This is a genomic window from Mesorhizobium sp. UC74_2, assembly GCF_042701485.1.
GTDB lineage: Bacteria > Pseudomonadota > Alphaproteobacteria > Rhizobiales > Rhizobiaceae > Mesorhizobium.
On the sequence record NZ_CP170562.1, the window covers coordinates 2,765,599 to 3,672,181 of the forward strand.

Here is a 906,583-nt window from a genome sequence, read left to right on the forward strand (position 1 = left end):
GCCTTTTCTGGCAGCTTCACCGAACCGCCGGCCTTCTCGATCTTCTCGATGGCGGCCTTGGAGGCGCCGGCCACGTCGAAGGAGAGCTTGGCCTTCAGTTCACCGTCCGAAAGAACGCGCACGCCGTCCTTGAGGCGGCGAATGACGCCGGCCTTGACGAGCGCCTCACCGGTCACGGTCTCCTTGGCGTCAAGCTTCTTGGCATCGATCGCCGTCTGGATACGGGCGAGCGACACAGTGGCGAAGCTCTTGGCGAAGATGTTGTTGAAGCCGCGCTTCGGCAGACGACGATAGAGTGGCATCTGGCCACCCTCGAAGCCGTTGATGGCAACGCCGGAACGGGCCTTCTGACCCTTCACGCCGCGGCCGGCAGTCTTGCCCGAGCCCGAGCCGATGCCGCGTCCGAGACGCTTGCGAGCCTTGGTCGCACCGTCCTTGTCACGCAGGTCGTTGAGTTTCATTTTTCTTCTCCTGCGGCTTACTTCTCGTCCACAACGCGGACGAGATGCTGGACGGCCGCAATCATGCCGCGCACGGAAGGCGTATCTTCCAGCGTGCTCTTGCGGTGCATCTTGTTGAGGCCGAGGCCGACCAGCGTCGCGCGCTGTTCCTTCGGCCGACGGATCGGCGAACCGATCTGCTCAACGGTGACAGTCTTGGTAGCTTTCTTGGCCATGTTGGTGGTCCCTCTAAGCTATCGACTATTCATCAGCCGCAACGGCATTGCCGCGGCGAGCCTGAAGGGTCGAATACTTGATGCCACGCGCAGCAGCCACATCCTTCGGATGCATCTGGCGCTTCAGGGCGTCGAAGGTCGCGCGAACCATGTTGTACGGGTTCGACGAGCCCATCGACTTCGCGACGACGTCGTGCATGCCGAGCGTCTCGAAGACAGCGCGCATCGGACCACCGGCGATGATACCGGTACCCTGCTTGGCGGTGCGCAGCAGAACGCGGCCAGCGCCCCAACGTCCCTCGACGTCGTGATGCAGCGTGCGGCCCGAGCGCAGCGGCACGAAGATCATTTCGCGCTTGGCCGATTCGGTCGCCTTGCGGATCGCCTCAGGCACTTCGCGAGCCTTGCCGTGGCCGAAGCCGACGCGGCCCTTCTGATCGCCGACGACGACGAGAGCGGCGAAGCCAAAGCGACGACCACCCTTCACCACCTTGGCGACGCGGTTGATGTGTACGAGCTTGTCGACGATGCCGTCGTCGCGCTCTTCGCGGTCACGGCCACGTTCGCGGCCGCCTTCCCTACGTTCCTGTGCCATATCCTAGTCCTTGTTCTTTTCCGGAAGCACGGGTTGCTGAAATGCCGGCGCCTCTTTTCGAGGTCGCCGGCGGCGAAAAACTTGTGCCTTCTGCACGATCCGTTCCGAAATGTCAGCCCCTTTTTCGAAGCCGGCTTTCGGAAAGGTTCAGGCTTAGAAGTTCAGGCCACCTTCACGGGCGGCTTCGGCCAGCGCCTTGACGCGGCCGTGATAGATGTAGGAGCCACGATCGAACACGACATCCTTGATGCCTGCCTTGACGGCGCGTTCGGCAACGAGCTTGCCAACGGCAGCTGCAGCAGCGGTGTCGGCGCCGGTCTTCTTGGCCGCCTTGAAATCCTTCTCGAGCGTCGAAGCGGCGGCGATGGTGTGGCCGCTGGCGTCGTCGATCACCTGCACATAGATGTTCTTCGAGGTACGGTGCACCGAAAGACGCGGGCGGCCGTTGGCGACTGCCTTGATCTGGCGACGGATACGCGCCGACCGGCGCTGCGTGGCTTCTTTGGTTGCCATGGTCGTAATTCCTGCCTTGTAAGACGGGGGTTGCCCTGTGCGGTAGGTTTTTCTCCTCCCGCGGCAACACCCCGTGGCGTTGCATTTCCTGGATTTGGCCCTGTCCGAACAATCGGTTCAGGGCCAAGCCTATTACTTCTTCTTGCCTTCCTTGCGGACGATCTTCTCGCCAGCATAACGCACGCCCTTGCCCTTGTAGGGTTCTGGGCCGCGATATTCGCGAATCTCGGCCGCAACCTGGCCGACCTGCTGCTTGTCGATGCCCGAAACGGTGATTTCGGTCGGCTTGCCTACAGTGATCGTGATGCCCTGCGGGGTCTCATAAACCACATCATGGGAAAAGCCGAGCGCCAGCTGCAGGTTCTTGCCCTGCATGGCAGCGCGATAACCAACGCCGGTGATCTCGAGCTTCTTTTCGAAGCCGTCCTTCACGCCGGTCAGGATGTTGACGATCTGGGTCCGCGACATACCCCACTTGGAGCGTGCGTCCTTCGACTGGTCGCGCGGCTCGACGGCGATGTGGCCTTCGTCCAGCTTGACCAGAACTTCGTCGTTGACCACGAACTTCAGTTCGCCCTTCGGTCCCTTGGCCGTCACGGTCTGGCCGTTGACGGTTGCGGTTACGCCGGCCGGTACCGAGACGGGCTTTTTACCAATACGAGACATTTTCTCTCGTCCTTCCTATCTCAACTCGCCGATCAGAAGATCTGGCAGAGGACTTCGCCGCCGACGTTCTGCTCGCGTGCTTCGTGATCGGCCATGACGCCTTTCGGGGTCGAAAGGATGGCGATGCCGAGGCCGTTGGCGACCTGCGGGATCGACTTTGCCGAAACGTAGACGCGGCGGCCCGGCTTCGAAACGCGGGAAATTTCGCGCACGACCGGATTGCCGTCGAAATACTTCAGTTCGATCTCGATTTCCGACTTGCCGTTGTCGAAGTCGGTCTGGCTGTAGTCGCGGATATAGCCTTCCGACTTCAGCACGTCGAGAACGCGGGCGCGCAGACGCGAGGCCGGAGTCGACACCGACGACTTCTTGCGGCCGTAGGCGTTGCGGATGCGGGTCAGCATATCGCCGAGAGGATCACTCAATGACATTTCTTGTCCTCCTTACCAGCTCGACTGACCAGGCCCGGGATCTGGCCGGTATTGCCGAGATCGCGAAGCGCGATACGCGAGACCTTGAGCTTGCGATAGAAGGCGCGCGGACGGCCCGTGACTTCGCAGCGGTTACGGATGCGGATCTTGGCCGAGTTGCGCGGCAGGGCCGAGAGCTTCAGCTGGGCGCGGAAACGCTCGTCCATCGGCTTGGACTGATCCATGACGATTTCCTTGAGGGCCTTACGCTTGGCAGCGTACTGGTCCACAAGCTTGCGGCGCCGGTTGTTCTTTTCGACTGAGCTGGTCTTTGCCATTTCAGATTTTTCCTTTGCTCGCTGCCGTTACTGGCGGAAGGGGAAGTTGAAAGCCTTGAGCAGTGCCCTGGCTTCGTCGTCCGTCTTCGCAGTCGTACAAACGATGATGTCCATGCCCCAGATCTGATCGACCTTGTCGTAGTTGATCTCCGGGAACACGATGTGCTCCTTGATGCCCATGGCGTAGTTGCCGCGGCCATCGAAGCTCTTCGGATTCAGGCCGCGGAAGTCGCGAACGCGCGGCAGCGCGATGTTGACCAGGCGGTCCAGGAATTCATACATGCGCTCCTTGCGGAGCGTCACCTTGGTGCCGATCGGCATGTTCTCGCGAACCTTGAAGCCGGCGATCGACTTGCGGGCGCGGGTGATGACCGGCTTCTGGCCGGCGATCATCGCAAGATCCTCGGCAGCGACCGAAGGCTTCTTGGAGTCGCCCGTGGCTTCGCCGACACCCATGTTCAGCACGATCTTGTCGATGCGTGGAATCTGCATCTCGTTGTCGTACTTGAACTGCTCCAGCAGCGCCTTCTTGATGGTCTCGTTGTAGACCTGCTTCAGGCGCGGCGTGTTCTGCGGGGTTTGTGCTGCCTTAGCCATTGATGACTTCTCCCGAGCGCTTGGCGACTCGTACCTTCTTGCCGTCCTTCTCAAGCTTGAAGCCGATACGGGTCGGCTTGCCATCCTTGGGATCGGCAACGGCGATGTTCGAAAGGTGGATCGGCGCTTCCTTGCGGATCAGACCGCCCTGCTGGGCCTGGGTCTGACGCTGGTGGCGAACCACGATGTTGATACCGCGAACAATCGCGGTGTCTTCCTTCGGCTGAACGGACAGAACTTCGCCGGAGCGGCCCTTGTCCTTGCCGGAAAGCACGACGACCTTGTCGCCTTTGCGGATCTTTTGCATTTCTCCGGCTCCTTACAGCACTTCAGGTGCGAGCGAGATGATCTTCATGTGGTTCTTCGCACGAAGTTCGCGCGGAACCGGCCCGAAGATACGGGTGCCCACCGGCTCTTTCTTGTTGTCGACGAGAACGGCTGCGTTCTTGTCGAAACGGATCACGCTGCCGTCCGGACGACGGATGTCCTTGGCCGTGCGAACCACGACCGCCTTCATCACATCACCCTTCTTCACGCGGCCGCGCGGAATGGCTTCCTTGATCGACACCACGATGATGTCGCCAACGGAGGCATACTTCCGCTTCGAGCCGCCCAGCACCTTGATGCACATGACACGACGAGCGCCGGAGTTGTCCGCGACGTCGAGGTTTGTTTGCATCTGAATCATGACTGGCCGCCTTCTTCTTCGCTATCGGGACGGGCTTAAGAGCCCCTCCCCGGTCTGTCCAAAATTCGTTTCGTTACGCCTGATCGGAACCGATCACGACCCAGCGCTTATCCTTGGAAATCGGAGCCGATTCCTCGATGGACACCTGGTCGCCCACCTTGTGGGTGTTGTTCTCGTCATGCGCCTTGTACTTCTTCGACATGCGCACGGTCTTCTTCATCACCGGGTGGGTGAAGCGACGCTCGACCTTGACGACGACCGTCTTCTCGTTCTTGTCGCTGACGACGGTGCCCTGCAGGATGCGCTTTGGCATGATTCTCGTCCTTATGCCTTCTTGGCCGCTGCTTTTTCAGCAGCGATGGTCTTGATGCGCGCGATGTCCTTGCGGACCTGCTTCACGCGCGCGGTCTTTTCGAGCTGGCCGGTGGCCTTCTGAAAGCGCAGGTTGAACTGCTCCTTCTTCAGATCGGCAAGATCAGCGTCGAGCTCGTCGACGGTCTTCATACGTACATCAGAGGCCTTCATCGCTTAGCCCTTCCTTATTCTGCAATGCGCTGCACGAAGCGCGTGCGAACCGAGAGCTTGGCCGCACCGAGGCGCAGGGCCTCGCGAGCGATCTCTTCCGACACACCGTCGATCTCGAACATGACGCGGCCCGGCTTGACGCGGCAAGCCCAGTAGTCGACCGCGCCCTTACCCTTACCCATGCGGACTTCGGTCGGCTTCGAGGTCACCGGAACGTCCGGGAACACACGGATCCAAACCCGGCCGGCACGCTTCATCTCGCGGGTGATCGCGCGGCGGGCCGCCTCGATCTCACGCGCGGTGACGCGGTTCGGCTCCAGCGCCTTCAGTCCGAAGCCGCCGAAATCCAGGTTGGTGCCACCCTTCGCGGTGCCGTGGATGCGGCCCTTGAACTGCTTACGGAACTTTGTGCGCTTTGGCTGCAGCATCGTTCTAACTCCAGATTCCTATGCTTATCAGGCGTTTTCGCGACGACGGCTGCGCTCGGAGCGCTCCCCGCCCTGCGAATGATCGCCTTCGGTAGCACGACGTTCCGAGGCCATCGGGTCGTGCTCGAGGATCTCGCCCTTGAACACCCACACCTTGACGCCGCAGATACCATAAGCGGTCTGGGCTTCGGCGGTGCCGTAGTCGACATCGGCGCGCAGCGTATGCAGCGGCACGCGGCCTTCACGGTACCATTCCATGCGGGCGATTTCGGCGCCGCCGAGACGGCCCGAGCAGTTGATGCGGATGCCTTCGGCACCGAGACGCATGGCCGACTGCACGGCGCGCTTCATGGCGCGACGGAATGCGATACGGCGCTCGAGCTGCTGGGCGATCGACTGAGCGATCAGCGTCGCGTCGGTCTCCGGCTTGCGCACTTCAACGATGTTGAGATGCGTTTCGGACTGCGTCATCTCGGTCAGCTTCTTGCGCAGCTTCTCGATGTCGGCGCCCTTCTTGCCGATGATCAGACCCGGACGAGCAGCGTGAATGGTCACGCGGCACTTCTTGTGCGGACGCTCGATGACGATCTTGGAGATCGCGGCCTGCTTGAGTTCCTTCTCAAGATATTCGCGGATCTTCAGGTCTTCATGCAGCAGCTTGCCGTACTCGCCGGTGTTTGCGTACCAGCGGGAGTTCCAGGTGCGGTTGATGCCGAGACGGAGACCGATCGGATTGATTTTCTGACCCATTATGCGGCCTCCCCTTTCTCTTCAACCTCACGCACGACGATCGTGAGGTGCGAAAACGGCTTTTCGATACGGCTGGCGCGACCGCGGCCACGAGCGTGGAAACGCTTCATGACGATCGACTTGCCGACATAGGCCTCAGCCACGATCAGCGCATCGACATCGAGGTCGTGGTTGTTTTCCGCGTTGGCGATCGCCGATTCCAGCGTCTTCTTCACGGTGTCCGAAATCCGCTTGCGCGAGAATTCCAGATCGTTGAGCGCAGCAGCGACCTTCTTGCCGCGGATCATCGCAGCAACGAGGTTCAGCTTCTGAGGGCTGATGCGGATCGTGCGCAGAACGGCACGAGCCTCGTTATCAGCAAGCCTGCGCGGAGCTTTGGCCTTGCCCATGATTACTTCCTCTTCGCTTTCTTATCCGCGCCGTGACCGTAATAGGTCCGGGTCGGAGCGAATTCACCGAACTTGTGACCGACCATGTCCTCGTTCACCGAGACCGGGACATGCTTCTGGCCGTTGTAGACACCGAAGGTGAGGCCGACGAACTGCGGCAGGATGGTGGAGCGGCGGCTCCACATCTTGATCACCTCACTACGACCACCTTCACGAACCTTGTCTGCCTTCTTCAGAAGGTAGCCGTCGACGAAGGGGCCTTTCCAAATCGAACGAGTCACTTGGCGTTACCTCTTCTTAGCTCTTGCGCTGATGGCGCGAGCGCACAATGAACTTATCGGTCGCCTTGTTGGACCGCGTCTTCTTACCCTTGGTGGGCTTACCCCACGGCGTGACCGGATGACGGCCACCCGAGGTGCGGCCTTCACCACCGCCGTGCGGGTGATCGACCGGGTTCATGGCGACACCGCGGTTGTGCGGGCGCTTGCCACGCCACACCGTACGACCAGCCTTGCCGTCGTTGATGTTGCCGTGGTCGGGGTTCGACACGGCACCGACAGTCGCAAAGCACGAGCCGTGCACGATGCGCTGCTCACCCGAATTCAGGCGAAGGATCGCCATCCCCTGGTCGCGACCGACGAGCTGGGCATAGGCACCAGCCGAACGGGCAACCTGGCCGCCCTTGCCGGGCTTCAGCTCGATGTTGTGCACGATGGTGCCCACCGGCATGGCCGACAGAGGCATCGCATTGCCCGGCTTCACGTCGACCGCTTCACCAGCCACAACCTTGTCACCGGCCTGCAGGCGCTGCGGGGCGATGATGTAGTTCAGCTCACCATCTTCATACTTGATGAGAGCGATGAAGGCGGTGCGGTTCGGGTCGTATTCCAGGCGCTCGACCGTGCCGACGACATCAAGCTTGCGACGCTTGAAGTCGATGATGCGGTAGGTGCGCTTGTGACCACCACCGATGAAGCGGGCCGTGATGCGACCATAGTTGTTGCGGCCGCCCGACTTGGTCAGGCCTTCGGTCAGGCCCTTGACAGGCTTGCCCTTGTGGAGGCCCGAGCGGTCGACGATGACCAGCTGGCGGGTGCTCGGCGTTATCGGGTTATATTTCTTCAGTGCCATTGTCGTTGTCCTCGCGGCCTAGCTCAGAGACCCGTCGCGACGTCGATCGACTGGCCATCGGCCAGCGTCACCACTGCTCGCTTGACGTCGCCCTGGCGGCCGATCGTGCCGCGGAAGCGCTTCACCTTGCCCTTGCGGAGCAGGGTATTCACAGCCGTCACCTTGACGCCGAACAGCGCCTCGACTGCGGCCTTGATCTCCGGCTTCGACGCCTTCTTGGCGACGTTGAAGACCACCTGGTTGTTCTCGGAGGCCATGGTCGACTTTTCAGTGATCGCCGGCGAGACGATCACGTCGTAATGACGAAGGTCGGTCATTTGAAGCGCTCCTCGAGAGCCTCGACGGCGGCCTTGGAAAGGACCAGCGTGCCGCGGCGCAGAATGTCGTAGACGTTGATGCCCTGAATAGGCAGCACGTCGATGTTCGGAATGTTGGCAGCAGCCCGCTTGAAGCCCTGGTCGAGCTCGGCACCGCCGATAAGCAAGGCGTTGGTCAGGCCGAGCGAAGCAAAGTTCTCCACCAGCGCCTTGGTCTTGGCTTCCGTCAGCTTCAGATCGTCGACGATGATAATCGACGAGCTTTTCACCTTGGCCGACAAAGCGTGCTTGAGGCCAAGCGCGCGGATCTTCTTCGGCAAGTCAAATTCATGGCTGCGAACGACAGGACCATGAGCCTTACCACCGCCGCGGAACTGCGGAGCGCGTGCCGAATGGTGGCGGGCGCGGCCCGTACCTTTCTGCTTGTACATCTTGGCACCGGTGCGCGCGATGTCGGCGCGACCCTTGGCCTGATGCGTGCCCTGCTGCTTCTTGGCAAGTTGCCAGCGAACGACGCGGGCGAGGATATCCTCGCGTGGCTCAAGGCCGAAGATCTCTTCCGAGAGCTTCACCTTGCCGGCATCCTTGCCGGCGAGAGTGGTGATCTTGAGGTCCATTATTCCGCTCCCTCGGTGGCCGGAGCCTGATTGTTGGCGGCGGCGCGGATCGCGGCCGGCTTCGGCGCGTTGGCAGGCAGCGCAACCTTGGCGGCGTCGCGAACCAGGATCCAGGCGCCCTTGGTGCCCGGAACCGCGCCACGAATGAGAATGAGGCCGCGATCGGCGTCGGTCGAAACGACCTCGACGTTCTGCGTGGTCACGCGGGTAGCACCCATGTGACCGGCCATCTTTTTACCCTTGAACACCTTGCCTGGGTCCTGGCGCTGACCGGTCGAGCCGTGCACGCGGTGCGACAGCGAGTTACCGTGGGTAGCGCGACCGCCACCGAAATGGTGACGCTTGATGACACCCTGGAAACCCTTACCGGTCGAAGTGCCGGTGACGTCGACCTTCTGGCCGGCGACGAAGTGGTCGACGGTCAATTCGGCACCGACGTCCAGCAGATTGTCCGGCGAAACGCGGAACTCGGCGACCTTGGCCTTCGGCTCCACGGAGGCGGCGGCGAAATGACCGCGCATGGCCTTCGACGTGTTCTTGACCTTGGCAAGCCCGACGCCGAGCTGAACAGCGGTGTAGCCGTTCTTTTCCTGCGTACGCTGTGCGACGACCTGGCAGCTCTCCATGCGGAGAACGGTAACGGGGACATGCTCGCCGGCATCATTGTAGATGCGGGTCATTCCCACCTTCTGTGCAATTACACCTGAACGCATCGGTTCATCTTCCTTCAGAGGAGCAGGTCGGGTCACCCCGCCGGCTCATGGTTCAGCTCTTAGAGCTTGATTTCGACGTCCACGCCGGCGGCCAGATCGAGCTTCATCAGCGCATCAACCGTCTGCGGGGTCGGGTCCACGATGTCGAGCAGGCGCTTGTGGGTGCGCATCTCGAACTGTTCGCGGCTCTTCTTGTCGACGTGCGGCGAACGGTTGACCGTGAACTTCTCGATGCGGGTCGGCAGCGGGATCGGGCCGCGGACGTTAGCGCCGGTGCGCTTGGCCGTGGAAACGATTTCCCGAGTCGAAGCATCGAGCACGCGGTGATCGAACGCTTTAAGTCGGATGCGGATATTCTGTCCGTTCATGCGTCTATTCCTTGTTCTGGCGCGGCGCGGGCGTATCCGCGCCCGCGACAGATCTCTTGTTCTTCTTACTCGACGATGGAAGCGACGATGCCGGCGCCGACGGTGCGGCCGCCTTCGCGGATAGCGAAGCGCAGCTTCTCTTCCATGGCGATCGGCACGATCAGCTCGACGTCAACGGTGATGTTGTCGCCAGGCATCACCATCTCGGTGCCGGCCGGCAGCGAGACGATGCCCGTCACGTCCGTCGTGCGGAAGTAGAACTGCGGACGGTAGTTCGTGAAGAACGGCGTATGACGGCCACCCTCTTCCTTCGTCAGGATGTAGGCTTCCGCCTTGAACTTCTTGTGCGGCTTCACCGTGCCCGGCTTGGCCAGAACCTGGCCGCGCTCGACGCCTTCACGGTCAACGCCACGCAGCAGCGCGCCGATGTTGTCGCCGGCCTGGCCCTGGTCCAGAAGCTTGCGGAACATCTCGACGCCCGTGCAGGTCGTCTTCGAGGTCGGACGGATGCCGACGATTTCCAGTTCCTCGCCGACCTTCACGATGCCGCGCTCGACGCGACCGGTCACAACCGTGCCACGACCCGAGATCGAGAACACGTCTTCGATCGGCATCAGGAACGGCTTGTCGATCGGACGCTCAGGCGTCGGGATGTAGGAGTCGACCGCTGCCATCAGCTCGCGGATCGCGTCTTCACCGATCTTCTTGTCCGAATCTTCAAGCGCAGCCAGAGCCGAACCCTTGATGATCGGAATGTCGTCGCCCGGGAACTCGTACTTCGACAGAAGCTCGCGAACTTCCAGCTCGACCAGCTCCAGAAGCTCGGCGTCGTCGACCTGGTCGACCTTGTTTAGGAACACGACGATCGCGGGAACGCCAACCTGGCGCGCAAGCAGGATGTGCTCGCGCGTCTGCGGCATCGGGCCGTCAGCGGCCGAGCAAACCAGGATCGCGCCGTCCATCTGGGCAGCACCGGTGATCATGTTCTTCACATAGTCGGCGTGGCCGGGGCAGTCGACGTGCGCATAGTGACGGTTCGGCGTCTCGTACTCGACGTGCGCCGTCGAGATCGTGATGCCGCGAGCCTTCTCTTCCGGCGCCGCATCGATCTGATCGTAAGGCTTGTATTCGCCAAAGTACTTCGTGATCGCTGCCGTCAGCGACGTCTTGCCATGGTCAACGTGACCAATCGTGCCAATGTTCACATGAGGCTTCGTACGCTCGAATTTACCTTTTGCCATGTGAGGTCTCCATTTCCTGCATGCCCGAAGGCGTTAAACCTGGTTACTGACGCAATTCCTCGGAATTACGCGTATTTCTTCTGGACTTCCTGAGCCACCGCGGTCGGAACCGGCTCGTAGTGGTCGAACTGCATCGTGTACTGGGCGCGGCCCTGCGACATCGAACGCAGCGAGTCGACGTACTTGAACATGTTGGCCAGCGGCACCATCGCGTTGACGACGACGGCGACACCACGGGTCTCCTGACCCTGGATCTGGCCACGGCGGCTGTTCAGGTCGCCGATGACGTTGCCGACGTAATCCTCAGGCGTAACGACCTCGACCTTCATGATCGGCTCGAGCAGCTGGACGCCGAGCTTCGGCGCAGCTTCCCTGAAGGCAGCACGAGAAGCGATTTCGAAGGCCAGGACCGACGAGTCGACGTCGTGGAAGGCGCCGTCGATGAGCGTCGCCTTGACGCCGATCATCGGGAAGCCAGCGAACGGACCGGACGACATGACCGAACCGATGCCCTTCTCGACACCCGGGATGTATTCCTTCGGAACCGAACCACCGACGATCTTGGACTCGAACACGTAGTCTTCGCCTTCCGGGTTCGGCTCGAACACCAGCTTGACGCGGGCGAACTGGCCGGTACCACCGGTCTGCTTCTTGTGGGTGTAGTCCTGCTCGTGGGTGCGGGTGATCGTCTCGCGATAGGCCACCTGCGGAGCACCGACATTTGCCTCGACCTTGAACTCGCGACGCATGCGGTCAACGATGATGTCCAGGTGAAGTTCGCCCATGCCGGCGATGATGGTCTGACCCGATTCCTCGTCGGTCTTGACGCGGAAGGACGGATCCTCGGCAGCCAGACGATGCAGCGCGAGGCCCATCTTTTCCTGGTCGCCCTTGGTCTTCGGCTCGATGGCGATCTGGATGACCGGATCCGGGAATTCCATGCGCTCCAGGATGACCGGATGCAGCGGATCGCACAGCGTGTCGCCGGTGGTCGTTTCCTTGAGGCCGGCCAGAGCGACGATGTCGCCGGCGAAAGCCTCTTCGATGTCGGCGCGCGAGTTGGCATGCATCTGCAGCATGCGGCCGATGCGCTCTTTCTTGCCCTTGACGGTGTTATCGAGCGACGCACCCTTGGTGAGCTTGCCCGAGTAGATGCGGGCGAAGGTGAGCGAACCGACAAACGGGTCGTTCATGATCTTGAAGGCGAGCATCGACAGCGGCTCATTGTCGTCCGCATGACGTTCGATCTCGGCATCGGTCTTGGCGTCAACGCCCTTGATGGCCGGAACGTCGATCGGCGACGGCAGGTATTCGACGACGGCGTCGAGCAGTGGCTGCACGCCCTTGTTCTTGAAAGCCGAACCGCAGAACATCGGGTAGAACTTGACCGCGATGGTACCCTTGCGGATCAGCTTGCGGATGGTGTCATTGTCGGGGAGATTGCCCTCGAGATAGGCGTTCATCGCGTCGTCATCCATCTCGACGGCAGCTTCGATGAGCTTCTCGCGGTATTCCTCGGCCTTTTCCTTCAGGTCGGCCGGGATCTCGACGACGTCCCAGGCAGCGCCCAGCGATTCATCGCGCCAGACCAGCGCATTCATCTCGACCAGGTCGACGACGCCCTTGAATTCACTCTCGGCGCCGATCGGCAGCTGCATGACGACGGCCTGCGCACCAAGGCGCGAGCCAATCATCTCGACCGAGCGGTAGAAATCAGCACCGATCTTGTCCATCTTGTTGCAGAAGATCATGCGCGGCACATGATACTTGTCGGCCTGGCGCCAGACGGTCTCGGTCTGCGGCTCTACACCGGCGTTGGCATCGAGCAGCGCGATGGCGCCGTCAAGCACGCGAAGCGAACGCTCGACTTCGATGGTGAAATCGACGTGGCCGGGGGTGTCGATGATGTTGAAGCGGCGCATCTTGCCGTCACGGCCCTGCCAGAAGGTCGTCGTCGCGGCGGACGTGATGGTGATGCCGCGCTCCTGCTCCTGCTCCATCCAGTCCATGGTCGCAGCGCCGTCGTGGACTTCGCCGATCTTGTGCGACTTGCCCGTGTAATACAGGACGCGCTCAGTCGTCGTCGTCTTGCCGGCGTCGATGTGCGCCATGATACCGAAATTACGGTAGTCTTCGATTTTATATTCGCGGGCCATGGAAGGTGCCTCTCAAGTCTCGTTCGCGCTTACCAGCGGTAGTGCGCGAAAGCGCGGTTGGCTTCCGCCATCTTGTGGGTGTCTTCACGCTTCTTCACAGCGGTGCCGCGGTTGTTCGCCGCGTCCATCAACTCGCCGGAAAGACGGTCGACCATGGTGGTCTCGTTGCGGTTGCGCGCAGCCGTGATCAGCCAGCGAATGGCGAGGGCCTGGCGACGCTCCGGACGAACATCAACCGGCACCTGGTAGGTAGCACCACCGACGCGACGCGAACGAACTTCGACGTGCGGGGCAACGTTGTCGAGCGCCTGATGGAAGACGCCGACCGGCTCCTGCTTGGTCTTGGACTGCACCTGGTCCAGCGCGCCATAGACGATCGTCTCGGCAATCGACTTCTTGCCGTCATACATAACGGCATTCATGAACTTGGTGATCACCAGATCGCCGAACTTCGGGTCCGGGTTGATCTCACGCTTATCTGCACTGTGACGACGGGACATAGCTCTTGTCTCTCAATCTCGCAGGCTTGGCGCACAATAAAAAAGCGCCGAAGCCGGAAAACCTTACTTCGGACGCTTGGCGCCGTACTTCGAACGGCGCTGCTTGCGGTTCTTGACGCCCTGGGTGTCGAGCACGCCACGGATCACGTGATAGCGCACACCCGGAAGATCCTTCACACGACCGCCACGGATCATGACAACCGAGTGCTCCTGAAGGTTATGGCCCTCACCCGGGATGTAGCCGATCACTTCGAAACCGTTGGTCAGGCGAATCTTGGCCACCTTGCGCAGAGCCGAATTCGGCTTCTTCGGCGTGGTGGTGTAGACGCGTGTGCAGACGCCCCGCTTCTGCGGGTTCTGCTGCATGGCAGGGACCTTGTTTCGCGTTGCCGGCACCTGGCGCGGCTTGCGGATCAGCTGGTTTACGGTAGGCATTAAACCTTCCTTCTAGTTCTAAATCTCGTGTCGCAAACCCATTACGGGCCGTTTCAAGCGGCTTTCCATACGCAAATTCGGGCCGAAACCGCGCGTTTGCGGTCTTGCCCGAACAAAAAGCAGAGGAAGCGTTGCCGCTTCATGCATGACGGAAATGTCGTTCGCTCGTAAAACGAACCCTGTTTGAGGCAAACTCCAAGGCGCGACGCCTCGGAAAAGCTGACCTCACATCGGTTCAGACGTCGCGGCTTCTACTCGCAACATCGCAAACCGTCAAGCCCGCAACCCCAGAAATTACGTTTGCGTCAGTGCTTGGCTGCCCTGCGCGCGACGCATGTAATATTCTTGCGTCTTTTTGCATATGCGAGGAAGAAAGTGACCGGCTTCCAACTGTCGCCTGGCATGGCTTCGTGCAAAAAGGGGCAAAATGCTCTTTTGGAGCCGCCAAAGGAAGGAATCAGTCTTTGCAGGATCCTCTCAACGATAATGACGAGCCCCGTCCGGTCATGATCATCACCGGCCGGGTCTGGAAGAAGAAAAACGGCAAGCCGGAAGGCGTCCATGTGATGCTGATGGCGCCCGATGATGATTCCGCCGTGCGCCGCGCCCTGGAATCACTCGCGGCCGAAGGTTATGCCGAAGCCGAGCTGGACCAGATCGGCGAGATGCAGGAAGAACCTGACGAGGAGCCGCATCTCTCAGCCTATCAGGGCGCGCTCGAAGGTGAGGTCTCGATCGTCACCTTCGACGAGCCGATCTAGCGGATAACGGTCGTGGCAGGGAAACAGGCCGGACGGACGGCCTCGCGGGATTGGGCGGATCGTGCCGTCGCGGCCATCGAGGCCGACCAGCATCGTTCCGCCGATACCCATCTATGGATGCTCGACGTGCCGGCCCTCCCCGGCATCGACCTTTATCTGAAAGACGAATCCACGCATCCGACCGGCAGCCTGAAGCATCGGCTGGCACGCTCGCTGTTTCTATATGCCCTGTGCAACGGCATGATTCGTGAAGGCACAGCGGTGGTCGAGGCGTCCTCAGGTTCCACCGCCGTTTCGGAAGCCTATTTCGCACGCATGATCGGCTCGCCCTTTTACGCCGTGATGCCGCGCTCGACCTCGCGTGAGAAGATAGCCGCCATCGAGCACTATGGCGGCAATTGTCATTTCATCGACGATGGCCGGCGCATATATTCCGAATCCGCGGAACTTGCCGAGCGGCTCGGCGGCTACTTCATGGACCAGTTCACCCATGCGGAACGCGCCACCGACTGGCGCGGCAACAACAACATCGCGGAATCCATCTTCCAGCAGATGCGCGCGGAACGCTTCCCGATCCCCTCCTGGGTGGTGATGGGCGCCGGTACCGGCGGTACCTCGGCGACCATCGGCCGCTACATCCGCTACAAACGCCACGCGACGAGGCTGTCGGTCGCCGACGTCGAACATTCCGCTTTCTTTGAGGGCTATGCGACTCGAGATGCGGGCTGCTCCTGCGAACGGCCCTCCCGTATCGAAGGCATCGGCCGGCCGCGGGTCGAGCCATCCTTCGTGCCTGGCGTCATAGATCACATGCTGCGCATACCCGACGGGGTGTCGATCGCAGCCAAGCGTGTGTTGTCGCGCCGGCTTGGGCGGCGTGTCGGTGGTTCGACCGGCACCAATTTCGCGGCTATGTGCTTTCACGCAGCACGCATGATCGCTGCCGGAGAAAGCGGTTCGGTGGTGACGCTGATCTGCGATTCCGGCGAGCGCTACGCCAACACCTACTATTCGGAGGAATGGTTGCGCGCGAACGCCATTGATCCCTCCCCTTTCGAGCCCGTGCTTGAGCGTTTCCTGGCCGGCGGGCCGTTCGAACTCAAACTTGAAGAAAGCTGGCGATGACTGCTACTCCCATCAACATAGCCATTGTCGGTGTGGGCAAGATCGCCCGCGACCAGCATCTCCCGGCACTTGCCCGGGACAGGGACTACAAGCTGCTTGGCGCGGCCAGCCCGCATGGAAAGGTGGATGGTGTCGCAAACTTTGCCGATATAGAAGCCCTGCTGGCGGGCGAGCCTGCGGTCGAAGCCGTGTCGCTTTGCATGCCCCCACAGTTTCGGCATGACGCGGCGCGCGCGGCGATCCTGGCCGGCAAACATGTTTTCCTCGAAAAGCCTCCCGGCGCGACGGTGAGCGAGGTCGAGCAGCTGAAGACCTTGGCGGCGGAAAGGGGCGTGACGTTGTTTGCGTCGTGGCATTCCCGCTATGCGCCTGCCGTGGAAGCCGCACGCACTTTTCTCGCATCGGCACGGATCAAGACGGCTGCCATCAACTGGAAGGAAGACGTGCGCCGCTGGCATCCGAACCAGGACTGGATCTGGCAGCCAGGCGGCTTCGGTGTGTTCGACCCCGGTATCAATGCCTTGTCGATTGCCACCCATATCCTGCCGCCGATGTTCATCACGGCTGCGACGCTCGATTTTCCGGAAAATCGCGATGCACCAATCGCAGCACAGGTAAGCTTCCGCACCGATGACGGCATTGCGGTGGCTGTCGATTTCGACTGGCGCCAGACCGGTCCGCAAAGCTGGGACATCCTGGCCGAAACGGACAAGGGTTCGATGGTGCTTTCCGCAGGCGGATCCAGGCTTGCCGTCGACGGCAAGGTAATCCAGGAAGGTCCGGACACTGAATATCCGACACTGTACCGTCGCTTCGCCGAACTGGTACGCGGTCAAAGATCCGATGTCGATCTCGCGCCGCTCCAGCACGTGGCGGACGCCTTCATGCTCGGCAAACGCAATGTCGTCGAGGCATTCTTCGACTGACATACCGGGTATGGGCAGCATAAAGAAACGGCAGGCCAAGGCCTGCCGTTTTCATTGCGTCATGTCGATCGACTAGTTGACCGGACCGGGCATGCCGCCCTCGCCCACAGTCGGAGCTTCCGGCTTGACGCCGGTTGCGCGGTTGATGAAAACGGTCACCACCCATAGCACCACACCGAGTGCCAGAAGCACGCCGGCGATCTTGTATTGATCGGGATTACGGCCGGTCCATGGGCCGGTCAGGAAACCACAGGCGATGGCGCCAATCACCGGCAGGATGGTCGGTGCGGTGAAATGGTCATGGTCGACCTTGTCCTTGCGCAGCACCAGCACCGCGATGTTGACGATGGTGAACACGCAAAGCAGCAGCAACGCCGTCGTACCACCAAGTTGCGGCACCGAGCCGACGAAGGTGATCAGGCCGAAGGCGAGTAGCGTGGTGAAAATTATGGCGATGTAAGGCGTCTTGCGGGTCGCATGAACCTTGCCAAGCACCGGCGGCAGAACATGCTCACGGCTCATTCCATAGACCAGGCGGCTGGCCATCAGCATGTTGATGAGCGCGGAGTTCGCCACCGCAAACATCGTGATGAAGGCGAATATCCAGATCGGGAAGCCCGGCGCTCCGGTAGACACCACCTTGAGCAGCGGCGCTTCACCTTCACCGAGTTCCGCCGGCTCAACGAGTGTGACCGCCGAAACCGAAACCAGAACATAGATCACGCCGGTGATCAGCAGGCCGGCGAGCAGGATCTTGGGGAAGATCTTGGTCGGCTCCTTGGTTTCCTCGGCCATGTTGACCGAATCCTCGAAACCGACCATGGCGAAGAAAGCGAGCGTCGTAGCGGCGATGACCGGCCAGAACGGGCTCACACCTTCGGGGGTATGGAACTCGGTGACTCTCGAGACATCGCCCTGCCCCATGCCTATTGCCCAGAGACCGATTGCGATGACGATGAGCAGGCCGGTGAGTTCGACACAGGTCAGAACCACATTCAGCTTCACGCTTTCGCCGACGCCGCGGAAGTTCACCGCTGCCACGATCGCCATGAAAGCAAGCCCGAGCAGGATGATCCCGGTGCCGCCTTCCAACCCGAGGCCGAAAGCAGAGGAGAAATTAACCGCGAAAGCGCGCGAAGCCGTCGAGGCCGACGTGATGCCGGAACACATCACCGCGAAAGCCACGATGAAAGTGACGAAGTGGATGCCGAAGGCCTTGTGCGTGTAGAGCGCGGCACCGGCTGCACGAGGATATTTGGTGACCAGCTCCAGATAGCTGAAAGCGGTGATGACGGCGACGATGAAGGCGACCGGGAACGGCAGCCACACCACGCCGCCGACCTGCTTGGCGACCTGCCCGGTCAGCGCATAGATGCCGGTACCCAGAATATCGCCGACAATAAACAGCAGCATCAGCCATGGCCCCATGACGCGATGAAGGCTGGGCTCCGCCGCATCCGTGTGGCCTGATTTCAAGGTTGCGTCGGTCATCGGTCCCTCCTCGCTGCGGCACCGCGACCATCAGGTCGGACAGGACACCGCATCCTCGTTTCGCGCATGACCCCGCCGACATTCCGGCGATGGATCAAACTTCGGACCCGCCCTTATCCCCGGGTCGAGTATGGAGCAGCGACAGGCGATGTCAAACTGTCGCACCCATCGTGCACAGGCCGCCAACGGCACGCATGTCTGCGGCCTGGTTCAAGCCTTTAGCTGGGGTGGGACCAGTTGGTTCAGGATCCGGCGTGGCGCGCTTCATGGTCAAGCAGCCAACGCTTGCGTTCCAATCCACCGCCGTAATTGGTGAGCGCCCCATCGGCGCCGACAAGGCGATGGCACGGCACGACGACCGATAGCGGATTGGAACCATTGGCATGACCAATGGCGCGCGCAGCATTCGGCCGGCCAAGCCTTTGGGCGAACGCGCCATAGGCAAGTGTCTCACCGGGGGCTATCTCACGCAGGGCCGTCCACATCTCGTTCTGAAAGGCGGTGCCGTCCAGTCTGACCGGCAAGGTACGAAGGAGATCGACCTCGCCATCGAAGTAGGTCGCGAAAGCCTGCCTTGAGCCGGCGGAAACAGTCCCTGCCCTCAGGCAATACCGACCAGATGCCAAACGATAGCGCAACCAGCGATCCATGCGATCATCGCAATCGGCAAACTCCACCATGAAGAGGGCATCGCTCTCGTCCTCGATCACGACCAACGGCCCGATCGGCGTCGCAACCGTTCCGGAGACCAACCCGATCTGCTCCTTGCCTTTGCGCGTCATCGTCCTGTGCACTCTCCACAACGTTGGCTCACCGCGGGCCGCGGCGAGCTTAGCCGCTTCATGCGCCGTTTCCTGTCAGGAGTATCGGCAACATCACAGAAAAGACGCGCAAGTTCAGCGCGCGTCATGGAAGATGATCCCGACGGTGTGGCGATGTCCTGAACGGATGCGACTGACACCGTGGCGCAGATTGACACGATAGTTGCCTTTCATGCCCCGTACCGGTCGATTGTGGACAGCGAAAGCGACGGCATCACCCTGGCGCAGCGGCACAACCTCGGCCCGGCTCTGCATGCGTGGCCGCTGCTCCGTCAGCACGAATTCGCCACCGGTGAAATCGCGGCCGGGTTCAGACAACAGCACCGCCACCTGGATCGGAAAGGCGAGATCGCCGTAAAGATCCTGGTGCAAGCAATTGAAGTCGCCTGCCTTGTATTGAAGCAGAAGCGGCGTCGGTCGCTGCTGACCGGAAGCGTGGCAAAGATCGAGATAGTCCTGGTGCATGGAAGGATAGCGCGTGGCCATGCCCATGCGCTCGCTCCATCGATTGGCGACCTCCGACAGATGCGGATAAAGCGCGGCACGCAATCCGCCAATCAGATCCGGCAACGGATATTTGAAATAGCGGTATTCGCCTTTGCCGAAACCGTGGCGCGCCATCACGACGTGACTGCGGAAATGCTCCTCATGCGGATAGAGCGCGGCAATATCCGTGCATTCCTGTGGGGACAGCAACTTGCCGATCACGGCGCAGCCATAAGCGTCGAGTTCGGCGCCAAGTGCCTCCCAATCATAAGCCGCGACGCGCTGCACGGCGGCTTGATCGACGGATCGATGGATATGGACACTGGCATTCATGGCGGCCTCCTTGGCGTAGCCCGTTCTCCAACTAAAGCTGGAACGGGTTTCTGTGGCCAAGGTAGAAGCCGCGAAAAGGCTCCGCATTCCGTTTCTTGCGTCGTTTCAGCAGTCCCCGCTTCGCAATGACTTCCCCAGACGGGCAACGATGGGATCGAAACTCCCGGCCTGGGCCTTGTCATATTCGAGGCGGAAATAGGCCACCGCGCCACCACATACAGGGATAGCGCGCTCGTAATACAGGCGACCGCCTTTCGATCCCGACCAGACCGCCCATCTGGATTTCAGACGTTGATAGTCGACCGACCAGCCATCGGACCGTTCCTGGTCGACGCGCCATTTCACGTCCCTGGAGAAGTCGTTCTCGCCTGGATAACTACCCCACACCGCAAGCTCGGCTCGGCCATCCGGCGATCTCGACGTGCCGCCATCGCCGTTTGCGGATTCTTCGATCTTTGAGAACCCGGGCGGCATGTCGATCCAGTAGTTGTAGCGTGCATTGCCGTAAGGTGCCCAACCGCCGGCAAAGGCCTGGCTTGTCGCAGCAAGGGTTGCGAAGACAGCGAATGTGGTGGGTTTCACGACGACCTCGGCTGTTTGATCGGTTCTGCAATCAATAAACAAGGGTGGAACCGGACGCCAACTGTCGATCGCCGACCGAAGCAAGCAACCAAAGAAAAAGGGGCCAATTGGCCCCTTTTTTGCATCGTTTGATGACCGCTTACTGTGCGGCGGTGACCATTTCGGTCAGCATCGGCTCGGCCACTTCGACGCCCGACGTCTTGCGACGCTCGTCGAGGATGAGCTCGTCGCGATGCGTCGCGATGCGACGGATCTGGCTCATCTGGCCACCGGTACCGGCCGGGATCAGACGGCCGACGATGACGTTTTCCTTCAGGCCCTGCAGCATGTCGGTCTTGCCGGCAACGGCAGCTTCCGTCAGCACGCGGGTCGTCTCCTGGAAGGAGGCGGCCGAGATGAAGGACGGCGTCTGCAGCGAGGCCTTGGTGATGCCGAGCAGCACCGGCTGGCCGGCCGCTGGCTTCTTGCCTTCCTCGATCAGGCGCTCGTTGATCTCGTCCAGTTCGATCACGTCGACATGGTCGCCCGGGATGTAGGTCGAGTCGCCCTGCTCGGTGATTTCCACCTTCTGCAGCATCTGACGAACGATCACTTCGATGTGCTTGTCGTTGATCGTCACGCCCTGCAACCGGTAGACTTCCTGGATTTCGTTCACGAGGTAGGAAGCCAGAGCCTCCACGCCCTTGATCGCCAGGATGTCGTGCGGTGCCGGATTGCCGTCGAGGATGTAGTCGCCCTTCTCGATGACGTCGCCGTCCTGAAGATGGAACGGCTTGCCCTTCGGGATCAGGTATTCGACCGGCTCCAGCGTCGAGTCATGCGGCTCGATGATGATGCGGCGCTTGTTCTTGTAGTCGCGGCCGAAGCGGACCGTACCATCGATCTCGGCGATGATGGCATGATCCTTCGGACGACGAGCTTCGAACAGTTCCGCCACGCGCGGCAGACCACCGGTGATGTCCTTGGTCTTGGCGCTTTCCATCGGGATACGGGCAAGCACGTCGCCCGGCTTGACCGAAGCACCCGGCTCGACCGAGAGGATCGCCTCGACCGAGAGCAGGAAGCGGGCATCGCCGCCCTTCGACAGCTTGCCGACCTTGCCCTTGGCATCCTGGACGACGATCGCCGGCTTGAGGTCCGAACCACGCGGCGTCGACCGCCAGTCGATGACCTCACGCTTGGTGATACCGGTCGACTCGTCGGCGGTTTCCTGAACGGAAATGCCGTCGACCAGGTCCTCGAACGCCACGCGACCCTCGATTTCGGTGAGGATCGGACGGGTGTACGGGTCCCACTCGGCGATACGCTGGCCGCGCTTCACCTTGTCGCCGTCGTCCACGTAGATACGCGAACCATAGGTGACGCGGTGCGTGGCACGCTCCTTGCCGGTTTCGTCGAGGATCAGGATCGCCATGTTGCGGCCCATCACCACGAGGTTGCCGTCGGAGTTGCGGACCACGCTGCGGTTGCGAACGGACACGGTGCCCTCGTACGACGCCTCGAGATAGGAGGAGTCGACCACCTGGGCGGTACCGCCCATGTGGAACGTACGCATGGTGAGCTGCGTGCCCGGTTCACCGATCGACTGCGCGGCGATGACGCCGACGGCCTCGCCCTGGTTGACCGGAGTACCACGCGCAAGATCGCGACCGTAGCAGACTGCGCAGACGCCGATGCGGACCTCACAGGTCAGCGCCGAACGGATGCGGACCGACTGTACGCCAGCCTTTTCGATCTGCTCGACATCGCGCTCGTCCATCATCGTACCGGCCTTGACCAGCAGATCGCCGGTGACCGGATGGTTGATGTCGTCGAGTGCGGTGCGGCCCAGCACGCGCTGGCCGATGGAAGCGACGATCTGGCCGGCATCGACGATCGGCTGCATGGTGAGGCCCTTGTCGGTGCCGCAATCCACGGAGTTGACGATGCAGTCCTGCGCCACGTCGACCAGACGGCGGGTCAGGTAACCCGAGTTCGCGGTCTTCAGAGCGGTATCGGCCAGACCCTTGCGGGCACCGTGCGTGGAGTTGAAGTACTCCAGAACGGTGAGGCCTTCCTTGAAGTTCGAGATGATCGGCGTCTCGATGATTTCACCCGACGGCTTGGCCATCAGGCCGCGCATGCCGGCGAGCTGGCGCATCTGGGTGGGCGAACCACGCGCACCCGAATGCGACATCATGTAGATCGAGTTCATCGGCTTCTGACGGCCGGTCGGATCGAACTCGACCGCCTTGATGCGGCCCATCATTTCGTCGGCGACCTTTTCCGAGCACTTGGCCCAGGCGTCGACGACCTTGTTGTACTTCTCGCCCTGAGTGATCAGACCGTCATTGTACTGCTGCTCGTATTCCTTGGCCAAAGCCTCGGTCTCGGCGACCAGCTTCTCCTTGGTGTCCGGGATCAGCATGTCGTCCTTGCCGAACGAAATGCCGGCGCGGCAGGCATGAGCAAAGCCGAGGGCCATGATGCGATCGCAGAAGATGACCGTCTCTTTCTGACCGCAGTGACGGTAGACGGTGTCGATCATCTTGGAGATGTTCTTCTTGGTCATCTCCTGGTTGGCGGTCTCGAACGGCACGTTGACGTTCTTCGGCAGCAGTTCGCCGAGGATCATGCGGCCGGGCGTGGTGTCGTAGATCTTCGACACGACGTTGCCTTCGGCATCAACGGTCCGGAAGCGGCCCTTGATCTTGGCGTGCAGGGTGACGGCCTTGGTCTCCAGTGCATGCTGCAGCTCGCCCATGTCGGCGAACGCCATGCCCTCTCCCGGCTCGTTCTGGTTGACGATCGAGAGATAATAGAGGCCCAGAACCATGTCCTGCGACGGCACGATGATCGGTGCGCCGGAAGCAGGGTGCAGGATGTTGTTGGTCGACATCATCAGCACGCGGGCTTCGAGCTGAGCTTCCAGCGACAGCGGCACGTGGACCGCCATCTGGTCACCGTCGAAGTCGGCGTTGAAGGCCGTGCAGACCAGCGGATGCAGCTGGATCGCCTTGCCTTCGATCAGGGTGGGCTCGAACGCCTGGATGCCGAGGCGGTGCAGCGTCGGTGCGCGGTTCAGCAACACCGGATGCTCGCGGATGACCTCGTCCAGGATATCCCAGACTTCCGGACGCTCCTTCTCGACCAGCTTCTTGGCCTGCTTGACGGTCGAGGAATAACCCTTGGCGTCGAGACGGGCGTAGATGAAGGGCTTGAACAGCTCGAGCGCCATCTTCTTCGGCAGGCCGCACTGATGCAGCTTCAGCTCCGGACCGGTCACGATGACCGAGCGGCCCGAATAGTCGACGCGCTTGCCGAGCAGGTTCTGGCGGAAGCGGCCCTGCTTGCCCTTGAGCATGTCGGACAGCGACTTCAACGGACGCTTGTTGGCGCCGGTGATGACGCGGCCACGACGGCCGTTGTCGAACAGGGCGTCGACGGCTTCCTGCAGCATGCGCTTTTCATTGCGCACGATGATGCCAGGCGCGCGCAGCTCGATGAGGCGCTTCAGACGGTTGTTACGGTTGATGACGCGACGATAGAGATCGTTCAGATCGGACGTCGCGAAACGGCCGCCGTCCAGCGGAACCAGCGGGCGCAGGTCCGGCGGGATGACGGGGACGACCTTCATGATCATCCATTCCGGACGATTGCCGGATTCCATGAAGTTCTCGACCACCTTCAGGCGTTTCAAGAGCTTCTTCTGCTTCAGCTCCGACGTCGTGGAAGCGAGTTCCGAACGCAGGTCGCCTGCGATCTTCTCCAGTTCCATGCCAGCGAGCAGGTCATGGATCGCCTCGGCGCCGATCATGGCGGTGAAGGAATCTTCGCCGTACTCGTCGACGGCCAGCATGTATTCCTCCTCGCTGAGAAGCTGATGCTCCTTCAGCGCGGTGAGGCCCGGCTCGGTAACGATGTAGTTTTCGAAGTAGAGGACGCGCTCGATATCCTTCAGCGTCATGTCGAGCAACGTGCCGATGCGCGACGGAAGCGACTTCAGGAACCAGATGTGAGCGACCGGAGCGGCGAGCTCGATGTGGCCCATGCGCTCGCGGCGAACGCGTGACAGCGTGACTTCGACGCCGCACTTTTCGCAGATGACGCCCTTGTACTTCATGCGCTTGTACTTGCCGCACAGGCATTCGTAGTCCTTGATCGGACCGAAGATGCGCGCGCAGAACAGGCCGTCACGCTCAGGCTTGAACGTGCGGTAGTTGATCGTCTCCGGCTTCTTGATCTCACCGAACGACCAGGACAGAATCTTGTCAGGCGACGCCAGCGAGATGCGAATGGAGTCGAACACCTGCGCGGGCGCCTGCGGATTGAAGAGATTCATGACCTCTTGGTTCATGCCATTCTCCTTTTCGGGGTCCTCGAAAACCCCTTTGCATGTGACTGCGAGCCACCGCTCGCGAAACCCGGCTTGAGCCGGAAAATCTCAGGCGGGCGTGGATACTTCCACGCCCGCTATATGCCGTGTTACTCGGCCGCGTCCGGCAGGCTCTGCGAACCGTTCTCGACCTTGGTGTTCTCGAGCTCGACGTTGAGGCCCAGCGAGCGCATTTCCTTGACGAGAACGTTGAAGCTCTCGGGAATGCCCGCTTCGAAGGTGTCGTCGCCACGGACGATCGCTTCGTAGACCTTGGTACGACCAGCCACGTCGTCCGACTTCACGGTCAGCATTTCCTGCAGCGTGTAGGCGGCGCCGTAGGCTTCAAGAGCCCAGACCTCCATTTCACCGAAGCGCTGACCGCCGAACTGCGCCTTGCCGCCCAGCGGCTGCTGGGTAACGAGCGAGTACGGGCCGATCGAACGGGCGTGGATCTTGTCGTCGACCAGGTGGTGAAGCTTGAGCATGTAGATGTAGCCCATGGTCACCTTGCGGTCGAACGGCTCACCCGTGCGGCCATCATACAACTGAGACTGGCCGGACGTGTGCAGGCCAGCCTGCTCCAGCATCTCGTTGATGTTGACCTCATGCGCACCGTCGAACACCGGGGTCGCGATGGAGACGCCGCGCTTCATCTGCTCGCCGAGGCGAACGATGGACTCGTCGTCATACTCGCGGACCGGCTCGTTGCGGTCGTTGGCCGGGATGATCTGCTCGATCGTCTGGCGCAGCGGCTTGATATCGCCACCGCCCTTATAGGCTTCGATCAGCTCGCCGATCTTCCTGCCCATGCCAGCACAGGCCCAGCCAAGATGCGTCTCCAGGATCTGGCCGACGTTCATGCGCGAAGGCACGCCCAGCGGATTGAGCACGATATCGGCATGCGTACCGTCCTCGAGGAACGGCATGTCCTCGACCGGAACGATGCGCGAGACCACGCCCTTGTTGCCGTGACGGCCGGCCATCTTGTCGCCCGGCTGCATCTTGCGCTTCACGGCCACGAAGACCTTGACCATCTTCATGACGCCCGGAGGCATCTCGTCGCCGCGCTGAACCTTCTCGACCTTGTCCATGAAGCGCTGCTCGAGCGCCTTCTTGGAGTCGTCGTACTGGCCGCGCAGGGCTTCCAGCTCGCTCTGGAGCTTTTCGTTCTCCACGGCGAACTGCCACCACTGCGAACGCGGATAGTCGTCCAGCGTTTCCCTGGCCAGGGTCGAGCCCTTCTTGAAGCCCTTCGGCCCGGCGATAGCCTCCTTGCCGATGAGCACATCGGACAGACGTGCGTAGACGTTGCGATCCAGGATCGCCTGTTCGTCGTCGCGGTCCTTGGCCAGACGCTCGATCTCCTCGCGCTCGATCGCCATCGCGCGTTCGTCCTTCTCCACGCCATGGCGGTTGAAGACGCGCACTTCGACGACGGTGCCGAAGGTTCCGGGCGGCATGCGCATGGAGGTGTCGCGGACGTCGGACGCCTTTTCACCGAAGATGGCGCGCAGAAGCTTCTCTTCCGGCGTCATCGGGCTCTCGCCCTTCGGGGTGATCTTGCCGACCAGGATGTCGCCCGGCTGCACTTCCGCACCGATGTAGACGATGCCGGCTTCGTCGAGGTTCTTCAGCGCTTCTTCCGAAACGTTCGGAATGTCGCGCGTGATTTCCTCAGGCCCGAGCTTCGTATCGCGCGCCATGACCTCGAACTCCTCGATGTGGATCGAGGTGAAGACGTCGTCGGCGACGATGCGTTCGGACAGGAGGATCGAGTCCTCGTAGTTGTAGCCGTTCCACGGCATGAACGCGACGAGTACGTTGCGGCCGAGCGCCAGATCGCCGAGATCGGTCGAAGGACCGTCAGCGATGATATCGCCCTTCTCGATGGGATCGCCCACCTTCACCAGCGGACGCTGGTTGATGCAGGTCGACTGGTTCGAGCGCTGGAACTTCATCAGCCGGTAGATGTCGACGCCGGACTTGCCCGGATCGAGATCTTCGGTGGCGCGGATAACGATACGGGTCGCGTCCACCTGATCGACGATGCCGGTGCGGCGAGCCGCGATGGCAGCCCCGGAGTCACGGGCCACGATCGGCTCCATGCCGGTACCGACGAACGGAGCCTCGGCGCGTACCAGCGGCACGGCCTGACGCTGCATGTTCGAGCCCATCAGCGCGCGGTTGGCGTCGTCGTTCTCGAGGAACGGGATGAGCGCGGCGGCAACCGACACCATCTGCTTCGGCGACACGTCCATCAGGTCGACGTTTTCGCGCGGCGCCATCATCACTTCGCCGGCGTTACGGCAAATGACGAATTCGTCGACGAAACGGCCTTCCTTGTCGAGTTCGGCGTTGGCCTGGGCGACGTAGTGCTTGGCCTCTTCCATGGCCGACAGATAGACGACCTCTTCGGTCAGCTTGCCTTCGACGATCTTGCGGTACGGGCTCTCGATGAAGCCGTACTTGTTGACGCGGGCAAAGGTGGCCAGCGAGTTGATCAGACCGATGTTCGGACCTTCCGGCGTTTCGATCGGGCAGATACGGCCGTAATGCGTCGGGTGCACGTCGCGGACTTCGAAGCCGGCGCGCTCGCGGGTCAGACCGCCAGGTCCAAGCGCCGAGAGACGACGCTTGTGCGTGATCTCGGAGAGCGGATTGGTCTGGTCCATGAACTGCGACAGCTGCGAAGAACCGAAGAATTCGCGCACGGCGGCAGCCGCGGGCTTGGCGTTGATCAGGTCCTGCGGCATGACCGTATCGATCTCGATCGAGGACATACGTTCCTTGATCGCGCGCTCCATGCGCAGCAGGCCGACGCGATACTGGTTCTCCATCAGTTCGCCGACCGAACGCACGCGACGGTTGCCGAGATTGTCGATGTCGTCGATCTCGCCCTTGCCATCGCGCAGTTCGACCAGCGTCTTGACGACGGCGAGGATGTCATCCTTGCGCAGCACGCGCACGGTGTCCTCGGCGTCGAGTTCCAGACGCATGTTCATCTTGACGCGGCCAACAGCCGACAGATCGTAGCGCTCGCTGTCGAAGAACAGCGAGTTGAACATCGCATCGGCGGTTTCAAGCGTCGGCGGCTCGCCCGGACGCATCACCCGGTAGATATCGAACAACGCATCCTGGCGGCTCTCATTCTTGTCGATGTTGAGCGTGTTGCGGATGTAGCCACCGACATTGATGTGGTCGATGTCGAGAATCTGAATCTCGGTCTCGCCCGTACCGAGCAGGACCTTGAGGGTCTTGTCGTCGATTTCGTCGCCGGCCTCGAGGAAGATCTCGCCAGTGGCATAGTTGACAATGTCTTCAGCCAGATAGCTGCCAAGCAGATCCTCATCGACCGCCTTGATCGCCTTCAGACCCTTCTCGGCCAGCTGGCGTGCCTGGCGGGCGGTGATCTTCTTGCCCTGCTCGACAACGATCTCGCCGGTGTCGGCGTCAACCAGATCGTTGACGGCCTTGAGGCCGCGGAAACGGTCGACGCTGAACGGGATGCGCCAATGGTCGCCGGTGCGCTTGTAGGTGATCTTGTTGTAGAACGTCGACAGGATCTCTTCGCTGTCCATGCCGAGCGCCATCAGCAGCGACGTCACCGGGATCTTGCGACGACGGTCGATACGGGCGTGCACGACGTCCTTCGAGTCGAACTCGATGTCGAGCCACGAACCGCGATAAGGGATGACGCGCGCGGCAAACAGAAGCTTGCCCGACGAGTGCGACTTGCCCTTGTCATGGTCGAAGAAGACGCCCGGCGAACGGTGCATCTGCGAGACGATGACGCGCTCGGTGCCGTTGACGATGAAGGTGCCGTTCATGGTCATGAGCGGCATGTCACCCATGTAGACGTCCTGCTCCTTGATGTCCTTGATGGACTTCGAGCCGGTATCCTCATCGATATCGAACACGATCAGGCGCAGCGTCACCTTGAGCGGCGCGGCATAGGTCAGGTCGCGCTGACGGCACTCGTCAACGTCGAACTTCGGCGCTTCGAACTCATACTTGACGAATTCCAGCATCGAAGAGCCGGAAAAGTCGGAAATCGGGAACACCGACTTGAAAACGGCCTGCAGCCCTTCGTCAGGACGGCCACCCTTCGGCTCGTCCACCATCAGGAACTGATCATAAGATGCCTTCTGAACCTCGATCAGGTTCGGCATCTCCGCAACTTCCGGGATCTTTCCGAAGAACTTGCGTACGCGTCTGCGGCCATTGAAAGTCTGCGTCTGGGCCATCGTCGCTCCTTGGCTAGCTCTTGGGGCAGGCATTCGCCTCGACCTGCCTTGCAATTCTCGACCGCCTCCGCATGGCGGTCCCCACGGGTACCCTTCGCCTTCCGGCGCCGGGCCAGAACGGTTGAAAACCCGTTTCCTGAAAGCCGCATTTCGGCCTTCAGGAAAGAGGTTTCCACAACGTCCTTCAGGACCGGTGGACGGCATGTGCCGTCCACCGAAACCCTGAATTACTTCAGTTCGACCTTGGCGCCGGCTGCTTCCAGCTGGGCCTTGATCTTCTCGGCGTCAGCCTTGTTGACGCCTTCCTTGACCGGCTTCGGAGCGGCCTCGACCAGGTCCTTGGCTTCCTTGAGGCCCAGGCCGGTGATGGCGCGCACTTCCTTGATGACTTCGATCTTCTTGTCGCCCGAGGCAGCAAGAATGACGTCGAACTCGGTCTTCTCCTCAGCCGGAGCAGCAGCAGCGGCACCACCGCCAGCAGCAGCAACAGCCACCGGAGCGGCAGCCGAAACGCCCCACTTCTCTTCCAGGAGCTTCGAGAGTTCAGCCGCCTCGAGGACGGTCAGGCTCGAGAGGTCGTCTACGATCTTTGCGAGATCAGCCATTTTGATATTCCTTTATAAGGTTCGAACGTGTTGTTGTGATGAGGAACGGCCTCACGCCGCCTCGTCCTTCCGGGCATAAGCGCCAATGACGCGCGCGACCGAAGCCGCCGGCGCATTGACAATCTGGGCGATCCGGGTTGCCGGGGTGGCGATCATGCCAACCAGCCTTGCGCGCAGCTCGTCGAGCGACGGCAGCGAGGCAAGCGCCTTCACACCGTCGGCATTGAGCGAGGTCGTACCCATTGCGCCGCCGAGAATGACCAGCTTGTCATTTCCCTTGGCGAAATCGGAGGCGACCTTCGGTGCCGCAATCGGATCATCCGAATAGGCGACCAGCGTCTGTCCCTTGAACAGATCGATGATGCTTTCGGATTCCGTGCCCTGAAGAGCGATCTTGGCGAGGCGGTTCTTCGCGACTTTGACGGTGCCGCCGGCCTGACGCATCTTCGTGCGAAGATCGTTCATTTGCGCGACGGTGATACCGGCATAGTGGGCCACGACCACTGAGCCGGCGCCCTTGAAGGCGTCGTTCAGGTCCGTGACGAGTTCGCGTTTTTCCGCTCTGTCCACTGCCTATCTCCAGTTGACCACTTTTCCCATTTGCGGGAACAGCGGTCGGGTTGCCTTTTGCCGGGCGGGCTATCCAGAAATCCAGATCTCCCGAACGGCGCTCGAGGATCCTGCCCCCTTTCGCCACACCTGACGGGTTTCCCCGGCGCGGTGCGCAGACAAAAGGCAAACACGGTTCGAACCTTCCATGGAGCCCAGGCTCCGGTGTCGGGTCCTACCCCGTCTCATGCAGGCCATTCCGATTAAGGTCCGCCCTTTCGGGACTAGGCCGCCTGCAATCTCGGACAGGATGCCGGATCTCTTTCGATTTCCGGCATCCGGCCCCCGCTTGCACGAGGGCCGGAATTCTTCAGGCAGGCCAGCGCTTCAGGCGCCAACCTGCCTTTCAATACTTCAGGCCACCGCCAGGGTGGCGACGTCCAGCTTCAAGCCGGGGCCCATCGTCGAGGTGACCGACACCTTCTTGACGTAGTTGCCCTTGGCGCCGGTCGGCTTGGCCTTGGTGACCGCATCGGCGAAAGCGCGGATGTTTTCTTCCAGCGCCTTGACGTCGAACGACACCTTGCCGATGCCAGCATGCACGATGCCTGCCTTCTCGACACGGAACTCGACCGCGCCGCCCTTCGATGCCTTGACGGCAGCGGCGACGTCAGCAGTGACAGTGCCTACCTTCGGGTTCGGCATCATGCCACGCGGGCCGAGCACCTTACCCAGACGACCGACCAGCGGCATCATGTCCGGCGTGGCGATGCAGCGATCGAAATCAATCGTGCCTTTCTGGACGATGTCGACCAGTTCCTCGGCACCAACGATGTCGGCACCAGCGGCCTTGGCTTCTTCAGCCTTGTCGCCACGCGCGAACACGGCGACGCGCACGTTCTTGCCCGTGCCGTTCGGCAGGTTGACCACGCCGCGAACCATCTGGTCGGCGTGACGCGGATCAACGCCGAGGTTCATGGCGATCTCGATGGTCTCGTCGAACTTCACCTTCGAGCGATCCTTGAGGATCTGCAGGGCCTCACCCAGGCCATAGGCCTTGTTCGGGTCGATGCCTTCGCGGGTCTTGGCTACACGCTTTGCAATCTTTGCCATCGTCTCAGCCCACCACTTCCAGGCCCATCGAACGGGCGGAGCCTTCGACCATGCGCATTGCTGCTTCCACGTCGTTGGCGTTCAGGTCCTTCATCTTCTTCTCGGCGATCTCGCGCACCTTGTCGCGGGCGATCGTGCCAGCCTTCACCTTACCCGGCTCCTTCGAGCCCGACTTCAGGTTGGCGGCCTTCTTCAGGAAGTAGCTCACCGGGGGGGTCTTCATGACGAAGGTGAACGACTTGTCCTGATAGTAGGTGATGACGACCGGAATGGGCGAACCCTTCTCCAGCTCCTGCGTCTGCGCGTTGAACGCCTTGCAGAATTCCATGATGTTGATGCCACGCTGACCAAGCGCCGGGCCGATCGGGGGCGACGGAGTCGCAGAACCCGCGGCAACCTGGAGCTTGAGCTGGCCCGCTATTTTCTTAGCCATACTCTTTCCTGCCTTCAGTCATGCCGGCTCCCGAACTTCAGGAAGACGCCGGCGGTTGCAGTCTGGTGGTTCGGTTCGTTCGGCCGGCTAAGCCGCCCTCACCTCCCACCGTTCATGGCAGCGCTGAGCGCGCCACCCTCTCGCCCTCCCGCAGGAGAACGAGAACCGATCAGCCCTTTTCGACCTGACCGAATTCGAGATCGACCGGCACAGCGCGCCCGAAGATCGAAACCTCCACCTTGAGGCGGGCACGCTCCTCGTCCACTTCCTGGACGAAACCATTGAACGAGGCGAAAGGCCCGTCCGAAACCCGCACCTGCTCGCCGATCTCGAAAGTGACCGACGGCTTCGGCCGCTCAACACCCTCCTGCACCTGATGCAGGATGCGCTCGGCTTCCTTTTCGGTGATGAACATCGGCTTGGCCGTATGCTTGTCCTCACCGAGGAAACCAGTAACGCGCGGCGTGTTCTTCACCAGCGAAATCACCGCGTCGTTCAGATCAGCCTTCATCAGCACGTAGCCGGGGAAGAACTTGCGCTCAGCATCGACCTTCTTGCCTCGACGAACCTCAACAACCTTTTCGGTCGGCACCACGATCTGCTCGATACGCTCCGACAGGCCCTTCTGCTTGGCCTTGTTTTCGATGTCCTCAGCGACCTTCTTTTCGAAGTTCGAATAAGCGTGAACGATGTACCACCGCGCAGTCATCTATCAATTATCCCCGTCGTGGTGGTCTTACTTGCCGATGCCGAGGATCATCTCGACCGCCAGACCCATGATCTGGTCGGCAGCAAAGAAGAAAATCATGGCAATCGCCGCGAAGGCCAGGACCATGACCGTCGAAATCATCGTTTCCCGCCTGGAAGGCCAGGTGACCTTGGCGGTCTCCGCCCTCACCTGCTGAAGGAAGACGAAAGGATTGGTTGTCTTCGACGCCATGTCCGCTCTGCTTTCAAGACCCGTTGACCGGATCTCCTGGATGATCCCGCCGGCCGGGACGTGCCGCAGAACCGAAGATCAAGCCGAATCAGCAAGCCTTCGATCCATGCAAATCAGACGCGCAAAGCTGGCTTCCCAGCTCCACGCGCCGCGTGTCTGTCGTGTCTACATAAAACCGATTCTTGTTCCACGCAAGTGGCAAGCTTCCGCTTTATGACCAAACGCCGCATCGGAACCATCCAGTCGTTCCGTCCCGGCTATGGGCGCCCTTATGCCCGAAAAATGCTCATATGGCAAGGCTTGCGGCCATTTCAAGGCCAGAGCTTTCAAGGAATTTGGGAAACTGGCAGGGGCAGCAGGGCTCGAACCCGCGACCTGCGGTTTTGGAGACCGCCGCTCTACCAACTGAGCTATACCCCTAACGTTGCGACGCATCATCTGCGCGGCAGGCGCTTCCTAGAAGCTTCCGTGCCGTCTGTAAAGAGCAGCTTTTGTGCAAATCACACAGCAAGCCGGCCCGATCATAAAAGCCTGCGAAACAGTCCCGGGTACTCCGTGACCATACCATGCTCGTCGAACGAGACCTCGCGGCGGAAGTCACTGTCCAGCGACTCATAGAGATAGAGTCGGCCCTCTTCCAGGCAGGTATAGCGCTGAGGGTCCGGAAAGACCTCAAGCGTCGGCGCATAGACGTAGGCAGTGCGGATCTCCGCGCTCGCACCCTTGGCGAGGCGAAGCCGCTTCACCGGAAGCGTGTTGGTGAACGGGCTGACCGACAGGTCCGGCTCCAATGCGCCGTCCAGCGCTGGCATCGACCGGCCGTTCATCGTCCAATGCCCGGCGCCGTCGGCTTCAAGCACCAAATCATCCTCGCGACCGACCAACGCGACTTCCACGCGACGGGTCAGCCAGTCTGTGTCGATCGCCATCCTGTAGCGCACTGCGAAGGGATGCGGATCTGAGGAGACGGCAACCGCATCCACCGACAATCCGTCGAGCCGGCGGTTCAACACCAGGTGCTGGGTGCCGCCGCCTTCCCATTCCTGCCACCGCGCAACGATTGTCGTATCCATCGGCCGACCTGTTCCCTGAATTCCGGCCAATTATGCCTCAGCCGGTTGGTGGTTTGTAGGGCCCGCCCGGCACGCCCCAGCCCCATTGCGGCATCGGCTCTTCCTCCGGATCGCAGGTCGCACCCAGATTGGAGTTCATCTTCGCCAGCCGCGAGCCCCATTCGATATAGGCGGCGAAGGCCGAACGGAACTCCGGATCGTCCGGCACGCCCACCTCATCCGCCGAATCCATCAGAAGACTGATCCAGCGGCGGCGCTGCTCCTCGGTCAGATGCTTGTCGAGATGATGCATCACCATCTCTCGATGTCCGCCATGCTTCTCGGAATAGGTCTTCGGTCCGCCGAAGACTTCGCCGATGAAGGCCGCTACGTGGGCGGGATGGTCCGGCGACATGTTCTGGAACACCGGCCCGACCACAGGGTCTTTCGCTACCTTGTCATAGAATGTCGAGGTCATCCGGATGAGCCGGTCGGCTCCGCCGGCCCAGTCGTAAAGCGTGGGTACATCCGCGGTCATGCCGTCGTTTCCCTTGCTGATATGAAGGGACGCAATGTCTCGAAACGCGGCACAGGATGCAAGCTGGCCGGACGGGCAGATTTGGCCCTCGGCCCCGCCCAAGCGCTTTCATCCTCGCAAAACAAAAAAGGCGGCCCGAGGACCGCCTTTTTCATTCGTTCAATCAAATCGCCGATTACTCGACGATGGAAGCGACGATGCCGGCGCCGACGGTGCGGCCGCCTTCGCGGATAGCGAAGCGCAGCTTCTCTTCCATGGCGATCGGCACGATCAGCTCGACGTCAACGGTGATGTTGTCGCCAGGCATCACCATCTCGGTGCCGGCCGGCAGCGAGACGATGCCCGTCACGTCCGTCGTGCGGAAGTAGAACTGCGGACGGTAGTTCGTGAAGAACGGCGTATGACGGCCACCCTCTTCCTTCGTCAGGATGTAGGCTTCCGCCTTGAACTTCTTGTGCGGCTTCACCGTGCCCGGCTTGGCCAGAACCTGGCCGCGCTCGACGCCTTCACGGTCAACGCCACGCAGCAGCGCGCCGATGTTGTCGCCGGCCTGGCCCTGGTCCAGAAGCTTGCGGAACATCTCGACGCCCGTGCAGGTCGTCTTCGAGGTCGGACGGATGCCGACGATTTCCAGTTCCTCGCCGACCTTCACGATGCCGCGCTCGACGCGACCGGTCACAACCGTGCCACGACCCGAGATCGAGAACACGTCTTCGATCGGCATCAGGAACGGCTTGTCGATCGGACGCTCAGGCGTCGGGATGTAGGAGTCGACCGCTGCCATCAGCTCGCGGATCGCGTCTTCACCGATCTTCTTGTCCGAATCTTCAAGCGCAGCCAGAGCCGAACCCTTGATGATCGGAATGTCGTCGCCCGGGAACTCGTACTTCGACAGAAGCTCGCGAACTTCCAGCTCGACCAGCTCCAGAAGCTCGGCGTCGTCGACCTGGTCGACCTTGTTTAGGAACACGACGATCGCGGGAACGCCAACCTGGCGCGCAAGCAGGATGTGCTCGCGCGTCTGCGGCATCGGGCCGTCAGCGGCCGAGCAAACCAGGATCGCGCCGTCCATCTGGGCAGCACCGGTGATCATGTTCTTCACATAGTCGGCGTGGCCGGGGCAGTCGACGTGCGCATAGTGACGGTTCGGCGTCTCGTACTCGACGTGCGCCGTCGAGATCGTGATGCCGCGAGCCTTCTCTTCCGGCGCCGCATCGATCTGATCGTAAGGCTTGTATTCGCCAAAGTACTTCGTGATCGCTGCCGTCAGCGACGTCTTGCCATGGTCAACGTGACCAATCGTGCCAATGTTCACATGAGGCTTCGTACGCTCGAATTTACCTTTTGCCATAGTCTCTTTCCTTGGACGGCCTGGACCTACGTTCAGTCGGATGCGCGGCGATTAGCGACAAAGGCCGCAAAACACAAGCCTCTTGTAGCTGGCGTCGAAACCGCACGCATCGACTGCGTGGGATCAGTGCAGTGGATTTGCCCGAATGTAGGAATTCAAACCTAGTTCACAAGAGGCCCCAACGACGTCGTCGTTCACGGTCGATCCACGATCTCGTGACGGCGCGCGATCATGTCGTGATTGGAAGCCGGCCAAGCACCTGCACATATCCATCATGCCCGCCGATGGTTGCTTCCAGAAACCAGGCACGGGTTTGAAATCAAGGAGTTTTCGTCCATGAACAAGATCGTTGTCACCGCAGCCGCGCTGCTGGTTGCCGCTTCCGGCAGTGCCTTCGCAGCCAACGGAACCTATGTGAAGAAGGCAAACCGCCACGTCGTCGAACAGGTCGATCATACACCCACGGCTTCGATTGCATCTCCGATTGCAACACCCCGTGTCTCGCCGACCGACCAGGATCCCTTCACCATGCCTGACCCCGGTTACGGCCAGGGTATCTGGGGTCAGTAAGCGCTTCCGAGATCGAACGCTCGATCAAGAAAGGGCCGCGCGACTTGTCGTCTGCGGCCCTTTCCAAGTTCTATTGGTTCGAAGCGCTAGGCGCGTCGACCGCTGATGGCGTGATAGCCCCACAGAACTACGACCGCACCGATCACGGCGACGATCAAGCTGTAGATATTGAGCCCGGTGACACCGGTAGCACCGAAGGCGCTGAAGATCACACCACCGACAATCGCTCCGACTATGCCGAGCACGATATCCATCAGGAAGCCCTGACCACTCTTATTAACGATTTTGCTGCCGATGAAGCCGGCGATGACACCGAGGATAATCCAGCTGATGATTCCCATTGCGCTGCTCCGTTTGCCCCCAGGCAAGCTGAGATTTCCATAGCGCGCGCCAAAGCTCAAGCTCGTCTTGAAATTGTCGTGGAGAGGGTCAATTGTCAGCGTGGGCCGGACTGAGTGGGCCAGGACTGTTCACAATGGAGATCCACGATGGGATTGTTCGACAACGCCGTTCCAGGCGGCAACATCACCAAACCCCTGATGATCGCGCTGGGCGCCCTGCTAGTGGGCAAAATGCTCGGCGGTGGCGGTTCGGCGCAGCAGCCTGCGCCTGAGCCCGCCGCGCCCGACAACACCGGCGCCGACGGAGGCCTGCTCGGCGGTCTTGGCGGCCTGCTCGACAAGCTGAAGGACGCCGGCCACGGTCAGGTTGCCGATTCCTGGGTTGGCACCGGCCAGAACCAGTCGATCGACGCCGGCACGCTCGGAAAAGCCCTTGGTCCGCAGGTGATCCGTGAGATCGCGGCTCGTACCGGACTCGACGAACAAGAGCTCCTGAAGCAACTGTCCAACGCTCTGCCGGGCGTTGTCGACAAGCTGACGCCGAACGGTCAGGTGCCCTCGCGCAACCAACTCGAATCGTTGTTCGGCAACTGAGTTTCGCACTTTTGCCAGATGAAGACGGGCGCTTCGGCGCCCGTTTTTCATTTGAATGACGGACCTGCGTACCGACTGCGACATTCCGGAGAGTCCTGCGCCGCCGCCGCAGCAAAGGAACTTAATCGATTCCATCACGCATCTGCACAATCGCGTCTCCATTTGTGACGGGGCCGACCATTTCCTTGCCCCTTTTGGCCAGCCAAAAAGGCGCCATCATCAAGGAGACGGACTTCCATGACCGACCTTCGTTTCAACAATCCCGTTTCGATCTTCATGGGCCTCGGCTTTCCGCGCGATGTCGAAAATGCGCTCGAAGCCTATGACGTGTTGCTTGAATGGAACGGCACCCGCGACGACGACCATGCCGCGGCAATCGCTTCCTGCCGCGACGCCATCGCCCGCGTGCAACCTGCAGCAAAGGCTCGCGACGCGTTCGAGCGCTTTGCCCACAACAAGGGTATCTTGACCGAAGAAGCACTCGACCGCGCCGCGCTCACGGTGGCGCAGGAATGGGGACGGCTCAGCGCCTAGCCTGCGTCGCTCATCAGCTTTCGAATCAACGCGCGAAACGCCGCCACTCTCCCAGGGCGGCGTTTTTCCTTGCGGCCAGCAGCGAGCAAAAACTCCAACAGCCTTTGTAACGCGTTGCCAGGCAACGTTATTTCTCGGATTGCACAATTTCGGAACGAACCGTCCACCTCCATCGTTTCGGCTGTGTATCTCGATCAGAGGAGTGTGGAATGGTCACTACATCCAAACAGACGCACGCCAACGGAACAGACATCCAGGCGGCCCTCGAAGGGCAACTCGCGGAATTGCGCCGCGAGGTCGCAAAGCTCAACAAATCGCTGGCCGCGCGCGGAGCTGAGGTCTTCGACGAGGCCATCGATCACGCCGATGATACCTACCGGACCGCCTCGGCAACCGCGGCAAGGGCCATGCGCCATCTGCGTAGCCAGGCACATTCCGTTTCGGAGACGGCGAGGGAGAACCCGCGCGCCACAACGGCGGTCGTCGCGGTGGTTGGCGCATTGGCTCTGCTCGCAGGGATGGCCCTGGCCAGGTCTCACAACGGCAGGGATGGCTACTGGTAGGTCCGATCCAGCGCTTTACCGGACCCCAGTCAACCGTATGAGGAAATTGTCATGGCTTCTTCCATGCTGATCAGCATCCTGATCACCTTCCTGGTGATTGTGCTCGTGCTCTATCTCGTGCAGCGGCTGCCGCTGGACGGCCGCATCAGGCAAATCGTGCAGATCATCGTGATTTTGATCGGCATCGTGTCGCTGCTCAAATATCTGGCGGTGTTCTAGCCGGCCAGCTCTGGCGTCTCCGCGCATGGAGGCGCCGCCATCGCAAACGGGATATCGGCCGCGCTTCGCGCGGCCTTTATTTTCTAGATGATGGAAGTGACTGGAGCGGGTGAAGGGAATCGAACCCTCGTATTCAGCTTGGAAGGCTGCTGCTCTACCATTGAGCTACACCCGCTTTGCGTCCGCATCCATAGAGGAGATGACGGCGATCCGGAAGCCCGTTCCACAAGAAATTTGGCCGACTGAACAAGGCAGCTGCCTTGCGGCCATTCGACCTTGTTCTCATGAAAAAGAAGTGGTGGGAGAAGTAGGACTCGAACCTACGAAGGCGTAGCCAGCGGATTTACAGTCCGCCCCCTTTGCCGCTCGGGACATTCTCCCTTAACCGTGACCTGTCCCTGTTGTGGGATCGGCCGGCCGGAAACCGGGTGCCTTATGGCGGTTGAGGTTCGGCCTGTCAACCACGGCCGGCAACCACCAGGATGATTTTCTTCATATGGAGCAGCAGCCGCTCCCAACCAACCTCCGCAAACCTGTCGCGGCTAAGATGAAAGGCGTAAAATGCAGCCCGCCCTGCGAAGCTTCAGGCGATTGCCAGGCCTGTTTCAATCCCGGAACAACGGCCCCGCCGGGATTCTGCAATCCCTCGAAAGAAAAGCCGACATACCGGTTTACTTTTGGACACAGCCGCGACATCTGCACTAAAATTGCGCTTGCACGATGCCGGAGCCACCTGATGAGCAACGACACCAAGAAGGGAACGCCGAAGGACAGCCACTACGCGCGGCTGCGGCGTGCGCACCGCGAAGAAAAGACCGGCGGCGGGCCTGCTTTCCGACCACGCCCGAAGGTCGCGCCAGGCGAAGGCCCGGCAAACGGGCTGGTGCGGCTCTATGGACTGCATACGGTGCGTGCGGCACTCGACAACCCCGGCCGTCGCATCCGCTCCATGCTGGTCACGCGCAACGCACTGGAGCGGCTCGAGATTTCAGACATCGCCACCCTGCCCTTCAAGGCTGAACTGGTCGAACCACGCGATATCGATAAGCTGACGGGATCAGACGCCGTGCACCAAGGTGTCCTGATCGAGGCCGAACCGCTGAAACCAAAACGGCTCGATGCGCTTGGCGACAGCAATCTGGTGCTCGTCCTCGACCAGGTCACCGATCCGCATAATGTCGGCGCCATCTTGCGTTCTGCCGTCGCCTTTGGTGCCGGCGCCCTGATCACCACCGCGCGTCACAGCCCACAGGAAAGCGGCGTGTTGGCAAAATCGGCGTCCGGCGCGCTGGAGCACATCGACCATATCGAGGTGAAGAACCTCGCCGAGGCGCTCGATGAACTGCATGAGGCGGGCTTCCAGACGATCGGCCTCGATTCGGCGGGGCCGGCAGAGCTTGAGAAAACCTTCTCTGGCGACAGGATTGCCCTGGTTCTGGGTGCCGAAGGCAAAGGTCTGCGTCAGAAGACGCGCGAGACAGTGACGGCATTGGCCAGGCTGGACATGCCGGGAGCCATCCGCTCGCTCAACGTTTCCAACGCTGCCGCAGTAGCGCTCTACGCGGTGCGACGATTCCTCGGCTGATCTGTATCGCCAAAAAGAATGCCCTCGCGTTGGGATCGAGGGCAAGGGCTTGCGCCTGAACGTGAAATCTCCGTCAAAGCGGAGAAACCGCCAAGGTGGGCGATGGTAGGTAGATCCACCTCGCCGCTGCACAAGGCCTCGACGAGGTGGATCTGGAGGCGGTCCGCCGCTCCCAGCCGAACCGCAATCGGGAACCCACTCCTCCAGAGCCGCCGGGCGTCATCTCCTCCTGGGCACGCAGTACCAGAAGACGCTTCAAAGGCAGGCCTCAAAAACGGTGCATCCCGAAGAATGCGCCCGGGGAGAGGTTCCCTGAAGATCAGGCCACAGGATGCCCGGCCATCAACTCCAGCGCCTTGACCACCCCGGAGTGATCATCCTTGGCGCCGCCATTGGCCGCGCAGGCGTTGAAGAGCTGCTGTGTGGTCGCGGTGTTGGGCAACGCAACACCCAGCGACCTGGCGCCTTCCAGTGCGAGATTCAGGTCTTTCTGGTGCAACTCGATGCGGAAACCCGGCGCGAAGGTGCGCTTGATCATGCGCTCGCCGTGAACTTCCAGGATGCGCGAATTGGCGAGGCCTCCCATCAGAGCCTGCCGCACCTTGGCTGGATCGGCACCCGCCTTGGAAGCAAACACCAGCGCCTCGGCGACCGCCTCGATGGTGAGTGCGACGATGATCTGGTTGGCCACCTTCGCCGTCTGGCCGGAGCCATTCGGGCCGACGAGGGTGATGTTCTTGCCGAGCTTGTCGAAGATCGGCCTGGCGCGATCAAACGAAGCCTCCTCGCCGCCGACCATGATGGCGAGCGAAGCCGCCTTTGCGCCAACCTCGCCGCCCGAAACCGGAGCGTCGAGATAATCCGCACCGGTCGCCTTGACCTTGGCGGCGAATTCCTTGGTGAAGATCGGCGAGATCGAGCTCATATCGATGACCAGCTTGCCGTTTGACAGGCCCTCGGCGACACCCTTGCCGCCGAACAGGACATCCTCGACCTGCGGAGTGTCCGGGACCATCAGGATAATGATGTCGGCCGCACGCGCCACCGCATCATTGCCGGTCACGACCTTGATGCCCTTGGCGGAAAGCTCCGGCGCGGGCTTTGCGAAATGGTCGGTTGTCACGACCTCATAGCCGGCGTCGAGCAGATGTCCCGCCATCGGCGTGCCCATGATGCCGAGGCCGATGAAACCGATCTTTTCCATTGTCATTGTCCTTTCGAAGTCAGTCGTCTTCCCGCCAGCCGGCTCGCGCCGCTGGAGGAGGCAGAAATTTTCCAGAGGATGCAGTCAGGCCGCAGCGCTGCCCTTGCCGTTCAGAGCGTGGAACCAGCCCAGCCCAGCCTCGGTGCCGGCCTTCGGCTTGTATTCAGCCCCGATCCAGCCCGCATAGCCGATGCGGTCGATATGCTCGTACAGGAACGGATAGTTGATCTCGCCCGTCCCCGGCTCGTTGCGTCCGGGATTGTCCGCCAGCTGGATATGCGCGATGCGGCCGAGATTGGCCTCGATGGTCCGGGCGAGATCCCCCTCCATGACCTGCATGTGATAGATGTCGTACTGCAGATAGAGGTTCTTCGAGCCGACCCGCTCGATGATATCGAGCGCCTGCCCGGTGTTGGTCAGGAAGAAGCCGGGAATGTCACGGGTGTTGATCGGCTCGATCAACAGCTTGATACCGGCCTGCTCCAGCTTCTCGGCGGCAAAGCCGAGGTTCTCGACAAAGACATTCTCGAGCGCCTGCTGCGACACGCCGGCCGGGGTGATACCAGCAAGACAGTTGACCTGGTCACAACCCAGCGCATGCGCATAGGTGATGGCCTTGGCAACACCCTGTCGAAACTCATGGATGCGGTCCGGCAGCACGGCGATACCGCGTTCGCCCTTGCCCCAGTCCCCGACCGGAAGGTTGAACAGGACCTGTGTCAGGCCGTTCTTCTTCAATCGGGCAGCGACCACCTCGGGAGTGTGGTCGTAGGGACCGATATATCGACCCCCTTGAAGCCGGCGCGGGCCGCCGCATCGAAGCGATCAAGAAACTCGTGCTCGTTGAAGAGCATCGAAAGATTGGCTGAAAACCGTGGCATAGCGGAACTTCCTTGGAAATTGAGTCAACGACTTCGGGAACAGATTCAGTCGAGCAGCACGATCGCCGTGGGAGCGTCTTCGTTCTTCTCGGCCAGTTCCTCGAATTCGGTGATGTTGTTGATCTCGGTGCCCATGGAGATGTTGGTGACACGCTCCAGGATGAATTCCAGAACGACCGGAACCTGATGCTCCTTCATCAGCCGTTCGGCCTCCTTGAAGGCACCGGCGAACTCTTCCGGTTTGCGAACCCGAACCGCCTTGCAGCCCATCGCCTCGGCGACGGCGACATGGTCGACACCATAACCTGCTTCAGGGTCATCCTTCCTGTTCTGGTTTTCGAAGGCAAGACTGACTTCGTAGTCCATCTGGAAGCCGCGCTGTGCCTGGCGGATGAGGCCGAGATAGGCGTTGTTCACGACGACGTGGATGTAGGGCAGCTTGTGCTGGGCACCGACCGCCAGTTCTTCGATCATGAACTGGAAATCATAGTCACCCGACAGCGCAACGATAAAAGCATCCGGACTGGCGGCGCGAACACCAAGCGCTGCCGGCAACGTCCAGCCGAGCGGGCCGGCCTGGCCGCAATTGATCCAGTTGCGCGGCTTGTAGACATGCAGGAACTGCGCACCGGCAATCTGGCTGAGGCCGATCGTGGTGACATAGGTGGTGTCGCGCGGGAATGCCTTGTTCATCTCTTCGTAGACACGCTGGGGCTTCAGCGGAACCTGCTCGAAATGGGTCTTGCGCTTCAGGGTCTTCTTGCGTTCCTGACAAGATTTGGCCCAACCGGACCAGTCGCGCAGCTTGCCGGCCGTCTTCCACTCGGTGGCGACGTCGAGCAGCGCCTTCAGCGCCGCACCAGCGTCGGAGACAAGGCCAAGATCCGGCGCGAAGACGCGGCCGATCTGGGTTGGTTCGATGTCGATGTGGATGAACTTCCTGCCCTTGGTGTAGACATCGACCGAACCGGTGTGGCGGTTGGCCCAGCGATTACCGATACCGAACACGAAGTCGGCTTCCAGCATGGTCGCGTTGCCGTAGCGGTGCGAAGTCTGCAGGCCGCACATGCCTGCCATCAGGGCGTGGTCGTCGGGGATGGTGCCCCAACCCATCAGGGTCGGAACAACCGGAACGCCGGTGATCTCGGCAAATTCGATGAGCAGGTCGGAAGCGTCGGCGTTGATGATGCCGCCACCGGCGACGATCAGCGGCCTCTCGGCCTGGTTCAGCATGGCCAGGGCTTTTTCCGCCTGGGCGCGGGTCAGCGCGGGTTTGGCCAGCGGCAGCGGCTCGTAGGCGTCGATGTCGAATTCAATTTCGGCGAGCTGAACGTCGATCGGCAGGTCGACCAGAACCGGGCCTGGGCGACCCGAGCGCATCAGATGGAAAGCCTTCTGCAACGTCATCGGAACCAGATAGGGCTCCATGACCGTCACCGCCCACTTGGCGACCGGACCAGCGATCGCGGCGATATCGACGGCCTGGAAATCTTCCTTGGTGAGACGGGCACGCGGCGCCTGGCCGGTGATGCACAGGATCGGAATAGAGTCGGCCGCCGCCGAATAAAGGCCGGTGATCATGTCGGTGCCAGCTGGACCGGAGGTGCCGATGCACAGGCCGATATTGCCAGCCTTGGCACGGGTATAGCCCTCCGCCATGTGGGAAGCTCCCTCGACATGGCGCGCCAGGACATGGCCAATGGTGCCGCGTGCCTTCAGTGCCGAATAGAACGGATTGATGGCAGCACCCGGCACCCCGAAGCCGCATTTGATCCCCTCTTTCTCGAGAACGAGAACCGCCGCATCGACTGCGCGCATCCTGGCCATATCTGAGCCCTCCAAAACGGTGATGTTCGAATGGTCCGACTCTGCCAGCGGCTCGCGTATTTTTCAATTTTTCCAAAATAATTTTTCATTATTGAAATTTATCCCTTTCATACTGATTTTAAAAAAGATTCCGTTTTCCAATCAAATCGCTATCGGCAATTCGAAAAAATTTTTTATTGATGATCGGCCAGTTTTGGCGACAATGCGGATATGGAACAAACCGAAAAACGCCAGCGCGGACGCCCACGCGCATTCAACGCCCCTGCAGACACCGCGCAGGTGCAATCGCTGGATCGCGCGCTGCGCATCCTTGCCATTGTCGCGGAAGGTAGCGGCCTGTCGCTCTCGGAGGTGGCCAACGCTTCCGGCATCGCCGCCTCGACCGCCTACCGCATGCTGACGACACTCGAAACACACGGCATGGTCGAGTTCGACAAAACCGATCAGCTCTGGTCGATCGGTGTGGAGACCTACCGCATGGGCGCCGCATTTCTGCGCAGGCGCAAGCTGGTCGACCGTGCCCGCATCGTCATGCAGGAGCTGATGGAAAAGACCGGCGAGACCGCCAATCTGGGTCTGGCCGAAGACGACTGCGTTGTGTTTGTCAGCCAGGTCGAGACACATCAGGCGATCCGTGCCTTCTTCCGGCCGGGTACGCGCAGCCCGTTTCATGCCTCCGGCATCGGCAAGGCCGTGCTGGCCTATCTCGACGGCGATCGTGTTGCCGCCATAAGCCGCAAGACCGGGCTCGAAGCTTTTACCGCGAAAACCTTGTCCACCCTGCCCGCATTGGCGCTCGATCTGAAGGATATTCGCGAAAGAGGCTGGTCCGTTGACGACGAGGAACGGAACCTTGGCATGCGCTGCGTTGCCGCCGCGATTTTCAACGAATTCGGAGAACCGATCGGTGGCGTTTCGGTATCGGGGCCGACGGCAAGGGTGACGCCCGAACGCCTGACGGAGATCGGGCCGCTGGTGCGGAATGCAGCAGTGGAGATCACCAAGATGATTGGTGGCAGCACCAAACGCTGAACGTTGCCATCAGCCCATTCCGGTGACGTGGCGCAGCCAGAACGCCAGCACGATGAAGCCGATGGCGAAACTGACGCCGGTCCAGTCGACATTGGCGCCTTTGAGGGCACGCAGCAGCTTCATCGCCAGAAGCCAGACGGCGAATACGATCAAACCGACGACGACGATTCGGATCATGGACAAACCCCATCAACGATACCCGCTAGCAGGCATCGCCATGGATATAAGGATGAAACTGGCCGATTTCATGCTCGACGCCCGGCCAGGGGAGCATTGCGGCATCCAAGTTGCCGACAATTGTCTTTACTGGCGCGGCAAATGTGCTAACCGGTGCGCCATGTTCCTCCAACCTGGCAACTGAAACCGGGATCGGAGGATCCGAAGTACCGATTGGCCACCAAGTTGCGGTGTCCTGGAGCCGGCGTAGCACAGCGGTAGTGCAGCGGTTTTGTAAACCGAAGGTCGGGAGTTCGATCCTCTCCGCCGGCACCATTCAATTCAGCCTGCAGTTGCAATGTCCTGCCCCGGGCTGGCACTTCTTCTCCGCCTTTCAGTTCCTGATCAACGCTTGCTCAGGCAAGGCATCAGCACGCCCGTGCATTTTGAAGACACGACCGGCTGGTTCATCTGGTCTGAGGCCCGGACCACGATGGAGAACATCACGGCGAACGAACCGAGCATCAGGAAAAGGATCATCAGGCGTGACATCGACAATGGGAAAGCTCTCGACTTGGCCCCCGCCCACCGATTGCTGCCCCAAGCATGGGCAAAGCAAATTTCAGAAAAATTAAGACGGATTTTAACCATGTTTGCGCAAGCAGACACGGTGCAATGATTCGTCCGTCGCGAATGGCAGTGATCTTGCCGTGCTTACCATGACGCCCTTTGCAGGTGCCGGTTGACCATGCTACGCCGCGCTGGTCGATGCCGAGGATCGCCCGCCGGGAGCCATGACGAATACCGTAAGCCGCCTCGCCTTTGTGTCCTCCGAAACCGCCGACGCCCGGGCCGCGCTGGAGCGGCTTAGTGCCCGCTATGGCCAGGTACCGGTCGATGAAGCCGATACGATCGTCGCCCTCGGTGGCGACGGTTTCCTGTTGCAGACGCTGCGTGACACGATGAGCAGCGGCAAGCGTGTCTACGGCATGAACCGGGGCACGATCGGCTTCCTGATGAACGAGTTCCGCGAAAAAGGCCTGACCGAACGCATCGCCAAGGCGGTACCGGAAACCATCCGGCCGCTGGAAATGTCGGCAACCAACGCCGAAGGCGAAACCGTCGAAGCGCTTGCCATCAACGAGGTGGCACTATGGCGCCAGTCCTACCAGACGGCCAAGATCCGCATTGCCGTCGACGACCATGTACGCCTCGAGGAATTGAGTTGCGACGGTGTCATGATCGCCACGCCGGCGGGTTCCACTGCCTACAACCTTTCCGCCCACGGCCCGATCCTGCCGCTCGATGCTCCCCTGCTGGCGCTCACCCCGGTGAGCCCGTTCAGGCCGCGCCGCTGGCGTGGCGCGCTGCTTTCCAACCGCGCAACGGTACGCTTCGACATACTGGAGGCAGAAAAGCGGCCGGTGAACGCCGCCGCCGACCACACCGAGGTGAAGGCTGTGACGTCGGTGACGGTGCGAGAATCCCTGACCGCGACTGCCACGGTGCTGTTCGATCCCAACCACTCCTGGGATGAGCGTATCCTGGCCGAACAGTTCCGATATTGAGCCTGCGCCCGGCTTGACGGAACCCTATCAGACACTACCTTAGGCAAAAGACCGCGTGATTGCCGGCTTTCAAGCCCGTTTGTGTTGACAAAACGTGGACTTGCGCCTATCGGCGTTCACGATATCGAAGACGCGAGGCGTCTGCCGCGACGGAAGCCGCCGCGCTCCCCATACAAGCCAAAGACAGCAAAACTTGTCCTCAGACACCCAGACCGCTCAAGAAGCGTTGCTTTTTTCCGACCTCGGCCTCTCGCCCAAGGTTCTTTCCGCCGTGACAGACGCCGGCTACACGCAGCCGACGCCGATCCAGGCCGGCGCGATCCCGCACGCTTTGCAAGGCAAGGACGTCCTGGGCATCGCCCAGACCGGAACCGGCAAGACCGCATCCTTCGTGCTGCCGATGTTGACGCGGCTGGAAAAGGGCCGCGCAAGGGCGCGCATGCCGCGCACGCTGATCCTGGAACCGACACGTGAATTGGCGGCCCAGGTCGAGGAGAATTTTGTCAAATACGGCAAGAACCATCGCCTCACCGTGGCGCTGCTCATCGGCGGTGTTTCCTTCGAGGACCAGGAAAAGAAGCTGGAACGCGGTGCCGACGTGCTCATCGCAACCCCTGGTCGCCTGCTCGATCACTTCGAACGTGGCAAACTGCTGCTGACCGGCGTCGAAATCCTCGTCATCGACGAGGCTGACCGCATGCTCGACATGGGCTTCATTCCCGACATCGAGCGCATCTGCAAACTCATCCCATTCACCCGGCAGACGCTGTTCTTCTCCGCGACCATGCCGCCCGAGATCACCAAGCTCACCGAGCAGTTCCTGCACGCCCCGGTGCGCATCGAGGTCGCCAAGGCTGCAACCACGGCTTCGACAGTGACGCAGCGCCTGGTCAAGGCCGGCTCGAAACCGTGGGACAAACGTGCCGTCCTGCGCGACCTGATCCACGCAGAGGAAGAAGGGCTGAAGAACGCCATCATCTTCTGCAACCGCAAGGTCGAAGTCTCGGAACTGTTCCGTTCGCTGCTGAAACATGACTTCAACGCCGGCGCACTGCATGGCGACATGGACCAGCGCGCGCGCATGACCATGTTGTCCAACTTCCGCGACGGCAAGCTGAAGTTGCTGGTGGCGTCGGACGTCGCCGCCCGCGGACTTGATATTCCGGACGTCAGCCACGTCTTCAACTACGACGTACCGATCCATGCCGAAGACTATGTCCACCGCATCGGCCGTACAGGCCGCGCGGGACGCTCCGGCAAGTCGTTCACCATCGCCACCAAGGGCGATACCAAATATGTCGACGCGATCGAGAAGCTGATCGGCAAACAGATCGAATGGTTCGACGGCGATCTTTCGACGCTGGTTGTCAGCGAGGACGCCGATGAGGCACCACGCCGCGGCCGCGGCGACAAGCGCCGTGGCGGTCGCAAGGATGGCGACGACCGGCGTAACAAGGGCAAGCGCGGCGACAGGCATGCCGCCAACGAAAATGGCGAGGCGATCCCGGCTCCGACTGAAGCGGCTGCACCTGCGGGTGACGACCGCAAGCAGCGCAAGGAGGCAATCCGCGCCGACAATGCCGATCGCAGGGACACCGACCGCAAGGATCAGCGCCCGCATCGCGAACAGCGCCACTCCCGTCACCACCGCGAGGAGGAAGACGATAAGACAATCGGCTTCGGTGATGACGTGCCCGCCTTCATGAAGATCGTCGCCAAGGTCTGAATGCAGTCGGGTGGATCTCGCCCGATGCCGGACTGAGTTTTCTACAAACACCCAAATAAAAACGGCCCCGAGCGGGGCCGTTTTCGTATCCGTAGAGGCCGAGCCTCAGGTAAGCGGAGAAAGTTGGATCTCGACGCGGCGGTTCTGCGCGCGGCCTTCGGCGGTGTTGTTGGGAGCAACCGGCCGGGTCTTGCCGAAGCCGGTGACCGCGAAGCGCCGCGAATCGACACCCTGCGACGACAGGTAGTTCGCCACCGAGAGCGCACGGCGCTGCGACAGGTCGAAATTGTGCTGGTCCGAACCGGTCGAGTCGGTGTGGCCGAACACGTCGACGGTAGTCTGATTGTACTTCTTCAGGACCAGTGCAACGGAGTTCAGCACCGAGTAGAAACTCGCCTTCACCGAGTCCTGGTCAGTGGCGAAAGTAATGTCGGATGGCATGTTGAGAACGATCTGGTTGCCAACGCGGGTAACGCTGACGCCGGTGCCCTGCAGCTGCTGACGCAGCGCATTTTCATTCTGGTCCATCACCGAACCGATGGCGCCGCCTGCCAGCGCACCGATGCCCGCACCGATCAGCGCATTGCGGCGATCGTTGCCACCTGCAAGCGTGCCAAGCGCCGCGCCAGCCAGACCGCCGAGAACGGCGCCGCCCGCGGTATTGGAAACCTTCTGCTCACCCGTGTAGGGATCGGTCGTGCAGGCACTGGCCAACACCGCCGTAGCCACCACGCTGAGCACAATTTTCTTCATGAGATATCCCTCTCCAAACTACGGCCGCGACTCGGCGCGCGGGCAAGTCCTTAGCCGCCCTTCTAGCACGAATTGCGGCAGAAACCGGAGCATGAAATGGCGGAGCGCGGGGTTTTTCCGCGTGCCCTCAGGATCATCGCGTCGAGCAAGGAAAACTCCAGTCGCGACTACCAGAGGTTCTTGCCGTCGATGATCACCACCTCGACTGTATCGAGGTCGAAATCGTCGAACAGGCGCGAGTTGATGCTGATCTTGGGATTGTCGAAATCCGGCTCGCCAGTCGACCAGTCCGGCGTCTCGGTGAAGGTGCCGCAGCCGCAAATCGCGCAGAAGCCGTGCTTGATGGTCTTGGAGCCCCAACGGTAGAAGCTCACATTTTCAGGACGACTGGTAAGCTTGAACTTGTCGGGCGTGTAGTAGGCCCAGAGCGAGCCACGCTTCGAACAGAAGGAGCAGGTGCACTGTGTCACCGTTTGCGGCGCCTCCGACACCTCGAACGTCGTGGCCCTGCAGTGACAGCTTCCCTTGATGATCATCGGCTCTCCTCGCTGTGCCATTGGATTAGCAACACAGCATAGAGAGAGCCTCCTGACAACTTAACGTCAGGAGGCCATCGAAACAGGGCGGATTTTCCTAGTCGATATCCGCGACAGGCTGCCCCACGCCGCCTTCGATGCGCTGCGACAGCGAGGCTTCCATGAAGTCGTCGAGGTCGCCGTCGAGCACGTCCGACGGGCTTGTCGACTCCACGCCGGTGCGCAGATCCTTCACCAGCTGATAGGGTTGCAGCACATAGGATCGGATCTGGTGGCCCCAGCCGATATCGGTCTTGGCGGCTTCCGTCGCGCTGGCAGCTGCTTCGCGCTTCTTCAGCTCTTCCTCGTAGAGGCGCGACCGAAGCATCTCCCATGCCTTGGCGCGGTTCTGGTGTTGTGAACGCCCGGCCTGGCAGGCGACCGCAATCCCGGTCGCGATATGCGTGATGCGTACGGCCGAGTCGGTGGTGTTGACGTGCTGGCCGCCGGCACCCGACGACCGGTAGGTGTCGATGCGCACGTCGGATTCGCTGACGTCGATCTGGATGTTGTCGTCGATCACCGGATAAACCCAGATCGATGAGAACGAGGTGTGGCGGCGCGCGTTGGAATCGTAGGGCGAGATGCGCACAAGACGGTGCACGCCCGATTCCGTCTTCAGCCAGCCATAGGCATTGTGGCCCTTGATGAGCACTGTCGCCGACTTGATGCCGGCTTCTTCGCCATCATGGACTTCCAGGACCTCGACCTTGAATTTGCGACGTTCGGCCCAGCGCGTGTACATGCGCAACAGCATGTTCGCCCAATCCTGGCTTTCGGTGCCGCCGGCACCGGCGTGGACTTCCAGATAGGTGTCGTTGCCGTCGGCTTCACCCGAGAGCATGGTCTCGATCTGGCGCGCGCGGACTTCGCCGGCCAGCGAGCGAATCGCCGTCTCGGCTTCCTGGACGACGCTTTCATCGCCCTCTTCCTCGCCGAGTTCGATCAGGCCGATATTGTCCTCGAGTGCCTGGGTGACGCCCTTGACCGTGCCGATGCCCTCCTCCAGACCCTGGCGCTCGCGCATCAGCTTCTGCGCTTCCTGCGGATCGTTCCACAGGCTGGCGTCCTCGGCACGGACGTTCAGGTATTCAAGCCGTTTTAGCGCTTGATCCCAGTCAAAGATGCCTCCTCAGCAGGGTTATCGCCTGCCTGATCTCGTCGACAATGTTCTGCGTTTCCGCGCGCATGATCTCTTTTCTTTTCCGGTTTGCGAAGTGACGACCGTCGCCACTCGGGGCCAGCTGAGATTCAAAGGACACCTGCCCGCCGTTGCCGGCTCAAGATGGCATGGATCCCAACAAGCAAGTCGGCGCGATACATAGGCATCCCCCCGTCGCCTGTAAAGGAAAATGGGCCGGCATAGAGCCGGCCCATCCAATAAGGATCGTCTCGTCAGTAGAGGCCGCCGCCACCCGACTGGATCGCTTGCGAAGCCTGCGGCGAAATCCCCGTGCCGGGACCATTCGAGCCGTCAGACCCCATGCCGATCACCCAGTAGCTGTCGGCAGGACCCGTGCCGGGCTTGAAGGCTTCCATGATCGTGTTGGGGTCGCCCTCGTTGGCACGCATGCCGGTCTTGCGGTTGATCGCGACCAAGGTCATGCCTTCCGGTACCTTGAATTCGATCTTCGGCTGACCAACAAGCGCTTCGCGCATCATGTCCTTGAAGATCGGCGCCGCGAGACCGCCACCCGTGATGCCCTTGCCGAGCGGCTTGGGCTGGTCATAACCAAGATAGAGACCGACCAGAAGATTCGGCGTGAAGCCGATGAACCAGGCGTCCTTCTCGTCGTTGGTCGTGCCGGTCTTGCCAGCCATCGGGTAGCCGAGTTCGGCAACGGTGGCACCGGTGCCGCGCTTGATCACGCCCTCCATCATGGAGGTGATCTGGTACGCCGTCATCGGGTCCAGCACCTGCTCGGAATTGTCGGTCAGTTCCGGCTCGGGCTGGTTTTTCCATTCGGTCGCGTTGCAGTTCTCGCAGGTACGCTCATCCTGACGGAACACCGTTTTGCCGTAACGATCCTGGATACGGTCGATGACCGACGGCTTGATCGATTTGCCGCCATTGGCCATGATCGCATAGGCCGAAACCATGCGCATGACCGTTGTTTCACCGGAACCCAACGCCATCGGCAGATATGGCGCCAGCTTGTCGTAGACGCCGAAACGCTCCGCGTACTCCGCAACCAGCTTCATGCCCATGTCATTGGCGAGGCGAACGGTCATCAGGTTACGCGAACGCTCGATGCCGTTGCGCAGCGTCGACGGACCGGCCGAGTTGCCGTCGTAATTCTTCGGCGTCCAGGTGGTGTTGCCAGACTGGATGGTGATCGGACCATCCATGATGACGGAGGCCGGCGTATAGCCATTGTCCAAGGCCGCCGCATAGACGATCGGCTTGAATGATGAGCCAGGCTGACGCATGGCCTGCGTGGCGCGGTTGAACTCGGAAGCGGCATAGGAGAAGCCGCCGACCATGGCAAGCACACGGCCGGTGTGCGGATCCATGGCGACGAGGCCGCCTTCGACCTGCGGCACCTGGCGCAGGAGATAATCGGAACCGCTGTCACCCTTCTTCTGAACGAAGATGACATCGCCGGCCTTCAGGACTTCCGTCGGGGATTTCGCCTTCAGCGTCTTGTCACCCTGCTTGTAGCGCATCGCCCAACTCATATCCTCGCGCGATACCGTGCCTTCGACCCGCTCCTTGACGAGGTCACCGGAAGCCTCGCGATCAGGCTGCAGGCCGATGGACAGACCCTCGCCGGAGCTGTCGAGCACGACGGCGAGCGTCCATTCCGGCACGTCGCTCAAAGACTTGACGGCGCCCAGCCCCGGCCCCCAGTCGCCTGACACGTCGATATGCGTGATCGGGCCACGATAGCCGCGCAACGTATCGAATTTCATCAGGCCGTTCTGCATCGCCTTGCGAGCGAACAGCTGCAACTTAGGATCAAGCGTGGTTCGGACGGAAAGACCGCCTTCATAGAGTGCATTCTCGCCATAGCGGGAGATGATCTGCCGGCGGACTTCCTCGGTGAAATACTCACCAGCGAATAGATAGGTGCCGTTGCGGCGCGGCTTGACGCCGAGCGGCTCGGCCTTGGCCTTGGCACCCTCCTCCTTGGTGACGTAACCGTTCTCGACCATCTGATCGATGACCCAGTTGCGGCGCTCGATGGCACGCTCGGTGTGCCGGAACGGGTGATAGTTGGACGGGCCACGCGGAAGTGCGGCGAGATAGGCGGCTTCCGCCACCGTCAACTCGTTCACCGACTTGTCGAAATAGGTCAGCGCTGCGCCCGCAACGCCATAAGCGTTCAGGCCGAAGAAGATCTCGTTGAGATAGAGTTCAAGGATACGGTCTTTGGAATAGGCCTGCTCGATGCGGAAGGCGAGGATCGCTTCCTTGATCTTGCGGTCCATCGTCTGGTCGGCGGTGAGCAGGAAGTTCTTCGCCACCTGCTGGGTGATCGTCGAGGCGCCGACCGGACGGCGCGAACCCCAGTTCTGCACGTTGACGATGATGGCGCGGCCAAGACCGGTGATGTCGATGCCTGGATGCGAATAGAAATTCTTGTCCTCGGCCGACAGGAAAGCGGCTTTGACGCGATCCGGCACGGCCTGGATCGGCAAGTACAGACGACGCTCACGGGCATACTCGGCCATCAGCGCACCATCGGAAGCGTGGATGCGGGTGGTGACAGGCGGCTCGTATTTGGCCAGGACCTCGTAGTCAGGCAGCTCCTTGGCCAGATTGCCGACATAGATCGCGACAACCGCGGCGGCCAGCAGAGCCAGCATCGTGCCGATGCCGAAAAAATAGCCGATAAGACGAATCATGCCCACTCCAGTCCGTGGCCCAGGATTTCCCTAGCGCATGGTCCCGGGAATCGAAATCGATTTCCCGGCGCTCCTGCGCCGCTTCATACGCTACGGCAATCCTTGCGTCCTGCCCTTGCATGAGACGCCATAAACGATACTGCCTGCCACGCAAGGCTCGGGAACCACCCGGCCGTTCGCCACCCATTGTCGCGGCGATGTGGGTAAATTGCGGCAATCGCAAATTTCCTGGCCAATCGGCCGGAATATTAACACCCGGTGTTGTCGAGGTGCAACGCTGCCAAAGGCTAACAGCGCCCTGCTCCCATTTCAGCAGGCTTATCCGCCCGCATTGACCCGCGACGCAGCAAAAGCCGACACCGCCTTGCTGATGCTGTCGGCCGCCTTGCCACGCCATTCCGGGTTGGTGAGTTGCGCCTCGTCCTTCGCGTTCGACAGATAGCCCAGTTCGACCAGAACCGACGGCACGTCCGGCGCCTTGAGCACGCGGAAGCCGGCGAAGCGGTGCGGGTTGTTGATCAGCCCGACACTGTTGCCGAGCTCGCCGACCAGCGTCTGGGCAAAACTCATCGAGAAGGAATGGGTCTCGCGGCGGATCAGATCGATCAGGATATCGGTGACTTCCTGACTGTCTTCCTTGATCTCCATGCCGGCGAACTGGTCGGACAGATTTTCCCGATCAGCCAGGGCCTGCGCTTCCGGATCGGAGGCCTTGTCCGAGACGGTGTAGACCGTGGCGCCACGGATGCCCTTCAGGCGAATGGTGTCGGCATGGATGGAGATGAACAGATTGGCGCCGCGCTGTCGGGCGATACGCACCCTGTCATCCAGGCGCAGGAAGGTGTCGTCCTCGCGGGTAAGCGAGATGTCATATTTGCCTTCCGCCAAAAGCCTGTCGCGCAGCTCCTTGGCGAAGGCCAAGGTGACATTTTTTTCGACCGTACCGTTCAATCCCTCGGCGCCACCATCGACGCCACCATGGCCGGGATCGATGACAATGGTGAATTTGTGGGAGGCTGCAGCAGGAACAGGCTTGGCGAGACGCTCTCGCTTGTCCGGAGAAACGGTCGAGGCCGTCGTCACCGCCTGGTCAGCGAGTGCCGCATCGAACTCGCGATCCGAAACGGCCGAGATGTCGACCGCCATGCGATAGCCGGAACCATCTTCGTTCTTGAGCACATCCAGCTTGTCGACGCGGAACGGCCCCTTGCTGATCAGGATCAGCCGCGAAGCCCCCGCCTCGATCTGGCCATAACGCACGCTCTTGATGAGCCCACGGGCTTTGAGATCCCTGGCGCTGAAAGCCAGCTTGGAGTTGGGAACATCGATGACCAGCCGGTGCGGACCGCGCAGCAGGAACCAGCGCGGATTTGGCTCGCGATCGAAATCGACGACGACGCGCATCTTGGTGGCGTCACCGGCCATCTTGTAGCCGGTCGCTGCGAGCGGAACCTCGGCGGCGCGCGCAATCGCCGGAAGGATCAGGCTCGCGAACACGACGAACAGAGCGCAGCATAGTACGCCGACCCAGCCGCCGAGCCTCTTGTTCGTGATTGCTTTCAGCCCCATCTCAATTCCAGTCGCCGCCGATTCATCGAACCAGCCCGGTTGTTCGGTCGAAGACGCGCTTAAGCGGTAAACTCGATTAACGATTGGTATCCAGAGAAGGTTAACCAAGCCTTTTCAAGAGCGATTTCGTTGAGGGAACAGCCCTTTGCCGGCATGGAAATCGGGGTTGCCTTCCTACGCGTCAAATCATAAAAGCGATGGTGGGTCACTGCAATCCAGGGACAACCTTTCCCCTCAGCTTTCTGCTGGGTTCAAGGTGAGAGGCAGGTCATCGCCAAAGCGGCGGGAATGCAGGTGATCGCGATGATTTTCGCAGGTGCTCGCCAGAGGCGGGGGGAAGTGCCTGCGGCAGGAAAACGGCAAGGGTTGCACCGCGCCGGCTCGACAGGAGCAAAACAAGCTGGTCCGGGTTTCCGGGCTTAGGTTCAAAAAGGTCCGTTCGGTTTTGACGGTTTCAGGTACTGCATTGGAAAGGTCCGCATTCAACCGCGCCAACATGGCTGCGGGCGGCACCGCCATGACCCTGAAGCGGCCCACTGCGGACGCACAAACATCCGGCACTCACGCGCAAACAGCATCACGGCAGCGGGCATCATCCCGTCGGTCGCGGCTGGCGGCTGCCGGGAGGAAACATAATAATGCCCAACAAGATGCTAATCGACGCCTCCCACCCGGAGGAAACACGCGTAGTCGTCGTTCGCGGTAACCGTATCGAAGAATTCGACTTCGAATCGCAGGACAAGAAGCAGCTCAAAGGAAACATCTACCTTGCCCGCGTCACGCGGGTTGAGCCGTCGTTGCAGGCGGCGTTCGTGGAATATGGCGGCAACCGCCATGGCTTCCTGGCTTTCAGCGAAATCCATCCTGATTACTACCAGATACCCGTTGCTGACCGTCAGGCGCTGTTGCGCGCCGAAGCGCAGGAGCATGAGGATGAAGACGAGGACGAAAACGGCGAGAATGGCGACGATCGCCAGGAGCGCAATCGCGGGCGGCGCGGCCGCCGTCGCGGACGCAATCGCGACCGCGGTGAGCGCAAGCGTGACGCCGCAGCCAGCGAAATCGATGAAACAGGCGATGAGGCAGTAGCGGCCGACGAAAGCGCCGATGATGTCGAAACCGTCGAGCCGAACGACAACGGCGATGCCGAAGAAGGCGCAAAAGGCGGCTCGATTGCTGCCAGTGTCGAAGTCGATGTGATTTCGGAAGAGGTCGCGCAGGAAAGCCGTGAAGAACAGCCTCACGCCTCTGAGGACGTTCACAGCGACGAAGTCGCACCTGCCGCCGATGCCGATCGTGGCACGCTGGAAGAAGTGGCCTCCTCTCATTCCGATGATCACGAGATCGAATCGGTTGGCGCCGAGGACGCGCTCGAGGAAATCCGCGATCGGCGCAGGCCGGTGCGCAAGCAGTACAAGATCCAGGAAGTCATCAAGCGTCGCCAGATCCTGCTGGTCCAGGTCGTCAAGGAAGAGCGCGGCAACAAGGGCGCCGCTCTGACCACCTACCTGTCGCTGGCTGGCCGTTATTCCGTCCTGATGCCAAACACTGCCCGCGGTGGCGGCATCTCGCGCAAGATCACCAACGCCCAGGACCGCAAGCGTCTCAAGGAAGTGGTGGCCGACCTCGAAGTTCCGCAGGGCATGGGTGTGATCCTGCGCACCGCCGGCGAAAGCCGAACCAAGGCCGAAATCAAGCGCGACTACGAATACCTCATGCGGTTGTGGGAGAACGTCCGCAACCTGACGCTCAAGTCCACCGCACCCGCGCTGGTCTATGAAGAAGGGTCGCTGATCAAGCGCTCGGTGCGCGATCTCTACAACAAGGAGATCGACGAGATCCTTGTCGCAGGCGAGGACGGTTATCGCGAGGCGAAGGACTTCATGCGCATGCTGATGCCCAGCCATGCCAAGATGGTCCAGCCCTATCGCGATACTTCGCCGATCTTCGCGCGCAACGGCATCGAGGCACAGCTCGACAAGATGCTGCAACCGCAGGTGACGCTGAAGAGCGGCGGCTACCTGATCATCAACCAGACCGAGGCGCTGGTTTCGATCGACGTGAACTCGGGCCGCTCGACGCGTGAGCACTCGATCGAAGACACTGCGCTGCAGACAAATCTGGAAGCCGCCGAAGAAGTGGCCCGCCAGTTGCGACTGCGCGATCTTGCCGGCCTGATCGTCATCGACTTCATCGACATGGAAGAGAACAGGAACAATCGGGCTGTCGAGAAGAAGCTGAAGGATTGCCTGAAGAACGATCGCGCCCGCATCCAGGTCGGCCGCATTTCGCATTTCGGCCTGATGGAGATGAGCCGTCAGCGTATTCGTGCCAGCGTGCTGGAATCGACCATGAAACCTTGCCCGCATTGCGGTGGCACCGGCCATGTTCGTTCCGATTCCTCCGTCGCGCTGCTTGTCGTGCGTGCCATCGAGGAATTCCTGCTCAAGGATTCGCGCAGCCACATCACCGTTCGCACCCCGGCAGCGACCGCGCTATACGTGCTCAACCACAAGCGCTCCACGCTGGTCGAACTGGAAACGCGCTTCGGCTTGACGATCACTGTCGAAGCTGACGAGACCGTCGGATCTCAGCACTATGCCATCGCGCGCGGTGCAATCGCCGAGAAGCCGGAAGGCTTCCTAGAGGCGAAGCCGCAGCCGATCCCGGTCGAACCCGAAGAGCCGGAAGACGAGATCATCGTCGAGGACGAGGACGAGACCGAAGAAGATCAGCCCCGCCAGGAACAGCAACAGGCACGCGAAGGCGACAGCCAGCGCGACCGCAAGCGTCGTCGGCGCAGGCGTCGTCGCGGCGGCCGCGATCGCGATCAGGCGGCCACGGAAGCAGGCGATGAAGGCGCGGCTGCTGACGACGAGGAAATCGGCGAAGAAAGTGATGCCGCCGCCGTTGAAGCCGTGGCGGAGGTCGAGGCGATCGTTGTCGCAGAAGAGAACGACGACGAACCGGCCAAGAAACGCCGGCGCGGCAAGCGCGGCGGCAAGCGCAGCCGCAAGGAAGATGGCGAGACTGGCGACGATGCGGCAGAGGCTGCTGCCACGGCCGACAGCGAAACCGTGACCGCCGAAGCCGTCGCCGAAGCTGTGGTGGTCGAGCCGGAACCCGCACCTGCCGTGGAGGAAGCTCCGGCCGAAAAGCCGAAAAAGCCGCGCCGTACAGCAAAGTCGAAGAAGGCCGAAGCCGCCGAGGCAGCAGCGGCGGAGGTCGCGACCGAACCGGCCGTCGACATCGTCGTCGAGACGGCTGCGTCTGAGGCCAAGGATGTTCCCGCCGGGAAAAAACCTCGCGCGTCGCGCCGCAAGACTGCTAGCGCGGAGACGCCGGCTGCACCTGTCGTTTCTTCCACGGTCGAAGCGGAAGCTGAAGAAGCAGTCGAAGAAAAGCCGAAGCGTGGCGGCTGGTGGCAGCGCAAGGGCTTCTTCTGAGTCGACTATCCGGCCTCGGCGGAGAAACCGTCAGAGCGTATAAGAAAGCGGCGGCACCAGGTGCCGCCGCTTTTTTCATCTTGGACGCGTTTAGTGATGGCGGATATGCCGTTCCGCCGAAACCTCACCTTCGCTGAACGCCTGTACGAACGGCATGAGCTGCCATACGGCCGAAAGGCCGATGATGACAGAAACCAGCCGGGCGAGCGGGGTTCCGGTGCCTCCGGACAGCATTCCGAGGACATCGTAGCCCGCAACGCCCATGACCAGCCAGTTCAGGCCGCCAATGATGATCAGGACGAGGGTGACAAGGTTCATGGCGCGCATCGGTGCCTCCATGAGTTGTTGCCTGACGCTAAAACGCACTCCGCCGCTGCGGGTTCCTGCAGTCGCGAAATCGTGATGGGCGTAAGACCACCCTGGCCTTGCCTATTTCAGCCAGTGCTCCAGTCGGGCCACGGCTTCCACCATCTCTTCATGGCTGCCTGCGTAGGAGAAGCGCATGTAGCGATGTCCCTGCAGCGGATCGAAATCCCGACCAGGCGTGGCGGCGACGTGGGCTTCGGCCAACATCTTGCCTGCAAATGTCATGCTGTCATTGGTGAGGCGCGAGACATCGCAGAAAGCGTAGAACGCGCCATCCATTGGCGCGGCAAGCACGAACCCCAGTTCGGGCAGGCGTTTCATCAGCAGTTCACGGTTCCAGGCATAACGCGCCTTCACCACTTCCAACTGCTCGGTCGCCCTAAAGGCCTCCATGGCAGCCACCTGCGAAAGCTCCGGCGCGGAGATGTAAAGGCTCTGCGCGATACGCTCGACCGGTCTCACCAGTTTTTCCGGCAACACCATCCAGCCGATACGCCAGCCGGTCATGCAGTAATATTTGGAGAAGGAGTTGATCACCGTGACGTCGTGGCCAAAGGCCAGCGCGGTGGTGTCGGGTGCGCCATAGGCCAGCCGATGGTAGATCTCATCGGAGATCACCGCGATGCCGAGCCGGTCCGCCGTTTCGACCAGCGCCTTCAACGCCTCGACAGGAATGACCGCACCGGTAGGATTGGCCGGACTGGCAAACAGCACGCCCTTCAAGGGCTTTTCGGCGTGCGCACTCACCAGATGTTCGGCGTGGAGATACGCTGCGCCTTCCAGCTCGATCTCAACCACCTCAATGCCGAGCGCTGCCATGATGTTGCGATAGGCCGGATAGCCGGGTGCAGCGATGGCAACACGATCGCCGGCGTCGAACATGGCTAGAAACGCCAGATTAAAGGCAGCAGAAGAGCCGGTCGTGACAGCGATCCGTTCCGGCGTGACCTCGATCTGGTAGTGGTCGCGATAGTGGTCGGCGATGGCACGACGCAAGCCGGCCAGGCCGAGTGCGTCGGTATAGCCGATGCGGCCGCTCTTCAAGGCGGCGGCGGCTGCCTCGCGCACGATGGCGGGGGCGGGATCGGATGGCTGGCCGACGGCCATGGAAATCACCGATACGCCTTCGGCCCTCAATTTGTTGGCACCAGCCAGAACATCCATGGCGTGGAACGGCTCGACGTCTCCGCGCCGTGACAATGAAACAACCATTCTTGGGCAAAACTCCTATTCAAGACGCCCCCGCCATCCGCGGCCGGCTGCCGGACCGTGCCGCACAAATGCCCGATTGATGGGGATCACAAGTTCAGCAAGTTTTCGCGCGCCGGCTTTTCATCGTCAACCGCCTCGTCTACCAGTGTATGCATCATGCTAAGCCTCTCACGTCCCGGAAAGACGATCACAAGGACCGTGCGCGCCCTGGCGACGTTGGCGCTTGGCGCGGCTATCGCCGTCTCCGGCACTGTAAATGCTTTTGCGCAGAACGTGCCGGTCGTGCGGGATGCCGAGATCGAGGCGCTGGTGCGCGATTACGCCAAGCCGATTTTCAAGGCGGCCGGCCTTTCCAATGCCGGCATCCAGATCGTTCTGGTCAATGATCCCAGTTTCAACGCCTTTGTTGCCGGGCGCCGCGTCTTCATCAACACAGGTACGTTGATGCAGGCCGAAACGCCAAACGAGGTAATCGGGGTGCTGGCACACGAAACCGGGCACATTGCCGGCGGCCACCAGCAACGGCTGCGTGAACAGCTCGAGCGTGCCAAGACGATGGCAATCGTCGCCGGCCTGCTTGGTGCCGGCGCGCTGGTGGCAGGCGCGGCCAGCAACAGCAAGGGCCTGGCAGGTGCCGGCATGGGACTCGCCACCGGCGGCACCGAATTGGCGCAGCGTTCGCTGCTTGCCTATCAGCGCGGCGAGGAAATGACGGCGGACCGATCCGCCATTACCTATCTCAACGCCACCGGCCAGTCTGGTGCAGGCATGTTGAAAACCTTCCAACGTTTCCAGAGCGCGCTATCGCTTTCGGGCGCGCGCGTTGATCCTTACCGCGTCAGCCACCCGATGCCGCAAGAGCGTATCTCGAACCTGCAGGAACTGGTGAGCAAGAGCCCTTACCTTGATGCCAAGGATCCCCCTGCCCTGCAGCAGCGCCACAACATGATGCGGGTCAAGATCGCCGCCTTCACGCAAGGCCAGGCGGCCACGTCGCGGCTGCTGCGCAAGAATCCCGATGCGGTTGCGGTGCAGTACGGTGAAGCGATTTCGAACTACCTGAACGGCAATCCAAGTTCCGCGCTGGCCAAGACTGATGCAATGATCAAGTCACAGCCCAAGAACGCCTACCTCCAGGAGTTGCGTGGCGACATCCTGATGAAAGCCAACAAGCCGAAGGAAGCGGCCTCCGCCTATGCCAAGGCTGTCAGCCTCGACCCGGCGAAATCGGGACTTCTTTCCGTATCCTATGGGCAGGCGTTGCTTGCCCAGGGCACACCGGAATCGTTGAAACAGGCCGTCACGCAGCTCTCCAACGGCCTCGAGCGTGACCGCGAGAACGCCGGCGGCTACCGTTTTCTGGCGCAGGCCTATGGCGAACTCGGCGATGTCGGCAAGGCCGAGCTGGCGACGGCCGAAGGTTACTATTACCAGGGCGCCACCAACGACGCCAAAATATTCGCCATGCGTGCGCAGAAGCTTTTGAAGCCGGGCGAACCGGCCTGGGTTCGTGCACAGGACATCATCGGTGCCAAGGCGCCAACCAAGAAATCGAACTGAAGACGGCACGGGCCGCAGGATATGACCCTGCTGCAGCGCCTGAAAGGCAAAGGAAGACGACCATGAACAAGGCCTATCTGCTCAGCACCGCCGGAGCGGCCATTGCCCTTGCCGCCTTTACCTTCGGCTTTACCGCCAGCGACACCCGCCCGGCATCCGCCGACACCAAGCTCGATCGCGCCCAGGTCGAGGAGATTGTCCGCAACTACCTCCTGAAAAACCCGGAAATCCTGCTTGAAGTGCAGGATGCGCTGGAGACCAAGCAGAAGGAGGAACAGAAGCTCGCTGCTTCCGGCGTCATCAAAGAAAACAAGGACGAGATCTTCAACGCCTCGTACGACACCGTCGTCGGCAATCCCAAGGGCAAGATCACGATCGTCGAGTTCTACGACTACAATTGCGGCTTCTGCAAACGCGCCATGGCCGACATGGCCGATCTCACCAAAGCCAACCCCGATCTTCGCTTCGTGCTGAAGGAGTTCCCGATCCTCGGACCGGATTCCCAGAAGGCCCATGTCGTCTCGCAGGCGTTCCAGAAGCTGATGCCGGAGAAGGCGGGTGAATTCCATCTCGAACTCCTCGGTGGCCAGACCCGCGCGACCGAAGAAACCGCCATCAAGATCGCACTGGAGCTCGGCGCCGACGAGGCAAAGCTGCGCGAGGCGATGAAGGATCCAGCCATCATGGAGCGCTTCGCCAAGACCTACGACCTTGCCAACAAGCTCGCCATCACGGGTACCCCCTCCTACGTCATCGGCAATGAGGTGGTGTTTGGCGCGCTCGGCGCGGATGTTCTGACCGAAAAGATCAAGGCCGCAAAGCCCACGCTTTGAGCTTCGCGGAATTGAACGCCCGGACTTGACCAGCTTAAGTCCGGTCAAACCGGCGTTGTGGACAGGCCAAGATCACACTTGCGCTCTTTTCGCCGCCGGTTATGCCCATTATAGAGGTCCGGCGCGCCGGCGATATTCGGCGCGAGGGTAAAGGTAGCCATTTTTGAAAACGGTTTTCGTCCTCAACGGTCCCAATCTCAACATGCTCGGCAAGCGCGAGCCATCGATCTATGGCGACCAGACGCTGGACGACATCGCCGCTGGCTGCGTGAAGGCAGGCAAGGACCTCGGGCTGACCGTCGATTTCCGCCAGTCGAACCATGAAGGCCATCTGGTCGACTGGATCCAGGAAGCAGGCGAAGCTGCTGCCGGGATCGTCATCAATGCCGGCGCATATACCCATACCTCCATCGCCATCCACGACGCCATCCGGGGTGTTGCCCCGCTGCCGGTGGTCGAAGTGCATCTTTCCAACATCCACGCGCGCGAGCCATTCAGGCATGTATCCCGGATCGCACCGCACGCCGTGGGAATGATCTGCGGCTTCGGGCCGCTTGGCTACACGCTGGCGCTGCAAGCGCTCGCCGCCCGCATCTGAAATGGGCGGACAACAAGAAGGGTCGGACATGACGACGAAAAAAACCGGTGTTGACCAGCAGCTGATCCGCGATCTCGCGGGTATCCTGAACGATACCAACCTCACTGAAATCGAAGTCGAGCTCGGCGATCTGAAGCTGCGCGTGTCGCGCCATGCGCCGACCGTGCACGCGGTGGCAGCGCCGGCTCCGGTCTTCGCCCAGGCTGCCGCGCCGCAGGCACCGACTGCTCCCGCCGCACCGAGCGCAGCCGAAGCTGCCAAGAACGCCGTGCCCTCACCGATGGTCGGCACCGCCTATCTTTCCCCCTCGCCCGATGCCAAGCAGTTTGTCGAAATCGGGCAGAAGGTGAAGGAAGGCCAGACGCTGCTGATCATCGAAGCCATGAAGACGATGAACCAGATTCCCTCGCCGCGCGCCGGCACGGTGACGGCGATACTGGTCGAGGACGCGCAGCCGGTAGAATACGGAATGCCGCTCGTCGTGATCGAATAAGGCACGGGGACGGACGGAATGTTCCAGAAGATCCTCATCGCCAATCGCGGCGAAATCGCGCTTCGGGTGCTGCGCGCCTGCAAGGAACTCGGCATCAAGACAGTCGTCGTGCACTCCACCGCCGACGCGGATGCCATGCATGTTCGCCTTGCGGACGAAAGCGTTTGCATCGGCCCGCCGCCTTCGCGCGACAGCTACCTCAACATCCACCAGATCGTTGCCGCCTGCGAAATCACCGGCGCCGATGCAGTGCATCCGGGCTACGGCTTCCTGTCGGAGAACGCCAAGTTCGCCGACATCCTCGCCGCCCACAACATCACTTTCATCGGTCCCTCGGGCGACCATATCCGCATCATGGGCGACAAGATCGAAGCCAAGCGCACCGCCAAGCGCCTCGGCATTCCGGTTGTTCCCGGCTCGGATGGCGCAGTCTCAGAAGAAAAGGAAGCCAAACGCGTTGCCGCGGAGATCGGCTATCCGGTCATCATCAAGGCCTCCGCAGGCGGCGGAGGCCGCGGCATGAAAGTGGCGCGCACCGAGGCAGACCTGGAAGTCGCGCTCGCCACCGCTCGTTCGGAAGCAGGCGCAGCCTTCGGCGACGATGCTGTCTACATCGAGAAATATCTCGAAAAGCCGCGCCACATCGAATTGCAGGTGTTCGGCGACGGCGCCGGCCAGGGCGTGCATTTCGGTGAGCGTGACTGTTCGCTGCAGCGTCGCCACCAGAAGGTATGGGAAGAGGCCAACTCTCCTGCCCTCAACGAGGAAGAGCGAGCCCGCATCGGCGGTATCTGCGCCAACGCTGTCGCCGATCTTGGCTATTCGGGCGCCGGCACCATCGAGTTTCTCTATGAAAACGGCGAATTCTATTTCATCGAGATGAACACCCGCCTGCAGGTGGAGCATCCGGTGACGGAAGCGATCACCGGCATCGATCTGGTGCATGAGCAGATCAGGGTTGCTTCGGGTGGCGGACTTTCGGTGCGGCAGGAAGATATCAAGTTCAACGGCCATGCCATTGAATGCCGCATCAATGCCGAGGACCCGCGCACCTTTACGCCGTCGCCAGGCACCATCACGCATTTCCACACGCCTGGTGGTCTCGGCATCCGCGTCGATTCCGGCGTCTATTCCGGCTACCGCATCCCGCCCTACTACGACAGCTTGATCGGCAAGCTGATCGTGCACGGCCGCAACCGTGTCGAGTGCATGATGCGCCTGCGCCGTGCGCTCGATGAATTCGTTGTCGATGGCATCAAGACTACGCTGCCGTTGTTCCGCGACCTCGTCGGTAACTCCGACATCGCCAATGGCGACTACGACATCCACTGGCTGGAAAAATATCTGGCCAAGACGGAGTGACAGACAATGCGTCCTTCGACGCTTGCCCCGAGGGACGCATCGTTGGATGCGGATGCATTCGAAATAAATCCGGCTCTATCTCTTTGTTTTGGCGCATGATCTTTATCCGAAAAGTCAGCAACTTTTCGAGATCATGCTCGAGCACAACGCTGAAATGACCCGCCCTTTCGCGCCCGGCTATCGCATCCCGACGGACCTGCTGCTCAAGGCCTATGCCTCGGGTGTCTTCCCGATGGCGGAGAGTGCCGATGATCCCGAAGTGTTCTGGGTGCGACCGGAAAAGCGCGGCATCATCCCGCTGGACGGCTTCCATATTCCGGAAGAGTCTTGCCAAGACGATCCGCCGGGCTCCTTTCGATATCCGCTTCGACCATGATATCGCAGCAACAATCGCCGGCTGCGCCGAACAGCGGGATGAGCGCCAGTCGACCTGGATCAACGCACCGATCCGTGAAGCCTATCTGCAACTCGCCCGGATGAGCCACTGCCACTCGGTCGAAGCCTGGCGCGACGATCACCTCGTCGGCGGGCTCTATGGCGTCTCGCTCGGCCGCGTCTTCTTTGGCGAAAGCATGTTTTCGCGGGAGACCGACGCCTCCAAGGTCTGCCTCGTCCATCTGGTCGAGCGGCTCAAGGAGCGCGGCTTTGCCCTGCTCGACACCCAGTTCACCACCGAACATCTGAAACGCTTCGGCGCCGTCGACGTACCGCGCGGCCGCTATGAAAAGATGCTCGCAGCAGCACTGAAAGGCGAAGCGGCATTCAGCCCAAGGGCAGATTGAGATCGCCAGCGGCCGGTCAGTTGGTGGGCTGCTTGCTGTTGACCTTGGCGGGTGCGCCACTGGACGACGGCTTGGCTGCAACAGGCGCGGGCACGTCGGACTTCTGTTTGCAGCCCTTCAGCCACACGTCGTAGACGGCGTGCTCGACAGCGTTGATGCCGGGGCTTTCGGCGAACATCCAGCCTGTGAAGATACGGCGGATCTTGCGGTCAAGCGTGATCTCGTCAACCTCGACGAAGGAATCCGTTTTCGGCGCCTCGGCGCCGGGGCGCGAATAACACACGCGCGGCGTCACCTGCAGCGCACCGAACTGCACCGTCTCGTCGATATAGACGTCGAAATTGATGATGCGGCCGGTGATCTTGTCGATGCCGGAAAATTCGGCGACCGGATTGGCAACGCGTTCAACCTTCACCTCGGGAGCCGGCTTGTTCTGGGCAGGCTGCTTCTGGCCAGGCTGTTCACCCTGAGCCGGTTGTTGAGGCGCTGGTTCCTGGGCCGGTTGCTCCTGGACAGGCTGTCCCTGGTTGGCGTCTGGCTGGATCTCGAACGGTATCTGGGCAGGCGTTTCACCGGCGGGCGGATCCCAGGGCATCTGCTGTGAATTCGCAACAAGCGGGCAAGCAACCACCAGCATTGTTGCCAAGGCGCCGGTCGAAAGGCGGCTGATAGATCTCATACGGACGACCCGTCTTTGGGCAGGTGATTCTCAACGCCCAAAGGTAGAGCGTTCCGGCGAAGCGAACCAGCTAAACGGCAAATGTGGCGAGAACCCGAACCGTGTCTAGTCAGGAACCCGGCGTCCAGGCATCATAGTCGCCGGTCACCTGTGGACGGTGCTGGCTGCCCAGGATCGAGCCCTTCGGCCGGTACGCGGCGGCGGTACCCGTCAGGTTGGGCTCGTGCGGCTTCTGCCATTCGCGCGGCTTGTATGTCTCGTTGACCGGAGCAACATCGACACGGTGGTGAATCCAGCCGTGCCAGCCGGGAGGAATGGCCGAGGCTTCCGACTTATCGGCATAGATCACCCAACGGCGGGTCTGCCCGTCGGAATTGATGCCACCCTCGTAGTAGATGTTGCCGAATTCGTCCTGACCAACTTTCTTGCCATGACGCCAGGTATGGAAACGCGTTCCCAGCGTCTGGCCGTTCCACCAGGTGAAAAACTGCGTCAGAAAGCCTGCCATGCTGGTCCTCGCGGGCGTTTGCCGTTGCCTGCTTATGGCGCCCTGTCGGGCGGAAGGCAAGGGTTAGATCGTCGGGACAATGTGGAGTTCCTGCACCCCTCATCCAGAAACGGGGAAAAATGCCCCTCCATTTCGCATTTGCTCAAATCCATCTCGCACTTGCAAAATAATTAGCCGCTCCGTATCCCTTGGGACGCTCGGACAACCGGGCTTTCGGACAGGTTCGGCCTGTCCGTCATGGGAGGAAAAAGATGGCTTCCGACGCGACTGCGGCTGCACCCCGCATCACGCCTGCAGAGTTGTCGGCCCGCAAGGGCGGCACGCCGATCGTCTGCCTGACCGCTTACACCTATCCCATTGCCCGCCTGCTTGACCCGCATGTCGATCTTTTGCTGGTCGGCGATAGCGTCGCCATGGTCCTGCATGGGCACAAGACAACACTCGGCGCGACCATGGAGATGATGATCCTGCATGGCCAGGCTGTGATGCGCGGCACGCGGCGCGCGTGCGTCGTGCTCGACATGCCGGCCGGCAGCTATGAAAGTTCGCCCGCCGTCGCCCTCGCCTCGGCCCAACGCCTGATCGATGAAACCGGCTGTGATGCCGTGAAGCTGGAGGGTGGGATCGACGTGGCGGAACAGATCGCCGCCATTACAGGCGCCGGCATTGCTGTCATGGGTCATATCGGACTGCAGCCGCAATCGGTCGAAAAGGACGGCGGCTATAAAATCAAGGGCGGCACCGATACCGCCATCGCCACACTCCTGGCTGATGCCAAAGCTGTCGAGCGCGCCGGAGCCTTCTCGATGGTGATCGAAGGCACGATGGAGCCTGTGGCGGCCGAGATCACGCGTCGGGCGGCGATCCCCACCATCGGCATAGGCGCCAGCGCTGCCTGCGACGGCCAGATCCTCGTCGTCGACGATGCGATCGGCCTGACCGTCGACCGCGTGCCGAAATTCGTCAAGGAATATGCCAACCTACGCGACACGGTGGCCAAAGCAGCCGTCTACTATGCCGAGGACGTGCGCGCGCACACCTTCCCGGGACCCGAACACGTCTTTCAACCGAAGGGCACGAAAGAATCATGAAACGCCCGCAAGTTGTTGAAACCGTTTCCAATCTGCGCACCGTCGTGCGGGAGTGGCGCCGCCAGGGCCTGAGCGTTGCCATGGTGCCGACCATGGGCGCCCTGCATGACGGACATGTTTCGCTGACGCGCATAGCACTCGAGCGCGCCGACCGATGCGTGGTGTCGATCTTCGTCAATCCGACGCAATTCGCACCGACCGAAGACCTCGACAAATATCCGCGCCAGCTGGCCGCCGACCTTGACCGACTGGCAGAAGCTGGCGTGCAGCTTGCCTTCACGCCGGCGGCGGCGGAAATGTACCCGCATGGCTTCGACGCCAAGGTGGTCATCGGTGGTCCGTCGAACGGACTGGAAACCGATTTTCGGCCAACCTTCTTCGAAGGCGTCGCCACGATCGTCGCCAAGCTTTTCCTGCAGACCCTGCCCGACTGCGCGATCTTCGGCGAAAAAGACTATCAGCAGCTCTGTGTGGTGAAAAAGCTCTGTCGCGATCTGGACATTCCCGTCGAGATCATCGGAGCACCGACGGTGCGGGACGGAGAAGGCCTCGCCATGTCCTCGCGCAATGCCTATCTCTCGCCTGCCGAACTCGCCGTGGCGCGACAGCTCAACAAGATCCTGCGCCGTGCCGCGCAGGCCTTGCAATCTGGGGCTGGCGAAGAGGAAACGCTGGAGAAAGCCCGCCGGCAAATCCTCGCCACTGGCTTCGCTGCCGTCGACTATGTCGAGGCGCGCGAGAGTGACACGCTTGCACCCTGGCGACGCGACCGCGACGGCCGCATCCTGGTGGCCGCGCGGCTCGGCGCTACGCGGTTGATCGACAATGTCGAGATTGTTGGGATCTAGAGGACTTATTCTCTCCGCGGGAAGCGGCTAACCCAGCCGTTTCTCGAACACCAGCGCCGGGATACCCGATCCGGCAGCACCACAATCGCTGCTCTGGCCAGCCTCGGTGAAACCATTGGCCTTGTAGAAGCGGATGGCCGGCGCATTGGCACCCTCCACCTCCAGCCGCAGTGTGTGGGCTTCGGGAAAGCTGTCTTCGATCTCCTCCAGCAGCATGCTGCCGATGCCTTTGTGCTGGAATGCCGGCAGCACATAAAGCTGGCGCAACTTCACCACCTTTGGATCGTCGGTCGCAGCTGCAAAGGCCACGCCGGCGATGGTCTCGCCATCGTCGGCGACCAGGAACTCGGAGTTTGGCTGCGTCAGGCGGGCCTTGAGCGAAGCTGGCGTGTGCCACTGGTTCGTGATCTCGTTCACCCGCTCCACGCCGTAAATGGCATCATAGGTGGCATGCCATGTCTCGGCGAGCAGCGCCTTTACCGCTTCAAGGTCACGCTCGCTCGCCGTACGCACGAACATGGCGGCTATTCCGTGATGCCGAGCTTGGCCTTGACGAGATCGTTGACCGCCTGCGGATTGGCCTTGCCGCCGGTCGCCTTCATGACCTGGCCGACGAACCAGCCGGCCATCGACGGCTTCGCCTTGGCCTGCTCGACCTTGTCCGGGTTGGCTGCGATCACCTCGTCCACCGCCTTTTCGATGGCACCGGTGTCGGTGACCTGCTTCATGCCGCGCGTCTCGACGAGCTCCTTCGGGTCACCGCCTTCGTTCCAGACGATCTCGAACAGGTCCTTGGCAATCTTGCCGGAGATGGTGCCTTCCTTGATCAGGTCAATGATGCCACCAAGCTGGGCAGGTGAAACCGGAGTCTCTTCAATGGCTTTGCCGGACTTGTTCAACGCACCCAGCAGGTCGTTGATGACCCAGTTCGCCACCGCCTTGCCGTCGCGCCCTGTCGTCACCTGCTCGAAATAATCGGCAATGGCCTTTTCCGAGACGAGGATCGAGGCGTCATAAGCGGACAGGCCGAGCTTCTCGACCAGACGCGTCTTCTTGTCGTCCGGCAACTCCGGCAGGTATCTGGCGAGTTCCTCGACATAGGCCTGGTCGAACTCCAGCGGCAGCAGGTCCGGATCGGGGAAATAGCGATAGTCATGCGCTTCCTCCTTGGAACGCATGGAGCGCGTCTCGCCCTTTACCGGGTCGAACAGGCGAGTTTCCTGGTCGATCTTGCCCCCGTCCTCCAGGATGGCGATCTGGCGGCGCGCCTCATACTCGATAGCCTGGCCGATAAAGCGGATCGAGTTCATGTTCTTGATTTCGCAACGGGTGCCGAAGCCTTCGCCCGGCCGGCGCACCGAAACGTTGACATCGGCGCGCAGGGAGCCCTCGTCCATGTTGCCGTCGCAGGTGCCGAGGTAGCGCACGATGGTGCGCAGCTTGGTGATGTAAGCCTTGGCCTCGTCTGATGAGCGAATGTCGGGCTTCGAGACAATCTCCATCAGCGCCACGCCGGAGCGGTTGAGATCGACATAGGACATGGTCGGATGCTGGTCGTGCATCGATTTGCCCGCGTCCTGCTCCAGGTGCAGGCGTTCGATGCCGACCTCGATGTCCTCGAACTCGCCTTTCTTATCCGGGCCGACCGAGACGATCACCGTGCCTTCGCCGACGATCGGCTGCTTGAACTGGGAGATCTGGTAGCCTTGCGGCAGATCCGGATAAAAATAGTTCTTCCGGTCGAAAACCGATTTGTGGTTGATCTGGGCGTTCAGGCCAAGCCCGGTGCGGATGGCCTGACGCACGCATTCCTCGTTGATCACGGGCAGCATACCGGGCATCGCCGCATCGACCAGCGAGACGTTGGCATTGGGGGCTGCACCGAAAGCAGCCGACGCACCGGAGAACAGCTTGGCCTCCGAGGTCACCTGCGCGTGGACCTCCATGCCGATGATAACTTCCCAGTCGCCGGTGGCGCCGGGAATCAATCGCTTGGGGTCGGACGTGCGGGTGTCGATGAGGGTCATGGAGGCCTGCATTCAGGAAGCGTGAAATCGTTGATTTGGGCTAGCGCAACCGGCGCCGCGAGGCAAGCCACCGCAAATGTCGCGCCCTCGTCTCCTTTTAGGAAAAACTTTGCGCGCCGTCATCTCGCAAGTGCGAAGACGAGGTTTGTTCTGCTCTGCAATGCGGAATCTTTAAGACGAAATTCCTGTCGCCACCCCTGAACAGGCAAAGCGGTCCTTTGAACTTGAAGCCGGCTTTGTGGACGATATGGGCAGGCTTCGCATTCCGCGCTGCCAACCCTTTCGCCTCCCAAGGCTATTTTTGACCGAGGACTGTTATGACCACCGCCTTTAGAAGCCCGATTACCCGCCGCGCCGGTCTTGCCGCATTGCTGGCTTCGGCCGTCGCGCTCGTCAGCCTTGCGGCTCCGTCGTCCGCCTATGCAGAGGACAAGAAATCCGTGAAGGTTGGCATCATTTCCGGCGAGGATGAAGACGTCTGGCGCGTCGTCACCGCTGAAGCCGCCAAGACGGGCCTGACCATCGAGACCGTGGTCTTCAACGACTACACCCAGCCCAACGAAGCGTTGGAACGCGGCGAGATCGACGCCAACGCGTTCCAGCACCAGCCTTATCTCGACAACCAGGTCAAGACACAGGGCTATCACATCGTGCCGGTCGGCTATACCGGCGTCTGGCCAATCGGCCTCTATTCGAAAAAGCATGCCAAGGTGGCCGACCTGAAAAAAGGCGCGGTCGTCGGCGTGCCGAACGATCCGTCGAACGAAGGCCGCGCGCTTCGCGTGCTGCAGAACGAAAAGCTCATCAAGCTGAAGGACGGTACAGGTATCCTGGCCACCACTGCCGACATCGCCGAGAATCCGAGCGGGATCGAGATCAAGGAACTCGACGCCGGCATCGTCGGCCGCTCGGTGGAAGACCTGGACGCAGCTGTCGTCAACACAGACTGGGCGCTGAAGAGTGGGCTGACACCGGAAAACCGCATCGCGCAGGAGCCGGTGGCCGATAATCCGTACCGCAATTTCATCGCCGTCAAGCAGGGCAATGAAAACGAGCCCTGGGTGAAGGCTTTGGTCGCAGCCTACCAGAACCCGACGGTGAAGGCAGAATTCGACCGCGTCTACAAGGGCACCGGCATCAGCGCCTATTAAGGCCGATGCAACCCTATCTGGAACGGCGAGCAGCTCGCGGCCTTTCGGCCAGCGGGCTGCTTGGTTTGGAGCCGTTCGATGCGCAGCCGCAAGAGGCTGCCGGGAAAGGACAACCCGTGAATCAGCACGTCTTGGCAGAGATCCCGCATTTGGCCGACACAATGGACGATGACATCGCCAGCCAGCCAGCCAGCCCGGCCCTTGCCCAGAGCGACGAGATTGTGCGCCTTGTCGATCTGAAGCGTCGCTTCGGAGAAACGCCGGCACTGGAGGGCGTGTCGCTGACCGTGCGCAAGGGTGAGATCCTCGGCATCATCGGCCGCAGCGGCGCGGGCAAATCAACATTGATCCGGTGCCTGAACGGACTGGAGCGGCCGGATTCCGGCGAAGTCCACATCGAAGGCCGAGAAATCAGCCGGCTTGGCGAGCATGAACTGCAGCCGCTGAGACGGCGCATCGGCATGATTTTCCAGCACTTCAACCTGCTGTCGGCCAAGACGGTCGAGGACAATGTCGCGCTGCCGCTCAAGATCGAGGGAAGACCCAAGGCCGAGCGCCGGGCGCGAGCGGCAGAACTGCTGGAACTGGTCGGCCTTTCCGCCAAGGCCAGGGCCTATCCGTCCTCGCTGTCCGGCGGCCAGAAACAGCGTGTCGGCATTGCCCGCGCGCTTGCCGCCGGACCGGCGCTGTTGTTGTCGGATGAAGCGACATCGGCACTCGACCCGGAAACGACGCGATCGATCCTGGCGCTGCTCAAGGATATCAATCAACGTTTCGGCCTCACCATCCTCCTGATCACCCACGAGATGGAAGTGATCCGCTCGATCGCCGACCGCGTCGCGGTGATCGATGCCGGACGTATCGTCGAAGAGGGTCCGGTCTGGTCGGTCTTCGCCGATCCGCAGTCCGAAATCACAAAAAGCCTGCTTGGCGGAATCCGCCCGCAGCTGCCAGTCGAGATCGCCGAAAAACTTTCATCCGTTCCTGGCAAGGAGGCGATCCTGCGCGTGGATGTCGCCGGTGATGCTGCCAGGCGTCCACTGCTTTCAGAACTGGCAGCAGCCGTTCCCGGCCGTTTTCGCCTGATTCATGGCGGCGTCGACCACGTCCAGGGCGAACCGGTCGGCAGCCTCTTCCTCGGCATAGCCACCAAAGACGGCCAGGTCGCCAAAACACTCGATTTCCTGATTGCCCGCAATGCCAGGGCCAAGGTGCTCGGTTATGTCTGAAATCATGCTCCAACTCCTGCTGCGGTCGCTTTGGGAGACCGTGCTGATGACGGCGGCGTCCGGCTTGATCTCGCTGGTCGCCGGCTTGCCGTTGGGGCTGGCGCTGATCGCCACCGAACGCGGCGGCATCGCGGAGAACCTTTGGGTGAACCGCATCCTTGCCGCCATCATCAACGGTTTTCGTTCAGTGCCCTTCATTATCCTGCTTGTTGCGTTGATCCCCGTGACGAGACTGATCGTTGGCACCTCGATCGGTACATGGGCAGCAATCGTACCGCTGTCGATTGCGGCGACGCCCTATTACGCCCGTATCGCCGAAGTCTCGTTGCGCGAAGTCGACCGCGGTCTCATCGAAGCGGCGCGCGCCATGGGCGGCAACCGCTGGACGATCATCCGCGAAGTGCTCGTGCCCGAAGCCCTGCCCGGCATCATCGCCGGCTTCACCGTGACACTGGTGACACTGGTCGGTGCGTCTGCCATGGCCGGCGCGATCGGAGCAGGCGGGCTCGGCGACCTTGCCATCCGCTACGGCTATCAGCGTTTCGAGACCACCGTGATGATCGCCGTGGTGGCGGTTCTGATCGTGCTCGTATGCGGCATACAGTGGCTGGGTGACCGGCTGGTTGCGCGGCTGGATCACCGAAGCTGATCCGGCTTCGATGCCAGAGCGGAATCCGCTGACGATGGGACGGTATTCTGCTCTACCGTTCTGCCTTGGCATGACGGACGGCGGATGCCTCCTTTCTCAGAAAAGTCTGCAACTTTTCAGAATTCTGCCCAGGCTGGCATTCCGTGACGGTTTCGCCTATACGGCGCTCATCCCATGGAGTGTGGATGTTTACTTCGTCTGAGTCCCGCTAGAGCCCCGACCTTCTGCTGAAGGCGGGGCGTGAGAACCTGAAACCCCGTGCCGCGTTCGCGTGGCTGCGGTTTTTTGTTTTGGCCATTTTGGCCAGGTTTTCCCGGGACCATTCCACAATGAACATTTCGCGCTTGGAACAGCGCATCCTGCACCTGCTCGCGCAGGGCGGACGCATTGAAATCGAAAAAGACGACAGCCAGAAGATCGAAGCCGTGTACTGCCTGACCCGCGATGGTTGGCGGTATCCGGATTTCGACATTTCGCTCTTCAAGAAACTGAAGCGAAGGAAGGCCGTCGCTTCCAACAATGGCGGCCCCTATCGCATCACGCGTGAAGGGCTGAGACTGGTACGTCCACAGCTCGACAACCGTTGAGCTGGCGACCTGTCCCAAAGAAAAGACCTCCCCATGTCGTCGCCGGCATGGGGAGGTCTTGATTCCCTCGTCGGGAAACAGTGATCACGCCGTGGCGATATAGGCTTTGATCTGCTCAGCCTCGCGCTCGACCGTTTCAATGCGCCGCTTGACCACGTCGCCGATCGAGATGATGCCATCGAGCAAGCCATCCTTTTCCACCGGCAGGTGGCGGAAGCGGCCATTGGTCATGATCTCCATGACCTCGTTGACCGTGTGGCTCGCGTTACAGATCTTGACCTTCGGCGTCATGACGGCGCGCACTTGAAGGTCGAGTGCGGCAGCGCCCTCCTTGGCGATGACACGCACCACGTCGCGCTCGGAGAGAATACCGACGATCTTGCGATCTCCGTTGGTGATGACCAGCGCACCAATCCGCCGATCGGCGAGCAATCCGACCGCTTCGGTCAGTGTCGCGTTGGGGCCAAGTGTGACCACAGCGTGGCCCTTCGCCTCAAGAATTGCCTTAACAGTCATGGCGTCCTCCTCTGCAACCATCCGTCAGCCCCAGGGCGAGCGGATATTGACGTCAAGCAGGGATATGGTGCGCCGTGACGGGCTGCATTTCAAGTATTCCGATCAGCGACCATAGACTTGCTTGCGATCGAAGAAACGCAGTCCGAGGAAGCCGGCAAGGAAGCCGCCGATATGAGCCTCCCATGCGATCTGGCTGTCTTGCCCCGGCACGAAGCCGACAACGCCGGTGACGATGTTGATGACCATCCACACAGCCAGGAAGCTCAGCGTGGCACGAGAACGGAACACCGCGCTGAAAGGCAGCAACGGTCCGGCGAACGCGCCTTTGCCGGATGAACGATCGACATGGAAGGCGAAACGGGCGGCTGCGCCCATCATACCGGAAATCGAACCGGACGCACCGATCAACGGAGCCTGCGTCTGCGGGTGAATGGCGAAAAAGAAGAACGCCGCTGCGACGCCGGTGACCGCGAAGAACAGCGCGAAACGCAAAACGCCGATGCGGTTTGCAAGCGGCGATCCGAATGCGGCAAGCCAGATCATGTTCACGATCAGATGTGCCCAGCCACCATGCAGGAAGGTGTAAGTGAACGGGCTCGAAAAGGCGTAAAAATCCAGATCGTACTGGCCGGAGTAACGAACCGGAATGAACGCGGCACGAATGAGCAGTTCAATGTCCTGCTGCGATGTCAGCACATAAAGACGCAACAAATGAACCGCGGCGCAGATCAGGATAATCGCGAGGACGATGACGGGCAGATTGAAGATCGGCTCGCGCGACGGAATCTCGTCGTCCGCCGGTGTCCCCGTCTCTCTCGCCTCGTTCATCGTATCATTCCCGGTTCCTGGCCCGTCCTGGTGAAGGTGCATGTAAGCCAAGGCACCGCATTACACAAACGGGGCGCATCGAAAACGAATCAAAGTTCGGAAAACAAGAAAAAAGCCGTCCAAGGTTTCCCTCGGACGGCTGGTCGAGCCCCCATGCTCCCCTGAAAGCCTTTGACTGGAATGCCGCCGCCCGAACCGGACCACGACGAAAACTGGAGTGATTTCAATCTTGCACGGACAAGTTTGATCAGCAATGTAAACCGCTCGTTAACCTTAATGACCCCGGCCGGTTAACAAATGCCATCCAGACTGGCACGCATCCTGCTCCGCGTCCCATGTAGGCCATCGGAAAACGCCCAGCTGTTCCCCGATGGCACATCTGATGGACGGATGGCGCGGAGCATATCGACTATGAACCTGAACGGATCGATCGCACTGTTCCAATATTGGAACCGGCTGCGCCGCGGCCGCCCGGCACCGCGGCGAACCGAGGTAGAGCCCGCCGATATCAAGACGCTGCTGGCCGACACCTTCATTCTTGAGAGGGATTCGCGTGGCGAAGCTGTCTTTCGGCTGGCCGGCACGAGGTTGTGTGCCACCTACGGCCGCGAACTGAAGGGTTTCTCCTTCCCCTCGTTGTGGCTTGAAAAGGACCAGCGGCTGGTGTCTCGCCTGATGCAGGGGGTATTCGAGCAGAATTCGGCAGTGCTGATCAGCTATGAAGGCAGGAGCCGTAGCGGCCACTCCTGTCGATTCGAACTTCTGGCGTTGCCACTCGATGGCGGTGCGGAGCACCCACGCTGCCTGGGCGTGGTCAGTACCGCCGAAAAACCGTTCTGGCTGGGTGCTGATCCAATCGCCGATGCGACGATCGAATCGGTTCGTGTCATCGAGCCGGACAAGGAAATGGCTGCCTTGACCAGCCGGACGGCTATCGTCGCTCCATCGCTGGCGCCGACGGAACTTGGATATGCCAAATCGACCGGCACTTACAGCGGCGCCAGGCGCGTGCGCCATTTGGTCGTGCTCGAAGGTGGGCGGGAAGACGAGTAAATGCTCTAAGCTGACGTTAACATTTTCAGCTTTTTTAACTTCTCATCATGTAGCGTTCCGCTGAAATTCCTCGCAACGGCGCAGGAATGCCAACGAGGTAACAAGCGGTGATGAGGTCAGCGGCGATCGACCAGGCGCCGGCGGCGGCTGAAAGGCGCAACTTTCAGCGCGTTCGCGTGAAGATTTATGGTCGTTTCATGCTCGAGGATCGCACCGAGCATCCTTGTCAAGTCATCGACATGTCGCCCGGCAACGTGGCCCTTCGCGCCGACCGCGTCGGCGATCCCGGCGAAAAGGTGATCGCTTATCTGGATCATATCGGCCGTATCGAAGGTGTGGTGACGCGACGCCTGCAGGACGGTTTTGCCATGACAGTGGTGGCCTCCGAGCGCAAACGCGACAAGCTGGCCGCGCAGCTCACCTGGCTCGCCAACAAGCATGAACTCGACCTGCCGGAAGACCGTCGCCATGAACGCGTCGCGCCACGCAATCCAATGAGCGTGCTGCAGCTTTCGGACGGACGGCAGTATCAGTGCCGTATCATCGATTTGTCTCTGTCGGGCGCAGCCATCGAAATCGACGTCAAGCCGGCCAAGGGCGTTCAGGTGGTGCTGGGCACCATGCGGGGACAGGTCGTGCGCCATTTCGAAGAAGGCATCGCTATCGAGTTCGCCGTCGTGCAGCGCCCGGAAACGCTCGATTCCGAATTCAACCGCCCGCGAACCTAGCCGCCTGCCCCAAGTCTGGTTGCGTGGGTTTGCAGCCGTGCTGTTGCAGCCCATGCCCGATCAGAAAATCGTCTCCAGCGGCTGCGGCATGGCGATCGCATAACCCTGCGCCTGGTCGATGCCCATGGCCTTGACCAGTTCGAGCGTCTTCTTATCCTCGACCTGCTCGGCAACCGTTATGGCGCCCAAGCGGTGACCAACGGCGTTGATCGATTCCACGATGGCACGGTCGAGGTCGTTTTCAGTGACTTGCCGGATGAAGCTGCCATCGATTTTCAGACCATTGACCGGAAACTGCCTCAGATAGCTGAACGAGCTCAGACCTGTACCGAAATCGTCCAGGATCACGCCGCAGCCAGCCGTGCGCGCCTTGGAAAGGAACAGTTTCGCCGCCGACAGATTGTTCATGACGGCGGTCTCGGTGATTTCGAAATGCAGCCGCCTCGGCGACAGGCCGGACCGGTCCAGTTCTTCCTGCAGGAATGGCCACAGGAATGGGTCGTTGAGTGAATTGGCCGACAAGTTGATGGCGAAAGACAGGTGTTCAGCCGACGCCAGGCGCTCGCCGAAGTCGCGGAATGTGGTGCGGATGACCCAGCGGTCGATATTGCCCATCAGGTCGTAGTGCTCGGATGCGGGAATAAAGGCCGATGGCTCGACGATGCCGCCATCGTCCCCAAGCATCCGGAGCAGGATCTCGTAATGCGAATAGCCGTTCGAGCGACCGCTGAGGTCGCACACCTTCTGGGCAAACAGCCGAAACCGGTTGGCCTCGATCGCGTTGCGGATGCCTGCGGCCACCTGAACCTGGCGATGATTGCGATGCGCTTCGCTGCCGGCACCGCCGTAGACCGACACCTGATTGCGGCCTGCAGTCTTGGCTGTGTAGCACGCAATATCTGCCTGGCTCATCAGTTCATCGATACGCAAGCCCTCGGGACCGATGACGGTCAGGCCGACGCTGGCCCCAATCCGGTATGTTCGCTCATCCCAGACGAATTCGAGCGCCGCTAGCTGACGCAGAAGCAGTTGCGCAAGCTTTTCACCGTCGGGCGTGTCGCATTCGTACAGCAGCAAGCCGAACTCGTCTCCTCCCAGACGGGCGACGATGTCGTCTTCGCGGCAGACCCGGCGCATCACATTGGCAACATCCCGCAGCAATGCATCACCGGCGGCATGACCGGCGGTGTCATTGACCAGCTTGAAGCGATCGAGATCGATGAAGCACATGACATGCTGCTGGCCGCGTGAACGAGCCTGCTCGCCGGCAATCCTCAGCTCCCGCTCAAAAGCGGCCCGATTGGGCAAGCCGGTCAGACTGTCATGACTAGCCGAATGTTCCAGTGCCTGCTGCAGCGTGCGGGCCTTGGTCACGTCCTGAAACACCAGTACGGCACCAATGATCTCGCCGGAAGCCGTGCGCACCGGAGCAGCTGAATCGCGGACGCTGCGACGCTCGCCGTCGCGCCCGATCAGTATCGCCGCGTCGCTGAGATAAAATGGTTGTAGCCGGGCGAGACAGGTTTCGACCGGGTCGGGGATCGGATCGCCGGTCTGCTCATCGACGATGCGGAAAACGTCGCGCAAAGGCATGCCCGCCGCCTCGCTCGCCAGCCAGCCGGTCATCTGTTCGGCGACCGGGTTCATGAAAGTGATGCGCGCTTGCGCGTCGGTTGAAATTACTGAGTCGCCGATCGAATGCAGCGTGATGCGCAGCCGTTCCTTTTCCTCGAACACAGCCTGAGCGAGGTCGATATGGTCGGTGATGTCCCAATTCATGCCGACGGCACGCAAAGGAGCGCCGCCTTCGTCCCGCGACAATTTGGCGAGCGACCGGATATGACGCATCGCGCCCGAATGTTGACGCCGGATGCGCACATCCATGGAGAAGATCGACGTTTCCTGAACCCCGAGTTCATAACGACGCAGTACCTCCGGCACGTCGTCGGGATGGATGAAGGTCAACCAGTGATCGAGGGTGCCGTCGAAATCATCCGGCGACAACTCGTACAGCTCGTACATGCGCTCGTCCCAGGTGAACTTCCCCGTCGCGAAATCGAGCTCGAAAATACCGGCCTCGGACGCCTCGACGGCAAGTTGCAGCCGCTGGTTCAAAGCCACGATCGCCTGCTCCGCTTCCTTGCGCGCAGTGATGTCGGTGTGAGTGCCGATACAGCGGAGTGGCTTGCCCGCCTCATCCCTTTCGATCACCTTGCCGCGGTCGTAGATCCAGCGCCACGTACCATCCTTGGCCAGCATGCGGTGCTCCAGGATAAAGTCGGCGGTTTCGCCACGGAGATGCCTTTCGATGATCTCCATGCAACGCGGCAAATCCTCCGGATGAACATGGTCCGACCAATCGCTGACCGCGTTCCCGATATCGTCTTCCTCATAGCCCAGCATGCTTTTCCAGCGAGGGGAGTAGAAAACGTGGCCTGTTTCGAGATTCCAGTCCCAGATGCCGTCGCCGGCGCCATCGACGGCGAATTGCCAGCGCATTTCGCTTCTGCGCAGTGCCGCTTCCGCAGCCTTGGCCTCAGTAATGTCGCGCGAAATGCCGACGATGCCGACGATCTCGCCCTTTTCGTCCAGCCGAGGTGCCTTGGTCGACGAATAGGTTCGCAGGACACCATCGACCAGCACGGTCTCCTCGACCGTGAATGGCTTCCCGCTCTCCATCACGTGCCTGTCGTGAACAACAACGGTGTCTGCCGTGGCCCTCGGAAAAACCTGGTGGTCAAAGCGGCCCAGAATATCGGCACTCGAGCGACCAGCCAGTTGCTCGACAGACTTATTGGTGAGCAGGTAACGCCCTTCGGCGTCCTTGGCGTAGATCAGGTCCGGCGTGCCGCGCATCACCGCCTCCAGGAGAGCCAGTGCATCGTGCAACTGCTTTGACCGCTCGATCTGCTCGGTGATGTCCCAGCAGACACCGACAAAACGCCGGACCCTGCCTTCCGGCCCGCGGATTGCCTTGGTTGCGACCCGGATATGATGAACCTCGCCAGAAGCGGGATGAACCACCCTGTATTCAATGGAAGTGAAGGCGTCACGCGATTCCGCAAAGTGCCGCGTGCGCTCGCGCACGCGCGCGATGTCTTCCGGATGAAGCAGCTTGAAGAAGCCTTCACGCGATCCGTCATAAGTTCCCGGTGTCACGCCATGCAGCGCGAAGGCGCGCGCGTCCCATTTGCGCATACCGGTCGAATAATCCATGTCGAAGGTGCCGATATGGCCGGCCTCGAGGGCGAGTTGCAGGCGGTCGGTGACGCTGGAAAGCTGGTCCAGCGTTTCGCTGAGTTCAGTCGCCCGCTCCACATCGCCGGTAATGTCCCAGCATGCGCCGATGCCCCGGCGCACCAAACCATCCGTGTCGCGCAGGAGACGAACCGAAACCCGGATATGGCGATAGGCGTCCGGTGCCCCCAGTTTGACGCGATAGTCCGTCTGGTAGCGCTCTTGCTCCGCCAAAGCAGCATTCCGAACCTGCTCAACCTTGATCACATCATCAGGGTGGAGCAGGCGATTGAATCCGTCGACGGTGCCATCAAAGGTCTTCTCGGTGACCCCATGCAATTCATGCGTGCGTGCGTCCCAGTGCCGGAAACCTGATGGAAAATCGACGTGGAAGATACCGATACCGCCGGTTTCCAACGCGATATCGAGGCGTTCGGAAGCATCTGCCAGCTGTTCTTCGATCTCCCTTTGATGCGAGATGTCGGTGATGGCCCCGACCAGCCGCAGGGATCGTCCCTCCGGCGTGCGCTTCACGACCTTGCCCCGCGCGCGGATCCAGACCCAGTGTCCGTCTTCGTGCAAAAGCCTGTAGGTTTCATCATGGGAGGCCCGGCGCCCGAGGACGACATCCCGGACCGACTCGCGGACACGGTCACGATCGTCCGGGTGGGTCCGTGCAAGCCACTCGGATTCGTCGACCTCAAGCTCTCCGGCCTCCTGGCCGACCATCGTTCTGATCTGGGGGGAAACCCACATGCGACGACCAAGAATGTCGGTGTCCCAGACCGCCTGATCCGCGCCTGAAAGCGCATGGCTCCAGCGCCATTCGTTTTCCACCGAACGCTGTTCGGCCTGCTTCTGGACCTCGATGTCGGTGATTTGAAGCACAAAGCAGAATGCGGTGTCGCCTGCGGTCTCTCCCAGAGGGGAGATGCTGATCAGTCCGTGGCGAAGACCGCCCCCAGCGCGCCTGTACCGGCACTCGGCATCTGCGATAGGCAGCAGCGGTTCGGCGAAGGGGCTGCGATCACCGACTTGAAAAACATCCGCCAGCGACAGTCCGATACAACTCTCCGGCTCCCGGTCGAGCAACGCACCAAAAGCCCGATTTGCAAAGAGACACTGCCCACCGTTGCCAAGCAACGCCATTGCGGTTGCGGCTCGGTCGATGATGCCACGCAGCAGACTGACATCATCGGGAAGAACCGGTGACTGGCGATGGCTCAACCTTTGCTTGGTGTCCTCGTCCATTTACCGACTCTTGGCTGCCCCTCTAACAACTTCAAGTGGCAAGACTTGTTCTGGCGGGTCAGGATTGCGCTTTTGTCTGTCGAAGGCAAGTCCCTCAGGGCCGCCACGTCATGCGCTTTTCGGCTACCATCCAACATCTGCGACATCACAACCGAGAGCAGCAAGCAGCAGAACCGACTTCAGCCATAGCTGTGGACCAGTGCCGAAAAGGCGGCCAGGATCCATGGTTAACGAATTGCAACAAAAATCGTAACTATTTTATACTTATTGTATTTGAAATAGTTTTCAAATCGTTCCGCCTTTTATTCAATATATACTTCGCCACTTTGCGTCAAATAAATCCGACCATGGCATTGTCATCTCAAACGGGGAGACGACGACATGGACGGATTTGGACGCAAGCTGCTGGTTGCAGTAGCTGTGCTGGTCAGCGCGGTGGGGACCGCGAAGGCCGGCGGCAACTATATGCCGACCGGCGCGCGCACAACGCAGCCCGTTGGTCACTATGAACTTTGCCAGCGGCTGCCTGACGAATGCACGCAGCGCACAGCAAAGGGCGCGCCGATCGAGCTGTCGCGCAAGCTGTGGGCGACGATGATCTCGGTCAACAACGATGTGAACACCAAGGTGAAGCCGGTCACCGATCTGGAAGCCTATGGCGTTGAGGAATACTGGGCCTATCCGGACAAGGGCTACGGCGATTGCGAGGATTATGCGCTTGAGAAGCGCCGGCAGCTGATCAGAGCCGGTGTCCCGGCGGGGGATCTGCTGATAACCGTGGCTCGCCAGCCAAACGGCGACGGCCACGCCGTCCTCACTGTCCGAACCTCGATGGGTGACTTCGTGCTCGACAACCTGCAGCCGAAGGTGCTGCTCTGGAGCCAGACTCCCTACACCTACCTCAAGCGCCAGTCCGAGACGAACTCCGGCGTCTGGGTAACGATCACCGATGGTCGCGCCGACGCGGTTGCCAGCGTCCGCTGACAGCGTGTCCAGGCCGGACAACTGGCCCCAATCGCCAAGGACATAACGGAAACCCGGTCGAGTCCCCACCCTCCCCGTCCCCGACGACCGGGTCAAGGAGCCGGCCCAGTCCCCGGGCCGGCTCCACCTTCTTGCAAGGTGGCGGCTCGACCGGCTGGCATTATTCCGAGGGGAGAACTTGCAGAGCCTTGTCTGGCCCGCGATCCTTTCATGCGGCGGTCAAGCCAGCCTTGAAGCGCCTGCCGTTGGCGACATAGTGCGCAGCCGAATTGCGCAGACCGGCGATCGTATCTTCGTCAAGGGTACGGACGACGCGCGCCGGCGAACCGACGACAAGCGAATTGTCGGGAAAAGCCTTGCCTTCGGTGACAAGCGCCCCCGCGCCGACCAGGCAGTTGCGACCTATCTTCGCACCATTCAGCACGATGGCACCCATGCCGATCAGGCTGTTGTCGCCGATGCTGCAGCCATGCAGCATGGCACGGTGGCCAATGGTGCAGCCGGTGCCGATGGTCAGCGGAAAGCCGATGTCGGTGTGCATCACCGTGTGTTCCTGCACATTGGTATCATCACCTATAAGGATCGGCTCGTTGTCGCCCCGAATGACGACGCCAAACCATATGCCGGCGTTGCGCCCAAGCGTGATGTCGCCGATCAATGTCGCGTCGGGTGCGATCCAGTTGCTGTCAGCGTCGACGAGGCGCGGCGCTTTTCCATCCAGAGCATAAATCGGCATCTTTCCCTCAAGGCTCGGAAAATTCAGGTCTCCCAGACAGTAGAGGACCGCCTGCGAGCGTGACAAGCACGGCTGGGCCTTTACCGTCCGTTTACCATAGTTCCTCACAGTCAGACTTGATCGTCAGCCTGCCGGAATCGCCTGTGTGCGGCGCAAGGAACAGGTCACAGCCTTCGGGATCGAGATGAGCAAATCCGCAACGGAAACGCCCGAATTCACGGTTGTCGACTCCAGCGTGATGGTGAAGGTGTTCTACGCTTTTGCCGTCGTGGCATTGCTGTCGGCGGGCATCAGCGCAGCCGGCAAGTGGCTTGGTCATTCCATCGCCATGGGCGGCTATTCCGACGATACGAAAATACGCGGGATCGTCATCGGCAACAATGTGCTGGCCGTGCCTGCCAATTTCATCCGTTTCGACAAGGCACGCCGCGATGGCAACACCGACCGGCTCGACGTTTATCTGCGCTATCCCAAAATGGATGGATACTCCGCCGCGGCACGGGACGATTTCAACAATGCGTCCGGCAAGCGCACCATCCTGTTTTTGACATTCGAGGAACAGGCGATGTCGCGCGACATGAGCGGCCGCTATGCACCAATCTATTCGTCGCTGATCGCACGGCCCGGCACGACTGGCCCTGCCGGCACCACGATTTACGATTTCACCGAAAAGTCCGGCTATCTGAACGAGAAACTGGTCGTGGCTGAGCGTCCTGGACAAGAGCCGTTCGTCGCGCGTTGTCTTGCCGGCCCAAGCGCAGAGCAATCGCTTGCTCCGTGCGAGCGTGATGTGCTCGTCGGCGAAAGGCTGAGCCTCACTTACCGGTTCCCGAGAGAATTCCTGGCCCAGTGGCCGGCGCTGGACGCAGCGGTCCTGGCCTTTGCGTCGGGCACCTTGAAGACAGGTGCAACGCTGAAGAAGTGACAGGCGCCGCCATTCAAAGACGTCGGAACATCCCTTTGCGGTTCTAGATGACCGCGCAGCAGGACGGCGCCTGCACGGTGTCAGCCGAGATCGATGTCGAGGATCGCCATCGAGAAATTGTAATCGCCCTCTTCCTCGTCCTTGTAGACGAGACCTAGGAACTCGTCGCCGATGTAGAGTTCGGCCGAATCTTCCTTGCGCGGGCGCGCCTTTACTTCGAGCTTCGGATTCTGGAAGACGCGCTTGAAATAGGCGTCCAGCTTTCTGATTTCGTCGGGTTTCAACGGCTTTCTCCGCTAGGAAATGGCTGCCCGGCACCATCCGGCGCTCACGGCGTTCCGCGCTTCTGGCACGGTAAGGATGGCGATGTAAAGGCAGATGCGCCTGTTGGTGACAGGCTCTGCCGCACAATGAAGCGGCTCAGCAATGTGCCTCTGAATTCGAGCGACCCATGACCTGGTTCAGATGTCGAACGACACCACATGCTCCATCGACTGAGACGGCAGCAACTGGTCCATCTGGCGAGACGGCTGGTCGCAGCCGGTTTCACCCACCACGCGTGCAGGCACGCCAGCAACCGTCTTGTTGTGCGGCACCGCCGAGAGCACGACGGAACCGGCCGCCACCTTGGAGCAATGACCGATCTCGATGTTGCCGAGGATCTTGGCGCCGGCGCCGATCAGCACACCGTGGCGAATCTTCGGGTGACGGTCGCCGCCGGCCTTGCCGGTGCCGCCAAGGGTGACGCCATGCAGGATCGAGACATTGTCCTCGATGACCGCCGTTTCACCGACGACAAAGCCGGTGGCATGGTCGAGGAAAATGCCCTTGCCGATACGGGCGGCCGGATTGATGTCGGTCTGGAACACGGACGACGATCTGCTCTGCAGATAGAGAGCGAAATCCCGGCGGCCATGGTTCCAAAGCCAGTGCGCCAGGCGGTGTGTCTGGATCGCATGGAAGCCCTTGAAGTAGAGAACCGGCATCAGATAGCGATCGCAGGCCGGGTCGCGGTCGAAATAGGCCTGGATGTCGGTGCGTACCACATCAGACCAGTCGGACTGATCGTCGAGCATAGCCTTGAACGTCTGGCGGATCAGGTCGGCACCAACATCCTGGTGGGCGAGCCGTTCGGCGAGACGATGGATCACGGCCTCTTCCAGCGTCTCCTGGTTCAGGATGGTGGCGTAGAGAAACGCCGCCAGCAGCGGATCGCGGTTGACCGCCTCGGTCGCCTCGTCGCGAATGGACCGCCAGATCGGGTCGACCGGCTGCAAAAGGCTGGAGCGGGCGATGCTGATGCTGTTCATGGACAGTCTCCGCTGGCGGCTTGTCTTATCCGGCCGGTCCTATAAGCCATATCATAGCACGGGTGAACTCAATTTTCCTTATCGCTCGTTCAAATGGTTTTGGCTGGCTGGAATTCAACCGGGCATGGAAAACGAACCCTTGATCATGAAGGTCACCGATAACGTGGCCTCGATCCTCATCAACCGGCCGCAGAAGAAGAACGCCATCACCTTCGCCATGTGGCAGGCCCTGTCCGCCAAGTTTGAAGCCTTGTCGACTGATCCGTCCGTGCGAGCCATCATACTGGGCGGCACGGGGGACCGATTTTTCAGCCGGCGCCGACATCGCCGAGTTCGACACGTTGCGCGGCGGCGAGAACGCACGCAGCTACGAAGCGGCCAATTCCGCGGCCTTCGCGTCCATTCGCAACGCTCGGATACCGGTAATCGCAGCGCTGAACGGCATATGCTTTGGTGGCGGCTTCGGTCTTGCCGCCGCGGCTGACCTGAGGCTCGCAACACCCGACACGCTGTTTGCAGTGCCTGCCGCCAAACTCGGGCTTGCGTATCCGCAGGACGCCATGTGCGATATCGTCGGCGCAGCGGGACCGCAGATGGCACGCTATCTCACCTTCACCGGCAATCGCATCGATGCGGAAACCGCACTCAAGGCTGGTTTCCTGCTCGAAATCGTCGCGCCCGGGGAACTCGAGCGGCGCGTCGCCGAGCTCGCAGCGACCATAGCTGCCAATGCCCCGCTTTCGGTGCGCGCCTCTAAGCTGGCAATCCATGCAGAATTGAGCGGCGATGCGACCGAGATCGAGCTTGCTCGTGCGGCTGGCGACAAAACCTTCACCAGCGCCGACTATGCCGAGGGCCGGGCTGCCTTCCAGGCACGCCGCAAAGCGGAGTTCACCGGCCAATGAGCACCTCCCTGATTGCGCCAGAATTGAAGGCGGAGCTGTCGACACTCTATGGTGCTGGAGATCGCCACTATCACGGCATGGCTCACATCGAGGCGTTGCTGGACCTGCTCGACGAATACCGATCCTCCTTTTCCGATCCCGAGGCAGTCGAAGCGGTGATCTGGTTCCACGATGCGATCTATGACAGCCGGGCCAAGGATAACGAGGCACGCAGCGCCGATCTCGCGCGCGCCAAACTGGCTGGCATCGCCAGTGCGGAAAGGCTCAACCGCATTGCCCTGACGATCGAGGCCACCGCCACGCATACGGTTCCACAGATCGAACCGGAGACGGCGAGGCGCGACGCGGCGCTTCTGCTCGACATGGACCTGTCGATCCTGGGCACAGCACCCGAAACATTCGACGCCTACGAGGCAGCGGTGCGGCGCGAATACACCTGGGTAGAGGAGCCGTTGTGGGTTATCGGGCGCGGCAACGTGTTGAGGACCTTTCTCGAGCGCGAGCACATTTACCACACCGAGATCTTCCGCAGCCGCTTCGAAAAGCAGGCGCGGGAAAACATCCGACGTTCGATCGAAGCGCTTGAAGCGCCATCAGGCAACTAGTCGGAAAAACTCTCCATCCGCCGTTCGCGAATGGCGAAACCGGCGCGCAGATAGACGGACAGCGCCTTAGGGTGATCGTTGGTGTCGGTACGCAACCACACGCGGCGCGGCTTCTCCGACCAGATTGCGCGTAACGAGCTGTCCAGCAGATAAGGCCCCAATCCCCTGCCCCGAAAGGCGATCGCCAAGCCGAAATGGGCCAGTTCGACAACCGGCTCGCCGACACCGTTGAATTCACAGAAGCCCGCAGCGACACCATCCACCCGCAGGACATTCAGCCATGTGGAGGGGCTCGCCAGCAGGATCGCCAATTGCTCCGCCGGCATGCGCAACCGCAGATCCCAATCCAGCGATGCACCGACCGCGCGATAAAGGTCCAGGTAGTCGGCGGGCGAAAGGGTTTCGCGCGCCAGGCGAGCCGAACCGTCCGGACTGCTCAATGCCGTGCCGGACGGCGATACGGTCATATCCAGATAGGTGACGAGAAGCTCGACCATTGCGAGTTCAGAGCGGATGTTGAGCGTAGAACTCCAGAACCCGCTTCTTGAAGGTGCGGTCTCCCACCGACAGCATGTGATCGCGTCCTTCGATGTGGAACGCAACGGCATTGGGCATCAATGCCGCCAGATCGTCGGCCGACCCGGCAATGTCATCGGTCGTTCCGACGGCCACCAGTGTCGGCTGCGCAATGCGCGAAACCTGGTCTTCGGAAAGCAGTTCACGCGAGGTGACGATGCATGCGGCAAGCGCCTGGCGGTCGCTCCTGCGTCTGGTCGGCAAAGCTGCGGAACATCCTGCCGCGAGCATGCGTGATCGCGGAGGCATCGGGCGCCATCAGCGCATCGGCGATCGGATCCCAGTCGCCAACGCCGTCGACCATACCGATGCCCAGGCCGCCCAGCACCAGCGTAGCAACCTTGTCAGGATCGGAGAGGGCCAGGAAGGCGGAAACACGCGCGCCCATGGAATATCCCATCACGTGAGCTCGCTCGATGCCGAGATGGTCGAGCAGTGCTGCCGCATCGGAAGCCATCTTGTCCGGCGTGTAGTCGGCGCCCTCATAACTCTTGGTGGAAGCACCATGCCCGCGATGATCGAAAGCGATGGCGCGATAGCCCGCCTCGTTCAGCGTCTTGAACCAGCCCGGCGCGACCCAGTTCACATAGTGGCTGGAGGCAAAACCGTGAATCATCAGCACGGGATCCCCGTTGCCCGTGGCAGGCTGGCGATCCAGAAAAGCGAGGTCGAAGCCGTCATGGCTGAAAAACTGCATTGCGTGAACCACCTTCAGTTGACGCCAGAGACAGCGTTGACGGCCGGATGCCTGACCAGATCGCCTTCCTTGATGTTTTCGCGCGTGGCGGTGCCTGCTTTCAACTCCAGCACGAAACGCACCGGCTCATTGGGCGCGATGACCGCTTCCGACTGCGGCTCCCCTTGCCGGATCGCCTTGATACGGCCGTCCTGTCCGATGAAAAGCAGATCGAGCGGCATCGGCGTGTTCTTCATCCAGAATCCGACACTCTCTGTCTGCGGAAACACAAACAGCATGCCGCGATCGTCCGGCATGGTCTGGCGGAACATCAGCCCCGCTTCGCGCTCACCATCATCGTCTGCAATCTCAATCTGGAATGGACGGTCGCCGTTGCCTGTGACGGCAACCAGCGGCGCCGGGTCGACAGGTAACATCATCGCCTGCCCCTCGGCTGCCTGTGTCCGGCCCACGACGAGCGATGCGACCACAAGGCCAGCCAGAGCCAAAAGACGCCAAGTTTGCCGTATCGAAAATCCAACCATCGTCGTTCCTGCTTCATTCACCGCACCGCCGCACCCTAGACGGCCCGCCGACCGGCGCAAGCGCCTTGCAGCGTTGTGTCCCGTTAAAACCTGACCGATGACAACGGCCACATCAGACAGCCTTTTAGAACTGGCACGCGCTCGCTCACGCGCGCAACCGCCCTCCACAAGGTTCGGGAGCACCTGTGAGTAGCAAGAACATTTCCATACGACATGGAAAGTGGCGGCGGCCTTCGCACTGGTGCTCGCATCCGACGACCATCGCTACACGACCAGTGCCTAGATGATGACCGATGATGGCAAGACAGCCCATGCCGGATAAGCAAAAGGCCGCGCGAAGGCGGCCTCGATCACGAAAAACCATGCGCTCAGTGAGCGACTGGGAGCGTCCCCATATCCGGGTGGATTTCCGCCGCCATCAGCCCCTTGTCGCCACGACCATAACGCACCAGGACGACCTGGCCGGGCCTGAGTTCCGTAACACCGTAGCGGCGAAGCGTTTCCATGTGCACGAAGATATCCTCGGTACCCTCGCCGCGGCTGAGGAAACCGAAACCCTTGGTGCGGTTGAACCACTTGACGAGCGCGCGTTCCAGCCCGCTTTCCGGCGTCACCGTGACGTGCGTGCGCTGCTCCTGCTGTTCGGCAGGATGGACCGCGGTCGAGGTGTCCATCGAGAGAACGCGAAATGCCTGCAGGCCGCGATCACCTTGCTTGACAAGGCAGACAACCCGAGCGCCTTCGAGCGCAGTCTGGAAACCATCACGCCGCAGACAGGTCACATGGAGCAGGATATCGCCGGAGACACCTTCGTCTGGAAGAATAAAGCCGTATCCCTTGGCAACGTCGAACCATTTGATCGCGCCGGAAATCTCCAGCAGATCCGCGGATTCGCCGATCTCGTCATGCCCAGCGGTATCGCCAAGAAGCGCATCCCGACTGGTCAGAGAGGCTTTTTCCCCCATCAGAATGCCCCCTTTCTCCGAAACTGCAGCCACTGATTCTTTACATGAGATTAACACTTCGGCTTCCGGGGTGTGCAAGACCTGACGTGCCTTTTTTCACCGGCTCATTCAGAGTTATATTCAGTCGAGCTCGCAAAGACTGTTTGCTGGCTGCCGTAACGTTGCTTTTCAGCGTTGCGGCATCCTGCGACCACCCCTATGGTGCGCGCGATCCCAAGCTTGGAGAGCAATATGCGCTATCTGCACACGATGGTCCGTGTGACCAATGTCGACGAATCCCTTGATTTCTACTGCAACAAGCTGGGCCTCAAGGAAGTCCGCCGCATCGAAAACGAACAGGGCCGCTTCACGCTGATCTTCCTGGCAGCTTCCGAGGATGAGAAAAGCGGCGTCGAAGCGCGCGCACCGCTGATCGAGCTGACCTACAACTGGGATCCCGAAGACTACAAGGGCGGGCGCAATTTCGGCCACCTCGCCTATGAGGTCGACGACATCTACGCCACCTGCCAGCACCTGCAGGATCGGGGCGTGACGATCAACCGCCCGCCGCGCGACGGCTATATGGCCTTCATCAAGTCGCCGGACGGCATATCGATCGAGCTCCTGCAGAAAGGTGCCGCCCGGGAGAAGGCAGAACCCTGGGCCTCGATGGCCAATACCGGAAACTGGTAACCTGCCGGGCGGCTACCAGCGCCTCACCATTTCAGCGGGAACGTCATGAAGAACCGGGCCCCGCTTTCATCAGCCAGCGTGACGCCAGCCAGACAGCCGAACGGAGAACTCCCATGTCGACCAGCAATGCCGACGTCACCACCGAACATGCCAGCCGCTATCTGCAACAGCTCTGCAAGCATTGGGCACATAAATTTCCGGTCACCTTCGATCCGAACCACGGTGAAATCGAGCTGACCATCGGTAAAACGGTGATGGATGCCGATGCGGCAGCGCTGCGCATCGCACTGACCGCGAGCGATACCAGCCAGTTGCAACAGCTCGAACGTGTCGTCGAAGACCACATCAAGCGCTTCGCCTTCCGCGAGGAACTGGTCTTCAACTGGGCAGCGGCCTAGGCGCCGATCAGCGCTGCCAGGGCGAGGACACTGCGCCAGTTGCGCATCGTGCCGGGCACTTTGAGCGTGCGCGGCAGGATTTCGGCGAATTTCGATTTGCCCAGACCATCGGGGGCATGCAGGTAGAGGACATCGCCTTTCACCTCGAAGCGCTCGGGCCCGGTGCATTTTTCAGCAAGCCTGGCGACCTCCTCTGGCGTCGGTTCACGTTCCAGGGCCATCGCATGCAGCCGGGTCGGGTCCTCCGCGATCTCGGGATAAGGATTATCGGCTACCAGTCGCGCAAACCAGGCCGCATCGCGCACCATGATGCGTGAATGAAATCCCCAGCGCTTCTCGAATGCATCCTGCAGCATGTTCGTCAGTGCGATGGCGTCGGTATGTGTCGAGCTGAACACCACGTTGCCGCTCTGCACGTAGCTTGCGACATCGGCTAAGCCGAGTTGTTCGAAGAAGTCACGCAACTCCGCCATCTTGACGATGCGGTTACCGCCGACATTGATGCCGGAAAACAGCGCAACGAATCCGTTCATATGATGAAACCTGCCAGCGTCTCGTTGTCGGTGATGTCCTGATACTGCACGCCGTGCGTGGCGAAATTCGCGGTCAGCAGATCGAAGTTGCGGCGGTCCTTGGTTTCGATGCCGATCAGCACCGACCCGAAATTGCGCGCCGATTTCTTCAGATACTCAAAGCGGGCGATGTCGTCGTCCGGGCCCAGCATCTCAAGGAAATCGCGCAGCGCGCCCGGCCGCTGCGGGAAGCGGATGATGAAGTACTTCTTCAATCCCTCGAAACGAAGAGCCCGTTCCTTGACATCAGGCAAGCGTTCGAAGTCGAAATTGCCACCCGACACGACGGCGACGATGGTCTTGCCCCTGATCTCCTTGCGCGGGAAATCCTTGAGCGCATCGATGGCGAGCGCGCCGGCGGGCTCCAGAACGACGCCTTCGACATTCAGCATCTCGATCATGGTGGCGCACAGCCGGTTCTCCGGCACCAGCCGCACGTCGTCCTTGGAATAGCCCTTCAGATGGCGGAACGGCTCGCGACCGATCTCGGCAACGGCAGCGCCGTCGACGAAGTTGTCGACCCTTGCGAGTTTCGCGCGCTTGTCGGAAGCGAGGCTTTCCCTGAGGCTCGGCGCACCGGCAGGTTCGCAGAAAACGAAACGCGGCGCCCTGCCCCCCTGGGTGAAATAGTGTGAGACGCCGGCAGAAAGCCCGCCGCCGCCGACCGGCAGCATGATGATGTCGGGCAGCCGTGCACCGGGCATCTGGTCGGCGATCTCATAAGCCACCGTCGCCTGGCCCTCGATGATGTCCTTGTGGTCGAACGGCGGCACCATATGCGCACCGCTCTGCTCGGTGAATTCAAAGGCGGCGCGATAGCATTCGTCGAAGAAGTCGCCGACCAGTCTGATCTCTACGAATTCGGCGCCGAACAGCCGTGTCTTGTCGATCTTCTGCTGGGGCGTCGTCACAGGCATGAAGACGACGCCCTTGCGGCCGAAATGCCGACAGACGAAAGCGAAACCCTGTGCATGGTTGCCTGCGGATGCACAGACGAAAAGCTCGGCTTCGTTGCCTTCCGCCAACGCCTTGCGGAAGAAATTGAAGGCGCCCCTGATCTTGTAGGAACGCACCGGCGTCAGATCCTCGCGCTTCAAAAGCACGCGCGCGCCGTATTTGCGCGACAGGTAGTCGTTCTCCTGCAGCGGCGTCTCTGGGAAGATCTGCCGCACCGCCGCGGCTGCGTTGGCGACCCGGTCGACAAAACTGGTCATGAGGCAAGCCCTTGTAGAAATTACAGCAATCGTTCCTGCCGCCATTTTGGCTTTGGCGCAACACCCGGGCCTCGACAGGAGCTTCGCAATGTGGTTTTCGCGGCCACCGACTTACTTTGGCCGCACTTCACTTGTCCGGAGACTGCTTTCAAAAGACAAGAACCGGCGGGAGTCGGATTTAGCAGGGCTGGACGTATCGTGCGTTTGAAAAGGTTGCTGATCGTTGCGATGACGCTTGTTGCCGCCGGCTGCGCCAGCCAGGGGCCGCAGGAAGTGCTGGGCAGTGCGATGGTAACGGCATCGGTTTCCGACATCGTCGGCAACCACGCAATCTTCATCACCACAACCCGCAAACGTTCCGACGATCCCAACCAGGGCTTCGACGGCGACCGTTCGTCGACGCTGAACTACGCACGCGTCAACGTCACCGTGCCGAAAGAACACCAGATCGGACAAATCGAACGCAAGAGTCGTGGCAATTCCGACGATCCATCGAAATATTTCATGGCCTCGCAGATGGTCGGATATGATACCGAGCCGAAATTTGAGGCGGCACTCAATGCCGACATCGCCGCCCGTGGCGGCCGTGCCATGGTGTTCGTGCACGGCTACAACACTTCGTTCGACAATGCCGTCTACAGGCTGACGCAAATCGTCAACGATTCCGGTTATCCCGGCACGCCGGTGCTGTTTTCCTGGGCATCCGGCGCCTCAACCACCGGCTATGTCTATGACCGCGAGAGCGCCAGTGTCGCCCGCGACCAGCTCGAAGTCACACTGCGCACACTGGCCAGGTCGGGCGCACGCCGCATCGACATCGTGGCGCACTCCATGGGCACATGGGTGACGATGGAAGCTCTGCGCCAGCTCGCCATCACCGGCGACCGCAACCTGAGCGGCAAGCTGGGCGATGTGGTGCTGGCGTCGCCGGATATCGACGTTGACGTGTTCAAGAGCCAGATGCGCCGCTACGGCAAGCCGGACAAGCCTTTCATCGTGCTTCTGTCAGACGACGATCGCGCGCTGCGCCTCTCTGGCATTCTCGCCGGCTCACGCCCCCGTCTCGGTGACTATAAGGAAGCAGCTGAACTTGCCGACTACGGCGTGACCGTTGTCGACCTGTCCTCCAAGTCGGGCACGGACTCGTTCAATCACAACAAGTTCGCGGATAACCCAGAGATGGTCAAACTGCTCGGTCAGCGACTGCGTGAAGACGACGGCTACGCCAATGACCGCACCGTCACGGACCGCATCAAACAGCTGGGCATGATGTAGGTCACGGCTCAAATAATCTGGACGGGGGCAGCTCCAGCCTCTATTCGAGATTGAAGGCGCCGTGTTCGGGCGCGAAGGCATCAGGATCGGCTTCATGCGCTGGAAGGCTTTGTTCGTCGTCGCCATCGCGCTCTCGGCCACTGGCTGCGCCGGCTCCAATTCGCACGACCTGCTCAACAAGACCGCGATCGAGGCGCCGGCTTCGGCGATTGCCGCCACCCATGACATCTATGTCGCCACCACGCGCGAGGCAGCGAAAACCGAACCGCGCCAGGTGTTTGCCAGCGAACGCTCGCTGCGTACGCAATATGCACGCATCGACGTTTCGGTGCCAAAGATCCATCAGGTAGGCCAGATCGAACGCGCCAGGGGGCGCGCGCAAAGTGACCCAGCCAAACACTTCACCGCAACCCGCGCCACCCTCTACGGCAACGCCAGGGAATTCGAGCAGGCCGTGGGCGCTGACATCGCCCGCAGCGACGGGCGCGTTCTGGTCTTCGTGCATGGCTACAACAACGGCTTCGACGACGGCGTCTATCGGCTGACCCAGATCGTCCAGGACACGAACTATCCGGGCACGCCGGTGCTGTTTTCCTGGGCATCGGCCGGCAAGACCACCGGCTACATCTACGACAAGGAAAGCGCCAACGCCGCCCGCGACGATCTTGAGGCGACGCTGCGGTTGCTGGCCAAGACCAAAGCAAAGAGCATCGACATCATCGCTCATTCCATGGGCAACTGGGTAGCGATGGAGGCCTTGCGGCAGCTGGCCATCACCGGAAACCGCGACCTTTCCGGCAAGCTCGGCTATGTCGTGCTCGCCTCCCCAGACATCGACGTCGATGTGTTCAAGAAACAGATGATACGCTACGGCAAACCCGACCGGCCCTTCACCGTGCTCCTGTCGGCGGACGACCGCGCCCTGCAGCTTTCGACTTTCATCTCCGGTGCCAAGCCGCGTGTCGGCGACTACGGCAATGCCTCCGATCTCGCGCAATACGGCGTCACGGTCGTCGACCTGACCAAGACTGAAAGTGGCGATCGGCTGAACCATGCGAAGTTCGCAGACAACCCGCTTCTGGTGCAGTTGCTCGGCAAGCAGTTGCGAACGCCGGCGGCGCTGGCCGAGGCTGAACCTGCCAGCAACCAACCGATCGAACAGCTCGGCACCGGTCTTGGCCAGGCGGTTGGATCCGTGGCCCAGATCGTCATCACCACGCCGTTCAAGGTGCTGACTGTGGTGACCGGCGGGCAGTAGCACAGACGGCAGCCAGAATTGATCTCGGGCTGCGGCTTCTTCCCCAAACGCCGTTGAGGCTTGCGGTTATGTCCATGAAACTTCATTTCCTCGATGCCCGCGGCGCGCTCGCGCAACATCACGACTGGCTTCGCAACTGCCTGACGGAAACACATGCCAAGGCGATCGCGTTGATGCCCATCCAACCTCTGGACGTCGTCGTACAGCCGGGAGGCTGGGTCATTCCCGAGAAGGGGCATATGGGGTATGCGCCAAGACCGGGCGTTATTTTCGTGACGGTCGACCCGGACAATCCGGCATTGCAAGCCAATGCGGAGGCATCACTCGAGCGGATGTTTGCTCACGAGCTTCATCACGCTGCCCGCTGGGACGGACCGGGTTATGGCTCTTCTCTGGGTGAAGCGCTGGTTTCGGAAGGACTTGCCGGACATTTCGCCCAGGAACTCTACGGGCAACCTCTGGAGCCTTGGGAATTGCTGCCCATGGATACCGTCCGGGCTCATGTCGGGTCGGCGCTGCAGGAATGGGACAAGACGGACTACGATCACGAGGCATGGTTCCTTGGCACCGACGGTAGACCAAGCTGGTCTGGCTATGCCTTGGGATTCCGGCTTGTTGAACGTTTCCTGTCTCAAAATCCGGACAGCAGGGCGTCGATGCTGGCCGAGGCGGAGGCACGGGATTTCCGTCTTTTTATCGGCCAGGTGTGAACACAGGCGGCACACTCAGGTCGCGATATCATTGATCGCAGGCAACGGCGCCGGCAGGCTGGTTTCGCCAAGCGACCTGCGCAGCTCGATCTCGAGATCCCGGCAGATCTGGGAAATGGGGACATCGTTGGCGCCGCCTTCGAACGGATTTGCACTGCTCTCGCCAACCAGGTCCAGCGACATGTAGACCCATCCGAGAAGCGCGCTGAACGGGATGGTCAGCCAGATCGCGACAGGACCGAGGAAGCCGCCCAGTTTGCCCATCTCGGCGAAGACGGGAACGATGCCGAAGGGCAGCAGGGTGCAGAAGATCACCATGAACATCGAACTGATGATCGCGTATTGCCGCGGGTACGGGTTGTTCTTGATGCGATCGCAACGCGCTTGCTGATCATGGAAGTCGCGTATCAGCTTGGTAAGCTCGGAATAGACCTGTGTCGGGACAGCGGTGCTTTTGAGCAATCCGTTAACCTGGACAGATTGCATCTCAAGAAGGGTTACGGCTGGCTGAGGCGTTTTCAGGACACGGTCGGCATCTTCAGCCAACAGCGCGCGCAATTCGTCGGCGACCGCGCTTTTATCTTCCTGGATATGATAGCGGCGCCGACGGAATTCGATGTTGGCGGCGCGCGCCAGCGACTCCCAGGGCATCGGCCGGCGCAAGGAGAACCGCAGTGCGGTCAGCCAGGCGAGGTGTCGATAAATGAGCTGCCTTGCGATTGCAGCGTCGGTGAAGTCCCTGCAGAAATTGGACCATAACCGGCTGCTTGCCGTGATCTGGGAAAACGCCTGCAAGGCCTCATTGCTGCGTGTGAACACCTGCGAATTCTTGAAGCCGGTCACGAGCGAAACGGTTGTGCCGAGCACGAGCACCACCGACCACGGCACGGAGAACCCGGCTGTACCGGGAAGGCGATAGAGTGCCACTGCCAGTGCGCTCACCGCGATCATGTAGATCACGCTGCGCCGCGACCAAAGCGCGAAATCCAGCAACCTGTAAGAACGGCCTACATACATGGGATGTCCTGAAATGCCTTTCGCTCACACGAACAGGTCGACCTTTTCGAAAGTCCTGACGTCGACCAGCCCGACATCCGAGATGCGCAGTTCCGGGATGACCACCAACGCCAGAAGTGAGTGCTGCATGTAGGCGTTGTTCAGCGAGCAGCCCATCTTGCGCATCGCCTCGGTCAGCTTCTCGGCCTTGGCAGCGACGATTTCGGCCCGCTCGTCGGACATCAGGCCGGCGATCGGCATTTCGACCAATGCCAGTTCCTTGCCCTTCGAATAAAGCACGACACCGCCACCGACTTCAGCGAGCCGGTTGGCAGCGAGCGCCATGTCCTGCTTGTTGGTGCCGACGACGATGATGTGGTGACTGTCATGCGCGACCGACGACGCCATCGCGCAGTCCTCGACGTAACCGAAGCCCGACACGAAGGCGTTGGTGACGCCGCCGGTGCCGCGATGGCGCTCGACCAGCGCGATCTGGCAGACATCGCCAGCCCGGTCTATGGCGACCAGGCCATCCTCGACGACCAGATCCGCCTCCAGTGCGCGGGTCGGCGCCTGGTTCTCGATGACACCGATGACACGAGCGCGCACCTTGTTAGCGCCCTGGGGGGCCTTGATGTCGAAATCTGTGGCGGCGAGGCGCTTGCCAAGCTTGACCGTATTCTTGGCGCTGGCGGGATAGTCATAGGGCGGGATATCGGCCTCGAGCCGGCCGTTCGCCGCCAGCCGAGTGCCGCGGCCATAGACCTCGTCCATGGTCATTTCGGCAAGGTTCGACACGATCAGGAAATCGGCAAGCCGTCCTGGTGCGATCGAGCCGATCTCGCGCTCCAGCCGAAAATGCTGGGCAGTGTTGATCGTTACCATCTGGATCGCAGTTACCGGCTTCAATCCCTGCTGGATGGCGTGTCTGACGACACGGTCCATGTGGCCGTCATTCACCAGCGTTCCAGAATGGCTATCGTCGGTGCACAGGATGAAATTGCGCGGATCGATCCCCTGCTCCGTCACCGCTTTGATCTGCTCGGCGATATCGTACCAGGCCGAACCAAGCCGCAGCATCGCTTTCATGCCCTGACGCACACGCGCAATCGCGTCCTCGGCGCGCGTGCCTTCATGGTCGTCTTCCGGCCCGCCGGCGACATAGCCGTGGAACGGCAGGCCAAGGTCCGGCGAAGCATAGTGGCCGCCCACCGTCTTGCCGGCCCTGACCGTGGCTGCGATCTCGCCTGACATGACCGGATTGTTGGCAGCGACGCCGGGAAAGTTCATGACTTCGCCGAGCCCGATGATGTTCTCCCAGGTCATTGCCTCGGCGACGTCCTCGACCGTGAGCACGGCACCGGCGTTCTCCAGCCCCGGCGCGGAAGGCACGCAGGATGGCATCTGCACATGCACGTTGATCGGCATGGCGAGCGCCTCGTCATGCATCAACCGCACGCCGGGCAGGCCAAGCACATTGGCGATCTCATGCGGATCGATGAACATGGACGTGGTGCCATGCGGAATGACCGCACGGCTGAACTCGGTAACGGTCACCATGCCGCTTTCGACATGCATGTGCGCGTCGCACAGGCCAGGCACCAGATAGCGCCCGCCCGCGTCGACCACCACAGTCTCCTGTCCGATGGCGTGGGAAGCGTCGGGCCCGCAGTAGGCGAAACGCCCCCCTACAACGGCAATGTCGGTTCCGGCGATGATCTCGCCAGAGTGGACATTGACCCAGCGACCGTTGCGCACCACGAGGTCGGCCGGCTTGCGCCCGGTGGCAACATCGACAAGCAGAGTTGCCACCTCGGTCCAGGGTTTGGGTCGGGGAAATCTTGCTGGAATCACGTTTCGCTTCCGTCGATCGCACTGAATTTCCCACTCTGGCAAAACTGCCGGCGGGAAACCAGTTCGATGATGACAAGCCAACGGCTCATTTTGACCTCGTTCGTCCGTTCACACGACGGAACGCCGAAAGGTCGCGTGAAACAGGGAGGCAGGAAATCATGCCAAAGGACTGAACCTAAAATCCAAATTCAGTTGCCTTGCCTTTCTCAAGTACCTTCAGGCGGTCGGCGATGCCCAGAGCCTTGAATGCGTGGGCGAGTTGCTCCTGCGTTTCGGTGAAATGCTCCCAGCCCTCATTGTGGATGGCGACAATGGTCGCCTTCTTGAAGGCTGCAGCCGCCTCGATCGCATCATTGGCGTCCATGGTGACATGGAAGGCACCGCGTGGCTTGGCGGAACCGGTGAACAGCACGGCAAGGCGCACATCAAAACGCTGTGCGACTTCCGCAACACCGCCGAACCAGACCGTGTCGCCGGAAATATAGATGCTCGGTCCCTTAGCGTCGCCTAAAGAGATGATGAAGCCGATGACATCGCCGCTGATCGGCTCGAAGCCATGCGGACCATGGCGGGCGGGAGCCGCCGTTATCACCAGGCGCTGGCCCTGCGGGGGCTGGATATCCACGCTCTGCCAGGGTTCAAGACCTTCAGCGCGTCCTCCCAGGCGTTCCGCTCCCACGGTCGTTGTCAGCACGCGGCCGGCCTTCGGCAGGAAGGCGCGACCGGCATGATCGAGATTGTCGAAATGCTGGTCGTGGCTGAGCAGAACGGCGTCGATGGGCGGCAGTTCATCCGGACCGAGAGCCGGACCTGTCAGCTTCACCAGGCGTACCCCGCCATCATAAGCCTGCGGCGTGTCGAAGGCCGGATCCGTCAGAAGATTGAGACCGCCTATGTTGATCAAGGCGGTCGGACCGCCGATCAGCGTTATGGTAATGTTTGCAGACAATTCATCAGGTCGGTTCGTCATGGCGCGCTCCATTTTCCTGGTATCCACAGAAGGTCGGATATCGGAATTGCCGATCGATCATCCAATGCCTTTGCGAGAACAGCGGATGTGCCGAAATGCGCCCGCAATCGCACCCGGTTTCCGTGGTCTGTCGGTCCGTTGTACAAGATGGCACGCCGGCTATACTGCCTGCGGGTCAACCGGCGATGCTGATGCTCAAGCTATCTTCCAACAGGCGCTGGTTCTGGATTGCGCTTCTGGTCGCACTCGCGGCAGCGCTCGCCGTCTACGGCAGCACCTTCGCGACACGTGCCTATCTCGACCAGGCGGCGTCGCGCGGCAAAACCACACTGCGGCTGGCGGTTGCTGCCTTGCAGGGACAGCTCAATCGCTTCGAACCGCTTCCGTCCCTGATCGCAGACAATGACGACATCAAGGAATTGCTGTCGGATCCCGGCAACCCGGAACTTCGTGCCCGGGGCGACCTCTATCTCAAGCAGATCAATGCGTTGCTGCAATCCTCCGATATCTATGTGATCGGTCCGGACGGCGAGACGATCGTTGCCAGCAATTTCGACCGCCCGATCAGCTTCGTCGGAGAGAATTTTTCCTATCGCCCCTATTTCCAGGAGGCGATCAAGGGCAAGCGCGGCCGCTTCTTCGCGCTCGGCACCACCTCGTTGAAACGCGGATACTATTTCTCGGCTCCCGTGCATGTCGGCGACACCATCCGTGGTGTCGTGGTGTTCAAGGTCGAGGTCGACGCCATAGAAGCGTCGTGGCTTGGCGGCGACGACGAGATCATCGTTACCGATCCCGAAGGCATCATCTTCATGGCGGAGCGGCCGGAGTGGCTCTACACCAGCCTGCTGCCGCTCACGCCGGAGCGGCTCGCCCGCACCGCCGCATCGCGGCGTTATGCAACCGCCTCCTTGCGCGAGCTGCCGGTCACACGCGGCAATTTTGAAAACCGCCTTTCGCTGATGACCGTCAATTTCGACAGGCAGCAGAGCGAGTATCTGGTGCTGTCCGAGGCCATGCCGGACGCCGGCTGGACGATCAACGTGCTCTTGGATACGAGTTCGGCGCGAACACAGGCTTTGACCACCGTTGCCGCCGCACTTCTGACGCTAGGCCTGGCTGCCCTTGCCGGCTTTGTCCTGCTACAGCGGCGCGCCCGGCTTGCCGAACGCATGGAAATGCAACGCTTTGCCCGCGAAGAGCTGGAGCGTCGCGTCGAGGAGCGCACGCACGACCTCGCGCTGGTGAACACGCGCCTGGAGACGGAAGTCGCCGAGCGACGCACCACGGAACAGCAACTGAGGCAAACACAGGCCGACCTTATCCAGGCCGGCAAACTGGCGGCGCTCGGGCAGATGTCGGCAGCCCTGTCGCATGAATTCAACCAGCCGCTGGCAGCCGTGAAAACCTATGCCGACAACGCCGCAGTCCTGATCGAGCGCAACCGCACCACCGAGGCTCGCGACAATGTTGCGCGTATCTCGATCCTTGCCGACCGCATGGCCTCGATCAGCCGTCATCTTCGCAATTTCGCCCGCAAGCCGAACGAAAAACTGGGCGCGGTCGATCTGGCGGACGTCGTGCGCGACACGCAGGAAATCGTCGCCTGGCGGCTCAAGGCAGCCGATGCGGCACTGCTTGTCGACCTCGGTCGGACGCCGCTGACGGTCAAGGCAGGATCGGTCCGGCTTCAGCAGGTGCTTGTCAACATCATCACGAATGCAGCCGACGCCGTTGAAGGGCTGCCGGACAGGCGCATCGAACTTCAGGCTCGCCGCAAGGCAGGCAGAGTGCTCGTGACGATCCGCGACCATGGCCCCGGCGTGGCCGATGCCATTGCGGAACGGATATTCGATCCGTTTTTCTCGACGAAAGGCGTTGGCAAGGGGCTGGGCCTCGGTCTTTCAATTTCCTACAACATCATCAAGGACTTCGGAGGAAGCCTTGCCGTATTGAATCATCCCGAGGGTGGTGCCCTGTTCACGATCGAGCTCGAAGCAATGCGCAACACGGTCCGTGAGGCAGCCGAATGAAGCCTCCTATCGTGCTGCTCGTCGACGACGAGGAGGAACCACGCCGGGCTGCAGCCCAATCGCTCGACCTTGCCGGACTTGCGCTGCAGGAATGCGCCTCGGCGGAGCGCGCGCTTGATTTCATCACACCAGGCTTCAGCGGTGTCGTGGTTTCCGACATCCGTATGCCCGGAATGGATGGAATGACGCTTCTTGCCCGCATACGCGAAATCGACGCGGACATTCCCGTCATCCTTGTGACCGGCCACGGCGACGTCCAGCTCGCCGTGCGTGCGATGCGCGAAGGCGCCTACGACTTCCTCGAAAAGCCGTATGTCGTGCAGCACCTGATCGAAATGGCCGGGCGCGCCATCGACCGGCGCAGCCTCGTGCTTGAAAATCGCCAGTTGCGCGCGGCAGCCGGCAAGAACGACGACCTGGAGACCCGCCTGCCCGGCCGCACCCAGGTGATGGTCGAGCTGCGCTACAAGCTGCGGGCCATCGCGGCCACCGATGCCGACATTTTGGTGATCGGCGATACCGGCACCGGCAAAGAGGTGGCGGCACGCGCGCTGCATGACATCAGCGGCCGCGCGACCAGGCCTTTCATCGCCATCAATTGTGCAGCCCTCCCTGCCACGCTGATCGAAAGCGAGCTGTTTGGCCACGAGGCGGGTGCTTTCCCGGGCGCATTGCGGCCTCGCTTCGGCAAGTTCGAGCATGCCAGGGGCGGTACCGTGCTCCTCGACGAGATCGGCTCGATGCCCCTCGACCTGCAGGCAAAGCTGCTGCGCGTCATACAGGACCGTGTCATCTACCGGCTTGGCTCCAACGAACCGATCCCGCTCGACGTGCGTTTCATCGCCACCAGCAAGGTCGATCTCGATGACGAAGTCGCTGCAGGACGCTTCCGCGCCGATCTGCTTTACCATCTCAACGTGGTGACATTGAGAATGCCGGCGCTTGTCGCCCGGCGCGAGGACATACCCCTGCTTTTCCTGCAGCTGGTGCGCGAAGCAGCCGGACGCTACCGTCGCGACGATGTCGATGTGGCACCGCATGTCATCGCAGACATCGCAGGCCGGGACTGGCCCGGCAATGTGCGGGAACTGAGGAACGCAGCGGACCGGTTCGTGCTGGGACTGAGCCCGCATGCGGGCTCACAGGCAACCGAAACCACCAATGGCGATCTGCGGCTGGCGGATCGCGTCGCGGAGTTTGAAAAGGACATCATCTCCGCGGCGCTTGTCGCGCATGGCGGCAGCCTCAAGCCGGTCTACGAACAGCTCGGAATCTCGCGCAAGACGCTCTACGAAAAGATGCAGCGCTATGGGCTCGACAAGAAGCAGCTTGGAGCGGCGGAGACCGCTGACTAAGCCCGATGTGTGGGAAACCACACACGCCCTGGCCGCAATGTTACGATTTCCACCCATTGCGGCGGTGTCGAAGCGTGAATGCCGAAGTTTCTTCTATGTCGGACATTGCCCAACGCGAAGAAGGCTCTTCCTATCGGCCATCCGTTCATGGTGCTGGACGAGACCTGCACTGGAACGATGATCTGGGAGGATTTCATGAAGAAGCTTATCGCCTCGCTGGCGACGGCTGCGACCTTTGCCATTCTGGCGAGCTCTGCCGTGGCGCAGACCTATCCCGACAAGACGATCACCGTCATCGTGCCATTTGCGGCAGGCGGACCAACCGACACGGTCACCCGTCTGGTCGCCGAGTCGATGTCCAAGGACCTCGGCCAGCAGTTGATCGTGGAAAATGTCGGCGGTGCCGGCGGCACGCTGGGCGCAGCCCGCGTCGCCGAAGCCGATCCGGATGGCTACACACTGCTGCTGCACCATATCGGCATGGCCACCAGCGCCACACTCTACCGCAAGCTCGCCTACGATACGCTGAATGCCTTCGACTATGTCGGCCTCGTCACCGAAGTGCCGATGACGATCGTCACGCGCAAGGATTTCGAGCCCGCCGACCTCAAGGGGCTCATCGACTACGTCAAGGCGAACAAGGACAAGGTGACGCTTGCCAATGCCGGCATCGGCGCTGCCTCGCATCTTTGCGGCATGATGTTCATGAACGCCATCCAGACGCAGTTCGTGACCGTGCCCTACAAGGGCACCGGTCCGGCAATGACCGACCTGCTCGGCGGCCAGGTCGACATCATGTGCGACCAGACCACCAACACGACCAAGCAGATCCAGGGCGGCACGATCAAGGCCTACGCCGTCACCTCGCCGGCCCGTCTCGACGTGCTGCCCAACATCCCGACCACCGAAGAAGCTGGCCTGCCAGGTTTCCAGGTCGGCATCTGGCACGGCCTCTACGCCCCGAAGGGCACGCCGCCGGAGGTGCTCGAAAAGCTGAGCAAATCGCTGCAGAAGGCGCTGAAGGATGAGAACGTCATCGCCCGCTTCGCAGAACTCGGCACCAAGCCTTCGCCCGAAGCTGACGCGACGCCGACAGCGCTCAAGGCCAAGCTCGAGAGCGAAGTCGCCCGCTGGAAGCCGGTGATCGAGGCTGCCGGCCAATACGCAGACTGACCCTTCCGAAGGCCGGACGAGCGTCCCTCGTCCGGCCTTCTACCTTGTCGCCGGCCTGGTCCTGATCGAGGATGCCCGGCGGCCGCATCTAGCGAAGTCTAGCGTCAGGCCTTGGAGGGAACCGTGAACAAGCTTTCCATCGATCCGACGAACGGCGCGTGCGGGGCGATCTTCGTCGCCGCCGGCCTGTTCTTCGGCTACCAGTCACTCGGCCAGGAGATCGGCACCGCCTTTCGCATGGGACCGGGTTACTTCCCGCTCGTCCTGTCAGGCATCCTGATCGTACTCGGCGCCATCATCGCCATCCAGGCAACCCGCGTCGCCGGCGAACCGATCGGCGCGATCGCATGGCGCGGCATGTTCTTCATCCTGCCCGCACCGATCTTCTTCGGGCTGACCGTACGCGGCCTGGGCTTCGTGCCGTCCCTGTTCATCACTGCGCTCATCGCAGCCTTTGCCTCGCAGCGAATGCGGCCCGGCACCGCGATCATCGTCGCGCTGGCGCTCACCATCTTCTCCACGATCGTGTTCAGCTATGCGCTCGGCCTGCCGTTCCAGCGGTTCGGCCCCTGGATCCCTTGGATAGGAGCCTGAGCCATGGAGCTTTTCGACAATCTTGCGCTCGGTTTCGTCACCGCCTCCACGCTGTGGAACCTGATCTTCTGCCTCATCGGCGTCCTGCTCGGTACATTGATCGGCGTGTTGCCCGGCATCGGCGCAACCGCCACCATTGCCATGCTTTTGCCGGTGACCTTCCAGATCGGCGATCCGGTTTCATCGCTGATCATGCTGGCGGGCATCTACTACGGCGCCCAGTATGGCGGCTCCACCACGGCCATCCTGATCAACATGCCGGGTGAATCCTCCTCGGCCGTCACGGCCATCGATGGCTACCAGATGGCGCGAAACGGCCGCGCGGGGGCAGCGCTTGCCACTGCCGCTCTCGGCTCTTTCTTCGCCGGCACGGTGGCCACCTTCCTTGTGGCGCTGTTTGCACCGCCGCTGACAAAAATCGCACTGCAGTTCGGTTCAGCCGAATATTTCTCGCTGATGGTCGTCGGACTGGTGTCTTCGATCGCGCTCGCCCATGGATCGGTGATCAAGGCGCTGGCCATGGTGGTGCTCGGCCTGCTGCTCGGCCTGGTTGGTTCCGACATTTTCGAGGGCACGCCCCGCTTCACGCTTGGCATCCGCGAATTCGCCGATGGGCTGAACTTTGTCGCGGTTGCGGTCGGCGTGTTCGGCGTCGCCGAAATCCTGCGCAACCTGGAAAACGAACATGACCGCTCGGTGATGATCCGCAAGGTGACCGGATTGATGCCGACACGCGAGGATTTCCGGCGCATGACAGCTCCCGTGCTGCGCGGCACCGGTCTCGGTTCGGTGTTGGGCATCCTGCCCGGCGGCGGCGCCATCCTCGCCTCCTTCGCCTCCTACACGCTGGAAAAGCGTGTCGCCAAGAACCCCGAGGAATTCGGCAAGGGCGCGATCGAAGGCGTGGCAGGCCCTGAATCGGCCAACAACGCCGCGGCCCAGACCTCGTTCATCCCGATGCTGACGCTGGGCATCCCCGCCAACCCTGTGATGGCGCTGATGATCGGCGCAATGATCATCCAGGGCATCGTGCCCGGACCCGACGTCGCCGCCGAACGGCCGGCGCTGTTTTGGGGGCTGATCGCCTCGATGTGGATCGGCAATCTGATGCTGATCGTGCTCAACCTGCCACTGATTGGGCTGTGGGTGAGACTGCTCACCGTACCCTACCAGGTGCTGTTCCCGGCGATCATGGCGTTCTCGGCGATCGGTGTCTATTCGGTGAAGTCGAGCGCCTGGGATCTCTACTCGGTCGCCTTCTTCGGCTTCCTCGGCTATGTGCTGGCCAAGCTGCGCTGCGAGCCGGCTCCCTTGCTGCTCGGTTTCGTGCTTGGGCCAATGCTTGAGGAAAACCTGCGCCGGGCCATGATCCTGTCGAGGGGCGATCCGTCGACCTTCGTCACCAGGCCGATCAGCGCCATGCTGCTTCTGGCCGCCGCCCTGGTCCTGGTGGTCGTCCTGCTGCCTTCGGTGCGCAAGAAGCGCGAGGAAGTGTTCGTCGAAGAAGACGCCTGAACCCAACGGCTCCAGGAAGGCATTCATCAACAGCGACGGCGATGCCGTCGCTGTTGACTTTTCTGGAGGTAAGGCAGTTGATCTCGCCTTCCCTTCCGGAGGATCGCCCGATGCCGCGTTTGTGGACTGCCCTGAGCGTTGTTGCCTTCCTGCTCCTTGCCGGCGTCGCCTCTGCAGAGGAGCGGTGGCAGACCCTGCCAGAGCCGGCGCCGATGCCCAAGGCCGATGAAAGCGGCTATGCGCCCGTCAACGGCATCCAGATGTACTATGCCGTCTATGGCAAAGGTGATCCGGTGCTGCTGATCCACGGCGGACTCGGCCACGCCGACATCTGGTCAAGCCAGGTGGCGGAACTGGCCAGGACGCACAAGGTGATCGTTGCCGACAGCCGCGGCCACGGCCGTTCGACCCGTACGGAGGAGCCGTTCGGCTACGATCTCATGGCATCGGACTACGTTGCCCTGCTCGACCATCTCAAGATTGGCAAGACCGCGTTGGTCGGCTGGAGCGACGGCGGCATCATCGGAATAGACCTCGCCATGAACCACCCCGACCGGCTGACGCGCGTGTTCGCGCAGGCTGCCAACGTCACCACGGATGGTGTCGACCCGGGTGTCCTGACCAACAAGACCTTCGCGGCCTATATCGAGCGCTCCGGCCGCGACTATAAGAAACTCTCCAAGACACCCGATCAGTACGACGCCTTCGTCGGCCAGATCAGCAAGATGTGGGAAACGCAGCCGAACTGGAACAAGGAACAGCTCGCCAGGATCACCACGCCGATCGCCATCGTTGCCGGCGACCACGACGAGGCGATCAAGCGCGAGCACACCGACGCCATGGCCAGGATGATCCCCGGCGCGACCGAAATAATCCTGCCCAATGCCAGCCACTTCGCGATGCTGCAGGCGCCGGACGAATACAACAAGGCTGTGCTCGACTTCATCGACGTCAAATAAGGCACAGCGCGGTCCCGTCTGGCACGGGACAGCGTCCTTCATCCGCCTCTCCAAATTTTGGCACCAGACGACAAAAAACGCGCTGAAAAGCCGTGAAACCGCTATTGAAATCGATTTCATTCCTGATACTGTCGCCGCTGTCGCACTCAGGGAGGATCAATAATGAAAAAAGCGATCGTATTGGCTTTGACGGCCACCACCGCGCTGGCCGTATCGGCGTTTTCCACCTACGCAGCAGATTTCAAGATCGGCCTTTCCAACGGCTGGGTCGGTTCCGAATGGCGCACCCAGATGATCGAGGAGGCACAGGCTGCCGCTGCCGCCTGGAAGGAAAAGGGCGTCAATGTCGAAGTCGTAGTGCAGAGCGCCAATGTCGACGTGCCCGGCCAGATCGCGCAGGTGCGCAATTTCATGAGCCAGGGCGTCAACGCCATCATCATCAACCCGAACAGCCCGACCGCGTTCGACCCGATCTTCAAGCAGGCCAAGGACGCCGGCATCATGGTGATCGCCACCGACGCGGAAGTGTCGTCCAAGGACGCCACTTATGTCGGCATCGACCAGAAGGCCTGGGGCGCTGCCGGCGCCAAATGGCTGGCCGAGACGCTGGGCGGCAAGGGCAATGTCGTCGCCATCAATGGTGTTGCCGGTCATCCGGCCAATGAGATGCGTGTTGCCGGCTACAAGGAAGTGTTCGGCCAGTATCCCGACATCAAGATCGTCAACGAAGTGAATGCCAACTGGGATCAGGCGCAGGGCCAGCAGGCCATGCAGAACCTGCTTGCCACCTATCCTGACATCACCGGCGTGTGGGTGCAGGACGGCATGGCCGCCGGCGCCTGGAAGTCGATCATCGACGCCAACAAGCAGTCTTCGATCGCCGCGACCGGCGAAATCCGCAAGGATTTCATCGACCTGTGGAAGAAGGACAAGCTGAATTCCGGTGCCTCGGTGAACCCGCCCGGCGTCATGGCCAGCGCCCTCAACGTCGCGGTTCTGATGCTGCAGGGCAAGGAACTGAAGGAGCCGGCAACGGCTGGCCAATACGGCAACGCCATGTACCTGCCGATTCCCTTCATCGACAACAAGAACCTCGACGACGCGGCGAAGGCGGTGGATGGCAAGCCCGGCTACTATTCCTTCACCAGCCAGCTTTCGGTCGAAGACGCTGAAAAGCTCTTCAAGTAACCGGCCTCGAACCTCCGCCCGGCAGCTTCTGCTCCGGGCGGACCCGGGACGATTTTTCAAGTAAGCTGATTATCCGGGGGCTACCAGGCCCAGCAGCCGAAGGAACGGCTTCGATGTCCGAACTCATCGTTCGCGGCGCGCGCAAGGCTTATGGCGCAACGGTTGCGCTGAGCCGAGGCGACCTGCATCTCAGACCTGGCGAAGTGCATGTGCTGATCGGCTCGAACGGGTCGGGCAAAAGCACGCTGTGCAAGATCGTCGCCGGCAGCGTGAAGCCGGATGCCGGCGAGGTGTTGCTGGACGGCAAGCCCGTCACCATTGATGGCCCTCGCGCGGCGCGGGCGCTCGGCATCGGCATCTTCTACCAGGAACTCAGCCTGGCTGCCCGCCGCACTGTGGCCGAAAACATCCTGCTGCCGGCAATGCCGGTAAAGGGTGGTATTTTCGTCGACCGCACTGAACTGGAAGAACGGACCGCCCGGATCATCGCCGAATTCAGGACGTCGCCGGCGAAGGCTTTGCCGCCGACGTGACCGTGGACAGGCTGCGCGCCGACCAGCGCCAGTTGGTCGAGATCATGAAAGCCCTCGCCAGCGAAGCGCCCATTCTCATTTTCGACGAGCCGACATCCGCACTCGATCGTGCCCAGGTCGATCGTTTCTTCGAGATTTTGCGTCGCCTGAAGCAGGAAGGCCGCGCCATGGTGTTCATCTCGCACCGCATGGATGAGATCTTCTCGATCGGCGACAGGGTCACCGTCATACGCGACGGCGCCACCGTGGCTTCCTCCGCGATTGCCGAAACGAACGCCGATCAAGTGATCCGCCAGATGGTGGGCGAACGGGAGGCACTATCGGCTGAAAGCAAGCCGCCAGTCCCGGTGGCCGCCGGCGAACCGATGCTGTCCGTTGCCAAGCTCAGCGGTACCGGCTTTCGCGACATTTCCTTCGCTGTCGGCAAGGGTGAGATTCTCGGTTTCGGCGGACTGCACGGCCAGGGTCAGTCTTCGGTTCTGCGCGCCATTTTCGGCGCCCTGGCCCACAATGCCGGAACGATCGAAGTCGGCGGCAGGGCTTGCGCCGCACGTACGCCGGCCGAAGCGATCCGCAATGGCATCGCTTATGTTTCCGGCGATCGCGGTCGCGACGGAACCCTGACCGGCCGGCCGATCCTGGAAAATGTCACCCCGATTCATTTCCTGCGCAACAGGCTGCATTTTGCCCGCCCCGGCGCGCTCACCGCACTGGCCGACGGACCGCTGAAGGCGCTGAAGACCAAATACCAGGATATCGGCCAGCCGGTGAACGCGCTGTCCGGCGGCAACCAGCAGAAGGTGGTGATCGCGCGCTGGCTGATCGATCGTCCTGCCATCCTGCTGCTCGACGACCCGACCAAGGGCATCGACCTGGCCGCGAAGTCCGACCTTTTCCAGCTCATCCGTGCCCTGGCCGCCGACGGCATGGGTATCGTGCTGTATTCGTCGGAGGACGCTGAACTGCTCGCCAATGCCGATCGTATCCTGGTCTTCAATTCAGGCGTGGTGACGCGCGAACTGCAGGGAGAAGACCGAACCCGCTACAACCTCTATCACGCCGCATATGAGGCTGCCTGATGAGCAACGCAGCCACCCAGACCAGTACCAGCGGCCTTGGTCGCCTGATCCGTCGCTATCCTTTCCTGCCTGCGCTGATCATCCTCATCCTGCTTCTGGCGCTCAACGGCATCTTCGAGCCGCGCAGCCTGAGCTTCCGCTCGATGACGGGGCTCATCTCGACCTACCTGGCGCTGATGATGCTGGCGGTGGCGCAGACTTATGTCGTCTTTTCCGGTGACATCGACCTGTCCGCCGGCAGCATAGTGTCACTGGTGAATGTCTCGGTGATCGTGCTGATGCAGAAATGGGGCGGCGACGGTTTCGCCGTCATCGCTGCCTGCCTGGCCGGCGCGCTGATCGGGCTGGCCTGCGGGCTGATCAACGGCATCGTCGTGGCCGGCTTGCGTCTACAGGCGATCGTTGCCACTTTCGCGACCTCCATCTTCTTCACCGGTCTTGCTCTCACCGTATTGCCGGTGGCCGGGACACCGGCGCCCGAAGCCTACTGGACCACCTATGGCGGCCGCTTCCTGGGTATCCCTTTCGTGTTTTATGCTGTCGCCGCAGTGGCGATCCTGCTCGCCGTCCTGATGCGCATGCGCTTGACCACGCAGATGCTGGCGGTCGGCGACGACCAGCAGGCGGCTTTCCAGAGCGGACTGCCGGTAACCGCTATCCGCATCAAGGGTTACGTTTTCTGCGGTCTGTTCGCGGCACTCGCCGCGCTCTGCATCACCGGCGACACGGCGAGCGGCGATCCGCTGGTCGGCGGCAAGATGACGCTTTATTCGGTCGCCGCCGTGGTTCTGGGCGGCTCGGCACTGGCCGGCGGGTTCGGCACGGTGACCGGGTCCTTGATCGGCGCCCTCATCATCGGCCTCATCAACGCGCTTGTCTTCTTCGTCGGCACGCCTTCGGAATGGCAGAATTTCGTGCAGGGGCTTGCCATCCTGCTAGCCCTGATGACCGGCATCCTTGTCAGCCGCGGAGCACGGGCATGAGCGCCGACGCCCTCCCCTCCAAGCCAATCGGGAACGCCGCTCTGGCCTTCCTGAAGAAACCGCTCGTGGTGGCACTGATCCTGATCGTGCTTCTGCTTGCCGTCGGCGAATGGCTGTCACCGGGCTTCGCCTCGCCGGGACAGATCCTGAGGCTGCTGATCGTTGCCGCCCTGCTCGGCATCGTCGCTGCTGGCCAGAACCTGGTCATCCTTGGTGGACGTGAAGGCATCGACCTTTCGGTCGGCGGCGTCGTCTCGCTGGCGGCGATCCTGGCCGGTAATGTCATGAACGGTGCCGATGGCGGCATCTTGCCGGCAATCCGTCTGCATCGTCGTCGGTGCACTGTTCGGCCTGATCAACGGTGTCGGCGTCACGCTGCTGCGCATTCCGCCGCTGGTGATGACGCTTGGAATGCTTGGTGTGCTGCAGGGCCTTCTGGTAGTGATCCGCAACGGCATTCCATCCGGCCGCGCAGCCCCGGGTCTCTCCGATTTCGTCGTCAAACCGTTCCTGCTCGGCCTGCCCGGCATCATCTGGCTGTGGCTGCTGATCGGGCTCGCCATGGCTTTCCTGCTGCGCCGCACCGTGTTCGGCTACCGCGTCTACGCCATCGGCTCCAACGAACAGGCAGCCTTCATGGCCGGCGTGCCAGTGAAGATGATCCGCGTCGCGTTGTTCATGCTCTCCGGAGTTTTCGCGGCCATCGCCGGCATGTGTCTGCTCGGCTATTCCGGCTCCTCCTTCGCCAATGTCGGCGAACAGTACATGCTGCCGTCGATCATCGCCGTGGTGTTGGGCGGCACACCGCTTTCCGGCGGCAAGGGCGGTTACACCGGAACGATGGCTGGCGCTGTACTGCTGGTCCTGCTCCAGAGCATCCTGACCACGGTCCATATCGACGAAGCCGGACGGCAGATGGTGTTCGGCGCGACGCTGGTGGCGCTGATGCTGTTCTATGGACGCGCCAAGGCGATGCGAGGCTGACCAGGATGGCCGGGCCTGCCAAGATCAAGGACATCGCCGCACGCGCCGGCGTTTCCCCCGCCACGGTCTCGCGCGCGCTTTCCGACACAGGCCTGGTGGCGGAACCGACCCTGTCGCGCATTCGTGAAGTGGCGCAGCTGCTGAATTACCGGCCCAATGTCAGCGCCCGCAACCTGCGCACCCAGAAATCCATGGCCGTCCTGATGGTGGTGCGCGATGTCGGCAACCCCTTCTACCTTGAGATCATGAAAGGCGTCGAGGCAACGGCACGCGCCGCCGGCTATTCGGTTTTGATGGGCAACACGGAAAACAACGCCGAACGTGAGGTCGAATATTTCGACATGCTGCGCGACGGCCATGCCGATGGCATGATCCTGATCACCGGCAAATTGCCCTGGTCGCCCGAGGAAAGCCGATCTCACCTGCAGGGCCTGCCGGTGGTGGTGGCGCTGGAGACGATCGAAGGCATGGGCCTGCCGCATGTGCAGATCGACAATGTCGGCGCCTCACGCATCGCGGTCGAACACCTGATCGGGCTCGGCCATCGCGCGATCGCGCATATTTGCGGCCCCATCCCCGAGATCATGGCTGTCCGCCGCCGTGAGGGATTTCGCGAGGCCATGCAGGCAGCAGGACTGGCGATAGCAGACGGCTACGAGCCCGTCGGCGACTATCTGCTGCATTCGGGCGAAACACTGTGCCGTGCGCTGTTCGAGCGGCCCGACCGGCCGACCGCGCTGTTTGTCGCCAACGACGAAATGGCCTTCGGTGCGATCAACGAGTTGCGCAGGCTGGGCCTCGACGTACCGGGCGATATTTCGGTGGTCGGTTTCGACGACCTGTTCCTCAGCCAAGCCTACTATCCACCACTGACAACCGTGCGCCAACCGCGCGCGGAGATCGGCCAGGAAGCAATGCGGCGCCTGCTGCGGGTGCTGGCCGGAGAAGAAATCGAGGCCGAGACGCTGGAGATGCCGACGATGCTGCAGATCCGCGGCTCGACTGCGCGGCCAAGATCAATCTGAAAGACAAAAAGCAGGAAGGACGACCATGGCACAGTTGCCGAAGGAGAGATTGCGCGTCGGGTTCGTGGGCACGGGCTTCATCGCCCAGTTCCATCTGAAGTCGCTGGTCGGCGTGCGCAACATCGACGTCGTCGGCGTCTACAGTCGCAGCAATGAAAAGCGCGAACACTTCGTCAAGCTGGCCGGGGAGCTCGGTCTCGGCACCTGCAAGAACCACGACAGCCTGGAAAGCCTGCTCGGCGATTCGACGCTCGACGCCGTATGGATTCTGTCGCCGAACTACACGCGCCTCGACGTCATGCGCACGCTGAACGCGGAGATCAAGGCCGGCCGATCCAGGGTGTTCGCGGTTGCCTGCGAAAAACCGCTGGCGCGTACCGTTGGCGAAGCGCGCGAAATGGTACGGCTGGCCGAAGATGCCGGGTTGAACCACGGCTATCTCGAGAACCAGGTGTTTGCGACGCCGGTCATCCGCGGCAAGGAAATCATCTGGCGCCGTGCCGCATCAACCACCGGCCGCCCCTATCTCGCCCGTGCTGCGGAGGAACATTCCGGGCCGCATGAAGCCTGGTTCTGGCAAGGCGACAAGCAGGGCGGCGGCGTGCTGTCGGACATGATGTGCCATAGCCTCGAGGTCGCGCGCCATCTGCTGACGGCACCGGGCGCGGCACGAGGTTCACTGAAGGTCAAATCGGTGAATGGCACAGTCGCCAACCTCAAATGGACCCGGCCGCAGTATGCCGACGAGCTTGCCCGTCGCTTCGGCTCGGGCGTCGACTACCGTAACCATCCCTCCGAGGATTTCGCGCGCGGCGTCGTGGCGCTGGAAGACGAAGCCGGCAACGAACTGATGATCGAAGCCACCACGTCCTGGGCCTATGTCGGCGCAGGCCTGCGCATACAGCTCGAACTGCTCGGCCCTGAATACGCGATGGAATTCAATTCGCTGGGCACCGGCCTCAAGATCTTCATGTCGCGTGCGGTGCAAGGCTCGGAAGGCGAGGATCTCGTCGAGAAACAGAATGCCGAGCAAGGCCTGATGCCCGTGCTGGAAGACGAAGCCGGCGTCTATGGCTATACCGACGAGAACCGCCACATGACCGAGTGTTTCCGCAAGGGTGAGACCCCACTGGAAACCTTCCACGACGGTCTAGCCGTCGTGGAAATGATGATGGGGCTCTACAAGTCAGCGGAAACAGGCGAGACGGTGCGTTTCCCGGCACCAGAACTCGAGCACTATGTGCCGCCGGTGGCGCGCCGTTAAACGGGGGAATCGTTGGCGGCGTTCGGAGTGGGAGCTATCCACCGGAGCTGTTCAAGAAATGTCAGCAGGCGTTCCACCGCCCGATTGGCGGCTTCCACGCGCTGCCATTGCCGATCGGCGATGGCGGTGTCGATGTAGCGGAACTCCACCGAACCGGACGGTAAGGGCGAGATGCGCAGGTATGGCCCGCTGTAAGGCCGCACATCGGATTGCTGAATGCACAGATCGTGCATGGAGGTCCATCCAAACAACGCAACCTTCAGCGGTCCTGCCGCAATAAGGCTGGCGATTTGCGCGATGCCAGACGTGGCCACCCCGAACGCACCATTCTCCAGGCTTCCCCATTCCCGGAATTTCTCGACGATATTGGCCCAAGGCTCGCTCATCACCGGAGTGTGTAGTGATGCCCTTTGACTGTCAAACCAGGCAAACAACATTTCCATGAGTTCGGAACGCCATTCGACTGTTGCCCAAAGAATGATGACGCTGTTCCTTTGTGACTAATCCCGTCAGCCAATCGACAAGCCCCGCGCGCCAAATTATCTATGAAACATGGGCGCTCCAAAAGAAGACACTCTCGCAGTCCGCATCTCCAGGACGCTGGCCGACCGTATCATCGCCGGCAAGATCGAGCCCGGCTCACGGCTCAGGCAGGATCATATCGCCGAGGAATTCGGTGCCAGCCACGTTCCCGTGCGCGAGGCCTTTCGCAGGCTCGAGGCACAAGGACTCGCCGTCAGCGAACCGCGTCGTGGCGTACGTGTCGCCAGCTTCGACCTCGCCGAAGTGAAGGAAGTGGCGGAAATGCGCGCAGCCCTTGAGGTGCTGGCGCTGCGCCATGCCGCGCCGCATCTGACGCCGGCCATTCTCGATGCTGCCGAAGAAGCCACCAAGGCCGGCGACAATTCGCGGGACGTGCGGTCCTGGGAGGAAGCGAACCGGCGCTTCCATCGCCTGATCCTGGAGCCTTGCGCCATGCCACGGCTGCTTTCCGCGATCGACGACCTGCACGCCGCCAGCGCCCGTTTTCTGTTCGCCGCCTGGCGGTCCGACTGGGAAGCGCGCACCGACCACGACCACCGCGCTATTCTATCGGCCCTGCGCAAGGGTCAGATCGAAGCGGCGTGCACCACGCTGGCAGGCCATGTCCAGTGGATCGGCCGCCGGCCCCAGAAGTCGGCCAGCGGTGGCATTCGCGACGCTTTCGCGATTGTCGGATAAAAATATCTATAATCCTGTTGCGACTCGTTTCCTTTTGTGGATTCTATGTAGATATAGATCATGAATTATCTATAATTTACGAAAGGAACATCATGAGCGAGACCCTCACGCTGCGCGGCGTCAAACCGCGAAAGGCGGTAAAAACTGCTGCGACCATCATCGCGGGCGTCGCCCTGATCACGCTCTGCGCCAAGCTGCGCATTCCATTCTGGCCGGTGCCGCTGACCCTGTACACGCTGGCGGTCATGGGGATTGCGATCGCCACCGGCCCTCGCATGGCGACAGCCACCTTCCTCGCCTTCCTGGCGGTTGGCGCCGCCGGACTGCCGGTTTTCTCGGGCTCGCCGGAACGCGGTATCGGCCTTGCCTACATGGTGGGCCCGACGGGCGGTTATCTGCTGGGCTATCTCCTCGCCAGCTGGCTGACCGGCTGGCTGGCTGAAGGCCGACAGATGTTCGGCCGCGTCATGGCGATGCTGGCCGGCCTTGCAGTCACTTATGCAGCCGGCCTGCCCTGGCTCGGCCTCTATATCCCCGGCAAGGACGTCATTGCCCTCGGCTTCACCCCGTTCATCCTCGGTGACCTCATCAACATCGCCATGGTCGCAGTCGGTTCGGCCATGATCCCGGCACGTCTGCTGGGAAAGGTCGGCCGATGAGTGCGTCCGTAACCGAGAAGGGCGATGTCCGCACCAACTGGACGCAGGCCGAAGCGGAAGCGATCTACGCCTTGCCCTTGCCCGACCTGCTCCATCGGGCGCAGAACGTTCATCGAAGCCGTTTCGACCCGACCGTGGTCGAAACGGCCAGCCTGCTCAGCGTCAAGACAGGTGGCTGCCCGGAGGACTGCGGATACTGCTCGCAGAGCGCGCACAACAAAACCGGCGTCAAGGCGACCAAGTTGATGGCAGTGGAGCGCGTCATGGAGGACGCAAAGCGTGCCAAGGCCGGCGGGGCGACACGATTCTGCATGGGAGCTGCCTGGCGCAGCCCCAAGGATCGCGACATGGACCGGGTCTGCGCCATGATCGAAGGCGTCAGGGCACTGGGCATGGAAACCTGCGTTACCCTCGGCATGCTGACGGGATCGCAGGTCGAACGGCTGAGGCAAGCTGGCCTGGACTACTACAACCACAACATCGACACCTCGCGGGAATATTATCCCGAAATCGCCACAACCCGCACCATTGACGATCGACTGGATACGCTGGCGCTGGTGCGTTCAGGTGGTATCAAGGTCTGCTCCGGCGGCATTGTCGGCATGGGCGAAACGATGACGGACCGCGTCGCCATGCTGGTCCTCCTGGCCACCCTGGAGAGGCACCCTGAAAGCGTTCCCATCAACATGTGGAACGAGATCAAGGGCACGCCGGTGATGGAAAAGGGCCAGCCGGTCGAGCCGATCGCCTTCGTGCGGCTGATCGCGCTCGCGCGCATTCTCATGCCTCAGAGCGTGGTCCGGCTTTCGGCCGGTCGCCATGCCATGAGCGACGAGTTGCAGGCGCTATGCTTCCTGGCCGGCGCCAACTCGATCTTCACCGGCGACGTGCTTCTGACCACCGGCAATCCGGAACGCAACAAGGATTTCGCGCTCCTGAAAAAGCTCGGCATGCGTGCTGCCGAAGCGCCTGTCCATGCAAGCGCCGGAGATCATCCGGGACAAAGCAGCAGATCCCACCCTCTGCCATCCCTGCCCTCGCTCGCGATTGTAGCGCCTTGAGCGCACGCATCGTCGTCACCGGCACCGATACCGATATCGGCAAGACGGTTTTCGCCGCAGGGCTGACCAGGCTGCTCGGTGCATCCTACTGGAAGCCGGTGCAGGCAGGGCTTCACGGCGAGACAGACAGCGAAACCGTAAAAAGGCTCGGCGACATCCCGCCGGGCCGCATATTGCCCGAGAGATGGCGGTTGAACACGCCGGCCTCTCCACATCACGCTGCGGCAGTCGACGGCGTCACCATCGTCCCCGAAGACCTGACCGTGCCGGCAATCCATGGACCACTGGTCATCGAAGGTGCCGGCGGCCTGCTGGTACCCTTGACGCAGACCACGACCTTCGCCGACGTCTTCGCGCGCTGGAAGTTGCCGGTAGTGCTGTGCGCCCGCACCCGGCTCGGCACCATCAACCACACACTTCTGTCGCTGGAAGCGCTGCGCGCTCGCAGTGTGCCCGTGCTGGGCGTCGCCTTTATCGGTGAAACAGAGCCCGAGACCGAAAGCATCATCGGCAAGCACGGCGGAGTCAGGATTCTCGGCCGCCTGCCTGTGCTCGCCTCACTGACCCCGGCGACATTGCAGCACGCTTTCATCAATGCCTTTCGGCTCGATGACTTTTTTTGACCGTTCGACATTACGAGGTCGGGTGAAGATGGGTACGGAACCACAGCCGTACTGGAACGTTTCTGTGCGTTCCCTGCCGAGGCCAGCGTTCGTATTTGGCCTCTTTCCATTTTCAGAAAGGCCTTCCGATGCACAATTTGCTGGCGTTCAAGCATGTCGTCGTCACTGCCGAAGTTGGCGACAAGCGCGAAATCTCCTCGCTTTGCGACATGATCGAATTCCTGACCGAGTGGGCCAAGACAGGCGAGAGCAAGACCTGGGAAATCGCGATGAAAGCCTGCAATGCAGCGCAATCGGGTGAGCTCGATCCACAGATCGCGCGCAACGCGTTCATTGCCTTTGCCCGCCGCTCCAAGATCCTTGTCCCCGAGGACACCAAATACATCACCGTGAAGCCAAGCGTCGCCGGGTTCGGCGGCTTTGCGATGTAGCAACGCAAGCGACGACCTCGCTTGCTGCATTCCCGACATCGACGTAAGAACAGAGGCAAGTGATTTGCCCACGTTCGACGGCAATGCTGGCCAGCAATGCTCGTTAAATTCGCCTTCGACCTTATTTGTCAGGGATGTGTAAGCGTCTCTCACTCAGGCATCTGGCTGCTGGCGGGGATAGCCGCCGCGCTGCTCTTGCAGTGGTTTTGCATCAGCCTCGTATTGAGCTTGTTTCGCTCTTTCCCAACGCGCGTTCGCAGGTTCCTGGCGAGACGTTGATCTTGCCGGCGCGGCTGGCTGCAGAGGCCAACGCGGCTGAGCTTGCCCAATCGCAAGGTCGAACAAGTTTACTCACGCGGCAAAACACAGGTTGACTACTCACTCCAAGTCATTGAAGTGACAGCCGCGCGGACGTGGCGGAACTGGTAGACGCAAGGGACTTAAAATCCCTCGATCCTCGATCGTACGGGTTCGATTCCCGTCGTCCGCACCATCTCGACAAACAGCTTTCAAAACAAATAGATGGACGAAATTGTAATTGCTGGCCGAGGCTATCGACCGGCCTTCAATCAGCAAGAACTCGCAAATTCCCGGGGCGGTTCACCCGGCAACCCTGATGCAGTTCCCGGGCAAAGCTTACCAATCCGTATGATCGCGGAGACGCGGCCGTAAGCTGGCAGGTCCATTCTGCCCCTCGACATCATTCGAACGCTCACGCAGGCGGCATCGAAGCAGTCGCCTGCGCCGCAACTTGTCGCGCATCTCAATGATATCAGCGTCAGGAAGCGCGAACTCCATGACAGCCCCCGATGACCCGCCATGCGCCGCGCTTCCACGCAGAAAACACTCGTTGCCCCGTCAGCAGTTGAACAGATGGATCCGTGCGGGGAAACGGGCACTCGTACGGCGGATATTCTGGCGGGAAATCTCCGCCATCAACGACGCACTCAGCGCAGAACCATTTTGTCGTGTCCTTCAGGCCTATCCTGAGATCCCGTTCAAACCGGTACGACCTTACCTCGTCAGCGGCCTCAACCCCGCCCAGCGCGCGGCTGCGGTTGTCGGACACTATGCGGCGGCGTTTCGCCTGCTGAAGACCGAGGCTTTTATCGAAAGCCACATCGCAGGCAAGCAGCTGCTGTCACTGCAAACCGCAGTGGGCGGCATCACGGTAGACCTCACGGGCCAACAGGGACTCTACCGCGAAGGCGAGTGGCGGCTTTTAGCGTCATGGGACGGGCGGGCAGTCATGGAGGTGGCACTCGCGATCGTCGACAGTCGTCTGCTTGGCCTTGGGGAAATGGGGCCAATCCTCTGGATTGGCGCGATCAAGACGGCGGCGGCTGGCGCACACGGGCTTGAGGATGCCAGGACCTTGACAAAAAGCCTGGCTGGCTTGCGCCCTAAAAGCCTTTTGCTGCTCGTGGCACAAAGCCTGGCTGGTGGCCTAAAGCTCTCAGGCGTTTTTGCCGCCTCCAACCGAGGTCATGTGTTTGCAACCGATCCCGGCCTGCGCCGTCGTGTCCTGGCGGATTATGACGGTTTCTGGATGGAATCCGGTGGCAGGCGGGTGGCCCCCACCATCTTCCAACTCCCGCCGACAAAGATCCGGCGCCCTCAGGATGAGTACAAACCCAACAAGCGAGCGCAGATCAGGCGACGACACCAACTTGAGATCGAGATCGAACGGAGTGTGCATGAAGCACTCCTGCCGTTGCTGCACCAACGGTAGCCGTTCGATCTTTTCGAGATGGTTCCCTTTCGCGAGCGACCTTGCTAGCCTGTCGCCATGAAAGCGATCGCCCCGAAGCCTCTGGCAAGCGCGTTTCTGCTCGGTCTGCCCTTGCTGGCGGGCTGCGGCTCGATGAGATCGGTCGATCCTGCACAATATGCATCGATGAACTGCACCGAACTCAATGTCGCGCTTGGCGAACTTGCGACGGGAGTGACCTCCACCGCACTCAGCCGCGCCAACATCTCGAATACCCGCATCCCATTCTGGCTGCCAGGCGGACGGAAAGCGGTTTCCGTGCTCAAGGACCGACGGACGGCGGATATTGAACGCCTGCAGGCACAAGAGGCAGCCATCGAGGCCAGCCGCAGGCAGCGTTGCCCGCGGGAACTTTGAGCATCAGCGCCTGCCTGCATCGCCTTCTAGGCGAACAGCCCCGGGTTGAGCTTCAGATGCTGCAGCAACAGGATGGTCTTGGCGTCGATGATGCGCCCATCGGAAATAGCAGCAATTGCTTCCTCGACCGGCATCTCGAGTACCTCGATATCCTCACCCTCCTCCGGCGCGCCTCCACCGTCGGAAATGCGATCCGCCGGCGAGTAGCGCCCAGCAAACAGCCATAAGCGTTCCGTCACGCTGCCCGGGCTCATAAAAGGCGTGAACACGAGCTTCACGCCGTCGAGCCGATAGCCCAGCTCTTCTTCCGCCTCCTTGCGGATGCAGGTTTCTGCGTCATCCTTGTCAAGCAGACCGGCACAGGCTTCGATCAGCGGCTCCTTGTGCCCGGTGACAAAGGCAGGCCAGCGAAATTGCCGCACCAGAAGCACCGTGCCGCGGTCGGGATCGAAAGGAAGTATGGCGGCGCCATCGCCGCGATCGTAGGTCTGGCGCACCTGCGTCTCCCAGACGCCGTCACGGCGGCGGTAGTCGAAGGTGGTCTTTTTCAGGATGGCCCAGTCGTCGGAAAGGATTTCCTGCGAACGGATGCGGATGCGGTCGTCCATGCTTGCCTCGTCTTGGGGGATGCGATGGGATAGCGTGCGACGGGCCAGACCGCAATGACATCCGGCCGCTGGGCCAACAGGCTGCATTGCAGACGATCTGGCGCGCGAGCCAGCTCTCGGCCTAGAGAGAAGACCGCATCAACCGGATCCACCATGACTGTCGCCCTCTTCCAGCCCATTTCGCTCGATGGCCTCGAATTGCCGAACCGCATCGCAGTGGCGCCGATGTGCCAGTATCGGCCGACGATGGCTCCGCCACCGACTGGCATCTCTACCACTGGATGAACCTCGCCCTGTCGGGCGCAGGCATGATCACGGTCGAAATGACCGATGTCGAGCGGCGCGGCCGCATCTCGCATGGCTGCCTCGGCCTGTATTCGGATCACAACGAAGCGGCGGCCAAGCGCACATTGGATGCTGCACGCCGTGTCGCACTGCCCGGTGCCAAGTTCGGCGTGCAGCTTGCCCACGCCGGGCGCAAGGCATCCTGCCAGCGCCCTTGGGAAGGCGGCGGCCCACTGAAGCCGGAACAGGATCCATGGCCGGTCGTCTCGGCTTCGGCTGTGGCTTACGACGCCGGCTGGCAGGTGCCTCATGAACTCAGCGACGAGGAGGTGCTTGGCGTGATCCAGCGCTTTGCCGACGCGGCAAGGCGCGCCGAACGTGCCGGTTTCGACTTCATCGAACTGCATGCGGCTCATGGCTACCTGATCTTCCAGTTCCTCTCGCCGCTTTCCAATCGGCGCACGGACCGCTGGGGCGGTTCCTTGGAAAACCGCATGCGTTTTGCGGTGGAGGTCGCCAAGGCTGTGAAAGCGGCAGCGCCAACGCTGATGCTGGGCGCCAGGCTGTCGGTAAAGGAATGGGTGGATGGCGGCTTCGACGTGCCGGATGCGATCGAAGTGGCAAAGGCGCTGAAGGCAGTTGGCCTGGCCTATCTGTGCTGCTCCAGCGGCGGCAACTCTCCGCTTCAGAAATTGCCCACCGGCGCCGGCTACCAGGTGCATCTCGGCGAGGCGGTGCGCAACGCGGTCGGCATCACCACGCGCACCGTCGGCCTCATCACCGATCCGGAGCACGCCAATGCCGTCGTCAAGGACGGCAAGGCCGATATCGTCGCCCTTGGGCGGGCTTTCCTGGCCGATCCGCGCTGGGGTTGGCGTGCAGCAGCGAGCCTCGGTGAAAAGATCCAGCCCGCGCCACAGCTTGCCCGTGCCGTCACCACAATGGAGCATTGGATCCGCGACGAGGATTGAAACTTGCCCTCCACTTGCCGGCTAAGGCCGCAAGAGGTTGAATTCCGTCTCGAAGTGCAGGAAAGTCTCGGTTGTTAAGAGCGCCGTCACCGGAGGCTTTCATGGCGAAGTTGACCTACACGATCGTCGAGCATGATGGAGGGTGGGCCTACAAGGTCGGCGACACCTATTCGGAAACCTTTCCGAGTCATTCAGATGCATTGCAGGCAGCCAGGATCGCTTCTTCCGAACAGCGGATTGCCGGCCAGACCGATGGTATCGAGTATGAAGATGCCAACGGGAAGTGGCACTCGGAACTCGCTGACGGACGTGACAGGCCGGAAACGGAAGTCCGGGACGACCCCGCGGCCTGACAACTGAGGACGCTCAGGCCGAAACGCTCCTGTCGAATGCGCGATTGGCAATACGACGGATGAACGTGGTCACCTGCTCTGGGTCTATGAACTGCGGCATGTGACCGAGGTTTTCCGCGATCTCCAGTTCCAACCCCTCGATCTTTTCCTTGACCGGCGTACCCTGCACTTCGAGCGAGATGATGGGGTCGACCCCACCGAACAACAATCCCGACGGCATCTTGATCTCGTTGTATCGCTCCGACAGGCGAGGCAGATCCATCTCGATCACCGCGAAATCGGTTGCGCTGGCATAGTAGTGGCTGGGGCGCAGCCCGATAAAGCCGCCATTCTCGGTCATGTAGTTTTTCGGCGGCGGATGCGGCGCGAAGATCAGGCCCATCGTCTTCATGCCATATTTCAGCCCTGCCGGCGCCGAGACGGTATGGGCCAGAATGAAACGCTTCAGCGGCGAGGAGACGAACAGCGCCTTGAACTCGGGCCTGAGATCGACCTCCTTGTGGGTGAGCGCCGCCAGGAGCACGAGGCCGGAGATCGCTTCCGGATGCTCGACGGCGATCGCCAACGCCACCGAACCGCCCAGCGAATGGCCGACGATCACAGGTTTTTCGAGGCCCAGTCTTTCCATGAAGGCGCAGACGATATCCGCCTGTTCCGGCAACCGGCCGGTCGAACCCCGTGCGCGTGTCGAATAACCGGAACCCGGGCGGTCGAGTGCGATCAGCCGATAGCCTGGCCCAAACACCTTGAACAGCGGGTGCGTGAAATGGTGCAGCTGCGCGCCGAGCCCATGCAGGAAAACGATGGGAGGCCCTTCACCGACGTCGACGTAGTGGATGCGGTTGCCTTTGATGTCGATGAACTTGCCGGCGGGTGGCATGGTGCGCTCGACCCAGGCGACGATGCGGCGTGTCCTGAAAACGAAATAGCCGACGACGGCAAGGCAGGCGACGACGATGGCGGCCAGAAGCCAAAGAAGCACGGTCAGCAACATCAGCGACCTCTAATCCAGAGCTCGTCGCATATCGAGGTTTCTGGATTGCCGCTGTCAAGACAAGCCGAGCCGCGTCAAACGGCAAAGCCCCCATGCACCGGGCAAAACTGTGGAAATCCGGGCTGGCGGCAGCCCGGATTTCCTGCTGGTCCGTAAAGCCCCGCCCAGGAACCAGACCACGCCGTGTCAAGTTAACAAACAGGGCGCGGCCTGGGCATACGGCAAATGACGTATTTCGAAGCGTGGCTCACAGATAAAATCGATGGGGCCGGCCATAAACAACAGTCGGCGTCACCGCCTGCGTGGCGCGGGCTATCGCGGGAAGCTCGAGCTGTATCCGTCGGGATAGTATCCGCCGTCGCCGCCATTGCCGTTGGGTGTCGCTTCGCCGGTGGCGGCGCGAAGGCTTTGCGAGACATCATCCAGGCGGGCCAGCAGCGCGCGCGAACCGTTGCCGCGCGCGGCCTCGCCGCGGATCTGCCGCGCCTCGGACCCCAGTTCACGCGCCTTCGATGCGTCGATGAGATTGAGCTGTTCGGCATCGCGGATGCCCTGCCCCACGCCCTCGGCCTGGTTGTAGATCGTGCGCGCCATGGCAGCGTCGGTGCTGGATGCTGCAACGGCGTGAGCCGACATACGGACGTGGCGATGCTCGGCGGCCAACGCGCCGCCGGCAATCGGAACCACGGCCGCAACCGAGGCCAGGAGAAGAAGCCTGGAAGAGAAAGAAGACATGGTTTGTTCCTCTGCGATTGGAACAAGCGACGTCCACTCCGCAGCCCGTTCCGCTGCTGGACCGTCTGGTTCCACCTGTCGCGATTTGTTTGCTCGCCGGAAGTTCCCGATCCGCGGAGGAGAAATGCGGCTTTGCGAAGGGCGTTCCAGCCTCACGGAAATATCATCGGCCGTGATGAAACCGAGAGTGCGATGCTTCCGGCTTCCGCGGAAAAAAGCGGGCGGCTCGCACGAGCCGCCCGCCTGCCAGATGCCAGCCGTGAGACGCTCAGCCGAGCAGCTTGGCAGTGATTTCGGCCACACGTTTCCCCTGGAAGCGCGCGCCTTCGAGTTCCTGTGCCGAGGGCTGGCGCGAACCATCGCCATCCGCGGTCGTCGTCATGCCGTAGGGGGCGCCACCGCGCACCACATCATTGCCCATCTGCCCCTGATAGGCGTAGGAAAGCGGCACGATGATCATGCCGTGATGTTGCATCACCACCTGCGCGTTGATCAGCGCCAGCTCCGCACCACCGTGCTGGGTAGCCGTCGAAACCATCACCGATCCAACCTTGTTGAGCAGCGCGCCCTTGACCCACAACGGGCCGGTCTGATCCAGGAAGTTTTTCATCTGGGCAGCCATCGCACCGTAGCGCGTGGCGGTTCCCAGGATAATGGCGTCGTAATTCTCCAGTTCGAGCGGATCGGCGATCGGCGCCTCCTGATCGAGCTTGTAATAGGCTGCCTTGGCGACAGCTTCCGGCACCAGTTCGGGCACCCGCTTGATGGTCACATCGGCACCAGCTTCCCGTGCACCTTCGGCAGCGGCCTTGGCCATCTGCTCCATATGTCCCCAGCTCGAATAATAAAGCACCAGTACCTTTGCCATGCATGCATCTCCAGACGATTGAACCAAGGGAACGCCGTCGTTCCGTAGCGCCGCAATCTAGTGCCCGGACCGTTCACCGGAAGCCGCCAAATCTGACACGCACTGTTCACCGTTTCAGGAGCATTGCCCGCGTCCGGCTGCCGCGCTATTCGACTGAGGCGATTTCGAAGAATTATTGCTGCTGCCGGTGGTGGCCAACCGTCCGTCAAACGCGATCTTCGGCCAAAATCGATGCAATAATTCTTCGAAATCGCCTGAGTTCAATCCGGAGTGCGCCATGCCAGACATTGTAACAGCCGCCATGATCATCATCGGCGACGAGATCCTGTCCGGGCGCACCAAGGATAAGAACATCGGCCACCTTGCCGACATGATGACGGCGATCGGGATCGACCTGAAGGAAGTCCGCGTCGTGCCGGACGACGAGGCCGAGATCGTCGCTGCCGTGAATGCGTTGCGGGCTCGCTACACCTATGTCTTCACCACCGGCGGCATCGGGCCGACGCATGACGATATCACCGCGGATTCCGTTGCCAAGGCATTTGGCGTTCCTTGTGAATATGACGCCAAGGCGCTCGCCTTGCTTGCCGACAGCTATGAGAAGCGCGGCATCGAGTTCAACGAGGCCCGCAAGCGCATGGCACGCATGCCGCGTGGCGCCGAGCACATCGACAATCCCGTTTCCGTCGCGCCAGGCTTCCGGATGGCCAACGTCCATGTCATGGCCGGAGTCCCGTCGATCTTCCAGGCGATGCTGGACAACGTCGTGCCGACGCTGAAGACCGGAACCAAGCTGCTCTCGGCCACGGTGCAGTGCCCCTATGGCGAAGGCCGGATCGGCGGTCCGCTCGGTGAAATCCAGAAGGCTCATCCCGACACCATCATCGGCTCCTATCCGAAATATGCTGACGGCACGTTCTGGACGGAACTGGTCGTGCGTGCCCGCTCGCCCGAGGTTCTGGAAACCGTGCGGGCCGAGGTCGAGGCCATGGTCGCGGAGCTCGCCAAGGAAGGCTGAGTTTGCTGGCCGAGCGGGAACCTGTCCTATATCCTTGACGTTGTGGTGATATCTGAGCCAGCACTGAACTATCCGGCGCGGACGTCGGCAGCGGTCAGAAAATGCAGGAGGGCTCCATGCCGTTCAAGACCATCGTCGCCATCGTACAGAGCGAACAGGATGCGGAGCGCGTGCTGGATGGCGCCATCGCGCTGGCCTCCCGCTTCCAGGCCCACGTCATTGGTGTCCATGCCGAAGCACTGCCGATGCCGTACACCTCGGCCACCGGCTTTCCGGACACCGAATTCATGCAGGTCTCGGCTGACCTCAACAAGGAACGCTCGGCGAAGCTGCGGACGGTCTTCCAGAAGAAACTGCAGCCTTCCGGCCTCTCCTTCGAGTGGCGGGCCGAAGAGACATTTTCAGGCGATAGCGCGCTCTCCAGCCTCGCCAGCGTGCGCGCCGCCGACATTGTGGTCGCAGCGCAGCGCGATGCCGACAGCGACACCAATGCCGATATCGGCTCACTCGTCTACGACGCAGGCCGACCTGTGCTCGTGGTACCGCATGCCGGGCCGATTGCCGCCAGTTTCCGCCATGTGATGCTGGCCTGGAACGGCAGCCGCGAGGCGGCTCGTGCGGCCTTTGACGCCCTGCCCTTCATGATCGAAGCCGAAAAGGTCGAGATCTTCGTGGTCGATCCCGGCGAGGACAGCGACGAGGAAGGGCTGGGCGGCGCCGGAATTGCCGCGGCGCTGACCCGCCACGGCGTGAAGGCCAGCGTGGCGACAAGGCAGGCAAAGGGCGGCACCATCGAGGACGCCGTACAGAACCGCCTGATCGAGACTGGAGCAGACCTTATCGTCATCGGAGCCTACAGCCATTCCTGGCTGCACCGGCTGCTCTATGGCGGCGTGACTAGAACCGTGCTGCGCTCCTCGCCGGTGACCGCCTTCCTGTCCAGGTGACGATCACCTTCCGGGGAATTGCCCCAAAAGACCTTGCGACCTGAAGGCCGTTTGAGTTCGAACGGAAGAACAAAGTCCGGGCTGGTGAAACACGCATCGGCGGCCATGCTCGCGTCATCGCCGTGGATATCGGGGCACGGGATGACCGCACCAACTCCAAGCCTCTTGCCAAAGACGCGGCTTTCCGGCTAATTCCGCCCGCATTCCTCAAATCCTGCGCGCGGCTGGCGCGCCTGCGGAGTGCGTGATGTCCCTTCCCGAAAAGGCCTTTCCAGTTTCCTGGGATCAGTTCCACCGCGATGCCCGTGCGCTCGCCTGGCGGCTGTCAGGCGTCAACGGGCAGTGGAAGGCGATCGTCTGCATCACCCGTGGCGGCCTGGTCCCCGCAGCGATCATCTCGCGCGAACTCGGCATCCGCATCATCGAGACCGTCTGCGTGGCTTCCTATCACGACTACACGTCACAGGGGCAATTGCAGGTGCTGAAGCAGGTCGATCCCTCGCTGCTCGCCGAAGAGGGAGCAGGCATCCTGATCATCGATGACCTGACCGACACCGGCAAGACCGCCGGTATCGTTCGCGCGATGATGCCGAAGGCGCATTTCGCTACCGTCTACGCCAAACCGAAAGGCCGCCCGCTGGTCGACACGTTCGTGACCGAAGTCAGCCAGGACACGTGGATCTACTTCCCCTGGGACATGGGCTTCACCTACCAGAAGCCGATCGCCGACGACCACGCCGGCTAGACGACGCAGGCAACTTTTCTGTTCCGCTGGTTCGGTTGTCACACCTCCGAATCACGACGGTTGCGTGCGCCAGGGCCACCTGTTTGAAGGGCCCCTCCGGGTGACTGCGTCGCTTCCTGAGCCCGGGAGTCACAGTTTTTTCCGCATTCCGGGCCCTTTCGTGGAACTTGTGTGCGTTTTTTACTTTTGTTTCGCAAAATAGCGCCCATATTTCGTGAGACGGCAAAGAAGTTTCGGTTTCTTGCGGTGACTTTCGAATGTTGAACGGACCTCTAGCGAACGCCAATCTGGCCGAAAGGGTAAGAAAACTTTTCGGCACGGTTCCGTTGCGCCTTCAGGTTGCTGCGCTGCCCTGGCGCCGGCACAACCGTTCCATCGAAGTGATGCTGATCACCAGCCGCGATACCGGTCGCTGGGTCCTGCCCAAGGGCTGGCCGGAAGCAAGAGAGCCTTTGTGCGAGGCCGCCGCGCGCGAAGCGGGCGAGGAAGCAGGTTTGACCGGCACCGTTTCCACGCTCGAAGTCGGCCGTTATTTCTACGCCAAGGCCCTGTCGACCGGGCAGCAGGTACCCTGCGAAGTGCTGGTTTTTCCGCTCAAGGTCGTTGATGTCGCCGCCAAGTGGAAGGAGAGGCATGAACGCGAGCGCAAATGGGTGACACCCGTCCAGGCCGCCCGCATGGTCAATGAGCCGGATCTTGGCCTGATCATCGCCCATTTTGGTGAGAACCCGAAACGCTTCGCGGCCTGAGGCGATTGCGCGAGATCAGGCGCCTTCGCCGAGTGGCGCCATGCGCTTCGCACTCTTGCCAGACCATTCGCGCAGCATCTTGAGTGCCGCCGCCTTCAGCGGCTTCCACTCCAGCTCGCCACCTTCGCGCAATTCGTCGTCCCATTGCTGGGACAGAACCACGTTCTCGAAACCGCTCTCCGAGTCATCCTCGTTCAACGGCCATTGCGTCTGCGTGGATCCAGGTACCAGGATGCCCCCCATCGGGGCGGGTGCATAGTCGCAGACCGACGGGTCGCAGCATTCATCGACCAGTGCGGCAAGCAATATAAGTGATGGCGCGACAAACAACCCGACGACCTCGCGATCGGCGGACTTGCGGACGAAATAGGCCTTCAACTGTCACCCCAGTTGCGTGACGGCTGTTCCCTCTCAGCCATATTCCCCCGCGCCTCTTTTACGCGTACGGGCCGAACAAGCAAGCCATTGCGCATAAAATCCTGACGCCAGCAATCATTTTGCCAGGGGCGCTTTCTCCCCATTATCCACATATGTGACACACAATATGTTGGGGTCACAAAATCTACAAAAACGAACCCTTGACGCTTAGGAGCGAGTCGACTTTTATAGGTCATGTGCTCGCGTTTCGGGCGCGACCGGAAAGTTTCGAGCCCGGTCTTTTTCCCAGGAATTTGTGCGTTTTCGCCCGTTTTCCGCCTTAACCACTAGGCCGGCGGAGGCGTGGCGTTTGTCGGGCGCGAAACACCGAAAAGGAGACTTTTACGGCTGGAATAAATGACCTGTTAACACTATATTTAGTGTTTGCAGCCAATCTCAGCCCTAGATAATGTGAAGAGCCCTCCAATGAGGGAATCGGAATTTTTCAGATCAAAAAGACCCGCGCGGGTCTGTCGGCAGGCTGAGCGAGGCTTCGCAGGAAGCGTAATACAGCGAGTCGACAACAGAGCGCGGTGATGAACGTCGGCTGTTGCGAGGCAGCTGGAAGACTGGGGCGTGCGCTTTTTGGAAAGGGACCGGGCAAACGCCCGCAAAAAGCGCTATATATAGATTAAGAAGGAACCACGACGATGCGCATCGAGCGGCGTTTCACCAAGCCAGGACAATCGGCCTATGCGGAGATCGAATTCCGCAAGGCGCTTTCCGAGATCAAGAATCCGGATGGTTCCGTGGTGTTCCGCCTCGACGGCATCGACGTGCCCGCGCAGTTCTCGCAGGTCGCCGCCGACATCCTGGCGCAGAAGTATTTCCGCAAGGCTGGCGTTCCGGCTCGCCTGAAGAAGGTCGAGGAAAACGACGTCCCCTCTTTCCTCTGGCGTTCTGTCGCCGACGAAGCCGAGCTGGCCAAACTGCCCGAGAATGAGCGCTACGGTTCCGAGCGCGACGCCCGTCAGGTTTTCGACCGCCTCGCCGGCACCTGGACATACTGGGGTTGGAAGGGTGGCTACTTCGCCTCGGAAGAAGACGCCGCCGCCTTCCGCGACGAACTCGCCTATATGCTGGCCACCCAGCGTGTCGCACCCAACTCGCCACAGTGGTTCAACACCGGCCTGCACTGGGCCTATGGCATCGACGGCCCCGGCCAGGGCCACTATTACGTCGACCCGTTCACCGGCAAGCTGACCAAGTCGAAGTCGGCCTACGAACATCCGCAGCCGCATGCCTGTTTCATCCAGTCGGTGGGTGACGACCTCGTCAACGAAGGCGGCATCATGGACCTGTGGGTGCGCGAGGCCCGCCTGTTCAAATACGGCTCCGGCACCGGCTCGAACTTCTCCTATCTGCGTGGCGAGGGCGAAAAGCTTTCGGGCGGCGGCAGATCGTCCGGCCTGATGAGCTTCCTCAAGATCGGCGACCGCGCTGCCGGCGCCATCAAGTCGGGCGGCACGACGCGTCGCGCCGCCAAGATGGTCATCGTCGATGCCGACCACCCGGACATCGAGGCCTTCATCGACTGGAAGGTGAAGGAAGAGCAGAAGGTGGCCTCGCTGGTCGCCGGCTCCAAGATCGTCAAGAAGCACCTCGACGCCATCATGAAGGCCTGCGTCAACTGCGAAGGCCAGGACGACGACTGCTTCGACCCCGCCATCAACACCGCGCTGAAGCGCGAGATCAAGGCCGCCAAGAAGAACGCCGTGCCGGAGAACTACATCCAGCGCGTCATCCAGTTTGCGCGCCAGGGCTACACCGCGCTCGACTTCAAGACCTACGACACCGACTGGGATTCGGAAGCCTACCTCACCGTCTCCGGCCAGAACTCCAACAATTCGGTCTCGCTGAAGGACGACTTCCTGCGTTCGGTTGAAGCCGATGGCGACTGGCACCTGACCGCCCGCAAGGACGGCAAGGTCCTGAAGACGCTGAAGGCACGCGACCTGTGGGAAAAGATCGGCTACGCCGCCTGGGCTTCGGCTGATCCGGGCCTGCACTTCAACACCACCATGAACGACTGGCACACCTGTGCGTCGGCCGGTGCCATCCGCGCGTCGAACCCGTGCTCGGAATACATGTTCCTCGACGACACGGCCTGCAATCTCGCCTCGATCAACCTGCTGCCCTATCGCCAGGCGAACGGCGATATCGACATCGCGGCCTACGAGCACACCGCTCGCCTGTGGACCATCGTGCTCGAAATCTCGGTGATGATGGCGCAGTTCCCGTCGAAGGAGATCGCCAAGCTCTCCTATGACTACCGCACGCTCGGCCTCGGCTACGCCAACATCGGCGGTCTGCTGATGACGTCCGGCATTCCGTATGACTCGGCGGAAGGCCGCGCCATCTGCGCCGCACTGACCGCGATCATGACCGGTGTCGCCTATGCCACCTCCGCAGAAATGGCAGCCGAGCTCGGCGCCTTCCCGGACTATGATCGCAACGCCGTCAACATGCTGCGTGTCATGCGCAATCATCGCCGCGCCGCCTATGGCGACAAGGACGGCTACGAGAAGCTGGCGGTCAACCCGGTTCCGCTCGTCCATGGCGACCTGACGCAGGCCGAACTCGGCCAGCACGCCAAGGCCGCCTGGGACCGCGCCATCGAGCTCGGCGAAGAGCATGGCTACCGCAACGCGCAGGCGACCGTCATCGCGCCGACCGGCACGATCGGCCTGGTGATGGATTGCGACACCACCGGCATCGAGCCCGATTTCGCGCTGGTGAAGTTCAAGAAGCTGGCCGGCGGCGGCTATTTCAAGATCATCAACTGCGCCGTGCCGGAAGCCCTGCGTACGCTCGGCTATTCGGAAAGCCAGATTGCCGAGATCGAGGCCTATGCCGTCGGTCATGGCAACCTCAACCAGGCACCAGGCGTCAATCCGTCGTCGCTGAAAGCCAAGGGTTTCACCGATGAAAAGATCGAAGCGCTGAACGCGGCTCTCAAGAGCGCCTTCGACATCAAGTTCGTCTTCAACCAGTGGACGCTCGGCGCCGACTGGGTGAAGGAGACCTTCGGCTTCACCGACGAACAGCTCGGCGACTTCTCCTTCGAGATGCTGCCGGCGCTGGGTTTCTCCAGGAAGGAGATCGAGGCCGCCAATGTCCATGTCTGCGGCGCGATGACGCTGGAAGGCGCGCCCTTCCTGAAGGTCGAGCACTATGCGGTGTTCGATTGCGCCAATCCTTGCGGCAAGATCGGCAAGCGCTACCTCTCGGTGGAAAGCCACATCCACATGATGGCGGCCGCCCAGCCGTTCATCTCGGGCGCCATCTCCAAGACCATCAACATGCCGAACGAAGCGACGGTCGAGGACGCCAAGAGCGCCTACATGCTGTCGTGGAAGCTGGCGCTGAAGGCCAATGCGCTTTACCGCGACGGCTCGAAGCTGTCGCAGCCGCTCAACGCGTCGCTCATTGCCGATGAGGATGAGGACGAAGACGATGCCATCGAGGCGCTGATCGCCGCGCCTGCCGCCGCCAAGGCCGTGCAGGTCACGGAAAAGATCGTCGAGCGCGTGGTGGAGCGCCTTTATCGCGACCGCGAGAAGCTGCCGAACCGCCGCAAGGGCTATACCCAGAAGGCGATCGTCGGCGGCCACAAGGTCTATCTGCGCACCGGCGAGTTCGACGACGGCCGCCTCGGCGAGATCTTCATCGACATGCACAAGGAAGGCGCTGCCTTCCGCGCCATGATGAACAACTTCGCCATCGCCATCTCGTTGGGTCTCCAGTACGGCGTGCCGCTGGACGAATATGTCGAGGCCTTCACCTTCACCAAGTTCGAGCCGGCCGGCATGGTCGTCGGCAACGACGCCATCAAGAACGCCACCTCGATCCTCGACTATGTGTTCCGCGAACTGGCCGTCTCCTACCTGTCGCGTCACGACCTCGCTCATGTCGACCAGTCGGACCTCGACAAGACCTCGCTCGGCAAGGGCATCACCGAAGGCAAGACGACGCCCTTCTCCAAGGGCCTGTATCGAGGCGCTTCGCCGGTGAAGCTGGTGTCGAACCTCGGAGCCGAGCCGAAAGGTTTTGGCGGCACTCAGGCACCGGCCCCTGCCCGCGCAACCCCGACGGCTTTCGCAGGCTCCAACGTGCTGGCACTGAAGCCGAATGCCGAGGACGCGCTCGCCTACAAGCGCGACTATGAGGAGCGTGCGAAGGAACTGGCCGAGGACATCGCCGACGAAGAGAGCTCGGAAGAAACGGCAACTTCGGCGCTGTTCACCGACGCTGCCGCACAGGAAGTCGCCGAGGCCAAGAAGCTCGCCGCCGACCGCCGCGCCAAGTCGCTGCTGCAGGGCTATACCGGCAACAGCTGCTCGGAGTGCCAGAACTTCACGATGGTTCGCAACGGTACCTGCGAGAAGTGCGACACCTGCGGCGCGACGAGCGGGTGCAGCTGATCCGGGGCCGAACAGGCTTCATGTAAATCCTACTCGACAACTTGCATCTCAGGCAATGCAAGAGACCCCGGCACGAAAGCGCCGGGGTCTCTTGATTCGCTGTCTTCAAAAATGAAAGGCAAGAGAATGCGCCGTTGGCATTGTTTCCCAGTCGTGTCAGCTTGAACTGACTGATGTCGGCAAGAGTATTGACAGTGCCCAGGATCACCTCGAAGTCGTCGAAACAGTTGCCGTCTCGTGTAACGATTGCGGCCTGCGGTGTATCCGCGCTGATGGCGGTTCTGTCGGCTTCGGGCGATAGCCTTGCGCAGGGAGCCGAGCCCGCAGCGAATTCGATTTCATGTTCAGAGGGCAAAAACAGTTTTGAGTTCACCTTCTCAGACAGGAAAAGCGCGACACTGAAACGGGTCGAAGGCGCCGAGATAGCCCTTTTCCCTGATCTGCAGGAAGCGAACTGGACTGCCCGCTTTGTCATCGAAGACGGGGCTCCGGGCTATCGCATTGCAAATGCGCGCGGCGCTGAGTTGTCCGTGCTCATACCTCCACCGCCATTGACCAAAACCATCGGCCGTCTGACGCTGGCCACTCCGGCTGGCGGGAAAGTCGACTTGCTCTGCGACCTGAGTACGCCGATGCCCTGGCATTGGTAATTGCGGCTCTGACCCGAACTTGGTCCCCGTCCTCGCAATCCCGCCAGGCTTGATCAGCCGCTCAAATTTGGCGGGCGCGTGACCACAACGGTTCACAGCCCTACGTCTGCTGTTCCAGGTTCACTTGGCGCTGGCGTCGACTCAAATCCTGGAGCATGGCAATTGGCTTGCGGTTTCAAGGAATGTGAAGCGATGCCCCGTCTCAACGAGTTGCCGGAATATGAGGCGCTTGCCGCCGCAGTATCCGAGGTGTTTTCACGACGCGTCGCCAGCCAGACCAGCCCCGGCATTCGCTTTGTGGTTTTCGACGCTTCCGGACCGATGTTCGAGGGCGGTTTTGGAACCGCCGGAGAGAGCGCAACCCCGCCCGCGCCACATAGTCGCTTCCGCGTGGCCTCCTGCACCAAGAGTTTTACGGCTGCGGCGGTCCTGCAACTACGCGACCGGGGGCTGCTGTCGCTTGACAATGCGGTGACGGACTACGTTCCCGACCTTGTCCCGACGCTGCCGGTCAACCAGCCGGAGGCACCGACGCTTCGGATGCTGCTGTCGATGGCTGGCGGCTTTCCGACCGACGATCCGTGGGCCGACCGGCAGGAATCGATCTCCAATGAGGAGTTCCGCTCGATCCTGCGGAATGGTGTCCGCCTCTCGACGGCACCGGGAACGCGCTATGAATATTCAAACCTGGGCTACGCCCTGCTTGGGCAGGTGATCGAGGTGGTCGGCGGCCAATCCTATCCCGCATTCGTGACCGAGAACCTGCTTAAACCCCTCGGCCTCGACGAGACGGGCTTCGACCCCGCCGCAGTCCCGGAGGGCTCGCTGACGACCGGATACCGCAAGGTCGGCGACGAATGGGTTGCGTTGCCGTTCAGTGGTCCCGGCGCCTTTTCTTCCATCGGCGGTGTCGTCACTACCCCCCGGGACCTGGCACGTTGGGCTGGTTGGCTGTGCTCGGCCTTCCATCCCGCGGGCGACGATGAATCCCCCCTCTCCAGTGCCAGTCGGCGCGAGATGCAGCGGATACAATGCCCGATCGCATTCGACGCGACAGACGAGTTGCGTCTCAAGGGCTATGGCTACGGCCTTGTGATCGAAGACCATCGAAGGTTTGGCCCGATCGTCTGCCACTCTGGCGGATATCCTGTTTTCAGCTCGCACATGCGGTGGAATCCGGCGACGCGTCTCGGCGTTGTCGTGGTCGAGAACGCAACCTATTCGGGCGCCTGGAATCCCGCTGCCGAAGCATTGGCCTTGCTGCTCGGTGCGGCCACCAGCATCGCTGCGGCCGAGCCACCGGTCCCCGCCGCGATCGATCGACTGGCCGATGGGCTTCGACGCCTGCTGGCACAAGGCTGGGACAACAGCACTGCAGATGCCATTTTCCTGGAGAACGTCGCTCTGGACCGCCCCTATCCGGAAAGGGCGCAGGAGCTCGCCTCGCTGCGGGAGAAGGCCGGTGCACTGGATATGACGGGCACAACCATCGTGGCCACGGATATCGGTGCCATCGAAGGCGGTTACGGCTGCTTCGAGCTGCACGTGCCGTGCAGCTCAGGCGAGGTTATTGCGGCGGTACAATGCGGCCCCGTCGAACCGATCCTAATCCAGACGGTGTCCTGGCGGATCCAGCAGACCACGGGCCCGGGTGGGGTCCAGTAGGACGGCAACGCCTGGAGCTACTGCAGAAGCTGATCGAGAATCGTTCCGATCTTGTCTTTTTTCGGCGTCTCCGGCGCGGGCGGCTGGCCCGTTTCAGGTTCTACCTCGCCCTGAACAGGCCCCTCGTTCGCTTGCGGTGTTCCATTGGAACCTTGATCGGGAGCTCCTTGATCAGGCTTCTGACCCGGCAAGACGCCGTTTATGATGTCGGTGAGCCCGGATTTGTCGCCCTTGCCTCCCTTGATCAGGTCGCCGATGAGGTCCCCGGCGCCCTTGCCGGTGCCGGCTTCTCCCGGAAGCAATTTGTCGAGGTTCAGCTTGCCGGTCGGCAATCCAAGGCGGTTCAGCATCTCCAATGCGCCTTTGGGATCCTGCAACAACTTGCGCAAATCCGGATAGATGCGTGGCGCGGAGAGCGAGCCGTCGACAATGACCGGCACGCCTATGCCCTTTGCCGCGATGTCGCCGCCTTGCCCGGAGAGCGAAGCCACCACCCGCGGATTGAGATTGATCTCGAGTGTCAGTTCCGCAAGATCGATCTTGCCGGAGCCGTCCATGCGCACAAGCGGGCCGAGCAGGCTGATATCCTGCGTCTGCGCAACACCGTTCTCGATGGCGAACGATGCGCCGAGTTCGGTGAATGTGGTCTTCTTGGTGTCATCCGACTTGAAGCCGCCGGCAAGCAGTCCGGCCAGATTGTTGTAGACCTCGGCGATGTTGATGCCGCGCAGCGCACCGTCGCTGAGCTTCAGCGCGGATTTGCCTTCAAGCGACCGTCTCAGCGTCTTTGTGGTTTTTCCGGTCCCCGAAACGGCGATGTTCGTGTCGAGCCGGCCCTCCAGCTTGTCGAACCCCGCCGCATCGTGAAGCAGCGGCGCGGCGGTCGCGCCACCGATCGCCAGGTCCAGCTTTATCGCAGGAACATCGCCGGAGCCGCTCGCGGACATTTTCGCGGCGATGGTCCCACCGTAGAACGGGCTTTCGGGCAGGCTCAGATCAGCATCTCCATTCGCGACGACGAGCGTGGTTTTCACCGGACCGGCAAATACCTTGCCGTAACCGATCCTGTCCGCCGCAACGTCGATCTGTGCGTCCAGCCCTTTGAGAAATGCAAGATCGATAGGCGCGTCGCTGGAGCCGGCCGAGCCTTGTTTTCCCGAGGCTGGGGTCTTTCCCCCTCCCGTGAGCGCCGCGAAATCCAGCGTCGCAAACTGGAGCGAGGTGCGGATGTTGAGCGGCGTGCCAAGTTTAACCGCACCATCGCCGGATGCCTTGACGCCGTTCAGGCCAATATTGGCGTTTGCGAACGACGCCCCTACGGGACCGGCGTCGACGGTGCCCTTGAAGTCGAAATCCTGCAAACCACCGGATGCGCCCTGCCCCAGCCACTGCAAGAGTTTGTCGAGCGATGGTGTCGAAGCAGAGACCTGCCCCTTGAACGTGCCGCCCGCACCCACCGTGCCGTTCGCACTGGCACGCAGAAGTTTCGACGCTATGGAGAGACTTACCGGTCCCGACGCCTCCGCAAGCGATGGGCTTGCGAGGAAATCGGCGGGGGCGGCCTGCGACTGGAAGGCGATCTCCTGGCCTTGCCAGGTCAGCTTTCCAGCAACATCGACGGGCTTGGCAATGTCCTGAATTTTCGCGTCGAGGCTCAGGCCGGTAATGTCGCCGTCTTTTTTGCCGGTGAGCGCAGCCAGAGGGACTTTGCCCTGGCGGATCCCTACCGTCCCCCGCAGGTTGAGGCTTTCGCGCATCTTGGCTGCGTTCAGTCCGCGAAAGGCGAAGGCGGTATCCAGCGTTATCTTTCCCGACAGCGGGGCCGACTGGCCCGCAAGCTTCGCCATCGCGCCGATATCCAGTCCGGAGCTGGTCAGCTTGCCCTGGAATGCCGGAGCGGGCTTGGTCACATCGGTTGAAACCGAAGCGGCAATACTGCCCGCGTCGAGGCCGAGATGCTGCAGGTCGGCTTCCAGATGCCCGTTGCGAAGGGTCGCCGCGAACTGGACATCGGAGGCAGCCAGCGCGCCGCTGACCAGTTGATCCACGGTGACACTGACATCGGCGTCGATATTCGCCAGCATCGTCAGGCTGGGTTCGCTGGCAGTGCCCGGCTCTGCCTTGCCGGTTCCAGAATTGGCCAGCGCACCGACATCGATGCGCTTTGCGGACAGATCTGCGAGGAAGCGGTGCGGCCTGCCGGGCTGGAACAGCGCGTCCAGTTGGAAGGACTGGTCGGCAAGGTCGAATTGTCCACCCTGGATCTGGTAGCCGCCGTCCGCATTCAGCCGGATCTCACCGCTTGCTTTCACCGATGCCAGAAGAGGAGACGGCGCAGGCTCGATCTTCGCTTCGAGCGCGACCTTGGCCGGCTGCCGCTGAAGGATCGGCCTGAGTGCCGAAAGCGTGCCATCCAGTTGCAGCCGCCGGCCATCCTGCGTCGCAGCCAGCGAGAAAACGGCTTCGCGATCGAGATCCGGTGCCTTCAGATCGACATCGATTGCACTGACGGTGCTCGCCGCCCCGTTTTCGCCGGCCGCGCTGAGGCTGCCATTTTCGATGGTGATGCGATTGACGGCCAGCCGCTCCAGCGTACCGACGAGAGCGGCGAAAGGATCGTTATCAGGCTGGCCAGACGGCGTTGGTTGTGCATCCGCGCCTTCGCCGGACGATGTGATGGTGATGGCCGGGTCGACGAGCGCAATGGACTGGATTTCAAGCTTTTTCGACCACAGCGACGAAAGCGTGATCGCGGTCGAAAACCCTGGTACTTTTGCAGAAAGATCGCCTGTCTGCGACGAGATGGTGATGTCCTTCGTCACCACGGCCAGGCTCGGCAGGAACGACAGCCGCACAGGGCCGTTCAGGCTGATGTCCATGCCGCTTGCCGACGACAGCTGCCGGCTCAACTCGGACCGCGCCCAGTCAGTCGAAATCAGGGCTGGGAGGACAAGAAGCAGTCCGACGATGGCCGCGACAACGGCAATCACTGCGGCAGCAGCTTTTTTCATATCGATCAGCCAGCATCACCGGAAGGAATCAGCGCTGATACAACCATACATCAGTGCACGCAGGATTTCACAACCGAGCTGCCCACGAGCATCGGACATCAGGCAAATCCAAGGCAATCTACAGCGGTTGCGCGATGAACCGCGCGCTGGCCTTTATCCGTCCACCTGGTTGAAGCTTCACCATGCCGTGGCTGATCGGGCCTTCCGGCAGATTGAAAGCGTCGACAGGATGGGAGACCGGTTCAAAGCAGAAGAAATCGGCATCACCGGACGGAGAATAAAGCACGTACCGATCCAACAACTCGCTTGCCTCGACCAGTACCGTCAGATCCCTGGATGGCCAGTCGATGCGCGCCTTGCCGTCCCAGCCATCGAACCAGTTGTTGACCCAGGATCGTGGCAGTTCACGGCTTCGGGTAAAATCCAGCTGCGAATGCTTCCAGACGGGCTCGACTGCTCGCGGCAGATGGTCGTCCTGCTCCAGCCAGACACGATCGGCGTGGGCGGTCAGCCTGGTGTCGTGATCGCGCACGAACCATGGATGAAAACCCAGACCGTAAGGCAGGACGAGTGCCGCCTTGTTGGTGACGGCGAGTTCCATGAGAAGCGTAGCGCCGTCCAGCCGGTAGGTCACCGAGGCGTCATAACGAAACGGGCCAGGCCCCGTCCCAGTGAGGGACAGCGTGACGGCGCTGTCGCTCGTTTCGACGACAGTCCATGCTGCCGAAAATGCGCTGCCATGGATGGGGTATCTTTCGGCCGGCATGTTCGGCTCAATGGGGTGAAATGCACCATCGAACGCAAAGCCACCACCCGAAACGCGTCCCGAGAACGGGACCAGCAGGATGTTCGACAGGCCGAAGGGATGTTCCGTTCCTGGATCGACCGATCGGAACACCGGCATCCAGGCGTTGCGATGCATCACGTCGAAGGACATAAGCCCCGCTCCCAGATCCGGCCGGATGGTGATCCGGGCGATCGTGCTGGACAGGCAAAGCGGCGCCATCACCAGCCGCCGTCGATATGAATGTTTTGTCCCGTGATCAGGTCAGAGGCCGGCGAAACAGGAACAGCACAAGCTCGGCGACATGCGCCGGTTCAATGCGTTCCTTCAGGCACTGATTTTCGAGGATCCAGTCATTGTATTCCTGCAGCCGGTCGGCAAAGACCCGCCGCTCGGCATCCGAAACGACAGCGCCCGGCGATACGGCATTGACGCGCACGCCATGCGGCCCAAGCTCCCGGGCGAGGGTCTTGGTGAGCCCAAGCATGGCGCCCTTGGAAGCGACATAAGGAACATAACCATCCCAGCGGCCATTCAGCGTCACCGAGCAGAAATTGACGATCTTGCCATAGCGCTTCTGCTTCATCGCGGGCGCTACCGCGCGCGCAAGCGCAAAGGCAGCGGCGGAATTCACCCGAAGCTGGTCTTCGTATTCCTCGAGCGAGAACGCCTCGAACGGCTTGTTGATGATCAGCGCTGCGTTGTTGATCAGGATATCGATGCCGCCACAGGCTGCAGCGAGCGTCTCGCCACGCGCCTGCGTCGCGGCAAGGTCGTTGAGGTCTTGCCCGACATAGGAAGCTTGAACGCGGCACTTCGCGCCGAGCTCCGCCGCAAATGCCTCGCCGCCTTCGGCATGCGGCCGATCGAGCAGAAGAAGGTTTGCCCCCGCTCCGCCGAGCACTTCCGCCTGGGCGCGCCCCAAGGTTCCGAGCGCCCCGGTCAGAAGCACGTTTTGTCCGCCAAGGATCGTCATCGGCTTTCTCACAACAGGTCGTGGACTTCGTCGATCGAGGTTTCAGCCGTCGGCCGGTCGAAAACGATCTCGCCGCGCGCCATCGCCACGATGCGGTCGCAGGACTGGAAGACGTGTTGCATGTTGTGCGAGATGAAGATGCCGGTCAGCCCCTGCGCCTTGAGGCCGCGCACAAAACCGATGACCTTGTTGGTTTCCTTGACCGAGAGATGATTGGTCGGCTCGTCGAGGATCAGCACCTTCGACCTGAAGTGCATGGCGCGGGCGATGGCAACGCCCTGGCGCTGGCCGCCCGACAATTCACCGACCAGGGCATCCGGCGAACGCAGGTGCAGGTCGACATCCGCGATCGCCTGCACGCTTTCCTCGCGCATGCGCTTCTGATCCATGAGGCCAAAACCGCCGAATGCCCACTTCAACGGCTCGCGACCGATGAAAAGGTTGCGCGCTATCGACATGGTCGGGACCATGGAGTTGTACTGGTAGATCGTCTCCAGCCCGTGATGCATGGCATCTTTCGGCGAGCGGAAACGAACCTCCTTGCCTTCGATCAGGATTTCACCCGCATCCTGGTAATGCACGCCGGACAGGATCTTGATGAGGGTCGACTTGCCGGCGCCATTGTCGCCCACCAGCCCGACCGTCTCGCCGGGGTGGATGATCAGCGAAACATTCTTGAGCGCATGGACGCCGCTGTACCATTTCTGGAGATTGCGGCACTCGATGATCGGCGTGGTCATTTGTGCGCCTCCACCTTGATCTTGCGGGATATCCTGGCCATCCAGGCATTGGCGATGACAGCGAACATGGTGAGCAGGCCGATCGCGAACTTGAACCAGTTGGCGTCAACGCGCGACAGGACCAGCCCGTTGTCGATCGTGCGGATAAGCAGCGTGCCGATGATGGCGCCAAACACCGTGCCGATGCCACCGGCGAGCGCCGTGCCGCCGATGACGGCTGCCGCCACGGCCTGCAGTTCCAGTCCCTCACCAATCGACGGCAGGGGCGAGCCGAGGCGCAATACCTGCAGCAGGCCGGCGAAGCCAGCCAGCATGGAGCACAGCATGAAGCAGATGATCTTCACGCGCTTGACCGGAATGCCCATGGAAGCGGCTGCCTCGTTGAAACCGCCGGTTGCACGGATCCAGTTGCCGAAATTGGTGAGCGACAACAGTGCTGTTGCCAGGGCTGCTATGACCACGAACCAGACAAAGGACATGCGCAGGATCGAACCCTGCCAGATGTAGTCGGTGAACAGCCAGGTCGGCAGATTGTCCGGCAGCAACGGCGGAAAACCGCCGGAGATGACAATGGTGAGCGAGCGGGCGATGAACAGCATGCCCAGTGTGGTGATGAAGCTCGGTATCGCAAACTGCAGCGTGATATAGCCGTTGATGAACCCGACCAGGGCACAGATCGCCAGCCCGATGAGCAAGGCGAGCGGAAACGGAACTCCGGCATTCAGCATCACCGCGATGCTCATCGGCATCAGCGCGAAAACCGACCCGACTGAAAGATCGAATTCGCCGCAGATCATCAGGATGGTGACGCCGATCGCCACCAGCGCCATTTCCGGCAGGAGCCCCATGACGCCGCGGATGTTCTCCACGGACAACAGGATGCCGTTCGACTTGATCTGGAAAACCACCAGCAGGACGACAAGCAGCGCGAGGCCGGCGAGTTCCGGCTTATCCAGATAGATTTTCAGAAACCGCTTCATGGGTTCACACTCGTTGCTCGGCGCCCCGAACCCGCAGGCCGGGACGCCCAGAGGACTGGAGGATCAGCGCAGGCCCTGCTTGGACATTTCCATGATCGCCGGAACATCCTTCGGCGTGACAATGCCCTGCCCGGTGTCGATATCGGCCGGTGTGAGGCCGGCGGTCTTGTGGAGGTAGGCCTGCATGACCGGCATGAAGCCCTGCATGTAGGGCTGCTGATCGACCTGAACCTGCACGTAGCCCGCCTGCATCTGCTGGAGGACTTCCGGTACCAGATCGAACCCGCCGAGGAGAACCTTGCCGGGTGCGATCCCGCGATCCTTGAGCACCTTGGCAACACTGGCTTCCCAGTAACCGGTATCGAAATAGGCCGTCGTGTTGGGATTGGCATTCAGATAGGCGCCGATGCGATCGGCGGTGAGCGCGAGATCGGTGGCGGAATCGATACGCGTGATGTTGATTTCGCGATCCTTGTGCTCGGCCTTGTATTCCTCCAGGAACTTGGTGACGCCGGCTGCGCGCTGTTCCGACGCAGGTCTGGCCGGGTGCGTTCACGCCGACCAGCAGGTTGAGCGGCCCCTCCTTCGGGAAATTCTCGGACTGTGCCTTGGCAAGCGCATAACCCGCCGCGACAAACCCCTGTCCGATAAAGGCCTTGCGGGCATTGCCCTTGGCGCCCTGGCTGTCGTCGACATTGACCGCCAGCACAAGAATACCTGCGTCGGTCGCTTCCTTGATCGCGTTGTCGTAGGCCTTGTCGTCGACGATGGCGACGAAGATCGCGTCCGGCTTGGATGCGATCGCCGCCTGCAGATTGGCCACCGCCTGTTCGACGGAACCTTCCTGCTGCGTCAGCACCAGTTGGCAGGTGGCGCCAACCTTGGTGCAGGCATCGTCATAACCCTTCTTCACCGACTGCCAGAAGGTGTTGGAGGCCGAAGAATGGCTGATGAAGATGGTGTTGAGGCCTTCAGCGCCAGCGGGCGACGCCATCAGCGAGAGACCGAGTGCGGTGGTGGCCAGGAATTGTTTGAGCATGTTTTCCTCCATTGCTGTTTCTTGTTGTTGTGAATGTCTTCGCGCTGCCTGCTGTTAGTCGCGGTCGAACAGTTCGGCACGACCGCTGGCGATTGCAGGCAACGAATTCAGGATTTCGCGCAGGTGCAGGCGCATTGCCTGTTCGGCGCCGTTCTGATCACCGCTGGCAATCGCCTCGACGATACGCTCATGCTGATCGATCAGCCGTGTCACGTGCATGTCGTCGACAGACAGAAACCGCACGCGGTCCATCTGCGCCTTGACGCCTTCGATGACATTCCAGGCATAGCTCTTGCCGGCGGACGCCGCGAGCGTGCGGTGAAAGAGTTCATCCAGGCGCAGGAAAGCAGCACGATCGCTGTGCAGGACACCCTTCTGCTGGGCAACCTGCCGGCGCAGCTCATCGATGGCGCCGGCGGTGCGGCTCTCGGCGACCATCCGCACGATATCGGCCTCGATTGCCTCGCGCACGAAACGCGCGTCCATCACCGCTGCGACCGATATCCTGGTCACGAACGTGCCCCGTTGCGGCAGGACCTGCACCAGCCCCTCCTCGGAGAGCTTGATGAAAGCCTCGCGCACCGGCTGGCGGCTGACAGAAAGGGATTTGGCGACTTCCGATTCGGAAAGACGCTCGCCGGGCAGGAGTTCGGCCTGGATGATCCGCCTTCGCAAGAGGCGATAGACCTGGGGGCCGACCGTCTCCCCAAGGGAAATACCGGCAGGCACTTCGGCGATCTGCATGGAGCCCTCCTCCCAAGGCAAAACAGTCTACCCTACTACCATACCAGTTAAGCGCATTTCTGCTCCCCGTTCAATTGGTCTTTGACGAACGGCGACAAACTGTGAATTTCCGATCGAGATCTCCGGCGAGGTCGACGCCATGACCCGGCCCCGGCGGGACGGTGATCATGCCGTCCTTGACGGTCGGCAACTGCGTGGTGAGATCGGCGTACCAGGTCTTGTAGTAGGCACGAACGCTTTCCTGGACGAGCGCGTTCGGTGCGTTGAGCGACAGGTGCGTCGAGGCCGAAAGCACGACGGGTCCGGTGCAATCATGCGGAGCTACCGGCAGATGCCAGGTTTCAGCCATCGTCGCGATCTTCTTCGCTTCGGATATCCCCCCGCACCAGGACAGGTCGAGCATCACGATCCCTGCGGACTCGGTTTCCAGAAGGTCACGAAATGCCCAACGTGTCGCCAGCGTCTCCGAGGCACAAAGCGGCGCCCGGCTGGCCGCCGCATAACGTTTCAGGCTGGAAAGCGAATCCATCTTGATCGGATCTTCGTGCCAGAAGGTGGCGTAGGGCTCGAGCGCCCGTGCGATCTGGATGGCAGGCGTCAATTGCCACATCGAATGGAACTCGACCATGATGTCGATCCTGTCGCCGACCCGCTTGCGGATCTTCTCGAACGGCTCGAGCGCCTTGCGGAGGTCGGGACCTGAAATGTACTGACCGGAAGTCTTCTCCGCGGCGATGTCGAACGGCCAGATCTTCATGGCGGTGATGCCATCGGACAGAAGATCCTCGGCCAGCTCGTCCGCGCGCTCCAGGAAGCCGTTCAGGTCGTCATAGTCCCGCCTCTGCCCGCCAATGCCGTAGTTGGCTGTCTGCTGCCCCTTGGCTTCGCGCATGTAGGTGTTGCCGGCACAGGTGTTGTAAGTGCGGATTTCGCGACGAGAGAACCCACCGAGCAGTTGAGCGATGGGCAGATTCGTTGCCTTGCCGAACAGGTCCCAGAGCGCAATGTCGATCGCCGAATTGCCGCGCGTTTCGACCCCGGTCGAACGAAAGCCAAGATAACCGTTCAGGTCCTTGGAAATCCTGTCGATTTCGAGCGGGTCGCGCCCAAGCAGCCTGGGCGCCGCCACCTCATGGATATAGGCCTCGACCGTTTCGGCCATGAAGAAGGTCTCGCCGAGACCGACGATGCCTTCATCCGTGTGGACACGCACCCAAAGAATGTTCGGGAACTCCGTGACCCGAACGGTTTCGAATTCGGTGATCTTCATCGATCAATACACTCCCGCTGCGAGCAGCGCCTTAACCGTCAGATCGAAATGCTCGACCATGGCGGCTTCTCCCTTGGCAGGATCGCCATTGGCGATGGCCTGGGCGATCGCCAGATGCGTGTCGACACTTTCCTGCCGCGTCTCGTTGCTGCCCCGGCTTGCCCATCCGATCGGCCAGGTGTGGCGGGTGACGACGTGGAAAGAACCGACGATCATCGAAAACATCGGATTCCTGGAGGCCATGCCGATCGCTTCGTGAAAGGCGATGTCGTGCTCCATGACCTTTTGCGGCTCGTGAAAATCACGCTGCATGGCCTCGGCAAGTTTCAAAATCTCGGCCGCCTCCCTGTCCGTGCGTCTCAGGGCTGCAAGCGCGACCGTGCGCCGTTCCACGGTTCGCCGGACGTCGAATATCTGCTGGATGGTGGCCTGATTGGTATGAACGGCATGATCGGTGATCATGGCCAGTACATCCGCTCTCGGTGCCGCCACACGGGCGCGCCGCCCGTTGCCGACGTCGATCAAGGTGAGCGCTGCAAGCGAACGATAAGCCTCGCGGACGATGGTGCGCGAGGTGCCCGTCAACTCGCAAAAGGCCCCCTCGCTCGGCAGTTCATCGCCGACCTGAAGGCCGTTGTCACGGATGTGGGCCTGAACCGCCGTCATCACGCGATCGACCAGCCCTTCACCACCCGGATGATCGGCCGGCTCCCTTGAAGTCAATGTCGTTTCCATCGCCGCAACCTATCATATAGGTACACATTGACCTTGCAATAGATCTGCTGATGCCTATTGTCAACGCGATTGTCGAAGCAGGAGGATGGATGCGAGCCGAACTTTTCTTCGATGCGCGCGATGTCGTCGGCGGTATCTTGACGATCCGGTAGCCGGCCGCCTGGTACAGCAACACAGGCTCGGCGCTGAAGCTTGCGAACATTCCGAAAATCGAACCTAATCGCCTAAACAGGAGCAAGTGACAGTGACAATCGCGCATGATGTCTTCGCAATCGGCACATTCGTCGGGCGGGTCTGGGACCCCTCGATCGCCGGCCCCAGCCTCGTCGCGATCCGCAACGGCAAGCTGATCGACATCACGTCAAAAGCCACACCAACCATGCGCGACCTGCTCGAACGCGAGGACGCCGCGGAATATGTCGCGCAAGCCGACGGCCCGGCACTGGCATCGCTGGCGGAGCTGCTTTCACAATCCGGCGGCGACCGGGATCCGCAGGCCTTGCATCTCCTGGCACCCAACGACCTTCAGGCGGTCAAGGCCTGCGGCGTAACCTTTGCGCGCTCGATGATCGAGCGTGTCATCGAGGAACGTGCCGCCGGCGACCCGGATCTGGCCATCAAGATCCGGGAAAAGGTCATTGCCATCGTTGGCGACAGCCTGCGCAACCTGAAGGCAGGCTCGGCCCAGGCAGCCAAGGTCAAGGAAGCGCTGATCGAAGATGGCGTCTGGTCGCAATATCTGGAGGTCGGGATCGGTCCTGACGCCGAGGTCTTCTCCAAGGCGCAGGTGCTTTCCTCGGTTGGCCACGGTGCGGATGTCGGGCTTCACCCAATCTCGAAGTGGAACAATCCCGAGCCGGAAATCGTGCTTGTCGTGAACTCGGCCGGCACGGTGAAAGGCGCGACGCTCGGCAATGATGTGAATCTGCGCGATGTCGAAGGGCGATCGGCATTGCTGCTCGGCAAAGCCAAGGACAACAACGCCTCCTGCGCGATCGGACCGTTCATCCGGCTGTTCGACGCGACCTATACGATCGATGACGTGCGCAATGCCGAACTGAGGCTGAAGGTGGTGGGCGAAGACGGCTTCGTGCTCGACGGCAGAAGCTCGATGAAGGAAATCAGCCGCGACCCGCTCGATCTCGTGTCGCAGACCATCGGCCGTCATCATCAGTATCCGGACGGCCTGGTGCTCTTCATGGGCACGCTGTTTGCCCCGACCGAGGATCGTGGGACGCCAGGGCAAGGTTTCACCCACAAGATCGGCGACGTCGTCACGATTGCCAATGACCAACTCGGCTCGCTGACGAACCGGGTCCGCCTCTCCACGGATTGCCCGCCCTGGGTTTTCGGGCCATCGCACCTGATGCGCAACCTGGCGGCACGACAGCTACTTTGAATGCAGCCGAGCTGTTGAGCAGCCTTTGGAGCGGGTCTCAGCGTCTGCGCAAGCCGTCCACGAAAACATCGACGAGACGCAGCGCGGTCGGCTGCCATTCCCCTGCCCCTTGCGAATAGAAGATGCCGACCAAGGTCCGCAGCAGGTCTCCCGGCGAAATGTCCGAACGCAGTTCGCCGGCGGCAACACCGCGTTCGAGCAGCATTGCGATAGCCGCGGTCAGCCGCTCGAAGGAGTAGGCCTTCAGCTCAGATGAGCCGTGCGCCACGAGCTGCAGCCCCTCGATCATGCCTTTCTTGGTGGCGACAAGACGGACATTGGCATGCAGCCACCTGCGTAGCGCTTCGACCGGCTCGGTGTCCGCGGTCAGTCGTTCGGCAAGGTCGGTCAACTGGTCGACTTCGTGCCGATAGACTGCCTCGAACAGGGCTTCCCGCGTCGGAAAATGCCGATAGAGCGTGCCGATGCCGACACCAGCCTGCCTTGCCACCGCTTCCAGGCTGGCTTGTGGCCCGCCGGCGCTGAAGATCTGCGTCGCAGTCTCAAGCAACAGCTGGCGATTGCGGATTGAGTCCGCACGTGGTTTTCGCCTTGCCTTTTCGCTCTTCAGTTCCATTTTCTCCAACGGGACATATTCCCCCTTGATAAACGGAGGCACCCTCCGTATATAGTAATGCAGATCGGAATAGTGCACAAAGGCAATTCCGGTCAGGGTCAACGGACCGTTTCGCACCAGATCTCTCCGCGCGCCCGCATCCTTCGCCGCTGGACAGCGGCTTTCCTATATCACGATCACTGAATGGAGTACCGCGATGTCACTCTCCATCAGCCTCACCATCAATGGTCAAGCACGCACGGTCGTGCTCGACGATATGCGTGTGACGCTGCTCGACCTTTTGCGTGAAAGGCTCGATCTGCCCGGCACCAAGAAAGGCTGCGACCGCGGCCAATGCGGAGCCTGCACCGTGCTCGTCGACGGACGGCGCATCAATTCGTGCCTGGCCTTGGCTGCAAGCCTCGACGGAGCCGAGGTCCTCACCATCGAAGGGCTCGCCGAGGGCGAAACGCTGCATCCGGTCCAGGCCGCCTTCATCGCGCATGACGGTTTTCAGTGCGGCTACTGCACGCCCGGCCAGATCATGAGTGCCGTCGGCCTCATCAAGGAGGGGCATGCACAGGGTGACCCCGAGCGCATCCGCGAATTGATGAGCGGCAACATCTGCCGCTGTGGCGCTTACCAGGGCATTACCGAGGCGATCCTGGAAGCCCAGAAAATGATGACCGAAGGCAAGCAGAGGGACGCGGCATGAATCGTTTCGACTACATACGTCCGGACAGCGTGCCGGAGGCAATCGCGGCCGCTGCCGTTGCCGGATCGACTTATCTCGCCGCCGGCACCAATCTGCTTGACCTGATGAAGGTCGGCATCATGCGGCCGGAGCGCGTCATCGACATTACGCGGCTGCCGGGCCTCGACCGCATCGAATGGCTGCCCGACGGAGGCGTGCGGATCGGTGCCATGGTCCGCAATTCCGATCTCGCTTATGACGCGCGTTTTGCGCGAGCCTTCCCGGCTGTGGCTGAAGCACTGCTTTCAGGTGCCTCCGCCCAGTTGCGCAATGCAGCGACCGTCGGCGGCAACCTGATGCAGCGCACGCGCTGCGCCTATTTCCACGATCTGGCAAGCGCCTGCAACCGGCGCATGGCCGGCTCGGGCTGCGATGCCCGCGACGGCGAGAACCGCCTGCACGCCGTGCTCGGCTGGAGCGAGCATTGCATCGCCACCCATCCATCCGATTTCTGCGTGCCGCTGGTGGCACTGGATGCCGTGGTCGAAGTCGAAGGACCGCACGGTGGCCGCGAGATTCCAGTGGACCTGCTGCATGTCCTGCCGGGTGCAACACCGGAACGTGCAACGGCCCTGGGACCGGGCGAACTCATCGTCGCTCTCAGATTGCCGGCGGAAGCAGCAGGTTTTTCCGCCAACGCCCGCTATCTGAAACTGCGAGAACGCACCTCCTATGCCTTCGCCGTGGTTTCTGCCGCGGCAGCATTGGAGCTCGAAGGCGGCCATATCCGCAGGGCGCGCATCGCACTTGGCGGTGTCGCCGCTAAGCCCTGGCGCGCCCGGGAGGCGGAAATGGCTTTGATCGGAGGGGCGGCCTCGAGGGAAGCCTTTGCAAAAGCTGCCGAACTGGCGCTGGCCGATGCGGCTCCCTCCGGCGACAACGCCTTCAAGATCGAACTGGCGCGCCGCATCGTTGCCCGCGCCCTGAGCCTTGCCCTGGAGGGTACGCCCGAGGTCATACCGGCGCTTCCGGCCTCGCCGTTCTCCACAACAGCTGGAGCAACCCATGTCGCTTGAGAACGTCTCCTCTCAGTCCCGCCGCCACGGGTCGAATGCCGGCCAGCCGCTGACGCGCCGCGATGGCGTGCTCAAGGTCACCGGCCGCGCGACCTACGCCGCCGATAACCACCCGGAGGGCATGCTCTATGCTGTCGCCGCCGTCAGCCGCATCGCACGCGGGCGCGTCACGGCGCTCGACGTTGCCACGGCCAAGGCGCATCCCGGCGTCGTCGAAGTCCTGACCCCGGCCAATCGGCCGCCGCTATCGCATGATCCAGACGAGAAGATGCCGCCGTTCGGCTTCCGCGTCGAGGTGCTGCAAAGTGATGAGGTGCGCTATGTCGGCCAGCCGATCGCACTTGTCATCGCCGATTCGCTGGAGGCGGCAACGGAAGGGGCTGCCCTGCTCGATCCGCGATACGACCTGGCCGAGGCCCGCACGAACCTCTCCAATGGCGAGCGGTTCGACGTCGACGCCGTGGGTATCGGCTCGCCGGCACGCACCGCCCATGGCGACATCGCGGCGGGTATGGCTGCCGCCGCTCACCTGACCGAGGCCGACTATGTGACGCCGGCGCAGTATCATAATGCGATGGAGCCGCACGCGGTGGTGGCTGAATGGGACGGCGATCGGGTAACGATCGACATGCCCAACCAGGCCATGGCGCTGAGTTGCGCCGCTTATGCCGCCTATTTCGGCATCCCGGCCGAGAATGTCCTGATCCGCTCGCCTTTTCTGGGCGGCGGCTTCGGCTCGAAGGCGATCCTCAACGGCCCGCAGATCGTGGCCATTCTTGCCTCTCGGATGCTTGATAGGCCTGTAAAACTGGTCCTCACCCGAGCACAGATGTACGGCCCGGTCGGGCATCGCGGCCACACCTGGCAGAAGCTGCGCATCGGCACCGACGGTGAAGGTCGCCTCACCGCCCTGCATCACCATGCGGTTGCGGCCACTTCCAGCTTCGACGAGTTTCTCGAGCCGTCGGCAAACGCCTCGCTGCCGCTCTATGAAAGCCCAGCCATCCTCGTCGAACATGAAGGTCTCAGGCTCGATACCGGCACGCCCGGGCCGATGCGCGCGCCCGGCGAAGCCTCCGGATCAGCGGCGCTCGAAGTTGCGATGGACGAGGCCGCTGTCGCCTGCGGCATGGATCCGCTGGACTTCAGGCTGGCCAACTACGCCGAAACCGAGCCCGGCACCGGACGGCCGTTCTCATCCAAGGCGCTGCGGGAATGCTATTTCGAAGGTGCAAAGCGCTTCGGCTGGGCCGGGCGGCCGCTTGCCCCTCGTCAGATGCGCGACGAGAACGGTTTTCTTGTCGGCTGGGGCATGGGCACGGCCGTTTTCCATTGCCCGCATTTCCCGGCTGAAGCCCGCGCCACCTTGCGCGCCGACGGCACGGCCCTGGTGGAGACATCCGGCGCCGACATGGGCCAGGGAGCCTGGACGGCACTTGTACAGATCGCGGCGGAAGCACTCGGCCTCGATCCTGATCAGGTCGAGTTCCACTCCGGGGTTTCGAGCCTGCCTGACGGGGGCATCGCCGGCGGTTCCGGGCATACGGCCAGTGCCGGCCTGGCCCTGAACAATGCAGGCGAGGATGCGATCGCCAGGCTGGCGGCATTCGCCACTGCCGATCCGGCATCGCCGCTTTTCGGCGCCGGCAACATCGGTGTCGTTGCGCGGTCAGGACGGCTCCATCGGCTGGACGATGAAGGCCGCAGCGAAAGTTATGTCGAGATTCTGGCCCGCGCCGGTCAGTCCGAAGTGATCGGCACAGCCAAGGCGGCGCGCGACCAGGAGGCTGCAGCGCGCCATGCGATGTTCTCCCACGGCGCCGTCTTTGCCGAGGTGAAGATCGATCCCGATCTCGGGCAGATCCGCGCAACGCGCCTGGTTGGCGCTTTCGCCGCCGGTCGCGTGATCAATCCCCGCCTCGTGCGCAGCCAATACTTCGGTGGCATGATCTGGGGAACATCCTTTGCACTGCACGAAGAGGCGATAACCGACCGCAGGACCGGCAGGATCATGAATGCCGACCTCGCCGAATATCACGTGCCGGTCAACGCCGATGTGCCCTCCCTGGATGCGATCCTGATTCCGGAGGATGACCCCTACGTCAATCCGCTCGGCATCAAGGGTGTCGGCGAGATCGGCATCACCGGGACTGTCGGAGCTATCGCCAACGCGGTGTGGCACGCGACAGGCGTGCGCGTGCGCCGTTTCCCGATCCGCATCGAAAATCTCATCGCCGGCCAGTCCTGACACGCGAATACGAAAGAACAATCAAACCACTGTCATCAAGCCTGCGACACGATTGATCCCAACCACCATTGGAACAGCAATGCAGCAGATCCTAGTCACCACACCGTTCGGCAAGCCGCCGTTGGCCTGCGCCGTCGAACCCGAAACGTTCCTGGCCGAAGCAGACAAACTTCACCGCACGATCGTCCGCCTCCTCCAGGCATCGCCTGCGGAAGCAAGTCTGACCTTGATGCGTCTCGACGCAATCCTCGCGAATGCCGTCGTGGAAACGCTTGGACGCTCACCAGGCTGGAAATAGCAGAGCCAGCCTGGTCGACAGCTGCGAACCCCGCCATTGGCGGGGTTTTTCATTAGATCCCGCTAAATTTTCCAGTGTTGTGTAAAGCCCTTCATAGATGACGTTTCGGCTCCTTCGCATTCTCCCCGCGCGGCCCGACGTGGACCCAGGTCCTCGCCCCAAACACCAAGTCAACGCGCGGACGCCGCCCGCGGAAGGAGGTTCCGATGAAGTTGAATGCCAAATTGCTCGCCATTATCGGCAAACGTATTCCCGCCATTTATGACGTCATCCCGCGAGGGCCGCAGGCCTCCCTGGCCTATGTCGCGCTCAACCCGCAGCCGCTGCCGCCAGGACATCTGGGAGCAGCCGTGGCGTCTGAGTTCATTCGGTCCGCCTGGTTGGCCGACAGGGCTGGCCTGGATATGAAGCAGGTTTTCGACGATCTGGACGACTGGTGTCCGACAAGACCGAAAAAGATCAAGCTTCCACCCTGGTGGCCGCCATTCCCGGAGCCGGAGCCGCATCCCGAATGGCTTGTCGATTTCCATTTCGGCTTTGCAGCCAGGGTAGCGGCGAGCGTTGCGGAAATTGGCGATACGTCGCTCGGCCAATCCCTCAACAGGGCGATCGACCGATCCCTGGCAGCAATCGAAACTGCAAAGATCTGACCATATCACGAACCAAGCGGATCAGTCGGTCGACTGATCCGCTTTCCGGTGAGCTAACTTCCCGCTTTTCAAGAAGACTCCTCACTCCAGGCCTCCCGGGTGATCGCATATTCGACATCGCCCTCTTCGGATCCGGGCAAGGGGTCCGGCCAGTCGAGATGGACCGTGCGGACGTGAACGAGCCCCGCTTTCTCCATCACCCGGCGCGAGCCGCTGTTCACGGACATGGTGTTGGCCACGATGCGGACAAAACCGAGCTGCGAAAACCCGGCATCGACAAGCGCCCTGGCACCCTCTGAACCATAGCCCTGGCCCAGGCCGCCCGCCGCAGGCGATAGCCTAGCTCGGCTGTGCCGTCACCATGATCGTACAGCGAGAACCAACCGACGAAGGCGCCGGTGGCCTTCGCCAACGCCACCCAGATGCCGGCTTCGCCACCGCGCGGCATCAGGAAATCAGCATCAGGGTCAACGCCATCCAGCGGGGTCGACCTGCCACCGTTCAGGAAACGCATTACCTCCGCGTCCTGCTCGAGCGCGAACAGATCATCCCTGTCACTTGCAGCGGATGGACGCAGCCTCAGCTGCGCCGTTTCGAGCATGATCGTCATGATCCGTGGCTAACATGGCGCGGCCCACCGCGCCATGGCGACAACTAAGCCGCTGCGAGCTTATCCTGCGTTCTGGTTTCGAAGTCGCTGGCATCGTGCCGTTCGCGCAACTGACCTGCCGGGTCGCCGGAAACACGGTTGACCATACGTCCCCGCTTCACCGCTGGCCGTGCGTGAAGCTGGTCGGCCCAACGCAGAAGATTCTTGTATTCATGCACGGAGAGGAATTCGCCGGCACCATAGTTCCAGCCTTTCACCATGCCGCCATACCAGGGCCAGATCGCCATGTCGGCGATGGTGTATTCGCTGCCCGCAACATATTCGTTCTCGGCCAGCCGCCGGTCGAGCACGTCGAGCTGGCGCTTGGTTTCCATGGCGTAGCGGTTGATCGCATATTCGATCTTTTCCGGCGCGTAGGCATAGAAATGACCGAAGCCGCCGCCGACAAACGGTGCCGATCCCATTTGCCAGAACAACCAGGACAGTGCCTCTGCCCGCGCCGGCTGTTCGGTCGGCAGGAAAGCGCCGAACTTTTCGGCCAGATAGACGAGGATGGAACCGGATTCGAAGACCCGGAGCGGCTCCTTGCCGCTGCGGTCGACAAGAGCCGGAATCTTCGAATTCGGATTGACGTCGACGAAACCGGAGCCGAACTGTTCGCCGTCGATCTTGATCAGCCAGGCATCGTATTCGGCGCCCTTGTGACCGGCAGCCAGCAATTCCTCCAGCATGATGGTCACCTTCACGCCGTTGGGTGTCCCCAGCGAATAGAGCTGAAGCGGATGCTTGCCGATGGGCAGTTCCTTGTCGTGCGTCGCTCCGGCGATCGGGCGGTTGGTGCTGGCAAAGGCGCCGCCGTTGGCCTTGTCCCAGGTCCAGACTTGCGGCGGCGTGTATGCGGATTGTTCTGACATTCTCGGCTCCCATCGGATCGGCAGATGGCTGGCCGGTGAACGGCCACCATCGCGGACCAATTACATAGGCGCCCGAGCCGACCTTTGACAGGCAGATTTTGTTCCAAAACCCAAGCGATCGTCGCAACGATTTTCCATGTTTGCCCGCGCCCGCAGCAGCAATGTTTCCGCTGGTCTCCTTTGGTATAGCTCCAGGCCGGCAGAACCGCCGCCCCTGATGTTTTCTTGATCTGGGATCGGCAAATCCCCAATCGAATTCTGATGCCGATGCGGCCTATCTGAAGTCTCCCAGATGGCCGGCGCAGCACGAGATTGCTGCTGATCGGCATAGATGCCGCGACCTTTGCCATGCTCAAACCCGTCTCCCAGTTCCGCTTGCTGACCAGAACGAACGCCATCCCAACCGAATACTTCATCCTCGCCAACCTGCAATCGGACGGGCCGGTAGTCGGACATCTTGCCGGCAAACCGATCCGCGAGGCCGTCATCGACCAGGATGGCCGACGTTACCGTTTCACCGGTGTCATGCCGCGCACACGGGGTGGGCGCTTCGCCGTGGAGAGCCTTGTTCCGGGCGAATGGATCGTGCAGCCCGGTCTGATCTACGCCCTGGACGAACCTGCAGCACGACGAGCCTGAAACTCGAATGCAGGAGACGGAAATCGCCGCGGTCCGCTCACGCTTATGTGCACGAACGAGACGGAACTTATGCAGCCTCTTCTGGTTTTTTCCGACAATCGTCGCCGCCTCGTCCCGAAGAAAAACCGGCGACGCGCGGGAGGCTGAGATGCGTGCTGCGCTGGTGTTCGGATTGCTCCTGACGACACTCTCGCCGGCATCCGCCAATATGGGCCTTGGGTTCGGCTGGGGTCCGACGAAGCAGTGCTTCGATCCCAACTCGCCGCCCATCACCGTCGCCGACGTCCCCCAAGGAACCGCGACGCTGCGCTTCAGGCTCACGGATCTCGATGCTGCCGATTTCAACCATGGCGGCGGCGATGTCAGCTTCAATGGCCAGGAAACGTTGCCCTATGGCGCGTTCACCTACAAGGGACCCTGCCCGCCTGATCCTTCTCGACCGCATCACTATCGCCTCTCCCTGCAGGCACTTGATGCCAGCGGTGCATTGCTGGGCAGCGCCAGGGCCGAAAGAAGCTTTCCCTGAACCCGATCCCAGGATGGGGGAACAATACCGCGCTGCCGCAGTTGAGAAACCGAACCGAAAGGAGAGGTCTCTTGATCGATGTGACGGCACTTGCCACCGACTATGATGAAACGCTTGCGGAAGAAGGCCTGGTCTCGGCGACAACATTGAGCGCGTTATGGAAGCTCAAGGACAATGGTCGCAGGCTCGTCCTGGTTTCTGGACGGCAGCTGCCCGACCTCCAGAGAGTTTTTCCGGACTTCGGCGTCTTCGACAGGGTCGTGGCCGAAAATGGAGCCGTCCTGTTCAATCCAACCACCGGCGATGAGAGGCTTTTGGCGGCCGCGCCTCCACCTGCCTTCGTTGACTCTTTGAGAAAACGCGGAGTCGATCCGCTGCTTGTCGGTCGATCCGTGATCGGCACGCTTGTCCCGAACGAGATGATTGTCCTCGACGAGATCCGGCGCCATGGCCTCGAACTCGAAATCATCTTCAACAAGGGCGCCGTGATGGTGCTGCCGACCGGCATCAACAAGGCAACAGGACTGATGGCGGCTCTGGACGATCTGGACATGCCGATCGACGGAGTGGTCGCGATCGGCGACGCCGAGAACGATCACGATCTTCTGCGCCGCGCAGGCTTTGGTGTCGCGGTGGCCAATGCGCTGCCGAGTTTGAAGAAAACGGCGGATCGGGTCACCCTGGCTCCCGCGGGTGATGGTGTCGTGGAGATCATCGACGACATCCTGCGCGGCGACATTGCGGTTGAAGGCACAGCACCATCGATGGTTCGGGAATAACTGCCTGACATCGGCCGTGCCAGACAGGCAGGCCGAATGTCCGCGAGCCCGATCCCGACATCTCCGCAAATGTCGGAACGATCCCGGCGCTGACGCATTTGGGTTTCATCACCGCGCCATAGGAGGACCGCCGGGCCATGAAAATTGCCCATGTCGCGCCGCTTTTTGAGTCCGTTCCCCCACAGCTCTACGGCGGCACCGAACGTATCATTTCATACCTCACCGAAGCCCTTGTCGAACTCGGCCACGAGGTCACCCTGTTTGCGGCGGGAGACGCAAACACATCAGCGACCCTGGTGGCCGGGCGTGAACGGGCACTTCGGCTCGATCCGCATCCTCTCAAGTCTGAGATCGCTGCCCATCTTTCCATGCTGCATGACGTCAAGGCACGAGCCGACGACTTCGACGTCATCCATTTCCACCTCAGCCATTTCCAGCACTTTCCGTTCTTCGACGATATGCCGGAGCGTACGGTGACGACACCGCATGGCCGGCTGGACTATGCAGACCTGGCGCCCGCCTATGCGCGGTTTCCAGAATTTCCGATGATCTCGATCTCCCAAAGCCAGAAAACCGGCCTGCCGGATGCCAACTGGCTTTCCACCATCCATCACGGCATTCCGCCCCAGCTCTACACGCTCGATGCGGAAGCCGGCGCGAACGGCACCTATCTGGCTTTCCTCGGCAGGCTCTCGCGGGACAAGCGGCCCGACCGAGCCATCGAAATCGCCCGCCGCACCGGGCTCAAGCTGAAGCTGGCCGCCAAGATAGGCGACGGCGATCGCGACTATTTCGCCGAGGTGATCGAACCACTGATCGACGGCGATCAGATCGAATATGTCGGCGAGATCCCCGAGCATGCCAAGAACGAATTTCTCGGCAACGCCGCTGGCCTGCTGTTTCCGATCGACTGGCCGGAGCCGTTCGGCCTTGCCGTCATCGAAGCAATGGCCTGCGGCACACCGGTCATGGCCTGGAGTTGCGGTGCGATGCCGGAGGTTGTCGACCATGGCGTCAGCGGCATTCTCGTAGAAACCCTGGAAGATGCCGTGACGACGATGCCAGGCCTGTTGTCGCTCGATCGGCGTCGCGTCCGTGCCACCTTCGAGGAGCGGTTTTCAGCTTCCCGCATGGCGCGGGACTACGTGAGCGCCTACCGGCAACTGGTTGGATCGCCGACGCAACTCGGAAAGCGTGTCTCCAGTAGAAACTCCAGTAGAAATCTCCCTGGAGCGATCCATTGAACACTGTACCGCTCGACGAGCACAAGCTCGATCCGGCCATCGCCCTCGCATCGCTTGACGAGGCTGCGCCAAGGGAACCGCATCGCCTGTTCGCCCTGAAACATGGCGACAGTTTTGCTGTCGCCGACGCCTATGGCGACATACGTGGTGTCGGCGACGGCTTCTTTCGCGACGACATGCGCATGTTGTCTGAATTCCGGCTCACCGTCGGCGGGCGCTCGACTTCCCTGCTTGGCGCTTCGCTCAGCCAGGACAACGTGCTCTTTTCGACCAACCTGACCAACCTGCCGATCAAGACCATGGACGGCAAGGAGATCCGGCAAGGCGCAATCCACGTCGAACGGGTGCGGCTGATCTGGGAAGACAGGCTCTACGAGCGCCTGACGCTTTCCAACTACGGCCAGGAGCAGTCCGGCATCCTGCTGTCACTCCGGTTTGCCGCCGACTTCCGCGATATGTTCGAAGTTCGGGGCACTGTCCGGCAGAAACGCGGCACCGCGCATCTCGCCGAGGCGGGGCAGAATTCCATCGTCCTGCGGTACCATGGGCTCGATGGTGTCGAGCGGGTTTCGGCGATCTCGTTCTCGCAGATGCCGGACCAGTTGATGCCGGATCAGGCCGATTTCTTCCTGACTATTGCCAAACGCGCCAGGCAGACGCTCTATGTCGAAGTCGGCAGCGATGTCGCGGCGCCGGAACGGAAGCGATTCCGGGCTGCAGCGGCGCGAGCCCGTTTTGCGATGCGCGCCAAACGCCGCCATGGTGCGACGGTTCACAGTTCCGGCCGGGTCTTCAACGACTGGATCAACCGGGCGCGTGCCGATGTCGCCCTGCTGACCACGGAACTGGAAACCGGCCCCTACCCTTACGCCGGCATTCCCCGGTTCTCGACCGCTTTCGGCCGCGACGGCGTGGTGTCGGCACTGCAGATGCTCTGGCTGAACCCGGGACTGGCGCGTGGCGTGCTGGCCTTCCTTGCGCAGCACCAGGCCACCGAGACATCGCCGTTCAGCGATGCCCAGCCCGGCAAGATCATGCATGAGACCCGCAAGGGCGAGATGGTGGCGCTCAGCGAGCTGCCCTTCGGCCGCTACTATGGCGGTGTCGACACGACACCACTCTACATCCTGCTCGCCTGCTCCTACGCCGACAGGACCGGGGACATGGATTTCATAGACCGGCTCTGGCCTTCGCTGAACGCCGCGGCCGAATGGATGATCGAAGCATCGAAGGAAACCGGTTTCGTGACCTATCAGCGGGCCGCAGCTTCAGGCCTTGCCAATCAGGGCTGGAAGGACAGCTACGATTCCGTCTTCCACGCCGACGGACGGATCCCGAAAGGTCCTATCGCCCTGGTTGAGGTGCAAGGCTACGTTTTTGCGGCGTTCCGCGGACTGGCAGCGCTTGCAGAGCGCCGCGATGAACCCGAGCAGGCCGCGGAATGGAACCGTCTGGCGGAAGCGCTCCGTGAGCGGGTTGAGGAGCGGTTCTGGATGGACGACCTCGACTATTACGCACTGGCGCTGGATGGCGATGGCGAGCCGTGCAGAGTGCGCACGTCCAACGCGGGACATCTGCTCTATGTCGGCCTGCCGAGCGCAAAACGAGCCGCGAAGGTGGCCGAGCAGCTGCTGTCGGCATCTTTCCATTCCGGCTGGGGCCTGCGGACGCTGGCCGATGATGCGGTGTTCTTCAATCCGATGTCCTACCACAACGGATCGATCTGGCCGCACGATACCGCCATTTGCACCGCCGGGCTTGCCCGTTATGGCACCCGCGAAGAGGTGGTGCGGCTCACAAGCGGCACCTTCGAGGCAGCGGTGCATTTCAACATGCGGCTGCCCGAGCTTTTCTGCGGTTTCACCCGCGCACCCGGCGAGGCACCGATCGCCTATCCGGTAGCCTGCCTGCCTCAAGCCTGGTCGGCCGGAGCGGCTTTCATGCTGATGCAGGCCTGCCTCGGTCTCCGCGTCGACGGATGGACGGGCTCCATCGAGGTGACCCGCCCTCGCCTGCCGATCGGTATCGACAATCTGACGGTCCGTCACATCCAGGTCGGAACCGTCGCCGTCGACCTGATGTTCCAGCGCGTCGGCGACCGCATCGGCGCTTTCCTCGCCGATCAGCATGAAGGGCTGGTGCCATTGATCGTACGCAGCTGAAAATCGGAACCATCGCGCCGGCGTCGCGTTGGACCCCATACCTGCAGCGCAGGCTATTCTTCTCGAAGCACAGGAGATGCAACCGACTGACCGGTCGGGAAGCGGAACCATTGATGACAACAAGCGATCTTGTGAACTCGCTTCCGGCTCTGTGGCTTGCAGTTCTGGCGACCTTTTGTCTGGCGGGAGTGGCCCTGGCAGCAGCACTGATACGATCCGGGAAATCCAGACCACCTCCCTTCGTTCCCGAGACGTCCCCGGATGCACCGCGGACATTGCTGCGCGAATTCGAGAAAAACGGCCATTCGGCGGACGCCGCCTTGGTCAAATGGTCACCCGAGACGCTGCGCAAGATTCTCAGCACGGAACTGCCCGACGCGCAGGTGATCGTCGTTTCCAACCGCGAGCCCTACATCCATAATATCAAGGACGACGAGGTCGAGCTTGTCGTGCCGGCAAGCGGGCTGGTCTCGGCGCTCGAGCCGATCACGCGGGCCTGTGCCGGCACCTGGATCGCATATGGCGGCGGGTCGGCGGATCGCCTTACCGTCGACGAACACGATCGTGTCGCCGTACCACCGGATGATCCCTCCTATATGCTTCGCCGCGTCTGGCTGAGCGAAGCCGAGCATGCGGGCTACTATCTGGGCTTTGCCAATGAAGGGCTCTGGCCGCTCTGCCACATCGCCTTCACCCGGCCGAATTTCCGGGCTTCGGACTGGGAGACGTACGAGAACGTCAACCGGAAATTCGCCGACGCTGTCGTTGCCGAGGCGCGGAACGAAAGGCCAATCGTGCTCGTCCAGGACTACCACTTCGCGCTGCTGCCGCGCATGCTGCGCGAGCAATTGCCTGAAGCGATCATCATCACCTTCTGGCACATTCCCTGGCCTAACTCGGAAGTCTTCAGCATCTGCCCGTGGCGCGAACGCATCCTGGACGGATTGCTGGGCAGCTCCATCATCGGCTTCCACACGCAGTTCCACTGCAACAACTTCATAGAGAGTGTCGATCGCTTCCTGGAGACGCGGATCGAGCGTGAAGACGCCGCGATTTCCTACCAGGGACAGACCAGCCTCGTTCACGCGTATCCGATTTCGATCGAATGGCCTCCGGCTGAGCTGGGCAAGGTGCCTCCCGTCGCGCGTTGCCGGGACAGTATCCGGACCCGGCTCGGTATCGCCGATGGTGTAAAACTATGCGTCGGCGTGGAGCGGCTCGACTACACCAAGGGCATCATCGACCGGTTCCGCGCGTTGGGCGAACTGTTCGACCGGCACCCCCAATGGATCGGCAAAGTGACGTTCCTGCAGATCGCGGCACCGAGCCGCGGCACGTTGCCGGATTATGAGAGGCTGCACCGCGAATGCGAACGCTGCGCGGAAGAGATCAACCAGCGCTATGGCCGCGACGGCTATACACCCGTGCTGTTCGTGGCCGAACACCATACGCGGCAGCAGGTCTACGAAATCTATCGCGCGGCCGATGTCTGCATGGTCACCAGTCTTCACGACGGCATGAACCTCGTCGCCAAGGAATTCGTCGCATCGCGCGATGACGAACAAGGCGTGCTGATCCTTTCGATGTTCGCGGGCGCGTCCAAGGAATTGCTCGAGGCGCTGATCGTCAACCCGTTCGATGCCGCCACGATGGGGGAAATGATACGGCAAGCATTGACGATGCCCCCTGACGAACAGCGTGATCGCATGCGCCGCATGCGCGAAATCGTGCGCGACAACAATGTCTATCGCTGGGCCGGCAGCATGCTTCTCGACGCGGCACGCCTGCGCAAACGGGCCGAGACCGAACTCGCGGCGACAAATTCCTCCATCGAAACCGGCAACGTCGTCAGCCTGCCGGAGCGATGGCGGGCAATGACATGACCATCGCCCCCTGTGATCAGGATCTGATGAGAGGAGCCCTACGATGTCAAACACAGCCGGCCTGTTCGAACAGATGATGCCCCGTTGGATACGACACCTCACCCGCGACAGGAGACAAAAAACATCGGCGCCCGAAGACGTCGATGCGCAATGGCGCGAGATGGCGGAGAACGATCTCTATGGCGCGAACACGCCCGACTACACGCATGTACCCAAGGAGAGCGCGCAAAGCGATCATCCGGTGAGCCGGAAGCCACGCCGATAACCGCCTTGGCCGGGCCGGCAGCCAATCAGCCGCGGGCCATGGCGGCGCAGGCTCCCTGCCTGCTGGATCGGACCGCGACAAGTGCCAGGACGATATAGAACAGGCTTGTGGCAGCAAAGGCCCAGCCATAACCGCGCACCACATCATCTTGCCTCGCGGCAACCGACATCAACACCGCCAGCCCGACAGTCGGCCCCAGTTCCATGGCGGTGTTCATGACGCCGCCGGCCAATCCCGCCTGGCGCAGTGGCACATTCGTCATCGAAAGCACCGCCGAGCCCGAAAACATCAGCGACATGCCGACAGCGACCAGGACGGTTCCGGGCATGACGCCGACGAGATAGCTCGCACCACCGGTGAGTCCGGCAAGAAGCCCGAGGCCGAGTGCAGCGATAATCAGGCCGCCGATGGTTGTCTGCGCAGCGCCAAAACGGCCGACCAGAGCCGGTGATAGATGGTTCGTTGCAATCAGCACGACGGCGAAAGGCAGGAACGCCAGCGTCGTCATCAGCGGTGACCAGCCGCGGACCTGCTGCAGGTAGAGCGACAGGATATATTCGATCGCGATCGACCCGACAGCAGCCAGCATCATGCCGAAGAGCCCGGTGATGCGGCAGGAATCGGCAAGGAAGGATGGCGGCAGCAAGGGATCGCGCATTTTTCCTTCGGCGACGAAAAACACGGTGAGCAGGATTGCCGAGGCGGTCAGCGGCACAAGAACCGGCGTGGAGGTCCAGGAATGGTCCCCGGTCATGATCAGACCGTAGCTGCCGAGAACGATGCCGCCCGTGGCCAGCAATGCTCCAAGCAGGTCAAGAGGTGGCCTTGCGACGGAATTTTCGTTGCTGTCCCGCGGCAGCAGCATGCTGGTGGTCATCAAGGCGATCAAAGCAACCAGGATGGGTACGGCAAACATCCAGCGCCATGAGACCCAGCTTGTGGCGATACCCGAAACGATGAAACCGAGAATGGCTCCAAGCACCGAAACACCACCCCATGTTGCCATGGCCCGACCGAAGTCCTTGGCGTCTGGAAACAGTCTGTGCAGCACGGACATTGCGGCGGGTGCGATCAAGGCGCCAGCGACGCCTTGGAGAAATCGCATTGCCGCAAGCACTTCATAACTCGGCGCTGCCGCAGCGATACCGGAAGCCGCGCCGAACACGAGCAGGCCAAGGACGAACATGCGCCTGCCGCCGTAGCGATCGGCCAGCCGGCCGCCGAACAGAAGCAAACCGCTGAACGGCAGCCCGTAGGCAACCTGAAGCAGCAGCACGTCCGTCGGCACCAACCCGAACTCGGCAGCTATTTTCGGCAGCGGCACCATGATCAGGGCGATGGTGAAGATCAGCGTGCTTTGCACGGTGGCGAGCATGACGAAGGCCAGGCGTTGCCGTTTTTTGATCAAGTCTGTCACGTTCTGATCCCTCCAATCGCGGACGCGCATGTCCGTTCGGCATGCGGGCCGAGGCGTTGTCTTTGTGATGATGCTGTAAGCGGACCGGCGGCCGTATCGGCTCAGCCGCTTTCGTAACCTTCGATGGCGAGGCCGGCGTCGAGCCAATCGGGAAAACCCAGTTCAAAACGGCGAGCGACCCAACCGCGCGCTTTGAGGATTGCCAGCGCATCGGCAGACAGCACGCAACGGATACCGCGGCAATAAGCAACGACAAGCTTCTCTCGCGGCAGTTCGGCCAGCCGATTTTCCAGTTCCTCGAGGGGGATGTTGATCGCCTGCGGCAAGTGCCCGGCGGCGAACTCGTCTTCCGGCCGGACATCGAGCAACACGATGGAATCTTCGCGCATGCGACGCAGCAACTCTTCGCGCGTTATGCTCTCCAGGAGGTTGGAGCGGCCGCTGCTGCCTTCGATCAGATCGCGGATCTGGACGCTGTTGTAGGCGGCGAGACTGCGCAAGGCGGCAAGCAAAGCCTCGATCGGACCATTGCCGAGGCGATAGAGCACGCGCTTGCCATCGCGGCGGGTCTGCACCAGGCCGGCCCGCTTCAAGCCCTGCAGATGCTGCGAGGCATTGGCGACGCCGAGGCCGGTCAGTTCGGTCAACTGCTCCACGGCTTTCTCGCCCTCCGCGATATGGTGCAGCAACACCAGCCGATGAGCATGGCCAAGAGTGCGGGCGATGTCCGCGGACAAGCCAAAGAGAGGATGGTGGGAGTCAGCATCTGTCATGACTTCGCTCTAACATCATTCAAACATTCAATCAATCTATTGAATGTTATTTTTCACCAAGGTATGACGGCGATCAATTCGACCACCGGGAATATCTGGAGTGGAACAATGAACGGCGATCTCATCCTACGGGCTGTGCTCATTGGCGTCGGAGCTACCACGGCAATGGACCTCTGGGCGCTTTTCCTGAGGCGCATGTTCGGAATTCCGTCCCTCGACTATGCCTGGGTCGGACGCTGGCTCCTGCATTTTCGGCATGGCCGCTTTGCACATGAGAACATCGCGAAAGCAGCCCCGATTTCCGGCGAAGCCATCCTCGGCTGGTGCGCGCACTATGCGATCGGCATTGCCTTTGCGGCACTTATGCTGGCGCTCGGCGGGGCCGGCTGGGCGCAACACCCCACCCCGCTGCTCGCGTTGACCGTCGGTCTCGTGACTGTCGTTTTTCCATTCTTTATCATGCAGCCAGCCTTTGGCTTTGGCATTGCCGCGTCTCGCACGCCCAAACCCGCCATCTCGCGCCAGCGCAGCTTGATCGCGCACTTCTCCTTCGGCGTCGGGCTCTATCTCTCAGCCCTGCTGCTCGCTTCGATTTCCGCCTAAACTGCATCGATTCCCCGCGGCGATCCGCTGGACAAAAGTCCCGCTCGGAGCAAAAGACGATGAGAATACTGGCGATCTGCGGCAGCCTGCGTGCGCGCTCCTCCAATCTCGCCGTGCTGCAGGCAGCGCAGATCCTCGCGCCACGGTCGCTTGAGATAACGCTCTTCGATGAACTGGAGGCACTGCCCTATTTCAATCCGGACCAGGATACAGACACTCCGCCTTCGTCCGTGTTGCGGTTGCGCGAGGCAATCGGCAGCGCCGATGGCCTGCTCATATGCAGCCCGGAGTATGCGCGCGGCATTGCCGGTGTCATGAAAAACGCGCTGGACTGGCTGGTCAGCAGCTTTGAATTTCCGGAGAAGCCCGTTGCCGTCATCAACGCGTCCCAACGATCAACGCATGCCGATGCGGCGCTGCGCCTGACATTGCAGACGATGTCGGCTCGTCTGATCGAGGATGCGTCGATCACCTTGCCCCTGCTGGGACGCAATCTCGACGCGGCAGGGATCGCTCAGGATCCGGAGCTTTCGTCGCAATTGCAAACTGCGCTCGAACATATGGAGCGCATCACCGGCGGCCTGACCGCAAAGCTGCAATCAGAATGACGCCGCGCGCAATCGTCCGTTGTCAGCTGGCGAGTTTTCGCTGATGCCCAGCCGCGCTTTCGAAATCGAAGAACTTCTGGATCGCGAGTGCCGACGCGCCGCGCAACCAGACATTGTTGTCCCAATCCACTTCCAGCGGCGGCGGCGCCCCGAAGGAATTCTCCTTCACCGCCCGGGCGAGAGGATCGATAAGCGCCCTGCCGAAACGCACCGCCTCGCCACCGACAACGACGACCTCAGGATCGACAAGGTCGATCATGCCGACCAGCCGCTCGCCGATTTCACGACCGATCTTGCCGAGATAGGCCAACGCTATCGGGTCGCCACTCTCGGCCGCCGCCTGCAAGTCGTCGCCTGACCCTCCGTCTCGCAACTCCTGCCATCCCCTTATGATCCCGGACTCCGAAAGGCGCCGGTTCCAGCTCAGTCGATCACTCGTCGCCCCGCCATCCCTGTCCGGGCGCACGAAGCCGATCTCACCCGCAGCGAAGCGCGCGCCCCGATGTATCTGGCCATTGAAGATCAAGGCAGCCCCAACGCCGGCGCTTATCACAAGCACCAGGGCGGACCCATGTGTGCGCCCATATCCAAACAATTGCTGGGCGATCGCGAAAGCATTGACGTCGTTTTCCACCCAGACCGGCACGCTGATACGCGCTGCGATCAACTCGGCAACGGGCACATTGCTCCAGCCGAAGTCATGGAATTCAAGGCAGATCCCACGATTGACATCGATAAGCCCCGGCATGGCAACTCCGATGCCGACAAGTTTTCGCGCATTGCCATTTTCCCTTTGCAAAACGGCCACCCCGCTTTCCACCGCGGCAGCAATCGCCTCGGGATCGTGGCTGGACAAGGGCACCCTGCATGTCCCGATCGGCCGTGTGGACAGATCCGTCAGCGTGCCTTCCACCCTGTCCGCCATGAGCTTGAACCCGATGGACCAATGCTGCTGATAGTCGATGCTGAGCGGGATGGGCTTGCGTCCGCCCGTGCTTTGCATGCCCTTTCCTTCGACCAGCATGCCTTCATTGATGAGTTCCGCCGTGACACCGGTAACTGCCGCAGGGCTGAGGCCGGTCATGGCCGCGATCTCGACGCGGCTGAGTCCACCTTCGCGGCGCAGGCAATTGAGAACCAGCCGCCTGTTCAACGCGCGAGTTGTGCTTTGATCGCCTTTGATCATGTTTAATTCAATAAATTAATGTCGCTGTGGCGCGCATATTGCGCCACAGTCCTACGCAGATCAAGCTCCCGCAAATTACGACCTTAGGATCAACTGTCCGAAGCTTGGCCGGCCAAGTGCGCCAGCGCTATTGCTAAGAATTTCCTCCTCTTATTTTGCAACCGAGCGAATCGGCAGTAGACGATTGACCTCTCAAAAACTTGGCCCCTTCTTCGTTTTGAACCGAAGAAAGGGGCCAATAGCTTTGCTGACAAATCGCCGATTCTATTTCTGAATGTCGGCTTTGGTCTTCGCAACCTCGTCGGCGCTCATCTCGCCGACCGTCTCGACCTTGCCATCCTTGACTTTCCACAATCGGAACGGGCCGGTGATGTCACCATACTGGTCGAAGGAAACCGGGCCGATAACGCCTTCGTATTTCACCGGCTTGCCTTCCTTGATCAGCGCAAGAGCCTTGGCGAATTCCTCCTTGCCGGCATGGATCGGCTCACCCTTGGCGGAGACCACTTCCGGGATCGCCGCCTTGATCGCCGCCGCGTCACCCTTACCGGCCTTGGCAATGGCCAGTGCCACGATCGCGCCGGCATCGTAGGAACGGTCCGCAGCCGGGGCATCCGGCTTGATGCCGCCGGAAAACGCCTCGTAGGCACCGTAGAAATAATCGGTCGACGCGGTCTTGCTCGTGCCGGACGAGGTGCCATAAGCATCGCTGAGATATTGTGCGCCGACCGCATCGATGAACTCGGCGGAATTCATGCCGTCATTGAGCAGGAATTTCTGGGCGCCGCCGCCGGAAATCCAGGCACGTGCGATCGTCGCGCCGTCGACTGGATAGCTGACCAGATAAAGCGCTTCCGGTTCACCAGCCATCGCCGCACTTGCTTCGGCGGAGTAACTCGCCTGTTTTTCGTTGTAAGGCGTGGTCGAGGTGATGGTGCCGCCGAGCTTCTTGTAGGCGTCGGCGAATTCCTTGACCATGTTGACGCCGAAGTCGTTGTTGACGTGGATGATGGCGAGCTTCTTCAGGCCGCTGTCGATTGCATATTTGGCAGCGGCGGTGCCTTGCAGCGCATCCGAGGTGATGGTGCGGAAGAAGACGCCGTTGGTCTTGCCATCCTTGCCAAGAGCAGTCAGCGTCGGCGACGAAGAGGCTGGCGACACCTGCACGATCCCAGCAGGAGCGGTCACCGAGGTCAGGATCGGAATCGACACCGATGAGATGATGCCGCCGATAATGACCGGCACCTTCTTGATGTTGACCAGTTGGGTCGCCTGATCGACGGCCACGTTGCCCTGGCTCTGGCTGTCGCGTGTGTCTGTGACGAGCTTGCAGCCACCGATGCCACCGGCCTCATTGAAGTCACGGAAGGCCATTTCCACGGATTTCGCGCCCGCCTGGCCATACTCGCCGGCAGGGCCGGTCAGTTCCATGACCAGCCCAACAGTGATGTCGCAATCCGCGGCCGAGACCGGCGCGGCTGACATGGCCAACGCCGCCAGCATCGTGGTGGCGAAAAGATGTTTCTTCATATCACTTCCCCTTTGTTATGGCCGAGCTCCCGACACGGCCTTGTTTGGTAGACTTGCGGGCCGCCCTGGCTCAGGCAACTCCCTTGTTGAGGTTGTATTTCATGATCGAGCCGTGACGGCCGTGGCGGTCACGCTCGAGCGTGTAGACGTCGCCCTCGATTTGCCGAGCTCGCGCCGACACGGCTTCGATCTGATCCTGGTCCTGGTCGGTCAGCCTGATGTCTGAAATGGCAAGGTTCGACGCCAGATGCGCGCGACTGCGCGCGCCGACGATAACGGCAGCAACCGAGGGCCGCGACAGCATCGCCGCGCTGGCGATGGTGGCAATGTCGACACCATGGCGGTCTGCCACGGCACGCAGCGTCCGCAACAATTCCTGGAACAGATCCCAGCCACCGAAATCGTCGATGATCAGTTTGTATTTGAGCAGCGACCGGTTCTCGTAGGGTTCGGCGGGTTCCGCCATGCCAAGCCAGCGGTCGCCGAGGAAACCACCGGCGACGGTGCCGTAGCACAAGAACGCGATGCCCGTTTCCGCGGCAAGGGCAGCCATGCGCTTGGCCGGCCGCGTATCGAGCAGCGAATATTGCACCTGCATCGAGGTCAGAGGCACCCCGGCCGCGATGATCGCCTCGACGTGATCGGTGTCGAAATTGGTGCCGCCGATCCGGTCGATCTTGCCGGCCTGCCGCAACTCGTTCAGCCAGCCCGCAGTCTCCAACCAGCGGGATGCCTCGTAGTCCCACCAATGGAACTGAACCAGGTGGAGCCGGTCGAGGTTGAGCCGCCGCAGAGATTGATCAATGACACTCTCGACATATGCCTTGGTGATGCGCGGCAGGACATCGAGATCGGGCACGAATTTGGTGTGCACCTTGATGCGATCGAGTGCCTGTTGGCCACGCTCATCCCGGTAACGCAGCCGGAAACGCCCGATCAGTTCCTCGACTCCGGTGTAGATGTCGGCACAGTCGAACGCGGTGATGCCAGCGTCGGCAAAGGCTATCATGTCGGCAACGGGATCGTCGCTCGACGCGGCGCCATGACCGCTGGCCATCTGCCAGCCGCCACGGATAACCCGCGAAATCTCATAGTCCGGCGCCAGACTGGCTCTCTGCATGCTCTTCGTCTCAATCATCGTTCAGAGGCACGGCCGTCGTTTCGGCATGGCGGAAGCGGCGCAAGCCGGTTCGGGTGATGCGGAAACGCGAGCTGCAATTTGGATCGGGACAAGCGACCTCGGCATCGGTTGTCATCCAGTCGTTCCTGTGCGTCGGCCGCTGCTTGGCTGGCAGGAGGGGCAGTAGCGCAGCCAGCGAATAGATCGAAAAGCCCTGCCCTTCCGGCAGATGCAGCATCTCGCCGCGCATTTCGAAATAATCGCCGACCCTGGCGCCGCAATAGATCGCCCCGCCTTCTGGCGCAGTCACCTCAACGCGCAGATCATAGAGATCGAAGGAATCATCGTCAGCCATGTCGCAGCTCCCGCGCGTCGGCCTCTTCGTCGTCGAGGCGGCCGCGGATCAGGTTGAACGACCGGGTGATGTCGTCGGTCAGCGACTTGACGGAGCCGGCAACGTCGCGGCGCTCGAGGGCTTCGATCAGCGCCCAGTGATGATGTGTAGCCGGGATGTCGCGGTTCTCGTCATGAATCTGGGCTGCGGTGCGGACATAAGGCCCCGACTGCAGCCAAAGGCTTTCGACGATCGGGATCAGCACCGCCGAACCGGCGGCCCGATAGATGTAGAAATGAAACGCGTGATTGAGCTCGGACGTCTTGTGCGCCTTGTCGTGATCGTTGCTGGCGAAAGCGGCCTCGCAGGCCGCAGTCAATCGCCTGAGCTCGATGAAGTCGGCAGCGGCCAAATTGGGCAAGGCCAGCGCCGTGATCTGCCCTTCGATGAGGCAGCGCGCGCGAGCCAGATCTTCCAATCGTTCCCGCGTGATCAACGGCACCCGCACGGAGCGGTTGGGGAGCGCCTCCAATGCCTGTTCGGAAACCAGACGCCCGAGCGCCTCGCGCACCGGCATGGTGCTGGTCTCGAGGATTTCGGCAAGGTCGACGATGCGCATCATCTCGCCTGCGTCGAACATGCCGTGGATCAGAGAGCGCCGCAGTTCGGCATAGACACGATCATGCAGCGTCTCGCGTACGACCGGCGAAAGTGCGCTGCGGCGGCTCATGCCGCAGATCCCCCGCGAAGGTTCAGGCAGATTTCACGGATTTCGCGATCAGACATTTCGTCCACCATTCGAAGCCCTCAAGCCATTGCTCATTTTCGTAGTTGCAATTTGCTCTGATGTAAAGTTTGATCAAACATCACAGATCAAAAAAATCGATCGGCCACAATGCAGCCTGTCGCAGATGCCCCTTCCGACATACCCCGCGGTCCGCTGGTCGAGGCGCGCGAACTGGTCAAGCAGTTTGGCGGCCTCCGCGCCGTCGACAGCATGTCTATCAGCCTGCATCGCGGCGAGATGGTCGGACTGATCGGGCCAAATGGCGCCGGCAAGACGACCCTCTTCAACCTCATCGCGGGCAGCCTCAAGCCGACATCCGGCTCGATCCGCATCGGCGGCGTCGAAGTCGCACAAGAGCGGTCGGAGCAGCGTATCGCACGCGGCATTGGACGCACGTTTCAGATTCCGCGTCCCTTCGCTGAAATGACAGTGCTGGAGAATGTCCTGACCGGCAGCCAGCGGCAGTCCGGCGAACGCATCTGGATGAACTTTCTCCAGCCGGGTCGTGTCGCAACCGAAGAGCGTCAGGCCGTCGACAAAGCCCGTGCGCTGCTGGACTTCGTCAAACTGTCCGGGCTGGAGGCTGAACCCGCGCGGGTTCTATCGGGCGGACAACGCAAGCTCCTGGAACTGGCACGCGTGCTGATGGCGGACCCCGAGACGATTCTGCTCGACGAACCGGCCGCCGGTGTCAATCCGACACTGCTCGAACTCATCATCGATCGCGTGCTCGAACTCAACGGCCAGGGCAGATCGATCCTGCTGATCGAGCACAACATGGATATGGTCGCCCGGCTATGCGGCCGTGTCGTCGTCATGGCTGCAGGAAAATTGCTGACGGAGGGAACGCCCGACGAAGTGTCGCGCAACCGCACCGTGATCGAAGCCTATCTCGGCGAGGTCACAGCATGACAGAGCCACCCTCCATCGCGCTGTCCACGCAAGCCCTCGTGGCAGGCTACGAGCCCGACCTGCCGATCGTGCGTGGCATCGACTTTTCGGTTCGCAGCGGCGAACTCGTCGTCGTTCTCGGCCCCAACGGCGCCGGTAAATCCACCTTCGTCAAGGCGATCGCCGGGCTGGTACCAATCCACTCAGGGATCACCCTGCTTGGTGATTTCGACATCACCGCCGTGCCGACGCATGAGAAGATCCGGCACGGGCTGGCCTTTGTGCCGCAGACCGAAAACATCTTCGCGACCATGTCGATCCAAGACAATCTCCTGCTGGCTGCAAATGTTCTGCCCAGGGAAAAGCGCGGCCGCCGCGTGGCGGACCTCTATGCGATGTTCCCCGATCTCGCGGCCCGTCCATCGCTGCGCGCCGGCCTGCTCTCGGGAGGCCAGCGCCAGATGCTGGCGGTGGCACGGGCGCTGATCGTCGAGCCGAGCGTTCTGATCCTGGACGAACCGTCGGCCGGCCTTTCCCCCAAGATCGTACAGGATGTCTTTTCACAGTTGAAAGCGATCAACGACACCGGCGTAACCATCATCCTGGTCGAGCAGAACGTGAAGGCGGCCCTCGTCATCGCCGATCGCGCGGCGATCCTCGTCGAAGGGCAGCTGCGCCATGAGGGACCGGCAGCGACACTCGCCGAGGACCCGATCGTCGCCGAGCTTTATCTCGGCGCCCGCCCCGCCGGAAAGGCGACCACGCCATGAACCCGCAATTGATCATGGATGGCCTGATCGCTGGCGCGATGATCGGGCTCGGCGCCATCGGCATCACGCTCACCTATTCGATCCTGCGCTTCGCCAATTTCGCGCATGGCGAAATGATCAGCTGGGGCGCGTATCTCACGCTCGCCGTGAGCAGCCTGCTCGGTTCACTGTCGGGAGCGCTGTTCAAGCCGATCGGGCCATTTTCCTTCGGCTGGTCGCTGCCGCTTGCCATACTTGCTGCCGTAGCGCTGACGGCGGCACTGGCGCTGCTGGTCGATGCCCTTTTGTTCGGTCCCTTGCGCCGACGCCGCAGCGCCATCATCATCATGGTGATGGCGAGCTTCGGGGCCTCGCTGGCTTTGCGCAGCCTGCTCGAATTCCTGTTCACCTCAAAACCCGTCTACTTTTCCAAGGCCCTGCAGATCGCGCTTCCGCTCGGCGGCGGCCTGCGCGCCACGCCCGACCAGCTCCTGTCGCTGGCCGTTGCCGCGCTTCTCGTCATGGTCGTTCACATACTGCTGACGCGCACGGCGATCGGTCGTTCCATGCGCGCCGTCAGCGAGAACCAGCAGCTTGCCGGCGTTGCCGGCATCGATGTCCGCAAGGTGATCCGCACCGTCTGGGTGCTGGGTGCCGGGCTTGCCTGCATTGCAGGCGTCATGGCTGGCCTTCTGGTACAGATCCGGCCCTATATGGGTTTCGACCTGTTGCTGCCGCTGTTTGCAGCCGCGATCCTCGGCGGCATCGGCAGTGTGCCCGGTGCGATGCTGGCAGGCCTGATCGTTGGTCTTGCCGAAGCGCTCGGCGTGCAGCTGATCGGCGCGGAATGGCGCGCAGCCGTCGCCTTCATGATCCTCGTCTTCGTCCTGTTGCTGCGTCCGCAAGGGCTGTTCGGGAGGGCCGAATGAGTGTGGAACTGATCGCCTATATCGCGTTCTTCCTGACCATGGCCCTGACTTATGCCGTCATGTGCCTGGGTCTCAACGTGCAGTGGGGGCAGACCGGCCTGTTCAACGTCGGCGTCGCCGGCTTCGTGGCCATCGGCGCCTACGTCTCCGCGCTGTTGACCACGCCCGATGCGCCGGACCGTTTTGGTGGCTTTGGCCTGCCAATACTGGTGGGCTGGCTGGGAGCGGCGTTTGCCACGGGCTTCGCCTCGTTTCTTGTCGGCTGGCTGACGATCAGGCTGCGCGCCGACTATCTCGCCATCGCCACCTTCGGCGTCGCGGTGACGGTGCAACTCGTCGCCCTTAACCTGCAAAGCATCACCGGCGGCCCCTTCGGCATCGGTTTCATTCCAAGGCCTTTTGCCAATTTGGCCGGCGATCCGCTGGCCTTCAGCCTGCTCAACCTCGGCGTGCTGGTTGTCGTGGTCGTCCTGCTCTACTTCGCGCTCGAACATTTGTTGCGCAGCCCGTGGGGACGCGTGCTGCGCGCCATCCGGGAAGACGAAACAGCAGCGCTGGCGCTGGGCAAGAACGCGACCGGCTTCCGCCTGCAGGCCTTCGCCATCGGCGGTGCCATCATGGGTCTGGCTGGAGCCACCCAGGCGCATTTCGTCGGCTTCATCGCGCCCGACAATTATGTCCCACTGCTTACCTTCCAGGTCTGGGCCATGCTGATCGTCGGCGGTTCCGGCAACAATCGCGGCGCCATCCTTGGGGCCATCGCGTCTGGGGCATCTGGGCGGCTTCAGCCGGCGCCATCGCCTCGCTGTTCCCCCCGGACCAGCAGGCTCGGGCGGCCGCACTGCGGATCGTGCTGATCGGCGTCGGCCTGTGCGCGATCCTGCTGCTGCGGCCCCGCGGCATCCTCGGCGAGGAACGCGTGGTTTCGCGCCATCTCGCCCGCCTGAAGCCGGGACGCCGGATGACATCCAACACCAGCCCTTCCGTTTCCGAGCGAGGCCCAAATGCCAACCACTCCTGAACGCACGACGTTGGCAGGGCTCGATATCAGCCGCTTGCTGTGCGGCCTGTGGCAGGTCGCGGACATCGAGAAAGGTGGCACGACTCTCGACCCCGAGCGAAGTGCCGATGACTTGCAGGCCTATGCCGCGGCCGGGTTCGACACGTTCGACATGGCCGACCATTACGGCAGCGCCGAAATCATCACGGGCCGACTGCTGGCGCGCTACCCCGAGGGCAAGCGACCACTGGCTTTCACCAAGTGGTGCCCGGAACCCGGCCCCATGACAGCCGATGTCGTACGAAAAGGCGTGCAGGAGCGGCTCGACCGGCTCGGCGTTGCAAAGGTCGACCTGCTGCAATTCCATTGGTGGAGCTTCGAGCATCCGGCATGGCTGGATGCGCTGCACGAAATGGCGCGGCTCAGGCAGGAAGGCCTGATCGGGGCGATCGGCGTCACCAACTTCGATGCCGCGCATCTGGGGCTGGCCCTTGCCGATGGCATCCCACTTGCCTCCAATCAGGTTTCCTTCTCCCTGGTAGACCGCCGTGCTGCCGGAGCGCTTTCCGAGCTCTGTATGCGCAGTGGGGTCAGGCTGTTCGCATACGGAACCCTGTGTGGCGGTTTTCTGTCGGACAAATGGCTGGGTGCACCGGAACCGGCGTCGATCACCGACTGGAGCCGTTCGAAATACAAGCGCTTCATCCACACTGCCGGCGGCTGGGAGGCCTTCCAGGGCGTGCTCGGAGCAGCAGGCGAAATCGCACGCAAGCACAAGGTCTCGATCTCCAACGTCGCGACACGCTGGGTGCTGGAACATCCGTCCGTCGCTGCAGCCATCATCGGCGCACGGCTCGGCGAAAGCGAACATCGCGACGACAATCTGAAAGTCTTCTCGTTCGCGCTCGATGAAGAGGATCTGGCTCGGCTTGAGGCGGCCTTTGCCGGCACACAGCCGATCCCTGGTGATTGCGGCGACGAATATCGCCGCCCACCCTTTCTGACCGCGTCGGGCGACCTCAGTCATCATCTCGACGCCCTGCCCTCGATCTATGTGGCAGCACCCGTTCCAGGACGGCCGGGTCGCTCACGCGTCTCGTCCGGCAGCGTCTGGGAACCCATCGCCGGCTTCAGCCGCGCCGTGCGGGTGAAGGATACGATCCGCGTTTCCGGCACGACCGCCACCCATGGCGCAGACCGTTGTGTCGCGCCCGGCGACGTCGGAGCGCAGACCACCTACATCCTCGACAAGATCCTGGCCTCGATCGCGGCACTCGGCGGCCGGGCAGAGGATGTCGTGCGCACGCGCATCTATCTTCGCGATGCTTCCTTGTGGGAGCCGGCATCGCGGGCGCACGGCCGCGTCTTCGGCGAAATCAAACCGGCGAACACCATGATCGCGGCCGGCGACCTTATCGGCGACTACGAGGTCGAGATCGAGGCAGAGGCAGTCGTCGACTGATCCGGGGCGGCTGCCCTTATTGCCTGGCTGGAGCGATTTCGCGCGGCGTCACGCCGAAACGGCGCCGGAACGCAGTCGCGAAATTGGCGGGGCTGGTATAGCCGGCGATATCACTGGCTCCTTGCACGGTCACGTCTCCAGCCTGCAGGGCGAGGAATGCGCGCTCCAGCCGGCGGTCGCGGATATATTCGAAAACGCTGGTCCCTTCTGCCTGCCGGAACAGTCGCTGCAGGCCACTGGCGCTGATACCGGCAGCCCGGGCAATCATTTCCACACTCAGCACGGCACCCGGCCGACTGTCGACGAGCTCCTTGGCCCGCTGCAGCCGGACGATGTCCTGGCGAGCGATGCCTGCACTCGACGAAAGCCTGCGCCCGGATTGCGTCACGGTGGCGAGCGTCTCGAGGATGATCTCGATGGCACGGCCCTCAAGATACAGCTTGTGCAATGCCGGCGAGAGTCCAGAAGGCGCCATCACCTGCTGAACGAGATCGATGACCCGCGGCGTCAATGTCCAGGCGTGATGCGCAAGATGATCCTTCAGGAAGCGGCTGGCCGGTCGGGCGTCTTGCATCTCTTCAAGCCCGTCGCGGTCGAACCACTCCGGCGTTGCCGAGACCACGAGATGACGCACATGCTGTCGACCGCGCGATGCTCGCCGGAAACTTTCGGAGTTGACGCTCATGATGGCACTGCCCCGCATGGCGCTTCGCGGATTTCCCTTGAACTCGAAATGGCGGTCGCCGATGTCTAGATCGACCTGGCCGTCGAGGAAGATGATGCACGACAAGCCTTCCTTGAGATGCGAGGTCACGGTGAACATCCGTTCCTCGACGACATCGCCGCCATGAAGAAAGAGGCCGCTGCGCAGCTCCTGATGCAGCAGCCTGCCTTCGATCAGCGTATCCTCCTCGGCAAGACGATCGTCGGGGCTGTCGAGAACGACCCCGTCCCTGGCCATGAAATCACGGACGCGCACCCGCTTGCCCTGCCCAGGCAGGTCGAGACTTCTGTCCGTTTGTGGCACCATCGACATCGCTTTCCGCTCGCATGCCAACCGCCGGCATCGCAAGGCTGAAGAATCATTCCCGCGCAAAGATGTCTGACCGTCCGGCAAAGGTCCCGGCGTTGTCACATATGCTTTGCTGCCCTATCCACTACTTTAACTTGACAAATGCAGTCAAATTTATTTGGGGCTTGGAATGGTTCGAATTGGCGTCACGGAATACCAGGCAGGCAGAGCATGGGGCGCCGTTCATGGCCGCCTGTTGCGCACCTCGACCCTGGCTTTCGGGGCGGTGTTGGCACTGCCGTTGTCTGCAGGCGCCCAGAATGCGAAGGAATCCACTCAGCTGGAAAAGATCACCCTCGAGGGCGAAAGCGCTCGTGGTCCCGACAAAGGCATTGTTGCCAAGCAAAGCACCAGCGCTTCGAAGACCAACACGCCGCTGAAGGAAACGCCGCAGGCCGTCAGCGTCGTCACGCGCGAGCAGATGAAGGCCCAGGGCGTCGACAGTGTCGCCGACGCGCTGCGCTACACGCCAGGCGTTCTCCCTGACCCGAACGGCTTCGACGTCCGCTACGACTGGCTCTATATTCGCGGGTTCAATGCCTATGGCACGACGTGGCTCGACGGGCTGGTGATGCCCGGTGATCCATCCGGCTATGCCACGCCCACCGTCCACCCCTATGCCCTCGAACGCGTTGAAGTCATCAAGGGGCCTGCCTCGGTCCTCTATGGACGCGCCGTGCCCGGCGGGCTGGTCAACCTCGTCAGCAAGCGTCCCCAGGAGACCGCACACCGCGAAGCGTCGATCAAGACAAGCGGCTTCGGAGGTATCGAGGGCGCTATCGATGTCACCGGCCCCCCTCACGCCGGATGGCGAATGGCTCTACCGCTTCACCGGCCTTGCCAAGAACATGCATACCCAGATCGACATGGAGCGCGATCGCAAGATCGTGCTGGCTCCAAGCCTGACCTGGAATCCTACCGCTGACACTTCGCTCACGCTCTATGGCTACTACCAGCGCGACCGCGACGTCTTCAGCCCGCGTTTCTATCCGGCTTCCGGCACATTGCTGCCCAATCCTGCCGGGCAAATTCCTCGCGACCTCTTCCTGGCCGACCCCAATGCCAACCAGTTCAACCGAGACTTCTTCGCCACTGGCTACGAGTTCTCGCATCGTTTCAGCGAGACCTGGACCTTACGCCAGAACCTTCGTTACGCCCGCGCCGAACAGGATATGTTCCTGGCCCTCGTCAACCCCGCCTTTGCCTACACAGGCGCTCCGTCCAGCCAGCTGAATCGGGTTTCCGGTGTAGCCGACGACAGCCTTTCCACCTTTGCGGTCGACAATCAGGCCGAGGCGGTGTTCGACACCGGTGCGCTCAACCACACCGTGCTGTTCGGCCTTGACTATGTGCACAGTGTCTCCGACACCAATTTCGGCAATACCGGGCCTGGTGTGAACGTGCCACCGCTCGACTTCCTCAATCCGATCTATGGGCGGATCATCCCGAATGCCCCGATCCAGCGCTCGGGCCTTCAGAAACAGGACCAGATCGGTTTCTACGCCCAGGACCAGATCCGCTATGACCGCTGGGTCGGCACGTTCGGATTGCGCTATGACCGATCCAAGGTCGAAAGCACGAACCGCATGCTGGCGAACGTGCAACCGGTCAAGACCGACGACGATCAGGTGACCTGGCGTGCCGGCCTCACCTACCTCTTCGACAACGGCCTGGCGCCCTATGCCAGCTACACCACATCGTTCCTGCCTACCCTGGGAACGGACAAGGCGAACAATCCCTTCCGTGCGCAGACCGCCCAGCAATTCGAGGTCGGCGTCAAATACGAACCTGTCGGCGCGCGCGGCATGATTGGCCTGTCGGTGTTCGACCTGACGCTCGAGAACGCGCTGACCCCCGACCCGAAAGACTCGCGCTTCTCCGTCCAGGCAGGCAAGCAACGTGTGCGCGGCGTCGAACTCGAAGGCAAGATGGAGCTCACGCCTGAACTCGACGTGTTGGCCGCCTATGCTTATTCGCATTCGGAAGTGCTCCGCTCGAACAGGCCGGTCGAACTCGGTCGCGAAATGCTCAGGCTGCCCGAGCACCAGGCCAGCCTGTGGGCGATCTATCGGCCGACCTATGTGCCCGGCCTCGCCCTCAGTGCGGGCGTGCGCGCCACCTCGTCCTACCAGACCGACAGTACCTACCTGGCGCAACTGCGTATCCCGGCCCGCACCCTTGTCGATATCGGCGCGGAATATGACTTCGGGGCAATCGACAAGACGTTCGAGGGCACCAAGCTGCAGGTCAATGTCAGCAATCTGTTCGACAAGAAGTATGTCTCGCACTGCCTGAACCTGACCGGCGGCAGCTGCAATTACGGTGCCGGACGGACGATCACCGCAGGCATCAACTACACATGGTGACGATGTCCGGCCGCCATATCCAGGGAACGCGCGCGGCCTTGGCGCCTATCCTGTCGCGCCCAGCGATCCTGGTGCTTGGCCTGGCCTTGCTGTTCGGCAGCCTCGGCTGGCGACCGGCCCATGCCGAGATCGTCCTGGTCGATGCGGCCGGACGTGAGGTGAGGTTGGAAAAACCGGCAACGCGGATCGTGACGAACGAGAGCCTGCTTCTGCTTTCTCTGGCGCTGATCGATGCCGACCCGGCCGCGAAAATCGTGGGATGGGCCGCTCCCAGACGCCTCGACAGCGGTATCCTGGCCGCTTTCCGCGAACGATTTCCTCAGGCCATGGACATTCCCGAGGTCGGCGGCGTACTGCCAACCAAGAGCTCCGCCGAAGCAATCCTCAGCGCACGTCCGGATATCTTCGTCGTCAGCATCTGGGATTCCGGCTGGAATGACATTGTCGAAATCCTGAAATCCGCCGGTGTCCCGACCATCTTCCTGGATAGTCCCAGGAACAGCACCCTCAGCCCTGCTGACGTAACCGCCTTCTCGATGACCTTGCTCGGCAAGGCGATCGGCCAGGATGGGAAGGCCGCTGAATATGCCGGGTTCGTCAAGGAGCACTACCGTCTGATCGAAGAACGGCTGAAGCGCGCGAAAGATCGGCCTAGCGTACTGATCGACGCCCACGCCGGAGCCGTCTGCTGCTCTTCGCCAGGCGCAGGCAACCGCATGACCGAAGCCGTCGAAATGGCTGGCGGACATAGCATCGGCGCCGATGTTCCCGGCTATGACGGGCAGCTCAGCGCCGAGTTTGTCCTCGGCGCGGACCCCAACATCTACATCGCGACCGGCGGCCCGCACCTTGCCGCACAGGGCGGGCTGGTGGTGGGAGGCGGGGTGAGCGCGCAATCGGCGCGGACCTCGCTGGAGAAGGCAGTCGGCCGCGACTTCCGCGGCGAACTGACGGCCGTGCGCGCGGGGCGCACCTACGCCGTGTCACACCAGCTCTCGATCTCGGCCCTGAGCTTTCTCGTCTTCGAATGCTTCGCCAAATGGCTGCATCCAGAGCTCTTCAGCGATCTCGATCCAGACCGCACCCTGGCAGAGATCAACAAACGCTTCATGGCCATACCGCTCGAAGGCACGTTCTGGATCGGTTTGAAGGAAGATGCCGCGGCAGCCCCGCAATAAGGTCTCCAACCGCAGCGTGTCGAAGGTACTTGAAGAGACCCTAGCTGAACGCAAGGCTTTGATCATGATGACATTTTCCGCCCAGACCCGTGTCGCGCTGTCCGATCCTGAAGCAATCATCGCACCGGTCTGCGAACACATGCTCGAACATGGCGGCATTGCACGCACGGAGGATGGCGTCCGTACCCTCGAATTCTCCGGTGCGCGTGCGCGATTCAGCCTGACCAATGACGGAACATTGGTGGACGTCGAGGCAGACAGCCTGGAGAGCCTCTATTTCGTGCGGGTTGCAGTTGCCTCGCATATCCTGGAATTCGCGGAGCCCGCCTCCCCCACCATCGTCTGGCACGGCGATGGCGATGACCTGGCGCGCCCGCCCAATTTCCAGATCCTGCGCATAACCGCTGTACAGGACATCACGCCGCATATGCGCCGCATCTCATTTCACGGCGACAACGTAGCCCGCTTCGCAGGAATGAGTGCGCTGCATCTCAATCTCCTTTGCCAGCATCCCGACCTCGCGGCACCGCAGTGGCCGACGGTCGGCAGCAACGGACTGGCCCAATGGGGCGATCCGGCAAGACGCCCGGCCTTTCGAAAATACACAGTGCGCTCGCTTGATGTCGCTGCAGGCAGGCTCGACATCGACTTCGTGCTCCATGCCGATGCCGGCCCCGGATCGGCGCTCGCCGAGACCGCACGGATCGGTGCCGAAATCGGTGTCATCGGCCCGGGCGGCGGCGGCCTTGTCGATGCCGACTGGTATCTCTTCGCGGGAGACGAGACTGCCCTGCCCGCCATTGCCCGTATGCTGGAATGCCTTCCCGCGCAAACGCGTGGCAAGGCATTCATCGAAGTCCCTGACAAGAGCGAAGTCCAGCAGCTCAAATTCCAGGCTGGGATCGAGGTGACCTGGCTTCATCGCAATGGTGCCGCCGCGGGCACGACATCACTGCTGATCGATGCAGTGCGAAGCACCATTCTTCCGGACGACGAATCGTCCGTCTACGTCTGGGCCGGCTGCGAATTCGCCACGTTCCGGCAGATTCGCAGCTATTGCCGCGGTGAGCTCGGGCTGAACAAGGAACAGCACCTGGTGGTGTCCTATTGGAATCGCGGCAACAACTCCGAGTGAACACGCGCTCTGCCGCGAACCATGCTTGCCAGGAATGACCGCTGCCATCATTCCTCGGGGAGAAAGGCAGGATTGTAGACGATTTCCCAGAGATGGTCGTCCGGGTCCTGGAAATAGCCGGCATAACCGCCCCAGAACGTCTTCTGCGCAGGTTTCACCAGCCTCGCTCCGGCAGCAATGGCTTTTTCCATCACGGCATCCACCTCCGCTTCGCTAGCCACATTGTGGCCAAGCGTCAGTTCGGTGGGGCTACGGCCGGTTTTCGCTATCCCTGCATCATGGGCAATGTCGTCTCGCGCAAAAAGCGCGAATTTCGACCCACCCTGCAGATCGAAGAAGACAACGGCGCCATGCTCGAATTCGGTACCGATGATTCCTTCCGTCGGCAGCCCCAGACCATCGCGGTAGAATTTGAGCGACGTCTCGAGATCATCGACGCCAAGTGTGATGACACTGATCCTCGGTTTCATGGTTCTGACCTTTCATAGTGGATTGTCTCATAGCCACCTCCGCTGCGGTGATGGCCTTGTACTATCTCTCTTCAAATGAACGGCATTGCTTGAACATTTCGGCCAATCTCGCTCTCCGACGCGGTCGGCGGGTTGAACCTCGCTGCTGGCGGGCGTACCTGTGGCGAACGAGACCGGCCGATGTGGAAAGGCCAGGGAGATCATCATGCAGGCGGTGCCCGCCCAGGCAACCGGCCACTATCAAGAGCGTCCGGTTGCGCCTTTCCTGCGCGACTGGTTCTCGACCGTCTGGGCTCACCAGATGCCGGAAGCCGAAGCTCCGCCTGTCATCGTGACACCTGACGGCACGATCGACCTGCAATGGATCGACGGGCGTTTCCGCATTGCCGGCCCCGACAGGGACCCGCAAACAGAGACCATACCGGCAGGCACCGCGGTGATCGGTTTCCGCTTCCAGCCGGCAGCGGCAGCGACCTGGCTGGGCGTTCCTGCCACTGAACTGCTTGGCGAGCGCCTGGCGATCGAGACCGTGCTCGGTCGAAAAGGCCGGCAGCTGGATGCAAACATCCGCCCCCAGAGCGATCTCGCCGAACTCATTGCTTCCATCGAGGAGAGTATTGCGAATGGTGCTCACGGCCATAGTGGCGACTACGCCATGCGAGCCGCGTTCCGCCTGATCGAAGCCGGTCCGCCCGAGGATGCGCCGCTCATCCCCTGGCTGGGGCGAGCACTGGCAATGAGTGATCGCACGCTGAGGCGCCGTTTCGACGACAGCTTCGGCTACGGCCCCAAAACGCTCGACCGGATCCTGCGCTATCAGCGCTTCCGACGCTTGTCGCAAAGCTCGCAGGCATCAACGGCGGTGTTGGCGGTGGAGGCCGGTTATGCGGATCAGGCGCATCTGGTGCGGGAAAGTCGACGCCTGACCGGCAGCACGCCGGGGCAACTCGAGCGCATCCTGACCGGCGCGAACGCCTGACTGCCGGCCACTCCTCAGCCTGTCACCCATGCATGCCCGATAACGATGGCCGCATAGCGCGCCGCCTTGCCGAACCCGACCAGCACGACGAAACGCGATAGGCTGACACGTGCCGCACCCGCAGCGACCGTCAGGGCGTCACCAATGACCGGCAGCCAGGCGAAAGGCAGCGTCCACAGGCCGTAGCGCCTGAACAGGCTACCGGCCTTCTCATAATATTCACGAGATACGGGAAACCAGCGACGGCCATGCAGCACTTCGACGCCGCGGCCGATCGCCCAGTTCACCACCGATCCCACCGTATTGCCGACCGTCGCCACGACGGCAAGAAGGACGGGGTCGCCACGACCGGCGGCAAGCAATCCCAGAAAAACCAGTTCGGACGATGCCGGCAGCAGAGTTGCGGCGAGAAACGCGCTGACGAACAACGCGCCATAGGATGCGAGTACCTCCATCAAACCCAATATGACCCGCCGCCCTTCATGCTCAGACTGTTACGTCGACAATGCCCATCATGCCAAGCTGTTCGTGCTCCAGGATGTGGCAATGATACATACGCAGCCCCGGCAGATCCTGCTTCAGCAGCAGCCTTACGGTTTCACCCTTTGCGACGTTGACCGTGTCTTTCCAAGCCCGATAGGCTGACGGGCTCACCTTGCCGTCGCGCTCGTGCTCAACCACCTGGAACTGGGTACCGTGGACGTGGAATGGATGGTCCATGTCAGCCTTGTTGATCACTTCCCACAGCTCGACTTCGCCAACCCTGGCGGTCACGTCGACGCGTTTCATGTCAAAGGCGACATCATTGATGAAAAAGCCCATTTCCATGCCGCTGGCGCCCATGCCCATCTTCTCGGTGAAGACGAAACGACGGTTGATTGTCGCATTGCCGAGGGCCGCAATGGCACGCAGTTTTTCGGGCAGCGGCGGCATCGGCTCGTCCGCTTCGCTGGCTACATTGACGGTCAGCAGCGTCAGCCCGGAATCGTCCGGCTTGCCCGGGCCCATCCAACCACGCTCATAGGCAAGCGTTTCGAGCTTAACTTCACCCGGCCTATCGAACGAAACCACCAGTTCGAGCCGTTCCGCCGGCGCCAGCAACACATCGCCGACCGCGACCGGAGCCTCCAGCAAACCACCGTCGGTGCCGATCACGGTCATAGTCGCCGCGCCGAAGAAGAGTTTCAGGAAGCGGGCGTTGGTGGCATTGAAGAGGCGGAAGCGGCGTTTGGCGCCAAGCGGCACGTCGAGGACCGGGTTTTTCTGGCCATTGACCAGGACATGATCGCCGACACGGCCGTTCATCAGATCCATCATCGAATTTTCCGGAATGGACCCATCAGCCGCAAGACGCAGGTCCGTGAAGACGAGAACCGTATCGCCATATGCCGCAGGCACCGGATCGGCCTTCGGCTTGACCAGGAAGATACCGGCAAGCCCCCGATAAACCTGTTCGGCCGTCCTGCCGTGCGGATGCGGATGAAACCAGTACGAAGCAGCACTCCCGGCTGGCAGATCGAATGCATAACGGCGGGTGGCACCAGCGACGACGGGATCCATCGGATTGCCATCCTGTTCTGCCGGCACCGGCATGCCATGCCAGTGGATTGTGCTGTCCTCGCCTGGAATATCATTGGTGAAATCGATCTCGATGCGATCGCCTTCGAAGGCCTCGATCAGCGGCCCTGGGCTCATGCCGTTGTAGGCAAGCACGGGCGTTTCGACGCCTTCGGCAAAACGGGCCGTCGCCGGCGCCGCCGCCAGCCTGGCGCGGAACAGACCGGCGTCGGTGCTCTCGTTGGCCAACCGAGGCAAGTCACGCAACGCTTCGCCCTCCTTCAGCATCAGCGACGCGGCGGGCTTGGCGGGATGGGCCGGCATGCCGTGGGCGGAATGATCCATGCCTGGCATTGCGTTCATGTCGTCCATCTTCATTTGCGCCAATGCCTGGCTGCCGGCAGCAAGTGTCGCAAGACCCGCCGTGAGAAAGGTGCGCCGATGCATGGGGAACTCCTGTTGCTCTGTTCTTGATCGTTGCGGTTCAATGCCCGCCATAACGCCTGGCGGTGGCGCGCTTTGGTTTGGGCGGAACTGCTTCATGGCCGCTCGATAGTTCTTCGATGATCGGACAATTCGGCCGCTCGTCGCCGTGGCACGTCTTGGCCAGATGCCGCAGCGTCTCCGCCATGGCGCGCAGCTCGCGCATCTTGCGCTCCAGCTCGACGACATGTGCCATCGCAAAACGCTTCACGTCGCTGCTGGCGCGCGAACGATCGCTCCACAGCGCGAGCAGGTTGGTCATCTGTTCGACAGAAAAGCCGAGATCGCGTGCCCGCCGGATGAAGCGCAGCATATGTATCTCATCCGCCGAATAGTCCCTGTAGCCGGCTTCGGTGCGTGCCGGACTGGCGATCAATCCGACCTGTTCGTAGTATCGGATCATCTTGGCCGATACGCCCGAAGCGCTGGACGCCTGCCCGATGTTCATTGGCCGCCCCTCGTCCAGCAAGGATGGGTGACGTTGCTTTGGTGGAAGAAAAAGGTCGGCACAATCATGGATTTCGCAACTCCCTTGCGGTTGTTGCAGCTGCAGATAAAGCTTCCAGTTACTGGAAGGTCAAGGCGCAACTTCTGAAATTTCGTCGGGGCGCGTGGGTCGCAAGTCGCGCATCACAAATCCCGCGCAGGAAGGCGCTTGACCTTCCCAGCATGGCAAGGCCCACAACCGGCTCATCAGCCACGAAAGGAGTGTTCCGATGCTGAACCTGAAAGTTCCGGAAATGACATGCGGCCATTGTGCCAGCACGGTCGAGAAGGCGGTGAAAGGTGTCGATCCAAAAGCCAAGGTGACAGTCGACCTCGGCGCATCAACCGTTTCGGTGGAAGGCGCTGCCGACGAAGACGCCGTGGCAGCCGCAATCCTGCAGGCCGGCTACGCCAATGAGAAGCTTGTCGTCAGCTGCTGTGGCAGCTGCCACTAGAGCGCTTCTGTTCCTGGAACTCCCGCAAAAATGCTCTTATGAAAAACGGCCCCGTGCTTTGACGGGGCCGTTAAATCTCCGACTCGCTGCCAACCGGGAAAGACGCTTCGTCGCGCCACTCGCGAATGGCTAGCCAGCAAATCTCATTCAGCTGCCCATCCATTGCGGCAGGCAGGCCTTGGCGATGATATGCGCCGGCGGAACCGACGGCTCGATGCCCGAACGCATTCGGGCCCTTTCCAGAAGCAGACGTACATGTTCCGGCCGCCAGCCGTCGCGCTCCATCACGAGCTGCACGATCTGGTCGCCCAAAAGCTCTTCCAGTGTCTCTCTGCGCTCACTCATGTCTCGCCTCTTCGAAGGCCACCCGCGATGCATAGATAGGGCGCCAAACATGGCAGACCAATGATGCTTCGTCGGCTATTTCGAGGAATTTAAAGAAAAAAATGCGGCAGCGTCCGCGATGTGTTTCACATTCGCTCGAGGCACGTCCAGCCGTGGTCTACGCTGGCGGCGGCGCGCCCTCGAACTGCGGCAAGCCGTCATCGATCACGAGCCAGCGCTGCTTTGAAGCGATGAAGATGTGCATGTCGGGAGAGAACACGGCCGGATCGTCGAGCGACCCCGAAGTCACGCCCATGACCCCCGCCTTGTCGCGACGCGAGAACATGGTCGTGCCGCAATGTGGACAGAAGCCGCGCCTGATCTCCGCAGAAGAGCTGACCATGGCCAGAGGCCCTTCGACAGTCACCGCATCGATGTGAAACAGAAGCCGTGCATTGAACGCCGCGCCGATCGCTTTCTGGCACAGGCGGCAATGGCAGACGCGCTGATTGATCGGTTCGCCTTCGGCCGAATAGCGCACAGCACCGCACAGGCAACCACCCTGGTATTTCATTGTCGTTCCGGCTTCTCGAGAAAGGAACGGCACGGTAGCCTGCCGCTCCATGCCGTCAAATGAAAAGCTGTGATGTGCCCTATTCGCGCGGTCGATCAAAGCGTTCTGGCCAAGGCCTCGAGCTGGTCCGCACAGATGCCCCACCCTTCGTGAAAACCCATCTGCTCATGCTGCTCGCGATCGGCGGCATTCCAGTGCCGGACGCGCGCAATGTAGCGGGTCTTGCCAGCGCCTTCGTCCTCGAAGGTCAACACGACGGTCATGAAAGGCTTCTGTGAAGGCTGCCAGTCGCCGATATAGGCATCGGTAAACACGAGCTTCCTACCGGGGACCACTTCCAGATATTGGCCCGCGTTCGGGAACTCGCTGCCGTCCGGGCCCGCCATCACCACCAGGGATGCGCCACCGGCGCGCAGATCCACTTCGGCACGCGGCGTTGTCCACGGTTTCGGGGCAAACCACCGCGTCATCAGCTTCGGGTTGGTCCAGCAGCGGTAGACGGCTTCGCGCGGCGCATCGATGATGCGGGCCAGAACCAGTTCGTTCTCCGACGATGGTGCAATGTCAAGTTTGGTAGCCATGGTCATTCTCTCCTAAATGGGTTGATTTCGATCTTCCCACCGAGGACGGACGGCCGGCCCCCAACCCGACATCGTTGCCGAAAAAATTGGCGAACAATCCGAAAACAGGATTCATTTCAGAAGCTTGCAAGCAAAAGCGTCAGTGCTTTCTCGCCTGCACCAGATACGCGTCGATCGCTTCCTCACCAAGCCACTTCGCCGCTTCCAGCCGATGCAAGCCCTCGACGAGCACATGGCGCTTGCCATCGTGTCTAACCTGGATCGGCATTTTCATGCCGTTCTCCAGAATGTCTTCGGCAAGATGGCGGACGGTTTCAGGGTGCAATGTCTTGCGTCGTGCCGTCGGCACATAGATGTCGTCGATCTTCACCCTGTGCACTCTCAGCATGGCGGCTCCCGCAAAACATCTCTCCGTCTTAGATAGTCGGTTTACACGCCAGCACCAAGCAGTTGCTGGCCCGATGCTTTCCATTTGACGCCCCGCGAGGCGATGGTCGAAATGGCGGCGACGCACGGGCCTGCCATGAATCGATCGCCTTCGACATTTCCAGACTTCGGGTTGACCCCGCAGCAGCGCCACGCCGCCGTGAGAAGCCATTACTATGAGAAACCGGGCATGGATGGCGTCCGCGGCGAGATCTGGGCCTATACCGATCACTTGTCCTATCGTCCGGGAGAGATCGTGCGGCTGCAGGTCAGTGCGACGGCGGCGCGCTTTTCAATCGAGATCGTTCGTGACGGCGGCATGGAAGTCGCGGTTTTCAATCAGGCTGACATCGACTGCCATTGGCAGGACACCCCTGAACACTGTTCGGTGGAAGGTTGCGGCTGGGAGACCTCCTACGAGTTTGCAGTCGGTATCGATTGGCCGTCCGGCGCCTACAGGATGACGCTAACGGCGCGAGGCCGTGACGAGCAGCCGATCCAGTATCGACATCTCTTCATTGTCGCACCGAAAGCAGGCAAAAGAAGCGGTCGGATTCTCCAGGTGGCGGCGACCGGAACCTGGCTGGCCTACAACACCTGGGGCGGCTCCAATCACTACGAAGGCATCACCGGACCGAACGGCAACCAGTATTCGCCGGTCGTGTCGATCGAGCGGCCGTGGTGCCGCGGTTTCGTCACGCTGCCGCCGGAGGCCCCGCGCGTGCCGCATGGCGTGTCCATGCCGCCGAAGACCGCGCCGCGCTATCCGCATATGGAATGGGCCTACGCCACCGGTCACTCAAAGAAGTATACGTCGTCCGGCTGGGCAAGCTATGACAGCCACTTCTTCCGTTTCGCGGAACGCAGCGGCTATGCGATAGACCTTGCCAGCCAGCACGATCTGCACTTCACCCCCGAGATCCTCGACGGCTACGATTGTGTCGTCTTCGTCGGGCACGACGAATACTGGACGTGGGAGATGCGCGACGCCGTCGACGCCTATGTTGAAGGAGGCGGTCACGCCGCGCGCTTCGCCGGCAATTTCATGTGGCAGACGCGGCTGGAGAACGAGGGCCGACGACAGGTCTGCTACAAATACCGCGCCCGCGCTGAAGACCCGGTCTACAACGGCGGCGACGTTCAGCGTGCCACCCATTCGTGGGAAGCTCCGGAAATCGGCAGGCCGGGGGCGGAAACATTCGGATTGAATGCCACACGCGGTCTTTATGCCGGCTGGGGCGGCTGCGCACCCCGTGGCGCGCGCGGCTTTCCGATCCATCGGCCCGAGCATTGGGCTTTCGCCGGAACCGGTCTCTACTACGGCGACCTGCTCGGCGCCGACAGTCATATCTTCGGTTATGAGGTGGATGGCCTGGAGCATGAAATCCGTGGCGGGCTGCCCTACCCGACCGCCGGCAGCGGCGCGCCAGCCGGCCTGGAGATCCTCGCCGTCGGCATGGCATCCCAGGTTGAAGAAAGCGCCGATATCGCACCGGAGGATCAGTTTCTCGGCGACGAAGACGGGCGCTTCAGTGCCGAAACCCTTTTTGGCGAGGCGAGCGACGCCAATCTCGACAAGGTCAAGCGCGCGAACGGCATGATCGTCTCCTTCCAGCGCGGCAAGGGCGAGGTCTTCCATGCCGGTAGTTGCGAGTGGGTGGCCGGACTGCTGCGCCAGGATGCCATGGTCGAGCGCGTGACGGCCAATGTGCTTGACCGTTTCCTCGGCGCGCGATCCTCATGACCGCGACACCCACAAGATCCTCCGCTGGAGCTTCCGTGACAAAACCCAACCTCTTCCATTTCACCCGACTGCCGCGCCCGACCGTGGATCGCGCGGCCGGCATCTATTTGTGGGACAGCCAAGGCCGCCGCTACATCGACGGCTCGAGCGGGGCGGTGAACGTCAATGTCGGTCATGGCAACCAGGCTGTGATCGACGCGATGAAGCGGCAGATGGATCGCGTCAGCTTCGCCTACACCATCCATTTCGAAAGCGAACCGGCACTCGCGCTGGGGCGTGAACTGGCGCAACGCCTGCCGACAGGGCTGGACCGCATCTACTTCGTTTCCGGCGGTTCCGAGGCAGTGGAAGCCAGCCTGAAGCTCGCGCGGCAATGGGCCGTCGCCACGCACCAGCCCGGGCGCTGGAAAATCATCGGACGCATGCCGTCCTATCACGGCATCACCATCGGTTCGCTTGGTGTCACCGGCGACGAAGTCCTGACACCTGCCTTCACGCCCATCGGCAGATCGATGCCGCTGGTGCCGGCGCCTTTCGTGCACCGGGACAAGGATAACCTGACGCTTGAGCAGCGTGGGCTGCGCTATGCCGACATGCTCGAGGACAAGATCATCGAAGAAGGCGCCGACAGCGTGCTCGCCTTCATCATGGAACCGATCGGTGGCGCGGCGACCGCTGCCCTGGTGCCGCCCGACAGCTACTTCGCCCGTATCCGTGAAATCTGCGACCGGCACGGCATCCTGCTCATCCACGACGAGGTGATGACCGGCATTGGCCGTACCGGTCGCTTCCTCGGCGGCGATCACTGGAGCTGCCGGCCGGATATTGTCGTGCTCTCCAAGGGGCTGTCGTCAGGCTATGCGCCGTTGGGTGCGATCGCAGCAACCGAAGCGATTGTCGGCCCGGTGCTTGCCATGGGCGGCTTCCTGCATGGCCATACCTATGGCGGCAATCCCGTCGCCACGGCTGCAGGTCTTGCCGTGCTTGGCGAGATCGACAGGCTTGATCTCACCAGGAACGCCGCCGCCATGGGCGAGGTCCTGGAAGGGGAACTGCAGGCCTTGACGAAGCGTTTCCCCTTCGTGGCCGACGTGCGCGGCAAAGGCCTGTTGCTCGGCGCCGAGCTTTATGCCGACGCGATCGCGAAAACACCGCTGCCGCGCGAGCACAATGCCAATATGCGACTCATCGACCTTGCCTTCGAACGCGGGCTGATCATCTATTCGCGCCGGGTGCGTGGTGGGCCGGAGAGCGACAATTTCATGGTCTGCCCGCCCCTGATCGTCACGCAAGAACAGATCGGCGAGATCGTCGATGTGCTGGGCGGCAGCCTGCAAGCCCTGGCCGATGAACTCGGCCTGCCGGTCAATTCCTGAGGATCGCCATGGCGTCGAACAAAGTCATCATCACCTGTGCCGTCACCGGTTCGGTGCATACACCGACCATGTCGCCGTACCTGCCAATCACGCCGGACCAGGTCGCTGCGGATGCCATTGCCGCGGCCGAGGCCGGCGCGTCGATCCTGCATCTGCATGCGCGCGATCCGAAAGATGGTCGTCCGACTGCGGATCCGGCCGTGTTCATGCAGTTCCTGCCCCGCATCAAGCAGGCGACCGAGGCAGTGGTGAACATCACCACCGGCGGCTCCTCGCTGATGAGTCTGGACGAACGCCTGGCGGCGCCTTTGCAGGCCGAGCCGGAAATGTGTTCGCTCAATATGGGATCGATGAATTTCGCCTTGTTCCCGATGCTCGACAAGCCACGTGACTGGCAGCACGAATGGGAACCGAAGCTGCTGGAGGCGACCCGGCATACCATTTTCAAGAACACTCTCGCCGACATGGAGACCATCCTCGACAAACTCGGCAAAGGATGCGGCACACGCTTCGAATTCGAATGCTACGATGTCGGCCACCTCTATTCGCTCGCCCATTTCAGGGACCGGGGGCTGGCGCAAGGTCCTCTCTTCATTCAGTTCGTGCTGGGCATTCTCGGTGGGATCGGTGCCGATCCTGAAAACCTCCTCCACATGAAGCGGATTGCCGACAAGCTGTTCGGCAGCGACTACAGGTTCTCCGTGCTCGCGGCCGGACGCCAGCAGATGCCGCTGATCTCGATGGCAGCCGCCATGGGCGGCAATGTCCGTGTCGGCCTCGAGGATAGTCTCTACGATGGCCGCGCGCTGGCAAAATCCAATGCCGATCAGGTCAGGCGCATCCGTGGAATACTCGAAGGCCTGTCGCTGGAAGTCGCAACGCCCGCCGAAGCGCGCCAGATGCTGGCGCTCAAGGGTGGTGACCGGGTGGCGTTCTGATGAGCAATATGAAACAAGCGACAGTTCACATCCGCCCTGCTCGTCCCGAGGATACCAACAATATCCATGCGGGCCTGCTGGGCATCGCCGAGACGGTCGGCGAACTGCACAAGGTGCGCTCGACGCCCGACGACATCCGCCGCGATGGTTTTGGCGACAGGCCGCATTTCCAGGTCCTGATCGCAGAAATCGATTCAGAATTCGCCGGCATGTGCCTGTATTTTCCTATCTATTCCACCTGGAGGGGACGGCCCGGCGCCTTTGTCCAGGATCTTTTTGTCGGCGAGGCTTTCCGCGGCAAGAAGGTTGGCGAGAAGCTGCTGCGACGTCTGGCGCGACAGGTCAATGACGACGGTGGTGTCTATCTGGAGCTCGCGGTCGATACCGGCAATTTCGGTGCCCAGCGCTTCTATGATCGCATCGGCATCACCCATCAGGACGACGACCAGGTCCACAGGATCATCGGCGATGCGTTCATCGCCTTTGCCACAGCCAAGGATTTCGGGGACGAGACGTGAGAGCTTTTTACGCCGACGAACAGAAACGTCATGATCCGAAGGCCTTTCTTTCCAGCGGCGCACCGCAGCCCAATCCGGAACAGCCGGAACGTGTCGAGCACCTGAGGACCGGCGCGATCGCCGCCGGATGCTCGGTCGAACGGCCGCGCGATCACGGGCTTGGACCGATAGCTGCCGTCCACACGCCGGAATATCTCGATTTCCTCGAGCACATTTTCGAGCGCTGGCAGCGCATCGAGGGGGCCTCCGCGGAAGTGATCCCGAACATCCACCCGCTCGCGCGCACCGGCTCCTATCCTGCCTCGGCTGTCGGTCAGGCTGGCTACCATATGGCCGACACCGCCTGCCCGATCTCAAAGGATACCTGGAACAGCGCGCTGTGGAGCGCCTGGAGTGCCGTGGATGCGGCTGAAGTGGTGCTTTCGGGCGAGCCCGCCGCCTACGCGCTTTGCCGACCGCCTGGCCACCACGCTTTCGCCGATGTGGCCGGAGGCTTCTGTTTCGTCAACAATTCGGCCGTGGCCGCACAGGTGCTGCGCAGGCAGGCGGCACGGGTGGCGATCCTCGATGTCGACCTGCATCATGGCAACGGCACGCAAGGGATCTTCTACGCCCGGCCCGACGTCCTGACAGTCTCGATCCACGCCGACCCGGTGCGCTTCTATCCATTCTTCTGGGGGCATGCCGATGAACGCGGCGAAGGTCCGGGCCTGGGCTACAACCTCAACCTGCCCCTGCCCCGCAAATCCCGCGACGAGGCTTTCCTCGAGGCACTTCAGGCTGCCTTCCGCCGAATCCGCAGCTTTGCGCCCGATGCCCTTGTCATCGCACTCGGTCTCGACGCTTTCGAAGGCGATCCCTTCGGCGGCCTGTCGGTCTCGACGCCTGGCTTCGCACGTATTGGCGAGGCGATCGCCAGGCTCGGCCTGCCGACGGTGATCGTGCAGGAGGGCGGCTATCTGTGCGATGCGCTCGGCGCCAACCTGACCAGCTTCCTCACCGGCTTCGGCAGCGGCCATCGGCGATAGCAGTCAGCGCTGCTGCCGCAGCATGGCGATGGTGCGTGTCACGCTGTCAACCGTCTCGCCGATTTCGGCTGCGGTGTTGTAGTGTGCGATGCCGATGCGCACGACGCCCTGGTCGGCAGGAATGCCAAGCTGGTGGACAATCTCCCAGGCGTAGTTGTGGCCCGACCACAGGAAGATGCCTTCGGCATTCATGGGTCTGACGATGCTTTCCGGCACGATCCCTTCGACCGTGAATGAAACGGTCGGAACCCGCTCATGCACGCGTGCCTTGTCGGTGATGCCGTGGATGGTCAGCCCATCGATCGTGGAAAGCCCGTCGATCAACTGCAGCGCGAGGGCATTTTCATAGGCTATGGATGCGCCGAATGCGGCCGCGACCTTCTCGCGCCGTGAGCCCCTCGAGCCGGTCTGTTCGCCCAGCCGCTCGAAATGATCGATCGTTGCGGTCAATCCCGCCATCAGCTCGATCTGCGGTGTGCCGAGCTCGAAGCGCTCGGGCAGATCATTGGAAGAGCACCGGCATTTGTAGGGCTTCAGCGCCTCGATGACCGTGCGCCTGCCCCACAGGATGCCCATATGCGGGCCGAAGAACTTGTAAGCCGAGCAGACGCAGGAAGTCGCAGCCGATTTCGCTGACATCGACAAGCCCATGCGGCGCGAACTGTACGGCATCGACATAGACAAGCGCGCCGGCGTCCCTGGCAATCCGGCTGAGCTCCCGCACCCGATTGATCGAACCGGTGAGATTGGAGGCGTAGTTCAATGCCACCAGCCGCGTGCGATCGTTGAGCAGTGCTGCCAAGGCGGCCGGTTCTACCTGCCAGCTTTCCTGATCGAAAGGCAGCCAGCGTACGACAAGGCCGCGGTCCTCAGCCAATTGCAGCCAGGGCGAGACATTGCCCTCATGATCCATGCGCGTGAGGATGATTTCGTCGCCCGGCGCGAAGTCTCGGCCAAGCGTGCGTGACAGGTGATAGGTCAGCGTCGTCATGTTGGCGCCGACGATGATCTCCTGTGCCGTTTCCGCGCCGAGGAAATCCGCCATCGCGGCGTGGGCATCATCCACCACCTTCTGTGCGGCCAGGGTCGTCTCGAAGAAACCACCGAGATTGGCATTGGTGCTGAGCAGGCATTGTGACACCGCATCAGCGACCGATTTCGGCACTTGTGTGCCGGCCGGATTGTCGAGATAGATGCGTCGGCGGCCGCTATCGGTCAGCGAAAGTGCCGGGAATGCAGCACGCACGGCTTCAATCGGAAAATCCATCCTGTCCTCGCTCAATCTGTCGGACCTTCATGCTGCATCCGAAAACATGCGACTAGAGCAATCCCAGCAAAAGTGTGCAGCGGTTTTACGTCTGGAATTGCGTATAAACAAAGAGGCACAATGTTTCCGTGCTTCCGCTAAGGCGGAAACGCTAGGGACAGGGATTGCCGACGCGCTGATGCACGGCATCGACGGCTTTCTGCATCTCTTCTGTCCAGGCCATATCGGCGCAGCCGAGCGCCGTCTCGAGCTGGGCGATGCTGGTTGCACCGATGATGCTCGACGTGACGAAGGGACGGCTGATCACATATGCGCCTGCAAAGAGCGCCGGCTCCATGCCGAACGAACGGGCCAGTTCATTGTACTCCAGCAGCACAGCGGCGGCGTTCGGTGTCTGGTAGCGTTGGCCGCGGTTGAACAGTTGCGAGCGTGAGCCTGCCGGAAGCGCACCATGGTCATATTTGCCGGTGAGATAGCCCTGCGCCAGCGGCGAGTAGGCCAACAACGAGACATCTTCGCGGGCGCAGACTTCGGCGAGGTTCACCTCGAAGGTGCGGTTGACGAGGTTGTAGGCATTCTGCAGCGAGACGACGCGAGGCCCCAAGCCGCTGTCGCTTTCGGCGAGGAAACGCATCGTGCCCCAGGAACTTTCGTTCGACAGGCCGAAATGACGGATCTTCCCGGCTTTCACGAGCTCGTCGAAGACGGCCAGCGTCTCGCCGATCGGGGTTTCCCCGCCGCCGGGAGAATCCGCGCGCGGCGACGTACCGCCAATCCGCGTGGGATTGGCACCCCACGGCACATCGCGATCCGGCCAGTGGATCTGGTAGAGGTCGACATGGTCGGTGCCGAGCCTGGCCAGCGATTTGTCGATGGCGTCGAAGATATCCGCGCGCACCAGCCTGGAGGTACGACCGCCGCGGAACCATTCGCTGGCCGTACGGCCAACCACCTTGGTGGCCAGAACGACCTTGTCGCGGTTGCCACGCGCCTTCATCCAGCTGCCGATGATCGTTTCGGTGCGCCCTTGCGTCTCCGCCTTGGGCGGGATCGGATAGAGTTCGGCCGTATCGATGAAGTTGACGCCATGCGCGAAGGCCAGGTCCAGCTGCGCGTGCCCTTCGGTTTCGGTGTTCTGCTGGCCCCAGGTCATGGAACCCAGGCAGATCCTTGAGACAAGAATATCTGTCCGGCCGAGACGGCTTTTCTGCATTTTTTCTCCGGAGAGGGTCTGCAGCCGCGAGTATGCGGCAATGCGTGGATGGGGGAAGCCCAGCATAGGCAGGCCCGACTTGCAGGCCAAGCCCTGCGAGGCTTCAGGAAAGGCGTGAGACGAAGCGCATTAACGGCGACGCGTGGCAGCCAGGGCTTTTTTCTTGGCGTCGTCGATCAGCATATTGGCCACCTGCATGCGGATCATGGCGCGTTGCCGCAGGTGCGGCGCGACGCGGTCCGGATGATTGGTGAAAGCGAAGTCGCGACGCAGGCGTGCGAGATCAGCGGCCGTCGCAATGCGGCCGAGCCCGAGTTCTGAAGCAATTGCCTCGGGATCGATCGGCGGGAGGACCTCCTCCGGCTTGGGATGTTCGTCTGCCAGCGCGACGCGTGCCTGGTCGAGCAGAGCCGAGAACTCGGCGGCCAGGTCAGCGCCGCTCTCACGATATTCGGCTGCCACTGCCTCGCCCGACACCTTGATACGGCCGGAATGCAGTTCATCGACGACGGAAAGATAGTCGAAGGGAATGGACGGCTTGGCGCCGACTTCGTCTGCTTCACTGGAAGCGACAAAGAGATCGTCGAGCAAGGAAGCGAAATCCTGCTTGGCTCCGGTAGCGATGTCAGCCTCCCAGCAATGCGCGCCCAACCGAACGTGCGCGGACGATACATCCGGCTCGTTAAAAATGCATGCCATCGGCGGCGGGATTTTTAGCGGCCGGCTCGCCGGGTCGAAGCCACAGCGAAGGCATCCCCGAGGTGCCGTGCGGCGGGCTGCGACATATTGTGCGGCGCAGCATAAAACCGGACACTGCGGCAATGCTGCACTGCAACAATGGTCATGAATCACCTATATGAAGGATGGGAGGACCAACCGGAGCCAAGAACCATGGGGTTCTTCACCGAGATGTTCGCCCGCCCGCGCCCGCAGGAGCAGGTGCGCTATCGCGCCTCGTTGGCGCTTATCTATGCAATGAGCCGCGCCGACCGTGCCGAAGCCGGCATCAAGCCGGCGGACTTTCCGCGCATCGCCCGAATCCCCGCGCTTCGCTGACCGTCGCCATCAATGGGAACAGCGACCCGACACTTCATACTCGCGATTGCCCCCCGCTGATGAAGGTGACCTTGCCCAGGGGTACCCCATTGTGGCGCAGGATGTCGTAAGCGGTGGTGACGTGGAAATAGAAGTTGGGCATGGCGAAATGCAGCAGATATTGCAGGCCAGGCATTGAAAGCTGCCGGCCACCCAGGCGAAGCTCGACCGTCTTTTCCTCGGAGCCCGCGATGTCCTGCGTCGTGAACGTCGCCAGATAATCCGTGGTGCGGCCGATGCGGGCGTGCAGGTCGTCGAAAGTCTGCTCGTCGTCCTCGAAGCGCGGCGCATCACGTCCGGCCAGCCTTGAGCTTGCGCCCTTGGCATGATCGGTTGCGATCTGCACCTGCCGGGTCAGCGGGTACATGTCTGGCGCCAGACGTGCAAAAAGAAGGACTTCCGGATCGATCTTGCGTTCGGCCGCGTTCTGTTCGGCGGCGTTCAATACGCCGGCCAATGCCTTCAGCCTGGCTTGGAACACCGCGACCGATGCATCATACATGGATATCGCCATGGCCATCTTCCCTTCTGCCCAGGCCAAGACGTAGCGCTTCCAGCGACGATTCTTCAAGTGTCGTCTGGCCGTCACGTGCCTGCCTCATTCAACATCGAAGCTGCTCGCGTCGAGTGGAGATTCTCCGATGAAAAGCGCTTTTTTCACAGCGACCGCAGCCATCGGCCTCGTCCTGTTCGGTCAGGTCGCAAGAGCCGCGGAGCCAACCTATCTTGACGACCGCAGCGACGCCGCCGCCGTTATCCGGTCGCTTTACAATGCGATCAACCGCCACGAATACGCGCGCGCCTGGGACTATTTCGGCGACACCAAACCGGCCAAGGATTTCGACGGTTTCGCCAAAGGTTACGAAGGTACCGAAACAGTCGAAGTGGTGACCGGCAACGCAGGCAGTGAGGGTGCTGCCGGCAGCATCTACTACACCATTCCGGTCGCCATCCGCGCCGTAGACAAGGCCGGCAACGGCAAGATCTTCGCAGGCTGCTACACATTGCGGCAGGTCAATGCAGAGATTCAGGCTCCGCCCTTCAGCCCGATCCGCATCGAGAAAGGCGACCTCAAGCCTTCCGACAAGGAGTTCGGCGAGGCGCTGCCGGAAAGTTGCGGCGACAGCCCGCCAATCCCGAAAAAGGATGCGGAGCTGGATCAGGCGAAACGAGCTTTTCTCGCGAGCTATGCCGAGGAGTGCGATCAGGAAGGGCCTGCTGGCCGCCAGATCGGCGATCCCACCATCTACAGCATCAGCTACAAGCCTTCGGACGATCAGCCGGACAGGACGGTGCGGCTGTTTCAGTTCTTCTGCTCGATGGCTGCCTACAATGAGAGTTCCATCTACTATTTCTCGGATGCAGAGCAGAGCGTGAACCAGCTACAGTTCGCGGTGCCGGAGCTCGACATCCGGTATGAAAACGGCAATACCGAAGGCAAGGTCGAGCATATCGGCGTCATCGGGTTCCGCACCGTCGACCGACTCATCAACTCCGGCTACGATGAAAACGCTCACACGCTCGTTTCTCACGACAAATGGCGCGGTGTCGGTGATGCCTCATCGAGCGGCACCTACCTGTTTCGCAACGGGGCGTTCGCCCTGGTCCAGTACGACGTCGACGCGAGCTACGACGGCGAGGTCAACCCGGAAACGGTGATCGACTACAACACCGCGCCCTGACCAACCATCGGTCCGGTCTATCTGGTGCGCGACAGCATCCAGTTCAGCGTCTCGCGCCAGTCGGTCATGCGGATCGGCGTGCCATGTGTACCGGTTTCGAAGCGCACGAAACGGGTCGGATAAGCCTTCGACCTGGCAAGGATCGAACGGAAGAAAGCTTCCTGGTTTTCAACGGGAAAGACCGGATCCTTGCTGCCCTGTCCAAAAAACACCGGCACACGACGCTTGAAAGCAGGGCTGGCGAAGAAACTCTCGTCCCACAGCGATCCAAGCAACAGCAGCCCGTCGATGCGATTGCCGGTGTCCGCGCGGCCCGCCAGCTTCCAGCACAGCGCTCCGCCCATCGAGCCGCAGGCGACGAAGATCTTCGCGCCGGGCGAACGCTCGGCGTAGTAGTCGATCAGCGCAGCCACCTGCCCCGCCCCCTTGTCTCCGAAGTCGGTGAAATCCGGCGACAGATAGAGGCCGCCATTGTTGGCCATCAGGTTCTTGAGACGATTGAAGTTGCCGCCGAAGGTGAAATCATCGACGCCCTGCTTACGGCTGCCGCCTTGCCCATGCAGGTAAAGCACGATGATGGCGGCCCGTTCTGTCTTGCCAACCGCGACGTGGCGCAGCGTGCCCATGTCGGTCTTCAGCGCCAGATCCTGCTGCACATTGCGCACATCGGTCGACGTGTATTGGGGATGTACGCGTCGTTCCGGCACCGCGTCGCGCTCATTGATATCGCGCATCTCGCGATAGTCGATCACACGATAGACGTCGCCCTTCTCCGCGGAAAGAATACCGGGATAGGCAAAGAGCTCATCCTTGAACGGCTTCAGCGTTTGCGCGTGCGCAAAAACCACCGTCGAAGCGGAAAACAGCATAACCGCCAGCGCAAGGCAAAGTCCCCTCGCAAGACCTGGCGTGAGAGAAGAGAAGACGGTCACGTTCATGCGAGAGGGTTGCGTTGCCGCAGGCCCTCTTGTCAATCCTGCAACACGCCGCCGGCCTCGGCGAGCGCCTCGCGCGTGTCGACGTCAACGAAGGCAGCGGCACCGATCTCGACATCGATGACGTCCAGTCCCTCCGCTTCAACCAGATGGCGCGCACCGGTGTCGCCCTCAAGATGACCGACGGCAGCGAACAGGGAACGCGGCAGGATCACGGGGTTGCCGCGGCGCCCGTCATGCGAGGCGCGGACCACCGAACGGCCACCGGAGGTGCGAAAGGCATCGATCAGCCGGTCGAGATCCACAGGCGATACGCCAGGCATGTCGCCGAGCATCACCAGTACGCCGGCGGCGTCATCGGCGAGCACGGCGACACCAGCCCTTAGCGAGGTCGACAGGCCTTCCCTGAAATGCACATTTTCGACAAAAGAGGCTTTGAGACCCGCGAGCGCATTTTTCACCCGCTCGGCCTGATGCCCAGTGACCACGATGACGCCGTTTGCCTTCGAGGCCAGGGCTCGTTCCGCACTCTGCCGCACCAGCGGCTTGCCGCCGAACAGCGCGAGCAGTTTGTTCGGCCCATCCATGCGGCTGGAGCGGCCGGCAGCCAGCAGCACAATCGGCACCTTCAGCGCCACCTCTTTCGCCTCGCCCTTGCCGGTGGCAAGTTCGCGCGGCTGCGGCCGGGTCGGGATCTCCATCAAGAGCCCACCAACACCCATGCCGGCGATGTCCTCGTTCGTCACCGGAATGCCGGTCATCAGTCGATCCAGCACCCAGTCGAAACCGTTCAGCTTCGGGCTGCGCGCACAGCCCGGCGCGCCGAGTACGGGTTTTCCATGCCGCTCGCCCAGCACGAAAAGATTGCCCGGGTCGACCGGCATACCGGAGCGGTGGACGATGCCGCCGGCGGCGCGGATCGCCGCCGGGATAACGTCCTCATTGGGATCACTCATCGCCGAAGCGCCGAATACCAGCACCATATCGCTGTCGTCCGACAGTTGCTCGATGGCGCGAGCGACATCCGGAGCAGCATGCGGCGTGCGAATCTCGCCGGAGATCGAACTGCCGGTTCGCTCCAGGCGTTCCTCCGTGACCTGAAGGGTCTTGTCCAGCACGCTGCTCTTGATCGAAGGAAGGACTGTCTGCACCACCCCCACCCTGAGGGGTGTGTAGGAATGCATGCGGAAGGCTTCTCGCCCGCGCCCCAGTTCCAGAGCACGCTCCAGCATACTTTCCGGGACGGCAAAGGGGATGATCTTGATCGTCGCCACCATCTGCCCCTCCAGCATCGGCGCGAAGGGCGGCATGGTGGCGATGGTAATGTCGGGATCGACCAGGTTGATGGCATCGATCAATTGCCTGTCGACCGTGAAGACCCCGGAGACGGCGGCATGAAGATTGACGCGGCCGGTGGCGGCAGGTTTCGCCTCGATGCCGGCGAAGGAAAGTCCTGAGGCCAGTCGTTCGGCCGCGGCATTTTCCTCGACGTCATCGGCAGCGAGGACCGCGACGATTACGTCGCGCAACCCGGCAGCCCGCATCGCGGCGATGTCTTCGGCGGAGAGCACGCGGGCCTTGCGCAAGCGCCTGTCACCGATCATCGTCGAATGCGCCAGGATGGCACCCTCGGCTTCCTCCAGCGGCACCGGACCGAATTTCACGCTGCTTCGCCCTTGCGCTGAAGGCCACGCGACCGGAAAGCGTCGATCACCTCGGCCAGGACCGCCACCGCGATTTCGGCCGGGCTCGCCGCCCCGATGTCGACGCCGATCGGCGAATGGATGCGTGCGATATCGTCTGCAGCCGCTCCCAAGGCCAAAAGGCGCTCTACACGTTTGGCGTGCGTCTTGCGGCTGCCGAGAGCACCGACATAGAAGCAGCGCGCATCGAGCGCGGCCTTCAATGCGAAATCGTCGATCTTGGGGTCATGTGTGACGGCGGCGAGCGCCGTGTAGCCATCAAGCGGCTGCCGCGCCAGAACATCCTGCGGCCACTCGGCATGCAGCGAAACGTCGGGAAAGCGATCCGGCGTGGCGAATGCAGTGCGCGGATCGATGATCTCGACCGGATAGCCGGCAATCCTGGCCATCGGCGCAAGCGCCTGGCTGATATGGACGGCGCCGATCACCACCAGACGCGGTTGCGGCAGATGGGCGTTGAGGAAGAAGGTGCGGCCCTCGGCCTCGACAGAGCCGGACAATCCGGTGCGGAAAGCCCTTTCGATGGCAGCGCCGAGTTCTCCCGCCACTGTATCGCCTTCGCGCACGACGCGGTCGCGCCCATCGCCAAGATCGGTCACCAGCACCGCCGCGCGGCGTGCGCGGCGCTCTGCGTTCAATGTCTTGAGGACATAGGGATCCATGATGCCCCGTTCCTATCCTAGCCGTTCGACATAGACCTTGATGCGGCCGCCGCAGGAAAGGCCAACCTGCCATGCCGTCTCATCCGCCACGCCGAATTCGAGCATCCTGGCCTTGCCGGAACTGATGACGTCCAGCGCCTCGGCCACCACGGCGCCCTCGACACAGCCTCCGGAAACCGAACCATGGAAACTGCCGTCCGCATCGATCACCAGTTGGCTGCCGGCCTGGCGCGGCGCCGAGCCCCAGGTTTCGACAACCGTGGCGATGGCGACATCCTTGCCGTTTTTCATCCAGTCTTCCGCGATGAGCAACGGATCGCGGGCCTCGTCGAGATAGGCGCTGTTCTGCATGGCCGTTCCTCCAGACATTGGCTAGGCCGCCCTTGCCGTGACAGCATCGAGCCAGCGGCGCGGATCATTCTCGCGCTTCGGACCACGCCCTAGCGACACGCAGAGATCGGCAAGCGCGTTCAGATTGTGTACGGGCCGGAATTCATCGACATGCGGCAGCATCGCCCGCACGCCGCGCGCGCGCGGCTCGAACCCGTCAAAGCGCAGCAACGGGTTCAGCCAGATCAGGCGCCGGCAGGATTTGTGCAGGCGCTCCATCTCGCTGGCGAGCCCGTCGACATGGTCGCGCTCCAGCCCGTCGGTGATCAGCAGCACAACCGCGCCCTGCCCCAGAACACGTCGCGACCACAGCCGATTGAATTCGGCAAGCGTCTCGCCAATGCGCGTGCCGCCCGACCAGTCCTTCACGACAGCAGAAGCATCGGCCAGGGCCTGGTCCGGATCGCGGTGCCGCATCTGGCGCGTCAGATTGGTGAGCCGCGTGCCGAACACGAAGGCATGCACGCGCCGGCGTTTCTCCGTCAGCACATGCAGGAAATGCAGGAAGATGCGCGTGTACTGGCTCATCGAGCCAGAAATATCGGCCAGCACCACCAGGGGCGGGTGGATCTCGCGCGGCGACCGGAATTTCGGCAGGATCAGCGCCCCGCCGGTGCGGGCCGATGCCCGCATCATGGAGCGCGGATCGATGCGTCGGCCGGACGCGTCGGCCTTGAAGCGCCGTGTCGTTACCATATCGAACGGCAAGCGCAGTTCCGAGATAGCCCGGCGGGCATCGGTCAGTTCCGCCGCGCTCATCTGGGCAAAATCCTTGCCGCGCAGCATTTCATTGCCGGAAACGGTGAAACGCGCGTCGATTTCGATATCCGGAATCTCGCGCGGCGGCGCCGCGTGCTGATGCCCTTCGAACATCGCATCGCTGACCCGGCTCTCGGCGGCGCGTGGCTTCTGCCGCTCGCGGTTCTCAAGCGCCACCGGCGAGAACATGGCAAGCAGTTTCTCGACAAGCTCGCGCGACTTCCAGAACAGGCGAAATGCCTCGTCGAAGGTGGCATGATCCTCGTGACGGGTGACAAGCACCGCATGCAGCGTCCAGTAGAAGTCGTCACGGCTGCCGATACCGGCCGTGAGCACCGCCTCGATCGCGTCCTTCACCGAGGCAGGCCCGACCCGCATGCCCGCCTTGCGCAGCGCGCGCGCGAAATAGACGATGTTGTCAGCGATCCGGCCTTCCGGTTGGCTGCCTGTCATCTCACCCTACTCCGCCGCCGAGGCAAGTTCCGCCTGGACTTCCTGGAGAATGCGCCGTCCTTCGCCCTGTTCGATGCGGGCAATGTCGTCCTGGTATTTCAAGAGGACACCGATCGTGTCCGAAACGGTTTCCGGGTCGAGCGCCACCTTGTCGAGCTCGGTCAACGCGCCAGCCCAATCTATGGTTTCCGCCACGCCAGGGGCCTTGAACAATTCGATCTGTCTCAGCTTCTGGATGAATGCGACGACCTCGGACGACAGGCGCCTGTTGGCACCCGGCACCTTGCGCCGGACAATCTCCAGCTCGCGTGCCGCATTCGGATAGTCGACCCAGTGATAAAGGCAGCGACGCTTCAGCGCGTCGTGGATTTCACGGGTGCGATTGGTGGTGATGATGACGATCGGAGGCTCTTCAGCCTTGATCGTTCCCAGTTCGGGCACCGTGACCTGGAAGTCGGACAGGATCTCGAGGAGGAAGGCTTCGAAAGCCTCGTCGGTACGGTCGAGTTCGTCGATCAGGAAGACAGGGGCGGCCCCTTCCTTGCCGGTCAGCGCATCGAGCACAGGGCGGCGGATCAGATATTTTTCCGAGAAGACATTGCGCTCCATGGTCGAGCGCTCGACCTTGCCCGCCGCCTCTTCCATGCGGATCTCGATCATCTGGGCGGCATAATTCCACTCATAGACCGCCGAGGAAACGTCGAGCCCCTCATAGCACTGAAGGCGGATCAGACGCCGGCCAAGCGCAGACGCCAGCACCTTGGCGATCTCGGTCTTGCCGACACCGGCTTCGCCTTCGAGGAACAGAGGCCGCTTCATGCGGAGCGACAGGAACAGCACCGTCGCCAGCGACCGGTCGGCCACATAGTCCGCGCCGGTCAGCAGATCGAGCGTCTCGTCGATCGTCGCCGGCACGGGGCACGGTTTCAGCTCGGTCATCCTGGCTCGTGAATGCCCGCGTCCTAGTCCTGCAGTATGCGGTAGCCGCGGTCGTGATAGATCAACGGCTTCAAATTATCGCCAATGCGCAGACCTGTCACCTTGCCAAAAAGCACACGGTGGGTGGCCAAGTCCTTGGTATCGAACAACTCACAGTCGAAAACAGCCAGCGCGTCGGACAGCGTCGGCGCGCCGGTCGACAACGTGTCCCATTGCCCGAGCGCGAAACGCTCATCGAGCGACAGGCCGGTGATGCCGGAAAAACCAACGGACAAGGGCTGATGGTGCGAAGACAACGTGTTCAGGGCAAAATTGCCGTTCTGGATAAACGCTTCGTTCTTGGGATTGACCCGATTGAGGCAGACCAGAACCATTGGCGGCGTGTCCGACACGGAACAGGCCGCAATGACGGTAGCACCACGTCTCCCCGCGACACCGTCAGTGGTGATCACGTGGACATGGCCGGCAAAATGGCTCATCGCGTCGCGATAGGCCTGCGGCTCGACATTATTCTTCATCAGCACGGGCGATTTTCCAGACACCAAACCCCTAGCGCTATATATGACCGCAACCTGCGCACGACAAGCGAAGTGGTTGATGCAGCCGCCGAAATTGCCTTGTTGCACCGAAAGCTGCCAGCCTTTAGGTCTGGACCGGCACCGGTTCGAAAACCGATGGGGGAGCAGTTTATCGGAATGCGACTGCCGAACGCACTCATAGGCCTGCTTGGCGGGCTGCTGCTGACCGGTGCCGCCGCCGCGGCGCCGCTCAACATCGGTGTCGCGGCGCCACTGTCGGGTCCGTCCGCGATCCTCGGCAGGCAGATCGAGTATGGCGCGCGGCTGGGCGCTGGATCCCGTGGCGCTGAGACCACCCTTGTCGATGACAAATGCAGCGCGGACGGAGGTGCTGCTGCTGCTGCCCAACTCGTATCGTCCAAGGTTGACGTTGTCGTCGGCTTCCTTTGCACCGACGCGATCGAGGCCGCGATGCCGATCCTGAAACAGGCCGGCATCCCGGTGATAACGCTCGGCGTGCGCAGTGAAGGCCTCACGGACAGGCGTGCCAGGACGGGCTGGCCGGTGTTCCGATTGGGTCCGCGCGGCGATGCCGAACGGGACGCCGCGGGCACGATCCTGTCGAAGCTGTGGCGCGATGTTTCGTTTGCCATCGTCGACGACGGCACCATTTACGGGCGCGAACTGGCGGAGGCGGTGCGGGTCGCGACCCAGCAGGCAGCGCTGAAACCGGTGTTCACCGACACATTCCGTCCCGAACTCGACAATCAGGTCGGCCTTGTCGGGCGGCTGCGCAAAGCCGGTGCAGACGCCGTCTTTGTCGGCGGCGACGGCCGCGATGTCGCCATCATGGCGCGCGACGCGGCCAAACAGGGCTCCGTAATGGCGTTTGCCGGCGGCGAGTCGTTGCGCGCGGCAGCAAGCGATGTGCCTTACGCGACAGGCACCTTGATGATCGCGATGCCGGAATGGGCGGATGTCGCGGACAAGAAGACGCTCGACCTGTTTTCTGCCGGCAAGGTCTTGCCCGAGGGCTACGCGCTGCCGGCCTTTGCCGCGGTCGAGATCGCCGATGCGGCCAGGAAAGCGTCCGAGGCAGACGGGAAGCCATTGGCAACCGTGCTGTCGGGCCGGACTTTCACGACTTCGATTGGCCCGATAACCTTCGACGCGAAAGGCGACCTGACCCGGAACCCCTATCGCGGCTTCCGCTTCGACGGCACGCGTTTCACGCCACTTGAGGAGCAGTGATGTTCCGTACCGGCCAACACAACCTGATCACCGATGTTGCCGGCCTGCGTGTCGGCAACGCCGGCGACGCGCGGCTGAAGTCGGGAACCACTGTTCTCGTTTGTGACGAGCCCGCGGTGGCTGGCGTGCAGGTACTGGGCGGTGCCCCTGGTACACGCGAGACCGACCTGCTCGAGCCGCACAATTCGGTCGAAACCATCAATGCACTGGTGCTTTCAGGCGGTTCCGCCTTTGGCCTCGACGCTGCCTCCGGCGTGCAGGCGGCACTGCGCGAACTGGGCGTCGGCTTCGAGGTCGCGGGCTTTCGCGTGCCGATCGTGCCGGCAGCCATCCTGTTCGACCTTCCCAACAATGGCGACAAGAACTGGGGCCGGTATCCGCCGTATCGTGAGTTCGGATACGAGGCGACACTTGCCGCTTCGACGGATTTCGAGATCGGCACCGCCGGTGCAGGCACCGGCGCCCTGTCTTCCGGCCTGAAGGGCGGCCTCGGCTCCGCTTCGACCGTATTGGACAACGGCATCACCATTGGCGCCCTCGTCGCCGCCAATCCAACCGGCTCGGTGACGGTCGGCCGCAGCCGCCATTTCTGGGCGGCCCCCTTCGAGATCGGTGCTGAATTCGGCGGCCTGGGCTATCCTTCCCCTCTCCCAGCCGACAGCCGGCAGGTCCGGTTGAAATTCCGCGACAATCCGGTCGGCGCCAACACCACCATCGCAATCATCGCCACCGACGCGGTGCTGACCAAGGCCGCCGCCAAACGGCTGGCGATCGCGGCGCATGACGGCTTCACGCGCGCCATCTGGCCGACCCATACCCCGGTGGACGGAGATCTCGTCTTCGGCCTCTCGACAGGCAGGACTGGTATCGTGCCCTCGCCGGTCGAAGCCATCGACCTTTATGCCGCGGCCGGCGCCACCATGGCGCGGGCGATCGCACGCGCGGTATTCAGCGCGACACCATCGGAAAGCGATCTTTTCCCAACGTGGTCTTCGCTGAAAGGCTGAGTGTACAGCGAGCACCTGCGGCGGGCATATTAGGCATACTAGAGAGAGTTCGAGAGGGCGAATGATGCAAATGCGGTTGGCAAAATTCGTATGCCTGGCAGGCGCGTTATGGCTGACGGCAAGCACTGCATGGGCCGGCGACGTTGCACAGCTGCAGGTCCTCGGCTTCAGCAAGGGCGGCGGTGTCTTCGCTTTCGAAGAATATGGCGTGCAGGATGGCTCCGGCTTTCCCTACGCCAATCGCTACTACATCGATACGGCGACGGACACATTCGTCAAAGGTACACCGGTGCGGGTACGGATCGATGATGAGAGCGCCACCCTGCAGGCAGCCCGCAACAAGGCGCGCGAACAGGGCGAGGCTATCGTCAAGCAGGCCGAACTCGACGCCAACCAAGGGTTTACGGCCGGCAGCAATCCTGTGACCGAACTTTCCGCCGACCCGCAGCGCATGGTCGTCAATCCGCGCCCCGTCTTTCCGGCCATCGACGAGCCGCTGGAGTTCAGGCTGAATGAGTTCGTGGCGAGCGGCGATGATGTCTGCGCCAGCCAGGGCGAGACAAAAGGGTTTCGCCTCCTGCGCATCGAGGCAACGCCCAATGGTGCGACGAAACTGCTGCATGAGGACAAATCCATCCCGAAGAGCCGTGGCTGCCCGGCCGGTTACGGGATCGGCGCAGTGCAGACTTATGGCGGCGACAGCCTGTCTGCATTTGCCGTTCTGATCTGGACACGCGGCTACGGCTTTGAAGGTCCGGATTACCGCTGGATCGCAGTGACCGGGCGGCTGTGATCGCGTCTGCCTCGCCAGCTCCGGTAAGTGGCGCGATGGCGACCCGGCTGCATCAGGCTTTGCCTGCGCTGCATACGACAATCGCCGGCACCCTCATCTGGGCCCTTTCGATGGGTGCCAGCGCCTACGTCAGACTGTTCCTGGCCGGCTGGCAGACGCCGGGAAGCATCGTGACGGTGGTAGTGGTGTTTGCCGCCGGAGGGGCTCTCGCCTTTCCGCTTGGTCTCTACGCGGCGCGGCTCGTTTCGCTTGGCCGGTCCGGCGAAGTGGCTTTCGCCGCCTTTCTAGCCTGTCTGATCGCCATGACGATCGCGGTCACCGGTGGACTCTACGCACTGCAGTACCGTAGCTACTATGCCGAGTGGCACGGTACACCGTTCAGCCTGCGCTGGTTCTTCCAGTTCGCCTTCACCAGTGCGGGCGCACTCTATCAGTTCGCGATGCTCGGCATTCGCTTCTATTTCCCGCTTGGATTCGTCGCGCTGCTTGCCGCTGCGCTGTGGTTTGTCCGCCAGCCGCGTTGAGCATTTTCTCGCGCTCTGTTAGGACGCGGCGTAAGTTTTCCCGAGACATCAGGACGGACCGATGATCCCACGCTACTCCCGGCCGGAAATGGTCGCCATCTGGTCACCGGAAACACGCTTCCGCATCTGGTTCGAAATCGAGGCGTATGCCTGCGACGCATTGGCCGAGCTGGGCGTCATTCCGAAAGAAGCGGCGAGGACCATCTGGGAAAAAGGCGGCGCCGCCAAGTTCGATGTCGACAAGATCGATGAGATCGAACGCGTCACCAAGCATGACGTCATCGCTTTCCTGACGCATCTTGCCGAATTCGTCGGTCCGGATTCGCGCTTCATCCACCAGGGTATGACCTCCTCCGACGTGCTCGACACCTGCCTCGCTGTGCAGCTCACCCGGGCCAGCGACATTCTGCTCGCCGACATCGACGCCTTGCTGGCGGCGCTGAAGCGACGCGCCTTCGAACACAAGGACACCGTCACCATCGGCCGCAGCCATGGCATCCATGCCGAGCCGACCACATTCGGCGTCAAGCTGGCGCAAGCCTATGCTGAATTCAGCCGTTGCCGCGAACGCCTCGTCCATGCGCGCGAAGATATCGCCACCTGTGCGATTTCCGGCGCTGTCGGCACTTTCGCCAACATCGAGCCTTATGTCGAAGAACATGTCGCCAAGAAGCTTGGCCTGAAGCCGGAGCCGGTGTCGACGCAGGTTATTCCGCGCGACCGTCATGCCATGTTCTTCGCGACGCTCGGTGTCATCGCCTCGTCGGTGGAACGGCTCGCGACCGAGATCCGCCACCTGCAGCGCACCGAAGTGCTGGAAGCGGAGGAGTACTTCTCGCCCGGCCAGAAGGGTTCGTCGGCGATGCCGCACAAGCGTAATCCCGTGCTGACCGAGAACCTCACCGGTCTCGCCCGGCTGGTGCGCGGCATGGCGCTGCCGGCGATGGAAAATGTGGCACTCTGGCACGAGCGCGACATCTCGCACTCTTCGGTCGAGCGCATGATCGGGCCGGATGCGACCATTACGCTCGACTTTGCCCTGGCGCGCCTTACCGGCGTTATCGACAAGCTGCTTGTCTATCCCGAAAACATGGACAGGAACCTCAACAAGTTCCGCGGCCTGGTCCACTCGCAGCGCGTGCTGCTGGCCCTGACGCAGGCCGGCGTTTCCCGCGAGGATGCCTACAGGCTCGTTCAGCGCAACGCCATGAAGGTCTGGGAACAGGGCGCTGATTTCCTTGAGGAACTGCTTGGCGACAAGGAAGTGACCGCAGCGCTCTCGGAAGCCGAGATCCGCGAGAAGTTCGATCTCGGCTACCATACCAAGCATGTCGACACGATCTTCAAGCGGGTGTTCGGATAAGCTCTCATGCGGCTGGCGGTCATTTCCGACATCCATGGCAATCTGCGCGCACTGGAGACGGTGCATCGCGAGATCAAGGCGGCAGCACCCGACCTGATCGTCAATCTGGGCGACTGCCTGTCGGGCCCGCTCTGGCCGGAAGAAACCGCGCAGTATCTTGCCGCGCACGGCTGGCCGACCGTGCGTGGCAATCATGATCGGGAGCTTGCCGAGACGCCGATCGCCGAGCTCGGCGAGTCCGACGCCTTCTCCCACCGGCATCTTTCCAGGGCCTCGAAGGAATGGATCGCGGCGTTGCCCGCCACGATGAGCCTGGAGCCGGAGATCTTCCTTTGCCACGGCAGCCCGTCGAGCGACGAGATCTTCCTGCTGGAGGAAGACGGCGGCAACCACTTCTTCCCGTCAACCGAGGGCGCGGTTCGGCGCAAGCTCGGCAACGTCACCGCGGGGCTCGTGCTGTGCGGCCACTCGCATACGCCCCGCGTCGTCCAGGTCTCCGAACGCCAGATCGTTCTCAATCCAGGCAGCGTTGGGGTGCAGGCGTTTCCTGGTCTTACCGTGACGGGCAGCCCGCACGCACGCTATGCGATCGCCACGCGCCAGGACGGCAGATGGTCGTTCGACCTGCGCGCCATAGGCTATGACTGGGCAGAGGCCGCCCACCGCGCGGAAGCCAGCGGTTTTGCTAATTGGGTGCACGGACTCTCGACAGGCTTTGCCGCCGACGCCATCGGCACCTGACGCGTTCAGGCAGCGAACGGGTCCATCAGGACGACCGTTCCATCCTTCGCCTTGTGCGCATTGATCAGCGGCACCAGCCGGCGGAAATGTTCGGTCCGGCAATGGGTGTCCAGCGCGGCGCGATCCGGCCATTTCTCGACGAAGACGAAATGCCCTGGATCCTTCTGGTCGACAAAAAGCTCATAGGAGATGCAAAGCGGCTCCTGCCGCGTCTTCTCGACAAGTTCAGCGTAGAGCGGTCTCACCGTGTCGATGGCTTCTGGCCTTATGAAGTCCTCGGCGATGACTTTGAGCATGAGCGTGCCTTCTTGCGAAATGCCAACAGCCGAGCCCGCTCGACGCGGACTCGGCTGCAGATATCTAGCATCGCTGAGAGCTCGACGGTGTCAGGATTGCTTCTGGATCACCAGATGGCTCGGCCAACGCCACTCAGCCGGGCTGTCCAGGCACCGCACGGATTTCGGTCCCCCAAGGATCGATATAGGTTGACGATGCCGAAGCCTGCGACGAGCGCATCTCGACCCATGACAGACCCGAACGGCCAGCGTCGCGCTTGCCAGCGCCCGCGCTCTGCCAGGTGTTGGCGCCGATATGGTGGTGATAGCCGCCAGACGACAGGAACACTGCCTGCGTACCGTATTTGGTGACCGTGTCGAAGCCGAATTCGGTATTCCACCAGGCCTCGGCCTGGTTTGGGTCGCCGACCCGCAGATGAACGTGGCCGACCACCGTGTTTTCCGGGGCGCCTTTCCAGCCGGCGTCACCGGCGGGCACGGAACCGATCACACCGGGGATATCCATGCGGACCGTCGCCATTTCGACGGTCGGGCCATTCCACTTCCAGGTGTCGCGCGGACGATCGGCGTAGATCTCGATGCCATTGCCTTCGGGATCGGTGAGATAAGCGGCTTCGGAGACCAGATGATCCGAAGCGCCCTCGACCGCGATCTTGTTTTCGATGGCGTGGTTGATCCAGCGACCGAGATCGGCACGGCTGGGCAGAAGAAAAGCCGTGTGGAACAGACCGGCGCTGCGCGGATCATCCGGCTTGGCAGCAGTGTCACGCTCCAGCACGAGAAGCGGGCGATTGGCCGCGCCGAGCGTAATCGTCTCGCCATCGCGGGCAAGTTCCTGCAGACCGACGACCGCGCCATAATACGCGGCAAGCTTGTCGGCGTCGCGAGCTTTCAAACCGACACGAGCAACGCTGACCGGTGTGGTGGCGGCAAAGGGTAAAGTGCTCATCCTGGTCTCCGAGCGGGTCGCACCCGTCATGGCTCCGAGAGCCAACGCACCGGTTGCACCCATCATTGTACGTCGCGTCAGTCGCAAAGTCCTATCTCCGAAGGCACGCGGCGGTGATTGTGTCACCCAGCAAATGGAAGATTTCCATCGTTCACACAAGACAGCAAAAATCGAACACGTCGTTCACATGACGACGACGATGCCACACCATTGCGCCCGGCGACGGCGCTCGCTACATCGGGGCCATGAAAGTCAAGGACGCCGACATCCTCATCGTACCCGGCTACACCAATTCGGGGCCTGACCACTGGCAGAGCCGCTGGGAGGCAAAACTGTCGACAGCACGCCGCGTCGAACAAGCCGAATGGTCAAAGCCCGTGCGCGAAGATTGGACGGCACGCGTCGCCGAAGCCGTCAACGAAGCGACCAAGCCGGTCGTGCTCGTCGCACATTCGCTCGGCGTGCCCACCGCCATCCAGGCACTGCCGCTGTGCAAGAAGCCGATTGTCGGCGGATTTTTCGTGGCGCCGCCGGATGTGGCCAATCCGAAGATCAAGCCGAAACACCTGATGACCTTCGGCCCCTACCCTCGCGACCCGCTGCCGTTCCCCTCGATGGTAGTTGCCAGCCGCAACGACCCGTTCTGTGATTTCGAAATCGCAGAAGACCTCGCCAATGCATGGGGCTCGCTGTTCATCGACGCCGGTGAAACCGGCCATCTCAATTCAGAATCCGGCCACGGGCCATGGCCGGAGGGTTCGATGACCTTCGCCCATTTCCTGTCACGATTGTAGTAAGCAGCGAGTAGCGAGTGGTGGTTTTGTCCACTCACCACTCACTGTCCAATCGACGCTTTCACGCTTGCCAGCAGCGTCTTGGCGCCCAGGCCGATCAATGCCTGTTCGGAGCCCATGGCAAGAAGCCTGTAGCCCATCTTGACCAGACGGCCGCCGAGGCTGGCATCCAGGACATAGATCGCCGCATGCTTGCCCGCCTTGCGGCTGCGCTCGGCGATCAGGGCGATCGTCTCCATCATGTCCTCGAGAGTCGAGTCCACGACAGCGCCATTGCTCCAGGCAATCGAGAAATCCGACGGTCCGACAAAAATACCGTCGATACCGGGCGTTTCGAGAATGCCGTCCAGTGCCGCGAGCGCCGCGCGTGTCTCGACCATGGCGAAAGCCAGGGTGCGCTGGTTGCTCTCTTTCAGCCAGTCGGCCTGTGTGCCTTTGCCGTAGCGCGGCAAGGCATAGGTCGGGCCCCAGGAGCGCTCGCCAAGCGGCGGATACTTCATGGCCGCGGCAAAAGCCCTGGCGTCGGCCACCGAATTGACCATCGGCGCGATAACCGCCTCGGCGCCGAAATCCAGCGCGCGGCTGGCCATGTCGAAACGGCCGACCGGAATGCGCACGAGCGCGGGCTTGCCGACAGACTGTATCGGCGCGATCGAGCGCAGGACACTGTCCTCATTGTGCCCGCCATGCTGCATGTCGAGCGTTACCGCGTCGAAGCCCTGCCTGGCGACGATCTCGACGGTCAACGCATCCGGCACGCCCGACCAGGCGGTGCACAGCGTTTCATCGGCTTCCAGACGAGCTTTCAGGGACATCGGCTACTTCCTCTCAAGATCCATTCCAGCAAAAGTGCGCAGCGGTTTGCATCCGGAATTGCTTAACACATAAAGCAGGAGCGTTTCCGCGAAAACGGAAACGCTCGAGTTGAATCCAGTTTCAGCCGGAAACGACGGAAAAGGCAAAGAAAAACCGCCCGGCGAAACCGGGCGGTCCATTGGTCCAGCCTTGCCGGCACTGGACGATCAGGTGTTCTTGATCTGCTCAATGGCCTGAGCCATGAGCTCGTCCATGGTGCGACGGATCTGATGATCCGACTGGTCGATATTGGCGGCATCGAAATCCTTGCGGATCTTGCGGAAGACATCATGGTCACCCGCTTCCTCGATGTCTGAAACCACGACTTCCTTGGCATAGGCGTCCGCGTCGGCGCCGGTCTTGCCCAGTTTCTCGGCCGCCCACAGGCCCAGCGCCTTGTTGCGACGCGCGTTCGCCTTGAAGCGCAGTTCCTCGTCAAAGACGAACTTGCGCTCGAAGCCCTCTTCGCGGTCCTTCATGCTGCTCATCGCAAATCCTCCGGTGGAACCGATTCGGTTGGTGGTCGATAGATGCCTGTCTGGTTTTCTCAAACCAAATGGCTGGCGCGCGGTCAATATGCGATCTTGTCTGGCGCCCGCTTGTTGCGTTGCGGCATTTCGGCCCGGAAACCGGTGATTCAACCGATTTGCCGATTGAGCGACGTCCACGATTGCGGTAGAGACCGCGATTGAGACCATAGACGCGCCAATGTGCCGCGAAAGAAAGGGACCGGTCGTTGTCACCTGCCCTTCCAACCAGAGAAAAAATCCGATGAAGTCACGCCGCCGCATTTATGAAGGCAAGGCCAAGATCCTTTATGAAGGACCGGAGCCCGGAACACTGATCCAGTTCTTCAAGGATGACGCAACCGCGTTCAACAAGAAGAAGCATGAAGTGGTCGACGGCAAGGGCGTGCTCAACAACCGCATTTCCGAGCACATCTTCAACCATCTGAACCGCATGGGTATCCCGACCCACTTCATCCGCCGGCTCAACATGCGCGAGCAGTTGATCAAGGAAGTCGAAATCATTCCGCTGGAAGTGGTGGTGCGCAACGTTGCCGCCGGCTCGCTGTCCAAGCGGCTCGGCATCGAGGAAGGCACCGTGCTGCCGCGCTCGATCATCGAGTTCTACTACAAGGCCGACGCGCTGGACGATCCGATGGTGTCGGAAGAACATATCACGGCCTTTGGCTGGGCAAGCCCGCAGGAAATCGACGACATCATGGCACTTGCCATCCGCGTCAACGACTTCCTCTCTGGCCTTTTCCTCGGCGTCGGCATCCAGCTTGTCGATTTCAAGATCGAATGCGGCCGCCTGTTCGAGGGCGACATGATGCGCATCGTCGTGGCCGACGAGATTTCGCCCGACTCCTGCCGCCTGTGGGATGTCGCCACCCAGGACAAGCTCGACAAGGACCGCTTCCGTCGCGACATGGGCGGGCTGGTTGAGGCCTACCAGGAAGTGGCGCGCCGCCTCGGCATCATGAACGAGAACGAGCCGCAGCGTCCGACCGGACCAGTCCTGGTCGCGTCGACCGGTCCAAAGGACACCAAGCACTGAGACGATTGCCGCGCCAACTTCCTTCAGAAGTCGGCGCATCTGGTTCCCGGAGGCAGCTTTCGCGGAGCCGATCAACGACCACAACGAGGATTGCATAGCGTGATTAAGGCCCGTGTCACCGTAACCCTGAAGAATGGCGTGCTAGACCCGCAGGGCAAGGCGATCGAACATGCGCTGGGCGGCCTCGGCTTCGACGGCGTTGGCCAGGTGCGCCAGGGCAAGGTGTTCGACATCGAACTCGATGGCACCGACAAGGCCAAGGCAGAGACCGCGCTCAAGGCGATGTGCGACAAGCTGCTGGCGAATACGGTGATCGAGAACTACGCGGTGGAGATCGCCTGAAGGGTGTCCAAGGACGTCCAGATATCGAAATTCATGAGCCTCGTTCTTCGGCATGCGCCCGAAGAGGCAGGCTTGACGCTGGACGCGAACGGCTGGACGGACTTCGATCGGCTCTGCGAGGTCCTTGAGGCGCGTTTCCACGCGCAGAAGCCGGATGTGGAACGGATCGTCGCAGAAAATCCGAAAAAACGGTTCGTGCTCGAGGGCAACCTCATCCGAGCCGCCCAGGGACATAGTGTCGAGATCGATCTTGGTCTTTCGCCTTCCACGCCGCCTGATACGCTTTATCACGGTACGAAAGCGGACTTTATGGGTTCGATCTCCGAACAAGGCTTGAAGAGCCAGTCGCGCCAGCATGTCCACCTGTCAAAGGACATCGCCACGGCAAAGGTGGTTGCTGCGCGCCGCAAGGGTCAGGATGCGATCCTGGCCGTTGATAGCGGCACAATGGCGAAAGATGGAATCTTGTTCTTTCTTTCCGAAAATGGTGTGTGGCTGACCAACCATGTTCCATCTCGATACCTCAAACAGCTGACCGAGCAGGAAGTGTCATGAAAACCGCCGTCGTCCTCCTCCCCGGCCTCAATCGCGACCGCGACATGATCGCGGCGCTGACCAAGATTTCGGGCACCGCGCCGGCTACCGTCTGGCAGACCGACACGGAAATCCCCGATGTCGACCTGATCGCCATTCCGGGCGGCTTCTCGTTCGGCGACTATCTGCGTTGCGGCGCGATCGCGGCACGCTCGCCGGTGATGCGGGCGGTGGCGGAGAAGGCTGCAAAAGGCGTGATGGTGGTGGGCGTCTGCAACGGCTTCCAGATCCTTGTCGAAGCCGGTCTTCTGCCGGGCGCGCTGATGCGCAATGCCTCGCTGAAATTCGTCTGCCGCGAAGTGAAGCTGCAGGTGACCAACGCCAATACGGCGTTTACCCGCGGCTACCAGCCGAACCAGATCATCCGTTGCCCGGTCGCGCATCATGACGGCAACTATTTCGCCGAAGCCGAGACGCTGGCCCGCATCGAGGGCGAAGGCCGCGTCGTGTTCCGTTATGCCGAAGGCACCAACCCGAACGGCTCGATCAATGACATCGCCGGCGTCATCAATGACAAGGGCAATGTGCTGGGCCTGATGCCGCATCCCGAAAACCTGATCGAGGCGGCACATGGCGGCGTTGATGGCCGCGCGCTTTTCGAAGGCGCGCTTGGCATCGCAGCCTGAACCATCTCTTCTTCCGACACCGACCAGATCTCATCTCGACTTGGGGCGAAACGATGAATGCAGCAAAGATGGCCGTCCGTTTCGGTTTCGTCGCCCTGGCGGGCCTCGCGCTGGTCGCCTGCCAGTCGAAATCCTACAATTCCGCGCCAAGCGGCGGCGGCAAGAGCGCATCGCTGCGCGCCATGGAGCAGGTGGCGATCGCCGCGCACAAATGCTGGATCGCGTCCAAGGATCCGGCTTTCAAATCCTACCAGATGGCCAATGAACTCAACAATTTCGGCGGAACGCCGCGCTTCCTGCTTGTGCCGGCCAAGCACTACGGCGGCAAGCCGCTTCTGGTGGTGCAGGCGCAGGGTGCCTCCAGCCGCGTCGAAGTGTTCGGCCCGCTGATGAGCGAGCCGCTCTCCGGTCGCATCGGCTCCGACATTGCTCGCTGGCAGACCGGCAACAGTGACTGCGGCGCCAAGGCTTAATCACCAGAGCGCACCACTCTTCCGGGTTCGACCGCCCCCAGGTTCCCGGCCGATCAGGACGACTTCATTTTCGCTCGCGTGCGTCTCGGCATGCCGAGTTCGGCAAGCTTTTCATCGTCGAGTTCCATCAGCCCCCGGCGGGTAAGCTGATGTTGCGGCAGCGCGCTCCAGCAACGTGTCAGCCTTTCGAACAACCTTGCAAGAGGCGACCGCGCCGGTTCGGTGGAGTGTATCGGCGCGGGATATCTCTTCTTCCGTTGCATCGAAATGCCCTTCAAGCGGACCGCATGCTCAATCGAAGAACGAGCGCATACCTTCGCGATAGGCGTCGGAGCGGGAAACCCCGATGTCCTTCAGCTGTTCGTCGGTCATTTCCAGCAGCGCCAGGCGGCTGCGGCGGCGCTCGAGCGCCCTGCCCAGCCAGGTTGGCGACGAAGTCATCATCATCGTCACACGGCGGCAAAATCCCGAGAAGCCAGACGGCTGCTCGATCTGGATGACCGAAGACGATTGTCTCCGATAAATTGTCTCTATTGCACTTGCCATAACAGCACCATTGTCACAATTACCGCGACAATCGCGGTGCAATGCATATGTATTGACTCTCAGATTGATACAATATACTAAATTGTCACCATGACAAATTGGCTCCCCGACCTGTCCTCCGGCACTGGCCCGCTCTATCAGCGCCTTGCCGATCGCATAGAAGCCGATATCGACCGTGGCGTGCTCGGTGCCGGCACCAAATTGCCTCCTCAGCGCGACCTCGCCTACGACATCGGCGCCACAGTCGGCACGATCGGTCGTGCCTATCAGTTGCTGCGCGAGCGCGGTCTTGTCAGCGGTGAGGTCGGTCGCGGCACCTATGTGCTCAAGCGACACTCCGACAACATGCAGCAAGGCGATGCAAATCCCCTGCCCGCGCATCCGGAAGGAATGCGCCTGACCGTGGCGCCGGCTGGCAAGCTGCGCCTCGACAGTACGGCAGCCCCCGACACCGGCCAGGGTGGTGCCATCACTGATCTCCTGGCGCAGATTACACGCGACCACGCCTATGAGATCGCCAGCTACACGCGTGATTTCCCACAGCGCTGGATGGATGCCGGCAGCCTGTGGCTTGCCCGCAACGGCTTTCGCCCTGCCCCTGACAGCATCGTGCCGACACTCGGCACGCATGCGGCGGTGATGGCCGCTATCGCTGCGCTGACCGCGCCTGGCGACTATATCGCTTTCGAGCATCTCACCTATTCACAAGTGTCGCGCAGCGCAGGACTTGTCGGGCGACGCATCGCGCTGGTCGGCTCCGACGCCGAGGGCATCGATCCCGAGGATTTCGAGCGCGTCTGCGCACAAAAGCATCCCAGGATGATGTTCCTGATGCCGACCGTGCAGAACCCCACGCTGGCAACGATCGACGTCGGCCGCCGCCGCGACATCGCGCTGATCGCACGCGAATACAATGTGCTGCTGGTCGAAGACGATCTCTATGGCGGCCTTACCGACGACAAGACACCGCTGCTTGCCGAATTCGCTCCCGAACGCACGATCGTCGCCAGCGGCCTGTCCAAATCCGTGTCGGCGGGGGTTCGTGGCGGTTGGCTGTCCTGCCCGCCTGCCTACCGGCACCGCATCCAGGTGGCACACAAGATGCTGACCGGCGGCATGCCCTTCCTGCTCGCCGAAGTCGGCTCGAGGCTGGTGCTTTCCGGCAAGGCGCATGAAATTCGCCGCAACAGCATTGCCGAAATCAATGCCCGCATCGCCATCGTGCGCGAAAAACTGGCTGGCTTCACTTTCCAGGCTCGCGACAATGTCCCCTTCGTCTGGCTGACTCTGCCCGACCCCTGGCTTTCCGGCACGTTCAAGAAGGCATCGTTCGAGAACGGCGTGCTGCTCGACGACGAGGACGAGTTCAAGGCCGGCCGATCGGAACAGGTCTTCCATGCCGTGCGGTTTGGCATCTCGGCGCCAGGACCGCGCGCCGATGTCGCGCGCGGCGTCGAGATCATCCGCCGGCTGCTTGAAGAAGGCCGCGCCGGTTACGATTCCTTCGGTTGAACTTCAATCCGTGATCGGTGCCGCATGTGCTTCTGCATTGCCGGCGGCTGCCAAGCGATCCAGCGTTGCAACCAGCCCCGCCGTATCAGGGCAGATATGCAACGACGTCATCCTGCCCCATGCCAGATGCACGGCGTGTATGCCGCGATTGCAGGTGCGCACGCCATCCGTGCCGCTGTTGGTTTCCAGCCAGGTGACTATGGCCAGTGTATTCCATGGCGGCCCGCTGACGGCGATCCGATCCAGCTCGAAATGCAGGTCCGGCAGCAACCTATAAAGGCGCTCATACCATTCCTTCGTCTTCGGCAAAGACGTGCGCACACCGGAAAGCGCGTGGCCGTCGCCGAGGAAACGATGCTCGAAACGCGCTGCGAAGCCTGCAAGAACAGGAGCGGCGTCACCCTTGCTCACACTGTCGAACAGGGAGCGGATTCTTGCGCGGACAATTGCATGGTACATGCCACTCTCCAAGTTCAATGATTGAACCTACCGGCTTGAGTTCAATCACGCAACCCACTAGCCTGGACAGATGAAGAAGGTAAGCTTTGGCGAAATGCGCTGTTCCCTGGCGCGATCCCTGGAGATCATCGGCGACTGGTGGTCGCCTCTCATCATCCGCGATGTCTATCTCGGCCTCGTGCGCTTTGACGACATCGCACTCAATCTCGGCATCTCGCGCAACCTGCTGACGCTGCGACTCCGGCATCTTGTCGAGGGCGGCGTGCTGAAACGCACGGCCTACCAGAAACGGCCTGTCCGTTTCGACTACCAACTCACCGAAGCCGGAGAAGAACTGGTTCCCGTCATCCTTGCCCTGACGGCCTGGGGTGATCGCTGGGCGCAACCACGGGAAGGGCAGCCGATCCGATTCCTGCACAAGGCCTGTGGCTGCACACTCATCCCGAAAATCGCCTGTTCTGCATGCGGTGAAGACGTGACGGCAGCTGATGTGAGCGCCGTGCCTGGCCCCGGCGGTGCCGCCCTGCACGGCACGATGGTGCTGGCAAAACGCCTCGCACAGGCAGCCAGGGCCTGATCACTGGCAAACTGCCTGTGGCATGCGGCCATTTTTCTGAAATCGGCAGTGTCGCAGCGCCGCCCGTTCGGCTATAGGGGCCGCAACACGCTCTCGGAGTTGCCCGCTGTACCATGACCATCTCCAACACCGTGAAGATCACGCCGGAACTGATTGCCTCTCACGGGCTGAAGCCTGACGAATACCAGCGCATCCTCGAACTGGTCGGGCGCGAACCGACCTTTACCGAGCTCGGTATCTTCTCGGCGATGTGGAACGAGCACTGCTCGTACAAATCCTCCAAGAAATGGCTGCGCACCTTGCCGACGAAGGGCCCTCGGGTCATTCAGGGCCCCGGCGAAAATGCCGGCGTGGTCGATATCGGCGACGGCGATGTCGTGGTCTTCAAGATGGAGAGCCACAACCACCCCTCCTTCATCGAGCCCTATCAGGGCGCGGCCACCGGTGTCGGCGGCATCCTGCGCGACGTCTTCACCATGGGTGCGCGGCCCGTCGCGGCGATGAATGCGCTGCGCTTCGGCGCGCCGGACCACCCCAAGACCCGTCACCTGGTGGCAGGCGTGGTCGCCGGTGTCGGCGGCTACGGCAATTCCTTCGGCGTACCGACTGTTGGCGGCGAGGTGAATTTCGACGCCCGCTACAACGGCAACATCCTGGTCAACGCGTTCGCTGCCGGCCTCGCCAAGGCCGACGGCATCTTCCTGTCGCAAGCCAAGGGCGTCGGCCTGCCGGTGGTCTATCTCGGCGCCAAGACCGGTCGTGACGGCGTCGGCGGCGCCACCATGGCTTCGGCCGAATTCGACGACAAGATCGATGAGAAGCGCCCGACCGTGCAGGTCGGCGATCCGTTCACCGAGAAGTGCCTGCTGGAAGCCTGCCTGGAGTTGATGGCATCCGGCGCTGTCATCGCCATCCAGGATATGGGTGCCGCCGGCCTCACCTGCTCGGCCGTAGAGATGGGAGCCAAGGGTGACCTCGGCATCGAACTCGAACTCGACAAGGTGCCAGTGCGCGAAGAGCGCATGAGCGCCTACGAAATGATGCTCTCCGAAAGCCAGGAGCGCATGCTGATGGTGCTGCGCCCCGAAAAAGAAGAGGAAGCCGAAGCGATCTTCCGCAAATGGGGTCTTGATTTCGCCATCGTCGGCAAGACCACCGACGACCTGCGCTTCCGCGTCCTGCACCAGGGCGAGGAAGTCGCCAACCTGCCGATCAAGGAACTGGGTGACCAGGCGCCGGAATATGACCGGCCCTGGGTTGAGCCGGCAAAGCGCGCACCGCTGGCGGCCAACGACATCCCGCAGGCAGATGTTGCCGACGCATTGTTGAAGATGCTCGGCGGCCCTGACCTCTCCTCTCGCCGCTGGGTGTGGGAGCAGTATGATACGCTGATCCAGGGCAATTCGCTGCAGATCCCGGGCGGTGATGCCGGCGTCGTGCGCGTCGACGGCCATGCCACCAAGGCACTCGCCTTCTCCTCCGATGTGACCCCGCGCTACTGCGAGGCCGATCCGTATGAGGGCGGCAAGCAGGCGGTGGCCGAATGCTGGCGCAACCTGACTGCGACCGGCTCCTTGCCGCTCGCTGCGACCGACAACCTCAATTTCGGCAATCCGGAGCGCCCCGAGATCATGGGGCAGTTCGCCAAGGCCGTCACCGGCATTGGCGATGCCTGCCGCGCGCTCGACTTCCCGATCGTGTCGGGCAATGTCTCGCTCTACAACGAAACCAACGGGCAAGGCATCCTGCCGACACCGACCATCGGCGGCGTCGGCCTGATCGATGACTGGTCGAAGATGGCCAAGGTCGGCTTCGCCGGCGAAGGCGAAGTCATCCTGCTCATCGGCGGCCCGGCCGGCTGGGGCAGCCATCTTGCCCAGTCGATCTACATGCGTGACATCCACAACCGCAGCGACGGCCCGCCGCCGCCGGTCGACCTCGCCCATGAGAAGAAGGTCGGCGATTTCGTGCGCAAGCTGATCCGCGCCGGCGCGGCAACCGCCGTGCATGACCTGTCGGATGGCGGCCTTGCCGTGGCGCTTGCCGAAATGGCGATGGCATCCGGCATCGGCGCGACGGTGCCCGGCCTGAGCGACGCCAACCCGATCCCCGTCTTCTTCGGCGAAGACCAGGGTCGCTATCTTGTCACGGTGAAATTCGCCGGCCAGTCGGAAGAGTTGCAGGCGCTGTGGAACGAGGCCAAGGCACTCGGCATCTTCGCGCCATGGATCGGCAACACCGGCGGCAGCGAATTGAAACTGGGCTCCGCGCGCGCCATATCAATCAAGGACTTGAAAGCGGCGCACGAATCCTGGTTTCCTCGCTTCATGGGGAACTGAAGAAGAAGGAACGTCCCATGGCTATGGACTCCCGCGACATCGAACGGCTGATCAAGGAAGGCATTCCGGACGCCAAGGTGACGATCCGCGATCTGGCAGGCGACGGCGATCATTACGCTGCCGAAGTCGTGGCCGAGAGCTTCCGCGGCAAGAACCGCGTGCAGCAGCACCAGATGGTCTACGACGCTCTGAAAGGCAACATGGGCGGCGTGCTGCATGCCCTTGCCCTGCAGACCAGCGTACCGGAGTGATGCGGGCCGTCTTCTTCGACGTTGACGGCGTTCTGATCCACAGCCTTTTCCACCCTGACCCGACGCGTCGCCGACGCTGGGATCAGCATCTCCTGGAGGATCTGGGAGTAGACAGGGAGGATATCGCCCCTCTCTTCGGACCGGAATTCAACGACGTGATCGAGGGCCGGGTCTCGCTCGTCAACAAGCTTGACGTGTTCCTGCCGACGATCGGCTTTCGCGGTTCCTCGCTCGATTTCCTGACCTATTGGCTGACACGCGACGTCAGCCTGAACCTGCCGCTCCTCGATCTCATCAAGAAGCTGCGCCGTTCCGGCGACACACGTCTGTTCGTCGCCACCAACCAGGAACACATCCGCGCCTTCCACCTGTGGAACGACGTCGGGCTGCGGCATTATTTCGACGAGATGTTCTACGCCGCACGCTTCGGCGTCGGCAAGAACAGCGACCGCTTCTATGAAAACGTCGAGCAGTTGATCGGACAGCAAGCCCAGCCCCCGCTTTTCTTCGACGATTCCGCCAAGGTTGTCGCGGCCGCGCAGCAGCATGGTTGGGAGGCTGTCCTCTATCACGATCTCGAGGATTTCACGTGTCATCCGTGGATCGCAGCACGGCTCAGCTGAACAAGCTGCCGGCAAGAGTGTGAACTACCGCGTCGTCACCGCCAGAATCGGTCCGGCGGGAAACGAGCCACCGACAACCGCGTCGGTTCCGCTGGAGAGCGTCGAGACCGCGCCGTCAAAAAACAGCGCATTGCGGCAGCCCAGCGCATCGCGAAACAACTTGGCGAAACCGCCAAGGCTGACTTCGCCGCGCGAGATCGCCAGCACCACCGTATCGGGATCGCGAACGCCGACACCGTTGCGGATGTAGCGCGACGTGCCATTCGGTTCGAAGCGTGGGTGCACGGCTCCGTCGATCACCAGCATCGGACCGGATTGCGTGGCATAGGTCACCGCAGGTCCGGCAGCCGCGAAGGCGCCGGTTTCCAGGACACCTGCCTTGCCATCGGTACCGATGTAGAAAACCCCGTTCGGCTTGAGAAAGAAATTGCCCTCCGCGTCTTCGCGGTTGAGCGGTGCTTCTTCGTGGGCATTCTCGACGAACAGGCCGACCGGCGACAGGTCCTTGTGGTACATGCCGGCATTCATGGCGAGCAACACCGGTGAACCGGCAGTGCGCATGGCTTCGGTGAATTTCGCTACGGAACCGTACGGTTTGGCTGCCGCATCCTGCCTGTGAAGCGATACCGCGTATCGGCGCAAGTCCACCTCGCACACGACATAAGCGACCGTTTCGAACGTGAAGTCACGGCAAGGTTCCGGCAACGCGCTCCCTGCCGGCAATTGTGCAGGCTGCGGCACCGGCGATGGAGGTTGCGGCGGCATCGGAGCTGATGGCGGGGGCGCCGATGTCGTGGACTGTTGAGGCCCAGCCTGTTGCGATCGCACGGCAAGCCATGTCACCAGACAGGCTCCAGCAAGCAACAGAACCAGCAAAACCAGCCACGTCCGGCGGGTCATCGGCGACCTGAAACTGCGTTCTGCTTGGCACAGCAACCGACTGTTGCTTGCGCCATTTCAGCATGGTGATCGGCAAACATCTTGTTTCAGCTCGCTGTCGGGGTTATCTCATGATGATGTTACAGGCCCGACTCCCGCGGGCGCAGAAGGATTTTGGCCCATGAGCGGAATCAACGACTACATCGACAGCGAAGTGAAGAGCAACGACGTCGTCCTGTTCATGAAGGGCACGCCGGGCTTCCCGCAGTGCGGCTTCTCGGGTCAGGTCGTGCAGATCCTCGACTATATCGGCGTGGACTACAAGGGCGTCAACGTATTGACTTCCAACGATCTTCGCCAGGGCATCAAGGATTATTCCAACTGGCCGACCATCCCGCAGCTTTATGTGAAGGGTGAGTTCGTGGGCGGTTGCGACATCATCCGCGAGATGTTCCAGGCCGGTGAATTGCAGGCCTTCCTCGACGAGAAGGGTATCAAGGTCAAAGGCGCCGCCTGACCTGATCCTTGCCAGGCAGCCCCCTGCCCGGCTGAACTAAAATCGTCCGTTTCAGGACATAAGGCCGATGCGCCCCGATAGCGCATCGGCATTTTGGCATTTGGGGGATCCTCATGGACACGCAAACCCAGCAAGACGCCCGACAACCGGCCTTCGCAATTCCGCGCTGGGAATTCATCTCCATCTGCGCCGCGCTGATGGCTCTGAACGCGCTTGCCATCGACATCATGCTGCCCGGGCTGCAGGAGATCGGTTCCAGCCTCGGCGTCGCCAACGAGAACCACCGGCAATATGTGATCTCCGCCTATTTCGGCGGACTAGCCGCCGCACTGATCTTCTATGGGCCGCTGTCGGACCGCTTCGGCCGCCGCAAGCCGCTGCTGGTCGGTCTCATCATCTATATCTGTGCCGCTGCCAGCGCGGTGTTCGCGCCGAGCTTCGAAACACTGCTGCTGCTGCGTTTCATCCAGGGCATCGGTGCCGCCTCGACGCGTGTCATCGCGGTCTCGATGGTGCGCGACCGTTTCGGCGGCCGCGCCATGGCCGAAGTCATGTCGTTGATCTTCATGGTCTTCATGGTGGTTCCGGTGGTGGCGCCATCGATCGGACAAGTCGTGATGATCTTTGCCAACTGGCACATGATCTTCATGGCGATGGCCCTGATCGCCACGGCAATCGCTCTGTGGACCTTCATCCGGATGCCCGAAACGCAGCATCCGGAAGACCGTCGGCAGATCGATCTCGGTTCCGTTGCACAGGGTTTCGGGATCGTGCTGTCGAACCGGCTGTCGCTCGGCTATACACTGGCTTCAACGTCCGTGTTCGCCGCGCTGTTCGGCTTCATCAACTCCGCACCGCAGATCTATCTCGACATCTACCATCTCGGTTACTGGTTTCCGGTGCTGTTCGCAGCGATCGCCGGCATGATGGCCGTATCCTCGTTCGTGAATTCGCGCCTTGTCATGCGGCTCGGCATGCGTCGCCTGTCGCACGGCGCGCTGATCGGCTTCACCATCGTCTCGACGATATGGTTCGTTCTGTCCCTGATCGGACCAATACCGCTGCCGCTGTTCGTGCTCATGTTCGCCCTGGCGATGTTCCAGTTCGGCTGGATCGGCTCCAACTTCAACGCCATCGCAATGGAACCGCTCGGCCATATCGCCGGCACGGCGGCATCGATCCGAGGGTTTCATCCAGACGCTGGGCGGCGGACTGATCGGCGCAGGCATCGGCCAGGCCTTCGACGGTACGGTGACACCGCTGGCCGCCGGCTTCTGCGGCGTGGGAATCCTGGGATTGGTCTTCGTGCTGATCGCTGAGCGGGGCAGGCTGTTTACAGCGCCTAATGCACCACACACGGTCAGTGCGGATATTTCCCACTAATAAAAAGCCGGCAGCAGGACCTGCCGGCTTTTACGAGAGCAATTCCTGCAAAAGAGCTGGAGTGTTTCCGCCAAAAGCGGAACCGTTCTAAGCCCAGAGTTCGCGCTTGATCTCGGCCCAGCTTGCCTTGTCCGGCGCCACGATCAGGCCACCCGCAACATGGGATGGCAGGTAGGCGCTGCCGTCGAACCGCGCGGCATAGCCACCAGCCTCCTGGTGTATCAGCACACCGGCCAGATGGTCCCATGGCATCATCACGTTCTGGACGATGAAATGCGCGTGCCCGCCGGCGAGCACGCGATACTCATGCGCCGAGCAGCGATAGCCGATGTAGGACAGGCATTTCGCCTGGTTCCTTGCAAGCAGCGAACGCTCGGGTTCATCGAAAGCCTGCCAGCCCAGCGCGCCGGTCATCAACGAGAACGGCACCGGTTCAGCCACAGCGACACGCTCTCTGCCCTGCCCGCTCACCATGTGGCTGCCTGCCCCGCGAACGCCGACCAGGGCATCCTTGCCGACCGGATCATAGATGATGCCGGCAACGGTCTCGCCGTCCTTGACCACGGCCAGGATCACGCCGAACACGGGTACGCCGGAAGCGAAGTTGTAGGTGCCGTCGACCGGATCGATGACAAAGGCCAGCTTGCTGCCGCCGAGCTTTGCCAGCAATGCCCTGTCGGCCTCGCAGGCTTCTTCACCGACAATCAGCGCATCCGGGTATTTTTCGGCCAGGGCCTGGGTGATCACCCGCTCCGCATTGATATCCGCCTGGGTGACGAGGTCGGCAGCCGATTTCTTCTGCTGCACGTCTCCTGCGCCAAGGCGGCGAAAGCGCGGCATGATCTCACGCTCCGCCGCGTCGGCCAGAACCCCGGTCAGCCATTCGATGTCGCGGTCGTCAAAGCGCATTTGTATTTCCGGAAGCAGGAGCCAAAGCAGCGAAATCGAACAGCTTGCGGTCAAGCAGATGCGAGGGCCGCACATTGGTCATGGCACGGATCATGGTGTCCTTGCGGCCGGGCATGCGTTTTTCGATATCGTCGAGCATCGCCTTCATGGCGTTGCGCTGCAGTCCTTCCTGGCTGCCGCAGAGGTCGCAAGGGATGATCGGAAAGGCCATCGCGTTGGCGAACTTCTCCAGATCCTCCTCGGCGCAATAGGCCAGCGGCCGCAGCACCATCATGTCGCCCTCGTCGTTGAGAAGCTTCGGCGGCATCGCAGCCAGGCGCCCACCGTGGAAGAGGTTCATGAAGAAGGTTTCGAGGATGTCCTCGCGGTGATGGCCCAGCACCAGCGCCGAACAGCCCTCCTCGCGCGCCACACGGTAGAGATGGCCGCGCCGCAGCCGCGAACAGAGCGAGCAGTAAGTCGAGTTCTCGGGCAGCTTGTCGGTGACGATCGAATAGGTGTCCTGGTACTCGATGCGGTGCGCGATACCGTTGGCCGTCAGGTAGTCCGGCAGGATGTGCTTGGGAAAGTTCGGCTGGCCCTGGTCGAGATTGCAGGCGATGAGGTCGACCGGCAGCAGACCGCGCCATTTCAGGTCGAGCAGAAGCGCCAGCAATCCGTAGGAATCCTTGCCGCCCGACAAGGCGACCAGCCAGCGTTCGCCCGGTTTCACCATGGCGAAATCATCCATGGCCTGGCGCGACAGCCTGAGCAGGCGCTTGCGCAGCTTGTTGAATTCGACCGACGACGGCACGTCGCGAAACAGTGGATGGCAACCACCATCGAGATCGGGGATCGGGTCTGCTGGTGCGTTCATGGCGTTGCGTTCCGCAGTTGATGCCGCGCCTTATAACGAGGCTCGCTTCACCAAACAAATGCCCGCAACAAAAAAGGCCGCCCGAAGGCGGCCTTTTGCATTCGAATTCGCGAACTGATTAGCGCGAATAATATTCGACGACCAGGTTCGGTTCCATCTGGACGGCGAACGGAACGTCCGCCAGGCCCGGAACGCGGGCAAAGGTCGCGACCATCTTGTTGTGGTCGGCTTCGATGTAGTCCGGCACGTCACGCTCGGCGAGGCCGACGGACTCCAGAACGATGACGAGCTGCTTCGACTTCTCGCGCACCTCGATGACATCGCCCGGCTTGCAGCGATAAGAACCGATGTTGGTGCGCTTGCCGTTCACATTGATGTGGCCGTGGTTCACGAACTGGCGTGCAGCGAAGATGGTCGGGACGAACTTGGCGCGATAGACGACGGCGTCCAGGCGCGACTCGAGCAGGCCGATCAGGTTCTCGGAGGTGTCGCCCTTGCGGCGGTTGGCCTCTTCATAGGTCTTGCGGAACTGCTTTTCCGAAACGTCACCATAGTGACCCTTCAGCTTCTGCTTGGCGCGCAGCTGCAGGCCGAAGTCGGAAAGCTTGCCCTTGCGGCGCTGGCCGTGCTGGCCGGGGCCGTATTCGCGCTTGTTGACCGGGGACTTCGGGCGGCCCCAGATGTTTTCACCAAGACGGCGATCGATCTTGTACTTAGCGGATTCGCGTTTGCTCATCGCATTCCCTTTCAAAACAACAGACCCGAACCACCACGGTCCGGGCGAAGGAAACGCGCCCTCCTCTGGCCTCCTTTTTCGAGACCTGACAGGGTTTTCCGCGCAAAGCGATGGAAAACCCACGGGACACGTCAGTTTGCGGGGCCAGAAAAGTGTACGCTGTTTTCCGTCCGGTCTCGCAGCCACGGAAAACCAAACACCGGACGCGTGGCCCGGTGCTTGGGCGGCTACCTAGTTGAAGAGTCCCGCCTTGTCAACGGCGGGACAGAACCGACGCCTTACAGCTATTGCTTCTTCTGAAGTCTGTCACCAATGCCGGACGCATAGTTCATGACGTGGAAGGTGTAGTTTTCCTCCACAGTGCCCTGGAACAGATGCGCCCACGGCCCGATGGCATAGATGCCAAGATCTTCGCCGCCATGCGTTTCGCTGGAGAGCGGCACCAGCGAGTGCTGCACGAAGTCCGGCTTCATTGTCTCCTCCGAGGTCAGCATGGGCCGCTCGGATGGTTTTTCCGCGCCCCCCGGCCCGTTGGCAAAGCCGATTGTGGTGTAGGTCTTCCCATCCTTGCCGTAGATCGGTTCATCATCGACACCGACCGAAATGCCAAGGATGGGATTGCCGCGCTTGGCATAGCCGGCGATCGTCAGTGTGTGGCTGTGGTCGCCGGTGACAACGATCAGCGTCTCGTCGAGGTCCACCTTGCGCAGGATCGCCTTGACCGCCTCGTTCATCGCCGCTGCATCCGAAAGCGTGCGATAGGCGTTGGATTCATGGCTGGCATGGTCGATGCGCCCGCCCTCGACCAGAAGCACATAGCCCTCCGGATTGCGCGACAGGATATCGATCGATTTCTCCGCCATTTCCGCCAGCGAAGGCTCGCCCGCCTTGTCGCCCGGACGGTCATGTTCGTATTGCATATGGGACGGCTCGAACAGGCCAAGCAGATGATCGGTCCTGGTGGGATCGATCGCCTTGAACTGCTCGGCATTCCACACGAAGGCACCTTTGTCGCCATAGCGGCTGAGCCAGGCCTGCGTCAGGTCCTTGCCGTCCTTGCGCTTGCCTTTCTTGTCGGCATATTCCGGATCGGCTGCCGTGGCCGGCAGGAAGCGATCACGGCCGCCGCCCATCGCCACCTCGAGACCGTTGCCGTAGCGCATGTCGACCAATTGCTGCGCGATGTCGGCACAGCCGGCGGATACCGCCTCGGCCGGCATGTCGGCATCCGATTCCCAATCGCGGTTGGCGATATGGGAGTAGGTGGCGCCCGGCGTGGCATGCGTAAGCCGCGCCGTGGTGATCGCTCCTGTCGACACGCCGAGCGTTTCGGCCATTTCCCACAAGGTTGTCACCGCCTTGGTTTTCTGGTCCTCGCAGGAATCCAGCCTGGCGGTGTGGTTGAGACCCATCAGGTCGTTGATGGTTTTCACGCCCGTCGTCATGGCAACCGCGCTCGGAGCGGAGTCGGTGATCTGGGCATCGGCAGAGTAGGTCTTGGAGGCCGCAAGATAAGGGAATGCCTCCCAGGCGAGCACGTTGGATTCGCCGTCGACCCCGCGCTGCTGCCCCTCGAAGATACGGGCTGCGGTAACGGTGGAGAAACCCATGCCGTCACCTACGACCAGGATGACGTTCTTGGCGCGGTTGGTGTTCTTCTGGCGCTTCAGTATCTGGTTGAGCGCGCCGTCGGCCTGTTTGTAGTAAGGGTCGTCGCCCTGCACCAGCCTGGCATCCTCGGCGCGAACGCCGGTCGCAGCCACGACGCCAGCCAGTACGAACAGGGCAGGTCGAGCAAAATCCTTCCAGTAGCGTTTCATTCCTTCCTCCGCAGAATGACCCCACCGCGAGGCAATGATTAGCCCGCTAATGAAATCTGGCAATGGCCATGAGGAGAAAGGAGCGATTTTCCCCAGCGCAAAGCAGGCATGTGTTGTCGATGTCCTGTGCGGGGAAGGTCTGCCCGGCTCAAGCGGCGGCGTCGAAAGCCGCCCGTGCGGAACGCAGAGTGTCACGGTTGCCGGCAGCCCAGGCGCCGAGCGCCGCAATCGGCACGGCAAGCGACTGGCCGAGTTCCGTCAGCGCATACTCCACTTCCGGTGGCGTCGTTGGCCGCACGGTACGGCTGACAAGGCCATCACGCTCCAGCGAACGCAATGTGACGGTCAGCATGCGCTGGGAGATGCCCTCGATCGCACGTTTCAGCGCATTGAAGCGCATCGATGCCGGCTGCAGGTTGAGGATGACGAGAATGCTCCAGGTGTCGCCGACGCGGTCGAGCACCTCGCGGATCGGGCAGTTGCCATCGGCGTCGGTGGCAAAACCCGGCGTGGTGTGCAGCAGCGGCACGCCCACTTCGTTCGTCCTGGCGTTCATGCAGTTCCTTCCATGTAACCTGGGCACGAAATCATGCGTTCTTTTCGGCGCCCTCGGTGACAGCTATCTAGTTACCCGTGATAACCTGATTACCATAAATATCCGTCTTTCCCGCTCAGGGGAAGGGATAAGACAAGGAGACCATCCATGAAGATCGCCCTTATCGGCGCCTCCGGTTTTGTCGGCAGCGCACTGCTCAAGGAAGCCACCCAGCGCGGGCACAGCGTCACCGCCATTGCCCGCAACCCCGAGAAGGTCGCGGCAGCCTCTGGCGTTACCGCCGTCAAGGGCGACGTCAACGACGTCAAGCAGCTCGCAGCATTGCTTGCCGGCCATGACGTCGTCATCTCCGCTTTCAATGGCGGCTGGGGCGACCCCGACATCTACAACAAGCATATCACCGGCTCGCGCGCCATCGCGGCCGCTGCCAAACAGGCCGGCGTGCGCCTGATCGTTGTAGGCGGCGCCGGCAGCCTGCTGGCGCCGGACGGCAGCCAGATCGTCGATTCGCCCAACTTCCCCGCCGCCTACAAGGATGGCGCTCGCGCTGCCCGTGATGCGCTTGCCGAACTGCGCAAGGATAGCGGCCTTGAGTGGTCGTTCGTGTCGCCGGCAGCCCACATCGCGCCGGGCGAACGCACCGGAAAGTTCCGCCTCGGCGGCGATGAGCCGGTGCTCGATGCCAAGGGCGAAAGCCATGTCTCGGTCGAGGACCTCGCCTACGCAGTCCTCGACGAGGCGGAAAAGCCGAAGCACACTGGCAAGCGTTTCACGCTCGGCTACTGACCACTGGAGCAATTCCGGGAAAACCGTGCAGCGGTTTTCCGTCTGGAGTTGTGTAATAACAGGGAGAGCGTTTTCACCGTTTAATGGAAATGGTGAAACGCTCGAATTGACCTGCCGGATGCGGCTAGTCCTCGGATTTCTTCTCCGGCAGGCCGTCGAGCTTGGTTTCTGCCAATTCTTCAAGCTCCTTCTCGGTCATCGACTGATACATCTGTTTCGACGCACCGATGAGCTCGCTCTTCTTGATCTCGCCGCGTTTGGCGGCGAGCGCCGCGCCCGCAGCGCGCTGCTGCGCTTTTGAGGTGGCCGGCATAGTCGCATCTCCTGTTTCCGCCTGATCGGGAAACGGCCTGCCGGGCCATGCGTTCCGGTAAATTCAGCTTGCGGTCAGACCAAAGCCCTGCATCAGGCGCCGCGTCGCGAAATTGGTCTTGCCCGAGGTGAAGACGGCGAAATCGGTGCCGTTGCTCGAAAGCTCGGCTGGTTCCATCGGCCTTCCATCCTGCAACAACGACAGCGCCCGTCGCGCAATCGCTTCGGCCGGGTCGATCCAGTCAACCGGCCACGGTGCGGTCTTGCGCATGCGGTTGACCAGGAAGGGATAATGGGTGCAGGCCAGCACGACGATGTCGGTGAAGCGGCCGTCCTGTTCGATGAAACAGGGGGAGATCTCGGCACGCACAGCCTCTTCGTCGACGAAACCGTCGCGCATGTAGATCTCGGCGAGGCCTGCCAGCGCGGTGGAGCCGACCAACCGCACATGACATTTCTGCGCCCATCTGCCGATAAGATCGCGCGTGTATTGCCGCTTCACTGTACCCGGCGTGGCCAGCACAGAAACAAGGCCTGAGCGCGTGCGTTCGGCCGCCGGCTTGATCGCGGGTACGGTACCGACGAAAAGATGGGCGGGAAAAGCCTCACGCAGCGCGTCGATGACCAGCGTCGAGGCGGTGTTGCAGGCGATGACTGAAATCGCCGGCTGGTAGCGTTCCAGCAATTGCCCGAACAGCGCCAGGAGATGCGCATTCAATGCCGGCTCCTCCCAATTGCCGTAGGGAAAAGCAGCATCGTCGGCGATGTAGATGAAGCGGCGGTCGGGCATCAGCACGCGCGCCTCGCGCAGCACAGTGAGCCCGCCGACACCGGAATCGAAGATCAGGATCGGCTGCTCGGTCATTTCGTGCCCTCAGTCGTTGTCCAGCCCCTTGCCGCCGACCGGCGGCAGCATGTCAGCGTCGTCGCCGTCCTCCGACGGGTGCGCTGCACGATCAGCCTTGGCCTTGCGCTCAGGATAGCCGGCGCCGCGCGGCTCCTTCGGGGAGAAATAGTCAAGCGACGCAACGACACCACGCAGCACCTTCAGCTCCGGCTCGGCGAAGCCGGCGCGGGTCAACACGGCGCGCAGATTGTCGACCATCTTGGGCTTCTTTGCGGCAGGCCGGAAATAACCGCGCGCCTCAAGCGCCGCTTCCAGATGTCCGAACAAGCCGTGCAGCTGTTCCTTGGTCGCCGGCAGCATTTCCGCGCTGGAGAAGTTGGTATCGGTCTCGTTCTCGAGGCCGGACTTCATCCATTCATAGGACATCAGAAGCACCGCCTGGGCGATGTTGAGCGAGGAGAAGGCAGGGTCGACCGGAAAAGTGACGATCTCGTCAGCAAGACCGACCTCGTCATTGTAGAGCCCGAAGCGCTCGCGCCCGAACAGGATGCCGGTCTTCAGGCCGTCACGCGTTCGGGCCCGCAGTGTCCTTCCCGCCTCCACCGGTCCGCGCACCGGCTTGAAGCCGTCGCGCTCGCGCGCCGTGGTGGCGAAGATGAAATTGAGGTCGGCGATGGCTGAAGGCAGATCGTCGTAAAGCTTGACCGCATCGATGACGTGATCGGCCCTGCTGGCGGCAGCGCGCGCCTTCTCGCTTGGCCAGCCGTCGCGCGGGTTGACCAGTCTCAGCTCGCTCAAGCCGAAATTCGCCATGGCGCGCGCGACCATGCCGATGTTTTCGCCAAGCTGCGGCTCGACAAGGATGATGGCGGGCCCGGCGGCCTGTTCAGGTGAATTCGTCATGACAAAACGCTCATTTGCGACACTGTCGCGACCCCTGCCATATTCGGCCGCGAAAATGAAGCTTTGGCTTTTTCGGCCTACGGTTCAGCGATGCTGCAGCGCCAGGCGTACCCCAAGCGCACAATAAATGCCGCCAACGACCTTGCCCTGCCATTTCAGGATCGTCGGATTGCGGCGCAGAAGGTTGCCGAGCGCGCCGGCGCCGAACGCGAAAACCAGCGTGCTCACCAGCCCCAACATGACAAAGATGACGCCGAGGCTCAGCAACTGGAAGGGAACCGGCCCGTTTTCCGGCCGCACGAACTGGGGAAGGAAGGCCAGAAAGAACAACGCCGTCTTGGGGTTGAGGACCTCGGCCAATATCGCCTGCCGGAAAGCCTTGCCGGCGCTGATCGGCAGTGTGTTCGCGGTCAGCTCCGTCGGTGCTTTTGCCAGGATCGAGCGGATGCCGAGATAGACGAGATAGCCGGCGCCAAGATATTTGACGATCGAAAACAGCATGGCCGAAGCGGCTATGATGGCGGAGATACCGACGATGGCCAGCACGGTGTGGATCATGTCGCCGGCAGCGATGCCGGCGCCGGTGGCAATACCGACTTTCGTTCCCGAGCTGGTCGAGCGCGCGACAGTGAGCAGTGTCGCCGGCCCCGGAATGAAGACAAAGCCGAACACGATCGCGACATAAGAAATCAGTGTGGCCAGATCAATCATGCGTGAGCTCCCGATCGACAGCTGCCGACAGCATCACCGTTTCGACCGAAAAGCAATGTTCTGCCGGCAGTGGGGCTTGTTCATTGGCGCGTATTTGATTGTCGCCGAGGATCAATCTCGCATTCTGAGCGTTTGCACCCCTAATCGTGCTTTGATATAGGGGCCGCATCTCTTGGCCGAGCCGTGCGCGAGGCCCTTCCCGACCAGCAGCGAGGCTTCTTTCCATGGCGAAGATCAAGGTGGCTAACCCCGTCGTCGAACTCGACGGCGACGAGATGACCCGCATCATCTGGCAGTTCATCAAGGACAAGCTGATCCACCCCTATCTCGACCTCAACCTCGACTATTACGACCTTGGCATCGAGCATCGCGACGCCACCAACGACCAGGTAACCATCGACGCCGCCAACGCCATCAACAAGTATGGCGTGGGCGTTAAGTGCGCGACCATCACGCCCGACGAAGCCCGCGTCGAAGAGTTCAAGCTCAAGAAGATGTGGAAGAGCCCGAACGGCACGATCCGCAACATCCTGGGCGGCGTCATCTTCCGTGAGCCGATCATCATGAAGAACGTGCCGCGCCTGGTGCCGGGCTGGACCAAGCCGATCATAGTCGGCCGTCATGCCTTCGGCGACCAGTACAAGGCGACCGACTTCAAGTTCCCCGGCAAGGGCAAGCTTTCGATCAAGTTCGTCGGCGATGACGGCCAGGTTATCGAGCACGACGTGTTCGATGCGCCCGGCGCCGGTGTGGCGATGGCCATGTACAATCTCGACGAATCGATCCGCGAATTCGCCCGCGCATCCCTGAACTACGGCCTGCTGCGCGGCTATCCGGTCTATCTCTCGACCAAGAACACCATCCTCAAGGCCTATGACGGCCGCTTCAAGGATATCTTCCAGGAAGTCTATGAGACCGAATTCGAGGCCGCCTTCAAGGAGAAGAAGATCTGGTACGAACACCGCCTGATCGACGACATGGTCGCCTCTTCGCTCAAGTGGTCCGGCGGTTATGTCTGGGCCTGCAAGAACTATGACGGCGACGTGCAGTCCGACACCGTTGCACAGGGCTTCGGCTCACTCGGCCTGATGACCTCGGTGCTGATGACGCCGGACGGCAAGACTGTGGAAGCGGAAGCCGCACACGGCACCGTCACCCGCCACTACCGCCAGCATCAGAAGGGCGAGGAGACCTCGACCAACTCGATCGCCTCGATCTTTGCCTGGACCCGCGGCCTGGCGCACCGCGCCAAGCTGGACGACAATGCCGAACTGAAGCGTTTCGCCGAGACGCTGGAGAGGGTCTGCATCCAGACCGTCGAGGGCGGCTACATGACCAAGGACCTGTCGCTGCTGATCGGTCCCGACCAGCCCTGGCTGTCGACCACCGGCTTCCTAGACAAGATCGACGAGAACCTGCAGAAGGCCATGGCCTGACCCTGGCAGGATGGAAACTGAAAAAGCCCCGGAGCGATCCGGGGCTTTTTTGTTGGGCCGCCCTTCCCCTGGAAAGGTATCGGCGTGTCACACCAGCGGCAGGTTGATGTCGGTCAGGAGCTCGGCCGGCGCCACATCACGCGGGTTGTTGAGATACTCTTCGAACATCACCGTGTCGCGCAGCTTGCGCCCCGACATCGGCAGCCATTCGCCATAGAGCCAGGTGTAGGCCTTGTGCATGTCCGCATAGGGTCCCTTGTGGCGCAGCACGGCATAGTCGCCGCCTTCGAGCGTGCGGCGCTCCAGCGGCGCCTGGGCAGGCTGCGCGGCATCCGTCTCGACGCAGGCATAGGAGCGCAGCTTGTCGACCGCCACGACGTCGGGATCGTCAAGATAGATGCCGATCATACGTTGCCCGGCTTGCCCCTGGCCGCGGGCATAAAGCGTCCCGAACAATTGTTCGAACGCCTTGCCGATGCCCATGTAGGAACCCTGGTGGGAAACGCCGACCACCTCGGTGGGCTTGAGCGTGCGGATGGAGATGTCAAACATGATGGAAGCCTTTCTCTGCTTGCTTTCAAAGAGTGTGTGGCTTCCCTCTTTCCGGTAGCGCGCCGGCGGCATTCCGTAGACCGCCTTGAAAATGCGGTTGAACGACTGGACGTTGGGATAGCCAGACCGTTTCGCAATTTCGCTGATGCCGAGATCCGTCTCCACGATGTCGCCGGCCGCCCGATGCAACCGCAGTCGCTTGACTGTCGCCGCCGCGGTTTCGCCGTAGATGGCGCGATAGATCCGATGCCAGTGATAGGGTGACAGGCAGGCGATTTCGGCCAGGCCATCCATGTCCAGCTCCTCGTCGAGGTGCTCATGGATGTGGTTCGAAACCCGTCTCAGACGCGTTTCGTAGACTGCCCATGCCGTTTCGCCATTCATGTCAGGCCTCATGCAAATCGATCGGCTGGAAACAACCATAGCCGCTTTTGACAAATCCTGCTGACTTGCAAGACGAAGAAACAAGCCGTTTCCCCGTGATATGCAGGCCGACAGGGAGAAACCTGATCATGAACCACAGACCAACGCTCTACGGTGCGGATTACAGCGTCTATGTGCGCATTGCGCGGCTGGCATTGCTGGAGAAACATGTCGATCATGAACTTGTGCCGGTCGACATCTTCGCCGCAGGCGGACCGCCCGGGTGGTATCGCGCGTTGCATCCCTTCTCCAGGATACCGGCGTTCGAACATGATGGGCTGAAACTCTTCGAGACAACGGCTATCGCCCGCTATGTCGACGAAGCCTTCGAGGGCCCTGCTCTGCAACCCGGGCAGCCTCGCGAACGCGCAGTGATGAACCAGATCGTCGGCATGCTCGATGCCTATGCCTACCGAACGCTCGTCTGGGACATCTATGTCGAGACCGTCTCCAAGCCGCGCGATGGTAATGCAGTGGACGAAACTGTCGTCTCAGCTGCGCTACCACGCGCCGAAACCTGCCTCGCCACCCTGGCCGGGCTGAAATTGCCGGGTCCGTGGCTGCTTGGCGGACAACTGACCTTGGCTGACCTGCATGCAGCCCCAATGTTCGGCTATTTCATGCAGGCCGAGATGTCGGCTGCGATGCTGGCCAGGTATCCTGCGCTGTCTGACTGGTGGCAATCGATGCAGGCGCGCGCGAGCTTTCTGGCCACCAGGCCGACCGGCTAACCGGGAATTCGAAAGAGTTTTTTGCTACCCCTTGCAAAACGGGAGACTGTTTTCTTGTCCTCGGCAATCAGGTGCCCCAAATAGGAGCTGCGGCTCTTCTTGCCGCGAGCGTCCTTCCACGTCCGCACGCAACCGCCTGGCGAGGACGCCTTCAATCACTGTCCTTTCAAGACATTTCCAGGAAAGAGACCCATGAGCCCGACAATCCGTTTCAACGACGGCAAGGCTATCCCGCAACTCGGCTTCGGCGTCTGGCAGGTGCCGAACGAAGGCGCCAATGCGGCTGTGACCGCTGCCATCGAGGCCGGCTACCGCTCGATCGACACCGCCGCCATCTATGGCAACGAAGAAGGTGTCGGCGATGCGCTTGCCGCTTCAAGCACTTCCGGCATCTTTCTCACCACCAAGCTCTGGAATTCCGAGCAGGGCTACGATTCGGCGCTCAGGGCCTTCGATACCAGCCTCGGGAAGCTGCGCCGCGACAAGATCGACCTCTATCTCATCCATTGGCCGGTGCCATCGCGCGATCGTTATGTCGACAGCTGGAAGGCCCTGATCAGGCTGCGCGAGGAAGGCCGCGTCGCCTCGATCGGCGTTTCCAATTTCCAGATCGCCCATCTCGAGCGGTTGAAGGCGGAAACCGGTGTCGTTCCGGCGATCAACCAGGTGGAACTGCACCCGCGCTTCCAGCAGAAGGAGCTGCGTGCCTACCACGCCAGGGAAGGCATCGTGACCGAGGCGTGGAGCCCGCTCGGCCAGGGCACGCTGCTGCATGATCCGGTGCTCGCCGCGCTGGCGAAGAAACACGGCAAGACCGCCGCCCAGGTGATCCTGCGCTGGCATCTCGACATCGGCAACGTCGTCATCCCCAAGTCGGTGACGCCATCGCGCATCGTCGAGAATTTCCAGCTGTTCGACTTCAAGCTGGCGCCGGAAGACATCGCCGAGATCGAGAAGCTCGACAGCGTCAAGGGCAAGATCGGGCCGGACCCCGATACATTCGCCATGGGATAGTCCAGAACGAGGGCGCGTTCCCCGGGAACGCGCCCTCGTTCCGGCTTCGACTTTTCTCGGTTGCCTTCAAAGCGGCGCAGCTTCGTCCAGATTTTGTCCCGGTTCAGCGCGTAACCTCGCGTCAAATTCGGGGGAATCATGCGCAAACGAACCGTCGCCCTGCTTGGGGCACTTGCCGCTGCCTGCGCCATATGGGCATTCAACAGCAGCCTGCTCGCCGGCAATTCAGAGCGACGACCGATGCTGATCGCGCATCGCGGGCTGGGCCAGACCTTCTCCCCTGTCGGCATCGGCAACGACACCTGTACGGCCGACCGCATCTATTCGCCGGAGCATCCCTATCTCGAAAACACCATCGAGGGTTTCCGGGCGGCGTTTGCAGCCGGCGCCGACATCGTTGAGCTCGACGTCCATCCGACCACCGATGGTGACTTCGCGGTGTTCCACGACTGGACGGTGGATTGCCGCACCGATGGCAAAGGGATAACGCGCGAAAAGAGCCTTAAGGAGCTGAAGGCGCTCGACATCGGTTATGGCTATACCGCCGATGGTGGCAAGACCTTCCCGTTCCGGGGCAAGGGCATCGGCCAGATGCCGAGCCTTGGCGAGGTGCTCAGCGCATTTCCGACCAAACGTTTGCTGATCAATATCAAGAGCGACGACATAGCCGAGGGCCGACTGCTGGCAAGGACGATCGGCGCGCTGCCATCGGAGCGGCAGAAGCTCATCATGGTCTATGGCGGCGGCAAGGCGATCGACGCCTACCGAGCCGCCCTGCCCGACGCCGTCGTGCTGGGGACCGACCGCGTCGTCCCCTGTCTGATGCGTTATGCCGCGCTCGGCTGGAGCGGTTATGTTCCAGAGGATTGCCGCAAGACGCTGTTCATGCTGCCGGCCAACTACGCACCCTTCGCCTGGGGTTTTCCAAACCGGCTGAGCGAGCGGCTGGACGCCAACGGCTCGACGCTGGTGATCCTGGGCGACAATGACGGTTCGAAACATTCGACCGGCGTCGACGACATCGCGACGTTCAGGAAACTGCCTGCCCGTTTCGACGGTGCGATCTGGACCAACCGCGTTGACCGCATCGGGCCTGCGGTGGCTGCCCCGGAATAGCCAATGCCGGGTATTGCACCCGGCACTGGAGGTTTGCTCAGACTGAAACCTGGCCCGACTGCTATGCAGCGAGCGCCGCCTTGACCGCGGCAATGGCATCGTTGGCCTTGGAGGCGTCGGGACCGCCAGCCTGCGCCATATCAGGCCGACCGCCACCGCCCTGACCGCCGAGCGCGGCGGATGCGACGCGCACCAGGTCGACGGCGCTGAAGCGACCGATCAGGTCGTCGGTGACCGCAACGACGACACTTGCTTTGCCCTCGGCCTCGCCGACCAGCACGACAACACCGGAACCCAGCGCCTTCTTGCCCTCGTCGGCGAGCGGCTTCAGGTCCTTCGGCGAGACACCGCTGACCGACTTGCCGAGGAAACCGACACCCGCCACGGTCTCGGTGGCGTTTTCGGCCGCGCCGGCGGAGCCGCCACCCATGGCGAGCTTCTTGCGCGCATCGGTCAGGTCACGCTCCAGTTTCTTGCGTTCGTCAAGCAGGGTTTCCACCCGTGCGAGCACATCGGCCGGGGAAATCTTCAACGTCGCCGCGACCGCCTTGAGGCGCCGGTCCTGTTCATCGAGATGACGGCGTGCCGCCTCGCCGGTCAGCGCCTCGATGCGACGAACACCCGCCGCCACCGGGCTGTCGGAAACGATGCGCACCAGGCCGATGTCGCCGGTCGCCTTTACATGCGTGCCGCCGCAAAGCTCGATGGAATATGGCCGGTTGGCCTTGTCGCCATGCAAGGCGGTGCCCATCGAGACGACACGGACCTCGTCACCATATTTCTCGCCGAACAGCGCCATCGCGCCTTCCGCACGGGCGTCATCCACCGACATCAGCCGGGTCGTGACCGGGCTGTTCTGGACAACGATCTCGTTGGCCATACGCTCGACCTCTTCCAGCTCTTCTGGTGAGATCGGCTTGTTGTGCGAGATGTCGAAGCGCAGCCGCTCCGGCGCAACCAACGAACCCTTCTGGGCGACGTGGGTGCCCAGCACTTCGCGCAGCGCCTCATGGATGAGGTGCGTCGCCGAGTGGTTGGAGCGCAGGCGCGTCCTGCGAGCATGGTCGACCTCGAGCTCGACGGCAGCGCCTGTCTTCAGCGAACCCCTGGTTACCTTGCCCTGATGAACAAAGAGGCCATCGGCCTTCTTCAGGGTGTCGGTGACGTCGATCCGGAAACCCTCGCCGGAGATCGTTCCGGTGTCGCCCATCTGGCCGCCGGACTCGCCGTAGAAAGGCGTCTGGTTGACGATGATCGCCACGCTGTCGCCTTCCTTGGCGTCGTCAACGACCTTGCCGTCGCGCAGGATCGCCGTGACGATGCCTTCTGCCTTCTCGGTCTCGTAGCCGAGGAACTCGGTCGCGCCTGTCTTGTCGCGCACGGAGAACCACACGGTCTCGGTGGCAGCTTCGCCGGAACCGGCCCAGCTGGCGCGCGCTTCCGCCTTCTGCCGTTCCATCGCGTCGGTGAAACCGGCAAGGTCGACCGAGATGCTGCGCTGGCGCAGGGCGTCCTGCGTCAGATCCAGCGGGAAACCGTAGGTATCGTAGAGCTTGAAGGCAGTCTCGCCGTCCAGCATGTCGCCGGCACCGAGCCTGTCAGTGGCATCAGCGAGCAGGCCGAGACCGCGCACCAGCGTCTTGCGGAAGCGGGTTTCCTCAAGCTTCAGCGTTTCTGTGAGCAGTGCTTCGCTGCGCACGAGCTCGGGATAGGCCTGCCCCATCTCGCGCACCAGCGCCGGCACCAGCTTCCACATCAAAGGCTCATTGGCGCCGAGCAGCTGCGCATGACGCATGGCACGGCGCATGATGCGGCGCAGCACATAGCCACGGCCCTCGTTGGAAGGCAGCACGCCATCGGCCACCAGGAAGGATGACGAGCGCAGGTGGTCGGCGATCACGCGGTAGGACGCGACATTCTCGGTGTTCGGGCCTTGTCCGAGCGCGGACGAAGCAGCGTCGATCAGGTGACGGAAAAGATCGGTTTCGAAAACGCTTTCCACCCCCTGCAGGATGGAGGCCATGCGCTCCAGGCCCATGCCCGTATCGATCGACGGGCGCGGCAGGTCGATGCGCTCCTCCTTGGTGACCTGCTCATACTGCATGAAGACCAGGTTCCAGAATTCGAGGAAGCGGTCGCCATCCTCTTCCGGGCTGCCGGGAGGGCCGCCCCAGATGTGCTCGCCGCGATCGATGAAGATCTCGGAACACGGCCCGCAGGGACCAGTGTCGCCCATGGCCCAGAAATTGTCCGAGGTCGCGATGCGGATGATGCGGTCATCCGAAAAGCCGGCGATCTTCTTCCAATAGCCGGCCGCCTCTTCGTCGGTGTGATAGACGGTGACGAGCAGCTTGTCCTTCTTCAGCCCGAAACCCTTGGTGATCAGGTTCCAGGCAAGTTCGATCGCGCGTTCCTTGAAATAATCGCCGAACGAGAAATTGCCGAGCATCTCGAAAAAGGTGAGATGGCGGGCGGTGTAGCCGACATTGTCGAGATCGTTGTGCTTGCCGCCGGCACGCACGCTCTTCTGCGCGGTTGCGGCGCGCGAATAGGGCCGCTTCTCCAGGCCGGTGAAAACGTTCTTGAACTGTACCATACCGGCGTTGGTGAACATCAGCGTCGGGTCGTTGCGCGGCACCAGCGGGCTGGAGGCGACGATCTCGTGGCCTTCCTTGCGGAAATAGTCGAGAAAGGTCGACCGGATATCGTTCACGCCACTCATCGAAACTGCCTTTATGGTGAAGCCCCCAGCCAAGGCCGGTGGAAAATGGAATAGGCCTTTTAGCGGCAGCCTTCCAGCCTGTCCAGAAACAGGCAAGACCCATGCGCGCAGACCCAAAGCCATCGCCAGAAACGCAAACCGCCGGCGCAAGGCCGGCGGTTAAACCATTGTCATCAGGCGCTGAACTGGCTCTCAGGGGAGAACCAACCGTTAGCCTTCTGCGGCGTCGTCGAGATCGTTGTCGCTGTCGCCGCCATTGTCGAGGAATTTCTCCGCGATCAGCCCGGCATTCTGTCTCAGCGCCTGCTCGACCTCGCGGGCAAGATCCGGATTGTCGCGCAGGAACTGCTTGGCGTTTTCACGTCCCTGGCCGAGACGCTGCGAATTGTAGGAGAACCAGGCTCCCGACTTCTCGACGATGCCGGCCTTGACACCGAGATCGATCAACTCGCCGGTCTTGGACACGCCTTCGCCATACATGATGTCGAATTCGATGACCTTGAAGGGTGGGGCCAGCTTGTTCTTGACCACCTTGACGCGGGTCTGGTTGCCGACGACCTCGTCCCGATCCTTGATCGAACCGATGCGGCGGATGTCGAGGCGCACCGAAGCGTAGAACTTCAGCGCGTTACCACCGGTGGTCGTCTCGGGCGAACCGAACATGACGCCGATCTTCATGCGGATCTGGTTGATGAAGATGACCATGGTGTTGGAACGCGAGATCGAGGCGGTGAGCTTGCGTAGCGCCTGGCTCATCAGGCGAGCCTGCAGGCCCGGCAACGCATCACCCATCTCGCCCTCGATTTCGGCGCGCGGAGTGAGCGCTGCGACCGAATCGACCACCAGAACGTCGATGGCGCCTGAGCGAACCAGCGTGTCGCAGATCTCCAGCGCCTGCTCGCCGGTGTCCGGCTGCGAGATCAGCAGGTTTTCGAGATCGACGCCCAGCTTGCGGGCATAGACCGGATCGAGCGCATGTTCGGCATCGACGAAGGCGCAGATGCCGCCCTTCTTCTGCGCTTCCGCCACCGTGTGCAGCGCCAGCGTGGTCTTGCCCGAGCTTTCCGGCCCGTAAATTTCAACGATACGGCCACGCGGCAAACCGCCGACGCCGAGCGCGATGTCGAGGCCCAGCGAGCCTGTCGGCACCGTCTCGATCTCGACCGCCTGCTCATTGGCACCGAGCCGCATGATCGAGCCCTTGCCGAATGCCCGTTCGATCTGCGACAGCGCAGCGTCGAGCGCTTTTGTTTTGTCCACCGAATTGTCCTCTACAAGCCTCAAGCTATTCTGAGCCATGATACATCACCCCTTGGTCGTCAATGAAGGCCGGACAGTCCGGGATCCCTTGTTATTATGTACCCTTTTTGTTCCGTTTTGGCAAGACACCGCAATACCTTGAAAAGTATGTTAAATTCCAATTTGTTCTTTTTTTGTTTTGCAGCAGGCGGCCGTGAGGCGTCCTCACGCGCGCAGATCACATTGGCGCGATGCGGCGGTCGCCGATTCGGCAAGGCCACAGCAACGAACCATAACGCGACCGCTAGCATCGCGGTGCGTGCATGAGCCCCATGCCGAAGCTTTTCGCCGCTGGTGGCGCGCATATCGACCGACGCGGTCAGGTGAGCGGCCCCTATGTGCCGGCGGCGTCCAATCCCGGAACGATGCGCGAGGACGTCGGCGGCGGCGTCTTCAATGCACTGCGCACAGTCGTGCGACGTGGTGTCTCCGCCGCACTGATGTCGGTGCGCGGCGGCGACACCGCGGGCGAGACGGTCGCGCGGACAATCACGCAGGCCGGCATCAAGGATCTCTCGGTCACCTTCCTTGACCGTGCCACGCCGAGTTACACGGCCATCCTCGACAGCGAGGGCGAGCTTATGGTCGGCTTTGCCGACATGGGGCTCTATGATCTGGCTTTCCCAAAGCAGATGCGCCGCGCCAACATTCGCGGCGCGGTTGAGGCATCGGATGCGGTGCTCTGCGATGCGAACCTGCCGACCGCGGCGCTCGAGCGTCTCATGGTGCTGGCCGCAGACCGACCAATTTTCGTCATCGCCATTTCACCGGCCAAGGTGGTGCGCCTCGCCTCGCTGTTCGAACGGCCGACGCTGGTGTTCATGAACCGTCGCGAGGCGGCAGCGCTGACCGGCCTTTCGCGCGAGGCGACCGAGAAAGATCTGGTAATGGGCCTGCGTGGCATTGGCATGCGCGGCGGCGTCGTGACGGCAGGAGACCGCCCTGCGCTCGGTTTTGACATGAACGGCGCCTTTGCAATCTCGCCGCCTCCGCCGAGGGCCGTGGTCGACGTGACCGGCGCAGGCGATGCGCTGGCGGGAGCCACCACCGCAGCGCTGCTGCGCGGGCTGCCGCTGCGCGTCGCCTTGCGCGAAGGTGTCGCAGCAGCAGGACTCGCTATCGAAAGCCCGCTCGCGGTACCCGAATTCACGCAGGCATCCTTTGCCGCAGCCCTGACCCTTGTGCCGGAAGCGCGGGAAGTGGCATGAGGACGGCAAATCCCATTCTTGAACGGCTGTTCGCGAACCGCGTGACGCCAACCGGAGACATCTCATGATCCTCGAAACCGCCCGCCCTTACATCGACATCCACGCTCCCGTCGCCGAGGCACTGAAAGCGGGCCGTCCGGTGGTGGCGCTGGAATCGACCATCATTACCCACGGCATGCCCTACCCCGACAATGGCGCGATGGCGGCCAATGTCGAAAAGATCATTTCGGATGAAGGCGCAGTGCCGGCAACGATCGCGGTCGTCAACGGCCGCATCAAGATCGGCCTGTCCGACGGCGAACGGGAATCGCTTGCCATGACCGGCGACGCCATGAAGCTGTCGCGCGCCGACTTCGCCTTCGCCGTCGCCGAAGGCCGCACGGGCGGCACGACCGTGGCCGCCACCATGATCGCCGCGCATATGGCCGGCATCAGGGTGTTTGCCACCGGCGGCATCGGCGGGGTGCACAAGGGCGCCGAAAAAAGCTTCGACATCTCGGCCGATCTCGACGAGCTGGCACGCACGCCGGTGATCGTGGTGTCGGCAGGCGCCAAGGCCATCCTCGACATCGAAAAGACGCTGGAAGTCCTGGAAACGCGCGGCGTGCCGGTGATCGGTCATGGCTGCGAGACGATGCCGGCCTTCTGGTCGCGGCAATCACCCTTCCGGGCGCCGCTGACGCTGGATGCACCCGAAAAGATCGCCAAACTGTTCAAGACCCGCCAGGCGCTTGGCATCGATGGCGGTGTGCTGGTGGCCAATCCGGTGCCGGTGACCGACGAGATCCCCGCGGCCGAGATGGCCGGCTATATCGAGGCCGCGCAGAAGGCGGCGAAAGCGCAGAACGTGACCGGCAAAGCCGTCACGCCGTTCCTGCTCGGCAAGATCCTGGAACTCACCAACGGCCGCAGCCTGAAGACCAACATCGCGCTGGTCGAAAACAACGCCCGAGTCGCGGCCAGGGTCGCCAAGGCCCTGTAGAAAAGGTCATCGGCTTCCGCGCCCCTGCTTCCCTCCGGCATGCAAGTGTGATGACGATGTCCTGGGCGGGCAGCGCAGGAATGAGGACAGAATGCCGATCAAGGGAAAATTGACCGTCGTGGCGTTGGGCGTCGCGACGCTGCTCGTGGGCGTGGCGAACAGCCAGGCAGCGACCAAATGCACGGCCTACGAGCAGCAGGTGGCCAGGCAGATCAAGGAAGGCAAGGCTTTCCTGAAGCAGGAAAGCTTCAGGAAGTGGATCGACGACGGCCTGCAGAGCAAAGCGCCCTACAACAAGAAACCCTACACCGCCTACAGCAAATGGTACGCCCGGTTCGACAAGCTGGGTTCGATGGGAGCGGAAACGGAAAACGTCAAATTCCTTGAAAACCACGGCTTTACGGCGTCAGCCGCTTATTCCGTGTTTCAAGGCTATGCCCTCAACGGCAAGCTGACATCCGATGTCGACATCGATTTCGAAAAGAAAATGAACGCCTTTTCCTGCGGCTGATTCCAGACGCTGGCTTGCGGTAATTTACTTTCCCAAACGCAGGCCAGCGTCGTAGGATTTCCTTGCCCAGGCAGCCATGTCGTCCGGATCGTCGGCGGCACCGTCCGGCAAGGTCCAATACGGCATCGCCACCTGCTTGCCATGACGCGAGCCGACATAGGTCCATTGCGTGCAGCCGGCCGCTGCGAATTCCTGGCCGAGTTCGGCATCGGCCTTCAGCAGCAGTTCGCCGCGCAGTTCGATGGCGACGATGACGCCGTCGAAATAGATGCCCTTGCCACCGAACAGACGGCGGATGCTGACCGGGCCCAGGCCAGCGAAAAGGTCGGTGATCGCGTCATTGTCCATGGCGAGATCATTGCATGGCGCCTGACCATCGTCACGATGAAACCAAAGCTCTGCTGACAGGTTTCGGCTCAGGACTGTACAATATTGTCCGGTCCAATCGAGGAGACCGCCATGCCCATGCTACTTCAAGGCTCCTGTCGTTGCGGTGCCGTCCGCTTCGAAGTCGAAAGCCACACACCGGCCCCCTACCAGCTCTGCTATTGCTCGATCTGCCGCAAGCAGCAGGGCGGCGGCGGATACGCGATCAACCTCGGGGCCACTTCGGCAACGCTGACGATAACAGGCGAGGAGAACCTCGGGGTCTATCGCGCAGAGATCCAGGACGACGAACGTCCTGTATGCGAGACCTCCACGGGCGAACGCAATTTCTGCAGGAACTGCGGTTCGGCACTGTGGCTCTACGATCCGACCTGGCCGGAACTCGTGCATCCATTCGCATCGGCCGTCGATACGGAGTTGCCTGAGCCGCCGGAGCGCACCCATCTGATGCTGAAATACAAGAGCGGCTGGGTCGAGCCCGACATCCGCGACGGCGACAAGGTCTTCGATCTCTATCCCGAGGAATCAATTGCCGACTGGCATCGAAGAACGGGAATGTGGGTGGAGTGAGATACCTGCGGTTGGGCAGCGAACCGAACGGCTCTCCCTGTACGCCGCCCGGGTACCGTCAGTCTTCGCTGGCGAAATCCTCCAGTGCCTGTCCTTTGAGGCGAAAGAACACCTTTTCTTCCTCTCGCGAGGCACCGGTTTCGTCGTAGAAAGCGAGCAGCCGGGCATTGCTCCTGTCCGCAGTCCAGTCGACGCGCGAAAGACCACGCGCCGCGGCAAGGCGGGCAAGCGCCCGCAAAAGCGACCTGCCAGCGCCGCTGCCGCGCATGGCTTCCAAGACGAACAGATCCTTGAGAAACAGCCCGCCCTTCAATCCTGGACCGGGATAGATGGTGGAGAAGGTGGCGAAACCGATCAGACGATCGGCTTCGGCGACGAGGATCTCGACGCCGGCCGGAAGGCTGGCGAGGTCCGCCAGGATGATCTCCCTCGCAGGGCACGAGACGCCATAGTGCTGTTGCATTGCCTCGAAGAGGACAGCAAGCTGCGTGTGGTCGGCAAGACAATGCGGCCGGACAGAGGTCACACCCGCCTCAGCCGCTTTCATTGAAGCGAAATCTCAGGCAGCGCTTTGGGCACGGGCCTCGGCCAGCGCCTTGAGGTCGGCAGGCTTCAGCTCCACCGATTCGCCGCAGCCGCAGGCCGAGGACTGGTTCGGGTTGCGGAAGGTGAAACCCGTGCGCAGCGTGGTGCGCTCGAAATCCATCTCGGTGCCGAACAGGAACAGCGCAGCTTCCGGCGCGACATAGACGTGTGCGCCCTCGCGCTCGACATGGTCATCCTTGGCGCTCGGCTCGGTCACCAGGTCGACCGTGTATTCCATGCCCGCGCAGCCGCCCTTCTTGATGCCGAGACGGATGCCCTGCGCGTTCTCGCGCGTGGCCATGATCTCGCGCACGCGCTCTGCGGCCTTGTCGGTCATTGAGATGACGGCGAAGCGTCCCATGTCATTCTCCAGTTTCACACGGGTTCAAGGCCCGCTGAACGAGGCCAGAGCGTTTCCGTTTTTCACGGAAACGCGGAAACACTCTGGCTTTGTTTCTACGCAATTCCGGACGGAAAACCGCTGTGCACTTTTCCTGGAATTGCTCTAGCTATAAGATGGTGAAGTTTTCGCAGGCGCGCAAGACGGCCCGCAAAAGTGCTGGAGCGTCCTTCGCGCGTGCGACAGACGCGCGGCCCTCTAGTACCACCCCACCGCAACCTGAGCCTCTTCCGACATACGGTCGGGTGTCCAGGGCGGATCGAACACCATCTTGACCTCGACGCCCGAAACGCCTTCCACGGTGCCGACGGCATTTTCCACCCAGCCCGGCATCTCGCCGGCCACCGGGCAGCCGGGCGCGGTCAATGTCATGTCGATCTTGACCGTGCGGTCGTCCTCGATGTCGATCTTGTAGACCAGACCGAGTTCGTAGATGTCGGCCGGGATTTCCGGATCGTAGACCGTCTTCAGCGCCGAAACGATGTCGTCGGTGATGCGCGCCAGTTCGTCTGCGGGAATTGCCGAAACGGGAGCGGTTTCGGCCGGCACCGCCTGGGGCGTCTCTGTTTCAGTGATCGCGGCGTCTTCCATGGCTCTTACCCGAAGAATTTCCGTGCTTTTTCCAGCGCATCGACAAGCGCGTCGACCTCGGCGTGCGTGTTGTACATGCCGAAGGATGCCCTGCATGTGGAGGTCACGCCGAAGCGTTTCAACAGTGGCTGCGCACAATGCGTGCCTGCGCGCACGGCTACACCCTGCCTGTCGATCACCATCGAGACGTCGTGGGCGTGAATGCCCTTGAGCTCGAAGGAGATGATGGCACCCTTGTCCGGTGCGTCACCGAAAATGCGCAGCGAATTGATGGAACGCAGCCGCTCATGCGCATAGGCCTTCAAATCGGCTTCGTGCGCGGCGATCCGCTCGCGACCGACCGATTCCATATATTCGAGCGCAGCACCGAGGCCGATCGCCTGCACGATCGGCGGCGTGCCGGCCTCGAAACGGTGCGGTGGATCATTGTAGGTGACGATATCCTCCGTCACCTCTTCGATCATCTCGCCGCCGCCCATGAAGGGCCGCATGGCCTCGAGCCGCTCCTTCTTGCCGTAGAGCACACCGATGCCGGATGGGCCGTAGACCTTGTGACCGGTGAAGACGAAGAAATCGCAGTCGAGATCCTGCACATCGATGGGCATGTGCACGGCGCTCTGGCTGCCGTCGACCAGGACCGGAATGCCGCGCTGATGCGCGATGCGGCAGATCTCCTTGATCGGCGTCACCGTGCCCAGTGCATTCGACATCTGGGTGATGGCGACAAGCCTGGTGCGATCGGTCAGCCGCTTTTCGAATTCCTCGATGTGGAACGCCCCCAAATCGTCCACCGGCACCCAGACCAGCCTGGCGCCCTGGCGCTCACGGATGAAATGCCACGGCACGATGTTGGAATGGTGCTCCATGATGGAGAGCACGATCTCGTCGCCTTCGCCGATGTTCGGCATGCCCCAGCCATATGCAACCGTGTTGATGGCGGCTGTGGTGTTGGAGGTGAAGACGATGTTGTCGGTGCTTGGCGCGTTCAGGAACCGCCGCACGGTTTCGCGCGCCTTTTCATAGGCATCGGTGGCGGCATTCGACAGGAAGTGCAGGCCGCGATGAACGTTGGCATATTCCTGCGAATAGGCGTGCTGGACGGCGTCCAGCACCGCCTGCGGCTTCTGCGCCGAAGCGCCGTTGTCGAGATAGACCAGCGGTTTGCCGTAGACTTCGCGCGACAGTATCGGGAAGTCGCGGCGGATCGCCTCGACATCGTAGGGAGCGGTGGTGTTCAGCACGTGATCCATTTCCTACCCAAAGTGAATGGTGAGTAGTCGTCAGTCAGCAGTGGGCATGAGTGGCAACTGCATCGTTCCCCACCACTCACTGCTCACTATTCGCTACTCACTACCCGTGCGTCGCGAACCATTCGTCGAGCTTGCCTTCCAGCGTCTCGACGATCTGCTCGTCTTCCAGTTCCTCGATCACTTCCGCGACAAAGGCCTTCACCAGCAGACCACGCGCGGTCTTTTCATCGATGCCGCGCGCCATCAGATAGAAGAGATGGCCGTGGTCGATCTCGGTGACAGTGGCGCCATGGCCGCACTGGACGTCGTCGGCGAAGATCTCCAGTTCCGGCTTGGTCGAGAACTCGCCATCATCCGACAACAGCAAGGTGTTGCAGGCCATCTTGGCGTCGGTCTTCTGCGCGTACTGATGCACATTGATGCGACCCTGGAAGACACCGCGCGCCTTGCCTGTGACGACGTTACGGATCACTTCCGTCGACGTGGTGTGCGGCACCGCATGGTCGAGCACCATGGTCACGTCGGTGTGGGTATCGCCGGCCAGGAGGTTGACGCCGCGCAGCTTGAAATCCGCGCCTTCGCCCTTGGTGGCCACCACGACTTCCTGGCGCACCAGCTTGCCGCCGGCATTCATGAAGAACAAGGTGAGCTTGGCGTCCTTGCCGATCCAGGCCTTGAACTGGGCGAGATGCGAAGCCGTTTCCGGCTGCTCCTGCACGATCAGCCAGGTCGCTTCCGCGCCCTCGTCCAGCGTCAGCTGGCTGACGGACGAGGTGAGAGCTGCGCCCTCACCGGTCTGGCGCTCGACAATGATCGCCTTGGCGCCCTTGCCGATACGAACCGGCAGTCGAACATGGCTCTGGCCGCCGGCCTGCACATTCTGCAGTTCGATCGGCTTTTCCAGTTCAATCTCATCGGCGATTTCAACGAACACGCCATCGGCAACGAAAGCGGTGTTCAGCGCTCCGATGACATCATCAGCACCATAAAGATCGAGCGCCGGCGCGAAGCTGCCGTCGGTCAGCTTGTCCGACAGGCGAGCGAACGAGACGCCTTCGACCGTCGGGAACTTGGACGCCAATGCGCCATTCAGCACCGAAACCACGGTCGAACCCTCGATGACCGGGGCAATCGCCTTGGCCTTTGCTGATGGATCGAAAGCCGGAACGGCCGGCAGCAAGGTGCGCAGGTTGGTGTAGTGCCAGCTCTCGACACGCTTCGTCGGCAGGCCAGATTTCAACGCCTCGATGGCATTGTCACGGCGAATCATGACCTCGCCATCGCCCGGCAGCAGCGACTGCCGCTCGCCGAAGGCGTCGATCAGCGCCGTCTCGGCCTGTGTCAGCTGTGGTTGAACATGTGCATTCATGACAGCTCCCTCACGCAGCCTCGCCGATCACACCGGCATAACCGTTGGCTTCGAGGTCGAGTGCCAGCGACTTGTCGCCCGACTTGATGACCTGGCCCTTGTAGAGCACGTGCACGCTGTCCGGCACGATATGATCGAGCAGGCGCTGGTAGTGGGTGATGACGATGATCGCACGATCGGGTGAGCGCAGCGCGTTCACACCGTCGGAGACGATCTTCAAGGCATCGATATCGAGACCGGAATCTGTCTCGTCGAGCACGCACAGCTTCGGCGCGAGCAGCTTCATCTGCAGGATCTCGGCACGCTTCTTCTCGCCGCCGGAGAAGCCGACATTGAGCGGGCGCTTCAGCATGGCGATGTCCATGTCGAGCGAGGCTGCGGCCTCCTTCACCAGCTTGAGGAATTCGGGCACCTTCAGCGGCTCCTCGCCACGCGCCTTGCGCTGCGCGTTCATGGCTACCTTCAGGAATTCCATGGTCGCGACGCCCGGTATCTCCATCGGATACTGGAACGCGAGGAAGATGCCGGCAGCGGCGCGCTCGGCCGGATCCATCTCCAGGATCGACTCGCCATTGTAGAGGATGTCGCCTTCGGTGACCTCGTAGTCCTCGCGACCGGCGAGAATGTAGGACAGCGTCGACTTGCCGGAGCCGTTCGGGCCCATGATGGCCGCGACTTCGCCCTTGTTCACCGTCAGGTTCAGGCCACGGATGATCTCGGTGCCGTCATCGGCGATGCGGGCATGCAGGTTCTTGATCTCAAGCATTTGTTCTTCCTGAATCTTTTTGAACGGTCAGCCGACCGAGCCTTCGAGCGAAATACCGATGAGTTTCTGCGCCTCGACGGCGAACTCCATCGGCAGCTCCTGGATGACATCCTTGACGAAGCCGTTGACGATCAGCGCGATGGCTTCCTCTTCCGGGATGCCGCGCTGCATGACGTAGAATTTCTGGTCCTCGGAAATCTTCGACGTCGTCGCCTCGTGCTCGAACTTGGCGGTCGAGTTCTTGGCTTCCATGTAAGGAACCGTGTGCGCGCCGCACTGGTCGCCGATCAGCAGCGAGTCGCAGTTGGTGAAGTTGCGCGCGTTGGTTGCCTTGCGGTGAGCCGAGACCTGGCCACGGTAGGTGTTCTGGCTGAAACCCGCAGCGATGCCTTTGGAGATGATCCGGCTGCGGGTGTTCTTGCCGAGATGGATCATCTTGGTACCGCTATCGATCTGCTGGTAGCCGTTCGACACCGCGATCGAATAGAAATTGCCCTGGCTCTCATCGCCACGCAGGATGCAGGATGGGTACTTCCAGGTGATCGCCGAACCGGTCTCGACCTGCGTCCACGAGATCTTAGAGCGATGGCCACGGCAGTCGCCGCGCTTGGTGACGAAGTTGTAGATGCCACCTTTGCCCTGCGCGTCGCCGGGATACCAGTTCTGCACGGTCGAATATTTGATCTCGGCATCGTCGAGAGCAACCAGCTCGACCACTGCGGCGTGAAGCTGGTTCTCGTCGCGCTGCGGCGCGGTACAGCCTTCCAGATAGGAAACGTAGGCTCCCTCTTCCGCAATGATCAGCGTGCGTTCGAACTGGCCGGTATTCTTCTCGTTGATGCGGAAATAGGTCGAGAGTTCCATCGGACAGCGGACACCCTTCGGTACGAAGACGAAGGAGCCGTCGGTGAAGACCGCCGAGTTCAGCGTGGCATAGAAATTGTCGGAGGTCGGCACGACCGAGCCGAGATATTTCTTCACCAGTTCCGGATGTTCGCGGATGGCTTCCGAGATCGAGCAGAAGATGACGCCGGCCTTGGCCAGCTCTTCCTTGAAGGTGGTGACGACGGAAACCGAGTCGAAGACGGCATCAACGGCGACGCGACCGGATTTGTAGACGTTATCGCTGGCATCTTCGTCCGACAGTCCGTCGACCGGCGCCGTTTCCTTCTGCACGCCGGCGAGAATTTCCTGTTCTTTCAGCGGAATGCCGAGCTTCTCGTAGACCTTGAGCAGTTCCGGATCGACCTCGTCCAACGACTTGGGACCGGACTGGTTCTTCGGTGCCGCGTAATAGTGGAGGTCCTGGAAGTCGATCTTGGGATACTCGACGCGCGCCCAGGTCGGCTCGTCCAGCGTCAACCAGCGGCGATACGCCTCCAGACGCCATTCCAGCATCCACTCCGGCTCGTTCTTCTTTTCGGAAATGAAACGGATAATGTCTTCCGAAAGGCCCTTGGGAGCCTTGTCGGTCTCGATCGTCGTTTCAAAGCCATATTTATATTGGTCGACGTCGATCTTTCGGACTCGATCGATCGTCTCCTGCACGGCAGGCATAAGCGTTCTCCATCCATGCCGAGGTCAAGGCCCGGCCGTTTTCAAACTATGGCACCGCCGGCCCTATGCGGGCCGTGCTTGGCGGCGTAAGTTCCATATAGTGCGCTCCGGCCAAGAAAACACCCGGCCAATCGGAACACACGGCTCTACCAGGCCGAAGCCTGAATTCTTTCCGCCTTTTTCAGGCGGCTCTTTCCCGCGCCGCGCGGCGGGCGACGATGCCAGCCAGCGCCTTGCGAAACCGTTCGACATCCTCGGCGGTCGTGGCAGCACCGATCGACACCCGCAGTGCCCCGCCCTCCTCGCCATGGCCCATCGCTTTCAGCACGTGGCTCGGGCCGACCTTGCCCGACGAACAGGCCGAGCCTGCCGACAGCGCGACACCAGCGAGATCGAAAGCAATCTGCGCCGTCTCGGCCTTGGTGGCTGGAATAGCGAAGAACGTCGTGTTGGCAAGGCGTTCGACGCGCTTTCCGAAAATTTCGGCGTCAGGCACCAATTCGATCACGATCGCCTCAATGGTGTCACGCCGCTGCCGGACAGCCTCGATATCGGCAAGTCCAGCCAGCGCTTCGCGCGCGGCCGCACCAAAACCGGCAATTGCGGCCAGGTTTTCCGTACCGCCGCGATGACCCCTCTCCTGGCCGCCGCCGGTAACCAAAGGCGCCGGCATCATCAAATCAGAGGCAGCAACGATCGCCCCTATGCCTTTGGGGCCGCCGAGCTTGTGGGAGGAGAGAATCAAATAGTCGGCGTAAGGCGCTGACATGTCGAGCGAAATGCGCCCTGCTGCCTGCACCGCGTCCACCACGAGGACACCGCCGGCCGCTTTCACGGCTGCGGCAATCTCGGCGATCGGCTGAATGACGCCGGTCTCATTGTTGGCTGCGTGGATGGCCACCAGAGGCAGGCCTTCGGTTTTGTCGTGGCCGGCAAGCGCCAGGTCGAAGGCTTCGAGGTCGAGAATGCCATCGGCTGTCACGCCGATGCGCACCACCTTCTCAGGCGCGAAACGGCCACCGTTCAGTACGCAAGGATGGTCAGCTGCGGAAACGTAGAGGCGCCCCATGCGCAGTGCCGCACGGCCCATGCGCCAATCGGGAGACAGCAAGGTTACAGCCGCTTCCGTGGCGCCTGAGGTGAAGAAGACATGATCCGGCTTGGCGGTGACCAATGCGGCCACATCGCGGCGAGCATCTTCGATCAGCCGCCGCGCCGCGCGGCCTTCGGCATGCACCGAGGAGGGATTTGCCGCATCCAACGCCGCGACCACAGCCGCGCGCGCCGCCGGAAGCAGCGGTGCACTGGCATTGTAGTCGAGATAGGCGCGATGCTCGGCCATTTACCCGGTATTTTCCCTTCAAAACCCGCTCTCGCAACGAGAAGCGTTATTTCCTTGAAATTCCAAGGCCAGCCGTCCTATTACGCGGCTTGCGGCAGCAATGGCAGAGCCTTACATCTCGGCCATGCAGTTTTGAACAGTTCTAAACTAGCTTCTAGGTAGGCGCTCGCCTTGCGTCAAGCTTGGATTAGGGCCGGAGTTGGAATTGTTCGGACGCCTTAGCAAAGTGTTGGAGTGCCCTTTGCGCGTCAAAGAGAACGCGCGGTGCTCTAGAGCGTACACCAGGAGTTGTTCATGCCAGAGGTCATTTTCGCCGGTCCGGCCGGTCGCCTTGAAGGTCGCTACCAGCCTTCCAAGGAAAAGAGCGCACCGATCGCCATCGTTCTGCATCCGCACCCGCAGTTCGGCGGCACGATGAACAACAAGATCGTCTACGACCTCTTCTATATGTTCCAGAAGCGTAACTTCACCACTCTGCGCTTCAATTTCCGCAGCATCGGCCGCAGTCAGGGCGAATTCGACCACGGCACCGGCGAACTTTCGGATGCCGCCGCGGCGCTCGACTGGGTGCAGTCGCTGCATCCCGATTCCAAGAGCTGCTGGGTGGCAGGCTATTCGTTCGGCGCCTGGATCGGCATGCAGCTGCTGATGCGTCGTCCGGAGATCGAAGGCTTCATCTCGGTGGCGCCACAGCCCAACACCTATGATTTCTCCTTCCTGGCGCCTTGCCCGTCGTCGGGCCTGATCATCCACGGCGACGCCGACAAGGTGGCGCCAGCCAAGGACGTTCAGGGGCTGGTCGACAAGCTGCATACCCAGAAGGGCATCACCATCACCCAGAAGACACTTCCGGGTGCAAACCACTTCTTCGCCAATGACGCCGAACTTCTGATCGAAGAATGCGCGGATTATCTTGATCGCCGTCTCGCCGGTGAACTGGCCGACCCACGCCCGAAACGACTGCGTTAGAACGCGCTCATGCCGGCCCGCCGGCAGCAGGACTACACATGAAGATAAGACCCTATGCCGAGCGCGATACTGTGCGCCTGGTCGACATCTGGCTTGCCGCGGTGCGCGCCACGCATCATTTCCTGACCGAGGACGACATCCGGTTTTTCGAGCCACGGCTGCGCGATCTGCACATACCGGCACTGGAGGTCTACGTGGTGGAAGGCGATGATGGCCAATTGCTGGGTTTCGCCGGGTTGGACGGCGCAAATCTGGAAATGCTGTTCATCGAACCCGATCATCATGGACACGGCATCGGCAAACAGCTGGTCGACCATGCTGTCGCGCTCAAGGGACGCCTGAAGGTGGACGTCAACGAACAGAATCCAGGCGCCCTGGCCTTTTACCTCAAATGCGGCTTCACGCAGGTCGGTCGTTCCGAACTGGACGGCTCCGGAAAGCCTTTTCCGCTGTTGCATCTCGCGCAATTGGGCTGAGACAGTCGTAAACCTCAACAGGTGTATTGCCTCAGGGCCGCGTTGATTTCAGGGTAGTCCTCGAGCAGAAGGATTTTACCCTTGTATCAGCCGCCGCATTTCAATGAGACGCGCCTCGAGGTCCTGCACGCACTGATCCGCGCGCATCCGCTGGGGTTGTTGATTTCCAGTGGCGTAGACGGGCCGGTCGCCGACCCGATCCCGTTCCTACTCGACGCAGGAACCGACAAGCACGGCGTGCTGAGAGCGCACCTGGCCAAGGCCAATCCACACTGGCGGCTGATTGCGGACAATCCATCAGCCAGGGTTCTGGTCGTCTTCCAGGGCAGCGATGCCTATGTCACGCCGTCCTGGTACGAAACCAAGCGTGAAACCGGCAAGGTGGTACCGACGTGGAACTATGCCACCGTGCAGGTGCGTGGAACGGCAAAAGTCGTAGCCGACAACGCGTGGCTTGCGCGGCAGATAAACGACCTCACCGGCAAGCAGGAAGACGGGCGCGAACATTCCTGGGCGGTTACCGATGCCCCGCCGGAATTCATCCAGGCTCAGATCAAGGGCATCATTGGCCTGGAAGTCACGATCGAAGACATCACCGGCAAATGGAAAGTCAGCCAGAACCGGCCTGTTGCCGACCGTGAAGGCGTGGCGAGCGGTCTCGACCATGAAACCTCGCCGCACTCGCCAAATATGGCGGCGCTGGTGCGCCGCTATGGCGGGCTCGACTGATCAGCCTGGTGCTAGGACGCAGGCTCGTTGTGGACGATTTGGCGCCCGGACGCTCCATCGCTTCCTGGCGTGCGCCAGAGGGTCCGTCTGGGGCGGGGCAGGCCGACCGGGTTTGAACGGAACAGGAAGCCCAGGCGAGCGCAGACGATCGCGGCCACCACCGCAAGGCCGAAGCCGAGGCCGAAGCCGACGATGGTATCGCTGGGATAATGGGCGCCAACGAAGATGCGCGTTGCGGCCAACCATAGACCAACGACCAGGAACCAGTATTTTCCGCGCGGAAACAAAAGCACCAGCACGGCCACGACCGATCCGATCGTCGTGGCATGCCCGGACGGAAAGGAAGCGAAGATGGCTTTCACCGTGACCGGATGAAACGAGAACGCTCCATACTCTTCGTAAAGCGCCGGGCGCGCGCGACCGAACAGGATCTTCAGGACGATGGTCAGCAATCCGGGCAAACCGACCGCCACAAGTACGAAAAGCGCAATGGAGGTGCGGTTGTAGGCGGCAACAAGCTGCTTGCGTCCCAGACGCGACCAGTCGATCTGGTTGGCCACCAACACCCATGCCGCAGCGGGCCAGAGGTACCACTCCCCCAACCCCAGTGGCGTGGACATTTCGGCCAGCGCGCCAAAAACCGGATGCCAGTCGCGCACTGAAGCTCGATCCAGATAGATGGCCGCCAGTCCTGCCAGAAGAACACAGCCTATCGTCCAGGACAGCCAGAATATCCGGTCATATTGAGCCGGGCGTTGGCGAAAACGGCGACCAATGACAGCAAAGGTGGTGACCATGTTCGTCCGGCTGCGCGCAAACATGCGCTGCAGCAGCGGCCGTGACGGCGCGCCAGCATCCTTCATACCCAAAGCCCCTTACCCCAGTTCCGCCAATCAGCGGCAGCAACACATCGGTAGAGTGACGCTATCATGACAGATCATCAAGGTCTGGCTAACGAACGGTCAAGGCTTGGCGACCCTGTAGAGGCCGAGTGCCAGTTTGTCGCCCGATGAATAATTGGTGCCGTCGATTTCCTTCAGGCGCGTTGCCGTCTTGCCTGAACTTGCCAGTGCGGATTGAAGTGCTGGCTCGTCGGCAACAGGAACCAGTGCGAGCGCGCAAGCCGGATCCACCGCCAGATGGGCGGCGGCCCCTTGCGTATCGGTCAGCTGGGTATTGGTGCCGGCCATAAAGATCAGGCTCGGCTCATGGTATCGAGACGATGCCAGAACCGAATTCTCGCAAGGCTTGTTTTCCTGGATCGCGGCGACGATGCGTGGTGTCAACCAGATCGGCGCCAGCGTCGGCACGATAAGACCGATCAGCACCGCATAGGTCGCGCCAGCAGCAGCAGCAGCGGCACCGATGCGATTCAACGAAAGCTGCGATTGGCGTGGGAATGCCAGATAACCTGCGGCGAGCGCAAAAATGGCCGCAGGAATGCTCCACGGATTGAACGTGCCGGTCAAATAAAGCGGCGCGCCAACTGCGATCGCCGCGATCCCAAGCGTGACGACGACAAGACCGAAGGCAGTCGCCCAATAGAGCCAGGTCTGCCAGCGTTTCAGGGCCGCCTGTTCCGGCGACGCAGTAAGCAGCCAGCCGACGAGCAGCGCAACAGCGGGGTAGGCCGGCAGTACGTAATGCGGCAGCTTGGTGGGCACCAGCTCGAGAAGGATCCAGAACGGTATGTACCACGCAAGGCAGAAGCGCAGCCGTGGGTCACTGCGCACATGATTGAGAGCTGCCAGCCCTGCTCCGAGCGCGATCAGGCTGAATGGCCACATGAACAGCGAATAGGTCAGCGAATAATAGCCCGGGGGCATGCCATGCGATTCCTGACCGTCGGCGACCTTGCCGACCAGATCCTTGCCGACGGCTTCCTGCCAGAATGCACCACCACTCTTCCAGGTGATGACCGCAAGCCAGGGCACGACGATAAGAGCCGTCAGCAGCAAGCCCCGTCCGGCCTTCAGCCGCGACAGCCAGCGTGCGTCGCGCTCGAAAGCGAGCAGGATCAGGATGGTGACAAGCGACAATGCTGGGGTGATCGGTCCCTTGATGAGGATACCGACCCCTTGCGCAACCCAGAACAGCCACGGCAGATATGAGGCCGAGGGCTCGTCGCGGCGTGCCGCAACATAGATCTGCGCCAATGTACCCTGCGCGAGCACACAACAGGCCAGGAGGAACGCATCGGTCTTGGCGATACGCCCCTCGAAGGCCGTGGCGAAGATGGCTGCGACCACCAGACCGGCGGCCAAGCCGGCATTTGCACCAAACAGAACAGTCGCCGTCCATGCCGTTGCAACCACCGCGATGGCGATGCCCAGGGCCGAAACGAGACGGTAGATCCAGATCGGAGCGCCGGCCCCCTCGCCGCTCAATCCCACTGCCGCTGACTGCAGCCAGTAGATGCCGATCGGTTTCTTGTAGCGCGAGGCCTCCTGGAAGCGGATGTCCATATAGTCCCCGCTCTCGGCCATCTGCTTGGTGGCTTGCACAAAACGCGCTTCATCGCGGTCCACCACCGGCAGACTGGCGAGCCCCGACGCAGAGAGCACGAGACTGAAGAGAAACAGAAACAGATATTTCCTGGTCATCTCCACGCGCCTGATCTCCTACCGAAAGATTGATCCGCCGCGGACAACTGTGCCATCCGAGGCGATCTCGAAGAATTATTGCCTCTGGCGGTCATGGCCGACCGTCGGTCGAGCGCGACTTTTGCTCCAAAATCGATGCGATAACTCTCCGAAATCGCCTAATCAGTCGACCTTGCTCATGGCAGCCTTGCGCTCATTGGCGATCAGCCAGAGATTGCGGATATAGATGAAGAGGCCCAGGCCCTGCCCCGCGATAAAGACCGGGTCACGGCGCTGTATTGCGTAGACCAGGAGCAGCCCGCCACCGCCGAGCGAAAAAAACCAGAAGGCAATCGGCACCACCGAACGCTTGGCCCGTTCGGAGGCAACCCATTGCACCACGAAGCGCATGGTGAAGAAGAACTGCGCGATGAAGCCGAGCAGCACCCAGCCATCGAACTGCTGCACGAAGACTTCATGCAGCCAGGTCACCAATTCCTGGAACACACTATCCATGCGTGATTTCCCTTGCCCTTGGCATACGCCGGCGCCGACGCCGCAGCCACCAGACTCCGAGCAGATCGGCGGCTCCCTGCAGCCCTCGATCGAAGATGCCGTAATTGGACTTGCCGTGGCGGCGCGAGCGGTCGACCACGTCGCGATGCACCACTCCGTAGCCTTCCTGGATAATGAGCGCCGGCACGAAACGGTGCGTGCCGTCGAAGAACGGAAGCTTGCGGAAGATCTCGGTACGCACGGCCTTCAGCCCGCACCCGGTGTCGCGGGTCTGGTCGTGCAGGATTGCGTTGCGCAACCAGTTGGCGAAACGTGAGGCAAGCTGCTTGGCCTTGCTGTCGCGCCGCTTCAGCCGCTGCCCCTGGGCTGCGCCGACCTCCGGACCAGCCTCGCGCAGTGCATCGACCAAGACCGGGATATATTGCGGATCGTTCTGGCCATCACCGTCGATGGTTGCGACGATATCGCCACGCGCCGCCCAGACGCCGGAACGCACGGCAAGGCTTTGACCGGACGACTTCTCATGGCGGATGTGGCGAACCGGAAACGGCTGCGCGGCATCCAGGGTGGCAAGCACCGCCGCAGTGTCGTCGGTAGAACCGTCGTCAACGACTATGACCTCGAAGTCGCGCCCACTCATGGCCGCAGCGATCTCGTCGATCAGCAGAGGCAGGTTAGCCGCCTCGTTGCGGCCTGGTATGACGATGGAGATCAAGGTGTCCGCCATGGCAATCAGATCGACCGAACAACTTCACGAATGTCGAGCGACGCGGTCGGCCCGACGCGTCTCTGGAATGGCGGCGCGTCCACCGGAACGCGGGCTTTCCTTACGCCAGAGGCCAGATCGTGGCAAGCATCCGGGATAGGGCAATCCCATTCACGGACGCGTGATCAGCCCGCCCGTCACAGCCTCGCTGCAGCCGGTCGTGGTTGGAAACGTCAACGGAAGACCGCGTTCCGCGCGCACGGCGAGGTAGGCCCAGGCCTCTGCTTCAGTGGAGTCACCATTGAAGCCGGCATCCTCGGCCAGGATCACCTGCGCACCGGCCTTCAGCGCACCGGTGCGCAGGTCGCCGACGATATGCGGGTTCTTGCGACCGCCACCGCATACGATCCACAGTCGCGGCGCTTCCGGCATATGGTCGGCGGATTTGAGGATGGCTTCAGCCGAAACGCTGGCTAGCGTGCGGGCACCATCGGCGAGTTCCAGACCTTCGACTTCATCAAGCGTGAAATCGTTGCGATCCAGGGACTTCGGACCGGATTTCGCGAAAAAGGGACTATCGAGATAACGCTCGACAACCGAGACGATCACGCCACCTTCGCTGGCGATCGCACCGCCGGCATCGAAAGGCACTCCGCCTTCGCGCGACACCCATTGATCGATCAGCGTATTGCCAGGCCCTGTATCGAAGGCGATGGGATCGCCGCTTTCCCCGACATAGGTGATGTTGGAAATACCGCCAATGTTGACGAACACGACCGGATAATCGTCCGCAAACGGCTGAGGCAGTGTTCTGGCTAGCGCGGCATGATAGGCGGGAACCAGTGGCGCTCCCTGACCGCCGTGCAGCATGTCGTTGGCGCGCATGTCATAGACCACTGGCAAACCGGTGCGTAGTGCCAGCAACGGCCCATCACCGAGCTGGACCGTCAGCCCCAGATGTGGCCGGTGCAGCACAGTCTGGCCGTGGAAGCCGATCAGATCGGGCTGTCCCCATTTCCCGGCTTCCCCAGCCAGAAACCGCGTCACGGCATCCGCATGCCTCTCCGTGATCTCCCTCTCGAGTTCGGCAAGTGTTCCCGGGCGCTCCTCGCGCTGGACGATCGCCTTGGCCTCCTCCAGCCCAGCCGCGATGCGCTGACGGAAGGCCGCCTCGTAAGGCACGAAGAAGGATGGACCGCGCTTGAGTGCATTTTCGCCGTCGCTACGCAGCATGGCGAGGTCGATGCCGTCCATCGAGGTACCGCTCATCAAGCCGATTGCGCAGAATTGAGGCATTCCCGACCTATATTCTTGTGATTCCAGGCTCGGCGATGCTAAAGGCCCGGAGCAGCGCACGCCAAGGGCTGCGCTGATTTCTCGTTGTTTCCGGAATCCAGTCATGCCCGCCTTCAAGTCCGACTTTCTGCGCGTTCTCGACGAACGTGGCTTCATCCATCAGATCTCCGACCCGGAAGGGCTCGACGCATTGGCCATGAAGGGCCCGATCTGCGGCTATGTCGGCTACGATGCTACGGCTACGTCGATCCATATCGGCAATCTGATCACTGTCACAATGCTCTACTGGCTGCAGGAGACGGGCCACAAGGCGATCACCCTGATGGGGGGTGGCACGTCGATGGTAGGCGACCCTTCCTTCCGCGACGAGCAGCGCAAGCTGCTGACCGTCGAGCAGATCGAGAGCAATATCGAGAGCATCAAGAAAGTCTACGGCAATATCCTGCGCTATGACGGCTCGAACCCGGCCATCATGGTCAACAACGCCGACTGGTTGCTGAAACTGAACTATGTCGAGTTCCTGCGTGACGTCGGCCGCCATTTCTCGGTCAACCGCATGCTGTCGTTCGACAGCGTGAAGCTCCGGCTGGACCGCGAGCAGTCGCTGTCGTTCCTTGAATTCAACTACATGATCATGCAGGGCTACGACTTCACCGAGCTCAGCCGGCGCCATGGTACGGTGCTGCAGATGGGCGGCTCCGATCAGTGGGGCAACATCATCAATGGCGTCGATCTGAGCCATCGCATGGGCGGCCCGCAGCTCTACGCACTGACCACGCCGCTGCTCACAAAATCCTCCGGCGAGAAGATGGGCAAGTCCGCCTCGGGGGCGGTCTGGCTGAATGGTGATCTCTTCAGCCCCTATGATTTCTGGCAGTATTTCCGCAACACGGAAGATGCCGATGTCGGTCGCTTCCTGAAGATCTTCACGCGCCTGCCGCTCAACGAGATTGCCAAGCTGGAAGCCCTGGGTGGTTCCGAGCTGAACGAAGCCAAGAAGATTCTCGCCACGGAAGTGACGGCAGTCGTGCATGGACGCGCTGCCGCACAAGAGGCTGCCGAGACCGCGCGCAAAACGTTCGAGGAAGGCGCGCTAGCCGACAATCTGCCGTCGATCGAGGTATCTGGCGCCGAGCTGGAGGCCGGGGTTGGTCTTCTCGCCCTGCTGGTGCGGGCCGGACTTGCCGCTTCCAACGGCGAAGCGCGCCGCCACGTCCAGGGCGGCGCGGTGCGGCTGAACGATGAAGCGATCACCGACGAACGGCGCTCTGTCACATCCCAGGATCTGAGTCCGGAAAAGGTTGCAAAGCTTTCACTCGGCAAGAAAAAACACATTCTGGTGCGGCCGGCCTAAGGCGATCGGCGTCACCGGAATTCGAAGATCGAGCGGAAGATGCCAGGCGCGATGACCGACAGCGGGTTGATCTGCAGGTCGGGTTTTTTGGCACTCCCCCTCAACCGGTAGGTCACCCCGATCAGGCCGCGGTCGCGTCCGTTGCCCAGCAGCGCGCCGACCAGCGGCAACTCGCCGAAGATGCGGTTGATGCCGTAGGCCGGCATGAAAGTGCCGGTCATGTCCATATTGTCGTTCTGGTCATAGAGTGTGCCCTGGAACGTGGTCCCGATCAGCGGACCACGCAGCACACCATTTGCCACCTTGAGAGAGCCATTTCCCTTGACGATCTCGGCATAACCTCGCTCGAACTGAACGCGTGAGGTATCGATATCGGCCTTCACGGCCTGGTTGAGCGAGCGCTTGTCGCCGGTCGGCGTCGTCGAGACGATCGACGCCAGCTTCGGCTCATTGACGATCTGGAAGTTACGGGCATCCACCGTGCCGCGCATAGGCCCATCCGCCGCGCCGGCCAGCGCCACGGCGATCGCGCCTCCTTCCATGTGCTTGTAGATGTCGAGGAAACGAAGCACCGCGCCCGCATCCGCTGACTTCATATCCAGCGTATGCCGGCCGCCAACGGTGTTGTTGGAAACGTCGATGGATGCGCCGGAGCGGGCCTGCGCCCTCACCGTCAGTCCGTTCACTTTTGATCCCGCGCCGCTGTAGTCGAGCATGAAATTCGACACGACTTCATCATTGAAACCTGTCAGCGCCTTCACATCGGCAGTTACCGAGATCGCGTCACCGCCTGCGCCCTTTGTGGCGCTGTCGGTGTCCGAGGTGAACTGCTTGAGAAGCGCGCGAGCATCGAGTGCGTCACCATTGATTTTGACGGCATAACCCTTGCCGGAGCGTTTGATCGAAACGGCGACGTCATCGCCGCGGTTGAGCTGCACATGAGACAAATTCGCGGAAACCAGGTCACCGTTCGACAGTTCGACCGCACCACGAGCCTCGAACGTCTTGCCATCGAGATCGAAATTGGTGAGCCGGGTAGTCGATCCGGTTTTCTCCATGGTGAAGGAGACTGTTGCCGGCACGCCAGGCCCCTTGCTCCACCCGGCCCAGGGAATACTCAGCTTGGCGCTGGTCAGGTCGGCAACGACGTCCTGATTGGCATTGTCGCTCTTGTCGAGCGCGATCTTCATCGTGCCTGAAAGCATGGCAGAGAGGCCTGGCATCAAACTCTGCCGAATCTTGTCATCGACCGTCAGCGTCACCTGACGGGAGCGTGGCGGCCCATCTGCTTCAAGCGGTTCAGCCAGCATGATCTCGGCGGGGATATCGTTGAGCAATGCGTGCGCCTTGACGATAGCGCTCTTGGGATCGACGACGATGCTGCCGTCGGCTCCGGTGACCATCTGGTCGTCGATCGGCTTGGAGATGGCGAGATCCTGGTAATCCAGCGATACCAGCCAACCGAGCTTGGACGTATCGATGCCTTTCTGCAGCGGAATATCCGCCCTGACGTTGCCGGTAACGGTTCCGGACAGCTCGTCCGGCTTCAAGCCGACGTGTCGCATGGCGTTGATAGGTTCATAAGAAGCCAGTTCGGCGATGGCATCGGCATTGCCCGCGACATCGATGTTCAGTGCGCCGATGACCGGCGGGATATTGGCATTCTTGACGCTGAGCGTGCCGTTGCTTGCTGCCACCAGACGGCCGCTCGGCATGTAGACCGTACCGCTGGACAGCGAGATGTCGACATCGTTGCCGTGGAATTCGACCACGCCATTGGCATCGCGGATGGGTGGAATCTGGCCAGCGGTATCGAAGCGTGATCCTTCAAGCTGAAAGCGGCCGAACACTTCGTTTCGGTCAAGCGGGACGCCGTTTCCTGCCCGTCCGGGCGCCACCTGATACTGCAAGCTGGCTTCCACGACCTTGCCGCCGAACAGGTTCTCCAGCACCCATTCGCGGGCCCCGTGCGCAGAGAACCAGGGCCAGAGCTGCTTGACATGCGAGACGGGCATGTCGTGAACGTTCAGAGCCATCGAGACACCCGGCGCCTTGCCGGCAACGAACTCCAGGGCTGCATTGCCCAGCACCTCGCCCGACGCCCCCGATCGGACCGCGATGGTCGGAACGACAAGTTTGCGGCTCACAGTCCGATAGTCGCCGGCGACGCGTCCGACGAAGTCGAGTGCTGGTTCCGACGAATCGATCGGCGCCAGCGTCGCCTTGTTGCTGACGAGGTCGAAACGATAGGACGGTTCATCGCCAGCAACACCCTGCGCCGGTTTAGGGCCAAGCGACCCTTCGATGTCGAAATCCGACCGGCCAACCCGCAGATCGAGGCCGTCGATGCCGATCTTGTTGGCACCCCTTAGCAGGGTCGCCTTCAGCTTCGCGTCGACCGGCAACATTCCACGTGCACCGAGATCCAGTACGGCACCGGCCAAGGAACCGGAGAGGCTGAGCCGCGGCTGCGCATCGCCCTCTCCCTCCGTTCCCTCCAGGTGCAACGTCACCGCTCCGACATTGCCGCCGGCCTGCCCGGTTGCCTTGGTGTCGACCTCGATCGGCTCCACCGTAATATCAGCCCTGAGAGCCGTTACCTTGCGCGCGGCAGGATCGCGACCCGCGGAAGCCTCCACTGCAAGCTTGCGGCCGTCGACATCGAGCTTGGAGGAAAATCGCAACGCAGCGGGACCGGATTGCGAAACGGTCGCGTCGGCAACTGTCACAAGCCGCACATCACCTGTTGGAGACAGAGCCACAGCAACATTATCGAGATCGATTGAACGGATCGAATCGAGCCGGATCGCGTCAAGCGACTGGTGGACCGCGCCGAAGACCGCATCGACGATCTTGTCGGGGTCAATCAGTCCGTCCGTGTTGCGCAGAGAAGCAGCCCAATCGCTGCTCCCCTGCGAGGGCATCGCATCGGCGAAGAGGCTCGCATCGGAAACCCTGGCGCTGGTGAGCTGCACCTCGCCCGACAGGAGCGGCAGCAGGCGCACGCCAAATCGCATAAGGCCGGCTTGCACCATTGGCTTGCCATCGCCGGCGGTCAGTTTCACATCGCGCACCTGCAGCGCCAGGAAACTCGCTTTGTCGAGTGTGATGCTGGCTGGCCCTACAGCAACGCGAATATCAACGCCGACCATCCCCTCGATGGCTTGCTCGGCGGCCTGCCGTAATCGTTCCGAGCCTATCCCACTGGCGCCGATGGCATAAACTCCGCCGACCGCCAACATAACCAGTACACCGACGCCGAACAAAACACGCGTCAGAAGACGCGCACCGCGGCGAAACCTGGCGCGCCCAAGCGGTGGCACGGCATTGGCAGAAGGCAGGGTGCGGAGATCAGCAATCTCGTCGCGCCTGAACCGGATCTTCTCGTGCCTCGGGAGTTCCTGATTCACCTGGTCTTCCGTCTTCAGCCCTCGTTGGCCGACGATTCCACGCCGACACTAGAGCGTTTCCTCCCCGAGCGGAAACGCTGAAACGCTCCAACTCGTTATCTTGCGTAATTCCGGATGCAAAACCGCGGCACGCTTTTGCTGGAATTGCCTATATCGAGCCAATCCAAAGCGCGAACGGCAAAAGCAGAATCGTGCTTTGCCTTCCGTCGCGCGCCGATTTATTGAGGATCACGCACGATGCCAGCCGAGGCTATCCCCTCACCGGCATCATAGGTTCGGCGCTTAGGCTCAAACAAAGGCGTGGTTATGGCCGATCTTGATGTGGGTGATGTTGCACCTGATTTCACTCTCCCAGCCGATGGCGGCGGCAGCCTTAAACTCTCTTCCTTTGTCGGCAAGCCGGTGGTTCTTTATTTCTATCCGGAGGACGACACCCCAAGCTGCACCAATGAGGCAATCAGCTTCTCGCAGCTCAAATCCGATTTCGAAAAGGCCGGCGCAGTGGTGATCGGACTCTCGCCCGACAGCGTAAGGAAGCACGACAAATTCAAGGCCAAGCATGCCCTGGATATCGCCCTCGCCTCCGACGAAGAGCGCAAGGTAATCGAAGCCTATCACCTGTGGGTGGAAAAGAAGATGTATGGACGCACCTATATGGGAGTGGAACGGGCCACTTTCCTGATCGGGCGCGACGGCCATATCGCCCGCGTCTGGCGCAAGGTACGGGTCAAGGGCCACGCAGAAGCGGTTCTCGAAGCGGTTCGAGCCTTGTAGTCAGACATCGGCTCGGATTTACGGACCTTAAAGCTGCGCGGATCGTGCAGGGCAAGCCTTTGTTAACCATAACAAGTGCCTAATGGGCATTGTTGGGGTAGCAAACGAAAGCCTGGTCCGGTGAACGCAAACGGTCAGTCGGCAGTGTTCGGCAGGCGCAAGGAGCCGCATACGGTCATCATCGCCCGTGGCGATGAAATCCGGCACTTCACGGTGCGTCCCTGGATGATTGCGTGTCTGGGTTCAGTCGTTGCCGCCGTCGTCGTCGGTTACCTGCTGGCCACATCCTATCTTGTTTTCCGCGACGACCTTATCGGCGCAACGACCGCTCGCCAGGCCCGCATGCAGCAGGCTTACGAGGACCGCATCTCCGCACTGCGTGCGCAGGTGGACCGGATCACCAGCCGGCAATTGCTCGACCAGCAATTGATGGAGACCAAGGTCGGTGAATTGCTGGCGCGTCAGACCCAGCTCAGCCAGCGTCATGGCCGGCTTGGCCCTATCCTCGAACGCGCAGAAACTCTCGAAGGGATCAGCCCGGAACTGCAAAATCCAACGCCGACCGCTCCGGCCGATCGAACCAAGCCTGAAGACCACGCTGCGCTCATCGGCAACAAAGCGATGCCGGAGCTTGCCGCGCTGGCCAGCATGGGCGGCAGTTCCGAGGCTCCGGCATTTTCACGCTGGTCAACTCGCGCCGACCTGCCTGTGGACGCGTCTTCCGCGGACCGCGCCGACAAGTTGTTTGGGGCCATCAATCAATCGCTGCAGGCGATAGAGACGGAGCAGTTGCAGCGCATAACCCGACTTGCCGATACAACCTATCAGAATGCGGACGCCATCAAGGATGCGCTGCAAGCAGCCGGACTGCCTGTGGACGCCGATTTCGGCAAGGATGAGACCGATGTCGGTGGCCCGCTTGTGCCGATTGATCGCGCGACATTGTTTGACACCAAGGTCAAGGAACTGGACGAAGCCCTCGACCAGCTCGACCATCTGCGCAAGGAAGCGAGGCGGTTGCCACTCGCCAATCCCGCCCCGGGACGCGCCGTGACCAGCCCGTTCGGCGTACGCACGGATCCCCTGCTGGGCACCGCGGCGCTGCATTCAGGCATGGACTTCCGTATTCCACTTGGTTCTCCCGCCCGGGCCACGGCACCCGGCGTAATCACCAAGGCAGGCTGGAACGGTGGCTATGGCCGCATGGTCGAAGTCGATCATGGTCAAGGCTACACAACCCGCTATGCCCATCTCAGCCGCGTCGATGTCGCCATCGGCCAGGCCGTCAAAGCCGGCGACGTCGTCGGCCAGACCGGCTCGTCGGGTCGCTCGACCGGTCCGCATCTGCACTATGAGGTCCGGCACGACGGTGATGCCATCGATCCGTTGCGCTTCCTGAGGATCGGCAAGAAAGTCGAGAAGTACCTGTAAGTACTCTCGGATGGCGCGAAGGCCGTCGTCAATTCTCGCGTTTCGAGATTCTCCAGATCAAGGCCACAACACCGGATAGCCGCGCAAAGCCGATCGGTCCTCAGGCAGGCCCGGGCGAGGCACCCGCGCGCCCTGCCCGTGCTCAGCCTTCCATTTCCTAAAGCCCGCAATTTCCTAAAGCCCGCATAGCGCGACTGCCGCCGCAAAAATTCCATATTGACGAATGCGCCATAAAATGGAACAAATATTCCATAAAGAGTTAATACGCTTCAAGCATTCCAATTAGTGCTCTGGAGGTCCGTCAAGTGAATTTCCATGCCGTCCCAGGAGGAACATCGGGCCGGCAGGTTTGGGAGCAGGAATCCGGATTGTCAGGTGCGACCGGACACCATCTGTGGAGGAGAACTGAAATGAAGAAGCTTTTGCTGGGCGCTATTGTTACAGCGCTTATGACTGGCACAGCCTTTGCCGGCGACATCGGTGTGTCGATGGCGAATTCGGATACATTCCTGACGGTGCTCCGGAAAGGCATCGAAAAAGCAGCATCCGACGCCAAGCAGCCGGTCCAGATCGAAATCGCCGACGACGATGTCAACAAGCAACTCAGCCAGGTGCAAAACTTCATCGCCGCCAAGGTAGATGCGGTCATCGTCAATCCCGTCGACACCTCGGCCACCGCGAGCATGACCAAGCTCGCCAACGACGCCGGAATCCCGATCGTCTACGTCAATCGCCAGCCAATCGACATGGACAAGCTGGGCAAAGGCGCGTTCGTTGGCTCGAACGAAGTCGATTCCGGCACGTTGGAGACAAAGGAGGTCTGCCGCCAGCTCAAGGAAGCCGGCAAGACGGAAGCCGGCATCCTGGTGATGCAGGGCGACCTGGCCAACCAGGCGGCGGTCATGCGCACCAAGGACGTGCATGACGTGATTGCAACTCCGGACTGCTCATTCATCAAGATCATCGACGAACAGACCGCCGGCTGGGATCCGGTCAAGGCTCAGGATCTGATGACCAACTGGATCGCGGCAGGTCACAAGCCGGATGCTGTCATTTCCAACAATGACAATATGGCCATCGGCGCCATCAACGCGATGAAGGCCGCGGGCTGGGACATGAAAACAGTGATCGTCGGCGGCGTCGACGCCACGCAGGAAGCGCTCGCCTACATGAAGGCCGGGGATCTTGATGTGACGGTCTTCCAGAATGCGGCAGCTCAGGGCGGCGGCGCAATCGAAACCGCAATGAAACTGGCGAAGGGTGAAGCCGTGCAGTCGCCGGTATGGGTGCCGTTCGAACTGGTGACCCCAGCCAACATGGATCAGTACATCTCGAAGAACTGACCGGGGCCAAGAGCGCGCCGCATGCGCGGCGCGTCTCTCCCTTCGATTTCATCAGCCGTGCATCTGAACCGGGTCTGGGAGGACTGATCGGCATGCAGAGCCCTTTGGCAGCCACAACGCACGACACCGGCATCGTCCCCATCGACGACTACATCCTCGAGGTTGAGGGTGTGCGTAAGGAATTTCCGGGGGTCCTTGCCCTCGACAATGTACAATTCCGCCTGCGTCGCGGCAGCGTTCATGCCCTAATGGGCGAAAATGGTGCTGGCAAGTCGACGCTGATGAAGATCATCGCCGGAATCTACACCCCCGACTCCGGTTCGTTCCGCTTTCACGACAAAGATATTCGCCTCAGGAGCCCGCTCGACGCCTTGGAAAAAGGCATTGCCATGATCCATCAGGAACTCAACCTGATGGCGCCGATGACGGTGGCCGAAAACATCTGGATCCGGCGCGAACCGACCAACCGTTTCGGTTTCATCGACCATGCGCGGATGCACGCCCAAACCGCTGCGCTGTTCAAGCGACTCAACATCGACCTCGATCCGGATGCCCAGGTCGGCACACTGAGCGTTGCCAATCGACAGATGGTCGAAATCGCTAAGGCGGTGTCCTATGAATCCGACGTGCTGATCATGGACGAACCGACGTCAGCCTTGACCGAACGCGAGGTCGAGCACCTTTTCAAGATCATCCGCAGCCTGCGCGAACAGGGCAAGGGCATCATCTACATCACGCACAAGATGAATGAGCTGTTCGAGATCGCGGACGAATTCTCGGTGTTCCGCGACGGCAGATACATCGCGACCAGAAAATCGACCGAGGTGACCCGCGACGACATCATCCGCATGATGGTCGGGCGCGAGATCACCCAGATGTTCCCGAAGGAAACGGTACCAATCGGAGAGGTGGTGCTTTCCGTGAAGGACCTCGCTCTGAACGGCATCTTCAAGGATGTCACCTTCGAGGTGCGCTCCGGTGAAATTCTGGGCATCGCAGGACTTGTCGGCTCGGGCCGTTCCAACATCGCCGAAACGATCTTCGGCGTTACGCCAGCCGATTCAGGCACGATCGAGCTGTTCGGCAAGACGATACGCGTCGACAACCCCGCCACCGCAATGCGTCATGGCATGGCCTTCCTCACGGAAGACCGCAAGGACACGGGCTGTTTCCTCCTGCTCGACATTCAGGAGAACACCCAAATCGCCGTGCTGCAGTCGGGCTATGTCAAGAATGGCTTCGTCGAGCAAAAGCGTCTTGCCAAGGATTCGATCGACATCAGCAACGCCCTGCGCGTCAAGACACCCGACATGTCGGAGCCGATCAACAACCTGTCCGGCGGCAATCAGCAGAAGGTTCTCATCGGACGCTGGTTGCTGACCAAGCCGAAGATCCTGATTCTCGACGAACCGACGCGGGGCATCGATGTCGGCGCCAAGGCGGAGATCCATCGCCTGATCTCCAAACTGGCGGGCGAAGGCGTCGCAGTGATCATGATCTCATCCGAAATGCCGGAGGTGCTCGGCATGAGCGACCGCATCATGGTGGTTCACGAAGGTCGGGTGACCGGATTTCTGGACCGCGAAGAAGCCAATCAAGTGAAAATCATGGAGCTGGCATCTCACTGAGATTTGCTGCCCCACCTTGGTGGAGACAAACATGACTACGAACGATGTTGCGGGCCCCACACGCATGATAGGGGCAAAGAAACGCCTCCCTCCGGAAGTTTCGATCCTCGCCGTTCTCATAGGGATCGCGCTCGTGTTCGAGATCCTGGGCTGGATTCTGGTTGGCGACAGCTTCCTGATGAACAAGCAGCGCCTCTCCATCATTATCCTGCAGGTGTCGGTCATCGGCATCATTGCAGTCGGTGTCACACAGGTCATCATCACCGGTGGTGTCGACCTGTCTTCCGGTTCGGTTGTCGGTCTCGTTGCCATGGTCGCGGCCAGTCTGGCGCAAACGTCAGTCAACCCACGCGCTGTCTATCCATCGCTGACCGACATCTCGCCAATCTTTGCCATTTTGGCCGGCCTTGCCGTCGGCCTGCTCGCAGGCTGGGTGAACGGCTTCATCATAGCAAAAACCAAGATACCGCCTTTCATCGCCACGCTCGGCATGATGGTGTCGGCACGCGGTCTCGCCAAATGGTACACGCAGGGCCAGCCTGTAGCCTTGCTATCGGATGAGTTCACCTGGTTCGGCAAGAGCTTCGATATCTTCGGCTTCCCACTGCCGCTGCCAGTGATCATCTTCCTGCTGGTTGCGGCGGTCTTCCATGTGGCGCTTGGCTACACGCGCTACGGCAAATTCACCTACGCGATCGGCGCCAATCCACAGGCAGCGCGCGTATCGGGAATCAATATCGGCAACCATCTGATCAAGGTCTATGCCATCGCCGGCCTGCTCTCAGGCCTAGCCGGTGTTGTCACGGCTGCGCGCGCCGCGTCCGGTCAGCCCAATATGGGTGTCGCCTACGAGCTCGATGCGATTGCTGCAGCAGTGATCGGCGGCACGTCCCTTTCCGGCGGCGTTGGACGAATATCCGGAACCCTGATCGGAACCATCATTCTGGGTGTGCTGACCTCGGGATTCACCTTCCTGAAAGTAGGCGCCTACTATCAGGAAATCATCAAGGGCATGATCATCGTAGCCGCCGTGATCATCGACCAGCAGCGTCAGAACCGCCGCAAGAAGGCCTGAGCCGTCTCCTCCCAGGACAGTCATCGCGCCGCACCGGGTCCGGTGCGGCGTTTTCAATTGCCGGGGCATAAGGGCGTCTGCATCGAACGCCGGCGGCTGAGGCTGCCGGTCAAATTCGGATCGTCGTCTTGAGGAATCTGGTGGGCGATGACGGGCTCGAACCGCCGACATCTTCGGTGTAAACGAAGCGCTCTACCAACTGAGCTAATCGCCCGCTCCGGCGCGGACCTTTAAGCAGTTAGCGAACGCTTCGCAAGACCAAATGACAAGATTGAAGGGATGTTAAGCTCGCGCTTTCGCGGCTTTCCAACGGCTTGTCAAAAAACCTTCGCATGAACTGCAATTAGCCGTGACGGGCCGCTTGACACCTGCCGGTGAACCCCTTATCCAGCCGCCAACGACGACACAGACACGTGTCGTCGGTGCGCGGGTGTAGCTCAGTCGGTTAGAGTGCCGGCCTGTCACGCCGGAGGTCGCGGGTTCGAGCCCCGTCACTCGCGCCATTCTAGTTTTCAGCAGAAAGCTGTTGTTTTTCAATCTTCATGCGGCTTTGCCTGCATGAAGATATGGTATGGTCGGTTGTGTCCCTGGCACTATTGTTCTTTCAGCAGGACAACGCCTCTGGCCAAGCCGATCGTCGACCGCGAAACAGCCCGGCAAAAAGTCGGCACGCTTATCAACACCTCCAAAATCTCTACAATTTAAAGACTGGCGTTGCCGCGCGCTGGCCAAGCTGGTGATTCTGCATATAAAGCGTGCTTCAACCGGAACGTCAGAACCGCAACATGGACCTGCCCATCTTCGCCATCAATCTCGACACCGAAGTCGACCGCTGGGAGGAACTGGCGGGCAATGCCAGTTCCGCGGGACTTTCCTTGCGCCGTGTATCGGCGATCGACGGCAGAGGTCTGCCGGTTGAGAATTGGGACGGCGTGGACCTGGCAACCGCCAGGGCACGGAGCGGGCGAGAGATCCTGCCGACTGAATATGCCTGCTACCAGAGCCATCTGACTGCGTTGCAGACATTCCTGGACGAAGGCAAGCCATACGGTTTGATCATCGAGGACGACGTCGCCTTCAACGAAGACACTCTGAGCCGGATCGAAGCGATTATCGCCGCCGTACCGAATTTCGACGCCATCAAGCTCACCACTCACAGAACCGGGCTGTTCATCCGAGCGGTTACAACCTCGCGAGGCGATGAGATCGGGCGGGCGCTCCATGGTCCGCAGGGCTCCGCAGCCGCCTATCTCGTATCGAGACAAGGCGCGCAGAAGCTGATCTCGAAACTCGCCACGATGACCCTGCCTTGGGATATCGCCCTGGAAAGGTTCTGGGATTCCGGCCTCGAAGTCTATTCGACCCGAAAGAACGTGTTGAGCTTCACATCGCGCAGCGCTGTTTCCAGCATCGCGGGGCCTTCCGGAAGCTACAAGGGCGCCAGATTCTCGTGGTGGAAACGGCTGGGAACGGCCTCCTTCCGCGCCAAGGATCAGTTTCGACGTTTGCATCACGTTTTTCTACGCCCGCCGCTGGACAGCGATGCGGCGGATTTCACAGCGCCCAGACAGCCTCTGCTGTGGCAGATGCTCGCAACACTTCTCGTGCTGGCTTTCGTCTCACCAGTCTGGCGGGAGGCTGACACCTATCGCTACGCCGGGGTTCTCCTTTTCCTGGTGGGCATCTTCCGCTGGCTGGGCAAGGATTTGTGGACATACGGCAAACCGTTGATCGGTGGGGTTGGCTATCTCTGTTTTGCCTGGACCTTCTATGTGTTCGCCCGCCTTGCAGCGGTCTATTTCACCACCGGCCAACTCGGCGCGTCTGAAGGCATCTACTTGTTTCCCGCTCTCTATGCGACGACGGGTTTCACACTGCTGGCCTATGTCAGGCGCCCGTCGATCGTGGCTGCATGTTTTATGGTTGCGAGCCTGGCCTTTCTTTCAGCGGGCACCGGCTACGAGGCGATACTTCAAGGCTTGAAACCCGAGACGGTGCTGTTCAACAATCCTATCCATGCGGCGATCGGCGCTGGTTTCATCTTCCTGTGTGCGCTGCAGTTTGCGATTTACACCACGCAGCGCAGCGATCTGGGAGCAGGAGGCAAGGTACTGTTCTGGCTGCTCTCGGCAGCCGTGCTGATTTTTGCCGTCGTCAACATCGTCGCACTGCGGTCGAAGGGCGTGTGGCTTGCTCTGACTGCAGCGCTGCTCCTGCTGGTTGTCTTGACCGTGCTGCGGGGAAGTCGGCGCTACGTCCTCGTGGGCATGGGCGCCCTGGTCCTGATCCTTGTTGGCCTTTTCTTCTCTTACGGCATCCTGTCATCGACTGCGGGCGACACGCTTGCCTTCGTCGGAAGGTCCATAACTGACGCGACCACGAACGGTGTAGGCAGCGCCCTCGAACACGCCATCAAGAGCGACCTGACGCCTGTATCGGCCAAGGAGCGCTTGATGTTGTGGTCCAACGCGCTTGAAATCTGGAAACATCATCCGATTTTCGGCGCCAGCTCAGCCTGGCTCACCGAATGGCAGAACAGGGCCTATCACACCCAGATCTACGATGTCTTCCACAACGGCTATCTTGAGATCGCCGTCCGTTACGGCATCGCCGGGCTGACGTTCTATGCGTTTCTCTTCATCTGGTCGGCAAGACAGGTGCAGCAAGCCGCACGGACGAAGCTCATCGAACCAATCGCATGGCATTGCTACATTTCAACGCTGATCTTCTTCGCCATCACACTGCTCAGCAACTCCAACAACCGATTGGCGATCGGCGAGGGTTACATGTGGTTCGCGGCAGCTTTCGGCTTCTATTGTTTCTACCTGCGCCAGCGCGCCAGGCAGATTCAACCACAGACATATTTCTAGTCCGGGTCGGGGGCTCCCCTCCCGGGCAGGCACCCAACAAAAAAGCCGGGCGCTAGGCCCGGCTTTTCGCAGTTCTGAACAAACAGCGCGCCTTAGTTGACGGCGTCCTTCAGGCCCTTGCCGGCGGTGAACTTCGGCACCGTGCGGGCCGGGATCTTCACTTCCGCGCCGGTCTGCGGGTTGCGGCCGGTCGAGGCAGCGCGCTTCGAAACCGAGAAATTGCCGAAGCCAACCAGACGGACATCGCCACCCTTCTTCAACTCGCCGGTGATAACGGCAAACACCGCATCCACCGCCGACTGCGCGTCACCCTTCGAGATCTTCGCGGCATCGGCGACAGCGGACACCAGTTCGTTCTTGTTCATCAAAATTCCCTTCCATGAGAACACCGGAACTTACGACTCATCCGGCAGGGATTGGACTTTAGAAAGAAGCGTTCCGACAACCAAGCCAAAAGACCGACAAAAGAACGAAAAAAGCCCGGAAAACCGGGCTTTTTCACGAAAAAGCCGGGCACAGGGCCCGGCTTTTCATTTGTGCATTGCACTCTTAGCCGACGCTCACTTAGCAACCCGAAAACCGAAATCGATTCTCGGCAAGCACAAAGCACGGCTCCAGAACCTCAGAGCAGCCTTCGCGCGCCCTAACGGACGCGCGAAGCTCTAGTGAGCAAGCGACTTTCCAGCGTCATCGACATCGGCGTTTGCCGGGGCGTTAACCGGCTCCACCCACTCGATCGGCTCAGGCATCCTGACCAGCGCGTGCCGTAGCACTTCGCCGACACGCGAGACCGGAATGATCTCCATCCCGTTCTTCACATTGTCCGGAATCTCCGCCAAGTCCTTGGCGTTGTCTTCCGGGATCAGCACCTTCTTGATGCCGCCACGCAGTGCTGCAAGCAGCTTCTCCTTGAGGCCGCCAATCGGCAGGATGCGACCACGAAGCGTGATCTCGCCGGTCATCGCCACATCAGCCCGGACCGGAATACCGGTCAGGATCGACACGATGGCGGTGGCCATGGCCGCACCGGCGGACGGACCGTCCTTCGGCGTGGCGCCTTCCGGCAGGTGCACGTGGATGTCACGCTTGTCGAACAGCGGCGGCTCGACACCGAAATCGAGCGCCCTGCTGCGGACGTAGGACGCCGCCGCCGAGATCGATTCCTTCATGACGTCGCGCAGGTTGCCGGTCACCGTCATCTTGCCCTTACCGGGCATCATGACGCCTTCCACGGTCAGCAACTCGCCACCGACTTCCGTCCAGGCCAGACCAGTAACGACACCGACCTGATCGTCGGACTCCGCACGGCCGAAACGATACCGCTCGACACCGAGATAGTCCGCCAGATTGGCAGCCGTGATCTTCACCGACTTCTTCTTGGTCTTGAGGATCTCGGTCACCGCCTTGCGGCCAAGCTTCATCAGCTCACGCTCGAGGCTGCGGACGCCGGCCTCGCGGGTGTAGGTCTGGATGACAGCACGGATGGCGTCCTCGGAAACCGAGAACTCCTTCGGCTGCAGCGCGTGGTCACGCACCACCTTGGGCAGCAGGTGCCGCTTGGCGATCTCGATCTTCTCGTCCTCGGTGTAGCCGGCGATACGAATGATCTCCATGCGATCCATCAAAGGCGCAGGGATGTTCAGCGTATTGGCCGTCGTCACGAACATCACGCTCGAGAGGTCGTATTCGACCTCCAGATAGTGATCCATGAACGTCGCGTTCTGTTCCGGATCGAGCACCTCGAGCAGCGCCGAAGACGGGTCACCACGGAAGTCCTGGCCCATCTTGTCGATCTCATCGAGCAGGAAGAGCGGGTTGGACTTCTTCGCTTTCTTCATCGACTGGATGACCTTGCCGGGCATCGAACCGATGTAGGTGCGGCGGTGACCGCGGATCTCGGCCTCGTCACGCACGCCGCCAAGCGCCATGCGGATGAATTCGCGACCGGTCGCCTTGGCGATCGACTTGCCGAGAGAGGTCTTGCCGACGCCGGGAGGGCCGACGAGGCACAGGATCGGCCCCTTCAGCTTCTTCTGGCGGCTCTGCACGGCGAGGTACTCGACAATGCGGTCCTTGACCTTGTCGAGGCCATAGTGATCGGTATCGAGCACGTCCTGCGCGAAGTTCAGGTCCTGCTTGACCTTGGAGTTTCTGCCCCACGGAATGGACAGGATCCAGTCGAGATAGTTGCGCACGACCGTGGCCTCGGCGGACATCGGCGACATGGTGCGCAGCTTCTTGAGCTCCGCCTCTGCCTTTTCCCTGGCCTCCTTGGTCAGCTTGGTCTTCTTGATGCGCGCCTCGATCTCGGCGGCCTCGTCGCGACCGTCCTCGCCTTCGCCCAGCTCCTTCTGGATCGCCTTCATCTGCTCGTTGAGGTAGTACTCGCGCTGTGTCTTCTCCATCTGGCGCTTGACGCGCGAGCGGATGCGCTTCTCCACCTGCAGGACGGAGATCTCGGCTTCCATGAAGCCCATCGCCTTCTCGAGACGCTCCTTGACGGAAAGCGTGGCGAGCATCTCCTGCTTCTCGGGGATCTTGATGGCGAGATGCGAGGCAACCGTGTCGGCGAGCTTGGAATAGTCGTCGATCTGGCTGGCCGCGCCGACCACCTCAGGAGAGATCTTCTTGTTCAGCTTGACGTAGTTCTCGAAGTCCGAAACCACGGAACGAGCCAGCGCCTCAACCTCGACCTCTTCTTCCTCGGGTTCGGCCAGAACACCGGCCTTGGCCTCATGATAGTCGGTGCGGTCGGTAAAGGTCACGATCTTGGCGCGTGCCACGCCCTCGACCAGCACCTTCACGGTGCCATCGGGAAGCTTCAGCAACTGCAACACATTGGCCAGCGTGCCGATGTCGTAGATCGCATCGGGCTCGGGATCGTCATCGGCGGCGTTCATCTGGGTGGCAAGCAGGATCTGCTTTTCCTGGCCCATCACTTCTTCGAGCGCCTTGATCGATTTCTCGCGCCCGACGAAGAGCGGAACGATCATGTGTGGGAACACCACGATGTCGCGAAGCGGAAGAACCGCAAAGGCGCCGTCACCGGTAGCCTTGGATATTTTGGCCATTGTCCAACCTTTCCTTCGCGATCGCCTTTGGCCAATCGCGAATCTCATATTAACGACCGCGGACCATTCCGCCTACCACCGATTGTGACGGGAGTTTTGCAGCACAGAATTCGGCCCGTGGCCTTCGCATGTTAAGTGGATAAGTCACCGGCAAAGATCAAGGTCCACCTTCACCTACCTTTAGTGCTAGGTAACCCGCCAGCAGAACCTTATCCGCGAAACGAAAACGGCGCCGAACGGCGCCGCTTCGATCTTGAAAAAGGACTTGTCAGGCGCTGACGTTGCCCTTCTTTTCCTTCTGCTCGGAATAGATGTAGAGCGGCCGGGCGTTGCCCGAAACGACTTCTTCCGAGATCACGACTTCGCGGACGCCTTCGAGCGCCGGCAGCTCGAACATGGTGTCGAGCAAAATGGCTTCCATGATCGAACGCAGGCCGCGAGCGCCGGTCTTGCGCTCGATGGCGCGCTTGGCGATCGCCGACAGCGCATTCTCATGGAAGGTGAGATCCACGCTCTCCATCTCGAACAGGCGCTGGTACTGCTTGACCAGCGCGTTCTTCGGCTCGGTCAGGATCTGGATCAGCGCAGGCTCATCGAGATCCTCGAGCGTCGCCAGAACCGGCAGACGACCGACGAATTCCGGGATCAGGCCGAACTTCAGCAGATCCTCGGGTTCGACCTGGCGGAACAGATCACCGGTGCGACGATCTTCCGGCGAGGCGACCGTCGCGCCGAAACCGATCGAGGTCTTGCGGCCACGGTCGGAGATGATCTTGTCCAGCCCGGCAAACGCACCACCGCAAATGAACAGGATGTTCGCGGTGTCGACCTGCAGGAACTCCTGCTGCGGATGCTTGCGGCCACCCTGCGGTGGCACAGAGGCAACCGTGCCTTCCATGATCTTCAGAAGCGCCTGCTGGACGCCCTCGCCCGACACGTCGCGGGTGATCGAAGGATTGTCCGACTTGCGGCTGATCTTGTCGATCTCGTCGATGTAGACGATGCCACGCTGCGCGCGCTCGACATTGTAATCAGCCGACTGCAGCAGCTTCAGGATGATGTTCTCGACATCCTCGCCGACATAGCCGGCTTCGGTCAGCGTCGTGGCGTCAGCCATGGTGAACGGCACGTCGATGATGCGGGCCAGGGTCTGGGCGAGCAACGTCTTGCCGCAGCCGGTCGGGCCGATCAGAAGGATGTTCGACTTCGCCAGCTCGACGTCGTTGTTCTTGCCGGCGTGCGCGAGGCGCTTGTAGTGGTTGTGGACGGCCACCGACAGCACGCGCTTGGCGTAAGGCTGACCAATGACATAGTCGTCCAGAACCTTCAGGATTTCCTGCGGTGTCGGCACGCCTTCGCGCGACTTCACCATCGAGGTCTTGTTCTCCTCGCGGATGATGTCCATGCACAATTCGACGCATTCATCGCAGATGAACACCGTCGGTCCGGCGATCAGCTTGCGCACCTCGTGCTGGCTCTTGCCACAGAAGGAGCAATACAGGGTGTTCTTGGAGTCACCGCCGCTGTTGCTGACCTTACTCATCGTCCCAGTCCTTTCATGGGCACCCGCCGATGGTTTGGCGTATGGCACACCTACATATCTATCGCGGGAATCCGCGCCGGCCAGTGGTCTGGCTCCTGCAACGCATTCCGTACGAAACACAAATCAGAAAACGTGGCAATGATTCCTGCAGCCCCACGGAAAGCTAAGCCGCCGAAAATCAACATAGCCTTAACGTAGGCAATCGTCGTCGTCGAGGAAACAGCCAATTGTGGCTGAAATGCCGCAAACCACACCAAAAGCGTGGTCTGCCGCCGACAACTGACAATTTTAGTCGGGCCGACTATCAGCTTGCGGTCGTTTCCGCCGGCTCGCGGCTCTCGATGACCTTGTCGATGAGACCGAAATCCCGTGCCTCGTCGGCAGTCATGAAATGGTCGCGGTCGAGCGTCTTTTCAATGGTCTCGTAATCCTTGCCGGTGTGCTTGACATAGACCTCGTTCAGACGACGCTTGAGCTTGATGATGTCCTGGGCGTGGCGTTCGATGTCGGAGGCCTGGCCCTGGAAGCCACCCGACGGCTGATGCACCATGATGCGGGCGTTCGGCGTGGCAAAGCGCATGTCCTTGTGGCCGGCGCAGAGCAGCAACGAGCCCATCGATGCGGCCTGGCCGATGCAGAGCGTCGAAACCGCCGGCTTGATGAACTGCATCGTGTCATAGATCGCCATGCCGGACGTCACCACGCCACCTGGCGAATTGATGTAGAGGTTGATTTCCTTCTTCGGGTTCTCGGCTTCCAGGAAAAGCAGCTGCGCGCAAACCAGCGTCGCCATGCCGTCCTCGACCGGGCCGGTGATGAAGATGATGCGTTCCTTGAGAAGACGCGAGAAGATATCATATGCCCGTTCGCCGCGATTGGTCTGTTCGACCACCATCGGAACGAGGTTCATGTAGGTTTCGATGGGGCTCTTCATAAATGGTCCCTTGCCTGGATGGGTTTCCGCGCCGAACGGGCGGAATCGATGCTGACGGTCGTTTCCGTAGATAGGATGCCGGCTCACCCTAGCGCAAGACCGTGCCGCCTAGCCATCCGGCCAGCGCATTTTATGGCCTTGCCGCCGTTAACGAATTTTAAAGAATTCACTTTCCCGCGCACTACCGTCCGTTAAAGTTGAAGCGAGCGGCGTCAGTTCGCGTAAAAAGGGGTGGCATATGTTGAAGAAGCAGCTTTCGCTGGCCGTGTCCGCGCTGATCATGCTCGGCACCGCCTCGGAAACAGTGGCCGGCGGCCGCGCGGTCGAATGTTACGAGCCGTACCGGACACGTCCGGTCTACGACACCATCTATGGCGAGGAGCAGGTCAGTCCCGGCTACAGCCGCGTGGTCAGGACGCCTCCGATCTATGGTACGCGCCAGCGTGCCGTGCTGATCCGACCGGAACGTGTCACCTATGAGGTGATCCCGGCGGTCGTCGATACGCGTTACCGCACCGTGCAGGTCTCGGATGGCGGCTATGGCTGGGAATGGCGCTGGATCAACGGCCGCCGTGTGCTGTGCAAGATCAAATACACGCCACGCTATGAGAGGGTGGCAGAAACCGTCGTGATCCAGCCGGAATCGCGCCGCCGCGTCGTCATCCCCGCGGAATATGGCTACGAAACCGAACAGGTGGTCGTGCAGCCGGGATCGGAGCGCGTGCTGGAGGTGCCGCCGACCTATCGACAGGTCGCCCGCCGCGTGATGGTCTCCGAAGGCCAGACCGGCTGGCGCCGCGTGCACATTCCGCGGCACTGCCAATACTGAGCAGACAACCTGCTGACAAAGCCGGGGCATTTGCTCCGGCTTTTTGCCGATACCGACTGGATGGCCACGCTCAAATCAGCCAACGGAACGCGCGACGCAAGAACGCCTGCCCGTCCCGCGTTATCGGGTCGCCATGAGCCATCAAAACCTTGTCCGCAGGCCAGGTCAGGACTTTCTCGATTGAGGCACGTGCGGCCCGCCTGTCCGTGAATGCGATCCGGAATTTGCGGGGCACGGACGCCTCGGCGCCGATCATCAGGTCAAGCCGCGCGACGACCGCTCGCCAGCCAGAGAACCAGCCGGGTTTGAATTGCTGGATCAGATCGCAGAAGAGAGCGGTACGGCTCGCCAGGTGGAAAAACACGACTTCGGTTGTGATGAGGTTTCCGCCCATGACGACCTGCTTCACATCCGTGTTCCAGGCCGGCTGGGCGATGCCGGCGAGGTCACCATCGAACGGGATATCAGGTCGTTTCTCGAGTAACCCTGGCGGGGCAAAGGTCTTCGCTTGTGGAAAAGCGCGCTGCCAGTCACGCAGGAACAGGTGATGCAGTGAATTGGGTGGGATGAGATAGCCCACCTCGCCCAACGCGCTGACCGCCGCTTGCAAGTCGGCTGTAAGGGCTACCGGCGACCAGATGAACAGTCGGTTTCCGGACAGACGAATGACAGCCATGTGCGTCGGATAGTGAAAACCGGCCGTGGCTGTTACGGTCCGGCCTTCGGCAAGCCAGATCTCAGGCCCGAACTGCGTCAGGATGGAAACCACGTCACCACCAATATTTACAGATGAGTAAATTTACACATATGTATAAAAATGCCAAGCTTGAAACGTACTGAGCGATCCAGAAATCTGATCCTCGACGCTGCCGATGAGGCGTTCCGGGAACTAGGGTTTGAAAACACCTCGGTCGAGGAAATCGCCGCGCACGCCGGATTGACCCGCAAGACCGTCTACAACCTGTTCCGCTCGAAGGAAGACATCGCCTTGAACCTCATCGCCCGCGTGGAAGCGAACGATGCCGGTTACCGTGAATTGATGGCGCGCAACATGAACGTCACAGAATTGCTGGAGCTGGTTCTGACGGACAGTGCGCGCTGGTGCATCGCCAACCCATCGCTGGCACGCCTGGCGCTTGCGCCTTCCATAAGACCGTCCCTGGAGCCGCCGTCCGAACGCCCGTCTTTTCAGGGGCTCGTCCGGGACATTCTTGCTCTTGGCCAGCAGCAGGGCCTCGTCCGCAACGACGAGGAAGCAAATTACATGGCGCTGGTGCTGCTTGGGATCTATGGCCAGGCGATGCTGAACTCCCTTGTGGGAAAAGCATTCGATCACAGTCAGGTACGTCGACTTATCCGCATCGTCGTCGAGGGCATTGGCGAGCGATCTTGGGTTTCCCGCTGAAAGAATGAACCAATCCAGGCGCGCCCGCCAGCTTTTGGTTGGGCGGCCGAGCCTCTATATGTGGCTGATGGAGACGGTGGATTTTTCATCACCAACCAAATGGGACGTGACCCGGCGAGTGGTTTTCGCCATCGTCGGGATTCTTATCGTTGGTACCGGGTTTTGGACGTATTCAGGCTACAGCCGTGTCATCAGAAAGGTTCAAGTCTCGGGCACGGTGATCTCGGTGGCCTCAGCCAGGTCAAGTAACCGATATTTCATTCGACTGGATGGCTCTCAAACCATCATCATACCGGGCCCACCCATCGTGCTTTATCCTAGTGGGTCCACAGTCGTGCTAGAGCGTCGTGTTCACGAAAACGGCTCTATCGACTACCAGTTTCCGCACCAATCAATCGATTGACGTCGGCGACTCCTCGCGTTAGTTCTCCGCCCGCAGTTGCCTGAATGGCGCTGCCGTAGGCGTTACCGTCATCCAACGCGCCTTTCGAGAAGGTCCCGGCTGGGAGATCTCGATCACGAAGGCGCAACGGTATGTCCATTTTTCCTGCTCAGCGGCTGTTGGCCCGCTCGACACATGCCTTGGCAAGAGCACTCTTGCCGGGATGCATGTTGTCCCGTCCTGCACAGCCTGGCCCCACCGTCCGCCTTTCCCGACAAGCACCTGAAAGGCAAACCCATGAAAATGACTGGAAACACCATCCTCATCACCGGCGGGACGAGCGGCATCGGTCGCGCGCTGGCCGAGGCTTTCCACGCCCGTGGCAACCGCGTCGTCGTCACAGGACGGCGACAGTCACTGCTCGATGAGATCACCGTGGGTCAGCCTGACCTCCACGGCTTGCTGCTGGATCTGGCCGATCCGGCCTCGCTCTCCCGCGCCACAGCCGACATCGGGCTGCATTTCCCCGAACTCAACGTGCTCGTTGCCAACGCCGGCATTTCGCGAGCGGAAGACATGACTTGCGACAATTGGGATACTTCCGACGCCGAGGCAATTGTCGAAACCAACATACTGGGCGTACTGCGTATCACAGCAGCCCTTCTGCCAACGCTGAAGAGACAGGCCGATGCGACAATCGTCGCCACCAGTTCGAACCTGGCCTTCGTGCCGCGCGCTGATTTTCCCGCCTATTGTGCAAGCAAGGCATTCCTGCATTCCTGGCTGCAATCGCTGCGGCACCAGCTTCGCAACATGCCCGTCGAAGTGCTCGAACTCGCGCCGCCCTATGTGCAGACGGAACTCACAAGTGTTGACCAGGCGTCCGATCCACGCGCGATGCCTGTCGATGCCTTTGTCGCGGAAGTCATGCAATTACTGGAGCAACAGGAGCATCCCGGAGGCGAGGTGCTGGTCGAACGGGATCAGGCCCGGCGTTGGGCCGAACGCGATGGCAGCTATGGGGCTATCTTCGCAGCGATGAACCCCGCTTGAGCAAGCGGATGATGTGAAGGCGAATTCCGTCTGCTTTCGATATCGGGCGACAGCTCAACAACAAGAAGCCGGGTGGTAGATCCGGCTTCTTGTTGTGCGGCAGTCAAACCTGTTCGGCTCGAAGCCAGCGCTTGACACCTTCGACATCACCGTCACCGACAGCACGGGCGACACGACGACCGACCGAGGCGCCAAATTTGTAACCGTGGCCCGAACAGGGCGAAACAATCAGGCACTTGCCCTTTTCGCGCGCCAGAAACTTCTCATCGGCGGTGAATGTGTAGGCACAGGTCACCACATCGGTCACCCGGTATTCGTCGATGCGGGCAATCGGTGGCGAGAACAGGTCGCGGATCCGCTCCCCCTCGCCTGGTACCGGTACGCGGTTCCAGTCGGCATCTGCGGCCGGCACCTTGTGCAGGCCCGAGCCGAGCTTCATCCCGGCCCCACGGGTCAGTGGGATCACGTAGCCGTCGGTCTTGCCGCCGATATCGAGGATGACAGGGGCAGCTTCCCAGGCAGAGCGCAGATCGACCGGCGGTTCGACATAGGCAAGCGCAGTGCGATAGGTCTTCAGCTCGTCGCCCAGTTCCGGAAACAGCTTCAGCACCCAGGCGCCCGCGGTAACCACCACGCGATCGGCCTGGAGGCTATCGCCATTGGCAAACGTCACTCGCCCAGCCGCGGCGTCGATTGCGGTTGCCCTGCAGTTTTCGCGCACGTCAGCGCCGTGCGCACGCAGCCATTTCGCCAGTCCCTCCGCGATCTTGCGGCAATGCAACGCGCCGCCATCCGGCGAAAAATACGCGTAGCGAAAGCTTCCAGCCTCCAGGAAAGGCCAGCGTTCAACCGCGGCCTCGGGCATCAGCAGCTCAATAGGCCACCCGCCCGCCTCCATGCCCTCGCGATATTCCTCCGCCTCATCGCCTGGTTCACGCGACACGCACAGGAAGCCGCGCTGATCGAGATGGTCCTCGCCAAGGTCACTCCACAATTCTTCCCAGGCGGCATAGGCCTCGCTGATCAATTGGCCATAACCGCTCCCCGCGCGATAGGCACGACGGATGATCCGATGATGGTCTCCCGAGGCAGCCAGGGGATTGGGAATCGGCCCCTGCTCCAGAATGGAGACGCTGTGTCCGGCCTTGATCAGCGACCATGCGGTGGAGAGGCCGGCGATACCGGCGCCGACGACGATGACGTTCATATTGGCAACAGCCCTCTGATGCGGGAAAGTCATATCAATTCACAACCCCGGGGCGTTTCTTGCAATACCGTCTTGTGCGCATCGACTGCTCCGAAGTCACCGACATGCATGCCCTTTTTGCCGACGCTTTCGGCTTCCCGGTTTTTTATGGCCGCAACTGGGACGCCTGGATCGACTGCATGTCGCATCTGGACGAACCGGATGCTGGCCTTTCGACCATCCATGTGGAAAAAGGCGGCATCGTTGTCATTCAGCTGGAGCAGGCTGAAGCGCTCAAGCGCAGCCGGCCGGATCTGCTCGCCGCATTGTGCGAAAGTGCGGCCTTCGTGAACTGGCGACGCATCGAGGCCGGCTCCGGCCCGATCCTGTGCCTTTCCTTCGCAAGCTGAGAGCGACTTATGCCGACCAAGCCAGCCTACCTCTCCTTCGACCCGGCGAGCCGGCATGTCAGCCTCGACCCGCACGAGCCTGCTTTCGTTCAGGATCCCTATGACGCCTATGCCTGGCTGCACGCCAACAGTCCGGCCTTCTTCTGGAAGGAATTCGGCTTCTGGTGCCTGGGCGGTTACGACACGGTCAACGGCTTGCTCCGCGACCGCCGCTTCGGTCGACAGAACCCGACCGGTATCCCGGACAGCCGCGGTCTCGACGCAGGATCGCAGCCATCTGGCCGCGTTCGACGCGATCGAAGCCAATTCCATGCTGGAGCTCGAGCCACCGGTGCACACCCGGCTGCGAACACTGGTCAACCGCGCCTTTGTCTCTCGCCAAGTGGAAAGGCTGCGCCCCCGCGTGGAAGCGCTCGCCAACGAACTGATCGATCGCTTCGAGCCAGGCAAACCCGTGGACCTGCTGCCTGCCTACGCGGCGCCACTGCCAATCACCATCATCGCCGAGATGCTCGGCGTCCCAGTCGAAATGGGGCCGCAGTTGCTCGACTGGTCCCACCAGATGGTGGCGATGTACATGCACGGCCGCACCCGCGAGACTGAGGATACGGCCAACCGCGCGGCACGCGAATTCGGCGATTTCCTGCGCGGCTATGTCGCCCAACGGCGCAAGCAGCCAGGCGATGACCTGCTGTCGCTGCTGATCTCCGCCCAGGAAGATGGACAGAAGCTCTCGGAAGACGAGCTGGTTTCCTCGACAATCCTGCTGCTCAATGCCGGTCATGAGGCAACGGTGCACCAGACCGGCAATGCGGTGCGCTCAGTGCTCGCGCAGGGCGGCGATCCGCGACGTTTCTTCACTTCGCCGGAGGCAACCGCCGCTACGGTCGAGGAATGCCTGCGCTACGACGCACCGCTGCACATGTTCACCCGCTACGCCTATCAGGAGATCGAGGTCGTACCGGGTGTGACCATAAAGCCGAACGAGCAACTCGGCCTCCTGCTTGGAATGGCCAACCGCGATCCCTCAGCCTTTGCGGAGGCAGATCTCTTCAACCCGCAGCGCACCGACCAGAAAAATGTCTCCTTCGGCGCCGGCATCCACTTCTGCATTGGAGCCCCATTGGCCAGGCTGGAATTGCAGGTGTCGCTGAAGACGCTGTTCGAGCGCCTGCCAACGCTGCATTTCGGCGTGGAACCACAATTTCGTGATACCTATCACTTTCACGGGCTGGAGAGGTTAGAGGTTGTAGCTTGAAGGATCAGCCGACACTGGATTTCTATGCACGCGAGGCCGAGGCCTACGCGACGCGCTACCGGGTATCGGAGGAGTTGGGACCTTTCCTTGCACTCGTTCCGGCCGGCGGCCGGATACTGGAACTCGGCTGCGGCGGAGGACAGGACAGCGAGGCAATGCTTGCTGCTGGATTCGACGCCATCCCAACCGACGGCTCGGCAGAGTTGGCCAGGGAGGCCGAAAAGCGGCTGGACCGACGGGTGGAGGTGCTGCTGTTCGAGGACATCGACTTCGTCAACGAATTCGACGGCATCTGGGCAAATGCTTGCCTCCTGCACGCGCCCAAGTCGTCACTGCCCACGATCTTCGAAAATATCCACAAGGCATTGCGATCCGGCGGCGTACTCTACGCGAGTTTCAAGACCGGAGGCGAGGAACGGATAGATCAGTTTGGCCGCTACTATAACTATCCTGACGAAGCGTACTTGCGGCAGGCGCTCGAGTTCGGGAACTGGTCGTCGGTCGAAATATCCCAGCGCGAAGGCTCCGGTTACTACAACCTTCCCGCCATCTGGCTGCATGTGCTGGCGATAAAAGCCTGATCATACGCACGGCAAATCCGAGCAATGGCGTTTTGCGAAATCCTCCGCCCCACAGGGTCGTTCCGTGCTAATCTAGGCTTTTCGCAGTTCACGTCTCGATGAGGGGGAGCGTGCACCATGCGGCAGGACAAATATCTGCTCGGCCGTGGCCCGGCCGAGGAAGCAAGGCTGAAACGGCAGATCGCCAATCTGGCGCCAGACTCCGATGTTCAATTCGAGCGCATCGGCATCAAGCCGGGCGAACGGGTCATCGACCTGGGTTGCGGGCCAGGCGGAGTGTTGCACTTGCTAGGCAAGCGCGTCGGCGTGACCGGCTCGGTGCTCGGCCTCGAGCGCAGCCCGCATTTCGTCGAAATGGCACGCCGTTTCGTCGCCGATCATGCGCTGCCGCAAGTCGAGGTGCGCGAGGGGGACGCCTACGATACCGGACTGGAACGCGGGTCTTTCGACGGTGCGCATATGCGGCTGGTCCTGGTCAATGTACCGGAGCCCCAGCGCATCGTGCGCGAGATGGTGGCACTGGTGCGACCTGGAGGCTGGATTGCGAGTTTCGAGGCCGATTTCGTCGCCCATTTCTGCGACCCGGCGCTGCCGGCCTGGAATCGTCTGCTCGATGCCTACATCGCCTACTCGGCGGCTCAAGGGATCGACCTTTTCATCGGCCGGCGCACGCATCGCCTGTTTCGTGAAGCTGGCATGATCGATGTCCATGTCGACGCGGTCTACCATGTCTACCCGCTCGGACATGATCGGCGGCCGATGCTCTATGAGTTCGTCAACAATGTGCGCGAAAAGATGATCGATCAGGGCTTCATCACGCGGGACGACCTCGAAACGGACATGGCCGCACTCGAAATCCACCTGGCGGATCCCGACGTTCTGGTGACCTCGCACACCTTCTTCAGGGTCTCGGGTCGGGTGCCAGGATAGGCATGCCGTCAGAGCTTGATGACGTATTCCTTGCGAGTCGTTTCAAGCACTTCCCAGCTTCCCCTGAAGCCGGGCCTGAGCACGAAACTGTCGCCAGATCGCACGGTGCGCGCCTCACCCCCCTCCTCCGCGATCACGGAGACACCCGAGAGGATGTGACAGAATTCCCATTCGTCGTAGACGATGCGCCATTTTCCCGGCGTCGATTCCCATATGCCGGCGTAGAGACCGCCATCGCGCTCCTCGGCATTCCAGGTGCGGAATTTCGGGTCGCCGGAAACCAGGCGGTCCGCAGCCGGCGCGCCATGCTCCGGCTCGATGCCGTCAATGGAAACGGTGAGGAATTTCGGCTGGCTCATGAAAAAGGCTCCGGTCTGATCCGGAGCCTTCTGTGCCATGCCGATCAGACTTTGGCGAGCGCCTGTTCGAGATCCGCGACGATATCGTTCACGTCCTCGATACCGACCGAGAGACGCACCGTGTCCGGACCTGCACCCGCCGCAACCTTCTGCTCGTCGGAAAGCTGGCGATGCGTGGTCGATGCCGGATGAATGACCAGCGACTTGGTGTCGCCGACATTGGCCAGATGCGAGAACAGTTCCAGCGCCTCGACGAACTTCACGCCGGCCTCGTAGCCCCCCTTGAGACCGAAGGTGAAGACAGCGCCCGCGCCCAGCGGCGAGTACTTCTTGTGCAACGCATTGTTCTTGTCCGTCGGCAGGCCGGGGTAGGACACCCAGGACACTTTCGGATGGTTGGCGAGCCATGCCGCCACGGTCGAAGCATTGTCGCAATGGCGCTGCATGCGCAGCGGCAGCGTTTCCAGACCGGTCAGGATGAGGAAGGCGTTGAAGGGCGAGATCGCCGGGCCGAAATCGCGCAGGCCGAGTACGCGGGTCGCGATGGCAAAGGCGAAATTGCCGAAGGTCTCGTGCAGCACCAGGCCGCCATATTCGGGTCGCGGTTCGGACAGCATCGGATATTTGCCGGATTTCGACCAATCGAAGGTGCCGCCGTCGACAATGACGCCACCAATCGAATTGCCATGGCCGCCGATGAACTTGGTCAGCGAATGCACGACGATATCAGCGCCGTGCTCGATCGGGCGCACCAGATAGGGCGTCGCCAGGGTGTTGTCGACGACCAGCGGAATGCCGTGCTTGCGGGCGATATCGCCCAGCTTTTCAATGTCGACGAACTCGCCGTTCGGATTGGCCAGGCTCTCGGCGAAGATGAACTTGGTGTTTTCGTCGATCTGCTTCTCGAAGGTCGACAAGTCGTTGGTGTCGCCCCAGCGCACTTCCCAGCCGAAGTTCTTGAAGGCATGGCCGAACTGGTTGATCGAACCGCCGTAGAGCCGACGCGCGGCGACGAAGTTCTCGCCGGATTTCAGCAGCGTGTGCGCTACCAGGAGCTGCGCGGCGTGACCGGACGCCACCGCAAGTGCTGCCGTGCCGCCCTCAAGCGCTGCTACGCGCTCTTCGAGCACCGCCTGTGTCGGGTTCATGATGCGTGTGTAGATGTTGCCGAACGCCTTCAGGCCGAACAGCGAGGCAGCGTGATCTGCGTCGTCGAAGACATAGGATGTGGTCTGGTAGATCGGCGTGGCGCGAGCGCCCGTGGCCGGATCGGGTTTGGCGCCGGCGTGAACCGCGAGCGTGTTGAAACCTGGTGCGCGCTGGCTCATCGAAAACCTCCTCAAATCGCCCCGAAAAAATCGCCGGGCATTCTTGGGCGAGCCGCGTAGCGAATGCAAAGAAGATTTTGCCCGGCGAGTGCTATTTTTCAGTGCTGCTGCCAGCGTTTTGGCAAAACCGCGGAAAATTGTTGCTGGCTACCTCTGGCGAACACCGAAACTCTGGAAACCCTGACGCATGATAGGCTTCTTGGAGGACAGCACCCCCGAATTGACGCCGTTCCAGCCGATCTCGCCGGAGAGGCGACCATATTCGATCTTTGGGCAGCGATTCATCACCACCTTGATGCCGGCGGCCTCCGCCTTCGCGGCCGCCTCGTCGTGACGCACGCCGAGCTGCATCCAGACCACTTTGGGCAAAGGATCGAGCGCCAGCACCTCGTCGACGATGCCTGGCACCGCGGCCGGCGCACGGAAAATGTCGACCATATCGATCGGCTGAGGGATATCCGCCAGCCTGGCATAGGTCATGCGCCCGAGGATTTCCCTGCCAGCATGGCCGGGATTGATTGGAAACACCGAAAATCCCTTGTCCAGCATGTATTTCAGCACGAACCAGCTCGGCCGCACGTCATTGGCGGAAGCACCGACGATGGCGATGGTCTTCACCGAATTGAGGATGCCGGCGATGTAGGCGTTGTCATAGGAGTCGTGGTTCATGCGGCATCCGGTGCGAAACGATAGTGATAGCTGTAGAGCGAGGTGTTGAAGCCCAAAGCCCGGTAAACCGCAAGGGCCGGATGGTTGTCAGCCACCACCTGCAGGCATGCCTTGTCGGCTCCGGCTCCGCGCGCCCAGTTCATCAGGGCGCCGACGGTCTGTTTGGCCAGTCCTTTGCCGCGATGGTCGGGGTGGGTGGCGACCGATTCCACCACAAGCATGCCGTGGCAGATCACACCGTAAGCGATCGAGGCGGTGCGGCCACCGGCCCGCGACGACGCAAAAGCCTTCGGCAGGTCGATCGAAGTCACCATATCGCGAAAGATCAGTGGATCCTTCGCCAGACGATCCCGCAGTTCGAACCAGTTCCCTGTTGGCTCGGTCGTCACCGTCGGCCCGTTGGCGCCGGATCCGGGCGGGGCCGCCAGCGAAGCCAGCAAGGTCAGCGTGCTTGCCTGCGTCGTGTAGCCACGCCGGTCGAGTTCCGACGAAATCTCGCGCGTGAAATCGGTGAGGCGGAAGACCGGCACCTGACCGAAACCACGATAGAAAGCTTCGACCCTATCGATGAGCGCGGCACCACAATGGCGCTCGCCCGCCAACGGATTGGCGGCGTTGGTCCTGCGGATGCCGCCGCCTGAACGGCGCAACAACCAGCCGTTGGCAACCTGCTCCACCGCTGCTGGCCAGGCCTGCCGGCAGGCCTCTTCGACGTGCCAGACGGTGTTGGGCCGGATGTCGAAAACGAGGCTTTGGCTCATTGGCGGGGAAATGCCGGGTGTTTCGGTGTGCGCGACATGGCCGAAAGCGGTGTCACTCGCCCTTCCATTCAGGCTGCCGCTTGCCGATGAAGGCGCCGATACCTTCCTCGGCGTCTCGCGCCAGCATGTTGTCGACCATCACACGCCCGGCATAGTCGTAAGCGTCCGAGAGCCCCATCTCTGCCTGCGCATAAAATGCTTCCTTGCCGGTGCGGATCGTCAAAGGCGATTTCGAAGCAATGGTTTGCGCGTATTTGGTCACGACCTGATTCAAGTACTCGCGTGGCACGATACGGTTGATCAGACCGAATTCCTTGGCGGTCGCAGCGTCGACGGTTTCGCCGGTCAACAGCATCTCCATCGCCTGCTTGCGCGAGACATTTCGCGACAGGGCCACCATCGGCGTCGAGCAGAACAGGCCTATGTTGACACCCGGAGTGCAGAATGTCGCCTCATGCGAGGCAATCGCCAGATCACAGCTGGCAACAAGTTGCAGGCCGGCGGCCGTCGCCAGCCCGTCGACCGCCGCAATCACCGGTTTCGGATGACGCACGATGGTCTGCATCAAGGCCGAGCAGGCGGCGAAGGTCTTCTCGAAGAAGGCCCTGCCGCGGTCCCCGTCGTTGCGATGCGCGGTAAGTTCCTTGAGATCGTGTCCAGCACAGAACACCTTGCCCGATGCCGCAAGCACGATGATCCGCACGGAACGGTCGTCGCGCAACCGGTCGAACTCCGCCTGCAAGGCTGCCATGACGGCCAGGGACAGCGCATTGGCTGGCGGGCTGACGAGCGTGATCCGTGCGATGCCATTGGCCTGTTCGACCAGTACCGGCCCGACGGGTTCGGACTTGATGGCGACGATTTCGGCCACGTCTTGATCTCCGCTGCTCGACGACCCCGCCGTCGGATTCGTTCAGTATGGAACAAAAGAACTAGCACGCTGCCGATTGAAGGAAAGGCTTTGAGCATGCTTTCTGAACTTTAGAGCGTTTCCGTTTTCTACGGAAACGCGGAAGCGCTCTAACTCCTTGTTCTTTCGCAATTCCGGACGGAAAACCGTTACACAGTTTCCCTGGAGTTGCCCTGGGATCATAACAGGCGTCGGGCAAAGACCGAAGCGCCACGACAATGAACGGACGATGCCATGCCGATGCAGGACGATCTCAGGCCGGTGCTGACCGCAGGCGAGGCAAACGCCCTCTTGAAATCCGTCTACCCGCAGCTCAACGACGATTATCTCGCCTATGAGGCCGTCGACATCTTCCCGGGCGGCTGCACGGTTCGTCTCAATGCCGACGAGCGGCACCTGCGTCCCGGTGGCACCGTGTCAGGCCCCTGCCTGTTCACGCTGGCCGATATCGGCGGGTATGTCTGCGTGCTTTCCCACGCCGGCCCGGATGCGCTGTCCGTCACCACCAATCTCAACATCAACTTCATGCGCAAGGCCGATGCTGGACCGGTTCTCGGCCACTGCCGCATCCTGAAACTGGGCCGGAGCCTCATGGTCTACGACATCGATATCGTCGCCGGAGCAACGGGCCACACCATCGCTCAGGCCACCGGCACCTATTCGATCCCACCGAAGCGCTGATCACGGTCAGTCGAGCACCGTCACGTCCAACCCGGCCAGGCTTTCGCGATTCGCCACAGCCTCGATGCCGGCAATGCGATCACCTTTCAGTGCGACGCGCAGGACAAGCAGCGTCCGGCCACCGGCCTCGACCACCACGCCGAGCGCACCGTCGAGCATGGCCGGTTTTGCCCCACGGGCGCGGCCGTTGAACGCATTGGCAACTGCCGTCGGCCCACGCAATTCGGCCTCGGAGCCCAATCGCATCGCGGCCTCATCGGCCCGGAACACGACCTCCGGATCCAGGATCGAGAGCAGCGCCTCGAAATTGCCGTCACGCGACGCGGCGATAAAGGCCTCGACGACCTTGCGCTGGCGGGCACGATCCGCTTCGGGCGAGACCGAGGTGCCCTGCACGCGCTGGCGGGCGCGGCTGGCCAGCTTGCGCGTTGCATCGGTCGTGCGCCCGACGATCGGGGCAATGTCATCGAACGGCAGGTCGAACATGTCGTGCAGGACGAAAGCGACCCGCTCGGCCGGCCCAAGCGTCTCCAGGACGATGAGCATGGCAAGACCAACTGAATCGGCCATGGCGAGCTGGTACTCGGGATCGTAGGAGGCTGTGCCGGCTTCGGACGGCAGATCGTGCTCCCCGTCACTGATCGGATCTTCACGACGCAGTTTGCGTGAGCGCAGCATGTCGAGGCAGATGCGCGCTGTCACCGTCCTCAGCCAGGCACCGAGGTTCTCGACGTCGCCAACGTCGGTCCGGTTCAGCCGCAGCCAAGTTTCCTGCACGGCGTCCTCGGCCTCGGTGCGGGAGCCGAGCATGCGGAAGGCAACGGCTCTCAGATGAGCGCGACTTGCCTCGAACTGGCCTGCCAGAAACTTTTTTTCGTCCATCGGTCACATTCCCTGTCTGCCGTGCGTCATGCCGATGACGAACGAAATCCGGCCGATGTGACCAACAGGGCGCGGAAATCGTCGTGAACCTCGATCTAACACGGAGATGAAAGCCATGCAGGCCCGAATGAAGAACCCCGTCTTTGTAATCCCCGAAGCCATGCAGGCGCTGATGGCGCTCAACAAGGCGACGGAAAAGAGCGGCCTTTCCGAGGTCACCACCAAACTCGTCCATCTGCGCGCCAGCCAGATCAATGGATGCAGCGTGTGCGTGGACATGCATGCGCAGGAGCTGAAGAAGGCGGGAGAGACCGACCGCCGTATCTTTGCGGTGGCGGCCTGGCGCGATACACCGTTCTTCAATGAGGCCGAGCGCGCGGCGCTTGCACTCACCGAGGCCGTGACGCGCATTGCCGACCGCTCCGACGCAGTGCCGGACGATGTCTGGAATGAAGCCGCCAAACATTACGACGAGAAGGCCATCTCCGGGCTGCTGTTGCAGATCGCCCAGATCAACGTGTGGAACCGGCTGAACGCCAGCGTGCGGCAGGTGGCTGGCGCCGCGTGGAATTGATTGAAAAACACGTCGAGGGCCGGGAGCAACCCGGCCTTCGACACGGTTTTTGCTATGCTGGCTGAGCCTGGAGCCGGCGAACGACGTCGCCAATCGATTCTTCGAGCGAGCGAGGTCTGTTTCCTGAAAGGGTCTCGACTGCGTCGGTCGTCGCAGCCACCCATCCCTCGGCGACGGGATGGAAGATTGCCGCCAGAAGTTCGGCATAGCCCTGAGACAGTCCGCCGGCCACCGTTTCGGCGATGAAGGTGCGGTCGTCTATCGAACTGTAGCGGATTGTCCGGCCGAGCGCCTCCGACAACAGCGCAGCTGCCTCGGCATAGCTGTACGCCCTGGAACCGGTCAGCGCGAACGCCTTGCCGTCATGGCGGCTCGTCACCAGCGCGCCGGCGGCAGCAGCGGCGATGTCACGGGCATCAATGAAACTTGTCTTCCCCTCACCCGCCGGCACGCGAATTTCACCGGCTTGCACGCCCCTCGCCCAATAAGTCGCGAAATTGTCGCTGAACCAGTTGGGGCGCAGGATCACGAAAGGCGTGCCGGAGCGTTCAAGCTGCAGTTCCAGTTGCCGGAACGGAATGGCATCGCTGGCGTCGACGCCGATCGCCGTCTGGAGAACCACCTTGATCTTGCGTGACGCTGCGGCCCTCACCACCGGCCCCAACAGGCCGAGCTGGTCGAGATAACCCGCCGGGGAAACGCCATAGATGCGATCGACGCCGTCCAGCGCCGGCTCAAGACTGTGCGGATCGGACAAGTCGAGCCGGACGGGTTCGGCACCGGCCGGCAGGCTCGGGGAGGCAGCACGACTTGCCGCCTTGACCTGCTCTCCCTTACGCAACAATTCGGCGACCAGCGGTGCTCCGACATTGCCTGTCGCCGCCAGAACCAGGATCTTTCCTTTGGACATATCAAACTCCTGACGCTTTCTTTTCGAAAGCGGGTTTCAAACAGAAGCTTGTTAGCCATGGGAAACGTAGATAAAAAGAAGGCACTGTCCGGTTACAAGGTGGTGCGTGCCGCACCCAAGTTACCGGCAGGTAATCGCCCCGACGGACAAGCAGCCATGCGCAACTATGACGTCTATGCCGAGAATTGCCCGACAAGGCTGCTGCTCGATCATATAGCGGACAAATGGACCGCGCTGGTCTTGTGGAAAATCTCGGACGGACCGGTGCGCTTCAACCAGTTGCGCCGCGACGTCGAAGGCATCTCGACAAAAGTGTTGTCGCAGACCCTGAAACGGCTCGGCCGCGACGGGCTGATCGCGCGCAAGGTCTTCGCCACCGTACCGGTTACGGTGGAATATTCGATCACCCCGCTGGGCAACACGCTCGCCGAGAAACTCTCGGCCATCACGGAGTGGGCCGAAGCCAACATCGAAGCGGTGATTGCAGCCCAGGAACGCTTCGATCGCGAGTGTGTCTGTGCAGACGGCCCCGAGGCTGCGAATGGCGAGAAACGCGGCCTTATTCAGGCGGCCGGAATGCGGTAAAATAATACCTCACTTTTAACATATTGTTTTTAAACGACTTTTTGAAAAACCATTGATTTTCGATCGCTTGACGACAGCAATGGCCTCTCCTATAAGCCGACGCAAAGCAGCGGCCCGCAAAGGCCGCCGTTTTGTTATTGGCAATGGGCGGATGCCGGCTGCCAATGAAAGCAACAAGAAACGCCTTCTTTTGAAGGTCCGAAACGAAAGCATGTAACCATGGCAACCTTTTCGCAGAAGCCTGCGGACGTGGTGAAGAAGTGGGTGCTGATCGACGCCGAGGGTCTCGTCGTCGGTCGTCTGGCATCGCTCGTCGCCAACATCCTGCGCGGCAAGAACAAGCCCACCTTCACGCCCCACGTCGACGACGGTGACAATGTCATCATCATCAACGCCGACAAGGTCGTTTTCACCGGCAAGAAGTACACCGACAAGGTTTACTACTGGCACACCGGTCACCCCGGCGGCATCAAGGAGCGCACTGCGCGCCAGCTGCTCGAAGGCCGCTTCCCGGAGCGTGTTGTCGAGAAGGCCGTTGAACGCATGATCCCGCGCGGCCCGCTTGGCCGTCGCCAGATGAAGAACCTCCGCGTCTATGCCGGCGCTGAGCATCCGCACACCGCCCAGCAGCCTGTGACGCTCGACGTCGGCGCGCTGAACGCCAAGAACAAGAGGGCTTGATAATGGCTGAGCTTTCCTCGCTCGCAGAACTCGGCTCGGTCGCGCAGACCGCGCAGCCGGCCGCTCCGGTCCACGTCCAGAAGCTCGACAAGTCGGGCCGCGCCTATGCCACCGGCAAGCGCAAGGACGCCATCGCCCGCGTCTGGGTGAAGCCCGGCTCCGGCAAGATCACTGTCAACGACAAGGAATTCGGCGCTTATTTCGCGCGTCCGGTCCTGCAGATGATCCTCAACCAGCCGATCATCGCGGCAAATCGCGCCGGCCAGTACGACATCGTCGCCACTGTTACCGGCGGTGGTCTCTCCGGCCAGGCCGGTGCCGTGCGCCACGGCATCTCCAAGGCGCTCACCTACTACGAGCCGGCGCTGCGCGCCGTTCTCAAGAAGGGCGGCTTCCTGACCCGCGACAGCCGTACCGTCGAGCGTAAGAAGTACGGCAAGGCCAAGGCCCGCCGCAGCTTCCAGTTCTCGAAGCGCTAAGCGTTTCACGGAATCGATCGAAAAGGCCGCCTTCGGGCGGCCTTTTTGCTTGCCTGAGGGCAGAAGTTGTCCCGCTGCCCTTGCAGGGTCAATTGATGCTGGCTGTTGTCGTCGGCACTTCAGGCCGCCTTTCACCATAGGGCACACGATAGCCCTTGGCCGCCAGCCACTCGATCGCAGCCCGTGGCTCGTCCGTCTGGATGATGGTGGCGCCGCGCTCGGCCCAGAAACCCCAGCTTTCGGCAGGCATGGCCGCCGCTACGGCCAGTTCATCGCCGCGCCCCCCGGCGAGGAACCCGCCAGGTTTGTTGAGGATGGCATAGGTGTTCGCCCACAGATGCCAGCCGCCACGCACGGCAGTTGCACGCATTCGGGTCGAGAACAGCGCACCACCGGTTTCGGTCAGCGTCTCGGCACCATTGCGCCAGTTGATCAATTCCATCGCATGGGAATTGAAGGTCCGGGCAACCTTCTCGACAAAAGCCGCATCGCGCACGGCATCGTCGGCAATGATCGGCATGAACTGGAAGCCCCTGCCCGCGGCCTTCAGAGCGGCCCCCACCTCGGTGATGCGTGCGTCGCTCCAGATGTTCTCCTTGACCACGACCTGTTCGGCCATGCCAAGCGCCCTAGCCTCGGCAATGATTCCGGGCAATGCGTCAGTGCCAAGCTTGTTGTCGACATTGACCAGGATGCGCCCGCGCGTGACAGCAAGCAATTCGGAGAGTGTCGAGACAGTTTCGTTCGTTTCGACGCGTCCCGCCTCGATGACCAGCCGGCAGCTTTTGAGCTCCAGAACGGAGCGTTCCGCAGCCTCGCCTTTGCAGGTCGTGGTACGGTCGAGCCAGCTGTCATGCATGATGATGAAGGTGCCGTCCTTCGAGCGACGTACATCGACCTCGATCATCTCGGCACCCGCCGAGATCGCATCCTCGATCGCAGCCAGCGAATTTTCTGCGAAGCGCGCCTTGCCGCCTTGCAGGCCGCCGGCGCGATGCGCGACGACCATGACATGGTCACGCCATTGGTTTGCATGCTGCAGGCGATCGAGCACGAGTGCAGCGCGATCCTGCCCCGCGGCAGATCCGAACGTCATCGTCAGCATGGCGGCCAGTGCCGCGCCGAGCCGTGCCATCCGCATAGAGAATCGCTCCGTGCCGGAAAAGGCGATTTGAAAATCGCCGGGATCGGCGCCGCTCATAGCGGCCCGGCATGACGACGGCGTGAACGAAGCCGGCTTGCAAGAGGAACGCTCAGGGCGTGAGAAGCCGCTCGCGACCACCGGGCTCCATCATTTTGAGCCTGGTTTCAGCCCCATCCGCATCAAGGATGACATAACTTTGGTCGTCACCGCCGACAAAGCTCAGTCCCGCACCCGTGAGAGAAGCGCCAATCTTTACCGCAGGCTGGCCGTCGGGTTGGATCAGCCGCAACAAGGTTGTTTCGGTAGCGCCCTCGGCTGGAGGCTGGATGGTGATGGTGGCACGCAGCCGCCCCTCCTTGTCGATAATCTCCAGTCCATTGCCTCGCAAGATACCTGGCTCGCTTAGGGCTCGTGCGGGCAACACCCGGTCCAGTCCCATCCCGAAAAGCAAGGCAAGATTGGTCACGGTCAGTGCTGTCAGAAGCGTTTCGCGTTTCATTGCAGTTCCTCCCGTCGCTATGGAGAAGACAAGCCCGCCAAGGGCCAGACCATGCTGCGTGAACGCTATCTGACGGGCGGGGCATCCCGCCAACAAAAAAACCCCGGCCTGAGCCGGGGTTTCAAGTGCTTCATGGCCCTCGAGTGGCGATTACTGGGCCGTCTTGGCCTTCTCCTGCTCTTCCTTGAGCTTCTTGGAGAAGTCCTGGTTGTTCTTGTTGACGAACTCCTGCAGCTTCTTCTGACGGTCTTCGATGTCAGACTGCTGCATGGCCGGGCCGTCGAAGGCGGTGCCGAAACCTGTCAGCGGAATCTTGATCGGGTTCGGCTGTGCCTGGAAATTGATCGAGGTCAGCGTGATCTGCTGGCCCTTCTTGAAGGAGGTGACGAGCTGGTCGGTCAGCGGCACCTCGGCAACGCAGCGATCCGGGAAGCAGATGACATAGTCGAGCTTCTGCGCCTTGTTGTTGTCGATCTGGAGCGCGATGCCGGGAGGAACCAGACGGCCGCTCGGTACGGTGACCTGGAACACCTTGCGGTTCACCTTGCCGCGCAGGTCAATCAGGCTGACGCCGGTGATCAACTGGCCGTTTCCGGCGGTCTGGATGTTCTGCACGTTGCAGATGTCGACGTCTTCCTGCTTGGTGCAGGCCTTGAACCAGCCCTGCGGGATCTGCTGCTGAGCGGAAGCAGCCGGAACGCCCGCACCCAGGATGCCGACGACGCCAGCGGCCATGAGCGAAAGACGATGAGCTTTGCTGTTCAGGCTCTTCATATGATGAACTTCCTCTACCTTGATCCCCGTAGCGGCCTTCAGACCTTGGCGTGCTACCTCTTGCCCAAATGAGGCAACAGAATGACTTCGCCCGGCGTGTTACACCGGCATTGTTCCCGAATCCAGCCCACCAGCGCATTTCCTGCCCAGTTTGGCCGTTCTGTTCTTTGCCAGCTTCGTCAGTCGGCTTGCGCCAGTTGCCCGACCATTTGTTGACTATGGCCACGGTACGGCCACAGCTCATGCTAGGTTGCGTCTCGAATCACACGTTCCGTTCGAGGATACGGCATGAGCCGCTCTTTTTACTGGCTGACCGCCGCGTTTCTCCTGATTGGCAGCGCTTCGACCCTGGCTGAGCCGAAATACGGCATCGCCATGCAGGGCGAGCCGGAACTGCCGGCCGGGTTCAGCCATTTCCGCTACGCCAATCCCGATGCGCCGAAGGGCGGAAACGTCACCTATTGCGTGGTCGGCTCGTTCGACAATCTCAATCCCTTCATCATCAAGAGCCTGCGCACCACCGCGCGCGGCATGATCGACACGATCTACGGCAACCTCGTCTTCGAGCCGCTGATGCAGCGCAACTACGACGAGCCGTTTGGCCTCTACGGCCTGCTTGCCGATAGCGTCGACATGGATCCGGAGCGCAAATGGATCGAGTTCCACATCGATCCCAAGGCCAGGTGGTCGGACGGGCAACCGGTGACGCCGGAAGATGTCCTGTTCACCTATGACGTCTTCACCGAAAAGGGTCGCCCCCCTTATTCCGATCGCATGAAGCGGGTGGAGAAGCTGGAAAAGACCGGCGAGCGCAGCGTGCGCTTCACCTTCAACGAGCTGTCGGACCGGGAATTTCCGCTGATCATCGCGATGACGCCGATTATCCCGAAACACGCCTTCGACAAGGAGACCTTCGACAGGACGACCCTGAAGCCGCTGATCGGTTCTGGCCCCTATACGGTCGACAAGGTTGCTCCGGGCCAGCGCATCATCTTCAAGCGCAATCCCGACTACTGGGCCAAGGATATCCCTTCCAAGCGTGGCTTCGACAATTACGACCGCATCACGATCGAATATTTCCTGAATTCGAACGCGCAGCTTGAAGCCTTCAAGAAGGGTATCTGCGCCGTCAACATGGAGACCGATCCGGTCAAGCGCGAGCGCGACATGGATTTCCCGGCCTTCAAGCGCGGCGAGGTGGTGGCGGAAACGTTCAAGAGCGGTATTCCGCCGGTGGTCACCGGCTTTCTTTTCAACACCCGCCTGCCGGAATTCGCCAATGTCGAAGTGCGCCGCGTGCTGGGCATGCTTTACGACTTCGAATGGGCCAACAAGAACCTGTTCAACAACCGCTACGCGCGCCTGAAGAGCTTCTGGCAGGATTCGGAGCTTTCGGCACTCGGCCATCCGGCCAGCGACAAGGAGAAGGCGCTTCTGGCACCGTATCCAGGCCGCGTGCCCGCCGACGTCATGGACGGCACCTGGCTGCCTCCCGTCACGGATGGCAGCGGCCAGGACCGCAAGGTCCTGAAGGCGGCCTTCGAGATCCTCAAGGGTCAAGGCTATCATATTGAAAACGGCCAGTTGCTCGACAAACAGGGCCAGCCCTTTACATTCGAAATCCTCACCTCGTCGCAGGATGAAGAACGGCTCGCATCGCTCTATCAGCGTACGCTGGCCAAGATCGGCATCACCGTTTCGATCCGTTCGCTCGATGGCGACCAGATCCAGTCGCGTAAGCAGCGTTACGATTTCGACGTTCTGATCGGCGCCAGCGGCTTCAACAATTCGCTCTCGCCCGGTATCGAGCAGCGAGGGCGCTGGGGATCGGAAGCGGCCAAGGTCGACGGCTCGTTCAATCTGGCCGGCGTTGCCGAACCGGCCGTGGATGCTGCAATCAACGCCATGCTCAACGCGCGCACCAAGGAAGATTTCGTTGCCGCGGTACGCGTGCTCGACAGGTTGCTCATCTCGGGCAACTATATGGTGCCGATGCAGTACAATCCCGACCAGTGGGTCGCATACTGGAGCTATCTGGAGCATCCCAAGGTAACGCCGCTGTTCGGCTACCAGTTGCCGGTATGGTGGCGCAAACCGGACTGAACCCCAGAGCGATTTTCTCCGCGCACCGCGGAAATGCTCTGACACTTTGTTTGTACGCGATTCCGGACAGAAACCGCTTCACTTCTCCTGGAATTGCCCTACCGCGAAAGGACGAAGCGATGAGCGAGACCCTGAGCATCGACGTGGTGTCGGATGTCGTCTGCCCCTGGTGCTTCCTCGGCGAGAAGCGGCTGCAGCATGCGATTGCAAGCCTGAAGGACGTAAGCGTCGAGGTGCGCTGGCGGCCATTCCAGCTCGACCCGAGCATTCCGCCGGAGGGCAAGGACCGCAAGGCCTATATGCAGGCCAAGTTCGGCGACGGTGACCGCTTGAAGCAGATCCACGCCAACCTGGCATCGCTGGGCGCAGTGGAAGGCATCTCCTTCGACTTCGACGCCATCAAGGTGGCTCCCAACACCTTGGACGCACATCGCGTCATCCGCTGGGCAGGGACTGCCGGTATTGCCGTCCAGAACAAGCTGGTCGATCGCTTGTTCAGCGCCTACTTCGAACGCGGGGGAAAACACCGGCGCCCCCCATGTGCTGATCGAGGCCGCGCGCGAGGCCGGCATGGATGTCTCCATCGTCGAGACCTTGCTGCCGACCGATGCGGATGTGGAAGCCGTGAAGGCCGAGATCGCGACCGCCGCACGCATGGGCATCACCGGCGTTCCATGCTTCCTGATCGAGGGGCGCTATGCGGTGATGGGCGCACAGGACACCGACACGCTCGCCGACGCCATCCGTCAGGTGGCCGAAGCCAAGGCGCGCGGAGAACTGGAAAAGGCGGTCTAGAGGACCTACACCGCCAGTTTCGCGAGCTGCGTCATCACCACGGCTGAACCTGCCAGCCGCTTTTCCGCCGTCGGCCAATCGCGGGTGAAGACCACGCTTTGATCCGGCCTGATCTTGGCCAGGGATCCCTGTTCGCCGATGAACTTGACCAGGGCCACGGGATTGGAGAATTCCTTTTTGCGGAACTGGATCACGACGCCCTTCGGACCTGCGTCGAGTTTCTCGACATTGGCCTTGCGGCACAATGCCTTGATGAAGACGATCTTCAGCAGGTGCTTCACTTCCTCCGGCAATGGACCGAAGCGGTCGATCAGTTCCGCACCGAAGGCATCGATCTCCTCGGTGGTCTCCAGATCACCGAGGCGTCGGTAAAGCGCCAGCCTGAGCTGCAGGTCCGGCACGTAGCCTTCGGGGATCATGACGGCGGTGCCGACGGTGATCTGCGGCGACCAGCCGGTGTCGGCAACCTCGCCGGAATCCTTCACCTCTGCGACAGCCTCTTCCAGCATCTGCTGGTAAAGTTCGAAGCCGACCTCCTTGATGTGGCCGGATTGCTCCTCGCCGAGCAGATTGCCGGCGCCGCGGATGTCGAGGTCATGGCTGGCGAGCTGGAAGCCTGCGCCCAGCGTGTCCAGCGACTGCAGCACCTTCAGACGCCGATCGGCGGTGTCGGTGAGTTTCTTGTTGGCCGGCAGCGAGAACAGCGCATAGGCACGCACCTTCGAGCGACCGACCCGGCCGCGCAGCTGATAGAGCTGGGCCAGGCCAAACATGTCGGCGCGATGCACGATCAGCGTATTGGCCGTCGGAATGTCGAGACCGGACTCCACGATCGTGGTGGAGAGCAGAACGTCGTACTGACCGTCATAGAAAGCATTCATGATGTCGTCGAGCTCGCCCGGCGGCATCTGGCCATGGGCAACTGCCACTTTGAGCTCGGGTACTTCTGCCTTCAGGAAATCGTGGATTTCCGACAGGTCCGAGATTCGCGGCACGACGTAGAATGAATGGCCGCCGCGATAACGCTCGCGCAGCAGCGTTTCACGGATGACCAGCGGATCAAACGGCGAGATGAAGGTGCGCACCGCCATGCGGTCGACCGGCGGCGTGGCGATCAGCGACAGTTCGCGCACACCGGTCAGCGCCAATTGCAGCGTGCGCGGAATCGGCGTCGCCGACAGTGTCAGCACGTGCACGTCGCTCTTCAGCTCCTTCAGGCGCTCCTTGTGCTTGACGCCGAAATGCTGCTCCTCATCGATGATCAGCAGGCCGAGGTTCTTGAAGGAGATGGAGGAACCCAGCAGCGCGTGGGTGCCGACGACGATATCGACCGTGCCATCGGCGATGCCTTTCTTGGTTTCAGCAAGTTCCTTGGCGCCGACCAGCCGCGATGCCTGGCGCACGCGGATCGGCAGACCTGAAAAGCGCTGCGAAAAGGTCTTGAAATGCTGGCGCGACAGCAGCGTCGTCGGCACCACCACGGCGACCTGGAAACCTTCCATGGCCGCGATGAAGGCGGCCCGCAGCGCCACTTCGGTCTTGCCGAAGCCGACGTCGCCGCAGATCAGGCGATCCATCGGCCGGCCGGCGGAAAGGTCCTCGGTCACTGCATCGATTGCCGACTGCTGGTCGTCGGTCTCTTCGTAAGGGAAGCGTGCGGCGAACTCGCCATAAAGCCCGTCGGCGGGCACCATGGCGGGCGCTGCACGCATCTGACGCTCGGCAGCGATGCGGATCAATTGGCCGGCCATGTCGAGCAGCCGGCGCTTCAGCCTGGCCTTGCGTGCCTGCCAGGCACCGCCGCCCAGCTTATCGAGCGTGGCTTCGGCCGAGTCCGATCCGTAGCGGGACAGCAGTTCGATGTTCTCGACCGGCAGGAACAGCCGGTCATCGCCGGCATAGCGGATTTCCAGGCAGTCGTGCGGTGCGCCGGCGGCCTCGATGGTTTTCAGGCCGACGAACCGGCCGATGCCATGATCGGCGTGAACGACGATGTCGCCATGCGACAGCGAAGCTGCCTCGGCGATGAAATCGGCAGCGCGCTTCTTGCGCTTGGAACGGCGCACCAGCCGGTCGCCCAGAATATCCTGTTCGGCCACGACGACCAGTGCGTCGGTCTCGAAGCCGGTTTCCAGAGGCAGGACCGCCAGACCCGCCTCGCCCGGCGCCAGCTTTTCAGCGTCGGCGAGCGACGCGACCTGCTTGATGTTGCCGAGGTGGTGTTCAGCCAGGATCTGGCCGAGACGATCGAGCGAACCTTCGGTCCAGCCGGCGACGATGACCCGGCGCCTGGCGGCACGCTCTTCGGCGATGTGTTTGACCGCCACGTCGAAGACGTTTGCATTCGGGTCGGCGCGTTCCTCGGCGAAAGAGCGACCGGCACGGGAACCGGCGTGGAAAACCTTGCGCCCCCCGGCGTCCGGTGCATCGAACGGCGTGAATTCGATCTGCTCGCGTTCTCCGGTTGCCGCCTTTACATCATCCGGCGCCAGATACATCAGCGCCGGCGCCACCGGCTTGTAGGGCACGGCATCCTTGAGCGCCGCATCCGCCTGTTTGCGCCGTGCCTCATAGTGGTCGAGGATGAGATCGTGCCGCTCGGTCAACGCCTCATGCGACAGGTGATCAAATACCACCGGCGCTTCCGGCAGGTAGTCGAAAACCGTTTCCAGCCGCTCGTAGAAGAACGGCAACCAGTGTTCCATGCCGGCGAAGCGACGCCCTTCGGAGACCGCAGCATAGAGGCCATCATCGCGCGACGGCGCACCGAAGGCCTCGATGTAGGAGCGGCGAAAGCGGCTGATGGTTTCCGGCGTCAGCGCCACCTCGCTCATCGCCTGCAGTGTCATCGCCTTGCGCTGGCCGGTCGTGCGCTGGCTGGCGACATCGAAACTGCGGATCGATTCCAGCGTGTCACCAAAGAAGTCGAGGCGCAGGCCTTCGCTCCAACCCGGGGCGTAGAGATCGAGGATGCCGCCACGCACGGCGAATTCACCGATATCGCGCACCGTCGGCACGCGCTCGAAGCCGGAATTCTCCAGCCGCGAAATCAGCTTGTTCATGTCGACCTGATTGCCGGGCCTGGCGTGGAACGTCTGGCCCTCCAGCAATTCGGCGGGCGGCATGCGCTGCAACAGAGCGTTGACGGTGGTCAGCACGATGGCCCGATGCGGCTTCCTGGCCAGAGCGATCATCGCCGCCAGCGCATCCAGCCGGCGCCCGGCGGCATCCGAACCCGGCGAAACACGGTCGTAAGGCAGGCAATCCCAGGCTGGGAGTTCCAGCACCGGCAGTCCGGGTGCGACAAAGGCAAGCGCCTCGACGATGGCAGGCAGACGCTGGCCGTCACGAGCGACGAACAGCAGAGGCCCGTCGGGTGCGATCTCGTTCGCCGCCTGAACCAGTGCAAAGGCTTCAAAGCCATCGGCGACACCGTCGACGATACAGGAGGCTGCGCGGCCCTTGGGCAGGCCGATTTTAGGTATCAGGCTCATGGTCGTTTCAGAATTCAAGCGTTTCGCGCGACGCCAGGATCTTGTGCAGGATCGGCAGATCGATGTCACCGGGAACCGGTTCGCCTCCGGTCAGCCAGGGCATCAGCACGGTGTCGGAAATTTCGAGGAGTTTTTCATATTGATGGATCTCGGCGGCGGTCAAGCTGGCGATCTCGCGCTCCGCGAAATTGCCAAGGATGAGATCCATCTCCTTCATGCCGCGATGCCAGGAACGGAACAGGAGCTTCTTGCGATGCGGGTCCAGTTCATTGTTCGCCAATCTTGCGTTCGATCGTGTCGTTGCGGTCATGGCGGCGGCATCCCTTACTTGCAGGGCGCATATAGCGTGGATAGGCGGCGGTGTCAGCCTGTTCCCCGACGAACGCAGCTCAGTCGACGGTCTCCTCGACTGTGATTGATCTCACAGTCACCTGCCCGGCTTCGTGATCAGATTTCCGGTGCACTCAAGCACCTGGTCACATGAGGGAGCATGATTATGGTCAAAGCAGTCACCAAAAGTCCCGTCAAGACCACTGCCGCCAGCCTGAAAAGCACCGATGTAAAGTTCGGCGACAGTTTTCTCAGCGATCCGTCGAAAGCCTTGAAAGCCAAGGGCCTGGTCATTTCAGACGCCGAGGCCACCCGGCTCTCCCGCGAAGTCGCCAAGCTGAGAACGCGCCCCGGCGGCGCGCTCACCGGCTCCGAGGCCGCGGAAACCGAAGTCACAGTATCCGTCGGCGTCAAATTCTGACGAAGACTGGGAGATCGACGGCGGTAAACCGCCGTCGATCCAGCATGCGTTCATCGTGCAGAGCCCTCCGCGCCATGCGTACCGACGCGGAGGGAGTTTCCCCGACAAAAACAGAGGTGCACCATGTTCGACGCAGACTACAGTACAGCCGACATCCTTGTGGTCGTACCGCCTTTCGCCAGCCCGGATCGACCGGCTCTCGGTCCGCACGTGATTGCGGCGCGCGCAGCGCAGGCCGGCTACGAAGCCCGAGTGCTTTATGCCAACCTCTCCTTCGCCAGCAGGATCGGCGTTCGCCGTTACCAGAAGCTCTGCGGAACACCGACCGGACTGCTGATCGGGGAACGGATTTTCGCGCGCGCCATGTTCGGAACCAAGGCGCATGGGCGCATGGAACCCGAAGTCGCACGCGCCATTGCCGCCGCGACCGCCCCATCAAGCGTCACGCTCGACTGGCTCCAGCAAACCGCCAGGCAATCGGCCGATGATTTCTCCGCCGCACTCGCAGCGATGCCCGCAACCATTATCGGTTTCAGCACCGTCTTCGAGCAAACCCTGGCTGCGCTATCCATCGCAAAACGAACCAAGAAAGCGGCACCGGGCAAGATCTTCCTGCTCGGCGGCGCCAATGTCGACGGCATCATGTCGGAAGGCATCCAGCCACTGGCCGGCTCGATCGATCACATCTTCTCGGGCGAAAGCGACGTCTCCTTCGTCGATTTCCTGACCAATCTGCGCGATCAAAAACCGGGTAATGGCAAGATCATCCGTGGCGAACCGCTCGAGGCCCTCGATGACTCGCCGATGCCCGACTACGATGATTATTTCGCGCAAATGGCGCAGACGGTAGGCTGCGACATTCACCCCGACGGACTGCGTCCGGAAGAAATCTGGCTGCCTTATGAAACAAGCCGCGGCTGCTGGTGGGGAGCCAAGCAGCATTGCACCTTCTGTGGTCTCAACGCCAACGGCATGCAGCATCGGCAGAAATCGGCGGAAAAAGCATTCACCGAACTCAATGACCTCGTTGCGCGACACAAGTCGACGAGGATCATGATGGTCGACAACATCATGCCGCACTCCTACTTCTCGACCCTGCTTCCGGAACTGGCCAAGGCCGAGAACAAGGTTGGCATCTTCTACGAACAGAAGGCCAATCTCTCCTTCCAGAAGATGAAGCTGCTGAAGTCGGCCGGGGTCGAGCGCATCCAGCCCGGCATCGAGTCACTCGCGACCTCGGTGCTGAAACTGATGCGCAAGGGGAGCACGCTGAAGATCAATCTCGACTGCCTGCGTTTCGCCAGGGCGCTCGGCATCGAAGCCGCCTGGAATCTGCTGACCGATTTTCCCGGCGACGAAGACATTGCCTATGAGGTCACGGCACGCCTGATCCCGCTGCTGCAGCACCTGCAGCCACCAGTCGGGGTCGGCCAGCTCAGCATCGAACGGTTCAGCCCGTATTTCGACAGGAAGGACGACTACAAGATCACCAACGTCCGGCCGATTCCGGCCTATGGTCTGGCGTTCCCGACGATCGAACGCGCCGACGACATCGCCTATCACTTCACTGGCGACTACGATTCCAGCCTTCGCCGCAGACCGGACCTGGCGCGCCGGCTGGGTGACGGTGTCGAGGCCTGGAAAGCGGCCTGGGCGCCGGACCGCGTCATGCCGGTCCTGTGCGTGCTCGACCTCTCACCCGGCCGTTACCTGCTGGCGGACACGCGTGCCTGCGCCGATGTGGATGCCGAAATCCTCAACGAAGCGACAATGTCGGCCTATCTTTCCGGTATCGGCAACCAAACGGTACTGCGACGCGGGCTCGATCGGGGCTACCTGCATGATGACTATGGGCTGCTGTTGCCACTGGCGACGGCAACCGAACATCTGCTCGAGAGGTTCGAGACACCCCGCAACCATGCAGCCGGCTTGGATCGGCACGCAGCTGGATCAGCGAGCACTCACTCCCTGAAAACCGCCAGCGCCTGACAACCGCAAATCTGAAGCGACAGGAACCGGCCGCATATGCCTTGCGCATGCGGCCGCTTCCGCGCTTATTGCAACGATGCGCCCTTCCCTGCTCGACCCGCTGTTCTCATCCATCACGACGCTGGCCGGGGTCGGATCAAAGGTGGCAACACTCATCGAGCGGGTTCTGCCGGTGGATCTCGGCGACCGGGAGGCGCGTGTCGGCGATCTTCTGTTCGTGCTGCCGAACTCGGTCATCGACCGCCGCAATCGGCCGGGCATAGCCAATGCGATCGAAGGTGCGATCGTCACGCTGGAGGTGCGGATCGATCGACACCAGCCACCACCACGCGGCAACCGGTCTGTGCCCTACCGGGTCTACGCGCATGATGACACCAGCGAGATCACGCTGACCTTCTTCCACGCCCATGCCAGCTATCTCGAAAAGGCAATGCCCGAGGGCGAGCTGGTCGTGGTGTCCGGCCGCATGGAGTGGTTCAACGGCCGGCCGAGCATGGTGCACCCCGACCATATCGCGCTGGCAAGCGATGCAGGCAACCTGCCGCTGGTCGAACCGGTGTATCCGCTCACGGCAGGGCTATCCTCGAAAGTGCTGCGGCGTGCCATTGGCCAGGCGCTGGAGCGTGTGCCAGCGCTTTCAGAGTGGCAGGACGCCGGATTCATGCGGCGTCATACCTTTCCATCATTCGCGGCAGCGCTTGGTCGGGTGCATAATCCGGAAAGCCCGATCGATGCCCAGCCGGAAAGTGCGGCCTGGCGCAGGATCGCCTATGACGAATTCCTGGCAGGCCAGCTGTCGCTGGCGCTGGTGCGCTCTCGAATCCGCAAGTTATCAGGCAGGCCGTTGAACGGTGACGGCCGCATCATCGAACGGCTGCGCACCGCCCTGCCCTATTCGCTGACGGATTCGCAGGAAGCAGCACTTGCCGAGATCCTCACCGATCTTGCAACGCCCGAACGCATGCTGCGCCTGCTGCAGGGCGATGTCGGCTCCGGCAAGACAGTAGTTGCATTGCTGGCCATGGCGCGGGCGGTCGAGGCGGGCGGGCAGGCAGCACTGATGGCGCCGACCGAAATCCTGGCGCGCCAGCATCTCGCCACCATCGCGCCGCTGGCCGAAAAAGCCGGGCTCACGACAGCCATCCTCACCGGCCGCGAAAAGGGGCGCGAACGCACCGAGACGCTGGCCAGGCTCGCCGACGGCTCGATCGACATCGTCGTCGGCACCCATGCCCTGTTCCAGGAGAGCGTGGCTTTCAACAACCTGGTCTTTGCGGTGATCGATGAACAGCACCGCTTCGGCGTGCATCAGCGGCTGGCCATCACCGCCAAGGGAGATGCCCCCGACATGCTGGTGATGACGGCGACGCCGATCCCGCGCACGTTGGTGCTGACCGCATTCGGCGACATGGACGTCTCCAAACTCACCGAAAAACCGGCGGGGCGGCAGCCGATCCGTACCGTGACCTTGCCGCTGGAGCGGCTGGAGGAACTGGTCAGCCGCATCCGCGATGCGGTTGCCGAAGGCCAGAAGATCTACTGGATATGCCCGCTGGTCGAGGAGTCCGAAGAGATCAGGCTGATGTCTGCGGAAGATCGTTTCGCTTCGCTGAAACCGGTGTTCGGCGATCGTCTCGGGCTCGTGCACGGCCGCATGAAAGGCGCCGAAAAAGACGAGGCCATGCGCGCCTTCAAGGAAGGCGAGACCCGCGTGCTGATCGCCACCACGGTCATTGAAGTGGGCGTCGACGTGCCGGACGCCACGATCATGGTGATCGAACATGCCGAGCGCTTCGGCCTGGCGCAATTGCATCAGCTGCGCGGTCGCGTCGGTCGCGGCTCTAAGCCGTCGAGCTGCGTGTTGCTCTACAAGGATCCCCTCGGTGAAACGGCAAAGCGCCGGCTCTCGGTGATGCGCGAGACCGAGGACGGCTTCGTCATCGCTGAAGAGGATCTGAAGCTGCGCGGCGAAGGCGAGCTTCTCGGCACCCGCCAATCAGGCACGCCTGGTTTCCAGGTGGCGCGCATCGATGTGCACGCCGACTTGCTGGAGGCAGCGCGCGACGATGCAAGACTGATCCTTTCGCGCGACCCTGAACTTCAGGACGACCGCGGCGAGGCGCTGAGGCTGCTGCTTTATTTGTTCGGGCGCGATGAGGCGGTGCGGCTCTTGCGGGCCGGTTGAGGCTAGAGCGTTTCCGTTCTTGCGGAAACGCGGAAACGCTCTAACTCCTTGTTTTTCTGCAATTCCGAACGGAAAACCGCTATGCACTTTTCCTGGAATTGCTCAAAGTACCGGCAGGCGGATTGCCGAGATCGATCAGTTGCCCATCCGGTCCCTTGACCTTTTTCCTCGGATCCGGCGCGACAAGACCGGCCGAGACGATCAGGCGGGCGCCCTCCTCGATGGTCATGTCGAGCATAACGATCTCGGACTTGCGCACATACATCAGGAAGCCGGTGGTCGGGTTCGGCGTACATGGCATGAACACGCCGATCAGAGGATCTCCGGCGACATCCAGCTTCTCGTTGATCTCGGTGTGCTTTTCGCCGGCGACGAAGACCAGCGACCAGACATCCTTGCGTGGATATTCGACCAGCCCGACCTGGCGGAACATTTCGCTCTTGTTTGAAAGAACGGTCTCGAAAATCTGCTTCAGGGAACCATAGATGCCGCGTACCAGCGGCATTCGTCCGAGCAGGCGTTCGCCGAAGGTGACGATGGCGCGGCCGACGATGTTGGCGGCAAGGAAACCGATCAGCGTGATCAGCACCAGCGCGACGATGAGCCCGAAAACAGGAACCGGAAACGGCAGGTAGGTGTCGGGATTGTAGCGCCCCGGAATGTAGGGTTTGACCCAGGAATCGACCCAGCCGACGAACGACCACGCAATATAGGCGGTGATCGCCAGCGGTGCGCAGACGACGAAGCCCGCGAGGAAATAGTTCCTCAGCCGGGTTATCGCTGATGTTCTGGGTGTATCCGACATTCCGTGCTTGGCCATGCTCTAAGATTGTGCGCTGCACCTATCTTAGAGCATCAACACGAATGGGCGACAATCACTATCGCGACAGGACCAACGCGACAGGCTGGCAGTTACTCCACCGTGACTGATTTGGCCAGGTTACGCGGCTGATCGACGTCGGTGCCCATGAACACCGCCGTGAAATAGGCCAGCATCTGGACCGGCAGCGCGTAGAGTATGGGCGCGATGATTTCCGGCACATCCGGCAGCACGATGGTGTCGATGGTCTTGACTGTCGACTTCTCGGCGCCCTTCTTGTCGGTGATCAGGATGATCTTGCCGCCACGCGCTGCAACCTCCTGCATGTTCGAAACGGTCTTCTCGAAGATGCGGTCGAACGGAGCGATGACGACGACCGGCATGTTTTCGTCGATCAGTGCGATCGGTCCATGCTTGAGCTCACCCGCTGCGTAGCCTTCCGCGTGGATGTAGGATAGTTCCTTGAGCTTCAGCGCGCCCTCGAGCGCCAGCGGGAAATTGGTGTCGCGGCCGAGATAAAGCACATCGCGGTGATGGGCGAGATCGCGCGAGACCTTCTCGATCTGCTCTTCCAGCTTGATGACCTGGCTGGCCAGACGCGGCGCCTCGGCGAGCTGCTTGACCAGCCTCGTCTCGTCATCTGGCGAGATGAAGCCACGAGCAACACCAGCGCGCACGGCCAGTGCCGCCATCACCGAAAGCTGACAGGTGAAAGCCTTGGTGGAAGCAACGCCGATCTCCGGCCCGGCCAGGATCGGCAGAACGATATCGGCTTCGCGCGCCATGGTCGATTCGCGCACATTGACGACGACGCCGATCGGCACGCCTTCCTTGCGGCAGTAGCGCAACGAGGCCAGCGTGTCGGCGGTCTCGCCGGACTGGGAAATGAAGAGCGCGGCGCTGTTCTTCGACAGCGGCATTTCGCGGTAGCGGAACTCCGAGGCGATATCGATATCAACCGGAAGCCTCGCCAGGCGCTCGAACCAGTATTTGCCGACGAGGCCGGCAAGATAAGCGGTGCCGCAGGCAGAGATCGCCAGGCGGTCGATCTTGGCGAAATCCCATGGCAGGTCCAGCGCCTTGGCCTTGCCATTGGTAAAATCGATGTAGTTGCCGAGCGTGTGGGAAATGACTTCCGGCTGCTCGTGGATTTCCTTGTGCATGAAGTGGCGATGGTTGCCCTTGTCGACCAGGAACGAGGTGCCGATCGACTGCTGGCGCTTGCGCTCGACCTTGTTGCCATCCATGTCGAAGATGGTGATTTCGTTGCGGCGCACCACCGCCCAGTCGCCATCTTCAAGGTAAGTGATGGAATTGGTGAACGGCGCCAGCGCGATGGCGTCCGAGCCGAGATACATCTCACCCTCGCCATGGCCGACCGCGAGCGGCGGGCCGTTGCGTGCACCGACGATGAGGTCGTCGTCGCCCTTGAACATGATGGCCAGTGCGAAAGCGCCTTCAAGGCGCTTCAGCGCGTTGTGAGCGGCCTCCACGGGCTTGGCGCCGCGCGCCATTTCGCGCGAGACCAGATGAGCGACGACTTCGGTGTCGGTCTGCGAGGAGAATTCATAGCCATCCGCCGAAAGCTCGGTGCGCAGCTCGGCAAAATTCTCGATGATGCCGTTGTGGACGATCGCCACGCCATTGGAGAAATGCGGATGTGCGTTGGTTTCATTGGGAACGCCGTGCGTCGCCCAGCGCGTGTGACCGATGCCGATGGTGCCATCGAGCGGCTCGGCCTGCAGCCGACGCTCCAGATTGACCAGCTTGCCCTCGGCGCGGCGTCGCGACAGTTCGCCATGTTCGATCGTGGCGACACCGGCTGAATCGTAGCCACGGTATTCGAGCCGCTTCAGCGCGTCGACGATCAGCGGTGCAACCGGCGAATGGCCGACAATTCCCACAATTCCGCACATAAAAAGTTGCCCCGATTCCTCTTGGCGATCACCCGGCCGCTGTTTAATTGACCGCTGTCGCCCACGACAATCACATTGCGTTTCGTCCAGTCTTTTGACTTAGAGCGTTTCCGGTTTTTCCGGAAACACTGAAACGCTCTAACTTTTTGCGCAATTCCGAATGGAAAACCGCCACGCACTTTTCCTGGAATTGCTCTAGACCTGCTCCGGTGCCTCGTATGACAAGCTCTTGGCGAAGTCCAGCCGCAACAACTTCCTATTTCTTGACAGCAGAAGCTCGGCGCTCGCGCAGTTCCTTGCCCTTGCCAGGCAAGGTTTTCTGGCGCGCGCGACCGAATGCCAAAGCATCTTCCGGAACATCTTCCGTAATCACACTGCCGGAAGCGATGTATGCGCCGTCGCCAAGCTTGATCGGCGCCACCAGCGACGAGTTCGAGCCAACAAAAGCGCCGGCCCCGATGTCGGTGAAGAACTTGGAATAGCCGTCATAATTGCAGGTGATGGTGCCCGCGCCGATGTTGGCACCGGCGCCGACGCGCGCGTCGCCGATATAGGTCAGATGGTTGACCTTGGCGCCGGCCTCGATCCGGGCGTTCTTGACCTCTACGAAGTTTCCGACCTTGGCCTTGGCCGCGAGATCGGAGCCTGGGCGTAGGCGCGCGTAGGGGCCGATGTCGGCATTGGCCGCAACGGTAGCACCTTCCAGGTGACTGAACGCGTGGATCTTCACGCCGCCGGCGATGGTCACGCCCGGACCAAAGAACACATTGGGCTCGACCACCGTATCCTGACCGATCTCAGTGTCATATGAGAAGTAGACCGTCTCCGGCGCGATCAGCGTAACGCCGGCAAGCATTGCCTCCTTGCGCCGGCGCTTCTGCCAGATGGCCTCCGCTTCGGCGAGCTCGGCGCGATTGTTGATGCCGAGCGCGTTCTCGTAGCCTGCCTCGGTTGCAACGACATCCAGCCCCTTGCCGTTGGCGATCTCGACGATATCGGTCAGGTAGTATTCACCCTTGGCGTTGGCATTGCCGACGCCGTCAAGCAGGTCGAGCGCGTGCTTGCCGGAGACAGCCATCATGCCGGCATTGCAAAAACCGATCTTGCGCTCCTCATCGGTGCAATCCTTTTCCTCGCGGATCGCGATCATTTTGCCTCCCTTTTCAAGCAGCCTGCCATAGCCGGCAGGGCTTGGCGGGCGGAAGCCGATGACCACCACGGCAGCTCCTTCGGCGAGCCTGGCCCGCGCCTCACCGAGAGCCCCGGCATCGATCAAGGGGGTGTCTCCAAACATGACGAGGACGTCATCATACCCCTTGGCGATGGCTTCGCGTGCAGCCAACACGGCATGCGCGGTGCCCAGGCGCTGTTCCTGGACGAAGGTGCCGGCCCGCGGCGCAAACTTTTCCGCTGCCTTGCGCATCTCCTCGGCGCCATGGCCGATCACCAGAGCGATGTCGGTGGCACCGGCGGTCTCCGCAGCCTTCACCACATGCGCCACCATCGGCAGGCCGGCAATCTGGTGCAGGACCTTGGGCAGCGCGCTTTTCATACGCGTGCCTTCGCCGGCGGCGAGGATGATGGACAGGCAGGTTCTGGATGTCATGAGCGGCTACCGATGCGGGAAAGACGAATGGCTTCTAGCATCGGCGCATTATGGTACCAATACGGTTAAATTTCGGGCTGCTATCCGAGACGCCCGAGTGCTGGAAAGTTTTCGAGCAGCCAGTAGGCCATCACCTGCACGCCACCGGTCAGGAAAAAGACGCCGGCAACAACCAGCAGCGCCCCGATTACCTTCTCGACCCTACCCAGATGAACACGGAACCTGCCCAGGAAGCGCATGAACGCCCCGGAAAACAGCGCGGCAATCAGGAACGGAATGCCTAGGCCGAGCGAATAGGCGGCGAGCAGCAACGCGCCTTCGCTCACGGTCTCGCGTCCACCCGCCAGCGTCAGGATCGGGCCGAGCACTGGGCCGATGCAAGGCGTCCAGCCAAAGGCGAAGGCAAGGCCCATGACATAGGCGGCGACCGCGCTGGCCGGCTTGCCCTGCGACTGGAAACGCGCTTCGCGCGACAGGAGCGGAATGCGCAGGACACCCAGGAAATTCAGGCCCATCAGAATAATGAGGGCGCCGGCGATCATCGCCAATGGCTCCTGGTAGACGCGCAGCAGCCGTCCGATCGTCGAAGCGCCGGCGCCCAATGCGATAAAGACGGTGGAGAAGCCAAGGACGAAGGCGACGGAGGCAGCGATCAACGCGCCGCGGGCTCCGGCCTTGGCCGCGACACCGGCATTGCCGCGGAAATCGTCAACGGAAACGCCGGCCATGTAACACAGGTAAGGCGGGACGAGCGGAAGCACGCATGGCGACAGGAAGGAGATGGCCCCTGCCCCGATCGCGCTGAGATAGCCGACATCCAACGCCATGTTTAATGCTCCGTCCGTTGCGCAGCAGGATATAGCCTCGCCAGGGCCAGGGCTCCAATCACCATTGTGTGGCAAGTCAGCGCAGAACGGTTTTGTCAGCGATGACGAAATCGTGAGGCAAGGAAACCGTGAGAAAGCGGATTGCAGATGCTCTCTGCCTGCCGGCACCTTTGGCATACCCCTCGGGTCGGGACTTCGAACTCGCAATGGACAACAGTTCCTGTTGCAGTTCTGTCCGTCGCAAGATCGCGGCCCCGAGTCGACAGGACCAAAGTCGCCATATTGACGGACTGTCCATGCGCACCTCGGGTAGCAGAAGATCGCCCTTCAAATACGTGAGTTACGCCCTGCTCGACATATGCAATTTGAGGCGACCTCTTGACCGGACCGAAAAGCACGGCCATGTGACGGGCGGATTTTTCAGCTTCCGGCGCTCCATTTTCTGGTTTGACGCCGCACGGGAACGCAGCCGCTCATGGACATCGTCGTCGTCGAGTCGCCGAACAAGGTTAAAAGCATCAACAAGTATCTTGGCCGGAACTACAAGGTTCTGGCCTCCTTTGGTCATGTCCGTGACCTGCCCGCCAAGGATGGTTCGGTGAAGCCCGACGAGGATTTCGCCATGTCCTGGGCAGTCGACACGGCTTCGGCCAAACGACTGACCGATATCGCCAAGGCTGTGAAAGAAGCCGACGGCCTGATCCTCGCAACCGATCCGGATCGCGAAGGAGAAGCCATTGCCTGGCACGTTCTGGAAGTCCTGAAGCAGAAGAAAGTGCTGAAGGACAAGCCGGTCAGGCGCGTCGCCTTCAACTCCATCACCAAACAGGCAGTGCTCGATGCGATCGCCAGCCCGCGTGAGATCGATCCGCCGCTGGTGGACGCCTATCTGGCGCGTCGTGCCCTGGACTATCTGGTCGGCTTCACGCTTTCACCGGTCTTGTGGCGCAAACTGCCGGGCGCCCGTTCTGCCGGACGCGTGCAGTCGGTGGCGCTGCGTTTCGTCTGCGATCGCGAGGCTGAAATCGAACGCTTCGTTCGCGAGGAATACTGGCAGATCGCCGCCATTCTCGGCACGCCGCGCAATGATAGCTTCGAAGCCAGGCTGACGGTCTATGAAGGCAAGAAGCTGCAGAAGCTCGACATTTCCTCGCAGGTCATGGCCGACGACATCAAGGCGATGCTGGAAGGCGCATCCTTCCGCGCGCTCTCGGTCGAAGCCAAGCCGACCAAACGCAATCCTGGACCGCCGTTCACCACCTCGACGCTGCAGCAGGCCGCCTCGTCACGCCTCGGCTTCTCGGCCCAGCGTACCATGCAGGTTGCCCAGCGGCTCTACGAAGGCATGGACATTGGCGGCGAGACGGCAGGCCTGATCACCTATATGCGTACCGACGGCGTCCAGATGGCGCCCGAGGCGATCTCGGGAGCTCGCGACACCATCGCCAAGGAATTCGGCGCCAGATATCTGCCCGAAAAGCCGCGTCACTACACGACCAAGGCCAAGAACGCGCAGGAAGCCCACGAAGCGATCCGCCCGACCGATTTCAACCGCACGCCGGCCGAGATGCGCAAGTATCTCGATGCCGACCAGGCGCGGCTCTACGAAATCATCTGGCAGCGGGCGATCGCCAGCCAGATGCAGCCGGCCGAGATCGAGCGCACCACGGTCGAGATCGAAGCACGCAATGGCGCGAAGGTCGCCGGCCTGCGCGCGGTGGGTTCCGTCACCCGCTTCGATGGCTTCATCGCAGCCTATACCGACCAGAAGGACGAGGATTCGGACGACGAGGAAAACCGGCGTCTGCCGGAAATCCGCGCCGAGGAGACGCTGAAGCGCGAACAGATCAGCGCCACGCAGCACACGACCGAGCCGCCGCCCCGCTACTCCGAAGCATCGTTCATCAAGAAGATGGAAGAGCTCGGCATCGGCCGTCCCTCGACCTATGTCGCGACGTTGAAGACGCTGGAAGACCGCGACTACATCAAGATCGAGAATCGCAAGCTGATGCCTCAGTCCAAGGGCCGGCTGGTTACCGCCTTCATGGAGGGCTTCTTCGAGCATTATGTGGAGTATGACTTCACCGCCTCGCTCGAGGAGAAACTCGACGAGATTTCCGACGGCAAGCTCGCCTGGAAGGACGTGCTGCGCGATTTCTGGAAGGATTTCTCCGGCGCTGTCGACGGCATCAAGGAATTGCGCGTCACCGACGTGCTCGACGCGCTCAACGAAGAACTGGCGCCGCTCGTCTTCCCCGAGCGCGAGGACGGCTCCAATCCGCGCATCTGCCCGAAATGCGGCAACGGCAACCTTTCGCTGAAGCTCGGCAAATTCGGTGCCTTCGTCGGTTGTTCGAACTATCCCGAATGCGGCTACACCCGCCAGCTCGATGGCCAGAACGGCAATGGCGATAATGGCGCGGTCGAAGACGGCACCAAGCTGCTCGGCAAGGATCCGTATACCGCTGAGGAAATCACGCTGCGCTCGGGGCGTTTCGGCCCCTACGTGCAGCGCGGCGAAGGCAAGGATGCCAAGCGCTCCAGCCTGCCCAAGGGCTGGACGGCAGCGACGATCGATCACGAGAAGGCGCTGGCCCTGCTGTCGCTGCCGCGCGATGTCGGCCAGCATCCGGAGACCGGCAAGATGATCTCGGCCGGCCTTGGCCGTTACGGCCCGTTCGTGCTGCATGATGGCACCTATGCCAACGTTGAAAGCATCGAGGACGTGTTCTCCATCGGCCTCAACCGCGCCGTATCGGTGCTCGCTGAAAAGCAGTCGAAGGGACCAGGCGGACGCAATGGCGGCACGCCGGCAGCGCTGAAGGATCTAGGCGAACACCCTGCTGGCGGCGGCAAGATCACGGTGCGTGACGGCCGCTACGGTGCCTATGTCAATTTCGGCAAGATCAACGCGACCCTGCCCAAGGGCAAGGACCCGCAGACAGTGACGGTGGACGAAGCCGTCGCGCTGATCGCCGAGAAGGAAGCCAAGGGCGGTGGCGGCAAGAAGCCGTTCCGCGGCAAGAAGAAGGGATAGGGCATTGGCGCGCAGGATCTCCGGACGAAGCCATGGCGATCCCCGCGCTGCCGATACCCGCCGGGGGACACGCGATCAGTATCGCCCCTCGCGTGACGAGATTCTGCGTTACATCGCGGAAAACCCAGATCGCTCCGGCAAGCGCGAAATCGCCAAGGCCTTTGCCTTGCGCGGCGACGATCGCGCCTGGCTGAAGGACCTGCTTCGCGACCTGCAGGATGAGGGCCTGCTGGAAAAGACGCGCAAGCGACATATTCGCCCCGGAGCGCTGCCTCATGTCGCCGTGCTCGACGTGATCGGACGTGACAGCGAAGGCGGTCTCGTCGGCCGGCCTGCGGAGCATCAGGGCAATGGCGAGCCGCCGGTGGTTTCGATCCGCGTCTCACGTAGCGGTCCCGTAGCCGGCATCGGCGACCGGGTTCTAGCCAAGACCTTCCCGACAGACGATCCGACCGGTCCTGCCTATACCGCGCGGATCATGAAGGTGTTCGAGAAACGCAAGGACGCCGTGCTTGGCGTCTTCCGGGTCATGAAGGACGGTACCTTCCGGGTCGAGCCGGTGGAGCGGCGGCAACCCGAACTCATCGTCGACCAGGAATTCCAGAACGGCGCCCGCAATGGCGACCTTGTCGAGGTCGAACCGTCGCGTGCCGGCCGCTACGGCCTGCCGCGGGCGAAAGTGCTGGCCGTCCTGGGTTCGCTGACCAGCGAAAAAGCGGTCTCGATGATCGCCATCCACGCGCACGACATCCCGCATATCTTCCCGCCCGACGTGCTGGCCGAGGCCGAGGCCTTGAAGCCGGTGACCTTGCAGGGACGCGAAGACTGGCGAGACTTGCCTCTGGTCACCATCGATCCGGCGGACGCCAAGGATCATGACGACGCGGTCTACGCGTTACCGGACACGGACGAAAACAATCCTGGCGGCGTGGTGGTGACGGTCGCCATCGCCGATGTCGCGACCTATGTACGGCCGAATTCGGCGCTCGATCGCGAAGCCCTGAAGCGCGGCAACTCCGTCTATTTCCCGGATCGCGTCGTGCCGATGCTGCCAGAGCGCATTTCGAACAATCTCTGTTCATTGCGCGAGGGCGAGGATCGCCCGGCTATCGCCACGCGCATGACCTTTTCGGCGGAAGGACGCAAGATCCGTCACAGCTTCCACCGCGTCATGATGAAGTCGGCTGCCAAGCTTGCCTATCCGCAAGCACAGGCTGCCATCGACGGAGCGCCCGACGACAAGACAGGCCCGCTCCTGGACAGCGTGCTGAAACCGCTATGGGATGCCTATGCGGTGCTGAAGCGTGGCCGCGATGCCCGCCAGCCGCTGGAACTCGACCTGCCGGAGCGCAAGATCCTGCTCAAGGAGGACGGCACGGTCGACCGCGTCATCGTCCCGGAGCGGCTGGATGCGCACAAACTGATCGAAGAGTTCATGATCCAGGCCAATGTCGCGGCTGCCGAAACGCTGGAAGCCAAGAAGCAGCCCCTGATCTACCGCATCCACGATGGCCCGACACTGGCCAAGCAGGAATCGCTGCGCGAATTCCTGCAGACGCTCGGCCTGTCGCTGGCGCGTGGCGCGCAGATGCGTCCGAGCCAGTTCAACGCGATCCTCGAACGCGTGCGCGGCGCCGACAACGAGGCACTCGTCAACGAGGTTGTGCTGCGCTCGCAGAGCCAGGCCGAATACAACCCCGACAACATCGGCCATTTCGGGCTGAATCTGCGCCGCTACGCGCATTTCACCTCACCGATCCGTCGTTATGCCGATCTGATCGTGCACCGCGGGCTGATCGCGGCGCTTGGCCTGGGGCCGGACGGCCTGACCCATGGCGAAGAAGAAAGGCTTGCCGAAACCGGAGCGTTGATCTCGGCGGCGGAACGCCGCGCCATGGCCGCGGAACGCGAAACCGTCGACCGCCTCATCGCAGCCTATCTGGCCGAGCGCGTCGACGAGCGCTTCGACGCCCGCATCTCCGGTGTCGCGAAGGCAGGACTTTTTGTCCAATTGCCACAATTTGGCGCAGATGGTTTTATCCCGGTGTCATCACTGGGTGACGATTACTATATATTTGATGAAACGGCGCGTTCGCTTTTCGGGGAACGCAGCGGCAAGGGATATCAGCTTGCGGACCGTGTTGAGGTCCGTCTTGTCGAAGTGGCGCCGCTGGCTGGCGCAATGCGCTTCGAAATGCTGAGCGCACCGAAACCACTGCCTGGCTCGAAACGGTCGTTTCACAAGGCAAAGGGCCGCGCCCGAGCCTCGCAATCGCGTTCTGGACCGCGCGGCAGGAGACGATGATGCAACAGCAGGTTTTCGGCGGCGAACAGCATTCCGGCAGGGCAACGCGCCCGCTGTGGACAGCGATGAAGCGTGGTTTCCTGTGCCGCTGCCCCAACTGCGGCGAAGGCAAGCTGTTCCGCGCTTACACCAAGACCTTCGACCATTGCGAGGCCTGTGGTGAGGAATTCCACCATCACCGCGCCGACGACCTGCCGGCCTATCTGGTGATCGTGATCGTCGGCCATGTCATCCTCGGCGGTTTCATGGGCGTCGAAGCGACCTCGACGCTGACCATGTGGCAGCACCTCGCGATCTGGGCGCCACTCACGATCATCATGTCGCTGGCGCTTTTGCAGCCGATCAAGGGCGCCGTGATCGGTCTGCAGTGGGCATACTACATGCATGGTTTCGGCGGTGAGGTCGATCACATCGAAGGTCATCCCGAGACCTGACCTTGCGGCTGGTGCAATGCACCGGCCCAGACCACCCCTTTAATTTGACATGAGTTTCCGCTAGGTCGGTCACATGCAAGGGATGACCAAGGCGGAAGTCGACAAGGCTGAGCGCAACGAATCCGCGCTCGGAGATGGGCCAAAACGTCCGCGCGACGCCGCGACGCTCATTCTGCTCGACCGTAAGGGCGACGACTTTCGCGTGCTCATGGGCCGGCGCCACGCGGCACACGCCTTCATGCCCGGTAAATTCGTCTTCCCCGGGGGCCGCACCGACCCTGCCGACAGCCGCGTTCCAGTTGCGACCGGCCTGCATCCCGAAGACGAAACCAAACTGACGGCTCGCGCCGGCCGCACCGGCCCCACCCGCGCCCGCGCCATTGCCTTGTCTGCGATCCGCGAAACCTATGAAGAGGCCGGACTGCTGATCGGCCGGAAGGGTTCCCTCGCCACAGGCAAGCGCGACTGGCAGGGGTTCGTCGAACATGGCGTGCAGCCTTCGCTGGAAGCCGTGCGCTTCATTGCCCGCGCAATCACCCCGCCCGGGCGCGTCCGCCGCTTCGATACCCGTTTTCTCGCGGCCTGGCGCGACGACGTCGCGGTTGCTTTGCCCAACGGCCCGACCAACGAGCTTGAAGAACTTGTCTGGCTGCCACTGGCCGAGGCAAGGAAAGCCGATATCCCGACGATTACGCGAACGATCCTGGACGAGCTGGAAAAGCGGCTCAGTGACGATCCGCTGCTGCGCCCCGGCGGGGCGGTGCCTTTCTATCGGATGCTCCACAACCGCTTCGTGCGCGACGTTCTCTAAGACAAAATCAGGTTGGCATGACGGACGAAACCATGGCGCAAGACGAGGAGCGCGTACATTGGCTGCCGATGATAGCAGCCATTTCCTCGATCAGCGTCGTGGGCATTGCCATCGGTCTCGGCATGCCGCTGCTAAGCGTCATCCTGGAATCACGTGGCCATTCAGCTTCGATGATCGGCCTGAACACGGCGGTCGCCGGTCTCGCGTCGATCGCTGGAGCACCCTTGGCGACGCCGATCGCCACCCGCCTCGGCGTCGCCTGGGCCATGCTGATCATGATCGCGGCAGGCGCGCTGGCCTTCGTCGGCTTCCATTTCGCGCCGTCGTTCTGGATGTGGTTTCCATTGCGTATCGTGCTTCACATCGCGCTGACGGTGCTTTTCATCCTGTCGGAATTCTGGATCAGCACGTCCGCCCCGCCAAAGCGCCGCGGGCTGGTACTCGGCATCTATGCCACAGTGCTTTCACTGGGTTTCGCCGCCGGGCCGTGGCTGTTTTCTCGCATCGGCAGTACTGGCTTCCTGCCTTTCGGCGTCATCATCGTGCTGGTCGCCGTGGCAGCCATCCCGGTTCTCGCCGCGCGCAAGGAAAGCCCGCCGATCCGGCCGGAGGGCGAAGAAACCAGCGGCTTCCTGCAATACATCTGGCTGGTTCCGACCGCCACGGCTGCCGTCCTGGTGTTCGGTGCGGTCGAGACCGGTGGCTTTGCGCTTTTTCCGATCTATGGCAACCGCATCGGCTATTCGGAGGCCGACGCGGCGCTGCTGCTTACCATGATCGGCCTCGGCAACGTGCTGTTGCAGATCCCCATCGGCATGGTGAGCGATCGTGTCGGTGACCGTCGCTACCTGCTACTGGCCTGCGCCGCCGTCGGATTGATCGGAACGCTGGTGATGCCCCACCTGGCCTCGAACTGGCACCTCATGGCAGGACTTCTTTTCGTATGGGGCGGTGTGGTGGCCGCGCTCTATACTGTTGGCCTCGCCCATCTCGGTTCGCAGCTTTCAGGCCACGAGCTGGCCTCGGCCAATGCCGCCTTCGTCCTCTGCTACGGCGTCGGCATGGTGCTCGGCCCGCAGGCCATCGGCCTCGGCATGGATGCCTTCGGGCCGTCCGGCTTCGGCGGTGCGCTGTCCCTGTTCTTCGGCGCCTACATCCTCCTGGCGGTCGGACGCCTTGTCCTCAAATCAGGCAGAGGCTGACGCATCTCAGGCCGCAAGCGGCCGCGCCTTCAGCCACAGGAACAACGGAATGCGATCCCAGTTGCGCATGGTAGCCCATTGCGGCCCGGTGTCAGGCTTCGGTTCCAGCAACGAGGTGATGGCGAGCCCGGCACCTTCCAGCGCCGCTACATAATTCTGCAACGGTTGCGACCAGCCGGCGAAACGCATGCGCAAGCCGTCGCGCTCCTCAGTGCCTTCAAAGCGCTCGCGGCCGAAATAGCTGCCGTCGACCACGAACGGTGCTTGCGGACGCTCGCGGTCGAAACGGCCGCGATCGGCAAAGGGATGCACGATCGAGACAAACAGCGTGCCGGACGGACGCAGAACACGCCGCATTTCCTTCACGGCGGCGGGCACATCGTCAAGATCCATCAAAACGTTGTAGGCCATGACGAAGTCGAAGCTGGCCGCTTCGAAAGGCAAAGCCGTGGCAGGCGCGACCTCATAGCGGTCTGCCGAATCGACCTCCCTGGCGGCGGCAACGAAAACTTCGACCGTATCCGTCGCGGTCACGCGATAGCCGCGTTCCTTGAGCAAGCGCGAAACCCTGCCCTCGCCGCAGCCGACCTCCAGCGCATCGCCGGTGCCTTTGCCAACAAATTCGGACAAGGCAGGCCGATAGGCCCAGAAGGCATCATGGCTGGGTGCGCGGGCCCACTCGATCCACTCGGAAGCGACATCGGACCAATGATCGTGGTCTCTCCGCGTGCCGGACATGGCGGGCTCCGTGTTTCGAAACGAAACGGGCCTGATGGCTCATTCACCGGGCTCGTACAATGTCCAACTCGGGCCCGTTCATGTTCCAGCCATCGAGCGATGCGCAATTCGGGAAGCGGCACTTCGTACTTGCGAGCCGACGGCGGTCTCTCAATCGCCGGGTTTCTTCTTGCCGGTCAGCAGGGCGTAGACCGCCATCGAGTGACCGTGACCGAGATCATAATCCGTCTTCAACCATTCGATGATCTGTCCGGCCTTGATGCCCGGCTTCAGCTTCCCGCCTTCCGAAAAGCCTCTGGCGTCGGCGAGGCGCATCAGATCGTCCGGTCCCTGGCCCGTCTTGTTCTTGATCGTATCGAGATAGGCCTGGAAAGACATGAAATTCTCCGGTTGTTGAGAGGCCGGAATATGAGGCGTTCGCCAGTCTGCCGCAACGCCCGCGATCCTAAAGCCGCCTAAATCGCGGCTCGGTGCGATTTCGGCGACGGATTGCCGCTGCATAGCCTGCCAGGGTTGTGTTCCTGCCAGATTGCTGTATAGACGCGCGCAATCTGCCGGTCCCAGCTGGGGGCTGAACGGAGGGCCGGAGGTTCTTCAGAGAACCGCCGTGTGGAGCGAAAACGCTTCCGCCTCCCGTGTCTCCGCTCTCGACCGTCTCGTCGTGCTCCTTTCTTCTCCGCGTCGCGGATAAAGAGAAGTTGCAGAGGCTTTAGCCGCCGGGAACCGGGAGAGAAACGAAGAAAGGCAAGACAAATGGCTCTTTACGAACATGTGTTCCTTGCCCGGCAGGATCTGTCGCAGCAGCAGGTCGATGAGCTCGTTGAACGTTTCAAGGGCGTCATCACCGCAGGCGGCGGCTCGGTTGGCCGGGTCGAGAACTGGGGACTGAAGTCCCTCACCTACCGGGTCAAGAAGAACCGGAAGGCTTACTACACGCTTATGGACCTGACCTGCCCACCGGCAGCGCTCAGCGAAATGGAACGCCAGATGGGTCTGTCGGAAGACGTCCTGCGCTTCCTGACCATCAAGGTCGAGAAGCACGAGGAAGGCGTTTCGGCAATGATGCAGAAGCGCGAAGAGCGCTCCGAGCGTGGCGGCTTCGGCGACCGTGACCGCGGTGACCGTGGTCCACGTTCGTTCGGCGACCGCGGCGATCGTGGTCCGCGCTCGTTCGGCGACCGTGACGGTGGCGATCGTGGCCCGCGTCCGCAGCGCAGCTTTGAAGGGGGTGCAGAATAATGGTCGACATCAACCAGATCCCGACCCGGCGCCCGTTCCATCGTCGCCGCAAGACCTGCCCGTTCTCCGGCGCCAATGCCCCGAAGATCGACTACAAGGACGTGCGTCTGCTGCAGCGCTACATTTCCGAGCGCGGCAAGATCGTGCCGTCGCGCATCACCGCCGTCAGCCAGAAGAAGCAGCGCGAACTCGCCCGAGGCGATCAAGCGCGCCCGCTTCCTCGGCCTGCTGCCCTACGTGGTCCGCTAAACAGCTTGCCCGCGGGCAGCAATGCCCGCGGGTTTTCTCCGGCAGTGATGGGCACAGCCGGTGATATCCAAATCCCAAGTTGGGCCTGGCCCTAACTGCCTCGACAGGCAGGACAGCGAAACCGGCGCCAAGGCGTCCTTCTCTTCCTGACTGTCTCCCGAACAGCGTCGATCGCGACGCAGATGGAGAAAACAATGGAAGTCATTCTTCTCGAACGTATTTCCCGCCTCGGCCAGATGGGTGACACCGTCAAGGTCAAGGACGGCTTCGCCCGCAACTTCCTGCTGCCGCAGGGCAAGGCGCTGCGCGCCAACGAAGCCAACAAGAAGAAGTTCGAAGGTCAGCGCGCCCAGTTGGAAGCCCGCAACCTCGAGCGCAAGTCCGAAGCCCAGCAGATCGCCGACAAGCTCGACGGCAAGAGCTTCATCATCGTGCGCTCGGCCGGCGAAACCGGTCAGCTCTATGGCTCGGTCTCGACCCGCGATATCGCCGATCTGCTGACCGCCGAAGGCTTCTCGGTTGCCCGCAACCAGGTCGAGCTGAACCACCCGATCAAGACCATCGGCCTGACCAATGTGGCGATCGCGCTGCATCCGGAAGTCGAAGTCACCGTGACGCTCAACATCGCCCGTTCGTCCGAAGAGGCCGAGCGTCAGTCCAAGGGCGAGACGCTCACCACTGCCGAAGCCATCTATGGCGACGACATCAACGAAAACGCCCGTCCGGACAGCTTCTTCGATCCGAACGCCGATTTCGAAGGCGAAGAAGAGAACGCCTGATCTTTTAGAGACCTGTCATAAAGCCAGTCTTGCTACTGGATCAAGAAACCGGGCCTGGCGCCGGTTTTTTTATGCCAACGGAACTTTTCGACGCTTCCGCCTTTTTTGAGGGATTGGACAGCACTGCTGTCACTATCGTTCTTTGAGGGCACGTCATGAATGTTTTTCTGGAACGCATTGCCGAACGCGTTGTTCGCAGAGGCAATCTGACCATCACCGGGCCAAATGGGGCGACCCGGACTTTCGGCGACGGCAGCGGCCCGAAAGTGCATATGGTGATCCATACGCGCCACGCGGAGCGCGCCATCACCCTGCACCCATCCCTGGCCATTCCCGAAGCCTTCATGGAAGAAGAACTCGACTTCGTTGAAGGCGACGTGCTCTCGTTCCTCCATCTCGTGTATCAAAACACTGGCATTTCCTGGATCGAGTCGACCTGGGGCAAGCTGGTCAACTCGGCGAGGCTGACCATCCGGCCGCTGCAGCAGCTCAACAATGCCCGCCAGTCGCGCCGGAACGTCGCGCACCACTACGACCTGTCGGGTGATCTCTACAAACTCTTCCTCGATACGGACATGCAGTATTCCTGCGCCTATTTCGAACGGCCGGACATGACGCTGGAGGAAGCGCAGCTTGCCAAGAAACGGCATATCGCCGCCAAGCTGAAAGTGCGGCCCGGCCAGACCGTGCTCGACATAGGTTCGGGCTGGGGCGGCCTCGGCCTCTACATCGCGGAGGCCTTTGAAGCCGATGTGCTGGGCGTCACGCTCTCCACCGAGCAGCATCAGGTTTCCACCGACCGTGCGCATGCCCAGGGCCTCGACCGGCACGTGCATTTCGAACTGCGGGATTATCGCGACCTGTCCGAGCGTTTCGACCGCATCGTGTCCGTCGGCATGTTCGAACATGTCGGTGTCAACCACTACAAGACCTTCTTCGACAAAAGCGCGAAACTGCTGAAGCCGGACGGCGTCATGCTGCTTCACACGATCGGTCGGACCGGGCCTGCCACCACCACCAATGCCTTCATCCGAAAGCATATTTTCCCCGGCGGCTATATCCCGGCGCTTTCGGAGATGATGCCGCATATCGAGCGCTCGGGCCTGGCGGTCACCGACGTCGAGATCCTGAGGCTGCACTATGCCGACACGCTGAAGCACTGGCGCGAGCGCTTCCTCGCCAACCGTGACAAGGTCAAGGCGATCTACGACGAGCGCTTCTGCCGCATGTGGGAGTTCTACCTGTCCGGTTCCGAAGCGTCCTTCCGCTGGCAGGATCTCGTCGTGTTCCAGATCCAGCTCACGCACAAGAACGACGTCCTGCCCATGACGCGCGACTATATCAGCAAGTGCGAAAAGGCCCTGGAAGTAAGGGATGCGCCGCAGAAGCCGCTGTTCGCAAAGCCGGCGCGGCGCCGCAAGGTCAAGGAATAGGGGCGAGATCCAGCCGGGCGTTTTGCCGGACTGGTCCATGGCCATCGAGATGGATTAAGAGAGGAGGATGAACATCCTCCTCTTTGTTGTCGCGGCTGTCGCCGAAATCGCCGGCTGTTTTTCATTCTGGGCCTGGTGGCGTCTGGAGAAATCACCGTTGTGGCTGCTGCCGGGCCTCGCCTCGTTGATTGCCTTCGCGTGGCTGCTGGCGCTGGCGCCGGTCGACGCCGCCGGACGCGCCTATGCGGCCTATGGCGGCATCTACATCGCCGCATCCCTGCTCTGGCTATGGCTCGCTGAAGGCGTTCGCCCCGATCGCTGGGATGTTGTCGGTGCCGCGATCTGCATGGCGGGAGCGTCGGTGATCCTGTTCGCACCGAGGAGCGTCTAGGCATGGAACTGCCCGCACCGCTGCGACAAGCCGTCGAGCAACTGCTGGACAACGTGCCGCTGGCAACCTTGAAGCAGGCTTCCCGGACGCTGTCCGACCGCTACCGTGCGGAAGTACGCGATGGGCGTCTGCATATGGGTGATGACGTTGCCGCCAAGGCCTATCTCGCCACCCGCCTGCCGGCCACCTATGCGGCTGTCCGCACCAGCCTCGAGGTGCTTGCACACACCTTGCCGGATTTTGCCCCCAGGACGATGCTCGACATCGGCGCTGGACCCGGCACAGTGTTGTGGGCAGCCGCCGACCAGTGGACTTCGATAGAATCGGCAACATTGCTGGAAGCCAGCAATGCCGCCCGCAAGGTGGGGCAAACGCTCGCGGCAGGCATCGATGTGCCGCAAGTGCACTGGCAGGCCGGCGACCTCACCATCGATCTGGCCGAGATGCCGGCCGCCGACCTCGTCACCATGGCCTATGTCATGGATGAAATCGCTCCGGCGTCACTGTCTCGGCTGATCGAACGCCTCTGGCAGTTGACCGCCGGCACGCTGCTCATCGTCGAACCGGGCACGCCCGCCGGCTGGCAGCGCATCCTGCATGCCAGAGCCCAGCTGATCGAGATCGGCGCTTCTGTCGCTGCGCCCTGCCCGCACCACGCGCCCTGCCCCCTGGCCGCGCCGGACTGGTGCCATTTTTCGCGACGTGTCGCCCGCTCCCGCCTGCACCGGCTGGCCAAGGATGCCGAAGTGCCCTGGGAGGACGAGAAGTTCATCTATCTCGCCGCATCCCGCACACCTCGGATCGCGCAGGAAGCCCGCGTGCTGGCGCCGCCGAGAGCCGGCTCGGGCAAGGTCGCACTCAAGCTGTGCCAGCCTGGCGGCATTGTATCGGAGCGGCTTTTCACGAAACGCGACGGCGACATCTTCAAGGCAGCGCGCCGGCTGGATTGGGGTGATACGCTCGACCTCGAATCTGCCTGACCGCGCCAATAGTTCTTGATCTGTTCCTGCTGCCCGGCTAGGCTTAATGCCCCACCGAGTCAATCGGATTCGGGGTGGTGGAATATCGTCCTGTGGACGATGAAGCCGTTCTGTGGATCACGGGCATGGTTGGCCTTTCAGGGCGTCTGGATGGACCGCAGCAACGATCCATCTGCTAACGACACACCAGGATAGGTTGGGGATATCATGGCAGAGGCAGCTCTCAAGTTCAGCGCGGCGGAAACGCCGCTTTACCGGGAAGCCCCCAACAACATCGAGGCCGAACAGGCTTTGCTCGGTGCCATGCTCGTCAACAATGACGCTTTCTACCGCGTCTCCGATTTTCTCAAATCCGCGCATTTCTATGAGCCGCTGCACCGCAAGATCTTCGAGGTCGCCGCGGAGCTGATCCGCATGGGCAAGAAGGCGGATCCGGTCACCATCAAGACCTTCCTGCCAGCCGACGACAAGGTCGGCGACATGACCGTGGCGCAATATCTCGCGAGGCTCGCCGCAGAGGCCGTCACCGTCATCAACGCTTCCGACTATGGCCGCGCCATCTATGACCTGGCCACCCGCCGCGCCCTGATTACGGTCGGCGAGGATATGGTCAACATCGCCTACGATGCGCCTGTCGACATGTCGCCTGCGGAGCAGATCGAAGACGCCGAGCGGCGCCTGTTCGAACTGGCCGAGACCGGCCGCTACGATGGCGGTTTCGAGGCTTTCACCGATGCGGTCAAAACCGCCGTCGACATGGCCAATGCCGCCTATATGCGCGACGGCCATTTGTCCGGTATCTCCACCGGTCTGCGCGACGTCGACCGCAAGCTCGGCGGCCTGCAACCCTCCGACCTGATCATCCTTGCCGGCCGCCCGGCCATGGGCAAGACATCGCTGGTCACCAACATCGCCTTCAACATCGCCGAAGCCTACCAGCCGGCCCAGCAGGCCGACGGATCGACAAAGGCCGCCAATGGCGGCGTGGTGGGTTTCTTCTCGCTGGAAATGTCGTCGGAACAGCTGGCGACCCGTATCATCTCGGAGCAGACCGAAATCTCGTCATCGAAAATCCGCCGCGGCGAGATCACCGAGTCGGATTTCGAGAAGCTGGTCGCCTGCGCGCAGACCATGCAGAAGATCCCGCTCTACATCGACGCCACCGGCGGCATCTCGATCGCCCAGCTTGCCGCGCGGGCGCGGCGCCTGAAACGCCAGCGCGGCCTGGAAGTCATCGTCATCGACTACGTGCAGCTGATGCAGGGCTCCGCCAAATCCTCGCAGAACCGCGTGCAGGAAATCACCGAGATCACCACCGGCCTCAAGGCACTGGCGAAAGAACTCAACGTTCCAATCATCGCGCTGTCGCAGCTGTCGCGTCAGGTCGAAAGCCGCGACGACAAGCGCCCGCAACTGTCCGACCTTCGCGAATCGGGTTCGATCGAGCAGGACGCCGACGTCGTGCTCTTCGTCTACCGCGACGAATACTACATGCAGAACAAGCAGCCAGAGGAAGGCACGCCGGAATACGAAGACTGGCGGATCAAGTTCGAGAAGGTGAAGGGCAAGGCCGAACTCATCATCGCCAAGCAGCGTCACGGCCCCACCGGCACGGTCGAGCTCGCATTCGAGGGCCAATACACCCGTTTCTCCGATCTCGCGGAAGAGCATCAGCTGCCCGAGCGGTTCGAACATTGATCTGCGCCCTGGCATCCCAGCACATGATCCTTGTCCGAAAAGGCCGCAACTTCCCGGACCGGGGCGACCAGGTTCATGGCTAAGTCCCGCGTACAGTTCATCTGCCAGAATTGCGGCACGGTGCATCAGCGCTGGGCAGGCAAGTGCGATGCCTGCGGCGAATGGAACACGCTGATCGAAGAAGGCACCGCCGGCGGCATCGGCTCGGGACCGGCGTCACTGAAGAGCGCCCGCAAGGGCCGCGCCGTCGCGCTGACGACACTTTCGGGCGATATCGAGGACGCGCCGCGCATTGCTTCCGGGATCGGTGAGCTGGATCGTGCCACCGGAGGCGGCTTCGTGCGCGGCTCGGCGCTGCTGGTCGGCGGCGACCCCGGCATCGGCAAATCGACATTGCTCACCCAGGCCGCAGCGGCACTCGCGCGCCAGGGCCATCGCATCGTCTATGTGTCCGGCGAAGAGGCCGTCGCGCAGATCCGGCTGCGCGCGCAGCGTCTGGGTGCCGCCTCGGCGCCAGTGGAACTCGCCGCCGAGACCAATGTCGAGGATATCCTGGCCACCATCGCCGACGGCAAGCGCCCGGATCTGGTCATCATCGATTCGATCCAGACCTTGTGGACCGACCTCGCCGATTCGGCCCCGGGAACGGTCACGCAGGTACGCGCGGCGGCCCGAGGCGATGATCCGCTATGCGAAATCCACAGGCGCTGCAGTGGTGCTCGTCGGACACGTGACCAAGGAAGGGCAGATCGCCGGACCACGTGTCGTCGAGCACATGGTCGACGCCGTTCTCTACTTCGAAGGCGAAGGCGGCCACCACTTCCGCATCCTGCGCACGGTGAAGAACCGCTTCGGCCCGACCGACGAGATCGGCGTGTTCGAAATGTCGGACAAAGGGTTGCGGGAAGTCGCCAACCCTTCCGAGCTTTTCCTCGGCGAACGGCACGCAAAGTCGCCCGGCGCCGCGGTTTTTGCCGGAATGGAAGGCACCCGGCCGGTGCTGGTCGAGATCCAGGCTCTCGTCGCGCCCTCTTCCCTCGGCACGCCCCGCCGGGCGGTGGTCGGCTGGGACGGGGCGCGGCTGTCGATGATCCTGGCCGTCCTGGAAGCACATTGCGGCGTGCGCTTCGGCCAGCACGACGTCTATCTGAATGTCGCCGGCGGCTATCGCATTTCGGAACCGGCCGCCGACCTCGCAGTGGCTGCGGCGCTGGTGTCATCGCTCACCGGTCTTGCCCTTCCGGCTGATTGCGTCTATTTCGGCGAAATCAGCCTTTCCGGCGCCGTGAGGCCGGTTGCGCATGCGCAACAGCGTCTCAAGGAGTCCGAGAAGCTGGGCTTCGGAAGCGCAGTCCTGCCCGTGGGCAGCGAGGAAATTGCCGGGGGTATAGGCGCCGGCGCTTTCCAGCCTACCGAGCTCGCCGATCTTGTGGCGCGCATCGCCGGCACCCGCCGCGGCCGCGCCATCGAGGACGAATAACAGGGCATATGGAGTAGGCGCAGGACATGCCGATTACGCTGCTAGACGGGATTCTCGCCGGCTTCACGCTTGTTTCTGCAATGCTTGCCATGGTGCGCGGCTTCTCTCGCGAGGTGCTGTCGATCGCCTCCTGGGCGGCAGCGGCGGTCGCCGCCTATCTGTTCTACAAGCCGGTCATTCCTTACGTTCAGCCCTATATCGACAATGAAAAGATCGCGATGGGCGCTGCCGCCGGCATCGTCTTCCTGATCGCGTTGATCGTCGTGTCGGTGATCACCATGAAAATCGCCGACTGGATCATCGATTCCCGGGTTGGCGCGCTCGACCGCACGCTGGGCTTCCTCTACGGCGCCGCGCGCGGCATTCTGGTCGTCGCTGTCGGGCTGATGTTCTTCAACTGGCTGGCGGGCGAGAAGGCACCAAACTGGGTGGCCGAATCGAAGTCGCGTCCGTTGCTGGAATCGATCGGCAAGTACATCGAAAGCGTGCTGCCGGAAGATCCAGAAAAAACGATCCTCAAGCAGCTCAACAAGAGCGGCGTGGTGCCCAATACCGGAACGCCGCCCGCAGGTACGCAGGCCCCGGCTCCCGAAGGGACAGTGCCTGAAAACAACGAGGCGCCGGCACCGGACGACGAAGCTCCGGCCGATCAGCCGCCCGCCGGCGGCAATGCGCCGGCTACAAACAACTGACGATCATGTGAAACGCCGCGAGAGCACGTTGCTTTCGCGGCGCCATGGCCTTATATCGCGGTTTTAGCGGACAAGAGGCTTCCGGCATGGCAGACGCAGACGACGTGCTTTGCGCCGAGGCAGATGACCACTTCCACGACGAATGTGGTGTCTTCGGTATTTTCGGCCGCCAGGATGCGGCCGCCATCACCACACTTGGACTTCATGCCTTGCAGCATCGCGGCCAGGAAGCAGCGGGCATCGTCTCCTACGACGGCAGCCAGTTCCATGTCGAAAGGCATGTCGGCCTGATCGGCGACACCTTCACCAAGCAGTCGGTGATCGACCGGCTGCAGGGCAACCGTGCCATTGGCCACACGCGCTATGCCACCACCGGCGGCGCCGGCTTGCGCAACGTGCAGCCTTTCTTCGCCGAGCTCTCCACCGGCGGTCTCGCCGTCGCCCATAACGGCAACATCACCAATGCACTGACCGTGCAGCGCACCCTGCAGAAGCAGGGCTCGATCTTCTCCTCGACGTCCGATACCGAGACGATCCTGCATCTGGTCGCCACCTCGAAGGAACGCGACATCAATTCGCGTTTCATCGAAGCCATCCGCCAGTTGGAAGGCGCTTTCTCGCTGGTCGCCCTGACCTCGAAGAAGCTGATCGGCGTGCGCGATCCGCTGGGCATCCGCCCGCTGGTGCTGGGCGATCTCGACGGTGCCTGGATCCTTGCCTCCGAAACCTGTGCCCTCGACATCATCGGCGCCCGCTTCGTGCGCGACATCAAGCCCGGCGAAATGGTCGTCATCACCACCAAGGGCATCGAAAGCCATTTCCCGTTCGAGCCACAAAAAACCCGCTTCTGCATCTTCGAATATGTCTATTTTGCCCGCCCGGACTTTTCGATAGAGGGCCGCAACGTCTATGATGTGCGAAAGCGCATCGGTGCGGAGCTGGCGCGCGAAAACCCCGTCGAAGCCGATATCGTCGTGCCGGTCCCGGATTCCGGAACACCTGCCGCGATCGGCTTCAGCCAAGAAGCCGGCATTCCGTTCGAACTCGGCATCATCCGCAACCACTATGTTGGCCGCACCTTCATTTCGCCGGGCGACTCGATCCGCCACATGGGCGTGAAGCTGAAGCACAACGCCAACCGTCGCATGATCGAAGGCAAGCGCGTGGTGCTGGTCGACGATTCGATCGTACGCGGCACCACATCGCAGAAGATCGTGCAGATGGTGCGCGACGCCGGCGCCAAGGAAGTGCATATGCGCATCGCCTCGCCGCCGACCCGCGCGTCCTGTTTCTACGGCGTCGACACGCCGGAGAAGTCGAAGCTGCTGGCTTCGCGGATGTCGGTGCAGGAAATGGCGGAGTTCATCCGTGTCGACACGCTCGGCTTCCTCACCATCGAGGGGCTTTATCGCGCCGTCGGCGAGGCCGGGCGCAATGAAGAGCAGCCGCAGTTCTGCGACGCCTGCTTCACCGGGCAATATCCGACGCGCCTGCTCGACCACGAAGGCGCCGACAACGTGCGCACGCTGTCGCTGCTGGCGAGCGGCGGACAGTAAGCCGATCACAACAGATGCCGCTCGGCGTCTTCTGGATCGACTTCGATGAGAAAGACTTCGAGCGCCTTCCAGCCTGGATGACTCTTGGGGTCGGAGTTACCGCTTCCGACGCAAGGGATGCTCTCGCTCTGCTGAAACTGCACTTTTTCGCCGAGGCAGAGATGCCAGTGTGTCGCGTCAGGCCCGTCGAGAGCGTAGAGGATCTCGAACAGAACCACGTTCGACCCAATGTCGGCAACTTCCTCCGACGCGGCATCTGGTACCCGGCCTTTGATGGCTGGTCATGACTGCGCGCTGGACTCCGTGGCCCGCCCGACCAGACTTCGTTTGATGGCGAGAACTTCGCCCGGGCCGTGAACCGCGGCGTAAAGCAGCCCCGCGAAGAAGGTGAAGTGGTCGACAAAGAAGCCAAACTCGGCCTGGTTCGCCTGCCAGCGCGACGGACCGTGGAACGAGACGGCCAGGAAGATCACATAGGCGGCCGCCAGCAAGGCGGCTTCCGAAAAGAAGGCGCCGCTTAGAAACGCCAGCACCAGCGCGACTTCAAAGATCGCCGCCAGCCAGGCCAGCAACAGCGGGACCGGAAAGCCGACCGCAGCGATGTAGGCGGCCGTGTTGGCCATTCCCGCAAACTTGAAGGTTGCGGCCATGGCGAAAACACCGGCGAAGATCAGTCTTGCGACGAGAATTGCGACAGTCCGGCCCATTTTGTCCTCCTCTGGAAGCCGAGTTCATTCCAAGGACGTCGGGAGGTCGCGTTTCCCGACATGGCCCCATGAAATGCTGCGACCATTCGTCGAACCGGCCATCGGCAAAGGCTCGCGGGGTTTCGTTTGCGCCAATTTCGTCCTATCTGATCGCGCTGACCGTTCTCGTCATATTGGATGACCGCATGACCGCTACTCCAGACCTCACCGGCCGCCTTGCGGTCGTCACCGGCGCTTCGCGCGGCATCGGCTACTTCATCGCCAAGCAGATGGCGGCCGCCGGCGCGCATGTCATCGCGGTTGCGCGTACCGTTGGCGGACTTGAAGAGCTGGATGACGAGATCAAGGCGGAACACGCCAGGACCGGCAAAGGCGAGGCGACGCTGGTGCCGCTTGACCTCGCCGACATGGCCGGCATCGACCGGCTGGGCGGCGCGATCCACGAACGTTGGGGCAAGCTCGATATCCTGGTCGCGAATGCGGGCGTGCTCGGCGTGATTGCTCCGATCGGCCATGTCGAAGCCAAGACCTTCGAGAAGGTGATCAACGTCAACGTCACCTCGACCTGGCGCCTGATCCGCTCGGTCGACCCGCTGCTCAGGCTTTCCGACGCGGGCCGGGCCATCCTGCTCTCCTCGGGAGCCGCTCACTCCGCACGCGCTTTCTGGGGGCCTTACGCCGCCTCCAAGGCCGCTCTTGAGGCAATGGGGCGGTCCTGGGCCGACGAGACCCGCAATTCGCCGCTGCGCGTCAACATGGTCGATCCCGGTGCCACCCGCACCGCCATGCGCGCGCAGGCGGTGCCGGGCGAAAACCCGGATACGTTGCCCCATCCTTCCGAAATTGCCGCGCGCATCGTGCCGCTTGCCGGCCAGTCGGTCACCGAGACCGGCATGATCTTTCAGGCCAAGCCCAATCGCTGGGTCTCGTACCAGATGCCGGCCTGAGACCTTCGGTACTCAAGCAGGTCTTGGTTGCGGGATGAATTCCTTCCCCGGTATCGTTGCCCATGGCAGGGGCATCCAACCGGGAGGAATTTCCATGCGCAAACTGCTTTTCTTGTCCATGACCGCGGCGATCATCCTTGCGGGATCCGCCTATGCTCAGGACAAAAGGATGAGTTTCTTCGTCACCAGCGTTGGTTCCGGCAAGGGCGCAGATCTTGGCGGACTGGCCGGCGCGGATGCCCATTGCGGCAAGCTGGCCGAAGCCGCTGGCGTGACCGGCAAGACCTGGCATGCCTACCTTTCCACCAAGGACACCGATGCACGCGACCGTATCGGCAAGGGCCCGTGGCTCAATGCCAAGGGCGACAGGATAGCGGATGATGTCGCGTCCCTGCACAGCGACAAGAACAATCTCACCAAGCAGACGGCGCTCAACGAAAGAGGCGAGGTCATCAATGGACGCGGCGACAAGCCGAACCGCCACGATATCCTGACCGGCTCGAACCCGGACGGCACCAAGGCCACCGACAAGACTTGCGGCGACTGGACACAGAGCGGGGCCGAGGGCGTCGCGCTCATGGGTCACTCCGATCGCACCGGGCTGGACGATTCGGCAGCGGCCAAATCCTGGAACTCGTCGCACGGCTCGCGTGGCGGCTGCAGTCAGGACGCATTGAAAGGCACCGGCGGCGACGGGCTGTTTTATTGTTTTGCGGCTGAGTGAGAAACCCGCGGCAACCGTCGGATCCAGGCCACACTTAAATCCAAGTTCGGTTGCTGTGTTCACTTTTGAAGGCAGCTGGCTCCGAAGGTTGATTCAGCTTTCGAAGCCGGATGTCATGCGCGTGCTTTCACGCGCCGCCAAGACTTGCTAGGTTCCGTCAACTCATTCATTCCCAATCCCAAAGTGAGGACTTCCCATGTCATCGACCGTTGCCCTGGTCTGGTATCTCGTCGTTGCCGGCCCGCAAGGCGGCATGGTTGTACTGCCCAGCACCTTCGACAATCGCGAGCAGTGTGCTGCAGCCATTACCGAATTCCAGAAGCAGCAGCCTGCGCCAACCGGCTGGACCGTCCAGTGCGTGCCGAGCGCCTCGCCTTATGCCGATATGGGCGACGACGAGCCCGGCGCCGAGCAGCAGCCGCAGCAACAGCAGCAACCGGCTCCCGCCCAGTAAGCTGGGGCACGTTGCGGCGCCAAGGCAATTCCAGGGAAAGTGTGAAACGGTTTTCCGTCCGGAATTGCGTAGACAAAAGCTGGAGCGTTTCCGTGAAAAATGGAAACACTCCAGAACTGCGCCAACGCAAGCATTTGTCTGGCTCAGCAGCGCTGAAGCAGCCTCTCGTGTAGCTTGGCAGCTACGGAGGGGCCTGGACCAATGACGGTCCTGGCTCGGCCGCGTATTCCGCAACCGAGCCCACAATGACAGACGTCGTTCTCTCCGATACGCGCGAAAAGGTGCTGGCTGGCATTCTATTGACCAGCCTGGCCTATCTGCTGTTTTCGCTGCAGGACGCCTCGATCAAACTGCTGGTGACGGCCGCCACGGTCTGGCAGATTCTGTTCATCCGCAGTGCCACGATCCTCGTTGGCTGTCTTGCAGCCGGCGGCGGGCAGCTGGTCATCGATTCGGCACGGTCGCCGATCCTCAAATCCATGCTCTTGCGGAGCTTCCTCATCCTCGCAGCATGGCTTTGCTACTACACGGCCGCGAAGGACCTGCAGCTCGCCGAGCTCACGACCATCTATTTCGCCGCGCCGATCATCGTGACGGCTCTGTCGATCGTGATCCTGAAGGAGAAAGTCCCGCTGCTGCGCTGGGTGGCCGTCCTGATGGGCTTCGGCGGCGTCTTCGTCGCCTGTGATCCCGCCAGCCTCGGCTTCTCGCTGCCCGTTCTGCTGGTATTGGCGGCGGCCGGCTTCTGGGGTCTTTCCATCGTGTTGCTCAGCAAGGTCGCAACACAGGAGCGCACCACTGTGCAGCTCGTGCTGAACAACGCATTCTTTCTGGTGATCGCCGGAATTCCTTTGCTGTGGAGCTGGCAGACACCAAGCTGGCAGGAATTTGCGCTGATGATCGCTGTCGGTGTCCTCGGTGGCCTTGGCCAGTATTTCCTGTTCGAGGGGATGAAGCGGGCACCGATCTCCATCATCGCCCCGTTCGAATACACAGCCTTGCTCTGGGCCTTCGCGCTTGGATTCCTGATCTGGGGCGACGTGCCGCGTGACGCCGTATTTGTCGGTGCGGCCATCATCGTGCTTGCCGGTCTTGTCGTCGTCGCCAGCGAACGTTTCCGCAAACCCGCGGCCTGAACAACCGATATTCCTGTCAGAAGGCTGTCAGGAGCCCGACGCTAGTATGATCGGCACCGGAGGGGCTGATGGAACAGGCGAATGAGGCTGAAAAGAACCGTGCACTCGGCATCCTGCTGGTGGCAGCATCGGCAATCGTCTTCGGCCTAAGCGGTGTGCTGACCAAATCGATCACCGCCGACGCGCTGACGGTGACCTGCTGGCGCGGATTTGTCGGCTTCCTGTTGATCGGAGCCTATGTGCGCTGGCGGCCGGGCCAGACTGGAAAGCGGCCTGACTTGCGGCTCGGCTGGCGTGGATGGCTTTTGGCCGTCGAAGGGGCTGCCGCCAGCATCGCCTTCATCGCGGCCTTCAAGTTCACCTATGTGGCCAATGTCGCGGTGATCTACGCGACAGCGCCATTCGTGACCGCCCTGCTCGCCTGGATACTGGTACGCGAACCGTTCCGGCTGCCAACGATGGCTGCGGCTCTGCTGTCGCTTTGCGGTGTCGCCGTCATGGTGCATTCCGGCCTCGGCACGGGCAATCTGTTCGGCGACGGGTTGGCGCTGCTGATGACGATCGGCAGCTCGCTCTACATGATCATGGTCCGTGGCTTCCGCGACACCCCCGTGGTCTGGGCGGGCGCCGTTTCGTCATTGCTGTTGTTCCTGTTTGGCCGGTTCGTCACGGATCCGCTGGCCATCAGCCGCCAGGATATCGTCCTGCTGGCGGTTTTCGGCACCTCTTTCGCGGTCGCCTCGGTGCTATGGACCGAAGGCAGCAGGCTGATCCCTGCTCCGGAGGCGGCGCTGCTCGGTGCAGCCGAGATTCCCGCCGCGGCGTTGTTCGCCTGGCTTTTCCTGTCCGAGATCCCTCCCTACGCCAGTCTGACAGGCGGAGCCGTGGTACTAGCCGCGGTCCTCGCACACGGCTGGCATGACTGGAGCTCCGCGCAGCGCCTGGCGCAGCTTTCCACAGCCAAAGCTGTAAAATAATTGCGCTGTCATGGAACCATCACAGGGCCCGCGCATTATTGTGCTGCGGGCCATGCTCTAGTCCCCCCAACCCCTCGGCCCGTCCCCCTCCAGCCGACCTCATGGTCGGCTTTTTCTTTGCACGAGCGCACTCTCCCGTTTCGCATTGACCTTGATGCCACTTTCGATAGGGTCTGCGCGGTGCGCCGGTAATCGGAGCGCGAAGCGTCCCACCGGACGCGCGACACCCTGAACTGCATTGGGAGTGACGCGGTATGATCCTGGCTGTTGCCCTGTTCGCAGCTGTCGCGGCTGTCTGGCTGCTCATCGCAATCATCGAAAAGGTCCGCCTTGGGCTGAGCTTCGCCCAGGCATTCCTCTACACACCGTTCAAGCTCGCTTACCGGATCACCGATCACAAACTCAGGGTCGCCCGCGACGCGGATGCCCCTGTGATCTACGCAATTGTCCATCAGTCGAAGCTCGATCCGGCGCTGATGTTGTCGCTTTTGCCGGAGAATACGCTCCACATTCTCGACGAGGCCTCTGCGCGCTCGTTCTGGCTTGAGCCTTGGCGCGAACTCGCCCGCACCATCGCCTTCAACGCTGAACATGTCTTTGTCAGTCGGCGGCTGGTGCGTGTCCTGAAAGGGCGAGGTCGCCTCGCGGTTTATTTCCCGGATGCTGTCGAACCGGACCTGAAATCGTTCAGGCTCTACCGCGCGGTGTCACGAATCGCCCTGCAGGCGGATGCCCGTATCGTACCGATCTTCGTCGGCGGCGCCCGCTGGCTTCCCAGTTCGCTGTCACCGGCAGAGCAAGCTCCGCGCACGCTGTTTCCCCAGCTCACGATCAGCGTGCTGCCACCGATGACGCTTGAGCAACTGGCTGCGCGAGATGGCGAGCCAGCACGAAATCGCGGCAATGCGCTGTTCGACTATGTCGCGGAGGCCCGCTTCGGTGCCACCGATCTCGGAAGCAGCCTCTTCCAGTCGGCCCGCGCTGCATCGGATCGCTTCGGCTCCTCTCATCCGATCATCGAAGACGTGGTGAGCGGAAAACTCAGCTACAGGGCACTCTTCGCAAGCGCGCGCGTCTTCGGCCAGCACATCGAGGCGCGTACGGCACCCGGCGAGGCAGTGGGCGTCATCCTGCCCAACGCCAACGCCATGGTGATCTCATTGCTTGGACTTTGGTCGTCCGGTCGCGTCGCCGCGATGATCAACTACACGGCGGGTCCCGCCAATGTAACCTCCGCCGTGCGCACAGCGGTGATCCGCACCGTGGTCTCGTCGCGCGCCTTTGTCGAAAAGGCATCCCTTGCCGATATTGTCACCGCCGCCGAAGACGGCGGCGCCAAATTCGTCTGGCTCGAGGACATTCGTGAGAGCACATCGAGCCTCGCAAAGCTGGCAGCAGCTGCCTTATGGCGTTGGCCGCTGCAGCCGCAGGACGCGCAGAAGCCTGCGGTGATCCTGTTCACCTCGGGCTCGGAGGGGCAGCCGAAGGCCGTTGTGCTTTCCAGTTCCAATCTCGTGGCCAATGCCATGCAGGCCGAGGCGCGTCTTTCGCTCTCACCCAAGGATACCCTGCTCAACGTGCTGCCGGCGTTTCACTCCTTCGGCCTGACATGCGGGGCTATCCTGCCGCTGCTGAGCGGGATGAAAGCGTTTCTCTATCCCTCCCCCCTCCACTACAAGATCATTCCAGAAATAGCGGGCAAGACGCGTCCTACCGCGATGATTGCCACCGACACCTTCCTGGCAAACTATGCACGCCAGGCCAGCGACAGTGATTTCGCCAGCCTGCGCTTCATCGTGGCGGGTGCCGAACCGGTGAAACCGGAGACACGCCGTACCTACCGAGACCGGTTTCAGGCCGATATCGTCGAAGGTTTTGGCCTGACGGAGGCCGCCCCGGTTGTCGCTGTCAACACCGCGATCCACAGCCGCGAAAGTACCGTCGGCAGGTTGTTGCCCGCCATTCGCATGCGGCTCGATGCCGTCGAAGGCATCAAGGATGGCGGCAGGTTATGGCTGGCCGGACCGAACATGATGATGGGCTACATGACCGCGGACCGGCCGGGAGAGTTGCAGCGGCTGGAGAACTGGCATGATACAGGCGACATCGTTTCGGTAGACCGGGACGGTTTCATCACCATCCGTGGCCGAGCCAAGCGTTTTGCCAAGATTGCCGGCGAGATGGTGTCCCTGGGCGCGGTCGAAATGCTGGTGCGATCGCTCTGGCCCGAAGACAATCACGCCGCTGTTGCGCTGCCCGACAAACGGCGGGGCGAACGTATCGTCCTGGTGACCACCGCCGATGATGCCGATCCGGAGGATCTGCGCGACTTCAGCAAGCAGCATGGCGCGGCTGAACTCATGGTGCCGCACGATATCGTCAAGGTCGATACGCTCCCGGTTCTGGGATCCGGCAAGACTGATTATGTCGCCGCGAAAAAGCTGGCGATGGAGCAACTGGGGCTGGCCGTCTGACGCTTCAGAACAATCTCCCCGGACGAGGCTTGCGGCTCAGCCTTCGCCTTCGATCCCCTTGTGGTCGACATCCGGCGGCAGGATCGCCTCGCCTTCCTTCTTGGCACGACGCGAATAGGCGCGCACGCTGAAGGGTAGGAAGATCAGATAGGCTGCCACCGATGCCGTCAGCGTGTGCCATGGGTAGCTGACCAGCAGCAGCACATAAAGCACGACGGCAAGGATCACCGGCAGCACGCGATCTCCGGGAATCTTGAGGCTCTTGCCGGAGTAGACCGGCAACCGGCTGACCAGCAGGAAAGCAATCAGCACGGTGAAGGCGACGCCCGCAAATGCGATCGGCCGTGTCGGCTGCATGCCGAGGAAAGCCAGGTAGAGTGGCAGCAGGACCAGAACGGCACCCGCCGGTGCCGGCACGCCAACGAAGTAGTCGGCTTGCCATGCCGGCCGATCCGTCTGCTCGTCGAGCACGTTGAAGCGCGCCAATCGCATGCCGCAGGCGATGGCGAACAGCAGCGCTGCGATCCAGCCGGGCGATCCCGCCCTGTCAAGCAGATAGGCGTAGAGGACCAGTGCGGGTGCGACGCCGAAATTGACGATGTCGGCCAGCGAATCCATCTGTGCGCCGAACTTCGACGTTGCTTTGAGCAGCCGGGCCAGGCGACCATCGATGCCGTCGAGGAATGCTGCAAGCAGCACCATCACCACCGCGGTCTCGAAACGGTTCTCGAAAGCAAAGCGAATACCGGAAAGGCCGGCACAGATCGCCAGAACGGTCACCAGGTTCGGAAGAACCATGCGCAGCGGAATTTCCGTGATGCGCGGCCCACCATGACCGTGCGCCTCGAATTTCTTGAAGGGAGCGCCCATCGCGCCGTCCCTACGAGATGCGCACAAGCGGCGCAGCCTGCGCACCGCCGAACTCGGCAATGATGGTTTCGCCGGCAACCGCGGTCTGGCCAACAGCGACGCGCAGAGCGGCGTTGGCAGGTAGGAAGACATCGACACGCGAGCCGAAACGGATCAGCCCGAAACGCTCGCCGACCGCCAGCGTGCCGCCGGCGTCAGCCCAGCAGACAATTCGCCGCGCCACCAGACCGGCGATCTGAACCGCAGCGACCGTGCCGTTCGGGCTTTCGATGACGAGACCGTTGCGCTCGTTCTCCTGGCTTGCCTTGTCGAGTTCGGCATTGAGGAATTTCCCAGGCCGATGCTCGATGCGCGTGACGCGACCGCGCACGGGAGCGCGGTTCACATGACAGGAGAACACATCCATGAATACCGAGACGCGTGTCATCTCGGTCGTGCCAAGGCCAAGCTCACGCGGAGGCACCGCCGGCCCTACCGCCGATACGACGCCGTCGGCCGGGCTGACGACCAGACGGTCATCGACCGGCGTCACCCGCTCCGGATCCCGGAAGAAATAGGCGCACCAGGCGGTGAGGATCAGGCCGATCCAGAACAGGGTCGACGAAAAATAGCCGAGCAGCAGCGTCGCCGCGGCAAAGCCCGCGATGAACGGATAGCCTTCGCGGTGGATCGGAACGAACGCGTTCTTGACCGTGTCGACAAGATTCATCGGGCTGGGGGCGGCTCCGTTTCGGATGCGCCTCTCTACCGGAAAGCGCCTGCCATCGCAACGCGCCAAAGCCGCGCGGGCAGCGGCCAAGGCGTAAACGCAGCTGCGAGCGCTGCGATATCCAGCAGCCCATCCGGCTAAGGGATTGAGATCCCTCTAATTTTCTTCGGCTTGCACAGCCGGGAATGGAACACCCGGCAAATAAACCGGAACGGGCCGAATCTCATAGACCGCGGTCGGATTGGCGCTGCGGAGGCTGCGAGCGGCCTCAACGGCTTCCTCGTGCGTCGCACAGTCGACGACATAGAAGCCGAGCAATTGCTCCTTGGTCTCGGCGAACGGTCCATCGATGACCATGCCGGCTCCCGGTCCACGCAAGGTGAAGGCTCCTTCGGTCGGCCCGAGCCTTGCGGCAGGGCCGAGCTTGCCCTCCGCAAGCAGTCTATCGCGGACAATGGCGAGATCCGCCATCACAGCAGCGTCCTCGTCAGGCGTCCAGGATTCGACCACGCCCGAGGCGTGGTAAGCGAGAATGGCGTAGAGCATCGGTTCCCCGGCTTTTGTTGCGGCGTACGTCCCTGCCCAAGACGTCCGTCAACCCGACCGTTGGTATAACGCAGAAGCGTGTTGCCTACGACACTTCTTCCGTGCGTCTGCGCACGACGACGCCGAGATCGTCCGTTTCGCGGGCGATGCGCAGGCGTTCTTCGGCTTCCGTCGCTTCGCGCTGGCGATCCCACATCGACGCGTAAAGGCCATTCTGCCGAAGCAGATCGCCATGCGTACCGCGTTCGGCAATCTGACCATCCTTCAGAACAATGATCTCGTCCGCGGAAATCACGGTCGACAGACGGTGGGCGATGACGATCGTGGTGCGGTCCTTTGACACCAGGTCGAGTGCCGCCTGGATTTCCTGCTCGGTATGGCTGTCCAGCGCGGACGTGGCCTCGTCGAGTATCAGGATCGGCGGTGCCTTGAGGATCGTTCTGGCGATGGCCACGCGCTGCTTCTCGCCACCCGAGAGCTTGAGGCCACGCTCGCCGACCATGGTGGCGTATCCCTCCGGCAGGCGCTCGATGAAGGGACCGATCTGGGCCAGCTCCGCCGCGCGGCGGACTTCATCCTCGCCGGCGCCCATGCGGCCGTAGCGGATGTTGTAGGCGACGGTGTCGTTGAAGAGCACGGTATCCTGCGGCACCATGCCTATGGCCGAACGCAGGCTTTCCTGCGTGACGTCGCGCACATCCTGTCCATCGATCAGCACCGCGCCAGACTGAACGTCGTAGAAGCGGAAGAGCAGCCGCGAGATGGTCGATTTTCCGGCGCCTGAGGGCCCGACGATGGCGACCGTCTTGCCGGCCGGGACCTCGAAGCTCACGCCCTTCAGGATCTTGCGGTTGGGATCATAGGAGAAATGCACATCGCGAAATTCGACATTCCCGCTGCCGATGGCGAGCGGCCTCGCACCCGGTTTGTCGACCACCTCCTGCTTCACGCCGAGCAGGTCGAACATGTGTTCGATGTCGGTCAGCCCCTGGCGGATCTCGCGATAGATGAAGCCGATGAAATTGAGCGGCACCGAGAGCTGGATGAGCATGGCGTTGATGAACACGAAGTCGCCGATGGTCTGCGTCTTGTTCATCACCTCATAGGCAGACATGCACATGACGACTGTCGTGCCGAGGCCGTAGATAACGCCCTGGCCGAAGTTCAGCCAGCCGAGCGACGTCCAGATGCGCGTGGCGGCGGTTTCATAACGCGCCATCGACCGGTCGAAGCGCTGGGCTTCCATCGCCTCATTGCCAAAGTATTTGACCGTCTCGAAATTGAGCAGCGAATCGATCGCCTTGGTGTTGGCGTCGGTATCGCTGTCGTTCATGTCGCGACGGATGCCGATGCGCCAGTCACTCGCCCTTACCGTGAACCAGACATAGAGCGCGACGGTGACGGCAACGACCGCGACGTATTTCCAGCCATAGGTAAAGCCGAAGATGCCGGCCGTAAGCGCGAACTCGAGCACCGTCGGCGCCGTGTTGAGCATGATGAAGCGCACGATGGTTTCGATGCCCTTCGTGCCGCGTTCGATGATGCGCGACAGGCCGCCGGTACGGCGTTCCAGATGGAAGCGCAACGACAGCTGATGCATATGTACGAAGGTCCGGAAGGCCAGCTGGCGCACCGCGTGCTGGCCGACTCGCGCAAACAGCGCGTCGCGCAGCTGATTGAAACCAAGCTGCACGAGCCGCAGGAAATTGTAGGCGATAACGAGCGCGATCGGCGCCAGCAGGATCTCCGGCAGTGGCGGATGATATTGCCCGGTGCCGGCAAGGGCGTCGGTCGCCCATTTGAAGAAATAGGGACCGGCCACCAGCACCAGCTTGGCAATCACCAGCAACAGCGTCGCCCAGGTGACGCGCCAGCGCAGGTCGGGCCGGTCGGCCGGATACATATAAGGCCACAGATTGCGCAGCGTCTGGAAAGTAGTGCCGGTATCGGCGGCGGAAACGGTCTTTTCAGCCACTGTTCTTGCCTTATGAAATCGATTCGGCCGTATGGCGGCAGGCATCAACCAGCGCGGCGACGGATGCGGAGACAACGGCGAGTGCCTTATGGTCAACCTCGTAGCGCGAACGCTGCCGGTCGGGCGTGAAGCGGACCAATCCTGCTTCGACGAGGATCTTCAGATGTTGTGAAACCGTCGATTGCGCCAGGTCGAGATGATCCACCACCTCGCCGCAACAACAGGAACGGCTGGCGGACAGGCACTTCAGGATCTCGATCCGCGCAGGATGAGACAGCGCCGCGAACTTTGCGGCGACTGCGCGCGTATCGACAGGGTGACCTGCGCCACAAAGTTCAAACGGAGAGTCCATGGTTCATCGTCGATAAACGATGAACCAATTTTGCGCAACCTGGCCAGATGGACGAAACGAATTCTATTCGGCGACCGTTGCCTGGTCGCCCAATGTCTTCATGTCGGCGGTTTCGCCTTCCTTCGACTTCTGCGGCACCTTGAACACCTGGCCTGGCCAGATCCGGTCCGGATTGCTGATCTGCTGCTGATTGGCCAGGTAGATCGTCGAGTAGCGGACGCCATGCCCGTAAACCCGACGCGAGATGCGCCACAGTGAATCGCCGCGGCGGATGATGACGGCGTGGTCGACCTGCTCGAGCTTCGGCGCGACAGTGGTCGGCGCCTTGTCTGCCGTGTCCTGCTGAGGTGTGGCCGGAACCGTTTCGGAAGCAGAGGGTGCAACCGCGGCGACAGCTTCGCCGGGCTCACGCTGGAATGGCACCGCCGCCCGGGCAATCACCTTGGCGCCATCAGCATCCAGAAGATCGACCCGAACGGTGTAGTCGCCGACCGGCAGGTCACGGGTCGCCTCGACGAGGAATTGTCCCTTTTCGGATGCCACCGCCTCGCCGAGCAGGATTTCGTTGGCATAAGCGCGAACCTTGCGCCCCGGATCGGCAGTCCCGGCGACAAAGATCTTGCCGCCGTCGATCTCGACAGCGCCGACCGAGACCTTCGGTGCTCCGGGCGCCGGCTGAGCTGCAGGTTCGGCAGACTGGGCCGCGGAAACCGCCGGCTGCGGCGTGGCAGCCTGTGCACCGGCGGGCGTGGAGGTCGCCTCCTGGGGACTGGTTTCGCCGCCGGCTTTCTCTTCAACCTTCGGCACCGAGAGCAAGGTTGCGGCCTTACCCGGCTCCTCGACCAGGGCCAGCACCTGACCGTTCGACTTCTCGGGTATCGCAACAACGGCAGTCTGCGTGGAGGGCACGACAGCATTGGATGGAGAGGTCGAACGCAGCTGCAACTGGTAGTTTCCAGGCTTCAGCGGATCGTTCAGGACGATTGCAAAGTCGCCATCCGGCCCGGCCGTCGTGGTCCCGAACACGGTCGCGCCCTGCACGACATCAACCTTTGCATTCGGCGCGGCCTTGCCGGCAACGACGAGGGAGCCGTCTCCTTCGGCACGCACCACGTCGAAGGTCGGCGCGACAGGGCCAGTCGCCGGCGCCGGTGCGGCGGGCTTTTCCGGCGTCGGTGTCACGGCGGCCTGCTGCTCAGCCGGCTGCGGTGACATCGTTGGCTGTTGCACCGCTGGCTGTTGCGTTGCTGGTGCGCTTGGCTGAACGGCGGCGAGCTGCGCCGGCGGAGTGGATTTCAGGTAGGGGTCGAGAGCTCCGGAGACATAGGCAACGCCAGCCACCGCCGCCGCGCCACCTCCTGCAAATAGCAATGCCCTGACAAGCGCTGTTGTCATATCCTGTTAGCCCCCTTAGCCACCTATCTTCGGTCTAGCCGCTTTTCGCAGAGCCGACAAGAAAAAGCCCGCCTTCAGACTTGACCGGGCCTGCAGACGGCATCACCAATCCAATCATGAACACGATTCGATCCGTCTGTGTTTATTGCGGCTCGTCACCTGGCCGCGATGGCATCTATCTTGAAGCCGGTCGCCAGCTCGGTCATTCCCTTGCCCGCTCAGGCCTGCGCCTGGTCTATGGTGGTGGCACCAAGGGTATCATGGGCGCGGTTGCCGAAGGCACCATGCGCTCGGGCGGCAAGGTCATGGGCATCATACCACGCTTCCTGATGAACAGGGAGGCGACGGAAAGCGCGCTCGACCGGCTGCATGAAGTGGTCGTCACCGAAAACATGCACCAGCGCAAGCACAGGATGTTCGAAGAATCCGATGCATTCGTGGCGTTGCCCGGTGGCATCGGCACGGTCGAGGAAATCGTCGAGATCATGACCTGGGCACAGCTCGGCCATCATCGCAAGCCGATCGTATTCGCCAACATAAAGGGTTTCTGGGACCCGATGCTGGCGTTGATAGACCATATGGCGGCTGAAGGATTCATCCACACCGCTCACAACGTGAAGCCCCTGGTGGTCGAGGATCCAGACAAGATCGTTGCGACGATTCTTGCCACAGGCGCTGCCGTCGACGCCCCGACAAGCGGCGTCTCCTCCGTCATCGACAAGATGTAGTACCGACGGCAGCGGGCCGCTTTTCTCTGAATCGCGGGACTAAATTTTCTGCACGATTTCGGGACGCAAACCCAAGCACCTTTGCTGGGATTGCCTAGCCGCGCCGGCTCGCGGCCAGCATCGACCACGTATAGATCGCCAGCGCAGCCCAGATCAGACCGAAAGCGATCGCTTTCGTCGTGTCGAACGGCTCACCAAAAACGAAGACGGCGATCAGGAACACGATGGTCGGCGCAATGTACTGCATGATGCCGATGGTCGAGAGGCGAAGCAGCTTGGCGCCGAAGGCAAAGAGCAGCAGCGGCACGGCGGTGACGATGCCGCTGCCCATGAAAAGCAGCGTATCCGTCGTATTGCCCGTTGCGAAATGCCCTTCCCCTTTCAACGCCAGCCAGACGATGTAGGCCAGCGATGGAATAGAGAGGAGCAGCACTTCCAGCAGGAAACCCTGGCTCGGGCCGATAGGAAGCGTCTTGCGAAAGAAGCCATAGGCCGCGAAGGAGAAAGCCAGGGCCAGCGAAACCCAGGGCAAGGTGCCGCTTTCGACCGTGAGCACGATCACCGCGACTGCCGCCAGCACGACAGCCACGATCTGCAGGCGATTCAGGCGCTCACCGAGCAGCAGCGCGCCGACCAGAACGTTGACGAGCGGATTGATGTAATACCCCAGTGCAGTTTCCACTGTGCGATCGACCGCGATCGCCCAGACGTAGATGCTCCAGTTGACGGTGATCAATGTCGCCGTCAGCGCTGCCATCGCCAACATGCGCGGCGAACGCAGCGCAACCTTGAAATCGGCGGTGCGGCCGAGCCAGATCAGCACGGCGGCCGCGATCGGCACCGACCAGATGATGCGATGGGCGATGACTTCGGCCAGCGGCAGATGGGCCACTGCCTTCATGTAGAAGGGCAGAAGCCCCCACAGGAGATAAGCGCCGAGGGCCAGGAGAAAGCCGCGACGCGCGCCGGAATCAGTTTCCATTGGTACAGTCTGGGTCGTCATGGCCCAAAGCTATGCGCCAGCGGCCGCACCAAGACCATCAACTAATTCTGATGCATCGTGGACTTTCGCTGATGGATTGCTTGAGGTCGCGGCGCCGTCCGGGCTCTATTCGGCTGCAACCAGCCCAGCCATCTCGCGGTTCTTCATCAGCTTGTAGATGATGGAATCCATCAGGGCCTGGAACGAGGCGTCGATGATGTTTTCCGACACGCCAACGGTCCACCAGCGGGCGCCGGTGGAATCGTGCGATTCGATCAACACACGAGTGATCGCCTCGGTGCCGCCATTGAGGATACGCACCTTGAAGTCGGCGAGTTCGAGGTCGACAATTTCGTTCTGGTATTTGCCAAGATCCTTGCGCAGCGCGAGATCGAGCGCATTGACCGGACCATGGCCTTCGGCCACCGACATCTTCTCCTCGTTGTCCACCATCACCTTCACGATGGCTTCCGAGACGGTTTTCAGCTGGCCATTCGCGTCGAACCTGCGTTCAACCATGCAGCGGAACGAGGTGACGGCGAAGAACTCCGGCAGGCCTGACAACATCTTGCGCGCCAGCAATTCAAAGGAAGCATCGGCCCCCTCATAGGCGTAGCCTTCGGCTTCGCGTTCCTTGACCACGGCAATGAGCGCGTCCAGCCGCGCATCATCCTTCGGCACGTCGATGCCGCGGCGCTTCAGCTCGGCGAGGAAATTGGCCTTGCCGCCCTGATCCGAGACCATGACGCGGCGACGGTTGCCGACAGCCTCCGGCGGTACATGTTCATAGGTCTGTGGCTCCTTGATCAGAGCCGACGCATGGATCCCTGCCTTGGTGGCGAAAGCAGAGGAACCGACATAGGGCGACTGCGCTTCCGGAGCGCGGTTCAGCAATTCGTCGAAAGCACGGGAAAGGCGCGAGATACCGGCCAGTTGCTCCGTTGAGATGCCGGTTTCGAAGCGATCCTTGTAGGCCGGCTTCAGCATCAGCGTGGGGATCAGCGTCACCAGATTGGCGTTGCCGCAACGCTCGCCGATACCATTCAACGTGCCCTGGATCTGCCGCACGCCGGCCTCGACGGCCGCGAGCGAATTGGCCACGGCCTGCCCGGTGTCGTCATGGGCATGGATGCCGAGATGGTCCCCCGGGATGCCAGCTGCGATCGCCTTTTCGACGATGGCACGGATCTCGGACGGCTGGGTGCCGCCGTTGGTATCGCACAGCACCACCCAGCGCGCGCCTGCCTCGTAGGCGGCTTTGGCGCAGGCCAGCGCATAGTCCGGATTGGCTTTGAAACCATCGAAGAAGTGCTCGCAATCGACCATGGCCTCCCTGCCGGCGGCTACCGCAGCGGCCACGGATGCGCCGATCGCCTCGAGGTTCTCCTCATTGCTGCAGCCCAGCGCGACGCGAACGTGGTAGTCCCAGCTCTTGGCAACGAAGCAGATGGCATCAGAGCGGGCCTGCACCAATGCGGCGAGACCTGGATCATTCGACGTTGAAACGCCGGCGCGCTTGGTCATGCCGAAGGCAACGAACGTCGAGCGCGTCGTACGTTTCTTGGTGAAGAACTCGGTATCGGTTGGATTGGCGCCGGGATAACCGCCCTCGACGTAATCCATGCCGAACTCGTCCAGCATGCCAGCGATCGCAATCTTGTCCTCAACCGAAAAGTCGATGCCCGGCGTCTGCTGGCCATCGCGCAACGTCGTGTCGAAAAGGTAGAGGCGGTCGCGTTGCATGATCATTTTCCGGCGTATCTGTCCGTTGCGCGGATCAGGCTGTCGAGGATACCTGGTTCGGAATAGGCGTGTCCGGCGCCTTCGATGAGGTGGAAGTCGGCCTTCGGCCAGGCCTTGTGCAGCAACCAGGCGTATTTCGCCGGGCACGGCATGTCGAAGCGGCCATGGATGATGGTGCCGGGGATATCCTTCAACCTGTAGGCATCCCGCAGAAGCTGCCCCTCCTCCAGCCAGCCGTTGTGAACGAAAAAGTGATTTTCGATGCGGGCGAAGGCGACCGCGTAGTCGTCCTGCGCGAACGGGTCGCTGGTCGACGGTTCCGGCAGGAGCGTGATGGTTTCGCCCTCCCAGATCGACCAGGCCTTGGCAGCTTCGATCTGCTTCTCGCGATCGCTGCCCACCAGCCGCTTGCGGTAGGCGGCCATCATGTCGCCGCGCTCATCCTGAGGGATCGGTGCCAGAAAACGCTCCCATTTATCGGGGAACATCTCCGAGACACCGAACTGATAATACCATTCGAGCTCGGCCCGGGTGAGCGTGTAGATGCCGCGTACCACCAGTTCACTGACGCGTTCAGGATGCGTTTCGGCATAGGCGAGCGACAGCGTCGAACCCCAGGACCCGCCGAAGACCAGCCACTTGTCGAAGCCGGCCATCTCGCGCAGCCGTTCGATGTCAGCAACCAGATGCCAGGTCGTATTGGCCTCCAGCGAAGCGTTGGGCGTGGATTTGCCACAGCCGCGTTGATCGAACAGGATCACATCGTAGAGCTTCGGATCGAACAAACGCCGATGGTTCGGCGAGATGGTGCCGCCTGGTCCGCCATGCAGGAAGACGGCGGGTTTGGCGCCCTTGGTGCCAATCCGTTCCCAATAGAGCTGGTGACCGTCGCCGACATCCAGCGTGCCGGTCTCGAACGGTTCGATCTCGGGATAAAGCGCACGCAGTCCCAGACTCACAGTTTCAGACCTTTCTCAGGCCAGTTTTCGGTTTCGCGGTCGGGATGCTGGAAGGAGATGATGTGCTCCTGCCGCGCGTAGTAGTCTGCGTTCTGGTGCACCGGTGCCTCGAAGATCTTCTCCACCCAGGGCAGCCGCGAGCCGTAATTGACCTGGTGCGCCGGTGCCAGATCGGAACGGTCATCGAAACTGCCGATGGAGATCTCCAGTGCATCCGGACTCTTATAGGTCATCGGCGTGCCGCAACGCTTGCAGAATCCGCGTGCGATGTTGATGGACGACTGGAAATAGCTCGGCTCCTCATGCACCCATTCGACGCCCGCCGACGGTACCGTGACGAAAGCGCCGAAGAACGAACCAAACTGCTTCTGGCACATACGGCAATGGCAGATGGATGGACGCCCCAGTTCACCGCTTATGCGGAAACGCACGGCCCCGCACTGGCAGCCGCCAGTTCTGATGTCGGTCATGATCTTTCCTCCGGGGGCCAGGTTTCTGTCTCATGGTCCGGGTGCTGGTGGTTCACCATCGAGGTGATGAACGGTACGGAAACCGGATCGTCTTCCGTTACCCCGCCGGGCAATGACGGGATCGCATCGACATAGGGCAACTTGGCCTCGATGCCCCACTGAATCGTCGGCGGAATTTCTTCCGGATGATCGAAGGCCGCGATGGCCAAAGCGATGCCGTCCGGCGCCTCGAAGGTGAGCGGCGTACCGCATTCCGGACAAAAACCGCGCTTGGCGAAGCTGGAGGACTGGAACAGCTTCGGTTCGGCGCGCGTCCATGTCAGCCTTGCGCCGGCGACGGAAACCAGCGGCTGGTAAAAATTGCCGCTCGCCTTCTGGCACATGCGGCAATGGCAGATCGAGGCTTCACCCAGCACGCCTTCGACACGAAAACGCACCGCGCCACATTGGCATCCACCGGCATAGGTGGGTTTGTTGTCGAGGCTCATCATGCCGGCCCATGGCAGACGGCTTCGATGTTGTTGCCGTCGGGGTCGAAAACAAACGCGGCATAATAGTGCTCGTGGTAGTGCGGGCGCAGCCCCGGAGCCCCATTATCCCTGCCGCCCGCAACGACTGCCGCCTTGTGGAAAGCATCGACATCGGCCCGGCTGCTGGCTGCGAAAGCATAGTGACGACCCGGCGCCGACGTCCTGGTCTCGTGAAGCCAGAATACCGGCCGGTCACGGCCGTAACCACCAACCTTGGCACCGCCCGTATATTGCTCGGGCACCATGTAGAGCAGTGAGGCGCCAAGTGGCGCCATCGCCTTGTCGTAGAACGTCTTCGCCGCCTCGAAATCGACGACGGAAATGCCGGTATGGTCGATCATCTCTTCACCTCCCAGGTCGTAACCCGCTCCCCTGTCGCCGGATCCTTGCCATCCTTCAGCTGGATCCCTTGTGCGAGCAATGCGTCACGGACGCGGTCCGCCTCGGCCCAGTTCTTGGCTGCAATGAAGGCGAGGCGCTCCGCTATGGTGTTCGAAACAGCCTGCTCGTCAATGACTGCGGTAGCAAGGCTGAAACCGAGGAATTGCAGCGCCGCCTTGAGGCTTGCCGCCGCGTCATTTCCTTCGGCAGCTTCCGTCGCAAGCTGCGTCAGAACCTGGAAAGACTGATAAGTGCCGAGATCGTCCGACAGTGCCTCGATGATGGCTTGCGGAACGTCGGCTGCCTCGCCGATAGCCAGGTCGGCACCGCGCTTCCATTTGCGCAGCGTGTTCTCGGCTTCCTCCAGCTTGCGGACCGAAAAATCGATCGGTTCGCGATAGTGCGTCATCAGCATGGCAAGGCGCAGCACCTCACCCGGCCATTTGCGGCCGCCGAATGTCTCCGTCTGCAGGAGTTCATTGATCGAGTAGAAATTGCCCAGGCTCTTGGACATCTTCTGCCCCTCGACCTGAAGGAAGCCGTTGTGCATCCACACATTGGCCATCACGTCGGTGCCGTGGGCGCAGCGCGACTGCGCGATCTCGTTCTCATGGTGCGGAAAGATCAGGTCCAGGCCGCCGCCGTGGATGTCGAAGACTTCGCCAAGATAAGCCGCACTCATGGCCGAGCACTCGATGTGCCAGCCGGGCCGTCCACGGCCCCACGGGCTTTGCCAGCCCGGCTCTTCCGCGGATGAAAGCTTCCACAGGACAAAATCGCCCGGGCTCTTCTTGTGCACGTCGACGGCGATGCGCGCGCCGGCCTGCTGTTCATCCAGGGGACGCTTGGAGAGCTCGCCATAGTCCGGCATCGACGCGGTATCGAACAACACCTCGCCTTCGGCCGCGTAAGCATGACCGCGATCGATCAGTTGGTGGATCAGGCCGATCATATCGGTCCTGCCGTCGGCGCGCGGTTCCACGAATTCGGTGGCACGCGGCTCGTAGGTCGGTTCAAGGCAGCCAAGCGTGGCGACGTCCTGGTGGAACTGGTCCGCCGTCTTCTCGGTTACCCGCCGGATTGCTTCGTTGAGCGACAGCTTTCCGGAGGCGATATCGTTGCCGAAATCACGCAGGGCGCGCGCGTTGATCTTGTCGTCAAGGTCGGTGATGTTTCGGACATAGGTGATGTGCTCGGCGCCATAAACATGGCGCAGCAGTCTGAACAGCACGTCGAAGACGATCACGGGGCGAGCATTGCCTATATGGGCGAAGTCGTAGACGGTCGGGCCGCAGACATACATGCGCACATTGTCGGGATCGATGGGGACAAAATCCTCCTTCGCCCTATTCAGCGTGTTGTAGAGGCGCAAACCCTTCGAACCCTCAGACATTCATCCCCTTCCCGGCCGACCCCGGCCGACGCGCATTTTCGCGCACAATTCAACCCAGCCTGCTGGCCGGGGCGTTGTCCACTCAGAGAGAAAGTTGAGGCGAAAACGTCCAGACCAGCGCGAGCGCTAGCCAATAATGCAGATGCCACAAATGGCGAAAGACGTTCTCATGGGCGGCTTTATCGCGCCCGCCCGTGTTGCCGTCAAGTCGCAACTTTCACCTGCAGGTCGCCCTGACAGGCGTAAACCATTTGAAGAAACTTTTTCTTAAGCATGTGCGTTCAGTGCTATAATATTCGTCGGCTCACGTGGAAAACGCCACGATTTGGTCGGAATCGACCATCATGTGCAGCGCCTTCCAGTGACCTTGACCTTGGGGAAGTCGAAATGCCACGCAGCAAACAGGAAGCCAGTCGAGCGAAACAACCGACACTCGCCAGCCAATACCGGGCAATCGGCCCGGCGGCGGTGGTGGCGGCGTTGCTCCACACGGCTAAGAAGAAGAAGCCCGCGCACAAGATCACTTCGCCACGCGCGGCCTGAACAAACGGTCTGTGGGCGCAGACCGCCGCTGACGAGCCGATGCTCGTTCAGCGCAAGAGACTAGAATAGCGACATCTGATCAGCATCGTCGCCAGCGGGTTTCTTGCGCGCTGGTTTGGCCGGTCCTGGATCGGCCACAAGGTCGTCGGGCGACGCAACGAACCTCTCCTGTATCTCCGGACCCGAATTGGCGACCTTGTTGACGAGGTCCGAGACCGGGATCGCCTCGAAGAACCCCTCCTCGACCGGGCGCAGAAGATCAGCCACAGCGCGCGGCTCCTGGCCCCGGCAATCCAGCCAGCGCGAAAAATTCTCGGGATGGATGACGACCGGCATGCGGTCGTGGATATGGGCGATGTCGGCATTGGCCGAGGTGGTCATGATGGCGCCCGTATCCATTTCGGAGCCACCGGGCTCGGCGTATGTCTCCATGAGCCCCGCAAAGGCGACGATACCGCCGTTTTTCGGGCGCACCCAATAGGCCTGCCCCTTCCTGCTGCCTGCCTGACGCCATTCATAAAAGCCGCTGGCCGGTACCAGGGCACGGCGATGACGCATGGCTGTTCGGAAAGAGGCTTTCTCAGTTGCGCTTTCGGATCGGGCATTGATGAGAAGGGGAAACTGACGCGTGTCCTTGACCCAGGTTGGAATCAGCCCCCAGCGAACCAGCATGGAGCTACGGTCGGAACGGTTCGAACCGGGTGCCTTCGGAGCGCCGGAAAGCACCATCGTGATGGGCTGCGTGGGTGCGATGTTGTAGCGCGCCGGAAAGGGCTCGATATCGTCCAGCCCCAGGAATGTCGTGGTCTGGTCAGGCGTGGCGGTCAGGGCAAAACGTCCGCACATGGCGCAATCTCTTCTCTGTCTGGCTTCAAAAGTGGTGGTGGAAGCGCGTGGCTGCAACCGCTAAAGCTCGATTTGGAAGCGCGATCCACAGCCATCGCGCCGTCCGGCGAACAATGGGAAGAGACAGCGAAATGACCCGCAGGCAAACCATACCGTCGGTTTCCGTGGCGGTCGTACGTGGAGACACAGTGCTTCTGGTGAAACGTGCCAAGCCGCCCTCCCGGGGTGTCTATGCCTTTCCAGGCGGCAAGGTAGAGACAAACGAGACCCTGGAAGCTGCGGCGAACCGGGAGCTTCTCGAGGAGACTGGCCTCGGCGCGGCCGATCTGCGTCTGTTGATCGAGATCTTCATCGACGGCTCCGCCGAGGGCCACCCGGTCGACTACCGCCTGACCGTATTCGGCGCCCGCTACATCGGCGGCGAAGCCAAAGCCGACGACGATGCCGAAACGGCGGCCTTCTACACGCTTGCCGAGATGGAAACGATGCCGTTGGCCGGTTCTGTCTTTTCGGTCGCCAGGGACTTGCTGCAGCCGGACAAAAAGCCGTTGGGCTAAGCCCGCGAACGCCTTGCGGCGGACAGATTGTTTGTTCACAAAGGCTTATGGTCCGCGCTTCTATGCTTTTCATGCTTGCCCTCGCCGTCCTCGTGGCCGCTCCGGCGCGCCCGGTGACGGCTGCCGAGGCGCCATTCGAGCCTGGGCTGATGCGGCTGGCCGAGGTTCTGGGATCACTGCATTTCCTGCGCAACCTTTGCGGCGAGAAGGGAGATCAGTGGCGCGGCGAGATGGAGAAGCTGCTGGAATCGGAAAACCCCGATCCCGAGCGGCGGGCGCGCTTCATCGCAGCCTTCAACAGAGGTTACCGCTCGTTCGGCAGCACTTACACGCAGTGCACATCTTCTGCCAGCGAGGCGATCAGCAGGTATTTGAAAGAGGGCGAGAAGCTCTCGCGCGACATCGCGTCGCGCTACGGCAATTAGCGAGCTGTTAACTTTTTCACCATTGTGGCAGCACAGCACCAAAGTCCTGTGGTAGGAACCTTAATGGGACATTAAAGGGACGGGTCAAGTTTGATCCTCATTTGAAGGATCGCCGCTTGAACAAGGGTGGTAGTTGCGTATGGGACACACAGCCAACGATATCGATGCCCTCGTCAGGGAAGAAAAGCGCCTGACTGCCGTCGAAAGCCATAGCGAAGCATGGGCGGAAGGGCTTTCTGCGGGTATCGAGCCAGATATCATCGCCGAGGCTGCACTGGAAACCGCATTTTGCGAGATGCTGCGCGCCAATGGTGAAACCGCAGCCCTTGCCCTGCTCGACAGGATGCGTGAAAAGGTAATTGCCGGGGCGTTCGAGCCCGACCAAGTGCGGCACTGAACCGACGCCCGGCGCCGACTGGCGGAATAGCCTTTCCGCCGCGCGGCGGCATACCGACCGGGTAGGACCCGGCAGCATGGAGAGGCGGCCGTTGAAATCTTCGTCCTTCGACAGACCCCGCGGCCTGGCGTTTGGCGCTGGTTTCCTCGCGCTGGCGCTCGCGACACCTTCCGCGCTGCTCACGACGGCCCGGCCCGCCATCGCTCTCAGCGAAATCAAGCACGATGACGTGCAGGTCCCCGGCAAGCGTCCGCAAATGGGACCAGAAGCCCCCAAACCCGGTACCGTTCCGCTGCCGGATCCGATCCAGACCGTTCCGCCGGCCCAGAAAACAACGCCACCGGGCCAGGACGAGCCCGAACAGGTCGAGCCTGCCAAACCAGGAGAAGGCAGCGGCAATCTCGCACGGCCGCAGATCGATCCCACCGCGTCGTTGCCACCTGTGCAATATGACCTTGCCAAACTGCCGGAACCGGTGCGGCGAATGCGCGACCTGATCATCGAAGCCTGCAAGAGCGGTGATATAGAGAAGCTCCGCCCATTGATCGGCATCGGCGATTCGCTGACACAGCTTTCGTTGACCGATATCGAAGGCGATCCTATCGCCTTCCTGAAGGGATTGTCGGGCGATACCGAGGGCCAGGAGATCCTGGCGATCCTGCAGGAAGTTCTGGACGCGGGTTACGTGCAGCTCGACCCAGGCACACCGCAGGAACTTTACGTATGGCCCTACTTCTTCGCCTACCCGCTGGCCAAGCTAGACGCCAAGCAGCGGGTGGAGCTCTTCAAGATCGTCACCGCCGGCGACTACGAAGACATGAAACAGTACGGCACTTACATCTTCTATCGGGTGGGCATCACGCCACAGGGCCGCTGGACCTTCTTCGTCGCAGGCGACTGACGCAGGGGCCATCTTGATAGGACAAGGGCTGCCTCGCTCACCCAAGGAAGGCTCTGGCGGACTCGATGTCCGCCAGAAAGGCTACTTAGTATCCGCGGCGGCGGTAGTAGCGTTCGTCGCAAGGCGCAGTGAATACCCGACCGTAGCGGTCCTGATAACGGCACATCTCGCGACCGCGGTCGCGCGGTTGCGGACCGCCTGAGGTTGCCAGAACCGCACCAAGCAGCGCACCGGCACCGGCACCGATCAGCGTGCTTTCCGTATTGCCGCCAATCGCCTGGCCGACCAGCGCGCCGCCAGCTGCGCCAAGGGCGGCGCCGCCGGTTGCCCTCTGCTGCTGTGCTGTCTGCGAGCAGGCGGCAATTCCGAGCGTCATCACCAGGGCGGCGGCAGTCGCAAATTTCATCAAATTCATCAGGACATTCTCCGTTGGGTCCTTACGGACGTCGGCGCGACCTTACCGATCCAACATGAACGCAGCCTGTCTAAATCCCGCCCCCTGCGACCAATCAACTTGCCTGCGGCGACGGTGGCAGTACGGTTCTAGCCGACAACAGCTTCCGAGAATTCGACTGCCCTGCCCTGCGATGGCGTGACGATCTCGCCCTCCCACATGACGCGGATGCCACGCACGATGGTGCCGACCGGCCAGCCTGTGACTTCCTTGCCGTCATACGGCGTCCAACCTGCCCGCGAGCCTGCCTGCGCATTGGTGATGGTCTCGCGCCGCTTCATGTCAACGACCGTGAAATCGGCGTCGTAACCGGCGGCGATGCGCCCCTTGCGCGCCATGCCGAAGATGCGGTTCGGACCATGGCTGGAAAGATCGACGAAGCGTTCGAGCGTGAGCCTCCCGGCATTGATGTGATCCAGCATGATCGGGACCAGAGTCTGCACGCCGGTCATACCGGAGGGTGAAGCCGGATAGGGTTTTGCTTTCTCGGCCAGCGTATGCGGGGCATGGTCGGAGCCAAGCACATCGACAATGCCCTGACTGATGCCATACCAGATGCCGTCGCGATGGCGCGGCGCACGCACCGGCGGGTTCATCTGCAGAAGCGTACCGAGGCGGCCATAGTCTTCGGAACTCATGGTCAGGTGATGCGGCGTCGCCTCGCAGGTGGCGACATCCTTGTGCTGTTGGAGAAAGGCGATCTCCTCGGCCGTCGAAATATGCAGCACATGGATGCGCGCGCGCGTCTGGCGCGCGATGCGCACCAGGCGCTCGGTGCATTGGAGTGCCGCGATCTCGTCGCGCCAAACCGGGTGCGAAGACGGGTCGTTCTCGACCCGCAGGCCAAGACGCTCGCGCAGGCGGAATTCATCCTCCGAGTGGAACGCCGCGCGACGACGAGTGTTGCGCAGGATCGAGGCCACGCCCTCGTCATCCTCCACCAGCAGGTCCCCGGTGGACGAACCCATGAACACCTTGATGCCGGCAGCGCCCGGGAGGCGCTCCAGTTCGGCCACATCCCCGGCATTGTCGCGCGTACCGCCGACCCAGAAAGCGAAGTCGCAGTGCATGCGCGCGGTGGCGCGCCCGATCTTGTCAGCGAGCGTCGCTTCGCTGGTCGTCAGTGGATTGGTGTTGGGCATCTCGAAGACGGCGGTGACGCCACCCAGCACCGCGGCGCGGGAGCCGGTTTCAAGATCTTCCTTATGCTCGAGGCCCGGTTCGCGAAAATGCACCTGGCTGTCGACGACGCCAGGCAGCACATGCAGGCCGCGACAATCTATGGTTTCTCCAGCGGAAGCGGAACCAAGATCGCCGATCGCGGCAATCCTGCCTCCGTTCACGCCAACGTCGCGCTGGCCAATGCCGTCATGATTGACGACGATGCCGCCCTTGAGGATGAGGTCGTAGGTCACTGCCATCCGCTCCGGCCCTTGTGTGGGAATTGCCTGCGGCTTACGTAATGGCTCTTCGAAATGCAAGATCAGGCCCATGCCGACAACTCTTCTCGCAGACCGCGCACTCGTCTCCGTCTCAGGCCCTGAGGCCGAGCACTTCCTGCAGAATATCCTGACCGTCGATCTCGATCCGCTAAGCCAAGACGAAGCCAGGCCAGGTGCACTGCTGGCGCCGCAAGGCAAGATCCTCTTCGATTTCCTGGTCTCCCGCACCGGCGAAAATGGCTTCCGATTGGAGTGCCGTGCCGACATCGCCGATGATTTCGTCAAGCGGCTGATGTTTTACCGGCTGCGCGCAAAGGTCGACATTTCCAAGCAGGAACAGGATGTTGTCGCCGTTTGGTGGCAGGCTGATTCAAATGCCTCGCAAAATGATTCCGCAGCCTCAACCAGTGAATCAAGCGCCGGCGTGCGCGACACCCGTTTCAACTCTCCGGTCCGGCGCTTCTACGAAGCGCCATTGCCTGCGGCGGAGGCTACGTTAGCCGAATGGGAGGCCTTCCGCCTTTCACAGGGCGTCGCCGAAAGCGGTCCCGACTACGCTCTGAACGACGCCTTCCCTCATGACGTCCTGCTCGACCAACTGGACGGCGTCGGCTTCAAGAAAGGCTGCTTCATCGGCCAGGAGGTTGTTTCGCGCATGCAGCATCGCGGCACTGCGCGCCGGCGCGTGCTGCTGGTGGAGGCCGCAAGCGCCTTGCCAGCCTCAGGAACAGAACTGACCGTCAACGGCCGCCCAGTCGGCACCCTGGGCTCGGTCTCAGGCACGCGCGGCCTGGCCATTGCGCGCATCGACCGCGTCAAGGCGGCGATGGATGCCGGCCAGGAAATCAGTGCCGAAGGTGTTGCCGTTTCGTTGGCCATCCCCAGCTGGGCGCGTTTCACATTCCCTGAAACCGCAAGTGCGGAGGACGCCTGATGGCGGACCGGGTCGGCGCGCCGCCGCGAGCCTGGCAGCGTATGCTGTCGGGACGCCGGCTCGATCTGCTCGACCCTTCCCCGCTCGACGTCGAGATTGGCGACATCGCCCATGGCCTTGCCCGCGTCGCGCGCTGGAACGGGCAGACCTCCGGCGATCATGCCTTTTCAGTGGCGCAGCACTCACTGCTGGTCGAAGAGATTTTCCGCGCCATCGAGCCATCGGCGTCACCCGCCGCGCAATTGACGGCTTTGCTGCACGATGCGCCGGAATATGTCATCGGCGACATGATCTCGCCGTTCAAGTCGGTCGTCGGTGGCGGTTACAGATCCTGCGAGGAGCGGCTGCAGCATGCCATCCACCTGCGCTACGGACTGCCTGCTTCCGCAAGCCAAAGCCTGAAAAGGGACATCAAGCGCGCAGACCAGATCGCTGCCTATTTCGAGGCGACGGTGCTGGCCGGTTTCGGACTGACGGAGGCGGCGGAATTTTTCGGCCGCCCACGCGGACTGTCCATAGATCAGTTCGACCTCACTCCCAAACCCGCCAAGCAGGTGGAAAAGGCGTTCATGGCTCGGTTCCACAAGATCGAAGCCGGTTTGCGCCAGAGCAACTCCAGGAAAAGCGTGTAACGGTTTTCCGTCCGGAATTGCGTAAGAACAGGGAGTTAAAGCGTTTCCGTGAAAAACGGAAACGCTCCAGGTCTACTCAGCCCTCGACGAAGCGCAGGCCAACCACGCCGACAATGATGAGCGCTATACAGCCAAGCCGGAGTGGCGTCGCCGGATCGCCGAACAGCACAATGCCGAGGGTCGCGATTCCAACCGCGCCGATGCCTGTCCAAACGGCATAAGCGGTACCAGCCGGCAGATGGCGCATGGCGAAAGTCAGCACGAAGACGCTTAGCAGTGCGAAAAAGATGCCGCCGACACTCGGCCAGAACCGCGTCCAGCCCTCGGCATATTTCAACGAAACACCCATCGCGATCTCGATGACACTCGCGACAAGAAGCAGCAGCCAAGCCATTCCGGCCCTCCTTTGATGTTCAGACGCAGACCCATGTGTGCTAGCGGGAACCAAAGAGCAATTACGCACCTTTTGGTGCCTATAGGTTTTTGATGGCCGCGCCAAATGTCTATGATTCTTCCTGTTCCGCGCGAGATGCGCTGGAACTGATCGCCTCGAAATGGGCGATGCTGATCCTGCCGGCCTTATCCGAAGGATCGATGCGCAACAGCGCGCTGCTGAGGAAGATCGGCGGCATCTCTCAGAAAATGCTGACGCAGACGCTGAAGGACCTGGAGCGCAATGGGCTGGTGATCAGGAAGGACATGCAGACCGTGCCACCGCATGTCGAATACAGATTGAGTGCCCTCGGCAGCTCACTCAGCGAAGCGCTGATCACGCTCGACCGCTGGGCGGAGCGCCATTCGGGCGATCTCGACGCCGCCCGCGAGCGCTTCGACGCCGACCGAAAGTCTCTTGACTAGCGCCCCTGGCGCTCCAGACGATCCAGGAACCACTGCGTCAGCCGCACCCAGACGTCATCTTTCTCGCCGGTGTCCTCGCAACCGTGGTCGAGGTTGGGATTATCGTTGACCTCGATGACGAAAACACCGTCCTTGGTTTCCTTCAAGTCGACGCCGTAGAGGCCATCGCCGATGCAGCGGGCCGCCTTGACGGCTGTCTGGACCGCATGTGCGGGAGCATCCTTGAGAGTGAAGGTCTTGAAGCCGCCCTCGTCCGGCTTGCCGGCGCGATCGTGGTTGACGATCTGCCAGTGCTGCTTGGCCATCAGATACTGCACCGCAAAGAGCGGCTCGCCGCCCAGCACGCCGATGCGCCAGTCATAGTCGGTCGGGATGAACTTCTGCGCAACGAGCAGGTCGGAATCCTCCAGCCACTCGGTCGCCAGTTTCTTCAGCTCGCCGAAATCCTTGCACTTCTTGACCCCGCGCGAGAAAGCGCTGTCGGGGATCTTGAGGACCAGCGGGAACCCAAGCGCGTCTGCAGCCACTTCCAGATCTGAGGGACCGGCGATCATCACGGTGGGCGGCACCGGCACGTCGTTGAAAGCCATCAACTCGTTCAGATAGACCTTGTTGGTGCAGCGGATCATCGACAGCGGGTCGTCGATCACCGGCATGCCTTCCTGCTGGGCACGGCGGGCAAAACGATAGGTGTGGTTGGAAATCGAGGTCGTCTCGCGGATGAACAGCGCGTCGTAGTTGGCAACCCTGGCCAGATCTTTTTTGGTGATCGGCTCAACCTCGACGCCCATCTTTTCGGCTATGCGCGCCCAATAACGCAGAGAAGAGATCGCCGAAGGCGGCAATTGCTCATGCGGATCGACCAACGTCGCGAACGTGTAGCGTGCCGGGATGCGCGCCTTGCTGTCTCGCCATTCGCGGCCGGTGTAGACATCGAGGCATTCGAGAAAGCGCTTCTCCTCCACCTCGGTCATCCGTGCCAGCGGATAGAACCCTATCTTGCGTATCGTCGCCCATTCGCCCGCGTCGGTTATCGCCACTTCCAGCGCCGGTGCACGGAACCAGTCGAACAGCAGTTTGGCAAAACGATCCCAAGCCTTGCCTGGACCGATACCGAAGAAGATGTGAACCTTGGCTGGGAAGACACCGCCGAGATCCTTGCGGCACTTGTTCAGCGCCAGTTCCAGTTCCGGCAGCGCGTGCTCGTAGAGCTTGCGCTCGGAGAGGTCGATCATCGTCTCGACGGTCGGAATGACCTTGTGGCCGCGCGAACTCGCCAGTAGCGACGAGTAATAACCGCGGCTCTGGTAGTCATAGCGGTTGGAAAGATTGATCACCTTCGGGCGTTGGCCGCGAAACAGACCAGGATGGGCCAGATAGTCGCGATTGGTGATGACTTTGTGCGGCGTTGCCACCTGGTCGAGATCGTTCTGCCTGCCTGTGAGGATGACCCAGGTCATTGTTTCGCGCGCGCTCCAAGAATGATGGCGGCACGCAGGCCGTCGCGGCCGAACTGCGCCATGGAAATGAAGATGTCGTACGGCACCGGAATGTTGGCGGCATCCACTTGCGTTTCTTCCCGCTCGTCCTCGACCCATGGATCGTGGATGAGGATATGGTCGCCATCGTCGCCAATGGCCAGAACCCAGTGCGGGACTTTCTTGCCGAACATCAGGAAGCCGCTGATCAGGACAACAACCAGCTTGCCAGTGGCGATCGCGGCGCGGATGTCTTCGATGGAAAAGGCATTGTAGCGCACCGGGATGCCATACTCCCTGGCACGACGCTGGAAATCGATCTGTGCGAGCTCCATGACACGGCGCTTCTCGACACTGCGCACCGACTGCAGGAACAGCGGTCCGTCGAACGAGACGAAAATCTCAGCCGAAAGTCCGTATTCATAAGCAGCCACCGCCAATCCGAATGGCTCGCAGCCGCCTGGGCCCGACATCATGAAAACAGTCGTTGCTTCCCGCCACAACCGCACTTCCATGACTGGGTCCGGCCTGAAGCCGGTATCGAAATGCGCCATGGTCATCATCAGGCAGCATGGACCGCACGTAAAATCACAGGTCTGCTCATAGAATGGCACGGAGGTAATGACCGGCACATGGCCCCGCAGCATCTTCTCGTAACGCAGTGCAGGTGCGCCATCCTCGTAGTAGTCGCTCTCGCGACCAATCTTGCGATAGCCGGATTGTTCATAGATGCGGATCGCGCGCGCGTTGTCCTCTCGTACTTCCAGGCGCAACATCATGCGATCGTGTTCGAAAGCAGTGTCCTCTGCCGCCTCCAGCAACAGGCGGCCAACGCCCCGCCCGCCGAAATCAGGGCCTGTGGCCAATGAATAGAGCCGCGCGACGCGGCTGCCCTTGCGAAACAGGATGATCGCATAACCTGCAATGTTGCCGCCGCTCTCAGCGATCAGGGTCTCAGCCGTTTCCCGCTCGATGAGCTGGCGGAAGGAACGGCGCGAAATGCGATCGGTTGCAAAGACGGCGTTTTCGATGGCGGCGAGAGCATCGACGTCGGAAGCGCGGGCCGTGCGGACTTCGGCAGGCATGAAGGCTTGAAAAACCTCGGTGCGTGGCAGGAAATGGGCCTATCGAAACATCGAACACGCCGACAGGAAAGCCGACGCATATTCAGCGTTTCGCGCTTCGATTTCGGCTGAATTGTGACAGATTCGACTTGCTTGCCAAGACGTCGAACAACTTCCGCCACCGGAGATATCGAGGGAGCGGGCTCTCCACGACAGTCGCAATCAGACTCTGACAGACCCTACGAAAAAAGACAGCACAGGGCTTTGCTGCCGGCCGGAGCCGTGCAACCAAGAGATATGGTCACTACCGAACGACAACAGTCCTTGCGCCCCTGGCCGAAATGGCTCGGATGGCTCGGCATTGCCTTCCTCGTTGCTGCCATCCCGGCAGCGTTGGCTGCAATGACGATACCGGCGAATGAATACAAAGCCTTGGGCGTGGATGCTGTGGATTGTGACGGACCGATCTCGGTCTATCTGTTTGCCGTCCCCACACTGTTGATCTACGGCGCCGGCGCGGTTGTGAACGGCCGCTATCTTCGCGACCGGCTTAACCTGGTCTTTGCGATCTTCTCTGCCCTGCTCTGCGTGCTGATAGCCGCCAATATCGCCAGTGCAGTCGGCGAACAGGTGCATGTCGAGCACGATCTCCAAGCCTGTCAATAGCCCGGACCGCCAGCCGTATCGCTCAGACCTTGCTTTCGGCGCCTTCGATCAACTGGCGATAGGCATTGCGGGCAACGGTGGCTAGCCGTTCCTGCGGCAGGACACCGACAACGGCACAACCATAACCCTTGTCGAGCCAGTAGACCGCAGTCGGACCATTCTTCTCGGCGTAGGTGCCCTTCGCATAGCTGCCGGATTCCGAAGTCACGAAAAGTGAGACGCGATTGCCCTCGGCATCTTCGTAGAGCAGCATCGCCGCCTTGCCCGAACCAGATGGCAGCAGCCGGCCACCGACCAGTTGGAACCCGTCGGCGGTGAGATCCGGGGTTATCAGTCGCAAGCCGATCCGCGCCGACAGCCAATTGCGCATATGCTCCCCGTCCGAGGCGGGTACCTCGACGGCATGACGCTTCTCGGCTGCATAGACGGTGTAGGCGGCAACCGCCTCCTCGGCGAATCTGTCGGCCGAAGGGTCTTCCACAGCGATGCCACGCGAACCGATGACGTAACCACCGGTGCCACCCGTTGCCAGCAGGACTGCAGCTGCGGCAGCCTGCCACCAGCGGGAGCGCAGTGGCGCCCGGGTGCCGGTATCGCCCGCAACCAACTTGGTGAAACGGGACGGAACCGGCTCGTCAAGGATAGCCGACAAGGCGCCGCGCAATGCATCGCGATCGGCACTGAACCGACTGCTCCTGGCCTTCATCTCCGGATTGCTCTCGAGCCATAGCTCGAAGGCGGTGCGTTCTTCATCGGGCAATTCGTCGTCGAGTGCCAGATGGATGTCCCGTTCCGTGAAATCACGCGCGGTCATTTCTCGACCACCTTCAGCGAGCGGCGGCGCGCGCGATCGTCGAGCAGCGCGCGCAGATCCTCACGGCCACGCGAAATCCGCGACATAAGCGTACCTGCAGGGATACCGAGAATGTTGGCGGCTTCCGCGTAGGAGAAACCTTCGATGGCAACGGTCACGATCGCCGCACGACGCTCGGGCGCAATCGCCTGCAGGGCATCGAGGATTTCCCGGGAGGCGATGTTTTCCACCTGGATCGATGGCACTGTCAGCGCCTCGTCGCCATCCAGTGGCAGCATCGCCATTTCGCCGCGGCGGCTCACCTTGCGCATCTGGTCGATGAAAAGGTGGTGCATGATCGTGAACAGCCATTTCCTCGGGCTTTCGCCGGTTTGCCAGTTGTCCAGCCTGGCCAAGGCACGCTCGAGACAGTCCTGGACAAGGTCGTCCGCGGAATCGCGATTGCGCAACAGCGCCCGCGCATAGCGGCGCAAGCGCGGAATCTCGCCAAGGATCGCGGCCTTCCTGTCGTCCATGGGTGGCTGTTCGCCAATCTTTCCCGTTGCCCTGGCGATTGAACGCGCCTTCGCCGGCTAGCGCAAGCGGCGCCAATGCCCGCTCTGTTGCCTTCAGGAACAGAACGAAGCCAGCGAAGGGATTATTCCCGGACCAATTGGCGGGCATCAAAAAATAAGCGCCGCCAGCTCGGGGAGCCAGCGACGCTGGAGAACCGGCTGATATCAGAACCGGTAGTTGAGACCCATCTTGACGGTGTGGCTCTTCAGATCATCCGAGCGTTTAGCGCCATTGCGCAACGTGTAGTCGACGTCACCATAGTTCACATAGTTGTATTCGACCTTGGCCGAGATGTTGCCGGCGAATGCCTGCTCGATACCACCGCCCAGCAGATAGCCGCCCTCCCACTTGCCACCTGAGGCAACGGTGCCGCCCGGCTTGACCTTGGTCATCGAATAGCCGGCCGTGCCGTAGACCAGTGTCCTGTCGAAGGAGACGCCTGCACGAACCTTGGCGGCACCGGTCCAGGTACGCTTCAGTTCGGCGCCGTCATCCAGCTTGTGCTTGGTTCCCTTGGAGTAGGTGCCGTCGAGTTCCGCACCGTAGACGAATGGGCCGCTCTGGAAGTTGGTGCCGACCTGGCCGCCGAACTGCCAGCCGCTCTTGCTCGAAAACGGGTTGGGAAAGCCCGAGGATGAGGTACCCAACTGGCCGCCGATATAGCTGCCCGACCAGTTGTAGGCGGGATCCGAATAGGTCTGGTCGGACACGAGATCGGCCGCTACGGCCGGCACGGCGAAAGGTGCAAGGCCAGCGAACATGACGAGAAACAGATTTCGCTTGGACATGGTTTTAGCTCCGAAAATGATTGAGCTGCGGAGCATTTAGCTCCGCAGCCCGTTGACGGGGCTGACGGCCGGTCGGCGACTGGGGAAGCAATCCGCCGGCTGGGCCCCGTGCACCAGCGCGCTGGTTGCATGGGGACAATGGCCGGCATGGATTACGCCAACATTGCGCAAAGTTTAGCGAAAACAAATATTTATGGGTAATATTTCAGTAAGATTCCTTAAGCATTCCTGAAAGCGGCTACCCTTGTCTGGGCGCCCGCGACAGCAGTCGCTGGTAGAACAATCCGATGCCGATGAGCACGGCACCCAGCCCGATGAAGGAAAGCGCCCGCAACACACCTTCCAGTTCCGACATGTCGAACAGGAAGACCTTCAGCACGGCTATCGCAATCAACGCCGCCGAAGCGACACGCAGCACATAGGAACCGAACCGGACACCAATCACGAGCAGCACGACGCCGAGCAGCAGCCACAGCGCGGAATAACTGTAGGTCTCGATCTGCTCCATGCCGCTCCATAGGCCGATGAACTCACCCTTGAAGAAGCGCCGCACCGACAGGGTTGCATAGGCGAAAGCCAACAGGGCTCCGATCAGGGCAAGCATGGCGGAATACCATTTCGGGCGCTTGCCGCGCGCGTAATATGCCACTGCCCCGGCAGCGGCAGCCGGCAACAGATAGGCGAGGAAAAGCAGATTGAAGACCGGAATCCTGCCCGTCGACTCGTCGGTGAAGAGCGGATTGAGGATGACAAAATGCTGGCCGACTATGGCGAGTGCCGAAACGACCCCGACGATCAGCGAACCATAACGCAGCACCGAACTCGGCGAGCGCATGTCGATGCTGATCAAAATGGCGCCTGCGCCGAGAGCTATCAGCGTATAGATCGACTGCTCGGCGAGTGAGACCCGCCCGTCGTCGATGACGCCACCATGCATGGCATGACGCACCAGCATCGCCACGCAAAGCAAGGCAAACAGCGCCGCCCCGGCTTCCATGGCAAGGCGTGGGCGGCCATTGGTGGTGCGCGCCAGCTGCCAGGCCGCAAAGCCGAAGCCGAGTGCGGGCACACCGTAACCTGCCAACAGCCAGTTGAAGACTGGTGTTCTGGACAGGAACTCGGCACCGACGATGGTCGGGTCGAAGGCTATGCGCGCAAGGACGGCGACAACGGAGCCGACCGAAAGCCAGCCAAGCACAGGATAGTCCCGCCAACGCGTGGCCAGGGCGGGCACGACGGCAGCCGCGCCCAACAGAACGGTGGTCAGGCCTGAGCCGAAAGCCATATGCAGCAACACGACGGTTGCGACCCCTGCACCGGCCAACGCGAAGGAAACAGCCAGACCGCCGATGAGCGGAGGTTGCTCGGCCCGCGCGATCCATTCGCCACCGGCAACCAGCACAGCGAGCAACAGCAAGGTAACTGCCGCGTAGACGAAATCCCGATCGATATCGCCGAACGTCACCCAAAGCGACAACACGATCACCAGGGGCACAGCCGCAGCACATGCAGCCCAGGAGGCCGACTGTGCAAGGCTTGTCCCGACATGTCGCCTGGCGCTCCACAGGCCCGTGCCCAAGAACAGCAAACCAAGCACGATGCCGATGCGGACCATCGCGGCATCTGCAACGACGGTCACTGGCGTGGTGTCAATGGCCGCGTAGCCTGAAAGGTCGATGGATGTCTCGGCCAACGGCGTGATTTTGAGATAGGCAAAGACGGTTGCCAGGGCGGAACCGTATAGAACAGGCAATGCCTGCGGCCGAAACGCCACGGTTCCGATCATCGCGGCGACGATCAGGGCTGCCGGCCAGGCACCACCAAGATCAGCGAAACGCGGCTCGGCAAACAACACCAGGCTTGCTGCCGCGACGAAGATCGCCGGAGCGATCGATGTCAGGTCGAAGCCCATCCGCGCCTCGGCCGGGCTGGTCTCTGAGCCCAACCAGACAAAGCCAAGAACCGCCAGCACAACGAGGTTGATGAAGACGAGGACACCGAATCCGGGCGTTGGCGCCTCGATCATATAGAGCACGACCCACAAACCGACGCCGGCAAAGGCTGCCGCCATCAGCAGCGACCAGCGACGGATGCGCGCGATGAAACCGGTCGCCGCGAGGACGATCGCCAGATACCCGAACAAGGCCCATGGATTGGGTGATTGAGAAGAGACCAGCATCGGCGTCGCCAGCGAGCCGAGCAGTCCGACGCCGGCGAGCGCCTGCCCGTGCACGAGCGCGGCGGCGATCGTCGCGATGCCGATCAACCCAAGCAGCACGAAAGCCGCCGTGGGACCGATGAAGCCGTAAATGCCATGTGCTGCATAAACGGTACCGAACAATGTGAAGGCGCCGGCCGCGGTGAGAATGGCCGGGATGAAGGCACCGGCCGCGCCCTCGACAGGCACCTTGAAGCCGGTGCGGCGGATGAATTCACCGCCGCCGGCCAGAACAAGGCCGAGGATTGCCGCCATGGCTATCCGCACACCCGGCCCGAAGATACCCGCCTCGATGCTGTAGCGGACGAGGAAGAGACCGCCCAAGGCCAGTGCTATACCACCGACCCATACCGCCCAGCGTGTGCCGAGCGCGGTTTCAATGTCCGGCTTCTTCTTCGGTTCTTGCGATTTCGCGGCACCGTCTTCGCCCCTCGGCTCGGACACGGCCTCCTCACCCTGAACCGGGCTTCCCCATGGGCCAGCCGCTGCAATTTCCTGCGTATCCTCCGGTTCGGAGGTCTGAGGAACATCGTCGGGCCCGCCCTCTAGCAAAGCCTCGCTTGAGCTCAGCGGCGATGGCTCGGTCGTGAGCGCCTCCGCGGGCCTAGAGGTCGATCCGGCTGCACCCGGAATGACCAGTTTGCGCACCTCGCCGAGCTCGCGTTCGATCCTGCCAAGCTGCGAGCGCTGTCGAGCCACGATAACCAGCAGAACGACAAAACCGACAATGCTGAAGACATCCACCGAGGCATCCCCCTGAAACCGCGTTCTACCGTCGCCCGAATCGCCTATCGGGCCGCCAGGTTGGCGACCGAAAAGATCGAGCAGGTTTCGGTACCGAAGGCCAGTAGCCTGCCTGCACTGTCCTTCAGGGTCGCTTCCGATACGGCCAGCGTGCGCCCCTTGTGCATGATCCTGCCCTCGCAAACCACCTCGCCGATGTTCGGCGTGATGGGTCGCATCAGGTTCACCTTGAATTCCGCCGTCGCATAGGCTTCGCCCTTGGCCAGCAATGTCTGCACCACACAGCCGAGCGCCGAATCGAGCACGGTCGCCGCCCAGCCGCCGTGCACCCCACCCATGGGATTGAGATGTTTTTCGTTGGGCATGCCGCGAAAGACGACGCGCCCCTCCTCTGCCTCGGTGAGGGCGAAACTCAGTTGATACGCCATGGGCGGCGCTGGATACCGACCGTCGATGACACGCTGCAGCAGCTCCAGTCCTGAATAAGCGAGCATGTCGGCATGCGGAATGGTGCCGACGCCCATCGGCGAAATCCGGCCGGGATAGAGTTCAACGGCACTCATGCGGCGGTGTCTCCCTTGGTCGAGCCGTGGGCAGCATGATGCTTGCGCAAGGCGGCAATGAAGCCGGAGCGGGCATCCGGCGGTTCGACGCCACGTGGCTCGTAGACATGACGGGTGAAAAAGAACGATGTCAGCCTGAAGGCTTGCTCCACCGCGAAAAGATCCGCGTTCAGCCCGGCGCCGCGCTGCAGGAACATAGGCAGCGCCAGCATCTTGTCGTGCCAGGGCGCTCCCGCTTCGCGCGACACCGCCCTGCCCGACTTCGGCGAGACATAGGCCAGGTTCTCCTTGGTCCCGGTAGCGGCACATTCGGAAAGGTCGAGACCGAAGCCGAGTTCGTCGAGGATCATGAGTTCAAACCGCGCAACCAACCCGCCGGCAACATCGGCATCCTCCAGATGGGCAATGATGAGGGCCAGAGTTTCGTAAAGCGCGTCATGTGGGTCGCGCTCAGGCAGAAGCCGGAGATTGGCGGCCAGCAATTGCAAGCCGTAGACGGCGACCGCACTGTCCATCAAGCGTGCCGCGTTCATTTCGATGGCTTCGGCCTGAAACGTTCCGAGATGCTCGTCGAGTCGGGCATGCCAGATCAGGTCGACCCGGTTGCCGGCCTGCAGCACCGGTTGCATCTTGCGTGCGCGGCCGCCGCGCACCAGGCCGAGATGCCGGCCATGCGCGCGCGTCATCACCTCGAGGATGGCGCTGGTTTCGCCATGCTTGCGGGTGCCGAGTATGATTCCCTCGTCGCGCCATTCCATGGCGGGAGATTTGACGCCTTCGGCTGGGAAATCAAGGAGCAGGCAGAGGGCTTCAAATCTCCCGCCAAAACAAACGGCCCGCGGCGAATGCCGCGGGCCGCAACAGATCGACTGGAGGTCGATTAGAAGTTGCGCTGGAAGCGGATGATGCCGCCGAAGCTGTTCTTCTTGTCAGCCTTGGTCCAGCTGCCGAGGTAGCCGGCCTTGCCGTAGCGGCCTTCGTTGACGAAGTCGACTTCAGGCGTGATCACGAAGCCAGGGACGATTTCGTAGGCAACGTTGGCAGCGATTGCGAGGCTGCGGTTGTCGTCATACGAAACCTGGGCATTGAACTTGGTCTTGGAGTCGAACTTGTAGGTACCGCCGCCCCAGACAGCCCAGTTGCCGCCCCAAGGCTTGTACTGGTTGCGGTCGATGTTGTCGTCCGAACCATAACCAGCCATCACGAAGAGGGTGAGGTCGCTGGTTGCGTTCACATCGAGGCGAACCTTGCCAGCCCATTCTTCGTAAGCGCTGTTGTAGGCGACGACGCCGGTGAGCGAACCCCAGTCGCCCTTGTACTTCAGGCCGCCGACCACGTGCGGAACGTAGCTGTCGATGGTGTTGCTGTCGACAGTCCAGGTGTCACCCACGCGCTTGACGCGGGAGTAGCTGCCCGAGCCCTGTTCCAGCGACACGATACCCGAGAAGCCATTGCCGGCATCGAAGGTGTAGCTGATCAGGTTGGTGTCCTTGCCGCCGTAGGGGATCAGCGTGTCCTGGATCACGTTACCGGCGTAGCCGATGAACGAATCGAACACCGTTTCGTCCTTACCGACGCGCAGGCCGCCGAGCTGGATCCAGGCGAAGTTCAGCGACACGTTCTTGTTCACAGCGTCGCCGTTGCTGTTGGTGTTGCCGAACTGGAAACGGGTCTCGGTGAAGGTCTTCAACGTGCCGTATTCGGTCTCCTGACCGGTCCAGGTGCGCAGAGCGAAACGGGCATTCTTTGCGTAGGTGTGGTTGCGGTCACCGTCCAGGCGATCGGTGGCGACGGAGCCATCGAACGAGCCGACGTCACCGAAGCCGGCGTCATAGCGGATGTAACCACCGACGCGCAGGCAGGTCTCGGTGCCCGGGATGTAGAAGTAGCCGGCGCCGTAGACGTCACAGATCTTGACGTATTCAGCGGGTTCCGGCTCGGCGACCACAACAGCGTCGGCGGCGCGCGCACCGGAAACTGCGAGCAGTGCCGCAGCCGAGCCGAGAAGGAGGCTCTTGATGTTCATTTTGACCTCTCCAGTCAATTTTCAAAAATATGTTTTCAGATTTCTGGCTGAAGGCCATTGCCACCAACCGCCACTCGAAAGGTGACGCCCGAGCGCCCCTTTCTGCCGGGACAATACCCATCGAGTTTTCACTTTCAACGAATATTGCACTGCACAACGGCAGGACAGGACATTCGCCCGCAGCTTGTTGTAAATTTACAACTAACATGTTGATATTTAAGGACTTTTGGCACATACGGCACATCGACAAAAATCTGTCATAAAAGACCGGTCATTCGCCGAATAATTTTGTGCCGGCTAAAGAAAATTGAGCACAAGGCAGACTTGCCAAAGGCAGTCAGGCGACCTCGGTCGGCGACCCCGCGAAGGCCTCGGCAGCGCGGATGACGTCGCCTGCGTGATCCTTGGCCAGAAGCGCGAGCGGAGCCTCGCCGCCGAACTCCAATGCCGGCCGGATAAGCCACGACCAGGCCGTTCTCGGATGGCCGATGAACCCAAGCACCTCACGAATCCCCGGCACCGGGCGGCCGTCGATGAACTGAGCGAGCGGGAAGACGTGTTTCCTGCCGCCGGTGCGCAGCGCAATCACCTCACCCCGCCGCTGCCAACGATGCAAAGTGGAGCGTGGGATGCGCAACGTTTCTTCCAGATAGGTGGAGCCCGCCACCTGCCCTGCCCACTCCTCGACCAGGACGGACGCCAGACCATTGCGCTGCGACGGAAGCTCCGAGGCAGATTCTGACAAGGGGCTTTCCAGCAAAGTGGCGCTCTCATGCACCGGTCCCCGGCCTTCCGATGCCTGGGCGACATCGACAAGGAGGAGTTTGACGATCTTGGCGGCAAGCTTCGATGGGTTCTTGAGCAGCCGGTCCAATGCCCGGCGCTGGCGCGGAGAGAGAGTGACGATTGCCGCCGCGATGCTGCCGCCGACAAATGCCGAGGCTGCAATGGTCTCCTCGTTGGACGGATCGACGCTGGCTCGCAACACGCGCTGAAGCTCAGCCACCGCAACACGCTCGAGCTCAGGCCGGGAAAGGCCGCCCGTGGTACCGGTAAGTCCATTCATGCGCATCGTTCCGCCGCTGCCCCGACGCAACGAACGCCACCGGGACGCGACGGCTATAGGTGTCGCATATGACAGTTACGCGACAAACGGACAGCCCGTTAGTGCGGGAAATCCAGCCCCATCTGGCGATAGCGCTCAGGGTCGTCGCCCCAATTTTCCCGAACTTTCACGAACAGGAAGAGATGGACCTTCTGCTCCAGGATTTCGCCGATCTCCTTGCGAGCGGACTCGCCGATTGCACGGATGGTCTCGCCCTTGTGGCCAAGCACGATCTTTTTCTGGCTGTCGCGCTCGATATAGATCACCTGTTCGATACGCACCGAGCCATCTTTCTTTTCCTCCCACTTCTCGGTTTCGACATGGGAGGCGTAAGGCAGTTCCTGATGCAGGCGCAGGTAAAGTTTTTCGCGCGTGATTTCAGCGGCGAGCTGGCGCATGGGCAGGTCGGATATCTGGTCTTCCGGGTAGTACCAGGGACCAACCGGTAAAGCCTCACCAAGATAATTGAGCAGGTCCTTGCAGCCGGAGCCTGTCAGAGCCGAAACCATAAAGGTGCGCTCAAAAGCAACGCGCTCGTTGATAGCCTTTGTCAACGTCAGCAGCGTCTCCGGTTTCACGCGGTCGACCTTGTTCAGGACCAGTATCTTCGGCTGGCGCACATCGGCCAGCTTGTCGAGAATGGCATCGGCGTCACCCTTGATGCCGCGTTCAGCGTCGATCAACACCAGAACCAGATCCGCGTCCTTGGCTCCACCCCAGGCGGTGGTAACCATCGCAGTGTCGAGTCGCCGCTTTGGCTTGAAGATGCCGGGCGTATCGACCAGCACGATCTGTGCACTTCCGTGGGTCGCAATGCCGCGCACGAGGGCGCGGGTTGTCTGCACTTTATGGGTCACGATCGACACTTTGGTACCGACCAACTGGTTGATCAGCGTCGACTTCCCGGCATTGGGCGCGCCGATCAGCGCGACAAAACCAGAGTGGGTTGTCCCTGCGCTCATGTCTGCCGTCATCGCACATTGTCTCCTTCGGCGGCCCATACTCCTTCACGGAGCAGAAGCGCCGTAGCTGCGGCCTGTTCCGCTTCACGTTTTGAGCGGCCGGTGCCCGTCGCCGTTTCCTTGGAGGCAACGCTCACTGTTACGGTGAAGAGCGGGTCATGATCGGGCCCTTCCCGGCTATCGATGCGATACTCCGGGGTTGCGGCTGCCGCCTGGTGCGCCCACTCCTGCAATTCGGTCTTTGGATCGCGTCTCGCTGCACCAACAGCTTTGGCGCGCGGCCTCCAATAGGAGTGGATAAAGCGCCTGGCTGCGTCGAGCCCATCGTCGAGATAGATGACGGCAATCAGCGATTCAAGCGCATCGGCGCGCAGGTTGACCCGCTTGCGTTCGGCGAGGTTGCGGACCTCGCTACCCGCCCGGATCAAATCGGCCAGTCCGATCTCATCGGCAATTTGCGCCAACGTTTCGGCGTTGACCAATGCATTCAGCCGCACCGACAGCTCGCCTTCGGGTGCGTCCGGAAAATCGGCCAGCAGCATATCCGCAACTGCAAGGCCGAGCACCCGGTCGCCCAGGAATTCAAAGCGCTCATAGTCGACCCCGGCATGGCTGCCGCGAGCACTGGCATGTGTCAGCGCACGCTGCAAACGTTTGGGATCGCGGAAACCATGACCGGTTCGACTTTCCAGGACGGCAGCCAATGCCTCGGGAGTTAAACGCTTGGGCGCCGTCATCTGTCAGTGAACGAAGGAAAAGAGGCGCGACGGACGCATCTCGGACGGCCACTTCCAGATTTCGAGCGGGCTGGCACCGCCGGCGATCGAGAAGAAGATGATGTTGGCGCGACCGACAAGATTGTCCGCAGGCACATACCCGACACTGAACCGGCTGTCGCTGGAGTTGTCGCGGTTGTCACCCATCATGAAATAATGGCCTTCCGGCACGACGAATTCGCGTGTGTCGTCGCCGATGCCGTTTGGCGTCAGGTCGAGCGTGTCGTAGCTCACCCCGTTCGGCAGCGTCTCGCGGTAGACGTCGACAGGCCCGTTCTTCTCGGTGATATCGGGATTGTCGATCTGGCCAACCTTGGTGCGCGGCACGCCGACGCCATTGATGAAGAGCTGGCCACCCTTCATCTGGATCTTGTCGCCCGGAAGGCCGACGACCCGCTTGATGTAGTCGACGGATGGATCCGGTGGGAACTTGAAGACGACCACGTCGCCGCGGTTCGGTTCCGAACCCCAGATGCGACCCGAGAACAGATCTGGTCCAAATGGCAGTGAATAGCGCGAATAGCCGTAGGCCCACTTGGTGACAAAGAGATAGTCGCCCTCCAGCAAAGTCGGCCGCATCGAACCGGAAGGAATTGAGAAGGGCTGGAAGAACAAGGTACGAATGACAAGCGCCAGAAGCAGAGCCTGCACGATAACGCTTACGGTTTCGCCAAGTCCGCCGCTTTTCTTTTCTGATTTGTCAGCCACGCTCATCTCATCCTCGCTAGAGCACCGCGCGCTTGTTCGAACGCACAGGGAACGCTCTAAAACTTTATCTACACATCCTTCTTGCCGAAAATCGATTCCGACTTTCGGGCTGATGCATTGTCCCGCCGTTCATATACGGGGTCACCGGCTGCCGGGCAACGCCGTTGTCTTGTCGGACAACGTCAATAACCCCTCCAGCCTCCATCACTGTGGCGCTTCTGCGACCGGCAGTGCCTCGATGATCACAAAGGCTTGAGCAAGCGGAAAATCATCGGTGATCGTGAGATGGATCACCGCGTGATGGCCGAAAGGCAGAAGCTTCCCGAGCTGGACTGCTGCGCCACCGGTCAAAACCATGGTCGGCTTGCCACTCGGCAGGTTGGCTACGCCCATGTCCCGCCAGTACACACCCTGCGCGATGCCGGTTCCCAAAGCCTTGGCACAGGCTTCCTTGGCGGCAAACCGCTTGGCGTAGGAGGCTGCGCGGGCTCGGCGGCCTTCCGACCGGGCCTCCTCGACATCGGTATAGACCCGCTTGACGAAACGTTCGCCATGTCGCTCAAGCGACTTCTCGATACGACGGATGTCGATCAGATCGGAACCGATACCGATGATCATCGTGTCGCCGAACCCAGGGCATCAGCGCCTGATACCCGATGATGCGTAGCCCTTTCGGCAAGCCGCCGGCGTCGACGCTCGCGAAACGCCGTCATCCCCCAACGCGTAAGCCCATAAGCGACAACGCCGGTGAGCAGACCAAGTGGAACTGCGCCGATAGTCATCGGCTTCAACACCGGTTCCCAAAGCTGCGACAGGCTCAAATGCTCCATCATGGCACCGAGATGCTCCGGCACCCCCTTGCGTGGCAGGTGCTGGTGCAAAATCAGCTTGCCGGTCTCCCAGGACGCACCCCACAGAAACGGCATGGTCAGCGGATTTCCGAGCGCGGTACCGATGGCGGCGGCGACCAGATTACCGGCGACCAGCCAGCATACGGCCGCAGCAACAACGAAATGCAGTCCAAGCGGGAAGAAAGACGCAAACACGCCCGCCGCCACCCCGGCGGCAACGGCATGCGGCGATGCCTCCAGCCGCACGATGCGCCTGGCATAATAGCGCAACGATCGCGACAACGAGCGGCGCGGCCATAACCACACCCGCAGGCGTTCACCAAGACTTTCCGCTTTTCTTCGCTTGAACAACATGTCGATCAGGCCAACCCCACACGGACCAATCAGAGCGTGCGACTGCCCGGCTTCACCGGCGGAATGGCGGCCAGCTCGGGGGGCAACTGATCGGCAGGATACGCCGGAACCTCATATTGCGCGAGTGCAATCAGCGGCACGCCGACGTCGGTCTTGCCGGCCGAACGATCGATGATGCAGGCGGCTGCCAGCACCTCGGCACCGAGATCGCGCAGGCATTCGATCGTCTCGCGGATGGACAGGCCGGTCGTGACGATGTCTTCCACGATGACGACGCGCGCGCCCTTCTCGATGTCGAACCGGCGCAGTCTGAACACGCCCTGCTCGCGCTCGACCCAGATCGCCGGCACGCCAAGATGACGCGACGTCTCGTAGGCAGGGATCAGACCACCTACGGCAGGACCGACGACATAGTTGATCGGTCCCCCTACCTCGGCGCGGATCTTGTCGGCCAGCGCCTTGCAGAGGCGTTCAGTCTTGTCCGCATGCATGAACACGCGCGCCTTCTGCAGGAAGGTCGGGCTGCGCAGGCCCGAGGTGAGGATGAAATGACCTTCGAGCACCGCGCCCGCCGAGCGAAAGATATCAAGCACTTCAGCCGTGTTCATGCCTTGCGGCTCCAATCATCCGTTGACACGCCGCGCATCGCTGACGCTCGAGTTTTCCTTGAGCTGCGACAGCAGCCGGTTCAAGTGCTTCAGATCCCAGACTTCCAGGTCGACCAGCATTTCGGTGAAGTCGGGCGCCGTGCGCACCATCGACAGCGTATGGATGTTGGCATCGTTTGACGCCACGACCTGCGCGATATCAGCAAGAGAACCCGGCGCATTGATGGCCGTCACCGAGATGCGCGCCGGAAACCGCTCCCGGTTGTTCTCGTCGATATCCCAGCGCACGTCGATCCAGCGCTCCGGCTGATCATCGAAGGCGGTCAGCGACGGCGACTGGATCGGATAGATGGTGATGCCGGAGCCTGGCTGGATGATGCCGACGATGCGATCTCCGGGAACCGCGCCTTCAGGCGCGAAGCGCACTGGCAGATCGCCGCGCACGCCGCGGATCGGCACCGCCGCATCGTCTCGCGGCTGTGTCTTGTCGCGGCGAGCGGCGCGCCCCGGCATCTGGAACAGCATGCCGGCAGCATTGCGGATGCGCGACCAGCCTTCTTCGCGCTGCTTCGGCGCGACTGTGACGCGCTCGTCCTTGTAGTCGGGAAACACGGCTTTCAAGACATCCGCCGAAGCGAGCTCACCACGCCCGACGGCGGCCAGAACGTCCTCGATATCCTTGCGTGCCAGCCGGTGCAGCACCGGTTTCAGGTTTTCCTTCGAGAAGGTTTTGCCACCACGCTCGAAGGCGCGTTCGAGGATACGCAGACCAAGCCCCGAATATTGCTTGCGGATGGCGTTCTTGGTGGCGCGGCGAATGGCAGCGCGTGCCTTCCCCGTGACCACGATCGATTCCCAGGCCGCGGGTGGCACCTGCGCCTTCGAGCGGATGATCTCGACCTCGTCGCCATTCTTCAGTTCGGTCATCAGCGGCATGACCCGGCCGTTGACCTTGGCACCGACGCAGGTGTCTCCGACATCGGTGTGGACGGCATAGGCGAAATCGATCGGCGTCGCGCCGCGCGGCAGCGCGATCAGCATGCCCTTCGGGGTGAAACAGAACACCTGGTCCTGGAACAGTTCCAGCTTGGTGTTCTCCAGGAAATCCTCCGGATTGTCGCCTTCGGCCAGCTGCTCGATAGTACGGCGCAGCCACGCATAGGCGTTGGTCTCCTTGGAGATGATGTGTGTGCCGTTGCTTTTGCCAGCGGCATCCTTGTAGATCGAATGGGCGGCTACGCCATATTCCGCGATCTTGTTCATTTCGCGCGTGCGGATCTGCAATTCGACACGCTGGCGCGAAGGACCGACAATGGTGGTGTGGATCGACCGGTAGTCGTTCTGCTTCGGCGTCGAGATGTAATCCTTGAAGCGTCCGGGCACCATTGACCATGTGGTATGGATCAGGCCAAGCGCGCGGTAGCAATCCTCGACCGTGTCCATCACGACGCGAAAGCCGAAGATGTCCGACAATTGTTCGAAGGACAGTGCCTTGGCTTCCATCTTGCGGAACACCGACCACGGCTTCTTCTGGCGGCTTTTGACGCTGGCCTTCATCGCATGCTTGTTGAACAAAGCTGAAAGCGCGTTCTCGATCTCGGTCAGCACGCCCTTGTTGCGTTCCGATATTTCGGCGAGCCGCGCGGTTACCGTGCGATAGGCCTCCGGATTGATATAGCGAAACGCGATCTCCTCGAGCTCCTCGCGCATGCCCTGCATGCCCATGCGTCCGGCCAGCGGCGCATAGATCTCCATCGTCTCCTCGGCGATGCGCAGACGCTTGTCCTCGCGCATGTGGTCGAGCGTGCGCATGTTGTGCAGGCGATCGGCGAGCTTGACCAGGAGAACGCGCACATCCTCGGAAATCGCCAGCAGAAGCTTGCGCAGGTTTTCGGCCTGCTCCGCCTTCTTGGAGACGAGGTCGAGCTTTTTCAGCTTGGTCAGGCCCTCGACCAGCTTGCCCATGTCGGGACCGAAGAGCTCATCGATCTCGGCACGCGTGGCGGTGGTGTCCTCGATCGTGTCATGCAAGAGGGCAACGGCAATGGTTGCCTCATCCAGATGCATATCTGTGAGGATGGCTGCGACTTCGAGCGGATGCGAAAAATAAGGATCGCCAGAAGCACGCTTCTGGTGGCCATGCTTCTGCATGGCATAGACATAGGCCTTGTTGAGCAGCGCCTCGTTGACGTCCGGCTTGTAGCGCTGGACGCGCTCGACAAGCTCATACTGACGCATCATGGGCGGATTCTCGCAACGCTGAAATGAATCATGCGCCGCTCGCCGAGCGACGCATGTCACAAATAGCCACGAAAACTATGGCGCGAAAGGGCTTAAGCCCCGCCGGCTATCAATAATCGTCGTTCTTTTCCGGAGCAACCAGGCCTTCGATACCGGCCAGCAGATCCTCTTCCGACATGCGGTCGAAAGTGATGTTCTCTTCCGGCTCGTCGGCGTCGGCCGCAACAGCGGTTCCGGTCTGATCGGTGATCGCCTCGGCTTCCGGTGCTTCCGGCTCGTCGACCTCGACATGTTTCTGGAGCGAATGGATCAGGTCTTCCTTCAGGTCGCCCGGCGAGAGCGTCTCGTCGGCGATCTCGCGCAGCGCCACGACCGGGTTCTTGTCGTTGTCGCGCGGCACGGTGATCATCGCACCCTGGCTGATCTGACGGGCGCGGTGACCGGCCAACAGCACCAGCTCGAAGCGGTTGTCGACCTTGTCGATGCAATCTTCAACGGTTACGCGGGCCATCCGATGCCCCTTTCATGCTCTTGATCTATTGGAAATCTGGCGGGCTCCATAGCCCGAACCGGCCTGGAATACAAGCGCGGCGCGCCTCAAGCACCCACCAGGTCTGTCTGCGATCACAATTTCTTGCTCAATCCCTGCCTACCCTTGGAATGCCATCATCCGGGCGTTATTTCCAAAAGAATAGGGGCTTGGCGGTTTTCTTAAGAAACCTTGCCAGACGTACTTATCGTATTGCCTATTTTCAAGAAGGATATTGCCATGTTCGACCCACGCGAAAAGATCGCTCTTTTCATCGACGGCGCCAATCTTTACGCCACGTCCCGTTCCCTGGGCTTCGACATTGACTACCGTAAACTTCTGGCCAGCTTCCAGAAGCGCGGCTATCTCCTGCGCGCATATTATTACACTGCGCTGGTCGAGGATCAGGAATACTCCTCAATCCGACCTCTGATCGATTGGCTCGACTATAACGGCTTCAAAGTTGTTACCAAGCCAGCCAAGGAATTCACCGACGCTGCAGGCCGCCGCAAGATCAAGGGCAACATGGACATAGAACTGACCGTGGATGCGCTGGAACTCGCCGATGTCGTCGACCACTATGTGCTGTTTTCCGGTGATGGAGATTTCCGCACCCTGGTGGAAGCCCTGCAGCGGCGTGGCCGCAAGGTCTCGATCGTTTCGACCATGGCTTCCCAGCCGCCAATGATCTCGGATGACCTGCGCCGGCAGGCCGACCATTTCATCGACCTGATGACCTTGAAGAACGAGGTTGGCCGTGATCCGACGGATCGTCCGGTCCGGCGTGCCGAACCAGCGGCCGCCCAGGATGATGACGACGACCAGTATTGATGATGGGGGCCGGCAGATGGTAGCACCGAGGCATGCTTGTCTCCGCCGAACCCGATCACGACTGTCCGCTTTGCCCACGCCTGCACGACTTCATTGCCGCTTGGCGTGAACGCGAACCTGACTGGTTCAACGGCCCCGTGCCGGCCTTCTTGCCCAAAGGCAGTGCACCGGACCGACGAGAAGACAGCGTACGTCTGCTGATCGTCGGCCTGGCACCTGGCCTGCGTGGTGCCAACCGGACCGGACGGCCTTTTACCGGCGATTATGCCGGTGACTTGCTCTATTCAACGCTGATTGCCCATGGATTTGCTCGCGGACGCTTCGAGGCACGGCCGGACGACAGCCTGGAGCTTGTCGACACAGCCGTCGTCAACGCAGTGCGTTGCGTGCCGCCGGAGAACAAGCCGACCGGCCCAGAGATCGCGACCTGCCGGACCTTCCTCGTCCCGACAATGGCGCGCTTTCCAAATCTGCGTGCCATTCTGACGCTGGGGGCGATTGCGCATCAATCGACCGTTCGAGCCCTTGGACTGCGCGTCGCGGCCTTCCCGTTCAAGCACGGCGGCAACTATGACACAGGCAAAATCCAGCTGTTCTCCAGCTATCATTGCTCCCGCTACAACACGAATACCGGCGTGCTCACGACGGAGATGTTCATGAAGGTCTTTTCAGACATCAGGGCAGCACTGGGTCCGGCATAAGCTGCACTGCCCAACAACGCGAGCAGTTTCTTCGGCAGACGTCTAGCCGCGCTCCTTGAGCAGCCTGCCCTTTTCGCGGGCCCAGTCGCGCTGCTTTTCCGTCTCGCGCTTGTCGTGTAACTTCTTGCCGCGCGCCAGACCGAGCAACAGCTTGGCCCTGCCCTTGTCGTTGAAATAGATCTTGAGCGGAACCAGAGTCATGCCGTCGCGCGCGACGCCCTGCCCCAACTTCGCGATCTCGCGCTTGTTGAGCAGCAACTTGCGCCGCCGCCGCGGCTCATGGTTGAAACGGTTGCCCTGCAGATATTCCGGAAGATAAGAGTTGATCAGCCAGATGCCGCCATCCTCCACCGAAGCGTAGGATTCCTGGATATTGGCCTGGCCCTGACGCAAAGACTTCACCTCGGTACCGGTCAGCACCAAGCCAGCCTCGACCGTGTCGAGCACCTCATAGGAAAAACGCGCCTTGCGGTTTTCCGCGGCGGTCTTGTTGTTGGGGTCGGCTTTCTTCACCTGGTTCATGGCATTCAATTTCAATCAACTGTCGGCGCGCCACGGCAGGCCCTGCCACCCGAGACGCGTCGGAAAAGAAGCCATCAAATGGCAATGCGGGTCGAATTCCGCAAGAGCAATTCCAGGAAAAGTGTGCAACGGTTTTCCGTCTGGAATTGCGAAAAAACAAAGAGTTAGAGCGTTCCCGCATTTCCGTGAAAAACGGAAACGCTCTAGACCCGTGACAGCCTAGTTCAAGAGACCCGCAAATTTCATCGCCGCGTCGATCTTGGCTGCAGTGCTCTCCTCAACCGTCATAAGCGGCGAGCGCACAGCATTCTCAACACGACCAAGCCGCGAAAGCGCATATTTGGCGCCCGAAACGCCTGGCTCGATGAAGATGGCCTTGTGCAGCGGCAGCAACCGATCCTGCAGTTCCAGCGCGCGCTCCTTGTCATTGGCAAGCGTAGCTTCCTGGAACTCGGAGCACAGGCGTGGCGCAACATTGGACGTGACCGAGATGCAGCCGACGCCACCATGCGCATTGAAACCGAGCGCCGTCGCATCCTCGCCCGAAAGCTGGATGAAGTCCTTGCCGCAGGTAGCGCGCTGTTCGGACACGCGCTCGATCTTGCCGGTGGCATCCTTCACGCCAACGATGTTTTTGAAATCATTGGCCAACTGCCCCATCGTCTCCGGCATCATGTCGATCACCGAGCGCGGCGGGATGTTATAGATGATGATCGGAAGCCTGGTGGCCTTCGCGACGGCAGCGAAATGCTGGTAGAGGCCGCGCTGGGTCGGCCGGTTGTAGTAGGGTGTCACCACCAGGGCAGCGTCGGCACCGGCCTGCTCGGCGAACTGCACCAGACCAACCGCTTCTTCGGTGTTGTTGGAGCCGGCGCCCGCCACCACCGGCACGCGGCCCTTGGCGACCTCGATGCAGGTCTTCACAACATGACGATGCTCTTCATGCGACAGCGTCGGAGATTCGCCCGTGGTGCCGACCGGAACCAGCCCGCGGGTTCCTTCTTCGATCTGCCAGGCAACAAGCGCGCGAAAGGCTTTCTCGTCGAAGCGCCCGCTCTTTTCGAACGGTGTCACGAGCGCAGTCAGCGAGCCTCTCAGCATGTCTTCAAACTCCACGGAACCCAACGGTTTCCAAGCTTCTTTTTCAGGGTATCGATCGAACCAGGCCGATCCTGAACGGCTCTAGCCCATCGAAAGGCCGGGCACCATAGTCTCGACACTGTTCTGGGGCAAGTAGAGCCGGCGCGGAAGACGGCAAAGGAAACGGAACCGATAACCTTTCTTTTATCGGCTTCGCGCAAGCGACTGCTGGGGTTTCAACAATCCCAACCTATGTGTAGCGCGTCGACACCTTGAACAGACCGGAATCATGACCGCCAGACGGCTCTATCGTTTTGCAATCCTTGGAGCGATCGTGGTGCTGGCGCCGGCGATCGCCATTGGCAGCGGCATCGAGAAGCGCCTGTCCGATGCGCTGCCGATGTTTCCCGTGCCGAACAAGCAGGATCTGCCGGCTTTCAATCCGATGCAGTTGAAGATCGGTCTCGACGCGCTTGCGGCCAAGGATTTTGACGGCGCGCGCGCAGCCCGCGACAAGCTTCCGGTTTCCTCGCTCGACCATCATATCCTTGCCTGGGCCATCGCGCTCTATGGCGGCGACAGGGTGCCATCGGGTGAAATCGCCGCGGCCTCCGAGTTGCTTCCCGGCTGGCCCGGCATGGCAACGCTGCGCAGGAACAGCGAGCGTGCCCTCGTCCGGGAAAATCCAGGCGCGGACATCGTCATCAAGGCTTTTGACGGCAGTCAGCCGCAAACGGCCGAGGGCATCATCGCGCTCTCCCGCGCCTATGTCGCCAAAGGTGACGTAAAGGCGGCGCAATCCGTGCTCTCCCCGTTCTGGCGCACAGAAAAACTGGAGGCCAAGGACGAGACGACGATCATCAACGAGTTCGGCCCAATCATTCCAACGGCGGACCATCGTTATCGCATGGAGCGCATGTTCTATGCAGACCGGGTTGGCTCGGCTCAGCGCGTCGCCATGCTGGCCGGCGCGAAGGAATTGGCCGATGCCTGGGCGGCCGCCTCGGAAGGTGACAAGAACACCCCGAAACTGCTGGCCGCGGTTCCGACGGAGCAACGCTCCGCAGGCTACCTGTTTGCCGAGGCGGAATATCTGCGCAAGCGCAAGAAATTCAACGACGCGGCGGCGTTGATCCTGAAGGCTCCCACCGACCGCGCCGCACTCGTCGACCCCGACGCATGGTGGGTCGAACGGCGCGTGCTTTCGCGCGAACTCGTCGACAAGGGCGACATGAAGACGGCCTACCGGATCGTCTCGACACATATGGCGGAAAGTCCGACCAATGCTGCCGACGCTGAGTTCCACGCCGGCTGGTATGCCCTGCGTGGCCTGAAAGATCCGGCTAAGGCGGCTGAGCATTTCTCCCGTATTGCCAATCTTGCCCAGGGCAACCTTTCGCTCTCGCGCGCCTACTACTGGCTTGGCCGGGCCGCTGAAGCCGGCGGCCCGGGCGATCCCAGGGAATATTTCATGAAAGCCGCGGCATTCGGCACGACCTTCTATGGCCAATTGGCCGGCGAGCGCGTTGGCAGCCGCACGCTCAACATTACCACCCCACAACCGAGCGACAGCGACCGGCAAAATTTTTCGAAACGGGAAGCGGTTTCCGCCATCGGCCGGCTGCAGGAAGCAGGTTATGAGCGCTACGCAAATACACTCTATGTCGATCTGGCCGGTCAGTTGACCAGCCCCGGCGAGGTGGCTTTGCTTGCCGAGATGGCCGGAAAACGAGGCAATCATTTCCTTGCGTTGAGAATCGGCAAGATCGCGGCGGCGAATGGTGTCAATGTCGGGGCATTGTCGCATCCGATCGGGGTCATTCCCGAAACCGCGAATATTTCCGGCTCCGGCAAGGCGCTTGCTTATGCCATTGCGCGTCAGGAAAGCGAGTTCAACATCAGTGCGGTTTCCCGCGTTGGCGCGCTCGGACTGCTGCAATTGATGCCCAGCACAGCCGAACAGCTCGCGAAAAAGGCCGGCATGGCATTTTCAGAAGCCAAGCTCACCACCGACCCTGGCTACAACGCGACGTTGGGTGCGGCCTTCCTCGGTCAACAGCTCGACCGCTACAACGGCTCCTATGTGCTGACCTTTGCGGGCTACAATGCCGGACCACGCCGGGCCGACCAGTGGATCAAGCGCTATGGCGATCCCCGCGGCAAGGACATCGACACGGTCGTCGATTGGATCGAACGGATCCCTTACGCCGAAACAAGAAGTTACATCCAGCGCGTGATGGAAAACTACGAAGTCTACAAGATGCGCATCTCGGGCGAATTCGATATCGTCGGCGATCTCGTCAACGGACGAAAATAGACGGCAAAAGCCCCGCTTCCTGTTCGCTGAAACGTCGTCCGATTTCATTCGGAGAAACCCGATTTGACGCCGCCCTTCCTCGCCTGTAGCCCTTGCAAGGTGGCACTGCGGGAAGGAGCCAGGCGTGACAGCAGGTTTTTCCGATTTTTTCTATTCTTCTGCGGATGGTCTGAAACTGCACGCCAGGATCTACGGCGAACAGAATCACGGCAGCCTGCCGGTCGTGTGCCTGCCAGGCCTGACCCGAAATGCGCGGGATTTCCATGAACTGGCGCTTTATCTGTCCAACGAAGCCAGAGCACAACGCAGGGTTGTTTCATTCGACTATCGTGGGCGCGGCCAATCCGCCTATGACACCGATGTCGCCAACTACACGGTGGGCGTCGAAGCCAACGACATTCTGGCGGGCCTCGATCAGTTGGCTATCAAGCAAGCCGCCTTCATCGGCACCTCGCGTGGCGGCCTGATCATCCACGTTCTGGGGATGTTGAGACCCACGATCCTGAAGGCGATCGTGCTCAACGATGTCGGACCGGCGCTCGAAATCGCTGGGCTGGCCCATATAAAATCCTATCTCGAGAAGGCGCGAAAACCCCAAAATCTGGCGGAAGCCGTCGAAGCTCAGAAGGCGGCTCACGGCCAGGACTTTCCTGCCCTGATCACTGCAGACTGGGAGCGCATGGTCGCCGCCGTCTATCGGGAGGAGGATGGCAAGCTCGTTCCGGACTTCGATCCAAAACTGGTCGAGACGCTGGCTGCCGTCGATCTGACCAAACCGCTGCCGTCCCTCTGGCCGCAGTTCGAGGCACTTGGCAAGGTGCCGATGTTGGCTGTCCGTGGCGCCAACTCAAGGTTGTTGTCGGAAGAAACTCTGCAGGAAATGGCGCGCCGCCACCCGAGGCTGCAGACCGTGACCGCGGCAGGCCAGGGTCATGCTCCCTTCCTGGAAAACGGCGAACTGCCTGGAACCATCGCCAATTTTATCGACGCCGCGGAACGGCAGCCGTGATCTTGTGAACGCGAACGAGCATCGAACTCGTTCAGGCGCGTTTCTTGTCCTCGGATTTGGCTGAAGTCGGGTTCTTCTTCGCCCGCGGCTTGCGCGGCTTGACTGCAACGCTCTCCAGAGGAGACAGGTTCGCGCCGTCGGCAGGCGCCGTGGGCCGGGTTTCAAGCACGACAACGCAGCTATCGAGATCATTGGTCGCGAGGTGCGCATAGCGCATCGTCATCTGCAAGGTCTGGTGACCGAGCCACATCTGCACGCGGCGAATGTCTATCCCCCCTTGACAAGCCGGGAGGCACAGGTGTGGCGCAGGATATGCGGCACCACCTGTTCGTCGGCGCCGAGACCAACTTCCGTCTTCGCCTCGTTCCAGATCTGGCGGAACTGCGGTTGGTTCAGCATGGCAAACGGACCTTTCGGCCGCCGGCCCTCACCTGAAAAAGCAACGACTTCCCGCGCACGCAGGGTCAACGGAATGGTGCGGCTGCGGCCCGACTTGGTAATCCAGAAGCTGACACGTGTCGGCTGCAGGTCGTTCCAGATCAGCCCGAGCGCCTCACCGAGACGACAACCGGTATCGACAAGGAAAATGGAAAGCCGGTAGGCGTCCTCGCTGCGGTTGCGAATGGCCGCGAACAATCGTGCTTCCTCGTCCTTTTCGAGGAAACGGATTCGCCCTGCCCGCTCCTTCTGGCGGCGGAACTCGGGCAAGCTGTGGATATCCCCCATTTTATGAGCCTTGCGCAGCAATTTGCTCAGCGCAGCCATCTTGCGATTGATGGTTGCGTTGCTGTTGCCACGTTGGCGCAAGGTACCGATCAGGGTATCCAAGGTGCCTTGGTCGAAAGCACTGAAGCGTTCGCCAAGCAGAATCTCGTCTATCTCGCCGATGAACGAACTGACATTGTATTTATGCCGTCCATCATCCCACAATATGTCGCGATATGCTGAGAACAGCTCACTGAGCCGATAGGATTTTACCTCTCGTATATTGCCGGTACTGTATTTTATCCGGACATTTTGAGACGTAAATGCAGCGAATCGATCGGAGAGCATGCTCTCCTGCAGCGCGTCTTGAGACATCTTTTTGCCACACCCCCTGTGGATGCGCAAAGGCTTATCCACAAGGAGACATCCTTTCAAGAGAGCAATTTGCGTAAATCTCATTCCGAAATGATCGGAATCCCTTCGAGACTACCGACAAACTTGCTTCCAGTTACCGTTCCACCCCCTGTTTCCGTCTTTGTTCCCAAGCCCAACGTCAAACAAAAGAACCCGGGCGCAGAACGCCCGGGTTCGATAGATGGCTAAAGAGACAGCATCTCTTAGAAGTCGCGCTGGAAGCGCAGGATGCCGCCGACGCCGTCGTCCTTGACCGAACGCCAGTTGCTGACAGCCTTGTTGTAGTAGTCAACTTCAGCCGTGATGGTGAAGCCCGGAACGAGCTGGTGTGCGATGTTGGCAGCCAGACCGAACGTCTTGCCTTCGTCATACGACGCCTGAACGTTGAACGAGGTCTTCTCGTTGAACTTGTAGGTGCCGCCGCCCCAGATGGCCCAGTTGCCATCCCAGAGCTTGTAGAAATTGCGCACGGTGTTGTCGTCGGAACCCCAGCCGCCCATGATGAACAGATCAATCTGGTCGGTTGCCTTCACATCCAAGCGAAGCTTGCCAGCCCACTCTTCAGCATTGCTCTCATAGGCAACGACGCCGGTGATCGAACCCCAGCCAGCCGTGTACTTCGCACCGCCAACAACGTGCGGAACGTAGCTGTCGATCGTGAAGTTACCAGAACCCTGCTCCAGCGAGACAATCGCCGAGAAGCCGTTGCCGGCGTCGAAGGTGTAGCTGATCAGGTTGGTGTCGAATTCGCCATAAGGAACGATCGTGTCGTCGATGACGTTGCCGGCATAACCGGAGAACGTGTCGAAAGCCGACTCGTCCTTACCGACGCGCAGGCCACCGAGCTGGATCCAGGCAAAGTTCAGCGAAACGCCCTTATTGCTGGCCACATTGTAGCCGCCGACGCTGCCGCTGTCGAAGTTGAAGCGGGTCTCGGTATAGGTCTTCAGGGTTCCGAGCTCGGTTTCCTGACCGGTCCAGGTCTTCAGCGCGAAACGGCCACGCTTGAAGTAAGTGTCGTTACGGTCGGTCGGGTTCAGGACGTCGATCACATCCCTGGTGCCTTCACGATCACCGAGACCGATGTCGTAACGGACATAGCCGCCGATGCGCAGGCAGGTCTCGGTGCCCGGGATGTAGAAGTAGCCAGCGCCGTAGACGTCGCAGATCTTGACGTATTCAGCGGGTTCCGGCTCGGCGACGACGACAGCGTCGGCGGCGCGCGCACCGGAAACTGCGAGCAGTGCCGCAGCCGAGCCGAGGAGAAGGCTCTTAATGTTCATTTTCTGACCTCCAGTCAGAATCGAACATAATCGCGGAAAGAAACGCGTCCGATTGACCTCAACAGTCTGTTATTGCTTGCTTTTTCGGAACGAAGCCGCCGGCTGGCCTCAGAGATCACGCGTTTCGCGATGCAAAGATAACCGCCACGAAATGCCTGCGCTGCTCGTTGAAAGCGGCTGAAAACATGGAAATTGAGGGGGCTGGCGGAGAGGATGGGATTCGAACCCACGAGACCCTTTTGAGGTCTACTCCCTTAGCAGGGGAGCGCCTTCGACCACTCGGCCACCTCTCCGTTGCGGCGCTGGATAAAGAAAAGGGCCGGCACAATCAATAAGCCAGCGCATATGACCCCATAAAAAAGACGATGGAGGAGAAAGAAGGCCGTGCTCTGGCCGCTGTTGTTCCGTGATTCTGCGCAAAACGGGCCAAAAGGCTGCCAAGCAAGGGGCAATTGGAACTGCATGGTTAACGAGAGCTTTCGACCACGGGCAAAATCGTGTCATTTGTGCAACAACGCTATCCGATAGCACCCAGGCATCGCTTTTGCCGGTACGTTCCTTGTTGAACCGGACAGCCCGATGGGTAATGTCGACATCGAAGAAGCGGCGCGCAGCGCATCTTTTTCAGCAAGGGGATGGGGCAGGGAACGCTGTCCTTCAGCAAAAAATACCCAGACCCGTTTTTAAACTTTTGACTGGAGGTCAGAAAATGAACATTAAGAGCCTTCTCCTCGGCTCGGCTGCGGCACTGCTCGCAGTTTCCGGTGCGCGCGCCGCCGACGCTGTCGTCGTCGCCGAGCCGGAACCCGCTGAATACGTCAAGATCTGCGACGTCTACGGCGCTGGCTACTTCTACATCCCGGGCACCGAGACCTGCCTGCGCGTCGGCGGCTACATCCGTTACGACATCGGCGTTGGTGACACCGGTTCCTTCGACGGTTCCCGCACCCGTGACCGTCTGAACGGTGACGAGCAGGACACCTATTGGAAGCGTGCCCGTTTCGCGCTCAAGACCTGGACCGGTCAGGAAACCGAATACGGTACCCTGAAGACCTACACCGAGACCCGCTTCAACTTCGGCAATGCACAGGGCCTGGGCTCGGATGGCGTCGCCAGCAGCGTTTCGCTGAACTACGCCTGGATCCAGCTTGGCGGTCTTCGCGTCGGTAAGGACGAGTCGGCTTTCAACACCTTCATCGGTTACGCCGGCAACGTCATTCAGGATACGCTGGTTCCTTACGGTGACTTCGACACCAACCTGATCAGCTACACCTTCGATGCCGGCAACGGCTTCTCGGCAATCGTCTCGCTCGAACAGGGCGCTGGCAGCTACAACACCCTCCTGAAGGACGCTGCTGGAAATTGGGTTCCGGGCGTTGTTTCCAACACGATCGACAGCTACGTGCCGAACGTCGTTGGTGGCGTGAAGTACACGGCTGGTTGGGGCGGCATCACCGGTGTCGTTGCTTACAACAGCAACTACGAAGAATGGGCTGGCAAGATCCGCTTGGATGTCAAGGCTACCGACCAGATCGACCTGTGGGTCATGGGCGGCTACGGCACCGACGACAATGCGTTCCGCAGCTACTACAAGCAGTGGGCTGGCAACTGGGCCGTCTGGGGCGGTGGCACCTACAAGTTCAACGAGAAGACCTCGTTCAACCTGCAGGCGTCGTATGACGAGTACAAGAACCTCGGCGTGGCTGCGAACATCGCTCACCAGCTGGTTCCGGGCTTCACCATCACGGCCGAAGTGGACTACCTCCACGCTGGCACCTTCGACAGCGCGAAGGATGGTGTTACGACCAACTGGACCGGTGCAGACAAGAAGAACAGCGTCGGCGGCCTTCTCCGCTTCCAGCGCGACTTCTAAGCCAAGTCTCTTTGACTTTGCAGAAACCCGGCGGGCAACCGCCGGGTTTTTCTTTTTTGACCTGGGCAGCGCTCACCCGGAGCAATCGCACAGCGTGCAGAAAACGAGGATGAAGTCGCCAGCCCTCAAAGCATCTGAATGCTTGCGCGGTCCTGCCTGCCAATGTAGCCAGAACCGGAACACAATCCGGGGCTTTCGATGCAAAAACTCCCACCGCTTTCGCCAATTGTCGCAGCACTGCCGGCTACGGTTCCGTTCGTCGGTCCCGAGGCGCAGGAGCGCGATCGCGGCAGGCCGTTCCGTGCACGTCTCGGTGCCAATGAAAGCAGCTTCGGCCCCTCTCCCCTTGTGGTCGAGCGCATGCAGGCCATCGCCGGTGACATGTGGATGTATTGCGACCCGGACAACCACGACCTCAGACAGGCTGCCGCGGCATATCTCGGTATCTCGGCCGACAACGTCGTGGTCGGCGAAGGCATAGATGGCCTGCTCGGCTTGCTCGCCCGCATGTATGTCGGGCCGAACGACCCCGTGGTGACCTCGCTCGGTGCCTATCCGACTTTCAATTTCCATGTCGCCGGCACCGGCGGACGGCTGGTGACGGCGCCTTATGAGAATGACCGTGAAAGCCTGGATGGCCTGCTTGCCGCCGTAAAACGCGAAAATGCGCCGCTGGTCTATCTCTCCAATCCCGACAATCCGATGGGGAGCTGGTGGGAAGCGGATGACATCAACCGGTTCCTGGAAGCCCTCCCGGAGACCACGATGCTGGTGCTGGACGAAGCCTATGGCGAGCTCGGACCAGCATCTGCCTTGCCGTCGGTCGACGTGACACGGCCGAATCTTATCCGCATGCGCACCTTCTCCAAGGCCTATGGGCTGGCGGGTATCCGGCTGGGTTACGCCTTTGGCGAGAAGCAGGTGATCAGCGACTTCGAGAAGATCCGCAACCACTATGGCGTGAGCCGCATGGCGCAGGAGGCCGGCGTCGTGGCGCTGGCCGACCAACCATGGCTGCGGGAAGTCGTTGCCAAGGTTGAGGCAGGACGCCAGCGAATCGCGACAATTGCTCGCGACAACGGGCTTGCTCCCCTTCCCTCAGCAACCAATTTTGTCACCGTCGACTGCGGCCGTGACGGCACCTTCGCGGGAAAGATCCTGCAATCGCTGTTGTCGCGCGACGTCTTCATCCGCAAACCGATGGCGGCAGGACTGGATCGTTGCATCCGCATCAGCGTCGGTCTCGATCACGAGCTCGACATACTGGCGGAAGAATTGCCAGGTGCCGTGGCCGCAGCCAGGGGCAACTGAGCAAACGAGCCGCGCGATCGGCAGATATCCGGATGGCTGTCTAGCGACGTCGAGCCTTCGGTGCCGTCACCCCGCTTGCCCGCAGTTGCCAGCGGGTGCCGTCGCTGCGGAAATCGGCGAGGCTGAGGGGTTCGACATCGATGAAGCGGAAGCCGGTGAGCGGCGCCTTCAAGACATGCAGGATGGCCGCCCGGATCACGGCGGGATGGGTGACAGCGATCGTATGGCCGGGTTCCGCTACCTGCTCGTCGAACAGACTGGCTGTACGAGTGGCAATACTCTTGAAATTCTCACCATCCGGTGGTGTCGCGCCGGGATCGACCAGCCAGGCACCCACGGTGTCCGGCTCGTCACGTTGAACATCCTCGAAAGCCCTGCCGGCCCAGGCGCCGAAATCCTGATCCCGCAACGCGGGCACCTCCGTCGCCTGCAGCCCCAGTGCTTCAGCCGTCTGAAGGGCACGAAGCGCAGGGCTTGTCCAGGTACGGGCTGCTGCATCCAGGTTTTCGCCCAGCGCGGAAATACCGGCAAGCGCCCTGCCTTCAAGCGGCTCGTCGGCAGGAAAAAAGCCGCGCCGACTGGCGTTGGTCAACCCGCAGCAGAGCATGGTGAGACGGACAAGCATGCGGAATCACGACCCTCGTACGCTTGGGAAGCTAGCACAGACCCAGACCAGCGCCGCAGGACGAATCCGGATCGACAAAACGGCACAAACATCGACGGATCGACGACCAGGCGCCGTTGAAATTTTCGTCGCCGAATCGCGATAGAATGCAACGTTGACGCAATCTCTCGGGCATAGTGCGCCTACAGCGACAGACAACGGACCGGAAAGACCGAATGCAGGCGTTTCGCTTCAACCGTGAAAGCGTGCCCTATAGGGCTTTGTCGGTCAGCCTCTGGCCGCTGATTTTTGCAGCAAGCATGACTGGCAGTCATTTCGCATTCGAAAGTGACCACCCCATTCTCTGGTTCAACGTCGTCTATCTGGCGACCATTGCCGTCATCGCCTTTTTCGAGCGCATCATGCCTTATGAGCGAAGCTGGCTCGAGCCCGATGGCGAGACCTTCAACAATGTCGCGCATACGCTGGTCACCAAAGGCCTGACACAGATCGCAGCAGCGGTGACGACCTCCTTTCCAATGCTCTTCGCAACAGTCGCGCAGCCCGCGCTGCAGCATTCCTATTCATTCTGGCCGAGCGAGGCACCGATGTTTGTGCAGGCGGTTCTCGGCCTGATCATCGCTGAGTTCGGGCTCTATTTCGCGCATCGTCTCAGCCACGAACGCCTGCTGCTTTGGCGCTTCCACGCCCTGCATCACAGCGTCGAGCGGCTCTGGGTGCTCAACACCGGGCGTTTCCACTTCGTCGATTCGCTGATCAAGATGCTGCTTGGCCAGCTACCGCTTTATCTGCTCGGCGCACCGCTGCCGGTGTTCCTGTGGCTCGGTGCGGCGTCTGTGTTCATCGGCCTTTTGACCCATTGCAACATCGATATGCGCACCGGCCTCCTCGACCGGATCTTCACCACGCCGTGTATCCATCGTTGGCATCATTCGCGCGACCTGCGCGAAGGCAACACCAACTATTGTGAAAACATCGTCATCTGGGATCAGGTGTTCGGCACCTATCACAATCCAGCACGCCCCTCCTCGACCGATATCGGCATCAGTGGCACGATCGACGGCAGTTTCCTTGGCCAGATCGTCCAGCCGTTCTCGAAGGCTGGCGTGCGACGCATCCTCGGCAAGCCACAACGGAAAGCAGGTCGGGATAAATCCGAACGCCAGGAAACCTGACAAGGTTCCGCACCTCCTTGCGTTGTCACCAGCTGCCCGAGGCGCCATCCACTGGGCCAATGACGTTTTCTTTCGCCCCTCCGCAAATTGAAACCTTCTGCACTTGAATTAATTGAACGTTCGTTTTATTCTTTTCTTCGCGGAGAGAGGATCATGGCCAGAACGACAGGTTCGGACGGCGAACGGACGGAAGCGGCGATCCGCGATGCGGCGCTGCTGCTGATCGCGCGTCATGGCTATGAGGCGGTTTCGATGCGGCAACTGGCTGCGGAAGTGGGTGTGCAGGCTGCCGCGCTTTATCGCTATTTCCCAACCAAGGAAGACCTGCTCTACACGCTGATGCAGGATCATATGGCTGGACTGCTGGCAGCGTGGCAAGCCGCTCGCCCCGAGACAGCCAGCCCGGTGGCGCGTCTCGCAGCCTATGTCGAAAACCATATTGCCTTCCACATTGAACGCCGGTCGTCGACACACGTCTCCAACATGGAATTGCGCAGCCTCGCACCGGAGCGGCTCACCCACATCCTGAAGCTGCGCACGACCTACGAGAAAGAACTGCGCGCAATCCTGCGCGACGGCGCTGAAGCTGGTGTCTTCGCTGTTGACGACGTTGGCCTCACCGCAATGGCGCTGATCCAGATGATGACTGGCGTCATCGTCTGGTACCGGCCCGGCGAACGCCTGTCGATCGGCGGTGTCACCGAAACTTATCTGGCCATGACCATGCGCCTTGTCGGCGCGCCACAGCCTGCTGGGGAGCAAAGGCATGTACACGAACACGCTTAATTTCGGGCTCGGCGAGGATATCGAAGCGCTGCGCGACCTGACACGCCGCTTCGCCCAGGACAAGATCGCCCCGCTGGCCGCGGAGATCGACACGAGCAACGAGTTTCCGCCGCATCTGTGGCCCGAGCTCGGCGCACTCGGGCTGCTCGGTATGACAGCCGATCCGGATTACGGCGGTTCGGGCATGGGCTATCTGGCGCATGTGGTGGCGATGGAGGAGATCAGCCGTGCTTCGGCCTCGGTCGGCCTTTCCTATGGCGCGCACTCCAATCTTTGCGTCAACCAGATCAACCGCTGGGCGACACCCGCGCAGAAGGAAAAGTATCTGCCCCAGCTCTGTTCGGGTGAGCATGTCGGCGCGCTCGCCATGTCGGAACCGGGCGCTGGTTCAGACGTGGTATCGCTGCGCCTGCGTGCCGAAAAGAAAAACGACCGCTATGTGCTGAACGGCACCAAGATGTGGATCACCAACGGTCCCGACGCCGAGACGATGGTGGTCTATGCAAAGACCGACCCGGAGCGGCATTCGCGCGGCATCACCGCCTTCATCATCGAGCGCAGTTTCAAAGGCTTTTCGGTAGCGCAGAAGCTCGACAAGCTCGGCATGCGCGGTTCCAACACTGGTGAACTGGTGTTCGAAGATGTCGAAGTCCCGTTCGAAAACGTGCTGCATGAAGAAGGACGCGGCGTCGAGGTGTTGATGTCCGGCCTCGACTATGAACGCACCGTGCTTGCTGGCGGTCCGCTTGGCATCATGGCTGCGTGCATGGACGTCGCCCTGCCCTATGTGCATGAGCGCAAGCAGTTCGGCCAGCCAATCGGCAGCTTCCAGCTCGTCCAGGGCAAGCTGGCGGATATGTATACGACGATGAATGCATGCCGCGCTTATGTCTACGCGGTGGCGGCCGCCTGCGACCGCAAGGAGACCACGCGCAAGGACGCCGCCGGCTGCATCTTGTTTGCCGCGGAGAAGGCGACCTTGATGGCACTGGATGCTATCCAGTTGCTCGGCGGCAATGGCTACATCAACGACTATTCGACCGGCAGGCTACTGCGCGACGCCAAGCTTTATGAAATTGGCGCCGGTACCAGCGAAATCCGCCGCTGGCTGATCGGTCGCGAAATGATGGCGGAAGCGATCTAAGGTGGGACCCGCACGACATCTGCGCCGCGCGGGACATCTTTCAATGCCGAGGCAGTAACAGATGCCATCTGTCAGCGCATGAGGAGGAAATATGCCGGTCATTCAGTCTTCCATCTCCACCTCCTCCGAGGGCTTCCGCGCCAATGCAGAGCGCATGCGCGCACTGGTCTCAGATATTTCGGACAAGGCTGCCGTGGTGCAGCGGGGCGGCTCCGAAGAAGCTCGTGCCCGCCATACCGCGCGCGGCAAGCTGTTGCCGCGTGATCGGTTGGCGCAATTGCTGGACACGGGCTCGCCCTTCCTTGAAATCGGCCAGTTCGCAGCCTGGGACATGTATGACGACGCGATTTCCGCCGCCGGCATGATTGCCGGCATCGGCCGTGTCGAAGGCCGTGAGGTCATGGTGGTGGTGAACGACGCCACCGTCAAAGGCGGCACCTACTATCCGCTGACGGTGAAGAAACATCTGCGTGCGCAGGAGATCGCCCGGCAAAACAGGCTGCCCTGCGTCTACCTGGTGGATTCCGGTGGCGCCAACCTGCCCAACCAGGATGAAGTCTTTCCCGACCGCGAGCATTTCGGCCGCATCTTTTACAACCAGGCCAATATGAGCGCCGCCGGCATTCCGCAGATCGCCTGCGTAATGGGTTCCTGTACGGCGGGTGGCGCTTACGTGCCAGCGATGGCGGATGAATCGATCATGGTGCGCAAGCAGGCCACCATTTTCCTCGGTGGCCCACCTCTGGTGAAGGCGGCGACCGGCGAGGACGTCAGTGCCGAAGAGCTCGGTGGGGCTGACTTGCATACACGCGAAAGCGGCGTCGCCGACCACTACGCCATGGACGACGAGCATGCGCTGGCCATCTGCCGCCGCATCGTGCGCAATCTCAACCGCAGGAAGGAGATCGGGCTCGACCTGCGGTCTCCTCTGGCGCCACTCCATGATCCACGCGAGATCCACGGCATCGTCCCCGCTGACCTGCGCCAGCCCTATGATGTGCGAGAGGTGATCGCGCGCATCGTCGACGGTTCGGAACTCGACGAATTCAAGCAGAACTACGGTACAACGCTGGTCACCGGCTTTGCCCACATCCACGGCATGCCAGTCGGCATCATCGCCAACAATGGCGTGCTGTTTTCCGAAAGTGCCGTGAAAGGCGCGCACTTCATCGAACTGTGTTGCCAGCGCAAGATCCCGCTGGTGTTCCTGCAGAACATTACCGGCTTCATGGTCGGCAAAAAGTACGAGGCCGGCGGCATCGCCAAGGACGGCGCCAAGCTGGTGACCGCGGTTGCAACCGCACAAGTACCGAAGGTGACGATGATCATCGGCGGCTCATTCGGCGCCGGCAATTATGGCATGTGTGGCCGCGCCTACTCGCCCCGCTTCCTGTGGATGTGGCCGAACGCACGTATTTCGGTGATGGGGGGCGAACAGGCGGCGATGGTGCTGGCGCTGGTGCGGCGGGAGAACATCGAGCGCAAGGGCGGCACATGGTCGGCGGCTGAAGAGGCAGAATTCAAGCGCCCGACATTGGAGAAATATGAACGCGAGGGCCACCCGCTCTATTCTTCCGCCCGCCTTTGGGATGACGGCATCATCGACCCGGCAAGGTCGCGCGAGGTGCTGGCGCTGTCGTTGTCGGCCGCACTGAATGCGCCGATCGAGGACACAAAGTTCGGCGTATTCAGGATGTGATGCCGTGGCTTTGTCTTGCACCTCATTGAGGCCCATCGGAATCGGCGGCTGGCTCAAAGAATTCAGTTGGCCGCCGGCAATAATCTCATCTACCCACTGCCATGTTCTGCTTTGGGCACATGGGGGTAAAATTGCGACGTCTTCGTTCTCTGAATATATCCATTCTCGCTGGCGTGATTCTTGCGGCGACTTCAAACATAGCAGGCGCGGAGCCTCTCGCAGGCAGTCAGGGCGACAAGCGTTTTCCCCCGACCTTGCCAAGCAGTCCGAAAGATCCTTGCACCAAGGCATGGAAGGCCTATGTGGCGGCGGGCGGTCACTCAGCCTATGCGATCACACCCTATGCGCGCGTGAGGGATATCTTCGTCATCTGCGGCAGTTCGCTGAACGCAAAAACGCAGGCCGCCGCGGAAGAAAAAGCAATGGCAAGCTGCACACGCACCCGCGACAGCTACAGAGGCAAGATCAACATAGGTGGCGTCTGCGAGATCGCCGCTTCGAAGTAGGCTGCGCCTATTCCAGCCGCAAGGCCGCTTTGCAAAGTCGATATGAGTATCGGCCGCACCGCGTGGGGTGGCCGGTACAGCCTTCTTCCGACACATTGTTTCCTCCGTTAGCCAACATCGGAGGATGACCATGCAATTCCATCGTGGCCGCCTGATCGACCATGTACACCTTCGGGCAGCTGACCTGGAGGTGACCAGGCGTTTCTATCGCGCCGTGCTTGCCGCCATCGGCCGCGTCGATTCCATTCATGAGGGCGACAGCTTCTTTTCCGCCGACGAATTGTGGATCGACGCCGCCAACGGGCCAACATCGCGGGTGCACCTCGCTTTCCAGGTCCCGGATCGCGAGACGGTAGCGAAATTTTACGAGGCAGGGCTTGCCGCTGGCGGCAAGGATAATGGCGGGCCAGGTGAGCGCAGTTATCATCCCGGCTACTACGCCGCCTTCCTGTTCGATCCCGACGGCAACAACATCGAGGCGGTCTTCCATGGCCCTTTCGAACGTTCCGCGCCTTCGGTCGTGATCACGCCGAAGTAGATGCGAGCAGAAGCAGAAATGCCCAGGACAGGTTTCGTCGAGACGGATTTCGCGAGGGGTAGCTTGGTGCAATCGCACGCCAACGCCTCGCGAAAGGAGTTCAATTCGTTGCTGGTGGAGTTCGCGAAGAGCGCTTGAGCCGTCTTTTCGCCGATGGAGGCCCCAATGTTCTCAAAGATCCTGATTGCCAACCGCGGTGAAATCGCGTGCCGCGTCATCCGCACGGCGCGCCGACTGGGCGTGACCACCGTGGCGGTCTATTCGGACGCGGATGCCACCTCGCTGCATGTCGCCATGGCCGACGAAGCCGTGCATATCGGTGCATCTCCTGTTGGCGAAAGCTACCTGAAGGGAGATCGCATCATCGCCGCGGCAAAACAGACAGGCGCCGAGGCCATCCATCCCGGCTACGGTTTCCTCTCGGAAAATCCCGACTTCGTGGATCAGGTCATCGCTGCCGGCCTGATCTTCATCGGTCCGTCAGCCGATTCCATCCGCGCCATGGGTCTCAAGGACGCCGCCAAGCGACTTATGGAAAAAGCCGGCGTGCCGGTGGTTCCCGGTTATCACGGCGAGGCGCAGGACATCGTACTGCTTGCAGGTAAGGCCCGCGAGATCGGTTATCCCGTGCTGATCAAGGCGCGTGCCGGCGGCGGCGGCAAGGGCATGCGTCGCGTCGACAACCCCGACGATTTTTCGGAGGCTCTTTCCGGTGCCCGCCGCGAGGCCAAGGCAGCCTTCGGTGACGACCGCGTGCTTGTTGAGAAATATGTCGACAAGCCGCGCCATATCGAAGTGCAGGTGTTCGGCGACAATTTTGGCAACGCTGTGCATCTTTACGAGCGCGACTGCTCCGCGCAGCGCCGCCACCAGAAGGTTATCGAGGAAGCCCCTGCTCCGGATATGACGCCCGCCCTGCGCAAGGCGATGACCGAGGCAGCGGTCAAAGCCGCCAGAGCAATCAAGTATTCTGGTGCCGGCACCATCGAATTCATCGTTGACGCGTCGCAAGGGCTCAAGGCCGATCGCTTCTGGTTCATGGAAATGAACACGCGCCTGCAGGTGGAGCATCCGGTCACCGAGATGATCACCGGCGTTGATCTGGTCGAGTGGCAGCTGCGTGTCGCCTCGGGCGAGAAACTGCCCAGGACGCAGGAGCAGATCACCCTTTCCGGCCACGCCTTCGAAGCGAGGCTCTATGCGGAGGATGCTGCAAGAGGCTTCCTGCCGGCGATCGGCACGCTGCACCATCTGCGTTTCCCCGAACAAGCATCGGCCGGTGCCACCATGCGCATCGAAACAGGCGTGCGTGAGGGGGATGCCGTCTCGCCGTATTACGATCCGATGATCGCCAAGCTTGTCGTGCATGGGAATGACCGTACGGCCGCACTTTCGGCGCTGGAAACCGCATTGGCGGCAACGGAAATCGCGGGCTCTGTCACCAATACGGCCTTTCTGGCGGCTCTGGCCGCAGACCCGGATTTTGCCGCGGGCGATGTGGACACCGGACTGATCGGCCGCAAGCAGGAAAAACTGACCACCATTCCCGCTCCAGGCGACGAGGTCATCGCCACGGCGGCACTCGCAGCCGCCGATGTTGCGGAAAATCGCGATCCGTCCAATCCGTGGTCATCGCTTGTCGGCTACGCCCATTTCCATGCGGGCGCTCGGAACATCGCACTCAAGGCAGGCGAAAGCACCATCAGCGCCCGGATCACCGCACGCACCGACGGCGGGTTCGACGTCGCCACCGACAATGGCATCCATTCGCTGCGTGCCGGTGGCGGCAAACGGTTGGCTCGCTGGCCGGAGCACGTCACCGTCTTCTCCGGCGCGACCGGTTACAATTTCGGCGTTCCGGACCCGCTCGCCAAGGCGGATGACGCGGGCACAGGCGCCGGCAATTTGCGCGCGCCGATGCCTGGGCTGGTCAAGGTGGTGCGCTCGGGACCGGGTGAAACCGTGGTCAAGGGACAGCCGCTGCTGATCCTGGAGGCCATGAAAATGGAGCATACGATCGCCGCCCCTCATGACGGCACCATCGCAGAGATCGCGGCCGAGGGTGCGCAGGTAACCGATGGCACCGTGCTCGTGAGGTTTGTCGAAACGGATGCCTGAGCGGCTGGTATCGCCCCTTTCAAAAAGAGAATGGCCGGGACAGGCCCGGCCATTCTCCGATGGAAATCGAGCCGACGAACTCAGTCCAGCTTGATCGGCGCGTACTTGCCGTCGTGCCACTGGTTGATGTCGAACTTCGGATCCTTGATGTCGCCCTTTTCGTCGAGGGTGATCTCACCAACGACCGTGCTGATGGGCTTGCCGTCCTTCAATGCCGCCGCCACCTTGGCCGGGTCTTCCGAACCGGCGCGTTCGATGCCTTGGGCAACCGCCTGGATGACACCATAAGAGAACAGCGTGAAGCCTTCCGGCGAGAAGCCACCGGCCTTGATCTTCTCAACAGCGTCCTTGGCCTCAGGCTTGGCCTGGGGATCGGACGGGAACACGAACATCGTGCCTTCGCCAGCCGGGCCGGCGATCTGCCAGAATTCGGGATTGGAAAGGCTATCCGGCATGATCAGCTGGAAATCGAAGTTCTGTTCCTTGGCCTGACGTTTGATCAAGCCACCTTCCGGATGATAGCCGCCGAAATAAACGACATCCGCCTTCAGTTCCTTGAGTTTGGTGACCAGCGCCGAATAGTCCTTCTCACCGGCGTTGATGCCTTCATAAGCGACTTCCTTCAGGCCACCTTCATTCATGGTCTTCTTGACCGCATCCGCAGCGCCCTGACCGTAGGCGCTCTTGTCGTGCAGCAGCACGACATTCTTGCCGGCATATTTCTTGGCGATCCAAGGACCGACGAAGTTGCCGCCGGCGTCGTCACGGATGTAGAGGCGCAGGATCGTCGGCCAGCCCTTCTTGAAGGCAGCTTCGGTCAATTCCGGATTGGACGAAGCCGGCGTGATCATGACAATGCCGTTCTCGGCATAGATAGCAGACGCCGGGATGGTGGAGCCGGAACAGGCGTGACCATCAACGAACTTGATGCCTGCAGCCGCGATGCGGTTGGCGACTGAAACGGCCTGCTTGGGATCGCAGGCATCGTCTTCGACGACGATCTTGATCTTCTTGCCACCGATGCCGCCCTTTTCGTTGATCGCCGCGGCAGCGGCATTGGCGCCCTGCTTGAACTGATCACCGATCGGAGCGAGCTGACCGGTCATCGGGCCGACCACCGCGATGGAAATATCTTCGGCGTATGCCGCCGAGGCGCTGAGCACCGTGGCAAACACGGCTGCGCCCAGGAACTTTGCTGATTTCAACTCGAACCCTCCCATTGCCTTGCGCAAGCCCTCCCGGCTGCGCTTGCGTGCAATGGGCGCAAAAATTTGCAGTTCGTCAAGCCCATCCGGGCTGCATTGCATGCGTCCGGTTAATGCAATGATCAATTCTTGTGATCGAAGTCAAAACTCGCTTCAGTCTTGTCGAAGCATCGGAAATCAGAATGGCCGGGACGAGCCCAGCCATTCTTCTGTTCAGCAGAAACCTGCCAAGGATCAATCCTGTTTGATCGGCGCATATTTGCCGTCATGCCACTGATTGATGTCGTATTTGGCGTTCTTGAGGTCGCCCTTCTCATCGAAGACAACCTCTCCCACGACGGTGCTGATCGGCTTGCCATCCTTCAGCGCTGCGGCAACCTTGGCCGGATCATCGCTGCCGGCGCGTTTGACGCCTTCGGCGATGGCCTGGATCGTTGCATAGGAGAACAGCGTGAAGCCTTCCGGAGCGAAACCCTTGCCCTTGATCTTCTCGATGGCTTCCTTGGCTTCCGGCCGCGCCTGTGGATCCGACGGGAACACGAACATCGTGCCCTCGCCGGCTGGGCCGGCGACCTGCCAGAATTCAGGGCTGGCGATGGAATCCGGCATGATGAGCTGGAACTTGAGACCCTGCTCGGCCGCCTGACGCATGATCAGCCCGCCTTCGGGGTGATAGCCGCCGAAGTAGACGACGTCAGCCTTGAGGTCCTTCAGCTTGGTGACGAGCGCCGAATAATCCTTCTCGCCGGCATTGATGCCTTCGTAAAGGACGTCCTTGAGACCGGCCTCGTTCATCGTCTTCTTCACGGCGTCGGCAACGCCCTGGCCGTATGCGCTCTTGTCGTGCAGAACAACAACATTCTTGCCGGCATATTTCCTGGCGATCCAGGGGCCGATAAAGGCGCCCTGTGCATCGTCACGGGTATAAAGACGCATGATGGTCGACCAGCCTTTCTTGGCCGCGTCGTCGGTCATCAACGGGTTCGAGGAGGCCGGGCTCATCATCAGCGCGCCGGCCTCGGCGTAGACAGCGGAAGCCGGAATGCTCGAACCCGAGCATGCATGGCCATCGATGAACTTGACGCCGTTGCCGACGATCCGGTTGGCCACCGAAACCGCCTGCTTGGGGTCGCACTGGTCATCTTCTATGTCCAGCTTGATCTGCCGTCCCCCCACGCCGCCAGCAGCGTTGATCGCCTCGGCGGCTGCCTGTGCGCCCTGCTTGAATTGATCGCCGATCGTGGCGAGCTGCCCCGTCATCGGTCCAACAACCGCGATGGAAATGTCGTTGGCATAAGCCACAGAGGTGCTCAACGCCGTCAGCAACAGCGCTGTGCCCAGGAATTTTGTTGTTTTCACTCTAACTCTCCCATTTTGCGCTCCCCTTTGTCGCGCACGATCGAGAATGGGTGAAAAAAACCGTCGTTCGTCAAGCCCGGCCGAACAAAGCGAAAACCGCGCCGGTCTTGTCACGACCGGTCGCGGTTTTCTCGCTATTCCCCCGAGCAGAGCCTGAGGAAGTCTTCCCTGTTGTCCGGTCGATCCGGCTAGCCGGTCGCCTTCCTTGGTATGCGCCGTTGGAGCGGCGTCACCATCCCTTTGGGATGGAAATCAGTGCGTGGTCATCCATTCGCGGGCATCGCGCAGCGCCTGTGCGATTTCGCCCTTGGACATTGCCGACGAGAGTTCCGAACGCCATTCGGCGGCCCGCAGCGAACCCTTGATGGCTGCGATGTTGAACCATTTGTGAGCGGCAATGACATCGGTCTCGCAATCGCGGCCGGTTGCATACATCACGCCAAGTTCGAAGAGAATGTCGGCCTGCGCGGTTGCGCCCATCGTGCCGACCCCAGCTTCAAGCATTTCGAAACGTGCCATTTGAAATCCCCTTGTCTGACCCTGTTGCTCCTGAAAGCCGCCGTCCGTTTCTTGGTGTGGACGTGCGCTCTTCCGATGCTTCACAGGATGCCGGGGACGCTTGAATCCGTCGTTAAATGGCTTGCTTAATTTGAGGAAAACAAAGCTAAAACAAGAAGTAAACGTGAGGAACCGTTAAGGATAGCAAGGGCGCGATTGCGGGGTTTCCATTCAAATTCGATGAAAATTCGCGACTGCGAAAACAAGGTTTCGCTAACCACGGCGAAGCTTCCATTTTGGTAAGAAATTGAAATCGCGCATTTCCAACGTCTTACGAAGGTCAAAGAAAAGCAGCTTTCCTTCCCCAGCGGCACGGCTTTTGTTTTACCGGGGACTGGATTAGCTTACCTGAGCGTAAGGGATGGAGAGGCTGGACCCGGCGTCCAGTTGAAGCGCAAAGGGAGGAACTCGATGTTTCGCAAAGTCAGCCTGGCACTTGCTGCCACATTGATCATGTCGGGTATGGCGCTCGCCGACCCGATCGAAGGCAACTGGAAGACCGCATCCGGCGCGACTGCCGCGATCTCGGGCGGCGGCTCGTTCTCGATCACGCTGAAGACCGGCAAGCACGCCGGCAAGACCATCGGATCATTCAAGGCTGCCGGCGACGGCAAATATTCCGGCACGATCACCGATCCGGACACCGACAAGACCTATAACGGCAAGGCTTCGCTGTCCGGCAGTTCGCTCAAGATGAGCGGTTGCGTGCTGGGCGGCCTGATCTGCAAGAGCCAGACCTGGACCAAGCTGTAACCGGACAGCCCATAGCGACATGACGGCAAGGCGTTTCCGCCACGCGGAGGCGCCTTTTCTTATGGTGCCGAAGAGACAAGCTCCCCCCTTTTCAGAACGGGAGGACAAGTCAGGACGTTTCAATTTCCCGTCAATCATTTTGAACCCTGGATGAACGGCAATCTCAGAAGAGGTTCAGCCACGTTGCGGCATTCTCTCCGACATTGAAGGAGAGACACCCAGATGTTCGCGCGCCGCTTCACAATCGTCTGCCTGCTGACGGCGCTGTTCGGCATGGGTTTTGCGATCCTCGTTGCAGAGAATGCACGGCTGGACCACGGCTGGAACCAGGCTGGCCTGCGATGCGGCACCACCTGCTCCAGTTCATTTTGATCGAGACGAAACGCCATGACCTCGTTAGCGCAAAACGCCATTACCCTGCTGAGGCTTCTGCCCCGTGCAACACTGATCCTGCTGTTGCTTGCAGCACCGGTTCTGGCAGTGCCGATGATGCGTGCCAATGCCGGTTCGACCATAGAAGCGCCAGCACCCAAGAAAACGGGACTTGGACTGGTCCTGCTGGTGAGTCTGCAGCGCGCCTGAATGCTGCAGCAGCATCTAAAAAAGCAAATAGCGAACCGTCCGAGGGACACCCCTCCCAACTGTCATTTTCCATCTCTATAATGGGTCATGGAAAAGCGAATCTACCCACAAGCGATTGAAACCGTGGTCATGCCGGAGCCCTACGCCCGGCAATCCTTTGACGATGCTGGCAAGGCCGTCGCGGCGCTGCGCGCGCTGTATGAACGCAACACCAAGTTCCTGCGCGATTCCTTCTCGGCGCTGGCTGCCGGCGGCGACAACGACAAACGCTACCGCGCCTTCTATCCCGAGGTGAGCGTCGTCACCAATTCCTTCACCCAGGTGGACTCGCGCCAGGCCTACGGTCACATGCCGACACCTGGCCAGTTCTCGACCACGATCACCCGGCCGGACCTGTTCCAAAGCTACCTGACCGAACAACTGCGGCTGATCATGCGCAACCATGGCGTTCCGGTCATCGTTTCGGAATCGGAGACGCCGATCCCCGTGCACTTCGCCTTCCTTGAAGGGACCTATGTCGACAGCGCAGCGGCCGAGCGCATCCGCCGGCCGATCCGCGACTTGTTCGATGTGCCGGATCTTGACGGCACCGACGACCAGATCGCCAACGGCACCTTCGAAGTGGCGCTGGGCGACCCACGACCGCTGGCCCCCTTCACCGCCCAGCGCATCGACTACTCCCTGCACCGGCTGACCCACTATACGGCGACAAGCCCGCAGCATTTCCAGAACTTCGTTCTGTTCACCAACTACCAGTTCTACATCGACGAGTTCTGCGCGATGGCGCGCGATCTGATGGCGAAAGGTGGTGAGGGCTATACCGAGTTTGTCGAGCCGGGCAACGTCGTGACGAAACCGGGCGCTACGATGCCAAGTGAAGGAATTGCACCGCCACGCCTGCCGCAGATGCCCGCCTATCATCTGAAGCGTGGCGATCATGGCGGTATCACCATGATCAATATCGGCGTCGGCCCTTCCAACGCCAAGACGATCACCGACCACGTCGCGGTGCTGCGCCCGCATGCCTGGCTCATGCTTGGTCATTGCGCCGGCCTGCGCAACACACAGGCCTTGGGGGACTACGTACTGGCGCATGCCTATGTGCGTGAAGACCACGTGCTGGACGATGACCTGCCGGTGTGGGTGCCGGTGCCGGCGCTGGCCGAGGTCCAGGTGGCGCTCGAAGAGGCTGTCGCCGAAGTGACAGGGCTTTCCGGTTACGATCTCAAGCGGGTGATGCGCACCGGCACGGTCGCCACCATCGACAACCGCAACTGGGAGCTGCGCGATCAGCGCGGCCCGGTGCAGCGGCTGTCGCAGTCACGCGCGATCGCGCTCGATATGGAATCGGCAACGATCGCAGCCAATGGTTTCCGCTTCCGTGTGCCTTACGGGACATTGCTGTGCGTTTCCGACAAGCCGTTGCACGGTGAGTTGAAACTGCCCGGCATGGCGACCGAGTTCTACAAGCGGCAGGTGTCGCAGCATCTCACCATTGGCATCCGTGCCATGCAGAAGCTGGCCGAAATGCCGATGGAGCGGCTGCACTCGCGCAAGCTGCGTTCGTTCTCCGAGACCGCATTCCAATAGAAACCGGCCCCCGTCGTCCTGCGACGTCAGTTGCCGTTCACCAGTTCGAGAATGAGCCGCTGGATGGCTCCGCCGGCGCCCATCTCGACACGATCGAAATCACGGCTCTGCTGGCGCTGCGTGACAGAGGCATCGGAAAGCGGTTTCTGGATTTCCTGGCGGATCTTCTGGCAACCGGGATCGTTGGGCACCGATACGCCGATGGTGGTCCGTTCGATCTGCGCCAGCATCGCCTTGATGTGGTCGCCATGCACCTTCTCGTGGCGACGAAGGCCGTCGATGAAGATATCCCAGCGCTTCTGTACTGCAGGCGGTAGCGGGTTTGCAGGCTTGGGCAGTGTGTAAGTGATGATCAGCGTTGGCGTTGCCGACTTCAATGTGCAGCCACCGTTTTCCGGGACGTAGTTTCGTCTCCAGGTGAGCTTAAAGAATGTGTGCGCGATGACGCGGCCACCGCTTCTTCCCACTTCCGGCCCATTCTGACCGATCGACGCGTAGAGTTCAGCGCCGGTGGTGCCGGTGACAGCGTAAGGTTTTTCCTGCTCGATGGTCTTGGCGATGGCGGAAGTTGCAGCCAGAAGCGCAGCCACACACGCCGAAAGGAGGCCAAGCCCGGTCTTCAAAGTCATGCTGTCCCTGCCATGATGCCATTTTCGTGCGCACCATAGATGCCGAACCGGCGGCGATCAAAACGGAATCGGAATTTTCCGCTGCTGGATCAGCGCTCGCGCACAAGCCTGGCGACCAGCGCCTCGACCCGACCGCCTTGACGGTGCTCACGCTGGTCGAAGGCGACCTGCTTGGCTTCAAATTCCTCGTAGATCGCATCGACACGCCGCTGCGCCTCACGCTGTGTCTTGATGCAGTGCGGATCATTGGCGACCGCAAGATCGGTGATGGCGCGTTCGCCAGCGGCAATTCCCTGCCTGGCGATGCGGCCGTGCGTCTGCTCATGTGCGCGTACGCCGGCGAAGAACCGCTGCCACCGCTTGCGCAAGGCAGATGACATCGGCGTCGTCACATTCGGGTACATATAGGTCATGTCCAGCGTCGCGCTGGCAGCCTTGACGTGGCAGACATCAGCCTTGGCCTTGAGATCGAAATTCCAGTCGACGGTGTAGGAGGTCTGGGCAATGGCCCGTGTCAGGAAGCCGTGCTTGGGACCGCTCTTGTCCATGGCGTCGATCAGCGCCTGGCCGCTTTCACCCGCGATATCATAGGTGCGTATATGGGTGATCACTTTCGAGCCGGCGGTCGCGACACCTGGCGCGCCTATCGCTGCCAGCAGAGCGAGACTGCAGAAAATAGACCGGCCCATCAGATATCCTCCCGCGCTCGCCCATTTTATCACTGTTGGGGTGCGAGCACAGGAGCATAAACGCTACCATACGGTCAAATTAAGGCCCTTAGGGTCCTTTTGGAGCCTTAGAGCAATTCCAGGAAAAGTGTGTAACGGTTTTCCGTCTGGAATTGCGAAAACAAAGAGTTAGAGCGTTTCCGTGAAAACCGGAAACGCTCCAGAGACCGCGGCTAGGCGGAAGACGCTCCAAAGCGTCGGCGATACGCACCGCATTTACCGGAATCGATCCCGAATTCCTGCCGATGCGCGGTCCCGAAACTACATGTTCTGGTAGACTGGCCCCTCGCCACCCTGCGGCGGCACCCAGTTGATATTCTGGTTCGGGTCCTTGATGTCGCAAGTCTTGCAGTGCACGCAATTCTGCGCGTTGATGACGAAACGCACATCCTTGGCCAACGGATCTGCCGCGGCGTTGCCGTCGGCGTCCACCCACTCGTAGACACCGGCCGGACAATAGCGCGTCGACGGACCGCCGAAGACATCGTGCTCCGAACTCACCTGCAGCGCGGCATCCTTGACCTGGAGATGGACCGGCTGATCCTCTTCATGGTTGGTGCCAGACAGGAAGACCGACGACAGGCGATCGAAGGTCAGCACGCCATCGGGCTTTGGATAGGCGATCCTCTGGTGCTTCGACGCGGGCTCAAGCGATGCAGCATCGGTCTTGCCGTGCTTCAGCGTGCCGAACGGCGAAAAACCGAACAGCGTGTTCAGCCACATGTCGAGCGCGCCAAGGCCAACACCCGCGAGTGTTCCGAAGCGCGACCACAATGGCTTGACGTTGCGTACCTTCTTCAGATCCCTGCCGATGTCGCTGTCGCGCCAGGCTTCTTCGTAGGAGACAAGTTCGTCATTGGCACGACCGGCGGCAATCGCCTCCACGGCATACTCTGCTGCCAGCATGCCGGACAGTACGGCATTGTGAGAGCCCTTGATGCGCGGCACGTTGACGAGGCCTGCGGCACAGCCCATCAGAACACCGCCGGGGAACGACATCTTCGGCACCGACTGGTAACCGCCCTCGGTGATGGCGCGGGCGCCATAGCCGAGACGCTTGGCGCCGGCAAAGGTCGGCGCGATGGCCGGGTGTGTCTTGAAGCGCTGGAATTCCTCGAAGGGCGACAGATACGGGTTCTTGTAGTTCAGGTGGACGACGAAGCCGACCGCCACCTGGTTGTCCTCGAGATGATAAAGGAAGGAACCGCCACCGGTCTTCATATCGAGCGGCCAGCCAAAGGAATGCTGGACAAGACCAGGCTTGTGGTTCTCCGGCTTGACCTGCCAGAGTTCCTTCAGGCCAATGCCAAATTTGGCCGGCTCGCGGCCAGCGTCGAGCTGATACCTGGCGATGAGCTGCTTGCTGAGTGAACCGCGCGCGCCCTCCCCGATCAGCACATATTTGCCCATCAGTGCCATGCCTGGCGCGAAGTTCGGCCCGTGCGTACCGTCCTTCTCCACCCCCATGTCGCCGGTGTAAACACCGGTGACCGCGCCTTCCTCATTGTAGAGAAGGCCGGCTGCGGCAAAACCCGGATAGATTTCCACGCCCAGAGCCTCGGCCTTGCCGGCCAGCCAGCGGCAGACATTGCCGAGCGAGACGATGAAGTTGCCGTGATTGTTCATCAGCGGCGGCATGAGAACGTTCGGCAGCCTGAAGGAACCTGCCGGCCCGAGCAGCAGGAAATGGTCCGCGGTAACCGGCGTCTTGAAGGGATGATCTCCCTCCTCGCGCCAGCCGGGCAGAAGGCGGTCGATGCCGATCGGGTCGACGACCGCGCCGGAGAGAATGTGTGCCCCCGCTTCGCCGCCCTTTTCCAGTACCACGACGGAAAGATCGGGATTGAGCTGCTTCAACCGGATCGCCGCGGCGAGGCCTGCCGGCCCGGCTCCGACGATCACCACGTCGAATTCCATGCTCTCGCGTTCGATCTCGCTCATAGGTCCCTCCGCACTGGCTTGCCGTTCCGGCATATTGCTGGCTCATGCGCTCCATAGCGCATCATTCCGCGACGCGAAACCGGCATGGAACGACGGCATCGCATTGACAACAGACGAAGCCGCCACGTTCTTCAGAATATTTTACGTTCACGTAAACGTCAATTACAGGATACACCTGAAAACGGACGCTTTTCGAGACACCCGTTATCGGTCATAGTCCTGTTCATGCGCATTCATGGGCCAGCCGGCTTAGCAACGTCGCGCCTCCGTTCCGCCTCGGGCCTGTTGTGGCCGGCGGCCATCCTCGGCTTTCTCCTGTTAGCCTCTCCGGGCCAGGCTCAAAAGAAACAAAAGGTTTGGGAAAGCGGAGCTTATTCCTTTTCCGACGAGCTCGGTGGTTTCCATATCAGGGGCGTCTCCGGCAAAGGCACGCGCGCGGACCCTATCGTCATTGACGAGGAATTCACTTCCGCAACACCGGTGACGCTGACGATCCGCACCATCAAGCCGATCCAGCCCTTCGACAGCACGGGCGATTATGCCAGCGGCATCATCTACATGCGCATCAATGCACTCAACAACAGCGGCCATGCCTGGGTGGAATTCCAGTTCGAACTGCAGGAGATTCTCGACCAGCCAAGCGTGTTCGGCGACGGCCTCTCCTTCGATCAGCGCAACAAGACACCCGAAAACATAGGATCGTCGAACTTTGCGACCTTCGACCGCAATTTCGAACCCTATGACCGGTTGCTGTTCACCAAGGGCAAGGTCGATCCGCTGGAAACAGCGGAATTCGAATTCCTGGTCACCGACTACACGCCGCGCTGGACCTTCTATCTGATGCAGGATCCGCGTATTCCATCGAGCTGATGGCTTGCTGCACGCTGAGCTTTCCGGAAAGCCCGCAATCAGCCATACTCATTGTATGTGCAGCACCGTCCCGACACGGTTTTCACCATGGCGTCCTTTCGCCACTCGCCAGTTGCCATTCCTTGCGACCCTTATCGGCTCCCTCGCCATGGCACCATCACCGAGCCAAGCCGTCGAACACAAGATATGGTCGTGCGGTCCCTATTCCGTCTCGGACGAACTTGGCGATTTCCGGATCACCGACGCTTCCGGCAAAGGGACACGCGACGACCCCATTGTGATCGAAGAAGAGCTGGATTCGCCAGCTCCAGTGACACTGACCGTTCGCACCACGCGACCGTTAGTGCCGTTTGATCCTTCCGGGGACTATGCGTCCGGGCAGCTTTACCTTCGCATCAGCGCACTCAACAACAGTGGCGAACCCTGGGTCGAGTTCGAATTCGAACTTCAATCCGCCCTCGGCCGTCTGAGCGACGATGCAGACGGTCTTTCTTTCGATCAGCGCAATGTGAGCCCCGAGAACATCCATTCCGCCGACTATGGCGAATTCCAACGGGAAATGCGTCCCTATGACCGGCTCGTGTTCAAGAAAGGCCACGCCGATCCGAAACATGTTGCGGAATTCGAATTCCGGTAACCGACTACACGCCGCACCTGGCCATCTATCTGGTGCAGGAGCCGCATGTTCCGTCGAGTTAGCCGGCCCATTTCGCCCGCTGCATGCTTCCTTGAAGAGATGAGATGGCAAGCGGATGGTGAGAAAACCGCAGGGGTTGAACCAACCCAAGGCGCCTTGTCTCAAGCTTGCAATTTTCCAGCCATCGGAAGATGGTGCGGCCATGAATGCCCTCTCATCCCAAAACCAACCGGAGCTGCACGAGCTGCTGGCCTTCTATCTGGACGCCGGTGTCGATGAAGCATTGACAGAGGAGCCGCTGGACCGCTTCGCCGAGATGGCACAGATCCGAAGTGCGGCTACTTCAGCTTCAGCTCCCGAACCATCCTCGGATCGACGCCCTCGAACCGGCGGTGCTTTCGCAGAAAGCAGCCCCGCCAATCCGGCTGCCGCCCAGCGCGGTCCAGTTACCGCTGCGGTGCCCGACGAGGCTCAGGTTCAGCTCGCGCGCCAGCTTGCGGGCAAGGCCTCCAACCTGGACGAATTGCGCGAGGCCATGGCTGGCTTCGATGGCTGCAACCTGAAGTTCACCGCCAAGAATCTCGTCTTCGCTGACGGCAATCCGGAAGCCGCGCTGATGCTGGTCGGCGAAGCGCCGGGTCGCGACGAGGATCTCGAAGGATTGCCTTTTGTCGGCCGCTCGGGCCGGCTCCTCGACCGGATGCTGACAGCGATCGGCCTGGACCGCAAATCCGCCTATATCGCCAACGTCATCCCATGGCGGCCACCGGGCAACCGCACGCCTACCCCGCACGAGACCGAAATCTGCCGGCCGTTCATCGAGCGGCAGATCGAACTGGTCAATCCGAAGGTCCTGGTCAATCTCGGCGGACCTTCGGCAAAAACCCTGCTCAACACCACCGAAGGTATTCTGAGATTGCGCGGCAACTGGCGCGCCCATACGACAGCCGGCGGCATTGCCATACCTGCAATGCCCACATTGCACCCCGCCTATCTGCTGCGCACGCCCGCGCATAAACGACTGGCCTGGCGCGATTTCGTCGAAGTGAAAATGAAACTGCGTTCCCTCTCATGAAAACAAAATCTGCCCGGGACGATCGTCAGCCGGGCAGAAACGTCCTTGTGTCGGAGGCTTTTCTCAAACAGCCAGGCGGCGCAGGCCGACATATTGCAGTTCGGCGAACAGAGCTACTGCGATCGCCTGGGCGCAGACGAAGGCAATGCCGAGCAGGTTCGGTGAGACGACACCGGAAACCAGCAAGCCGAAGCTGGCGACAACCCACAACACATTGATTGCGATGATCTCGACCAACATGGTGCGCGACACAGTCTGCCGGCGTGACACCGCGAGCACCATGAGCACGAACGGCACCAGCATAGCACCTGACCAGAACAGCAGGCTCTGAGGAATTTCCAGCAGAGGGCTAAGCATATGAGCGCCGCCGAGCAGGATGATGGCCGTGGCACCACTCGCCAGCGCATCGAGCAGCAGCACATTGCGGAGGAATGGGGAAACTGAAATCTGCATGATCTTTCTCCAGGCTCGTGATGCTGCGGACCGTCCGGCATCTGATGGACAGAGATTGTCAGGCCGGTTCAGCCACGGCGATTACGCGCCAGGTAATGGAAATGAATTTTCTCCGATCATAGATTTGCGGCTGTCCCGATACGCATCCTCGCCCGATGCGCGAAGGGCAGCCGATCTCTCGTTTCACCAGTCACCAGACAGGATTTTCATGAGCGCCCCCCAGATCTCTGCCGGTACCCTGCTCCGCGAATGGCGCACGCGCCGACGCATGAGCCAGCTCGATCTCGCCATGGAGGCCGAGATCTCACAGCGACATTTGAGCTTCGTGGAAAGTGGCCGTGCCATGCCATCGCGCGAGATGGTGCTGCGGCTCTCGGAACAGCTTTCGGTGCCGCTCAGGCAGCGCAATCAAATCCTTCTCGCCGCCGGTTTTGCGCCTTCCTTCGGCGAACGCTCGCTGAATGACCCCGACCTCGCTCCAGCGATGGAAGCCGTAAAGCTGGTGCTGAAAGGGCATGAGCCCTTTCCCGCGCTCGCCGTCGACCGGCACTGGAACCTCGTTGCCGCCAATGATGCCCTTGCGCCGATGCTTGCCGGCGTCAGCGACCCGTCACTGCTGCAGGCACCGGTCAATGTGTTGCGGCTCAGCCTGCATCCCAAGGGCGTTGCATCCAGCATCGCCAATCTCGCCGAATGGCGCGCGCATCTCCTGGAACGCCTGAAACAACAGGTCGAAGCCTCCGGCGATCCTGTCCTGGAAGCGCTCGAGGAAGAATTGCGGACCTATCCAGTCCACTCGAGCACGAGACCGGTGAAGCCGGAAAGCAATGCAATCGTTCATCCCTTGCGGATGCGGCTTGGTGACACCGTATTGTCCTTCATCAGCACGACCACGGTGTTCGGCACGCCGCTCGACGTCACGCTCTCCGAACTTGCGATCGAAACCTTCTTCCCCGCCGATGAAGAAACACGACAGGCTTTGACCCGCCTCGCGCTCGAACGGACGAAAACCGCAGGACAAGCCTGATCAGCCGGGTGGCTGCGAAGCCTTCCGCGCCGAGGCTCGCTCAAGGCCGAGCTGCCGTTCGCGCCAGATGATGAAAAGGCCAGCGGCAACCACGATCGCCCCTCCGACCAGCATGTGGAGCGTCGGCACGTCGCCAAAGGCGAGATAGCCGACGACGATGCTGAGCAGCATCGAGGTGTACTCGAACGGCGCCACGACCGAGGCTTCGGCATGGCGATAGGCGGAGGTCATCAGGATCTGCCCGAGCCCCCCGCAGAAACCGGCCAGGATCAGCAGCACGACCTGTCTGGTCGCCAGCGTCTGCCAGCCGAACGGAATGGTCAGCAGGGCAAGGATGCTCGCCGTCAGCGAGAACCACAGAACGATGGTTGCCGTGCGCTCGCTGTGCACCAGGCTTCGCACCAGAAGCATGGCAACCGCCGAGATCGCCGCTGCGATGAATGCGGCGATCACGCCCAGCACCTCCTGGTCGCCAAGGGCAGCGCCCGAGCGCAGCAGGGTGAGCGTCGGCCAGGAAATGATGACGACGCCGATGAGACCGACGATGACCGCACCCCAACGGTAGATGCGGATGGTCTCGCGCAGGAAGATGGCGCTGAACACCACGACCAGAAGCGGCTGCGCATAGTTCAGCGTGATCGCTTCCGGCAGCGGCAGGCGCGTCAACGCGAAGAAACCGAACCCCATGGCGCAAACCCCCACCACGCCGCGCGCGATGTGGTTGAGCGGACGCCTGGTGGAAAAGGCCGTGCGCAGTTCGCGCCGAAAACCGAGGAAGACCAGGATCGGGAAGATGGCGAAGAAGGAACGATAGAAAACGATCTGGCCGGCAGGCAACTCGCCGGCGGCCTTGATCAGCGACGACATCGCCACGAACACCGAAACCGAAAGAATCTTCAGCGTGATGCCGACCAGCGTATGCGGCTGGACGGAAGATGCATTTGACGTCACTGCATGCCGGCGTCCCGTATCGCCCCCCAGATGCGCGACGGTGTCGCCGGCATGTCGATATGTCTTATGCCGTAGGCGCGATGAAGCGCATCGGTCACAGCGTTCAGTGCCGCCGGCGTAGCGCCGATCGTCCCGGCCTCGCCCGCTCCCTTGATGCCGAGCGCGTTGGTGGTCGAAGGCACGTTGCGGGTCTCGAAATGGAAGAATGGCACGCTGTCTGCGCGCGGCATGGCATAGTCCATGAAGCTGGCCGACAGCAACTGGCCATCCTCACCATAGACCGTCTCCTCCACCAGTGCCTGGCCGATGCCCTGGACGACACCACCATGCACCTGGCCTGCGAGAAGCAGCGGGTTTACGGTCGCACCGAAGTCATCGACGATGGTGTAGCGCACGATCTCCGTGCTTCCCGTGTCGGGATCGATCTCGACTTCGCAGATATGCGTGCCGTTCGGATAGGTCGCCTCGTCCTGCACGAATTCGCCGAACCCCTTGAGGTCCTCCGGCTTTTTCGCCGCCCTGGCGATGGCTGCAAAATCCATCGCGCGATCGGTGCCGACGATCCGGGCGATGCCATCCTTGAGCTCGATGTCGGCGCTGGCAGCTTCCAGTTCGTCGGCTGCGATGCGCCTGATCTTTTCGGCCAGATCCTCACCTGCTCGCGCAGTGGAAACACCTCCGAGAGGAATGGAGCGCGAACCGCCGGTGCCGCCGCCAGCCTTCAATTCGTCGGTGTCGCCCTGACGAACACGAATCCGGTCGATGGACAGATCGAGCTTTTCGGCCAGCAGTTGCGCGTAGGCCGTGGCGTGGCCCTGGCCGTTGGTCTGGGTGCCGATCTTCAGCGTGATCGTGCCGTCGCCGTTCAATTCGACATGCGCCGGCTCGGAACCGGCGAAAGCACAGGCTTCGACATAGGTCGCCATGCCGATGCCGCGGATCTTCCCACGAGACGTCGCCTCCTCCAGCCGCGTGGAAAATTGAGTCCACTCAGCCTGTTGCATGGCCTGGTTCATGTGGCCTTCGAATTCGCCGGTATCGTAGAGGCGGCCGGTCTGTGTGCGGTAAGGCATCTGGTCCGGCCGGATGAAGTTCCGCCGCCGGATCTCGTCGGCGGTCAGGTCCATGTCGCGCGCGCAGGCGTCGACCAGCTTTTCGATCAGGAGCGCGGCTTCAGGACGGCCCGCGCCGCGATAGGCGTCGACGGGCGTGGTGTTGGTGTAGACAGCGGTAACCGAAACATCGAGCGCCTGGATGTCGTAGACGCCAGTGGACATCGAAACGCCGACGACCGGAATGAACGGTCCGTATTGCGAGATATAAGCACCCATGTTGGCGATCAGGCTCACGCGCAGGCCGAGAAAGCGCCCCTCCTGGTCCATCGCCATTTCTGCGCTGGTGACATTGTCGCGACCGTGTGCGTCGGTCAGGAAATGCTCGGTCCGGTCCCCGGTCCACTTCACGGGCCGTCCAAGCCGTCTGGCCGCTTCCAGGACCAGCAGGTGCTCCCGGTAAACGAATGTCTTGGGGCCGAACCCGCCGCCGACATCCGGGGTCACAACCCGCAGCTCATCCTTGCCTATACCCAGCACGCCGCTGACGATCTTCTGCATCGAATGCACGCCCTGCGAACCGGTGGTGAGCACGAAGCGTCCCTCCTGCTGCTTCCATTCGCCAATGGCGGCACGCGCCTCCATGTAGTTGCAGACCAGCCGGTTGTTGACGAAGTTGATGCGAGTGACCTTGGCTGCCTTCGCAAAGGCAGCGTCCGTCCTCGCCGTGTCTCCGATGTGATAGGCAAACGCACGGTTCGAACCGAGTTCCGGCCAGACCGGCGCTGTTTCCTCGTCGAGCGCCGTCGCCGTTACCGCGGCGGCATCCTGTGTGTCGAAATCGAGCTCGATCAACTCGGCTGCGTCCTGTGCCTGCTCGCGACTGTCAGCCACAACGAAAGCGATCGCGTCGCCGACATAACTTACCTCGTCCCGGCACAGGATCGGTATGTCACGCGTCGGTGCCCGGGAGCCGTCGGGCTGCGGCTGCATGACGCCGGATCGCAGGTCGCGGAGATGATCGAGATCGGCCCCGGTAAGAACCAGATGGACACCAGGCGCCGATCGCACTGCCTCTGTCGAGACGACCGAAAAAAGCGCCTTGGCGACCGGAGAGCGAACGACATAGCCGTGCAACACGCCGTCCGGACTGATGTCATCGGTGTAGCGTCCCTGTCCAAGGATGAAGGCATTGTCCTCGAGCCGACGGACCGAGGCGCCCATCCCGAATCTGGGTGTGACGACAGACATGACAACCTCGCGGGGATCGGAGAAGGCTGGGAAAGCCTTGGGGATGTACCGGCAGTTTTGTCGAGGGACGGTTTCGTGTAAAGAGCCGCAACCTCTTTTATCTTGTCCCAGCAAATGCCGGCTACGCCGAGTTCATCAGGAAAAATCGACGGATGCGCACAGATACCGGCCAGGTCTTCAGGCTCGAAGACTATCGCCCCAGCGACTACCTGATCCCCAGGACCGAGCTGAATTTCTCGCTTTCCAGGGAAGCGACCAGGATCATCGCGACCCTGACCGTCGAACCCCGGCAAGGTGTAGTGGCGGGAACCCCGCTGGTGCTGGATGGCGATGAATTGCGACTTGCCGGCGTTTCGATCGACGGCAAACCGCTTGGCGCGACCGAATATGCCGCGACAGCGGATCAGTTGACCATCCTGAAGCCGCCGGCAAAGCCGTTTCGGCTGACCATCGAAACGGATGTGAACCCGTCGACCAACAGCACCCTGATGGGCCTCTATCGTTCCAGCGGCGTCTATTGCACGCAATGCGAGGCCGAGGGGTTCCGCCGCATCACCTATTTCCTGGATCGGCCTGATATCCTGTCGGTTTACACCGTGCGCATCGAGGCCGATCGCAGCGAGGCGCCGCTGCTGCTGGCCAACGGCAATCCGGTCGAGCACGGGGATATCGGTGACGGAAAACACTTCGCGGTCTGGCATGATCCATTCCCGAAACCGAGCTACCTGTTTGCGCTTGTCGCCGGCAGCCTCGGCAAATTGGCTGACGAATTCACCACCCTGTCGGGGCGCAAGGTCGAGCTTGGCATCTATGTGGAGCACGGCAAGGAAGCGCTGGCCGGCTACGCCATGGACGCCCTCAAACGCTCCATGAAATGGGACGAGGAAAAGTTCGGCCGCGAATACGATCTCGATGTCTTCAACATCGTCGCCGTCTCCGATTTCAACATGGGCGCGATGGAGAACAAGGGGCTCAACATCTTCAACGACAAATATGTTCTGGCCGACGAACAGACTGCCACCGACGCCGACTTCGCCAACATCGAGGCGATCATCGCCCATGAATATTTTCACAATTGGACAGGCAACAGAATCACTTGTCGCGACTGGTTCCAGCTTTGCCTGAAGGAAGGGCTGACCGTTTATCGCGACCATGAATTCTCGGCGGACGAGCGCTCGCGCCCGGTCAAACGCATCGCCGAAGTGCGCACGCTGCGTGCCCACCAGTTCCCGGAAGACCAGGGCCCGCTTGCGCATCCGGTGCGCCCGCGACGCTACCGCGAGATCAACAATTTCTACACCGCAACTGTCTACGAGAAGGGCTCGGAAGTGGTGCGAATGATCCGCACCATCCTCGGCGCAGAAACCTTCCGTGCCGGCATGGACCTTTATTTCGAGCGCCATGACGGCGAGGCTGCCACCATCGACGATTTCCTCAAGGTGTTCGAGGACGTCTCGGGCCGCGACCTCTCGCAGTTCGCGCTGTGGTACCATCAGGCCGGCACGCCGCATGTAACCGTCAGTTCCGGCTACGATCAGGCGGCCCGCGTCTTCACGCTTGAGATCGAACAGTCGCTTGCCCCGACCCCATCGGAAAGCCGCAAGCGGCTGATGCACATACCACTGGCATTCGGCCTTGTCGGAGCCGACGGCAGCGACCTGCCCTACAGCGGCGTCGAGGGTGCAACAGTCGAGAACGGTGTCATCCACCTGCGCAAGCGCCATCAATCGGTGCGCTTCACCGGCATCACCGAACGGCCGGTGCTTTCGCTCAATCGCGGCTTCTCGGCACCGATTACGCTGTCGCTGGAACAGAAGGCGGAAGATCTGATCTTCCTGGCCGGCAACGACAGCGACGCCTTCTCGCGCTGGCAAGCCTTCAACACATTGCTTACCGATGCGCTGATCGCCGGCTTCCGCAATGTACTTGGCGGAAAGCAGCCGGAATTCGGCGAGCATCTTCAAGCGCTGGCCGGACGCATCGCTGCAGATGCGTCGCTGGAACCGGCATTCCGTGCCCTGGCGCTCAGCCTGCCGGGCGAAGCCGACATCGCACGCGAGATCGGCAAGGGGATCGACCCAGAGGCCATCCTTGCGGCGCGGCATGCATGCGCTCAGACGATTGCCGCAGCCAACCAGCACGGCTTCAGGCGTCTCTACGAGGAATTGCGCGACAGCGCCCCCTTCCTGCCCGACGCCGACGGCGCGGGCCGCCGCGCGTTGCGCAACGTGCTGCTCGACTACCTTACGCTGTTGCCGAGCGGTGCCGACCTCGCCGCTGACCACTTCGAGAAAGCCACCAATATGACCGACAGGGCTGCTGCCCTGACCGTTCTCGCTCACCGCCACACTGATTCCGCCCAAGCTGACAAAGCCTTGAAACAGTTCGAGAAACAGTATTCGGACGACGCACTGGTGATGGACAAGTGGTTCATTATCCAGGCAGGCGTACCGGGACAGCGTGCGCTGGAAACGGTAAAGGCATTGAGCGGGCACCCTGCCTTTTCGATCGCCAATCCCAACCGCGTGCGCGCATTGATCGGTACATTCGCAGGTGCCAACCAGACCGGGTTCCACCGCGCCGACGGGCAAGGCTATCGTTTCTTTGCCGACATCGTCCTGCAGGTCGAAAAGCGCAACCCTCAGGTCGCCGCGCGGCTTGCTACAGCCATGCGCTCATGGCGCTCCCTCGAACCCGTGCGGCAAGGCCATGCGCGCGAAGCCCTGGTCTCGATCCTCGGTCAGGAGAAGCTCTCGGCGGATCTCAAGGACATTGTCGAGCGCACATTGGCCTGATTGACGGCCAGAAACAGGGGCCGGCGCTCAAAACGCCGGCCGATTTACTGAATCTTCAATCTTTTTTCTCCTCACCCACTGGACAAGGCGAATCACGTTTGATTCTTTAATGACGATTCGGAAGTACGGTGTTGCCGGATCATCATCGGGGAAAATTTCGGGGAGAGCCATTCCATGGCCAAGGCGGACGCGTTGCGCGCGCCCGGACGGACAGCTTTTGAGTGGCGCAACCGTCCGCGCCGCAGCAATGCCTTGATCGGTAATGCGCGGCTGATCGCCGGCCCGGCCTACGGCAAGTTGTTGGCCGCTGAACCGGTCCTGCGGCGACTGATCCCTTCCCTGATCATCCTTTTCCTGATCGTCGTGGCCTGCCTCCGCTTCCTGTCGATGATGAGCTGGTATGACGACATCGAACGCAATGCCAAGACAATTCTCACGCTGTCTGCTGGTGAACTCGCCAAGGCGGGTGCCGCCGCACCTGCCGCCAGCCCACAGGAGCTGCTGGAAGATGCCGTACGGCAGGGTTCGCTCGGCGCCGATCACGTACTGGCCGTGACCGACAAGGACTTCACGGTGCTTGCGGTGTCGCCCAAGTCGACCCGTTGGCAAGGTCGTGCGCTCGACAGCGTCATCTCGGGCGGACAGCCGCTGTTCCTCTTCGGCGAGCGCGCCGGTGTGCTGGATGTGCGCATCGGTGAGACCGAGTGGTATGCCGCCGTCGACCTCAGGCCCGATGGCAAGGGTGCGGCAGCCGTCCTTGTTCCGCAGGACGCGGTCTTTGCGGAGTGGCGCAAGTCCGTCTCCCTGAACGTGACGCTGTTCGTGCTTACGGCCGGTGTGCTGCTGATCGTGCTCTATGCCTATTTCTGCCAGGTGACACGCGCCAAGAGCGCTGACCGCATCCTGGGAGATTCCCTGCAGCGCATAGACATGGCGCTGGTCAGGGGCCGCTGCGGTCTCTGGGACTGGGACATGGCTCGCGGCAAGATGTACTGGTCGCGCTCGATGTACGACATGCTCGGCTACGAGCCTTGCGAGACGATGCTGTCCTTCGGCGAAGTCGACGAGATCATCCATCCAGAAGACGGAAATCTGTTCGAGCTGGCCGAGCGCATCGTGGCACGCGAGATCGATCAGATCGACCAGGTCTTCCGTATGCGCCACGCCGACGGCCAGTGGGTGTGGATGCGCGCCAGGGCGCAGGTAATGGATCCGGATGCGCCGGAAATCCAGCTTATCGGCATCGCAGTCGACGTCACCGAACAGCGGCACCTCGCGCTTCGCTCCGAAGCCGCTGACCTGAGGCTGCGCACGGCGATCGAGAACATCAACGAATCCTTCGTGCTGTGGGATGCGTCGGAGCGGCTGGTGATGTGCAATTCCAAGTTCCAGCTCGACAACGGCCTGTCCGACCGCAGCGTCATGCCCGGCACGGCACGTGCGGAGATCGAAGAGCGCATGCTGGCCTTCGCAGCCGAACGCCGTCTGGCCAATGCAAACGGCCCCAATGGCGGCATCACCATCGAACGCCAGCTGGGCGACGGTCGCTGGCTGCAGGTGAACGAGTTGAAGACCCGCGACGGCGGCACCGTCTCGGTCGGTTCCGACATCACGCAGATCAAGCAGCATCAGGACAAGCTCATGGACAGTGAGCGGCGCCTGATGGCCACCATCCACGATCTCAGCCTCGCTCGCCGCGCCGAGGAAGAGCGCACGCGCGAACTGGTCGAGCTGAACCGCAAATACATCCGAGAGAAGGATCGCGCCGAAGCCGCCAACCAGGCAAAGTCGGAATTCCTCGCCAACATGTCGCACGAGCTGCGCACGCCGCTCAACGCGATCATCGGCTTCTCGGAATTGATGGAGCAGGCGCTGTTCGGTCCGCTGGGTTCGGAGCGCTACGAAGAATATGCCACCGATATCAATTCGTCCGGCAAATACCTGCTCGGCGTCATCAACGACATCCTCGACATGTCGAAGATCGAGGCCGGCCAATTCTCGATCGATCGGGAGCAGATCGATCTCGGGCCGCTGATCTCCGAAACGGTACGGGTGGTTTCACTCCAGGCCGCCCAGAAGGCAATTACCGTGGAGACGCGCATCGCCGACAGCCTGTCACTGGTTGCCGACCGGCGAGCGATCAAGCAGATCGTCATCAACCTGCTGTCCAACGCGGTGAAATTCACCGGCCAGGGTGGGCATATCGTGGTGAAGGCCCGCAACGCATCGGGCGCGCTCACACTCACCATCGAAGACAATGGCTGTGGCATTCCGAAGACAGCACTCGGCAAGCTCGGCCGGCCATTCGAGCAGGTGCAGAACCAGTTCTCGAAGAACCACACCGGTTCCGGCCTGGGACTCGCGATCTCGCGTTCGCTGGCCGAACTGCATGGCGGCGCGCTCAAGATCCGCTCGACGGAAGGCTCCGGCACCATCGTATCGGTACGCATCCCTGTCCGGAAGGCACCACAGCTGGTCAAGGCAGCGGCTTGAGGCATTCCCTCGCAACAAGTTGCGGGTATTACGATAAGATCTTCCGACAGGATGAAAACACCCGGCGGCGGTCGCCGCCGGGATGTCTCAGGGAAGCTTACTCGACTTCGCTCTGGCGATGGTCGCGACCGCCACGCTTCGGCAGCTCGCTCTTTTCGATCTTGCCGTCATTGTTCTTGTCGAACAGTGCGAACATCTTCTTCTGGTGTGCGGTGACGTCTTCCTGGGTCAGTACGCCCTCGCCCTTGCTGTCGTAACGTTCGACCATACGCTTCGCCATGCGTTCGAAACGCGCCTTCTCAAGCGCCGCGGCCAGCTGTTCGACCGTGACCTTGCCGCCATTGTCGGCGAGGATCTTCTTCAATTCCGGGTTCATCGCTTCCGAGAACTGATCGAAGGTGATGCCACCATCGGAATCCTTCAAGGCCTTCTGGAGGCGCCAGTGTGAGCCTTCGCGCATGTCGCCGCCCTTGTTCTGTTCGGCATGGGCGGCGGTTCCAACGAGGCCGGCAAGGGTCGCAAATGCGAAGGCAAGTTTCGTCGACTTTTTCATCGGTTTCTCCTGTTGCATCGTCACCCCCGATGCTTTGGAAACCGCTCCGAGGCGTCAGTTCCTCACGAGCGTTTCCCACGCAGCAAAAGGTCGAAGTCCTTCCTGACCTTTCGCGACGTCTCTTTGAGGTGCGCTTCCAGCACCGTGAAATCCGGCAGATCGGTTGCTGCCAAAAGGAGGTCGACCAGACCCGGCGGCACGTCATCGCGTTCGAACGTGCTGGTCAGGCACAGCCTGATCATCTGGGTAACCGACAAATACAGCGAATATGCGTCGCAAAGCGCGTGCCGGATCTCGGGATCGGCAAAGTTCGGCGCCAATCTCGCCAAAGTCTGCGCGGTGCCGGGTGTGCGGGCATCGCCTTCAAGCTGATCTGTGATGGTCGCCACCTGGGCGACAAATTCCAGGTCGATCAGACCGCCGGGAATGAGTTTGATGTCCCATAGATCGTGCGGCGGTTTCTCGTCCTCGATCAGCTTGCGCATCTCGACAGCCTCAGCCGCCACCTTGGCGCTGTCGCGCGGCTGCGCCAGGATGTTCTCCACCTCCCGTTCGATTTCTGCGCACAGAGCGGCATCACCGGCAACCGCCCTCGCCCGCGTCAGCGCCATCTGTTCCCAGGTCCAGGCTTCCTGCCGCTGATATTTGCGGAAGGCGTCGACATGCGTCGCCACAGGCCCCTTGTTGCCGGATGGCCGCAACCTCAGATCGAGCTCGTAGAGCACACCTTCGGCTGTAGGTGCCGAAACAGCAGCAATCAGGCGCTGCGTCAGGCGAGCGAAATAGTGCGATGGCGCCAGCGGCTTCTCGCCATCCGACTCCTCCGCCTGCTCGTCATGGTCATAAAGCAGGATAAGATCGACGTCCGAGCCCGCCGTCAGCTCGCGGCTGCCCAGCTTGCCCATCCCAAGAAGCGCGATCCTGCCTCCCGGGATGCGGCCGTGGCGTTGGGCAAACTCCTCCACCACCGCCTCCAGTGCCGCTCCGATGGTCAGGTCGGCGAGATCGGAAAAGGCACGGCCGGCGCGCGCCGCATCGATGGAACCGGCCAGAAGCCGTACACCGATGAGGAATTTCTGCTCGGCAGCGAAGATACGCAGGCGGTCGAGCACCTCTTCGTAGGCGCGGTCGCCGTCAATGAAGGCCGCCAGCCTCGCTGAAAGATAGGTGCGATCCGGCAGCTCGGTGAGCAGCGCAGGGTCGAGCAGGCCGTCGAACACATGCGGGCGGCGCGTGATGATTGCCGCCAGCCGCGGCGCGGCACCCATGATGGTCGCCATCAACCTGAGCAGCCCCGGATTGGACTGCAGCAGCGAAAACAGCTGGATGCCCGCCGGCAAGCCGGACAGGAACTCGTCGAAGCGCATCAGCGCCTCGTCAGCGCGGCGCGTCTTGCCGAATGCCTCCAGGAGTGCGGGCGTAAGTTCGGTCAGCCGCTCGCGTGCCTCCGCCGATCGCGTCACCTTGTAGCGGCCGAAATGCCAGGTGCGGATGACGCGGCAAATGTCGCTTGGCCGTTGGAAGCCCAGCCCGAGCAATGTCTGCAGGGTGTCGGGATCATCGACATCACCGGTGAAGACCAGATTGCCGACGCCGGCCGATAATTCGGGCGCGGCTTCGAACAACGCTGCATAGTGGCCTTCCACCTGCTGTAAGGCAGCGCGCAGCGTTGCCGAAAAAGTCCCGGCGTCCTTGCAGCCCAGCATGTGGGCGATGCGCTCCAGCCCCTCGTCGTCCTCCGGCAGCATGTGGGTCTGCTCGTCGGCCACCATCTGGATGGCGTGTTCGACGCGGCGCAGGAACCAGTATTGCTTGGTGAGAACGTCGCGTGCTTCGGGCGTGATCCAGCTGCGCTCTGCAAGTTGACCAAGCATCGGCACCGTCTCGCGCCCTCGCAATTCCGGAAACCGGCCACCCGCAATGAGCTGCTGGGTCTGTACGAAGAATTCGATCTCGCGGATACCGCCGCGGCCGAGCTTCACGTTGTGGCCTTTGACCGCAACCTCGCCATGCCCCTTGTGGGCGTGGATCTGGCGTTTGATCGAATGAACGTCGGCGATCGCCGCATAGTCCATGTATTTGCGCCAGACATAGGGCTGGAGTTCCTTGAGGAAGGCCTCGCCTGCAGCGATGTCGCCAGCCACGGGCCGTGCCTTGATCATCGCGGCGCGCTCCCAGTTCTGCCCCCTGCCCTCATAGTAGGTCAGCGCAGCCTCCACCGGGATCGCCAGCGGCGTCGAGCCGGGATCCGGCCGCAACCTGAGATCGGTGCGGAAGACATAACCATGTTCGGTGCGATCCTGGAGGATGCGAACCAGACGGCGGGTCAACCGGGAAAACAGCTCGGTGGCATCGAGCGGATCGATCACCGCCGGAGCCTCAGGTTCGAAGAACACGACGAGGTCGATGTCCGAGGAGAAGTTGAGCTCGTGGGCACCGAGCTTGCCCATGCCGAGCAGTATCCAGCCGGACTTCAGCGTCGGATTCTTAGGATCGACCAGCTTCAGCTTGCCCTGTTCGTGGGCGTCGCGCAGCAGAAAATCGACTGCCGCGCGGATCGCGGCGTCGGCCAGATCGGAAAGCCTGCGCACGGTCAGCGACGTCTCGGCAATCCCGGCCAAGTCATCGAGTGCGATCAGGAAATGCGCCTCGGCCTTGAGACGGCGCAACTCCATCATCAGGCTCTGCTCGGAAACGTTCTCCACGCGCGACGCGGTGCCTATCATCTCGGCCACCGCGGCAAGGCGCTGTTCGACCGTTTCGTCGAACAGCGCATCCAGTATCTGTGGACGGCGCCTCGCCACATCGCGCAGGAACGGAGAAAGATCGAAAACGGCAGCCAGGAAATCCTGTGCGTCTCCCGTGCCGGCCAGAAACGTCGCCAAACGCGGCAGTTCGTCTTCCTTGGCCGCCGCTGCTATGTCGGCAAGTTCCTCGCGTCCATGGCCGACATCGAGCGGCGCAAGTTTCAATTTCGGCTGCAGCCGAAATCCCACCTTCTTGCGCTCAGCCGCTGCACTTGCCGTCATCCGTTTCTCCCCGACGAACCTTCCCGCTCCGGGAAGCTCATGACGACGCATAGTCCAGGATCGGCAGGTTGCAGATCAAGGGTGCCCTTGTGGAATTTCATGATTGCCTTAGCAAGGCTAAGCCCAAGTCCCGATCCGGGTTGCGAGCGGCTCTTTTCCAGCCGCACGAATTCTTCGGTGACACGCGCACGGTCCGCGTCGTCCGGGATGCCCTGACCATTGTCGGCCACGGTGAGCCTGATCCCGCCCGCCACACGCTCGAGCGCAACCCGCACCATCGGGCTGGCCGTCGCGTCGACCGAATATTTGATGGCATTGTCGACGATGTTGGACAGCGCCTGCCCGACGAGTTCGCGGTTGCCATCGATCAGATATGGCCCGGTGACATTGGCTTCCAGGCCGACGCCCGCTTCCTCCGCCACCGGTTCATAGAGATCGACGACATCGCGGACGGTGGCGGCCAGGTCGACCTGCGTCACATTCTCGGACGAATAACCAGCCTCGAGACGAGAGATCATCAGGATGGCGTTGAAGGTCCTGATGAGCTGGTCGGACTCCGCGATCGAGCCTTCGAGGGCAGCCTTGTAGTCGGCCGCACTGTGCCTGCCCGACAGCACCGCCTCCGCGCGATTGCGCAGCCTGGTCAGCGGCGTCTTGAGATCGTGTGCGATGTTGTCGGAGACCTGTTTCAGGCCTTCGTTCAACGTGGCGATGCGCGCCAGCATGGCGTTGAGGTTTTCGGAAAGCCGGTCGAACTCATCGCCTGCTCCGCTGACGGGAAGCCGGCCGGTCAGGTCGCCGCCCATGATGCGGCGGCTAGCCTCCGACACGTTGTCGATGCGCTTGAGCGCGGTGCGACCGACCAGGAACCAGATCAGCAACGCGCCCAGTCCCATCATGCCGAGCGTCAGGGTGAGCGCCCGACGAACCACGCTGCGGAAACGCTCGGGCTCGCCGAGGTCACGGCCGACAAGCAGGATCATCTGGTTGGGAAGCCGCACGACAAGGGCAATGGCGTCATGGCCCTTGTTGCGGCGTATCTGGGCCGGCGCCTGCCCCGATGGCTTGCCGGTGTCGTTCGCGCCCTGCGCCTGCTCGCCGCCGCTTTCGCCATAGCGCTCGTAGGAAAACGGGATCTCCGTCCAGCCTTCACGGGCGATCACCCCCGGCTCGATGCTCTGGACGTTGCCGGCCAGCACCTCGCCGTTGGGATCGGCGATCATATAGAGATTGGCGCCGGGCGCGCGCGAGCGCCGCTCCATGGTGCGCACGAGAAACGGCAGGCCGCCCCGCTGGTAGGAACGGGCAAGATCGGCCACTTCCTCGTTGATGGTTTCCTGTGTCTGCGCCGTCAGCATACGCGCCGACAGCGAAGTCATGTAGAAGACCAGCAGGACCGCGCAGATCGCGAAAAGCAGAAGATACAGCGCGGAAAGGCGCGCTGCCGTCGTCTTCATGATGGCTGGCACGGTCAGGGCCATCGAGACCTAACCGCCGCTCTTCAGCATGTAGCCGGCACCGCGAATGGTGTGCAGGATCGGTTTTTCGAAGCCCTTTTCGATCTTGCCGCGCAGCCGCGACACGTGCACGTCGATGACATTGGTCTGGGGATCGAAATGATAGTCCCAGACGTTTTCAAGCAGCATCGTGCGCGTCACCACCTGGCCGGCATGACGCATCAGATATTCGAGCAGGCGGAACTCACGCGGCTGCAGGACAATCTCCTTGCCGGCGCGCTTGACCGAATGCGACAGCCTGTCGAGCTCGAGATCACCGCTCCTGTAGACCGTCTCGCTCTCCTTCACGCCGGCGCGGCGGTTCAAGACCTCGACACGCGCCAGCAGCTCTGAGAAGGCATAAGGCTTGGTCAGATAATCATCGCCGCCGGCGCGCAACCCGGTTACGCGATCATCCACTTCGCCAAGCGCCGATAGAATGAGTACCGGCGTGGTGTTTCCGCGCGAACGCAGTGCCGCGATGACGGAAAGCCCATCACGACGCGGCAGCATGCGGTCGACGACCATCACGTCATACTCGCCGCTGTCGGCCAGAGCGAAACCGGTCTCACCGTCGCCGGCGACATGGGCGGTATGGCCTGCCTCGGTGAAGGCCTTTTCCAGATAGTCGGCGGCTTCCCGATCGTCTTCGATGATCAGAATCTTCATGGAGCCGTTATACGCAATTTCCGAAGCCGTTGCGGCAGACATCTCTGGACATCCTGTGATTTTGCGGCAGCGGGACGAGGGCCCCGCTGCCGCTGAGGTCGGACACTACTGACTGACACGCCGACCATGCTTCCTTCGCGGCGATCCGGGGGTGCGACACCACCGTTCCGGAAGCAAAGTTTTCCGGTTGCTGAAACCATCCCCAGGACGGCCAACATCCGAAAGACACCGACAGGCGCGGAAAATCCGGCCCGCCTGGCTCAGTGCCCCCACTGCCCCGAGGCGTTTCCGGCATTTCCCTTGCCAGCGCGGCGATCGATCAGCCCTTGGCGACCGGCAGTGTCACGAAGCGGTTGGTGTCTTCGCGGCTGATCTGCACCAGTACCTGTTTGCGGCCAGCCTTCTGCGCATCCTTCATCGCATTGGAGATATCGGATGCCCCGGCGACCTCCTGGCTGTTGATCGCGGTGATGACGTCGCCTGCCTGGATGCCGCGATCGGCGGCGTCGCTGTCAGGATCGACGTCGGTCACGACCACGCCCTTGCCGTTGTCGGACTTGGTGACCGTCAAGCCAAGGTCAGCCAGGGAATTGGTGTCCGACGGCTGCGATGGCTTGCCGGCCGACGCCATCTTGTCGCCGCTCGGCAGCTTGCCAAGATCAACCTTGATGGTCTCAGCCTTGCCACCGCGCCAGACGGTGACATCCACCGACTTGCCGGGCTGGTAGGCGCCGATCAGGCGAGCCAGCTCCTTGGTGGTCGCGACATCCTTGCCGTCGACCTGGGTGATGACGTCACCGGCGACGATGCCGGCCTTCTTGGCAGGGCTATCGTCCTGGGCACCGGAAACCAGCGCGCCCTTTTCAGCCTTCAGGCCGAGCGATTCGGCGATATCGGCCGTGACCGGCTGGATTTCGACACCGAGCCAGCCGCGTTCGATCGTGCCGCCCTTCATCAGTACCTCCACGACCTGCTTGGCTGTGGAAGCCGGAATGTCGAAGGCAATGCCGACGCTGCCGCCCGAGGGCGAGAAGATCGCGGTGTTGATACCGACCACCTGGCCGCTCTGGTTGAAGGTCGGGCCACCGGAATTGCCGCGGTTCACCGGAGCGTCGATCTGGATGAAATCATCATATGGGCCGGCGCCGATGTCGCGGCCACGAGCCGAGACGATACCCGAGGTAACGGTGCCGCCGAGGCCGAACGGATTGCCGACGGCAACCACCCAGTCGCCGACGCGGACCTTGGAGTCGTCCGCGAACTCGACATAGGTGAACTTCTGGTCCTTGTTGTCGACCTTGAGCACGGCGAGATCGGTGCGCTGGTCGGTACCGACCAGCTTGGCTTCGAATTCCTTGCCGTCGGTCATGACAACGGTGAAGGCGGTACCGCCATCGACGACATGGTTGTTGGTGACGATGTAGCCGTCTTCGGAAATGAAGAAGCCTGAGCCCTGCGCAACCGGACGCGGCTCGCGATTGGGGTTTTCACGATGCTGGAAGCTGCGGCCACCCTGGCCGTTGGGACCGCGGAACTCCTTGAAGAAGCGCTTGAGCTGCGGATTGTCCTGAAAGAAATCGGGAGCATCGAAGGGCATGTTGCCGTCATCGGATGCCGGCTGAACCTTGGCCTTCACCTGCACCGAAACAACGGCCGGAGAGACCTTCTCGACGAGATCGGCGAAACCCGGAACCTGGGGAGCCTGAACATTGACGGCCTCGGCCATCACGGGGGCCGTGCCGGTCGTCACCGCACCGAAGCCGATGGCGCCGGCGATCGCCAGCGAAGCGGCTGCAGCGGCAAGGCGCGAACGGGTGCGGGAGGAAGTGGGGGTAGCAGTCATGAATCCGTTATCCTCTAGAACTGGACGCTCAAGCGGCATCCTTCGAGACAACAGATAGAGAAGCCGACATTACCGCTTCATTTCCGGTAGATGAAACTTTGGTAATGTTGGCGAAACCACGCTCAGTCGCGTTTCAGGATCGCATCGAGCCTGGCTTTTTCGTCCACGCTCAACCCGGCCATTTCCGGTGCCTTCGGCCGGCGTGCCGCTCGCATCATGAATGCCCCGCCGATCAGGAGCAGGAAAACAGGTGCGCCCCATAACAAGGCGGTGCGCCATTCGAAACGCGGCTTCAGAAGCACGAACTCGCCGTAGCGCGAGACGACGTAGTCGATGACCTGCGTGTCGCTGTCGCCGGCTTTCAGCCGATCGCGCACCAGGACGCGCAGGTCGCGCGCAAGATCAGCATCGGATTCGTCGATGGACTGGTTCTGGCAGACCATACAGCGCAAGCCGGCCGACAGTGAGCGCGCGCGCGCTTCCAGTGCCGGGTCGGACAACATCTCATCGGGTTTGACGGCAAAGGCGCTGCCTGAAGCCAGCAGCACCAACCCCAAGACCAGACCGGCGACAAAACCTCGCATCGTCACGACACGGTTGCCGCCGCTGCCGGCTTGCCCTTGCGCTTGGCTGGCGCACCGACCCGCAGGCGCCGGTCAGCCAGGGACACCGTACCACCCGCCATCATGACCAGACCACCCAGCCAAATCAGTGTCACCAGCGGCTTCCACCAGATGCGCGCGACGACCGAGCCGTCGGCGGACTCATCACCGAGTGCGATGTAAAGCTGGCTGAAGCCGATCGTCTTGATGCCGGCCTCGGTGGTCGGCATCTGGCGGGCCGGGTAGAAACGTTTGGACGAATTGATCGTGCCCGTCACCTGGCCGCCTGCATTGATCAATTCGAAGCGGGCACGATCCTCGTTGAAGTTCGGTCCCTTCATCGGCTGGATTCCGTCGAACCGCACAATCCGGCCGGCAACTTCGACCGTCTGCTGCGGCTTCATGGTCAGGATGTGCTCTTCACCGAAATTCAACGTGCCGACCATGCCGATCAGCGTGACGCCAAGGCCGGCATGGGCGAGCGCGGTTCCAAAGACCGAGCGCGGCAGGCCAACGAAGCGACGCAGCATGATCCGAGGCGCCACGGAACCGAAACCCGATTTCATCGCCAGGTCGGTGGCCGCCCCCAGGATCAGCCAGACGGCGAGGCCAGTGCCGAAGGCAGCGAGCACCGACCCGCCATCGATGAAGAACAGCACGACCAGCGCAGCCAGCAAGGCGGCCCCGAAAGCCGCCATCAACCGCTGCGCGGCGGCAAACATGTCGCCGCGCTTCCAGGCGAGCAGCGGGCCGAATGGCACCAGCAGCAGGAGCGGTACCATCAGCGGACCGAACGTCAGGTTGAAGAAGGGCTCGCCGACTGAAATCTTGTCTCCCGTCACTGCCTCCAGCGCGAGTGGATAGAGCGTACCGATCAGCACGGTTGCCGTCGCGGTGGTCAGGAACAGATTGTTCAGCACCAGCGCGCCTTCACGCGAAATCGGCTGGAACAGGCCACCCGCCGTCAGCGAGGATGCACGCAGCGCAAACAACGCCAGCGAACCGCCGATGAAAAAGAGCAGGATGCACAGAATGAAGACGCCGCGCGACGGGTCCGTGGCAAAGGCGTGAACTGACGTCAGCACCCCGGAGCGCACCAGGAAAGTGCCGAGCAGCGACAGCGAGAAGGTGAGAATGGCGAGCAGCAGTGTCCAGATCTTGAGAGCCGAGCGCTTTTCCATGACGATGGCGGAGTGCAGCAGTGCAGTCCCTGCCAGCCATGGCATGAAGGAGGCATTCTCGACCGGATCCCAGAACCAGAAGCCGCCCCAGCCGAGCTCATAGTAGGCCCAGTAGGAGCCCATCGCGATGCCGCCGGTAAGGAATATCCAGGCCACCAGCGTCCACGGCCGTACCCAGCGCGCCCAGGCGGCATCGATGCGGCCATCGATCAAGGCAGCGACAGAGAAGGAGAAGCAGATCGAGAAGCCGACATAACCGAGATAGAGCAGCGGTGGATGCACCGCCAATCCAAGATCCTGCAGGATCGGATTGAGGTCGCGTCCTTCGACCGGAGCCGGGATCAACCGGGTAAAAGGGTTGGATGTCGACAGGATGAACAGCAGGAACGCGACGCCGATCGAGCCCTGAACGGCCAGCACGTTTGCCTTGAGGCTGGCCGGCAGATTGGCGCCAAAGGCCGCAACCAGGGCACCGAAGAAAGCCAGGATCAGGACCCACAGAAGCATGGAGCCTTCGTGATTGCCCCAGGTCCCGGTGAGCTTGTAGATCATCGGCTGCAGCGAATGCGAATTTTCCCAGACGTTCACGACCGAAAAGTCGGAACCGGCATAGGCAACCATCAGCGCAGCGAGGGAAAGCGCCGTCAGCGCGAAACCGGTGATGGCGGTGGGCGCGGCCACTGCCATCATGCGTTCATTGCCGAGCCGGGCGCCGACCAGCGGCACGACGGTCTGGATCAACGCCAGCGCAAAAGCCAGAACCAGGGCGAAATGACCGATCTCAACCATGCCCGTTATTTAACCTGTGTTTCCTGCCACACGCCCTTGGCCTTCAACCCGTCGGCGACTTCCTTGGGCATGTAGCGTTCGTCGTGCTTGGCCAGCACGCTATCGGCAACGAAAACGCCATCGGAGCCAAATGAACCTTCGGTGATGACGCCCTGCTCCTCTCGAAAGAGGTCCGGCAGGATGCCTGTGTAGGTTACCTTCACGGCGTCGTGCGTGTCGGTCACGGCAAAGGACACGGTTGTCCCCTGGCCGCGCACGATCGTGCCCTTTTCCACCAGTCCGCCGAGCCGGATACGCTGGCCCGGCGCGACGTTGGCGGCAGCAAGATCGCCCGGCATGTAGAAGTAAGAGGCCTTCTGACCGAGGGCATAAAAAGTCAAGGCCGCCGCGATCGACAGGAAACCCAGCCCCGCCACGATCACCGACAGTCGTTTCTGCTTGCGCGTCATCGCCTACTCCGTTGCCGCGAGGCCGAGTTTACCGGCAAAGGCTGTGAATTGCTTGGCTTCCGGACTATCGGCGCCAAAAACCGCGACCCCGCGCCGCAGCGCAGCGCGGGCCTCGTCGGTCTTGCCCAGCACGACATACGAACGCATGAGGCGCATCCATCCTTCCGTGTCGCGCGGGTTCTGCTTGAGCTTTTCATCGAGGCTGGCCACCATCGTCTCGATCATGGCGCCGCGCTGCTCGTCCGACAGCGACGAAGCGGCGGCGACATCGCCTTCCGACGGGCCGCCTTGGGGCGGAACAGGATTGGTCTCCAGGCTCGCCAGCGCCTGTCCAACGGCCTTGCGCCATGGAGAATCCGCCGGCAGCGTCGTCTGCAGCTTCTGCAGCGTGGCGACCGCTTCCGGCTTGCGGCCCTCCTGCGAAAACGCCAGCGCCAGATAGAAGTTCGCCTTTGGGTCGTTCGGCTCGAGCTTCAACGCGGTCTCGAAGGCAGCTTGTGCGTCGGCCGAAACCACCCCGCCGGCGCCATTGACCATTGCCTCGCCCAGCCCTGTCTGGCGGGCGGCATTGCCTCCTTCGAGCCGGATCGCGTTGCGGTAGGCAGTGACGGCGTCGCCAAACCGGCCGATGCGCAGATAGATCGGGGCCAGAACATCCCAGCCACGGCCATCGGTGGGGTTCTTCACTAGATGCGCTTCGGCTCTCGCCACCAGTTCATCAACCGAACTCTCCGCCGGATTCTTCGCAAGGCGCTCCGCGAGAGGCTGGGAGGGCAAGTCCGGCGAGCCGAGACGGCCATAGATGCCCCAGCTCAAGAGAGGCACGGCCAGCACCGCGACGACGGACAGCAGACGGACGATTTTCGACCCGGAGCCGGAACCCTGTAGCGCAGTTTCATTGCCGCCCAGGCGCAGGATACGGCGACCGATTTCAGCACGGGCCTGCTCGGCCTCGGCCGGCTGGATCAGCCCACGCGACAGGTCACCGTCGAGTTCGCTGAGCTGGTCGCGATAGACTTCGAGATCGTGCGCATTTTGAGAATCCTGCCCCCTCCCCCCTCCGGCGAGAGGCAACAGTACGGCCAGGCTCGCGCCCAGCGTCAGCACCGCGGCTATGACCCAAAACAGCATGGCACTTCCAATAGCGGTCCGGCTTCGTCCTGCCAACACAAGCGTCCTGCGACGCTTTGACAGAATTGCGGCCAGGAGACTTTGATCGAGCGCAAATGCCCGGCTAAAGCCCTTGGAAAATCGTGGTAGCGGCGCTTAGAGCGTTTCCGTTTTTCACGGAAACGCGGAAACGCTCCAGCCTTTTGTTTTTACGCAATTCCGGACGGAAAACCGCTACACACTTTTCCTGGAATTGCTCTAGGTCAGCGGTGTCCAGCTGCCATCCGAGTTGCGGCAGGCTGTGCCACGCGCAATCTGGCCGGCGCCACCCGAATAAACCGTGTGGCGATACTGACGGCAATCCTGGGAACCGACACGGTATGGCTGCGCCGCGACGACCTCGCCATAACGGCTGGATTGATCGCTCTTCCAGGTCACTGTCTGGCCACTGGCAGTATACTCGAGCGCCTTGTATTCAGCCTCCAGCGCCTTGCGCTTTTCGGTCGTGGTCAGGTTCGCCCCGATATTGCCGCTGATAAGGCCACCGCCCATTTCCGAAAGCACAGTAGAGGCAATCGAGGAACCGTCAGAACCCGATTTCGGAGCGATATCAGGTCCGCTTCCATTCGACCCTGTCGTGCTGCAGCCGGCCAGCGCCAGCATTCCGGCAACGAGGCCCATGCGAATCGTCATGCTGTCAAAATTCCCCTCTTCGCCGCGCAATCGGCGGCGGTCGCGGCGATAATCCCGATATTGGGCTGAAATTGGGCCATGTGCCACCCCCATAACACGTTCTTCACTGGACGCTGCGCAGGCGCACGATCGCTTTCAGGCCTCCCATCGTCGAACGCTCGAGCGCGAGTGTGCCGCCATACTCCTTGATCAGGTCAGCAACTATAGCCAGTCCCAGCCCCGTCCCGGGCTTCGTCTCATCCAGCCGCTTCCCGCGCTGCAGCGCCTCTCGCGCCTTGTCCTCGGGGATCCCCGGACCATCATCCTCGATCAATATCTCGAACTGCTCGCTGCTTTCGCCGGCCGCGACCACCGGCCTGACCGTAACCTTTGCATTGCCGCGCGCCCATTTCATGGCGTTCTCGAGCAGGTTGCCCATCATCTCTTCAAGATCTTCGCGCTCTCCGGCAAAGATGATGGCCTCGACAGGCAGCGAAAGCGAAAGCGTCACCTTGGGGTTCAGCTTCTGCATCACGCGCACCATGCGTTCGGCCAACGGCGTGACCGGCGTGCGATACACCACGCTGTTGCGCTGGGCGGCGATGCGCGCCCGCTGCAGATAGTGCTCGACCTGCTTTTGCATCGACGCAGCCTGGTCGGTGATCAACTGGCCTTTCTGCCCGCCAAGCGCCCGTCCCTCGTTCAGGAGTACGGCAAGCGGCGTCTTCAGCGAATGCGCCAGGTTGCCGACCTGCGTGCGCGAGCGCTCGACGATGCGCTTGTTGTTCTCAATCAGCGCGTTGGTCTCGTTGGCCAAAGGCTCGATCTCCGCCGGGAAATGCCCATCCAGGCGCTGCGCCGTCCCCTCGCGCACCAGCGCCAGGGCCGCCCGGACCCTTCGCAAGGGCTGTAGACCAAGCAAAATGGCGATTGCGTTGATGGCGATCATGCCAGCGCCGAACAACGACAGGTAGGTAAGCAGCCGGCCCTGGAACGACCGGATTTCCTCTTCCAGCTCGCTCTTGTTGCCCATCACCCTGAAACGAGCGATGTGGTTCTTCGCGTCCAGCACGAATTCGCTTTCGAAGACCTGCAGTTCCTCGCCCCTCAGCCCTTTTGTCGAATAGCTGCGCTGGAAGCTGGAGTTGAACGGCACCTCGCCGATGCCCGGTGAAGGCAGCGTCTGCGCCATCATCGACGATGAACGCAAGTGGCCGCTGACACCTTCCGAGGCCGGTTCGACCGACCAATACCAGCCGGAAAAAGGTTCGGAGAAGCGCAGGTCGCCGAGATCCGGCGCACCGATCAACACGCCTTTGTCCGAGATGCCGACAGATCCGATCAGGTTGAAGAGATGCGCCGAGAGCAGGCTGTCGAAACCGCGTTCGCTGGCCTGACGGTAGAGCGTGGTGATCAGGGTGAAGATGACGACCAGCGTCAGCACCGCCCAGATCGACGAGAAGGCAACAACGCGAAAGGTCAGAGAACGCAGCCAGAAACGCAGCGGCGCCTTCGTCTTCGAGCGTTTGGTGGTGGCGAGCGGTTCCGCTTTACGCCTCCGGTTCACGCATGCGGTATCCCATGCCGCGCACGGTCTCGATCATGTCGACACCCATCTTCTTGCGCAGCCGGCCGACAAAAACTTCGATGGTGTTGGAATCGCGATCGAAATCCTGATCATACAAATGTTCGACCAGCTCGGTGCGAGACACCACCTCCCCCATGTGGTGCATGAGGTAGGCAAGCAGCCGGAACTCGTGCGACGTCAGCTTCAGCGGCACGCCGTCGACGTCGGCCTTGGACGCTTTGGTATCCAGGCGCAATGGGCCGCAGGTCAGCTCGGATGATGCATGGCCGGCAGCGCGGCGAATGAGCGCGCGCACGCGGGCCAGCACTTCTTCGATGTGGAAAGGCTTTGTCACATAGTCGTCGGCGCCGGCATCGATACCGGAAACCTTGTCGCTCCAACGATCGCGCGCCGTCAGCATCAGCACCGGCATCTTGCGGCCATCCCGGCGCCATCGCTCGACGACACTGATGCCGTCCATCTGCGGCAGGCCGATATCGAGCACGACCGCGTCATAGGGCTCGGTATCGCCGAGATAGTGACCTTCCTCGCCGTCATAGGCGCGGTCGACCACATAACCCGCGTCGACAAGCGAATCGGCGAGTTGCCGGTTCAGTTCCTTGTCGTCCTCGACCACCAGTACGCGCATTATGCCTCATGTCGTTCTGTTGTATTGTTCGGATATAGATCGATCCGGAACGCGGAAACCGGATCAGCCCGCCGGCACCACCATCTCGGCCCTGCGCGGGCGCTCTCCGTCCTTGCCCGGCACCAGCACGACAATCACGCACACCTCCTGTCCACCGCGGTTGGCGGACGAGGCCTTGGCGAGCGTACCACCGTTCTGGGCCGCGACTTCCTGGCCGATCGCGTAGCAGTCGGCCGCGACGGTCACAACCTGCCTGGTATAGGCGGGAGACGAGATCGGCATGGCACTCGCCGGAGCGGCGCCAATCAGCCCGCCGACGCAAAGCGCCAGCAAAAAAGACCGAAGAGTGGAGCGGATCCTGTTCATGGCGCCTTTATTAGCGCATCGGGGCTGAACACGAAATGAACACCGGCGACTGCGTCTCCCTACCACGTCCTTAATGGCAAACCGCGCGGACCTTAACCGATACGTTCGACGGCAGACAACCGTTCAGACGAAGCGATCCGATCATGGATGACAACCTCCCACTGCCAAGACGGGTAGAAACACCGGCGAGCAGACATTTTCAGCCCTTGCCCGCGTGGCTGCCGCGACTATGGTCGCCGATAATTCAAATCCAACCAGCAACACAGAGCATCATATGAAACTTGGCTTCGTCGGCACGGGCGCACTCACCGCAGCGATTGTCACAGGGCTCAAATCGGTGGCCGACAACTCGGTGTCGGTGCTTCTGTCGCCACGCAACGAAGAGATCGCTGCAAACCTCGCCTTGCGTTTTGAGGACGTGCAGGTGGCGAGCAACAATCAGGCCGTGCTCGACGGCAGCGACACGGTGATGCTGGCGGTGAGGCCACAGGTCGTACACGAGGTCATCCCATCGCTGCGATTCAGGGCGGACCATCACATCGTCAGCCTGATCGCGACGCTCTCGCTGGAGGAGATCGCTACGCTGGTTGCGCCAGCCCACAAGCTGACCAAGGCGCTGCCGATGCCGATGATCGCGTTGAGACAAGGCGCCACCATCATCTGCCCGCCCGACAAGGATATCGCTGCTCTCTTCGGTGGACTTGGCAAGGCTATCGAGGTGGAGAGCGCAAGCGAGTTCGACGCTCTCAGCGTCGTGACAGCGACTTATGCCAGCTTCTTCAAATATCTCGATACCGTTCACGTGTGGCTCAAGGCCCAAGGCGTCGATGACACCAAGGGGCGCGACTATATCGCCACCCTGTTCAAGGCGCTGGCCAATGCACCCGACGCTTCGCCTGCCAGCGGCTTCATGCATCTGTCGCAGGAATACGCGACACGCGGCGGCATCAACGAGCAGATCCTGCGCGAACTGACGGACGCCGGACTGTTCGACACTTTCACCCAAAGCCTGGGCGGCGTGCACAAACGCATCGTTGCTTCGCGGACATAGGCGCGGGGATCACCCGGAGTGGTCAAGTCCGGCCAGCCCCCAGGCAGGGGCTGGCCTTTCTGGTCGCCTTATTCACTTCGCCAACCGATTGTACTTCTTCAGGGCTTCCTGCAACCTGTCGTGCGGGATGGCAAAGGAGACATTGTCGTCGCGTCCCTTCATGGTCTCGGCCGCGACCATGGCGTTGATGATCGCCTCTTCCGTCGCATCCGCTGTAGCATGGAACAGCGGATTGATCTTGTCGTTGGAGACCATCTCCACCGTCGTGTTCTTCTCCTGATTGAAAGCCTCCGGATTGGCGGTCGAGAAGGTGATGAAGATGTCGCCGCTGCCATTGCCGCCATAACCACCCGTCTTGGCGATGCCGAGCGGCACGCGGCGGGCGAGCCGCTTCAGCTGATGCGGCAACAACGGCGCATCAGTCGCGACCACGACGATGATCGACCCCGCCTCCTCGCGTTTCCACGACACATCCGGCATCAGGTCGGTGATCTCCTTGCCGACCGGGGCACCGGCAATGGTGAGATCTGCTCGTGAACCGAAATTGCCCTGGACCAGAACGCCGACATTGTAGCCACCATCCTCGGCCGACAGTTTTCGCGAGGCCGTACCGGTGCCGCCCTTGAAGTTGAACAGGTTCATGCCCGTGCCGCCGCCGACATTGCCTTCCGCGATTGCACCGGATTTGGCCGTATCGAGCGCGGCGTAGACATGTTCCTTCTTCACATGCATGCCGTTGATGTCATTCAGGATGCCGTCCCAGGTCTCTGCTACCACCGGCAACCTCCAATAGAGATCGCGGAAATGCGGCCCGACGAGGTTGTTCTCTGCCTCCCAGGAGATGACAGAGTCGCGGACGACGCCGACACTGTGCGTGTTCGTGATCATGATCGGGCCCTCGAGGAAACCGCTTTCCTCGATCCATGTCGTCCCGGTCATCTCGCCATTGCCGTTCAGCGAATACCAGCCGGCGAAAGACGGCCCAAACGCCTTGCCACGCGGCAGGATTGCGGTGACGCCGGTGCGCACGGGTCCCTTTCCAACCGCAATCTTGCCTTCGCCTTCGATGATCGTCGAATACCCGACGGTGACGCCTGGCACATCGGTGATGGCGTTGTTTGGCCCGGGCGTCCCTTCGAACGGAATGCCGAGGTCGCGGGCACGCGGTTTATCGGCAGCCGACGCAGCAGCTGCACTCACAGCCAGAGCGATGCCGCACATCGCCCCGACCAGACTTCTGTTTGCACGTTCCATGGTGTCTCCTCCACTCTGATGAAAACGCGCTCAGTCCTCCTTTGATCTTTCGATCAACCAAGCGACAAATGCATATCGCCATCAGGAAATGGAAGCGGCAACCATCATTGACGCCACGTCAATGCAAAGGCGGGTTCTGGACCAAAGGCTGGAGCCAGCACGGCAGGCGGCCCCGGCCGCAGCTCGAACATTGCCGATGCCCAAAAAGGAATGGCCCGACCAGGGGCCGGGCCATTCCTCGGTGAGATATCACCTCGATAAAAAGAGCGAATGACTGGAGGTCAAGCCGGCACCCGCTAAAGGAGAAATGTTTAGAAATCGCGCTGGAAGCGGAGGATGCCGCCGACGCTGCTTTCCTTGTCCGCACCGGACCAGCTGCCACGGTAGTCGGCCTTGCCGAACTTGCCTTCATTGACATAGTCAACTTCGGCCGTGACGGTGAAGCCCGGAACCAGCTGATGCGCGACGTTGACGGCGACGCCAAGCGTCTCGCCTTCGTCATACGACACCTGGGCGTTCAAAGAGGTCTTCTCGTTGAACTTGTAGGTGCCGCCGCCCCAGACGGCCCAGTTGCCGCCCCATGGCTTGTAGAAGCTGCGGTAGATGTTGTCGTCCGTACCGTAGCCGCCCATGATGAACAGCGAGATCTGGTCGGTTGCGTTCACGTCCAGGCGAACCTTGCCGGCCCACTCTTCCCATGAGGAGTTGTAGGCAACGACGCCGGAGATACCACCCCAGCCCTGCGTGTACTTGGCGCCGACCACGACGTTTGGAACGTAGCTGTCGATGGTCTGGTCGTTGCCAGGAGCGAAGACCCAGTTGCCGGCACCGTCCTTCACATAGGTGTTGTAGCTGCCCGAGCCCTGTTCGAGCGACACGATCGCGGAGAAACCATTACCGCCGTCGAAGGTGTAGCTGATCAGGTTGGTATCGAACTCGCCGTAAGGAACCAGCGTATCCTGGATGACGTTGGCAGCGTAGCCCGAGAAGGTGTCGTAAGCCGACTCGTCCTTACCAACGCGAAGACCACCGAGCTGAATCCAGGCCCACTTGAGCTGGATGTCGCCCTTGTTGCCGGCTTCACCGCTGCCATCACGGTTGCCGAAGTTGAAACGGGTCTCGGTAAAGGTCTTCAACGTACCGTACTCGGTTTCCTGACCGGTCCAGGTGCGCAGGGCGAGACGGGCGTTCTTCTGCCAGGTGTCCTGCTCATCGCCATTGAGGCGATCACGGGTCTTGGCGCCGTCAAACGAGCCAAGATCGCCGAGGCCGGCATCGTAGCGGACATAACCGCCGATACGCAGGCAGGTCTCGGTGCCCGGGATGTAGAAATAGCCGGCGCCGTAGACGTCGCAGATCTTGACGTATTCTGCCGGTTCCGGCTCTGCGACGACGACGGCGTCGGCGGCGCGAGCGCCGGAAACGGCGATCATTGCCGCGGCCGAGCCGAGAAGAAGGGTGTGGATTTTCACTGATATCCCCTGTTCGTACTTTCGGATCGTCAAGTTCCCCCAGTCGCAAGCAAAATGCCGCCGGAAGTTCCCGATCCGAACGGACGGACTATGCATAATTTGTGGCATCGGCCTTGATAACAAAAATGTTACCGATCTGTAACATCAAAAATAATATATAAGTACCCATTTGGCTACCACCTGTCTTCAAATAACTGATTTCACATATGAATTTGATATTCACCAGAAATCTAATGTAATAGTCTTAATTTCCATACCGATTTTGGCGACGCGAATTTCGTTTCAATTGTGCAGTTGTCGCGTTGCAATAAAGACACAATTGGTCAGGCGACCATAGAACCAGGCGCCTTGGATTGCTTCTGATCGAAAATCTGCTGAGCATGATGGATCGCGTGGGCATTGCTTTCAGACCAATCGCGCAGCACGCCAAGGGGTAGTTTCAGGGAATTGCCCAGCGCCGTGAGGCTGTATTCGACACCGGGCGGTGTGGTGTCGACGAGGTGGCGATTGACAAGGCCGTTCCGTTCGAGTCGCCGCAGTGACTGCGTCAGCGTTTTCTGGCTGATGCCTTCCACCTGACGCTTGAGCGCATTGAAACGTGCCGCACCTCCGTCGAGGTAGATCCGCCGCAGCACGACGAGGGTCCATTTGTCGGAGAAAAGTTCGAACATCGTATCCCCGTCGACGGCCAAGCGGTCGGTGACGTGATCGTTCATAACTGTCTCCTGATTTGCTTCCCCCCAAATCGAAACTCGCGCAGTAACAGCCGTAGGCTGCTTTGGTTCCTTCACAATTTCGGATTTTTGCACCGCCCTTGCCGGCGCCCGCACGAACGCAGGATAATCAGAACCTGCGCAACCGCCTGCGGTTGCTAGCTTGGCGTGTGATGACACCCGGCTGCATGCAAGTTCCCGCCATAGGAAAACTGCACCAAACCAAAAGGGACCTCTGAGCCAAAGCCTGTACCAATGGCTCCGAGGAGTCCCCAGCCCTAGCTGTCACGTAACTGCGCCACCGTCACCAGCCGAGGGTCGCCACGCTGCAGGTCTACGCCGTAGAACGGCACACTATCCTGGCGATCCAGCAGGATCGGTGTTGTGGCTCGCCCAAGCAACAAGGCTTCGCAGGCCTCGCCAAATGATCGGCCGGCCAGATAGAGCCCTTCGGCTACGACATTGGTGCAGAAGACCCTGCCCTGCCCGTCGATGTAGATGGTTTCATAACCGAGGCCATCCTCGGCGATGCCAACGATGGTCAAGCCGAGCGCAGCTTCCAGTTCTTCGATCTGCTCGTCGACTTCGCCAATCGATCCAAACGACAATGCCATGCGGGCACAGGTCTCGCCGGTTCCGCTTTCTCCAACCACAAGGCCAGCGAATTCACGCAGGATAGCGATTGACGGATGCTCCTTTGGCACGATGACAGTGCCGTCTCTCCACCGGTCTGGCCGCCATCCAGCTGAGACGAAGAGCGGTTCGATAGAGGCAGGGATGGCGAAAGCAACCATGTCGAGACCATGCGACGAAAAGCACTGTGTTCGCAACAACCCTGCTTTGCGCGAGAAGCTGGATCATCCTTGCGGATGACAGGATTGCCACCCGTTGGCTGCTAGGCTGATCCGTATTTGCAGGGAGGACAAGCCATGCAGGCTGGCGAGGACAAGCCCGTGGTGATCGTCACCGGTGGCGGTAGCGGTATCGGCGCCGCCGTCGCCGAACGGCTCGCCAACTCCCATCGCGTCGTCATCTGTGGCCGCCGCAGGAATGCCCTCGATGCGATCGCTGCGCGTACCGGCGCGGATGCTGTCGCGCTGGATGTCACCGACCACGCTGCGGCACGTGAGATGGTGACACACACCGTGGAACGCCACGGGCGACTGGACGGCCTTGTCCTTAATGCGGGCATCATTCTCTCCGCTTCGATCGCCGAACTTCCCATCGCGGATTGGGATCGGCAGATCGCAGTCAACCTGACGGCGCCCTTCGTCATGACCCAGGCCCGCGCTGCCACATCTCCTGGCCAGTCGCGGTGCCGTGGTTGCGGTGAGCTCGGTGGGCGCAGTGCAAACCGGCCCAGGCATCTCGGCCTACTCGGCCGCCAAAGCTGGAATCAGTCAGTTCATCAGATGTCTCGCTTATGAATACGCGCGTCACGGCCTGCGCGCGAATGTCGTTGCACCGGGTTGGATTCGCAGCGAGATGGCGGATGAGGAAATGCGTGCGCTGCCGATCGGCAGCGATCTGGAGGCTGCCTACGCCAAGGTCAGCGAACATGTTCCCCAACGCCGAGCCGGTTCCTCGATGGAAGCGGCCGAGGTCATCGCCTTCCTGTTGTCGCCGGCGGCCTCCTTCGTCAACGGCGCGGTCTATGCCGTGGATGGCGGTTCGCTCGTTGCCAATTCCGGCATGACCTATGTCGATGGGCTGGACGCCGGATAACCGGCCTACCGCAACTGGACCAACCCGGCATCTGTCGCGCTGAACCCGCAAGCCGCGAAATAGAAATCCCGCAGATGCGGGTCGAAATCGACATGCAGCCACTCGCAGCGCGACGCCTTGGCATTGTCGACAGCGACCCGCACCAGTTGCGATGCATAGCCGCGGCGGCGGTGCGCTGAATGCACCATCGTATCGAGCAGGAAAGCATGCACGCCACCATCCCAGGCAACATTGACGAAGCCGATGAGATCGCTCCCGATCCGCAGGATCACCCAACCCAGGCTGAAACGGTTGACCTGAGACCACCAATCATCGTCAAACTGCGCATGTTCGAAGCATTCGGCATGCAATGCATTCAACTCGTCATTCTCGAAAGCGCCGCGCCATAGAAAGTGCGGCAGAGAGCGATCCGGCGTTGTATCCAGGCTTGCTGTCATCCATCCTTATCGCCAGCCACTGCCTTTGAGACAAGGTGTTCGCGAACCGGGCTGCTTGTGCCAACGGTTGCAGCGTTCAGTCGCCAGAAGATGGGTTTATCCTGGCATCGCGCTTCCGCGGCAGCGACCAACGACAAACCCGTAGCCTCAAGGAAGATCCGATGACGGAACACCGCATTGTCGCCGCCACTCCCGAGCCAAGGACCCGCGACAGCCTGATCCGCGATCTGCGGCATCTGGGTGTAAAAGCCGGCGAGACGTTGCTCGTCCATTGCGCCCTGAGCAAGCTGGGCTGGGTCTCAGGCGGTGCGGAAGCGGTTGTGCGCGCCTTGCTTGGCGCGATCACCGAGACCGGCACATTGGTGATGCCTGCACAATCGTCGCAGCTCAGCGACCCTGTGCACTGGCAGGCCCCGGCCGTTCCCGAAAACTGGATCGAGATCATTCGTGAAACCTTGCCGGCCTTTGATCCGCTCACCACGCCGACCCGTGATATGGGTGCTGTCGCAGAGTTGTTCCGCACCTGGCCGGGTGCGCGGCGAAGTCTGCACCCGACCTGCTCCTTCTCGGCCCTCGGCCCCTCAGCGGAGACGATCACCGAGCGGCAACTGCTGGCAGAGCCTTTCGGCAAGGATGGTCCTCTTGGATACCTCCATCGATCGTCTGCACGTATCCTGCTGCTCGGCGCAGAGTTCGACGCATGCACCGCTTTTCATCTGGCCGAACACATGGCCTGGCCATCCCTGCCGAGGATCGCGGAAGGGTCTCCCCTCATCGTGGACGGGCAACGCCGCTGGGTCAATTTCGACATTGCGACCGGAGATGCAGACCGGTTTCCGAAGATAGGAAAGGAATTGATACGCCAAGGCCTCGTCCAGACCGGAACGGTTGGCTCCGCAACCTGTCATCTGATGTCTATGCCGGAAGTCGTCGATGCCGCTGCCAGGATCATGGCTGCGCAGCAACCTCCTTCCGGATGATGCACACGTAAGAAACGGTACATGGAAAGGTCGTCGCGCGCGGATACGCCGCCGCCCTTTACCCTCCCTTCACCAATCGCGCATCCAATGGTGAAGCCCTTGCCAGTACCGCCGCAATCGACCAATAGTCGGCTCGGCAACCGAAATGGGGCCGCCTGCGTTCCTGATTGCGCGGCAAACGAGTATACTGACGCCACGGCGCAACCCATCGCAAGCGTGTAACCGGCCTCGATGAACATCCCCCAGGAACCGCGCAAGAAAAGAGGGCCGATCGCGGCCTGGTTCCTGTCGCTCGACGCCTGGCTGGATTCGAGCCTCTACAAGCTCCGCTATCGCGCCGGTGAATTCTGGGAATCGGCAACGATCTTCTTTCGCCGTTTCAAGGTCACCGGTTGGCGACGCTGGCTGATCGAAGGACTGTCAGAGGGATTTACGCTCGGTGCCGGCGCTTCCGTCGCTCTGCTGGCGCTCGCCCTGCCCGCCTTCCAGGAAACATCGGGCGACTGGCGGGCACAAGGCGACTTCGCCGTGACCTTCCTTGACCGCTACGGCAACGAGATCGGCCAGCGCGGTATCATCCAGCGCGATTCCGTGCCCGTCGACCAGATGCCGGATCATGTGATCAAGGCCGTTCTGTCCACCGAAGATCGCCGCTTCTTCGAACATTACGGCATCGATTTTCTCGGCCTTGCGCGGGCGCTGACGGAAAATGTGCGCGCCAATTCAGTGGTCCAGGGTGGCTCCTCCATCACTCAGCAATTGGCCAAGAACCTGTTCCTGACCAACGAACGCACACTGGAACGCAAGGTCAAGGAGGCTTTTCTTTCCCTGTGGCTGGAAGCCAACCTCTCCAAGAAGGAAATCCTGCAGCTTTACCTCGATCGTTCCTACATGGGCGGTGGCACTTTCGGCATCGAGGCGGCGGCCGATTTCTATTTCGGCAAGAGCGTGAAGGATCTGACGCTGGCCGAGGCAGCCATGCTGGCCGGCCTGTTCAAGGCACCGACCAAATATGCGCCGCACATCAACCTGCCTGCAGCGCGCGCCCGAGCCAATGTCGTGCTCAACAACATGGTCGACAGCGGCTTCATGTCGGAGGGCCAAGTCCTGCAGGCCAGGCTGCACCCAGCCAACGTTGTCGACCGTGGCGAACGCAAGAGCCCCGATTATTTCCTCGACTGGGCCTTCGACGAGGTCAAGAAGATCGCTCCCAAGGGCACGCACTCGCTGGTCGCGCATACGACGTTCGATGCCAACATCCAGGACGCGGCCGAAGAATCCGTCGAGTTCCACCTGCGTCAATACGGCAAGGAGTACCGCGTCACCGAGGGCGCGGTCGTCGTCATCGAGACCAACGGCTCCGTGCGCGCCATCGTTGGCGGGCGCGACTACGGCGCCAGCCAGTTCAACCGCGCCACAAAGGCGCTGCGCCAGACAGGATCGTCCTTCAAGCCTTATGTCTACGCAACTGCCATGGAACATGGCTTCACGCCGGATTCGGTCGTTTCAAGCGGCCCCGTGAGCTGGGGCAACTGGTCGCCGAAGAACTACAGCGGCGGTTTCGGCGGCAAGATCACGCTGCTCAACGCTTTTGTGAAGTCCATCAACACCGTGCCTGTCAGGCTCGCCAAGGACTCACTGTCGATCCCGCCGATCAAGAAGCTGGCTGAGGACATGGGCGTTGAATCGCCACTGGAATCGCACAAGACCATGGTGCTCGGCACCTCCGGCATGACTGTGATGGACCAGGCCACGGGTTATTCCGTCTTTGCCCAGAACGGCTATGTCGGTACCCGCCATGGCATTACACAGCTGGTCACCCATACCGGCGATGTCGTTTACGACTGGGCCAAGGATGCGCCCGCCCCTCGCCGTGTGCTGTCGGAGAAGGCGTTGCGCTCGATGAATGCGATGCTGACCCAGGTGCCCGTCATCGGCACGGCGCGGCGCGCGGCTCTGCCCAACATCGTTTCCGGCGGCAAGACCGGCACCACGCAGAGCTATCGTGACGCCTGGTATGTCGGCTTCACCGGCAACTACACGGCGGCTGTCTGGCTCGGCAACGACGATTTCAGGCCAACCAACAACATGACCGGTGGCTCGCTGCCGGCGATGATCTGGCAACGCATGATGGTCTACGCGCATCAGAACATCGACCTGAAGCCGATACCCGGTATCGACCAGCCCTTCGTCGACAAGACGGTGGCGGCAAAGGCCGAGGAGGCGCAGAAGAAGCAAGCCGCCGAAGAGGAAGCAAGGGTGGCGGCAGAACGTCCACCGGTGCTTTCCAGCCGCACCACGCAGACGCTGCGCACGCTCTCCAAAACCTTCGAGGACGCGGTTCAGCTGGCTCCACCCACCACTCCTGAAAAGCTCTCGGCACTGTGACGCCTGCACGATCTTCCCGGCTTGCCTGTCGTCCCCCCTGCCGCTATGCCGCGATGAACACCAGAGCGTTTCCGTTTTTCACGGAAACGCGGAAATGCTCCAACTTTTTGTCTATACGCAATTCCAGACGCAAAACCGCTAGGCACTTTTGCTGGAGTTGCTCCAGTCCTGACGAGCCTTCATGCTGAAGAACGCATTGCTGACGCTGCTGGCACTGACCATCGCCATAGGGCTAGGCGGCGGCAGCGTCTGGTATACGCTCGACGCCCAGAGCGGCGGCGGTGCCATCCGCATCGGACCCTGGACGGCTTTTCCCGACATCGGTACGCTGGATGCCGACCCTTATTCGCAGGCGCGTGTCGCGCGCCAGGGTGCACTGACACTGGGTCGCGCCGAAGGCTTGTCGTTTATCGCCGAGGCCGATTCCAGCGGCGAGGGATTGCGGCGCGAATGCAGCTACACGATCGCGGGCGGCTCGCCCACCGCGCGTTTCTGGACGCTGCATGTTGCGGATCTGGCGCTCGATCCGATCGCCTCGAGCAGACCACATCAGGCTGCCCTGCACTCTTACGAAATCCTGCGACAGGCCGATAACTCAGCCATCGTCACGGTGGCTCCGAACGCCGCCCCGGGCAACTGGCTGCCGGTCAGCGGCTCGGGTCCGTTGCGTTTCGTTTTGAATTTTTATGACACGCCGATTGCCGCTTCGACGGGGCTTTCCGACGTCAAGCTGCCCGCCATCGTCAGGGTTGGCTGCAATGGGTAAGCTTCTCCACGCCATCGTCATCGGCCTGATCGGCGCCGCGATCGTCCATATCGCGGTGCTGTTGCTGGTGCCTGAGTTTTCAGAGCGCGACGCCTGGTCGAACCTGTCGATGAAGGCGGATTTCTACACCATGACGCGGCTCGATGCCGCGCCGGGTAGCCCGGCCCCGATCAAGTCGATCGATCCGCTGTTTGCTGCGGCGGCCTGCCGTTTCGACCTGAGCGACGGCGTGGTACAGGTGACCGCACCCGGCTCGGTGCCATTCTGGTCGGTCTCGGTCTATGATCGTAATGGCCACAACATCTACAGTTTCAACGACCGCAGCGCGACCAGCGGACAGATGGACGCGGTTGTGCTGACACCGGCGCAGATGATCGAAATGCGCAAGGCGTTGCCGGAAGGCTTCGAAGGTTCGATTTTTGTCGAAGCCCCCATCGAAGAAGGCATCGTCGTGCTGCGCGCATTCGTGCCGGATGAAAGCTGGCGCCCGGCCGTGACCAAATTCCTCAGCCAGAGTTCCTGCGACCTGCAGCAATTCTGAACCGAACGGCCATCGTGTTCAGTGTCGCGGCTTGGGTGACGGGGTACCGTTCGTGCCAGCTTCGATGCCCGCGGCAACCGGCATTGCCTCCTGGGGTCGCTCGTAGCGGACCCCCGGGAAGATAATCACGGCCGCCGCCGTATCAACGCTGCGTGGAAGTCTGTTTGGTGCCGCGTTCCGCAGCGTAAAAGACAGAACCTGTCCCATGGTTCGCGCATTCCTCTCAGGTTGTACCCAGAGCACAAACGCAACGCCTCCTTCTGTGATTAGGCTCTCAGAGGGTTAACGTAGCGCTAACGGATCGTCGCTAATTTGAAGATTGTTCGCGCGTTTCGCGGCCGGCTCGGTTTCGGCGCAAGCGAGGGCGACTGGTGTGAATTGTACAGGCGTAACCCGTGTCTTCTTCCGATTTCCGGCAAATCGCTATGCGGACCGAAACGCGAAAGGCCGAACGGCTGTTTCGCGCAGCCATCTCAGCGTTCTGTTCATTGCCGCGTCCCTCTCGACGCGAGATCGCGCAACTGGAAGATCTTGCGCTGCCGCTGTTCGACGACGTCCCCGATGAAGCACTGCGCTTTGGCGCAGCCGCGCTGTCAGAAACCGAATATGCGCCGCGACAACTGGTGTTGCGTCTGGCCGAATGCAAGGTCGACGTCGCCGCACCTCTGCTGATCCGATCGGCGGTGCTCAGCGATGTCGATCTCATTGCCTTGATAGGTCGGCATGGGCTGCCGCACGCGCGGGCGATCGGCCGTCGCAAGGATCTCAATCCCGCCATCGCCCACCTGATCCGCGCGCTGGAAAGGCCCAAACTGGCCGTAGCTCAGCCTACCGAAGACGCCAGCCCCAAAGTCAATTATCGCGCTACCACAGAACCTGGCGAGGCCGCGGAAGGCGTCCGTCATCGGCTGCGCGCGATCATGGCGGAAACCCGCGGCACATCCGCGGCGCGCGACACGACGCCCTACTCGAAATTGCGCGAGACCGCGCTCAGTGGCAATCTGGCCTTTTTCCAGACCGCGCTGGCCGATGCGCTGCGGATCGACTTCGCCACAGCCCATTCCATCGTCACGGCCAACGACTACACACGGCTGCTCTCGGCACTGCGGGTGCTTGAGCTTGGCGAGGACCATGCTTTCCTGATCGCCGTCGCCGTCCTTCCGCAACAGTTCCCGCATCCCCAGGCGATCCGCCTGTTCCTGGACCGCTACCGGCTGCTGCCCCCAGAGGTCGCTCGCAACCAGCTCAGCCAATGGCAGCTCGAGGCAATGTCCCCCGGACTGCGCGATGCAAGGCAGACGACGGCAAACTCCGACAAACCCGTCGTTGCACAGCCGAAATTCGGCAAGGGTTTCAAGAAGTCCTGATCGCGATCAGTTCCTCGATCGGAACCGAGCCTGGCTCGACCTCGACCACCCAGATGTCGGGATCGAATTTTCGTTCCCGTTCCAATCTGGTGTTGATGGCATCTTCGTCCAGCGTCGTTTCGAGCCTGCCGAACAGCCGCTCGTCTGGTCTGGCTTCGTCGTAGCTGGTCTGAGGGGCTGGACCAAACAGCGTTACTTCGCCGAAGCGATCGCGCGTCAACACAAAGACGGCGCCGGCCTCGGTCGCACCACGCTGGATGACAGCCGCGAAGCCGCTCGACGAAAAGACCCGCCGCACCATAGCCGAGACCCAGAGATCGGTGGTTACGCGCATGCTCGGTCTCCGCATGGAAGGCCGCGGTGTATCTTGCTTGTCATGAATTGATTGCTGTAGCAGGGCGTACGCTGCTGTCCAGCGAGGAAAATCCTAGTTCGTCAGGCCGATCTCACGCATCTTCGCGTACACCGCCTCATCCGGCTCGCCGGTTTCGGGCAGGCCGAACAGCGACTGGAACTCGCGGATGGCAGCCTTCGTGCGCCCCCCGATGACCCCATCCGTCTTGATGTCATTGTTGCCAAAGGCGCGCAGGCCGGCCTGGATTTTCACGATCCGGGCGTCAAGCTTCTGCTGGCTGAGCACCGGGACTGAACCGGGTTGATTGCCAATGATCCCGGCCACGTCATCGCGCGGCGCGGGCTGAGGCACGACGGACGCAGTGGTGCCTGCGATGCCAAGCTGATCGAGCAGCGCCTCATCGATGTTACCGGAAACCGGCAAGCCCATTTTCTGTCGGTAGGCCTCAATCGCCTTGCGCGTCGCAGGCCCGGTCAGACCATCGACCGTGCCATCGTAATAGCCGATATCCTTCAAGACGCCCTGCACGCGCTGCACGATCGGGTCGCTTTTGGCGATGACTGCTACCGGAGAAGTCGTGCCCTGCGCCGCGGCCTGCGGCTCGGGGCGCTCGATGTTTATCGTGGTTTCCGGCTCCACTTGTGCCGGCACCGGGAAATGCTGATAGCCGCGGGTGGCAAAAAAGGCACCCGCGTGCAGGCCGGGCTGGTACCAGAGCGCGTTGGCCGAGACGTAGAACAGCGTCACCAGGAAAGCCGTCGAGCCACCCACCAGAACAGGATTGTTGGCGATCGCTTCACCCAGCGCCGCGGTCCCAGCCTGCAGCATGCCAGGGCGCTGCTTGGCTCGCGCGCCCTTCCTAGGCTGTTTTGCGGAGCGGGCCAAGGCCGGCCTCCTTTTCGTTCCGTGGCTGTGAAAGCGGCAGAACCGTCGGCTTGGCCGCACCACCCTTCGGCCCATCCACCGGCAGGCTGATCGTCACCTTGGTGCCCTCACCAGGCGCGCTTTCGATCGACATCGTGCCGTCATGCAGGCTGACCAATCCCTTGACCAGGGACAGCCCAAGCCCGGTACCTTCGAAGCGACGGGTATAGTCGTTCTGGATCTGCATGAACGGCTTGCCGAGATTGCAGAGGTCGGCCTCGGCGATGCCGATGCCGGTGTCACTCACCCAGAAATGCAGCCGCGAACCAAGGCGGCGGGCACCGATAGACACGGCACCGCCGTCCGGCGTGAACTTGATGGCATTAGAGGTCAGGTTGATCAGGATCTGCTGCACGGCGCGGCGGTCGGCATTGATCTCGCCGGCGTCGACCGGAATCTGCGTGGTCAGCGTGATATGCTTTGTCTCAGCCTGGATGCGCATCATGGATTGGCACATCTCGACGGCATCGACGAAACGGAAAGGCTCCGGCTGCGCTGAATATGCGCCCGATTCGATACGCGAGACGTCGAGGATCGAGGTGACCACAGCCAACAGATGCTGGCCGGAATCACGGACCAGCTCTACGTACTCCTTCTGGCGCGGATCCTTGAAGCCACCAAATATCTCGTTGAGCAGCATGTCGGAGAAGCCGATGATCGCGTTGAGCGGCGTGCGCAGCTCGTGGCTGACGGCAGCAAGGAAACGGCCCTTGGCGACATCGGCGCCTGAAGCGGATTCCCGCGCGACATCGAGTGTTTCCCGCAGGTCGACCGTCTCGTCATTGGCGCGCAGCAGCGCAACGAGGTCGTCGCCCCCGCGCATCAACTCAAGCAGGAATGGCCTGTGGTTGGCACCGAGATCGGTGGCGTCCCCCTTCGGCAAACGTATGCGCAACTCGACGCGACGCAGCGCTGCACCTTCGCGCATGTCAGCCAGCGCAGACAGGTAGGCAACGCGATCTGCCAGGTGGATCCGGTCGAACAGGCCGGTACCGGAAAGCAGCTCCGGTGCAAGCTTCAGCAGGAAGCGCGACTGGGAAGATGCGTCCGCCACGTCACCGTTCAGGCCTATGCGCAACACGACCGCATCGATGACATCCTCGAGGCGCGCCTGCTCCTGCGCCGGCGCGTCCGAAATCAGCGCCAGCCCACGCATGCGCGGTAGCAGGGTAAGCCCCCAGGCGACCGGGAACAGCCAATGCCAGGCGGCGGGTGCTTCCACGGGCAGCAGAGGCGTCAGCGCAAACTGGAGGATGACCGCCGCAGTGGCGGCGATGACACCTAGGCCCACCGAGCGGCGGCGGCCACCAACATAGAAAGCTTCCACCGGAAGAGCCAAGACCAGGGCCAGCAGCGGCGAGGCTAGCCCGCCTCCAGCCGCAATCAAACCAGCCAAACCAATGGATGCAACGCCGAGTGATGCGCCTGCAGTCGGCATGAGCCGACCCGTTGCAGCCACCAGTAACGCCAGGAACCAGGAGAGTCCGAAGATCGCAAAGATCGTGGCCACCGTCACGCCGGCACCCAGTCTTGCCGTGACCAGCACCACCGCCATGCTCGCAGCCAGGAATGGCGCCGCAAGCATAAGGCCGACGAAGCGACGCTGCATGCGGCGCGCCATTGGATCGATCACGGACGCGTGCACGAGACGCTCGCAGCCAGCGGCCACGGCGTCGGGCAAGTCAGCGTATCGGGTCGCAATCGAATTCAACGCAACGCACTCTCAACTGTCTGCTTCGCAGATCACTTTTGGTTGGTTTGAAACTCGCACCCAGCATTTAAGGAATGAATAAAACGAAGCCTGACAACGACACCTTGACGGCGAATATCGGCACCGAACCGCCCCGATGCCCGAGGCGATTACCGTCATGGTAAACGCAGGGTTAGCCGGGTCAGCTCGCGGCTTGGATGCCCGTTTTCACGCCGGCTACAAACCTGATGGAAAAAATCCATAAAAGACAAATAGTTAGATGGTTACTTCCAACCTAATGGAATCGCCATCAATTTAGCATTGCCTAAATCAAAAACCGTTCCTTACCCGGTCGTCTAAAATTTGAAGAAAATTCTCTGCTGGTCTGCAAGTCGTCCTTTGTGCGACTGTGCCAGGATCACTCTCAACAACGAGGCTGCGGCACAAGAATGCGCGGCCCGGTCACAACGAGAGAGGGTCATATCATGTTCTTCCTGCTCAGAGCCGCGTTCTGGTTCTCCCTGGTGCTGCTCGCGCTGCCTTTCGGCATCGGCTCCGGCGAACAAGGCCGTGAGAGCGTCAATCCAATCCAGGCACTGCTGGCCGCACGCGACGCCGTTGGCGACATCGCCGGTATGTGCGAACGCAAGCCTGATGTCTGCGAAACCGGCAAGGCTGCCATGCACACGATTGGCGTGCGTGCCCAGGAAACCGCCCGCATTGCCGCTGACATGCTCGATCAGCAGCCTGCCGAACAGGTCGCGCGACCGGCTGAAACCGTTCCTGCCACCGATCAGGCCACCATTACCGGCAGCGTCATCCCGACGCCGTCGGCCCGTCCAGACCCGAACAGCTGATCACCATCCGCCTCACATTCTGCGCCTTGATTTTCCCTTGCCGACCTCCGGCATCACCGCAGGCTGCCACCCTCTCGGCGCCTGCGGTTTTTCTTTTTCCGTGACTGTGTCGAGCGTCGTGACTATATCGCCTGCATGACCACAAAGATCGACGCCATCCGCGACGACTTCTCCCTGCTCGACGAGTGGGAGGATCGCTATCGCTACGTGATCGAGTTGGGCGAGTCGCTGGCTGAATTCCCGGAAAGTGCACGCGTACCCGCCAACAAGGTTCCGGGATGCGTCAGTCAGGTATGGTTGACGACCGAACGCAACGGCGACACGGATCCCGTCCTGACGTTCCAGGGCGATTCCGACGCGCACATCGTACGTGGACTGGTCGCAATCATGCTGGCGCTGTTTTCGGGCCGTCCCTCCAGCGAGATTCTCAAGACCGACGCGGAAGCCACACTCAAAACGCTGGGACTGGACGAACATCTTTCACCGCAGCGGGCTAATGGATTGCGCTCGATGGTCAAGCGCATCAAGCATGACGCCGAAGCGGCACTGACGCAGGCAGCCTGAGTTTTCCGCGGATCAGCAATCCGCAATCGCGGCCCTTGCAATGGCGATCGATACGAGTAAGCAATAAAAGAAAAACGGCGCCCGAAGGCGCCGCTCAACACTATACCTGAAGTATACTCGTCGAGATACGACAGGTGTGACTGCCGGATTCAGCGCCCCTTGCGCTTGCGACCCAAGCCCATCTTCTTTGCAAGCTGCGAGCGGGCAGCGGCATAATTCGGCGCCACCATCGGGTAGCTGGCATCAAGACCCCACTTCTCGCGATACTGATCCGGGGTGAGCCCATAGTGGGTCATCAAATGACGCTTGAGCGACTTGAACTTCTTACCGTCCTCAAGGCAGACGATGTATTCGTCATGAACCGAACGCTTCGGGTTGACGGCCGGCTTCTGCTTGTCAGCAGGCGGCTGTTCCACAGTTCCACCCACCCTGCCCAGGGCAGCGTGAACGTCCGCGATCAGATTAGGCAATTCACCGACAGGAACGGGATTGTTGCTGACATAGGCTGCAACGACGTCCGCGGTGAGTTCGATCAGCATATCGCTATTTCTAGGAGGCGTTTCCGCAATATCCATATCGTTCTGGTCCCAACGAGAGTTAAGTCTTGCCCATTCTTCAGAGGGCGTCGCACGATTCTCAACAGGGCGCGCCCATGAGTCGTGTCACGCAGCCTTAATGGACTTGATGGGCAAGTAAGTCAATTCAGTGACCGACTATATTAATACTAAACAAGAAAATATTCTTGGACGAATGGATATTTTTCGTACTATGTACACGTATCGAGCTCTCCCAGCGTCCTAATCAACGACACTCCTGCAGAATTTCTTGAAATATTTCGAAGGTGTCGACGGAAGGTTGTTCCAGCGGCGGCTGTTCACGACGCCAAACAGCTCTCCCCCATCCCCACGGAAGCCTCTTGAACGCAACGCGGCCAACGTGTTCAGTCAGGCCTAGGATTCTACAGCACGAGATATGGATGACCCGAAAAGCGATCTTCCCATCGGCCGAGGCGCCGCGGGCGAAAAAGCAATCCCAATCCGACACCCACCACGGCATCATCCGAACCGACGACTATGCCTGGCTGAGAGCGGACAACTGGCAGGAAGTCTTCAAGGATCCTGCGCTGCTTGATCCGGAGATTCGAGCCCATCTGGAGGCGGAGAACTCCTATCAGTCAGCGCTGATGGCGGACACGGCCGAGCTGCAGAAAGCGCTCTTTGCCGAGATGAAGGGACGTATCAAGGAAGATGATTCCTCCGTCCCGATGAAGGACGGGCCGTTTGCCTATGGCTCCTCCTTCAAGCTTGGCGGTGAGCAGCCGCGCTACTTCCGCATGCCCAGGGAAGGAGGCGAACAGCAGATCCTGCTCGACGGTGACCTTGAAGCCGAGGGCAAAGCCTATTTCCGTCTCGGCGGCGTCGATCACTCGTCGGACCACAACAAGCTGCTGTGGTCATTCGACGACAAGGGCTCGGAGTTCCACACCCTGCTGGTGCGCGACATTGCCACGGGCAGGGACCTGGCCGACCGGATCACGGATACAGGGGGCAGCGGGGTCTGGTCACGGGACAATAGCGGCTTCTTCTATACAAGGCTGGATGCCAACCATCGTCCCTCCAAGACTTTCTACCACGCAATCGGCAGTCACGAACGGGAAGACCGCCTGGTCTACGAAGAACAGGACCCCGGTTTCTTCATGAATGTCGGTGGAACGCGCAGCAACGACTGGATCATGATCGGTATCAATGATCATGAGACATCCGAATACAGGCTGCTGCCCGCCAACGACCCGACGGCTGAGCCAAAGCTTGTGGCCGCCCGCGAAACCGGGCTGCAGTACGACCTTGAGGAAGGCGGCGACGTCTTCTTCATCCTGACCAATGCCGATGGTGCCAAGGACTTCAAAGTCATGGCGGCTCCCGCACACGATCCGGTCAGGGCCAACTGGCAGGAAATCGTCCCACATGAACCGGGACGGCTGATCCTCTCCGTCATCGGCTTCAAGGATTTTCTGGTGCGGCTCGAGCGCAAGGACGGACTACCGCGCATCGTCGTGCGCGAGCGGGCGGGCGGCGAGGAACACCTGATTTCATTCGCTGAAGAGGCATTCTCGCTCGGCCTGTCGGGTTCCTACGAATATGACACCGACGTCGTGCGGTTTTCCTATTCGTCGATGACGACGCCGGCCCAGGTGTTCGACTACGATATGCGTACGCGCCAGCGCACACTCCTGAAAACACAGGAGGTGCCATCAGGCCATGACGCCAGCCACTACGTTACACGCCGACTCATGGCGCCATCTCATGATGGCGAACTGGTCCCGGTGTCGCTGATTCATCATCGCGACACCGCGATCGACGGCTCGGCACCCTGCCTGCTTTACGGCTATGGCTCCTACGGCATTGCCATCCCGGCCTCGTTCAACACCAACTGCCTCTCGCTGGTCGACCGCGGCTTCGTCTATGCGATTGCCCATATCCGTGGCGGCAAGGACAAGGGGTACGCCTGGTATGAAGATGGCAAACGAGCCAGGAAGACCAACACGTTCAAGGATTTCATCGCGGTTTCCCGCCATCTGGTTGCCGAACGCTACACCCGCCACGACCGGATCGTGGCACAAGGCGGTTCAGCCGGCGGCATGCTGATGGGCGCGATCGCCAATATGGCGCCGGAGGCTTTCGGCGGCATCGTGGCGGAAGTACCATTCGTCGATGTCCTGACCACCATGCTCGATGAGACCTTGCCGCTGACACCGCCGGAGTGGCCGGAGTGGGGCAATCCGATTGCCTCGGAAGCGGACTACAAGACGATCGCATCCTATTCGCCCTACGACAAGGTAACCGGAGCGGACTATCCGCCCATTCTGGCCGTCGCCGGTCTCACCGATCCTCGCGTCACCTATTGGGAGCCCGCGAAGTGGGTTGCGAAGTTGCGTGAGCTGAAAAGCGGTGACAATCCGGTTCTGTTCAAGATCAATATGGAATCCGGCCATGCCGGTGCGTCGGGTCGTTTCTCGCGCCTGGAGGAAGTCGCACTTAATTACGCGTTCGCGCTGAAAGTAACGGGCAGGCAGAGCTCGTAGCGTCCGGCTTGCCACCCGGACGACTGGCACATAGAATAGCCAAATGCTTCACTATTCGTCCAAATCGTCGCCGCCGCCTGTCCCGACCGACGCGCTCAGCCAGATCCTTCAGGATTTTCGGCTGAGCGGCGTCAGCTACGGCCGTTGCGAGCTCCGGCACCCATGGAGCATCACCTTTCCCCAGCAACCTTTGCTGCGGTTTCACTTTGTCAGCGACGGTCCATGCTGGGTACACACGGAGGCCGAGGGCTGGCAGGAATTGCGCGCGGGCGATCTCGTGCTGCTGCCACAAGGGGTCGAGCACCGCCTGGCCAGTTCTCCGGAAGTTACCGGCAACTGCATGACGAGATGCGAAGTGACCAAGCATGGTGGCAATGTCTGTGAAGTGGTGCAGCAGGGCGAAGGCGCCGCCAGCGTGTTGTTTTGCGGCTCGATGGCATTGGGAGCCTATGCCCTGCACCCGCTGATCAGCCTGATGCCCGTCATGATCAAAGGCTGCGACGTGGCCGCCAACGACCCGATCGTCAGTCCCCTGCTGGAGGCCATGGCACAGGAGGCATGCCATCCCAAGATGGGCGGCGCCACGATATTGTCGCGCATGGCCGACCTGCTTACCGCCCGGCTGATACGCTGCTGGGTCAAATGCCATGACAGCTCGACCACCGGTTGGCTCGCGGCCATTCGCGACCCCCATATCGGGCGAGTGCTTGTGGCGATGCACCGCGACCCAGGTCATAACTGGACCCTGGAAAGCCTCGCTGGCCTGGCTGGCCAATCGCGCTCGGTTTTCGCGGAGCGTTTCAGCGCCGTCCTTGGCGAAGGCGCGGCGCACTATCTGGCTCGCCTGCGCATGCAGCTCGCGAAGGAATTGCTGGGACAGGGCGACCTTTCGGTCGCCGAAGTCGCCGCCCGCCTCGGCTATGAATCGGAAGCCTCCTTCGCGCGTGCGTTCAAACGCATCACCAACGTCTCGCCCGGCGTTGTGCGGCGCACAATTTCCGGACGAACGGACATGGAATTCGGATTTTAAGATACAGATCATCCTGCAATGCTTGTTTATGAAGACCTCCAAACCTTGGAGACCTTCATATGACGGATACAACCCTATCGCTTGATCGCGCCGCGATAGATACCGAACCGGACGCGTCGGACGAAACGTCCTGAATGCCACGACCTGGCTTGCCGTTCTATCGATGGCCGCCACCAGCTTCGCGCTGGTGTCGGCAGAATTCCTGCCGGCGGGCCTTTTGACACCAATGGCGCGCGATCTGGGCATCAGCGAGGGAACAGCCGGGCAGGTCGTCACCGCCACCGCCTCGGTGGGCGCCGTGGCGGCGCTGCTGAGCAACGTTCTCATCGGCAAACTGAACCGCAAGACGGTGCTAATTAGCCTCAGCGCGCTGGCGATCGGCTCCAACATTCTTTCGGCACTGGCAACTGACTTCTGGCTGCTGCTGCTGGGTCGCGCCGGGCTGGGCATCTCGATCAGCGCCTTCTGGGCGCTGTCGGTCGCGGTGGTGGCACGGCTGGTCGGCGCTAACGCCACTGGCCGGGGCATGGCCATCGTCACCCTCGGCGTCTCGCTGGCCACCATCGCGGCGCCGTCGCTCGGCGCTCTGATCAGCGACTGGCTGGGTTGGCGTGTCGCCATGGCGATGACAGCGGGGCTCGCCACGGTTGCCATGCTGCTGCAGTTCATCAGCCTGCCGACCTTGCCGGCGGCTGCCAGCAACAGCCTGGCCGACGTGCTTCGGCTGACGCGCCGGCGCGGCATCCAGTTCGGCATGCTGGCCATCCTCGTGCTGATGACCGGGCATTTCGCGGGTTCGGTCTATGTTCGCCCTTTCCTTGAAAAGGTGACGCTGCTCGGCACGGGCCCGATCGCGCTGGCGCTGCTTGGATTTGGCATCGCCGCCGTGATCGGCAACGTTGCCGGCGGGCGCATGGCGGACGCCAACATCCGCATGGCTCTGATTACCACCTCGATCCTGATGGGGCTCGCCGCGCTCGTACTGGTCCTATGGGGCGCGCACATTGGCGTCGCCTTCGGTTTCGTCACGCTTTGGGGTTTGGCCTTCGGCATGGCGCCGGTCGTGTTGCCAACCAATCTGTCGCGCGCGGCGCCCGACGCGCTGGAGGCCTCCGGCAGCCTGATGGTCGTCTCCTTTCAGGTCGCCATCACCACAGGCGCGGTTGTCGGCGGCTATATCGTCGACACTTACGGCGCTTCAGGACCTTTGACCCTTACCGCCATTCTCGCTGCGATAACGGCGGTCCTGGCGCTACTGCAGCCGCGCGGATGAACCTTGCCCTGCCCCGCCAGAGCTTTGTGGCGGGACAATCGCTGGCGCGAACCTCTTCCTCGAGAGCGCCATCAAGGGCCTCTAACCCTGCGGCTTCGCCGCGGGGTATCCATTCTTGTGCGCCGGGATCGTCTTGAGATAAGCAGCGATCGCTGCACGATCTTCGGGGGTTAGTTGCGCCATATTCTGTTGCACGTCGGCCATGGCGCCGCCGGCTGAATCGAATTCCGGCGTGAAGCCGGTTTCGAGATAGTTGGCGATGTCGGCAGCCGACCAGTCACCGATACCACCCTCCCCGCCGGTGATGTTCGGCACGACACCACCGCCTTCGGCCGCCTTCGCGCCGGCAAGCCATTCGCCCTTCTTCGCTCCACCAAACGCGTCGCGAGGGGTGTGGCATTCGCCGCAGTGGCCGGGTCCCTCGACCAGATAGCGGCCGGCAAGCACGTCGGCCGGGGTCTCGGCAGCGAACGCAACCACAGGGCTGCTGTCCAGGTAGAGCTGCTTCCACAAACCGATGCCGCGCCGGATGTTGAAGGGAAAGGAGAGTGACGGAGCAGCGGCCTTGCCCGGCACGGCGGGCAGGGTTTTCATATACGCATAGAGATCGGCCACGTCCGACAGTTTCATGCGGGTATAGGAAGTGTAGGGGAAGGCCGGATAGAGGTGCTCGCCCGCTGGCGAGACCCCCCGCATCATGGCGTTGGCGAAGTCTTCCATCGACCACGCACCGATACCATCGGTCCTGTCCTGCGAGATGTTGGGAGCAACAAAGGTGCCGAACTCCGTCTTCAGTTCGAGCCCGCCGACGAGTTCAAGCCTGGCCTCTCCTTCCGCCTTCGGCCGGGCGTGGCAGGATGTGCAGCCGCCAGCATAGAAAATACGCTTGCCGCGCGCGGCATCGCCGTGGCCAAGTTCGAGTACATCGCCGGCTGTCAGCCGAACCGGCTCCGACAGCCACCAGCCGATGCCGGCCGTAATCGCAGCCAGCGCCACGACGGCGCCGGCCATCTTTCCCAGCACCGGATCAGCTCTTCTTCAGGCGATAGACCTTGTGGCAGGCGCCGCAATTGGCGGCAACCTTGCCGAAGCTTTCCTTCAGCGCGTCGACATTGGCAGGAGCTGCCGCCACGGCAGCCTTCACGTCGGCCAGATACTTGTCTTCGGCGGCCTTGAAGCCGGCCATGTCTTCCCAGATCTTCGGCGAGGCTTCGGTCTTGCCCTGATCGCTGCCTGCCGGGAACAAGGTGGCCACGTCGAACTTGTCGGCATTGGCTTCAAGCGCTTTCAGCTGTGCCAGCACGGCCGTGGCATCAAAAGCTTCCTCGCCTTTGACGACCTTGGAAAGGCCGCCGACGATCTTGCCGCGTTCCTTCATCGAAGCCTCTCGGTCGGCGATCGGATCGGCGAAGGCTGTCGAACCGGCGAAGGCGAGCATTGAGATGGCGAGGACTAGCTTTCTCATTCCGTGGGCTCCGTGATTGAAAGTGAGGCATATGCCTGCGGACAACGGCCAAGGTGGCGTAAAAATTCCCGAATATCCACCGCAGGCGTTCTGAACTTCCGGTGAACGACCTGGAACCCCCGCGAAGAACCGGCACAATCCATTGATTTCAAAAATAAAAAGCCCCGCTTTCGCGGGGCTTTCTGGAACAGAAAAACCTGTTTCAGGCCTTTTCGTAGAGTTCCAGCACATAGTCCCAGTTGATAAGGCTGTCGACGAAAGCCTCGAGATATTTCGGACGGGCGTTGCGGTAGTCGATGTAATAGGAATGTTCCCACACGTCGACGCCGAGGATCGGGGTCGCGCCGTGTACGAGCGGGTTCTCGCCATTCGGAGTCTTGGAGATTTCGAGCTTGCCGTTCTTGACCGAAACCCAGGCCCAGCCCGAACCGAACTGCGTGGTCCCGGCTGCGATGAAGTCGGCCTTGAACTTGTCGTAGCCGCCGAGATCGCCGTCGACCGCCTTCTGCAGCGCGCCGGGCAGCTTGTTGCCGCCGCCGCCCTTCTTCATCCACTTCCAGAAGTGGATATGATTGTAATGCTGTGCAGCGTTGTTGAACAGACCGGCATTCTTGCCGAACGACTGCTTCACCACCTCTTCGACCGACAGATTCTCGAGACCGGCTTCGGCAGCCAGCTTGTTGCCGTTGTCGACATAGGCCTTGTGGTGCTTGTCGTGGTGATACTCCAGCGTCTCCTTCGACATGAAGGGCTGCAGCGCCTCATAATCGTAAGGCAGGGCGGGCAATTCGAAGGCCATGGATAAACTCCCTTGTGGCAAAAATCAGTGTCGATACCGAACTAAGATAGGGTTGGATCGGGCAGCGACAACTCCGAAAAAACGGAGCGCCGGCCATCTTCTAAAGCATGTCGCGCCAAAGTGTGTAGCGGTTTTGCGATAACGGCGTGCGCAAAATCGCAGGCCTGACGCGCAAGGCGCGAATGTGAGAGATTTCGACGCATATCAGCCCTCAATTCACCGGTGTCGAATGGGCCCAGTCCCAGTAAAGCTCGCGCGCCTTCTTTGCGACCGGACCGGGTTGCAGATCGCGATCCTCGAAGCGGGTGATCGGCACCACCTTCGAGTGATTTCCGGTCGAAAAAATCTCGTCCGCCTCGCGAAAATCCTTCACCGTCAGCGTCTTCTCGGTGGTGCGGAAGCCATAGTCGGCGAGCAGCTTGATGGCGCGCGCACGGGTGATACCCGAAAGAAAGGTGCCATTGGCAGCCGGGGTGTAGACGTGACCGTCCTTGACCATGAAGACGTTTGACGAACCGGTTTCAGCAACGTTGCCGAGCATATCGAGGACCAGCGCGTTGTCGAAACCGCGCGCCTTGGCCTCGAGGATCGAGCGGCCGTTATTGGGATAGAGGCAGCCCGCCTTGGCATCCGTCGGCATGGTTTCCAGCGACGGGCGCCTGAACGACGACACGCCGATCGAAAACCCGGCCGGCGGCAACATGGGCGCTTCGTAAAGACACAGGCAGAACCGTGTCGATGCCGGGTCGGCCGGCACACCCATGTAGCCGCCGTGTTCAGCCCAATACATCGGCCGAATGTAGACAGCCGTCTTGCCATCGAACTTCTTCAGCCCGTCCCAGGTCAGGCCGATGATTTCCTCCGGGGTCTTGGTCGGCTTCAGGCCGAGCGAAATCGCCGATGCGTTGACGCGGGCAGCATGCCGATCAAGGTCCGGCGCGACGCCCTCGAACCAGCGCGCGCCGTCGAACACACTGGATGCCAGCCAGAACACGTGGCTGCGCGGGCCGACAAGTGCAACATTGCCTTCATGCCAGTCGCCATCGACGTAGGTCCAGGTGGTTGAAAGTGCTGCCGTTGCCAAAGTCATCGTCATGTCCCGCTTCTTGCCGCGATAAGGCTGCGGACATTGGGCGCGCGGTCACGACCCCGTCAACCGGCATCGGTCAAATTTGGTGAGGCCAGTCTGGCGGAGCGGCCATCGTGCTTCCGCAGATATCGTCACGCAGATGTGATCGGATGGTTGCGTTCGGCCACCAAAAGCAGGCCACGCAAGCCGTAGCGCGTTCAAGACCGCCGCGAATCCGCGTGTCCACCTCAAAATGGCGTTGCCGATCGGCAACAGTCGGCCGCCTGTCACCGCCTCGCCCCTTTTTGTCCACCTTGCCGCCCGATTCAGAAACGCCTATCGCGCCCAACTGAAAAGGAAGCAACCTTTCGGGGCTCTGGCCCGTTCACGCTTTCTTCGACATATCGAACTATTCCAAGGCCATCATGATCAAGACGCCAGTTGCCCTCCCGATGACCCGTCGCGGGTTTCTGAACACCGCCCTGGTCGGTGCCGCATCGATGGCGCTCGCCGCCTGCACCACCGTTTCCCAGGAGCCGCCACCCGTTACCCCAGTGGCCCCTCCTCCGCCGCCGGATCCGGTACTGCCGGAATATGCAGTCATGTACGGCCCGGTCGTGGACGAGAATTACGAAATCCCTGCCATCCCCTACCGCAAGATCGACCAGCAGTTCCTGCGCCAGGTTGTTCCCGATCCTACGGGCGAGAAGCCAGGCACCGTGGTCGTCGAGACCTCGACGCACTTCCTCTATGTCGTGCTGCCGGGCGGCCGCGCATTGCGCTACGGCGTCGGCCTCGGCCGGGCTGGCTTTGCCTAGTCGGGAAGCGCGGTCATGCAGTGGAAGCGCAAATGGCCGAAGTGGACGCCGCCCGAGGAAATGATCCAGCGGCAGCCGGAGCTCAGAAAGTTCAGCGCCGACAATGGCGGCATGCCGCCCGGCCTGAAGAACCCACTTGGCGCGCGCGCGCTCTACCTCTTCCAGAATGGCGAAGACACGCTCTACCGCCTGCACGGTTCGCCGGAATGGAGTTCCATTGGCAAGTCCGTCTCATCAGGCTGCGTGCGCCTGATGAACCAGGACGTCATCGACCTCTACGACCGGGTCAAGAACGGTGCCAAGGTGATCGTCACCGACGTCGCCGGACGCCCCGTCGCGCCAACAGCCCCCGACGAACAAGGCATTCCGATCGACGAAGGCGTGCCCGAAGCACGCCTTATCGGCCCTGCCGGCCGTTCGTGGTTCTAGTCGAAACAACCAGGCCCGACTTCTTGAGACAGCCGTCATCCCATCGGGTGGCGGCTGTTTTCCTTTGCGTCCGATCCTGTTGGAAAAATCTGCACTTATCGGAATGATGTTCTAAGCTGTCGCCTTCGCGCTCCGGAGGACATGGCGCATGTGGGGATGTTTGAAATTCGTTTTTCTGGCGGCGGTCGCGCTGGCGGCCGCAACGGGCTGCCCTGCCAGTGCAGCGGAAATTGACCGTGCCGACCTCTACCGCGCGCAATCAGTGACCAACGGTTTCGGCGAAGCGAACCGCGCGCGAGCGCTGGCGCCCAGCCTCACGGAGGTGCTGGTCAAGGTGTCCGGTGATCCAAGGCTCACCAGCGATCTGCGCGTTGGCGAAATGGCTGCCCGCGCGGCCGACTACGTCAAGGATTTCAGCTATCGCGACCTGCTCAACAACCGGCCGCCGCATGACGAGCAAGGCACCTACGACCGGCCGCAATATCTCACCACCGATTTCGAGCCTGACAAGATCGATGCGCTGCTGGCATCACTGACACGCAAACCGTGGATTTCGCGGCGACCCGCAATTGTCGCGCTCTTCGACGTAAAGCCGATGAAAGGCGACGGTTTCGTGCTGGCAAAAGACGGCGATGCCGCCAATGCGGCCGATATGCGCATCGCCCTGATGGTGGCTGCCAGACAGGCCGGCATGCCGCTGGTGCTACCCGGGCAAGACGATATCCGCTCGACCCGGGACAAGAAGCCCGAAGCATTGGCTGGCATGGCTAAAACCCTGGGTGGCGACCTGGTGCTGGCAGGCACGCTGATCTGGCGCGACGAAGCGCTCGGCTGGGTCGGTGACTGGCAGCTCCCTGCCAACGGCAAGGATTATCATTGGCAGGTGCGTGGCGTCAGTTTTGACGATGCGTTTCGAACCGCTATGCTGGGAGCGGCACAGATCCTGTCGGGAAACGGCCAGCCGGAGCCGGTTGTCTCGGCGCGATAAGTTTTGAACGCCCCCACTTGGTGGACTGCCGAATCTGCCCTTGACGAAAGGCTAACCATCTTCGCCCTCAGGTTGTACTGGCGCGTCGAAATACGTCATTTGCCGTATGCCCAGAAAGGAGCGCAGCCGGCATGTACAGCGCATTGAATGAGCCAATCCCGGAGAGGAACGGATGCGAACGCTCACCGAAATGCAGCGCAAGTCGCTGAAAGATATACGCGCGCTGTTGAGTACCCACAATGAAATGGCCGCACGCGATGGCCACGGCGTGCTGGCCTATCTGCTAGAACTGGCTCGTGTCGAGGCCAATGACCTTCTGCGGCAAGATCCGAGCCGGGGTCGCTAGACGCACCGTTGCGCGTCGCTCTCGCTCGTGGCGGACATCCCATCGTCTATGTTGGTGGCGAAGTTCAACGTATAGCGGCGCTGATCTATCATCTCGCCGCGCGACCGAGAAAAAACCTCGACGCAATCAATCAGATTGAAGCCGAGTCTCACAAGAACCCTTCCGGATGCCGCATTGTCGGCTGCATGCCCGGATTTGAGCCCTTCGAACCGGGCGTCGTCGCGGGCAAAATGCACGGCAGCCTGTGCCGCTTCGAGTGCAAATCCGTGCCCCCACGCAGCGCGGTCGAACCAATAACCGAGGCTGCCGAAACCGTCGGCGATCTCATCGATATCGACAAGGCCAATCATTCGCCCATCCTGTTCAACGGCGAACCGATAGGCTTCGCCCGCCAGCCACTCGCGCGGCTGATCATGAAACCACTCTCGTATCTCTTGCAGGTCTGGCGGAAACGATGCCATGCGCAGCATGCGCGTCACATCCCAGTCCGACTGAATCGCGAAGGCCCGGTCGGCATCCGCGGCAATGGTCGGTCTCAGGACGAGACGCTGCGTGTGCAAGGATCGACGTGCGACTGTCATTCCGGCCATCGGCGATCGAAGCAGATCACCGGCGCGAGAGACTGCCCAGAATCCCACGCACAATGGCACGGCCGAGCGACGAGCCGACCGAACGGACAACCGATTTGATCGCGGCTTCGGTGACGGTTTGCCGGTTCGACGGACGCGGAGCACGCTGCTGACCCGAAGGCTGTCGGCTGCCGCCACCGAAATCCGGCAGCGTCCAACCAGAACCGCTTTCCTGCGGCGCCTGTGCTTCCGCAGCCTTCTTCTGCAAGATCTCGAAGGCCGATTCACGGTCGACTGTCTCGTCATACTGCCCAGCGACGGGGCTTTCGGCGATCAGCCTGCGGCGCTCGTCGGCGGTGATCGGGCCGAGCCTGGAAGACGGCGGGCGGATCAACGTGCGCTGGACCATGGACGGCGCACCTTTTTCCTCAAGTGTCGAGACCAGCGCCTCGCCGGTGCCGAGCTGGGTGATCGCCTTGGCGCAGTCGAAATCGGGATTGGGACGGAAGGTCTCGGCCGCCGTCCTCACCGCCTTCTGTTCACGGGGCGTGTAGGCGCGCAGCGCATGCTGCACCCGGTTGCCAAGCTGCGCCAGCACTGTCTCCGGCACATCGAGTGGGTTCTGGGTAACGAAATAGACGCCGACGCCCTTGGAGCGGATCAGCCGCACCACCTGCTCGACCCGGTCGATCAGCGCCTTTGGCGCATCATCGAACAGAAGATGCGCTTCGTCGAAGAAGAAGACGAGCTTAGGCTTGTCGGGATCGCCGATCTCGGGAAGCTGCTCGAACAGCTCGGACATCAGCCAGAGCAGAAAGGTGGCATAGAGGCGCGGGTTGCCCATCAGCTTGTCGGCCGCCAGCACGTTGACGGCACCTCGGCCATCGCGCGTTGTGCGCATGATGTCGGCGATGCGCAGCGCCGGCTCGCCGAAGAAATTGGCCCCGCCCTGCTGCTCCAGGATGAGCAGCGAGCGCTGGATGGCGCCAACCGACAGCTTGGTGACATTGCCGAAGCGAGCGGCAATCTCGCTGGCACGTTCGGCGATATTGGCGAGCAGCGCCTGCAAATCCTTCATGTCGAGAAGCAGAAGGCCTTCCTCGTCGGCAATGCGGAAAGCGATGTTCATCACGCCCTCCTGCGCTTCGGTGAGGTTCATCAGCCGCGACAGGAGCAGCGGCCCCATCTCCGAGACAGTAGCGCGGATCGGGTGGCCCTGTTCACCGAACAGGTCCCAGAAGATGACCGGGAATTCCTGAAACTCATAAGGATCGAGCTTCACGTCCTTGGCACGCTTGACCAGGAAGTCCTTGGCTTCCCCCATCGCCGCAATGCCCGAGAGATCACCCTTGATGTCGGCGCAGAACACCGGAACCCCGGCATTCGAAAAACCTTCGGCCATGATCTGCAGCGTCACGGTCTTGCCTGTGCCGGTTGCACCAGTGACCAGGCCGTGCCGATTGCCATAGCGCAACAGCAGGCTTTCCGGCCTTTGATAGCTGTCGTCCGGCTTGCGGCTGGCCCCCAGGAAGATGCTTGTCTCGTCAGCCATGTCTCGTCTCCGCAAAGCCGCTGTGCAAATCGTCACAAACCAGTCCCGTCGCAGGTATAGTAACGCCACCACCAAATTCAAAGGCGTTAGTGACCTCCTTGCGACATTGGCCGCATTGCGATGCGCGGCAATGGACCTTAGAGTGATTTGAAAGTGGCTGATGCGGCCGGCAGACGAGGATAGATGATGGGCAGCAAAGCCATCGACGAACCGAGCGAACCCGACAATCCGCAACGGCAGCGCTGGCTGGCGCTGGCCGAGAAGGCCCTGGCTGGTGCCTCCTTCGAAGAGAAGCTGGTTTCGCAGACTGACGACGGCATCCGCATCGACCCGCTTTATGAACGCGCGACCGGCCACGAACACAGCCTGCGCGCCAACCCTCTGAAGCCCTGGATCATCTCGCAGCGTGTCGATGATCCCGATGTCGAGCGGGCCCGCCTGCAGGTAGCCGAAGACATTGCGCAGGGCGCGACCGGACTGTCGCTGGTGTTCGAGGGCGCCCCCAACGCGTTCGGCTACGGCCTGCCCTATGCACCCGACACGATAGAGCGCGTGCTGGAAGGCGTGCCGCTGGACCAGACCTACCTGCGTGTCGACGTGCACCCCGCAAGCCGGGCCATGGCCGACTGGCTGACCGCATTCCTGGCCAAGCGTCGCGTCGATCCGGCGAGGCTCAATCTCTCCTTCGGCATCGATCCGGCGGCGATTTTCGCTGGTACGGGTCGGCTGCGCATGTCGATCGAGGCCCTGCAGGCTTCGATGCCGCAGTCGCTGGCGCATTTCTTCGCCATGGATGTGCCTGGCGTCCTGCTCGAGGCCGACGGCCGCGTATTCCATAATTCCGGCGCCACCGAAGCGCAGGAGCTCGGCATTATGCTGGCTTCGGCCGTGTCCTATCTGCGGCTGTTCGAAGAAGCGCGGCAGGCGCTGATCTACGCAGCACCGCATATCGGCTTCGCGCTTTCGGTCGACCAGGACCAATTCCTGTCGATCGCCAAGATCAGGGCGTTGCGACGGTTGTGGACGCGGGTGCTGGAGGCCAGTTCCATCCAGCCAGGGCCGGCCAGCGTGCACGCAGAGACATCCTACCGGATGGTCACGGCACTCGACCCGGAAACCAACATCCTGCGTTCGACCATCGCGTGTTTCGCAGCAGCCGTCGGTGGCGCGGACTCGATCTCGATCCTGCCGCACACCATCGCGCATGGCCTGCCGGCTGCTTTCGCGCGCCGCGTTGCCCGCAACACGCAGCTTGTCGTCGCCCGCGAAAGCCATCTCGACCATGTCGGCGATCCGGCTTTCGGCTCCGGTGGCATCGAGGCACTGACGGACAGCCTGTGCGAGGCAGCCTGGAAGGAATTCCAGCAGATCGAGAAAGAAGGCGGCGTGCTTTCCAGCCTGAAAGATGGTCATATCCAGGCCCGCATCGTCGCTGCCCGCAAGGCACGGGCAGAAGCTTATCACCGTGGCGAACGCGCCATCGTCGGCACCACGCTGCATCCGCTGAAGACCGAACGACCGGTGGAGACACTGGACGCCACGCCGCGGATCGTACCAACCGACGGCACCGTATTTTGCGAAGCGCTGCCGCCGGTCCGTGACGACCTGGTTGTGGCCGGAGGAACGGCTTGATCCCAGATTTCAGCACTATGGACTGGGTGGCGCCGCGTGCGCCGTCCACTGCGACCAATGGCACCTGGGAGACGCCGGAAGGCATCGCGGTCAAACGCCAATACGATCAGGTCGACCTCGAGGGACTGGGGAGTTCTCGATACTTATCCGGGCCTGTCGCCATTCCTGCGCGGCCCCTATCCGACCATGTATGTCCAGCAGCCCTGGACGATCCGGCAATATGCCGGTTTCTCGACCGCGGAAGAATCCAACGCCTTCTACCGGCGCAACCTCGCTGCCGGGCAGAAGGGCCTTTCCATCGCCTTTGATCTCGCCACGCACCGCGGCTATGACAGCGACCATCCGCGTGTCGCCGGCGATGTCGGTATGGCAGGTGTCGCTATCGATTCCATCCTTGACATGCGCCAGCTCTTCGATGGCATCCCGCTTGGCGAGATGACCGTCTCAATGACCATGAACGGCGCGGTGCTGCCGATCCTGGCGCTCTACATCGTTGCCGCCGAAGAACAGGGTGTTTCGCAGAAAGACCTCGCCGGAACCATTCAGAACGACATTCTGAAAGAGTTCATGGTGCGCAACACCTATATCTATCCGCCGAAACCCTCGATGCGGATCGTGTCGGACATTTTCTCCTACACGTCCAGGAACATGCCGAAGTTCAACTCGATCTCGATCTCCGGCTATCATATGCAGGAAGCCGGCGCGACGGCCGACCTGGAGCTCGCCTACACCATCGCCGACGGCATCGAATATGTGCGGGCAGGCGTTGCCACAGGCCTGGATATCGACAAATTCGCGCCACGGCTTTCCTTCTTCTGGGCGATCGGCATGAACTTCTTCATGGAAGTCGCCAAGCTGCGCGCCGCGCGCCTGCTGTGGGCCGAACTCATCGAGAAGAATTTTGCACCGAAGGACCCGCGCTCGCTGTCGTTGCGGACCCACAGCCAAACATCCGGCTGGTCGCTGACGGCGCAGGATCCCTATAACAACATCGTGCGCACGATGATCGAGGCGATGGCGGCTACCCAGGGCCACACCCAGTCGCTGCACACAAATTCCTTCGACGAGGCACTTGCCCTGCCGACCGACCATTCGGCGCGCATTGCCCGCAACACGCAGATCATCCTGCAGAAGGAAAGCGGCACCACTCGCATCATCGATCCGTGGGGCGGTTCGGCCTATGTCGAGCGGCTGACCCACGAACTCGTGGCGCGCGCGCGCGCCCATATCGAGGAAGTGGAAAAGCTGGGTGGTATGGCGGCAGCTCTCGAAAAGGGCATTCCGAAGCTGCGCATCGAGGAAGCCGCGGCACGCACGCAGGCCCGGATCGATTCCGGCGCGCAGGTGCTGGTCGGCGTCAACGCCTTCCGCCCAGAGCGTGACATCGAAGTGGACGTGCTGAAGATCGACAATGCCGAAGTGCGGGCAAGACAGCTGTCGAAGCTGCAGCAACTGAAAGGGACGCGCGAGGTCAGCGCAGTCGAGACGGCGCTCGACGATCTGTCAAAGGCAGCACAGGGCGACGGCAACCTGTTGGAATTCGCCATCCGCGCCGCCCGCGCCAAGGCGACCGTTGGCGAAATCTCGCTGGCGTTGGAAAAGGCGTTCGGGCGCCATGTCGCCTCCGTCCTGATGATATCCGGGGTCTACCGCGCGGCACTCGGCGAGAACCCCGAAGTCGACCGGTTGCAGGAGAAGATCGCCGTCTTCGAGAAAAAGCACGGCGCCAGGCCACGCATCCTCGTCGCCAAGCTCGGCCAGGATGGTCATGATCGCGGCCAGAAGGTGATCGGCACCGCCTTTGCCGACCTCGGCTTCGATGTGACGGTGGGCGCCATGTTCCAGACACCGGAGGAAATCGGCAAGCTGGCGGTGGAGAACGACGTCCACATCGTCGGCGTCTCCTCGCTGGCTGCCGGTCATCTCACCCTGGTGCCGGAACTGAAAGCCGTGCTGAAGAAGCTCGGCCGCGAAGACATGCTGATCGTCGCTGGTGGCGTCATCCCGCCTCAGGACTTCGATGCTGTCCTGAAGGCCGGTGCAGCCGAGATCTTCCCACCGGGAACGGTGATACCGGAAGCCGCGGAACGACTGGTGGACAGGTTGCTCGACTGAAGCAATCCAGGAAGAATGCGCAGCCAAGGCTTGGCGATACGGGCAGTATGGTTCTGACGATCGGCTACCGCAGCCCGACCACTTCCCATTCCCGGCCGTTGACCGCCGCTGTGTCGCCCATGCTTTTGCCGAACAGCGCGAGTGCCATCGGCGAAACATGCGAAATCGAACCTTTGGCGGGATCAGCCTCATCCTCGCCGACGATCTTCCATGTCACCGTCTTGCCCGCCTCATCCTCCAGCGTCACGCTCATGCCGAAGCGCACGACGCTGCCGTCGGGCTCGGGAACGGAAAGTTCGGCGTTTTCGCGTCGTGCGTTCCAGTAACGCAGGTCACGCGAAACCAGCGCGATACGCTCGCGGTCGCTATCCGCTTCCGCATTGGCCAATGCAGCACGCAACGAGGCCATCTCCGCATCGATCATCGCCAGGCCATCCACGGTGACGAGATTGCGATGCGCACTGACGGGCCGCTCACCGATGCCGGCGATGGCATTTTCGCTGTCTTCTTCGCGGGTGAAAGCTCTGCTCATAAAGCGAATTTAGGACTGGCTAGCCGCCTTAACAAGCCGGGAGCGACACAGGACGTTGCTGCCGATCTCTTTATGACGGTGCACCTAGCCAGCCGGTCATCGCCATGGCACGGTCCCTGCCCGGCAGCCTGGAAAACAAGGAATCGCGCCAATGCTGAACAGACGCCACCTCCTTGGCTTCGCCGCAGGTGTTGCCGGGCTCGGGCTGACGACGGGCTTGGCCGCGGCGGCCAAGCAGACGGCAGCGAAGCAGCGTTCGGCAAGCACAGGTGGCATCGACCCTGCAGCTTTTGGCGTAAGGCCAGGCGCAACCGGCGACCAGAGTGACGCTTTCGGCAAGATGCTGAAAGCAGCCAGCGACGCCAATCAGCCAATCCTGTTACCGCCCGGCGCCTATATCGTCTCCGGTCTCGTGCTACCGCCACGCGTGCGGCTCAGCGGCACGGCCGGTGCCACCCGGCTGATCCATGGCGGTGGCGGACCGTTCCTGTCAGCTGACAATGCCGACCACATCGCCTTTTCCGGCCTGGTCTTCGACGGCGCCAAACAATATCTTGGCGAAGGCGTTTCCGGCCTTCTCGATCTGCGCTCGGTGAAAGTCCTTTCGATCGACGATTGCCAGGTAAACGACGCCTCCAAGAATGGCATTGCACTGCAACGAGCGGCTGGGCGTATCGAACGCTGCACCATCACAGGTGCCGCGGACGCCGGCATCTGGTCGGTCGACGCCGCCGGCCTTGCCATCAGCGCCAACACCGTCAGCGACTGCGCCAACGGCGGCATCCTGGTGCACCGCTGGCAGATCGGCGAAGACGGCACCATGGTCATTGGCAACCGCATCGCCCGCATCGCCGCCCGCAATGGCGGCACCGGTCAGAACGGCAACGGCATCAACGTGTTCCGTGCCGGCGGTGTCCTCATCTCCAACAACATCGTCAGCGACTGCGCCTTTTCAGCAATCCGTGCCAATTCAGGCTCCAACGTGCAGATCATTGGCAACAGTTGCCTGCGCTCCGGCGAGACCGCGCTCTATGCCGAATTCACCTTCGAAGGGGCCGCGATCGCCAACAATGTTGTCGACGGTGCAGCCAACGGCATCTCGATCGTCAACTTCAACGAAGGCGGGCGCATGGCGACCTGCAGCGGCAACATCGTGCGCAATCTTTCCACCACGGGCCCGTACCCGGCGGAGGTCGGCGGATTCGGTATCGGCATCGGTGTCGAGGCCGACACCACGGTGACCGGCAATATCGTGGAAAACGCCCCCCAATGCGGCATGCAGCTCGGCTGGGGACCTTACCTGCGCAACGTGGTGGCGACGGGCAATGTCGTGCGCAAGGCCGGGATCGGCATCGCCGTCAGCGTCGTCGATGGCGCCGGGCCGACGATCATCACCGACAATGTACTGCAGGAGGTGCTGCATGGTGCCATTATCGGCAAGCGCTGGGCAGAGCCGGTAACCGTGGACCTGGCCGAGGTTGGCAATGCCGGCTTCACGCATCTCACCGTGGAAAGAAACCGCGTGAGCTAGAGCAATTCCAGGAAAAGTGTGGAACGGTTTTCCTGGAATTGCTTAAAAACAGAAAGCTAGAGCGTTTCCGCGAAAACCGGAAACGCTCAAGCGTCAAACCAGCGCCGCAGTCGGGCGCAGGAGGCCGACCCGCGCACCCAGCCGGCTTTCGACCGGCGGATTGGCGAACTCGACCAGCCTCACCGCCAACTCGGCGTCACCCTGCAGCAGCTTCGCCAGCACGGCGGCAACCATCACGCCAGCAGCGCGCTCAGCCCCATCGTCACATTTCAACGCGATGCCGAGCCCGAGCTCCGGCAATGCGGCACAGAACACGCCCTCTGCGCCCACCTTCACGAAGACGCGGCCGGGAGCCGCCCGCATCAGCTTCGTGTCCAGACGATCGGTTCCTGCAACCAGGAAGGGCTCGGCCATGCAGGCGTCGAGCAGCCGCTTCGCCGCTTTGGCACGCTCCGCTCCAAGACCATTACCCGTCGCCATCCTGGCGAAGCCTGCCGCGAAGCTGCGCAACGGTACCGCATAGGTCGGGATCGAACAGCCATCGGTGCCGCAATGGGAGGAGCCGTGGGCGGCGCCTGTCACCGTCTCCATCGCGTCCTTGATCATTTCCTGCATGCGATGGCCCGCCGCCACATAGCCGCGGTGGTCGATGCCAGAATGGCAGCAGGTGCAGATGAAGCCGGCATGCTTGCCGGAACAGTTGTTGTGCAGAGGATTGGGTTCGCCGCCGGAGCGCGCGAGTTCGATCGTTGCCTGATGGTTGGAGGGCCAATGCGAACCGCATTCCAGCGCGCTGGCATCGAGCCCCGCCTTGGCGAGCATCGCAGCGGCAAGCTCGACATGTTCGGGCTCGCCGGAATGAGACGAGCAGGCCAGCGCCAGCTCGCGATTGCCGAAACCATAGGCATCGGCCGCGCCGCTCTCGACAAGCGGCAACGCCTGATTGCCTTGACTGCCGAACGTGGGAAAACCGGATGTGCGGTGTTGCCGATATCGAACACCGTCTTTCCGTCGGCATCCACCACCGCAACCGCACCTCGGTGGGCGCTTTCCACCACGGCGCCGCGCAGCACCTCGACCAGAACCGGATTGGCCATGGAATCCTCGCTTCGATTTCGCACCGAACGCGTAGCGGCTCCGCGCTTCCCACGCAACCAGCAAGCATTGGCCCTATGGCACGCGGCCTGAGGCCCACTCCAGGCTGGGCCAAGGCCGGCCGAGCGAAACCGCAAGCCACGACGCGAGAAACGCATAAGCCTTTCGATTGAAAGGATATCTCGATTCAGCGAGCCCGATGCGGCGATCCGTATCCAGTAAGTGGCAGGAAAAACACAACCAGAGCGCTCACTCTTGACTCACTACCCGCCCGACTATGTATATACATATCATATTTCAAGCGGATCAAAACCGACTCTCGGGAGGAGGAAAGCATGGCAGCGGCATCAACCGGCGTGGCCGAAAGGCGCACGATCGATCGGATTCCAGAAAGCGAGCGGCACGGCTCGCCCTTCAACCAGTTCACGCTGTGGTTCGGTGCGAACCTGCAGATCACGGCCGTGGTCGACGGCGCCCTGTCCATTGTTTTCGGCGCCGAGGCGCTGACGGCGATCATCGGTCTCGCCATCGGCAACCTGCTCGGCGGCGCGGTGATGGCGCTGCATTCCGCGCAAGGCCCGCGCCTCGGCCTGCCGCAGATGATTTCCAGCCGGGCGCAGTTCGGCGTCAAGGGCGCTGCCCTGCCGCTGATCCTGACCGTGTTGATGTATCTGGGGTTCGCGGCCACCGGCACGGTTCTGTCCGGCCAGGCGATCAACCTGATGTTCGGCGTGCAGGCGCCAGCCTTCGGCATGCTGGTGTTTGGCCTCATCACCATCATCGTCGCGGTGGTCGGCTACAAGCTCATCCACGTCATCGGCCGCATCGCCACGGTCGTCGGCATCCTCGGCTTCGGCTACCTCGCCATTCAGCTCTTCTCGCAATACAATGTCGCAGACGCCTTCGGCCAGAAACCGTTCAGCTTCGCCACATTCCTGCTCACCGTTGCGCTCGCCGCCGGCTGGCAGATGACCTTCGCTCCTTACGTCGCGGACTATTCACGCTATCTGCCGACCGCGACGCCGGCGAAAACCACCTTCTGGTCGACGCTGCTCGGCTCGGCGATCGGCGCACAGATCGCCATGAGCTTCGGCGTCATCGTGGCGGCTCTTGGCGGCAAGTTCCTGCAGAACCAGGTCGGCTTCATGGGTGAGCTCGCCGGAGCCGGGCTCGCCGCACTGCTGACATACATCGTCATCGTCACCAACAAGCTCACGGTGAACTGCCTGAATGCCTATGGCGGCTCGATGACGATGCTGACCACGGTCAGCGCCTTCACCCGGCAGGACCGCATCTCGCAGGCGACGCGCATTGCCTACATCGTCGCCTTCGTGCTGGCGTCGGTTGCAATCGCCATCTTCGCGAGCTCGAACTTCCTGTCCTCCTTCAAGAACTTCGTGCTGCTGCTGCTCGCCGTCTTCGTGCCGTGGAGTGCCATCAATCTGGTCGACTACTATCTGATCTCGAAAGAGAAAGTCGACATCCCGGCACTTTACGATGCGTCCGGCCGTTACGGCGCATACAACTGGGTAGCGTTAGGCTGCTATCTGTTCGGCGTGGTGGTGCAGATCCCGTTCCTGAACCAGGCGCTTTACGAAGGACCGATCGCGGTGCTGCTGGGTGGCGCCGATATCTCCTGGATCGTCGCACTGGTGGCCACTTCGGTGGTTTACTACTTCCTGGCGCGCGGCAACGCCAACGTGCCCCAGACCATGATCCTGCCCAAGGACGCACCTGCCCGGGCATGATCCGATCGTCGACTATCGATACAAACAGAAGGGCCGCCGTTTCGATGAAACGGCGGCCCTTCTGTTTGTCCAACGCTATTCCAGATGGAAAAGCGCCACGCACTTTCCGGAAATTGCTTCAGCGAATGCGGTCTAGGATCGAGACGTAGTTGGCAACCGCGGCGCCACCCATGTTGAAGATGCCGCCGAGTTTGGCATCCTTCACCTGGATGCCACCTGCCTCACCGGCAAGCTGCATGGCGGTCAGTACATGCATCGATACGCCAGTCGCGCCGATCGGATGGCCCTTGGCCTTCAGGCCGCCTGACGGGTTGATCGGCAACTTGCCGTCCTTGGCGGTATAGCCTTCGAGGGCCAGCTTCGCACCCTCGCCCGGTCTGGCCAGGCCCATCGCCTCGTATTCGATCAGTTCGGCGATGGTGAAGCAGTCATGCGTCTCGACAAAGGAGAGGTCGTCGAGCGTGACCCCGGCCTTCCTGAGCGCGCGCTCCCAGGCCTGTTCGCAGCCTTCGAAGGCAAGGATGTCGCGCTTCGACATCGGCAGGAAATCCTGCACATGCTCATTGGCGCGGAAGGTGATGGCGCGGCGCATCCTGAGCGCGGTGTCGGTATCGGCAAGCACCAGGGCTGCGGCGCCATCCGAAACCAGGGAACAGTCGGTCCGCTTCAGCGGCCCGGCGACAAAGGGGTTCTTCTCACTTTCCTGGCGACAGAAGTCGAAGCCGAAATCCTTGCGCATCTGCGCATAAGGGTTGTCGACGCCATTCTTGTGGTTCTTGGCGGCGATCATCGCCAACGCGTCGGACTGGTCGCCGTAACGTTGGAAATAGGCCTGGGCGATCTTGCCGAAGACGCCGGCGAAACCGGCCGGTGTTTCGCCATCTTCCGGCAGATAGGAGGCCTTGAGAAGGTTCTTGCCGATCTCGGGGCCTGGTGTCGTCGTCATCTGCTCGGCACCGACCACAAGAACGATACGCGCGGCATTGGCGTCGATGGCGCGGATGCCCTGACGAACCGCTGCCGAACCGGTGGCACAGGCGTTCTCGACCCGGGTGGCTGGCTTGAAGCGCAACCGGTCGTCGGCCTGCAACACGAGGCTGGCGGTAAAATCCTGGGCCGAGAAACCGGCGTTGAAGTGGCCGAGCACGATTTCGTCGACATCGTCCGGCCCGATGCCGGCATGTTCGAGCGCCTCCGAGGCGACCTTGGTGATCATGCCTTCGAGCGTCTCGCCCTCCAGCTTGCCGAAGCGCGAATGCGCCCAGCCAACGATGCTTGCCGTCATGGGAGTTCTCCAGATTGGCCTTGCCTTTCCTAGCATATTAGGTCTGGCACGGTAACTGTTCAATCCTGAACATATAGGCCAGTCTCGAGGAGTTGCGAAGGGCGCTCGCGGCCTCGCGTCGCAACGACCACAATGCATGGCGGGATTTTTATTGATTGACGGATCAATTAAAAATAACTTGCCGGGCGGGAGAAGCAGAACATGCCGAAAATCGGAATGGAACCGCTGCGTCGAAAGGCGCTGATCGACGCTACGATCTTGGCGATCGGCGAGCGCGGATCGCTCAACGTCACCATGTCGGAGATCGCCGACCGCGCCGGCGTATCCTCGGCGCTGGCGCACCACTATTTCGGACCGAAGGAAGAGCTGCTGCTCGCCACGATGCGACATCTGCTGGCCGATCTCGGCGCCGACACGATCGTGGCCCTCAACAAGGTCAGCACGCCGCGTCAGAGGCTCTCGGCAATTGTCGGCGTCAACTTCAACGCCGGCCAGTTCCGCGAAGAGACCGTACACGCCTGGCTTGCCTTCTATGTCGAGGCGCAGAATTCGCTGCCATTGAGACGCCTGCTGCGCATTTATGCCCGCCGCCTGCATTCCAACCTGATGAGCGGGCTTCTGCCGCTGGTGTCGCGCGAGGAGGCCGCACGAATGGCCGAAGCGATCGCTGCCATGATCGACGGGCTCTACATCCGCCGTGCGCTGCGCGACGGGCTGCCCAATCCTCTCAGCGCCGGTGCGCTGGTGGAGGACTATATTGACGCCAAGCTGGCGCAGGTACGATGACAAAAGCCCCCAACATCCTGATCATCATGGTCGACCAGCTTGCCGGAACAATGTTTCCAGACGGGCCGGCGGACTTCCTGCATGCGCCGAACCTCAAGGCGCTCGCCGCACGCTCGGCGCGCTTCCGCAACAACTACACCGCCTCGCCCCCTGTGTGCACCCGGGCGTGCGGCTTTCATGAGCGGGCAGTTGCCGTCACGCAACGGCGTCTACGACAACGCCGCCGAGTTCCCGTCCTCCATCCCGACCTTCGCGCACCACCTGCGCGCGGCCGGCTATCACGCCGTGCTGTCAGGCAAGATGCATTTCGTCGGCCCGGATCAGCTGCACGGCTTCGAGGAACGCCTGACCACCGACATCTACCCGGCGGATTTCGGCTGGACGCCGGATTACCGCAAGCCTGGCGAGCGCATCGACTGGTGGTACCACAATCTGGGTTCGGTGACCGGCGCAGGCGTCGCTGAAATCACCAACCAGATGGAGTATGACGACGAAGTCGCCTTCCACGCCCAGCAGAAGCTCTACGATTTCGCCCGGACATCGGATGACCCGCAGCGCCGCCCGTGGTGCCTGACCGTCTCCTTCACCCATCCGCACGATCCTTACGTCGCACGGCGCCAGTATTGGGATCTTTATGAGAACTGCCCGGCACTCGAACCCGAAACCGGCTTCATCCCATACGACAGGCAGGATCCGCATTCGCAGCGGCTCTACAAGGCCAGCGACTACGACAGTTTCTCGATCACGCCCGAACACGTCCGTCGTGCCCGCCAGGGTTACTTCGCCAACATCTCGTATCTCGACGACAAGGTCGGCGAACTGCTGTCCGTGCTCGAGCGTACACGCATGGCCGATGACACCATTGTCGTGTTCGCATCCGATCATGGCGACATGCTGGGTGAGCGCGGTCTTTGGTTCAAGATGTGCTTCTATGAAGGTTCGGCACGCGTGCCGCTGATGATTGCCGGCAAGGGCATCAGCCCTGCCCGCATCGACACGCCGGTGTCGAACCTCGACCTCTGCCCGACGCTCTGCGATTTCGCGGGCATCGATATCGGCGCCATCCAGCCCTGGACCGACGGACAATCGCTCATGCCGCTGCTGCAAGGTGGAGGACGCAGCGAACCGGTGCTGATGGAGTACGCGGCTGAGGGCTCTTACGCACCGATCGTTGCGATCCGCGAGGGCCGCTACAAATTCGTGCATTGCGAGATCGACCCGCCGCAACTGTTCGATCTGGAACAGGATCCGCAGGAGCGCGTCAATCTCGCCGGCGATCCCCGCCATGCAGCGATCGCGGCGGCATTCATGGAAAAGGTGCGGTTGCGATGGGACATGAACGTGTTCGATGCCGCGGTGCGTGAAAGCCAGGCACGCCGCTGGGTCGTCTACCCGGCCCTGCGCAACGGCGCCTACTACCCATGGGAGTTCCAGCCGTTGCAGAAAGCGTCCGAGCGCTACATGCGCAACCACATGAATCTCGACACGCTCGAAGCGGACAAACGCTTCCCGAGAGGTGAATGATGATTGAGCCGCACATTCCTTCTCTTGAACACATCCGGCGTGCCTATGCGGAAACCGCGAAGGCAACGCTAAGAACGCCGTTGCTGGAGTCGGCAGCACTTGCTCGCCAGATCGGTGCCGCCAGGGTCTTCGTCAAACCTGAATCGCTGCAATGGGCGGGCTCTTTCAAGGTCCGAGGGGCCTATTGGCGTTTGAAACAGCTATCGTCCGAGGAAGCGCGGAAAGGCGTGGTCGCCTATTCCTCGGGCAATTTTGCGCAAGGGCTGGGAGCCGCAGGACAAGCGCAAGGTATTCCCGTCACAATCGTCATGCCGATCGATGCACCGTTGGCCAAGCGCGAAGCGACTGCCGGCTACGGCGCCCGGGTGGTGCTGACCGACCACGGCGACCGCCCCCGAGAAGAAGTGGCGGCAGCGAAAGCTCGAGAGATTGCCGCAGCCGAAGGCCTGGCTTTGCTGCACCCCTTCGATGACCCCGAGATCGTCGCCGGACAGGCAGGCGCAGGTCTGGAGGCACTCGATCAGCTGGCCGCTCAGCGTGCCGCAGCCGATCTTCTTTTCTGCCAGGTCGGCGGTGGTGGCCTGATCGGAGGCGTCTCTCTTGCCTTCCACTATCTCTCACCCAAAACCCGGATCCTTGCCGTAGAACCCGAAGGCTTTAACGGCATGGGCTCGTCGCTGGCGCATGGCACGATAGAAACAATGCCGCTCGGCCCAAAGTCGATCTGCGATGGCCTGATGGCGCGGGCACCTGGCAGCGCCCCGTTTGCCGCGCTGAAAACCGCAGGAGCCGAGGGCATCACGGTGGCTGATGGTGCCGTGCGGAACGCGATGAAAACTGCCTTCGAACGCCTCAAGCTCGTGCTGGAGCCCTCGGGCGCAGCATCGCTGGCAGCCTTGCTTGATGGCGGCATAGACGTATCCGGCAAGACAGTGCTCGTAATCGCAACCGGCGGCAATGTCTCGCTTGCCGATTTCATGGCGCATATGAAAAATGCTTGAAGCAGATTTTGTGATCATCGGCTCCGGCTCTGCCGGCGCGGCCATGGCCCACCGCCTGTCGGAGGACGGCAAACATTCGGTGATCGTCATCGAATATGGCGGCTCCGACGCCGGCCCGCTCATCCAGATGCCATCGGCGCTGTCTATCCCGCTCAACATGCCGCTTTACGACTGGGGCTTCGCCTCCGAACCGGAGCCGCATCTCGGCGGGCGCATCCTCGCCACGCCACGCGGCAAGGTCATAGGCGGTTCGTCCTCGATCAACGGCATGGTCTACGTACGCGGCCATGCGCGCGACTTCGATCATTGGGCAGAACAGGGGGCGAATGGCTGGAGCTTCGCAGACGTGCTGCCCTACTTCAAACGCATGGAAGACAGCCATGGCGGCGAGGACGGCTGGCGCGGCAAAGGCGGCCCGCTGCACGTCCAGCGCGGCGCCCGTACGAACCCGCTCTACGCCGCCTTCATCGAGGCGGGCCACCAGGCCGGCTTCGAACTGACCGAGGACTACAATGGCGCCAAGCAGGAAGGCTTCGGGCCGATGGAGCAGACCATCCGCAAGGGTCAACGCTGGTCGGCGGCGAATGCTTATCTCAAGCCTGCACTGAAGCGGCAGAACGTGAGTCTCGTCAAAGGCTTCGCGCGGCGTGTGATCATCGAGAATCAACGTGCGACGGGCGTCGAGATCGAGGCTCGCAAACAGATTCAGGTCGTTAAAGCACGGCGCGAGGTTATCGTCGCAGCATCCTCGATCAATTCGCCCAAGATCCTGTTGCTGTCCGGCATCGGCCCGGCGAAACACCTGGCCCAGCACGGCATTGCCGTCGTCGCCGACCGGCCTGGCGTCGGCCAGAACCTGCAGGACCACATGGAGCTTTACATCCAGCAGGAAGCGATACAGCCGATCACGCTGAACTCGATCCTCAACCCGTTCTCCAAGGCGCTGATCGGTGCGCGCTGGATGTTCTTCAAGAGCGGTCTGGGTGCCACCAACCATTTCGAAGCCGCCGCCTTCGTGCGCTCGGCGCCAGGTGTCGACTATCCCGACATCCAGTATCATTTCATTCCGGCGGCCGTGCGTTACGACGGCAAGGCTGCAGCGAAGTCACACGGTTTCCAGGCACATGTCGGGCCGATGCGGTCAAAATCACGCGGCTCGGTCACGCTACGCTCGCATGATCCCAACGCCAAGCCGGTGATCCGCTTCAACTACATGTCGCATGCCGACGACTGGAAGGATTTCCGCCACTGCATCCGCCTTACCCGCGAGATCTTCGGCCAGGCTGCCTTCGATCCGTTCCGCGGTCAGGAGATTTCGCCGGGCAGCCATGTGCAGAGCGACGATGAGCTGGACGCGTTCATCCGCGCGCATGCTGAGAGCGCCTACCATCCCTGCGGCACCTGCCGCATCGGCCGCGCGGACGATCTGCATGCCGTTGTCGATCCCGAATGCCGTGTGATCGGCGTCGACGGGCTCCGTGTCGCGGACTCCTCGATCTTCCCGCGTGTCACCAACGGCAATCTCAATGCGCCATCCATCATGACCGGCGAAAAAGCCGCCGACCATATTCTTGGCCGCACACCACTCGCGCCTTCGAACCAGGAACCCTGGATCAATCCGCGCTGGCAGGTCTCGGACAGATAGAGCATCATCGGCTACCACATCCGGCAGGCCACAGACTTCGGAGTATCCCATGCGCGCCCAACCCAAGGCATCGCACTATATCAATGGCCGTTTCGTCGACGACGAACGGGGCGCGCCCCTGCCGGTGATCTATCCGGCGACCGGCGAAACCATTGCCACGCTGCATTCTGCGACACCCAACATCGTCGAACTGGCCGTCGAGGCAGCCCGCGCCGCGCAGCCGGCCTGGGCCCGGATGAAGCCCGTCGAACGCGGCCGCATCCTGCGCCGTGTCGCCGACATCCTGCGTGCCCGTAATGCCGAACTTGCCCGCATCGAGACGCTGGATACCGGCAAGGCTATCCAGGAAACACTGGTTGCCGACCCGGCATCCGCCGCCGATGCACTCGAGTATTTCGGCGGCGCAGTGGCGAGTTACACCGGCGATTACGTCGATCTTGGCGGTCCCTTCGCCTATACGCGGCGCGAAGCGCTCGGCGTGTGCGTCGGCATCGGCGCCTGGAACTATCCGATTCAGGGTGCTGGCTGGAAATCGGCACCTGCACTCGCCATGGGCAACGCGATGGTCTTCAAGCCATCGGAAAACACGCCGCTTTCCGCCCTTGCGCTTGCCGAAATCTACACGGAAGCCGGGCTTCCGGATGGACTTTTCAACGTCGTGCAGGGCTATGGCGATGTCGGTGGCGCGCTGGCCTCGCACGAAGTGGTCGCCAAGGTCTCGCTGACAGGCTCGGTGCCAACCGGCAAGAAAGTGCTGGCCCTGACCGGTTCCCTGATGAAACACGCCACAATGGAACTTGGCGGCAAGTCACCGCTGATCGTGTTCGATGATGCCGACCTCGAGAACGCCATCGGTGGCGCCATGCTCGGCAACTTCTATTCGACGGGCCAGGTCTGCTCCAACGGCACCCGCGTATTCGTGCAGAAGGGCCTGCATGACCGGTTCGTCGAACGGCTGACCGAGCGCACCAAGGCAATCCGCATCGGTGATCCGCTCGACCCCGAAACGCAGATGGGGCCGCTGATCAACAAGGCGCAGCACGACAAGGTGATGTCTTATGTCGGCATCGGCAAGACCGAAGGCGCTTCGCTGCACTATGGTGGCGGCGAACCGAAACTGCAGGGCTTCGAGAACGGTTTCTTCATCGAGCCGACCATCTTCACCAATGTCACCGACCAGATGCGCATCGCACGCGAGGAGATCTTCGGACCGGTGATGAGCGTGCTTTCCTTCACCGATGAAGACGAAGTGATCGACCGCGCCAACGATACCGAGTTCGGTCTCTCTGCCGGTGTCTTCACCCGCGACCTGCCGCGCGCGCATCGTGTCATTGCCGAGCTGCAGGCCGGCACCTGCTGGATCAACAACTACAATCTGTCACCGGTCGAGATGCCGTTCGGCGGCTTCAAGCAGTCGGGCATCGGCCGCGAAAACTCGCTGGCGGCGCTGGCGCTCTATTCGCAGGAAAAGTCGGTCTATGTGGAAACCGGCGACGTGGCGAGCCCGTACTAGATCTGCCCCGCCTTGCCTGCTTCCTCGGTCTTGTCGAGATACTGCGTGAGAGCAGTGACGAGATGATAGAAGATGCTCGCCGGCACTTCGGTTGCCTGTGAGCGGCCACGCTCGTCGATCCAGTCGACCCACAGGCCGAGCGGCGCCGGATCGATGTGCCAGCGGAACAGGCGCCCGACACGCGCCTCGATCTCCGGTTTCAGATCCGGTCCCCCGGTGCCGTCCAGTGCGATCGCCGCCTTGATCGCCTCCGTCTGCGGCCAGCTGCGCGAGATGCCGTCGAGCGGCAGGCCATCGCGCGAGACAGCGCCGTAAGCCAACCCGGTGGCGCGGTTCAGGCCATTGGCTATGGCCGAGGCATAAAGCTTGCGCGCGAAACCCGTGAGATCGACCTGGCCGCTGCGCTGCGCGAAATCGACCAGCAGGGATGCCCATTCGAAGTGATGACCGGGTTCGGTCCATTGGCCACGCTCGCCTGGCGCCGGTCTCCACTCGTCATCGAAATATTCGCCCAGCGTCCAGCTTTCGCGGTCGAAGAAATGGTTGCGAAACAGGTCTGCAAGCCTTGCGGCGCGGCGCAGATAGGTGCGGTCTCCGGTGACTGAATGCCATGCAGGAAAGCCTCCAGCAGATGCATATGCGGGTTGGAACGACGTTCTCCCTTGCCGCCCGATGTTTCCAGGAAACCGGTCAGACGTTCGTCCTCCAAATGCGCGTCCAGGAAGGAGAACGTCTCCTGGCCAAGCCGCAACGCATCCGGGTTACCGCACATATGCGCATGCGCCAGCGCCAGCAGCACGCAGGAGTGGTCGTAAGCATCCTCCGCGGGATCAGCGACGCTGCCGTCTATATTCATCGTGCGCACCCAACCGCCTTTGTCGGTACGGCCATGACGCGCCATGAAATCGATGCCGTGCGCGATCAACCGATCGGCCGGCCCATCCCAGCCACGCTCCTTGGCTACCGCGAAGGCGTAGACCTGGCGGGCCATGGTGCGCATGCGCTTGGGCTTCATCAGGGGTGATGCGTCCAGGCCCAAGGCCTCGTGAAAACCGCCAAAGCGATCATCGACCCCAACGGTCGACCACAACGGCATGGTTTCCTCGAACAGCCAGTGGCGCACACGCCTGCGCCAGGAGCCGCTCTCGATGACACGATCATGTGCCGGCGTGAACCTGGTCTCCAGGCGTCCGCTTCTTTCGAGCTGCTCGACCACCTTGCGCACATTCTGGCTGTGACTGACGGGGGCCACGAAAGTGGCATCGGCGGTGGAAACGATGGCTATGTCCTGAAGACCGACGGCAGAGAGAAGGCGGCCCTGGCTGCGGATGTAGGAATTCCGGCAATCGATCGCGACGACGTCGCCGATGACGACATTGCCGTCGGTGTCGGCAGGGCCGACATCGAGCAAGGACTGCCAAGAGCCAAGGTCGTTCCAGCGGAAGCCCGCCGGCACCATCGCGATATCAGCTGCCCGTTCCATGATGGCATAGTCGATCGAAATCGCGGGAATGGCTTCGTAGAGATCCTGTGCCATGTAGAGGCCGGACACATCGCTGGTCGCCGCCTTGAAAGCGGCTTCGGTGGCCTGCCATATATCCGGTCGAAACGACACGAAGGCATCACGCATGGCGCTGGCGCGAAACAGGAAGATGCCGGCGTTCCAGTAGAAATTGCCTGCTGCAAGATAGGTCTGCGCAGTGGCGAGATCCGGTTTTTCGACGAACCGCGAGACATCGAACACACCATCCCGTTCCGCGCCGGCTTCGATGTATCCATAACCCGTTTCCGAATGGGTCGGCCGCACACCAAACACGACCAGCCTGCCTGCATTGGCAGCGGGAACGCCGGCTTCCACCGTTTGCCAGAACTGGGCAGCGGTTGAAATTTCGTGATCGGATGGCACCACCAGCATCAGCGCATCGTCGAACTCCGCCAGTGTGCGCAGCGTTGCCAGCGCCACGGCGGCGGCGGTGTTGCGACCAACAGGCTCGAACAGGGCACCACCGCCGCCAAGATCGATGTCTGCAAGATCGCTGCCGACCCGGTCGGCATGGCGCTCGGAGGCAATCAGAAAGACGGAAGCCTCGCCGTCCTTGCGCGCTGCCAGGCGCTGCAGCGTCTTCAACAGCATCGAACCATCACCCGACAGGTCGTGGAACTGCTTGGGATTGTCCTCGCGCGACAGCGGCCATAGCCGCGAACCGACCCCACCGCTCATCACAAAACCGACGATGCGCTCGCTCATGCCGTCCCCGTCGCCCGCATTCAAAATGTCTGATTGTACGGCCCGACGTCCGGGCTGCGCCGCAATACCGCGTCAACGCCTTCGAACATCTGCCGCCGCCGCTCCGCGGAAACCGGGCTTTCCACCACGACCACCAATTCGGGCTTGTTCGACGAAGCTCTCACCAGCCCCCAGGTGCCATCTTCCGCCACCACACGGACACCGTTGACCGTGACCAGATCGACGATCTTCTGACCCGCAAAAACCGCGCCGCGCTGCTTCAGTGCCTGGAAATCGGCGACAACGCGTTCGACCACGCCATATTTCTTGTCGTCATCACAATGGGGCGACATGGTCGGCGTGCCGAAGGTCAACGGCAGGTCGCGGTAGAGATCGGCCATGGACTTGTCGGGGTTGCGATCGAGCATGCGACAAATCGCGATTGCCGTCACCAATCCATCGTCATAACCGCGCCCGATGGGCGGATTGAAGAAGAAATGGCCGGACTTCTCAAATCCGGCGATGGCGCCAAGTTCGGCAACCCGGCGCTTGATATGGGAGTGACCGGTCTTCCAATAGTCCGTTTTGGCGCCGTTGCCGCGCAGAACGTCATCCGTGTTGAACAGACCGGTCGATTTCACATCGACGACGAAAGCCGAACCAGGATGCTCGCTGGAGATGTCGCGGGAGAGCATCACTCCCACCTTGTCGGCGAAGATCTCATTGCCTTCGTTGTCGACCACACCACAGCGGTCGCCATCACCATCGAAACCCAGGCCGATATCGGCACCGGTCTCCAGCACCTTGTCCCGGATGGCATGCAGCATTGCCATGTCTTCCGGGTTGGGATTGTAGCGCGGGAACGTATGGTCGAGTTCAACGTCCAACGGAACCACCTCGCAGCCGATACGCTTCATCACCTCAGGTGCAAAAGCCCCCGCGGTGCCGTTGCCGCACGCAGCCACCACTTTCAATTTTCGGGAGATACATCCACCGGAAACAAGATCATCGATATAGGCAGTGCGAAAGTCCGGAACGAACGCATAGCTGCCACCATCGACGAGATCGAAATCGCCACCGAGCACGATGTCGCGCAATGAAGCCATTTCTTCCGGGCCAAAGGTGAGTGGCCGCTGAGCCCCCATCTTCACACCTGTCCAGCCGTTTTCGTTGTGCGATGCGGTGATCATGGCGACAGACGGAACGTCGAGCGCGAACTGGGCGAAATAGGCCATGGGCGACAACGCCAGTCCGATATCCTTGACCTTGGCACCGGCGGCCATCAGGCCGGACACCAGCGCCAGTTTTATCGACAGCGAATAAGACCGAAAATCATGAGCCGTGACGATAGTTGGCCCGACGCCCAGACGGCGAATCAAGGTGCCCAGCCCCATGCCCAGTGCCTGGACACCAACAAGGTTGAGTTCAGGCGGCTGAGCAGAGCCGGAGTGACCGAACCACCAGCGCGCATCATACTCACGGAAACCCGACGGCTTGACGAGCGCCGAGGTTTCGAACGCGAAGGTATTGGGCTTGGCCTCAGTGACGATCTTGAAGGTCAAGGCAGCGAAACTCCCATCGGCGCGGGCTTTTTTGCAGCGAGAATGACCTTGCGCTTCGCCGTCGCGTGCAGCGCTCTTAGCACATCTGCCTAACAGGAACCTTATTGGGAAAAGCACTGCGCCGACAAAGCTCAACAAAGCTCATGAAATGCGACCGTAACTGCGCCATACCCGCTTGCAGGAACCGAACGTGGCAGCTATAAGCCCGCCGTCTGGTCACGGAGTGTAGCGCAGCCTGGTAGCGCACATCGTTCGGGACGATGGGGTCGCAGGTTCGAATCCTGCCACTCCGACCAGAAAAGTCAGTGACTTGGCTTCCCGAAATCAGCCGGTTCTCAGTTCCTGCTATCCATTCCGAGCCATGCGGCGAATTTGCTGCGAGACAATCATCGAATCCGTGCTGTTGGTGCCGATCACGTTGCGTTGCCGGTGGTCACGACATGATTTCCTGCCCCCGTTCCGCCGCAATGGCCTTTCAGGGCAACGATGGGGCTTCAGTGAGAGGATTTCCCGATGCGACTTTATACTACAATTGCCGCCATGCTGATGGCGGTGGCGCTCGCGGGTTGCGAGACGTCGGAACAGCAGCAGCGGGCAGGTACGGGCGCGTTGATCGGTGGCGCTGGCGGCGCACTGGTCGGCCAGGCGATCGGCCGCGACACCAAGAGCACATTGATCGGAGCCGGCGCCGGTGCACTGCTTGGCGCGGCCGTGGGCAGCTCGACGACCCCGCAACGCCGCGGCGAGGAGATGTGCCGTTACCAGGATCGTTCTGGCCGCATTTATACCGCGCCCTGCGATGACCGCTATTATAACGGCAACTATTGAACTCCAGGCCCAGTTGCCGCCAAGATGAGAAAAGCCCCGGTTCGAACCGGGGCTTTTTTCATATCGATCGATCTGCGTCCAACTGGCGTCAGGCGCTTGCCCGGAAGCGGGTGGTGTCGATGGCGGCAGTCATCAGCGTCTGCGTGTACTTCTCGCGTGGATGGTCGAAGATGGCATCCGTTGGCCCTTCTTCGACGATCTTGCCCTGCTTCATGACGATGATGTAGTCGGCCATCGCCCGCACCACCGCAAGGTCATGGCTTATGAACAGGTAGGACAGGTCGTGATCGGCCTGAAGCTTGCGCAGCAATTCCACGATCTGCTTCTGCACGGAACGGTCCAATGCCGAAGTCGGCTCGTCCAGAACCACCACTTTCGGTTTCAGGATCATTGCACGGGCAATGGCTATGCGCTGACGCTGGCCGCCTGAAAATTCGTGCGGATAGCGATTGCGCATGATCGGGTCGAGCCCGACCTCCTTCAGCGCCTCCACCGCACGGTGATCGCGCTCCTTGGACGACAGCGCAGGTTCATGCACGAGGAGCCCCTCGGTGATGATCTGCCCAACCGTCATGCGCGGCGACAGCGAACCGAACGGATCCTGGAAAACCAGTTGCAACTCGCGGCGCAACGGGCGCATGGCCTGTTTGTCGGCTCGGGAAATGTCGTTGTCGCCGAAACGGATCTGCCCGTCGCTCGGCAAGAGCCGCAGCAACGCGCGTCCGAGCGTCGACTTGCCCGAACCGGATTCACCGACAATGCCGATGGTCTGGTTGCGTTTGAGCCGAATGGAGATGTCGTCGACAGCACGCAGGATGACCGGATCACCGGCAAGGAAACCACCGCCGATCTTGAATGTGACTTCGACCTTGCGTCCCTCGAGCAGAACCGGGGCATCGGGCGCCGGTGCCGCCTTGTGGCCTGTGGGTTCGGCCGCCAGCAGCATCCTGGTGTAGGGATGTTGCGGATTGGCGAAGAGCGCTGTGGCCTCTCCTTCCTCCACCACCTCACCGGAACGCATCACATAGACGCGATCTGCGAAGCGCCGCACGATGCCCAGATCGTGCGTGATGAAGACGATGGCCATGCCGAGCTTCTTCTGCAGCTCGGCCAGCAGCACCAGGATCTGCGCCTGGATGGTCACGTCCAGCGCCGTCGTCGGCTCGTCGGCGATCAGGATGTCCGGATCGTTGGCGAGCGCCATGGCGATCATCACACGCTGGCGCTGGCCGCCCGACATCTCGTGCGGATAGGATTTCAGCCGCCGCTCGGGATCGGGAATATGGACGAGGCGCAGCAGTTTCAGCGCCTCCTCACGCGCGGCCGCAGCACTCAGGCCGCGATGCCGCCGTATCGGCTCCATCAACTGGTTGCCGATCGTGTAGAGCGGATCAAGCGAGGTCATCGGCTCCTGGAAGATCATGCTGATCTTGCGCCCGCGGACCTTGTTGAGCTCGCCCTTGCGCATGGTGAGCAGGTTCGAGCCACGGTAGTCAACCGCGCCGGTTGCTTCACCATTCGAAGCGAGCAGCCCCATCGCAGCCATCATCGTCTGGCTTTTGCCGGAGCCCGACTCGCCGACGACGGCGACGGTTTCGCCGGCTTTCACGTTGATGTTGATGCCCTTCACGGCGTCAACGGCACCATCGAGTGTGCGGAAACGCACCTTGAGGTCGCGAACATTGAGAACGGTTTCTGCAGCAGCCATCTCAACGGTCCTTCGGATCGAGCGCATCGCGCAGGCCATCGCCGACGAAGTTCAGCGCAAACAGCGTCGAAACAAGGAAGAAGGCTGGAAACAACAGCAACCAATTGGCGGTACCGATGTTCTTGGCTCCGGCGGAGATGAGCACGCCCCAGCTCGTCATCGGTTCCTGCACGCCAAGCCCCAGGAACGACAGGAAACTTTCCAGGATGATGACCTGCGGCACGAGCAACGTCATGTAGATGACGACCGGGCCGAGCAGATTGGGAATGACGTGGCGCAGCAGAATACCGCGCTGGCCAACTCCAAGCGCCTCCGCCGCCTGCACATACTCCTGCCGGCGGATGGACAATGCCTGGCCGCGGACGATGCGAGCCATGTCCAGCCATAGCACGGCGCCGACCGCCAGGAACATCAGCACGAAGTTTCGCCCGAAGAACACCACCAGCATGATGACGAAAAAGATGAAAGGCAGTGAATAGAGCACATCGACGATGCGCATCATGACTTCATCGACCTTGCCGCCGGCAAAGCCTGCCGTAGCGCCGTAGAGCACGCCGATGACGACGGCGACGACACCGGCAAGCAGGCCGATGGCCAGCGAAATCCGCCCCGCCACCAGGGTGCGGGACAACAGATCACGGCCGATATTATCGGTGCCGAAGAAGAAATAGGCCTGTCGCACCGTCGTGCCGATGACGATTTCGTTGCCTTCCGGCGACTTGCTCAGCACCTGCGCGCCATCGAAGGTATCAGAACGGTCCAGGTAGCGCAGATAGCGTTCATCGATCGGCTTGGACGAGGTCAGGGTTATGGTGAGATTGCTACCATCCTGCTTCACGTCCTTGACATCGACACGCATGCGCCGAACCACATCGTCCAGCGCAGTCTTGATCATCTCTTCCTTCGGATAGGCCGAAAAACTGGGCGGCGTGCGCACATAGTCGGAATAGATCGTTGTGTACTGGTGCGGCACGAACCAGGGACCGATGATGCAGACCAGCCCCATCAGGATCAGATAACAGAGGCTGATCATGGCAGCACGATTGGCTTTCAATCGCGCCCAGGCATCGCCCCAGAGCGAGCGGCCCACCACGGTTGAGGCAGGAGCGGAGGTGGCTGCGATCTCAGTCATAGCGCACCCTCGGATCGACCACGGCGTAGAGGATATCGACGATCAGGTTGAAGATGATCGTGAAGATCGCGATCACCACCACCGTGCCCATCACCAGCGTGTAGTCACGGTTGAGCGCCGCATCGACGAAGTATCGGCCGACCCCGGGGATCGAGAAGATGGTCTCGACCACGATCGAACCGGTCAGCAGCGCCGCCGCTGCGGGACCGGCATAAGACACGATCGGCAGCAATGCGCCTCGCAAAGCGTGCTTGACCACGACCGACCAGTCGGAAAGACCGAGCGCCCGCGCTGTTCGAATATGATGCGATCGCAGGGATTCGATCATCGAACCGCGCATGAGGCGCGCCACGATGGCAATCTGCGGCAGGGCCAGTGTGATGACGGGGCCGATCTTGTTGATCAAGGCGCCGTCACCCCAGCCACCGATCGGCAACAGTTTCCAGCTCAGCCCAAAGACAAGCTGGATCAAAGGCGCGATGACGAAGGTGGGGATCGTCGAGCCGGCGGTTGCCACGGCGATCACGGCGTAGTCTGCCGTCTTGTTCTGATTGAGCGCGGCGACGACACCAAGGATGGAGCCGAGGATCAGTGCCAGGATCAAGGCGGAGGTGCCTAGCTGGACCGAGATCGGCAGCCCTTTCCAAAAGAGCTCGCCAACGGTGAAATCAGGCAGATTGTAGCTCGGCCCGAAACTGCCATGCAGCAAGTTGTTGAGATAATTCAGATATTGTTTCCAGAGCGGATCATTGAGCCCGAACTGGGCCTCAAGATTGGCTTTGATGACGGGACTTAACCCGCGCTCCTGGTTGAAGGGGCCGCCAGGGGCCACCCGGATCAGGAAAAACGCCAGCGTAACGATTACGAATAGCGTCGGGATGGCGGTCAAAAGCCGCCGGAACACATAAATCAACATAGTCGCCAGACCTCACAAGCGCAGGAAGCCGCCGTCTCCTGTTGGAGACGGCGGTCCATACGGATTATTGGTCTTTGCTGATGAAGCGCGAAGGATGCACGTCCATCACATTGTCTTCGAAGCCGTGCAACTTCGGAGAGACGATGTTGTGGAAGCTGTAGTAGAGCAGCGGAATCTGACCGACTTCGTCGATCAGGACGCGTTCGGCGTCGCTCAGCAGCTTCATGCGCTCTTCCGGATTGCCACCAGCAGCGGCGGCCTTGTTCATGGCTTCTTCAAATTTCGGGCTGTTGTAGCTCGAATAGTTGTTGCCACTGTCCTTGCGGGTGATGCCGAGGAAGGTTTCCGGATCCTGATAGTCGGCAATCCAGGCAGCGCGGGCAACGTCGTAATTGCCCTTCTGCTCAAGGAAGCCATAGTGGGTCTTGGTGTCGGTGTTGAGAAGGGTAACCTCGACGCCCAGCGGTTTCAGCTGCTCCTGGATGGCGACGGCGGTGTTCTTGTGGTTCTCCGAAGTATTGTAGCGGATTTCCATCTTCAGCGGGTTGTTCGGACCGTAACCAAGCTTCTCCAGGACCTTCTTGGCTTCGTCCTCGCGGTCGATCTGCGACTTCTCCGCAAACTTGGCCATGGCGGGCGTATAGCCCTTGATGCCCGGAGGCACCATCGAATAGCCGGGGAACATTGAATTGTTCCAGACCTTCTCGGCCAGGAAGTCGCGGTCGATCGCCTCGGAGATGGCGTTGCGCAGTTCAACGTTGTCCCAGGGCTTCTTGTCGGTCTTGATCGCGTAGTAGTAGGTGCCGAGGTACGGCGCGACACGGATCTGATCGCCAAACTTCGCCTTCAGGTCGGGCAGCTGCTCGGTCGGCAGATCATCATAGCTGTCCATTTCACCGGCTTCGAAGCGCTTCATCGCCGAAGAACGGTCTTCGGTGGGGATGAAGTTGACCACATCGATCTTGACGTTGGCCGCATCGTGGAATTTCGGGTTCTTGACCATCTTGATGTGGTCGTTCGGCACCCATTCGGCGAGCGTATAGGCGCCGTTGGAAACCAGCTTGCCCGGCTTCACCCATTCCGCGCCGAGCTTCTCGATCGAAGCCTTGTTGACCGGATAGGCGGCCTGGTGGGTCAGCATTTCGAGGAAGTAAGGCGTCGGCGCATTGAGCTTGACTTCGAGGGTCAGCGGGTCGATCGCCTTGATCCCCATCTCTTCGGGCTTGGCCTTGCCCTTGTTGACGTCTTCCGCCTTGACCACGGGATACAGCATCGAGGCGTACTCAGCGCCGGTCGCCGGATCTTCGAGGCGATGGAAGGCATAGACGAAGTCGTCAGCCGTCACCGGGCTGCCATCCGACCAGACCGCATCCTTGCGCAGCTTGAAAGTATAGGTCTTGCCGTCGTCGGAAATCGTCCAGCTTTCTGCGGCGCCCGGAATGAGATCGGCCTTGGCGTCCTGCATGACCAGGCCTTCGAACAGGTCGCGCAGCACATGGGCTTCATAGACAGTCGACGTCTTGTGCGGATCGACGGTTTCCGGCTCGGCGGCACTGCCGCGATTATAGACCACTTCGGCAAATGCCGCCGAATGGAAGGCACCGCTCGACAAAGCGAGCGTAGAGGCGAACACGGTCGCCTTCAGCATTGTTTTCAGCATGGAATCAATTCTCCCTTTCTCATGCGAGCCGGCCCTATCGGGGCTCGCGGGACGTTGACGCCCGCAGGCCGTACACCGGCCTCTCCTGGGGCGAGCCGCGGTTCCCTCTCCGCAGCAGATGGCCAGACACTAACGCCGCGAATTTTTATTTCAACACACCTTCAACCTTCCCCAGCGTCATCTTTCATGGATAGTTGTGCAGATGTTTCGAAAGATTAATAAAATCAAATACGTAACCCATAACTAACCATTATTCGGCTTAACCCACGAAAAACCCAACTCGTTTGACAGCCGCCCAAAATATTAATGCGGCATTAAGCAACCACCGGTTACTTTCGAATGTACTTTTGTAGGCTTTTCTTTTTTAGGCGGGAGAAAGCATGCATAGTATACGAGGAGTCTCAACTTTCACTCTCCACTCGAAAATTTCGAGATGGAAAGAAAACGACGACGGAACTTCGGCGGTAGAGTTTGCTTTGCTTGCGCCGCTGTTCGTTCTCTTTCTGCTCGGAATGGTTGCATACGGCATCTATTTTGGTGCCAGCCATTCTGTTCAACAGATAGCGGCGGACGCGGCCCGCACTGCGATCGGCGGGCTGAACCAGACCGAGCGTCAATCGCTCGTTACCACCTTCCTGGCCAACAACGCCGCAGGCTATCCGTTTGTCGATGCCACCAAGCTCACCGTGGTGGCCAGGGACAGCACAGCCGACGGCAGCCAGTTCGTCGTTTCCGTTACCTATGATGCGCGCAACCTCCCGATCTGGAACCTCCTGTCCGGGTTGCCGCTGCCTGGCACGAACATCGCGCGCCAGTCCACGATCCGTGTCGGGGGCATCTGATGAGCGCTTCATCCAGTCTGCGCGGTCTGGTTCAACGCTTCCTGCCTGATCGGAACGCCAACTTCGCCATCATGGCGGCACTGTCCATGCCCGTCGTCTTTGCATTGATGGCCGTCGCCATTGATGAAGGCTCTCTCTACACCGAGCGGCGCGCATCGCAATCCATCACCGACCTTGCCGCTATCGCGGCGGGCTCAAACATCACCAATGCCAACCAGGCTGTGCTGAACACCTTGAACGACAACGGCCTGACCGGCGCGACGGTGGTCCAACCCGGCACAGGCACACCAACCCCTGCAAACCCGCTGGTGAGTGTCGTGCGAGGCCGATACACACCGACTTTGGCTATCGGCCAGCGTTTCCAGGCCAATGTGCAGCCCTACAACGCGGTCTCGGTGTCGGTGCGCAAGGTTGGCACAATGTATTTTGGCGGGGCCTTCATGAGCCCGCCGATAATCAGCAACAACGCCATCGCCTCGGTCACACCGCAGGCTGCCTTCTCCGTCGGCTCGCGGCTGGCATCAGTCGACACCAGCAAAAGCCCCCTGCTCAATGCCGTACTCGGCGGCCTTCTCGGCACCAATGTCGCGCTCAACGTGATGGACTATAACTCGCTGCTCAGCGCCGATGTGAACGTTCTGTCGTTTCTGGATCAGCTTGCCATCAAGCTGAACCTTACCGGCGTCAGCTATTCAGATGTACTTGGCTCCAAGGCCACCATCGGACAGATCCTCAGCGCGCTGGCCAGCGTGCCTGGGCTGGATTCACGCAGCCAGCTTGCGCTGCAAACCCTGGCGGCAGGCGCGACCAACCTGATCAAGATACCGCTCAATGCCCTTGTCGACCTTGGAAATGTCGGACGCCTCGGCCTCGGCCAGCGACCAGCCGGCCTGACTGTCGATGCCGGCCTGTTCAACATGGTGTCCGCGGCGGCCGGCCTCGCCAACGGGAACAAGCAGATCGATCTCGGAGCTGCCGTGAACATTCCGGGCGTGCTGAAGATCAGCATCCTGCTCGCCGTTGGCGAACCACCTCAATCCTCCCCATGGTTCAGGGTGGGGCAGAAAGGGGACGTGGTACGCACCGCCCAGACACGGTTGAAACTGGTCGTCGAGGTTCTTCCGGCCTCCAGTCAACTGACGCCGGGCGTCGATATCAAAAAGGACCAACAGGGCAACCCAGGAGTAATCACATTACCGGTCAACGTGGAACTGGCTTATGCCGAAGCCACACTGAGTGACATCAGTTGCTCGACCGGACAGCCCGCGAGCCGTGTTGTCACGATCGCAGCCCGCCCAGGGATCGGTGACGTGAAGATCGCACAGACCACAGGGACGGGTTTCGCCGATTTCACACAACCGCAGAGCTTTACCCCGGCACCTATCCTGAATGTAGGAATCAACTTGTTGCTGCTGCAGCTCAATCTCGTGACTGTGAATGCTTATGCCGATATCGACATCGGCAATACGAACACGACAAATCTGACATTCAACAATACGGACATAACCGCCAAAACGGCCAAAACTGTTAAAACGACGAACTATACCAATTCGGCAACAACCTCACTGCTCGGAAATCTGCAATTGAGTGCAACCGTCTTGGGTATAAAACTGGACCTCATCACGGACCTTCTCCTGAACACCATCCGCCCGGCACTGATTCCCATCCTGCAAACGATTACCACCCCGCTGGACAACGTCCTCGCGTGGCTGCTCTCATCTCTCGGCATCGGGCTGGGCGAGGCTGACGTGCGGGTGACCGGAGCCACCTGCGGACAATCGGTCCTCGTGCAATAAACGCTATTCGCGATACCCGAAGCAGGAAGACGGAGGGCTTGCCCTCCGTCTTCCTTCAATTTACCAGCCTGGCTAGAAACATCCCCAGCGGCGGCAGCGAAACATTCGCATCAATGCCGACAGCTTCGCCCCCGGCGAAATCAAGTACTTCCGCGACTTCCAACCCGTCGGGCAACGACCAGACGGCATCCCCGCCGGTGAAATTGAAGACACACAGCAACGTCTCTCCTTCTCCTTTCCTCACAAAGGCAAGCACATCGCCCTCCGCATCCAGGAAACAGATCGAGCCCGTTGCGAGCGATGGATGCTGCCGGCGCAACGCCAACACCGCGCGATAGACGGCAAGCACGCTCTCGTTGCTATCGCTTTGAACATCAACGGCGCGAATGCGGTGCTCTTCCGGTACAGGAAGCCATGGTTTCGCAGTCGAAAAACCTGCATTGACGGCACCAGCCTCCCAAGGCATCGGCGTCCGACAGCCATCGCGCCCCTTGAAACCCGGCCAGAAGCGGATGCCGTAGGGATCGCGCAGATCTTCAAAGGCGAGCTCGGCTTCGGGCAAGCCAAGTTCTTCGCCCTGGTAAAGGCAGATCGAACCGCGCAGGCAAGCGATCAATCGAATGGCGAACTTCGCCACGACGTCGCCATCTCCACCAGGAGGCGTCCAGCGACTGACATGGCGAACGACATCGTGGTTGGAAAACGCCCAACAGGCCCAGCCTTCCGGCGCGGCAGCGCCAAACGCCTCGACGCAGCCACGTACATGCGCGGCCGAAAAGGCCTGTCCCAGCAGATCGAAAGTATAGCACATGTTGAGGCGATCGGCGCCCGAAGTGTAGGCCGCCATGGTCTGCAACGATCGGCCTTCGTCACCCACTTCGCCGACCACCGCGCGGTCGCCATATTCGTCGATCAAGCTACGGAAGCGCTTCAGGAATTCAAGGTTTTCCGGCCGCGTCTTGTCGAACAGATGCTCCTGGAAAAGATAAGGATTGGTTTCAGTCAACGTGCCCGCGAGGCTTGCCGTCAGAGGTGGATTGGAGCGCAGCCAGCGATCGTGGACATAGTAGTTCACCGTATCGAGGCGAAAGCCGTCGACGCCACGCTCCAGCCAGAACCGAACGCTGTCCAGCAGCGCATCCTGCACCGCGGGATTGTGGAAATTCAGATCCGGCTGGGCGGCAAGGAAATTGTGCATGTAGTACTGCCGTCGTGTCGCGTCCCATTCCCAGGCAGGACCTCCGAACACCGACAGCCAGTTATTTGGGGGTGAGCCATCCGGCTTTGCCTCGGCCCAGACGTACCAATCCGCCTTTTCATTGTCGCGGCTGGCACGGCTTTCCCGGAACCAATCATGCCGGTCGGACGTATGCGACAGCACCTGGTCAATGATGACCTTCAGTCCCAGCCGGTGCGCCTCGGCCAGCAACGCATCGAAATCCTCCAACGAACCGAAAATGGGGTCGACGGCACGGTAATCGGAAACATCGTAGCCCATGTCGGCCATGGGAGACTTGAAAAAAGGCGAGAGCCAAACGGCGTCGACGCCGAGCGAGGCGACATGAGCAAGCCGCGCTGTGACACCTTTGAGATCGCCGCTGCCGTCGCCGGTCGTATCCTGAAAGGACCGCGGATAGATCTGGTAGATGACGCAGCCGCGCCACCATTCGTTTCCGGGATTGGTCATCTCGGCTCTCCACCGTTCTCGTCCCACTCACGCTCGATCATGAAGCAGACCGCCCTGCCCTCGATCAGGCGCCAAGCCTCGGCAGATGCATTGGGGTCAAGGGCATCGAACCAGCGATAACCATCGCGCAGCGGCATGACGAAGGTCGAAGATCGCCGGTCGCCATTGACCAGAACGGCGAGCCGGCCTCCGTCGACGCCGGCACTGCCCAGCACCATAGCCAGGCGGCGCCGGCTCGGATCATTCCAGGCTGCCTCATCCATCGGCAGACCGGTCTCCGTCATCCAGACGACATCGGGCAACCCGCCGTCATCACGCGGCTTTCCGGTCAAAAAGACTGTGTTGCGCAGCCCAGGCAGATCGGCGCGCAAAGCCGACAGAGCGGCGACATGATCTTCCAGGGCCTGATCGCGCCTGCCCCAATCCAGCCAGGTGAGCTCGTTGTCCTGCGCGTAGGCGTTGTTGTTACCACCTTGGCTGCGGCCGAATTCGTCGCCTGCAGTCAGCATGATGGTGCCACGGGAGGCAAACAGCGTCGCGAGCAGCGCCCGCTGGTCGCCGGCGCGTCGAGCCGCGATACGAGGTTCCGCGCTCTCGCCCTCGACACCAAAGTTCCAGGACAGGTTCTCGTCATGGCCGTCACGGTTGGCTTCGCCATTGGCCTGGTTGTGCTTTTTCTCGTAGCGCACGAGGTCGGCGAGCGTCATGCCGTCGTGAGCGGCGATGAAGTTCACGCTGCGGCTTTGCGTTTCGCCCGCGAAAACATCCGAAGACCCGGCCAGCCGCGTCGCCAGCCGTCCGACCAGACCGGCATCGCCGCGCCAGAATCGGCGGACATCGTCGCGATACTTGTCGTTCCACTCGAGAAAGGGGGAACCGAACCTGCCGAGTTGATAGCCACTCGTCCCGATATCCCAAGGCTCGGCAATCAGGATACGGTCTGAAAGAACCGGATCCGCACGCATGGCCGCAAGCAGTTGCGCATTCGGTGTGAAGCCGTTGTCGTCGCGCCCCAGCACGGGAGCGAGGTCGAAACGGAAACCGTCTACACCGGCATGGCGCACGAAATGGCGCAAGCTCGCCAGTACAAGATCGCGCACCGCCGGGTGGTCACAGGCAAGCGTGTTGCCGGTGCCGGTGTCATTGATCAACCGGCCGTCCGAGGTCTGGCGATAGTAGGCGAGACTGTCCAGGCCACGCAGCGACAGTGTTGGGCCGTGTTCGTCGCTCTCGCCGGTATGATTGAAAACCAGATCGAGGATGACGCCGATGCCAGCCTTGCGCAGGGCATCCGTTGCGGCATGCAGATCGTCAATACCTGCCGGCGCCAGATGCGGATCCAGCGCCATGAACGTAACAGGGTTGTAACCCCAGACATTGGTCAGGCCAAGCGGCGGCAAATGGCGTTCGTCGATCTTTGCGGTGACAGGCATCAATTCGACAGCGGAAACGCCGATCTTCTTCAGATGATCGATAACGACCGGATGTGCAAGCGCGCGCAGCGTACCGCGATCATTCTCCGGGACGTCCGGATGGCGCATGGAGAAAGCGCGGACAGGCAGTTCGTAGATCAACCCGCCGGGCTGGAACAACGGCGGCGGCACTGACGGTACGCTGGACAGGGCCGCAACAACCGCCTTCGGCACCAAAGGCGCGGTATCGCCACCTTCTCCGCGTCTTGCACCGAGCTTCGCATCGTAGACATAGGGGCGGTCGATGAGGACGGCGTAGGGATCGACCAACAATTTGTCAGGATCGAACCAAAGGCCCCGAGCTGGGTCGTAGTCGCCATCGGCTCGATAGCCATAGCGTGCGCCTGCCGTGATGCCCTTCGCACGCAGCCAGAAGATCCCGTCCTCGCCGCGCACCATCGGCAGGCGCTCGATCTCATGATCGGCGGCGTCGAACAGGCAGAGCTCGATCTTTCCGGCACGGCTGGACCAGACCGCAAATTCGGTGCCTGATGCGTCGGGTCGTGCTCCGAGTGTGGCGGGGGCCATGCGCTCCTGCAGTGAATTCAGTGTTGTGTGCGACTCGCCAGCAAGCAACAATAGCAAGCTTGCCGCGACGCGAAACCACGCGTTTCATCACCCTGTTTCAGAAAGTCGATACTGGCTGTTTCACCCGAATTTCTTGCCGGCAACCGATGAGGAGTAAGTCGTGCCCTACACCATCCGCTTGCACCGTGTCCTGAAAGCTCCGCCCGAAAAAGTCTATCGTGCCTTCCTCGATGCCGATGCCCTGTCGCGTTGGCTGCCGCCCTACGGTTTCCTTTGCAGCGTCGAGCATGTCGACGCCAAGGTTGGCGGCAGCTTCCGCATGGCGTTCAGGAACTACACGACCGGCCATGCGCATTCCTTCGGTGGCGAGTTCCTGGAACTCGAGCCCAACCGCAAGCTCGTCTACACCGATCGCTTCGATGATCCCAACCTGCCCGGAGAGATCAAGGTGACGGTTGAACTCACAGAAGTGTTCTGCGGCACCGACCTCAGGATCGAGCAGGCCGGCATACCGGACCTGATCCCGGAAGCCGGCTGCTATCTCGGTTGGCAGGAGTCGCTGCTGCAACTCGCCAATGTGGTCGAGCCCAACATTCCCTAAAGCAATTCCGGGAAAAGTGCGCAGCGGTTTTGCGTCCTGAGTTGCGTGACTACAAGAGAACCGCAGCGCTTCCGCTTAAAACGGAAACGCTCTGGTCCTGCCGCCGAGACGGTTCAGGTGATCACGCTGGGCTTGTCACGACCGGTATGGCGCTTGATGCCGGCGATGTCGTCGGCGGCCGCGATGAGGTCGGCCAGCGCCTCCTGCGTGTCGAGGCCATGTTTGGAAGGATCCGGTTCGTAGCGCTCGATGTAGACACGCAGCGTCGCGCCCGACGTGCCGGTACCGGAGAGCCGCAGCACCACGCGCGAGCCACCCTCGAACAGGATGCGGATGCCCTGCTTCTGGCTGACGGAACCATCGACCGGATCGTGATAGGAAAAGTCGTCGGCCGCTGCGACGTTCAAGCCCCGCACAACCGTTCCCACAAGCGTGGCTAGCTTGGCGCGCAGTTCATCGACCAGCGCGTTGGCACGGGCGCTGTCGACTTCTTCGTAGTCGTGGCGGGAGTAGTAATTGCGGCCATATTCAGCCCAATGCCCGGTGACGATCTCCTTGGCACTTTCTCCCCGCGCGGCCAGGACCGACAACCACAACAGCACGGCCCAGAGACCGTCTTTCTCGCGCACATGGTTGGAACCTGTGCCAGCACTTTCCTCGCCACAGATCGTGGCCATGCCGGCGTCGAGCAGGTTGCCGAAGAACTTCCAGCCAGTCGGCGTCTCGTAGATGCCGATACCGAGCTTCTCCGCCACGCGGTCGGCCGCGCCGCTGGTCGGCATGGAGCGCGCGATGCCCTTGAGACCGTCCTTGTAGCCCGGTGCCAGATGCGCGTTGGCGGCCAGCATGGCAACGGAATCCGAGGGCGTGACGAAAATACCCTTGCCGATGATCAGGTTGCGGTCACCGTCGCCGTCGGAAGCCGCGCCGAAATCAGGCGCATCCGGCCCCATCATCTCGTCATAGAGATGCTTGGCGTGGACAAGGTTCGGATCGGGATGGTGGCCACCAAAATCCGGCAGTGGCTTGAAGTTGCGGCAGGTACCGGCAGCCGCGCCGAGCTGGGTTTCCAGGATTTCCTTGGCGTATGGGCCGGTGACGGCATGCATTGCGTCGAAACGCATGCGAAAGCCAGACTTGAAAAGTCTGCGCAGCGCATCGAAGTCGAACAACTCAGCCATCAGCTCGGCGTAGTCGGTGACGGAATCAATCACCTCCACCGTCATGTCGCCTGCCTGCACCGTGCCGATCGTGTCGAGGTCGACAGGCGCGATGTCGGCTATCTTGTATTCGGTGATTGCCTTGGTGCGCTCATAGATGGCGTCGGTCAGCTTTTCGGGCGCCGGACCACCGTTCTCGGCATTGTATTTGATGCCGAAATCCTCGTGCGGACCGCCGGGATTGTGCGAGGCCGACAGGATGATGCCACCGAAGGCCTTGTATTTGCGAATGACATTCGAAGCGGCCGGTGTCGACAGGATACCACCCTGCCCGACCATCACCTTGCCAAAGCCGTTGGCAGCGGCGATGGCGATCACCTTCTGCGCCACTTCGCGGTTATAGAACCGGCCGTCACCGCCCAGCACCAACGTCTTGCCCTGAAATTCCTGCAGTGAATCAAAAATCGACTGCACGAAATTCTCGACATAATTCTCCTGCTGAAACACCGGCACCTTCTTGCGCAGTCCCGACGTGCCGGGCTTCTGGTCGTCAAAGGGCTTGGTGGCAACGGTACGGATCATCGTTCAGGCAACCTTCCTTGCAAGCAGCGAGCGGTAGAGCTCGACATATTTCTCCGCGCTGCGGTCCCAGGACACGTCAGCTTTCATGCCTTGCCGCTGGATCGAGTTCCAGACGCCGGCATTGCCGTGTGCCTGCATCAAGCGATGTACCGCGTGCAGCATCGCATCACCACTGTTGGCGGCGAACTGGAAACCGGTCGCCGCACCGGCGGCCACAGCGGCCTCGTTGGCATCGATGATCGTGTCGGCCAACCCGCCGGTGCGCGCCACCAACGGGACGCAGCCATAACGCAGACCATAGAGCTGGGTCAGGCCGCATGGCTCGAATCGAGACGGGATGATGATGGCATCGCAGCCACCCTGCATGACGTGCGACAGCGCCTCATCATAGCCGATCACGGTGCCGATACGGCCGCGATGGCGAGCAGCGGCAGCCAGCAAGGCGCCTTCGAGACCGGGATCGCCGGATCCCAGCACGGCCAACCTGGCACCGGCAGCGACAACACTGTCTGCTACAGCAGCAAGGATGTCGATGCCCTTTTGCCAGGTGAGACGGCTGACCACGCAGATGATCGGGCTGTCGTCCTTGGCGAGATTGAAGCGTTCTTCCACCGCCGCCCGGTTCGCGATGCGCTTGCCCAGGGTCTCGGCGGAATAGGTCGAGACCAGATGTTTGTCGGTAGCGGGATTCCAGATGTCGACGTCGATGCCGTTGACGATGCCATGGAGATCGGCAGCCCGCAGGTTGATCAGTCCGTCCAGTCCCATGCCGAACTCCGGCACGCGGATTTCCTGTGCGTAGGTCGGGCTGACGGTGGTGATCGCCCAGGCGGCCTGCAGGCCAGCCTTCAGATACCCCACACCGCCATAATATTCGACGCCGTCGAGGCTCATGGCCTGCGCAGGCAGGCCAAGTTCTCCGAAGATGCCGGCGCCGAACTGACCCTGGAAGGCCAGATTGTGTACGGTGATGAGCGATGGCGTGCCGACCGCCTTGCCGTAGCGCATGTAGGCCAGCGTCATCGCCGCCTGCCAGTCATGCGCATGCACGATATCGGGCTTGTAGCCGTCGATGCCGCCGCCGGCGATATCGCCCCCGACACGACTCAACGCTGCGAAGCGACGCCAATTGTCCTGCCAGTCGCGACCATTGGCATCGCCATAGGGCCCGCCGACGCGATCAAACAGATGCGGTGCGTCGAGCACCAAGAGATCGAGCCCGTCCACCTGTGCTGCCTGGACGGTGGCCTTGCCACCATAGAGTGCCTGATATGTCGCCGCGGCCTTCTTTTTCTTCAGCGCATTCATCACGACCGGGTAGCCGGGCACGAGCGAACGCATCGCCACGCCCTTGCCGGCCAGTGCCACCGGCAGAGCGCCGGCGACATCGGCCAACCCGCCGGTCTTGACCAGCGGGAATATCTCCGGCGTGACGGACAGAACCTGCATGCGTTACGTTCCCAACCTGTCGATCATGTCCTGCGTTATCAGAACAATACCCCTTTCCGAAACCCGGAAGCGCTTGCGGTCAAGTTCCAGATCCTCACCAACGACAAGGCCTTCGGGGATGTGCACACCGTGATCGATGACGACATTGGTCAGTTGCGCATTGCGGCCAACATGGCAGTCCGGCAGCATCACGACATGGTCGAGGCTGGAATAAGAATTGATGCGGGCTCCGGTGAAGATCAGGCTGCGCTTCAGCGAGGCACCCGAAACGATGCAGTCGCCCGACACCAGTGACGACACAGCCATGCCGCGCCGTCCCTCGTCGTCATGCACGAACTTCGCCGGGGGCTTCAATTCCGCATAGGTCCAGATCGGCCAGTCGCGGTCGTAGAGGTCAAGCTCCGGCGTGATATCGGTGAGGTCGATATTGGCTTCCCAATAGGCGTCGATGGTTCCGACATCGCGCCAATAGGGTCCAGCCTCAGCAGTCGAACGCACACAGGACTTGGCAAAACGGTGCGCCACGGCCTTTCCGTGCTGGACGATGTACGGGATGATGTCCTTGCCAAAATCGCGGCTGGAGTCCGGCTCGGCAGCATCACGGCGCAGCTGTTCCATCAGGAACTTGGTCTTGAAGACGTAGATGCCCATCGAGGCGAGCGCATAGTCGGGCTTGTCGGGGATGCCCGGCGGATCAGCCGGCTTTTCGATGAAGGAGAGGATGGCGTCCTTGTTGTCGACATGCATGACACCGAAGCCGGTGGCTTCCATGCGAGGGACCTCGAGACACCCGACAGTGACATCGGCACCAGCGTCGACGTGCTGGCGCAGCATCAGCTCATAGTCCATCTTGTAGATGTGGTCGCCGGCCAGGATCACCATGTATTCGGGCCCATAGGCCTCGATGATGTCGATGTTCTGGTAGACCGCGTCGGCCGTGCCCTCATACCATTGTGTTTCCGATACGCGCTGGCTGGCCGGCAGGATATCGAAACTCTCATTTCGCTCCGGCCTCAGGAAGTTCCAGCCGCGCTGCAGATGGCGGATCAGCGAATGCGCCTTGTATTGGGTAGCCACCCCGAGGCGTCGGATGCCTGAGTTCAATGCATTAGAAAGCGCGAAGTCGATGATGCGGGTCTTGCCGCCGAAATAGACGGCGGGTTTTGCACGCCGGTCGGTCAACTCCTTGAGGCGACTCCCGCGTCCGCCTGCCAGGACGTAGGCCATCGCATCGCGCGCCAGCGGTTGCGACCGTTTGAAATCCGCCATTATCAACCTCCCTGCTTTGCCCTTGGAGCCGCCGTTTTCCTCGCGCGTGGCCCCGTACCCGAACCAACTCGGCCTTCGACCTTGCTGCCCTTGGTCGCCGGCACGAATTCCAGCATCAGCGTCGCCAATGGCGGCAACATCATCAGTGCCGCCGCACGATCGCCTTCGGCGTGCGCTTCCACAACACCACCATTGCCCTTGCCCGAGCCGCCATAGGCGACGGCATCGGTATTCATAATCTCGCGCCAGGTGCCCGCCTCAGGCAATGGAACGCGATAGTTCTCGCGCGGAACCGGTGTAAAATTGGAAATAACGGCGACCGGATTGGCACCAGGAGCCTTGCGCAGCCAGGCAAACACGGAATTCTCTGCGTCGTCGACAATCAGCCATTCAAAGCCGTCCGGCTCGCAGTCACGTTCATGCAGCGCCGGCTTTTCACGATAAAGGCGATTCAAATCGCGCACCGCATCCTGCACGCCGCGATGCGGAAGATGCTGCAGCAGGTTCCAGTCGAGTGCACGGGCCTCGCTCCATTCGCGGCGCTGGGCGAACTCCTGTCCCATGAACAGCAATTTCTTGCCGGGATATCCCCACATGAACGCGTAGTAGGCACGCAGCGTTGCGAACTTCTGCCAGTCGTCGCCGGCCATCTTGCCGATCAGCGTCGACTTCCCGTGAACCACCTCGTCATGCGAGAGCGGCAGCACGAAATTCTCCGTGAAGGCATACATCAGCCCGAAGGTGATCTGGTTGTGGTGGTGCTTGCGGAAGATCGGCTCGCGGGCAAGGTATTCCAGCGTGTCATTCATGAAACCCATGTTCCACTTGAAGCCGAAACCCAGCCCGCCCTCGTGCACGGGATGCGAAACCTTCGGCCAGGAAGTGGATTCCTCGGCAATCGTCATGACGCCGGGATGGGTACCGTAGAGTTCCTTGTTCATGCGTTGCAGGAACGCGACAGCCTCGAGGTTCTCGCGCCCACCCTTCTCGTTGGGGATCCACTCGCCAGCTTTGCGGGAATAGTCGAGGTAAAGCATCGAGGCGACCGCATCCACGCGCAGCCCGTCGACATGGTATTTCTCGGCCCAGTAGAGCGCGTTGTTGACGAGGAAGGAAAGTACTTCGCGGCGACCGAAATTGTAGATCAGCGTGTTCCAGTCGGGCTGGTAGCCCTTGCGTGGGTCAGCGTGTTCATAAAGGGCGGTTCCATCGAACCTGGCGAGCCCGAATTCGTCGGTCGGGAAGTGCGCTGGCACCCAGTCGAGGATGACGCCGATGCCAGCCCTGTGCGCACCGTCGACGAAACGTGCGAAGCCCTCCGGGTCGCCGAAACGAGCGGTCGGTGCGTAGAGACCAGTGGTCTGATAACCCCAGGACGGATCGTAAGGATGTTCCGAGATCGGCAGCAGTTCGATGTGCGTGAAGCCGGTATCGATCACATACGGAATGAGCCGCTCCGCCAGTTCATCCCAGGTGAGAAAGCTGTCGTCTTCGTTGCGTTGCCAGGATCCGGCGTGAACTTCGTAGATGGAGATAGGCTGGCGGCGCGCCTCCGCTTCGCGCCAGAATTTGCGATGCGCGGTGTCACCCCATTTGTGACTTGAGGGCGCGGTCGTCACCGAAGCAGTGGCTGGCCGCAATTCCGAGCGGAAAGCGAAGGGATCGGCCTTGAGCGGCAGGCGAACACCCTTTGCACCGACGATCTCGTATTTGTAGGGTCGTCCCTCGCCCAGGTCCGGAATGAATATCTCCCAGATGCCGCTGTCCCGCCGCTGCCGCATCGGATGGCGGCGGCCGTCCCACGCGTTGAAATCGCCAACGATGGAAACGCGTTTGGCGTTGGGTGCCCAGACGGCGAAATGCACACCACTTGCCCCCTCATGATCGATGAGATGCGCACCCAGCTTGTCGAACAGGCGAAGATGCGAACCTTCCGCCATGTAATAATCGTCGATTGGACCCAGGACCGGTCCGAACGAATAAGGATCGGTGATCCACCAGTCGCCGCCAGCATTGCGGGCGTGATATTTCACCGGCTGGCGTCTGCTGACTGCGATCGGCCCTTCGAAAAAACCGGCCTCGCCGCGACGGAGGAGTTCGCCGACCGCCTTGCCGGCCAAGGTATAGACAGTGACGGTCTTGGCATCGGGAATGAAACACCGCGCGACAAAACTTTTTCCGGCCTCCTGGATGCCAAGGACCGAGAAGGGATTGCCATGCGTACCCGCCGCAATCGCCTTGACGTCGGCGGCTGGAGCCGACCCGTCAGATTGATCGCTCGTCGCGGTCGCGCGCGGCTTTTTTGTCAAACGGCACCCCTCCCTGGGTCCACGGCCACGGACATGGCCCCATGCAATCACATCACACAGGCACGTTCCAGATTTCTTTCGCGTACTGGCGGATCGTCCTGTCCGACGAGAACCAACCCATACGTGCAACGTTACGGACGGCACGGGCGTTCCAGTCGGCGCTGTCGCTCCAGACCGCGTCCACCTCGCGCTGCTTGGCGGCGTAAGCGTCAAAATCTGCTGCGACCATGAACCAGTCGCTGTCGTAGAGACCATTCATCAGATCGCGATAGCGGTCCGGATCATGTGGAGAGAACACCCCGGACGAGATCGCTGAAATGGCTTGCGCCAATTCCGGCGAACCCTCGATGACGGCGCGCGGCTGGTAGCCGCTGCGGCGGCGTTCGGCCACTTCATCGGCCTTCAGGCCGAAAATGAAGATGTTGTCGTCGCCGACATGCTCCTTCATTTCGACATTGGCGCCGTCAAGCGTACCGATGGTCAGCGCGCCGTTCAGCCCGAACTTCATGTTGCCGGTACCCGACGCTTCCATGCCGGCCGTCGAGATCTGCTCCGACAGGTCGGCGGCCGGCATCATGATCTCGGCGAGGCTGACATTGTAGTTGGGCACGAACACGACCTTGAGCAGCCCGCGAACAGCGGGATCGCCATTGATGACCCTGGCAACGTCGTTGGCCAGTTTGATGATCAGCTTGGCGTTGTGATAGCTGGGAGCCGCCTTGCCGCCGAAGAACTTCACGCGCGGCGTCCAGTCCTTCTCCGGATGCGAGCGGATCTGGTCGTAGAGCGCCACCGCCTCCAGGATGTTGAGCAACTGGCGCTTGTATTCATGGATACGCTTGATCTGGATGTCGAACAACGCCGACGGATCGACGCGAATCCCAAGCCGGTCGGCGACCAGGTTGGCCAGCCGCACCTTGTTGGCACGCTTGACGGCTGCGAACTTCTTGCGGAATGCCGCGTCGTCCGCGAAACGGTCCAGATCCTTGATGACCGCGATATCGTCGAGGAAACGATCGCCAATGGCTTCGCGGGCCAGTGCCGTCAGGCCGGGATTGCACTGGATCAACCAGCGTCGCGGCGTGATGCCGTTGGTCTTGTTGTTGATACGGTCCGGATAGAGCCGGTGCAGGTCGGCGAACACCGTCTGCTTCATCAATTCGGTATGCAGCGCCGACACGCCGTTGATCGAATGCGAACCGACGAAGGCAAGATTGCCCATGCGCACGCGGCGATCGCCGTTCTCCTGGATCAGCGAGATCGAAGCGATCTGGTCTCCGGAGAAACGACCTGTCGCGCGGGCTTCCTGCAGCACCTCGGCATTGATGGCGTAGACGATCTGCATGTGCCGCGGCAGTAACCGTTCGAACAGCGGCACCGGCCAGCTTTCCAGCGCCTCCGGCAGCAGCGTGTGGTTGGTGTAGGCGAACGTTCGCTTGGTGATGTCCCAGGCCTTGGCGAAATCCATGCCATGGACATCCATCAACAGCCGCATCAGTTCCGGCACGGCAACAGCCGGGTGGGTGTCGTTGAGATGGATGGCGGCCTTGTCCGGCAGCGATTCCAGCTCGCCATACTGGCTGAGATGACGCTGCAGGATGTCCTGCAGCGAAGCGGTCGAGAAGAAATATTCCTGCCGCAGGCGCAGCTCCTGGCCAGCCTTGTGCGAATCCGCCGGGTAGAGCACGCGCGACAGCGCGTCCGCCTTGTTGCTTTCAGCCAGCGCGCCGATGTGATCGCCGGCATTGAACTTGTCGAGCAGAATCGGGTCGACGGGCATGCCGGACCAGAGCCGCAATGTGTTGACACGCTTGGCCTTCCAGCCGACCACGGGCGTGTCATAGGCAACCGCCAGCACATGCTCCAGGGGTTTCCAGACATGCCGCTCGAGCCGACCATCCCTGGCCGTCACGGATTCCACCGAGCCGCCGAAGCCGACTTCGAAGGAGCGCTCGCGCCGCTCGAACTCCCATGAGTTGCCATGATCGAGCCAGGTCTCTGGCAGTTCCACCTGCCAGCCGTCCTGTATCTCCTGGCGGAACATGCCGTTGGCGTAGCGGATGCCGTAGCCGTGGGCCGGCACGTCGACGGTCGCCATTGATTCCATGAAGCAGGCGGCAAGCCGGCCCAGACCGCCGTTGCCGAGCGCGGCATCTGGCTCGAGCGTGGCGATCTCGTCGAGGTCGACGCCAAGCGAGGACAGCGCCTCGCGCATCGGTTCCATGATGTCGAGATTGGAAAACGCGTCGCGCATCAACCGGCCGATCAGAAACTCGAGCGACAGGTAGTAGACGCGCTTCTCCTGCTGATCGTAGGTCTCTTTTGTAGCGCTGATCCAGTGGTCGATGATGCGGTCGCGCACCACCTTGATCGAAGCTGTCAACCAATCGTAGGGCGTCGCAACCGTGGTATCCTTGCCGACCCGATATTTGAGCGCCATCAGCACCTCGGACGCGAGCGTCTGAGGGTCCGGATGATCGAGATCTGGCAGCGGGACACTCGGCGTCTTGGTGCGGGTCATCTTGCCTCTCGCGCGACCGGCGATCAGAGCTCACTCATCTCGCCGAGAACCGATTTTGCCTTTCAAAAAGCATGCATAGCAGGACGTTCCGGTCCAGACTAGACAGCCGATCGGAATTTTTCAATCGATTTAATATTGCTAATATTCCGCATTGCACCCAGAGCATATCGCAATGCACTCCGGGCGCAATCGGCAGATCATGCAGCGGCCGCGGCGGCCTCCGGCGGAGCCTTCGCCCCGGTCATGAAGGCGACCGCATCCGACATCGAATATTCCTTCGGATTGATGACAGTGAGACGTCGGCCAAGCCGATGGATATGGATGCGGTCCGCCACCTCGAAAACGTGCGGCATGTTATGCGAGATGAGCACGATGGGCAGGCCGCGCCGCTTCACGTCGAGGATGAGTTCCAGGACACGCCGGCTCTCCTTGACACCGAGTGCAGCCGTCGGCTCGTCCATGATGACGACGCGGCTGCCGAAAGCCGCCGCGCGCGCCACAGCCACACCCTGGCGCTGGCCACCTGACAGAGTCTCGACCGCCTGGCCGATGTTCTGGATGGTCATCAGGCCAAGCTCGGTGAGCTTTTCGCGCGCCCGCTTTTCCATCGCCGTGCGGTCGAGCATACGAAACCAGGAGCCAAGAATGCCGGGCTTGCGGATCTCGCGGCCGAGAAACATGTTGTCGGCGATGGACAGGGCCGGCGACAAGGCGAGGTTCTGGTACACGGTCTCGATGCCGGCGGCGCGCGCCTCCATCGGAGACTTGAACTGTACCGGCTTGCCTTCCAGGAGGATCTCGCCCTCGTCCGGCGTAACGGCCCCGGAGATCGCCTTGATCAGCGACGACTTTCCGGCACCGTTGTCGCCGATGACGGCCAGAATTTCACCTGGATAGAGGTCGAAATCGGCGTTGTTCAGTGCCGTGACGCGGCCGTACCGTTTGACCAGCCCGCGTGCGGTGAGAATGGGTTCCGTGGTCATCCTGCGACCCTCCTGATCCATTGGTCGATGGCGACGGCGCTGATAATCAGCACGCCAATCAAGAGATAGGTCCATTGCGGGTCCGTACCGATGAGGCGCAGCCCGAGCGAGAAGACGCCAACGATCAGCGCCCCGAAAAGCATGCCGAGGATGGATCCGCGCCCGCCGAACAGCGAAATGCCGCCGATCACCACCGCGGTGATGGATTCGATGTTGGCGAACTGGCCAGCCGTCGGCGAAACAGAACCGATACGGCCGATGAGCAGCCAGCCGCCGAGTGCGCAGATCAGGCCCGACAGCACATAGACCGACAGCAGCATGCGGGTGACACGCACCCCCGACAGCTCGGCCGCGTCCGGATCGTCGCCGATCGCGTAGACATGGCGGCCCCAGGCGGTGTGGTTCAAGACGTACCAGAGAACGGCGACCAGCAGTACCATGGCGACGACGCCATAGGTAAAGACCGCGTTGCCCATGCGAAAATTGTTGCCGAAGAACTGCAGGATCGGCGCCTGCGTCTCGATATCCTGCGCGCGAATGGTTTCGTTGGCTGAATAGAGGAAATTCGAGGCCAGAACGATCTGCCACATGCCAAGTGTGACGATGAAAGGCGGCAGCTTCATATAGGCGACGAGCGCACCATTGATCCAGCCGCACAGCGCGCCGACGGCAAAGCCGCAGAGGATTGCGATCGAAGGCGGCAAACCGTAACGGAAGGTGAACTGCCCCATCACCACCGACGACAGCACCATGATGGCACCCACCGAAAGATCGATGCCGGCAGTGAGGATGACCAGTGTCTGCGCCGCGCCGATCACGCCGGTTATGGCGACCTGCTGCAGGATCAGCGTCATCGAGAAGGCCGAGAAGAACTTGCCGCCGATGATCAGGCCGAAGATCAGCACCGAGACTACCAGCACGATCAATGGCACGGCCGCCGGATTGGAATGCAGGAAATGCTGTATCTTTTCCAGGGTCGAACGCGTGTGCGTGTCGAAGTCCGCCACGGCAGTGTCGGCTCCAGTCAGCACTTTCTCGAATTCCTGCGGTCGCCTGGCATCCGCCGAAGCGTCGGTCATGTCGGCTCCTCCCGATCGGGGACTACGCCCCGTCATATGCCTAAGGTGGTGATGCCTCGCCGGCGCGCCGATGCCCCCTCCCCGGCCAGAAGACAGCAGGGTGAGAGGGTGCTCCGCCAAGAGAGCACCCGCTTAGAGCGCCGCGCGTCCAATCGGACGCGCCAAGGACGCTCTAACACTTAGAAACCGCGCATCGTGCTTTCCGAAAATCGGACCCGATTTTTGGGCCGATGCGCAGGGCAATGTCACGCCGTTGTGGGTTCAGATCAACCCCAGCACTTTGAAAGGCCGGTCTTGACGTCGATGGATTCGACGCCCTTTGCCGGCTTGTCGGTGACCAGGGCCACGCCAGTGTCGAAGAAGCTCTTGCCTTCCGTCGGCTTCGGCTTCTCGCCGCTGTCGGCGAACTTCTTGATCGCCTCGACGCCGAGTGACGCCATCAGCAGCGGATATTGCTGCGAGGTGGCGCCGATGACGCCGCCTTCGACGTTCTTCACGCCCGGGCAACCGCCGTCAACCGATACGATCAGGACGTTCTTTTCCATGCCGACGGCTTTCAGTGCCTCATAGGCACCCGCTGCCGCCGGTTCGTTGATGGTGTGGACGACGTTGATGGAAGGATCCTTCTGCAGCAGGTTCTCCATCGCCTTGCGGCCACCTTCTTCGTTGCCGTTGGTGATATCGTGACCAACGATGCGCGGATCATCTTCATCGCCGATCTTGTTGGGGTCCTTGGGATCGATACCGAAACCGATCATGAAGCCCTGATCGCGCAGCACGTCGACGGTTGGCTGCGACGGGGTGAGGTCAAGAAACGCGATCTTGGCATCCTTGGCCTTGTCGCCGAGCGTGGCTGCAGCCCATTGGCCGATCAGCTTGCCGGCCAAAAGGTTATCGGTGGCGAAGGTGGCATCCGCGGCATCGGCCGGTTCGAGCGGGGTGTCGAGCGCAATCACGAGAATGCCGGCATCGCGCGCCTTCTTGATGGTCGGCACGATGCCCTTGGTGTCGGAAGCGGTGATCAGGATGCCCTTGGCGCCGTCGGCGATGCAACTTTCAATCGCAGCGACCTGGCTTTCGGTGTCGCCGTCGATCTTGCCGGCATAGGTCTTCAGGGTAACCCCCAGTTCCTTCGCCTTGGCGGTGGCGCCTTCCTTCATCTTGACGAAAAACGGATTGGTGTCGGTCTTGGTGATCAGGCATGCGCCGACGTCGGCTGCCGAGGCAGGCGCGGCAAAACTTGCGAGTGCCGCGACCGCAGCACCGAACACGGACGTCTTGAGAACAGAAAATCGCATTGAGGTACTCCTCCCAGAACCAAAGATCGCGGCCAGCTGAATGTGCACCGCCGAGGCGCCCGTCTGCTTTTCCCGGTGAGCTCCCCGGCACAAACGAAACACCAATCGCAACCTCGAGTCAATAATTAAATCACTCTTATTTATTATTGACACACTTGCGGAGCCGGCTGATTCTCGGCCAAAAGTCAGACAAGAAATCACGGGAGGGAGGAAGCTGTTGGACGACGGCGTTCAAAAGCACGGTTCGGGCGAGCCGGCGGCCAGCCGTCTCCACCGTGGCACGAACCAGAGCGGCATGCGTGACCACAATGAGCGGCTCGTGCTTTCGCTCGTGCGCCAGCATGGCGGCCTCGCAAAATCCGACATCGCGCGCATGACCGGCCTTTCGGCGCAGACCGTCTCCGTCATCATGCGTGAGCTGGAGGACGAGGGTCTGCTGCTCAGGCGCGAACCGCTGCGTGGACGCATCGGCCAGCCGTCCATTCCCATGGCGCTCAATCCGGAAGGCGCCTTCTTCATCGGTCTAAAGATCGGCCGCCGCAGCGCCGAACTGGTGCTGATCGACTTCCTCGGCGAGGTGCGCGCGATGCTGCACCACTCCTACCGTTATCCGGCGCCATCGGAGACCGTGGATTTCGTTGCGGCAGGAGTCGCCAAACTGAGATCGGAGCTGACGCCAGCCCAGGACCGGCGCGTCTCAGGCCTCGGCATCGCCGTACCTTTCGAACTGTGGAGCTGGGCCGACGCGGCCGGTGCGCCGCGTTCGATCATGGAGGAATGGCGTCATCGCGACATCCGCGCCGACATCCAGGCGCTGTGTGACTTCCCTGTCTATCTGCAAAACGACGCGACCGCGGCCTGCGGCGCCGAGCTTGTTTTCGGCAATGCCCTGGATGTGCGCGACTTCGTCTATTTCTATATCGGTGCCTTTGCCGGCGGTGGCATCGTGCTCAACGGTCGCATCTACAGCGGGCCGACGGGTAATGCCGGCGCCCTTGGGTCGATGCCAGTGCCTGGACCGGACGGCAGGCCAATGCAGCTCATCGACGTTGCCTCCATCGCGACGCTGGAAAAGGCGCTCGCGCTGCGCGGCGTCGATGCCCAGCACCTTTGGACGTCACCCGAGGAATGGGGCGACATCGGGCCGGAGCTCGACACGTGGCTTGCCGACGCTGCCGATGCCCTCGCCTACGCCATTGCCTCCGCATCTTCCGTGATCGATTTCGAGGAAGCGGTGATTGACGGCTGGATGCCCACCACGATCCGTGCGCGCCTCGTCAAGGCCGTTGGCAGCGCACTGGACAAAGTCGATGCCGAGGGCCTCAAACTGCCAACCGTGCGCGAAGGCACCGTCGGCATCCATGCCCGTGCGCTCGGCGGCGCCAGCCTGCCGCTATCCGACCGTTTCCTCGTCGGCCCAACCTCCACATCCGGAACACTCTGACATGCTGATCGGCATTTCTCCCCTGCTCGGGCCCGAACTTCTTGCCGTGCTGCGCGCCATGGGCCACGGCGACGAAATCGCCATCGTCGACGGCAACTATCCAGCCGAGGAACAGGCTACCCGCCTGATCCGGGCGGACGGCGTCGACCTGGTGCCAATGCTCGATGCCATCCTTTCCGTTCTGCCGGTGGATGACTTTGTCGAAGAAGCGCTGTTCCGCTCTTCGAAAAAAGGCGATCCGAAACTGGTCGACCCCGTCCATGGCGAGATCGAGGCGGTCTGTGCCAAACGAGCGCCCGGTCGCAAGGTGACCGCCATGCCCGGCGCCGATTTCTATGCCAGGGTGAAAGCCGCCCATGCCATCGTCCAGACATCGGAGCCACGGCTCTACGCCAACATCATCGTCCGCAAGGGCGTGATCTACCCGACCGGAGCTTGAGCGCATGATCCTGTGCTGCGGCGAGGCCCTCATCGACATGTTGCCGCGCGAGACCATGGCGGGCGAAGCGGCTTTCGCACCCTATGTCGGGGGGGCGGTGTTCAACACGGCAGTGGCGCTCGGTCGTCTGGACATTCCGGTTGGTTTCTTCACCGGTATCTCGACGGATTTTTACGGCGACATGCTGCGCAACGCCCTTGTCGCCAGTAATGTCTCGCTCGACTTCATCAAGTTTGCCGACCTGCCGACGACGCTGGCCTTCGTACGGCTCAACGCCGGCCACGCAAGTTACCTCTTCTACGATGAAAACACGGCCGGCCGCATGCTGCTTGAAGCCGACTTGCCCGCCGTCGGCGACATGGTTGAGGCCATGCACTTTTCCTGTGTCAGCCTTATCCAGGAGCCATGCGGGGCAACCTATGAAACGCTGATGCGCCGCGAGCACGACAAGCGGGTGATGATGTTCGATCCCAACATCCGCAAGAACTTCATCAAGGACAAGCCGAGGCATCTCGCACGCATGCAGCGGATGCTGGCGCTCGCAGACATCGTGAAGCTCTCCGACGAGGATCTGGACTGGTTTGGCGAGACAGGCAGCCTCGAAGACATCGCCGCGCGCTGGCTTGAACTGGGGCCCAGCCTGATTGTGGTAACGCAAGGCGCCAAGGGCGTGGTGGCTTTTCCCGAAACCATTCGGTTTCGGTGCCCGCCGAGCCAGTCAAAGTCGTCGACACGGTAGGTGCGGGCGACACGATCAATGCCGGAATCCTCGCCTCACTGCGCGATCAAGGACTGCTGTCCAAGCAGGCAATCGCCGGCCTTTCCGAAAACCAGATCCGTACGGTGCTCGCCTTCAGCGCCAAGGCCGCCGCCATCACCGTTTCCCGTGCCGGCGCCAATCCGCCGTCGCGGCGGGAGCTTGTCGAAAGTGCCGCCGTCGCCGGCTAACAGCGGCCGGCGCAATCACATTATGTTTCGCGGATTGCGGTGCCGTTGCGGTCTGCCGCACAAGAAGCGCTGCAAAAGCTTGGCTTTGCGGCTTTTTGCGCAAGCAGGCCGACATCTGCTGGTAACGAGGATCGCCGCTGCCTAAAGCCGCAGCCCGGCTGCAAATCTTTCGCACGGCGTGCAACTCTGGTACCAGCGGCGCGTTATCAGGCAAAATTCGGAACCGACATGCAGTTCATCGATCTAGGCGCGCAGCGCGCACGCATCCACGACAGGCTGAAAGCGGCCATGGACAAGGTCGTTGAGGAAGGCCGCTATATTCTGGGGCCGCAGGTCGCCGAATTCGAAGCCAAGCTGGCCGACTACGTTGGCGTCAAGCATGTGGTGGCTTGTGCCAATGGCACTGACGCGCTGCTGCTTCCTCTCTATGCCTCAGGCATTGGGCCTGGCGATGCGGTGTTCGGGCCAAGCTTCACATTCGCGGCTACCGCCGAGGTGGTGGCGCTGGCCAAGGCCGAACCGATCTTCGTCGATGTCGATGCCAAGACCTACAACATCGACATCGAAAGCCTGGAAGCGGCCATCGCCATGGTGAAGGCCGAGGGTCGGCTGAAGCCGAAGGCGATCATCCCTGTCGACCTGTTCGGCCTTGCCGCCGACTACGACGCGATCATGGCGATTGCCAAGCGTGAGAACCTGCTGGTCATCGAAGACGCGGCGCAGTCCATCGGTGGCACCGCTGACAATGCCAAATGCGGGACTTTCGGGCACGTTGCCGGCACCTCGTTCTACCCGGCAAAGCCGCTCGGCTGTTATGGTGACGGCGGCGCCATGTTTACCAATGATGCAGCGCTCGCCGAAAAGCTGCGGTCCTTCGCTTTCCATGGCAAGGGCGAGACGCAATACGACAATGTCCATGTCGGCATCAATTCGCGCCTCGATACACTGCAGGCGGCGATCCTGATCGAAAAGCTGGCGATCCTGGAAGACGAGATGGTAGCCCGCCAGAAGGTGGCGGCGCGTTATGCCGACGGACTCGGTGACATTGTTACCGCAGCGCGCAACCTCGACGGGACGCGTTCGGCGTGGGCGCAATACGCCATTGAAACGCCAAAGCGCGACGGTCTGAAGGCGCACCTTCAGGAAAAGGGAATTCCGTCCGTCATCTACTACGTCAAGCCGCTGCACGAGCAAGTTGCCTATCGCCACTTCCCGCGCACGCCAACGGGCCTGGCGGTATCGGAGGGCTTGCCAAACCGGATCCTGTGCCTGCCGATGCATCCTTATCTCAGCGAAGCCGACCAGGATCGCGTCATCGAGACGATACGCAACTATATCGGCTCGAACTCGGCGCAGGCGGCGGAATAGGCAACTGCCTTCGCCGGTGTTTGCAGGCAAGTGAGACAGGCGACGCCGGTCGAGCATCGCCTCCGCTACAGCGGTTGTTCAGACACCTCTCCTGGCGGGACAGAAAGCCTCACCTGCCCTTCGCAATGAAGAACGGGTTGGCGAAATCGGCGTCGTCCACCTGGTTGCGCTTGCCATAGATGAGCGGCGCGCCGTCAAGAGTTCGAAGTGCTGCCCCCTGCGGCGCGCAATACCGCGTCTCCCGCCGCTGTATCCCATTCCATGGTGCGACCGAAGCGCGGATAGATGTCGGCCACGGCTTCCGCCAGCAAGCAGAACTTCAGCGACGAGCCAATCGAGACAATCTCGGTCTGGCCGAGCGTCGCGATGTAGTCATCGGTTTCCGCGGTGCGGTGCGAGCGGCTGGCGACTACGGCTAGCGGTGAAGCTGCTGCACGCACGGTGATTGACCGGCGTTCGGCAACGCCGAGGTCGGCATCGACATCTGCCATTTCCGCCCTGCCCGGCCGCCCCGAATAAAGCTTTCCCGAGCATGGCGCGAAGACGACACCCACCTCCGGCGCACCATGGCGTATCAGCGCGATGTTGACGGTGAAGTCATTGCCTCGCTTGACGAATTCCTTGGTGCCATCGAGAGGATCGATCAGGAAGAAGGCTTCGCCCAGCGAAGCCGGCAGGATACCAGCGCTAGCCTCTTCTTCCGCCACGCAAGGGATATCCGGATAGATTTCACGCAGACCGGCCAGGATGATCTGCTCGGCCTGCCGGTCGGCTTCCGTTACCGGCGAGGCGTCCGCCTTGGCGTCGACAGCGCAGCCTTCATGGAAGATGCGCATGATGGCGCTGCCGGCGGCCAGGGACAGCCTTTCGAGTATGGCAAGCATCGCCGCGTCAGCGGTCGCGTCCACGGGGCTCATCTAGATGCCGCCGCCGCTTTCATACTGCGTCTCTGCCTTGTCACGCTCGGCCAGCCAGTCGTCCAGAATATCGACCATCTCTTCAACGGTCCTGCCCACGGTTTGAAGGCGGATCTCCGGGTTCTCCGGCGGCTCGTAGGGAGAATCGACGCCGGTGAAATTCTTGATCTCCCCGCGCAACGCCCGCGCATACAGTCCCTTCGGATCGCGACGAGCGCATTCGTCGAACGGCGTATCGACAAACACTTCGACGAACTCGCCGCCAGCCATCAGTTCGCGCGCCAGACGCCGTTCGGCGCGGAACGGCGAAATGAAGGAGACCAGCACGATCAGACCGGCATCCGCCATCAATTTCGCCACCTCGGCGACACGGCGGATGTTCTCGACGCGGTCGGCGTCGGTGAAACCAAGGTCACGATTGAGGCCATGGCGCACGTTGTCCCCATCGAGCAGATAGGTATGGCGCCCCGTTGCGGCGAGCTTCTTCTCAAGCAGATTGGCGATGGTCGATTTGCCCGAGCCCGAAAGCCCGGTGAACCAGAACACCGCCGGGCGCTGGTGCTTCATGTCGGAGCGCGCACGCTTGTCGACATCGAGCGACTGCCAGTGGATATTCTCGGCGCGGCGCAGCGCATGCTGGATCATGCCGGCGCCGACGGTCGCATTGGTGATGCGGTCGATCAGGATGAACGCGCCGGTCGAACGGTTTTCAGCAAAAGCGTCGAAAGCGATTGGTGTACGGGTCGAGATGTTGACGACGCCGACCTCGTTCATCTCCAGCGACTTCGCTGCTTCTTCCGCGAAATCATTGATGTTGAGGCGGTGCTTCAGCTCGGTGACGGTCGCGCTTGCTTCATCCGTCTCGGTGCGCAGGATGTAGGAGCGGCCCGGAAGCAATCCCTGTTCGTCGAACCACACCAGATTGGCGGCGAACTGATCGGACACCTGCGGGCGCGCATCCGGCTGCACCAGCACGTTGCCGCGCGAGACCTCGACTTCCTCGTCCAGCACCAGCGTTACCGCCTGGCCAGCAACGGCCTTCTGAAGGTCGCCACCATAAGAGACGATGCGCTTGACGCGGGCCGAGCGGCCGGACTTCGCCACCACCACCTCGTCGCCACGCGACACCGAGCCGGACGCGACAGTGCCGGCAAAGCCACGGAAATCGAGGTTCGGCCGGTTCACGTATTGAACGGGAAAACGGAACGGCTGTTCCGCCGAAGCACTGTCAACCGGGACAGTCTCCAGATGCTCGATCAGAGTCGGCCCCTGATACCAGGCCAGGCGCTCCGAACGCATAGAGACATTGTCGCCATAGCGCGCCGACATCGGGATCGGCGCGATGCTTTCGAAGCCGAGGTCACGCGCGAAATCCCGGTATTCGGCAACGATGCGATCGAAGGTGACACGGTCAAAACCGACCAGGTCGATCTTGTTCACCGCCAGGACGATGTGGCGGATGCCAAGCAGCGAGGCGATGATGGAATGACGCCTTGTCTGGCGCAGCACGCCCTGGCGTGCATCGATCAACACGATGGCGAGATCGGCGGTAGAAGCGCCGGTCGCCATGTTGCGGGTGTATTGTTCATGCCCCGGCGTGTCGGCGACAATGAATTTGCGCTTCGGCGTGGCGAAAAAGCGGTAGGCAACGTCGATGGTGATGCCCTGCTCGCGTTCGGCCTCGAGACCATCGACCAGCAGCGCGAAATCGACATCCTCACCGGTCGTGCCGTGCTTGCGGGAATCGCGCTCAAGTGCCGCCAGCTGGTCCTCGAAGATCTGCTTGGTGTCGGAAAGCAGGCGGCCGATCAGCGTCGACTTGCCGTCGTCCACCGAGCCACAGGTTAGGAAGCGCAGCAGCGATTTCTTCTCCTGCGCAGCCAGATAGTCGCGCACCTCGTTGCTCGGCTCGAGGGTCTTTGCCGGAACATGGCGCATTCTCAAAAATACCCCTCGCGCTTCTTCTTTTCCATCGAGCCGGCCTCGTCGCGGTCGATCAGGCGCCCTTGCCGCTCGGAGGTGCGCGCCGTCAGCATCTCGCCGACGATGGCTTCCAGCGTGTCGGCGCTGGATTCGATGGCACCCGTGAGTGGGTAGCAACCGAGAGTGCGGAAGCGCACCAGACGGTTTTCGACCACCTCGTCAGGACGCAGCTTCATGCGGTCGTCATCCTTCAGGATCAGCATGCCGTCGCGCTCGACAACGGGCCGCTCCTTGGCGAAGTAGAGCGGCACGATCGGGATGTCTTCCTGCAGAATGTACTGCCAGATATCGAGCTCGGTCCAGTTGGACAGCGGGAAGACACGGATCGATTCACCAGCGGCGATGCGCGTGTTGTAGATGTTCCACATCTCCGGCCGCTGGTTCTTTGGATCCCAGGCATGGCTGGCATTGCGGAACGAGAAGATGCGTTCCTTGGCGCGCGACTTCTCTTCATCGCGGCGGGCCCCCCCGAATGCGGCATCGAAGCCATACTTGTCGAGCGCCTGGCGCAGGCCAACCGTCTTCATGATGTGGGTGTGCACGTTCGAACCGTGGTCAAACGGGTTGATGTTGTCGCGCACACCGTCCTCGTTGACGTGCACCAAAAGGTCGAAGCCGAGCTTCTCTGCCATCTGATCGCGGAAGGCGATCATCTCGCGGAACTTCCAGGTCGTGTCGACATGCAGGAACGGGAACGGCGGCTTGGCTGGATAAAAGGCCTTCATCGCCAGATGCATGAGGACCGAAGAATCCTTGCCCACTGAATAAAGCATCACCGGCTTGGAGAAATTGGCCGCAACCTCACGGAAGATATGGATGGACTCCGCTTCCAGCCGCTGGAGGTGGGTTAGAGCCGCATTCATGCCACGTACCCTTCATCACAAAATCGACCGCATATAAGAAGCCAACAGCTGATCACATGGAAACAGCCGGACGGCACAATTGCGCTGTAGCAAATAGATGGCATGCCTTACAGGCAAACTACCCCCTTCAGCGGCCATTGCGCGAAACAAAAATCTCCAAAGATCGAAAATCGGAAAAATCCGCACGAGTCGCGCGTCGAGCCAATTCCGGGTTTGCTTGACCGCTCCAATCCCCCTCATTAACAAGACAAGGGCATACCATCCCTACAAGTTATCCAAGAAGAATCCGGAAAGCAGCATGAAAGTCACCATCTTCGGAACTGGATATGTTGGGCTGGTCACCGGTGCCTGTCTTGCCGAAGTCGGTCATTCGGTACTTTGCATGGATGTGGATCAAGGCAAGATCGAGGGCCTTGCCCATGGCAAACTGCCTATCTGGGAGCCAGGGTTAGAGGACATCGTTCGCCGCAATTTGGAGAACGGCAACCTGAGCTTTACAACCGACACTGCCGCGGCGGCACGGCATGGCGAAATCCAATTTATAGCAGTCGGCACTCCTCCTGCAAGCGACGGTGCCGCGAACCTGAGTCACATCTTCGCGGTCGCTGAAGGAATTGCCGCCCACATGGACGGCTACCGCGCGATCGTAACGAAATCCACGGTTCCAGCTGGAACCGCGCGGAGAGTTGCAGGAAGAGTACAGAGTGTTCTTGACGCACGTCACCGTGAGACGACCATCGGCCCGCTACAATTCGACATCGTTTCCAATCCGGAATTCCTGAAAGAAGGCGCGGCGATTGCCGATTTTTTGAAGCCAGATCGCATCATCGTTGGCACAAATTCTAAGCGCGCGGGCGCGCTTATGCGCACCCTCTACGAGCCCTTTAACCGAAACCACAACCGCATGATCTTTATGGACGTCGTCTCGGCAGAGCTTACAAAGTATGCAGCCAACATTATGCTCGCGACCAAAATCAGCGTCATGAACGAACTGGCGAATATTGCCGAGCTGGTTGGAGCCGACATAGAGCAGGTTCGAACCGGGATAGGTTCAGATCCACGCATCGGGTATCACTTTATCTACGCAGGCGCCGGTTATGGCGGCTCCTGCTTTCCAAAAGATGTCAGAGCGCTAGAGCATAGAGCCCGTGAGCTAGGCTATGACGCCGAACTTCTTAGAGCCATTGAAAACGTCAACAACCGTCAGAAGAGCCGGATTTTCCAGAAGCTTGCCCAGTACTTTGGCGGCCTTGACAAGTTGAGGGGAAAAACACTTGCAGTTTGGGGACTCGCATTCAAGCCCAATACCGACGACATGCGCGAAGCGCCAAGCCGAACGCTGATGGAAGCACTGTGGGAAGCCGGAGCCAACGTCCAAGCGTTCGACCCGGTTGCAATGGAGGAAGCCCAACGGCTCTACGGTATCAGGCCTGATCTGGTATTGTGCGACGAGAAATACGACACGCTAATCGATGCAGATGCGCTGATCATTTGCACGGAGTGGCCGCAGTTCAGGGCGCCCGATTTTGAAAAAATCGGGCGGCTTCTAAAAAACAAAGTCATTTTTGATGGAAGAAATCTCTACTCGCCCGCGATATTGGGTGCCAGCGGATGGAAATATTATGGTATTGGTCGAGCTGCCAATATCGACAGCCCGGATAGCGGTTAAGTTTCCAAGAGAGGTACAGCATCGACGCGAAATACCATCGTCGAAAATGCATACTCCTCTCTTTCGAAGCCCCAGAAACAAAGAACAAATAAGATTTATATGAAAAAGAAACCTAACCCTCGCGTGAGTATTGAGAAGCTCACTTCACCAGAGCTTCTACGGAGGTACACTGGTTTTTGCCTGGACATGCTGACAGCACTGTCTGCATTTACGCTTTCTTATGTAACTATTTTCGGGTACGATCTGAAGATCACGAGATCGATACCCGGTATAGAAGAAAAAGCCTTTGGATTCGTCGCCATATTTTTCCTGTTTTACTTATTCTTCTCGGCGCACAGAGGGTCGTGGCGATACGTTTCCATCCCGGATCTTACAAATATAATTCGGGTAAGTTTGTTTACTGTCATAACTTACACTGTGATCTCTTTCCTTGTGACTCGCGGATCGAATCTTCCCCGATCGGCCCCCGTCCTCACGTTACTTTACCTGATAGCAGGCTTGTCCTCCTCCAGGTTAATTTACAGACTGCTAATGGAGCGAGCTTTTTTTGCCCCTTCTAGTGACAACGCTAGTCTCGCGCGAAAATCCCGTAACGTTCTTCTGTACGGCCTCACGGATAATACAGAAAGCTTCATTCGCGCAAATCGCCGCGGAACAAAAAGTGAGTTCAATGTCATCGGGATCCTGGACGACGGATTACTTAATCAGTCCAGAATGATACAAGGGGTGAAGGTACTGGGTGACTTCTCCGCTCTTTCGTCGATTGTTAGCAGATTTGATCAAAGAGGATACAAGATATCCGAGCTTATATTGACAGACGCGGGACACGCTCGAAATCAACTGGCGGAAATTGTTGAAAAAGCCTCAGGCCTGGGCATCAAAGCGTCGCGCATTCCCGACTTCACGGTTACCTCTGCCCTAACCAGTGGTTCTGTCCTGCAACCCAAGGCTATTGAGTTAGGTGACCTACTCGGTCGGCCTGAGGTTGTTGCCGACCTCAAAGTTGTATCCGATATGCTCAATAACAAGATCATTCTAGTTACCGGAGCTGCTGGCTCCATTGGATCGGAGTTATGCCGTCAGATTGCCGCATTCGGTCCAAGGCAACTGATCCTCACCGACAGTTCGGAGTTTCATCTCTATACCCTGGATATTGAAATTCGCGAATCTTATCCGAGCCTGGATGTTATTACGTGCATCATGGATGTGCGCGACAAGGCCAGGGTCTCAGCCTTATTCTCTAAATTCCAACCGGCATCCGTCTTTCATGCGGCGGCTCTCAAGCATGTCCCCCTAGTGGAAGACAATCCGCTGGAAGCCATCAAGACCAATTTACTGGGAACGCGAAATGTCGCCAACGCAGCTGTTGAACACGGCGTTGCGAACTTTGTCATGATTTCAACCGACAAAGCGGTCAATCCAACCAATGTCATGGGGGCCACGAAACGAGCGGCGGAAGCCTACTGTCAGTCACTGGATGTCGATTCGCCTAAGACACGCTTCAAAACCGTGCGTTTCGGCAACGTGCTTGGATCCAACGGGTCCGTGGTGCCTCGCTTTCAGAAACAGATCATAGACGGCGGCCCCATTACGGTTACCCACCCGAACATTGTTCGCTTTTTCATGACCATACCTGAGGCGGTTCGATTGGTTCTGAACGCCTCGGCCCACGATGAGGATGAGCAGGAAAAGCGCGGCAAGATCATGGTGCTGGACATGGGTAAGCCAGTTCGAATTGTTGACCTGGCAGAACGCATGATACAGCTCGCCGGATTTCGACCCTATGTTGATATCGAGATCATCTATACGGGACTACGACCTGGCGAAAAGCTTTACGAAGAGCTTTTCGATCCGTCGGAAGTGCAAAAGATGCAGACAGCGGATGGATACGTCGTTGCATCCCCGCGCGTTACCGACAAGACCCTGCTTCTGAAGTCGCTCGCTTCACTCGAAGACGTTATCACACATGAGAATGCCGCACGAGCGCTTGAACTTCTGACACACATCGTTCCGGAGTATAAAAAAGCTGGTGAGAATGCCGCGCATGAGAATGCCGCGCATGAAAATGCCAGCAACAGGGCCGACATCCCTCGCCTTTGAGAAAAGGCCGGGAAAAAATTATATTCCGACCTTGTCGCCCTGTCCGCCGCCGGAAACTGTTTTCAGGATAATCAACAGATCGCCGAGAAAGGTAGCGGTCTCCAGGTACTCGGCGTCAATTCGGGCAAGGCGTACCGGGTCGGACATGTCGATGCCCCGGACCTGTGCCAGCCCTGTAATGCCTGGACGCGCCTCAAGAACCCCCAAAGCCTGTCGCTCCGAAACCAGCCTGTCTTGCGAAGGAAGGCAGGGGCGAGGGCCCACAAAGCTCATCTCACCTTTTAAGACATTCCAAAGTTGGGGTAGCTCGTCAATTTTTGTACGCCGCAGAAACTGACCGGTTGGAGTTATGAGCGAAACAGTCGCCTCATGTGTGGGAACCGATGGCGACCCATAAAACATGGTTCGCATCTTGTAACAGCAAAAGTGCTTTCCCCTGCGCCCGACTCGCACCTGACGAAATATGCCTGGCCCTGGTGAAGTCCAACGCACAATGAAGATGCCAACTGCGATAAACGGCGCGAAAATTATGAGCGCTAATGTGGCCGCGACAATATCAAAGAGCCTTTTCATAGAAAGCATTTCCACGGCACAATTTGATCTGCCTTCAACTAGTGAGCAGACTGCTGCTTAACCCCGATCGCGGGCGTCGTCATCGCCACAAATAACCACACGGCGCTTCGCAACGCCCATAGCAAAAATGTTGCGGTTCCGCTTGTTAACCGCCGACAGCCTCAATGATTACATCTTGGGTTTCTCTTGTCAGGTAAGGATGCATTGGCAAGCTGACTACGCGTTTGGATAGATCATCACTGATCGACAAACCTGCCGGATCGCTAGGGAAGTCTTTATAAGCATTTTGACGATGAAGAGGGACAGGATAGTAGATGACCGTCGGTATTCCCGCGTCTTTGGCCCGCGCCTGAAACGCATCGCGCTCCCCTTGATCCCGCATCTTCAAGGTGTATTGCGCCCAGATGCTGGAAGAACCATCAGGAACATAAGGAGTGGCATATCGATTCGATAGCCCGGAATTATACCGTTCAGCGATCCGTTGACGCGCTTTGGTTTCATCCTCATAGATGGCCAGCTTCTCGATAAGAATGGCCGCCTGGAGCGTATCCAGCCTGCTATTCATACCAATCCGATCGTTGTAGTATTTATGAGTGCCCTTCCCGTGCACCCGAAAAGAGTCGATCAAGCTGGCCAGATCATCATCGTCCGTGAAGACGGCACCGCCATCTCCATAGCAGCCAAGTGGCTTTGCCGGGAAAAATGATGTCGTGGTGATGTCCCCAAGAGAACCAGTCATCCTGCCCTTATACACACCGCCGAAGCCCTGGGCACTGTCTCCAACCACGAACATGCCGTTTTCGCGTGCAATCGAAATGATCGGATCGTAGTCAGCGGGCAGCCCAAACAGATCAACCGGGATGACACAGGCCGGCCTGAACCCTGCGGATTTGGCAAAAATTATCGCACGTTTGAGGCTTTCGGGATCCATGTTGAATGTATTCTCGTCGACGTCGACAAAAATCGGCGTCGCATTCAGAAACGGAACAACTTCCGCGGTAGCCGCGAATGTAAAAGCGGGAACAAACACCGCATCACCAGCCTTGATACCCAAAGCCATCAAGGCCAACTGCAAAGCATCTGTACCATTCGCACATGATAGACAATGCTTGGCGCCGCAATATTCAGCGATTGCTCGTTCAAAATTGGCAACATGAGGACCCATTATGTACTGGCCCTCATCCAAAACATTTGAAATGGCTAAGTCCAGATTGCTGCGAATCCGGCTCTGCTGAGCAGCAAGATCAATAAAAGGAATAGCCATGTCTTTGACACTCATAGATTTTCTTTTTGCGAACGCGGCCGAGGAATGACGATGGCCGTTGGGCAGCTTCTATACAAAGCGCCAGATACCGGCAACCATATTCCGACCGAGGAGATCGAAGGCCGCCTCGTGCTTCGAACGAAATAGCAGCAAAGCAAATGTCCATTTGCAATGCCCCTGAGCCACTCAGTTACGAAAGGAACGAATTAACGCCGGCAATAACCGCCTCTATCTCCGCCTTTGCCATGGCAGATGAGATCGGCAGACTTAAGGCCTCATCGTGAATCGACTCCGTCAATGGCAGGCTCAAAGAAGACAGTTCAGGGTAAGCCTTCTGTCGATGTGGCGGAATTGGGTAATGGATAAGTGTGTGAACACCCAATGCTTGTAGATGCGCTTGCAGTTCTGGACGTCTGCGGCAACGCAAGACAAACAGGTGCCAGACATGGCCAGCCTCATCATTGCAGAAGGGAACCGTAACCGCTTTGTTGTGGATACCACTTCGATACGCGCCCGCAACACGACGCCGAGCTGAAATCTCACCATCGAGGTGCTTCAATTTAACATCAAGCATCGCCGCCTGAATGTCGTCCAGCCTGCTGTTCACACCCTGGAAGTCGCAACGATATTTTTCTATCGATCCATAGTTTCCAAGCGAGCGAACAGTCCTGGCGAGATTTTCATCATCTGTTGTCATCGCTCCAGCATCACCGAGCGCTCCCAGATTCTTCCCAGGGTAGAAGCTGAAACCTGCGGCATGCCCCCAACTCCCGGCACGCCGACCTGCGATTTCGGCTCCATGGGCTTGAGCCGCATCTTCCAGGACGAGCAGATCGTGCTTACTTGCAAGCTCCATGATCCCCGGCATATCGGTTATCTGCCCATAAAGATGAACCGGCAGAATGACCTTTGTCCTGGCAGTCAACGCACTAGCTACCCCGGCGACGCTAAGATTGAATGTCCTCTCATCCGGCTCGACAAGAACGGGAACGAGCTCGTTTTCCGTAATTGCCAAGATGCTAGCAATGTAAGTGTTGGCGGGAACTATGACTTCGTCTCCCGGCCGCAAGCGACCGAGCACTTTCCAGGCGCGCAAGGTGAGCACGAGGGCATCGAGCCCATTGGCCATGCCCACGCAGTGCTTCGTGCCGCAGTAGGCTGCGAAATTTTGCTCGAAAATGGATAATTCCTTGCCACCGATATACCAACCGGAATCGATGACGCGTGCGCAGGCGTCAAGCAACTCATCTCTATAGGACCGATTGACGGCCTGGAGATCTAGAAACTTAATCATGCGGGAGCTTTCTGATAATTTGCGCAGGATTGCCGACGACGACGCAATATGGCTCCACATCCTTTGTGACGACCGCACCGGCGCCAATCATCGCATGTTCACCAATGATGATCCCTGGCAGTATCGTCGCATTTGCACCGATACTTGCGCCCCTTCTAACCGTTACACCTAGGAATTTCTCCGGATATGCCTTTGAGCGAGGCATTCTGTCATTCGTGAAAGTCGCGTTTGGTCCGATGAAAACATCGTCTTCAATACGGGTGCCGTCCCAAAGGAAGACTCCGGACTTAAGAGTCACATTGTTGCCGACAACTACGTCACCTTCCACAAAAGTATGAGCACAGAGATTACATCCCGAGCCAATTCGAGCCCCCTTCAACACCACGACATACTGCCAGATGCGTGTATCCTCTCCAATTGCAACGCCTTCTGCTACATCGGCGAAAGGATGGATCTTAGGCATGTTTCACGGCTTTCAAGAATTCATCGTAGTCGCGGATGTAATCCGCCTCATCATATAGCTCGCTGGCTAGGACCAGCAGCACACAATCGCCCGAGAAATCATGCATTTCCCGCCATGTCATATTGCCGATAAAAATTCCGCTGTCCGGCGAATCCAGCAAAGCTTCGCTGCGCTCAACGCCATCATCCAGAACCATCCTACAGCGGCCTGCTACACAGATGGCCACTTGCTGCAAGAGCTTGTGGGCATGAAAGCCTCGCGGATGGTCTGACGACATACCCGTCATGTAATAAACCCGCTTGATCGCAAAAGGGATGTTACGATTACCCTCCAGCGCAACCAGAGTGCCTCTGTCATCACCCAATGAGCGAAAATTCAAGCGAATGATCTCGGGCATTTCAGTTGCCCGCCGCTAGAGAAAGTAAATATTGCCCATATCCGTTTTTTGCGAGCGCATCGCCTTTACTTTTAAGCGCAGCAGCATCAAGCCAACGGTTGTAGAATGCAATTTCCTCCAGGCAGGCGATTTTGAAACCCTGCCTGTGTTCTATAGTTTGCACGAACATGCTCGCCTCCAAGAGGCTTTCGTGAGTGCCTGTATCGAGCCAAGCAAACCCGCGACCAAGAATCTCAACGCTCAAATTACCGCGATCAAGGTAGGCTTGATTAACGCTGGTGATCTCCAATTCACCCCGATGGGAAGGCTTAACATCCTTAGCGACGGCAACGACGTCATTGTCATAGAAATAAAGACCGGTAACCGCGTAATTTGACTTCGGATACTGAGGCTTCTCCTCGATTGAAATCGCACGCAACTCTTCATCGAAGGCGACAACGCCGAAGCGCTCCGGGTCCTTCACCTTGTAGCCGAATACAGTCGCGCCCTTTTCGCGTGAGACAGCGCGCTTGAGCATGGGGGTGAAGCCTTGCCCATAAAAAATGTTGTCCCCCAGAACAAGGCAGACCCCGTCCTTGCCAATGAACTCTTCGCCAATAATGAACGCTTGCGCCAAGCCATCGGGACGTGGCTGAACGGCATAAGAAATCGAGATACCAAACTGCGAACCGCTACCGAGAAGACGCTCGAAACTGGACCGATCCTCGGGTGTCGTGATGATCAACACATCGCGAATTCCAGCCAGCATCAACACCGACAGCGGATAGTAGATCATCGGCTTGTCGTACACTGGCAACAGTTGCTTCGACACACCAATGGTAATGGGGTAGAGCCTTGTTCCCGAGCCTCCCGCTAGAATAATGCCTTTCATCAAAATTCCTAGATATCTGCGCCCAGGCGCTCGCGCTGATAGCTGCCGTCCTGAACGTGCCTGCACCACTCTCGGTTGCTCAAATACCATTCAACGGTTTTACGCAACCCTGTCTCAAACGTCTCAAGCGGCTTCCAACCCAGTTCGCGCTCGATCTTGGTGGCATCGATAGCGTATCGCTTATCATGGCCGGGACGATCCTCCACATGAGCGATCAGATCCTCATAACGGGTAAAGTCTCCTTGTTTTTCAGGAGCAAGTTCTTCGAGGATTGCGCAAATCGAACGAACAACATCGATGTTGCGTTTCTCGTTGTGCCCCCCGATATTGTAAGTCTCACCGGATTTCCCTTTGGTAGCGACTTGATAGAGCGCTCGCGCGTGATCCTCCACATAGAGCCAGTCGCGGATCTGATCGCCAGCTCCATACACCGGCAGCTTTTTCCCCTCCAAAGCATTGAGGATCATGAGCGGAATCATCTTCTCTGGAAAATGATATGGCCCGTAGTTGTTGGAGCAATTGGTGATGATCGTCGGAAGGCCATATGTACGCCGCCAAGCACGGACCAGATGGTCCGACGCAGCCTTGCTTGCTGAATAAGGAGAACTTGGCGCGTAGGGCGTGGTCTCTAGAAAAAGCGCTTTGGGGTGATCGAGATCACCATAGACCTCGTCGGTCGAGACATGATGGAATCGAAAAGTATCCCTTCGTTCGACACTCAGTCCTTTCCAGTACTTTCGTGTCGCCTCCAGAAGGGAATAAGTGCCAACGATATTAGTTTCGATAAAGGCAGCGGGCCCGTCAATCGAACGGTCTACATGTGATTCGGCTGCCAAATGAATCACTACATCAGGTTGATAGCTATTTAGTATCCGATCCAGAGCGGAGCTATCGCACACGTCCACTTGTTCGAATGTGTACCGATTACTACCTCCGATCTCCGCAAGGGAAGTCAGATTTCCGGCATATGTTAGCTTGTCAACATTAAGGACGCTGTCGTTGGTATCCCGGATAATATGACGGATGACAGCAGAACCGATGAATCCTGCACCTCCGGTAACAAGTACTTTCATGAACGCGTTGCCTCAATTCTATACAGGACTGGACGCAATATACGATCGAGGCCAAAATGAAGACAAGTTGAAACAAGCCGCAAAAACGGAGATGTTATAGAAATATTCTTTTTTAGAACCTTCATTTTTTCACCGAAGAGCGTACCGGTTCGCCGCATCTTAATCAGCGAGCTCTCGCTGTGGACACGGTAGAGTAGAAGATTTTCACGGACACAGCAGAAACGGGTATGTGCCGATGCGCGAAGCAGAAAATCCCAATCTTCAAGCTTGAGCCCTGTCTCATCGAACCCGCCGATTTTATCAAAAAGACGACGAGTGAAGAGCATCGTTCCCGCCGGCACGAAATTGTAGACCGTAAGCCACGGCTTGACGGCACCGGAAAAGAGAAATGACGATGAGCGACCTTCCCGCCGCCCTTCGCCAAAGGTCTCGGCATTGCTGTAGCAAAGTTCGCAATCGGGAGCCTGCTGGAGAGCCACCAATTGGGTACGGAGCTTGTCGGCTCGCCACATATCGTCGGATGCTAGAACGGCGATATGTGAACCGACCGCGTGTTCGCGAATAGCACGGTTGAGGGTTCTGCAAAGCCCTTCATTGTGCTTGGTAACAAGGCGGAACGCGGACGTGTCCGCACCATGGAGACGCTTCAATAACTCCACGCTCCCGTCAGTCGATCCGTCGTCTATGACGATAAGGTCGAGTTCGAACCCGCCCTTTTTCTGCCTAATGACGCTCCCGATCGCATCAATCACATAAGTTGCGTGGTTATAACTCGGTATGACAACGCTGACGGTAGTGGAAGGAGCCATTGCTCAGTGCCCCAGGATCGACTTGTAAAGTTCGACCAGTTTCCGTCCTTCGCTATCCCAATTATAGCGCGCCAGAACTGCTTCACGGCCGCGCTTGCCCATGGCTTGGCCGGCCTCTTGATCACGACACAGTCGGTCTATGGCCTGAGCGACATCTTGAGGCTTCGTCGGATCGACACATAAGCCACATTCGTTGCCTTCTATGATGCTACGCCAAAGCGGAAAATCCGATCCCACCACAGGTATACCAGCGGACATGTATTCAAACATCTTGTTCGGCTGCGAATCGATATGATTCGGCGCAGGGAGGAACGTCACAACTCCGGCCGCAGAGTTCTCCATAACCCTGCGAACTTCAGAACGTCCAACAAATCCATGATCATCGACCTTGGACCACCCGGCGCTCTCTCGACAGCGCCGACCGGTTTCCTTCTCGGTAAAATTACCGACAAGGGCGAGTCTCACCTCTTCAGACGTTAATGCCATTGCATCAACCAACTGCGGAACGCCACGAATACTCGTCATCGCCCCGACGTAGCAAACATGCTTGCGCCTTTCATCCCAGGAAAGATATTCGCTCAACTCTTCAAGCAGAGGATAGTTATTGATATCGACCGCCCGACAACCCGATCTCTCAAATTTTGACCGAATAGTCGGCGTTGCCGTCACAACAAAATCCATCTTCTTACAAGCATAATTTTCAAAGATAGAAAAAGAGCCAGCAATAACTTTACGCAATCCTCTTTTCAGATAGGGCTTTGTCATAATGTCGGCAGGGAAATCTTCGTGAGCATCGAAAATTACCCTCCGCCCCTGCGCTTTCAACTTTAACCCAACTGGGAGCAGCTCAGGGTCATGTAAGTGATACAAATCTGCGTCCAACAGGCATGCCCGCTTATAGACAAGCTGCGTTGTAGCCATCATTCGACGCAACCGCCCACTTCCCGAGACGCCAACGTCGATGACCTGCACGCGGTCAACTTCCTGATCGCCTTTGCCATCAGCCACAACCAAAGTCGTATGATAGCCCGCACTCGCCAAAGTTCGGCACTGCTTTCGAAAAATCCGCACGTCGTCGCGCGGATGAACGGATGTTAAATGAGCAACTCTCACAATTCGGCACCCCGGAACTAAACTGTCCGCGCGACCAATTCGTCGGCAATGCGGATCGCTGCATGCCCCCCTCCATAGAGGGAGGCATCATCTACAACACGCGTGCCAAATTTACTGACCGAAGCAGCAACAATCGCCGCTTCGTTCGCGCCGGCAAGTACGTTAGCATCAATCTTTACCAATTCGGTCCACTCTGTCTGATCGCGCATCGTCACGCAGAATTTCCCGAAGAAAAATGCTTCCTTCTGAACACCGCCACTGTCGGTGATTACCAATTCGCAGCGGCTCAGCAGCCAGAGCATCTCAAGATAGCCAACCGGATCAATAACGGTGACACTCAGTTTAAGCCCATGATTTTCAATAGCTTTTCGAGTTCTCGGATGCAATGGCAGCACAACAGGACCAAGTCGCCGCTGAACTTCATTTAGAGCCTGAACAATCGCAGCCAGACGATCCCTGCTATCGGTATTTTCAGCACGATGCAAAGTTGCGATAATAAACCCGCCCTCAAACTGAAGGCCCAGAGGCCTTGCGGCTTTGCTTGCAAATGCGATCGCGGAATCCTGCATCACATCACCCGCATTAATGACGCTAACAGCCTTTCTGCCGAACCCTTCAGCTTCGAGATTTTGAACCGCAGTTTCAGTCGGGCAAAACAGAACGTCGCTGACCTGGTCGGTCAATATCCGGTTTACTTCCTCGGGCATCTCCATGTTGAAGCTGCGAAGGCCAGCTTCGACGTGCGCGACGGGAATATGAAGTTTGATTGCCGCCAACGCGCCAGCCAAGGTCGAATTGGTGTCCCCGTATACGAGAACCCTGTCAGGTTTTTCCGCTAGCAGGATACGTTCGATTTCGACAAGCATCCGGCCCGTCATCTCACCGTGTGAGCCACCGTGGATATCTAGCAGATGGTTTGGACGTGGTATGCCAAGCTGCTCGAAAAAAACGTCGGACATATTCGCATCGAAATGCTGCCCGGTATGAACAAGAATCTCCTTAAGGTGGGAATGTTTCGCCACCGCCTTTGCCACGATACCAGACTTCACAAACTGCGGTCGAGCGCCGACAACAGTGACGATCTTTGCAACCAAATCTATCTTCCTTATGGCGCAACGCGCGCGACAGTTGGCGTTCCGTGGATTATTTTACCGCCAACGTCAATCAAGTGACGCTCACAGCGCGGAGAGACCCGGCAGCCTCACCAAGACGCTCAAGTGCCTGTTCCCAGAGAACGACGAACCGCAGCGCTCCCTGATGTCGACGCAGAAGGTTTCACGAGAATCCTATGTCGCGAAATAAGGAAAGCGCCTGCAATCATCAACCCCCCTCCACCGGTCAGCAATGCAGTCGGCAATGGTGTGTCGATGAGCTGAATAACAAAAGGCAACAACAACACCAGATGCGCTCCAGGGGTTAAAACTCTACGCAGAGCCACAAAAAAAACGACAAGGATTGGAAGCCCAATCCATCCCAAATTCGTAAACATATCAACTGCGAACCCGGCCGTTGCATTATCCCCTGAAACATAAAACGCTTTACCGATCAATTTTCCTGGCAAATCATCATATCTATATGTGAAAAATGGCGATAAGAAACTATATGAATAGAGCAAGGGCTCTCTAAAATACTCCGCATATCTGAATGCGATATCAGCTGGCATAATTAGAAATCGCTGAACAAATGTTGGGATCCAAACCTCTCCCAAATCGAAAATAATCTTCGCCAAAACGACACCGACCGCCATCGTTGGCGCCATAAGCCAAGCAAATCCATACACCGAGATCAAATGAAGAAAAAGCAATATCGGAAGCATAAGTATATACACTTTGTTCCCGGACGCAGAGAAAATCATCATTATGAATATTAAGGCGATTAATTTGAACAAAATCTCTTTCGATATGATCAAAAGGTATATTGCAAAAACATAAACAGACCAAGAGAAAAGATAGGTTAGCAATCCCTTCGGGAGCCATTCGTTGAATGCGGCGCGAAGGGTGTAAGCAGAACCAAAATCAGTCAGAACAGGCGCGCCGAACCGGAGATATAGGAGAATTCCCAAGTAGATAATAATAGCAGAATAGATAATGCTAAAAATTTTTGTATAACCACCACCAAGAAGTGGCAAAGAAGGCGATTTCCATCTCACGCCGATGCTCAGTGACAAGATAGATACCCAAAACAATGTCACAAACCCAAAATAAGAGTCTGATCCTGCCGTGATCCACCATGCCACGGTTACCGGAACGTAAGACGTTAGAAACAAGAAGGCGAGACCAACATCAAATACGTCAAGCCTACGATTCAAGAATGCAGAATAGACAGCGGCGGTGACCGACAAAACCGCAATGGAAAGAAAATACTTCGAAGAAAATGGGGACCCAACGGTTGCGATGCCATATTGCCCGAATTGGCGAGATGTTTGCCAAGCAAACCAATCGCAGGCAAGGCGATACAGTAGAACCAATGTAAACTGGATCACCAGTCTATGAGATGGCCGCAATACCACAAATGAATGCGACCGGTTCACCATATTGTTCATCTCATCTTTTACTACAAACCTATCAAATAGGATTGATTTCCAGCCAACCTGATCCTTAAGAATAAATTCGCAACCTACGTCCAGTCACACGCTGGAGGATATCCTGTGCGCCCTTCGCAAAACTTTGCAAACCGTCCCAGGTCCCGAGCTCCTTTGCATCATGGAGAGGAGCATTCATCAAGCGCTCAAACTCCGCCTCTGAGATACGAATTTTCTTACAGAAGTACTGTATGTCCGCAGCCAGCTCATCAGGGGCATACAACGGATCAAGAAGTGTCGCCACCGCCTCATCCCTGGACATCTGACCGGAAAGTATCAAGCTGGACAGATGGGGCTTACGCTTGTCGTAGCCAAACCGACGCGGCAGATAGTGATTCTGAAAGAATCGAGTAAACACAGATTCGCCGTGCTTGCGCAAATAGGGCTTGTAGTCGACTTTCTCGACAAGCTCCGCGAGAGCTTTCTTCTTATCATAAGGAAGAAAATTCAGAGGAAGAACCGTCCTCATTCCATAAAAGAAGGGATATCCAAAATAATATTGAAAAAAACTAATTGTCTTGTATTGACGCAGCGGATGCTCGCCAAATTTCTTGTGAACCGACCGCAAGTTAATGGCATCCATCGCGCTATGATGCCAGGCCCGAGGGAATACAGATTCAGTTGCTAAATTTCCACCACTTATAATATATTTAATCTTATTCTTAACAGAGAAATGATACATGCTTGCAAAAAAAGCGTGGTCCTGTGGAACATCCTGGTTTGCGACACCGGCCTTGAGATAAGCCAGCTGCAAATCACGCATTTCCTCCCAATCCATGACATGGGTGTGAAGGTCGTAGCCACAATACTTTACGATATTCTCGATATTTCGAACTGCCAGCTCTGTATTCCAGCCAGCGTCGACATGAACGACCAGCGGCCTTAGGTCAAACTCCTTCAGCTTAAGTGCAAGATAGGAACTATCAACACCTCCGCTGAGGCCAATAATACAATCGTACTCTCGGCCGCGACCCTCCTCCTTGATGCGCGCCACAATTTTATCCAGCCGCGCCTTGCCTTCCTTTCCAGGAAACCAATGCGTCGACTGAACATCATCGAAATAGTGGCAGTGATTGCACACACCATCGTCGTCGAAGGCAATTTGGGGATCGGTGGTGTCCATAACGCAACGAACACACATCCGATAGCCATCAGCGCTCACGGCTCGGTACTGTCCTGAACCAGCAGGATTCAAAATATTAATCAAGTAAAGCCTCCAACTCTTGCTGTGAAGGATAGTTTATTAACACAGCACGATGCCTACCGTGAAATACAAACAAACTCCCTGCCGCCGCCGCTTCAACATGGCCTTTTTGCGTCACTTCCTGAATATGATCCAGAGAACCCGCGCCCCCGCAAGCTATCACTGGCGTGTCGACACTTTCTGCTATTTTCTTAATCAAGGCCACGTCGTAGCCACTCATGGTACCGTCGCGATCAATGTTGTTGATCAGGATTTCGCCAACTCCGAGCTTCGCGAGATTAACGGCGTGCTGAACAGGATCAGCTTTCGTATTCGTCCTGCCACCATCAATCCAGACTTCATACTTTCCGAAGAAGGAGCGCTTCACATCAATCGCCGCGACCACGCTTGAAGTGGCCAATGCGTCGCATGCGGATCGAACGAGATCTGGGTTTCTGAACGCGGCACTATTAATCGCGACCTTTTCTACTCCGATACGCTGCAGTCTGCGCATTTGACCCAGATCCGTTATTCCGCCACCATAAGCAAGCGGCATAAAGCACTCACTGGCTATATCCCGGATCAATTCAAAATTCGGCTCGCGACGCTCCGAAGTTGCGCCGATATCCAGCACAAGGATTTCGTCAACTTCCTTCTCATTGAAAATTCTAACCGCATTTATTGGATCACCGACATATTTCGGGTCCTTAAACTTCACAGTTTTGTAGAGCCCTCCCCCTCGTAAAAGAAGGCAAGGGATGACACGCGTCCTCAGCATTCGGTAAACCGGTCCAGGAAATTGCGGTAGACTGCGACGCCGAATTTATGGCTCTTTTCAGGATGAAATTGCATAGATAGTACATTCCCCTTGCCAACCACGCTGGCAAACGTTCCACCATAGGAAGTTGTCGCGAGCACGATCGAGGGATCCTCCGTGATCATATAGTAGGAATGTACAAAGTAAAACCGCATCGGCTCGGGTACATTTTGAAAAATACCAATGCCATCCGCTGTTGGAATGACAGTATTCCAACCCATATGCGGAATACGCAATTTTTGGTCTACCGGCGACTTGAAGCGAACCAGATTGAAGTCGAGCCAGCCAAATCCCGACAGCTCGCCTTCCTCACTGGCCTTGCCAACAAGTTGAGCACCCAGACACACTCCGAGCGTTGGTTTGCGTTGCTCTACGACCAACTCATTAAGCAAATCATAGAGGCCGAGATTTCGCAGATTGGATATGGCGGTGTCGAATGCTCCGACGCCAGGCAAGATTATCTTTTCTGCCTCTCGCAAAGCGCCATGATCACGCGTAATTATCGCCTTGCCACCAACTTTTGCCAGCATGTTAGCGATTGAGGCAACGTTGCCAACGTCATAGTCGACAATTCCAATCACGTCGTTTCCTCTTTACCGAGCAGCGCCCCAACATCGCGAGCGCTTTTTAGCACAAGAACTACTGAGATCGCGACTGCAACGAAGGCACAAACGACTGCCCCTGCGAGACCGGGGATGAGAAAATTGCGCACCAGCGCGAATACCGAGCAACTCAGCAAGAGCGTCGCCATACCCTCAAACAAAAGGCGCTGCAAGTGCCACTTCGAGAAACCGGACACGGAAAATATGGCGGTAAGATAAACGAGGTGATAGACACAATTGACTACCGCGAAGCCAATCACGGAAATGATCGGGTTCTCTCCTGCCATAAGTGGCAAAATCACAACGATTGCGGTTAGCATATCGAAGGTCATTTGCACCTTAAATGAGACTTCTTGGCGCCCAGCCACCTCAAAGAGTCTTTCCGGCCAGCTGGTTTGGACGCTCAACCATGCAGCCGGCGCCAGGATCATCGCATAGATGCCGGCCTCCAGCCATTTGGTGCCAAACAAAACAACAAAAACGACATCTCCCCAAACGCAGACAAACACAAAGAGAGGGGCCAGACCGCACAGCGTCAACCGCAGCAGAGCTCGTGCCGTCGTCTCTATTCGCATGGCGCCCCTGTACTCAATAGCCTCCCTGTAGAAGACTTGGCTCAAGCCGGCGGTTGCAAGCAGCATTGGGACGCTGAGTACAGTCCGTGAAAGACCATAGAACCCTGCCGCGGCAGCGGCACCCGTTGTCGAAAAAACGTAGATCGGCATGTCACGTGCAGCAGTTCCGATCAGGCTATAAGGGGCATTGAAAACCACAAACTGATGAAACCGGTTCCAAAGAACGCGGACGTCGTCTGGCGTAGGTATGCGGAAATAGCGGTATATATTCGAAGCGACATACCGGAGGACAAGAGAGATACCAACAAGCTGACCAGCCAATTTGGCGGCCACTAGTCCCAGTGCCCCCAAAAATGGTCCTGCGGAAAAGGCGAAAGCGACGTAACCTACTTGATTGTACACATTGGTTCGAGCGATCGGACCAAAACGTTTTTGTCGTGTCAAAAGTGACGTCGCAACTTGCATGAACACGGTTGCTGCCGTCATGGGCAATGCAAACCACATCCACATACTCTGACCAGAATGCCCTAATTTTGCGGAAATGGGCTCTCCGAAGATGACGATACCAGCGATGAGCACCATCAAAACGATCAAGGTAAGCAAAGAGATCAAGCTAATGAGCAGGCCTCCTTCCTTCTCATCTGCGGCAAGCTGAAGCGCCAGATCCAAGCGCAACGTGCAAGCGATAACCAAGACGGCTACCACTCCCATGAAAAGCAACTGGAGGCCGAACGCCTCAGGCGTGTAAAGGCGAGTGAGAACCGGAACCGCCAAGAGAGGAATGATTTGGGCAAGAGCAAAACCACCCAACATAGTCTTGACGTTGGAAACAAAGCTCATTCGAAGAACCCATTAAACACCAAGAAACCACACGGCAACGCACACAACCAACTTCCATTTTCGTATTTTGCGTTCAAACCCGTCGTCCCATGGGCCTTGGCTACAAGAGAGCCCGTCAGTTTCCCAATCACACGACCAAGGAGCCGACAGATGCCAACGCGACTTGTGCTCGAAAATCAGCAACAATGTGATCGCACCAGTTGCCTGCCTTGGCTGACAACTCGAACCCTTGTCAAGGCAAGGGTGAACCAGTAAAGCCGACCCCACCAACAGCAAAGCGATCGGACTGGCACATTGACGCTCCTTCTGGAAAAAATCAAAGCAAAGACAGCGGTGGTAGGCATCATCGGTCTCGGTTATGTGGGTATTCCGCTCGCTCTTCGTTTTTCGAATGTTGGCTTCCGAGTACTCGGCTTCGACATAGATCAGGGACGAGTTGATGCTCTGAATGCCGGAAAGAGTCCAATCGCCCACATTCCGAGCCATGAAATCGCTGAGATGGTAGCTTCAGGTTTTGAAGCCGTTACGGATTTTTCCCGGATCAGCGAAGCCGATGCCATTGTAATCTGCGTTCCAACCCCCCTGAGCAAACATCGCGAGCCGGACCTCTCGTTTATTGTCTCAACTATGGAAAGCCTCGCCCCTTATCTAAGGGCGGAGCAGCTGCTGTCACTCGAAAGCACAACATATCCAGGGACAACAGCCGAGGTCCTGCAGCCCTATATCGCGAAACGCGAGCTTCGTATTGGCGAAAACTTCTACCTCGTTTATTCTCCCGAACGGGAAGACCCTGGCAACGCTCATTTCAATACCAGAACAATCCCGAAAATCGTGGGCGGGTCTACCGTGACCTGCCGTGAAATTGGTCATGCTCTCTACGCCAACGCGATTGACAACGTCGTTCTCGTATCATCGACCCAAGTGGCCGAGCTCACTAAATTGCTCGAGAACATCCATCGTGCAGTAAATATCGGTCTCGTGAACGAGATGAAAACCATCGCCGACAAGATGAACATCGACATTTTCGAGGTTATCGACGCTGCAGCGACGAAGCCCTTCGGCTTCACCCCGTACTATCCGGGACCCGGCCTCGGCGGCCACTGCATTCCGATCGACCCGTTCTACCTGACCTGGAAGGCGCGCGAGTATGGGCTCAACACCCATTTCATAGAGCTCGCCGGATCGATCAATCGTGATATGCCACGATGGGTTCTGGAAAAAATCGTGGCAGCATTGAACAATCGACGCAAAGCACTCAGAGGAAGCCGAATTCTTGCGCTTGGGATTGCCTACAAGCGCGATGTCGATGATATGCGCGAATCTCCATCCGTTATGGTAATGGAACTGCTCCGTGAACGCGGCGCCATAGTCGACTATGCGGATTCAAAGGTGCCCGTATTCCCGAAGATGAGAGAGCATCATTTCAATCTTCAATCAGTAGAGCTGACGAAAGACAATATCGCTTCTTACGATTGCGTTGTGGTCCTTACCGATCATTCTGATTTCCCCTACGATCAAATCCTAGACCACGCGTCACTCATCGTAGACACGCGTGGCAAGTATCGCGCTCCTCATCCCAATGTTGTGAAAGCGTAAACCAGCACTCTTCACACTGGTGGAGTATTGATGCCCATGCGAAGTGATTACACCGTAGAAACCTTAGACCTCGGTATAGCTGACCTAATAAGAACGCTTTGGAACGGAAGGCTCGTAATCACAGGCATTGGCCTAGTATCACTCCTTATTGGTATAATACTCTTTTTTGTTGTCCCGCGCTCATACCAATCGGAGATCGAGATCACCCCCTTGCGGCAAACACAATTTTCTCTTTTTACGACGTTAGCGAACGAAAAAATATTTCCTTATACTCCCGAAGCCCTCGAGCTTGAGTATGCGACATACGTTCGCGACTTCGACAATCTCGTAGCGAAAGCCAAGGAGACAGGTGTCGTTCGGCGCTCAGATTTGTCCGATCAACAGTATGACAGCGAAGCCCGCAAATTCGTTGGCGGCATCGTGTTTGAAACGCCTCCACCTTCCGCAACTCAAGAGACGCCGTTCCTTAGAATAGTCGCCCGCAGCGACAACGCAGAAGCTCTGACAAATTTTGTTACCACAGTCTTGCGGACGTCATCCCAGGAAATGGCCAAGGATTTGGCCGAGGCAGTACGCCAACGGGCGAATGGGATCAAGGAAGCGCAGCTTGCGGAAGTTGCCAAGCTCAAAATAGATATAGCAGCGAGGCGTCAGCGTGTTGACGCCATGCGGAATGACCAGATCGCCAAGCTAAGTGAGCAGGCTGACATTGCCCGCTCTCTAAAGATTGAAAAGCCGATTGAAGTTCGCGCATTGGATGCAACGGAGCAAGGTCGGGGCTCCGTCCAAATTAACTCCGCTAACGATTCTGACCCATACTTACGCGGTTACCTTGCTCTTGATGAGCAAATAGTTGCGTTAAAGAACCGCAAGGACAATGATCCTTTCATAGATGATCTTCGCGAGCAGCAACAACGTATCTATACCCTTGAAAATGATCCTCTCTCAGGACGCATCCTGACGCTACTGTCGCTTACGCCCTTAGCGGATTCATCAACAACACAACTTGTGCGTTACAGCCTTGCTTCAGCCACAGCCGAAAAGGTTTTTCCGAGAGCAAGCGTCTTCTTGCCACTCTTCCTACTGTTTGGATTTGGGTTGGGAATTGGGTATGTGCTCCTGCACGAGATTTATGCTGACAAAGCGAGCGCTTAGTGGGCCTCGGATCAGGAGCGGACAAGAAGAGGCTCCATCACGTTTCCTGCGCGCCAAGGCCATGAATAAAGTTCGCGCCTGCAAATAAATTAAAGGGAGAGCTTGGTGCCATCTATCGCACATGTTGGCTACGGCTATTGGGGACGCAATCTAGCCCGAAATTTTTCGCGGATTGGAGCGCTCGTCGCCGTTGTCGACGCCAATGTACAGGCTGCGGAGGAAGCCGCAGCGACATATGGGGTGCAGACCCTCTCATTCGATGATGCACTCGCGGCTAAGGAAATCGATGCGATTTCCATCGCCTCGCCAGCAGAGCTCCACTATTCTTTAGCTCGGAGCGCACTGGAGCGGGGCAAGCATGTTTTCGTCGAGAAACCATTAGCTCTTGACGTCGCCGAAGCGGAGCACTTGTCGGAACTGGCTGATAGTCGTGGCCTCACTCTCATGGTGGGGCATCTCCTGCACTATCACCCGATTTATGTCCGACTCGCGCAGATGGTTCGGGATGGAGAACTGGGCAACCTTCGCTACGCCTATTCAAATCGATTGTCGCTTGGCAAGTTCAGGATTGAGGAGAATGTGCTGTGGTCATTCGCTCCACATGACATCTCTATGTTGCTCGGGCTCTTCGACGAGGATCCGATCTCCATTTCTGCACAAGGCAGCATAGCATTCACCCCGAATGTTGCAGATTTCGTAACGGCACAAATGAAATTCCGGAACGGAGCGGGCGCCCATATCCAAGTAAGTTGGCTGCACCCTTTCAAGGAACAGAAGCTGGTTGTCATTGGCCAAAAGGCAATGGCGGTTTTCGAAGACAGCGAGCCTAACTGGGATCGAAAGTTGCTTGTCTATGACCATGTCATCGACACAGCGGGACGTGTCCCGACACCGACTAAAGCCGATGCTCGTCCCATAATTGTGCCGCACGGAGAACCCCTTCTGGAGGAGTGCAAGCATTTTATTCGCTCCATCGAGAACGGCACGGAACCGCGAACCGGCGCGCGCGAGGGATTGCGCGTTTTGAGGACCCTTAGCCTTGCCGAGGATAAATTACGTGAAAATCTTGGAATCAAAGACCTAAGGCCAGCCATGCTAAATTCCCTGCGAAATGATCGGGAGAACAGTTAGTGAGCTCCAACTACTTTATTCATGAAAGCTCCTATATCGATGAAGGCGTCGAGATCGGATCAGGAACGAAAATCTGGCATTTTAGTCATATCATTGCAGGTACCAAAATCGGAGAACGCTGTTCTATCGGTCAAAATGTGATGATTGGTCCCGATGTTTTGATCGCTGACAACTGCAAAATCCAGAATAATGTTTCACTCTACAAAGGCGTTGAACTTGAAGAGGCCGTTTTTTGTGGTCCGTCTTGCGTCTTTACCAATGTCCTCAATCCAAGAGCTGATGTAGAACGCAAAACCGAGTTTCGGCCAACCAAGGTGAGACGCGGAGCGACCATCGGGGCCAATGCGACGATCGTATGCGGCAACGAGCTGGGCGAATATTGCCTGATTGCAGCGGGAGCCGTCGTTACGAAACCGGTACCACAATACGCATTGATGGCCGGTGTTCCTGCACGTAGAATTGGCTGGGTTTCGAAAACCGGCGAAATCCTAGACGGAACGCTGCGCTGCCCAAGAACTGGTGAACAGTACATATTGACAGCAGATGGTATCTTGGAGCCATCCGAGAAATAGTAGTAATATTGTTCGGTGATTTTATCGGATATTTTGGCTTGGGAACAGCAGAGACTTTCCAGAGATAGCTTCTTGAGCTGTCAGAGGCTGCTGCCAGTTAAATGTTTTACGAAAGTTCCCCGAGTCGATCTCTAGATCACCAATCAGGCTATCTGCAGCAGAACGCTGCCCGATTAGACCAAGAGCAATACTCAGGAAGCTTGGAGGAAAAGGAAACAGCAATGCTGGGCGTTGCATCCGATATCGCATTAACCGGACGATGTCGGCTGTACTTACTGCTTCCTGATCGGCAATCGCGTAGGCCCCAGAACGGACCTTATCATGATCCATGGTGGCAAGAAGCGCTACCGCATGAACGAAATTGTCGACGGCCATTAGGTTCCGACGATTTCTAAACGTGCTCAGGGGTAAAGGGACGCCCGACGCTGCCACGCGTTTCAGAAGCCGCCAATTGCCCGAGGCGTGATCTCCATAGAGCATAGGGGGTCGTAGCGAGATAGCATGGCGATCAATTTCAACGAACTTCGCGATATGATTTTCACCCGCCAATTTGCTCCGACCATAAACGGAGTAATTTCCAGTTGGAGTTTGATCATTGACAACAGATCGGGAGGCATGGCCTGTGACAACCGCGATCGTTGAGGCGTTAATGAGTAACCGAACATGGCTTGTTTGCGCTTGTTCAACTAAACGCGATGTGCCCCTGTCGTTGACCTCTGAGAAGTATTCATCTGGAACGCCACGACTCCCGACATGGCCGGCGAGGTGCACAACGACATCACAGCCCTTCAACGCGTCGGTCCAGTCTGTTTCAGCACCGATCGAACCAATCGAAACCGCATCGCCAAAGCGATTATCAGGTAATTTTCTGTAGGCGCAACGAACGTCAAGCCCTTTCGCTGAAAGGTATAGAGCAAGCCGGTGACCTACAAATCCACTCGCGCCAGTGATCAGAATTTTGGGCATAAATAGACAACTTTTTTTGAACCTGCGCCTTCTAGAGAACGAACACAGGAAGGTGCAAGTCTTTCACTGTACTCTAACTGCAGCACAATCGACTATATACGCCATGTCCAATAGGACTTGTGATAAGTGCTGCCGGCGCGAGCAAGAGACCACCCGAGATATATTCGATTGGGATGTGAACCCGGCCGGATGCGTGTCATAGCCTTAACAATCCTTTTCGCTTTCAAACGACGCGTCAGCTTATGAGCTCCCAACTTATCGGTGTCCCGACGGGTGCATCCCTGGCTGCGCGTTTGCCAATCACGACATCATAGAATTTCGGCGGCAATCCGAAACCTGGACGGATGATGCGGACGTTTTCAGCGGAAAGTACATCGCCGGCTCTCACATCGCGCGAGATGTAGAGAGAACGCCGGAAAGCCGTCGATTTCTCTTCGGCCGGCTGTGTGCCATATCTGACGCCCCCCAGAGATTGCCATGCCCGCTCGGTTTCGACACGCAGTTGCAGGAATTCTTCTGGCTCGAGCGAAAAACTGGAGTCGACACCCCCGTCGCTTCTGCGAAGCGTGAAGTGCTTTTCTATGAGTACGGCTCCGTGTGCCACCGCTGCGGCCGACGCTCCACAGCCCATCGTGTGATCGGAAAGCCCGACCTCACAATCCGGAAATGCCACGCGCAAATGCGGGATGGTGAGCACGTTGGTATTTTCCGGCGTCGCCGGGTAGGTACTCGTGCATTTGAGCAGCACGATATTCTGGCACCCGCTTTGTCGAGCAGTACGAACGGCATCGTCGATTTCGGCCAGCGTTGCCATGCCGGTGGAAATGATCATAGGCTTGCCGGCTGCTGCCACCTTTCTAATGAGAGGCAGATCCGTGCATTCGAAAGACGCGATCTTAAAAGCGGGGACGTCGAGCGAACTGAGGAAATCGGTGGCGGTATCATCAAAGGGCGTCGAGAAGCAGTGAATGCCATGGTTGGCCGCACGCTCCATAATCGGTCTGTGCCACTCCCAAGGAGTATGTGCTTCCTGATAAAGCTCATACAACTGCCGGCCCGCCCAAAGACTTTCCTCGTCGTCGATCACGAACCCCGGCGCGCGGATGTTCAAGGTCATCGTATCGGCGGTATAGGTCTGCAGCTTGATGGCGTCCGCGCCGGAACGAGCCGCAACGTCCACAATTTCCAACGCCCGCTCAAGCGACTGATTGTGGTTTCCAGACATTTCCGCGATCAAGTAGGGACGATGATCGAGACCGATTTCACGATTGCCGATTTTCACAACGCCTCCCCATTCCGACAGCCCAAATTCGTGCCCACGCCCGGCCGCTGCAAGTCCAGATCGCTAGCGGCATTCGAGAGACGAAGTCGACACGTCATCTCGTGAACTTCGTCGAATCTGTCAAGCTGCGCGGACAGACATCCTTCCACGCTTCCAGCGACAACGATCGGGCGGGATTTGACGATCTGCTATCAGGAACCCAGCAATGCCTGCACCACGCGGTCAGCGCCAGTCCCGTCACATATCGCGGCAGCCGAAAGATGCATCGCATGCAGTTTGGGCCTGCTTTCAGCCAACATGCGGATTGCGCCAGCGACACCGCTGGCTGTGTCGGTCGAGAAGTCTCCCGATCACAACCGCAGCACCAGATTCCTCCAAGGCAGCAGCATTGTGTAGCTGATTGTCAGCGACAATGATGAGGAGAGTGGGTCGGCCGACACAGCAGCGTTCGTAGCTCGCACTGCCGGGTGCGCCCACGACGATATCGGCCGCGGCTGTTAGCCTCGCCATCGTCTCAGCGTCAGCGCCAGCATGCAGATGCCATCGACCGCCGCCAGCGGAAATGGCGGTCCTCGTGGCGTCGAGATGGGGCGCGGCCGCACCGAGAACGCAGTCCACCTCATACATTCCACCAGCGCCACGGATACCCTTCAGCACAGCCTCGGTAGCATTCACATTGTCGCTCAAGCCCATCGAGATCAAAATGCGGTGTACCGCATCTGGCCTACGTTTAAGGGCTGCATGCCGTTCTTTTTGGAAAGCGTCGCGCAGCATCGCGTAGTTGCTGCCGCAAAGCAGGATCGTAGTCATATCGACCAGCCCGCCGTACTCTTCGGACCGCCGCTGAAAAGTCATGTCGACCAAATGGGTACAAGCGTGACGCCGCGACGGCGCATCGTCGATGACCAGTATTTTCTTGGCCCAACCTGCCAGTGACTTCTCAAATCCTTCACCGAGGCCATAGTGATCGACGACGGCAAGTTCCACACCAGAGGGCCAATGCGATTTCATCCGCGCTGCATCAGCCTCAGTGGCGGCCATGCCTTGCAAAGTTCCGGGGAAATCGACGAGCAATTGCGGAATGCTCCTCACGGTCTCGTCAGACACGGCAAAGGTGACGTCGAAGCCATGTCGTCTTAGCGCTGCACCCAGAGCAGCGCTGCGCACAACATGTCCTCCACCAATGATCGCCCCAGCATCGCACCGGATCACCGCCCTCATCAAATAGCCCCCACCAAAGCTTCAAAATTGTGTGTGATCAAATGCAAACCTCTTGATAACGCATGGATATTGCCGCTCCATCTACTATAGAGACGTGACAATCGGGCAATCTTACAGCACTCGCCGGATGCAGTGATGATCATAGTGGTGTTGCAAGCAAGAGCATCTTCGAAACGGCTTCCGGGCAAGGTACTGAAGCCTATCCTCGGCAAGCCAATGCTGCATCGCCAAATCGAGCGCATCCAATGCGCAAAAGTACCAGCGCGGCTGGTGTTGGCGACCAGCCACAATCCGGAAGACGATGCCGTAGCGAGTATAGGTCAAGACGCCGGCATTGATGTCTATCGTGGCAACCTGGAGGATGTCCTTGACCGTTTCTATCGCGCGGCCGAACCATTCGCTCCTTCTCATGTCGTACGGCTGACCGGTGACTGTCCACTCGCCGATCCCAGCGTCATCGACGCGGTAACTCGCTTCGCTATCGACGGAAATTACGACTACGCTTCGAATTCAATTCGACCGACATTCCCCGACGGGCTGGATGTCGAGGTGGCGACTTTCGAAGCCCTTCAAATCGCCTGGAGGGAGGCGACAACAAAATCTGATCGGGAACATGTGATGCCGTTTCTTCATCGCCAGCCGGATCGGTTCAAGTTGGCGAACTATGAAAATGAAAGGGATTTGTCTGGACTGCGTTGGACAGTCGACGAGCCTGCAGATTTTACCTTTGTAGAAGCCATATATCAGGCCCTCTATCCGACAAAGCCCACCTTCGACAGCGGTGACGTGCTTGCCTATCTGGAAGCGAATCCGTCACTAGCGGCACTGAACTCCGGGTTCGTGCGAAACGAAGGGTTCAAAAGCGAATGAAGCTGCGTCCCGCGACTGTCGAAGACGCGCGACTGTTGTTCGATTGGCGAAATGAGCCGCTCACCCGAGCGATGTCGGTCAACGCGGAACCAGTCACCTGGGAAGCCCACCTGAAATGGCTCTCCACCAGGCTGGCCCGACCGGACCCCGGGCTATACATCTGCGAGGAAGATGGCAACGCACTGGGCATGGTGCGCGTCGACGACGATCAGATCAGCTATTCCGTAGACATGAATTTTCGAGGCAAAGGTGTGGCCACCCGAATGCTCACATTGGCACGACATCATTTCGGCCCGAAACGTGCGAGGATAAAGCGAAACAACGAAGCTTCGGCAAAAGTGGCAACGAAAGCCGGCCATACAGTTGAATATATCAAGGATTGAAGTCGCGATGTCCAATTCCAGCCCGAGGCAGGAAACGAACCCTCTCCACGCACGCGGTGGTCGCTATCGGACTTCAGAGGAGATGCTGGATCAAGCGCTGAAGATCATTCCGCTTGGGTCACAGACATTTTCAAAAAGCCTCACGCAGTATCCGCGTGGTGTCTCGCCTTTCTTCATCCAGCGGGGTAGCGGCTCCGTTGTCCGGGATGTTGATGGCAATGCATATACCGATTTCAACAATGGCCTGTGCTCTGTAACGCTCGGTCATGCCGATGCGGATGTGAATGCCGCCGTCATGGAGCAGCTCAAGGATGGCATCTCTTTCCCTTTGGCACATCCCCTCGAAAGAGCGGTGGCAGAACTCATCGTCGAGATGGTGCCGTCGGCGGAAATGGTGCGTTTCGGGAAGAACGGATCCGACGCGACCTCTGGCGCCATCAGGGCAGCGAGGGCCTTCACCGGTCGAGAACGAGTCGCCATGTGCGGCTACCACGGCTGGCAGGACTGGTACATCGGCTCGACTGCCCGCAACAAAGGGGTCCCGAAGGCAACCCGCGAGCTCTCCCATGTCTTCCCGTATAATGACCTGGAAGCGCTCGACAAAGTCCTGTCATCCCAACCCGATGAGTTTGCTGCGGTCATTCTCGAACCGATGAATACCACCTTCCCGAAAGAGGGCTACCTGCAGGGAGTGATCGACCTCGCTCACAGCCACGGCGCAATCGCGATCTTCGACGAAACCATCACGGGTTTTCGATATGCCGAGGGCGGCGCCCAGCAGCTTTTCGGCGTACAGCCGGATCTTTCCTGCTTCGGCAAGGGACTGGCTAACGGCTATCCTCTTTCTGCGGTAGCCGGGCGCGCCGACATCATGGCCGAGTTTGCCGAGATTTTCTTTTCCTTCACCATGGGCGGAGAAACAATGTCTCTGGCAGCAGCCCAAGCCAGCTTGAGGAAAATCCGCAGCCACAATGTGATCGAGAAACTCAACGCGACAGGCAGCAAGATCGCTGACGGCGTCAAAGCCTTGATCGCCAAACATGGCTGCGAAAGCTTTCTCGGCTCCGCAGGACATCCGACATGGTCGTTCCTGAGCATAACCGATGCCAACGGGAGCACTTCCTTCGAAATCAAAACCCTATGGATGCAGGAAATCCTGGCCCGCGGCATCATTTCGGTTGGCACACACAATGTCAGCTTCGCGCACAGCGACGCAGATGTTGCAAAACTGCTCACTGCCTATGATGAAATATTTCCGCTCTTGCGCGACGCCGTAGAGAACAAGGCCATCCGGCAATATCTTCGCTGCGAACCGATGGTGCCGCTGTTCCGAGTGAGGTAGAGGGAAATGCACTAGTAGCTCCGAAACGCCAGCAAACTGCGTCAGAGGAAGCCCCATTTACAACCCACCCCACAATGCGGGGTTCAACAGGCGCTCATCGGAAATCGGCCAACGCCAGGAGGCATAATCGATTTGTCGAGCGCGCAACCGGTTCGCCGTTGAAACGATTTCCTCGAATTCACGAAGACTGGCCGCCCCGACGATCACACGATCGACCATCGGATGGCGAAAGACGGAGGCGAGGAGCCCTTCCATGACAGTCAGATCGGCCTCGGCGAAGGTTTGACGCATTTGGACCAGGGACGGCGCAAGAGCCGCAAACTTCGACGGCAGTTGCTCTGGTGGCGACAAGAGCAATCCCTGGAGAAAGATCGACCGGGCGTGAATCTCGACCTTGCGCGCCGCCAAGCTGTCGAGCTGGCCTTCATCAACCAAGCGCAAGTCGAGGGCATTGATAGGAAGCTGGACGATATCGATGTCGTAGCGTGCCAGCAGTGTATCGATATCGTTGCCGGAATAGACGGAAGCACCAATCTTGCGGGCTCGTCCCGATGCCTTGACACCCTGCAGACAGCGCCAAACCTTGTCCCCATAACGACCGAGCAGATCTGCCACATCGTGAACCATCAGGGCATCGACATGGCTAACCTGGAGATCATGGATCGATCGCTCAAAGCGCGAAATGATGGCTTCGACAGCCGCATCTGCGCTCCTTTCGCTAGCGACCTTGACCGTTTTGGTCACGATGGCGAAAGCAGCCCCCGCAGTCGCTAGACCTAGCGTAGCCTCACTGTCACCATAGAGGGCGGCTGTATCGATGGTGCGGACCCCATTCTGATGTGCAAAGCGAAGAATGGAAGTCGCCTCCTCCACCCCCACTTTGCCGGCCTGATTGGTAACGCCATAAGCAAATCCAAACTGAACGGTGCCGATCCCGAGACGCGCCGGATCAGAAAGCATGAGCGCCATTTCCGCTAGCTATTGATACCCAGGACACCCCTGACTGCTCTGACGACCCGTTCCGCATCCTGGTCTGTCATCAGCGGATAGTAGGGAATGGAAAGGGCCTTTTCGTAGTATGAGTCGGCTCCCGGCAGATCGACCACACGCGAGTGCTCGACGTAGTAAGGTTGGCGATGGATCGGGATATAGTGAACCTGAGTACCTATCCCCAGTTCCCGCAGATCAGCCATCACGCGAGCCCGCTCCCTGCCGAGCGCAGCGAAATCGATGAGCAGCGGATAAAGATGCAGCACCGGTTCTGCACAGGCCTCGATCAGAAGCGGTTTTACGAGTTCTCCAATATCGCGAAACTGACGATCGTAGATCTCCTTGAGTTGCGCGCGCCGCCTCGCAAACATCGGCAGTTTCTTGAGCTGCGAGTGCGCAAGAACGCAGGCAAAATCGGGCGCCCGGTAATTGAAGCCCAATTCCTGCATTTCGTAATACCAGGGATTTGCATCGCCTGAACGTGCAAACGCCAAATCGTGGTTCACGGTTTTTTCGGTGGCTCTTACCATCCCGTGCGAGCGCAAGAGCTTCAATCTTTCGTAGAGAACCAGATTGTTGGTTGTAACCACGCCGCCCTCACCCATTGTGATCGTCTTCACCGGGTGCAGCGAGAAAACGGTCATCGCAGAATGTTGGCATGAGCCAACCTTGACCGCGGCACCAGTCTCGTCGCGATAGGTTGATCCCAAAGCATGGCAAGCATCTTCCACCAGGACGATGCTATGTTCGCTGGCTATGCGTGCAATTTCCGGCATATCCACCGGGTTGCCATTGAGATGCACCACAACAGCCATCTTCACCGGCCCTGCGCTACGCTTTATGGCTGCACGGAAAGTCTCGGGCGTAACCAGGCCGGTATCCGGATCTGCGTCGGCAAAGACGATCTCGGCACCCGTGTAGCGCATGCCGTTGGCGGAGGCCAAAAACGACATGGTCGGCGCAATCCCGATATCATTCGCGTCGACCTGCGCAGCCAGCGCAGCCAGATGCAATGCCACCGTTCCATTGGAGACGACGACAGCGTAGCGAGCACCAACGACTGCTGCGAATGCCGCTTCGAACGAGTCGACCGCGGGACCGGTGGTCAACCAGTCCCCGCGCAGACATTCTGCAACCGCAGCGATGTCGTCTTCATCGACCCAGTGTCGACCGTAGGGTAAGAAACTCTCGGACATGACAGACCTCAAATGCCGGTGCGCGCCACCAATTCATTGAAACCGCTCTCGTCCAGCCATTCGTCGTTGATATCGCTCGAATAGTTGAAATTGCTGGGGACCCGCTTCAGATTACCCGCAACGTCCTCATCCTTTGTCCAGAAACGGAAGGCGGGCAAGATCGCATAGCGGTCGCCGAGGTCCACCGTCATGCGGGCATCGTCGCCGGTCACCATGACCTCGTGCAGTTTTTCACCCGGGCGAATGCCCACGATTTCATGCGGAATGCCGGGCGCGATGGCATTGGCGAGATCGACAACTTTCATCGATGGGATTTTCGGTACAAAAATCTCACCGCCATTCATCAGGTCGAACGAAGACAGCACCATGTTGATGCCCTGCTCGAGCGTAATCCAGAAACGGGTCATTTCTGGATGTGTGATCGGGATACGATCGACCTTGTTTGCAACCAGCTTGCGGAAAAACGGCAAGACACTACCACGCGAACCCATGACGTTGCCGTAGCGGACAACCGAGCTTCGGAGACCTGATGCGCCGGCGATATTGTTTGCGGCAATGAAGATCTTGTCAGAGGCAAGTTTTGAAGCGCCATAGAGATTGATCGGGTTGGCTGCCTTGTCCGTGGACAGCGCGACGATTTTCTTCACCCCCTTGTTCAAAGCCGCTCGGACGACATTCTCGGCGCCGATGATGTTGGTCTGAACACATTCGAACGGATTATACTCCGCAATCGGCACGTGCTTGAGAGCTGCGGCATGAACGACATATTCGATGCCTGCCATGGCCATTTCCAATCGAGCCTGATCTCGAACGTCACCAATAAAATAGCGCAGACAAGGATATTCTTGATCGCTGAGTTCCTGGTTCATCTCGTATTGCTTCAACTCATCACGCGAGAAGATGACAAGGCGAGCAGGTTTATAGCGCTGCAGAACGGTACGCACGAATGCCTTGCCGAAGGAACCGGTTCCCCCCGTGATGAGTATCGATCTGCCATCCAGATTCGGCGCTGGCTCGAGAAAATTGCGGATCATTTGGATGTTTCCAGGAATTGTCTTCGGGATGAAAATTGAACCGATTCTGAGAGTAAACGCGGATGCTGGAGCAGGGCTTGCCGAGAAAAGCACGTTGGCACTCAGCCTCGAGCGGAAGCGGCTGGCCCAAAAACGCATCGCCTTTTTGTCAGTTGTCCATGCTAGATGGCAGCCACTATCGTCGTTCCCACACCGGAGCTTTGCGCCGCATGACGCTGAAATTCGATCCCCGGTTCGAGCCTGCCTATGGTTCAGCTGTCGAATTGACGCCTGGCCTCCTGCGTATCACCGCGCAAAATCCCAGCCCGTTCACATTCCACGGTACCAATTCCTACATTGTCGGTCGCGATACGCTGGCGGTGATCGACCCAGGACCTGAAAACGAAGCGCATTTCAAAACGCTGGTCGAAGCCATTGCCGGGCGGCCGGTCAGTCATATCTTCGTCAGCCATACGCATCGTGACCACTCGCCGCTCGCCGCCAGGCTGAAAGCGGCGACAGGCGCCACGGTTCTGGCCGAGGGGCCACACCGCCCTGCCAGGCCGCTCAGGATCGGAGAAACCAATCCACTTGATGCCAGTGCCGACACCGAATTCCGGCCCGACATTGTCCTGCCTGACAATGCCCTCACCAGCGGCGACGGCTGGACGATCCGCACGGTTCTGACACCTGGTCACACTGCCAACCACGCCGCCTTCGCCCTGGAAGGCAGCGGCATGCTGTTCTCGGCCGACCATGTCATGGCCTGGGCTACCAGCATCGTGGCGCCACCCGACGGCGCGATGGCAGATTACATGCGCTCGCTCGACCGGCTGCTGGAACGCGAGGATCGCGTTCTGCTGCCCGGCCATGGCGGACCGGTAACGGCACCGAAAACCTTCATGCGCGGCTTGAAGGCGCACCGCAAGATGCGCGAGCGGGCCGTGCTTGAACGGCTGAAATCAGGCGACCGCAGCATCAAGACGATCGTCGAGGCGATCTATCGCGAGACCGACCCGAGGCTGCACGGCGCTGCCGGGCTTTCGGTTCTGGCGCATCTGGAAGACCTGGTCGCACGGGGGCTGGCGACAAGCGATGGCGAAGTCTCGATCGACGGCGTATTCCGGCCGGCGGCCTGATCGGTCAAAACTCGCGACACAGCTCAGAGCCGGCCATCGCGGTCCCCAAGGAAGCTACTGCGCGGCTGTCGTCCCGATCTGCGCAGCAACCTCCTGGTCAAGTTCGGCGAGGAACGCGACGATCCGCTCGGCATTGTCACCGAGATCATGACGGCCATAGCGCGACGCCGAGCGCATATCGACCAATGTGGTCTCGCCATCGGTGGTGATGCGGACCGCCACGTCCGCGGGCAGATCCAGCACGAAGGATGTGGCGAGCGCGGCGATCGTCGCCTCGGTTTGTCCCTCCTGCGGTTCGGGCATCTCGCCGACGATTGTCCAGCCTCGACGGTCGAACACGGTCTGCACGGCCGCCAAGGTCTCGTCGAATGGCAGGTCGTAACGATGGCCGGTTACCGCCGGGTAGATCTCGGCCTGAAGGCGTTCCTCGCCGGGTGTCAACGGCGCAAGAACATTCATGCCGGCGGTGCGGGAACTGATATCGAGCCGAGGCGGATTGTCGAGATCGGTCGAGACATCACGCAATGTCGGATAGCTGGCCATGCGGTACCCGGCAACGCCGTAAGGCACCAGCACGAGCACAGCCAGAAGTGCGCCCACCGAAAGATCGCGGCCACCGATAGCGCCATGGCTCCACAACCTCGCCAGCGCGAAACCTGCAAAGAGCAGGGCCAACAGGGCCAGCAGCGCCACAAGCGCCAGCACCCAGAGAAAACCGCCGGTCTCGACCAGACCATAGTGGTGACCGCCCCAGGCAGTGAGCAGAAGCACTGCCGAGAAAGCCCCCGTTCGTCGCGACCAGCCCGCCGCTCTTGCCACCTGCCGTTCGGGATATGCCGTCATCGCCACCAATTTCCCCAGAACAACTGTGGCGGTTTCCCGTCCGGAATTGCGTAAAAACAAAGAATTAGAGCGTTTCCGCGTTTCCGTGAAGAACGGAAACGCTCCAGTCCGGCTCGAGCATTAGAGTGTTTCTGCGCCGGATTGAAGCCGAAACGCAGCACTCCGCACCGGCTTCGGCTGGGAATTGCACAGGCCAGAACGTCACCCAAGCGACGCTCTGGCGCGTCGCTTGGCATCCCTTCTGAAAATCGGTTCCGACGTTCGAAGCCATGTACTCAGTCGGTCGGGAGGCGATAGTCGCGGAACTGCGCGCGCAAGGCGCTTTTCTGGATCTTGCCCGTGGCTGTGTGCGGAATCTCGGCAACAAAGGCGACATCGTCCGGCATCCACCATTTGGCGATCTTGCCGCTCATGAAACCGAGAACATCGTCTCGCGAGAGCTCCTTGCCCGGCTTCTTCACCACCACCAGCAACGGGCGCTCGTCCCATTTGGAATGGCGGATTCCGATCGCGGCCGCCTCCGCCACATCGGGATGGCCGACAGCGAGATTCTCGAGTTCGATGGTGGAGATCCACTCGCCCCCGGACTTGATGACGTCCTTGGCCCGGTCGGTGATCTGCATATAACCGTTGGCGTCGATATGGGCGACATCTCCGGTATCGAACCAGCCGTCGTCATCGAACTGCTCGGCTCCCGCACCGCCATAATAAGCGCTGGCCACCGCGGGACCGCGTACCTTGAGGCGTCCGAATGTCTTGCCATCCCAAGGATGAGCGTTGTCGTTATCGTCGGTGACCTTCATTTCGACACCGAACGGCGCGAAGCCCTGAGTCTGCTGGACATCAAGCCGCGCATCGCCGGTCAGCCCGGCATATTCCGGTTTCAGGGTTCCCAGCGTGCCAAGTGGGCTCATTTCGGTCATCCCCCCAGGCATGGATGACCTGGACATCGTAGTTGTCCTGGAATTTCTGGGTGATGGCGCGCGGACATGCCGAACCGCCGATCACCACCTTCTTCAGGTGAGGAAGTTTCTTGCCCGTTTCCTCCAGATACTGCAGCAGCATCAGCCAGACGGTCGGGACCGCCGCAGTGAAGCTCACCTGTTCGGTGTCGAGCAATTCATAGATGGACGCGCCGTCCATCTTGCCGCCGGGCATGACCATCTTGGCCCCGATCATCGGCCCCGACTGGCCAAGCCCCCGAGGCGTTGGCGTGAAACATCGGCACCACCGGCAGCACGACATCGCGCGAGGAAATGCCCATGGCATCTGGCATGGCCGCGATCATGGCATGGAGCACATTGGAGCGATGGCTGTAGAGCACCCCCTTGGGCTCACCCGTGGTACCGGAAGTATAGCACATGCCGGCGGCAGTATTTTCGTCGAAGCTTGTCCATTGGAAATCGCCATCGGCTTTGGCCAGCCATTCCTCATAGGGCACGGCATTGGTCAGGCTGGTTGCCGGCATATGCGCCTTGTCGGTCAGGACGATGATCTTCTTCAGCGAAGGTACAGCACCGGCAATTTTCTCCACCAGAGGCATGAAGGTGAGGTCGACGAAAATCGCCTGGTCTTCAGCGTGGTTCATGATCCAGACGATCTGTTCGGGAAACAGGCGCGGGTTGAGCGTGTGGTACACCGCACCGATGCCCATCGTCCCGTACCAGGCCTCGAGATGACGAGCGGTGTTCCATGCCAAAGTCGCGATGCGGTCGCCCAGTTTGAAGCCATCGCGCTGCAGCCGCTGTGCGACTTTCAATGAACGCTGCCTGAGTTCGGCATAAGTCGAACGCAGGATCGGCCCTTCGCAAGAGCGCGAGACGATTTCACGCTTGCCATGCTGGATCGCCGCATTGTCCAGGATCTTGTGGCACAGCAAGGGCCATTGCTGCATCAGTCCGAGCATCGTGTTCCTCCTCATCTTATGTTTTTTTGCATTCTGGAAGGAACGTCGAGAAAGTCCAGACTGCCGCAAGGTCAGAAAAGACCCTTTGTGCGCGCATCGCGCGGCGATTCTGCAACCGACCATTGTCAAGCCGACCAAAGTCTGCATATTTTTAAGCTGGCGGGACGTGACAGGCGAGATGGATGAGGTTCGCGATGGACCCGCAGATCGACGATGAAGCCCTTGAAACCGCGCTTGAGGAAAGCCTCGGCGAGCTGACCCCGGTGGCCAAGGCCGTCTCCACGGAGGAATTTGCAACTGTTGTGGACGGCGCGCTCGAAGCCGTCAGCGGCAAGCTTCTTTTCAGCATGTGCGTGTTGAATGAGGGCGCCGACGAGTATGTCGCCGCTGCATCCGTCGGCGACGGCGAGAACCGGCAATATCTGCTGCTGTCGCTGCCGGCCAAGGGCGGCTCGCTGAAGGTGGAAACCGCCTCCAAGAGCAGCAACCCCGCCGCACGTATCGCCGAGGCGTATGCCGGGCTGATGGATGCGCTGAAGGTCGCCGCCTGATTCCAGAGCTGGTTTTGTCAGCAGGTTGCTGGCGCTAGCCATCGCCGGCTCTATATGGGAGCCAGCAGTGGAGATGTCTTATGGACCAGAAAGCCAATCCTGCCCCCGGTTTCAAGCGCAGCCCTGGGCACACGATCACCGTCGAACCGTTCGATGGCACGGTTACCGTCAGCTTCGGTGACACGGTGATCGCGACCTCCGGTCGTGCCCAGCTTCTGCAGGAAGCGAACTATCCGCCGGTGCTCTATGTGCCGTTCGCCGACATTCGATTTGACATGCTGGTGCCAAGCGACAGCTCGACCCACTGTCCCTTCAAGGGTGATGCCAGCTACTGGAGTGCCGATACCGGCGTTGAAACGCGCAGGGATGTGATGTGGGCCTATCAGGCACCCTACGACGAAATGCTCGTCATCAAGGATCACGGTGCATTTTACCCTGACCGGGTCGAGATCGAAACAACCGCAACCTAGCTCTTCCCTGCCAATACCGATCCCTCAAGTCTTGGCTGGTTGGATTTCCGAAAGGAGCCAGTCCCGAAAAGCCCGTACCTTGCGCTGACGAATGGCATCAGGAAGATAGACGACGTAGAAGCTGGAAAGAGACTTCAGCGCGTGCGCGAAAGGACGAACCAGCCTGTCGCTGGCCAGATCGGCGGCGACAAGCATGGTGCGGCCGAGCACGACCCCCTCACCCTGCACGGCAGACTCGACGGCGAAACTGGCGGAATCGAAGGTCAACCCGCTGCAGGGGTCCACGCCTTCCACCCGCGCGCTGGCAAGCAGGTTGCCCAGTCGATCGGATAACCATCGTGGATCAGCGTATGGTGCCTGAGGTCCTCAGGTTCGTGCAGCGGATGCGCGCCTTCAAGCAGCTTTGGACTGCAGACCGGGAAAACCTCTTCACCAGCCAGGAATTCCGATGTCAGCCCGGGATAGTCACCGCTGCCATAACGTATGGCGACATCGATGCCGTCGCCGCGGAAGTTGGTGAGTTTCCCTGTCGTCGAGACCCGAACGTCGATATCGCCGTGAGCGCGATGGAAGCGATAGAGCCGCGGCACCAGCCATTTTCCGGCGAAACCGTCAGACGTGCTCACATTCAGCGTCGTGTTCGAATGGCGGCTCGTCGCGGAGGCCGTGGCTATCGCCAATTGATCAAGCATGTCGCGGACGGCGCGCGCATAAGGTTCGCCGACGGCAGTGAGACGCACGGACCTCGTGGCACGCTCGAACAGCTGAACGCCGAGCTGATCTTCAAGGTTCTTGACTGCCCTGCTGATGGCACCATGCGTGACATTGAGTTCTTCCGCCGCCCTGGAGAAGCTCAGATGCCGTGCGGCTGCCTCGAAACTCGGTAAGGCGTTGAGTGGCGGAAGCTTGCGAGCCATCGGTTATCTGTGAGTGATCTTCACAAATTTGTGCCAACTAGTGGTTTGTCGGTCAATTCACTACCGGCGAAAATGTCAGCCAATTTGTGATCAAAGCTCACGGGATCAGCATGGCTACGATTCATCCTTTTCTATGGTTCAACGGAAATTCGGCAGAAGCACGGGATTTCTATATGTCGGTTTTCAAGGACGCGAAGGCTCTCGGAACCCGGGAATTCACCGACGGTTTTTCCAAGGCGGGCGGAGGCGTTCCACATGCGGTCTTCGACTTCGAGCTCGAAGGGCTGAAGCTGACAGCGCTCGACGCAGGATCCATGCCGCCCTTCAATGAACGGCTTTCGCTCTATATCGAAACCAGGGACCAGCAGGAGACCGACTACTACTACCATGCGCTCATCGCAGGTGGCGGCTCCGAAAAGCCGTGCGGCTGGCTGCAGGACAAATTCGGGGTCTACTGGCAGGTCATCCCGGAGATCGCGCTGAAACTGATGACCGACCCGGACCGAGAAAAGGCACATCGGGCAAGGCAGGCCATGTACGGCATGACCAGGATCATCGTCGCGGACCTGGAAGCTGCCTACGCAGGTCAAGCGTAATCCTCCAACATCATCAAGAGCAGAGGCTCCCCATGGCATCGCTTACGGGCAAGAAAATCGTCGTCGTCGGGGGCAGCTCCGGCATCGGGCTCGGTGTGGCTGCTGCAGCTTTGCAGAATGGCGCCGATATCACGATCGTCGGTCGTTCGCACGACAAGCTGCAGACTGCACGACAATCACTTGGTGCAGACAGCAATGTGAGAAGCATTGCTGCCGACATGACCAAGGAAGCGGAAGTCAGCCGGCTGTTCGAGGAAATCGGATCGTTCGACCATCTCGTCTCGACGGCCGGGACGCCGCCCCCAAATTATCCGATCAACGATACCGACATGGATTTCGTGCGCAGCTTCGTCGACAACAAGCTGATTGGTGCGGTCATGCTCGCCAAACATGCGGCACGTACGCTTAGAATTGGAGGCTCCATGACCTTCACCTCCGGTATCAACAAGGATCGGCCGCCGGTTCCTGGCGGCTCGGTGGTGTCCGCCATCGCCGGTTCGTTCAGCTATTTCGCCAGGGCGCTCGCGCTGGAACTCGCACCGATGCGTGTCAACATCGTATCGCCCGGCTGGGTCGACACGCCGATGTGGGACGAGCTTGTCGGAGAGGCCAAATCCGGCTTCTTCCAAGACATGGGTTCCAGACTGCCGGCTGGAAAGGTTGCAAATCCTGCCGACATCGCGCCTGCCTACCTCTACCTCATGGCAAACGAGTTCATGACGGGTGAGACGCTCCATATCGATGGCGGACAGAGGCTGATCTGAGAGGCTAGCCATCCCGCGCGCGCAGGCGCGCCCTCAGTAACCAGCAACCGTCTCAACCGTTGTGCCGTCCGAGCCTTCGGCAGGAACATCGGACAGCTTGACGAACGAAAAGCCCTTGGCCTTGAGCGCGAGGATCCCTTTGGCGACCCCCTCGCCAGCCGCATGTGTCGGCTGGTTGATATGGGCGATCACCACGTCGCCATCACGGGCAGCGGCAATGCGTTTTTCGGTGGTTGCGGCACCAAGCAGCGAGCCGCCATCGCCGTTGACGGAGTAGCCGGCGACCCGCAGACCAAGCTTGCGGATCTGCTCGATGGCACTTTTGCTGTAGCGTGCCGTTGCCCCGCGAAACCAGCGCGGTGCCGTCGCACCGGCCGCCTCGATGGCTTCCGCGCCGCCTCGCACTTCCTTGTCGACCGCCTCGGGTGAACCGGCTGCGGCAATGCCGAAGATACGGATCGGCCGATCAACAGCCGGCACGTGCATGGCACCGTGGTCCTCGATCTCGAACAGGTCCGGATGTGCTTGCAGTTCGGCCAGCACATCCTTGTTATGCTTCAGCCAGCGGCCGGTGACGAAAATCGTCGCCGGAATGCTGTTGTCGACCAGCACCGACAGGATGCGGCGATCGGTCTTGCCCATGCAGGCATCGAAGGTCAGCGCAACACGCGGCACAGCTTTGCCGCCCGGCGTTATGCGCAGCGTCGGCTCGACAAGACGTTCCGACGGCCCGGCGAAGGCCGGACCGCTCAGCAGCGTCGCCGTCAAGGCAGCGGTGACAAGGATGCGCATCGCAATTTCCAAAGAACTCTGTTCCCGCCGCCCATGGCTGGCGAAAACGGCGATCTTGCGACGGAACGTGCAAGACCGCCGGATGTTCCTCTACTTCGCCACCGCCGCCTGCGCCGCCGCCAGACGGGCGATCGGCACGCGGAAGGGCGAACAGGAGACGTAGTCCAGCCCCACTTCCTCGCAGAAGCTGATCGAGGCCGGATCGCCACCATGCTCGCCGCAGATGCCGAGCTTGATGGACGGACGCGTACCCCTGCCCTTTTCGGCAGCCATGCGCACCAGTTCGCCAACGCCATCGCGATCGAGCGACACGAACGGATCCTGCTCGATGATGCCTTTCTGGCGATAGGTCTCCAGGAAGGAAGCCGCATCATCGCGCGAAATGCCGAAGGTGGTCTGCGTCAGGTCGTTGGTGCCGAAGGAGAAGAATTCCGCCGTCTCCGCAATGACATGGGCGCGGATGGCTGCCCGCGGCAGTTCGATCATGGTGCCGGTGAGGTAGTCGATCTTGACGCCGGTCTCGTCCATCACGGCCTTGGCCACCTGGTCGATGCGCGCCTTCACGTAGTCGAGCTCCTTCACGATGCCGACCAGCGGCACCATGATTTCCGGCACCACCAGCGCGCCGGCCTTGCGACCGGCCTCGACTGCCGCCTCGAAGATGGCACGTGCCTGCATCTCGGCGATTTCCGGATAGGAGACCGCCAGACGGCAGCCGCGATGGCCAAGCATCGGGTTGAATTCGTGCAGGGCCTCAGTGCGCTGCCGAAGCTTGTCGGCCGAGACATTCATGGCGGCGGCGACCTCGGCCACCTCCTCCTCGGTCTTGGGAAGAAATTCATGCAGCGGTGGGTCGAGCAGTCGGATGGTCACCGGCAGACCGGCCATGATCTCGAAAAGTTCCAGGAAGTCCGAGCGCTGCATCGGCAGGAGCTTGGCAAGTGCCGAGCGACGATCCCTCTCGGTATCGGCCAGGATCATCTCGCGCATGGCGACGATGCGCGCGCCGTCGAAGAACATGTGCTCGGTACGGCAGAGCCCGATACCTTCGGCACCGAAGGAGCGGGCCATGCGCGCGTCGGCCGGTGTCTCGGCATTGGTGCGCACTTTCATGCGGCGCGCACCATCGGCCCATTCCATGATGGCGGCGAAGTCACCGGACAATTCGGGCTGCAGCATCGGCACTGAACCCTTCAGCACCTGGCCGTTGCCGCCATCGATGGTGATAATGTCTCCCTTCTTGAAGGTGGCGCCGAGCGCAATCAGCACGCCTGCCTTATGGTCGACGCGCAGCGAACCGGCCCCTGAAACACATGGCTTGCCCATGCCGCGCGCGACCACTGCGGCATGGCTGGTCATGCCGCCGCGCGTGGTCAGGATACCTTCGGAGGCATGCATGCCGTGAATATCTTCCGGCGAGGTTTCGACGCGCACCAGGATTGCCTTGCGGCCCTGCGATTTCAGTTCTTCGGCGTCGTCGGAGGAGAACACGATCTCGCCTGTGGCGGCACCAGGCGATGCCGGCAGGCCGACGCCGATGACGTTGCGCTCGGCGCGCGGATCGATGGTCGGATGCAGAAGCTGATCGAGCGAAGACGGATCGATACGGGCCACCGCCTGTTCCTTGGTGATCAGGCCTTCATGAGCCATGTCGACCGCGATCTTCAGGGCGGCCTTGGCCGTGCGCTTTCCGGATCGAGTCTGCAGCATCCACAATTTGCCGCGCTCGATGGTGAATTCGAGATCCTGCATGTCGCAGTAGTGCTTTTCGAGCTTGTCCGAAATCGCGACAAAGTTGGCAAAGGCCTCCGGCATCAACTTCTGAAGCGAAGGCTTGTCGGAACCAGCGGCGATGCGGGCTGCCTCGGTGATGTTTTGCGGCGTGCGGATGCCGGCCACGACATCTTCGCCCTGTGCGTTCACCAGGAACTCGCCGTAGAGCAGCTTCTCGCCGGTCGATGGATTGCGGGTGAAAGCGACGCCGGTAGCCGAGGTCTCGCCCATATTGCCGAATACCATGGCCTGGACGTTGACGGCCGTGCCCCAGGCTTCGGGAATATCGTGCAGGCGACGGTAGGTGATAGCGCGCGCGTTCATCCAGCTGGAAAAGACGGCGCCGATGGCGCCCCAGAGCTGCTCACGCGGATCCTGGGGGAACGGTTTGCCGAGCTCTTCTTCGACCTTGGTCTTGTAGAGCGCGATGACACCTTGCCATTCGATGGCGGAAAGTTCCGTGTCGAGTTCGTAGCCAAGGCTGGCTTTCTGGTCCTCCAGGATTTCCTCGAAGACCTCGTGATCAAGTCCCATCACGACATCGGAGTACATCTGGATGAAACGGCGGTAGCTGTCATAGGCAAACCGAGCGTCACCGGAATCGCTCGCCAATGCCTCGACCGTCTCGTCATTGAGTCCGAGGTTGAGCACGGTATCCATCATGCCCGGCATCGATGCACGGGCACCGGAACGCACCGAGACGAGAAGCAGTTTGCCGGGATCGCCGAAGCTGCGGCCGGTAATCCGGCCGATGTGCCCGAGTGCCTCGTCGACATCGCCCTCCAGTGTACCCGGATAGACGCGCCCATCGGCATAGTAGTGATTGCAGGCGTCGGTGGTGATCGTAAAACCTGGCGGCACCGGCAGGCCCAGGCTGCACATCTCGGCCAGGTTGGCCCCCTTGCCGCCCAGCAGATTTTTATCTCCGGCGCGGCCCTCGGCCGCTCCGTCGCCAAAGGTGTAGACCCACTTGGTCATGCTCGCTCCTCAGCCTGGTTTCGCCTCTGGGGCTCCTGCCCCGGGGTAAGCCTCGCGGCCTGCCTAGGATGCTGCGCTGCGAAAGGCAAGCGCTTGAAACTCTCGCCCGCAGCTACAATCGATTAAGCCATTTTAGGGGTGAGTGATGTGTCGGAAATCGGGCAACTGGTGCCACTCGAAAGGATGGTGGGATGCCATGTCATCAAACTCCGTTCTCACGGGAAAAGGAATCGCTCGACCGGTTCGACAGAGAAGGCGGACAGCTCGCCATGCCGAATCCAAGCGCCCTCATAGCCATGAAGCCCTTGAGTCTCTGGCGGTTCCCATGCCATAAAGAACATATGAAGAACAAAGGGTGCTGCAATGCGTAAGACAGGCAAACTCGACTACATCGAAATGCCGGCTACCAAAGGCAAGCTCGACAACGTCAAGGCATTCTACAGCGCGGCCTTCTCCTGGTCGTTCACGGATTACGGGCCAACCTATTCGGCTTTCAACGAAGGCCTGGACGGCGGCTTTGATGCCGACCCCTCCGCTGCAACGGCCAAACCACTGCCGGTGCTCTATTCGGAAAACCTGGAAGAGACGCTCGACGCGGTCACCAACGCCGGCGGTACGATCGTCAAACCGATCTTCTCTTTTCCTGGCGGCAGGCGTTTTCACTTCGCGGATCCGGCCGGCAACGAACTGGCCGTCTGGAGCGAATAGCCGTTGCGCGAGCCCCAGACCTTCCGCGGGGCTCGTGCATCGATTTTGGCATGTTATTGGCGATTGTGCTTTTGGCCGGCTCTGCCTATAAGGCCGCTCACATCCGATTCATCGGCTGTTGGGGCGTCGCCAAGCGGTAAGGCATCGGTTTTTGGTACCGACATTCCCAGGTTCGAATCCTGGCGCCCAGCCACAGGCTTACCAACAGTTTATATTAGCGTAGTGCCGCAAGCGCATGGACCTGCCGTGTAGGACCAAGGCACTCCTACACTCGTCCGATCTCAGTATTGCGGGGATTTTGGAAATGCTTTTGCCCAGTCTTTCTTGATGAAATCGAGGCAGATCGACTCGTTTTCATCATATGTGAAGCTGGAGCCATGCTCTGTGTATCGCCGACTGATCAGCCGATAAGCCGGATTCCAGGTAAAAATCCTCGAGAAATCCATTTTGTGAGCAAATACACCGGTTCTGTGAGAGTACGCATTCTTGAAAACGTGCCTGGGGCTAAAGTCCAAAATAGCGACCAACCCACCATCGACCAGAACACGATCAGCCTCCGCGGCTATCTTAAAATAGTCCCTTGGATCAGTCAGATACAAACAAAACCCGAAGATAAGTGTATCGACGCTGGAATCGGGCAGGTCGATCCTGTCGGCAGTTCCGATCTCAAATGCAATTCCAGGATATGTCGCACGACCGTGGGCAACAGCCTTTGTTGATGGATCAAAGCCCCAGCATCTTGATCCGAATTTGTCGCGAAGAAGCGATAAACGTTCACCTTCTCCACATCCGATCTCGGCAATCAGTTTTGGTTGAACCTGCAAGCTCAGCATTTCACCTACGACGAGATCTGTTCCCTTGTGCCCAAGGGCGGCAAGGTTACGCTCAAACCAAGCGTCACCTTCTCCAGAGAGAAAAATCGATTTCTGCGAAGTCATCGTAACGCTCGCTTGAGAAGACGGGGCTGGCTTAGTCCTGCGAAGAAGCCACACAAAGCTCGTGTTGCCAAGCAATCGTGGCCGGCGATCCAAAGCTCTTTTTGGAGCAGTGTCAGGGCGATCGCAGCTGATTATCTTGCCCTGAGGTTGAGGCCTACCCGCGCTGCTGCCATTCGGCGCGATACCATTCGACAAACTTGCGCAATCCATCTTCGGTGGAGGTGTTCGGCTTGAAGCCGATGGCACGATCTAGCGCCGTGACATCGGCAAAGGTGCGCTCGACGTCGCCGGGCTGCATCGGCTCGTATTGGCGCTTGGCCTCGATGCCTATCAAACGCTCCAGCGTGTCGATGAACTCACCCAGTCGCACCGGGTTGTTGTTGCCGATGTTGTAGAGCCGCGCCGGCGGCGACTCGCCGCTGGGCGGATTGTCCAGGATTTTCACCACCGCTTCGACGATGTCGTCGATATAGGTGAAGTCGCGCCACATCTCGCCCTGGTTGAAAACGCGGATCGGTTTGCCGGAAAGAATAGCCTTGGTGAAAAGCCAATATGCCATGTCCGGCCGCCCCCATGGTCCGTAGACCGTAAAGAAGCGCAGGCCCGTCAACGGGATGGAATAAAGGTGAGCATAGGTGTGGCTCATCAATTCATCGGCCTTTTTGGTGGCCGCGTAGAGCGAGACAGGTGTGTCGACCTTGTCGGTTTCCGAAAACGGTATCTTGCGGTTGCCGCCATAGACCGAACTCGACGAGGCATAGACCAAGTGCTCGAAACCGGGTTGTGCCCGGCAAAACTCCAGCACTTCCAGGTGACCCGCAATGTTGGAGCGAATGTAGGCGCGCGGATTGTCGAGCGAATGGCGCACGCCGGCCTGGGCGGCGAGATGCACGACGCGTTTGATGCCACGACCTGAGAGCGAAGCCAGGGCATCCTCATCCGCAATATCGAGCTTGTGGAACGAGAAATCGGTGCGCGGGGAAAGCCGTTGCAGGCGCGCCTGCTTCAGCGCCGGATCGTAATAATCATTCAGATTGTCGACGCCAATGACCGCTTCCCCCCTGTCGAGCAGGCGATGGCAGATATGACTGCCGATGAAGCCGGCCGCGCCGGTGACGAGTATGGGCAAAGGCGTTCTCCGCGACCGCTGGCTGCGACCGGGCGAGCCGGCCGACGGTTGAGTGCTATCACCGAGATTGTCGAAAGTTCAACAGCACAGATGGCGAGGAAGCATCGTTAGAGCGTCGCACATCCATTCCGACGCACAAAGGACGCTCCAACACTTTGAATGTGCGCATCGTGCTTTCCGAAAATCGATTCCGATTTTCGGACCGAGGCGTCAGCTTGCTTCGCGCATCGCTTCGGCAGCCTGCAGGTCGACCGAAACCAGCTGGCTGACCCCTTGTTCGGCCATGGTAACGCCAAACAGCCGATCCATGCGTGCCATGGTGATGGGATTATGGGTGATGACGACGAAACGTGTCTCCGTCGACGCCGACATTTCGTCCATCAGGTTGCAGAAACGTTCGACGTTGTGATCGTCGAGCGGCGCATCGACCTCGTCCAGCACGCAGATCGGCGCCGGATTGGTGAGGAAGACTGCGAAGATCAGCGACATTGCCGTCAGCGCCTGCTCACCACCGGACAACAGTGTCATGGTCTGCGGCTTCTTGCCTGGCGGACGGGCAAGGATCTCGAGGCCGGCCTCGAGCGGATCTTCCGACTCGATCAGCTGCAGTTCGGCGGTGCCGCCACCGAACAGATGCGTGAACAGCCGCTGGAAATGGCCATTGACGAGTTCGAAGGCGGCAACCAGCCGCTCGCGACCTTCACGATTGAGGCTCTGGATGGCCTGGCGCAGCTTGCGGATTGCCTCGATGACGTCCTCACGTTCGGAAACGATGGTCTCCAGCCGCTCCGACAGCTCGCGCTGCTCCTCCTCGGCGCGCAGATTGACTGCACCCAGCCGCTCACGCTCGATCTTCAGCCGCTCCAGCTGACGCTCAATCTCGCCCATGTCGGGCATCGGGCTATCGGCCTCCAGCCCGGTGTGGCGAATGACCAGATGCGGCGGCGTGTTCAGCGCCTCCTGGATACGCGCCTCCACCTCCTGCCGACGCTCGTCGGCGGCGGTCAGCCGTTCCTCGGCACGCACGCGTGCTTCACGGGCTTCGGCGAGTGTGGTGATGGCCGCAGTCGCTGCCTTGTCGAGCTCGGCCTGGCGATTTTCGGCCTCCTGCAAGCGATCGGCGGCGTTCTTGCGCAACGCTTCGGCTGCGGACAGCTGCGACAGCAAGGCACGGCGGCGCTGGTCGAGCTCATCGGGTGCATCGGCCAGTTGCTCGCGTTCGGCCGCGGCTTCCGCCTTGCGTTCACCAAGCGAGGCGATCTGGGCGGAGGCATTCTCTGCTCGCGACAGCCAGTTGTTGCGCTCTCCCTGAATGGATTCCAGGCGGCGTGTACGCGCCTCCGCTTCGCGCTTCAGCCCCTCATGGACGGCACGCGCATCGGCGAGCGCCACGCGATCGCGCGAGACATGAGCGGCGGCCTGTTCGAGCCGCGACTGCAGATCGGCAAGATCGGGAGCATCTTTCAACTGCTCTTCCGCCTCGACGTGGATGGCGGAGGCTTCTTCATGGGCCTCGACCACCCGGGCACGGGATTCGGTCAGGGCAGCCCGCCGCGTCGTGAACTCACCGGCAGCTCTTTCGGCTTGAACCAGCGCATTGTGCGCGGCGTCGAGTGCGTGCTGTGCTTCGCGCCAGGTTTGGCGCGCCCCCTTTCGGCCTCGACGGCGGTACGCAGCCCCGCTTCCGCCTTGGCAAGGGCCTCCTCGGCCGCGCGCACGACACGCGTGGCGGCAATCGCCTCAGCGTCGAGTTCGGCCAACCGGTTCTTCTGCGCCAGACGCTGCGCGGCAGGCGTCGGTGCATCGGCACTTGCCGTGAAACCGTCCCAGCGCCACAGCGCCCCTTCGCGGCTCACCAGCCGCTGGCCTGGCGCCAGCAACGCTTGCAGGCGCTTGCCGTCAGTTGCTTCAACGATGCCGATCTGCGCAAGGCGGCGGGCAAGCTGTCCGGGTGCCTTGACGACGCTGGCGAGGTTGCGAACGCCCTCGGGCAAGACCGGATCGCCGGCCTGCACCTCACCATCGCCCCAATGCACGGGAGCACTGCGGTCCAGCGGCACATCGAGATCTTCGCCAAGCGCTGCCCCAAGGGCGGTCTCGAAGCCGCGTTCGACGCTGATCTGCTCCAGCACGGCAGGAAAGAGGTCGCCACCGCCAACCGAATTCAGGATCTTGGCCAGTGTGCGTGCTTCCGTCTCGACACGAGCGAGCTCCGCCTTGGCCTCCTGCAGCGGACCGCGCGCAGCAGCCTCGGTACCACGGGCCTCGACCACCTGCTGTTCGCTTTCCATGGCCGCGGCCTCGGTGGCAGCAAGTGTTTCAGTCGCCTCCTCAACGAGCACCTTTTTCTCCGCCGGGTCGGCAAGAGCAGCAATGCGCTGGCCGATCTCGGCAAGCTCACGATCAGCATCGGCGAGCTGGCGCGCGAAGCGGTCACGCCGTTCAGCAGCTTCCCGCAATGTGCGCTCGATCTGGTTACGGCCGGCCGCAGCCTCCGCGCGTTCAGCGGTCAGCTTTGCCAGTTTTTCCTCACTGGCCGCCAGCGTGGCCGTCGCCTGCTCGAAAGCGGCACGGGTGTTGGCTTCCCGCTCTGCTGCGCCGGCATTTTCGGCATTCAGCGTGTTTTCTTCCGTCGCCAGCCGCTCCAGCACGGCAGCGTTGTCCCGCACCATACGCTCTTCGCGCTCGATGTCGGCGTCCAGCTGCTGCAGGCGCCGGTCGAGCTCGCTCTGGCGGGCACTGATGCGGCCGGCCTCCTCCTCGATCTGCGACTTGGCGATCGACAGGCGCTGGAAGGCGGCCGCGGCCTTGGCTTCCGCATCACGCAGATCCGGCAGGCGATTCGCGCTGATTGCCTGTTCCTTGGCAGCATTCATCTGCGAAGCGGCGCGGTCGCCGACCAGCGCGGTCGCGGTCGCCAGTGCGGAACGCGCTTCGCCTTCCTGCGCCTTGGCAAGGGTCCAGCGCAGATGCAGCAACGTGGCTTCCGCCTTGCGGATATCGGCCGAGAGGTTCTTGAACCGCGACGCCTGGCGTGCCTGACGCTTCAGGCTTTCGATCTGGCTTTCCAGTTCGCCGACGACGTCGTCCAGCCGCTCGAGATTCTGCTCGGCGCCCCTCAACCGCAATTCCGCTTCGTGGCGGCGGGTGTGCAGGCCTGAGATGCCGGCTGCTTCTTCCAGCAGCGCGCGGCGCGCCTGGGGTTTGGCCTGGATCAGCTCGCCGATACGCCCCTGTCCGACCATCGAAGGGGAACGGGCGCCGGTCGACTGGTCGGCGAAGAGAAGCTGCACGTCCTTGGCGCGCGCTTCCTTGCCATTGATGCGATAGACCGAACCCGCCTCACGCTCGATGCGGCGGGAAACCTGCAGCTCATCAGCGTCGTTGAAGGCGGACGGCGCGGTGCGATCGACATTATCGAGGAAAAGCGTGACTTCGGCCGTGTTGCGAGCCGGCCGCGTATTGGAGCCCGAAAAGATAACATCGTCCATGCCGGACGCGCGCATGTTCTTGTAGGAGCTTTCGCCCATCACCCAGCGGAGCGCTTCCACGAGGTTCGACTTGCCGCAGCCGTTCGGCCCGACGATGCCGGTGAGACCGCGTTCGATAACGAACTCACCGGGTTCGACGAAGGATTTGAAACCGAGCAGGCGCAGCCGCGAAAACTTCATTCGCGCAGCCCCGTACGGGCGCTCGCGCCGAGCCGCTGCCGTCCCGGCGCCGCCGGAACGTCAGAGCAGAGGGTCGATGATGGCCGACATTTCCTCAATCGACAACGCACCCTTGTAGGTTTGACCGTTGATGAAGAAGGTCGGCGTTGAGTCGACCTTGAATTCGTCCGCGCCGCGCTTCTGCACTGATCTGACTTGGTCCAGAAGTTTCTGGTCCGTCAAGCAGGCATTGAAGCTCTCCTGTGTAAAACCGGCCAGCTTGGACAATTGGAACATGGCATCCTTGACATTTTCGGCCACTGCCCAGTTCTGCTGCTGTTTGAAGAGCACGTCCACCATCGGGAAATAATTATCGCCGGCGCAGCGCGCCAGCATGAAGCCGGCCTCGGCGCGCGGATCGAACGGGAATTCGCGGAAGATCAGCCGTGCCTTGCCCGTGTCGATATACTTGGTCTTCAACTCCGGCAGCGTGGTCTCGTGGAAATGCGCGCAATGCGGGCAGGTCATGGAAGCGTATTCGACGATGGTGACCTTGGCATCGTCCTTGCCAAGCTGCCTTTCCGGCAGCACGCCTGGCTTCAGGAGTTCAGCCATGTCGACGGAGCCCGACGACTGCGGAGCGGCCGCTGCCGGCTTTGCTGCCGGCTTCATCGCGTCCGCCGGTTTGGCAGGCTCGGCCGGCTTGGCGGTTTCGGCTTCCGCCTCGCCTGCTTTGTTGCAGGCCGCGAGCGCCAGCGCGGCCGGTGCAACGGCCAGCGTGGTCAGAATGTGTCTGCGGGACAGAAGACGGTTCATCGAATCACCTGATCAGGATTGGGATTTTGCAATGGATAGCCAAGGAAAAGCGAGAGTTCGCGGGAATTAAGGCATAGCGGTTGCCGAGTCCAATCGCGAAAACCTGTTGAAACGATCACGAAAGCGCGAGAGCGCGGTGAAGTCTACTTGCGCCGACCGATGATGCTGGCGCCCAACCTTTCCAGCGAAGCCCGCAGGCCCTCGTCTTCCACGCCGCCGACAACACGTTCAAGGCGGCTCTTCTCCAGCGGTGTCAGGGGCCTTGCCGGCTGGACGGTGCGGCGTTTGGCCTCCGTCAGCGGTTTCTGCACGATGCGGATACGACCGATGGCCTGGAAGCCCAAAAACGCGTTGACGCGGCCAATGATCTCATCGGCCTGATGCTGGAGATGCAGTGCAGCGACACCCTGGCACGCAACCACAAGGGCAGCAGGCTCGAATGGATCCTCTTCACGCATCCGGCGTGGCCACTGGATCCGCTCCGGCCGTGACGTGCCGGCAAGGCGCGGCCCGACAATCTCTTCCCAGGACTGCACCAGACCGATCGAGATGCCAGCGCGCTTGCGCAACACCGGTTCCAGGATGCCGGTTGCCAGATCGCTAACCGGTACAGGATTGCCGTAAGGGGGTTTCCCTGTCATGCGTTCTCCGTCAGACAGCAGGACCGGCTGAACCGCATCCCGAACGATCAATGACACTGCCCGACCAGACCCGCAAGCCCGCATATGACAGCGGGACCGATATCGCCGCCCGCCTGCTTGGCTGGTATGACGCGCATCATCGCGATCTGCCTGGCGCGTTGCGCCGCGCGATCTGGCCAGAGGCGTGAGGCCGGACCCGTATCGGGTCTGGCTCTCCGAAGTGATGCTGCAACAGACGACCGTGGAAGCGGTAAAAGCCTATTTCCAGGCTTTCCTGGAACGCTGGCCCACCATACAGGCGCTCGGCGCGGCGAGTTCCGACGACGTCATGAAGGCCTGGGCCGGGCTTGGCTATTATTCGCGGGCGCGCAACCTGAAAGCCTGCGCGGACCAGATTGCGGCACAGGGCGGCCGTTTTCCAGACACCGAAGGCGGCCTGCGTGCGCTTCCCGGTATCGGCGCCTACACCGCAGCGGCGATTGCCGCCATCGCCTTCAACCGCCCTGCCGCGGTGGTCGACGGCAACGTCGAACGCGTCGTTTCGCGACTGTTTTCGATCGATACTCCGCTGCCGCTGGCCAAGCCGGAAATCCGTGCGCGTGTCGAAGAGATGCTGTCACACGACAGGCCCGGCGACTTTGCCCAGGCGATGATGGATCTTGGTGCCACCCTCTGCACCCCGCGCAAGCCACGCTGCATGCTGTGTCCGCTACGGCAGGATTGCAGCGTCATCCTTTCCGGCGATCCGGAATTCTATCCGGTAAAACTCGCCAAGCCGGAAAAACCGTCCCGGCGCGGAGCGGCCTTCGTCGCGATCCGTGGCGATGGCGCCATCCTGCTGCGTAAGCGCCCCGAAAAAGGCCTGCTCGGCGGCATGAGCGAAGTGCCGACCACGGGCTGGACGGCTCGGATCGACGGCGCGACCGGAAAGGACGCAGCGCCGTTTCCAGCGGACTGGCGCCCTTGCGGTGCCATCAGTCATGTCTTCACGCATTTTTCGCTGGAGCTCAGCGTCTATATGGCGAACGTCGAGTTCATGGAGGCGCCACAGGATTTCTTCTGGTCACGCCCCGGCTGGATCAACGACGAAGCCTTGCCCACTGTCATGAAAAAGGCAATCGAAGCGGCTATGCCCGGCTCGACCCAGAAGGGTCCGCACAAGAGGAAAGCATGACCGAAATTCGCCACATCGTCTTCGACATCGGCAAGGTGTTGCTGCACTACGACCCCAGCCTGCCATTCAACCGGCTGATCCCGGATGCAGCGGAACGGCAATGGTTCTTCGACAATGTCTGCACGAGCGACTGGAATATCGAACAGGACCGCGGCCGCACCTGGGAAGAAGCGGAAGGCCTGCTGCTCGATCAACACCCGGACCACGCGGAGAACATTCGCAACTTTCGCCTGTATTGGCACGAAATGGTGCCGCATGCCTATGAGGACAGCGTCGCCCTGATGGAAGGCCTGATCGATGAAGGCCGTGACGTCACCATGCTGACCAACTTCGCTTCCGATACGTTCCGGGAAGCGCAGGAGCGCTTTCCCTTTCTGAAGCTGCCGCGCGGCGTGACTGTTTCGGGCGACATCAAACTCATCAAACCCGACCGCGCCATCTACGACCACCACATCAGATCCTTCGACCTTGAGCCCGTGGCGACGCTTTTCATCGATGACAGCCCAAAAAATGTCGAGGGCGCCAAGGCGGCTGGCTGGCAGGCAGTGCTGTTCACCGGCGCCGCAACGCTGAAGCGCGATCTGGCCGAGCGAGGGATAACAGCATGAGCGTCAAGCACGATCCGGCCCAGACACTCGCCCGGTTCCACGAAGTCACCAACGCGCAGGATTTTGCAGCCATCGAAGCGATGTTCTCACCCGAAGTCGTCTATGTTTCGCAGGGTGTCGGCGGCCGCATCGAAGGCCGGGATGCCGTAATGACGGCCTTCCGTACCTATTTCGAGGAATATCCGGACCAGGCAGCGGAAGACAAGAAGCTGGAAGCACTGTCTCCAAACAGCGCGCGCTCAGAATGGTCGCTGACCGGAACCAGCACGAAGACCGGTGTGTGGCGGGAGCGGCATGGCGCCGAGACCATCACGCTTGACGGTGACGGCCTGATCGTCCGTGTGGACGTCGAGGGCTAGGCTCTCTTCTTGTTTCGTCGCCTGATCCTTGCCCGAAGGTCTGCAGCTTTCGCTGACCTTCGGTTCGGGATCATGCTCCGGCCCGCTCCATGCCGAGCCGCGCGATCTTGCGCAGCTCATCGATCGGCGTAAGGCCACCCGCGCGTTCGTAGTGCCAGAAGGTCCAGCCATTGCAGGCGTCGAGCCCCTGCACTTCGGCGCCGATCTTGTGGATAGAACCAGCGCTCTCGCCGATGGCCAGCGTGCCATCGGCGCGCACCTTGGCCGACCAGCGGCGTTTGGCGTCGTACAGCGTGGCACCAGCCTTGACGAGGCCGTTGTCGATCAGGCTGATGAAGGCGACCCGCGGCTCGGCGCGCTTGCCTGAAAGAACCGTCAGGTCAGCGTCCTCAAGCGGTTTTACCGCGGCGATGCGCTCGTAGGCTGCGTCGATATATGACTGTTCGCGTTCGATGCCCACGAAATGGCGGCCAAGGCGTTTGGCAACCGCACCGGTAGTGCCGGAGCCGAAGAACGGGTCGAGCACCACATCGCCCGGCTTGGTCGAGGCCAGCATGATGCGGGCCAGCAATGCTTCCGGCTTCTGCGTCGGGTGCAGCTTGTCGCCGTTGTCATCCTTCAACCGTTCGCCACCGGTGCAGATCGGGAACAGCCAGTCGGAGCGCATCTGCACATCGTCGTTGGCGGCCTTCAACGCTTCGTAGTTGAAGGTGTAACCCTTGGACTTCTGGTCGCGCGAGGCCCAGATCATTGTCTCATGGGCATTCTGGAAACGGCGGCCGCGGAAATTCGGCATCGGATTGGTCTTGCGCCAGACGACATCGTTGAGAATCCAGAAGCCGAGATCCTGCATCTTCGCGCCGACGCGGAAGATGTTATGATAGGAGCCGATCACCCAGATGGTGCCGTTCGGCTTCAGAACGCGGCGCGCCGCGAGCAGCCAGGCACGGGTGAAGGCATCGTAGGCCTCGAAACTCTCGAACTGGTCCCAATGGTCGTCGACCGCGTCGACCTTGGACTGGTCAGGCCGATGCAATGTGCCCTCGAGCTGCAGATTGTACGGCGGATCGGCAAAGATCACGTCGACCGATTTTTCCGGCAGTCGGTCGAGGGCCGCGACGCAATCCCCTTTCAGGATCGTATCCAGCCATTCGGACTGCTGAGGAGTGTGGGAAAGTTCGTCGAGAAGACGCACGGCAGACATGCTGATTACCCAGGACACGCGTTACATTTACCAGCCGTTATGGTTACCGTTCTCAGTAAATATTTGATGAAGTGCAGGCGTGATTTGCCGCTCGCCGGTGCTTGGTGTATGCCGCGCCGGCCTTACCCTTCCACTGATGGACCGAAATGCCCCAGCCAGACCTTGTCATTTTCGATTGTGACGGCGTGCTCGTCGATTCCGAAATCATCGCCGCACGCGTCGAGGCCGAGCTGATCACCGAAGCAGGCTTCGAGATCAGCGCCGAGGAGATCGCCGAAACCTATGCCGGCCTCACCTTCAAAGACATCATGATGGCGATCGAGCACAAGGCGAACATCCCTTTCCAGGCGTCGCTGATCACACGCGCCGAGGACCTGGTCGACCGCAAGCTGCGGTCGGACGTCCGCGCCATCGATGGCGTGCATCAAGCCGTCGCATCCGTGACGGCGCCGCGCTGCATCTGCTCCAATTCGAGTTCGGAGCGCATCGCCTTCATGCTGGAAAAGGTCCGCCTTCTGCCGCTGTTCGAAGGCCGCATCTTTTCGGCACTCGAAACGCCCACGAAAAAGACCAAGCCGGCGCCGGACGTCTTCCTGCATGCAGCACAGGTCCTGCATGCAGATCCGGCAAAGACCTTCGTGATCGAGGATTCGGCGCACGGCATCCACGGCGCCCGCGCCGCGGGCATGCGGGTGATCGGCTTCACGGGCGCCTCACACAGCTATCCCGGCCATGCCGACATCCTGACCGAGGCAGGTGCGGAAACGGTGATCAACCGCTGGTCCGACCTGAAAGGCGTGCTTGCGGCGCTGTCGGAGTGGACGGACGCCTGAGATGAGCGAACAAAAGAAAAAGGGGCTGACGCCCCTTTTTCTTTCTCTGTGGTGTCGCGGCTAGCGCGGGATATCCGAAATGGTGGTCTGATTGCCCTGCTGTGCTGGTGCGGCCGGCGCATTCGCCACCGGAGCCGCCTTCGGCTTCGGCCGGCGCACACGACGTTTCACCGGCTGATCTTCGTCAGATTTCTGCACCTTCTTCGGCCCCTCGTCGAAACCCGCGAAAGCCTGATAGGTCGCGGCAGCCGGCTGCGGGATGGAGATGCTGGAATCGTTCAGCACGAACTGGGTCGCGGTAGAGGTGTCGGATACCTGCACCTTGTGCTGGTAGATCTGCGAATAAAGCACCTTGTCGCCTTCGACCACGGCAATGCGGATCGGCATGGTGACAGTGCCCGGCACGGCCGTCGGGCCTGGGACGATGCGGCCGGCAACAGCAATTTTCATGTTGAGCATGCCGTTGTCGCGCGTACAGTCGCGGGTCACCTCGCCGATCGAAGCCTGGTAGGAAAGCCGCGCTGAATCATCCTGCGCCGTATCGGTTGCCGGGGCGGGCTCCTGGCCCTTCGGTGCCTTCGGTTTCGTAGCAGCCCTGCCGTAGGTGTTGAAGACGGCGGTGCCTTCGCGCAGCGTAACCTTCGGGCAATAGGCCCTGAGGTCGGAAGCCTTGGCCTTGGCGACGTCGGCATTGATCGCTGCCTCGTCCTTCTTGCCCACCCCCAGGAAACCACCGCCCGAGCCACCGCCGTCGCTTGATTGGCAACCTGCGACGATCAGCATAAAGCCCATGGACACGAAACCCGCGACAAGGCGGCTGTTGGACGAACGAAACACCATAAAAAGCAGTTCCCTCACGCGAAGCAGGCGACCTATAGCAACGAGACGGCAAAAATGCGACTGAGGGCGCGCACAAAATCCACGCCTTGGCCCAAAGCATGGGCAATCGGCCGGAATGGCAGTTGAAATGGAAAGTCGACAATGCGCTATGTGAGCACCCGCGGAGAGGCCCCCGCACTCGGATTTTCAGACACGGTTCTGGCCGGCCTGGCGCGCGACGGCGGACTCTACGTGCCTGAAACCTGGCCGCATTTCTCGCCCGCCGAGATCAAGGCCCTGCGTGGACTTTCCTATGCCGATCTCGCCATTCGCGTGCTGACGCCCTTCCTCGGGGGCGAAATTGCCCCTGCCGTATTCGCGAAGCTGGTTCGCGAAGCCTATGCAACCTTCCGCCACGACGCGGTCTGCCCGCTGGTCCAGACCGGCCTCAACACCTTCGTGCTTGAGCTCTTCCACGGCCCGACGCTCGCCTTCAAGGACGTCGCCATGCAACTGCTTGGCAGGCTGATGGACCATGTGCTTGCCGAGCGCGGCGAGCGCGCAACCATCGTTGGCGCGACATCCGGCGATACCGGCGGTGCGGCCATCGAGGCCTTTGCCGGGCGCGAGCGTACCGACATCGTCATCCTGTTTCCGAACGGGCGTGTCTCACCGGTGCAGCAGCGGCAGATGACGACCTCGGCCGCCGGCAACGTGCATGCGCTGGCGATCGAGGGCAATTTCGACGATTGCCAGGGCCTTCTCAAGGACATGTTCAATGATCACGCCTTCCGCGACGCGGTCTCGCTGTCTGGCGTCAACTCGATCAACTGGGCGCGCATCATGGCCCAGATCGTCTACTACTTCTCGTCCGCCCTGTCGCTCGGCGCGCCTGACCGGCCGGTATCCTTCACCGTACCGACCGGCAATTTCGGCGACATCTTCGCCGGATATGCAGCCAAACGCATGGGGCTTCCCATCGAGCGCCTGGTGATCGCCACCAACGACAACGACATCCTGGCGCGTACGCTTTCCAGTGGCGAATACCGCATGAAGGGGGTCGTCGCGACGACCTCGCCTTCGATGGACATCCAGGTGTCCTCGAATTTCGAGCGCCTGCTGTTCGAGGTTTCGGAGCGCGATTTCCAGACGGTGCGCCGCTACATGAATTCGCTGAAGCAATCCGGTGCCTTCACCATCGAGGCGGCAGGGCTCGCCCGCATCCGTGCCGAATTCGATGCCGGGCGCGCGACTCAGGCCGAAGTCGCCGATACGATCCGCTCCACCCTCGCCCGCTCCAACTATCTGCTCGATCCCCATACGGCGTCAGGCATTCATGTCGCGGCCTTGCAATCGGCCAGCAACACTCCGATGATCGTCCTGGGTACCGCACATCCCGCGAAATTCCCGGCTGCCGTCGAAGAGGCAAGCGGAATCTACCCTGCCCTGCCTTCATGGCTTGCCGACTTAATGAATTCGGAGGAAAAATATGCGGTACTTCCATCGGACCTGAAAATGGTGGAAGATTATGTTCGTCGCCGCTCCCGGGCGGCGCGTTAGGGAGTTTTAGCTATATGGGTGTTGAGGTAAGCCGTCTGTCGAACGGCCTGACAGTCGCCACCGAAACCCTTCCAAGCATCGAATCCGTTGCTCTCGGCGCCTGGGTCAAATCCGGGGCCCGGAACGAGCGCGACGATGAGCATGGAATGGCTCACCTGCTCGAACACATGGCATTCAAGGGCACGAAGAGGCGTTCCGCCTTCGAAATCGCCTCGGAAATCGAGAATGTCGGCGGTGAGATCAATGCCGCGACCAGTGTCGAGACGACATCCTTCTACGCTCGCGTGTTGTCCGGCGACGTGCCGCTTGCCGTCGACATACTGGCCGACATCCTGCAGGAATCGGAATTCGACCCTGAGGAACTGGAGCGCGAGCAGAACGTCATCCTCCAGGAAATCGGCGCCGCGCACGACACGCCCGACGACGTCGTTTTCGACCGGTTCACCGAAACCGCCTTTCGTCACCAGACCATCGGCCGCTCGATCCTGGGCACGCCCGAAACGGTGAAATCCTTCACATCCAAGCAGTTGCACGATTTCATGGAGCGCCAGTACGGCGCCGAGCGCATGGTCATGGTCGCAGCGGGCGACGTGAAACATGATGATTTCGTTCGCGAAGTGGAAAACAAGCTCGGCTCCTTCCGCTCGAAGGCCGAGAGCACCGCGCCGCAATATGCCCAGTATGTCGGTGGTGACTTTCGCGAGGATCGCGACCTGATGGACGCGCAGATCGTGCTCGGCTTCGAAGGTCGCGCCTATCATGTGCGTGACTTCTACGCCTCGCAGGTGCTGTCGATGATCCTCGGCGGCGGCATGTCATCGCGCCTGTTCCAGGAGGTGCGCGAAAAGCGCGGCCTGTGCTATTCGGTCTATGCTTTCCATTGGGGCTTCTCGGACACTGGCGTGTTCGGTGTTCATGCCGCAACCGGCCAGAACGATATCGCCGAATTGGTCCCGGTCATCGTGCGCGAACTGCAGCGCGCAGGCGAGAACATTTCCCAGGAAGAACTTGACCGGGCCCGCGCTCAATATCGCGCAGGATTGATCATGTCGGCGGAGAGCCCGGCCAGCCGGGCATCGCAGATCGCGCGCCAGTTGTTGCTGTTCGGCAGGCCCATCCCGAAGGAGGAGCTGATGGAACGGCTCGGGGCCCTGACCACGGAGCGCCTGACAGACCTGTCCTCGCGGCTGTTCTCGACGCGGCCGACATTGGCCGCCGTCGGCCCCGTCGGCACGCTGGCGCCCTACGAAGCGGTTCTCGACCAGTTGCCGGGCCTAGAGGTCGCTGCCCGGAAGCTCGCCGTCTGATCCAGGCCGACAGCCGTGTTCGCACTCCCTTTCTTTCGCCGAGATCTGCCGGCGCTGAAGGGCGAGAAGGTCCTGCTGCGCGTACCGATGGCAAGCGATCATCGTGAATGGTCGGCATTGCGCGGGGAAAGCCGCGCATTCCTGGAGCGTTGGGAACCACGCTGGGCGCCCGACGAACTCGACCGCTCGGCATGGCGCCATCGCATCGGGCGGTACCGCGAGGACTATGCACAAGGCACGGCGATCGCCTTCTTCATCTTCGACCGGAGTTCTGGCAAGCTCGCTGGTGGCATCACGCTGGGCAATATCCGCCATGGCGTCGCGCAAAGTGGCCACATCGGTTACTGGATCGGCGAACGCTATGCCGGCCGCGGCATGATGACCGACGCGGTCAAGCTGGTGGCGCGCTTCGCCTTCGACACACTCAAGTTGCACCGGATCGAAGCAGCCTGTATTCCCGACAACGTTCGTTCGATCCGTGTGCTTGAAAAAGCCGGATTCCAGCGTGAAGGACTGGCGCGCTCCTATCTTCGCATCAATGGGGCGTGGCAAGACCACTATCTCTATGCCCGGATCGCAGACGATCTGCCGGCATCCGCTACGAAGGGCTGATTGTTGACGAAATTCCTGCGAAACGGATCGGTGTTAGAGCGTTTCCGTTTTTCACGGAAACGCGGAAACGCTCTAACTCTTTGTTCTTACGCAATTCCGGACGGAAAACCGCTAAGCACCTTTCCTGGAATTGCTCTAGCTTTCGTTCTTGCGACGATGGTGACCCTTTTCGCCGCCGCTTCCGCCCATGCCGTGGAACCGATCAAGATTTCCCGCGACGATGTCGCGCTGGACCTTTCAGGCGCGGTAGAAATCTATCGCAACCAGGGTGAGAACTTCCAGGTCTCGACGGCGCCCGGCTCCGACGGCATCGTACGGCGCATCGAGGTCGAGGCCAACGATGCCCGTTCAACCGGCGACTGGGCCGTCTTCGCGCTCGCCAACACCACCGACGACGTCATCGACCGCCTGATCGTCGCACCACATTTCCGGCTGGTGAAGTCGGGCATCTTCTGGCCCGATCTCGGCTCGACGCGCTTTACCGCGATTACACCTTCCGAGGGTTTCGCGCTCGACAAGCAGGCAAGCCCTGATGCCGACGTCTTTCGCGTGACGCTGAACCCCGGCTCGGTCGTTACCTTCATCGCCGAGCTTGCCTCGCCGAAGCTGCCGCAGGTCTATCTCTGGGAGCCGGAGGCCTACAAGGACACGGTCAATTCCTACACCCTCTATCGCGGCATCGTCATCGGCATCGCCGGCCTCCTGGCGCTGTTCCTGACGATCCTGTTCGTCGTGAAGGGGACTTCGCTGTTTCCGGCGACCGCGGCACTGGCCTGGGCCGTGCTTGCCTACATCTGCATCGACTTCGGCTTCCTGGCCAAGATCATCCAGGTGGCGCCCGGTTCCGAGCAGGTCTGGCGCGCCGGCGCGGAAGTGGCCCTCGCCACGACCTTCGTGGTCTTCCTGTTCACCTATCTGAACCTCAACCGATGGCACGGCCATTTCAGCTATGGCGCGTTGGTTTGGATCCTGGGTCTTGCGGCGATTGCCGGCATTGCCATCATCGATCCGGCGATCGCCGCCGGCATTGCCCGCATCTCGTTTGCCGCCACTGCGGTGACCGGGCTTGGCCTTATCATCTTCCTTGGCATACGCGGCTACGACCGCGCCATCATGCTCATTCCAAGCTGGGTGATGGTGCTGTTGTGGGCCACGGGCTCATGGATGGCGATCACCGGCCTGCTCGACAACGACATCGTGCAGCCGGCCCTCGGTGGCGGGCTGATCCTGGTGATCCTGCTGATCGGCTTTACCGTCATGCAGCACGCCTTCGCCGGCGGTGCGCTGCATCAGGGCCTGTTCTCGGATCTCGAGCGGCAGGCACTCGCGGTTGCCGGTTCAGGCGACACGGTATGGGACTGGGACGTCCTGCGCGACCGCATCGTCACCCGTCCCGATGTCAGCCTGCAGCTCGGCCTCGCGCCGGGCAGTCTCGGCGGCGCGGCCCGCAACTGGCTGCCCGTTCTGCATTCGGATGACCGCGACACGTTCCGCACCACGCTCGACGTCGTGCTGGAACATCGACGCGGCCGCGTGGCACAGAACTTCCGCCTGCGCGGCGCCGACGGCCATTATCACTGGTTCGCACTGCGAGCACGGCCGGTGATCGGTTCCGATGGCGAAGTCATCCGCTGCGTCGGCACGATGGTCGACGTCACCGAGCAGAAGAAATCGGAAGAACGCCTTCTGCACGATGCCGTGCATGACAATCTGACCGGCCTGCCGAACCGCGAACTGTTCATGAACCGGCTGGAAGCGATCATCTCGATCGCCCGCACCGAGGACAAGGTGCGCCCGACGGTCTTTGTCATCGACATCGACCGCTTCAAGCAGGTCAATGACGGCCTGGGCATCTCTGCCGGCGACACCATCCTGCTCACCGTGGCACGGCGCCTGCACCGGCTGCTCAAGCCAAAGGACTCGCTTTCGCGTTTCGCAGGCGACCAGTTCGCATTGATGCTGCTTTCCGAGCTGGATCCCGCACGCATCGCGGCCATGGCGGATGCCATCAAACACGCGATCAGCTCGCCGATCACCTTTGCCAAGCGCGAGATCGTGCTGACCGCCTCCGTCGGCCTGATCACCTGGACATCCGACCAGACCTCCGCGGAGGACCTGGTCAAGGATGCCGAGCTCGCCATGCACCAGGCCAAGCGCTTCGGCGGCGATCGGATCGAGCCGTTCCGGCCAGCCTTCCGCACCGTCGGCACCGATCGGCTGCAGTTCGAATCCGACCTGCGCCGCGCCATCGAGCGACGCGAATTCACCCTCGCCTATCAGCCGATCGTCCGGCTGGAAGACTACAGTGTCGCCGGCTTTGAAGCCCTGCTGCGCTGGGATCACCCGCGCCGCGGCATGATCCCGCCGGCCGATTTCATTCCCGTGGCCGAGAGCTGCGGGCTCATCGTGCAGCTCGGCCTCTTCGCGATGCAGAAGGCGGCGGAAGACCTCGCAGGCTGGCAGAAACACATCGGCGACACGCCACTATCGGTCTCGGTCAACCTCTCCAGTCGCCAGCTCATCCGCCGCGATCTCGTCACCGACGTCCGCTCGGTGATCGCGCGCGCAGGCCTGAAGCCACGCTGCCTGAGGCTTGAACTCACCGAATCGCTGGTCATGGATAACCCCGAACAGGCCGCCCATGTGCTGACCAAGCTGAAGCAACTGGGCATTGGACTGTCGCTCGACGATTTCGGCACCGGTTATTCGTCCCTGTCCTATCTGACCCGTTTTCCCTTCGACACGATCAAGATCGACAAGAGCTTCATCGACGACACGTCGCCCAAACGCGCCGTGTTGCTGCGTTCCATGGTCAACATGGCGCATGAACTGGGTCTCGCCGTGGTCGCGGAAGGCATCTCCGACCAGAGCGATGCGCTGGAGTTGCGCCAGATGGGCTGCGAATATGTGCAGAGCTTCATGTTCGGCGCGCCGATGAACGGCGATGCCGTGATCAAGCTGCTGCGCGAACAGTATCCACTGACGCAGGCATGATCTCGCTTTCTTCTCCCCGTGACGGGGAGAAGCTGCCTAGAGCATTTTGTAGCCAAGTGGAATCGCTTGGCGTTACAAAAATGCGGCGAAGACAAAAGCTTAGAGCGTTTCCGCGTTTCCGTGAAAAACGGAAACGCTCTAAAGGGCGGATCAGGGATATGAATTCCTGCGATGAAAGCTCAGGCGTGGCCGGCAGCCTGGCTGAAGCGCGCAAGGTCGATGCCGATCGAAGCGATTGCCCGGTCGTATTTACCTTCGATGTCAGGATCGAACAGCAGGTCCGGCGTTGCCGGACAGGTCAACCAGCCATTCTCGGCGATTTCGGCTTCGAGCTGGCCGGCACCCCAGCCTGAATAGCCGAGCGTCATCAATGCCTGGCGTGGTCCGCGCCCTGCCGAAATAGCACGCAGGATATCGACCGTGGCGGTCAGGCAGATGTCGTCGGAGACCGGCAACGAGGATTCGACGCGATAGTCGCCGGTGTGCAGAACAAAACCGCGGCTGCGGTCCACCGGGCCACCGTTGCGCACGATGAAGTCGCGGGTCTGCCTTGGCAGGCGGATCGCCTCCTGTTCATTCATGATACCGAGTTGCACCAGAAGATCGGGAAACAGCATCTGCTGGGTCTGGTTGATGATCAATCCCATCGCGCCTTCGTCCGAATGCGCGCAGATGTAGATGACCGAACGCGCGAACCGCTCGTCCTTCATGCCGGGCATGGCAACAAGGAACTGGTCGTCGAGAAAGCCGCTTTTACCGGCCGCATTCTTGTGGCGTAAAAGGTCCATAGAGGAAGGGTAACGCGTTTCCGGCACGCTTGAAAGATGCCATTGGTGCAATTCGCGAGCAGCCTTAATGTACAGGGCTCACGCAAAAATGATGGTCGGCATCAGACGAAAGCGGTTGCGTCGCCACATTTGCCGTTTCAAATCAGCGCCATGGATCGCTTGAGATTTTCGCTAGAGCAATTCCAGGAAAAGTGCATAGCGGTTTTCCGTCCGGAATTGCGTAAAAACAAAGAACCAGAGCGTTTCCGCGTTTCCGAGAAGATCGGAAACGCTCTCGGCCTTGCCGCTTTAATGGCCACCAGCCTGCCGGCTGCGGCTTCCTCATCCACCTGGGCGGACAGCGAGGGTGGGCGCGTCCGGCTGGTGACCACCGGCACGCCCGACGCTTCCGGCCAGCTCATCGGGGCGCTTCATATCGAATTGAAACCAGGTTGGAAAACCTACTGGCGTGACCCCGGCGCAAGCGGCGTGCCGCCGCAGATCGACGTCGCCAAGGCGACCAACGTCGCCAAGGCGGAGCTGTCCTACCCGGCTCCCGGCCGCCATGACGATGGTTATGGCGGATGGGCGGGCTATGACCGCACGGTCGCGCTGCCGGTGAAATTCACATTGGCAAAGCCCCAGGAAAACGCGGTCATCGATGCCGGCGTCTTTCTCGGCATCTGCCAGACGATCTGCATTCCGCTACAGGCGCAGTTGAGAGTCGATCCGGCTCAAGATGCAGGCAATCCCGAAGATGCCGAACTGGTGAAAGCGGCATTGGCCGGCTTGCCGCGGAAACCCAGTGACGGCTTCGGCGCAAAGACACTCTCAGGGGAGAAGGACAAGCTTCTCGTGGAGGCGACCGTGCCGGGTGAAGCCAAGAGCGTCGACCTTTTCATCGCCGGCGAGCAGGGTTATCTGTTCGGCGCACCGACGCGCGCTGAAGATGGCGGCAGGCTCGTCTTTGCTTTCCCGATCCTGGCGCGACCCGGCAAGGCAGCGCAAGGCGATGGTCTCCCCTACACGCTGACCACTCCGTCCGGGGCGGTTGAAGGTCTATTGCCCTATCCGTGACAATGACATGCCGTGGTCGCATTGCGAGGCGACACGGAAGGCGCTATCGCTTTGCACTCTTCCTTCTCTCCCAGACAAGAGGACTGCCATGACCATTGCCGTTGGCGAAAAGCTGCCCGAAGCCACCTTCAAGACCATGACCGACGATGGCGCCAAGGCGCTCTCCGCCGCCGATGTGTTCTCCGGCAAGAAGGTGGTGCTGTTCGGCGTTCCGGGCGCCTTCACACCGACCTGCAACAACAACCACCTGCCGGGTTACCTCGAAAACCGCGATGCCATCCTGTCGCGCGGCGTCGACCAGATCGCGGTGGTTGCGGTCAACGACCCGTTCGTGATGGGCGCCTGGGCCCGCTTCACCGGCGGCGAAGGCAAGATCCTGTTCCTGGCGGACGGCAGCGGCGATTTCGCCAAGGCTGCCGGTCTCGACATCGATCTCAGCGCCAACGGGCTCGGCCTGCGTTCCAAGCGCTTTTCGATGATCGTCGACAACGGCACGGTGACGGCGCTCAACATCGAGGGCAATCCCGGCCAGGCTGTCGATTCCAGCGCCGCGAAACTGCTCGAGCAGCTCTAGTCGCTCTCGCCGATAGCTGGCCTTCGCACATGCGTGGAGCCGTAGCCAGATCCCATGGCACGGCTTCGCGCAGTCCCTCGAATTGCTCCAGGTCCTCTTTCACGAAGCGAAACTTTGGGGCAGAGGAGGCAGATGGCCAGAAAAACAAATGCCAGGGAACGCCTGATCGGCGCAGCACAGGATATTCTGGCTGAAGAAGGGCTGGCGGCGTTCACCTCGAATGCCGTGGTCGAGCGCGCAGGCGTGACGCCACCGACATTCTACCATTATTTCGTGAACAAGCAGGCGCTGCTTCGCGAACTGGGTGAACGGATGATGCTGGCACAGCATGACGTCATCCGGCGCGACACCGGGCTGGTGATCCGCGGGCCAGAGGATTTCCGCAAGGCTTGCGAACGGACCGTGCATGAAGCCTTCGCGAGCACACGGGCTTTCCGTGGCGGCTATGCCTTGCTGGTGTCGCTGCGCGCGTTACCCGATCTGCGCGACGTCCGGTTGCGCGCGCATGCGGACATAGCCCGACTGATTTCCACCTATCTTCACGAGCAGGGATTGAGCAAGGGACCGGACGATCTCATCGTACCGGCCCGCGTGGCGCTGGAATATCTCTACGCCGCGATCGAGATGCTGTTCGAGACCGACTTCGCAAACCAGGAAGAGGTGCTGCGCCTGACGGTGGAGACACATCTCCGGCTTTACGAGCTGTTTTGATCGGCCGTGGATGTCGCCACACCGACGCGCAGCATCAGGCCGCATCCAATCACGAACAACAGGATAAGGCTGCCGAAACCGATCCGCTGGCTGCCGCTCAGCATGGTCGTCAACGCCACCAGCGCCGGCCCCAGCCAGACCGTGATGGTGCTGGTCATTGCATAAATGCCGAAGAACTGGCCAAGCCGATCCGGCGGGCTAAGCGTCACCAGCAGCGACCGGCATGAGGCAAAAGCAGCCACGATCAGCCCACCCATCGGAATGGCGCTGACGAGGAAGATCAGGTCGGTGACCTCCGCGAACATCGATCTCGCCGACGCCTGTGCTGCGATTGGCACCAGCCCGAACAGGATCGCATCGCGGCCGATCGAAATCTGGAACAGAAACAGCGCTGTAATCGCCAGCAATTCGGTCATGATCGCATTGCGCGGTCCCAACCGTCGATCGAGCCAGCCGGCTGCCAATCCCCCGCCCACCGCCGCGATCGTCACGATGATGCCCATCGCGGCATTTTCCGCGCGTGTCCATCCCAATGTCCCGGACGTATAGACAGCCGTGATCGCGAACAGCGCGATCAGTCCATCCATGAAAACCATGCGCGCGATCAGGAAGCGCATGATCTGCGGCCATTCCGCAAATAATGCGCGAACGGTGGCGATGAGGCGGACATCACGCGGAAAGGGACTGACCCCACGCCAGCGCCCAGCCACTCCTGGTCGGTCCGGCATGAAGCAAAGAAACGGCCAGACGAAGATCGCGATCCATAGCGCGCAAACGATGCCCGACAGGCGTGCGACATCGACTTCCGCCAGCCCGGCAGGCGGATAGCGCGTGAAGTAAAGCACGCCCAGCAGCAACAGAACCGACGCCGCGCTGCTCAACGCCAGCCCGAGCCCTGAAATGAGTGACACTTCGCTCTTTGTCCCGGCGACACCGAGCAGCGCATTCTGGAAAAGTTCGGATACCGAAAAGCAGCAACCGGCCAGCGCCAGCAACGTCATCACGAGCGGAATTGCATAAGGCGTGTCAGGATGGATGAAGCTCAGCCCCACGCATGACAGCGCCATAGTCAGCATCAGCGCGGCCAGCACCGGCTTCTTTCTGCCCCCGCGATCCATGTAACTGCCGAGGAAAGGCGCGATCATTGCCATTGCGAAGCCGGCGATCATCTGCGTGGTGCTGAACAATGCCTGGCCGCGCACCGGATCGCCGACCACGGACTGCGCGAAATATGTAGAATACACATATATTACAATAAGATAGTAAAATGGCCCTCGGGCCCAGTCCAAGCTGGCCCACCACCAGCCCGCGGCCGGAATGCCGCGCCTTAGTCGCTTCGCCACCGCCTCCACACTCCCCTCCCTGAGATATGTATAATAATAACTATAGACAGATTCTGCCTCCTGCGCCATTCTGTTTTCAACTGGCGGAATCGATTGGGGTAGGAACGGATGGGAGAGTTCTTGTTTCACGGCGGAGCGATCCTGCCTGCGCGTGGCGAACACGCTCCGGAAAGCCTGCTCGTCACCGGCGACCGGATCGATTTTGTCGGATCGCTGGCCGACGCGCGACGCTACGCGAAGGACGCAGGCCTGATACCACAGGAGATCGATCTGTCCGGCCGTGCGATCGTCCCAGGTTTCATCGACGGGCACCTGCACCCGATGCCGATGATTTTCTTCGCCATGTCGGCCGATCTCAGCGGCGCACACGGCATCGCTGCCGTCAGCGCCCGGCTGCATGCGCAGCAGGAGCGGCTCGCTGCGGACGAATGGTTGATCGGCGTCCAGTTCGAGAGCAACCGCCTGCCCGCGGACGAAATGCTGGACGCCGTGCTTCTGGACCAGTGGTTCCCCGATCGGCCGGTGCTTATCTATGGCCGCGACGGTCACGGCATCGTTGTCAATTCGATCGTGCTGGCAATGTTGTCCGCAGGCGAACTGGCAGCGGATCCGGCGGGCGGCACAATAGGCCGCGACACTTGCGGCCACCCGGACGGTCGTTTCTTCGAAAAAGCCATGGGCCTGGTCCAGGCAAAAACACCGATACCTGCCCCCGACCGCATGCTGGCCGCCATGGGCGAGGTGTTCGCACGGCTGGCGCGGTCCGGCATCACCTCGATCGGGGCAATGCTGCAGAGCGACGACGAAGGGCCGGCGGGCGAGTCCGGGCGCCCGGAGAGCTTCATCGCACTCGCCCTGCCGGAATTCGTGCCACAGTCGATCTATGCCATCGTCATTGGCCGAACCCTGGCGGGGGTCAAGGCACTGGTTGGTTCGACACTGGATGACCCCAGGCGCGGCACCAAAGCGCGTGCGATCAAGATCTTCGCCGACGGAACCTTCGGCTCATGCACCGCCTGCATGAACCAGCCTTACGCCGATCGCGGCTGCACCCACGGCTATATGACCTTGCCGGAGCAAGAGATCTACCGGCGAATGGAGGCCGCGCATCTGGCCGGCTATCAGATCTGCATTCACGCGATCGGCGACCGAGGGATCACCAATTGCGTACGGCTGTTCGAACGCCTGCTGGCGGATCATCCGCGCGCGGACCATCGCCATCGTATCGAGCACGCCTCCATCGCCGATCCCGCGCTGATCGCCCGGATCGCGCGTATCGGCCTGCACATCTGCACCCAGCCGCTGTTCATCCGGTCCGAAATGGCATGGCTGCCGACGCGGCTGGGCGAGGAGCGCACGGCGCACGTCTATCCGTTCCGCGACTTCCTCGACGCAGGCATCGCGCTGGCCGGATCGTCGGACGCGCCGATCGAAGATACCGACGTGATCGCGGCGATCGATTTTGCGGTGAACCGCGGTGGTTTTCACCCCGAACAGGGCGTGTCGGTGCGCGAGGCGCTGGACATGTACACAATCAACGCCGCGCGCCTGCAGTTCGAAGAAAACGACAAAGGCTCGCTGGAAGCCGGGAAGCTCGCCGATCTCGTCATCCTCGATGACAATCCCCTGTCGGTCTCAGCCCAGGATATCGGGGCGTTGTCGGTCATGGCGACGATGATCCGGGGCCGCTTCGTCCATGACCTGATCGGCATGCAGGGCTGACACGCAACCAATCGCCGTGCGCCGAACAACGCCCTATTCGAAAAGGAAATACGTATGCCCCATGATCCGATCGTGAAGATCGAATTGCGTCCGGTCTTCGTGCCGTTCACGGAAATGGTGCGTGCGCATCTGCAGGGCGGCAGCGGCAAGGTGGCGATGGGCCTGAAGGTGGAGGACCACTGGCTCGGCGGCGATTTCCTGATCTGCCGTATGACGACGGAGAACGGCGTCGTCGGCCTGGGCGAAAGTTATGTCTGGCTGGTCGAGAGCGGTGTATCACCGCAACTGATGGCTGACATGATCGAACAGCATCTCGCCCGCTTCGTTCTCGGACGTTCCGCCTTCGACATCGGCGCCATCCACGGCAAGTTGGACAACAATGTCGCCCGCAACGAAATGGCAAAAGGCTTGCTGGACATGGCGCTGCATGACGTCGCGGCGCGTAGCGTCGGCCGGCCCGTCCACGACCTTTGCGGGGGACGCCAGATCGATCGCGTTCCGCTCAGCCTGGTGATGCCCCTCACCGACGTGCCCACGATCCAGGAAATCACCCGCATGGCGCTTGGCGCAGGCATCCGTTCCTTCCGGTGCAAACTGGGGGATGGTCGAACGCGCGACGTGGCGATCATATCGGCCGTACGCGACCTGATCGGGCCGGACGCCGGCCTGCGCGTCGACTACAACCAAGCCTATGCGCCCAATGAAGCGCTGGCGGCCATCGAGGCGATCGCACCATACGGCATCGATTTCGCCGAGCAGCCGGTGCGCGCGGACGATTTCGCCGGCATGACCTGGGTGCAGTCGCGCACCAGCGTGCCGCTGATGGCGCATGAAAGTGCCTTCGGCCTGCGCGATATCGTGACGCTGGCGGAAATGGGCGGGGTCCGCTGCTTTGGGCTGAATGCCGAGCGTCCCGGCGGCATGACGGGGGCGTTGCGCGCGATCGACTATGCCGCGGCCCGTGGACTGGACGTGGTATTGCACAACCAGTGCGGCGGCATCGGCAGCGCGATGCTGCTGCACCTGCACGCCGCGCGCGCGGCGAACATTCGCCACGCCACCGAATTGCAGGGCCATCTGATGCTCGAGCACAGCCTGATCCGGGAAAGCATCGACTATGATGGCGGATCAGCTGCGGTACCGGATGGCCCGGGCTGGGGCGTGACGCTGGACGAAGCGGCGGTGGATCGTTTCGCCAGGGCAGACTGGATCACACTGAACGCCTGATGTGCGCCCCTTCCATCGCGGAAGAGCAGCGGCCGTTCAATAACTCTGCGACGACCGACGGGGTTTCGGGGCGCTGGTCTTCGCCGGCGCATCGACCCTGGCAGGACGCGCTACGCCGGCCGTCGCGGAACCCGACTTCTTGAAGGGCGCCATGCCTTCGCGCGCCAGTTCGTCAGCGCGTTCGTTTTCGGGATGACCGGCGTGGCCCTTGACCCAGTGCCAGGTCACATCGTGACGCCGGTTGGCTTCGTCCAGGGCCTGCCAGAGTTCGCCATTCTTGACCGGCTTCTTGTCAGCGGTTTTCCAGCCGTTGCGCTTCCAGCCATGAATCCATTTGGAGATGCCGTCCATGACATATTTGCTGTCCGTGTAGAGGTCGACCTTACAGGCCTCCTTCAAAGCGTTCAGCCCGGAGATCGCCGCGAGCAATTCCATGCGGTTGTTGGTGGTATCCGCTTCGCCGCCCGACAGTTCCTTGGTCTTGCCGTTGAAGCGCAGGATGGCGCCCCAGCCGCCAGGCCCCGGGTTGCCGGAACAGGCGCCGTCGGTGAAAACCTCGACATGCTTCATTTCAGGCCATACTCGGAAGCTGAGCCGATAGCGCGGTGGAAGCGCATGCGGCGGATGTATTCGGTCGGATCACGCTTGATGACAAGGCCGCCGTCGGGAACGGTCAGCCAGTCATAAAGACGCGTCAGCATGAAGCGCAGCGCAGAACCCCGCGCCAGCATCGGCAGCGCCTCTCGCTCCGCCGCACCGAGCGGCCGCACGCTCTGGTAACCGGCTAGCAGTGCCGTTCCCTTGGTGAGATTGAAGGAAAAATCCTTCTCGAAGCACCAGGCGTTGAGACAGGTGGCAAGGTCGTAGGCGTAGAAATCGTCGCAGGCGAAATAGAAATCGATCAGCCCTGAAAGTTTCTCGCCAAGAAAGAAAACATTGTCCGGGAAGAGGTCGGCATGGATGATGCCGGTCGGCAGGCCTTCCGGCCAGTTGCGCTCGAAATCGGCGAAATCCGCGTCGACCTCGGCGGCAAGCCCCGGTTCGACCTCATCAGCCCGCGCCCGCGATGCCTCCCAGAGCTTGCGCCAGCCATCGATCGCCAGCGCATTGTCGCGGTGCATGGCAAAATCGGCACTTGCCAGGTGCATTGCAGCCAGAGCCTTGCCGACCTCACGGCAATGCGCAACGCCTGGCTTGCGCAGCCACATGCCTTCCAGAAAGGTGATGATGACTGCCGGCCGGCCGGCCAGCGTGCCGATCATCGAGCCATCGTGACGCTGCACCGGCAGCGGGCACGAAATGCCTTTCTTGGCGAGATGATCCATCAGTCCGAGGAAGAAAGGCAGGTCGGCCTTTTCCACGCGCTTTTCGTAAAGCGTCAGGATGAAGGAGCCTGCCGTGGTGTGCAGCAGGAAGTTGGAATTTTCCGTACCTTCGGCAATGCCCTTGTAGGAGAGCAGGTCACCAACCGAATATTCCTTCAGGAAAGCAGCAAGATCGCCCTCGCCCACATCGGTATAGACCGCCATCATACGGTCCCGTTTACGAAGGCCATGTCGGCCGGGGTCAGTTCGACATCGCGCAACACCCGCATCACGGGAAAATTCTCCGTCTCCGTCGCTGTCACCGCCAGGTCGACCGAAACGTCGAAACGCTGGCGGAAAGCATCGATGATCTCATCGACGATGATCTCCGGCGCCGAGGCCCCGGCGGAGAGACCGAGCGTCTGTATGGAACCGATCTCATTCCACGGAATCTCGGAAGCGCGCTGTACGAGAAGCGACATCGCTGCCCCCGCGCGTTCAGCCACTTCGACCAGACGGCGCGAATTCGAGGAATTGGGGGCACCGACGACCAGGTAGAGGTCGCAGCCAGGAGCGGTTTCCTTCACCGCATCCTGCCGATTGGTCGTGGCATAGCAGATCGATTCGGCGGCAGCGGCCTGCATTGCAGGAAACCGCTCCTGCAATGCACGGATGATGCCGGCTGTATCCTCCACCGAAAGCGTCGTCTGGGTGACAAAACCCAGCGCCTCGGGATCGGTTGGCTGGAATGAAGCAGCATCGGCCTCGGTTTCGATCAACGTCACCGCGCCGTCAGGCAATTGCCCCATCGTGCCGATCACTTCGGGGTGGCCAGCATGGCCGATCAGGAGCACGTGGCGGCCGAGGCGCTGGTGGCGCATTGCCTGCTTGTGCACCTTCGAAACCAGCGGGCAGGTGGCATCGAGATAAAAAAGATTGCGCGCCACGGCGTCAGCCGGCACCGTTTTCGGCACGCCATGTGCAGAGAACACGACCGGGGACTGCTTGTGTTCCTCCGGGATCTCGGACAGTTCCTCGATGAAAACGGCGCCGAGGTTCTGCAATCCTTCGACCACATATCGGTTGTGCACGATCTCATGGCGGACATAGACCGGGGCGCCGTATTTCTTCAGCGCCAGCACGACGATCTGGATGGCGCGGTCGACGCCGGCGCAGAAGCCACGCGGCTGGCAGAGCCTGATCGTGAGCGGCGGTTTAACGGCTTTGTTCAACATGCTTTCCCATCGTCTGGACACGCGCGCCGGACCGAAAATCGGAATCGATTTCGGAAAGCACGATGCGCAAGACCAAAGTGCTGGAGCGTCCTTTGCGTATCCGAATGGACGCGCCACGCTCCAGTGCGGACATGATGTCCGCCACCCCTGTCTGTCAAGGGCGCGAAATGGCGCGAACGGACTCTCAGCTGGCCTTTCGGTTCTTTCGCAGCCACACGGCCACGACACCGACGAGCGCCGCCGCGAGGCCATACCAGGTCAGCGCATATTGCAGATGATTGTTGGGCAGGTCGACCATGGTGGTGCCGCCAACCGGCAAACCACCAGGATTGAGTGCCTTGCCGGCATCGATGAAGAAGGGCAGCACCACAGCTCCGGCAGGCAAGCCTGCCGTGGCAGCCATGGCATCGCGATCCTTCCAGTAGAAGATGTTCTTGGCGAGGTCGTTATCCGGCACCATCACCGATGGCTTGCCGCTCAGCGGATTGCGGGCAAGACCGGCGACAGTGACCTCGCCAGGGATTTCGCCCTCGGTACGCTTGGCCGGGTCCTTCATCTCGTAGGGCACGAAACCGCGATTGACGAAGACAAAGCGTCCGTCGGTCAATCTCAAGGGCGTGTAGACGCTATAACCTGTCTGGCCATCCCAGGTGGTGAAGAAATAACGCTCGCCCTGATGCAGGAAAGTGCCGCTTAGCGTGACGGCGACATAATCGACATCGCCGGAGGCTGCGTACTGCTTCTCGACTTCAGCCAGTGTTACGGGATTGGCATTCATGCGCCGGTCGATCGTCTCGATCAGCTTTTCCTTCCAGGCAAGCCGCTCGACCTGCCAGGTACCGAGCCCGATCAGCATGATGAAAGCAATGAGGCCAAGACCGAGCGCCAGCGCCTTGCGCGGTGCGCTTCTTTGGGTCGAATGTGATGCGGCAGTCATCGCTGCTGATCCAACCTGCCTTCAGCTGCCTTGTTGCGATACTGCAAGGTGAGCAGAACGCCCTTGATGAGCCGCAGTGCTGCCAGACACAGTACCAGTGCCAACGGGATCCACAGCAGGAAATGCAGCCAGAGCGGCGGCGCGAAAGTGACCTCGAGCCACAGCGCCAGACCGACAACGATGAAGCCGATGATGAGAATGACGAAAACGGCCGGTCCGTCGCCGGCATCGGCGTAGGAATAGTCGAGGCCGCAATTGTAGCAACGCTTGCCGACGGTCAGGAAACCCGAAAACAGACGCCCTTCTCCGCAGCGCGGGCAGAGCCCCTTCAGGCCGGCCTGGATCGGATCTATCGGCGGCCATATTGCCTTGTCTTCACTCATGCCGGTCTTTTTAGAACCTTTCGGAACCGAGTTGAACGTCCACTCCAAAAGAAAGAGGCGGCCACGTTGCCGCAGCCGCCTCCCTTAAAACCCGTATCCGGATCGATCAGTGGCCTTCGATGACCGCGCCCATCGAACCCCAGACATAGATCGAGGCAAACAGGAACAGCCACACCACGTCAACGAAGTGCCAGTACCAGGCAGCAGCTTCGAAGCCGAAATGCTGCTTTGGCGTGAAATCGCCCTTCATCGCGCGAACCAGGCAGACCAGCAGGAAGATGGTGCCGATGATCACGTGGAAACCGTGGAAGCCGGTCGCCATGAAGAAGGTGGCGCCGTAGATGGAATCCTTGAAGCCGAACGGAGCGTGGATGTACTCGTAGGCCTGAACCATCGTGAACAGCATGCCGAGGCCTACCGTCAGCACCAGGCCGTTGATGAGACCCTTGCGGTCGCCATGGATCAGCGAATGGTGCGCCCAGGTCACCGTCGTGCCCGACAGCAGCAGGATGACGGTGTTGTAGAGCGGCAGATGGAAGGGGTCGAGCACCTCCATACCCTTGGGCGGCCAGACACCGCCGGTGAAGGTGGTGCGCGCCGCCTGGATGGCCTCGTTCGGGAACAGGCTGGCGTCGAAGTAGGCCCAGAACCAGGCGACGAAGAACATCACCTCGGAGGCGATGAACATGATCATGCCGTAGCGGAGGTGGAGCGAAACCACCTTGGTATGGTGCCCCTCATGCGCTTCCTTGATCGTATCCGACCACCAGCCATACATCGTGTAGAGCACGATGATCAGGCCGATCAGAAGCACCCAGAAGTGTGCCTTGGCGACGTCTACACCGAAAAGGTGGAACGACGTACCCTTGAGATACTGCATATAGAAGATGCCACCGAACGCCATGACCAGGGCGCCGACGGAACCCAGGAAGGGCCATGGGCTCGGATCAATGATGTGGTAGTCGTGGTTCGGTTTGGCGTGTCCGTCAGCCATGTCATCCCCCGAGATTTGCTTCGGTATTGGAAATTGCCTTGCCGCTTTCCTTGGTCCCCGCAGCCGCAACCGGCTTGTTCTTGTCAGCCAGGAACATGGTGTAGGAAAGCGTGATGGTTTTGATGTTCTTCATTTCCGGCACCTTGAGGATGTCCGGATCGACATAGAAGACGATCGGCATGTCGACCGTTTCGCCCGCCTTCAGCGTCTGGTTGGTGAAACAGAAACATTCCACCTTGTTGAAATAGGCACCCGCCAGCTCCGGCGTCACATTGAAGGTCGCGCGGCCGGTCGTCGGCGTGCCGAACTTGTTCGTGGCCTTGTAGGCGACCTGCCTGGTTTCGCCGAGCTTGATGGTGACCTCGCGCTGCACCGGCTCGAATTCCCATGGAACTCCGGCCGTATTGGCGTCGAAGCGAACGGTGATTTCGCGGTCGATAACACGGTTGGAATATTGCGTGGCACGCTGCGTCGTGCCGCCATAACCGGTGACCTGACAGAACATCGCGTAAAGCGGCACTGCTGCATAAGCCATGCCGACCATGGCACCGAAGAACGCCACGCAACCACCGGCGACTGCCAGGTTGGTCTTGCGCTTCTTCTGTTCGGCAGCTGTCTTTTCCAGGTCCATCATCAACCTCACATCGGCCGGTTGATGATGGGCGTGCCGAACTTCACGATCGTCGCCACGTAGAAGATGACGACCAGCACACCAAGCGCCACGGCAATCGCAACCGAGCGGCTGCGGCGCGCTTTTTTCTGGCGTTCGGTGAGCGTGACCAGTTCGAGCTTTTCATCCATTGCACTCATGCCCCACCCAGAACCAGAACGCGGGCAACAACGCTATCGGCAAGATAAGCGGCGAAGATGGCGAACAGATAAAGCAGCGAATAGCCAAACAGCGCCTTGGCCGGCTTCATGACACGATCGCTGTCGGGCATGCGCAGCACACCCCAGGAATACCAGACGAAACCAATGCCCAGGAGTGCTGCCGGTATGCCGTAGATGGCAGACGTATAGCCGAGCAGCCAGGGCAGCACGCCGATCGGTGCCAGGATGACGGCATAGGCGAAAATCTGGCGGCGGGTCGAAGCCTCGCCAGCGACGTTCGGCATCATCGGGATGCCCGCGCGTCCATAGTCACCCGACTTGAACAGCGCAAGCGCCCAGAAATGCGGCGGCGTCCACAGGAAGATGATGAGGAAAAGGATAATGCTTTCCAGGCTGACCGCGCCGGTCGCGGCGGCCCAGCCGATGACGGGCGGGAAAGCGCCGGCCGCACCGCCGATGACGATGTTCTGCGGCGTCCAGCGCTTCAGCCACATCGTGTAGATGACGGCGTAGAAGAAGATGGTGAAGGCGAGAAGGGCAGCCGACAGCCAGTTGACGAGCACGCCGAGCGTCATCACCGACAGCGCCGACAACACCAGACCGAAGCTCAGTGCCTCGCCCGGCAAGACGCGGCCGGATGGGATCGGTCGGCTGGCGGTGCGGGTCATGACGGCATCGATGTCGGCGTCATACCACATGTTGAGCGCACCCGACGCACCGGCACCGATGGCAATCGCCAGAATGGCGATGACCGCGATCAAAGGGTTCATGGTGACGGGAGCCGCGACCAGACCGACAAAGGCCGTGAAGACCACCAGCGACATCACACGCGGCTTGAGCAGCGCAAAGTAGTCGCCCGCTGTCGCCTCCGACATGCGGGAGCCCACTTGCTCCATGTGTGAATTGTCAACCAGGGCCATTGCGTACTTGAAGTCCATTCCGTTTGGCCAAAACCGCCGGCCAGGCCGGCGGTTTCGATCGTTCAAAGCTGCCTTACTTGACCTTGGGCAGCTGTTCCCACTGGTGGTAAGGCGGCGGCGAAGGCAGCTGCCATTCCAGCGTGGTCGCACCCTCGCCCCACGGGTTGGCACCAGCGATGCGCTTCTTCCGGAATGCCTCGAAGACACCATAGAGGAAGATCAGGACGCTGATGCCGGAGATATAGGAACCAACCGACGAGACGTAGTTCCAGCCGGCAAACGCGTCCGGATAGTCGATGTAGCGACGCGGCATGCCCGACAGACCGAGGAAGTGCTGCGGGAAGAACACGAGGTTCACGCCGATGAACATGATCCAGAAATGCGAACGTGCGATGAACGGCGAATACATGTAGCCGGTCATCTTCGGGGAACCAGTAGTACCAGCCGGCGAAGATCGCGAAGACGGCGCCAAGCGACAGCACGTAATGGAAGTGCGCGACGACGTAGTAGGTGTCCTGCAGCGAGCGGTCGAGACCGGCGTTGGCGAGCTGGACGCCGGTGACGCCACCGACGGTGAACAGGAAGATGAAGCCTACCGCCCACAGCATCGGCGTGCGGAAGGAGATCGAGCCGCCCCACATTGTGGCGATCCACGAGAAGATCTTGATGCCGGTCGGCACGGCGATGACCATCGTGGCGAACACGAAATAGCGCTGCGTGTTGAGCGAGATACCGGTGGTGTACATGTGGTGCGCCCACACCACGAAGCCGACGGCGCCAATCGCGACCATGGCATAGGCCATGCCGAGATAGCCGAACACCGGCTTGCGCGAGAAGGTCGCGATGATGTGGCTGACGATGCCGAAGCCCGGCAGGATCAGGATGTACACTTCAGGATGACCGAAGAACCAGAACAGGTGCTGGAACAGGATCGGATCGCCGCCGTTTTCGGGCACGAAGAAGGAGGTGCCGAAGTTACGGTCGGTGAGCAGCATGGTGATGGCGCCAGCCAGGACCGGCAGCGACAGCAGCAGCAGGAAGGCGGTGACCAGAACCGACCAGGCGAACAGCGGCATCTTGTGCAGCGTCATGCCGGGAGCGCGCATGTTGAAGATGGTGGTGATGAAGTTGATCGCGCCGAGGATCGACGAGGCACCGGCGATGTGGATCGACAGGATCGCCAGGTCCATGGCAGGCCCCGGCTGACCGGAGGTCGACATCGGCGGATAGATCGTCCAGCCACCGCCGACACCGTAGGCGCCGGGCGCGCTCGGAACGAACATCGAGGTCAGCAGCAGGATGAAGGCCGGCGGCAGCAACCAGAAGGAGATGTTGTTCATGCGCGGGAACGCCATATCCGGCGCACCGATCATGATCGGCACCATCCAGTTGGCGAAACCACCGATCAGGGCCGGCATGACCATGAAGAAGATCATGATCAGCGCGTGTGCGGTAGTGAAGGCATTGAACATGGACTTGCCGGCGTCGAGCGCGGCATCGCCGTTGACGCCGTAGACCATGGACGCAAGACCGGGGAAAATCTGGATGCCCGGCTCCGCGAGCTCCCAACGCATCATGATCGAGAGAAAGCCGCCGATGATGCCGGCCATGATCGCGAAGATCAGGTACAGCGTACCGATGTCCTTGTGGTTGGTCGAATTGACCCAGCGGACCCAGCCTTTAGGCTTGTGGTCGTGATCGTCGTGAGCCGCTGCCTGCGCCATGTTCCGCTCCGTTCCCTATCCTTGTTTCGACCGCGGCATCAGTTGCCGGCGGACGCAACCTTGTTGGTACCATCGACCTCGGCCATCAGCGCCTTGTTGGCACCCGGGAGGTCGGTCTTGGCCGCAGCCAGCCAAGTATCATATTGCTTTTCCGAAACGACGCGCACGGCGATCGGCATGAAGGCATGGTCCTTGCCGCAAAGCTCGGAACACTGACCGTAATAGAGGCCTTCCTTCTCGGCCTTGAACCAGGTCTCGTTGATGCGCCCTGGAACGGCATCGACCTTGATGCCGAAGGCCGGCACGGCATAGGCATGGATCACGTCGGCGCCGGTCACGAGCACGCGCACGACGACACCGACCGGAACGACCAGTTCGTTGTCGACCGCCAGAAGACGCGGATATTTGCCCTTGTCTTCCTTGCCGAGACCCGCACGGTCGGCATCGGCAAGGATTGCCGAATTGAAGGAGAACGGCTGCTCGAACTGGTATTCGTAATCCCAGTTCCACTGGTTGCCCGTGGCCTTGACGGTGAGCTTCGGCTCTTCCGGCGGGCTGTACTGCGCGGTCAGCAGCTGGAAGGACGGAATGGCGATGGCCAGCAGCACCAGAACCGGCCCCAGCGTCCAGGCCACCTCGATCATCGTGTTGTGGCTGGTCTTCGACGGCGTCGGGTTGACGCTCGCGCGGAACTTCAAGATGCACCACGCCAGCAGGAAGAGAACGAACAGCGTGATCGGCACGATGAACCAGAGCGTATAACGCTCGAACCAGGTGATCTGGCTCATGATCGCGGTCGCGGCCGGCTGGAAAGTCATCTCCCAAGGCTGCGGTTGCGCGGCCTGGGCGGCAGACCCGGCGAAAACAATTGATGCGGCACCAAAGCCAGCAAGAAACTTCTTCATCGCCCTCTTCATCTCCCAGTCCCCGTCCTGCGATCAGGTGGCAGGAATACGATATAACGCCGGGACAGGGAATCCCGGACGGTCCAGATTGGTTCAAACCATACTCTCTTTCCCGCCGCAAGAAAGGAGCGGGTAAAACCATGCGGCATTTTTGCGCGCGCCTTGATTGATCGCAGCTGCATGCATACGCGCAGCGACAATCAAGCTGCTGTCGCATGACCATGGCAGAGACAATCGCGGCAAATTGAGCTATTTGCGCTGGAAAATCGTATTGTTGCCGCAGTTGAAAGGGATTGCGCGTCGCCCCCACGCTTTTCCTTAGCGGTGCCGGGGCTTAAAGTGGCGTGATTCGGAATGGAGCCGACATGAACTCTTGGGTTTCGAGAACCTTGGCGAAGGTCATCTTTCTCGCCGCCCTTGCCGGAGCCGGACAGGCGGTGGCTGCCGCACAGCAGCCGAGCGGCAATGTGAAGTCCACGCACGGCGCCTGGTCGATCATCTGCGACACGCCTGCCGGCGCGACGTCCGAACAATGCGTGATGATGCAGAATGTGGTGGCCGAGGACCGTCCGGAGATGGGCCTTTCGGTCGTCGTGCTGCGTACGGCCGACAACAAAGCCGAGATCCTGCGCGTGCTGGCTCCGCTCGGCGTCCTGCTCCCCAACGGCCTTGGTCTCAACGTCGACGGCAAGGATATCGGCCGCGCCTATTTCGTGCGTTGCTTCCAGGACGGCTGCTATGCCGAGGTGATCCTGGAGAAGCCGTTGCTTGAGACGCTGAAGAGCGGCAAGGCCGCCACCTTCATCGTCTTCCAGACGCCGGAAGAAGGCATCGGCATCCCGGTCGACCTCAAGGGCTTCGCCGACGGCTTCAACGCCCTGCCCTGATCGTCATCATCACGGCCGCGCATTGCCGAACGGCGCTCCGGCGCCTACATCGGGACCAACAATTCTTTCAAGGATGCGCGCCATGAGCAGCCTCATCAGCCGATTCGACATTTCCGAAGAGCGGATCAAAAAGATCGTCGCGGACACCATCAAGGGGGCCGATGACGGCGAACTCTTTCTCGAATACAGCGAAAGCGAAGCGCTGATGTTCGACAATGGCCGGTTGAAGACGGCCAACTTCAACACCGACCAGGGTTTCGGGCTGCGTGTCGTGGCCGGCGAAGCCAGCGGCTATGCGCATGCCGGCGACCTTTCGGAAGCTGCGCTGCAACGCGCCGCCGGCGCGGTTGCCACGGTGAAGGCCGGTTATTCAGGCACACTGGCCGACGCACCACCACGCACCAACCGCCGTCTCTACGGCGACGAGAACCCGATCCCCTCGCCCGGCTTCGAAGCCAAGGCCAAGCTGCTGCAGGAGATCGATGCCTGGACGCGCGCGGAAGACCCGCGTGTGCGGCAGGTGACCGCGGCGCTCGCGGCTTCCTGGCAACAGGTCGAGATCCTGCGCGCCGACGGGCAGCTGGTGCGGGACATCCGGCCGCTCGTCCGCCTCAACATCTCGGTCATGGTCGGCGACGGTGAACGGCAGGAGACAGGGTCCTACGGCATGGGCGGCCGCACCGGCTTCGGCGAGTTCCTGGTCGAGCACAGCTGGAAACATGCCGCCAAGGAAGCGCTGCGCCAGGCATTGGTCAATCTTGAGGCAATTCCGGCGCCAGCCGGCACGTTCGACATCGTCCTGTCCAGCGGCTGGCCGGGCGTGATGCTGCACGAAGCGGTCGGGCATGGGCTGGAAGGCGACTTCAACCGAAAGAAGACGTCGGCTTTTGCAGGCCTTCTCGGCCAGCAGGTTGCGGCCAAGGGCGTGACTGTCGTCGATGACGGCACCATCGCCGAGCGACGCGGCTCGCTGACCGTGGACGACGAAGGCACTCCGACCAACCGCACGGTGCTGATCGAAGACGGCAAGCTGGTGGGCTACATGCAGGATCGCCAGAACGCACGGCTGATGGGCATGGCCGCCACCGGCAACGGCAGACGCGAATCCTATGCGCACCAGCCAATGCCGCGCATGACCAACACCTACATGACGGCCGGCGACCACACGCCGGAAGAGATCATCGCTTCGGTGAAGAAAGGCATCTATGCCGTTTCCTTCGGCGGCGGCCAGGTCGACATCACCTCAGGCAAGTTCGTGTTCGGCTGCACCGAGGCCTACATGATCGAGGATGGCAAGGTCACGCAGCCGATCAAGGGAGCGATGCTGATCGGCAACGGTCCGGATGCGATGCATCGCGTCACCATGGTCGGCAATGACATGAAGCTCGACACCGGTATCGGCATGTGCGGCAAGGCCGGCCAGGGCGTGCCGGTCGGAGTCGGCCAGCCGCATCTGCGCATGAACCAGATGACTGTCGGCGGCACGCAGATCTGAGCGGGTCGCAGGCAGCTGCCTTCCTGACCGGTCAGGCAGCTTGCCCGGATGTCGTGGCAGGCTCTAACCTCTCCACTCTATCGACAAAGGGAGGGAGCCATGGCGATCATTGAAGCCGGCAACGGCATCGTCACCCACATCAACGTGTTCACGACAACGCCGGAACAGCAACAGGCGCTGGTCGATTCACTCACTGAGACGGTGATTGCAGCCAGCGACGTGCCGGGTTGGATCTCGGCGAGCATCCATCGCAGCTTCGACGGCCGGCAAGTGGTGAACTATGTACAGTTCGAAAGCCACGACGCAGCCCAGAAGGTGACACACCATCTGCTCGCTGGGGGCTATATCCAACGCAACACGCAACTCGGCAGCGTCGCACCCGGTCAGTACGAAGTTGTGCACAGCCTCTCGAGTGCAGATATCTGAGAAATCCCAATTCCCAATCAGCCGATCATGCCCGCATACAAATCCATCGTCATCCTCACCGGCGCCGGGGTCTCGGCGGAATCGGGTGTCGATACCTTTCGCGACAAGGACGGCATCTGGTCGAAGGTCGACTATCGCGACGTGGCAACTCCGGAAGGCTTCATTCGCGATGCCGCCAGGGTGCATGAGTTCTACAATCAGCGCCGGCGCGGCATGGCCAATGTGGAACCGAATGCCGCCCATGCCGCGCTGGCACGGCTGGAACGCGCGTTTTCAGGTTCCGTCCTGCTGATCACGCAGAACATCGACGACCTGCACGAACGAGCAGGTTCGACCAATCTGATCCACATGCACGGCGAACTCGGCAAGGCGCTGTGCCAGGCCTGCGAGCAGCGCTCGCCCTGGTCGAAGGACATGTCCGCGCTGTCGCAGTGTCCCGCCTGCGGTGCCGTCGGTTACCTTCGCCCCGATGTCGTCTGGTTCGGCGAGATGCCCTACCAGATGGACCGCATCTATGCCGCGCTGGCGGACTGCGACCTGTTTGTCTCGATCGGAACCAGCGGCAATGTCTATCCGGCGGCCGGCTTTGTCGAGGAGGCACGGCTCAACGGCGCGCACACAATCGAGTTGAACCTCGAACCATCGGACGGGCACAGCAGCTTCAATGAGGCCATTCTCGGCAGGGCTACCGATATCGTTCCCGCCTTTGTCGATAGAATGCTCGCTGCTCGTTGACGGATGCTTTCAGCGCCGTTTTCGCGGCTTCTCCAGCAGCGCCACCGCCTCGACATGCGGCGACCACAGGAACTGGTCGATCGGCGTCACGCTCTTCAACTGATAGCCACCGTCGATGAGAATACGCAGGTCGCGCGCCAGCGTGACTGGATTGCAGGAGACGGCCGCAACGAACGGCACGTCCGAGCGGGCGATCTGTTTGGACTGATCCTCGGCACCGGCGCGCGGCGGGTCGAACACGACCGCGTCGAAGGCGGCAAGCTCCTTGAACGTCAGCGGCCGGCGATCGAGATCGCGGCGTTCGACCGTCACGCGTTTCAAGCCGCTGGCAAAACGGAAGCCGCGGTCGAGCGCGGCGAGCGCAGGCCCGTCACTTTCCACCGCAAGAACCTCGGAATTGGCGGCGAGCCTCAGCGCAAAGGTTCCGCATCCCGAAAAGAGATCGGCAACCCTTTTCGCCTTGCGCACATGTGCGGTCACAAGAGCCGCCATCGCATTCTCGGCCTCAGCCACAGCCTGCACGAAAGCGCCCGGCGGGGGCGTGACTGTTGCTGAGCCGAAGACGAGCGTCGGCTTGACGGCCTCGACGATGATCTCACCATCGATGGAGAGCCTGGCGATCCCGGACTTGATGACGAAATCCGTGGCAGCGCGGCGGATCGCCTCTGTGGGCTTGCCGCAATCGGCAGCTGCGACGTCCAGTCCCGACGCCGTTGCTGTGACCAGGAAGCGGAAAGGCTTGGACGTGTTGGCGACGATGCTGGCGAGGTGGCGCAAGATGCTGGCCGACCCGACGATGGTCGGCAAGAGCACCGGGCATTCCTCGATATCGACAAGGATGTTGGAGAAAGCCTGATTGTAGCCCAGATGCAATCCGGTGTCGGTGTTGCGCGCGGTGAAGGCTGCGCGGCGGCGACTATGCGGCGTGCAGGCGACGAGGTCCGCCACTTCGGTTTCCACGCCCCTCGCCTTCAGTGCATGAACCACAAGGCCGCGCTTCCATGCACGATAAGCCCCGTCTTCGAGATGCTGGATGGCACAACCGCCGCACTCGGTGAAATGCCGACAGACCGGCCTGATCCGCTCCGGCGACGGCTCCAGCACGGCGAGCAACTGGGCACGATCCTTTTCGCGCGCTGCCGTCACCACTTCGCCTGGCAATGCAAAGGGAATGAAAACATGGCCGCTGCCGGCATCGACGACACCGTCCCCTTGCGCGCCGAGCCGTGCGATCTGAAAACGGGTACTCATCGATCCTTCACTCCGGCAAGCAGGAATTCGCGATTGCCATCGCCGCCCTCGATCGGCGATGGGTGGAGGCCAAGCGCGCGCCAGCCGGCGAGCCCATCCAGCCAGCGATGCAGATCAGCGGCGACGGCTTCAGCTTCGGCTGGGTTCTTGAGCAAGCCACCCTTGCCGATCGCCTCGCGCCCGGCCTCGAATTGCGGCTTGACCAGCAGCAGCGCGCGAGCGCCGGCTCTTGCCAGCTCGAGAGCGGGCGGCAGTGCCAGTCTCAGCGAGATGAAGGAAACGTCGGAGACGATGAAATCCGGTGCGTGGCCGTCAAGGTCGGCAATCGAAAGCACGCGGGCGTTGAGCCCCTCGATGGATTTCACGCGAGGATCGGCTGCGATCGAGGCATGCATCTGGCCATGGCCGACGTCGACGGCGGTTACATGGGCAGCACCACGCTCAAGCAGCACCTGCGTGAAACCGCCTGTCGAAGCGCCGATGTCGAGAGCTTGCGCACCCGAGGGATCAAGCTGGAAACGATCGAGCCCGGCAATCAGCTTCAGCGCGGCTCGGGAGACGTAATTGCGTGCGGGGTCATCCACCGCCAGATCGACATCAGAAGACACGTTCTGGCCGGGTTTGGTCACCACCGTTCCGCCGACCGAGACGGTGCCGCGCTCGACCGCATCGCGGGCGCGTGAGCGGCTGGCGAACAGACCTCGCGCAACGAGCAGGTCGTCGAGCCGCTGGCGCTGGCTGGCTGGCTGATGGGAACACATTCGCCTTCATTGGCGAAAGCCGCGCGCGAAGGCAAGTCGGGACTGATCTAGAAAAGCTGGCTGGCCGAAGGACGCTCGACTGCGGGCACGAGGCCATCAGCGGGTGCCCGCCGGGGCGGCGGCGCTTCCTGCACGACGATCATCTGTGGCACCTGATTGTAAGCAAAGCCGCCGCGCAACGTCCCGATGTTGGCCGCCACGATGTCGATGGCCGCCTGTTCGAGAACGCGGTCATATTGCGGCTCGGCCAATACCGGCCCGACCAGCAAAAGCATGCCGGTCGCGCCAGCCGTAAACGCTCTCATCACGTATCTCCCTGCCTGGGGTTTTCCTAGCAGGGTGCCATTGAAAAAGGGGCAAGAGAGAAGGTAAGCGAAGCACCAAAAAGCAACCTGAACAACAGGTTAATCAGGATTGCCGAGAAAGTGATTCCACGCGTTGAGACGGTGATTCAAGCCGTTCACAAACAGATTCAACTTGTAGATGTTCAAGCGCGCTGCGCGCTGGTGACATGGCCAAGTGCCGCGAACACCGTACGTACGATGCCGGTCGCATCGAGCCCGGCATCTGCGTACATCTTCTCCGGCTTGGCATGGTCGGTGAAAGCATCCGGCAAGACCAGCGGACGCACCTTCAGACCGCTCTCGAGCAGGCCTTCATGGGCCGGGAAATGCAGCACCTGTGCCGCAAAACCGCCGATGGCGCCTTCTTCAACCGTCACCAGGATTTCGTGCGAACGAGCCAGGCGACGGATCAGGTCATGGTCGAGCGGCTTGGCGAAACGCGCGTCCGCCACGGTCGTCGACAAGCCGGCCGCGCTGAGTTCGTCAGCCGCCGCTAGACAGTCCTGCAGGCGGGTGCCGAAGGAGAGCAACGCCACCTTTGTGCCTTCGCGCACGACGCGGCCTTTGCCGATCTCGAGCGGCGAGCCACGCTCGGGCATATCGATACCGATGCCGTTGCCGCGCGGATAACGGAAGGAGATCGGGCCCTCGTCATACTCGGCTGCAGTGCGCACCATGTGGCGCAGTTCCACCTCGTCGCTTGCCGCCATGACAACGAAATCGGGCAGCGAGGCAAGGAAGGTGGTATCGAACGCACCGCAATGGGTTGCGCCATCGGCGCCCACATAACCGGCGCGGTCGATCGGGAAACGCACGGGCAGCTTCTGGATCGCGACGTCGTGCACCACCTGATCGTAGGCGCGCTGCAGGAAGGTCGAATAGATCGCGGCGAACGGCTTGTAGCCTTCGGTGGCAAGGCCGGCCGCAAAGGTCACCGCGTGCTGCTCGGCAATACCGACATCGAAAGTGCGGTTCGGGAAGACTTCGCCGAACAGATCAAGCCCGGTGCCTGTCGGCATGGCCGCGGTGACGGCGACGATCCTGTCATCCTCGCAGGCTTCGCGGATCAGGCTTTCGGCAAAGACATTGGTGTAGGTCGGCGCATTGGCCGGAGCCTTCGCCTGCGCACCCGTGATAACGTCGAACCGGTTGACGCCATGATATTTGTCGGCTGCCGCTTCGGCGGGGGCGTAACCCTTGCCCTTCTGCGTCACGACATGGATCAGCACTGGGCCCTTGCCATTGTCGCGTACATTCTTCAGCACCGGAATGAGATGCTCGAGATTGTGACCGTCGATCGGGCCGATGTGAAAGAAGCCAAGCTCCTCGAACAAGGTTCCGCCGGTGACGTAGCCGCGCGCATGCTCGACCGCGCGGGTGATGGCGCGATCGGCGCGCTTGCCGAGATAGGATGTCAGTTTCTTGCCGAAATCGCGCAGGCCAAGATAGGTCTTGCCCGAGCCGAGACGCGCCAGATAGGCGCTCATGGCCCCGGTCGGCGGGGCGATCGACATGTCGTTGTCATTCAGGATGACGATGAGGCGCGCATCGAGAGCGCCGGCGTTGTTCAGCGCCTCGAAGGCCATTCCGGCCGACATCGCCCCATCGCCAATGACAGCGATGACGTTGTTCTTGCCGCCAGAGAGATCGCGCGCCACGGCCATGCCGAGACCAGCCGAAATCGATGTGGAGGAATGGGCGGCACCGAACGGATCGTATTCGCTTTCGGTACGCCGCGTAAAACCGGAAAGCCCGTTCTCCTGGCGGAGCGTACGAATACGGTCGCGCCTGCCGGTCAGGATCTTGTGCGGATAGGCCTGGTGGCCGACGTCCCAGATAATCCTGTCTTCCGGCGTGTCGAAAACGTAGTGCAGTGCCACGGTGAGTTCGACGACGCCGAGACCTGCCCCGAGATGTCCGCCGGTCTGCGAAACGGCATCGATCAGTTCCGTGCGCAGCTCTTCCGCGAGCTGCGGCAGGTCACTTTCGGAAAGCTTCTTCATATCCGCAGGAATGCGGACCTTGTCGAGAAGCGGCGTTTGGGGTCTGGCGATCAATGGCTGGCCCGCTCGAGCTCACGTTCAAGAATATTCAAAAAATCGAATAGGCCTCCGACCAACGAAAGTAAATGTGCCGCAATGACACGCTCACTTGTCAGGCAGCGGAATGAACTCCTTTTCATCGCCCGGAACGATATCGAACCGGCCAGTCTTCCATTCCTGCTTGGCCTGTTCGATGCGTTCTTTCGATGAGGAAACGAAATTCCACCAGATGTAGCGTGGAGACCCCAGCGAAGCGCCACCGAACAGCATGAAATGCGCACCCAATTCCGACGAAACGATGATCTCGTCGCCAGGACGAAACACCAGAAGACGGTTTTCGGGGAAACTGTCGCCGGAAATGGAGACGAACCCGTCGAGCACATAGATGGCACGCTCCTCGGCGTCGGCGGCAATGCGGTACCTTGCACCAGGTTCGAGCCGAATATCGGCATACAGCGTGTCGTGATAGGTGGTCACCGGTGCGCGGCGGCCCTCCAGCTCGCCGATGATGAGGCGGCCCGACACGCCCTCGGCACCGAACTCCGGCAACTCGGCGTTGGCGGTGTTTTCGAAGACAGGCGCCATTTCCTCCTGCCTGTCAGGCAGCGCGATCCATGTCTGCAGGCCGGACATCGACATCGGCGCGCCGCGCATTTCCTCCGGCGTGCGCTCGGAATGGACGATGCCACGCCCTGCCGTCATCAGATTCACGTCACCGGGCGAGATGACCATCTCGGTGCCGAGCGAATCGCGGTGCCTGATCTTGCCGTCGAACAGATAGGTGACTGTCGAGAGACCGATATGCGGATGCGGGCGTACGTCCAGCGCCTTGCCGGCGCGCAGGATGGCCGGTCCCATGCGGTCGAAGAAGATAAAAGGACCGACCAACCGTCGCCTTGCGGTAGGCAGGGCACGGCGCACCTCGAAACCGCCTATGTCCTTTGCGTTGGGCACCACCATCAACTCGATGGCGTCGCAGGAAAAGGCATCACCGGGTTCGGGGTCGTTTCCGGGAAAGAAGCTCATCGGGCCGGCTCCATCTGCTGATGACTTGCAGATGGAACTTATACCCCCGTCTCCCCGGGGCAAACCGGCGATGCGGCGACGATGCGTTCACCGATCGGTCAGTCTCGGATGCTTGTGCACTCAGATGGAGAGGAGCGTGATCGCGCCGACGATCAGGGCGCAATAGGTGCCAGCCATTCCCGGTGCGCTCAACGGTGTCCTGGCCGTCATGATGCCAGCAAAGTGCAAGAACCGACCGGCGATCAGCAGTCCACCGATCGTCCACAAAACGACCGGCGGCGCCTGCCGGTATTCGGCGATGGCGAGCACGATCAAAGCCAGAGGCACATATTCGGTGAAATTGCCCTGCGCCCGAATGCGGCGCATCAGCGTCGGGTCTTCGCTGAAGCCGAGACGCACACCCACCTTCTTGCGGCGCAGACTGACCGCAATACTCAAGGCTACCAGCGAAAGAGCTGCCAACGCAGCGACGATGGACGTAACCGGAAGCATTTCCCCCTCCAACGAACGTTTTCGCGAGCTAACCATTTTTTACTTGCAAATTGCAAGTTAGAAAATCATATTGAACCCATGACGAAGTTCCGCACCGGCTGCCCAATTGCCTCGGCACTCGACATCATCGGTGACAAGTGGTCGCTCGTGATCATCCGCTCGATGGTGGTGGGAGCGACCAGCTATTCCGACTTCCTGGCGATGGCCGAAAAGATCGCGACGAACATCCTGGCCGAGCGACTGCATCGACTGGAGGGGGCCGGCCTGATCCGACAGACACAGGCGCGGCAAGGTGCAACCCGCGGCGCGTACGCTCTGACGGCCAAAGGCGCGGCGCTTATTCCCGCCCTGCAGGCGCTCGCACGGTGGGGTGAAGAAGAGTTGCCCGAGCGCTGGACGCCGCCGGAACGGTTCTATGCCGCCCGACCCGTAGATTTCGACAAGCCGTCGGTGGCCCCCTCGGCGTCCTGATCGGCAACATAGCGGCCTGTGCGACCGGAGCGATCACGGCACGACCAGAGCGTTTCCGGTTTTCGGAATGCGGGAACGCTCTAATTTTTTCTCAATTTCAGACGGAAAACCGCTACGCACTTTTCCTTAAACTGCCCTAGGCGGGCACCGGCTTGGGCCCAAAGCGCTCAGCCGACTTGGCGCGGGCTTTTGCCGCCACCTCCTCGCGGTTGCGCGGCGGCTGGGTCGTCTCAAGGACGACAAGCAGCTCATGCGCGGCATTGGCGATGGTGCGCACGGCGTTGTCGAAGGCTTCCTTGTTGCGCATGGAGGGCTTGTTGGAGCCACTGATCTTGCGCACGAACTGCAGCGCCGCCTCGTGAATTTCGGTATCGGTCGCCGGCGGTTCGAAGTTAAACAGCGGCTTGATGTTGCGACACATGGATATCTCTCCCGTTTGATATATCCGGCGTTGCCCCTCGTTCCCGTTAGTGGCCTCTCAGGCTCCTAGTCCCCGTCCAGCGGCTCGGTACCGACCGGCTTGCCGTCACGGGCGAGCCTGATCTTCTCCACCTTGTCCTCGGCGGCCTTGAGCAGGCGATCGCAATGCGCCTTCAGCGCCTCGCCCCGTTCATATATGCGAATCGACTGGTCGAGCGGCACGTCGCCGCGTTCGAGATCGTCGACGATCTTCTCTAACGCATCCAGCGCCTGCTCGAAGCTCATCGCCTTGACGTCCTGGTTCGCTTCCTCAGCCATGGCTCATCCTTTCATCAGGCGGCCGACATGCGCTGCGACCGAAAATGCCAATCCGTGCAGGTCGTAGCCGCCTTCCAGCAAACTGACCAGCCTGTTTGAACTATGACGGCGGGCGCGATCCATCAACTGCCCGGTCGCCCAGTCGAAATCATCCTCGACAAGGTTGATCTCGGCCAACGGGTCACGATGGTGCGCGTCGAAACCGGCCGAGATGATCACAAGGTCCGGCGCGAAAGAATCGATCGCCGGCAGGACACGCGTGTTGAACGCCTCACGAAAGATATCGCTACCCGTCGCCGGCGCCAGCGGCGCATTGACGATGTTGCCGGCGCCAGTCTCGTTTCTGGCGCCGGTGCCAGGATAAAGAGGCATCTGGTGCGTCGAGCAATAGAGCACCGATGGGTCGTCCCAGAAGATGTCCTGCGTGCCGTTGCCGTGATGAACGTCCCAGTCGACGATGGCGACACGCTCGACGCCGTGCTTTTCCTGTGCGTAGCGAGCGGCAATCGCAGCCGTATTGAACAGGCAGAAACCCATGGCGGTGGTTTTCTCGGCATGATGGCCGGGCGGACGCGCGGCCACGAAGACATTGTCGGCCTTGCCGGTGAAAACGTCGTCCACGGCGGCATTGGCGGCGCCGATGGCGGTCAGCGCCGCCTGCCAGGTTTTCGGGACTCGCCACCGTGTCGGAATCGATGACGGCAATACCTTCCTGCGGAATCGCCCTGCGGACGCGCTCGACGAAATCCTTTGGATGGCAATAGAGAACAGTCGTCTCGTCGCCCATCGGCGCCTCGTGCCTGTCGAGGGCGGCAAAGACCTCGTCGTCCAGAATCCGCTCGATAGCGCGCAGCCTGTCCGGTCGCTCCGGATGCCCGGCGGGCGTGATGTGTTCCAGAAAAATCGGATGGGTGTAGAGACGGGTCGTCATGGCGCCACCTTATCAGCAATGGAGATGATGGCCACGCGACAAGCATGAGAGCGTTTCCGTTTTCAACGGAAACGCGGAAACGCTCCAACTTTTGTTTTAACGCGATTCCGGACGCAAAACCGTTGCGCGTTTGCTGGAATTGCTCATCCTGCTGGGGAAAAGGCGTCATCCGACGTCGACATCAGGGCTGTCCTTGCCCGCGAACTCGGCTAGGTTAGCCGCACTGTCAGGTGCCTGCCGCAAGGCGGGAGAATCGGGAACACGGTGAAAATCCGTGGCGTGCCCAACGCTGTGAGGGGGGATCGCTCGGCAAGAGCCACTGTCCGCGCAAGGACGGGAAGGCGCCGGCAAGCGGGACGAACCCGAGCCAGAAGACCGGCCAGGCAGAAATGGTCATCCGCATGGACGGGTGGATGACGCTGTTTCGATCGCAAGGGAAACGCGATGAACACCGTCCGCAACCATACATGCCATACCTCCGGAGATCTTGCCTTCGAGGATTTTGAGCGTGAGGCCATCTATCGCGCCATCTTCACGCGTCGCGACGTGCGCAGCCATTTCCGGCCCGACCCGATCGACGACGCTGTGCTTGCCCGCCTGCTTACGGCTGCGCACCACGCACCGTCCGTAGGCTTCATGCAACCCTGGAACTTCATCGTCATCCGGGACCAGAAACGGCGCGCGGCGGTGCGCGATCTGTTCCTGACAGCCCGAGCCCAGGAACTGCCGCATATCGCGGAGGATCGGCAGGCGCTTTACCGCAAGCTCAAGCTGGAAGGCATCTGCGAAAGCGCGCTCAATCTCTGCATCACCTGCGATCGCTCGCGCAGCGAGAACTCGCCGCTCGGGCGCTGGCACAATCCGCAAATGGATCTCTTCAGCACGGTATGCGCGGTACAGAATTTCTGGCTGGCGGCACGGGCCGAAGGGATTGGCGTCGGCTGGGTGAGCATCCTGAACGCCGAAGCGCTCAGAGACCTGCTCGACATCCCGGATCATGTCGTGCCTGTCGCCTATCTTTGCGTCGGGCACGTCTCGGAATTCGCCACCCGACCCGACCTTGAACGCAATGGCTGGGGCTCGCGCCTGCCGCTCTGCGACCTCGTCATGAGCGAGACCTATGCCGGTGCCGGCGAGGATGTGCTGAAAGCCGCGGCCAACGCGATCGCGGGCAGAGGATGAGAAGTCAGGCAGCAGTCTTGCCGTCCACCAGCAAACCTTCCATGAGCGCGCGAAACGCATTAACCGCCTTTGTCGATATGGCGGCAGGATCATCGGAGTTTGCAATCCACTGCGCAGCATAGAGCGAGGCGCCGCTGATCAGCCGTGCCATCGCTTCAGGATCGATGTCGCGGCGAATAACCCCATCTTCCTTCAGCGCTGCAAGGTTCTTGGTTACCGACAGGATACAGGCGTTGGCATTGGGCCATTGCGCCGGATCACCAAGGACAGCGGGGCCATCACACAGCACGATGCGCTGGACTTCCGGATCGAGCGCCATTTCGACATAGCCGATGTTTTCGTCCATGAAACCCTGCCAGCGCGTCTCGGCCTTGGCGGAGACAGCATTGAGACGCGCCGCCATTTCGCAGTCGATCTGGGCGATCACGGCTTCGAAAAGCCCCTTCTTGTCGCCGAAATGATGATAAAGCGCGCCACGCGTCAGCCCCGCTTCGGCGGTGAAATCATCCATCGATGCGTTCGCGTAACCGACTGTCGCAAAGGCCCGCCGCGCAGAGGCAATCAGTTTCGCACGCGTCTCGGCGATCATTTCGCTGCGGGGTTTATGAGCTGTCCTCATTGGTGTTTCCTTTGCCGCTTCTGCTTTTCACATACGTCGCGTATATTTTTTTACATACACGACGTATATTAATTGACATACGTGACGTATGCAATTATCTCATTCGCATACGCCACGTATGTAAGTGGCGCACCCTCAAAATTCAGGAGTGCTCCCATGCGCAATCCTTATGGTGAAATCTTCAGAGTCCCCGGGGCCAAGGGCTTCGCAGCCGCCGCCTTTTTTGCGCGGCTGCCTATCGCCATGGCTCCCATCGGTATTGTCGCGATGCTGTCCCAGGCGCGCGGCGAGTATTGGCTGGCCGGTGCTGTATCGGCCACCTTCGCCTTGACCAACGCTTTTGCCGCCCCACAGATCTCGCGATGGATCGACCGGCTCGGCCAGACTGCCGTGGCCGCCCCGACCACGGTCATCTCCGTCATCGCCTTCCTCACACTGCTCGCGGCCACCCATTATGACTGGCCGAGCTGGACCCTGTTCGTTTCGGCGTTCCTGGCCGCGGCGATGCCCAGCGTGCCGGCCATGGTGCGTGCGCGCTGGACGGAAAAATTCCGCGATCGTCCCGAGCTCAACACGGCCTTTGCCTTCGAGTCGGTCGCCGACGAACTGGTCTATATTGCCGGCGCCTCGCTTTCGGTAGGCCTCAGTGTGGCGCTGTTCCCGGAAGCCGGCATGCTGGTGAGCACGCTTCTGCTGGCTTTCGGCATGGCCGCCTTCATCCTGCAACGATCCAGTGAGCCCAAGGTCCGGCAGCCGGAGCATGGCAGCAATGGTTCCGCGATCATGCTGCGTCCCGTCCAGATCATCACGCTGGCCCTCATCTTCGTCGGTGCGATCTTCGCCACCGCAGAGGTGAGCTCGGTGGCCATCACCAAGGAGCTCGGCCAGCCGACCGCCGCCAGCCTGGTCATCGGTGTCTATGCCGCCGGCTCCTTTGTCGTCGGCCTCATCATCGGTGCGCTGAACCTCCAGGCCCCGAAACAGCGGCTGCTCGCTCTTTCGATTGCCATCGTCGCCTTGACCACCTTGCCACTGCTCGTCGCCGACACCGTCCCCCTGCTGGCACTCGCAGTCTTCGCCAGCGGCGTGGCGATCTCGCCCACCTTCATCATGGCCTTCGGCCTGATCGAACGGCGCGTGCCCGAGGCCATGCTGACCGAGGGCATCACCTGGGTGATGACCGGCATCGGCATCGGCATGGCACTGGGGGCGTTCGTGGCAGGCTGGGTGGTCGACAATTACGGAGCGCAGAACGGCTTCTGGGTTTCCGTGGCCGCCGGGACGATCTCTTTCGTGATCGTCCTCCTTGGCCAGAAGACACTCGCCGGCGAGACAGACAGCGAATTGTCGCAGGTTGCCCCGCAAACAGCGAAATGATGGTCGCACTTCCAGAAAAGCCCGGACAGGACCAACGAGCCGCCTTCCCAGGCGGCTCGACTGTCTTTGAAATCTCAACTATCTGCGAGCCCCGGGGACTTTGATGCGTAATCCATACAGTGAAATTTTCCAGGCGCCCGGCGCCAAGGCGTTTTCCGCGGCCGGCTTCGTTGCCCGCTTCCCGCTTTCCATGGTCACGCTGGGCATCGTGACGATGCTGTCCGAGACACACGGCGAATACTGGCTTGCCGGTGCGGTCTCCGCCACTTTCGCGCTGGCAAGCGGCCTGATCGCGCCGCAGGTGTCGCGACTTGTCGACCGGCACGGCCAGCGCCGTGTTCTTGTACCAGCGACACTGATCGCTGTTTCGGCGCTGATCGGTCTAATGGTGGCAACCCATCTGAAGGCACCAAACTGGACGCTGTTCGTTTTCGCGATCCTCAGCGGCGCGATACCGAGCTTCAGTTCCTTCGTCAGGGCGCGCTGGACCGAGCTCTATCGCGGCACCTCGAAATTGCATACGGCATTTGCCTTTGAATCCGTCGTCGACGAAGTCCTGTTCATGATCGGTCCGATCCTGGCGATCGGACTCAGCGTCACGGTCTTCCCGGAAGCCGGGCCGTTGGCCGCCACCTTATTCCTTCTCGTCGGCAGCCTCCTGTTTGCCGCCCAGAGATCTACCGAACCCCCAATCCATGAGCCGGAACGCAGCGGCGGTCGCTCCGTCATCCGCCTCGGTTCGCTGCAGATCATCGTCGTGACCTTGGCATCCATCGGCGCGATCTTCGGCACGGCCGAAGTAGCCGCCGTTGCTTTCGCGGAAGCGCAAGGCCACAAGGCAGCTGCCAGTCTCGCTCTGTCGGCCTATGCGGCAGGCTCGCTCGTCGCCGGCCTTGCCTTCGGCATGCTGAAACTCAGGATGCCACTTGCCCGCCAATTGCTGATCACGATAGTGCTGGCCGCGCTGACCACACTGCCGCTCCTCATGGTAGGCACAATCACCATGCTTTCTCTGGTGTTTTTCGTCGCTGGCGTTGCCGTTTCGCCAACCATCATCACCTCGATGGCACTCGTGGAAAAACTCGTGCCTTCCTCCAAGCTCACGGAAGGCATGACCTGGGCGATTACCGGCATTGGCATCGGCATGGCCGCAGGTTCAGCGGCCGCCGGCTGGGTGATAGACACTTATGGGCCGACCAGTGGCTTCCTGTTTTCGATCGCGGCTGGTGTTCTCGCCTTGATTGTCGCGTTGGCCGGGCAAGGCAATCTGCAGCGATCCGTGCGCGACACCAGAGCACCGGCGATGGCTTGAACGGCTCCGGTACGAAACGAAATGGGCGCCAAGCGGCGCCCATTTCGTTTCACAGACAAGCTTTGCGTCCAGAGGGCGCGCGACATCGTAGAGCGTTTCCGTTTTACGCAATTCCAGACGGAAAACCGCTACGCAGTTTTCCTGGAATTGGCCTAGAGGATTTCGGTTTTGGCGATACGGATGCCGAAACCCTCAAGGCCGACATAGTGCCGCTCGCGCGAGGCGATCAGATTGATCGAGGAGATGCCGAGATCCTTGAGAATCTGTGCACCGAGGCCGATCTCGCGCCATTCGTTCTCGCGGCGGCGTGCTTCCTCGTGATCCTCGCGGTCACTACCGCCCTGCCGGTTGCGGCCGCCATGGCTACCGACACCGGTGGACCCTTCGCGCAGATAAACGATGACACCACGCTTGCGCTCTCCGAGCGTCTTCATGATGTCATCGAGCACGGTACGGGTACCGAATACGTCCGTCGTGACATCCTCCAGATGCAACCGCACCGGCACTTCCTCGCCGTCGCGGATGTCACCATAGACGATCGCCAGGTGGTGCATCGCTTCCCAGGGCAAGGAATAGGCGATCGCCGTCGCCTTGCCGCCGGGCGTGTCGATATCGGAACAGGCGACACGCTCGACCAGCGTTTCCTTGCGCTGACGGTAGGCGATGAGGTCCGCCACCGAAACCTGCTTCAGCCCGTGCTCCTCGGCGAAGGCCGCCACTTGGGGGCCGCGCTTGACGGTGCCGTCGTCGTTGACCAACTCGGAAATGACGCCGACCGGCGGCAGTCCGGCCAGCTTGCAGAGATCGACGGCGGCCTCCGTATGGCCGGAGCGCATCAGCACGCCACCTTCGCGTGCGATCAACGGAAAGATGTGACCGGGACGCACGAAATCGCTGCCAGCGACGTTGCCGTTGGCAAGGTTGCGCACGGTAAGCGTACGGTCCTCGGCGGAAATGCCGGTGGTGGTGCCGTGCTTGAAGTCGACACTGACCGTGAAGGCAGTGGTGTGGGCGGAATCATTGTCCGCCACCATCGGCGCCAGATTCAGCCGCTTCGCCTCTTCGCGCGGCATCGGCGTGCAGACGATGCCGGAGGTGTGGCGCACGATGAAAGCCATCTTCTCCGGCGTGCAATGCACGGCCGCGACGATCAGATCGCCCTCGTTCTCACGCCCGTCATCGTCCATGACGACGACGATCTCGCCGCGCTCGAAAGCACGCAGGGCTTCGACAATTTTCTTCTGATCGTAGGGCATGGTACTCGCTTCGCTCGCTGGGCAGTCGGCAGTCGGCAGTCGGCAGTCGGCAGTCGGCAGTCGGCAGTCGGCAGTCGGACATAAGGCAGTAACAAAATAGCGTCTACGGCAAATTGAACCAAAACGGACTGCCGACTGCCTATTGCCGACTGCCCTATCTTCCCGTCTGCCCCCGATGACGCAGGTAGTGGTCAGCAATGGCGCAGGCGACCATTGCCTCGCCGATCGGCACTGCACGGATACCCACGCAAGGGTCGTGGCGCCCCTTGGTGACGACATCGACGTCCTTGCCATCCCGGTCGATGGACTTGCGCGGATTGAGGATCGACGAGGTCGGCTTCACGGCGAAACGGGCGATGATCGGCTGGCCTGTCGAAATGCCACCGAGAATACCGCCGGCATTGTTGGAGAGGAACACCGGCTTGCCGTCATTGCCCATGCGCATCTCGTCGGCGTTCTGTTCGCCGGTGATCCTGGCGGCTTCGAAACCGTTGCCGATCTCGACACCCTTGACCGCATTGATCGACATGAGGTTCGACGCAATATCCTGGTCGAGCTTGGCATAGATCGGCGCGCCAAGCCCGGCCGGTACGCCGTCGGCAACGATCTCGATCACCGCACCCACCGACGAGCCCGCCTTGCGGATGCCGTCGAGATAGGTCGTGAAGACGGGTACCGACTGCGGATCCGGCGTGAAGAACGGGTTTTCGCCATCGTCGACGAAATTCCAGTTCCAGTTGGCGCGATCGATTGCCTTCTCGCCCATGGCGATCAGCGCTCCGCGCACGACGAGGCCGGGAACGACCTTGCGGGCGAGTGCGCCGGCCGCGACGCGTGCTGCCGTCTCCCGCGCCGAGGAACGGCCGCCACCACGATGATCGCGAATGCCGTATTTGACCTCATAGGCATAATCGGCGTGACCCGGCCGATACTGACGGGCGATCTCGCCATAGTCCTTCGAACGCTGGTCGACATTCTCGATCAGCATCGACACCGGTGTGCCGGTGGTGATCATGGTGACCTCGTCCTCGTCGATGACGAAGCCGGACAGCACCTTGACCTCATCCGGCTCGCGGCGCTGGGTGACGAAGCGCGACTGGCCTGGGCGGCGCCGGTCCAGCTCGGCCTGGATGTCCTCGCGGGTGAAGCGGATGCCGGGCGGACAGCCGTCAACGACGCAGCCCAGCGCGGTCCCATGGCTTTCGCCCCAGGTGGTTACCCGGAAAAGATGGCCGAAGGTATTATGCGACATCGGTAGCAGCCCTCGCGCGGGCCAGATCCCGGCATGGCCAGCCTTCTAGTAGCGTTTTCCCTGGTGGTCAAACCGGGGTAGCCGGGGCCAATTTCCGCAACGCAGCGCAAGCGCCAGCACTGGCTGGACAAATTAATATAACTACTTATATAACTACTTATGCAAATCAGGATGAGACTTTGCGATGGTTGACGATGTCGTTCGCGAAATGGGCTATCTCACACTTGGCAGCCGCCTCAGGCGGATCGGCGAACGTTTTCAGTCTGAGGTGCAACGTGTGCTGGACGATCTCGACTTGCCGGTGCAGGCCAGCCAGTTTCCGGCGCTTGCGGCCATCGACCGCCTTGGTCCGCTGACGGTCGGCGATCTGGCTGAAGCGATCGGCATCACGCAGCCCGGCGCCACACGCATCATGACGCATTTGAGCGAAATCGGACTGCTCGATGTCAGGCAATCGCCGGAAGACCAGCGGCGCCGATTCCTCAGCCTGACAGACAAGGGGCGCCAGCTCGTCGAAACCTCGAAACGCGACCTCTGGCCTCGCATCGATGCCGCAGTTGCGGAGATCTGCAGCGACCTGACCGGCCCCCTGCTCGAGCAACTGACCGCGATCGAACACGATCTCGAGACCACCCCGTTGCACCACCGTATCGCAAGGCAGCTTCATGACCCCGCTTGACCGCCCCATCTGGAGCGCACTCACCTCACGCCACGCTCACCTTTCCGAGGGCGGTGCACTGGCGAAACGCTACCAGCCGACGGTCTCAGCCTTTGCAGCCACGCTGAACGATACTCCTTCCAGCCAGCGGGCACTTTTCGATCTGTCTTCCGACGGAAGGAGCCTGCTTTTTCTTCAGGCCGACCCGGTAATCGTGCCGCCCGGCATGGCGGCAGTATCCGCCGCCGCGGCTGTGCAGATGACTGCCAGCCAGCCATCGACGATCGAACAGGACGACCGTATCGAGCTTCTCGGCGAAACCGACATCCCGGCAATGCTGGCGCTGGCGGAACTCACGAAGCCAGGCCCCTTCACAGTGCGTGCTCTCGAGCTCGGTGCGTTCTGGGGAGTGAAGGAAGATGGCCGCTTGCTCGCCATGGCTGGCGAACGCATGAGACCGCAAGGCTTCTGCGAGATCAGCGGCGTCTGCTCGCATCCGGAAGCCCGTGGCCGTGGCCTCGCCAAACGACTGTCGATGTTCGTGGCGGGCCGGATCGTCGAACGCGGCGAAGAGCCTTTTCTGCATGCCTATGCAACGAACACAGCCGCGATCGCGCTCTATGAATCCATCGGATTTTCACTGCGCTCGACCATGCACGTTGCCGTCCTGCAACGTGTGGCGAACTGACGAAAGGGCTGCCCGAACAAAAGGTCGCAGCCATGTTGTCCACGGCAGGTGACTTAGGTTTGACACATTCGACTGGTTTCTGTTTGTTTCCGTCGCCGCACACGGTCGCCGCATGGGAACGGCGTACAACAACAAACAATGAGGACCATCAATGCGTACCCTGCTCGGCGCTATTGCCGCCACTGTGCTCGTCGTGACTGCCGCTTTCGCGGGCCAGGCGGAAGGCAAGATCAAGAAGGTCGACAGGGAGACCCTGACGCTGACGCTGGATGACGGCAAGGCCTACAAGCTGAATGCTGAAATGGATCTGGAAGCGTTGAAGCCCGGCACAGACGTCGTCATTGCCTATGACGTCAGCAATGGCGAGAATGTCATCACCGACATGGAACTGCCTCAGTAAGGCAAGGCAAGCCAACACCAGTCGACATCAGGTCATCAATCGCACCGTGTGACTGACACCTTCGGTTGAAGTGCTGCTCGCGGTGCCCGCGTCACTGCGGAGCCGAGCTTTTGATCTGGCTTGCCACCACCGTCCTGTTGCGACCGGCGGCTTTTGCCTTGAGCAGGGCCGCATCAGCACGTGTGACAAGCGTTTCGATCGAGCCATTCTGCGGAGCTGCCGCAACACCGATGGATGTCGACACCGTGCCGAGAACCCGACCGGAATGGGAGAGCGTGGTGTCACCGATTTTCATCCGCAACGCATCCGCAAGCTCTGCAGCTTCCTGTTCATCAAGCCCGGGCAGGAGCACGGTGAATTCCTCGCCGCCGAAACGGTAGGCACTACCGGTTGGGCCTACGGTCTCTCGCAAAGTCTGCCCGACATACTGCATGACCAGATCTCCCGCGTCGTGTCCGAACTCGTCGTTGAAGCGCTTGAAATGGTCGATATCGACCATCAGGCAGGCGAGCTGTTCGCCGCTGCGGTCCTGCTTGTGCTGCAGCAGTGTTTCATCCAGGAAGCGACGATTGAAGAGGCCGGTAAGGGGATCGCGCACGGCAAGCTCGATCAGTTTTTCCCGCAATTGCAGGTTTGCGATCGCCAGGCCGACATTCTCCGCTATCAATTCGAGGTAGAGCCTGGCGCCACCGGGCCCGAGCGCCCTCTCTCCACGCTCTTCCGTATAGAGAAGACCGATCATATCACCCTGGGCCGTCAGCGGCATGCAGAGCGCGGTTGGGCCCGACGCTTCGAGGTGTCGGCATGGAACGTCGGAGCCGTTCGTCCCGCTTTCGTGAGAGCGGCCGCGACGAAGCCCCCAACAGGCGGAAGCGAGAAATGCCGCCTGCGAACGTTGGGGTTCGAGCCATACGCCGGCCCGCGTCAGGGCAGTCCTGCTGTCGTTGAGGATGTACAGGCCTCCGGCGAGGTCGGGAAATATCTCGGGAATGAAGCGAACCACGACCTCGGCAAGCTCCGCCTGGTTCTGGCATGCCTGTACCCGGTGCATCATTTGCAGGATCATGTCCTTCGTACGCTGGTCTGCCCGTCGTTCGGCATCCAGCCGCTCGCGCTCGATCAGATTGGTACGGAATATCCCGATCGCCTCGTTCATCTCGCCGATCTCGTCGGCGCGTCGACCAACCGGCACCTCGACCGTGTAATCCTGTTTGGCGAGCCTGCTGACGATCCCGGTCATCTGCATCAGCGGCTTCACGACCCGTCGCCTCAAGACGAAGTAAAGAACGGCGACGAACAGCGCGCCGGTGACCGCGAGCATGATCTTGGCGACCAGGCTCCACCAGTTGCTGCGGTCCCGCGCCGCTTCGAGCTGCGCTCCCGTACGTGCCGCAGTCAGGTCCCGAAAATGCGCGACTGTCTGGACAAGCGCGCTCTGGACCCGCTCGTACTCCGCCCCGAACAAGCCCTCCTGGGCAGCGATCTTGTCTCCACGCCGAAAGGCCTCGATCGCGGCCGCTTCGATCTTGTCCAGTGCATCCACATCCCGGACAACCGCCTTCAGTGCCTCCGCCTCGCCCGGCGCCAATCCCCTGGCAGCCAGCTTGCTTGCCGTTGTCTCCGCGCTCCGTTCCGAGTTCTCCTGCGTGCGGAACGCCTCGAGGTAGCGCTGGTCGCCACGCATCACGTAGAGTCGCGCCTCGTCACTTCCAAGCTCGGCGCCGAGCGCGAGATCCTCGGCGAGCGTATCGAGCGCCAGATGTTCTTCGACCGCAGCGCGCTCCTGGAGGGCGCTGTGAGAAGACATCATGAAGGCCCCGCCCGAAAGCGCGGTCAGGACCACGGTGATGCCGTAGGCCCAGTTGGTGATGGAGGTAATTCTCATCTTCTTACGGTGCCAGCCGCTATTTGAAGCAGGAATGAGGAGAAGTGCTCATGTCCAATACGGAACGATCGAACTGCACTATGCTCTAACTCTTCGTTTTTACGCACTTCCAGATGCAAAACCGCCGCGTTCGTCATCTGGAATGATTTCAGAGCCATTCCAGACGACGGCCTTGCACCCGCAGAACCTGGTCTTGCGGAACTTCCAGCGAGGCTGCTTCATCTTTCGAAGCCCCGGCGATCATCCGAAACAGGCAACGTATCACACCGCCATGCGTGACGCAGACAGTGTCACGTTCCATTGCCTGGAATACCGGCTGGATGCGCGACAGCAGCTTCTGATAGCTCTCCGCGCCCGAGCCTGGCGGCGTGAAATCCCATTTGTCCTCGCCACGGGCTCGGCTCGCGCCCGGATAACGGGTTTCGAGTTCGGGATAGGTAAAGCCCTGCCAATCACCGAAATTGAGCTCGACGAGCCGCTCGTCGGTCCGGTAGCCAGTCGGGTCCTGCCCCATGGCGGCGCGCAACAACTCCATCGTCTCGCGCGTGCGCAGCATCGGGCTGGAGACGTAATCGAAATCGGCCTTCGCGTCACCGATCAGATCCGCGAGCTTACGCCCATTGCCCGATGCCTGCCGGCGGCCGAGGTCGTTCAGATCGGTATCGGCCTGACCCTGCAAGCGATGCTCGGCATTCCAGTCGGTCTGGCCGTGGCGCACGACATAGATAAGCGCAGACATGGCGCGCGAACGATCTCCGGTACGATGCTGGAATGCCGGGCGGAAGTCTCAGTCCTTCACAACGGAGATATCCGGCGCGTCGACGGCCTTCATGCCGACGACATGATAGCCTGAATCGACGTGATGGATTTCGCCGGTGACGCCGCGCGACAGGTCCGACAGGAAATAGAGGCCGGAATCGCCGACCTCCTCGGGCGAGACCGTGCGCTTCAGCGGCGCATTATACTCGTTCCACTTCAGGATGTAGCGGAAGTCGCCGATGCCAGAGGCTGCGAGCGTCTTGATCGGACCAGCCGAAATGGCGTTGACACGGATGCCCTTGGCGCCGAGGTCGACGGCCAGATAACGTACGGACGCCTCCAGCGCCGCCTTGGCGACACCCATGACGTTGTAGTGCGGCATCACCTTCTCGGCGCCGTAGTAGGTCAGCGTCAGCATCGAACCGCCATTGGTCATCAGCGGCTCGGCACGTTTGGCAATGGTGGTGAAAGAGAACACCGATATGTCCATCGTGCGCAGGAAATTGTCGCGCGTGGTCTCGACATATCGTCCGGTCAGTTCCTCCTTGTCGGAGAAGGCGATGGCGTGAACCACGAAATCAAGCCGGTCCCAGAGCTTGGCGACATTCTCGAACACCATGTCCAGGCTTTCCGAATCGGTGACGTCGCAATGGCCAACGACATGAGCGCCGAGTTCCTCGGCCAGAGGCTCGACACGCTTCTTGAATGCCTCGCCCTGATAGGTCAGCGCGATGTCCGCGCCATGATCCACACAGGCCTTGGCAATGCCATAGGCAATCGAACGGTTGTTGGCGACGCCGAGGATAAGGCCGCGCTTGCCGGCCATCAGGCCCTGTCCACCCACCATATGAGCGCTCTCCGCATACTGATCCGCTTTGAACTGCCCTATCGCACAGGCGCTTGAAGCCTTCAAGCGATGATGACACGGCCCGGCGGTGCTGGCCGGCCGCGTTTAGCCGACAGGCAAAGCTGCCGGATCAGAAAAGCCTACGGTAGACCACGAAGCCGGAGCGCTCGGCGACATGGTCGTAAAGCCGCATCGCCTTGTGATTGGTTTCGTGGGTCTGCCAATACACCCGACTGGAGCCCGCCTCGCGAGCACGGTCGTAGACCCCTTCGATCAGTGCCTTGCCGATCCCCTTGCCGCGCGCGTGCTGCGACGTGAACAGGTCCTGCAGGTAGCAGTTCGGCTCGATGGCGGTGGTCGAGCGATGGAAAAGATAGTGCGTCAGCCCTAGCAAGCGGTCGCCGCTTTCCGCGACCAGCGCATGCACCGGCTCATAGGCATCGAAAAACCTCGACCAGGTCATTTGCGTGATCGCTTCCGCAAGCGCTGTCGGCCCGGAACGACCGTAGAAGGCGTTGTAGCCTTCCCAGAGCGGCAACCAACGATCGAAATCCTGGCGAAGGATGGGGCGAACAATGACTTCCGTGGACATGAAGAGGTGCCGCTGCTGTGAATGTCAGCGGCATTGCTACTCACGGTCCTCTTCGCTGCAATGGATTGGCTGATCCAATCTTTTGGACCAGAAACTCCAACGCGTGCAGCTCAGCCTTGTTTCTTGACCAGCGCTTCCAGTTCCGGATCACCGCCTTCCGGCAGCATGATGCGGACATGGGCATAAAGATCGGCGTGACCGCCCGCCTTTTCGGGCAGTCCGCGTCCCTTGACGCGCAGCACCTTGTCGGAGCTCGACCAGGCCGGCACGGCAAGCGCGATACGCCCGGTCGGGGTCTCGACCGCTACCTTGGCGCCCGTGACCGCGTCGTGCAACGATACCGGCAGGTCGACATGCAGGTCGCGACCCTCGATGCGGTAACGCGGATGGCGGCGGAACCTGATCTTGACCAGCGCATCGCCCGGCTGGCCGTAACCCTGCTCGCCCTGTCCCTTCAGGCGAATGGTCTGGCCGTCTTCGACATAGACTGGCAGTTTCACGGCGACCTTGCGGCCGTCCGGGAAGATCGCAGTCACCTTCTCGGCACTCGCCGCTTCCTCGATCGTGACATCCAGCGCCACGTTGATGTCGCCGCCAGCCGGTGTCTGCCTGCGGCGCTCGCCGCCACCGGCGGCATTTGCGCCAGCGGCGCGCTGCTGGCTGAAGGCGTCGCCAAAAATCTGGCTGAAAATATCACCTGCCCCCTCGCCGAAGGGACTACCGCCGCCGGAGCGAAATTCAAAATGCGATGCACCCGGCCCCTGCTGACGCCGGAAACCGGCGAAGGGATCGCCACCGGCGGCATTCTCGAAGCCCTGGAAGCGCGGCTTGCCATCGGCGTCGATCTCGCCGCGATCGAAAGCCGCACGAGCCTTCTCGTCGCCGAGAATCTCATAGGCCTGGTTGGCCGCAGAAAAGCGGTCCTTGGCCTTGGGGTCGTTCGGGTTCTGGTCCGGGTGGTGCTTCTTGGCGAGTTTCCGAAACGCCGATTTGATGTCCTTGGACGAGGCGTTCCTGGCAACTCCCAGCACCTCATAGGGGTCGCGCATCAATCCTGCTCATTGAACGGGTGAATTCAGAGTTGTGTTCTATATGCGCCTTGATAGGAAGAAATTCCAGTGGCAGCGGGGAAAATCAGAGCGCCCTGAAATCCTGTGTCTGCCAGGTACCGACAGGCGTCATGCAAATCGCCCCCTTATACATGGTGACGCCGTCATAGCTTTCGCGCGAGACGTCGAACTGGCGGCAGCGGCCCTTGGTGGCATCGCCGGTCTCGGCCAGCGCGGTGATGGTGCCGCGGGAACCGGTTGCGGAATTGGCCCAGGGAACAGCCTGATTCGCCGGTCCCTGCAGATCGGCGGAAGAGGCCGCGTTGCGGATCGTTGCTTCGTCCGACGCCATGCCGGTGTCGGTGGCGTTGCTCGCGCCCGTCGAGATCGAGCCGGTAACGATGGAGCGGTCGACCTCGGCCTTCTCCAGGCTGAAGCCACCGGTGCCGCAACCGGCAAGGACAAGCAACGCACAAGGTGCCGCCGCCCTCAGACAGGACGAAAGGAAAGTGCCCACTGGCCGGCTGTCAAAAATGTGCGCGATGCGCGACAATCGGCAAATCCTCGGCCAGTTCACATCGGAAAAACTATGAACGAGACAGTCTTAACAACAGGTGACTTTACGGAGAGCGCGGAGCCTTTCCGGCTGTTCGCCGCCTGGCTGGACGATGCCTCGAAATCCGAACCCAACGACCCCAACGGCGTGGCGCTTGCGACCGTCGACGCCGATGGCATGCCGGACGTGCGCATGGTGCTGCTCAAGGGCTTCGACGAACATGGATTTGTCTTCTACACCAATTTCGAAAGCGCCAAGGGACGCGAAATCCTGGGCAGCATGAAGGCGGCGATGTGCTTCCACTGGAAGTCGCTGCGCCGTCAGGTGCGGGTGCGCGGCCCGGTCGAGATCGTCTCGGACGCGGAAGCGGATGCCTATTATGCGTCGCGCCCGCGCGGCAGCCGGATCGGCGCCTGGGCCTCGAAGCAATCACGTCCGCTGGAGAGCCGTTTCGCACTGGAGAAGGCGGTCGCGGAATACACGGCCCGCTATGCCATCGGCGATATCCCACGCCCCAAGCACTGGTCAGGTTTCCGCATCCTGCCGCAGACGATCGAGTTCTGGCACGATCGCCCGTTCCGGCTGCACGATCGCATCGTGTTCAGCCGCAACGCCGAAGGTGGTTGGGATAAGAATCGCCTTTATCCATAATCATTTGCCGCCCATTGCACACGCAGCCGTCCACCACCACATCCGCTCGGACTGGGGTGTCAGGAGAAACGAATGCTGCGTTTGCTGCCAGAGCGTTTCCGTTTTTCACGGAAACGCGGAAACACTCTCCCCTTTGTCCCTATGCAATTCCGGACGCAAAACCGCTGCGCACTTTTGCTGGAATTGCTTTAGGAGGACTGCTCGTGATCACCACACAATTTGGAGCCAAGGCACAAGAGAAGTCCCCCATTCCGCCAGACCCCGAAATCCGCCGCATGCTTGAACAGCGCATCGATGTCGAAAAACAGAGCCTCGGCATCGTCATCGGCGTCATCGACGCCAACGGTCGCCGGACAATCGCCCATGGTCGCTTCGGCGCGGATGACGCCCGCAAGGTGGATGGCGACACGGTCTTCGAGATCGGCTCCATCACCAAGGTCTTCACCGCGCTGGCCCTGGCCGACATGGTTGAGAAAGGCGAGGTCTCGCTAGACGACCCGGTGGCCAAATACCTGCCGACCAACGTGACGGTGCCGGAGCGCGACGGCAAGACCATCACCCTCAGGGAGCTGGCCGTTCACATGTCCGGCCTGCCGCGCCTGCCCGACAATCTCGCGCCCAAGGACCAGGACGATCCCTATGCGGACTATACGGTCGAGCAGCTCGACAGCTTCCTGTCCGGATACAAGCTGCCGCGCGATATCGGCAGCGAGTTTGAATACTCAAATCTCGGCTTCGGCCTGCTCGGCCACGCGCTGGCCGCACGCACCGGCACCGACTACGAAGGGCTGATCACCCGTCGCATCATCAAGCCGCTCGGCATGGACAGCACCGGGATCACGCTTTCACCAGCCCTGGAGGCGCGGTTCACACCCGGCCACGACCAATCCCTGCACGCCGTGCCTGCCTGGCGGTTGCCGACGCTGGGTGGGGCCGGCGCCTTGCGCTCCAGCACAAACGACATGCTGATCTTCCTTGAAGCCGCAATGGGCAAGCGGGAAACACCGCTGCAAACCGCTTTCGCGCTCAGCGAAACGACACGACGCAACCTTGGCGGCGACGGTGCGCCCCAAATGGGCCTTGGCTGGATGATCACCAGGGTCGGTGACGACGAGATGATCTGGCACAATGGCGGCACAGGCGGCCACCGCTCCTTCATGGGCTTCCTGGTCAAGGCGAAAGTCGGCGTCATTGCCTTGTCCAACACGTCTACGGAAATCGGCGTCGACGACATCGGCCGGCATCTGCTCGACCCTACCGCCAAACTCGCGGAAGCACCCAAGGCAAGGGTGGCTGTGACCATCGATACCGCCCTCTACGATCGTTACGTCGGACGATATCAATTGGCACCGAATTTCATCCTGACGATCAGGCGTGCGGGAGACCGGCTGATGGCACAGGCAACGGGTCAGCCCGAGATCGAAATCTTTCCCGAAAGCGAGCGCGAGTTCTTCTACAAGGTCGTGGACGCCCAGATAGGTTTCGAAGTCGGCGACGACGGCAAGGCCAAGCGACTGACCTTGCATCAGAACGGCGCCGACATGCCGGCGGAGCGGATCGAGTAGACGCTGTTCGCGCAGCACGGATCGTGTAGGATTTGCCGGTCACATCTCAAGGGAAAGACCGGCAATGACCTTGTTCCTGGCATTCCTGGGCGTGTCGTTCATCGTCATCGCCACGCCCGGACCGGATACCGCGATCACGATCCGCAACAGTTTGCTCGGCGGCCGTGCCGCCGGGCTGATGACAGCTCTGGGCATCGCTTGCGGACAAGCGATCTGGGCACTCGCAACCAGTGCCGGCGTCGTTACCTTGCTGACAGCCTCGGAACCGGTCTTCCTGGCAGTCAAATATGCCGGCGCGGCCTATCTGGTCTTTCTCGGAATCCAGGCGCTACGCGAGGCGTTCTGGCCGACGACTAGCGGCCATGGCGATGCCATGCCGCAAGCTCAGACCCGGCTGTCCGCTGTTTCCGCCTTCCGGCAAGGCATCATCAGCGATCTCGGCAATCCCAAGATGGCGGTGTTCTTCGCCAGCCTGTTGCCGCAGTTCGTTCCCGCCGGCAGCGCCACTTTCTCGGCCTTCCTTTTCCTGGGCGTCGTCTTTTCGGTGCTGACCTTCGCCTGGCTCGCATTCTACGCGGCGCTCATCGCCAAGGCGGGCGACTTCCTGAGACGGCCGAAGGTGCGACGCACGATCGAAGGCGTGACCGGAACGTTGCTGATCGGGCTCGGTGTCCGTATTGCCGCCGAGCATCGCTAGACGGCCAAATACGAAGGCATTTATCCTGACATTACAAATATTTAATGCAGGCGTTCAGGTTCGGTTCACACCTCGGCTGCGAAGTTCCTCGCATCCGAAGTTTCTAACCGAACGAGGAATGTGATGAAAAAGCTGATTTCCACCCTTTGCGCGGCTGCGACCGTGTTCACCGCCTTTGCCACTTCGGCGACACCCGGCCAGGCAGCTCCAATGCAAAGGCCTACCGTCGAGACGAGCACCGACATCCTGCAGGTGCAGAACCGCCGCGGCTTCTATCGCGACGGCGACCGTTATTATTACAACGGCCATCGCGGCTATCGTCAGGCCCGGCCGGGCTGGAAACGCCACAATGGCATGTGGTTCCCGCCGGCCGCCTTCATCGCCGGGGCCATCATCGGCGGCGCGATCGCCAATCAGGGGCGCCCTGTCTATCGCCCGGCCTATCCGGCGCGGCTGAGCAACGCGCATGTGCGCTGGTGCTACGATCGCTACCGCTCCTATCGGGTCTCGGACAACACCTTCCAGCCCAATTACGGGCCACGTCAGCAGTGCATTTCGCCCTACCGGTAAGCGGACAATCCGTTGCCAACGGATCAGCCCGAAAATCGAATTCGGTTTTCGGGCTGATCGTCAGGTCCACAATTTTTGGCTGCCTGCTCGGCTAACCCGCCTTCTTGCGGTTCATGAAGGTCATGAAAGCGGCGCGGGCTTCGTCGGACTGGAGGCGCTCGCCGAAATGCCGCCCCTCCTCCTCGATGCGCGCGACGACCTCCTCGCGCGAACCGAGCATCAGGTCGCGAGCAATTTTCAGCGCCTGCGGCGGCTTGGCCGCTATTTCCTCGGCCTTGGCAAGCACTGCCGCCTCCAGCGTATCCTCACTCACGATCGCGTAGATCAGGCCGGCCGCCTTGGCGCGCTCCGCCGAGAAGCCTTCGCCCAATCCGAGCAGCGCGAATGCATCCTGACGTCCGATGATGCGGGGCACGAGCAGGCTGGACGCCGCTTCCGGCACCAGGCCGAGATCGACGAAAGGGGTGCGGAAAATGGTGCGTGGCGTGGCGAAGGTCACATCGCAGTGCAGGTTGAGCGTGGTACCGATGCCGACGGCAATACCGTCGACGCCAGACAGCAGCGGCTTTTGCGATCGCGCCAGCGCCAGCAGGAAGTCCCATACCTCGCGGCCACCTTCGCCGCCGGTGGCGATGGTGAGGAAATCGGCAAGGTCGTTGCCGGACGAAAATGCGCCCGGCAGGCCGAAGAAGACGGTGGCGCGCACCTGCGGATCGGCATCCGCCTCGACCAGAGCCGCCGCCATCGCCGCATACATGGCGCGGGTCAGCGCGTTCTTCTTGTCGGCCCGGTTCATGCGGATGACCTGAACCGCGCCATGGCGCCCGACTATGATGTGATCCGTCACGATTGTCTTCCTTCGTTGTGAATGGTCAGGCCGAGATCAGTGCCTTGCCGGCTTCCGCCAGGCTTTCGGAGCCACCGAGCACCCGCTCCTTGAGTGCCGAGGTCTCCCCCAGCATGTTCTCGGCATAGAAACGACAGAGCGGCAGCCGCTGCTCGGAAGCGAGTGCGCCACGTGCCAGATAGGCGCCGCCCGCAGCCAGCGAAATCAGCCTGAGATATGGCGTAGCTCCGGCAAGGGCGGCTTCCTGACGACCATCGGCAAGGCATGCCTGCAGGAAGTCGGTCGCTTCCGCGAGATCCGCCAGCGCGCGGTCGAGCAGGTCTGCCGTACGACCGAAACCGGGGCGGTTCGACGCACGCGCATCAGCGGCCACCGCCCTCAGTTCATCGATATAGCCGTGCACATGCCGGCCGCCGCCCAATGGCAATTTGCGCGTCACCAGGTCGATCGCCTGAATGCCGTTGGTGCCTTCATAGATCGGCGCGATGCGCGCATCGCGATAGTAGGCGGCGGCTCCCGTTTCCTCGATGAAGCCCATGCCGCCATGGATCTGCACGCCGAGGGACGCGACATCGACGCCGGCATCCGTCGAGAAAGCCTTGGCCAGCGGCGTGAGCAGATTGGCACGGTCGCGCCAATGCCCGGCCGCTTCGCTTTCAGAAAGGTGCGCCATGTCGAGTGCGTGCGCGCAGCAATAGCTGATCGAACGCGCGATCTCGGTCAACGCCTTCATGGTAAGCAGATTGCGCTGTACGTCGGCGTGATGGACGATCGGCGCCATGCCGTTGCCGGCATAGCTGGCCGCCTTGCCTTGCCTGCGCTCGTTGGCATAGGCAAGCGCCTTCTGGTAGGCGGCCTCGGCCACGGCCACGCCCTGCATGCCGACAGCGAGGCGGGCGTTGTTCATCATGGTGAACATGCAGGCGAGGCCCTTGTTCTCCTCGCCGATCAGCCAGCCGATGGCGCCGGGCGTCATACCTCCGAAACCGTCGCCATAGATCATCGTGCATGTCGGCGAGGCGTGAATGCCAAGCTTGTGTTCGATGCCGGAGCAGAACACATCGTTGCGGGCGCCAACCGAACCGTCATCGTTGACCAGGAATTTCGGCACCAGGAACAGCGATATACCGCGCGTGCCGGCGGGCGCGTCAGGCAGTCGCGCCAGCACCAGATGCACGATGTTGTCGGTGAAATCGTGCTCGCCATAGGTGATGAAGATCTTCTGGCCGAAGATGCGATAGGTGCCGTCACCGGCAGGCTCTGCCCGAGAGCGCAACGCTGCGAGGTCCGACCCCGCCTGCGGCTCCGTCAGGTTCATCGTGCCCATCCATTCGCCCGATACCAGTTTGGCGAGGTATCTTGCCTTGAGTTCGTCCGAGGCGTGCTTGTGCAGCGCCTCGACCGCGCCCATGGTGAGCGTCGGACCGATGCCGAAAGCCATGGCGGCCGAGTTCCACATCTCGAGTGCCGCGACACCCAGCATGTTTGGCAGTGCCTGCCCCCCGAACTCCTCGGGGGCAGAGAGGCCGTTCCATCCACCGTCAATCCAGCGACGGTAGAGGTCCTTCCAGCCGGCGGGCGTAGTCACGGCGGCGTCCTTCAATACCGCCCCGGTCTCGTCACCGATCTTGTACAGTGGCGCGACCTCTTCCGTGGCGAAACGCCCCGCCTCTTCGAGCACCGCGTCGACCAGATCCTCGCCGAGCTCGCCGAAGGATCCGGCATCGAGAGCCGGCTTCAACCCCGCGACGTGTTTCAACGTGAAGGCGATATCCGCAACCGGTGCCCGATACATGCCGTCTCCTCCTTTGCTGCCACGCGATCCTGCCGCGTGCCCACGTTGCAATGCAACAGTGCTATGGTGCAATGCCGCCGGCAGATATACTTTTACGTAAACGTCAAATTTTGTCACGTGGATTTTGTGAGGGTTTCAACGGGAGCAGAGCCGAAAGCCAAAATCACGGGAAGCCTCCGGCAGAGCCGATAATTCCCTGCCTGGCAAGCCGCCAGCCCTATTCGTGCACCAAGGCGACCTTACCGAAATGCGACCCGCTCTCCAGGTGGCGAACCGCAGCCGCGACTTCAGTCCAGTTGAACGTCCGGTCGATCACCGGTTTCAGGTCAAGCGCCTCGATCGCGCGGACCATCGTCTCAAAGGATTCGCGGGAACCAACTGGGATGCCGCGAACCTGGACCTGCTTCCTGAAGATATCGAGCGGGTTGATCGTGCCATCCTTGCCGCCAAGGTAGCCGATGACATTGATCTGTCCGCAACGTGCCGATGCCTTCAGTGACTGCTCGAAGCTCCGCGGCCCTCCCACTTCGATGACATGATCGACACCGCGCCCGTCCGTCAGATCGAGAACAGCGTCGGCCCATTGCGGGTTCTGGCTGTAGTTGACGCCGGCGAGGGCGCCCATCGCCTGGGCGCGACGCAGTTTCTCGTCACTGCTGGACGTGACGATGACCCGTGCCCCGTTCGCCTTCGCGAAAAGCAGGGCAAAAAGCGCAACGCCGCCCGTGCCCTGAACCAGAACAGTGTCACCAGCCTTCACCGCCCCCAGAGTAACCAACGCGTGCCATGCAGTTACCGCAGCACATGGCAAGGTCGCGGCTTCGACATCGCTGAGGTTCTTCGGCGCCAGCACCGCGGCCTGTTCGTCGAGCACTGCAAAATCCGCAAGCAGGCCGTCGATCGGGCCGCCGCGCTGATAGGCTGGTTCTGCCATGCGGAACGAGCCGCCAGCCCAGCGCTGCCAGAAGGTCGAGCAGACACGATCCCCTATACCGAAACGCGTCACCTCCTCGCCGATCGCAACCACCTCACCCACACCATCCGACAGCGGCACGAGCGGCAAGGCAAAGGCGGTGTGATAACTGCCGTTGATGATCTCGACATCACGATAGTTGAGGGCTGTGGCTCGGACCCTGATCAGGATTTCCTGGCGGCGCGGTACCGGCTGCGGTCGATCAACGACACGGAGGTTTTCGACGCCTGGCTTCTGCTGCAATACGATCGCTTTCATCAGCGGTATCTCCGTTTTTGACACCGCCAAAATGGCCTTGCACTATTCGACGTTCAAATTCATATTATGCAAAATAACTATGTCTGTTCTGCATGATTGAAGAGCTCCGTACCTTTGTCCTGTTTGCCGAGGAAGGCTCGATCCAGAAGGTGGCGCAAAGACTGCCGCTGACGCAGCCCGCTGTCAGCCGCCAGATCCAGCGACTGGAGCAGGCGCTTGGAGTCCAGCTTCTCGACCGCAGGCAAAAACCACCAAAGCTGACGCCGACAGGCGTGGATGTTCTGGCGCGAAGCCATGAGATCCTGGACGGTTTCACCAGGCTGAAAGCCATCGCCACTACGCCAGAGCCGGAAGGTGTGTTCCGCCTCGGTCTCGTCAATGGCCTCGCCCATCACAGCCTGGCGGAGCACATCGCGGCCGTCATCGCCCGCTTTCCACATGTGTCGCTGCGCCTCAAATCTGGCTGGAGTGCCGATCTCGCCGAACAGCATCGCCTCGGCCTTCTCGACGCAGCAATTCTGCTCTCGGACAGGTCCCGATTCTACGACGCCGACCCCATCGGCGAGGAGGAACTGGTGACCATCGCGTCGCCCGCATTGATCGCAAGGGGAGACCCGCAACAGAGCAGCTGGGTGTTGAGCCCGGAACCCTGTGATGCGCGTCGGCGCCTTGCTGGCCGCCTTGCCGAACAAGGTCGTGCCTTGCTTGTCGCCGCAGAGATCGAGGATGCCGGCCTGCAGATGGGACTGGTGCGGCAAGGACTGGGGCTCGGGCTTTTTCCGAAGCGCCTGCTCGACCGGACAAAACCGGAAGGCATCGAGCCGGTCGAGGTCGCATGTGCAAATCTGAAGCTCGACGTCCTGATGGTGCGCTCACCACATCTCGGCTCGATGGCCAAGGTCGCGGACGACCTGGCCGACGAAATCCGCGCATTCCTGAGGATATCTCCTTAGCCGATAAACGGCAGGAGAACCTTTCATTAACCATGGCCGTTCAGGATCGACCGTCAGAGAGCGGGGTACGCCCTTGAACGGCCGCACGCGACAGTTCTTCCGCATGGCAACGCTGGCAGCAGGCCTGGCGGCGGCGACGGGCGCGGCCACGGCGTCGGACTTTTCCGAGCCCTGGAAAAAAGAAGACCGCGCACTCGTCATCGACGCCTACGAATACAATCCCATCGACTGGAACGCGCTTGCCTCGGACAAGCGGATCGTCGGCTTCATCAACAAAGCCTCGGACGGCATGCCGCCGCCCTATTCCTGCCCCGGCACCGAGACCGAGCAGCGGCTGTGCAAGGCGCTCTGGCGCCGGCATGCCGTGGCACGCGAGCTGTTCCAGACACGCAAGGTCGTCGCGAAGGCGCTGGGGCTGGAATGGGGCGCCTATCACCTCGCCCGTCCGGGCAATCCGGTCGAGCAGGCCGACAATTTCATTGATTTCGCCGAGCCCGGTCCTGACGACCTGCTTGCCCTCGACATCGAGGACAACGACCCCGAAAAATGGATGTCGCTGGAAGACGCGGAAGAGTTCGTGCGGCAGGTGCACAGACGTGTCGGCCGCTTCCCGATCCTCTACACCAACGAGGTCACGGCAAGCCACATCGCCGCCAACCGCTATCGCTATCGGTTGTTGTCGCGGCTGCCGCTCTGGTACGCACGCTACAAGCCGGAAGTCGGCGGCAGTTTCCCGAAGGGCCATTGGAACGGCTATGCACTCTGGCAATTCGCCGCGCAGGCCAATTGCGGCCGGCTCTCCTGTCCGTATCGCGCTGCAGGGACGCCCCACGACATCGACATCAATGTCGCACCGATGGACGCAGCCGAATTGCGCGACCAATGGCCGTTCGGTGCGCTCATCGATGTGCCGGTCGACTACCTCGCAAGCGTGCCGGTGCCGTTATCCCGGGAGGCTGGCATGCGCGGTGAACGCGTCGCCTATGCGGCGGTGGCGGCACCGCCGACGCTGGACGAACTGGGTGCTGCGCTGACGGCGCGCTGGATTGCCTTGCGCAACGCATTCCGCCGCCCGCCCCTGCTGGTGGCAAAACAGATGCGCGGCATAGCCGGCTATGTCGCGGCTGTGCGGCAAAGGATGCAGGCTGTGCTGGTCTCGCAGGGCATGCCGCCGGCTGGCATCGATCCGATCGCAACAGGATCCATCAAGCCTGCCAAAGCGGCCACCACGCCGGCGGATCGCTGAACTTCCGAAACAACAGGCCCGCTAGCGGTGGATCGAGGTGTGCACGACCTCGCCATCTTCCTTGACGAAATCACCGATGTCAGGATTGGCGAGCACTTCCAGCACTCGCTCCGAAGGCCGGGCCAGAACGACACCCTTTTCGGTCACGACGATCGGCCGATTGATGAGGATCGGGCATTCCATCATGAAGTTGAGGATCTCTTCGTCGCTGAAGCGCGGATCATAGAGCCGCAACTCCGCATAGGGCGTATCCTTCTGACGCAGCAGCTGCTTTGGCTTCATGCCCATCAGGCGCAGCAGTTCGACCAGCCTCGCACGCGACGGCGGCGTCTTCAGATATTCGATGATCTGGGGTTCCTCGCCGGAAGCACGGATCATGGCCAGCGCGTTGCGCGAGGTACCGCAGGCGGGGTTGTGGTAGATGGTGACGCTCATCGTCCCTCTTCGCGTTCGACCGCGCGCCATCCGATGTCGCGGCGGCAGAAGCCCTGCGGCCAGTCGATGCGGTCCACGGCGGCATAGGCGCGCTTCTGCGCTTCTCCGACGCTGCGGCCGATGGCCGAGACATTGAGCACGCGACCGCCATTGGCAACCAAGGCACCTGCATTGACCGCGGTGCCGGCATGGAAGACCTCCGCGCCCTCGGCCCGGGCCGCATCGATGCCGCGGATCACCGACCCCTTTTCGGGCGTGCCAGGATAGCCAGACGCTGCCATCACCACCGTAAGTGCCGCCTCATCCCTCCAGCGTACCGACATATGGCCAAGCTGGCCATCAGCGGCCGCGTTGAGCAACACGAGCAGATCGTCCTTCAACCGCATCATCAGCACCTGGCATTCGGGATCGCCGAAGCGGGTGTTGTATTCAATCAACCGCGGTCCCTGGTCGGTGATCATCAACCCGGCAAACAGCACACCAGCAAAAGGCGAACCAAGTTCCGCCATGCCGCGCATGGTTGGCTCGATGATCTCGCGCATGGTGCGCTCGATCATGTCAGCCGTCATCACCGGTGCCGGGGAGTAGGCGCCCATGCCACCGGTGTTGGGGCCGACATCACCGTCGCCGACACGCTTGTGATCCTGCGCCGTGCCGAAGGGCAACGCCGTCGTGCCGTCGCAGAGGCAGAAGAAACTCGCCTCTTCGCCGGTCATGAATTCTTCGACCACGACTTCGGCTCCCGCACTGCCGAACGAACCGTCGAAACACGCGTTCAGCGCCTCCATCGCCTCGGACAAGGTCATGGCGACCGTAACCCCCTTGCCGGCGGCAAGCCCGTCGGCCTTGACGACGATCGGCGCCCCGACTTTTTCGACATAGGCGCGCGCATCGGCGAGATTGTCGAAACGGCCATAGGCGGCGGTCGGGATGTTGAAGCGGGCGCAGAGATCCTTGGTGAAGCCTTTCGACCCCTCCAGACGCGCTGCCGCCTTGGAGGGTCCGAAGACGCGGATGCCAGTGGCGCGCAGATCATCGGCGATGCCGGCAACCAGCGGTGCTTCCGGACCGACGACGACGAGGTCGATCTTCATGTCGCGGCAGAATGCAGCCACGGCGGCATGATTGCCAATGTCGAGCGCAACGAGCTCCGCCTGTTCGGCGATGCCGGGATTGCCGGGCGCGGCGTAAAGCCTGGTAAGCAGCGGCGAGGCGGCGAGCTTCCAGGCCAGCGCGTGTTCGCGTCCGCCGGAACCGAGGAGAAGAACGTTCATGTCGGCAACCTCGCCCATCCGTGTAGCCAGCTCTGGCTATTGGCGATGACGCGGCAGGTCAAGGCGCGATCATCCATATCAACCGCTACGGCATTGCCGACGGGCGGCTGGCTGCCTATCTGCGCGCAACAGACAACAGGATTTGTCATGCCCGTCACAATCGAACGCGCCGATCCCCTCCTTTTTGCCACCGCGGGCAAGGCTGACTTCAGCTTCGAGGTCGATGCCTATCTCGAACCTGCCTTTGGTAGACCTGTCTCCGAATGGCAGCGGACTGCCACCGAGCCGTATGTGAAGAGCTACAACAAGGCCGACGACAACGACGGCGAATGGGATGACGACAGTGTGCTGTTCGTCGCCCTGCTGGATGGAGCGCCCATCGGACGGCTTTCTGTCACCCGCAACTGGAACGGCTACGGCCTGCTCGACCATTTCGGGGTCGATCGCCCATACCGCACCGGCGGTATCGGCCACCGCCTGTTCGAGCACGCCAGGAGCTGGGCACAGGAGCTGGGCTTGCCCGGGCTCTCACTCGAAACCCAGAACAACAACCTCACCGCCTGCCGTTTCTATGAGCGGCAGGGCTTCGAGCTTGGCGGGATCGACCGGTTTTTCTATCGGGGGCTCCATCCTGACACCCGCGAGATCGCATTGTTCTGGTATCTGCCGTTCGCGCCACAGGCCTAGAGCATTTTGTAGCCAAGTGGAATCACTTGGCGTTACAAAAATGCGCCGAAAACAAAAACTTAGAGCGTTTCCGCGTTTCCGTGAAAAACGGAAACGCTCTAGGCAGGCAGCCCGATACAAGGCTGCGAGACACCATGTCTGCTTGACGCCCGCCCCGCAGCCTGCCACTCCACGGCGATGGAAACCATACAGTCGAAATCGGCCCAGGGACGTGTCGCCGACGCGCCAAGCGGGCACTGGGTCTATCGCGTGCTGCCGCGCTGGCTGTGGCCCTACGCACAGCTTGCGCGCTGGGACCGGCCGATCGGCTGGCAGTTGCTGCTGTGGCCCTGCTGGTGGTCGGCCGCGCTTGCGGCCAGTGCCTATGCGCGGCCGGAAGACAGCCTGCTTTCGCTGCTGCCCCTGCCTTCGACGCTGATCCTGTTCCTGCTCGGCGCCATCGCCATGCGCGGCGCCGGCTGCACCTACAACGACCTTGTCGACCAGGACATCGACAATCAGGTGGAGCGCACCCGTTCGCGCCCGCTGCCGTCCGGCAAGGTCAGCCGCAAGCAGGCCTGGACCTTCCTGATCCTGCAGGCGCTGGTCGGGCTGGTGGTGCTGGTCCAGTTCAATGGTTTCGCCATCCTGCTCGGCGTCTGTTCGCTGGCGGTCGTTGCGATCTATCCATTCCTGAAGCGGTTCACCAACTGGCCGCAATTCGGGCTCGGCCTTGCCTTTTCATGGGGGGCCCTGATGGGCTGGGCGAGCGAGTTCGCCGATCTCGATGCCCCGGCCTTCCTGCTCTACATCGGTTCGATCCTGTGGGTGATCGGCTATGACACGATCTATGCCCACCAGGACAAGGAAGACGACGCCATCGTCGGCGTGCGCTCCACTGCCCGCCTGTTCGGCGAACACACCAAGTCCTGGCTCGCCGGGCTCTATGCCGGCGCGCTGATGTGTTTCGCCGTCGCCTTTGCCTCGGTACAGGCGCCAGTCGTGGCACTGGCGGGGCTGATCGCCGCCGGCGCGCACATGGCAAGACAGATCGTGACGCTCGACATCGACAATCCGGAGCAGTGCCTCAAGCTGTTCCGGTCGAACAACCAGGTCGGCTGGCTGATCTTCGCCGGCCTGATCGGCGGAGCTGTCTGGGTGGCGGTAAAGCCGCTGCTCTAGCAATCCGGACAGGTGGTGTTCCGCTGCAAATACAAAAGGGTCAGCAACTTCGAGCCGCTGACCCTCGCTTCAAGAATGCACTGCAGACGCCACTCTATTCGCGGGCGATGATCTCTTCGCCGCCAATGACCAGCCTGAGACCGAGATTGCCGGTGCGGCGGCGGGCCAGGAAGCGTGGGCGGCGCGTGGTGGAGATGCGCCCCTTGCGGCGGGCACGCGGCGGCTGCGTCTTGATCGCGGCACCGAGCGACTCCTCCAGCGTGCGGGCGACACCGTCCGCCTCGATCAGCAGCATCGGCAGGCCGAAGGCTTCCGCCCACGCGCGCCAGTCGGCGGCGATGTCGTCGAGATCGTCGGCAACCAGCAGCGGCACCGACAGCATCGAATCCGTGTGCAGCAGTTCCAGCGTCACGGTGACATTGCCGTCCTCGTCTTCCATGGCGCGCGCGGCAACGCCACGAAACGCTCGGGCCGGCAGGGCGATCACGACGGGCATGCCGCTCATCTGCAACTTGCGCCGCATGACGGCACCGCGCCGGTCGATGGTGAGTGTGATGTCGCCGGCATCGTCGCGGGCGGCGTAGCTCACCACCTGCGGCAGGCGAAACGGGTCGAGGCGCATGTTGCGCCCAGCCCAGACTGGTTTCAGTCCGGTGTTCATGGATGCCTTCCTGTCTCTCCTGAGAGCCGGGTATCCCGGTCATCTCCGTGCGGGTTTTCCCGCCTCGTTATGGGGAGAGACTAGCGGCGGCTCCTTACCGGCCCGCTTAAAAAAGTCGGTTAAATTTTGCTGATCTTCCAGATGGTTATCGGAATCCCACCAAAAGCAGCATTCGAAACCATCAGATAACCTTACCAGGATTCATGATGCTGGCGGGATCGAAGGAGGCCTTCACCCGGCGCATCAGCTCGATCGCCATCGGCGGCGCGGTGGCAATCAGTTCGTCGCGCTTCAACTGGCCGATGCCGTGTTCGGCCGAGATGGAGCCGTTCAACGAACGCACGACATCGTGCACAGCCTTGTTCATCGGCCGGTAGAGATCGAGGAAGGTCTTGTCGTCACCGTCGATGGGCCGGGAAATGTTGTAGTGCAGATTGCCGTCGCCCATATGGCCGAAGCAGACGACACGGGCACCGGCACTGACCGAGGCGACCGCCTTGCCGGCGCGCTCGATAAAAGTCGGGACCGTCGCGATCGGCACGGAAATATCGTGCTTGATCGAAGCGCCTTCCGCCTTCTGCGTTTCCGGCAGCGTCTCGCGGAAATTCCAGAAGGCATCGGCCTGGGCGAGGCTCGCGGCAATCACCGCGTCGTCCGCAAGGCCACTTTCCAGTCCTTCCGACAGTATGTCCTCGATCAAAGCCCTGGCGTCCTCGGCGGAACGACCGGAGGAGACCTGCATCAGCACATACCAGGGCCAGTCGTCGGCCAGGGGACGGATCACACCGGCGCCGTGGCGCAGCGTGAAGTCATAAGGAGTTTTGGCAATCAGCTCGAAAGCGGTCAGCGCCGGCCCCGCGCGGTCTTCAGCCAGATTGAAAAGGCCGAGCGCCGCTTGTGGTGACGACAGCCCGACAAATGCGACCTCGCGCCCCTTCGGCTTGGGAAACAGCTTCATGACGGCGGCGGTGATGACACCCAGCGTGCCTTCGGCACCGACGAACAGGTTCTTCAGATCGTAGCCGGTGTTGTCTTTCTTCAGTTTGCGCAGATCGTCGAAAACCTCTCCGGTCGGCAGCACCACTTCGACACCCAGGCAAAGCTCGCGTGTGTTGCCGTAAGCGAGAACGCCCGTGCCTCCGGCATTGGACGAGAGATTGCCGCCGATCTGGCACGAACCCTGCGCCGCCAGCGACAGCGGAAACAGGCGGCCGGCGGCATCCACCGCCTCCTGCAGCGTCTGCAGGATGACACCGGCCTCTACGGTTGCGGTATTCGACTGCACGTCGATCTCGCGGATGCGGTTCAGCCGCGACAGCGAAAGCACGATCTGATGCCCGGACGCATCCGGCACCTGCGCGCCCACCAGCCCGGTGTTGCCGCTCTGCGGCACGACCGGCGTGCGCGTCTCGGTGGCCAGGCGCATGATGCGGCTGACTTCCTCGACACTGCCGGGTCGCAGCACCAGCGGCGTCCGCCCGTGCCAAAGCCCACGCCGTTCGATGAGATAAGGCGCAATATCCGTCTGGTCGCGTAACGCATATCTGTCGCCGACGATGTCGGCGAAACGCTGGAGCAGGCTGGACGAAAGATCGGTGTCGGTCATGCCCAAGACCTAGGACGCCGCGAGAGGTTTGTCACGCGGCGCGGCAGCCCGGGCGAGCCGGTCGTTGATCGCCTCGCCAAGTCCGTCCCGAGGCACCGGCTCGACGGCGATGACCGCTGCACCAGCGCGATCGAGATCCTGCATGAAAGCGAACAGATTGGCAGCGGCCTCGGTAAGGTCGCCGCGCTCCGACAGGTTTTTGATGGCAACGGCGTCCTGCCAGCCGGCAGCGCGCGTCGGACCGAAGGCTAGCAGCGCTTCGTCCTGCTCCACCTTTTCAGCATCGAGCCGCATTGCCGCGCCCGGCGCGTAGTGCGAGGCCAGCATGCCCGGAGCCTGGATGCCGCTGGCACCGCGCAGCAATCCGGAACCGGCAACGGCCTCGATGTCGGCGGCAGCGATGCCGCCTGGGCGCAGGAGACGCAAGCCGCCCTGCTCCGCCTTGACGATGGTCGATTCCAGCCCGACCGGCGTCGCGCCGCCATCGACGACCAGCCTGATACGACGCCCCAGATCGTCGGCCACCGCACGCGCGGTCGTGGCGCTGATCCTGCCTGACGAATTGGCCGAGGGCGCCGCGAGTGGACGGCCGAGACGACGGATAAGCTCTCCGCCGAAGCCCTTTGGCATACGCAGCGCAACCGTATCCAGCCCCGCGCTCACCAGCGGATGGATGCCGGCCTCCTGGCGCAACGGCAACACCAGGGTCAACGGCCCCGGCCAGAACGCTTCGGCCAGTCTGCGCGACAGCGGATCGAAAATCGCGATACGCTCGGCCATCGCCATGTCCGCAACATGGGCAATCAGCGGATTGAAACGCGGTCGGCCCTTGGCTTCGAAGATGCGGGCAACCGCCTGCCCGTTGGTCGCGTCGCCGGCGAGGCCGTAGACGGTCTCGGTCGGAATGGCCACAACCTCGCCGGCTTCGAGCAGAGCCAGCGCCGGTTCCAGAGCTTCGGATGCGGATATGATGTCAGCCACGGTCACAACCTTTTCTGAGCGGCTGCGTAATACGCGGCGTGGTTATGGGCAAGCCTCCCGCGCCTATCGCTAAAATGCACGTGACCAGCGTAAGTCGATATCAACAGGATTGCCCTAGGGTGCCGGATGGGAACTCGGGCAAGGGTATAACTTCATGCGTGGCATGGCGGTCGCATTTTTCAGCCTGTGGATCGCAGGCACCGCGCAGGCATCGTCGCTGGTCTATTTCAGCGACGCCGCGCCAGCGGCAACACCTTCGGTGATTGCCCCCGCGGCCGATCCAACGGTGGGCAGATCAGTGGTACAGGCCGGTGAAGGCGAGATGCCGGTGACGCCGGAGAAGGTTTCGGCCATTCCGGAGCGGAGTGGACCGGCAGGCGCGACCATGGTGATCCGCGATGGTGTGGTGGGCGCTGCATTGCCGCGTCACGTCGCCAAGCCGGCAATGGCAAACGGCAAACTCCCGGCAACGGCGGTGTCCGCAAAAACCGGCAAGGACGGTCTGGCGGGAGAGCACAAGCCCAAGGTGACACGCTAGGTGCAATTCCAGGAAAAGTGCTTAGCGGTTTTCCGTCCGGAATTGCAAAAGTCAGCGCGTTTCCGCGTTTCCGTGAAAAACGGAAACGCTCCAGACGCGTCGTCCAGGCGGGCAAGACGGCAACGGCCACCCTGCCCGCTCGACGAGTTCGGTCATCACAGCTTTTGACGACGTGAGGCCGTCCGGCTGTTCACAAGCTGGATCAGGCTGCGGCCTTGGCCTCGTCTTCCTCGCCGTCTTCCTCGGCAACCTCTTCGCCATCTTCCGACTCATCCTCGTCCTCGGCAGCTTCGTCGCCATCCTCGGACTCGTCTTCATCGTCGGAAGCGTCTTCGGCTTCCTCGCCGTCGTCGTCCTGCTCGTCCTCATCGTCCGAAAGCACGACCTCGTCGTCGTCATGAGCTTCGAGTTCGTATTCAGGGGTAGCTTCGAGCAGCGCCTCGTCAGAGGCCAGGGTGTCTTCAATCATTTCGGGTTCGGTAACGAATGTCATGAAAGCCTCCGTGGGTTCGAGTTAACACCCGATTTGTCCCACGCCGACATCATCGCCATATGACTGTAAGCCGGCTCGTCCGGCTATTTCACAAGTCGCTGAATTAGCTCGCAGGAGCGCCGCAAAGCACTCCAAATCCGGCTGTCAGCCGGCGATCTTCGAGAAATCGGCGACGCGATCGGTGGCGCTGCGGATGCGCGAAAGCAGTGCCAGGCGGTTTGCACGCACGGCGGTGTCATCGTCGTTCACGAGAACCTTGTCGAAGAACATATCGACTGGCTCGCGCAGCGCGCTGAGCGCTACCATGGCGCCGGAAAAATCTTCCCGGCCAATGGCTTCGCCTGCCTGGGCTTCCGCCTGAGCGATCGCAGCGAACAGCTTTTTCTCCGCATCTTCGCGGAACAGCGCCGGGTCGACGACGGCAGCCACCGCGGTGCCTTTCTTTTCCTCGGCCGCGAGGATGTTGGCAGCGCGCTTGGTGCCGGCCAGCAGGTTCTTGCCGTCCTCGGTGTCGAGCAATGTGCCGAGTGCCTCGACGCGACGAACGACCGTCAACAGATCATCGGCATCCGGCGTGATGACGGCATCGATCAGGTCATGCCGCGCACCCTGATCGCGGAGATAGACCTTCAGGCGGTCGTGGAAGAAGGAAAGGAGGTCTGCAGCCCAGTCACCGGCCTGATCCGACACCGCTGTTCTGGCCCGGTTGGCTTCGGCAAAGGTTTTGCGCAGACCCAACCGCACGCCGTTCTCGATCAAGATCCTGATCACGCCCAGTGCCGCGCGACGCAAGGCGTAGGGATCCTTCGAACCGGTCGGTTTCTCGTCGATAACCCAGAACCCGACCAGCGTGTCGAGCTTGTCGGCCAACGCCACGGCGACCGAAACCGGGTCTGTCGGAACGCGGTCGGACGGGCCCTGCGGCTTGTAATGTTCCTCGACCGCCGCCGCAACGGAAGCGTTTTCACCCTGGAGAAGGGCATATTTGCGCCCCATTGCACCCTGCAGCTCCGGGAACTCGCCTACCACTTCGGTCTGCAGATCGGCCTTGGCCAGAACAGCCGCGCGTTCCGCCAGCACCGGGTCTGCGCCAACCATCGGTGCGACTTCGCGGGCGAGCCTGCGGATGCGCTCGACCCGCGCACCTTGCGTGCCCAGCTTGGCATGGAAGGTGACGTTGAGATGGTCGAGCCGTGCCATGCGCTGGTCGAGCGGCTTGGCCAGATCGAGATCGAACTTCGCCGCCGAGCCCTGCAAAGCGCCGAGGTCCGGCAGGTCGCCCTGGTCGGTGTTCCAGAAATAGAGCGCGTCCGACAGGCGGGCACGCACGACCTTGCCGTTTCCATGCGCGATCTCGGCACCGCCATCCTTGGCCTCGATGTTGGCGGTGAGGATGAAGCGGTTGGAAAGGTCTTCCGCCTCGCCTTGCGGGCGCGTGACGAAACACTTCTGGTTGGCGCGGATGGTGAGGCGGATCACTTCCGGCGGGATTGCCAGGAAAGCCTTTTCGAATTCGCCCATCAGCACGACCGGCCACTCGACCAGGCCGGAAACTTCCTCGAGCAGCCCCTCGTCCTCGACCAGGTCCAGCCCATTGGCGAAGGTCAGATTGCGGGCATCGGCCAGGATGATCTCCTTGCGCCGCTCGGGATCGATGACGACCTTGGCGGCCTCAAGCTTGGCGGCATAATCGTCGAAGCGCTTGACCGTGATGGCCCCTGGCGCATGGAAGCGGTGACCATAGGTGACGTTGCCGGCGCGGATGCCGTCGATTTCGAAATCGACGACCACCGGCTCTTCGGTTTCCGGTCCGAAGGTGCAGACGATGGACTGCAGCGGGCGTACCCAGCGCAGCGCGCCAGGCTTGGCCGAGGCAGCGCCCCAGCGCATCGACTTCGGCCATGGAAAGCTGCGGATGATCGCAGGCACCAGCTCGGCGATGACCTCTTCGGCGGCGCGGCCGGGCCTGGAGATATGGGCGACGTAGAAATCGCCCTTCTTCGGATCGGCATGGACGTGAGCGTCAGCGATCGAGGCGAGGCCCGCCTTGCGCAGGAAGCCCTGGATCGCCTGTTCCGGTGCCTTGGTCGACGGCCCCTTGATCTCTTCGCGCACATCCTTGGAGCGTGCGGTTAGACCGCGAATGTCGAGCGTGAGGCGACGCGGCGTCCAATATTCGCGCGCCGCCTCATAGGTGAGACCTGCCTCGACCAGACCGTCGGTCAGCATCTTCTTCAGATCACCGGCGGCCTTCCTCTGCATGCGAGCAGGGATTTCCTCGGAACGTAGTTCAAGAAGCAGATCGGGCATGGTCGGTCTCAAACGGGAAAGCTGCGGCGGCAATAGCAAGTCGTCCGCGCCCTGTCACCCTTCGTGCAAGACAACGGACGAATGAAAATTTCGACAGGTGTGTCGGGAAGCGACCACCTCACCCGTCCTAAGGGCACAACGACATCACTGAAACACAGCGCTGAAGCGGACGACGCTCAGACGGGAAATCATTGGCCGAAACCATGAAAACGGCATCGACATTGCTCCAGGTCATCGCGCTCAGCGCCTGCTTCGTCAATCAGGTCGAAGCGCCGGCCGAGTTCCGGATGCCGGGTGTGCGGCAAGCCTTGAGGACGATCGCTGGACCCGATCGCCAGTCCCTCCTTGCCGCGATCATCGACGCCGAATTGGCCGACGTGGGGTAGAACAATTCCAGGAAAAGTGCGTAGCGGCTTTCCGTCCGGAATTGCGTACGAGACGGAGCGTTCCGCGCTTCCGTGATAAGACGGAAACGCTCCGGGCTCAGGCAGCCAGTCCGCCAGCCTCTGTCAGCAGGAACGCCTCACCGCATGCCTTGGCCAGATTGCGCACACGCAGGATGTAGCTCTGGCGTTCGGTGACCGAGATCACGCCGCGCGCGTCGAGCAGATTGAAGACATGGCTGGCCTTGATGCACTGGTCATAGGCCGGGAACACCATTCTGTGCATGGCCACATTGGCGTTCGCACTCGGCGCGCCGGCATCCAGGAGCGCCTTGCATTCGGCTTCCGCATCCTCGAAATGACGCAGCAGCATGGCCGTATTGGCATGCTCGAAATTGTGCCGCGAATACTCCTGCTCTGCCTGCAGGAATACCTCGCCATAAGAAACGCGGTCCGGCCCCTCCATGCCGTTGAAATTCAGGTCGTAGACGTTGTCGACGCCCTGCACATACATGGCGAGCCGTTCCAGCCCGTAGGTCAGTTCGCCGGCAACGGGAGCGCATTCGATGCCGCAGACCTGCTGGAAATAAGTGAACTGCGACACTTCCATGCCGTCGCACCAGCATTCCCACCCGAGCCCCCAGGCGCCCAGCGTCGGGCTTTCCCAGTCGTCCTCGACGAAACGAATGTCATGCAGAAGCGGATCGACGCCAATTGCCTTGAGCGAACCGAGATACAGCTCCTGCAGATTCGACGGATTCGGCTTCAGGATGACCTGGTATTGATAATAGTGCTGCAGCCGGTTGGGGTTCTCGCCGTAGCGGCCATCCTTCGGACGCCGGGATGGCTGCACATAGGCAGCATTCCAGCGACGAGGGCCGAGCGCGCGCAGCGTCGTCGCCGGATGGAACGTGCCGGCACCCACTTCCATGTCGTATGGCTGCAGGATGACACAGCCGTGCGCAGCCCAGTAGTTGTGCAGCGTCAGGATAAGGCCCTGGAACGAGCGCTTGGGGTCCATATTGGCGGGCAGTTCGGCGGTCACGGCGGCCTCGATGGGAGCTGCGGGATGCGCCACTCCCTAGAGCCGAGGGGCAAGGGCGTCAAGGCAATGAGACGATCAGGAAAGTTGGCGACCTGTCAGTCCGCCAATTCACCCGAGAAATTCGTGCCCTCGTTCTGGTTGTCGCAAAAGGCGAGTATTCCCTGAAATGCGGGTTTCTTGATTGCCGGCGGACCATAAAAACTGATGCTGAACGTCCCCCAATAGGTCGACCCGTTCTGCTCGGTCGGGCAAGGCGTGACCTTCGCAACATCCTGCCAGGCACCGCTGAGAACATTGTCGGTCAGCTTGCCGACGGTCTTGCCTGCATAATTGTCAAAAACGATCGCGTATTCGCCCGTCTCGAGCCGGCTGATGGTTATTGGACCGTTGCCCGTGTTCCAGCGGCCATCGATCCTGATCTCGTCGGCCATGGCCAGAGAAGGCAGCAAGACCGCAACAGACAGGCAAACCCGTAGCATCGCGCGACCCCCAGGCTGAACCAGCACGATCATGGCTGGCAGTGCGGAGAGAAGTCAACGCAATGCGGCAATCTGAAAGGCAAAACCCCGCCGGAAGGCCGCCGTGAGGCCTTCCAATTCACGACGCGAACCAGTTCACCCCTTCGGGGCAGTCGGCTTGGGTTTGGGCGCTTCCTGGGCGGTCTTGTTCTCGAGCGGAGGCAGCCCCTTGAGCAGCTTCTGCTCGACGGAAGCCAGCACATCCGGCTCAGGCTTCAGGTCGCGAGCATGGCGCCATTGGAAAGTCGCTTCCAGCTTGCGGCCGACCCGCCAGTAGACATCGCCCAGATGGTCGTTCAGCACCGGATCTTCCGGTTTCAGCTGCACGGCACGCTCCATTTCGCGCACGGCGTCGTCGTAGCGGCCAAGCTTGTAATAGGCCCAGCCCAGCGAATCGATGATGTAGCCGTCGCTCGGCCGCAGCTCGGCGGCCTTCTTGATCATATCCAGCGCTTCCTTGAGGTTGGTGCCCATGTCCACCCAGGAGTAACCGAGATAGTTCAGCACCTGCGGCTGGTTCGGGTAGAGTTCCAGCGCCTTGCGGAAATTCGGCTCGGCCTTCGGCCATTCCTTGATGCGCTCATAGGCAATGCCGCGCTGATAGAAGATGTTCCAGTCAGCCTTGGTCGGCGTCTTCAGCACCGCGACCGCCTTGTCGAAGAGTTCGGCTGCGGAGCGGAAATCCTGCTTGGAGGCGTAGACGCCGCCAAGAGCCAGATAACCGCGCATGTCTTGAGGATTTGCCTCGACAAGGACCTTAAGCTGCTTGATCGCTTCGTCGTTGCGGCCGAGATCGGCGAGGTTCAGGCCGGTCTGCAGTTCCGAGACTTCCTTCAGCGGCGAGGACGCCGGAATGCGGCGGTAGAAATCGATGGCACGGTCACCATCCTTGAGCTGCTCGGCAACGGCGGCAAGCTGTACCAGAACAACGTCGCTGTCCGGCTTCAGCGCCAATGCATATTCGAGATAGAGCCGCACGAACGGCTCACCACCACCCCGGTTGAGCGCGGTGGCAAGATTGAGCAGTATCTCGGACGCTCCTTCCGAAGGGTTCACGACAAGCGGATCCGGCTTCTCGCCCTTGCCTATCCTGTCGCGCAGCGCGACGATCTCGATCTTGCCGGGGCCGAATTCTTCCGCCTGCTTCAGCACCGAAAGCGCCTTGTCCTTGTCGCCCTTGCGGGCCAGGAAGATCGCATAGGCCTGCGCTGCACGCATCCAGGTCTCTGGCGCAGCCCCTCCGGCAGACGTGTTGCCGATCGCCTCGGCATAGGCCGCGTCGGCCTTGTCGGTCTTTCCGGCAGCATCGGCAATCAGCGCGCGATGATAGGCCTTGAACAGGTCGAACCACTCCGGGCCTTCCAGCTTGCCGACATAGTCCATCGCGTCAGTGCCCTGGCCGGCACCCTGCATGGCCCAGCCGGTCATGACACCGCTGATCAGCTTGTCGAGATCCGCACCGAGCGACAATTTCAGCCAGTACTGTGCCTTGGTGAAATCCTTCTTCTTGAAACTGTCCACGGCCAGCGCCAGGCGCGAGAAGCGCTCGATATCCGGCACCTCCTTCAATTTGTCGGCGTAGGGCAGTGATTCCTCGAAGCGGCCCTGTGCGATCAACGAAAGCATCAGGCTCTGCTGAAGCTGTGTATCCTCAGGCGCGAAGGCCAGTGCCTGTTTGTAATAGTTGATTGCGTTGTCGAGATCGTTGTCGTTTTCAGCGACCCTCGCCGACAGATAGGCGCCGGAGAACGAATTGATTTCGACAGGTGCCGATGGCTGCGCAGCCAAACCGGACTGCGTCTGGGCCGCAAGGCCAGCGAGAATAGCCAGGCTCGAAAGCCAGCGAGCACGTCTTTGCCGCATCGTATCCCTTTCTGGCGGGCTCCTCCCCTGCTCAAGCGGGGATCGCCAAGAATCCTTCATTCCGGCAAAGCATGGCCTTTTTGGGGTCGCGCATCAATCCGGCTGGCGGTCACAATGCGGACATCGTCTTAACAAAGCATGGCTTCCGATGTGGGCGGCTCTGCCGGGTAGGAACGCCGCGCCAGCGACTTGCTGCCAAAAAGTAACGCCTTAGATGACCTCGCCTCAATTCACGCGGCTGATGCAGAAATCGATGACGTCGATCAGCGCCGCCTTCTGAGGCGTTCCCTCAAGCGGCGCCAGCGCGTCACGGGCGATCTCGCCGAAGTGACGGGCTCGGCCGATCGTGTCGGAGATGGCGGCATGCTTCGTCATCAGGCCGATCGCTTTTTCGAGACCGGCATCGTCTGCCACGTTCTCCTCGATGGCCCGCTTCCAGAAGGTGCGCTCGGCGGCGGTGCCGCGGCGATAAGCAAGGATCACCGGCAACGTGACCTTGCCCTCGCGGAAGTCGTCGCCGACATTCTTGCCGAGATCCTTGGAGGAGCCGCCGTAGTCCAGCGCATCGTCGATGAGCTGGAAAGCGAGACCGAGATTCATGCCATAGGAGCGTAGCGCGGCACGATCGATGCGCGAGGCATCAGCGATGACGGGGCCGACTTCGGCGGCGGCCGAAAACAACGCGGCAGTCTTGGCTTTGATGACCGCGAAATGCTCATCTTCCGTGGTGTCGAGGTTCTTGGCGGCGGCGAGTTGCATGACTTCGCCTTCCGCGATGATCGAGGCGGCCGAGGACAGGATGTCGAGCGCATCGAGCGAACCGACATCGACCATCATGCGGAAAGCCTGACCGAGCAGAAAATCGCCAACCAGCACGCTTGCCTGGTTGCCCCAGATCATGCGCGCCGTCTTCTTACCACGCCGCATGCCGCTTTCGTCGACCACGTCATCGTGAAGCAGGGTGGCGGTGTGCATGAATTCGACGCTGGTCGCGAGCTTGACGTGGCCGTCGCCGGAGTATCCGAACATCTGTGCAGCGGCGAGCGTCAGCATCGGACGCAGCCGCTTGCCACCCGACGAGATCAGGTGATTGGCAACCTCGGGGATCATCTGCACGTCGGAACCGGCCTTGGACAGGATCAGCTCGTTGACGCGCCCCATGTCAGACGCCGTCAGGTCGATCAGATCCTTGATCGACGCTGCTTCCCGCTTTCCGTCTTCGAGGTTGAGAACAACACCCACGCCAAAACTCCCGTCCGCCACGCCACCGCGCGCTGCCTTGATAGGACTCTAGCGGCCAGAGCGCATACGGCAAGTGGCGAATTGGCGCGGATTGCGCAAGAGGGTTCCGGAGCGAAGCGTTTACATCGCTGAAACAAGCTGCGAGTTTGCCGCCATGATCGAGCTCATCCGCACCAACGACGCCGTTGTCATTTCCTTTGTCGAATCGCTGATGCGCGATGCCGACATAGGTTTCCTCACCGCCGACCAGAACATGAGCGTGCTGGACGGTTCGATCGGCATCCTGCCGCGCCGGATCCTCGTCGAAGACGACCGTATCGACGAAGCCCGCCGTATCCTCACCGACGCCGGCATCGCCAACGAAATCCGCCGGACATGACCGTGGCCGAACCGGCCGGCGCGCCAAGGCACACGGTGGACGCCTTCCATCGTGGCCGTTTCTGGCTGGTACAGCCGGCCGCTGGCGGTCACCGTGCCGGCATGGACGCAATGACGCTGGCCGCCGCCGTACCGACGGATTTTACCGGACTGGTGGCCGATTTCGGGGCCGGCGCAGGTGCTGCAGGGCTCGCCGTCGTTTCGCGCTGCGAGAAGGCAAGGGCGACACTTGTGGAGCGTTCTCCCGAAATGGCGACCTTTGCCGAGGCGTCGCTGGCGCATCCGGCCAACCAGCATCTCAGCGACCGGGTGACCGTGCTGCGTGCCGACGTCACGCTGACCGGAAAGGCACGGGGCGTGGCTGGGCTTACTGACAACAGCTTCGACTTCGTCATCATGAACCCGCCTTTCAATGCCGGCGAGGACCGCGCGACACCCGACGCGTTGCGGCGCGAGGCGCATGTCATGGCGGATGGGCTTTTCGAGGTCTGGGTGCGCAGCGCTGCAGCCGTGGTCAAGCCGCGTGGCGGCATTGCGATCATTGCGCGACCGGAATCCCTGGCGGCCATTCTCGACGCGTTGGCCGGCCGTTTCGGCAATGCGGAGATCGTGCCGGTGCATCCACACGCCGACCAGGCGGCGATCCGCATCGTTGTCCGTGGCTTGCTCGGCGCGCGGGGCAAGCTGGCGCTCAGGCCGCCACTCGTGCTGCACGATGCCACGACCAAAGGTCTCTTGCCGTTGGCTGATGCCATCAGCAATGGAACGGCCCCGCTTTTCGGAGATTGATCTTCCCTGACCATTGCCGTCCAGCGGCAAATGCCTACATGCCATCGGCCAAACTGGAGAACCGCATCCCGTGCGTCGCCTTTTCAACCGTATCCTGCCGAAATCCTGGCGTTCCACCGATGTCGTCGTACCCGTCATCCGGCTGCATGGCACGATCATGGCCGGCGGCAGCCAGTTCCGGCAGAACCTGTCGCTGGCTTCCACGGTCGGCTTGATCGAAAAGGCGTTTTCCTTTTCCGGGCCGGCCGTTGCGATCTCGATCAACTCACCAGGCGGCTCCCCCGTGCAGTCGCGGCTGATCTACAAGCGCATCCGCGATCTGGCAGCAGAAAAGAACAAAAAAGTCTTCGTCTTCGTCGAGGATGTGGCTGCTTCCGGCGGCTACATGATCGCTGTCGCAGCCGATGAGATCATCGCCGACCCGTCTTCGATCGTCGGTTCGATCGGCGTCATCTCCGGCACTTTCGGCTTCACCGACCTGATCAAGAAGATCGGCGTCGAACGCCGCGTACACACCGCCGGCAAAAACAAATCCTCGATGGACCCATTCCAGCCCGAGAAGAAAGAGGACGTCGAGCGGCTGAAAACACTGATGCTGGAGTTGCACGAGACGTTCATCGATCTGGTCAAGGAACGCCGCGGTGCCAAATTGAAGGACGACCCGGACCTGTTCACCGGCCTGTTCTGGACCGGCAAAAAGGGGCTGGAATTGGGCCTCGTCGATGGGCTCGGCGATATGCGGAGCACCCTAAAGGAGCGCTTCGGCCCGAAAACACAACTGAAACTCGTCAGCCAGCCCAGGGGGCTGTTCGGCCGTTTCGGACTGTTCGGCTCGTCAGGCGGCTTCACCGCCCCGGCCCTGGCTGCCGCAGGCGTCGACGCACTTTTCGATGCGGCCGAAGAACGCGCGCTATGGAGCCGTTTCGGCCTTTGAAAAGCCACGGGAACGGTCTACGATGACTGCTTGCCTGACCCGTACGTCCGTCACCGAGGACCCTTGAGGAAGGAGTTTCGATATGCCGCAGATCATCTTCTTCATCGTCATCGGCGTCGTTGCCTATGTCGGGTACCGCTCCTTCATGAAGGAAGCTGAACGGGTCACTGCCAAGGTGCGGCGTACCGAACAACAGCGAGCCAACGGTACGATGGGAACGCTGGTGAAAGACCCCAAGACCGGCGAATATCGGCTGGCCAAGGATTGAGCACCACGGCATTTGTATCCGCAGACCATGCCATGAACGCCCGTCTGGCGCCCGCGAAGGTCAATCTTGCGCTCCATGTCACCGGTCGGCGCCCCGACGGCTATCACACCATCGAAAGCCTCGCAGTGTTCACCCGCTTCGGAGACCGGATCAAAGCGCAGAGGGCAGATGAGGACGGTTTCAGCGTTTCGGGCCGTTTCGCCGGTCTGGTTCCGGCGGACGAAACCAATCTGATCCTCAGGGCGCGCGATGCGCTCCGCCGGCATGTCGGTCCGGAGAATGCTCCTGCGGTAGCCATTTCGCTCGAAAAGAACCTGCCGGTAGCCTCCGGTCTCGGTGGCGGATCAAGCGATGCGGCAGCGGCGCTGCGCGCGCTTGTCTCGAGCTGGAACCTCGACATCGACGAGATGCAGCTGGCTCGGATCGGCTTTTCGCTTGGAGCCGACCTGCCAATGTGCCTCAAGGCACAGCCGCTCCTCGCCTATGGCGCGGGCGAGACGATTTCGACCGTTTCGAAATTCCCTGCCCTCGGCCTGGTCATGGTCAATCCTGGCGTGGCGGTCGCTACCCCCGATGTCTTCAGAGCCCTCGTCCACCGCGACAACGAAGCTCTGCCACCACTGCCGAAGACCATTGACTTCCACAGCCTGCGCAGTTGGCTCGAGGCGACACGCAACGACCTCGAAGCCGCCGCCGAGACGATCACCCCGCTGATCGGCAAGGCCAGGGCTGCACTGCTGCAGGCGGACGCCGCCTTTGCCCGCATGTCGGGTTCGGGAGCCACCTGTTTCGGCTTGTTCGAAACCGGCAACGTCGCCAAACGCGCGGCTGCAACTATCCGCTCGCGTCATCCAGACTGGTTCGTCGCGGCGACACGCTCCCTGCCATCCGAGGCGTTGGAAGACCAGTATGCCTGACGCCGGCCGTCCCTTCATTCCCGTCCGTTTCGCGGTACTGACCGTTTCCGACACGCGCGGCCTTGCCGATGACAGATCCGGCCAGACGCTGGCCGACCGCATCGAGGCTGCCGGACATATACTGGCCGCTCGCGCTATCGTCCCGGACGATAGCGACAAGATCCGCGACAGGGTCCTGGCCTGGTCCAAGGATGAAGGCGTCGATGCCATCATCACTACCGGCGGCACCGGCTTCACCGGCCGCGACGTGACCCCGGAAGCCCTGGAACCGATCTTCGAGAAGCGCATGGACGGCTTCTCGGAGGTTTTCCACCGCATCTCCTACGACAAGATCGGCACCTCGACCATCCAGAGCCGGGCAACCGGCGGCGTCGTCAACGCGACCTTCGTCTTCGTGCTGCCGGGCTCGCCCGGCGCATGCAAGGACGCCTGGGACGGTATCCTGAAGGCCCAGTTCGACTACCGCCACATGCCCTGCAATTTCGTGGAGATCATGCCCAGGCTGGATGAGCACCTGCGGCGCAGCGGCAAGTAATTCGAGGCATCGCAGGCTTTCCCTTCGTTTCGAAGCCGGTCATGGCGTTTAGGCTCCGAAACCGACGTTCCGAAACAAAGGTCGAGGGGCTATCCTTCCGCGAAAGGGAGGTGGTTATGGCCGTTTACAGAGGCGGATGCCATTGCGGCAATGTCGTGCTGTCTTTCGAGACCGCAATCGCCCCTGGGACATCGAAATCCGAGCCTGCCAATGCTCTTTCTGCCGCAGGCACAATTCGCTGGCGGCAGCCGACCCCAATGGCATGCTGACCATCCACGTGCAGAGCGAAGCGCTGCTCTCGCGTTATGCCTTCGGTTTGAGAACCGCCGAATATCTGGTCTGCCGCGACTGCGGTGTTTATGTCGCGGCAGCAACCACGGACAGTGTAGGGCAGCGGGTAATCGTCATCGTCAACGCACTGGACGGACGCGAGCAGTTCCGCAAGGAACCAATCCCAACGGTATATGATGCAGAAACGCGCGATGAGCGTGTTGCCCGCCGCAGATCCCGATGGATGCCTGTGAAATGGTCCAGTGAATCCTGAGGCGCGCGCCGCTTCGGCTTTTTGGCGTAGTCCTGGACGCAGCACTGCCGCGCACTTTTGCGGGGATTGTTCTAAGGCCGGCGAAACGCCGTCGGCCCCCCATAGAGATAACCGATGCGGGCAACCGCATCCTTCAATCCCTCCAACGCCACGGTCATGGTGTGACCGTTGGCATGGATCATCATCTCGCTGTCGGTCATGATCGCGACATGGCCTTTCCAGAACACCAGGTCGCCGCGCCGCAACCCCGAATAATCGGCTCCTGTATCGAGAAGCTCGCCCAGCGAAGCGACCTGCATGTCGGTGTCACGGAGCACGTCGCGGCCAGCCATGCGCATTGAAAGCTGCACCAGGCCGGAACAGTCGATGCCGAAACCGGAAGCTCCCCCCCACAGATAAGGTGTGCCGAGGAACGTTTCGGCAATCGAGACATAGTCCGCCGCATGGTTACCGATCGGCCGCAGATGGCCGGCGATGATCGTCTCACCGGACGGCAGCACTGCGTAGTGCGTGCCACGCGTCTCGGCAGTGCCGACGACCGCTATGGTCGAGCCCATCGACAAGTGTCCGCTGCGCGGAAAGCGCAGATCCGGTCCCGGGTAGACGAAGGTACGCGGGGCGGAGACGATATGGGTCGCGGCTGCCTCGCGCGGTTTCAACTCCTCGGCCAGAACATAGCCGACATATCCGTCACGCTCACCTTGAACCCAGGCCCAACCGTCGGCTTCATCGAACACCAGGACGTCGTCACCGGACAAAAACTGCGTATCGATGCCTGAATCGACGCGTGGCGCACGGCGCAGATCAGCGACTGACGTCGCTATCCGGGCTGGCCGGCCGCTGACGAAACGTTCAGCTGCCACCTCACCTTTCAGGCGGATATCGGCAAGATCGGTGCGAAAGGCATGCAGGCGGGCGTCGTGGGCGGTCAAAGCATCAACTCGGCTGTTCGGAAATCAGATCGGCAAATTGTGTGCCTTGGCAATGATATCATCGCCAAGGCGCTCGACATAGAGCGCACCTTCGACCGTGCGTTTGACCAGCACATTGCGCTTGTCGAGTTCGTCGCGGTGACGCGACACCAGCTTGAGTGCGCCCATCGTGTCCAACGCGCGAGTGATGACAGGCTTGGTGACATCGAGCCGGATGGCGAGGCCCCGAACCGTGTGCGGCGGCGGATCCAGATAGATGGTGAGCAGGATGGCGAGCTGTCGCGCCGTGAGATCGGGGGCGTCGCCGCGCACCTGCGAGAGCATGACCTGCTGCCACAGTCGCAGGGCCTGGCTCGGGCGCAGAGCAATCGACATCCGTCCAGCATGACGGAAAATCGTTTCGTGTCCGTTTCAGTCCCAAGCTCAGCCGAAGCGGCCGGAGATAACCCGTTCCAGCGCGCGAATGGCCTGCGCCTCACCACCGGCCGGACCATAGGGTCGCTCGGCAGGATTCCAGGCGAAGATGTCGAAATGCGCCCAGCTCGGGCTCTTCTCGACGAAGCGCTTGAGGAAGAGAGCCGCCGTGATCGAACCTGCGAAGCTGTCCGCAGTGACGTTGTTCATGTCGGCGATCTTGGATGACAGCTTGGCGTCATAGGGTTTCCAAAGCGGCATACGCCATAGCGGATCCTCCACCGCAACCGCGGCAGCCGCGAGTTCGGCAGCGAGAGCGTCGTCGTCGGTATAGAATGGCGGCAGGTCCGGCCCCAGCGCGACACGGGCCGCGCCTGTCAGCGTCGCCATGTCCACCAGCAGGTGTGGCTGCTCGTCATCCGCCAGCGCCAGCGCATCCGCCAGCACCAGGCGGCCTTCGGCATCGGTGTTGCCGATCTCGACCGTGATGCCCTTGCGACTGGTCAACACGTCACCTGGTCGGAACGCATTGGCGGAGATGGAATTCTCCACTGCCGGGATCAGGACACGCAGCCTGACCTTCAGACCCGCGGCCATGATCATCGAAGCGAGGCCGAGCACATTGGCCGCGCCGCCCATATCCTTCTTCATCAGAAGCATCGAGGCCGACGGCTTGATGTCGAGCCCGCCAGTGTCGAAGCAGACGCCTTTGCCGACCAGCGTCACTTTCGGCGCTCCCTTCGGCCCCCAGGTCAAATCGATGAGGCGCGGCGCTTCCGCCGAGGCGCGACCGACGGCATGGATCATCGGGAAGTTCTTCCTGATGAGGTCGTCCCCCGCTATGACGGAGATATCCGCCTTGTGGCTTTTCGCCAGGACGCGCACCGCCTTCTCAAGCGCTTCCGGCCCCATGTCGCTGGTCGGTGTGTTGACAAGGTCGCGGGTCAGAAAGACGCCTTCGGCAATGCGGCTGACACGATCTGCGTCGGTGTCAGCCGGCAACGCGAAACGCAGCGCCTTGCCAGGCTTCTTGCCGTAACGGGTGAAGACGTAGCCGCCAAGCACCAGCGCCAGTGCGGAAAGTTCCGGATCAGCAGGTATTTCCGCGAAATGCCAGTCGCCGGCGGGCAGCGCCCTGGCGAGAGAACCGGCCTGCAACGCGCCCTCGCCCGCGCCGAACAGTGCGCCGCCGATTGCGCCGTCCTTGCCGGGCAGCACGAGCGTGCGTCCCGCTTCGCCCGAGAAGCCGTTGGCCCTGGCCCAGGCAAGCGCCTCGGGCGACAGCAGGGCGGCATCCAGCCCATCCTTGCGAACGAGGTGCACAGGCAGCGCCTTGCGCGGTTTCTTTGCGACGAGTTCGACAGGCATTTTCAAGCTCCGGGGGCGCCTGCAACTCGGCGCTCTTAACCATCCGTTAGGGTTAACAGAATATTTCTCGGCTAGGGAAGACGGCCGGCGCACGGCCCCCGGAAGAATGGAGCCCGCCCCCATGCCCATCACCCTCCCCGCCCGCAGGACAGGCAAGCGGTTGATGACCGCGGCGTTGCTGGCCGTGCTTGCGGCGGGTGTCGCCGGCTGCGGCACCATCGACCGCATGTCGACCGGCTCGATCGGGCGTGGCAGCGGCAAGCCGGTGGAACTGATGTCCTCCAGCGAACTGCGCGATGCCACCGGCCGGCTGGGCGCATCCTATGCGCGCAACCCCAACGACAAGAACATCGCTCTGAAATACGCCATCGTGCTGCAGATGAACGGCGATGCCGATCAGTCCTTGGCGGTGATGCGCAAACTCGCCATCGCCTATCCAAAAGAGCGCGACGTGCTCGCCGCCTATGGCAAGGCGCTCGCGGCAAACGGCCAGTTCGAGCCGGCGCTCGACGCCGTTCGACGCGCCCAGACGCCGGAATATCCAGACTGGAAACTCGTTTCCGCCGAAGGAGCCATCCTCGACCAACTCGGCCAACGCGACGAAGCCCGACAGCTCTACCGCAAAGCTCAGGACCTGAAGCCGAACGAACCGTCGATCCTGTCCAACCTCGGCATGTCCTATCTGCTGGAAGGCGATCTGCGCACGGCGGAAACCTATCTGCGCTCAGCCAGCTCGCAGCCGAATGCCGATAGCCGCGTGCGACAGAACCTGGCGCTAGCCGTTGGTCTCCAGGGCCGTTTCGACGAGGCGGAGAAGATCGCCTCCCAGGAATTGTCCCCCGAACAGGCACAGGCAAATGTCGCCTATCTGCGCCAGATGCTGTCCCAGCAAAATGCCTGGAGCCAGCTCAAGGCGCAAGACAAGGGCAAGAAGCAGCCCGCGGCCGCCGTCAACTGATCGGCCACGAGACTTCAATATGCATTGGAAAACCGCGCCCTTGCCGCGCGGTTTTTCCGTTTGGAGCGATTTCCTGATCGCGGCGCTATTGCTGTGAAGACGACCGGCTTTTCTCGCCGAATATGCCGCGCTCGCTGACAGTGATGCCGGCAGGGCCGAGAATGATGGCGAAGAGGACCGGCAGAAAGAACAGGATCATCGGCACGGTCAGCTTCGGAGGAAGAGCAGCCGCTTTCTTCTCCGCCTCGTTCATGCGCATGTCACGACTTTCCGCAGCCAGCACGCGCAGCGCGTGCGCCACGGGCGTACCATAGCGCTCCGCCTGAATGAGTGCCTGGGAGACCGCCTTCACGGAATCCAGCCCAGTACGGCCCGCGAGATTCTCATAGGCCTGGCGCCGCTCCTGCAGATAGGAGAGCTCGGCGTTGGTCAGCACGAACTCTTCGGCCAGTTCAGCGGATTGCGCGCCGATTTCGTCCGCAACCTTGTGCATCGCGGCTTCCACGGACATGCCCGATTCCACGCAGATCAGCATCAGGTCGAGCGCATCCGGCCAGGCCTTCTGGATGGATTGCTTGCGTTTGGTGGCACGGTTGGAAACATAGAGAACCGGCAGGTAGAAACCGGCATAGCCCCCAAGGATACAAACGAACAACTTCACGAAGAACGGCTGTTCCCCGAGAGAGCCGAGCACAAAGACGTAGAAGACCGCCAATGCCAGCCCCAGGAATGGAAGCACAAGGCGAAAGAACAGAAACTTGGTGAGCGGATTCTGGCCGCGGAAACCGGCCATTTTCAGTTTCTGCAGCGTCTTCTCATCCGCCAGGGCACGCTTCAGATCCAGCCGCTCGACAATGTTGCGCATGCCGATCGACTGTTCCTCGCGCAGGCCCTTGCGGCGGCGATCGGCTTCCGCGGCAAGCCTTGCGCGCTGTTTGGCGCGCAGCTCGTCACGCTCCAGTGCCACCGACTTCATTCGCACCTTGAGAGGATCGCGAGCGAAAGCAGGCAAAAGCGTGAAAACCGTAGCGAAAACGGCAATCGCCACCAGAATGGCGATCAGAAAGGCCGGATCGGTAAGGGTGCTGATTGTCTGACCGGTCATCGTCCTACACTTCGATATTCATCATCCGCCGCATCACGAAGATGCCGATCAGCATCCAGAAGCCCGCGACACCCAGGATCATGTTGCCCGTGCTGGTCGTGAACAGCGGCATCAGATAGTTCGGACTTGTCAGATAGACGAGAAACGCGACGATGAAGGGCAATGCGCCGATGATCGCCGCAGAGGCTTTGGCTTCCATCGACAGCGCCTGAATCTTGGCCTTCATCTTCTTGCGGTCGCGCAGCACGCGCGACAGATTGCCGAGCGCCTCCGAAAGGTTGCCGCCGGCCTGCGCCTGAATCTGAATAACGATGCCGAAGAAGCCGGCTTCGGCGCATGGCATTGTCTCAGGCATGCGCAATGCCGCTTCCGGAATGGACATGCCCACCTGCTGGGCATCGACGATCCGCCGGAACTCGCTCTTCACCGGCTCCGCGGCTTCATTGGCGATCAGCCGAATGCCGTCGTTGAGCGGCAGGCCTGATTTCACGGCGCGAACGATCACATCCAGCGCATTGGGGAATTCGTTGAGGAAGGCTTTGACACGGCGCTTGCGGCAAAAGGAGATGAACCAGCGCGGCAAGCCGAGGGCCCCGACCAGCAAGGCGGCTGGTATTGCGAACAGCGGCGCGCCGGCTATGAAGGTCAGGAAGCAAAGCGCAATGCCGCTGACAACGGAATAGATGTAGAAGCGCTCCATTGTCATGGTGAGACCGGCCTGACGGATCTGGATCCGCAGTGGCGGGTTCTTGATGGTGCGCGTACTGGTCTTCTGCTTCTCGTCGAGATCCTTCAGCGTGTCCTGCAGCGATTTGCGACGTTTGGCGGCCTCGTTCATCTTTTCGCGAGCCGCTTTCACGACTGCGCGGTCGCTCTCCGCGGCCTTGATGGTTTCCAGACGCTTGCCGGCCTGTTTTGCCGCACTCATGCTGTTGAACATCAAAGCGTATGCAATCGCGCCGGCGCTCGTGCCGGCGAGAAGGACGAAGATCAGAATGGTGCTGTCGATACCGAACATCGGCAAGATTCCTCGCGCCTCTGGGATCCTTACTCGGCCCTCTTCTCCATTGCCTCGAGCGCACTCGCCAGGTGCTGCTCCTCCCCGTAGTAGCGGGCACGCTCCCAGAAATGCGGACGGCCGATGCCGGTCGATACGTGCTCGCCGATAAGCCTGCCGTTCATATCCTCGCCCTTGATATTGTAGAGGACGAGATCCTGCGTGATGATCACGTCGCCTTCCATGCCGATCACTTCGGTGATGTGGGTGATCCGTCGCGACCCGTCGCGCAGGCGCGCGGCCTGGATGATGACATCGACGGAACCGACGATGATTTCGCGCACCGTCCTCTGCGGCAGCGAGTAGCCGCCCATCGCGATCATGGATTCCATGCGGTTCAGGCATTCGCGCGGACTGTTGGAGTGGATCGTTCCCATCGAGCCGTCGTGACCGGTGTTCATAGCCTGAAGGAGATCAAAGACCTCCGGTCCGCGCACCTCGCCGACGATGATGCGGTCCGGCCGCATGCGCAGGCAGTTCTTGACCAGATCGCGCATGGTGACCTCGCCCTCGCCCTCGAGATTGGGCGGGCGGGTTTCCAGGCGCACCACATGCGGCTGCTGAAGCTGCAGCTCGGCCGAATCCTCGCAGGTGATCACCCGTTCTTCGCGGTCGACATAGTTGGTCAGGCAATTGAGCAGCGTCGTCTTGCCGGAACCGGTCGAGCCGGAAATGACGACGTTGCAACGAACACGACCGATGATCTTGAGGACTTCCGCGCCCTCGGGCGAAATCGCACCGAAACGAACGAGTTGGTCGAGGGTGAGTTTGTCCTTCTTGAATTTTCGGATGGTGAGCGCGGTGCCGTCGATGGCAAGAGGCGGCGCAATGACGTTGACGCGTGATCCGTCGGGAAGACGAGCGTCGCAGATCGGCGAGGATTCATCCACGCGGCGACCGACCTGGGAAACGATGCGCTGGCAGATATTCAGGAGCTGCTGGTTGTCGCGGAAACGGATACCGGTCGTTTCCACTCGCCCGTTGACTTCGATGTAGACGTTGCGGGAGCCGTTCACCATGATGTCGGCAATATCGTCGCGTGCCAGCAGCGGTTCGAGCGGGCCGTAGCCCAGGACGTCGTTGCAGATGTCCTCAAGCAGATCTTCCTGCTCGGCAATCGACATCGCGAAGTTCTTGATCGCGATGATGTCGTTGACGATGTCGCGGATTTCCTCGCGCGCGCTTTCCGGATCGAGCTTGGCGAGCTGCGACAGATCGATCGTGTCGATGAGAGCCGAAAAGACCTGGCTCTTGGTGTCGTAATAACCCTCGCCGCGCTCGCGAGGCGCCCGCTTGGCTTCCGCGGCCATGCTTGGGGCCTCGATCGCCCGTCGCGCCGGCGCCGCGGCCGGCGACGTTTGTTGCGGCGCGATCGGCGCAGATGGACGAGGTACTACCGCAACCTCCAAAGGCGCGGGAGCGAGCTGCCGGAATTCCGGCGTCGCCCGACTGCCATCGTCACTGCCTCTCTTGCCAAACATGATCTGCTACCCATCCCGCCCGAGGCGGTTACTTCTTGTTACGCCTGAGCTTGCCGAGAATATTGCCGAGCCCGGCTTTTTTCTTCGCCTTGAGTTCGCTACGGCCCGTCAGCACATGGGCGATCTCCTTGATCGTGGCCACGACCGGGTTCTTGGCATCCATTTCGCCCAGCATACGACCGTTGTTGGCGGCATTGCCGAACAACAAAGGCTCGAAAGGAATGACGGCCATCGGCATGATGCCCAGGGGCTCGGCGAAGTCGTTGGCCGAGATCTCGGGACGCTTTGGAATTCCGGCCTGGTTCAGGATCAGCTTGGGCGCCGGGTCATTCGGCCTCAGCCGCTTCAGCATGTCCACCAGGTTCTTGGCGTTGCGCAGATTGGCCAGTTCCGGCGTTGCCGTGATGACGATCTCGTCCGCCTTGATCAGCGTGTTCTTGCTCCAGCCGCTCCAGATATGGGGCACGTCGAGGACCAGCAGAGGTGCGGTGCGCTGCGCCGTGTCGATGATCTGGCTGAAAGCTTCCGGTTCGAAGTCATAGACGCGGTCAAGCGTGGAAGGCGCCGCCAGGAGGGAGAGATGTTCGGCACATTGCGCCAGCAGGCGATCGAGATAGACCTCGTCGATCCGCTCCGGTGAAAAAACCGCCTCGGCGATCCCTTGCGCCGGGTCCTGGTCGAAATTGATGTTCGCGGTACCGAAGGCAAGATCCAGGTCCGCCACGACGACTTCCGACTTGAACAACGAGGATACGGCCCAAGCGACATTGTGCGCGATCGTCGAGGAGCCGACGCCGCCCTTTGCACCCACGAAGGCCACCGAGCGACCAATCGGTTCCGCTTCCGGATCGACAAAAATCGAGGTGACGACGGCGACGATATCGGCCATCGAAACGGGGGCGACCACATATTCCGAAATGCCGGAGCGGATCAGTTCCCGGTAGAGGCCGACATCGTTGTAGTGTCCGATCACCACCACCTTAGACGATGGGTCACAGTACTCGGCAAGCTGGCCGAGCTGCTCGAGCATCTCCTTCGGCTCGGCCCGCGTCTCCAGCACGATCAGATTGGGAGTGGGGGCGGAATGATAGAAGTCGACCGCCGTCGGAATTCCGCCCATGTGAACTTTCAGATGGGCCTTGGCCATGCGCCGGTCCATGCCCGCGCGTTCGATCGGGTTGGCAACACCTTCGGTCTCGCAGAAAGCCTGGATGGAAATACGCGGAACAGGCCGCAAAGACTGCATTGCGGCGATGTCCTGGTGCGAGACATCGCCGTCTTCCGCCGAAGGATCGTAGGCGAGATTGGTCATGTTTTTGCCCCCAAGCGATCCTCGACCTCAGTAATTGACTTCGGTGCGTGGCGCCGGCGTGTAGAACGGCGCCTTCCGGTACCCGTCGATGACCACCCCGCGCCGCGTCGCATCGACCGGCGTCTGCTGCCGCGGTCCCAGCAGATCGTTCGGATTGGCGATCTGGGCAGCAAGGTTGTTCTGATATGAGCAGCCGAAGTTGGTGTAGTGCTTGTTCTCGGTTGTATCGCCGATGTCCGCCGACCAGCGACCGCACTTGTCGGTATGGGCGCGCATGGCCGAATAGGTGACACGCACCGGTGCTGCTATGTTCCCCGCGCCGGCATCATAGGAGATGAATGCAATACGGTCGCGGCGAATGCCGTTGGCAGAAGCGACCTTTGCGAGGCCACGAGCCGTGGATTGCGCGGCAATCTCATTGGCCGAGCCCGAAGGCACTGAAATGGTCAACACTGAGGCGGCGGCGCGGTCGTACCCTTCAAGAAAACCAAGCAGCGACTGGCTTTGTGCTCTCGTCATGCCGCGGTCGCTCGCCCCGATCGGGATATCCAGCGTCTGGTCCTGCTGCGAAATCATGATCGGGTGATTGGTGCGGTAGTCGTCCGGGATGGCGCCGACCGTGACGCTGTCGCGATTGGCGCAACCGCCGAGCAGCGCAACAGCTATTAGAACTGCAGGAGCAACCATTCTTGTGGCTCGACCCTCGCGTATCGTCGGCGGGACCAGGTTGCTTGCCGAGTAAGACATGTTCACTCCCCGCTTACTTGTAGATGAAGCCGACGACGCCGTGATACCGGCCGGCGGGCTTGTCGGTCTGCATGGTGCCGTAGACACGATTGACCCGACCGAGGAACATCCCCGCGCCATCGCTGGCAGCGTTGAAGTTGTCGTCGGGCTTGGCGAGGTCGTTGCGTGCGACCGGCCGCGCGAGATAGGGCGTGATGATGACAACCAGTTCGCTTTCGTTGCGGACAAAGTCTCGACTGCGGAACAAAGCTCCCAGAACCGGAATCTTGCCGAGGCCAGGTAGGCCACTAACGGCCTGACGGATATCGTCTCGGACCAGGCCGGCAATCATCATCGAACCGCCGGAGGGCAGCTCGACGGTTGTGTCTGCCAAACGCTTGCGTATCGACAAGATGCTCATGCCCGGAAGCGTCTTATTGCCCTCCAAGGTCGCAGTGCCTTCGGTCGTCGGCTCGGAAACGGATGTCCGAACTTTCAGGCTTATCCGGCCTGCTGAGAGCACAACCGGCTGGAATTCGAGCCCGATTCCATATTCGAGGCGTTCAAATGTATATTTTACACCTTCCTTCTCATCACCGGTGCGCTCCTTGACGATATTGAATTCGCCGCCAACCTTGAAAGTGGCCTTCTCTCCCGAGATCGCCGTCAGGGTCGGCTCCGCCAGTGTTTTCATCACACCGGACTGCTCCATCGCGTTGATGTATGCCGACAGCGAATTGTTGCCGATCGCGGCGGTTGAGAACTGAGAGAGTGGCTTGCCCAAACCATAGGGCGGCGAGCTCATAGAACTCCAGCTGATGCCGTTCGAGCCGCCATTGCCCACCATATTGACGCCGAGCTGCTTCATGACAGACCGGCTTACCTCCGCCACCGTCACCTTCAACGTCACCTGGTCGTCGCCCATGATCTGGAGCAGGTTGACGATCTGGCTCTTCTGGCGGGTCTGGTCGGGGTTGTTGATGTCCACCCCGCCATCGCGGGAGCCGCCCACCGCCGTTTGCGAATATTGGCCGGTGGTCGCTTCACCGCCCGTCACGAAGATGGTGGCGAGATCAACGGCACGCTTGGAGTCGAGCGGCGTGTCGACCGTACCTGTCAGCACGACGTTGTCGTTGAGAAGTTCGACCTTGATGTCCGAATTCGGAATAAAGCGCTTGAGGTATTCCTCAAGTCCGGCAACATCGCGCTCGACGGCGAGATCAAGGCTGACGATCTGCTCGCCATTGGGACCAAAGACAAAGATGTTGGTCTCGCCAACCGCCTTGCCGAACAGATAGATGCGGCGCGAGGTGCGCGTCACGGCGTCAGCCACCGTCGGATTGGCGACGAGGATATCGTAGGCGTCGTTCGGCAGATCGATGACGATCGATTTGTTGAGGCCGAGCTTGATGCGCTGGCCGGCAGCCGTATTGCCCACACGCGCCTTGCCGCCCGCGGCCTGCGCGTCAATGGTGCTCACTACACCAGTCCCGAACAACAGGAGACCCACGGCAAGGGTGGTGGCAAACCGGGACATGACCTTCATTTCCTTGCCCCCACTTCGGAAACTTCTCCGGATTTGATCAGGCGCACCGTGCCGCGCCGTCCGTTGCCCGAAACGAGGTAGTCGGCTTCGCCCACGTTCTTCTCCTGAGTGTCCTTGATCGAGCGCAGCGCCAATGTCAGCCGATCGGCCATCTGTTGCGCCACGGTGATGATCTCGGCCTGCTGGGGCGTGAGCTCCAGCGTCGCCGTCTGGCCAACACGGGTCTTCTTGCCTTCCTCGTCTTCCTGGATGGTCTGGTCGATCGCCAGGACGCGGATGTTCTTCAGAATGGTTTCCGTCGTGAAACCGCCGCCGCTGTTCGCAGGATCGGCCTTGCGCGTCATGATGACGTCGACGAAATCATTCGGCAGGATAAAGCCACCGGCAGACGTGTCCGCGGCAATCGCTGTCGCAACGGCCCGGGTGCCCGATGGCAGGATGGAGGACATGAAGCTCTGCCCTTCGCCAATGAGCTTGGAGCGGCGGACGGGTTCACCGGTATACATGGCAACACGGGCGACGGAGCTCTTGAGCTTTTCGGCAGCCTCGGGATCGCCGGCACGGGTGATGAAGTTGGGATTCACACCGTCAGCCGGCCAGGATTCCCATTTGATGCTGGATTCCAGCGGGCTTCCCATTGCGACGTCGGCGCTCAGCACCAGAACGTCCTCCAGCGCGATCGTCGGCTGCTGGGGACCTGCCTCGACGATCTGAGGTGCCGGCGGCACGGCCATGTTCTTGGCGACATAGCCGGCGCCGCCCGCAGCGGCCACCGCCACACTCAAAATAATCAACCGGGATGCCGGCATCGCCCCAATCCACCCTGACAAACCACCTTAGCCAGGTCGGACTGTGCGTCCAAAATCGTCAAATTATGGTTAATGGAGTTCTAATTCGACGATCTAGAGGAATAGGTTTCCAACGGTCGCGCAGACACCTGCAAGGACAGTACAACCAACAACTTCCGTTACCGACGAAATCTGCAACTAGGCCGAGAGCTTCGCCAGAGCCCACAGCACCAGCGGCGATTCCGGAAAAGCAAGCAAACCGCCCAGGCCCAGCGCAATCCCGTAAGGCACGCCCACCTTTTCGTCAGCGAAATGGCGAAGGAACGTGCTGTGACCAGTCAGGGATGCCAATGGCGATTTTCGGTAGACGAGAATGGCAAGCGTCAATGCGCCGCCGATAAGGGATGCAAACACCAGATACTGGAGAAGGTTCATGTTGAAGCCCATCCAGACAGAAGTCGCAGCCAGAAGCTTGGCATCGCCGCCACCCATGCCACCCATGGCGAACAGGCCGAACGTGAAGCACAGGACCAACATGCCGGTCGCCAGATGCAGACCATAGGCCGCCCAATCCATGCCGGTGAATGGTGCAACCGCCATGAAGGTCAAGGTCAGAACCACCGACACACGATTGGCGATCGTCATCGACAGCATGTCTGAAACTGCCGCGAACAGCATGCAGAACGGAAAGACGACAAAGATCAGCGCTACAAGCATGGCCTGACATGAAAAAGAACAGCGATGGCAAAAACTCTAATCCAACTCCGTTAAGGATAGATGAGCCGAACCACACAAAAGCCGTGTATACTGCCCGTCAGCCAGGCCCGTCACACCATTTCGCGGCCATCAGCCAGGGGCATTTAACCCTTGGTTCACCAATCTCGTTCATCTTCCCTTTCGACTTTTGCCGTGCCGGAGACCGAGATGTCCCTGTCGAAACCGCTGATCGTGGCCGTGGCCATCGCCGCCGCGATTGCTTCGCCTTCCAAGGCCGAGGTCGGTATCGAAGTTACCATGAACCAGGCCAGGATCGTGAAATTGCCACGAGCCGCCGACACCGTGGTCATCGGCAATTCGGCCATCGCCGATGCCGCCGTGCAGGACGCCTCCACGATCGTGCTGACCGGCAAGGGTTTCGGCGTCACCAACATCGTGGCTCTCGACAATCAGGGCAGCCCCATCCTGGACGAACAGGTCACAGTCGTTCGCCAGGCCGTCAGCTCGGTCCGCATCTATCGACGCTCGCAGGTCCAGACCATGTCGTGCACGCCTTATTGCGAGAGCGCGACAAAGACCGAGGCCGAGAAGGTTTCCGAGACGGAAATGAACGCCGGCCAATAGGCGGCTTCGAAAGCGTCCGGTCCTCTCTCTGGTTAAGCTCAGGTAAAGACTTCATCCGTTAGTTTAGGAATCAACAAAACGGGCCTTCAACAGGTTTGGTCTAGGCTTCCGGCGGGTTCGGCTTGAGGGTTCCAGGCGTATGGGGCAGGAAGACAAACGCGATAAGGCGCGCGCAGCGCGGCGTCTTGGCTTTCTTGCCCGTTTCGCACGCGACCGTCGTGGCAGCACAGCCATCGAATTCGCAGCTCTCGCCATCCCATTCTCGCTGCTTGTCTTCGCGATCCTCGAGAGCTGCCTTTCCTTCGCCGGCCAGGAAGTGCTGACAAATGCCACCGACGACCTCGCTCGTCAGCTGCGGACCGGCCAGCTGAAGGCCAATGTCGTCACCGTCGACTCCCTGAAGACGAAGATTTGCGACCGGCTCAACGTCCTGACGGTCAACGACTGCACCAACCGCCTGAAGATCGATCTGCGCAACTACTCCTCATACCAGGATGCAGCGGATCATTCCTATCAGATCGTCAATGGCGACATCGTCCTCATGGACGGGACCAATGTGGATTCCAAACAATTCGTCGCCGAGCCTGGCGGCGAACAATCGATCAACATGCTGCGCGTCTTCTACAAATGGCCGGTGTTCACCGACCTGCTGAAAAAATCGATGGCCAACCTGAAGGACGGCTCCACCCTGCATTTTGCAACCAATACCTGGTCGAACGAACCCTTTGGCAAGTGACCGGGGTATCGTACCCTCGCGAAGGAACCGAAATGCAGCTTCAAATGCCGAAATGGCCGACGGTTGCTAGGCTCAAGGCGATCGCTAGAAGGCTCGGCAAGGACAATCGCGGCGTAGCAGCGGTCGAGTTCGCTTTCCTGGCTCCTGTCCTGCTCATGATGTACTTCCTGACCCTGGAGGCTTCGCAAGCGATTGAAACCAACAAGAAAGTAAGTCGCCTCGGCAGCATGGTGGCTGACCTGATCGCGCAGAACCCCGGGAGCTCCATCACCAAGAGCGATATCCAAAGTGTGATGGATATCGGAAAGACGACGCTCCTGCCCTACGCCCGGTCCAAACCAACCATTACGATCACCGGCCTGCAGTTGACCACCGATCCGATGCCGAAGGCAAAGGTTGCCTGGTCACGCAAGCTGGACGCTGATACTTTCAGCCAGGGTCTTACGGTAGGAACAGAAGTCGCCATTCCTTCCGCGCTGGCTATCAAGGACACATTTCTCGTCAAGGTGGACAGCAACCTCGACTACAAACCGCTGATCGTCTGGGCCGCAGGGGGTGAGCAGCTTGGACTGCTCAATACCTTCAAGAGCATCACGATGGGCGAGAGCTATCTGCTGCGGCCACGCACGGTATCGAAACTCACTTGCACGGACTGCTAACGGGCAGGTTCGTCGCTCGCTCGATCGGGTTTGGATTCCGGCTGGACAGCCTCGCGCAGGATCGTTTCAGCGACTGCGTAGTCGCGGTGACTGACTGCAGCGAAGCCTCCGGAATGTCTGGGCTCCACCAGGCGGTATGTTTCCGGCGTCTGTCCCTTGAGATTGGTCAAGAAGACCAAAAGACGCCGCTTGGCCTCCGGATCGAGGTTTTTCAACACGGCATGCGGTCCATAACGCAGCAGGCCCGACTGCCAGATCACCTGTAACGAACCTGCCGGCAGACCCGCCTCCTTCAGTCTTGCGGTCGTGCCACCTGTCGCCGCATCATTGTCGGAGCCGGACGGCGCCCAACCGAAGATGGCATCGGCCTTGTTCTCGACCAGCATCGCCTCGGCAGCAGAGGCCGAGGGCGCATGCTCCAGAAACGGGCTCTCCTGCGAAAAAGAAATCTGGGCAGGCGTCAGTTCCGCCAGAGGCAGCAGCCAGCCCGCAATGCTTTCTGCTGGTCCCACCGCGATACGATGGGCGGCCATGGCCTGTGGTGACGAGACCTTGCCGTCCCGGGTTATCAGGATCGAGCGGATACCGGTCGCCCCGTCGTCATCTGTCGGCGCGACAAGCGGCTCGACGCAGCCACAGCGCTCGGACGCCGCCGCATAGGCCATGGCAGAATAGATTGCATATTCGACGCGGCCGGCTGCCTGCGCTTCGATCAGCGTCGCATAGTCCGGCGCGACCAGGAACTCGACCTTCATGCCGAGCGCCATGGAATAGGCCCGCGTCAAGGCTGAAAGACCAGGCACCGTGTTGCCAGCGCCTGGTTCCGCGACGATCCCGATCCTGAATGTGCCGATGTCGTCGCGCCAATCGGCACGCGCAGGCGAAACGGCGGTGGCCAGCAAAGCCGCGGCGGCCAGAACCTTCCAACAGCGCAGGAGGCGAAAACGACTCAGCATCAGCCCAGGATTGATCCCCTTGCACAATTCGGACGCGGCTTTGCCGAAAAGTCGCTTCCCTCCATTATCAACGGAAGCCGTTGCCGTTTGGTTTCCGAATTGCCAACGCCGTTGCGCGATCCTATGTCTTGGCCGACAAACAAACCGAAAGGCTCGAATGGCGCGCGCTTTCATCTTCGTTCTGGATTCCTTCGGTATCGGCGGCGCAGCCGACGCCGGAAAATACGGCGATGAGGGCTCCGACACGTTCGGCCACATCGCCGAAGCGTGCGTCGCGGGAAAGGCCGACCGTGAAGGTCTCCGCAACGGACCGCTCGCCGTGCCCAACATGGCGGCACTCGGTCTCGCTCGCGCCGCCAGGACGGCAACAGGTTTTGTGTTTCCCGACGCCCCTTCCAGACAGGGTACTTTCCACGGCGCAGCACAAGAGGTTTCCAGCGGCAAGGACACACCCTCCGGTCACTGGGAGATCGCCGCGCTGCCGGTTCGTTTCGACTGGGGCTATTTTCCGGACACCATCCCGGCCTTTCCCGCCTCGCTCACCGAAGCGATGATCCGTGAAGGCAACGTGCCCGGTATCCTCGCCAATCGGCATGCATCGGGTACCGGCGTGATCGAAGAATTCGGTGAGGAACACATCCGCACGGGCATGCCGATCTGTTATACGTCGGTGGATTCGGTGCTGCAGATCGCCGCGCATGAGGACCATTTTGGCCTCGAACGGCTCTATGATTTCTGCAAGATCGTGCGCCGACTTGTCGATCCGTTGAACATCGGCCGTGTCATTGCCCGTCCCTTCATCGGTGAAACCGCGGCAACGTTCATCCGCACACCCAACCGCCGCGACTTTTCTGTCCCCCCGCCCGAGCCGACACTTCTCGACCGGCTGACGGCGCGCGGCAGCCGCGTCATCGCCGTGGGCAAGATCGGTGACATCTTTGCCCATCGCGGCATTTCGGAGGTGCGGAAAGCGCCGGGCAACATGGCGATGTTCGACAAGGCGCTCACAGCGATGGACGACGCACGCGACGGTGATTTCGTCTTCGCCAATTTTGTCGACTTCGATACCGATTTCGGTCATCGCCGCGACGTTGCCGGCTATGCAGCGGCGCTCGAAGCGTTCGACAAGCGCATCCCCGAAGCCCTGGCAAAACTGCGGACTGGCGATCTCTTCATCTTGACCGCAGACCACGGCAACGACCCGACCTGGCGGGGCACGGACCATACGCGCGAGCGAATTCCAGTGATCGGCATTGCCCCGGGCCTCAGAGGTGGCGACATCGGACTCAGGCCAACTTTCGCCGACATCGGCGAAACCGTGGCCGAGCATCTCGGCCTGCCGCCCGGGCGCCATGGCACGTCGTTCTTCACTGAGCTTGGTGACCATGCCTGAATTGCCAGAAGTCGAAACCGTCCGGCGCGGACTGCAACCGGTCATGGAAGGTGCCCGCATCGTCACCGTGGAGGCACGCCGCCCTGATCTGCGCTTTCCTTTCCCAGAGCGCTTCGTTGAACGACTCGAGGGCAGACGTATCACCGCGCTTGGCCGACGTGCCAAATATCTGACCATGCACATGGAAGAAGGGCCATTGCTGATCTGCCATCTCGGCATGTCCGGTTCCTTTCGTATCGAACAGGCCAATGGCGCCGCTGCGCCGGGCGACTTTCATCATGAGCGTTCGAAAGCCGCGACCCATGACCATGTCGTATTCCACCTCGAGACGGCGCTCGGAGGCGAGGCGTGTGTCGTCTTCAACGATCCGCGTCGCTTTGGCTTCATGCTGTTCGGCGAAGGCGCGGCCGGCGAGCATCCCATGCTGAAGGATCTCGGCGTCGAACCAACCGGCAATGCACTGGACGGCCCGCTGCTTGCCTCCCTCTTCGAGGGCCGGAAGACGCCGCTCAAGGCGGCGCTGCTCGATCAGAGGCTGATTGCGGGCCTCGGCAATATCTACGTCTCGGAAGCACTGTGGCGGGCTGGCCTTTTGCCAACGCGCGCGGCTGGTACAATTTCCGGTCCCGGCAGAACAACTCGAGAGCAAAGCGAGAAGCTGGCCGGGGCGGTGCGTTCGGTTATCGCTGACGCGATCGCTGCCGGGGGCTCGTCGCTGAAGGACTATGTGCAGACTGACGGCTCGCTGGGCTATTTCCAGCACTCTTTCGCCGTTTATGACCGCGAGGGGGAGCCTTGCTCCAAACCGGGCTGTAACGGGCATATCGAACGGATCGTTCAAGGCGGCCGCTCCACGTTCTATTGCCGCTCCTGCCAGGAGTAGGCTAGACGGGTCTCACCGCAATGAGGAGACCGAGCCATGGCCTATGAAACCATCATCGCCGAGACCCGCGGCAAGGTCGGGCTCATCACGCTGAACCGGCCCAAGGCGCTGAATGCGCTGAATTCGCAGGTCCTCGCCGATATCCTCGAGGCGGTGAAAGCCTTCGAGGCTGACACCAGCATCGGTGCCATGGTCATCACCGGATCCGAAAAAGCCTTCGCCGCCGGCGCCGACATCAAGGAGATGCAGACCAAGACCTATGTTGAGGCCTTCATGCAGGACTTTTTCGTCGGCTGGGAGGAACTCACCCGCGCCCGCAAGCCGGTGATCGCGGCAGTGGCCGGTTATGCGCTGGGCGGCGGCTGTGAGTTGGCGATGATGTGCGATTTCATCATCGCCGCCGACAATGCCAAGTTCGGCCAGCCCGAAATCACGCTTGGTGTCATGCCCGGCATGGGCGGATCGCAGAGGCTGACACGCTTCGTCGGCAAGTCCAAAGCCATGGACATGGTGCTGACGGGGCGCATGATGGACGCTGCGGAAGCCGAGCGCTGCGGTCTCGTCTCGCGTATCGTGCCAACGGCTGAACTCCTCGACGAGGCACTGAAGGCCGCAACCAAGATCGCTGACTTCTCGCTGCCCGCTGTCATGATGGCCAAGGAAGCCGTGAACCGCTCCTACGAGACAACGCTCGCCGAGGGCCTGCGATTCGAACGGCGTGTTTTCCACTCGATGTTTGCGCTCGATGACCAAAAGGAAGGCATGGCCGCCTTTGCCGAGAAGCGAAAGGCCAATTTCAGCAACCGTTAGACCCAAGGGCTGCTCAAAAATGAGCAGTCGCGGCGTTGACGCGCCGGAAAAGCTGAACTATAAGCCGCCACGACTGAGGCGGCCCCATGGCTGCCCATTGTTTTTTGCGCCCTGCGGCACGCCGCAAACGCTTACCATAGAGATAGAAGAGAGGCAGTATGGCCAATACCTCGTCGGCCAAGAAGGCTACGCGCAAGATCGCTCGCCGTGCGGCAGTGAACAAGAACCGCCGTTCGCGCGTTCGCACCTATGTGCGCAAGATGGAAGAAGCGCTGGCAGCCGGCGACAAGGTTGCCGCCGAGGCGGCCTTCAAGGACGCCCAGCCGGAATTGATGCGCGCCGCCACCAAGGGCGTGCTGCACAAGAACACCGCCTCCCGCAAGGTCTCCCGCCTTGCTCAGCGCCTGAAGACGCTGTCGGCCTAAGCCACAAGGCATCGCAAAATTCTGAAAACCCGGCGCTCACGCGTCGGGTTTTTTCGTTTGCCGGCAATGACTTGAAATGAACGTTCAATAGCTGCCGCAGCGGCAGTTATCGAACATGTCGAGAACTTTGCCGGCATCTTTGTTCCAGACGCAGCCACGGACCCGCAGCTAAATCCCATCCGGCATAAATAACCTTTTAACTTCAGTCGGTTAGCAAAGACCTGCGCGGGATTATCCACAGCTTGTTCACATCGCAAGCCAGGCTTCGGGAAGAACTCAATGTCAAGCGATTTTTTAAAAATTATTTCGCGCCAGCTACCCTTTTTCATATTCGCCGGAAAAGGGTTTGAATCACAAGAACTTTGCCTCGGGAGGCACGTGTAGGGGGAGCTAAATGCCCCTCCGTGGCTGCCAGATTCGTTAAAAATCCGTTAGACGCGGCCTTGCCCTTTCCACAGCGATTTCTGTAATGTCTGGTCATCGAGAGGGGCGGGCCGTTAGGCTCTCGACCTAGCCCAAAAACAGGCAAAATCTGCAACGCGGAAGCAATTCCGCGAGAGGCTGGATCTGTCCTTTCGATGCGTAGTGGGGACCGGGGTTAACAGGGCATGGCAGGTCGGACGCAGCTGGCATTTTTGCCGGATGGGTTCGTTTTGTCTCTGTCGCTTCGTATTGCATCGATGGGGGTTGTTTACCCTTGCATGCGCTAGACCACGTTTCCAGCCAGCGGCGGCTGGGGACTTGGGAGGTATGAGACCGGGAGAAGGCTGCGAAGATCGGCCCGCCGGTACACGTCAGACAAAGTAACGAGGATCTGAATGATACAGAGTGGCACAAACAGGGAGCTCGGCGGCAGCTTTCCTTTTTCCGGGGACATCGTCGGAGAAGGCGCAATGGCTGCAAGCAACGAGGCTGAACAGCGTTTCGAGCGTATCAGGGCACAGCTGAAGGCGCGCCTCGGCAGCGAGGTCTATTCGAGCTGGTTCGGCCGCATGAAGCTTGTGGAGCTCTCCAAGGGCGTCGCCCGCATGTCGGTGCCGACCGCCTTCCTGCGCTCCTGGATCAACGGTCACTACCTCGACGTCATCACCGAGCTGTGGAAGCAGGAAGAAACCGGTATCCTCAAGGTCGAGGTGGTCGTTCGCAGTGCCACACGCCACGCTGCCCCTGACCTGGAGGCCGCGCCGCTGCGCAAGGTCGCCAAACAGGCGCAGACCACGCTGTCCTCCGGCACCACATTGGGCGCCGGCAAGCAGGAACGTGCTCCGATGGCACGCGGCGCGGCGGTTGAGCCGGATTTCCGTCAGAATGTTCTCGGTTCGCCACTCGACCCGCGCTACACTTTCGGCTCGTTCGTCGAAGGGCCGTCGAACCGCGTGGCTTTCGCGGCAGCACGTGCCGTCGCCGAGTCCGCTTCGAGTGCGGTGCGCTTCAACCCCTTGTTCCTCCACGCCACCGTGGGACTGGGCAAAACCCATCTTCTGCAGGCGATCGCAGCGGAATCGCTGCGCCACAATCCGAAGTCGCGCGTCGTTTATCTGACCGCCGAGTATTTCATGTGGCGCTTCGCCACCGCGATCCGCGACAACAATGCGCTTACCCTCAAGGAGCAGCTGCGTGACATCGACCTGCTGATCATCGACGACATGCAGTTTCTGCAAGGCAAGTCGATCCAGCACGAATTCTGCCACCTCATCAACATGCTGCTCGACAGCGCCAAGCAGGTGGTTGTCGCCGCAGACCGGCCGCCATCCGAACTGGAGTCGCTGGAGCCGCGCGTCCGCTCGCGTCTCAATGGCGGCGTAGCGCTCGAAATGGCTGCGCCTGACTACAGCATGCGCCTCGCCATGCTGAAGCAGCGTCTGGCCACGGCCAAGCAGGACGACACCTCGCTCGACATCGCCGACGATATCCTCGACCATGTCGCCCGCACGGTGACCGGCTCCGGCCGCGAACTGGAAGGCGCGTTCAACCAGCTGCTTTTCCGGCAGTCGTTCGAGCCCCAGATCACGATCGACCGCATCGACGAGATCCTTGGTCATATTTATCGCACCGGCGAACCGAAACGTGTGCGCATCGAGGATATCCAGCGCATCGTGGCACGCCACTACAATGTCTCGAAGACGGAACTGCTGTCGAACAGGCGTACCCGCACCATCGTCAAGCCAAGGCAGGTGGCAATGTACCTCTCCAAGGTCTTGACCCCGCGCTCGCTGCCGGAAATCGGCCGCAGGTTCGGCGGCCGCGACCACACCACGGTTCTCCACGCTGTCCGCAAGATCGAGGATCTGTCGGGCGCCGACAACACGCTGGCGCAGGAGCTCGAACTGCTCCGCCGGCTGATTAACGACCAGGCTTGACGAGCCGGGCGGCAACCAAGCCGCCCGCATCCGCCGTTATCCCCGACAAAGCCCGCGGAACCGCTCGCTGCCGGTTCCGCGGGCTTGCGTTCAAGGGGTTTTTCCTGTCAGCTTGGTTAGAATCTGAATGTGTTCAGACCTTTCGCGGGGCGCCGTTTCACGGAACCTCGAAAGTCATTCAAGCGAGCCTTCATCGTCATGCGTGTTATCCTCGAACGGTCCAATCTCCTGAAATCCCTCAACCACGTTCACCGCGTGGTCGAGCGCCGCAACACCATACCGATCCTGTCCAACGTGCTGTTGATGGCCGAGGGCGGCAGCCTGGAAATGAAGGCCACCGACCTTGATCTGGAGGTGACCGAAGCTGCACCCGCCAAAGTGGAACAGTCGGGCGCCACCACCGTGCCGGCGCATCTGCTCTACGACATCGTGCGCAAGCTCCCGGACGGCGCCGAGGTGATGCTGAAGACGGATGAGGACGGCAATGCCATGACCGTCATCTCCGGCAGGTCCAGCTTCCGGTTGCAGTGCCTGCCGCAGTCCGACTTCCCGGAACTGTCGGCCGGCACGTTCTCCCATATCTTCCGGCTCGAAGCGACCGCCCTGAAGCGCCTGATCGACAAGACCCAGTTCGCGATCTCGACTGAAGAGACGCGTTACTACCTCAACGGCATTTTCCTGCACACCCACGAGGTGGGCGGCAAGCTCAAGTTGCGTTCGGTAGCGACCGACGGTCATCGCCTCGCGCGCGCCGAGATGGATGCGCCAGCGGGCTCTGAGGGCATGCCGGGCATTATCATCCCACGGAAGACCGTCAGCGAGCTGCAGAAACTTGTCGACGATCCGGATGTCGCGGTAACAACCGAGCTTTCCGACACCAAGATCCGCCTCACCATCGGCAGCGTGGTCCTTACATCCAAGCTGATCGACGGCACCTTTCCCGACTACCAGCGGGTCATTCCGACGGGCAATGACAAGAAGCTGGTCATCGATCGTCAGACTTTCGCGGCCGCGGTTGACCGCGTTTCCACCATCTCCTCGGAGCGAGGACGTGCGGTGAAGCTGACGATCTCAGATGGCCAGGTCACGCTGGCGGTCAACAATCCCGACTCTGGCAGCGCGACTGAAGAATTGGCGGCCGACTACGCCGCCGATCCGATCGAGATCGGCTTCAACGCACGCTACCTGCTCGATGTTGCCGCTCAACTCAGCGGCGGCGAGGCTCGGTTCATGCTTGCGGATGCCGGTTCCCCCACCCTGATCCACGACACCAGCGACGAGAATGCGCTCTACGTGCTGATGCCGATGCGCGTTTAGTCGCGCGCATCGCCTTGATCCCATGATAAACGAACCGAGCCGGGAGGGCGCAATCAGCGCGCAGACCCACCTCACCCGGCTCGCCCTCACCAATTTCCGCAATTATGCGGCGCTGTCGCTTGACCTGAAACCTGGAGCGGTTGTCTTCACCGGCGATAACGGCGCGGGCAAGACAAATCTGCTTGAGGCCATTTCGCTTTTCACACCCGGACGAGGCTTGCGCCGAGCGCCCTACGGCGAGGTCGCCCGCGAAGGGAGCGACGGTGGTTTCGCACTGCATGTCCGTCTCGACGGCCCTTCCGGGGAGGCTGAAATCGGCACCGGCGTTGCAGGTGGTGACGTCCCTGGTGAAGGTGGGCGGCGCGTGCGCATCAATGGCGCGGCGGCACGTTCGGCCGAGGACATGCTGGAATGGTTGCGTATCGTCTGGCTGACGCCGGCGATGGATGCGCTGTTCACAGGCCCCGCCGGCGACCGCAGGCGCTTCCTCGACCGGCTGGTGCTTGCGATCGACGGCAGCCACGGCCAGCGTGCGCTGGACTACGAAAAGGCCATGCGCGGCCGCAACCGCCTGCTTGCCGACGGCACGCGTGACAGCGCGTGGTTCGACGCGATCGAGACACAGATGGCGGAAACCGGCGTGGCGATTGCAGCCGCCCGCAGCGAAATGGTGCGGCTTCTGTCCGCGATGATCGAGAAACTGCCGGGTGACGGACCTTTCCCGCAGGCTGATATCGCACTCGCAGGCGAACTGGAAACTGAGATCGACACCATGCCAGCGGTCGAACTGGAGGAGAAATTCCGCCAGGCGCTGGCCAGCGGCCGCGACCGCGACCGCGCAGCCGGCCGCACGCTGGACGGACCGCATCGATCGGACCTGCTGGTGCGGCACCGTCCGAAGGCAATGCCGGCGGAACTTTGCTCAACCGGGGAACAGAAGGCGCTTCTGGTTGGACTGGTGCTCTCGCACGCCCGCCTCACCGGCGAGATGTCCGGTCTCACCCCCATCCTGCTGCTTGACGAGATCGCGGCACATCTCGATGCCGGTCGGCGCGCGGCGCTGTTCTCGATCCTGGAGGAGCTGAATTGCCAGGCATTCATGACAGGCACCGACGCGGCACTGTTCTCCAGCCTGCGCGGTCGTGCGCAGTTCCTCAGTGTCGATCACGGCGCTGTTGTGCCAACCGCTGACGCCTGACAACCGCCAGGCAGGACGGTATGGTCTCGGCATGAACAGCCCTGCCCTTTCCGACGAAGAACTCGAACGCTACGCACGCCACGTCGTGCTGCCGGAAATCGGCGGAGCCGGCCAGCAGAAGCTGAAACGCGCACGCGTGCTGGTTCTCGGCGCCGGCGGGCTCGGTGCGCCGGTGCTGGAATATCTCGCGGCAGCCGGCATCGGCACGCTTGGCATCGTCGACGACGATACCGTGTCGCTTTCCAATCTTCAGCGACAGATCATCCACGACACGGGCGCGGTCGGGAGATCGAAAGGCGAGAGCGCCAAAGTCGCGATCGCCCGCATCAACCCGCATGTCACGGTGGAATTGCACGATCTGCGCCTGACGGCGGAAAACGCGGCAAGCATCGTTCGCGCATACGATGTCGTGGTGGACGGTTCCGACAATTTCGAAACCCGCTATGTGCTGGCAGACGCCTGCGCAGTGGAGAAGAAACCACTGGTCCATGCTGCCGTCGGCCGCTTCGACGGCTCGATCACCGTCCTGAAACCCTTTGAAAACGGGCCGGATGGACGCCCGAACCCGACATATCGCGACCTCTTCCCGGAAGCACCGCCACCTGGCCTGGTGCCGTCCTGCGCGGTTGCCGGCGTAGTCGGCGCGCTCACCGGCGTCATCGGCACTCTGCAGGCGATGGAGACCATCAAGCTCGTGGCCGGAATCGGTGAGCCGCTGGTTGGGCGGCTACTGCTTTACGACGGGCTGGCCGCGCGTTTCGACACCATCCGCTATCGGAGCCAGGGATGAGCATCGACATCGCAGTGACCAGACTGCCTTCTGATTTCGAACGCTGGGACGAATTGCTCACCCTGATCATGCGCGCCTTCGCCTACATGGATGGCGTGATCGACCCGCCTTCCTCCGCGCACCGGCTATCGGTGGATGGCCTGCGCGAAAAGGCAGGCACGGAAACCGGGTTCCTGGCCATGCAGGATGACCAGATCGTCGGCTGCATCTTCGCCGCCGAACACGCGCGGCATTTCTATGTCGGCAAGCTGGCGGTCGAGCCTGGCCTTCAGGGTCGTAAGATCGGGCGCGAACTGATGCGAGCCGCCGAGGCTCATGCCTGCGCCGCGGGAAAGCCTGTGCTCGAATTGCAGGCGCGGGTGGAACTGACCGGCAATCAGGCAGCCTTCACCCGCCTGGGCTTTGTGGAGACCGGGCGAACCGCCCATGCCGGCTATAACCGGCCGACATCAGTGACCATGCGCAAGACGCTGTCATAGACGCATCACAGGCGATGATCAGGCGCGGGCGGGCAGCACGCGATCCGGCGGCCGGTGTCCGTCGAAGAAGGTACGGATGTTGATGATGACCTTCTCGCCCATATCGATGCGCCCCTCCAGGGTCGCCGAACCCATGTGCGGCAGCAGCACCACCTTGTGCTTGGCGGCAAGCCTGAGCAGCTTGGTGTTCAGCGCCGGCTCGTTCTCGTAGACGTCGAGGCCGGCGCCGGCGATCTTGCCGTCCTGCAGCAACTTGATCAGCGCATCCTCGTCGATGATGTCTCCGCGCGCCGTGTTGACGATGTAGGCGGTGGGTTGCAGCAACGCCAGTCGCCGGGCCGAGAGGAGATGGAATGTGGCCGGCGTCGAGGGACAATTGACAGAAATGATGTCCATGCGGGCCAGCATCTGGTCGAGGCTTTCCCAATAGGTTGCCTCAAGTTCGTCTTCCACGCTTTGCAGGACGCGATGGCGGTTATGGTAGTGGATCGAGAGGCCAAAAGCCTTGGCACGGCGTGCAACCGCGGTGCCGATACGGCCCATGCCAACGATTCCGAGCCGTTTGCCCCAGATGCGCCGGCCAAGCATCCAGGTGGGCGACCAACCGGGCCATTTCCTGTCGCCGGCAAGCACGTTGGAGCCTTCGGCGAGCCGTCTCGGCACAGCGAGCATCAGCGCCATTGTCATATCGGCGGTGTCTTCGGTCAGCACATTCGGCGTGTTGGTGACTGCGATGCCCTTTTTCGAGGCCGCTGCGACATCGATGTGATCCACACCATTGGAGAGGCTGGCGATCAGCTTGAAGTTCGGTCCGGCCTGTTCGATGAGCTCGGCATCGATGCGATCGGTGATGGTGGGAACGAGCACATCGGCTTCCCGCAACGCCGCGGCAATCTCCTCGCGCGACATGGGCTTGTCTTCAACGTTCAGCCTGGCGTCGAACAACTCGCGCATCCGCGTCTCGACAGGATCAGGCAATTTGCGCGTGATCACAACGAGAGGCTTCTTTTTGCCGGCCATCGTTTCCTCGTTCCCGGGATGCTGTTGAGACCTCTTTAACCAAGACCGGCGAAACTGCAAACTGGTCTCGGTAGCCATGCCTCATGTAACAAGTGGGACCGCCGAAGACAAAGAAAAAGGCGCGTGCGCAGGATTGCCGACAGCGCTGGAAAAAAGGAACGAACGTGTCTGGTTTCGCGTCGCTACGTCTGATTCTCTCCGCGACAATGCTTGGCCTGCTCACGCTTACTCCGGTCGCGACGGCGCAAAATGCCGCAGCGCCGGTTCAGACGGTGACATTGGGGCCAAGCGGCTTGCCATTGCCCCGGTTCGTCAGCCTGAAGTCGGCACGGGTCAACTCACGCGTCGGCCCGGGCGTCAATTATTCCGTCGACTGGATGTACACCAGGGCCGGACTGCCGATGGAGATCGTGCAGGAATACGATACCTGGCGGCGTGTGCGTGATGCCGACGGTTCCGAGGGCTGGGTAAGCCAGGCTCTGCTGTCGGGCAAGCGCACGGCGATCATCGCGCCGTGGCAACGCGGCAAGGATGTGCGCATCAATCTCGTGAAGAGCACCGCCAAGGATGCCAGCGTGATTGCGATGATCGAGCCGGGTGTCATCGGCTCCATCAAGTCCTGTGACGGGCAGTGGTGCGAAATGAGCCTGAGCGGCCATACCGGCTGGATCAGCCAATCGCTGGTCTGGGGTGCCTACCCCGGCGAAAAGATCAACGAGTAGACCAAACGACGCGGGACTGAGGTCCAGTTCGATTCCAACGGGCAGAGATTCAGTCACGTTTGGGGCGCAGGCGCACCACCACGTCGACATTCGCAATCTCCATACCCTCCGGCGGTTCCGGAAGATTGCCGACCGTAACGGGCCCGCTTTCGATGTCGAAAACCCGGTTTTCACCTTCGACGAAGAAATGATGATGGTCGGAGGTGTTGGTGTCGAAATAGGTGCGCGACCCCTCGACGGCCAGGATGCGCAGAAGGCCGGCTTCGGTAAACTGATGCAGCGCATTGTAGACCGTGGCCAGCGAAACCGGCACACCGGCAGCCAGCGCTTCTTCGTGCAGTTCCTCTGCCGAGAGATGACGATCGCCCTTGGCAAACAGCAGGTCAGCCAGTGCAATGCGCTGGCGAGTCGGCCTCAGGCCGGCTTCGCGTACCCGCTTGTCCACAGTCATGCCGTCTTTCCGATCGTCCAAACCGATCAACCCACCTTCACGTTCCGCCCGCAACTGCCCGTCGACAGCGGCAAAAATCAGGCGGAAATCCACGTCCCGTATTATGTCAGATATATTCTGTAGGCCAAATCCGATCAATAGCGCGCATTGACCCGGGGAAATGGGCAGGCTAGAGCCAGCGCGACATCTCCGGCCGTCGGTTTCCGGCGCGAAGCGGACTGTGTTACTAGAAATCGGACACGGGCATCAGATCGCCCGGCGAACGACGGGGAAAGACTAGATGGCGGATCGGAAATCGAGCTACGACTACGACGATCTGCTGGCGTGCGCGAAGGGCGAACTGTTTGGCCCCGGCAATGCCCAGCTTCCTTATCCGCCGATGCTGATGTTCGACCGCATTACCGAGATCAGCGAGACTGGCGGCGCTTTCGACAAGGGTTTCGTGCGGGCCGAATTTGCCATTCACCGCGACCTCTGGTTCTTCCCTTGCCATTTCATCGACAATCCCGTGATGCCCGGCTGCCTGGGCCTCGATGCGCTCTGGCAGCTCACAGGCTTTTTCCTGGGCTGGCTCGGCGAACCAGGCAAAGGCATGGCGCTGTCGACGGGCGAAGTTAAGTTCAAGGGCATGGTCACGCCTTCCGTCAAGAAAGTGGAGTACGGCGTCGATTTCAAGCGCGTCATGCGCGGCCGATTGGTGCTCGGTATCGCCGACGGCTGGTTGAAGGCCGATGGCGACCCCATATACGCGGCCACCGACCTGCGGGTGGGCCTGGCAAAACAGACAGCTGCCTGACACCTGCACTCAACGAAAAAAAACGAGGAGCCGCAACATGAGACGGGTCGTAGTCACAGGCCTCGGCATCGTATCGTCCATCGGCAACAATGCCGAGGAGGTCAGCGCCTCTCTCCATGACGCCAAGTCCGGCATCAGCTTTTCCAACGACTTCGCCGAGCATGGCTTCAAGTGCCAGGTCTGGGGCGCCCCCAATCTGGATACGACAGACCTCGTCGACCGTCGTGCCGCTCGTTTCCTGTCGCAAGGCGGCATGTGGAACCATGTCGCGATGAAGCAAGCGATCGCCGACAGCGGGTTAGAGGAAAACGAGGTTTCCGGCAACGAGCGCACCGGCATCATCATGGGTTCCGGCGGTCCGTCCACGCGCACGATCGTCGAAGCCTCGGAAACCACGCTGAAGAACAGCAGCCCCAAGCGCATCGGGCCATTTGCCGTGCCGAAGGCCATGTCGTCGACGGCCTCCGCAACGCTTGCCACCTGGTTCAAGATCCACGGCGTCAACTATTCGATCTCGTCCGCCTGTTCGACCTCGGCACACTGCATTGGCAATGCCGCCGAGATGATCCAGTGGGGCAAACAGGACATCATGTTCGCGGGCGGTCACGAAGACCTCGACTGGACGATGTCCAACCTGTTCGACGCGATGGGCGCGATGTCGTCCAAATTCAACGATCGAGCCGCAGTCGCCTCGCGTGCCTATGACGTCAACCGCGACGGTTTCGTCATCGCGGGCGGCGCCGGTGTTCTGGTGCTGGAAGAGCTCGAGCATGCCAAGGCGCGCGGCGCCAAGATCTATGCAGAGCTGACCGGCTACGGCGCGACCTCCGACGGCTACGACATGGTTGCTCCTTCCGGCGAAGGCGCCATACGCTGCATGCGGCAGGCGCTCGCGACGGTGAAAACACCGATCGACTATGTCAACACGCACGGCACGTCGACGCCGATCGGCGATTCGAAGGAAATCGGCGCGATCCGCGAGGTGTTCGGCGACAGGATGCCACACATCACTTCGACCAAGTCTCTGACCGGCCATTCCCTGGGTGCGGCCGGCGTCCAGGAATCGATCTATTCGATCCTGATGATGCAAGGCGGCTTTATCGGCGAGAGCGCGCATATCGACGAACTCGATCCCGAATTCGATGGTGTGCCGATCGTGCGCAAGCGCATCGACAACGCCAAGATCGACACGGTGCTGTCCAATTCCTTCGGCTTTGGCGGCACCAACGCCACGCTCGTCTTCCAGCGCCATTCCGCATAGGGATTTTCACATGGACGGTTTGATGAAGGGCAAGCGCGGCCTGATCATGGGCGTTGCCAATGATCATTCCATAGCCTGGGGTATCGCTCAGAAACTGGCCGAACAGGGCGCCGAACTGGCCTTCACCTATCAGGGCGAAGCCTTTGGTCGCCGGGTCAAGCCACTGGCTGAGAAAGTTGGCGCCTCACTGGTCGTGCCATGTGATGTCGAGGACAGCGCCTCGGTCGCCGCGACCTTCGATACGCTGAAGAGCGCGTGGGGCAAACTTGATTTCATCGTCCATGCCATCGGTTTCTCAGACAAGACAGAGCTGAAGGGCCTCTATGCGGACACCACGCGCGACAATTTCGTGCGCACCATGGTGATCTCCTGCTACTCCTTCACGGAAGTCGCCCGCCACGCCGCGGCGTTGATGCAGGACAGCGGGTCGATGATCACCCTCACCTATGCCGGTTCGGTTCGGGTAATGCCCAACTACAATGTCATGGGGGTTGCCAAGGCGGGCCTTGAGGCCAGCGTGCGTTATCTCGCCAACGATTACGGCCCACGCGGCATCCGCGTGAACGGGCTGTCAGCTGGTCCGGTGCGTACACTCGCAGGTGCCGGCATTTCGGATGCGCGCTACATGTATTCCTACCAGCAGCGCAACGCGCCGTTGCGGCGCACGGTCGGCATCGACGAGATTGGCAACTCGGCGCTCTACCTGCTTTCCGATCTCTCGTCCGGCGTGACCGGGGAAATCCACTATGTCGATTCCGGCTATCACGTCGTGTCGATGCCCACGCTCGACGAACTGAAGCGGCTGGATGGCGGCAAGGATTGAAGCCGCAAGGCTCGCGCTAGCCCCGTCGACTACCCTCTCCAAAGTAGAAAGAGCCTGTCGTCCACTGCGAAGGATGGGCCCTTGCCTTTTGGTTAACTTTCATGAAACGTTAGTCAACTTTTGTTGCCGATAAAATGCGACGAATCGCAGGAAACTTATTTTAAGAGGATCGCGGTTAGAACATCCTGCAGATTGGGACCCTGCGTATGCCCTCTGTGAAGAATCCTGGCCGAACGCCACTTTTCCGGCTGATCACCATCGCCAGCGCCGGCATGGGCAGCTTCATCCTGGGCTTGTGGGGCCTCAAGATCGGTCTTGGCAACGGCCTTACGCAACTTCCGCTCAATACACTCGTGGCCATTGTCGCGGGCCTTTGCGCCCTGGCGGCGGCCTGTGCAGCGATGTCATTTTTCGCCGGTGTCGACGAATCCGCCGATTATGTTTTTTCCGAAACCAATTTCGACAAGCTGACGGGAACGCTGGCCAAGCACGCGATGGTCGGCAAGGTGGCAGAAGCTGCTTCCTCCACGCTCAAGACTGGTGAGCCGGTCTACCTGCTCAACATCGACATCAATCGTTTCAGCCAGATCAATGACGCGATCGGCTACACGCAGGTCGATGATCTTGTTCGCCTGTTCGCCCATCGCTTGAAAGCGCTGCTGCCGCGTGAAGCCGTGGTTGGTCGTGTCGGCCCGGGCGAATTTGCCGTACTTTATCCGGACAAGCGTCTGCCGGGGTCGATGGAGGCACTGGTCGAGCAGCTGATCGATGATCTGATCGCCCCATACCAGCTGAAGACGCATCAGCAATCTGTCAGCCTGTCGGTCGGCGTCGTGGCCATGCCAAAGGACGGCATCGATCCGGTACTGCTTTTGCGACGCGCCAATCTTGCCTTGCAGAACGCGCGAGCAACCAACGCCGCCGGCACCTGGTCGGTTTTCCAGCCGGAGATGGGCAAGGTCGCAGATCACCGGCAATGGGTGGAATCCGAACTGCATACGGCGTTCGAGCGTGGCGATTTCGACCTGCACTACCAGCCCCAGCTAGACCTCGCCGCCGGCAAGGTCGTCGGCTATGAAGCGCTGATACGGTGGAACCATCCCGAGCGCGGTACGATCCCACCGATGGAATTTATCCCGCTGGCTGAAGAAACCGGCATGATCGGTCCCATCGGTGAGTGGGTGCTGAGCAAGGCCTGCAGCGATGCTCGTCATCTGCCTGAAGAATGCTTCGTGGCGGTCAACATTTCCCCGGTGCAGTTCATGACCAAGGATTTCCTGGCAATGGTACGCAACACCATTGCCAGGACCGGTATCAAACCGTCGCGGCTCGAACTGGAAGTCACCGAAACGGCGATGATGCAGGACAAGGAGCGCGCCGCCGCCATACTGAAAGAATTGTCCGACATGGGTATCTCGGTGGCCGTCGACGACTTCGGCACGGGCTATTCCAACCTCAGCTATCTGATCGACTTCTCCTTCCACAAATTGAAGATCGACCGCTCTTTTGTCAGCCGTATCGACACCGATTCCGGTTCCGGAGCCGTCGTCTCGACCATTGTCGGCCTGTCGCGCGCGCTGGGGGTATCGACGATTGCCGAAGGCGTGGAAACCGAGAGCCAGGCAACCATGCTGAAGGCCGCAGGCTGCGAAGTGGTGCAAGGCTACCTGTTTGGCAAGCCCGCGCCGCTGCGCGTCATTGGCGGACAGGCGCAAAGCGTCGAACAGCTGGCTCAAAACCAGCGGCGTGCCGCAAACCTGCACTGACTGGCAAGCCTTCCTACCAAGCTTTCGATCAGCGACGCGCCAGCAGCACCTTGAAGGCTTCGTTGCGTCCGATCTCCACGTGATTTGCAAAGGCGGTGGCGAGAACGGGTTCGTACGGCAACTGCCGGTTCGCCACCATGAACAGGCGCCCACCCGGCCGCAATGCCTTGGCCGCGGCGCGGATGATGGCAGCCCCCAGCTGTGGTTCCGCCGCGCGGCCCTGATGGAAAGGCGGGTTCATGACGATAACGTCATAGCGCTCCGCGACCGCTTCAGCTGCAAGATCGTGCCAGAAACACCTTGCAGCAAGGCCCGGCAGCAACCGCGCCAGCGTTCGACCCGCCGCCTGCAACGAGGCATGGTCGGCCTCATAGAGGTCAAGTCCATCCAAGCCAGCAGCCCGTTCGGCCAGCGTGACCGACAAATAGCCCCAGCCAGCGCAGAAATCGGCAACATGGCCCGTGATGTCTGCGGGCAGATAACCGCCAAGAAGCCGTGAACCAGCATCGACGCGGTCGAAGGAGAACATGCCGGGCGCGGTCTCGTAGCGATCCTCCACCAGAACCGAAGGATTGGCGACGCGCAGCCTGGATGCGGCTTCGCTACCTTGCCGGGCGAACCAGAAGACCTGGCCATGGTGTTTCGAGAGATGACCCTCGACGCCAACAAGCTCTCCCACCCGTCTGCGAAGGCTCGCTATCCCATCCTCCTTGCCGCCCGCAACGACGATCCAGCCGCCTTCGGCCGTGCGTTCAATGGCTTGAGCAATGCGCGTTTCGTTCAAACCGCGGTGGCGGCCCGCCAGAACAAGGGCCAGGTCATAGCCCTCCCCTTCGGGCTCAGCCGAAACCATGTGAGCGGAGGCCGCCAGATGGCGAAAGTCCGGGCGGAATGCCTGGACAAGGTGCAAGGCCGCGCCAAAGCCGGCAGGCAGCCGAAATCCCGGCAGAGCGCCGAGAAAGAGCGCACGCGTACCTTCTCCCGGCAGAGGCAACGCCTCGGCCTCAAAAGGATGGAACAGCGTTTTCAGCGTATCAGAATCCATGACAGGGAGTTATCATGTCGATCATCGTATATGTAGCAAGCTCAGAAAAAGTCCGTCGAAAGCCTGCTCCAGCCTTCTCCCGCGAGACCGCCGATAAAGATGTCGTCTCGCTGAGCCGCAGCCAGGAATTCGGTGCGCGTGGTGCCCAGGCAGACATTGGCCCTGTGGCGAAAGAACATGGCAGGCTGCTGTGAAAGGGCACCCAGGTAGCGGGGCTCGACACGACCTTGCGCCGCCACATATCCGCGGTCCTGAAAGTGGAGCAGCATGGCATCGGCAGCCTGCTTCTCCGTGCCGGATCTCGCGATCACGTTCAGGACCTCGGCCACACCGTTCGACTGGCTGTAATAGCAGACAAAGCCATTTGGATTGCCTGCTTGATCCTCAATCGAAAGCAGCCGAAGTGTGCCCGCGGCCCGATTGTCCGCCGCCATGCGGAGAAGCCAGTCCAGATCCTGCCCGCTCCAGGATGGATGAGCAGCATAGCTCCGGAGCAGAGCAGGAACGAGAAAAACAGCCTCGTCCCGAGCTATCTCCTTCACCGTGGCATGGAACTTTCCAGCACTCTCGACGCGCGGAAGCGAGAAGAGTGGATTGAGCATCCTGCCGACAGACCCTGCGCCCCACTTGCCGAAGACAGGCCGCCGCTGTGAGACGAGATTCGCCGCATAGCTTGCCGGTTTGAATATGCGGGTCCAGCCGAGCGCATATGTGGTGAGCGATATACCTCCGACGGCTTCGAAGTGCCTGAGGCTCACCCGCGCCGCGCTGTCACTGAACTGCACCGTCTCGTCACCCGGGCGCAAGGCGAGGGTCAGTTCGGCTGGCCCTCGCGGAGCTCCACCCGGCTTCATCATGAAGGCGCAGAGCAGCCGCCCCATGATCGATTGTCCGTTGACCGTGTATGGAACCGGCAGGATCGAGACCGCGCTGTCTATTTCCCCGCGCTCGTCCTCATGCACCACGCTCCCGATGGCGGGATCGTAGTGGGGACTTTCGAAAAAGAGCTGCTGAAAGTAGCGATCGAAGTTTTCATTGCAGGATGTCGATTGGGGGCGGAAAACCTGCTTGAAAAGAGCACGGATAGCCGGGATGTCATCTATCTTCATCGCGCGCACGCGCCGCGATTTCACGTCCCTTGGCGATGCCGAGATATACCCCACCCAGGCCTCTTTCACTTGGTCGTCTCGGCTGGCTCCTGCATCTCGACCTTGGCAGACGGATGTATGACGTAGCCCAAAATATCAGCGCAACACTCACCTCAATTATGTAAATAATCGCTGAATTAGCTGCTGCTCCAAGGATGGCGCGGGCAAATTGGTTGTCCGCGCACCCTGTCAGGATCGGCAAGAAGGCTGTGACCTTATTGCGAGCAACCTCAAGTGGTGCTCGGCATTTCGCTGCAACGACATAGCGTGGGGCGACCAGCGGGATTGTCCGCGCTGGTCGCCCCAAGCAACATAGGCAGCTTAGAAGAAGTCCGTCGAAAGCCTGCTCCAGCTTTCACCGGCAAGACCGCCGATGAACATGTTGTTTCGCTCGACCGCGTTGAGAACATCGGCACGCGCAGTGGTGACGCAGACATTGGCCCTGTGGCGAAAGAACATGTTCGATTGCTGTGAAAGCGCGGAGAGATAGCGCGGGTCCACTCGACCTTGCGCCGCGACGTGCCCCTCCTCCTGCAAATGGAACAGCATGACGTTGATAGCCTGCCTTTCGGTGCCGGCCTTTGTAATCACGTTCAACACTTCGACCATACCGTTCGGGCGACTGTAGTAGCAGAAGAAGCCGATTGGCGTGCCCGTCGGGTCATTGATGGCAAAGAACCGAAGCGCGCCCGCAGCCCGATTGTCCTCCGCCATGTGCAGGAGCCAATGCAGATCTTTCTCTGTCCAGTCCGGATGCGCGGAATAGTTTTCGAGCAGATCAGGAATGAGGGAAACCGCTTCGTCCTGCGTTACTTCCTTCACCGTGACATGGGATTTTGCGATCTTCTTGATCGGAGGAAGCGGAAACAACGGGTTGAGCATCTTGCCCGTGGAGGTCACCAAGTTGCCAAGGATCGGATGCCGCCGCGCCGCAATGGTCGCCACATAGCTTGCCATCTGGAATATGCGCGTCCAGCCAAGCGCATGCGCTCCCAGCGTCACGCCTCCGATGGCTTCGAAATGCCTGAGGCTCACCGGCGCTGCGGTGTCACTGAAGTTAATTGTCTTCTCGGTCGGACGTATGCTGAGCGACAGCTCGGCGGCACCACGCGGAGAAGCTTCCGGCTTCATCATGAAGGCACAGAGCAGCCGCCCCATGACCGATTGCCCGTCGACGACGTAGGGAACCGGCAGGATCGAGAGAGCGCTGTCTATTTCCCCACGCTCATTCTCATGAACAACACTTCCGATCTCCGGATCGTAATAGGGATTATCGAAGAAAAGCTTTTGGAAGTATTGGTCAAAATTTTCGTTACAATCCTTTGAATTCGGGCGGAAAACTTGCTTGAAGATGACACGGATTGCAGGAATGTCATCAACATTCATCGGACGCAGCATGTACCGCGATTTCACGCCGCTTATGGATGTCGACATATGTCCCATAACAGGCCTCGATTGCTCGAATGACGTATTGAGCAATACTACATACGCGGATCGCAAATATGTAAATAAGTCCTTAATGAGTTTCTTCTAATTCAGTTAATTTCGGCGCGTCCATGCGCCGAATGCACAGGGGTAAGATCGGCCCTGCCGCTAGAGCGTCTCCATTTTTCGTGGAAACGCGGAAACGTTCTAACCGTTTGTTTTCACGCAATTCCGGACGGAAAACCGTTACGCACTTTTCCTGGAATTGCTCTGGTTGCCTGGCGGTCATCTCGGGCATGCAGGCCTAATAAAAAGGGCGCGACCGAAGTCACGCCCTTTCCAGATTCAATAAGCTAATTCGGTCAGGCGGCGGTCTCTTCGCCTTCTGCCTTCTTCTCGCGGGCGATTTCCTTGCCAGTCTCCTGGTCGACGACCTTCATCGAGAGACGGACCTTGCCGCGCTCGTCGAAGCCCATCAGCTTGACCCAAACCTTGTCGCCTTCCTTGACCACGTCAGTGGTCTTGGCGACACGCTGGTCGGACAGCTGCGAGATGTGCACGAGACCGTCACGCGGACCGAAGAAATTCACGAAAGCGCCGAAGTCGGCAGTCTTGACGACCGTGCCTTCGTAGATCTCGCCGACTTCCGGCTCGGCCACGATGGTGTGGATCCACTTCTTTGCCGCCTCGATTTCCTTCGCGTTCGACGAAGCGATCTTCACAGTGCCGTCGTCCTCGATATTGATCTTGGCGCCGGTCTTTTCGACGATTTCACGGATGACCTTGCCGCCCGAACCGATGACGTCACGGATCTTGTCGGTCGGGATATGCATGACTTCGATGCGCGGCGCGAACTCGCCGAGTTCCTTGCGGCCTTCGGAGATGGCCTTGGCCATTTCGCCGAGGATGTGCAGGCGGCCGTCCTTGGCCTGGCCCAGCGCCACCTTCATGATCTCCTCGGTGATGCCATCGATCTTGATGTCCATCTGCAGCGAGGTGATGCCGTTGGCAGTGCCAGCCACCTTGAAATCCATGTCGCCGAGGTGATCCTCGTCGCCCAGGATGTCGGAAAGCACGGCAAAACGCTCATCTTCCTTGATCAGGCCCATGGCGATACCGGCGACCGGCTTGGCCAGCGGCACGCCAGCATCCATCAGCGCCAGCGAGGTGCCGCAGACGGTAGCCATCGAGGACGAGCCGTTGGACTCGGTGATCTCGGAGACGACGCGCAGCGTGTACGGGAACTGTTCTGCCGAAGGCAGCATCGGATGGATGGCGCGCCAGGCAAGCTTGCCGTGGCCGATCTCGCGGCGGCCGGGCGAACCCATACGGCCGGTCTCACCGACCGAATAGGGCGGGAAGTTGTAGTGAAGGAGGAAGGTCTCCTTGTACATGCCAGTCAGCGAGTCGACATACTGCTCGTCTTCGCCGGTGCCGAGTGTGGCAACCACGATCGCCTGGGTCTCGCCGCGGGTGAACAGCGCCGAGCCATGGGTCCGCGGCAGGATGCCGACTTCGGAAACGATCGAACGGACGGTCTTGAGATCACGACCGTCAATGCGCGAGCCGGTGTCGAGGATGTTCCAGCGCACGATCTTGGCCTGGAGTTCCTTGAACACGGTCGCAACCTGCTCGGACGAATACTTGGCTTCCTCGCCTTCGGCCGGGGTGAAAGCAGCCTTGACCTTGGCCTTGGCAGCGTCGACGGCGGCGTAGCGGGCCTGCTTGTCGGTGATCTTGTAAGCAGCGCGCAGGTCGCTCTCGGCCACGCCGAGCATTTCCTTCTCCAGATCGCCGAAGGACGGCGGGGTGAAGTCGCGCGGATCCTTGGCGGCAACCTCGGCCAGCTTGATGATAGCCTCGATCACCGGCTGGAAAGCCTTATGGCCGAACATGACAGCGCCGAGCATCAGCTCTTCGCCCAGTTCCTTGGCTTCCGACTCGACCATCAGGACCGCTTCGCTGGTGCCGGCGACCACGAGGTCGAGCTTGGATTCCTGCATCTCGTCGATGTGCGGATTGAGCACATATTCGCCGTTGATGTAGCCGACACGGGCACCGCCGATCGGGCCCATGAACGGAACGCCCGAAAGCGTCAGCGCTGCGGAGGTGGCGACGATCGACAGGATGTCCGGATCGTTCTCAAGATCGTGCTGCACAACGGTGACGACGATCTGCGTGTCGTTCTTGTAGCCGTCTGCGAAGAGCGGGCGGATCGGGCGGTCGATCAGGCGGGAAACCAGCGTTTCCTTCTCGCTCGGACGGCCTTCACGCTTGAAATAGCCACCCGGGATCTTGCCGGCGGCGTAGGTCTTTTCCTGGTAGTTGACGGTCAGCGGAAAGAAGTCGAAACCAGGCTTGGGCTCCTTGGCCGAAACGACGGTGGCCAGAACCACGGTCTCGCCATAGGTCGCCAGCACGGCGCCGTCAGCCTGGCGCGCGATCTTGCCGGTCTCGAGGATGAGCGGGCGGCCGCCCCATTCGATTTCCACTTTGTGTTGCTTGAACATATCTTGTCCTTCATATGCGGAAGGGGCCGCGCCATCCAATCATGCGCGACGCCCCCTTCCTGGCTCCTTTGTCGGGCAGCCACGGGCAAGACAACAGGAGGCTTGAAAATGCCGGGCCGGCGCCCGTGCAAGCATCCTGCAATCCTGCCCCATGACCGTCCACGGGCGGTTTCATGCGGCCCTCTGCCTACAGAAACCGGGTCGGGCCGAAGGCCCGAATGCGCAACCGGCGAGCTCTCGATGAGAACCCGCCGGCCAATTCGTCAGCGACGCAATTCGAGCTTCTCGATCAGCGTCTGGTAGCGCGCCTCATCCTTGCGCTTGAGGTAATCAAGCAGGCTGCGACGCTGGGAAACGAGTGCGAGCAGGCCACGACGGGAGTGGTTATCCTTCTTGTGGTCCTTGAAGTGCTCGGTCAGGTTCTTGATACGCTCGGAAAGAATGGCAACCTGCACTTCCGGCGAACCGGTGTCACCGGCGACGGTGGCGAACTGAGCCAGCAGTTCCTTCTTGCGTTCAGCAGTAATCGACATCGCATTTTTCCTTTCTCAATGGAGGAAACGAGGCGCCCAGAGCCGGGATGTCGTCCAGCAAGGGTCGGTGAGCATCACGCAATCCGGCGCGATGTTGCGGCGCGTATAGTGCAAAAAAACGCAAAAAGCCAGCGCATATTCGCAAGGCTGGCCTGAGCGCAGCGCGGACCGGCAGCTTTGCGTTGCTACAGCCACTTCTTCCATTTGAAGAAACTGACCAGTCCTATCGCCACCAGCGCCATGAAAACAAGGGCGGCCGGGTAGCCGTAGTAGGCCTTCAGTTCAGGCATGTTCCAAGGCGATGTCGCAGGATCGAAGTTCATGCCCCAGACGCCGACCAGGAAGGTGAGCGGAATGAAGATCGCCGAGACGATGGTGAGCAGACTGATCACTTCGTTGGTACGCGCCTGGCTCAGCGACAGGTGCATCTCGATCAGCCCCGTCGTCATGTCGCGCTGCGTATCCGCCAGTTCCACAAGTCGATAGGCATGATCCAGCGTGTCGTTCAGGAAGATCTTCGTCTCCGGCTTGATGTAAGGGGCATCGGAGCGGACCAGCCCGGCCAGCGCATCACGCAGCGACAGCATCGTCCGGTGCAACTGGCCAGCATGCCGGCGCTGTTCGTGCAGAATGCGGACCTGCTGCTTGTGTGGATGACGCAGCATCGCGTCCTCGACCTCGTCAGTTCGGGCGCTGGCGTTTTCGATCAAGGGAAAGAACGAGTCGACGATGGCATCGATCAGCGCATAGGCGAGATAATCTGCTCCGCGCGAACGCAGACGGTTGGGCGTCGAGGCAACGATGCGCTTGCGCACCGGATCGAAAGGATCACCTTCGCGCTGCTGGAAGGTGATGACGAAACCCTTGCCGAAGAACAGGGAAATCTGCTCGTAGCGATAGGTGGCGGGGTCATCGATCATATTGACGACGACAAAGGCGTGATCGTCGAAAAACTCGGCCTTGGGTCGCTGGCCGGTGTTGACGACGTCTTCCAAGGCCAGCGGATGTAAGCCGAACTGCTTGCCGATCTGCTCGATCAACTCGACATTGGCCAGGCCGACACAATCCAGCCAGACCAGCGGCCATTTTTCGCAATGCGTCTTCAGGTCATCGAGGCTGGCGTCGTCGATCTTTTCGCAGCGGTCACGGTCGATCAGCGTCAGGTTGAGTTCACTGCGTCGTGCCCTGGGATCGGCAATCAACGTGCCGGGCGAAGCGCCTATGGGTGAGCGCTTCGCCATTCCCGACTCCCGCTTCCGAACCGTTTCCGCTTTTGTCATGCGAGCCTCGAGCGAATCCCTGCGCGGATGTTAGAGCATTTCCACTCTCTCCGAATCCCGGGAATGCCTTAACCTGTTGTTTCCGCGCAATTGCAGACACGCGGCCGTTGCGCACTTCTGCCCGAATTCCTCAGTGAAACGGGCCTCAGCCCGCAAACACCCGCTTGGGCTTGAACATGCCCTGCTCGATGGCTCCGATAGCGACCAGCTTGCCACGCGCAGTCGCACAGGCTTCTTCCGCCTCCAGCGGCGCGTCGCGACCGCGGATGATGACGGAATTACCGAGCCTGATCTTCGTAGCCGCATCGTCGCTGATGGCGACCTGCGGCAGGCATTCCAGCGCGGCAGCGGTATCGATCAGGAAATCGTCGAGTGCGGCGTGGCGTTCGCTGCCGGAGGACGCGGCATCGTCACCTTCCGCGGCAGGTGGCAGTGCTGCCTCCAGTTCAGCGATGGTGACAAAATCCTCGGACGTGAAGGGATCAACCTCGGTGCGACGCAGGTCCGCGATATGACCGAAGCAGCCAAGATCGCGTCCCATATCACGCGCCAGTGAACGCACATAGGTACCCTTGCCGCATTCGACCTCGAAAATGGTGCGGTCGGTGCCATGTTCGACGATATCGAGCCGGCCGATCTCGACCTCGCGCGGGGGAATCTCGACCGTCTCTCCGTCACGGGCGAGGTCATAGGCTCGTTCGCCGGCGATCTTGATGGCGGAGAACTGCGGCGGCGTCTGCATGATGACGCCGGTGTAATTGGGCAAGAGTCCGCGGATATCCACCTCGCTCGGACGCCTGTCGGAACTCTTTGTCACCGGACCTTCGAGATCGTCGGTGGTACGCTCCTCGCCCCAGGCGACGGTGAAGCGATAGATCTTGGCGCCGTCCTGCACATAGGGCACCGTCTTGGTGGCATCGCCGAGCGCGATCGGCAGCATGCCGGACGCCAGCGGATCGAGCGTACCGGCATGCCCCGCCTTCTCCGCCTGGAACAGCCATTTCACCTTCGACACCGCTTCGGTCGACCCCATGCCGACCGGCTTGTCCAGGATAAGCCAACCGGAAACCGGACGGCCCTTCTTCTTACCGCGACGCGCCATTACTCGTCGTTCTCCTTGTCATTCTCATCGTGGCCGAGGTCGCGCGCCACTTCCGGCGAATGCAGCAACTCGTTGATCTTCGAAAAATTGTCGTAGCTGGTGTCGAGCCGGAAGCGGAACTCCGGCATGTATTTCATCTGCCGCAACGCGGGCGACATACGCCCGCGAATGAAGCGGGCGTTGCGGTTCAGCGCCTCGATAACCGCCTTGTCATCCTTGGCGCCAAGTGGCGCGACGAAGGCGGTGGCGATTTTCAGATCGGGAGACATGCGCACTTCCGACACAGAAATGACTGTTGTTTCGATGAGGTCGTCGCGTACATCGCCACGCTGAAGGATATCGGACAGGGCATGACGCACCTGCTCGCCGACACGGAGCATGCGCTGGGAAGGGCCGCTTGATTGCTGTCTGTTCATCTCAATCTCTCGGATGGGAAAGCCGCACGGACAGGTGATTGCAATGGCACACCAGCCATTTCCTTATAAATTACAATCACATGAGGTCGTCCAGCCATTGGCCGGATCTTAGGCGGATCGATGCGGGTGACCCCGAACATTAGCCGACCTAATCCGTTTGCGGAGTGGGACCGCAGCCACGGTTGTCATCAAGGGAGAGCGGCTGAAGCCGCCCTCCCGTTTTCGCCAGGTACCTAGAGCTTCCGGGTCACCATCTCGACACGGAAGCACTCGATGATATCGCCGACCTGGATGTTTTCGTAGTTCTGGAAGGCCATGCCACATTCCTGGCCGACCGGCACTTCCGGAACTTCGTCCTTGAACCGCTTCAGCGTCTTCAGCGTACCTTCGTGGACGACCACGTTGTCGCGGATCAGGCGCACGCCCGCACCGCGTTCGACACGGCCTTCGGTGACGCGGCAGCCCGCAACCTTGCCGATCTTGGTGATGTGGAAGACCTCGAGGATCTCCGCATTGCCAAGGAAGGTCTCGCGACGCTCCGGCGAAAGCAGACCCGACATCGCATCCTTAACGTCATCCACCAGGTTGTAGATGATGTTGTAGTAGCGGATTTCGATGCCAGCCTGCTCGGCGGCAGTCCTGGCCTGCGCGTTGGCACGGACGTTGAAGCCGATAATTGCCGCGCCAGAAGTTTCGGCCAGCGTGACATCGCTTTCGGTGATGGCACCTGCACCGGCATGAACGATGCGCGCCCTCACCTCGTCGGTGCCGAGCTTGTCGAGTGCGGCCACGATCGCCTCGATGGAACCCTGCACGTCGCCCTTGATGATGAGCGGGAATTCCTTCAACCCGCTCGCCTGAAGCTGCGACATCATCTGTTCCAGCGAACCACGCTGGGTTGCATGCTTGGCAACCGCCTTGTCGCGAGCCAGGCGCTGGCGATACTCGGTGATCTCGCGGGCACGCGCTTCGTTGTTGACGACCGCGAAACGGTCACCAGCCTGCGGCGTCCCCTGGAGACCGAGGATCTCCACCGGCATGGCCGGCGGCGCTTCCTGGACATGCTCGCCGCGGTCGTTGACCAGCGCGCGCACACGGCCCCATTCGTTGCCGGCAACGGGATTTCGCCTGGCATCAGCGTGCCGGTCTGCACCAGAACGGTAGCAACCGGACCACGGCCCTTGTCGAGGCGAGCCTCGATGACAACACCTTCCGCCGTGCGATCCGGGTTGGCCTTGAGGTCCAGGATTTCCGACTGCAGCAGGATGGCTTCCAGCAGCTTGTCGAGACCCGCACCGGTCTTGGCCGACACTTCGACATCGAGCACTTCACCGCCCATCGATTCGACGAACACTTCGTGCTGCAGAAGCTGCGTACGCACCTTCTGCGGGTCCGCGGCCGGCTTGTCGACCTTGTTGATGGCGACAATGATCGGCACGCCGGCAGCCTTGGCATGGCTGATCGATTCGATCGTCTGCGGCATGACGCTGTCATCGGCAGCAACAACCAGAATCGCGATATCGGTGGCCTGGGCGCCACGGGCACGCATAGCCGTGAAGGCGGCGTGGCCAGGCGTGTCGATGAAGGTGATCTTCTGACCATCCTTCTCGACCTGGTAGGCACCGATATGCTGGGTGATGCCACCGGCTTCGCCGGAGACCACGTTGGCATGACGGATAGCATCGAGAAGCGAGGTCTTGCCGTGGTCGACGTGACCCATGATGGTCACCACCGGCGGACGCGAAACGAGATCCTCATCGCGATCCGCGATGTTGAACAGGCCTTCCTCGATGTCCGACTCGGCAACGCGCTTGACGGTGTGGCCGAATTCCGAAGCGACCAGTTCAGCCGTGTCGGCGTCAATGACATCGCCCGGCTTCAGGATCTGGCCCTGCTTCATGAAGTACTTGACCACGTCCACCGCGCGTTCGGACATACGCTGGGCAAGTTCCTGGATCGTGATGGTTTCAGGCACCGTCACTTCGCGCACGACCTTCTCGCGCGGCTCGTTGTGCATCGCGCGCTTGAACTTCTCCTGGCGCCGGCGCATGGCCGACAGCGAACGCGCACGCGCATCGCCATCTTCCGAAGAAAGCGCCGTGTTGAGCGTCAGCTTGCCACGACGGCGATCTTCCTCGGCCTTGGTCGGCTTGGCTGGCTTGGCAAGCTCTGGCGTCACGAGACGGCGCGGCGGCAATGCAGACGACGGGGCGCTGCCACGGTTACGCGGCTTGGCCTCTTCCTCTTCGTCGCCACCTGCCTGCTCGGCAGTCTGCGGCGCGCGACGGCGTGCTTCTTCCTCGGCACGGCGGCGTGCCTCGGCCTCGGCCTTGATGCGAGCCTCTTCCTCGGCCTGACGGCGGGCAGAATCCTCGCGCTCGCGCTTGCGGCGTTCTTCTTCGTCGGAGCGACGCTTGGCATCCTCGGCAGCACGCTGGCGATCTTCCATCTCGCGTGCCTGCGAGCCCTCGAGCGCCCGGCGACGGGCTTCCATTTCGCCACGCGACAGCTCGTTCAGCACCATGCCGCCGCGGTCGGGCTGAGGTGGCGGCGTCGGACGACGCTGCTCCTGCACGGCCGGCGCGGCCTGCTGCGGCCGAGGCTGCGGCTGAACCTGCTGAGGCGGGACCTGAGGCTGAGCCTGAGGCTGCGGAGGCTGGGGCTGAGGCGCAGCCGGCTTCGGCGTGAACACCGTCTGCGGGGCCGGAGCTGGCTGCTGCTCGCCCGGCTTCACGAACTTGCGCTTGGTCTCGACCACGACCTGCTTAGTGCGGCCATGCGAAAAATTCTGGCGCACGGTGCTCTGCTCGATGCCCGGGCGCTTCAGCGTCAATGTCTTCTTGGGCGTAACACTCAGCGTCTTGTCGTCGCCCGAATTCGTATCACTCATTCCATATCCTCTGCGGCATCATCATCGCCGGCAACAGCCGCAATCATTGCCAGATCGTCCGGGGAACCGCCCCGGTAACGGTCGAGCGCAACCATGCGCTTCACGGCCGCCTTACCCGCGTCGCTCGCGAGAACGGCAGCATGTATCACATTTGTCCCCCCCAATGCCAAACCCAAATCCGCTTCCGCGAAAAGTTTGTATGCGGGAATGGCGGGGCCGCCGAGATGGGCGGTGGCCCGGCGTGCCTGGGTGATCTTGCGCACTCCGTCCTCGGAGGCTTCGAAAGCATGCAGGACAAGTGCCGCCTTGCCGGAGCGCACGACACTATCGACCTTGGCGGCACCGAGCGCAACCGCACCCGCCTTGCGCGCCAATCCGAGCGCGCCCAGGGCAGAGCGCACAAACAAGCCCTCGACCATCGCGCCGAGCTCCGGCGGAACGATGACCTGCTTCTTGAAGGCGCGGGCAAAGTGCCCCTTGGCTGAGGCTTTATCAACAGTGGCACGATCGGCGCTGACCCAGCAGCCCCGACCGGGCAATGTTCTTTTGAGATCTGGAACGACGGCCGAATCCGGACCGACGACGAAACGGATCAATTCATCCGTTTCGGCGGTCTTCCTTGTGACGATGCAGGTGCGATCGTTCATCTCGGACAAGGGTTGCTCCGGCCGGTCTCATCTTACGCGCCGGTGGTTTCGGCTTCAGCGGCCTCAGCCTGGGCTTCCTCTTCGGAAATCCAACCAGCCTTGAGGCGCGCCGCCAGAACCATCTGCTCGGCTTCAGTCTTGGAAATACCGTGCGCGGCAAGCACGCCCGGGAATACCTTGGTCTCGCCGTCCTTACGCTCCTTCCAACCGACGAGATCGTCGGCCGCGTAGCCGGCGAAATCCTCGATGGTCTTCACGCCGTCTTCGCCCAGCGTCACCATCATGGCGGTGGTCACGCCCGGGATTTCACGCAGCTCGTCCTTGACGCCCAGCTTCTTGCGAGCGGCGTCGTGTTCAGCCTCGACCTTCTCCAGGTGTTCGCGGGCGCGGTTCTGGATCTCGGTCGCGGTGTCGTCATCGAAGCCGTCGATCGAGGAAATCTCACCAGCATCGACATAGGCCACTTCCTCAACCGAGGTGAAGCCTTCCGAGGCCAGCACCTGGCCAACCATTTCGTCGACGTCGAGGGCTTCCATGAACAGGTTGGAGCGTTCGACGAATTCCTTCTGGCGGCGCTCGCTCTCTTCCTGTTCGGTCAGGATGTCGATGTCCCAGCCGGTCAGTTGCGAGGCAAGGCGCACGTTCTGGCCACGACGGCCGATGGCCAGAGACAGCTGGTCGTCCGGCACCACCACTTCGATGCGTTCCGCATCTTCGTCCAGCACCACCTTGGCGACTTCCGCCGGCTGGAGGGCATTGACGATGAAGGAAGCTGCCGAAGGCGACCACGGAATGATGTCGATCTTTTCGCCCTGCAGCTCGCCGACGACCGCCTGGACGCGTGAACCACGCATACCGACGCAGGCGCCGACCGGATCGATCGAGGAATCGCGGCTGATGACCGCGATCTTGGCGCGCGAGCCCGGATCGCGGGCGACCGACTTGATCTCGATGATGCCGTCGTAGATTTCCGGCACTTCCATGGTGAACAGCTTCGCCATGAACTGCGGATGCGTGCGCGACAGGAATATCTGCGGGCCGCGCTGCTCGCGACGCACGTCATAGACATAGGCGCGGACACGATCGCCGTACTTGTAGTTTTCGCGGGGGATCAGCTCGTCGCGGCGGATGATTGCCTCGCCGCGGCCGAGATCGACGATGACGTTGCCATACTCGACGCGCTTGACGGTGCCGTTGACGATCTCGCCGATGCGATCCTTGTATTCGTCATACTGGCGGTCGCGCTCGGCCTCGCGCACTTTCTGCACGATGACCTGCTTGGCCGACTGCGCGGCGATGCGGCCGAAATCCATCGGCGGCAGCTGTTCGGCGATGAAGTCGCCGAGCTGCGCATCGGGGTTGCGCTCGCGAGCCGAGAACAGCGAAATCTGCGTGGCGTAGTCCTCGACGTTTTCGACGACTTCCATCAGGCGCTGCAGTTTCATCTCGCCGGTATTCGGGTTGATGTCGGCGCGGATGTTGGTCTCCTGACCATAACGCGAACGCGCGGCCTTCTGGATCGCATCGGCCATGGCGGCGATCACGATCGACTTGTCGATCGACTTTTCGCGCGCGACTGCGTCTGCAATCTGCAGCAGTTCGAGCCTGTTGGCGCTTACAACCATCTTAGTCTCCCTGAACAGGGCCGCCCTAGCCGGCGGCCGCTCATTCACTTCTCAGCTTCGGTTTCTTCTGCGGCGTCAGCGTCGCCGCGGTGTTTCTTGGCGTCCTTGCGTGCCCGATTGTCCTTCGACAGGGCTTCGCGGATCAAATCGTCGGTCAACACGAGATGAGCCTCGGCGATCGCGTCATAAGGAATGCGTACTGTCGGCTCTTCACCGTAGGCTGCCTTGTCGCGCTCCAGCAGGATGCCTTCGACACCGGCTTCCGCGATCTTACCCTTGAAGCGCTTGCGGTCGGCAACGAGGACAGACGTCTCAAGCTTGACCAGATGGCCGGCCCAGGCAACGAAATCCGAGGTGCGAACCAATGGCCGGTCGATACCGGGCGAAGACACTTCCAGATGATACGCCTTCTCGATGGGATCGTCGACATCAAGCGCCGGCGAGATCGCCCGGCTGACTTCTTCACAATCCTCGACGGTCATGGTGCCGTCTTCGCGCTCGGCCATGATCTGCAGCGTCAGACCATGTTGCCCCGACAGGCGCACACGCACGAGACGGAAGCCCATGCCGCGCAGAACTGGCTCGACGATGATGGCGATGCGGGCATCGATACCGCTCTCGCGGATGATACGGTCGTCGCTATCGGCCTGGCTTGAAGTCATCCGGTGTCCGCTGCTCGAATCTCTTGGCGACGGCCGGTAACAAAAAGAGCGGGACCGGGTGGACCCACTCTTCGTCATACCGACCAAGAATTTGAAGCCGATATAACAATGACGGCGGCGAAATGCAAGGCTGGCACGAAACAGGGAGTGATTTCCCCATCCATGCGCGTTCTGCATGGCAGCCTTGCCTTCGAAGCCCTGTTAGAGCACCCGCCGGCACCTTATCTATTGCGCAGCGCGGCAAAAAGCTGTGCAAAGAGATGGAGCAAAACCGTGCGTACCAGCAGAACCGCAATCCGCAACCTGATCGACATCGTCGGCAGCGCGATCAATGCGGCCGGCGCCGTGGAAGGCAATCGGGCGCCGAAGGGCAACGATCTTCGTCGCCTTGGCATCGACCCGGTCGAGTTCGCCAAGATCCGCCGCATCTAGATATGAAAGAAGCGGAGGCATCTGCCTCCGCCCCGATCCGGCGGCCTCAATGCCACGGGACATAAAACCGGCTTAGTCGCTGTCGCCACCAAGCTGCGAGAGGACCTGATCCTTGCCCCGCCAGCGCAGGTAGAGCGGCACCACAACTGCCGCAATTGCGAGCACCCACAGCCCGATCGCAATCCACGAATGGAACAGCACCGAGGGGTCACCCTGGCTGATGGCGACCGCGCGTCGCAATTGCTGTTCGGCGAGCGGCCCGAGGATCAATCCCACCACCACGGGCGCGATCGGATAGTGGAAGCGCCGCAATCCGTAGCCGAGCAGACCGAAAGCCAGCAGCATGCCAAGTTCGAAGGTCGACGGATTGGCGCCGATGGTGCCGAGTGTCGCGAACATCAGGATGCCTGCGTAAAGCCATGGCGTCGGGATGGTGAGCAGCCTTACCCAGAGCCCGATCAAGGGCAGGTTGAGAACCAGAAGCATCAGATTGGCCACCAGCAGGCTGGCGATCAGCCCCCAGACCAGTTGCGGATTGCTGACGAACAGCAACGGCCCCGGCTGAAGACCGAACTGCTGAAAACCGGCCAGCATGATGGCCGCAGTTGCCGTTGTCGGCAAGCCGAGCGTCAGCAACGGCACCAGCGTACCCGCCGCGGACGCGTTGTTGGCGGCCTCGGGTCCGGCGACACCCTCAATGGCGCCCTTGCCGAATTCCTCCGGTTTTTCGGCCAGTTGCTTTTCCACCGAATAGGACAGAAAGGTACCGATCTCGGCACCGCCCGCCGGCATGGCGCCGATGGGAAAGCCGATCGCCGTGCCGCGCAGCCACGGCTTCCAGGATCGGCGCCAGTCCTCACGCGTCATCCATACCGAGCCCTTGATCGCCTGGATGGTCGAATCGCCTCCCTTGGCGGCCGCCACTGACAGGGCTTCGCCGATTGCAAACAGCGCAACCGCCAACGTCGTCACCTCGACGCCGTCGAGCAGATCGGGAATGCCGAAGGCAAGCCGCGCCTGGCCGGTCTGCAGGTCGATGCCAATCAAGCCGAGCAGAAGACCGATGAAAAGCGAGGTCAGGCCGCGCAGCGTCGATTCGCCAAACGCCGCCGACACGGTCATGAAGGCCAACACCATCAGCCCGAAATATTCCGCCGGCCCAAAAGACAGCGCCAGTTTGACCACCGCCGGCGCGATGAAGGCGAGGCCGATGGTGGCGATCAGACCCGCAACGAACGATCCGATCGCCGCGGTGGCAAGGGCGGGACCGCCACGCCCGGCGCGGGCCATCTTGTTGCCTTCGAGCGCAGTGACGATCGAAGAACTCTCACCCGGCGTATTGAGCAGGATCGACGTGGTCGAACCGCCATACATGCCGCCATAATAGATGCCGGCGAACATGATGAGCGAACCTGCCGGGTCGAGTTTGTAAGTGACCGGCAAGAGCAGCGCGACCGTCAGAGCCGGACCAATGCCCGGCAGGACACCCACGGCGGTGCCCAAGGTCACGCCGATCAGCGCGTAAAGCAAATTCATAGGCTGCAGGGCAACCACAAGCCCGTGCGCCAGAAGCTCGAACGTCGTCATGGGCGTCGTCCCCTAATTCCGCTCAAAACAGAAGATGTTCGAGTGGGCCGGCCGGCAAGGAGAGCGACAGGCCACGTGAAAAGATCACCCAGATGACATAAGCGAGCACGATGCCGAGCGGTATCGTCTTCCACAAAGGCCCTCTGCCGAAGGCGCGCGCCGTGGCCGCGAACAGCAGTCCGGTGGCGATCGAGAATCCGGCAACTTTCAGCAGCAGCATTTGCGCCGCAAGGCCGCCGACGATCCAAAGGATCGGGCTGATCTGCTGCTGTTCACGCTTCGGGAAGTCGCCGCGCCAGGCCTCGACCGCCGTCCAGATCGCCAGGATGAAGAAAACCGCCGCGATCACGTAGGGAAAGGTGGTCGGACCGATGCGAGCGTAGCTCGCGGCGCCGGCCTGCCGGGCCGTCGACCAGACAACCACGATGGCCACCACTGCCAGCGCGGCCGCGATGGCAAGCGCCGCCCAATCCGGGCGGCGCGACAGTTTTTTGGACGTGTCTTGGCTCATTTGACCAGGCCGATGTCCTTCAGCACACCAGCAGTCAGCTCGGTGTCCTTCTTCAACTGGGTGGTGAACTCGTCACCTGCCAGATAAGTGTTCTCCCAGCCCTTGTCGGCGAGGATCTTCTGCCAGGCAGCGGACTTCACCATCTTCTCGATATCGGCGAGAATCGCCGTCTTCTGCTCTGCGCTGATGCCAGGCGCAGCGGCAACCATGCGCCAGTTCTGGATGGCGACATCGACACCGGCTTCCTTGAAGGTCGGCGCTTCAACGCCGGGAATGGGCTTTTCGCTGGAAATGCCGATGAGGCGCAGCGTGCCGGCCTTCACCTGTTCCGAGAATTCGCCATAGCCAGAGATGCCGACCGTAACCTGATTGCCGAGCAAGGCTGCAAGGGCCTCACCACCACCGGAGAAGGCGATGTAGTTGACCTTGGTTGGATCGACACCAACCGCCTTGGCGATCAGCCCGGCAGTGATGTGATCGGTTCCGCCGGCAGAGCCACCGCCCCACGAGACCGAGCCCGGATCAGCCTTCAGCTTGGCGATCAGGCCGGCCATGTCCTTGATGTCGGAAGCTGCCGGCACCACCACAACTTCATATTCGCCGGTCAAACGCGCGATCGGGGTCACCTGGTCGAGCGTGACCGGCGAATTGTTGGTCAGGATGCCGCCGACCATCACGTAGCCGCCGACGAGCAGCTGCGAGGCATCGCCATTGGCCTGGTTGACGAATTGCGCGAGCCCGATGGTACCAGCTGCACCCGGCACGTTGGTCACCTGCACCGAGCCGGAAATCTTCTCGTCCTGCAATGCAGTCTGCATGGAACGCGCGGTCTGGTCCCAGCCGCCGCCAGGTGCGGCCGGAGCCATGATCTTGTAGTCGGCGGCGAAGGCCGGAATGGCCATCACGCTCGCCACGATGGTCGCCAGAAGGAATTTCTTCACGGTCTCTCTCCCTTGAGACGCTGCCCATTGGGGTCGGCTGGCGTCATGTTCGCATTGGTTCGCGCCGCACGATCGGCGTCGCGTCGAGACAACCCTGGGAGAATGATGGTTTGAGCGGCTGCCGCCGAAGGCTGCTGCCTTCGCTCCGGCGCCGTTGTGGTCCCTCTCCTCCCAGACCTGCAGGTCCGGCCGCCTCCAACGGCCAAACCGACAGAAATGCTAACCGAGCAAGCTGACATCTGACTGACATCCCGCCCGCAGGACGATCATGACCCAAACATGATGCCTTTGCCACCGCTTCGTGGTCAGCGCCCCTGCAGGGCGGCATTCCAGCGTTCGACCAGGCGGTTGCGCTTGACCTGATCGAGATAGACGAGAAGGCCGGGGCTTACCGGAACCGGCCGCAATTGCGCGCCCATCGTGGCCTGGATGGCATTGGCGGTGTTTTCACCGGACACATCCGGATTGACCGCGGCGATGTGGAGATCGCGCGCCATGATGGTCTGGCCCTCCGCCGACATGAAATAGGCAAGCAAGGCACGGCCGAGATCCGGTGACGCCGCCGCCTTCGGCACAAGGCCGATGCGCGACATGACAACCGTATAGTCCTTGGGCATGACGATGCCGACATCGGGATTGCGCGCCGCCCAATCCGTCGCATAGGAGCCGAGGATGTTGTAACCCAGCACCGCGCGGCCATCAGCGATGCGCTCCAGGATCGCGGCACTTCTCGAATAGAGCTTCACGCCGGCCTTGCCCATGCTGCGGATGACCGACCAGATGTCGGGAAACTGCTCCTGGTCGCGTGCCATGAACATGAACCCGACGCCGGAGCGCTCGATGTCATAGGTGGCGATCCGGCCCTGGACGGCTTCCGCGTTGCGCTCGAGATAATCGACGAACTGCGCGCGTGTCGCCGGCGGCGAAACATTGCGGAAACTCGGCTTGTGGTAGACGAAGACCGCCGGTTCGAAGGTCAGCGCGTAGGCGGTGTTGCGCCAGTTCGCCCAGCGCGGCCAGCGCGCACTCATAGGCATGTTGCTTTCCTGCGCGTAGCCGTCATTGGCGAGTTTGACCTGCAGATCCATCGCAGACGAAAAGGCGACGTCGCCCGTCTTCTGACCGGCATTGGTCTCGTCGATGATGCGCGTGTAGATATCGCCGGTCAGCAATTCCTCATAGCGCACGGCGATAGCGGGATTGGCGCGGCGAAATCCCTCGATCATCCCCTTGGCCAAAGGCGCATCGAGTGCCGAATAGACAACCAGCGTGCGCGCGCCGGCATCACCGTTGAGAGCCGGGAAAAGCGTCGTCTCAGCCAGCGCAGGCCTCGAAAACAGAACCAGCAGAGCAAAGACCACAAAGCGCATGGCAGCCAACTTGCCCGAGCCCACGATCATCCACAAGCGTCGCCCATTGCGACGGTTTGGTGCGCCCGAAAGGCCGCCAGAGCGGAATGCGATCAGGATAGATCGGTATTCCGCTCCGTCTCGTTGTCTTGCGCATGATCTTTACCGGAAAAGTCTGCAACTTTTCGGGATCATGCTCTAGGTTCGGCAAAACGATTTCGACGAGGAGCAGCGTTGCGCATTCTGGTGGTGGAGGACACGCAGACCCTGGCCGATGGGCTTGTGGCCGTCCTGAAAGGCAGCGGCTATGCAGTCGATCACGTCATTGATGGCCAATCGGCACTGGCCGTGCTCGCGGCCGAGCGGGTCGATCTGGTCATCCTCGATCTCAACCTGCCGGGCATGGACGGGCTGCAGGTGCTGCGCAGCATCCGTGCCCGCCAGGATGGGCCGGGCGTGCTTATCCTCAGTGCGCGTGCCGACCTGCATGACAAGATCAAGGGGCTGGATCTCGGCGCGGACGATTACATGACCAAACCGTTCGATGTCGACGAGCTGGAAGCGCGCGTGCGCATGCTGCTGCGACGCCATGCGGGGCTGAAATCGTCCACCGTATCGTTCGGCGAAGTGACCTTCGACCTCACCTCGCGCAGCTTTTCCGGCGGTGGCCTCCCGCTCGACCTGCCGGCCCGCGAGGTCAGCCTGCTCCAAACGCTGTTTCTGCGCGCCGGCAAAGTGGTGACGAAGCAGTCGATCCTGAATCGCTGGCCGGCTTCGACGAGGAGTTGTCCTACAACGCCATCGAGCAATATGTCAGCCGGCTGCGGCGCAGGCTTGCCCCTTACGGTGTAACCGTGCGGACGGCACGCGGCATCGGCTACTATCTTGAGAAGGTGTAGCCGGGACATGGGAGACACCCCGCTGATGGCCGTTGCCGCGCCCTATTCGCTGCGCCGCCGGCTGTTGTTCTGGCTGCTCGTGCCGCTGATCGCGATCGGGCTGATCGCCCTGCTCGACACCTGGCGCGAGGCGATCGGAACGGCAAATGCAGCGTCGGACCGCGTGCTTGCCGGTTCGGCGCTGGCCATTGCCGAGCGTGTTGTTGTCTCCGAAGAGGGTATCCTCGAAGTCGATATCCCCTATGTGGCGCTGGAAATGCTAACGTCGGCTGCACAGGATCGGGTTTTCTACCGTGTCGATGGCCCGCCCGGTACGTTCATCACCGGTTACGAAACGCTGCCGACAATGCCCTCGCCTCCACCGGAAAAAGCCCAGTTTTCCGATGCGACCTTTCGCGGCGAACCGATCCGGCTGGCAGCACTTGCCCGTTCGGCCTCGACCGGTGTCGATTCCATTCCCTTTGTGGTGACCGTTGCCGAAACCACGATTGCACGAACCCAACTCGCCCAGACCATCCTGCTGCATTCGGCCCTGCGACTGACGGTGCTGATCGGTGGCGCCGCCCTGATCGCGTGGTTCGCCGTCAACGCCTCGCTGCAGCCGCTCTACCGGCTGCGGGCGGCAATCGCCGAACGCAGCCCTGATGACCTTCACCCCATCGACGATCGGGTGCCGGGTGAGGTGCGTGGGCTGGTCGAAACGGTGAATTCCTTCATGGTGCGTCTGGGCGCTGCCTTGTCTGGCCTGCGCAACTTCACCGGCAATGCCAGCCACCAGCTACGCACGCCGATGACCATCGTACGCACGCAGCTTGCGCTCGCCGGCCGCGCAAGATCGCTCGAAGAGGCCAAGTCTGCCGCGCAGACCGCCGACGCGGCGATTGTGCGCGCAGAACATGTCCTGTCGCAATTGCTCCTGCTGGCGCGCATCGAGGCCGCCGCGTCAGACGGGATCGACACAAGATCGGTCGATCTCGCAACGATCGCCATGGAGAGCGTCGCCGACCGCGTGATGAAGGCAAACGCTGCCGGCACCGATCTCGGTTTCGAGGGTGGCGACCCGGTCGTGATCCGGGGAGAAGCGCTGCTCGTCGGCGAACTGGTCGGCAATCTCGTTGACAACGCCATCGCCTACGCCGGCAGCGGCGCCGAAATCACGGTGCGCGTATTGGGAGGGCGAGAAGCAGTGCTCGAGGTCGAGGACAATGGTCCCGGCATCGCGCCGAATAAACTCGCGGCAGTGCGAGCGCGTTTCTCGCGCGGTGCGGGCGCCGACAAGCCCGGCAGCGGGCTCGGGCTGCCCATCGTCGAAGAAATCGCCGAGCTGTTCGGCGGCAAGCTCACCCTTGCAGTCGGAGCAGATGGTCGTGGGCTCAGGGCGCTGGTGGCGTTCCCACCCCTTGACCCTCCGACCGCGGCCGCACTAAGCGATGGACAATCGCCCACGAAGGACCGCCCAGCATGACAGTTTCGCGCGCATTGTCGGATGCTTTCATTCCCGAACTGCCGAACTACTACCGCGGCAAGGTGCGCGACAATTACGACCTGCCCGACGGTCGCCGCATCATCGTTGCCACGGATCGCCTCAGCGCTTTCGACGTCATCCTGACCTCGATCCCCTTCAAGGGGCAGGTGCTCACGCAAACGGCGCGATACTGGTTCGAGGAAACCGCCGACATCTGTCCAAATCATGTGCTCGACTATCCCGACCCCAACGTCGTTGTGGGCACGCGGCTCGACATCCTGCCGGTGGAAATCGTGGTGCGCGGCTATCTGGCCGGCAGCACGGGCACATCGATCCTGACCAAGTACCGCAACGGCGAACGCAACATGTACGGCATGCGTCTGCCGGACGGAATGCGGGACAACGAAAGGCTGCCCAATCCTGTCATCACGCCAACCAGCAAGGCCTTCGACGGTGGTCACGATGAGCCGCTGTCGGCTGCCGACATCCTTGCCAAGCGCCTGCTCAGCGAGGAGCAGTGGGATACGGTGTCCAGTTATGCGCTGGCCCTGTTCGCTCGCGGCCAGGCGCGCGCCGCCGAACGCGGCCTGATCCTCGTCGACACCAAATACGAGTTCGGCGTCGACCGCGATGGCCGCATCGTACTCGCGGACGAAGTCCATACCCCGGACTCGAGCCGCTACTGGCTGGCCGAGAGCTATGCCGAAAGCTTCGAGGCTGGGGAACGGCCGCGCAGTTTCGACAAGGATTTCGTGCGCGCCTGGGTGACCGCACGCTGCGATCCCTACAAGGATGTCATCCCCGACATTCCGGCCGATCTCATCGAGCAGACCTCGCACATCTATGTGCAGGCCTATGAGGCGATCACCGGCAACACGTTTGTTGCCGACCTTTCCGAGGGAAGCGTGCTGGAGCGGCTGCGAAAAAATCTCAGGCCGTATTTCTAGAGCGGCTCCGGTCCTCACGGAAACCGGCCGCTATCTCACATCCTGCGAAACGTGAGGTAGGCGGTGCGACGTCCCTCGCGGATCGCCTTGGCTTCATAGCGCGTGCTTTCCCAGCCGGGATAAGGCGTATGCCAATCGGCCGCCTCTTGCGCCTGCCACTCGAAGGCCGGATGCGCGCGGCAATGCTGCAGGGTCCAGTTGACATAGGTGTCGATGTCGGACGCGAAGCAGAACCTGCCGCCCGGCTTCAACGCACGCGCGAAACGGTCGAGGTTGACCGGGTTCACGAAGCGCCGCTTCCAGTGCCGTTTCTTGGGCCACGGATCCGGATAAAGCAGGTCGATCCAGTCGAGCGAGGCTTCCGGCAGCCAGTCGAGCAGCAGAGCCGCGTCGTCATCGAAGACGCGAAGATTCCCCGCCGGCGCTTTCACCAGCGCCATCATCATCTTGGCCATGCCGTTGATGAAGGGTTCAGCGCCGATGAAGCCGGTGTCAGAATGCGTCAGTGTTTCCTGACGCAGATGCTCGCCGCCGCCGAAACCGATTTCGAGCCTGATGGAAGAAACGGGAGCCTCGAAGAGGCTTCCCAGTTGCTTTGGTGCGGGCTGCGCCAGGTCGAGCCGGTAGCGCTTGAGACCCACCTCAAGCGCCGTGGCTTGCGCCGGGCGGATGGTCTTGCCCTTTCGCCGGCCGAAGAAAGCCTCGCTCAACCGGCTGCGCCTGCCCTGCTCTTCCATGGCCGCGTCCGCCGTCAGGCGGCCACGGCGTCCTTGAGCGCCTTGGCGAGATCGGTCTTCTCCCAGGAGAAGGAACCGTCTCGGCCCGCCTTGCGGCCGAAATGGCCGTAGGACGAGGTCTTGGCATAGATCGGCTTGTTGAGGTCGAGATGCCGGCGGATACCCGAGGGCGAGAGGTCCATCACCTTGCGCAGTGCGTCTTCCAGCCTGGCCTCGTCGACGGAACCGGTGCCATGCAGATCGACATAGACCGACAGCGGCTGGGCCACGCCGATGGCGTAGGAAAGCTGGATGGTGCAGCGATCCGCCAGCTTTGCCGCCACGACGTTCTTGGCAAGGTAGCGCGCGGCATAAGCAGCAGAGCGGTCGACCTTGGTGGTGTCCTTGCCGGAGAAGGCGCCGCCGCCATGGGGAGCAGCACCGCCGTAGGTATCGACGATGATCTTGCGGCCGGTAAGGCCGGCGTCACCATCGGGACCGCCGATTACGAACTTGCCGGTCGGATTGATATACCAGTTGCAGTCGTTCGCGATCTTCAATTCGCCCAGCGCCTCGCGGATATAGGGCTCCACGACCTTGCGAACCTTCTTGGAATCCCAGCTCTCCTCGAGATGCTGGGTAGAGAGCACGATCTGCGTGACTTCGGCGGCCTTGCCGTCGACATACTTCACCGTGACCTGGCTCTTGGCATCCGGACCGAGGCGGCCGGCGTCGCCATGGTTCTTGTGACGGGCGTCGGCCAGCAGTTCGAGGATCTTGTGGCTGTAGTAGATCGGCGCCGGCATCAGGTCCGGCGTCTCGCGGCATGCGTAACCAAACATGATGCCCTGGTCGCCGGCACCTTCCTCGCCCTGGCGATCGGCGGCGTTGTCAACGCCCTGGCCGATATCAGGCGACTGGCCGTGCAGCAGCACATCGATCTTGGCAGTCTTCCAGTGGAAACCCGATTGCTCGTAGCCTATGGCGCGAATGGCCTTGCGCGCAACGGACTTGAACTTGGAGGGATTGACGATCGGATGACCGGCGGCATCCTTGACGACATTGCCCGCCTTGTCCTTCTTCAGCAGCGTCTCGGGCACACGCACTTCACCGGCAATGACGACGCGGTTGGTTGTGGCGAGCGTTTCGCAGGCGACGCGGACCTTCCACGGGTCCATGCCCGTCTTCTTGGCTTCGCGGTAGACGAGGTCGACAATTTCGTCGGAGATGCGATCGCACACCTTATCGGGGTGGCCCTCGGAAACGGATTCCGATGTGAAGAGATAATTCTGCCGTGACACGGGTGATCCCTCTAGAAAGCAATCGGCAGACTGCCGATCTGGCGGGCCACGTGTTAGCGGGGCCGCGCCAGACTCGTCAAGATGATTGCAGGGTAACGGATATCAAAGGCCGGCACGGGAATGGAACAAAATACCCGAGACTGCCGGATAATGAGTGAAGCCGACCGCCGTGCCTGCAACAGCGGAAAATCGCCCGCTGGATTAGCCCGCCTCGTCGCCGGCGAGCGACTTGACCAGATCGATGATCCGTCGGCGAACCTTCGGATCGGCGACCTTCACGAATGCACGGTTGAGCTGAAGCCCTTCCGGGGTGGAGCAGAATTCCGCAGCCAGAGCCATGGCATTGTCCTCCGCGAAACCGCTGCGCGTGGCACCATCCTGTCCCGGGGCGTCTTCGAAAAAGAAGGAAACGGGCACGCTCAGGATCGAAGCGATGGCCTGCAGACGGCTGGCACCGACACGATTGGTGCCCTTCTCGTATTTCTGAATTTGCTGAAAAGTTATTCCGAGGTTCTCGCCAAGTTTTTCCTGGCTCATTCCCAACATGTTACGCCGAAGTCTGATGCGGCTGCCGACATGAGTGTCAATTGGGTTTGGTTTTTTCTTGTTTTCTTCTACCATCTTGTCCTCGCCGAATTCTTCCGGCTTCTTGTGTTTTTTGACGCCTAACCTCTGACCAGAGCTCCCACCTCACCGAAAAGCAACAGCGTGCGAAAGATGCCAACCGCTCCATAATGGATTTCTAAAATACTGGCTGTCAATTCGCCGGTAGCTTGTGCCTTACCGAAAAGACGAAAGCAATCAGGGCGAGGGCGAGCATAATCAGATATCCGTTAACGCGCCGTTGGCCGGTCGAAACGACATCGGATACCGATGCGACAGGGATGCTCAGGTCGATGGTGTCGCGCGCATTGATTGCCAGTGCGTCGAGGATTCGGCCGCGCGCATCCACGGCTGCGGAGATGCCATTGTTAGCCGCACGTAACAGAGGCATTCCATTTTCCACTGCGCGTATCTGTGCCTGACGGAAATGCTGGTAAGGGCCGGGTGTATCGCCAAACCACGCATCGTTGGTGAGGTTCACAATAAGCTGACTTGACGCAGCGTCAACTGACACTTCCTCAGGAAAAATGACTTCGTAGCAAATGAATGGCAGCCCCCGGATCGCGCCGGGCAGCAAAATCGGGTGCCGGTCGTTTCCGGCGGAAAACATTGTCGGGCCGGCAACCAGCTGTTCTATGCCGACACGTCGCAAAAGATCGGCGAAAGGCAGATATTCGCCGAACGGCACGAGATGGATCTTGTCGAACGCGTCGGCGATCTCGCCCTTGTCGTTGATGGCAACCACCGAGTTGTAGTAGCGCGCGCCGGCATCGGCAGACGCCCCTTCTTCCCGCACCGCTCCGGCAATCAGCATCTGACCGTCGGCCAGCATATCGCCGAGCGCCGTCAAGGCATCCGGCCGCTCGGTAAACAGGAAGGGCACCGAGGTTTCCGGCCACAGGATCAGCTGAGGCTTTTTCTTGCCGGGCTCGGGCGTTTTCGATGACATGCCAAGCAAGGTCGCAAAGATGCGATCACGTACCGAGGCGTCCCATTTCTCCCGCATGTCGATCGACGGCTGGACAATGCGAATGTCGACCGTCTTGTCCGCCAGGACTGGCGTCGTAAGCCGCAGATAACCAAAACCGACATGCGCGCAGACCAGGGCCGACGCCAGGACCGCGCCCACGGCAAGGTTACGCCGCCCAACCAGGAGCGCGGGCATGGCAAAGACGAAGACGGCAAGCGCGTTCATGCCGTTCATGCCGAGTGCCGACACGCTCTGCATCAGCAAGGGAACCGGCATGGCCGCATAGCCGACCGCATTCCAGGGAAAACCGGTCAGGACAAAGCCGCGCAGCCATTCCGCCAAGGCAAAAGCAAAAGCAAGCGCTGCAACACGGCCCAGGCCGCTGCTCCACAGCAGCCGGGCAACAGCGGTGGCGAAACCATAGAAGAAGGCCAGCAGGAGCGGGATGCCGACCACGGCGAAGGGCAGCGCCCAGGCATAGTCATCGGCTTCCACCAGCAGCGCCTGCCCGATCCACCATAAGCCAGCCAGAAAGTAACCGAAACCGAACCACCAGCCGACGGCGAATGCCGGCCGCAGTCGCCTCAGGACGCCGCCGGACACCTCGCCCGTGGTGCCATCGATCAACCAGACCAGAACCGGAAAGGAAATGAAGCAGACGGCGAAAAAATCGTATGGAGCCTGCCCGAAAACCGCCAGCGCGCCGGCTAGAAAGGCCGCCAGCGCGCGTCGCCAACCCCAGAGCAGAACTATCCGGCCGGCGAGGCGCTCCATGCATTTTTCCGAGTCGCTAGAATCATGGCGGAAGATGTATCAGGCCATGCTCCGCGCTCCAAATGCCGACATGGTGAGCACCAGGCCGGTTACCCGCTCTCGTTTCAGGCCGATTTCAGCGCCAACCGTTCGGCCGGCTCGACCAGTTCGGCGAGCTGCCTGGCAATCGTGCCCCAACCGTCGTGGAAACCCATCTGTTCATGCATGTCGCGCTCAGACCTGCTCTTGTGCATGACGTGAGCCGCGTAATCCGTGCCTTGCGGATGGTCGCGCAGCGTGATGATCGCAGTCATGAAAGGCTGGTCGGCGGGGCGCCAGCCGCCGGTAAGCGTGTTGGTGAAGACGATGCGCTCCTGCGCGTCGATAGCCAGGAAGCAGGCATCGAGATGCGGCTGGTACGCACCACCGTCCTCGCTGATGCGCGTGACGAGCGCGCCGCCTGGGCGAAGTTCCATCTTCTCGACCTTGCATTTGGCCGGCGCCGGGATCCACCAGCGCGCGAAGCTTGCCGGGTCGGTCCATGCGTTCCAGATGGCGGATCGCGGCGCCCTGATGAGGCGCGACAAGGTCAGGTCGGTATCGGGATTCACGGTCTCGGTCATTCCGGATTCTCCTTGTTCTGTTCGGCGAGGACGAAACGCTCCAGGCGGTCGTTGCGGCCTTCCCAGACCGCGCGCTGCGCTGACAGCCAGGTTTCGATCATCGCGAACTGCTTGGTTTCAATGGCGCAGGTGCGCACACGGCCCTGTTTCTGCGTGCGGATCAGGCCGCTGCCTTCGAGAAAGTGGATGTGCTTCATGAATGATGGCAGCGCCATGTCGAACGGCCTGGCGAGATCGCTGATGCTGGACGGCCCCTTGCCGAGCTCCGTCAGCACCGCCCGCCGCGTCGGGTCGGCCAGTGCCTGGAAAATTCCGTCCAGATGTGTCGAATACTGATCCATAAGGCTAAGTATCAGCTCAAAACACTTAGCACAAGAGCTAACTGTAAAAACTTGCGGAAGTTTAGGCCTGCTCGGCGCGCGCGCGGCGGCGGCGCTCGATCGCCTTCTGGCTTTCGATGATGCGGACGCGTTTCACGCGGCGCGGATCGGCATCGAGAATGTGAAACTCGAAGCCCGGAATGGCCTGGACCACCTCGCCCCGCGCCGGTACCCGGCCCAGCGTGTTGAAGATCATGCCGCCGATCGTGTCGACCGACTCGCCATGTTCGCCGGCGGCGAAATGCTCGCCGATCATCTTGGCGACGTCATCGATTTCCGCCTTGCCATCGACCACGTAGATGCCGTCGCCGGCCTGGGTGATCATCGGCTCGTCATCATCGTGCTCGTCCTCGATGTCGCCGACGACCATCTCGACGATGTCTTCCAGCGAAGCGAGGCCGTCTGTGCCGCCATACTCATCGATGACCAGCGCCATCTGCGTCCGCGCCGCCTGCATGCGGCCCATCAGGTCCGAAGCCAGCATCGAGGGCGGCACGAACAGCACCGGCCGGATCAGGCTGAGATCGCCGATGGTGCGGGCAAGATCGACCTGGGTAAGGTCGAGCAGCGCCGCGGCGGGCGTCTTGCGGCTGGCGCGGCCCGGCTTCTTGACCCGGGCAAGACGTGTGATGTGGGCGAGCACGTCGCGGATGTGAACCATGCCGCGCGGATCATCCAGCGTCTCGAAATAGACCGGCATGCGGGAATGCCCGGACTGTTCGAACAACACCAGCAGGTCGCCCAGCGTGGTGCCGATCTCAACAGCCTGGATGTCGGCTCGTGGCACCATCACGTCTTCGACACGAACTTCGCGCAGGCGCAGGATGTTGTTGAGCATCGCCCGTTCGCCGGGCGAGAAGGATTCCGTGCCGGACTCGGTTTCGGCAAGCGCGTCGGCGATTTCCTCGCGCAGCGAGGTCCCGTTGCGCTGGCGGAAGAGACCCAGGACACGCTCGAACAGGGAGGGACCGGCAGAAGAAGGCTCGCTCGCTACACTGCCGGAGCTGATACTCGGACTGGGCGTTTCTTCCGTCTTTCCGGAAGCCTTTAAGGCACTGCCGGCGTCCGTGGGGGCGGCAGTCTCTGATTTCTCGTTCATCGTCGTCCGGTCAATTGAATGTTTAGTTACGCATAAGGATCGGGAATGGCAAGTCTCGCCAGCGCCGCGCGCTCGACCGCTTCCATCTCCTCGGCCTCGTCATCGGTCTCGTGATCATAGCCCAGCAGGTGCAACAGGCCATGGATCAGCAGATGGCTGACATGGTTCTCGACTGGCTTTTTCTCCTCCGCCGCCTCGCGTGCCACCGTCTCGGCAGCCAATACGATATCACCGAGCATCGGCGGCAGTCGGCCCCCCTTGGCCGGAGGAAAAGCCGGGAAGGACAGCACGTTGGTGGGTTTGTCCTTGCCGCGCCATTCCGCGTTCAGCGTCCGGATGGCGGCGTCATCGGTGAAGACGACGCTGAGTTCAGACGTTCCCGCCAGCTTGAGTTCGGCAAAGGCAGCAGCCGCGGCGCGCTCGACAAGGCCAAGCAATTTTGCCTCGGCTGGCCAAGCGCCAGCCTCGACCATGAGATCGATGTCGAGTGGCAGTTCAGGCAACGTCATCGAGCCCTGTGCTGACAGGCAGGCATACTGAAAGGATCAGTTATCCGCCCCCAGACCGCGGGAAACCTTGCCGTCGCGGTCATACGCGCGGACGATCTCTCCAACCAGCGGGTGACGCACGACGTCGCCATCGGCGAAACGCACCGTCACGATGCCCGGGACCCCGTCGAGGACGCGCAACGCTTCCACGAGGCCCGACTTGGTGTTGGGCGGCAGGTCGATCTGGGTCGGATCGCCTGTGATGATCATGCGTGAATTCTCGCCCAGACGCGTCAGGAACATCTTCATCTGCATCTGGGTGGTGTTCTGCGCCTCGTCGAGGATGACGGCGGCATGCGCCAGCGTGCGTCCGCGCATGAAGGCCAGCGGCGCGATCTCGATGACGCCCGCGCCGATGGCACGCTCGACCTTGTCGCCCGGCATCATATCGTAAAGGGCGTCGTAAAGCGGGCGCAGATAAGGATCGACCTTTTCCTTCATGTCGCCGGGCAGGAAGCCGAGCCGCTCGCCCGCCTCGACCGCAGGACGCGACAGGATGATGCGCTCGACCATGCCACGCTCCAGCAGCATCGCGGCATGCGCGACCGCCAGATAGGTCTTGCCGGTACCGGCCGGGCCGATGCCAAAGACCAGTTCCGAGCGCTCCAGGGCGCGCATGTAGGCGTCCTGGTTCAAGGAACGGGCATAGATGGTCTTCTTGCGGGTCGATATCTGTGCGGCGGACACCTTGCCCTTGCGCTCCATCGTCGGCAGCACCAGCTGGTCATCGGCGGCAACCGCCATGCGCACGGCGCCATCAACGTCCGACTGGGCGATATCGGCGCCCTTCTGCAGGATATCGTAGAGATTGTCCAAGGCACGACGCGCCTGTTCGGCGGCGGTCGAAGAACCCTTGATGGTGAGCTGGTTACCGCGCGAACGGATGTCGACGCCGAGCTTCTGCTCCAGCCGCGCCAAATTCTCATCGAACTGGCCGTAAAGCGCACTGGCCAGCTTGTTGTTGTCGAAAGTCAGAACGATATGCGCCATATCCGAGGCCCCGGATGCAGTGCTTGGGGGCGCGTTCTTCAGTTCAGTGGCGCTCAAACGTCTCTCCTCATCTGACACGTCATTCAGACCCGCAACTCAGATAGGCTCGGCGTACAGGCTGTTGAAGCCCGGACGCGTGATTCGCACCTCAATAATGTCACCGATTTCGCCGACCTTTTCATCAACAATCACCGGCTGCAGCCACGGTGAGCGTCCGACTTTCTGGCCGGCCTGGCGGCCGGGCTTCTCGATCAGCGTCGTCATGGTGCGCCCGACCATCGACGCCGTGAAAGCCTGCTGCTGTTCAACCAGCAGTGCCTGCAGCGCATGCAGGCGCTCGTCCTTCAGCGGTTCCGGCACATGGTCTTCCATTTCGGCTCCCGGCGTGCCGGGACGCGGCGAATATTTGAACGAGAATGCGGAAGCATAGCCCACCTCCCGCACCAGCCGCATCGTGTCTTCGAAATCGGCATCCGTCTCACCGGGAAAACCGACAATGAAATCGCCCGACATCGCAATGTCCGAGCGCGCGGCGCGGACGCGATCGATCAGACGCAGATAATCCTCCGCCTTGTGGCGGCGGTTCATCGCCTTGAGGATGCGGTCGGAACCCGACTGCACCGGCAGATGCAGATAGGGCATCAGGCTCGGCAGGTCGCGATGCGCGGCAATCAGCTCATCATCCATGTCGCGCGGATGGCTGGTGGTGTAGCGCAGCCGGGCGATGCCGGGAATTTCAGCCAGGCGATAGAGCAGCCGCCCCAGCCCCCACTCGGCACCATCAGGCCCTGCCCCGTGCCAGGCATTCACGTTCTGACCAAGCAGCGTCACTTCGCGCACGCCGGCCTCGGCCAGCCGCTCGGCCTCGGCGATGATCTGGGCGACAGGCCGCGACACTTCCGAGCCGCGCGTATAGGGCACGACACAGAAGGTGCAGAATTTGTCGCAGCCTTCCTGCACGGTGAGAAAGGCTGCCACGCCGCGTTTGGCGACCTGTGCGCGCTTTGGCTGCGGCAGGTGCTCGAACTTGTCCTCGAGCGCATATTCGGTTTCGACCACCCGGCCGCCATTGCGGACACGCGCCAGCACATCCGGCAGGCGATGATAGGTCTGCGGACCGATCACCAGATCGACGGCCGGAGCACGGCGGATGATCTCACGGCCCTCGGCCTGGGCGACACAGCCGGCAACACCGATCAACATCTCGCGGCCGGCCGCCGCCTTTTCCGCCTTCAGTTCGCGAATGCGGCCGAGCTCGGAATAAACCTTCTCGGCAGCCCTCTCGCGGATGTGGCAGGTGTTGAGCAACACCAGGTCTGCATCTTCGATGACGCTGGTCTCAGCGTAGCCGTCAGCCGCCAGCGCATCGGTCATGCGCTGCGAGTCATAGACATTCATCTGACAGCCATAGGTCTTGACGAAGACCTTCTTCGGCTGAGGGGTGTCGACACCCTTGTCCGGGTTCGGCGAAAGCGTTTCCAGTTCCATGCGGCGGCTTCACGAGCGGGTTGCAAACGGCAACCCGCTCTATCTCCTTGTTTTGACGCAATTCCGGACGGAAAACCGCTACGCACTTTTCCTGGAATTGCTCTAACGCTTTTCGATCCTGAAAAACAGCCGTTTCCGGCGAACAGCACTACTTCGCAGGTTCGCTGAGCGCTGCCTGCATCATCCCGCGCACCTGCGCTTCGACGACACGCGCCGTTTCCTTGCGGTTGGACTGCTTGGAGAATGCCACTGGTTCGCCGAAATGCACCTCGACGTCGAGACCGCCCTCGGCAAGCAGGGTCATGAGATGCGGGCCCAGATCCTGGTCGCCGATCCAGGAAGCGACCGGCCGCCAGCGTCGGCCGAGCGGCACGCCATGCAGGCGGGTGTAGGCGATCGCCACCGGCTGGATGAACACCTCGTCGGCCGCTCCTTCGGCAATCGCCATGGACGCGGCGCCAAACAGCGTGGTCTTGAAAGGCAGCACCATATTGCCGTCGCCGGTGGTGCCCTCCGCGAACAGCACCATGGCGTCACCCTTGGCCAGCCGGGCCGCGATCTCGTTGGCCTGATCGCCGGAGGTGCGTTTGCGCTCGCGTTCGATGAAAACGGTGCGCTGCAGCTTCGACAGCTTTCCGATCGCCGGCCAGTTCACCATATCGGCGCGGGCAATGAACTTCACATCGACCAGCGAGCCGAGGACGAGGATATCCGTCCACGAAATATGATTGGAGGCGACCAGCAGCGGCCGCTGGTTGGACAAAGTGCCGTGGACATGGACGCGAAGGCCAAGGGCGCGCGCCACGGCGCGGTGCCAGACCTTCAGGATAACGGTTTCCGGCCACCATCCCGTCTTCATCGAGATGAGCTGCAGCGGCACCAGCACGGCGGTTGCCAGCACGACGTAAACGAAAGCCAGAAGCGTCCTGATTTTTCCGACCATCACGTCCCCGAATGCAGCGTAGTCGGGCTAGCGGAGATCGCGGCGCATGACAAGCGCGCCGGTGGGACCATGTTCGGGAGAGCGATAATAATTCGGCCGCTTGCCGACTTCGCGAAAACCGAGCCGGCGGTAGAGGGTCAGTGCCGCAACGTTGGTTTCGTCGACTTCCAGGAACAGCGCCTCGGCGCGTTCGCCGTGCAGGCTGCGCAGCACCGCATCCATCAATTGCCAGCCGAGCCCTTGCCTGCGATGCGTGCGCGCGACCGCCACGGTCAGGATTTCGCCCTCGCCCGCGGCAAGCCTGGCCAGCACGAAACCGACCGGCGGCTCGGCACCATGGCCGACCTCACGGGCGGCGAAGCCGAAAACCGTATCCTGGCCGAGCAGCGTGGCGAATTCGCCATCGGTCCATGGCCGCACGAAATCCTCGTGATGCAGCGACGACACGGCAGCGGCATCCGCAACGGTCAACGGCTCGAGTGCATATTCGCGGCGCGGCGAAAAAAACGGAATGCGCATCACCCGGCCCTCGGCAGCACAAAACCGGCCTGCGGTTTGGCGTCCGCATCGCGCAGATAGACCGGCCTGGGCTTTTCTCCCGGCCCCTTCGAAGCCGCCAGACGCGCATAGGTGGCGATATCGGCAGTGGCGACAGGGTGACCAAAATCGAACCTGCCACCGGCAGCGGCGGCAACCACCTCGGCGGCAGTGCCGGCAAGCACTGCCGCATTCTGCTCAGCCATGTCGGAGGCTTCCTCCAGCGTGGCGATGGCGGGGCCGTAGACTGCGGCACCGTCAGTGCCGAACAATGCGGCATGGATTTCGCCGCGCCCGCCGTCGAGCACGGCCAGCACGGAGCGGCCGGGAAAGGCTGACGCCGCTTCCGCCGCCAGCGCTTCCAGCGTGGTGACGCCGATCGCGGGAATCTTCAGTGCGAGCGCCAGACCGCGCGCGGTGGAAACGCCGACGCGGATACCGGTGAAGGAACCGGGCCCGGTGGAGATGGCGATGGCGCCGAGATCAGCGAAGGTGATGCCAGCTTCGTCCAGTGCCCTGTCGATGACCGCCAGCAGATGTTCGGCATGGCCCTTGCCGAGGTCGAGGACATGCCGACCCAGGATACGGCCCGTCGCCGTGTCGTAGACGCAGGCGGCACACAGGTTGGCGGAGCAATCGATGGCGAGCAGTTTCATGTCAGCTTCGCGTAACCGATCGCCGCGCCGGCTACAAGCCGCGTGAGGATTTCAGCTTATCGGCGCTTCGATTTGGGCGTGCGAATGCCATTCGTTGCCGACATCGATTGGTGCGTCCTTCGAGGCTCGCCCGCGTGACTTTTTGGCATTATTCCGAAGCGTTGCGGGGGCTCGCACCTCAGGATGAGGACCGTTGTGCCGTTTCGAGACCTGGACGTCTCAGAATTTGGCCGGGATCATGCGACGGCCTCATCCTGACGTGCGAGCCCGCAAGACATTGTAAAGCGGCAAAACCCAGGTGGGCGAGCCTCGAAGGACGCACCTCCAGCGAAGCGATGGCGAAGCGCGGCGACCAGTGCCACCAAGCCGACCACAGCTCCTTACGGTCGCCTCGGCTAGCCTTGTTTGGCTTTCAGTTCGAGACGGCGCCTGTGCAGCACCGGCTCGGTGTAGCCGTTCGGTTGGTCGCGGCCCTTGAACACCAGGTCGCAGGCGGCGCGGAAGGCGATGGACTGGTCGAAGTCCGGCGCCATCGGGCGATAGCTCGGATCGCCGACATTCTGGGTGTCGACGATGACGGCCATGCGCTGCAGCGAATCCAGCACCTGGATGTGCGAACAGATGTCGTGGTGCAGCCAGTTGGCGATGTGCTGCGAGGAGATGCGCAGCGTGGCGCGGTCTTCCATCAGGCCGACATCGTTGATGTCCGGCACCTTGGAGCAGCCGACGCCCTGGTCGATCCAGCGCACGACATAGCCGAGGATGCCCTGCGCATTGTTGTCGATCTCGCGCTGGATCTCATCCGGCGTCCAGTTCGGGCGCTTGACCACCGGCACGGTCAGGATGTCGTCAAGCCTGGCCTTCGGCCGGCTCTTCAGACTTTCCTGCACGGCGTGCACGTCGACCTTGTGGTAATGCGTGGCGTGCAGCGTCGCCGCCGTCGGCGACGGCACCCGAGGCGGTGTTGGCGCCGGCCTTGGGGTGGGCGATCTTCTGTTCCAGCATCGCCGCCATCAGGTCGGGCATCGCCCACATGCCCTTGCCGATCTGGGCGTGGCCGGCGAGGCCGCATTCCAGACCGGTGTCGACGTTCCAGTTCTCGTAGGCCGAGATCCAGGCCGCCTGCTTCATGTCGCCCTTGCGCAGCATGGCGCCGGCTTCCATGGAGGTGTGGATCTCGTCGCCGGTACGGTCGAGGAAGCCGGTGTTGATGAACACCACGCGCTCCCTGGCGGCGCGGATGCATTCCTTGAGGTTGACGGTGGTGCGCCGCTCCTCGTCCATGATGCCCATCTTGATGGTGTTGGGCTTCATGCCGATCAGCCTTTCGACGCGGTCGAAGATCTCGACGGCGAAGGCGACTTCCTCCGGCCCGTGCATCTTCGGTTTGACGACGTAGAGCGAGCCTTCGCGCGAATTGGCTAGGCGGCCGTTCTCGCCGACATCATGCAGCGCGATCAGCGCTGTGACAGCGGCATCCATGATGCCTTCCGGCACCTCGGAACCATCAGACAGCAGGATGGCCGGATTGGTCATCAGGTGGCCGACATTGCGCACCAGCATCAGCGAGCGGCACTTGAGCGGGAAGGTCGAGCCGTCCGGCGCGGTGTAGTCGAGATCGGGATTGAGCTTGCGGGTGAAGGTCTTGCCGCCCTTGCTCACGTCTTCGGCCAGGTCGCCCTTCATCAGGCCGAGCCAGTTGCGGTAGACGACGACCTTGTCCTCGGCATCGACCGCCGCGACCGAATCCTCGCAGTCCATGATGGTGGTCAGCGCAGATTCCAGCCAGACGTCGGAGATGTGGGCGGCGTCGTTCTTGCCGATGGTAGAATTGGGATCGATCAGCACCTCGATGTGCAGGCCGTTGTTGGCGAGCAGGAACTGGTTAGGGCTGGCCGCCTCGCCGAGATAACCGGCAAACTGCTCCGGCCGCTTCAGGCCGGTGGTGCGGCCGCTATTGAGCGATACGCGCAGCGCGCCGCCAGTCACGGTGAAGGAACGCGCGTCCTGCCAGACCGCGCCATCCAATGGTGCTGCCTCGTTGAGGAAAGCGCGCGCCCAGGCGATGACCTTCTCGCCGCGCTTCGGATTGTAATGCTTGCCCTTCTCGGCGCCGTCGGTCTCGGCAATGGCATCGGTACCATAGAGCGCGTCATAGAGTGAACCCCAGCGCGCATTGGCAGCGTTCAGCGCGTAACGTGCATTCATCACCGGCACGACGAGCTGCGGGCCCGCGACGACGGCGATCTCCGGGTCGACATTGTCGGTGGACACGCTGAAGGCGGGGCCTTCCGGCAGCAGGTAGCCGATCTCCTTCAGGAAATCCTTGTAGACCGCGACATCGACCGGCGCGCCATTGTCGCGATACCAGCGGTCGATCTTCTCCTGGAAATCGTCGCGTTTCTTCAGCAGCGCGCGGTTTTTCGGCGCGAGATCGTGCACCAGTTTCGAAAAGCCGGCCCAGAAATCGGCGGCGTTCACGCCGGTGCCGGCAACGGCCTCATTGGCAACGAAGTCATGCAGTTCGCGGGCGATCTGCAATCCGGCGATCTCGATCCGATCGGTCATATAGACAGTCTCCAGAAATGCCGCCTGGGAGCAAGGCGGCCAAGCAGGTTCCGCAAGTGTCCCACGGTTTGGCGGCGGGAACCTGCGGCAAACGACAAGCCTGACCAGCCTTGCACGGTTGGTCAGGGACGGGCGGGCTTTGGCATGTCAGCGCCGCCTGGTCAATTCGTCGTCAGTCGCAAACCGGGTGTCGTTGCGGAACAATCGATTTAGTGTTTGCAACAAAGCAGCAGGCCACGATTTTGCACCTCCCGAGCAGGACGAGCGCGGCTGTGCAGCCTAAGCCGCGATACGCGGCCGGCCGGCAGCCGTTGCCACGACATGCGCCTCGATGAACATGCGCTGTCCCTCGACCACGGAAGCACGGATGTCGCGCGCAATGTCGATCTCGGCGGTGTCGGTGCCGGCCTCGCCGGCGCGCAGGGCGACCAGCTTGCGCACATCCGCTTCCGCTTTGGCCATGGCCTCGTCTTCCTTGGTGAAATCGCGCACGCCTTCACCGGACGAAACCCGGAACAGCCCTTCCTTCGGCTGGCTGACACGTGCCTCCGCCGTCACCCGCACCTGGCCGACCACGGCACCCAGCGCATTGGCGACGTCGGTGTCGCCCGGCACCAGGCATTCGTTGCCGACGAGCGGCGCAAGCGCCGCATAATGCAGCGGCGCCGAAGCGCCGAGCCCGATCACAGGCCGGTCGAGCGCCACGGTCAGGCGTGCAATACCGGGATGGGCGTCGACCGCGCGCTGCACCAGCGCATGCGCCACGGTGGCGGCGCCATCCAGCCCGTCTTCGGCGAAAGCTGTCTCCAAGATGACTTCCGCCGAAAGCCGGGTCAGCGCCACCAGCACACGCTCCGAAATCTCCTCCGGCGAGGCGGCGATCGGCTGGCCGCGCCCGTCCTTGCGGCGCGCAAACAATTCGGCGCCGAGCCGGGCCGCAGCAGCGTCCCAGTTGGCCTGCCTGCCCAGCGTGTGCGCCGCGTCCGAGGGCGTGAAGCCGACGATATGGACCAGCCCACGTGCAACCAGCCGGTTCAGTGTCGCATTCTGCGCGTTGGAGGTGAGCAATCGATCGATCGGCAGCGGCACACTACCGATCGTCTCATAGAGCTTGGCCTCCGGCGCGGTCAAACCGGCCGCCAGCCGTTCCGGCACGCCGGTGCGCACCGCAAAGCGTCCGTCCATGCGGCCGGGATTGGGTGCGCGCAGCTGCCGTTCCAGCTCGGCCATCACCGCCTCGCCATGGGCAAGACCGGCCAGCGCCAGAGGCACGACGCGGCGAGGCCCCAGCTGGATCCTCGGCGAGAGCCCGCCGTCCTCCAGCGTCACTTCCGAATCGCCGCCGAGGCCGAAGGTGCGCATGGCGACAGCCTCCACCATGGTGCGGAAGCCGCCGACGGTTGCGCCCTCGGGATCGAGCCGCGGGCGCCCCTTGTCGAGCACGGCGACGTCGGTGGTGGTGCCGCCGATGTCGGAAACAACGGCATCGTCCAGCCCGGTCATGTGGCGGGCACCGACCAGCGAAGCTGCAGGCCCCGAAAGAATGGTCTCGATCGGCCGCTGGCGCGCGAAATCGGCAGAGACGAGCGCGCCGTCGCCGCGCACCACCATCAAGGGGGCGGCGATGCCACGCTCGGCGAGGAAGCCCTCGGTGGCCGCGACCAGCCGGTCGATCATGGCGATCAGCCGGGCATTGAGCAGAGTGGTCAGCGCACGGCGCGGTCCGCCAAGCTTCGACGACAGTTCATGGCTGCAGGTGACCGGCAAGCCGGTGACGTCGCGGATCAGCTCGCGGGCGGCGAGTTCATGGGCGGGATTGCGGGTGGCGAAATAGGCGCAGACGGCGAAGCCCGAGACGGAGCGGCCAAGTTCCGGCAGCACCGCTTGCAGCTCGGAAAGGTCGAGCGCCGCGGCATTGCCGTGCACGTCATGCCCGCCAGGGCAGAAAAACACCGGATCGGTGCTGAGCGCCGTCTTCAGGCCATCGCGCTCGAGGTCGGCCTGGCCGAAGCCGATCATGACCAGCGCCACGCGCCCGCCCTGCCCCTCCACCAGCGCGTTGGTGGCGAGCGTCGTCGACATCGAGACCAGCTTGATCGAGGCGGGATCGGCGCCGGTCTGTTCCAGCACCTGGCCCACCGCACCGGAAATGCCGACGGCAAGGTCGTGCCGCGTCGTCAGCGACTTTGCCTTGGCAACCACGATGCCTTTGTCACCCGTGTCGGACCATAGCACAGCATCGGTATAGGTGCCGCCGGTGTCGATACCGAGGAAAAGCGGAGCGGAGGGAGAAGCAGTCACGGCGAGCCCAAGCAAGACAGAAGCTGTTCGGGCTTTAGACCATCGCGGCTGACGGCGAAAGGCTGATGGGCTGGGCCAGAGATGGCTTGAGAACCACCGGCGCCTAGGCAGGACCGCGTTTCTGTTGCCCGGCTTCCTCCAGCTCCTGGCTGAGCGGCTTGATCGATGGATCGAGCGGCTCGGCCACATCAGGCGTCACAGCCTTGATTGGAGCCCGGGGCACCGACTGACCCGACGCGCAGGCGCACAACAAAACCAACGGAATCAGGAGGAAGAGACGAACCATGCGCGGGAGTGATAGCGCGAAGAGAGAGGCGAGAGAAGCTAGTAGCTCTGGATCAAGAGTCCATCTGGACCACCGGCCACCTCACCCCACCAGCGTCAGCTATCTCCCATCTTCAGCGCCTCGATGAAAGCTGCCTGCGGGATATCGACCTTGCCGAACTGGCGCATGCGCTTCTTGCCTTCTTTCTGCTTGTCCAGCAGCTTGCGCTTGCGGGTGACGTCGCCGCCGTAACACTTGGCGGTCACGTCCTTGCGCAGGGCCGAGATCGTCTCGCGCGCGATCACCTTGCCGCCGATGGCAGCCTGGATCGGGATCTTGAACATGTGCTGCGGGATCAGCTCCTTCAGCTTTTCGCACATGGCGCGGCCGCGCTTTTCAGCCGCTGTGCGGTGCACCAGCATGGAGAGCGCGTCGACCGGCTCCTCATTGACCAGTATCGACATCTTGACGAGGTCGCCTTCCTTGTAGTCGGTCAGGTGATAGTCGAACGAGGCGTAGCCCTTGGAGATCGACTTTAGGCGGTCGTAGAAGTCGAACACCACTTCGTTGAGCGGCAGCTCGTAGACCAGCATGGCGCGCTTGCCGACATAGGACAGGTCGACCTGGATGCCGCGCCGGTCCTGGCACAGCTTCAGGATGCCGCCGAGATAGTCGTCCGGCGTCAGGATGGTGGCACGGATCCAAGGCTCCTCGATGTGGTCGATCTTGACCACGTCCGGCATGTCGGCCGGGTTGTGCAGCTCCTTCACCGTACCGTCGGTCAGCGCCAGGCGGTAAACGACAGAAGGGGCCGTGGCGATGAGATCGAGGTCGAACTCGCGCTCCAGCCGCTCCTGGATGATTTCCAGATGCAGCAGGCCAAGGAAGCCGCAGCGGAAGCCGAAGCCCAGCGCCGCGGAAGTTTCCATTTCATACGAGAACGACGCGTCGTTGAGGCGCAGCTTGCCGACGGCGGCGCGCAGATCCTCGAAGTCGGCGGCATCGACCGGGAACAGGCCGCAGAACACCACCGGCTGCGCCGGCTTGAAACCCGGCAGAGGGTCCGTGGTCGGGCGGCGGTCCTCGGTGATGGTATCACCGACGCGGGTGTCGGCCACTTCCTTGATCGAGGCGGTGATGAAGCCGAACTCGCCGGGGCCGATCTCGTCGGCCTGGATCATCTTCGGCGTGAAGAAGCCGGTGCGTTCGACGGGATACCTGGCGCCGGTGCCCATCATGCGGATGTTCTGGCCCTTCCTGAGCACGCCGTCGATCACGCGCACCAGCACGATGACGCCGAGATAGGCGTCGTACCAGCTGTCGACCAGCATGGCCTTGAGCGGCTTGGCGGCATCGCCTTCGCGCGGCGGCGGCAGCTTGGTGACGATCGCTTCCAGCACTTCGTCGATGCCGATGCCGGTCTTGGCCGAAATCATCACGGCCTCGGAGGCGTCGAGGCCGATCACCTCCTCGACCTGTTCCTTGATGCGGTCCGGCTCGGCGGCGGGAAGGTCGATCTTGTTCAGCACCACGACGATCTCGTGGTTGGCATCGATGGCCTGGTAGACGTTGGCCAGCGTCTGCGCCTCGACGCCCTGCGAGGCGTCGACCACCAGCAATGAGCCTTCGCAGGCGCGCAGCGAGCGCGACACTTCATAAGCGAAGTCGACATGGCCGGGCGTGTCGATGAGGTTCAGCACATAATCCTGGCCGTCCTTGGCCTTGTAGTTCAGGCGCACGGTCTGCGCCTTGATGGTGATGCCGCGCTCGCGCTCGATGTCCATGTTGTCGAGCACCTGCTCGGTCATCTCGCGCGCCTCCAGCGCGCCGGTCATCTGGATGAGGCGGTCGGCCAGCGTCGACTTGCCGTGGTCGATGTGGGCCACGATCGAAAAATTGCGGATGTTGGAAATGGGCGTGCTCATGGCGCGGCCTTTATCAGGGGTGGAATGCTCCGGCAAGCGGCGGGGCTGCTGGGGTTGCGCACATCCGTTAAATCTTTAGCGGTTGTATTAGCCGGGCGTTGGAACAGCACATGCTATCGGTCATGGATCGTTGCCCGGGATGCGCTCATGCCAAAACCCTTCCTGAAGTTCCTCACCTCCGAAGATGCCTCGCTCGTGCCAGCCTTTGCGCTGTCCGTGCTGCCGCTCTTTGCCGTGCTCGGCCTCTCGGTGGATTATACCTCCGGCGTGAACTCCAAGGGCGAAATGCAGAACGCGCTGGACGCGGCAACACTGGCCGTCACAACGCTGCCGACCGACACCACGCTGGCAAAACGGCAGGAAGCCCTGCAGGCTTTCTACGACGCCAACAGGGGCGACGGAACCGCTACGCTGACCAGTTTCACCGTCGATCTCGATGGTACGTCGCGCGCCAGGTCTTCGGCAACCTACGACATGCCGACCAATTTCATGCGGCTCGCCACCATCAACACCGTAACGATCAATGTCACCTCGGCGGCGACCAAGACGCCGGCACTCGTCGAGGCGACCTTCAAGATCGACAAGGCTTCCGGTTACTGGAACAAGAAGATGACGCTGTTCGGCACCGCCTTCGGCCAGACGACCGAAAAGGCGTTGATGCTGATCGACTACAAATACAATGGCGGCGGCGGCACCAAGGGCTACGGCACGACCGTCGTCTACACCCCCGACAGCCAGGGCAAGCTGACAGTCGTCCAGCAGACGCAGACCTGTGTCACCAGTGCCTACAACAGCTGGAGCAATCCGCTTAAGCCGGGGGCTTTCGTGGATGGCGACAAGCAGGTGCTGTGCACCACGACGCCCGCCAACGGGACCGGCGCCGTCATCGACGTCAAGACGATGGAAAAACTCTATCTGCAGATGGATGTACCGTCCGGAAACCCGAAAGTCCTGAAATCGAACGACCCGGCCACCTCCAACCGGCTTTATCTGGACGGGGTCGAAGTCGAGACCGGCAAGACGGTCGACATCTTCCGCGCCGTGCCCTGCGGCAACACAAGCTCTCAGGCCTGGGAAGACGGCGGCAACGCCGTACCGGCGCCGGTCTCGAACGCCGACTTCTTCTATACGGTGAGCGGCAAATGCGAATTCTCGCAGAAGCCTTCGACCACCGCGCTTACCCAATAGCCCTGCCCCAAGTTTACTCTCGTCCTCTAGACCCGCCCGGCCCAGGCCGCGGCGGGTTCCTTTTTTCCCGCAGGATCACGAAGCGGTGATCGGCGTAACGAGAGGCCGCATTGCCGCGAATGCCCCGATGAGGCCGCCGACGGCCGCGAAACGGAGCAAGCGATGCGTGCGAAGAAAAAAAAGGGCATGGGTGTTGCGACTAAAGGCATGGCGGCAATCGCCCTGCTTGTTGCCGGCATGGCTTCCGCGACGGCGCAGCCACTCACGGTGGTCGAACTCTTCACCAGCCAGGGCTGCTCCTCCTGCCCGCCCGCCAATGCCAACCTGATCAAGCTGAAGGACCGGCCGGACGTGCTGGCGCTGTCCTTCGCCGTGACCTACTGGGACTATCTCGGCTGGAAGGACACGTTCGGCAGGGCGGAATACACCGAACGGCAGGTGACCTATGAACCGGCTCTCGGCCGCAGCGGGCCGTTCACACCGCAGATGGTCGTCAATGGCCGGGCCGATACGGTCGGCAACAAGCTGTCCGATGTCGAGGCCCTGATCGCCAGGGACAAATCCCCGAGCGGCCCCATCCTTTCACTCGCCAACGGCAAGGCAGCCATCGGTCCCGGCAAGGCGCCAGCGGGCGGCGCCGACGTCTGGCTGGTGCAGTACCGGGCCGGCATCGTCGACGTGCCGGTGGGGCGCGGCGAAAACAGCGGCCACACCTTGCCGCACGCCAATGTCGTCCATGCACTGACCCGGCTCGGCACTTGGACCGGCGAAGCGGCCACGCTGCCGTTGCCCAAGGCCGGCGAAGGCCTTTCCACCGCCGTCCTGGTGCAGGCCCCGCAAGGTGGACCGATCCTGGCCGCAGCCGCCAACTAGGCACCGCACGCGACAGCGCCTGCTCGAATTGCACGGTCAAAGCGGCCGCGCGCAACCGGCGCCATGCGCCACCAAACCCTCGAAGGAGAGAACAGCATGACCCGTCCCATCAGCCTGAAGGCGCTGGCTTTCGCCCTTGCCGCGACAGCATTCACCGCCGCCGGCGCATATGCCGAAGACGCCATGAAACCGGCGGATCCCATGAAGACCGAGGATGCGATGAAGCCGGCCGATGCCATGAAACCCGCTGACGCCATGAAGCCTGCCGACGCCATGAAGCCTGCCGACGCCATGAAGCCGGCCGATGCCATGAAGCCCGCCGATGCCATGAAGCCCGCCGACGCCATGAAGCCTGCCGACGCCATGAAACCCCAGCAGTAAATGCTGGCCAGGGCGACGATGCACGGGATCGTGAAAGCCATACGGCTGCGGTCATCGTATAGTGCCTCGTCGCCCGGCCCTCATGAAGGAGCCCAAGCATGAACCGAAATCGTAAATCCGGGGCAGCAAGGCCATGGAAGGCTGCCGGCCTGTCCGCGCTTGCCGGCCTTGCGCTGGCCGCGACGGCGCTGACATTCCTGCAGGGGCCGACCAGCGCCGCCGAAGAGGCCGTCAAAATCCCCCCGCCCGCCGTCGACGCGAAACCGGCGGCCGGATTGCAGAAGGCAGTCTTTGCCGGCGGCTGCTTCTGGGGTGTGCAGGGCGTGTTCCAGCACGTCAAAGGCGTGACGAAGGCCGTTTCCGGTTATACCGGCGGCGCTGCCGACACGGCCGAGTATGAACGCGTCGGCTCGGGCAACACCGGCCATGCCGAGTCGGTCGAGATCACCTACGATCCATCGAAGGTAAGCTACGGCAAGCTGCTGCAGGTCTATTTCTCGGTGGCGCACAACCCGACCCAGCTCAATTACCAGGGACCGGACTATGGCACGCAGTATCGCTCCACGGTGTTCGCGGCCAATGCCGAGCAGAAGACGATCGCCGAGGACTACATCGCTCAGCTCGACACGACGAAGGCGTTCCCCAAGAAAATCGTGACGACACTGGAGACCGGCAAGACGTTCTATCCGGCCGAGGGCTATCATCAGGATTTCCTCGAGCGGAACCCGACCTACCCCTACATCGTCTACAACGACCTGCCGAAAATCGAGAATTTGAAGGCGATGTTCCCGGATCTATACTCGGACAAGCCGGTTCTGGTCGCGGCCAGCCCAAAGAGCTGACCGGCTGAACCTCCTCCCGATAAAAAAGACCGCGCCAACGTCTCCGGCGCGGTCTGTTTGTTGGCAGCGAGCCGTGACGCAGCCTACTGCAGGTTCATCGGCGCTGCGGTGACCGGATCGAATTTGATCTCGACCTTGGCGCCGTCCTTGGTGAAATAGGTGACTTCGTAACCCTTGTTGTCCCAGTCGACCTCGTCGATGAAGGCAAAGTCCTGGCGCTGCTCGACCTTGGCGACGATCTCCGACAGTTTCTTGGCGTTCGCCGGCGGCACGTCCCTGGCCTGGGCGCCCGCCGGCGCAGCGACGGCCATCAAGGAAATGGCCGCAAAAACAGTGATGATACGCATGTGATCCCTCCAGAACTAACGCGAGATGCGCGTTTGACCATAGCCCTTCTACCCGGTGCATAACTCACGGCATTGACGATCGTTCCGCAAGCACGCAAGCCATGCCCCGATGAGGAAGCGGCGGGTTGCGCGTCCCGGCCTCGGCTGACGTGGATGGTTTCTCCTTCCCGATCAGATGGGCCTGACCAGATGGCCAGTGATGGCGAGATATGTCAGCAGCCGCCTTGATTTCGGGTTGCAGGAACCAACATTCAGGCGCACAACGCAAATCCTTTCCAATCAGACCTTTTCATCATGCAATCCGTCATCTCCGTTTCCGGTGTCTCGAAAACCTATGCCACCGGCTTCAGCGCGCTGAAAAACATCAATCTGGATATCAAGCGCGGGGAAATCTTCGCGCTGCTCGGCCCCAACGGCGCCGGCAAGACGACGCTGATCTCGATCATCTGCGGCATCGTCAACCGCTCGGGCGGCACCGTCGCCGTGGATGGTCACGACATATCGAAGGACTATCGCGCCGCGCGCAGCCTGATCGGGCTGGTGCCGCAGGAGCTCACGGTCGAATCGTTCGAAACGGTGCGCTCGGTGCTGGCCTTCAGCCGCGGCCTGTTCGGCAAGCCGGCCGACCCCGCCTTCATCGAGAAGGTGCTCAAGGACCTGTCGCTGTGGGAAAAGCGCGATTCCAAGATCATCACCCTCTCAGGCGGCATGAAGCGCCGCGTGATGATCGGCAAGGCGCTGTCGCATGAGCCGAAAATCCTGTTCCTCGACGAGCCGACCGCCGGCGTCGACGTGGAACTGCGCAAGGACATGTGGGCGCTGGTGCGGCAATTGCGCGAATCCGGCGTCACCATCATCCTCACCACCCACTATATCGAGGAAGCCGAGGAGATGGCCGACCGGGTCGGCGTCATCAACAAGGGCGAGATCATCCTGGTGGAGGAAAAGGCCGAGCTGATGCGCAAGCTTGGCCGCAAGCTTTTGAAGCTGGAACTGCGCAATCCGCTTTCCACGCTGCCAGCAGGCTTCGAAACCTACAATCTCGAGCTCTCGTCGGACGGCAACCGACTGACCTACACCTATGACAACCAGGCGGAACGGCCGGGCGTCGCCTCGCTGATCCGCGACCTCGACCAGGCCGGTATCCAGTTCCGCGATCTCGACACCGAAAACAGTTCGCTGGAGGAGATCTTCGTCTCCCTGGTAAGGAGGCAGGCATGAACCATCGCGCGGTCTGGGCGATCTACAAGGTGGAGATGGCGCGCACGCTGCGCACCATCATGCAGAGCGTGATCTCGCCCGTCATTTCGACCTCGCTCTATTTCGTGGTGTTCGGCGCGGCGATCGGCTCGCGCATCACCGAGGTCAACGGCGTGAGCTACGGTGCCTTCATCGTGCCGGGCCTGATCATGCTCACCCTGCTGACCCAGTCGATCTCCAACGCCTCCTTCGGCATCTATTTTCCGAAATTCGTCGGCACGATCTTCGAACTGCTGTCGGCGCCGGTTTCCTATCTGGAGGTCGTCATCGCCTATGTCGGTGCGGCCGCCACCAAGTCGATCGGCATCGGACTGATCATCCTGGCCACCGCCTCGCTGTTCGTCGAACTCGACATCCAGCACCCGTTCTGGATGCTCGGCTTCCTGGTGCTGACGGCGATCACGTTCAGCCTGTTCGGTTTCATCATCGGCATCTGGGCGAACGGCTTCGAACAGTTGCAGCTGATCCCGCTGCTGGTGGTGACGCCGCTCACCTTCCTGGGCGGTTCGTTCTATTCGATCGACATGCTGCCCGGCGTATGGCGTACCATCTCGCTGTTCAACCCGGTCGTCTATCTGGTCAGTGGTTTCCGCTGGGCCTTCTTCGGCCATTCCGACGTGCCGGTGGAGATCAGCCTCGGCATCACGCTGGCGTTCCTGCTGCTGTGCATCGCCGTCGTCGGCTGGATCTTCAAGACCGGCTATCGGCTGAGAACGTAATTCTCTCCAGCTCAGGCTCCTGGACAGTCTGCCAGACCTTCCGGCTCAGATCGCTTTCAGCAATCTCAGCAGCGCCAGCATGCCGCTGGCGGTGCCGCGCTTGAACGCGATGTAGGCCGGTTCCTCCACGCCGTGGAAGCGCCGCTTGAAGGCAGCCTGCCCCTGAAGGTTGAAGCGGTGGCGGTTGACCAGCCTGGAATCGAAGGCCCTGCTGAACGCACCGCGCCAGAACGTGCTTTCTGGAAAACCGCTCGGCGCCATGTCGGCCAAAGGCGACAGGCCCAGCGTCACCGCGGAAATGCCTTCCTTGCGGAACTGGTCGACCGCGAATTTGGTCAGGCCGATCTCGGCATGCGGGGTAGCACCGGCCAGCTTGCGCTTGAAGGCGGTGGTGTAGCCGGTGACCTTGCCGTCCTTCGAGATCGGGTCGAAATCCAGCAAGGCCGTGAGCTTGTTGTCCGGATCCAGCAGCACGAAGCGGCGCATGCCGGGGCCGGGCAGGATCGGGAACGGACGGTTGAGGAAAGCCATTTCGCGGCGCGCGACGATGCGGCCGGCCCGCCATTCGTCGGAAAGGCGGCGCACGTCGTCGGCATCGGCCAGCCCCCCGGTATCCTCGGTAAGCGTGAATCCCTTCTTGACCAGCCAGCGTTCGGAATAGCGCACGGTTTCGTTGGGCTTTCCGGAGAAATCATGCGCCGGCAGCGGCAGCCGCGTGTCGTAGCCGATGCGGCTGACCTGGTAGCCAAGGCCGGACAGGACCTTTGCCGTCGCCTCTCCGACCTGCACGAACCAGGGCGCATTGGCGATCTCGACGAAGCGGCAAATCAGCGCGGCGCGATCGGCATCGCCGACGACCGGATCAGCCAGCGCATAGTGGCGCCCCATCATGGTCTGGAAGGCGACGTAGCCGTTTTCGTCGCCGAAATAAGACAGCAGCGGCTGCGTGGCCGTGGAATAGGCGAGCGAGAAATCGCCATGCTGCGCGAGCATTTCCAGCCGCTTGGCAAGCGGCAGGTTCGCGCGCGGAACAGCGGCAGCGCGGTCGTCGAGGAAGCGGTCTATGCCCTTGCGGAGCGAGCCCATGAAATACGCCCAGATGATACCCAAAGACGGCTAATCGATCCGTCTTCCGAATCAACAAGCCGCTGCCACCCCTCAACCCTCTCTTGCCATATCGCCGTCCGTGGCACATAGCGCAATCAAGTTGCGGCTGGGATGTCGCGAAAGGATTTGGTGGAAATATGACCGAAACGATCGAAGAAGTGATCGTGATCGGTGCGGGTGCGGCCGGGCTGGCTGCGGCCGACGCACTGACCCGGCATGGCATCCAGGCCCGCGTGTTCGAAAAGGAAGCCCGGATCGCCGAACCGTGGCGGCAGCGCCATGAGCGGCTGGCGCTCAACACGCATCGCGACATGTCCTATCTGCCTGGCATGCCATATCCGAAGGGCGTGCCGGCCTTCCCGCCCAAGGCGGCGGTGATCGCCTATCTCGAACGTTTTGCCGAGCAGCGCGGCATCGCAGTCGAATTCGACACCGAAGTCGAACGTCTTACCCGCGAAAGCGAGAACTGGACGGTCCGCACCAGCAAAGGCATCCGCAAGGCCAGGCACATCATCGTCGCCACCGGCCACGACAAGGTGCCGTGGATGCCGGATTGGCCCGGAACAGCAGCATACAAGGGGCGGCTGATCCATTCAGCCTCGTTCGGCAGCCCCAGGGATTACGAAGGTAAAAGCGTGCTGGTCATCGGCGCCGGCAATTCCGGCTTCGACGTGCTGAACTACCTGATCGGCGCCAAGACCGCGATGATCTACCTTGCTGCCCGCGCCGGCCCCTCCATCCTGCCCAAACGCGTCGGCAAGATCGCCGTGCAGCGCTTCTCCAGAATCACCAATGCGCTGCCGATCCCGGTCGGCGACTTCATGGTGGCGCTGCTGCAGCGCCTGCTGTTCGGCGATCTTCGCAAGCTCGGTTTCGCGCCAGTGGAAAAGGGCGGCATCAGCCGGTTGAAGGAAGACCACGTCGCGATATCCGCCGACGACGGCGCGATCGCCGCCATCAAGGCCGGACGCATCAAGGTTGTGACCTCTGTTGCAGGCTTCGAGCCCGAACAGGTCGTGCTGGCCGACGGAACAAGGATCAAGGCCGATGTCGTCATCGCCGCAACCGGCTACCGCACCGGACTGGACACGATGCTGAGCGGTCTCGGCGTGGTGGATGACAAGGGCAAGCCGAAGGCCAACGGAGCCGAGCCGGGCAGCCAGCCCGGCCTGTGGTTCATTTCCATGCAGCCCAGCATCGTCGGTCATTTCTACGCCGCGGGCCAGGAAGCCAAGGCGATCGCCGCCAGGATCGCAGGGCGCCGATAGCCCTCGGCGCAGTTGCGAAACCACTGGGACGGGTCTCTAAACCCCGATCTTGCCGCCATCCTGCTTGGTGATGGCAACGACGGAAGGCCGCACCGGCATGTCGGGCTTGAAATCCGGCCAACGGGTGGAGAGGTCCTCGTAGTAGGACGGACGACCGAACGGCTCCCAGTCGGTACCGCCGTCACCCGGATGCTGCACGGCGACGAAGGCGGTCTTGTCGTCAGGAGCGAACTGCGGCCCACACATCTCCGCCCCCACCGGCACACGGAAAAACAGCTTGGACGTGGCGCGCGCGGCGCCCTCGGTGTCGACGGCCCACAAGCCGTCAGTGCGTCCGGTTTCTTTGGCGTTGTTGCCGTCGGTGGCCACCCAGAGCCGGCCTGCGGAGTCGACCGCGCAATTGTCCGGCATGCCGAACCAGCCATTGGCCGTGGTCGCGGTGGAGAAGGATGCGCCAACATCGGCCACCGATGGGTCGCCGCATTTCAGCAGGACCTCCCATTTGCCCCTGGTGGCGGCGAAGTCGCCACCATCCTCGGCGATCTCGATCATATGGCCAAAGGCGTTCTTGGCGCGCGGATTGGCGGCGTCGACCTGGTCGTCCTTGCGCTTGGTGTTGTTGGTCAGCATCACGTAGACCTTGCCGTTGACGCCATTGGGCTGGATGTCCTCGGGACGATCCATCTTGGTGGCGCCGAGCAGATCGGCGGCGCGACGCGTCTCGATCAGCACGTCGGCCTGGCTGGCGAAGCCGTTTTCGGCAGTCAGCGGCCCCTCGCCGAAAACGATTGGCAGCCACTCGACACCGCCGTCCTCCGCGAATTTCGCAACGTGAAGCGTGCCGTCGTCGAGCAGATCCTTGTTGGCCAGGGGATTGGCCGGGTCAAACTTGCCCGCAGTGACGAATTTGTAGACATAGTCGAAGCGCTCGTCGTCGCCGAGATAGAAGACGACACGGCCATCCCTGGCCACGATCGATTCCGCGCCCTCATGCTTGAAACGGCCCAGCGCGGTGCGTTTCTTCGGCGTCGAGTTCGGATCGGTAACATCGACTTCCACGATCCAGCCGAAGCGGTTCGCTTCATTGGGCTCCTTGGCAAGGTCGAAACGGTCGTAGTGGGCGCCCCACTCATAAGAACCTTCGGGAATGCCGAGGCGCTTGTAGTTCTCCGCTTCCTTGTGGCCCTCCGGCAGGGCACCGGAGAAGTAGCCGTGAATGTTCTCCTCGGCCATCACATAGGTGCCCCAAGGCGTCACGCCGCCGGCGCAGTTGTTCACGGTACCGAATACCCTGGCTCCGGATGGATCGGCATTAGTCTTGACGCGATCATGGCCGGCGACGGGTCCGGAGAGCGCCATTTCGGTGTTGACGGTGACACGGCGGTTCAGCTTGCCGTCGCGCACCACCTGCCATTTGCCGCCTTCCTTGCGGATCTCGACGATGGTGCCGCCATGGGCCGCCATCTCGATATCGACCTGGTCCCTGGTGAGCGGTGCCTGTTCCAGTGCCTTCTTGCCGTCCTTCTCCACCACCTTGACGATGCCGGGAAACATCAGATGCGGGTTGGTGTATTCGTGGTTGACCACCAGAAGCCCATGCTCGGGCGAACCTTCCAGCGGGATGTAGCCGACGAAATCGTTGTTGTAGCCGAACTGCCTGGCCTGTGCCGCGGCAGTCTGCTTGGCTGGATCGAATTCCGGCGCGTCGGCGAACAGCGGATCGCCCCAACGCAGCAGCACGTCGGCATCGTAACCGGCCGCGACATGGTGCTTGTCGTCAATGCCTGCCTCGACTTCGTCGAAGGTGAAGGCTGAAGCGCCCTCGGCCGCACGCGCCTCGTCGGCGCTCATCAAGGCAAGCGGGCTTACGGTGACAGCAATGGCGGAAACCGCGAGTGAGCCCTTGAGGAAGCCACGCCGCGAAAAACGCGCGGCGATGATCTCGCCCATGGTGCGGTTGTCGGTCGGGTTGATCGCCGGACCTTCATTCTCTTCGAGCAGGCTGGTGCGGAAGCGGATGTCTTCTTGGTCCGACATGACTGACCTCTGGCTTTTGGCGTTGGCTGGGTTGCGTGTCTGGAACCTGCGTAGCGGGCCGGCTTAACAGTTTCATGACGCAGGGCGCGTCCACATAGGCTTGGTCCGGCCGAGACCCTTTCGCGTCTCAGCTCCTGCCCTTCAGAAATGCATTCAACCAGGCAAGAACCCGATCGGGAGCTTCCAGTTGCGGCAGGTGACCGACACCCGGCAGCGTTTCGAACGACGCCTGGGGGATGAGGCGATGCAGCGCCCTGCCGCGCTCCACCGGGATCCAGGGATCGTCCTCGCCCCAGAGGATCGCGACGGGACAGCGAACTCCACCGAACAGCGGTTCGACCTCGGCCGTGTAGCGCTCGTCGGCCTGCGCGAACTGCCGATAGAAGCTCTGCCGTCCCTCGTCGCCCAGCCACGGCTCGACTAGGCTCTCAAAATCCGCGGCTTCGATGCCGTTGACGATCGCACCCTTGATGTAGGCTTCCACGACCGCGCGGTGAATGTGCGGCGGCAGGCCGAGAAATGCATCTACATGACGGCCGACATGGTCGAAGAACTCGGATCCCCAGGGCCGCATGGCGACGACATTCATCAGCACATAGCGTGCGAACTCGCAGCCATGCAGGAGATGAGCGCGCAGCGTGGTCGCCCCGCCAAAATCATGGGCGACGACGACAGGGTGTTCGAGACGCCAATGCGACAGCATCTCGGCGAACACCTGCCCCTGGACGTCGAGCGATGTGCGCTGTGCCGAATCCTTTTGCGATCGTCCATAGCCGGGCATGTCATACCAGTGGACCCGGTAATGCCTTGCCAGGGACGGAATGATCCGGTGCCATGAAAAGGAAGACCACGGCCAGCCATGCGCCAGCACGAGATCCGGACCGATGCCTGCCGTGCCGGCGGCGACGCGCCCCGCGGAGGTCGACACCATCTCATCGAGCTTCCATGACATCGTGCCATCTTGCCGCGTTCGCGCTTTCATCGGCAAGGGCCGGAGGCCGTGAAAATGCAGCAGTTTTGAATCAAATGCCGGCTGCGGAATTTCCGTTCCCGCAACCGAATCGCTCCATGCTTTCACTTGCGGCGGGAAATGAACGGAGCATCGATGAACAGTGATTTTGCCGCCGCGCGCCTGCATCTTGAGCGGGCAACCCACTACCTGCGCGGCAACGACCAGACCAGTACCAAGGCCTGCGAAGCGCTGGATATCCTGATCGAAGCCATCGTCACCGCCCAGCACACCAAGCCGAAAGGCCAGGTGATCGAGTTTCCGAAGACGGTTCAGCTGCGCTAGTCCGCCATTCCCGACACTTGACCCAAGCCTGCTGTTGGGAAACAAGCTTGCCTGGCGGGCAATCGGGCTGGGTGGAGACAATCTGTGAACGTATTCGGCATGGCGCAACTCGGTGTCTCCACCGTGATTTTCCTGCTTGCCGCCACGGCAGCCAAACATTGGGCGCTGGCACCGAGCTTCGGCAAGATCGCCATCACCCTGGCACTCTATACACTTGGCAATCTGATCATGCTGAAGCTCATCCGCGACTTCGGCATGTCGATTTCGCTCAGCCTGTCGGCGGTCATCCAACTGGTGGCCGTAAATGCGGTGGCTCTGGCTTTCTTCGGCGAGCGGCTGACGGCGATTCAGGGCGTCGGTATCGCGTTGGCTATCGTTGCAGTCGCGCTCGTCACGCTGGGGCCTTATTTGCAGGGCCGATGACAGCCATGCCGGGATTGGCTAAGCCGGCTTTCCTCGACAGGCGGCATTGCGGCAGGATTGATGCGAAAGACACTTTCAACCTTTTATGACCGGATCGAGTTTCCGGTGCTTCTGGCCGGCATCATCGTGGCCGGCGGGCTCTGGGGCTTCGTCGAGCTGATGGAAGTCGCGCGCGACGCAGCGCCTCACAGCTTCGACACACAGATACTGCTCGCCTTCCGAGAGGCTGGCGATCCCAGCAACCCGATCGGCTCGCCGCGCTTCGAAGGGGCGGTGCGCGATATCACCGCGCTCGGAAGCGCTGCCGTGCTGACCTTGATCACCGCCGCGACCATCATCTATTTCCTCCTCATCCGGCGCTGGACGACGGCGCTGTTCGTGCTGGTGGCGGTCGGCGGCGGCCAGATCCTGTCGGCCCTGCTGAAATTCGGCATCGACCGGCCTCGCCCCGATCTGGTGTCCAAGCTTGCGGTGGAAACCTCCCTCTCCTTCCCCTCCGGGCATGCCATGCTGTCGGCGGTGACCTATCTGACGCTCGGCACATTGGCGGCACGGTTCCTGCCCGGGCATGTCACCAAGATCTACGTCTTCGTACTCGCCGTGCTGTTGACGTTGATGGTCGGGGTGTCGCGCCTCTATCTCGGCGTACACTGGCCATCGGATGTGTTGGCGGGCTGGTGCGCGGGCTTTGCCTGGGCCATGTTGTGCTGGCTGGCGACACGCTTCATGCCGCACGGCAAGAACGGTGAAGGCGAACCGAATTAATGCATTTACAATCCAAATTCATGTTTGACACATCACTATGAAAGTATCATACATTTATCCTGCAGACTCAGACGGGAGTTCTGACCGGTGATTACCGCTGCACAGATGCGTGCGGCGCGAGCACTGGCCGGCATCGACCAGAAGACGCTCGCTGAACGCGCCGGCGTTTCGCTGCCGACCATCCAGCGCATGGAGGCCAGCGACGGCGTGGTACGGGGCGTGGTCGACACGCTGATGAAGGTCATCCAGGCACTTGACGAGGCCGGGGTGGAATTGATCGGCGACAACCAGGCCAGTGACCGCGGCGGCAGGGGCGTGCGGCTGAAGAACTCGGCATAGATTCCCGATCCGATCGGCCTTGAGCGATTCCAGGAAAGGCGTGCAACGGTTTTCCGCCCGGAATTGCGTGAAAACAAAGGGTTAGAGCGTTTCCGCATTTCCGAGAAGAACGGAAACGCTCTGAGGTTCGCGACGGCGACCGCCGACTTTCCGCAAGATCATTGCGATGCCGACGATGCCGACGCTTTTGCGGAAGGCACGTCATGGATCAGCTCCGCCACCAGCAGGTTCGCAAGGCCGGGCCGATGTTTTCCGAACTGTTCATGCCGAAGCTGGTGACGGTGCTGCGCGAAGGCTACCGTCTGCCGCAGCTGCGTGCCGATGCCGTGGCGGGCCTGACCGTTGCCATCGTGGCCCTGCCGCTTTCCATGGCCATTGCAATCGCCTCCGGTGTGACACCGGAGCGCGGACTGTTCACGGCGATCGTCGGCGGCTTCATCGTCTCGGCGCTCGGCGGCAGCCGCTTCCAGATCGGCGGGCCGGCCGGCGCCTTCATCGTGCTGGTGGCGTCCACCGCCGACCGCCAGGGCCTGGACGGGCTTCTGCTCGCCACGATGATGGCCGGCGTGTTCCTGCTCGCCATCGGCTACCTGCGGCTCGGTACCTATATCAAATACATCCCCTATCCGGTGACGGTCGGTTTCACCGCCGGCATCGCCGTCATCATCTTTTCCGGCCAGATCGTCGAGTTGCTGGGGCTCAAGCTGCCAGGCAAGGAGCCTGGCCCTTTTATACCGAAACTGATGGCGCTTTGGCAGGCTGGCGGCACGCTGAACCCAGCCGCAGCAGGCATCGCCCTACTTTCCATCGTCACCGTGGCAGCACTGAGGAAATGGCGTCCGCATTGGCCGGGCATGCTGGTCGCGGTTGCACTGGCGTCCCTGGTCGTGGCGCTGTCCGGGCTGCCTGTAGACACGATCGGGTCGCGTTTTGGTGGTATTCCGCGCAGCCTGCCCTTGCCCGCACTGCCGCCGATGAGCATCGACAAAGCCATTGCCGTATTCCCGGACGCCATTGCGTTCGCGCTGCTCGGCGCGATCGAATCCCTGCTGTCGGCGGTGGTAGCCGATGGCATGACCGGGCGCCGCCACCGTTCGAACTGTGAACTGGTGGCGCAAGGTTTCGCCAATATCGGCTCGGCGCTGTTCGGCGGCATCTGCGTTACAGGTACCATTGCGCGCACCGCCACCAATGTGCGTGCCGGCGCGCATGGACCGATCTCCGGCATGCTGCACGCGGCTTTCCTTCTTGTCTTCATGCTGGTGGCGGCTCCGCTCGCCAGCTACATCCCGCTGGCCGCGCTTGCTGGTGTGCTTGCGGTCGTCTGCTGGAACATGGTCGAGAAGCCGGCGATCGCCGCGCTGCTGCGTTCTTCCAGGGCGGATGCGCTGGTGCTGGCAGCGACGTTCCTGATCGTCGTCTTCCGGGACCTGACCGAAGGCATCGTCGTCGGCTTCGCATTGGGTTCAGTGCTGTTCATCGATCGCATGGCCAAGGCCGTGGCTATCGCTGAAAATAAACCACCCCTGATTGCGGACGATGTCGCGGATACAACCAATGGCAATCGTCGCGCCTATGATGCCATCGAGGCGAGTGACCCCGACACCGTCGTGTACCGTATTTCGGGTGCCTTCTTCTTCGGCGCCGCCTCGACGGTAGCGGCCGTGCTCGATCGTATCGCCGACCAGCGCAGGAACTTCATCCTCGACTGTTCCCAGGTGCCGCTGTTCGATTCCACTGCGGCCAATGTCATCGAAAGCACGGCATACAAGGCAAGGAAGGCCGGCGTGCGTTTCGTCATCGCCGGCGCGTCGCCGCAGACCCGGCGCATGCTGATCACCCATGGCGTCAAGCGTCCGCTGGTGACGTTCGCCGCATCGGTAAAGGAAGCGAAGATACAGTTGAAAGCTGATGCCTGACGTCTGCTCTCATCCGAAGACGTATCCGCGCGGCAGCGAGCCGAGGGTCCGCGCCAGCATGAGTGCAGGCAGGAACCCGGCGAGCACCGCGTTGGCAAGCAGGAAATGCGCGTTGGTCGCCAGCGACGGGTCGATGCCCAGGGCCGCGCCTCTCACATAGCTGACCACGACAATGGCCAAGACGATGGCAAAAGGCAGCCAATGCCCCTTCACGGCAAGACGACCATCGTCCAGAGCCTGTGTCGGCGTGTGGCGGGCCGCTGCCAGGCCGGCCAGTACCCCCGCGACAACGCCAAAGGCGAGGCCGGCTGCTGTCATCATGGAAAGGCCTTTGCGAGCCAGTTCGAAGACATCGAGAGAGACGAGGATCAGCGGCAGCGCGAACAGGCGTGCCGGCGAGATGATTCGGTCGCGGGTTCGAGCCCAGCCGGCATAAAGGGCATAGACGATCAGGGGCCATACCCACAGCGGCGTGTGGGTGACGATGGCGAGAAGGCTGGGGGTAGCGGCCTGGGAAGACATGATGGGCTCCGTTTCGGGATATCGTCGGTTGAAGGCTCTCGGGCGGCGCGCTACCAGTGTGGGGCTGTCTGCCGTCGCGGTTGGCCGGCACGATGGCGGGACGCCGTGTTGGCGGCAAACGTCGTTTCGGGAAGGGACGATCCGATACGTGAAGCACGGCCTGATGCATTCCACGCTTCGCGAAATGCAGGCTCTTGCGTTTTCGCCGCGCTTCTGGGGGCTGATCCTTCTCGCCACTGCCGTGCTCGGAGTGACCGGGCCATTCGGCACCTATGAACGGCTGACGCTGCTGCCGCGCCTCGCCTACTGGCTGGCGCTGGCGCTCGCCACCTTCACGGCAGGCTATGTCGCCATTCGCCTCGTCGGTCAGGCGTTGTTCGAAGGACGAGCCGCACCTTCGCTGGTGCGTGCGCTGGTCACCGGACTAGCGGCTGGTGCACCGATTGCACTGGTGGTGAGTGCGTTCGACTGGGCTGTGCTATCGGCTCCGATACCGGACACATCGTCTGCCATCACGCTTTTCCTCAACTGTGCGCTGATCGCGGCGGCACTGTCGCTTGCCTCGGTGCTGATCGAAGGCGAGGCAAGTGCCGACACCGAACCGGCAGTTGCCTCGAAGCCGATACTCCCGGATGCAGGCTTCGACACTGCGGCGTCCCGGCAATCCACGAGGCCGCTGCTGCTGGATCGCCTGCCACCGCCACTGCGTGGCAGGCTGACAAGCCTGTCGATGCAGGACCACTATGTCGAGGTTCATACAGACAAGGGTTCGACGCTGGTGCTGATGCGCATGGCGGACGCAATGCGCGAGACCCAAGGCGAAGTGGGACTGCAGATCCACCGTTCGCACTGGGTTGCAGTGGATGCCGTGGCAGGCACGGCACGCCAGCAAGGCAAGCTCTTCCTCAAACTCAAGGATGGCACACAGTTGCCGGTCAGCCGCAGCTTTGCTGCTGCCGTGCGCGAAGCGGGCTTCAGGTAGTTTCTCTTCCCGGCCGGCACGAAAATCGCGCGCCCGGTAAAAAATCTCTCATTCGATGTCACACCTCCCTGGCCTATCCCGTCAAGGGGCGAGGAGAAAACGACATGCGAACCCTGCTCATCCTCATCGGCCTCTATCAGAGCGCCAACGGCATCTTCATGCTGGCTGCTCCGCTGCTCTGGTATGCGGCCATTCCGGGCGTCACCGAAACGGGTCCCGCCAACCCGCATTTCATCCGCGACATCGGGCTTGCCTTCATCGCCGCGGGCGCCGGACTGTTGATCGGCGCCCTCAAGCAGGACAGACGGGCGATTCTGATCGCTTCCATCTTCCTGGGCGGTCATGCACTGCTGCATCTGGCCGAACTGCTGCATGGCACCACACCGACGGATGCACTGCGTGACATCATACTGATCGCCCTGCCGGGCCTGCTGCCTCTTGCCATGCTAACCGCTGCAGGAAGGAGGGCCATCTGATGCTTGCCATGATGCTCAAACGCGCCTTCCGCAAATTCGGGGCGCGCTACGGCTACGACACCAGCTACCTGGCGGAACTGGCCGACACCAACACCACCGGCGCCTTCAAGCTGGGACTGGTCTCGCCTTTCACCGACCACCGCTTCGGATTGGCGGCCGCGCCCTACTTCGCCGCACGCATCACCGCGGCGCGGCAGACCGATTGCGGCTCCTGCCTGAGGCTCACCATCGCCATGGCCCGCGAGGCCGGCGTGCCGATGCGTAACATCAGGGCAATGCTCCTGGATGGCGCGGAAACCGCGCCGCGCGACATGGCGCTTGCCCGGCACTATGCCGAAGCCGTGCTGGCCAACGATCCGTCGCTGCCGAACATCCTCGCCGCCTGCGAGGCCCTCTGGGGAAGGAGCGGCGTGGCCGGGCTTGCTGCAGCCACAGTTTCGGGTTCCTTCTACCCGCTGCTCAAGCGTGGGCTTGGCCATGGCAATGCCTGCGAGCCGGTCCTGGCCTGGCTGGCCGGCGAGACGAAGGAGGAGACGATGCGCGAGATGGTCGATGGCTGAAAACCCGCGGCTCGCCGCCTATCTCGGCGAACGCCACCGATTGACCAGGCTTGCCTACCGCTACCTCGGCTCGGCCAGCGAGGCGGAAGACATCGTCCAGGATGCCTGGTTGCGCTTCGCCCGGGTGGATGAGCCCGAGGATGCGTCGAAATTGCTCTCGCGCATCGTCACCAATCTCTGCCTCGACCGGCTGCGTTCGGCGCAGGCCCGACGCGAAACCTATGTCGGCCCCTGGTTGCCGGAGCCGATCGTCGAACGCGCCGGCTCGGTCGAACCCGATAGCAATGACGCGGCGCTGGATATTTCGTTTTCGGTGATGCGGGCGCTGGAGCGTCTGTCGCCTCTCGAGCGGGCGGCGCTCTTCCTGCATGATCTCTACGACGTGCCGTTCGAGGAGATCGCCGAGACACTGAAGCGCACGCCGGCGGCCTGCCGGCAGATGGCGTCTCGGGCCCGCAGGATGATCAGGCAGGACCAGAACCGCTTCCCGGCTTCCGACGAGGACGTTGCGCGCTTTGTCGCTGCGTTCGACACGGCGATGCGCGCCGGCGATGTCGAGCCGCTCAAAGCGTTGCTGGCCGCCGATGTGGAATATGTCGCCGACGGCGGCGGCAAGGTCCTGGCGGCCATCAACGTGCTGACGGGCAGCGACGCCGTGGCGAAGTTCATGCTCGGAGTGGCGCGCAAGAACCCGGACCCGGCGCACACCACGATCGCGCCCGCCATCATCAACGGTGCGCCTGGGTTGCTCATCACGATTGCCGGCAAGGTCGAGCAGACGATGAGCTTCGAACTCGATGTCCACGGCGCGATCTCGGGCGTCTACGTTGTGCGCAATCCAGACAAGCTGATGGATGTGGAAGTGTAAGTCTCAGGCCGCCCACAACGTCGTGGTCGGGACCGCGGCGAACTGCAGCCGCAATCTGTCGGTCAGCTTCGCGATCCTGCGCTTCCAATCCTTCTCGAACAGCTTCGTCGCCGCCGACAGGCATTCCTTGCGCAACCGCTTGCCTTCGCGTCTCAGGTCCTTTTCGACGGCTGCCCGCGTCTCTGCAGCAACCGCCAGGGCATCGGCATCCTTTGCCAGCAGCGCGTCGAGGACGGCGAGGTCGTTCAGCTCGCCAAGCTTGCCGCCGAGCTTGTCCAGCCCTTTGTGACGCACCTTGTCCGGCCAGAGCTTGCCCAACAGGTCGAACTGGGCTGCGTGTACTTTCACGGCCTTGCGAAGGTCGTGAAAGTCCTCCTCCTCGCCGTGCGCCTGGGCCTTGGCGAGTGCTTTCTTCGCGCGTTCAAGCCCGATCCTCACCCCTTCAGCGACGATTGCCGCCGAGGCGTTAGGGTCGGCCGGCAAGGACAGCGCACCGACCCGCAACAGCCCCTGACGGCAGGTGGCCGTGGCCGCATCGATGATCGAAGCGAAGGCGGTGATGTCGCTCATGGCGGCGGAACGGCGCTCGACCAGGACGGCACGAATGCCCGCATAGAGATCGGCATGGCGAGGATGCGCTTCCGCCAGCCTGTCGACGGTTTCGATCAATGCGGTCGCCTCGCGCGGCCCGGCCAGGCTGGCCGCCACATCGCGGTAGCGCGCATTCTCCGCCTCGAAGAAGGCCTCATCGCCCGGCCGCACGAGCCGCAACAATGCACGCACCGCTTTCAGCCGGCGACGGCATTTGTGCAGGTGTTCTTCCGGCTCGGCATGCGCCCGTGCCAGATGGTCCAGCGCAAGATGCACGTCCTGCCTCAGCAGGCGCATGGCGTCGTTCGCCAGGGGCAGGTTTGCGTCAAGCCGCGCGCTCATGGCACCAGTTCCGGAAAACCGTTCAGCGCCAGTGACGCATTGGAGAACCGCAATTCCCCGGTCACCTCGCGCCCGAGCCAGCCGGGCAGCAAGGCGTCCGGCACGCTGTCCTTCGTTTCAAGCTCGGCCACCACCAACCCATCGAGCACGTCGTTGAAGACATCGACTTCGTAGACATAGCCGCAATGGCGGACATGATGGCGGGTCTTGCGGATGATGTTGCCGATGGCGAAGGCCATCATCTCACGCGCCTCGGCAAGCGGCACGGGATATTCGAATTCGTCACGGACCCTCAGATCGGATCCGAACTTCAGCGTCAGCCTGGCGGCCTTGCCGTCGCTGATGCGCATGCGGATCGATCGTTCCGAGGAAATGGCCAGATAAAACTGAGTGATCGCGACGCTGCGCTCCACCGCCTTGCGCCAACCCTCGTCCCTGATCAGAAACTTGCGTTCGACTTCCTTGGCCATCGGCGAGGAATAAAGCGCGACGGCGACAGCAAATCAACCGCAATTGCAGCCTGGCATAGCACGCGACCGTCACGGCGCCCGGAACAGGCAATCCACCAGCAGCGCCGCCGTGGCGATGGCGACACCGATGATGCAAACCGCCGGCCAGCCACCCCATGCCCAGGCAACACCCGCAATTGCCGAACCGGCAGCACCACCGAGGAAGAACAGCCCGACAAACAGGCCGTTGAGGCGACCCCGCGCTTCCGGTCGCAGAAGATTGATCACGCGCCTGCCAAGCGTCTGGTCGCCGGTGACACCAATGTCGAGCAGCACGGCGCTGCCGCCCAGCAACAGGAGAGGCAGGAGCCAGGCTCCGGAACGTGCAAATCCAGCCCAGGCTGAAAGGGCAAATGCGACGATCATGAGACAATGCGAGAAGATCGTCCCTGCCCGTGTCCAGCCAAGATCGCCGGCACGCCCGAACAGCGGTGTCACGACCGCGCCGCCCGCGCCGGCAAGGGCGAACAGGGCTATGCCGCGCTGACCGAGATCGAAAGGCGGCTCGGCAAGTCGAAGCGCCACGGATGTCCAGAACAGGCTGAATGCCGCCATGGCAAGGCTGGCTGTCAGGGAATGGCGCCGCAATTCAGGCTCGGAACGCAGCAGGTCCCAGAGCGAGCCAACCAGCGCCGGATATCCGGTGTCGCCTGCCGGGCGCCGCCGCGGCAATCGCTGTGCCAGGACGGCACCGAGCAACAGCATTGTCATGGCACTTGTGCCGTAGAAGGCGCGCCAGCCGAAGGCATCGGCAATCAGGCTGGCGGCGGGACGCGCCAGCAGGATACCGATCATCAGCCCGCTCATCACATCGCCGATAACGCGACCGCGCCGCTCGGGTTCGACCATGGAGGCGGCAATAGGAACCAGGATCTGGATCGCCGAGCAGGCCGCGCCGAGAACAAAAAGAATGACCATCAGCAGACCGGCGTTGGGTGCAAGCATGGCCGCGATTGCAGCCAGCACGGCACAGCCCAGCATCCGCAGCACAAGCGTGCGGTTCTCCAGAAGGTCGGCCAGGGAACCAGGAAGAACAGCCCTGCCGCATAACCCAGCAAGGTCGCCATTGCCATAAGCCCTCCCATCCCGGCTCCAAAACCGAAGGCGGGGCCGATCAGGCCGACAAGCGTTTGCGAGGCGAAAAGGTTCGTCACGATCACGCCGACGGCGACCGCAAACAGCAGTATCTGCCAGCCGGTGATCGAAGCAGGGGGCGACACGTTACAGGCCGCATCACTGACGTTCGTGGACATGGAACAGCTCCTGGCATGGTCTCGCATATTGATGAGGAGCTTTATTCGCAGTCAGCATCATGATACAAATTAAAATGAACAATAATGATTATGCGAAAATCGCATGAATATTCATGATCTCGAAGCTTTTGTCGCTGTTGTCGAGACCGGCTCCATCGTCGGAGCATCGGCGCGGCTGAACCTGACGCAACCCGGGGTGACGCGTCGTATCCAGAACCTGGAAGACAGGCTGAACACCACGCTGCTCGATCGCCAGTCGAAGCCGTTCAAACCGACCGCCGCCGGGCGGGAGGCTTATGAACATGGCCGCCGCGTGCTGCGCTCGCTCGATGATCTGAAGGCCGGCGTCTCGCCGGTCGGAGATATCGAGGGGGAGTTCAGGCTCGGCATCATGCCTTATCTCTCCGATGCCGCGCTTGCCTTTCCGGTGGAGCGTTTGCGGACCGATTTCCCGAAACTGACATTGCGCATCACTTCCGGCTGGTCGCCGCGGCTGGTGGACCAGGTCCTGCGCAGTGAACTGGATGCGGCGGCACTCTGCCTTGCCGAGGGCCTGCAGCCGCCTGACGAGCTCGTCAGCGAGGATCTCGGCATACAATCGGTGGTGCTGGTCGTCGCAAAAGATCTCCAGCTGCCGAAGCCGACGAGCCTGGAGGACCTGTCGAAATTCCCCTGGGTGATGAACGAAACCGGATGCGGCTTCAGGACCTTCATCCGCCGTCAGTTCGAAGCCGCGCGACTGCCCTTCAATGTCGGCGTGGAGGCCTTGAGCGCCGATCTGCGCCTGTCGCTGGTGGCACGCGGCCATGGCATCGGCATCATAACCCCGGCCGCGCTGACAGGAAGTCCCTGGCGGGGACCGGATCGAAATCATCGAGGTCCAGGACTTTCGTCCGCAGGTGCGGGCATGGATGCTGCATCGCCCGCCTGCCGGCCGTCTCGCCCGCCCCATTGCAATCTTTCGCGACGCGCTGCTCGAGGGGCTGCAAGTCTCTTCTCCATTCACTTCATAGCCAAATGATACCCGCTTTACTTTAATCATTCGATTGATTAAATTGCGTGAATGTCGACCGAGCCATCCAAAACACCTCCCTCGCCCGCCGATATGACGAAGGCAGCGCTTGTGCGCGCCGCGCTCAAGCTGTTTGGCCGGCAAGGATATGACGGCACTTCCACGCGCGAGATTGCCGCAGCGGCCAAGGCCAATATCGGCTCCATCGCCTATCATTTCGGTGGCAAGGAGGGCCTGCGCGCCGCAGTTGCCGACCACATCGTCGAGACCATCCAGTCAATCGCCAACCAGGCGCTGGGGGGCATGGCCGGACCGGACCCCGCAACCCTGACAGCCGAGACCGCGCGTGCGCAATTGAAGGCGACGCTGCAGGGGATGGTTGCCTTCATCGTGGCCAAACCCGAAGCCGGCGAGATCGTGCAGTTCATGCTGAGGGAACTTGCCGATCCGACGCCGACGCTCGACCGCATCTATGGCGGCCTGTTTGAACCGACGCACAAAAGACTTTGCGTCATCTGGGAGCACGCCACGGGCGAGCCTGCCGAAAGCGAAGGCACCCGACTCGCGATCTTCTCGCTGATCGGACAGGCCGTCTATTTCCGCATCGGGCGCGAGCCTGTGCTGCGCCGCATGGGCTGGACGCAGATCGGCAAGGATGAAGCCGACAAGATCATCGCCACGCTGCACGGCAACCTCGATGCGATGCTCAGCGTGCGCGAGAAACAGACACGCCCGGAGTTGGGAGTGAAGTCATGAGCTTCCTGTGTTCCCTGCCATTGGCGGCACAGCTGTTTTCCGCCTGCAGTGCCGGCACGCCGCTCGCTGTCGGTTATGTCGAGGGCGATTTCGTACTGCTCGCGCCGATCGAAGTGGCGGAGGTGACGACAGTCTCCGCACGGCGCGGCGACCGTGTCGGTCCTGGCCAGCCGGTGGCCACGCTTGAGAAAGCCGATGCCGAGATCGCCGTGACACAAGCCAAGGCGGCGCTGGCCCAGGCGCAGGCACAACTGGCCGACCTGCAGGTCGGCAAGCGCCCGGAAGAGATTGCCGTGCTGGAGGCAACGTTGCGTTCCGCCAAGGCACAGGCCGCGGATGCCGCTCGCACGCTCGCCCGTACGCAGGACCTGTTGAAGCGCGGGGTCGCGACCCAGGCGCAGTATGATGACGCGGCCACCCAGGCCGAAGTCGCGGACGCCGCCATCGGCCAGGCCACCGCCAATCTGGCCGTCGGCAACCTGCCGGCACGGCCAGAGACAATCAAGGCAGCCGAAAACCAGGTGAAACAGGCAAGAACCGCCCTCGACCAGGCCGAATGGCGACTTTCCAAGCGCACGCTTGTCGCACCCGCGGCAGGCCGCGTCGATGACATCATCCGTCATGCCGGCGACACCGCCGGCCCCAGCGCTCCGGTGCTTTCGGTCCTGCCGGATGGTGCGGTGAAGCTCACCGTCTATGTGCCCGAGGCCAGCCTCTCGGCAGTGAAGGTCGGTGGTGAGCTTGCGGTGCGCTGCGATGGCTGCCCGCCGGACCTCAAGGCCCGCATCAGCTACGTTTCTCCCGATCCCGAATTCACACCGCCAGTCATCTACTCACTCGAGAACCGCCAGAAGCTGGTCTACCTCGTCGAAGCCCGGCCGATCGGCGCCACCGGACCGCTGCAACCGGGGCAGATCGTGGATGTGGATCTGGTGAGTAGCGAATAGGCAGCGCCATATGAATGCCATCGACGTCAAGAACCTGGTCAAGCGCTTTGGTGACAAGACCGTCGTCGACCACGTCACGATGAGCGTCGCCGAAGGCGAGATCGTCGGCTTCCTCGGCCCCAACGGCTCCGGCAAGACCACCACGATCCGCATGATGTGCGGGCTGCTGACGCCTGATGAGGGCGAAGGCACCGTGCTTGGCTATGATCTCAGGACCGAGAGCCTGAAGATCAAGAACGAAGTCGGTTACATGACGCAGAAGTTCTCGTTCTACGAGGACCTGACGATTGCCGAAAACCTCGAATTCGTCGCCCGCCTCTATCGCCTGAAGCCGATCGAGGAACATGTCGGCAGGACGCTGGACGAACTTGGCCTGGCCAGCCGGCGCGATCAGCTCGCCGGCACGCTGTCGGGCGGCTGGAAGCAGCGGCTGGCGCTCGCCGCCTGCATCATGCACAAGCCGCGCCTGCTCCTGCTCGATGAGCCGACCGCGGGCGTCGATCCCAAGGCCCGACGCGAATTCTGGGACGAGATCCATCATCTTGCCCATGGCGGACTGACCGTCCTCGTCTCCACCCATTACATGGACGAGGCGGAGCGCTGCCACCGCATCTCCTACATCTCCTATGGCAAGCTGCTGGCCACCGGTACCGTGGCGGACGTGGTGGAAAATGCAGGCCTCACCACCTTCATCGTCGAAGGGCCGCGCCTCGATACCGTGACGAAGGCGCTCGAAGGCAGGCCAGGCGTCGAGCAGGTGGCGCCGTTCGGCGCGACCCTGCATGTCGTCGGTTCGGATGCTGCTGCACTGAAACGCGCGCTGAGCGATGTCGAAAAAGAGCATCCGGGCGTCAAGGTGGCTCCGGGCGAAACCAGCCTCGAGGATGTCTTCATCCAGTTCATGGCCGGCTCGAAGGACAATATGGCGTGAGCAACCTGTTCTCTCCAGCCAGACTCGGCGCACTGCTGACGAAGGAATTCATCCAGATGCGGCGCGATCGCGTCACCTTCGCGATGATGCTGGGCGTGCCGCTGATGCTGCTCATCCTGTTCGGTTTTGCCATCAACAGCGATCCGAAGCGGTTGCCGGCGGCACTGCTGGCCATGAGCAACGACCCATATACACGCGCCATGGTCTCGGCACTGGAGAATACCAACTACTATCGCTTCGACTACATCGCCCGCACGGAAGCCGAGGCGGATTTCCTTCTGGCAAGCGGCGACGTTTCCTTCGTGGTCACCATTCCGGCCGATTTCGGCAAGCGCGTCGAGCGCGGCGACCGGCCGCAGATCCTGATCGAAGCCGACGCGACCGACCCGTCATCGGCCAGCGGCGCGATTTCGACCCTCGGTACCGTTGCCTCCCAGGCACTGCTGCGCGCACGCGGCATGGAGGCGGCTGCGGCCGAAGACGCCGCGAGCCAGCTCGATGTCATCACCCATCGGCTCTACAACCCGGAAGGCATCTCGCAATACAACATCGTGCCCGGCCTGCTTGGCGTGATCCTGCAGATGACCATGGTGATGATGACGTCCATCGCGCTGACGCGCGAAAGCGAGCGCGGCACGATGGAGAACCTGCTCGCCATGCCTGCCAGCCCACTCGAGATCATGCTGGGCAAGGTTTTGCCCTATGCCTGCGTCGGCGCAGTTCAGGTGGTGGTGGTGCTGTTCGCGGCGAAGCTGCTGTTTCATGTCCCCTTCGTGGGTGGTCTCGGATTGCTGCTGTCGTCGATCCTCGTCTTTGTGCTGGGACTGGTGCTGCTCGGTTACACGATCTCGACCGTGTCGCGCACGCAGATGCAGGCCATGCAGCTCACCTTCTTCTTCTTCCTGCCGTCGATCCTGTTGTCCGGCTTCATGTTCCCCTATCGCGGCATGCCGGGATGGGCGCAGACGCTGGGCGAGATTTTCCCGCTCACGCATTTCCTGCGCATCGTGCGTGCCGTCATGCTGAAGGGCGCGGAGTTTCCGGCCATTGCCGGCGAAATCGGCTGGCTGCTCTTCTTCGTGGCGCTGTTTGCGGGGCTGGCATTGATGCGTTTCCGCCGCACGCTCGACTAGCGTCTTCGCTTGCAACGAAAACGCTTCAACTCTTTGCTGTTGCGCAAAACCGCTGCGCACTCTTGCTGGAATTGCTCTAGGCCGCAGCCAGTATCCTGGCGTAGGTGCCGAAATCGACATTGCCGCCCGAAAGCACCACCGCCACGCATTTGCCGGAGAGATCAATCTCGCCGGAGGACAGCGCGGCAAGTCCGACGCAGCCACCAGGTTCCACAACCAGCTTGAGATAGGCCATGGCATCGCGCATGGCCGCGGCCGTCGCCTTGTCCGACACAGCGATGGAACCGGCAAGGTTCCTGCGGTTGATCTCGAAGGTGATGGCGCCGGGTTCATGGGTGAGGATTGCGTCGCAGATCGAGTCATGACCCGGGTCATTGCCGACGCGCGCGCCGGCCTCCAGCGAACGGCGGGTATCGTCGAAGTACTCGGGCTCCGCCACCCAGACCGCGGTCTGCGGCGAGGCGTCCTTGACCGCGATCGAGATGCCGCTCGACAAGCCACCGCCGCCACAAGGCATCACGACGGCGTCGAGCGCCACACCAAGGGCAGTCGCCTGCGCCACGAGTTCCAGTCCGATCGTGCCCTGGCCCGCGATGATGGCGGGATCGTCGAAGGGTGGCACCAGCGCCATCCCCTGCTCCACCCATGGCCGCACCACCTCCATGCGATCGTCGCGGAAGCGGTCGAAGCGCACCACTTCGGCACCCATGCGACGCACATTGGCAACTTTGGTTTCCGGCGCATCAGAAGGCATGGCGATCACGCTTTTCAGACCGAACATGGCCGCGGCCGCCGCGACGCCCTGAGCATGGTTGCCGGATGAGAAGGCAACCACCCCGCCGCGTCGTTCGTCCTCCGACAGCGAGGAAATCTTGTTGTAGGCACCACGAAATTTGAACGATCCGGTACGCTGCAGCGTTTCCGGCTTGAACAGGATACGTCCACCGAAACGCTCGTTGAGCATGGGAGATTCGATCAACGGTGTCGTCACGATCAGACCCGCCAGACGTTCGGCGGCGTTGCGGACATCCGCGATCGCGGGAAGCGAAGCTGTCATGGGAACCTGCTCAATCACACATTCGCCGTCATCATGTGCGCGAAGCATGGGCGAGCGCCAACGAAAAGATGTAACCGTGACAATGTTCATTCGCTTGGAGCAATTCCAGGAAAAGTGCGTAGCGGTTTTCCGCCCGGAATTGCGCAAAACAAGGAGTTTGAGCGTTTCCGCGAAAAACGGAAACGCTCTCGTGTCATCGGTTCGTCAGGGACGTCGGCGGTGCTCACCGATTGTTTCTGAACCAAGCGAAATCTGACTTGAACAGGAAGGCGCCGCCTGACTTTGTGCGGCGATGAGAGGAGGCCTCCAAATGCGCAAGATTCTTACCCTTTCCACCCTCGCAGTAGCGCTGGCCCTGACCAGCCTGCCGCTGACCACTGCCTCGGCCGAAGACCTCAACATCCAGATCGGCCCGGATGGTCCCAAGGTCATGATGCGCGACAGGCGCTGCGACCCCGACCGCGAATATTGCGGCGATCGCCGCCGTTCGGATGAATGGCGCAGCGAGGACGATGGTTATGGCCGCCGTCGCCCGGACGAATGGCGCAGCGACCGCAACGATCCGGACGAATTCTCCGACCGTCGCCGCGAATGCAGCCCGGACCGCGCCCTAGACAAGGCCGAGCGGATGGGTGTGCGCCGCGCCCGTGTCGTCGGCGTTGGCCGCCGTACCATCGAGGTGCGTGGCATTACCCGCAGCGGCGAGCGCGTGCGCCTGATCTTCGGTCGTCGCGACCCGCGTTGCCCGCTGATGAGCTGAGCGATTCCTGCCACGACAAATGCAAACGGGCGCCATTGGCGCCCGTTTGTTTTTGAAGTCACGGAAGTTCCCATTCGCCTGCGGCGAACCGGGCCCTCATCCCAACAGCGTCGGTTTGCGTTTGTTTCCGCCAGCCTTGCGCCAGGAGTTGAAGCGATGCGTGGCCGCAGCGAACGAGATCTTCATCTTCTGCGAGACGGAATAGCGCGATTCCCCCTTGTCGAAGAGCCGATAGCAGCATTCGACGCCTTCCCCGGTCAGCTTGCCGTCCGACGTCTTGTTGTGCGGATTGGCCGGATCGAAAGGTTCGATCTGTGCCGACACCATATCCCTGAGGCGAGCAAGGTCAGCTTCGATCGAGGCAATGAGGTCGAGCACCGGTTTGGAGTCGATATGTTTCACGCGCTTGGCTGGCGTCATGCAGGAGATCTCCGGTTTGGCTTTCCCGATATATAGGTGAACATTTACCAACAAAAAGGTGCGCACCAGGCGGCTGCCGCGGTCGCCGTTCCCTGCCGCTTGACCGGCAGGGGACCACGGCATAGTTTAGAATTATTCTAAACTAGAGATTCCGTCATGCTTTCCCGTGTCTTCGGCTTCGGCCGCCGTCCCTTTTCTTCGCTCTCCGAACAGGAAATCCTCGCGCTGGCCATCTCCTCCGAGGAGGACGACGCCCGCATCTACCGCTCCTACGCCGAGGGGCTGCAGGAGAGCTATCCGCATTCAGCCAGGATGTTCGAGGCGATGGCGGCGGAAGAGGACAAGCATCGCGGCATGCTGATCGAACTGCACCGCAAGCGTTTCGGCGAACACATCCCGCTTATCCGCCGCGACCATGTAAAGGGGTATTATGAACGCAAGCCCGACTGGCTGGTGCGGCCGCTCGGCATCGAAAAAGTGCGCCACCAGGCCGAAGAAATGGAACGGCAGGCGCAGCTCTTCTACATCGAAGCGGCCAAGCGCACTTCCGACGCCTCCACACGCAAGCTGCTCGGCGACCTCGCCGCTGCAGAGCAGAACCACGAGGACCTCGCCCACAAGCTCGAACAGAAATATGTGCCTGGTGATGTCCGCGACGAGGAAGCCGCGACGGAGCGGCGGCAATTCATCCTCACCTATGTGCAGCCCGGGCTGGCTGGGCTGATGGATGGCTCCGTGTCGACACTTGCGCCGATCTTCGCCGCGGCGTTCGCCACGCACGACACCTGGCAGACCTTCCTTGTCGGTCTCTCTGCCTCGATCGGCGCCGGTATCTCGATGGGTTTCACCGAGGCTGCGCATGACGATGGCAAGCTCTCCGGACGCGGCTCGCCGCTGAAACGTGGCCTTGCCAATGGCATCATGACTTCGCTTGGCGGCCTCGGCCACGCCTTACCTTATCTCATCACGAATTTCTGGACTGCGACTTCCGTTGCCGCAGTGGTCGTGTTCTTCGAACTGTGGGCGATCGCCTTCATCCAGAACCGCTACATGGAAACGCCGTTCCTGCGCGCTGCCTTCCAGGTCGTGCTTGGCGGCGCATTGGTGTTCGCGGCGGGCGTGCTGATCGGCAACGCCTGATGGCTTTTTTCTCCCGTAGAACGAAGCGATGGACCGATCAACCGTGCGCCTTCTGGCTGTCGGCCGGCACTTCGGCACGGTCGAACATGCCATAGTCGCGGACCACATGGGCGATGCGCAGGCGGTAATCCGAGAAGATACCTGCGCGTCCGGCCTTCTGGGCCTGCCGGTGATCCTCGCTGTTGCGCCATTGTCTCACCGCCTCCTCGTCACGCCAGAACGAGAGCGACAGGACGCGCGCCGGATCGGTCAAACTCTGGAAGCGCTCGATGGAGATGAAACCGTCCATGCCGTCGAGCAATGGCCGCAGATCGGCTGCGATGCCGAGATAAGCGCCACGCTTGCCCTCTGCCGGCGTCACTTCGAAAATAACAGCAATCATGGGTTCGTTTCTCCTGCAAGGAAGCGCCCAGCCGTTTCAAACAGTGCCGCACGGCCAGTTTCGAGATGCATCAGATGGGTGCCCTTGGGGAGTTTGCGATCGAGCTTGATCAGGCTCCCCAAGCGCGCGATCAGCCAGGCAGCATCCGCATCGTTCGAAACGCCATCCCAGGCACCACGCACGATCAGCGTCGGCACTTTGATCCGCTCGGGATCATAGGCCATCCGACCGCTCCAGGCTGCGGCAATGTCAGCCACAGGACCGCTCGGGATCTTGACCGCAGGCGGCATGCGCGCGGCACTGCCGGCATCGGTGGCAAGATATTCAGGCCCCACCATGCGAGTTCAGGTTCGATCAGAACTGGCGGATGCCCCACGGGCACGTCTTCGACAAAACGCGCCAGCTGATCGGCTATCGATACCAGCCGCCAACCCGGGACATTGACTTTCGCATGGCCTGCAGCTTCCCGACGGGCGATGGGCCCGAACAGGACAAGGCGATCCAGGTTCTGCGGCTGCTTCGTCGCATAGAGCCCCGCGACGAGAGTACCCCATGAATGGGCAAGCAGCGAAACCCGCGACCTTCCGGTGGTGGCCAGCACATGAGCGACGACGCGGGCCAGCTGCCGGCTGGCCCACGGCGCGCGGCCTCCCGGCGGCCTGTCAACCGGCGAGCGTGAAAAACAGGCCGGACGGTCGGACCCACCATAGCCGACAAAATCGAACGCCCATGCGTCAAAACCACGCCGGTGCAGATCGTCCATCCAGGAATGACCGTGAAACCGGTATGCCACCGACAGCGCCGATGGAAACGTTGCACCATGGACATAGATGACGCTCGGTCCTGACGAGGCAGCGCGCCTGACCAGCAATCGAGGCTCGCCGGTGCGTCCATCGAGCATCGTGACCTGATCCGATGTCACGGTTTCACCAAAGCCGCATGCGGCGCGGACGCCAGCTTCAGGAAAATCCGGTCCTCCTTGCGGATGAAGTTCTCGCGCCGGGCGAACTCAAAATTGGCCTTGCCGGCAGTATCGGCGGCAAGACGGGCCCGATAGGCTTCGTAGGCCGCCAGGCTGTCGATGTTGTAGAGCGCATAGGCTGTCGTGGCCGAGCCTTCATGCGGCGCGAAATAGCCGATCAGGTCCGCGCCACAGCGCGGAATGGCCTGCCCCCAGTTACGGGCATATTCTTCGAACGCCGCCTTCTTGAACGGGTCGATCTCGTAGCGGATGAAGCAGGTGATGGTCATGATCGTCTCCTCGGCATGGGCATCGACATTTCGATCGGCATCGAAACATCGGTTGAAAATGGGGACTAGACTGACGGTGTGGTCACAACCGCCAGAACGACTCTGCGCATTCGCGCCTTACATCCTCGGGCGTCAGGCCGAGATCGGTAAGTTGCCATGTGTCGAGCTCTGCGAGGTCGAGCCGCTGCAGATAGCGGTCATAATTGCACATCAGCTGCCGCCGCAGCCCGTCCAAGATGCGGCGGAAGCGGAAGCGGGCATAGCCGGCGTCGGCATAAACGGGGCGAAACAGGCTGGTCATCGTCGTCTCCTTGAACTGCCTACAGATTAGTGCTTTTCTTGCGGCAATGCTTTGATGGAGATCGAACTATGAAAGACGGACCGGATATCGCCCGTATCGCCAGCCTCGTTGGCGATCCCGCCCGCGCCAACATGCTGACGGCACTGATGACAGGTTCCGCGCTGACAGCGAGCGAGTTGGCGCTGGAGGGTGGTGTGAGCCTGCCGACGGCATCGTCGCACCTGGCCAAGCTGATAGAGGGTGGCTTGCTCACCGTCGCGTCCCAGGGCCGCCACCGCTACTACGGCCTGGCCGGCCCCCAGGTGGCCTCCATGCTGGAAGCCATCATGGGTGTAGCGGCGGGTTTCGGGCCGAAGCGCGCACGCCCCGGCCCGCGTGAACCCGCGATGCGCGAGGCCCGCGTCTGCTACGACCACCTCGCCGGCGAACACGCGGTGAAGATGATGGATACCTTCCTCGCCCGCGACATCCTTGTGCGCGACGGCCAGGAAATCCGTCTCGGCCCGAACGGCCATTCACATTTCACCGCCGTAGGCATCGACGTGGAGAAGCTTGGCCCCTCGCGTCGACCGGTCTGCCGCGACTGCCTCGACTGGAGCGTGCGCCGTTCACACCTGGCGGGTCAGTTGGGCGCAGCGATCCTTGACAAGATCCTCGCCGAGAAGTGGGCGCGCCGCGAAAAGGACAGCCGCGTCGTCACCTTCTCGCCCAAGGGACGTCAAGCTTTCGAAAAGGCATTCCTCGAAGGATAACCTGATTACTTGCGCCGGAGGTTCCTGACGAATTCCGTGAACGACGACGCCAGGGGCAGCACATAACCCCAATCGTCGGAACTGGCCTCCTCCAGGGTCCAGTCATCATCTTCCGGCGCGAGCTCATGGTCGATCAGGCAGAGCTTTCCCTCATTGCCGCCATCAAACCGCAGGCATATCGGATTGCCGCCATGGTCATTCATGATCCACACCAGATCCTTGTGAAGGGGCCAGGGTGGGGATTTGCGATTCTGCTCCAGCGAGTAACGCGGATCCTTATGCAGACCGCCGACGTCCTCCACATATCCGGCCCACACGCCATTGGGGAAATCGAATGAAACTTTTTGCACGCATCTGCCGCCGGCACAGCTCATCAGGAATGCGCAATAATCGTCAGGAAGAAAGATCCCTGTCGTTTCCTCGAACCGCTGCAGATCAGCTGGTGCTGCCGGGCGCTCGCCAGCCTGATTGATGGCGTCGACAAAGCGCCAAAGTTCCATTCGCAGGCTCCCGCAGATCGCGATTGATGCCTGCAGCGTAGTGAGGAAGCGGTCTCCTTTGCAACTCCCACAGCGTGTCGATCGGTCACTGTTTTCGCTGCGTGGGGCCGAAACAGGAACGCGCTTTTTCGAGCTCCAAACGAAAGCCCCTGTGGCACAAAAACCACAGCGCTCGCAAAGGCGTCAAAAGGCGCCAAAACACCGTGAATCCGCCACTTTGCAGCCACGATTCGTAGAGGTTTCGCCCGAAGATTAACATCCCGTTCACCGACTATTCACGCCTTCTCGCTAGGATGCACCCAATCGGACGGGACTTCCGAAAATCGGGACAGGGAATAGACGAATGACCATCTGGAGCCAGTTCAAGGGCTACGCCGCCGCCATCCGCGAATTCATCGCGCCGACCTATCGGCCCGAGCGTCATTACATGCGCGGCCCTGGTCCGGCCTGCGCTCGCCGCGCCCACGCGCTCGGCGTGAGCGCCCATTGATGACCCTGGAAAGCCGCCACGACAGCCGCGTCGCCCGTCCGTCCGGCGAACATCGTACGACAACCTATCGGCCATTGCGGCCGGGGATGCCGGCTCGGCCCTAAGGCCCCCACGAGTCCATTGTCCCGATCTCCGAACCGCCGGCCCCTCGCCGGCGGTTTTTGTTTTTGCACGGGATCAAAATTTTTCCGCATCACCTGTCGAAATCAGGCAAGCTCGCGCGACATTCGTGCGGCCAGCAAGGACGCGGCCTTCGAAAACACGGGAGACTATCGTGCAATATATGCTTTTGATCCATGTCGACGAAACGGCTTTCGCCAGGATGACCCCGGAAATGCAGGGCGTGATGTCGGAACCCTACATGGCCTACAACGCCGCGCTCGAGAAAGCCGGGGCCATGGTCGTGGGCCAAAGGCTGCAGCCGTCCAACGTCTCCACCACGGTGAAGATCCGCGACGGCAAGACCGAAGTGCTGGACGGCCCCTTCGCCACCACCAAGGAACAGCTCGGCGGATTCTATCTCATCGAGGCTGCGGATCTCGACGCGGCCCTTTCCTGGGCGGCGCGCTGCCCTGCCGCCAGCCACGGCGTTGTCGAAGTGCGTCCGATCTGGCCGACGCACTGACAACATGGCCGCGGCCAACGAAATGGCACAGGCGGCGGCCGAAGCGGCCGCCCGCCAGAGCTACGGCAAGCTTGTCGCGTTCCTGGCCGCGCGTTCACGCGACGTTGCCGGCGCCGAGGATGCGCTCGCCGACGCCTTCGCCATGGCGCTGGCGAGATGGCCGAAAACAGGTGTTCCGCAACATCCGGAAGCCTGGCTTCTCGCGGTGGCGCGACGCAGGGCCACAGACCAGCATCGCCGACGCCAGACCCGCGAGGCGGCACTGCCGCATCTCAAGCTGATCGGCGAGGAGATGGAGGAGGAGGCGATGCGCGAGAAGCTGCCGGACGATCGCCTGGGCCTGATCTTCGCTTGCGCGCATCCGGCGATCGATCCAGGCGTGCGTGCGCCGCTGATCCTTCAGACGATGCTCGGTTTCGATGCCGCCACCATCGCGTCCGCCTTCCTGATCTCGCCCGCCACGATGGGCCAGCGGCTCGTGCGCGCCAAAGCCCGCATCCGGGAGGCCGGTATACCCTTTCGTATCCCTGAACTGCCGGAACTGACTGAGCGGCTGTCGGCGGTACTCGAAGCGGTCTATGCCGCCTTTGCGGAGGGCTGGACCGATCCTGCCGGCACCGAAACCCGCCGCCGCAACCTGGCGACCGAAGCGATATGGCTGTGCCGGCTGGTCACCGAATTGCTGCCGCAGGAACCGGAAGCGCTGTCGCTGCTGGCCCTGATGCTCTACGCCGAAGCCCGGCGCGAAGCACGCCGTTGCGCGCATGGCGACTTCGTTCCACTCAGTGACCAGGACATGGCCCTGTGGGACGCAAGACTGATCGAAGAAGCAGACACGCTGCTGTCTCGCGCGGGCAGGTCATCCCATCTCGGTCGCTACCAGATAGAAGCGGCGATCCAGTCGGTCCATGTGGCCCGCCGCCTGACCGGCAGGACCGACTGGGCGGCGATAAGGCAGTTTTACGATGCGCTTGTCCTGGTCGCCGGATCGCCGGTCGTGACGATCAATCGCGCGGTGGCCATCGGCGAGACGGATGGAGCGGCAGCCGGGCTGGCCGAACTCGATACCGTCGCGGACGACCGGCGCATCGACGACTACCAGCCTTATTGGGCAGCGCGGGCCGGGCTGCTTGCGGAGCTCGGCCGGGCCGATGAAGCGCGACAGGCCTATGAGCGGGCGATCGGACTGGAACGCGACGAGGCGGTGCGCCGGTTCCTGGCCGCGAAGAAGGCGACGTTGCTGAACTGAACAATCGCCTTTCGCGCAGGCCGTTCAGGCTGGCCACATCTCGTGCGGACCGTTGAGGGCGGCAAGCATGGGATCGGCCCGCAAGCTGGCACAGACCCGCTCGACATTCGGCCAGAGCGCGCGTGCCTTGTCGATATCCGGATACCAGCACACCAGCATCAGCATATAGACATCGGCAATGGTACGACGGTCGCCGACCAGCCAGTCGCGCCCGGCCAGCGCGCGGTCCAGAATGCCCAACTCCTTGTCCATCTCGACAACCGCCGCCTGCTTGACCGCGGCGATGCCGGCAGCGTCGGTGGTCGAACGATGCGGGTAGTAGTAGCGCAGGTTGGCCATGTAGATGGCGGTCGCCATGAACGCCATCCAGCGCAGGAAGTCCGCCCTGCCCGGTTCGCCGGCAACCGGGCCGAGCCCCTTTCCGGGATGCAGCTCGGCCAGCAGAAGCGAGATTGCCGCCGTCTCGGGAACGGCATGACCGTCCGGCAGAACCAGCACCGGCACCTGGTGCATCGGACTGATCTTGAGAAATTCCGGATCGGGCTCCGGCGTCTTCGGCACGTCGATCTGCTCGAATGCAACGCCGGCCAGCTTGAGCGCGGCCTCGATCACGAACCCGCCCGAACCCGGGCGCGTGTAGAGCTTATGCATTTTCAGTCGTTTCCTCCCCGGCTCCGATTCCGAGCCAGCGAGATTTGACCTTGGCAGGACAGCGCCATCAAGCCACCGGCGGCAAGGCCAGGAGGTTTTTCACTGGGACCAGAGAGCGGAAACATCTTCCCGCTCCGCTGGTCAGCAGAGAATGATCTTACGCGCCAAGCCCTTCGAAGAGCACGGTCGACAGGTAGCGTTCGGCGAAGGATGGGATGACGACGACCAGGTTCTTGCCCTTGCTCTCCGGCCGCGAGCCGACGACGATCGCCGCCTGCAGCGCTGCGCCCGAGGAGATACCGACCGGCACGCCTTCCAGGCGAGCGACAAGGCGGGCATTGGCCACGGCATCCTCGTTGGAGACCTTGACGATCTCGTCATAAATGGAGGTGTCGAGGATCTTCGGCGCAAAGCCTGCGCCGATGCCCTGGATCTTGTGCGGGCCGGGCTGTCCACCCGACAGCACCGGCGAGGCTTCAGGCTCGACGGCCACGACATGCAGCGACGGCTTGCGCGCCTTGATCACCTGGCCGACGCCGGTGATGGTGCCGCCGGTGCCGATACCTGAGATGAAGATATCGACTTCACCCTTGGTGTCGTTCCAGATCTCCTCGGCAGTGGTTTCACGATGGATCTCGGGATTGGCCGGGTTCTCGAACTGCTGGGGAATGATCGCATCCGGCAGCGATGCCGCCAGTTCATCGGCCTTGGCGATCGCCCCCTTCATGCCTTTCGGCCCTTCGGTCAGCACCAGTTCGGCGCCGAGCAGCGCCAGCATCTTGCGGCGCTCGACCGACATCGTCTCCGGCATGGTGAGAATGAGCTTGTAGCCCTTGGCGGCGGCGGCGAAGGCCAGCGCGATACCGGTATTGCCGGAGGTCGGCTCGATCAGCACGGTCTTGCCCGGCGTGATCCTGCCGTCGCGCTCCAGCGCCTCGATCATGGCGACACCGATGCGGTCCTTCACCGAAGCGATCGGGTTGAAGAATTCGAGCTTGGCCAGAAGGTTGGCGACAATGCCCTTTTCCTTCGCGAACTTGTCCAGGCGGACCAGCGGGGTATCACCGATCGTCTCGGTGATCGAATTGTAGATGCGGCCGCGGCCGGGAACACGTGCGGAGGATACAGGCTTGTTCATTGATTTCGCTCCCTGAGACGAGGCTGGCTTATGCGGCTTTTAAACGAAGGAAGATAGGCCGCCGCCAGACTATATCCGAGCGGGCGGCATGCTGAAAACAACAGGCAGCTGGAACAGTTTTCCTGATTATCTCGAAATCAGGTTCAGCTTTGCGCAAACACCCTCATGACCGTACGGCTATCGCCGTTGCTGCACCAACCATGAAACCGGCGGCCGTGCGGTTCAGCGCCTTCAATGCTCGCGGCGAGCGCAGGAACCAGCGCGCCTTGGCGGCGAGCGCAAGATAGGGCACCAGCACGATGAGCAGCACCAAGGCGGTAATGGCGGCCAGAATGCCGTAGTCAGCCCAGGTCAGTGATTTCAGATCGACGATGGTCGGCGTGATCGCCAGGTAGAAGATCATGGTCTTCGGGTTGCCGAGCGTGACGGCAAGACCGGCCAGCACCGACGGCATGAAACCATCCCTGCCCTTACGGGCCTCAACCGTTTCCGGCGTGATACCAGCCGTCCAGAAACTCCAGGCCAGGTAGGCGAGATAGAGCACGCCCAGCCATTTGATGACCAGGAACACCATGCCGAAGCTCTGTGCCACCAGCGCAAGGCCGAGCACAACCGCGGTGAGATAGGTGAGATCGCCGAGCACGAGCCCCAGCGACATCGCGAGAGACGAGCGGAAGCCGGAGCCGAGTGCCCGCGCCACCAGCGCGGTCACGCCGGGGCCGGGAATGGCTGCGGCAACCGCGAGAGCGGCGGAATAAGCGAGAAATCCGGCAAGGGTCATGGGGAAAGCCTCGGAAACAGCACTGCTTTATCGCATGGGCCGCGGGTCGGTGGAAATGGCCCAGCGCTTGGTCCAGCCGCTCACATTTTTCTGAAAACGCTTAGAGCGCCGCGCGTCCATTCGGACGCGCAAAGGACGCTCTAACACTTTTGAGCTGCGCATCGTGCTTTCCGAAAATCGATTCCGATTTTCGGGCCGATGCGCTGAAAGGCATCGACATTTCGTTCCTCGTCCTGTAGGCGCACGGTCCCGCTGCGGCTTGCCTCGACAAGGCCGCACCTTTTTACGCAAACATCCAGGACGAGACGATGCGACCGGCTTTCGGCGGCATAGACTTCGGCACCTCCAATTCCACCGTTGGTGTGATCGAGAACGGCAGGCCGCATCTGGTGGCGCTGGAGGATGGCAATGCGACATTGCCTTCCGCGATCTTCTTCAATTTCGAGGAAGGCAGCACCCTGTTCGGACGCCGCGCCATCGCGGACTACACCGACAGCGTCGAAGGCCGGCTGATGCGTGCATTGAAAAGCGTGCTGGGGTCTTCACTCGCGCATGAAAAAACGCGCATCCAGGCACGCACGCTCGCCTTCACCGACATCATTGGGCTGTTCGTCGCACATCTGAAGGCACAACTGGACCGCCATGCGGGGCAACCGGTGGAAAACGTGGTGCTCGGCCGACCGGTTCGTTTCGTCGACGAAGACGACGCGGCCGACGCAGAGGCACAGAACCAGTTGGAGAAGGCGGCACGCAAGCAGGGCTTCAAGCATATCGACTTCCAGTTCGAGCCGATCGCCGCCGCGCTAGACTATGAACATACGCTCAATCGCGAAGAACTCGCCCTCATCGTCGACATGGGCGGCGGCACGTCGGACTTTTCCATCGTCCGGGTTTCGCCGGAGCGTTCGGCAGCCATGGATCGCAAGGGCGATATCCTGGCCAATCGGGGCGTCCACATCGGCGGCACAGACTTCGACCGGCTGCTCAGCATCGCCCATGTCATGCCTGAGCTCGGCTATCTGACGCCGACGAAGGATGGCAAGCGCAATCTGCCGGCAGGCTATTTCGTCGATCTCGCCACCTGGCAGCGCATCAACCTGCTCTACACCCAGAAGGCCATGCTGGACCTGCGCCAGATCCGCTATGAGGCGGCGCGGGCCGACCTCGTCGACCGGCTCATCGAGGTGGTCGAGCATCGGTTCGGGCATGCGCTCGCCACCAAGGTGGAGCGGGCCAAGATCGCGCTGACCGACCAGGAGGAAGCAACGGTCGACCTGGCGCTGCCCGGCGCCAACTTCTCGGCCCTTCTGAGCAAGCAAGGCCTGGAGAACACCATCCGCGGCGAGGTCGGTCGCGTCACGCAGACGGTCGCCGATACCTTGGCCGATGCAGGCGTGAAGCCGTCGGATATCACGGCCGTGTTCCTGACCGGCGGCTCGACCGCCATCCCACTGGCCCGACGCAGCATCCTGGCCCTGGTGCCGGATGCCAAGGTTGTGCAGGGTGACGCCTTCGGTTCGGTCGGGCTCGGCCTCGCGCTCGACGCGCGGCGCAAATTCGGCTGAGCGTTCTAAGTCTTGCGTTTGTATGAGACACGCCAGACCGTGCCGCTGCCGTCCTCGGTCACGATCAGCGCACCATCCCGGGCGACGGCCACGCCGACTGGCCGTCCCCAGACGGCATCGTCGGAGATGACAAAGCCGGTCATGAAGTCCTCATAGACGCCGGTCGGCTTGCCGTCCTTGAACAAGAGCCTCACCACCTTGTAGCCGGTCGGCATGCCACGGTTCCAGGAGCCATGCAGGGCGACAAAGGCGTCGCCCTTGTACTCCGCCGGGAACTGCGCGCCTTCGTAGAAGGCGATGCCGAGCGGCGCCGAATGCGCCTGCATCAGAACATCCGGCACCGTCACCTTGCCGGCGAGATCGGGGCGGGTGCCGGCATGACGCGGGTCCTCATTGTTGCCGATGTAATACCAGGGCCAGCCGTAGAAGGCGCCCTGCTTCACCGAAGTCGCGTATTCGAAAGGAAGATTGTCGCCCAGAGCGTCGCGCTCGTTGACCACACACCAGGGCTGGCCGGTTGCAGGCTGGACGGTGAGCCCTGAGCAGTTGCGCAAGCCGGTGGCAACGGTCCGGCGGTTATTGCCGTCCGGATCGAAGGCAAAGACGGCCGCGCGGCCACGTTCATACCCCCACGCCGCCCCAAGCGGCTCGCTGGCGGCCCACGCCTTGGGGCCACCAGGAGGATCACCAAGCTCTTCGGCAACATTGGAGGCTGATCCCACAGACAGATAAAGCGTCTTGCCGTCTGGCGAAAAAGCGATGTCGCGGGTCCAGTGACCGCCGTCGGGAATGTCCGCGACAACGGTTTCGGGCTTTCCAGAAGCCTTCAGGTCGCCGGCCTTGTAGGCAAAACGCACGATGCTGTCGGTGTTGGCAACATAGACCCAACGGGGCTCGTCCAGCGGGTGGAAGGCGATGCCATAGGGTGAACTCAAGCCCCTGGCGTAGATGGTTTCTTCGGCAGGCTTGCCGGCACCATCGCCGGGCCGGTAGAGCCGAACCTGGTCAGCGCGGCTGTCGGCGACGAAGATGTCACCGTTCGGCGCGACGCGTACGGCGCGCGGATTGCTGATGCCCGAAGCGATCAGTTCGGCCGAAAAACCGGCCGGCAGCTTCGGCTCCACGTTCTTTGGCCGCCGCACCTCACCGGGACTGTTCGAGGCGGAATCTGAAATATAGGGTTTCGGCAGATCCTGCGGTGTCAGCAGGCGCTGGGTGCCAGGTTTGTCGGCGCGCCAGCCGCCAAAGGCTGCCTCCCCTTTCAGGACCTCGGATTGCTGGGCAAAAGCCAGAGGCACAGGGGCAACGAAGAACGGAACCAGCAAGGCTGCAACGGCGCGTTTCACATCATCCTCCTTCGCCCACCGAGTGGAAGATAGGACGGGAGACGCATCGGCGCATCACAACTGAGCGTGAAAAGGTGCTAGGCTTCAGCACCGAAACCGGCTTCGAGCCGCCGTTCCAGTTCGACAAGATCAGCGGGCAGCGGCAGGCCAAGCGCGCGCAGCTCCGAGAACTTCTCGCGCAACTGTTCCTGGATCTCGTGCTCGTCTTCCGGCTGGTTGACCATCTCCTGCAGAAGCAGGCTGATCCGGGCTTTGATCTCTTCCAGCGCCATGGTGTTCCCTCCTGGCTGGCAATCTCAGCGGCTATCGCAGCATGCGCGAAATCAGCTGCGCCGTATAGTCCACCATCGGCACAATCCGGGCATAGTTGAGACGCGTCGGACCGATGACACCGAGGGCGCCGACCACGCGCGCATCCTTGTCACGATAAGGGGCGACCACCAAAGACGAGCCCGACAGCGAAAACAGCTTGTTTTCCGAGCCGATGAAGATACGCACGCCCGATCCCTGTTCGGCGAGGTCGAGCAACTGGATCAGCCCGTCCTGCGCCTCCATATCCTCGAACAGACGCTTGAGCAGTTCGATGTCTGCCTGGGCAGTGACATTCTCGAGCAGATTGGCGCGTCCGCGCACGATGAGGCGAGCCGGCAGGCCACTCTCGGTGCCGGCCCAGATTGCGAGACCTTTCTCGACCAGATCCTGCGACAGCGCATCGAGCGCGGTACGTGTTTCTTCCTTCAGCCGGGAAATCTCTCCGCGCGCTTCGGCAAGCGTGCGGCCACGGATATGGGCGTTGAGGAAATTCGAGGCCTCGTGCAATTGCGACAGCGTGATGCCGGCCGGCAGGTCGATGACGCGGTTTTCGACATCGCCGCCCTGGGAAACCAGCACCGCCAGGGCCTTGCCCGGCTCCAGCTGGATGAATTCAATGTGCTTCAGCGCCACTTCGGCCTTTGCGGCCAGGACCAGCCCGGCGCCACGCGACATGCCCGACAGCATCTGGCTGGCCTCGGTCAGCATATGTTCGAGCGACATGCCCTCGCCCGAAGCCTTCACCTGCGTCTCGATGGAACGGCGTTCGTCGTCGGTGAGATCACCGAACTCCATGAACGCATCGACGAAGAAACGCAGGCCCTGCTGGGTCGGCAGCCGTCCGGCGGAAATGTGCGGTGCGTAGATCAGGCCGAGATGCTCCAGGTCACTCATCACATTGCGGATCGTTGCCGGTGACAGCGACGAAGGCAGAATGCGTGACAAGGAGCGTGAGCCAACCGGCTCACCATCCCTCAGATAGGATTCGACGATGCGCCGGAAGATGTCGCGCGAGCGTATGTCGAGCGGCTGGAAGGCCGGCGATTGCATGATCGGATCGACGATGGGTTTGGTCATCGGGCACAAGATCTCCAGGGCCAAGGATATAGATTGCAACCGGGGCGACGCAAGCGACCCGTTTTCCTTTGCGCCCGATCCTGCATGGGGCTACAAGCCGGCCACGACTCCAAAACCAAGAAGAAAGAGCTTTGATGCGCCCTTCCAAACGCCAGCCAGATGAAATGCGTGCGATCTCCTTCGAGCGCGGCGTTTCCAAGCACGCCGAAGGCTCCTGCCTGGTGAAATTCGGCGACACGCATGTGCTGTGCACGGCGAGCCTGGAGGAGAAGGTACCGGGCTGGATGCGCAACTCCGGCAAGGGCTGGGTGACGGCCGAATACGGCATGCTGCCGCGTTCGACCGGCGACCGCATGCGCCGGGAGGCTTCCGCGGGCAAGCAAGGCGGCCGCACGCTGGAAATCCAGCGCCTGATCGGCCGCAGCCTGCGCGCTGTCGTGGACATGCAGGCGCTCGGCGAAGTGCAGATCACCGTCGACTGCGACGTCATCCAGGCCGATGGCGGCACCCGCACGGCTTCCATCACCGGCGGCTGGGTGGCGCTCTATGACTGCCTTCGCTGGATGGAGGCACGCCAGATGGTGAAGCTGGACAAGGTTCTGAAGGACCATGTCGCTGCCATTTCCTGCGGCATCCATGACGGCCAGCCGGTCATCGACCTCGACTATCTTGAGGATTCCTCGGCCGGCACCGATGCGAATTTCGTCATGACCGGCAAGGGCGGTATCGTCGAAATCCAGGGCACGGCGGAAGGCGAGCCTTTCTCGGAAGAGCAGTTCTCGGCGCTGATGGCGCTGGCCAAGAAGGGCATTTCCCGGCTGGTGTCGTTGCAGCAGATGGCGGTGGCCTGAGGCGTGATGCAGCCTGCCGCCATCCTTGAATCCGCGCTCTACGTCATCGACCTGGAGGCGGCGGAAGCGTTCTATGCCGATATCATCGGCCTGGAGCGCATCGGCAAGGTAGCTGGCCGGCATGTGTTCTTTCGCTGCGGACAGGGCGTACTGCTGCTGTTCAACGCGGAGGCGACAAGGCATCCGCCGACACCCGATGCCCGGTTGCCGGTTCCGCCGCATGGCACGGCCGGGCAAGGACATTTGTGTTTCTCGGCCAATGCCGAAGAACTGGATCGCTGGAAAGTCCATCTGACGGCGCATGGCGTGGTCATCGAAGCCGAATTCGAATGGCCGCAGGGCGGCCGCTCCATTTATCTGCGCGACCCCTCCGGCAATTCGCTGGAATTCGCCGAACCGAAAATCTGGAAGCTGTAGATGCATTCGCTCGATGGAAAGAAGATCGTCGTCGCCAGCCACAACGCCGGCAAGCTGAAGGAATTCGCCGACCTGATGGCGCCTTTCGGCTTCGAGGCGAAATCGGCCAAGGAATACGGCCTGCCGGAACCCGACGAGACCGGTACCACCTTCGAGCAGAACGCCTACATCAAGGCACTTGCCGCAGCACAGGCGACCGGCCTGCCGGCGCTTTCGGACGATTCCGGGCTGTGCGTCGACGCGCTTGACGGAGCGCCCGGTGTCTATACCGCCAACTGGGCCGAGAAGGCCGACGGCAGCCGCGACTTCGGCATGGCGATGCAGAAGACCGAAGATGCGCTCCAGGAAGTGAAAGCTACAGAGCCGGCCCAGCGCACGGGACGTTTCGTTGCCGTCATTTGCCTCGCCTTCCCTGATGGAGAAGCCGAATATTATCGCGGGGAAGCGGAAGGCATCCTGGTGTGGCCGCCGCGCGGCGCACTCGGCTTCGGCTACGACCCGGTGTTCCGGCCCGACGGCCACGACAAGACCTTCGGCGAAATGACCGCCGAGCAGAAACACGGCTGGAAACCCGGGCAGGCGGAGGCACTGTCGCACCGCGCCCGCGCCTTCCAGAAGTTCGCCCGCGCAAGGCTGGGTTCGGCCTGATGCTGCTGGATCGGTCGCCCGGCTTCGGCGTCTACATCCATTGGCCGTTCTGCGCGGCCAAATGCCCTTACTGCGACTTCAACAGCCATGTCCGGCACCAGCCGGTGGACCAGGAGCGCTATACGCGCGCCTTTGAGGCCGAGCTTGCCTCGATGCGGGAGCGTACCGGTCCGCGCGAGGTAACGAGCATTTTCCTTGGCGGCGGTACGCCATCGCTGATGAAACCCGAAACGGTCGGTGCCGTTCTCGACGCCGTGGCCAGGTACTGGACGGTGCCGGCAGGCATTGAAGTGACGCTTGAGGCCAACCCCTCTTCCGTCGAGGCCGAACGCTTCCGTGGTTATCGTACCGCCGGCGTCAACCGCGTTTCGCTGGGTGTGCAGGCCTTGAACGACAGCGATCTCAAATTTCTGGGCCGGCTGCACAATGTCGAAGAAGCGCTGCATGCGATCGGACTAGCCCGCGAGATCTTCCCGCGGCTTTCCTTCGACCTGATCTATGCCCGCCCCGGCCAGACGCCGGAGGCCTGGGAAGCGGAACTCGAACAAGCGATCGGCCACGCGGCCGACCATCTGTCGCTCTATCAGCTGACGATCGAGGAAGGCACGCCTTTCTACAAGCTGCATGCGGCCAAGAAGTTCGAGATCCCGGATGGCGACCACGCTGCCGATCTCTATCAGCTGACGCAGGAAATCACTGCGGCGCGCGGCCTGCCGGCCTATGAAATCTCCAACCACGCCAAGCCAGGCGCCGAAAGCCGGCACAACCTGACTTACTGGCGTTATGGCGAGTATGTCGGTGTTGGGCCAGGCGCGCACGGCCGCTTCGTCGAAAAGGCCACACGCGTGGTAACGGTGGCGGAGAAGGTACCTGAAACCTGGCTGGATCTCGTCGAATCCAAGGGCCACGGCGTCACTGGAGGTGAAATCCTCACCCGTTCGGAAGAAGCCGACGAATTCCTGCTGATGGGGCTGCGCCTCGCTGAGGGCATCGATCTTGCCCGCTACGAGCAGTATTCGGGCCGGGCCCTGCCCTCGGGTCGGCTCTCGATCCTGCAGGAGGAGGGGCTGGTCGCCTCGATCGGCAATTCGCGCCTGCGTGCCACCCCTGCCGGCATGATTGTGCTGGATGCAGTGGTCGCGGACCTGGCGCGATAGATGCCTATCAAGAGGGTTCTCTTCGTCTGCAGCCAGAACCGGTTGCGCAGCCCGACCGCCGAGCAGATCTTCTCGACCCGCGAAGACCTCGAAGTCTCCTCTGCGGGCACAAACAACGATGCCGAAAATCCGCTGACACCCGAACTGGTGTCATGGGCCGACATCATCTTCGTGATGGAAAAATCCCATCGCAACAAATTGATGCGGAAGTATCGGGCTCAGGCAAAAAATGCCCGTGTGATCTGTCTCGACATTCCCGACGACTACGAGTTCATGGATCCGACGCTGGTGCGGCTGCTAGAAACCAGGGTTTCGCGCTATCTCGGCCCGGCGAGATAGCGTTGCAGCCTACGCGTGATGCTTGGGGGCCTTCACGCGATCTTTTTCAGCGAAGAGTTCGCGACCCGTCTTCAGCTCGTCCTTGCCATGACGGTGATCGCCGTTTTCATCGCCGGAGGATTGGGAAGAACCTGTCTCGCGTGCGCTGCGCGCTTCCAGCTGGGACATGCAGGCATCGAAATGATTGGGCATCGTGTGCTTCCAGAATCACCCTTGAATTCCGCCGCGCTTTGTGTGCTGCGGCCCTGTGGCAAAGGTGTGGCGGCGCGCGACTTTTGCAAGTCTTGGCCACCCGTGCCAAACAAGGTTCACCGGAGGGCGCATGAACGGCGAAACAACCAGGAAGACCTATATGATCGGGCAGACGGAGCTCACTGCCCGGCCGCTCGAAGCGGCGCTCTATCTGGTCGCCACGCCGATCGGCAACCTGGCCGACATCACTCTGCGCGCCTTGGAAACGCTGGCCTCGGCCGATCTCGTCGCCTGCGAGGATACGCGTGTTTCGCGCGTGCTTCTGGAGCGTTACGGCATCCGGCGCCGCACCACCGCCTACCACGAGCACAATGCCGCGGAGGCTGGTCCAAAATTGATTGCGGCCCTCGAACAGGGACAAAGCGTCGCGCTGATTTCGGATGCCGGCACGCCGCTGGTCTCTGATCCCGGCTACCGGCTGGTCGGAGAAGCGATCGAGCGTGGCATCCGCGTGGTGCCGATACCCGGCCCTTCAGCGCCACTGGCCGCGCTGACCGCGTCCGGTCTGCCCTCCGATACGTTCCTGTTCGCAGGCTTCCTGCCGGCCAAGACCGGCCAGCGCCAGACGCGCCTGGAAGAACTGAAGGGCATACCGGCGACTTTGATCTTTTTCGAGTCGCCGCGGCGGCTGGCTGAAACGCTGAACGCAATGACCGAGGTGCTGGGCGGGACCCGCCAGGCTGCGATCGGGCGCGAACTGACCAAGACGTTCGAGGAAATGCGGCCGGGCACACTGGCCGAGCTTGCTATGCACTATGCAGCCGCCGACACGCCGAAAGGCGAGATCGTCATCTGTGTCGGCCCGCCGATGGCAAGAACCGAAGGTCCGGCAGACATAGACCGGCTGCTTCTGTCGCTGGCAGCGGAAATGCCAACCTCCAAGGCAGCGGCCGAGGCGGCCAGGATGACCGGCGGCCAGAAACAGGCGCTCTACCGCAGGCTGCTCGAACTGAAGGAAGCGAGCGGTGGCTGAGGCCTCCGTCAGCAGGAAACGCAAATCCTACCGGCGGGGCCATCGCAGCGAATGGCTCGCCGCAATCGCCCTGACTTTCAAAGGCTACCGCATCCTCGCCCGCCGTTATCGCACCAGGCTTGGCGAGATCGACCTGATCGCGCGGCGCGGCGACCTCGTGCTGATCGTCGAAGTGAAGGCGCGGCGGACATTGAAGGAGGCGATGGAAGCCATCCAATCCGAATCCGCGCATCGTATCGAACGCGCCGCCGATCTGTGGCTGTCGCGCCAGCCGGACTTCGGCAAGCTTTCGGTGCGTTTCGACATGGTGGCCGTTCTGCCCTGGCGCTGGCCGGTGCATGTCGAGAACATCTTTCAGGGACACCGATAGAGCAACGCTCTGGCATCAGGTCTTTACCGGCATGGAAAATGCCCTTAACAGCGCTTCCAAACCGTGAATTTGCGCTGCCTTGCCGCAGCCACCATGCCAGTGGAGCAATCGATGAGCTTTCCCGACCGCTTGAGCAACGACCCACGCAGCCCCTTTTTCGACGCCGAGGTGCTGGAGCGCGGGGTCGGCATCCTGTTCAACGGGCGCGAACGCGATGACGTCAGCGAATACTGCGTCAGCGAAGGCTGGATCCGCGCACCCGCCGGCAAGTCGAAAGACCGCTTCGGCCAGCCGATCACCATCAAGCTCAAGGGCACGGTCGAACCCTTCGCGAAGCCCTGAGCTAAGCCAGGCCGCCGGATCGCGGATCAACCGGTGATGTCGAAATCCGCCGGAGCGTCCGAGAATTCGGCGGGTTTTGGCTCGACACTCCGGACGTCAGCGCCGGATGGTCCTTGCCAGAAGGCCTTGAGCATCTCGGCCACGGCTTCGTTTGGCCCCGCAACCAAGGCGCTGACAGCGCCGTCCGGCTCGTTGCGCACCCAGCCGCGCAAGCCGAGGCTTACAGCCCTGCGTTGGGTCCACGCACGAAAACCGACACCCTGAACGCGGCCTGCGATGCGTACGAACACCGCTCTGCCGCCTGCGTTCATCGCTTCGTTACCCGCATCGGCAGGCCGCCTTCGGGCTGGGTGGTCAGTTTCTGCACCGGCCATGGTTTTGTCTCGGCCACCGTATCGAAGCGAAAGCGCGACAGAAGCATGGCGAGCGCGATGATCGCCTCCTGCATGGCGAAGCTTGCCCCGATGCAGACGCGCGGCCCCGCGCCGAATGGGAGGTATTGGAACCGATCCATCTTTTCCCGATTTCCGGGGTGGAAACGCTCCGGCAGGAAGGCATCGGGCCGATCCCACAGCTTGCGATGTCGATGCACCACCCAGGGCATCACCAGCACGGCGGCGCGCGGCGGAATGTAGAGCCCGTTGAACGTCTCCGGCTCGATCGGCTCGCGGTTGATCGACGGCGCCGGTGGGTAGAGACGCAAAGCCTCCTCGAACACCGCGCGTGTGAGCGGCATGGCGTCCAGCCATTTGGTCGGGTCTGGTTCACGCGCGAGAACGGCGTCGATCTCGGCCTCCACCGGCTCCCGCTCCCATGGCGCCTCGGCCAGGCAATACAGCGTCCAGCCGAGCGCCCGTGCCGTAGTTTCGTGGCCGGCGCCGATGAAAGTGATGATGTTGTCCTCGACCTCGGCGCGGGTCAGCCCGTCCGGACCTTCGGCCTTGAGCAGAAGGGTGAGAAAGTCCTGCGGCACACCGTCTGGATCGCGCTTCAGGCGATCCTCGCGCATGAGCACGGTGTTGCTGACGATGTTGCGGAAATAGGCCAGCGACTTGCGGCCGCGGATGCGGGTAAGCCTCGGCAGCCAGTCCGGCGCGCGCAGCAGGTCGAGCGGATCCACCCGGCCCATGGTCTCGAACAGACGGTCGATCTGGCTGGCGAAACTGCCCGGCTCGCCGGCAATCTCGTTCGAAAACAGGGTCTCGGCCAGAATCTCGTAGGTCAGCATCGTCATGTCGTGAGCGACATCGGTGACCGAGCCATCCACGTAGCGATCGACGAACTCGTTGGTGCGCTTCAGCATCGGAGCAGCGAAACCGAAGATGTGGCGCGGCGTGAACACCGGCGCCATCGCCTTGCGCGAACGCTTCCAAACATCGCCCTCGGCGGTGAGCAGGCCGTCGCGCAGGATGGGGCGCAGGATCTTCTGGCGCACCGTCGCCATCTTGTAGTTCCTGGCGTTGTCGACCAGTACGTGGCGGATCAGCGCCGGATCGTTGGCGACGACCAAAGGCCCACCGACACCTGTCACCGAAATCCACGGCTCGTTATAGGAGGGCTCGCCCCAGAGCTCGAGCGGATTTCGGTAGACGATGCGCATCATCTCGAGCGTCGAGGGCGGCACGGTGCGCGGCTTCGGCGCCGGCGGAACGAAGGGGGCTGGCTTTGTGTCCATGACGTCTTCCGTGACTGGTCACAATGTAGTGGGCGCCAATAGCGGCGTCCATGCGGCGCAACGGCGACACCGGGCCAACGATCGATTTTGTACCTTGTACGGGCCGGCGCCACTCTACCCGCAGGAGGTTGAGGACAAAATCCGCGCGCCTGGCTGAGTGCCCGGCCACATTTGCATGAATCGGCTCGGCGAGCGCAACGCCGTGCCTAATTCTTCAGTTCCTTCCGCTCCAGAAAGAACTTCAGGCTCTCGCGGATATCGGCTTCGTCGAAAACGCCCTGTGAGAACAGATCCATGGCTGCACGAGCCAAATTCTCCGCTGCCACGCTGCCTCGTGCGAGGCCACGCTGGGTGCAGATGTCGTCGTAGATGTCCTTGAGCAACTTGAGGTCGTCAGGATACGCTACCCCAGTCGACGAATGGGAGATCACCATCACTCACTCCCTGCACGTGGGTCGGAAGCCCAGTAGTTGTTTGTAGCCAGCGACGCCCCGATCAAGATCGCCAGAATTTCATCATACGATGACGCGGCTGAATATCCAATACGTGTCACCGTGTCCAATGCACATCGTCCTGCGTAGACCATCTGCCTGGCCGTGGACCGTGGCTGCTGGGGTCTCGACATGTTGAGAACAGGCCTTGACGAGGCGTTCGGGCGGTGAACGCGCCAATTGCCCCACTCCAGATCGGCCCCGTTTCAGCGGCCCCTCGTTATCCCCGCCCAAGCACCCTGCAAACCTTGGAAAAACCGCCTTTTACCCCTATATCTGTGTCTTCAGGACGAGCACGATTCGGGCGCTTCCTGCGCCTTTCAGAACGGTATCGAACGAACAGGTTTTCATGAGCGATCAGAGCGACAACGCCAACGGCGGCAGCGCCGAGTATGGCGCCGATTCCATCAAGGTTCTCAAAGGCCTGGATGCCGTGCGCAAGCGCCCCGGCATGTATATCGGCGATACCGACGACGGCTCAGGCCTGCACCATATGGTCTATGAAGTGGTCGACAACGCCATCGACGAGGCTTTGGCCGGCCATGCAGACCTGGTGACGGTGACGCTTAATCCGGACGGTTCGTGCACGGTGATCGACAACGGCCGCGGCATTCCGACCGACCTGCACCCGACCGAAGGCGTATCCGCGGCCGAAGTCATCATGACCCAGCTGCATGCCGGCGGGAAGTTCGACCAGAACTCCTACAAGGTGTCCGGCGGCCTGCACGGCGTCGGCGTCTCGGTGGTCAACGCGCTGTCCGTGTGGCTGCGCATCAGGGTTCGCCGTGACGGCAAGATCCACGAAATGAGCTTCACCCATGGCGATGCCGATGCACCGCTGAAGGTGACCGGCACCTATGTGCAGGAAAAACTGGCCGGCACCTATGAGGGCCGCAGCGGTTCGGAAATCACCTTCCTGCCGTCTTCGGACACCTTCAAGGGCGTGACCGAGTTCGACTACGGCACGCTGGAACACCGGTTGCGTGAGCTTGCTTTCCTGAACTCCGGCGTGCGCATCGTCCTGACCGACAAGCGCCATGCCGACGTCAAGACGCAGGAACTGCACTATGAAGGCGGTCTGGAAGAGTTCGTCAAATATCTCGACCGGTCCAAGAAGTCGCTGATCGAGAAGCCGATCGCCATCAAGAACGAACGCGACGGCATCACCGTGGAAGTCGCGATGTGGTGGAACGACAGCTACCACGAGAATGTGCTGGCCTTCACCAACAACATCCCGCAGCGCGATGGCGGCACCCATCTGGCCGGCTTCCGTGGCGCGCTGACGCGCCAGGTGACAGGCTATGCCGACACGTCGGGGCTGACCAAGAAAGAAAAGGTGACGCTGACCGGCGACGATTGTCGCGAAGGCCTGACCGCCGTGCTTTCGGTGAAGGTGCCGGATCCTAAATTCTCGTCGCAGACCAAGGACAAGCTGGTATCCTCGGAAGTGCGTCCGGTCGTGGAAAGCCTCGTCAACGAGGCGCTCGGCACATGGCTGGAGGAACATCCTTCCGAGGCCAGGACGCTGATCGGCAAGGTCGTGGAAGCCGCCGCCGCCCGGGAGGCTGCCCGCAAGGCGCGCGAACTGACCCGCCGCAAGGGCGTGCTCGACATCACTTCCCTGCCCGGCAAGCTTGCCGACTGCCAGGAACGCGATCCGGCCAAGTCAGAAATCTTCATCGTCGAGGGTGACTCGGCAGGTGGCTCGGCCAAGAGCGGCCGCTCCCGACAGAACCAGGCGATCCTGCCGCTGCGCGGCAAGATCCTCAATGTCGAGCGCGCGCGTTTCGACCGCATGCTGTCGTCCGACATGATCGGCACGCTGATCACCGCGCTCGGCACCTCGATCGGCAAGGACGAATTCAACGCCGACAAGCTGCGCTACCACAAGATCATCATCATGTCGGACGCCGACGTCGACGGTGCTCACATCCGCACGCTGCTGCTCACCTTCTTCTTCCGGCAGATGCCGGAACTGATCGAGCGCGGCCATCTCTATATCGCGCAGCCACCGCTTTATAAGGTCAGCCGCGGCAAGAGTTCGCAATACATCAAGAACGAAGGTGCCTTCGAGGAATTCCTGATTTCCTCCGGTCTCGAGGATGCCTCGCTCACCCTGTCATCCGGAGAAGTCCGCACCGGTCAGGATCTGGCTTCCGCCGTGACCGACGCACTGGGTGTGCGCCAGCTGATAAACGGCCTGCACACACGCTACAACCGCAGCGTGGTTGAACAGGCGGCGATCGCCGGCGGCCTGAATCCCGCTGTCTTCAGCGATCTCGGTCGCGCCAACGCCATGGCCGAAACGATAGCAAGGCGGCTCGACGTCATCGCCGAGGACACCGAGCGTGGCTGGCAGGGGCGCACATCGACGTCCAACGATGGTACCGGCGGCTATGTGTTCGAACGCACCGTGCGCGGTGTGCGTGAAGTGGTGCAACTCGACATGGGCCTGATCAACTCTGCCGATGCACGTCAGCTCGATCGTTACGCCGCCCGCCTCGCCGAAGTCTATTCCGAGCCGCCGCAACTGCGTCGCCGCGAGACCTTGGAGATGATTTCCGGCCCGCTCGCTCTGCTTGACGCGATCTTCGCGGCCGGCAGGAAGGGCCTGACCATGCAGCGTTACAAAGGACTCGGTGAGATGAACGCCGAGCAGCTGTGGGAGACGACGCTCGATCCGAACGTGCGCTCGCTGCTGCAGGTCAAGGTCAACGACGCCACCGACGCGGACTCGCTGTTCGCGAGACTGATGGGTGACGAAGTGGAGCCGCGCCGCGAATTCATCCAGGAAAACGCGCTGAGCGTGGCCAATCTGGACATCTAAGCCACCTGCACTGCCTCGCTGACGCGTTCCGACGGCGCGTCAGCTGCTGTCGATGCTCGCTCCGCGCTATTGCTGCTGCAGGCCGGTGATCATGGCGATGATCTCGTTCTTGTCGGTGTTGGCCGTCTCGCGCACGCCGATCTGCTTGCCGCGACGCAGCACGCAGATACGGTCGGAGAGCCGGAAGACCTGATCGAGGCTGTGGCTGATGATCAGCACACCGATGTTGCGCCGCTTCAGCGACAGGACGATCTCCTCGACCTTGGCGGTTTCAGCGACGCCCAGTGCGGCTGTCGGTTCATCGAGCAGGATCAGCTTGCTTGCCCAGTGCGTGGCGCGGGCGATCGCCACGCCCTGGCGCTGGCCGCCTGACAGGTCGCGAATGGTGGCGTGCGCGGAAGGAATGCGTACGTCGAGTTCCTTCACCAGGCTTTCGGTCTCGGCGATCATGCGGCGCCTGTCCAGCAGGCCGAGACCGTTCACCGGCTCCCGACCCAGGAACATGTTCATGTAGACGCTCTGCTGGTCGGCGAGAGCGAGATCCTGATAGACCACCTCGATGCCATGCGACCGCGCCATAGTGGCGTTGGACATCGTCACCGTCTCGCCCTCGATGGAGATCGTGCCCGAGGTCGGTGAATGGACGCCAGAGATGATCTTGATCAGCGTCGATTTGCCGGCGCCATTGTCCCCGACCAGGGCCACGATCTCGCCCGGATAGACTTCGAGCGAGAAATTCTCGATCGCGGTGATGCCGCTGAACATCTTGTGGATGTCCTGCAGCTTGAGTACCGGTGCGTTTGCCTCAGTCGTATTCATGACATCACTCCTAGACGGGCCAGTCGGCCGTCGCACCAAACCCGTTTTCGATGGTCTCGACCTTCGGCTGGCCCGTCGAAATGCCGGAGACACCGACGACGAAGGCACGGGTGACGAAAGCCTGGCCACGGAAGCCGAAAACCGCCGTGTCGCCGGGTTTGGGCGCGGACGAGCCGGTGGCGTCGATCATCGCGTAATAGTCGATCGCAGAGGGTGGAGGCACCTCGACGCTGCGCAGTGCGATGGCCGCCACCGTGGGCTCGGCACCGACCAGGGCTTTCACGTCGTAATCCGGGAAGATCGGGTCGATGTAGAAACCGCCGCCCAGACAATAAGCCTTGCCACCGGCAAGATGCGACACTTCGGTGAGATAAAGCACCGCCGGCAGTTCCGGCAGATCTTCCATCACATGCAACGCAGTGGTGCCGTGCAGGCCATTGCCCGGTTCGCATTGCGTCGCACCGGCATCCGCAAGGGCCTGCAACATCACGGCCGAAGTGGTGCCGGGGGCATTGATTTCGATATCCTTGCGGCCGGACTTCGCCAGGATCTCCGCCGCCTTCGCAAGGGTCGAAAGATTGTGCGTCGGCAGGACCTTGCGCGTGGCCTGATCGAACAGCAGCGCGGGGAATGTGGTGATGCCGGCGAAACGGCCACCGTCCAGCGCGTCGAGACGATCGGCCACCGCCGTGACGTCGGCCGCATCATAACCGCCCTCGTGGCCGCGATAGAACGTGTCGCCTTCGGCGCGGATGCGCGCCAGCAGACCCTGAGTGTATCCGGCAGCTTTGGCGGCGACTGCGGCCTCTTCCGCCTTGCTGTCGTTGAAGACCGTCCAATAGTCGGGCGCGAATGTCTTTGCTGCAGCCGCCGCCTCGTGGCGCGCGACCTGCTGGAGGTGCCCGAGATGGCCAAGCTTCAGGCCAGCCTTGTGGGTCGCACGTGCGCAGGCCATGTCGACGGCGACGGCGCGATCGATGCCGCCACGCTTGACTGCATGGCAAAACGAGCTCGAACGGCCAACCTGCTTGGTCATGGCAAAGGCTTTCAACCCGAGCCGGGTGGCCTCGTCAGCCAGCACACGGGCGTTGCGCTCGACCGTGTCCAGGTCGAGAACATAGGCGTTTGCCGGGATCTTCCCCTGCTGGTGCAGGGCCATCGCCGCTTCGATGAAAGCCGGATTGCGGCGGCGCAGAACGTCGAGAAACATGATCGCTCCTTCAGCGGGACTTTTCGCGCAGCGACACGGCGACTGCAGCCAGGATGATGAGGCCTCTGACGATCATCTGGTCGGAGACCGAAAGGCCCATGAGGATGAGGCCGTTGTTGAGCATGCCCATCATCAGCGAGCCGACCAGCGCGCCGATGATTGATCCCCTGCCGCCGTTCAGCAGCGTGCCGCCGACGATGACGGCAGCGATGACGGTCATCAGATCGGTTTCGCCGAGGGTGTATTTGGCGGCCTGCAGGCGGCCGGCATAAAGCAGGCCGGCAAGGCCGGCGAGGCTGCCGCTGATCGCCATGACGGCCAGCCGGACGCGCGGCACGCTGATGCCGGACACGCTGGCGGCGCGCGCGTTGTCGCCGGTCGCCAGGACGTGAGCGCCGAAACGGGTCTCGCGATAGATGATATGCCCGATCGCCACGGCGATCGCCGTCCACCAGATCAGTGACGGGATGCCGAGAAAGACACCCGAGCCGAAGAAGCCGGTGAAGACGCTGTCGGTGACCGGGATGGAGCGCAGGTCCGTCATGGAGCGCGACACGCCGGCAAACAGACCCAGTGTCGCCAGCGTCACCAGGAAGGACGGCAGTTTGACATAGGCGACCAGTGCGCCATTGAGCAGGCCGACGAGCAGGCCGGCGCCGAGACCAGCCAGGACACCGGCGACAAGACCGTATTGGCCAAGCGTCACTGCTGCGGCCAATGCCGCCACCGCGACCGTCGAACCGATCGAAAGGTCGATTTCGCCGGCCGACATGACGAAGACCAGCCCGATCGCCATGATGGTGGCCGGCGCTGTCTGCAGCACGATGTTGGAGAGGTTGCGGACCGTCAGGAACCCACTGTCCTTCAGCACCACGGCGAAGAACAGGAAAATGGCCAGGAAGCCGAGATAGACGACATATTGCTGCAGGTTGAAGCGACTGGCCAAACCCTGGCCGGCAGCGCTCGTGTCGGCACTGGACATCATTCTTCCTCCGGGAAAGACAGGGGCTGCCCCCTGCATCCTTGTTACTTCGTGGCTTCCGCGATGCTCGCGGGCATGTCCTTGCGGAGCGACTTGTTCCAGCCCTCGGCGACCGTTTCCTTGGTCACGGCGAGAGAGTCGACCACCAGGAACGGTTCCGCCGCCTTGCCGACCAGGGAGCCGGCTGCAGCGCGGGCGACGGTGACACCGATATCGTAGGCTTCGTCGGCCACCAGCGCAGCGATGTTGCCACCCTTGACCATATCCAGTGCGGCCGGCTCGTTGAGGTCGAGCGTGACGATCCGGGTGTGGGTGTTGCCGGCGTTGCGCAGGGTGGAAAGCACGCTGAGCGCAGGCTCCGCCCAGGTGACGTAGATGCCGTCGAGGTCCGGGTTCTGCGTGACCATCGCCTGCGCAATCTCCTCGGCGCGCGCGGGGTCGGCCATTCCCGCCTCCGCGACGATCTTCATGTCGGGATAGTCCTTCTCGATCGTCGCCTTGAAGGCGCCGTCGCGCTGGTTGGTGACATAGAAATCGGCGTCGTGGAAGATGTAGCCGACCTTGCCTTTCCTGCCGAGCGCTTCGGCCATGGCGATGCCGGCCTTGTTGCCCATCTGGAACAGGTCGTCGGAGACGATCGTGACATAGTCCTTGCCATGCTCGTAGCCGGCAGGCGAGTTGTCGACGAAGGCCAGCTTCACCCCGGCGGCGCGCGCCGGGTCGTAGACGCTGGCCGCGCTTGCCGGATCGACCGGCAACGAGACGATGATCGATGGCTTCTTGGCCAAAACCGTCTCCACGTCGGCCTTCTGGCGGGCACCGTCGAAACCGGCATCCGTCTGGGCGACGACCTCGATGCCGAGACGCTTGAACTCGTCCTCGGCGCCGCGGTTGACCGCGTTGGTGTATTCGCTCATCTCGTGCCAGACCAGCGCGGCGGTGAACTTGCCGTCCCTGATCTTCTGTTCCTGGTCCTGGCTCAGTACCATGCTGGCTGCCGGGGTCGGCTTTTCACCATGCGGGCCCGTGGTTACGCCTTCGGCGGCGAAAGCCTGTGTTGCCGCCGCCAGCCCCAAGAACAGCACAATGCTGTTGAATTTCATCGACATTGTTTTTCTCCCCCGGTGAGGTTGGCTGAGAGGCCCTGCGGCTTTTGCCGCAGGGCAGCTGCATCACTTCGCGGCGTCGAGCACCGTTTTTGGCGCATCGCGGTTGAGCGACTCCTTCCAGCCATCGGCGACATTTTCCTTGGTGACGGTCAACGCAGGCGCCACCACGAACGCCGGCGTCTGCTGCCCGAGCAGCGATTTCATGCCGGCTGCAGCCATGGCCCGGCCAAGCTCGTAGGCCTTGTCGGCGACAAGCGCGGTGACGTTGCCGCCCTTCACCATGTCGAGCGCGACCGGCTCGGCGAGATCGAGTGTGACAATCCTGGTCTTGGTGTTGCCGGCCGAACGCAGTGCGGAAAGCACGCCGTCGGCAGGTTCGGCCCAGGTGACATAGATGCCGTCCAGATCCGGGTTCTGCAACAACATCGCATTGGCGATCTCTTCGGCGCGGGCCGGATCCGAGATGCCCTTTTCAGCGACGATCTTGATGTCGGGATAACTCTTTTCGATCGTGGTCTTGAACGCCTGATCGCGCTGGTTGGTCACGTAGTAGGTGGCATCGTGGTAGATGTAGCCGACCTTGCCCTTGCTGCCGATCGCCTTGGCGAGCGCGTCGGCGGCCTGTTTGCCCATCTGGAACAGGTCATCCGTCACGATCGACGCATAGTCGCCGCCCTGCTTGTAGCCGCTCGGTACATTGGAGAGGAACACCAGCTTGGTGCCGTCCTTCACCGCCTGTCGAAAAGCCTCGGCCGAAGTAACGGGATCGAGCGGCAGCGCCAGGATGACATTCGGCTTGGCGGCCAGCGCCGTCTCGATGTCACTGCGCTGCCGAGCCGCATCGAAACCCGCATCCGTGGTCACGGCGATATCGACGCCGGCACGCGCGAATTCGTCCTTGGCACCGGCCGAGACCGCATTGGTGAAGTCCGAGGAGGTGTGCCACAGCAGCGCCGCCTTGTAGCCCTTGCCTTTCAGTGCACCGATGTCGGCGTCATTGAGCTTGACCTCAGCGCTCGGGGTCGCGGCCTCTCCAGCGGGACCGACCGTTTGAGCGAAGGTGGCCCCGGTCGCCAGCGTCAGACCGCCTGTCAGTGCAGCAGCCAGTAGTTTCCTCAAGATCATGTTTTCCTCCCGTTGTTGTTGTCTGTCAGATCTTTGAACTCATTCGATGACACCGCAGTAGCGAGCCATGAAGGCAGCGAAGCCAACGACGCCGGCCAGGTATTCCTCGACGTCGACGTGCTCCTCGTAGGTGTGGCAATTGCGGATATCGCCCGGTGCGCAATAGACGGCGGGAATGCCGAGCCGATTGACGAAGAAGGGTTGCTCCGACCAGAACGGCGCGCCTTCGACCATCCCACGCCCGGCCAACGCCGCAGCCATCTCCGCGGAAAGCATGCGCACCTCCCGTGCCGTCTCGTCGATTTCCGCGGCGGTACCGCCAAGCGCATGGTCGCGCCCGGCCGGATAGGCAAACTCGACCTGGATTTCCGGATCGGTGATGGCGTCGCGCACGGTTTTCTCGATATCGGCGGCAGCGACATCCAGGGATTCTCCGGGCAGCAATTTGCGGATCAGTGACAACGAACAGCGTTCGGGCACGGCGATGTAGCCACCACCGGTCAGTCCTGTGATCAGCAGGAAGCTGCGCCCGACCAGCTTGTGTTCGGCGCGCGCCGCGATCGCGTCTGAGTGCTTCCAGAGCGCGGTCATGGCGGCATGGCTGGCGCGCAGCGCATCCTTGCCCAGTTCCGGCACGCCGAAATAGGCGGATTTGCCGGTAATGGTGATGTCAGCGATGAAGAAGCCGATCTGCGCGGGATAGACCGAAAGCCGGGTTGGCTCGACGTAGACGGTGAAATCCGGACGTTCCACTTCGCCCGCTTCGATGCGCGAGACAAAATGCTTGATACCGGCGGATACGCCCGTGCCGGGCTGGCCGCTTTCCTCGTCGCCGACGAAGGCGAAGGCAACGTCGCCGGCCAGCCTGATGCCTGCCCGATCCAGCAAGGAAAGCGCGGCAAGAGATGCCGAAATGCCGGCTTTCAGATCGCCGGAGCCTCGTCCCCAGACCGCATTGTCGATCACCGCCGCTCCGAACGGATCCTCACGTTCCGTTCCAGCCCAGTGTTCACGCCAGCCATCGACATGAACCGTGTCGGTGTGGCCGATGAACAGCAGGCGCTTGCCTTGCCCAGCGCCCTTGCGCTCCGCCCAGATGTTCGGACGGCCAGGCAGGAATTCGGCCGTCTGCAGCCCGGTGAGGCCAAGGCCGTGCATCTTGTCCTGAAGATAGGCGACGAAGTTTGCCTCGTTGCCGGTAACGCTTTCGTGCTGCACGGCGCCTCGAAAAAGCGCCAAGGCCCCTTCGCGGTCGAGCGCGGCACGCAAGCGCCCGGTCAGATCAGCCGCGATCGCCATCACACTGCCTCCCGAAGTGCCGCGCTCATATTGGCGGGCGGCAGTGAAATCCGGCCGTCGGGCGCATTCACGCCGAAGAGCGAATTGTGGAGCTGACCGAGACCAATCGCCGCCGCGCCCACGATCGCCGCACGTGATCCGAGCTCACCTGTCTCGACATTGACCGGATACGGGAAGCACTGCGGCAGGAGAGCCCTCACTCGTGCCAGCATTTCCGGACGCAGGCCGATCGAGCCACCCAGAATGACCTTTTCCGGGTTGGCGATGGCGGCGATGGCGGCGATGCCTCTGGTCAGATAGCGAGCGGTCTCGTCCAGCACGGTCAGCGCAGCTTCGTCGCCGGCTTCAGCCCTTTCGAAGATGCCCGGAACGCCGAGCCGCTCGCCGGCGAGAGCGGCATAACGCTCGACGATACCGTGCGACGCGACAACACGTTCGAAAGCACCCGTGCGCAGTGATTCAGCTTCGAAGGGGTCGGCACCCAGAGGCAGGAAACCCAGCTCACCGGCGGCGTTGATGGCGCCACGCACCAGATGGCCGCCGACCATCAGCCCGGAACCCACGCCGGTGCCGAGGGCAACATAGGCAAGATTGTCGATGCCCTGCCCCTGACCCAGCCAGTTCTCGCCGAGAACGGCCAGGTTGACGTCGTTCTCCAGCATCGCGTCGAAGCCGAAGCCGCTTTCGAAAGCCGCGACCACATCCATCGTGTCGAAATCGGCGATGTTGGGCGCCATCAGCACCCGACCCGTCGCGTTGTCGGGCGCACCCGGAACACCGATCACCGCCAGGCGGATCTTCGTGCGAGGAATTCCGCGGCGTGATGCGGCCTGGAAAGCCAGGGCAACGATCTGATCGACGATATGCTGACCGCCGCGAGGATCGGTCGGCACGGTGTCCTCGGCGAAGATCTGGCAGGCAAGGTCGGTTATCGCGACCCGCACCTTGGTACCACCGAGATCGACGGCGACGATGTAGGCGGCATCATAGACCAGCTCATAGGTCACCGCCGTGCGCCCGACATGGCCACTGGTACGCCCTGTTTCCTGCACCCAGCCATCCTGCTCCAGGCTGCGCACGATCTCCGAGATCGTCTGCTTGGAAAGTCCGGTCTGCTTGGCGATCGACGCTCGCGAGATCGGCCCGCCCTGCACGACCGCCTCCATGACCGAGCGCTGCGAAAATCGCCGCGAGATGCGCAGGCTGTCCGTCATCTCCACCCCATTAATTCGTTCTGTAACCGAACTTATTATGCTGAAATGGCGCCGTCAATCGGGATTCTGGCGGGATGCGCAGAGCATCGGGACGTGCATGGAACTCGCGCCACGGCGATCACCCAACATCCATGACGCTGATCTTTATCAATAAAAAAGTACCATTCCTCTATATGAAATCTATTTTCATGCAGAAATCTGAAGAACTTATCGCGACCTGAACGACAAAATGTACAGTAGAATCGATTCAAAACGCCACTAATTTATAACTGTTGACTCTCATATTAGCGTTCCATAATTTTAGTATTGGGAAGCATGCAAGAACTTCCGATGTACATTCACAGTATTGACTTGGCGACGACTGGATCCAAACAACCCAGCCGAGAGGTACCGTCATGCGCAAAGTTTTGGTCGTCTATTTCTCACAAACTGGACAGTTGAGACGCATCGCCGAGTCAGTTGCTGCACCCCTGGCACGCGCTGACGATATCAGTCTGCGCTGGTTGTCGCTGAAGCCGACGAAACCATACCCCTTCCCCTGGCCGTTCTTCGCTTTCTTCGATCAATTTCCGGAAGCCGTCTATCTCGACCCGCCCGCGCTGGAGCCGCTGGGGCTGCTCGAAGGCGAGCATTTCGATCTGGTCATACTCGCCTATACCGTATGGTACTTGTCGCCGTCGCCGCCGATCACTGCCTTCCTGAAGTCGCCGGAAGGCCGGAGGGTGCTGGCCGGCACGCCGGTCGTCACCCTCATCGGGTGCCGCAACATGTGGCTGCAGGCGCAGGAACTGACAAAGGAACTGCTGACCGACGCCGGCGCTCGGCTGATCGACAACATCGTGCTTACCGATCGCGGCAGCGCGATGAAGACGCTGGTGACGACGCCGCATTGGATGTTCACGGGCAGGCGCGAGGCCTTCTGGGGTGGTTTCTTCCCGCGCGCCGGTATTACAGAGGAGGATATTGCCGGTGCCTCGCGGTTTGGTCGCGCCATCCTCACCGCCATGCGAGCAGGGCTGCCGAGCGCAGACAGGCCGATCGTGACCGGCCTGCGCGCGGCAACCGTCGATCAGCGGCTGATTGCCAGCGAAGAGATCGGACGCCGCAGTTTCATGCTCTGGGGCCGGCTGCTGCGCCGATGCGGACGGCAGGGTGACGCCGCCCGCAAGCCTATCATCGTGCTATGGGCCTGCGTGTTGTTCCTGCTGATCATCACCGTGGTGCCGGTGACGATGGCACTGCGCAGCCTGCTCAAACCTATCCGCAAGAACAGCATCCAGCGGCAACGCGACTACTTCGAGCGACCTTCAGGTTCGGCCGACTTCCGCATGGGAGAATTTTCATGACAGCTGCAGTCTATCTCACCCGCGCTGCAAAATTCCTGCCGAACAATCCCGTCGACAACGACAACATGGAGGAAGTGCTCGGCATGATTGGCGGCAAGCCGTCGCGTGCCCGCAAGATCACGCTGCGCAACAACGGCATCCGCACCCGCTATTACGCGATCTCACGCTATACGGGTGAACTGCGCTACACCAATGCGCAACTGACGGCAGAAGCGGTACGGGCGCTGACCGACGACGAGTTTCAGCTAGATGACATCCAGTTGCTGTCCTGCGGTACCTCCTCACCCGACCAGGTGCTGCCCAACCACGCCCTGATGGTGCACGGCGAACTCGGCAACCAGCCCTGCGAGACTTCCGCATCCAGCGGCATTTGCCTGGCGGGACTTCTGGCGATGAAATACGGCTACATGGCGATTGCGGCTGGCCTCGCCCGCAATGCCGTGACAACGGGCTCGGAGCTCTTTTCCACCCTGTTGCGGGCCCAGAATTTCACTCCGGAATCCGACGCCAAAGTCGACGAACTGGAACGGGAGCCGGGACTGGCCTTCGGCAAGGACTTCCTGCGCTGGATGCTTTCGGACGGTGCGGGCGCGATCCTGCTGAGCGACACACCCAACGCTCATGGACTCTCGATGCGCATCGACTGGATCGAGATGCGTTCCTATGCCAACGAATATGAGACCTGCATGTATCTCGGCACCACCAAGCAGGCCGACGGCAGCATGCGCGGGTGGCGCGAAAACACCTCGCTCCAGGACGCGGTCGACAGCGGCGCCTTCGCCTTCGAGCAGGATGTGAAGCTGCTCAATCCCAACATCACCCCGGTGTTGGTCGGCCGAGGCCTGCCGGACATCCTCAAACAGCACAAGCTCGACCCCGATGAAGTCGATTGGTTCCTGCCGCATTTTTCGTCCTATCACTTTCACCCCATCCTGCAGCAATGTCTGCGCGACATCGGCTTCGAGATCCCCGCGCAGCGCTGGTTCACCAACCTTGAGCGTGTCGGCAATGTCGGCGCGGCGTCGATGTATCTGATGGTGGAAGAGTTGCTGAATGGCGGCCGCTGCCGGGCCGGCGATGTGGTGCTTTGCTTCGTGCCGGAAAGCGGCCGTTTCTCCACTGGCTTTATGAAAATGACCGTTGTCGATGGCAGTGGAAGCGCAGGCAGACATTAGGTCCATACCGTCAATCTCACATGGAGTGCACACATGACATCTGCGGTCTATCTCACACGCGCGGCGAAGTTCCTGCCAAACAGCCCCGTTGACAACGACAGCGTGGAAGACGTCCTGGGCATGATCGATGGCAGGCCGTCGCGTGCCCGTCGGATCACGCTGCGCAGCAACGGTATCCGCAGCCGGCATTATTCGATCTCCCGCGAAACCGGTGAGCTGCGCTACACCAACGCGCAACTGACTGCCGAGGCGGTGCGCGCGCTGACAGATGAAGACTTCCAACTCGCAGACATCGAGCTTCTGTCCTGCGGCACCACCTCGCCGGACCAGATGCTGCCAAATCATGCCTCGATGGTGCATGGCGAACTGCGTAGCGGCACCTGCGAGACGGCCGCTTCGAGTGGCGGCTGCGTGTCCGGTGTCCTGGCGATGAAATACGGATACATGGCGGTTGCTGCCGGGCTCGTGCGCAATGCCGTGGTTACCGGTTCGGAGATGCTCTCCACGCAGCTTCACGCACGCAACTTCTCCCCGGAATCCGATGCGAAGATCGCTGAGCTCGAAAGACACGAAGCGCTCGCTTTCGAAAAGGACTTCCTGCGTTGGATGCTGTCCGACGGTGCCGGTGCTGCCCTGCTGAGCGGGACACCTAACCCGCAGGGGCTTTCGATGCGCATCGACTGGATCGAGATGCGCTCCTATGCGCACGACCATGAGACCTGCATGTTCATGGGAGCGGCAAAACAACCCGACGGCAGCATCAAGGGCTGGAAGGAATATGGCTCCCTGCAGGAAGTTATCGACAACGACGTGCTTGCCCTGGAACAGGACGTCAAGCTCCTGAACGCCATAGCAGTGCCTGTCACGGTCGCCCGCGGGCTCTCCGACATACTCAGGACGCGTCCACTCGACCCGGACGAAGTCGATTGGTTCCTGCCGCATTATTCATCGGCCTATTTCCGGCCGGTCGTCCAGCAGGCCCTGCGCGACATTGGTTTCGAGATTCCCGAGCAGCGCTGGTTCACCAATCTGGAACGCGTCGGCAATGTCGGCGCGGCGTCGATGTATCTGATGATCGAGGAACTCCTGAATGGGGGGCACTGCCAGATCGGCGACGTCGTTCTTTGCTATGTTCCCGAAAGCGCACGCTTTTCGACCGGTTTCGTCAAAATGACGGTGGTCGATGCGCAGGGCAACACCACCAGGCAATGAGACATCCCCCTGACGGGGTCTGAAGTCGCAGCGAGACGGAAAGCACTGACATCAGCAAAGCGGAGCCAACCATGACACATGCGCAAGTTCGCCTGCAGGAAGACTTCCATCCGACGCACTCGATCCTGAAGTCGACAAGGAGCCTTCTCAATCTGATCACCGGATCCTGGGCATCGCAGGTAGTCTATGCGGCTGCCAAGCTGAAACTGGCCGATGAACTGGCAAGCCGCCCCAGAACAGCGAGGGAGATCGCCGCGGCTGTCGGCGCGATGGAGCGCCCCCTCTACCGACTGCTGCGCGCCATGTCTGGCCTGGGACTGACCGAGGAAGACAGCCAAGGGCGCTTCGATCTCACGCCGACGGGGCAATTGCTGCGCTCGGACGTGCCGAACTCCCTGCATGGTTTCGCGGCACTCAATGGCGAGGATTGGCACTGGCGTAACTGGGGCGGCATCGTCGATTGCGTGAAAAACGGCGGTCCCGTCTTCGACCGGCTGTTCGGGATGCCGGTGTTCGCCTATCTCGGACAGCACCCGGAAGCCGGAGCCGCCTTCGATGCGGCAATGACCAGTATAACGGGCGGCTGGAATCCCGCCGTGCTCGCGGCACTCGAGTTCCCCGAGACCGCCACCGTGGTCGATATCGGTGGCGGCGCAGGTGTCCTGCTTGCAGCCATATTGGAGGCCAATCCGCATCTCCGCGGCGTCCTGGTCGACCTCCCGGAAGTGACGGAGCGTGCGGTTTCCAACCCTCGCCTTGCCGCTGCAATCAGCACCGGGCGATGCAAGGTGAGCAGTGGCAGCTTCTTCGAGCCGATCCCTGCCAAGGGCGATATCCACATCATGAAATTCATCATTCACGACTGGGGCGACGAAGAGGCAAGCACGATCTTGACCAACAGCCGCAATGCACTCGAAACGGGCGACCGGCTGATCCTGGTCGAGCAATTGATCGAGCCGGGCAAACCGGCACAGCTCGCCACCCTGACCGACATCGAGATGCTGTTGTTCGTATCGGGAGGCGAGCGCACCGAGCAGGAGTTTGCACAACTGCTACGTCGGAATGGCTTCGAGCTGACAAAGGCGGTGCCGACCGCTGCTCCGGTCTTCATCATCGAGGCGCGGGCGATATGACAATGTCCAATCACCCCCGCCCAACTCGTGTGCTGCGCAGCGGACAGGCAAGACCGTTCTACCGCAGAAGGCGCCCGAAGCCGGACGAAAACAGAAAAGAAGGCGAGACCACAGGCCCTGCACCAGCGCATGAGCCAAACTTCAAACGTTCCCCAGGAAAATTTACGAGGCGAACGTTCTACGGCTGGTTCATTCCGCACCCGCTTGGGGTCCTGAAAGACGAGATGTAGACCATCGCGGGGGAGCGAAAAGCCATCGACGTATCAACTTCGCAGGCCGTTTTCAATAGCTTGGCTGGAGCAACTCCAGGAAAAGTGTGTAACGGTTTCTGTCCGGAATTGCGAAAAACAAAGAGTTCGAGCGTTTCCGTGAAAAGCGGAAACGCTCTAAGGTCACCGAGAAGAAAGTGTCGGGAAATGGCAAGCGACCTTTCGCCCGGGACCATGTTCGGTGAGTTCGGGCCGTTCGACACGGCATCGCTCGGCTGCGATCGGGCATCGGGGATGGAAGCGGCACCCTGACGGCGGCTTGAGCGGACTTGGCACGTCGCCGGTCAGGATGATGCGCTTGCGTACGCCACCAGGCGTCGTCTCTACCACTGGAACGGCCGAGATCAGCGCCTGGCTGTAGGGATGCGCGGGTGTCTCGAACAGTTCTTCCGCTGGCCCCTCCTCCACGATCGATCCCAGATACATGACCGCGATGCGGGTCGAGACCTGGCGGACCACGGACAGGTCGTGGGCGATGAAGATGTAGGTGAGGTTGAGTTTCTCCTGAAGGTCGGCCAGCAGGTTGACGATCTGCGCCTGAACCGACACGTCAAGCGCTGAAACCGGCTCGTCCAGCACGACGAGATCGGGATTGAGCGCAATGGCTCGCGCGATACCGACACGCTGACGCTGCCCGCCTGAGAATTCATGCGGATAGCGCATGACATGGTCCGGGAGGAGGCCCACAAGATCGAACAGTTCCGCAACCCGCTTGGCGATTTCGCCGGAGGACAGTTTGGTGTGGATGCGCAGTGGCTCCGCAACCAGGTCTCCGACCCGGCGCCGTGGGTTGAGCGAAGCCGACGGGTCCTGGAACACCATCTGCAAGCGGCGTCTGAACGGCCTCAGTTCAGCCAGCGACTTGCCGGTGATGTCGTCCCCTTCGAACAGCAGCTTGCCGTCGGTGATGTCGTAGAGCCTGACAAGACAGCGCGCCAAGGTGGACTTGCCGCAACCCGACTCCCCGACCAGGCCGACGGTTTCGCCACGCCGGACTGTCAGCGAGACGTTGTCGACGGCGTGGACGGTTCGCTTGCCTTGCGAGGAAAAGCGCGTGCCGATCGAGAACCGCTTGCTCAGCGTGCGCGTCTCGATAATTGGCTGGTCCTGTTCCATCATCTGCCCGCTCATGCCTGAACCCGGAAACATGCCGCGGCATGCGCGCCTTGGCCAAGATCTGGCTTGCCGGCCCCGCAGGGCTCATAGTTCACCGGGCAACGTGGGGCGAATGCGCAACCTGCAGGCAAGCGCAGCAGCGACGGCGGCGAGCCGGGAATGGCCGGCAGGCGGCGTGGCTTCTCGCCCGTCAGCGGCGGGATCGAGCCAAGCAGCGCACGGGTATAGGGGTGCTGAGGCGCGGAAAAGAGATCGCCGCGGCTGCCGCGCTCGACGACGCGCCCGGCGTACATGACCATCACCCTGTCGGCGAGTTCGGACACCACTCCCATGTCGTGGGTGATGAAGACGACAGCGGAATTGTGCGTGGCGCGCAGCTTGCGCACGAGATCGAGGATGCCAGCCTGCACCGTCACGTCGAGAGCTGTGGTCGGCTCGTCGGCCACCAGCAGCGCCGGGTTGCAAGAGAGAGCCATGGCAATCACCGCGCGCTGGCGCATGCCACCCGAAAGCTGATGCGGGAAACGTGACATCGCCTCGCGTGGATTGGGGAAGTTCACCTCGGCCAGCAATTCCTCGACGCGCGCCAGGGCCTGGGATTTACTGACACGCTTGTGTGCACGGATCTGTTCGGCGATCTGCCAGCCGATCGTATAGACCGGCGTCAGCGCGGTCATCGGATCCTGGAAGATCATGGCGATCTCATTGCCGCGCAGGCGTCGAAGTTCGCGGGCAGGCAGCCCCACCAGCTCGGTGTTCCTGTAGCGGATCGACCCTTCGATGATCGCATTGGGGTCGGTGATCAGGCCCATTACGGCCAGCAGCGAGACAGTCTTGCCCGAACCGGATTCACCGACGACGCCCAGGATTTCGCCTTCGCCGAGATCGAAGGAAACCCCGTCGATGGCCCGTACCAGCCCCTCATGAGTGCGGAATGAAACCCTGAGGTCGCGAACCGACAGCATCATGATGTCCTCACGCGCGGATCAAGAAGGATATAGACGAAATCCACCACTGCATTGGCCACGACGACGAACATCGAGGCATACATCACCGTGGCCATGATCATCGGCAGATCCAGACTTTGAAGCGCATCATAGGTCAGCTTGCCGATGCCCTGCAGGCCGAAAACCACTTCCGTCAGAAGGGCGGATCCACCGACAAGCGCGCCGAAATCCAGGCCGAACAAAGTGACGAAGGCGATCAACGAGGTGCGCAACGCGTGGCGCAGCAGGATGCGCGTCTCGGACAGGCCCTTGGCGCGTGCGGTGCGGATGTAGTCTTCCTGCATCGACTCGATGATGGCTGCCCGCAGAACGCGGCCGTAGATGCCTATGTAAAGGATGGCGAGCGTGACCCATGGGATGACCAACGCAAGGAACCAGCCTTTGGGGTCATCGGAGAAATTCTTGTAGCCGAGCGGCGGCACCCAGGAAAACAGCCAGGTGTCGTGATAGCGGCTCTGGGTGATGAGGTTCATGACCTCGCCCAGCCAGTAGACAGGCATGGAAATGCCGAGCAATCCCAGCGCCATCAGAAGCTTGTCCAGCCAGCTGTCGCGTGTGGCGGCGGCAACAACGCCAATGAGGATCGACACCAGCACCCACAGAACCGCCGCGCCAAAGACAAGCGACAATGTCACCGGGATCGAATCAGGACTGCCGGCACGACCTTCCAGCCGCGGTTGACGAAAGAGGTCAGGTCGCCGGTGACGAAGATCTTCTTCATCATCAGCCCGTACTGCACATAGAGTGGACGGTCGAAACCGAAATTGTGGCGCACCGCCTCGAGCACTTCGGGCGATGCGTTGCGGCCGGCGATGCGGGCTGCCGGATCGGAACCCGGTGTTGCAAAGAAGATCAGGAAAACGATGACCGAAATGCCGAACATCACAAACAGCATCTGAGCGAAACGGCGCAGGATCGCGTAAATCATCAGTCGCGCCCCAGCCGGACTTTGGAACGAGGGTCGAGTGCGTCGCGCAGGCCGTCGCCAAAGACGTTGAGCGCCATGACGGAAATGGCAATCGCGATACCCGGCGCCAAGGCGACGATCGGGCGCGTATAGAGCAGAGCCTGTCCATCCTGAATGATGGTGCCCCAGCTGGCGGCGGGTGGCTGGACGCCGATCGACAGGAAGGAGAGTGCCGATTCCGTCAGCATGTTCAGTGCCATCATCAACGGCACGAAGACGATCAGGGTGGTGGTGATGTTGGGCAGGATATCGCGCCACAGGATGCGCGAACCCGGAACGCCCAGATTGATGGCGGCCATCACGAACTCGCTGTTGCGCAGCGACAGGACCTGACCGCGAATGGGTCGCGCCACATAGGGCACGTAGACAATGCCGATGATGATGATGGGCAGCCAGAGACTACCGGATTCAATCGTAATCGGCCCGATCGTGATGCCTTGCGCGATCATCACGATCGAAAGCGAAATCGCCAGGAGATAGATCGGAAAAGCCCACAATATGTCGAGGAGCCGCGACAGTAAGGTGTCGGTAAGGCCTCCGAAATAGCCGGCGACCAGCCCGGTCGCCGTCCCGAGCAGCAACGTCAAGACGGTCGCCACGGCGGATATGAGGAGCGAGTTGAGCCCTCCGTAGAGCAGACGGGCCATGACATCGCGACCCTGGTTGTCCGCGCCGAGGAAGTAGTTGCCGAGCCGCCACGTAGGACCAAGGGGAGTATACCCCAGACCCAGTCCTTCCGTGGATTGTTCCATCACGGGCACATCCTGCCCATCCAGGATAATGACCGCATCAAGCGTCGAAATGAAAGGATCGACACCGGCCCAGCGCGCATAGAGCGGCGCGCTGAGGCAGGCGACCACGATGAGGACAAAGATTGCCAAGGCCGCCATGGCGGCCTTGTTTCCCATCAGCTTTGCAAAAGCGAGGGCCCAGGGCCCCCGCGTCTTGCGCGGCACGGCGACAACGTTGCTCGACATGAAGCTAGCCCGTCAGCGCGATATCACTGCACCCAGGCCTGGGTCACAATCCAGTAGAACTGGGCGTTGAACTTGAAGTTGCCGAGACGTTTGCTGACGAAGTCCACATGCTTGGGTGTGAACAGCGGCACCGCTGCAGCCTTGTCGGTGACCGCCCGGTCGATTTCCGCCCATGCCTTGTTGGCTGCATCCTGATCGGTCACGCCAAGGTCCATCGCCTGCTTCATCTTGGCGTCGATATCCTTGTCGCAGAAGCCGGAAATGTTGACCGATGCATCCGAGCCTTCGCGGAAGCTGTCGCAACCGAACAGAATGTTGAGGAAGTTCGATGCAGCCGGATAATCCTGGTACCACTGGCTGACCGACATCTGCACCTTGTTGTTGGTGTTCTGGATGTAGGTGAACTGGATGTTGCTGGAGATCGGCTTGACGTCGGCAACATAGCCGATGCTGGTCAGAACGCTCTGGAGATAGACGCCGATCGACCGGGATACGGCGGTGTCTTCCACGATGACCGTGACCTTCTGGCCCTTGGTTCCGGATTCCTCGACCAGTTGCTTGGCCTTGTCGACGTCAGGAGCAGACCATTTTGTTCCCGGATTCTTCGTGAAGGGGCAATAGTCCTCGTGTCCCGGGAAGTCCGGGGGCAGCACCTGGCACACCGGCGTGGCCAACACCTTGCCGCCGAAGAGATTGACCAGAGTGTTGCGGTCGACGGCATAGGCGACAGCCTGTCGAGCCTTCTCATTGTCGAAAGGCGCCAGGCGCGTGTTCAACGGCGCATACCACCAGGCCGTCAATGGCGAGATGTGAACCTGGTCCATGTATTTGGTGCCCAGTTCAACAAGCCGGTCGGTAGGCGGCTGATCGAACATCCAGTCTGCCTCGCCCTTCTGGATCGCTGTTACCGCCGCTTCCTCGGTCAGGCCGAAGTCGTACTGCACGACGTCCGGATAGCCATCCGGCTGTGCTTCCTCGCTCCACTGCTTGAAGTGCGGATTACGCACCATCGTCATGCCCTTGTTCGGATCGTAGGCCGAAATCGCATACGCTCCGGTGCCCGGGATCGGATTTGAACCGACATCCTCCGCCGGCGTGCCGGCCGGCAAGACCACGGCGTGCGGCATGGCCAGCTTGTCGATGAATTCGGCATCGGGTTTGACGATGTTGATCGTTATCGTGCCGGCGGCTTCGTCGGCTGTCACGCCACCCTCCAGCGTGCAGCTCTTGGTGTCGGCGAGGCATTTGTCGGCGCCGACGATGCCAGCATAGAACGTGCCTGAGGTTGGGCCCGATACCTTGAAGATGCGCTGGAATGACGCCACGACGTCCTTCACCGTCATGTCCTGGCCATTGGAGAACTTGATGCCCTTGCGCAGCTTGAAGGTGAAGGTCTTACCGTCGTTGCTCACCGACGGCATATCCTCGGCGAGATCGGCGACGATCTTGAAGCCGTCCTTGCCGTCCGCCTTGCGGAAAGCGACGAGACCATCGTAGAGCGGCTGGAAAATCTGCCAGTATTGCAGCGTGTAGTTGATATGCGGATCGAGCGTGCCAGCCGCCGAGCGGGCCAGCAGCCGCATGGTGCCGCCACGATGTTCCTTCAGATATTCCGCATTTGCAGGCGCCTGCCACGTGCAGGTCAGCAAGGTCGCGGCGGCTGCCGCCAAGAGCAGTTTCTTCATTCTTATTCCCCTTTTTTCAGTTGTCGTTCTGGTGCAGGAATGAACCGACCACCCGCATGCATTCCTCTTGCTCTTCGACATGCGGCATGTGGCTGGAATGCTCGAATATCACCCAGCTGGCGCCCTTGATGCCGTCCTTGTAGGGTTGCACCGTCGCCGGCGTGGCCTCGTCATGGCGCCCCGAGACGATCAACGTCGGAACATCGATCGCCGGCAAGCGGTCGATCACGCTCCAGGTTTTCAGCGTACCGATGACGTGGAATTCGTTCGGGCCGTTCATCACATTGTAGACGGTCGGGTTGCGTGCCACCTGAGCGAGGCTTTCAGCCACCTCCGGCGGGAACGGCACCACGCGGCAGACGTGCCGCTCGTAAAACACCATTGTCGCCTGCTGATACTCCGGAGCGTCGGTGGTGCCCGCCTTTTCGTGTCGCGTCAGCGTTTCCTGCACATCCTCAGGAAGGTCGGCACGCAGGCGATTGGCTTCTTCGACCCACAGCTTCATCGATGCCGGCGAGTTGGCGATCGTCAGCGATTTCAGACCTTTCGGCTGCAGCACCGCATATTCGGCGCCGAGCATGCCGCCCCAGCTCTGGCCCAGTACATGGAAGCCCGCCCGGATGCCGAGGTGATCGACCAGGTTTTCGAGCTCGTCTATGAACAGTTGCGGCGTCCAGAAGTCGGCGCCTTTTTCGGGCAGCAACGTCGAGTTACCGCAACCGAGCTGGTCGTAATGGACGACAGCGCGCCCGTCCTGCGCGAGCAATTTGTAGGCGTCGACATAGTTGTGCGCGACGCCCGGACCGCCATGGAGGATCACCAGTGGAGGTTTCTCGCCGCCGAGTTCGCCGGCTATCCGGTACCAGGTTTCATAATCCCTGAAGCTGGCACGGCCTTCTCTAACGACGATCTCAGACGACATTCCGCTTTCCTACCCTGATTGAACAAACCCGGTCGCACCGCATCATCAAGCCCTGCTGGTGCGAACCCATTCCTCCAGCATCTGGACACCAAAAGCCGTCGCGCCCTGGCGGCCGCCTGGGCCATCGGTTTCAGCCAGTTCCTTGCCGGCGATATCGAGATGAACCCAGGCGCAGCCTTCAGTGAAATGGCGCAGGAAAGCCGCCGCGTAAGGCGCGTCGCCATCCTCCATGTCCTTGGCGTGATGCCTGAGATCGGCAAACGGCGACTGCAGCCCTTCATCGTAAGCGCGGTCGAGCGGCAGGCGCCAGAAACGCTCACCCACCGTCTCACCGGCGGCGACCATCTGTGAAGCAATGGCATCATCGGTGCTGAACAGGCCAGCGAAGATCGAGCCGAGCCCACGCATGACCGAATAGGTCAAGGTTGCCAGGTCGACCATTGCCGCGGGCTTGAAGCGCGTCGCGGTATAGTAGAGGCAGTCCGCCAGAAGCAGACGCCCCTCCGCGTCGGTATCGAACACTTCCACTGTTTGTCCGGAAGCCGTCGTGATGATCTCGCGCGGTTTCAAGGCCGTGCCCGAGGGCAGGTTCTCGGCGATACCCAGGACGCCGACCACATGCACCGGGCTGTCCTGCCGGGCGAGCGCCAACAGCAGGCCGCACACCGCCGCAGCGCCAGCCATGTCGGCCTTCATGTCGAACATCTGCGCGCCGCCCTTGATACAAAGGCCGCCGGAATCGAAGCAGACACCCTTGCCGACAAAGGCGAGTGGCTGTGCATTGGCGTTCTTGCCGCGATATCGCAGAACCGCCACCTTGGGCGCTCGAACTGAACCAGCCCCAACGGCCAGAAGCGCGTTCATGCCGAGTTTCTTCAGCTCTTTCGCGTCGAGAATCTCAACCTCGAGACCGGCCTGACGCAGGGGATCGAGATGATCAGCGAAACTGTCGGGATGAAGATGGTTCGGCGGCAGATTGACAAGGGTGCGCGCGTATTCAACGCCATCGGCGATGGCGAGCGTGCGGGCGAGTTCCGCCCGCAACTCCGCCTGTCCGGCCGCGACCAGACGAATACGCCAGACCTGATCGGCACCGGCCTTCGGCCGCTTGTTGCGCATATCGAAGCGATAGCGGCGCAGCCGCATGCCAAGCGCGACGCGCGCGAGGACTTCGGCCTCGGTCACACGGACGCCGGCGACAGCATCGAAAAGCAGCGTTGCTTCATTTTCGCCCTTGGCTTCCAGATGAGCGGCCAGAGCACCGCCCGCACGTGTCAGCGAGAGGGCAGTCACCGTATGCGCATTGCCCAACGCGAGCACGATCACACGCCGTGCGTTTACCCCGTGAGGTGGGACAAGATCGAGGCAGGCGCCGTTTTCGTTCAAGGCGCCAACGCCTGAACAGGCCCGAGATATGATCCCGCCGATCTTGCTATCCAATGCCTGAGCTTGAGAACCGAGGTCGCTTCCTGGCGTCTGCAGGATGACGATGACGGAGGCGTCCGCCGGGAGGTTGTCTGTCGTTTCAAAGACCGGCACTGGCGACTGCGGCATCAGGCGGGTATCTCCTCCAAATTGTCGGGGCTCAAATAAGGTGCGGCCGCCGCGACATGCCCCGGCCCCGGCAGTGATGCCGGTCCGAAATGTTCATGCGCGAAGCCGCATCCGCCGATGACGGAATGTTCCGAAGCCCCGAATAGTCGTGTTCTCTTGACGACTTAGTTGTTCTTGTCTCTTGGGTATCGCTGACAACGCAGGCGTTCAAACGCCAATTTTGTCCTTGTCGATTGACAAAAACTCAGCTGAGAACCCATGATCGGGCAATGGCTCTACCCTCACTCAATGGCATGCGCGCTTTCGAGGCTGCAGCACGTCTTGGCAGCATCAAGGATGCCGCGGAAGAACTGCATCTCACGGCATCGGCGGTTAGCCGCCATATTCGCACGCTCGAGAAAAATCTCGGCCAGGATCTGTTCGAACGGGGATTTCGTCAGGTCACGCTGACGACAAGAGGCTCCTATTACGCGCGCAATCTCTCGGAAGCCTTCGAGGCGATATGGCGTGCCACGGAGGATGTCAGCTTTCACGACGGCGCGCGGCGCGACAAGGCTCAGCGCCTACGCGTCCTGTGTGTACCCCCGGTCTTGAACCTCTGGCTCGCGGACCGGCTGCCGGGTTTCCGGCGGCAGCATCCGTCAGTCGACCTTGAGATCCTGACTTCAGGCAAACGCACCAATTTCGATTTGGCCATCGTCGACGAGTTCGACTACAAGGCCGGCCCGGCGCTGACACTGCTCATCCCGCTGGTGCTGACTCCCGTCTGTTCGCCTGCGCTGCTCGACGGGACCGTACCGCTGCGATCACCCGCCGATCTGATCCACCATCACCTGATCCATGAGTGCGAAACCAACAGATGGAAGCGCTGGCTGGAACAGGAAGGTGTCTTCGAGGCAATGCCGAAATCCAGCACCGTGCTCGACGACTGCACGCTGATCATGCGCGAGGCGATGAACGGCGGCGGGGTAGCGCTCGCCGACACGATGATGGCCCAGGACCTGCTGCATCAGGGCAAGCTCGTCGCTCCCTTCAAGGCACGTCATACCTATCCGGCAGGCATCTATCTCTATCAACGCCGCAGCATAGGCAGCAAACAGAGCGCCGCGTTGTTCCAGAACTGGCTGCTTGAACAGGTCGCCGAACACAAGAGAGTGATGGCGATCGACTAGCGAATGACCTCGACGCTGGGTCACCTTCCCCGCTGCCAGCAACGGATCGTATGACCTTCCGCGATCATCTTGCCCGGCGGCTCAGCTTCCATGCAGGCAGGTTGCGCCTGCGGACAGCGGCTGGCGAAAGCACAGCCCTGACCTGCCTGGGTTTCGATTTCCGAAGCAAAGGGGGCAGGCCCGGCGGGACCTGGCTCCGTGTCGTCGGCAGCGAGCAGCATCTCCGTGTACGGATGATTGGGACCCGCGAAGATCTGCTCGGATGCCCCTTCTTCGACAAGGCGGCCGCGATAGAGCACGCCGATCCTGTCGGCCATGTAGCGCACGACCCTGAGATCGTGGCTGATGAACAGATACGCCGTGTCGTTACGGCGCTGCAGGTCGTTGAGCAGGTTGAGAACAGTCGCCTGTACCGAGACGTCGAGAGCCGAGGTCGGCTCATCAAGGACCACCAGCTTCGGTGTTCCCGAAAAAGCACGGGCGATTGCCGCGCGCTGGCGTTGGCCACCTGAAAGCGCCCCCGGCTTGCGCTCGGCGAATGACGGCGCAAGCCGCACCGACCCAAGCAGGTCCGATATTCGCTGCGTCCTGGCAGATCTTGGCAGATCGGCCAGACGCCGCAGCGAGCGGCCGAGGATGGTGCTGATCCGCTGCCGCGGATTCAATGTGCGATCCGGCGATTGGAAAACCATCTGAATGTCGCGACGCTGGCTGGACTTGCGCCGTTCCACACGCGTGGCGGCTGCCTGTCCAGACAGTTCGACCGTGCCCGCGACAGGAGCCTGCAGGCCGGTGACGATCCTGGCGAGCGTCGACTTCCCGGAGCCGGACTCACCAATCAAGCCATAGGTCTCGCCGGCAGCAATGCTGAGGTCGACACCGTGGAGAACCGCCTGGCCGCCAAAGGACTGCCGGATGTCCTTGCACCGGAGCACGGTCTGGCGCTGGCGGCCAATCAGCGTGTCATCTGAAACCGGGAGTTCCTCGGCCGATTGGTCCGCGCAAGGCGATCCACTTTCGGCAAGCCGCCCGTCGCGCTTGGTATAGGTCAATGTCGGGATGCTGCGGACCAACATCTGCGTATAGGAATGCCGCGGTTCGTCGAACAACGTGCTGGCGTTGCCGCCTTCGACAACGACGCCGGACTGCATCACTGCGACGCGCTCGCAGCAGCGTTTGACCAGGTCGATGTCATGGCTGATCAAAAGGATACCGGTCTGGTGGCTTCGGCGAAGGTCGTCCAGGATCGCGATGATCTCGGACTGCACGCTGGCGTCGAGCGCGGTGGTCGGCTCATCAGGATCAGCAGGGCAGGATCGAGCGCAATGGCAATCGCGATATTGGCCCGCTGCTGCATGCCGCCCGACAGCTCGTGCGGATAAAGTCGGAGCACACGCTCCGGATCGGCGACACGCACGCGCCGCAAGAGGTCAGCAGCCTGCAGGGCGGCATCCTGCTGGCTGGTGCTGCGGTGGCGCACGATGGTTTCAGTGATCTGCCTGCCGATCGTCAGGCTGGGATTGAGCGCTGACCCGGGGTGCTGGTAGACGGCTGCAATGCGATCGCCGCGCAACCGGCGCAGTTCCTCCGCCGAGAGCGTTCGCAGGTCGCGTCCCAGGAATTGCAATGCGGAGGCCTCCACCTGCGTGTGTTTTGGCAGATAGCGCAGGGCGGCCAATGCCACCGAACTCTTGCCGGAGCCGGACTCGCCAACGAGGCCCAACGCTTCGCCAGGCCCCACACTCAGCGAGACATTGCTGACGGCACGCTGCAGCGATCTGCCTGACCGGTAGCTGACGGAGAGGCGTTCGATATTCAGAACGGATGGCGATGATGTCTCTTTCGGAACCACATTCTTCTCGCTTTGCCGTCCGGGGCAACGGCTTCCGGATGTGAGATCCATAATGTCTATAAAATTACTCGTATTGAATATGCGCGCAATCTAACCTTTTGCCGGTTTGGAGATTTCCAGCCGCCAACTCCGCCGATGCGGCGAAGTTTTTGACTGCAGAAGGGAAGCAACCAGCCATGGCGCATGGTCACATCATCCTCAGCGCATTCTTCTTCAATCCACAGGGCGATCACCGGATGTCATGGCGGCATCCGCGCGCGCCGGGCCGCGAAATCCTCGACTTCGACTATTATCGTGATCTCGTGCAGGCGGCAGAGCGCGCCAAGATCGACACGATCTTCGTCGCCGATCACGTGTCGATCTGGGATTCGGTCAGGAGCGGCGTCGCTCACTACGCCAATGCCCGGCTGGAGCCGTTGACGCTTCTCGCGGCGCTGGCCGGCGTGACCCGGCACATCGGCCTGATCACCACGGCCTCGAGTTCCTACAGCGAGCCTTACAATGTGGCGCGCTTCTTTGCCTCGCTCGATCACATCTCCAAGGGTCGCGCTTCCTGGAACGTCGTGACCTCCGCCATGGAAGAGGAAGCCAGGAACTTCGGACGAGACGGCAACATCGACCATGCACTGCGTTACGAACGGGCCGGCGAATATCTCGATATCGTCAAGGCGCTGTGGGACAGCTGGGAGGACGAGGCGCTGCTGATCGACAAGGAGACCGGTTACTTCGCCGACCCGGCCAAGGTCCACGCCATCAATCACAAGGGACCACATTTCAGGGTACGCGGTCCGCTCAATGTCCCGCGACCGCCGCAAGGCCATCCGCTGATCGTGCAGGCCGGTTCGTCGGAGGACGGCAAGAATTTCGCAACGGCCCATGCCGACGCGCATTTCGCGATCTTCAGCACCAGGGAGGATGGTGTCCGCTATCGCAAGGACATCAACGAGCGCCTCGCCCGCCACGGCAGGCACCCGGAGAGCTTCAAGATCCTGCCGGGCATCCTGCCGATCGTCGCCGGCTCGAAGGACGAGGCGCTCGAGCGTCAGGAATACCTGCAGACGCTGCTTCCCGATCAGGTCGGCATCGACCTTCTGTCGAGCTGGAGCGGACTCGATCTTTCGGCCTATCCCCCTGACGGCCCCGTGCCGCCGTTGCCGGATGAAAGCACGTTCAACGGCGGCCACACCTCGCTCAATCGTGTGCGGCAATGGGCCAAGCAGAACCTCACTCTGCGCGAAGTGGCACGCCGCCTTTCCAACAGCGGCTCAGTCCCGACGGTCGCCGGAACGCCGGTCGAGATCGCCGACCAGCTGGAGGACTGGTTCGTTGCCGGAGCCGCGGACGGCTTCAACCTGATGTTCCCGCTGCTGCCGGAAGACTGGCACGCCTTTGCCGAAAACGTGGTGCCGGAACTGCAGCGCCGCGGCCTTTTCCGAACTGAATACGAGCCCGGCACGCTGCGTGACCGCCTCGGCCTTGCCCGACCGGCCAACCGCTTTGCCGAGCAGCGCGACAATGTACGCGCGGTGTCCTGACCGCGGCATGGAGATGAAACAATGAATGCCCCCGTGACCAATACGAAGCTGCAGCCGCGCGAAGCCAGCACACCCCGGCTCGTCAACGTCCTTTCCAGCCCGAAGCGCATCCGCGTTCGTTTCGACGGCCAGACCATAGCCGACAGTCGCGACGTGCTCGTGCTCCGCTCGAACCACTTCCTGCCGATCTACTTCTTCCCCGCTGAGGCTGTGCTGCCGTCCGTGCTCAAACCCTCAGGATATCGCGACCCGCACGAGGTCGGCGGCGAACGCCAGTACTGGAACCTGGATAGCGGAGGCCGGCAAACGGCGAACGCAGCCTGGACCTTCGTGTCGCCGCCGGACGAGGAGTTGCATCTGCTTTCCGGCCGTATCGCCTTCGTCTGGAACGCGGTCGACCAATGGCTCGAAGAGGAGGAAGAGGTCTTCGTCCATGCGCGCGACCCTTACGCCCGCATCGATGTCCTGCACAGCACAAGCCATGTCAGGGTCTGGTTCGACGGCGAGCTGATCGCGGACAGCCGGCGCCCGGTGCTCTTGTTCGAGACCCATCTGCCGACCCGCTACTATATCCACCCCGACGATGTGCGGCTCGACCGCCTGGTTGCCTCGGACAGCAACACGCGCTGTCCCTACAAGGGCATCGCTTCCTACTGGTCCGGACAGCTGAAGGACGGGTCGATCGCCAGGGACATCGCCTGGAGCTACCGCGATCCGATCGACGAGATTCCGAAGATAAAGGGATTGATCGCCTTCTATCCGCAAGCTGTGGATCGCATCGAACTCGACGGCGAAATCGTCTCCTAGCCGTTCCCGCCACTTCCTCCATCCATCGGAAAAGCCATGACCAAACGTTCTGATATCGATGCCTTGCGCGGCCTGTCCGGCGATCTCTGGAATGTCGCCGTAGATGAACATGCCGCCGGATTCCTCAAACGCCGCGACTTGCTCAAATACGCGATGCTGATCGGCCTGACCGGGTTCGCGACGTCGCAGGGGCTCGGCTTGTCCGGCCCGGCGCGCGCTGCCACCAGCAAGCCGGGCGGCACGGTCCGCGTCGGTCTCGACCAGCCAACCGCGGCCATCGATCCTATCCTGGTGACCGACCCCGCCAGCATCGCGCTGATCAGCCAGGTGGGTGAATATCTGCTGCTGGACGACCCGAAGGACGGTCTGCTGCCGCGGCTCGCCGTTTCCTGGGAAGCGGACGAGACCGCCCAGCGCTGGACCTTCAAGCTCAGGCAAGGCGTCAAATTCAACGACGGCCGAGCGGTCACGGCAAAGGATGTTGTCGCCTCGTTCGAACGGCTGGTCGACCCCAAGAGCGGTTCATCGGCCCTCTCCGCCTACAAAGGGATCCTGTCCAAGGGCGCCATCCGGCAAGTCGACGAGCAGACGGTCGCCTTCGAACTCGACGCGCCCAACAGCAACTTTCCTTTCTATGTCTCATCCGACGTCGTCAACGCCATCATCCTGCCGGCGGACTATAGCGGCGACTTCGAGAAGACCTTTATCGGCACCGGGCCGTTCAAACTGGAATCCTTCCGCCCCAAGCAGGGCGCGACCTTCGTGCGCAATCCCGACTACTGGGGAGAACAGGCTCTGCCGGACAAAGTCGAGATCAAGTTCTTCGACGACTCGCAGGCGCAGTTGCTGGCGCTGCAGGCCGGCCAGTTGGATGTGATCCCCGAGACCACCCGATCCTCGCTGGCGATCGAGGGCAATCCCGCCTTCAGGATCATCAGCGTGCAGGCAAGCTCGCATGACGAGGTCCACCTGCGCACCGATCAGACGCCATTTACCGACAAACGGGTACGCCGGGCGCTTGCCTTGACGATCGATCGCGAAGCCGTGGTGAAAGGCCTGCTCAAAGGCAGGGCGATCGTCGGCAACGACACACCTTTCGCGCCGATCTTCCCATCCTCGGATCCATCGGTTCCACAACGCAAGCAGGATCTCGCCGAGGCGAAGCGCCTGCTCGCGGAAGCCGGCTTCGCCAACGGTTTCGACGTCACGCTGACCACCGAGCGCGCCTATGACATTCCCGACTATGCCGTGCTGATCCAGAATTTCGCGAAGAAGGCCGGCATCAACATCAAGCTCAACGTGCTGCCGCAAGATGCCTACTACGGGTCAGCCACCTTCGGCAGCTCACCCTGGCTGGATTCCGTGCTCGGCATTACCGATTTCGGCCACCGCGGCACACCCGATATCTTCCTGAACGCAACGCTCAAGAGCAGCGGCACCTGGAACGCCGCGCATTTCAACAACCCCACCTATGATGGTTTGCTGCTGGACTACAGCAAGGCCCGTGACCTTCAGGCGCAGAGGCTGGTCGCCGGCAAGATCCAGAATCTGCTGCTGGACGAGACGCCGCTGATCATCAGCTATTTCTCGCAGTACAGCCGCATCACCAGCGCGAAGATCGAGGGCGTGCGCTTCACGGCGATCTCGCACCTTCTGCTCGATCGCGCTTCCTTCGCATGAGGAAGAGTGACCGATGACGCTCGGCCGAACCATCGCTTCGCGCATCGGTTCGCTGCTGTTGACCCTATGGCTGCTCAGCGTGCTGGTGTTCTTTGCCGGGCAGGTCCTGCCCGGCGATGTCGGGCGCGTCATGCTCGGACCTTTTGCGGATGCCGAGGCTGTCGCGGCCCTCAACCGGAAGCTCGGCACGGACCAACCGGTGCTCGTGCAATACTGGAGCTGGTTCGAGAAGGCGATCCAGGGCGACTTCGGCGTGTCGCTGTCGTTGCGCCAGCCTGTGGCACCCCGTCCTGGAAAGCCTGCGCAACTCGGCGGCGCTGGCCGGTGTCTCCCTCGCCCTGCTGATCCCGCTGGGTATCGGCACCGGCATCGTCGCCGGACTGAAAGCCGGAAGTCTCATTGACCGGGCGATCGTGCTCTCCGGCATATCCTTGGCGATCGTGCCGGACTTCGTTTCCGGTCTTCTGCTGCTGATCGTGTTCGGCCTGTGGCTGAACTGGTTTCCGATATCGGGCGTCGCCCCGGACGGTTCAGGCTTCTGGACCAGCAGCTACCATCTGATCCTGCCCGCGCTGCCGCTCGTGCTCAATCTTCTCGGCTACATAGCGCGAATGACCCGTGCCGGCGTGATCGAGGCTGTCAATGCCGACTATACGCGTTCTGCGGTCCTGAAGGGCCTCACCCGGCACGAGATCATCTTCCGCCACGTACTGCGCAATGCGCTGACGCCGACGATCGCGGTGATTGCCACGCAGAGCGGCTTCCTGCTCGGTGGCCTCATCGTCATCGAGGCGCTGTTCGGCATCCAGGGCCTCGGCAATCTCGTTTTGACAGCTGCCAAGGCACGGGACTTCCCGACCCTGGAAGCCGGTGTCCTGGTCATCGCCGCGATCTTTGTGGTGTCGGCCACCATCGGCGATCTGATCCAGATGCTGCTTGATCCCCGACAGCGGCGCAGGGCGGCAACATGACCGATCTCGTCCACGCTCCGGCGCCAGACACCGCCGCGCTCAAAACCAGCTTCCTGTCCAGGCTGCGCAGCATACTTCCGGCACCGTCCATGCTGGTCGGCGGTGCCATCCTGCTGTTCTGGATAGCGTGCGCGGTGTTCGGGCACCTGTTCGTGCCGTTCGACCCCTACGCTGAAGACTTCCTTGCCATGCTCGCGCCACCGGATGCCGTCCACTGGTTAGGAACCGACACACTGGGTCGCGACATCCTGTCCCGTATCGTGGTCGGTTCGCGCGATATCCTGCTGGTCGCGCCGCTCGCCACCTTGGCCGGCGTCACAGCCGGCAGCTTCATCGGGCTTGTACTCGGCTACTTCAACGGCTGGGTGGATGCCATCGGCGCGAGGCTGCTCGATGCCCTGATGGCGTTTCCTTTCATCGTGCTGGTCACCATGACACTGGTCGCACTAGGCCCGTCGAACCTGACGGTCATCCTGGTGATTGGCATCGCATACGCCCCCCTCGTCGCGCGCACCGTACGGACGGCCGTGCGGCAGGAGCGCGAACGCGACTATGTCAGTGCCGCACGACTGGCGGGAGAAAGCTCGGCCGGCATCATGCTGTTCGAGATCCTGCCGAATGTGCGCGAGACGATCCTGGTCGAACTGATCACAAGGCTCGGCTATGCTTTCTTTTCCATCGCCACGCTGAGTTTCCTGGGTCTCGGGATCCAGCCGCCATCGGCGGACTGGGGGGTGGCCATCGCGGAGGGATATGGGTTCCTCACCGGCGGCAAGTGGTGGATTGTCGTCTTCAATTCCGGCGCGATCATTTCGCTGGTGATGGCCGCCAACCTGATCGCGCAGGGAGTGGGTGCGTTCGAGCCCGACAAGGACTAACGAGACTTCCGCCGCCTCAGACGGGCATCCGCCGCGGGTCGCCGCCAAAATCCACCGCACAAGCCTGAATATGTTGCCAGAGGCGGGTTGCTACGGGCCCATGCGGGCGATCGCGGCGACGCGCGGCGACGAGGTCGATATCGACGCCGGGAAAATGCTCGCCGGCGATCGAAAGGAGACGCCCGCTTCGCAACTCGTCCTCGATCATGAAGCGCGGCAGATGCCCCCAGGCCATGCCGCGCAGGATGATCTCCTTCTTCATCAGATGATCGCCCACCGTGCATTGCGGAGCGCCCTCGACGACATAATAATTCGCCCTTTGAGCCGCACGAGCAGTGTCGCGGATGATGCATTGGGTGAACCCTCGCATCTGTTCCGGAGTGACCGAAGCCGAAAGCGAAAACGGCAGAAAACCCGGAGCAACCACCGGTATGAATGACACTTTGCCAAGGTCGATCCATTCCAGCCGTGGATCGGTCTTTTCGACCCAGTGCAGGATGAGGTCCGCCTCGTCTTCGAAAAGCCGCTCCCAGGGCCCGCTGATGGTTTCGAAATGAAGATCGAGCCTGGTGTTCGGGCGATCTGTGAAAAAGCCGCTCAGCAGTTCCAGTCCGTCATGCAATGGACAGGTGTCGCCGATGACGACACGCAGATGCGTCTCCTCGCCCATCGCCAGCTGCCGTGCATGCAGCTTCAGCGTTTCCATCTCGGAAAGCAGCGACTGCGCCTTGCGATGAAATGAGCGGCCTGCATCGGTGAGTACCACCCGATAACCAGTACGATCGAGCAGAGCGACCTGGAGATTGTCCTCCAGCTTGGCGACGGCGGCAAACACCGCAGCATGGGAGCGGTTCAACACCAACGCGGCTCCCTGGAATCCACCTTCGCGGACCACTGCGTCGAAGCATTGGACTTCCTGGAGCGTGAATGAATTCATTGTAGGTTTTGCTTACAAAGAAATCTAAATCTTTTCAATATTTATCGAAACAAGTTCGCACTACCTTCGCATCATTCCCGATTGAGGCCGGCAAGGATGCCGCCCGATACACAGAAAGGTGCCGTCATGAACTCCGCTCTCCGAGCCAATCTGAACGCGGAAGAACCGACCAGCCTTTCGTTCTTCACGACCGGCGACGGTGTGAGGATCGCCCACAGGATCGATGGCACTGCCGATCTTCCAGTTCTCATCCTTGCCAACTCCATCGCCACAACCCTGCACATGTGGGACGGCCAGATCGCCGAACTGTCACAGCACTTCCAGGTCATCCGCTACGACTATCGCGGCCACGGCGGCTCCGAGGTGCCCGCCGGAGCCTATTCGGATGGCCGGCTTGGCCGCGATGTACTGGAATTGATGGACCATCTCGGCATCGAGCACGCCCATTTCATGGGACTGTCCCTCGGCGGCTTCGTTGGCCAGTGGCTGGCCATCCACGCCCCGGAGCGCATCGACCGGCTGGTGCTTGCCAACACCGCTTCCCATATCGGGCCGGCTGACCATTTCGACACTGCCATCCGCAAGGTTCTCGCGGCGGTGGACATGAAGGAGACCGCCGAAGGCTTCCTTCACAACTGGTTCCCCGCGGCGATGATCGAGGACAACGGCCCGGCCATCCGGAAATTCCGCCAGGACCTGCTGGAGACGCCTCGCCAGGGACTGGCAGGGCTTTTTGCCGCGGTACGCGATGCCGATCTGCGCCGTACCATTGCCTTGATCCAAAGCCCCACTCTGGTCATCGGTGGCCAGTTTGACACCGTGACCTCCTATGTCATGAGCGAAGCCATTGCAGCCGGCATTCCCGGCGCGCGGCTGAAGGGCTTTCCCGCAGTGCACCTGACCAATGTCGAATTTCCGAAGGAATTCGTCGAAGAAGTGCTGGCGTTCCTGAAGTCGGATCAGGCGTGACCACTTCGTTCAGCGACACGGCGCGGCGATCCAGCCGCGCCCAAGCTCATCGGGCGCCGGCAACCTGACCCCTGGTCTCCAGGGTAACGAAGCCTCGTCCTTATCACATCCAGGAACAGCTCGACCTTCCGGGACCGGTGACGCTTCTGCGGGAACACCGCATAAATCCCGCCTGTCGGCAGCGCCCAGTCGGGCAGGACGTGGATGAGGCGCCCGAGAGCGACATCCTCGGCTACCTGGTAATCCGGGAGCACCGCGAGCCCGCCACCGGCCATGACGGCTGTGCGGACCGCACTTGTCGTCGATATCGAAAGACGGTGGTCGAACCGCACCTGCTGAACCTTCTGATCGGGGCTGGTGAAAGACCAGTTCTCGGGCCTCTCAGGATAGACAGCTCGATGAAGGGCCAGTCCGCCAGATGCTGGGGGCGCTGCACGCGGGCAAGGCGATCCGACCATGACGGCGGCGCCACAAGCCATTGCGCAAAGGAACCGAGCAACGCTGCCGTATGGCTGCTGTCGCGAGGCCAGCCCAGACGGATGGCAACGTCTATTCCCTCTCCCACCAGATCGACGATCTGATCCGACGCGATCAGGTCGACCTTCAGGCTGGGAAACTGGTTGATCAGCGAGACGAGGACCGGGGTCACCACGGTTGCACCGAAATCCACCGAAGTGGTCACGCGCAACAGCCCGCGAATGTCGAGGTTCTCCCGGTCCAGAGCCGTAACGGCTTCATCGACCTGGCGCAGGATTGCCGTGCACGCCTCGAAGAACTGCCGGCCGGCAACCGTCAGGCCGAAGTGGCGTGGATTGCGCAGCAGAAGTGCTGCCCCGACCTCGGCTTCGAGCCGTGACAGGTGTGTGCTGATGACGGACTTGGCCAGCCCGGTGCGCCGCGCCGCCTCCGACAGCGATCCTGCCTCGACCACAGAAACGAAGATCGAGAGGCGGTTGAGATTGATGTTGCGGACGTTGGTCATTCGTTCGCTTTGGTAGAACACTAAGTGCGAAGCGTCACGACTTTTATCGCTTTGACAGCAACCATATTGTTCGACGCCATCACGATCGGAGCAGCCATGCAGAACACCACCCCGAATGCCGTCCTTCAGGCCTATATCGATGGCTCCGGAGAGCTCGATCGCGCCAAGCTGGCGGGCTGTTTCCATCCCAACGCGATCATGACGGGTTATCTGCTCGGCAATGCCGTGATCGGCACACCCGAACTCTATCTCGACGACATTGAGAGAATGGCATCGCAGGGCGTTTCGAACGAAGGTTATCAGGCCCGTATCGAGGGCCTGACCATTCAGGGTTCCGTTGCCACCGCCACCGTCGTGATGTCAGGCCTTGCCGGGCTCAACTTCAACGACTTCATGCATCTCGTCGAAGAAGACGGCCGCTGGAGCATCATCAGCAAGCTCTTCACCACCCTCTGAACCTGCTCGAGCGCGGCAACCGCGCCGATCGCTGTCTCTTTCAAAAAGCCCGGGAACCAGACATGAACATCAAGACCGATCCCACTATCGACTGGGCCGCACGGGACGCCCGCGTCGTCCATCATCCGCATGGCGATGCAACCGACCCGGAGCGTTTCGTGCTGGTACGAGGCAAGGGATCGACGCTGTGGGACGTGGACGGGCGCGAGTACATCGACGCTCATGCCGGCGCCTGGCTGACCCAGGTCGGCCATGGTCGTGAGGAACTGGCAAGGATCGCCGCTGAGCAGATGTCGACGCTCGCGCATTTCACGATCATGGGCGACTACGCCAACATCCCGACAATCGAATTCTGCGAAAGGCTGATCGCACGCGCTCCGAAAAACATGGCCAAGGTTCGCCTGATGAGCAGCGGCTCGGAAGCGGATGACGAAGCGCTGCAGCTCGTGCGGCTCTATCACCACAAGCGCGGCCAGCCAAAACGCAGCAAGATCCTGGTACTGCGTGGCTCGTTCCATGGCCGGACCTATGGCGGCGCGGAACTTGCCGGCGGACGTCCGGGCATCGGTGACGTGCCGAACAACGCGATCATGCTGACACCACCCTTGTCATACCATGCCGAGCTTTTCGGCGGCGAGGACGTGACCGACTTCTGCGTTCGCGAGCTGGAACAGACGATCGCGCGCGTCGGCGCCGACAACATCGCCGCCATGTTCGGCGAGCTGGTGATGGGACCGGCCGGAATGATCCCGGTTCCCGACGACTACTGGCCGCGCATGGTCGCGGTGCTCAAGTCGCACGGCATCCTTTTCGTTGCCGATGAGGTGGTGACCGCCTTTGGTCGCGCCGGCGCCTGGTACGCGGCGCTGGACTACAATCTTACGCCCGACATCATCGTTCTGGCCAAGGGCATTGCGAGCGGCTACGTGCCGCTGGGCGCGCTTCTCCTCGACGGCAATCTCGCCGATGTTCTCGACGGTGCCGGCGGCGGCGGCTCTTATGCCGGGCACCTGATGGCCTCGGCCATCGGGTCGGCCAATATCGACATCATCGAGCGGGAAAACCTGCTCGAAGCGTCCCGGCTGCGCGGCAAGCAGTTCCTCGACGAACTCGGCGAGCTGATCAACCTGCCAATCGTCGGCGACGTGCGCGGGCGCGGCCTGATGATCGGTGTCGAGCTGGTGTCCGACAAGGCGACACGTCAGTCGCTGTTCGACACGTTCCCCAGGCTGAAGAAAGAGATACCGCTCTTCACGCGCAGGAAGCATGGCGTCATCACGGCTATCCATGGCGGCGCCGTGGCTTTGACCCCGCCACTGGTCATCACGCCACAGGAAGTCAGCAAGGTTGCCGATGCGGTGGGGGACGTCCTGGCGCGGGTCAACATCCACACAGGACAGATCGACTAACCCTCGAAACAGAAGAAGCCGCCGGCACTCCTCGGGAGCCCCGGCGGCTTCTTCGCTCCGATCTAGCCGACCGCCAGTGCGGTGACCTCGCGCCGGAACGGCAGCGCATCGCCGATATCCGGCTCATCCATTTCGCGGGCGAAGCGGTGGCCAGCATAGGTTGCCCAGGCGATAGGCCCAGGTGCTTCGGCATCGCCAAACACCTTGATCGAACGGATGCCGTTGTCCGCCCATTCGGCTCGACGCTCCTTCAGTTCGTTCCACAGGCCGTCATTTTGCAGGCGCGACGTCACCAGCACCACCGCGTCGGCAGCGAAGTCGCGCTCGGCTCCGGTATAGGCGCATGCCGTGGCGACGCCGCCGGCCATCACCCGCGTCACCACGCGATTGAGAACGATCTCGACACCCAGCTCAGCCAGGCGCCTGTGAATAGCGCCCTGCTCCAGCGTGTTGCGGGTCCAGTCGGATACGTAGGCCGATGGTGTAACCAGCGTGACCTTTGCGCCTTGCTTCGCCATCAGCTCCGCCAACACGCCACCCATGTAGTAGTGGTCGTCGTCGAACAGCACGACGTTGCCACCCGGCACCTTGCCATCCATCAGATCGTCCGGGGTGTGGATCGGCATGGCCGGGTCCATCGGCATCGGCACGACATGGGCTCGCGCCACGCCGTCGCGCCGCCAGGCCGCGCCGGTGGCGATCGCGACATTCTCGAAGCCGAAGGCAAGAATGTCATCGGCGGAGAGCCGGCTGTCGAAATAGACATCGACATTCGGCATCTGGCCGAGCTGGTACTGGCGATAATCGCGCACGCGCCCCCAGGCCGAGAGGCCCGGCAAGCGGCATTCGCGCGCAACGCGGCCGCCAAGCTCCGTACCTGCTTCGGCAAGGGCCACCTGATAGCCGCGCGCGCCGAGCGCGCGGGCCGCCTCCAGCCCGGCGGGGCCAGCGCCGACGATCAGCACTGTTTCGCTGGCGCCTTTCGCCTGCATGCGCTCCGGATGCCATCCCTTGCGCCATTCCTCCATGAAGGTGGGGTTCTGCGTACAACGCGAGATCGACATGGTCATGTCGCCGGTGATGCAGATGTTGCAGCCTATGCATTCGCGGATATCTTCGATGCGGCCCTCCTCCACCTTCTTCGGCAGGAAGGGATCGGCGATCGACGGCCGGGCACAGCCGATGAAGTCGAGCGTGCCGGACTTGATCATCTTCACCATCACATCCGGCGAGGTGAAGCGCCCCACCCCGACGACCGGCCGGGAGGTGAGTTTCCTGATGCCGGCCACCAGGCTTTCCTGCGCGGCTTCCTCCTTGAAGCGCGATGGGCCGGAACAATCCTCCCAGGCGCCGTGGGCCAGGTCCCAGAGATCGGGCAGGTCGGCATGCATCTCGATCATGTCGCGGACTTCGGAATTGGCGAAGCCGAGCTCGCCGATCATCTCGTCCAGCGAAAGGCGCAGCGTCAGCCCGCAAGTGTCGCCGATGGCATCGCGCCCTTCCTCGATCAGCTCGCGCATGAGGCGCGAACGGTTTTCCAGCGAGCCGCCATATTCATCGGTGCGCTGGTTGGTGGCGGTGGAGAGGAAATGCTGGATGATACCGAAACCGTGCGCCCCATAGAGGCAGACAAGATCGAAGCCGGCCAGCTTGGCGCGCTTGAAGGCATTGCGGTGCCAGCGCCGCAGGTCGCGTATGTCCTGCTTGTCCATGGCTCGCGCCTGCACCGGATCGTTGGTGAAGGTGCGGATCGGCAAGGCCGTCGGCCCGCGCGGTACCTCACGCGTGTAGAGGTTCGGCCCGTTGATGCCGGAATAGGCGAGCTGGATACCTGCCAGCGCGCCATGCGAGCGCATCGCGGCGGCCATTTTCGCCAGTGCCGGAATATCCTGGTCTTCCCACAGCCTCAGCTCGATGAAAGGCGTGATTTCCGAGGTGTGGTGCATCTCGGTCTGTTCGGTGAAGATGACGCCCCAGCCGCCTTCCGATTTCGTGCGCCGCATCTCGGCCGCCGCTGAAGGATCGCGATAGCCACCGCCGTTGCAATGCGGAACCTGGTAGAAACGGTTCTTGGCGGTGACCGGGCCGATCTTCATCGGTTCGAACAGAATGTCGTAGCGGGGATCGCGCATGAACTCTCCTCCGGTGGCTGGCATCGGGCGCTGGCAATGTTGCCGCCTATTCATAGGAGGACGGCGGCGACACAAAACTAGAGTTTTCTTCCGTGCCGCTTAGGAGCCGCCTAATGGACGGAGCCTGCACAGAACGGCAAAGCCGATGCAGGACAAAAGCAAATGCGAATTCAATGACCCGGCATGCGGATGCTAGAAAGCCGCTATGAATGGTGAGGCGTGCGGATGAACAGCATCGAAATCCTGGACCGGCTGATCGCCTTCCCGACGGTGAGCCGCGATTCCAACCTGGCGCTGATCCGTTACGTCGCCGATCTGCTGGAAGCAAAAGGCATCCCGTGCCAGCTCATCCATAACCACGACGGGCACAAGGCCAATCTTTTCGCAACGATCGGTCCGACCGACCAGCCCGGCGTCATGCTGTCAGGGCATACCGACGTCGTGCCTGTCGATGGACAGGACTGGACCCTGCCGCCTTTCGAGATGTCGAGGCTTGACGGCAAGCTGTTTGGACGCGGTGCCGCAGACATGAAAGGCTTCGTCGCCTGCGCGGTCGCCGCGGCGCTGAAGGCAGCGGAACGCCCCTTGCGCACGCCGCTGCATCTGGCCTTGTCCTATGACGAGGAGATCGGCTGCCTCGGCGTCCGCAGCCTGGTGGAGATGCTGGGCACGGCTCCCCGCAAGCCGTTGCTGTGCATCGTCGGTGAACCGACATCGATGCAGGTCGCCACCGGCCACAAGGGCAAGGTTGCCGCACGCGCGCTCTGCAAGGGGCGCGAAGGCCATTCGGCACTTGCACCACTGGCGCTCAACGCTATTCACCTCGGCTGCGACTTCATTGGCGCACTGCGCAGTGAACAGGACCGTTTGGCGCGGGATGGCGCCCGTGACGGCGACTACGACATCCCCTACACCACCGTCCATGCCGGCAAGATCAACGGCGGCGTGGCGCTGAACATCGTGCCGAACCTGTGCCAGGTCGACTTCGAGATCCGCAACGTCGCCGCCGACAATCCGGATATCATCCTCGATCGCCTGCGCGACGAGGCTGCCCGCATCGCCACCGCGGCCGCCGGTATCGCACCGGAAGCGGCCATCGACATCGAAATCACCAACACCTATCCGGGTCTCGATACACCGGCCAATTCAGAAGTCGTGGCCTTCGTGAAATCGCTGACCGGCGCCAACGGCACCATCAAGGTGGCCTTCGGCACGGAAGGCGGTCTGTTCAGCCGCGATGTCGGCACGCCCACGGTGGTCTGCGGCCCAGGCTCGATGGCACAGGGGCACAAACCTGACGAGTTCGTCACGGTCGAGCAGATGCATCGCTGCGACGACATGCTGGAGAAGCTTCTGGACCGACTGGTCGAGGGCGTGTCAACGAGTCGATAAATCGATCTATCCCACGACCCGCTCGGTTCCGAACACGCCCTGCTCGACCACGAAGCGGCGGCAATGCAGGATGAACGCCTGCACGGTCTGCGTGCGATGCTCGGCATTGGGCATGGCGATGCCCATGGTCAGCGGGCGGATATCGCCCCCCAGCGGCACGAACACCAGCGGCTTGCCGTCGGGAGACAATGTGTTGAGCGGCCGCATGTTGGCGATGCCATAACCGAAACCGTTGGCCACCATAGAGCGCATGACGGCGATGTCGCCGGTGCGCTCGGCGATATAGGGCCGAAGTCCTTTTTGCTGGAAAACGGACAGGAAATATTCGCGGCTGAACGGCAGGTCGAGCAGCACCATCGGCTGGTCGACCAGTTCTTCCGGCGATATCAAGTCCCGGCCAGCCAGCGCGTGTCCCGGTGGCAGCATGACATAGGCCGGCAATTGCATCACCGGTTCGAAAGCGACGTCTTGCGACAATTCGAGATCGTAGGTAAGCGCGGCATCGATCTCTCCCCGCTGCAGCATCTCCAGCAACTGGCCCTGGTTACGCTCGAACTGCCGGACGCGCACGTCGGGATAACTCTCCTCGAACCTTCGACGGAGCGCCGGCAGGATGATCTGCGCGAAGGTCAGCAGGCAACCGATCGCCAGCGGCCCGCGCACCTTTTCGGCGATATCGCCCGCCACATCGTGCAAGGCATCGGCATCGGCGAGGAGACGCGCCGCTTCCTTCAGGAACACACGGCCGCCAGCAGTGAGAGACAGGCCGTGGGAGTGCTTGCGGACAAAAAGCTGGACACCGAATTCCGTTTCCAGCTGGGCAATGGAAGCCGAAATCGACGGCGGCGAAACGTTCACCTGTTCGGCCGCCTTGGCGATGGACCCCGCCTCGCCCACGGCAACGAAATATTCCAGCTGTCTGAGCGTAAAACGAAGTGGCATGCCGGCTATGTTGCCAGTTTCGGTGCGCTGATCAAGGCGTTCGCGCTTTTCAATATTTGATCCACGTCGTCTTCAGCGCCGTGTATTTGTCCAGCGCATGCAACGACAGGTCGCGGCCAAAACCCGACTGCTTGAAACCGCCGAACGGCGTCATCGGGCTCAGCGCATCGACGGTGTTGACCGAAACCGTGCCGGCATGGAGACGCTCGGATATACGATGCGCACGCGAGAGGCTGTCGGTCCACAGCGAGGCGGCAAGGCCATAGACGCTGTCATTGGCAATACGGATGGCCTCTTCTTCGTCATCGAAGGCGATGATCGACAGGACTGGCCCGAATATCTCCTCGCGAGCAATGGTGTCTTGTGGCGACACATCATCGAAGATCGTCGGCTGGACGAAACTGCCACGGCCATTGACGGTGACCTGATCGCCGCCAATGACCAGCCGCGCCGTCTTCTTGCCGGCCTCGACGAACCGCATGACATTGGCCGCGTGGCGCGCATCGACCAAAGCCCCCATCTTGGAAGCCGGGTCCAGCGGGTCGCCGGGCTGGGTTGCCGCGGCGCGCGCAGCCAGCTTCTCGACCATGGCGTCCTTGACGCCGCGCTGCACCAGCAGGCGCGAATTGGCCGAGCAGACTTCGCCCTGATTGAAGAATATGCCGAAGGCCGCCATGTCGGCCGCCGCATCGAGATTGGCGCAGTCGGCGAAGACCAGGTTCGGGCTCTTGCCGCCCGTTTCCAGCCACACCTGCTTCATGTTGGATTGGCCGGAATACTGCAGGAACATCTTGCCCACCGCCGTCGAGCCGGTGAAGGCGAGACAGTCGACGTCCATGTGCCTGCCCAGCGCCTGGCCGGCAGTCTCGCCGAGCCCCGGAACGACATTGAGCACGCCGGCCGGCAAACCGGCCTCCATGGCGAGTTCAGCCAGCCGCAGCGCTGAAAACGGCGACTGTTCGGCCGGCTTCAGCACGACCGAATTTCCGGCAGCCAATGCCGGCGCGCATTTCCAGGTCGCCATGTCGAGCGGGAAATTCCATGGCACCACCGCGCCGACGACGCCGAGCGGCTCGCGCCGGACCAGAACCAGATCGCCGGAGCCCGTCGGGGCAACTTCATCATAGAGCTTGTCGATCGCCTCCGCATACCACTGGAAAATGCCGGCGGAACCCGGCACGTCGATGGTAGCGGCATCGGCGACCAGTTTGCCCATGTCGAGCGATTCCAGCAGGGCTAGTTCCTGCAAATTCTCGCGCAGCAACTGTGCCAGGCGCAGCAGCACTTCCTTGCGATGAGCCGGCGACGACCGGGACCAGCTGCCCGACTGGAAGGCACGCCTGGCCGAGGCGACGGCACGGTCCACGTCTTCCTCCCCGCATGACGCCACCTCGGCCAGCGTCTCTCCCGTCGCCGGATTGATGCTTGCGAAAGTGCGGCCGGAGCGCGCGGCGACGAACTTGCCGTCGATGAAAGCCTTGTCGCGAAAGCGGATGGCGGCCGCCCTGTCGATCCAGTCCTTGTGGCTGAGTTCGCTCATGACGGCTCCTGCTTGTTTGGATCTGCTGCGCTGTTATTCGTCGCCCGGCACGCCGTAGCTCGGCGCATCCGATGGATTAATGGCGCGGGTGACATAGGCGTCGAGCTGGGACTTGTAGATGTCCCAGAGCCTGGCCAGTTCCTCGATCGGACATTGTTCCGTCCAGTCGCAGCGCAGGTCCGCCACCGGCCAGGCAACGTCCCGCACGAGCTTCATGCCGGCGGAGTGAACGGGACCAGCTTCGCCGCCGGCCTTCAGCGCGGCCCGCATCGTTGCGATGATGCGGTCACCGAGATGCCCTTCGGAGGCCAGGAAGGCATCGACCATCGCCTGCGGCACGCCGTCATTGGCGAGCAGATTGCCGCCGCAGGCGACGTTCTCGCCGCGCGCCTCGGCCCAGATGCCGAGGGCTTTCGGCCCTGAATGAATGGCGCTGATCCCGGCACCGTCAACCGCCAGCAGCTGCCGGTATTCCATGTAGGCACCGTTGCGCTTCAGGATCGCGACAGCCTCTGCCGCCGATGCACCGCGCGCCATCAGGTCGAGCGCCCGGGTTCCCAGCGTCGGGTCGGTGATGTTCTGGCTGGCGACCGCACCGACACCTGCCTGCGCATAGGCGCAGCGTGCCGCAACCGCCGGCGAGGACGACGAGACGGCGACGCCGAACATGCCCGTGCTGCTGCAGCGCGCGACGATGGAGAAGGTCATGACCTGCCCCTCAGTCCGGAATGACGGCAGTGCCGTCGATCTCGACCAGCCATTCGGGGCGGGCAAGTGCGGTCACCACCAGTCCGGTCGAAACCGGATGCACACCCTTGATGTATTCGCCCATGGTCCTGTAGACCGCTTCGCGATGGCGGACATCGGTGATGTAGACCACCACCTTCACCAGATGTTCCATCTTGCCACCGCACTCCTCGATGAGCTGCCGGATGTTCTGCATAACCTTGTGGGTCTGCTCGACCGGATCGTGGCTGTCGAGGTTCTTGGCCGTGTCCAGGTCCTGCGGACACTGCCCGCGCAGGAAGATCATGGTGCCGCGCGCCACCACCGCCTGGCAGAGGTCATTGTCGAGCTTCTGCTCGGGATAGGTATCCTTGGTGTTGAATTTGCGAACCCGGGTATGCGCCATGCTGGTCTCCATCAGATCGGACTGAAGGCTCGCGCCGTGCGACGGCCGGCCCATGCCCGGAATTATCGTTCGGATTTTCGTCAGGCGCGCTGAGCGCCGAAAGAACAGTCTTTCTCATTGCTGATAAGGCCCCGCCTAATCAGCGATGAACGACGGGCCACCAAGCGGTCGGACCGCCTAGGCGTCCTCGGTCTGGCGCTGGGCGGCAGCGTGATAGGCCAGATATTTCCGCCGCGTGGAAATGCGATCGGCAAGATGCTTGGCATCGTGCCAGACCCCCCAGATGAAGCTGGAGCCCCTGCGCGACTGCCAGGGCAAGCCGAGGAAATAGATATCGGGTTCGCTCGACACGCCGCGCTGATGCTTCGGCCTCCCCTTCTCGTCGAAGGCACCCACTTTCAGCCAGTTGTAGTCGACGGAATAGCCGGTGGCCCAGATGATCGAGGTTATGCCCGCGTCTGCCAGGTTCATTTGCAGAATGGGATCGGTCATGCAGGCCGGATCGGGATCGAGCCTGCGCGCCTCGGGCTCGTCCGGAAGGTCGAGACCGTTGGCGAGAGCGTAGGCGTCGGCCTCATCCATCAGTGCGTGATGGTTGGCGTCGCCGCGCGCGACGTTTTCGACAAGGTCCGGCGCGAAACGCATGACGCCGTTCGCATAGCTTTCGGTGCGGCCGACCAGCGTCATTCCGCGTGCTGCCAGGCGACGGAAATCGATCGTCTCGCCGCCACGGGCACCGCTCACCGCGATGGTGACATGCTCGGTTCCCGGCCCGGGGGTTTCGGCGTCCCATTTGTTCAGGACCCCCAGCCACCAGCAGAAGTCATAGCCGCGGTAACTGCGGAATGGGCGGTCATGCGGCCCGACCGAAAGATAGACCTGCTTTCCCGTGCGTGCGAGTTCGTCGGCGATCTGCACACCGGAAGATCCGGCTCCGACCACCAGCACGGCGCCTTCGGGCAGTTGTTGTGGATTGTGGTAGCTGTTGGAATGCATCTGCATGAGACCGGCACTGTCCGGCACGATCTTCGGAATGATCGGATGCTGGAAAGCCCCGGTGGCGGCCACCACGCTGTTGGCCTCGATCACGCCAGCCGAGGTTTCGACACGAAAACCCGGGCGCCCGACAAGCCGACGCACGTCCTTGACCTCGACGCCGCAGCGGATCGGCGCGCCGATCATCTTGGCATAGGCGACGAAGTAGTCCGCGACCTGCTCCTTGCCGACAAAGCCGTCCGGATGAATGCCGGGGAACTCCATGCCCGGAAAACGGTCATGCCAGGCCGGTCCGTTGGCAACCAGCGAATCCCAGCGTTCGGAACGCCAGCGTTCGGCGATACGGTGCCGCTCGAGAACGAGGTGAGGCACGCCGCACTTGCTCAGGTTTTCGCTCATGGCCACCCCGGCCTGGCCAGCACCAACGACAAGCGTGTCTATTTTTTCGACCGACATTTCAGCGCCCTTCTCTGGGCCTCCGGGATTCCTGCAAGCGCAGCGGAGGTCTGACTGCCGGTTTACTGGAGGGGTCGGATCACGAAAATTACGATTTCACGTGGCAGTGGTTAGCCTGTCCCTAAATACCCGGCCGAAGCGAACGGCTTCAGCCGGGAGACCGGGCAAGTCACGAAATCACAGCGTAAAAATCAGAGATAGAGGCTCTTCGCCGCCTTGGACGACAGTAGCTCACGGGCCGGGCCTTCCTGCGCGACGCGGCCCTTGACCAGCACATAGCCGCGATCGGCGATGCCAAGACCCATCTCGGCATTCTGCTCGATAAGCAGGATGGTGGTGCCGCGCCGGTGCACTTCGCTGGTGATCTCGAAATACTCATCGATCAGCTTCGGTGACAGCCCGAGCGACGGCTCGTCCATGATGACCAGCTTCGGTTCGCCGATAAGAGCGCGGGCGAGTGCGACCATGGCCTGCTCGCCGCCCGACAAGGTGCCGGCCGCCTGGCGCAGCCTCTCGCGGATGCGCGGAAACAGGTCGCACATCTTGTCGAGCTGCGGCTGGAAATTCGGCCCGCGGCCGGAAACGGCGTCATAACCGAGGCGCAGATTCTCCTGCACGGTCAGGCTCGGGAAGAGCCGCCGCCCTTCCGGCACCAGCCCGACACCAAGCGCGGCCAGGTTCTCGGTACCGAGCGAGGCCATGTCTCGGCCCATGACGTCGACCTTGCCGCGCAGCGCGCGCACGACGCCGCAAACGGTCATAAAAGTGGTTGTCTTGCCGGCGCCGTTCGGTCCCAGCAGACAGACCAGTTCGCCGGGCTGCACCTTGATGCTCAGGCCGCGCAGCATCGGCACCGGGCCGTAGGCGGTGTCGACATCGTTCAACTCAAGCATGGGCGGCGGCCTTTCCAAGATAGGCTTCCTGCACACGCGGATCGGACTTCACTGTCGCGAAATCGCCCTGTGCGATCTTGCTGCCATAGTCGACGCACATGACATGATCGGGGAACGCTTCGACCACGCGCATGTCGTGCTCGATCAGGATCACCGAAAGCTCGGTGCGCTCTGTCCGCAGGCGGCGGATATCGGCAATCAGCGCGTCGGTCTCGACCTCGTCCATGCCGACGGAAGGCTCGTCGAGCAGCAGCAGCTTCGGCTCGGAGGCAAGCGCGCGGGCGATTTCGAGCCTGCGCCGGTCGGCCTGCGCCAGGGTGCCGGCAGGCCGATGGCGCTGTTCGAAAAGGTCGCCGGAACTGGCCTTCAGCAGAAGTTCGGCCTTTTCGACGCATGCCGCCATTTCGCGTCGCGATGCACCGGGCAGGAACAGCGCGCCCAGCACTCCGGTCCTGGTGCGCGTGTGCATGCCGATGATGACGTTGTCGAGCACACTGAGATCCGAAAACAGCCGCGACGTCTGGAAGGTGCGGCCGATGCCACGCGCCACCACCTCATGCGATGGATGGCCGGTGATGTCGGCACCATCGAAGCGCACTTGTCCCGACGTCGGCCGGTAGACGCCGGTGACGACGTTGAACAGCGTGGACTTGCCCGCGCCGTTCGGTCCGATGACGGCCAGCACCTCGCCGCGGCCGATCGAGAAGCTGACCGCATTCAGCGCCACCAGACCGCCAAAGCGCATCGTCGCGTCATTGACTTCCAGCAACGCGCTCATCGGCTCTCTCCATAGCTGCGGATACGCTGCGGGAAGAGCCCCTGCGGACGGATCATCAGGAAGGCGATGATGACGATGCCGAAGAAGAGCAGCCTGTAGTCGGAGAAGGCACGCAGTTTCTCAGGCAGGATGGTGAGCAGGAAGGCGCCGACGATGACACCGAAGATGTTGTCCATGCCGCCGACGATCACCATCGTCATGATCGTGACGGACACCAGGAAGGTGAAGTTGTCGGGCGAAATGTAGGAGACGTAGAAGGCGTAGATGGTGCCGGCGAAAGCCGCCAGGAACGCGTCGACCGCGAAAGCCAGCACCTTGAACCAGGCGACATTGATGCCCTGCGCGCGCGCCGCGATCTCGTCGGCGCGCAGCGCATTCCAGGCCAGTCCGATGCGGGAGGAATGCAGGCGGTGCGCTGTGATGATCGCCACCACCACCAGCAAGGCGGAGAGATAGTAGAAATTGGCCTGGCTCGGCAGCTTCCAGCCGAACACGACCAGCGGGCTGGCGAAGGAATGACCGAACAGCGACGGCGCCGGAATACCGACCAGTCCGTTCGGACCGCCGGTCCAGTTGAAGTTGTTCAGAAGCTGCTGCACGACCACGCCGAAGGCTATGGTGACCAGCGCGAGATAGGTGTCGCGTGTGCGCATCGACGGAATGCCGATGAGGAAGCCGAACAGCGTGGCGGCAATCGCGGCGGCCGGCAGGGTCAGCCAGAAGCTCAGCCCAAAGTTGATGGCCAGCAGAGCCGAGACATAGGCGCCGATACCGTAAGAGGCACCCGTCGCGAAGTTCGGGATGTTGGCACTGCCCAGCTGGAAGTTGAGCGCCAACGCCAGAACCGCATAAAGCTGCGCGACGATGAGCAGATGCAGCACATAGGTGTTGTTGCCGACAGCAAACGGAAACAAGAGCACAACAGCGACAGCAGTCGCCAGCGCCACGATCGGCACGCGCGAGAAACTTGCCGTGACGACATCGGTGATCTGCGGCCGTTTCTCGATCAGGTAGAAACCTGCCCCCAGCAGCGCCAGAAGGCCGATCACCTGCCAGCCACCTTCCGCTTTCAGGATGAGATAGAGGAAGGCGGCACCCAGGACCCTGGATGCCAACGGCCACGGCGGCTGCGCGACCAAAGCCGAGCGTTTCGGAAGACATGCGCGCGCCCATGCTACACCTTCACCATGACAGGGCGGCCGAGCAGTCCTTCCGGGCGGAAAAGCAGAACGCCAATGACCAGCAGGAAGACGAAGACGAGCCGGTAGGAAGCTCCGTCCGGCACGAAGGTCTGTGCCAGCACCTCGATGCCGGCGATGATCAGACCGCCAAGGATGGCACCGGGCATCGAACCGAGACCACCAATGACCGCGGCGGAAAAGCCGAGCAGGCCGGCCATGACACCGAAGTCGAAACGCGTCACGCCGGCATAGCTGGCGAAGAGCAGCCCGGCGATCGCACCGATCGCCGAGGCAACGAAGAACGTCGCCCGGAAGACACGCGTGTCGCGAATGCCCATCATGCGCGCCACGATGCGGTCTTCGGACGCCGCCCGGATGCGCAGGCCCAGCGGCGTCAGGCGCAGGAAGGCAAAAAGCAGCACAACCAGCGCAAGCGTCAACGCCACCACAAGCAGCGTGAACCAGCCGACCTGGACGCCGGCAATCTCAAATGAAACTCCGGAAACGAGACGCGGAAATGCATGCGGGTTGGAGCCTTGCGGATAAAGATGACGGATCAGTTCGCGAATGACGATGCCGAGCGCAACGGTGGCCACCAGCGCCATCATCGCCGGGGCGTCCCTGAAGCGGCGGATCACCACCTTGTCCAAAATGATGCCGATGAGACCGACAGCGAACACGGCGATACACGCAGCAACGATCAGCCAGACCGGACCGGATACGCCGATCGCGATCGCCAGGGCCTGCGCAGCGGCCAGTGTGATGAACGGCGACGTCATCGCGACGTCGCCATGCGAGAAATGGATGACGTTGAGGACGCCGAAGATCAGGCTGAAGCCGATAGCCAGCAATGCATAGATGCACCCGAGCGTTATCCAGTTCACCAGTTGCTGGACCAGCAGCTCCGCCATATCGCTCCTCTCCAGAGCGGTTCCGTTTTCTAACGGACACGCTCTAACCCTTTGTTTTTATGAAATTCCGGACGGAGAACCGTTACACACTTTTCCTGGAATTGTTCTATTGGAGGCCGAACGATTAGCAGTGCCTCCCCTGTGAGCACATAATGAATCTCCGATGTAGCGGATAGCAATTTCCGAATTTCGCGGGCCGGCAGCGGCGCAATATAGTTGCGTCCAGATGGTGGTCCACGGACCAAAGGAACGCGGCCATCGCGTCAGAAAATGATAAACAGAGGTGGAACCATGCTTAACAGGCGCCGCGCGTTCGCGCGCATATCTTCTTTGCTGGCCGGATCCGTATTCGCGCTCTCCCTCGGGATGGCCGAAGCCAGCGCCGACCAGATCAAGCTCGGCTTCATCGGCCCTCTCTCCGGCGGCAACGCCCAGCAGGGTCTCGGCGCCCGCAACGGCTTCCTGCAGGCTATCGACGAGGCCAATGCCAATGGCTACCCGCATCAGGTCGAAGGCGTCGTGCTGGACGACGCTTCCGACCCGGCCGTCGGCGTTTCCGCCGCCCAGAAGCTGATCAACGATCCGGCAGTCGTCGGCGCCACCGGCCACTGGAACAGCTCGGTCGCGCTGGCCACCATCCCGGTCTTCAACCGTGCGCAGATGCCGTTCATCGTCTGGGGCGCGGTCAGCCCGAAGATCACCGAGCAGAACCTGCCCAACGTCACGCGCGTCACCCCGACCCTCGTCAATGAAGACAGACCGCTTGCCGAGGCCATCGCCAAGGAAGGCAAGGTCAAGAAGATCGCCATCATCTCCGACACAACAGACTACGGTGCGGCCAACACCAAATGGTTCGGCGACTTCTTCAAGGCTGCCGGCGGAGAGATCGTGTTCTCCGATGCGGCGGCCGTCGGAACGACCGACTTCCGCGCCATGCTGACGACGGCGAAGGCTGCGGCTCCGGATGCGATCTATTTCGGCGGCGTGGTGACCGAGGCGGCGCTCGTGCGCAGCCAGATGGCCGACCTCGGCATGGGTTCGCTGCCTATGTACGGCATTTCCGGCATCTATGATCCGAAGTTCATCGAGATCGCTGGTGCGGCAGCCGAAGGCACGATCGTCGGCACGCCCGCCGTGCAGACCAATCCGAAGCTGGAGGCCTTCTACAAGGCCTATGAAGCCAAGGGTTACTCCGATCCGGCCGGCTCCTATGCGAAATACGCCTATGAAGCCACCCAGATCCTGCTCGAGGTCATCAAGGAGAAGGGCATCGAGGATAAGGAGGCGCTGAGCCAAGCCATTCGCGCGATCAAGCACGAAGGCATCCTGGGAACGGTCTCGTTCGACCAGGATGGCCAGACGCAGATGCCTGTCGAGATCGACCGCTTCATGGTTCACGACGGCAAGTGGGTCAAGATGTGATCGCCCAGCCGGCATTGCGACAGCGTGCGCAATGCCGGCGACCGCTCGCGTCGTGACAAGCCACGCCCCTCCCGTCGAGATCGTCCATATGGATATGAGCCGCCCCGCGCAGCACAAGAAGGCCGTCGAAATCAAGGATGTTTCCAAGGCCTTCGGCACCTTCCAGGCGTTGAAGCCGGTCAGTTTCGACATCTATGAAAATGAGTTCTTCACGCTGCTCGGCCCCTCCGGCTGCGGCAAGACCACGCTGCTGCGCATGATCGCCGGCTTCGAGCAGCCTTCGACCGGCGAGATCGCGCTGCGCGGCACCAACATCCAGTCCCTGCCGCCGCACAAGCGGCGGGTGAACACGGTGTTCCAGAGCTACGCGCTGTTCCCGCACATGACGCTGGAACAGAACATCGCCTTCGGGCTCGAAAACCTGGGCTGGCCAAAGGAGCGCCGCACCGCGCGCGTGGCCGACATGCTGCGTCTCGTGCACATGGAAAAGTTCGCCGGTCGCAAGCCGCAGCAGCTTTCAGGTGGCCAGCGGCAGCGCATCGCGCTTGCCCGCGCGCTCGCGCCCGAGCCGGAGGTGCTGCTGCTCGACGAGCCGCTTTCGGCTCTTGACCTGAAACTCAGACAAGCCATGCGCGACGAACTGCGGACCCTGCAACGCCAGACCGGCATCACCTTCGTCTTTGTCACACACGACCAGGAAGAAGCGCTCGACATGTCGGATCGCATCTGCGTGCTGGGCGACGGCGAGATCCAGCAGCTCGGGACGCCGGCAGACATCTATGAAGAACCATCCAACCGCTTCGTCGCAGACTTCATCGGCGAAACCAATTTCCTCGACGCCGAGGTGATCTCGCTCGATGGTGATCGCGCCACGGTTTCGATCCCTCTCGGCGTCACGCTGAACGCACCGCAGAAACAGGCGGCACTGGGCAGCAGGGCCGTCATGTCCATCCGCCCGGAAAAGATCAGCCTGTCCTCGCAGGACGGCCAGATCACGACCGAAGGCACCATCGTCGGCGCCAACTACCTCGGCGGCTACACACATTACGTGGTGGACGCCAACGGCACCCAGCTGCGCGTCTCAAAACGCAACAGCCAGAGCCGCGACCGCACGCTGGAAGTCGGCCAATCGGTAAAGTTGAGCTTCGCAGCGGAATCGGCGCGGATCCTGGGCGCATGAGCCAGCGCCCGAAAATCCCGAGTTGGAATGTGCTGGGGCTGCTCCCGGCGCAGCTGATCATGCTGCTGACGTTGATCATTCCGGTCGGGATCATCATCCTGGTTTCGTTCTCGACCAGAGGCCCGTATGGCGGCTTCGACTATGTGTTCACCACCGCCCCCTACAAGCAGATCCTGTTCAACGAGGGCTGGAGCGGAGAACTCGAATTCAACCCGCAATATCTGATCGTCGTCGCCCGGACGGTCATCCTGTCGCTGGCCACCACGATAGTCTGCCTCGCCCTGAGTTTCCCGGTCGCCTACTTCATCTCGCTGCAGAAGACGTCGGCCAAGATGCTGCTGATCTATCTGGTGACGCTGCCTTTCTGGGTCTCGATGATCGTGCGCGTCTATTCGTGGATCATCATCCTCGGCAATGACGGGGTCGTCGCCAAGACGCTGCGGGCACTCGGGCTCGGCGAGAACATGGGCAGCCTGCTCTTCACCGACACCGCGATGTTGATCGGTCTCGTCTACAGCTACATCCCGCTGATGATCCTGCCGGTCTTCGCCTCGATCGAGAAGCTCGACCCGGCCCTGGTGGAAGCCTCGCACGACCTCTACGGCAGCCGCCTGACGACGCTTCGCCGCGTGATCTTGCCGCTGTGCCGTCCGGGCATGGCGGCGGGCGCCATCCTGGTTTTCGTTCCTTGCCTGGGCGCCGTGCTGGAGCCGGTCCTGCTTGGCGGCGGCAAGACGATGATGATGGGCAACCTGATCCAGCTGCAGTTCGGTGCCGCCCGCAACTGGCCGCTGGGCGCGGCCATTTCCATCGTGCTGATGTGTGCGGTGATGATCTTCCTGCTCTGGCGCGGCATTCAGGCGATGCGCAAGGAAGGCCGGGAGGAGAGCGCATGACCAGCAATGTGCGGCGCTATCCAGGCTTCGGCCTATTTAGCCTGATCTTCTTCGTCTACCTCTATCTGCCGATTGCCGTTGTGGTTTTCTATTCCTTCAACGCCAACCGCATCGTCTCCAACTGGGGCGGGTTCTCGCTGCACTGGTATACGACGGCGCTGTCGAATGCCGCGCTTGTCGGCGCGGTGAAGACGTCGCTGTTCGTGGCCACCATCGCCACGGTGCTTTCCACGATCGTCGCGCTGATGGCAGCGCTTGTGCTGGTGCGCGGCAGGAACGTGCGCTTCCGGCGCATCTCCGAAACGGTGGTCAACCTGCCGCTGCTGCTGCCCGAGATCGTCGTCGCGGTGGCGGTTCTCATCCTGTTTTCCGAGATGGGCCTGACCAACGGCCTGCTGAAACTCACCATCGCGCACACGACATTCTGCATCCCCTTCGCGTTCCTGCCGATACGTGCCAGGTTGCAAGGCATGGACGCCGATCTGGAGGAAGCCGCGCGTGATCTCTATGCCTCGGCCTGGGTTGCCTTTCGTCGCGTAACGCTGCCGCTGATCCTGCCCGGCGTGTTCGCCGGCGCGATGCTTGCGTTCGTGATTTCCATGGACGACTTCATCACCAGCAATCTCCTGAACTCAGGCGGCGCCACGACCTTGCCGGTCTACATCTTTTCACTGATCAAGCAGGGGGTCTCACCGCAGCTCAATGCGATCTCCACGTTGATCATGGCCGTTTCCGTGGCGCTCGCCACCATCGCCTTCCTGCTCCAGCGAAGGCAGTAAACAGAGCGAGCTTTTTCCTAAGCAGCACGTCGGGCAAATGAAATTTATCGCTGGAGCCCGTTTGTTATCGTCCCCTGAAACACAACGATAAGGGGAGCTTCATGTCCGTAAAAACCCGTCTTTCCGTGCTGGCTGCGGCCAGCGCATTCAGCCTTCTCGCCAGCGCATCGGCATGGGCGGAAGGCTCGCTTTCCATCTACGCCTGGGCTGACTCGATCGCCCCCGACGCGGTGGCGAAATTCGAGAAGGAGACCGGCATCAAGGTCACCGTCGACGCCTTCTCCTCGAATGAAGACCTGCTGACCAAGCTGCAGGCCGGTTCATCGGGCTACGATATCGTCACGCCCTCGCAACACTTCGTGAAGATCATGATCGACAGCGGCCTGCTCGAGGACATCGGCGCGAGCTCGATGTCGGCATTCCAGCAGATCCTGCCCGAATGGCAGAAGCAATGGTGGGATCCGACCGGCAACTATTCGGTGCCCCTCGCCTATGGCAATGCCGGCTTCACCGTCAACCGCAACCTCTACAAGGGACCTGTCGACAGCTGGAAGGTCTATTTCGAACCGTCAGAGGAATTGAAGGGCAAGATCGCCAGCCTTGCCCAGCCTGACGAAGTCATCCCTGCCGCGCAGAACTATCTCGGCATCCCCTATTGCAGCGAGGATCCGAAGGAGATGAAGCGTGTGCTCGACCTGCTGCAGGCGCAGAAGCCGTTCGTTGCCGCCTATTCGAGCGACAACATCGAAAACCGTATCGGCGGCGGCGAAGTCGCCATGCACTTCTGGTGGGATGGCAACACCATGCGGGTGCGCCGTAACGACAAGGCCAATGTCGAATACGCCATGCCCAAGGAAGGCCTGGTCGGCTGGCTGGATTCCTACGTCGTACCCAAGGGCGCGACCAATATCGACAATGCCAAGAAGTTCATCAACTTCATGGCCGCGGAAGAAAACGCCACCATCGAATACAACTATTACGGCCATTCCTCGCCGGTGAAGGTGGATGCGAGCAAGGCGCTCTACAACAAGGAGAATGCGCCGGAGCTTTTCCCGACCGCACCGGTCAAGATGGGCCAGGCCTGCTCGCCAGCCGCACAGGAACTGGTCACCAAGGTCTGGACGCAGCTTCTCCAATAGCAGCGCAAACCACACCGCTCCCGCCCATTCGTGGGCGGGAGGCTCTCCTGCTATCGCGGCATAAATCATGAATGACACATACGACTACATCGTCGTCGGCTCAGGCTCGGCTGGTTGCGTGCTGGCGAACCGTCTCAGCGCCAACGCGGCAACAAGGGTCTGCCTGATCGAGGCCGGCGGCAGTGACCAAAACCTGCGGGTGAAGGTTCCCGCCGGAATCCTCTCGCTCTATGGCAACCCGAACTATGACTATTGCTATTTCGGAGTTCCCCCAGCCGGAACTGAACGGTCGCCGCATTCCGGTCAATCGGGGCAAGGCGCTGGGTGGTTCAACCTCGATCAACTCCATGGTCTACATACGCGGCGCGGCTGCCGACTATGACGAGTGGGCAGGCCTTGGCTGCGCCGGCTGGTCCTATGACGACGTGCTGCCCGTCTTCAAGAGGCTGGAGCGCAACCTGCTCGGCCAGGACAGGCGGTATCACGGCACGGACGGCGACCTTCTGGTCGACAACCCGCGCGATCCCAACGAGCTTTCGCGCATGTTCGTGGCGGCGGGCAAGGATGCTGGCTTGCCGGAGAACGGCGATTTCAACGCCGGATCGCAATTCGGTGTCGGCATCTACAATGTGACGCAGGACCGGGGGCAACGCTTCAGCGCCTTCACCGCTTTCGTACGTCCGGTCCTCAACCGTCCGAACCTGACCGTATTGAGCGAATGCACGGTCAAGAACGTCGTCGTCTCGGATAAGCGCGTGACGGGCGTGAGCATCCGCCGCAAAGGCATCGACACATTATTGACGGCCGTTCGCGAAGTGGTGCTGTCGGCCGGCGCCATCAACTCGCCGCAGATCCTGCTGGAATCCGGGATTGGCCCGGCAGAAGAACTCCGGCGCGTCGGCATCGCGCCGATCCATGAACTGCCCGGTGTTGGCAAGAACCTGCAGGATCATGTCGACGGCATGATCACGGTGCGCTCGTCGAGCCCGCGCACGCTTGGGCTTTCCGTTGCCAACCTGCCCCGGATCCTCGCCGCGCCCTACAGCTACTTCGCGCGCCGCAAAGGCATGCTGACGACCAATTATGTCGAGGCGGGCGGCTTCGCGCGAACCCGTTACGCGGGCGCAGAACCCGACATCCAGTTCCACTTCGTGCCGGGCTATCGCAGCCATCGCGGCAGGCTGGTCGAGTACGGCCACGGCTATGCCATCCACACCTGCGTGCTGCGTCCGAAAAGCATAGGCGAGATCACGCTCACACGTGACGGTGCGTCCACGCCCACGCAGATCGATCACCGTTTCTTCTCGGATGAACAGGACGCACGGGTTCTCGTCGAAGGCATCAAGGTCGCTCGTACGATCTTCGCATCGTCAGTCTTCGATCCCGTGCGGGGGATCGAGATGCTGCCCGGGAAGGATGTCCGTTCCGACGACGAGATCCTTGCCTATCTGCGCGCCGAGGCGCTGACCGTCTATCACCCGGTCGGCACCTGCAAGATGGGCAACGACGCCATGGCGGTCGTCGATCCAGGAACCCTGAAAGTGCGTGGTCTCGAGGGACTTCGCGTCGCCGACGCCTCCATCATGCCGAAATTGATCTCCGGCAATACCAACGCGCCGAGCATGATGATCGGTCAGCGCGCGGCGGACATGATCCTGCAATCCTAGCCAGGGATTGCTCCCGAGCGGCCAACGTACCGCTCGGGAGCCCGCTTCAGGCAAACGTGGCTATTTGGCCAGATGTTCCTGCAGCGCTTTCCAGCCGGCCGCGAACACGTGATCGGAAACGATCTCAACGTATTTTCCGGTGTCTTCCGGTTCCTCGTCGAAATTGGCGACCCATTCGGCGAAGGTGCGGTTGCCGTCCGTGATCGGCAGCAGCCGGATCGAGGCGACATAGTTCTTTACCGGGAAGGCCGGCTTCACGAAGCTGTAGGACAGCGAGTGCTCGTTGTCGCTGAGTGCAAGCAGTTGTTCGCGCACATGGGCGCCGTCCTGGAGATAGAAGGAACGGATCGAACCGACGGAATCGCTCGCCGCTCCGCCCTCGATCTCGCTTTTGGCGATCGCCGGATGCCAGGTCGGCAGCCCGTTGAAGTCGCGCACGGTCTTCCACACGGTTTCGATCGGCGCGTCGATCACCGCGCTTGCATAAGCCTTGGCCACATTCCTCTCCTATTGTTGGACGACTAGGTTCTTGAAGGCCTGCGTCTGTGCGACGAGGGCCTTTTCCACCGGCAGGCGCTCCATGCTCGATGCGCCATAGAAGCCATGACAGCCGGGGCATTGCTGCAGGATGTAGCGGGCATCCTCAGGCTCGGCGATCGGGCCGCCGTGGCAAAGGATGATGATGTCCGGGTTGATCGCGCGGGCGGCCGCGGCGATGGCGTTGATCTCGCCGACGCAATCCTGCAACATCAGCGCCGTGTCGGCGCCGATCGTGCCGCCTGTGGTCAGGCCCATATGCGCCACGATGATGTCGGCGCCGGCTTCCGTCATCGCCTTTGCATCCTCGACCGAGAAGACATAGGGCGTGGTGAGCATGTCCTTGCTGCGCGCCAGGCGAACAAGGTCGACCTCCATCGCATAACCCATGCCGGTCTCTTCCAGATTTGCCCTGAACTTGCCGTCGATCAGACCGACAGTCGGGAAGTTCTGGATGCCGGCAAAACCGATCTCCTTCAGCTGATCCAGGAAGGGATCGAACTGGCAGAATGGGTCGGTGCCGTTCACGCCGGCAAGCACTGGCGTGTGCTTGACCACGGGCAACACCTCGCGCGCCATATCGACGACGATCTCGTTCGCATTGCCATAAGCGAGCAGCCCTGCCAGCGAACCGCGGCCGGCCATGCGGTAGCGGCCGGAATTGTAGATGACGATCAGGTCGATGCCGCCGGCTTCCTCGCATTTGGCCGAGAGGCCGGTGCCGGCGCCACCGCCGATGATGGGGATCTTCGCCTTGATCTGTGCGCGAAACTTGCCCAGCAACTGGCTTCGTTCAAATCTCATACTACCGACCTTTGCTGATTTCATTGAAGTGGCGAACGACTTCGGAACTGAATTCCGGTGCGTTGATCGCATGCGGCACCCTGAGCACCTGGCGCTCGGCGGTCTGCTGGACCGTGCTCTCGATGGCGGCAAACAGGGCCTCGTCGGATGCCGGATCGTGGAATGGCTGGCCGGGAGCGTCGAGCAGTGAGACGCCGCCGAGCGGCAGCAGGAAACGCACCGGGCCGATGCTGCGGTTCAGGCGCTCGCCGATCCATTTGCCCATCGCCACGTTTTCCTCCAGCGTCGTACGCATCAGCGTGATCTGGGGATTGTGGATGTAGAGGTTGCGATTGCGATACTTCTCCGGGACCGTGTCGATGCCCGCGAAATTGACCATGTCGAGCGCGCCGCACGAGCCGACATAAGGCAGGGGTGACTGCGCCAGGAAAGAGAACCTGTCTTCCGTCGCCGGCAGGATGCCGCCGAAAAGCAGGTCGCAGACTTCGGTGGTGGTGATGTCGAGCACGCCTGCAAGGAAGCCGGAAGACGCCAGCTTTTCCATCGACTGGCCGCCGATGCCGGTGGCGTGGAAGACCAGGCATTCGAAGCGGTCGTGCAACTGCTCCACGACCTGGGTGACGCAAGGCGTGGTGACACCGAACATGGTCAGGCCGAGCGCCGGCTTGTCTTCCTGCTCAAGTTCCTGCCGGTTGCGGACCATGCCGGCAATCGAATTGGCAGCGTTCGACAGGACGGTCCGCGATATCCGGTTGAGGCCGGCGATGTCGGTGATCGAGTTGACCATGGCGATGTCGTTGGGACCGACATAGGCGCTCACATTGCCGGCAGCCACGGTGGAGACCATCACCCTGGGTGTACCGACCGGGAGAACACGCATGGCCTGCGTCACCATGGCGGTGCCGCCGGAACCGCCCAGGCCGATGACGCCGCCGACATCATCCCGCGACAGGATGAACCTTTCGAAGGCAAGCCCCATGGCCGAAACCGCCGAACCGCGGTCTCCGGTGAAAACTGCCGCGACGCCGCCGGGATGAAACCCAGCGACCGTTTTGGCGTCGATATCGGCATTGGCCGACGGCTTGTCGGTGGAAAGATCGACCAGCACAGCCGAAACGCCCTGTGCCCGGATGATCCTGGTCACATAATGGAGTTCATCACCTTTGGTGTCGCAGGAACCAGCCACATAGACGGTCTTTGGAACGCTCATCTCTTCCTCCTCAAACGCTTCTTTTCTTGATGCCGCGCAGGCCGAGACCGATCATCGCGAGCAGCGTGATGGCATAGGGCGCAATGTCGGTGATCTGATTGGGCAATCCCTGCCCTTGCAGCCGCAACCCGACGGCATCGGCGAGCCCGAAACCGAGACAAGCCAGCGCAATGCCCAAGGGATGGGCGCGTCCCAGCATCACCGCGACGACGGCTATCCAACCGCGCCCGGCCGTCATGTTCTCCGCGAAGAGCGCGACGGAGCCGAGCGCCAGTTGCGCTCCGGCCAGGCCGCACAGGCCGCCAGCCAGGATGATGATCGCCGTCTGGTAGCGGCTGACATTCGCTCCCATTGCCGCCGCTGCCGACGGCACCTCGCCAATGCCGCGCAAACGCAGCCCCCAGGGCGTGCGGAACAGGTAGATGTTGAAGATGAGCACAAGCAGCCAGGACAGATAGACGAGCGCGTTGTGTCCGAGGATCGCGCCGAGCACCGGCACGTCCGCCAGCGCTGCAATGTCGAACCTGGGCAGTGCAGTGACCGACGGATCGACCAGCGTGCCGGTCACGCCGAAAATCGCCCCCAGCAGATAGGTGGTCAGGCCGGAGGCGAGCAGATTCAGGCCGATACCGATGACGATGGGATCGCCGCCAAGACGTGCACCGCCAAGCGCCAGGGGCGAGGCGAAGATCGCCGTGCAGAAAACAGCCGAGACAACCGCCAGGACAGGTGAGCCAAAGGCGATGCTGGTCGCGACGGCAACAAAGGCGCCGACCAGCATCTTGCCTTCCAGTGCGATGTTGAACACGCCGGCGCGCTCGCACAAGGCACCGGCCATCGCGGCAAGCAGCACCGGCGTCATCAGGTCGAGAACTTGCGAAAGCAGCATGTTGAGCATGGCCTATCGCTTCCTGAAGAGGATCGGGCGCGCGGCGAGGCAAAGGATGATCAGCGCCTGCAACACCCATGTCAGGACCGCCGGCAGACCCAGCGCCCTCTCCATGGAAAAGCCTCCGACCTGAAGCGCGGCGAAGAACACCGATGTGACGATCGTCGCGATCGGGCTGGCCATGGCAAGGACCGCGGCCATCAGCCCGGACCAGGTATAACCAGGTGCAAGCAGAGCGCCGTCGGTGAAGCGGTACTGTTGCCCCAGGATGAGCAGGGCGCCGACGAGGCCGGCCAGTGCACCGCTGAGGAATGCCACGCGTTGTGTTTGCCGCGACAGGTTCACGCCCGAATACTGCGCGAAGCGAGCGTTGAGGCCGGTCATGCGCCATTCGAAGCCGTTGACCCCGCTTCTGTCGTTGACCACGATCACGACGGCCACAACCGCCATGATGACCATGGCCATGCTGACCGGCAGGTCGAAGATGTGGGCGGGCAGCCGCGCTCCCGAGGCGACACGATAGGTCTCCGGCATGCCGGTGGCCGGGTCGCGCAACGGATAGCGCACGAGATAGGATGTCAGGCCGCGCGCGATGTAGCTGAACAGCAGGCTTGCAATCAGGAAGGGGATGCCGAGGCTGAGCTGCAGGACCGCGGCAAGCCGGCGGCATAGAGTTCCGCCGGCGCAGATGGCAGCGGCCAATGCAGGACCGCCCGGGCGACACCTGGAACAGGCAGGTAAAGCGCGACCAGTGCGGCGGCGAGACCGCCGATCAGCATCTGCCCGTCACCACCCAGATTAACCAGCCCCGCCCGCAACGCGATCGCAGCCGCCAGCGCCATGCCGACCAGAGGCACGGAGCGGGCCAGCGTCTCGTCCAACCCGCGTCCGAGAACAGCCCCCTTGGCGATCTCAAGGTAGACCGAGATGGGATTGGCGCCGGTGAGGCCGACGACAAGTCCCCCAAGCGCGACCGCGGCCGCGATGGAGAACAGGATTGCCGCCAGGCGGGATTTCGTATCGAGAGCCGCTGCAATCATCTGGTTTCCGCTCCCCCCATCATCCAGCGGCCGACGGTGTCCTCGTTCATGTCGCTTCCGGTGAGACTGGCGTTGATGCGCCCCTCGAACATCACGAGAATTCGATCAGAGAGAGCGAGCAACTCCGTCAGGTCGGACGACACCACGAGGATCGCCCGGCCCTTGTCCCGCTCGGCAATCAAGGTCTGGTGGATGAATTCGATGGCGCCGACATCGACGCCGCGGGTCGGCTCCTCGACGATGATCAACGGTGAGCCGTGTTCGACTTCGCGGGCGATCACGACTTTCTGCATGTTGCCGCCCGACAGGGAGCCTATCGGCAGTTGCTCGGAGGCAGCCTTCACCCTGAACCGTTCGATCAGTTTACGCGCCTGGGCGCGAATCGCATCCTTGCGCAGGAAACCCTTTCGGGAGACAGCAGCATTGCGGTGCGTGCCGAAGACGATGTTTTCGGCGATCGAGGCCGCGGGTGCCGTGCCTGTCAGATGACGATCTTCCGGCACATAGGAGATGCCCGTCGCCCGGCGGCGTGCAATCGGAAACCTGGAGATGTCCTGACCGCCGATGCTCACCATGCCTGTCGACGGCTCAAGGCCCATGACCGCCGAGATCAGCTGCGGCTGCCCGTTCCCCGAAACACCGGCGATGCCGACGATCTCGCCCGGACGGACGTCGAAGGAAACGCTGTCCACGACCGTGACGGCCCCCTTGCGAACCGACAGATCCTTGACCGAAAGCATCGGCTGGGCATCGGATGTGACCTTCGACGCAACCGTCGGTGGCACGTTGCGGCCAACCATCGCCCTGATGATCTCGGCCTCGTTCGTTTCCCGGGTCACCAGGGTGCCGGAGACGCGACCGTCACGCATGACCGTGATCTTGTCGGTGATGGCAATCACCTCAGGGATCTTGTGGGTGACAAGGATGAGGGCCATGCCCTTGCCGGCCAGCTCGCGCATGGCGGAAAACAGGCCGTCCCGCTCCTGCGGCGTGAGGACGGCCGTCGGCTCGTCCAGGATCAGGATCCTGGCCTCGCGCGACAGCGCCTTCAGGATCTCCAGGCGCTGGCGGATGCCCACCGCCAGATCGCGGACCCGGCTGTCCGGATCGATCTCGAGACCATGCCTGGAGCCGAGACGCCGGACGAAATCGCGCGCGGCATCTGCGGAGACAAACGGCCCTTGCCTGGGCTCGTTCTGGAACACCAGGTTTTCCCAGACCGTCAGATCGGGGAACTGCCTGAAGGTCTGGTGGACCATGCCGATGCCGGCTGCGATCGCGCCCAGCGGGCTGGCGAAATCCATGGCCTTGCCGTCGACCAGGATTTCCCCGGCGTCGGGTTTGAGCAGACCGTAGAGGATGTTCATAAGGGTGGACTTGCCTGCCCCATTCTCCCCCATCAGCGCATGGATCTCACCGCTGTTGACAGACAGGCTGATCCCGTCATTGGCAACGACACCGTCAAATCGCTTGGTGATGCCCTCCATCTGAAGCAAGGTCATCATCGCGCTCCAAGGTCGCGTTATTGCGCCATCGGATCAGGCACGGTGATCGCGCCCGAAACAATCTTGGCCTGGATATCCTTGAGCTGGCCGATGACTTCCGGCTTCTCGGCGATCTTGCAGCCCGACGAGGCGACCGCGTCCGTAGTGGCGACCAGTTCGAGGCCACCTTCGGCAAGACCGAAGCTCACCACCGGCTTGGCCGACCCCTTCAGGATGCCGTCGATGGTGGCTGGCAGAATGACGTCCACCTTCTTCAAGGTGCTGTCGAGGATGGCTCCGGGCGCATCGCCGCATTGATTGACGTCGAGACCGATGGCCATCGCGCCCGGCTTATCGGCGACTGCCTTGAAGACGCCGCCATTGCTGCCGGCGGCAACCGCATAGATGCGGTCCGCGCCGTTCGATAGCTGCAGGGTCGCCTGCGTCTGCGCCCGCACCGGATCCTGGAACGGGTTGTCCCCACCGATCCATGAGGTGGGCAGCACGTTGATGTCGGGACGGGTCGCCTTGGCGCCGAGCGCGAAGGAATCCGTGTAGCGATGCAGGAACGGGATATCGAGCGCACCGATGACGCCGACCGTCTTGCTGGTCGAGGTCAGTGCAGCTTCGGCTCCGGCCAGATAGGCTGCCTCCTGTTCGCGGAAGACCGCGCAATAGACGTTCTTCGGTGCATCCGGAATGCAGGTGTCGACGATGACGAAGTTCGTGTCCGGGTATTCCGGCGCAAGGTCAGCGATGATGTCGCCGAACTCGAACCCCATGACCGCGACGATCGACGCCTTCATGTCGATTGCCGCCTGGACATGCTGCCGGCGGGTGGATGGATCGGTGCCTTCGAATATCTTGGCCTTGGCGCCCTGATCTGCGGCCGCCTTTTCGATGCCGGTCTTCCCCAGACCGAGGAACTTGTTCACACCGATGCGGCTCGGCGTGACCAGGACGAACGAATTTTCTTCAGCGCGGACCGGAACGGATGCCGCAGAAAGGGCAAGTACCGAGCCCAGGCAGAGATGCAAGAGTTTGCTGGCAGTCGTCATTTTTGAACCCCACAGGCAAGCATGAATGTTGCAACGGAACACACGCACATGCCGCGTAGTCCGCCAGGGAAATAGCCTCAATACGGCGTATCGCCGCCATCGGTGTTGATGGATTGGCCGCGGATGATCATGGCGTCGTCGCTCAGCAGGAACGAAATCGTCCTTGCCACCTCGACCGGATCGATATGCCGACGCAGTTGCGAGCTGATAAGCTGCTCGAACACGTCATCCGGGGCCTGCTTGACCAGGTCGCCATAGGCGACGGCAACCTCGCGCAGCATGTCCGTTGCCATGCCGCCAGGGCAGACACAGTTCACATTGATGTCGTTGGGGGCGAGCACTTCCGACAGCACCCGCGTGAAATTGATCATCGCCGCCTTGCTGGCACTGTAGGCGAGCGACTGGGTGTGGCCCTTCTTGCCGGCCTCCGATGCGACATTGACGATCGCGCCCTTGATGCCCTTGGCGATCATCGCCTTGGCCACGAGACGTGAGGCTTCGAAGGCGCCGAAGACGTTGATGGCGAAGACACGCTCCCAGTCGGTCCAGGGCGTTTCAAGCGGATCGACGTGACGGACAATGGCTGCGCAGTTCACCAGGCCGTCGATGCCGCCAAGACGCTGCTCGGCCTGATCGATCGCAGCCGCGATCGAGCCAGCATTGCCGAGGTCGACCACGACGGCGCTCGTGCTGCCGCCATCCTTGTTGAGATCCGCAATCGCTTCGGTCAGTGCCTGTTCGCGCACGTCGCCGATGACCACCGAGGCGCCTTCGGCTGCGAGCAATGCAGCCGCAGCCTTGCCGGCACCGCCTGCACCGCCAAGAACGAGATAACGTTTGTTTGCGTGTGACCGTACCGGCGCAACCTGGCGCACGGCCAGCGGGCGATGTTCGCCCCTGGTGGCAAAAGAGCCCATATCTCCTCCCCTTGGACCTCCAGATCGAGGCCTCTTATCCGTTTTCCCGAAAGTGAAATTGCTCTACTGGGCGGCATCTGGCAAAGTCCACTTGTCGAGAAGTGGACCACATATGAACAGGATTTCACCCGCGCGCATCAGCCGGCTCATCGGCGGCTGGCAAACGGCCGAAGGCAAGGTTCCTCAGCAGCTCAGCCTGGCGATCGGCCGGCTGATAACGGCCAGGGAGCTGCCGGCGGGTGCCCTGATGCCGTCGGAACGGACACTGGCAACCGCCCTTGCGGTCAGCCGTGGGTCCGTCGTTGCAGCCTACGCGTCGCTGCGCGACGCCGGCGTGCTCGACAGCCGCCATGGCAGCGGTCACCGCATCATCGCATCGGCGAACGCACCCGGCGTCGCGCACACGCGCCTTGCCGGCGAGATGCAGGCGTTGCCCGAAGACATCGACATGACCAGCGGTGCCCTGCCGCCGTCTCCCATCCTGACCGAGGCACTGGCGGCGTTGCGGGGCGCCGATCTGGCGAGTGTTGCGTCCGGCCTCGGCTACGATGCGTCCGGGCTGCCGGCACTGCGCTGGGCCGTCGCGCGTTATTATACGGACCTCGGCTTGCCCACGCATTCCGACAACATACTCATCACCAGCGGTGCGCAGCAGGCGGTGTGGCTGCTGGCCAACGCCCTGGTCGATGCGTCGGACGCGGTGGTCGTGGAGGATCCCGCCTATCGCGGCTCGCTGGAAGTCTTTCGCCGCCGCAATGCCAGGATCGTGCCGGTCGGCATCAGCGCCCACGGCCTGGACATGGACCAGCTTGAAAGGGCGCTCAGGAACCGGCCAAAGCTGCTCTACCTTTTCCCGGAAGTGCACAATCCGACGGGACGATCGCTGGACGACGCAGGCCGCCGCGACCTGGTCGACCTGCTCGACCGCTATCCAACCTTCCTTGTCGAGGATGGCGCACAGAACGAGCTGTCGACGATCGCCGGGGCAACACCGCGGCCGATCGCCGGCCAGGCAAAGTCCGACCAGATCGCCACCATCGGCACGCTCTCCAAACTGTTCTGGGGCGGCATCCGTATCGGCTGGATCCGTGCAAACCCGCCGATGATAAAACGGCTGGCAAGCTTCAAGGCGGTCAACGATCTTGGTTGCTCGATGTTCGACCAGAACCTTGCCGTCGGCCTGCTCGAAAACATCCAGGCGGCGCGGGCGTATCGGCACGAGGAGATCAGCAGCCATCTCAAGGTCGCCGAAGACCTGATTTCCGGACGGGCTCACGGTCGCTGGCATTGGTCGCAACCGGCCGGCGGCACCGCCATGTGGATCCACATGCCGGGCGTCGACACGGTGTCGCTGTGCCAGGAAGCACAGCGACACCGCCTCCTGCTCTCTGCCGGGCCGGGCTATTCAGCGCAGGAGAATTTCGGCGACTTCATTCGCCTGCCCTTCGTGCGTCCGGCCGAGACGATGCAGTTTGCGATCGAAACGATTTCCGACCTGGTGCTACGAAGGACAGCAGCCTAGCGAGACGATCGTCCTACTGTTCGAGATTGACGTAGGATTCCGGGAAGAAACGCGGCGTGCACAGGCAATAGAATTCCAGGTCGACCGAACCGGTATTTTCGATGCGCTGCGGCGCCTGAGCCGGGATGACCGCCTGATCGCCCACCATCAGCTTGCGCTTGACGCCGTTGACTTCGAGTATCCCTTCGCCCTGGCGAACGATGTAGCGCTCAATCACGCCGGTGAGGCTATGCAGTTGTGTGGTCACGCCAACTTCGACACGCGCCACCGCCAATGAGGCCTCCGGCGATGCTTCGGTGTTGTGCAATTCGGTGATGTAGCAGCGCTCGTCGGTCCAGAACTCGCCCTTGTTGTTGGCGACAACGATCTTCTGATCTTCAGTCAAGGTTTTCCTCCCGCTTGTTGGCAGCGCGAAGGAACCGATCGACCCAGCTGTCCGCAAGTTCCACTTTGCGGGAAGTGGTCCGATTGTCTCTGCCGCAGCGACAGTGCGTTGCATTGCCTTCCATTGAAGCCGGGGATCGATGTGCTACATCCTTTGCCATGAAAAACATCGGCTTTCTCTCCTTCGGCCATTGGTCGCCCTCGCCACAATCGCAGACGCGCTCGGCGTCGGATGCACTTCTGCAATCGATCGACCTTGCCGTCGCCGCCGAGGAACTGGGCGCCGACGGTGCCTATTTCCGCGTGCATCATTTCGCCCGCCAGCTGGGCTCGCCCTTTCCATTGCTCGCAGCGGTCGGGGCCAGGACGAGCCGTATCGAAATCGGCACGGCCGTCATCGACATGCGCTACGAAAACCCGCTCTACATGGCCGAGGATGCCGGCGCGGCCGACCTGATCGCCGGCGGGCGCCTGCAGCTCGGCATCAGCCGCGGCTCGCCGGAGCAGGTGATCGATGGCTGGCGCTATTTCGGCTACGCACCGCCGGAGGGCCAGAGCGACGCCGACATGGCCAGACGCCATGCGGAAGTCTTCCTCGACGTTCTCAAGGGCCAGGGTTTCGCACAACCCAATCCACGGCCGATGTTCCCCAATCCGCCCGGCATGTTGCGCCTGGAGCCCTTCTCCGAAGGACTGCGGGACAGGATCTGGTGGGGTGCAGCCACCAACGCCACTGCCGAATGGGCGGCCAAACTCGGCATGAACCTGCAAAGCTCGACGCTGAAATTCGATGAGAGCGGGAAGCCGCTGCACATCCAGCAGGCTGAGCAGATCCGCGCCTTCCGCGCTGCGTGGAAGGAGGCCGGCCACACACGCGAGCCGCGGGTTTCGGTCAGCCGCAGCATCTTCGCACTGGTCGATGATCGCGACCGCGCCTATTTCGGCGGCAGCGACAGCCAGGATCACTTCGGCTACATCGAGGCGGATACGCGGGCGGTGTTCGGCCGGACCTATGCGGCGGAACCGGATGTGCTCGTCGAGCAGCTCAAGCAGGATGACGCGATCACCGAAGCCGACACGTTGCTGCTGACCGTGCCCAACCAGCTCGGCGTCGACTACAACGCCCATGTCATCGAGTCGATCGTCAAGCATGTCGCGCCAGCGCTCGGCTGGCGCTGACGGAAATGACGGCGCTCATCGCATCATCGCGGTGAGCGCCCGTTCATCAATTTGGCCTGCAGGATGACGACCACCAGCAGGAAGGCGCCACGGATGACCGACTGCCAGTAGGCAGACAGCGAGATGACGCCAAGGCCATTCTCGAAATTGAGGATGTTGAAGACCATAGCAAGCAGGATGGCGCCTGCCAGGGTCGCGCCGACGGAGCCGACCCCGCCGGACAGCAGCGTGCCGCCGACGACGACGGACGAGATTGCAAACAGCTCCCAGCCCACGCCCTCTGTCGGCTGGCCAGCTCCGAACTGCGCGGCCAGGATGACGCCAGCCAGTCCGGCGAGAAGGCCGGAGGTCGCGTAGACGCCAAGCAACGTTCGTCCGACCTTCAAGCCCATCAGTTTCGCTGTCGCTTCACCATCGCCAACGGCCAGGATGCGCCTGCCGACCGGATGCCTTTCCAGCGCGATCCATCCCGCCACATAACAGGCAATGGCGATCCAGGCTGGGATCGGAAAGCCGAGGAAATCATCCTGGCCGATCGAGATGAAGGCGGTGTCGTAGGAAACGGAGACCGACTGATTGCCGGAAAGCAGCAGGGCCGTGCCATAGGTAGCGAGCATGGCCGCCAAAGTGGCGATGAAGGGCTGGATGCGCAGCCGTGTGACGACCAGCCCATTGACGATGCCGACGGCGAGCCCCGCAGCCAGTCCGCCCAGCAAGCCGGGCACCCAGCCATAAGGCGACAGCAATGCGGCGACGACGCTGGTCATCGCTGCCGTGCCCCCCACCGAAAGGTCGATGCCACCGGTCATGATCACCAGCGCCATGCCGAGCGCTATCAGCATGAACATGGAATTGTAGCGCAGGAACGAAAGGATGTTGTAGCTCGACAGGAAGTTATCGTAGCGCAGCGCCGCGAAAATCAGCAGAGCGAACACCACCGTGATCACGCACAGCCGCGCAAGCTGAAGATTGGAACGCGGGATCAACGCCGCGACGATATTCGAGCGCGAATTCTCCTGCATCATGTCCGGTCCGCGCTTTGCTGGATGTAGACGGCCGCCACGATCAGCGCTGCCTTGACGACGAGTGCGGCGGCATCCGGCACGCCATTGGCGAGCAAGGTATAACGGACGAGCTGGATAACGCAGGCGCCGAGCAAGGTGCCGATGATGTTTGCCCTGCCGCCGGTCAACAACGTGCCGCCGACCGCGACCGCGGCAATGGCATCGAGCTCCATGCCAAGCCCGACCAGATTGGCGTCACTGGCCGAGTTCCTCGCCACGACGATGAGCCCGGCGAGGCCAGCCAGCACACCGCTGATGACATAGACGAAGCGCTTCACCCGCTTTGCCGGAATGCCCGAAAGGCGTGCCGCCTTTTCATTGCCGCCGACAGCCAGGATCTGACGCCCCAATGCGGTGCCCTTGATCAGGAAGGCGGCCGCAGCCACCACCACAACCATGATCAGCACCTGTGTCGGGATGCCGAAGACATGCCCCAGCGCCACGAATTGGAAAGCCTCGTTCTTGAACACCTGGAGGTTGCCGTTGGTCATCACCTGGGCGATGCCGCGCCCGGCGGTGAACAAAACCAGGGTCGCCACGATCGGTTGGATCGAATAGTGGGTGACGAGGAACCCATTGAACCAGCCGAGCAGACCGGCCACGACGAGCGGCACGATGAACGCCAGCGGCAGAACCACCAGCGGGTTCGTGGTGGGCGCCAGCCCCCCCATCAGGATCATCGGCGCGAGCGCTCCGGCGATCGCCATCAGCGAACCGACCGACAGGTCGATGCCCCCGGTCGCGATCACCAATGTCATGCCGACCGCGACGATGACGATGGTGGCAACCTGGGTCAGGTTCACATTGAGGGTCTGGAGCGACAGGAAATTCGGCGTCGCGATGACGTTGAAGGCGATCAACAGCAGAAACGCCAGCAAGGTACCGTAACGGCTCAGCCATGCAGCGAGGTTGAAGCGTCTCGCGGGACCGGCCGTGTCTTGCGCAGCGGTCATGCCGGCACCTCCTGATGGGCCATGGCGGACAGGAGATTGGCTTCAGTGATTTCCTCGGATGCCAGCCGGCGGACAGAGAGGCCATCGCTCAAGACCGTGACGTGATCAGCCGCGGCGATCAACTCCTCGAGTTCGGAGGAGATCATCAGTACGCTCAAGCCCTCATCCGCAAGGCTGCGCAGCAGCTTCAGGATCTCGGCCTTGGCGCCGACATCGATGCCGCGCGTCGGTTCGTCGACGATCAGCAGACGCGGATTCATGCAGAGCCAGCGCGCAAGCAGGACCTTCTGCTGGTTGCCACCCGAGAGTTCACGGATCGGCTGCTCGGGCGAGGAACATTTGATGCCGAGTGCGGCGATGTATTTCTCGACGATCGCCCGTTGGGCGGCCTTGTCGATGATACCGGCCTTCTGCAGCTTCGGCAGGATGGCGAGTGTCATGTTCTCTCGCACGCTCATCTCCGGCACGATGCCTTCGATCTTGCGGTCCTCGGAAACAAAACCCATGCCGTCGGCGATGGCGTCGGCCGGAGCGATATAGTTGCTCTCCCGTCCATCGACCTTGACGGTTCCCCGCTCCTTGCGGTCGGCAGCATAAATCAATCGCGCGGTTTCGGTGCGGCCGGCGCCAAGTAGCCCGGCGAGACCGGCGATCTCGCCCCTGCCTATGTTGAAAGAGACATCGCGCACCCGGACACCCGCGCCCAGGTTCTCGACGCCGACGAGTGCGGCCCCTTCGTTGTCGCCATGCGCGCGTTTCTTGGCGGTGAAGGCGGCGAGTTCCTTGCCGAGCATGGTCCTGACCAGTTCGACCTTGGATATGTCCTTCATCGGGCTGACCGCCACGGTGCGGCCATCGCGCATGATGGTGACCCGGTCACAGATGGCGAACAGCTCGTCCAGCCGATGGCTGATGAAGATCGCCGCGACACCGTCGGCCTTCAAGGTCCGGATGGTTTCGAACAGCACGGCGACCTCGCGCTCGTCGAGCGAGGACGTCGGCTCATCGAGAATGAGCAGCCTGGCGTTCTGGGTGACGCCGCGTGCGATCGCGACCATCTGCCGGGTCGCGGCCTCGAAATCCTGCAGCGGCCGGTTCACATCGATATCGAGCTTGAAACGTCGCAGCACTGTCGCGGCATCTGCCTGCATCCTTGCACGGTCCACCAGGCCAAAGCGGCGCGGCTCGCGACCGAGAAAGATGTTCTCCGCCACGGTGCGGTTAGGCGCGAGGTTGATCTCCTGGTAGATGGTGGCAATGCCGCCCGCCTGGCTCTCGGCAGTGGAGCCGAACCGGACCTCCTTCCCCTGGAACTCTATCCTGCCGGTATCGTGCGCATAGGCGCCGGTCAGGATCTTGATCAGCGTGGATTTGCCGGCGCCGTTCTGGCCGATCAGCGCCATGGTTTCGCCAGGCTCCACTGCAAGCGAAGCGTCGGTGAGAACGCGGACATCACCAAAGCTCTTGTTGATGCCCGTCATCGACAACAGCATCGCAAATCCTCCCTTGGTGATGGTTTGTACACTCAACACGGAACGTGCAAAAGAAAAGCGGTCGAAACGCTCCTCGATACGTTCCGACCGCAGGTGGGGAGATGAATCAGTAAGCGCCTGACACCTCAGCCGCGGCGTTGGATGTGTCGTAGAACTTGTCCTTGTTCTTCACCCAGGCCTCGATCTTTTCGCCACCGGCATAACGCTTCAGTGTCTCATAGGCGATCGGGCCGAAGCGCGGGTTGCATTCGACGACAGCGCCGATCTTGCCATCGGCAATTGCCTGGACGGCTTCCTTGCCACCGTCGATGGAGAGCACCAGCACATCGGTGCCCGGCTTCTTGCCCGCGGCTTCGAGCGCTGCGATCGCTCCGAGCGCCATCTCGTCATTGTGGGCATAGATGACATTGGCGTCGGGATGCGCCTGTAGCAGCGCCTCCGCAACCTGGCGCCCCTTGTCGCGCGCGAAATCACCCGACTGCGAGGCGACGATCTCGAAACCGCCGGCCGCCTTGATGGCTTCGTCGAAGCCCTTCTTGCGGTCATTGGCCGGCGACGAGCCGGTGGTGCCTTCCAGCTCGATGATCTTGGTCTTGCCGTTGGCGTTCTTCACCAGCCATTCGGCAACGCGCTTGCCTTCCTCGACGAAGTCCGAGCCGATGAAGGTGACGTAGTCCTTGCCGGCAACAGCCAGCTTGGGATCGACGCTGCGGTCCAGGAGAATGACCGGAATGCCTGCCTTCTTGGCGGCGAGCACCGCCGGGATCAGCGGCTTTTCCTCGCGCGGCGCCAGGAAGATGAGATCGACACCCTGCGCTATCATGGAATTGACGTCGGCAACCTGCTTGGCCGCGGAGCCTGCCGCATCCGTGTAGACGAACTGATAGCCGAGCTTGGCGGCCTCGGCCTTCATGCTTTCAGTCTGGGCGATGCGCCATGGATTGTTGGACTCGGTCTGGGCGAAGCCAACCTTGTAGCTGTCCTTCTTGGCCAGCGGCGGCAGATCTGCGGCCATGGCCACGGTGGACACAAGGCCCAGCACGCCGAAGGCGCTTACGGTCATCAATAAAGTACGGCGGGTCAGTGACATCGAGGGTTCCTCCAGATGGGCAACCGGCTCCTCCAGCCGGGCAGACGTCGGTCTGCTGATCACCGGTCAATCCTACGATAATTTTATTAGCAGTCAATGCGGGATATTTGCGAGACGGCATTATCGAAACCCGGCATGAAAGCAGGAGCGTGATATGCCTCAAATACGGGTAAAATGCGCCAATTCCTGCCAAAATCAGTGGGTTAACAGTCGCCCGGAATAGAAAAACCGCGCAAAATCAGTCATACAGAGGCCTGCCGTTCCAAAATCCGATCACCGCTTGATAATTTTATGATCAAATGACTATGATGCTATCGACGGGTCGAGAAACCATTGCGGGCACGATCGTGAATTCAAGGCGAGGACCAGCGCTGTGAGTCAGAGCAACGGCGGCGAGAAACGCCAGGGACGACCGACCATGACGGACGTCGCCCGTATTGCCGGCGTTTCGCAGTCAAGCGTCTCGCTCGTGCTGAACCAGATGACGGGCGCCCGAATATCTCCGGAAACCAGGCAACGCGTGCTCGAGGCTGCCAGGCAGGTGAACTACCAGTTACCGGGGATCAGGGGGGAGATATCATCCGATGCCGAGGGGCGGACGATCGCCTACATCGTCGACGAAATCTCCACCAGTCCGCATCCGGTGGTCAGCTTCGATGGCGCGCGTGACTTCGCCTTCGAGCAGGATTTTCTGGTGGCCGCCTATGTGACGCGCTCCAATCCGCAACTGGAAGCAGCGACCATCGAAGCGATCAAACGCGACAAATCGATCGTCGGCGTGATCTACTCCTCGATCTTCACCAGGCGTGTGACAGTGCCTCAAGCCCTTCAGGGACTCCCAACTATCCTGCTGAATTGCTACGGCGAAGCGCGGCGCCACATTTCGATCCTGCCGGGCGAAGTTGCCGGCGGCTTCACCGCGACCGCCCATCTCACCGGCCTGGGCCATCGCCGCATCGGCTTCATCAACGGCGAGCCGTGGATGGATGCTTCCATCGACCGCCTCAAAGGTTATCGGCAGGCACTCGCCACCGCCGATATCGCCTTCGACGAAACGCTGGTACGCAGCGGCGACTGGCTGCCGTTGACCGGTTATCACCATGCACGCGACCTGCTGTCGACCGACAATCCGCCGACCGCCATATTCTGCGGCAACGACCTGATGGCGCTTGGCGCTCTTGAAGCCGCCAACGAGATGGGTATCAAGGTTCCGGTTGAGCTCAGCGTGATGGGTTATGACGATCAGGAGCTCGCTCGCTACACCCATCCACGCCTTTCGACACTCGTGCTGCCCAACTATGAAATGGGGCAGCGCGCGACCGAGATGCTGATCGACATGGTGGCGCACCATAAACAATTCCGTCCAATGACCGTAAAGATCGATGGGCCGCTCGTCGTGAGAGAAACGACGGCCTCACCAAGGCTGCGCTGAGATTCCCCAGTCCGGAGGCGTCATTTCTTCAGCTCCGAACACGTTCCAATCGCACTACGTGGCATCACCATAGTGCAAATGCACTAGCCCAAGATGGGGTATCCTTGGGGTAACCCGTGTTGTTTGACCATTTGGTCAATGCTACATAGCGCCGATGCGACAGCCGAGCTTGACCTGCCCCCGATAGCCAACCGCCGCCAGGGGGAAGCAGTGCCAAAAGATCTGATCATCGTTGCCGACGACCATCCCGTTTTTCGGGAAGGGTTGCGCCGTGTCGTACAGACAGTCGAGACCGACGCCGACATCGTCGAAGCCGAAACAATGGACGAAGTCCTGGCTGCCGCGCGCGCAGGACGCCAGCCCAAACTCTTCATCATGGACCTTTTGTTCCCCGGCCTCGTCGCGGAACGTTCGCTTGCCGAGTTGCGCCAGGAATTCCAGCGGTCGTCCATCATGGTCGTATCGATGGTCGACGATCGCCGTACGGTCGACATGGTAATGGCCGGCGGCGTCGACGGATTCGTCTCGAAATCCGTGCCGCCAAGCGAGCTGATGGAGGCGATCGCCGCGGTCCGCGACGGCGAATATGTGATCAAGCTCAAGTCGTCGGATCGGGTGCCCTACCCTGCAGAAGACGCGGACATCCTCAACAGCCTCACGCAACGCCAGCGTGAAGTTCTGCGCTTGCTTGCCGACGGCAAATCCAACAAGGAAATCGGGCGCACGCTCGACATTTCGCACTACACCGTGCGCATCCACGTCTCGGCTCTGTTGCGTGTTCTCAATGTCGGCTCGCGCTCGGCTGCAGCGGTCAAGGCCCTCAACGAGGGCTGGGTCGACCGGATCTAAGCCCGCCATCAGGCACGTGCACGCTCCCTGGTGCGCCCCAGCGACAGCGCGATCATGGTTGAGCGCAGTTCGGAAGGTCGCACCGGCTTCGACAGGATCGGGATGTCCTGCTGCCCGAGTTCCTCGCGCACCCGGTTCTCGTCATGGCCGGTCATGACGATGGCGGGGATGTCGCGGCCCGCCTGACGGCGCACTTCCTGGATGAAGTCGGCACCGACAATGCCGCCGCCGAGATCGAAGTCGGTGACGACCAGATCGCAGGCCGCGACGGACAGATCCGCTCCGGTTTCGGCCTGCACGACGCAGCCCCATTTCTCCAGTAGCGAGGCCGTCGCCAGAAGCACATCCTCGTCGTCCTCGACGAGCAGCACCCGCAAGCCTTCCAACGGTGACGAGAACCGCTCCGGGGCGATCTTCTTCGTGCGCTCGGGTGCCGACACCACCGGCAGGCCGGCAATACGCACGCTGGTGCCGCGTCCCCGGACCGAGCGGATCGAGACCCGCAGGGACATCAGATGCGCCAGCCGCTTGACGATAGAAAGGCCGAGGCCGACGCCTTCGATGTCTTTGTCGCCGCGCTCGCGCACCTGGTAGAATTCGTCGAACAGCCTGGGCAGATGTTCCTCGGCGATGCCTTCGCCGCGATCGTGGATTTCGATCGACAGGCCGTAGCGATGGCGGCGGCAGCCGATCAGCACCTCGCTGCCCGGCGCGTATTTCAGCGCATTGGAAACGATGTTCTGCAAAATGGTGGTGAGCAGAGCGGCATCGGTGCGCACATGCAGCCTTGTACGCACCAGTTTGAACGTCGTTTGCGACCATTCGGCCCGGTTGGCATTCTGCGTCAGCACCTCATCGACGATGTCCTGCACGGCGACGACTTCGAAATGCGGTGTGACCTTGCCACTGTCGAGTGTCGAGATGTCGAGCAGCGAGCGGAACAGGCCGGACACCGAATGCAGCGAGCGGTCGATGTTCTCGACCATCTGCTTCTGTTCGCGGTCGAGCCCGGTGTCGCGCAGGCAAGCGGTGAACAGGCTGATGGCGTGGATCGGCTGGCGCAGGTCATGGCTGGCCTGCGCCAGGAAGCGCGACTTGGCAAGGTTCGCCTCATGCGCTGCATCATAGGCTTCATAGACGCGTTGCAGCAGAGCATAGATATAGGCCGGCACCAGGATGGTGGTCATCACCAGGGTCAGCGCCACATAAGGGTTCTCACGCCAATAGGCGTTGAAATAGGATGACAAGGCGATCGTCACCAGCGCCATCGCGGTAGCCAGAATCAGGTAGCGCGGTCCGAAACGAAGCCCGTTGCCGACCGTTACCCAAAGCAGTGCGGCATAGAGCGGCAGCAATGCCGCGCCACCGATAGACATCGCCGAGAAGAATGCGAGATAGTCGCAACCCATCGAAACCAATCGGCGGGGCTTGTAGACCACCGGCTTGTAAACAACCCACCACAGCAGCAACCACGAAACGGGAACGTAGGCGAAGTAGTAGCCGGCAAAACCATTGGCATAGGATGTCGCCGCGTTGTCGAGCCAGGCGACGACCCAGATGTACACCGCCAGAATCGGCACGAAGACAATCCTGACGAATGCCTGGGAGCGCTCGGCATCATAGCTCTCCTGCTCCCTGTTTTCGGGGGCACCTCCCATTCTTGCAGGCGGAAGCCCCGCATGGTCACGCTTCTTCAAAATTGCCCCACTCCATGGGCCGTATGCGGCGCCGACACTTCCCCCTACACCGACGCCGTCCCTGTGTGAACTCGCCAACGTCTGCGGTCAGTGCGAAATCGCACCGGTTTGCCTGGCTAAACGATCGATCTTGAGTTTTTCCGCAGTCATCATCGAGCGAAGTTCTGCCGGACGGATCGGCTTCGCCAGGATCGCGATTTCCGGATCACCAAGATCGACCCTCACCCTGTTTTCGTCGTGGCCGGTCATGACGATGGCAGGCACCTTGCGTTTCAGCAGATGCCGCACACGTGCAATGCAATCAGCTCCCGTAGCCTTCGCACCGAGATCGAAGTCCGTCACGATCAGATCGCATTCGGCCACTTCATCAGGGATCGACGGCTGGATGTCGACGATGCAGCCCCATTTCCGCAACAAGGTGGCAGTGGCGAGCAAGACGTCCTCGTCGTCCTCGACGAGCAGGACACGCAGGCCTTCGATCGCCGGCCTCGGGCCCTCTGCTTTCGGTTTGGCCGCTGCCGCCTGCGATGAGATTTGCAGGCCTTCGATAATCACCGTGGTGCCGCGACCGGGGACGGAGCGCAGGTAGGCCGACAAGCCCATCAGCCGCGTCAGTCGCTTGACGATCGGCAGGCCGAGGCCGACGCCGTCGACGTCGCGGTCACCGCGCTCCCGGACCTGGTAGAACTCGTCGAACACCTTCGGCAGATGATGCGCGGCGATGCCGTTGCCACGGTCGTAGACCTCGATGGCGAGCTGCCCGTTCCGGCGACGGCAACCGATCAGCACAGGGTGGTCCGGCGCATACTTCAGAGCATTCGAGACCACGTTCTGCAGGACGGTGGTCATCAAGGTGGCATCGACGGTGACGTAGGCTCGTGTCGGAACCGCCCGCAAATCGACTCCGGCCCATTGCGCCGCCTCGGAATTCTGCCTGACGATATCCTCGAACAGGTCTTTTACCGCGACCGGCTCGAAGAACGGTGTCACCTTGCCGCTGTCGAGCGTGGAGATATCGAGCAGGGAGCGGAACAGACGCGACACGCTCTGCAGAGAACGATCTACATTCTCGACCATCTGGCGCTGTTCCCGATCGAGACCCGTATCCTTGAGGCAGGCGGTGAACAGGCTGATCGCATGGATCGGCTGGCGCAGATCATGGCTCGCCTGCGCAAGGAAACGCGACTTGGCCACATTGGCTTCGCGGGCGGCATTGAAGGCCGTGTAGACACGCTCAAGCAGGCTGTAGGCATAGGCCGGAACGAGAACCGTGGTGAGGATCAGGGTGATCGTCACATAGGGGTTCTCGCGCCAGAACGGGTTGAAATAGGCGGTGACCAGAATGCTGATCAGCGCCATGCAGGTCGAGGCAATCAGATAGCGTGAGCCAAAGCGCAGGCCATAGCCGACCGTCACCCACAACAGCGGCGCATAGGCGGGCAGCAGGGCCGCACCTCCGAACGTCATGATACCGCCGACGGCGATGTAGTCGCTGACCATCGAAATGGCGCGCCGAAGCAGGTTCTCGCCTGGCCGTTTCACAATCCAGAACAGGATCAGCGCCGAGACAAGGATGTAGGATGAGAACGACAGGATTGTCTGGGTCGTGCTGAATGCCGTGTCGCCTCTCGACGAAAAGACACTCAGCATGCCGACCGTAAACAGCGTCGCCGCCCCGAGACGAAAGGTCGCCTGAGCCCGCTCGGCGTCATTGGGCCTGTCGTTCCGGGTAACGAAAAGGTCGGCAAGTTTCGTTCGCAAGCCACCAGGCATGATGTGCATCCCGATCAGGGGCAGGAGCTGATCGCCTGGGGCACGACAATCAGGGCATTTCGAATGCCTAAGCGACATTCCAGAATGCGAAAGGGAGGGCTAGAGCGCTTCCGGTTTCACAGAAACGCGGAAAAGCTCTAACTCTTTGTTTTTACGCAATTCCGGACGGAAAACCGTTACACACTTTTCCTGGAATTGCGCTAGCCTCCCTTCGTTATTTCCCCAGTTGGATGGTTCTTTCGAGGGCCTGGTTGAAGCCCTTGAGGGAGATGGAGAAGGCGACGTCCTTTTCGGTGTCGGAAGCGAAGGCGCCGAGCTTCAGCGTAGTGCCGGTGCTGAGCGCCTTGGTGGTTGCCGGCGTGAAGGTGAGCCGCACGACGCAGCCACCCGGCAGGCAGGTGCGGAAGCGCGACGGCTTGCCCGGCGGTGTGTCGTCGACGGAGAAGGTCACGCCCTTGTCGAGGTTGAGCCCGAACGGCATCACCAGCAGGCCCTTCAAGCCGCCATCGTCGGCAGGCGTCAGCTCGATGGTGAGCACACGCTGGCCGTTCTGGCTGACCTGGCCCTGCGAGAAGGCGCACTGCTTCTTGTTTTCGGGCGCCGCCACGCAGGCGACGCGCCAGTCCTCATAGGTCTCCGACAGCGACGACGGTCCGCCTGCGGCAGCGGCCGAGCCGGCGGCGGGTTGCTGTTCCTGCCCGGAAGCGGCAGACGCGGCAGCCAGGAAGGCCGCCGCGCCGATCAACGATCTGATAGCTGGCATCAGAAGCGGATGCCGAGCCTTGCGTCGACGCCGTTGGTCGACGATCCGGAGCCGAACTCGCCATTGTAGGAAATGCCGAGCGTGGCATTGTCGGTCACCTTCATGTCGAGACCGGTCTGCAGCACGAAGGTATTCTTGGCGATCGGCACACCGGCCACCGTGAACAGGCTGGAACCGGCAAAGCCGACCTTGGTGAACGGCGTGGTGTCGCCGAAGGCATGCTTCCAGCCGACCGTGCCGTTGGCCGAGGCTGCGACCGAGCCCAGCATGAAGTCGGTCGAGGCACGCAGGCCGAGCGTCGAGAAGGTGGTGTTGGTGGTCTGCGCCTCGGCACTGAGGGCAGCAGCACCGCCCTTTTCGGTGAAGCCGTCGGTGCGCAGGCTGACATGGGCGAGGTTGACGAACGGCTCGAAGGCGGCACCTGCCGCATCGAGGCGATAGCCCAGCTCACCGAAGGCCTGGAAGGCGCCGGCATCATAGTCGGCCGACAGGCCGTCATTGAAGCCGCGGAAGGAGACGGTGCGGCCGGTCTCGATGTTGCTCCAGGTGTAGGAGAGCCCGGTGCGCAGGGCCAGTGCACCCCAGCGCGTGCCGCCATAGAGGCCGAGGTGGTAGTTGTCGCTGTCGCCCGACGAGGTGCGATCCTTGGCATCGAAGGAGGTGCGGCTGTAGCCGGCGAGCACGCCGACGCGCCAGGCTTCTGCAAGCTCGGTGTCGATGCCGGTGACGAAGCCGCCGGTCGTCTGCTTCATGCGGGAGGCATTGCCGTCGCCGTCGATGCTGCTCCAGGCACCGAAGACCTGGCCCAGGCGGCAGTCCTTGCGGTGGTTGCGGCTTCGATGTCCTTGCCGTCGGGACCATAGGCCATGACCGGCATGGCGGCTGCGGCAACATCGCCGAAGGCGGCACGGACACGATCGTTGGCTGCGTTGCGCACATATTGCGACGAATTGATCAGCGCGGTCGTACCGGAGGCATGCACCTCACCAGATAGCTGTTCGAAAGCGGCGCGACCGTCGGCGGCATTGAGTGGCAACAGCGCATTGTAGAGCGCGTGGCCGGCGCCACCGTCCTGCGGCAGCGAGTTCAGGGCCACCGCCGTCTCGTACTGGTTGCTTGTCTCGGTCACGTCATCGAACGGACCGCTGACATTCGGACCGGGACGCGAGGGCTGACCGCCAGGATTCTGTCCACCAGGCTCGCCTCCAGGTCCACCAGGCTCTCCTCCAGGTCCACCAGGCTCTCCTCCAGGCCCACCAGGCTCTCCTCCAGGCCCGCCAGGCTCTCCTCCAGGTCCACCAGGCTCGGTGGGATCCTGCTTCACCTTGATCTTCAGGTCGACCTGATTGGCCTGCTGATCCAGCGACACATCCAGGAAGGCCGACTGCGAAACCGCTTGCGCGAATTGGCCGGTGATACCACCCGCCGCCGTCAGGATCGTGTAGGTCTGTCCGGTCTGGTAGTTCGCTGCGGCTTCCAACGCCGTCACGTTGACGTTGACGTTGTTCTTGATGTCGGCGATGCCGTTCTGGTTCACCGATTCGACCACGATCTTGTCGCTCATGCCATTGCCTGCAATGTCGACGTTGTAGTTCGAATTAGCATAGAATGTCAGGTTGCCCTTGACGGTAATGGTGCCGATGCGGTTATCGGATGTTCCAGGCGCGATCACACCCCCGTTGACATCCGTCGAGCCGATGGTGCCCCAGCCTTCAAGCCAGCCCTTGGCGTTCACATCAACCACACTGGAGTAGTAGCTGTTGTTCGCGACAAGCTGGCCGGTCGCGCCGCCGAGAACCAGTGAACCGTTGTTCACCCTGAAGCTCGTCCGGGTTGGACTGATCGGATGCGGATCGGACGCCGCTGTGCCCAGGTCACCCTTCAAGACCAGTTTGGCGCTATCGCCATCGATGACAACACCGCCACCCAGCCTGCCGGCGGTGGAATAGAACTTCGTCAGGTCACCCGACAGGACGGTCTCGCCGGCCAATGCCGTGATGATGCCATCACCGACCAGCGCATTCTCAAGCGTATAAGCGGCGCTGCCAGTACCCGTATGGTTGAAGTTGAGGTGACCCTCGTTCTTCGTCGACCCGAAGGTGATGACGGCTTCCTTGTTGATGCTGCCAGCCGCCTCGACGGCGAGTGCCTTCGGCTCGTCGAAGACATCCGACATGTCGATCTTGCCGCCGATGGTCAGGTAGCCGCCTTCGCCACGCAGATCGATGCTGTTGGCGACATTCAGCTTGGCGCCATTGGCTATCGACAGATTGCCTTTTTTGATGGTCAACGTGTCGGTGACATTGAACGACGACTTGTCGCCGGTGAGATAGACCGTGTTTTCGTCGAGGGATGAGCTGCCGAACCCGGAGAGATTTCCAATCTCGGCAGTGGACGTCTGGACAAAACCACCGTTTTCGACGGTCATGTCTCCGCCAATCTTGAAGTTACCGGCGTTGACCCATTTCGAGCCATCACCCGTCACCACCACCTTGGCATCGGGTGTATCGGCAAATACGCCGCCCGTCTCAGCATAGTTGGTGGCGATGGAGCCACCGTTCTCAATGGTGATGGTGCTGCTCCCGGGGGCATCCAGACCCGTGTTGAGACGAAGTTCGTCCGTGGTCAGCAACGAACCCTGACCCGTGACGATCAATGTTCCCTTGGCCTGCTGCCCAGTGCCGACATAGGTATACTTGGCATCCGCCTTGCCGCCATTTTCGATGCGCAAGGTGCCATCGCCGCCCGTGATCGGGACCGCCGCATAGCCGTCACCGCCACCGCCGACATTGAGTGACTTGTCTCCGTTCCCCGTGCGCAGAACGTTCAATTCCGAGCCCGCGCCCGTCACGACTACGGTGCCTTGAGCTCCCGCAACACCTGCGATGATCATGTTGTCGCCAACAGTGACTTTGGCACCGCTGTTGATTGTTAGGACCGCACCCTTCAGATTGAGACCAACGAGAAAATCGTGGAGCAGGGTGTGATCGCTCGACCAAGTGTCGCTTTCGCCAGCACCATCCAGCAGCAGATCATCTCTGTCCGGCGGCGTGGCCGAGAAAGCCTGGCTGACCCCGCCCAGCGACACAGCCGCAGACAGCGCAATCGCAGGCGCGATGTTTGCCCCACCGCCGCCCAGAATCGTGGAAGCCAGGAGAATTTTGGTCCAGCGCGCTGCGCCTGATTTTCCGATCGTATTTCCGATCAAGACACGTCCCTCATTAAGTGCAAAGCGTTCGTCGCCGAACAATGAAGCGTGACCGTCAAAGCCCGCCCGCCCGACGACCACGCTTAAACCGCAACGACGCGATCTAGCCTTTTGAGGAGTACGGCGACCATTAGCACACATGCACTAGCGGAAGGCGTGCACCTTTCCGCCTTGGCGGCGCATCAATAAAATCAAAACAAAACAAGCGCTTGCGAGGCAAGCGCTTGTTCAATCCCTCGATACCGCCTATCACGGCAACCACCCTCAGGGTTGCTGCCTTCTACAGAGCGGAGCCTTGTGCCCTCTGGGATAGTACATCCGCAGAATCGCTCACCCATTTCACCGCCGATGGCCGAAGGGCGAGATCGAAATGCTCGCGCTCCAGCAAGGCGTTGACGATGACGGCGCTGCGCCATGCCATCAGACTGAGCTGCGGTTCGGCAATCCCGTGGCTGTGACGACCGGCATTGAGCGCAAAGATGCGCGCGGCCTCGGGCCCGTCCCATCCCACGGAAAAATCCTCGCGCAGCTGGTAAAGGCCGCGTTCATCGAGATCGAGCCGCTCGCCGAGCGGTGCCAGGATTCCGGCACCGTGAAAACATAACCGGTGGCGAGCACGACAGCGTCCGCACTCACCATCTCCACGCTGCCGTCGAAGCCGTTGCGCATGACGAGGCGGAACTCGCCGCCCTCGTGGCGCAGGTCGAGAACTTCGCGGTGCGGCAGGAAGGCGAGATCATGTTCCTGGCCTGAAAGGTGACGCAGCGCATAGCTCTTCTGATAGATCGCCCGCAGCGTCGAGGCCGAAATGCCGTCGCCTGCCAGTTTCTGCTGTGCAACCGTCGGCAGCTTGCGTGAACGCGGCAGCGCATGGAACCGTTCGACATATTGCGGCGTGAAGAATTCGTCGGTGAAGGGCGAATCGTCCAGCGTCTGGAAATTCTGGCGGCGGCTGATCCAGGCAATGGACTGATGCGCCGCTTCCGGCTGCGAGAGCAGGTGCTGCATGATCTCGGCGCCGCTCTGGCCACCACCGATGACGACGATCCGCCGTCCGTCCAAACCACCCAGCTGGTAAGCTGCCTGGCTGGTGTGGAAGCAGGTCTTGCCCAGAGCCGCCTGCGCCCAGTTTGGAATGTTCGGCTTCAACCCAACGCCGAGAGAGAGGTTGCGCGCCAGGCGTGTTTCATTGTCGAAGCGAACATGGAAAGTTCCTTCGTCGAAGCGGACCTCGCGCACGGATCGCCCAAAGCGGAGATTGTCGAGCCCGGCGGCGACCCAGGACAGATAGCGAGCGAACTCACGTCGCGGAATCGCGTCGAAATCGGCATTGAGAAACTCGTAGAACCGCTTCTGCGAAACCAGATAGCTGGCGAAACTCCAGGGGCTTGTCGGCAGCGTGGCCGTTACCAGATCCTTCATGAAGGAGGTCTGCAGTTCCACGCCTTCCAGCATCATGCCTGGATGCCAGTCGAAGGCCGGTTTGTCGTCGAAGAAACACACATCGGCGGAAGGGATCGCGTCGAGGTGCGCAGCGAGGCTCAGATGGAAGGGACCGATGCCGATCCCTGCGAGGTCGAGGACTGGGGATGTCATGGACAGCTCCGTTGTTGTTCAGGCCGCTTTTCCCCGGCCGATGGTCAGGCCGAGGTACAATGGATTGTCGAGGTCAGTGCCGAGCGCGGGAACCGGGCGCTCGCCGGCATCGCCATAGCCGATGGCAAAACGCACCTTGTTGATGGCGATGCGCGGCATTTTTGGCTGGAGCAGATCGAACAGGCGGAAACGCTCCGCAAGTTCTGGATGCCGCGCCTGATAGGAGACGACGCAGTCGGCGAGCACACGGTAGAAGACTGCCTCGTCCAGTCCGTCGAAATCGGCCAGTGCAGCCGAGACGAAGCGCAGCACGCTGGCGATGTGGCCGGTCTGCAGATGCTGCAGCAGATGCGCCGGCGGGCGTCGTTTCAACGTGGCGCGAACCGCCGGGTCGAGCGAGGCGAGTTCGGGGAAATCGGCATCGACCAGGTCGAGATCGCCCTGGAAATCCTTGACCGCAACGCCGACCGGTACGTCACCCTCAAAGATGATGGTGATGTTCTGGCCGTGGGCGATGAAGCCGACACCGTAACGGCACAGGAAGTGATAGAGCGGCACGAAGACGGCGGAGAACAGACGCTGCAGCCAGACCTCGTGGCCGAGACCCGAGAGCTCGATCAGAGCGCTGATCACGGGACGGCCTTGCGTATCGGTTTGCGTGAGGGCGCCCATCATCATCGGCCGCTTGCCCTTTGGCAGATTCTGGAGCGGGCTCTCGCGCCAGATAGCACCCAACATTTCCAGATGCTGGTAGGGTGCGGCTTCGATACGCTCGAATTGAGGATGCGGATAGAAGGCACCCGCCACTTCGCCAAGCACGCAAGCCGGCTTCAGCACCGGATCAGCGGCTGCCACATCGGCCAGCCAACGGGACAGAAGCGGGCCGATATCCATGTATTTTCCGGGCACGCCACGCCATGCCGAGGTGTTGAGCACGGTGAGCGGCAGCTTCACATGCAGCGCCTCGGGCCGCGAGACGTTGGCCAGAGTGCGCAAGGATTGCTGGGCGGCAAAATAGTCGCCGAACCGGCCGAGCGGCACGATGCGTCCAGCAGCGATCTCGCCGCCATAGTTTGCAGCAAGCATGGCCTGCCACTGCCAGGGATGGACAGGCATCAACAGATGCGTTTCGGCAGACGCGCCCGCAGCATCGCGAGCAGCCTCCAGGCGCGCTCGTTCCGTCTGGTTTAGAGCAGCCTCGAGCAAAGTGGATTCGGTCACGTCGGGATCGGTCGAAAAACGCAGATGCGTCCGTTGGGCAGCAATCCAGAACAGCTGGAACTCGGATACGAACTCCGGCGAATAGGCCTCGAAAGCCTCGAGCCCCCAGCCGATGCGCCCCTTGTTCGCCGGCGCCTTCGGATGGCCGTCGAGCAGGCGCTGCAGATCGAGATCCGGCAGCCTGGCGAGGTCGAAGGCGGTGAATGCCTGACGCTCCGCAAGGATGCGTACATCCGCCATCAACGTGCTGTAGAGTTCCTTGGCGTAGGTGCTCAGCGTGGGTGCGGAGATTTCGAGCGTGGCACGCGCATCAACGAAGAACGCCACGGCGTCGTCTGCCGACTGACTATCGACAGCCGTGACACGCGTGAGCGTTTCCGGGTCGATCGACAACTGACCCCAGATGCGGCGCTCGGCTTCGAAGCGGTAGGCAACGTCATCGCCGAGCGGCACTTCCCAATATCGGCCAGCCGCGTTCAGCGGCCGGACTGGCAGCACCTCCTCATAGATCAGTTCCGAAATGGCGCGCGCCAGAATGGCCTGGTTGGCGCGGCGCCAGAGCTCGCCGGTGACGGCTCGTCCCTTGGGCAAGGGACCGAGTGGTGTACTGTACGCACTCACAGCGGCACCTCGCTGAAGAAGCGCTCGCGCTGGCAGCAGACGAACATCGCACGCTTGTGCGGGAAGTCGAATTCCTTGACCTTGTCGTAAGCAGCATCGGCGCAATAGCTCAGCATCTTATGGTTCGATGCGCGCGGCTCACCAACGATGCGCTGCGTGCGCGGATCGTCGAGAAACAGGTAGTGTGTCACCGAACGGAACAGCGCCAGCGTCTTCGGCCTGCCGAGATGCCGCTTGTTACCGATCAGACCATGCCAGCCGCGGTCGTAATCGGTCGGCTCATAGTAAGGTCCGAGGCGATCTTCCTTGCCCCAGTAGAATTCAAGGTAGCCGCTCGGCTCGCCATCCAGGCTGGCGATGACACCGAAGATATGCGGATCCTGTTCCTGGGCGGCGAGATAGGCGTCCAGTTCCTCCCGGCTCTGCGCCAACTCCCAGAAGAAGGAGACGCGGCCGTCATTCATCCATGCGTGGAAAAGATCGAGATCCGTGCGCCGATCGATCGGCCGGAACGACAGGGTTAGATCAAGATCGGGCAGCCACCGTTCATACATGACGCCATTGGGGCGAGGTGAACGCAGCGGCGGCAGCCGATCGGCCGGGCCGATCGATGTCTCGATCGCAGGATAGGTCAGGTGCGACGCCTGCTTGCGCCAGAGCAGAGGCAACTGCCGCAGCACAGAACGCCTTAGCACCGTGCGCGACCTGCCCGCCGCAGGCTCCGCGGTGCGTGCCGTCGCCAGCGCGATCACCGGCCAGGTCTCCTCGACAGCCGGTAACAGGATCTGCCCGGCGTCGGGAAAACGGCTGAAGACCGCGTCGGCAAGCGCCGCAAGCATTTGCGGCTGGTCCTGTCTGCCAGCCTCGAAGACAACGTCTTCGAGCAGCAGTTCGGCCTGGTGCCGGATCAGTGCCGCCTGCGCGATCCGGACACCGGCTGGAGACACCAGCGTCAGTTTGCTGCCGTCATAGCGGACCTCGAACGCGCCGTCGTCCGAAGCCAGAAAATGCTTGCTGATGGCAAGAATGCCATCAGTTCGGTCGGGGTTTTCTCTCAGCTGGATGTTCATGCGGGCTTCCTCGTGAAAAGCGGGTTTGACATCGGAACGTAGCCGGCGAGCGGATCGGTCACCTCGGTGTTCTCGTTGGTGTTCTTCAACGAAAACAGGAAATTGCCCTTGCTGCCGAGCGTGGGCGAATTGAGCAGGTAGTCGATGCAGGCCGGGCTGCCGGGTGCCCGCGCGGCGAGCCTTTCCAGCAGCAGGCGGAAGCGGGCCAGCAGGGCTTCTTCGCTGGACAATCCGGCATCGGCGAGCGCCGAAATGACGGCAAAGACCCCGTTGATGACGAGGTAGTAGCCGAACAGGCGGGCAGCGGCCTCCGCATCGAAGACATGATCGCCCTTGCCGCCGGCGGAAGGCAGGTGCTCACGCAGCATCGGCAGGAATTCCCGGACATAGCCGGTGCCCTGGCAGTCGCGGAAATAGAGATGGCTGGGCCAGCCATCATTCAACCCGACGACGAGGTTCTGTTGATGTGCACCAAACAGCAGCCCGAATTCCGAGAAGGCGAGGAAGAAAGGTTCGATCGCGGTATCGAGGAACCGTTCGAACCAGCATTCCGCAACAACGGATGGCTCCAGACCCTCCTGCTTCGCAACAAGCCGGACGAGATCGGAAAGATGGCTCTCCGCCTGCCCCGGGTGACGCTCGCACAGGGCGCCCAATACGGCTGCCTTGGGCGCGTTGTCGCGCTGGAACGGGTTCTCGCGGAAGGAGACGATGGTGCTGGTGAGCACCGCTCCGTCAGGCCCGTCGCGCAAAGCCATCCATGCCGGCTCGCCGAGCACGGTCAGCGTCGGGCAGGCATCCCTGAGCTTGTCGCCCAACGTACCCTTGACCAGGCTGTGCACCGAAAGCCCGCGGTCGCATTCGTGCCGTTCGATGACCCGCCGCGAATTGGTCAGCTTGAGGTCGAGCGAGAATTTCAGCATCCAGGCGCTGTCCGCGGAATGGATGGTGCGCAGCGACGTCGTCGCACGCCATGAGGGTCCGGCGAGGCCAAGATCTCGCACGAGGCCGGCTGCAAAGAGACCCTGCACGGCCGGCACCAGCATCAGCCGCGAGGCCTGCCAGGGGTGCATGGGGAAAAGCCGCGAGGCTTCGGCGTTCTCCAGAAGGGATGCAAGGTCATCGCCGACGAGCCCCGGCACCATTTCGGCGACATCGCGTGGTTCGACACTGCCACAGGCCAAGACGTCCGGGTGCACGGTCCACCAGCGCAACTGGAAAGCGCCACCATATTCGTGGCCGAAGCGGCGCGAGTCTTCCTCGGAAAACTCATCGCGGCTCATCGGCGTCGGGTGGACGGCGTGACCGAAGCGCAACGCGCTTTCCGCCTCGATGAAGTCCGGCACACCGTCAGCAAACGGTCGTGCAGTCCCCCGGGCCGCGACGGTTTGCGCGATCGCTGCGACACTGGCGGCCGCTCGCCTCTGCAAGTTCAGCCTGCTGGCACCACTGGAGCGGCCACGAATATCCTGCTCACGCAACAGCATGGCAAGGACATCGAAGAGTTCGATCTCAATGGTCGCGCCGTCGGCCAGAAGCCACATCCGGCCTTCGAAACCGTGATAGCCGACACGTGACCGATGACGCAGCGGCGCGACGACAACCACGCCTGTTGCTGGCAAATCAAGGACAAGAACGTCTTTGCCTTCTTGTGGGATGCCAAAGCGTTCAGCGCGATCGAAACGGCATCCGCCCCACTCCCGAACAAGAGCATTCAATAATCTATCGACAGATGGAGCAGTATTACTTCTGTCGTCTACATAAGTAACGGCATCCATTGTTTTAACTCTCGACAGTTGCATTTGCATATTTATTGTGAAATTGAACACAGATGTCTTCCGAAGAATTCTTCCTCCACCTGCGATGACCTCCATTTATCCTATCGAAGAAACAAAACTCGCGCGGCGCCTCGCACTCGGCGTCATGTCGATCGGCTTCGGCCAATCGGCCTTTATCGTGCTGGTGCCAATGGTGATGGCTCGGCTCGGGTTGACGACCTTCGACCTTGGCCTGGCCGTGGCTGCAGGCACACTCGCTTTCCTGATCGGCGCGCCACTGTGGGGCGGTGCGGCTGGTCGCATCGGCTACGGCCGCATGATCCGCCTGCTCGGGCTGGCGATGCTGGCTGCGCAGGCACTGCTGGTGATCCAGCTGTCGGCCGGACCAACTGCCTACGCCATCGCAATAGCCGGCCTGATCCTCTCGCGCCTGATCTATGGCTTTGCTGCCGCCGGCGTCATGCCTGCCGCCCAGGCATGGCTTGCAGGCACGGTCGAAGCCGGTCGACGGCAGGCAGCCTTCGGGCTCTTGAGCGCCGGCCTCAATCTCGGCCGACTCTCGGGTTCCCTGACTGGAGCCGCCGCGGTAATCGCAGCGCCGCTCACCGTCGCCCTGTTCATGCTGGCGCCCGTGATGCTGTGGCTGACGCCCAGGGGCGCGGTGAAGGTCGAAGCCGGCGCAAGCATCAGCACCCCCAGGCTCTCGCCATTCGACAAGCGCGTCCTGCCCTTCCTGTTCATCGGCATATGTATGACCGCCGGTTTTGGACAGGTGCAGATCATGCTCGGGCCGTTGCTGCAGTCGAAACTCCGCCTCGACGCCGGCCAGGCGACGGCCGCGACCGGCGCTGCGCTCGCGCTGGTGGCCGTCAGCATGATCGCGGTGCAGACGCTTGTGCTGCCCAGGCTGCGCTGGAGCGAGCGCAGCGGCATCCTCGCCGGAACCGGTCTGGTCGTGGCCGGAATGGCCGGCCTTGCGATCGCCAACGATTCTGGCGTCGGTGCCCTGGCGCTGGTGGCCACGGGCTTCGGCACGGCGCTGGCGACGCCGGCTTACACTGCCTGGCTTGCGCGGCGCGTGGCCATCCATGAACAAGGCGCCGCGGCCGGCTGGCTGTCGAGTGCCCACATCATCGGCCAGACGGCAGGCGCCCTGATGGGCGGTTTCGTCTTTCAACTGGCGGCAGAGCTGCCACTTCTGGGTTGCGCGGGCCTGGCGCTTGCCGCCGCCGCGATCGCCGCTACGCTCGACAGGCGCGGCGGCATGCAGCATTGAAGCCATCGACCCGCGCGCGATCATGAGATGGCCTCCGCCGGGCGCTCAGCCGCCGCGGCGCTGCGCAGCATGCCGTAGGTCATGATCACGGCGATGCCGGAGATTGCCGTCGCCAGTGCGAAGAGCGGGCCGTAGCCCATCATGTCTGCGAGGCGCCCGGCAACCATCGAGCCGACGAGGTAGACGATGAGCTGGGCACAGGAGAGGATGGTGAAATCGGTGCCCGGCTGTTGCGACGAGGTCACCGACATGAACAGGCTGTAGAGCGCGACGATCTCCATGTAGCGCACCATCGTCTGCAGGAAAGACGCGCCGAAGATCGGCGCCGCGCCCGAGAACAGCGCGAAGGCATGCAGCATGAAGATGGCAAAGCAGATGGTGCGCAGGCCGCCGAGCAGCGCCAGGACGGAAGCCGAGCCATATTTGCGCAGGAGGAGCGCCGCGACGAAGGAACCGCCGAGGCCAACGGTGACGGCAGCACCCCCGGAGAGATAGCCGATCCAGTCGAGCGGGACACCGGCATCGACGAGATAGGCGCCTTCCATCGACTTCACCAGGCCTTCACTCGCACGGTAGACCAGTGCGATCCATAGGATCCGCCGCGCTTCTGGCCTCGCCAGGAAGTTGCGGATGGAGGGTCTGGTCAGGACTGCCTGCTTGTCCGCGGCCGGGTCGGTCTCGCGCATGGCAAGCGCGGCGACCAGGGGAATGAACGACAGCACGGCGATCGTGACGATCGTGACGTCCCAACCATAGCGATGATAGAGGATGAGCCCCAGCGTCCCGCCAATGACAACGCCGAGCGCCACCGAACCGCCCTGGATGGCATTGCCGATCGGCCGGTCGGCAGGATCGAGATATTTCGCGGCATAGCCGTCGGTGGCGATATCCTGCGTCGACAGCAGCATGGCAACGAAAAAGCCGACCGCAAAGATCGCCCAGACGTCCGTCGGCTCGACGGCAAGCATGCCGAACAGCGCCGCGATGATGCCGAGCTGGGTGATGATGACCCAGCTGGCACGATGCGCGCGTGCGAAGGGACGATAGCGGTCAATCAGCGGCGCCCACAGGAACTTGAGCACCAGCGGCAGCATCAGAAGCGAGAGCATGCCGATGGCCGTGCGTGACACGCCCTGCTCGCGCAGGATCGGCGGAATCGCCGCCGCGAACAGGTAGGTCGGGATGCCTTGCGCCAGATAGAGGCCGCCGAGCACGGCAAAAAGCCTGAGCCGCGAGCGGTTTTCCTGGATTTTTGGGAATTCCGCCGCGCTCATGCCGCCGCTCCTAGAAGGTGACCTTGAAGGACGCCGCAATGGTGCGGCCAAGACCTGGCACATCGGCACCCCGCGTCGCGGAAGCGGTCGGGTTGACGTAGTAGGTGTCGAATATGTTGCGCACGGCGAAGTTGAGTTCCTGACCGCCGGCGAATTTCTTGGTCACGCCGATATTGGCCAGAACCGCGCCGTCCAGCTGCTGGCTCGCGATGCGATCGCGGCCGGAGAACATCTCCAGTTCGGTGCGCAGCGTCAGGTTGTTGTCGAAATGTGTGACGACATAGGCCAGCCCCTTGTAGGTGGTGGGGATGCGGTTGTTCGGCAGATATTCGTCCGAGCCGATCTTGCCGTCCCTGTTCGCGTCGTACTTGCCTTCCACGTAGCCGACCGATCCGCCCAGCGTGAACATCTCGTTGACGTCGTATTCGGCGTTGGCCTCGAAACCCCAGATGCGTTCCTTCTGCTGCGAGACGCGGTTGGCGGCGATGTCGTAGTTGACGCCATTGTCGGAGGTCGACAGGTAAGCGCTGGCGCCCCCCCTCACATTGCCCCAGTCGCCGCGAAGACCACCTTCCCAGGTGTTGACCACCTGCGGCTCCGGCGCGATGTCGGCATAGCTGACGCGATAGTCCGGCGCATTGGTGCAGGGCAGAAGTGGCCGGATGCTGGTGCCGTAGGCATCACAGGTCTCTGCATTGGTGTTGAGACCGGCACGGCGGGTGAAACCGCCGATGTCGGTGAGGCTGAAGCCCTGCGAGAAATTGCCGAAGGCCTGCAGTTCCTGGGTGATGTCGAAGACGGCACCGGCATTGAACGTCGTGGCGCCGTAGTCGAAGGAGCCTCCCACGACGTCGATCGCAGGCAAGCCGACGAGATTTGACCCGACCAGAACCGCGGCGGCCGGCCGCTTGAAATTATCGACATCGAGATAGAACTGGTCGAAACGGACGCCGCCCTGCAGGCGGAAACGATCGGTGACCGGGACTTCCGCCTGGGCAAAGGCAGCCACGGAGTTCTGCGTCGACGGCGCAATGGCGTCCTGGCCGTTCAGGAGCGTCTGGCCGGTCTGATCATGCGTGAAGTCGAAGCCCCAGGTCAGCGTGCTGCCCTGGGTGATGAAATCGACCGGCGTGTTGACGGTGACGTTGAGGCCCGAACGCTGCACGGCCAAGGCCGTCTGGTTGAAGGAAGCGGTCGGGTCGCGGTTGATCGGCAAGAGGGTCGGCCGCGCCGGATTGGTCGGAAGGTAGACCTGCGAGTTGACCCGGGAGAATTTGGTGAAAGGCGACTGTTTGAAGATGTCGTTGTAGAACGCCTTCACTTCGAGCTTGCCGAACAGGAAATCGCTGTCGGTGAACTTGGCGGCGAGATATTTGGAATCCTCGATGAGCGGCTCGCCGGTGTAGGCGTCGGAGAAGTTCGGCTTGACCGGGTTGCTCAGATAATCCGTGAACCAGTCGGCCTTCTGCCGCGCATAGGTCCAGTCGGCACTGAGCTCAATGCGCTTGGAACCGTTCTCGTAGCCGACCACGCCGGAGAGATCACCCCAGCCGGTGCGATCGCCACCGCCCTGCCCCAGCATGGCGTCGGAGGCCATCTCGTTGCCGTGGCCGTCATAGGTGCGACGGCTGAAATTGCCCGATGCGGATGCAAAATAATCGAAGTCGCCGCTACGGCCCTCGACTTGGACGTTGCCGCTGGGTGCTGCCGACTTGCCGAGATTCTCGGTGAAGGCGGTGACACCGGTGCGCACCGTGACTTTCGGCGTATCGCTGGTGCCGCGCTTGGTGATGAAGTTGATGGTGCCGCCGGTCGCGCCGGCGCCATAAAGACTGGAGGCGCCGTTGATGATTTCCACACGCTCGACCGTGTCCAGGTCGATGGTGGCAAGGATGCGCGAGACATCGCGCAGCGGCGTGTTGCGCGGCACGCCATCGACCATGATCAGCACGCTGCGGCCGCGGAACGTTTCCGAAGCACCCGAGATCGTTTCGTTGCGCGGTGCGTAACCAGGTACCAGGCGAGCGATCAGGTCGGAGGCATTCTCCCCCTGCCCCACCGCCGTTCCGATGGCGTTCTGGTCGATCACCTGCACCGACTGTGCAACGCTCGAGATCGAGCGGTCGTCGCGCCCGGTGATGATGATCTTGTCTAGCATCGTCGTGTTGGACGCCGGTTTTTGCGCATCCTGCGCCGTTGCCGGTTTCTGCGCATTTTGCGCAAGGGCCGGCCCGGCCAGGATCGAGGAAGACAGCAACGACACGACGGCAAGCTTGTGCATTTACACCCCCAGATTGCGGAGCCAGCAACGCCCTCTCGCGGCTCCTCTGAAGCGCGCCTAAATAACTTAACAAAACGAGTCAAGTTTGAAGGCTACAAAAACAGTCAAGTTTTCGCGATGAGATGCTGCAGTGCGGCATCGAGGGCACACAGCAAGGGCTGGCATCGTGTCGATGGAGACAGCCGCGATACGGGCAGCAGCACACGCCAACGCACTCCCGGGCTCGGGAGCACGTCAGAAAGAAAGTTGGATCAGGCTATGTCTCGGGCGGCTCAGCGACGTTCCACCGGCCGTCCGGTCGACTGGCGAACATGCAGCTCGGGCTTGATGAGTTCCTGCGAGGGACGCACGGTCTGGCCGTTCAGCTTGTCCAGCAACGCGCTCGCGGCTCGGCGGCCGACTTCGCGCTGACCATTCCAGACGGTGGTCAGCGCCGGCGTGGCGATCTGTGCTTCCTCGAGATCGTCGTAGCCCGTCACCGAAATATCGACGCCTGGCACAAGGCCGGCACGGGCAATGCCGTTCATCAGGCCGATGGCAACGAGATCGTTCCAGCAACAGGCGGCGGTCGGCTTGTCCTTCAATGCCAGGAACTGCGCCGCGGCCTCGAAGCCGCCCTGCTTGGTGCGCGGTCCCGGGACACGCCAGGACGGCATCACTTCAAGACCCGCCGCCTCCATGGCATTGACATAGCCCTGATAGCGGTCGCGGCCCGTGGAGGTCTGGTCGGTGCCGCCGACCATGGCGATACGCTTGTGGCCGAGCGAGATCAGGTGATTGGTGGCAAGCGCGGTGCCATAGGCATCGTCGCCCCGGAACACGGGGACATGTGCGCCGTCGACATCACGTGCGATCAACACCGCCGGCAAGCCGTTTTCTTCCGCCATGATGATGTCGGAAGCCGGCGTGTCGATGGCTGGCGACATGATCACGCCATCGGCGCCGAGCTGCAGCAGCGTGTCGATGAAGGTGCGCTGCTTGTCGAGCTGGTCGTAGTGATTGGAAAGCAGGAAGGTCTGCCGGCTGCGATCCAGCTCGTGTTCGATGGAGCGCAGGATCTCGGCATAGAAAGGGTTCATGATGTCATGCACGACAACGCCGACGATGCCGGAGCGCGAAGTGCGCAGCGACGCGGCACGACGGTTGTAGATATAGCCGATCTCGCGGGCGTGTTCCTTGATCTTCTCACGGGTCGAGCCCGCCACCAGCGGGCTGTCGCGCAGCGCCAGGGAAACAGTGGCCGTGGAGACGCCGAGCGCATCGGCAATGGTCGAAAGCTTGATCTTCTGTGCCAGCGCTCTGGGCTCCCGCTCGCGATTTAAACTGTTTAAAAGCGGCTTATGCCATCGAACGACGGCAAATCAAAGCTTTTTTGCCAGCTCGCCGGTTTCGGCGTCCAGAGCGGCCTTGTGGCGGACACGCAGCCGGTGTTCGCGATGCAGGATATAGAGCCCGCTGGCAACGATGATGGCAGCACCCGCAAGTGTCCAGCCGTCGGGAAACTGGCCAAAGATGAAGTAGCCGAAACCGATCATCCAGATCATCTGTGAATACGGATATGGCGCCAACGCCGTCGCGGTCGCCAACTTGTAGGCGCGGATCAGCAACCAGTGACCGCAGCCGCCAAAGACACCGAGCAGGAGCAGGATCGTCCAATGCCAGGCATCCGCCGGCAGGGTGGCGGAAAAGAACAGCGTCGGTGAAAGGATGACGGCTGGCGCCAGCGCCGAATAGAAGATCAGGCTTTCCGGCGTCTCGGTCGAAGCCATGCGCCGCGTCATGATCACGTAAAGCGAGTTGGAGAGCATCGATCCGAGGGCGAACAAATGGCCGATGCCGAACACGCCGACACCCGGTCGGGTGATCACCAGCACGCCGATGAAACCAGCCAGGATCGCCAGCCAGCGCCGCCACCCGGCCCATTCGCCAAGCAGCGGACCGGCAAGTGCCGTGATCACCATGGGACCGAAGAAATAGATCGACGTCGTCTCGGCCAGTTGCAGCGTGCGCAGCGCAACGATGTTGCAGAGCGTGGAACCCGCCAGCAGCATGCCGCGCAGGATATGCGCCTTGAGATTGACGGGCCGAAAGCGGCCGACACCCCGCCAAGCGCGAAACAGACCAATCACCAGCACGACATGGATGCTGAAACGGACCCAGGCGATGAACAGTGGCGCAAGGCCTGCAAGCACCAGATATTTGATCGACGTGTCGAGGAAAGAAAAGACCACATAGACGGACAGCATGTAGGCGATCGCCGCCGGCGGCGTCGCGCTCTCATCCTGTCTGTCTGGCTGGTTCACGGTGGCAAGGCGTCATGAAAATGATCTTGCCCGCTTGTGCGGGAAGAGGCGTGCAGCGGCAACACAAAAGATGTCATTCGCCGCGGAATTTTGCGCCCTGGAGACCGCCACATGTGATTTGGTCGATCACGCGTGCATGCGCGCGCCTTTGGTGATCTTGTCGACGATCTTCTTGTCCGCCCTCAAGGCAATGCCGACAACCCTGGCATCGTCCGGCGCGAACCTGGCGAAGGTCTCGCGGTTGAGCGCATCGAAGCCGGTCGAGAACATCTCCTCGACATAAAGCGACACCTTGACGTCCCGCTCCAATGAGCGGCGATGGATCGTTGACAAGGTCGCCTGGTCCGCCGACAGGACAATGACCGGCTGTATGGACAGTGCGTTGTAGAGATTGCCGGTGCGATCGCGATAGGGCTCGCCGATCATGTCCGGGAACTGGGCGGCGACCCCGGTGCTCAGGAAGGCGGTAACGTTGAGTTTCTGCCAGACGGCGAGATCTTCCCTCAGCACGACTGTGAATTTCGTATCGAACATGGCAGCTTCCTATATTGAGCACGATGAATGAGATGATGCCCACCGATCTAGTTGCCGAGGCCTTCCAGGGTCTTGGACGTTTGTGCGCAAACGACGGCGGTGACCGCATCGTGCAGGCACCAGGCGTCACGGGCATGGAGCGCATCGAGGCCTGGTTCCATGGTCCGGTTTTCGACCCGCATCGCCACGACACCTATGCGATCGGCGTCACGCTTTCCGGCGTTCAGAGTTTTCATTATCGCGGCGCGGTGCGGCACAGCCTGCCCGGCCAGCTGATCGTATTGCATCCGGACGAAGTTCATGATGGCGGTGCCGGCACGGAAACCGGCCTGCGCTACCGCATGCTCTACGTGGAGCCGTCACTGCTTGCCGCAGCCACGGGCGGCGTGCCGCTTCCGTTTGTGCCGGAAGGCATCATCGACGACGCGGGTTTTCGTGCCACGCTCGCCAGCGCACTCGGTGACCTCGATCGGGAGCTGGACGAACTGTTCGTCGACGACTTCATCGCCCAGCTTGCGGGTTTCATGCAACAACATGCAGATCGCCCGGCCAAACCGCTGGGCAAAACAGCCTGGCGCACCGCAAACCTTGCACGAGACTATCTGACGGACAACGCACTCGATCTTGTGCGATCGGAAGAGCTGGAAGCGGTGACCGGTCTCGACCGCTATGCGCTATCACGCCATTTCCGCGCGGCCTTCTCCACCAGCCCACATCGCTTCCTGGTGATGCGGCGGCTGGAACAGGCCAAGAAAATGATCACGGCCGGCACGCCGCTGGCCGAGATCGCCGCAACTGCCGGCTTCAGCGACCAGAGCCATTTCAACCGTCAGTTCAAGAAGGCATACGGCATGACACCCGGGCGCTGGTCGGCGCTTATCCGTGGCGAGAAGCCTATCGAAATCAGAACCGCTGCTTAAACCGCCGCGACCGCGGGACGGATCTCCTGTTCGTCCTCGTCCTCGTCGGCGAGCACGATCTCTTCATCCGACAGGTTCGCCTCGATGCGGGCCAGAAGCTTGAACAGCGTCTTCTGGTCCTTCTTGTCGAGACCGCGCAGCGCCTGCTTCTCGGTCTTCTTCACCGACTTCTCGATGGCGTGGATGGTCTCGCGGCCCGAATCGGTCAGGAAGATATGCGCCTGGCGGGCATCGGCATTGGAAGCGCGCTTTTCCAGGAAGCCCTGCGCCTGCAGCCTGTTGATCGTCTTGGTGATGGTGGGCGGACGAACGCCAAGCCGATCGGCCAGCGTACCGGGTGTCTGGCCGTCCTCGCGGCTGAGCGCCAGCATGATCTGGTCCTGCCCGGCATAAAAGCCATGCGTCAGCAGCCGGGCGGCAAGGGCAGTCCTTGCCAGTCTGGCCGCAGAATGCAGCCGGCTCATCGTTGCACTTTTATCAGCCTTGGCCATGGTCAGTCTCCTGGACCGCGCCGAAACCGGCACAATAGCCGTGGCGCTCGGATTGGCAATGAGTGTTCAAAGAGGCCGGCCAATGAACCGCTTTGCCGGCAAGCCACGCAACATTCGCCGTGGCTAATGACAGATCATTATTTCAGTTAGATGACAAAGCATTATTGCAGCGCAAAATGCCCAAACCGACGATGACAGCATCGTGTCTGGATCAGCGGTTTGACAGGTGCAAAAGCCGGGACGACGTCCTATATGGAGGGAAATTTCCCTTCGAGGCACCAGTATGAGCGAGACACAGACGCAGATCCCCGTAACCGTGCTGACCGGTTATCTCGGCGCCGGCAAGACGACGCTGCTCAACCGCATCCTCTCCGAGAACCATGGCAAGCGTTATGCCGTCATCGTCAATGAATTCGGCGAGATCGGCATCGACAACGACCTGATCGTGGAGTCCGACGAGGAAATCTACGAAATGAACAATGGCTGCGTCTGTTGCACGGTGCGCGGCGACCTCATCCGCACTGTGGAAGGCTTGATGCGCCGCCCGGGCCGCTTCGACGCCATCCTGCGTCGAGACCACCGGCCTCGCCGACCCGGCACCGGTTGCCCAGACCTTTTTCATGGACGAGGACGTCCGCTCCAAGACAAAGCTCGACGCCGTGGTGGCGCTGGTAGACGCCAAGCACCTGCCCTTGCGCCTGAAGGAACTCCAGGGAAGCCGAAGACCAGATCGCCTTCGCCGACGTGGTGGTGCTGAACAAGACCGATCTGGTGACGCCCGAAGAGCTCGCAGCGGTCGAGGCGACCATTCGCGCCATCAACCCGTCAGCCCGGATCCATCGCACCCAGCGCTCTGGCGTGGCCCTGACCGAAGTGCTCGACCGCGGCGCCTTCGACCTCAAGCGCGCGCTGGAGAATGATCCGCATTTCCTGGAAGCACATGACCACGACCATGACCATGAATGCGGTCCGGACTGCGATCACGACCACCACCATCATCATCACGACCATGATCACCATCACCACGATCATGATCACCATGCCTCGCCGATCCATGACGTGACGGTGCAGTCGGTGTCGCTGCGCGGCGGCGAGATGGATCCGAAGAAGTTCTTCCCCTGGATCGAGAAGATCACCCAGATGGAAGGCCCGAACATCCTGCGACTGAAGGGCATCATCGCGCTGAAGGACGATCCGGACCGCTACGTGCTGCAGGGTGTGCACATGATCATCGAAGGCGACCACCAGCGCGCCTGGAAAGATGGCGAGAAGCACGAGAGCCGGCTGGTGTTCATCGGCCGCAAGCTTGACGCCGAACGGCTGAAGTCGAGCTTCGACGCCTGCCAGGCGGCGTAAGCACTTTCCTTGCCTGCACCGGCAAGGTCGAGTAAGCCCCTCACCGGCTTAAGCTGATGAGGGGCTGTTTTTTGATGGCCCGTCCGAACTATCGCATGGAATTTCTGCCTGATGCCTACAGTCGCCCCGCTTGATGTAGACGGCCATTGCGTCGCCGCCGTTTTCCTGAACGACGTGCCGCATTTCGCATTCGCCGACGGCGCGGTGCACAGGCTGGACAATGGCCACAAGACCGTCCAGGCCAATGATGGTCTGCTTGCCGCGGCCTATGATCAGGTCGACGAACGGCTGATCACTGGCGGCGAGGACGGCAAGGTGTTCTCGATCAAGCCTGAAGGTGTTGTCGAGGAACTGGCTGCGGCGGGTCGCAAGTGGATCAGCAGCGTTGCCGCCGGACCGCAGCAAGCGGTTGCCTATGGTGCGGGCAAGAGCGCTTTCGTCCGCTTCAAGGACGGCAAGGTCAAGGAATTCCAGCACCCGCGTACCGTGGAGGGCCTGGCTTTCGCACCGCGTGGCATGCGCATCGCCGTCGCCCGTTACAATGGCGCCACGCTGCACTTCCCGGCCACCGACGGCAAACCGACCGAACTGGAATGGGCCGGCGCGCATACCGGCGTCACCTTCTCGCCGGACGGCAATTTCCTGGTCACCACCATGCAGGAGAACGCCCTGCATGGCTGGAAACTGGCTGATGCCAAGCACATGCGCATGTCGGGTTACCCTGCCAAGGTGAAGAGCCTGTCGTGGAGCGCGCGCGGCAAGTGGCTGGCCAGCTCCGGCGCTCCGGCAGCGATCGTCTGGCCCTTCCAGGCCAAGGACGGGCCGATGGGCAAGGCACCGCTGGAGCTTGGCACACGCGGCAACACGATGGTGACGGCGGTGGCATGCCATCCCACGGAAGAGGTCGTTGCGATCGGCTACGAAGACGGCATGGTGATTGCAGCCCGTTTCCACGACGCCAAGGAAGTCATGCTGCGCCGCCCGGGCAAGGGTGCCATCACCGCATTGACCTGGGACAAGGCCGAGCGTCGGCTGGCGTTTGGCAGCGCCGCCGGTGATTGCGGCATTATCGACATCACGGCCTGATCTCAGCCGGCTGCGCAGAAGGCTTGCGCCGGAGCGCGAGCCCGTCTCGCATGTTAAGGGACAGCAGAGTGATGTTTGCCGCTCCCGCCACAAGTTCGAGCGCCTGCACAGCGACGAATGCCGCATCGAAACGTCCCTCACCGGCCCAACCCGCAAGCGCATAGGCCGACGGCAGCAACACCAGCAGGCCATTGGCGGCGATGAACCGCATGCGGCGCTTCTTGCGCTGGACGACGCGGCTTCTCCAGCCTTTGCCCAGTGAAAAACCGGAGGCGCCGGCCAAAGCCATGGCCGGAATGAGCACGACCATGCCACCGAGAATAGCGGACTTCACCGCTGCGATCGTTTCCACATCCCCCAAGAGTTCGGCCACCACCGTCGACAGCCAAAAACAGGCGACGGCAAGCAGCGCGACGGAACCGGCCGTCGCGTGGATCTTCGCTTTCATTGCGATCTCCCACGATTTGAATAGCATGCTATATATCATTGCATAGCATGCTATTCAATAGCTATTCCTGAGCCATGAGATTCCAGAAAGAACGCTCGGCAGGTTTCCTCGCCAACCAGATGGCACGCCTGTTTGCCAAAGGTCTGCAGCGACGCATCGGCCCGCTGGGCCTGGCGCCTGCGCAATTCATGACCCTGCTTGCGCTGTGGGACGAAGATGGCTTGACCCAGAGTGAACTGGTGCGTCGCCTGGACGTTGAGCAGGCGACCATGGCCAACACCTTGACACGCATGGAGCGCGACGGGCTGATCGAGCGGCGATCCAACCCGTCGGACGGGCGATCGCAGTCCATTCATCTGACGGAAAGGTCGAAACATCTCCGTGACCCGGCCACCGATGCCGCCCGCGCCCAGAACGCAACGGCCTTGGCCGATTTCACCGATCAGGAGAAGGAAATGTTCCTCGCGCTGATGCGCCGCGCCATTGCGGCCATGCATGACGACTGATCTGCGCGCATCGCTGCAGATTTTCTAGCTGAATTTCGAATAAAATCACTGAACCAACACTCCTTTGCCTGGCGGCCAATTGCGGTCTGCGATCGCATTTGCTTAGAGTGCGCCACGCCAACAGGGGGAGTGAATGAGCGTAAGCAAGGGTTCGAACAGCATCATCGGCGGCATCGACGCCAGGCGCATCGCCGAGCTGCGGGCAGCAGAGGCCGAGATTTTCCGAAAAGCCCGTCCGAAATCGCTGGCCCGCACCGGCAATGGCATCGCCGGCTATTTCGACGGCGTGCCGATGCACTGGATGACCGATTGGCCGACGCCGTTCCCGATCCTTGTCGAAAGCGCCAGACGCGCCACCATCATCGATGTCGACGGCAACCAGCTGGACGATTTCTGTCTCGGCGACACCGGTTCCATGTTCGGCCATTCGCCGACACCGGTCGCCCGCGCTATCCGCAGGCAGGCAGGGCGCGGCCTCACCTATATGCTGCCGTCCGAGGATGCGCTGGCCGTTGGCACGTTGCTGCAGGAGCTTTTCGGCCTGCCCTACTGGCAGATCGCGACCACTGCCACCGACGCCAACCGCTTCGCACTGCGCGTCGCGCGCGCCGTGACCGGCCGCGACAAGATCCTCGTCTTCAATGGTGCCTACCATGGCTCCGTCGACGAGACGATGGTGCGCATGAAGGACGGCAAGCCGATCAACCGGCCTGGACTTGCCGGCGAATTCCGGGATCTGACCCAACGCACCAAGATCGTCGAGTTCAACGACCTGCCGGCGCTGGAAGCAGCGCTGAAGGCGAAGGACGTGGCTTGTGTCATTACCGAGCCGGTGCTGACCAATTCCTGCATGGTGCTGCCGCAATCCGGCTTCCACGAGGCGCTCAGGCGCCTGACCCGTGAGACTGGGACGCTGCTGCTGATCGACGAGACGCACACGATTTCGACTGGCCGCGGCGGCTACACGAAAACCCATGGTCTCGAGCCCGACCTCTTCGTCCTCGGCAAGCCCGTCGCTGGTGGCGTGCCGGCGAGCGTCTGGGGCATGAGCGAAGATACCGCCTCGCGTTATGCCGCCTACAACCGAGGCAAGGAGCCCGGCTATTCCGGCATGGGCACGACGCTGTCCGCCAATCCGCTGCAGTTCGCCACCATGCGCGCCACGCTGGAAGAAGTGATGACTGCGGAAAACTACAGCCATATGGAAAGGCTGGCGGATAAACTGGGTACCGGGCTGTCAGCCGCGATAACACGCTATCAATTGCCCTGGCATGTCATGCGTGTCGGTGCCCGCGTCGAGTTCATCTGTGCCCCAGGCCCGCTTGGCAACGGCGCCGAGGCCGAGGGCGCGCATGCACCGGACCTGGAAGCGGCAGTACACGTCGCGCTGGTCAATCGCGGCGTCCTGATCGCCCCGTTCCACAATATGATGCTTATCTCCCCGGTCACCACGGCGGCACAGGTGAAACGGCTGATCGCCGCCTTCACCGAAGTTGCCGCCAAGCTCGCGGCATGAGACAAGCCAGACAACAATCCTTCAGAGTGCAATCATGACTTCACCTTCCGGCTCGACGCCTGCCGAGGCTACGGCGTTCCTCGATGCCCATCCTGAAATCGAAGCCTTTGACATTATCCTGACCGACGCCAACGGCGTCGGTCGAGGCAAGATCCTGCGCCGCCATGAACTCGCCGGCGTCTATGAAAACGGCCGTCATATGCCGATCTCGATCCTCGGCCTCGACATCACCGGGGAAGATGTCCACGAAACCGGCCTGATCTGGGACTCTGGCGACGGCGACCTGCGCGCCTGGCCGATCCCCGGCACGCTGGTGCCGTTGCATGGCACCAATCCGCCGCGTGGTCAGGTCCTGATGGCGATGTATCACCTCGACGGCGAGCCGATGACGTCGGACCCCCGCCATGCGCTGGCTCGCCAGGTCGAGGCGCTGGCCGCCAAGGGTTTCCATCCGGCAGGCGCCTTCGAGCTGGAGTTCTTCCTGCTCGGCAATGAGCGTGACGCCGACGGCAAGGTGCAGCCGGCCAATGCCGTGCTCGACGGGCGCCGCAGCGGCAAGACCGAAGTCTATTCCGTCGACCATCTGCATGGCATGGAGCCGTTGTTCTCCGACATCTACGCCGCCGCCAGGGCGCAAGGCATTCCGGCCGAAACGGTGATCTCTGAATATGCGCCGGGCCAGTACGAGCTGACGCTGAACTACCGCAAGGACGTGATGCGCGCCGCTGATGATCTCATCATGCTGAAGCGGGTGGTGCGCATGCAGGCGCGCCGCCACGGCGTCACCGCCTGTTTCATGGCCAAGCCGATCGAAAAATACGCCGGCTCCGGCATGCATTTCCATGTCTCGCTGCTGGACGACAAGGCCAGGAACGTCTTCACCGAGACCACACCGGGCGCATGGTCGCCGCTGCTGCTCAACGCGCTCGGCGGGCTCGCCGGGACGATGGCCGAATCCATGCTGGTGTTTGCCCCGCACGCCAATTCCTGGCGCCGGTTCGTCTCGCAATCCTATGCCCCGGTTGCGCCGACCTGGGGCGTCAACAACCGCTCGGTGGCTTTGCGCGTTCCGGCAGGCGATGCCAGGAACCGTCGCATCGAACATCGCCCTTCCGGTGTCGATGCCAATCCCTATCTCGTCGCCGCCACCATCCTGGCCGGTGTTGCCAAGGGCATCGAGGAAAAGCTCGATCCGGGTCCGGAAGTTACCGGCAATGGCTATGAGGCGGCGGGCGACACGAAGAACAAGATGCCGATCGACTGGCGGGCAGCGATCGACGCCGCGCGCGGTTCATCCTTCCTGGAGCGCGCGCTCGGACCGGACCTGCACAGGACCTTCGTCGAGATCAAATGGGCGGAATATCTGCGTGTCGCCCGCACGGTCAGCGAGCTCGACTATCACCTCTATCTGCACGAGGTGTAGGCGTCGCCCTGCCCGGTTCGGACAGGGTTAGCGCACCAGGATCGCCCTGAGATCATTGACGTTCGTGCCGGTCGGCCCCGGCACGAAAAGGTCGTCCACGGCGTTGAACGCGGTCCAGGCGTTGTTGCCGGCCAGCATCGCCTTGGCGTCCACGCCATTGCCGCGCATCCGTGTCACGCTGGAGGCGTTGCAGAAAGCGCCCGCATTGTCTTCCGAACCATCGATACCGTCGGTGTCGGCGGCGAAGGCATCGATGCCTTCGACGCCATCGACGCCGATGGCGAAGGCCAGCAGGAATTCCGAATTGCGCCCGCCCTTGCCCTTGGCGCGAAGCGTCACCGTGGTTTCACCCCCGGACAGGATCAGAACCGGCTTCTTGAAAGGCCGGTTGCGCGCAGCGACTTCACGCGCGATCGCGGCATGCACCGACCCAACCTCACGTGCTTCGCCTTCAAGTGCATCCGACAGGATCACCGCCTCGACACCCTGGCGCTTTGCTTCCGCAGCCGCAGCCTCCAGCGAGACGGCGGCGGATGCGATGACATGCACCTCGTTGCGGGCGAATTTCGGATCGTCCGGACGTGGCGCTTCAGACGCCGGCGAGTTGATATGCGCCATCACCGCATCGGGCAGCTTCATACCGTAGGCTTTGATGGCGGCGAGCGCATCGGTACGGTTTGCCTCGTCCGGAACGGTCGGGCCGGAAGCGACGAGCGCCGGATTGTCACCGGGAATGTCGGAAACGATCAGCGACACCACCCTGGCTGGCCATGCGGCAGCAGCGAGGCGCCCTCCCTTGATGGTGGAGACATGCTTGCGGATCGTGTTCATGGCCGAGATTGGCGCACCGGAAGCCAGCAGTGCCTCATTGACGGCGATCTCGTCCGCCAGCGTCAGACCACCGGCCGGCGCCGGCAGCAGCGCGGACCCGCCGCCGCAGACCAGCGCGACAACCAGATCGTCCTCGCCGAGGCCCGAGACGATTTCCTGCAGGCGCTTCGCAGCGGCAAGGCCAGCAGCGTCAGGAACCGGATGGGCGGCCTCCACCACCTCCAGATGTCTGGTCGACGCACCATAGCCGTAACGCGTCACGATCAGCCCCTCGATCGACCCGTCCCATGCCTTTTCAAACGCCGCTGCCATCTGCGCCGAACCCTTGCCGGCACCGATGACGATGGTGCGGCCCTTGGGTTTCGCCGGCAGATGCTTGCGGATCGTCAGCTCCGGGTCCGCCGCAGCCACGGCAGCCTCGAAGATCGCGGTGAGGAAGGCCTTCGGATCAAGGGTCATGGAGAAGCCTTTGTTTAGCGGCGGATGGAGAAGTCAGTCACCGGATGGCGGCAGGGCAAGCTCGGCGCGGTCCACGCCGAGGTGCACGCACAAAGCATCGACCACGACATTGTGGTCTTCGCGTTCTGGCAGCCCGGAAACGGCGATCACACCGATGACGCCAGCGCCTTTGACGGTGACAGGAAAACCGCCGCCGGCCAGCACATATTCGGAGACATCCAGCCCCTCGCCGACCTTGAACGTGCGGTCCGGACGCTGCTGCTCGAGGACCAGGCGATAGGTACTGCGCAGATAGCGCTTCACGACATTGATCTTGCGCCGCGCCCAATCTGGATTTGAGGCATTGGAGCCTGGCATGGCGGCGTAGAACAGCGGACGGTCGAAGGTGCGGATCTCCACGATGATCGGCATGTCTTGCTTCAGCGCCCGCTCGCGGATCGCGCTGCCGATCTCGAACGCAACGGCCTCATCGAAGCGTTCGAAAACCAGCGTCGCCTCCTGACGCTTGATCGTCTCGATATCCTCGCTCGCGGCCATGCTTCCTCCCAGAAGACACGAATGTCCTGTCGCGTTTACGGCAAACTGCCCTTGGAGCAATTCCAGGAAAAGCACGCAGCGGTTTTCTGTCCGGAATTGCGTGAAAACAAAGAGTTAGAGCGTTTCCGCGTTTCCGTTAAAAAACGGAAACGCTCTAGGGTCAAGGGCAGATCAGGGATTCGCCATCATCAGGTCGCTCTTGGCCGGCTTTCCGGCGACATAAACCTCGCGCACGACCCGGTCGTCGCCGACCGTCTGCAGCAGGAACAGCTCCTCGGCCAGCGAGTTGATGCGTTCCGAACGCACCTGCAGCAGCGGCGTCGCCCGACTGTCGAGCACGACGATGTCGGCGTCGGTTCCCGCCTCCAGCGTACCGACACGGTCGGCTACCGAGAGCGCCTCGGCATTGCCGCGCGTGACCTGCCAGAACGACTGGAACGGATTGAGCTTTTCGCCCTGCAGCGCGATGATCTTGTAACCCTCGTCCATGGTACGCAGCATCGAATAGTTGGTACCGCCTCCCACATCCGTCGCCGTCGAAATGCGCAGCGGCTTCTTGCGGCTGCGATAGCCCTGATAGGCGAACAGGCCCGATCCAAGGAAAAGGTTGGAGGTCGGACAGAAGACGGCGACCGCGCCGGTGTCCGACAGGACATCGGCTTCGCGCTCGGAAAGGTGAATGCAATGGCCGAGAAGGGTTTTCGGGCCCATCAGGCCATAGTGCTCGTAAACGTGGGTATAGTCCTTCGACCAGGGATAGAGCTCCTGGGTGAAGGCGATCTCGGCGTGGTTCTCGGAAAGATGCGTCTGGATATGCAGGTCCGGATGCTCGCGGGCGAGCGCCTGCGCCATTTCCATCTGCTCCGGGGTGGAGGTGATGGCGAAACGTGGCGTGATCGCGTAGAGGCCACGGCCCTTGCCATGCCAGGCGGCGATGAGCGCCTTAGTGTCGTCGTAGCTCGATTGCGGCGTATCGTGTACGGCTTCGAGCGCATTGCGGTCCATCATCACCTTGCCGGCGATGACCAGCATGCCGCGATCGTAGGCCTCGGCAAAGAAAGCTTCCGCCGACTGCTTGTGCACCGAGCAGTAGGCGGCCACCGTCGTGGTGCCCTGACGGATCATCTCGTCGAGGAACAGCCGGGAAATACGGCGGCCATGCTGCGCGTTCTCGAACTTCGACTCCTCGGGGAATGTGTAGGTGTTGAGCCAGTCGAGCAGTTCGGCGCCGTAGCTGGCGATGATCTGCATCTGCGGCATGTGTACATGCGCATCGATGAAAACCAGGCAGCAGCAGATGCGGGCGATGATCGATCACGCGTGCAGCGGAACCGGCGCGCGCTGATACCTCGGCGTAGGAGCCCGAAGCGACGATCTTGCCGTTGGCGACGAGTACCGCGCCGTCTTCCTCATAGGCATAGGCGGCGCGATCATCGATCGTTTCCGGCCAGCGCAGGAAGGACAGGGTGCGGCCGCGCAGCAGTGTTGTGGTCATTGTCGCTCTTGCTTCCGTATCAAATTTCACTTCGCCATCCGCTTCGCAGACACCTTCGCCCCGAAAGAGGATGGTCTTGCTGCCCGATCCCTGCCCACCGGTGGTCCGGCACGAAGGTGTCGGCGAAACGGATCGACCGACATCCCTTCCGGGTGCCGACGATGCTTACTTCTTCTTGCCGGCTTCCTCGAACCAGGTGACCAGCAGCGCACGCTCCTGGTCGGTGATCTGGGTGACGTTGCCGGGTGGCATGGCATGGCTGCGGCCGGCCTGCAGATAGATCTCGCGGGCGTGTTCGGCAATCGTCGCGTCGCTGTCCAGGATCACGCCCTTGGGTGCGTGATAGATGCCTTCATAGACCGGCTCCTGCGTATGGCACATGGAGCAGCGGCCGAGGACGGCGTCGCGCGCCGCCGGAAAATGCGTGGAGGTCGTATAGACCTCCGCCGCGGAAGAGACCTTCTGCTCGCCTGTCAGCACCTTCGGCACGGTCGACAGCCAGATGATGATGATGAACAGGATGGTTGCCGCCAGCCAGGTCCAGGTCGGGTTGCCCTTGCGGGCATGCTGGGTGTTGAAGAAGTGGCGGATCAGCACGCCGATCAGGAACACCAGCGAGGCGATGATCCAGTTGAACTGCGTGCCGAACGCCAGCGGATAATGGTTCGACAGCATCAGGAACAACACCGGCAGCGTCAGGTAGTTGTTGTGCGTCGAGCGGGTCTTGGCGATCTTGCCATATTTCGGATCAGGCTTGCGGCCGGCGATGAGGTCGGCGACCACGATCTTCTGGTTCGGGATGATGACCATGAAGACGTTGGCCGACATGATCGTGGCGGTGATGGCGCCAAGATGGAGGAAGGCGGCGCGGCCGGTGAAGAGGTGCGTCAGGCCCCAGGCCATGAAGACCAGGATCCCGTAGAGAACCAGCATCAGCAGCGTGTCGTGGTTGCGGAGCGGCGAACGGCACAGGAGATCGTAGACGATCCAGCCGGAAGCCAGGCAGGCGAGCGAAATCAGGATGGCGACCGGCGCCGATACGTCGAGCACATTGCGGTCGATGAGGAAAAGGTCCGCGCCGGCATAATAGACGATCGCCAGCATGGCGAAGCCGGACAGCCAGGTGGCGTAGGATTCCCATTTGAACCAGGTCAGGTGTTCGGGCATCTCGGCCGGCGCCACCAGGTATTTCTGGATGTGGTAGAAGCCGCCGCCATGGACCTGCCACTCCTCGCCATGGGCACCCGCCGGCAGGCCGGGCCGCTGGCGCAGACCAAGGTCAAGCGCGACGAAATAGAAAGACGAGCCGATCCAGGCGATGCCGGTGATGACGTGCAGCCATCGCACCGCGAATGCCACCCAATCCCAGAAAATCACATAGTCGAGCATGCTCCACCCCTTCGTGCCGGTCAGTCGACATTACGGACTGGCGCGCAAATCGAAAGAGGCGGGCGACACGATGACTTTCAAAAAAAATTGGAAAATAGTAGCCTGCTATCAAAATCAGGCGCAAAGGGGACGTCCTGGACAATGGCATATCTCGACAACATCGCCGTCTTCGTTCGCGTCGTCGAATTGGGCAACCTGTCGGCGGCGGGGCGCGACATGCGCATTTCGCCAGCTGTCGCGTCAAACCGCATCAAGGAACTCGAAAAACACCTTGGCGTGCGCCTGTTCAACCGCACGACAAGGCAATTGATGCCGACAGAGCATGGAACCGTGTTCTATTCCGGCGCCAAGCAGGTACTGGATGCCATCGTCGAGGCGGAAGCAGCCGTCGCCGCCCTCTCCGGCCAGCCGCGCGGCACCATTCGCGTCACCGCGCCGCTCGGGCTCGGACGGCGTCTGATCGCCTCCGGCATTCCCGATTTTCACGATACCTATCCCGATATCGAGGTGCGCCTGCGCCTGTCCGACCACAATGTCGATATCCTGAAGGAAGGCATCGACGTGGCATTCCGGCTCGGCGTGATCGAGGATTCATCACTCAGGATGCGCGGCATCATGGAGTGCGAGCGCGTGCTGGTCGCCTCGCCGAAATATCTCGCAGCGCGCGGCGAACCGACCGATTCCAGCGAGCTCATCGGCAGGAAGCATGACTGCCTGATGCTGCGCTATCCCGGCAGCAGGGAGTTCTTCTGGATGCTGCAGACACCGGAAGGCGTGGTGAAATTCGAGGTACATGGCCCCTTCGACAGCGACGACGGCGATGTGCTGACCGAATGGGCGCTGGCCGGCCGCGGCATCATCAACAAGCCGCGCTTCGAGGTCGAACCGTACATCCGTGACAAGCGCTTGCAGGTAATCCTGACCAAAACACCACCGACGCCAGTGCAGTTTGCCGCGGTCTATCCGCACAAGAAACTGCAGGACCCCAAGGTGCGGCTGCTGCTCGATTTCATGGCCGACCGCTGCCAGAAACTGATCCGCGACATCCTGGCCGGGAAATAGCAGGAACCATAGGGCCAGCCTGTTCGTTGCGGCTTGCGTGGGGGACAGGAAGGCGTCACTTTTCCGCCGCCAGCCGATCCTGCCAGCCTCCCACTCGAAAACAGGAGACCCCGATGGCCGACATCCAGACCAGGAACGACTTGAAATCCAACACGCGAACGACCGCGATCGCCATCCTGAACGCGCGGCTCGCCGAAGCCATCGATCTCGCGCTGATCACCAAGCAGGCACACTGGAACGTCAAAGGTCCGCAATTCATCGCCATCCACGAAATGCTCGACGGATTCCGTACCGAGCTGGACGGTCATGTCGACACCATCGCCGAACGTGCGGTACAGCTCGGCGGCACCGCACACGGCACCTTGCAGGACGTCGCCAAGACGACCACGCTGAAGCCCTATCCGACCGACATCCACAAGACCAAGGATCATCTGGCCGCGCTGATCGACCGCTATGCCGCTGTCGCGAAATCCGCCCGCACAGCGATCGATGAAGCCGACGAGGCCGGCGATGCCGACACGGCCGATATCTTCACCGCCTATTCGCGCGCACTCGACAAGTCGCTTTGGTTCCTGGAGGCCCACACGCAGGAAAAAGAGTGAAAGACGAGGCGTAACGCCTCAGGCGGCTTCCACGCCGGCCTTGACCTGATGCCGGACCAGCGCCGTCATCATCTCTGAAGCGGCAAGTGCCGCTATAACCGGCGGCCGCTTGTCCTTCACGGCATCGCCGCCGATCGGCGAGACAAGCCGTTCGAATTCCATCTCCGAGCCATTGGCGGTCTTCAGGAACCAGTTCCTGAAGGTCGCCTTCTTGGTCCTGGAGCCGATCATGCCAACGTAGGCAGTGTCACTGCGCTTCAGGGCTTCGGCAGCGATCAGGAAATCCAGCGCATGATCGTGGGTGAGCACCGCGAATGCCGAGCCCGCCGGCGCCCGCCGGACCATCTCCTCGGGCATCGCGGTCAGCCTGCGTCTCGACCGCTTCGGTGATGCCTTCCAATTCCTCGGCACGCGTTTCCACGACGACCACATGGATGGGCAGCAACGATACCGAGGCGGCAAGCGCCTTGCCGACATGGCCGCCACCGAAAATATAGAGATGTGGCAAGTGCTCTTCTTCGGCTTCAGCCGCAACGATCAATCCAGCAGCCATGGCGCCATCCACCAGCCTGATCAGCACCTCGACGCGACCGCCGCAGCACTGGCCTATCTCCGGCCCCAGCGGCACATCGAGCGTCGCGCAGACTTCCTGGACATCGATGCGTTGCATCGCGGGCTGCCCGCCCTTGCGTACCGGCAGCACGCCCGACATTTGTCTCGCCTTGTCGATCGCCATGTATTCGAGCTGGCCGCCGCCGATCGTGCCATAGGTCGTCTCGGGCGACACCAGCATGTAGGCACCCTTCTCGCGCGGCGTCGAGCCTCGCGTGCCGGCCACTTCGACCAGAGCGACCGGGCCAGGGCCAGCCAGAAACTCTCTCAGATCCTGTACTTTCGAGGTCATGATCGCATTCCCACCTCGGGAATATAACACTTGTTGCGTCGGATTGCCCGCGCGGCAGGCTCACGCCTTGCTACGCGCTTCCTTCTTCAGCCGCTCGACCGCCATCAGCACGCGCTCCGGTGTTGCCGGTGCATCGAGGCGCGGGCTGATCTTGTGATCGGCCACGCTGGCCACCGCGTCGGAGAGTGCCTGCAAAACCGAAATACCGAGCGGCAAGGGTGGTTCGCCGACCGCTTTGGAACGATGGATCGTCGGTTCATAGGCCTGCGACCAGTCGGTCAAGGCGACATTGAAGATCTTCGGCCGATCGGACGCCAGCGGGATCTTGTAGGTCGATGGCGCGTGCGTGCGCAGCCGGCCCTTGCCATCCCACCACAATTCCTCGGTTGTCAGCCAGCCCATGCCTTGGACGAAACCACCCTCGACCTGCCCGATATCGATCGCCCGGTTCAGTGAGCGGCCGGTGTCGTGCAGGATATCGGTGCGTTCGACGACATATTCGCCGGTCAAGGTGTCGATCGAAACTTCCGAGCACGCGGCGCCATAGGCGTAATAATAGAAGGCGTGGCCCCGGCCCTTGGCGCGATCCCAGTGGATCTTCGGCGTCTTGTAATGCCCTGCCGCCGAAAGCTGGATGCGGTTGAGATAGGCCTGTTTGACCAGCTCGTTGAAGGAGATCTCCTGGTTGCCGATGCGGACGCGGTTGGGCAGGAACACCACCTGATCGGCCGGCACGGAGTATTTTTCCGCCGCGAAGTCGATCAACCGGTCCTTGATCTGGCGCGCCGCGTTCTGGGCAGCCATGCCGTTGAGATCGGCACCCGAGGATGCAGCCGTCGGCGCCGTGTTTGGTACCTTGGCCGTGGTCGTCGCTGTGATCTTCACCCGTTCCAGATCGATCTGGAACTCCTCGGCCACCACCTGCGCCACCTTGAGATGGAGGCCCTGCCCCATCTCGGTGCCGCCATGGTTCATATGCACCGAACCGTCATTGTAGATATGCACCAGCGCGCCGGCCTGGTTGGACTCGGTCTTGGTGAACGAGATGCCGAACTTGACCGGGGTGAGTGCAATGCCGCGCTTGATGAAACGGCTGTTGGCATTGAAAGCCGCGATCTCGCGACGGCGGCCGGCATAGTCGGCGCTCGCCTCCAGCTCCGCGACGATGCGGTGGATGATATTGTCCTCGACCTTCTGGTGATAGGGCGTGACGTTGCGTTCGCCGGTCGCGCCCATGGCGTCGTAGAAGTTCAACTTGCGGATCTCGAGCGGATCCTTGCCGACGGCGAACGCCACCTCCTCGATGACGCGTTCCGCGCCGACCATGCCCTGCGGCCCACCGAAGCCACGGAAGGCGGTGTTGGACACGGTGTTGGTATAGAGCGGCGCCGAGTTGGCGTGCACGTTCGGGTAGAAATAAGCGTTGTCGCAGTGGAACAGCGCACGGTCGCCGACCGGACCGGACAGGTCCGCCGAGAAGCCGGCATTGAGCGCGAACATGAAGTCGACACCAAGGATGTTGCCCTCGTCGTCGAAGCCGACATCGTAGTCAATGACAAAGTCGTGCCGCTTGCCGGTCGCCGTCATGTCCTCGTCGCGGTCGAGGCGCACCTTGACCGCACGCTTGTGTTTCTTGGCGGCAATGGCAGCGATGGCGGCGCACTGGTTGGCCTGCGTCTCCTTGCCGCCGAAACCGCCGCCCATACGCCGCACTTCCACCGTGACCGCGTGGCTCGGCACGCCGAGCACATAGGCGACGAGGTGCTGCGTTTCACTCGGCCCCTGCGTCGAGCAATGGACGACGACCTCGTCATCCTCTCCGGGAACAGCGAGGGAAACCTGGCCTTCCAGATAGAAATGGTCCTGTCCGCCGAGCTTCATGCGGTTCTTGATGCGGCGCGGCGCTGCGGCGATAGCCGCGTCCGGGTCACCACGCTTCAGGGTCAGCGGCGTCACCACCTGCCTGTCCTTCAAAGGATCGAGGTCCCAGATGTTGAGTATCGCCGGCAGTTCTTCGTATTCGATCCTGGCCAGGCGCGCGGCGCTGCGCGCCGCTTCGCGGGTCTCGGCGATGACCGCGAAGATCGGTTGGCCGTGGAACTGCACCTTGCCTTCGGCAAAGACCGGATCGTCATGCATGCCGCTGGGGGAGACATCGTTTTCGCCGGGCACGTCCTCGTAGGTCAGCACGTCGACCACGCCCGGCGCGTTGCGCACGGCGGACAGGTCGACCTTCTTCAGCCTGGCGTGCGTGACGGTCGAGAGACCGAGGCCGACATGCAGCGTTCCCGCAGGTTCCGGCAGGTCATCGATATAGACCGCGGTGCCGGCAACATGCTTGTGCGCGGAATCGTGGCGCTGGTCGGTATGAACACCGCCGACGATCTTCTGCGCCTTGAGGTTGGGAGTATGTTTGGTCATCTCACGCCGCCCTGTTCCGCGACACCTGGAATGGCGCCTTGGTGCCGGTGGTCTCGGTGTAGAAGCGCAGCAGAAGGTTCCTTGCCGCCAGCGCCCGGTATTCGGCGGTCGCACGCATATCGGTGAGTGGCGCGAAGTCTTCGGCGTATCTGGCCATCGCCGCTTCCACAGTTTCCTCGGTCCACGGCTTGCCGACCAGCGCCTTCTCAACCGCACTCGCCCGCTTTGGCGTCGCCGCCATGCCGCCATAGGCAATGCGGATCGATGCCACCGTGCCATCCTTGGCGAGCTTCAGGCTGAAAGCGCCGAGCGTCGCAGTGATGTCCTCGTCGCGTCGCTTGGTGATCTTGTAGACCGCGAACCTGTCACCCTTGTCCGGGATCGGCACATGCACGGCTTCGACGAACTCGCCCGGCTGCCGGTCCTGCTTGCCATAGGCAATGAAGAACTTCTCGAGCGAAATGGTGCGGCGCTTCTTGCCCTTGCGCAGGGTGAGCTTCGCGTCGAGCGCGATCAGCGGCGGCGGCGTGTCACCGATGGGTGAACCGTTGGCGATGTTGCCACCAATCGTGCCCATGTTGCGGACCTGCTGGCCGCCGATGCGGTCGATGAGCGGTCCGAGCGCCGGTATGCGTTTGGCCAGCAGGGAGAAGGCTTCGGTGTAGGTGACGCCAGCGCCGATCGAGATGACACCCTTGTCCTCGGAGATCGTGCGCAGCCCTTCGATCCCGGCGATAAAGACCACCGGCGAGATGTCGCGCATATGCTTGGTCACCCAAAGGCCGACATCAGTCGAGCCTGCGACGATGGTGGCCTGCGGTTCGGCTTCCAGCACCCTGGCGAAGTCATCGACGTCAGCCGGCACGATGAAGCGGTCCTTGCCGGTGCCGACCTCGACGCGAGAGCCGTCCTGAAGTTCTGTCAGACGTGAGATCACGGACTTGCGCTCGGCCTGCAGCGGATCCTTCGCTGCCTTGCCGTAGCTGGAAATGGCACGGGCGGCGCGCATGATCGCCTCATAGCCGGTGCAGCGGCAGAGATTGCCCTGCAGCGCCTTCTCGATTTCGGCGTCGGACGGCTCTGGCGACTTCATCCAGAGCGCGTAGAGCGACATGACGAAACCCGGCGTGCAGAAGCCGCATTGCGAACCATGGAAATCCACCATCGCCTGCTGCACGGGATGCAGCGTGTCCTCCGTGCCGGCGAGATGTTCTATGGTCACGACATGGGTGGCATCGAGCGAGCCCATGAAGCGGATGCAGGCGTTGACGCTCTCATAGACCAGCTTGCCAGCGACCAGCTTGCCGACCAGGACCGTACAAGCGCCGCAGTCGCCCTCGGCGCAGCCTTCCTTGGATCCCTTCAACGAGCGCGACAGGCGCAGCCAGTCGAGCAGCGTCTGGTCCGGCGCAACATCGCTCAGAGCGACATCGCGGCCGTTGAGGATGAAGCGCAGCTCGGAGCGGGTCTTCAACTTGGCCATTGCTCAGCTTCCCCGGTAGGTCGAATAGCTGTAGGGCGAGATCAACAACGGTACGTGATAGTGCTTGGCCTCGGCCATGCCGAAACGGATCGGCACGATGTCCAGGAAAGCCGGTTCGGGCAACTCGGTGCCGGAGCGGCGCAGGTAGTCGCCGGCCGAGAAAATCAGCTCATATTCACCGAGCTTGAATTCGTCACCGGCCAGAAGCGGTGCGTCGCAGCGGCCGTCGCTGTTGGTGGTCACACTCTTCAAATGCGTGCGTTTGCCGTCCTCGAGACGGAACAGATCGACGAGCAGGCCGGCCGCCGGCTTGCCGGTCGCCGTATCCAGCACATGCGTCGTCAGACGCCCGCCATTGTTGTGCGACGTTTCCGCCAATTGCCGCCTCCCATTCCGGTACAATCGAACATAGTGATGAATTGTGCGCCAATTAAAGGCGATGGATAAGCCCTGGTCGAGCGGACGGCACCAAAAAGCACTTTCAAAAATTTCGTGGTAATGGCGGTGCAAAGCTTTGGATATCTTGGGCCCACTTCCGGAGCAACCGGCAGGGAGGAATGATGCGTTACGTACGGGACATGCGTGGCTACGGAGCCAACCCGCCAGACCCGAAATGGCCGGGTGGCGCCCATGTCGCCGTGCAATTCGTCGTCAACTACGAAGAAGGCGGCGAGAACTGCATCCTGCATGGCGATGCTGCCTCTGAGGCTTTCCTGTCGGAAGTGGTCGGCGCCGCTCCCTGGCCTGGCAAGCGCCATTGGAATATGGAATCGATCTACGAATATGGCGCCCGCGCCGGCTTCTGGCGGCTGCATCGCATGTTCACCGAAGCGGGCGTACCTGTGACGGTCTATGGTGTCGCTTCGGCACTCGCGCGCTCGCCCGATCATGTCGCCGCGATGGACGCCGCCGGCTGGGAGATCGCCTCGCACGGTCTCAAATGGATCGACTATCGCGACCACGACGAAGCAGATGAAAAGCGCGACCTCGACGAAGCGATCCGCCTGCATAAGGAAGTCGTGGGCGAGCGCCCGACCGGCCTCTATCTCGGCCGTACCTCGGTGAATTCAGTGAAGCTGGCGGCTGCCGAAGGTGGATTTGCCTGGATCTCCGACACCTATGACGACGACCTGCCCTACTGGCTCGACCATGACGGCCACGGCAACGCCATACCGCCGCAGCTTGTCATCCCCTACACGCTTGATGCCAATGACATGCGCTTCGCCACCCCGCAGGGTTTCAATTCGGGCGACCAGTTCTTCGCCTACCTGAAGGACGCATTCGACACACTGTATGCCGAAGGCAAGGCCGGGCGCGGCGGCATGATGAGCATCGGCCTGCATTGCCGCCTGATCGGCCGGCCGGGACGCGCCGCGGCACTGCAGCGCTTCATCGACTATGTGAAGGGCCACGACAAGGTCTGGCTGCCACGCCGCATCGATATCGCCAATCACTGGCGTGACCATCATCCCTACGAACCGGCAGCCCTGCGCCCATCGCGCATGGACAGGCCGGAATTCGTGCAGCGCTTCGGTGGTATCTTCGAACACTCGCCATGGATTGCCGAGCGCGCGTTCGAACTGGAACTCGGGCCTGCGCATGACAGCGCCGGCGGCCTGCACAATGCACTCTGCCGTGCTTTCCGTTCGGCTTCCGAGACCGAACGTCTCGGTGTGCTGACCGCGCACCCGGACCTTGCCGGCAAGCTGGCGCAGGCAAAGCGGCTGACCGAGGACTCGACCAGGGAGCAGGCGTCCGCCGGGCTCGATGCGCTGACCGACGCCGAGCGCGAGCTGTTCTCCAAGCTGAACGCCGCCTACGTTACCACCTTCGGCTTCCCCTTCATCATCGCGGTGAAGGGCAAGACCAAGGAAGAGATCCTGTCGGCTTTCGAGACCCGCATCGGCAACGGTCGCGGAGAGGAATTCGAAACCGCCTGCAGGCAGGTCGAACGCATCGCGCTGCTGCGCCTCAAGGAAATACTGCCCAAATAGGTCTGAACTGATGGATATGATGAAGATGGCCGATCGCACCTATTACGCGCCGAAAGGTGGACTGCCGCCGCAGACCGACCTGATCACCGACCGCGCGGTGTTCACAGAAGCCTATGCGGTCATCCCCAAACGTGAGTTCAGCGACATCGTCACCTCCTACCTGCCGGGCTGGGACAAGACACGGCTGTGGATCATCGCCCGGCCGCTGTCGGGCTTCGCCGAGACCTTCTCGCAATACATCATGGAAGTGCAGCCGGGCGGTGGCAGTGACAGGCCTGAACCGGACAGCGGGGCCGAAGGCGTGCTGTTCGTGGTCGAAGGCGAGGTCACCGTCACGCTTGGCGGCAAGAGCCACGAGATGAAGCCGGGCGGTTACGCTTTCCTGCCGCCGTCAAGCGGCTGGACATTGCGCAACAACGGCAAGGCGACCACGCGTTTCCACTGGATCCGCAAAGCCTATGAAAAGGCCGAGGGCGTCGATGTGCCCGAGCCGATCTTCGCCAATGAGAACGATATCGCCCCCAATCCGATGCCGGATACCGAAGGCCGCTGGGCAACGACCCGTTTCGTCGATCCTCTGGACCTGCGTCACGACATGCATGTCACCATCGTCACGTTCGAACCGGGCGGCATCATTCCGTTCCCGGAAACGCATGTGATGGAGCACGGGCTCTACGTGCTGGAAGGCAAGGCGGTCTACCGTCTCAACCAGGACTGGGTGGAAGTGCAGGCCGGTGATTACATGTGGCTACGCGCGTTCTGCCCGCAGGCCTGTTACGCAGGGGGGCCGGGCAAGTTCCGCTACCTGCTCTACAAGGATGTCAACCGTCACGCCAAGCTCGGTGGTTTTGGACGCTAACACCCAGGCTGTGCTGTTGCCTCGCCGAAGTGGTCGGGCCAGGAGCTGTAAAAAGGTCAGATCATGACGCGCATCATCACCGCCAAGCCTCTGACGCGCGCGAATTTTGCCGAATTCGGCGAAGTCATCGACACCGAGACCGACAGCCATTACCCGATCAACAATGGCAGGTGCGAACGCTATCACGCGCTCGCCCGTCCGGAAGCCGCCGGTCCGAACGGCCATGTGCTGATCAACCTGTTCAAGGGCACACCCTACGAATTCCCATTGAGGCTCTCGATGGTGGAACGGCATCCCTTCGGCAGTCAGGCTTTCGTACCGCTGTCGCCGCGCCCCTTCGTGGTCGTGGTCTGCCACGACAGCCCGGATGGCCCGGCCGAGCCGCGTGCCTTCATCACCAGGCCCGGCCAAGGCGTGAACTACCCGCGCAATCTCTGGCACGGCGTGCTCACGCCGATCGGCGAACCGCAGGATTTCGTCGTGGTCGACCGTGGCGGCGACGGCTCCAATGTCGAGGAGTTCCACTTCTCGCACCCGTATGAAATCCACCTGCCCGAAGGGTTCCAGTCATGACCGATGTTTCCCTGATCGACCGCCTGCTCGACGTCATCGAACACGACATCGTGCCGATGACCAAAGACGGCGTCGCCGATGGCAACAAGCTGTTCGGCGCCGCAATCCTGCGCAAGAGCGACCGCGCTCTGGTTCTGGCAGAGACCAACAACGAGACCGAGAATCCGCTCTGGCATGGCGAAGTGCATTGCCTCAAGCGTTTCTACGAAATGCCCAAGGCCGAGCGGGTCGATACCAAGGATGCGATCTTCCTGGCCACGCATGAACCGTGTTCGCTGTGCCTGTCGGCGATCACCTGGACCGGCTTCGACAATTTCTACTACCTGTTCAGCCACGAGGATTCGCGCGACAGCTTCGCCATCCCGCACGACCTGAAGATACTGAAGGAGGTCTTCACGCTTGAGCCCGGCGGCTACAACGCCGAAAACGCCTACTGGAAAAGCTACTCCCTGCGCCGTCTGGTACGCGCCTTGCCGGAAACGGAACGCAATCGGCTGGAAACCCGCATCAAGACGATCTCCGACAGATATGACGCGCTTTCCGCCGACTATCAGGACGGCAAGGCCGACAACGATATCCCGCTGAACTAGCCGCAGCATCCTGGCACGGAAGCCTCTTACGGCCGCATCCGGGATGAAGCCTGCCCATGGCGTGCCCGCGAGGCCTTCCGTCGCAAACAGGATGGTCTGCGCAGGCCGCTTCGAAAACAGCAGCCCGGCAAGCTGAAAAACCGCGTTCAACTTCTGAAAATCGCCATTTCGTAAGGGCAAAAGCGCCGTTTCCGACCTGCTTTGGCCGCCGTTTTCCAAAACGACAAAAATCGCACACGCACGAGCAGCCCAAAACCGACACGCCATATGCGGCAATCGATGTCGCATTCTGCCTCGTGACGAAATTTCCCTTACGTCCATTATCTCCTCACAAGAACAAGAAATCGACCAGAACGGTCGAGCCAAAGAGTGAGGAACCAATGTCGGATGAACTCGAATACCTCAGCCGTCGCGTTGCCGCCGGCAGGCTGAACCGTCGCGATTTTCTGGGCCGCGCTGCGGCGCTCGGTGTCAGCGCCGCTTTCGCCAATACGCTGCTCGCCGATGCAGCAAGAGCCGAAGGCCCGATCAAGGGCGGCGTGCTGAAGGCCGGCATGCAGGGCGGTGCAGCCACCGACAGCCTGGACCCCGCGCTCTGGGCCAGCCAGGTTCCCTACACGTTCGGCCGCTGCTGGGGTGAGCAGATGGTGGAAGTGACACCCACCGGCGGCATCGAGCCCAAGCTCGCCGAATCCTACGAGTCGTCCGACGACGCCAAGACCTGGATCTTCAAGATCCGCAAGGGTGTCACCTTCCACAACGGCAAGGACCTTACGCCACAGGACATCGTGGCGACGCTGGAGCGCCATGGCGATAAGAACTCGAAGTCGGCGGCGCTTGCCTTCATCTCCGAGTTCGACAGCGTCAAGGCCGATGGCGGCAATGTCGTCATCAAGCTGAAGGAACCCAACGCCGACCTGCCTTACGTCGCTGCTGACTTCCACCTGATGATCCAGCCGAATGGTGGCAAGGGCAATCCGACCGCGGGCATCGGCACCGGCCCGTATAAGATCGTGACCAACGAACCCGGCGTGCGTCATGTCGGCGCCCGGCACGAAGGCCACTGGGACCAGGCCAGGCGCGGTCACGCAGACCAGATCGAGATCATCGTCATCAACGATGCCACCGCACGCACCTCGGCGCTCCAAGGCGGCCAGGTGCATATGATCAACCGTGTCGAACCGAAGATCGTTTCGCTGGTCAAACGCGTGCCGGGCGTCACCATCCGCAACGTCGCCGGCAAGGGCCACTACGTCTTCATCGCCCACTGCAACACCGCGCCCTTCGACAACAACGATCTCCGGCTGGCGCTGAAATACGCGGTCGACCGCGAGGAGATGGTGCAGAAGATTCTCGGCGGCTATGGCACCGTCGGCAACGACATGCCGGCGAGCAAGGCCTACGCGCTGTTCTCGGACGACATCGAACAGCGCAAATACGATCCCGACAAGGCGAAGTTCCACTTCAAGAAGTCCGGCCATTCCGGACCTGTGCTGCTGCGCACCTCGGACGTCGCCTTCCCCGGCGCGGTCGATGCCGCCCAGCTCTACCAGCAGAGTGCGGCCAAGGCCGGCATCCAGATCGAGGTCAAGCGCGAGCCCGGCGACGGCTACTGGTCCGAAGTATGGAACAAGCAGCCCTTCTCCATGTCCTACTGGACAGGCCGCCCGACGCAGGATCAGGTCTATTCAATCGCCTATCTCAAGAACGCGGAATGGAACGACACCCGCTTCTTCCGCGACGATTTCGACAAGCTGATCCTGCAGGCGCGTTCGGAACTCGATTCGGCCAAGCGCAAGACGCTTTATCGCCAGGCCGGCGTCATGCTGCGGGATGAAGGCGGTGTCATCGTTCCGATGTTCAACGACTATATCGATGCAACCAGCGCCAAGGTCGGTGGCTGGGTGGACGATGTGAACAGCGAACTGATGAACGGTCATGCTCTGACCAAATGCTGGCTGCAGGCCTAGGGAAGCTTTGGCGACAGTATGGCTGGACCTTTGCAGCCATCGGTTGCGCGGACGTTCGATACGCCGCGCAATCACGTCGCAGATAGAATACCCCCGTGGTAACTGGCCCAATCCCGACTGACAGACAATCGACAAATAGTGTCCGGCGGCCCAAAATCATCGTTTTCAAGGGAGAAAAAATGGTTTTGGGGACAATCTGACCGCGATTTTCCTGAAAAGCAAAAAACCGCGCGCGCATGAACAGTTCAAAAACGACATGCCATATGCGGCAGTCGATGTCGCATGCGGCCTTGCGCTGAAGTTTCCCTTACGTCCATTATTCTCCTGACAAGAACAAGAAATCGACCAAACGGTCGAGCCAAAAGAGTGAGGAACAGGAATGACCAATGAACTCGAGTACCTCAGCCGCCGCGTCGCCGCGGGCAAGCTGAATCGCCGCGATTTCCTCGGCCGTGCGGCAGCGCTTGGCGTCACCGCGGCTTTCGCCAACACGCTTCTCAGCGATGCCGCCAGGGCGGAAGGCCCGGTCAAGGGCGGCACCTTGAAGGCCGGCCTGCAAGGCGGCGAATCGTCCAACGTGCTCGATCCGGCGCTGAATCTCAGCCAGGTGAACTTCAACTTCGGCAAGTGCTGGGGTGAGATGCTGGTCGAACTGAACCCCGATGGCAGCCTGGAGAACCGCATCGCCGAGTCGGTCGGGTCGTCGGACGACGCCAAGATCTGGACGATGAAGATCCGCAAGGGCATCGAGTTCCACAACGGCAAGACGGTCTCGCCGCAGGACGTCGTCGCCACGCTCGAACGCCACAGCGACGCGAAGTCGAAATCGGCAGCGCTCGGCATTCTGCAGGGCATCGACAAGATGGCGGTGAACGGCGACGAGGTCGTCATCACCCTCAAGGATCCGAACGCCGACTTCCCCTATCTGATGGCCGACTACCATCTCGTCATCCAGCCGAACGGCGGCAAGGATGATCCGAATGCCGGCATCAGCGCCGGCCCCTACAAGGTGACCGTCAACGAGCCGGGCGTCCGTTATGGCGGCGAGAAATTCGCCAATTACTGGCAGGGCGACAAAGTTGGTCATGCCGCCCAGGTCGAGATCATCGTCATCAACGATGCGACCGCGCGCACCGCCGCGCTTCAGGGCGGCCAGGTCAACATGATCAACCGTGTCGAGCCGAAGATCGTCGATCTGGTCAAGCGCGTGCCTGGCGTTACCATCCAGGCCGTGTCGGGCAAGGGTTTCTACCCGTTCAACATGTTCTGCGACACCACCCCCTTCGACAGCAACGACCTCAGGATGGCGCTCAAGCTTGCCATGGACCGCGAGGAGATGCTGGAGAAGATCCTGCGCGGCTACGGCAAGGTCGGCAACGACATCCCGGTCAACGAAGCC

847 protein-coding genes, 10 tRNA genes, 44 pseudogenes and 1 riboswitch (2 of these 902 running past the window's edge) are annotated in these 906,583 nt (G+C 61.5%); of the genes and pseudogenes, 401 read left to right on the plus strand and 500 right to left on the minus strand.

What is annotated here, in order from left to right; all coding sequences use genetic code 11:
- The 25 genes from rplO to rpsL form a co-directional block, all read right to left on the minus strand.
- A protein-coding gene (gene rplO, locus ACFJIU_RS13395) for a 50S ribosomal protein L15 (RefSeq protein ID WP_129415651.1) crosses the window boundary here: on the minus strand, positions 1 to 461 show its 5' portion. 13 nt of this gene lie to the left of the window's left edge; 461 of the gene's 474 nt are visible here — the first part of the coding sequence; the start codon lies at positions 459 to 461; its stop codon lies off the left edge, out of view.
- A 17-nt stretch (positions 462 to 478) separates the two neighbouring features.
- Entirely contained in the window at positions 479 to 676 is a 198-nt protein-coding gene (gene rpmD / locus ACFJIU_RS13400) for a 50S ribosomal protein L30 (RefSeq protein ID WP_054311493.1), read from the minus strand.
- Between the two features lie 25 nt (positions 677 to 701).
- Entirely contained in the window at positions 702 to 1,271 is a 570-nt protein-coding gene (gene rpsE / locus ACFJIU_RS13405) for a 30S ribosomal protein S5 (RefSeq protein ID WP_129415652.1), read from the minus strand.
- A gap of 153 nt (positions 1,272 to 1,424) precedes the next feature.
- Positions 1,425 to 1,784, minus strand: a complete 360-nt coding sequence (rplR, locus tag ACFJIU_RS13410) for a 50S ribosomal protein L18 (protein ID WP_379072220.1) — start codon at positions 1,782 to 1,784, stop codon at positions 1,425 to 1,427.
- A gap of 132 nt (positions 1,785 to 1,916) precedes the next feature.
- Entirely contained in the window at positions 1,917 to 2,450 is a 534-nt protein-coding gene (gene rplF, locus ACFJIU_RS13415; RefSeq protein WP_379072223.1) for a 50S ribosomal protein L6, read from the minus strand.
- Between the two features lie 32 nt (positions 2,451 to 2,482).
- On the minus strand, positions 2,483 to 2,881 hold the full coding sequence (rpsH, locus tag ACFJIU_RS13420; RefSeq protein ID WP_101934556.1) for a 30S ribosomal protein S8: 399 nt from the start codon (positions 2,879 to 2,881) through the stop codon (positions 2,483 to 2,485).
- Complete coding sequence (gene rpsN / locus ACFJIU_RS13425) at positions 2,872 to 3,198, minus strand: 30S ribosomal protein S14 (RefSeq protein ID WP_379072226.1); 327 nt, start codon at positions 3,196 to 3,198, stop codon at positions 2,872 to 2,874. The genes rpsH and rpsN overlap by 10 nt, the downstream gene beginning before the upstream one ends.
- A gap of 27 nt (positions 3,199 to 3,225) precedes the next feature.
- Positions 3,226 to 3,795, minus strand: a complete 570-nt coding sequence (rplE, locus tag ACFJIU_RS13430; RefSeq protein ID WP_379072229.1) for a 50S ribosomal protein L5 — start codon at positions 3,793 to 3,795, stop codon at positions 3,226 to 3,228.
- Entirely contained in the window at positions 3,788 to 4,102 is a 315-nt protein-coding gene (rplX, locus tag ACFJIU_RS13435; RefSeq protein WP_379072232.1) for a 50S ribosomal protein L24, read from the minus strand. The genes rplE and rplX overlap by 8 nt, the downstream gene beginning before the upstream one ends.
- Before the next feature lie 12 nt (positions 4,103 to 4,114).
- The gene (gene rplN / locus ACFJIU_RS13440; RefSeq protein WP_024924768.1) at positions 4,115 to 4,483 is read right to left on the minus strand and encodes a 50S ribosomal protein L14; all 369 of its coding nucleotides are present in this window, start codon (positions 4,481 to 4,483) and stop codon (positions 4,115 to 4,117) included.
- A 73-nt stretch (positions 4,484 to 4,556) separates the two neighbouring features.
- A complete protein-coding gene (gene rpsQ / locus ACFJIU_RS13445) occupies positions 4,557 to 4,796 on the minus strand; it encodes a 30S ribosomal protein S17 (RefSeq protein WP_379072236.1) in 240 nt (79 codons plus the stop codon).
- An 11-nt stretch (positions 4,797 to 4,807) separates the two neighbouring features.
- A complete protein-coding gene (rpmC, locus tag ACFJIU_RS13450) occupies positions 4,808 to 5,008 on the minus strand; it encodes a 50S ribosomal protein L29 (protein WP_054311484.1) in 201 nt (66 codons plus the stop codon).
- Between the two features lie 14 nt (positions 5,009 to 5,022).
- Positions 5,023 to 5,436 carry a 50S ribosomal protein L16 gene (gene rplP / locus ACFJIU_RS13455; RefSeq protein ID WP_054311483.1) on the minus strand — a complete coding sequence of 138 codons (414 nt, stop codon included), beginning with the start codon at positions 5,434 to 5,436 and terminating at the stop codon, positions 5,023 to 5,025.
- 27 nt (positions 5,437 to 5,463) lie between these two features.
- Positions 5,464 to 6,186, minus strand: coding sequence for a 30S ribosomal protein S3 (gene rpsC / locus ACFJIU_RS13460; protein WP_379072240.1), 723 nt, complete (start codon positions 6,184 to 6,186; stop codon positions 5,464 to 5,466).
- Positions 6,186 to 6,575, minus strand: coding sequence for a 50S ribosomal protein L22 (gene rplV, locus ACFJIU_RS13465; RefSeq protein WP_101934562.1), 390 nt, complete (start codon positions 6,573 to 6,575; stop codon positions 6,186 to 6,188). The genes rpsC and rplV overlap by 1 nt, the downstream gene beginning before the upstream one ends.
- A gap of 2 nt (positions 6,576 to 6,577) precedes the next feature.
- Complete coding sequence (rpsS, locus tag ACFJIU_RS13470; protein WP_054311480.1) at positions 6,578 to 6,856, minus strand: 30S ribosomal protein S19; 279 nt, start codon at positions 6,854 to 6,856, stop codon at positions 6,578 to 6,580.
- Between the two features lie 16 nt (positions 6,857 to 6,872).
- Positions 6,873 to 7,706 carry a 50S ribosomal protein L2 gene (gene rplB, locus ACFJIU_RS13475; RefSeq protein ID WP_379072243.1) on the minus strand — a complete coding sequence of 278 codons (834 nt, stop codon included), beginning with the start codon at positions 7,704 to 7,706 and terminating at the stop codon, positions 6,873 to 6,875.
- A 23-nt stretch (positions 7,707 to 7,729) separates the two neighbouring features.
- Positions 7,730 to 8,023, minus strand: a complete 294-nt coding sequence (locus ACFJIU_RS13480) for a 50S ribosomal protein L23 (RefSeq protein WP_101934565.1) — start codon at positions 8,021 to 8,023, stop codon at positions 7,730 to 7,732.
- A complete protein-coding gene (gene rplD, locus ACFJIU_RS13485; RefSeq protein WP_379072246.1) occupies positions 8,020 to 8,640 on the minus strand; it encodes a 50S ribosomal protein L4 in 621 nt (206 codons plus the stop codon). Before rplD ends, ACFJIU_RS13480 begins: the two co-directional genes overlap by 4 nt.
- Complete coding sequence (gene rplC / locus ACFJIU_RS13490; protein WP_101934567.1) at positions 8,640 to 9,353, minus strand: 50S ribosomal protein L3; 714 nt, start codon at positions 9,351 to 9,353, stop codon at positions 8,640 to 8,642. Before rplC ends, rplD begins: the two co-directional genes overlap by 1 nt.
- Before the next feature lie 59 nt (positions 9,354 to 9,412).
- Positions 9,413 to 9,721: a 30S ribosomal protein S10 gene (gene rpsJ, locus ACFJIU_RS13495; RefSeq protein WP_006205468.1), complete on the minus strand. Its 309-nt coding sequence runs from the start codon at positions 9,719 to 9,721 to the stop codon at positions 9,413 to 9,415.
- 65 nt (positions 9,722 to 9,786) lie between these two features.
- Positions 9,787 to 10,962: an elongation factor Tu gene (tuf, locus tag ACFJIU_RS13500; RefSeq protein WP_379072248.1), complete on the minus strand. Its 1,176-nt coding sequence runs from the start codon at positions 10,960 to 10,962 to the stop codon at positions 9,787 to 9,789.
- 65 nt (positions 10,963 to 11,027) lie between these two features.
- Positions 11,028 to 13,118, minus strand: a complete 2,091-nt coding sequence (gene fusA, locus ACFJIU_RS13505; protein WP_379072250.1) for an elongation factor G — start codon at positions 13,116 to 13,118, stop codon at positions 11,028 to 11,030.
- 29 nt (positions 13,119 to 13,147) lie between these two features.
- Complete coding sequence (gene rpsG / locus ACFJIU_RS13510) at positions 13,148 to 13,618, minus strand: 30S ribosomal protein S7 (RefSeq protein ID WP_379072252.1); 471 nt, start codon at positions 13,616 to 13,618, stop codon at positions 13,148 to 13,150.
- A gap of 63 nt (positions 13,619 to 13,681) precedes the next feature.
- Positions 13,682 to 14,053, minus strand: coding sequence for a 30S ribosomal protein S12 (rpsL, locus tag ACFJIU_RS13515; RefSeq protein ID WP_024927095.1), 372 nt, complete (start codon positions 14,051 to 14,053; stop codon positions 13,682 to 13,684).
- 506 nt (positions 14,054 to 14,559) lie between these two features.
- Between rpsL and ACFJIU_RS13520 the strand changes: the two genes are divergently transcribed.
- Genes ACFJIU_RS13520 through ACFJIU_RS13530 form a run of 3 tightly spaced genes read left to right on the plus strand, consistent with a single transcriptional unit; the run spans position 14,560 to position 16,865 of the window.
- Positions 14,560 to 14,814: a transcriptional regulator gene (locus tag ACFJIU_RS13520; RefSeq protein WP_129416422.1), complete on the plus strand. Its 255-nt coding sequence runs from the start codon at positions 14,560 to 14,562 to the stop codon at positions 14,812 to 14,814.
- A gap of 12 nt (positions 14,815 to 14,826) precedes the next feature.
- Positions 14,827 to 15,939 carry a PLP-dependent cysteine synthase family protein gene (locus tag ACFJIU_RS13525; RefSeq protein WP_379072254.1) on the plus strand — a complete coding sequence of 371 codons (1,113 nt, stop codon included), beginning with the start codon at positions 14,827 to 14,829 and terminating at the stop codon, positions 15,937 to 15,939.
- Positions 15,936 to 16,865 carry a Gfo/Idh/MocA family protein gene (locus tag ACFJIU_RS13530; RefSeq protein WP_379072256.1) on the plus strand — a complete coding sequence of 310 codons (930 nt, stop codon included), beginning with the start codon at positions 15,936 to 15,938 and terminating at the stop codon, positions 16,863 to 16,865. The genes ACFJIU_RS13525 and ACFJIU_RS13530 overlap by 4 nt, the downstream gene beginning before the upstream one ends.
- A gap of 72 nt (positions 16,866 to 16,937) precedes the next feature.
- Here ACFJIU_RS13530 and ACFJIU_RS13535 read toward each other — a convergent pair whose 3' ends face one another.
- From ACFJIU_RS13535 to tuf (ACFJIU_RS13610), 16 genes are all read right to left on the minus strand, one after another.
- The gene (locus tag ACFJIU_RS13535) at positions 16,938 to 18,356 is read right to left on the minus strand and encodes an APC family permease (protein WP_379072258.1); all 1,419 of its coding nucleotides are present in this window, start codon (positions 18,354 to 18,356) and stop codon (positions 16,938 to 16,940) included.
- Between the two features lie 242 nt (positions 18,357 to 18,598).
- Positions 18,599 to 19,138 (minus strand): methylated-DNA--[protein]-cysteine S-methyltransferase, encoded by a 540-nt coding sequence (locus ACFJIU_RS13540; protein WP_379072261.1) that lies wholly within the window; start codon positions 19,136 to 19,138, stop codon positions 18,599 to 18,601.
- Positions 19,139 to 19,252: 114 nt separating this feature from the next.
- Positions 19,253 to 19,996: a 2OG-Fe(II) oxygenase gene (locus tag ACFJIU_RS13545; protein WP_379072263.1), complete on the minus strand. Its 744-nt coding sequence runs from the start codon at positions 19,994 to 19,996 to the stop codon at positions 19,253 to 19,255.
- Positions 19,997 to 20,101: 105 nt separating this feature from the next.
- Positions 20,102 to 20,578: a hypothetical protein gene (locus ACFJIU_RS13550; RefSeq protein WP_379072265.1), complete on the minus strand. Its 477-nt coding sequence runs from the start codon at positions 20,576 to 20,578 to the stop codon at positions 20,102 to 20,104.
- A gap of 139 nt (positions 20,579 to 20,717) precedes the next feature.
- Complete coding sequence (gene rpoC, locus ACFJIU_RS13555) at positions 20,718 to 24,914, minus strand: DNA-directed RNA polymerase subunit beta' (RefSeq protein ID WP_379072267.1); 4,197 nt, start codon at positions 24,912 to 24,914, stop codon at positions 20,718 to 20,720.
- 128 nt (positions 24,915 to 25,042) lie between these two features.
- Complete coding sequence (rpoB, locus tag ACFJIU_RS13560; RefSeq protein WP_379072269.1) at positions 25,043 to 29,179, minus strand: DNA-directed RNA polymerase subunit beta; 4,137 nt, start codon at positions 29,177 to 29,179, stop codon at positions 25,043 to 25,045.
- A gap of 227 nt (positions 29,180 to 29,406) precedes the next feature.
- Positions 29,407 to 29,784 (minus strand): 50S ribosomal protein L7/L12, encoded by a 378-nt coding sequence (rplL, locus tag ACFJIU_RS13565; RefSeq protein WP_379072272.1) that lies wholly within the window; start codon positions 29,782 to 29,784, stop codon positions 29,407 to 29,409.
- A 51-nt stretch (positions 29,785 to 29,835) separates the two neighbouring features.
- Positions 29,836 to 30,354: a 50S ribosomal protein L10 gene (gene rplJ, locus ACFJIU_RS13570; RefSeq protein WP_379072275.1), complete on the minus strand. Its 519-nt coding sequence runs from the start codon at positions 30,352 to 30,354 to the stop codon at positions 29,836 to 29,838.
- A 393-nt stretch (positions 30,355 to 30,747) separates the two neighbouring features.
- Entirely contained in the window at positions 30,748 to 31,446 is a 699-nt protein-coding gene (rplA, locus tag ACFJIU_RS13575) for a 50S ribosomal protein L1 (RefSeq protein ID WP_379072278.1), read from the minus strand.
- Positions 31,447 to 31,450: 4 nt separating this feature from the next.
- A complete protein-coding gene (rplK, locus tag ACFJIU_RS13580) occupies positions 31,451 to 31,879 on the minus strand; it encodes a 50S ribosomal protein L11 (RefSeq protein WP_101934581.1) in 429 nt (142 codons plus the stop codon).
- A gap of 169 nt (positions 31,880 to 32,048) precedes the next feature.
- On the minus strand, positions 32,049 to 32,588 hold the full coding sequence (gene nusG / locus ACFJIU_RS13585; RefSeq protein ID WP_054314106.1) for a transcription termination/antitermination protein NusG: 540 nt from the start codon (positions 32,586 to 32,588) through the stop codon (positions 32,049 to 32,051).
- 27 nt (positions 32,589 to 32,615) lie between these two features.
- Positions 32,616 to 32,819 (minus strand): preprotein translocase subunit SecE, encoded by a 204-nt coding sequence (secE, locus tag ACFJIU_RS13590; RefSeq protein WP_054314107.1) that lies wholly within the window; start codon positions 32,817 to 32,819, stop codon positions 32,616 to 32,618.
- A 344-nt stretch (positions 32,820 to 33,163) separates the two neighbouring features.
- A tRNA-Trp gene (locus tag ACFJIU_RS13595) sits at positions 33,164 to 33,239 on the minus strand.
- 101 nt (positions 33,240 to 33,340) lie between these two features.
- Positions 33,341 to 33,892 (minus strand): putative glycolipid-binding domain-containing protein, encoded by a 552-nt coding sequence (locus tag ACFJIU_RS13600; RefSeq protein ID WP_379072283.1) that lies wholly within the window; start codon positions 33,890 to 33,892, stop codon positions 33,341 to 33,343.
- 37 nt (positions 33,893 to 33,929) lie between these two features.
- Positions 33,930 to 34,409: a group II truncated hemoglobin gene (locus ACFJIU_RS13605; RefSeq protein WP_379072286.1), complete on the minus strand. Its 480-nt coding sequence runs from the start codon at positions 34,407 to 34,409 to the stop codon at positions 33,930 to 33,932.
- Positions 34,410 to 34,584: 175 nt separating this feature from the next.
- Complete coding sequence (tuf, locus tag ACFJIU_RS13610) at positions 34,585 to 35,760, minus strand: elongation factor Tu (RefSeq protein ID WP_379072248.1); 1,176 nt, start codon at positions 35,758 to 35,760, stop codon at positions 34,585 to 34,587.
- Positions 35,761 to 36,096: 336 nt separating this feature from the next.
- Here tuf (ACFJIU_RS13610) and ACFJIU_RS13615 point away from each other — a divergent pair, with 336 nt between their 5' ends.
- The gene (locus ACFJIU_RS13615; protein ID WP_379072289.1) at positions 36,097 to 36,330 is read left to right on the plus strand and encodes a hypothetical protein; all 234 of its coding nucleotides are present in this window, start codon (positions 36,097 to 36,099) and stop codon (positions 36,328 to 36,330) included.
- A gap of 86 nt (positions 36,331 to 36,416) precedes the next feature.
- Here the strand turns inward: ACFJIU_RS13615 and ACFJIU_RS13620 are convergent, their stop codons facing one another.
- Entirely contained in the window at positions 36,417 to 36,671 is a 255-nt protein-coding gene (locus tag ACFJIU_RS13620) for a GlsB/YeaQ/YmgE family stress response membrane protein (RefSeq protein WP_129415677.1), read from the minus strand.
- A 147-nt stretch (positions 36,672 to 36,818) separates the two neighbouring features.
- On the opposite strand from ACFJIU_RS13620, the gene ACFJIU_RS13625 reads away from it, so the two are divergent.
- The 4 genes from ACFJIU_RS13625 (at position 36,819) to ACFJIU_RS13640 (ending at position 38,581) form a co-directional block, all read left to right on the plus strand.
- Positions 36,819 to 37,265 carry a YidB family protein gene (locus ACFJIU_RS13625; protein ID WP_379072292.1) on the plus strand — a complete coding sequence of 149 codons (447 nt, stop codon included), beginning with the start codon at positions 36,819 to 36,821 and terminating at the stop codon, positions 37,263 to 37,265.
- Positions 37,266 to 37,502: 237 nt separating this feature from the next.
- Positions 37,503 to 37,799 carry a DUF982 domain-containing protein gene (locus ACFJIU_RS13630; RefSeq protein ID WP_379072295.1) on the plus strand — a complete coding sequence of 99 codons (297 nt, stop codon included), beginning with the start codon at positions 37,503 to 37,505 and terminating at the stop codon, positions 37,797 to 37,799.
- A 209-nt stretch (positions 37,800 to 38,008) separates the two neighbouring features.
- On the plus strand, positions 38,009 to 38,362 hold the full coding sequence (locus ACFJIU_RS13635) for a hypothetical protein (RefSeq protein ID WP_379072297.1): 354 nt from the start codon (positions 38,009 to 38,011) through the stop codon (positions 38,360 to 38,362).
- 51 nt (positions 38,363 to 38,413) lie between these two features.
- Positions 38,414 to 38,581 carry a Thivi_2564 family membrane protein gene (locus ACFJIU_RS13640; protein ID WP_129415681.1) on the plus strand — a complete coding sequence of 56 codons (168 nt, stop codon included), beginning with the start codon at positions 38,414 to 38,416 and terminating at the stop codon, positions 38,579 to 38,581.
- Between the two features lie 101 nt (positions 38,582 to 38,682).
- Here ACFJIU_RS13640 and ACFJIU_RS13645 read toward each other — a convergent pair.
- Together ACFJIU_RS13645 and ACFJIU_RS13650 are read right to left on the minus strand one after the other, a co-directional pair.
- A tRNA-Gly gene (locus tag ACFJIU_RS13645) sits at positions 38,683 to 38,756 on the minus strand.
- Positions 38,757 to 38,877: 121 nt separating this feature from the next.
- Positions 38,878 to 38,962: transfer RNA gene (locus ACFJIU_RS13650), tRNA-Tyr, on the minus strand.
- 355 nt (positions 38,963 to 39,317) lie between these two features.
- Here ACFJIU_RS13650 and ACFJIU_RS13655 point away from each other — a divergent pair.
- Positions 39,318 to 40,166 (plus strand): TrmH family RNA methyltransferase, encoded by an 849-nt coding sequence (locus ACFJIU_RS13655; RefSeq protein ID WP_379072300.1) that lies wholly within the window; start codon positions 39,318 to 39,320, stop codon positions 40,164 to 40,166.
- A gap of 319 nt (positions 40,167 to 40,485) precedes the next feature.
- Here the strand turns inward: ACFJIU_RS13655 and ACFJIU_RS13660 are convergent, their stop codons facing one another.
- From ACFJIU_RS13660 to gcl, 3 genes and pseudogenes are all read right to left on the minus strand, one after another.
- Entirely contained in the window at positions 40,486 to 41,370 is an 885-nt protein-coding gene (locus tag ACFJIU_RS13660) for a 2-hydroxy-3-oxopropionate reductase (protein WP_379072303.1), read from the minus strand.
- An 84-nt stretch (positions 41,371 to 41,454) separates the two neighbouring features.
- Positions 41,455 to 42,251 (minus strand): annotated as a pseudogene (hyi, locus tag ACFJIU_RS13665) (hydroxypyruvate isomerase).
- 45 nt (positions 42,252 to 42,296) lie between these two features.
- Positions 42,297 to 44,078 carry a glyoxylate carboligase gene (gene gcl, locus ACFJIU_RS13670; protein ID WP_379072306.1) on the minus strand — a complete coding sequence of 594 codons (1,782 nt, stop codon included), beginning with the start codon at positions 44,076 to 44,078 and terminating at the stop codon, positions 42,297 to 42,299.
- 210 nt (positions 44,079 to 44,288) lie between these two features.
- On the opposite strand from gcl, the gene bhcR reads away from it, so the two are divergent.
- On the plus strand, positions 44,289 to 45,110 hold the full coding sequence (gene bhcR, locus ACFJIU_RS13675) for an HTH-type transcriptional regulator BhcR (protein WP_379072309.1): 822 nt from the start codon (positions 44,289 to 44,291) through the stop codon (positions 45,108 to 45,110).
- A 9-nt stretch (positions 45,111 to 45,119) separates the two neighbouring features.
- Here bhcR and ACFJIU_RS13680 read toward each other — a convergent pair whose 3' ends face one another.
- A complete protein-coding gene (locus ACFJIU_RS13680) occupies positions 45,120 to 45,287 on the minus strand; it encodes a hypothetical protein (protein ID WP_379072311.1) in 168 nt (55 codons plus the stop codon).
- 240 nt (positions 45,288 to 45,527) lie between these two features.
- Here ACFJIU_RS13680 and ACFJIU_RS13685 point away from each other — a divergent pair.
- The 4 genes from ACFJIU_RS13685 to ACFJIU_RS13700 all read left to right on the plus strand — a co-directional run bounded on the left by ACFJIU_RS13685 (position 45,528) and on the right by ACFJIU_RS13700 (position 48,560).
- Positions 45,528 to 45,602, plus strand: a tRNA-Thr gene (locus ACFJIU_RS13685).
- 22 nt (positions 45,603 to 45,624) lie between these two features.
- Entirely contained in the window at positions 45,625 to 45,945 is a 321-nt protein-coding gene (locus ACFJIU_RS13690) for a hypothetical protein (protein ID WP_379072314.1), read from the plus strand.
- 115 nt (positions 45,946 to 46,060) lie between these two features.
- Entirely contained in the window at positions 46,061 to 46,834 is a 774-nt protein-coding gene (locus tag ACFJIU_RS13695; protein ID WP_379072316.1) for an NAD kinase, read from the plus strand.
- Between the two features lie 193 nt (positions 46,835 to 47,027).
- Complete coding sequence (locus ACFJIU_RS13700; RefSeq protein WP_379072319.1) at positions 47,028 to 48,560, plus strand: DEAD/DEAH box helicase; 1,533 nt, start codon at positions 47,028 to 47,030, stop codon at positions 48,558 to 48,560.
- A 105-nt stretch (positions 48,561 to 48,665) separates the two neighbouring features.
- Here the strand turns inward: ACFJIU_RS13700 and ACFJIU_RS13705 are convergent, their stop codons facing one another.
- The 5 genes from ACFJIU_RS13705 to ACFJIU_RS13725 all read right to left on the minus strand — a co-directional run bounded on the left by ACFJIU_RS13705 (position 48,666) and on the right by ACFJIU_RS13725 (position 55,306).
- Positions 48,666 to 49,313 (minus strand): OmpA family protein, encoded by a 648-nt coding sequence (locus ACFJIU_RS13705; protein ID WP_129415689.1) that lies wholly within the window; start codon positions 49,311 to 49,313, stop codon positions 48,666 to 48,668.
- Between the two features lie 167 nt (positions 49,314 to 49,480).
- Positions 49,481 to 49,849 (minus strand): GFA family protein, encoded by a 369-nt coding sequence (locus ACFJIU_RS13710; protein ID WP_379072322.1) that lies wholly within the window; start codon positions 49,847 to 49,849, stop codon positions 49,481 to 49,483.
- 97 nt (positions 49,850 to 49,946) lie between these two features.
- Positions 49,947 to 51,078, minus strand: a protein-coding gene (gene prfB / locus ACFJIU_RS13715) for a peptide chain release factor 2 (RefSeq protein WP_379072325.1) whose coding sequence is annotated in 2 segments (ribosomal slippage) — positions 49,947 to 51,011 and positions 51,013 to 51,078 — 1,131 coding nt in all. Because the reading frame shifts where the segments join, the coding sequence is not laid out codon by codon here.
- Positions 51,079 to 51,283: 205 nt separating this feature from the next.
- A complete protein-coding gene (locus tag ACFJIU_RS13720; RefSeq protein WP_379072328.1) occupies positions 51,284 to 53,737 on the minus strand; it encodes a penicillin-binding protein 1A in 2,454 nt (817 codons plus the stop codon).
- A gap of 318 nt (positions 53,738 to 54,055) precedes the next feature.
- A complete protein-coding gene (locus ACFJIU_RS13725) occupies positions 54,056 to 55,306 on the minus strand; it encodes an N-acetylmuramoyl-L-alanine amidase (RefSeq protein WP_379072331.1) in 1,251 nt (416 codons plus the stop codon).
- Between the two features lie 638 nt (positions 55,307 to 55,944).
- Here ACFJIU_RS13725 and ACFJIU_RS13730 point away from each other — a divergent pair.
- The gene (locus tag ACFJIU_RS13730; protein ID WP_379072334.1) at positions 55,945 to 58,752 is read left to right on the plus strand and encodes a ribonuclease E/G; all 2,808 of its coding nucleotides are present in this window, start codon (positions 55,945 to 55,947) and stop codon (positions 58,750 to 58,752) included.
- A 90-nt stretch (positions 58,753 to 58,842) separates the two neighbouring features.
- Here the strand turns inward: ACFJIU_RS13730 and ACFJIU_RS13735 are convergent, their stop codons facing one another.
- On the minus strand, positions 58,843 to 59,079 hold the full coding sequence (locus ACFJIU_RS13735) for a DUF378 domain-containing protein (protein ID WP_129415695.1): 237 nt from the start codon (positions 59,077 to 59,079) through the stop codon (positions 58,843 to 58,845).
- A 102-nt stretch (positions 59,080 to 59,181) separates the two neighbouring features.
- Positions 59,182 to 60,330, minus strand: coding sequence for a pyridoxal phosphate-dependent aminotransferase (locus ACFJIU_RS13740; RefSeq protein WP_379072336.1), 1,149 nt, complete (start codon positions 60,328 to 60,330; stop codon positions 59,182 to 59,184).
- 156 nt (positions 60,331 to 60,486) lie between these two features.
- On the opposite strand from ACFJIU_RS13740, the gene ACFJIU_RS13745 reads away from it, so the two are divergent.
- The 6 genes and pseudogenes from ACFJIU_RS13745 (at position 60,487) to aat (ending at position 65,958) form a co-directional block, all read left to right on the plus strand.
- Positions 60,487 to 61,890: a M48 family metalloprotease gene (locus tag ACFJIU_RS13745; protein WP_379072339.1), complete on the plus strand. Its 1,404-nt coding sequence runs from the start codon at positions 60,487 to 60,489 to the stop codon at positions 61,888 to 61,890.
- A 62-nt stretch (positions 61,891 to 61,952) separates the two neighbouring features.
- Positions 61,953 to 62,723, plus strand: coding sequence for a DsbA family protein (locus ACFJIU_RS13750; RefSeq protein WP_326895698.1), 771 nt, complete (start codon positions 61,953 to 61,955; stop codon positions 62,721 to 62,723).
- 163 nt (positions 62,724 to 62,886) lie between these two features.
- A complete protein-coding gene (gene aroQ, locus ACFJIU_RS13755) occupies positions 62,887 to 63,321 on the plus strand; it encodes a type II 3-dehydroquinate dehydratase (protein ID WP_379072342.1) in 435 nt (144 codons plus the stop codon).
- Between the two features lie 28 nt (positions 63,322 to 63,349).
- A complete protein-coding gene (gene accB / locus ACFJIU_RS13760) occupies positions 63,350 to 63,814 on the plus strand; it encodes an acetyl-CoA carboxylase biotin carboxyl carrier protein (protein ID WP_379072345.1) in 465 nt (154 codons plus the stop codon).
- Between the two features lie 18 nt (positions 63,815 to 63,832).
- On the plus strand, positions 63,833 to 65,176 hold the full coding sequence (accC, locus tag ACFJIU_RS13765; protein ID WP_379072348.1) for an acetyl-CoA carboxylase biotin carboxylase subunit: 1,344 nt from the start codon (positions 63,833 to 63,835) through the stop codon (positions 65,174 to 65,176).
- Positions 65,177 to 65,330: 154 nt separating this feature from the next.
- Positions 65,331 to 65,958, plus strand: a pseudogene (aat, locus tag ACFJIU_RS13770) (leucyl/phenylalanyl-tRNA--protein transferase).
- A gap of 16 nt (positions 65,959 to 65,974) precedes the next feature.
- Here the strand turns inward: aat and ACFJIU_RS13775 are convergent.
- Both ACFJIU_RS13775 and ACFJIU_RS13780 read right to left on the minus strand, forming a co-directional pair.
- Positions 65,975 to 66,637: a DUF2155 domain-containing protein gene (locus ACFJIU_RS13775; protein WP_379072351.1), complete on the minus strand. Its 663-nt coding sequence runs from the start codon at positions 66,635 to 66,637 to the stop codon at positions 65,975 to 65,977.
- Positions 66,638 to 66,746: 109 nt separating this feature from the next.
- Positions 66,747 to 67,145, minus strand: coding sequence for an NADH:ubiquinone oxidoreductase subunit NDUFA12 (locus tag ACFJIU_RS13780; RefSeq protein WP_129415701.1), 399 nt, complete (start codon positions 67,143 to 67,145; stop codon positions 66,747 to 66,749).
- 251 nt (positions 67,146 to 67,396) lie between these two features.
- Between ACFJIU_RS13780 and panB the strand changes: the two genes are divergently transcribed.
- Positions 67,397 to 68,236 carry a 3-methyl-2-oxobutanoate hydroxymethyltransferase gene (panB, locus tag ACFJIU_RS13785; RefSeq protein ID WP_379072354.1) on the plus strand — a complete coding sequence of 280 codons (840 nt, stop codon included), beginning with the start codon at positions 67,397 to 67,399 and terminating at the stop codon, positions 68,234 to 68,236.
- Positions 68,233 to 69,084 (plus strand): pantoate--beta-alanine ligase, encoded by an 852-nt coding sequence (gene panC, locus ACFJIU_RS13790; RefSeq protein WP_379072357.1) that lies wholly within the window; start codon positions 68,233 to 68,235, stop codon positions 69,082 to 69,084. Before panB ends, panC begins: the two co-directional genes overlap by 4 nt.
- A gap of 27 nt (positions 69,085 to 69,111) precedes the next feature.
- On the opposite strand, the gene ACFJIU_RS13795 is transcribed toward panC, so the two are convergent.
- Positions 69,112 to 69,603: a GNAT family N-acetyltransferase gene (locus ACFJIU_RS13795; protein ID WP_379072360.1), complete on the minus strand. Its 492-nt coding sequence runs from the start codon at positions 69,601 to 69,603 to the stop codon at positions 69,112 to 69,114.
- Between the two features lie 5 nt (positions 69,604 to 69,608).
- Positions 69,609 to 71,111: an Asp-tRNA(Asn)/Glu-tRNA(Gln) amidotransferase subunit GatB gene (gatB, locus tag ACFJIU_RS13800; RefSeq protein WP_379072363.1), complete on the minus strand. Its 1,503-nt coding sequence runs from the start codon at positions 71,109 to 71,111 to the stop codon at positions 69,609 to 69,611.
- Between the two features lie 317 nt (positions 71,112 to 71,428).
- Here gatB and ACFJIU_RS13805 point away from each other — a divergent pair, with 317 nt between their 5' ends.
- The 4 genes from ACFJIU_RS13805 to ACFJIU_RS13820 all read left to right on the plus strand — a co-directional run bounded on the left by ACFJIU_RS13805 (position 71,429) and on the right by ACFJIU_RS13820 (position 74,727).
- Complete coding sequence (locus ACFJIU_RS13805; RefSeq protein ID WP_129415706.1) at positions 71,429 to 72,262, plus strand: MetQ/NlpA family lipoprotein; 834 nt, start codon at positions 71,429 to 71,431, stop codon at positions 72,260 to 72,262.
- A 116-nt stretch (positions 72,263 to 72,378) separates the two neighbouring features.
- Positions 72,379 to 73,491: a methionine ABC transporter ATP-binding protein gene (locus ACFJIU_RS13810; RefSeq protein WP_379072366.1), complete on the plus strand. Its 1,113-nt coding sequence runs from the start codon at positions 72,379 to 72,381 to the stop codon at positions 73,489 to 73,491.
- Positions 73,484 to 74,140: a methionine ABC transporter permease gene (locus ACFJIU_RS13815; protein ID WP_379072369.1), complete on the plus strand. Its 657-nt coding sequence runs from the start codon at positions 73,484 to 73,486 to the stop codon at positions 74,138 to 74,140. The genes ACFJIU_RS13810 and ACFJIU_RS13815 overlap by 8 nt, the downstream gene beginning before the upstream one ends.
- Positions 74,141 to 74,469: 329 nt before the next feature.
- Positions 74,470 to 74,727 carry a YjhX family toxin gene (locus ACFJIU_RS13820; protein WP_379072372.1) on the plus strand — a complete coding sequence of 86 codons (258 nt, stop codon included), beginning with the start codon at positions 74,470 to 74,472 and terminating at the stop codon, positions 74,725 to 74,727.
- Positions 74,728 to 74,811: 84 nt separating this feature from the next.
- On the opposite strand, the gene ACFJIU_RS13825 is transcribed toward ACFJIU_RS13820, so the two are convergent.
- Together ACFJIU_RS13825 and ACFJIU_RS13830 are read right to left on the minus strand one after the other, a co-directional pair.
- Positions 74,812 to 75,243 carry a CBS domain-containing protein gene (locus ACFJIU_RS13825; RefSeq protein WP_129415710.1) on the minus strand — a complete coding sequence of 144 codons (432 nt, stop codon included), beginning with the start codon at positions 75,241 to 75,243 and terminating at the stop codon, positions 74,812 to 74,814.
- 102 nt (positions 75,244 to 75,345) lie between these two features.
- Positions 75,346 to 76,071 (minus strand): rhomboid family intramembrane serine protease, encoded by a 726-nt coding sequence (locus tag ACFJIU_RS13830; protein ID WP_379072375.1) that lies wholly within the window; start codon positions 76,069 to 76,071, stop codon positions 75,346 to 75,348.
- Between the two features lie 411 nt (positions 76,072 to 76,482).
- Between ACFJIU_RS13830 and ACFJIU_RS13835 the strand changes: the two genes are divergently transcribed.
- Together ACFJIU_RS13835 and ACFJIU_RS13840 are read left to right on the plus strand one after the other, a co-directional pair.
- Positions 76,483 to 77,124 (plus strand): PAS domain-containing protein, encoded by a 642-nt coding sequence (locus ACFJIU_RS13835; protein WP_379072378.1) that lies wholly within the window; start codon positions 76,483 to 76,485, stop codon positions 77,122 to 77,124.
- 110 nt (positions 77,125 to 77,234) lie between these two features.
- Positions 77,235 to 77,852, plus strand: a complete 618-nt coding sequence (locus ACFJIU_RS13840; RefSeq protein WP_129415713.1) for a PilZ domain-containing protein — start codon at positions 77,235 to 77,237, stop codon at positions 77,850 to 77,852.
- 60 nt (positions 77,853 to 77,912) lie between these two features.
- Here the strand turns inward: ACFJIU_RS13840 and ACFJIU_RS13845 are convergent, their stop codons facing one another.
- Positions 77,913 to 81,977: a PAS domain-containing protein gene (locus tag ACFJIU_RS13845; RefSeq protein ID WP_379073090.1), complete on the minus strand. Its 4,065-nt coding sequence runs from the start codon at positions 81,975 to 81,977 to the stop codon at positions 77,913 to 77,915.
- A 54-nt stretch (positions 81,978 to 82,031) separates the two neighbouring features.
- A pseudogene (locus ACFJIU_RS13850) lies at positions 82,032 to 82,340 on the minus strand (PAS domain-containing protein); the annotation flags it as partial.
- Between the two features lie 381 nt (positions 82,341 to 82,721).
- Between ACFJIU_RS13850 and ACFJIU_RS13855 the strand changes: the two are divergent.
- The gene (locus ACFJIU_RS13855) at positions 82,722 to 83,324 is read left to right on the plus strand and encodes a transglutaminase-like cysteine peptidase (RefSeq protein ID WP_379072381.1); all 603 of its coding nucleotides are present in this window, start codon (positions 82,722 to 82,724) and stop codon (positions 83,322 to 83,324) included.
- 208 nt (positions 83,325 to 83,532) lie between these two features.
- Here ACFJIU_RS13855 and ACFJIU_RS13860 read toward each other — a convergent pair whose 3' ends face one another.
- Positions 83,533 to 84,060, minus strand: a complete 528-nt coding sequence (locus tag ACFJIU_RS13860; RefSeq protein ID WP_379072384.1) for a gamma carbonic anhydrase family protein — start codon at positions 84,058 to 84,060, stop codon at positions 83,533 to 83,535.
- A gap of 184 nt (positions 84,061 to 84,244) precedes the next feature.
- Here ACFJIU_RS13860 and ACFJIU_RS13865 point away from each other — a divergent pair, with 184 nt between their 5' ends.
- Entirely contained in the window at positions 84,245 to 84,985 is a 741-nt protein-coding gene (locus ACFJIU_RS13865; protein WP_379072387.1) for a hypothetical protein, read from the plus strand.
- Between the two features lie 80 nt (positions 84,986 to 85,065).
- Here ACFJIU_RS13865 and ACFJIU_RS13870 read toward each other — a convergent pair whose 3' ends face one another.
- Together ACFJIU_RS13870 and cysE are read right to left on the minus strand one after the other, a co-directional pair.
- Entirely contained in the window at positions 85,066 to 85,269 is a 204-nt protein-coding gene (locus ACFJIU_RS13870; RefSeq protein ID WP_129415718.1) for a DUF3126 family protein, read from the minus strand.
- 177 nt (positions 85,270 to 85,446) lie between these two features.
- The gene (gene cysE / locus ACFJIU_RS13875) at positions 85,447 to 86,295 is read right to left on the minus strand and encodes a serine O-acetyltransferase (RefSeq protein WP_379072390.1); all 849 of its coding nucleotides are present in this window, start codon (positions 86,293 to 86,295) and stop codon (positions 85,447 to 85,449) included.
- 217 nt (positions 86,296 to 86,512) lie between these two features.
- Here cysE and ACFJIU_RS13880 point away from each other — a divergent pair.
- Positions 86,513 to 87,200: pseudogene (locus ACFJIU_RS13880) on the plus strand (enoyl-CoA hydratase-related protein).
- Positions 87,197 to 87,805 carry a hypothetical protein gene (locus ACFJIU_RS13885; RefSeq protein ID WP_379072392.1) on the plus strand — a complete coding sequence of 203 codons (609 nt, stop codon included), beginning with the start codon at positions 87,197 to 87,199 and terminating at the stop codon, positions 87,803 to 87,805. The pseudogene ACFJIU_RS13880 and the gene ACFJIU_RS13885 overlap by 4 nt, the downstream one beginning before the upstream one ends.
- Here ACFJIU_RS13885 and ACFJIU_RS13890 read toward each other — a convergent pair.
- The 4 genes and pseudogenes from ACFJIU_RS13890 to ACFJIU_RS13905 form a co-directional block, all read right to left on the minus strand.
- Positions 87,802 to 88,302, minus strand: a complete 501-nt coding sequence (locus ACFJIU_RS13890; RefSeq protein ID WP_379072395.1) for a GNAT family N-acetyltransferase — start codon at positions 88,300 to 88,302, stop codon at positions 87,802 to 87,804. The two genes, ACFJIU_RS13885 and ACFJIU_RS13890, sit on opposite strands and share 4 nt — an antisense overlap.
- Positions 88,303 to 88,309: 7 nt before the next feature.
- A pseudogene (locus tag ACFJIU_RS13895) lies at positions 88,310 to 89,078 on the minus strand (alpha/beta fold hydrolase).
- 14 nt (positions 89,079 to 89,092) lie between these two features.
- Positions 89,093 to 89,713, minus strand: coding sequence for a DUF192 domain-containing protein (locus tag ACFJIU_RS13900; protein WP_379072397.1), 621 nt, complete (start codon positions 89,711 to 89,713; stop codon positions 89,093 to 89,095).
- 257 nt (positions 89,714 to 89,970) lie between these two features.
- Entirely contained in the window at positions 89,971 to 90,567 is a 597-nt protein-coding gene (locus tag ACFJIU_RS13905; RefSeq protein WP_379072400.1) for a cold-shock protein, read from the minus strand.
- A 231-nt stretch (positions 90,568 to 90,798) separates the two neighbouring features.
- Between ACFJIU_RS13905 and gloA the strand changes: the two genes are divergently transcribed.
- Both gloA and ACFJIU_RS13915 read left to right on the plus strand, forming a co-directional pair.
- On the plus strand, positions 90,799 to 91,239 hold the full coding sequence (gloA, locus tag ACFJIU_RS13910; RefSeq protein ID WP_379072402.1) for a lactoylglutathione lyase: 441 nt from the start codon (positions 90,799 to 90,801) through the stop codon (positions 91,237 to 91,239).
- A 113-nt stretch (positions 91,240 to 91,352) separates the two neighbouring features.
- On the plus strand, positions 91,353 to 91,637 hold the full coding sequence (locus ACFJIU_RS13915; RefSeq protein WP_379072405.1) for a DUF2218 domain-containing protein: 285 nt from the start codon (positions 91,353 to 91,355) through the stop codon (positions 91,635 to 91,637).
- Here the strand turns inward: ACFJIU_RS13915 and ACFJIU_RS13920 are convergent.
- Both ACFJIU_RS13920 and ilvA read right to left on the minus strand, forming a co-directional pair.
- The gene (locus ACFJIU_RS13920) at positions 91,634 to 92,170 is read right to left on the minus strand and encodes a DUF1697 domain-containing protein (protein WP_379072408.1); all 537 of its coding nucleotides are present in this window, start codon (positions 92,168 to 92,170) and stop codon (positions 91,634 to 91,636) included. The genes ACFJIU_RS13915 and ACFJIU_RS13920 overlap by 4 nt on opposite strands.
- Positions 92,167 to 93,423: a threonine ammonia-lyase IlvA gene (gene ilvA / locus ACFJIU_RS13925; protein WP_379072410.1), complete on the minus strand. Its 1,257-nt coding sequence runs from the start codon at positions 93,421 to 93,423 to the stop codon at positions 92,167 to 92,169. Before ilvA ends, ACFJIU_RS13920 begins: the two co-directional genes overlap by 4 nt.
- A gap of 228 nt (positions 93,424 to 93,651) precedes the next feature.
- Here ilvA and ACFJIU_RS13930 point away from each other — a divergent pair, with 228 nt between their 5' ends.
- From ACFJIU_RS13930 to ACFJIU_RS13940, 3 genes are all read left to right on the plus strand, one after another.
- Positions 93,652 to 94,698 (plus strand): alpha/beta hydrolase, encoded by a 1,047-nt coding sequence (locus ACFJIU_RS13930; RefSeq protein WP_379073092.1) that lies wholly within the window; start codon positions 93,652 to 93,654, stop codon positions 94,696 to 94,698.
- A gap of 94 nt (positions 94,699 to 94,792) precedes the next feature.
- Positions 94,793 to 95,956 (plus strand): alpha/beta hydrolase, encoded by a 1,164-nt coding sequence (locus tag ACFJIU_RS13935; protein WP_379073094.1) that lies wholly within the window; start codon positions 94,793 to 94,795, stop codon positions 95,954 to 95,956.
- A gap of 74 nt (positions 95,957 to 96,030) precedes the next feature.
- A complete protein-coding gene (locus ACFJIU_RS13940; RefSeq protein WP_379072413.1) occupies positions 96,031 to 96,666 on the plus strand; it encodes a DUF2268 domain-containing protein in 636 nt (211 codons plus the stop codon).
- Positions 96,667 to 96,681: 15 nt separating this feature from the next.
- Here ACFJIU_RS13940 and ACFJIU_RS13945 read toward each other — a convergent pair whose 3' ends face one another.
- The 3 genes from ACFJIU_RS13945 to ACFJIU_RS13955 all read right to left on the minus strand — a co-directional run bounded on the left by ACFJIU_RS13945 (position 96,682) and on the right by ACFJIU_RS13955 (position 100,486).
- On the minus strand, positions 96,682 to 97,683 hold the full coding sequence (locus ACFJIU_RS13945) for a bestrophin family protein (protein ID WP_379072416.1): 1,002 nt from the start codon (positions 97,681 to 97,683) through the stop codon (positions 96,682 to 96,684).
- Between the two features lie 24 nt (positions 97,684 to 97,707).
- Positions 97,708 to 99,516, minus strand: coding sequence for an adenine deaminase (ade, locus tag ACFJIU_RS13950; RefSeq protein WP_379072418.1), 1,809 nt, complete (start codon positions 99,514 to 99,516; stop codon positions 97,708 to 97,710).
- A 175-nt stretch (positions 99,517 to 99,691) separates the two neighbouring features.
- Positions 99,692 to 100,486: an MBL fold metallo-hydrolase gene (locus ACFJIU_RS13955; RefSeq protein ID WP_379072421.1), complete on the minus strand. Its 795-nt coding sequence runs from the start codon at positions 100,484 to 100,486 to the stop codon at positions 99,692 to 99,694.
- A 191-nt stretch (positions 100,487 to 100,677) separates the two neighbouring features.
- Here ACFJIU_RS13955 and ACFJIU_RS13960 point away from each other — a divergent pair, with 191 nt between their 5' ends.
- The 12 genes and pseudogenes from ACFJIU_RS13960 (at position 100,678) to ACFJIU_RS14015 (ending at position 115,171) form a co-directional block, all read left to right on the plus strand.
- On the plus strand, positions 100,678 to 102,519 hold the full coding sequence (locus tag ACFJIU_RS13960) for an ATP-binding protein (protein WP_379072424.1): 1,842 nt from the start codon (positions 100,678 to 100,680) through the stop codon (positions 102,517 to 102,519).
- The gene (locus tag ACFJIU_RS13965) at positions 102,516 to 103,874 is read left to right on the plus strand and encodes a sigma-54-dependent transcriptional regulator (protein WP_379072427.1); all 1,359 of its coding nucleotides are present in this window, start codon (positions 102,516 to 102,518) and stop codon (positions 103,872 to 103,874) included. The genes ACFJIU_RS13960 and ACFJIU_RS13965 overlap by 4 nt, the downstream gene beginning before the upstream one ends.
- 195 nt (positions 103,875 to 104,069) lie before the next feature.
- Positions 104,070 to 105,047: a tripartite tricarboxylate transporter substrate-binding protein gene (locus tag ACFJIU_RS13970; protein ID WP_379073095.1), complete on the plus strand. Its 978-nt coding sequence runs from the start codon at positions 104,070 to 104,072 to the stop codon at positions 105,045 to 105,047.
- A 123-nt stretch (positions 105,048 to 105,170) separates the two neighbouring features.
- Entirely contained in the window at positions 105,171 to 105,641 is a 471-nt protein-coding gene (locus ACFJIU_RS13975; RefSeq protein WP_379072430.1) for a tripartite tricarboxylate transporter TctB family protein, read from the plus strand.
- 3 nt (positions 105,642 to 105,644) lie between these two features.
- Positions 105,645 to 107,156 carry a tripartite tricarboxylate transporter permease gene (locus ACFJIU_RS13980; protein ID WP_379072432.1) on the plus strand — a complete coding sequence of 504 codons (1,512 nt, stop codon included), beginning with the start codon at positions 105,645 to 105,647 and terminating at the stop codon, positions 107,154 to 107,156.
- 110 nt (positions 107,157 to 107,266) lie between these two features.
- Positions 107,267 to 108,115 (plus strand): alpha/beta fold hydrolase, encoded by an 849-nt coding sequence (locus ACFJIU_RS13985; RefSeq protein WP_379072435.1) that lies wholly within the window; start codon positions 107,267 to 107,269, stop codon positions 108,113 to 108,115.
- Positions 108,116 to 108,277: 162 nt separating this feature from the next.
- On the plus strand, positions 108,278 to 109,303 hold the full coding sequence (locus ACFJIU_RS13990) for an ABC transporter substrate-binding protein (RefSeq protein ID WP_379072437.1): 1,026 nt from the start codon (positions 108,278 to 108,280) through the stop codon (positions 109,301 to 109,303).
- Positions 109,304 to 109,416: 113 nt separating this feature from the next.
- A pseudogene (locus tag ACFJIU_RS13995) lies at positions 109,417 to 110,915 on the plus strand (sugar ABC transporter ATP-binding protein).
- Positions 110,915 to 111,898: an ABC transporter permease gene (locus tag ACFJIU_RS14000; protein ID WP_379072440.1), complete on the plus strand. Its 984-nt coding sequence runs from the start codon at positions 110,915 to 110,917 to the stop codon at positions 111,896 to 111,898. The pseudogene ACFJIU_RS13995 and the gene ACFJIU_RS14000 overlap by 1 nt, the downstream one beginning before the upstream one ends.
- Positions 111,895 to 112,882, plus strand: a pseudogene (locus ACFJIU_RS14005) (ABC transporter permease). Before ACFJIU_RS14000 ends, ACFJIU_RS14005 begins: the two are co-directional and overlap by 4 nt.
- A gap of 5 nt (positions 112,883 to 112,887) precedes the next feature.
- Positions 112,888 to 113,907 carry a LacI family DNA-binding transcriptional regulator gene (locus tag ACFJIU_RS14010; RefSeq protein WP_379072443.1) on the plus strand — a complete coding sequence of 340 codons (1,020 nt, stop codon included), beginning with the start codon at positions 112,888 to 112,890 and terminating at the stop codon, positions 113,905 to 113,907.
- 25 nt (positions 113,908 to 113,932) lie between these two features.
- The gene (locus tag ACFJIU_RS14015; RefSeq protein WP_379072446.1) at positions 113,933 to 115,171 is read left to right on the plus strand and encodes a Gfo/Idh/MocA family protein; all 1,239 of its coding nucleotides are present in this window, start codon (positions 113,933 to 113,935) and stop codon (positions 115,169 to 115,171) included.
- On the opposite strand, the gene ACFJIU_RS14020 is transcribed toward ACFJIU_RS14015, so the two are convergent.
- A complete protein-coding gene (locus ACFJIU_RS14020) occupies positions 115,168 to 115,614 on the minus strand; it encodes a hypothetical protein (protein ID WP_379072448.1) in 447 nt (148 codons plus the stop codon). The two genes, ACFJIU_RS14015 and ACFJIU_RS14020, sit on opposite strands and share 4 nt — an antisense overlap.
- A gap of 109 nt (positions 115,615 to 115,723) precedes the next feature.
- Between ACFJIU_RS14020 and ACFJIU_RS14025 the strand changes: the two genes are divergently transcribed.
- From ACFJIU_RS14025 to ACFJIU_RS14060, 8 genes are all read left to right on the plus strand, one after another.
- Positions 115,724 to 116,392 carry a GntR family transcriptional regulator gene (locus ACFJIU_RS14025; RefSeq protein WP_379072450.1) on the plus strand — a complete coding sequence of 223 codons (669 nt, stop codon included), beginning with the start codon at positions 115,724 to 115,726 and terminating at the stop codon, positions 116,390 to 116,392.
- Between the two features lie 92 nt (positions 116,393 to 116,484).
- Entirely contained in the window at positions 116,485 to 117,051 is a 567-nt protein-coding gene (locus ACFJIU_RS14030) for a biotin transporter BioY (protein WP_379072452.1), read from the plus strand.
- A complete protein-coding gene (gene bioB, locus ACFJIU_RS14035) occupies positions 117,048 to 118,112 on the plus strand; it encodes a biotin synthase BioB (protein ID WP_379072454.1) in 1,065 nt (354 codons plus the stop codon). The genes ACFJIU_RS14030 and bioB overlap by 4 nt, the downstream gene beginning before the upstream one ends.
- The gene (gene bioD / locus ACFJIU_RS14040) at positions 118,109 to 118,735 is read left to right on the plus strand and encodes a dethiobiotin synthase (protein WP_379072456.1); all 627 of its coding nucleotides are present in this window, start codon (positions 118,109 to 118,111) and stop codon (positions 118,733 to 118,735) included. The genes bioB and bioD overlap by 4 nt, the downstream gene beginning before the upstream one ends.
- 128 nt (positions 118,736 to 118,863) lie before the next feature.
- On the plus strand, positions 118,864 to 119,166 hold the full coding sequence (locus tag ACFJIU_RS14045; protein WP_129415747.1) for a DUF982 domain-containing protein: 303 nt from the start codon (positions 118,864 to 118,866) through the stop codon (positions 119,164 to 119,166).
- Between the two features lie 407 nt (positions 119,167 to 119,573).
- Positions 119,574 to 119,659: transfer RNA gene (locus ACFJIU_RS14050), tRNA-Leu, on the plus strand.
- A gap of 258 nt (positions 119,660 to 119,917) precedes the next feature.
- The gene (locus ACFJIU_RS14055; protein ID WP_379072457.1) at positions 119,918 to 120,898 is read left to right on the plus strand and encodes a DUF535 family protein; all 981 of its coding nucleotides are present in this window, start codon (positions 119,918 to 119,920) and stop codon (positions 120,896 to 120,898) included.
- 57 nt (positions 120,899 to 120,955) lie between these two features.
- Entirely contained in the window at positions 120,956 to 121,294 is a 339-nt protein-coding gene (locus tag ACFJIU_RS14060) for a hypothetical protein (protein ID WP_379072459.1), read from the plus strand.
- A gap of 26 nt (positions 121,295 to 121,320) precedes the next feature.
- Here the strand turns inward: ACFJIU_RS14060 and ACFJIU_RS14065 are convergent, their stop codons facing one another.
- Complete coding sequence (locus tag ACFJIU_RS14065; protein WP_379072461.1) at positions 121,321 to 121,902, minus strand: NUDIX domain-containing protein; 582 nt, start codon at positions 121,900 to 121,902, stop codon at positions 121,321 to 121,323.
- 153 nt (positions 121,903 to 122,055) lie between these two features.
- Between ACFJIU_RS14065 and ACFJIU_RS14070 the strand changes: the two are divergent.
- Positions 122,056 to 123,158: pseudogene (locus tag ACFJIU_RS14070) on the plus strand (NADH:flavin oxidoreductase/NADH oxidase).
- 101 nt (positions 123,159 to 123,259) lie between these two features.
- Positions 123,260 to 123,511, plus strand: a complete 252-nt coding sequence (locus tag ACFJIU_RS14075; protein WP_379072463.1) for a DUF2188 domain-containing protein — start codon at positions 123,260 to 123,262, stop codon at positions 123,509 to 123,511.
- Between the two features lie 13 nt (positions 123,512 to 123,524).
- Here the strand turns inward: ACFJIU_RS14075 and ACFJIU_RS14080 are convergent, their stop codons facing one another.
- The 3 genes from ACFJIU_RS14080 to wrbA all read right to left on the minus strand — a co-directional run bounded on the left by ACFJIU_RS14080 (position 123,525) and on the right by wrbA (position 126,108).
- Positions 123,525 to 124,505, minus strand: a complete 981-nt coding sequence (locus ACFJIU_RS14080) for an alpha/beta fold hydrolase (protein ID WP_379072465.1) — start codon at positions 124,503 to 124,505, stop codon at positions 123,525 to 123,527.
- 312 nt (positions 124,506 to 124,817) lie between these two features.
- Positions 124,818 to 125,240, minus strand: coding sequence for a hypothetical protein (locus tag ACFJIU_RS14085; protein ID WP_379072467.1), 423 nt, complete (start codon positions 125,238 to 125,240; stop codon positions 124,818 to 124,820).
- Positions 125,241 to 125,508: 268 nt separating this feature from the next.
- The gene (gene wrbA / locus ACFJIU_RS14090) at positions 125,509 to 126,108 is read right to left on the minus strand and encodes an NAD(P)H:quinone oxidoreductase type IV (RefSeq protein ID WP_379072469.1); all 600 of its coding nucleotides are present in this window, start codon (positions 126,106 to 126,108) and stop codon (positions 125,509 to 125,511) included.
- Positions 126,109 to 126,385: 277 nt separating this feature from the next.
- On the opposite strand from wrbA, the gene ACFJIU_RS14095 reads away from it, so the two are divergent.
- From ACFJIU_RS14095 to ACFJIU_RS14110, 4 genes are all read left to right on the plus strand, one after another.
- The gene (locus ACFJIU_RS14095) at positions 126,386 to 127,126 is read left to right on the plus strand and encodes a competence/damage-inducible protein A (protein ID WP_379072471.1); all 741 of its coding nucleotides are present in this window, start codon (positions 126,386 to 126,388) and stop codon (positions 127,124 to 127,126) included.
- 116 nt (positions 127,127 to 127,242) lie between these two features.
- The gene (locus tag ACFJIU_RS14100; protein WP_379072473.1) at positions 127,243 to 128,073 is read left to right on the plus strand and encodes a universal stress protein; all 831 of its coding nucleotides are present in this window, start codon (positions 127,243 to 127,245) and stop codon (positions 128,071 to 128,073) included.
- Positions 128,074 to 128,320: 247 nt separating this feature from the next.
- On the plus strand, positions 128,321 to 128,818 hold the full coding sequence (gene gpt, locus ACFJIU_RS14105) for a xanthine phosphoribosyltransferase (protein ID WP_326895764.1): 498 nt from the start codon (positions 128,321 to 128,323) through the stop codon (positions 128,816 to 128,818).
- Positions 128,819 to 129,075: 257 nt separating this feature from the next.
- On the plus strand, positions 129,076 to 129,567 hold the full coding sequence (locus ACFJIU_RS14110) for an NUDIX hydrolase (RefSeq protein ID WP_379072475.1): 492 nt from the start codon (positions 129,076 to 129,078) through the stop codon (positions 129,565 to 129,567).
- A gap of 15 nt (positions 129,568 to 129,582) precedes the next feature.
- On the opposite strand, the gene ACFJIU_RS14115 is transcribed toward ACFJIU_RS14110, so the two are convergent.
- The gene (locus tag ACFJIU_RS14115) at positions 129,583 to 129,945 is read right to left on the minus strand and encodes a hypothetical protein (RefSeq protein ID WP_379072477.1); all 363 of its coding nucleotides are present in this window, start codon (positions 129,943 to 129,945) and stop codon (positions 129,583 to 129,585) included.
- Between the two features lie 689 nt (positions 129,946 to 130,634).
- Here ACFJIU_RS14115 and ACFJIU_RS14120 point away from each other — a divergent pair.
- From ACFJIU_RS14120 to ACFJIU_RS14130, 3 genes are all read left to right on the plus strand, one after another.
- On the plus strand, positions 130,635 to 134,408 hold the full coding sequence (locus tag ACFJIU_RS14120) for a vitamin B12-dependent ribonucleotide reductase (protein ID WP_379072479.1): 3,774 nt from the start codon (positions 130,635 to 130,637) through the stop codon (positions 134,406 to 134,408).
- 194 nt (positions 134,409 to 134,602) lie between these two features.
- Positions 134,603 to 135,058 (plus strand): hypothetical protein, encoded by a 456-nt coding sequence (locus ACFJIU_RS14125; protein WP_379072481.1) that lies wholly within the window; start codon positions 134,603 to 134,605, stop codon positions 135,056 to 135,058.
- Positions 135,059 to 135,250: 192 nt separating this feature from the next.
- Entirely contained in the window at positions 135,251 to 136,723 is a 1,473-nt protein-coding gene (locus tag ACFJIU_RS14130; protein WP_379072483.1) for a serine hydrolase domain-containing protein, read from the plus strand.
- Between the two features lie 17 nt (positions 136,724 to 136,740).
- On the opposite strand, the gene ACFJIU_RS14135 is transcribed toward ACFJIU_RS14130, so the two are convergent.
- The 9 genes and pseudogenes from ACFJIU_RS14135 to ACFJIU_RS14175 form a co-directional block, all read right to left on the minus strand.
- Positions 136,741 to 139,734, minus strand: a complete 2,994-nt coding sequence (locus ACFJIU_RS14135) for an AsmA family protein (RefSeq protein WP_379072485.1) — start codon at positions 139,732 to 139,734, stop codon at positions 136,741 to 136,743.
- Between the two features lie 118 nt (positions 139,735 to 139,852).
- Positions 139,853 to 140,740: an aldose 1-epimerase gene (locus ACFJIU_RS14140; protein WP_379072487.1), complete on the minus strand. Its 888-nt coding sequence runs from the start codon at positions 140,738 to 140,740 to the stop codon at positions 139,853 to 139,855.
- Positions 140,740 to 141,494: pseudogene (locus ACFJIU_RS14145) on the minus strand (SDR family oxidoreductase). The gene ACFJIU_RS14140 and the pseudogene ACFJIU_RS14145 overlap by 1 nt, the downstream one beginning before the upstream one ends.
- 8 nt (positions 141,495 to 141,502) lie before the next feature.
- Positions 141,503 to 142,234, minus strand: coding sequence for an ATP-binding cassette domain-containing protein (locus ACFJIU_RS14150; protein WP_379072489.1), 732 nt, complete (start codon positions 142,232 to 142,234; stop codon positions 141,503 to 141,505).
- Positions 142,231 to 143,214, minus strand: coding sequence for an ABC transporter permease (locus tag ACFJIU_RS14155; RefSeq protein ID WP_379072491.1), 984 nt, complete (start codon positions 143,212 to 143,214; stop codon positions 142,231 to 142,233). Before ACFJIU_RS14155 ends, ACFJIU_RS14150 begins: the two co-directional genes overlap by 4 nt.
- 63 nt (positions 143,215 to 143,277) lie before the next feature.
- Positions 143,278 to 144,253, minus strand: a pseudogene (locus ACFJIU_RS14160) (sugar ABC transporter substrate-binding protein).
- A gap of 54 nt (positions 144,254 to 144,307) precedes the next feature.
- Complete coding sequence (locus ACFJIU_RS14165) at positions 144,308 to 144,997, minus strand: GntR family transcriptional regulator (RefSeq protein WP_379072493.1); 690 nt, start codon at positions 144,995 to 144,997, stop codon at positions 144,308 to 144,310.
- Positions 144,998 to 145,067: 70 nt separating this feature from the next.
- Complete coding sequence (locus tag ACFJIU_RS14170; RefSeq protein WP_379072495.1) at positions 145,068 to 146,267, minus strand: mandelate racemase/muconate lactonizing enzyme family protein; 1,200 nt, start codon at positions 146,265 to 146,267, stop codon at positions 145,068 to 145,070.
- A gap of 3 nt (positions 146,268 to 146,270) precedes the next feature.
- Positions 146,271 to 146,933 (minus strand): FadR/GntR family transcriptional regulator, encoded by a 663-nt coding sequence (locus tag ACFJIU_RS14175; protein WP_379073096.1) that lies wholly within the window; start codon positions 146,931 to 146,933, stop codon positions 146,271 to 146,273.
- Positions 146,934 to 147,240: 307 nt separating this feature from the next.
- Here ACFJIU_RS14175 and ACFJIU_RS14180 point away from each other — a divergent pair, with 307 nt between their 5' ends.
- Positions 147,241 to 148,401, plus strand: a complete 1,161-nt coding sequence (locus ACFJIU_RS14180; RefSeq protein ID WP_379072497.1) for a fumarylacetoacetate hydrolase family protein — start codon at positions 147,241 to 147,243, stop codon at positions 148,399 to 148,401.
- Between the two features lie 37 nt (positions 148,402 to 148,438).
- On the opposite strand, the gene ACFJIU_RS14185 is transcribed toward ACFJIU_RS14180, so the two are convergent.
- Positions 148,439 to 149,017, minus strand: coding sequence for a TetR/AcrR family transcriptional regulator (locus ACFJIU_RS14185; protein ID WP_379072498.1), 579 nt, complete (start codon positions 149,015 to 149,017; stop codon positions 148,439 to 148,441).
- A 196-nt stretch (positions 149,018 to 149,213) separates the two neighbouring features.
- Between ACFJIU_RS14185 and ACFJIU_RS14190 the strand changes: the two genes are divergently transcribed.
- The 5 genes from ACFJIU_RS14190 (at position 149,214) to ACFJIU_RS14210 (ending at position 153,962) form a co-directional block, all read left to right on the plus strand.
- Positions 149,214 to 149,711 (plus strand): (2Fe-2S)-binding protein, encoded by a 498-nt coding sequence (locus tag ACFJIU_RS14190; protein WP_379072500.1) that lies wholly within the window; start codon positions 149,214 to 149,216, stop codon positions 149,709 to 149,711.
- Positions 149,708 to 150,766: an FAD binding domain-containing protein gene (locus ACFJIU_RS14195; protein ID WP_379072502.1), complete on the plus strand. Its 1,059-nt coding sequence runs from the start codon at positions 149,708 to 149,710 to the stop codon at positions 150,764 to 150,766. Before ACFJIU_RS14190 ends, ACFJIU_RS14195 begins: the two co-directional genes overlap by 4 nt.
- Positions 150,756 to 153,014: a xanthine dehydrogenase family protein molybdopterin-binding subunit gene (locus ACFJIU_RS14200; RefSeq protein WP_379072504.1), complete on the plus strand. Its 2,259-nt coding sequence runs from the start codon at positions 150,756 to 150,758 to the stop codon at positions 153,012 to 153,014. Before ACFJIU_RS14195 ends, ACFJIU_RS14200 begins: the two co-directional genes overlap by 11 nt.
- 79 nt (positions 153,015 to 153,093) lie before the next feature.
- Positions 153,094 to 153,312 (plus strand): hypothetical protein, encoded by a 219-nt coding sequence (locus ACFJIU_RS14205; RefSeq protein WP_379072506.1) that lies wholly within the window; start codon positions 153,094 to 153,096, stop codon positions 153,310 to 153,312.
- 206 nt (positions 153,313 to 153,518) lie between these two features.
- Positions 153,519 to 153,962, plus strand: coding sequence for a hypothetical protein (locus tag ACFJIU_RS14210; RefSeq protein WP_379072508.1), 444 nt, complete (start codon positions 153,519 to 153,521; stop codon positions 153,960 to 153,962).
- A 68-nt stretch (positions 153,963 to 154,030) separates the two neighbouring features.
- Here the strand turns inward: ACFJIU_RS14210 and ACFJIU_RS14215 are convergent.
- Positions 154,031 to 154,572, minus strand: a pseudogene (locus ACFJIU_RS14215) (GNAT family N-acetyltransferase).
- A 44-nt stretch (positions 154,573 to 154,616) separates the two neighbouring features.
- Entirely contained in the window at positions 154,617 to 155,486 is an 870-nt protein-coding gene (gene yghU, locus ACFJIU_RS14220) for a glutathione-dependent disulfide-bond oxidoreductase (protein WP_379072510.1), read from the minus strand.
- 312 nt (positions 155,487 to 155,798) lie between these two features.
- Between yghU and ACFJIU_RS14225 the strand changes: the two genes are divergently transcribed.
- From ACFJIU_RS14225 to ACFJIU_RS14255, 7 genes are all read left to right on the plus strand, one after another.
- Complete coding sequence (locus ACFJIU_RS14225) at positions 155,799 to 156,125, plus strand: hypothetical protein (RefSeq protein WP_379072512.1); 327 nt, start codon at positions 155,799 to 155,801, stop codon at positions 156,123 to 156,125.
- Positions 156,126 to 156,273: 148 nt separating this feature from the next.
- A complete protein-coding gene (locus tag ACFJIU_RS14230; RefSeq protein WP_379072514.1) occupies positions 156,274 to 156,651 on the plus strand; it encodes a phospholipid-binding protein in 378 nt (125 codons plus the stop codon).
- A gap of 80 nt (positions 156,652 to 156,731) precedes the next feature.
- Positions 156,732 to 157,430, plus strand: coding sequence for an HAD family hydrolase (locus ACFJIU_RS14235; RefSeq protein WP_379073097.1), 699 nt, complete (start codon positions 156,732 to 156,734; stop codon positions 157,428 to 157,430).
- A gap of 137 nt (positions 157,431 to 157,567) precedes the next feature.
- Positions 157,568 to 158,674, plus strand: a complete 1,107-nt coding sequence (locus ACFJIU_RS14240; RefSeq protein ID WP_379072516.1) for a glycosyltransferase family 4 protein — start codon at positions 157,568 to 157,570, stop codon at positions 158,672 to 158,674.
- Positions 158,671 to 160,836: a glycogen debranching N-terminal domain-containing protein gene (locus ACFJIU_RS14245; RefSeq protein ID WP_379072518.1), complete on the plus strand. Its 2,166-nt coding sequence runs from the start codon at positions 158,671 to 158,673 to the stop codon at positions 160,834 to 160,836. The genes ACFJIU_RS14240 and ACFJIU_RS14245 overlap by 4 nt, the downstream gene beginning before the upstream one ends.
- 113 nt (positions 160,837 to 160,949) lie before the next feature.
- Positions 160,950 to 162,719 (plus strand): trehalose-6-phosphate synthase, encoded by a 1,770-nt coding sequence (locus ACFJIU_RS14250; protein WP_379072520.1) that lies wholly within the window; start codon positions 160,950 to 160,952, stop codon positions 162,717 to 162,719.
- Between the two features lie 43 nt (positions 162,720 to 162,762).
- A complete protein-coding gene (locus ACFJIU_RS14255; RefSeq protein WP_379072522.1) occupies positions 162,763 to 162,984 on the plus strand; it encodes a hypothetical protein in 222 nt (73 codons plus the stop codon).
- 25 nt (positions 162,985 to 163,009) lie between these two features.
- On the opposite strand, the gene ACFJIU_RS14260 is transcribed toward ACFJIU_RS14255, so the two are convergent.
- The gene (locus ACFJIU_RS14260) at positions 163,010 to 164,401 is read right to left on the minus strand and encodes an MFS transporter (RefSeq protein WP_379072524.1); all 1,392 of its coding nucleotides are present in this window, start codon (positions 164,399 to 164,401) and stop codon (positions 163,010 to 163,012) included.
- A 101-nt stretch (positions 164,402 to 164,502) separates the two neighbouring features.
- A complete protein-coding gene (locus tag ACFJIU_RS14265) occupies positions 164,503 to 165,174 on the minus strand; it encodes an ArsR/SmtB family transcription factor (protein WP_379072526.1) in 672 nt (223 codons plus the stop codon).
- Here ACFJIU_RS14265 and ACFJIU_RS14270 point away from each other — a divergent pair.
- Together ACFJIU_RS14270 and ACFJIU_RS14275 are read left to right on the plus strand one after the other, a co-directional pair.
- Positions 165,100 to 165,777 (plus strand): DUF2938 domain-containing protein, encoded by a 678-nt coding sequence (locus ACFJIU_RS14270; RefSeq protein ID WP_379072528.1) that lies wholly within the window; start codon positions 165,100 to 165,102, stop codon positions 165,775 to 165,777. The genes ACFJIU_RS14265 and ACFJIU_RS14270 overlap by 75 nt on opposite strands.
- A gap of 59 nt (positions 165,778 to 165,836) precedes the next feature.
- On the plus strand, positions 165,837 to 166,385 hold the full coding sequence (locus ACFJIU_RS14275) for an NADPH-dependent FMN reductase (protein WP_379072530.1): 549 nt from the start codon (positions 165,837 to 165,839) through the stop codon (positions 166,383 to 166,385).
- A gap of 22 nt (positions 166,386 to 166,407) precedes the next feature.
- Here the strand turns inward: ACFJIU_RS14275 and ACFJIU_RS14280 are convergent, their stop codons facing one another.
- The 5 genes from ACFJIU_RS14280 to ACFJIU_RS14300 all read right to left on the minus strand — a co-directional run bounded on the left by ACFJIU_RS14280 (position 166,408) and on the right by ACFJIU_RS14300 (position 171,285).
- Entirely contained in the window at positions 166,408 to 167,571 is a 1,164-nt protein-coding gene (locus ACFJIU_RS14280) for an ROK family protein (RefSeq protein WP_379072532.1), read from the minus strand.
- A gap of 264 nt (positions 167,572 to 167,835) precedes the next feature.
- Positions 167,836 to 169,101, minus strand: a complete 1,266-nt coding sequence (locus ACFJIU_RS14285) for an ABC transporter substrate-binding protein (RefSeq protein ID WP_379072534.1) — start codon at positions 169,099 to 169,101, stop codon at positions 167,836 to 167,838.
- 70 nt (positions 169,102 to 169,171) lie between these two features.
- The gene (locus ACFJIU_RS14290) at positions 169,172 to 170,221 is read right to left on the minus strand and encodes an aldo/keto reductase (protein WP_379072536.1); all 1,050 of its coding nucleotides are present in this window, start codon (positions 170,219 to 170,221) and stop codon (positions 169,172 to 169,174) included.
- Positions 170,222 to 170,231: 10 nt separating this feature from the next.
- Positions 170,232 to 170,576, minus strand: a complete 345-nt coding sequence (locus tag ACFJIU_RS14295; RefSeq protein ID WP_379072538.1) for a TIGR04076 family protein — start codon at positions 170,574 to 170,576, stop codon at positions 170,232 to 170,234.
- Entirely contained in the window at positions 170,569 to 171,285 is a 717-nt protein-coding gene (locus ACFJIU_RS14300) for a GntR family transcriptional regulator (protein ID WP_379072540.1), read from the minus strand. Before ACFJIU_RS14300 ends, ACFJIU_RS14295 begins: the two co-directional genes overlap by 8 nt.
- Positions 171,286 to 171,450: 165 nt before the next feature.
- On the opposite strand from ACFJIU_RS14300, the gene ACFJIU_RS14305 reads away from it, so the two are divergent.
- The 5 genes and pseudogenes from ACFJIU_RS14305 (at position 171,451) to ACFJIU_RS14325 (ending at position 176,373) form a co-directional block, all read left to right on the plus strand.
- Positions 171,451 to 172,254, plus strand: coding sequence for an ABC transporter ATP-binding protein (locus ACFJIU_RS14305; protein WP_379072542.1), 804 nt, complete (start codon positions 171,451 to 171,453; stop codon positions 172,252 to 172,254).
- Positions 172,251 to 173,003, plus strand: a complete 753-nt coding sequence (locus tag ACFJIU_RS14310) for an ABC transporter ATP-binding protein (RefSeq protein WP_379072544.1) — start codon at positions 172,251 to 172,253, stop codon at positions 173,001 to 173,003. The genes ACFJIU_RS14305 and ACFJIU_RS14310 overlap by 4 nt, the downstream gene beginning before the upstream one ends.
- Complete coding sequence (locus ACFJIU_RS14315; protein ID WP_379072546.1) at positions 173,000 to 173,911, plus strand: branched-chain amino acid ABC transporter permease; 912 nt, start codon at positions 173,000 to 173,002, stop codon at positions 173,909 to 173,911. The genes ACFJIU_RS14310 and ACFJIU_RS14315 overlap by 4 nt, the downstream gene beginning before the upstream one ends.
- Positions 173,908 to 174,932: pseudogene (locus ACFJIU_RS14320) on the plus strand (branched-chain amino acid ABC transporter permease). The gene ACFJIU_RS14315 and the pseudogene ACFJIU_RS14320 overlap by 4 nt, the downstream one beginning before the upstream one ends.
- Entirely contained in the window at positions 174,916 to 176,373 is a 1,458-nt protein-coding gene (locus tag ACFJIU_RS14325; RefSeq protein WP_379072548.1) for an aldo/keto reductase, read from the plus strand. The pseudogene ACFJIU_RS14320 and the gene ACFJIU_RS14325 overlap by 17 nt, the downstream one beginning before the upstream one ends.
- 16 nt (positions 176,374 to 176,389) lie before the next feature.
- Here ACFJIU_RS14325 and ACFJIU_RS14330 read toward each other — a convergent pair whose 3' ends face one another.
- Entirely contained in the window at positions 176,390 to 177,403 is a 1,014-nt protein-coding gene (locus tag ACFJIU_RS14330; protein WP_379072550.1) for a helix-turn-helix transcriptional regulator, read from the minus strand.
- A gap of 463 nt (positions 177,404 to 177,866) precedes the next feature.
- Between ACFJIU_RS14330 and ACFJIU_RS14335 the strand changes: the two are divergent.
- From ACFJIU_RS14335 to ACFJIU_RS14350, 4 genes and pseudogenes are all read left to right on the plus strand, one after another.
- Positions 177,867 to 178,073, plus strand: a pseudogene (locus ACFJIU_RS14335) (TonB-dependent receptor plug domain-containing protein); the annotation flags it as partial.
- A 154-nt stretch (positions 178,074 to 178,227) separates the two neighbouring features.
- On the plus strand, positions 178,228 to 179,811 hold the full coding sequence (locus ACFJIU_RS14340) for a TonB-dependent siderophore receptor (RefSeq protein WP_379072552.1): 1,584 nt from the start codon (positions 178,228 to 178,230) through the stop codon (positions 179,809 to 179,811).
- Positions 179,805 to 180,989, plus strand: coding sequence for an ABC transporter substrate-binding protein (locus tag ACFJIU_RS14345; RefSeq protein ID WP_379072554.1), 1,185 nt, complete (start codon positions 179,805 to 179,807; stop codon positions 180,987 to 180,989). The genes ACFJIU_RS14340 and ACFJIU_RS14345 overlap by 7 nt, the downstream gene beginning before the upstream one ends.
- A 64-nt stretch (positions 180,990 to 181,053) precedes the next feature.
- Entirely contained in the window at positions 181,054 to 182,124 is a 1,071-nt protein-coding gene (locus tag ACFJIU_RS14350; RefSeq protein ID WP_379072556.1) for a DUF2218 domain-containing protein, read from the plus strand.
- A 47-nt stretch (positions 182,125 to 182,171) separates the two neighbouring features.
- Here the strand turns inward: ACFJIU_RS14350 and ACFJIU_RS14355 are convergent, their stop codons facing one another.
- Positions 182,172 to 182,594, minus strand: coding sequence for a VOC family protein (locus ACFJIU_RS14355; RefSeq protein WP_379072558.1), 423 nt, complete (start codon positions 182,592 to 182,594; stop codon positions 182,172 to 182,174).
- A 205-nt stretch (positions 182,595 to 182,799) separates the two neighbouring features.
- On the opposite strand from ACFJIU_RS14355, the gene ACFJIU_RS14360 reads away from it, so the two are divergent.
- On the plus strand, positions 182,800 to 183,573 hold the full coding sequence (locus ACFJIU_RS14360; RefSeq protein WP_379072559.1) for a helix-turn-helix domain-containing protein: 774 nt from the start codon (positions 182,800 to 182,802) through the stop codon (positions 183,571 to 183,573).
- 14 nt (positions 183,574 to 183,587) lie between these two features.
- On the opposite strand, the gene ACFJIU_RS14365 is transcribed toward ACFJIU_RS14360, so the two are convergent.
- The 3 genes from ACFJIU_RS14365 to cueR are packed head-to-tail and all read right to left on the minus strand — an operon-like array spanning position 183,588 to position 186,061.
- A complete protein-coding gene (locus tag ACFJIU_RS14365; protein ID WP_379072561.1) occupies positions 183,588 to 184,028 on the minus strand; it encodes a YqaA family protein in 441 nt (146 codons plus the stop codon).
- A gap of 31 nt (positions 184,029 to 184,059) precedes the next feature.
- A complete protein-coding gene (locus ACFJIU_RS14370; RefSeq protein WP_379072563.1) occupies positions 184,060 to 185,577 on the minus strand; it encodes a multicopper oxidase family protein in 1,518 nt (505 codons plus the stop codon).
- Positions 185,578 to 185,614: 37 nt separating this feature from the next.
- The gene (cueR, locus tag ACFJIU_RS14375) at positions 185,615 to 186,061 is read right to left on the minus strand and encodes a Cu(I)-responsive transcriptional regulator (RefSeq protein ID WP_379072565.1); all 447 of its coding nucleotides are present in this window, start codon (positions 186,059 to 186,061) and stop codon (positions 185,615 to 185,617) included.
- A gap of 268 nt (positions 186,062 to 186,329) precedes the next feature.
- Between cueR and ACFJIU_RS14380 the strand changes: the two genes are divergently transcribed.
- Positions 186,330 to 186,554 carry a heavy-metal-associated domain-containing protein gene (locus ACFJIU_RS14380; RefSeq protein ID WP_129415810.1) on the plus strand — a complete coding sequence of 75 codons (225 nt, stop codon included), beginning with the start codon at positions 186,330 to 186,332 and terminating at the stop codon, positions 186,552 to 186,554.
- 147 nt (positions 186,555 to 186,701) lie between these two features.
- Here ACFJIU_RS14380 and ACFJIU_RS14385 read toward each other — a convergent pair whose 3' ends face one another.
- The 4 genes from ACFJIU_RS14385 to ACFJIU_RS14400 form a co-directional block, all read right to left on the minus strand.
- Positions 186,702 to 186,899 carry a hypothetical protein gene (locus tag ACFJIU_RS14385; protein ID WP_379072567.1) on the minus strand — a complete coding sequence of 66 codons (198 nt, stop codon included), beginning with the start codon at positions 186,897 to 186,899 and terminating at the stop codon, positions 186,702 to 186,704.
- A gap of 157 nt (positions 186,900 to 187,056) precedes the next feature.
- The gene (locus ACFJIU_RS14390; RefSeq protein WP_379072569.1) at positions 187,057 to 187,452 is read right to left on the minus strand and encodes a GFA family protein; all 396 of its coding nucleotides are present in this window, start codon (positions 187,450 to 187,452) and stop codon (positions 187,057 to 187,059) included.
- Between the two features lie 95 nt (positions 187,453 to 187,547).
- Positions 187,548 to 188,033, minus strand: coding sequence for an SRPBCC family protein (locus tag ACFJIU_RS14395; protein WP_379072570.1), 486 nt, complete (start codon positions 188,031 to 188,033; stop codon positions 187,548 to 187,550).
- A 139-nt stretch (positions 188,034 to 188,172) separates the two neighbouring features.
- Complete coding sequence (locus ACFJIU_RS14400) at positions 188,173 to 188,421, minus strand: ParB N-terminal domain-containing protein (protein WP_379072572.1); 249 nt, start codon at positions 188,419 to 188,421, stop codon at positions 188,173 to 188,175.
- A 135-nt stretch (positions 188,422 to 188,556) separates the two neighbouring features.
- On the opposite strand from ACFJIU_RS14400, the gene ACFJIU_RS14405 reads away from it, so the two are divergent.
- From ACFJIU_RS14405 to ACFJIU_RS14425, 5 genes are read left to right on the plus strand one after another with little or no spacing between them, the layout of a single operon-like run.
- Complete coding sequence (locus ACFJIU_RS14405) at positions 188,557 to 190,203, plus strand: N,N-dimethylformamidase beta subunit family domain-containing protein (protein ID WP_379072574.1); 1,647 nt, start codon at positions 188,557 to 188,559, stop codon at positions 190,201 to 190,203.
- Positions 190,204 to 190,238: 35 nt separating this feature from the next.
- Positions 190,239 to 191,579, plus strand: coding sequence for an aspartate aminotransferase family protein (locus ACFJIU_RS14410; RefSeq protein WP_379072576.1), 1,341 nt, complete (start codon positions 190,239 to 190,241; stop codon positions 191,577 to 191,579).
- 8 nt (positions 191,580 to 191,587) lie between these two features.
- Positions 191,588 to 192,517, plus strand: a complete 930-nt coding sequence (locus ACFJIU_RS14415) for a 3-keto-5-aminohexanoate cleavage protein (protein WP_379072578.1) — start codon at positions 191,588 to 191,590, stop codon at positions 192,515 to 192,517.
- Positions 192,517 to 193,035, plus strand: a complete 519-nt coding sequence (locus ACFJIU_RS14420) for a GNAT family N-acetyltransferase (RefSeq protein WP_379072580.1) — start codon at positions 192,517 to 192,519, stop codon at positions 193,033 to 193,035. Before ACFJIU_RS14415 ends, ACFJIU_RS14420 begins: the two co-directional genes overlap by 1 nt.
- Positions 193,032 to 194,063, plus strand: coding sequence for a histone deacetylase family protein (locus ACFJIU_RS14425; RefSeq protein WP_379072582.1), 1,032 nt, complete (start codon positions 193,032 to 193,034; stop codon positions 194,061 to 194,063). Before ACFJIU_RS14420 ends, ACFJIU_RS14425 begins: the two co-directional genes overlap by 4 nt.
- A 3-nt stretch (positions 194,064 to 194,066) precedes the next feature.
- Here the strand turns inward: ACFJIU_RS14425 and ACFJIU_RS14430 are convergent.
- The 3 genes and pseudogenes from ACFJIU_RS14430 to ACFJIU_RS14440 form a co-directional block, all read right to left on the minus strand.
- Positions 194,067 to 195,330: pseudogene (locus ACFJIU_RS14430) on the minus strand (cysteine desulfurase-like protein).
- Between the two features lie 151 nt (positions 195,331 to 195,481).
- Entirely contained in the window at positions 195,482 to 196,543 is a 1,062-nt protein-coding gene (locus tag ACFJIU_RS14435; RefSeq protein ID WP_379072584.1) for an aldo/keto reductase, read from the minus strand.
- A 129-nt stretch (positions 196,544 to 196,672) separates the two neighbouring features.
- A complete protein-coding gene (locus ACFJIU_RS14440; RefSeq protein WP_379072585.1) occupies positions 196,673 to 197,134 on the minus strand; it encodes a hypothetical protein in 462 nt (153 codons plus the stop codon).
- Between the two features lie 300 nt (positions 197,135 to 197,434).
- Here ACFJIU_RS14440 and ACFJIU_RS14445 point away from each other — a divergent pair, with 300 nt between their 5' ends.
- Entirely contained in the window at positions 197,435 to 197,599 is a 165-nt protein-coding gene (locus tag ACFJIU_RS14445; protein WP_180882729.1) for a hypothetical protein, read from the plus strand.
- A gap of 34 nt (positions 197,600 to 197,633) precedes the next feature.
- Here the strand turns inward: ACFJIU_RS14445 and ACFJIU_RS14450 are convergent, their stop codons facing one another.
- Positions 197,634 to 198,152 carry a DUF1993 family protein gene (locus ACFJIU_RS14450; protein WP_379072587.1) on the minus strand — a complete coding sequence of 173 codons (519 nt, stop codon included), beginning with the start codon at positions 198,150 to 198,152 and terminating at the stop codon, positions 197,634 to 197,636.
- Between the two features lie 127 nt (positions 198,153 to 198,279).
- On the opposite strand from ACFJIU_RS14450, the gene ACFJIU_RS14455 reads away from it, so the two are divergent.
- Positions 198,280 to 199,320, plus strand: a complete 1,041-nt coding sequence (locus tag ACFJIU_RS14455; protein ID WP_379072589.1) for a DUF1176 domain-containing protein — start codon at positions 198,280 to 198,282, stop codon at positions 199,318 to 199,320.
- Positions 199,321 to 199,337: 17 nt separating this feature from the next.
- Here ACFJIU_RS14455 and ACFJIU_RS14460 read toward each other — a convergent pair whose 3' ends face one another.
- From ACFJIU_RS14460 to ACFJIU_RS14490, 7 genes are all read right to left on the minus strand, one after another.
- A complete protein-coding gene (locus ACFJIU_RS14460; RefSeq protein WP_379073099.1) occupies positions 199,338 to 200,189 on the minus strand; it encodes an alpha/beta hydrolase family protein in 852 nt (283 codons plus the stop codon).
- Between the two features lie 101 nt (positions 200,190 to 200,290).
- Entirely contained in the window at positions 200,291 to 201,919 is a 1,629-nt protein-coding gene (locus tag ACFJIU_RS14465) for an NTP transferase domain-containing protein (protein ID WP_379072591.1), read from the minus strand.
- Positions 201,916 to 202,620, minus strand: a complete 705-nt coding sequence (locus ACFJIU_RS14470) for an XdhC family protein (RefSeq protein WP_379072593.1) — start codon at positions 202,618 to 202,620, stop codon at positions 201,916 to 201,918. The genes ACFJIU_RS14465 and ACFJIU_RS14470 overlap by 4 nt, the downstream gene beginning before the upstream one ends.
- Positions 202,621 to 202,632: 12 nt before the next feature.
- Positions 202,633 to 202,971, minus strand: a complete 339-nt coding sequence (locus ACFJIU_RS14475; RefSeq protein WP_379072595.1) for an XdhC family protein — start codon at positions 202,969 to 202,971, stop codon at positions 202,633 to 202,635.
- 21 nt (positions 202,972 to 202,992) lie between these two features.
- Positions 202,993 to 204,222, minus strand: a complete 1,230-nt coding sequence (locus ACFJIU_RS14480) for a VWA domain-containing protein (protein WP_379072597.1) — start codon at positions 204,220 to 204,222, stop codon at positions 202,993 to 202,995.
- 6 nt (positions 204,223 to 204,228) lie between these two features.
- Positions 204,229 to 205,161 carry an AAA family ATPase gene (locus ACFJIU_RS14485; RefSeq protein ID WP_379072599.1) on the minus strand — a complete coding sequence of 311 codons (933 nt, stop codon included), beginning with the start codon at positions 205,159 to 205,161 and terminating at the stop codon, positions 204,229 to 204,231.
- A gap of 23 nt (positions 205,162 to 205,184) precedes the next feature.
- Positions 205,185 to 205,685, minus strand: coding sequence for a flavin reductase (locus ACFJIU_RS14490; protein ID WP_379072601.1), 501 nt, complete (start codon positions 205,683 to 205,685; stop codon positions 205,185 to 205,187).
- Positions 205,686 to 205,856: 171 nt separating this feature from the next.
- Between ACFJIU_RS14490 and ACFJIU_RS14495 the strand changes: the two genes are divergently transcribed.
- The 6 genes from ACFJIU_RS14495 to ACFJIU_RS14520 all read left to right on the plus strand — a co-directional run bounded on the left by ACFJIU_RS14495 (position 205,857) and on the right by ACFJIU_RS14520 (position 211,358).
- Positions 205,857 to 206,930 (plus strand): branched-chain amino acid ABC transporter substrate-binding protein, encoded by a 1,074-nt coding sequence (locus ACFJIU_RS14495; protein ID WP_379072603.1) that lies wholly within the window; start codon positions 205,857 to 205,859, stop codon positions 206,928 to 206,930.
- Positions 206,930 to 207,937: a P1 family peptidase gene (locus tag ACFJIU_RS14500; RefSeq protein ID WP_379072605.1), complete on the plus strand. Its 1,008-nt coding sequence runs from the start codon at positions 206,930 to 206,932 to the stop codon at positions 207,935 to 207,937. The genes ACFJIU_RS14495 and ACFJIU_RS14500 overlap by 1 nt, the downstream gene beginning before the upstream one ends.
- Positions 207,938 to 208,007: 70 nt before the next feature.
- A complete protein-coding gene (locus tag ACFJIU_RS14505) occupies positions 208,008 to 208,730 on the plus strand; it encodes a DUF2259 domain-containing protein (RefSeq protein ID WP_379072607.1) in 723 nt (240 codons plus the stop codon).
- Between the two features lie 35 nt (positions 208,731 to 208,765).
- Complete coding sequence (locus tag ACFJIU_RS14510) at positions 208,766 to 209,254, plus strand: hypothetical protein (RefSeq protein WP_379072608.1); 489 nt, start codon at positions 208,766 to 208,768, stop codon at positions 209,252 to 209,254.
- Between the two features lie 61 nt (positions 209,255 to 209,315).
- Entirely contained in the window at positions 209,316 to 210,617 is a 1,302-nt protein-coding gene (gene purB / locus ACFJIU_RS14515) for an adenylosuccinate lyase (protein WP_379072610.1), read from the plus strand.
- Positions 210,618 to 210,623: 6 nt separating this feature from the next.
- On the plus strand, positions 210,624 to 211,358 hold the full coding sequence (locus tag ACFJIU_RS14520; protein WP_379072612.1) for a metallophosphoesterase family protein: 735 nt from the start codon (positions 210,624 to 210,626) through the stop codon (positions 211,356 to 211,358).
- A 5-nt stretch (positions 211,359 to 211,363) separates the two neighbouring features.
- Here the strand turns inward: ACFJIU_RS14520 and ACFJIU_RS14525 are convergent, their stop codons facing one another.
- Both ACFJIU_RS14525 and ACFJIU_RS14530 read right to left on the minus strand, forming a co-directional pair.
- Positions 211,364 to 211,654 (minus strand): putative quinol monooxygenase, encoded by a 291-nt coding sequence (locus ACFJIU_RS14525; RefSeq protein WP_379072613.1) that lies wholly within the window; start codon positions 211,652 to 211,654, stop codon positions 211,364 to 211,366.
- Between the two features lie 133 nt (positions 211,655 to 211,787).
- Positions 211,788 to 212,690 carry a VOC family protein gene (locus ACFJIU_RS14530; RefSeq protein WP_379072615.1) on the minus strand — a complete coding sequence of 301 codons (903 nt, stop codon included), beginning with the start codon at positions 212,688 to 212,690 and terminating at the stop codon, positions 211,788 to 211,790.
- Positions 212,691 to 212,848: 158 nt separating this feature from the next.
- Between ACFJIU_RS14530 and ACFJIU_RS14535 the strand changes: the two genes are divergently transcribed.
- Positions 212,849 to 213,397 carry an RBBP9/YdeN family alpha/beta hydrolase gene (locus ACFJIU_RS14535; RefSeq protein WP_379072617.1) on the plus strand — a complete coding sequence of 183 codons (549 nt, stop codon included), beginning with the start codon at positions 212,849 to 212,851 and terminating at the stop codon, positions 213,395 to 213,397.
- A 41-nt stretch (positions 213,398 to 213,438) separates the two neighbouring features.
- Here the strand turns inward: ACFJIU_RS14535 and ACFJIU_RS14540 are convergent, their stop codons facing one another.
- Both ACFJIU_RS14540 and ACFJIU_RS14545 read right to left on the minus strand, forming a co-directional pair.
- A complete protein-coding gene (locus ACFJIU_RS14540; RefSeq protein ID WP_379072619.1) occupies positions 213,439 to 214,212 on the minus strand; it encodes an HpcH/HpaI aldolase/citrate lyase family protein in 774 nt (257 codons plus the stop codon).
- A gap of 207 nt (positions 214,213 to 214,419) precedes the next feature.
- Complete coding sequence (locus ACFJIU_RS14545) at positions 214,420 to 214,740, minus strand: DUF1476 domain-containing protein (RefSeq protein WP_054314038.1); 321 nt, start codon at positions 214,738 to 214,740, stop codon at positions 214,420 to 214,422.
- A 283-nt stretch (positions 214,741 to 215,023) separates the two neighbouring features.
- Between ACFJIU_RS14545 and purC the strand changes: the two genes are divergently transcribed.
- From purC to ACFJIU_RS14570, 5 genes are all read left to right on the plus strand, one after another.
- Positions 215,024 to 215,815: a phosphoribosylaminoimidazolesuccinocarboxamide synthase gene (gene purC / locus ACFJIU_RS14550; protein WP_379072621.1), complete on the plus strand. Its 792-nt coding sequence runs from the start codon at positions 215,024 to 215,026 to the stop codon at positions 215,813 to 215,815.
- A 99-nt stretch (positions 215,816 to 215,914) separates the two neighbouring features.
- Positions 215,915 to 216,157: a phosphoribosylformylglycinamidine synthase subunit PurS gene (purS, locus tag ACFJIU_RS14555; protein WP_379072623.1), complete on the plus strand. Its 243-nt coding sequence runs from the start codon at positions 215,915 to 215,917 to the stop codon at positions 216,155 to 216,157.
- Between the two features lie 33 nt (positions 216,158 to 216,190).
- Positions 216,191 to 216,712 carry an RNA 2'-phosphotransferase gene (locus tag ACFJIU_RS14560; RefSeq protein ID WP_379073101.1) on the plus strand — a complete coding sequence of 174 codons (522 nt, stop codon included), beginning with the start codon at positions 216,191 to 216,193 and terminating at the stop codon, positions 216,710 to 216,712.
- Positions 216,709 to 217,377, plus strand: a complete 669-nt coding sequence (purQ, locus tag ACFJIU_RS14565; protein WP_379072625.1) for a phosphoribosylformylglycinamidine synthase subunit PurQ — start codon at positions 216,709 to 216,711, stop codon at positions 217,375 to 217,377. Before ACFJIU_RS14560 ends, purQ begins: the two co-directional genes overlap by 4 nt.
- A 53-nt stretch (positions 217,378 to 217,430) precedes the next feature.
- Positions 217,431 to 217,850, plus strand: a complete 420-nt coding sequence (locus tag ACFJIU_RS14570) for a hypothetical protein (protein ID WP_379072627.1) — start codon at positions 217,431 to 217,433, stop codon at positions 217,848 to 217,850.
- A gap of 291 nt (positions 217,851 to 218,141) precedes the next feature.
- On the opposite strand, the gene ACFJIU_RS14575 is transcribed toward ACFJIU_RS14570, so the two are convergent.
- Entirely contained in the window at positions 218,142 to 218,396 is a 255-nt protein-coding gene (locus ACFJIU_RS14575) for a DUF1127 domain-containing protein (protein WP_379072629.1), read from the minus strand.
- 90 nt (positions 218,397 to 218,486) lie between these two features.
- On the opposite strand from ACFJIU_RS14575, the gene ACFJIU_RS14580 reads away from it, so the two are divergent.
- Positions 218,487 to 219,908, plus strand: coding sequence for a PLP-dependent aminotransferase family protein (locus ACFJIU_RS14580; RefSeq protein WP_379072631.1), 1,422 nt, complete (start codon positions 218,487 to 218,489; stop codon positions 219,906 to 219,908).
- 3 nt (positions 219,909 to 219,911) lie between these two features.
- On the opposite strand, the gene ACFJIU_RS14585 is transcribed toward ACFJIU_RS14580, so the two are convergent.
- On the minus strand, positions 219,912 to 220,367 hold the full coding sequence (locus tag ACFJIU_RS14585) for a nuclear transport factor 2 family protein (RefSeq protein ID WP_379072632.1): 456 nt from the start codon (positions 220,365 to 220,367) through the stop codon (positions 219,912 to 219,914).
- 70 nt (positions 220,368 to 220,437) lie between these two features.
- Between ACFJIU_RS14585 and ACFJIU_RS14590 the strand changes: the two genes are divergently transcribed.
- The 4 genes from ACFJIU_RS14590 to ACFJIU_RS14605 all read left to right on the plus strand — a co-directional run bounded on the left by ACFJIU_RS14590 (position 220,438) and on the right by ACFJIU_RS14605 (position 224,157).
- Positions 220,438 to 220,944, plus strand: a complete 507-nt coding sequence (locus tag ACFJIU_RS14590; protein WP_379072634.1) for a winged helix-turn-helix transcriptional regulator — start codon at positions 220,438 to 220,440, stop codon at positions 220,942 to 220,944.
- Between the two features lie 113 nt (positions 220,945 to 221,057).
- Positions 221,058 to 223,283: a phosphoribosylformylglycinamidine synthase subunit PurL gene (gene purL / locus ACFJIU_RS14595; protein WP_379072635.1), complete on the plus strand. Its 2,226-nt coding sequence runs from the start codon at positions 221,058 to 221,060 to the stop codon at positions 223,281 to 223,283.
- Positions 223,284 to 223,300: 17 nt separating this feature from the next.
- A complete protein-coding gene (locus ACFJIU_RS14600) occupies positions 223,301 to 223,534 on the plus strand; it encodes a BolA/IbaG family iron-sulfur metabolism protein (protein WP_054314029.1) in 234 nt (77 codons plus the stop codon).
- Positions 223,534 to 224,157: an HAD-IA family hydrolase gene (locus ACFJIU_RS14605; RefSeq protein ID WP_379072637.1), complete on the plus strand. Its 624-nt coding sequence runs from the start codon at positions 223,534 to 223,536 to the stop codon at positions 224,155 to 224,157. Before ACFJIU_RS14600 ends, ACFJIU_RS14605 begins: the two co-directional genes overlap by 1 nt.
- Before the next feature lie 24 nt (positions 224,158 to 224,181).
- Here ACFJIU_RS14605 and ACFJIU_RS14610 read toward each other — a convergent pair whose 3' ends face one another.
- Positions 224,182 to 224,805 (minus strand): phosphodiester glycosidase family protein, encoded by a 624-nt coding sequence (locus tag ACFJIU_RS14610; protein ID WP_379073102.1) that lies wholly within the window; start codon positions 224,803 to 224,805, stop codon positions 224,182 to 224,184.
- A 412-nt stretch (positions 224,806 to 225,217) separates the two neighbouring features.
- Here ACFJIU_RS14610 and grxD point away from each other — a divergent pair, with 412 nt between their 5' ends.
- Together grxD and ACFJIU_RS14620 are read left to right on the plus strand one after the other, a co-directional pair.
- Complete coding sequence (gene grxD / locus ACFJIU_RS14615; RefSeq protein ID WP_129415847.1) at positions 225,218 to 225,553, plus strand: Grx4 family monothiol glutaredoxin; 336 nt, start codon at positions 225,218 to 225,220, stop codon at positions 225,551 to 225,553.
- A gap of 113 nt (positions 225,554 to 225,666) precedes the next feature.
- Positions 225,667 to 226,936, plus strand: a pseudogene (locus ACFJIU_RS14620) (multidrug effflux MFS transporter).
- A gap of 87 nt (positions 226,937 to 227,023) precedes the next feature.
- On the opposite strand, the gene ACFJIU_RS14625 reads toward ACFJIU_RS14620, so the two are convergent.
- The 5 genes from ACFJIU_RS14625 to ACFJIU_RS14645 all read right to left on the minus strand — a co-directional run bounded on the left by ACFJIU_RS14625 (position 227,024) and on the right by ACFJIU_RS14645 (position 231,813).
- Positions 227,024 to 227,845, minus strand: coding sequence for an inositol monophosphatase family protein (locus tag ACFJIU_RS14625; RefSeq protein WP_379072639.1), 822 nt, complete (start codon positions 227,843 to 227,845; stop codon positions 227,024 to 227,026).
- On the minus strand, positions 227,835 to 228,701 hold the full coding sequence (ttcA, locus tag ACFJIU_RS14630) for a tRNA 2-thiocytidine(32) synthetase TtcA (RefSeq protein ID WP_379072641.1): 867 nt from the start codon (positions 228,699 to 228,701) through the stop codon (positions 227,835 to 227,837). The genes ACFJIU_RS14625 and ttcA overlap by 11 nt, the downstream gene beginning before the upstream one ends.
- A 118-nt stretch (positions 228,702 to 228,819) precedes the next feature.
- Entirely contained in the window at positions 228,820 to 229,437 is a 618-nt protein-coding gene (gene rpsD, locus ACFJIU_RS14635) for a 30S ribosomal protein S4 (RefSeq protein ID WP_054314024.1), read from the minus strand.
- A gap of 284 nt (positions 229,438 to 229,721) precedes the next feature.
- Positions 229,722 to 231,257, minus strand: coding sequence for an alkaline phosphatase (locus ACFJIU_RS14640; protein WP_379072643.1), 1,536 nt, complete (start codon positions 231,255 to 231,257; stop codon positions 229,722 to 229,724).
- A gap of 148 nt (positions 231,258 to 231,405) precedes the next feature.
- Complete coding sequence (locus tag ACFJIU_RS14645) at positions 231,406 to 231,813, minus strand: winged helix-turn-helix transcriptional regulator (protein ID WP_379072645.1); 408 nt, start codon at positions 231,811 to 231,813, stop codon at positions 231,406 to 231,408.
- A 147-nt stretch (positions 231,814 to 231,960) separates the two neighbouring features.
- Here ACFJIU_RS14645 and ACFJIU_RS14650 point away from each other — a divergent pair, with 147 nt between their 5' ends.
- Positions 231,961 to 232,599: an NAD(P)-dependent oxidoreductase gene (locus ACFJIU_RS14650; protein WP_379072647.1), complete on the plus strand. Its 639-nt coding sequence runs from the start codon at positions 231,961 to 231,963 to the stop codon at positions 232,597 to 232,599.
- Between the two features lie 124 nt (positions 232,600 to 232,723).
- On the opposite strand, the gene ACFJIU_RS14655 is transcribed toward ACFJIU_RS14650, so the two are convergent.
- The 4 genes from ACFJIU_RS14655 to ACFJIU_RS14670 form a co-directional block, all read right to left on the minus strand.
- Positions 232,724 to 232,912: a DUF3008 family protein gene (locus ACFJIU_RS14655; protein WP_326891459.1), complete on the minus strand. Its 189-nt coding sequence runs from the start codon at positions 232,910 to 232,912 to the stop codon at positions 232,724 to 232,726.
- Positions 232,913 to 232,975: 63 nt separating this feature from the next.
- Positions 232,976 to 233,776 (minus strand): glutamate racemase, encoded by an 801-nt coding sequence (gene murI / locus ACFJIU_RS14660; RefSeq protein WP_379072649.1) that lies wholly within the window; start codon positions 233,774 to 233,776, stop codon positions 232,976 to 232,978.
- 9 nt (positions 233,777 to 233,785) lie between these two features.
- A complete protein-coding gene (locus ACFJIU_RS14665; protein WP_379072651.1) occupies positions 233,786 to 234,661 on the minus strand; it encodes an RNA methyltransferase in 876 nt (291 codons plus the stop codon).
- 84 nt (positions 234,662 to 234,745) lie between these two features.
- Complete coding sequence (locus ACFJIU_RS14670; protein WP_379072653.1) at positions 234,746 to 235,372, minus strand: LysE family translocator; 627 nt, start codon at positions 235,370 to 235,372, stop codon at positions 234,746 to 234,748.
- 224 nt (positions 235,373 to 235,596) lie between these two features.
- On the opposite strand from ACFJIU_RS14670, the gene ACFJIU_RS14675 reads away from it, so the two are divergent.
- Positions 235,597 to 236,808, plus strand: coding sequence for an NADP-dependent isocitrate dehydrogenase (locus ACFJIU_RS14675; RefSeq protein WP_379072655.1), 1,212 nt, complete (start codon positions 235,597 to 235,599; stop codon positions 236,806 to 236,808).
- Positions 236,809 to 236,895: 87 nt separating this feature from the next.
- On the opposite strand, the gene ACFJIU_RS14680 is transcribed toward ACFJIU_RS14675, so the two are convergent.
- Positions 236,896 to 237,744, minus strand: a complete 849-nt coding sequence (locus tag ACFJIU_RS14680) for a GyrI-like domain-containing protein (protein WP_379072657.1) — start codon at positions 237,742 to 237,744, stop codon at positions 236,896 to 236,898.
- 128 nt (positions 237,745 to 237,872) lie between these two features.
- Between ACFJIU_RS14680 and ACFJIU_RS14685 the strand changes: the two genes are divergently transcribed.
- The 3 genes from ACFJIU_RS14685 to ACFJIU_RS14695 all read left to right on the plus strand — a co-directional run bounded on the left by ACFJIU_RS14685 (position 237,873) and on the right by ACFJIU_RS14695 (position 240,644).
- Entirely contained in the window at positions 237,873 to 238,514 is a 642-nt protein-coding gene (locus tag ACFJIU_RS14685) for a glutathione S-transferase family protein (RefSeq protein WP_379072659.1), read from the plus strand.
- A gap of 192 nt (positions 238,515 to 238,706) precedes the next feature.
- Positions 238,707 to 239,528: an aldo/keto reductase gene (locus ACFJIU_RS14690; RefSeq protein WP_379072661.1), complete on the plus strand. Its 822-nt coding sequence runs from the start codon at positions 238,707 to 238,709 to the stop codon at positions 239,526 to 239,528.
- 138 nt (positions 239,529 to 239,666) lie between these two features.
- Positions 239,667 to 240,644 carry a glycerophosphodiester phosphodiesterase family protein gene (locus ACFJIU_RS14695; protein WP_379072663.1) on the plus strand — a complete coding sequence of 326 codons (978 nt, stop codon included), beginning with the start codon at positions 239,667 to 239,669 and terminating at the stop codon, positions 240,642 to 240,644.
- A gap of 61 nt (positions 240,645 to 240,705) precedes the next feature.
- Here the strand turns inward: ACFJIU_RS14695 and alaS are convergent, their stop codons facing one another.
- Entirely contained in the window at positions 240,706 to 243,366 is a 2,661-nt protein-coding gene (gene alaS / locus ACFJIU_RS14700) for an alanine--tRNA ligase (RefSeq protein WP_379072665.1), read from the minus strand.
- A 210-nt stretch (positions 243,367 to 243,576) separates the two neighbouring features.
- The gene (gene recA / locus ACFJIU_RS14705) at positions 243,577 to 244,665 is read right to left on the minus strand and encodes a recombinase RecA (RefSeq protein WP_054314012.1); all 1,089 of its coding nucleotides are present in this window, start codon (positions 244,663 to 244,665) and stop codon (positions 243,577 to 243,579) included.
- A 263-nt stretch (positions 244,666 to 244,928) separates the two neighbouring features.
- On the opposite strand from recA, the gene ACFJIU_RS14710 reads away from it, so the two are divergent.
- The 3 genes from ACFJIU_RS14710 to ACFJIU_RS14720 all read left to right on the plus strand — a co-directional run bounded on the left by ACFJIU_RS14710 (position 244,929) and on the right by ACFJIU_RS14720 (position 247,366).
- A complete protein-coding gene (locus tag ACFJIU_RS14710; RefSeq protein WP_379072667.1) occupies positions 244,929 to 245,873 on the plus strand; it encodes a carbohydrate kinase family protein in 945 nt (314 codons plus the stop codon).
- 64 nt (positions 245,874 to 245,937) lie between these two features.
- Positions 245,938 to 246,855 carry a pseudouridine-5'-phosphate glycosidase gene (locus tag ACFJIU_RS14715; RefSeq protein WP_379072669.1) on the plus strand — a complete coding sequence of 306 codons (918 nt, stop codon included), beginning with the start codon at positions 245,938 to 245,940 and terminating at the stop codon, positions 246,853 to 246,855.
- Positions 246,856 to 246,946: 91 nt separating this feature from the next.
- Positions 246,947 to 247,366, plus strand: a complete 420-nt coding sequence (locus ACFJIU_RS14720; RefSeq protein ID WP_379072671.1) for a hypothetical protein — start codon at positions 246,947 to 246,949, stop codon at positions 247,364 to 247,366.
- 24 nt (positions 247,367 to 247,390) lie between these two features.
- On the opposite strand, the gene ACFJIU_RS14725 is transcribed toward ACFJIU_RS14720, so the two are convergent.
- Positions 247,391 to 247,714 (minus strand): TfoX/Sxy family protein, encoded by a 324-nt coding sequence (locus tag ACFJIU_RS14725; protein ID WP_379072673.1) that lies wholly within the window; start codon positions 247,712 to 247,714, stop codon positions 247,391 to 247,393.
- Between the two features lie 111 nt (positions 247,715 to 247,825).
- Here ACFJIU_RS14725 and ACFJIU_RS14730 point away from each other — a divergent pair, with 111 nt between their 5' ends.
- Complete coding sequence (locus ACFJIU_RS14730; protein ID WP_379072675.1) at positions 247,826 to 248,323, plus strand: GFA family protein; 498 nt, start codon at positions 247,826 to 247,828, stop codon at positions 248,321 to 248,323.
- 58 nt (positions 248,324 to 248,381) lie between these two features.
- On the opposite strand, the gene ACFJIU_RS14735 is transcribed toward ACFJIU_RS14730, so the two are convergent.
- The 8 genes from ACFJIU_RS14735 to ACFJIU_RS14770 all read right to left on the minus strand — a co-directional run bounded on the left by ACFJIU_RS14735 (position 248,382) and on the right by ACFJIU_RS14770 (position 256,183).
- Positions 248,382 to 248,870, minus strand: coding sequence for a GNAT family N-acetyltransferase (locus ACFJIU_RS14735; RefSeq protein WP_379072676.1), 489 nt, complete (start codon positions 248,868 to 248,870; stop codon positions 248,382 to 248,384).
- A gap of 12 nt (positions 248,871 to 248,882) precedes the next feature.
- A complete protein-coding gene (sufA, locus tag ACFJIU_RS14740; RefSeq protein ID WP_379072678.1) occupies positions 248,883 to 249,269 on the minus strand; it encodes a Fe-S cluster assembly scaffold SufA in 387 nt (128 codons plus the stop codon).
- 237 nt (positions 249,270 to 249,506) lie between these two features.
- Positions 249,507 to 249,899: an SUF system Fe-S cluster assembly protein gene (locus ACFJIU_RS14745; protein ID WP_144223857.1), complete on the minus strand. Its 393-nt coding sequence runs from the start codon at positions 249,897 to 249,899 to the stop codon at positions 249,507 to 249,509.
- Positions 249,900 to 249,904: 5 nt separating this feature from the next.
- Positions 249,905 to 251,140: a cysteine desulfurase gene (locus tag ACFJIU_RS14750; protein ID WP_379072680.1), complete on the minus strand. Its 1,236-nt coding sequence runs from the start codon at positions 251,138 to 251,140 to the stop codon at positions 249,905 to 249,907.
- Positions 251,141 to 251,249: 109 nt separating this feature from the next.
- Positions 251,250 to 252,518 carry a Fe-S cluster assembly protein SufD gene (gene sufD / locus ACFJIU_RS14755; RefSeq protein WP_379072682.1) on the minus strand — a complete coding sequence of 423 codons (1,269 nt, stop codon included), beginning with the start codon at positions 252,516 to 252,518 and terminating at the stop codon, positions 251,250 to 251,252.
- Positions 252,519 to 252,528: 10 nt separating this feature from the next.
- On the minus strand, positions 252,529 to 253,284 hold the full coding sequence (gene sufC / locus ACFJIU_RS14760; protein ID WP_379072684.1) for a Fe-S cluster assembly ATPase SufC: 756 nt from the start codon (positions 253,282 to 253,284) through the stop codon (positions 252,529 to 252,531).
- A gap of 27 nt (positions 253,285 to 253,311) precedes the next feature.
- The gene (gene sufB / locus ACFJIU_RS14765) at positions 253,312 to 254,841 is read right to left on the minus strand and encodes a Fe-S cluster assembly protein SufB (RefSeq protein ID WP_379072686.1); all 1,530 of its coding nucleotides are present in this window, start codon (positions 254,839 to 254,841) and stop codon (positions 253,312 to 253,314) included.
- Between the two features lie 181 nt (positions 254,842 to 255,022).
- Positions 255,023 to 256,183, minus strand: coding sequence for a cysteine desulfurase family protein (locus ACFJIU_RS14770; RefSeq protein WP_379072688.1), 1,161 nt, complete (start codon positions 256,181 to 256,183; stop codon positions 255,023 to 255,025).
- Between the two features lie 294 nt (positions 256,184 to 256,477).
- On the opposite strand from ACFJIU_RS14770, the gene ACFJIU_RS14775 reads away from it, so the two are divergent.
- The 3 genes from ACFJIU_RS14775 to ACFJIU_RS14785 all read left to right on the plus strand — a co-directional run bounded on the left by ACFJIU_RS14775 (position 256,478) and on the right by ACFJIU_RS14785 (position 258,357).
- Positions 256,478 to 257,152, plus strand: a complete 675-nt coding sequence (locus ACFJIU_RS14775; protein WP_054313999.1) for an alpha/beta hydrolase — start codon at positions 256,478 to 256,480, stop codon at positions 257,150 to 257,152.
- A gap of 38 nt (positions 257,153 to 257,190) precedes the next feature.
- The gene (locus ACFJIU_RS14780) at positions 257,191 to 257,628 is read left to right on the plus strand and encodes an acetyltransferase (protein WP_379072690.1); all 438 of its coding nucleotides are present in this window, start codon (positions 257,191 to 257,193) and stop codon (positions 257,626 to 257,628) included.
- Between the two features lie 81 nt (positions 257,629 to 257,709).
- Complete coding sequence (locus tag ACFJIU_RS14785; RefSeq protein WP_379072692.1) at positions 257,710 to 258,357, plus strand: FMN-binding negative transcriptional regulator; 648 nt, start codon at positions 257,710 to 257,712, stop codon at positions 258,355 to 258,357.
- An 11-nt stretch (positions 258,358 to 258,368) separates the two neighbouring features.
- On the opposite strand, the gene ACFJIU_RS14790 is transcribed toward ACFJIU_RS14785, so the two are convergent.
- The 5 genes from ACFJIU_RS14790 to ACFJIU_RS14810 form a co-directional block, all read right to left on the minus strand.
- Complete coding sequence (locus tag ACFJIU_RS14790; RefSeq protein ID WP_379072694.1) at positions 258,369 to 259,220, minus strand: phosphatase PAP2 family protein; 852 nt, start codon at positions 259,218 to 259,220, stop codon at positions 258,369 to 258,371.
- Between the two features lie 99 nt (positions 259,221 to 259,319).
- Positions 259,320 to 260,960: an ArnT family glycosyltransferase gene (locus ACFJIU_RS14795; protein ID WP_379073103.1), complete on the minus strand. Its 1,641-nt coding sequence runs from the start codon at positions 260,958 to 260,960 to the stop codon at positions 259,320 to 259,322.
- Positions 260,961 to 261,122: 162 nt separating this feature from the next.
- Entirely contained in the window at positions 261,123 to 261,455 is a 333-nt protein-coding gene (locus ACFJIU_RS14800) for a lipid-A-disaccharide synthase N-terminal domain-containing protein (RefSeq protein WP_326891432.1), read from the minus strand.
- Positions 261,448 to 262,182 carry a glycosyltransferase family 2 protein gene (locus tag ACFJIU_RS14805; RefSeq protein WP_379072696.1) on the minus strand — a complete coding sequence of 245 codons (735 nt, stop codon included), beginning with the start codon at positions 262,180 to 262,182 and terminating at the stop codon, positions 261,448 to 261,450. The genes ACFJIU_RS14800 and ACFJIU_RS14805 overlap by 8 nt, the downstream gene beginning before the upstream one ends.
- A gap of 150 nt (positions 262,183 to 262,332) precedes the next feature.
- Positions 262,333 to 263,430, minus strand: a complete 1,098-nt coding sequence (locus ACFJIU_RS14810; protein ID WP_379072698.1) for an anhydro-N-acetylmuramic acid kinase — start codon at positions 263,428 to 263,430, stop codon at positions 262,333 to 262,335.
- 130 nt (positions 263,431 to 263,560) lie between these two features.
- Between ACFJIU_RS14810 and tyrS the strand changes: the two genes are divergently transcribed.
- The gene (gene tyrS / locus ACFJIU_RS14815) at positions 263,561 to 264,811 is read left to right on the plus strand and encodes a tyrosine--tRNA ligase (RefSeq protein ID WP_379072700.1); all 1,251 of its coding nucleotides are present in this window, start codon (positions 263,561 to 263,563) and stop codon (positions 264,809 to 264,811) included.
- An 11-nt stretch (positions 264,812 to 264,822) separates the two neighbouring features.
- Here tyrS and ACFJIU_RS14820 read toward each other — a convergent pair whose 3' ends face one another.
- Positions 264,823 to 268,221, minus strand: coding sequence for a DUF3971 domain-containing protein (locus ACFJIU_RS14820; RefSeq protein WP_379072702.1), 3,399 nt, complete (start codon positions 268,219 to 268,221; stop codon positions 264,823 to 264,825).
- Positions 268,222 to 268,527: 306 nt separating this feature from the next.
- Here ACFJIU_RS14820 and ACFJIU_RS14825 point away from each other — a divergent pair, with 306 nt between their 5' ends.
- The 5 genes from ACFJIU_RS14825 (at position 268,528) to ACFJIU_RS14845 (ending at position 274,472) form a co-directional block, all read left to right on the plus strand.
- Entirely contained in the window at positions 268,528 to 268,995 is a 468-nt protein-coding gene (locus ACFJIU_RS14825) for a peroxiredoxin (protein WP_379072704.1), read from the plus strand.
- A gap of 120 nt (positions 268,996 to 269,115) precedes the next feature.
- Entirely contained in the window at positions 269,116 to 270,426 is a 1,311-nt protein-coding gene (locus ACFJIU_RS14830) for a M23 family metallopeptidase (RefSeq protein WP_379072706.1), read from the plus strand.
- 410 nt (positions 270,427 to 270,836) lie between these two features.
- Positions 270,837 to 271,769: a sugar ABC transporter substrate-binding protein gene (locus ACFJIU_RS14835; RefSeq protein WP_379072708.1), complete on the plus strand. Its 933-nt coding sequence runs from the start codon at positions 270,837 to 270,839 to the stop codon at positions 271,767 to 271,769.
- A 92-nt stretch (positions 271,770 to 271,861) separates the two neighbouring features.
- The gene (locus tag ACFJIU_RS14840; protein WP_379072710.1) at positions 271,862 to 273,397 is read left to right on the plus strand and encodes a sugar ABC transporter ATP-binding protein; all 1,536 of its coding nucleotides are present in this window, start codon (positions 271,862 to 271,864) and stop codon (positions 273,395 to 273,397) included.
- A gap of 31 nt (positions 273,398 to 273,428) precedes the next feature.
- Positions 273,429 to 274,472, plus strand: a complete 1,044-nt coding sequence (locus ACFJIU_RS14845; protein ID WP_379072712.1) for an ABC transporter permease — start codon at positions 273,429 to 273,431, stop codon at positions 274,470 to 274,472.
- Positions 274,473 to 274,610: 138 nt separating this feature from the next.
- Here the strand turns inward: ACFJIU_RS14845 and ACFJIU_RS14850 are convergent.
- A tRNA-Val gene (locus tag ACFJIU_RS14850) sits at positions 274,611 to 274,686 on the minus strand.
- A gap of 212 nt (positions 274,687 to 274,898) precedes the next feature.
- Here ACFJIU_RS14850 and ACFJIU_RS14855 point away from each other — a divergent pair.
- A tRNA-Asp gene (locus tag ACFJIU_RS14855) sits at positions 274,899 to 274,975 on the plus strand.
- A gap of 282 nt (positions 274,976 to 275,257) precedes the next feature.
- Positions 275,258 to 277,342: an O-antigen ligase family protein gene (locus ACFJIU_RS14860; protein ID WP_379072714.1), complete on the plus strand. Its 2,085-nt coding sequence runs from the start codon at positions 275,258 to 275,260 to the stop codon at positions 277,340 to 277,342.
- Between the two features lie 92 nt (positions 277,343 to 277,434).
- Here the strand turns inward: ACFJIU_RS14860 and hupB are convergent, their stop codons facing one another.
- From hupB to clpP, 4 genes are all read right to left on the minus strand, one after another.
- Positions 277,435 to 277,707 carry a DNA-binding protein HupB gene (gene hupB / locus ACFJIU_RS14865; protein ID WP_129410362.1) on the minus strand — a complete coding sequence of 91 codons (273 nt, stop codon included), beginning with the start codon at positions 277,705 to 277,707 and terminating at the stop codon, positions 277,435 to 277,437.
- Positions 277,708 to 278,004: 297 nt separating this feature from the next.
- Positions 278,005 to 280,413 (minus strand): endopeptidase La, encoded by a 2,409-nt coding sequence (gene lon / locus ACFJIU_RS14870; protein ID WP_379072716.1) that lies wholly within the window; start codon positions 280,411 to 280,413, stop codon positions 278,005 to 278,007.
- A gap of 268 nt (positions 280,414 to 280,681) precedes the next feature.
- Positions 280,682 to 281,956: an ATP-dependent Clp protease ATP-binding subunit ClpX gene (clpX, locus tag ACFJIU_RS14875; protein ID WP_054308708.1), complete on the minus strand. Its 1,275-nt coding sequence runs from the start codon at positions 281,954 to 281,956 to the stop codon at positions 280,682 to 280,684.
- 304 nt (positions 281,957 to 282,260) lie between these two features.
- Positions 282,261 to 282,890, minus strand: a complete 630-nt coding sequence (gene clpP, locus ACFJIU_RS14880) for an ATP-dependent Clp endopeptidase proteolytic subunit ClpP (RefSeq protein WP_379072718.1) — start codon at positions 282,888 to 282,890, stop codon at positions 282,261 to 282,263.
- A gap of 238 nt (positions 282,891 to 283,128) precedes the next feature.
- Here clpP and ACFJIU_RS14885 point away from each other — a divergent pair, with 238 nt between their 5' ends.
- Positions 283,129 to 283,719: a hypothetical protein gene (locus ACFJIU_RS14885; RefSeq protein ID WP_379072720.1), complete on the plus strand. Its 591-nt coding sequence runs from the start codon at positions 283,129 to 283,131 to the stop codon at positions 283,717 to 283,719.
- A 70-nt stretch (positions 283,720 to 283,789) separates the two neighbouring features.
- Here ACFJIU_RS14885 and ACFJIU_RS14890 read toward each other — a convergent pair whose 3' ends face one another.
- Positions 283,790 to 284,479 (minus strand): DUF4336 domain-containing protein, encoded by a 690-nt coding sequence (locus tag ACFJIU_RS14890; RefSeq protein WP_379073104.1) that lies wholly within the window; start codon positions 284,477 to 284,479, stop codon positions 283,790 to 283,792.
- Between the two features lie 57 nt (positions 284,480 to 284,536).
- On the opposite strand from ACFJIU_RS14890, the gene ACFJIU_RS14895 reads away from it, so the two are divergent.
- Positions 284,537 to 285,124, plus strand: coding sequence for a TetR/AcrR family transcriptional regulator (locus ACFJIU_RS14895; protein WP_379072721.1), 588 nt, complete (start codon positions 284,537 to 284,539; stop codon positions 285,122 to 285,124).
- A 679-nt stretch (positions 285,125 to 285,803) separates the two neighbouring features.
- Positions 285,804 to 286,559 carry an SDR family oxidoreductase gene (locus tag ACFJIU_RS14900; protein WP_379072723.1) on the plus strand — a complete coding sequence of 252 codons (756 nt, stop codon included), beginning with the start codon at positions 285,804 to 285,806 and terminating at the stop codon, positions 286,557 to 286,559.
- A gap of 103 nt (positions 286,560 to 286,662) precedes the next feature.
- Here the strand turns inward: ACFJIU_RS14900 and ACFJIU_RS14905 are convergent, their stop codons facing one another.
- Positions 286,663 to 287,766 (minus strand): NAD(P)/FAD-dependent oxidoreductase, encoded by a 1,104-nt coding sequence (locus tag ACFJIU_RS14905; protein ID WP_379072725.1) that lies wholly within the window; start codon positions 287,764 to 287,766, stop codon positions 286,663 to 286,665.
- Positions 287,767 to 287,825: 59 nt separating this feature from the next.
- Here ACFJIU_RS14905 and ACFJIU_RS14910 point away from each other — a divergent pair, with 59 nt between their 5' ends.
- The 4 genes and pseudogenes from ACFJIU_RS14910 to ACFJIU_RS14925 all read left to right on the plus strand — a co-directional run bounded on the left by ACFJIU_RS14910 (position 287,826) and on the right by ACFJIU_RS14925 (position 290,924).
- Positions 287,826 to 288,155 (plus strand): barstar family protein, encoded by a 330-nt coding sequence (locus ACFJIU_RS14910; RefSeq protein ID WP_379072727.1) that lies wholly within the window; start codon positions 287,826 to 287,828, stop codon positions 288,153 to 288,155.
- A gap of 9 nt (positions 288,156 to 288,164) precedes the next feature.
- Positions 288,165 to 289,413 (plus strand): annotated as a pseudogene (locus tag ACFJIU_RS14915) (cytochrome P450).
- Complete coding sequence (locus ACFJIU_RS14920; protein ID WP_379072729.1) at positions 289,410 to 289,994, plus strand: class I SAM-dependent methyltransferase; 585 nt, start codon at positions 289,410 to 289,412, stop codon at positions 289,992 to 289,994. Before ACFJIU_RS14915 ends, ACFJIU_RS14920 begins: the two are co-directional and overlap by 4 nt.
- A 117-nt stretch (positions 289,995 to 290,111) precedes the next feature.
- On the plus strand, positions 290,112 to 290,924 hold the full coding sequence (locus ACFJIU_RS14925; protein ID WP_379072731.1) for a methyltransferase domain-containing protein: 813 nt from the start codon (positions 290,112 to 290,114) through the stop codon (positions 290,922 to 290,924).
- Positions 290,925 to 290,932: 8 nt separating this feature from the next.
- On the opposite strand, the gene ACFJIU_RS14930 is transcribed toward ACFJIU_RS14925, so the two are convergent.
- The 5 genes from ACFJIU_RS14930 to ACFJIU_RS14950 form a co-directional block, all read right to left on the minus strand.
- Complete coding sequence (locus tag ACFJIU_RS14930; RefSeq protein ID WP_379072733.1) at positions 290,933 to 291,283, minus strand: cupin domain-containing protein; 351 nt, start codon at positions 291,281 to 291,283, stop codon at positions 290,933 to 290,935.
- A gap of 44 nt (positions 291,284 to 291,327) precedes the next feature.
- On the minus strand, positions 291,328 to 292,611 hold the full coding sequence (locus tag ACFJIU_RS14935; protein WP_379072735.1) for an O-acetylhomoserine aminocarboxypropyltransferase: 1,284 nt from the start codon (positions 292,609 to 292,611) through the stop codon (positions 291,328 to 291,330).
- A gap of 147 nt (positions 292,612 to 292,758) precedes the next feature.
- Positions 292,759 to 293,280 carry a CoA-binding protein gene (locus ACFJIU_RS14940; protein WP_379072737.1) on the minus strand — a complete coding sequence of 174 codons (522 nt, stop codon included), beginning with the start codon at positions 293,278 to 293,280 and terminating at the stop codon, positions 292,759 to 292,761.
- Positions 293,277 to 294,041, minus strand: coding sequence for a GNAT family N-acetyltransferase (locus tag ACFJIU_RS14945; protein WP_379072739.1), 765 nt, complete (start codon positions 294,039 to 294,041; stop codon positions 293,277 to 293,279). Before ACFJIU_RS14945 ends, ACFJIU_RS14940 begins: the two co-directional genes overlap by 4 nt.
- A 52-nt stretch (positions 294,042 to 294,093) precedes the next feature.
- Positions 294,094 to 294,912, minus strand: coding sequence for an enoyl-CoA hydratase (locus tag ACFJIU_RS14950; protein ID WP_379072741.1), 819 nt, complete (start codon positions 294,910 to 294,912; stop codon positions 294,094 to 294,096).
- A 273-nt stretch (positions 294,913 to 295,185) separates the two neighbouring features.
- On the opposite strand from ACFJIU_RS14950, the gene ACFJIU_RS14955 reads away from it, so the two are divergent.
- Positions 295,186 to 295,632, plus strand: coding sequence for a PaaI family thioesterase (locus ACFJIU_RS14955; protein WP_379072743.1), 447 nt, complete (start codon positions 295,186 to 295,188; stop codon positions 295,630 to 295,632).
- 6 nt (positions 295,633 to 295,638) lie between these two features.
- Here ACFJIU_RS14955 and ACFJIU_RS14960 read toward each other — a convergent pair whose 3' ends face one another.
- On the minus strand, positions 295,639 to 296,514 hold the full coding sequence (locus ACFJIU_RS14960) for a sigma-70 family RNA polymerase sigma factor (protein ID WP_379072745.1): 876 nt from the start codon (positions 296,512 to 296,514) through the stop codon (positions 295,639 to 295,641).
- A 115-nt stretch (positions 296,515 to 296,629) separates the two neighbouring features.
- Between ACFJIU_RS14960 and ACFJIU_RS14965 the strand changes: the two genes are divergently transcribed.
- The gene (locus ACFJIU_RS14965) at positions 296,630 to 297,088 is read left to right on the plus strand and encodes a carboxymuconolactone decarboxylase family protein (RefSeq protein ID WP_379072747.1); all 459 of its coding nucleotides are present in this window, start codon (positions 296,630 to 296,632) and stop codon (positions 297,086 to 297,088) included.
- A 52-nt stretch (positions 297,089 to 297,140) separates the two neighbouring features.
- Here ACFJIU_RS14965 and ACFJIU_RS14970 read toward each other — a convergent pair whose 3' ends face one another.
- Positions 297,141 to 297,998: an NAD(P)H-binding protein gene (locus ACFJIU_RS14970; RefSeq protein WP_379072749.1), complete on the minus strand. Its 858-nt coding sequence runs from the start codon at positions 297,996 to 297,998 to the stop codon at positions 297,141 to 297,143.
- Positions 297,999 to 298,055: 57 nt separating this feature from the next.
- On the opposite strand from ACFJIU_RS14970, the gene ACFJIU_RS14975 reads away from it, so the two are divergent.
- The 3 genes from ACFJIU_RS14975 to rpsI all read left to right on the plus strand — a co-directional run bounded on the left by ACFJIU_RS14975 (position 298,056) and on the right by rpsI (position 299,743).
- Positions 298,056 to 298,583: a winged helix-turn-helix transcriptional regulator gene (locus tag ACFJIU_RS14975; RefSeq protein ID WP_379072751.1), complete on the plus strand. Its 528-nt coding sequence runs from the start codon at positions 298,056 to 298,058 to the stop codon at positions 298,581 to 298,583.
- Positions 298,584 to 298,802: 219 nt separating this feature from the next.
- Positions 298,803 to 299,264 carry a 50S ribosomal protein L13 gene (rplM, locus tag ACFJIU_RS14980; protein ID WP_129410383.1) on the plus strand — a complete coding sequence of 154 codons (462 nt, stop codon included), beginning with the start codon at positions 298,803 to 298,805 and terminating at the stop codon, positions 299,262 to 299,264.
- A gap of 2 nt (positions 299,265 to 299,266) precedes the next feature.
- Positions 299,267 to 299,743 (plus strand): 30S ribosomal protein S9, encoded by a 477-nt coding sequence (rpsI, locus tag ACFJIU_RS14985; protein ID WP_129410384.1) that lies wholly within the window; start codon positions 299,267 to 299,269, stop codon positions 299,741 to 299,743.
- A gap of 88 nt (positions 299,744 to 299,831) precedes the next feature.
- Here rpsI and ACFJIU_RS14990 read toward each other — a convergent pair whose 3' ends face one another.
- From ACFJIU_RS14990 to ACFJIU_RS15000, 3 genes are all read right to left on the minus strand, one after another.
- The gene (locus ACFJIU_RS14990) at positions 299,832 to 300,884 is read right to left on the minus strand and encodes a glycerophosphodiester phosphodiesterase family protein (protein ID WP_379072753.1); all 1,053 of its coding nucleotides are present in this window, start codon (positions 300,882 to 300,884) and stop codon (positions 299,832 to 299,834) included.
- A 112-nt stretch (positions 300,885 to 300,996) separates the two neighbouring features.
- A complete protein-coding gene (locus tag ACFJIU_RS14995) occupies positions 300,997 to 301,386 on the minus strand; it encodes a hypothetical protein (protein ID WP_379072754.1) in 390 nt (129 codons plus the stop codon).
- Positions 301,387 to 301,536: 150 nt separating this feature from the next.
- Positions 301,537 to 302,160, minus strand: coding sequence for an invasion associated locus B family protein (locus ACFJIU_RS15000; RefSeq protein WP_129410386.1), 624 nt, complete (start codon positions 302,158 to 302,160; stop codon positions 301,537 to 301,539).
- A 288-nt stretch (positions 302,161 to 302,448) separates the two neighbouring features.
- On the opposite strand from ACFJIU_RS15000, the gene ACFJIU_RS15005 reads away from it, so the two are divergent.
- Positions 302,449 to 304,263 carry an extracellular solute-binding protein gene (locus ACFJIU_RS15005; protein WP_379072756.1) on the plus strand — a complete coding sequence of 605 codons (1,815 nt, stop codon included), beginning with the start codon at positions 302,449 to 302,451 and terminating at the stop codon, positions 304,261 to 304,263.
- A 119-nt stretch (positions 304,264 to 304,382) separates the two neighbouring features.
- Positions 304,383 to 305,058, plus strand: a pseudogene (locus ACFJIU_RS15010) (DsbA family oxidoreductase).
- 5 nt (positions 305,059 to 305,063) lie between these two features.
- On the opposite strand, the gene mfd reads toward ACFJIU_RS15010, so the two are convergent.
- The gene (mfd, locus tag ACFJIU_RS15015) at positions 305,064 to 308,552 is read right to left on the minus strand and encodes a transcription-repair coupling factor (protein WP_379072758.1); all 3,489 of its coding nucleotides are present in this window, start codon (positions 308,550 to 308,552) and stop codon (positions 305,064 to 305,066) included.
- A 7-nt stretch (positions 308,553 to 308,559) separates the two neighbouring features.
- The gene (locus tag ACFJIU_RS15020; RefSeq protein ID WP_379072760.1) at positions 308,560 to 308,862 is read right to left on the minus strand and encodes a succinate dehydrogenase assembly factor 2; all 303 of its coding nucleotides are present in this window, start codon (positions 308,860 to 308,862) and stop codon (positions 308,560 to 308,562) included.
- A gap of 186 nt (positions 308,863 to 309,048) precedes the next feature.
- On the opposite strand from ACFJIU_RS15020, the gene ACFJIU_RS15025 reads away from it, so the two are divergent.
- The 3 genes from ACFJIU_RS15025 (at position 309,049) to recG (ending at position 313,477) form a co-directional block, all read left to right on the plus strand.
- Positions 309,049 to 309,303: a hypothetical protein gene (locus ACFJIU_RS15025; protein ID WP_165358006.1), complete on the plus strand. Its 255-nt coding sequence runs from the start codon at positions 309,049 to 309,051 to the stop codon at positions 309,301 to 309,303.
- A 123-nt stretch (positions 309,304 to 309,426) separates the two neighbouring features.
- Positions 309,427 to 311,292 carry a RiPP maturation radical SAM C-methyltransferase gene (locus ACFJIU_RS15030; RefSeq protein WP_379072762.1) on the plus strand — a complete coding sequence of 622 codons (1,866 nt, stop codon included), beginning with the start codon at positions 309,427 to 309,429 and terminating at the stop codon, positions 311,290 to 311,292.
- A gap of 76 nt (positions 311,293 to 311,368) precedes the next feature.
- A complete protein-coding gene (gene recG / locus ACFJIU_RS15035; RefSeq protein ID WP_379072764.1) occupies positions 311,369 to 313,477 on the plus strand; it encodes an ATP-dependent DNA helicase RecG in 2,109 nt (702 codons plus the stop codon).
- A gap of 79 nt (positions 313,478 to 313,556) precedes the next feature.
- On the opposite strand, the gene ACFJIU_RS15040 is transcribed toward recG, so the two are convergent.
- From ACFJIU_RS15040 to ACFJIU_RS15055, 4 genes are all read right to left on the minus strand, one after another.
- On the minus strand, positions 313,557 to 314,282 hold the full coding sequence (locus ACFJIU_RS15040; RefSeq protein WP_379072766.1) for a DUF502 domain-containing protein: 726 nt from the start codon (positions 314,280 to 314,282) through the stop codon (positions 313,557 to 313,559).
- Positions 314,283 to 314,389: 107 nt separating this feature from the next.
- Entirely contained in the window at positions 314,390 to 316,213 is a 1,824-nt protein-coding gene (gene glmS / locus ACFJIU_RS15045) for a glutamine--fructose-6-phosphate transaminase (isomerizing) (RefSeq protein ID WP_379072768.1), read from the minus strand.
- A 256-nt stretch (positions 316,214 to 316,469) separates the two neighbouring features.
- Complete coding sequence (gene glmU / locus ACFJIU_RS15050) at positions 316,470 to 317,819, minus strand: bifunctional UDP-N-acetylglucosamine diphosphorylase/glucosamine-1-phosphate N-acetyltransferase GlmU (RefSeq protein ID WP_379072770.1); 1,350 nt, start codon at positions 317,817 to 317,819, stop codon at positions 316,470 to 316,472.
- A gap of 80 nt (positions 317,820 to 317,899) precedes the next feature.
- Positions 317,900 to 318,646, minus strand: coding sequence for a cytochrome c biogenesis CcdA family protein (locus ACFJIU_RS15055; protein WP_379072772.1), 747 nt, complete (start codon positions 318,644 to 318,646; stop codon positions 317,900 to 317,902).
- A gap of 475 nt (positions 318,647 to 319,121) precedes the next feature.
- Here ACFJIU_RS15055 and topA point away from each other — a divergent pair, with 475 nt between their 5' ends.
- The 5 genes from topA to ACFJIU_RS15080 all read left to right on the plus strand — a co-directional run bounded on the left by topA (position 319,122) and on the right by ACFJIU_RS15080 (position 326,435).
- Positions 319,122 to 321,683, plus strand: a complete 2,562-nt coding sequence (gene topA / locus ACFJIU_RS15060) for a type I DNA topoisomerase (protein WP_379072774.1) — start codon at positions 319,122 to 319,124, stop codon at positions 321,681 to 321,683.
- Between the two features lie 4 nt (positions 321,684 to 321,687).
- Entirely contained in the window at positions 321,688 to 323,988 is a 2,301-nt protein-coding gene (gene rnr, locus ACFJIU_RS15065; RefSeq protein WP_379072776.1) for a ribonuclease R, read from the plus strand.
- Entirely contained in the window at positions 323,988 to 324,422 is a 435-nt protein-coding gene (locus ACFJIU_RS15070; RefSeq protein WP_379073105.1) for a DUF983 domain-containing protein, read from the plus strand. Before rnr ends, ACFJIU_RS15070 begins: the two co-directional genes overlap by 1 nt.
- A gap of 73 nt (positions 324,423 to 324,495) precedes the next feature.
- A complete protein-coding gene (locus ACFJIU_RS15075) occupies positions 324,496 to 325,233 on the plus strand; it encodes an NUDIX hydrolase (protein WP_379072778.1) in 738 nt (245 codons plus the stop codon).
- 17 nt (positions 325,234 to 325,250) lie between these two features.
- Positions 325,251 to 326,435: an MFS transporter gene (locus ACFJIU_RS15080; protein WP_379072779.1), complete on the plus strand. Its 1,185-nt coding sequence runs from the start codon at positions 325,251 to 325,253 to the stop codon at positions 326,433 to 326,435.
- Between the two features lie 6 nt (positions 326,436 to 326,441).
- Here ACFJIU_RS15080 and ACFJIU_RS15085 read toward each other — a convergent pair whose 3' ends face one another.
- Both ACFJIU_RS15085 and ACFJIU_RS15090 read right to left on the minus strand, forming a co-directional pair.
- Positions 326,442 to 327,173, minus strand: coding sequence for a class I SAM-dependent methyltransferase (locus ACFJIU_RS15085; protein WP_379072781.1), 732 nt, complete (start codon positions 327,171 to 327,173; stop codon positions 326,442 to 326,444).
- A 150-nt stretch (positions 327,174 to 327,323) separates the two neighbouring features.
- Positions 327,324 to 327,551 carry a DUF4287 domain-containing protein gene (locus ACFJIU_RS15090; protein WP_379072783.1) on the minus strand — a complete coding sequence of 76 codons (228 nt, stop codon included), beginning with the start codon at positions 327,549 to 327,551 and terminating at the stop codon, positions 327,324 to 327,326.
- Positions 327,552 to 327,926: 375 nt separating this feature from the next.
- On the opposite strand from ACFJIU_RS15090, the gene rpsF reads away from it, so the two are divergent.
- The 10 genes and pseudogenes from rpsF (at position 327,927) to purF (ending at position 337,670) form a co-directional block, all read left to right on the plus strand.
- A complete protein-coding gene (gene rpsF, locus ACFJIU_RS15095) occupies positions 327,927 to 328,412 on the plus strand; it encodes a 30S ribosomal protein S6 (RefSeq protein WP_101934856.1) in 486 nt (161 codons plus the stop codon).
- Positions 328,412 to 328,661, plus strand: a pseudogene (gene rpsR, locus ACFJIU_RS15100) (30S ribosomal protein S18). Before rpsF ends, rpsR begins: the two are co-directional and overlap by 1 nt.
- Positions 328,662 to 328,855: 194 nt before the next feature.
- A complete protein-coding gene (gene rplI / locus ACFJIU_RS15105) occupies positions 328,856 to 329,440 on the plus strand; it encodes a 50S ribosomal protein L9 (protein ID WP_379072785.1) in 585 nt (194 codons plus the stop codon).
- Positions 329,441 to 329,595: 155 nt separating this feature from the next.
- Complete coding sequence (locus ACFJIU_RS15110) at positions 329,596 to 330,873, plus strand: class I SAM-dependent methyltransferase (protein WP_379072787.1); 1,278 nt, start codon at positions 329,596 to 329,598, stop codon at positions 330,871 to 330,873.
- A 67-nt stretch (positions 330,874 to 330,940) separates the two neighbouring features.
- Positions 330,941 to 331,264 carry a YnfA family protein gene (locus ACFJIU_RS15115; RefSeq protein WP_379072789.1) on the plus strand — a complete coding sequence of 108 codons (324 nt, stop codon included), beginning with the start codon at positions 330,941 to 330,943 and terminating at the stop codon, positions 331,262 to 331,264.
- A 2-nt stretch (positions 331,265 to 331,266) separates the two neighbouring features.
- Positions 331,267 to 332,244 (plus strand): small ribosomal subunit Rsm22 family protein, encoded by a 978-nt coding sequence (locus ACFJIU_RS15120; RefSeq protein WP_379072791.1) that lies wholly within the window; start codon positions 331,267 to 331,269, stop codon positions 332,242 to 332,244.
- Positions 332,245 to 332,451: 207 nt separating this feature from the next.
- Positions 332,452 to 333,942: a replicative DNA helicase gene (locus ACFJIU_RS15125; protein WP_379072793.1), complete on the plus strand. Its 1,491-nt coding sequence runs from the start codon at positions 332,452 to 332,454 to the stop codon at positions 333,940 to 333,942.
- Positions 333,943 to 334,017: 75 nt separating this feature from the next.
- A pseudogene (radA, locus tag ACFJIU_RS15130) lies at positions 334,018 to 335,422 on the plus strand (DNA repair protein RadA).
- Between the two features lie 26 nt (positions 335,423 to 335,448).
- Complete coding sequence (locus tag ACFJIU_RS15135; RefSeq protein WP_379072794.1) at positions 335,449 to 336,114, plus strand: CvpA family protein; 666 nt, start codon at positions 335,449 to 335,451, stop codon at positions 336,112 to 336,114.
- An 86-nt stretch (positions 336,115 to 336,200) separates the two neighbouring features.
- Positions 336,201 to 337,670 carry an amidophosphoribosyltransferase gene (gene purF / locus ACFJIU_RS15140; RefSeq protein WP_379072796.1) on the plus strand — a complete coding sequence of 490 codons (1,470 nt, stop codon included), beginning with the start codon at positions 336,201 to 336,203 and terminating at the stop codon, positions 337,668 to 337,670.
- Between the two features lie 5 nt (positions 337,671 to 337,675).
- Here the strand turns inward: purF and ACFJIU_RS15145 are convergent, their stop codons facing one another.
- Both ACFJIU_RS15145 and ACFJIU_RS15150 read right to left on the minus strand, forming a co-directional pair.
- Positions 337,676 to 337,888 (minus strand): hypothetical protein, encoded by a 213-nt coding sequence (locus tag ACFJIU_RS15145; protein ID WP_379072798.1) that lies wholly within the window; start codon positions 337,886 to 337,888, stop codon positions 337,676 to 337,678.
- 63 nt (positions 337,889 to 337,951) lie between these two features.
- Entirely contained in the window at positions 337,952 to 338,377 is a 426-nt protein-coding gene (locus ACFJIU_RS15150) for a DoxX family protein (RefSeq protein ID WP_379072800.1), read from the minus strand.
- A 185-nt stretch (positions 338,378 to 338,562) separates the two neighbouring features.
- Between ACFJIU_RS15150 and ACFJIU_RS15155 the strand changes: the two genes are divergently transcribed.
- The 6 genes from ACFJIU_RS15155 to ACFJIU_RS15180 all read left to right on the plus strand — a co-directional run bounded on the left by ACFJIU_RS15155 (position 338,563) and on the right by ACFJIU_RS15180 (position 345,089).
- Entirely contained in the window at positions 338,563 to 339,324 is a 762-nt protein-coding gene (locus ACFJIU_RS15155) for an SDR family NAD(P)-dependent oxidoreductase (RefSeq protein WP_379072802.1), read from the plus strand.
- Positions 339,325 to 339,418: 94 nt separating this feature from the next.
- The gene (locus ACFJIU_RS15160; protein ID WP_379072804.1) at positions 339,419 to 340,048 is read left to right on the plus strand and encodes a hypothetical protein; all 630 of its coding nucleotides are present in this window, start codon (positions 339,419 to 339,421) and stop codon (positions 340,046 to 340,048) included.
- A gap of 196 nt (positions 340,049 to 340,244) precedes the next feature.
- Positions 340,245 to 340,502 (plus strand): hypothetical protein, encoded by a 258-nt coding sequence (locus tag ACFJIU_RS15165; RefSeq protein WP_326891367.1) that lies wholly within the window; start codon positions 340,245 to 340,247, stop codon positions 340,500 to 340,502.
- A 245-nt stretch (positions 340,503 to 340,747) separates the two neighbouring features.
- Positions 340,748 to 341,638, plus strand: a complete 891-nt coding sequence (locus tag ACFJIU_RS15170; RefSeq protein WP_379072806.1) for a DMT family transporter — start codon at positions 340,748 to 340,750, stop codon at positions 341,636 to 341,638.
- A 68-nt stretch (positions 341,639 to 341,706) separates the two neighbouring features.
- Complete coding sequence (locus ACFJIU_RS15175; RefSeq protein ID WP_379072808.1) at positions 341,707 to 342,615, plus strand: DMT family transporter; 909 nt, start codon at positions 341,707 to 341,709, stop codon at positions 342,613 to 342,615.
- Positions 342,616 to 342,869: 254 nt separating this feature from the next.
- Positions 342,870 to 345,089, plus strand: coding sequence for an AMP-binding protein (locus ACFJIU_RS15180; RefSeq protein ID WP_379072810.1), 2,220 nt, complete (start codon positions 342,870 to 342,872; stop codon positions 345,087 to 345,089).
- Positions 345,090 to 345,125: 36 nt separating this feature from the next.
- On the opposite strand, the gene pssA is transcribed toward ACFJIU_RS15180, so the two are convergent.
- From pssA to ACFJIU_RS15210, 6 genes are all read right to left on the minus strand, one after another.
- The gene (gene pssA / locus ACFJIU_RS15185; RefSeq protein WP_379072812.1) at positions 345,126 to 345,959 is read right to left on the minus strand and encodes a CDP-diacylglycerol--serine O-phosphatidyltransferase; all 834 of its coding nucleotides are present in this window, start codon (positions 345,957 to 345,959) and stop codon (positions 345,126 to 345,128) included.
- A 10-nt stretch (positions 345,960 to 345,969) separates the two neighbouring features.
- Positions 345,970 to 346,668, minus strand: a complete 699-nt coding sequence (locus tag ACFJIU_RS15190) for a phosphatidylserine decarboxylase (RefSeq protein ID WP_379072814.1) — start codon at positions 346,666 to 346,668, stop codon at positions 345,970 to 345,972.
- A gap of 156 nt (positions 346,669 to 346,824) precedes the next feature.
- Entirely contained in the window at positions 346,825 to 347,214 is a 390-nt protein-coding gene (locus tag ACFJIU_RS15195) for a YciI family protein (RefSeq protein ID WP_379072816.1), read from the minus strand.
- A gap of 85 nt (positions 347,215 to 347,299) precedes the next feature.
- Positions 347,300 to 349,189, minus strand: a complete 1,890-nt coding sequence (locus tag ACFJIU_RS15200; protein WP_379072818.1) for an ABCB family ABC transporter ATP-binding protein/permease — start codon at positions 349,187 to 349,189, stop codon at positions 347,300 to 347,302.
- 10 nt (positions 349,190 to 349,199) lie between these two features.
- Complete coding sequence (locus tag ACFJIU_RS15205; protein ID WP_379072820.1) at positions 349,200 to 349,541, minus strand: ArsR/SmtB family transcription factor; 342 nt, start codon at positions 349,539 to 349,541, stop codon at positions 349,200 to 349,202.
- Positions 349,542 to 349,604: 63 nt separating this feature from the next.
- Positions 349,605 to 350,936, minus strand: a complete 1,332-nt coding sequence (locus tag ACFJIU_RS15210; RefSeq protein WP_379072822.1) for a LysM peptidoglycan-binding domain-containing protein — start codon at positions 350,934 to 350,936, stop codon at positions 349,605 to 349,607.
- Between the two features lie 116 nt (positions 350,937 to 351,052).
- Between ACFJIU_RS15210 and ACFJIU_RS15215 the strand changes: the two genes are divergently transcribed.
- A complete protein-coding gene (locus ACFJIU_RS15215; RefSeq protein ID WP_379072824.1) occupies positions 351,053 to 351,664 on the plus strand; it encodes a TIGR00730 family Rossman fold protein in 612 nt (203 codons plus the stop codon).
- Between the two features lie 94 nt (positions 351,665 to 351,758).
- Here ACFJIU_RS15215 and rarD read toward each other — a convergent pair whose 3' ends face one another.
- The 7 genes from rarD to cysS all read right to left on the minus strand — a co-directional run bounded on the left by rarD (position 351,759) and on the right by cysS (position 358,122).
- Positions 351,759 to 352,646 (minus strand): EamA family transporter RarD, encoded by an 888-nt coding sequence (gene rarD, locus ACFJIU_RS15220; RefSeq protein WP_379072826.1) that lies wholly within the window; start codon positions 352,644 to 352,646, stop codon positions 351,759 to 351,761.
- Positions 352,647 to 352,772: 126 nt separating this feature from the next.
- On the minus strand, positions 352,773 to 354,389 hold the full coding sequence (cimA, locus tag ACFJIU_RS15225; RefSeq protein ID WP_379072828.1) for a citramalate synthase: 1,617 nt from the start codon (positions 354,387 to 354,389) through the stop codon (positions 352,773 to 352,775).
- Positions 354,390 to 354,391: 2 nt separating this feature from the next.
- Positions 354,392 to 355,342, minus strand: coding sequence for a prolyl aminopeptidase (gene pip, locus ACFJIU_RS15230; protein ID WP_379073106.1), 951 nt, complete (start codon positions 355,340 to 355,342; stop codon positions 354,392 to 354,394).
- A gap of 2 nt (positions 355,343 to 355,344) precedes the next feature.
- Positions 355,345 to 355,818, minus strand: coding sequence for a GFA family protein (locus ACFJIU_RS15235; RefSeq protein ID WP_379072830.1), 474 nt, complete (start codon positions 355,816 to 355,818; stop codon positions 355,345 to 355,347).
- On the minus strand, positions 355,815 to 356,306 hold the full coding sequence (locus ACFJIU_RS15240) for a GFA family protein (protein WP_379073107.1): 492 nt from the start codon (positions 356,304 to 356,306) through the stop codon (positions 355,815 to 355,817). The genes ACFJIU_RS15235 and ACFJIU_RS15240 overlap by 4 nt, the downstream gene beginning before the upstream one ends.
- The gene (locus ACFJIU_RS15245; RefSeq protein ID WP_379072832.1) at positions 356,306 to 356,689 is read right to left on the minus strand and encodes a VOC family protein; all 384 of its coding nucleotides are present in this window, start codon (positions 356,687 to 356,689) and stop codon (positions 356,306 to 356,308) included. The genes ACFJIU_RS15240 and ACFJIU_RS15245 overlap by 1 nt, the downstream gene beginning before the upstream one ends.
- Positions 356,686 to 358,122, minus strand: coding sequence for a cysteine--tRNA ligase (gene cysS / locus ACFJIU_RS15250; protein WP_379072834.1), 1,437 nt, complete (start codon positions 358,120 to 358,122; stop codon positions 356,686 to 356,688). Before cysS ends, ACFJIU_RS15245 begins: the two co-directional genes overlap by 4 nt.
- 387 nt (positions 358,123 to 358,509) lie before the next feature.
- Here cysS and ACFJIU_RS15255 point away from each other — a divergent pair, with 387 nt between their 5' ends.
- Positions 358,510 to 358,665, plus strand: coding sequence for a hypothetical protein (locus ACFJIU_RS15255; protein ID WP_129410428.1), 156 nt, complete (start codon positions 358,510 to 358,512; stop codon positions 358,663 to 358,665).
- A 60-nt stretch (positions 358,666 to 358,725) separates the two neighbouring features.
- Here the strand turns inward: ACFJIU_RS15255 and ACFJIU_RS15260 are convergent, their stop codons facing one another.
- Positions 358,726 to 359,511, minus strand: coding sequence for an SOS response-associated peptidase (locus tag ACFJIU_RS15260; protein WP_379072836.1), 786 nt, complete (start codon positions 359,509 to 359,511; stop codon positions 358,726 to 358,728).
- Between the two features lie 131 nt (positions 359,512 to 359,642).
- Between ACFJIU_RS15260 and ACFJIU_RS15265 the strand changes: the two genes are divergently transcribed.
- The 4 genes from ACFJIU_RS15265 (at position 359,643) to ACFJIU_RS15280 (ending at position 361,791) form a co-directional block, all read left to right on the plus strand.
- The gene (locus tag ACFJIU_RS15265; RefSeq protein ID WP_379072838.1) at positions 359,643 to 360,068 is read left to right on the plus strand and encodes an NUDIX hydrolase; all 426 of its coding nucleotides are present in this window, start codon (positions 359,643 to 359,645) and stop codon (positions 360,066 to 360,068) included.
- A 47-nt stretch (positions 360,069 to 360,115) separates the two neighbouring features.
- A complete protein-coding gene (locus ACFJIU_RS15270) occupies positions 360,116 to 360,493 on the plus strand; it encodes a TIGR02301 family protein (protein ID WP_379072840.1) in 378 nt (125 codons plus the stop codon).
- 139 nt (positions 360,494 to 360,632) lie between these two features.
- Positions 360,633 to 360,890: a hypothetical protein gene (locus ACFJIU_RS15275; protein WP_101934884.1), complete on the plus strand. Its 258-nt coding sequence runs from the start codon at positions 360,633 to 360,635 to the stop codon at positions 360,888 to 360,890.
- 76 nt (positions 360,891 to 360,966) lie between these two features.
- Positions 360,967 to 361,791 (plus strand): hypothetical protein, encoded by an 825-nt coding sequence (locus ACFJIU_RS15280; RefSeq protein ID WP_379072842.1) that lies wholly within the window; start codon positions 360,967 to 360,969, stop codon positions 361,789 to 361,791.
- Positions 361,792 to 361,876: 85 nt separating this feature from the next.
- Here ACFJIU_RS15280 and ACFJIU_RS15285 read toward each other — a convergent pair whose 3' ends face one another.
- Both ACFJIU_RS15285 and ACFJIU_RS15290 read right to left on the minus strand, forming a co-directional pair.
- Positions 361,877 to 362,206: a YMGG-like glycine zipper-containing protein gene (locus ACFJIU_RS15285; protein WP_379072844.1), complete on the minus strand. Its 330-nt coding sequence runs from the start codon at positions 362,204 to 362,206 to the stop codon at positions 361,877 to 361,879.
- 128 nt (positions 362,207 to 362,334) lie between these two features.
- Positions 362,335 to 363,666 carry a dihydroorotase gene (locus ACFJIU_RS15290; RefSeq protein WP_379072846.1) on the minus strand — a complete coding sequence of 444 codons (1,332 nt, stop codon included), beginning with the start codon at positions 363,664 to 363,666 and terminating at the stop codon, positions 362,335 to 362,337.
- Between the two features lie 70 nt (positions 363,667 to 363,736).
- Here ACFJIU_RS15290 and ACFJIU_RS15295 point away from each other — a divergent pair, with 70 nt between their 5' ends.
- Positions 363,737 to 364,621 (plus strand): YgfZ/GcvT domain-containing protein, encoded by an 885-nt coding sequence (locus ACFJIU_RS15295; protein ID WP_379072848.1) that lies wholly within the window; start codon positions 363,737 to 363,739, stop codon positions 364,619 to 364,621.
- A complete protein-coding gene (locus ACFJIU_RS15300) occupies positions 364,621 to 365,253 on the plus strand; it encodes a hydrolase (protein ID WP_379072851.1) in 633 nt (210 codons plus the stop codon). Before ACFJIU_RS15295 ends, ACFJIU_RS15300 begins: the two co-directional genes overlap by 1 nt.
- A 76-nt stretch (positions 365,254 to 365,329) precedes the next feature.
- Here ACFJIU_RS15300 and ACFJIU_RS15305 read toward each other — a convergent pair whose 3' ends face one another.
- On the minus strand, positions 365,330 to 365,647 hold the full coding sequence (locus ACFJIU_RS15305; protein ID WP_129410434.1) for a multidrug efflux SMR transporter: 318 nt from the start codon (positions 365,645 to 365,647) through the stop codon (positions 365,330 to 365,332).
- Positions 365,648 to 365,739: 92 nt separating this feature from the next.
- Between ACFJIU_RS15305 and ACFJIU_RS15310 the strand changes: the two genes are divergently transcribed.
- Positions 365,740 to 366,111: a winged helix-turn-helix transcriptional regulator gene (locus ACFJIU_RS15310; RefSeq protein ID WP_379072853.1), complete on the plus strand. Its 372-nt coding sequence runs from the start codon at positions 365,740 to 365,742 to the stop codon at positions 366,109 to 366,111.
- Here the strand turns inward: ACFJIU_RS15310 and ACFJIU_RS15315 are convergent.
- Positions 366,108 to 367,571, minus strand: a complete 1,464-nt coding sequence (locus ACFJIU_RS15315; RefSeq protein WP_379061141.1) for a RimK family protein — start codon at positions 367,569 to 367,571, stop codon at positions 366,108 to 366,110. The genes ACFJIU_RS15310 and ACFJIU_RS15315 overlap by 4 nt on opposite strands.
- Positions 367,568 to 368,674, minus strand: a complete 1,107-nt coding sequence (locus tag ACFJIU_RS15320; RefSeq protein WP_379061143.1) for a peptidase C39 family protein — start codon at positions 368,672 to 368,674, stop codon at positions 367,568 to 367,570. The genes ACFJIU_RS15315 and ACFJIU_RS15320 overlap by 4 nt, the downstream gene beginning before the upstream one ends.
- 276 nt (positions 368,675 to 368,950) lie before the next feature.
- Between ACFJIU_RS15320 and ACFJIU_RS15325 the strand changes: the two genes are divergently transcribed.
- Positions 368,951 to 369,319: a hypothetical protein gene (locus ACFJIU_RS15325; RefSeq protein ID WP_379061145.1), complete on the plus strand. Its 369-nt coding sequence runs from the start codon at positions 368,951 to 368,953 to the stop codon at positions 369,317 to 369,319.
- 22 nt (positions 369,320 to 369,341) lie between these two features.
- Here the strand turns inward: ACFJIU_RS15325 and ACFJIU_RS15330 are convergent, their stop codons facing one another.
- The 16 genes from ACFJIU_RS15330 to rpoZ all read right to left on the minus strand — a co-directional run bounded on the left by ACFJIU_RS15330 (position 369,342) and on the right by rpoZ (position 385,143).
- Entirely contained in the window at positions 369,342 to 370,133 is a 792-nt protein-coding gene (locus ACFJIU_RS15330; RefSeq protein WP_379061147.1) for an anti-sigma factor family protein, read from the minus strand.
- Positions 370,130 to 370,648, minus strand: coding sequence for a sigma-70 family RNA polymerase sigma factor (locus ACFJIU_RS15335; protein ID WP_379061149.1), 519 nt, complete (start codon positions 370,646 to 370,648; stop codon positions 370,130 to 370,132). The genes ACFJIU_RS15330 and ACFJIU_RS15335 overlap by 4 nt, the downstream gene beginning before the upstream one ends.
- A 204-nt stretch (positions 370,649 to 370,852) precedes the next feature.
- Positions 370,853 to 371,476: an outer membrane protein gene (locus ACFJIU_RS15340; RefSeq protein WP_326891338.1), complete on the minus strand. Its 624-nt coding sequence runs from the start codon at positions 371,474 to 371,476 to the stop codon at positions 370,853 to 370,855.
- Positions 371,477 to 371,714: 238 nt separating this feature from the next.
- Complete coding sequence (locus ACFJIU_RS15345) at positions 371,715 to 374,438, minus strand: DUF2339 domain-containing protein (protein WP_379061151.1); 2,724 nt, start codon at positions 374,436 to 374,438, stop codon at positions 371,715 to 371,717.
- 44 nt (positions 374,439 to 374,482) lie between these two features.
- Complete coding sequence (locus ACFJIU_RS15350; RefSeq protein WP_379061153.1) at positions 374,483 to 375,001, minus strand: PaaI family thioesterase; 519 nt, start codon at positions 374,999 to 375,001, stop codon at positions 374,483 to 374,485.
- On the minus strand, positions 374,998 to 375,759 hold the full coding sequence (gene recO / locus ACFJIU_RS15355) for a DNA repair protein RecO (protein WP_379061156.1): 762 nt from the start codon (positions 375,757 to 375,759) through the stop codon (positions 374,998 to 375,000). The genes ACFJIU_RS15350 and recO overlap by 4 nt, the downstream gene beginning before the upstream one ends.
- Positions 375,760 to 375,881: 122 nt before the next feature.
- Positions 375,882 to 377,027 (minus strand): porin, encoded by a 1,146-nt coding sequence (locus tag ACFJIU_RS15360; RefSeq protein ID WP_379061158.1) that lies wholly within the window; start codon positions 377,025 to 377,027, stop codon positions 375,882 to 375,884.
- Between the two features lie 337 nt (positions 377,028 to 377,364).
- Positions 377,365 to 378,093 carry a hypothetical protein gene (locus ACFJIU_RS15365; protein WP_379061160.1) on the minus strand — a complete coding sequence of 243 codons (729 nt, stop codon included), beginning with the start codon at positions 378,091 to 378,093 and terminating at the stop codon, positions 377,365 to 377,367.
- A gap of 98 nt (positions 378,094 to 378,191) precedes the next feature.
- A complete protein-coding gene (gene era, locus ACFJIU_RS15370) occupies positions 378,192 to 379,106 on the minus strand; it encodes a GTPase Era (RefSeq protein WP_379061162.1) in 915 nt (304 codons plus the stop codon).
- Positions 379,103 to 379,831: a ribonuclease III gene (gene rnc, locus ACFJIU_RS15375; protein ID WP_379061164.1), complete on the minus strand. Its 729-nt coding sequence runs from the start codon at positions 379,829 to 379,831 to the stop codon at positions 379,103 to 379,105. The genes era and rnc overlap by 4 nt, the downstream gene beginning before the upstream one ends.
- Positions 379,832 to 379,834: 3 nt before the next feature.
- Positions 379,835 to 380,584: a signal peptidase I gene (gene lepB, locus ACFJIU_RS15380; RefSeq protein WP_379061166.1), complete on the minus strand. Its 750-nt coding sequence runs from the start codon at positions 380,582 to 380,584 to the stop codon at positions 379,835 to 379,837.
- A 198-nt stretch (positions 380,585 to 380,782) separates the two neighbouring features.
- Positions 380,783 to 381,196, minus strand: coding sequence for a holo-ACP synthase (acpS, locus tag ACFJIU_RS15385; RefSeq protein ID WP_379061168.1), 414 nt, complete (start codon positions 381,194 to 381,196; stop codon positions 380,783 to 380,785).
- Entirely contained in the window at positions 381,193 to 381,711 is a 519-nt protein-coding gene (locus tag ACFJIU_RS15390; protein WP_379061170.1) for a DUF2062 domain-containing protein, read from the minus strand. The genes acpS and ACFJIU_RS15390 overlap by 4 nt, the downstream gene beginning before the upstream one ends.
- Positions 381,712 to 381,812: 101 nt before the next feature.
- Positions 381,813 to 382,391, minus strand: a complete 579-nt coding sequence (gene pyrE, locus ACFJIU_RS15395; RefSeq protein WP_379061172.1) for an orotate phosphoribosyltransferase — start codon at positions 382,389 to 382,391, stop codon at positions 381,813 to 381,815.
- A gap of 15 nt (positions 382,392 to 382,406) precedes the next feature.
- Entirely contained in the window at positions 382,407 to 384,632 is a 2,226-nt protein-coding gene (locus ACFJIU_RS15400; RefSeq protein WP_379061174.1) for a RelA/SpoT family protein, read from the minus strand.
- Between the two features lie 109 nt (positions 384,633 to 384,741).
- Positions 384,742 to 385,143 carry a DNA-directed RNA polymerase subunit omega gene (gene rpoZ, locus ACFJIU_RS15405; RefSeq protein WP_239370515.1) on the minus strand — a complete coding sequence of 134 codons (402 nt, stop codon included), beginning with the start codon at positions 385,141 to 385,143 and terminating at the stop codon, positions 384,742 to 384,744.
- 258 nt (positions 385,144 to 385,401) lie between these two features.
- Between rpoZ and ACFJIU_RS15410 the strand changes: the two genes are divergently transcribed.
- Positions 385,402 to 385,992 carry an NYN domain-containing protein gene (locus ACFJIU_RS15410; RefSeq protein ID WP_379061176.1) on the plus strand — a complete coding sequence of 197 codons (591 nt, stop codon included), beginning with the start codon at positions 385,402 to 385,404 and terminating at the stop codon, positions 385,990 to 385,992.
- Between the two features lie 32 nt (positions 385,993 to 386,024).
- Positions 386,025 to 386,693 carry a uracil-DNA glycosylase gene (locus ACFJIU_RS15415; protein WP_379061178.1) on the plus strand — a complete coding sequence of 223 codons (669 nt, stop codon included), beginning with the start codon at positions 386,025 to 386,027 and terminating at the stop codon, positions 386,691 to 386,693.
- A 42-nt stretch (positions 386,694 to 386,735) separates the two neighbouring features.
- Here the strand turns inward: ACFJIU_RS15415 and smpB are convergent, their stop codons facing one another.
- Both smpB and dapA read right to left on the minus strand, forming a co-directional pair.
- Positions 386,736 to 387,215 (minus strand): SsrA-binding protein SmpB, encoded by a 480-nt coding sequence (gene smpB, locus ACFJIU_RS15420; RefSeq protein ID WP_129410455.1) that lies wholly within the window; start codon positions 387,213 to 387,215, stop codon positions 386,736 to 386,738.
- 219 nt (positions 387,216 to 387,434) lie between these two features.
- A complete protein-coding gene (gene dapA / locus ACFJIU_RS15425) occupies positions 387,435 to 388,316 on the minus strand; it encodes a 4-hydroxy-tetrahydrodipicolinate synthase (protein WP_144223957.1) in 882 nt (293 codons plus the stop codon).
- A gap of 268 nt (positions 388,317 to 388,584) precedes the next feature.
- Here dapA and ACFJIU_RS15430 point away from each other — a divergent pair, with 268 nt between their 5' ends.
- Positions 388,585 to 390,612, plus strand: coding sequence for a lytic transglycosylase domain-containing protein (locus ACFJIU_RS15430; RefSeq protein ID WP_379061181.1), 2,028 nt, complete (start codon positions 388,585 to 388,587; stop codon positions 390,610 to 390,612).
- Positions 390,613 to 390,736: 124 nt separating this feature from the next.
- The gene (locus ACFJIU_RS15435) at positions 390,737 to 391,621 is read left to right on the plus strand and encodes an alpha/beta fold hydrolase (RefSeq protein ID WP_379061183.1); all 885 of its coding nucleotides are present in this window, start codon (positions 390,737 to 390,739) and stop codon (positions 391,619 to 391,621) included.
- A gap of 31 nt (positions 391,622 to 391,652) precedes the next feature.
- On the opposite strand, the pseudogene ACFJIU_RS15440 reads toward ACFJIU_RS15435, so the two are convergent.
- The 3 genes and pseudogenes from ACFJIU_RS15440 to ACFJIU_RS15450 form a co-directional block, all read right to left on the minus strand.
- A pseudogene (locus ACFJIU_RS15440) lies at positions 391,653 to 392,701 on the minus strand (site-specific integrase).
- Between the two features lie 242 nt (positions 392,702 to 392,943).
- Positions 392,944 to 394,023, minus strand: a complete 1,080-nt coding sequence (locus ACFJIU_RS15445) for a porin (RefSeq protein WP_379061184.1) — start codon at positions 394,021 to 394,023, stop codon at positions 392,944 to 392,946.
- 202 nt (positions 394,024 to 394,225) lie between these two features.
- Positions 394,226 to 394,316, minus strand: a tRNA-Ser gene (locus ACFJIU_RS15450).
- A 416-nt stretch (positions 394,317 to 394,732) separates the two neighbouring features.
- On the opposite strand from ACFJIU_RS15450, the gene ACFJIU_RS15455 reads away from it, so the two are divergent.
- Both ACFJIU_RS15455 and ACFJIU_RS15460 read left to right on the plus strand, forming a co-directional pair.
- Positions 394,733 to 395,896: a porin gene (locus ACFJIU_RS15455; RefSeq protein WP_379061186.1), complete on the plus strand. Its 1,164-nt coding sequence runs from the start codon at positions 394,733 to 394,735 to the stop codon at positions 395,894 to 395,896.
- Positions 395,897 to 396,094: 198 nt separating this feature from the next.
- Positions 396,095 to 397,207 (plus strand): pyridoxal phosphate-dependent aminotransferase, encoded by a 1,113-nt coding sequence (locus ACFJIU_RS15460; RefSeq protein WP_379061188.1) that lies wholly within the window; start codon positions 396,095 to 396,097, stop codon positions 397,205 to 397,207.
- A gap of 40 nt (positions 397,208 to 397,247) precedes the next feature.
- Here ACFJIU_RS15460 and ACFJIU_RS15465 read toward each other — a convergent pair whose 3' ends face one another.
- Complete coding sequence (locus ACFJIU_RS15465) at positions 397,248 to 397,832, minus strand: histidine phosphatase family protein (RefSeq protein ID WP_379061191.1); 585 nt, start codon at positions 397,830 to 397,832, stop codon at positions 397,248 to 397,250.
- 215 nt (positions 397,833 to 398,047) lie between these two features.
- On the opposite strand from ACFJIU_RS15465, the gene ACFJIU_RS15470 reads away from it, so the two are divergent.
- The 7 genes from ACFJIU_RS15470 to ACFJIU_RS15500 all read left to right on the plus strand — a co-directional run bounded on the left by ACFJIU_RS15470 (position 398,048) and on the right by ACFJIU_RS15500 (position 405,798).
- Entirely contained in the window at positions 398,048 to 399,007 is a 960-nt protein-coding gene (locus ACFJIU_RS15470) for a sterol desaturase family protein (RefSeq protein WP_379061193.1), read from the plus strand.
- 153 nt (positions 399,008 to 399,160) lie between these two features.
- Positions 399,161 to 399,793 carry a TetR/AcrR family transcriptional regulator gene (locus ACFJIU_RS15475; RefSeq protein WP_379061195.1) on the plus strand — a complete coding sequence of 211 codons (633 nt, stop codon included), beginning with the start codon at positions 399,161 to 399,163 and terminating at the stop codon, positions 399,791 to 399,793.
- Positions 399,774 to 400,937: an isovaleryl-CoA dehydrogenase gene (locus ACFJIU_RS15480; protein WP_379061197.1), complete on the plus strand. Its 1,164-nt coding sequence runs from the start codon at positions 399,774 to 399,776 to the stop codon at positions 400,935 to 400,937. The genes ACFJIU_RS15475 and ACFJIU_RS15480 overlap by 20 nt, the downstream gene beginning before the upstream one ends.
- A gap of 91 nt (positions 400,938 to 401,028) precedes the next feature.
- Positions 401,029 to 402,636, plus strand: a complete 1,608-nt coding sequence (locus ACFJIU_RS15485) for a carboxyl transferase domain-containing protein (protein WP_379061199.1) — start codon at positions 401,029 to 401,031, stop codon at positions 402,634 to 402,636.
- Between the two features lie 302 nt (positions 402,637 to 402,938).
- Positions 402,939 to 403,142, plus strand: coding sequence for a hypothetical protein (locus tag ACFJIU_RS15490; RefSeq protein ID WP_379061200.1), 204 nt, complete (start codon positions 402,939 to 402,941; stop codon positions 403,140 to 403,142).
- Positions 403,143 to 403,272: 130 nt separating this feature from the next.
- Positions 403,273 to 403,680 (plus strand): VOC family protein, encoded by a 408-nt coding sequence (locus tag ACFJIU_RS15495; RefSeq protein WP_379061202.1) that lies wholly within the window; start codon positions 403,273 to 403,275, stop codon positions 403,678 to 403,680.
- A gap of 165 nt (positions 403,681 to 403,845) precedes the next feature.
- Complete coding sequence (locus ACFJIU_RS15500) at positions 403,846 to 405,798, plus strand: acetyl/propionyl/methylcrotonyl-CoA carboxylase subunit alpha (protein ID WP_379061204.1); 1,953 nt, start codon at positions 403,846 to 403,848, stop codon at positions 405,796 to 405,798.
- Positions 405,799 to 405,878: 80 nt separating this feature from the next.
- On the opposite strand, the gene ACFJIU_RS15505 is transcribed toward ACFJIU_RS15500, so the two are convergent.
- From ACFJIU_RS15505 to ACFJIU_RS15515, 3 genes are all read right to left on the minus strand, one after another.
- A complete protein-coding gene (locus tag ACFJIU_RS15505; RefSeq protein ID WP_379061207.1) occupies positions 405,879 to 407,003 on the minus strand; it encodes an ABC transporter substrate-binding protein in 1,125 nt (374 codons plus the stop codon).
- 234 nt (positions 407,004 to 407,237) lie between these two features.
- On the minus strand, positions 407,238 to 408,362 hold the full coding sequence (locus ACFJIU_RS15510; RefSeq protein ID WP_379061209.1) for an ABC transporter substrate-binding protein: 1,125 nt from the start codon (positions 408,360 to 408,362) through the stop codon (positions 407,238 to 407,240).
- A 252-nt stretch (positions 408,363 to 408,614) separates the two neighbouring features.
- The gene (locus tag ACFJIU_RS15515) at positions 408,615 to 408,881 is read right to left on the minus strand and encodes a sel1 repeat family protein (RefSeq protein ID WP_129410469.1); all 267 of its coding nucleotides are present in this window, start codon (positions 408,879 to 408,881) and stop codon (positions 408,615 to 408,617) included.
- A gap of 450 nt (positions 408,882 to 409,331) precedes the next feature.
- On the opposite strand from ACFJIU_RS15515, the gene ACFJIU_RS15520 reads away from it, so the two are divergent.
- The 4 genes from ACFJIU_RS15520 (at position 409,332) to ACFJIU_RS15535 (ending at position 411,845) form a co-directional block, all read left to right on the plus strand.
- Positions 409,332 to 409,673: a DUF2147 domain-containing protein gene (locus tag ACFJIU_RS15520; protein ID WP_379061211.1), complete on the plus strand. Its 342-nt coding sequence runs from the start codon at positions 409,332 to 409,334 to the stop codon at positions 409,671 to 409,673.
- A 222-nt stretch (positions 409,674 to 409,895) separates the two neighbouring features.
- The gene (locus tag ACFJIU_RS15525) at positions 409,896 to 410,045 is read left to right on the plus strand and encodes a hypothetical protein (protein WP_326891239.1); all 150 of its coding nucleotides are present in this window, start codon (positions 409,896 to 409,898) and stop codon (positions 410,043 to 410,045) included.
- Positions 410,046 to 410,060: 15 nt separating this feature from the next.
- The gene (locus ACFJIU_RS15530; RefSeq protein WP_379061214.1) at positions 410,061 to 410,255 is read left to right on the plus strand and encodes a hypothetical protein; all 195 of its coding nucleotides are present in this window, start codon (positions 410,061 to 410,063) and stop codon (positions 410,253 to 410,255) included.
- A gap of 87 nt (positions 410,256 to 410,342) precedes the next feature.
- Positions 410,343 to 411,845 (plus strand): AMP nucleosidase, encoded by a 1,503-nt coding sequence (locus ACFJIU_RS15535; RefSeq protein WP_379061216.1) that lies wholly within the window; start codon positions 410,343 to 410,345, stop codon positions 411,843 to 411,845.
- A gap of 26 nt (positions 411,846 to 411,871) precedes the next feature.
- Here the strand turns inward: ACFJIU_RS15535 and ACFJIU_RS15540 are convergent, their stop codons facing one another.
- The 3 genes from ACFJIU_RS15540 to ACFJIU_RS15550 form a co-directional block, all read right to left on the minus strand.
- A complete protein-coding gene (locus ACFJIU_RS15540; RefSeq protein WP_379061218.1) occupies positions 411,872 to 412,474 on the minus strand; it encodes a DUF922 domain-containing Zn-dependent protease in 603 nt (200 codons plus the stop codon).
- A gap of 89 nt (positions 412,475 to 412,563) precedes the next feature.
- Complete coding sequence (locus ACFJIU_RS15545; protein ID WP_379061220.1) at positions 412,564 to 413,163, minus strand: DUF922 domain-containing protein; 600 nt, start codon at positions 413,161 to 413,163, stop codon at positions 412,564 to 412,566.
- Between the two features lie 300 nt (positions 413,164 to 413,463).
- A complete protein-coding gene (locus ACFJIU_RS15550; protein WP_379061222.1) occupies positions 413,464 to 415,143 on the minus strand; it encodes an electron transfer flavoprotein-ubiquinone oxidoreductase in 1,680 nt (559 codons plus the stop codon).
- Between the two features lie 225 nt (positions 415,144 to 415,368).
- Here ACFJIU_RS15550 and ACFJIU_RS15555 point away from each other — a divergent pair, with 225 nt between their 5' ends.
- The 3 genes from ACFJIU_RS15555 to ACFJIU_RS15565 all read left to right on the plus strand — a co-directional run bounded on the left by ACFJIU_RS15555 (position 415,369) and on the right by ACFJIU_RS15565 (position 417,725).
- Complete coding sequence (locus ACFJIU_RS15555) at positions 415,369 to 416,013, plus strand: hypothetical protein (RefSeq protein WP_379061225.1); 645 nt, start codon at positions 415,369 to 415,371, stop codon at positions 416,011 to 416,013.
- A gap of 148 nt (positions 416,014 to 416,161) precedes the next feature.
- Positions 416,162 to 416,650, plus strand: a complete 489-nt coding sequence (locus tag ACFJIU_RS15560; protein ID WP_379061227.1) for a hypothetical protein — start codon at positions 416,162 to 416,164, stop codon at positions 416,648 to 416,650.
- Between the two features lie 202 nt (positions 416,651 to 416,852).
- Complete coding sequence (locus tag ACFJIU_RS15565) at positions 416,853 to 417,725, plus strand: uracil-DNA glycosylase family protein (protein ID WP_379061228.1); 873 nt, start codon at positions 416,853 to 416,855, stop codon at positions 417,723 to 417,725.
- A gap of 63 nt (positions 417,726 to 417,788) precedes the next feature.
- Here the strand turns inward: ACFJIU_RS15565 and ACFJIU_RS15570 are convergent, their stop codons facing one another.
- Positions 417,789 to 418,178 (minus strand): hypothetical protein, encoded by a 390-nt coding sequence (locus tag ACFJIU_RS15570; RefSeq protein WP_379061229.1) that lies wholly within the window; start codon positions 418,176 to 418,178, stop codon positions 417,789 to 417,791.
- 208 nt (positions 418,179 to 418,386) lie between these two features.
- Between ACFJIU_RS15570 and ACFJIU_RS15575 the strand changes: the two genes are divergently transcribed.
- Positions 418,387 to 419,205 carry a helix-turn-helix domain-containing protein gene (locus ACFJIU_RS15575; RefSeq protein WP_379061231.1) on the plus strand — a complete coding sequence of 273 codons (819 nt, stop codon included), beginning with the start codon at positions 418,387 to 418,389 and terminating at the stop codon, positions 419,203 to 419,205.
- Here ACFJIU_RS15575 and ACFJIU_RS15580 read toward each other — a convergent pair whose 3' ends face one another.
- Together ACFJIU_RS15580 and ACFJIU_RS15585 are read right to left on the minus strand one after the other, a co-directional pair.
- Positions 419,206 to 420,156 carry a DMT family transporter gene (locus ACFJIU_RS15580; RefSeq protein WP_379061233.1) on the minus strand — a complete coding sequence of 317 codons (951 nt, stop codon included), beginning with the start codon at positions 420,154 to 420,156 and terminating at the stop codon, positions 419,206 to 419,208.
- Positions 420,153 to 422,459, minus strand: coding sequence for a xanthine dehydrogenase family protein molybdopterin-binding subunit (locus ACFJIU_RS15585; RefSeq protein ID WP_379061235.1), 2,307 nt, complete (start codon positions 422,457 to 422,459; stop codon positions 420,153 to 420,155). Before ACFJIU_RS15585 ends, ACFJIU_RS15580 begins: the two co-directional genes overlap by 4 nt.
- A 152-nt stretch (positions 422,460 to 422,611) precedes the next feature.
- Here ACFJIU_RS15585 and pepN point away from each other — a divergent pair, with 152 nt between their 5' ends.
- Together pepN and ACFJIU_RS15595 are read left to right on the plus strand one after the other, a co-directional pair.
- On the plus strand, positions 422,612 to 425,254 hold the full coding sequence (pepN, locus tag ACFJIU_RS15590) for an aminopeptidase N (protein ID WP_379061237.1): 2,643 nt from the start codon (positions 422,612 to 422,614) through the stop codon (positions 425,252 to 425,254).
- 174 nt (positions 425,255 to 425,428) lie between these two features.
- Positions 425,429 to 427,747 carry a PAS domain-containing sensor histidine kinase gene (locus ACFJIU_RS15595; protein ID WP_379061239.1) on the plus strand — a complete coding sequence of 773 codons (2,319 nt, stop codon included), beginning with the start codon at positions 425,429 to 425,431 and terminating at the stop codon, positions 427,745 to 427,747.
- A gap of 97 nt (positions 427,748 to 427,844) precedes the next feature.
- Here ACFJIU_RS15595 and ACFJIU_RS15600 read toward each other — a convergent pair whose 3' ends face one another.
- The 13 genes from ACFJIU_RS15600 to ACFJIU_RS15660 form a co-directional block, all read right to left on the minus strand.
- Positions 427,845 to 428,300, minus strand: a complete 456-nt coding sequence (locus tag ACFJIU_RS15600; protein ID WP_379061241.1) for a hypothetical protein — start codon at positions 428,298 to 428,300, stop codon at positions 427,845 to 427,847.
- 62 nt (positions 428,301 to 428,362) lie between these two features.
- Positions 428,363 to 431,329 (minus strand): bifunctional [glutamine synthetase] adenylyltransferase/[glutamine synthetase]-adenylyl-L-tyrosine phosphorylase, encoded by a 2,967-nt coding sequence (locus ACFJIU_RS15605; RefSeq protein WP_379061243.1) that lies wholly within the window; start codon positions 431,327 to 431,329, stop codon positions 428,363 to 428,365.
- Positions 431,326 to 432,810 (minus strand): ATP-binding protein, encoded by a 1,485-nt coding sequence (locus ACFJIU_RS15610; protein WP_379061245.1) that lies wholly within the window; start codon positions 432,808 to 432,810, stop codon positions 431,326 to 431,328. The genes ACFJIU_RS15605 and ACFJIU_RS15610 overlap by 4 nt, the downstream gene beginning before the upstream one ends.
- A gap of 6 nt (positions 432,811 to 432,816) precedes the next feature.
- The gene (locus ACFJIU_RS15615; RefSeq protein WP_326891276.1) at positions 432,817 to 433,494 is read right to left on the minus strand and encodes a response regulator transcription factor; all 678 of its coding nucleotides are present in this window, start codon (positions 433,492 to 433,494) and stop codon (positions 432,817 to 432,819) included.
- 319 nt (positions 433,495 to 433,813) lie between these two features.
- Entirely contained in the window at positions 433,814 to 435,337 is a 1,524-nt protein-coding gene (locus ACFJIU_RS15620) for a Do family serine endopeptidase (protein WP_379061247.1), read from the minus strand.
- 122 nt (positions 435,338 to 435,459) lie between these two features.
- Entirely contained in the window at positions 435,460 to 435,921 is a 462-nt protein-coding gene (locus ACFJIU_RS15625) for a cytochrome c-type biogenesis protein CcmH (RefSeq protein ID WP_379073109.1), read from the minus strand.
- A 2-nt stretch (positions 435,922 to 435,923) separates the two neighbouring features.
- A complete protein-coding gene (locus tag ACFJIU_RS15630) occupies positions 435,924 to 437,909 on the minus strand; it encodes a heme lyase CcmF/NrfE family subunit (RefSeq protein WP_379061250.1) in 1,986 nt (661 codons plus the stop codon).
- A 5-nt stretch (positions 437,910 to 437,914) separates the two neighbouring features.
- Positions 437,915 to 438,358, minus strand: a complete 444-nt coding sequence (gene ccmE / locus ACFJIU_RS15635) for a cytochrome c maturation protein CcmE (protein ID WP_129410490.1) — start codon at positions 438,356 to 438,358, stop codon at positions 437,915 to 437,917.
- Between the two features lie 3 nt (positions 438,359 to 438,361).
- A complete protein-coding gene (gene ccmI / locus ACFJIU_RS15640; RefSeq protein WP_379061253.1) occupies positions 438,362 to 439,489 on the minus strand; it encodes a c-type cytochrome biogenesis protein CcmI in 1,128 nt (375 codons plus the stop codon).
- A gap of 237 nt (positions 439,490 to 439,726) precedes the next feature.
- The gene (locus ACFJIU_RS15645; protein ID WP_379061255.1) at positions 439,727 to 440,161 is read right to left on the minus strand and encodes a hypothetical protein; all 435 of its coding nucleotides are present in this window, start codon (positions 440,159 to 440,161) and stop codon (positions 439,727 to 439,729) included.
- Between the two features lie 103 nt (positions 440,162 to 440,264).
- Positions 440,265 to 441,707 carry an ATP-binding protein gene (locus tag ACFJIU_RS15650; protein WP_379061257.1) on the minus strand — a complete coding sequence of 481 codons (1,443 nt, stop codon included), beginning with the start codon at positions 441,705 to 441,707 and terminating at the stop codon, positions 440,265 to 440,267.
- Positions 441,691 to 442,356: a response regulator transcription factor gene (locus ACFJIU_RS15655; protein ID WP_129410493.1), complete on the minus strand. Its 666-nt coding sequence runs from the start codon at positions 442,354 to 442,356 to the stop codon at positions 441,691 to 441,693. Before ACFJIU_RS15655 ends, ACFJIU_RS15650 begins: the two co-directional genes overlap by 17 nt.
- 63 nt (positions 442,357 to 442,419) lie before the next feature.
- The gene (locus ACFJIU_RS15660) at positions 442,420 to 442,722 is read right to left on the minus strand and encodes a hypothetical protein (protein ID WP_379061259.1); all 303 of its coding nucleotides are present in this window, start codon (positions 442,720 to 442,722) and stop codon (positions 442,420 to 442,422) included.
- A 274-nt stretch (positions 442,723 to 442,996) separates the two neighbouring features.
- Here ACFJIU_RS15660 and ACFJIU_RS15665 point away from each other — a divergent pair, with 274 nt between their 5' ends.
- Positions 442,997 to 443,773, plus strand: a complete 777-nt coding sequence (locus tag ACFJIU_RS15665; RefSeq protein ID WP_379061261.1) for a pyrroline-5-carboxylate reductase — start codon at positions 442,997 to 442,999, stop codon at positions 443,771 to 443,773.
- 72 nt (positions 443,774 to 443,845) lie between these two features.
- Here ACFJIU_RS15665 and ACFJIU_RS15670 read toward each other — a convergent pair whose 3' ends face one another.
- From ACFJIU_RS15670 to ACFJIU_RS15685, 4 genes are all read right to left on the minus strand, one after another.
- Positions 443,846 to 445,027 (minus strand): P1 family peptidase, encoded by a 1,182-nt coding sequence (locus tag ACFJIU_RS15670; RefSeq protein WP_379061264.1) that lies wholly within the window; start codon positions 445,025 to 445,027, stop codon positions 443,846 to 443,848.
- A 311-nt stretch (positions 445,028 to 445,338) separates the two neighbouring features.
- Positions 445,339 to 446,499, minus strand: coding sequence for a porin (locus ACFJIU_RS15675; protein WP_379061266.1), 1,161 nt, complete (start codon positions 446,497 to 446,499; stop codon positions 445,339 to 445,341).
- Positions 446,500 to 446,822: 323 nt separating this feature from the next.
- Positions 446,823 to 447,215, minus strand: a complete 393-nt coding sequence (locus tag ACFJIU_RS15680) for a winged helix-turn-helix transcriptional regulator (protein WP_379061269.1) — start codon at positions 447,213 to 447,215, stop codon at positions 446,823 to 446,825.
- A gap of 275 nt (positions 447,216 to 447,490) precedes the next feature.
- Positions 447,491 to 447,916 carry an SUKH-3 domain-containing protein gene (locus ACFJIU_RS15685; protein ID WP_379061271.1) on the minus strand — a complete coding sequence of 142 codons (426 nt, stop codon included), beginning with the start codon at positions 447,914 to 447,916 and terminating at the stop codon, positions 447,491 to 447,493.
- A 225-nt stretch (positions 447,917 to 448,141) separates the two neighbouring features.
- On the opposite strand from ACFJIU_RS15685, the gene ACFJIU_RS15690 reads away from it, so the two are divergent.
- Complete coding sequence (locus ACFJIU_RS15690) at positions 448,142 to 448,639, plus strand: SDR family oxidoreductase (RefSeq protein ID WP_379061274.1); 498 nt, start codon at positions 448,142 to 448,144, stop codon at positions 448,637 to 448,639.
- Positions 448,560 to 448,937 (plus strand): SDR family NAD(P)-dependent oxidoreductase, encoded by a 378-nt coding sequence (locus tag ACFJIU_RS15695; protein WP_379061276.1) that lies wholly within the window; start codon positions 448,560 to 448,562, stop codon positions 448,935 to 448,937. Before ACFJIU_RS15690 ends, ACFJIU_RS15695 begins: the two co-directional genes overlap by 80 nt.
- A 5-nt stretch (positions 448,938 to 448,942) precedes the next feature.
- On the opposite strand, the gene ACFJIU_RS15700 is transcribed toward ACFJIU_RS15695, so the two are convergent.
- On the minus strand, positions 448,943 to 449,374 hold the full coding sequence (locus ACFJIU_RS15700) for a GNAT family N-acetyltransferase (RefSeq protein WP_379061279.1): 432 nt from the start codon (positions 449,372 to 449,374) through the stop codon (positions 448,943 to 448,945).
- Between the two features lie 161 nt (positions 449,375 to 449,535).
- Between ACFJIU_RS15700 and ACFJIU_RS15705 the strand changes: the two genes are divergently transcribed.
- The 5 genes from ACFJIU_RS15705 (at position 449,536) to ACFJIU_RS15725 (ending at position 455,416) form a co-directional block, all read left to right on the plus strand.
- On the plus strand, positions 449,536 to 450,354 hold the full coding sequence (locus tag ACFJIU_RS15705; RefSeq protein ID WP_379061281.1) for an aminoglycoside N(3)-acetyltransferase: 819 nt from the start codon (positions 449,536 to 449,538) through the stop codon (positions 450,352 to 450,354).
- Positions 450,355 to 450,585: 231 nt separating this feature from the next.
- Positions 450,586 to 452,742 (plus strand): transglycosylase domain-containing protein, encoded by a 2,157-nt coding sequence (locus ACFJIU_RS15710; protein WP_379061282.1) that lies wholly within the window; start codon positions 450,586 to 450,588, stop codon positions 452,740 to 452,742.
- Positions 452,743 to 452,923: 181 nt separating this feature from the next.
- Positions 452,924 to 453,508: a DUF1214 domain-containing protein gene (locus tag ACFJIU_RS15715; RefSeq protein WP_379061284.1), complete on the plus strand. Its 585-nt coding sequence runs from the start codon at positions 452,924 to 452,926 to the stop codon at positions 453,506 to 453,508.
- Positions 453,501 to 454,049 (plus strand): DUF1254 domain-containing protein, encoded by a 549-nt coding sequence (locus tag ACFJIU_RS15720; protein WP_379061286.1) that lies wholly within the window; start codon positions 453,501 to 453,503, stop codon positions 454,047 to 454,049. Before ACFJIU_RS15715 ends, ACFJIU_RS15720 begins: the two co-directional genes overlap by 8 nt.
- 425 nt (positions 454,050 to 454,474) lie before the next feature.
- On the plus strand, positions 454,475 to 455,416 hold the full coding sequence (locus tag ACFJIU_RS15725; RefSeq protein ID WP_379061288.1) for a hypothetical protein: 942 nt from the start codon (positions 454,475 to 454,477) through the stop codon (positions 455,414 to 455,416).
- Here the strand turns inward: ACFJIU_RS15725 and ACFJIU_RS15730 are convergent.
- The 3 genes from ACFJIU_RS15730 to ACFJIU_RS15740 all read right to left on the minus strand — a co-directional run bounded on the left by ACFJIU_RS15730 (position 455,403) and on the right by ACFJIU_RS15740 (position 458,316).
- Positions 455,403 to 455,750, minus strand: coding sequence for a DUF1491 family protein (locus ACFJIU_RS15730; RefSeq protein ID WP_379061291.1), 348 nt, complete (start codon positions 455,748 to 455,750; stop codon positions 455,403 to 455,405). The genes ACFJIU_RS15725 and ACFJIU_RS15730 overlap by 14 nt on opposite strands.
- 93 nt (positions 455,751 to 455,843) lie before the next feature.
- Positions 455,844 to 456,656: a peptidoglycan-binding protein gene (locus ACFJIU_RS15735; protein ID WP_379061293.1), complete on the minus strand. Its 813-nt coding sequence runs from the start codon at positions 456,654 to 456,656 to the stop codon at positions 455,844 to 455,846.
- The gene (locus ACFJIU_RS15740; protein ID WP_379073111.1) at positions 456,631 to 458,316 is read right to left on the minus strand and encodes a sensor histidine kinase; all 1,686 of its coding nucleotides are present in this window, start codon (positions 458,314 to 458,316) and stop codon (positions 456,631 to 456,633) included. The genes ACFJIU_RS15735 and ACFJIU_RS15740 overlap by 26 nt, the downstream gene beginning before the upstream one ends.
- Before the next feature lie 554 nt (positions 458,317 to 458,870).
- Here ACFJIU_RS15740 and ACFJIU_RS15745 point away from each other — a divergent pair.
- Together ACFJIU_RS15745 and ACFJIU_RS15750 are read left to right on the plus strand one after the other, a co-directional pair.
- Positions 458,871 to 459,242: a DUF5330 domain-containing protein gene (locus ACFJIU_RS15745; RefSeq protein WP_379061295.1), complete on the plus strand. Its 372-nt coding sequence runs from the start codon at positions 458,871 to 458,873 to the stop codon at positions 459,240 to 459,242.
- A 135-nt stretch (positions 459,243 to 459,377) separates the two neighbouring features.
- Positions 459,378 to 459,806 carry a SufE family protein gene (locus ACFJIU_RS15750; RefSeq protein ID WP_379061297.1) on the plus strand — a complete coding sequence of 143 codons (429 nt, stop codon included), beginning with the start codon at positions 459,378 to 459,380 and terminating at the stop codon, positions 459,804 to 459,806.
- 149 nt (positions 459,807 to 459,955) lie between these two features.
- Here the strand turns inward: ACFJIU_RS15750 and ACFJIU_RS15755 are convergent, their stop codons facing one another.
- Positions 459,956 to 460,381 (minus strand): MucR family transcriptional regulator, encoded by a 426-nt coding sequence (locus ACFJIU_RS15755; RefSeq protein WP_054308879.1) that lies wholly within the window; start codon positions 460,379 to 460,381, stop codon positions 459,956 to 459,958.
- 401 nt (positions 460,382 to 460,782) lie between these two features.
- On the opposite strand from ACFJIU_RS15755, the gene ACFJIU_RS15760 reads away from it, so the two are divergent.
- From ACFJIU_RS15760 to ACFJIU_RS15770, 3 genes and pseudogenes are all read left to right on the plus strand, one after another.
- Positions 460,783 to 462,888 (plus strand): S9 family peptidase, encoded by a 2,106-nt coding sequence (locus tag ACFJIU_RS15760; RefSeq protein ID WP_379061299.1) that lies wholly within the window; start codon positions 460,783 to 460,785, stop codon positions 462,886 to 462,888.
- A 43-nt stretch (positions 462,889 to 462,931) separates the two neighbouring features.
- Positions 462,932 to 463,918, plus strand: coding sequence for an AraC family transcriptional regulator (locus ACFJIU_RS15765; RefSeq protein ID WP_379061301.1), 987 nt, complete (start codon positions 462,932 to 462,934; stop codon positions 463,916 to 463,918).
- A 59-nt stretch (positions 463,919 to 463,977) separates the two neighbouring features.
- A pseudogene (locus ACFJIU_RS15770) lies at positions 463,978 to 465,191 on the plus strand (MFS transporter).
- Between the two features lie 81 nt (positions 465,192 to 465,272).
- Here the strand turns inward: ACFJIU_RS15770 and ACFJIU_RS15775 are convergent.
- The 4 genes from ACFJIU_RS15775 to ACFJIU_RS15790 all read right to left on the minus strand — a co-directional run bounded on the left by ACFJIU_RS15775 (position 465,273) and on the right by ACFJIU_RS15790 (position 468,545).
- On the minus strand, positions 465,273 to 466,202 hold the full coding sequence (locus ACFJIU_RS15775; RefSeq protein WP_379073113.1) for a c-type cytochrome: 930 nt from the start codon (positions 466,200 to 466,202) through the stop codon (positions 465,273 to 465,275).
- Positions 466,203 to 466,218: 16 nt separating this feature from the next.
- A complete protein-coding gene (locus ACFJIU_RS15780; protein WP_379061303.1) occupies positions 466,219 to 466,656 on the minus strand; it encodes a c-type cytochrome in 438 nt (145 codons plus the stop codon).
- A 202-nt stretch (positions 466,657 to 466,858) separates the two neighbouring features.
- Positions 466,859 to 467,455, minus strand: a complete 597-nt coding sequence (locus ACFJIU_RS15785) for a superoxide dismutase (RefSeq protein WP_379061305.1) — start codon at positions 467,453 to 467,455, stop codon at positions 466,859 to 466,861.
- A 211-nt stretch (positions 467,456 to 467,666) separates the two neighbouring features.
- Positions 467,667 to 468,545 (minus strand): branched-chain amino acid aminotransferase, encoded by an 879-nt coding sequence (locus tag ACFJIU_RS15790; RefSeq protein ID WP_379073115.1) that lies wholly within the window; start codon positions 468,543 to 468,545, stop codon positions 467,667 to 467,669.
- A 404-nt stretch (positions 468,546 to 468,949) separates the two neighbouring features.
- Between ACFJIU_RS15790 and ACFJIU_RS15795 the strand changes: the two are divergent.
- The 3 genes and pseudogenes from ACFJIU_RS15795 (at position 468,950) to ACFJIU_RS15805 (ending at position 471,105) form a co-directional block, all read left to right on the plus strand.
- Positions 468,950 to 469,771: pseudogene (locus ACFJIU_RS15795) on the plus strand (L,D-transpeptidase).
- A 160-nt stretch (positions 469,772 to 469,931) separates the two neighbouring features.
- A complete protein-coding gene (locus tag ACFJIU_RS15800; protein ID WP_379061307.1) occupies positions 469,932 to 470,759 on the plus strand; it encodes a DUF2066 domain-containing protein in 828 nt (275 codons plus the stop codon).
- 172 nt (positions 470,760 to 470,931) lie between these two features.
- On the plus strand, positions 470,932 to 471,105 hold the full coding sequence (locus ACFJIU_RS15805; protein ID WP_379061309.1) for a hypothetical protein: 174 nt from the start codon (positions 470,932 to 470,934) through the stop codon (positions 471,103 to 471,105).
- Here ACFJIU_RS15805 and ACFJIU_RS15810 read toward each other — a convergent pair.
- Both ACFJIU_RS15810 and ACFJIU_RS15815 read right to left on the minus strand, forming a co-directional pair.
- Positions 471,102 to 471,695: a GNAT family N-acetyltransferase gene (locus ACFJIU_RS15810; RefSeq protein WP_379061312.1), complete on the minus strand. Its 594-nt coding sequence runs from the start codon at positions 471,693 to 471,695 to the stop codon at positions 471,102 to 471,104. The two genes, ACFJIU_RS15805 and ACFJIU_RS15810, sit on opposite strands and share 4 nt — an antisense overlap.
- Positions 471,696 to 471,711: 16 nt before the next feature.
- A complete protein-coding gene (locus ACFJIU_RS15815; protein ID WP_379061314.1) occupies positions 471,712 to 473,226 on the minus strand; it encodes a helicase HerA-like C-terminal domain-containing protein in 1,515 nt (504 codons plus the stop codon).
- Positions 473,227 to 473,412: 186 nt separating this feature from the next.
- Here ACFJIU_RS15815 and ACFJIU_RS15820 point away from each other — a divergent pair, with 186 nt between their 5' ends.
- Both ACFJIU_RS15820 and scpA read left to right on the plus strand, forming a co-directional pair.
- The gene (locus ACFJIU_RS15820; RefSeq protein WP_379073117.1) at positions 473,413 to 474,858 is read left to right on the plus strand and encodes a methylmalonyl-CoA mutase subunit beta; all 1,446 of its coding nucleotides are present in this window, start codon (positions 473,413 to 473,415) and stop codon (positions 474,856 to 474,858) included.
- Positions 474,855 to 476,973 (plus strand): annotated as a pseudogene (scpA, locus tag ACFJIU_RS15825) (methylmalonyl-CoA mutase). The gene ACFJIU_RS15820 and the pseudogene scpA overlap by 4 nt, the downstream one beginning before the upstream one ends.
- 64 nt (positions 476,974 to 477,037) lie before the next feature.
- Here scpA and greA read toward each other — a convergent pair.
- On the minus strand, positions 477,038 to 477,505 hold the full coding sequence (gene greA, locus ACFJIU_RS15830) for a transcription elongation factor GreA (protein WP_379061316.1): 468 nt from the start codon (positions 477,503 to 477,505) through the stop codon (positions 477,038 to 477,040).
- Between the two features lie 151 nt (positions 477,506 to 477,656).
- On the opposite strand from greA, the gene ACFJIU_RS15835 reads away from it, so the two are divergent.
- Positions 477,657 to 479,036 carry a TIGR03808 family TAT-translocated repetitive protein gene (locus ACFJIU_RS15835; RefSeq protein WP_379061318.1) on the plus strand — a complete coding sequence of 460 codons (1,380 nt, stop codon included), beginning with the start codon at positions 477,657 to 477,659 and terminating at the stop codon, positions 479,034 to 479,036.
- 93 nt (positions 479,037 to 479,129) lie between these two features.
- On the opposite strand, the pseudogene ACFJIU_RS15840 reads toward ACFJIU_RS15835, so the two are convergent.
- Positions 479,130 to 480,133, minus strand: a pseudogene (locus ACFJIU_RS15840) (asparaginase).
- Between the two features lie 333 nt (positions 480,134 to 480,466).
- Here ACFJIU_RS15840 and ACFJIU_RS15845 point away from each other — a divergent pair.
- Positions 480,467 to 481,879: a purine-cytosine permease family protein gene (locus ACFJIU_RS15845; RefSeq protein WP_379061320.1), complete on the plus strand. Its 1,413-nt coding sequence runs from the start codon at positions 480,467 to 480,469 to the stop codon at positions 481,877 to 481,879.
- A 118-nt stretch (positions 481,880 to 481,997) separates the two neighbouring features.
- On the opposite strand, the gene ACFJIU_RS15850 is transcribed toward ACFJIU_RS15845, so the two are convergent.
- The gene (locus ACFJIU_RS15850; RefSeq protein WP_379061322.1) at positions 481,998 to 483,164 is read right to left on the minus strand and encodes an acetyl-CoA acetyltransferase; all 1,167 of its coding nucleotides are present in this window, start codon (positions 483,162 to 483,164) and stop codon (positions 481,998 to 482,000) included.
- 201 nt (positions 483,165 to 483,365) lie between these two features.
- Between ACFJIU_RS15850 and betI the strand changes: the two genes are divergently transcribed.
- From betI to betB, 5 genes and pseudogenes are all read left to right on the plus strand, one after another.
- Complete coding sequence (betI, locus tag ACFJIU_RS15855; RefSeq protein ID WP_379061324.1) at positions 483,366 to 483,950, plus strand: transcriptional regulator BetI; 585 nt, start codon at positions 483,366 to 483,368, stop codon at positions 483,948 to 483,950.
- Positions 483,947 to 485,474 (plus strand): annotated as a pseudogene (gene betC / locus ACFJIU_RS15860) (choline-sulfatase). Before betI ends, betC begins: the two are co-directional and overlap by 4 nt.
- Positions 485,474 to 486,475 carry a threonine/serine dehydratase gene (locus ACFJIU_RS15865; RefSeq protein WP_379073118.1) on the plus strand — a complete coding sequence of 334 codons (1,002 nt, stop codon included), beginning with the start codon at positions 485,474 to 485,476 and terminating at the stop codon, positions 486,473 to 486,475. The pseudogene betC and the gene ACFJIU_RS15865 overlap by 1 nt, the downstream one beginning before the upstream one ends.
- Positions 486,468 to 488,120, plus strand: a complete 1,653-nt coding sequence (gene betA / locus ACFJIU_RS15870) for a choline dehydrogenase (protein ID WP_379061326.1) — start codon at positions 486,468 to 486,470, stop codon at positions 488,118 to 488,120. The genes ACFJIU_RS15865 and betA overlap by 8 nt, the downstream gene beginning before the upstream one ends.
- 49 nt (positions 488,121 to 488,169) lie before the next feature.
- Positions 488,170 to 489,633, plus strand: a complete 1,464-nt coding sequence (betB, locus tag ACFJIU_RS15875; protein ID WP_379061329.1) for a betaine-aldehyde dehydrogenase — start codon at positions 488,170 to 488,172, stop codon at positions 489,631 to 489,633.
- On the opposite strand, the pseudogene ACFJIU_RS15880 reads toward betB, so the two are convergent.
- Positions 489,630 to 491,881 (minus strand): annotated as a pseudogene (locus ACFJIU_RS15880) (mannose-1-phosphate guanylyltransferase/mannose-6-phosphate isomerase). The gene betB and the pseudogene ACFJIU_RS15880 overlap by 4 nt on opposite strands.
- Positions 491,882 to 491,901: 20 nt before the next feature.
- The gene (locus tag ACFJIU_RS15885) at positions 491,902 to 493,422 is read right to left on the minus strand and encodes a phosphomannomutase/phosphoglucomutase (protein ID WP_379061331.1); all 1,521 of its coding nucleotides are present in this window, start codon (positions 493,420 to 493,422) and stop codon (positions 491,902 to 491,904) included.
- A gap of 219 nt (positions 493,423 to 493,641) precedes the next feature.
- Here ACFJIU_RS15885 and ACFJIU_RS15890 point away from each other — a divergent pair.
- Positions 493,642 to 493,718 (plus strand) — tRNA-Pro (locus ACFJIU_RS15890).
- A 217-nt stretch (positions 493,719 to 493,935) separates the two neighbouring features.
- Entirely contained in the window at positions 493,936 to 494,250 is a 315-nt protein-coding gene (locus tag ACFJIU_RS15895) for a YMGG-like glycine zipper-containing protein (protein ID WP_379061333.1), read from the plus strand.
- An 88-nt stretch (positions 494,251 to 494,338) separates the two neighbouring features.
- Here the strand turns inward: ACFJIU_RS15895 and ACFJIU_RS15900 are convergent, their stop codons facing one another.
- The 4 genes from ACFJIU_RS15900 to ACFJIU_RS15915 form a co-directional block, all read right to left on the minus strand.
- A complete protein-coding gene (locus ACFJIU_RS15900; RefSeq protein WP_379061336.1) occupies positions 494,339 to 495,958 on the minus strand; it encodes an ABC transporter ATP-binding protein in 1,620 nt (539 codons plus the stop codon).
- 1 nt (position 495,959) lies between these two features.
- Positions 495,960 to 497,090, minus strand: coding sequence for an ABC transporter permease (locus ACFJIU_RS15905; protein ID WP_379061338.1), 1,131 nt, complete (start codon positions 497,088 to 497,090; stop codon positions 495,960 to 495,962).
- Entirely contained in the window at positions 497,083 to 498,006 is a 924-nt protein-coding gene (locus ACFJIU_RS15910; RefSeq protein ID WP_379061340.1) for an ABC transporter permease subunit, read from the minus strand. The genes ACFJIU_RS15905 and ACFJIU_RS15910 overlap by 8 nt, the downstream gene beginning before the upstream one ends.
- A gap of 64 nt (positions 498,007 to 498,070) precedes the next feature.
- On the minus strand, positions 498,071 to 499,666 hold the full coding sequence (locus tag ACFJIU_RS15915) for a peptide ABC transporter substrate-binding protein (protein ID WP_379061342.1): 1,596 nt from the start codon (positions 499,664 to 499,666) through the stop codon (positions 498,071 to 498,073).
- Positions 499,667 to 500,046: 380 nt separating this feature from the next.
- Here ACFJIU_RS15915 and ACFJIU_RS15920 point away from each other — a divergent pair, with 380 nt between their 5' ends.
- Both ACFJIU_RS15920 and ACFJIU_RS15925 read left to right on the plus strand, forming a co-directional pair.
- Entirely contained in the window at positions 500,047 to 500,508 is a 462-nt protein-coding gene (locus ACFJIU_RS15920; protein ID WP_379061345.1) for a TadE/TadG family type IV pilus assembly protein, read from the plus strand.
- Positions 500,508 to 502,304, plus strand: coding sequence for a pilus assembly protein TadG-related protein (locus ACFJIU_RS15925; RefSeq protein WP_379061347.1), 1,797 nt, complete (start codon positions 500,508 to 500,510; stop codon positions 502,302 to 502,304). Before ACFJIU_RS15920 ends, ACFJIU_RS15925 begins: the two co-directional genes overlap by 1 nt.
- Before the next feature lie 55 nt (positions 502,305 to 502,359).
- Here the strand turns inward: ACFJIU_RS15925 and ACFJIU_RS15930 are convergent, their stop codons facing one another.
- Positions 502,360 to 503,991 (minus strand): alpha-glucosidase family protein, encoded by a 1,632-nt coding sequence (locus ACFJIU_RS15930; protein ID WP_379061349.1) that lies wholly within the window; start codon positions 503,989 to 503,991, stop codon positions 502,360 to 502,362.
- The gene (gene glgX / locus ACFJIU_RS15935) at positions 503,988 to 505,991 is read right to left on the minus strand and encodes a glycogen debranching protein GlgX (protein WP_379061351.1); all 2,004 of its coding nucleotides are present in this window, start codon (positions 505,989 to 505,991) and stop codon (positions 503,988 to 503,990) included. Before glgX ends, ACFJIU_RS15930 begins: the two co-directional genes overlap by 4 nt.
- Before the next feature lie 160 nt (positions 505,992 to 506,151).
- Between glgX and ACFJIU_RS15940 the strand changes: the two genes are divergently transcribed.
- The gene (locus ACFJIU_RS15940; RefSeq protein ID WP_379061353.1) at positions 506,152 to 506,592 is read left to right on the plus strand and encodes an SRPBCC family protein; all 441 of its coding nucleotides are present in this window, start codon (positions 506,152 to 506,154) and stop codon (positions 506,590 to 506,592) included.
- A gap of 113 nt (positions 506,593 to 506,705) precedes the next feature.
- On the opposite strand, the gene ACFJIU_RS15945 is transcribed toward ACFJIU_RS15940, so the two are convergent.
- The 8 genes and pseudogenes from ACFJIU_RS15945 to ACFJIU_RS15980 form a co-directional block, all read right to left on the minus strand.
- Positions 506,706 to 508,334, minus strand: coding sequence for an alpha-D-glucose phosphate-specific phosphoglucomutase (locus ACFJIU_RS15945; protein WP_379061355.1), 1,629 nt, complete (start codon positions 508,332 to 508,334; stop codon positions 506,706 to 506,708).
- 3 nt (positions 508,335 to 508,337) lie between these two features.
- The gene (gene glgA, locus ACFJIU_RS15950; RefSeq protein ID WP_379061357.1) at positions 508,338 to 509,783 is read right to left on the minus strand and encodes a glycogen synthase GlgA; all 1,446 of its coding nucleotides are present in this window, start codon (positions 509,781 to 509,783) and stop codon (positions 508,338 to 508,340) included.
- A gap of 3 nt (positions 509,784 to 509,786) precedes the next feature.
- Positions 509,787 to 511,052, minus strand: coding sequence for a glucose-1-phosphate adenylyltransferase (glgC, locus tag ACFJIU_RS15955; RefSeq protein WP_379061359.1), 1,266 nt, complete (start codon positions 511,050 to 511,052; stop codon positions 509,787 to 509,789).
- Between the two features lie 107 nt (positions 511,053 to 511,159).
- A pseudogene (glgB, locus tag ACFJIU_RS15960) lies at positions 511,160 to 513,361 on the minus strand (1,4-alpha-glucan branching protein GlgB); the annotation flags it as partial.
- A gap of 52 nt (positions 513,362 to 513,413) precedes the next feature.
- Entirely contained in the window at positions 513,414 to 515,882 is a 2,469-nt protein-coding gene (locus ACFJIU_RS15965) for a glycogen/starch/alpha-glucan phosphorylase (protein WP_379061361.1), read from the minus strand.
- 197 nt (positions 515,883 to 516,079) lie between these two features.
- The gene (locus tag ACFJIU_RS15970; protein WP_379061363.1) at positions 516,080 to 516,865 is read right to left on the minus strand and encodes an ATP-binding cassette domain-containing protein; all 786 of its coding nucleotides are present in this window, start codon (positions 516,863 to 516,865) and stop codon (positions 516,080 to 516,082) included.
- Positions 516,862 to 517,944 carry an ABC transporter permease gene (locus ACFJIU_RS15975; RefSeq protein WP_379061365.1) on the minus strand — a complete coding sequence of 361 codons (1,083 nt, stop codon included), beginning with the start codon at positions 517,942 to 517,944 and terminating at the stop codon, positions 516,862 to 516,864. Before ACFJIU_RS15975 ends, ACFJIU_RS15970 begins: the two co-directional genes overlap by 4 nt.
- A gap of 266 nt (positions 517,945 to 518,210) precedes the next feature.
- Positions 518,211 to 519,242, minus strand: coding sequence for a sugar ABC transporter substrate-binding protein (locus ACFJIU_RS15980; protein WP_379061367.1), 1,032 nt, complete (start codon positions 519,240 to 519,242; stop codon positions 518,211 to 518,213).
- A gap of 295 nt (positions 519,243 to 519,537) precedes the next feature.
- Here ACFJIU_RS15980 and ACFJIU_RS15985 point away from each other — a divergent pair, with 295 nt between their 5' ends.
- The 4 genes and pseudogenes from ACFJIU_RS15985 (at position 519,538) to ACFJIU_RS16000 (ending at position 523,441) form a co-directional block, all read left to right on the plus strand.
- Entirely contained in the window at positions 519,538 to 520,686 is a 1,149-nt protein-coding gene (locus ACFJIU_RS15985; protein WP_379073120.1) for an ROK family protein, read from the plus strand.
- Between the two features lies 1 nt (position 520,687).
- Positions 520,688 to 521,125 (plus strand): RbsD/FucU family protein, encoded by a 438-nt coding sequence (locus ACFJIU_RS15990; protein WP_379061369.1) that lies wholly within the window; start codon positions 520,688 to 520,690, stop codon positions 521,123 to 521,125.
- A gap of 4 nt (positions 521,126 to 521,129) precedes the next feature.
- Positions 521,130 to 522,073: pseudogene (locus ACFJIU_RS15995) on the plus strand (carbohydrate kinase).
- 228 nt (positions 522,074 to 522,301) lie between these two features.
- Entirely contained in the window at positions 522,302 to 523,441 is a 1,140-nt protein-coding gene (locus tag ACFJIU_RS16000) for a DegT/DnrJ/EryC1/StrS family aminotransferase (protein WP_379061371.1), read from the plus strand.
- A gap of 109 nt (positions 523,442 to 523,550) precedes the next feature.
- Here ACFJIU_RS16000 and cysQ read toward each other — a convergent pair.
- The 3 genes and pseudogenes from cysQ to cysD form a co-directional block, all read right to left on the minus strand.
- Positions 523,551 to 524,325 (minus strand): annotated as a pseudogene (cysQ, locus tag ACFJIU_RS16005) (3'(2'),5'-bisphosphate nucleotidase CysQ).
- Positions 524,326 to 524,358: 33 nt separating this feature from the next.
- Positions 524,359 to 526,296 carry a sulfate adenylyltransferase subunit CysN gene (gene cysN / locus ACFJIU_RS16010; RefSeq protein ID WP_379061373.1) on the minus strand — a complete coding sequence of 646 codons (1,938 nt, stop codon included), beginning with the start codon at positions 526,294 to 526,296 and terminating at the stop codon, positions 524,359 to 524,361.
- A gap of 2 nt (positions 526,297 to 526,298) precedes the next feature.
- Positions 526,299 to 527,204, minus strand: coding sequence for a sulfate adenylyltransferase subunit CysD (gene cysD / locus ACFJIU_RS16015; RefSeq protein ID WP_379061376.1), 906 nt, complete (start codon positions 527,202 to 527,204; stop codon positions 526,299 to 526,301).
- A 298-nt stretch (positions 527,205 to 527,502) separates the two neighbouring features.
- Between cysD and ACFJIU_RS16020 the strand changes: the two genes are divergently transcribed.
- Positions 527,503 to 528,873, plus strand: coding sequence for a UDP-glucose dehydrogenase family protein (locus tag ACFJIU_RS16020; RefSeq protein WP_379061378.1), 1,371 nt, complete (start codon positions 527,503 to 527,505; stop codon positions 528,871 to 528,873).
- Positions 528,874 to 529,404: 531 nt separating this feature from the next.
- Entirely contained in the window at positions 529,405 to 530,973 is a 1,569-nt protein-coding gene (locus tag ACFJIU_RS16025; protein WP_379061379.1) for a polysaccharide biosynthesis protein, read from the plus strand.
- Positions 530,974 to 530,991: 18 nt separating this feature from the next.
- Here ACFJIU_RS16025 and ACFJIU_RS16030 read toward each other — a convergent pair whose 3' ends face one another.
- The 15 genes from ACFJIU_RS16030 to ACFJIU_RS16100 all read right to left on the minus strand — a co-directional run bounded on the left by ACFJIU_RS16030 (position 530,992) and on the right by ACFJIU_RS16100 (position 545,428).
- Positions 530,992 to 531,546 (minus strand): sugar transferase, encoded by a 555-nt coding sequence (locus ACFJIU_RS16030; protein ID WP_379061381.1) that lies wholly within the window; start codon positions 531,544 to 531,546, stop codon positions 530,992 to 530,994.
- Positions 531,547 to 531,691: 145 nt separating this feature from the next.
- The gene (locus ACFJIU_RS16035) at positions 531,692 to 532,825 is read right to left on the minus strand and encodes a DegT/DnrJ/EryC1/StrS family aminotransferase (protein WP_379061383.1); all 1,134 of its coding nucleotides are present in this window, start codon (positions 532,823 to 532,825) and stop codon (positions 531,692 to 531,694) included.
- Positions 532,826 to 533,000: 175 nt separating this feature from the next.
- Positions 533,001 to 534,104: a DegT/DnrJ/EryC1/StrS family aminotransferase gene (locus ACFJIU_RS16040; RefSeq protein WP_379061385.1), complete on the minus strand. Its 1,104-nt coding sequence runs from the start codon at positions 534,102 to 534,104 to the stop codon at positions 533,001 to 533,003.
- The gene (locus tag ACFJIU_RS16045) at positions 534,097 to 534,567 is read right to left on the minus strand and encodes an acyltransferase (RefSeq protein ID WP_379061387.1); all 471 of its coding nucleotides are present in this window, start codon (positions 534,565 to 534,567) and stop codon (positions 534,097 to 534,099) included. Before ACFJIU_RS16045 ends, ACFJIU_RS16040 begins: the two co-directional genes overlap by 8 nt.
- Positions 534,560 to 534,964 (minus strand): sugar 3,4-ketoisomerase, encoded by a 405-nt coding sequence (locus tag ACFJIU_RS16050; RefSeq protein WP_379061389.1) that lies wholly within the window; start codon positions 534,962 to 534,964, stop codon positions 534,560 to 534,562. The genes ACFJIU_RS16045 and ACFJIU_RS16050 overlap by 8 nt, the downstream gene beginning before the upstream one ends.
- A 1-nt stretch (position 534,965) precedes the next feature.
- On the minus strand, positions 534,966 to 535,835 hold the full coding sequence (gene rfbA, locus ACFJIU_RS16055) for a glucose-1-phosphate thymidylyltransferase RfbA (RefSeq protein WP_379061391.1): 870 nt from the start codon (positions 535,833 to 535,835) through the stop codon (positions 534,966 to 534,968).
- An 8-nt stretch (positions 535,836 to 535,843) separates the two neighbouring features.
- Positions 535,844 to 536,908, minus strand: coding sequence for a dTDP-glucose 4,6-dehydratase (rfbB, locus tag ACFJIU_RS16060; protein WP_379061394.1), 1,065 nt, complete (start codon positions 536,906 to 536,908; stop codon positions 535,844 to 535,846).
- Complete coding sequence (locus ACFJIU_RS16065) at positions 536,905 to 537,717, minus strand: glycosyltransferase family 2 protein (protein WP_379061396.1); 813 nt, start codon at positions 537,715 to 537,717, stop codon at positions 536,905 to 536,907. The genes rfbB and ACFJIU_RS16065 overlap by 4 nt, the downstream gene beginning before the upstream one ends.
- 3 nt (positions 537,718 to 537,720) lie before the next feature.
- Positions 537,721 to 538,830, minus strand: a complete 1,110-nt coding sequence (locus tag ACFJIU_RS16070) for a glycosyltransferase family 4 protein (RefSeq protein WP_379061398.1) — start codon at positions 538,828 to 538,830, stop codon at positions 537,721 to 537,723.
- Between the two features lie 17 nt (positions 538,831 to 538,847).
- Positions 538,848 to 539,924 (minus strand): non-hydrolyzing UDP-N-acetylglucosamine 2-epimerase, encoded by a 1,077-nt coding sequence (gene wecB, locus ACFJIU_RS16075; protein WP_379061400.1) that lies wholly within the window; start codon positions 539,922 to 539,924, stop codon positions 538,848 to 538,850.
- A gap of 119 nt (positions 539,925 to 540,043) precedes the next feature.
- Positions 540,044 to 541,372 carry a hypothetical protein gene (locus tag ACFJIU_RS16080; protein ID WP_379061402.1) on the minus strand — a complete coding sequence of 443 codons (1,329 nt, stop codon included), beginning with the start codon at positions 541,370 to 541,372 and terminating at the stop codon, positions 540,044 to 540,046.
- Between the two features lie 55 nt (positions 541,373 to 541,427).
- Entirely contained in the window at positions 541,428 to 542,618 is a 1,191-nt protein-coding gene (locus ACFJIU_RS16085; protein WP_379061404.1) for an N-acetyl sugar amidotransferase, read from the minus strand.
- Positions 542,611 to 543,312 (minus strand): AglZ/HisF2 family acetamidino modification protein, encoded by a 702-nt coding sequence (locus tag ACFJIU_RS16090; protein WP_379061406.1) that lies wholly within the window; start codon positions 543,310 to 543,312, stop codon positions 542,611 to 542,613. The genes ACFJIU_RS16085 and ACFJIU_RS16090 overlap by 8 nt, the downstream gene beginning before the upstream one ends.
- A 53-nt stretch (positions 543,313 to 543,365) precedes the next feature.
- Positions 543,366 to 543,992: an imidazole glycerol phosphate synthase subunit HisH gene (gene hisH / locus ACFJIU_RS16095; RefSeq protein WP_379061408.1), complete on the minus strand. Its 627-nt coding sequence runs from the start codon at positions 543,990 to 543,992 to the stop codon at positions 543,366 to 543,368.
- Positions 543,989 to 545,428 (minus strand): lipopolysaccharide biosynthesis protein, encoded by a 1,440-nt coding sequence (locus tag ACFJIU_RS16100; RefSeq protein ID WP_379061410.1) that lies wholly within the window; start codon positions 545,426 to 545,428, stop codon positions 543,989 to 543,991. The genes hisH and ACFJIU_RS16100 overlap by 4 nt, the downstream gene beginning before the upstream one ends.
- 294 nt (positions 545,429 to 545,722) lie before the next feature.
- Here ACFJIU_RS16100 and ACFJIU_RS16105 point away from each other — a divergent pair, with 294 nt between their 5' ends.
- The 4 genes from ACFJIU_RS16105 to ACFJIU_RS16120 all read left to right on the plus strand — a co-directional run bounded on the left by ACFJIU_RS16105 (position 545,723) and on the right by ACFJIU_RS16120 (position 549,882).
- Positions 545,723 to 547,024, plus strand: a complete 1,302-nt coding sequence (locus ACFJIU_RS16105) for a nucleotide sugar dehydrogenase (protein WP_379061413.1) — start codon at positions 545,723 to 545,725, stop codon at positions 547,022 to 547,024.
- A gap of 36 nt (positions 547,025 to 547,060) precedes the next feature.
- On the plus strand, positions 547,061 to 548,179 hold the full coding sequence (locus ACFJIU_RS16110; protein ID WP_379061415.1) for a Wzz/FepE/Etk N-terminal domain-containing protein: 1,119 nt from the start codon (positions 547,061 to 547,063) through the stop codon (positions 548,177 to 548,179).
- A gap of 105 nt (positions 548,180 to 548,284) precedes the next feature.
- Complete coding sequence (locus tag ACFJIU_RS16115) at positions 548,285 to 549,310, plus strand: Gfo/Idh/MocA family protein (RefSeq protein ID WP_379061417.1); 1,026 nt, start codon at positions 548,285 to 548,287, stop codon at positions 549,308 to 549,310.
- Positions 549,310 to 549,882: a DapH/DapD/GlmU-related protein gene (locus tag ACFJIU_RS16120; RefSeq protein ID WP_379061419.1), complete on the plus strand. Its 573-nt coding sequence runs from the start codon at positions 549,310 to 549,312 to the stop codon at positions 549,880 to 549,882. The genes ACFJIU_RS16115 and ACFJIU_RS16120 overlap by 1 nt, the downstream gene beginning before the upstream one ends.
- 21 nt (positions 549,883 to 549,903) lie before the next feature.
- Here ACFJIU_RS16120 and ACFJIU_RS16125 read toward each other — a convergent pair whose 3' ends face one another.
- The 3 genes from ACFJIU_RS16125 to pseG all read right to left on the minus strand — a co-directional run bounded on the left by ACFJIU_RS16125 (position 549,904) and on the right by pseG (position 553,351).
- Positions 549,904 to 550,848 (minus strand): NAD-dependent epimerase/dehydratase family protein, encoded by a 945-nt coding sequence (locus ACFJIU_RS16125; RefSeq protein WP_379061421.1) that lies wholly within the window; start codon positions 550,846 to 550,848, stop codon positions 549,904 to 549,906.
- Between the two features lie 235 nt (positions 550,849 to 551,083).
- Positions 551,084 to 552,130, minus strand: coding sequence for a pseudaminic acid synthase (pseI, locus tag ACFJIU_RS16130; RefSeq protein WP_379061423.1), 1,047 nt, complete (start codon positions 552,128 to 552,130; stop codon positions 551,084 to 551,086).
- Positions 552,131 to 552,418: 288 nt separating this feature from the next.
- On the minus strand, positions 552,419 to 553,351 hold the full coding sequence (gene pseG, locus ACFJIU_RS16135) for a UDP-2,4-diacetamido-2,4,6-trideoxy-beta-L-altropyranose hydrolase (protein WP_379061425.1): 933 nt from the start codon (positions 553,349 to 553,351) through the stop codon (positions 552,419 to 552,421).
- 135 nt (positions 553,352 to 553,486) lie between these two features.
- On the opposite strand from pseG, the gene ACFJIU_RS16140 reads away from it, so the two are divergent.
- From ACFJIU_RS16140 to ACFJIU_RS16150, 3 genes are read left to right on the plus strand one after another with little or no spacing between them, the layout of a single operon-like run.
- Positions 553,487 to 554,221, plus strand: a complete 735-nt coding sequence (locus ACFJIU_RS16140; protein WP_379061427.1) for a cytidylyltransferase domain-containing protein — start codon at positions 553,487 to 553,489, stop codon at positions 554,219 to 554,221.
- Positions 554,218 to 554,604: a GNAT family N-acetyltransferase gene (locus tag ACFJIU_RS16145; RefSeq protein WP_379061429.1), complete on the plus strand. Its 387-nt coding sequence runs from the start codon at positions 554,218 to 554,220 to the stop codon at positions 554,602 to 554,604. The genes ACFJIU_RS16140 and ACFJIU_RS16145 overlap by 4 nt, the downstream gene beginning before the upstream one ends.
- 7 nt (positions 554,605 to 554,611) lie before the next feature.
- The gene (locus tag ACFJIU_RS16150; protein WP_379061432.1) at positions 554,612 to 555,946 is read left to right on the plus strand and encodes an aminotransferase class III-fold pyridoxal phosphate-dependent enzyme; all 1,335 of its coding nucleotides are present in this window, start codon (positions 554,612 to 554,614) and stop codon (positions 555,944 to 555,946) included.
- A gap of 57 nt (positions 555,947 to 556,003) precedes the next feature.
- Here ACFJIU_RS16150 and ACFJIU_RS16155 read toward each other — a convergent pair whose 3' ends face one another.
- From ACFJIU_RS16155 to pseB, 3 genes are read right to left on the minus strand one after another with little or no spacing between them, the layout of a single operon-like run.
- The gene (locus ACFJIU_RS16155) at positions 556,004 to 556,906 is read right to left on the minus strand and encodes an aldo/keto reductase (protein ID WP_379061433.1); all 903 of its coding nucleotides are present in this window, start codon (positions 556,904 to 556,906) and stop codon (positions 556,004 to 556,006) included.
- 14 nt (positions 556,907 to 556,920) lie between these two features.
- Positions 556,921 to 558,132 (minus strand): UDP-4-amino-4,6-dideoxy-N-acetyl-beta-L-altrosamine transaminase, encoded by a 1,212-nt coding sequence (pseC, locus tag ACFJIU_RS16160; protein WP_379061435.1) that lies wholly within the window; start codon positions 558,130 to 558,132, stop codon positions 556,921 to 556,923.
- Between the two features lie 8 nt (positions 558,133 to 558,140).
- Complete coding sequence (gene pseB, locus ACFJIU_RS16165; RefSeq protein WP_379061437.1) at positions 558,141 to 559,166, minus strand: UDP-N-acetylglucosamine 4,6-dehydratase (inverting); 1,026 nt, start codon at positions 559,164 to 559,166, stop codon at positions 558,141 to 558,143.
- 209 nt (positions 559,167 to 559,375) lie between these two features.
- On the opposite strand from pseB, the gene ACFJIU_RS16170 reads away from it, so the two are divergent.
- Complete coding sequence (locus ACFJIU_RS16170) at positions 559,376 to 560,284, plus strand: MBL fold metallo-hydrolase (protein ID WP_379061439.1); 909 nt, start codon at positions 559,376 to 559,378, stop codon at positions 560,282 to 560,284.
- A gap of 54 nt (positions 560,285 to 560,338) precedes the next feature.
- On the opposite strand, the gene ACFJIU_RS16175 is transcribed toward ACFJIU_RS16170, so the two are convergent.
- Positions 560,339 to 561,127, minus strand: coding sequence for a DUF1499 domain-containing protein (locus ACFJIU_RS16175; RefSeq protein ID WP_379061442.1), 789 nt, complete (start codon positions 561,125 to 561,127; stop codon positions 560,339 to 560,341).
- A 275-nt stretch (positions 561,128 to 561,402) separates the two neighbouring features.
- Positions 561,403 to 563,033, minus strand: a pseudogene (locus tag ACFJIU_RS16180) (fatty-acid--CoA ligase).
- 194 nt (positions 563,034 to 563,227) lie between these two features.
- Between ACFJIU_RS16180 and ACFJIU_RS16185 the strand changes: the two are divergent.
- Together ACFJIU_RS16185 and ACFJIU_RS16190 are read left to right on the plus strand one after the other, a co-directional pair.
- Complete coding sequence (locus ACFJIU_RS16185; protein WP_129415969.1) at positions 563,228 to 563,584, plus strand: hypothetical protein; 357 nt, start codon at positions 563,228 to 563,230, stop codon at positions 563,582 to 563,584.
- A gap of 80 nt (positions 563,585 to 563,664) precedes the next feature.
- The gene (locus ACFJIU_RS16190) at positions 563,665 to 564,054 is read left to right on the plus strand and encodes a DUF427 domain-containing protein (protein WP_379061446.1); all 390 of its coding nucleotides are present in this window, start codon (positions 563,665 to 563,667) and stop codon (positions 564,052 to 564,054) included.
- Positions 564,055 to 564,078: 24 nt separating this feature from the next.
- Here ACFJIU_RS16190 and ACFJIU_RS16195 read toward each other — a convergent pair whose 3' ends face one another.
- Together ACFJIU_RS16195 and ACFJIU_RS16200 are read right to left on the minus strand one after the other, a co-directional pair.
- Complete coding sequence (locus ACFJIU_RS16195) at positions 564,079 to 564,321, minus strand: LysR substrate-binding domain-containing protein (RefSeq protein ID WP_379061448.1); 243 nt, start codon at positions 564,319 to 564,321, stop codon at positions 564,079 to 564,081.
- Positions 564,318 to 564,971 carry a LysR family transcriptional regulator gene (locus ACFJIU_RS16200; RefSeq protein ID WP_379061450.1) on the minus strand — a complete coding sequence of 218 codons (654 nt, stop codon included), beginning with the start codon at positions 564,969 to 564,971 and terminating at the stop codon, positions 564,318 to 564,320. Before ACFJIU_RS16200 ends, ACFJIU_RS16195 begins: the two co-directional genes overlap by 4 nt.
- A 173-nt stretch (positions 564,972 to 565,144) precedes the next feature.
- On the opposite strand from ACFJIU_RS16200, the gene ACFJIU_RS16205 reads away from it, so the two are divergent.
- Together ACFJIU_RS16205 and ACFJIU_RS16210 are read left to right on the plus strand one after the other, a co-directional pair.
- Entirely contained in the window at positions 565,145 to 565,567 is a 423-nt protein-coding gene (locus ACFJIU_RS16205; RefSeq protein WP_379061452.1) for a VOC family protein, read from the plus strand.
- A gap of 32 nt (positions 565,568 to 565,599) precedes the next feature.
- Positions 565,600 to 566,331, plus strand: a complete 732-nt coding sequence (locus tag ACFJIU_RS16210) for an SDR family oxidoreductase (RefSeq protein ID WP_379061454.1) — start codon at positions 565,600 to 565,602, stop codon at positions 566,329 to 566,331.
- 33 nt (positions 566,332 to 566,364) lie between these two features.
- Here the strand turns inward: ACFJIU_RS16210 and ACFJIU_RS16215 are convergent, their stop codons facing one another.
- Together ACFJIU_RS16215 and ppdK are read right to left on the minus strand one after the other, a co-directional pair.
- Positions 566,365 to 567,123 (minus strand): polysaccharide deacetylase family protein, encoded by a 759-nt coding sequence (locus ACFJIU_RS16215; protein ID WP_379061456.1) that lies wholly within the window; start codon positions 567,121 to 567,123, stop codon positions 566,365 to 566,367.
- Positions 567,124 to 567,213: 90 nt separating this feature from the next.
- On the minus strand, positions 567,214 to 569,874 hold the full coding sequence (gene ppdK / locus ACFJIU_RS16220) for a pyruvate, phosphate dikinase (protein WP_379061458.1): 2,661 nt from the start codon (positions 569,872 to 569,874) through the stop codon (positions 567,214 to 567,216).
- A gap of 363 nt (positions 569,875 to 570,237) precedes the next feature.
- Here ppdK and ACFJIU_RS16225 point away from each other — a divergent pair, with 363 nt between their 5' ends.
- The gene (locus ACFJIU_RS16225) at positions 570,238 to 570,582 is read left to right on the plus strand and encodes a VOC family protein (RefSeq protein ID WP_379061460.1); all 345 of its coding nucleotides are present in this window, start codon (positions 570,238 to 570,240) and stop codon (positions 570,580 to 570,582) included.
- A gap of 119 nt (positions 570,583 to 570,701) precedes the next feature.
- A tRNA-Gln gene (locus tag ACFJIU_RS16230) sits at positions 570,702 to 570,775 on the plus strand.
- Positions 570,776 to 570,863: 88 nt separating this feature from the next.
- Here the strand turns inward: ACFJIU_RS16230 and ACFJIU_RS16235 are convergent.
- The 5 genes and pseudogenes from ACFJIU_RS16235 to ACFJIU_RS16255 all read right to left on the minus strand — a co-directional run bounded on the left by ACFJIU_RS16235 (position 570,864) and on the right by ACFJIU_RS16255 (position 577,756).
- Positions 570,864 to 571,520 carry a class I SAM-dependent methyltransferase gene (locus ACFJIU_RS16235; RefSeq protein WP_379061462.1) on the minus strand — a complete coding sequence of 219 codons (657 nt, stop codon included), beginning with the start codon at positions 571,518 to 571,520 and terminating at the stop codon, positions 570,864 to 570,866.
- Positions 571,521 to 571,674: 154 nt separating this feature from the next.
- Positions 571,675 to 572,649 (minus strand): NAD-dependent epimerase/dehydratase family protein, encoded by a 975-nt coding sequence (locus ACFJIU_RS16240; RefSeq protein WP_379061465.1) that lies wholly within the window; start codon positions 572,647 to 572,649, stop codon positions 571,675 to 571,677.
- A gap of 210 nt (positions 572,650 to 572,859) precedes the next feature.
- Positions 572,860 to 576,320: pseudogene (gene smc, locus ACFJIU_RS16245) on the minus strand (chromosome segregation protein SMC).
- Positions 576,321 to 576,380: 60 nt separating this feature from the next.
- Positions 576,381 to 577,115: a DsbA family protein gene (locus ACFJIU_RS16250; protein WP_379061468.1), complete on the minus strand. Its 735-nt coding sequence runs from the start codon at positions 577,113 to 577,115 to the stop codon at positions 576,381 to 576,383.
- 143 nt (positions 577,116 to 577,258) lie between these two features.
- Positions 577,259 to 577,756 carry a DUF721 domain-containing protein gene (locus ACFJIU_RS16255; RefSeq protein ID WP_379061470.1) on the minus strand — a complete coding sequence of 166 codons (498 nt, stop codon included), beginning with the start codon at positions 577,754 to 577,756 and terminating at the stop codon, positions 577,259 to 577,261.
- Between the two features lie 50 nt (positions 577,757 to 577,806).
- On the opposite strand from ACFJIU_RS16255, the pseudogene mutY reads away from it, so the two are divergent.
- The 3 genes and pseudogenes from mutY (at position 577,807) to ACFJIU_RS16270 (ending at position 579,897) form a co-directional block, all read left to right on the plus strand.
- A pseudogene (gene mutY, locus ACFJIU_RS16260) lies at positions 577,807 to 578,930 on the plus strand (A/G-specific adenine glycosylase).
- On the plus strand, positions 578,927 to 579,538 hold the full coding sequence (locus tag ACFJIU_RS16265) for an HAD family hydrolase (protein ID WP_379061472.1): 612 nt from the start codon (positions 578,927 to 578,929) through the stop codon (positions 579,536 to 579,538). The pseudogene mutY and the gene ACFJIU_RS16265 overlap by 4 nt, the downstream one beginning before the upstream one ends.
- Positions 579,535 to 579,897, plus strand: a complete 363-nt coding sequence (locus tag ACFJIU_RS16270; RefSeq protein ID WP_379061474.1) for a nuclear transport factor 2 family protein — start codon at positions 579,535 to 579,537, stop codon at positions 579,895 to 579,897. The genes ACFJIU_RS16265 and ACFJIU_RS16270 overlap by 4 nt, the downstream gene beginning before the upstream one ends.
- Before the next feature lie 70 nt (positions 579,898 to 579,967).
- Here ACFJIU_RS16270 and ACFJIU_RS16275 read toward each other — a convergent pair whose 3' ends face one another.
- Positions 579,968 to 581,101 (minus strand): site-specific DNA-methyltransferase, encoded by a 1,134-nt coding sequence (locus tag ACFJIU_RS16275; protein WP_379061476.1) that lies wholly within the window; start codon positions 581,099 to 581,101, stop codon positions 579,968 to 579,970.
- Positions 581,102 to 581,247: 146 nt separating this feature from the next.
- On the opposite strand from ACFJIU_RS16275, the gene ACFJIU_RS16280 reads away from it, so the two are divergent.
- Positions 581,248 to 581,934, plus strand: coding sequence for an HAD family hydrolase (locus ACFJIU_RS16280; RefSeq protein WP_379061478.1), 687 nt, complete (start codon positions 581,248 to 581,250; stop codon positions 581,932 to 581,934).
- A gap of 60 nt (positions 581,935 to 581,994) precedes the next feature.
- Here ACFJIU_RS16280 and ACFJIU_RS16285 read toward each other — a convergent pair whose 3' ends face one another.
- The gene (locus ACFJIU_RS16285; RefSeq protein ID WP_379061480.1) at positions 581,995 to 582,774 is read right to left on the minus strand and encodes a hypothetical protein; all 780 of its coding nucleotides are present in this window, start codon (positions 582,772 to 582,774) and stop codon (positions 581,995 to 581,997) included.
- Between the two features lie 141 nt (positions 582,775 to 582,915).
- On the opposite strand from ACFJIU_RS16285, the gene thrC reads away from it, so the two are divergent.
- The 4 genes from thrC (at position 582,916) to ACFJIU_RS16305 (ending at position 589,226) form a co-directional block, all read left to right on the plus strand.
- Positions 582,916 to 584,313 carry a threonine synthase gene (thrC, locus tag ACFJIU_RS16290; protein ID WP_379061482.1) on the plus strand — a complete coding sequence of 466 codons (1,398 nt, stop codon included), beginning with the start codon at positions 582,916 to 582,918 and terminating at the stop codon, positions 584,311 to 584,313.
- A gap of 14 nt (positions 584,314 to 584,327) precedes the next feature.
- Complete coding sequence (locus ACFJIU_RS16295) at positions 584,328 to 585,620, plus strand: M16 family metallopeptidase (protein WP_379061484.1); 1,293 nt, start codon at positions 584,328 to 584,330, stop codon at positions 585,618 to 585,620.
- A gap of 15 nt (positions 585,621 to 585,635) precedes the next feature.
- Positions 585,636 to 586,232, plus strand: a complete 597-nt coding sequence (locus ACFJIU_RS16300; protein ID WP_379061487.1) for a GNAT family N-acetyltransferase — start codon at positions 585,636 to 585,638, stop codon at positions 586,230 to 586,232.
- Between the two features lie 156 nt (positions 586,233 to 586,388).
- Entirely contained in the window at positions 586,389 to 589,226 is a 2,838-nt protein-coding gene (locus ACFJIU_RS16305) for an EAL domain-containing protein (RefSeq protein ID WP_379061490.1), read from the plus strand.
- 179 nt (positions 589,227 to 589,405) lie between these two features.
- On the opposite strand, the gene ACFJIU_RS16310 is transcribed toward ACFJIU_RS16305, so the two are convergent.
- Positions 589,406 to 590,014 (minus strand): YqgE/AlgH family protein, encoded by a 609-nt coding sequence (locus tag ACFJIU_RS16310; RefSeq protein WP_379061492.1) that lies wholly within the window; start codon positions 590,012 to 590,014, stop codon positions 589,406 to 589,408.
- A 45-nt stretch (positions 590,015 to 590,059) separates the two neighbouring features.
- Between ACFJIU_RS16310 and ACFJIU_RS16315 the strand changes: the two genes are divergently transcribed.
- From ACFJIU_RS16315 to ACFJIU_RS16325, 3 genes are all read left to right on the plus strand, one after another.
- Positions 590,060 to 591,070, plus strand: a complete 1,011-nt coding sequence (locus ACFJIU_RS16315) for a protein-disulfide reductase DsbD domain-containing protein (protein WP_379073122.1) — start codon at positions 590,060 to 590,062, stop codon at positions 591,068 to 591,070.
- Positions 591,071 to 591,158: 88 nt separating this feature from the next.
- Positions 591,159 to 591,644: a peroxiredoxin gene (locus ACFJIU_RS16320; protein ID WP_379061494.1), complete on the plus strand. Its 486-nt coding sequence runs from the start codon at positions 591,159 to 591,161 to the stop codon at positions 591,642 to 591,644.
- A 132-nt stretch (positions 591,645 to 591,776) separates the two neighbouring features.
- Entirely contained in the window at positions 591,777 to 592,355 is a 579-nt protein-coding gene (locus ACFJIU_RS16325) for a TetR/AcrR family transcriptional regulator (RefSeq protein WP_379061496.1), read from the plus strand.
- Here the strand turns inward: ACFJIU_RS16325 and ACFJIU_RS16330 are convergent.
- The gene (locus ACFJIU_RS16330; RefSeq protein ID WP_379061498.1) at positions 592,340 to 593,827 is read right to left on the minus strand and encodes an MFS transporter; all 1,488 of its coding nucleotides are present in this window, start codon (positions 593,825 to 593,827) and stop codon (positions 592,340 to 592,342) included. The two genes, ACFJIU_RS16325 and ACFJIU_RS16330, sit on opposite strands and share 16 nt — an antisense overlap.
- Between ACFJIU_RS16330 and ACFJIU_RS16335 the strand changes: the two genes are divergently transcribed.
- Complete coding sequence (locus ACFJIU_RS16335) at positions 593,819 to 595,420, plus strand: amidohydrolase (RefSeq protein ID WP_379061500.1); 1,602 nt, start codon at positions 593,819 to 593,821, stop codon at positions 595,418 to 595,420. The genes ACFJIU_RS16330 and ACFJIU_RS16335 overlap by 9 nt on opposite strands.
- A 54-nt stretch (positions 595,421 to 595,474) precedes the next feature.
- Positions 595,475 to 596,647: a mandelate racemase/muconate lactonizing enzyme family protein gene (locus tag ACFJIU_RS16340; protein ID WP_379061502.1), complete on the plus strand. Its 1,173-nt coding sequence runs from the start codon at positions 595,475 to 595,477 to the stop codon at positions 596,645 to 596,647.
- Between the two features lie 36 nt (positions 596,648 to 596,683).
- Here the strand turns inward: ACFJIU_RS16340 and rnhA are convergent, their stop codons facing one another.
- From rnhA to coxB, 11 genes and pseudogenes are all read right to left on the minus strand, one after another.
- Entirely contained in the window at positions 596,684 to 597,217 is a 534-nt protein-coding gene (gene rnhA / locus ACFJIU_RS16345) for a ribonuclease HI (RefSeq protein WP_379061504.1), read from the minus strand.
- Complete coding sequence (locus tag ACFJIU_RS16350) at positions 597,214 to 598,176, minus strand: homoserine kinase (RefSeq protein ID WP_379073124.1); 963 nt, start codon at positions 598,174 to 598,176, stop codon at positions 597,214 to 597,216. The genes rnhA and ACFJIU_RS16350 overlap by 4 nt, the downstream gene beginning before the upstream one ends.
- Positions 598,176 to 599,186 (minus strand): 4-hydroxy-3-methylbut-2-enyl diphosphate reductase, encoded by a 1,011-nt coding sequence (ispH, locus tag ACFJIU_RS16355; RefSeq protein ID WP_379061506.1) that lies wholly within the window; start codon positions 599,184 to 599,186, stop codon positions 598,176 to 598,178. Before ispH ends, ACFJIU_RS16350 begins: the two co-directional genes overlap by 1 nt.
- 184 nt (positions 599,187 to 599,370) lie before the next feature.
- Entirely contained in the window at positions 599,371 to 600,123 is a 753-nt protein-coding gene (locus tag ACFJIU_RS16360) for an SURF1 family protein (RefSeq protein WP_379061508.1), read from the minus strand.
- Positions 600,120 to 600,506: a DUF983 domain-containing protein gene (locus tag ACFJIU_RS16365; protein ID WP_379061510.1), complete on the minus strand. Its 387-nt coding sequence runs from the start codon at positions 600,504 to 600,506 to the stop codon at positions 600,120 to 600,122. Before ACFJIU_RS16365 ends, ACFJIU_RS16360 begins: the two co-directional genes overlap by 4 nt.
- A gap of 106 nt (positions 600,507 to 600,612) precedes the next feature.
- Positions 600,613 to 601,500, minus strand: a complete 888-nt coding sequence (locus ACFJIU_RS16370) for a cytochrome c oxidase subunit 3 (protein ID WP_129410610.1) — start codon at positions 601,498 to 601,500, stop codon at positions 600,613 to 600,615.
- Between the two features lies 1 nt (position 601,501).
- Positions 601,502 to 602,131 (minus strand): cytochrome c oxidase assembly protein, encoded by a 630-nt coding sequence (locus ACFJIU_RS16375; protein WP_379073126.1) that lies wholly within the window; start codon positions 602,129 to 602,131, stop codon positions 601,502 to 601,504.
- Positions 602,132 to 602,139: 8 nt separating this feature from the next.
- Positions 602,140 to 602,310 carry a hypothetical protein gene (locus ACFJIU_RS16380; protein ID WP_129410611.1) on the minus strand — a complete coding sequence of 57 codons (171 nt, stop codon included), beginning with the start codon at positions 602,308 to 602,310 and terminating at the stop codon, positions 602,140 to 602,142.
- Positions 602,307 to 603,251, minus strand: a complete 945-nt coding sequence (locus ACFJIU_RS16385; RefSeq protein WP_379061512.1) for a heme o synthase — start codon at positions 603,249 to 603,251, stop codon at positions 602,307 to 602,309. Before ACFJIU_RS16385 ends, ACFJIU_RS16380 begins: the two co-directional genes overlap by 4 nt.
- A 73-nt stretch (positions 603,252 to 603,324) precedes the next feature.
- A pseudogene (gene ctaD / locus ACFJIU_RS16390) lies at positions 603,325 to 604,975 on the minus strand (cytochrome c oxidase subunit I).
- 38 nt (positions 604,976 to 605,013) lie between these two features.
- Complete coding sequence (gene coxB / locus ACFJIU_RS16395; protein WP_379061514.1) at positions 605,014 to 605,880, minus strand: cytochrome c oxidase subunit II; 867 nt, start codon at positions 605,878 to 605,880, stop codon at positions 605,014 to 605,016.
- Positions 605,881 to 606,245: 365 nt separating this feature from the next.
- Between coxB and ACFJIU_RS16400 the strand changes: the two genes are divergently transcribed.
- From ACFJIU_RS16400 to ACFJIU_RS16415, 4 genes are all read left to right on the plus strand, one after another.
- Positions 606,246 to 606,767 (plus strand): invasion associated locus B family protein, encoded by a 522-nt coding sequence (locus ACFJIU_RS16400; protein WP_379061516.1) that lies wholly within the window; start codon positions 606,246 to 606,248, stop codon positions 606,765 to 606,767.
- A gap of 82 nt (positions 606,768 to 606,849) precedes the next feature.
- A complete protein-coding gene (gene tldD / locus ACFJIU_RS16405; RefSeq protein WP_379061518.1) occupies positions 606,850 to 608,262 on the plus strand; it encodes a metalloprotease TldD in 1,413 nt (470 codons plus the stop codon).
- A gap of 99 nt (positions 608,263 to 608,361) precedes the next feature.
- Entirely contained in the window at positions 608,362 to 608,688 is a 327-nt protein-coding gene (locus tag ACFJIU_RS16410; RefSeq protein WP_379061520.1) for an antibiotic biosynthesis monooxygenase, read from the plus strand.
- Between the two features lie 27 nt (positions 608,689 to 608,715).
- Positions 608,716 to 609,423, plus strand: coding sequence for an NAD-dependent deacylase (locus tag ACFJIU_RS16415; protein ID WP_379061522.1), 708 nt, complete (start codon positions 608,716 to 608,718; stop codon positions 609,421 to 609,423).
- 9 nt (positions 609,424 to 609,432) lie between these two features.
- Here ACFJIU_RS16415 and ACFJIU_RS16420 read toward each other — a convergent pair whose 3' ends face one another.
- From ACFJIU_RS16420 to ACFJIU_RS16445, 6 genes are all read right to left on the minus strand, one after another.
- Positions 609,433 to 610,674 (minus strand): class I SAM-dependent RNA methyltransferase, encoded by a 1,242-nt coding sequence (locus tag ACFJIU_RS16420; protein ID WP_379061524.1) that lies wholly within the window; start codon positions 610,672 to 610,674, stop codon positions 609,433 to 609,435.
- Positions 610,671 to 611,435 (minus strand): TlyA family RNA methyltransferase, encoded by a 765-nt coding sequence (locus tag ACFJIU_RS16425; RefSeq protein ID WP_379061526.1) that lies wholly within the window; start codon positions 611,433 to 611,435, stop codon positions 610,671 to 610,673. The genes ACFJIU_RS16420 and ACFJIU_RS16425 overlap by 4 nt, the downstream gene beginning before the upstream one ends.
- Before the next feature lie 47 nt (positions 611,436 to 611,482).
- Complete coding sequence (locus ACFJIU_RS16430; protein ID WP_379061528.1) at positions 611,483 to 611,740, minus strand: hypothetical protein; 258 nt, start codon at positions 611,738 to 611,740, stop codon at positions 611,483 to 611,485.
- A 182-nt stretch (positions 611,741 to 611,922) separates the two neighbouring features.
- Complete coding sequence (gene dxs / locus ACFJIU_RS16435) at positions 611,923 to 613,782, minus strand: 1-deoxy-D-xylulose-5-phosphate synthase (RefSeq protein ID WP_379073128.1); 1,860 nt, start codon at positions 613,780 to 613,782, stop codon at positions 611,923 to 611,925.
- 144 nt (positions 613,783 to 613,926) lie between these two features.
- Positions 613,927 to 614,847 carry a pirin family protein gene (locus ACFJIU_RS16440; RefSeq protein ID WP_379061530.1) on the minus strand — a complete coding sequence of 307 codons (921 nt, stop codon included), beginning with the start codon at positions 614,845 to 614,847 and terminating at the stop codon, positions 613,927 to 613,929.
- Positions 614,848 to 614,967: 120 nt separating this feature from the next.
- Positions 614,968 to 615,339 (minus strand): MAPEG family protein, encoded by a 372-nt coding sequence (locus ACFJIU_RS16445; protein WP_379061532.1) that lies wholly within the window; start codon positions 615,337 to 615,339, stop codon positions 614,968 to 614,970.
- Positions 615,340 to 615,417: 78 nt separating this feature from the next.
- On the opposite strand from ACFJIU_RS16445, the gene ACFJIU_RS16450 reads away from it, so the two are divergent.
- Positions 615,418 to 615,810, plus strand: a complete 393-nt coding sequence (locus tag ACFJIU_RS16450) for a winged helix-turn-helix transcriptional regulator (protein WP_379061534.1) — start codon at positions 615,418 to 615,420, stop codon at positions 615,808 to 615,810.
- 136 nt (positions 615,811 to 615,946) lie between these two features.
- Here the strand turns inward: ACFJIU_RS16450 and ACFJIU_RS16455 are convergent, their stop codons facing one another.
- The 3 genes and pseudogenes from ACFJIU_RS16455 to ACFJIU_RS16465 all read right to left on the minus strand — a co-directional run bounded on the left by ACFJIU_RS16455 (position 615,947) and on the right by ACFJIU_RS16465 (position 617,479).
- The gene (locus tag ACFJIU_RS16455) at positions 615,947 to 616,231 is read right to left on the minus strand and encodes a DUF2277 domain-containing protein (RefSeq protein ID WP_379061536.1); all 285 of its coding nucleotides are present in this window, start codon (positions 616,229 to 616,231) and stop codon (positions 615,947 to 615,949) included.
- Between the two features lie 65 nt (positions 616,232 to 616,296).
- Positions 616,297 to 616,548: an exodeoxyribonuclease VII small subunit gene (locus tag ACFJIU_RS16460; RefSeq protein WP_379061539.1), complete on the minus strand. Its 252-nt coding sequence runs from the start codon at positions 616,546 to 616,548 to the stop codon at positions 616,297 to 616,299.
- Positions 616,549 to 616,551: 3 nt separating this feature from the next.
- Positions 616,552 to 617,479 (minus strand): annotated as a pseudogene (locus tag ACFJIU_RS16465) (histone deacetylase family protein).
- A gap of 211 nt (positions 617,480 to 617,690) precedes the next feature.
- A riboswitch (cobalamin riboswitch) is annotated at positions 617,691 to 617,878 on the plus strand.
- 45 nt (positions 617,879 to 617,923) lie between these two features.
- Between ACFJIU_RS16465 and bluB the strand changes: the two are divergent.
- Positions 617,924 to 618,661, plus strand: coding sequence for a 5,6-dimethylbenzimidazole synthase (gene bluB, locus ACFJIU_RS16470; RefSeq protein WP_379061541.1), 738 nt, complete (start codon positions 617,924 to 617,926; stop codon positions 618,659 to 618,661).
- A gap of 4 nt (positions 618,662 to 618,665) precedes the next feature.
- On the opposite strand, the gene ACFJIU_RS16475 is transcribed toward bluB, so the two are convergent.
- Entirely contained in the window at positions 618,666 to 619,280 is a 615-nt protein-coding gene (locus ACFJIU_RS16475) for a TetR/AcrR family transcriptional regulator (RefSeq protein WP_379061543.1), read from the minus strand.
- A gap of 156 nt (positions 619,281 to 619,436) precedes the next feature.
- Here ACFJIU_RS16475 and ACFJIU_RS16480 point away from each other — a divergent pair, with 156 nt between their 5' ends.
- Positions 619,437 to 620,657, plus strand: coding sequence for an MFS transporter (locus ACFJIU_RS16480; protein ID WP_379061545.1), 1,221 nt, complete (start codon positions 619,437 to 619,439; stop codon positions 620,655 to 620,657).
- Between the two features lie 103 nt (positions 620,658 to 620,760).
- Entirely contained in the window at positions 620,761 to 621,969 is a 1,209-nt protein-coding gene (locus ACFJIU_RS16485) for an MFS transporter (RefSeq protein WP_379061547.1), read from the plus strand.
- 152 nt (positions 621,970 to 622,121) lie between these two features.
- Here the strand turns inward: ACFJIU_RS16485 and ribB are convergent, their stop codons facing one another.
- Positions 622,122 to 623,225 (minus strand): 3,4-dihydroxy-2-butanone-4-phosphate synthase, encoded by a 1,104-nt coding sequence (ribB, locus tag ACFJIU_RS16490; RefSeq protein WP_379061550.1) that lies wholly within the window; start codon positions 623,223 to 623,225, stop codon positions 622,122 to 622,124.
- 154 nt (positions 623,226 to 623,379) lie between these two features.
- Positions 623,380 to 624,477 (minus strand): chorismate synthase, encoded by a 1,098-nt coding sequence (aroC, locus tag ACFJIU_RS16495; protein WP_379061552.1) that lies wholly within the window; start codon positions 624,475 to 624,477, stop codon positions 623,380 to 623,382.
- Between the two features lie 184 nt (positions 624,478 to 624,661).
- On the opposite strand from aroC, the gene ACFJIU_RS16500 reads away from it, so the two are divergent.
- From ACFJIU_RS16500 to ACFJIU_RS16510, 3 genes are all read left to right on the plus strand, one after another.
- A complete protein-coding gene (locus ACFJIU_RS16500; RefSeq protein ID WP_379061555.1) occupies positions 624,662 to 625,156 on the plus strand; it encodes a MarR family winged helix-turn-helix transcriptional regulator in 495 nt (164 codons plus the stop codon).
- Positions 625,143 to 625,823: a GNAT family N-acetyltransferase gene (locus tag ACFJIU_RS16505; protein WP_379061557.1), complete on the plus strand. Its 681-nt coding sequence runs from the start codon at positions 625,143 to 625,145 to the stop codon at positions 625,821 to 625,823. Before ACFJIU_RS16500 ends, ACFJIU_RS16505 begins: the two co-directional genes overlap by 14 nt.
- A gap of 151 nt (positions 625,824 to 625,974) precedes the next feature.
- Complete coding sequence (locus tag ACFJIU_RS16510; protein WP_129410634.1) at positions 625,975 to 626,223, plus strand: DUF1344 domain-containing protein; 249 nt, start codon at positions 625,975 to 625,977, stop codon at positions 626,221 to 626,223.
- A 91-nt stretch (positions 626,224 to 626,314) separates the two neighbouring features.
- Here the strand turns inward: ACFJIU_RS16510 and ACFJIU_RS16515 are convergent, their stop codons facing one another.
- The 6 genes from ACFJIU_RS16515 to ACFJIU_RS16540 all read right to left on the minus strand — a co-directional run bounded on the left by ACFJIU_RS16515 (position 626,315) and on the right by ACFJIU_RS16540 (position 631,824).
- On the minus strand, positions 626,315 to 628,108 hold the full coding sequence (locus ACFJIU_RS16515; RefSeq protein WP_379061559.1) for a diguanylate cyclase: 1,794 nt from the start codon (positions 628,106 to 628,108) through the stop codon (positions 626,315 to 626,317).
- A gap of 148 nt (positions 628,109 to 628,256) precedes the next feature.
- A complete protein-coding gene (locus ACFJIU_RS16520; protein ID WP_379061561.1) occupies positions 628,257 to 628,847 on the minus strand; it encodes a histidine phosphatase family protein in 591 nt (196 codons plus the stop codon).
- Positions 628,848 to 628,895: 48 nt separating this feature from the next.
- Positions 628,896 to 629,714 carry an enoyl-ACP reductase FabI gene (gene fabI / locus ACFJIU_RS16525; protein ID WP_379061563.1) on the minus strand — a complete coding sequence of 273 codons (819 nt, stop codon included), beginning with the start codon at positions 629,712 to 629,714 and terminating at the stop codon, positions 628,896 to 628,898.
- Positions 629,715 to 629,844: 130 nt separating this feature from the next.
- Complete coding sequence (locus ACFJIU_RS16530; protein WP_379061565.1) at positions 629,845 to 630,306, minus strand: GNAT family N-acetyltransferase; 462 nt, start codon at positions 630,304 to 630,306, stop codon at positions 629,845 to 629,847.
- A gap of 110 nt (positions 630,307 to 630,416) precedes the next feature.
- A complete protein-coding gene (locus ACFJIU_RS16535) occupies positions 630,417 to 631,355 on the minus strand; it encodes a DnaJ C-terminal domain-containing protein (RefSeq protein WP_379061567.1) in 939 nt (312 codons plus the stop codon).
- Between the two features lie 85 nt (positions 631,356 to 631,440).
- Positions 631,441 to 631,824, minus strand: coding sequence for an RT0821/Lpp0805 family surface protein (locus ACFJIU_RS16540; RefSeq protein WP_379061569.1), 384 nt, complete (start codon positions 631,822 to 631,824; stop codon positions 631,441 to 631,443).
- A 120-nt stretch (positions 631,825 to 631,944) separates the two neighbouring features.
- On the opposite strand from ACFJIU_RS16540, the gene pdxH reads away from it, so the two are divergent.
- The 4 genes from pdxH to ACFJIU_RS16560 all read left to right on the plus strand — a co-directional run bounded on the left by pdxH (position 631,945) and on the right by ACFJIU_RS16560 (position 635,394).
- Positions 631,945 to 632,562: a pyridoxamine 5'-phosphate oxidase gene (gene pdxH, locus ACFJIU_RS16545; RefSeq protein ID WP_379061571.1), complete on the plus strand. Its 618-nt coding sequence runs from the start codon at positions 631,945 to 631,947 to the stop codon at positions 632,560 to 632,562.
- Between the two features lie 203 nt (positions 632,563 to 632,765).
- The gene (locus tag ACFJIU_RS16550) at positions 632,766 to 634,127 is read left to right on the plus strand and encodes a serine hydrolase (protein WP_379061573.1); all 1,362 of its coding nucleotides are present in this window, start codon (positions 632,766 to 632,768) and stop codon (positions 634,125 to 634,127) included.
- 64 nt (positions 634,128 to 634,191) lie between these two features.
- Positions 634,192 to 634,824: a LysE family translocator gene (locus tag ACFJIU_RS16555; RefSeq protein ID WP_379061575.1), complete on the plus strand. Its 633-nt coding sequence runs from the start codon at positions 634,192 to 634,194 to the stop codon at positions 634,822 to 634,824.
- A gap of 123 nt (positions 634,825 to 634,947) precedes the next feature.
- On the plus strand, positions 634,948 to 635,394 hold the full coding sequence (locus tag ACFJIU_RS16560) for a BA14K family protein (RefSeq protein ID WP_379061577.1): 447 nt from the start codon (positions 634,948 to 634,950) through the stop codon (positions 635,392 to 635,394).
- 91 nt (positions 635,395 to 635,485) lie between these two features.
- Here the strand turns inward: ACFJIU_RS16560 and ACFJIU_RS16565 are convergent, their stop codons facing one another.
- The 3 genes from ACFJIU_RS16565 to ACFJIU_RS16575 all read right to left on the minus strand — a co-directional run bounded on the left by ACFJIU_RS16565 (position 635,486) and on the right by ACFJIU_RS16575 (position 639,267).
- Positions 635,486 to 636,241 (minus strand): crotonase/enoyl-CoA hydratase family protein, encoded by a 756-nt coding sequence (locus ACFJIU_RS16565; RefSeq protein WP_379061579.1) that lies wholly within the window; start codon positions 636,239 to 636,241, stop codon positions 635,486 to 635,488.
- Positions 636,242 to 636,266: 25 nt separating this feature from the next.
- Entirely contained in the window at positions 636,267 to 638,036 is a 1,770-nt protein-coding gene (locus tag ACFJIU_RS16570) for an acyl-CoA dehydrogenase (protein ID WP_379061580.1), read from the minus strand.
- 217 nt (positions 638,037 to 638,253) lie between these two features.
- Positions 638,254 to 639,267, minus strand: a complete 1,014-nt coding sequence (locus ACFJIU_RS16575) for an NAD(P)-dependent alcohol dehydrogenase (RefSeq protein WP_379061582.1) — start codon at positions 639,265 to 639,267, stop codon at positions 638,254 to 638,256.
- A gap of 92 nt (positions 639,268 to 639,359) precedes the next feature.
- Here ACFJIU_RS16575 and ACFJIU_RS16580 point away from each other — a divergent pair, with 92 nt between their 5' ends.
- Together ACFJIU_RS16580 and ACFJIU_RS16585 are read left to right on the plus strand one after the other, a co-directional pair.
- Entirely contained in the window at positions 639,360 to 640,220 is an 861-nt protein-coding gene (locus tag ACFJIU_RS16580; RefSeq protein ID WP_379061584.1) for a LysR family transcriptional regulator, read from the plus strand.
- A 103-nt stretch (positions 640,221 to 640,323) separates the two neighbouring features.
- Positions 640,324 to 641,466: a glycoside hydrolase family 25 protein gene (locus ACFJIU_RS16585; RefSeq protein WP_379073129.1), complete on the plus strand. Its 1,143-nt coding sequence runs from the start codon at positions 640,324 to 640,326 to the stop codon at positions 641,464 to 641,466.
- 21 nt (positions 641,467 to 641,487) lie between these two features.
- Here ACFJIU_RS16585 and arsC read toward each other — a convergent pair whose 3' ends face one another.
- Together arsC and purD are read right to left on the minus strand one after the other, a co-directional pair.
- The gene (gene arsC, locus ACFJIU_RS16590; protein ID WP_379061586.1) at positions 641,488 to 641,901 is read right to left on the minus strand and encodes an arsenate reductase (glutaredoxin); all 414 of its coding nucleotides are present in this window, start codon (positions 641,899 to 641,901) and stop codon (positions 641,488 to 641,490) included.
- Entirely contained in the window at positions 641,898 to 643,175 is a 1,278-nt protein-coding gene (gene purD / locus ACFJIU_RS16595) for a phosphoribosylamine--glycine ligase (RefSeq protein ID WP_379061588.1), read from the minus strand. Before purD ends, arsC begins: the two co-directional genes overlap by 4 nt.
- Positions 643,176 to 643,322: 147 nt before the next feature.
- On the opposite strand from purD, the gene ACFJIU_RS16600 reads away from it, so the two are divergent.
- Both ACFJIU_RS16600 and ubiA read left to right on the plus strand, forming a co-directional pair.
- Positions 643,323 to 643,862, plus strand: a complete 540-nt coding sequence (locus tag ACFJIU_RS16600; RefSeq protein ID WP_379061590.1) for a GNAT family N-acetyltransferase — start codon at positions 643,323 to 643,325, stop codon at positions 643,860 to 643,862.
- A gap of 177 nt (positions 643,863 to 644,039) precedes the next feature.
- The gene (gene ubiA, locus ACFJIU_RS16605; protein WP_379061592.1) at positions 644,040 to 645,023 is read left to right on the plus strand and encodes a 4-hydroxybenzoate octaprenyltransferase; all 984 of its coding nucleotides are present in this window, start codon (positions 644,040 to 644,042) and stop codon (positions 645,021 to 645,023) included.
- A gap of 94 nt (positions 645,024 to 645,117) precedes the next feature.
- On the opposite strand, the gene ACFJIU_RS16610 is transcribed toward ubiA, so the two are convergent.
- The 3 genes from ACFJIU_RS16610 to ACFJIU_RS16620 all read right to left on the minus strand — a co-directional run bounded on the left by ACFJIU_RS16610 (position 645,118) and on the right by ACFJIU_RS16620 (position 648,271).
- A complete protein-coding gene (locus tag ACFJIU_RS16610) occupies positions 645,118 to 645,684 on the minus strand; it encodes a DUF6101 family protein (RefSeq protein WP_379061594.1) in 567 nt (188 codons plus the stop codon).
- Positions 645,685 to 645,865: 181 nt separating this feature from the next.
- Positions 645,866 to 647,290, minus strand: a complete 1,425-nt coding sequence (locus tag ACFJIU_RS16615) for an FAD-binding oxidoreductase (protein WP_379061596.1) — start codon at positions 647,288 to 647,290, stop codon at positions 645,866 to 645,868.
- A 9-nt stretch (positions 647,291 to 647,299) separates the two neighbouring features.
- Positions 647,300 to 648,271 (minus strand): L-threonylcarbamoyladenylate synthase, encoded by a 972-nt coding sequence (locus ACFJIU_RS16620; protein WP_379061598.1) that lies wholly within the window; start codon positions 648,269 to 648,271, stop codon positions 647,300 to 647,302.
- A gap of 154 nt (positions 648,272 to 648,425) precedes the next feature.
- Between ACFJIU_RS16620 and ACFJIU_RS16625 the strand changes: the two genes are divergently transcribed.
- Positions 648,426 to 648,809 carry a hypothetical protein gene (locus ACFJIU_RS16625; RefSeq protein ID WP_379061600.1) on the plus strand — a complete coding sequence of 128 codons (384 nt, stop codon included), beginning with the start codon at positions 648,426 to 648,428 and terminating at the stop codon, positions 648,807 to 648,809.
- Between the two features lie 202 nt (positions 648,810 to 649,011).
- Here the strand turns inward: ACFJIU_RS16625 and ACFJIU_RS16630 are convergent, their stop codons facing one another.
- Positions 649,012 to 649,302: a hypothetical protein gene (locus ACFJIU_RS16630; RefSeq protein ID WP_379061603.1), complete on the minus strand. Its 291-nt coding sequence runs from the start codon at positions 649,300 to 649,302 to the stop codon at positions 649,012 to 649,014.
- Between the two features lie 144 nt (positions 649,303 to 649,446).
- Positions 649,447 to 651,612: a glycine--tRNA ligase subunit beta gene (gene glyS, locus ACFJIU_RS16635; protein WP_379061605.1), complete on the minus strand. Its 2,166-nt coding sequence runs from the start codon at positions 651,610 to 651,612 to the stop codon at positions 649,447 to 649,449.
- 191 nt (positions 651,613 to 651,803) lie between these two features.
- Between glyS and ACFJIU_RS16640 the strand changes: the two genes are divergently transcribed.
- Positions 651,804 to 651,998, plus strand: a complete 195-nt coding sequence (locus tag ACFJIU_RS16640) for a hypothetical protein (RefSeq protein ID WP_379061607.1) — start codon at positions 651,804 to 651,806, stop codon at positions 651,996 to 651,998.
- A 97-nt stretch (positions 651,999 to 652,095) separates the two neighbouring features.
- Here ACFJIU_RS16640 and ACFJIU_RS16645 read toward each other — a convergent pair whose 3' ends face one another.
- The 4 genes from ACFJIU_RS16645 to ACFJIU_RS16660 form a co-directional block, all read right to left on the minus strand.
- Complete coding sequence (locus tag ACFJIU_RS16645) at positions 652,096 to 653,040, minus strand: glycine--tRNA ligase subunit alpha (RefSeq protein WP_379061609.1); 945 nt, start codon at positions 653,038 to 653,040, stop codon at positions 652,096 to 652,098.
- Positions 653,041 to 653,135: 95 nt separating this feature from the next.
- Positions 653,136 to 653,552, minus strand: coding sequence for a hypothetical protein (locus ACFJIU_RS16650; RefSeq protein ID WP_379061611.1), 417 nt, complete (start codon positions 653,550 to 653,552; stop codon positions 653,136 to 653,138).
- A gap of 102 nt (positions 653,553 to 653,654) precedes the next feature.
- Positions 653,655 to 655,421 (minus strand): tetratricopeptide repeat protein, encoded by a 1,767-nt coding sequence (locus ACFJIU_RS16655; protein ID WP_379061613.1) that lies wholly within the window; start codon positions 655,419 to 655,421, stop codon positions 653,655 to 653,657.
- A gap of 225 nt (positions 655,422 to 655,646) precedes the next feature.
- Positions 655,647 to 656,663 (minus strand): polyprenyl synthetase family protein, encoded by a 1,017-nt coding sequence (locus ACFJIU_RS16660; RefSeq protein WP_379061615.1) that lies wholly within the window; start codon positions 656,661 to 656,663, stop codon positions 655,647 to 655,649.
- A 154-nt stretch (positions 656,664 to 656,817) separates the two neighbouring features.
- Between ACFJIU_RS16660 and ACFJIU_RS16665 the strand changes: the two genes are divergently transcribed.
- The 7 genes from ACFJIU_RS16665 (at position 656,818) to ACFJIU_RS16695 (ending at position 661,028) form a co-directional block, all read left to right on the plus strand.
- The gene (locus ACFJIU_RS16665) at positions 656,818 to 657,042 is read left to right on the plus strand and encodes a DUF2007 domain-containing protein (protein WP_379061618.1); all 225 of its coding nucleotides are present in this window, start codon (positions 656,818 to 656,820) and stop codon (positions 657,040 to 657,042) included.
- Positions 657,039 to 657,830, plus strand: a complete 792-nt coding sequence (locus tag ACFJIU_RS16670) for a tRNA1(Val) (adenine(37)-N6)-methyltransferase (RefSeq protein WP_379061620.1) — start codon at positions 657,039 to 657,041, stop codon at positions 657,828 to 657,830. The genes ACFJIU_RS16665 and ACFJIU_RS16670 overlap by 4 nt, the downstream gene beginning before the upstream one ends.
- Before the next feature lie 70 nt (positions 657,831 to 657,900).
- Positions 657,901 to 658,764, plus strand: a complete 864-nt coding sequence (locus ACFJIU_RS16675) for a S49 family peptidase (protein ID WP_379061623.1) — start codon at positions 657,901 to 657,903, stop codon at positions 658,762 to 658,764.
- Positions 658,765 to 658,846: 82 nt separating this feature from the next.
- Positions 658,847 to 659,032, plus strand: coding sequence for a hypothetical protein (locus tag ACFJIU_RS16680; RefSeq protein WP_379061625.1), 186 nt, complete (start codon positions 658,847 to 658,849; stop codon positions 659,030 to 659,032).
- A gap of 32 nt (positions 659,033 to 659,064) precedes the next feature.
- Positions 659,065 to 659,949 carry a 4-(cytidine 5'-diphospho)-2-C-methyl-D-erythritol kinase gene (locus ACFJIU_RS16685; protein ID WP_379061628.1) on the plus strand — a complete coding sequence of 295 codons (885 nt, stop codon included), beginning with the start codon at positions 659,065 to 659,067 and terminating at the stop codon, positions 659,947 to 659,949.
- Positions 659,942 to 660,484 (plus strand): molybdenum cofactor biosynthesis protein B, encoded by a 543-nt coding sequence (gene moaB / locus ACFJIU_RS16690; RefSeq protein ID WP_379061630.1) that lies wholly within the window; start codon positions 659,942 to 659,944, stop codon positions 660,482 to 660,484. The genes ACFJIU_RS16685 and moaB overlap by 8 nt, the downstream gene beginning before the upstream one ends.
- Positions 660,485 to 660,746: 262 nt before the next feature.
- Positions 660,747 to 661,028, plus strand: a complete 282-nt coding sequence (locus ACFJIU_RS16695) for a hypothetical protein (protein WP_379061632.1) — start codon at positions 660,747 to 660,749, stop codon at positions 661,026 to 661,028.
- Between the two features lie 71 nt (positions 661,029 to 661,099).
- Here the strand turns inward: ACFJIU_RS16695 and ACFJIU_RS16700 are convergent, their stop codons facing one another.
- The 3 genes from ACFJIU_RS16700 to ACFJIU_RS16710 are packed head-to-tail and all read right to left on the minus strand — an operon-like array spanning position 661,100 to position 663,742.
- Positions 661,100 to 661,960 (minus strand): NlpC/P60 family protein, encoded by an 861-nt coding sequence (locus ACFJIU_RS16700; RefSeq protein ID WP_379061634.1) that lies wholly within the window; start codon positions 661,958 to 661,960, stop codon positions 661,100 to 661,102.
- Positions 661,961 to 661,984: 24 nt separating this feature from the next.
- Positions 661,985 to 662,335, minus strand: a complete 351-nt coding sequence (locus ACFJIU_RS16705; protein ID WP_379061636.1) for a MarR family transcriptional regulator — start codon at positions 662,333 to 662,335, stop codon at positions 661,985 to 661,987.
- 48 nt (positions 662,336 to 662,383) lie between these two features.
- Positions 662,384 to 663,742, minus strand: a complete 1,359-nt coding sequence (locus ACFJIU_RS16710; RefSeq protein ID WP_379061638.1) for a leucyl aminopeptidase family protein — start codon at positions 663,740 to 663,742, stop codon at positions 662,384 to 662,386.
- A 121-nt stretch (positions 663,743 to 663,863) separates the two neighbouring features.
- Here ACFJIU_RS16710 and ACFJIU_RS16715 point away from each other — a divergent pair, with 121 nt between their 5' ends.
- A complete protein-coding gene (locus tag ACFJIU_RS16715) occupies positions 663,864 to 664,700 on the plus strand; it encodes a tetratricopeptide repeat protein (RefSeq protein WP_379061640.1) in 837 nt (278 codons plus the stop codon).
- Positions 664,701 to 664,785: 85 nt separating this feature from the next.
- On the opposite strand, the gene ACFJIU_RS16720 is transcribed toward ACFJIU_RS16715, so the two are convergent.
- From ACFJIU_RS16720 to ACFJIU_RS16755, 8 genes are all read right to left on the minus strand, one after another.
- Positions 664,786 to 665,805 carry a type II secretion system F family protein gene (locus ACFJIU_RS16720; protein WP_379061642.1) on the minus strand — a complete coding sequence of 340 codons (1,020 nt, stop codon included), beginning with the start codon at positions 665,803 to 665,805 and terminating at the stop codon, positions 664,786 to 664,788.
- A gap of 4 nt (positions 665,806 to 665,809) precedes the next feature.
- A complete protein-coding gene (locus tag ACFJIU_RS16725) occupies positions 665,810 to 666,823 on the minus strand; it encodes a type II secretion system F family protein (RefSeq protein WP_379061645.1) in 1,014 nt (337 codons plus the stop codon).
- Positions 666,824 to 666,852: 29 nt separating this feature from the next.
- Entirely contained in the window at positions 666,853 to 668,343 is a 1,491-nt protein-coding gene (locus ACFJIU_RS16730) for a CpaF family protein (protein WP_379061647.1), read from the minus strand.
- Between the two features lie 28 nt (positions 668,344 to 668,371).
- Positions 668,372 to 669,655, minus strand: a complete 1,284-nt coding sequence (locus ACFJIU_RS16735) for a CpaE family protein (protein WP_379061649.1) — start codon at positions 669,653 to 669,655, stop codon at positions 668,372 to 668,374.
- 27 nt (positions 669,656 to 669,682) lie between these two features.
- A complete protein-coding gene (locus tag ACFJIU_RS16740; RefSeq protein WP_379061651.1) occupies positions 669,683 to 670,402 on the minus strand; it encodes a CpaD family pilus assembly protein in 720 nt (239 codons plus the stop codon).
- Between the two features lie 13 nt (positions 670,403 to 670,415).
- Positions 670,416 to 671,927 (minus strand): type II and III secretion system protein family protein, encoded by a 1,512-nt coding sequence (locus ACFJIU_RS16745; RefSeq protein ID WP_379061653.1) that lies wholly within the window; start codon positions 671,925 to 671,927, stop codon positions 670,416 to 670,418.
- Entirely contained in the window at positions 671,924 to 672,736 is an 813-nt protein-coding gene (gene cpaB / locus ACFJIU_RS16750) for a Flp pilus assembly protein CpaB (protein WP_379061655.1), read from the minus strand. Before cpaB ends, ACFJIU_RS16745 begins: the two co-directional genes overlap by 4 nt.
- Before the next feature lie 177 nt (positions 672,737 to 672,913).
- Complete coding sequence (locus tag ACFJIU_RS16755) at positions 672,914 to 673,432, minus strand: prepilin peptidase (protein WP_379061657.1); 519 nt, start codon at positions 673,430 to 673,432, stop codon at positions 672,914 to 672,916.
- A 207-nt stretch (positions 673,433 to 673,639) separates the two neighbouring features.
- Here ACFJIU_RS16755 and ACFJIU_RS16760 point away from each other — a divergent pair, with 207 nt between their 5' ends.
- The 3 genes from ACFJIU_RS16760 (at position 673,640) to ACFJIU_RS16770 (ending at position 675,451) form a co-directional block, all read left to right on the plus strand.
- Positions 673,640 to 674,056, plus strand: a complete 417-nt coding sequence (locus tag ACFJIU_RS16760) for a pilus assembly protein N-terminal domain-containing protein (protein WP_379061659.1) — start codon at positions 673,640 to 673,642, stop codon at positions 674,054 to 674,056.
- 139 nt (positions 674,057 to 674,195) lie between these two features.
- Positions 674,196 to 674,792 carry a TadE/TadG family type IV pilus assembly protein gene (locus ACFJIU_RS16765; protein ID WP_379061661.1) on the plus strand — a complete coding sequence of 199 codons (597 nt, stop codon included), beginning with the start codon at positions 674,196 to 674,198 and terminating at the stop codon, positions 674,790 to 674,792.
- Between the two features lie 32 nt (positions 674,793 to 674,824).
- Positions 674,825 to 675,451 carry a TadE/TadG family type IV pilus assembly protein gene (locus tag ACFJIU_RS16770; RefSeq protein ID WP_379061664.1) on the plus strand — a complete coding sequence of 209 codons (627 nt, stop codon included), beginning with the start codon at positions 674,825 to 674,827 and terminating at the stop codon, positions 675,449 to 675,451.
- Here ACFJIU_RS16770 and ACFJIU_RS16775 read toward each other — a convergent pair.
- A complete protein-coding gene (locus ACFJIU_RS16775; RefSeq protein ID WP_379061666.1) occupies positions 675,448 to 676,407 on the minus strand; it encodes a phosphate/phosphite/phosphonate ABC transporter substrate-binding protein in 960 nt (319 codons plus the stop codon). The genes ACFJIU_RS16770 and ACFJIU_RS16775 overlap by 4 nt on opposite strands.
- Before the next feature lie 157 nt (positions 676,408 to 676,564).
- Here ACFJIU_RS16775 and ACFJIU_RS16780 point away from each other — a divergent pair, with 157 nt between their 5' ends.
- The 9 genes from ACFJIU_RS16780 to ACFJIU_RS16820 all read left to right on the plus strand — a co-directional run bounded on the left by ACFJIU_RS16780 (position 676,565) and on the right by ACFJIU_RS16820 (position 686,062).
- Positions 676,565 to 677,800: a phosphopentomutase gene (locus tag ACFJIU_RS16780; protein WP_379061668.1), complete on the plus strand. Its 1,236-nt coding sequence runs from the start codon at positions 676,565 to 676,567 to the stop codon at positions 677,798 to 677,800.
- Entirely contained in the window at positions 677,793 to 678,683 is an 891-nt protein-coding gene (gene mutM, locus ACFJIU_RS16785) for a bifunctional DNA-formamidopyrimidine glycosylase/DNA-(apurinic or apyrimidinic site) lyase (RefSeq protein ID WP_379061670.1), read from the plus strand. The genes ACFJIU_RS16780 and mutM overlap by 8 nt, the downstream gene beginning before the upstream one ends.
- Before the next feature lie 36 nt (positions 678,684 to 678,719).
- Entirely contained in the window at positions 678,720 to 679,493 is a 774-nt protein-coding gene (locus ACFJIU_RS16790) for an enoyl-CoA hydratase (protein WP_379061672.1), read from the plus strand.
- 158 nt (positions 679,494 to 679,651) lie between these two features.
- Complete coding sequence (rpsT, locus tag ACFJIU_RS16795) at positions 679,652 to 679,918, plus strand: 30S ribosomal protein S20 (RefSeq protein ID WP_129410688.1); 267 nt, start codon at positions 679,652 to 679,654, stop codon at positions 679,916 to 679,918.
- An 821-nt stretch (positions 679,919 to 680,739) separates the two neighbouring features.
- Entirely contained in the window at positions 680,740 to 682,278 is a 1,539-nt protein-coding gene (dnaA, locus tag ACFJIU_RS16800; RefSeq protein WP_379073130.1) for a chromosomal replication initiator protein DnaA, read from the plus strand.
- A gap of 198 nt (positions 682,279 to 682,476) precedes the next feature.
- Positions 682,477 to 683,595, plus strand: coding sequence for a DNA polymerase III subunit beta (gene dnaN, locus ACFJIU_RS16805; RefSeq protein ID WP_379061674.1), 1,119 nt, complete (start codon positions 682,477 to 682,479; stop codon positions 683,593 to 683,595).
- A gap of 52 nt (positions 683,596 to 683,647) precedes the next feature.
- The gene (gene recF, locus ACFJIU_RS16810; RefSeq protein WP_379073132.1) at positions 683,648 to 684,793 is read left to right on the plus strand and encodes a DNA replication/repair protein RecF; all 1,146 of its coding nucleotides are present in this window, start codon (positions 683,648 to 683,650) and stop codon (positions 684,791 to 684,793) included.
- A gap of 31 nt (positions 684,794 to 684,824) precedes the next feature.
- The gene (locus tag ACFJIU_RS16815; protein WP_379061675.1) at positions 684,825 to 685,583 is read left to right on the plus strand and encodes a molybdopterin-synthase adenylyltransferase MoeB; all 759 of its coding nucleotides are present in this window, start codon (positions 684,825 to 684,827) and stop codon (positions 685,581 to 685,583) included.
- Positions 685,580 to 686,062: a GNAT family N-acetyltransferase gene (locus ACFJIU_RS16820; RefSeq protein ID WP_379061677.1), complete on the plus strand. Its 483-nt coding sequence runs from the start codon at positions 685,580 to 685,582 to the stop codon at positions 686,060 to 686,062. Before ACFJIU_RS16815 ends, ACFJIU_RS16820 begins: the two co-directional genes overlap by 4 nt.
- Before the next feature lie 18 nt (positions 686,063 to 686,080).
- Here the strand turns inward: ACFJIU_RS16820 and ACFJIU_RS16825 are convergent, their stop codons facing one another.
- Entirely contained in the window at positions 686,081 to 687,082 is a 1,002-nt protein-coding gene (locus tag ACFJIU_RS16825) for a D-glycerate dehydrogenase (RefSeq protein WP_144223299.1), read from the minus strand.
- Positions 687,083 to 687,246: 164 nt separating this feature from the next.
- On the opposite strand from ACFJIU_RS16825, the gene ACFJIU_RS16830 reads away from it, so the two are divergent.
- Positions 687,247 to 687,804 (plus strand): SH3 domain-containing protein, encoded by a 558-nt coding sequence (locus ACFJIU_RS16830; protein ID WP_379061679.1) that lies wholly within the window; start codon positions 687,247 to 687,249, stop codon positions 687,802 to 687,804.
- 49 nt (positions 687,805 to 687,853) lie between these two features.
- Here ACFJIU_RS16830 and irrA read toward each other — a convergent pair whose 3' ends face one another.
- The gene (gene irrA / locus ACFJIU_RS16835) at positions 687,854 to 688,255 is read right to left on the minus strand and encodes an iron response transcriptional regulator IrrA (RefSeq protein ID WP_054309462.1); all 402 of its coding nucleotides are present in this window, start codon (positions 688,253 to 688,255) and stop codon (positions 687,854 to 687,856) included.
- Positions 688,256 to 688,535: 280 nt separating this feature from the next.
- Between irrA and fabA the strand changes: the two genes are divergently transcribed.
- The 4 genes from fabA to ACFJIU_RS16855 all read left to right on the plus strand — a co-directional run bounded on the left by fabA (position 688,536) and on the right by ACFJIU_RS16855 (position 692,901).
- Positions 688,536 to 689,051: a 3-hydroxyacyl-[acyl-carrier-protein] dehydratase FabA gene (fabA, locus tag ACFJIU_RS16840; RefSeq protein ID WP_326891002.1), complete on the plus strand. Its 516-nt coding sequence runs from the start codon at positions 688,536 to 688,538 to the stop codon at positions 689,049 to 689,051.
- Between the two features lie 37 nt (positions 689,052 to 689,088).
- Positions 689,089 to 690,312 carry a beta-ketoacyl-ACP synthase I gene (gene fabB, locus ACFJIU_RS16845; protein ID WP_379061682.1) on the plus strand — a complete coding sequence of 408 codons (1,224 nt, stop codon included), beginning with the start codon at positions 689,089 to 689,091 and terminating at the stop codon, positions 690,310 to 690,312.
- A gap of 10 nt (positions 690,313 to 690,322) precedes the next feature.
- Positions 690,323 to 691,135 (plus strand): enoyl-ACP reductase FabI, encoded by an 813-nt coding sequence (gene fabI / locus ACFJIU_RS16850; protein WP_379061684.1) that lies wholly within the window; start codon positions 690,323 to 690,325, stop codon positions 691,133 to 691,135.
- A gap of 206 nt (positions 691,136 to 691,341) precedes the next feature.
- Positions 691,342 to 692,901: a putative bifunctional diguanylate cyclase/phosphodiesterase gene (locus ACFJIU_RS16855; protein WP_379061687.1), complete on the plus strand. Its 1,560-nt coding sequence runs from the start codon at positions 691,342 to 691,344 to the stop codon at positions 692,899 to 692,901.
- A 28-nt stretch (positions 692,902 to 692,929) separates the two neighbouring features.
- On the opposite strand, the gene ACFJIU_RS16860 is transcribed toward ACFJIU_RS16855, so the two are convergent.
- From ACFJIU_RS16860 to rimP, 12 genes and pseudogenes are all read right to left on the minus strand, one after another.
- Positions 692,930 to 693,946: a class I SAM-dependent methyltransferase gene (locus ACFJIU_RS16860; RefSeq protein ID WP_379061689.1), complete on the minus strand. Its 1,017-nt coding sequence runs from the start codon at positions 693,944 to 693,946 to the stop codon at positions 692,930 to 692,932.
- Between the two features lie 41 nt (positions 693,947 to 693,987).
- A complete protein-coding gene (locus ACFJIU_RS16865) occupies positions 693,988 to 695,124 on the minus strand; it encodes a hypothetical protein (RefSeq protein ID WP_379061690.1) in 1,137 nt (378 codons plus the stop codon).
- A 291-nt stretch (positions 695,125 to 695,415) separates the two neighbouring features.
- Positions 695,416 to 696,492: a hypothetical protein gene (locus ACFJIU_RS16870; protein ID WP_379061691.1), complete on the minus strand. Its 1,077-nt coding sequence runs from the start codon at positions 696,490 to 696,492 to the stop codon at positions 695,416 to 695,418.
- A 389-nt stretch (positions 696,493 to 696,881) separates the two neighbouring features.
- A complete protein-coding gene (gene pnp / locus ACFJIU_RS16875) occupies positions 696,882 to 699,029 on the minus strand; it encodes a polyribonucleotide nucleotidyltransferase (protein ID WP_379061692.1) in 2,148 nt (715 codons plus the stop codon).
- A gap of 263 nt (positions 699,030 to 699,292) precedes the next feature.
- A complete protein-coding gene (rpsO, locus tag ACFJIU_RS16880; RefSeq protein WP_129410704.1) occupies positions 699,293 to 699,562 on the minus strand; it encodes a 30S ribosomal protein S15 in 270 nt (89 codons plus the stop codon).
- A 185-nt stretch (positions 699,563 to 699,747) separates the two neighbouring features.
- Positions 699,748 to 700,842: a magnesium/cobalt transporter CorA gene (corA, locus tag ACFJIU_RS16885; RefSeq protein WP_379061694.1), complete on the minus strand. Its 1,095-nt coding sequence runs from the start codon at positions 700,840 to 700,842 to the stop codon at positions 699,748 to 699,750.
- Between the two features lie 145 nt (positions 700,843 to 700,987).
- Entirely contained in the window at positions 700,988 to 701,944 is a 957-nt protein-coding gene (gene truB, locus ACFJIU_RS16890; RefSeq protein ID WP_379061696.1) for a tRNA pseudouridine(55) synthase TruB, read from the minus strand.
- Positions 701,944 to 702,360 (minus strand): 30S ribosome-binding factor RbfA, encoded by a 417-nt coding sequence (gene rbfA, locus ACFJIU_RS16895; protein ID WP_379061697.1) that lies wholly within the window; start codon positions 702,358 to 702,360, stop codon positions 701,944 to 701,946. Before rbfA ends, truB begins: the two co-directional genes overlap by 1 nt.
- A gap of 233 nt (positions 702,361 to 702,593) precedes the next feature.
- A pseudogene (infB, locus tag ACFJIU_RS16900) lies at positions 702,594 to 705,250 on the minus strand (translation initiation factor IF-2).
- Complete coding sequence (locus ACFJIU_RS16905; RefSeq protein WP_379073134.1) at positions 705,247 to 705,897, minus strand: RNA-binding protein; 651 nt, start codon at positions 705,895 to 705,897, stop codon at positions 705,247 to 705,249. The pseudogene infB and the gene ACFJIU_RS16905 overlap by 4 nt, the downstream one beginning before the upstream one ends.
- Before the next feature lie 32 nt (positions 705,898 to 705,929).
- On the minus strand, positions 705,930 to 707,522 hold the full coding sequence (gene nusA, locus ACFJIU_RS16910) for a transcription termination factor NusA (protein WP_129410708.1): 1,593 nt from the start codon (positions 707,520 to 707,522) through the stop codon (positions 705,930 to 705,932).
- A gap of 44 nt (positions 707,523 to 707,566) precedes the next feature.
- Positions 707,567 to 708,184 carry a ribosome maturation factor RimP gene (rimP, locus tag ACFJIU_RS16915; protein WP_379061698.1) on the minus strand — a complete coding sequence of 206 codons (618 nt, stop codon included), beginning with the start codon at positions 708,182 to 708,184 and terminating at the stop codon, positions 707,567 to 707,569.
- 273 nt (positions 708,185 to 708,457) lie between these two features.
- Between rimP and ACFJIU_RS16920 the strand changes: the two genes are divergently transcribed.
- The gene (locus tag ACFJIU_RS16920) at positions 708,458 to 708,616 is read left to right on the plus strand and encodes a hypothetical protein (RefSeq protein ID WP_165358018.1); all 159 of its coding nucleotides are present in this window, start codon (positions 708,458 to 708,460) and stop codon (positions 708,614 to 708,616) included.
- Between the two features lie 72 nt (positions 708,617 to 708,688).
- Here the strand turns inward: ACFJIU_RS16920 and ACFJIU_RS16925 are convergent, their stop codons facing one another.
- The 4 genes from ACFJIU_RS16925 to ACFJIU_RS16940 form a co-directional block, all read right to left on the minus strand.
- Positions 708,689 to 710,203 carry a tripartite tricarboxylate transporter permease gene (locus ACFJIU_RS16925; RefSeq protein WP_379061699.1) on the minus strand — a complete coding sequence of 505 codons (1,515 nt, stop codon included), beginning with the start codon at positions 710,201 to 710,203 and terminating at the stop codon, positions 708,689 to 708,691.
- A 22-nt stretch (positions 710,204 to 710,225) separates the two neighbouring features.
- Positions 710,226 to 710,714: a tripartite tricarboxylate transporter TctB family protein gene (locus ACFJIU_RS16930; protein WP_379061701.1), complete on the minus strand. Its 489-nt coding sequence runs from the start codon at positions 710,712 to 710,714 to the stop codon at positions 710,226 to 710,228.
- The gene (locus ACFJIU_RS16935) at positions 710,711 to 711,655 is read right to left on the minus strand and encodes a Bug family tripartite tricarboxylate transporter substrate binding protein (RefSeq protein WP_379061703.1); all 945 of its coding nucleotides are present in this window, start codon (positions 711,653 to 711,655) and stop codon (positions 710,711 to 710,713) included. The genes ACFJIU_RS16930 and ACFJIU_RS16935 overlap by 4 nt, the downstream gene beginning before the upstream one ends.
- Before the next feature lie 305 nt (positions 711,656 to 711,960).
- Complete coding sequence (locus tag ACFJIU_RS16940) at positions 711,961 to 713,025, minus strand: ABC transporter substrate-binding protein (protein ID WP_379073135.1); 1,065 nt, start codon at positions 713,023 to 713,025, stop codon at positions 711,961 to 711,963.
- Positions 713,026 to 713,238: 213 nt separating this feature from the next.
- On the opposite strand from ACFJIU_RS16940, the pseudogene ACFJIU_RS16945 reads away from it, so the two are divergent.
- The 3 genes and pseudogenes from ACFJIU_RS16945 to ACFJIU_RS16955 all read left to right on the plus strand — a co-directional run bounded on the left by ACFJIU_RS16945 (position 713,239) and on the right by ACFJIU_RS16955 (position 716,315).
- Positions 713,239 to 713,903: pseudogene (locus ACFJIU_RS16945) on the plus strand (response regulator transcription factor).
- 7 nt (positions 713,904 to 713,910) lie between these two features.
- Entirely contained in the window at positions 713,911 to 715,368 is a 1,458-nt protein-coding gene (locus tag ACFJIU_RS16950; protein ID WP_379061705.1) for a sensor histidine kinase N-terminal domain-containing protein, read from the plus strand.
- Entirely contained in the window at positions 715,365 to 716,315 is a 951-nt protein-coding gene (locus tag ACFJIU_RS16955) for a phosphoribosylaminoimidazolesuccinocarboxamide synthase (protein WP_379061707.1), read from the plus strand. The genes ACFJIU_RS16950 and ACFJIU_RS16955 overlap by 4 nt, the downstream gene beginning before the upstream one ends.
- A gap of 35 nt (positions 716,316 to 716,350) precedes the next feature.
- Here ACFJIU_RS16955 and ACFJIU_RS16960 read toward each other — a convergent pair whose 3' ends face one another.
- The 17 genes from ACFJIU_RS16960 to lepA all read right to left on the minus strand — a co-directional run bounded on the left by ACFJIU_RS16960 (position 716,351) and on the right by lepA (position 734,981).
- Positions 716,351 to 717,052 (minus strand): tRNA (guanine(46)-N(7))-methyltransferase TrmB, encoded by a 702-nt coding sequence (locus tag ACFJIU_RS16960; protein WP_379061709.1) that lies wholly within the window; start codon positions 717,050 to 717,052, stop codon positions 716,351 to 716,353.
- Positions 717,053 to 717,066: 14 nt separating this feature from the next.
- On the minus strand, positions 717,067 to 718,332 hold the full coding sequence (metK, locus tag ACFJIU_RS16965; protein ID WP_379061711.1) for a methionine adenosyltransferase: 1,266 nt from the start codon (positions 718,330 to 718,332) through the stop codon (positions 717,067 to 717,069).
- A 201-nt stretch (positions 718,333 to 718,533) separates the two neighbouring features.
- Positions 718,534 to 718,953: a helix-turn-helix domain-containing protein gene (locus ACFJIU_RS16970; RefSeq protein ID WP_379061713.1), complete on the minus strand. Its 420-nt coding sequence runs from the start codon at positions 718,951 to 718,953 to the stop codon at positions 718,534 to 718,536.
- A 136-nt stretch (positions 718,954 to 719,089) separates the two neighbouring features.
- The gene (gene lnt, locus ACFJIU_RS16975) at positions 719,090 to 720,679 is read right to left on the minus strand and encodes an apolipoprotein N-acyltransferase (RefSeq protein ID WP_379061715.1); all 1,590 of its coding nucleotides are present in this window, start codon (positions 720,677 to 720,679) and stop codon (positions 719,090 to 719,092) included.
- A 104-nt stretch (positions 720,680 to 720,783) separates the two neighbouring features.
- Complete coding sequence (locus tag ACFJIU_RS16980; RefSeq protein ID WP_379061717.1) at positions 720,784 to 721,281, minus strand: SRPBCC family protein; 498 nt, start codon at positions 721,279 to 721,281, stop codon at positions 720,784 to 720,786.
- A complete protein-coding gene (locus ACFJIU_RS16985) occupies positions 721,278 to 721,622 on the minus strand; it encodes an ArsR/SmtB family transcription factor (RefSeq protein ID WP_379061719.1) in 345 nt (114 codons plus the stop codon). The genes ACFJIU_RS16980 and ACFJIU_RS16985 overlap by 4 nt, the downstream gene beginning before the upstream one ends.
- Before the next feature lie 61 nt (positions 721,623 to 721,683).
- The gene (locus ACFJIU_RS16990) at positions 721,684 to 722,760 is read right to left on the minus strand and encodes a hemolysin family protein (protein WP_379061722.1); all 1,077 of its coding nucleotides are present in this window, start codon (positions 722,758 to 722,760) and stop codon (positions 721,684 to 721,686) included.
- 26 nt (positions 722,761 to 722,786) lie between these two features.
- Positions 722,787 to 723,269 (minus strand): rRNA maturation RNase YbeY, encoded by a 483-nt coding sequence (gene ybeY / locus ACFJIU_RS16995; RefSeq protein WP_379061724.1) that lies wholly within the window; start codon positions 723,267 to 723,269, stop codon positions 722,787 to 722,789.
- A 36-nt stretch (positions 723,270 to 723,305) separates the two neighbouring features.
- Positions 723,306 to 724,298, minus strand: coding sequence for a PhoH family protein (locus ACFJIU_RS17000; RefSeq protein ID WP_379073136.1), 993 nt, complete (start codon positions 724,296 to 724,298; stop codon positions 723,306 to 723,308).
- A gap of 96 nt (positions 724,299 to 724,394) precedes the next feature.
- A complete protein-coding gene (gene miaB, locus ACFJIU_RS17005) occupies positions 724,395 to 725,786 on the minus strand; it encodes a tRNA (N6-isopentenyl adenosine(37)-C2)-methylthiotransferase MiaB (RefSeq protein WP_379061726.1) in 1,392 nt (463 codons plus the stop codon).
- A 148-nt stretch (positions 725,787 to 725,934) separates the two neighbouring features.
- Positions 725,935 to 726,729, minus strand: coding sequence for a lysophospholipid acyltransferase family protein (locus ACFJIU_RS17010; protein ID WP_379061729.1), 795 nt, complete (start codon positions 726,727 to 726,729; stop codon positions 725,935 to 725,937).
- Positions 726,730 to 726,756: 27 nt separating this feature from the next.
- On the minus strand, positions 726,757 to 727,248 hold the full coding sequence (locus tag ACFJIU_RS17015) for a GNAT family N-acetyltransferase (protein ID WP_379061731.1): 492 nt from the start codon (positions 727,246 to 727,248) through the stop codon (positions 726,757 to 726,759).
- On the minus strand, positions 727,248 to 727,922 hold the full coding sequence (gene tsaB / locus ACFJIU_RS17020; protein WP_379061733.1) for a tRNA (adenosine(37)-N6)-threonylcarbamoyltransferase complex dimerization subunit type 1 TsaB: 675 nt from the start codon (positions 727,920 to 727,922) through the stop codon (positions 727,248 to 727,250). Before tsaB ends, ACFJIU_RS17015 begins: the two co-directional genes overlap by 1 nt.
- A gap of 395 nt (positions 727,923 to 728,317) precedes the next feature.
- A complete protein-coding gene (locus ACFJIU_RS17025) occupies positions 728,318 to 728,812 on the minus strand; it encodes a hypothetical protein (RefSeq protein ID WP_379061735.1) in 495 nt (164 codons plus the stop codon).
- Entirely contained in the window at positions 728,772 to 730,490 is a 1,719-nt protein-coding gene (locus tag ACFJIU_RS17030; RefSeq protein ID WP_379061737.1) for a malate synthase G, read from the minus strand. Before ACFJIU_RS17030 ends, ACFJIU_RS17025 begins: the two co-directional genes overlap by 41 nt.
- Before the next feature lie 279 nt (positions 730,491 to 730,769).
- Positions 730,770 to 732,791: a hydantoinase/oxoprolinase N-terminal domain-containing protein gene (locus ACFJIU_RS17035; protein ID WP_379061739.1), complete on the minus strand. Its 2,022-nt coding sequence runs from the start codon at positions 732,789 to 732,791 to the stop codon at positions 730,770 to 730,772.
- 381 nt (positions 732,792 to 733,172) lie between these two features.
- On the minus strand, positions 733,173 to 734,981 hold the full coding sequence (gene lepA, locus ACFJIU_RS17040) for a translation elongation factor 4 (protein WP_379061741.1): 1,809 nt from the start codon (positions 734,979 to 734,981) through the stop codon (positions 733,173 to 733,175).
- A gap of 147 nt (positions 734,982 to 735,128) precedes the next feature.
- On the opposite strand from lepA, the gene ACFJIU_RS17045 reads away from it, so the two are divergent.
- The 4 genes from ACFJIU_RS17045 (at position 735,129) to msrA (ending at position 738,265) form a co-directional block, all read left to right on the plus strand.
- Positions 735,129 to 736,169: a TadE/TadG family type IV pilus assembly protein gene (locus ACFJIU_RS17045; protein WP_379061743.1), complete on the plus strand. Its 1,041-nt coding sequence runs from the start codon at positions 735,129 to 735,131 to the stop codon at positions 736,167 to 736,169.
- A gap of 162 nt (positions 736,170 to 736,331) precedes the next feature.
- A complete protein-coding gene (locus tag ACFJIU_RS17050) occupies positions 736,332 to 737,042 on the plus strand; it encodes a DUF1223 domain-containing protein (protein ID WP_379061745.1) in 711 nt (236 codons plus the stop codon).
- A 96-nt stretch (positions 737,043 to 737,138) separates the two neighbouring features.
- Positions 737,139 to 737,423: a hypothetical protein gene (locus ACFJIU_RS17055; protein WP_379061747.1), complete on the plus strand. Its 285-nt coding sequence runs from the start codon at positions 737,139 to 737,141 to the stop codon at positions 737,421 to 737,423.
- A 98-nt stretch (positions 737,424 to 737,521) separates the two neighbouring features.
- On the plus strand, positions 737,522 to 738,265 hold the full coding sequence (msrA, locus tag ACFJIU_RS17060; RefSeq protein ID WP_379061749.1) for a peptide-methionine (S)-S-oxide reductase MsrA: 744 nt from the start codon (positions 737,522 to 737,524) through the stop codon (positions 738,263 to 738,265).
- A gap of 83 nt (positions 738,266 to 738,348) precedes the next feature.
- Here the strand turns inward: msrA and ACFJIU_RS17065 are convergent, their stop codons facing one another.
- Positions 738,349 to 738,612, minus strand: a complete 264-nt coding sequence (locus ACFJIU_RS17065; RefSeq protein WP_379061751.1) for a PepSY domain-containing protein — start codon at positions 738,610 to 738,612, stop codon at positions 738,349 to 738,351.
- A 294-nt stretch (positions 738,613 to 738,906) separates the two neighbouring features.
- On the opposite strand from ACFJIU_RS17065, the gene ACFJIU_RS17070 reads away from it, so the two are divergent.
- Together ACFJIU_RS17070 and ACFJIU_RS17075 are read left to right on the plus strand one after the other, a co-directional pair.
- A complete protein-coding gene (locus tag ACFJIU_RS17070; RefSeq protein WP_379061753.1) occupies positions 738,907 to 739,833 on the plus strand; it encodes an ABC transporter ATP-binding protein in 927 nt (308 codons plus the stop codon).
- Positions 739,830 to 740,591: an ABC transporter permease gene (locus tag ACFJIU_RS17075; protein ID WP_326890960.1), complete on the plus strand. Its 762-nt coding sequence runs from the start codon at positions 739,830 to 739,832 to the stop codon at positions 740,589 to 740,591. The genes ACFJIU_RS17070 and ACFJIU_RS17075 overlap by 4 nt, the downstream gene beginning before the upstream one ends.
- Positions 740,592 to 740,636: 45 nt before the next feature.
- On the opposite strand, the gene ACFJIU_RS17080 is transcribed toward ACFJIU_RS17075, so the two are convergent.
- Positions 740,637 to 741,677, minus strand: a complete 1,041-nt coding sequence (locus ACFJIU_RS17080; protein ID WP_379061755.1) for a phosphatidylglycerol lysyltransferase domain-containing protein — start codon at positions 741,675 to 741,677, stop codon at positions 740,637 to 740,639.
- Between the two features lie 158 nt (positions 741,678 to 741,835).
- Here ACFJIU_RS17080 and ACFJIU_RS17085 point away from each other — a divergent pair, with 158 nt between their 5' ends.
- Complete coding sequence (locus ACFJIU_RS17085; protein ID WP_379061757.1) at positions 741,836 to 742,966, plus strand: flavin-containing monooxygenase; 1,131 nt, start codon at positions 741,836 to 741,838, stop codon at positions 742,964 to 742,966.
- A gap of 36 nt (positions 742,967 to 743,002) precedes the next feature.
- Here ACFJIU_RS17085 and ACFJIU_RS17090 read toward each other — a convergent pair whose 3' ends face one another.
- Together ACFJIU_RS17090 and ACFJIU_RS17095 are read right to left on the minus strand one after the other, a co-directional pair.
- Complete coding sequence (locus ACFJIU_RS17090) at positions 743,003 to 745,003, minus strand: PhoX family protein (protein WP_379061760.1); 2,001 nt, start codon at positions 745,001 to 745,003, stop codon at positions 743,003 to 743,005.
- A 127-nt stretch (positions 745,004 to 745,130) separates the two neighbouring features.
- Positions 745,131 to 745,955: an alpha/beta fold hydrolase gene (locus tag ACFJIU_RS17095; protein ID WP_379061762.1), complete on the minus strand. Its 825-nt coding sequence runs from the start codon at positions 745,953 to 745,955 to the stop codon at positions 745,131 to 745,133.
- A 153-nt stretch (positions 745,956 to 746,108) separates the two neighbouring features.
- On the opposite strand from ACFJIU_RS17095, the gene ACFJIU_RS17100 reads away from it, so the two are divergent.
- From ACFJIU_RS17100 to ACFJIU_RS17120, 5 genes are all read left to right on the plus strand, one after another.
- Positions 746,109 to 746,297 (plus strand): hypothetical protein, encoded by a 189-nt coding sequence (locus ACFJIU_RS17100; RefSeq protein WP_129410741.1) that lies wholly within the window; start codon positions 746,109 to 746,111, stop codon positions 746,295 to 746,297.
- A 99-nt stretch (positions 746,298 to 746,396) separates the two neighbouring features.
- Positions 746,397 to 746,720 carry a hypothetical protein gene (locus ACFJIU_RS17105; protein WP_379073137.1) on the plus strand — a complete coding sequence of 108 codons (324 nt, stop codon included), beginning with the start codon at positions 746,397 to 746,399 and terminating at the stop codon, positions 746,718 to 746,720.
- 60 nt (positions 746,721 to 746,780) lie between these two features.
- Positions 746,781 to 747,485: a phosphatase PAP2 family protein gene (locus ACFJIU_RS17110; RefSeq protein WP_379061764.1), complete on the plus strand. Its 705-nt coding sequence runs from the start codon at positions 746,781 to 746,783 to the stop codon at positions 747,483 to 747,485.
- Between the two features lie 87 nt (positions 747,486 to 747,572).
- The gene (locus ACFJIU_RS17115; protein WP_379061766.1) at positions 747,573 to 747,824 is read left to right on the plus strand and encodes a helix-turn-helix domain-containing protein; all 252 of its coding nucleotides are present in this window, start codon (positions 747,573 to 747,575) and stop codon (positions 747,822 to 747,824) included.
- Positions 747,825 to 748,027: 203 nt separating this feature from the next.
- Entirely contained in the window at positions 748,028 to 749,743 is a 1,716-nt protein-coding gene (locus ACFJIU_RS17120; protein WP_379061768.1) for a SulP family inorganic anion transporter, read from the plus strand.
- Between the two features lie 9 nt (positions 749,744 to 749,752).
- Here ACFJIU_RS17120 and ACFJIU_RS17125 read toward each other — a convergent pair whose 3' ends face one another.
- Complete coding sequence (locus ACFJIU_RS17125; protein WP_379061770.1) at positions 749,753 to 750,265, minus strand: DUF6622 family protein; 513 nt, start codon at positions 750,263 to 750,265, stop codon at positions 749,753 to 749,755.
- 163 nt (positions 750,266 to 750,428) lie between these two features.
- Here ACFJIU_RS17125 and ACFJIU_RS17130 point away from each other — a divergent pair, with 163 nt between their 5' ends.
- From ACFJIU_RS17130 to sigJ, 4 genes are all read left to right on the plus strand, one after another.
- Positions 750,429 to 751,247 (plus strand): LytTR family DNA-binding domain-containing protein, encoded by an 819-nt coding sequence (locus ACFJIU_RS17130; RefSeq protein ID WP_379061772.1) that lies wholly within the window; start codon positions 750,429 to 750,431, stop codon positions 751,245 to 751,247.
- Positions 751,248 to 751,351: 104 nt separating this feature from the next.
- A complete protein-coding gene (locus tag ACFJIU_RS17135; RefSeq protein WP_379061774.1) occupies positions 751,352 to 751,723 on the plus strand; it encodes a hypothetical protein in 372 nt (123 codons plus the stop codon).
- On the plus strand, positions 751,723 to 752,283 hold the full coding sequence (locus ACFJIU_RS17140; protein ID WP_379061776.1) for a hypothetical protein: 561 nt from the start codon (positions 751,723 to 751,725) through the stop codon (positions 752,281 to 752,283). Before ACFJIU_RS17135 ends, ACFJIU_RS17140 begins: the two co-directional genes overlap by 1 nt.
- A complete protein-coding gene (gene sigJ, locus ACFJIU_RS17145; RefSeq protein WP_379061778.1) occupies positions 752,276 to 753,151 on the plus strand; it encodes an RNA polymerase sigma factor SigJ in 876 nt (291 codons plus the stop codon). Before ACFJIU_RS17140 ends, sigJ begins: the two co-directional genes overlap by 8 nt.
- Positions 753,152 to 753,154: 3 nt before the next feature.
- Here the strand turns inward: sigJ and ACFJIU_RS17150 are convergent, their stop codons facing one another.
- From ACFJIU_RS17150 to ACFJIU_RS17160, 3 genes and pseudogenes are all read right to left on the minus strand, one after another.
- The gene (locus ACFJIU_RS17150; RefSeq protein WP_379061780.1) at positions 753,155 to 754,084 is read right to left on the minus strand and encodes a CHAD domain-containing protein; all 930 of its coding nucleotides are present in this window, start codon (positions 754,082 to 754,084) and stop codon (positions 753,155 to 753,157) included.
- Positions 754,081 to 754,554, minus strand: a complete 474-nt coding sequence (locus tag ACFJIU_RS17155; protein WP_379061782.1) for a CYTH domain-containing protein — start codon at positions 754,552 to 754,554, stop codon at positions 754,081 to 754,083. The genes ACFJIU_RS17150 and ACFJIU_RS17155 overlap by 4 nt, the downstream gene beginning before the upstream one ends.
- Before the next feature lie 69 nt (positions 754,555 to 754,623).
- A pseudogene (locus ACFJIU_RS17160) lies at positions 754,624 to 755,846 on the minus strand (MFS transporter).
- 103 nt (positions 755,847 to 755,949) lie between these two features.
- On the opposite strand from ACFJIU_RS17160, the pseudogene ACFJIU_RS17165 reads away from it, so the two are divergent.
- From ACFJIU_RS17165 to ACFJIU_RS17185, 5 genes and pseudogenes are all read left to right on the plus strand, one after another.
- Positions 755,950 to 756,859, plus strand: a pseudogene (locus ACFJIU_RS17165) (LysR family transcriptional regulator).
- Between the two features lie 92 nt (positions 756,860 to 756,951).
- Entirely contained in the window at positions 756,952 to 757,614 is a 663-nt protein-coding gene (locus ACFJIU_RS17170) for a CerR family C-terminal domain-containing protein (protein ID WP_379061784.1), read from the plus strand.
- Positions 757,611 to 758,561 carry an HlyD family secretion protein gene (locus ACFJIU_RS17175; protein WP_379061786.1) on the plus strand — a complete coding sequence of 317 codons (951 nt, stop codon included), beginning with the start codon at positions 757,611 to 757,613 and terminating at the stop codon, positions 758,559 to 758,561. Before ACFJIU_RS17170 ends, ACFJIU_RS17175 begins: the two co-directional genes overlap by 4 nt.
- Before the next feature lie 10 nt (positions 758,562 to 758,571).
- Positions 758,572 to 759,492, plus strand: coding sequence for an ATP-binding cassette domain-containing protein (locus tag ACFJIU_RS17180; RefSeq protein WP_379061789.1), 921 nt, complete (start codon positions 758,572 to 758,574; stop codon positions 759,490 to 759,492).
- A 56-nt stretch (positions 759,493 to 759,548) separates the two neighbouring features.
- Positions 759,549 to 760,625 (plus strand): ABC transporter permease, encoded by a 1,077-nt coding sequence (locus ACFJIU_RS17185; protein ID WP_379073138.1) that lies wholly within the window; start codon positions 759,549 to 759,551, stop codon positions 760,623 to 760,625.
- 76 nt (positions 760,626 to 760,701) lie between these two features.
- Here the strand turns inward: ACFJIU_RS17185 and ACFJIU_RS17190 are convergent, their stop codons facing one another.
- Positions 760,702 to 761,682, minus strand: a complete 981-nt coding sequence (locus ACFJIU_RS17190; RefSeq protein ID WP_379061791.1) for a threonine/serine dehydratase — start codon at positions 761,680 to 761,682, stop codon at positions 760,702 to 760,704.
- Positions 761,683 to 761,992: 310 nt separating this feature from the next.
- On the opposite strand from ACFJIU_RS17190, the gene ACFJIU_RS17195 reads away from it, so the two are divergent.
- On the plus strand, positions 761,993 to 762,442 hold the full coding sequence (locus tag ACFJIU_RS17195; protein ID WP_379061793.1) for a hypothetical protein: 450 nt from the start codon (positions 761,993 to 761,995) through the stop codon (positions 762,440 to 762,442).
- Between the two features lie 96 nt (positions 762,443 to 762,538).
- Here the strand turns inward: ACFJIU_RS17195 and ACFJIU_RS17200 are convergent, their stop codons facing one another.
- Entirely contained in the window at positions 762,539 to 762,862 is a 324-nt protein-coding gene (locus tag ACFJIU_RS17200; protein WP_379061795.1) for a hypothetical protein, read from the minus strand.
- 156 nt (positions 762,863 to 763,018) lie between these two features.
- Here ACFJIU_RS17200 and mbfA point away from each other — a divergent pair, with 156 nt between their 5' ends.
- The gene (gene mbfA / locus ACFJIU_RS17205; protein WP_379061797.1) at positions 763,019 to 764,002 is read left to right on the plus strand and encodes an iron exporter MbfA; all 984 of its coding nucleotides are present in this window, start codon (positions 763,019 to 763,021) and stop codon (positions 764,000 to 764,002) included.
- Positions 764,003 to 764,039: 37 nt separating this feature from the next.
- On the opposite strand, the gene ACFJIU_RS17210 is transcribed toward mbfA, so the two are convergent.
- From ACFJIU_RS17210 to ACFJIU_RS17230, 5 genes are all read right to left on the minus strand, one after another.
- On the minus strand, positions 764,040 to 764,384 hold the full coding sequence (locus tag ACFJIU_RS17210; RefSeq protein WP_379061799.1) for an antibiotic biosynthesis monooxygenase family protein: 345 nt from the start codon (positions 764,382 to 764,384) through the stop codon (positions 764,040 to 764,042).
- Positions 764,381 to 764,608 (minus strand): hypothetical protein, encoded by a 228-nt coding sequence (locus tag ACFJIU_RS17215; protein WP_379061801.1) that lies wholly within the window; start codon positions 764,606 to 764,608, stop codon positions 764,381 to 764,383. Before ACFJIU_RS17215 ends, ACFJIU_RS17210 begins: the two co-directional genes overlap by 4 nt.
- Entirely contained in the window at positions 764,569 to 765,285 is a 717-nt protein-coding gene (locus tag ACFJIU_RS17220; RefSeq protein ID WP_379073139.1) for an alpha/beta hydrolase, read from the minus strand. Before ACFJIU_RS17220 ends, ACFJIU_RS17215 begins: the two co-directional genes overlap by 40 nt.
- Before the next feature lie 17 nt (positions 765,286 to 765,302).
- Positions 765,303 to 765,635 carry an NIPSNAP family protein gene (locus ACFJIU_RS17225; protein WP_379061803.1) on the minus strand — a complete coding sequence of 111 codons (333 nt, stop codon included), beginning with the start codon at positions 765,633 to 765,635 and terminating at the stop codon, positions 765,303 to 765,305.
- A gap of 82 nt (positions 765,636 to 765,717) precedes the next feature.
- Positions 765,718 to 765,936 carry a DUF1127 domain-containing protein gene (locus ACFJIU_RS17230; protein WP_379061805.1) on the minus strand — a complete coding sequence of 73 codons (219 nt, stop codon included), beginning with the start codon at positions 765,934 to 765,936 and terminating at the stop codon, positions 765,718 to 765,720.
- Positions 765,937 to 766,004: 68 nt separating this feature from the next.
- Here ACFJIU_RS17230 and ACFJIU_RS17235 point away from each other — a divergent pair, with 68 nt between their 5' ends.
- Positions 766,005 to 766,688 (plus strand): ArsR/SmtB family transcription factor, encoded by a 684-nt coding sequence (locus ACFJIU_RS17235; RefSeq protein WP_379061807.1) that lies wholly within the window; start codon positions 766,005 to 766,007, stop codon positions 766,686 to 766,688.
- Positions 766,689 to 766,693: 5 nt separating this feature from the next.
- Here ACFJIU_RS17235 and ACFJIU_RS17240 read toward each other — a convergent pair whose 3' ends face one another.
- Positions 766,694 to 767,188: an SMI1/KNR4 family protein gene (locus tag ACFJIU_RS17240; protein ID WP_379061809.1), complete on the minus strand. Its 495-nt coding sequence runs from the start codon at positions 767,186 to 767,188 to the stop codon at positions 766,694 to 766,696.
- Between the two features lie 343 nt (positions 767,189 to 767,531).
- On the opposite strand from ACFJIU_RS17240, the gene ACFJIU_RS17245 reads away from it, so the two are divergent.
- From ACFJIU_RS17245 to ACFJIU_RS17255, 3 genes are all read left to right on the plus strand, one after another.
- Positions 767,532 to 767,678 (plus strand): hypothetical protein, encoded by a 147-nt coding sequence (locus ACFJIU_RS17245; protein ID WP_129410768.1) that lies wholly within the window; start codon positions 767,532 to 767,534, stop codon positions 767,676 to 767,678.
- A 283-nt stretch (positions 767,679 to 767,961) separates the two neighbouring features.
- Positions 767,962 to 768,303 (plus strand): YciI family protein, encoded by a 342-nt coding sequence (locus ACFJIU_RS17250; protein WP_379073140.1) that lies wholly within the window; start codon positions 767,962 to 767,964, stop codon positions 768,301 to 768,303.
- 4 nt (positions 768,304 to 768,307) lie between these two features.
- Complete coding sequence (locus ACFJIU_RS17255; RefSeq protein WP_379061811.1) at positions 768,308 to 769,552, plus strand: RNA polymerase sigma factor; 1,245 nt, start codon at positions 768,308 to 768,310, stop codon at positions 769,550 to 769,552.
- Positions 769,553 to 769,576: 24 nt separating this feature from the next.
- On the opposite strand, the gene ACFJIU_RS17260 is transcribed toward ACFJIU_RS17255, so the two are convergent.
- From ACFJIU_RS17260 to ACFJIU_RS17270, 3 genes are all read right to left on the minus strand, one after another.
- Complete coding sequence (locus ACFJIU_RS17260) at positions 769,577 to 770,203, minus strand: glutathione S-transferase family protein (RefSeq protein WP_379061813.1); 627 nt, start codon at positions 770,201 to 770,203, stop codon at positions 769,577 to 769,579.
- A 157-nt stretch (positions 770,204 to 770,360) separates the two neighbouring features.
- The gene (gene cysK / locus ACFJIU_RS17265; RefSeq protein WP_379061814.1) at positions 770,361 to 771,341 is read right to left on the minus strand and encodes a cysteine synthase A; all 981 of its coding nucleotides are present in this window, start codon (positions 771,339 to 771,341) and stop codon (positions 770,361 to 770,363) included.
- A 163-nt stretch (positions 771,342 to 771,504) separates the two neighbouring features.
- Positions 771,505 to 772,122, minus strand: coding sequence for a LysE family translocator (locus ACFJIU_RS17270; RefSeq protein ID WP_379061816.1), 618 nt, complete (start codon positions 772,120 to 772,122; stop codon positions 771,505 to 771,507).
- 308 nt (positions 772,123 to 772,430) lie between these two features.
- On the opposite strand from ACFJIU_RS17270, the gene ACFJIU_RS17275 reads away from it, so the two are divergent.
- Positions 772,431 to 773,687: an Hsp70 family protein gene (locus ACFJIU_RS17275; RefSeq protein ID WP_379061818.1), complete on the plus strand. Its 1,257-nt coding sequence runs from the start codon at positions 772,431 to 772,433 to the stop codon at positions 773,685 to 773,687.
- A gap of 5 nt (positions 773,688 to 773,692) precedes the next feature.
- Here ACFJIU_RS17275 and ACFJIU_RS17280 read toward each other — a convergent pair whose 3' ends face one another.
- From ACFJIU_RS17280 to hrcA, 3 genes are all read right to left on the minus strand, one after another.
- A complete protein-coding gene (locus ACFJIU_RS17280; RefSeq protein ID WP_379061820.1) occupies positions 773,693 to 775,033 on the minus strand; it encodes a PQQ-dependent sugar dehydrogenase in 1,341 nt (446 codons plus the stop codon).
- Between the two features lie 77 nt (positions 775,034 to 775,110).
- Positions 775,111 to 775,305, minus strand: coding sequence for a hypothetical protein (locus tag ACFJIU_RS17285; protein WP_379061822.1), 195 nt, complete (start codon positions 775,303 to 775,305; stop codon positions 775,111 to 775,113).
- 31 nt (positions 775,306 to 775,336) lie between these two features.
- Positions 775,337 to 776,422, minus strand: a complete 1,086-nt coding sequence (hrcA, locus tag ACFJIU_RS17290) for a heat-inducible transcriptional repressor HrcA (protein ID WP_379061824.1) — start codon at positions 776,420 to 776,422, stop codon at positions 775,337 to 775,339.
- A gap of 134 nt (positions 776,423 to 776,556) precedes the next feature.
- On the opposite strand from hrcA, the gene rph reads away from it, so the two are divergent.
- From rph to ACFJIU_RS17315, 5 genes are read left to right on the plus strand one after another with little or no spacing between them, the layout of a single operon-like run.
- A complete protein-coding gene (gene rph, locus ACFJIU_RS17295) occupies positions 776,557 to 777,273 on the plus strand; it encodes a ribonuclease PH (protein WP_379061826.1) in 717 nt (238 codons plus the stop codon).
- Positions 777,274 to 777,279: 6 nt separating this feature from the next.
- The gene (locus tag ACFJIU_RS17300; RefSeq protein WP_379073141.1) at positions 777,280 to 777,690 is read left to right on the plus strand and encodes a VOC family protein; all 411 of its coding nucleotides are present in this window, start codon (positions 777,280 to 777,282) and stop codon (positions 777,688 to 777,690) included.
- Positions 777,691 to 778,338, plus strand: coding sequence for an RdgB/HAM1 family non-canonical purine NTP pyrophosphatase (gene rdgB, locus ACFJIU_RS17305; RefSeq protein WP_379061828.1), 648 nt, complete (start codon positions 777,691 to 777,693; stop codon positions 778,336 to 778,338). It begins immediately after the preceding gene.
- Positions 778,338 to 779,495 (plus strand): radical SAM family heme chaperone HemW, encoded by a 1,158-nt coding sequence (hemW, locus tag ACFJIU_RS17310; RefSeq protein ID WP_379061830.1) that lies wholly within the window; start codon positions 778,338 to 778,340, stop codon positions 779,493 to 779,495. Before rdgB ends, hemW begins: the two co-directional genes overlap by 1 nt.
- 6 nt (positions 779,496 to 779,501) lie before the next feature.
- Positions 779,502 to 779,834, plus strand: coding sequence for a low molecular weight protein tyrosine phosphatase family protein (locus tag ACFJIU_RS17315; protein WP_379073142.1), 333 nt, complete (start codon positions 779,502 to 779,504; stop codon positions 779,832 to 779,834).
- Positions 779,835 to 779,843: 9 nt separating this feature from the next.
- Here the strand turns inward: ACFJIU_RS17315 and ACFJIU_RS17320 are convergent, their stop codons facing one another.
- A complete protein-coding gene (locus ACFJIU_RS17320; protein WP_379061832.1) occupies positions 779,844 to 780,026 on the minus strand; it encodes a hypothetical protein in 183 nt (60 codons plus the stop codon).
- 130 nt (positions 780,027 to 780,156) lie between these two features.
- Here ACFJIU_RS17320 and rsmI point away from each other — a divergent pair, with 130 nt between their 5' ends.
- From rsmI to ACFJIU_RS17335, 3 genes are all read left to right on the plus strand, one after another.
- Positions 780,157 to 781,059, plus strand: a complete 903-nt coding sequence (gene rsmI / locus ACFJIU_RS17325) for a 16S rRNA (cytidine(1402)-2'-O)-methyltransferase (protein ID WP_379061834.1) — start codon at positions 780,157 to 780,159, stop codon at positions 781,057 to 781,059.
- A complete protein-coding gene (locus ACFJIU_RS17330; protein WP_379061836.1) occupies positions 781,052 to 781,429 on the plus strand; it encodes a YraN family protein in 378 nt (125 codons plus the stop codon). The genes rsmI and ACFJIU_RS17330 overlap by 8 nt, the downstream gene beginning before the upstream one ends.
- 111 nt (positions 781,430 to 781,540) lie before the next feature.
- Positions 781,541 to 781,771 carry a DUF3297 family protein gene (locus ACFJIU_RS17335; protein WP_379061839.1) on the plus strand — a complete coding sequence of 77 codons (231 nt, stop codon included), beginning with the start codon at positions 781,541 to 781,543 and terminating at the stop codon, positions 781,769 to 781,771.
- 26 nt (positions 781,772 to 781,797) lie between these two features.
- Here the strand turns inward: ACFJIU_RS17335 and ACFJIU_RS17340 are convergent, their stop codons facing one another.
- From ACFJIU_RS17340 to ACFJIU_RS17350, 3 genes are all read right to left on the minus strand, one after another.
- Positions 781,798 to 782,082: an acylphosphatase gene (locus ACFJIU_RS17340; RefSeq protein ID WP_379061841.1), complete on the minus strand. Its 285-nt coding sequence runs from the start codon at positions 782,080 to 782,082 to the stop codon at positions 781,798 to 781,800.
- Positions 782,079 to 783,446 carry a cytochrome P450 gene (locus ACFJIU_RS17345; protein WP_379061843.1) on the minus strand — a complete coding sequence of 456 codons (1,368 nt, stop codon included), beginning with the start codon at positions 783,444 to 783,446 and terminating at the stop codon, positions 782,079 to 782,081. The genes ACFJIU_RS17340 and ACFJIU_RS17345 overlap by 4 nt, the downstream gene beginning before the upstream one ends.
- 206 nt (positions 783,447 to 783,652) lie before the next feature.
- A complete protein-coding gene (locus ACFJIU_RS17350; protein WP_379061845.1) occupies positions 783,653 to 783,880 on the minus strand; it encodes a hypothetical protein in 228 nt (75 codons plus the stop codon).
- Positions 783,881 to 784,286: 406 nt separating this feature from the next.
- On the opposite strand from ACFJIU_RS17350, the gene gyrB reads away from it, so the two are divergent.
- Positions 784,287 to 786,764 (plus strand): DNA topoisomerase (ATP-hydrolyzing) subunit B, encoded by a 2,478-nt coding sequence (gyrB, locus tag ACFJIU_RS17355; RefSeq protein WP_379061847.1) that lies wholly within the window; start codon positions 784,287 to 784,289, stop codon positions 786,762 to 786,764.
- A gap of 66 nt (positions 786,765 to 786,830) precedes the next feature.
- Here the strand turns inward: gyrB and ACFJIU_RS17360 are convergent, their stop codons facing one another.
- From ACFJIU_RS17360 to ACFJIU_RS17390, 7 genes are all read right to left on the minus strand, one after another.
- Entirely contained in the window at positions 786,831 to 787,583 is a 753-nt protein-coding gene (locus ACFJIU_RS17360) for an ATP-binding cassette domain-containing protein (RefSeq protein ID WP_379061850.1), read from the minus strand.
- Positions 787,584 to 787,593: 10 nt separating this feature from the next.
- On the minus strand, positions 787,594 to 788,793 hold the full coding sequence (locus tag ACFJIU_RS17365) for an alanine racemase (protein WP_379061852.1): 1,200 nt from the start codon (positions 788,791 to 788,793) through the stop codon (positions 787,594 to 787,596).
- 10 nt (positions 788,794 to 788,803) lie between these two features.
- Entirely contained in the window at positions 788,804 to 789,778 is a 975-nt protein-coding gene (locus ACFJIU_RS17370; protein ID WP_379061854.1) for an ABC transporter permease, read from the minus strand.
- Positions 789,779 to 789,819: 41 nt separating this feature from the next.
- Positions 789,820 to 790,884, minus strand: a complete 1,065-nt coding sequence (locus tag ACFJIU_RS17375; protein ID WP_379061856.1) for a substrate-binding domain-containing protein — start codon at positions 790,882 to 790,884, stop codon at positions 789,820 to 789,822.
- Between the two features lie 63 nt (positions 790,885 to 790,947).
- Positions 790,948 to 792,009, minus strand: a complete 1,062-nt coding sequence (locus tag ACFJIU_RS17380) for a substrate-binding domain-containing protein (RefSeq protein ID WP_379061858.1) — start codon at positions 792,007 to 792,009, stop codon at positions 790,948 to 790,950.
- 39 nt (positions 792,010 to 792,048) lie between these two features.
- A complete protein-coding gene (locus tag ACFJIU_RS17385; protein ID WP_379061860.1) occupies positions 792,049 to 793,308 on the minus strand; it encodes a M20 family metallopeptidase in 1,260 nt (419 codons plus the stop codon).
- Entirely contained in the window at positions 793,308 to 794,522 is a 1,215-nt protein-coding gene (locus ACFJIU_RS17390) for an ROK family protein (RefSeq protein WP_379061863.1), read from the minus strand. The genes ACFJIU_RS17385 and ACFJIU_RS17390 overlap by 1 nt, the downstream gene beginning before the upstream one ends.
- 395 nt (positions 794,523 to 794,917) lie before the next feature.
- Between ACFJIU_RS17390 and ACFJIU_RS17395 the strand changes: the two genes are divergently transcribed.
- From ACFJIU_RS17395 to ACFJIU_RS17410, 4 genes are all read left to right on the plus strand, one after another.
- Positions 794,918 to 795,868: a dialkylrecorsinol condensing enzyme gene (locus ACFJIU_RS17395; RefSeq protein ID WP_379061866.1), complete on the plus strand. Its 951-nt coding sequence runs from the start codon at positions 794,918 to 794,920 to the stop codon at positions 795,866 to 795,868.
- Positions 795,865 to 797,043: a beta-ketoacyl-ACP synthase III gene (locus ACFJIU_RS17400; RefSeq protein WP_379061868.1), complete on the plus strand. Its 1,179-nt coding sequence runs from the start codon at positions 795,865 to 795,867 to the stop codon at positions 797,041 to 797,043. Before ACFJIU_RS17395 ends, ACFJIU_RS17400 begins: the two co-directional genes overlap by 4 nt.
- Before the next feature lie 33 nt (positions 797,044 to 797,076).
- On the plus strand, positions 797,077 to 798,255 hold the full coding sequence (locus ACFJIU_RS17405) for a beta-ketoacyl-ACP synthase III (protein WP_379061870.1): 1,179 nt from the start codon (positions 797,077 to 797,079) through the stop codon (positions 798,253 to 798,255).
- Positions 798,256 to 798,326: 71 nt separating this feature from the next.
- Entirely contained in the window at positions 798,327 to 799,388 is a 1,062-nt protein-coding gene (locus tag ACFJIU_RS17410) for a methyltransferase (RefSeq protein ID WP_379061872.1), read from the plus strand.
- Between the two features lie 392 nt (positions 799,389 to 799,780).
- Here the strand turns inward: ACFJIU_RS17410 and ACFJIU_RS17415 are convergent, their stop codons facing one another.
- The 7 genes and pseudogenes from ACFJIU_RS17415 to ACFJIU_RS17445 all read right to left on the minus strand — a co-directional run bounded on the left by ACFJIU_RS17415 (position 799,781) and on the right by ACFJIU_RS17445 (position 807,885).
- Complete coding sequence (locus ACFJIU_RS17415) at positions 799,781 to 800,788, minus strand: ABC transporter ATP-binding protein (protein ID WP_379061875.1); 1,008 nt, start codon at positions 800,786 to 800,788, stop codon at positions 799,781 to 799,783.
- Complete coding sequence (locus tag ACFJIU_RS17420) at positions 800,785 to 801,741, minus strand: ABC transporter ATP-binding protein (protein ID WP_379061877.1); 957 nt, start codon at positions 801,739 to 801,741, stop codon at positions 800,785 to 800,787. Before ACFJIU_RS17420 ends, ACFJIU_RS17415 begins: the two co-directional genes overlap by 4 nt.
- Positions 801,738 to 802,708, minus strand: a pseudogene (locus ACFJIU_RS17425) (ABC transporter permease). The gene ACFJIU_RS17420 and the pseudogene ACFJIU_RS17425 overlap by 4 nt, the downstream one beginning before the upstream one ends.
- Positions 802,708 to 803,724 (minus strand): ABC transporter permease, encoded by a 1,017-nt coding sequence (locus ACFJIU_RS17430; RefSeq protein ID WP_379061880.1) that lies wholly within the window; start codon positions 803,722 to 803,724, stop codon positions 802,708 to 802,710. Before ACFJIU_RS17430 ends, ACFJIU_RS17425 begins: the two are co-directional and overlap by 1 nt.
- 23 nt (positions 803,725 to 803,747) lie before the next feature.
- Positions 803,748 to 805,409, minus strand: coding sequence for an ABC transporter substrate-binding protein (locus ACFJIU_RS17435; protein ID WP_379061883.1), 1,662 nt, complete (start codon positions 805,407 to 805,409; stop codon positions 803,748 to 803,750).
- Between the two features lie 16 nt (positions 805,410 to 805,425).
- Positions 805,426 to 806,331 (minus strand): proline iminopeptidase-family hydrolase, encoded by a 906-nt coding sequence (locus ACFJIU_RS17440; protein WP_379061885.1) that lies wholly within the window; start codon positions 806,329 to 806,331, stop codon positions 805,426 to 805,428.
- A 45-nt stretch (positions 806,332 to 806,376) separates the two neighbouring features.
- A complete protein-coding gene (locus ACFJIU_RS17445; protein ID WP_379061888.1) occupies positions 806,377 to 807,885 on the minus strand; it encodes a leucyl aminopeptidase in 1,509 nt (502 codons plus the stop codon).
- Between the two features lie 269 nt (positions 807,886 to 808,154).
- Here ACFJIU_RS17445 and ACFJIU_RS17450 point away from each other — a divergent pair, with 269 nt between their 5' ends.
- Positions 808,155 to 809,057: a LysR substrate-binding domain-containing protein gene (locus ACFJIU_RS17450; RefSeq protein ID WP_379061890.1), complete on the plus strand. Its 903-nt coding sequence runs from the start codon at positions 808,155 to 808,157 to the stop codon at positions 809,055 to 809,057.
- 20 nt (positions 809,058 to 809,077) lie between these two features.
- Here the strand turns inward: ACFJIU_RS17450 and ACFJIU_RS17455 are convergent, their stop codons facing one another.
- Positions 809,078 to 810,325 carry an ABC transporter ATP-binding protein gene (locus ACFJIU_RS17455; protein ID WP_379061891.1) on the minus strand — a complete coding sequence of 416 codons (1,248 nt, stop codon included), beginning with the start codon at positions 810,323 to 810,325 and terminating at the stop codon, positions 809,078 to 809,080.
- Positions 810,259 to 810,909, minus strand: coding sequence for an ATP-binding cassette domain-containing protein (locus ACFJIU_RS17460; RefSeq protein WP_379061892.1), 651 nt, complete (start codon positions 810,907 to 810,909; stop codon positions 810,259 to 810,261). The genes ACFJIU_RS17455 and ACFJIU_RS17460 overlap by 67 nt, the downstream gene beginning before the upstream one ends.
- A 176-nt stretch (positions 810,910 to 811,085) precedes the next feature.
- Between ACFJIU_RS17460 and ACFJIU_RS17465 the strand changes: the two genes are divergently transcribed.
- From ACFJIU_RS17465 to ACFJIU_RS17490, 6 genes are read left to right on the plus strand one after another with little or no spacing between them, the layout of a single operon-like run.
- Positions 811,086 to 812,444 carry an LLM class flavin-dependent oxidoreductase gene (locus ACFJIU_RS17465; RefSeq protein WP_379061895.1) on the plus strand — a complete coding sequence of 453 codons (1,359 nt, stop codon included), beginning with the start codon at positions 811,086 to 811,088 and terminating at the stop codon, positions 812,442 to 812,444.
- Positions 812,445 to 812,465: 21 nt separating this feature from the next.
- Positions 812,466 to 813,251: a DUF427 domain-containing protein gene (locus tag ACFJIU_RS17470; RefSeq protein WP_379061897.1), complete on the plus strand. Its 786-nt coding sequence runs from the start codon at positions 812,466 to 812,468 to the stop codon at positions 813,249 to 813,251.
- Between the two features lie 36 nt (positions 813,252 to 813,287).
- Positions 813,288 to 814,931 (plus strand): ABC transporter substrate-binding protein, encoded by a 1,644-nt coding sequence (locus tag ACFJIU_RS17475; RefSeq protein ID WP_379061899.1) that lies wholly within the window; start codon positions 813,288 to 813,290, stop codon positions 814,929 to 814,931.
- Between the two features lie 13 nt (positions 814,932 to 814,944).
- Positions 814,945 to 815,334 (plus strand): hypothetical protein, encoded by a 390-nt coding sequence (locus ACFJIU_RS17480; protein WP_379061901.1) that lies wholly within the window; start codon positions 814,945 to 814,947, stop codon positions 815,332 to 815,334.
- A 10-nt stretch (positions 815,335 to 815,344) separates the two neighbouring features.
- The gene (locus tag ACFJIU_RS17485) at positions 815,345 to 815,902 is read left to right on the plus strand and encodes an ABC transporter permease (protein ID WP_379061904.1); all 558 of its coding nucleotides are present in this window, start codon (positions 815,345 to 815,347) and stop codon (positions 815,900 to 815,902) included.
- Positions 815,899 to 816,780 carry an ABC transporter permease gene (locus tag ACFJIU_RS17490; protein ID WP_379061906.1) on the plus strand — a complete coding sequence of 294 codons (882 nt, stop codon included), beginning with the start codon at positions 815,899 to 815,901 and terminating at the stop codon, positions 816,778 to 816,780. The genes ACFJIU_RS17485 and ACFJIU_RS17490 overlap by 4 nt, the downstream gene beginning before the upstream one ends.
- 16 nt (positions 816,781 to 816,796) lie before the next feature.
- On the opposite strand, the gene ACFJIU_RS17495 is transcribed toward ACFJIU_RS17490, so the two are convergent.
- On the minus strand, positions 816,797 to 817,717 hold the full coding sequence (locus ACFJIU_RS17495; protein ID WP_379061909.1) for a LysR family transcriptional regulator: 921 nt from the start codon (positions 817,715 to 817,717) through the stop codon (positions 816,797 to 816,799).
- Between the two features lie 126 nt (positions 817,718 to 817,843).
- Here ACFJIU_RS17495 and ACFJIU_RS17500 point away from each other — a divergent pair, with 126 nt between their 5' ends.
- Positions 817,844 to 818,686: an alpha/beta fold hydrolase gene (locus tag ACFJIU_RS17500; RefSeq protein WP_379061911.1), complete on the plus strand. Its 843-nt coding sequence runs from the start codon at positions 817,844 to 817,846 to the stop codon at positions 818,684 to 818,686.
- On the opposite strand, the gene ACFJIU_RS17505 is transcribed toward ACFJIU_RS17500, so the two are convergent.
- Positions 818,677 to 819,018, minus strand: a complete 342-nt coding sequence (locus tag ACFJIU_RS17505) for a LysR substrate-binding domain-containing protein (RefSeq protein WP_379061913.1) — start codon at positions 819,016 to 819,018, stop codon at positions 818,677 to 818,679. The genes ACFJIU_RS17500 and ACFJIU_RS17505 overlap by 10 nt on opposite strands.
- The gene (locus ACFJIU_RS17510; RefSeq protein ID WP_379061915.1) at positions 818,919 to 819,668 is read right to left on the minus strand and encodes a LysR family transcriptional regulator; all 750 of its coding nucleotides are present in this window, start codon (positions 819,666 to 819,668) and stop codon (positions 818,919 to 818,921) included. The genes ACFJIU_RS17505 and ACFJIU_RS17510 overlap by 100 nt, the downstream gene beginning before the upstream one ends.
- A gap of 96 nt (positions 819,669 to 819,764) precedes the next feature.
- Here ACFJIU_RS17510 and ACFJIU_RS17515 point away from each other — a divergent pair, with 96 nt between their 5' ends.
- Together ACFJIU_RS17515 and ACFJIU_RS17520 are read left to right on the plus strand one after the other, a co-directional pair.
- Positions 819,765 to 820,124 (plus strand): nuclear transport factor 2 family protein, encoded by a 360-nt coding sequence (locus tag ACFJIU_RS17515; protein WP_379061917.1) that lies wholly within the window; start codon positions 819,765 to 819,767, stop codon positions 820,122 to 820,124.
- Between the two features lie 62 nt (positions 820,125 to 820,186).
- Positions 820,187 to 821,533, plus strand: coding sequence for an aspartate aminotransferase family protein (locus ACFJIU_RS17520; protein WP_379061919.1), 1,347 nt, complete (start codon positions 820,187 to 820,189; stop codon positions 821,531 to 821,533).
- A gap of 62 nt (positions 821,534 to 821,595) precedes the next feature.
- Here ACFJIU_RS17520 and ACFJIU_RS17525 read toward each other — a convergent pair whose 3' ends face one another.
- Positions 821,596 to 823,665 carry an NAD(P)-binding protein gene (locus ACFJIU_RS17525; protein WP_379061921.1) on the minus strand — a complete coding sequence of 690 codons (2,070 nt, stop codon included), beginning with the start codon at positions 823,663 to 823,665 and terminating at the stop codon, positions 821,596 to 821,598.
- A 225-nt stretch (positions 823,666 to 823,890) separates the two neighbouring features.
- Between ACFJIU_RS17525 and argE the strand changes: the two genes are divergently transcribed.
- Positions 823,891 to 825,057 (plus strand): acetylornithine deacetylase, encoded by a 1,167-nt coding sequence (argE, locus tag ACFJIU_RS17530; protein WP_379061924.1) that lies wholly within the window; start codon positions 823,891 to 823,893, stop codon positions 825,055 to 825,057.
- 6 nt (positions 825,058 to 825,063) lie between these two features.
- Here the strand turns inward: argE and ACFJIU_RS17535 are convergent, their stop codons facing one another.
- The 9 genes from ACFJIU_RS17535 to ACFJIU_RS17575 all read right to left on the minus strand — a co-directional run bounded on the left by ACFJIU_RS17535 (position 825,064) and on the right by ACFJIU_RS17575 (position 833,886).
- The gene (locus ACFJIU_RS17535; RefSeq protein ID WP_379061926.1) at positions 825,064 to 825,999 is read right to left on the minus strand and encodes a LysR family transcriptional regulator; all 936 of its coding nucleotides are present in this window, start codon (positions 825,997 to 825,999) and stop codon (positions 825,064 to 825,066) included.
- Between the two features lie 49 nt (positions 826,000 to 826,048).
- Complete coding sequence (locus ACFJIU_RS17540; RefSeq protein ID WP_379061928.1) at positions 826,049 to 827,539, minus strand: aldehyde dehydrogenase; 1,491 nt, start codon at positions 827,537 to 827,539, stop codon at positions 826,049 to 826,051.
- A 33-nt stretch (positions 827,540 to 827,572) separates the two neighbouring features.
- On the minus strand, positions 827,573 to 828,247 hold the full coding sequence (locus ACFJIU_RS17545) for a DUF1028 domain-containing protein (protein ID WP_379061930.1): 675 nt from the start codon (positions 828,245 to 828,247) through the stop codon (positions 827,573 to 827,575).
- Between the two features lie 10 nt (positions 828,248 to 828,257).
- Positions 828,258 to 828,671 carry a RidA family protein gene (locus ACFJIU_RS17550; protein ID WP_101935965.1) on the minus strand — a complete coding sequence of 138 codons (414 nt, stop codon included), beginning with the start codon at positions 828,669 to 828,671 and terminating at the stop codon, positions 828,258 to 828,260.
- A 177-nt stretch (positions 828,672 to 828,848) separates the two neighbouring features.
- Positions 828,849 to 830,123: a flavin-containing monooxygenase gene (locus ACFJIU_RS17555; RefSeq protein WP_379061933.1), complete on the minus strand. Its 1,275-nt coding sequence runs from the start codon at positions 830,121 to 830,123 to the stop codon at positions 828,849 to 828,851.
- A gap of 191 nt (positions 830,124 to 830,314) precedes the next feature.
- Positions 830,315 to 831,016 (minus strand): ABC transporter ATP-binding protein, encoded by a 702-nt coding sequence (locus ACFJIU_RS17560; RefSeq protein WP_379061935.1) that lies wholly within the window; start codon positions 831,014 to 831,016, stop codon positions 830,315 to 830,317.
- Positions 831,009 to 831,794 (minus strand): ABC transporter ATP-binding protein, encoded by a 786-nt coding sequence (locus ACFJIU_RS17565; RefSeq protein ID WP_379061937.1) that lies wholly within the window; start codon positions 831,792 to 831,794, stop codon positions 831,009 to 831,011. The genes ACFJIU_RS17560 and ACFJIU_RS17565 overlap by 8 nt, the downstream gene beginning before the upstream one ends.
- Complete coding sequence (locus tag ACFJIU_RS17570; RefSeq protein ID WP_379061939.1) at positions 831,791 to 832,909, minus strand: branched-chain amino acid ABC transporter permease; 1,119 nt, start codon at positions 832,907 to 832,909, stop codon at positions 831,791 to 831,793. The genes ACFJIU_RS17565 and ACFJIU_RS17570 overlap by 4 nt, the downstream gene beginning before the upstream one ends.
- 59 nt (positions 832,910 to 832,968) lie before the next feature.
- The gene (locus ACFJIU_RS17575) at positions 832,969 to 833,886 is read right to left on the minus strand and encodes a branched-chain amino acid ABC transporter permease (protein ID WP_379061941.1); all 918 of its coding nucleotides are present in this window, start codon (positions 833,884 to 833,886) and stop codon (positions 832,969 to 832,971) included.
- A 366-nt stretch (positions 833,887 to 834,252) separates the two neighbouring features.
- Between ACFJIU_RS17575 and ACFJIU_RS17580 the strand changes: the two genes are divergently transcribed.
- From ACFJIU_RS17580 to ACFJIU_RS17610, 7 genes and pseudogenes are all read left to right on the plus strand, one after another.
- Positions 834,253 to 835,308, plus strand: coding sequence for a branched-chain amino acid ABC transporter substrate-binding protein (locus tag ACFJIU_RS17580; RefSeq protein WP_379061943.1), 1,056 nt, complete (start codon positions 834,253 to 834,255; stop codon positions 835,306 to 835,308).
- 94 nt (positions 835,309 to 835,402) lie between these two features.
- A complete protein-coding gene (locus ACFJIU_RS17585) occupies positions 835,403 to 836,488 on the plus strand; it encodes an ABC transporter ATP-binding protein (protein ID WP_379073143.1) in 1,086 nt (361 codons plus the stop codon).
- Entirely contained in the window at positions 836,485 to 837,384 is a 900-nt protein-coding gene (locus tag ACFJIU_RS17590; RefSeq protein WP_379061945.1) for an ABC transporter permease, read from the plus strand. The genes ACFJIU_RS17585 and ACFJIU_RS17590 overlap by 4 nt, the downstream gene beginning before the upstream one ends.
- The gene (locus ACFJIU_RS17595) at positions 837,381 to 838,163 is read left to right on the plus strand and encodes an ABC transporter permease (protein WP_379061947.1); all 783 of its coding nucleotides are present in this window, start codon (positions 837,381 to 837,383) and stop codon (positions 838,161 to 838,163) included. The genes ACFJIU_RS17590 and ACFJIU_RS17595 overlap by 4 nt, the downstream gene beginning before the upstream one ends.
- Before the next feature lie 101 nt (positions 838,164 to 838,264).
- Complete coding sequence (locus ACFJIU_RS17600; RefSeq protein ID WP_379061948.1) at positions 838,265 to 839,302, plus strand: extracellular solute-binding protein; 1,038 nt, start codon at positions 838,265 to 838,267, stop codon at positions 839,300 to 839,302.
- A 67-nt stretch (positions 839,303 to 839,369) separates the two neighbouring features.
- Positions 839,370 to 839,438: pseudogene (locus ACFJIU_RS17605) on the plus strand (hypothetical protein); the annotation flags it as partial.
- A gap of 109 nt (positions 839,439 to 839,547) precedes the next feature.
- A complete protein-coding gene (locus ACFJIU_RS17610) occupies positions 839,548 to 840,969 on the plus strand; it encodes a GMC family oxidoreductase (RefSeq protein WP_379061950.1) in 1,422 nt (473 codons plus the stop codon).
- Positions 840,970 to 841,029: 60 nt separating this feature from the next.
- Here the strand turns inward: ACFJIU_RS17610 and ACFJIU_RS17615 are convergent, their stop codons facing one another.
- From ACFJIU_RS17615 to ACFJIU_RS17655, 9 genes are all read right to left on the minus strand, one after another.
- A complete protein-coding gene (locus ACFJIU_RS17615) occupies positions 841,030 to 841,467 on the minus strand; it encodes an SRPBCC family protein (RefSeq protein ID WP_379061953.1) in 438 nt (145 codons plus the stop codon).
- 9 nt (positions 841,468 to 841,476) lie between these two features.
- Positions 841,477 to 842,310 carry a phosphoenolpyruvate hydrolase family protein gene (locus ACFJIU_RS17620; protein WP_379061955.1) on the minus strand — a complete coding sequence of 278 codons (834 nt, stop codon included), beginning with the start codon at positions 842,308 to 842,310 and terminating at the stop codon, positions 841,477 to 841,479.
- Between the two features lies 1 nt (position 842,311).
- Positions 842,312 to 843,520, minus strand: coding sequence for a Tm-1-like ATP-binding domain-containing protein (locus ACFJIU_RS17625; protein ID WP_379061957.1), 1,209 nt, complete (start codon positions 843,518 to 843,520; stop codon positions 842,312 to 842,314).
- 10 nt (positions 843,521 to 843,530) lie between these two features.
- On the minus strand, positions 843,531 to 844,418 hold the full coding sequence (locus ACFJIU_RS17630; RefSeq protein ID WP_379061959.1) for an ABC transporter permease: 888 nt from the start codon (positions 844,416 to 844,418) through the stop codon (positions 843,531 to 843,533).
- A gap of 3 nt (positions 844,419 to 844,421) precedes the next feature.
- A complete protein-coding gene (locus ACFJIU_RS17635) occupies positions 844,422 to 845,111 on the minus strand; it encodes an ABC transporter permease (RefSeq protein WP_379061962.1) in 690 nt (229 codons plus the stop codon).
- Positions 845,027 to 845,449: a hypothetical protein gene (locus tag ACFJIU_RS17640; RefSeq protein WP_379061964.1), complete on the minus strand. Its 423-nt coding sequence runs from the start codon at positions 845,447 to 845,449 to the stop codon at positions 845,027 to 845,029. The genes ACFJIU_RS17635 and ACFJIU_RS17640 overlap by 85 nt, the downstream gene beginning before the upstream one ends.
- Positions 845,446 to 846,954, minus strand: a complete 1,509-nt coding sequence (locus ACFJIU_RS17645; RefSeq protein ID WP_379061966.1) for an ABC transporter ATP-binding protein — start codon at positions 846,952 to 846,954, stop codon at positions 845,446 to 845,448. Before ACFJIU_RS17645 ends, ACFJIU_RS17640 begins: the two co-directional genes overlap by 4 nt.
- A 17-nt stretch (positions 846,955 to 846,971) precedes the next feature.
- Positions 846,972 to 847,991 (minus strand): BMP family ABC transporter substrate-binding protein, encoded by a 1,020-nt coding sequence (locus ACFJIU_RS17650; protein ID WP_379061968.1) that lies wholly within the window; start codon positions 847,989 to 847,991, stop codon positions 846,972 to 846,974.
- 77 nt (positions 847,992 to 848,068) lie between these two features.
- Complete coding sequence (locus ACFJIU_RS17655; protein WP_379061971.1) at positions 848,069 to 848,908, minus strand: SDR family NAD(P)-dependent oxidoreductase; 840 nt, start codon at positions 848,906 to 848,908, stop codon at positions 848,069 to 848,071.
- A 112-nt stretch (positions 848,909 to 849,020) separates the two neighbouring features.
- Between ACFJIU_RS17655 and ACFJIU_RS17660 the strand changes: the two genes are divergently transcribed.
- Positions 849,021 to 850,430 carry a PLP-dependent aminotransferase family protein gene (locus tag ACFJIU_RS17660; protein ID WP_379061973.1) on the plus strand — a complete coding sequence of 470 codons (1,410 nt, stop codon included), beginning with the start codon at positions 849,021 to 849,023 and terminating at the stop codon, positions 850,428 to 850,430.
- Between the two features lie 13 nt (positions 850,431 to 850,443).
- Here ACFJIU_RS17660 and ACFJIU_RS17665 read toward each other — a convergent pair whose 3' ends face one another.
- Positions 850,444 to 850,815 (minus strand): cupin domain-containing protein, encoded by a 372-nt coding sequence (locus tag ACFJIU_RS17665; RefSeq protein ID WP_379061975.1) that lies wholly within the window; start codon positions 850,813 to 850,815, stop codon positions 850,444 to 850,446.
- Positions 850,816 to 850,973: 158 nt separating this feature from the next.
- Here ACFJIU_RS17665 and ACFJIU_RS17670 point away from each other — a divergent pair, with 158 nt between their 5' ends.
- Complete coding sequence (locus ACFJIU_RS17670) at positions 850,974 to 851,993, plus strand: LLM class flavin-dependent oxidoreductase (RefSeq protein WP_379061978.1); 1,020 nt, start codon at positions 850,974 to 850,976, stop codon at positions 851,991 to 851,993.
- 23 nt (positions 851,994 to 852,016) lie between these two features.
- On the opposite strand, the gene ACFJIU_RS17675 is transcribed toward ACFJIU_RS17670, so the two are convergent.
- The 4 genes from ACFJIU_RS17675 to ACFJIU_RS17690 form a co-directional block, all read right to left on the minus strand.
- The gene (locus ACFJIU_RS17675; protein WP_379061981.1) at positions 852,017 to 853,018 is read right to left on the minus strand and encodes an ABC transporter permease; all 1,002 of its coding nucleotides are present in this window, start codon (positions 853,016 to 853,018) and stop codon (positions 852,017 to 852,019) included.
- Positions 853,015 to 854,010 carry an ABC transporter permease gene (locus ACFJIU_RS17680; protein ID WP_379061983.1) on the minus strand — a complete coding sequence of 332 codons (996 nt, stop codon included), beginning with the start codon at positions 854,008 to 854,010 and terminating at the stop codon, positions 853,015 to 853,017. Before ACFJIU_RS17680 ends, ACFJIU_RS17675 begins: the two co-directional genes overlap by 4 nt.
- Positions 854,007 to 855,503, minus strand: coding sequence for a sugar ABC transporter ATP-binding protein (locus tag ACFJIU_RS17685; protein WP_379073144.1), 1,497 nt, complete (start codon positions 855,501 to 855,503; stop codon positions 854,007 to 854,009). Before ACFJIU_RS17685 ends, ACFJIU_RS17680 begins: the two co-directional genes overlap by 4 nt.
- Before the next feature lie 106 nt (positions 855,504 to 855,609).
- Positions 855,610 to 856,566: an ABC transporter substrate-binding protein gene (locus tag ACFJIU_RS17690; protein ID WP_379073145.1), complete on the minus strand. Its 957-nt coding sequence runs from the start codon at positions 856,564 to 856,566 to the stop codon at positions 855,610 to 855,612.
- Positions 856,567 to 856,966: 400 nt separating this feature from the next.
- Here ACFJIU_RS17690 and ACFJIU_RS17695 point away from each other — a divergent pair, with 400 nt between their 5' ends.
- Positions 856,967 to 858,025, plus strand: a complete 1,059-nt coding sequence (locus ACFJIU_RS17695; protein WP_379061986.1) for a LacI family DNA-binding transcriptional regulator — start codon at positions 856,967 to 856,969, stop codon at positions 858,023 to 858,025.
- A gap of 210 nt (positions 858,026 to 858,235) precedes the next feature.
- Positions 858,236 to 858,874 (plus strand): LuxR C-terminal-related transcriptional regulator, encoded by a 639-nt coding sequence (locus ACFJIU_RS17700; RefSeq protein WP_379061988.1) that lies wholly within the window; start codon positions 858,236 to 858,238, stop codon positions 858,872 to 858,874.
- 8 nt (positions 858,875 to 858,882) lie between these two features.
- Here the strand turns inward: ACFJIU_RS17700 and ACFJIU_RS17705 are convergent, their stop codons facing one another.
- From ACFJIU_RS17705 to ACFJIU_RS17745, 9 genes and pseudogenes are all read right to left on the minus strand, one after another.
- Positions 858,883 to 860,454: a hybrid sensor histidine kinase/response regulator gene (locus tag ACFJIU_RS17705; RefSeq protein WP_379061990.1), complete on the minus strand. Its 1,572-nt coding sequence runs from the start codon at positions 860,452 to 860,454 to the stop codon at positions 858,883 to 858,885.
- 204 nt (positions 860,455 to 860,658) lie between these two features.
- Positions 860,659 to 862,344, minus strand: a complete 1,686-nt coding sequence (locus tag ACFJIU_RS17710) for an ATP-binding protein (protein ID WP_379061992.1) — start codon at positions 862,342 to 862,344, stop codon at positions 860,659 to 860,661.
- A 214-nt stretch (positions 862,345 to 862,558) separates the two neighbouring features.
- Complete coding sequence (locus ACFJIU_RS17715; RefSeq protein WP_379061994.1) at positions 862,559 to 863,107, minus strand: invasion associated locus B family protein; 549 nt, start codon at positions 863,105 to 863,107, stop codon at positions 862,559 to 862,561.
- Complete coding sequence (locus ACFJIU_RS17720; protein WP_379061996.1) at positions 863,107 to 863,859, minus strand: autotransporter outer membrane beta-barrel domain-containing protein; 753 nt, start codon at positions 863,857 to 863,859, stop codon at positions 863,107 to 863,109. The genes ACFJIU_RS17715 and ACFJIU_RS17720 overlap by 1 nt, the downstream gene beginning before the upstream one ends.
- Complete coding sequence (locus ACFJIU_RS17725; RefSeq protein ID WP_379061999.1) at positions 863,856 to 866,315, minus strand: autotransporter outer membrane beta-barrel domain-containing protein; 2,460 nt, start codon at positions 866,313 to 866,315, stop codon at positions 863,856 to 863,858. Before ACFJIU_RS17725 ends, ACFJIU_RS17720 begins: the two co-directional genes overlap by 4 nt.
- Before the next feature lie 280 nt (positions 866,316 to 866,595).
- Positions 866,596 to 867,911, minus strand: a pseudogene (locus ACFJIU_RS17730) (lysine N(6)-hydroxylase/L-ornithine N(5)-oxygenase family protein).
- 18 nt (positions 867,912 to 867,929) lie between these two features.
- Entirely contained in the window at positions 867,930 to 869,753 is a 1,824-nt protein-coding gene (locus ACFJIU_RS17735) for an IucA/IucC family protein (RefSeq protein WP_379062002.1), read from the minus strand.
- A complete protein-coding gene (locus ACFJIU_RS17740) occupies positions 869,750 to 870,823 on the minus strand; it encodes a GNAT family N-acetyltransferase (protein WP_379062005.1) in 1,074 nt (357 codons plus the stop codon). Before ACFJIU_RS17740 ends, ACFJIU_RS17735 begins: the two co-directional genes overlap by 4 nt.
- Complete coding sequence (locus tag ACFJIU_RS17745; RefSeq protein ID WP_379062008.1) at positions 870,820 to 872,430, minus strand: IucA/IucC family protein; 1,611 nt, start codon at positions 872,428 to 872,430, stop codon at positions 870,820 to 870,822. The genes ACFJIU_RS17740 and ACFJIU_RS17745 overlap by 4 nt, the downstream gene beginning before the upstream one ends.
- Positions 872,431 to 872,686: 256 nt before the next feature.
- On the opposite strand from ACFJIU_RS17745, the gene ACFJIU_RS17750 reads away from it, so the two are divergent.
- The gene (locus tag ACFJIU_RS17750; protein ID WP_379062010.1) at positions 872,687 to 873,877 is read left to right on the plus strand and encodes an MFS transporter; all 1,191 of its coding nucleotides are present in this window, start codon (positions 872,687 to 872,689) and stop codon (positions 873,875 to 873,877) included.
- Positions 873,878 to 873,897: 20 nt separating this feature from the next.
- Here ACFJIU_RS17750 and ACFJIU_RS17755 read toward each other — a convergent pair whose 3' ends face one another.
- The 5 genes from ACFJIU_RS17755 to ACFJIU_RS17775 all read right to left on the minus strand — a co-directional run bounded on the left by ACFJIU_RS17755 (position 873,898) and on the right by ACFJIU_RS17775 (position 880,269).
- A complete protein-coding gene (locus ACFJIU_RS17755; protein WP_379062012.1) occupies positions 873,898 to 875,151 on the minus strand; it encodes a RhtX/FptX family siderophore transporter in 1,254 nt (417 codons plus the stop codon).
- Positions 875,152 to 875,161: 10 nt separating this feature from the next.
- Positions 875,162 to 877,432 (minus strand): TonB-dependent receptor, encoded by a 2,271-nt coding sequence (locus tag ACFJIU_RS17760; protein WP_379062015.1) that lies wholly within the window; start codon positions 877,430 to 877,432, stop codon positions 875,162 to 875,164.
- A 272-nt stretch (positions 877,433 to 877,704) separates the two neighbouring features.
- On the minus strand, positions 877,705 to 878,727 hold the full coding sequence (locus ACFJIU_RS17765) for a LacI family DNA-binding transcriptional regulator (protein ID WP_129410852.1): 1,023 nt from the start codon (positions 878,725 to 878,727) through the stop codon (positions 877,705 to 877,707).
- A 66-nt stretch (positions 878,728 to 878,793) separates the two neighbouring features.
- A complete protein-coding gene (locus ACFJIU_RS17770; RefSeq protein WP_379073146.1) occupies positions 878,794 to 879,678 on the minus strand; it encodes a DMT family transporter in 885 nt (294 codons plus the stop codon).
- 183 nt (positions 879,679 to 879,861) lie between these two features.
- On the minus strand, positions 879,862 to 880,269 hold the full coding sequence (locus ACFJIU_RS17775; RefSeq protein ID WP_379062018.1) for a DUF2000 family protein: 408 nt from the start codon (positions 880,267 to 880,269) through the stop codon (positions 879,862 to 879,864).
- 35 nt (positions 880,270 to 880,304) lie between these two features.
- Here ACFJIU_RS17775 and ACFJIU_RS17780 point away from each other — a divergent pair, with 35 nt between their 5' ends.
- Positions 880,305 to 881,189: an AraC family transcriptional regulator gene (locus tag ACFJIU_RS17780; RefSeq protein ID WP_379073147.1), complete on the plus strand. Its 885-nt coding sequence runs from the start codon at positions 880,305 to 880,307 to the stop codon at positions 881,187 to 881,189.
- Here ACFJIU_RS17780 and ACFJIU_RS17785 read toward each other — a convergent pair.
- On the minus strand, positions 881,186 to 881,680 hold the full coding sequence (locus tag ACFJIU_RS17785; protein WP_379062020.1) for a MarR family winged helix-turn-helix transcriptional regulator: 495 nt from the start codon (positions 881,678 to 881,680) through the stop codon (positions 881,186 to 881,188). The two genes, ACFJIU_RS17780 and ACFJIU_RS17785, sit on opposite strands and share 4 nt — an antisense overlap.
- 283 nt (positions 881,681 to 881,963) lie before the next feature.
- On the opposite strand from ACFJIU_RS17785, the pseudogene ACFJIU_RS17790 reads away from it, so the two are divergent.
- Positions 881,964 to 883,036, plus strand: a pseudogene (locus ACFJIU_RS17790) (CobW family GTP-binding protein).
- 111 nt (positions 883,037 to 883,147) lie between these two features.
- The gene (locus ACFJIU_RS17795) at positions 883,148 to 884,122 is read left to right on the plus strand and encodes a WD40 repeat domain-containing protein (RefSeq protein ID WP_379062022.1); all 975 of its coding nucleotides are present in this window, start codon (positions 883,148 to 883,150) and stop codon (positions 884,120 to 884,122) included.
- Here ACFJIU_RS17795 and ACFJIU_RS17800 read toward each other — a convergent pair.
- Positions 884,112 to 884,570: a hypothetical protein gene (locus ACFJIU_RS17800; RefSeq protein WP_379062025.1), complete on the minus strand. Its 459-nt coding sequence runs from the start codon at positions 884,568 to 884,570 to the stop codon at positions 884,112 to 884,114. The genes ACFJIU_RS17795 and ACFJIU_RS17800 overlap by 11 nt on opposite strands.
- A gap of 74 nt (positions 884,571 to 884,644) precedes the next feature.
- Between ACFJIU_RS17800 and ACFJIU_RS17805 the strand changes: the two genes are divergently transcribed.
- From ACFJIU_RS17805 to ACFJIU_RS17815, 3 genes are all read left to right on the plus strand, one after another.
- Positions 884,645 to 885,076 (plus strand): MarR family winged helix-turn-helix transcriptional regulator, encoded by a 432-nt coding sequence (locus ACFJIU_RS17805; RefSeq protein WP_379062027.1) that lies wholly within the window; start codon positions 884,645 to 884,647, stop codon positions 885,074 to 885,076.
- Positions 885,077 to 885,209: 133 nt separating this feature from the next.
- Complete coding sequence (locus ACFJIU_RS17810) at positions 885,210 to 886,592, plus strand: aspartate aminotransferase family protein (protein ID WP_379062029.1); 1,383 nt, start codon at positions 885,210 to 885,212, stop codon at positions 886,590 to 886,592.
- A gap of 34 nt (positions 886,593 to 886,626) precedes the next feature.
- Positions 886,627 to 888,015: a glutamine synthetase family protein gene (locus tag ACFJIU_RS17815; RefSeq protein ID WP_379062031.1), complete on the plus strand. Its 1,389-nt coding sequence runs from the start codon at positions 886,627 to 886,629 to the stop codon at positions 888,013 to 888,015.
- Between the two features lie 27 nt (positions 888,016 to 888,042).
- Here ACFJIU_RS17815 and ACFJIU_RS17820 read toward each other — a convergent pair whose 3' ends face one another.
- From ACFJIU_RS17820 to ACFJIU_RS17835, 4 genes and pseudogenes are all read right to left on the minus strand, one after another.
- Positions 888,043 to 889,305, minus strand: a complete 1,263-nt coding sequence (locus ACFJIU_RS17820; protein WP_379062033.1) for a glycerate kinase — start codon at positions 889,303 to 889,305, stop codon at positions 888,043 to 888,045.
- A 33-nt stretch (positions 889,306 to 889,338) separates the two neighbouring features.
- Positions 889,339 to 889,842 (minus strand): heme-degrading domain-containing protein, encoded by a 504-nt coding sequence (locus ACFJIU_RS17825; RefSeq protein WP_379062035.1) that lies wholly within the window; start codon positions 889,840 to 889,842, stop codon positions 889,339 to 889,341.
- Between the two features lie 171 nt (positions 889,843 to 890,013).
- Positions 890,014 to 891,337: pseudogene (gene guaD, locus ACFJIU_RS17830) on the minus strand (guanine deaminase).
- A 165-nt stretch (positions 891,338 to 891,502) separates the two neighbouring features.
- The gene (locus ACFJIU_RS17835; RefSeq protein WP_379062037.1) at positions 891,503 to 892,726 is read right to left on the minus strand and encodes a urate hydroxylase PuuD; all 1,224 of its coding nucleotides are present in this window, start codon (positions 892,724 to 892,726) and stop codon (positions 891,503 to 891,505) included.
- Between the two features lie 141 nt (positions 892,727 to 892,867).
- Here ACFJIU_RS17835 and ACFJIU_RS17840 point away from each other — a divergent pair, with 141 nt between their 5' ends.
- Both ACFJIU_RS17840 and dps read left to right on the plus strand, forming a co-directional pair.
- Complete coding sequence (locus ACFJIU_RS17840; RefSeq protein WP_129410866.1) at positions 892,868 to 893,788, plus strand: LysR family transcriptional regulator; 921 nt, start codon at positions 892,868 to 892,870, stop codon at positions 893,786 to 893,788.
- A 113-nt stretch (positions 893,789 to 893,901) separates the two neighbouring features.
- Complete coding sequence (dps, locus tag ACFJIU_RS17845) at positions 893,902 to 894,390, plus strand: DNA starvation/stationary phase protection protein Dps (protein WP_379062040.1); 489 nt, start codon at positions 893,902 to 893,904, stop codon at positions 894,388 to 894,390.
- An 18-nt stretch (positions 894,391 to 894,408) separates the two neighbouring features.
- Here dps and xdhC read toward each other — a convergent pair.
- The 4 genes and pseudogenes from xdhC to uraH all read right to left on the minus strand — a co-directional run bounded on the left by xdhC (position 894,409) and on the right by uraH (position 899,576).
- Positions 894,409 to 895,294, minus strand: a pseudogene (xdhC, locus tag ACFJIU_RS17850) (xanthine dehydrogenase accessory protein XdhC).
- 60 nt (positions 895,295 to 895,354) lie between these two features.
- Positions 895,355 to 897,715: a xanthine dehydrogenase molybdopterin binding subunit gene (gene xdhB, locus ACFJIU_RS17855; protein ID WP_379062042.1), complete on the minus strand. Its 2,361-nt coding sequence runs from the start codon at positions 897,713 to 897,715 to the stop codon at positions 895,355 to 895,357.
- A gap of 1 nt (position 897,716) precedes the next feature.
- On the minus strand, positions 897,717 to 899,198 hold the full coding sequence (xdhA, locus tag ACFJIU_RS17860) for a xanthine dehydrogenase small subunit (protein ID WP_379062044.1): 1,482 nt from the start codon (positions 899,196 to 899,198) through the stop codon (positions 897,717 to 897,719).
- A 3-nt stretch (positions 899,199 to 899,201) separates the two neighbouring features.
- Positions 899,202 to 899,576 (minus strand): hydroxyisourate hydrolase, encoded by a 375-nt coding sequence (uraH, locus tag ACFJIU_RS17865; RefSeq protein WP_379062047.1) that lies wholly within the window; start codon positions 899,574 to 899,576, stop codon positions 899,202 to 899,204.
- 182 nt (positions 899,577 to 899,758) lie between these two features.
- On the opposite strand from uraH, the gene puuE reads away from it, so the two are divergent.
- The 6 genes from puuE to ACFJIU_RS17895 form a co-directional block, all read left to right on the plus strand.
- Entirely contained in the window at positions 899,759 to 901,192 is a 1,434-nt protein-coding gene (gene puuE, locus ACFJIU_RS17870; protein ID WP_379073148.1) for an allantoinase PuuE, read from the plus strand.
- A 25-nt stretch (positions 901,193 to 901,217) separates the two neighbouring features.
- A complete protein-coding gene (locus ACFJIU_RS17875; protein ID WP_379062049.1) occupies positions 901,218 to 902,051 on the plus strand; it encodes a bifunctional allantoicase/(S)-ureidoglycine aminohydrolase in 834 nt (277 codons plus the stop codon).
- 63 nt (positions 902,052 to 902,114) lie between these two features.
- Positions 902,115 to 902,624 (plus strand): ureidoglycolate lyase, encoded by a 510-nt coding sequence (locus ACFJIU_RS17880; protein ID WP_379062052.1) that lies wholly within the window; start codon positions 902,115 to 902,117, stop codon positions 902,622 to 902,624.
- Positions 902,621 to 903,214: a nucleoside deaminase gene (locus ACFJIU_RS17885; RefSeq protein ID WP_379062054.1), complete on the plus strand. Its 594-nt coding sequence runs from the start codon at positions 902,621 to 902,623 to the stop codon at positions 903,212 to 903,214. Before ACFJIU_RS17880 ends, ACFJIU_RS17885 begins: the two co-directional genes overlap by 4 nt.
- Before the next feature lie 380 nt (positions 903,215 to 903,594).
- Positions 903,595 to 905,184 carry an ABC transporter substrate-binding protein gene (locus tag ACFJIU_RS17890; RefSeq protein ID WP_379062056.1) on the plus strand — a complete coding sequence of 530 codons (1,590 nt, stop codon included), beginning with the start codon at positions 903,595 to 903,597 and terminating at the stop codon, positions 905,182 to 905,184.
- A 379-nt stretch (positions 905,185 to 905,563) separates the two neighbouring features.
- Positions 905,564 to 906,583 carry the 5' portion of an ABC transporter substrate-binding protein gene (locus ACFJIU_RS17895; protein WP_379062057.1) on the plus strand. It continues 570 nt past the right edge of the window, so 1,020 of the gene's 1,590 nt are visible here — the first part of the coding sequence; the start codon lies at positions 905,564 to 905,566; its stop codon lies off the right edge, out of view.

Coding starts and splice junctions, on each gene's coding strand:
- ACFJIU_RS17775 (WP_379062018.1), bottom strand. CDS start 880,269: ATGTTCGATACGAAATTCACAGTCGTGCTGAGGGAAGATCTCGCCGTC.
- ACFJIU_RS16980 (WP_379061717.1), bottom strand. CDS start 721,281: ATGACCGAGACCGTGAATCCCGATACCGACCTGACCTTGTCGCGCCTC.
- ACFJIU_RS15560 (WP_379061227.1), top strand. CDS start 416,162: ATGGCACCATCACCGAGCCAAGCCGTCGAACACAAGATATGGTCGTGC.
- ACFJIU_RS16720 (WP_379061642.1), bottom strand. CDS start 665,805: ATGACCGGTCAGACAATCAGCACCCTTACCGATCCGGCCTTTCTGATC.
- ACFJIU_RS14520 (WP_379072612.1), top strand. CDS start 210,624: ATGCGGCTGGCGGTCATTTCCGACATCCATGGCAATCTGCGCGCACTG.
- ACFJIU_RS14300 (WP_379072540.1), bottom strand. CDS start 171,285: ATGAGCCGCCGCAGCGCACTTTCGCCGGTCGTACGCGAGACGCTGCAT.
- acpS (WP_379061168.1), bottom strand. CDS start 381,196: ATGATCATCGGTATCGGTTCCGATCTGATCGACATCCGTCGTATCGAG.
- ACFJIU_RS16570 (WP_379061580.1), bottom strand. CDS start 638,036: ATGTATCGGGCACCGGTTGCGGATATCGCCTTCACGTTGAAACACGTC.
- ACFJIU_RS16350 (WP_379073124.1), bottom strand. CDS start 598,176: ATGGCGGTCTATACCGATGTGGGCGAGGGCGATCTTGCTGCTTTCCTG.
- ACFJIU_RS17105 (WP_379073137.1), top strand. CDS start 746,397: ATGGCGCAACTCGGTGTCTCCACCGTGATTTTCCTGCTTGCCGCCACG.
- ACFJIU_RS15340 (WP_326891338.1), bottom strand. CDS start 371,476: ATGTCCAAGCGAAATCTGTTTCTCGTCATGTTCGCTGGCCTTGCACCT.
- ACFJIU_RS16030 (WP_379061381.1), bottom strand. CDS start 531,546: ATGAAAAGGCTCTTTGATATTGTCGCGGCCACATTAGCGCTCATAATT.
- hemW (WP_379061830.1), top strand. CDS start 778,338: ATGCTGCTGGATCGGTCGCCCGGCTTCGGCGTCTACATCCATTGGCCG.
- ACFJIU_RS15785 (WP_379061305.1), bottom strand. CDS start 467,455: ATGGCCTTCGAATTGCCCGCCCTGCCTTACGATTATGAGGCGCTGCAG.
- ACFJIU_RS13615 (WP_379072289.1), top strand. CDS start 36,097: ATGAACAAGATCGTTGTCACCGCAGCCGCGCTGCTGGTTGCCGCTTCC.
- ACFJIU_RS16770 (WP_379061664.1), top strand. CDS start 674,825: ATGCAGCTTCAAATGCCGAAATGGCCGACGGTTGCTAGGCTCAAGGCG.
- purL (WP_379072635.1), top strand. CDS start 221,058: ATGACCATCTCCAACACCGTGAAGATCACGCCGGAACTGATTGCCTCT.
- ACFJIU_RS17475 (WP_379061899.1), top strand. CDS start 813,288: ATGACCAAACGTTCTGATATCGATGCCTTGCGCGGCCTGTCCGGCGAT.
- ACFJIU_RS15585 (WP_379061235.1), bottom strand. CDS start 422,459: ATGTCTGTCGTCACACCCAGATTCGGGATGGGCGCCTCGGTCCGTCGG.
- rpmC (WP_054311484.1), bottom strand. CDS start 5,008: ATGAAGGCCTCTGATGTACGTATGAAGACCGTCGACGAGCTCGACGCT.
- ACFJIU_RS16860 (WP_379061689.1), bottom strand. CDS start 693,946: ATGGATTCTGATACGCTGAAAACGCTGTTCCATCCTTTTGAGGCCGAG.
- ACFJIU_RS16250 (WP_379061468.1), bottom strand. CDS start 577,115: ATGAACCGTCTTCTGTCCCGCAGACACATTCTGACCACGCTGGCCGTT.
- ACFJIU_RS15655 (WP_129410493.1), bottom strand. CDS start 442,356: ATGCGCGTACTGGTGGTCGAGGACGACAAGGAACTGAACCGGCAACTC.
- ACFJIU_RS14345 (WP_379072554.1), top strand. CDS start 179,805: ATGGTGACGATGTCCGGCCGCCATATCCAGGGAACGCGCGCGGCCTTG.
- ACFJIU_RS15495 (WP_379061202.1), top strand. CDS start 403,273: ATGCAATTCCATCGTGGCCGCCTGATCGACCATGTACACCTTCGGGCA.
- ACFJIU_RS16780 (WP_379061668.1), top strand. CDS start 676,565: ATGGCGCGCGCTTTCATCTTCGTTCTGGATTCCTTCGGTATCGGCGGC.
- ACFJIU_RS15725 (WP_379061288.1), top strand. CDS start 454,475: ATGCGGACCGAAACGCGAAAGGCCGAACGGCTGTTTCGCGCAGCCATC.
- ACFJIU_RS15620 (WP_379061247.1), bottom strand. CDS start 435,337: ATGACTGCTACCCCCACTTCCTCCCGCACCCGTTCGCGCCTTGCCGCT.
- ACFJIU_RS15630 (WP_379061250.1), bottom strand. CDS start 437,909: ATGGTTGAGATCGGTCATTTCGCCCTGGTTCTGGCTTTTGCGCTGGCG.
- ACFJIU_RS17365 (WP_379061852.1), bottom strand. CDS start 788,793: ATGTTTCTCGACGTTCTGCGCCGCCGCAATCCGGCTTTCATCGAAGCG.
- ACFJIU_RS15715 (WP_379061284.1), top strand. CDS start 452,924: ATGCTGAAGAACGCATTGCTGACGCTGCTGGCACTGACCATCGCCATA.
- glmU (WP_379072770.1), bottom strand. CDS start 317,819: ATGACATCCAGAACCTGCCTGTCCATCATCCTCGCCGCCGGCGAAGGC.
- ACFJIU_RS15670 (WP_379061264.1), bottom strand. CDS start 445,027: ATGGAACGTGCAAACAGAAGTCTGGTCGGGGCGATGTGCGGCATCGCT.
- ACFJIU_RS14640 (WP_379072643.1), bottom strand. CDS start 231,257: ATGAAACGCTACTGGAAGGATTTTGCTCGACCTGCCCTGTTCGTACTG.
- ACFJIU_RS14990 (WP_379072753.1), bottom strand. CDS start 300,884: ATGCGGATGGCACGGCTCGGCGCGGCACTGGCCGCCATGCTGACGATG.
- glgC (WP_379061359.1), bottom strand. CDS start 511,052: ATGGCGGATTTCAAACGGTCGCAACCGCTGGCGCGCGATGCGATGGCC.
- ACFJIU_RS13720 (WP_379072328.1), bottom strand. CDS start 53,737: ATGATTCGTCTTATCGGCTATTTTTTCGGCATCGGCACGATGCTGGCT.
- ACFJIU_RS14340 (WP_379072552.1), top strand. CDS start 178,228: ATGTCACCGGCCCCCCTCACGCCGGATGGCGAATGGCTCTACCGCTTC.
- ACFJIU_RS15125 (WP_379072793.1), top strand. CDS start 332,452: ATGGCAGAGGCAGCTCTCAAGTTCAGCGCGGCGGAAACGCCGCTTTAC.
- rpsJ (WP_006205468.1), bottom strand. CDS start 9,721: ATGAACGGACAGAATATCCGCATCCGACTTAAAGCGTTCGATCACCGC.
- ACFJIU_RS13945 (WP_379072416.1), bottom strand. CDS start 97,683: ATGTATGTAGGCCGTTCTTACAGGTTGCTGGATTTCGCGCTTTGGTCG.
- ACFJIU_RS16020 (WP_379061378.1), top strand. CDS start 527,503: ATGAAAGTCACCATCTTCGGAACTGGATATGTTGGGCTGGTCACCGGT.
- ACFJIU_RS15470 (WP_379061193.1), top strand. CDS start 398,048: ATGCAGGCGTTTCGCTTCAACCGTGAAAGCGTGCCCTATAGGGCTTTG.
- ACFJIU_RS14420 (WP_379072580.1), top strand. CDS start 192,517: ATGAGCAATATGAAACAAGCGACAGTTCACATCCGCCCTGCTCGTCCC.
- ACFJIU_RS15265 (WP_379072838.1), top strand. CDS start 359,643: ATGACCCGCAGGCAAACCATACCGTCGGTTTCCGTGGCGGTCGTACGT.
- ACFJIU_RS17320 (WP_379061832.1), bottom strand. CDS start 780,026: ATGCCCAATCATTTCGATGCCTGCATGTCCCAGCTGGAAGCGCGCAGC.
- ACFJIU_RS13705 (WP_129415689.1), bottom strand. CDS start 49,313: ATGAAGAAAATTGTGCTCAGCGTGGTGGCTACGGCGGTGTTGGCCAGT.
- ACFJIU_RS17220 (WP_379073139.1), bottom strand. CDS start 765,285: ATGCTCGATGGACGCACCGGCGAGCCTCGATTGCTGGTCAGGCGCGCT.
- ACFJIU_RS16960 (WP_379061709.1), bottom strand. CDS start 717,052: ATGGAAGAGCAGGGCAGGCGCAGCCGGTTGAGCGAGGCTTTCTTCGGC.
- ACFJIU_RS15615 (WP_326891276.1), bottom strand. CDS start 433,494: ATGAAGATTCTGATCATCGAAGACGATCGGGAAGCCGCCGACTATCTG.
- ACFJIU_RS16990 (WP_379061722.1), bottom strand. CDS start 722,760: ATGAACGAGAAATCAGAGACTGCCGCCCCCACGGACGCCGGCAGTGCC.
- ACFJIU_RS16225 (WP_379061460.1), top strand. CDS start 570,238: ATGCGTAAGACAGGCAAACTCGACTACATCGAAATGCCGGCTACCAAA.
- ACFJIU_RS14205 (WP_379072506.1), top strand. CDS start 153,094: ATGCAGCAGATCCTAGTCACCACACCGTTCGGCAAGCCGCCGTTGGCC.
- ACFJIU_RS13890 (WP_379072395.1), bottom strand. CDS start 88,302: ATGGTCGAGCTTCTCGTCACCTATCTGGATATGACCGTATCGCCGTCC.
- rpsE (WP_129415652.1), bottom strand. CDS start 1,271: ATGGCACAGGAACGTAGGGAAGGCGGCCGCGAACGTGGCCGTGACCGC.
- ACFJIU_RS17015 (WP_379061731.1), bottom strand. CDS start 727,248: ATGCGCATTCCGTTTTTTTCGCCGCGCCGCGAATATGCACTCGAGCCG.
- ACFJIU_RS13820 (WP_379072372.1), top strand. CDS start 74,470: ATGAACATTTCGCGCTTGGAACAGCGCATCCTGCACCTGCTCGCGCAG.
- rplV (WP_101934562.1), bottom strand. CDS start 6,575: ATGGGCAAGGCCAAAGCTCCGCGCAGGCTTGCTGATAACGAGGCTCGT.
- ACFJIU_RS16400 (WP_379061516.1), top strand. CDS start 606,246: ATGAACTCTTGGGTTTCGAGAACCTTGGCGAAGGTCATCTTTCTCGCC.
- ACFJIU_RS16275 (WP_379061476.1), bottom strand. CDS start 581,101: ATGTCTGCCGTGCGTCTTCTCGACGAACTTTCCCACACTCCTCAGCAG.
- ACFJIU_RS16790 (WP_379061672.1), top strand. CDS start 678,720: ATGGCCTATGAAACCATCATCGCCGAGACCCGCGGCAAGGTCGGGCTC.
- ACFJIU_RS14540 (WP_379072619.1), bottom strand. CDS start 214,212: ATGTCCCTGAAAGCTCGTCTGGAAGCCGATGAAACGCTGTGCACCGCC.
- ACFJIU_RS14685 (WP_379072659.1), top strand. CDS start 237,873: ATGAACCACAGACCAACGCTCTACGGTGCGGATTACAGCGTCTATGTG.
- ACFJIU_RS15550 (WP_379061222.1), bottom strand. CDS start 415,143: ATGAGCGAGATCGAACGCGAGAGCATGGAATTCGACGTGGTGATCGTC.
- ACFJIU_RS13920 (WP_379072408.1), bottom strand. CDS start 92,170: ATGAACGGATTCGTTGCGCTGTTTTCCGGCATCAATGTCGGCGGTAAC.
- ACFJIU_RS16310 (WP_379061492.1), bottom strand. CDS start 590,014: ATGGACCTTTTACGCCACAAGAATGCGGCCGGTAAAAGCGGCTTTCTC.
- ACFJIU_RS15295 (WP_379072848.1), top strand. CDS start 363,737: ATGCCGACAACTCTTCTCGCAGACCGCGCACTCGTCTCCGTCTCAGGC.
- nusG (WP_054314106.1), bottom strand. CDS start 32,588: ATGACTGCGCGGTGGTACATCGTTCACGCTTATTCGAACTTCGAAAAG.
- ACFJIU_RS16710 (WP_379061638.1), bottom strand. CDS start 663,742: ATGCCTGTCGAACTCGTCGCAAAGAAACCGCGCAAGGCGCTGCCTGTG.
- ACFJIU_RS17110 (WP_379061764.1), top strand. CDS start 746,781: ATGCGAAAGACACTTTCAACCTTTTATGACCGGATCGAGTTTCCGGTG.
- ACFJIU_RS16760 (WP_379061659.1), top strand. CDS start 673,640: ATGTCCCTGTCGAAACCGCTGATCGTGGCCGTGGCCATCGCCGCCGCG.
- ACFJIU_RS15500 (WP_379061204.1), top strand. CDS start 403,846: ATGTTCTCAAAGATCCTGATTGCCAACCGCGGTGAAATCGCGTGCCGC.
- ACFJIU_RS17380 (WP_379061858.1), bottom strand. CDS start 792,009: ATGATCTTGAGGAAACTACTGGCTGCTGCACTGACAGGCGGTCTGACG.
- ACFJIU_RS16450 (WP_379061534.1), top strand. CDS start 615,418: ATGACGAAGTTCCGCACCGGCTGCCCAATTGCCTCGGCACTCGACATC.
- ACFJIU_RS16040 (WP_379061385.1), bottom strand. CDS start 534,104: ATGATTAAGTTTCTAGATCTCCAGGCCGTCAATCGGTCCTATAGAGAT.
- ACFJIU_RS15215 (WP_379072824.1), top strand. CDS start 351,053: ATGAACACGATTCGATCCGTCTGTGTTTATTGCGGCTCGTCACCTGGC.
- ACFJIU_RS17785 (WP_379062020.1), bottom strand. CDS start 881,680: ATGGCCAAGGCTGATAAAAGTGCAACGATGAGCCGGCTGCATTCTGCG.
- ACFJIU_RS16285 (WP_379061480.1), bottom strand. CDS start 582,774: ATGGTGTTTCGTTCGTCCAACAGCCGCCTTGTCGCGGGTTTCGTGTCC.
- ACFJIU_RS15520 (WP_379061211.1), top strand. CDS start 409,332: ATGTTTCGCAAAGTCAGCCTGGCACTTGCTGCCACATTGATCATGTCG.
- ACFJIU_RS16100 (WP_379061410.1), bottom strand. CDS start 545,428: ATGAGCTTTGTTTCCAACGTCAAGACTATGTTGGGTGGTTTTGCTCTT.
- ACFJIU_RS17075 (WP_326890960.1), top strand. CDS start 739,830: ATGAACCATCGCGCGGTCTGGGCGATCTACAAGGTGGAGATGGCGCGC.
- ACFJIU_RS14935 (WP_379072735.1), bottom strand. CDS start 292,611: ATGAGCCAGCGCGCACCAGGTTTCAACACGCTCGCGGTTCACGCCGGC.
- ACFJIU_RS17055 (WP_379061747.1), top strand. CDS start 737,139: ATGACCCGTCCCATCAGCCTGAAGGCGCTGGCTTTCGCCCTTGCCGCG.
- ACFJIU_RS17235 (WP_379061807.1), top strand. CDS start 766,005: ATGAAAGACGGACCGGATATCGCCCGTATCGCCAGCCTCGTTGGCGAT.
- ACFJIU_RS17740 (WP_379062005.1), bottom strand. CDS start 870,823: ATGAACATCCAGCTGAGAGAAAACCCCGACCGAACTGATGGCATTCTT.
- murI (WP_379072649.1), bottom strand. CDS start 233,776: ATGACCGAGCAGCCGATCCTGATCTTCGATTCCGGTGTCGGCGGGCTC.
- ACFJIU_RS14940 (WP_379072737.1), bottom strand. CDS start 293,280: ATGAACCACGACTCCTATGACAACGCCTACATCGCCGGCATCCTCAAT.
- ACFJIU_RS15865 (WP_379073118.1), top strand. CDS start 485,474: ATGATTGAGCCGCACATTCCTTCTCTTGAACACATCCGGCGTGCCTAT.
- ACFJIU_RS17400 (WP_379061868.1), top strand. CDS start 795,865: ATGACAGCTGCAGTCTATCTCACCCGCGCTGCAAAATTCCTGCCGAAC.
- glgX (WP_379061351.1), bottom strand. CDS start 505,991: ATGGCCCCCGCCACACTCGGAGCACGACCCGACGCATCAGGCACCGAA.
- bhcR (WP_379072309.1), top strand. CDS start 44,289: ATGGAACAAACCGAAAAACGCCAGCGCGGACGCCCACGCGCATTCAAC.
- ACFJIU_RS14210 (WP_379072508.1), top strand. CDS start 153,519: ATGAAGTTGAATGCCAAATTGCTCGCCATTATCGGCAAACGTATTCCC.
- ACFJIU_RS14025 (WP_379072450.1), top strand. CDS start 115,724: ATGGGCGCTCCAAAAGAAGACACTCTCGCAGTCCGCATCTCCAGGACG.
- ACFJIU_RS15075 (WP_379072778.1), top strand. CDS start 324,496: ATGCAAGGGATGACCAAGGCGGAAGTCGACAAGGCTGAGCGCAACGAA.
- ACFJIU_RS14965 (WP_379072747.1), top strand. CDS start 296,630: ATGCAGGCCCGAATGAAGAACCCCGTCTTTGTAATCCCCGAAGCCATG.
- ACFJIU_RS14900 (WP_379072723.1), top strand. CDS start 285,804: ATGAAAATGACTGGAAACACCATCCTCATCACCGGCGGGACGAGCGGC.
- ACFJIU_RS16735 (WP_379061649.1), bottom strand. CDS start 669,655: ATGACCAATCTCGCCTACGATCCTTCGGCGGAAGACGGCGATGTCTCG.
- purC (WP_379072621.1), top strand. CDS start 215,024: ATGAAGTCACGCCGCCGCATTTATGAAGGCAAGGCCAAGATCCTTTAT.
- lepA (WP_379061741.1), bottom strand. CDS start 734,981: ATGAGCACGCCCATTTCCAACATCCGCAATTTTTCGATCGTGGCCCAC.
- ACFJIU_RS16695 (WP_379061632.1), top strand. CDS start 660,747: ATGCTGACCATCCACGTGCAGAGCGAAGCGCTGCTCTCGCGTTATGCC.
- ACFJIU_RS14845 (WP_379072712.1), top strand. CDS start 273,429: ATGACTACGAACGATGTTGCGGGCCCCACACGCATGATAGGGGCAAAG.
- glgA (WP_379061357.1), bottom strand. CDS start 509,783: ATGCAGGTTCTGTCCGTCACGCCGGAGATATTCCCGCTGGTCAAGACC.
- hrcA (WP_379061824.1), bottom strand. CDS start 776,422: ATGACCAAACCCATCGTCGATCCGATCATGCAATCGCCGGCCTTCCAG.
- ACFJIU_RS16775 (WP_379061666.1), bottom strand. CDS start 676,407: ATGCTGAGTCGTTTTCGCCTCCTGCGCTGTTGGAAGGTTCTGGCCGCC.
- ACFJIU_RS15180 (WP_379072810.1), top strand. CDS start 342,870: ATGATCCTGGCTGTTGCCCTGTTCGCAGCTGTCGCGGCTGTCTGGCTG.
- rsmI (WP_379061834.1), top strand. CDS start 780,157: ATGAACGGCGAAACAACCAGGAAGACCTATATGATCGGGCAGACGGAG.
- ACFJIU_RS15305 (WP_129410434.1), bottom strand. CDS start 365,647: ATGGCTTGGCTGCTGCTTCTTGTCGCGAGTGTCATCGAGATCGCGATG.
- ACFJIU_RS14165 (WP_379072493.1), bottom strand. CDS start 144,997: ATGCAGATCGCCGAAGTGCCTGCCGGTATTTCCCTTGGGGAGACGGTC.
- ACFJIU_RS13600 (WP_379072283.1), bottom strand. CDS start 33,892: ATGGATACGACAATCGTTGCGCGGTGGCAGGAATGGGAAGGCGGCGGC.
- ACFJIU_RS17555 (WP_379061933.1), bottom strand. CDS start 830,123: ATGTCGGTCGAAAAAATAGACACGCTTGTCGTTGGTGCTGGCCAGGCC.
- ACFJIU_RS13745 (WP_379072339.1), top strand. CDS start 60,487: ATGCTAAGCCTCTCACGTCCCGGAAAGACGATCACAAGGACCGTGCGC.
- ACFJIU_RS17390 (WP_379061863.1), bottom strand. CDS start 794,522: ATGACGGACAGCCTGCGCATCTCGCGGCGATTTTCGCAGCGCTCGGTC.
- ACFJIU_RS13630 (WP_379072295.1), top strand. CDS start 37,503: ATGACCGACCTTCGTTTCAACAATCCCGTTTCGATCTTCATGGGCCTC.
- purB (WP_379072610.1), top strand. CDS start 209,316: ATGATCCCACGCTACTCCCGGCCGGAAATGGTCGCCATCTGGTCACCG.
- ppdK (WP_379061458.1), bottom strand. CDS start 569,874: ATGACCAAGTGGGTCTACACCTTTGGCGACGGAGCGGCCGAGGGCCGC.
- ACFJIU_RS13535 (WP_379072258.1), bottom strand. CDS start 18,356: ATGACCGACGCAACCTTGAAATCAGGCCACACGGATGCGGCGGAGCCC.
- ACFJIU_RS15025 (WP_165358006.1), top strand. CDS start 309,049: ATGGTCAAAGCAGTCACCAAAAGTCCCGTCAAGACCACTGCCGCCAGC.
- ACFJIU_RS14230 (WP_379072514.1), top strand. CDS start 156,274: ATGCGTGCTGCGCTGGTGTTCGGATTGCTCCTGACGACACTCTCGCCG.
- ACFJIU_RS14790 (WP_379072694.1), bottom strand. CDS start 259,220: ATGAAGGATGCTGGCGCGCCGTCACGGCCGCTGCTGCAGCGCATGTTT.
- ACFJIU_RS13830 (WP_379072375.1), bottom strand. CDS start 76,071: ATGAACGAGGCGAGAGAGACGGGGACACCGGCGGACGACGAGATTCCG.
- rplF (WP_379072223.1), bottom strand. CDS start 2,450: ATGTCTCGTATTGGTAAAAAGCCCGTCTCGGTACCGGCCGGCGTAACC.
- rplD (WP_379072246.1), bottom strand. CDS start 8,640: ATGGACCTCAAGATCACCACTCTCGCCGGCAAGGATGCCGGCAAGGTG.
- pnp (WP_379061692.1), bottom strand. CDS start 699,029: ATGTTCAAGCAACACAAAGTGGAAATCGAATGGGGCGGCCGCCCGCTC.
- ACFJIU_RS17185 (WP_379073138.1), top strand. CDS start 759,549: ATGCGGCGCGATCGCGTCACCTTCGCGATGATGCTGGGCGTGCCGCTG.
- ACFJIU_RS14325 (WP_379072548.1), top strand. CDS start 174,916: ATGCCAACCACTCCTGAACGCACGACGTTGGCAGGGCTCGATATCAGC.
- ACFJIU_RS17245 (WP_129410768.1), top strand. CDS start 767,532: ATGACCATCTGGAGCCAGTTCAAGGGCTACGCCGCCGCCATCCGCGAA.
- ACFJIU_RS16215 (WP_379061456.1), bottom strand. CDS start 567,123: ATGCGCATCCTTGTCACCGCTGCCTTGACGGCGACGCTGCTGAGCGGT.
- rarD (WP_379072826.1), bottom strand. CDS start 352,646: ATGGAAACTGATTCCGGCGCGCGTCGCGGCTTTCTCCTGGCCCTCGGC.
- ACFJIU_RS15705 (WP_379061281.1), top strand. CDS start 449,536: ATGACGGAACACCGCATTGTCGCCGCCACTCCCGAGCCAAGGACCCGC.
- mfd (WP_379072758.1), bottom strand. CDS start 308,552: ATGAGCCTGATACCTAAAATCGGCCTGCCCAAGGGCCGCGCAGCCTCC.
- ACFJIU_RS13815 (WP_379072369.1), top strand. CDS start 73,484: ATGTCTGAAATCATGCTCCAACTCCTGCTGCGGTCGCTTTGGGAGACC.
- ACFJIU_RS16930 (WP_379061701.1), bottom strand. CDS start 710,714: ATGAGCCAAGACACGTCCAAAAAACTGTCGCGCCGCCCGGATTGGGCG.
- ACFJIU_RS16255 (WP_379061470.1), bottom strand. CDS start 577,756: ATGACAGGGAAACCCCCTTACGGCAATCCTGTACCGGTTAGCGATCTG.
- ACFJIU_RS16950 (WP_379061705.1), top strand. CDS start 713,911: ATGGGAGACACCCCGCTGATGGCCGTTGCCGCGCCCTATTCGCTGCGC.
- panB (WP_379072354.1), top strand. CDS start 67,397: ATGGCTTCCGACGCGACTGCGGCTGCACCCCGCATCACGCCTGCAGAG.
- ACFJIU_RS17180 (WP_379061789.1), top strand. CDS start 758,572: ATGAATGCCATCGACGTCAAGAACCTGGTCAAGCGCTTTGGTGACAAG.
- rplX (WP_379072232.1), bottom strand. CDS start 4,102: ATGCAAAAGATCCGCAAAGGCGACAAGGTCGTCGTGCTTTCCGGCAAG.
- ACFJIU_RS17540 (WP_379061928.1), bottom strand. CDS start 827,539: ATGAGCGAACTCAGCCACAAGGACTGGATCGACAGGGCGGCCGCCATC.
- ACFJIU_RS16485 (WP_379061547.1), top strand. CDS start 620,761: ATGCGTAATCCATACAGTGAAATTTTCCAGGCGCCCGGCGCCAAGGCG.
- ACFJIU_RS16185 (WP_129415969.1), top strand. CDS start 563,228: ATGGACCCGCAGATCGACGATGAAGCCCTTGAAACCGCGCTTGAGGAA.
- ACFJIU_RS16585 (WP_379073129.1), top strand. CDS start 640,324: ATGGCAACGCTGGCAGCAGGCCTGGCGGCGGCGACGGGCGCGGCCACG.
- rpmD (WP_054311493.1), bottom strand. CDS start 676: ATGGCCAAGAAAGCTACCAAGACTGTCACCGTTGAGCAGATCGGTTCG.
- recG (WP_379072764.1), top strand. CDS start 311,369: ATGCGCCCTTCCCTGCTCGACCCGCTGTTCTCATCCATCACGACGCTG.
- ACFJIU_RS14585 (WP_379072632.1), bottom strand. CDS start 220,367: ATGTACCATGCAATTGTCCGCGCAAGAATCCGCTCCCTGTTCGACAGT.
- ACFJIU_RS14015 (WP_379072446.1), top strand. CDS start 113,933: ATGGCACAGTTGCCGAAGGAGAGATTGCGCGTCGGGTTCGTGGGCACG.
- ACFJIU_RS16155 (WP_379061433.1), bottom strand. CDS start 556,906: ATGCTTTCTGATCCGGCGCGTCTCGGGATCGGCACCGTTCAGTTTGGA.
- sufA (WP_379072678.1), bottom strand. CDS start 249,269: ATGGGACGCTTCGCCGTCATCTCAATGACCGACAAGGCCGCAGAGCGC.
- ACFJIU_RS17080 (WP_379061755.1), bottom strand. CDS start 741,677: ATGGGCTCGCTCCGCAAGGGCATAGACCGCTTCCTCGACGACCGCGCT.
- pdxH (WP_379061571.1), top strand. CDS start 631,945: ATGAACGAGACAGTCTTAACAACAGGTGACTTTACGGAGAGCGCGGAG.
- ACFJIU_RS16600 (WP_379061590.1), top strand. CDS start 643,323: ATGCCCGTCACAATCGAACGCGCCGATCCCCTCCTTTTTGCCACCGCG.
- ACFJIU_RS17100 (WP_129410741.1), top strand. CDS start 746,109: ATGAACAGTGATTTTGCCGCCGCGCGCCTGCATCTTGAGCGGGCAACC.
- moaB (WP_379061630.1), top strand. CDS start 659,942: ATGCCTGACGCCGGCCGTCCCTTCATTCCCGTCCGTTTCGCGGTACTG.
- ACFJIU_RS15915 (WP_379061342.1), bottom strand. CDS start 499,666: ATGCTGAAAACAATGCTGAAGGCGACCGTGTTCGCCTCTACGCTCGCT.
- ACFJIU_RS17440 (WP_379061885.1), bottom strand. CDS start 806,331: ATGTCGTCTGAGATCGTCGTTAGAGAAGGCCGTGCCAGCTTCAGGGAT.
- ACFJIU_RS16560 (WP_379061577.1), top strand. CDS start 634,948: ATGAAAAAGCTGATTTCCACCCTTTGCGCGGCTGCGACCGTGTTCACC.
- glyS (WP_379061605.1), bottom strand. CDS start 651,612: ATGCCCGATCTGCTTCTTGAACTACGTTCCGAGGAAATCCCTGCTCGC.
- ACFJIU_RS16580 (WP_379061584.1), top strand. CDS start 639,360: ATGATTGAAGAGCTCCGTACCTTTGTCCTGTTTGCCGAGGAAGGCTCG.
- ACFJIU_RS15970 (WP_379061363.1), bottom strand. CDS start 516,865: ATGACCACGGAACCCATTCTCACCGCACGCGGGCTGGTCAAACGGTAC.
- ACFJIU_RS15810 (WP_379061312.1), bottom strand. CDS start 471,695: ATGGCCGGAATGACAGTCGCACGTCGATCCTTGCACACGCAGCGTCTC.
- ACFJIU_RS14600 (WP_054314029.1), top strand. CDS start 223,301: ATGGCTATGGACTCCCGCGACATCGAACGGCTGATCAAGGAAGGCATT.
- ACFJIU_RS15175 (WP_379072808.1), top strand. CDS start 341,707: ATGGAACAGGCGAATGAGGCTGAAAAGAACCGTGCACTCGGCATCCTG.
- ACFJIU_RS14360 (WP_379072559.1), top strand. CDS start 182,800: ATGCAGGCGGTGCCCGCCCAGGCAACCGGCCACTATCAAGAGCGTCCG.
- ACFJIU_RS15115 (WP_379072789.1), top strand. CDS start 330,941: ATGAACATCCTCCTCTTTGTTGTCGCGGCTGTCGCCGAAATCGCCGGC.
- ACFJIU_RS16680 (WP_379061625.1), top strand. CDS start 658,847: ATGCCGCAGATCATCTTCTTCATCGTCATCGGCGTCGTTGCCTATGTC.
- ACFJIU_RS15360 (WP_379061158.1), bottom strand. CDS start 377,027: ATGAACATCAAGAGCCTCCTTCTCGGCTCGGCTGCGGCACTGCTCGCA.
- ACFJIU_RS14000 (WP_379072440.1), top strand. CDS start 110,915: ATGAGCAACGCAGCCACCCAGACCAGTACCAGCGGCCTTGGTCGCCTG.
- ACFJIU_RS17335 (WP_379061839.1), top strand. CDS start 781,541: ATGAGCTTTCCCGACCGCTTGAGCAACGACCCACGCAGCCCCTTTTTC.
- ACFJIU_RS13970 (WP_379073095.1), top strand. CDS start 104,070: ATGAAGAAGCTTATCGCCTCGCTGGCGACGGCTGCGACCTTTGCCATT.
- rplC (WP_101934567.1), bottom strand. CDS start 9,353: ATGCGTTCAGGTGTAATTGCACAGAAGGTGGGAATGACCCGCATCTAC.
- ACFJIU_RS14435 (WP_379072584.1), bottom strand. CDS start 196,543: ATGCAGAAAAGCCGTCTCGGCCGGACAGATATTCTTGTCTCAAGGATC.
- ACFJIU_RS17090 (WP_379061760.1), bottom strand. CDS start 745,003: ATGTCGGACCAAGAAGACATCCGCTTCCGCACCAGCCTGCTCGAAGAG.
- ACFJIU_RS15245 (WP_379072832.1), bottom strand. CDS start 356,689: ATGATCGACCATACCGGCATTTCCGTCGTCGATTTCGAGGCGGCGAAG.
- ACFJIU_RS14045 (WP_129415747.1), top strand. CDS start 118,864: ATGCACAATTTGCTGGCGTTCAAGCATGTCGTCGTCACTGCCGAAGTT.
- ACFJIU_RS17510 (WP_379061915.1), bottom strand. CDS start 819,668: ATGACCAACGTCCGCAACATCAATCTCAACCGCCTCTCGATCTTCGTT.
- rpsT (WP_129410688.1), top strand. CDS start 679,652: ATGGCCAATACCTCGTCGGCCAAGAAGGCTACGCGCAAGATCGCTCGC.
- ACFJIU_RS16610 (WP_379061594.1), bottom strand. CDS start 645,684: ATGAACACCGGACTGAAACCAGTCTGGGCTGGGCGCAACATGCGCCTC.
- ACFJIU_RS17780 (WP_379073147.1), top strand. CDS start 880,305: ATGCCCACCGATCTAGTTGCCGAGGCCTTCCAGGGTCTTGGACGTTTG.
- ACFJIU_RS17360 (WP_379061850.1), bottom strand. CDS start 787,583: ATGAATACGACTGAGGCAAACGCACCGGTACTCAAGCTGCAGGACATC.
- ACFJIU_RS15300 (WP_379072851.1), top strand. CDS start 364,621: ATGGCGGACCGGGTCGGCGCGCCGCCGCGAGCCTGGCAGCGTATGCTG.
- ACFJIU_RS15000 (WP_129410386.1), bottom strand. CDS start 302,160: ATGAAGAGCCTGAACAGCAAAGCTCATCGTCTTTCGCTCATGGCCGCT.
- ACFJIU_RS15020 (WP_379072760.1), bottom strand. CDS start 308,862: ATGACCGCAACGACACGATCGAACGCAAGATTGGCGAACAATGAACTG.
- ACFJIU_RS17140 (WP_379061776.1), top strand. CDS start 751,723: ATGCTTGCCATGATGCTCAAACGCGCCTTCCGCAAATTCGGGGCGCGC.
- ACFJIU_RS17770 (WP_379073146.1), bottom strand. CDS start 879,678: ATGCTGTCCGTCTATGTGGTCTTTTCTTTCCTCGACACGTCGATCAAA.
- secE (WP_054314107.1), bottom strand. CDS start 32,819: ATGGCGTCGAAGACAACCAATCCTTTCGTCTTCCTTCAGCAGGTGAGG.
- ACFJIU_RS17595 (WP_379061947.1), top strand. CDS start 837,381: ATGACCAGCAATGTGCGGCGCTATCCAGGCTTCGGCCTATTTAGCCTG.
- ACFJIU_RS17750 (WP_379062010.1), top strand. CDS start 872,687: ATGACCTCCATTTATCCTATCGAAGAAACAAAACTCGCGCGGCGCCTC.
- ACFJIU_RS17405 (WP_379061870.1), top strand. CDS start 797,077: ATGACATCTGCGGTCTATCTCACACGCGCGGCGAAGTTCCTGCCAAAC.
- ACFJIU_RS13640 (WP_129415681.1), top strand. CDS start 38,414: ATGGCTTCTTCCATGCTGATCAGCATCCTGATCACCTTCCTGGTGATT.
- ACFJIU_RS15210 (WP_379072822.1), bottom strand. CDS start 350,936: ATGACAACAGCGCTTGTCAGGGCATTGCTATTTGCAGGAGGTGGCGCG.
- lnt (WP_379061715.1), bottom strand. CDS start 720,679: ATGGAGCGCCTCGCCGGCCGGATAGTTCTGCTCTGGGGTTGGCGACGC.
- rplA (WP_379072278.1), bottom strand. CDS start 31,446: ATGGCAAAGATTGCAAAGCGTGTAGCCAAGACCCGCGAAGGCATCGAC.
- ACFJIU_RS14315 (WP_379072546.1), top strand. CDS start 173,000: ATGAACCCGCAATTGATCATGGATGGCCTGATCGCTGGCGCGATGATC.
- pepN (WP_379061237.1), top strand. CDS start 422,612: ATGCGCACAGATACCGGCCAGGTCTTCAGGCTCGAAGACTATCGCCCC.
- ACFJIU_RS14330 (WP_379072550.1), bottom strand. CDS start 177,403: ATGGTGCCACAAACGGACAGAAGTCTCGACCTGCCTGGGCAGGGCAAG.
- ACFJIU_RS17385 (WP_379061860.1), bottom strand. CDS start 793,308: ATGGCGATCGCGGCTGATCTGACCGGGCGCTTGCGTGCCGCGCTCGAC.
- ACFJIU_RS14735 (WP_379072676.1), bottom strand. CDS start 248,870: ATGAAAGCGGCTGAGGCGGGTGTGACCTCTGTCCGGCCGCATTGTCTT.
- ACFJIU_RS16985 (WP_379061719.1), bottom strand. CDS start 721,622: ATGGATCAGTATTCGACACATCTGGACGGAATTTTCCAGGCACTGGCC.
- ACFJIU_RS13775 (WP_379072351.1), bottom strand. CDS start 66,637: ATGAGATCTATCAGCCGCCTTTCGACCGGCGCCTTGGCAACAATGCTG.
- ACFJIU_RS16080 (WP_379061402.1), bottom strand. CDS start 541,372: ATGAACAATATGGTGAACCGGTCGCATTCATTTGTGGTATTGCGGCCA.
- ACFJIU_RS15335 (WP_379061149.1), bottom strand. CDS start 370,648: ATGGACGACAGGAAGGCCGCGATCCTTGGCGAGATTCCGCGCTTGCGC.
- ACFJIU_RS15980 (WP_379061367.1), bottom strand. CDS start 519,242: ATGCGATTTTCTGTTCTCAAGACGTCCGTGTTCGGTGCTGCGGTCGCG.
- betA (WP_379061326.1), top strand. CDS start 486,468: ATGCTTGAAGCAGATTTTGTGATCATCGGCTCCGGCTCTGCCGGCGCG.
- ACFJIU_RS16515 (WP_379061559.1), bottom strand. CDS start 628,108: ATGAGAATTACCTCCATCACCAACTGGGCCTACGGCATCACCGTGGTC.
- ACFJIU_RS13735 (WP_129415695.1), bottom strand. CDS start 59,079: ATGCGCGCCATGAACCTTGTCACCCTCGTCCTGATCATCATTGGCGGC.
- ACFJIU_RS16440 (WP_379061530.1), bottom strand. CDS start 614,847: ATGAGCTTCTTTCCCGGAAACGACCCCGAACCCGGTGATGCCTTTTCC.
- clpP (WP_379072718.1), bottom strand. CDS start 282,890: ATGAAGAGCCCCATCGAAACCTACATGAACCTCGTTCCGATGGTGGTC.
- ACFJIU_RS15275 (WP_101934884.1), top strand. CDS start 360,633: ATGGGACACACAGCCAACGATATCGATGCCCTCGTCAGGGAAGAAAAG.
- ACFJIU_RS17640 (WP_379061964.1), bottom strand. CDS start 845,449: ATGATTGCAGCGGCTCTCGATACGAAATCCCGCCTGGCGGCAATCCTG.
- ACFJIU_RS15165 (WP_326891367.1), top strand. CDS start 340,245: ATGTCATCGACCGTTGCCCTGGTCTGGTATCTCGTCGTTGCCGGCCCG.
- ACFJIU_RS14930 (WP_379072733.1), bottom strand. CDS start 291,283: ATGAGCCAGCCGAAATTCCTCACCGTTTCCATTGACGGCATCGAGCCG.
- ACFJIU_RS14665 (WP_379072651.1), bottom strand. CDS start 234,661: ATGACGAATTCACCTGAACAGGCCGCCGGGCCCGCCATCATCCTTGTC.
- ACFJIU_RS16740 (WP_379061651.1), bottom strand. CDS start 670,402: ATGTCTTACTCGGCAAGCAACCTGGTCCCGCCGACGATACGCGAGGGT.
- pssA (WP_379072812.1), bottom strand. CDS start 345,959: ATGGGCGCTCCCTTCAAGAAATTCGAGGCGCACGGTCATGGTGGGCCG.
- ACFJIU_RS14275 (WP_379072530.1), top strand. CDS start 165,837: ATGAGAATACTGGCGATCTGCGGCAGCCTGCGTGCGCGCTCCTCCAAT.
- ACFJIU_RS16325 (WP_379061496.1), top strand. CDS start 591,777: ATGGCCAGAAAAACAAATGCCAGGGAACGCCTGATCGGCGCAGCACAG.
- ACFJIU_RS16110 (WP_379061415.1), top strand. CDS start 547,061: ATGCGAAGTGATTACACCGTAGAAACCTTAGACCTCGGTATAGCTGAC.
- ACFJIU_RS15755 (WP_054308879.1), bottom strand. CDS start 460,381: ATGGATATTGCGGAAACGCCTCCTAGAAATAGCGATATGCTGATCGAA.
- ACFJIU_RS15700 (WP_379061279.1), bottom strand. CDS start 449,374: ATGACAGCAAGCCTGGATACAACGCCGGATCGCTCTCTGCCGCACTTT.
- ACFJIU_RS16745 (WP_379061653.1), bottom strand. CDS start 671,927: ATGAAGGTCATGTCCCGGTTTGCCACCACCCTTGCCGTGGGTCTCCTG.
- ACFJIU_RS17255 (WP_379061811.1), top strand. CDS start 768,308: ATGGCCGCGGCCAACGAAATGGCACAGGCGGCGGCCGAAGCGGCCGCC.
- ACFJIU_RS17050 (WP_379061745.1), top strand. CDS start 736,332: ATGCGTGCGAAGAAAAAAAAGGGCATGGGTGTTGCGACTAAAGGCATG.
- arsC (WP_379061586.1), bottom strand. CDS start 641,901: ATGAGCGTCACCATCTACCACAACCCCGCCTGCGGTACCTCGCGCAAC.
- ACFJIU_RS14280 (WP_379072532.1), bottom strand. CDS start 167,571: ATGATCAAAGGCGATCAAAGCACAACTCGCGCGTTGAACAGGCGGCTG.
- ACFJIU_RS17835 (WP_379062037.1), bottom strand. CDS start 892,726: ATGCTCGACTATGTGATTTTCTGGGATTGGGTGGCATTCGCGGTGCGA.
- greA (WP_379061316.1), bottom strand. CDS start 477,505: ATGAGCAGAGCTTTCACCCGCGAAGAAGACAGCGAAAATGCCATCGCC.
- ACFJIU_RS15365 (WP_379061160.1), bottom strand. CDS start 378,093: ATGAATGGACTTACCGGTACCACGGGCGGCCTTTCCCGGCCTGAGCTC.
- ACFJIU_RS16265 (WP_379061472.1), top strand. CDS start 578,927: ATGACCGAAATTCGCCACATCGTCTTCGACATCGGCAAGGTGTTGCTG.
- ACFJIU_RS17225 (WP_379061803.1), bottom strand. CDS start 765,635: ATGACCATCACCTGCTTCATCCGCTACGAGATCGACCCGTTCAAGAAG.
- ACFJIU_RS15895 (WP_379061333.1), top strand. CDS start 493,936: ATGCGACTTTATACTACAATTGCCGCCATGCTGATGGCGGTGGCGCTC.
- ACFJIU_RS16625 (WP_379061600.1), top strand. CDS start 648,426: ATGCGTGGCATGGCGGTCGCATTTTTCAGCCTGTGGATCGCAGGCACC.
- ACFJIU_RS17585 (WP_379073143.1), top strand. CDS start 835,403: ATGAGCCGCCCCGCGCAGCACAAGAAGGCCGTCGAAATCAAGGATGTT.
- ACFJIU_RS14730 (WP_379072675.1), top strand. CDS start 247,826: ATGCCCATGCTACTTCAAGGCTCCTGTCGTTGCGGTGCCGTCCGCTTC.
- ACFJIU_RS15330 (WP_379061147.1), bottom strand. CDS start 370,133: ATGACCGCGCGTGATTTCACGGAACGGGACATCCATCTGGCACTCGAC.
- ACFJIU_RS13520 (WP_129416422.1), top strand. CDS start 14,560: ATGATCATCACCGGCCGGGTCTGGAAGAAGAAAAACGGCAAGCCGGAA.
- ACFJIU_RS13530 (WP_379072256.1), top strand. CDS start 15,936: ATGACTGCTACTCCCATCAACATAGCCATTGTCGGTGTGGGCAAGATC.
- ACFJIU_RS14285 (WP_379072534.1), bottom strand. CDS start 169,101: ATGAAGAAACATCTTTTCGCCACCACGATGCTGGCGGCGTTGGCCATG.
- ttcA (WP_379072641.1), bottom strand. CDS start 228,701: ATGAACGCACCAGCAGACCCGATCCCCGATCTCGATGGTGGTTGCCAT.
- ACFJIU_RS14445 (WP_180882729.1), top strand. CDS start 197,435: ATGGGGTTCTTCACCGAGATGTTCGCCCGCCCGCGCCCGCAGGAGCAG.
- ACFJIU_RS16475 (WP_379061543.1), bottom strand. CDS start 619,280: ATGAGGACAGCTCATAAACCCCGCAGCGAAATGATCGCCGAGACGCGT.
- ACFJIU_RS15410 (WP_379061176.1), top strand. CDS start 385,402: ATGTTCGACCCACGCGAAAAGATCGCTCTTTTCATCGACGGCGCCAAT.
- rpsL (WP_024927095.1), bottom strand. CDS start 14,053: ATGCCTACCGTAAACCAGCTGATCCGCAAGCCGCGCCAGGTGCCGGCA.
- ACFJIU_RS14485 (WP_379072599.1), bottom strand. CDS start 205,161: ATGACCGAGCTGAAACCGTGCCCCGTGCCGGCGACGATCGACGAGACG.
- ACFJIU_RS16615 (WP_379061596.1), bottom strand. CDS start 647,290: ATGACCGACACCGATCTTTCGTCCAGCCTGCTCCAGCGTTTCGCCGAC.
- ACFJIU_RS16295 (WP_379061484.1), top strand. CDS start 584,328: ATGGGTGTTGAGGTAAGCCGTCTGTCGAACGGCCTGACAGTCGCCACC.
- ACFJIU_RS16855 (WP_379061687.1), top strand. CDS start 691,342: ATGCCCTCTGTGAAGAATCCTGGCCGAACGCCACTTTTCCGGCTGATC.
- ACFJIU_RS14365 (WP_379072561.1), bottom strand. CDS start 184,028: ATGGAGGTACTCGCATCCTATGGCGCGTTGTTCGTCAGCGCGTTTCTC.
- tuf (WP_379072248.1), bottom strand. CDS start 10,962: ATGGCAAAAGGTAAATTCGAGCGTACGAAGCCTCATGTGAACATTGGC.
- ACFJIU_RS15085 (WP_379072781.1), bottom strand. CDS start 327,173: ATGTCCGGCACGCGGAGAGACCACGATCATTGGTCCGATGTCGCTTCC.
- ACFJIU_RS15930 (WP_379061349.1), bottom strand. CDS start 503,991: ATGACCAATCCCGGAAACGAATGGTGGCGCGGCTGCGTCATCTACCAG.
- ACFJIU_RS16415 (WP_379061522.1), top strand. CDS start 608,716: ATGCCCGCATACAAATCCATCGTCATCCTCACCGGCGCCGGGGTCTCG.
- ACFJIU_RS16145 (WP_379061429.1), top strand. CDS start 554,218: ATGAAGCTGCGTCCCGCGACTGTCGAAGACGCGCGACTGTTGTTCGAT.
- ACFJIU_RS14795 (WP_379073103.1), bottom strand. CDS start 260,960: ATGACCAGGAAATATCTGTTTCTGTTTCTCTTCAGTCTCGTGCTCTCT.
- ACFJIU_RS15745 (WP_379061295.1), top strand. CDS start 458,871: ATGTTCTTCCTGCTCAGAGCCGCGTTCTGGTTCTCCCTGGTGCTGCTC.
- hupB (WP_129410362.1), bottom strand. CDS start 277,707: ATGAACAAGAACGAACTGGTGTCCGCTGTCGCCGATGCCGCGAAGATC.
- ACFJIU_RS15575 (WP_379061231.1), top strand. CDS start 418,387: ATGAGCGCCCCCCAGATCTCTGCCGGTACCCTGCTCCGCGAATGGCGC.
- ACFJIU_RS14265 (WP_379072526.1), bottom strand. CDS start 165,174: ATGACAGATGCTGACTCCCACCATCCTCTCTTTGGCTTGTCCGCGGAC.
- ACFJIU_RS15290 (WP_379072846.1), bottom strand. CDS start 363,666: ATGGCAGTGACCTACGACCTCATCCTCAAGGGCGGCATCGTCGTCAAT.
- ACFJIU_RS14170 (WP_379072495.1), bottom strand. CDS start 146,267: ATGAAGATCACCGAATTCGAAACCGTTCGGGTCACGGAGTTCCCGAAC.
- ACFJIU_RS15460 (WP_379061188.1), top strand. CDS start 396,095: ATGCAAAAACTCCCACCGCTTTCGCCAATTGTCGCAGCACTGCCGGCT.
- ACFJIU_RS17070 (WP_379061753.1), top strand. CDS start 738,907: ATGCAATCCGTCATCTCCGTTTCCGGTGTCTCGAAAACCTATGCCACC.
- gatB (WP_379072363.1), bottom strand. CDS start 71,111: ATGACCCTCATCGACACCCGCACGTCCGACCCCAAGCGATTGATTCCC.
- ACFJIU_RS17650 (WP_379061968.1), bottom strand. CDS start 847,991: ATGACGACTGCCAGCAAACTCTTGCATCTCTGCCTGGGCTCGGTACTT.
- cpaB (WP_379061655.1), bottom strand. CDS start 672,736: ATGCCGGCATCCCGGTTGATTATTTTGAGTGTGGCGGTGGCCGCTGCG.
- ACFJIU_RS15690 (WP_379061274.1), top strand. CDS start 448,142: ATGCAGGCTGGCGAGGACAAGCCCGTGGTGATCGTCACCGGTGGCGGT.
- ACFJIU_RS13835 (WP_379072378.1), top strand. CDS start 76,483: ATGAACCTGAACGGATCGATCGCACTGTTCCAATATTGGAACCGGCTG.
- ACFJIU_RS14270 (WP_379072528.1), top strand. CDS start 165,100: ATGAGCATGGCCAAGAGTGCGGGCGATGTCCGCGGACAAGCCAAAGAG.
- ACFJIU_RS15765 (WP_379061301.1), top strand. CDS start 462,932: ATGCTTCACTATTCGTCCAAATCGTCGCCGCCGCCTGTCCCGACCGAC.
- ubiA (WP_379061592.1), top strand. CDS start 644,040: ATGGAAACCATACAGTCGAAATCGGCCCAGGGACGTGTCGCCGACGCG.
- ACFJIU_RS17545 (WP_379061930.1), bottom strand. CDS start 828,247: ATGACCTTCTCCATCGTCGCGCGCTGCAGCAGCACGGGCATGTTCGGC.
- ACFJIU_RS17175 (WP_379061786.1), top strand. CDS start 757,611: ATGAGCTTCCTGTGTTCCCTGCCATTGGCGGCACAGCTGTTTTCCGCC.
- ACFJIU_RS13915 (WP_379072405.1), top strand. CDS start 91,353: ATGTCGACCAGCAATGCCGACGTCACCACCGAACATGCCAGCCGCTAT.
- ACFJIU_RS14770 (WP_379072688.1), bottom strand. CDS start 256,183: ATGGCCGAGCATCGCGCCTATCTCGACTACAATGCCAGTGCACCGCTG.
- ACFJIU_RS16375 (WP_379073126.1), bottom strand. CDS start 602,131: ATGGACCTGGAAAAGACAGCTGCCGAACAGAAGAAGCGCAAGACCAAC.
- ACFJIU_RS15905 (WP_379061338.1), bottom strand. CDS start 497,090: ATGACTGAGATCGCAGCCACCTCCGCTCCTGCCTCAACCGTGGTGGGC.
- ACFJIU_RS17645 (WP_379061966.1), bottom strand. CDS start 846,954: ATGATGACCTTGCTTCAGATGGAGGGCATCACCAAGCGATTTGACGGT.
- lepB (WP_379061166.1), bottom strand. CDS start 380,584: ATGAGCGTGGCTGACAAATCAGAAAAGAAAAGCGGCGGACTTGGCGAA.
- ACFJIU_RS15545 (WP_379061220.1), bottom strand. CDS start 413,163: ATGGGCCGGTCTATTTTCTGCAGTCTCGCTCTGCTGGCAGCGATAGGC.
- ACFJIU_RS17680 (WP_379061983.1), bottom strand. CDS start 854,010: ATGACCGCTGCGCAAGACACGGCCGGTCCCGCGAGACGCTTCAACCTC.
- ACFJIU_RS17300 (WP_379073141.1), top strand. CDS start 777,280: ATGCAGCCTGCCGCCATCCTTGAATCCGCGCTCTACGTCATCGACCTG.
- ACFJIU_RS13990 (WP_379072437.1), top strand. CDS start 108,278: ATGAAAAAAGCGATCGTATTGGCTTTGACGGCCACCACCGCGCTGGCC.
- ACFJIU_RS16035 (WP_379061383.1), bottom strand. CDS start 532,825: ATGAGTGTCAAAGACATGGCTATTCCTTTTATTGATCTTGCTGCTCAG.
- ACFJIU_RS13780 (WP_129415701.1), bottom strand. CDS start 67,145: ATGGCAGGCTTTCTGACGCAGTTTTTCACCTGGTGGAACGGCCAGACG.
- ACFJIU_RS14575 (WP_379072629.1), bottom strand. CDS start 218,396: ATGGCAAGTGCAATAGAGACAATTTATCGGAGACAATCGTCTTCGGTC.
- ACFJIU_RS17880 (WP_379062052.1), top strand. CDS start 902,115: ATGACGCGCATCATCACCGCCAAGCCTCTGACGCGCGCGAATTTTGCC.
- ACFJIU_RS16500 (WP_379061555.1), top strand. CDS start 624,662: ATGGTTGACGATGTCGTTCGCGAAATGGGCTATCTCACACTTGGCAGC.
- ACFJIU_RS15135 (WP_379072794.1), top strand. CDS start 335,449: ATGCCGATTACGCTGCTAGACGGGATTCTCGCCGGCTTCACGCTTGTT.
- ACFJIU_RS16420 (WP_379061524.1), bottom strand. CDS start 610,674: ATGAGTACCCGTTTTCAGATCGCACGGCTCGGCGCGCAAGGGGACGGT.
- ACFJIU_RS15320 (WP_379061143.1), bottom strand. CDS start 368,674: ATGCCTGCCGAAGTCCGCACGGCCCGCGCTTCCGACGTCGATGCTCTC.
- ACFJIU_RS17375 (WP_379061856.1), bottom strand. CDS start 790,884: ATGTCGATGAAATTCAACAGCATTGTGCTGTTCTTGGGGCTGGCGGCG.
- ACFJIU_RS15280 (WP_379072842.1), top strand. CDS start 360,967: ATGGAGAGGCGGCCGTTGAAATCTTCGTCCTTCGACAGACCCCGCGGC.
- ACFJIU_RS14570 (WP_379072627.1), top strand. CDS start 217,431: ATGAATGCAGCAAAGATGGCCGTCCGTTTCGGTTTCGTCGCCCTGGCG.
- ACFJIU_RS14655 (WP_326891459.1), bottom strand. CDS start 232,912: ATGCCGGCCACCTCAAAAGCGCAGCAGCGCGCTGCGGGCGCGGCGCTC.
- pseC (WP_379061435.1), bottom strand. CDS start 558,132: ATGTCCGAGAGTTTCTTACCCTACGGTCGACACTGGGTCGATGAAGAC.
- ACFJIU_RS13965 (WP_379072427.1), top strand. CDS start 102,516: ATGAAGCCTCCTATCGTGCTGCTCGTCGACGACGAGGAGGAACCACGC.
- ACFJIU_RS14780 (WP_379072690.1), top strand. CDS start 257,191: ATGAAGATAAGACCCTATGCCGAGCGCGATACTGTGCGCCTGGTCGAC.
- ACFJIU_RS14715 (WP_379072669.1), top strand. CDS start 245,938: ATGATCCTCGAAACCGCCCGCCCTTACATCGACATCCACGCTCCCGTC.
- ACFJIU_RS17525 (WP_379061921.1), bottom strand. CDS start 823,665: ATGCGCGATCCCCGCTACGACATTCTGTTCGAACCGATGAAGATCGGC.
- ACFJIU_RS16535 (WP_379061567.1), bottom strand. CDS start 631,355: ATGCGCGACCCCTATGAGGTGCTGGGAGTTGCCAGGAACGCCTCGTCC.
- ACFJIU_RS15645 (WP_379061255.1), bottom strand. CDS start 440,161: ATGACGATTCGCATGGGCCTCGTTGCCGGAATGCTGGCGCTGGCCGGC.
- ACFJIU_RS14095 (WP_379072471.1), top strand. CDS start 126,386: ATGCCAGACATTGTAACAGCCGCCATGATCATCATCGGCGACGAGATC.
- tsaB (WP_379061733.1), bottom strand. CDS start 727,922: ATGAAACTGCTCGCCATCGATTGCTCCGCCAACCTGTGTGCCGCCTGC.
- ACFJIU_RS14720 (WP_379072671.1), top strand. CDS start 246,947: ATGCCGATCAAGGGAAAATTGACCGTCGTGGCGTTGGGCGTCGCGACG.
- ACFJIU_RS14075 (WP_379072463.1), top strand. CDS start 123,260: ATGGCGAAGTTGACCTACACGATCGTCGAGCATGATGGAGGGTGGGCC.
- cysE (WP_379072390.1), bottom strand. CDS start 86,295: ATGAACAGCATCAGCATCGCCCGCTCCAGCCTTTTGCAGCCGGTCGAC.
- ACFJIU_RS13980 (WP_379072432.1), top strand. CDS start 105,645: ATGGAGCTTTTCGACAATCTTGCGCTCGGTTTCGTCACCGCCTCCACG.
- ACFJIU_RS13620 (WP_129415677.1), bottom strand. CDS start 36,671: ATGGGAATCATCAGCTGGATTATCCTCGGTGTCATCGCCGGCTTCATC.
- ACFJIU_RS14290 (WP_379072536.1), bottom strand. CDS start 170,221: ATGCAGAGAGCCAGTCTGGCGCCGGACTATGAGATTTCGCGGGTTATC.
- ACFJIU_RS16190 (WP_379061446.1), top strand. CDS start 563,665: ATGGACCAGAAAGCCAATCCTGCCCCCGGTTTCAAGCGCAGCCCTGGG.
- recO (WP_379061156.1), bottom strand. CDS start 375,759: ATGGAATGGCGCGACGAGGGAATCATACTCGGCACCCGCAAGCATGGC.
- ACFJIU_RS17410 (WP_379061872.1), top strand. CDS start 798,327: ATGACACATGCGCAAGTTCGCCTGCAGGAAGACTTCCATCCGACGCAC.
- rplL (WP_379072272.1), bottom strand. CDS start 29,784: ATGGCTGATCTCGCAAAGATCGTAGACGACCTCTCGAGCCTGACCGTC.
- ACFJIU_RS15605 (WP_379061243.1), bottom strand. CDS start 431,329: ATGACGGCAAGTGCAGCGGCTGAGCGCAAGAAGGTGGGATTTCGGCTG.
- ACFJIU_RS13605 (WP_379072286.1), bottom strand. CDS start 34,409: ATGACCGCGGATGTACCCACGCTTTACGACTGGGCCGGCGGAGCCGAC.
- ACFJIU_RS17370 (WP_379061854.1), bottom strand. CDS start 789,778: ATGATGTCCAGTGCCGACACGAGCGCTGCCGGCCAGGGTTTGGCCAGT.
- ACFJIU_RS14805 (WP_379072696.1), bottom strand. CDS start 262,182: ATGGCGGACACCTTGATCTCCATCGTCATACCAGGCCGCAACGAGGCG.
- ACFJIU_RS16670 (WP_379061620.1), top strand. CDS start 657,039: ATGACCGTGGCCGAACCGGCCGGCGCGCCAAGGCACACGGTGGACGCC.
- ACFJIU_RS15155 (WP_379072802.1), top strand. CDS start 338,563: ATGACCGCTACTCCAGACCTCACCGGCCGCCTTGCGGTCGTCACCGGC.
- ACFJIU_RS14480 (WP_379072597.1), bottom strand. CDS start 204,222: ATGACAGGCAGCCAACCGGAAGGCCGGATCGCTGACAACATCGTCTAT.
- ACFJIU_RS17420 (WP_379061877.1), bottom strand. CDS start 801,741: ATGATGCTGTCGGTTCGCGACCTCAGGGTTTCATTCCGCACTCATGAG.
- rpsQ (WP_379072236.1), bottom strand. CDS start 4,796: ATGCCAAAGCGCATCCTGCAGGGCACCGTCGTCAGCGACAAGAACGAG.
- ACFJIU_RS16320 (WP_379061494.1), top strand. CDS start 591,159: ATGACCATTGCCGTTGGCGAAAAGCTGCCCGAAGCCACCTTCAAGACC.
- ACFJIU_RS13860 (WP_379072384.1), bottom strand. CDS start 84,060: ATGCCGATTTATGCTCTGGATGGAAAAGCGCCGCGCCTCGTCGACGCT.
- ACFJIU_RS17190 (WP_379061791.1), bottom strand. CDS start 761,682: ATGACAGCTTCGCTTCCCGCGATCGCGGATGTCCGCAACGCCGCCGAA.
- ACFJIU_RS14175 (WP_379073096.1), bottom strand. CDS start 146,933: ATGACGGCGGTTCAGGCCCACATCCGTGACAACGGCCTTCAGGTCGGC.
- ACFJIU_RS17430 (WP_379061880.1), bottom strand. CDS start 803,724: ATGTCGAGCAACGTTGTCGCCGTGCCGCGCAAGACGCGGGGGCCCTGG.
- ACFJIU_RS17720 (WP_379061996.1), bottom strand. CDS start 863,859: ATGAAGCAGACGACCGGCGGCTTCGTCACCGGCATCGACACCGAGCTT.
- ACFJIU_RS15595 (WP_379061239.1), top strand. CDS start 425,429: ATGGCCAAGGCGGACGCGTTGCGCGCGCCCGGACGGACAGCTTTTGAG.
- tuf (WP_379072248.1), bottom strand. CDS start 35,760: ATGGCAAAAGGTAAATTCGAGCGTACGAAGCCTCATGTGAACATTGGC.
- rpsC (WP_379072240.1), bottom strand. CDS start 6,186: ATGGGTCAGAAAATCAATCCGATCGGTCTCCGTCTCGGCATCAACCGC.
- ACFJIU_RS14020 (WP_379072448.1), bottom strand. CDS start 115,614: ATGGAAATGTTGTTTGCCTGGTTTGACAGTCAAAGGGCATCACTACAC.
- clpX (WP_054308708.1), bottom strand. CDS start 281,956: ATGAGTAAGGTCAGCAACAGCGGCGGTGACTCCAAGAACACCCTGTAT.
- accC (WP_379072348.1), top strand. CDS start 63,833: ATGTTCCAGAAGATCCTCATCGCCAATCGCGGCGAAATCGCGCTTCGG.
- rnc (WP_379061164.1), bottom strand. CDS start 379,831: ATGACGGCGCCCAAGCGTTTAACTCCCGAGGCATTGGCTGCCGTCCTG.
- ACFJIU_RS15570 (WP_379061229.1), bottom strand. CDS start 418,178: ATGCAGATTTCAGTTTCCCCATTCCTCCGCAATGTGCTGCTGCTCGAT.
- ACFJIU_RS14680 (WP_379072657.1), bottom strand. CDS start 237,744: ATGAATGGCGAAACGGCATGGGCAGTCTACGAAACGCGTCTGAGACGG.
- ACFJIU_RS14945 (WP_379072739.1), bottom strand. CDS start 294,041: ATGAGCCAAAGCCTCGTTTTCGACATCCGGCCCAACACCGTCTGGCAC.
- sufD (WP_379072682.1), bottom strand. CDS start 252,518: ATGAATGCACATGTTCAACCACAGCTGACACAGGCCGAGACGGCGCTG.
- ACFJIU_RS17550 (WP_101935965.1), bottom strand. CDS start 828,671: ATGGCGCATACCCGGGTTCGCAAATTCAACACCAAGGATACCTATCCC.
- ACFJIU_RS14645 (WP_379072645.1), bottom strand. CDS start 231,813: ATGAACGCCAGGACGAACGAAGTGGGCGTGCCGCTGCTGCACACCACG.
- ACFJIU_RS13935 (WP_379073094.1), top strand. CDS start 94,793: ATGCGCTGGAAGGCTTTGTTCGTCGTCGCCATCGCGCTCTCGGCCACT.
- ACFJIU_RS17085 (WP_379061757.1), top strand. CDS start 741,836: ATGACCGAAACGATCGAAGAAGTGATCGTGATCGGTGCGGGTGCGGCC.
- ACFJIU_RS14885 (WP_379072720.1), top strand. CDS start 283,129: ATGTTGAAGAAGCAGCTTTCGCTGGCCGTGTCCGCGCTGATCATGCTC.
- ACFJIU_RS14380 (WP_129415810.1), top strand. CDS start 186,330: ATGCTGAACCTGAAAGTTCCGGAAATGACATGCGGCCATTGTGCCAGC.
- rpsN (WP_379072226.1), bottom strand. CDS start 3,198: ATGGCAAAGACCAGCTCAGTCGAAAAGAACAACCGGCGCCGCAAGCTT.
- ACFJIU_RS13865 (WP_379072387.1), top strand. CDS start 84,245: ATGAGCAAATCCGCAACGGAAACGCCCGAATTCACGGTTGTCGACTCC.
- ACFJIU_RS15415 (WP_379061178.1), top strand. CDS start 386,025: ATGCTTGTCTCCGCCGAACCCGATCACGACTGTCCGCTTTGCCCACGC.
- ACFJIU_RS14100 (WP_379072473.1), top strand. CDS start 127,243: ATGCCGTTCAAGACCATCGTCGCCATCGTACAGAGCGAACAGGATGCG.
- rplI (WP_379072785.1), top strand. CDS start 328,856: ATGGAAGTCATTCTTCTCGAACGTATTTCCCGCCTCGGCCAGATGGGT.
- ACFJIU_RS17215 (WP_379061801.1), bottom strand. CDS start 764,608: ATGGCCTATGATCCCGAGCGGATCAAAGTGCCGACGCTGATCGTGCGT.
- gcl (WP_379072306.1), bottom strand. CDS start 44,078: ATGGCCAGGATGCGCGCAGTCGATGCGGCGGTTCTCGTTCTCGAGAAA.
- ACFJIU_RS17800 (WP_379062025.1), bottom strand. CDS start 884,570: ATGAAAGCGAAGATCCACGCGACGGCCGGTTCCGTCGCGCTGCTTGCC.
- ACFJIU_RS14310 (WP_379072544.1), top strand. CDS start 172,251: ATGACAGAGCCACCCTCCATCGCGCTGTCCACGCAAGCCCTCGTGGCA.
- ACFJIU_RS17155 (WP_379061782.1), bottom strand. CDS start 754,554: ATGGCCAAGGAAGTCGAACGCAAGTTTCTGATCAGGGACGAGGGTTGG.
- ACFJIU_RS14525 (WP_379072613.1), bottom strand. CDS start 211,654: ATGCTCAAAGTCATCGCCGAGGACTTCATAAGGCCAGAAGCCATCGAC.
- ACFJIU_RS14240 (WP_379072516.1), top strand. CDS start 157,568: ATGAAAATTGCCCATGTCGCGCCGCTTTTTGAGTCCGTTCCCCCACAG.
- ACFJIU_RS15805 (WP_379061309.1), top strand. CDS start 470,932: ATGCGAACGCTCACCGAAATGCAGCGCAAGTCGCTGAAAGATATACGC.
- ACFJIU_RS14895 (WP_379072721.1), top strand. CDS start 284,537: ATGCCAAGCTTGAAACGTACTGAGCGATCCAGAAATCTGATCCTCGAC.
- ACFJIU_RS14010 (WP_379072443.1), top strand. CDS start 112,888: ATGGCCGGGCCTGCCAAGATCAAGGACATCGCCGCACGCGCCGGCGTT.
- ACFJIU_RS17250 (WP_379073140.1), top strand. CDS start 767,962: ATGCTTTTGATCCATGTCGACGAAACGGCTTTCGCCAGGATGACCCCG.
- ACFJIU_RS16480 (WP_379061545.1), top strand. CDS start 619,437: ATGCGCAATCCTTATGGTGAAATCTTCAGAGTCCCCGGGGCCAAGGGC.
- ACFJIU_RS16755 (WP_379061657.1), bottom strand. CDS start 673,432: ATGCTTGTAGCGCTGATCTTTGTCGTCTTTCCGTTCTGCATGCTGTTC.
- ACFJIU_RS17825 (WP_379062035.1), bottom strand. CDS start 889,842: ATGGCCGCGAGCGAGGATATCGAGACGATCAAGCGTCAGGAGGCGACG.
- ACFJIU_RS16205 (WP_379061452.1), top strand. CDS start 565,145: ATGTCGGTTTTCAAGGACGCGAAGGCTCTCGGAACCCGGGAATTCACC.
- ACFJIU_RS13540 (WP_379072261.1), bottom strand. CDS start 19,138: ATGACGCGCAAAGGCAAGGAGCAGATCGGGTTGGTCTCCGGAACGGTT.
- rplR (WP_379072220.1), bottom strand. CDS start 1,784: ATGGCAACCAAAGAAGCCACGCAGCGCCGGTCGGCGCGTATCCGTCGC.
- ACFJIU_RS17890 (WP_379062056.1), top strand. CDS start 903,595: ATGTCGGATGAACTCGAATACCTCAGCCGTCGCGTTGCCGCCGGCAGG.
- ACFJIU_RS14400 (WP_379072572.1), bottom strand. CDS start 188,421: ATGCTGAGAGTGCACAGGGTGAAGATCGACGACATCTATGTGCCGACG.
- ACFJIU_RS16530 (WP_379061565.1), bottom strand. CDS start 630,306: ATGTCCACGGAAGTCATTGTTCGCCCCATCCTTCGCCAGGATTTCGAT.
- ACFJIU_RS14505 (WP_379072607.1), top strand. CDS start 208,008: ATGCGGTTGGCAAAATTCGTATGCCTGGCAGGCGCGTTATGGCTGACG.
- ACFJIU_RS15530 (WP_379061214.1), top strand. CDS start 410,061: ATGACCTCGTTAGCGCAAAACGCCATTACCCTGCTGAGGCTTCTGCCC.
- xdhB (WP_379062042.1), bottom strand. CDS start 897,715: ATGACCAAACATACTCCCAACCTCAAGGCGCAGAAGATCGTCGGCGGT.
- ACFJIU_RS16655 (WP_379061613.1), bottom strand. CDS start 655,421: ATGCGGCAAAGACGTGCTCGCTGGCTTTCGAGCCTGGCTATTCTCGCT.
- ACFJIU_RS14190 (WP_379072500.1), top strand. CDS start 149,214: ATGTCACTCTCCATCAGCCTCACCATCAATGGTCAAGCACGCACGGTC.
- ACFJIU_RS14085 (WP_379072467.1), bottom strand. CDS start 125,240: ATGTCTTCTTTCTCTTCCAGGCTTCTTCTCCTGGCCTCGGTTGCGGCC.
- ACFJIU_RS14355 (WP_379072558.1), bottom strand. CDS start 182,594: ATGAAACCGAGGATCAGTGTCATCACACTTGGCGTCGATGATCTCGAG.
- ACFJIU_RS15565 (WP_379061228.1), top strand. CDS start 416,853: ATGAATGCCCTCTCATCCCAAAACCAACCGGAGCTGCACGAGCTGCTG.
- rpsI (WP_129410384.1), top strand. CDS start 299,267: ATGGCTGAGCTTTCCTCGCTCGCAGAACTCGGCTCGGTCGCGCAGACC.
- ACFJIU_RS15285 (WP_379072844.1), bottom strand. CDS start 362,206: ATGAATTTGATGAAATTTGCGACTGCCGCCGCCCTGGTGATGACGCTC.
- ACFJIU_RS17710 (WP_379061992.1), bottom strand. CDS start 862,344: ATGCCTGGTGGCTTGCGAACGAAACTTGCCGACCTTTTCGTTACCCGG.
- ACFJIU_RS16955 (WP_379061707.1), top strand. CDS start 715,365: ATGACAGTTTCGCGCGCATTGTCGGATGCTTTCATTCCCGAACTGCCG.
- ACFJIU_RS15815 (WP_379061314.1), bottom strand. CDS start 473,226: ATGGCTGACGAGACAAGCATCTTCCTGGGGGCCAGCCGCAAGCCGGAC.
- ACFJIU_RS17535 (WP_379061926.1), bottom strand. CDS start 825,999: ATGCCACTTCGTTTTACGCTCAGACAGCTGGAATATTTCGTTGCCGTG.
- ACFJIU_RS13635 (WP_379072297.1), top strand. CDS start 38,009: ATGGTCACTACATCCAAACAGACGCACGCCAACGGAACAGACATCCAG.
- rfbB (WP_379061394.1), bottom strand. CDS start 536,908: ATGAAAGTACTTGTTACCGGAGGTGCAGGATTCATCGGTTCTGCTGTC.
- ACFJIU_RS14675 (WP_379072655.1), top strand. CDS start 235,597: ATGGCGAAGATCAAGGTGGCTAACCCCGTCGTCGAACTCGACGGCGAC.
- ACFJIU_RS17620 (WP_379061955.1), bottom strand. CDS start 842,310: ATGAGATTTGAACGAAGCCAGTTGCTGGGCAAGTTTCGCGCACAGATC.
- ACFJIU_RS16280 (WP_379061478.1), top strand. CDS start 581,248: ATGCCCCAGCCAGACCTTGTCATTTTCGATTGTGACGGCGTGCTCGTC.
- ACFJIU_RS15475 (WP_379061195.1), top strand. CDS start 399,161: ATGGCCAGAACGACAGGTTCGGACGGCGAACGGACGGAAGCGGCGATC.
- ACFJIU_RS17515 (WP_379061917.1), top strand. CDS start 819,765: ATGCAGAACACCACCCCGAATGCCGTCCTTCAGGCCTATATCGATGGC.
- pseG (WP_379061425.1), bottom strand. CDS start 553,351: ATGAGGGCGGTGATCCGGTGCGATGCTGGGGCGATCATTGGTGGAGGA.
- ACFJIU_RS16170 (WP_379061439.1), top strand. CDS start 559,376: ATGACGCTGAAATTCGATCCCCGGTTCGAGCCTGCCTATGGTTCAGCT.
- ACFJIU_RS16340 (WP_379061502.1), top strand. CDS start 595,475: ATGCCCCATGATCCGATCGTGAAGATCGAATTGCGTCCGGTCTTCGTG.
- cysN (WP_379061373.1), bottom strand. CDS start 526,296: ATGCGCCATGTTCCGGCAAAGACCCTCGAGCCGAGCAACGAGGTGCGC.
- ACFJIU_RS15920 (WP_379061345.1), top strand. CDS start 500,047: ATGCATAGTATACGAGGAGTCTCAACTTTCACTCTCCACTCGAAAATT.
- ACFJIU_RS15555 (WP_379061225.1), top strand. CDS start 415,369: ATGCGCATTCATGGGCCAGCCGGCTTAGCAACGTCGCGCCTCCGTTCC.
- ACFJIU_RS15750 (WP_379061297.1), top strand. CDS start 459,378: ATGACCACAAAGATCGACGCCATCCGCGACGACTTCTCCCTGCTCGAC.
- ACFJIU_RS13940 (WP_379072413.1), top strand. CDS start 96,031: ATGAAACTTCATTTCCTCGATGCCCGCGGCGCGCTCGCGCAACATCAC.
- ACFJIU_RS17610 (WP_379061950.1), top strand. CDS start 839,548: ATGACTATTGCTATTTCGGAGTTCCCCCAGCCGGAACTGAACGGTCGC.
- ACFJIU_RS17715 (WP_379061994.1), bottom strand. CDS start 863,107: ATGCCAGCTATCAGATCGTTGATCGGCGCGGCGGCCTTCCTGGCTGCC.
- fusA (WP_379072250.1), bottom strand. CDS start 13,118: ATGGCCCGCGAATATAAAATCGAAGACTACCGTAATTTCGGTATCATG.
- ACFJIU_RS16575 (WP_379061582.1), bottom strand. CDS start 639,267: ATGAAAGCGATCGTATTGCAGCAGAAGCCAGGCGTCGAAAACCTCCGT.
- ACFJIU_RS13740 (WP_379072336.1), bottom strand. CDS start 60,330: ATGGTTGTTTCATTGTCACGGCGCGGAGACGTCGAGCCGTTCCACGCC.
- ACFJIU_RS16150 (WP_379061432.1), top strand. CDS start 554,612: ATGTCCAATTCCAGCCCGAGGCAGGAAACGAACCCTCTCCACGCACGC.
- ACFJIU_RS17130 (WP_379061772.1), top strand. CDS start 750,429: ATGCATTCCACGCTTCGCGAAATGCAGGCTCTTGCGTTTTCGCCGCGC.
- ACFJIU_RS17340 (WP_379061841.1), bottom strand. CDS start 782,082: ATGAACGCAGGCGGCAGAGCGGTGTTCGTACGCATCGCAGGCCGCGTT.
- ACFJIU_RS17030 (WP_379061737.1), bottom strand. CDS start 730,490: ATGACCGATCGGATCGAGATCGCCGGATTGCAGATCGCCCGCGAACTG.
- ACFJIU_RS16305 (WP_379061490.1), top strand. CDS start 586,389: ATGGTGACCCTTTTCGCCGCCGCTTCCGCCCATGCCGTGGAACCGATC.
- ACFJIU_RS15465 (WP_379061191.1), bottom strand. CDS start 397,832: ATGCTTGTCCGTCTCACCATGCTCTGCTGCGGGTTGACCAACGCCAGT.
- ACFJIU_RS14185 (WP_379072498.1), bottom strand. CDS start 149,017: ATGGAACTGAAGAGCGAAAAGGCAAGGCGAAAACCACGTGCGGACTCA.
- ACFJIU_RS17435 (WP_379061883.1), bottom strand. CDS start 805,409: ATGAAGAAACTGCTCTTGGCGGCAGCCGCCGCGACCTTGCTGACCTGC.
- ACFJIU_RS17445 (WP_379061888.1), bottom strand. CDS start 807,885: ATGCCGCAGTCGCCAGTGCCGGTCTTTGAAACGACAGACAACCTCCCG.
- ACFJIU_RS16815 (WP_379061675.1), top strand. CDS start 684,825: ATGAACAGCCCTGCCCTTTCCGACGAAGAACTCGAACGCTACGCACGC.
- ACFJIU_RS17095 (WP_379061762.1), bottom strand. CDS start 745,955: ATGTCATGGAAGCTCGATGAGATGGTGTCGACCTCCGCGGGGCGCGTC.
- rfbA (WP_379061391.1), bottom strand. CDS start 535,835: ATGAAAGGCATTATTCTAGCGGGAGGCTCGGGAACAAGGCTCTACCCC.
- ACFJIU_RS17630 (WP_379061959.1), bottom strand. CDS start 844,418: ATGCTCAACATGCTGCTTTCGCAAGTTCTCGACCTGATGACGCCGGTG.
- ACFJIU_RS15760 (WP_379061299.1), top strand. CDS start 460,783: ATGACCCGAAAAGCGATCTTCCCATCGGCCGAGGCGCCGCGGGCGAAA.
- ACFJIU_RS16630 (WP_379061603.1), bottom strand. CDS start 649,302: ATGACATTCGTTACCGAACCCGAAATGATTGAAGACACCCTGGCCTCT.
- ACFJIU_RS13680 (WP_379072311.1), bottom strand. CDS start 45,287: ATGATCCGAATCGTCGTCGTCGGTTTGATCGTATTCGCCGTCTGGCTT.
- ACFJIU_RS14590 (WP_379072634.1), top strand. CDS start 220,438: ATGAAGAAGGTAAGCTTTGGCGAAATGCGCTGTTCCCTGGCGCGATCC.
- ACFJIU_RS17575 (WP_379061941.1), bottom strand. CDS start 833,886: ATGGCGGAGCTGCTGGTCCAGCAACTGGTGAACTGGATAACGCTCGGG.
- ACFJIU_RS15120 (WP_379072791.1), top strand. CDS start 331,267: ATGGAACTGCCCGCACCGCTGCGACAAGCCGTCGAGCAACTGCTGGAC.
- ACFJIU_RS14970 (WP_379072749.1), bottom strand. CDS start 297,998: ATGTCCAAAGGAAAGATCCTGGTTCTGGCGGCGACAGGCAATGTCGGA.
- irrA (WP_054309462.1), bottom strand. CDS start 688,255: ATGACTGTGGACAAGCGGGTACGCGAAGCCGGCCTGAGGCCGACTCGC.
- ACFJIU_RS17885 (WP_379062054.1), top strand. CDS start 902,621: ATGACCGATGTTTCCCTGATCGACCGCCTGCTCGACGTCATCGAACAC.
- rpoC (WP_379072267.1), bottom strand. CDS start 24,914: ATGAACCAAGAGGTCATGAATCTCTTCAATCCGCAGGCGCCCGCGCAG.
- ACFJIU_RS14385 (WP_379072567.1), bottom strand. CDS start 186,899: ATGAGTGAGCGCAGAGAGACACTGGAAGAGCTTTTGGGCGACCAGATC.
- ACFJIU_RS17755 (WP_379062012.1), bottom strand. CDS start 875,151: ATGAGCGCGGCGGAATTCCCAAAAATCCAGGAAAACCGCTCGCGGCTC.
- recA (WP_054314012.1), bottom strand. CDS start 244,665: ATGGCTCAGAATAGCTTGAGGCTTGTAGAGGACAATTCGGTGGACAAA.
- ACFJIU_RS17565 (WP_379061937.1), bottom strand. CDS start 831,794: ATGAGCGCGTTGCTGGAAGTCAATGACGCGACGATGCGCTTTGGCGGT.
- ACFJIU_RS15730 (WP_379061291.1), bottom strand. CDS start 455,750: ATGCGCGTAACCACCGATCTCTGGGTCTCGGCTATGGTGCGGCGGGTC.
- ACFJIU_RS15480 (WP_379061197.1), top strand. CDS start 399,774: ATGTACACGAACACGCTTAATTTCGGGCTCGGCGAGGATATCGAAGCG.
- purQ (WP_379072625.1), top strand. CDS start 216,709: ATGAAAACCGCCGTCGTCCTCCTCCCCGGCCTCAATCGCGACCGCGAC.
- ACFJIU_RS16430 (WP_379061528.1), bottom strand. CDS start 611,740: ATGAGAGCGTTTACGGCTGGCGCGACCGGCATGCTTTTGCTGGTCGGG.
- cysS (WP_379072834.1), bottom strand. CDS start 358,122: ATGTCTGAGGGTTCGAAGGGTTTGCGCCTCTACAACACGCTGAATAGG.
- purF (WP_379072796.1), top strand. CDS start 336,201: ATGGCAGACGCAGACGACGTGCTTTGCGCCGAGGCAGATGACCACTTC.
- ACFJIU_RS15835 (WP_379061318.1), top strand. CDS start 477,657: ATGCTGAACAGACGCCACCTCCTTGGCTTCGCCGCAGGTGTTGCCGGG.
- ACFJIU_RS15070 (WP_379073105.1), top strand. CDS start 323,988: ATGCAACAGCAGGTTTTCGGCGGCGAACAGCATTCCGGCAGGGCAACG.
- ispH (WP_379061506.1), bottom strand. CDS start 599,186: ATGTTGAACAAAGCCGTTAAACCGCCGCTCACGATCAGGCTCTGCCAG.
- ACFJIU_RS17200 (WP_379061795.1), bottom strand. CDS start 762,862: ATGACGCCAGCCAAGCGCGTGAAACATATCGACTCCAAACCGGTGCTC.
- ACFJIU_RS13695 (WP_379072316.1), top strand. CDS start 46,061: ATGACGAATACCGTAAGCCGCCTCGCCTTTGTGTCCTCCGAAACCGCC.
- ACFJIU_RS15170 (WP_379072806.1), top strand. CDS start 340,748: ATGACAGACGTCGTTCTCTCCGATACGCGCGAAAAGGTGCTGGCTGGC.
- ACFJIU_RS14500 (WP_379072605.1), top strand. CDS start 206,930: ATGTTCCGTACCGGCCAACACAACCTGATCACCGATGTTGCCGGCCTG.
- rpsH (WP_101934556.1), bottom strand. CDS start 2,881: ATGTCATTGAGTGATCCTCTCGGCGATATGCTGACCCGCATCCGCAAC.
- ACFJIU_RS13545 (WP_379072263.1), bottom strand. CDS start 19,996: ATGAATGCCAGTGTCCATATCCATCGATCCGTCGATCAAGCCGCCGTG.
- ACFJIU_RS14975 (WP_379072751.1), top strand. CDS start 298,056: ATGGGAAACGTAGATAAAAAGAAGGCACTGTCCGGTTACAAGGTGGTG.
- ACFJIU_RS14580 (WP_379072631.1), top strand. CDS start 218,487: ATGACAAATTGGCTCCCCGACCTGTCCTCCGGCACTGGCCCGCTCTAT.
- ACFJIU_RS14250 (WP_379072520.1), top strand. CDS start 160,950: ATGACAACAAGCGATCTTGTGAACTCGCTTCCGGCTCTGTGGCTTGCA.
- ACFJIU_RS15310 (WP_379072853.1), top strand. CDS start 365,740: ATGGCCGCGCCAAATGTCTATGATTCTTCCTGTTCCGCGCGAGATGCG.
- ACFJIU_RS15315 (WP_379061141.1), bottom strand. CDS start 367,571: ATGACCTGGGTCATCCTCACAGGCAGGCAGAACGATCTCGACCAGGTG.
- ACFJIU_RS15845 (WP_379061320.1), top strand. CDS start 480,467: ATGGCAGCGGCATCAACCGGCGTGGCCGAAAGGCGCACGATCGATCGG.
- ACFJIU_RS17810 (WP_379062029.1), top strand. CDS start 885,210: ATGAGCGTAAGCAAGGGTTCGAACAGCATCATCGGCGGCATCGACGCC.
- ACFJIU_RS14535 (WP_379072617.1), top strand. CDS start 212,849: ATGAAAGTCAAGGACGCCGACATCCTCATCGTACCCGGCTACACCAAT.
- ACFJIU_RS16925 (WP_379061699.1), bottom strand. CDS start 710,203: ATGACGACGTTCGAGCTTCTGGCGCACGGGCTTGTGGTTGCCCTGCAG.
- ACFJIU_RS14835 (WP_379072708.1), top strand. CDS start 270,837: ATGAAGAAGCTTTTGCTGGGCGCTATTGTTACAGCGCTTATGACTGGC.
- ACFJIU_RS16360 (WP_379061508.1), bottom strand. CDS start 600,123: ATGACTGCCGCATCACATTCGACCCAAAGAAGCGCACCGCGCAAGGCG.
- ACFJIU_RS15660 (WP_379061259.1), bottom strand. CDS start 442,722: ATGAACAGGATCCGCTCCACTCTTCGGTCTTTTTTGCTGGCGCTTTGC.
- ACFJIU_RS17660 (WP_379061973.1), top strand. CDS start 849,021: ATGAACAGGATTTCACCCGCGCGCATCAGCCGGCTCATCGGCGGCTGG.
- fabB (WP_379061682.1), top strand. CDS start 689,089: ATGAGACGGGTCGTAGTCACAGGCCTCGGCATCGTATCGTCCATCGGC.
- ACFJIU_RS14350 (WP_379072556.1), top strand. CDS start 181,054: ATGATGACATTTTCCGCCCAGACCCGTGTCGCGCTGTCCGATCCTGAA.
- ACFJIU_RS17690 (WP_379073145.1), bottom strand. CDS start 856,566: ATGACCGTAAGCGCCTTCGGCGTGCTGGGCCTTGTGTCCACCGTGGCC.
- ACFJIU_RS16140 (WP_379061427.1), top strand. CDS start 553,487: ATGATCATAGTGGTGTTGCAAGCAAGAGCATCTTCGAAACGGCTTCCG.
- ACFJIU_RS16940 (WP_379073135.1), bottom strand. CDS start 713,025: ATGCGCTTTGTGGTCTTTGCTCTGCTGGTTCTGTTTTCGAGGCCTGCG.
- coxB (WP_379061514.1), bottom strand. CDS start 605,880: ATGAAGAAGTTTCTTGCTGGCTTTGGTGCCGCATCAATTGTTTTCGCC.
- rnhA (WP_379061504.1), bottom strand. CDS start 597,217: ATGAAGCATGTCGAGGTTTTCACCGACGGCGCCTGTTCCGGCAACCCG.
- dnaN (WP_379061674.1), top strand. CDS start 682,477: ATGCGTGTTATCCTCGAACGGTCCAATCTCCTGAAATCCCTCAACCAC.
- ACFJIU_RS17230 (WP_379061805.1), bottom strand. CDS start 765,936: ATGACCAGCCTGTTTCGCCCCGTTTATGCCGACGCCGGCTATGCCCGC.
- ACFJIU_RS16685 (WP_379061628.1), top strand. CDS start 659,065: ATGAACGCCCGTCTGGCGCCCGCGAAGGTCAATCTTGCGCTCCATGTC.
- ACFJIU_RS16125 (WP_379061421.1), bottom strand. CDS start 550,848: ATGCCCAAAATTCTGATCACTGGCGCGAGTGGATTTGTAGGTCACCGG.
- wrbA (WP_379072469.1), bottom strand. CDS start 126,108: ATGGCAAAGGTACTGGTGCTTTATTATTCGAGCTGGGGACATATGGAG.
- ACFJIU_RS17805 (WP_379062027.1), top strand. CDS start 884,645: ATGAGATTCCAGAAAGAACGCTCGGCAGGTTTCCTCGCCAACCAGATG.
- ACFJIU_RS15515 (WP_129410469.1), bottom strand. CDS start 408,881: ATGGCACGTTTCGAAATGCTTGAAGCTGGGGTCGGCACGATGGGCGCA.
- ACFJIU_RS15600 (WP_379061241.1), bottom strand. CDS start 428,300: ATGAAAAAGTCGACGAAACTTGCCTTCGCATTTGCGACCCTTGCCGGC.
- ACFJIU_RS14120 (WP_379072479.1), top strand. CDS start 130,635: ATGCGCATCGAGCGGCGTTTCACCAAGCCAGGACAATCGGCCTATGCG.
- ACFJIU_RS14605 (WP_379072637.1), top strand. CDS start 223,534: ATGCGGGCCGTCTTCTTCGACGTTGACGGCGTTCTGATCCACAGCCTT.
- ACFJIU_RS15350 (WP_379061153.1), bottom strand. CDS start 375,001: ATGAGTGCCGTTGAACTCTATCCCGGCCGGATTTCGCCGATGGGCGTC.
- ybeY (WP_379061724.1), bottom strand. CDS start 723,269: ATGACGTTGCCTGAACTGCCACTCGACATCGATCTCATGGTCGAGGCT.
- ACFJIU_RS15240 (WP_379073107.1), bottom strand. CDS start 356,306: ATGAGCCTCGACAACAAACCCACCTATGCCGGTGGATGCCAATGTGGC.
- ACFJIU_RS13805 (WP_129415706.1), top strand. CDS start 71,429: ATGACCACCGCCTTTAGAAGCCCGATTACCCGCCGCGCCGGTCTTGCC.
- ACFJIU_RS13930 (WP_379073092.1), top strand. CDS start 93,652: ATGACGCTTGTTGCCGCCGGCTGCGCCAGCCAGGGGCCGCAGGAAGTG.
- aroC (WP_379061552.1), bottom strand. CDS start 624,477: ATGTCGCATAATACCTTCGGCCATCTTTTCCGGGTAACCACCTGGGGC.
- ACFJIU_RS16365 (WP_379061510.1), bottom strand. CDS start 600,506: ATGAGTGAAGACAAGGCAATATGGCCGCCGATAGATCCGATCCAGGCC.
- ACFJIU_RS16970 (WP_379061713.1), bottom strand. CDS start 718,953: ATGGTAGAAGAAAACAAGAAAAAACCAAACCCAATTGACACTCATGTC.
- ACFJIU_RS13710 (WP_379072322.1), bottom strand. CDS start 49,849: ATGATCATCAAGGGAAGCTGTCACTGCAGGGCCACGACGTTCGAGGTG.
- ACFJIU_RS15260 (WP_379072836.1), bottom strand. CDS start 359,511: ATGTGCGGACGTTTTGCCCTGACCGCCACGCCTGACCAGACCACGACA.
- bluB (WP_379061541.1), top strand. CDS start 617,924: ATGAACACCGTCCGCAACCATACATGCCATACCTCCGGAGATCTTGCC.
- ACFJIU_RS15925 (WP_379061347.1), top strand. CDS start 500,508: ATGAGCGCTTCATCCAGTCTGCGCGGTCTGGTTCAACGCTTCCTGCCT.
- betI (WP_379061324.1), top strand. CDS start 483,366: ATGCCGAAAATCGGAATGGAACCGCTGCGTCGAAAGGCGCTGATCGAC.
- ACFJIU_RS17150 (WP_379061780.1), bottom strand. CDS start 754,084: ATGAGCGCGCGGCTTGACGCAAACCTGCCCCTGGCGAACGACGCCATG.
- rplP (WP_054311483.1), bottom strand. CDS start 5,436: ATGCTGCAGCCAAAGCGCACAAAGTTCCGTAAGCAGTTCAAGGGCCGC.
- ACFJIU_RS15325 (WP_379061145.1), top strand. CDS start 368,951: ATGGTCACTACCGAACGACAACAGTCCTTGCGCCCCTGGCCGAAATGG.
- rpoZ (WP_239370515.1), bottom strand. CDS start 385,143: ATGGCCCGCGTAACCGTTGAAGATTGCATCGACAAGGTCGACAACCGC.
- ACFJIU_RS16175 (WP_379061442.1), bottom strand. CDS start 561,127: ATGACGGCATATCCCGAACGGCAGGTGGCAAGAGCGGCGGGCTGGTCG.
- ACFJIU_RS15680 (WP_379061269.1), bottom strand. CDS start 447,215: ATGAACGATCACGTCACCGACCGCTTGGCCGTCGACGGGGATACGATG.
- sufC (WP_379072684.1), bottom strand. CDS start 253,284: ATGCTTGAGATCAAGAACCTGCATGCCCGCATCGCCGATGACGGCACC.
- ACFJIU_RS15030 (WP_379072762.1), top strand. CDS start 309,427: ATGTTCGACGCAGACTACAGTACAGCCGACATCCTTGTGGTCGTACCG.
- smpB (WP_129410455.1), bottom strand. CDS start 387,215: ATGAACCAGGTGAAGAAAGCCGACCCCAACAACAAGACCGCCGCGGAA.
- purD (WP_379061588.1), bottom strand. CDS start 643,175: ATGAACGTTCTTCTCCTCGGTTCCGGCGGACGCGAACACGCGCTGGCC.
- ACFJIU_RS14130 (WP_379072483.1), top strand. CDS start 135,251: ATGCCCCGTCTCAACGAGTTGCCGGAATATGAGGCGCTTGCCGCCGCA.
- ACFJIU_RS16825 (WP_144223299.1), bottom strand. CDS start 687,082: ATGGCCGGCAAAAAGAAGCCTCTCGTTGTGATCACGCGCAAATTGCCT.
- ACFJIU_RS15740 (WP_379073111.1), bottom strand. CDS start 458,316: ATGGCGCGCCGCATGCAGCGTCGCTTCGTCGGCCTTATGCTTGCGGCG.
- tldD (WP_379061518.1), top strand. CDS start 606,850: ATGAGCAGCCTCATCAGCCGATTCGACATTTCCGAAGAGCGGATCAAA.
- tyrS (WP_379072700.1), top strand. CDS start 263,561: ATGCCCGCCTTCAAGTCCGACTTTCTGCGCGTTCTCGACGAACGTGGC.
- ACFJIU_RS17875 (WP_379062049.1), top strand. CDS start 901,218: ATGGCCGATCGCACCTATTACGCGCCGAAAGGTGGACTGCCGCCGCAG.
- ACFJIU_RS15990 (WP_379061369.1), top strand. CDS start 520,688: ATGCTGATCGGCATTTCTCCCCTGCTCGGGCCCGAACTTCTTGCCGTG.
- ACFJIU_RS15430 (WP_379061181.1), top strand. CDS start 388,585: ATGACCGCCAGACGGCTCTATCGTTTTGCAATCCTTGGAGCGATCGTG.
- ACFJIU_RS16025 (WP_379061379.1), top strand. CDS start 529,405: ATGGAGCGAGCTTTTTTTGCCCCTTCTAGTGACAACGCTAGTCTCGCG.
- ACFJIU_RS15965 (WP_379061361.1), bottom strand. CDS start 515,882: ATGACCCGCACCAAGACGCCGAGTGTCCCGCTGCCAGATCTCGATCAT.
- ACFJIU_RS14725 (WP_379072673.1), bottom strand. CDS start 247,714: ATGGACAATGACGCGATCACCGACCTTTTCGCTGGCCTGGGCCCGGTC.
- ACFJIU_RS17480 (WP_379061901.1), top strand. CDS start 814,945: ATGACGCTCGGCCGAACCATCGCTTCGCGCATCGGTTCGCTGCTGTTG.
- ACFJIU_RS17270 (WP_379061816.1), bottom strand. CDS start 772,122: ATGACCCTTGCCGGATTTCTCGCTTATTCCGCCGCTCTCGCGGTTGCC.
- fabA (WP_326891002.1), top strand. CDS start 688,536: ATGGCGGATCGGAAATCGAGCTACGACTACGACGATCTGCTGGCGTGC.
- rph (WP_379061826.1), top strand. CDS start 776,557: ATGCGCCCTTCCAAACGCCAGCCAGATGAAATGCGTGCGATCTCCTTC.
- ACFJIU_RS14200 (WP_379072504.1), top strand. CDS start 150,756: ATGTCGCTTGAGAACGTCTCCTCTCAGTCCCGCCGCCACGGGTCGAAT.
- panC (WP_379072357.1), top strand. CDS start 68,233: ATGAAACGCCCGCAAGTTGTTGAAACCGTTTCCAATCTGCGCACCGTC.
- ACFJIU_RS14150 (WP_379072489.1), bottom strand. CDS start 142,234: ATGACCACGCCGATCATCGAGTGCCGCAATCTCCAGAAATGGTACAGC.
- xdhA (WP_379062044.1), bottom strand. CDS start 899,198: ATGGCCAAGTTGAAGACCCGCTCCGAGCTGCGCTTCATCCTCAACGGC.
- ACFJIU_RS17135 (WP_379061774.1), top strand. CDS start 751,352: ATGCGAACCCTGCTCATCCTCATCGGCCTCTATCAGAGCGCCAACGGC.
- ACFJIU_RS15090 (WP_379072783.1), bottom strand. CDS start 327,551: ATGTCTTTCCAGGCCTATCTCGATACGATCAAGAACAAGACGGGCCAG.
- ACFJIU_RS14155 (WP_379072491.1), bottom strand. CDS start 143,214: ATGAAGCGGTTTCTGAAAATCTATCTGGATAAGCCGGAACTCGCCGGC.
- cysK (WP_379061814.1), bottom strand. CDS start 771,341: ATGAACAAGCCTGTATCCTCCGCACGTGTTCCCGGCCGCGGCCGCATC.
- ACFJIU_RS15985 (WP_379073120.1), top strand. CDS start 519,538: ATGCGTGACCACAATGAGCGGCTCGTGCTTTCGCTCGTGCGCCAGCAT.
- ACFJIU_RS14545 (WP_054314038.1), bottom strand. CDS start 214,740: ATGAGCAGCATGAAGGACCGCGAAGAGGGCTTCGAGCGCAAGTTCGTC.
- ACFJIU_RS15400 (WP_379061174.1), bottom strand. CDS start 384,632: ATGATGCGTCAGTATGAGCTTGTCGAGCGCGTCCAGCGCTACAAGCCG.
- ACFJIU_RS17195 (WP_379061793.1), top strand. CDS start 761,993: ATGCGCAAGATTCTTACCCTTTCCACCCTCGCAGTAGCGCTGGCCCTG.
- thrC (WP_379061482.1), top strand. CDS start 582,916: ATGCGCTATGTGAGCACCCGCGGAGAGGCCCCCGCACTCGGATTTTCA.
- cimA (WP_379072828.1), bottom strand. CDS start 354,389: ATGCAACGCGACCGCCTCTACCTTTTCGACACGACGTTGCGCGATGGC.
- ACFJIU_RS14670 (WP_379072653.1), bottom strand. CDS start 235,372: ATGATTGATCTGGCCACACTGATTTCTTATGTCGCGATCGTGTTCGGC.
- ACFJIU_RS14995 (WP_379072754.1), bottom strand. CDS start 301,386: ATGAAACGCGAAACGCTTCTGACAGCACTGACCGTGACCAATCTTGCC.
- ACFJIU_RS16445 (WP_379061532.1), bottom strand. CDS start 615,339: ATGCTTCCGGTTACGTCCATCGTCGCTGCGTTGGCAGCTCTTTCGCTG.
- ACFJIU_RS16425 (WP_379061526.1), bottom strand. CDS start 611,435: ATGTGTTCCCATCAGCCAGCCAGCCAGCGCCAGCGGCTCGACGACCTG.
- ACFJIU_RS14955 (WP_379072743.1), top strand. CDS start 295,186: ATGCCGATGCAGGACGATCTCAGGCCGGTGCTGACCGCAGGCGAGGCA.
- ACFJIU_RS17685 (WP_379073144.1), bottom strand. CDS start 855,503: ATGCTGTTGTCGATGACGGGCATCAACAAGAGCTTTGGTGATGTCCGC.
- ACFJIU_RS17240 (WP_379061809.1), bottom strand. CDS start 767,188: ATGGAACTTTGGCGCTTTGTCGACGCCATCAATCAGGCTGGCGAGCGC.
- ACFJIU_RS13480 (WP_101934565.1), bottom strand. CDS start 8,023: ATGACCGACCTTCGTCATTACGACGTGATCGTCTCGCCGGCGATCACT.
- ACFJIU_RS16730 (WP_379061647.1), bottom strand. CDS start 668,343: ATGTTTGGCAAGAGAGGCAGTGACGATGGCAGTCGGGCGACGCCGGAA.
- argE (WP_379061924.1), top strand. CDS start 823,891: ATGAACAGCATCGAAATCCTGGACCGGCTGATCGCCTTCCCGACGGTG.
- ACFJIU_RS15535 (WP_379061216.1), top strand. CDS start 410,343: ATGGAAAAGCGAATCTACCCACAAGCGATTGAAACCGTGGTCATGCCG.
- ACFJIU_RS16270 (WP_379061474.1), top strand. CDS start 579,535: ATGAGCGTCAAGCACGATCCGGCCCAGACACTCGCCCGGTTCCACGAA.
- ACFJIU_RS14140 (WP_379072487.1), bottom strand. CDS start 140,740: ATGGCGCCGCTTTGCCTGTCCAGCACGATCGCCCGGATCACCATCCGG.
- ACFJIU_RS14305 (WP_379072542.1), top strand. CDS start 171,451: ATGCAGCCTGTCGCAGATGCCCCTTCCGACATACCCCGCGGTCCGCTG.
- rplN (WP_024924768.1), bottom strand. CDS start 4,483: ATGATTCAGATGCAAACAAACCTCGACGTCGCGGACAACTCCGGCGCT.
- ACFJIU_RS17395 (WP_379061866.1), top strand. CDS start 794,918: ATGCGCAAAGTTTTGGTCGTCTATTTCTCACAAACTGGACAGTTGAGA.
- era (WP_379061162.1), bottom strand. CDS start 379,106: ATGACGGCAGACATGAGCGCAGGGACAACCCACTCTGGTTTTGTCGCG.
- ACFJIU_RS15945 (WP_379061355.1), bottom strand. CDS start 508,334: ATGATCCGTACCGTTGCCACCAAGCCCTTTGACGACCAGAAGCCCGGC.
- ACFJIU_RS17580 (WP_379061943.1), top strand. CDS start 834,253: ATGGCCGAAGCCAGCGCCGACCAGATCAAGCTCGGCTTCATCGGCCCT.
- ACFJIU_RS14810 (WP_379072698.1), bottom strand. CDS start 263,430: ATGAGCGGTACCTCGATGGACGGCATCGACCTCGCCATGCTGCGTAGC.
- dxs (WP_379073128.1), bottom strand. CDS start 613,782: ATGAAGAAGCTTTCCGAAAGTGACCTGCCGCAGCTCGCGGAAGAGCTG.
- ribB (WP_379061550.1), bottom strand. CDS start 623,225: ATGCCCTACGATCAGAAGAAAATTGTCGAAGCCCTGCGTGCTTTCGAG.
- ACFJIU_RS14065 (WP_379072461.1), bottom strand. CDS start 121,902: ATGGACGACCGCATCCGCATCCGTTCGCAGGAAATCCTTTCCGACGAC.
- ACFJIU_RS14135 (WP_379072485.1), bottom strand. CDS start 139,734: ATGAAAAAAGCTGCTGCCGCAGTGATTGCCGTTGTCGCGGCCATCGTC.
- ACFJIU_RS15625 (WP_379073109.1), bottom strand. CDS start 435,921: ATGCGAGGTTTTGTCGCCGGTCTGGTCTTGGGGTTGGTGCTGCTGGCT.
- rplB (WP_379072243.1), bottom strand. CDS start 7,706: ATGGCACTGAAGAAATATAACCCGATAACGCCGAGCACCCGCCAGCTG.
- ACFJIU_RS15900 (WP_379061336.1), bottom strand. CDS start 495,958: ATGGCTGCTGCAGAAACCGTTCTCAATGTTCGCGACCTCAAGGTGCGT.
- ACFJIU_RS15665 (WP_379061261.1), top strand. CDS start 442,997: ATGAAACTTGGCTTCGTCGGCACGGGCGCACTCACCGCAGCGATTGTC.
- ACFJIU_RS15540 (WP_379061218.1), bottom strand. CDS start 412,474: ATGACTTTGAAGACCGGGCTTGGCCTCCTTTCGGCGTGTGTGGCTGCG.
- ACFJIU_RS13655 (WP_379072300.1), top strand. CDS start 39,318: ATGAGCAACGACACCAAGAAGGGAACGCCGAAGGACAGCCACTACGCG.
- rdgB (WP_379061828.1), top strand. CDS start 777,691: ATGCATTCGCTCGATGGAAAGAAGATCGTCGTCGCCAGCCACAACGCC.
- ACFJIU_RS13750 (WP_326895698.1), top strand. CDS start 61,953: ATGAACAAGGCCTATCTGCTCAGCACCGCCGGAGCGGCCATTGCCCTT.
- alaS (WP_379072665.1), bottom strand. CDS start 243,366: ATGAGTGGCGTGAACGATATCCGGTCGACCTTTCTCGACTATTTCCGC.
- corA (WP_379061694.1), bottom strand. CDS start 700,842: ATGACAAAAGCGGAAACGGTTCGGAAGCGGGAGTCGGGAATGGCGAAG.
- ACFJIU_RS14650 (WP_379072647.1), top strand. CDS start 231,961: ATGAAGATCGCCCTTATCGGCGCCTCCGGTTTTGTCGGCAGCGCACTG.
- ACFJIU_RS16380 (WP_129410611.1), bottom strand. CDS start 602,310: ATGAGTGCAATGGATGAAAAGCTCGAACTGGTCACGCTCACCGAACGC.
- cueR (WP_379072565.1), bottom strand. CDS start 186,061: ATGAACATCGGGCAGGCGTCCAGCGCTTCGGGCGTATCGGCCAAGATG.
- ACFJIU_RS16045 (WP_379061387.1), bottom strand. CDS start 534,567: ATGCCTAAGATCCATCCTTTCGCCGATGTAGCAGAAGGCGTTGCAATT.
- bioB (WP_379072454.1), top strand. CDS start 117,048: ATGAGTGCGTCCGTAACCGAGAAGGGCGATGTCCGCACCAACTGGACG.
- ACFJIU_RS14405 (WP_379072574.1), top strand. CDS start 188,557: ATGAATCGATCGCCTTCGACATTTCCAGACTTCGGGTTGACCCCGCAG.
- ACFJIU_RS17590 (WP_379061945.1), top strand. CDS start 836,485: ATGAGCCAGCGCCCGAAAATCCCGAGTTGGAATGTGCTGGGGCTGCTC.
- ACFJIU_RS16520 (WP_379061561.1), bottom strand. CDS start 628,847: ATGTCTGCGCTTATCTATGTCGTGCGCCACGGCCAGACCGACTGGAAT.
- ACFJIU_RS14415 (WP_379072578.1), top strand. CDS start 191,588: ATGGCGTCGAACAAAGTCATCATCACCTGTGCCGTCACCGGTTCGGTG.
- ACFJIU_RS14800 (WP_326891432.1), bottom strand. CDS start 261,455: ATGGATAGTGTGTTCCAGGAATTGGTGACCTGGCTGCATGAAGTCTTC.
- ACFJIU_RS15110 (WP_379072787.1), top strand. CDS start 329,596: ATGAATGTTTTTCTGGAACGCATTGCCGAACGCGTTGTTCGCAGAGGC.
- ACFJIU_RS17600 (WP_379061948.1), top strand. CDS start 838,265: ATGTCCGTAAAAACCCGTCTTTCCGTGCTGGCTGCGGCCAGCGCATTC.
- ACFJIU_RS14295 (WP_379072538.1), bottom strand. CDS start 170,576: ATGGCTGACGATGATTCCTTCGATCTCTATGATCTGCGCGTTGAGGTG.
- ACFJIU_RS15485 (WP_379061199.1), top strand. CDS start 401,029: ATGCCGGTCATTCAGTCTTCCATCTCCACCTCCTCCGAGGGCTTCCGC.
- topA (WP_379072774.1), top strand. CDS start 319,122: ATGGACATCGTCGTCGTCGAGTCGCCGAACAAGGTTAAAAGCATCAAC.
- ACFJIU_RS13885 (WP_379072392.1), top strand. CDS start 87,197: ATGAGCACCTCCCTGATTGCGCCAGAATTGAAGGCGGAGCTGTCGACA.
- sufB (WP_379072686.1), bottom strand. CDS start 254,841: ATGCCTGCCGTGCAGGAGACGATCGATCGAGTCCGAAAGATCGACGTC.
- rimP (WP_379061698.1), bottom strand. CDS start 708,184: ATGACTTCAAGCCAGGCCGATAGCGACGACCGTATCATCCGCGAGAGC.
- ACFJIU_RS17465 (WP_379061895.1), top strand. CDS start 811,086: ATGGCGCATGGTCACATCATCCTCAGCGCATTCTTCTTCAATCCACAG.
- ACFJIU_RS14495 (WP_379072603.1), top strand. CDS start 205,857: ATGCGACTGCCGAACGCACTCATAGGCCTGCTTGGCGGGCTGCTGCTG.
- ACFJIU_RS17120 (WP_379061768.1), top strand. CDS start 748,028: ATGGATCAGCTCCGCCACCAGCAGGTTCGCAAGGCCGGGCCGATGTTT.
- ACFJIU_RS16065 (WP_379061396.1), bottom strand. CDS start 537,717: ATGGCTCCTTCCACTACCGTCAGCGTTGTCATACCGAGTTATAACCAC.
- ACFJIU_RS14710 (WP_379072667.1), top strand. CDS start 244,929: ATGAGCCCCATGCCGAAGCTTTTCGCCGCTGGTGGCGCGCATATCGAC.
- ACFJIU_RS15445 (WP_379061184.1), bottom strand. CDS start 394,023: ATGAACATTAAGAGCCTTCTCCTCGGCTCGGCTGCGGCACTGCTCGCA.
- ACFJIU_RS16210 (WP_379061454.1), top strand. CDS start 565,600: ATGGCATCGCTTACGGGCAAGAAAATCGTCGTCGTCGGGGGCAGCTCC.
- rpsF (WP_101934856.1), top strand. CDS start 327,927: ATGGCTCTTTACGAACATGTGTTCCTTGCCCGGCAGGATCTGTCGCAG.
- ACFJIU_RS14450 (WP_379072587.1), bottom strand. CDS start 198,152: ATGGCGATATCCATGTATGATGCATCGGTCGCGGTGTTCCAAGCCAGG.
- ACFJIU_RS17815 (WP_379062031.1), top strand. CDS start 886,627: ATGACTTCACCTTCCGGCTCGACGCCTGCCGAGGCTACGGCGTTCCTC.
- dps (WP_379062040.1), top strand. CDS start 893,902: ATGGCCGACATCCAGACCAGGAACGACTTGAAATCCAACACGCGAACG.
- ACFJIU_RS17125 (WP_379061770.1), bottom strand. CDS start 750,265: ATGTCTTCCCAGGCCGCTACCCCCAGCCTTCTCGCCATCGTCACCCAC.
- ACFJIU_RS15190 (WP_379072814.1), bottom strand. CDS start 346,668: ATGAATCTTGTCGACACGGTCAAGAACGCGTTCGTTCCGATCCACCGC.
- ACFJIU_RS13960 (WP_379072424.1), top strand. CDS start 100,678: ATGCTCAAGCTATCTTCCAACAGGCGCTGGTTCTGGATTGCGCTTCTG.
- ACFJIU_RS15775 (WP_379073113.1), bottom strand. CDS start 466,202: ATGGCCGGCGCCGTCGTGGCGCTGGCTGCGATTACGGCCGGCATCGGC.
- ACFJIU_RS14110 (WP_379072475.1), top strand. CDS start 129,076: ATGTTGAACGGACCTCTAGCGAACGCCAATCTGGCCGAAAGGGTAAGA.
- mbfA (WP_379061797.1), top strand. CDS start 763,019: ATGCTTTCCCGTGTCTTCGGCTTCGGCCGCCGTCCCTTTTCTTCGCTC.
- ACFJIU_RS15005 (WP_379072756.1), top strand. CDS start 302,449: ATGAGCCGCTCTTTTTACTGGCTGACCGCCGCGTTTCTCCTGATTGGC.
- ACFJIU_RS13660 (WP_379072303.1), bottom strand. CDS start 41,370: ATGGAAAAGATCGGTTTCATCGGCCTCGGCATCATGGGCACGCCGATG.
- ACFJIU_RS15850 (WP_379061322.1), bottom strand. CDS start 483,164: ATGACGGCAAGCATCGTTGGCTGGGCGCATTCGCGCTTCGGCAAGCTG.
- ACFJIU_RS17065 (WP_379061751.1), bottom strand. CDS start 738,612: ATGCGTATCATCACTGTTTTTGCGGCCATTTCCTTGATGGCCGTCGCT.
- ACFJIU_RS15720 (WP_379061286.1), top strand. CDS start 453,501: ATGGGTAAGCTTCTCCACGCCATCGTCATCGGCCTGATCGGCGCCGCG.
- ACFJIU_RS15910 (WP_379061340.1), bottom strand. CDS start 498,006: ATGTTGATTTATGTGTTCCGGCGGCTTTTGACCGCCATCCCGACGCTA.
- ACFJIU_RS17675 (WP_379061981.1), bottom strand. CDS start 853,018: ATGATGCAGGAGAATTCGCGCTCGAATATCGTCGCGGCGTTGATCCCG.
- rplM (WP_129410383.1), top strand. CDS start 298,803: ATGGCAACCTTTTCGCAGAAGCCTGCGGACGTGGTGAAGAAGTGGGTG.
- ACFJIU_RS16510 (WP_129410634.1), top strand. CDS start 625,975: ATGCGTACCCTGCTCGGCGCTATTGCCGCCACTGTGCTCGTCGTGACT.
- dapA (WP_144223957.1), bottom strand. CDS start 388,316: ATGCTGAGAGGCTCGCTGACTGCGCTCGTGACACCGTTCGAAAAGAGC.
- ACFJIU_RS14255 (WP_379072522.1), top strand. CDS start 162,763: ATGTCAAACACAGCCGGCCTGTTCGAACAGATGATGCCCCGTTGGATA.
- ACFJIU_RS13825 (WP_129415710.1), bottom strand. CDS start 75,243: ATGACTGTTAAGGCAATTCTTGAGGCGAAGGGCCACGCTGTGGTCACA.
- ACFJIU_RS16905 (WP_379073134.1), bottom strand. CDS start 705,897: ATGAACGATCGCACCTGCATCGTCACAAGGAAGACCGCCGAAACGGAT.
- lon (WP_379072716.1), bottom strand. CDS start 280,413: ATGGCCAAAATATCCAAGGCTACCGGTGACGGCGCCTTTGCGGTTCTT.
- ACFJIU_RS16820 (WP_379061677.1), top strand. CDS start 685,580: ATGAGCATCGACATCGCAGTGACCAGACTGCCTTCTGATTTCGAACGC.
- ACFJIU_RS17450 (WP_379061890.1), top strand. CDS start 808,155: ATGGCTCTACCCTCACTCAATGGCATGCGCGCTTTCGAGGCTGCAGCA.
- ACFJIU_RS15710 (WP_379061282.1), top strand. CDS start 450,586: ATGAACATCCCCCAGGAACCGCGCAAGAAAAGAGGGCCGATCGCGGCC.
- ACFJIU_RS16370 (WP_129410610.1), bottom strand. CDS start 601,500: ATGGCTGACGGACACGCCAAACCGAACCACGACTACCACATCATTGAT.
- ACFJIU_RS14395 (WP_379072570.1), bottom strand. CDS start 188,033: ATGGCTACCAAACTTGACATTGCACCATCGTCGGAGAACGAACTGGTT.
- ACFJIU_RS14825 (WP_379072704.1), top strand. CDS start 268,528: ATGGCCGATCTTGATGTGGGTGATGTTGCACCTGATTTCACTCTCCCA.
- ACFJIU_RS17795 (WP_379062022.1), top strand. CDS start 883,148: ATGCCTACAGTCGCCCCGCTTGATGTAGACGGCCATTGCGTCGCCGCC.
- ACFJIU_RS14745 (WP_144223857.1), bottom strand. CDS start 249,899: ATGGAAGACGCCGCGATCACTGAAACAGAGACGCCCCAGGCGGTGCCG.
- ACFJIU_RS13955 (WP_379072421.1), bottom strand. CDS start 100,486: ATGACGAACCGACCTGATGAATTGTCTGCAAACATTACCATAACGCTG.
- ACFJIU_RS16715 (WP_379061640.1), top strand. CDS start 663,864: ATGCCCATCACCCTCCCCGCCCGCAGGACAGGCAAGCGGTTGATGACC.
- ccmE (WP_129410490.1), bottom strand. CDS start 438,358: ATGACGCGCAAGCAGAAACGACTGTCGGTGATCGTGGCGGGGCTGGGT.
- ACFJIU_RS15205 (WP_379072820.1), bottom strand. CDS start 349,541: ATGGACTCTCCGTTTGAACTTTGTGGCGCAGGTCACCCTGTCGATACG.
- ACFJIU_RS17260 (WP_379061813.1), bottom strand. CDS start 770,203: ATGCATAAGCTCTACACGCGCCCGGGTTCGGGCGGGTTCGTGATCGAG.
- puuE (WP_379073148.1), top strand. CDS start 899,759: ATGCGTTACGTACGGGACATGCGTGGCTACGGAGCCAACCCGCCAGAC.
- ACFJIU_RS16460 (WP_379061539.1), bottom strand. CDS start 616,548: ATGGCTGAGGAAGCGAACCAGGACGTCAAGGCGATGAGCTTCGAGCAG.
- grxD (WP_129415847.1), top strand. CDS start 225,218: ATGAGCGGAATCAACGACTACATCGACAGCGAAGTGAAGAGCAACGAC.
- ACFJIU_RS14455 (WP_379072589.1), top strand. CDS start 198,280: ATGAAAAGCGCTTTTTTCACAGCGACCGCAGCCATCGGCCTCGTCCTG.
- rpsG (WP_379072252.1), bottom strand. CDS start 13,618: ATGTCCCGTCGTCACAGTGCAGATAAGCGTGAGATCAACCCGGACCCG.
- ACFJIU_RS17415 (WP_379061875.1), bottom strand. CDS start 800,788: ATGAGCGGGCAGATGATGGAACAGGACCAGCCAATTATCGAGACGCGC.
- ACFJIU_RS16235 (WP_379061462.1), bottom strand. CDS start 571,520: ATGACTTCGCAGAAATCGATTTTTCTCTCTGGAGAAGGTGACGCTTGG.
- ACFJIU_RS17520 (WP_379061919.1), top strand. CDS start 820,187: ATGAACATCAAGACCGATCCCACTATCGACTGGGCCGCACGGGACGCC.
- ACFJIU_RS13625 (WP_379072292.1), top strand. CDS start 36,819: ATGGGATTGTTCGACAACGCCGTTCCAGGCGGCAACATCACCAAACCC.
- gyrB (WP_379061847.1), top strand. CDS start 784,287: ATGAGCGATCAGAGCGACAACGCCAACGGCGGCAGCGCCGAGTATGGC.
- ACFJIU_RS13725 (WP_379072331.1), bottom strand. CDS start 55,306: ATGGGGCTGAAAGCAATCACGAACAAGAGGCTCGGCGGCTGGGTCGGC.
- ACFJIU_RS16765 (WP_379061661.1), top strand. CDS start 674,196: ATGGGGCAGGAAGACAAACGCGATAAGGCGCGCGCAGCGCGGCGTCTT.
- ACFJIU_RS15975 (WP_379061365.1), bottom strand. CDS start 517,944: ATGACCGACGCTTCGGCGGATGCCAGGCGACCGCAGGAATTCGAGAAA.
- rplK (WP_101934581.1), bottom strand. CDS start 31,879: ATGGCTAAGAAAATAGCGGGCCAGCTCAAGCTCCAGGTTGCCGCGGGT.
- ACFJIU_RS15790 (WP_379073115.1), bottom strand. CDS start 468,545: ATGACTTTGGCAACGGCAGCACTTTCAACCACCTGGACCTACGTCGAT.
- ACFJIU_RS14840 (WP_379072710.1), top strand. CDS start 271,862: ATGCAGAGCCCTTTGGCAGCCACAACGCACGACACCGGCATCGTCCCC.
- ACFJIU_RS15820 (WP_379073117.1), top strand. CDS start 473,413: ATGGGCAGCAAAGCCATCGACGAACCGAGCGAACCCGACAATCCGCAA.
- gloA (WP_379072402.1), top strand. CDS start 90,799: ATGCGCTATCTGCACACGATGGTCCGTGTGACCAATGTCGACGAATCC.
- ACFJIU_RS13690 (WP_379072314.1), top strand. CDS start 45,625: ATGTCCTGCCCCGGGCTGGCACTTCTTCTCCGCCTTTCAGTTCCTGAT.
- ACFJIU_RS14370 (WP_379072563.1), bottom strand. CDS start 185,577: ATGCATCGGCGCACCTTTCTCACGGCGGGTCTTGCGACACTTGCTGCC.
- ACFJIU_RS17350 (WP_379061845.1), bottom strand. CDS start 783,880: ATGGTGATCTCCCATTCGTCGACTGGGGTAGCGTATCCTGACGACCTC.
- ACFJIU_RS13855 (WP_379072381.1), top strand. CDS start 82,722: ATGGACGGATTTGGACGCAAGCTGCTGGTTGCAGTAGCTGTGCTGGTC.
- ACFJIU_RS14510 (WP_379072608.1), top strand. CDS start 208,766: ATGGCGACCCGGCTGCATCAGGCTTTGCCTGCGCTGCATACGACAATC.
- rplE (WP_379072229.1), bottom strand. CDS start 3,795: ATGGCTAAGGCAGCACAAACCCCGCAGAACACGCCGCGCCTGAAGCAG.
- ACFJIU_RS17655 (WP_379061971.1), bottom strand. CDS start 848,908: ATGGGCTCTTTTGCCACCAGGGGCGAACATCGCCCGCTGGCCGTGCGC.
- ACFJIU_RS17000 (WP_379073136.1), bottom strand. CDS start 724,298: ATGGCGCATATCGTTCTGACTTTCGACAACAACAAGCTGGCCAGTGCG.
- ACFJIU_RS13985 (WP_379072435.1), top strand. CDS start 107,267: ATGCCGCGTTTGTGGACTGCCCTGAGCGTTGTTGCCTTCCTGCTCCTT.
- ACFJIU_RS16410 (WP_379061520.1), top strand. CDS start 608,362: ATGGCGATCATTGAAGCCGGCAACGGCATCGTCACCCACATCAACGTG.
- ACFJIU_RS16200 (WP_379061450.1), bottom strand. CDS start 564,971: ATGGCTCGCAAGCTTCCGCCACTCAACGCCTTACCGAGTTTCGAGGCA.
- ACFJIU_RS14475 (WP_379072595.1), bottom strand. CDS start 202,971: ATGCAGAACAGCGCCTATCTCGACGAGGCCCGCGATCCGTTGCTCATC.
- ACFJIU_RS17760 (WP_379062015.1), bottom strand. CDS start 877,432: ATGCACAAGCTTGCCGTCGTGTCGTTGCTGTCTTCCTCGATCCTGGCC.
- pyrE (WP_379061172.1), bottom strand. CDS start 382,391: ATGAACACGGCTGAAGTGCTTGATATCTTTCGCTCGGCGGGCGCGGTG.
- ACFJIU_RS16050 (WP_379061389.1), bottom strand. CDS start 534,964: ATGCCCGAGATCATTCGCTTGAATTTTCGCTCATTGGGTGATGACAGA.
- ACFJIU_RS14030 (WP_379072452.1), top strand. CDS start 116,485: ATGAGCGAGACCCTCACGCTGCGCGGCGTCAAACCGCGAAAGGCGGTA.
- ACFJIU_RS15235 (WP_379072830.1), bottom strand. CDS start 355,818: ATGACCGACATCAGAACTGGCGGCTGCCAGTGCGGGGCCGTGCGTTTC.
- ACFJIU_RS15255 (WP_129410428.1), top strand. CDS start 358,510: ATGCCACGCAGCAAACAGGAAGCCAGTCGAGCGAAACAACCGACACTC.
- miaB (WP_379061726.1), bottom strand. CDS start 725,786: ATGGAACTGGAAACGCTTTCGCCGAACCCGGACAAGGGTGTCGACACC.
- ACFJIU_RS14960 (WP_379072745.1), bottom strand. CDS start 296,514: ATGGACGAAAAAAAGTTTCTGGCAGGCCAGTTCGAGGCAAGTCGCGCT.
- ACFJIU_RS17560 (WP_379061935.1), bottom strand. CDS start 831,016: ATGCTTGAGTTGAACGATGTCGACACCGCCTACGGCCCGGTGCCGATG.
- msrA (WP_379061749.1), top strand. CDS start 737,522: ATGAACCGAAATCGTAAATCCGGGGCAGCAAGGCCATGGAAGGCTGCC.
- ACFJIU_RS17285 (WP_379061822.1), bottom strand. CDS start 775,305: ATGGCGCTGGAAGAGATCAAAGCCCGGATCAGCCTGCTTCTGCAGGAG.
- ACFJIU_RS17670 (WP_379061978.1), top strand. CDS start 850,974: ATGAAAAACATCGGCTTTCTCTCCTTCGGCCATTGGTCGCCCTCGCCA.
- sigJ (WP_379061778.1), top strand. CDS start 752,276: ATGGCTGAAAACCCGCGGCTCGCCGCCTATCTCGGCGAACGCCACCGA.
- rpoB (WP_379072269.1), bottom strand. CDS start 29,179: ATGGCCCAGACGCAGACTTTCAATGGCCGCAGACGCGTACGCAAGTTC.
- ACFJIU_RS14860 (WP_379072714.1), top strand. CDS start 275,258: ATGGACCTGCCCATCTTCGCCATCAATCTCGACACCGAAGTCGACCGC.
- ACFJIU_RS16385 (WP_379061512.1), bottom strand. CDS start 603,251: ATGGCCCTGGTTGACAATTCACACATGGAGCAAGTGGGCTCCCGCATG.
- ACFJIU_RS14060 (WP_379072459.1), top strand. CDS start 120,956: ATGAAAGCGATCGCCCCGAAGCCTCTGGCAAGCGCGTTTCTGCTCGGT.
- ACFJIU_RS15270 (WP_379072840.1), top strand. CDS start 360,116: ATGGTCCGCGCTTCTATGCTTTTCATGCTTGCCCTCGCCGTCCTCGTG.
- gpt (WP_326895764.1), top strand. CDS start 128,321: ATGTCCCTTCCCGAAAAGGCCTTTCCAGTTTCCTGGGATCAGTTCCAC.
- ACFJIU_RS14905 (WP_379072725.1), bottom strand. CDS start 287,766: ATGAACGTCATCGTCGTCGGCGCCGGTATCGCCGGCCTCTCCACCGCA.
- ACFJIU_RS16000 (WP_379061371.1), top strand. CDS start 522,302: ATGCAGTTCATCGATCTAGGCGCGCAGCGCGCACGCATCCACGACAGG.
- fabI (WP_379061563.1), bottom strand. CDS start 629,714: ATGGTGGGTGGACAGGGCCTGATGGCCGGCAAGCGCGGCCTTATCCTC.
- ACFJIU_RS14470 (WP_379072593.1), bottom strand. CDS start 202,620: ATGGATCCCTATGTCCTCAAGACATTGAACGCAGAGCGCCGCGCACGC.
- ACFJIU_RS13905 (WP_379072400.1), bottom strand. CDS start 90,567: ATGGGGGAAAAAGCCTCTCTGACCAGTCGGGATGCGCTTCTTGGCGAT.
- ACFJIU_RS16650 (WP_379061611.1), bottom strand. CDS start 653,552: ATGATCGTGCTGGTTCAGCCTGGGGGTCGCGCGATGCTACGGGTTTGC.
- betB (WP_379061329.1), top strand. CDS start 488,170: ATGCGCGCCCAACCCAAGGCATCGCACTATATCAATGGCCGTTTCGTC.
- ACFJIU_RS15150 (WP_379072800.1), bottom strand. CDS start 338,377: ATGGGCCGGACTGTCGCAATTCTCGTCGCAAGACTGATCTTCGCCGGT.
- ACFJIU_RS17210 (WP_379061799.1), bottom strand. CDS start 764,384: ATGATTGCTGTTATTTTCGAAGTGACGCCGGCAGAGGGCAAGCGTGGC.
- ACFJIU_RS17495 (WP_379061909.1), bottom strand. CDS start 817,717: ATGAATTCATTCACGCTCCAGGAAGTCCAATGCTTCGACGCAGTGGTC.
- ACFJIU_RS13730 (WP_379072334.1), top strand. CDS start 55,945: ATGCCCAACAAGATGCTAATCGACGCCTCCCACCCGGAGGAAACACGC.
- ACFJIU_RS15195 (WP_379072816.1), bottom strand. CDS start 347,214: ATGCTCTACGCCATTCTCGCTTACCACGCCTCGGGCGTGGTCGAATCC.
- ACFJIU_RS14690 (WP_379072661.1), top strand. CDS start 238,707: ATGAGCCCGACAATCCGTTTCAACGACGGCAAGGCTATCCCGCAACTC.
- ACFJIU_RS15040 (WP_379072766.1), bottom strand. CDS start 314,282: ATGTCGGATACACCCAGAACATCAGCGATAACCCGGCTGAGGAACTAT.
- ACFJIU_RS14695 (WP_379072663.1), top strand. CDS start 239,667: ATGCGCAAACGAACCGTCGCCCTGCTTGGGGCACTTGCCGCTGCCTGC.
- ccmI (WP_379061253.1), bottom strand. CDS start 439,489: ATGCTGTTTTGGGTCATAGCCGCGGTGCTGACGCTGGGCGCGAGCCTG.
- ACFJIU_RS16665 (WP_379061618.1), top strand. CDS start 656,818: ATGATCGAGCTCATCCGCACCAACGACGCCGTTGTCATTTCCTTTGTC.
- rbfA (WP_379061697.1), bottom strand. CDS start 702,360: ATGAACAGACAGCAATCAAGCGGCCCTTCCCAGCGCATGCTCCGTGTC.
- pseB (WP_379061437.1), bottom strand. CDS start 559,166: ATGATCCGCAATTTTCTCGAGCCAGCGCCGAATCTGGATGGCAGATCG.
- ACFJIU_RS17500 (WP_379061911.1), top strand. CDS start 817,844: ATGAACTCCGCTCTCCGAGCCAATCTGAACGCGGAAGAACCGACCAGC.
- accB (WP_379072345.1), top strand. CDS start 63,350: ATGACGACGAAAAAAACCGGTGTTGACCAGCAGCTGATCCGCGATCTC.
- ACFJIU_RS17840 (WP_129410866.1), top strand. CDS start 892,868: ATGGCATATCTCGACAACATCGCCGTCTTCGTTCGCGTCGTCGAATTG.
- ACFJIU_RS16870 (WP_379061691.1), bottom strand. CDS start 696,492: ATGCTGCGTCCGATGAATGTTGATGACATTCCTGCAATCCGTGTCATC.
- truB (WP_379061696.1), bottom strand. CDS start 701,944: ATGGCGCGTCGCGGTAAGAAGAAGGGCCGTCCGGTTTCCGGTTGGCTT.
- ACFJIU_RS17625 (WP_379061957.1), bottom strand. CDS start 843,520: ATGAGCGTTCCAAAGACCGTCTATGTGGCTGGTTCCTGCGACACCAAA.
- nusA (WP_129410708.1), bottom strand. CDS start 707,522: ATGGTTGTAAGCGCCAACAGGCTCGAACTGCTGCAGATTGCAGACGCA.
- ACFJIU_RS15080 (WP_379072779.1), top strand. CDS start 325,251: ATGACGGACGAAACCATGGCGCAAGACGAGGAGCGCGTACATTGGCTG.
- ACFJIU_RS17045 (WP_379061743.1), top strand. CDS start 735,129: ATGCCAAAACCCTTCCTGAAGTTCCTCACCTCCGAAGATGCCTCGCTC.
- rpsO (WP_129410704.1), bottom strand. CDS start 699,562: ATGTCGATTACTGCTGAACGCAAGAAGGAACTGCTGGCTCAGTTCGCC.
- ACFJIU_RS15780 (WP_379061303.1), bottom strand. CDS start 466,656: ATGAGAAAGCTAGTCCTCGCCATCTCAATGCTCGCCTTCGCCGGTTCG.
- ACFJIU_RS16555 (WP_379061575.1), top strand. CDS start 634,192: ATGACCTTGTTCCTGGCATTCCTGGGCGTGTCGTTCATCGTCATCGCC.
- ACFJIU_RS17275 (WP_379061818.1), top strand. CDS start 772,431: ATGCGACCGGCTTTCGGCGGCATAGACTTCGGCACCTCCAATTCCACC.
- ACFJIU_RS13795 (WP_379072360.1), bottom strand. CDS start 69,603: ATGTTCGTGCGTACGGCGAGCGAGCGTGACCTTGAAGCGGTAAAGGCG.
- ACFJIU_RS14460 (WP_379073099.1), bottom strand. CDS start 200,189: ATGCTGTTTTCCGCTTCGACGGTGGTTTTTGCGCACGCGCAAACGCTG.
- ACFJIU_RS17470 (WP_379061897.1), top strand. CDS start 812,466: ATGAATGCCCCCGTGACCAATACGAAGCTGCAGCCGCGCGAAGCCAGC.
- ACFJIU_RS16725 (WP_379061645.1), bottom strand. CDS start 666,823: ATGTTCGGTATCGACAGCACCATTCTGATCTTCGTCCTTCTCGCCGGC.
- yghU (WP_379072510.1), bottom strand. CDS start 155,486: ATGTCAGAACAATCCGCATACACGCCGCCGCAAGTCTGGACCTGGGAC.
- ACFJIU_RS16505 (WP_379061557.1), top strand. CDS start 625,143: ATGACCCCGCTTGACCGCCCCATCTGGAGCGCACTCACCTCACGCCAC.
- ACFJIU_RS13840 (WP_129415713.1), top strand. CDS start 77,235: ATGAGGTCAGCGGCGATCGACCAGGCGCCGGCGGCGGCTGAAAGGCGC.
- ilvA (WP_379072410.1), bottom strand. CDS start 93,423: ATGACCAGTTTTGTCGACCGGGTCGCCAACGCAGCCGCGGCGGTGCGG.
- ACFJIU_RS17490 (WP_379061906.1), top strand. CDS start 815,899: ATGACCGATCTCGTCCACGCTCCGGCGCCAGACACCGCCGCGCTCAAA.
- rpsD (WP_054314024.1), bottom strand. CDS start 229,437: ATGAGCAAACGCGAATCCGCTAAGTACAAGATCGATCGCCGTCTTGGT.
- ACFJIU_RS14625 (WP_379072639.1), bottom strand. CDS start 227,845: ATGCGCTTTGACGACCGCGACATCGAATGGCTGACCGGGGTTCTGGCC.
- ACFJIU_RS15055 (WP_379072772.1), bottom strand. CDS start 318,646: ATGGCGTTGGATGTCGGCTATCTCAGCGCGATCGGGGCAGGGGCCATC.
- ACFJIU_RS14560 (WP_379073101.1), top strand. CDS start 216,191: ATGAGCCTCGTTCTTCGGCATGCGCCCGAAGAGGCAGGCTTGACGCTG.
- fabI (WP_379061684.1), top strand. CDS start 690,323: ATGGACGGTTTGATGAAGGGCAAGCGCGGCCTGATCATGGGCGTTGCC.
- ACFJIU_RS15525 (WP_326891239.1), top strand. CDS start 409,896: ATGTTCGCGCGCCGCTTCACAATCGTCTGCCTGCTGACGGCGCTGTTC.
- ACFJIU_RS14390 (WP_379072569.1), bottom strand. CDS start 187,452: ATGAAATACCAGGGTGGTTGCCTGTGCGGTGCTGTGCGCTATTCGGCC.
- ACFJIU_RS15610 (WP_379061245.1), bottom strand. CDS start 432,810: ATGGCCCTGACCGTGCCAGCCATCATGAAGACGACGGCAGCGCGCCTT.
- mutM (WP_379061670.1), top strand. CDS start 677,793: ATGCCTGAATTGCCAGAAGTCGAAACCGTCCGGCGCGGACTGCAACCG.
- ACFJIU_RS16455 (WP_379061536.1), bottom strand. CDS start 616,231: ATGTGTCGCAACATCAAGCCGCTGTTTAACTTCGAACCGCCGGCGACC.
- glmS (WP_379072768.1), bottom strand. CDS start 316,213: ATGTGCGGAATTGTGGGAATTGTCGGCCATTCGCCGGTTGCACCGCTG.
- ACFJIU_RS15455 (WP_379061186.1), top strand. CDS start 394,733: ATGAACATTAAGAGCCTTCTCCTCGGCTCGGCTGCGGCACTGCTCGCA.
- ACFJIU_RS17820 (WP_379062033.1), bottom strand. CDS start 889,305: ATGACCCTTGATCCGAAGGCCTTCCTCACCGCGATCTTCGAGGCTGCC.
- cysD (WP_379061376.1), bottom strand. CDS start 527,204: ATGAATGCGGCTCTAACCCACCTCCAGCGGCTGGAAGCGGAGTCCATC.
- ACFJIU_RS17170 (WP_379061784.1), top strand. CDS start 756,952: ATGACGAAGGCAGCGCTTGTGCGCGCCGCGCTCAAGCTGTTTGGCCGG.
- ACFJIU_RS17010 (WP_379061729.1), bottom strand. CDS start 726,729: ATGGTCGGAAAAATCAGGACGCTTCTGGCTTTCGTTTACGTCGTGCTG.
- ACFJIU_RS14775 (WP_054313999.1), top strand. CDS start 256,478: ATGCCAGAGGTCATTTTCGCCGGTCCGGCCGGTCGCCTTGAAGGTCGC.
- ACFJIU_RS15160 (WP_379072804.1), top strand. CDS start 339,419: ATGCGCAAACTGCTTTTCTTGTCCATGACCGCGGCGATCATCCTTGCG.
- ACFJIU_RS14195 (WP_379072502.1), top strand. CDS start 149,708: ATGAATCGTTTCGACTACATACGTCCGGACAGCGTGCCGGAGGCAATC.
- ACFJIU_RS16705 (WP_379061636.1), bottom strand. CDS start 662,335: ATGTCGATTGCTCTGCGCCCGAGCCAGGCCCTGCGACTGTGGCAGCAG.
- ACFJIU_RS14080 (WP_379072465.1), bottom strand. CDS start 124,505: ATGTTGCTGACCGTGCTTCTTTGGCTTCTGGCCGCCATCGTCGTCGCC.
- ACFJIU_RS17345 (WP_379061843.1), bottom strand. CDS start 783,446: ATGGACACAAAGCCAGCCCCCTTCGTTCCGCCGGCGCCGAAGCCGCGC.
- ACFJIU_RS14925 (WP_379072731.1), top strand. CDS start 290,112: ATGCGGCAGGACAAATATCTGCTCGGCCGTGGCCCGGCCGAGGAAGCA.